Source organism: Magnetospira sp. QH-2 (genome assembly GCF_000968135.1).
Lineage (GTDB): Bacteria > Pseudomonadota > Alphaproteobacteria > Rhodospirillales > Magnetospiraceae > Magnetospira.
In genome coordinates, this window is the sequence record NZ_FO538765.1 from 112195 (window position 1) to 1019021 (window position 906827).

General features: G+C 59.6%; 843 protein-coding genes, 8 tRNA genes, 2 other RNA genes, 8 pseudogenes and 2 riboswitches (2 of these 863 only partly in view). Of the genes and pseudogenes, 410 read left to right on the forward strand and 451 right to left on the reverse strand.

The genetic code is table 11. The features are described from left to right. The 3 genes in view from MGMAQ_RS00555 to MGMAQ_RS00565 are tightly spaced (at most 8 nt apart) and all read left to right on the forward strand, a layout consistent with a single transcriptional unit that may run on beyond the window. On the forward strand, nucleotides 1–585 hold the 3' portion of the coding sequence (locus MGMAQ_RS00555; RefSeq protein WP_046019989.1) for an ABC transporter permease. Its footprint begins 447 nt before the window's first position; only the last 585 of its 1032 coding nucleotides appear in the window; the start codon falls outside the window, past its left edge; it ends in the stop codon at nucleotides 583–585. An 8-nt stretch (nucleotides 586–593) separates the two neighbouring features. Beyond that, nucleotides 594–1310 carry an FRG domain-containing protein gene (locus MGMAQ_RS00560; RefSeq protein ID WP_046019990.1) on the forward strand — a complete coding sequence of 239 codons (717 nt, stop codon included), beginning with the start codon at nucleotides 594–596 and terminating at the stop codon, nucleotides 1308–1310. Next, nucleotides 1307–2935: an ABC transporter ATP-binding protein gene (locus MGMAQ_RS00565; protein WP_046019991.1), complete on the forward strand. Its 1629-nt coding sequence runs from the start codon at nucleotides 1307–1309 to the stop codon at nucleotides 2933–2935. The genes MGMAQ_RS00560 and MGMAQ_RS00565 overlap by 4 nt, the downstream gene beginning before the upstream one ends. Before the next feature lie 117 nt (nucleotides 2936–3052). Here MGMAQ_RS00565 and MGMAQ_RS20890 read toward each other — a convergent pair whose 3' ends face one another. Continuing rightward, nucleotides 3053–3592, reverse strand: coding sequence for a hypothetical protein (locus MGMAQ_RS20890; protein WP_046019992.1), 540 nt, complete (start codon nucleotides 3590–3592; stop codon nucleotides 3053–3055). Nucleotides 3593–3655: 63 nt separating this feature from the next. On the opposite strand from MGMAQ_RS20890, the gene MGMAQ_RS00575 reads away from it, so the two are divergent. Together MGMAQ_RS00575 and MGMAQ_RS00580 are read left to right on the forward strand one after the other, a co-directional pair. Beyond that, nucleotides 3656–5026, forward strand: coding sequence for a DUF1566 domain-containing protein (locus MGMAQ_RS00575; RefSeq protein WP_046019993.1), 1371 nt, complete (start codon nucleotides 3656–3658; stop codon nucleotides 5024–5026). A gap of 92 nt (nucleotides 5027–5118) precedes the next feature. Further along, complete coding sequence (locus MGMAQ_RS00580; protein ID WP_052716013.1) at nucleotides 5119–5841, forward strand: transglutaminase-like cysteine peptidase; 723 nt, start codon at nucleotides 5119–5121, stop codon at nucleotides 5839–5841. Nucleotides 5842–5865: 24 nt separating this feature from the next. On the opposite strand, the gene argB is transcribed toward MGMAQ_RS00580, so the two are convergent. Then, on the reverse strand, nucleotides 5866–6780 hold the full coding sequence (gene argB, locus MGMAQ_RS00585) for an acetylglutamate kinase (protein ID WP_046019994.1): 915 nt from the start codon (nucleotides 6778–6780) through the stop codon (nucleotides 5866–5868). Between the two features lie 276 nt (nucleotides 6781–7056). Here argB and MGMAQ_RS00590 point away from each other — a divergent pair, with 276 nt between their 5' ends. After that, nucleotides 7057–8184, forward strand: coding sequence for a Fic family protein (locus MGMAQ_RS00590; RefSeq protein WP_198409143.1), 1128 nt, complete (start codon nucleotides 7057–7059; stop codon nucleotides 8182–8184). 54 nt (nucleotides 8185–8238) lie between these two features. Here the strand turns inward: MGMAQ_RS00590 and yihA are convergent, their stop codons facing one another. From yihA to rpmH, 5 genes are read right to left on the reverse strand one after another with little or no spacing between them, the layout of a single operon-like run. Then, complete coding sequence (gene yihA / locus MGMAQ_RS00595; protein WP_198409144.1) at nucleotides 8239–8910, reverse strand: ribosome biogenesis GTP-binding protein YihA/YsxC; 672 nt, start codon at nucleotides 8908–8910, stop codon at nucleotides 8239–8241. Beyond that, nucleotides 8874–10610 (reverse strand): membrane protein insertase YidC, encoded by a 1737-nt coding sequence (yidC, locus tag MGMAQ_RS00600; RefSeq protein WP_046019996.1) that lies wholly within the window; start codon nucleotides 10608–10610, stop codon nucleotides 8874–8876. Before yidC ends, yihA begins: the two co-directional genes overlap by 37 nt. Before the next feature lie 4 nt (nucleotides 10611–10614). Further along, on the reverse strand, nucleotides 10615–10902 hold the full coding sequence (gene yidD, locus MGMAQ_RS00605; RefSeq protein WP_082085187.1) for a membrane protein insertion efficiency factor YidD: 288 nt from the start codon (nucleotides 10900–10902) through the stop codon (nucleotides 10615–10617). Then, a complete protein-coding gene (rnpA, locus tag MGMAQ_RS00610; protein ID WP_046019997.1) occupies nucleotides 10899–11294 on the reverse strand; it encodes a ribonuclease P protein component in 396 nt (131 codons plus the stop codon). Before rnpA ends, yidD begins: the two co-directional genes overlap by 4 nt. A gap of 39 nt (nucleotides 11295–11333) precedes the next feature. Then, complete coding sequence (rpmH, locus tag MGMAQ_RS00615) at nucleotides 11334–11468, reverse strand: 50S ribosomal protein L34 (protein ID WP_046019998.1); 135 nt, start codon at nucleotides 11466–11468, stop codon at nucleotides 11334–11336. A 235-nt stretch (nucleotides 11469–11703) separates the two neighbouring features. Between rpmH and MGMAQ_RS00620 the strand changes: the two genes are divergently transcribed. The 5 genes from MGMAQ_RS00620 to MGMAQ_RS00640 are packed head-to-tail and all read left to right on the forward strand — an operon-like array spanning nucleotide 11704 to nucleotide 16313. Then, complete coding sequence (locus MGMAQ_RS00620) at nucleotides 11704–12453, forward strand: TVP38/TMEM64 family protein (RefSeq protein ID WP_046019999.1); 750 nt, start codon at nucleotides 11704–11706, stop codon at nucleotides 12451–12453. Continuing rightward, complete coding sequence (locus MGMAQ_RS00625) at nucleotides 12453–13859, forward strand: NAD(P)/FAD-dependent oxidoreductase (protein ID WP_046020000.1); 1407 nt, start codon at nucleotides 12453–12455, stop codon at nucleotides 13857–13859. Before MGMAQ_RS00620 ends, MGMAQ_RS00625 begins: the two co-directional genes overlap by 1 nt. A 20-nt stretch (nucleotides 13860–13879) precedes the next feature. Beyond that, nucleotides 13880–15289: a HAMP domain-containing sensor histidine kinase gene (locus MGMAQ_RS00630; protein ID WP_046020001.1), complete on the forward strand. Its 1410-nt coding sequence runs from the start codon at nucleotides 13880–13882 to the stop codon at nucleotides 15287–15289. Continuing rightward, nucleotides 15286–16059 (forward strand): methyltransferase domain-containing protein, encoded by a 774-nt coding sequence (locus MGMAQ_RS00635; protein ID WP_046020002.1) that lies wholly within the window; start codon nucleotides 15286–15288, stop codon nucleotides 16057–16059. The genes MGMAQ_RS00630 and MGMAQ_RS00635 overlap by 4 nt, the downstream gene beginning before the upstream one ends. Then, nucleotides 16056–16313, forward strand: a complete 258-nt coding sequence (locus MGMAQ_RS00640; protein WP_046020003.1) for a SemiSWEET transporter — start codon at nucleotides 16056–16058, stop codon at nucleotides 16311–16313. Before MGMAQ_RS00635 ends, MGMAQ_RS00640 begins: the two co-directional genes overlap by 4 nt. A gap of 106 nt (nucleotides 16314–16419) precedes the next feature. Here the strand turns inward: MGMAQ_RS00640 and MGMAQ_RS00645 are convergent, their stop codons facing one another. Beyond that, nucleotides 16420–16794 (reverse strand): STAS/SEC14 domain-containing protein, encoded by a 375-nt coding sequence (locus MGMAQ_RS00645; RefSeq protein WP_046020004.1) that lies wholly within the window; start codon nucleotides 16792–16794, stop codon nucleotides 16420–16422. Nucleotides 16795–17274: 480 nt separating this feature from the next. Between MGMAQ_RS00645 and ccoN the strand changes: the two genes are divergently transcribed. From ccoN to panC, 10 genes are all read left to right on the forward strand, one after another. After that, nucleotides 17275–18744, forward strand: coding sequence for a cytochrome-c oxidase, cbb3-type subunit I (gene ccoN / locus MGMAQ_RS00650; protein WP_046020005.1), 1470 nt, complete (start codon nucleotides 17275–17277; stop codon nucleotides 18742–18744). Between the two features lie 11 nt (nucleotides 18745–18755). Further along, nucleotides 18756–19484, forward strand: coding sequence for a cytochrome-c oxidase, cbb3-type subunit II (gene ccoO / locus MGMAQ_RS00655; protein WP_046020006.1), 729 nt, complete (start codon nucleotides 18756–18758; stop codon nucleotides 19482–19484). 44 nt (nucleotides 19485–19528) lie between these two features. Continuing rightward, the gene (locus MGMAQ_RS20140; RefSeq protein WP_082085188.1) at nucleotides 19529–19678 is read left to right on the forward strand and encodes a cbb3-type cytochrome c oxidase subunit 3; all 150 of its coding nucleotides are present in this window, start codon (nucleotides 19529–19531) and stop codon (nucleotides 19676–19678) included. 18 nt (nucleotides 19679–19696) lie between these two features. Then, nucleotides 19697–20551: a cytochrome-c oxidase, cbb3-type subunit III gene (gene ccoP, locus MGMAQ_RS00660; protein WP_046020007.1), complete on the forward strand. Its 855-nt coding sequence runs from the start codon at nucleotides 19697–19699 to the stop codon at nucleotides 20549–20551. 231 nt (nucleotides 20552–20782) lie between these two features. Continuing rightward, nucleotides 20783–22237, forward strand: coding sequence for a cytochrome c oxidase accessory protein CcoG (ccoG, locus tag MGMAQ_RS00665; protein WP_046020008.1), 1455 nt, complete (start codon nucleotides 20783–20785; stop codon nucleotides 22235–22237). 7 nt (nucleotides 22238–22244) lie between these two features. Then, nucleotides 22245–22739, forward strand: coding sequence for a FixH family protein (locus MGMAQ_RS00670; protein ID WP_046020009.1), 495 nt, complete (start codon nucleotides 22245–22247; stop codon nucleotides 22737–22739). Between the two features lie 21 nt (nucleotides 22740–22760). After that, on the forward strand, nucleotides 22761–25088 hold the full coding sequence (locus MGMAQ_RS00675) for a heavy metal translocating P-type ATPase metal-binding domain-containing protein (RefSeq protein WP_046020010.1): 2328 nt from the start codon (nucleotides 22761–22763) through the stop codon (nucleotides 25086–25088). A 6-nt stretch (nucleotides 25089–25094) separates the two neighbouring features. Further along, nucleotides 25095–25265 (forward strand): cbb3-type cytochrome oxidase assembly protein CcoS, encoded by a 171-nt coding sequence (gene ccoS, locus MGMAQ_RS00680; protein WP_046020011.1) that lies wholly within the window; start codon nucleotides 25095–25097, stop codon nucleotides 25263–25265. Between the two features lie 102 nt (nucleotides 25266–25367). After that, entirely contained in the window at nucleotides 25368–26210 is an 843-nt protein-coding gene (gene panB, locus MGMAQ_RS00685) for a 3-methyl-2-oxobutanoate hydroxymethyltransferase (RefSeq protein WP_046020012.1), read from the forward strand. Between the two features lie 10 nt (nucleotides 26211–26220). Next, on the forward strand, nucleotides 26221–27069 hold the full coding sequence (gene panC, locus MGMAQ_RS00690; protein WP_046020013.1) for a pantoate--beta-alanine ligase: 849 nt from the start codon (nucleotides 26221–26223) through the stop codon (nucleotides 27067–27069). Here the strand turns inward: panC and MGMAQ_RS00695 are convergent, their stop codons facing one another. After that, nucleotides 27070–28194, reverse strand: a complete 1125-nt coding sequence (locus tag MGMAQ_RS00695; protein WP_158498737.1) for a sorbosone dehydrogenase family protein — start codon at nucleotides 28192–28194, stop codon at nucleotides 27070–27072. A 50-nt stretch (nucleotides 28195–28244) separates the two neighbouring features. After that, a complete protein-coding gene (locus MGMAQ_RS00700) occupies nucleotides 28245–29375 on the reverse strand; it encodes a hypothetical protein (RefSeq protein WP_252508663.1) in 1131 nt (376 codons plus the stop codon). Nucleotides 29376–29675: 300 nt separating this feature from the next. Between MGMAQ_RS00700 and MGMAQ_RS00705 the strand changes: the two genes are divergently transcribed. Then, nucleotides 29676–29752, forward strand: a tRNA-Arg gene (locus MGMAQ_RS00705). 468 nt (nucleotides 29753–30220) lie between these two features. Here MGMAQ_RS00705 and MGMAQ_RS00710 read toward each other — a convergent pair. Next, nucleotides 30221–31165 carry an MBL fold metallo-hydrolase gene (locus MGMAQ_RS00710; protein ID WP_148560773.1) on the reverse strand — a complete coding sequence of 315 codons (945 nt, stop codon included), beginning with the start codon at nucleotides 31163–31165 and terminating at the stop codon, nucleotides 30221–30223. Between the two features lie 75 nt (nucleotides 31166–31240). Between MGMAQ_RS00710 and MGMAQ_RS00715 the strand changes: the two genes are divergently transcribed. Further along, nucleotides 31241–32407, forward strand: a complete 1167-nt coding sequence (locus MGMAQ_RS00715; protein WP_198409145.1) for a metal-dependent hydrolase — start codon at nucleotides 31241–31243, stop codon at nucleotides 32405–32407. Between the two features lie 100 nt (nucleotides 32408–32507). Here MGMAQ_RS00715 and dapA read toward each other — a convergent pair whose 3' ends face one another. From dapA to MGMAQ_RS00745, 6 genes are read right to left on the reverse strand one after another with little or no spacing between them, the layout of a single operon-like run. Further along, the gene (gene dapA / locus MGMAQ_RS00720) at nucleotides 32508–33422 is read right to left on the reverse strand and encodes a 4-hydroxy-tetrahydrodipicolinate synthase (protein ID WP_046020016.1); all 915 of its coding nucleotides are present in this window, start codon (nucleotides 33420–33422) and stop codon (nucleotides 32508–32510) included. Between the two features lie 24 nt (nucleotides 33423–33446). Next, entirely contained in the window at nucleotides 33447–34166 is a 720-nt protein-coding gene (locus MGMAQ_RS00725; RefSeq protein WP_046020017.1) for a dihydrodipicolinate reductase C-terminal domain-containing protein, read from the reverse strand. Then, entirely contained in the window at nucleotides 34167–35597 is a 1431-nt protein-coding gene (locus tag MGMAQ_RS00730; protein ID WP_198409146.1) for an aldehyde dehydrogenase family protein, read from the reverse strand. Beyond that, the gene (locus tag MGMAQ_RS00735; RefSeq protein ID WP_046020018.1) at nucleotides 35572–36891 is read right to left on the reverse strand and encodes an FAD/NAD(P)-binding oxidoreductase; all 1320 of its coding nucleotides are present in this window, start codon (nucleotides 36889–36891) and stop codon (nucleotides 35572–35574) included. Before MGMAQ_RS00735 ends, MGMAQ_RS00730 begins: the two co-directional genes overlap by 26 nt. Continuing rightward, nucleotides 36881–37156 carry a 2Fe-2S iron-sulfur cluster-binding protein gene (locus tag MGMAQ_RS00740; protein WP_046020019.1) on the reverse strand — a complete coding sequence of 92 codons (276 nt, stop codon included), beginning with the start codon at nucleotides 37154–37156 and terminating at the stop codon, nucleotides 36881–36883. The genes MGMAQ_RS00735 and MGMAQ_RS00740 overlap by 11 nt, the downstream gene beginning before the upstream one ends. Beyond that, nucleotides 37153–38349 (reverse strand): FAD-binding oxidoreductase, encoded by a 1197-nt coding sequence (locus MGMAQ_RS00745; protein WP_148560774.1) that lies wholly within the window; start codon nucleotides 38347–38349, stop codon nucleotides 37153–37155. The genes MGMAQ_RS00740 and MGMAQ_RS00745 overlap by 4 nt, the downstream gene beginning before the upstream one ends. Nucleotides 38350–38634: 285 nt before the next feature. Between MGMAQ_RS00745 and MGMAQ_RS00750 the strand changes: the two genes are divergently transcribed. The 11 genes from MGMAQ_RS00750 (at nucleotide 38635) to MGMAQ_RS00800 (ending at nucleotide 48768) form a co-directional block, all read left to right on the forward strand. After that, nucleotides 38635–39468, forward strand: a complete 834-nt coding sequence (locus MGMAQ_RS00750; protein ID WP_046020020.1) for a transporter substrate-binding domain-containing protein — start codon at nucleotides 38635–38637, stop codon at nucleotides 39466–39468. Nucleotides 39469–39589: 121 nt separating this feature from the next. Further along, nucleotides 39590–40252, forward strand: coding sequence for an amino acid ABC transporter permease (locus tag MGMAQ_RS00755; RefSeq protein ID WP_046020021.1), 663 nt, complete (start codon nucleotides 39590–39592; stop codon nucleotides 40250–40252). 15 nt (nucleotides 40253–40267) lie between these two features. Then, complete coding sequence (locus MGMAQ_RS00760) at nucleotides 40268–41032, forward strand: amino acid ABC transporter ATP-binding protein (RefSeq protein ID WP_046020022.1); 765 nt, start codon at nucleotides 40268–40270, stop codon at nucleotides 41030–41032. A gap of 94 nt (nucleotides 41033–41126) precedes the next feature. Further along, nucleotides 41127–42275 carry a saccharopine dehydrogenase family protein gene (locus MGMAQ_RS00765; RefSeq protein ID WP_046020023.1) on the forward strand — a complete coding sequence of 383 codons (1149 nt, stop codon included), beginning with the start codon at nucleotides 41127–41129 and terminating at the stop codon, nucleotides 42273–42275. Nucleotides 42276–42288: 13 nt separating this feature from the next. Continuing rightward, on the forward strand, nucleotides 42289–43215 hold the full coding sequence (locus MGMAQ_RS00770; RefSeq protein ID WP_046020024.1) for a LysR family transcriptional regulator: 927 nt from the start codon (nucleotides 42289–42291) through the stop codon (nucleotides 43213–43215). 170 nt (nucleotides 43216–43385) lie between these two features. Continuing rightward, nucleotides 43386–43886 carry an NUDIX domain-containing protein gene (locus MGMAQ_RS00775; RefSeq protein WP_158498738.1) on the forward strand — a complete coding sequence of 167 codons (501 nt, stop codon included), beginning with the start codon at nucleotides 43386–43388 and terminating at the stop codon, nucleotides 43884–43886. A gap of 1 nt (nucleotide 43887) precedes the next feature. After that, nucleotides 43888–45510 (forward strand): aminoglycoside phosphotransferase family protein, encoded by a 1623-nt coding sequence (locus MGMAQ_RS00780; RefSeq protein WP_046020025.1) that lies wholly within the window; start codon nucleotides 43888–43890, stop codon nucleotides 45508–45510. Next, nucleotides 45503–46393, forward strand: a complete 891-nt coding sequence (locus MGMAQ_RS00785; RefSeq protein WP_046020026.1) for a GAK system ATP-grasp enzyme — start codon at nucleotides 45503–45505, stop codon at nucleotides 46391–46393. The genes MGMAQ_RS00780 and MGMAQ_RS00785 overlap by 8 nt, the downstream gene beginning before the upstream one ends. Continuing rightward, nucleotides 46390–47487: an HprK-related kinase B gene (locus MGMAQ_RS00790; RefSeq protein ID WP_046020027.1), complete on the forward strand. Its 1098-nt coding sequence runs from the start codon at nucleotides 46390–46392 to the stop codon at nucleotides 47485–47487. The genes MGMAQ_RS00785 and MGMAQ_RS00790 overlap by 4 nt, the downstream gene beginning before the upstream one ends. Further along, nucleotides 47487–48437 carry an NUDIX domain-containing protein gene (locus MGMAQ_RS20145; protein ID WP_046020028.1) on the forward strand — a complete coding sequence of 317 codons (951 nt, stop codon included), beginning with the start codon at nucleotides 47487–47489 and terminating at the stop codon, nucleotides 48435–48437. The genes MGMAQ_RS00790 and MGMAQ_RS20145 overlap by 1 nt, the downstream gene beginning before the upstream one ends. 61 nt (nucleotides 48438–48498) lie before the next feature. Beyond that, on the forward strand, nucleotides 48499–48768 hold the full coding sequence (locus MGMAQ_RS00800; protein ID WP_046020029.1) for an amphi-Trp domain-containing protein: 270 nt from the start codon (nucleotides 48499–48501) through the stop codon (nucleotides 48766–48768). 44 nt (nucleotides 48769–48812) lie between these two features. On the opposite strand, the gene MGMAQ_RS00805 is transcribed toward MGMAQ_RS00800, so the two are convergent. The 14 genes from MGMAQ_RS00805 to rfbF all read right to left on the reverse strand — a co-directional run bounded on the left by MGMAQ_RS00805 (nucleotide 48813) and on the right by rfbF (nucleotide 63830). Further along, nucleotides 48813–49739 carry a carbohydrate kinase gene (locus MGMAQ_RS00805; RefSeq protein ID WP_046020030.1) on the reverse strand — a complete coding sequence of 309 codons (927 nt, stop codon included), beginning with the start codon at nucleotides 49737–49739 and terminating at the stop codon, nucleotides 48813–48815. Further along, nucleotides 49736–51217 carry a mannitol dehydrogenase family protein gene (locus tag MGMAQ_RS00810; protein ID WP_046020031.1) on the reverse strand — a complete coding sequence of 494 codons (1482 nt, stop codon included), beginning with the start codon at nucleotides 51215–51217 and terminating at the stop codon, nucleotides 49736–49738. The genes MGMAQ_RS00805 and MGMAQ_RS00810 overlap by 4 nt, the downstream gene beginning before the upstream one ends. Then, entirely contained in the window at nucleotides 51217–51990 is a 774-nt protein-coding gene (locus MGMAQ_RS00815) for an L-iditol 2-dehydrogenase (RefSeq protein ID WP_046020032.1), read from the reverse strand. The genes MGMAQ_RS00810 and MGMAQ_RS00815 overlap by 1 nt, the downstream gene beginning before the upstream one ends. After that, a complete protein-coding gene (locus tag MGMAQ_RS00820; RefSeq protein WP_046020033.1) occupies nucleotides 51987–52988 on the reverse strand; it encodes an ABC transporter ATP-binding protein in 1002 nt (333 codons plus the stop codon). The genes MGMAQ_RS00815 and MGMAQ_RS00820 overlap by 4 nt, the downstream gene beginning before the upstream one ends. 9 nt (nucleotides 52989–52997) lie before the next feature. Further along, nucleotides 52998–53828, reverse strand: a complete 831-nt coding sequence (locus MGMAQ_RS00825) for a carbohydrate ABC transporter permease (protein ID WP_046020034.1) — start codon at nucleotides 53826–53828, stop codon at nucleotides 52998–53000. A gap of 3 nt (nucleotides 53829–53831) precedes the next feature. Beyond that, nucleotides 53832–54704, reverse strand: a complete 873-nt coding sequence (locus MGMAQ_RS00830; RefSeq protein ID WP_046020035.1) for a carbohydrate ABC transporter permease — start codon at nucleotides 54702–54704, stop codon at nucleotides 53832–53834. A gap of 74 nt (nucleotides 54705–54778) precedes the next feature. Beyond that, entirely contained in the window at nucleotides 54779–56089 is a 1311-nt protein-coding gene (locus tag MGMAQ_RS00835; protein WP_046020036.1) for a sugar ABC transporter substrate-binding protein, read from the reverse strand. A gap of 197 nt (nucleotides 56090–56286) precedes the next feature. Then, complete coding sequence (locus MGMAQ_RS00840) at nucleotides 56287–57240, reverse strand: sugar-binding transcriptional regulator (RefSeq protein WP_046020037.1); 954 nt, start codon at nucleotides 57238–57240, stop codon at nucleotides 56287–56289. A gap of 123 nt (nucleotides 57241–57363) precedes the next feature. Next, nucleotides 57364–59529, reverse strand: a complete 2166-nt coding sequence (locus MGMAQ_RS00845; protein ID WP_046020038.1) for a xanthine dehydrogenase family protein molybdopterin-binding subunit — start codon at nucleotides 59527–59529, stop codon at nucleotides 57364–57366. Nucleotides 59530–59532: 3 nt separating this feature from the next. Continuing rightward, nucleotides 59533–59994 carry a (2Fe-2S)-binding protein gene (locus MGMAQ_RS00850; RefSeq protein WP_046020039.1) on the reverse strand — a complete coding sequence of 154 codons (462 nt, stop codon included), beginning with the start codon at nucleotides 59992–59994 and terminating at the stop codon, nucleotides 59533–59535. 402 nt (nucleotides 59995–60396) lie between these two features. Beyond that, on the reverse strand, nucleotides 60397–61293 hold the full coding sequence (locus tag MGMAQ_RS00855) for a transketolase family protein (RefSeq protein WP_046020040.1): 897 nt from the start codon (nucleotides 61291–61293) through the stop codon (nucleotides 60397–60399). Next, on the reverse strand, nucleotides 61290–62096 hold the full coding sequence (locus tag MGMAQ_RS00860) for a transketolase (protein WP_046020041.1): 807 nt from the start codon (nucleotides 62094–62096) through the stop codon (nucleotides 61290–61292). Before MGMAQ_RS00860 ends, MGMAQ_RS00855 begins: the two co-directional genes overlap by 4 nt. After that, on the reverse strand, nucleotides 62093–63055 hold the full coding sequence (locus MGMAQ_RS00865) for a glycosyltransferase family 2 protein (RefSeq protein ID WP_046020042.1): 963 nt from the start codon (nucleotides 63053–63055) through the stop codon (nucleotides 62093–62095). The genes MGMAQ_RS00860 and MGMAQ_RS00865 overlap by 4 nt, the downstream gene beginning before the upstream one ends. Before the next feature lies 1 nt (nucleotide 63056). Then, entirely contained in the window at nucleotides 63057–63830 is a 774-nt protein-coding gene (gene rfbF / locus MGMAQ_RS00870; protein ID WP_046020043.1) for a glucose-1-phosphate cytidylyltransferase, read from the reverse strand. A gap of 155 nt (nucleotides 63831–63985) precedes the next feature. Between rfbF and MGMAQ_RS00875 the strand changes: the two genes are divergently transcribed. Both MGMAQ_RS00875 and MGMAQ_RS00880 read left to right on the forward strand, forming a co-directional pair. Beyond that, complete coding sequence (locus MGMAQ_RS00875; RefSeq protein WP_148560775.1) at nucleotides 63986–65500, forward strand: hypothetical protein; 1515 nt, start codon at nucleotides 63986–63988, stop codon at nucleotides 65498–65500. A 95-nt stretch (nucleotides 65501–65595) separates the two neighbouring features. After that, entirely contained in the window at nucleotides 65596–65835 is a 240-nt protein-coding gene (locus MGMAQ_RS00880; RefSeq protein ID WP_046020045.1) for a CDGSH iron-sulfur domain-containing protein, read from the forward strand. Here MGMAQ_RS00880 and MGMAQ_RS00885 read toward each other — a convergent pair. The 3 genes and pseudogenes from MGMAQ_RS00885 to ppa all read right to left on the reverse strand — a co-directional run. Beyond that, nucleotides 65832–66755 carry a hypothetical protein gene (locus MGMAQ_RS00885; protein WP_148560776.1) on the reverse strand — a complete coding sequence of 308 codons (924 nt, stop codon included), beginning with the start codon at nucleotides 66753–66755 and terminating at the stop codon, nucleotides 65832–65834. The two genes, MGMAQ_RS00880 and MGMAQ_RS00885, sit on opposite strands and share 4 nt — an antisense overlap. Before the next feature lie 222 nt (nucleotides 66756–66977). Then, nucleotides 66978–67481: an O-acetyl-ADP-ribose deacetylase gene (locus tag MGMAQ_RS00890; protein WP_046020047.1), complete on the reverse strand. Its 504-nt coding sequence runs from the start codon at nucleotides 67479–67481 to the stop codon at nucleotides 66978–66980. A 135-nt stretch (nucleotides 67482–67616) separates the two neighbouring features. Next, nucleotides 67617–68153: pseudogene (gene ppa / locus MGMAQ_RS00895) on the reverse strand (inorganic diphosphatase); the annotation flags it as partial. A gap of 200 nt (nucleotides 68154–68353) precedes the next feature. On the opposite strand from ppa, the gene MGMAQ_RS00900 reads away from it, so the two are divergent. Further along, on the forward strand, nucleotides 68354–69379 hold the full coding sequence (locus MGMAQ_RS00900; RefSeq protein ID WP_148560777.1) for a GGDEF domain-containing protein: 1026 nt from the start codon (nucleotides 68354–68356) through the stop codon (nucleotides 69377–69379). 468 nt (nucleotides 69380–69847) lie between these two features. On the opposite strand, the gene htpX is transcribed toward MGMAQ_RS00900, so the two are convergent. Then, complete coding sequence (gene htpX / locus MGMAQ_RS00905; protein ID WP_046020049.1) at nucleotides 69848–70723, reverse strand: zinc metalloprotease HtpX; 876 nt, start codon at nucleotides 70721–70723, stop codon at nucleotides 69848–69850. Nucleotides 70724–70812: 89 nt separating this feature from the next. Here htpX and MGMAQ_RS00910 point away from each other — a divergent pair, with 89 nt between their 5' ends. Continuing rightward, nucleotides 70813–71073 carry a DUF1674 domain-containing protein gene (locus MGMAQ_RS00910; RefSeq protein ID WP_046020050.1) on the forward strand — a complete coding sequence of 87 codons (261 nt, stop codon included), beginning with the start codon at nucleotides 70813–70815 and terminating at the stop codon, nucleotides 71071–71073. A 3-nt stretch (nucleotides 71074–71076) separates the two neighbouring features. Here the strand turns inward: MGMAQ_RS00910 and MGMAQ_RS00915 are convergent, their stop codons facing one another. Beyond that, complete coding sequence (locus MGMAQ_RS00915) at nucleotides 71077–71487, reverse strand: Abi family protein (RefSeq protein ID WP_371258378.1); 411 nt, start codon at nucleotides 71485–71487, stop codon at nucleotides 71077–71079. A 165-nt stretch (nucleotides 71488–71652) separates the two neighbouring features. Here MGMAQ_RS00915 and MGMAQ_RS20150 point away from each other — a divergent pair. After that, a protein-coding gene (locus tag MGMAQ_RS20150; protein WP_148560766.1) for an IS5 family transposase occupies nucleotides 71653–72413 on the forward strand; the annotation gives its coding sequence in 2 pieces (ribosomal slippage) (nucleotides 71653–71973 and nucleotides 71976–72413; 759 coding nt in all). A 429-nt stretch (nucleotides 72414–72842) separates the two neighbouring features. Here MGMAQ_RS20150 and MGMAQ_RS00935 read toward each other — a convergent pair. Beyond that, the gene (locus MGMAQ_RS00935) at nucleotides 72843–73406 is read right to left on the reverse strand and encodes an RNA methyltransferase (RefSeq protein WP_046020052.1); all 564 of its coding nucleotides are present in this window, start codon (nucleotides 73404–73406) and stop codon (nucleotides 72843–72845) included. Between the two features lie 82 nt (nucleotides 73407–73488). Here MGMAQ_RS00935 and MGMAQ_RS00940 point away from each other — a divergent pair, with 82 nt between their 5' ends. Both MGMAQ_RS00940 and MGMAQ_RS00945 read left to right on the forward strand, forming a co-directional pair. Further along, a complete protein-coding gene (locus MGMAQ_RS00940) occupies nucleotides 73489–74457 on the forward strand; it encodes an NADPH:quinone oxidoreductase family protein (protein ID WP_046020053.1) in 969 nt (322 codons plus the stop codon). Continuing rightward, nucleotides 74454–76574, forward strand: coding sequence for a SpoIIE family protein phosphatase (locus MGMAQ_RS00945; RefSeq protein WP_046020054.1), 2121 nt, complete (start codon nucleotides 74454–74456; stop codon nucleotides 76572–76574). The genes MGMAQ_RS00940 and MGMAQ_RS00945 overlap by 4 nt, the downstream gene beginning before the upstream one ends. On the opposite strand, the gene MGMAQ_RS00950 is transcribed toward MGMAQ_RS00945, so the two are convergent. The 8 genes from MGMAQ_RS00950 to MGMAQ_RS00985 all read right to left on the reverse strand — a co-directional run bounded on the left by MGMAQ_RS00950 (nucleotide 76567) and on the right by MGMAQ_RS00985 (nucleotide 83321). Further along, the gene (locus MGMAQ_RS00950) at nucleotides 76567–77370 is read right to left on the reverse strand and encodes an alpha/beta hydrolase (RefSeq protein ID WP_052716020.1); all 804 of its coding nucleotides are present in this window, start codon (nucleotides 77368–77370) and stop codon (nucleotides 76567–76569) included. The two genes, MGMAQ_RS00945 and MGMAQ_RS00950, sit on opposite strands and share 8 nt — an antisense overlap. A 2-nt stretch (nucleotides 77371–77372) precedes the next feature. Then, the gene (locus MGMAQ_RS00955) at nucleotides 77373–78083 is read right to left on the reverse strand and encodes an ABC transporter ATP-binding protein (protein WP_148560778.1); all 711 of its coding nucleotides are present in this window, start codon (nucleotides 78081–78083) and stop codon (nucleotides 77373–77375) included. Between the two features lies 1 nt (nucleotide 78084). Beyond that, nucleotides 78085–78834 carry an ABC transporter ATP-binding protein gene (locus tag MGMAQ_RS00960; RefSeq protein ID WP_046020056.1) on the reverse strand — a complete coding sequence of 250 codons (750 nt, stop codon included), beginning with the start codon at nucleotides 78832–78834 and terminating at the stop codon, nucleotides 78085–78087. Continuing rightward, nucleotides 78824–79807: a branched-chain amino acid ABC transporter permease gene (locus MGMAQ_RS00965; protein ID WP_046020057.1), complete on the reverse strand. Its 984-nt coding sequence runs from the start codon at nucleotides 79805–79807 to the stop codon at nucleotides 78824–78826. The genes MGMAQ_RS00960 and MGMAQ_RS00965 overlap by 11 nt, the downstream gene beginning before the upstream one ends. Nucleotides 79808–79811: 4 nt before the next feature. After that, nucleotides 79812–80735, reverse strand: coding sequence for a branched-chain amino acid ABC transporter permease (locus MGMAQ_RS00970; RefSeq protein WP_046020058.1), 924 nt, complete (start codon nucleotides 80733–80735; stop codon nucleotides 79812–79814). Nucleotides 80736–80782: 47 nt separating this feature from the next. Then, nucleotides 80783–81268 carry a type II toxin-antitoxin system VapC family toxin gene (locus MGMAQ_RS00975; protein ID WP_046020059.1) on the reverse strand — a complete coding sequence of 162 codons (486 nt, stop codon included), beginning with the start codon at nucleotides 81266–81268 and terminating at the stop codon, nucleotides 80783–80785. Then, nucleotides 81265–82008 (reverse strand): hypothetical protein, encoded by a 744-nt coding sequence (locus tag MGMAQ_RS00980; protein WP_046020060.1) that lies wholly within the window; start codon nucleotides 82006–82008, stop codon nucleotides 81265–81267. The genes MGMAQ_RS00975 and MGMAQ_RS00980 overlap by 4 nt, the downstream gene beginning before the upstream one ends. A gap of 131 nt (nucleotides 82009–82139) precedes the next feature. Beyond that, nucleotides 82140–83321, reverse strand: coding sequence for an ABC transporter substrate-binding protein (locus MGMAQ_RS00985; RefSeq protein ID WP_046020061.1), 1182 nt, complete (start codon nucleotides 83319–83321; stop codon nucleotides 82140–82142). Nucleotides 83322–83495: 174 nt separating this feature from the next. Here MGMAQ_RS00985 and MGMAQ_RS00990 point away from each other — a divergent pair, with 174 nt between their 5' ends. Beyond that, nucleotides 83496–84230 carry a thioredoxin family protein gene (locus MGMAQ_RS00990; RefSeq protein WP_046020062.1) on the forward strand — a complete coding sequence of 245 codons (735 nt, stop codon included), beginning with the start codon at nucleotides 83496–83498 and terminating at the stop codon, nucleotides 84228–84230. Nucleotides 84231–84254: 24 nt separating this feature from the next. On the opposite strand, the gene MGMAQ_RS00995 is transcribed toward MGMAQ_RS00990, so the two are convergent. The 5 genes from MGMAQ_RS00995 to MGMAQ_RS01020 all read right to left on the reverse strand — a co-directional run bounded on the left by MGMAQ_RS00995 (nucleotide 84255) and on the right by MGMAQ_RS01020 (nucleotide 87185). Further along, a complete protein-coding gene (locus tag MGMAQ_RS00995; RefSeq protein WP_046020063.1) occupies nucleotides 84255–85019 on the reverse strand; it encodes an ABC transporter substrate-binding protein in 765 nt (254 codons plus the stop codon). A gap of 317 nt (nucleotides 85020–85336) precedes the next feature. Further along, on the reverse strand, nucleotides 85337–85522 hold the full coding sequence (locus MGMAQ_RS01005; RefSeq protein WP_046020065.1) for a hypothetical protein: 186 nt from the start codon (nucleotides 85520–85522) through the stop codon (nucleotides 85337–85339). Between the two features lie 32 nt (nucleotides 85523–85554). Further along, the gene (locus MGMAQ_RS01010) at nucleotides 85555–86331 is read right to left on the reverse strand and encodes a hypothetical protein (RefSeq protein ID WP_052716021.1); all 777 of its coding nucleotides are present in this window, start codon (nucleotides 86329–86331) and stop codon (nucleotides 85555–85557) included. Between the two features lie 90 nt (nucleotides 86332–86421). Continuing rightward, the gene (locus tag MGMAQ_RS01015) at nucleotides 86422–86874 is read right to left on the reverse strand and encodes a hypothetical protein (protein WP_046020066.1); all 453 of its coding nucleotides are present in this window, start codon (nucleotides 86872–86874) and stop codon (nucleotides 86422–86424) included. Between the two features lie 101 nt (nucleotides 86875–86975). Further along, entirely contained in the window at nucleotides 86976–87185 is a 210-nt protein-coding gene (locus tag MGMAQ_RS01020; RefSeq protein WP_046020067.1) for a cold-shock protein, read from the reverse strand. A 553-nt stretch (nucleotides 87186–87738) separates the two neighbouring features. Here MGMAQ_RS01020 and MGMAQ_RS19110 point away from each other — a divergent pair. From MGMAQ_RS19110 to mutL, 6 genes are all read left to right on the forward strand, one after another. Next, on the forward strand, nucleotides 87739–90465 hold the full coding sequence (locus MGMAQ_RS19110; protein ID WP_052716022.1) for a CHASE domain-containing protein: 2727 nt from the start codon (nucleotides 87739–87741) through the stop codon (nucleotides 90463–90465). Nucleotides 90466–90533: 68 nt separating this feature from the next. Continuing rightward, a complete protein-coding gene (locus tag MGMAQ_RS01030; protein WP_046020068.1) occupies nucleotides 90534–91409 on the forward strand; it encodes a hypothetical protein in 876 nt (291 codons plus the stop codon). Between the two features lie 69 nt (nucleotides 91410–91478). Next, nucleotides 91479–92078: a BON domain-containing protein gene (locus tag MGMAQ_RS01035; RefSeq protein WP_046020069.1), complete on the forward strand. Its 600-nt coding sequence runs from the start codon at nucleotides 91479–91481 to the stop codon at nucleotides 92076–92078. Between the two features lie 10 nt (nucleotides 92079–92088). Next, nucleotides 92089–93009 carry a methionyl-tRNA formyltransferase gene (fmt, locus tag MGMAQ_RS01040; protein WP_046020070.1) on the forward strand — a complete coding sequence of 307 codons (921 nt, stop codon included), beginning with the start codon at nucleotides 92089–92091 and terminating at the stop codon, nucleotides 93007–93009. After that, a complete protein-coding gene (locus tag MGMAQ_RS01045; protein ID WP_046020071.1) occupies nucleotides 93009–93401 on the forward strand; it encodes a cytochrome c in 393 nt (130 codons plus the stop codon). Before fmt ends, MGMAQ_RS01045 begins: the two co-directional genes overlap by 1 nt. A gap of 44 nt (nucleotides 93402–93445) precedes the next feature. Next, nucleotides 93446–95236 (forward strand): DNA mismatch repair endonuclease MutL, encoded by a 1791-nt coding sequence (gene mutL / locus MGMAQ_RS01050; RefSeq protein ID WP_046020072.1) that lies wholly within the window; start codon nucleotides 93446–93448, stop codon nucleotides 95234–95236. 2 nt (nucleotides 95237–95238) lie between these two features. Here the strand turns inward: mutL and MGMAQ_RS01055 are convergent, their stop codons facing one another. Together MGMAQ_RS01055 and MGMAQ_RS01060 are read right to left on the reverse strand one after the other, a co-directional pair. After that, nucleotides 95239–96288 carry an alcohol dehydrogenase family protein gene (locus MGMAQ_RS01055; protein ID WP_046020073.1) on the reverse strand — a complete coding sequence of 350 codons (1050 nt, stop codon included), beginning with the start codon at nucleotides 96286–96288 and terminating at the stop codon, nucleotides 95239–95241. A gap of 14 nt (nucleotides 96289–96302) precedes the next feature. Beyond that, entirely contained in the window at nucleotides 96303–97880 is a 1578-nt protein-coding gene (locus MGMAQ_RS01060) for an ankyrin repeat domain-containing protein (RefSeq protein WP_046020074.1), read from the reverse strand. Nucleotides 97881–98001: 121 nt separating this feature from the next. Here MGMAQ_RS01060 and MGMAQ_RS01065 point away from each other — a divergent pair, with 121 nt between their 5' ends. Further along, entirely contained in the window at nucleotides 98002–98532 is a 531-nt protein-coding gene (locus MGMAQ_RS01065; protein WP_046020075.1) for a hypothetical protein, read from the forward strand. 32 nt (nucleotides 98533–98564) lie between these two features. Here MGMAQ_RS01065 and MGMAQ_RS01070 read toward each other — a convergent pair whose 3' ends face one another. Then, entirely contained in the window at nucleotides 98565–99491 is a 927-nt protein-coding gene (locus tag MGMAQ_RS01070; RefSeq protein WP_046020076.1) for a hydrogen peroxide-inducible genes activator, read from the reverse strand. 175 nt (nucleotides 99492–99666) lie between these two features. On the opposite strand from MGMAQ_RS01070, the gene nhaA reads away from it, so the two are divergent. Continuing rightward, on the forward strand, nucleotides 99667–100869 hold the full coding sequence (nhaA, locus tag MGMAQ_RS01075) for a Na+/H+ antiporter NhaA (RefSeq protein ID WP_046020077.1): 1203 nt from the start codon (nucleotides 99667–99669) through the stop codon (nucleotides 100867–100869). A gap of 34 nt (nucleotides 100870–100903) precedes the next feature. Further along, nucleotides 100904–101815 carry a universal stress protein gene (locus MGMAQ_RS01080; protein WP_046020078.1) on the forward strand — a complete coding sequence of 304 codons (912 nt, stop codon included), beginning with the start codon at nucleotides 100904–100906 and terminating at the stop codon, nucleotides 101813–101815. Between the two features lie 57 nt (nucleotides 101816–101872). Here the strand turns inward: MGMAQ_RS01080 and MGMAQ_RS01085 are convergent, their stop codons facing one another. Then, the gene (locus MGMAQ_RS01085) at nucleotides 101873–102979 is read right to left on the reverse strand and encodes a hypothetical protein (RefSeq protein ID WP_065814668.1); all 1107 of its coding nucleotides are present in this window, start codon (nucleotides 102977–102979) and stop codon (nucleotides 101873–101875) included. A gap of 141 nt (nucleotides 102980–103120) precedes the next feature. Here MGMAQ_RS01085 and truA point away from each other — a divergent pair, with 141 nt between their 5' ends. Further along, nucleotides 103121–103861, forward strand: coding sequence for a tRNA pseudouridine(38-40) synthase TruA (gene truA, locus MGMAQ_RS01090; RefSeq protein ID WP_046020079.1), 741 nt, complete (start codon nucleotides 103121–103123; stop codon nucleotides 103859–103861). Here the strand turns inward: truA and MGMAQ_RS01095 are convergent. The 4 genes from MGMAQ_RS01095 to MGMAQ_RS01110 all read right to left on the reverse strand — a co-directional run bounded on the left by MGMAQ_RS01095 (nucleotide 103855) and on the right by MGMAQ_RS01110 (nucleotide 107239). Then, nucleotides 103855–104436 carry a hypothetical protein gene (locus tag MGMAQ_RS01095; protein ID WP_046020080.1) on the reverse strand — a complete coding sequence of 194 codons (582 nt, stop codon included), beginning with the start codon at nucleotides 104434–104436 and terminating at the stop codon, nucleotides 103855–103857. The genes truA and MGMAQ_RS01095 overlap by 7 nt on opposite strands. Beyond that, a complete protein-coding gene (dapE, locus tag MGMAQ_RS01100; RefSeq protein ID WP_046020081.1) occupies nucleotides 104433–105602 on the reverse strand; it encodes a succinyl-diaminopimelate desuccinylase in 1170 nt (389 codons plus the stop codon). The genes MGMAQ_RS01095 and dapE overlap by 4 nt, the downstream gene beginning before the upstream one ends. Before the next feature lie 4 nt (nucleotides 105603–105606). Continuing rightward, nucleotides 105607–106452, reverse strand: coding sequence for a 2,3,4,5-tetrahydropyridine-2,6-dicarboxylate N-succinyltransferase (dapD, locus tag MGMAQ_RS01105; protein ID WP_046020082.1), 846 nt, complete (start codon nucleotides 106450–106452; stop codon nucleotides 105607–105609). A 91-nt stretch (nucleotides 106453–106543) separates the two neighbouring features. Further along, on the reverse strand, nucleotides 106544–107239 hold the full coding sequence (locus MGMAQ_RS01110) for a pyrimidine 5'-nucleotidase (RefSeq protein WP_046022818.1): 696 nt from the start codon (nucleotides 107237–107239) through the stop codon (nucleotides 106544–106546). Between the two features lie 184 nt (nucleotides 107240–107423). On the opposite strand from MGMAQ_RS01110, the gene MGMAQ_RS01115 reads away from it, so the two are divergent. Continuing rightward, the gene (locus tag MGMAQ_RS01115) at nucleotides 107424–109049 is read left to right on the forward strand and encodes a diguanylate cyclase domain-containing protein (protein WP_046020083.1); all 1626 of its coding nucleotides are present in this window, start codon (nucleotides 107424–107426) and stop codon (nucleotides 109047–109049) included. After that, nucleotides 109046–110317 carry a DUF2336 domain-containing protein gene (locus tag MGMAQ_RS01120; protein ID WP_046020084.1) on the forward strand — a complete coding sequence of 424 codons (1272 nt, stop codon included), beginning with the start codon at nucleotides 109046–109048 and terminating at the stop codon, nucleotides 110315–110317. The genes MGMAQ_RS01115 and MGMAQ_RS01120 overlap by 4 nt, the downstream gene beginning before the upstream one ends. A 13-nt stretch (nucleotides 110318–110330) precedes the next feature. Here MGMAQ_RS01120 and MGMAQ_RS01125 read toward each other — a convergent pair whose 3' ends face one another. Then, nucleotides 110331–111149 (reverse strand): 3'-5' exonuclease, encoded by an 819-nt coding sequence (locus tag MGMAQ_RS01125; RefSeq protein ID WP_046020085.1) that lies wholly within the window; start codon nucleotides 111147–111149, stop codon nucleotides 110331–110333. A 72-nt stretch (nucleotides 111150–111221) separates the two neighbouring features. On the opposite strand from MGMAQ_RS01125, the gene MGMAQ_RS01130 reads away from it, so the two are divergent. The 3 genes from MGMAQ_RS01130 to MGMAQ_RS01140 are packed head-to-tail and all read left to right on the forward strand — an operon-like array spanning nucleotide 111222 to nucleotide 113100. Further along, the gene (locus MGMAQ_RS01130) at nucleotides 111222–111545 is read left to right on the forward strand and encodes a YbaB/EbfC family nucleoid-associated protein (RefSeq protein ID WP_046020086.1); all 324 of its coding nucleotides are present in this window, start codon (nucleotides 111222–111224) and stop codon (nucleotides 111543–111545) included. 13 nt (nucleotides 111546–111558) lie between these two features. Then, nucleotides 111559–112149: a recombination mediator RecR gene (gene recR / locus MGMAQ_RS01135; protein WP_046020087.1), complete on the forward strand. Its 591-nt coding sequence runs from the start codon at nucleotides 111559–111561 to the stop codon at nucleotides 112147–112149. Between the two features lie 51 nt (nucleotides 112150–112200). Further along, a complete protein-coding gene (locus MGMAQ_RS01140; RefSeq protein ID WP_046020088.1) occupies nucleotides 112201–113100 on the forward strand; it encodes a diguanylate cyclase domain-containing protein in 900 nt (299 codons plus the stop codon). A 200-nt stretch (nucleotides 113101–113300) separates the two neighbouring features. Here the strand turns inward: MGMAQ_RS01140 and MGMAQ_RS01145 are convergent. Further along, nucleotides 113301–113376 (reverse strand) — tRNA-Thr (locus MGMAQ_RS01145). 56 nt (nucleotides 113377–113432) lie between these two features. Here MGMAQ_RS01145 and MGMAQ_RS01150 point away from each other — a divergent pair. Continuing rightward, nucleotides 113433–114533, forward strand: a complete 1101-nt coding sequence (locus MGMAQ_RS01150; RefSeq protein WP_148560780.1) for a hypothetical protein — start codon at nucleotides 113433–113435, stop codon at nucleotides 114531–114533. 53 nt (nucleotides 114534–114586) lie between these two features. Here MGMAQ_RS01150 and MGMAQ_RS01155 read toward each other — a convergent pair whose 3' ends face one another. From MGMAQ_RS01155 to MGMAQ_RS01175, 5 genes are read right to left on the reverse strand one after another with little or no spacing between them, the layout of a single operon-like run. After that, nucleotides 114587–116101 (reverse strand): MFS transporter, encoded by a 1515-nt coding sequence (locus MGMAQ_RS01155; RefSeq protein WP_046020090.1) that lies wholly within the window; start codon nucleotides 116099–116101, stop codon nucleotides 114587–114589. Continuing rightward, entirely contained in the window at nucleotides 116101–116781 is a 681-nt protein-coding gene (locus tag MGMAQ_RS01160) for a class I SAM-dependent methyltransferase (protein WP_046020091.1), read from the reverse strand. The genes MGMAQ_RS01155 and MGMAQ_RS01160 overlap by 1 nt, the downstream gene beginning before the upstream one ends. Nucleotides 116782–116785: 4 nt before the next feature. After that, on the reverse strand, nucleotides 116786–118075 hold the full coding sequence (locus MGMAQ_RS01165; protein ID WP_252508664.1) for a glycosyltransferase family 9 protein: 1290 nt from the start codon (nucleotides 118073–118075) through the stop codon (nucleotides 116786–116788). Continuing rightward, nucleotides 118029–119852, reverse strand: a complete 1824-nt coding sequence (typA, locus tag MGMAQ_RS01170; protein ID WP_046020092.1) for a translational GTPase TypA — start codon at nucleotides 119850–119852, stop codon at nucleotides 118029–118031. The genes MGMAQ_RS01165 and typA overlap by 47 nt, the downstream gene beginning before the upstream one ends. A gap of 4 nt (nucleotides 119853–119856) precedes the next feature. Next, entirely contained in the window at nucleotides 119857–120870 is a 1014-nt protein-coding gene (locus MGMAQ_RS01175; protein ID WP_046020093.1) for an adenosine kinase, read from the reverse strand. A gap of 562 nt (nucleotides 120871–121432) precedes the next feature. Here MGMAQ_RS01175 and MGMAQ_RS01185 point away from each other — a divergent pair. The 3 genes from MGMAQ_RS01185 to MGMAQ_RS19115 are packed head-to-tail and all read left to right on the forward strand — an operon-like array spanning nucleotide 121433 to nucleotide 123155. After that, entirely contained in the window at nucleotides 121433–122098 is a 666-nt protein-coding gene (locus MGMAQ_RS01185; RefSeq protein WP_046020095.1) for an EI24 domain-containing protein, read from the forward strand. A gap of 20 nt (nucleotides 122099–122118) precedes the next feature. Next, a complete protein-coding gene (locus MGMAQ_RS01190) occupies nucleotides 122119–122685 on the forward strand; it encodes a polymer-forming cytoskeletal protein (protein ID WP_052716023.1) in 567 nt (188 codons plus the stop codon). After that, nucleotides 122682–123155 (forward strand): hypothetical protein, encoded by a 474-nt coding sequence (locus tag MGMAQ_RS19115; RefSeq protein ID WP_052716024.1) that lies wholly within the window; start codon nucleotides 122682–122684, stop codon nucleotides 123153–123155. The genes MGMAQ_RS01190 and MGMAQ_RS19115 overlap by 4 nt, the downstream gene beginning before the upstream one ends. Here MGMAQ_RS19115 and nth read toward each other — a convergent pair. From nth to hslV, 3 genes are read right to left on the reverse strand one after another with little or no spacing between them, the layout of a single operon-like run. Beyond that, a complete protein-coding gene (gene nth, locus MGMAQ_RS01200; protein ID WP_046020096.1) occupies nucleotides 123133–123768 on the reverse strand; it encodes an endonuclease III in 636 nt (211 codons plus the stop codon). The two genes, MGMAQ_RS19115 and nth, sit on opposite strands and share 23 nt — an antisense overlap. Continuing rightward, on the reverse strand, nucleotides 123768–125090 hold the full coding sequence (hslU, locus tag MGMAQ_RS01205; protein ID WP_046020097.1) for an ATP-dependent protease ATPase subunit HslU: 1323 nt from the start codon (nucleotides 125088–125090) through the stop codon (nucleotides 123768–123770). Before hslU ends, nth begins: the two co-directional genes overlap by 1 nt. Then, the gene (gene hslV, locus MGMAQ_RS01210) at nucleotides 125087–125635 is read right to left on the reverse strand and encodes an ATP-dependent protease subunit HslV (protein WP_046020098.1); all 549 of its coding nucleotides are present in this window, start codon (nucleotides 125633–125635) and stop codon (nucleotides 125087–125089) included. The genes hslU and hslV overlap by 4 nt, the downstream gene beginning before the upstream one ends. 167 nt (nucleotides 125636–125802) lie before the next feature. On the opposite strand from hslV, the gene MGMAQ_RS21325 reads away from it, so the two are divergent. Continuing rightward, entirely contained in the window at nucleotides 125803–126138 is a 336-nt protein-coding gene (locus MGMAQ_RS21325; protein WP_046020099.1) for a DUF1508 domain-containing protein, read from the forward strand. 280 nt (nucleotides 126139–126418) lie between these two features. After that, nucleotides 126419–127312: a bacteriohemerythrin gene (locus MGMAQ_RS01220; protein WP_082085198.1), complete on the forward strand. Its 894-nt coding sequence runs from the start codon at nucleotides 126419–126421 to the stop codon at nucleotides 127310–127312. On the opposite strand, the gene MGMAQ_RS01225 is transcribed toward MGMAQ_RS01220, so the two are convergent. From MGMAQ_RS01225 to rmuC, 3 genes are all read right to left on the reverse strand, one after another. Further along, nucleotides 127257–127715 carry an NfeD family protein gene (locus MGMAQ_RS01225; protein ID WP_046020101.1) on the reverse strand — a complete coding sequence of 153 codons (459 nt, stop codon included), beginning with the start codon at nucleotides 127713–127715 and terminating at the stop codon, nucleotides 127257–127259. The genes MGMAQ_RS01220 and MGMAQ_RS01225 overlap by 56 nt on opposite strands. Nucleotides 127716–127718: 3 nt before the next feature. Beyond that, nucleotides 127719–128747, reverse strand: a complete 1029-nt coding sequence (locus MGMAQ_RS01230) for an SPFH domain-containing protein (RefSeq protein WP_252508665.1) — start codon at nucleotides 128745–128747, stop codon at nucleotides 127719–127721. 62 nt (nucleotides 128748–128809) lie between these two features. After that, the gene (gene rmuC, locus MGMAQ_RS01235; RefSeq protein WP_158498739.1) at nucleotides 128810–130273 is read right to left on the reverse strand and encodes a DNA recombination protein RmuC; all 1464 of its coding nucleotides are present in this window, start codon (nucleotides 130271–130273) and stop codon (nucleotides 128810–128812) included. 88 nt (nucleotides 130274–130361) lie between these two features. Between rmuC and MGMAQ_RS01240 the strand changes: the two genes are divergently transcribed. The 4 genes from MGMAQ_RS01240 (at nucleotide 130362) to MGMAQ_RS01255 (ending at nucleotide 133368) form a co-directional block, all read left to right on the forward strand. Then, the gene (locus tag MGMAQ_RS01240) at nucleotides 130362–131765 is read left to right on the forward strand and encodes a DUF4139 domain-containing protein (protein ID WP_046020103.1); all 1404 of its coding nucleotides are present in this window, start codon (nucleotides 130362–130364) and stop codon (nucleotides 131763–131765) included. 61 nt (nucleotides 131766–131826) lie between these two features. Then, complete coding sequence (def, locus tag MGMAQ_RS01245) at nucleotides 131827–132339, forward strand: peptide deformylase (protein ID WP_046020104.1); 513 nt, start codon at nucleotides 131827–131829, stop codon at nucleotides 132337–132339. Nucleotides 132340–132504: 165 nt separating this feature from the next. Beyond that, nucleotides 132505–132834 carry a hypothetical protein gene (locus MGMAQ_RS01250; RefSeq protein WP_046020105.1) on the forward strand — a complete coding sequence of 110 codons (330 nt, stop codon included), beginning with the start codon at nucleotides 132505–132507 and terminating at the stop codon, nucleotides 132832–132834. Nucleotides 132835–133035: 201 nt separating this feature from the next. Continuing rightward, nucleotides 133036–133368, forward strand: a complete 333-nt coding sequence (locus MGMAQ_RS01255) for a hypothetical protein (protein WP_046020106.1) — start codon at nucleotides 133036–133038, stop codon at nucleotides 133366–133368. A gap of 64 nt (nucleotides 133369–133432) precedes the next feature. Here the strand turns inward: MGMAQ_RS01255 and MGMAQ_RS01260 are convergent, their stop codons facing one another. Then, nucleotides 133433–133678 carry a HypC/HybG/HupF family hydrogenase formation chaperone gene (locus MGMAQ_RS01260; RefSeq protein WP_046020107.1) on the reverse strand — a complete coding sequence of 82 codons (246 nt, stop codon included), beginning with the start codon at nucleotides 133676–133678 and terminating at the stop codon, nucleotides 133433–133435. A gap of 98 nt (nucleotides 133679–133776) precedes the next feature. On the opposite strand from MGMAQ_RS01260, the gene MGMAQ_RS01265 reads away from it, so the two are divergent. The 6 genes from MGMAQ_RS01265 to MGMAQ_RS01290 all read left to right on the forward strand — a co-directional run bounded on the left by MGMAQ_RS01265 (nucleotide 133777) and on the right by MGMAQ_RS01290 (nucleotide 139611). Further along, on the forward strand, nucleotides 133777–134250 hold the full coding sequence (locus MGMAQ_RS01265; RefSeq protein ID WP_046020108.1) for a hydrogenase maturation protease: 474 nt from the start codon (nucleotides 133777–133779) through the stop codon (nucleotides 134248–134250). Nucleotides 134251–134450: 200 nt separating this feature from the next. Further along, the gene (locus tag MGMAQ_RS01270) at nucleotides 134451–134846 is read left to right on the forward strand and encodes a hydrogenase expression/formation C-terminal domain-containing protein (protein ID WP_082085199.1); all 396 of its coding nucleotides are present in this window, start codon (nucleotides 134451–134453) and stop codon (nucleotides 134844–134846) included. A 15-nt stretch (nucleotides 134847–134861) separates the two neighbouring features. After that, on the forward strand, nucleotides 134862–135953 hold the full coding sequence (locus MGMAQ_RS01275) for a hydrogenase small subunit (protein ID WP_046020110.1): 1092 nt from the start codon (nucleotides 134862–134864) through the stop codon (nucleotides 135951–135953). Nucleotides 135954–135956: 3 nt separating this feature from the next. Continuing rightward, entirely contained in the window at nucleotides 135957–136616 is a 660-nt protein-coding gene (locus tag MGMAQ_RS01280; protein WP_046020111.1) for a hypothetical protein, read from the forward strand. Beyond that, nucleotides 136613–137896 (forward strand): (Fe-S)-binding protein, encoded by a 1284-nt coding sequence (locus MGMAQ_RS01285; protein WP_046020112.1) that lies wholly within the window; start codon nucleotides 136613–136615, stop codon nucleotides 137894–137896. The genes MGMAQ_RS01280 and MGMAQ_RS01285 overlap by 4 nt, the downstream gene beginning before the upstream one ends. Further along, nucleotides 137893–139611 carry a nickel-dependent hydrogenase large subunit gene (locus MGMAQ_RS01290; protein ID WP_046020113.1) on the forward strand — a complete coding sequence of 573 codons (1719 nt, stop codon included), beginning with the start codon at nucleotides 137893–137895 and terminating at the stop codon, nucleotides 139609–139611. The genes MGMAQ_RS01285 and MGMAQ_RS01290 overlap by 4 nt, the downstream gene beginning before the upstream one ends. A 51-nt stretch (nucleotides 139612–139662) precedes the next feature. On the opposite strand, the gene MGMAQ_RS01295 is transcribed toward MGMAQ_RS01290, so the two are convergent. From MGMAQ_RS01295 to MGMAQ_RS19120, 6 genes are all read right to left on the reverse strand, one after another. After that, nucleotides 139663–140283: a DsbA family protein gene (locus MGMAQ_RS01295; RefSeq protein WP_046020114.1), complete on the reverse strand. Its 621-nt coding sequence runs from the start codon at nucleotides 140281–140283 to the stop codon at nucleotides 139663–139665. Nucleotides 140284–140408: 125 nt separating this feature from the next. Continuing rightward, the gene (locus tag MGMAQ_RS01300; protein WP_052716026.1) at nucleotides 140409–141053 is read right to left on the reverse strand and encodes a TetR/AcrR family transcriptional regulator; all 645 of its coding nucleotides are present in this window, start codon (nucleotides 141051–141053) and stop codon (nucleotides 140409–140411) included. A gap of 48 nt (nucleotides 141054–141101) precedes the next feature. Continuing rightward, nucleotides 141102–142253, reverse strand: coding sequence for a 23S rRNA (adenine(2503)-C(2))-methyltransferase RlmN (rlmN, locus tag MGMAQ_RS01305; RefSeq protein ID WP_082085201.1), 1152 nt, complete (start codon nucleotides 142251–142253; stop codon nucleotides 141102–141104). 31 nt (nucleotides 142254–142284) lie between these two features. Then, the gene (locus MGMAQ_RS01310; protein WP_046020115.1) at nucleotides 142285–143004 is read right to left on the reverse strand and encodes an LrgB family protein; all 720 of its coding nucleotides are present in this window, start codon (nucleotides 143002–143004) and stop codon (nucleotides 142285–142287) included. Then, a complete protein-coding gene (locus tag MGMAQ_RS01315) occupies nucleotides 143001–143354 on the reverse strand; it encodes a CidA/LrgA family protein (RefSeq protein ID WP_046020116.1) in 354 nt (117 codons plus the stop codon). Before MGMAQ_RS01315 ends, MGMAQ_RS01310 begins: the two co-directional genes overlap by 4 nt. Nucleotides 143355–143373: 19 nt before the next feature. Next, nucleotides 143374–143787: a bacteriohemerythrin gene (locus MGMAQ_RS19120; RefSeq protein WP_052716027.1), complete on the reverse strand. Its 414-nt coding sequence runs from the start codon at nucleotides 143785–143787 to the stop codon at nucleotides 143374–143376. 450 nt (nucleotides 143788–144237) lie between these two features. Here MGMAQ_RS19120 and MGMAQ_RS01325 point away from each other — a divergent pair, with 450 nt between their 5' ends. Beyond that, nucleotides 144238–145263 carry an aspartate-semialdehyde dehydrogenase gene (locus tag MGMAQ_RS01325; RefSeq protein WP_046020117.1) on the forward strand — a complete coding sequence of 342 codons (1026 nt, stop codon included), beginning with the start codon at nucleotides 144238–144240 and terminating at the stop codon, nucleotides 145261–145263. 402 nt (nucleotides 145264–145665) lie between these two features. Here the strand turns inward: MGMAQ_RS01325 and MGMAQ_RS01335 are convergent, their stop codons facing one another. From MGMAQ_RS01335 to MGMAQ_RS01355, 5 genes are all read right to left on the reverse strand, one after another. After that, a complete protein-coding gene (locus tag MGMAQ_RS01335) occupies nucleotides 145666–146697 on the reverse strand; it encodes an IS110 family transposase (RefSeq protein WP_046020119.1) in 1032 nt (343 codons plus the stop codon). 369 nt (nucleotides 146698–147066) lie between these two features. Beyond that, nucleotides 147067–147291, reverse strand: coding sequence for a hypothetical protein (locus MGMAQ_RS01340; RefSeq protein WP_046020120.1), 225 nt, complete (start codon nucleotides 147289–147291; stop codon nucleotides 147067–147069). Further along, nucleotides 147291–149558 carry an NADP-dependent malic enzyme gene (locus tag MGMAQ_RS01345; protein WP_046020121.1) on the reverse strand — a complete coding sequence of 756 codons (2268 nt, stop codon included), beginning with the start codon at nucleotides 149556–149558 and terminating at the stop codon, nucleotides 147291–147293. Before MGMAQ_RS01345 ends, MGMAQ_RS01340 begins: the two co-directional genes overlap by 1 nt. 40 nt (nucleotides 149559–149598) lie before the next feature. Next, entirely contained in the window at nucleotides 149599–150099 is a 501-nt protein-coding gene (locus MGMAQ_RS01350) for a hypothetical protein (protein WP_046020122.1), read from the reverse strand. A 116-nt stretch (nucleotides 150100–150215) separates the two neighbouring features. After that, nucleotides 150216–150289 (reverse strand) — tRNA-Gly (locus tag MGMAQ_RS01355). 127 nt (nucleotides 150290–150416) lie between these two features. On the opposite strand from MGMAQ_RS01355, the gene MGMAQ_RS01360 reads away from it, so the two are divergent. The 5 genes from MGMAQ_RS01360 to MGMAQ_RS01380 all read left to right on the forward strand — a co-directional run bounded on the left by MGMAQ_RS01360 (nucleotide 150417) and on the right by MGMAQ_RS01380 (nucleotide 155487). Then, nucleotides 150417–151364: a radical SAM protein gene (locus tag MGMAQ_RS01360; protein WP_046020123.1), complete on the forward strand. Its 948-nt coding sequence runs from the start codon at nucleotides 150417–150419 to the stop codon at nucleotides 151362–151364. Nucleotides 151365–151446: 82 nt separating this feature from the next. Beyond that, complete coding sequence (gene apaG, locus MGMAQ_RS01365) at nucleotides 151447–151839, forward strand: Co2+/Mg2+ efflux protein ApaG (protein WP_046020124.1); 393 nt, start codon at nucleotides 151447–151449, stop codon at nucleotides 151837–151839. Nucleotides 151840–151908: 69 nt separating this feature from the next. Further along, entirely contained in the window at nucleotides 151909–152550 is a 642-nt protein-coding gene (gene folE / locus MGMAQ_RS01370; protein ID WP_052716028.1) for a GTP cyclohydrolase I FolE, read from the forward strand. A gap of 100 nt (nucleotides 152551–152650) precedes the next feature. Further along, nucleotides 152651–153958 (forward strand): GGDEF domain-containing protein, encoded by a 1308-nt coding sequence (locus MGMAQ_RS19125; RefSeq protein ID WP_052716029.1) that lies wholly within the window; start codon nucleotides 152651–152653, stop codon nucleotides 153956–153958. Between the two features lie 122 nt (nucleotides 153959–154080). Then, nucleotides 154081–155487: a TrkH family potassium uptake protein gene (locus tag MGMAQ_RS01380; RefSeq protein ID WP_371258379.1), complete on the forward strand. Its 1407-nt coding sequence runs from the start codon at nucleotides 154081–154083 to the stop codon at nucleotides 155485–155487. A gap of 8 nt (nucleotides 155488–155495) precedes the next feature. Here MGMAQ_RS01380 and MGMAQ_RS01385 read toward each other — a convergent pair whose 3' ends face one another. Further along, nucleotides 155496–156167: a dienelactone hydrolase family protein gene (locus tag MGMAQ_RS01385; protein ID WP_046020126.1), complete on the reverse strand. Its 672-nt coding sequence runs from the start codon at nucleotides 156165–156167 to the stop codon at nucleotides 155496–155498. A 177-nt stretch (nucleotides 156168–156344) separates the two neighbouring features. On the opposite strand from MGMAQ_RS01385, the gene MGMAQ_RS19130 reads away from it, so the two are divergent. After that, entirely contained in the window at nucleotides 156345–158339 is a 1995-nt protein-coding gene (locus MGMAQ_RS19130; RefSeq protein ID WP_052716030.1) for a S1C family serine protease, read from the forward strand. Between the two features lie 32 nt (nucleotides 158340–158371). After that, entirely contained in the window at nucleotides 158372–159103 is a 732-nt protein-coding gene (gene traT, locus MGMAQ_RS01395; protein ID WP_158498740.1) for a complement resistance protein TraT, read from the forward strand. Nucleotides 159104–159112: 9 nt separating this feature from the next. Here the strand turns inward: traT and MGMAQ_RS20575 are convergent, their stop codons facing one another. Further along, nucleotides 159113–159409, reverse strand: a complete 297-nt coding sequence (locus tag MGMAQ_RS20575; RefSeq protein ID WP_148560782.1) for a hypothetical protein — start codon at nucleotides 159407–159409, stop codon at nucleotides 159113–159115. Nucleotides 159410–159834: 425 nt separating this feature from the next. Here MGMAQ_RS20575 and MGMAQ_RS01405 point away from each other — a divergent pair, with 425 nt between their 5' ends. After that, nucleotides 159835–160314 carry a hypothetical protein gene (locus tag MGMAQ_RS01405; protein WP_148560783.1) on the forward strand — a complete coding sequence of 160 codons (480 nt, stop codon included), beginning with the start codon at nucleotides 159835–159837 and terminating at the stop codon, nucleotides 160312–160314. A gap of 21 nt (nucleotides 160315–160335) precedes the next feature. On the opposite strand, the gene zwf is transcribed toward MGMAQ_RS01405, so the two are convergent. Together zwf and gnd are read right to left on the reverse strand one after the other, a co-directional pair. Continuing rightward, nucleotides 160336–161838: a glucose-6-phosphate dehydrogenase gene (gene zwf, locus MGMAQ_RS01410; protein WP_046020130.1), complete on the reverse strand. Its 1503-nt coding sequence runs from the start codon at nucleotides 161836–161838 to the stop codon at nucleotides 160336–160338. Between the two features lie 14 nt (nucleotides 161839–161852). Continuing rightward, a complete protein-coding gene (gene gnd, locus MGMAQ_RS01415; RefSeq protein ID WP_046020131.1) occupies nucleotides 161853–162761 on the reverse strand; it encodes a phosphogluconate dehydrogenase (NAD(+)-dependent, decarboxylating) in 909 nt (302 codons plus the stop codon). A gap of 120 nt (nucleotides 162762–162881) precedes the next feature. Here gnd and pgl point away from each other — a divergent pair, with 120 nt between their 5' ends. Then, entirely contained in the window at nucleotides 162882–163580 is a 699-nt protein-coding gene (gene pgl / locus MGMAQ_RS01420) for a 6-phosphogluconolactonase (RefSeq protein ID WP_046022829.1), read from the forward strand. On the opposite strand, the gene MGMAQ_RS01425 is transcribed toward pgl, so the two are convergent. The 10 genes from MGMAQ_RS01425 to rfaD all read right to left on the reverse strand — a co-directional run bounded on the left by MGMAQ_RS01425 (nucleotide 163563) and on the right by rfaD (nucleotide 173993). After that, complete coding sequence (locus tag MGMAQ_RS01425) at nucleotides 163563–165434, reverse strand: SulP family inorganic anion transporter (protein WP_198409150.1); 1872 nt, start codon at nucleotides 165432–165434, stop codon at nucleotides 163563–163565. The two genes, pgl and MGMAQ_RS01425, sit on opposite strands and share 18 nt — an antisense overlap. A gap of 219 nt (nucleotides 165435–165653) precedes the next feature. Next, nucleotides 165654–166754 carry a redox-regulated ATPase YchF gene (gene ychF / locus MGMAQ_RS01430; RefSeq protein WP_046020132.1) on the reverse strand — a complete coding sequence of 367 codons (1101 nt, stop codon included), beginning with the start codon at nucleotides 166752–166754 and terminating at the stop codon, nucleotides 165654–165656. A gap of 1 nt (nucleotide 166755) precedes the next feature. Then, nucleotides 166756–167349, reverse strand: coding sequence for an aminoacyl-tRNA hydrolase (gene pth, locus MGMAQ_RS01435; RefSeq protein WP_046020133.1), 594 nt, complete (start codon nucleotides 167347–167349; stop codon nucleotides 166756–166758). Nucleotides 167350–167352: 3 nt separating this feature from the next. Then, entirely contained in the window at nucleotides 167353–167991 is a 639-nt protein-coding gene (locus MGMAQ_RS01440; protein ID WP_046020134.1) for a 50S ribosomal protein L25/general stress protein Ctc, read from the reverse strand. A gap of 104 nt (nucleotides 167992–168095) precedes the next feature. Further along, complete coding sequence (locus tag MGMAQ_RS01445; RefSeq protein WP_046020135.1) at nucleotides 168096–169028, reverse strand: ribose-phosphate pyrophosphokinase; 933 nt, start codon at nucleotides 169026–169028, stop codon at nucleotides 168096–168098. A 96-nt stretch (nucleotides 169029–169124) separates the two neighbouring features. Further along, entirely contained in the window at nucleotides 169125–170246 is a 1122-nt protein-coding gene (locus tag MGMAQ_RS01450) for a hypothetical protein (protein ID WP_148560784.1), read from the reverse strand. 74 nt (nucleotides 170247–170320) lie between these two features. Then, a complete protein-coding gene (gene pgeF, locus MGMAQ_RS01455) occupies nucleotides 170321–171088 on the reverse strand; it encodes a peptidoglycan editing factor PgeF (RefSeq protein ID WP_371258380.1) in 768 nt (255 codons plus the stop codon). Next, entirely contained in the window at nucleotides 171085–172161 is a 1077-nt protein-coding gene (locus MGMAQ_RS01460) for a class I SAM-dependent methyltransferase (protein WP_046020137.1), read from the reverse strand. The genes pgeF and MGMAQ_RS01460 overlap by 4 nt, the downstream gene beginning before the upstream one ends. After that, the gene (lgt, locus tag MGMAQ_RS01465; protein ID WP_046020138.1) at nucleotides 172158–172991 is read right to left on the reverse strand and encodes a prolipoprotein diacylglyceryl transferase; all 834 of its coding nucleotides are present in this window, start codon (nucleotides 172989–172991) and stop codon (nucleotides 172158–172160) included. The genes MGMAQ_RS01460 and lgt overlap by 4 nt, the downstream gene beginning before the upstream one ends. Nucleotides 172992–173006: 15 nt before the next feature. Beyond that, nucleotides 173007–173993 carry an ADP-glyceromanno-heptose 6-epimerase gene (gene rfaD, locus MGMAQ_RS01470; protein WP_046020139.1) on the reverse strand — a complete coding sequence of 329 codons (987 nt, stop codon included), beginning with the start codon at nucleotides 173991–173993 and terminating at the stop codon, nucleotides 173007–173009. 146 nt (nucleotides 173994–174139) lie between these two features. On the opposite strand from rfaD, the gene MGMAQ_RS01475 reads away from it, so the two are divergent. The 5 genes from MGMAQ_RS01475 (at nucleotide 174140) to MGMAQ_RS01495 (ending at nucleotide 177372) form a co-directional block, all read left to right on the forward strand. After that, nucleotides 174140–174439, forward strand: a complete 300-nt coding sequence (locus MGMAQ_RS01475) for an accessory factor UbiK family protein (protein WP_252508666.1) — start codon at nucleotides 174140–174142, stop codon at nucleotides 174437–174439. Between the two features lie 261 nt (nucleotides 174440–174700). After that, nucleotides 174701–175201 (forward strand): YbjN domain-containing protein, encoded by a 501-nt coding sequence (locus MGMAQ_RS01480; RefSeq protein ID WP_046020140.1) that lies wholly within the window; start codon nucleotides 174701–174703, stop codon nucleotides 175199–175201. A 6-nt stretch (nucleotides 175202–175207) separates the two neighbouring features. Continuing rightward, nucleotides 175208–176032, forward strand: coding sequence for a pyrroline-5-carboxylate reductase (gene proC / locus MGMAQ_RS01485; protein WP_046020141.1), 825 nt, complete (start codon nucleotides 175208–175210; stop codon nucleotides 176030–176032). A 95-nt stretch (nucleotides 176033–176127) separates the two neighbouring features. Continuing rightward, complete coding sequence (locus MGMAQ_RS01490) at nucleotides 176128–176754, forward strand: TetR/AcrR family transcriptional regulator (protein WP_046020142.1); 627 nt, start codon at nucleotides 176128–176130, stop codon at nucleotides 176752–176754. Nucleotides 176755–176892: 138 nt separating this feature from the next. Next, nucleotides 176893–177372, forward strand: coding sequence for a phasin family protein (locus MGMAQ_RS01495; protein ID WP_046020143.1), 480 nt, complete (start codon nucleotides 176893–176895; stop codon nucleotides 177370–177372). Between the two features lie 59 nt (nucleotides 177373–177431). Here the strand turns inward: MGMAQ_RS01495 and MGMAQ_RS01500 are convergent, their stop codons facing one another. Genes MGMAQ_RS01500 through MGMAQ_RS01510 form a run of 3 tightly spaced genes read right to left on the reverse strand, consistent with a single transcriptional unit; the run spans nucleotide 177432 to nucleotide 179983 of the window. Further along, nucleotides 177432–178745, reverse strand: a complete 1314-nt coding sequence (locus MGMAQ_RS01500; RefSeq protein WP_046020144.1) for an ATP-binding protein — start codon at nucleotides 178743–178745, stop codon at nucleotides 177432–177434. 6 nt (nucleotides 178746–178751) lie between these two features. Then, a complete protein-coding gene (locus MGMAQ_RS01505; RefSeq protein WP_046020145.1) occupies nucleotides 178752–179435 on the reverse strand; it encodes a response regulator in 684 nt (227 codons plus the stop codon). A 32-nt stretch (nucleotides 179436–179467) separates the two neighbouring features. Next, nucleotides 179468–179983, reverse strand: a complete 516-nt coding sequence (locus MGMAQ_RS01510) for a MarR family winged helix-turn-helix transcriptional regulator (RefSeq protein WP_082085203.1) — start codon at nucleotides 179981–179983, stop codon at nucleotides 179468–179470. A 98-nt stretch (nucleotides 179984–180081) separates the two neighbouring features. Here MGMAQ_RS01510 and MGMAQ_RS01515 point away from each other — a divergent pair, with 98 nt between their 5' ends. Continuing rightward, nucleotides 180082–180966 carry a branched-chain amino acid aminotransferase gene (locus tag MGMAQ_RS01515; protein WP_046022834.1) on the forward strand — a complete coding sequence of 295 codons (885 nt, stop codon included), beginning with the start codon at nucleotides 180082–180084 and terminating at the stop codon, nucleotides 180964–180966. A 161-nt stretch (nucleotides 180967–181127) separates the two neighbouring features. Here the strand turns inward: MGMAQ_RS01515 and MGMAQ_RS01520 are convergent, their stop codons facing one another. The 7 genes from MGMAQ_RS01520 to MGMAQ_RS01550 form a co-directional block, all read right to left on the reverse strand. Beyond that, nucleotides 181128–181838 (reverse strand): DUF3750 domain-containing protein, encoded by a 711-nt coding sequence (locus MGMAQ_RS01520; RefSeq protein ID WP_046020146.1) that lies wholly within the window; start codon nucleotides 181836–181838, stop codon nucleotides 181128–181130. A gap of 3 nt (nucleotides 181839–181841) precedes the next feature. Then, a complete protein-coding gene (locus MGMAQ_RS01525; protein ID WP_046020147.1) occupies nucleotides 181842–183143 on the reverse strand; it encodes a pitrilysin family protein in 1302 nt (433 codons plus the stop codon). Between the two features lie 13 nt (nucleotides 183144–183156). After that, a complete protein-coding gene (locus MGMAQ_RS01530) occupies nucleotides 183157–184488 on the reverse strand; it encodes a pitrilysin family protein (RefSeq protein WP_046022835.1) in 1332 nt (443 codons plus the stop codon). 64 nt (nucleotides 184489–184552) lie between these two features. Beyond that, nucleotides 184553–185110, reverse strand: a complete 558-nt coding sequence (locus tag MGMAQ_RS01535; RefSeq protein WP_046020148.1) for a DUF3035 domain-containing protein — start codon at nucleotides 185108–185110, stop codon at nucleotides 184553–184555. Beyond that, the gene (gene lspA, locus MGMAQ_RS01540; RefSeq protein WP_046020149.1) at nucleotides 185107–185625 is read right to left on the reverse strand and encodes a signal peptidase II; all 519 of its coding nucleotides are present in this window, start codon (nucleotides 185623–185625) and stop codon (nucleotides 185107–185109) included. Before lspA ends, MGMAQ_RS01535 begins: the two co-directional genes overlap by 4 nt. 2 nt (nucleotides 185626–185627) lie before the next feature. Continuing rightward, a complete protein-coding gene (gene ileS / locus MGMAQ_RS01545) occupies nucleotides 185628–188456 on the reverse strand; it encodes an isoleucine--tRNA ligase (RefSeq protein ID WP_046020150.1) in 2829 nt (942 codons plus the stop codon). A 200-nt stretch (nucleotides 188457–188656) separates the two neighbouring features. Then, complete coding sequence (locus tag MGMAQ_RS01550; protein ID WP_046020151.1) at nucleotides 188657–189601, reverse strand: bifunctional riboflavin kinase/FAD synthetase; 945 nt, start codon at nucleotides 189599–189601, stop codon at nucleotides 188657–188659. Nucleotides 189602–189710: 109 nt separating this feature from the next. Here MGMAQ_RS01550 and MGMAQ_RS01555 point away from each other — a divergent pair, with 109 nt between their 5' ends. Next, nucleotides 189711–189893, forward strand: a complete 183-nt coding sequence (locus MGMAQ_RS01555) for a hypothetical protein (RefSeq protein WP_046020152.1) — start codon at nucleotides 189711–189713, stop codon at nucleotides 189891–189893. Nucleotides 189894–190047: 154 nt separating this feature from the next. Then, nucleotides 190048–190968, forward strand: a complete 921-nt coding sequence (locus tag MGMAQ_RS01560) for a nucleotidyltransferase domain-containing protein (RefSeq protein ID WP_158498741.1) — start codon at nucleotides 190048–190050, stop codon at nucleotides 190966–190968. Nucleotides 190969–190993: 25 nt separating this feature from the next. Here the strand turns inward: MGMAQ_RS01560 and MGMAQ_RS01565 are convergent, their stop codons facing one another. The 4 genes from MGMAQ_RS01565 to MGMAQ_RS01580 form a co-directional block, all read right to left on the reverse strand. After that, nucleotides 190994–191422, reverse strand: a complete 429-nt coding sequence (locus MGMAQ_RS01565; RefSeq protein WP_046020154.1) for a MaoC family dehydratase — start codon at nucleotides 191420–191422, stop codon at nucleotides 190994–190996. A gap of 134 nt (nucleotides 191423–191556) precedes the next feature. Next, nucleotides 191557–191946, reverse strand: coding sequence for a 3TM-type holin (locus tag MGMAQ_RS01570; RefSeq protein WP_046020155.1), 390 nt, complete (start codon nucleotides 191944–191946; stop codon nucleotides 191557–191559). A 5-nt stretch (nucleotides 191947–191951) separates the two neighbouring features. Beyond that, nucleotides 191952–192413, reverse strand: a complete 462-nt coding sequence (locus MGMAQ_RS01575; protein WP_046020156.1) for a cell wall hydrolase — start codon at nucleotides 192411–192413, stop codon at nucleotides 191952–191954. Between the two features lies 1 nt (nucleotide 192414). Further along, nucleotides 192415–192714 (reverse strand): hypothetical protein, encoded by a 300-nt coding sequence (locus MGMAQ_RS01580; protein ID WP_046020157.1) that lies wholly within the window; start codon nucleotides 192712–192714, stop codon nucleotides 192415–192417. Nucleotides 192715–193056: 342 nt separating this feature from the next. On the opposite strand from MGMAQ_RS01580, the gene MGMAQ_RS01590 reads away from it, so the two are divergent. Further along, on the forward strand, nucleotides 193057–193881 hold the full coding sequence (locus tag MGMAQ_RS01590) for a formylglycine-generating enzyme family protein (RefSeq protein ID WP_052716031.1): 825 nt from the start codon (nucleotides 193057–193059) through the stop codon (nucleotides 193879–193881). Between the two features lie 61 nt (nucleotides 193882–193942). Here the strand turns inward: MGMAQ_RS01590 and MGMAQ_RS01595 are convergent, their stop codons facing one another. The 5 genes from MGMAQ_RS01595 to MGMAQ_RS01625 form a co-directional block, all read right to left on the reverse strand. Beyond that, a complete protein-coding gene (locus tag MGMAQ_RS01595) occupies nucleotides 193943–194554 on the reverse strand; it encodes a hypothetical protein (RefSeq protein ID WP_148560785.1) in 612 nt (203 codons plus the stop codon). Nucleotides 194555–194889: 335 nt separating this feature from the next. Next, nucleotides 194890–195906, reverse strand: coding sequence for a hypothetical protein (locus tag MGMAQ_RS01600; protein ID WP_148560786.1), 1017 nt, complete (start codon nucleotides 195904–195906; stop codon nucleotides 194890–194892). Between the two features lie 132 nt (nucleotides 195907–196038). Next, nucleotides 196039–196887, reverse strand: a complete 849-nt coding sequence (locus tag MGMAQ_RS20580) for a hypothetical protein (RefSeq protein WP_148560787.1) — start codon at nucleotides 196885–196887, stop codon at nucleotides 196039–196041. A gap of 161 nt (nucleotides 196888–197048) precedes the next feature. Beyond that, nucleotides 197049–197939 (reverse strand): hypothetical protein, encoded by an 891-nt coding sequence (locus tag MGMAQ_RS19135; protein ID WP_052716032.1) that lies wholly within the window; start codon nucleotides 197937–197939, stop codon nucleotides 197049–197051. Nucleotides 197940–198003: 64 nt separating this feature from the next. Then, nucleotides 198004–199542: a colicin E3/pyocin S6 family cytotoxin gene (locus MGMAQ_RS01625; RefSeq protein WP_052716033.1), complete on the reverse strand. Its 1539-nt coding sequence runs from the start codon at nucleotides 199540–199542 to the stop codon at nucleotides 198004–198006. An 80-nt stretch (nucleotides 199543–199622) separates the two neighbouring features. Here MGMAQ_RS01625 and MGMAQ_RS19140 point away from each other — a divergent pair, with 80 nt between their 5' ends. Further along, complete coding sequence (locus MGMAQ_RS19140; protein ID WP_052716034.1) at nucleotides 199623–200357, forward strand: tetratricopeptide repeat protein; 735 nt, start codon at nucleotides 199623–199625, stop codon at nucleotides 200355–200357. 4 nt (nucleotides 200358–200361) lie between these two features. Here MGMAQ_RS19140 and MGMAQ_RS01640 read toward each other — a convergent pair whose 3' ends face one another. Genes MGMAQ_RS01640 through MGMAQ_RS20585 form a run of 3 tightly spaced genes read right to left on the reverse strand, consistent with a single transcriptional unit; the run spans nucleotide 200362 to nucleotide 201397 of the window. Next, nucleotides 200362–200700, reverse strand: a complete 339-nt coding sequence (locus MGMAQ_RS01640) for a hypothetical protein (protein ID WP_046020166.1) — start codon at nucleotides 200698–200700, stop codon at nucleotides 200362–200364. Continuing rightward, nucleotides 200655–201209 carry a hypothetical protein gene (locus MGMAQ_RS01645; RefSeq protein ID WP_046020167.1) on the reverse strand — a complete coding sequence of 185 codons (555 nt, stop codon included), beginning with the start codon at nucleotides 201207–201209 and terminating at the stop codon, nucleotides 200655–200657. The genes MGMAQ_RS01640 and MGMAQ_RS01645 overlap by 46 nt, the downstream gene beginning before the upstream one ends. Then, entirely contained in the window at nucleotides 201191–201397 is a 207-nt protein-coding gene (locus tag MGMAQ_RS20585; protein WP_148560789.1) for a hypothetical protein, read from the reverse strand. Before MGMAQ_RS20585 ends, MGMAQ_RS01645 begins: the two co-directional genes overlap by 19 nt. 195 nt (nucleotides 201398–201592) lie before the next feature. Here MGMAQ_RS20585 and MGMAQ_RS19145 point away from each other — a divergent pair, with 195 nt between their 5' ends. Then, the gene (locus MGMAQ_RS19145) at nucleotides 201593–202333 is read left to right on the forward strand and encodes a tetratricopeptide repeat protein (RefSeq protein ID WP_052716035.1); all 741 of its coding nucleotides are present in this window, start codon (nucleotides 201593–201595) and stop codon (nucleotides 202331–202333) included. Nucleotides 202334–202338: 5 nt separating this feature from the next. Here the strand turns inward: MGMAQ_RS19145 and MGMAQ_RS01660 are convergent, their stop codons facing one another. The 11 genes from MGMAQ_RS01660 to MGMAQ_RS01710 all read right to left on the reverse strand — a co-directional run bounded on the left by MGMAQ_RS01660 (nucleotide 202339) and on the right by MGMAQ_RS01710 (nucleotide 213892). Next, nucleotides 202339–202728, reverse strand: coding sequence for a hypothetical protein (locus MGMAQ_RS01660; protein WP_148560790.1), 390 nt, complete (start codon nucleotides 202726–202728; stop codon nucleotides 202339–202341). Continuing rightward, complete coding sequence (locus MGMAQ_RS01665) at nucleotides 202712–203017, reverse strand: hypothetical protein (protein ID WP_046020170.1); 306 nt, start codon at nucleotides 203015–203017, stop codon at nucleotides 202712–202714. The genes MGMAQ_RS01660 and MGMAQ_RS01665 overlap by 17 nt, the downstream gene beginning before the upstream one ends. Further along, the gene (locus tag MGMAQ_RS01670) at nucleotides 203001–204941 is read right to left on the reverse strand and encodes a hypothetical protein (protein WP_046020171.1); all 1941 of its coding nucleotides are present in this window, start codon (nucleotides 204939–204941) and stop codon (nucleotides 203001–203003) included. Before MGMAQ_RS01670 ends, MGMAQ_RS01665 begins: the two co-directional genes overlap by 17 nt. Nucleotides 204942–205017: 76 nt before the next feature. Continuing rightward, the gene (gene terL / locus MGMAQ_RS01675; RefSeq protein ID WP_046020172.1) at nucleotides 205018–206529 is read right to left on the reverse strand and encodes a phage terminase large subunit; all 1512 of its coding nucleotides are present in this window, start codon (nucleotides 206527–206529) and stop codon (nucleotides 205018–205020) included. Then, a complete protein-coding gene (locus tag MGMAQ_RS01680; RefSeq protein WP_052716036.1) occupies nucleotides 206526–206882 on the reverse strand; it encodes a hypothetical protein in 357 nt (118 codons plus the stop codon). The genes terL and MGMAQ_RS01680 overlap by 4 nt, the downstream gene beginning before the upstream one ends. Nucleotides 206883–206980: 98 nt before the next feature. Continuing rightward, a complete protein-coding gene (locus MGMAQ_RS01685) occupies nucleotides 206981–207442 on the reverse strand; it encodes a hypothetical protein (protein WP_046020173.1) in 462 nt (153 codons plus the stop codon). 237 nt (nucleotides 207443–207679) lie between these two features. Beyond that, nucleotides 207680–209926: an SPRY domain-containing protein gene (locus MGMAQ_RS01690; RefSeq protein ID WP_046020174.1), complete on the reverse strand. Its 2247-nt coding sequence runs from the start codon at nucleotides 209924–209926 to the stop codon at nucleotides 207680–207682. Then, nucleotides 209923–210882 carry a hypothetical protein gene (locus tag MGMAQ_RS01695; RefSeq protein ID WP_046020175.1) on the reverse strand — a complete coding sequence of 320 codons (960 nt, stop codon included), beginning with the start codon at nucleotides 210880–210882 and terminating at the stop codon, nucleotides 209923–209925. Before MGMAQ_RS01695 ends, MGMAQ_RS01690 begins: the two co-directional genes overlap by 4 nt. A gap of 3 nt (nucleotides 210883–210885) precedes the next feature. Beyond that, nucleotides 210886–211314 (reverse strand): hypothetical protein, encoded by a 429-nt coding sequence (locus tag MGMAQ_RS19150; RefSeq protein ID WP_148560791.1) that lies wholly within the window; start codon nucleotides 211312–211314, stop codon nucleotides 210886–210888. Between the two features lie 65 nt (nucleotides 211315–211379). After that, the gene (locus tag MGMAQ_RS01705; RefSeq protein WP_046020176.1) at nucleotides 211380–213323 is read right to left on the reverse strand and encodes a hypothetical protein; all 1944 of its coding nucleotides are present in this window, start codon (nucleotides 213321–213323) and stop codon (nucleotides 211380–211382) included. Further along, nucleotides 213323–213892 carry a hypothetical protein gene (locus MGMAQ_RS01710; protein WP_046020177.1) on the reverse strand — a complete coding sequence of 190 codons (570 nt, stop codon included), beginning with the start codon at nucleotides 213890–213892 and terminating at the stop codon, nucleotides 213323–213325. The genes MGMAQ_RS01705 and MGMAQ_RS01710 overlap by 1 nt, the downstream gene beginning before the upstream one ends. A 148-nt stretch (nucleotides 213893–214040) precedes the next feature. Between MGMAQ_RS01710 and MGMAQ_RS19155 the strand changes: the two genes are divergently transcribed. Further along, entirely contained in the window at nucleotides 214041–214937 is an 897-nt protein-coding gene (locus tag MGMAQ_RS19155; protein WP_158498742.1) for a tetratricopeptide repeat protein, read from the forward strand. A gap of 4 nt (nucleotides 214938–214941) precedes the next feature. Here MGMAQ_RS19155 and MGMAQ_RS01720 read toward each other — a convergent pair whose 3' ends face one another. The 7 genes from MGMAQ_RS01720 to MGMAQ_RS19165 form a co-directional block, all read right to left on the reverse strand. Beyond that, the gene (locus tag MGMAQ_RS01720; RefSeq protein WP_046020178.1) at nucleotides 214942–215643 is read right to left on the reverse strand and encodes a hypothetical protein; all 702 of its coding nucleotides are present in this window, start codon (nucleotides 215641–215643) and stop codon (nucleotides 214942–214944) included. A 31-nt stretch (nucleotides 215644–215674) separates the two neighbouring features. Then, nucleotides 215675–216298: a hypothetical protein gene (locus MGMAQ_RS01725; protein WP_046020179.1), complete on the reverse strand. Its 624-nt coding sequence runs from the start codon at nucleotides 216296–216298 to the stop codon at nucleotides 215675–215677. Then, nucleotides 216267–218591, reverse strand: coding sequence for a hypothetical protein (locus MGMAQ_RS19160; protein WP_052716039.1), 2325 nt, complete (start codon nucleotides 218589–218591; stop codon nucleotides 216267–216269). The genes MGMAQ_RS01725 and MGMAQ_RS19160 overlap by 32 nt, the downstream gene beginning before the upstream one ends. Nucleotides 218592–218696: 105 nt before the next feature. Next, complete coding sequence (locus MGMAQ_RS01735) at nucleotides 218697–218972, reverse strand: hypothetical protein (RefSeq protein ID WP_046020180.1); 276 nt, start codon at nucleotides 218970–218972, stop codon at nucleotides 218697–218699. Between the two features lie 87 nt (nucleotides 218973–219059). Beyond that, nucleotides 219060–219884 (reverse strand): phage capsid protein, encoded by an 825-nt coding sequence (locus MGMAQ_RS01740; protein WP_046020181.1) that lies wholly within the window; start codon nucleotides 219882–219884, stop codon nucleotides 219060–219062. Between the two features lie 320 nt (nucleotides 219885–220204). Next, nucleotides 220205–220378: a hypothetical protein gene (locus MGMAQ_RS20895; RefSeq protein ID WP_158498743.1), complete on the reverse strand. Its 174-nt coding sequence runs from the start codon at nucleotides 220376–220378 to the stop codon at nucleotides 220205–220207. Between the two features lie 113 nt (nucleotides 220379–220491). After that, complete coding sequence (locus MGMAQ_RS19165; RefSeq protein ID WP_052716040.1) at nucleotides 220492–222027, reverse strand: hypothetical protein; 1536 nt, start codon at nucleotides 222025–222027, stop codon at nucleotides 220492–220494. A gap of 43 nt (nucleotides 222028–222070) precedes the next feature. Here MGMAQ_RS19165 and MGMAQ_RS01750 point away from each other — a divergent pair, with 43 nt between their 5' ends. After that, nucleotides 222071–222892 (forward strand): IS5 family transposase, encoded by an 822-nt coding sequence (locus MGMAQ_RS01750; RefSeq protein WP_046020182.1) that lies wholly within the window; start codon nucleotides 222071–222073, stop codon nucleotides 222890–222892. Here the strand turns inward: MGMAQ_RS01750 and MGMAQ_RS01755 are convergent. The 14 genes from MGMAQ_RS01755 to MGMAQ_RS01820 form a co-directional block, all read right to left on the reverse strand. Beyond that, nucleotides 222878–223462 (reverse strand): hypothetical protein, encoded by a 585-nt coding sequence (locus MGMAQ_RS01755; RefSeq protein WP_046020183.1) that lies wholly within the window; start codon nucleotides 223460–223462, stop codon nucleotides 222878–222880. The two genes, MGMAQ_RS01750 and MGMAQ_RS01755, sit on opposite strands and share 15 nt — an antisense overlap. A 713-nt stretch (nucleotides 223463–224175) precedes the next feature. Then, nucleotides 224176–224889, reverse strand: coding sequence for a hypothetical protein (locus MGMAQ_RS01760; RefSeq protein ID WP_148560793.1), 714 nt, complete (start codon nucleotides 224887–224889; stop codon nucleotides 224176–224178). 982 nt (nucleotides 224890–225871) lie between these two features. Continuing rightward, nucleotides 225872–226195, reverse strand: coding sequence for a hypothetical protein (locus MGMAQ_RS01765; RefSeq protein WP_046020185.1), 324 nt, complete (start codon nucleotides 226193–226195; stop codon nucleotides 225872–225874). Nucleotides 226196–226280: 85 nt separating this feature from the next. After that, nucleotides 226281–227519, reverse strand: coding sequence for a tetratricopeptide repeat protein (locus MGMAQ_RS19170; protein WP_052716041.1), 1239 nt, complete (start codon nucleotides 227517–227519; stop codon nucleotides 226281–226283). A gap of 128 nt (nucleotides 227520–227647) precedes the next feature. After that, nucleotides 227648–228886 (reverse strand): tetratricopeptide repeat protein, encoded by a 1239-nt coding sequence (locus MGMAQ_RS01775; RefSeq protein ID WP_046020186.1) that lies wholly within the window; start codon nucleotides 228884–228886, stop codon nucleotides 227648–227650. A 128-nt stretch (nucleotides 228887–229014) separates the two neighbouring features. Beyond that, nucleotides 229015–230253, reverse strand: coding sequence for a tetratricopeptide repeat protein (locus tag MGMAQ_RS19175; protein ID WP_082085206.1), 1239 nt, complete (start codon nucleotides 230251–230253; stop codon nucleotides 229015–229017). A gap of 123 nt (nucleotides 230254–230376) precedes the next feature. Further along, nucleotides 230377–230769: a hypothetical protein gene (locus tag MGMAQ_RS20590; RefSeq protein WP_148560794.1), complete on the reverse strand. Its 393-nt coding sequence runs from the start codon at nucleotides 230767–230769 to the stop codon at nucleotides 230377–230379. Between the two features lie 9 nt (nucleotides 230770–230778). Further along, nucleotides 230779–231051 (reverse strand): hypothetical protein, encoded by a 273-nt coding sequence (locus tag MGMAQ_RS01790; RefSeq protein ID WP_046020188.1) that lies wholly within the window; start codon nucleotides 231049–231051, stop codon nucleotides 230779–230781. Between the two features lie 190 nt (nucleotides 231052–231241). Then, complete coding sequence (locus MGMAQ_RS01795) at nucleotides 231242–231916, reverse strand: hypothetical protein (RefSeq protein ID WP_046020189.1); 675 nt, start codon at nucleotides 231914–231916, stop codon at nucleotides 231242–231244. 43 nt (nucleotides 231917–231959) lie between these two features. Continuing rightward, complete coding sequence (locus MGMAQ_RS01800; RefSeq protein WP_052716043.1) at nucleotides 231960–232244, reverse strand: hypothetical protein; 285 nt, start codon at nucleotides 232242–232244, stop codon at nucleotides 231960–231962. Continuing rightward, nucleotides 232234–233871, reverse strand: coding sequence for a portal protein (locus MGMAQ_RS01805; RefSeq protein ID WP_082085207.1), 1638 nt, complete (start codon nucleotides 233869–233871; stop codon nucleotides 232234–232236). The genes MGMAQ_RS01800 and MGMAQ_RS01805 overlap by 11 nt, the downstream gene beginning before the upstream one ends. Then, nucleotides 233868–234074 (reverse strand): hypothetical protein, encoded by a 207-nt coding sequence (locus MGMAQ_RS01810; RefSeq protein ID WP_046020190.1) that lies wholly within the window; start codon nucleotides 234072–234074, stop codon nucleotides 233868–233870. The genes MGMAQ_RS01805 and MGMAQ_RS01810 overlap by 4 nt, the downstream gene beginning before the upstream one ends. A 320-nt stretch (nucleotides 234075–234394) precedes the next feature. After that, the gene (locus MGMAQ_RS01815; RefSeq protein ID WP_082085208.1) at nucleotides 234395–234793 is read right to left on the reverse strand and encodes a hypothetical protein; all 399 of its coding nucleotides are present in this window, start codon (nucleotides 234791–234793) and stop codon (nucleotides 234395–234397) included. Further along, on the reverse strand, nucleotides 234790–235152 hold the full coding sequence (locus MGMAQ_RS01820; RefSeq protein ID WP_065814709.1) for a hypothetical protein: 363 nt from the start codon (nucleotides 235150–235152) through the stop codon (nucleotides 234790–234792). The genes MGMAQ_RS01815 and MGMAQ_RS01820 overlap by 4 nt, the downstream gene beginning before the upstream one ends. 134 nt (nucleotides 235153–235286) lie before the next feature. Between MGMAQ_RS01820 and MGMAQ_RS01825 the strand changes: the two genes are divergently transcribed. The 8 genes from MGMAQ_RS01825 (at nucleotide 235287) to MGMAQ_RS01855 (ending at nucleotide 242561) form a co-directional block, all read left to right on the forward strand. After that, nucleotides 235287–235919, forward strand: a complete 633-nt coding sequence (locus MGMAQ_RS01825; RefSeq protein ID WP_046020191.1) for a helix-turn-helix transcriptional regulator — start codon at nucleotides 235287–235289, stop codon at nucleotides 235917–235919. A gap of 98 nt (nucleotides 235920–236017) precedes the next feature. Next, nucleotides 236018–236293, forward strand: coding sequence for a hypothetical protein (locus MGMAQ_RS01830; RefSeq protein WP_046020192.1), 276 nt, complete (start codon nucleotides 236018–236020; stop codon nucleotides 236291–236293). A gap of 254 nt (nucleotides 236294–236547) precedes the next feature. Next, nucleotides 236548–236709: a hypothetical protein gene (locus tag MGMAQ_RS21185; RefSeq protein ID WP_173427163.1), complete on the forward strand. Its 162-nt coding sequence runs from the start codon at nucleotides 236548–236550 to the stop codon at nucleotides 236707–236709. A 51-nt stretch (nucleotides 236710–236760) separates the two neighbouring features. Continuing rightward, nucleotides 236761–239505, forward strand: a complete 2745-nt coding sequence (locus MGMAQ_RS01835; RefSeq protein ID WP_046020193.1) for an ATP-dependent DNA helicase — start codon at nucleotides 236761–236763, stop codon at nucleotides 239503–239505. Nucleotides 239506–239589: 84 nt separating this feature from the next. Further along, on the forward strand, nucleotides 239590–239994 hold the full coding sequence (locus MGMAQ_RS01840; RefSeq protein WP_046020194.1) for a tellurite resistance TerB family protein: 405 nt from the start codon (nucleotides 239590–239592) through the stop codon (nucleotides 239992–239994). Between the two features lie 14 nt (nucleotides 239995–240008). Then, nucleotides 240009–241052, forward strand: a complete 1044-nt coding sequence (queG, locus tag MGMAQ_RS01845) for a tRNA epoxyqueuosine(34) reductase QueG (RefSeq protein WP_046020195.1) — start codon at nucleotides 240009–240011, stop codon at nucleotides 241050–241052. A 785-nt stretch (nucleotides 241053–241837) separates the two neighbouring features. Then, a complete protein-coding gene (locus MGMAQ_RS01850; RefSeq protein WP_046020196.1) occupies nucleotides 241838–242071 on the forward strand; it encodes a hypothetical protein in 234 nt (77 codons plus the stop codon). A 1-nt stretch (nucleotide 242072) separates the two neighbouring features. Continuing rightward, nucleotides 242073–242561, forward strand: a complete 489-nt coding sequence (locus MGMAQ_RS01855; RefSeq protein WP_046020197.1) for a MerR family transcriptional regulator — start codon at nucleotides 242073–242075, stop codon at nucleotides 242559–242561. Between the two features lie 452 nt (nucleotides 242562–243013). Here MGMAQ_RS01855 and MGMAQ_RS01860 read toward each other — a convergent pair whose 3' ends face one another. Beyond that, on the reverse strand, nucleotides 243014–243646 hold the full coding sequence (locus MGMAQ_RS01860) for a regulatory protein RecX (protein WP_252508667.1): 633 nt from the start codon (nucleotides 243644–243646) through the stop codon (nucleotides 243014–243016). Between MGMAQ_RS01860 and MGMAQ_RS01865 the strand changes: the two genes are divergently transcribed. Together MGMAQ_RS01865 and MGMAQ_RS01870 are read left to right on the forward strand one after the other, a co-directional pair. Then, nucleotides 243645–244259 carry a LysE family translocator gene (locus MGMAQ_RS01865; RefSeq protein ID WP_065814710.1) on the forward strand — a complete coding sequence of 205 codons (615 nt, stop codon included), beginning with the start codon at nucleotides 243645–243647 and terminating at the stop codon, nucleotides 244257–244259. The two genes, MGMAQ_RS01860 and MGMAQ_RS01865, sit on opposite strands and share 2 nt — an antisense overlap. A 60-nt stretch (nucleotides 244260–244319) precedes the next feature. Continuing rightward, nucleotides 244320–245123: an ABC transporter permease gene (locus tag MGMAQ_RS01870; RefSeq protein ID WP_046022852.1), complete on the forward strand. Its 804-nt coding sequence runs from the start codon at nucleotides 244320–244322 to the stop codon at nucleotides 245121–245123. Here MGMAQ_RS01870 and MGMAQ_RS01875 read toward each other — a convergent pair whose 3' ends face one another. From MGMAQ_RS01875 to MGMAQ_RS01890, 4 genes are all read right to left on the reverse strand, one after another. Beyond that, entirely contained in the window at nucleotides 245124–245612 is a 489-nt protein-coding gene (locus MGMAQ_RS01875; RefSeq protein WP_046020199.1) for a DUF2937 family protein, read from the reverse strand. Nucleotides 245613–245721: 109 nt separating this feature from the next. Then, the gene (locus MGMAQ_RS01880) at nucleotides 245722–246648 is read right to left on the reverse strand and encodes a tyrosine recombinase XerC (protein ID WP_046020200.1); all 927 of its coding nucleotides are present in this window, start codon (nucleotides 246646–246648) and stop codon (nucleotides 245722–245724) included. Nucleotides 246649–246715: 67 nt separating this feature from the next. Continuing rightward, a complete protein-coding gene (locus MGMAQ_RS01885; protein ID WP_065814670.1) occupies nucleotides 246716–247216 on the reverse strand; it encodes a type II toxin-antitoxin system HicB family antitoxin in 501 nt (166 codons plus the stop codon). A gap of 29 nt (nucleotides 247217–247245) precedes the next feature. Beyond that, nucleotides 247246–247434 (reverse strand): type II toxin-antitoxin system HicA family toxin, encoded by a 189-nt coding sequence (locus MGMAQ_RS01890; RefSeq protein WP_046020201.1) that lies wholly within the window; start codon nucleotides 247432–247434, stop codon nucleotides 247246–247248. A gap of 162 nt (nucleotides 247435–247596) precedes the next feature. Between MGMAQ_RS01890 and MGMAQ_RS01895 the strand changes: the two genes are divergently transcribed. From MGMAQ_RS01895 to MGMAQ_RS01925, 7 genes are all read left to right on the forward strand, one after another. Next, nucleotides 247597–249789 carry a primosomal protein N' gene (locus MGMAQ_RS01895; protein ID WP_046020202.1) on the forward strand — a complete coding sequence of 731 codons (2193 nt, stop codon included), beginning with the start codon at nucleotides 247597–247599 and terminating at the stop codon, nucleotides 249787–249789. A gap of 241 nt (nucleotides 249790–250030) precedes the next feature. Then, nucleotides 250031–250591, forward strand: coding sequence for a F0F1 ATP synthase subunit delta (locus tag MGMAQ_RS01900; protein WP_046020203.1), 561 nt, complete (start codon nucleotides 250031–250033; stop codon nucleotides 250589–250591). Further along, nucleotides 250591–252123, forward strand: a complete 1533-nt coding sequence (atpA, locus tag MGMAQ_RS01905; protein ID WP_046020204.1) for a F0F1 ATP synthase subunit alpha — start codon at nucleotides 250591–250593, stop codon at nucleotides 252121–252123. Before MGMAQ_RS01900 ends, atpA begins: the two co-directional genes overlap by 1 nt. A 56-nt stretch (nucleotides 252124–252179) precedes the next feature. Next, nucleotides 252180–253070 (forward strand): F0F1 ATP synthase subunit gamma, encoded by an 891-nt coding sequence (locus tag MGMAQ_RS01910; RefSeq protein WP_046020205.1) that lies wholly within the window; start codon nucleotides 252180–252182, stop codon nucleotides 253068–253070. A 46-nt stretch (nucleotides 253071–253116) separates the two neighbouring features. Further along, the gene (atpD, locus tag MGMAQ_RS01915; RefSeq protein WP_046020206.1) at nucleotides 253117–254544 is read left to right on the forward strand and encodes a F0F1 ATP synthase subunit beta; all 1428 of its coding nucleotides are present in this window, start codon (nucleotides 253117–253119) and stop codon (nucleotides 254542–254544) included. A gap of 36 nt (nucleotides 254545–254580) precedes the next feature. Further along, nucleotides 254581–255015, forward strand: a complete 435-nt coding sequence (atpC, locus tag MGMAQ_RS01920) for an ATP synthase F1 subunit epsilon (RefSeq protein WP_046020207.1) — start codon at nucleotides 254581–254583, stop codon at nucleotides 255013–255015. A 716-nt stretch (nucleotides 255016–255731) separates the two neighbouring features. Further along, on the forward strand, nucleotides 255732–257060 hold the full coding sequence (locus MGMAQ_RS01925; RefSeq protein ID WP_046020208.1) for a hypothetical protein: 1329 nt from the start codon (nucleotides 255732–255734) through the stop codon (nucleotides 257058–257060). Between the two features lie 38 nt (nucleotides 257061–257098). Here MGMAQ_RS01925 and MGMAQ_RS01930 read toward each other — a convergent pair whose 3' ends face one another. After that, nucleotides 257099–258199: a tetratricopeptide repeat protein gene (locus tag MGMAQ_RS01930; RefSeq protein ID WP_162484822.1), complete on the reverse strand. Its 1101-nt coding sequence runs from the start codon at nucleotides 258197–258199 to the stop codon at nucleotides 257099–257101. On the opposite strand from MGMAQ_RS01930, the gene MGMAQ_RS01935 reads away from it, so the two are divergent. Beyond that, entirely contained in the window at nucleotides 258194–258574 is a 381-nt protein-coding gene (locus tag MGMAQ_RS01935) for a phage minor head protein (RefSeq protein ID WP_193788037.1), read from the forward strand. The two genes, MGMAQ_RS01930 and MGMAQ_RS01935, sit on opposite strands and share 6 nt — an antisense overlap. Before the next feature lie 35 nt (nucleotides 258575–258609). After that, nucleotides 258610–259370, forward strand: a protein-coding gene (locus tag MGMAQ_RS20155; RefSeq protein ID WP_148560766.1) for an IS5 family transposase whose coding sequence is annotated in 2 segments (ribosomal slippage) — nucleotides 258610–258930 and nucleotides 258933–259370 — 759 coding nt in all. Because the reading frame shifts where the segments join, the coding sequence is not laid out codon by codon here. Between the two features lie 426 nt (nucleotides 259371–259796). Here MGMAQ_RS20155 and MGMAQ_RS01955 read toward each other — a convergent pair. Further along, nucleotides 259797–260255, reverse strand: a complete 459-nt coding sequence (locus MGMAQ_RS01955; RefSeq protein WP_046020212.1) for an SEL1-like repeat protein — start codon at nucleotides 260253–260255, stop codon at nucleotides 259797–259799. Between the two features lie 135 nt (nucleotides 260256–260390). Here MGMAQ_RS01955 and MGMAQ_RS01960 point away from each other — a divergent pair. The 4 genes and pseudogenes from MGMAQ_RS01960 to MGMAQ_RS01975 all read left to right on the forward strand — a co-directional run. Next, nucleotides 260391–260549 (forward strand): annotated as a pseudogene (locus MGMAQ_RS01960) (IS110 family transposase); the annotation flags it as partial. A 230-nt stretch (nucleotides 260550–260779) separates the two neighbouring features. Continuing rightward, nucleotides 260780–261235 (forward strand): hypothetical protein, encoded by a 456-nt coding sequence (locus MGMAQ_RS01965; protein ID WP_148560796.1) that lies wholly within the window; start codon nucleotides 260780–260782, stop codon nucleotides 261233–261235. A gap of 332 nt (nucleotides 261236–261567) precedes the next feature. Next, nucleotides 261568–262332: a hypothetical protein gene (locus tag MGMAQ_RS01970; RefSeq protein ID WP_046020215.1), complete on the forward strand. Its 765-nt coding sequence runs from the start codon at nucleotides 261568–261570 to the stop codon at nucleotides 262330–262332. After that, nucleotides 262308–263036 (forward strand): hypothetical protein, encoded by a 729-nt coding sequence (locus MGMAQ_RS01975; RefSeq protein WP_046020216.1) that lies wholly within the window; start codon nucleotides 262308–262310, stop codon nucleotides 263034–263036. Before MGMAQ_RS01970 ends, MGMAQ_RS01975 begins: the two co-directional genes overlap by 25 nt. Before the next feature lie 105 nt (nucleotides 263037–263141). On the opposite strand, the gene MGMAQ_RS01980 is transcribed toward MGMAQ_RS01975, so the two are convergent. Both MGMAQ_RS01980 and MGMAQ_RS01985 read right to left on the reverse strand, forming a co-directional pair. Continuing rightward, on the reverse strand, nucleotides 263142–263483 hold the full coding sequence (locus MGMAQ_RS01980; protein ID WP_148560797.1) for a hypothetical protein: 342 nt from the start codon (nucleotides 263481–263483) through the stop codon (nucleotides 263142–263144). A 288-nt stretch (nucleotides 263484–263771) separates the two neighbouring features. Next, nucleotides 263772–264002, reverse strand: coding sequence for an SEL1-like repeat protein (locus tag MGMAQ_RS01985; RefSeq protein ID WP_046020217.1), 231 nt, complete (start codon nucleotides 264000–264002; stop codon nucleotides 263772–263774). A 32-nt stretch (nucleotides 264003–264034) separates the two neighbouring features. Here MGMAQ_RS01985 and MGMAQ_RS20595 point away from each other — a divergent pair, with 32 nt between their 5' ends. Continuing rightward, nucleotides 264035–264172, forward strand: a complete 138-nt coding sequence (locus MGMAQ_RS20595) for a hypothetical protein (protein ID WP_198409219.1) — start codon at nucleotides 264035–264037, stop codon at nucleotides 264170–264172. A gap of 555 nt (nucleotides 264173–264727) precedes the next feature. Here the strand turns inward: MGMAQ_RS20595 and MGMAQ_RS01990 are convergent. The 3 genes from MGMAQ_RS01990 to MGMAQ_RS02000 all read right to left on the reverse strand — a co-directional run bounded on the left by MGMAQ_RS01990 (nucleotide 264728) and on the right by MGMAQ_RS02000 (nucleotide 267377). Beyond that, nucleotides 264728–265621 (reverse strand): LysR family transcriptional regulator, encoded by an 894-nt coding sequence (locus MGMAQ_RS01990; RefSeq protein WP_046020218.1) that lies wholly within the window; start codon nucleotides 265619–265621, stop codon nucleotides 264728–264730. 53 nt (nucleotides 265622–265674) lie between these two features. After that, nucleotides 265675–266619 (reverse strand): thioredoxin-disulfide reductase, encoded by a 945-nt coding sequence (trxB, locus tag MGMAQ_RS01995; protein WP_046020219.1) that lies wholly within the window; start codon nucleotides 266617–266619, stop codon nucleotides 265675–265677. 149 nt (nucleotides 266620–266768) lie between these two features. Continuing rightward, entirely contained in the window at nucleotides 266769–267377 is a 609-nt protein-coding gene (locus MGMAQ_RS02000) for a peroxiredoxin (protein ID WP_046020220.1), read from the reverse strand. A gap of 270 nt (nucleotides 267378–267647) precedes the next feature. On the opposite strand from MGMAQ_RS02000, the gene MGMAQ_RS02005 reads away from it, so the two are divergent. After that, nucleotides 267648–268139, forward strand: coding sequence for an Lrp/AsnC family transcriptional regulator (locus MGMAQ_RS02005; RefSeq protein ID WP_046020221.1), 492 nt, complete (start codon nucleotides 267648–267650; stop codon nucleotides 268137–268139). A 422-nt stretch (nucleotides 268140–268561) separates the two neighbouring features. On the opposite strand, the gene MGMAQ_RS02010 is transcribed toward MGMAQ_RS02005, so the two are convergent. Both MGMAQ_RS02010 and dmeF read right to left on the reverse strand, forming a co-directional pair. Continuing rightward, nucleotides 268562–269593 carry an IS110 family transposase gene (locus tag MGMAQ_RS02010; RefSeq protein WP_046020119.1) on the reverse strand — a complete coding sequence of 344 codons (1032 nt, stop codon included), beginning with the start codon at nucleotides 269591–269593 and terminating at the stop codon, nucleotides 268562–268564. A gap of 260 nt (nucleotides 269594–269853) precedes the next feature. Continuing rightward, nucleotides 269854–270876: a CDF family Co(II)/Ni(II) efflux transporter DmeF gene (gene dmeF / locus MGMAQ_RS02015; protein ID WP_046020222.1), complete on the reverse strand. Its 1023-nt coding sequence runs from the start codon at nucleotides 270874–270876 to the stop codon at nucleotides 269854–269856. 218 nt (nucleotides 270877–271094) lie between these two features. Here dmeF and phoU point away from each other — a divergent pair, with 218 nt between their 5' ends. Beyond that, nucleotides 271095–271799, forward strand: coding sequence for a phosphate signaling complex protein PhoU (gene phoU / locus MGMAQ_RS02020; RefSeq protein WP_046022855.1), 705 nt, complete (start codon nucleotides 271095–271097; stop codon nucleotides 271797–271799). On the opposite strand, the gene MGMAQ_RS02025 is transcribed toward phoU, so the two are convergent. After that, nucleotides 271781–272683, reverse strand: coding sequence for a hydrogen peroxide-inducible genes activator (locus tag MGMAQ_RS02025; protein WP_046020223.1), 903 nt, complete (start codon nucleotides 272681–272683; stop codon nucleotides 271781–271783). The two genes, phoU and MGMAQ_RS02025, sit on opposite strands and share 19 nt — an antisense overlap. Before the next feature lie 123 nt (nucleotides 272684–272806). Here MGMAQ_RS02025 and MGMAQ_RS02030 point away from each other — a divergent pair, with 123 nt between their 5' ends. From MGMAQ_RS02030 to MGMAQ_RS02035, 3 genes are read left to right on the forward strand one after another with little or no spacing between them, the layout of a single operon-like run. Beyond that, nucleotides 272807–273283: a rubrerythrin family protein gene (locus tag MGMAQ_RS02030; RefSeq protein ID WP_046020224.1), complete on the forward strand. Its 477-nt coding sequence runs from the start codon at nucleotides 272807–272809 to the stop codon at nucleotides 273281–273283. 57 nt (nucleotides 273284–273340) lie between these two features. After that, the gene (rd, locus tag MGMAQ_RS20030) at nucleotides 273341–273508 is read left to right on the forward strand and encodes a rubredoxin (protein ID WP_065814671.1); all 168 of its coding nucleotides are present in this window, start codon (nucleotides 273341–273343) and stop codon (nucleotides 273506–273508) included. Nucleotides 273509–273544: 36 nt separating this feature from the next. Beyond that, complete coding sequence (locus MGMAQ_RS02035) at nucleotides 273545–274696, forward strand: NAD(P)/FAD-dependent oxidoreductase (RefSeq protein ID WP_046020225.1); 1152 nt, start codon at nucleotides 273545–273547, stop codon at nucleotides 274694–274696. A 10-nt stretch (nucleotides 274697–274706) separates the two neighbouring features. On the opposite strand, the gene MGMAQ_RS02040 is transcribed toward MGMAQ_RS02035, so the two are convergent. From MGMAQ_RS02040 to MGMAQ_RS02055, 4 genes are all read right to left on the reverse strand, one after another. Beyond that, on the reverse strand, nucleotides 274707–275243 hold the full coding sequence (locus MGMAQ_RS02040) for a ferritin family protein (RefSeq protein ID WP_046020226.1): 537 nt from the start codon (nucleotides 275241–275243) through the stop codon (nucleotides 274707–274709). Nucleotides 275244–275304: 61 nt separating this feature from the next. Beyond that, nucleotides 275305–276057 (reverse strand): DsbA family protein, encoded by a 753-nt coding sequence (locus MGMAQ_RS02045; protein WP_052716047.1) that lies wholly within the window; start codon nucleotides 276055–276057, stop codon nucleotides 275305–275307. Nucleotides 276058–276168: 111 nt separating this feature from the next. Continuing rightward, on the reverse strand, nucleotides 276169–276828 hold the full coding sequence (locus tag MGMAQ_RS02050) for a hypothetical protein (protein WP_148560798.1): 660 nt from the start codon (nucleotides 276826–276828) through the stop codon (nucleotides 276169–276171). Between the two features lie 163 nt (nucleotides 276829–276991). Further along, nucleotides 276992–278359: a M48 family metalloprotease gene (locus MGMAQ_RS02055; protein WP_148560799.1), complete on the reverse strand. Its 1368-nt coding sequence runs from the start codon at nucleotides 278357–278359 to the stop codon at nucleotides 276992–276994. Here MGMAQ_RS02055 and MGMAQ_RS02060 point away from each other — a divergent pair. From MGMAQ_RS02060 to MGMAQ_RS02080, 5 genes are all read left to right on the forward strand, one after another. Then, nucleotides 278352–279998, forward strand: coding sequence for a gamma-glutamyltransferase (locus MGMAQ_RS02060; RefSeq protein WP_158498745.1), 1647 nt, complete (start codon nucleotides 278352–278354; stop codon nucleotides 279996–279998). The genes MGMAQ_RS02055 and MGMAQ_RS02060 overlap by 8 nt on opposite strands. Nucleotides 279999–280014: 16 nt before the next feature. Next, nucleotides 280015–281172, forward strand: a complete 1158-nt coding sequence (locus tag MGMAQ_RS02065) for a pyridoxal phosphate-dependent aminotransferase (protein ID WP_046020228.1) — start codon at nucleotides 280015–280017, stop codon at nucleotides 281170–281172. A gap of 54 nt (nucleotides 281173–281226) precedes the next feature. Then, entirely contained in the window at nucleotides 281227–282111 is an 885-nt protein-coding gene (locus MGMAQ_RS02070; RefSeq protein ID WP_198409151.1) for a LysR family transcriptional regulator, read from the forward strand. Between the two features lie 120 nt (nucleotides 282112–282231). Then, complete coding sequence (locus MGMAQ_RS02075) at nucleotides 282232–282792, forward strand: cytochrome b (RefSeq protein WP_046020229.1); 561 nt, start codon at nucleotides 282232–282234, stop codon at nucleotides 282790–282792. Nucleotides 282793–282815: 23 nt separating this feature from the next. Then, the gene (locus MGMAQ_RS02080; RefSeq protein WP_046020230.1) at nucleotides 282816–283403 is read left to right on the forward strand and encodes a YceI family protein; all 588 of its coding nucleotides are present in this window, start codon (nucleotides 282816–282818) and stop codon (nucleotides 283401–283403) included. Nucleotides 283404–283954: 551 nt separating this feature from the next. Here MGMAQ_RS02080 and MGMAQ_RS02085 read toward each other — a convergent pair. Then, nucleotides 283955–285916 (reverse strand): glycoside hydrolase family 15 protein, encoded by a 1962-nt coding sequence (locus MGMAQ_RS02085; protein WP_046020231.1) that lies wholly within the window; start codon nucleotides 285914–285916, stop codon nucleotides 283955–283957. Continuing rightward, the gene (locus MGMAQ_RS19180; RefSeq protein WP_082085209.1) at nucleotides 285895–287127 is read right to left on the reverse strand and encodes a glycosyltransferase family 4 protein; all 1233 of its coding nucleotides are present in this window, start codon (nucleotides 287125–287127) and stop codon (nucleotides 285895–285897) included. The genes MGMAQ_RS02085 and MGMAQ_RS19180 overlap by 22 nt, the downstream gene beginning before the upstream one ends. Before the next feature lie 312 nt (nucleotides 287128–287439). Here MGMAQ_RS19180 and MGMAQ_RS20900 point away from each other — a divergent pair, with 312 nt between their 5' ends. Next, nucleotides 287440–287589 carry a hypothetical protein gene (locus MGMAQ_RS20900; RefSeq protein WP_158498746.1) on the forward strand — a complete coding sequence of 50 codons (150 nt, stop codon included), beginning with the start codon at nucleotides 287440–287442 and terminating at the stop codon, nucleotides 287587–287589. 269 nt (nucleotides 287590–287858) lie between these two features. Here MGMAQ_RS20900 and MGMAQ_RS20160 read toward each other — a convergent pair whose 3' ends face one another. Continuing rightward, entirely contained in the window at nucleotides 287859–288089 is a 231-nt protein-coding gene (locus MGMAQ_RS20160) for a hypothetical protein (protein WP_052716050.1), read from the reverse strand. A 61-nt stretch (nucleotides 288090–288150) separates the two neighbouring features. Beyond that, on the reverse strand, nucleotides 288151–288333 hold the full coding sequence (locus MGMAQ_RS20165; RefSeq protein WP_052716051.1) for a terminase small subunit: 183 nt from the start codon (nucleotides 288331–288333) through the stop codon (nucleotides 288151–288153). 393 nt (nucleotides 288334–288726) lie between these two features. Between MGMAQ_RS20165 and MGMAQ_RS02100 the strand changes: the two genes are divergently transcribed. Next, complete coding sequence (locus MGMAQ_RS02100) at nucleotides 288727–289323, forward strand: hypothetical protein (protein ID WP_052716052.1); 597 nt, start codon at nucleotides 288727–288729, stop codon at nucleotides 289321–289323. Nucleotides 289324–289616: 293 nt separating this feature from the next. Here the strand turns inward: MGMAQ_RS02100 and MGMAQ_RS02105 are convergent, their stop codons facing one another. From MGMAQ_RS02105 to MGMAQ_RS02125, 5 genes are all read right to left on the reverse strand, one after another. Beyond that, on the reverse strand, nucleotides 289617–290186 hold the full coding sequence (locus tag MGMAQ_RS02105) for a glycine zipper family protein (RefSeq protein WP_046020232.1): 570 nt from the start codon (nucleotides 290184–290186) through the stop codon (nucleotides 289617–289619). Between the two features lie 11 nt (nucleotides 290187–290197). Continuing rightward, on the reverse strand, nucleotides 290198–290419 hold the full coding sequence (locus MGMAQ_RS02110) for a hypothetical protein (RefSeq protein ID WP_148560801.1): 222 nt from the start codon (nucleotides 290417–290419) through the stop codon (nucleotides 290198–290200). 140 nt (nucleotides 290420–290559) lie between these two features. Beyond that, nucleotides 290560–291225 (reverse strand): recombinase family protein, encoded by a 666-nt coding sequence (locus tag MGMAQ_RS02115; RefSeq protein WP_046020234.1) that lies wholly within the window; start codon nucleotides 291223–291225, stop codon nucleotides 290560–290562. Between the two features lie 143 nt (nucleotides 291226–291368). Continuing rightward, on the reverse strand, nucleotides 291369–293348 hold the full coding sequence (locus MGMAQ_RS02120; RefSeq protein ID WP_046020235.1) for an ATP-binding protein: 1980 nt from the start codon (nucleotides 293346–293348) through the stop codon (nucleotides 291369–291371). A gap of 1199 nt (nucleotides 293349–294547) precedes the next feature. Further along, nucleotides 294548–296314 carry a site-specific integrase gene (locus MGMAQ_RS02125; RefSeq protein ID WP_046020236.1) on the reverse strand — a complete coding sequence of 589 codons (1767 nt, stop codon included), beginning with the start codon at nucleotides 296312–296314 and terminating at the stop codon, nucleotides 294548–294550. 293 nt (nucleotides 296315–296607) lie between these two features. Here MGMAQ_RS02125 and MGMAQ_RS02130 point away from each other — a divergent pair, with 293 nt between their 5' ends. Together MGMAQ_RS02130 and MGMAQ_RS02135 are read left to right on the forward strand one after the other, a co-directional pair. Continuing rightward, nucleotides 296608–297936: a site-specific integrase gene (locus MGMAQ_RS02130; RefSeq protein ID WP_046020237.1), complete on the forward strand. Its 1329-nt coding sequence runs from the start codon at nucleotides 296608–296610 to the stop codon at nucleotides 297934–297936. Nucleotides 297937–297967: 31 nt separating this feature from the next. Then, entirely contained in the window at nucleotides 297968–298939 is a 972-nt protein-coding gene (locus MGMAQ_RS02135; protein WP_158498747.1) for a hypothetical protein, read from the forward strand. Nucleotides 298940–298962: 23 nt separating this feature from the next. On the opposite strand, the pseudogene MGMAQ_RS20170 reads toward MGMAQ_RS02135, so the two are convergent. Then, a pseudogene (locus MGMAQ_RS20170) lies at nucleotides 298963–299101 on the reverse strand (transposase domain-containing protein); the annotation flags it as partial. A 108-nt stretch (nucleotides 299102–299209) separates the two neighbouring features. Between MGMAQ_RS20170 and MGMAQ_RS02140 the strand changes: the two are divergent. The 3 genes from MGMAQ_RS02140 to MGMAQ_RS02145 all read left to right on the forward strand — a co-directional run bounded on the left by MGMAQ_RS02140 (nucleotide 299210) and on the right by MGMAQ_RS02145 (nucleotide 300657). Then, entirely contained in the window at nucleotides 299210–299776 is a 567-nt protein-coding gene (locus MGMAQ_RS02140; RefSeq protein ID WP_046020239.1) for a hypothetical protein, read from the forward strand. A 102-nt stretch (nucleotides 299777–299878) separates the two neighbouring features. After that, nucleotides 299879–300085 (forward strand): helix-turn-helix domain-containing protein, encoded by a 207-nt coding sequence (locus MGMAQ_RS20175; protein ID WP_082085210.1) that lies wholly within the window; start codon nucleotides 299879–299881, stop codon nucleotides 300083–300085. 197 nt (nucleotides 300086–300282) lie between these two features. Further along, a complete protein-coding gene (locus MGMAQ_RS02145) occupies nucleotides 300283–300657 on the forward strand; it encodes a hypothetical protein (RefSeq protein WP_046020240.1) in 375 nt (124 codons plus the stop codon). A gap of 72 nt (nucleotides 300658–300729) precedes the next feature. On the opposite strand, the gene MGMAQ_RS02150 is transcribed toward MGMAQ_RS02145, so the two are convergent. Next, nucleotides 300730–302070: an IS1380 family transposase gene (locus MGMAQ_RS02150; protein WP_046020241.1), complete on the reverse strand. Its 1341-nt coding sequence runs from the start codon at nucleotides 302068–302070 to the stop codon at nucleotides 300730–300732. 720 nt (nucleotides 302071–302790) lie between these two features. Here MGMAQ_RS02150 and MGMAQ_RS02155 point away from each other — a divergent pair. The 5 genes from MGMAQ_RS02155 (at nucleotide 302791) to MGMAQ_RS19195 (ending at nucleotide 308880) form a co-directional block, all read left to right on the forward strand. After that, entirely contained in the window at nucleotides 302791–304227 is a 1437-nt protein-coding gene (locus MGMAQ_RS02155) for a YfjI family protein (protein ID WP_082085552.1), read from the forward strand. Nucleotides 304228–304404: 177 nt separating this feature from the next. Next, nucleotides 304405–305052 (forward strand): hypothetical protein, encoded by a 648-nt coding sequence (locus tag MGMAQ_RS20600; protein ID WP_052716053.1) that lies wholly within the window; start codon nucleotides 304405–304407, stop codon nucleotides 305050–305052. Between the two features lie 160 nt (nucleotides 305053–305212). After that, the gene (locus MGMAQ_RS20605; RefSeq protein WP_148560803.1) at nucleotides 305213–305767 is read left to right on the forward strand and encodes an HGGxSTG domain-containing protein; all 555 of its coding nucleotides are present in this window, start codon (nucleotides 305213–305215) and stop codon (nucleotides 305765–305767) included. A gap of 186 nt (nucleotides 305768–305953) precedes the next feature. Continuing rightward, the gene (locus MGMAQ_RS02170; RefSeq protein WP_046020243.1) at nucleotides 305954–306169 is read left to right on the forward strand and encodes a hypothetical protein; all 216 of its coding nucleotides are present in this window, start codon (nucleotides 305954–305956) and stop codon (nucleotides 306167–306169) included. Between the two features lie 467 nt (nucleotides 306170–306636). Continuing rightward, nucleotides 306637–308880: an ABC transporter substrate-binding protein gene (locus MGMAQ_RS19195; RefSeq protein WP_052716054.1), complete on the forward strand. Its 2244-nt coding sequence runs from the start codon at nucleotides 306637–306639 to the stop codon at nucleotides 308878–308880. Here MGMAQ_RS19195 and MGMAQ_RS02180 read toward each other — a convergent pair. Together MGMAQ_RS02180 and MGMAQ_RS19200 are read right to left on the reverse strand one after the other, a co-directional pair. Then, a complete protein-coding gene (locus tag MGMAQ_RS02180; RefSeq protein ID WP_046020244.1) occupies nucleotides 308877–309278 on the reverse strand; it encodes a bacteriohemerythrin in 402 nt (133 codons plus the stop codon). The two genes, MGMAQ_RS19195 and MGMAQ_RS02180, sit on opposite strands and share 4 nt — an antisense overlap. Next, complete coding sequence (locus tag MGMAQ_RS19200) at nucleotides 309275–310294, reverse strand: HD domain-containing phosphohydrolase (RefSeq protein WP_052716055.1); 1020 nt, start codon at nucleotides 310292–310294, stop codon at nucleotides 309275–309277. Before MGMAQ_RS19200 ends, MGMAQ_RS02180 begins: the two co-directional genes overlap by 4 nt. Before the next feature lie 111 nt (nucleotides 310295–310405). On the opposite strand from MGMAQ_RS19200, the gene MGMAQ_RS02190 reads away from it, so the two are divergent. Further along, complete coding sequence (locus tag MGMAQ_RS02190; protein ID WP_046020245.1) at nucleotides 310406–311650, forward strand: hypothetical protein; 1245 nt, start codon at nucleotides 310406–310408, stop codon at nucleotides 311648–311650. 8 nt (nucleotides 311651–311658) lie between these two features. Here MGMAQ_RS02190 and MGMAQ_RS02195 read toward each other — a convergent pair whose 3' ends face one another. Further along, nucleotides 311659–312021, reverse strand: coding sequence for a response regulator (locus tag MGMAQ_RS02195; protein WP_046020246.1), 363 nt, complete (start codon nucleotides 312019–312021; stop codon nucleotides 311659–311661). 9 nt (nucleotides 312022–312030) lie between these two features. Further along, a complete protein-coding gene (locus tag MGMAQ_RS02200; RefSeq protein WP_158498748.1) occupies nucleotides 312031–314454 on the reverse strand; it encodes an MASE1 domain-containing protein in 2424 nt (807 codons plus the stop codon). 380 nt (nucleotides 314455–314834) lie between these two features. Here MGMAQ_RS02200 and MGMAQ_RS20905 point away from each other — a divergent pair, with 380 nt between their 5' ends. Beyond that, the gene (locus MGMAQ_RS20905) at nucleotides 314835–315005 is read left to right on the forward strand and encodes a hypothetical protein (RefSeq protein WP_158498749.1); all 171 of its coding nucleotides are present in this window, start codon (nucleotides 314835–314837) and stop codon (nucleotides 315003–315005) included. Between the two features lie 27 nt (nucleotides 315006–315032). Here MGMAQ_RS20905 and MGMAQ_RS02210 read toward each other — a convergent pair whose 3' ends face one another. Further along, on the reverse strand, nucleotides 315033–315812 hold the full coding sequence (locus tag MGMAQ_RS02210; RefSeq protein WP_046020249.1) for an IS30 family transposase: 780 nt from the start codon (nucleotides 315810–315812) through the stop codon (nucleotides 315033–315035). Next, complete coding sequence (locus MGMAQ_RS21580; protein WP_082085213.1) at nucleotides 315755–315982, reverse strand: helix-turn-helix domain-containing protein; 228 nt, start codon at nucleotides 315980–315982, stop codon at nucleotides 315755–315757. The genes MGMAQ_RS02210 and MGMAQ_RS21580 overlap by 58 nt, the downstream gene beginning before the upstream one ends. A gap of 78 nt (nucleotides 315983–316060) precedes the next feature. Here MGMAQ_RS21580 and MGMAQ_RS02215 point away from each other — a divergent pair, with 78 nt between their 5' ends. From MGMAQ_RS02215 to MGMAQ_RS02245, 5 genes are all read left to right on the forward strand, one after another. Continuing rightward, nucleotides 316061–316354, forward strand: coding sequence for a hypothetical protein (locus tag MGMAQ_RS02215; RefSeq protein WP_148560804.1), 294 nt, complete (start codon nucleotides 316061–316063; stop codon nucleotides 316352–316354). A 174-nt stretch (nucleotides 316355–316528) separates the two neighbouring features. Then, nucleotides 316529–317289, forward strand: a protein-coding gene (locus tag MGMAQ_RS20190) for an IS5 family transposase (protein ID WP_148560766.1) whose coding sequence is annotated in 2 segments (ribosomal slippage) — nucleotides 316529–316849 and nucleotides 316852–317289 — 759 coding nt in all. Because the reading frame shifts where the segments join, the coding sequence is not laid out codon by codon here. A gap of 18 nt (nucleotides 317290–317307) precedes the next feature. Next, nucleotides 317308–317745, forward strand: coding sequence for a hypothetical protein (locus MGMAQ_RS20195; protein ID WP_148560805.1), 438 nt, complete (start codon nucleotides 317308–317310; stop codon nucleotides 317743–317745). Nucleotides 317746–318632: 887 nt separating this feature from the next. Beyond that, nucleotides 318633–319121, forward strand: a complete 489-nt coding sequence (locus MGMAQ_RS02240; RefSeq protein WP_046020253.1) for a DUF2934 domain-containing protein — start codon at nucleotides 318633–318635, stop codon at nucleotides 319119–319121. A gap of 189 nt (nucleotides 319122–319310) precedes the next feature. Further along, complete coding sequence (locus MGMAQ_RS02245; RefSeq protein WP_046020254.1) at nucleotides 319311–319520, forward strand: hypothetical protein; 210 nt, start codon at nucleotides 319311–319313, stop codon at nucleotides 319518–319520. 313 nt (nucleotides 319521–319833) lie between these two features. Here the strand turns inward: MGMAQ_RS02245 and MGMAQ_RS02250 are convergent. The 3 genes from MGMAQ_RS02250 to MGMAQ_RS02260 all read right to left on the reverse strand — a co-directional run bounded on the left by MGMAQ_RS02250 (nucleotide 319834) and on the right by MGMAQ_RS02260 (nucleotide 321184). Beyond that, nucleotides 319834–319909: transfer RNA gene (locus MGMAQ_RS02250), tRNA-Glu, on the reverse strand. Between the two features lie 20 nt (nucleotides 319910–319929). Beyond that, nucleotides 319930–320868, reverse strand: a complete 939-nt coding sequence (locus tag MGMAQ_RS02255; RefSeq protein WP_052716056.1) for a DUF4743 domain-containing protein — start codon at nucleotides 320866–320868, stop codon at nucleotides 319930–319932. Nucleotides 320869–320875: 7 nt separating this feature from the next. Further along, nucleotides 320876–321184 carry a hypothetical protein gene (locus MGMAQ_RS02260; protein WP_046020255.1) on the reverse strand — a complete coding sequence of 103 codons (309 nt, stop codon included), beginning with the start codon at nucleotides 321182–321184 and terminating at the stop codon, nucleotides 320876–320878. Between the two features lie 238 nt (nucleotides 321185–321422). Here MGMAQ_RS02260 and MGMAQ_RS20910 point away from each other — a divergent pair, with 238 nt between their 5' ends. Continuing rightward, a complete protein-coding gene (locus MGMAQ_RS20910) occupies nucleotides 321423–321890 on the forward strand; it encodes a FliG C-terminal domain-containing protein (protein ID WP_046020256.1) in 468 nt (155 codons plus the stop codon). A gap of 39 nt (nucleotides 321891–321929) precedes the next feature. Here the strand turns inward: MGMAQ_RS20910 and MGMAQ_RS02270 are convergent, their stop codons facing one another. The 3 genes from MGMAQ_RS02270 to MGMAQ_RS02280 form a co-directional block, all read right to left on the reverse strand. After that, the gene (locus tag MGMAQ_RS02270) at nucleotides 321930–322499 is read right to left on the reverse strand and encodes a GcrA family cell cycle regulator (protein WP_052716057.1); all 570 of its coding nucleotides are present in this window, start codon (nucleotides 322497–322499) and stop codon (nucleotides 321930–321932) included. Nucleotides 322500–322711: 212 nt separating this feature from the next. Further along, complete coding sequence (locus MGMAQ_RS02275; protein ID WP_046020257.1) at nucleotides 322712–322915, reverse strand: DUF2892 domain-containing protein; 204 nt, start codon at nucleotides 322913–322915, stop codon at nucleotides 322712–322714. Between the two features lie 94 nt (nucleotides 322916–323009). Continuing rightward, nucleotides 323010–323666, reverse strand: a complete 657-nt coding sequence (locus MGMAQ_RS02280; RefSeq protein ID WP_046020258.1) for a Crp/Fnr family transcriptional regulator — start codon at nucleotides 323664–323666, stop codon at nucleotides 323010–323012. A gap of 150 nt (nucleotides 323667–323816) precedes the next feature. On the opposite strand from MGMAQ_RS02280, the gene pgi reads away from it, so the two are divergent. Both pgi and MGMAQ_RS02290 read left to right on the forward strand, forming a co-directional pair. Then, nucleotides 323817–325475 carry a glucose-6-phosphate isomerase gene (pgi, locus tag MGMAQ_RS02285; protein WP_046020259.1) on the forward strand — a complete coding sequence of 553 codons (1659 nt, stop codon included), beginning with the start codon at nucleotides 323817–323819 and terminating at the stop codon, nucleotides 325473–325475. A gap of 98 nt (nucleotides 325476–325573) precedes the next feature. Continuing rightward, nucleotides 325574–328240 (forward strand): hypothetical protein, encoded by a 2667-nt coding sequence (locus tag MGMAQ_RS02290; protein ID WP_046020260.1) that lies wholly within the window; start codon nucleotides 325574–325576, stop codon nucleotides 328238–328240. Between the two features lie 13 nt (nucleotides 328241–328253). Here the strand turns inward: MGMAQ_RS02290 and MGMAQ_RS02295 are convergent, their stop codons facing one another. Beyond that, entirely contained in the window at nucleotides 328254–328910 is a 657-nt protein-coding gene (locus MGMAQ_RS02295; RefSeq protein ID WP_046020261.1) for a carbonic anhydrase, read from the reverse strand. Nucleotides 328911–329015: 105 nt separating this feature from the next. After that, nucleotides 329016–330950 (reverse strand): carbohydrate kinase family protein, encoded by a 1935-nt coding sequence (locus MGMAQ_RS02300; protein WP_046020262.1) that lies wholly within the window; start codon nucleotides 330948–330950, stop codon nucleotides 329016–329018. 78 nt (nucleotides 330951–331028) lie between these two features. Here MGMAQ_RS02300 and MGMAQ_RS02305 point away from each other — a divergent pair, with 78 nt between their 5' ends. Continuing rightward, nucleotides 331029–331556, forward strand: coding sequence for a hypothetical protein (locus MGMAQ_RS02305; protein ID WP_046020263.1), 528 nt, complete (start codon nucleotides 331029–331031; stop codon nucleotides 331554–331556). A 53-nt stretch (nucleotides 331557–331609) separates the two neighbouring features. Here MGMAQ_RS02305 and carA read toward each other — a convergent pair whose 3' ends face one another. Next, nucleotides 331610–332821 (reverse strand): glutamine-hydrolyzing carbamoyl-phosphate synthase small subunit, encoded by a 1212-nt coding sequence (carA, locus tag MGMAQ_RS02310; RefSeq protein ID WP_082085218.1) that lies wholly within the window; start codon nucleotides 332819–332821, stop codon nucleotides 331610–331612. Nucleotides 332822–333006: 185 nt separating this feature from the next. On the opposite strand from carA, the gene MGMAQ_RS02315 reads away from it, so the two are divergent. The 4 genes from MGMAQ_RS02315 (at nucleotide 333007) to MGMAQ_RS02330 (ending at nucleotide 337896) form a co-directional block, all read left to right on the forward strand. Next, entirely contained in the window at nucleotides 333007–333462 is a 456-nt protein-coding gene (locus tag MGMAQ_RS02315; protein ID WP_046020264.1) for a GatB/YqeY domain-containing protein, read from the forward strand. A 152-nt stretch (nucleotides 333463–333614) separates the two neighbouring features. After that, complete coding sequence (gene dnaG, locus MGMAQ_RS02320; RefSeq protein WP_046020265.1) at nucleotides 333615–335426, forward strand: DNA primase; 1812 nt, start codon at nucleotides 333615–333617, stop codon at nucleotides 335424–335426. 252 nt (nucleotides 335427–335678) lie between these two features. Beyond that, nucleotides 335679–337760: an RNA polymerase sigma factor RpoD gene (rpoD, locus tag MGMAQ_RS02325; protein ID WP_046022869.1), complete on the forward strand. Its 2082-nt coding sequence runs from the start codon at nucleotides 335679–335681 to the stop codon at nucleotides 337758–337760. A gap of 59 nt (nucleotides 337761–337819) precedes the next feature. Beyond that, nucleotides 337820–337896: transfer RNA gene (locus MGMAQ_RS02330), tRNA-Ile, on the forward strand. A gap of 564 nt (nucleotides 337897–338460) precedes the next feature. On the opposite strand, the pseudogene MGMAQ_RS21585 reads toward MGMAQ_RS02330, so the two are convergent. From MGMAQ_RS21585 to MGMAQ_RS02350, 5 genes and pseudogenes are all read right to left on the reverse strand, one after another. Continuing rightward, nucleotides 338461–339465: pseudogene (locus tag MGMAQ_RS21585) on the reverse strand (recombinase family protein); the annotation flags it as partial. An 18-nt stretch (nucleotides 339466–339483) separates the two neighbouring features. Next, nucleotides 339484–339627, reverse strand: a complete 144-nt coding sequence (locus tag MGMAQ_RS20915) for a hypothetical protein (protein ID WP_158498751.1) — start codon at nucleotides 339625–339627, stop codon at nucleotides 339484–339486. A 44-nt stretch (nucleotides 339628–339671) separates the two neighbouring features. Further along, a complete protein-coding gene (locus tag MGMAQ_RS02340) occupies nucleotides 339672–339866 on the reverse strand; it encodes a hypothetical protein (RefSeq protein ID WP_046020267.1) in 195 nt (64 codons plus the stop codon). After that, nucleotides 339863–340939 carry a hypothetical protein gene (locus MGMAQ_RS02345; RefSeq protein ID WP_046020268.1) on the reverse strand — a complete coding sequence of 359 codons (1077 nt, stop codon included), beginning with the start codon at nucleotides 340937–340939 and terminating at the stop codon, nucleotides 339863–339865. Before MGMAQ_RS02345 ends, MGMAQ_RS02340 begins: the two co-directional genes overlap by 4 nt. Next, nucleotides 340926–341483 (reverse strand): hypothetical protein, encoded by a 558-nt coding sequence (locus MGMAQ_RS02350; RefSeq protein ID WP_046020269.1) that lies wholly within the window; start codon nucleotides 341481–341483, stop codon nucleotides 340926–340928. The genes MGMAQ_RS02345 and MGMAQ_RS02350 overlap by 14 nt, the downstream gene beginning before the upstream one ends. Before the next feature lie 396 nt (nucleotides 341484–341879). On the opposite strand from MGMAQ_RS02350, the gene MGMAQ_RS02355 reads away from it, so the two are divergent. The 3 genes from MGMAQ_RS02355 to MGMAQ_RS02365 all read left to right on the forward strand — a co-directional run bounded on the left by MGMAQ_RS02355 (nucleotide 341880) and on the right by MGMAQ_RS02365 (nucleotide 349364). Then, on the forward strand, nucleotides 341880–348332 hold the full coding sequence (locus tag MGMAQ_RS02355; protein ID WP_082085219.1) for an NACHT domain-containing protein: 6453 nt from the start codon (nucleotides 341880–341882) through the stop codon (nucleotides 348330–348332). Between the two features lie 400 nt (nucleotides 348333–348732). Then, complete coding sequence (locus tag MGMAQ_RS02360; protein WP_046022870.1) at nucleotides 348733–349011, forward strand: type II toxin-antitoxin system ParD family antitoxin; 279 nt, start codon at nucleotides 348733–348735, stop codon at nucleotides 349009–349011. Further along, nucleotides 349011–349364: a type II toxin-antitoxin system RelE/ParE family toxin gene (locus MGMAQ_RS02365; RefSeq protein ID WP_046020271.1), complete on the forward strand. Its 354-nt coding sequence runs from the start codon at nucleotides 349011–349013 to the stop codon at nucleotides 349362–349364. Before MGMAQ_RS02360 ends, MGMAQ_RS02365 begins: the two co-directional genes overlap by 1 nt. Nucleotides 349365–349625: 261 nt before the next feature. On the opposite strand, the gene fdhD is transcribed toward MGMAQ_RS02365, so the two are convergent. From fdhD to MGMAQ_RS02385, 4 genes are read right to left on the reverse strand one after another with little or no spacing between them, the layout of a single operon-like run. Beyond that, nucleotides 349626–350417, reverse strand: coding sequence for a formate dehydrogenase accessory sulfurtransferase FdhD (gene fdhD / locus MGMAQ_RS02370; RefSeq protein WP_046020272.1), 792 nt, complete (start codon nucleotides 350415–350417; stop codon nucleotides 349626–349628). After that, on the reverse strand, nucleotides 350414–353251 hold the full coding sequence (gene fdhF, locus MGMAQ_RS02375; protein ID WP_046020273.1) for a formate dehydrogenase subunit alpha: 2838 nt from the start codon (nucleotides 353249–353251) through the stop codon (nucleotides 350414–350416). The genes fdhD and fdhF overlap by 4 nt, the downstream gene beginning before the upstream one ends. A gap of 1 nt (nucleotide 353252) precedes the next feature. After that, entirely contained in the window at nucleotides 353253–354767 is a 1515-nt protein-coding gene (locus MGMAQ_RS02380) for an NADH-ubiquinone oxidoreductase-F iron-sulfur binding region domain-containing protein (protein ID WP_046020274.1), read from the reverse strand. After that, nucleotides 354764–355228 carry a formate dehydrogenase subunit gamma gene (locus MGMAQ_RS02385; RefSeq protein WP_046020275.1) on the reverse strand — a complete coding sequence of 155 codons (465 nt, stop codon included), beginning with the start codon at nucleotides 355226–355228 and terminating at the stop codon, nucleotides 354764–354766. Before MGMAQ_RS02385 ends, MGMAQ_RS02380 begins: the two co-directional genes overlap by 4 nt. Before the next feature lie 341 nt (nucleotides 355229–355569). On the opposite strand from MGMAQ_RS02385, the gene MGMAQ_RS02390 reads away from it, so the two are divergent. The 4 genes from MGMAQ_RS02390 (at nucleotide 355570) to gfa (ending at nucleotide 359627) form a co-directional block, all read left to right on the forward strand. Next, nucleotides 355570–356907 (forward strand): selenium-binding protein SBP56-related protein, encoded by a 1338-nt coding sequence (locus MGMAQ_RS02390; protein ID WP_082085220.1) that lies wholly within the window; start codon nucleotides 355570–355572, stop codon nucleotides 356905–356907. A 62-nt stretch (nucleotides 356908–356969) separates the two neighbouring features. Beyond that, complete coding sequence (locus MGMAQ_RS02395) at nucleotides 356970–357692, forward strand: SCO family protein (RefSeq protein WP_158498752.1); 723 nt, start codon at nucleotides 356970–356972, stop codon at nucleotides 357690–357692. 77 nt (nucleotides 357693–357769) lie between these two features. Continuing rightward, a complete protein-coding gene (locus MGMAQ_RS02400; protein WP_148560807.1) occupies nucleotides 357770–358885 on the forward strand; it encodes a cytochrome-c peroxidase in 1116 nt (371 codons plus the stop codon). Nucleotides 358886–359072: 187 nt separating this feature from the next. After that, nucleotides 359073–359627, forward strand: a complete 555-nt coding sequence (gfa, locus tag MGMAQ_RS02405; RefSeq protein ID WP_082085221.1) for an S-(hydroxymethyl)glutathione synthase — start codon at nucleotides 359073–359075, stop codon at nucleotides 359625–359627. A gap of 27 nt (nucleotides 359628–359654) precedes the next feature. On the opposite strand, the gene MGMAQ_RS02410 is transcribed toward gfa, so the two are convergent. Beyond that, entirely contained in the window at nucleotides 359655–360542 is an 888-nt protein-coding gene (locus MGMAQ_RS02410; RefSeq protein ID WP_046020278.1) for a LysR family transcriptional regulator, read from the reverse strand. A 136-nt stretch (nucleotides 360543–360678) separates the two neighbouring features. Here MGMAQ_RS02410 and MGMAQ_RS02415 point away from each other — a divergent pair, with 136 nt between their 5' ends. Beyond that, nucleotides 360679–361785, forward strand: a complete 1107-nt coding sequence (locus MGMAQ_RS02415) for an S-(hydroxymethyl)glutathione dehydrogenase/class III alcohol dehydrogenase (protein ID WP_046020279.1) — start codon at nucleotides 360679–360681, stop codon at nucleotides 361783–361785. Further along, nucleotides 361785–362636 carry an S-formylglutathione hydrolase gene (fghA, locus tag MGMAQ_RS02420; protein ID WP_046020280.1) on the forward strand — a complete coding sequence of 284 codons (852 nt, stop codon included), beginning with the start codon at nucleotides 361785–361787 and terminating at the stop codon, nucleotides 362634–362636. Before MGMAQ_RS02415 ends, fghA begins: the two co-directional genes overlap by 1 nt. A 54-nt stretch (nucleotides 362637–362690) precedes the next feature. Here fghA and MGMAQ_RS02425 read toward each other — a convergent pair whose 3' ends face one another. The 10 genes from MGMAQ_RS02425 to MGMAQ_RS02470 form a co-directional block, all read right to left on the reverse strand. After that, entirely contained in the window at nucleotides 362691–371099 is an 8409-nt protein-coding gene (locus tag MGMAQ_RS02425) for a hypothetical protein (protein ID WP_046020281.1), read from the reverse strand. A 22-nt stretch (nucleotides 371100–371121) separates the two neighbouring features. After that, the gene (locus tag MGMAQ_RS02430) at nucleotides 371122–372474 is read right to left on the reverse strand and encodes an HlyD family type I secretion periplasmic adaptor subunit (RefSeq protein ID WP_046020282.1); all 1353 of its coding nucleotides are present in this window, start codon (nucleotides 372472–372474) and stop codon (nucleotides 371122–371124) included. 42 nt (nucleotides 372475–372516) lie between these two features. After that, nucleotides 372517–374706 carry a peptidase domain-containing ABC transporter gene (locus MGMAQ_RS02435; RefSeq protein ID WP_052716062.1) on the reverse strand — a complete coding sequence of 730 codons (2190 nt, stop codon included), beginning with the start codon at nucleotides 374704–374706 and terminating at the stop codon, nucleotides 372517–372519. After that, entirely contained in the window at nucleotides 374703–376358 is a 1656-nt protein-coding gene (locus tag MGMAQ_RS02440; protein WP_052716063.1) for a peptidase domain-containing ABC transporter, read from the reverse strand. The genes MGMAQ_RS02435 and MGMAQ_RS02440 overlap by 4 nt, the downstream gene beginning before the upstream one ends. Nucleotides 376359–376562: 204 nt before the next feature. Then, entirely contained in the window at nucleotides 376563–376892 is a 330-nt protein-coding gene (locus MGMAQ_RS02445) for an Lrp/AsnC family transcriptional regulator (RefSeq protein ID WP_158498753.1), read from the reverse strand. Nucleotides 376893–377663: 771 nt separating this feature from the next. Further along, nucleotides 377664–378032, reverse strand: a complete 369-nt coding sequence (locus MGMAQ_RS02450) for a response regulator transcription factor (protein ID WP_046020284.1) — start codon at nucleotides 378030–378032, stop codon at nucleotides 377664–377666. Beyond that, nucleotides 378029–381103, reverse strand: coding sequence for a PAS domain S-box protein (locus MGMAQ_RS02455; protein ID WP_046020285.1), 3075 nt, complete (start codon nucleotides 381101–381103; stop codon nucleotides 378029–378031). The genes MGMAQ_RS02450 and MGMAQ_RS02455 overlap by 4 nt, the downstream gene beginning before the upstream one ends. A 179-nt stretch (nucleotides 381104–381282) precedes the next feature. Next, nucleotides 381283–381462: a hypothetical protein gene (locus tag MGMAQ_RS02460; protein ID WP_046020286.1), complete on the reverse strand. Its 180-nt coding sequence runs from the start codon at nucleotides 381460–381462 to the stop codon at nucleotides 381283–381285. A gap of 179 nt (nucleotides 381463–381641) precedes the next feature. Next, the gene (locus tag MGMAQ_RS02465) at nucleotides 381642–383414 is read right to left on the reverse strand and encodes a chloride channel protein (RefSeq protein WP_046020287.1); all 1773 of its coding nucleotides are present in this window, start codon (nucleotides 383412–383414) and stop codon (nucleotides 381642–381644) included. A gap of 39 nt (nucleotides 383415–383453) precedes the next feature. Beyond that, entirely contained in the window at nucleotides 383454–384512 is a 1059-nt protein-coding gene (locus MGMAQ_RS02470) for a diguanylate cyclase (RefSeq protein WP_052716064.1), read from the reverse strand. Between the two features lie 287 nt (nucleotides 384513–384799). Between MGMAQ_RS02470 and MGMAQ_RS02475 the strand changes: the two genes are divergently transcribed. The 4 genes from MGMAQ_RS02475 to MGMAQ_RS20610 all read left to right on the forward strand — a co-directional run bounded on the left by MGMAQ_RS02475 (nucleotide 384800) and on the right by MGMAQ_RS20610 (nucleotide 388779). Further along, nucleotides 384800–385690, forward strand: a complete 891-nt coding sequence (locus MGMAQ_RS02475) for a lipopolysaccharide assembly protein LapB (RefSeq protein ID WP_046020288.1) — start codon at nucleotides 384800–384802, stop codon at nucleotides 385688–385690. A gap of 27 nt (nucleotides 385691–385717) precedes the next feature. Next, nucleotides 385718–386308, forward strand: a complete 591-nt coding sequence (locus MGMAQ_RS02480) for an ATP-binding cassette domain-containing protein (protein WP_052716065.1) — start codon at nucleotides 385718–385720, stop codon at nucleotides 386306–386308. After that, nucleotides 386305–387114, forward strand: coding sequence for an iron export ABC transporter permease subunit FetB (gene fetB, locus MGMAQ_RS02485; RefSeq protein WP_046020290.1), 810 nt, complete (start codon nucleotides 386305–386307; stop codon nucleotides 387112–387114). Before MGMAQ_RS02480 ends, fetB begins: the two co-directional genes overlap by 4 nt. Before the next feature lie 69 nt (nucleotides 387115–387183). Next, nucleotides 387184–388779 carry a hypothetical protein gene (locus MGMAQ_RS20610; RefSeq protein WP_046020291.1) on the forward strand — a complete coding sequence of 532 codons (1596 nt, stop codon included), beginning with the start codon at nucleotides 387184–387186 and terminating at the stop codon, nucleotides 388777–388779. Nucleotide 388780: 1 nt separating this feature from the next. Here the strand turns inward: MGMAQ_RS20610 and metH are convergent, their stop codons facing one another. Further along, entirely contained in the window at nucleotides 388781–392251 is a 3471-nt protein-coding gene (metH, locus tag MGMAQ_RS02495) for a methionine synthase (protein ID WP_046020292.1), read from the reverse strand. A 218-nt stretch (nucleotides 392252–392469) separates the two neighbouring features. Here metH and MGMAQ_RS20220 point away from each other — a divergent pair, with 218 nt between their 5' ends. Next, nucleotides 392470–393864, forward strand: coding sequence for a cytochrome b/b6 domain-containing protein (locus MGMAQ_RS20220; RefSeq protein ID WP_158498754.1), 1395 nt, complete (start codon nucleotides 392470–392472; stop codon nucleotides 393862–393864). A gap of 220 nt (nucleotides 393865–394084) precedes the next feature. On the opposite strand, the gene MGMAQ_RS02505 is transcribed toward MGMAQ_RS20220, so the two are convergent. From MGMAQ_RS02505 to MGMAQ_RS02520, 4 genes are all read right to left on the reverse strand, one after another. After that, nucleotides 394085–394354: a hypothetical protein gene (locus tag MGMAQ_RS02505; protein WP_046020293.1), complete on the reverse strand. Its 270-nt coding sequence runs from the start codon at nucleotides 394352–394354 to the stop codon at nucleotides 394085–394087. Nucleotides 394355–394359: 5 nt separating this feature from the next. Further along, a complete protein-coding gene (locus MGMAQ_RS02510; RefSeq protein WP_046020294.1) occupies nucleotides 394360–394710 on the reverse strand; it encodes a hypothetical protein in 351 nt (116 codons plus the stop codon). 319 nt (nucleotides 394711–395029) lie between these two features. Then, nucleotides 395030–395308, reverse strand: a complete 279-nt coding sequence (locus MGMAQ_RS02515) for a hypothetical protein (protein ID WP_046020295.1) — start codon at nucleotides 395306–395308, stop codon at nucleotides 395030–395032. A gap of 409 nt (nucleotides 395309–395717) precedes the next feature. Then, complete coding sequence (locus MGMAQ_RS02520; RefSeq protein WP_046020296.1) at nucleotides 395718–395987, reverse strand: hypothetical protein; 270 nt, start codon at nucleotides 395985–395987, stop codon at nucleotides 395718–395720. A 343-nt stretch (nucleotides 395988–396330) separates the two neighbouring features. Here MGMAQ_RS02520 and MGMAQ_RS20225 point away from each other — a divergent pair. Then, a protein-coding gene (locus MGMAQ_RS20225; protein ID WP_148560766.1) for an IS5 family transposase occupies nucleotides 396331–397091 on the forward strand; the annotation gives its coding sequence in 2 pieces (ribosomal slippage) (nucleotides 396331–396651 and nucleotides 396654–397091; 759 coding nt in all). Here the strand turns inward: MGMAQ_RS20225 and MGMAQ_RS20615 are convergent. After that, nucleotides 397075–397644: a tetratricopeptide repeat protein gene (locus tag MGMAQ_RS20615; protein WP_148560808.1), complete on the reverse strand. Its 570-nt coding sequence runs from the start codon at nucleotides 397642–397644 to the stop codon at nucleotides 397075–397077. The two genes, MGMAQ_RS20225 and MGMAQ_RS20615, sit on opposite strands and share 17 nt — an antisense overlap. A 43-nt stretch (nucleotides 397645–397687) precedes the next feature. On the opposite strand from MGMAQ_RS20615, the gene MGMAQ_RS02540 reads away from it, so the two are divergent. Then, nucleotides 397688–398509 carry an IS5 family transposase gene (locus tag MGMAQ_RS02540; RefSeq protein WP_046020182.1) on the forward strand — a complete coding sequence of 274 codons (822 nt, stop codon included), beginning with the start codon at nucleotides 397688–397690 and terminating at the stop codon, nucleotides 398507–398509. 113 nt (nucleotides 398510–398622) lie between these two features. Here the strand turns inward: MGMAQ_RS02540 and MGMAQ_RS02545 are convergent, their stop codons facing one another. The 7 genes from MGMAQ_RS02545 to MGMAQ_RS02575 all read right to left on the reverse strand — a co-directional run bounded on the left by MGMAQ_RS02545 (nucleotide 398623) and on the right by MGMAQ_RS02575 (nucleotide 405652). After that, entirely contained in the window at nucleotides 398623–398892 is a 270-nt protein-coding gene (locus MGMAQ_RS02545; RefSeq protein ID WP_046020298.1) for a hypothetical protein, read from the reverse strand. A 1-nt stretch (nucleotide 398893) separates the two neighbouring features. Then, entirely contained in the window at nucleotides 398894–400492 is a 1599-nt protein-coding gene (locus MGMAQ_RS20920; protein WP_158498755.1) for a hypothetical protein, read from the reverse strand. 201 nt (nucleotides 400493–400693) lie between these two features. Further along, nucleotides 400694–402151 (reverse strand): Asp-tRNA(Asn)/Glu-tRNA(Gln) amidotransferase subunit GatB, encoded by a 1458-nt coding sequence (gene gatB, locus MGMAQ_RS02555; protein WP_046020300.1) that lies wholly within the window; start codon nucleotides 402149–402151, stop codon nucleotides 400694–400696. 203 nt (nucleotides 402152–402354) lie between these two features. Next, complete coding sequence (locus MGMAQ_RS02560; protein WP_046020301.1) at nucleotides 402355–402642, reverse strand: GIY-YIG nuclease family protein; 288 nt, start codon at nucleotides 402640–402642, stop codon at nucleotides 402355–402357. A 384-nt stretch (nucleotides 402643–403026) separates the two neighbouring features. Further along, a complete protein-coding gene (gatA, locus tag MGMAQ_RS02565; protein WP_046020302.1) occupies nucleotides 403027–404493 on the reverse strand; it encodes an Asp-tRNA(Asn)/Glu-tRNA(Gln) amidotransferase subunit GatA in 1467 nt (488 codons plus the stop codon). After that, entirely contained in the window at nucleotides 404490–404780 is a 291-nt protein-coding gene (gene gatC, locus MGMAQ_RS02570) for an Asp-tRNA(Asn)/Glu-tRNA(Gln) amidotransferase subunit GatC (RefSeq protein WP_046020303.1), read from the reverse strand. The genes gatA and gatC overlap by 4 nt, the downstream gene beginning before the upstream one ends. A 74-nt stretch (nucleotides 404781–404854) precedes the next feature. Next, nucleotides 404855–405652 (reverse strand): SH3 domain-containing protein, encoded by a 798-nt coding sequence (locus MGMAQ_RS02575; RefSeq protein WP_046020304.1) that lies wholly within the window; start codon nucleotides 405650–405652, stop codon nucleotides 404855–404857. A gap of 101 nt (nucleotides 405653–405753) precedes the next feature. Here MGMAQ_RS02575 and ruvX point away from each other — a divergent pair, with 101 nt between their 5' ends. The 3 genes from ruvX to MGMAQ_RS02590 are packed head-to-tail and all read left to right on the forward strand — an operon-like array spanning nucleotide 405754 to nucleotide 407339. Then, nucleotides 405754–406218, forward strand: coding sequence for a Holliday junction resolvase RuvX (gene ruvX / locus MGMAQ_RS02580; protein WP_046022876.1), 465 nt, complete (start codon nucleotides 405754–405756; stop codon nucleotides 406216–406218). Between the two features lie 9 nt (nucleotides 406219–406227). Then, complete coding sequence (locus MGMAQ_RS02585; protein ID WP_046020305.1) at nucleotides 406228–406425, forward strand: DUF6116 family protein; 198 nt, start codon at nucleotides 406228–406230, stop codon at nucleotides 406423–406425. Next, on the forward strand, nucleotides 406422–407339 hold the full coding sequence (locus MGMAQ_RS02590; protein ID WP_046020306.1) for an AEC family transporter: 918 nt from the start codon (nucleotides 406422–406424) through the stop codon (nucleotides 407337–407339). Before MGMAQ_RS02585 ends, MGMAQ_RS02590 begins: the two co-directional genes overlap by 4 nt. Nucleotides 407340–407740: 401 nt before the next feature. Here the strand turns inward: MGMAQ_RS02590 and MGMAQ_RS02595 are convergent, their stop codons facing one another. Continuing rightward, nucleotides 407741–408712: a PDC sensor domain-containing protein gene (locus tag MGMAQ_RS02595; RefSeq protein WP_198409152.1), complete on the reverse strand. Its 972-nt coding sequence runs from the start codon at nucleotides 408710–408712 to the stop codon at nucleotides 407741–407743. A 511-nt stretch (nucleotides 408713–409223) separates the two neighbouring features. Here MGMAQ_RS02595 and MGMAQ_RS02600 point away from each other — a divergent pair. The 10 genes from MGMAQ_RS02600 (at nucleotide 409224) to MGMAQ_RS02645 (ending at nucleotide 419748) form a co-directional block, all read left to right on the forward strand. Beyond that, on the forward strand, nucleotides 409224–410456 hold the full coding sequence (locus MGMAQ_RS02600) for an autotransporter outer membrane beta-barrel domain-containing protein (RefSeq protein ID WP_082085230.1): 1233 nt from the start codon (nucleotides 409224–409226) through the stop codon (nucleotides 410454–410456). Between the two features lie 226 nt (nucleotides 410457–410682). Beyond that, nucleotides 410683–411354 (forward strand): alpha/beta fold hydrolase, encoded by a 672-nt coding sequence (locus MGMAQ_RS02605; RefSeq protein WP_052716067.1) that lies wholly within the window; start codon nucleotides 410683–410685, stop codon nucleotides 411352–411354. A gap of 62 nt (nucleotides 411355–411416) precedes the next feature. Then, nucleotides 411417–412949, forward strand: a complete 1533-nt coding sequence (locus tag MGMAQ_RS02610; RefSeq protein WP_198409153.1) for a YeiH family protein — start codon at nucleotides 411417–411419, stop codon at nucleotides 412947–412949. A 433-nt stretch (nucleotides 412950–413382) separates the two neighbouring features. After that, nucleotides 413383–413847 carry a helix-turn-helix domain-containing protein gene (locus MGMAQ_RS02615; protein ID WP_046020308.1) on the forward strand — a complete coding sequence of 155 codons (465 nt, stop codon included), beginning with the start codon at nucleotides 413383–413385 and terminating at the stop codon, nucleotides 413845–413847. Nucleotides 413848–414013: 166 nt separating this feature from the next. Further along, entirely contained in the window at nucleotides 414014–414139 is a 126-nt protein-coding gene (ykgO, locus tag MGMAQ_RS02620) for a type B 50S ribosomal protein L36 (protein ID WP_046020309.1), read from the forward strand. A 129-nt stretch (nucleotides 414140–414268) separates the two neighbouring features. Further along, on the forward strand, nucleotides 414269–415756 hold the full coding sequence (locus MGMAQ_RS02625; protein WP_046020310.1) for an FAD-linked oxidase C-terminal domain-containing protein: 1488 nt from the start codon (nucleotides 414269–414271) through the stop codon (nucleotides 415754–415756). 4 nt (nucleotides 415757–415760) lie between these two features. After that, nucleotides 415761–416984, forward strand: a complete 1224-nt coding sequence (glcE, locus tag MGMAQ_RS02630; protein WP_046020311.1) for a glycolate oxidase subunit GlcE — start codon at nucleotides 415761–415763, stop codon at nucleotides 416982–416984. A 1-nt stretch (nucleotide 416985) separates the two neighbouring features. Then, nucleotides 416986–418269 carry a glycolate oxidase subunit GlcF gene (gene glcF, locus MGMAQ_RS02635; protein WP_046020312.1) on the forward strand — a complete coding sequence of 428 codons (1284 nt, stop codon included), beginning with the start codon at nucleotides 416986–416988 and terminating at the stop codon, nucleotides 418267–418269. 75 nt (nucleotides 418270–418344) lie between these two features. Continuing rightward, nucleotides 418345–419268: a sulfurtransferase gene (locus MGMAQ_RS02640; protein WP_046020313.1), complete on the forward strand. Its 924-nt coding sequence runs from the start codon at nucleotides 418345–418347 to the stop codon at nucleotides 419266–419268. A gap of 33 nt (nucleotides 419269–419301) precedes the next feature. Then, on the forward strand, nucleotides 419302–419748 hold the full coding sequence (locus MGMAQ_RS02645) for a YaiI/YqxD family protein (RefSeq protein ID WP_046020314.1): 447 nt from the start codon (nucleotides 419302–419304) through the stop codon (nucleotides 419746–419748). 6 nt (nucleotides 419749–419754) lie between these two features. On the opposite strand, the gene MGMAQ_RS02650 is transcribed toward MGMAQ_RS02645, so the two are convergent. Beyond that, nucleotides 419755–420396, reverse strand: a complete 642-nt coding sequence (locus MGMAQ_RS02650; protein ID WP_052716068.1) for a phospholipid-binding protein MlaC — start codon at nucleotides 420394–420396, stop codon at nucleotides 419755–419757. A 7-nt stretch (nucleotides 420397–420403) separates the two neighbouring features. Then, on the reverse strand, nucleotides 420404–421219 hold the full coding sequence (locus MGMAQ_RS02655; RefSeq protein ID WP_046020315.1) for a VacJ family lipoprotein: 816 nt from the start codon (nucleotides 421217–421219) through the stop codon (nucleotides 420404–420406). A 270-nt stretch (nucleotides 421220–421489) separates the two neighbouring features. On the opposite strand from MGMAQ_RS02655, the gene metF reads away from it, so the two are divergent. Continuing rightward, nucleotides 421490–422401, forward strand: a complete 912-nt coding sequence (metF, locus tag MGMAQ_RS02660) for a methylenetetrahydrofolate reductase (protein WP_371258381.1) — start codon at nucleotides 421490–421492, stop codon at nucleotides 422399–422401. Nucleotides 422402–422412: 11 nt separating this feature from the next. Here metF and MGMAQ_RS02665 read toward each other — a convergent pair whose 3' ends face one another. Next, nucleotides 422413–424371, reverse strand: a complete 1959-nt coding sequence (locus MGMAQ_RS02665; protein WP_046020316.1) for an acetoacetate--CoA ligase — start codon at nucleotides 424369–424371, stop codon at nucleotides 422413–422415. A 186-nt stretch (nucleotides 424372–424557) separates the two neighbouring features. On the opposite strand from MGMAQ_RS02665, the gene MGMAQ_RS02670 reads away from it, so the two are divergent. Further along, complete coding sequence (locus tag MGMAQ_RS02670) at nucleotides 424558–424986, forward strand: BLUF domain-containing protein (RefSeq protein WP_052716069.1); 429 nt, start codon at nucleotides 424558–424560, stop codon at nucleotides 424984–424986. 72 nt (nucleotides 424987–425058) lie between these two features. Then, nucleotides 425059–426369, forward strand: a complete 1311-nt coding sequence (paaK, locus tag MGMAQ_RS02675; RefSeq protein WP_148560810.1) for a phenylacetate--CoA ligase PaaK — start codon at nucleotides 425059–425061, stop codon at nucleotides 426367–426369. Nucleotides 426370–426376: 7 nt separating this feature from the next. On the opposite strand, the gene MGMAQ_RS02680 is transcribed toward paaK, so the two are convergent. Beyond that, nucleotides 426377–429670 carry an AsmA-like C-terminal region-containing protein gene (locus tag MGMAQ_RS02680; protein ID WP_046020319.1) on the reverse strand — a complete coding sequence of 1098 codons (3294 nt, stop codon included), beginning with the start codon at nucleotides 429668–429670 and terminating at the stop codon, nucleotides 426377–426379. A gap of 77 nt (nucleotides 429671–429747) precedes the next feature. Between MGMAQ_RS02680 and MGMAQ_RS02685 the strand changes: the two genes are divergently transcribed. The 4 genes from MGMAQ_RS02685 to MGMAQ_RS02700 all read left to right on the forward strand — a co-directional run bounded on the left by MGMAQ_RS02685 (nucleotide 429748) and on the right by MGMAQ_RS02700 (nucleotide 435011). After that, nucleotides 429748–432720 (forward strand): bifunctional [glutamine synthetase] adenylyltransferase/[glutamine synthetase]-adenylyl-L-tyrosine phosphorylase, encoded by a 2973-nt coding sequence (locus MGMAQ_RS02685; protein WP_046020320.1) that lies wholly within the window; start codon nucleotides 429748–429750, stop codon nucleotides 432718–432720. Between the two features lie 15 nt (nucleotides 432721–432735). Further along, nucleotides 432736–433203 carry a thioredoxin-dependent thiol peroxidase gene (gene bcp / locus MGMAQ_RS02690; protein WP_046020321.1) on the forward strand — a complete coding sequence of 156 codons (468 nt, stop codon included), beginning with the start codon at nucleotides 432736–432738 and terminating at the stop codon, nucleotides 433201–433203. A 195-nt stretch (nucleotides 433204–433398) separates the two neighbouring features. Continuing rightward, complete coding sequence (locus MGMAQ_RS02695) at nucleotides 433399–434175, forward strand: GNAT family N-acetyltransferase (protein WP_046020322.1); 777 nt, start codon at nucleotides 433399–433401, stop codon at nucleotides 434173–434175. Beyond that, on the forward strand, nucleotides 434172–435011 hold the full coding sequence (locus tag MGMAQ_RS02700; RefSeq protein WP_052716070.1) for a 1-acyl-sn-glycerol-3-phosphate acyltransferase: 840 nt from the start codon (nucleotides 434172–434174) through the stop codon (nucleotides 435009–435011). The genes MGMAQ_RS02695 and MGMAQ_RS02700 overlap by 4 nt, the downstream gene beginning before the upstream one ends. Nucleotides 435012–435063: 52 nt before the next feature. Here the strand turns inward: MGMAQ_RS02700 and MGMAQ_RS02705 are convergent, their stop codons facing one another. From MGMAQ_RS02705 to atzF, 10 genes are all read right to left on the reverse strand, one after another. Then, nucleotides 435064–435795, reverse strand: coding sequence for a phospholipid-binding protein MlaC (locus MGMAQ_RS02705; protein ID WP_046020323.1), 732 nt, complete (start codon nucleotides 435793–435795; stop codon nucleotides 435064–435066). A gap of 79 nt (nucleotides 435796–435874) precedes the next feature. Beyond that, on the reverse strand, nucleotides 435875–437008 hold the full coding sequence (gene proB / locus MGMAQ_RS02710; RefSeq protein WP_046020324.1) for a glutamate 5-kinase: 1134 nt from the start codon (nucleotides 437006–437008) through the stop codon (nucleotides 435875–435877). Beyond that, nucleotides 437005–438042, reverse strand: coding sequence for a GTPase ObgE (obgE, locus tag MGMAQ_RS02715; RefSeq protein WP_046020325.1), 1038 nt, complete (start codon nucleotides 438040–438042; stop codon nucleotides 437005–437007). The genes proB and obgE overlap by 4 nt, the downstream gene beginning before the upstream one ends. An 84-nt stretch (nucleotides 438043–438126) precedes the next feature. Further along, on the reverse strand, nucleotides 438127–438390 hold the full coding sequence (gene rpmA, locus MGMAQ_RS02720; protein WP_046020326.1) for a 50S ribosomal protein L27: 264 nt from the start codon (nucleotides 438388–438390) through the stop codon (nucleotides 438127–438129). 12 nt (nucleotides 438391–438402) lie between these two features. Then, complete coding sequence (gene rplU / locus MGMAQ_RS02725) at nucleotides 438403–438720, reverse strand: 50S ribosomal protein L21 (protein ID WP_046020327.1); 318 nt, start codon at nucleotides 438718–438720, stop codon at nucleotides 438403–438405. 137 nt (nucleotides 438721–438857) lie between these two features. After that, nucleotides 438858–440555, reverse strand: a complete 1698-nt coding sequence (locus tag MGMAQ_RS02730) for an ABC transporter ATP-binding protein (RefSeq protein ID WP_046020328.1) — start codon at nucleotides 440553–440555, stop codon at nucleotides 438858–438860. Nucleotide 440556: 1 nt separating this feature from the next. Next, nucleotides 440557–441423: an ABC transporter permease gene (locus MGMAQ_RS02735; RefSeq protein ID WP_046020329.1), complete on the reverse strand. Its 867-nt coding sequence runs from the start codon at nucleotides 441421–441423 to the stop codon at nucleotides 440557–440559. Continuing rightward, nucleotides 441416–442438 carry an ABC transporter permease gene (locus MGMAQ_RS02740; protein ID WP_046020330.1) on the reverse strand — a complete coding sequence of 341 codons (1023 nt, stop codon included), beginning with the start codon at nucleotides 442436–442438 and terminating at the stop codon, nucleotides 441416–441418. The genes MGMAQ_RS02735 and MGMAQ_RS02740 overlap by 8 nt, the downstream gene beginning before the upstream one ends. A 7-nt stretch (nucleotides 442439–442445) precedes the next feature. Further along, entirely contained in the window at nucleotides 442446–444062 is a 1617-nt protein-coding gene (locus MGMAQ_RS02745; RefSeq protein WP_046020331.1) for an ABC transporter substrate-binding protein, read from the reverse strand. Between the two features lie 27 nt (nucleotides 444063–444089). Next, a complete protein-coding gene (gene atzF / locus MGMAQ_RS02750) occupies nucleotides 444090–445886 on the reverse strand; it encodes an allophanate hydrolase (RefSeq protein WP_046020332.1) in 1797 nt (598 codons plus the stop codon). Between the two features lie 315 nt (nucleotides 445887–446201). Between atzF and MGMAQ_RS02755 the strand changes: the two genes are divergently transcribed. From MGMAQ_RS02755 to MGMAQ_RS21265, 5 genes are all read left to right on the forward strand, one after another. Beyond that, nucleotides 446202–446291: transfer RNA gene (locus tag MGMAQ_RS02755), tRNA-Ser, on the forward strand. Nucleotides 446292–446381: 90 nt separating this feature from the next. Beyond that, nucleotides 446382–448100: a site-specific integrase gene (locus MGMAQ_RS02760; protein ID WP_052716071.1), complete on the forward strand. Its 1719-nt coding sequence runs from the start codon at nucleotides 446382–446384 to the stop codon at nucleotides 448098–448100. 480 nt (nucleotides 448101–448580) lie between these two features. After that, complete coding sequence (locus tag MGMAQ_RS02765; RefSeq protein WP_046020333.1) at nucleotides 448581–449108, forward strand: hypothetical protein; 528 nt, start codon at nucleotides 448581–448583, stop codon at nucleotides 449106–449108. A 56-nt stretch (nucleotides 449109–449164) separates the two neighbouring features. Further along, the gene (locus MGMAQ_RS02770) at nucleotides 449165–449848 is read left to right on the forward strand and encodes a recombinase family protein (protein WP_046020334.1); all 684 of its coding nucleotides are present in this window, start codon (nucleotides 449165–449167) and stop codon (nucleotides 449846–449848) included. 69 nt (nucleotides 449849–449917) lie between these two features. Next, nucleotides 449918–452179, forward strand: a complete 2262-nt coding sequence (locus MGMAQ_RS21265) for a type I restriction-modification system subunit M N-terminal domain-containing protein (protein WP_052716072.1) — start codon at nucleotides 449918–449920, stop codon at nucleotides 452177–452179. A gap of 3 nt (nucleotides 452180–452182) precedes the next feature. On the opposite strand, the gene MGMAQ_RS02780 is transcribed toward MGMAQ_RS21265, so the two are convergent. The 4 genes from MGMAQ_RS02780 to MGMAQ_RS02795 form a co-directional block, all read right to left on the reverse strand. Beyond that, nucleotides 452183–453073, reverse strand: coding sequence for a LysR family transcriptional regulator (locus MGMAQ_RS02780; RefSeq protein ID WP_046020335.1), 891 nt, complete (start codon nucleotides 453071–453073; stop codon nucleotides 452183–452185). Nucleotides 453074–453082: 9 nt separating this feature from the next. Continuing rightward, nucleotides 453083–453271, reverse strand: a complete 189-nt coding sequence (locus MGMAQ_RS02785; protein WP_148560811.1) for a hypothetical protein — start codon at nucleotides 453269–453271, stop codon at nucleotides 453083–453085. A gap of 119 nt (nucleotides 453272–453390) precedes the next feature. Continuing rightward, nucleotides 453391–454773, reverse strand: a complete 1383-nt coding sequence (locus MGMAQ_RS02790) for a sensor histidine kinase (protein ID WP_052716073.1) — start codon at nucleotides 454771–454773, stop codon at nucleotides 453391–453393. Further along, nucleotides 454770–455432, reverse strand: coding sequence for a response regulator transcription factor (locus MGMAQ_RS02795; RefSeq protein WP_252508740.1), 663 nt, complete (start codon nucleotides 455430–455432; stop codon nucleotides 454770–454772). The genes MGMAQ_RS02790 and MGMAQ_RS02795 overlap by 4 nt, the downstream gene beginning before the upstream one ends. 186 nt (nucleotides 455433–455618) lie before the next feature. Here MGMAQ_RS02795 and MGMAQ_RS02800 point away from each other — a divergent pair, with 186 nt between their 5' ends. The 4 genes from MGMAQ_RS02800 (at nucleotide 455619) to MGMAQ_RS02815 (ending at nucleotide 460860) form a co-directional block, all read left to right on the forward strand. Beyond that, the gene (locus tag MGMAQ_RS02800; RefSeq protein WP_046022886.1) at nucleotides 455619–456683 is read left to right on the forward strand and encodes a tricarboxylate transporter; all 1065 of its coding nucleotides are present in this window, start codon (nucleotides 455619–455621) and stop codon (nucleotides 456681–456683) included. A 70-nt stretch (nucleotides 456684–456753) separates the two neighbouring features. Further along, nucleotides 456754–458787, forward strand: coding sequence for a tripartite tricarboxylate transporter permease (locus MGMAQ_RS02805; RefSeq protein ID WP_046020338.1), 2034 nt, complete (start codon nucleotides 456754–456756; stop codon nucleotides 458785–458787). A gap of 10 nt (nucleotides 458788–458797) precedes the next feature. Beyond that, nucleotides 458798–459886 carry a 4-oxalomesaconate tautomerase gene (locus tag MGMAQ_RS02810; protein WP_046020339.1) on the forward strand — a complete coding sequence of 363 codons (1089 nt, stop codon included), beginning with the start codon at nucleotides 458798–458800 and terminating at the stop codon, nucleotides 459884–459886. Next, nucleotides 459883–460860, forward strand: coding sequence for a D-2-hydroxyacid dehydrogenase family protein (locus tag MGMAQ_RS02815; protein ID WP_046020340.1), 978 nt, complete (start codon nucleotides 459883–459885; stop codon nucleotides 460858–460860). Before MGMAQ_RS02810 ends, MGMAQ_RS02815 begins: the two co-directional genes overlap by 4 nt. Here MGMAQ_RS02815 and MGMAQ_RS02820 read toward each other — a convergent pair. Continuing rightward, complete coding sequence (locus tag MGMAQ_RS02820; protein WP_046020341.1) at nucleotides 460835–461884, reverse strand: AbrB family transcriptional regulator; 1050 nt, start codon at nucleotides 461882–461884, stop codon at nucleotides 460835–460837. The genes MGMAQ_RS02815 and MGMAQ_RS02820 overlap by 26 nt on opposite strands. 164 nt (nucleotides 461885–462048) lie before the next feature. Between MGMAQ_RS02820 and tcuA the strand changes: the two genes are divergently transcribed. From tcuA to rraA, 3 genes are all read left to right on the forward strand, one after another. Then, nucleotides 462049–463452 (forward strand): FAD-dependent tricarballylate dehydrogenase TcuA, encoded by a 1404-nt coding sequence (tcuA, locus tag MGMAQ_RS02825; protein ID WP_046020342.1) that lies wholly within the window; start codon nucleotides 462049–462051, stop codon nucleotides 463450–463452. After that, a complete protein-coding gene (gene tcuB, locus MGMAQ_RS02830; protein WP_046020343.1) occupies nucleotides 463442–464503 on the forward strand; it encodes a tricarballylate utilization 4Fe-4S protein TcuB in 1062 nt (353 codons plus the stop codon). Before tcuA ends, tcuB begins: the two co-directional genes overlap by 11 nt. Nucleotides 464504–464632: 129 nt before the next feature. Further along, nucleotides 464633–465118: a ribonuclease E activity regulator RraA gene (rraA, locus tag MGMAQ_RS02835; RefSeq protein WP_046020344.1), complete on the forward strand. Its 486-nt coding sequence runs from the start codon at nucleotides 464633–464635 to the stop codon at nucleotides 465116–465118. Nucleotides 465119–465292: 174 nt separating this feature from the next. Here the strand turns inward: rraA and ftsY are convergent, their stop codons facing one another. The 5 genes from ftsY to MGMAQ_RS02860 all read right to left on the reverse strand — a co-directional run bounded on the left by ftsY (nucleotide 465293) and on the right by MGMAQ_RS02860 (nucleotide 469530). Then, nucleotides 465293–466267: a signal recognition particle-docking protein FtsY gene (gene ftsY / locus MGMAQ_RS02840; RefSeq protein WP_046020345.1), complete on the reverse strand. Its 975-nt coding sequence runs from the start codon at nucleotides 466265–466267 to the stop codon at nucleotides 465293–465295. After that, nucleotides 466264–467490 carry a tRNA (N(6)-L-threonylcarbamoyladenosine(37)-C(2))-methylthiotransferase MtaB gene (gene mtaB / locus MGMAQ_RS02845; RefSeq protein WP_046020346.1) on the reverse strand — a complete coding sequence of 409 codons (1227 nt, stop codon included), beginning with the start codon at nucleotides 467488–467490 and terminating at the stop codon, nucleotides 466264–466266. The genes ftsY and mtaB overlap by 4 nt, the downstream gene beginning before the upstream one ends. A 3-nt stretch (nucleotides 467491–467493) precedes the next feature. Beyond that, the gene (dapF, locus tag MGMAQ_RS02850) at nucleotides 467494–468336 is read right to left on the reverse strand and encodes a diaminopimelate epimerase (RefSeq protein ID WP_046020347.1); all 843 of its coding nucleotides are present in this window, start codon (nucleotides 468334–468336) and stop codon (nucleotides 467494–467496) included. Between the two features lie 128 nt (nucleotides 468337–468464). Then, complete coding sequence (locus MGMAQ_RS02855) at nucleotides 468465–468845, reverse strand: helix-turn-helix domain-containing protein (protein WP_252508669.1); 381 nt, start codon at nucleotides 468843–468845, stop codon at nucleotides 468465–468467. A 220-nt stretch (nucleotides 468846–469065) separates the two neighbouring features. Continuing rightward, nucleotides 469066–469530 (reverse strand): helix-turn-helix domain-containing protein, encoded by a 465-nt coding sequence (locus MGMAQ_RS02860; protein WP_046020349.1) that lies wholly within the window; start codon nucleotides 469528–469530, stop codon nucleotides 469066–469068. A 317-nt stretch (nucleotides 469531–469847) separates the two neighbouring features. Here MGMAQ_RS02860 and ffh point away from each other — a divergent pair, with 317 nt between their 5' ends. The 6 genes and pseudogenes from ffh (at nucleotide 469848) to leuC (ending at nucleotide 474933) form a co-directional block, all read left to right on the forward strand. Beyond that, nucleotides 469848–471239 carry a signal recognition particle protein gene (gene ffh / locus MGMAQ_RS02865; RefSeq protein ID WP_046020350.1) on the forward strand — a complete coding sequence of 464 codons (1392 nt, stop codon included), beginning with the start codon at nucleotides 469848–469850 and terminating at the stop codon, nucleotides 471237–471239. Nucleotides 471240–471286: 47 nt separating this feature from the next. Beyond that, nucleotides 471287–471652 (forward strand): annotated as a pseudogene (rpsP, locus tag MGMAQ_RS02870) (30S ribosomal protein S16); the annotation flags it as partial. Between the two features lie 138 nt (nucleotides 471653–471790). After that, nucleotides 471791–472336: a ribosome maturation factor RimM gene (rimM, locus tag MGMAQ_RS02875; protein ID WP_046020352.1), complete on the forward strand. Its 546-nt coding sequence runs from the start codon at nucleotides 471791–471793 to the stop codon at nucleotides 472334–472336. Beyond that, complete coding sequence (gene trmD, locus MGMAQ_RS02880; RefSeq protein ID WP_046020353.1) at nucleotides 472329–473051, forward strand: tRNA (guanosine(37)-N1)-methyltransferase TrmD; 723 nt, start codon at nucleotides 472329–472331, stop codon at nucleotides 473049–473051. Before rimM ends, trmD begins: the two co-directional genes overlap by 8 nt. A gap of 15 nt (nucleotides 473052–473066) precedes the next feature. After that, complete coding sequence (rplS, locus tag MGMAQ_RS02885) at nucleotides 473067–473477, forward strand: 50S ribosomal protein L19 (protein WP_046020354.1); 411 nt, start codon at nucleotides 473067–473069, stop codon at nucleotides 473475–473477. Nucleotides 473478–473523: 46 nt separating this feature from the next. After that, nucleotides 473524–474933, forward strand: a complete 1410-nt coding sequence (gene leuC / locus MGMAQ_RS02890; RefSeq protein ID WP_046020355.1) for a 3-isopropylmalate dehydratase large subunit — start codon at nucleotides 473524–473526, stop codon at nucleotides 474931–474933. Between the two features lie 189 nt (nucleotides 474934–475122). Here leuC and MGMAQ_RS02895 read toward each other — a convergent pair whose 3' ends face one another. Together MGMAQ_RS02895 and gluQRS are read right to left on the reverse strand one after the other, a co-directional pair. Then, a complete protein-coding gene (locus tag MGMAQ_RS02895) occupies nucleotides 475123–475392 on the reverse strand; it encodes a hypothetical protein (protein WP_046020356.1) in 270 nt (89 codons plus the stop codon). Next, the gene (gluQRS, locus tag MGMAQ_RS02900) at nucleotides 475392–476255 is read right to left on the reverse strand and encodes a tRNA glutamyl-Q(34) synthetase GluQRS (RefSeq protein ID WP_046020357.1); all 864 of its coding nucleotides are present in this window, start codon (nucleotides 476253–476255) and stop codon (nucleotides 475392–475394) included. Before gluQRS ends, MGMAQ_RS02895 begins: the two co-directional genes overlap by 1 nt. A 97-nt stretch (nucleotides 476256–476352) precedes the next feature. Here gluQRS and MGMAQ_RS02905 point away from each other — a divergent pair, with 97 nt between their 5' ends. From MGMAQ_RS02905 to MGMAQ_RS02925, 5 genes are all read left to right on the forward strand, one after another. Beyond that, the gene (locus tag MGMAQ_RS02905) at nucleotides 476353–476910 is read left to right on the forward strand and encodes an HNH endonuclease (protein WP_046020358.1); all 558 of its coding nucleotides are present in this window, start codon (nucleotides 476353–476355) and stop codon (nucleotides 476908–476910) included. Nucleotides 476911–477307: 397 nt separating this feature from the next. Then, nucleotides 477308–478339 (forward strand): IS110 family transposase, encoded by a 1032-nt coding sequence (locus MGMAQ_RS02910; RefSeq protein WP_046020119.1) that lies wholly within the window; start codon nucleotides 477308–477310, stop codon nucleotides 478337–478339. A gap of 493 nt (nucleotides 478340–478832) precedes the next feature. After that, nucleotides 478833–479594 carry a glycosyltransferase family 2 protein gene (locus MGMAQ_RS02915; RefSeq protein ID WP_046020359.1) on the forward strand — a complete coding sequence of 254 codons (762 nt, stop codon included), beginning with the start codon at nucleotides 478833–478835 and terminating at the stop codon, nucleotides 479592–479594. Continuing rightward, complete coding sequence (locus tag MGMAQ_RS02920) at nucleotides 479591–480292, forward strand: TVP38/TMEM64 family protein (protein WP_252508670.1); 702 nt, start codon at nucleotides 479591–479593, stop codon at nucleotides 480290–480292. Before MGMAQ_RS02915 ends, MGMAQ_RS02920 begins: the two co-directional genes overlap by 4 nt. Nucleotides 480293–480382: 90 nt before the next feature. Next, nucleotides 480383–481780 (forward strand): class II 3-deoxy-7-phosphoheptulonate synthase, encoded by a 1398-nt coding sequence (locus MGMAQ_RS02925; RefSeq protein ID WP_046020360.1) that lies wholly within the window; start codon nucleotides 480383–480385, stop codon nucleotides 481778–481780. A gap of 3 nt (nucleotides 481781–481783) precedes the next feature. Here MGMAQ_RS02925 and MGMAQ_RS02930 read toward each other — a convergent pair whose 3' ends face one another. Genes MGMAQ_RS02930 through MGMAQ_RS19210 form a run of 3 tightly spaced genes read right to left on the reverse strand, consistent with a single transcriptional unit; the run spans nucleotide 481784 to nucleotide 487473 of the window. Then, on the reverse strand, nucleotides 481784–484774 hold the full coding sequence (locus MGMAQ_RS02930) for a CHAT domain-containing protein (protein ID WP_052716074.1): 2991 nt from the start codon (nucleotides 484772–484774) through the stop codon (nucleotides 481784–481786). 12 nt (nucleotides 484775–484786) lie between these two features. Continuing rightward, nucleotides 484787–485512, reverse strand: coding sequence for a hypothetical protein (locus MGMAQ_RS02935; RefSeq protein WP_046020361.1), 726 nt, complete (start codon nucleotides 485510–485512; stop codon nucleotides 484787–484789). Nucleotides 485513–485514: 2 nt separating this feature from the next. Further along, nucleotides 485515–487473 (reverse strand): CHASE2 domain-containing protein, encoded by a 1959-nt coding sequence (locus tag MGMAQ_RS19210; protein ID WP_052716075.1) that lies wholly within the window; start codon nucleotides 487471–487473, stop codon nucleotides 485515–485517. A gap of 67 nt (nucleotides 487474–487540) precedes the next feature. Between MGMAQ_RS19210 and MGMAQ_RS02945 the strand changes: the two genes are divergently transcribed. After that, on the forward strand, nucleotides 487541–488674 hold the full coding sequence (locus MGMAQ_RS02945; protein ID WP_046020362.1) for a nickel-dependent hydrogenase large subunit: 1134 nt from the start codon (nucleotides 487541–487543) through the stop codon (nucleotides 488672–488674). Here the strand turns inward: MGMAQ_RS02945 and MGMAQ_RS02950 are convergent. After that, complete coding sequence (locus tag MGMAQ_RS02950) at nucleotides 488664–489203, reverse strand: invasion associated locus B family protein (protein WP_046020363.1); 540 nt, start codon at nucleotides 489201–489203, stop codon at nucleotides 488664–488666. The two genes, MGMAQ_RS02945 and MGMAQ_RS02950, sit on opposite strands and share 11 nt — an antisense overlap. 107 nt (nucleotides 489204–489310) lie before the next feature. Between MGMAQ_RS02950 and MGMAQ_RS02955 the strand changes: the two genes are divergently transcribed. Continuing rightward, on the forward strand, nucleotides 489311–489877 hold the full coding sequence (locus MGMAQ_RS02955; RefSeq protein WP_052716076.1) for a TlpA disulfide reductase family protein: 567 nt from the start codon (nucleotides 489311–489313) through the stop codon (nucleotides 489875–489877). Here the strand turns inward: MGMAQ_RS02955 and plsY are convergent, their stop codons facing one another. Genes plsY through MGMAQ_RS02975 form a run of 5 tightly spaced genes read right to left on the reverse strand, consistent with a single transcriptional unit; the run spans nucleotide 489878 to nucleotide 494003 of the window. Further along, complete coding sequence (gene plsY / locus MGMAQ_RS02960) at nucleotides 489878–490516, reverse strand: glycerol-3-phosphate 1-O-acyltransferase PlsY (protein ID WP_046020364.1); 639 nt, start codon at nucleotides 490514–490516, stop codon at nucleotides 489878–489880. A 10-nt stretch (nucleotides 490517–490526) separates the two neighbouring features. Beyond that, the gene (pyrC, locus tag MGMAQ_RS02965; protein WP_046020365.1) at nucleotides 490527–491834 is read right to left on the reverse strand and encodes a dihydroorotase; all 1308 of its coding nucleotides are present in this window, start codon (nucleotides 491832–491834) and stop codon (nucleotides 490527–490529) included. Beyond that, the gene (locus MGMAQ_RS02970; protein WP_046020366.1) at nucleotides 491834–492799 is read right to left on the reverse strand and encodes an aspartate carbamoyltransferase catalytic subunit; all 966 of its coding nucleotides are present in this window, start codon (nucleotides 492797–492799) and stop codon (nucleotides 491834–491836) included. The genes pyrC and MGMAQ_RS02970 overlap by 1 nt, the downstream gene beginning before the upstream one ends. An 11-nt stretch (nucleotides 492800–492810) precedes the next feature. Then, on the reverse strand, nucleotides 492811–492978 hold the full coding sequence (locus MGMAQ_RS20925) for a hypothetical protein (RefSeq protein WP_158498758.1): 168 nt from the start codon (nucleotides 492976–492978) through the stop codon (nucleotides 492811–492813). Continuing rightward, on the reverse strand, nucleotides 492975–494003 hold the full coding sequence (locus MGMAQ_RS02975; protein ID WP_046020367.1) for an NAD(P)/FAD-dependent oxidoreductase: 1029 nt from the start codon (nucleotides 494001–494003) through the stop codon (nucleotides 492975–492977). The genes MGMAQ_RS20925 and MGMAQ_RS02975 overlap by 4 nt, the downstream gene beginning before the upstream one ends. A gap of 77 nt (nucleotides 494004–494080) precedes the next feature. Between MGMAQ_RS02975 and tsaE the strand changes: the two genes are divergently transcribed. From tsaE to MGMAQ_RS19215, 7 genes are all read left to right on the forward strand, one after another. Beyond that, entirely contained in the window at nucleotides 494081–494542 is a 462-nt protein-coding gene (gene tsaE, locus MGMAQ_RS02980; protein ID WP_371258382.1) for a tRNA (adenosine(37)-N6)-threonylcarbamoyltransferase complex ATPase subunit type 1 TsaE, read from the forward strand. 294 nt (nucleotides 494543–494836) lie between these two features. Continuing rightward, complete coding sequence (locus tag MGMAQ_RS02985) at nucleotides 494837–495850, forward strand: aminoglycoside phosphotransferase family protein (protein ID WP_046020368.1); 1014 nt, start codon at nucleotides 494837–494839, stop codon at nucleotides 495848–495850. Beyond that, nucleotides 495829–496590, forward strand: a complete 762-nt coding sequence (locus MGMAQ_RS02990; protein ID WP_046020369.1) for a nucleotidyltransferase family protein — start codon at nucleotides 495829–495831, stop codon at nucleotides 496588–496590. Before MGMAQ_RS02985 ends, MGMAQ_RS02990 begins: the two co-directional genes overlap by 22 nt. Continuing rightward, entirely contained in the window at nucleotides 496587–499547 is a 2961-nt protein-coding gene (gene addB, locus MGMAQ_RS02995) for a double-strand break repair protein AddB (protein WP_046020370.1), read from the forward strand. The genes MGMAQ_RS02990 and addB overlap by 4 nt, the downstream gene beginning before the upstream one ends. Continuing rightward, entirely contained in the window at nucleotides 499544–502981 is a 3438-nt protein-coding gene (gene addA / locus MGMAQ_RS03000) for a double-strand break repair helicase AddA (RefSeq protein ID WP_046020371.1), read from the forward strand. The genes addB and addA overlap by 4 nt, the downstream gene beginning before the upstream one ends. Before the next feature lie 93 nt (nucleotides 502982–503074). Further along, nucleotides 503075–503392 carry a thioredoxin TrxA gene (gene trxA / locus MGMAQ_RS03005; protein WP_046020372.1) on the forward strand — a complete coding sequence of 106 codons (318 nt, stop codon included), beginning with the start codon at nucleotides 503075–503077 and terminating at the stop codon, nucleotides 503390–503392. Between the two features lie 158 nt (nucleotides 503393–503550). Further along, nucleotides 503551–504549, forward strand: coding sequence for a response regulator transcription factor (locus MGMAQ_RS19215; protein WP_052716077.1), 999 nt, complete (start codon nucleotides 503551–503553; stop codon nucleotides 504547–504549). Between the two features lie 3 nt (nucleotides 504550–504552). Here the strand turns inward: MGMAQ_RS19215 and MGMAQ_RS03015 are convergent, their stop codons facing one another. The 13 genes from MGMAQ_RS03015 to aroA form a co-directional block, all read right to left on the reverse strand. Further along, nucleotides 504553–505869, reverse strand: coding sequence for a folylpolyglutamate synthase/dihydrofolate synthase family protein (locus MGMAQ_RS03015; protein WP_046020373.1), 1317 nt, complete (start codon nucleotides 505867–505869; stop codon nucleotides 504553–504555). Next, the gene (gene accD, locus MGMAQ_RS03020) at nucleotides 505859–506866 is read right to left on the reverse strand and encodes an acetyl-CoA carboxylase, carboxyltransferase subunit beta (RefSeq protein ID WP_082085237.1); all 1008 of its coding nucleotides are present in this window, start codon (nucleotides 506864–506866) and stop codon (nucleotides 505859–505861) included. Before accD ends, MGMAQ_RS03015 begins: the two co-directional genes overlap by 11 nt. A 3-nt stretch (nucleotides 506867–506869) precedes the next feature. Then, nucleotides 506870–507691: a tryptophan synthase subunit alpha gene (trpA, locus tag MGMAQ_RS03025; RefSeq protein ID WP_371258404.1), complete on the reverse strand. Its 822-nt coding sequence runs from the start codon at nucleotides 507689–507691 to the stop codon at nucleotides 506870–506872. Nucleotides 507692–507693: 2 nt separating this feature from the next. Next, entirely contained in the window at nucleotides 507694–508905 is a 1212-nt protein-coding gene (gene trpB / locus MGMAQ_RS03030) for a tryptophan synthase subunit beta (protein ID WP_046020375.1), read from the reverse strand. Nucleotides 508906–508974: 69 nt separating this feature from the next. After that, nucleotides 508975–509616 carry a phosphoribosylanthranilate isomerase gene (locus MGMAQ_RS03035; protein WP_046020376.1) on the reverse strand — a complete coding sequence of 214 codons (642 nt, stop codon included), beginning with the start codon at nucleotides 509614–509616 and terminating at the stop codon, nucleotides 508975–508977. A gap of 62 nt (nucleotides 509617–509678) precedes the next feature. Next, on the reverse strand, nucleotides 509679–510428 hold the full coding sequence (locus MGMAQ_RS21335; RefSeq protein ID WP_046020377.1) for a hypothetical protein: 750 nt from the start codon (nucleotides 510426–510428) through the stop codon (nucleotides 509679–509681). A gap of 10 nt (nucleotides 510429–510438) precedes the next feature. Next, nucleotides 510439–511167, reverse strand: coding sequence for an orotidine-5'-phosphate decarboxylase (gene pyrF, locus MGMAQ_RS03045; RefSeq protein WP_046020378.1), 729 nt, complete (start codon nucleotides 511165–511167; stop codon nucleotides 510439–510441). Continuing rightward, on the reverse strand, nucleotides 511157–511549 hold the full coding sequence (locus MGMAQ_RS03050) for a hypothetical protein (protein WP_046020379.1): 393 nt from the start codon (nucleotides 511547–511549) through the stop codon (nucleotides 511157–511159). Before MGMAQ_RS03050 ends, pyrF begins: the two co-directional genes overlap by 11 nt. Before the next feature lie 10 nt (nucleotides 511550–511559). Next, entirely contained in the window at nucleotides 511560–511841 is a 282-nt protein-coding gene (gene ihfB, locus MGMAQ_RS03055) for an integration host factor subunit beta (RefSeq protein WP_046020380.1), read from the reverse strand. A 27-nt stretch (nucleotides 511842–511868) separates the two neighbouring features. Further along, on the reverse strand, nucleotides 511869–512795 hold the full coding sequence (gene sppA, locus MGMAQ_RS03060) for a signal peptide peptidase SppA (RefSeq protein ID WP_046020381.1): 927 nt from the start codon (nucleotides 512793–512795) through the stop codon (nucleotides 511869–511871). 83 nt (nucleotides 512796–512878) lie between these two features. Beyond that, nucleotides 512879–514588: a 30S ribosomal protein S1 gene (gene rpsA, locus MGMAQ_RS03065; protein ID WP_046020382.1), complete on the reverse strand. Its 1710-nt coding sequence runs from the start codon at nucleotides 514586–514588 to the stop codon at nucleotides 512879–512881. 117 nt (nucleotides 514589–514705) lie between these two features. Beyond that, nucleotides 514706–515347 carry a (d)CMP kinase gene (gene cmk / locus MGMAQ_RS03070; RefSeq protein ID WP_046020383.1) on the reverse strand — a complete coding sequence of 214 codons (642 nt, stop codon included), beginning with the start codon at nucleotides 515345–515347 and terminating at the stop codon, nucleotides 514706–514708. Then, nucleotides 515344–516684 carry a 3-phosphoshikimate 1-carboxyvinyltransferase gene (gene aroA / locus MGMAQ_RS03075; protein ID WP_046022894.1) on the reverse strand — a complete coding sequence of 447 codons (1341 nt, stop codon included), beginning with the start codon at nucleotides 516682–516684 and terminating at the stop codon, nucleotides 515344–515346. The genes cmk and aroA overlap by 4 nt, the downstream gene beginning before the upstream one ends. A gap of 249 nt (nucleotides 516685–516933) precedes the next feature. Here aroA and MGMAQ_RS03080 point away from each other — a divergent pair, with 249 nt between their 5' ends. The 3 genes and pseudogenes from MGMAQ_RS03080 to MGMAQ_RS03090 all read left to right on the forward strand — a co-directional run. Beyond that, nucleotides 516934–517254 (forward strand): TIGR02300 family protein, encoded by a 321-nt coding sequence (locus MGMAQ_RS03080; RefSeq protein WP_252508671.1) that lies wholly within the window; start codon nucleotides 516934–516936, stop codon nucleotides 517252–517254. A gap of 108 nt (nucleotides 517255–517362) precedes the next feature. Next, nucleotides 517363–517438: transfer RNA gene (locus MGMAQ_RS03085), tRNA-Ala, on the forward strand. A 247-nt stretch (nucleotides 517439–517685) separates the two neighbouring features. Next, nucleotides 517686–517880: pseudogene (locus MGMAQ_RS03090) on the forward strand (transposase); the annotation flags it as partial. A 284-nt stretch (nucleotides 517881–518164) separates the two neighbouring features. Here MGMAQ_RS03090 and MGMAQ_RS03095 read toward each other — a convergent pair. After that, nucleotides 518165–518878: a GntR family transcriptional regulator gene (locus tag MGMAQ_RS03095; protein ID WP_148560812.1), complete on the reverse strand. Its 714-nt coding sequence runs from the start codon at nucleotides 518876–518878 to the stop codon at nucleotides 518165–518167. 186 nt (nucleotides 518879–519064) lie between these two features. Between MGMAQ_RS03095 and MGMAQ_RS20245 the strand changes: the two genes are divergently transcribed. The 11 genes from MGMAQ_RS20245 (at nucleotide 519065) to MGMAQ_RS03155 (ending at nucleotide 527872) form a co-directional block, all read left to right on the forward strand. Beyond that, on the forward strand, nucleotides 519065–519394 hold the full coding sequence (locus MGMAQ_RS20245) for a 2Fe-2S iron-sulfur cluster binding domain-containing protein (RefSeq protein ID WP_082085239.1): 330 nt from the start codon (nucleotides 519065–519067) through the stop codon (nucleotides 519392–519394). A 34-nt stretch (nucleotides 519395–519428) separates the two neighbouring features. Continuing rightward, nucleotides 519429–520349 (forward strand): catechol 2,3-dioxygenase, encoded by a 921-nt coding sequence (locus tag MGMAQ_RS03105; RefSeq protein ID WP_046020387.1) that lies wholly within the window; start codon nucleotides 519429–519431, stop codon nucleotides 520347–520349. Then, a complete protein-coding gene (locus MGMAQ_RS03110) occupies nucleotides 520349–520786 on the forward strand; it encodes a heme-binding protein (RefSeq protein WP_046020388.1) in 438 nt (145 codons plus the stop codon). The genes MGMAQ_RS03105 and MGMAQ_RS03110 overlap by 1 nt, the downstream gene beginning before the upstream one ends. A 6-nt stretch (nucleotides 520787–520792) precedes the next feature. Beyond that, nucleotides 520793–522253 carry a 2-hydroxymuconic semialdehyde dehydrogenase gene (locus tag MGMAQ_RS03115; RefSeq protein ID WP_046020389.1) on the forward strand — a complete coding sequence of 487 codons (1461 nt, stop codon included), beginning with the start codon at nucleotides 520793–520795 and terminating at the stop codon, nucleotides 522251–522253. 12 nt (nucleotides 522254–522265) lie between these two features. Next, nucleotides 522266–523057 (forward strand): 2-keto-4-pentenoate hydratase, encoded by a 792-nt coding sequence (locus tag MGMAQ_RS03120; protein WP_046020390.1) that lies wholly within the window; start codon nucleotides 522266–522268, stop codon nucleotides 523055–523057. Nucleotides 523058–523062: 5 nt separating this feature from the next. Then, nucleotides 523063–524001, forward strand: a complete 939-nt coding sequence (locus MGMAQ_RS03125) for an acetaldehyde dehydrogenase (acetylating) (RefSeq protein ID WP_046020391.1) — start codon at nucleotides 523063–523065, stop codon at nucleotides 523999–524001. Between the two features lie 2 nt (nucleotides 524002–524003). Next, entirely contained in the window at nucleotides 524004–525038 is a 1035-nt protein-coding gene (gene dmpG / locus MGMAQ_RS03130) for a 4-hydroxy-2-oxovalerate aldolase (protein ID WP_046020392.1), read from the forward strand. Beyond that, entirely contained in the window at nucleotides 525035–525802 is a 768-nt protein-coding gene (locus MGMAQ_RS03135) for a 2-keto-4-pentenoate hydratase (protein WP_046020393.1), read from the forward strand. Before dmpG ends, MGMAQ_RS03135 begins: the two co-directional genes overlap by 4 nt. Nucleotides 525803–525804: 2 nt before the next feature. Beyond that, complete coding sequence (locus MGMAQ_RS03140) at nucleotides 525805–525993, forward strand: 2-hydroxymuconate tautomerase (protein ID WP_046020394.1); 189 nt, start codon at nucleotides 525805–525807, stop codon at nucleotides 525991–525993. Continuing rightward, nucleotides 525990–526562 carry an antibiotic biosynthesis monooxygenase gene (locus tag MGMAQ_RS03145; protein ID WP_082085240.1) on the forward strand — a complete coding sequence of 191 codons (573 nt, stop codon included), beginning with the start codon at nucleotides 525990–525992 and terminating at the stop codon, nucleotides 526560–526562. The genes MGMAQ_RS03140 and MGMAQ_RS03145 overlap by 4 nt, the downstream gene beginning before the upstream one ends. 473 nt (nucleotides 526563–527035) lie before the next feature. Next, a complete protein-coding gene (locus MGMAQ_RS03155; RefSeq protein ID WP_046020396.1) occupies nucleotides 527036–527872 on the forward strand; it encodes a sulfotransferase in 837 nt (278 codons plus the stop codon). Nucleotides 527873–527889: 17 nt separating this feature from the next. On the opposite strand, the gene MGMAQ_RS03160 is transcribed toward MGMAQ_RS03155, so the two are convergent. Together MGMAQ_RS03160 and MGMAQ_RS03165 are read right to left on the reverse strand one after the other, a co-directional pair. Further along, nucleotides 527890–528135 (reverse strand): hypothetical protein, encoded by a 246-nt coding sequence (locus MGMAQ_RS03160; RefSeq protein ID WP_046020397.1) that lies wholly within the window; start codon nucleotides 528133–528135, stop codon nucleotides 527890–527892. Next, nucleotides 528132–529964 (reverse strand): Na/Pi cotransporter family protein, encoded by a 1833-nt coding sequence (locus tag MGMAQ_RS03165; protein WP_046022897.1) that lies wholly within the window; start codon nucleotides 529962–529964, stop codon nucleotides 528132–528134. The genes MGMAQ_RS03160 and MGMAQ_RS03165 overlap by 4 nt, the downstream gene beginning before the upstream one ends. A gap of 217 nt (nucleotides 529965–530181) precedes the next feature. Between MGMAQ_RS03165 and MGMAQ_RS03170 the strand changes: the two genes are divergently transcribed. Continuing rightward, nucleotides 530182–531228 (forward strand): CoA ester lyase, encoded by a 1047-nt coding sequence (locus MGMAQ_RS03170; protein ID WP_046020398.1) that lies wholly within the window; start codon nucleotides 530182–530184, stop codon nucleotides 531226–531228. 564 nt (nucleotides 531229–531792) lie between these two features. Here the strand turns inward: MGMAQ_RS03170 and MGMAQ_RS03180 are convergent. From MGMAQ_RS03180 to MGMAQ_RS03195, 4 genes are read right to left on the reverse strand one after another with little or no spacing between them, the layout of a single operon-like run. Further along, the gene (locus tag MGMAQ_RS03180) at nucleotides 531793–532197 is read right to left on the reverse strand and encodes a hypothetical protein (protein WP_046020400.1); all 405 of its coding nucleotides are present in this window, start codon (nucleotides 532195–532197) and stop codon (nucleotides 531793–531795) included. Beyond that, nucleotides 532194–533294: an S-methyl-5-thioribose-1-phosphate isomerase gene (mtnA, locus tag MGMAQ_RS03185; RefSeq protein WP_046020401.1), complete on the reverse strand. Its 1101-nt coding sequence runs from the start codon at nucleotides 533292–533294 to the stop codon at nucleotides 532194–532196. The genes MGMAQ_RS03180 and mtnA overlap by 4 nt, the downstream gene beginning before the upstream one ends. 36 nt (nucleotides 533295–533330) lie before the next feature. Then, the gene (locus MGMAQ_RS03190) at nucleotides 533331–533936 is read right to left on the reverse strand and encodes a hypothetical protein (protein WP_046020402.1); all 606 of its coding nucleotides are present in this window, start codon (nucleotides 533934–533936) and stop codon (nucleotides 533331–533333) included. Then, nucleotides 533936–534823: an S-methyl-5'-thioadenosine phosphorylase gene (locus MGMAQ_RS03195; RefSeq protein WP_046020403.1), complete on the reverse strand. Its 888-nt coding sequence runs from the start codon at nucleotides 534821–534823 to the stop codon at nucleotides 533936–533938. The genes MGMAQ_RS03190 and MGMAQ_RS03195 overlap by 1 nt, the downstream gene beginning before the upstream one ends. A 126-nt stretch (nucleotides 534824–534949) precedes the next feature. Here MGMAQ_RS03195 and MGMAQ_RS03200 point away from each other — a divergent pair, with 126 nt between their 5' ends. From MGMAQ_RS03200 to MGMAQ_RS03270, 15 genes are all read left to right on the forward strand, one after another. Continuing rightward, nucleotides 534950–535567 carry a hypothetical protein gene (locus MGMAQ_RS03200; protein ID WP_148560813.1) on the forward strand — a complete coding sequence of 206 codons (618 nt, stop codon included), beginning with the start codon at nucleotides 534950–534952 and terminating at the stop codon, nucleotides 535565–535567. A gap of 83 nt (nucleotides 535568–535650) precedes the next feature. Further along, nucleotides 535651–535896 (forward strand): hypothetical protein, encoded by a 246-nt coding sequence (locus tag MGMAQ_RS03205; RefSeq protein ID WP_148560814.1) that lies wholly within the window; start codon nucleotides 535651–535653, stop codon nucleotides 535894–535896. A gap of 330 nt (nucleotides 535897–536226) precedes the next feature. Further along, nucleotides 536227–538467: a hypothetical protein gene (locus MGMAQ_RS03210; RefSeq protein WP_046020406.1), complete on the forward strand. Its 2241-nt coding sequence runs from the start codon at nucleotides 536227–536229 to the stop codon at nucleotides 538465–538467. Then, nucleotides 538464–538979, forward strand: a complete 516-nt coding sequence (locus MGMAQ_RS03215) for a hypothetical protein (RefSeq protein ID WP_148560815.1) — start codon at nucleotides 538464–538466, stop codon at nucleotides 538977–538979. The genes MGMAQ_RS03210 and MGMAQ_RS03215 overlap by 4 nt, the downstream gene beginning before the upstream one ends. 40 nt (nucleotides 538980–539019) lie before the next feature. Then, nucleotides 539020–539229, forward strand: a complete 210-nt coding sequence (locus MGMAQ_RS03220) for a hypothetical protein (RefSeq protein WP_046020408.1) — start codon at nucleotides 539020–539022, stop codon at nucleotides 539227–539229. A gap of 67 nt (nucleotides 539230–539296) precedes the next feature. Then, on the forward strand, nucleotides 539297–540748 hold the full coding sequence (locus MGMAQ_RS03225) for a hypothetical protein (RefSeq protein ID WP_046020409.1): 1452 nt from the start codon (nucleotides 539297–539299) through the stop codon (nucleotides 540746–540748). Between the two features lie 56 nt (nucleotides 540749–540804). Then, entirely contained in the window at nucleotides 540805–541002 is a 198-nt protein-coding gene (locus MGMAQ_RS20620; protein WP_158498759.1) for a hypothetical protein, read from the forward strand. A 225-nt stretch (nucleotides 541003–541227) separates the two neighbouring features. Further along, on the forward strand, nucleotides 541228–542340 hold the full coding sequence (locus MGMAQ_RS03230; protein ID WP_158498760.1) for a hypothetical protein: 1113 nt from the start codon (nucleotides 541228–541230) through the stop codon (nucleotides 542338–542340). Continuing rightward, nucleotides 542337–543029 (forward strand): hypothetical protein, encoded by a 693-nt coding sequence (locus MGMAQ_RS03235; protein WP_046020411.1) that lies wholly within the window; start codon nucleotides 542337–542339, stop codon nucleotides 543027–543029. The genes MGMAQ_RS03230 and MGMAQ_RS03235 overlap by 4 nt, the downstream gene beginning before the upstream one ends. 34 nt (nucleotides 543030–543063) lie before the next feature. Further along, complete coding sequence (locus MGMAQ_RS03240; RefSeq protein WP_046020412.1) at nucleotides 543064–544242, forward strand: hypothetical protein; 1179 nt, start codon at nucleotides 543064–543066, stop codon at nucleotides 544240–544242. A gap of 117 nt (nucleotides 544243–544359) precedes the next feature. Then, nucleotides 544360–544839, forward strand: coding sequence for an RNase A-like domain-containing protein (locus tag MGMAQ_RS03245; RefSeq protein ID WP_046020413.1), 480 nt, complete (start codon nucleotides 544360–544362; stop codon nucleotides 544837–544839). Nucleotides 544840–544857: 18 nt separating this feature from the next. Further along, the gene (locus tag MGMAQ_RS03250) at nucleotides 544858–545256 is read left to right on the forward strand and encodes a hypothetical protein (protein ID WP_148560819.1); all 399 of its coding nucleotides are present in this window, start codon (nucleotides 544858–544860) and stop codon (nucleotides 545254–545256) included. 52 nt (nucleotides 545257–545308) lie between these two features. Continuing rightward, nucleotides 545309–546631: a hypothetical protein gene (locus MGMAQ_RS03255; RefSeq protein WP_148560820.1), complete on the forward strand. Its 1323-nt coding sequence runs from the start codon at nucleotides 545309–545311 to the stop codon at nucleotides 546629–546631. A gap of 246 nt (nucleotides 546632–546877) precedes the next feature. Continuing rightward, nucleotides 546878–547846, forward strand: coding sequence for an IS30 family transposase (locus MGMAQ_RS03265; protein WP_052715992.1), 969 nt, complete (start codon nucleotides 546878–546880; stop codon nucleotides 547844–547846). Continuing rightward, nucleotides 547843–548148: a hypothetical protein gene (locus MGMAQ_RS03270; RefSeq protein ID WP_148560821.1), complete on the forward strand. Its 306-nt coding sequence runs from the start codon at nucleotides 547843–547845 to the stop codon at nucleotides 548146–548148. Before MGMAQ_RS03265 ends, MGMAQ_RS03270 begins: the two co-directional genes overlap by 4 nt. Nucleotides 548149–548517: 369 nt before the next feature. On the opposite strand, the gene MGMAQ_RS03275 is transcribed toward MGMAQ_RS03270, so the two are convergent. From MGMAQ_RS03275 to petA, 3 genes are read right to left on the reverse strand one after another with little or no spacing between them, the layout of a single operon-like run. Continuing rightward, a complete protein-coding gene (locus MGMAQ_RS03275; RefSeq protein ID WP_046020419.1) occupies nucleotides 548518–549360 on the reverse strand; it encodes a cytochrome c1 in 843 nt (280 codons plus the stop codon). Between the two features lie 23 nt (nucleotides 549361–549383). Further along, a complete protein-coding gene (locus MGMAQ_RS03280; protein ID WP_046020420.1) occupies nucleotides 549384–550622 on the reverse strand; it encodes a cytochrome b/b6 in 1239 nt (412 codons plus the stop codon). A 14-nt stretch (nucleotides 550623–550636) separates the two neighbouring features. Next, nucleotides 550637–551194 carry a ubiquinol-cytochrome c reductase iron-sulfur subunit gene (gene petA, locus MGMAQ_RS03285; RefSeq protein ID WP_046020421.1) on the reverse strand — a complete coding sequence of 186 codons (558 nt, stop codon included), beginning with the start codon at nucleotides 551192–551194 and terminating at the stop codon, nucleotides 550637–550639. A 308-nt stretch (nucleotides 551195–551502) separates the two neighbouring features. On the opposite strand from petA, the gene MGMAQ_RS03290 reads away from it, so the two are divergent. Continuing rightward, nucleotides 551503–551955 (forward strand): tRNA (cytidine(34)-2'-O)-methyltransferase, encoded by a 453-nt coding sequence (locus MGMAQ_RS03290; RefSeq protein WP_046020422.1) that lies wholly within the window; start codon nucleotides 551503–551505, stop codon nucleotides 551953–551955. On the opposite strand, the gene MGMAQ_RS03295 is transcribed toward MGMAQ_RS03290, so the two are convergent. Together MGMAQ_RS03295 and MGMAQ_RS03300 are read right to left on the reverse strand one after the other, a co-directional pair. Then, complete coding sequence (locus MGMAQ_RS03295) at nucleotides 551952–552308, reverse strand: TraR/DksA C4-type zinc finger protein (protein ID WP_046020423.1); 357 nt, start codon at nucleotides 552306–552308, stop codon at nucleotides 551952–551954. The two genes, MGMAQ_RS03290 and MGMAQ_RS03295, sit on opposite strands and share 4 nt — an antisense overlap. Nucleotides 552309–552343: 35 nt before the next feature. Then, on the reverse strand, nucleotides 552344–552880 hold the full coding sequence (locus MGMAQ_RS03300; RefSeq protein WP_046020424.1) for a glycine cleavage system protein R: 537 nt from the start codon (nucleotides 552878–552880) through the stop codon (nucleotides 552344–552346). Nucleotides 552881–553010: 130 nt separating this feature from the next. Here MGMAQ_RS03300 and msrB point away from each other — a divergent pair, with 130 nt between their 5' ends. Then, on the forward strand, nucleotides 553011–553406 hold the full coding sequence (msrB, locus tag MGMAQ_RS03305) for a peptide-methionine (R)-S-oxide reductase MsrB (protein WP_046020425.1): 396 nt from the start codon (nucleotides 553011–553013) through the stop codon (nucleotides 553404–553406). A 360-nt stretch (nucleotides 553407–553766) separates the two neighbouring features. Beyond that, nucleotides 553767–554798, forward strand: coding sequence for an IS110 family transposase (locus MGMAQ_RS03310; RefSeq protein WP_046020119.1), 1032 nt, complete (start codon nucleotides 553767–553769; stop codon nucleotides 554796–554798). Between the two features lie 306 nt (nucleotides 554799–555104). Here MGMAQ_RS03310 and MGMAQ_RS03315 read toward each other — a convergent pair whose 3' ends face one another. The 5 genes from MGMAQ_RS03315 to MGMAQ_RS03335 all read right to left on the reverse strand — a co-directional run bounded on the left by MGMAQ_RS03315 (nucleotide 555105) and on the right by MGMAQ_RS03335 (nucleotide 560793). After that, the gene (locus MGMAQ_RS03315) at nucleotides 555105–555845 is read right to left on the reverse strand and encodes a pentapeptide repeat-containing protein (protein WP_052716078.1); all 741 of its coding nucleotides are present in this window, start codon (nucleotides 555843–555845) and stop codon (nucleotides 555105–555107) included. A 4-nt stretch (nucleotides 555846–555849) separates the two neighbouring features. After that, entirely contained in the window at nucleotides 555850–556716 is an 867-nt protein-coding gene (locus MGMAQ_RS03320; RefSeq protein ID WP_046020426.1) for a branched-chain amino acid aminotransferase, read from the reverse strand. A 69-nt stretch (nucleotides 556717–556785) separates the two neighbouring features. Then, the gene (locus MGMAQ_RS03325) at nucleotides 556786–557457 is read right to left on the reverse strand and encodes a transposase (protein WP_046020427.1); all 672 of its coding nucleotides are present in this window, start codon (nucleotides 557455–557457) and stop codon (nucleotides 556786–556788) included. An 88-nt stretch (nucleotides 557458–557545) separates the two neighbouring features. Next, nucleotides 557546–559768 carry a PAS domain S-box protein gene (locus tag MGMAQ_RS19220; protein ID WP_052716079.1) on the reverse strand — a complete coding sequence of 741 codons (2223 nt, stop codon included), beginning with the start codon at nucleotides 559766–559768 and terminating at the stop codon, nucleotides 557546–557548. Nucleotides 559769–560061: 293 nt separating this feature from the next. Next, nucleotides 560062–560793, reverse strand: a complete 732-nt coding sequence (locus MGMAQ_RS03335; protein ID WP_046020428.1) for a Crp/Fnr family transcriptional regulator — start codon at nucleotides 560791–560793, stop codon at nucleotides 560062–560064. 251 nt (nucleotides 560794–561044) lie between these two features. Here MGMAQ_RS03335 and MGMAQ_RS03340 point away from each other — a divergent pair, with 251 nt between their 5' ends. Together MGMAQ_RS03340 and MGMAQ_RS03345 are read left to right on the forward strand one after the other, a co-directional pair. Beyond that, complete coding sequence (locus tag MGMAQ_RS03340) at nucleotides 561045–562514, forward strand: ATP-binding protein (protein WP_252508672.1); 1470 nt, start codon at nucleotides 561045–561047, stop codon at nucleotides 562512–562514. 256 nt (nucleotides 562515–562770) lie between these two features. Continuing rightward, nucleotides 562771–563802: an IS110 family transposase gene (locus MGMAQ_RS03345; protein WP_046020119.1), complete on the forward strand. Its 1032-nt coding sequence runs from the start codon at nucleotides 562771–562773 to the stop codon at nucleotides 563800–563802. 253 nt (nucleotides 563803–564055) lie between these two features. On the opposite strand, the gene MGMAQ_RS03350 is transcribed toward MGMAQ_RS03345, so the two are convergent. Then, nucleotides 564056–564721 (reverse strand): response regulator transcription factor, encoded by a 666-nt coding sequence (locus tag MGMAQ_RS03350; protein WP_046022900.1) that lies wholly within the window; start codon nucleotides 564719–564721, stop codon nucleotides 564056–564058. Nucleotides 564722–565195: 474 nt separating this feature from the next. Here MGMAQ_RS03350 and MGMAQ_RS20930 point away from each other — a divergent pair, with 474 nt between their 5' ends. Next, nucleotides 565196–565339: a hypothetical protein gene (locus MGMAQ_RS20930; RefSeq protein ID WP_158498761.1), complete on the forward strand. Its 144-nt coding sequence runs from the start codon at nucleotides 565196–565198 to the stop codon at nucleotides 565337–565339. Between the two features lie 3 nt (nucleotides 565340–565342). Here the strand turns inward: MGMAQ_RS20930 and mutY are convergent, their stop codons facing one another. After that, nucleotides 565343–566410, reverse strand: coding sequence for an A/G-specific adenine glycosylase (gene mutY / locus MGMAQ_RS03355; protein ID WP_046022901.1), 1068 nt, complete (start codon nucleotides 566408–566410; stop codon nucleotides 565343–565345). A gap of 73 nt (nucleotides 566411–566483) precedes the next feature. On the opposite strand from mutY, the gene MGMAQ_RS03360 reads away from it, so the two are divergent. The 14 genes from MGMAQ_RS03360 to MGMAQ_RS19230 all read left to right on the forward strand — a co-directional run bounded on the left by MGMAQ_RS03360 (nucleotide 566484) and on the right by MGMAQ_RS19230 (nucleotide 592081). Beyond that, the gene (locus MGMAQ_RS03360; RefSeq protein ID WP_046020430.1) at nucleotides 566484–566996 is read left to right on the forward strand and encodes a DUF721 domain-containing protein; all 513 of its coding nucleotides are present in this window, start codon (nucleotides 566484–566486) and stop codon (nucleotides 566994–566996) included. A gap of 108 nt (nucleotides 566997–567104) precedes the next feature. After that, nucleotides 567105–567704: a thioredoxin domain-containing protein gene (locus MGMAQ_RS03365; RefSeq protein WP_052716081.1), complete on the forward strand. Its 600-nt coding sequence runs from the start codon at nucleotides 567105–567107 to the stop codon at nucleotides 567702–567704. Between the two features lie 30 nt (nucleotides 567705–567734). Then, nucleotides 567735–571199, forward strand: a complete 3465-nt coding sequence (locus MGMAQ_RS03370) for an AAA family ATPase (RefSeq protein WP_371258383.1) — start codon at nucleotides 567735–567737, stop codon at nucleotides 571197–571199. Nucleotides 571200–571355: 156 nt separating this feature from the next. Further along, nucleotides 571356–571751: an AtpZ/AtpI family protein gene (locus tag MGMAQ_RS03375; RefSeq protein WP_046020432.1), complete on the forward strand. Its 396-nt coding sequence runs from the start codon at nucleotides 571356–571358 to the stop codon at nucleotides 571749–571751. A gap of 12 nt (nucleotides 571752–571763) precedes the next feature. Further along, nucleotides 571764–572489 (forward strand): F0F1 ATP synthase subunit A, encoded by a 726-nt coding sequence (locus tag MGMAQ_RS03380; protein ID WP_046020433.1) that lies wholly within the window; start codon nucleotides 571764–571766, stop codon nucleotides 572487–572489. 71 nt (nucleotides 572490–572560) lie between these two features. Next, nucleotides 572561–572785, forward strand: coding sequence for a F0F1 ATP synthase subunit C (locus MGMAQ_RS03385; protein ID WP_046020434.1), 225 nt, complete (start codon nucleotides 572561–572563; stop codon nucleotides 572783–572785). Between the two features lie 119 nt (nucleotides 572786–572904). Then, a complete protein-coding gene (locus tag MGMAQ_RS03390; RefSeq protein WP_046020435.1) occupies nucleotides 572905–573396 on the forward strand; it encodes a hypothetical protein in 492 nt (163 codons plus the stop codon). Nucleotide 573397: 1 nt separating this feature from the next. Beyond that, entirely contained in the window at nucleotides 573398–573937 is a 540-nt protein-coding gene (locus MGMAQ_RS03395; RefSeq protein ID WP_046020436.1) for an ATP synthase subunit B, read from the forward strand. Between the two features lie 179 nt (nucleotides 573938–574116). Further along, entirely contained in the window at nucleotides 574117–574533 is a 417-nt protein-coding gene (locus tag MGMAQ_RS19225; protein ID WP_052716082.1) for a bacteriohemerythrin, read from the forward strand. Nucleotides 574534–574599: 66 nt separating this feature from the next. After that, nucleotides 574600–576417: an ABC-F family ATP-binding cassette domain-containing protein gene (locus MGMAQ_RS03405; RefSeq protein ID WP_046020437.1), complete on the forward strand. Its 1818-nt coding sequence runs from the start codon at nucleotides 574600–574602 to the stop codon at nucleotides 576415–576417. Between the two features lie 302 nt (nucleotides 576418–576719). Continuing rightward, nucleotides 576720–578408: a peptidase domain-containing ABC transporter gene (locus tag MGMAQ_RS03410; RefSeq protein ID WP_158498762.1), complete on the forward strand. Its 1689-nt coding sequence runs from the start codon at nucleotides 576720–576722 to the stop codon at nucleotides 578406–578408. After that, nucleotides 578405–580606, forward strand: a complete 2202-nt coding sequence (locus MGMAQ_RS03415; protein WP_052716084.1) for a peptidase domain-containing ABC transporter — start codon at nucleotides 578405–578407, stop codon at nucleotides 580604–580606. Before MGMAQ_RS03410 ends, MGMAQ_RS03415 begins: the two co-directional genes overlap by 4 nt. Nucleotides 580607–580617: 11 nt before the next feature. Then, the gene (locus MGMAQ_RS03420) at nucleotides 580618–582000 is read left to right on the forward strand and encodes an HlyD family type I secretion periplasmic adaptor subunit (RefSeq protein WP_052716085.1); all 1383 of its coding nucleotides are present in this window, start codon (nucleotides 580618–580620) and stop codon (nucleotides 581998–582000) included. A gap of 190 nt (nucleotides 582001–582190) precedes the next feature. Then, nucleotides 582191–592081: an Ig-like domain-containing protein gene (locus tag MGMAQ_RS19230; RefSeq protein WP_052716086.1), complete on the forward strand. Its 9891-nt coding sequence runs from the start codon at nucleotides 582191–582193 to the stop codon at nucleotides 592079–592081. 292 nt (nucleotides 592082–592373) lie between these two features. Here MGMAQ_RS19230 and MGMAQ_RS19235 read toward each other — a convergent pair whose 3' ends face one another. Both MGMAQ_RS19235 and MGMAQ_RS03440 read right to left on the reverse strand, forming a co-directional pair. Then, nucleotides 592374–592970, reverse strand: a complete 597-nt coding sequence (locus MGMAQ_RS19235) for a YkgJ family cysteine cluster protein (protein ID WP_052716087.1) — start codon at nucleotides 592968–592970, stop codon at nucleotides 592374–592376. After that, nucleotides 592967–593908 carry a choline/ethanolamine kinase family protein gene (locus tag MGMAQ_RS03440; RefSeq protein ID WP_046020439.1) on the reverse strand — a complete coding sequence of 314 codons (942 nt, stop codon included), beginning with the start codon at nucleotides 593906–593908 and terminating at the stop codon, nucleotides 592967–592969. Before MGMAQ_RS03440 ends, MGMAQ_RS19235 begins: the two co-directional genes overlap by 4 nt. Before the next feature lie 563 nt (nucleotides 593909–594471). Between MGMAQ_RS03440 and MGMAQ_RS03445 the strand changes: the two genes are divergently transcribed. The 6 genes from MGMAQ_RS03445 (at nucleotide 594472) to MGMAQ_RS03470 (ending at nucleotide 601050) form a co-directional block, all read left to right on the forward strand. Then, a complete protein-coding gene (locus MGMAQ_RS03445; protein WP_046020440.1) occupies nucleotides 594472–594732 on the forward strand; it encodes a DUF4212 domain-containing protein in 261 nt (86 codons plus the stop codon). Between the two features lie 18 nt (nucleotides 594733–594750). Beyond that, nucleotides 594751–596517, forward strand: a complete 1767-nt coding sequence (locus MGMAQ_RS03450; RefSeq protein WP_046020441.1) for a sodium:solute symporter family protein — start codon at nucleotides 594751–594753, stop codon at nucleotides 596515–596517. Nucleotides 596518–596625: 108 nt separating this feature from the next. Continuing rightward, nucleotides 596626–598488 (forward strand): DUF294 nucleotidyltransferase-like domain-containing protein, encoded by a 1863-nt coding sequence (locus MGMAQ_RS03455; RefSeq protein ID WP_046020442.1) that lies wholly within the window; start codon nucleotides 596626–596628, stop codon nucleotides 598486–598488. Between the two features lie 18 nt (nucleotides 598489–598506). Next, the gene (locus MGMAQ_RS03460; RefSeq protein ID WP_046020443.1) at nucleotides 598507–599193 is read left to right on the forward strand and encodes an exonuclease domain-containing protein; all 687 of its coding nucleotides are present in this window, start codon (nucleotides 598507–598509) and stop codon (nucleotides 599191–599193) included. A 12-nt stretch (nucleotides 599194–599205) separates the two neighbouring features. Next, nucleotides 599206–599724, forward strand: coding sequence for a hypothetical protein (locus MGMAQ_RS03465; RefSeq protein ID WP_046020444.1), 519 nt, complete (start codon nucleotides 599206–599208; stop codon nucleotides 599722–599724). 42 nt (nucleotides 599725–599766) lie between these two features. Next, entirely contained in the window at nucleotides 599767–601050 is a 1284-nt protein-coding gene (locus MGMAQ_RS03470; RefSeq protein ID WP_046020445.1) for a hypothetical protein, read from the forward strand. A gap of 16 nt (nucleotides 601051–601066) precedes the next feature. On the opposite strand, the gene MGMAQ_RS03475 is transcribed toward MGMAQ_RS03470, so the two are convergent. Then, nucleotides 601067–602026 carry an AEC family transporter gene (locus tag MGMAQ_RS03475; protein ID WP_082085244.1) on the reverse strand — a complete coding sequence of 320 codons (960 nt, stop codon included), beginning with the start codon at nucleotides 602024–602026 and terminating at the stop codon, nucleotides 601067–601069. Nucleotides 602027–602197: 171 nt separating this feature from the next. Between MGMAQ_RS03475 and MGMAQ_RS19240 the strand changes: the two genes are divergently transcribed. After that, on the forward strand, nucleotides 602198–605155 hold the full coding sequence (locus tag MGMAQ_RS19240) for a PAS domain-containing hybrid sensor histidine kinase/response regulator (protein WP_052716088.1): 2958 nt from the start codon (nucleotides 602198–602200) through the stop codon (nucleotides 605153–605155). 50 nt (nucleotides 605156–605205) lie between these two features. Here MGMAQ_RS19240 and MGMAQ_RS03485 read toward each other — a convergent pair whose 3' ends face one another. Genes MGMAQ_RS03485 through neuB form a run of 3 tightly spaced genes read right to left on the reverse strand, consistent with a single transcriptional unit; the run spans nucleotide 605206 to nucleotide 608044 of the window. Next, entirely contained in the window at nucleotides 605206–605838 is a 633-nt protein-coding gene (locus MGMAQ_RS03485; protein ID WP_046020447.1) for a glutathione S-transferase family protein, read from the reverse strand. Next, nucleotides 605835–606998 (reverse strand): UDP-N-acetylglucosamine 2-epimerase, encoded by a 1164-nt coding sequence (neuC, locus tag MGMAQ_RS03490; protein WP_046020448.1) that lies wholly within the window; start codon nucleotides 606996–606998, stop codon nucleotides 605835–605837. Before neuC ends, MGMAQ_RS03485 begins: the two co-directional genes overlap by 4 nt. Continuing rightward, on the reverse strand, nucleotides 606995–608044 hold the full coding sequence (gene neuB / locus MGMAQ_RS03495; protein ID WP_046020449.1) for an N-acetylneuraminate synthase: 1050 nt from the start codon (nucleotides 608042–608044) through the stop codon (nucleotides 606995–606997). The genes neuC and neuB overlap by 4 nt, the downstream gene beginning before the upstream one ends. A 157-nt stretch (nucleotides 608045–608201) precedes the next feature. Here neuB and MGMAQ_RS03500 point away from each other — a divergent pair, with 157 nt between their 5' ends. Both MGMAQ_RS03500 and MGMAQ_RS03505 read left to right on the forward strand, forming a co-directional pair. Continuing rightward, complete coding sequence (locus tag MGMAQ_RS03500; protein ID WP_046020450.1) at nucleotides 608202–610079, forward strand: SLC13 family permease; 1878 nt, start codon at nucleotides 608202–608204, stop codon at nucleotides 610077–610079. A 13-nt stretch (nucleotides 610080–610092) separates the two neighbouring features. Then, nucleotides 610093–612219: an alpha-amylase family glycosyl hydrolase gene (locus MGMAQ_RS03505; protein WP_046020451.1), complete on the forward strand. Its 2127-nt coding sequence runs from the start codon at nucleotides 610093–610095 to the stop codon at nucleotides 612217–612219. On the opposite strand, the gene MGMAQ_RS19245 is transcribed toward MGMAQ_RS03505, so the two are convergent. Then, a complete protein-coding gene (locus MGMAQ_RS19245) occupies nucleotides 612207–612818 on the reverse strand; it encodes a putative metalloprotease CJM1_0395 family protein (protein ID WP_052716089.1) in 612 nt (203 codons plus the stop codon). The genes MGMAQ_RS03505 and MGMAQ_RS19245 overlap by 13 nt on opposite strands. Nucleotides 612819–612971: 153 nt before the next feature. Further along, nucleotides 612972–614156 carry a glycosyltransferase gene (locus tag MGMAQ_RS19250; RefSeq protein WP_052716090.1) on the reverse strand — a complete coding sequence of 395 codons (1185 nt, stop codon included), beginning with the start codon at nucleotides 614154–614156 and terminating at the stop codon, nucleotides 612972–612974. Nucleotides 614157–614260: 104 nt separating this feature from the next. Here MGMAQ_RS19250 and MGMAQ_RS03520 point away from each other — a divergent pair, with 104 nt between their 5' ends. The 4 genes from MGMAQ_RS03520 (at nucleotide 614261) to MGMAQ_RS03535 (ending at nucleotide 617031) form a co-directional block, all read left to right on the forward strand. Next, nucleotides 614261–614500: a hypothetical protein gene (locus MGMAQ_RS03520; RefSeq protein WP_046020452.1), complete on the forward strand. Its 240-nt coding sequence runs from the start codon at nucleotides 614261–614263 to the stop codon at nucleotides 614498–614500. A 91-nt stretch (nucleotides 614501–614591) separates the two neighbouring features. Continuing rightward, nucleotides 614592–615440: an enoyl-ACP reductase FabI gene (gene fabI / locus MGMAQ_RS03525; protein ID WP_046020453.1), complete on the forward strand. Its 849-nt coding sequence runs from the start codon at nucleotides 614592–614594 to the stop codon at nucleotides 615438–615440. 3 nt (nucleotides 615441–615443) lie between these two features. Then, a complete protein-coding gene (aroC, locus tag MGMAQ_RS03530; protein WP_046020454.1) occupies nucleotides 615444–616517 on the forward strand; it encodes a chorismate synthase in 1074 nt (357 codons plus the stop codon). Nucleotides 616518–616698: 181 nt separating this feature from the next. Then, nucleotides 616699–617031, forward strand: a complete 333-nt coding sequence (locus tag MGMAQ_RS03535; RefSeq protein ID WP_046020455.1) for a rhodanese-like domain-containing protein — start codon at nucleotides 616699–616701, stop codon at nucleotides 617029–617031. Between the two features lie 448 nt (nucleotides 617032–617479). Here the strand turns inward: MGMAQ_RS03535 and arfB are convergent, their stop codons facing one another. The 5 genes from arfB to MGMAQ_RS03560 form a co-directional block, all read right to left on the reverse strand. After that, complete coding sequence (gene arfB, locus MGMAQ_RS03540; protein ID WP_046020456.1) at nucleotides 617480–617902, reverse strand: alternative ribosome rescue aminoacyl-tRNA hydrolase ArfB; 423 nt, start codon at nucleotides 617900–617902, stop codon at nucleotides 617480–617482. 13 nt (nucleotides 617903–617915) lie between these two features. After that, nucleotides 617916–618230: a helix-turn-helix transcriptional regulator gene (locus tag MGMAQ_RS03545; protein WP_046020457.1), complete on the reverse strand. Its 315-nt coding sequence runs from the start codon at nucleotides 618228–618230 to the stop codon at nucleotides 617916–617918. A 62-nt stretch (nucleotides 618231–618292) separates the two neighbouring features. Next, nucleotides 618293–619021: an endonuclease/exonuclease/phosphatase family protein gene (locus MGMAQ_RS03550; RefSeq protein WP_158498763.1), complete on the reverse strand. Its 729-nt coding sequence runs from the start codon at nucleotides 619019–619021 to the stop codon at nucleotides 618293–618295. Nucleotides 619022–619218: 197 nt separating this feature from the next. Next, nucleotides 619219–619413, reverse strand: coding sequence for a hypothetical protein (locus MGMAQ_RS20935; RefSeq protein ID WP_046020459.1), 195 nt, complete (start codon nucleotides 619411–619413; stop codon nucleotides 619219–619221). Further along, nucleotides 619410–619643 carry a hypothetical protein gene (locus MGMAQ_RS03560; RefSeq protein WP_046022911.1) on the reverse strand — a complete coding sequence of 78 codons (234 nt, stop codon included), beginning with the start codon at nucleotides 619641–619643 and terminating at the stop codon, nucleotides 619410–619412. The genes MGMAQ_RS20935 and MGMAQ_RS03560 overlap by 4 nt, the downstream gene beginning before the upstream one ends. 80 nt (nucleotides 619644–619723) lie before the next feature. Here MGMAQ_RS03560 and MGMAQ_RS03565 point away from each other — a divergent pair, with 80 nt between their 5' ends. Together MGMAQ_RS03565 and MGMAQ_RS03570 are read left to right on the forward strand one after the other, a co-directional pair. Next, nucleotides 619724–620596, forward strand: coding sequence for a DMT family transporter (locus MGMAQ_RS03565; protein ID WP_046020460.1), 873 nt, complete (start codon nucleotides 619724–619726; stop codon nucleotides 620594–620596). A gap of 45 nt (nucleotides 620597–620641) precedes the next feature. Then, a complete protein-coding gene (locus tag MGMAQ_RS03570) occupies nucleotides 620642–621136 on the forward strand; it encodes a DinB family protein (protein WP_046020461.1) in 495 nt (164 codons plus the stop codon). 70 nt (nucleotides 621137–621206) lie between these two features. Here MGMAQ_RS03570 and MGMAQ_RS03575 read toward each other — a convergent pair whose 3' ends face one another. Further along, on the reverse strand, nucleotides 621207–621647 hold the full coding sequence (locus tag MGMAQ_RS03575) for a DsrE family protein (RefSeq protein WP_046020462.1): 441 nt from the start codon (nucleotides 621645–621647) through the stop codon (nucleotides 621207–621209). Between the two features lie 182 nt (nucleotides 621648–621829). Between MGMAQ_RS03575 and pheS the strand changes: the two genes are divergently transcribed. Together pheS and pheT are read left to right on the forward strand one after the other, a co-directional pair. Then, the gene (gene pheS / locus MGMAQ_RS03580; protein WP_046020463.1) at nucleotides 621830–622909 is read left to right on the forward strand and encodes a phenylalanine--tRNA ligase subunit alpha; all 1080 of its coding nucleotides are present in this window, start codon (nucleotides 621830–621832) and stop codon (nucleotides 622907–622909) included. Then, entirely contained in the window at nucleotides 622906–625308 is a 2403-nt protein-coding gene (pheT, locus tag MGMAQ_RS03585; protein WP_046020464.1) for a phenylalanine--tRNA ligase subunit beta, read from the forward strand. Before pheS ends, pheT begins: the two co-directional genes overlap by 4 nt. 276 nt (nucleotides 625309–625584) lie before the next feature. Here the strand turns inward: pheT and ppk2 are convergent, their stop codons facing one another. Continuing rightward, nucleotides 625585–626478, reverse strand: a complete 894-nt coding sequence (gene ppk2, locus MGMAQ_RS03590; protein WP_173427164.1) for a polyphosphate kinase 2 — start codon at nucleotides 626476–626478, stop codon at nucleotides 625585–625587. Nucleotides 626479–626871: 393 nt separating this feature from the next. Between ppk2 and MGMAQ_RS03595 the strand changes: the two genes are divergently transcribed. Beyond that, nucleotides 626872–627237: a hypothetical protein gene (locus MGMAQ_RS03595; protein WP_046020466.1), complete on the forward strand. Its 366-nt coding sequence runs from the start codon at nucleotides 626872–626874 to the stop codon at nucleotides 627235–627237. 4 nt (nucleotides 627238–627241) lie between these two features. After that, complete coding sequence (locus tag MGMAQ_RS03600) at nucleotides 627242–627814, forward strand: hypothetical protein (RefSeq protein WP_046020467.1); 573 nt, start codon at nucleotides 627242–627244, stop codon at nucleotides 627812–627814. A 63-nt stretch (nucleotides 627815–627877) separates the two neighbouring features. On the opposite strand, the gene rplT is transcribed toward MGMAQ_RS03600, so the two are convergent. Both rplT and rpmI read right to left on the reverse strand, forming a co-directional pair. Then, on the reverse strand, nucleotides 627878–628231 hold the full coding sequence (rplT, locus tag MGMAQ_RS03605; RefSeq protein ID WP_046020468.1) for a 50S ribosomal protein L20: 354 nt from the start codon (nucleotides 628229–628231) through the stop codon (nucleotides 627878–627880). A gap of 14 nt (nucleotides 628232–628245) precedes the next feature. Next, nucleotides 628246–628446, reverse strand: coding sequence for a 50S ribosomal protein L35 (gene rpmI, locus MGMAQ_RS03610; protein ID WP_046022912.1), 201 nt, complete (start codon nucleotides 628444–628446; stop codon nucleotides 628246–628248). A 386-nt stretch (nucleotides 628447–628832) separates the two neighbouring features. Between rpmI and urtA the strand changes: the two genes are divergently transcribed. From urtA to ureG, 12 genes are all read left to right on the forward strand, one after another. Beyond that, on the forward strand, nucleotides 628833–630122 hold the full coding sequence (gene urtA / locus MGMAQ_RS03615; protein WP_046020469.1) for an urea ABC transporter substrate-binding protein: 1290 nt from the start codon (nucleotides 628833–628835) through the stop codon (nucleotides 630120–630122). A 93-nt stretch (nucleotides 630123–630215) separates the two neighbouring features. Continuing rightward, the gene (gene urtB, locus MGMAQ_RS03620) at nucleotides 630216–631832 is read left to right on the forward strand and encodes an urea ABC transporter permease subunit UrtB (protein WP_046020470.1); all 1617 of its coding nucleotides are present in this window, start codon (nucleotides 630216–630218) and stop codon (nucleotides 631830–631832) included. Nucleotides 631833–631835: 3 nt separating this feature from the next. Further along, nucleotides 631836–632984, forward strand: a complete 1149-nt coding sequence (gene urtC, locus MGMAQ_RS03625) for an urea ABC transporter permease subunit UrtC (RefSeq protein ID WP_046020471.1) — start codon at nucleotides 631836–631838, stop codon at nucleotides 632982–632984. Next, the gene (urtD, locus tag MGMAQ_RS03630) at nucleotides 632981–633742 is read left to right on the forward strand and encodes an urea ABC transporter ATP-binding protein UrtD (protein WP_046020472.1); all 762 of its coding nucleotides are present in this window, start codon (nucleotides 632981–632983) and stop codon (nucleotides 633740–633742) included. Before urtC ends, urtD begins: the two co-directional genes overlap by 4 nt. 3 nt (nucleotides 633743–633745) lie before the next feature. Then, nucleotides 633746–634441, forward strand: a complete 696-nt coding sequence (urtE, locus tag MGMAQ_RS03635) for an urea ABC transporter ATP-binding subunit UrtE (protein WP_046020473.1) — start codon at nucleotides 633746–633748, stop codon at nucleotides 634439–634441. Continuing rightward, the gene (locus MGMAQ_RS03640; RefSeq protein ID WP_046020474.1) at nucleotides 634416–635285 is read left to right on the forward strand and encodes an urease accessory protein UreD; all 870 of its coding nucleotides are present in this window, start codon (nucleotides 634416–634418) and stop codon (nucleotides 635283–635285) included. The genes urtE and MGMAQ_RS03640 overlap by 26 nt, the downstream gene beginning before the upstream one ends. 12 nt (nucleotides 635286–635297) lie before the next feature. Further along, a complete protein-coding gene (locus MGMAQ_RS03645; RefSeq protein ID WP_046020475.1) occupies nucleotides 635298–635600 on the forward strand; it encodes an urease subunit gamma in 303 nt (100 codons plus the stop codon). Nucleotides 635601–635698: 98 nt separating this feature from the next. Further along, nucleotides 635699–636010 (forward strand): urease subunit beta, encoded by a 312-nt coding sequence (locus MGMAQ_RS03650; RefSeq protein WP_046020476.1) that lies wholly within the window; start codon nucleotides 635699–635701, stop codon nucleotides 636008–636010. Between the two features lie 3 nt (nucleotides 636011–636013). Continuing rightward, nucleotides 636014–637723 carry an urease subunit alpha gene (gene ureC, locus MGMAQ_RS03655; protein WP_046020477.1) on the forward strand — a complete coding sequence of 570 codons (1710 nt, stop codon included), beginning with the start codon at nucleotides 636014–636016 and terminating at the stop codon, nucleotides 637721–637723. Further along, nucleotides 637720–638178, forward strand: a complete 459-nt coding sequence (locus MGMAQ_RS03660; RefSeq protein WP_148560823.1) for an urease accessory protein UreE — start codon at nucleotides 637720–637722, stop codon at nucleotides 638176–638178. Before ureC ends, MGMAQ_RS03660 begins: the two co-directional genes overlap by 4 nt. Next, nucleotides 638168–638860 carry an urease accessory protein UreF gene (locus MGMAQ_RS03665; protein WP_148560824.1) on the forward strand — a complete coding sequence of 231 codons (693 nt, stop codon included), beginning with the start codon at nucleotides 638168–638170 and terminating at the stop codon, nucleotides 638858–638860. Before MGMAQ_RS03660 ends, MGMAQ_RS03665 begins: the two co-directional genes overlap by 11 nt. Continuing rightward, entirely contained in the window at nucleotides 638857–639462 is a 606-nt protein-coding gene (gene ureG / locus MGMAQ_RS03670) for an urease accessory protein UreG (protein WP_046020479.1), read from the forward strand. Before MGMAQ_RS03665 ends, ureG begins: the two co-directional genes overlap by 4 nt. A gap of 62 nt (nucleotides 639463–639524) precedes the next feature. On the opposite strand, the gene MGMAQ_RS03675 is transcribed toward ureG, so the two are convergent. After that, a complete protein-coding gene (locus MGMAQ_RS03675) occupies nucleotides 639525–639995 on the reverse strand; it encodes a hypothetical protein (protein ID WP_148560825.1) in 471 nt (156 codons plus the stop codon). A gap of 199 nt (nucleotides 639996–640194) precedes the next feature. On the opposite strand from MGMAQ_RS03675, the gene MGMAQ_RS03680 reads away from it, so the two are divergent. After that, entirely contained in the window at nucleotides 640195–640821 is a 627-nt protein-coding gene (locus MGMAQ_RS03680; protein ID WP_046020481.1) for a Rieske 2Fe-2S domain-containing protein, read from the forward strand. 116 nt (nucleotides 640822–640937) lie between these two features. Further along, nucleotides 640938–641096, forward strand: coding sequence for a hypothetical protein (locus tag MGMAQ_RS20940; protein ID WP_158498764.1), 159 nt, complete (start codon nucleotides 640938–640940; stop codon nucleotides 641094–641096). Here the strand turns inward: MGMAQ_RS20940 and MGMAQ_RS03685 are convergent. From MGMAQ_RS03685 to MGMAQ_RS03700, 4 genes are read right to left on the reverse strand one after another with little or no spacing between them, the layout of a single operon-like run. Continuing rightward, nucleotides 641090–642364, reverse strand: a complete 1275-nt coding sequence (locus MGMAQ_RS03685) for a CCA tRNA nucleotidyltransferase (RefSeq protein ID WP_046020482.1) — start codon at nucleotides 642362–642364, stop codon at nucleotides 641090–641092. The genes MGMAQ_RS20940 and MGMAQ_RS03685 overlap by 7 nt on opposite strands. Before the next feature lie 2 nt (nucleotides 642365–642366). Beyond that, entirely contained in the window at nucleotides 642367–642654 is a 288-nt protein-coding gene (locus MGMAQ_RS03690; RefSeq protein WP_046020483.1) for a hypothetical protein, read from the reverse strand. Then, nucleotides 642651–643289: a CoA pyrophosphatase gene (locus tag MGMAQ_RS03695; protein ID WP_252508673.1), complete on the reverse strand. Its 639-nt coding sequence runs from the start codon at nucleotides 643287–643289 to the stop codon at nucleotides 642651–642653. The genes MGMAQ_RS03690 and MGMAQ_RS03695 overlap by 4 nt, the downstream gene beginning before the upstream one ends. Nucleotides 643290–643298: 9 nt before the next feature. After that, the gene (locus MGMAQ_RS03700; RefSeq protein WP_082085246.1) at nucleotides 643299–643841 is read right to left on the reverse strand and encodes a DUF1285 domain-containing protein; all 543 of its coding nucleotides are present in this window, start codon (nucleotides 643839–643841) and stop codon (nucleotides 643299–643301) included. A gap of 59 nt (nucleotides 643842–643900) precedes the next feature. Here MGMAQ_RS03700 and MGMAQ_RS03705 point away from each other — a divergent pair, with 59 nt between their 5' ends. The 8 genes from MGMAQ_RS03705 to MGMAQ_RS03740 all read left to right on the forward strand — a co-directional run bounded on the left by MGMAQ_RS03705 (nucleotide 643901) and on the right by MGMAQ_RS03740 (nucleotide 652546). Continuing rightward, nucleotides 643901–644914, forward strand: a complete 1014-nt coding sequence (locus MGMAQ_RS03705; RefSeq protein WP_082085555.1) for a MoxR family ATPase — start codon at nucleotides 643901–643903, stop codon at nucleotides 644912–644914. Further along, a complete protein-coding gene (locus tag MGMAQ_RS03710; protein WP_046020484.1) occupies nucleotides 644911–645792 on the forward strand; it encodes a DUF58 domain-containing protein in 882 nt (293 codons plus the stop codon). The genes MGMAQ_RS03705 and MGMAQ_RS03710 overlap by 4 nt, the downstream gene beginning before the upstream one ends. Continuing rightward, nucleotides 645786–648443 (forward strand): DUF4159 domain-containing protein, encoded by a 2658-nt coding sequence (locus tag MGMAQ_RS03715; RefSeq protein WP_046020485.1) that lies wholly within the window; start codon nucleotides 645786–645788, stop codon nucleotides 648441–648443. Before MGMAQ_RS03710 ends, MGMAQ_RS03715 begins: the two co-directional genes overlap by 7 nt. Further along, nucleotides 648433–650472: a hypothetical protein gene (locus tag MGMAQ_RS03720; protein ID WP_046020486.1), complete on the forward strand. Its 2040-nt coding sequence runs from the start codon at nucleotides 648433–648435 to the stop codon at nucleotides 650470–650472. The genes MGMAQ_RS03715 and MGMAQ_RS03720 overlap by 11 nt, the downstream gene beginning before the upstream one ends. Before the next feature lie 102 nt (nucleotides 650473–650574). Beyond that, nucleotides 650575–651270, forward strand: coding sequence for a pirin family protein (locus MGMAQ_RS03725; RefSeq protein ID WP_046020487.1), 696 nt, complete (start codon nucleotides 650575–650577; stop codon nucleotides 651268–651270). Between the two features lie 66 nt (nucleotides 651271–651336). Beyond that, complete coding sequence (locus MGMAQ_RS03730) at nucleotides 651337–651663, forward strand: hypothetical protein (RefSeq protein ID WP_046020488.1); 327 nt, start codon at nucleotides 651337–651339, stop codon at nucleotides 651661–651663. A 191-nt stretch (nucleotides 651664–651854) separates the two neighbouring features. Beyond that, nucleotides 651855–652061: a hypothetical protein gene (locus MGMAQ_RS03735; protein WP_046020489.1), complete on the forward strand. Its 207-nt coding sequence runs from the start codon at nucleotides 651855–651857 to the stop codon at nucleotides 652059–652061. Nucleotides 652062–652222: 161 nt separating this feature from the next. Then, nucleotides 652223–652546, forward strand: a complete 324-nt coding sequence (locus MGMAQ_RS03740; RefSeq protein ID WP_082085247.1) for a hypothetical protein — start codon at nucleotides 652223–652225, stop codon at nucleotides 652544–652546. 255 nt (nucleotides 652547–652801) lie between these two features. Here MGMAQ_RS03740 and gcvPB read toward each other — a convergent pair whose 3' ends face one another. The 5 genes from gcvPB to MGMAQ_RS03765 all read right to left on the reverse strand — a co-directional run bounded on the left by gcvPB (nucleotide 652802) and on the right by MGMAQ_RS03765 (nucleotide 658068). After that, complete coding sequence (gene gcvPB / locus MGMAQ_RS03745) at nucleotides 652802–654319, reverse strand: aminomethyl-transferring glycine dehydrogenase subunit GcvPB (protein WP_046020490.1); 1518 nt, start codon at nucleotides 654317–654319, stop codon at nucleotides 652802–652804. After that, the gene (gene gcvPA, locus MGMAQ_RS03750; RefSeq protein WP_046020491.1) at nucleotides 654316–655659 is read right to left on the reverse strand and encodes an aminomethyl-transferring glycine dehydrogenase subunit GcvPA; all 1344 of its coding nucleotides are present in this window, start codon (nucleotides 655657–655659) and stop codon (nucleotides 654316–654318) included. Before gcvPA ends, gcvPB begins: the two co-directional genes overlap by 4 nt. After that, nucleotides 655659–656036 carry a glycine cleavage system protein GcvH gene (gene gcvH, locus MGMAQ_RS03755; RefSeq protein ID WP_046020492.1) on the reverse strand — a complete coding sequence of 126 codons (378 nt, stop codon included), beginning with the start codon at nucleotides 656034–656036 and terminating at the stop codon, nucleotides 655659–655661. The genes gcvPA and gcvH overlap by 1 nt, the downstream gene beginning before the upstream one ends. Nucleotides 656037–656058: 22 nt before the next feature. Further along, complete coding sequence (gene gcvT, locus MGMAQ_RS03760) at nucleotides 656059–657174, reverse strand: glycine cleavage system aminomethyltransferase GcvT (RefSeq protein ID WP_046020493.1); 1116 nt, start codon at nucleotides 657172–657174, stop codon at nucleotides 656059–656061. Nucleotides 657175–657229: 55 nt separating this feature from the next. Then, a riboswitch (glycine riboswitch) is annotated at nucleotides 657230–657331 on the reverse strand. A 3-nt stretch (nucleotides 657332–657334) separates the two neighbouring features. Continuing rightward, nucleotides 657335–657428: riboswitch (glycine riboswitch) on the reverse strand. A 67-nt stretch (nucleotides 657429–657495) separates the two neighbouring features. Next, nucleotides 657496–658068 carry a hypothetical protein gene (locus tag MGMAQ_RS03765; RefSeq protein ID WP_046020494.1) on the reverse strand — a complete coding sequence of 191 codons (573 nt, stop codon included), beginning with the start codon at nucleotides 658066–658068 and terminating at the stop codon, nucleotides 657496–657498. A gap of 137 nt (nucleotides 658069–658205) precedes the next feature. On the opposite strand from MGMAQ_RS03765, the gene MGMAQ_RS03770 reads away from it, so the two are divergent. Next, on the forward strand, nucleotides 658206–659660 hold the full coding sequence (locus MGMAQ_RS03770; RefSeq protein ID WP_046020495.1) for an NAD-dependent succinate-semialdehyde dehydrogenase: 1455 nt from the start codon (nucleotides 658206–658208) through the stop codon (nucleotides 659658–659660). Nucleotides 659661–659951: 291 nt separating this feature from the next. Continuing rightward, nucleotides 659952–660197 carry a hypothetical protein gene (locus tag MGMAQ_RS03775; protein WP_148560826.1) on the forward strand — a complete coding sequence of 82 codons (246 nt, stop codon included), beginning with the start codon at nucleotides 659952–659954 and terminating at the stop codon, nucleotides 660195–660197. A gap of 73 nt (nucleotides 660198–660270) precedes the next feature. Here MGMAQ_RS03775 and MGMAQ_RS03780 read toward each other — a convergent pair whose 3' ends face one another. Further along, nucleotides 660271–661008, reverse strand: a complete 738-nt coding sequence (locus MGMAQ_RS03780) for a PDZ domain-containing protein (RefSeq protein ID WP_082085248.1) — start codon at nucleotides 661006–661008, stop codon at nucleotides 660271–660273. Nucleotides 661009–661038: 30 nt separating this feature from the next. Next, nucleotides 661039–662157 (reverse strand): glycosyltransferase family 1 protein, encoded by a 1119-nt coding sequence (locus MGMAQ_RS03785; RefSeq protein WP_052716092.1) that lies wholly within the window; start codon nucleotides 662155–662157, stop codon nucleotides 661039–661041. A 358-nt stretch (nucleotides 662158–662515) separates the two neighbouring features. On the opposite strand from MGMAQ_RS03785, the gene MGMAQ_RS03790 reads away from it, so the two are divergent. The 5 genes from MGMAQ_RS03790 to MGMAQ_RS03810 are packed head-to-tail and all read left to right on the forward strand — an operon-like array spanning nucleotide 662516 to nucleotide 665201. Then, nucleotides 662516–662839 carry a hypothetical protein gene (locus MGMAQ_RS03790; protein ID WP_046020498.1) on the forward strand — a complete coding sequence of 108 codons (324 nt, stop codon included), beginning with the start codon at nucleotides 662516–662518 and terminating at the stop codon, nucleotides 662837–662839. Nucleotides 662840–662845: 6 nt separating this feature from the next. After that, nucleotides 662846–663118 (forward strand): hypothetical protein, encoded by a 273-nt coding sequence (locus MGMAQ_RS03795; RefSeq protein WP_158498765.1) that lies wholly within the window; start codon nucleotides 662846–662848, stop codon nucleotides 663116–663118. A gap of 2 nt (nucleotides 663119–663120) precedes the next feature. Next, nucleotides 663121–663552, forward strand: a complete 432-nt coding sequence (locus MGMAQ_RS03800; RefSeq protein ID WP_046020500.1) for a hypothetical protein — start codon at nucleotides 663121–663123, stop codon at nucleotides 663550–663552. Nucleotides 663553–663564: 12 nt separating this feature from the next. Continuing rightward, the gene (locus MGMAQ_RS03805) at nucleotides 663565–664008 is read left to right on the forward strand and encodes a hypothetical protein (RefSeq protein WP_046020501.1); all 444 of its coding nucleotides are present in this window, start codon (nucleotides 663565–663567) and stop codon (nucleotides 664006–664008) included. Further along, a complete protein-coding gene (locus MGMAQ_RS03810; RefSeq protein WP_046020502.1) occupies nucleotides 664008–665201 on the forward strand; it encodes a right-handed parallel beta-helix repeat-containing protein in 1194 nt (397 codons plus the stop codon). The genes MGMAQ_RS03805 and MGMAQ_RS03810 overlap by 1 nt, the downstream gene beginning before the upstream one ends. Nucleotides 665202–665234: 33 nt before the next feature. Here the strand turns inward: MGMAQ_RS03810 and glmS are convergent, their stop codons facing one another. Next, nucleotides 665235–667058 (reverse strand): glutamine--fructose-6-phosphate transaminase (isomerizing), encoded by a 1824-nt coding sequence (gene glmS / locus MGMAQ_RS03815; protein ID WP_046020503.1) that lies wholly within the window; start codon nucleotides 667056–667058, stop codon nucleotides 665235–665237. Nucleotides 667059–667070: 12 nt separating this feature from the next. Further along, nucleotides 667071–668429: a bifunctional UDP-N-acetylglucosamine diphosphorylase/glucosamine-1-phosphate N-acetyltransferase GlmU gene (gene glmU / locus MGMAQ_RS03820; RefSeq protein ID WP_046020504.1), complete on the reverse strand. Its 1359-nt coding sequence runs from the start codon at nucleotides 668427–668429 to the stop codon at nucleotides 667071–667073. A 96-nt stretch (nucleotides 668430–668525) separates the two neighbouring features. Here glmU and gph point away from each other — a divergent pair, with 96 nt between their 5' ends. Both gph and MGMAQ_RS03830 read left to right on the forward strand, forming a co-directional pair. Then, entirely contained in the window at nucleotides 668526–669188 is a 663-nt protein-coding gene (gph, locus tag MGMAQ_RS03825; protein WP_046020505.1) for a phosphoglycolate phosphatase, read from the forward strand. A gap of 87 nt (nucleotides 669189–669275) precedes the next feature. Then, nucleotides 669276–669350 (forward strand) — tRNA-Val (locus MGMAQ_RS03830). 555 nt (nucleotides 669351–669905) lie between these two features. Here the strand turns inward: MGMAQ_RS03830 and MGMAQ_RS03835 are convergent. Further along, nucleotides 669906–670091 (reverse strand): hypothetical protein, encoded by a 186-nt coding sequence (locus MGMAQ_RS03835; protein ID WP_046020506.1) that lies wholly within the window; start codon nucleotides 670089–670091, stop codon nucleotides 669906–669908. A 246-nt stretch (nucleotides 670092–670337) separates the two neighbouring features. Here MGMAQ_RS03835 and MGMAQ_RS03840 point away from each other — a divergent pair, with 246 nt between their 5' ends. The 4 genes from MGMAQ_RS03840 to MGMAQ_RS03855 all read left to right on the forward strand — a co-directional run bounded on the left by MGMAQ_RS03840 (nucleotide 670338) and on the right by MGMAQ_RS03855 (nucleotide 673552). Further along, complete coding sequence (locus tag MGMAQ_RS03840) at nucleotides 670338–671423, forward strand: ImmA/IrrE family metallo-endopeptidase (protein WP_046020507.1); 1086 nt, start codon at nucleotides 670338–670340, stop codon at nucleotides 671421–671423. A gap of 13 nt (nucleotides 671424–671436) precedes the next feature. Further along, nucleotides 671437–671907 carry a hypothetical protein gene (locus tag MGMAQ_RS03845; protein WP_148560828.1) on the forward strand — a complete coding sequence of 157 codons (471 nt, stop codon included), beginning with the start codon at nucleotides 671437–671439 and terminating at the stop codon, nucleotides 671905–671907. Between the two features lie 22 nt (nucleotides 671908–671929). Continuing rightward, a complete protein-coding gene (locus tag MGMAQ_RS03850; protein WP_046020509.1) occupies nucleotides 671930–672874 on the forward strand; it encodes a hypothetical protein in 945 nt (314 codons plus the stop codon). A gap of 132 nt (nucleotides 672875–673006) precedes the next feature. Further along, a complete protein-coding gene (locus MGMAQ_RS03855) occupies nucleotides 673007–673552 on the forward strand; it encodes a recombinase family protein (protein WP_046020510.1) in 546 nt (181 codons plus the stop codon). Nucleotides 673553–673980: 428 nt separating this feature from the next. Here MGMAQ_RS03855 and MGMAQ_RS03860 read toward each other — a convergent pair whose 3' ends face one another. From MGMAQ_RS03860 to MGMAQ_RS03880, 6 genes are all read right to left on the reverse strand, one after another. Next, nucleotides 673981–674727: a M48 family metallopeptidase gene (locus MGMAQ_RS03860; RefSeq protein ID WP_046020511.1), complete on the reverse strand. Its 747-nt coding sequence runs from the start codon at nucleotides 674725–674727 to the stop codon at nucleotides 673981–673983. A 2-nt stretch (nucleotides 674728–674729) separates the two neighbouring features. Then, the gene (locus MGMAQ_RS03865; protein WP_046020512.1) at nucleotides 674730–677732 is read right to left on the reverse strand and encodes a type I restriction endonuclease subunit R; all 3003 of its coding nucleotides are present in this window, start codon (nucleotides 677730–677732) and stop codon (nucleotides 674730–674732) included. A gap of 91 nt (nucleotides 677733–677823) precedes the next feature. Further along, on the reverse strand, nucleotides 677824–678165 hold the full coding sequence (locus MGMAQ_RS20630; RefSeq protein WP_148560830.1) for a hypothetical protein: 342 nt from the start codon (nucleotides 678163–678165) through the stop codon (nucleotides 677824–677826). Between the two features lie 826 nt (nucleotides 678166–678991). Further along, nucleotides 678992–679696, reverse strand: a complete 705-nt coding sequence (locus MGMAQ_RS03870) for a hypothetical protein (RefSeq protein WP_046020513.1) — start codon at nucleotides 679694–679696, stop codon at nucleotides 678992–678994. Continuing rightward, nucleotides 679683–681773: a restriction endonuclease subunit S gene (locus MGMAQ_RS19255; RefSeq protein WP_052716093.1), complete on the reverse strand. Its 2091-nt coding sequence runs from the start codon at nucleotides 681771–681773 to the stop codon at nucleotides 679683–679685. Before MGMAQ_RS19255 ends, MGMAQ_RS03870 begins: the two co-directional genes overlap by 14 nt. Further along, entirely contained in the window at nucleotides 681763–683253 is a 1491-nt protein-coding gene (locus MGMAQ_RS03880) for a type I restriction-modification system subunit M (protein WP_046020514.1), read from the reverse strand. The genes MGMAQ_RS19255 and MGMAQ_RS03880 overlap by 11 nt, the downstream gene beginning before the upstream one ends. Nucleotides 683254–683484: 231 nt before the next feature. On the opposite strand from MGMAQ_RS03880, the gene MGMAQ_RS03885 reads away from it, so the two are divergent. Next, a complete protein-coding gene (locus MGMAQ_RS03885; protein WP_198409155.1) occupies nucleotides 683485–684606 on the forward strand; it encodes a restriction endonuclease in 1122 nt (373 codons plus the stop codon). A gap of 2 nt (nucleotides 684607–684608) precedes the next feature. On the opposite strand, the gene MGMAQ_RS20255 is transcribed toward MGMAQ_RS03885, so the two are convergent. After that, entirely contained in the window at nucleotides 684609–685508 is a 900-nt protein-coding gene (locus MGMAQ_RS20255) for a hypothetical protein (RefSeq protein ID WP_148560831.1), read from the reverse strand. Nucleotides 685509–685702: 194 nt separating this feature from the next. Continuing rightward, a complete protein-coding gene (locus tag MGMAQ_RS03895) occupies nucleotides 685703–686050 on the reverse strand; it encodes a helix-turn-helix domain-containing protein (RefSeq protein WP_046022921.1) in 348 nt (115 codons plus the stop codon). Between the two features lie 124 nt (nucleotides 686051–686174). Here MGMAQ_RS03895 and MGMAQ_RS03900 point away from each other — a divergent pair, with 124 nt between their 5' ends. The 5 genes from MGMAQ_RS03900 to MGMAQ_RS03930 all read left to right on the forward strand — a co-directional run bounded on the left by MGMAQ_RS03900 (nucleotide 686175) and on the right by MGMAQ_RS03930 (nucleotide 690686). Continuing rightward, nucleotides 686175–686495, forward strand: a complete 321-nt coding sequence (locus tag MGMAQ_RS03900) for a hypothetical protein (RefSeq protein ID WP_046020516.1) — start codon at nucleotides 686175–686177, stop codon at nucleotides 686493–686495. A gap of 63 nt (nucleotides 686496–686558) precedes the next feature. Continuing rightward, nucleotides 686559–687536: a dienelactone hydrolase family protein gene (locus MGMAQ_RS19265; RefSeq protein ID WP_052716095.1), complete on the forward strand. Its 978-nt coding sequence runs from the start codon at nucleotides 686559–686561 to the stop codon at nucleotides 687534–687536. A 562-nt stretch (nucleotides 687537–688098) separates the two neighbouring features. Beyond that, nucleotides 688099–688605, forward strand: coding sequence for a hypothetical protein (locus MGMAQ_RS03915; protein WP_148560834.1), 507 nt, complete (start codon nucleotides 688099–688101; stop codon nucleotides 688603–688605). A gap of 694 nt (nucleotides 688606–689299) precedes the next feature. Continuing rightward, on the forward strand, nucleotides 689300–690220 hold the full coding sequence (locus MGMAQ_RS03925) for a hypothetical protein (protein ID WP_148560835.1): 921 nt from the start codon (nucleotides 689300–689302) through the stop codon (nucleotides 690218–690220). A 25-nt stretch (nucleotides 690221–690245) separates the two neighbouring features. Beyond that, nucleotides 690246–690686 (forward strand): hypothetical protein, encoded by a 441-nt coding sequence (locus MGMAQ_RS03930; protein ID WP_052716096.1) that lies wholly within the window; start codon nucleotides 690246–690248, stop codon nucleotides 690684–690686. Here the strand turns inward: MGMAQ_RS03930 and MGMAQ_RS03935 are convergent, their stop codons facing one another. From MGMAQ_RS03935 to MGMAQ_RS03955, 6 genes are all read right to left on the reverse strand, one after another. After that, nucleotides 690687–692336, reverse strand: a complete 1650-nt coding sequence (locus MGMAQ_RS03935) for a DNA methyltransferase (RefSeq protein ID WP_046020522.1) — start codon at nucleotides 692334–692336, stop codon at nucleotides 690687–690689. Then, on the reverse strand, nucleotides 692336–693994 hold the full coding sequence (locus MGMAQ_RS19270) for a DNA N-6-adenine-methyltransferase (RefSeq protein ID WP_052716097.1): 1659 nt from the start codon (nucleotides 693992–693994) through the stop codon (nucleotides 692336–692338). The genes MGMAQ_RS03935 and MGMAQ_RS19270 overlap by 1 nt, the downstream gene beginning before the upstream one ends. Continuing rightward, nucleotides 693994–694653, reverse strand: coding sequence for a hypothetical protein (locus tag MGMAQ_RS03945; RefSeq protein ID WP_046020523.1), 660 nt, complete (start codon nucleotides 694651–694653; stop codon nucleotides 693994–693996). The genes MGMAQ_RS19270 and MGMAQ_RS03945 overlap by 1 nt, the downstream gene beginning before the upstream one ends. Further along, nucleotides 694653–694817 carry a hypothetical protein gene (locus MGMAQ_RS20945; protein WP_158498766.1) on the reverse strand — a complete coding sequence of 55 codons (165 nt, stop codon included), beginning with the start codon at nucleotides 694815–694817 and terminating at the stop codon, nucleotides 694653–694655. Before MGMAQ_RS20945 ends, MGMAQ_RS03945 begins: the two co-directional genes overlap by 1 nt. 145 nt (nucleotides 694818–694962) lie before the next feature. Further along, nucleotides 694963–696393 (reverse strand): tyrosine-type recombinase/integrase, encoded by a 1431-nt coding sequence (locus MGMAQ_RS03950; protein WP_148560837.1) that lies wholly within the window; start codon nucleotides 696391–696393, stop codon nucleotides 694963–694965. 385 nt (nucleotides 696394–696778) lie between these two features. Further along, on the reverse strand, nucleotides 696779–697600 hold the full coding sequence (locus MGMAQ_RS03955; protein ID WP_046020525.1) for a hypothetical protein: 822 nt from the start codon (nucleotides 697598–697600) through the stop codon (nucleotides 696779–696781). A gap of 223 nt (nucleotides 697601–697823) precedes the next feature. On the opposite strand from MGMAQ_RS03955, the gene MGMAQ_RS03960 reads away from it, so the two are divergent. Beyond that, the gene (locus tag MGMAQ_RS03960) at nucleotides 697824–698441 is read left to right on the forward strand and encodes a heme-binding beta-barrel domain-containing protein (protein WP_148560838.1); all 618 of its coding nucleotides are present in this window, start codon (nucleotides 697824–697826) and stop codon (nucleotides 698439–698441) included. A gap of 55 nt (nucleotides 698442–698496) precedes the next feature. On the opposite strand, the gene MGMAQ_RS03965 is transcribed toward MGMAQ_RS03960, so the two are convergent. The 3 genes from MGMAQ_RS03965 to MGMAQ_RS03975 form a co-directional block, all read right to left on the reverse strand. Further along, nucleotides 698497–698997 (reverse strand): protoglobin domain-containing protein, encoded by a 501-nt coding sequence (locus MGMAQ_RS03965; protein ID WP_046020526.1) that lies wholly within the window; start codon nucleotides 698995–698997, stop codon nucleotides 698497–698499. A 178-nt stretch (nucleotides 698998–699175) separates the two neighbouring features. After that, nucleotides 699176–700315, reverse strand: coding sequence for a carboxylate-amine ligase (locus MGMAQ_RS03970; protein WP_046020527.1), 1140 nt, complete (start codon nucleotides 700313–700315; stop codon nucleotides 699176–699178). A gap of 12 nt (nucleotides 700316–700327) precedes the next feature. Then, nucleotides 700328–701152 carry an N-formylglutamate amidohydrolase gene (locus tag MGMAQ_RS03975; protein WP_082085249.1) on the reverse strand — a complete coding sequence of 275 codons (825 nt, stop codon included), beginning with the start codon at nucleotides 701150–701152 and terminating at the stop codon, nucleotides 700328–700330. A 73-nt stretch (nucleotides 701153–701225) separates the two neighbouring features. Here MGMAQ_RS03975 and MGMAQ_RS03980 point away from each other — a divergent pair, with 73 nt between their 5' ends. Together MGMAQ_RS03980 and MGMAQ_RS03985 are read left to right on the forward strand one after the other, a co-directional pair. Further along, nucleotides 701226–702026: a hypothetical protein gene (locus MGMAQ_RS03980; protein WP_158498767.1), complete on the forward strand. Its 801-nt coding sequence runs from the start codon at nucleotides 701226–701228 to the stop codon at nucleotides 702024–702026. Next, a complete protein-coding gene (locus MGMAQ_RS03985) occupies nucleotides 702023–702895 on the forward strand; it encodes a DMT family transporter (protein ID WP_046020529.1) in 873 nt (290 codons plus the stop codon). The genes MGMAQ_RS03980 and MGMAQ_RS03985 overlap by 4 nt, the downstream gene beginning before the upstream one ends. Here MGMAQ_RS03985 and MGMAQ_RS03990 read toward each other — a convergent pair. After that, nucleotides 702892–703149, reverse strand: coding sequence for a hypothetical protein (locus MGMAQ_RS03990; RefSeq protein ID WP_046020530.1), 258 nt, complete (start codon nucleotides 703147–703149; stop codon nucleotides 702892–702894). The two genes, MGMAQ_RS03985 and MGMAQ_RS03990, sit on opposite strands and share 4 nt — an antisense overlap. A gap of 108 nt (nucleotides 703150–703257) precedes the next feature. On the opposite strand from MGMAQ_RS03990, the gene ald reads away from it, so the two are divergent. Next, a complete protein-coding gene (ald, locus tag MGMAQ_RS03995; protein WP_046020531.1) occupies nucleotides 703258–704388 on the forward strand; it encodes an alanine dehydrogenase in 1131 nt (376 codons plus the stop codon). Nucleotides 704389–704427: 39 nt separating this feature from the next. Here ald and MGMAQ_RS04000 read toward each other — a convergent pair whose 3' ends face one another. The 23 genes and pseudogenes from MGMAQ_RS04000 to MGMAQ_RS04110 form a co-directional block, all read right to left on the reverse strand. Then, complete coding sequence (locus MGMAQ_RS04000; protein ID WP_158498768.1) at nucleotides 704428–705291, reverse strand: serine protease; 864 nt, start codon at nucleotides 705289–705291, stop codon at nucleotides 704428–704430. Between the two features lie 144 nt (nucleotides 705292–705435). Further along, nucleotides 705436–706383 (reverse strand): hypothetical protein, encoded by a 948-nt coding sequence (locus MGMAQ_RS04005; protein ID WP_046020533.1) that lies wholly within the window; start codon nucleotides 706381–706383, stop codon nucleotides 705436–705438. Between the two features lie 116 nt (nucleotides 706384–706499). After that, nucleotides 706500–707525, reverse strand: coding sequence for a sugar phosphate isomerase/epimerase (locus MGMAQ_RS04010; RefSeq protein ID WP_052716099.1), 1026 nt, complete (start codon nucleotides 707523–707525; stop codon nucleotides 706500–706502). Nucleotides 707526–707812: 287 nt separating this feature from the next. Then, a complete protein-coding gene (gene ligA / locus MGMAQ_RS04015) occupies nucleotides 707813–709888 on the reverse strand; it encodes an NAD-dependent DNA ligase LigA (protein WP_046020534.1) in 2076 nt (691 codons plus the stop codon). Further along, nucleotides 709885–711558 (reverse strand): DNA repair protein RecN, encoded by a 1674-nt coding sequence (gene recN, locus MGMAQ_RS04020; protein ID WP_046020535.1) that lies wholly within the window; start codon nucleotides 711556–711558, stop codon nucleotides 709885–709887. The genes ligA and recN overlap by 4 nt, the downstream gene beginning before the upstream one ends. Nucleotides 711559–711576: 18 nt before the next feature. Beyond that, on the reverse strand, nucleotides 711577–712473 hold the full coding sequence (locus tag MGMAQ_RS04025; protein WP_046020536.1) for an outer membrane protein assembly factor BamD: 897 nt from the start codon (nucleotides 712471–712473) through the stop codon (nucleotides 711577–711579). Nucleotides 712474–712572: 99 nt separating this feature from the next. Beyond that, the gene (gene lpxC / locus MGMAQ_RS04030; protein ID WP_046020537.1) at nucleotides 712573–713541 is read right to left on the reverse strand and encodes a UDP-3-O-acyl-N-acetylglucosamine deacetylase; all 969 of its coding nucleotides are present in this window, start codon (nucleotides 713539–713541) and stop codon (nucleotides 712573–712575) included. A gap of 185 nt (nucleotides 713542–713726) precedes the next feature. Next, entirely contained in the window at nucleotides 713727–715301 is a 1575-nt protein-coding gene (ftsZ, locus tag MGMAQ_RS04035) for a cell division protein FtsZ (RefSeq protein ID WP_046020538.1), read from the reverse strand. A 76-nt stretch (nucleotides 715302–715377) separates the two neighbouring features. Further along, nucleotides 715378–716670, reverse strand: a complete 1293-nt coding sequence (ftsA, locus tag MGMAQ_RS04040; RefSeq protein WP_046020539.1) for a cell division protein FtsA — start codon at nucleotides 716668–716670, stop codon at nucleotides 715378–715380. Between the two features lie 21 nt (nucleotides 716671–716691). After that, complete coding sequence (locus MGMAQ_RS04045; RefSeq protein WP_052716100.1) at nucleotides 716692–717579, reverse strand: cell division protein FtsQ/DivIB; 888 nt, start codon at nucleotides 717577–717579, stop codon at nucleotides 716692–716694. Continuing rightward, the gene (locus tag MGMAQ_RS04050) at nucleotides 717576–718487 is read right to left on the reverse strand and encodes a D-alanine--D-alanine ligase (protein ID WP_046020540.1); all 912 of its coding nucleotides are present in this window, start codon (nucleotides 718485–718487) and stop codon (nucleotides 717576–717578) included. The genes MGMAQ_RS04045 and MGMAQ_RS04050 overlap by 4 nt, the downstream gene beginning before the upstream one ends. Next, nucleotides 718484–719428: a UDP-N-acetylmuramate dehydrogenase gene (murB, locus tag MGMAQ_RS04055; RefSeq protein WP_371258386.1), complete on the reverse strand. Its 945-nt coding sequence runs from the start codon at nucleotides 719426–719428 to the stop codon at nucleotides 718484–718486. The genes MGMAQ_RS04050 and murB overlap by 4 nt, the downstream gene beginning before the upstream one ends. Next, on the reverse strand, nucleotides 719425–720855 hold the full coding sequence (gene murC / locus MGMAQ_RS04060) for a UDP-N-acetylmuramate--L-alanine ligase (protein ID WP_046020541.1): 1431 nt from the start codon (nucleotides 720853–720855) through the stop codon (nucleotides 719425–719427). Before murC ends, murB begins: the two co-directional genes overlap by 4 nt. After that, on the reverse strand, nucleotides 720852–721997 hold the full coding sequence (gene murG, locus MGMAQ_RS04065) for an undecaprenyldiphospho-muramoylpentapeptide beta-N-acetylglucosaminyltransferase (RefSeq protein WP_046020542.1): 1146 nt from the start codon (nucleotides 721995–721997) through the stop codon (nucleotides 720852–720854). Before murG ends, murC begins: the two co-directional genes overlap by 4 nt. After that, nucleotides 721994–723115, reverse strand: coding sequence for an FtsW/RodA/SpoVE family cell cycle protein (locus MGMAQ_RS04070; RefSeq protein ID WP_046020543.1), 1122 nt, complete (start codon nucleotides 723113–723115; stop codon nucleotides 721994–721996). Before MGMAQ_RS04070 ends, murG begins: the two co-directional genes overlap by 4 nt. Continuing rightward, nucleotides 723112–724497 (reverse strand): UDP-N-acetylmuramoyl-L-alanine--D-glutamate ligase, encoded by a 1386-nt coding sequence (gene murD, locus MGMAQ_RS04075; protein ID WP_046020544.1) that lies wholly within the window; start codon nucleotides 724495–724497, stop codon nucleotides 723112–723114. Before murD ends, MGMAQ_RS04070 begins: the two co-directional genes overlap by 4 nt. Before the next feature lie 10 nt (nucleotides 724498–724507). Beyond that, nucleotides 724508–725595 (reverse strand): annotated as a pseudogene (gene mraY, locus MGMAQ_RS04080) (phospho-N-acetylmuramoyl-pentapeptide-transferase). 9 nt (nucleotides 725596–725604) lie between these two features. After that, entirely contained in the window at nucleotides 725605–727032 is a 1428-nt protein-coding gene (locus MGMAQ_RS04085) for a UDP-N-acetylmuramoylalanyl-D-glutamyl-2,6-diaminopimelate--D-alanyl-D-alanine ligase (RefSeq protein ID WP_046020545.1), read from the reverse strand. Continuing rightward, the gene (locus MGMAQ_RS04090) at nucleotides 727029–728498 is read right to left on the reverse strand and encodes a UDP-N-acetylmuramoyl-L-alanyl-D-glutamate--2,6-diaminopimelate ligase (RefSeq protein ID WP_082085253.1); all 1470 of its coding nucleotides are present in this window, start codon (nucleotides 728496–728498) and stop codon (nucleotides 727029–727031) included. The genes MGMAQ_RS04085 and MGMAQ_RS04090 overlap by 4 nt, the downstream gene beginning before the upstream one ends. Next, nucleotides 728485–730215: a penicillin-binding protein 2 gene (locus tag MGMAQ_RS04095; RefSeq protein WP_046020546.1), complete on the reverse strand. Its 1731-nt coding sequence runs from the start codon at nucleotides 730213–730215 to the stop codon at nucleotides 728485–728487. The genes MGMAQ_RS04090 and MGMAQ_RS04095 overlap by 14 nt, the downstream gene beginning before the upstream one ends. After that, a complete protein-coding gene (locus tag MGMAQ_RS19275; RefSeq protein ID WP_052716101.1) occupies nucleotides 730212–730682 on the reverse strand; it encodes a hypothetical protein in 471 nt (156 codons plus the stop codon). The genes MGMAQ_RS04095 and MGMAQ_RS19275 overlap by 4 nt, the downstream gene beginning before the upstream one ends. 13 nt (nucleotides 730683–730695) lie before the next feature. Further along, a complete protein-coding gene (gene rsmH, locus MGMAQ_RS04105) occupies nucleotides 730696–731664 on the reverse strand; it encodes a 16S rRNA (cytosine(1402)-N(4))-methyltransferase RsmH (RefSeq protein ID WP_046020547.1) in 969 nt (322 codons plus the stop codon). After that, a complete protein-coding gene (locus tag MGMAQ_RS04110; RefSeq protein WP_046022931.1) occupies nucleotides 731661–732134 on the reverse strand; it encodes a division/cell wall cluster transcriptional repressor MraZ in 474 nt (157 codons plus the stop codon). Before MGMAQ_RS04110 ends, rsmH begins: the two co-directional genes overlap by 4 nt. A 391-nt stretch (nucleotides 732135–732525) precedes the next feature. Here MGMAQ_RS04110 and MGMAQ_RS20950 point away from each other — a divergent pair, with 391 nt between their 5' ends. The 8 genes from MGMAQ_RS20950 (at nucleotide 732526) to MGMAQ_RS04145 (ending at nucleotide 739650) form a co-directional block, all read left to right on the forward strand. Then, nucleotides 732526–734319: an adenylate/guanylate cyclase domain-containing protein gene (locus MGMAQ_RS20950; protein WP_046020548.1), complete on the forward strand. Its 1794-nt coding sequence runs from the start codon at nucleotides 732526–732528 to the stop codon at nucleotides 734317–734319. Beyond that, nucleotides 734307–734637: a transfer-messenger RNA gene (ssrA, locus tag MGMAQ_RS20050) on the forward strand. Before MGMAQ_RS20950 ends, ssrA begins: the two co-directional genes overlap by 13 nt. A gap of 69 nt (nucleotides 734638–734706) precedes the next feature. Next, a complete protein-coding gene (locus tag MGMAQ_RS04120) occupies nucleotides 734707–735225 on the forward strand; it encodes an SspB family protein (RefSeq protein WP_046020549.1) in 519 nt (172 codons plus the stop codon). A 131-nt stretch (nucleotides 735226–735356) separates the two neighbouring features. Next, the gene (locus tag MGMAQ_RS04125; protein WP_046020550.1) at nucleotides 735357–736973 is read left to right on the forward strand and encodes a fumarate hydratase; all 1617 of its coding nucleotides are present in this window, start codon (nucleotides 735357–735359) and stop codon (nucleotides 736971–736973) included. Then, complete coding sequence (locus tag MGMAQ_RS04130; RefSeq protein WP_046020551.1) at nucleotides 736970–737602, forward strand: alpha/beta fold hydrolase; 633 nt, start codon at nucleotides 736970–736972, stop codon at nucleotides 737600–737602. The genes MGMAQ_RS04125 and MGMAQ_RS04130 overlap by 4 nt, the downstream gene beginning before the upstream one ends. Nucleotides 737603–737606: 4 nt before the next feature. Continuing rightward, on the forward strand, nucleotides 737607–737963 hold the full coding sequence (locus tag MGMAQ_RS04135) for a TfoX/Sxy family protein (protein ID WP_046020552.1): 357 nt from the start codon (nucleotides 737607–737609) through the stop codon (nucleotides 737961–737963). A 7-nt stretch (nucleotides 737964–737970) separates the two neighbouring features. Further along, nucleotides 737971–738177, forward strand: a complete 207-nt coding sequence (locus tag MGMAQ_RS04140; protein ID WP_046020553.1) for a ribbon-helix-helix domain-containing protein — start codon at nucleotides 737971–737973, stop codon at nucleotides 738175–738177. A 441-nt stretch (nucleotides 738178–738618) separates the two neighbouring features. Beyond that, nucleotides 738619–739650: an IS110 family transposase gene (locus MGMAQ_RS04145; protein ID WP_046020119.1), complete on the forward strand. Its 1032-nt coding sequence runs from the start codon at nucleotides 738619–738621 to the stop codon at nucleotides 739648–739650. A gap of 261 nt (nucleotides 739651–739911) precedes the next feature. Here the strand turns inward: MGMAQ_RS04145 and MGMAQ_RS04150 are convergent, their stop codons facing one another. Then, nucleotides 739912–743484, reverse strand: a complete 3573-nt coding sequence (locus tag MGMAQ_RS04150; RefSeq protein WP_252508710.1) for an AsmA family protein — start codon at nucleotides 743482–743484, stop codon at nucleotides 739912–739914. Between the two features lie 178 nt (nucleotides 743485–743662). On the opposite strand from MGMAQ_RS04150, the gene MGMAQ_RS04155 reads away from it, so the two are divergent. Further along, nucleotides 743663–744442, forward strand: coding sequence for a TerB family tellurite resistance protein (locus MGMAQ_RS04155; RefSeq protein WP_252508674.1), 780 nt, complete (start codon nucleotides 743663–743665; stop codon nucleotides 744440–744442). Nucleotides 744443–744643: 201 nt separating this feature from the next. Here MGMAQ_RS04155 and MGMAQ_RS04160 read toward each other — a convergent pair whose 3' ends face one another. Beyond that, entirely contained in the window at nucleotides 744644–747325 is a 2682-nt protein-coding gene (locus MGMAQ_RS04160) for a PAS domain S-box protein (protein WP_046020555.1), read from the reverse strand. 243 nt (nucleotides 747326–747568) lie between these two features. Here MGMAQ_RS04160 and MGMAQ_RS20635 point away from each other — a divergent pair, with 243 nt between their 5' ends. The 5 genes from MGMAQ_RS20635 to MGMAQ_RS04180 all read left to right on the forward strand — a co-directional run bounded on the left by MGMAQ_RS20635 (nucleotide 747569) and on the right by MGMAQ_RS04180 (nucleotide 751049). Continuing rightward, nucleotides 747569–748435: a DMT family transporter gene (locus tag MGMAQ_RS20635; protein WP_046022933.1), complete on the forward strand. Its 867-nt coding sequence runs from the start codon at nucleotides 747569–747571 to the stop codon at nucleotides 748433–748435. Beyond that, the gene (locus MGMAQ_RS04170) at nucleotides 748432–749109 is read left to right on the forward strand and encodes an N-acetylmuramoyl-L-alanine amidase (protein ID WP_046020556.1); all 678 of its coding nucleotides are present in this window, start codon (nucleotides 748432–748434) and stop codon (nucleotides 749107–749109) included. Before MGMAQ_RS20635 ends, MGMAQ_RS04170 begins: the two co-directional genes overlap by 4 nt. 13 nt (nucleotides 749110–749122) lie before the next feature. Further along, nucleotides 749123–749516: RNase P RNA component class A (gene rnpB, locus MGMAQ_RS20010), an RNA gene on the forward strand. 52 nt (nucleotides 749517–749568) lie between these two features. Then, nucleotides 749569–749862, forward strand: a complete 294-nt coding sequence (locus MGMAQ_RS04175; RefSeq protein WP_046020557.1) for an antibiotic biosynthesis monooxygenase — start codon at nucleotides 749569–749571, stop codon at nucleotides 749860–749862. Continuing rightward, nucleotides 749859–751049 (forward strand): iron-containing alcohol dehydrogenase, encoded by a 1191-nt coding sequence (locus MGMAQ_RS04180; RefSeq protein WP_046020558.1) that lies wholly within the window; start codon nucleotides 749859–749861, stop codon nucleotides 751047–751049. The genes MGMAQ_RS04175 and MGMAQ_RS04180 overlap by 4 nt, the downstream gene beginning before the upstream one ends. 59 nt (nucleotides 751050–751108) lie before the next feature. On the opposite strand, the gene MGMAQ_RS04185 is transcribed toward MGMAQ_RS04180, so the two are convergent. Next, nucleotides 751109–752638: a SulP family inorganic anion transporter gene (locus tag MGMAQ_RS04185; RefSeq protein ID WP_046020559.1), complete on the reverse strand. Its 1530-nt coding sequence runs from the start codon at nucleotides 752636–752638 to the stop codon at nucleotides 751109–751111. 188 nt (nucleotides 752639–752826) lie between these two features. Between MGMAQ_RS04185 and amrS the strand changes: the two genes are divergently transcribed. Together amrS and MGMAQ_RS04195 are read left to right on the forward strand one after the other, a co-directional pair. Next, the gene (gene amrS / locus MGMAQ_RS04190) at nucleotides 752827–754011 is read left to right on the forward strand and encodes an AmmeMemoRadiSam system radical SAM enzyme (protein ID WP_046020560.1); all 1185 of its coding nucleotides are present in this window, start codon (nucleotides 752827–752829) and stop codon (nucleotides 754009–754011) included. 67 nt (nucleotides 754012–754078) lie between these two features. Further along, entirely contained in the window at nucleotides 754079–755065 is a 987-nt protein-coding gene (locus tag MGMAQ_RS04195; RefSeq protein ID WP_046020561.1) for a lysylphosphatidylglycerol synthase transmembrane domain-containing protein, read from the forward strand. A gap of 263 nt (nucleotides 755066–755328) precedes the next feature. Here MGMAQ_RS04195 and MGMAQ_RS04200 read toward each other — a convergent pair whose 3' ends face one another. Continuing rightward, nucleotides 755329–756360, reverse strand: coding sequence for an IS110 family transposase (locus MGMAQ_RS04200; RefSeq protein WP_046020119.1), 1032 nt, complete (start codon nucleotides 756358–756360; stop codon nucleotides 755329–755331). Between the two features lie 290 nt (nucleotides 756361–756650). After that, nucleotides 756651–758510: a hypothetical protein gene (locus tag MGMAQ_RS04205; RefSeq protein WP_046020562.1), complete on the reverse strand. Its 1860-nt coding sequence runs from the start codon at nucleotides 758508–758510 to the stop codon at nucleotides 756651–756653. A gap of 113 nt (nucleotides 758511–758623) precedes the next feature. Here MGMAQ_RS04205 and MGMAQ_RS04210 point away from each other — a divergent pair, with 113 nt between their 5' ends. The 4 genes from MGMAQ_RS04210 to MGMAQ_RS04225 all read left to right on the forward strand — a co-directional run bounded on the left by MGMAQ_RS04210 (nucleotide 758624) and on the right by MGMAQ_RS04225 (nucleotide 762343). Beyond that, nucleotides 758624–760123, forward strand: a complete 1500-nt coding sequence (locus MGMAQ_RS04210; protein WP_046020563.1) for a leucyl aminopeptidase — start codon at nucleotides 758624–758626, stop codon at nucleotides 760121–760123. A gap of 9 nt (nucleotides 760124–760132) precedes the next feature. Further along, the gene (locus tag MGMAQ_RS04215) at nucleotides 760133–760582 is read left to right on the forward strand and encodes a DNA polymerase III subunit chi (RefSeq protein WP_046020564.1); all 450 of its coding nucleotides are present in this window, start codon (nucleotides 760133–760135) and stop codon (nucleotides 760580–760582) included. 144 nt (nucleotides 760583–760726) lie between these two features. Further along, nucleotides 760727–761497 carry a MotA/TolQ/ExbB proton channel family protein gene (locus tag MGMAQ_RS04220; protein ID WP_046020565.1) on the forward strand — a complete coding sequence of 257 codons (771 nt, stop codon included), beginning with the start codon at nucleotides 760727–760729 and terminating at the stop codon, nucleotides 761495–761497. 18 nt (nucleotides 761498–761515) lie between these two features. Next, nucleotides 761516–762343, forward strand: coding sequence for an OmpA family protein (locus MGMAQ_RS04225; protein WP_082085258.1), 828 nt, complete (start codon nucleotides 761516–761518; stop codon nucleotides 762341–762343). Here the strand turns inward: MGMAQ_RS04225 and MGMAQ_RS04230 are convergent, their stop codons facing one another. Further along, entirely contained in the window at nucleotides 762344–763480 is a 1137-nt protein-coding gene (locus tag MGMAQ_RS04230) for a 3-phenylpropionate MFS transporter (protein ID WP_046020566.1), read from the reverse strand. A gap of 89 nt (nucleotides 763481–763569) precedes the next feature. Here MGMAQ_RS04230 and MGMAQ_RS04235 point away from each other — a divergent pair, with 89 nt between their 5' ends. Both MGMAQ_RS04235 and MGMAQ_RS04240 read left to right on the forward strand, forming a co-directional pair. Next, nucleotides 763570–764400, forward strand: a complete 831-nt coding sequence (locus MGMAQ_RS04235; RefSeq protein WP_046020567.1) for a carbohydrate kinase family protein — start codon at nucleotides 763570–763572, stop codon at nucleotides 764398–764400. 104 nt (nucleotides 764401–764504) lie between these two features. Continuing rightward, nucleotides 764505–765335 carry a bacteriohemerythrin gene (locus MGMAQ_RS04240; protein WP_148560840.1) on the forward strand — a complete coding sequence of 277 codons (831 nt, stop codon included), beginning with the start codon at nucleotides 764505–764507 and terminating at the stop codon, nucleotides 765333–765335. Nucleotides 765336–765339: 4 nt separating this feature from the next. Here MGMAQ_RS04240 and MGMAQ_RS04245 read toward each other — a convergent pair whose 3' ends face one another. After that, nucleotides 765340–767232, reverse strand: a complete 1893-nt coding sequence (locus MGMAQ_RS04245; protein ID WP_046020569.1) for an ABC-F family ATP-binding cassette domain-containing protein — start codon at nucleotides 767230–767232, stop codon at nucleotides 765340–765342. A gap of 100 nt (nucleotides 767233–767332) precedes the next feature. Continuing rightward, nucleotides 767333–767713 carry a sulfur globule family protein gene (locus tag MGMAQ_RS04250; RefSeq protein WP_046020570.1) on the reverse strand — a complete coding sequence of 127 codons (381 nt, stop codon included), beginning with the start codon at nucleotides 767711–767713 and terminating at the stop codon, nucleotides 767333–767335. A gap of 376 nt (nucleotides 767714–768089) precedes the next feature. Between MGMAQ_RS04250 and ndk the strand changes: the two genes are divergently transcribed. After that, a complete protein-coding gene (gene ndk / locus MGMAQ_RS04255) occupies nucleotides 768090–768512 on the forward strand; it encodes a nucleoside-diphosphate kinase (RefSeq protein WP_046022935.1) in 423 nt (140 codons plus the stop codon). Between the two features lie 311 nt (nucleotides 768513–768823). Beyond that, entirely contained in the window at nucleotides 768824–769855 is a 1032-nt protein-coding gene (locus tag MGMAQ_RS04260) for an IS110 family transposase (RefSeq protein WP_046020119.1), read from the forward strand. 253 nt (nucleotides 769856–770108) lie between these two features. Here the strand turns inward: MGMAQ_RS04260 and purN are convergent, their stop codons facing one another. After that, nucleotides 770109–770756, reverse strand: a complete 648-nt coding sequence (gene purN / locus MGMAQ_RS04265) for a phosphoribosylglycinamide formyltransferase (protein WP_046020571.1) — start codon at nucleotides 770754–770756, stop codon at nucleotides 770109–770111. Continuing rightward, nucleotides 770744–771811, reverse strand: coding sequence for a phosphoribosylformylglycinamidine cyclo-ligase (purM, locus tag MGMAQ_RS04270; protein ID WP_046022936.1), 1068 nt, complete (start codon nucleotides 771809–771811; stop codon nucleotides 770744–770746). Before purM ends, purN begins: the two co-directional genes overlap by 13 nt. A gap of 96 nt (nucleotides 771812–771907) precedes the next feature. On the opposite strand from purM, the gene MGMAQ_RS04275 reads away from it, so the two are divergent. The 5 genes from MGMAQ_RS04275 to MGMAQ_RS04295 all read left to right on the forward strand — a co-directional run bounded on the left by MGMAQ_RS04275 (nucleotide 771908) and on the right by MGMAQ_RS04295 (nucleotide 775806). Then, a complete protein-coding gene (locus MGMAQ_RS04275) occupies nucleotides 771908–773002 on the forward strand; it encodes a DUF2066 domain-containing protein (protein WP_052716104.1) in 1095 nt (364 codons plus the stop codon). Next, nucleotides 772975–773574 carry a CDP-alcohol phosphatidyltransferase family protein gene (locus tag MGMAQ_RS04280; RefSeq protein ID WP_148560841.1) on the forward strand — a complete coding sequence of 200 codons (600 nt, stop codon included), beginning with the start codon at nucleotides 772975–772977 and terminating at the stop codon, nucleotides 773572–773574. Before MGMAQ_RS04275 ends, MGMAQ_RS04280 begins: the two co-directional genes overlap by 28 nt. Continuing rightward, nucleotides 773571–774638, forward strand: a complete 1068-nt coding sequence (locus MGMAQ_RS04285; RefSeq protein WP_046020572.1) for an AI-2E family transporter — start codon at nucleotides 773571–773573, stop codon at nucleotides 774636–774638. Before MGMAQ_RS04280 ends, MGMAQ_RS04285 begins: the two co-directional genes overlap by 4 nt. After that, a complete protein-coding gene (locus MGMAQ_RS04290; protein ID WP_046020573.1) occupies nucleotides 774635–775327 on the forward strand; it encodes a hypothetical protein in 693 nt (230 codons plus the stop codon). Before MGMAQ_RS04285 ends, MGMAQ_RS04290 begins: the two co-directional genes overlap by 4 nt. A 134-nt stretch (nucleotides 775328–775461) precedes the next feature. Next, complete coding sequence (locus MGMAQ_RS04295; RefSeq protein WP_046020574.1) at nucleotides 775462–775806, forward strand: hypothetical protein; 345 nt, start codon at nucleotides 775462–775464, stop codon at nucleotides 775804–775806. Between the two features lie 15 nt (nucleotides 775807–775821). Here the strand turns inward: MGMAQ_RS04295 and MGMAQ_RS04300 are convergent, their stop codons facing one another. Together MGMAQ_RS04300 and MGMAQ_RS04305 are read right to left on the reverse strand one after the other, a co-directional pair. Continuing rightward, a complete protein-coding gene (locus MGMAQ_RS04300) occupies nucleotides 775822–778146 on the reverse strand; it encodes a bifunctional diguanylate cyclase/phosphodiesterase (RefSeq protein ID WP_158498769.1) in 2325 nt (774 codons plus the stop codon). Nucleotides 778147–778357: 211 nt separating this feature from the next. Next, the gene (locus MGMAQ_RS04305) at nucleotides 778358–778876 is read right to left on the reverse strand and encodes a histidine phosphatase family protein (protein ID WP_046022940.1); all 519 of its coding nucleotides are present in this window, start codon (nucleotides 778874–778876) and stop codon (nucleotides 778358–778360) included. Nucleotides 778877–778967: 91 nt separating this feature from the next. Here MGMAQ_RS04305 and MGMAQ_RS20955 point away from each other — a divergent pair, with 91 nt between their 5' ends. Then, nucleotides 778968–779141, forward strand: a complete 174-nt coding sequence (locus tag MGMAQ_RS20955; RefSeq protein ID WP_158498770.1) for a hypothetical protein — start codon at nucleotides 778968–778970, stop codon at nucleotides 779139–779141. A gap of 182 nt (nucleotides 779142–779323) precedes the next feature. Further along, a complete protein-coding gene (locus tag MGMAQ_RS04310; protein ID WP_082085261.1) occupies nucleotides 779324–780895 on the forward strand; it encodes a Ppx/GppA family phosphatase in 1572 nt (523 codons plus the stop codon). Nucleotides 780896–780898: 3 nt separating this feature from the next. Here MGMAQ_RS04310 and rnd read toward each other — a convergent pair whose 3' ends face one another. Then, on the reverse strand, nucleotides 780899–782050 hold the full coding sequence (rnd, locus tag MGMAQ_RS04315; protein WP_046020575.1) for a ribonuclease D: 1152 nt from the start codon (nucleotides 782048–782050) through the stop codon (nucleotides 780899–780901). 202 nt (nucleotides 782051–782252) lie between these two features. Here rnd and MGMAQ_RS19280 point away from each other — a divergent pair, with 202 nt between their 5' ends. From MGMAQ_RS19280 to MGMAQ_RS04330, 3 genes are read left to right on the forward strand one after another with little or no spacing between them, the layout of a single operon-like run. Continuing rightward, nucleotides 782253–784031 (forward strand): calcium-binding protein, encoded by a 1779-nt coding sequence (locus tag MGMAQ_RS19280; RefSeq protein WP_052716107.1) that lies wholly within the window; start codon nucleotides 782253–782255, stop codon nucleotides 784029–784031. A gap of 24 nt (nucleotides 784032–784055) precedes the next feature. Next, nucleotides 784056–785789 (forward strand): type I secretion system permease/ATPase, encoded by a 1734-nt coding sequence (locus MGMAQ_RS04325; protein ID WP_046020576.1) that lies wholly within the window; start codon nucleotides 784056–784058, stop codon nucleotides 785787–785789. 38 nt (nucleotides 785790–785827) lie between these two features. Next, nucleotides 785828–787099 (forward strand): HlyD family type I secretion periplasmic adaptor subunit, encoded by a 1272-nt coding sequence (locus MGMAQ_RS04330; protein ID WP_046022943.1) that lies wholly within the window; start codon nucleotides 785828–785830, stop codon nucleotides 787097–787099. 51 nt (nucleotides 787100–787150) lie between these two features. Here MGMAQ_RS04330 and MGMAQ_RS04335 read toward each other — a convergent pair whose 3' ends face one another. The 8 genes from MGMAQ_RS04335 to purL all read right to left on the reverse strand — a co-directional run bounded on the left by MGMAQ_RS04335 (nucleotide 787151) and on the right by purL (nucleotide 800997). Continuing rightward, on the reverse strand, nucleotides 787151–789559 hold the full coding sequence (locus MGMAQ_RS04335; protein ID WP_046020577.1) for a DUF3772 domain-containing protein: 2409 nt from the start codon (nucleotides 789557–789559) through the stop codon (nucleotides 787151–787153). Next, the gene (locus MGMAQ_RS04340; RefSeq protein ID WP_046020578.1) at nucleotides 789556–795252 is read right to left on the reverse strand and encodes a transporter substrate-binding domain-containing protein; all 5697 of its coding nucleotides are present in this window, start codon (nucleotides 795250–795252) and stop codon (nucleotides 789556–789558) included. The genes MGMAQ_RS04335 and MGMAQ_RS04340 overlap by 4 nt, the downstream gene beginning before the upstream one ends. Continuing rightward, complete coding sequence (locus MGMAQ_RS04345; protein WP_046020579.1) at nucleotides 795252–796427, reverse strand: FIST signal transduction protein; 1176 nt, start codon at nucleotides 796425–796427, stop codon at nucleotides 795252–795254. The genes MGMAQ_RS04340 and MGMAQ_RS04345 overlap by 1 nt, the downstream gene beginning before the upstream one ends. A 137-nt stretch (nucleotides 796428–796564) precedes the next feature. Next, entirely contained in the window at nucleotides 796565–796900 is a 336-nt protein-coding gene (gene grxD, locus MGMAQ_RS04350; protein ID WP_046020580.1) for a Grx4 family monothiol glutaredoxin, read from the reverse strand. Nucleotides 796901–797019: 119 nt separating this feature from the next. Then, nucleotides 797020–797730, reverse strand: coding sequence for a hypothetical protein (locus MGMAQ_RS04355; RefSeq protein WP_046020581.1), 711 nt, complete (start codon nucleotides 797728–797730; stop codon nucleotides 797020–797022). Continuing rightward, nucleotides 797727–798449: a FecR domain-containing protein gene (locus tag MGMAQ_RS04360; RefSeq protein ID WP_046020582.1), complete on the reverse strand. Its 723-nt coding sequence runs from the start codon at nucleotides 798447–798449 to the stop codon at nucleotides 797727–797729. Before MGMAQ_RS04360 ends, MGMAQ_RS04355 begins: the two co-directional genes overlap by 4 nt. 79 nt (nucleotides 798450–798528) lie before the next feature. After that, nucleotides 798529–798771 carry a BolA family protein gene (locus tag MGMAQ_RS04365; RefSeq protein WP_046020583.1) on the reverse strand — a complete coding sequence of 81 codons (243 nt, stop codon included), beginning with the start codon at nucleotides 798769–798771 and terminating at the stop codon, nucleotides 798529–798531. Nucleotides 798772–798798: 27 nt separating this feature from the next. After that, nucleotides 798799–800997, reverse strand: a complete 2199-nt coding sequence (purL, locus tag MGMAQ_RS04370) for a phosphoribosylformylglycinamidine synthase subunit PurL (RefSeq protein WP_148560842.1) — start codon at nucleotides 800995–800997, stop codon at nucleotides 798799–798801. A gap of 222 nt (nucleotides 800998–801219) precedes the next feature. Here purL and MGMAQ_RS04375 point away from each other — a divergent pair, with 222 nt between their 5' ends. Next, on the forward strand, nucleotides 801220–801885 hold the full coding sequence (locus MGMAQ_RS04375; RefSeq protein ID WP_046020585.1) for a DNA-3-methyladenine glycosylase I: 666 nt from the start codon (nucleotides 801220–801222) through the stop codon (nucleotides 801883–801885). 28 nt (nucleotides 801886–801913) lie between these two features. Here the strand turns inward: MGMAQ_RS04375 and MGMAQ_RS04380 are convergent, their stop codons facing one another. From MGMAQ_RS04380 to MGMAQ_RS04435, 11 genes are all read right to left on the reverse strand, one after another. After that, nucleotides 801914–803200: a nucleotide sugar dehydrogenase gene (locus MGMAQ_RS04380; protein ID WP_046020586.1), complete on the reverse strand. Its 1287-nt coding sequence runs from the start codon at nucleotides 803198–803200 to the stop codon at nucleotides 801914–801916. After that, entirely contained in the window at nucleotides 803201–804214 is a 1014-nt protein-coding gene (locus tag MGMAQ_RS04385; RefSeq protein WP_046020587.1) for an NAD-dependent epimerase, read from the reverse strand. Nucleotides 804215–804337: 123 nt separating this feature from the next. Then, nucleotides 804338–805699: a PEP-CTERM-box response regulator transcription factor gene (prsR, locus tag MGMAQ_RS04390; protein WP_046020588.1), complete on the reverse strand. Its 1362-nt coding sequence runs from the start codon at nucleotides 805697–805699 to the stop codon at nucleotides 804338–804340. Between the two features lie 37 nt (nucleotides 805700–805736). After that, complete coding sequence (gene prsK / locus MGMAQ_RS04395) at nucleotides 805737–807914, reverse strand: XrtA/PEP-CTERM system histidine kinase PrsK (RefSeq protein ID WP_052716109.1); 2178 nt, start codon at nucleotides 807912–807914, stop codon at nucleotides 805737–805739. Between the two features lie 64 nt (nucleotides 807915–807978). Continuing rightward, nucleotides 807979–809070: a nucleotidyltransferase family protein gene (locus MGMAQ_RS04400; protein WP_046020589.1), complete on the reverse strand. Its 1092-nt coding sequence runs from the start codon at nucleotides 809068–809070 to the stop codon at nucleotides 807979–807981. A 245-nt stretch (nucleotides 809071–809315) separates the two neighbouring features. Beyond that, nucleotides 809316–810230 carry an HprK-related kinase A gene (locus tag MGMAQ_RS04405; RefSeq protein ID WP_198409156.1) on the reverse strand — a complete coding sequence of 305 codons (915 nt, stop codon included), beginning with the start codon at nucleotides 810228–810230 and terminating at the stop codon, nucleotides 809316–809318. Further along, complete coding sequence (locus tag MGMAQ_RS04410) at nucleotides 810227–810538, reverse strand: HPr-rel-A system PqqD family peptide chaperone (protein WP_046020591.1); 312 nt, start codon at nucleotides 810536–810538, stop codon at nucleotides 810227–810229. The genes MGMAQ_RS04405 and MGMAQ_RS04410 overlap by 4 nt, the downstream gene beginning before the upstream one ends. Nucleotides 810539–810603: 65 nt before the next feature. Next, the gene (locus MGMAQ_RS04415) at nucleotides 810604–811308 is read right to left on the reverse strand and encodes a hypothetical protein (protein WP_046020592.1); all 705 of its coding nucleotides are present in this window, start codon (nucleotides 811306–811308) and stop codon (nucleotides 810604–810606) included. A 306-nt stretch (nucleotides 811309–811614) separates the two neighbouring features. Next, nucleotides 811615–812550, reverse strand: a complete 936-nt coding sequence (locus MGMAQ_RS19285; RefSeq protein ID WP_148560843.1) for a PEP-CTERM sorting domain-containing protein — start codon at nucleotides 812548–812550, stop codon at nucleotides 811615–811617. 314 nt (nucleotides 812551–812864) lie between these two features. Continuing rightward, entirely contained in the window at nucleotides 812865–815708 is a 2844-nt protein-coding gene (gene prsT / locus MGMAQ_RS04430; protein WP_148560844.1) for an XrtA/PEP-CTERM system TPR-repeat protein PrsT, read from the reverse strand. A gap of 66 nt (nucleotides 815709–815774) precedes the next feature. Continuing rightward, the gene (locus tag MGMAQ_RS04435) at nucleotides 815775–816545 is read right to left on the reverse strand and encodes a metallophosphoesterase family protein (protein WP_065814673.1); all 771 of its coding nucleotides are present in this window, start codon (nucleotides 816543–816545) and stop codon (nucleotides 815775–815777) included. A gap of 158 nt (nucleotides 816546–816703) precedes the next feature. On the opposite strand from MGMAQ_RS04435, the gene MGMAQ_RS04440 reads away from it, so the two are divergent. Then, the gene (locus MGMAQ_RS04440; protein ID WP_046020595.1) at nucleotides 816704–818917 is read left to right on the forward strand and encodes a cyclic nucleotide-binding domain-containing protein; all 2214 of its coding nucleotides are present in this window, start codon (nucleotides 816704–816706) and stop codon (nucleotides 818915–818917) included. 14 nt (nucleotides 818918–818931) lie between these two features. Here MGMAQ_RS04440 and MGMAQ_RS21500 read toward each other — a convergent pair whose 3' ends face one another. From MGMAQ_RS21500 to MGMAQ_RS20055, 4 genes are all read right to left on the reverse strand, one after another. Next, the gene (locus MGMAQ_RS21500; RefSeq protein WP_052716111.1) at nucleotides 818932–819201 is read right to left on the reverse strand and encodes a transposase; all 270 of its coding nucleotides are present in this window, start codon (nucleotides 819199–819201) and stop codon (nucleotides 818932–818934) included. Nucleotides 819202–819487: 286 nt separating this feature from the next. Then, entirely contained in the window at nucleotides 819488–819691 is a 204-nt protein-coding gene (locus tag MGMAQ_RS04450) for a hypothetical protein (protein WP_046020596.1), read from the reverse strand. Between the two features lie 160 nt (nucleotides 819692–819851). Then, the gene (locus MGMAQ_RS21270) at nucleotides 819852–820109 is read right to left on the reverse strand and encodes a hypothetical protein (protein ID WP_198409157.1); all 258 of its coding nucleotides are present in this window, start codon (nucleotides 820107–820109) and stop codon (nucleotides 819852–819854) included. A gap of 40 nt (nucleotides 820110–820149) precedes the next feature. Next, complete coding sequence (locus MGMAQ_RS20055) at nucleotides 820150–820719, reverse strand: nuclear transport factor 2 family protein (RefSeq protein WP_082085263.1); 570 nt, start codon at nucleotides 820717–820719, stop codon at nucleotides 820150–820152. Nucleotides 820720–820837: 118 nt separating this feature from the next. On the opposite strand from MGMAQ_RS20055, the gene MGMAQ_RS19290 reads away from it, so the two are divergent. Both MGMAQ_RS19290 and MGMAQ_RS04470 read left to right on the forward strand, forming a co-directional pair. Further along, a complete protein-coding gene (locus MGMAQ_RS19290) occupies nucleotides 820838–821479 on the forward strand; it encodes a DsbA family protein (protein ID WP_052716112.1) in 642 nt (213 codons plus the stop codon). Between the two features lie 517 nt (nucleotides 821480–821996). Beyond that, nucleotides 821997–823028, forward strand: coding sequence for an IS110 family transposase (locus tag MGMAQ_RS04470; RefSeq protein WP_046020598.1), 1032 nt, complete (start codon nucleotides 821997–821999; stop codon nucleotides 823026–823028). Between the two features lie 253 nt (nucleotides 823029–823281). On the opposite strand, the gene MGMAQ_RS04475 is transcribed toward MGMAQ_RS04470, so the two are convergent. Beyond that, nucleotides 823282–824076 (reverse strand): helix-turn-helix transcriptional regulator, encoded by a 795-nt coding sequence (locus MGMAQ_RS04475; RefSeq protein ID WP_198409158.1) that lies wholly within the window; start codon nucleotides 824074–824076, stop codon nucleotides 823282–823284. A 201-nt stretch (nucleotides 824077–824277) separates the two neighbouring features. On the opposite strand from MGMAQ_RS04475, the gene MGMAQ_RS04480 reads away from it, so the two are divergent. Further along, nucleotides 824278–824454 carry a DUF2061 domain-containing protein gene (locus MGMAQ_RS04480; RefSeq protein ID WP_158498771.1) on the forward strand — a complete coding sequence of 59 codons (177 nt, stop codon included), beginning with the start codon at nucleotides 824278–824280 and terminating at the stop codon, nucleotides 824452–824454. A gap of 49 nt (nucleotides 824455–824503) precedes the next feature. Here MGMAQ_RS04480 and MGMAQ_RS04485 read toward each other — a convergent pair whose 3' ends face one another. The 5 genes from MGMAQ_RS04485 to purC all read right to left on the reverse strand — a co-directional run bounded on the left by MGMAQ_RS04485 (nucleotide 824504) and on the right by purC (nucleotide 828330). After that, nucleotides 824504–824911 (reverse strand): hypothetical protein, encoded by a 408-nt coding sequence (locus MGMAQ_RS04485; RefSeq protein ID WP_082085265.1) that lies wholly within the window; start codon nucleotides 824909–824911, stop codon nucleotides 824504–824506. 418 nt (nucleotides 824912–825329) lie between these two features. After that, the gene (locus MGMAQ_RS04490) at nucleotides 825330–826361 is read right to left on the reverse strand and encodes an IS110 family transposase (protein WP_046020119.1); all 1032 of its coding nucleotides are present in this window, start codon (nucleotides 826359–826361) and stop codon (nucleotides 825330–825332) included. 253 nt (nucleotides 826362–826614) lie between these two features. Then, nucleotides 826615–827304 (reverse strand): phosphoribosylformylglycinamidine synthase subunit PurQ, encoded by a 690-nt coding sequence (purQ, locus tag MGMAQ_RS04495; RefSeq protein WP_046020601.1) that lies wholly within the window; start codon nucleotides 827302–827304, stop codon nucleotides 826615–826617. Nucleotides 827305–827308: 4 nt separating this feature from the next. Then, the gene (gene purS, locus MGMAQ_RS04500; protein WP_046020602.1) at nucleotides 827309–827548 is read right to left on the reverse strand and encodes a phosphoribosylformylglycinamidine synthase subunit PurS; all 240 of its coding nucleotides are present in this window, start codon (nucleotides 827546–827548) and stop codon (nucleotides 827309–827311) included. 17 nt (nucleotides 827549–827565) lie between these two features. Beyond that, nucleotides 827566–828330: a phosphoribosylaminoimidazolesuccinocarboxamide synthase gene (gene purC, locus MGMAQ_RS04505; RefSeq protein ID WP_046020603.1), complete on the reverse strand. Its 765-nt coding sequence runs from the start codon at nucleotides 828328–828330 to the stop codon at nucleotides 827566–827568. Nucleotides 828331–828460: 130 nt separating this feature from the next. Here purC and MGMAQ_RS04510 point away from each other — a divergent pair, with 130 nt between their 5' ends. Both MGMAQ_RS04510 and MGMAQ_RS04515 read left to right on the forward strand, forming a co-directional pair. Then, nucleotides 828461–829924 carry a lipase maturation factor family protein gene (locus MGMAQ_RS04510; protein ID WP_158498772.1) on the forward strand — a complete coding sequence of 488 codons (1464 nt, stop codon included), beginning with the start codon at nucleotides 828461–828463 and terminating at the stop codon, nucleotides 829922–829924. A gap of 16 nt (nucleotides 829925–829940) precedes the next feature. After that, on the forward strand, nucleotides 829941–830576 hold the full coding sequence (locus MGMAQ_RS04515; RefSeq protein WP_046020604.1) for a cyclase family protein: 636 nt from the start codon (nucleotides 829941–829943) through the stop codon (nucleotides 830574–830576). A gap of 11 nt (nucleotides 830577–830587) precedes the next feature. On the opposite strand, the gene MGMAQ_RS04520 is transcribed toward MGMAQ_RS04515, so the two are convergent. Next, nucleotides 830588–830944, reverse strand: coding sequence for a DUF1476 domain-containing protein (locus tag MGMAQ_RS04520; protein ID WP_046020605.1), 357 nt, complete (start codon nucleotides 830942–830944; stop codon nucleotides 830588–830590). Nucleotides 830945–831032: 88 nt separating this feature from the next. Here MGMAQ_RS04520 and MGMAQ_RS04525 point away from each other — a divergent pair, with 88 nt between their 5' ends. Beyond that, nucleotides 831033–831767 (forward strand): NRDE family protein, encoded by a 735-nt coding sequence (locus tag MGMAQ_RS04525; protein ID WP_046020606.1) that lies wholly within the window; start codon nucleotides 831033–831035, stop codon nucleotides 831765–831767. Here the strand turns inward: MGMAQ_RS04525 and MGMAQ_RS04530 are convergent. From MGMAQ_RS04530 to MGMAQ_RS04540, 4 genes are all read right to left on the reverse strand, one after another. Next, entirely contained in the window at nucleotides 831746–832831 is a 1086-nt protein-coding gene (locus MGMAQ_RS04530; RefSeq protein WP_046020607.1) for an acyltransferase family protein, read from the reverse strand. The two genes, MGMAQ_RS04525 and MGMAQ_RS04530, sit on opposite strands and share 22 nt — an antisense overlap. 51 nt (nucleotides 832832–832882) lie before the next feature. Further along, nucleotides 832883–834220, reverse strand: a complete 1338-nt coding sequence (locus MGMAQ_RS04535; RefSeq protein ID WP_082085266.1) for a putative O-glycosylation ligase, exosortase A system-associated — start codon at nucleotides 834218–834220, stop codon at nucleotides 832883–832885. Between the two features lie 39 nt (nucleotides 834221–834259). Then, a complete protein-coding gene (locus MGMAQ_RS20960) occupies nucleotides 834260–834421 on the reverse strand; it encodes a hypothetical protein (RefSeq protein WP_158498773.1) in 162 nt (53 codons plus the stop codon). A 127-nt stretch (nucleotides 834422–834548) separates the two neighbouring features. Beyond that, nucleotides 834549–835325, reverse strand: a complete 777-nt coding sequence (locus MGMAQ_RS04540; protein WP_046020609.1) for a LuxR family transcriptional regulator — start codon at nucleotides 835323–835325, stop codon at nucleotides 834549–834551. A gap of 89 nt (nucleotides 835326–835414) precedes the next feature. Here MGMAQ_RS04540 and MGMAQ_RS04545 point away from each other — a divergent pair, with 89 nt between their 5' ends. The 9 genes from MGMAQ_RS04545 to MGMAQ_RS04585 all read left to right on the forward strand — a co-directional run bounded on the left by MGMAQ_RS04545 (nucleotide 835415) and on the right by MGMAQ_RS04585 (nucleotide 844988). After that, nucleotides 835415–836065, forward strand: coding sequence for an acyl-homoserine-lactone synthase (locus MGMAQ_RS04545; protein WP_052716114.1), 651 nt, complete (start codon nucleotides 835415–835417; stop codon nucleotides 836063–836065). Continuing rightward, the gene (locus MGMAQ_RS04550) at nucleotides 836025–837326 is read left to right on the forward strand and encodes a cytochrome P450 (protein WP_052716115.1); all 1302 of its coding nucleotides are present in this window, start codon (nucleotides 836025–836027) and stop codon (nucleotides 837324–837326) included. Before MGMAQ_RS04545 ends, MGMAQ_RS04550 begins: the two co-directional genes overlap by 41 nt. Nucleotides 837327–837358: 32 nt before the next feature. Further along, the gene (locus MGMAQ_RS04555) at nucleotides 837359–837703 is read left to right on the forward strand and encodes a hypothetical protein (RefSeq protein WP_046020611.1); all 345 of its coding nucleotides are present in this window, start codon (nucleotides 837359–837361) and stop codon (nucleotides 837701–837703) included. 267 nt (nucleotides 837704–837970) lie between these two features. After that, nucleotides 837971–838909 (forward strand): sulfotransferase, encoded by a 939-nt coding sequence (locus MGMAQ_RS04560; RefSeq protein ID WP_158498775.1) that lies wholly within the window; start codon nucleotides 837971–837973, stop codon nucleotides 838907–838909. 140 nt (nucleotides 838910–839049) lie between these two features. Then, nucleotides 839050–839562: a C-type lectin domain-containing protein gene (locus tag MGMAQ_RS04565; protein WP_046020613.1), complete on the forward strand. Its 513-nt coding sequence runs from the start codon at nucleotides 839050–839052 to the stop codon at nucleotides 839560–839562. 12 nt (nucleotides 839563–839574) lie between these two features. Continuing rightward, on the forward strand, nucleotides 839575–841164 hold the full coding sequence (locus MGMAQ_RS04570; protein WP_046020614.1) for an acyl-CoA ligase (AMP-forming), exosortase A system-associated: 1590 nt from the start codon (nucleotides 839575–839577) through the stop codon (nucleotides 841162–841164). Then, the gene (locus tag MGMAQ_RS04575; protein ID WP_046020615.1) at nucleotides 841164–842378 is read left to right on the forward strand and encodes a pyridoxal-dependent decarboxylase, exosortase A system-associated; all 1215 of its coding nucleotides are present in this window, start codon (nucleotides 841164–841166) and stop codon (nucleotides 842376–842378) included. The genes MGMAQ_RS04570 and MGMAQ_RS04575 overlap by 1 nt, the downstream gene beginning before the upstream one ends. A gap of 354 nt (nucleotides 842379–842732) precedes the next feature. After that, on the forward strand, nucleotides 842733–843659 hold the full coding sequence (locus MGMAQ_RS04580; RefSeq protein ID WP_046020616.1) for an EDSAP-1 family PEP-CTERM protein: 927 nt from the start codon (nucleotides 842733–842735) through the stop codon (nucleotides 843657–843659). 402 nt (nucleotides 843660–844061) lie between these two features. Beyond that, the gene (locus MGMAQ_RS04585) at nucleotides 844062–844988 is read left to right on the forward strand and encodes an EDSAP-1 family PEP-CTERM protein (protein WP_046020617.1); all 927 of its coding nucleotides are present in this window, start codon (nucleotides 844062–844064) and stop codon (nucleotides 844986–844988) included. Nucleotides 844989–845300: 312 nt separating this feature from the next. Here the strand turns inward: MGMAQ_RS04585 and MGMAQ_RS04590 are convergent, their stop codons facing one another. From MGMAQ_RS04590 to MGMAQ_RS04600, 3 genes are read right to left on the reverse strand one after another with little or no spacing between them, the layout of a single operon-like run. Further along, the gene (locus tag MGMAQ_RS04590; protein ID WP_046020618.1) at nucleotides 845301–846566 is read right to left on the reverse strand and encodes a hypothetical protein; all 1266 of its coding nucleotides are present in this window, start codon (nucleotides 846564–846566) and stop codon (nucleotides 845301–845303) included. Between the two features lie 17 nt (nucleotides 846567–846583). Continuing rightward, entirely contained in the window at nucleotides 846584–847378 is a 795-nt protein-coding gene (locus tag MGMAQ_RS04595; RefSeq protein WP_198409159.1) for an outer membrane lipoprotein-sorting protein, read from the reverse strand. A gap of 2 nt (nucleotides 847379–847380) precedes the next feature. Further along, the gene (locus MGMAQ_RS04600) at nucleotides 847381–849681 is read right to left on the reverse strand and encodes an RND family transporter (RefSeq protein ID WP_046022953.1); all 2301 of its coding nucleotides are present in this window, start codon (nucleotides 849679–849681) and stop codon (nucleotides 847381–847383) included. A gap of 224 nt (nucleotides 849682–849905) precedes the next feature. Here MGMAQ_RS04600 and MGMAQ_RS04605 point away from each other — a divergent pair, with 224 nt between their 5' ends. After that, entirely contained in the window at nucleotides 849906–850874 is a 969-nt protein-coding gene (locus MGMAQ_RS04605; RefSeq protein ID WP_148560846.1) for a hypothetical protein, read from the forward strand. On the opposite strand, the gene MGMAQ_RS04610 is transcribed toward MGMAQ_RS04605, so the two are convergent. Continuing rightward, a complete protein-coding gene (locus tag MGMAQ_RS04610; RefSeq protein ID WP_046020620.1) occupies nucleotides 850860–852086 on the reverse strand; it encodes an MFS transporter in 1227 nt (408 codons plus the stop codon). The genes MGMAQ_RS04605 and MGMAQ_RS04610 overlap by 15 nt on opposite strands. Nucleotides 852087–852172: 86 nt before the next feature. Here MGMAQ_RS04610 and MGMAQ_RS04615 point away from each other — a divergent pair, with 86 nt between their 5' ends. The 12 genes from MGMAQ_RS04615 to MGMAQ_RS04670 all read left to right on the forward strand — a co-directional run bounded on the left by MGMAQ_RS04615 (nucleotide 852173) and on the right by MGMAQ_RS04670 (nucleotide 862265). After that, nucleotides 852173–853369 carry an adenylate/guanylate cyclase domain-containing protein gene (locus tag MGMAQ_RS04615; protein ID WP_052716119.1) on the forward strand — a complete coding sequence of 399 codons (1197 nt, stop codon included), beginning with the start codon at nucleotides 852173–852175 and terminating at the stop codon, nucleotides 853367–853369. 82 nt (nucleotides 853370–853451) lie between these two features. Continuing rightward, a complete protein-coding gene (locus tag MGMAQ_RS19295; RefSeq protein ID WP_148560847.1) occupies nucleotides 853452–854066 on the forward strand; it encodes a DUF2062 domain-containing protein in 615 nt (204 codons plus the stop codon). 77 nt (nucleotides 854067–854143) lie between these two features. Continuing rightward, complete coding sequence (locus tag MGMAQ_RS19300) at nucleotides 854144–855103, forward strand: hypothetical protein (RefSeq protein ID WP_052716121.1); 960 nt, start codon at nucleotides 854144–854146, stop codon at nucleotides 855101–855103. 21 nt (nucleotides 855104–855124) lie between these two features. Beyond that, nucleotides 855125–855640, forward strand: coding sequence for a SoxR reducing system RseC family protein (locus tag MGMAQ_RS04630; RefSeq protein ID WP_046020621.1), 516 nt, complete (start codon nucleotides 855125–855127; stop codon nucleotides 855638–855640). Beyond that, entirely contained in the window at nucleotides 855637–856680 is a 1044-nt protein-coding gene (locus MGMAQ_RS04635) for an FAD:protein FMN transferase (RefSeq protein ID WP_158498776.1), read from the forward strand. The genes MGMAQ_RS04630 and MGMAQ_RS04635 overlap by 4 nt, the downstream gene beginning before the upstream one ends. Before the next feature lie 187 nt (nucleotides 856681–856867). Then, entirely contained in the window at nucleotides 856868–857449 is a 582-nt protein-coding gene (rsxA, locus tag MGMAQ_RS04640; protein WP_046020622.1) for an electron transport complex subunit RsxA, read from the forward strand. 25 nt (nucleotides 857450–857474) lie between these two features. Beyond that, a complete protein-coding gene (gene rsxB / locus MGMAQ_RS04645; RefSeq protein ID WP_046020623.1) occupies nucleotides 857475–858020 on the forward strand; it encodes an electron transport complex subunit RsxB in 546 nt (181 codons plus the stop codon). Between the two features lie 3 nt (nucleotides 858021–858023). After that, complete coding sequence (gene rsxC, locus MGMAQ_RS04650) at nucleotides 858024–859559, forward strand: electron transport complex subunit RsxC (RefSeq protein ID WP_046020624.1); 1536 nt, start codon at nucleotides 858024–858026, stop codon at nucleotides 859557–859559. Further along, on the forward strand, nucleotides 859556–860635 hold the full coding sequence (locus MGMAQ_RS04655) for an RnfABCDGE type electron transport complex subunit D (protein WP_046020625.1): 1080 nt from the start codon (nucleotides 859556–859558) through the stop codon (nucleotides 860633–860635). Before rsxC ends, MGMAQ_RS04655 begins: the two co-directional genes overlap by 4 nt. Beyond that, nucleotides 860632–861267: an electron transport complex subunit RsxG gene (gene rsxG, locus MGMAQ_RS04660; RefSeq protein ID WP_046020626.1), complete on the forward strand. Its 636-nt coding sequence runs from the start codon at nucleotides 860632–860634 to the stop codon at nucleotides 861265–861267. The genes MGMAQ_RS04655 and rsxG overlap by 4 nt, the downstream gene beginning before the upstream one ends. After that, complete coding sequence (locus MGMAQ_RS04665; RefSeq protein ID WP_046020627.1) at nucleotides 861264–861953, forward strand: electron transport complex subunit E; 690 nt, start codon at nucleotides 861264–861266, stop codon at nucleotides 861951–861953. Before rsxG ends, MGMAQ_RS04665 begins: the two co-directional genes overlap by 4 nt. A gap of 6 nt (nucleotides 861954–861959) precedes the next feature. Then, on the forward strand, nucleotides 861960–862265 hold the full coding sequence (locus MGMAQ_RS04670; protein ID WP_252508676.1) for an RnfH family protein: 306 nt from the start codon (nucleotides 861960–861962) through the stop codon (nucleotides 862263–862265). Between the two features lie 7 nt (nucleotides 862266–862272). On the opposite strand, the gene MGMAQ_RS04675 is transcribed toward MGMAQ_RS04670, so the two are convergent. Further along, nucleotides 862273–862878 (reverse strand): TetR/AcrR family transcriptional regulator, encoded by a 606-nt coding sequence (locus MGMAQ_RS04675; RefSeq protein ID WP_158498777.1) that lies wholly within the window; start codon nucleotides 862876–862878, stop codon nucleotides 862273–862275. Nucleotides 862879–862997: 119 nt separating this feature from the next. Here MGMAQ_RS04675 and MGMAQ_RS04680 point away from each other — a divergent pair, with 119 nt between their 5' ends. Further along, nucleotides 862998–864194, forward strand: a complete 1197-nt coding sequence (locus MGMAQ_RS04680; RefSeq protein WP_046020629.1) for a hypothetical protein — start codon at nucleotides 862998–863000, stop codon at nucleotides 864192–864194. 75 nt (nucleotides 864195–864269) lie between these two features. After that, entirely contained in the window at nucleotides 864270–865565 is a 1296-nt protein-coding gene (locus MGMAQ_RS04685; protein ID WP_158498778.1) for a phenylacetate--CoA ligase family protein, read from the forward strand. Nucleotides 865566–865568: 3 nt separating this feature from the next. Here the strand turns inward: MGMAQ_RS04685 and MGMAQ_RS04690 are convergent, their stop codons facing one another. The 7 genes from MGMAQ_RS04690 to cobS form a co-directional block, all read right to left on the reverse strand. Continuing rightward, entirely contained in the window at nucleotides 865569–866318 is a 750-nt protein-coding gene (locus MGMAQ_RS04690) for a class I SAM-dependent methyltransferase (protein WP_046020630.1), read from the reverse strand. A gap of 143 nt (nucleotides 866319–866461) precedes the next feature. Continuing rightward, entirely contained in the window at nucleotides 866462–866905 is a 444-nt protein-coding gene (dtd, locus tag MGMAQ_RS04695) for a D-aminoacyl-tRNA deacylase (RefSeq protein ID WP_046020631.1), read from the reverse strand. Then, nucleotides 866902–867366 carry a hypothetical protein gene (locus tag MGMAQ_RS04700; protein ID WP_046020632.1) on the reverse strand — a complete coding sequence of 155 codons (465 nt, stop codon included), beginning with the start codon at nucleotides 867364–867366 and terminating at the stop codon, nucleotides 866902–866904. Before MGMAQ_RS04700 ends, dtd begins: the two co-directional genes overlap by 4 nt. 115 nt (nucleotides 867367–867481) lie before the next feature. After that, the gene (locus tag MGMAQ_RS04705) at nucleotides 867482–868636 is read right to left on the reverse strand and encodes an ATP-binding protein (RefSeq protein ID WP_158498779.1); all 1155 of its coding nucleotides are present in this window, start codon (nucleotides 868634–868636) and stop codon (nucleotides 867482–867484) included. A gap of 115 nt (nucleotides 868637–868751) precedes the next feature. Further along, nucleotides 868752–869312, reverse strand: coding sequence for a phosphonate metabolism protein/1,5-bisphosphokinase (PRPP-forming) PhnN (gene phnN / locus MGMAQ_RS04710; protein WP_046020633.1), 561 nt, complete (start codon nucleotides 869310–869312; stop codon nucleotides 868752–868754). 31 nt (nucleotides 869313–869343) lie between these two features. Continuing rightward, nucleotides 869344–871200, reverse strand: coding sequence for a cobaltochelatase subunit CobT (gene cobT, locus MGMAQ_RS04715; protein ID WP_046020634.1), 1857 nt, complete (start codon nucleotides 871198–871200; stop codon nucleotides 869344–869346). A gap of 6 nt (nucleotides 871201–871206) precedes the next feature. Further along, complete coding sequence (gene cobS / locus MGMAQ_RS04720; protein WP_252508677.1) at nucleotides 871207–872187, reverse strand: cobaltochelatase subunit CobS; 981 nt, start codon at nucleotides 872185–872187, stop codon at nucleotides 871207–871209. A gap of 431 nt (nucleotides 872188–872618) precedes the next feature. On the opposite strand from cobS, the gene MGMAQ_RS04725 reads away from it, so the two are divergent. After that, on the forward strand, nucleotides 872619–875840 hold the full coding sequence (locus tag MGMAQ_RS04725) for a calcium-binding protein (RefSeq protein WP_046020635.1): 3222 nt from the start codon (nucleotides 872619–872621) through the stop codon (nucleotides 875838–875840). Nucleotides 875841–875857: 17 nt separating this feature from the next. Here MGMAQ_RS04725 and MGMAQ_RS04730 read toward each other — a convergent pair whose 3' ends face one another. Beyond that, entirely contained in the window at nucleotides 875858–876424 is a 567-nt protein-coding gene (locus MGMAQ_RS04730; RefSeq protein ID WP_046020636.1) for a J domain-containing protein, read from the reverse strand. A gap of 131 nt (nucleotides 876425–876555) precedes the next feature. Between MGMAQ_RS04730 and MGMAQ_RS04735 the strand changes: the two genes are divergently transcribed. Further along, entirely contained in the window at nucleotides 876556–876828 is a 273-nt protein-coding gene (locus MGMAQ_RS04735; protein WP_046020637.1) for a BolA family transcriptional regulator, read from the forward strand. Nucleotides 876829–876980: 152 nt separating this feature from the next. Here MGMAQ_RS04735 and rodA read toward each other — a convergent pair whose 3' ends face one another. The 8 genes and pseudogenes from rodA to MGMAQ_RS04775 all read right to left on the reverse strand — a co-directional run bounded on the left by rodA (nucleotide 876981) and on the right by MGMAQ_RS04775 (nucleotide 886953). After that, nucleotides 876981–878129, reverse strand: coding sequence for a rod shape-determining protein RodA (gene rodA, locus MGMAQ_RS04740; protein WP_046020638.1), 1149 nt, complete (start codon nucleotides 878127–878129; stop codon nucleotides 876981–876983). Continuing rightward, complete coding sequence (gene mrdA, locus MGMAQ_RS04745; RefSeq protein WP_046020639.1) at nucleotides 878126–880009, reverse strand: penicillin-binding protein 2; 1884 nt, start codon at nucleotides 880007–880009, stop codon at nucleotides 878126–878128. The genes rodA and mrdA overlap by 4 nt, the downstream gene beginning before the upstream one ends. Nucleotides 880010–880021: 12 nt before the next feature. Continuing rightward, nucleotides 880022–880537 (reverse strand): hypothetical protein, encoded by a 516-nt coding sequence (locus tag MGMAQ_RS04750; RefSeq protein WP_046020640.1) that lies wholly within the window; start codon nucleotides 880535–880537, stop codon nucleotides 880022–880024. Continuing rightward, entirely contained in the window at nucleotides 880534–881412 is an 879-nt protein-coding gene (gene mreC, locus MGMAQ_RS04755) for a rod shape-determining protein MreC (RefSeq protein ID WP_046020641.1), read from the reverse strand. Before mreC ends, MGMAQ_RS04750 begins: the two co-directional genes overlap by 4 nt. 92 nt (nucleotides 881413–881504) lie before the next feature. Continuing rightward, nucleotides 881505–882545: a rod shape-determining protein gene (locus MGMAQ_RS04760; RefSeq protein WP_046020642.1), complete on the reverse strand. Its 1041-nt coding sequence runs from the start codon at nucleotides 882543–882545 to the stop codon at nucleotides 881505–881507. Nucleotides 882546–883181: 636 nt separating this feature from the next. Continuing rightward, nucleotides 883182–884210: pseudogene (locus MGMAQ_RS04765) on the reverse strand (IS110 family transposase). Between the two features lie 317 nt (nucleotides 884211–884527). Next, a complete protein-coding gene (locus tag MGMAQ_RS04770) occupies nucleotides 884528–886108 on the reverse strand; it encodes an FAD-binding oxidoreductase (protein ID WP_046020643.1) in 1581 nt (526 codons plus the stop codon). Beyond that, on the reverse strand, nucleotides 886105–886953 hold the full coding sequence (locus MGMAQ_RS04775; RefSeq protein WP_158498780.1) for a 4'-phosphopantetheinyl transferase superfamily protein: 849 nt from the start codon (nucleotides 886951–886953) through the stop codon (nucleotides 886105–886107). Before MGMAQ_RS04775 ends, MGMAQ_RS04770 begins: the two co-directional genes overlap by 4 nt. 208 nt (nucleotides 886954–887161) lie before the next feature. Between MGMAQ_RS04775 and MGMAQ_RS04780 the strand changes: the two genes are divergently transcribed. Further along, on the forward strand, nucleotides 887162–893119 hold the full coding sequence (locus tag MGMAQ_RS04780) for a non-ribosomal peptide synthetase (protein ID WP_052716126.1): 5958 nt from the start codon (nucleotides 887162–887164) through the stop codon (nucleotides 893117–893119). A gap of 6 nt (nucleotides 893120–893125) precedes the next feature. Here MGMAQ_RS04780 and MGMAQ_RS04785 read toward each other — a convergent pair whose 3' ends face one another. The 10 genes from MGMAQ_RS04785 to MGMAQ_RS04830 all read right to left on the reverse strand — a co-directional run bounded on the left by MGMAQ_RS04785 (nucleotide 893126) and on the right by MGMAQ_RS04830 (nucleotide 903736). Further along, nucleotides 893126–894532, reverse strand: coding sequence for a TIGR03013 family XrtA/PEP-CTERM system glycosyltransferase (locus tag MGMAQ_RS04785; RefSeq protein ID WP_305727897.1), 1407 nt, complete (start codon nucleotides 894530–894532; stop codon nucleotides 893126–893128). 557 nt (nucleotides 894533–895089) lie between these two features. Further along, nucleotides 895090–895251, reverse strand: a complete 162-nt coding sequence (locus MGMAQ_RS20965; RefSeq protein WP_158498781.1) for a hypothetical protein — start codon at nucleotides 895249–895251, stop codon at nucleotides 895090–895092. A 696-nt stretch (nucleotides 895252–895947) separates the two neighbouring features. Next, nucleotides 895948–897402 carry a mannose-1-phosphate guanylyltransferase/mannose-6-phosphate isomerase gene (locus MGMAQ_RS04795; RefSeq protein WP_046020646.1) on the reverse strand — a complete coding sequence of 485 codons (1455 nt, stop codon included), beginning with the start codon at nucleotides 897400–897402 and terminating at the stop codon, nucleotides 895948–895950. Further along, nucleotides 897387–898862 carry a phosphomannomutase gene (locus MGMAQ_RS04800; RefSeq protein ID WP_046022965.1) on the reverse strand — a complete coding sequence of 492 codons (1476 nt, stop codon included), beginning with the start codon at nucleotides 898860–898862 and terminating at the stop codon, nucleotides 897387–897389. The genes MGMAQ_RS04795 and MGMAQ_RS04800 overlap by 16 nt, the downstream gene beginning before the upstream one ends. A gap of 97 nt (nucleotides 898863–898959) precedes the next feature. Continuing rightward, on the reverse strand, nucleotides 898960–900042 hold the full coding sequence (locus MGMAQ_RS04805) for a hypothetical protein (protein ID WP_046020647.1): 1083 nt from the start codon (nucleotides 900040–900042) through the stop codon (nucleotides 898960–898962). Beyond that, complete coding sequence (gene hypA / locus MGMAQ_RS04810; RefSeq protein WP_046020648.1) at nucleotides 900039–900380, reverse strand: hydrogenase maturation nickel metallochaperone HypA; 342 nt, start codon at nucleotides 900378–900380, stop codon at nucleotides 900039–900041. Before hypA ends, MGMAQ_RS04805 begins: the two co-directional genes overlap by 4 nt. Nucleotides 900381–900426: 46 nt before the next feature. Continuing rightward, nucleotides 900427–900645 (reverse strand): hypothetical protein, encoded by a 219-nt coding sequence (locus MGMAQ_RS04815; RefSeq protein WP_046020649.1) that lies wholly within the window; start codon nucleotides 900643–900645, stop codon nucleotides 900427–900429. Between the two features lie 163 nt (nucleotides 900646–900808). Then, the gene (locus tag MGMAQ_RS04820; protein WP_046020650.1) at nucleotides 900809–901525 is read right to left on the reverse strand and encodes an urease accessory protein; all 717 of its coding nucleotides are present in this window, start codon (nucleotides 901523–901525) and stop codon (nucleotides 900809–900811) included. Nucleotides 901526–901582: 57 nt separating this feature from the next. After that, nucleotides 901583–903280, reverse strand: coding sequence for a tetratricopeptide repeat-containing sulfotransferase family protein (locus tag MGMAQ_RS04825; protein WP_052716127.1), 1698 nt, complete (start codon nucleotides 903278–903280; stop codon nucleotides 901583–901585). Nucleotides 903281–903292: 12 nt separating this feature from the next. Beyond that, nucleotides 903293–903736, reverse strand: coding sequence for a DUF1178 family protein (locus MGMAQ_RS04830; protein ID WP_046020651.1), 444 nt, complete (start codon nucleotides 903734–903736; stop codon nucleotides 903293–903295). A 103-nt stretch (nucleotides 903737–903839) separates the two neighbouring features. Here MGMAQ_RS04830 and MGMAQ_RS04835 point away from each other — a divergent pair, with 103 nt between their 5' ends. Further along, nucleotides 903840–904430, forward strand: a complete 591-nt coding sequence (locus tag MGMAQ_RS04835; RefSeq protein WP_046020652.1) for a bifunctional 2-polyprenyl-6-hydroxyphenol methylase/3-demethylubiquinol 3-O-methyltransferase UbiG — start codon at nucleotides 903840–903842, stop codon at nucleotides 904428–904430. After that, complete coding sequence (gene grxC, locus MGMAQ_RS04840) at nucleotides 904427–904684, forward strand: glutaredoxin 3 (protein WP_046020653.1); 258 nt, start codon at nucleotides 904427–904429, stop codon at nucleotides 904682–904684. Before MGMAQ_RS04835 ends, grxC begins: the two co-directional genes overlap by 4 nt. Nucleotides 904685–904893: 209 nt before the next feature. Here the strand turns inward: grxC and MGMAQ_RS04845 are convergent, their stop codons facing one another. From MGMAQ_RS04845 to MGMAQ_RS04855, 3 genes are all read right to left on the reverse strand, one after another. Next, entirely contained in the window at nucleotides 904894–905445 is a 552-nt protein-coding gene (locus MGMAQ_RS04845; RefSeq protein ID WP_148561033.1) for a D-sedoheptulose 7-phosphate isomerase, read from the reverse strand. An 88-nt stretch (nucleotides 905446–905533) separates the two neighbouring features. Then, complete coding sequence (locus MGMAQ_RS04850) at nucleotides 905534–906721, reverse strand: glycosyltransferase family 4 protein (protein ID WP_046020655.1); 1188 nt, start codon at nucleotides 906719–906721, stop codon at nucleotides 905534–905536. Between the two features lie 31 nt (nucleotides 906722–906752). Further along, a protein-coding gene (locus MGMAQ_RS04855; RefSeq protein WP_046020656.1) for a TIGR03087 family PEP-CTERM/XrtA system glycosyltransferase crosses the window boundary here: on the reverse strand, nucleotides 906753–906827 show its final stretch. Its footprint extends 1149 nt past the window's final position; 75 of the gene's 1224 nt are visible here — the last part of the coding sequence; its start codon lies beyond the right edge, outside the window — the gene reads right to left on this strand; it ends in the stop codon at nucleotides 906753–906755.

A 906827-nucleotide genomic window follows, 5' to 3' on the forward strand; every position in this document is an offset into this window, starting at 1 on the left:
ATCCTGACCCTTATCAGTTCCATTGTCGGCATCGCGGCGGGCGCCGTGCAGGGCTATTTCGGTGGTCTGACCGATCTGTTGTTTCAGCGCTTCATCGAGATCTGGTCGGGGTTGCCGGTGCTCTATCTGCTGATTATCCTGGCCAGCGTGGTGGCGCCCAATTTCTGGTGGCTGTTGGGCTTGATGCTGCTGTTTTCCTGGATGAGTCTGGTGGGTGTGGTGCGGGCCGAGTTCCTGCGCGCCCGTAATCTGGACTATGTGCGCGCCGCCCGTGCCCTGGGAGTCTCCAATGCGGTGATCATGGCCAAGCACATCCTGCCCAACGCCATGGTCGCCACCATCACGTTCCTGCCGTTCATCCTGTCCGGTTCGCTGGTCACCCTGACCTCGCTGGATTTCCTCGGCTACGGTCTGCCCGCCGGATCGCCGTCCCTGGGCGAGTTGCTCAATCAGGGCAAGAATCACCTGCATGCCCCCTGGCTGGGTATCACCGCCTTTTTCGTTGTCGCGATCATGCTGAGCCTGTTGATTTTCATCGGCGAGGCCGTGCGCGACGCCTTCGATCCCCGCAAGACGTTCAAGTGAGGCGCCCCATGGTCGAACAGCATGTCGCCCGTAACTTCGCCGAACTGCATCAGGTGTTCAAGCGCTTCGAAAGCGATTCCAAATGGATGCATCGGGGCCATCGCGATGTGTCCAAGGTGCTCATGCCCAAGGCCGGACGGTCGCCGTTTTTCCATAAGCACCAGGAAGACTTCTTCCGGGCCTGGCAGCGCCGGGCGGTGGAATTCGTGCCCAACCCACCGCCGGACGACTGGGAATGGCTGGCCGTCGCCCAGCACCACGGCTTTTCCACCAAGCTATTGGATTGGAGCGGCAATCCGCTGATCGCCTGCTTTTTCGCCGTGTTCCGCAACGACGGCACCACCGATGCCTGCGTCCATTCCTTCAAGCCGCGCTACCGCATTCGACCACAGCCGGGGCTGTCGCCGTTCAATATCGAGCCGGGGGTGTGGGAATACCGGCCCAGCGCTTTCTCGCCGCGCATTTCCCGCCAGTTGGCCCGCTTCAGCGTCCACCAGCCCGCCGATTTGGACTTGCTGCATACCACTGAATTCGGCGCGCTGGAGACCACGGTCATCCCCCGCGACTACGTGGACGGGTTGCTGACCGAGTTGGATCATTACGGCTACAATGCCGCCACCGTGTTCCCTGACCTGGACGGACTTTCGGAGCATATGATCTGGATCGCCGGCCAACGGGACTTGCGCCAGCGCTTTTTGGAAGACGACAAGGAGTTGGGTATTTGACCGATCCGTTGCTCTGCATCAACGATCTGCATGTATCTTTTGGTCGCGGACCGGATGCGGTTCAGGCCGTACGCGGCGCATCGTTTTCCGTCGGCGCGGGCGAAACCGTCGCGCTGGTGGGCGAAAGCGGCTCGGGGAAATCTGTTACCGCCCTGTCGGTGTTACAGCTGCTGCCCTATCCCCTGGCCCATCATCCCAAGGGGTCGGTGACCTTCCGTGGCGAAGAACTGATCGGCGCCTCGGCCCGGCGTCTGCGACAGATTCGCGGCGACCGTATCGCGATGATCTTCCAGGAGCCTCTGACCAGCCTCAACCCGCTGCATTCCATCGAGAAGCAGATCGCCGAAGTGCTCTATGTGCACAAGGCCATGGGCCCCAGAGCCGTGCGGGCGCGGGTGGAGGAACTGATGGACCTGGTGGGCCTGAGCGAGCAGATCCCCCGGCTCAAGGCCCTGCCGCACGAGTTCTCCGGCGGCCAGCAGCAACGGGTGATGATCGCCATGGCCCTGGCCAACGAGCCGGATCTGTTGATCGCCGACGAGCCAACCACGGCCCTGGACGTGACCGTACAGGCCCAGGTGCTCAAGTTGCTCAAGGATCTGCAGGCCAAACTGCATATGTCGTTGCTGCTCATTACCCATGACCTGGGCATCGTGCGCAACATGGCCGAACGGGTCTGCGTGATGACCGACGGGGAAATCGTCGAGCAAGGCGGCACGGAACAGATCTTCCAATTCCCCGACCATCCCTATACCCAACACCTCTTGGCCGCCGAGCCCAAGGGCCGCCCGGACCCGGCCCCCGCCGGGGCGGAAGAGATCATCGACAGCACCGACCTGAAGGTCTGGTTCCCGATCAAGAAGGGTCTGATCCGCCGCACGGTGGGCCATGTGAAGGCGGTGGACGGCATTTCGCTGACCCTCAAACGCGGCCATACCCTGGGAATCGTCGGCGAGAGCGGCTCGGGAAAGACCACCCTGGGCCGTGCCTTGCTGCGGCTGGAACCTTCCCAAGGACCCATCGTGTTCATCGGTGATCGCATCGATGGCCAAACCTTCAGGCAGCTACGCCCCCTGCGCCGCCATATGCAGATGGTGTTTCAAGATCCCTTCGGCTCGCTCAGTCCGCGCCTGTCGGTCTATCAGATCGTCGAGGAAGGCCTTTTGGTGCACAAGATGGGCGGCAGCTACGAAGAGCGCCGCAAGCTGGTCGCCGACACCCTGGCGGAGGTGGGCCTCGACCCGGCGACCATGGACCGCTATCCGCACGAATTCTCCGGCGGTCAGCGGCAACGGGTTTCCATCGCCCGCGCTCTCGTTTTGAAACCATCGTTCATCGTGCTCGACGAGCCCACCTCGGCCCTGGACATGTCGGTCCAGGCCCAGGTGGTGGAGTTGCTACGGCAACTGCAAACAGACCATGACCTGACCTACCTGTTCATCAGCCACGATCTCAAGGTGGTCCGCGCCCTGGCCCATGAGGTGCTGGTCATGCGCGCCGGAAAGGTCGTCGAGCAGGGTCCGGCGGAAACCATCTTCGCCAGCCCCAAGGAGCCCTATACCCAGGCCCTCATGGCAGCGGCGTTCGAATTGAAGGCCGACGAGAGCGGGGTGGTGGGGATGTAAGCCCTTGGGCTCGCGCCGATCCTCCATTCCAAGCCCGTCCAAACCATGTTTATAATTCGGTCCAACCCAACCGCAGGGAGGACCCACCGCATGGCTGAGCGGAAAAATCTGAGCCGTCTATTCGCCGCCACCGCGCTTGCCGCCGTTCTTTGGGGGACGGGTCCAATGGCGCAGGAGCAGACAGACACGCCGCCGCCAGGGCAATGGCAAGGGGGGCCGCCACCGCAGGGCCAACAGGGCAACTGGCAGGGCGGGCCGCCTCCTAGAGGACAGCAGGGACAATGGCAGGGCGGTCCCCGGCAAGGCGGTCAGTCGGGAAACTGGCAGGGGGGTCCGCCACCGCAGGGCCAACAGGGCAACTGGCAAGGTGGGCCGCCTCCCCAAGGCCCGCAAGGACAATGGCAGGGCGGCCCTCGGCGAGGCGGCCAGCAAGGTGGCTGGCAGGGTGGTCCGCCCCCCCGTGGGCAGCAAGGCGGTCCCCAACAGGGTGGCCAGCAAGGCGGTTGGCAGAGTGGCCCACCGCCGCAAGGCCAGCAGGGAAATTGGCAAGGCGGACCCCCGCCGCAAGGCCAGCAGGGCCAACCCCAACAAGGGGGCCAACAGGGCACTTGGCAGGGCAACCAACAGCAAGGACAGCCGGGTGCCTGGAATCCGCAATGAGGCACCTCCCTAACGGATGCCAGGACCCCATTGGACCCGACGCCACAAAGGAGATAGGCCATGTACCGCTTCCCGACCCTTGCCTTTGCCGCCGCCCTGGCTCTTCCCTTAGCCGCCCAGGCTGACCAGAGCCGCGAGATCGGCACCAGTTACCGGGTCGTCGATACCGGCCAAAGCCAGTGTTACGACACCGGCGACAGCTGGGGCTCGCCGCGCATGGACTGCAAGGCCTCGGGCCCACTTTCGGGGCAGGATGCGCAATATACCATCAACTCGCCCCGTTACCGCGACAACGGCGACGGCACGGTCTCTGATTTGGTAACCGGGTTGATGTGGGAACGGGCCTTCCGCCGCAACGTGGCCTGGAACAGCGCGGCGGGTCAAGCCCGGCAGGCCACCACCGGCGGCCATCGGGATTGGCGGGTGCCGTCGACCAAGGAGCTCTATTCGCTGATCAATTTCGATGGGGTCACCGGGCGCATGAATCCCGGCTCGACGACCAAGCCGTCGGACGCCGAGCCCTATTTGAACACCGAGCTGTTCGACTTCGAGTATCCCTCCGACACGCCATCGGGCAGCTATGGCCGATCGGTACGCTACATCGACGCCCAATATATCGCCGCGACGGTCTACCGGGGCTATACCATGCACCGCAACGACACCTTCTTCGGGGTCAATTTCGCCGATGGCCGGATCAAGGGCTATCCGATCCGTGGCAAGCAGGGCAAAGCAGGGTTTTACCTGCGTCTGGTGCGCGGTAATCCGGCCTATGGCATCAACAAGTTCGCCAACAACGGCGACGGCACGGCCACCGATGCCGCCACCGGGCTGACCTGGATGATCGGTGATTCCGGCCACCGCCATTTCCGCGACCGGCTGACCGATACCCGGGCCCAGGACGGTCGCATGGACTGGGTGGAGGCCCTGGCCTTCTGCGAGGACTTAGATTTCGCGGGCCAAACCGATTGGCGACTGCCCAACGCCAAGGAACTGCACAGCCTGCTCGACTATTCCCGCTCGCCGCAGAACAACGGCTCGGCGGCGTTGGATCCGCTGTTCCACGCCAGCCAGATCACCGATGAGCGGGGCCGGAGCAACTTCCCCGGCTACTGGTCCTCCACGTCGTTGCTCGATGGACGGAACCCGGGGGACCAGGGCATCGTGGTCTTTTTCGGCGAGGCCCTGGGTGCTTTTTCACCGCCGGGCCAGGGTCGGGGCCAAGGCGGCGGCATGGGCGGCGGCAAAATGGGCGGGCCGGGCATGGGCGCCCAGAGCGTTGGTGAGCGGTCGTCGATCATCGACGTGCATGGCGCCGGAGCCCAGCGTTCCGACCCCAAGGTGGGTGATTTCGACAAGTATCCTGTCTGGGGACATGGACCACAAGGCGATGTGCGGCGGGTCTATAACCATGCGCGCTGCGTGCGCGGGTGAACCGTTGGCGCGCCGGGCTGTCAATTTCCCGCGAGCAGCGACGGCCATCACTTGTTGCATGAAATTTTCCTGGTATCTTTCAGGGTATGACGATGATGCGAGTCCTCTTTGCCGCCTGGATCGGTTTGGCCCTGTTGGCCGGGCCAGGGATCATGACGTCTTCCGCCGAGGCCGCCGCCGCGGAGGCGACCAAGAAAACCGTCACGAAAAAGAAAACGTCTGACAAATCCAAGAAAAAATGGGCGCGCGCCAAGCCGGGTGTCTTCAAGTCCAAGGAAATCAAGTCCACCAATTTCAAGCCGTTTAAGAAGTGGCGTGCGGCCATGGACCGCTACATCAAGCAGGCCAAGAAGAAAGAAGGCCCCTGCACCGCCACCAAGCTCAATGGCTGCCACTACAAGCACTGGATGGACTACCTGGAAAAGATCAAGAGCCTCGACAAAATGACTCAGATCAAAAAGGTCAACCGCTACATGAATCAGCGGCGCTACATCACCGACCCGAAAAACTGGGGCAAGAAGGATTTCTGGGCCACGCCGGGCGAATTCCTGGACAAGCGCGGCGATTGCGAGGACTACTCCATCGCTAAATACATGTCCCTCAAGAAGCTGGGCTTCGACGAGATGTCCTTGCGCATCATCGCGGTCAAGGACCAGAACCTCAAGGTCGGCCACGCCATCCTCGGCGTCTATCTTGATGGCAAAATTTACATCCTCGACAACCAGGTCAAACAGGTCACCGAGGACAAGAGTATCCGCCACTACAAGCCGGTGTTCTCCATTAACGAGAAAGCCTGGTGGCGGCATCGCGGCTGATTATTCGGCGATTTTCCGATCCGATCAATTGTCGTGATGAATCAGCGTCCCGACCCCGTGGGCGGTAAAGGTCTCCAACAGCAACGCATGGGGCACCCGACCATCGAGAATGACCGCGGCGCTGACACCGTTCTTCAAGGCATCAAGACAGGTTTCCACCTTGGGGATCATGCCGCCATGGATGGTGCCGTCGGCGATCATGGATTTGGCCTGCGAGACCGAGATGGTTGGCATCAACTCGCCGTCCTTACCCAGGACCCCGGGCACGTCGGTGAGCATCAACAAGCGTCGGGCATGCAGCGATCCGGCAATGGCTCCGGCGGCGGTATCGGCGTTGATATTGTAAGTTTCCCCCTTGGGGCCATGGCCGATGGGGGCGATGACCGGGATGATGTCGGTCTCTTCGAAGAAATCGAGGATATGCGGGGTGATCTCCGCCGGTTCGCCGACAAAACCCAGATCCAGCAGGCTCTCGATGTTGGATTCCGGGTCGCGGCGGGTGCGGTGCAGCTTGGTGGCCCGGATCAAATGGCCATCCTTGCCCGACAGGCCGACGGCGAATCCGCCCGCCTCGTTGATGGCCGAGACGATCTGTTTATTGATGGATCCGGCCAGGACCATTTCCACCACGTCCACGGTGGCCTGATCGGTGACCCGCAGGCCATCGATAAATTCGCTGGCGATTTTCAATTTCTCGAGCATCTTGCCGATCTGGGGCCCACCGCCATGCACCACCACCGGATTGATGCCCACCTGACGCATCAGCACGATGTCGCGGGCGAAAAGTTGGGATAGCTCGCCATCGCCCATGGCATGGCCGCCATATTTGACGACGAAGCTTTGGCCCGAGTACTTGCGCATGAAGGGCAGGGCCTCGGACAGGGTGGCCGCCTGGGCCAGCCATTCCTCGTGGGTCTTTTCGGGTTTGCTGTCGGTCATGGGCTTCTCAAATACGTTGCTTACATTTTGGAACTTGGTCCAGCCTCATAATCCCTTTCTCTTCGCGATGCGAGTAATTTTGTATATCAAATTCCTCAAAAAATGATTGGCAAGGATTGTTGATGTGAATGCATGAAGGTCAAATCAGTTTGATCAACGCTTTTTCGTAAATTTGATCGACAAATTGGTTTGATGTACACATGATGCTATCAAAATGCGTTGAGCACCGAATTTTCCGAATTTTGAACATCAAAATTCCATTACGGATAGATGCCCATGGATGATCTCGATTTAAAAGACGCCGTCGAGTACCATTACGGTAATTTTCCGCCCAGAGAGCTCGATTACAAAACCCTTCTCAGCGTATCGAATTCAGCCGCCGCGGCCCTCGCTCGGTATGACCAGTACATCCGGAGCATGCATAACAGCGAATTGCTTTTGGCACCACTGAGAAGTCAGGAAGCGGTCATTTCATCGCGAATGGAGGGCACTGTCACGACACTGGACGAAGTCCTCAGATACGAAGCTGATCAAATATCGGACGAAGCTCCATTAGGGCCCGCTTCCAGGGACGATGTCATTGAAACATACCTGTATCATCGGGCCATGCAGCAGGCCAGAACGGGAATCGAGAACGGCTCTCGTATTTCCGAATGGCTTATCCGATCCGCCCACCAGACGCTTTTGGGATTTGGTCGGGGCGCGGACAAGTCGCCGGGTGACTATAAGGTCGAGCAGAACTATCTGGTTGATCGGCGGAAAAAAAAGGTCCTATTCGTTCCGATCAGCCCCGATCGATTGCGCGATGGCATGGAATGCCTGATCCATTTCATCGAAGATGATGGAAATGATCCTTTGCTGCGAACCGCCATCGCCCATATTGAGTTCGAAGCCCTGCATCCGTTCAAGGATGGCAATGGCCGGATCGGAAGAATGCTGATTCCTCTGATGCTATGGCAGTATGGATTGCTTTCCGCTCCTCACTTCTATGTCAGCGCCTATCTCGAAGCACAAAGAGATGATTACATTGACCGCATGCGCGACGTATCCGCCTCCGGGTCTTGGACGGAGTGGTGCTTGTTCTTTTTTGAGGCACTGGAAAACCAAGCGAAGGAAAATATCCAAGTTGCCGAGCAGATCGGAGCTCTTTATGAGGAGATGAAGGACGTTTTCCGGGGTACATTATCCTCCAAATGGGGCATGAACGCTCTGGATGCGATTTTCTCCCGACCAGTGTTCAGGAACAACTCGTTTACAAGATACAGTGGCGTGCCGAGCGCAACTGCCGCCCGCTTTACCCGCGCATTGGTCGAGAAGGATCTCTTGATCACAATAGAGCCCGCATCGGGCCGCCGGGCCGCACTCTACGCCTTCGAGCCGTTGCTGAAGATCATCCGCCGCTGATCGATTCCAATAGGATCGCCCCTGTTTAATGGGCCCGAATGGACCCGACAGGCGTTAGCGCGCCAGCCCCGCCAGCGCCGCGCGCATCTCCTCGATGCCGCCGCCTTTTCTGGACGACGTGGCGAGGATATGCGGGTGGGCGGCCACATGCTGTTCCAGGTCGGCGATGGTGCGGGCCATCAAGGCTTCCCGGGCCGCCGCCTTGATCTTGTCCTGTTTGGTCAGCACCACCTGAAACGGGACCGCCGACTGATCCAGCAGGCTCATGACTTCATCATCGTTGTTCTTGATGCCGTGGCGGCTGTCGATGAGCACGAGCACCCGGCGCAGGTTGGGGCGTCCGCGCAGGTAGTCGAGAATCAGCCAGGTCCAATTCTCCACCTTGGCCTTGGGGGCGCTGGCATAACCATAGCCGGGCAGGTCGGCAATCATCAGCTTGTCGTCGAGGGTAAAGAAGTTCAGTTCCTGGGTGCGGCCCGGGGTATTGGAGGTCCGCGCCAGTTCCTTGCGCCGGGTCAGGGCGTTGATCAGGCTCGACTTGCCGACGTTGGAGCGTCCGGCAAAGGCGACCTCGGGCAGGCTCGGTGGCGGCAGGTGATCCATATCCACCGCCCCCATGACGAAGCGGCATTCCCGGGCGAACAACAAGCGCCCGGATTCCCGCTCCTCGGGGCTGAAGGTCTCGCCGCTCAGGGGGCGACCCCCATGCGGCGCATGATCACCCACTGCTGGGCAATGGACAGCACGTTGTTCCACACCCAATAGATCACCAGTCCGGCCGGGAAGCTGGCCAGCATGATGGTGAATACAAACGGCAGGAACATGAAAATCTTGGCCTGAATCGGATCAGCGGGTGCCGGGTTCAGCTTCTGCTGCAGGTACATGGTGATACCCATGAGCAACGGCCAGACACCGATGATCAGGAAGGTCGGCGGGTCCCAGGGGATCAATCCGAACAGATTGAACAAAGAGGTGGGATCCTGCACCGACAGATCCTGAATCCAGCCGAAAAACGGCGCCTGACGCATCTCGATGGTGACAAACAGCACCTTGTAGAGCGAGAAGAACACCGGAATCTGCACCAGCATGGGCAGGCAACCGGCGGCAGGATTGGCTTTCTCTTTCTTGTACAGGGCCATCATTTCTTGGTTCAGGCGCGCCTTGTCGTCCTTGAACCGTTCTTGCAGCTTCTTCATTTCCGGCTGCAATTTCTTCATCTTGCTCATGGCCCGATAGGAGGTATTGGCCAGCGGGTAGAACAGCGCCTTGATGCAAACGGTCAACAACAAGATGGCGACGCCGAGATTGCCGACGAACTTGTTGATGAACAGCAAGGCCAAAAAGATCGGCTTGGTGAGGAAGTAGAACCAGCCGAAATCAATGGCCAGATCGAAATTGGTGATGCCCATGTCGTTGGCATAGCCGTCGAGCAGTTCCACTTCCTTGGCGCCTGCGAACAGATGGCTGGTGGCAACCGCCTCGCCGCCCGGCTGCACAGTAACCACGGCACCGGTGAAATCGGCCTGATAGCGATCCCCGTTGCCAACGGTTTTATAGTGGAAACGACCGTTGATGGGCTGGGTCTGATCGGGGATGACGGCGGCCAGCCAGTACTTGTCGGTGATGCCCAGCCAGCCGCCGGTGCTGGTCAGGGTCTTGGTCTTTTCCTCTTTCAGATCATCATAGTCCACTTCTTCCAACGTGCCGTCGAAGACCCCCAATAGACCCTCGTGCAGGATATAAAACTGAGTGGTTTCCGGTGTTTCGTGGCGGGAAACCAAGCCATAGGGCGCCATGGACAGGGGCTGATCGGTGTTGTTGGTCACCGTCTGCCGGATGTGGAACATGTACTGCTGATCAAGGGAGATGACGCGCTTGAAGACCACGCCATGGCCGTTGTCCCAGGTCAGGGTTACCGGGCTGTCGGGACTCAGGGTCTCGCGGTCGGTGGTCCAGACGTCCTCGGCGGTGGGTAGGCGGATGCCGCCTCCGGCCACCGGGACCCAGCCGAACTCGGCGAAATAGGCATGGGGGGCGCCGGACGGCGAAAACAAGGTGATGGGGTCGCTGTCCTCGGCCAGTTCCTCGCGATAGGTGCTGAGGATCAGGTCGTCGATGCGGCTGCCCTTGAGCGAAATGGAGCCGGTCAGGCGCTCGGATTCGATGCGCAGTCTGGGAGCCTTGGCCAAAGTGTTACTGCGGACTTCCGCCTCTGTGCCACCGAGAACCGGGGCGCTGATCGACCCCGGCGGCACGGCGGCGGCTGACTGGCCAGACGGCGGAACCATGCCCGCGGTGCCGTCAGCCTGTTCGCCGGTGACCGGCGTGACAGGGGCCGGCTCGGGTGGCGGAAACAGCACCTGCCATCCAAGCAGAATGCCGATGGACAGCGCGATGGCCAGGATCAGGTTGCGTTGGTTGTCCATCTTCTTAAGGTCCCTTTTCCCGATCGCCCGCCGGGCTATGCTCATTACAGGTATGACCGTCACCCTCCCCGGTGCCGGGCACGGGATCGTATCCCATGCCGCCCCAAGGATGGCAACGTCCGATGCGCTTGGCCGCCAGCCAGCCGCCACGCAATGCCCCATGCCGGGCCAAGGCTTCCATGGCGTACTGGGAGCAGGTTGGCTGATACCGGCAAGTGGACGGTAGGACGGGGGATAGCAGAAGCTGATAGCCCCGCACAAGAGCCCGTAACACCCAAGCGGCCGGACTCATGAACTTTCTCCCGGCGCGGAGTCGCCTTCTTTGTAGAGTTTCAGCCGTTTCAGGGATTTGGTCAGGTCTTCGAGCAACTTGCCGAAGGGGCGCTCGGGCGTGGCGGCGCGACCGATAATCACATAGTCGTGGCCCGCGAGGGCATGATCGGCGAGGATTTGCTCGGCGGCGGCCCGCAACCGACGGCGGGCGCGGTTGCGAATCACCGCGTTTCCCACTTTTTTGCTGACCGTGAATCCAACCCGCGCGGAGTCGCCCTCAAACGCAAAACGCTCGCGGCCATGGCGGCGGCGAGCTTGCAGAATCAAACCGGGGGTGACGGATTTCAGACCCGACCGGGCGGCACGGAGAAATTCCGCGCGACGCTTCAAATGGGGCAAAGCCGCGCCCATGACCGGTCTCCGGGTTTAGCGAGAGGTCGCAAGGCGTCCTTAGGCGGACAGCTTCTTGCGACCCTTGCGACGACGATTGGTCACCACCCGAATGCCTCCGACGGAGGACATGCGGCTACGGAATCCGTGCCGACGCTTGCGGATCAGGCGGCTGGGTTGAAAAGTGCGTTTCACGGGTCTTCTCCGAATACAGTTGCGGCGCCATCCCGCCCATGCAGGGGCGCGCGAAATCGAGCCCCGCTGTATAAGGGGTCGGTCGGCGCAAGTCAACGTTCCGTTACAAAAAGCCTTTCGGTCACGGAACCGTGACCCGATCGGCCGGGCATGTGACTGGCGACAACAGGGTTTCGTCGTAATATCCTGTTGTACCGACGTTCACCACCGTTGAATCAATCACCGAGCCTAGTTTATGTCCGATTCCGTTGCCGCCTCTCCCAAAAAGGCTCGTCTGAGCGTCAAACGGCTGTTGCCGCTGTTCGTCATTGCCGCCGGGTTCGCGGCCTTTTTCGCGTTTGGTCTGCACAACTATTTCACCTGGCAGACCCTGGCCGATAACCGCACCGCACTGATGGAGTGGAAAAACAACAACATGGTTTTCGCCAGTGCGGCCCTGGTGGTGATCTATGCGGTGGTGGTCGCCTTGTCTTTGCCGGTGGCGGCGCTGATCACACCGGTGGCCGGTTTCCTGTTCGGCTTGATGGAAGGCGCGCTGTACTCCCTGGTCGGTGCGACCATTGGCGCGGTGGCGGTGTTCTTTGCCGCTCGCTATGCCCTGGCCGACTTTTTTCATGCCCGGGCGGGCAAGGCCTTGCATCGCATGGAAGACGGATTCAAGGAAAACGCCCTGAGCTACATGCTGGTCTTGCGGTTGGTGCCGCTGTTTCCGTTTTTCCTGGTCAATCTGGTGCCGGGGCTGTTGGGCGTGCCTTTCCGCGCCTATCTGATCGGCACGGTGATCGGCATGATCCCCGGCGCTTTTGTCTATGCCAGCGTTGGGAACGGCCTGGGCGCGGTTTTCGATGCTGGGGAGACCCCGGACATGGGCATCATCTTCCAACCCGCGGTGTTTGGGCCCATTCTCGGCATTGCCCTTCTGGCACTGATTCCCGTCGCTTATAAAGAAGTACAACGACGACGAAAAAAACGGGAGGCGCGCTGATGGGTGAGCGGTCGGTCGATCTTTGCGTTATTGGGGCCGGTGCGGGCGGCCTGTCGGTGGCTGCCGGGGCATCGCAGATGGGCGCCTCCACCCTTCTCATTGAAAAAGGCGTCATGGGCGGCGACTGCCTGAATTATGGCTGCGTCCCGTCCAAGGCCTTGCTGGCCGCCGGTCATGCCGCCGATGCCATGCGCCGGGGAGAGCGATTCGGCATTACCGCGCAAGAACCGGCGATCGATCCCAAGGGGGTCTACGGCCATGTACAAGGAGTCATCGCCGGGATTGCTCCGCATGATTCACAGGAACGATTCGAAGGCTTGGGTGTCACCGTGCTGCGCGGCGCGGCGCGATTTGTCGACGGCGCCACCGTGGCGGTGGGCGATGACCGCATCCGGGCGCGGCGGTTTGTCATTGCCACCGGCTCTTCGGCCCTGGTTCCACCGATTCCCGGATTGGACGGGGTGGACTACCTGACCAACGAGACCCTGTTCGATCTGCCCGCCATCCCCGAACATCTGCTGATCATCGGCGGCGGCCCCATTGGTGTCGAGATGGCCCAGGCCCATCGGCATCTTGGGGCCCGCGTCACTTTGTTGGAAGCCGCCACCTTGATGCCCCGGGATGACCAGGAACTGGTGGATGTGGTGCGCAAACGGCTGCGCGCCGACGGCATCACCCTTCACGAAGGCGCCAAAGTCACCGCCGTCGGCGCGGGACCCTCGGTCACCGTCGAGGGTGTCGGTGAAATTGCTGGGTCTCATGTGCTGGTGGCCGCCGGACGGCGCCCCAACATCGAAGGTCTGGACCTGGACAAAGCAGGCATCGCGGCGGATCGGGCCGGGATCACCGTGGACGGCCGCCTGCGCACCACCAACAAGAAAGTTTTTGCCATCGGCGACGTGGCAGGGGGCATGCAGTTCACCCACGTGGCCGGATATCACGCCGGGATCATCATCAAAAACGCCCTATTCCGCATGCCCGCCAAGGCCGACATGCGAGCCGTGCCCTGGGTCACCTACTCATCGCCTGAATTGGCCGGCGTGGGTCTGAGCGAAGAACAGGCGATGGCCAAGCATTCAAAGAACCTGCGGGTGCTGCGCTGGTCCATGGGCGAGAACGACCGGGCGCGGGCGGAAGCCGAGACCGAAGGTATGATCAAGGTCTTGGTCACCAAGAAAGGCCAAATCCTCGGCGCCACCATCGTCGGCGCGCGGGCCGGGGAATTGATTCAGGTCTGGGCCCTGGCCCTATCGCAGAAGCTGAAGATCGGCGCCGTGGCACAGATGATCGCTCCCTATCCAACCCTGGGCGAGTTGAACAAACGCGCCGCCGGGACGTTCTATACGCCGACCCTGTTTTCCAAACGCACCCGCGGCATCGTGCGATTCCTGTCGCGCTTCGGCTGAGCTTGCCGCATCATTCGGGAATGAGCGATTCCAATGTCAGCACTCCCTCCTTCGCCACCGGGCTGTCGGCCCGGCTGTTGCTGTTGATCGTCGCGCTCATTTTGCTCAGCGAAGCGTTGATCTACGTGCCGTCCATTTCCCGCTACCGCCGGGCCTGGTTGCAAGAGCATCTGGCCGCCGGACATCTGGCTTCCCTGGCCCTGGAAGCCACGCCGGATCAGATGGTCGACGAGGAACTGCGCGACCGGTTGCTGTTCCATGCCGGGGCCCATGGGGTGGCGATCCAACGCGAGGGTGCCCGCTTCTTGGCCCTGTCCGCCGATATGCCCCCGGCGGTGGACGAGACGGTGAGCCTGGACCGGGAAGACTGGTTCTATTGGATTCAAGGTGCCTTCGAGACTCTCGATCGGGAGGGCAGCCACGTGTTGCGGGTGATGGGTAAATCCCCCAAGGCCATGGAGGCGCGGGTGGAAGTGGTGCTGGACGAAGCTCCGCTGCGGTCGGAGATGCGCGGTTATTCACGGCGGATTTTGCTGCTCTCGCTGGTGATATCGGCGGTCACGGCGGTTTTTGTCTATCTGGGCCTGCATTGGATGATGGTGCGGCCCATGCGGCGGATCACCGCCAGCATGGTGGCCTTCCGTGGCGACCCAGAAGGGGATGGTCACCGGCTGCCCGATACCGACCGACAGGATGAAATCGGCGTTGCTCAGCGGGCTTTGGCGCAAATGGAAGAGGATGTTCGCTCCGCCCTTCGGCAAAAGGCCCGACTGGCGGCCCTGGGCGGGGCGGTGACCAAGATCAACCATGATCTGCGCAATTCCCTGGCCACGGCCATGTTGGTCTCGGACCGTCTGGCAGCCAGCGCCGATCCGGATGTCCGCGAGATCACGCCGAAACTGATTCGCTCCATTGATCGGGCGGTCGCCTTGTGCAGCCATACCCTGGACTACGCCGGAGAACGGGACGTGCCTCTTTTCAAGGAACGCTTCTACCTGACCGATCTGGTACAGGATGTGATCGCCGGGTTGGTCATCGACCGGGATGGCGACGGCGAGGTCTTGGCCCATGTTCCGCCGATGCTGGAACTGGTGGCCGATGAAGGGCAGTTGCACCGGGCCTTGACCAATATCGGGCGCAATGCGCTGCAAGCGGGGGCAAAACACGTTACCATTGAGGCTCACGACCGCAATGGCATCGTCGTGATTGCCATCACCGATGACGGCCCCGGTCTGCCGCCCAAGGCCCAGGACAAGCTGTTCCAGCCCTTTGCCGGTTCGGCACGCAAGGACGGCACCGGATTGGGATTGGTCATTGCCCGCGACGTGGCGCGCGCCCATAACGGGGATCTGGTACTGGACCGCACCGGCGCGGAGGGAACGGTGTTCACCTTATCCCTGCCCCCTGGCGAAGAGGATGAAATCACATGAGTACTTGGGATCCGGAACAATACCTTCGCCATGCCAGTGCGCGTCTGCGTCCGGCGGTGGATCTGCTGGCCCGCGTGGGAGCGGACTCTCCGGACCGCGTGATGGACCTGGGCTGCGGCACGGGCATTTCAACCCGACTGCTGAGCACCCGCTGGCCCGGCGCGCGAGTCACCGGTTTGGATAATTCGCCCCGTATGCTGGCCAAGGCGCGCGCCGAGGGTGGGGACGTGGACTGGGTGGAAGGCGATGCGGGTACCTGGAGTCCCGACAGGCCGGTGGATCTGCTGTTCAGCAATGCCGTCTTGCACTGGCTGCCTGATCACGGGTCCTTGCTGCCAAAAATGATGTCCTTTGTGGCGCCTGGGGGCTGGTTAGCGATCCAGATGCCGCGATTCGGCGAACTGCCCGCCCACAAGGCCCTTGCCATGGTGGCCGATAGCGCCCTTTGGGAAGACCAACTGGCCGATGCCGTGCCGCCGAGTCCGGTGTTATCGATCAGTGCCTATTACGATCTGCTCTCCCCGTTGGGCAAAGAGCCGGATATCTGGGAGACCGAGTATCAACATGTGCTGGCAGGCGAGGATCCGGTGCTTGATTGGGTTATGGGCACGGCCATGCGGCCCTATCTCAGCGCCTTGACCGACCCGGAGGACCAGGCCGCCTTTGTCGAGCAATGCCGGGGCGCCCTGGCCGCGGCCTATCCGCCGCAATCGGACGGACGGACCCTGTTGCCCTTCCGACGGATCTTTATTGTCGTGGAAAAACAATGACCGATCCCGTCTCCCTCGTCGGCTTTGCCGCCGCCGCCTGTACCACCCTGGCCTTCCTGCCACAGGTGATCAAGACTTGGCGGACCCGCTCCACCGAGGATATTTCGCTGATCATGTTTCTGGTGCTTTGCACAGGAATCGGGCTGTGGCTGATTTACGGGCTGCTGACCGGCGACCATCCGCTGATCCTGGCCAATGGGGTGACTCTGGTGTTGGCCGGAATCATCTTGTTCTTCAAGCTGCGGCACGGCTAGATCACGTCGTGTTTGATCGGATTCGATCAAACATGAAAAACGTGATCGATCCCAATAGAGTCACGCCTATCCAACGGGTCCAATTGATCCCGGCAGGCGCGAACGCCTAATCAGCGGGGCCATCCGCCGTTTCCAGCCAGGTCCAGGCCTCGTCTTCGCGCGATAGGTCGAAGTATCGAGTCTCTCCCGGATGGAATTCTTCGATGGCCTGGGCCAGGAAGCGCTCCCAAACGGAATCGCCCACGACCGCCAATAGTTCCAGATCCCGCCAATGGTGCAAGCCGAACAGGAAATCGTCCCACATGGCATGCAGATCGGCGCCCTTGAAACCGTCCATATCGAACAGCAACCGCACTTGTCCGTACCGGGCGGTCAGTTCCTCGAGCTTGGGCAAGAGGCTCTCGTAGTCCTCATGGTGCAGGTGGCCTCTGGCCCGCACGCCTATTACCCGTCCCCGGCTTCGTTTGAGAATATCGAACATGGCATTGCTCCCACAGTGACCTGCGGCAAAACCCGCTCCTTCATATATTATAACACCGATTGCCCATGGGAGCCATGGCCACGCTCTCGGAAGACGCGCTATTCATTGAGGTTTTTTCAATGAACAACACCGTTAAATTTGTGATATTCAGAGGCAATGGGCAGTTTGAGCTCTTTATGTGGGAATTAAAAACATCGCGCTTTTTTCGGTAGTAATACTTTTAGTGTGGTTTTTCTGTTTTTTTGGCCCCAATCAAGGCTTTCCGGGCAAAAAATGAGGAAATGCGGTTTGACTTTCGTCCGCGCCCCTTTATAAGATCACATCCATATCTAGAGGTATCCGTGGCCGGTGGCTGCGGACACGGGCGCTCCGGCTTCATCCGCAAGCGCGATGTCCTTTCCCGCCATCGGGGGGTTGAGGACGGGCATCGTCGGGAGGAGTAGGGGCGTCGTTTGTAAACAAGGGGAACAGGAGTTCGGGATGAACCAAGCGACAGCAGCAGAGCCGGTCGCCTACAACGAGGAGGTCGTCAAGAAGTTCGTTGTGGCCGCCACGTTTTGGGGTGTCATCGGCTTTATCGCCGGTGTTTTTATCGCGGCACAGCTTGCCTTTCCGATTTTGAACCTAGGGCTTGAATGGACGACTTTCGGTCGTCTGCGTCCGGTTCACACATCGGCGGTGATCTTTGCCTTCGGCGGCAACATCATGCTCGGCACCTCATTCTATGTGGTGCAACGGACCTGTCGGCAAACATTGTTCGGCGGCAAGGGTCTCGGCAATTTCGTATTCTGGGGCTTCCAGCTGGTGATCGTGCTGGCAGCGGCCGGATATGTTCTGGGGATCACCCAGGGCAAGGAATATGCGGAGCCCGAGTGGTACGTGGATCTGATCCTGACGGTGGTCTGGGTGGCTTATTTGGTGGCTTTCGCCGGTACGCTGATGACTCGTCGTGAATCACATATTTATGTGGCCAACTGGTTCTATCTGGCCTTCATCCTGACCGTTGCGGTCCTGCATTTGGGCAACAACGCGACCGTGCCGGTGGCGCTGTTCGGTGGTGAATTCACCCGCAGCTACATTGCCTGGGCCGGCGTCCGCGACGCCATGACTCAGTGGTGGTACGGCCACAACGCCGTTGGGTTCTTCCTGACCGCTGGCTTCCTGGGGCTGATGTACTACTTCGTGCCCAAGCAGGCCAACCGTCCGGTGTACTCCTACCGGCTGTCCATCGTGCACTTCTGGGCGCTGATCTTCCTATACATCTGGGCCGGTCCGCACCATCTGCACTACACGGCTCTGCCCGATTGGACGCAGACTCTGGGCATGACCTTCTCGATCATGCTGTGGATGCCGTCCTGGGGTGGCATGATCAACGGCATCATGACCCTGTCGGGTGCCTGGGAGAAGCTGCGGACCGATCCGGTGCTGCGCTTCTTGGTGACCTCCATCGCCTTCTACGGCATGTCGACCTTCGAGGGTCCGGCCATGTCCATCAAGGCGGTGAACTCGCTGTCCCACTACACCGACTGGACCATTGGCCACGTGCACTCCGGTGCCCTGGGCTGGGTTGCCTTCGTCAGCTTCGGCGCTTTGTACTACCTGTATCCGAAGCTGTGGAACCGTGAGCGCCTGTACAGCCTGCGGCTGGTATCCTACCACTTCTGGATCGCCACCATCGGCATCGTGCTCTACATCACTTCCATGTGGATCTCCGGGATCATGCAGGGCCTGATGTGGCGTGCTTACGACGAACTGGGCTTCTTGCAGTATTCGTTCATCGAATCCGTCGAAGCGATGCATCCTTACTACGTGATCCGGATGCTCGGCGGCGTGCTGTTCGTGCTCGGCTCCCTGATCATGGTTTACAACTTCATCAAGACGGCCCGGGGCGATATCCGGCATGAAGAGGCTTTCGTTGAAGCCCCCCATGCCACCTCGGCCGCCGAATAAGGGGGGATGACATGAACCACGAGATATTCGAGAAAAACGTCATCCTTTTGGTGATCACCATTTTGATCACCATCTCCGTGGGTGGCTTGGTGCAGATCGTTCCGCTCTACACCATGGACTCAACCATCGAAAAGGTGGACGGGATGCGTCCCTATACACCTCTCGAACTGAAGGGACGGGATATCTACATCCGTGAGGGCTGCTACCTTTGCCACTCGCAGATGGTCCGTCCGTTCCGCGACGAGGCCGAACGCTATGGCCACTACAGCCTGGCGGCCGAGAGCATGTACGACCATCCGTTCCAGTGGGGATCCAAGCGTACGGGTCCGGATCTGGCGCGTGTGGGCGGCAAGTACTCTAACGCCTGGCATACCGCCCACCTGATCGACCCCCGGGCCGTTGTGCCTGAATCGGTCATGCCTCCTTATGCGTTCCTGGCCGAGAAGGAAATCTCCTTCCCGACCATGCAGGCGCACATGAAGGCACTTCAGGTCGTCGGTGTTCCGTACACCCAAGAGCAGATCGACAATGCCATGATGGATTTCCAAAGCCAGGCCAATGGTGACGGCGACGATGCCGACACCGATGCCCTGGAAGCGCGGTATCCGAAGGCACAGATCGGCGACTTTGACGGTGATCCGTCCAAGGTCACCGAGATGGACGCTCTGGTCGCTTATCTTCAAATGCTGGGGACGCTGGTGGACTTCACCACGTACGACGCGAAGATGGGTTATCGGTAAGAAACCGACGAGATAATCAGGCAACCGGAAGGAACGAACGTACTATGGAAAGTTTGCAAGAACTCTACCAACTCGCCCGTTCCTTCTGGGTCGTCTGGTTGATGATTTTGTTCATAGGGATCATCTGGTGGGCCTTTCGCCCCAAGAACAGAGGCTTGGAAGACCATGCCTCGATCCCGTTGAACGATGACTGATTAATGGAGGGGAATGTCATGGCGCAACCCGAAAGAGACGCCCTGACCGGCACCGAGACCACTGGACACGAGTGGGACGGTATCCGGGAGTTGAATACGCCGCTTCCCAAGTGGTGGGTTTATGTCTGGTTTGCAACCATCATCTGGGCAATCGGTTACTATGTGGTCTATCCGTCTTGGCCGACCATGAACGATTATGTCAAGGGCATGTGGAACTACTCGTCTCGTGCACAGCATGATCAACATATGATGGCGGTCAAGGAATCCCAGGCTTCCTGGGCTGGCAAGTTCGAGTCGACTTCGGTGACCGAGGTCTACAACGACAACACCTTGCGCAGCTATGCCATGGCCGGCGGCCAGTTCTTGTTCAACGAGAATTGTGCGCCTTGTCACGGTGCTAACGGGCAGGGCAATCCGGGTTACCCGGTGCTGGCCGATGATGACTGGCTGTGGGGCGGTAGCCTCGAAGCCATCGAGACCACCATCCGCTACGGTATTCGGTCCGGCCACGACGAAGAACGGGCCAATGAAATGCCTGCCTTCGGTGCCGACGAACTGCTCAGCGCCGATCAGCTGGCACAGATGACCGATTACGTCCTGAACCTGGCTGGTCAGGGTGGCTCCGATGCGGGCAAGGATCTGTTCATCGAACAGTGCGCGTCCTGCCATGGTGAAGACGGCAAGGGCATGACCGATCTGGGCGGCCCGAATCTGGCCGACGGCATCTGGCTGTTCGACGGCGGCAAGGAAGGCATCATGGCGCAACTCAACAAGCCGACCCACGGGGTGATGCCCGCTTGGGAAGGTCGTTTGAGCAATGTGGCCATCAAGCAGCTGGCAATCTACGTGTCCACCCTCGGTGGTGGTCAGTAACACCAACATTTAAGGCGGCGGGGTCAGTGGGCCCCGCCGTTTTTTTGCTTTTCTTTTTAGAATTATTCTTGTTATATTGTAACTCTAGGGTATACTGGGGTACGACGAAATTGGGGAGACACGGGTCTGCGGTGAAACCAGCGGACTCGCGATGTCTCTCTTTGCATGTTAAGACGGTGCCCGACCGACTGAACCCGAGGCGGCGGCCCGAAAAATATAACGGTGACGACCATGGCAGATTCGAACCAGACCGCCTCCAACCAACCCATGACTCCCCCTCCGCTGTTTGCTGCCACGCAGGCCATATATCCGCGTGATATCAAGGGAACGTTTCGAACGGTCAAATGGGTGGCGCTATGGGTGCTACTGGGAATCTACTACGTCTTTCCGTGGCTGAAATGGACTCGGGGCGAGGGAGTCACCGACCAATTCCTGCTGCTCGACATGGCTGGTCGCCGGGGCTATATCGGCCCCATCGAGATCTGGCCGCAGGAGGTCTATTACCTCACCGGTGTGTTGATCCTGGCTGCCATCGGGTTGTTCTTCTCCTCGGCGCTGTTGGGACGTGTATGGTGCGGATTCGCCTGTTTCCAGACCGTCTGGACCGACCTGTTCATGTGGGTCGAGCGGCGCATCGAGGGTGATCGAAACAAGCGCATTGCCGCCGACAAAAAACCCATGAACCTGGCCAAGTTATCCAAGAAACTGGTCAAGCATATTCTTTGGATGTTCATCGCCCTGGCCACCGCCGGTTATTTCGTTTTCTATTTTGTCGAGGCCGATGTGGCCTTTTGGAGCATGCTGGATGGCACGGCCGGGGGCTGGACCTACTCGGTGGTCGGTACCCTGACCTTTACCACCTATATGGCGGCGGGCTGGGCCCGGGAACAGATCTGTATTTACATGTGCCCCTATCCCCGTTTCCAGGCGGCCATGTTCGATGAAGACACGTTCCTGGTGACCTACGAGGAGTGGCGCGGAGAACCACGCGCCAAGTTCAATCCCAAGCAGGGTTTCGACGAAAGCCGGGGCCATTGCGTGGATTGCGGCATGTGTGTCCATGTCTGTCCCACCGGGGTCGATATCCGAAAAGGCAATCAGTTGGCCTGTATCGGCTGTGCCCTATGCGTGGACGCCTGCAATACGGTCATGGACCGCTTCAAAATGCCGCGCAATCTGATCGCGTATGATTCCGAGCGCAATCAGGTGCTTCGTTCCCAGGGCGGAAATCCGGTGAGAAAATGGGTCCGCCCCCGGACGATCGGCTATACGGTGCTGATGATAGCGGTCATGGCGATCATGGCTATCGGGTTCAGCAACCGGGCATCCATCGAGATCAACATCCTGCGTGATCGGGCCCCGTTGTTCGTCCGCCTGTCGGACGGCAATATCCGCAACGGCTACACATATAAGATCCTCAACATGGTCTCGCGGTCGAAAACCTATGAACTGTCCCTCAAGGGCATTGATGGTGCGCTGATGACCGTGATCGGTTACCAAAAGACACCATCGGCCAAGGCGACACTGCCGGTCAAATCGGATACGGTGGGCACTTTCAAGGTCTATGTGAAATCCGGGACCGACGTCCTGGATGGGGAGTCCACGGATCTGGACTTTGTCCTGACCGACACAGAAACCGGGGAATCGGTTTCCAATAGCAGCGTTTTCCGCGCTCCAAGGAGATAGAAACATCATGGCCGCACAACGCGCCGACGGTTGGTGGTACCCCTGGATCTTTGTTGTTGGCATGACCATTGTGGTCGTGGTCAACGGCTTTTTGATCTATTTCGCCACCAGCACCTATAGCGGTCTGGAAACGGAAAACCACTACGAAGAAGGCATCGCCTATAATCAGACCCTGGAAATGGTGCGCCAGCAAGAAGCCATGGGTTGGACCGCCGAAATCAACTTTACCCCCTCTGGGGAAAGCGCCGAAGGGGTCAATGGTACCTTGCTGGTCAAGCTGCTTGATCGGGATGGCAGCCCGGTCCCGGGCCTGAAGGTCAAAGCCTACTTCATCCGTCCGACAAAGGAAGGTTTCGACCGCGAAGCCGACATGCTGCCGTTCAGTGGTGGATCCTATGCCACGCCTGTTTCGCTGCCGCTCAAAGGCCAGTGGGACGCCCATGTCGTGGCCCTAGGCGGCGAGGTGCCGTTCCAGCAGGTCGAACGCTTCGTGGCCAAGTAGGCCCGCAGGTGCGGGGGTTCCATGGCTGACTGCCTGCATTGCGGCACGCCGGTGCCCGACAACAGCGATGGTGGCCGGGATTTCTGCTGTCACGGCTGCGAGGCGGCCTACGACCTAGTCCGGGGCCTGGGGCTCGATGCCTATTACCAACGTCGCTGCATTGATCCGGAAGCCCGGATCCTCAAGCCCGACGAAGATGACACCGACATCGACTATAGCCGCCATGTGCGCACTGGCGAGGATGGTGGCCATCAGCTTTCCTTGATGGTCGAAGGTTTGCATTGCGCAGCCTGTGTTTGGCTGATCGAATCAGTTCTATCCAGGAATCCCGCTGTCACTCAGGCCCGGGTCAATATGACCACCCATCGCCTGAACCTGGCCTGGACCGGTGATGCCCACAAGGCCGATGACATTATTCACACGGTTCTGACCCTGGGCTACCGGCTGGTGCCCTTCGATCCGGAGCGTTTGAGCGCCGAGGGTTTGAAGCGGGAAAAAGAATTGTTGCGGGCCATGGCGGTGGCAGGATTCGCGGCGGGCAACGTGATGCTGCTTTCCGTATCGGTCTGGGCCGGTCATGCCAGCGGCATGATGCAGTCCACCCGGGATCTGATGCATTGGCTGTCGGCACTGGTTGTTCTTCCGGCGCTGGTCTATTGCGGGCGGCCCTTTTTCCGTTCCGCCCTGATTGCCCTGCGCGGCGGCCATACCAACATGGACGTGCCCATTTCCCTGGCGGTGATCCTGACTGCCGGGATGAGCCTGTCCGAAACAATGCGCAGCGGGCCGCATGTGTACTTCGATTCAGCGATCATGCTGTTGTTCTTCCTGCTCATCGGGCGCTACCTCGATAGCCGGGCGCGGGGTCGGGCGCGGGCATCGGCTGAACGGTTGCTGGGACTGACGGCGACAGCGGTCACGGTCATCGATGAGGATGGCACCCGTCGTTTCTTGCCCTTGGAAGAGGTCCACGACGGCATGACCGTGCTGGCGGCGGCGGGGGAGAAAATCGCCGTGGATGGGGAAATCCTCACCGGGCGCAGCGATGTGGACGCCTCCATGATCAGCGGCGAAAGCACGCCGGAAACGGTTGCGGAGGGAGACAAGGTATTCGCCGGCACAACCAATCTCAGCGGCCCTTTGACCTTGCGCGTGACCGCGACGGGGGAGGGGACCTTGCTGGCGGAAATTGTCCGCTTGATGGAATCCGCCGAACAGGGCCGGGCCCGATATGTGGCGGTGGCCGACCGGGTCGCCCGCTGGTATGCCCCGGTGGTCCATGGGCTGGCCTTGGTCACTTTCCTGGGCTGGTGGGGGTTGGGTGGCCTGGATTGGCAACCGGCTTTGATGATCGCCGTTTCGGTATTGATCATCACCTGTCCCTGTGCCCTGGCCCTGGCCGTGCCGGTGGTTCAGGTTATTGCCTCGGGCCGTTTGATGCGCCAGGGTATCCTGCTTAAGAACCCGTCGGCCCTGGAGCGCCTGGTACAGGTGGACCGGGTGGTTTTCGACAAAACCGGTACCCTGACCATCGGCAAGCCCGTTCCGGCCAATCTCGATGAACTGGCAGAGGCTGATAAAACCCTTGCCGCGTCCATGGCCGCGGCCAGCAAGCATCCCCTGGCACGCGCTTTGTGCCGCGCCCTGCCCATGGTGCCGGTGGCCCAGGGGGTGGCAGAAGTGCCCGGACGCGGTCTGGTCCTGGGCGAGGTCAAGCTGGGGGCCCGGGATTGGTGCGGGGAGGCGTCCGCCCCGTCGAGCGAGGGGCCGGAGTTGTGGTTGTCACAACCTAAAAGGCCTGCGGTGCTGATCCGCTTCACGGATAGACTACGGCCCGATGCCGAAGCGGTTGTCGCGTCTTTGTCGGCGGAAAAAGAAATCCTCTCCGGCGATCGGGAGCCGGTGGTCTCGGCTGTGGCCGAAGCCGCGGGCATTGCGCGTTGGCGTGCCAACTGTTCGCCGACTGACAAGACCGACCGTCTGGAATCCCTTGCCGCCCAAGGAGCGCATACCATGATGGTCGGTGACGGCCTCAATGATGCGCCGGCACTTGCGGCGGCCCATGTGTCCCTGTCGCCGTCCACCGCCGTGGATGTCAGTCAGACCGCCGCCGACGTGATTTTTCAGGGCGATCGCCTGGCCCCGGTGGCGGAAGTCTTGGCGGTGGCCCGGCGCGCTGATCGGCTGGTCAAACAGAACTTCCTGCTGGCCTTCCTTTACAATGCCTGTACCATTCCCTTGGCGGTCGCCGGGTATGTGACCCCACTGATTGCCGCCGTGGCCATGTCTTCGTCATCGCTGGTGGTCATCTCCAACGCCCTCCGGTTGGGGCGCAGAATAGGGAAATAGCGCACCTTGGACATTATCATTTACCTCATACCCATTGCCCTCGGCCTCGGTGCTTTGGGCCTGACCGCCTTTCTTTGGGCCTTGAAAAGCGGCCAGTTCGAGGACCTGGACGGGGCGGCCAACCGCATCCTGTTCGACGATGAAGAGGTCAAAAAAACACCGCTCGATAAAAAGTGAATTGAAAAATTGGTGCAGTGCCCCATATCTTTCTTCGCAGGTGCAATAATTTGTGCTACAACATTACGACAGACCCCGTCATGATCATCGACGAGAGCCGACATGAGCGTACATAAAAAGATCCAAAAGATGACCGCCCCCAAGATTCGGGCCCGCAAGGGGGCAGAGCCCCTTGTCTGTTTGACCGCCTACACCACACCCATGGCCCGCAATTTGGACGACACGGTGGATCTGCTGCTGGTCGGTGATTCCCTGGGCATGGTGGTCTATGGCCTTGATAGTACTTTGGGCGTGACACTGGATATGATGATCGCCCATGGGGCGGCGGTGGTGCGCGGCGCGCAACAGGCCTGTGTCATTGTCGATCTGCCTTTCGGCAGCTATCAGGAATCTCCCGAACAAGCCTTCCGCAACGCCGCTCGGGTAATGGCCGAGACCGGCGCCGACGGGGTGAAGCTCGAAGGCGGCGCCGAAATGGCTGAAACAGTCGCCTTTTTGAGCCAACGGGGCATTCCGGTGATGGGCCATGTGGGGCTGATGCCGCAATCGGTCAACACCGCTGGTGGGTTCCGGTCCCACGGCAAGGATTTCGCCGAGGGCGAACGCATTCGCCAGGACGCCTGGGCCGTTGCCGACGCCGGGGCTTTTTCCCTGGTCATCGAAGGCACCGTGGAGCCCTTGGCCCGCGAAATAACCGAAATGGTTCCCGTTCCGACCATCGGCATCGGCGCCTCGCCCGCGTGCGACGGCCAGATTCTAGTGGTTGATGACATGCTCGGGAGCTTTACCGACTTCCAACCCAAGTTCGTCAAGCGCTATGCCCATTTGGCCGACGACATTCACGCCGCCGCCGAGGCCTATGCCGATGACGTGCGATCCCGCAAATTCCCAACCGCCGAGCATTGTTTCGGTGCCGTACGAGCAGTTCGCGTCGTCGGAGAATAAAGGCTCATTCATGGAACCGGAAATCGTTCGCAACGTAGGCGACCTGCGCGCCCGCTTGGCCACATGGCGAGTAGGCGGAGAAACCATCGGCTTCGTGCCGACCATGGGCGCCTTGCATGAAGGCCACCTCAGTCTGGCCCGCGCCGCCGCCGAAAAGACCGACCATGTAGTTGCCTCGGTCTTCGTCAATCCCACTCAATTCGGCCCCAACGAAGATCTGCACCGCTATCCGCGCGACGAGGCTGGGGATCGAAAAAAGCTGGGCGATGCCGGTGTCTCGATCATGTATGTGCCGCAGATGCAGGAAGTCTATCCCATGGGCGAGCAGACCCGGGTAATTCTGCCGGAACTGGGCGATATCCTCGAAGGGGCTTACCGTCCCGGATTTTTTACCGGGGTCGCGACCGTGGTCGCCAAACTGTTAATCCAGGTGCTGCCCACGCTGGCCTTGTTCGGCGAGAAGGATTATCAGCAGCTGCTGGTCGTTCAACGCATGGCGACGGACCTGAGCATGCCAACCCGCATCGAAGGCCTGCCGACGATACGCGAATCCGACGGTCTCGCCATGTCATCGCGGAATGTCTATCTGGGCGAGGAAGAGCGGGTACAGGCCAAGGCGCTGTATGAAGTGATCAAGGACATGGCGCGCCGGTTCCGCTCCGGCGAATCCCCCGAGGCTCTGAGCCAATGGGCCACCGGCTGTCTGGTGGATGCCGGATTCCGCAGTGTCGACTACGTCACCGTTCGCGATGCCGGGAACCTGTCGGAAGTGGAAGCCTTTGACGAAAAAAGGAAATTCCGCATTCTGGCCGCTGCCCACATGGGCGGTGCCCGCCTCATCGACAACATCGCGGTGTGATCAAGGCTTGGTATAAGTGATCCGGTAGATCGCTCCGGCGGAATCATCGGACACCAACAACGAGCCGTCCCACAACACCGCCACGTCCACCGGGCGGCCCCAAGCCTCGCCCTCCTTCAACCATCCTTCCGCGAAAACTTCCTTGCGCAGGGCGTTGCCCTTGGCGTCAAAACGGATTCGCATCACCCTATAGCCATCGGGTTCTGCCCGGTTCCAAGAGCCATGCTGCGCCACGAAGGCGTCATTGCGATAGGCGGCGGGGAAAGAGTCGCCGGTATAAAAGCGGATACCCAGGGGCGCCACATGGGCATTGAAGTCGATATCCGGGAACCGCACTCCGGCGGGGGTCTTTTCGCCTTTGAAGTCGTCGGTCCGGGCCCTGCCGCCACCGTAAAAGGGAAAGCCGAAATGGTGTCCGGCCTTGTCGGCGCGGTTCAGCTCGTCGTGGGGGGAATCGTCGCCCATCCAATCGGCGCCGTTGTCGGTGAAAAACAGGTTTCCGGTGACCGGATGGAAATCCAGACCGACGGAATTGCGCACGCCGGTGGCGTGAGTTTGGGGTTTCCAGGTTTTGGGATCAAAGCGTTGGATGGTGCCTTCCATGCCCTTCAGGGCGCAGACATTGCAGGCGGCGCCAATGGCCACATACAAGCCGTTGTCCGGCCCAAAGGCCGCATAACGCCAGCCATGCCAGCGTAAATCCGGCAGGCCTTCGTATAGCACTTCGGCCTTCAACCGGGTCTCGGGCTTCAAGTCACCAATGGGCAACCGTAGCAGGCGGTGGCGCTCGGCGATATAAAGCGCCGACGCGCGCCAGGCGACGCCATTGGGCATATTGAGGTCCGATGCGATCTGAAAGGCATCCTCGGCCGTGCCGTTTTGATCCCGATCGGCGACAGCATAGACTTTGTCGCCCCGGGTGCCGACGAATACCAAACCTTTTTCGGGCGCCACCGCCAAGGATCGGGCGCCGGGAACACGGGCCCATAGGGAAATGGAAAAACCCTCGGGGAGTTTGATCCCCGCCAGATCCTTTTCCATGTCGGAATCGGCTCGCGCGGCGCACCCGCCCGTGGCCAAGATGCCCAAAAGCAGGGCCAAAAATAGAGTATGAAACATCGGCATGGCGCCAATGTGGGTCATTGCGGTCGCGAAATCAAGGGTCGGATGAGGCTCTAACGCAGGTAGAGATGCACTTCATTGGAAATCGCCGTGACGCTGGTACGCGCCGAGACGATAATCCGATTCGGCGGCAGCCCCATATCCACCAGTTCCCGCAAGACACCCTCGGCGCTCCGCTTGGCGCGGCTGGTGTTGAGAGCGACGCGGGCATTGCCCCCGGCAGCCGGTGCAACGGCTACCAGATCGAAGGTGGCATCCGGACGTGCCTTCAAGACCTGACTGACGGCATTGTAGAGAGCCTGTTGATAGGGCACGTTTTCACGGTCGAAGCGGATCAGCACCACCGGACGACGGCCTGTGGTATCCATCGGGCTGGAGCCCACCTGCAAGCCGGGGCCCCCCACTTGATGGGTCAGGCTCTGGCCGAACATTTCACCGGTCTTGACCCCGACGCCCAAGGTATTCAGGTCGGCGCGGGCGCCGCGCACATAGTCGGTGGAGCGGCGCATGTCGTCGGACAGTTCGCCCAAAAGGCGCTCGATGAGAACGGCGGTGCGCTTGGTTTCGTCTTCCAAGACGGCCAACTGCTCGTGATCTTCGTCAACGGCACCGGACAAGCGGAACGACGAGGTCACGGCTTCGGTTAGATACCCGGCCATGGTGGCGTCGGCGGTGACGGACTGGGAAACCTTGTTCATTTCGGCGATATTGGCGCCCATGCGGTCCAGGTCTTCCAGCGCGCTATTGTACTGCTGCACGAGAATCGGGTTGCCGGGGGTGGTGCCCACCTGCAAGCGGGCATAGATGGCGGCCAAGGTGCCGTGGAATCGCTGGGCATGCTGGACGGTTCCGGCGCGCACCTGCTGCAATTGTTCGTTATGCTGAGTGATCGAGCCGTGCAAACGAGAGAGTTCGTCGCGCATCTCGATGACTTTCTTGCCCACATAGGTGCCCGTGGGCACGCCGGGGCTCACGGATTGAGGCTGAAAATCACCGGTGCCCAATTGCGGCATGGGTGCCACCGGCGCCGCGGGCTCAACGGGTGTGGTCTGCAATCCGGCCGGGACCGCGTCCTGCCCTTCGGCGGTCTGCGTCGCGGCTTGATCCTCTCCTGCAGGGTCCTCTCCGGTCAAAGAGGGCCACAAGGCTTCTTCCGTAAAGGAACAGGCCGGAACCAGGAGCACGGAGCTCAATAACATTATTCTAATGCTTTTATTCATCACGCGCGTCTGTCTGATGCCCCCAAGGACTGACACTATGGCCGGGGATTAGTGGATGATTGGTTAACGTGCAACCTATACCAGTCGGCAAATGCCATTCCCCCTGAGATTTTTCAGGATATTAAACAAAGCCGGGAAGCGCGACAAGCAGCGATTTCATTGTAGCGAAAGTTCTTTTCCCATTCGCATTCGGCCTCTTGACCTCTTTGGGCGGTTTGAGTATGGTCCCGCTCTCTTTGGCGGGGAGCCTGTCTCCCTCGCCCTGCGCCCGTAGCTCAACTGGATAGAGCACCTGACTACGGATCAGGAGGTTAGGGGTTCGAATCCTCTCGGGCGCGCCATTCTTTTCAATGTCTTAGTGGTCGTCTCGCGATTTCCCTGGTTTTCCGGGGTAACGGCGGTCGGCGCCTTTTCAGCAAGCTTTGTCGTGGATGACGCTGCCAAGGAGCCGGAGATAGGCCAACTCGATTTGGCACGATGCCTGCGCGCAGGAGCCGGAACGTTTTGGTGGAACAGCCGATTTCTCCCCCCATGAGATAGGGTAACCCGTCAATTCCGTAGGGTGATCCCTCTTCTGCAAGGGCGATCAAGACCCATTTGCTCCCGTCAATGGCATTTCTCCCAAACGCAGGATTCGCGGCCAGACCCTTGTCCGGGCTTTCGGGTATGGGAGCAGTGGATGGGCCTCCAGTTTTCTTGACATTCCTATTTTCGATTGACGCAACACTGAGGCGTGGAATTGGCTTGGCCTGCCTGCCCCTGAGGCAAAACAATTCGGTCAGAATGGGTCATATTAAACGCGAAAGCCTTCAGAAGTTTTCGTTTTCGACTTCCAGGTAAATAAAGCTAAGAGTCCGCCCCAATTGGTCAAAACCGTACCAATGTTGGTATGCCGAGAGTTCCGACAGAACCTTGTCGCGCATTTCGAAATCGGCCTCCCCTGCTTCGTAGTATTTGGTGACAGCGCTTCGCATGGTTGAAACGAGAGACAGGAAATTCTCGACCATTTCCCGCCCGCCGGTGTTTCCATGCCCGGGGATATAGTGCTTGATGTTTGGGCGTTCCAACACAATCCGAACCGCCTCCTCAATCCCGGCAAATGAGCTTTCGTGCGGTCGGTTGCCAAATGCCCGTCGGTTCATCACCACATCTCCAAGGAACAGCGTCTGTTCGCCTGGAATCTCGATCATAATGTCGGAGTCCGTATGCGCGTGGTCGACGGGATAGAGAATGTTGAACGCCTCGCCCCCCAACCGCAGAGTCTCTCCACCAACCAGCGTTTGGTCAGGCCGGACAATTTCCGTACCCGCCATGGCGACCGGCGCCATGCCCTTAAACAAGCTCAGCCACTCTTGGTCCGCCCCGTCGTGTATGCGCTTGATGGCATTTTCGTGCGCATAGATGGGCACAAGGGGATAGGCCTTGCGGATCGCGTGATTGCCAAACCAGTGGTCCCCATGAACATGCGTGTTGATCACCGCGACGACGGGTTTGGTGGTGACGGATTTGATGTGATCCAACAGGATTTCGCCAACGCCGGTGCTGCTACCGGGGTCGATCACCACCACGCCGGATGGCGTCACCACGAAACCTGGGTTGTTGATGAACGCCTTGTTTTCGTTGGTCGGCAGCGACACCATGCCATGGATCACGTAGACTGACTCCGTCACGTTCACCAACGGCATTTTCTTTACTTCGGTTGCCGAGATTTGCACATCGTGGGCCGGCGAGGGTTTGGACAACAGGCCCGTCAAAACCACCGCGATGCAGGCATAGATAAAACCCTTGAATGTCGTCTTGGAAAACAAATTACATCCCCCAGCCTATAGGTGTTTCTGTCAACAATCGCGAATGAGCAGCGACGCTCATGGAATCAATTTGTACAAGGGCGGTTTCCCGTTGGACAAACAGAATATGAAAGCTATCGTCGGCAACAGTTGGCTCGCAAGGGCGAAAACAGTCCTGCGGCTTTGGTCAGTATCATTTCTGGAAGTGACATGGATCCGTTAACCCAAGGGGCGATCGGCGCAGCCCTACCCTTGTCAACACGCTCGGCAGGCCGTGAAAAACTGGCCGGTATCGTCGGATTCATGGCCGGTATGGCGGCGGATTTGGATGTTCTCATTCGATCATCCTCCGACAGCTTGTTGTTTTTGGAATACCATCGCCAGTTCACTCATTCATTGGCGTTCATCCCGGTGGGTAGTCTGGGCGTCGCCCTGTTGCTCTATATGCTGTTTCGAAAATGGATCGGGCCGAATTTCTGGCTCATCTGGATGTTCAGTGCGCTGGGGTATGCGACGCACGGCCTGTTGGACGCCGCAACGTCATATGGCACCCAGCTTCTCTGGCCCTTCAGCGACACACGCTTTGCCGCCAGCATCATTTCCATTGTCGATCCCTTGTTCACCGGTCCCGTTTTTCTGCTGGTGATCGTTTCTGTTCTCAGCAAGAAAAACCTGTGGGCCCGGGCGGCGATGGTCTGGGCGCTGGCCTACCTGGGGGTCGGCGCCTACCAGAATCTGGCAGCGACAGCCCTGGCGGAACAGGTGGCCGAGCAGCGCGGGCATCGGCCCGTCCGTCTGGAAGTCAAGCCGACCTTCGGCAACCTGGTTGTCTGGAAAAGCATTTACGAAGCGGATGGCCGCTTTTATGTGGATGGCATCCGCCCAAATCCGAAACCAGCGACCTATCCCGGTACATCCATCCTCAAACTGGATGTCGATCGGGATTTTCCCTGGCTCGACAAATCATCGCGACAGGCGCGGGATATTGAGCGCTTTGCTTGGTTCAGCGACAATTTTCTCGCCAAGGCCGAAAACGACAGCATGAGAATCATCGATATGCGGTATTCGTTTTTGCCCACCGAGATTGCCCCGCTTTGGTCCATTCGGTTGGACAAAAGCGCGCCCGTTGATGCCCATGCGCAATACGAATCACATAGAGCGAATGCGCGTGAAAGCTTGGACAAGCTGATGGGGATGATATTCCAATGAGCCATGTCGCCCGGCCACAAACCGGACTCGCGTGAGATGGAAATGAAGGTCCGGTTCTTGACGGGGGCAGGCACCGAGAAGCAGGTCGATTCCATGATCCTCACGCGTTCATGACGCGTCCACGATCTTCGGCGTACTGGTTCAGCGCGGCAACCAACAGGGCCAAGGTCTCCTGGCCCATGGGGACCAGGGGAAGCCGCAAGGTGTCTCCGACCCATGCCCGAAGGGCCATGGCCGCCTTGACCGGTGCGGGACTGCTTTCAATAAACAAGGCCCTGGCAAAGGGTGTCAAGATCTCGTGGAGTGCCAGGGCGCGCTGATGGTCCCCGCTCTGCCAGGCTTGGTAAAGGGCGACGCAGATCTCTGGATCGAAATTGGCAAGCACGCTGGTCAATCCGCTGGCCCCCAGGGCATAAAACGGCAGCGCCAGCCCGTCATCGCCGCAATGAATGGCGAACGAAGGGCCGCAGGCTGCCCGAAGCGCGGTCACCCGGGCCGGGTCCCCCCCCGCTTCCTTGAGGGCGACGATGTTGGTGCGGGACTGGCAGAGTTCCGCGGCGGTTTCGGGTTCGATGGCAATCCCGGCGCGACCCGGCACGCTGTAGAGCACATTGTCTACCGCGGCGCAGTCTGCGATCGCCTGAAAATGTGCCACCAACCCCCTTTGCGATGGCTTGTTGTAGTAGGGGGTGACCAGCAGGACGCCATCCACGCCGACATCCGCCGCGCGCCGGGTGGCCTTGACGGCCTTATCCGTGGCATTCGATCCGGTTCCCGCGAGGACATAGGCTTGGCCGTCGACCCGCTTGACCGTCCGCTCGATCAGCGACACTGCTTCATCTTCGGACAATGTTGCCGCTTCTCCGGTGGTTCCCACCGGTAGCAAACCCGAGATGCCCGCCTGTAATTGCCGGTCGATGAGGGCGTCGAACGCCGACCAATCGATGTCGCCCCGGTCGGTGAATGGCGTGACAAGGGCGGTGAAAACACCGTCGAGCCGTCTTTGTTCGGGCATGGGAAACTCCTTGAGCTGTATTGACTAGGGCAGCATATGGACCGGGGCGTAGTATCCGTTCGGTCGGCCGATGAGCCACTGCGCGGCCCGCACCGCACCCATGGCATAGGCCGCGCGCGAATGAACCGTAAGGGTGAGATCAATGGTGGCGGCGCCATAGGCCAAGGTGACCCTGTTCACGCCGGGCGTATCGCCGATTCTTTGGATGTCCTGAGTGATATGCCGCTCTGACCCATCTAATTCCTTGATGGATTCAAAAAGCGTTGTCATGCGCTGGGTCGTTCCCGAGGCCAGTTTCTTTTTTCGCGCGTTATAGATCTCTCCCACGGTTACCGCTGCGTCAGGCAGACCGGCGACTAGATCGCTCGCGGCCTTGAGGAAGTCTTCAAATCCATGGGTGAAATTGGTGCCGACGAGGATCGGGCGGACGGCGCCTTCGGCGGTTAATCGGTCGGCCTGTTCGGCTGTAAATCCGGTTGTGCCGACAACCAGGGGCGTTGCCATTCCCCCTAGCCGGTCGAGAAGCGCCATGGTCGCCGCGGGAGTCGAAAAATCGATCACCGCGTCGCATTTCTCCAGTTGGGCGCCTGCCAGGTCATCGCCTTTTCCGTCTTTTGCCGATTGCGCCGAGACAATGGGAATCACCTGCCATTTCGATCCCGGTTTCCGCATCAGCGCGACGAGTTCCCGCCCCACCTTGCCGGAGGCACCGACCACGGCCAAGATTGTGTCTTGCCCGGCCATTTAATCGATCACCACTTTGGTTTCCGACATTTCCCGGATCGCAATGCGGACGCCCTCGCGCCCGAGCCCGGACCCCTTCACGCCGCCGAAGGGTACATGCTCGGCGCGGAAGTCCGGGCCCTCGTTGACCATGACACCACCGACCCGCAGGCCCCGAGCCAGCTTGCGGATCTGATCATGGCTGTTGCTGTAGATGCCGGCCTGTAGTCCATAGTCGCTGGCATTGATCTCGGCCATGGCGGCATTGAGATCGGTAAAGCCGCGCAGGGCCAGAACCGGTCCGAAGGTTTCCGTCTTCAGCAATCGCGTGTTCGGGTCCAGTCGGTCGATCACCGTTGGCGCGACCATGGTGCCGGTCCGCGTTCCGCCAGCGAGGATCCGGGCGCCCCGGTGGGTGGCTTCCTCCAGGCGGTCCATCACTTCTTGTGCCGCCGCCTCGTCGATCACCGGGCCCATGTGGGTGGCTGGTTCCGCCGGATCACCGAGGGAGGTTGCCTCGACCAGCGGCATCAGCCGGTCCAGGAACGATTTACGAACAGACTCGTGGATATACAGCTTCTTGACCGCCGCGCAGCTTTGTCCGGCGATCTCGAAACGCTGCAACACGGCGGTTTTGGCCGCGGCGTCCAGATCCGCGTCAGGCAGTACGAATAAGGGATCGTTACCACCCAATTCCATCAGACACCGGACCAACCCGCTGGCCTGTTTCAATGCCAACCCGCCTGCCGGGCCGCCGGTAAAGCTCAATAGGTCGATGGGCGCGCGGACCAGGGACAAGGCGCATTCCGCCCCGCCGTGAACGATCTGGACCAATCCCTTCGGCGCTCCGGCCTCCTGGCACAGATCGACCAGGTGCTGAGCCGCAAGGGGCGCTTTGGGCGAGGGTTTGACGATCACGGCATTGCCTGCCGCAAGGGCGGGGCCGAGCTTGTGGCACAACAGATTGACCGGATAGTTGAACGGAGTGATTGCCGCGACGACCCCGGTGGGGACATAGGTCACCACGGCCTGGCGATCCACGCCCTGTGCCACCACCCCGCAATGAAGAACCTCGCCATCCAGGAAGGTTGTTGCGTCCCCGGACAGCCGAAGGGTGTTTCCGGCTCGGATGATTTCCCGCAGGGCCTCGGTGATCGTCTTGCCGACCTCGGCGCAGACCGTCGCTGCCAGTATTTCCCGGTCCCGGGCGACCAGTGCGACGATCTTCTCGATCAAGGACCTGCGCTGGTAGGGGGTCGAAAACCGGAATTCTTCGGCGGCGCGCCGGGCCATAGCGACTTTTTCGTTGATCTCGCTCGGATCCGCCGAACACAGTTCGCCGACGGAGGCACCGGTAAACGGGTTGAAAACCTGAAAGGTTTCGGTGTCGGTCGGGGCAGGCATGGCAATTCTCTGGGACATCATTTCAAGGGCTTTCGTTTTCAGGGGCATGCTCTGATTCATCGACGGCCTTGATCAAGGCCTGCACGGAGAGGGGGCTGACCGGCCAGCGGGGTCGTCCGATGGTCGAGGTGTCTGAGAAGGGAGAGTCGCTGGTCAGTCGCCGCACCCATTCGGCGCAGAAGCGCCCTTGGCAGGCCCCCATGGCAAAACGACCGAGCAGGCGAAGTTCTCTGTCGGTGGCTGTTCCCAGCGCGCGCAGGTCTCCCAAGGTCCGGTTCTCGCAGCGGCAAAGGACGGTGTCATCCGGCATGCGATCGAGATCAAATGGATCCGGATGATCGTAAACGGCCCGCAGACGGGTTTGGGCCCGGCGTTGACGGTCCAAGGTATTGCCTGGCTCCCGAACGACCTCCGCGCCGGTCAAATGGGCGGCCAATTCGTGGCCCACGCGTAATCCGTCCGCTGCTGCCGCGCGGGCTCCCAATAGTTCCCGGCAATCGCCCGTGGATCGGACGGGAATGCTCAAGGCCGAATCGAGGCCAAAGGTGTTTTCCCGCAATCCGTCATGCAGCCCCAGCAGGTCGGACTCGAGGATTCGGGTCCGACCGTGCCTGTCCTCGACAATCACCTTGAGAGAGGACGAGGAGCCTCGGCCCTCGATACGAGACACATGACGTCCCGACAAAAGAGGAACCCGCGCCGCCATCAAGATTCGCATATAGGTCATGGCCTCGAACAGGTATTCCCTGGGCAGACCGAGGGCTTGCAGGGGGTGGCGGAACGGTTGTGCCGCCTCAATAATCGCCAAAGGCGGGTTTCCAGCCTTGGCCAAACCGGCACCGACGGCCAGCATCATGGGCCCGGTTCCAGCCAGGACAATCCTGCCAAGGGGCGCCCGACCGGTGGATTTGAGCTGGCTTTGAATGCCGCCGACCGTCATCACGCCGGGCAAGGTCCAACCCGGTCGTGGTGTGACCCGCTCCACGGCGCCCGTGGCCAGGACCAATGCGGCGGGGCAGATCATCCTGTTCGCCCCTTCTTCGCGACCGGTGATCAAGGCCATGCCACGCTGGTCGATCCCCATGAAACGGGTCGTGCACCGGACCGCGATCCGCTCTTTCTGAGCCTCATACCGCGCCACGATCCGCGCCCAACGCCGTTGGTGATCCGCCAGCATGGACAAGGATTCGGCGCCGGGGTTTGGCGCCCGGTGAATGTTGCCGCCAAGAGCCGATGTCCGATCAATGAGACGGACTCTGACTCCCCCTTCCGCCAGGGCCGTTGCGGCGGAAAGACCGGATAGGCCGCCACCCACCACGAGAACCTCGGACTCAGACCTCATCGGTTCCTCCCCGATCAGGCGGCATATCAACGGACTGGAACCGCAGATCGTTCCCGCACAGGGTCAAGCAGGCTTCGGTCAAGCCTCCTTCTCCGTCCCGAATCAGGCAACTCTGGCATTGTCCGATCCCGCAGAACACGGATTGTGGCTTGCCGGCCAGGCTTGGCCCGAAAGCGCGGATGCCCGAACGCATGAGAGCCGTTGCCACGGTGTCCCCGGGCTGAAAGGGAACGGCCTGCCCATTCCAGTAGATGCTGGATGTCATGACGCCATCCTCCCTTCTCGGAATCGGTTCGGGGACAAGGACTGCAGATCCTCCGACACGGCCTGCCCGGCGATCATCGCGGCAATCTCCCGACCGACGAGCGGGCACAGACAAATGCCATCGCCTTCGAAGCCTGTTGCGACAATGACTCTGGGAGCCTTGTCCAGAGGCCCGACAATGGGTATGCCGTCATCGACCGCGGCACGAACACCGGCGAACACGCGGATAATCCGCAGGTGGGTCAGGGCCGGGTAACAGTTCGCCGCATGGGTCAACAGGCGCTGAACTGTCTTGAAATCGGTTCGGCTCGGATCGCCGTCGTTTTCCCGCGTGCTCCCGACCAGCAATTGCCCGCTGGCCAAGGGGGCGATGACAATCGGCGGATTGGGTAATGTCGCTTGGCGTTTGTTTTTGTTGAGCAAATAGGCTCCGGCCATCAACTCGCCCGCCAAAGGGACCGGCAGCCGGTCTCGTTCGGTCACGATGAGCTGTCCCGACCGAGGCGTGATGGGCAGCGCCGGGATCAGGCTCTTGGCTCCGCCCCCGGTGGCCAGCACCATGTATGGGGCCTCCAGATCCCCCTGGTCGGTATGGGCCAGAACGCTGTTTCCGGTCGCGCCGACCTCCAAGACCTTGCAGGGCCAGAAGGTATCCAGCGGCCGGGCTCGGAGGAAAGCGTTGACGGCCGCATAGCCGAGCATATGCCCCTCGCCGGAAATCTCCAGGACCCGATGAACGATGGGGCCAATCCCGGGCATGGGCGAGAGACCCTGCCGGTCGGCGAGCACGGTGACCTGATCACCCAGATCGGCCAGCCTGTGGCTGACATCGTCAAGAGCCTGATCTTCCTGCGGCGACGTGCTGAAATAGTATGAGGGGCGCTTTGCGAATATACCGGACAAAGGCCCGGACTCCTGGGCCAAACCATGGCAATAACGCAAGGACTCCAGCCCGAGCCGGGTCATTGGGCCCGGTCTTTTGCTGCAAACGGAAACCGCGCCGTCCGCAGCTCCCGAGGCCGCGGCCGCGGGTCCGACGGCATCCACAACCGCCACCTTCATGCCCTTGGCTGAAAGGTGATAGGCTACCGAAGCGCCGATGACTCCGGCTCCTGCGACTATGACATCGTACTGGTTGGACATGGCGACCACGGGTCGGTGTTGCGGACTGAACGTCACTCCGATCAGCCCCAAGGGTATCGTCGAGTCGAAGCCCCCGCGATACAAAGGTTGGACCCGATAATGCAAAAATTATTGCAGCTTGAGGGAGGTGCAACGCCAGATACCGAGCAAGGTTTCCTAGAGTTACAAATATGTTTGTAAAGTTAGCGCGTCTTATTGCATTGCCAACTCGCTGTAAAACAGGCTCGATTACACAGTGTTGCATATTCAGGAGGGCGGTTTCTCGGCGTTCCATATCAGGCGCTTCGTTCCAGCCCGCCGAACAAAACAACGACACGAACATATTGGGAGGATTTGATGATTTCGAGAAAAACGCTGATTTCAGCTTTCGTGGCCGCTGCCGTGCTGGCGATCACCCCCACGGTCGCCAAGGCTGGCGATAAACTGAAGGAAATTCGCGACCGGGGAACCCTCCGGATGGCGGGCATTCTCAATGAAGACCCCTATTTCGCCAAGGATCCCCGCAGTGGGGAATGGCGGGGTTTCGCCGTCGAAATGGCTCGGGATATTGCCAAGACCATCGGCGTTAAACTGGAGGTCGTGGAATCAAGCTGGGGCAACTCGATCCTGGATGTTCAATCGGGCAAGGTCGATCTGGCCTTGGCGTTGACCGCCCTGCCGAAGCGCGCCATGTCCATCCACTTTACATCGCCCACCTATTACAACAGCTTCGTCATCATCTCGCCGAAAAGCGCGCTGAAGGGCAAGAACTGGGCCGAGTTGAATGATCCCAGCCACACCTTTGCCGTCGATCTGGGGTCCGCTCAAGACAACATCACCAAGCAGTATCTGCCCAAGGCCAATATCCTTAGGTTCAAGACCCGGGACGAAGCCATTATCGCCGTTGCCACAGGCAAGGCGGAAGGCCTGATCAACACGGTCCTGAACGGCATGGTCATGACCAAGAAAAACAAGGCGTTGGGCATGGTCTATGTTCCGCACCCGGTGCTTTCTTCTCCCTCCGTGATCGGGCTCAACCACAACACCGATTCAACATGGAAGGGCTTTGTCTCGGCTTGGGCGGACTACAATCGCCAGGTCGGCAACAACCAGACATGGATCGTCAACGGTCTGGCGCCGTTCGGCATTGGCCTCGAAGACCTGCCTGAAGGCTTTGACATCGGCGGATAACGCCTCCCCTCTGCAAGCCGTGGCCCGTATTCTCTTGGGGTCACGGCTTCGAATGCCACGATTTCTTGATAGGCTGGGCGCCGCTTCTAAGCCTGGTGCGTAGAATGGGAGGTGGACGGCCATGTACAACTGGGATTTCTATACTGTATCCCAATCGCTTGATCTGTTTTTCGATGGGTTGCTCAACACATTTCTCTATACCGTCGGCTCGATCGCAATCGGTGTTGTCATCGGATTGACAACCTGCTTTGCCCGCCTCTCAAGATTCATGGCGGTCCGATTGGCGGCGCGATGCTATCAGGAAGTCTTCCGCTGCACGCCGCTGCTGGTTCAGATCATGTGGGCTTACTACGCCTTGCCGCTGCTGATCGGTGTGACGATTCCCAACTATGTTGCCGGATTGATGACCCTGTCATTGTACGTGGGATCATTCTACGCGGAAATCTTCCGGGGCGGCATTCTCGCCGTGGACCGCGGCCAGTCGGAAGCCGGCGCCGCATCGGGCATGTCCCAGGCCCAGGTGATGCGCCATATCGTGCTCCCCCAGGCGGTCAAGAAAATGCTGCCTGCCTTCATCAATCAGTCAGTCATTCAGGTCAAAAATACGTCTCTGCTTTATGCCATTTCCGTGGCTGAACTGACCTATATGACCTACGTCGTCAATGGCGAGACCTACCGGCCCATGGAATCCTACACCATCGCGGCGGTCATGTACTTTGCCATGCTTTTCCCCCTCACCCAGTTCGCTGATCGTTTCGAAAAGCGGATGCGGGCCAGCGATTGATGGGATCCATACGCCATGAATACTGAAACCGTACCGGTACTATCCGTTCGCGGACTACAGAAATCCTATGGTGACCTGGAAGTCTGCAAGGGGATCGACTTGGATCTGTCCAAAGGCGACGTCCTGGGCATTATCGGCCCTTCCGGGTCGGGGAAATCCACCTTGATCCGTTGCCTGAACATGATGGAAATGCCGACCGGCGGCACGCTCCGGTTTATGGGCAAGGAGGTGATCCCAACGTTCAAAAACAAGAAAGACCGGATCGGCATCGGTGAATTGCGTCGCCGGGTCGGCATGGTTTTCCAGCACTTCAATCTCTACCCCCACCGAACGGTCTTGGAGAACGTCACCATGGGGCCAAGGATTGTTAGGAAAATCCCGCAAGCTGAAGCGGATTCCGATGGAATGGAATTGCTGAGCCAGGTCGGACTGGCCGAGAAACGGGATGTCTATCCCAATCATCTTTCCGGCGGCCAGAAACAAAGAGTGGCCATTGCCCGGGCTTTGGCCATGAAACCGGATGTGATGCTGTTCGACGAGGTTACCTCGGCCCTTGATCCCGAACTGGTTGGGGAGGTGCTGGTGGTGATTCAGAAGCTGGTGGAAAACGGCATGACCATGGCCCTGGTGACCCACGAGATGGCCTTTGCCGCCGACGTGGCGAACAAAATGATCTTCCTCGACCAAGGAAACATCGCCGCCAGCGGCGACCCGGCCTCGGTGCTTCACAACCCGGAATTGGAGCGGCTTCAATCGTTTCTGGCCCGCTTCCATGCTTAGTTCCTACGCGACATGACCGGGTTCATCAGGGTCGCGCAGGTTTATTACCGGGCTCCATTGAGCCCGACCTGCGCTAGGACAAGGAGAGGCAGCCATGGGGATTGAGGAGAAACGAAACAGAGTTGTCATCGCGGGCGCGGGCCGGGTGGGACTGACCATCGCGCAGATGTTCTCCAAGGACCCTCGTTATGCGGTGACTCTGGTCGATCCCGTGGAGAATCAAGTCAGAAAGGCCCAGGCCCTGGGGCACGAAACCGTTGAAGGCTGCGCGACCGATACCGAGGCCATGGAGCGCCTGTTGAATGGCGCGGCGGCCGTGGTCGAGGCGGGACCGGACTTCATCGCCGCGCCCCTGGCGCAGGTGGCGCGGGAGGTGGGCTGTCCCTATGTGGATCTCACCGAAGATTACATCACGGCGGCGGGCGTCGCCGCCATTGCCGAGGGGGCCCAAAGCCCCTTTGTTCCCCGATGCGGAATCGCGCCGGGGTATATTTCCTCGGTGGTGGCCAGCATGGCGCGGGAGAGCGGCGAGGACGCGGAGATCCGAGCCTACGTCGGCGTCTTGCCGGTTCAAAAAACCAATCGGCTGGGATATGGCAATCTTTGGAATATCGGCGGGTTGGTCAAGGAATACCTGAACCCGTGCCAGGCGATTGTCTCGGGGAAAAAAACAGCACTATCCCCATTGTCTCAGTATGAGCAACTCACCATCAATGGCCAGGCATTGGAGGCCTTCGCCACGGCGGGGAGTCTCGACGAGTTGGCCGACCAATTGGAAGGGCGCCTGAAAACCCTAGTATTCAAGACGTTGCGTTTCCCGGGTCATCTGGATTACATCCGCTTCTTGTTGGAAGATCTGGGGCTGGCCCATCGAACAGATATGCTCGAAAACCTGTTGATGAATGGCCTGCCGATCATCGAGACCGATCAGGTGATCATCTTTGTCACTGCCCGGTTCAAACGCACAAGCGATACCGGCAATCTGATTCACGAACGATCATTCCATCAAATCATCCCCTCGCGCAGGCGGGAGGACGGTTCCCAGGCCGGAGCCTTGGCCGTGGCCTCCGCCGCCCATGCATGCAGCGTCGTCGACATCCTCTGCTCGGGCACCGAACAACGGGGGGGCCTGCTTCGGCATCAGGATATCGACCTGCCGCAACTGGAACGCAGTCCGTTTTATGGGACCTTGTTGACGGCGCCCCAGCATCCGCCTAATGATTCCCATTCAAGTGGGATTTAAGGGGTGGGACAACATGGGGAGCAGGCCGGACGACCATCCCCGAAAGAAAATCGATATCTCGCTGCTGCAAACCTTTCATCACGTGGCCCGGTCGGGCTCCTTTTCTGCTGCCGCCCGGGAGCTGAATATCTCCTATCAGTCGGCGGCCAATCATGTGCGCCGCTTGGAACAGATGTATGGCGCCAAGCTGGTCGAAGCGGAAAAGGGATCCCGCCTCATTCATTTGACCCCACAAGGCAAGGCCTTGCGTGCCTCTCTCGGTCGGGAGTTGGAAACCATCCTTTCGCGCATTTCGGTTTTGATGCACGATGTGCGGACCGTGCTGAGGGTGGGGGTGCCGCAAGCTCTGTTCCATCATTTTTTCGCAAGAGTCTTGGCGGAATTCCGACAGCGCGACCCTGATATCGAGCTTTCATTCTTTGAACGGGATACCATCTTGGAAGAGATGATGCTCGAAGGGTCATTGGATGTCTGTATCAGCGAGCGCCACTTCGGGGACTCCGTGATCACGCAGCACCTGATCTGTGAGTACCGCCTGAGTTTGATCTATCCGCAAGCCTGGTTCGACCGGACATTGACCGAAAGCGAGATCGGCCTGCTGATCGACCGTCCCTTTATCAGTTATGAACCAGGGCAAACCATTCGAAGTCGCTCCTTGGACTTCCTTTCCGGGATTTTTGGACAGGAACCGAATATTTCCACCTCCACCTCCGGCAGCACCAGTATCGCCAATCTGATCAAAGCCGGGCTCGGATACGCCATTGTCCCTCAATGGTGCGTGCCTGATGGTGACCGCCATGTGCCGAAAATTATTCTCGATGGGGTCAAGCCGGTCAAAATCTACTATGGAAACTCGGCATTTCTTGAAAACAACGAGTATGTCACCGCCCTGTACGAGGCCTGCCGGAATGTCATCCTGACCGAGTTGGAAGGCGATTGAGATTACTCCCTCGGGCGTGCGGCGGTCCGCGCTATGGCAGATGAACAAGGATGGAGCCCGAGCCAGCTGTTCATCGGCTCGACAAGCGCTCTTGTCAAAAGCGGAAGGGCCAAATCGACGGTTCGGTGTATGGTCTCCTTTTCTCCGGCGGTTCAATTGGCTATAGTGGAATGAAAGCCATGCCTTCGAACCAGAATCTCACACCCCATCCAAGTGTTGTCCTGCCGGGAATCCGAAACGGCTTGCGCGCCGTGATCCGGCGTGATGACAAGATCCTGATGCTGCGCAAGAGCAGCTCGGCCTACGGTGAACGTTACGTGCTGCCGGGCGGCACGCAAGATCCCGGTGAGACCATCGATCGGGCTCTGAACCGGGAATGCCGCGAGGAAATCGGAACGGGCGTGGAAATCATCGCGCTTCTTCATGTCGCGGACTTTTTCAAGCCCCGCGACACGGATCCGCCAACCTATCGGCATCAGATCGAGTTTCTGTTGTCCTGCCGCGTTCCCGAAAGCTATCAGGCCACAACAGGATCGAAACCCGACCGCCATCAGGTCGGTGTGGTCTGGCTCCCCTTGGATAACCTGGCAGCGCAACCGGTGTTTCCTTGTCAGCTTGTCGAAATCCTTCGTTCCCCGCCCAGCGCGGTCTATCTCGGAAGGATCGACTGACATGCAGGCCCCCATACCCATCGACGAGAATTTGCGTTTCTTGATCATCGAGGTCCGCTCTCATGCGACCGAACTGAAGAGCTTCTTTGAGTCCGGGGCACAGACCCCGACGACACAAATGATGGACCGTAACCATTACATATACTCGATCAAGGCAAGAATTCACGGCATGTGCCTGGAGGTGTTTCAGTCCCGCAAGAAGAATATCCTGGACGGGCGCTCTTTCTGGGCGCTGGGAGCCGTGGCAACGGCGTTGGCGCGTATATCGGACCTATGCTGCGACTGTGTTCGACACGCCCGTCGGGCGCGCAAATCAGGTCACTGTCGCTGCTCGGACCTCGCGGCCATGATGCGTGAAGTGCTACATGGCATCGCGCTCATCGAAACGGCCGAGGGTCGGTTCGACTTGGAACTCGCCATGGAGGTCTGCGGCACCCAACCCCGCCTGGCCCGCGACCACAAGCGATTGGTCAATCGCTTGATCAAACGGAAGAAATCCAACACCGTAATCATCGACAACCTGTATATCGCCCAGAAAATCGAGGAAATGGGTGAATCCCTGCTGACAATTGGCGAGGCGGTGATCTCGGCGAACCTGGGTCTGGATCTGGATATCGATCGTTACCAGACCCTACGCTCTTCGCTCGAAAAGATGCATAACGGCGCCCAGGCAACCATTGAAACCCTGGCCGAAACGCGCTCCGGCAGCGGGGTGTCCGGTATATCCGATCCGGACAACGACGACGACCAGATCATCGCTGTTCTCAAGGATGGCAAGAAGCGCAAGCTCAAGGCGGAACGCCAGAAAGTAGAGGTCTGGAACGGGGTATTCCCGGGGCTGGCTCCGAAAATCCTTTCCTATCGCAAGCATGGTGATCGAGCCGGGCTGCTGATTCAGCACCTGCCGGGCTTGACCTTCGAGCAGATCGTAATGACGGAATCCGCCCCGGCCCTTAAGAAAAGCTTGGCGGGGCTGAAGAGAACCCTAAAGGCCGTCTGGGCCAAGACCAAATCCGAGCAGACCGTCTCGGCCCGTTTCATGGAACAGCTGCATGGTCGGCTAAAAGACGTCTATGCGGTTCATCATGATTTCCGTTCCGGTAGCGTGGTTTACAACGGTTTGCGCGCGGAATCCTTCGAGCGGCTGATCGAGCAGGCCCGCAAAGTCGAGGAGAGCTATCCAGCCCCGTTCTCGGTCTATATCCACGGAGACTTCAACATCGACAACATCCTGTTCGACCAGGCCGAAAAGGACATCCGGTTCATTGACCTGCACCGCTCCTGCCAAATGGATTATGTGCAGGATATATCGGTGTTCATGGTGTCCAACTATCGTCTTCAAGGCCTCGACGAGCCGCTCCGGCTTCGCATTCGCGGCGTGGTGACGGATTTCTACCAGTTTGCCCGCACGCAAGCCAAACGCGCCGATGACACCTTTTTCGAGGTCCGCCTGGCCCTGGGACTGGCCCGCTCATTTGCCACATCGACCCGATTCATCTTGGACCGGCAACAGGCAGCGGGCATGTTTATGCGGTCGCACTACCTGCTGGAACGGGTTGCAAATCTGACGCCGAAATCCGCCAAGCGGTTCCGCGTGCCAGTAAGGGAGCTTTTCAATGGCTGAACCCAAAATCGGTATCGTCGGCATTCCGGGCAAATGGTCCACGGAAGCCCTGGCTGATGCCGTGGAGGCACGGACCGGTTTCCGGCTGGTGATCGACATGGCCGACGTGGTTCTCGACCTTCACGAGCGCCGCCTGATGCATGGAGATGTGGATCTCTGCGCCCTGGATGGCTTGGTGATCAAGAAAATCAGTGAAAGCTACTCCCCTCACGCTCTGGATCGGTTGGAGATGTTGCGCCTGCCGGAGGCCGCCGGTGTTCGCGTCTTCAGCCCGCCAAACGCCATCTTGCGGACCATCGACCGGCTGGCCTGCACCGTGACCCTGTGCAATGGCGGTATCCCCATGCCGGAGACCCTGGTCACCGAAAGCGTCGACCAGGCCGTTGAGGCGGTCGGGCGGCTCGGAACGGCGGTTTTCAAGCCCCTTTACTCCACCAAGGCCCGGGGTATGGCTGTCATCAACGGATCGACACCCGATAGGGAGATCCGGGCTGCCGTGGAGGCTTTCCATGCCGACAATCCTGTGATGTATCTGCAACGGAAGCTCGATCTTCCGGGGCGGGACCTGGGGCTTGTGTTTCTGAAAGGAAATTACCTGGGAGCCTATGCCCGGGTTGCCGGCGGCGAGGCCTGGAACACCACCATCCACAGCGGTGGCCGATACGCATCGTTCGAACCACCGGGAGAATGGATCGATCTGGCAAAACGGGCGGTGGATCTGTTCGGCCTGGACTTCACCACCGTCGATCTGGCCGAGACAGCGGACGGACCGGTGATCTTCGAGGTTTCAGCCTTCGGTGGATTTCGGGGTGCCAAGGAAGGGGCCGCGATCGATGCCGCGGCCCTTTATGTCGACCATGTTCTGGAAAGGGTCCGCCCATGACCGATGCCGCCGTATTGGCGTCCCACATGGCAGGGGACCTGATTCTTTGCGACACCCCCCTGGACCTGGACCTGGGAGGCGATGGTTTCACTCTGCGCGTGGTTTCCAACGAGGCGCGGTTGATTGACAGTCTGCGGCACTATTTCCGCCATCTGTCGGCACCAAGCACCGTTCCGGACCGGGTACTGAAAGTCTGGCAGAGGGAAGAGGTTCCTTGTGATATTCCCTTTGCGGACTGGAGCCGCGAACCGGGCAAAACAGGGCGCAAGGACGCCTACGCGGACCTGCCGGATGCCCGTCTGGTACGCAAAGTTCGGACCGGAATGCTGTTTCTCCAGGCGGCGGATAGGGCGGTCTGCGCCGGGCCGTGTCTGGCGAACGAAAACCAGGTGATCAACTTCATCAACTCCCAATACATGACTTGGCTGCAACAGCGCGGCAACCTGATCTGCCATGCGGCGGGATTGGCCGCCAACGGGCAGGGGCTGGGACTGGCCGGGTTGTCCGCTGGCGGCAAGTCGACCCTGATGCTGCACCTGCTTGAACGAGACGACGTTACCTTTGTCTCCAACGACCGGCTGCTCGTGCGCCGGGAGGATGGCAAGACGATCGCCCGCGGTATTCCCAAACTGCCCCGAATCAATCCCGGCACCGTGGTCCATAACCCGCGCCTTCATCCCTTGATCGATGACGAACGGCGCCAGGAACTTCTCGCCTTGCCCAACCAGGCGCTTTGGGAGCTGGAGCAAAAACACGACGTGGATATCCTGACCCTCTATGGGGAGGACCGGATCGTTCCGCAAACGCCGCTCTCTGCCTTCGTCATCCTCAACTGGTCGCGGGACTCGACAAAGCCTTGGCGATTGCAGGAGGTCGACCTTGCAGACCGGCGGGACCTCCTGCGGGCAGTGATGAAGTCGCCCGGGCCATTCCACCAATATGGAGACGGCCGGTTCCAGGCCGACCATATGCCCTTCGATGAATCCGCTTATCTCTCCGCCTTGGCCCATGTATCCTGCCACGAAGTTACCGGACAGATAGATTTTGACGGCGTTTCCGCCGCTTGCGCGGCACGCTTGCTGGGAGCCACTTGATGACACGTGAACTACTCATTCTCCGTCACGGCAAGGCCCAACCGGGCCGAGGAGCGAAAGACCGGGATCGCGAACTCAAAGACAAGGGCAAGCGTGATATTCAGCGGATTGGCGTCTGGCTACAAGAGAATGAGCGGTTACCCGATGCAATCCTCGCCTCGCCCGCGGAACGGGCTTGGAGCACGGCTCAGAAGTCCTTGAAGGCCGGGGGCGCGGGCACCGAGGGCCTGAGCAAGGAAGAGCGCCTCTATGACGCCTCCCTGAAGGATTTGAAGTCCTTGCTCGCCAAGGCGTCCAACGGTACAGAGCGGCTGATGCTGGTGGGGCACAATCCCGGTCTAAAGCAATTGGCGGCCTATCTGACCGGATCGGGTGAATTGCTGAGTAAGGGAATGCTGCTGCGGATCGGACTTCCCGACGATTGGGGCAAGCTGAAGAAGGGGTGCGGGCAACTGCTCGACAGGGTGGATCCCGGAGACCTGCCGAGGCTGTTTCCGTTTCCCGGGCCGGGCTCTTCGGAGATGCGGGACCGGCCGTCCTACTACTATACTCAGTCTTCGGTCATCCCCTACCGCCTGCACGAGGGGGCCGTCGAGATTCTGGTCATCCAGTCGAGCAAGCAACATCATAGCGTCGTGCCCAAAGGCATCAAGGAGCCGGGCCTCACCCCACAGGCCTCGGCGGCCAAGGAGGCCTGGGAAGAAGCCGGCGTGGAAGGCTATGTGGAAGACGCGCCGTTAGGGGCCTATGGATATGAGAAATGGGGCGCCAACTGCACCTGTACGGTCTATGCGATGGCGGTCAGGCGGGTGGTGCCCGAGGCGGAATGGAAGGAGAGCCACCGGGGGCGGGTCTGGATGCCTCCCGAGGAGGCGGCCGCACGATTGAAGCAGAAAGAGCTCGGGCCTTTGGTCATGGCCTTGGCCGAGCGGTTGCGGCAAACGTCATGAAGGCGCCGTCGTCCGCTACGGCCCACCCCGAAGGGCTCAAACCCATGCCGGAGAAATCCTGATGAAGAAAACGCCCAGCACCTTCAAGCACGAATCCCTCCAGGACCGGCAATCGATCAAGAGTATTTTGAATGCGATCACCAAGGGGATCGGCCAGGGAAAGGTCAGCTTGAGCGACGAAGACGACGAGGTGGTGCTATCCCCGGAGGGCCTTCTGCATTTGCGGGTTTCGGCGACTCAAGACGGCACCGACAATCGCCTGACCATCCGCCTGGATTGGCGCTCGGATAAAGAGGCCCCCAAGCGAAAAGCCCTTGCCGTAAACAAGTGACGGAAGCTGTCCTTGGATGGCAGTCCTTGATCAAGACGGATACTTTAGCAGGAAAGCGCCGCGCGCCAGGGCGGGTTCGCGCCGGCTTGGCCCACGGTGTAGGCGGCCACTTCGGCACCAAGCGCAAGGGCCTTTCTCAAGGCATCTTCATCGAGTTGTGTCAGTCCATGCTTCGACAAGCCGCCGGTTTGGCGCAGACCTGCCAGGAATCCGGCGTTGAAGGTATCCCCCGCGCCGACCGTATCCACCACCGCGACCGGTTGGGTCGGGACGGTGATCTCGTGGTCGCGGGTGATGGCCCTGGCCCCCTTGTCTCCCATGGTCAGCGTGACAATGGACGCCCCCCGGTCGATCCAGTCCCGGGCCACGATCTCGAACGCTCGCCCTGGTTCGAGCCAATCCAGGTCTTCCTCGGATACCTTGATGATATCGCTCATGGCGATCATCCGGTTGAGTCGCTCCCGATAAGCCGATTCATCGGTGACGAACCCCGGTCTGATATTGGGATCGAGGGAAATCACGGCTTTCTCATACAGGCGCCGCATCAAGGTTTCATAAGTGGACCCACAGGGTTCCGGAATCAGGCTGATGGCCCCAAAATGCAGCGCTTGGGCGGTGTCGGGCAGGATCGGCAGGTCGTCCGCGGACAGCATTCGGCCAGCGGTGTTTTCATCCATGAAGCTGTATTGCGCGTTACCGCCGGAGAGGGTGACGAAAGCCAATGTGGTCGGTCTGGCGCTACGCACGCAATAGGCCGTGCCGACCCCTGACTCATCTAGAAACGCCATGAGTTTGCGGCCAAACATGTCGGTGGAAAGACCGGAGAGGAACTGCGTGTCTTCGCCCAGGCGACCCAGCGCGACAGCGGTATTGAACACCGCCCCACCCGGCACCGGAAGGAAGGCCTCGCGGTCGTCCGCCAACCGCCGGGGGAGCATATCCATAAGGGCCTCGCCGCAGCAAATGATCATTGAGGACCTCCGTTTCCATAGGTCCGCAATGTCCGTGCGACCCCGTTGGAAAGCAAGGACAATAGAGCCCGGCTGAATGTTTCGGCAAAGGTCTTGTTGTCACCCAAGCCGCCGAATATATCGGTGTTCTCCAGGAACGCCGTGGGGTGGGTCTTGGCTTGATGGGCTCGCTCCATCAATTGATCGGCGCTTTCGTCTTCAAGGGTGATGGACCAACCATCTTCCGTTTCACCCATGCAGTAGCGGCACCACAAGGCCACTTCCAAAGCCAGGCCATCTATTGATTGACCGGCTTCGAGGCGGTCGGTCAAGGTCGGCAAAATGAATTTTGGTTGCCGGTTGGAGCCGTCAAGGCAGAGGCGGGCAATGGTATCGCCGATCTTAGGGTTGGCGAAACGATCCAGGACGGTCTCCAGGTAGAGCTGGAAATCGATACCGGGAATCGCCGGAATCGTCGGAATGATTTCTTCCTGGGCCAGTTTATGGAGATATCCCCGGATCAGCGGATCGGACATGGCATCATGAACGTACCGATGCCCCAACAAAGCCCCCGCATAGGCGATCGCACCGTGACCGCCGTTGAGGATGCGCAGCTTCATCAGTTCATAAGGGGCCACGTCATCGACGAATTCGACGCCCACCTTTTCCAAGGCCGGGCGGCCGGCGGGGAAGTTGTCCTCCAACACCCATTGATGAAAAGGCTCGCAGACCACGGGCGACGCATCCTCAATGCCGAATTCGGTTTCGGCGAGCTTCAATTCGCGATCGCCGGTGGCGGGGGTGATGCAATCGACCATGCCGTTAGGGAAGGCAATCTCAGAGGCGATCCATTCTCCAAGCTCCGCTGATTGAGCCTCGGCCAACCCGACCATGGTGCGCCGGGTGACGTCACCATTCTCGGGTAAATTATCGCAAGAGACGATGGTGAAGGGGGGCAAGCCCCGCAAGCGACGTTGACGCAGGCCGGCCAACAGCATCCCGAAAACCGAACGGGGGCGCGCCGGAACCTGTCGGTCATGAACCATATCAGGATGCGCGGCATCGAAACCGCCGGTCTCGGTATTGATGTAGTATCCGCCTTCGGTCACGGTCAGGGACACAATACGTATTCCCGGATGCGTCATGGCCTCGATCAAGGCCGAGGGATCCACGGGCAGGAAATCGATCATCGACCCGCAGACCACCGCTGTGTTGCCCGCGGGGTCCAGCTCTATGACGGTGGTCAGCCAGTCTTGTTTACTCAGCAGTTCTCGGGTCTTGGCATCGTGGGGCCGCACCCCGGCTCCGACAATGGCCCAATCATGATCGCTTCCCAGATTGAACAGACGGTCCAGGTAGATCGCTTGGTGGGCCCGGTGGAAGTTGCCCACACCGATGTGCAGGATTCCGGGAGTCAGCGCCGAACGGTCATAACCCGGGACCGATACGGTCGCCGAGAGGGCGGGCAAATTGTTCTGGTTCAATTTGGTTGCGGCCATTAGTTCATCCAATTCCCGCCATCGACGTTAAAGGTCTGGGCCACCACGTAGTCGCTTTCCGCGCTGGCTAGGAACACCGCCATGCCGGTCAGATCCTCGGCCGTCCCCATGCGGCCATAGGGCACCTCGGCTCCGACCAAACGTTTTTTTTCTCCAAGCGGGCGGTTCTCATACTTGGCGAACAAGGCGTCCACGCCGTCCCAATGATCGCCCTCGACAACGCCGGGCGAGATGGCGTTGACGTTGATGTGATGCTTGATCAGATCCAGCCCCGCCGATTGGGTCAGGCTGATGATAGCCGCCTTGCTGGCGCAATAGATCGCCACAAGAGGCTCGCCGCGCCGCCCGGCTTGACTGGCCATATTGATGATTTTACCGCCCTGACCGCGCGCGATCATGGATCGGGCAACGGCCTGCATCATGAATAGTGTCCCTTGAACATTGATGGCAAACACCCGGTCGTAGCTTTCTTGGGTGATTTCGACCACCGGTGCCATATCAAAGATGCCGGCATTGTTGATCAAGATATCAATGCCGCCCGCCCGCTTGGTCACGAGGTCCACGGCCTTTTGGATGGAATGAGCGTCGGTGACGTCGAGGGGGACGGCGAAGGCCCCTTTGCCAATGTCGCGGGCCGCTTGCTGGGCACCGGCCAAATCGATGTCGCCGATGGCCACGGTGGCGCCCTCGGCGGCATAGGCCTTGGCGAAGGCCTTGCCGATGCCTCGGGCCGCCCCGGTAACCAGGGCGGTTTGATTTTCCAGGCGGTTCATCGAATGGTCTGCCCGTTTTCGGCGAAGCGATAGATGCGTTCGGCATCCGCCGAGACATGGATCGTATCGCCGTGGTCAAGGTCCACGTCTCCTGCGGCCCGAACGGTCATGTGGGTCCCGTCCGCCAAGGTGACGTATAGAAAGGTGTCCGACCCCAGGTGTTCGGCGACGCCTACTGTGCCCTGCCACAGGCCGCTGTCCTTGGACAGGGTCAGGTGCTCGGGACGGATGCCAATGGTATGGGCGTTGTACGCGGCCGCCGCGGCACCGGTCAGGAAGTTCATTTTCGGCGAGCCGATAAAGCCGGCGACGAACAGATTGTCCGGATTGTGATAGAGCTCCAACGGTGAGCCCACCTGCTCAATGAACCCGTCATGCAGCACCACGATCTTGTCGGCCATGGTCATGGCTTCCACCTGATCATGAGTCACATAGATCATGGTCGTTTTGAGGCTCTGGTGCAGTTCGGAAATCTCCAGGCGCATATTGACCCGCAGGGCTGCATCCAGATTGGAGAGGGGCTCGTCGAACAAGAACGCCTTGGGCTCGCGGACAATGGCCCGACCGATGGCTACCCGCTGACGTTGGCCGCCAGAGAGCTGACCGGGACGGCGGTCGATATAGCTGTCCAGATTGAGAACCTTGGCGGCGCCATCGACCTTCTTGTCGATCTCGGCCTGATCCATTCCCGCCATCTTCAGCGGAAAGGCGATGTTCTTGCGCACCGACATATGGGGATAGAGGGCATAGGATTGGAACACCATGGCCAGTCCCCGACGTGCCGGGCGCACATCGGTGGAATCCATGCCATCAATGGCGATACGCCCGGAGGTGACGTCCTCCAAACCGGCGATCAATCGAAGCAGCGTGGATTTGCCGCAGCCCGACGGGCCGACGAAAACCACGAATTCGCCTTCATTGATCTCCAGATCGAGAGGGGGAATGACTTCGACAGGGCCGAAGCTTTTTGTGACTTGTTCAAGAATAATGCTTCCCATAATCCGCTCCTATTTCACAGCGCCGAAGGTAAGGCCGCGTACCAATTGCTTTTGACTGAACCAACCCATGATCAGGATCGGCGCAATCGCCATGGTCGAAGCGGCGGAAAGTTTGGCGTAGAACAACCCCTCGGGGCTGGAATAACTGGCGATAAAGGCCGTCAGAGGTGCTGCCTTGGCCGCCGTCAGGTTGAGAGTCCAGAAAGCTTCGTTCCAGGACAGAATGATGTTCAACAGCAATGTCGAGGCTATGCCCGGCACCGCCATGGGAGTCAGCACATAGACGATCTCCGACCACAAGGTGGCTCCGTCCATGCGGGCGGCTTCGAGGATCTCGCCAGGGATTTCCTTGAAGTAGGTGTAGAGCATCCAGATGATGATCGGCAGGTTGATCAAGGTCAGCACGATCACCAGCCCGGTGCGGGTATCCAGCAGTCCGGTATCCCGGAACAGCAGATAGATGGGGATCAACACGCCCACCGGCGGCAGCATTTTGGTGGACAGCATCCACATGAGCACGTTTTTGGTATGCTTGGCCGGAACAAAGGCCATGGACCAGGCCGCCGGGATGGCGATCAGCAATCCGAGCAACGTCGATCCCACGGAAATCACCACCGAGTTCATGAAGTGGCGGAAGTAGTTGGACCGCTCCTGGACCTCGGTATAGTTTTCGAACGTCCAGTCGAACCCGAGGAACAAGGGGGGCGAGGCAATGGCATCGGCCTCGGTCTTGAAGCTGGTCAGCACCGTCCAGAGGATCGGAAAGAAGATCAGCAACGCGACGCTCCAAGCCAGCACGGTGAACAGCGTTTTGGTTTTGAATTCAGCATTGATGTTCATGGATCACGCCTCCAGGTTCTTGCCGATCATCCGCATCAGGAAGATCGCAACGATGTTGGCCAGGACGACGGCGACAATGCCGCCAGCCGATCCGCCGCCCACATCGAATTGCAGCAGCGACTGGGCGTAGACGAGGAAGGTGATATTGGTGGACGCATAGCCGGGTCCGCCATTGGTGGTCACCAAGATCTCGGCGAAGATTGACAGCAAGAAGATCGTCTGAATGAGGATCACCACCGTGGCTGCCCGCGAGAGATGCGGCAGGACGATATAAAAGAACCGGCTGAATTTCCGCGCGCCATCCATTTTGGCCGCCTCGATCTGCTCCCGATCCAGGGATTGCAGGGCGGTAAAAAGGATCAATGTAGCGAAGGGCAGCCATTGCCAGGCGACAATCACGATGATCGAGAACAAAGGCGCCACGGCAAAGAAATCAAAGGGTTCAAGGCCCAGACCCGTCGCAACATGGGCGAACAGGCCGTTCACGGGGTTCATGAACATGTTCTTCCAGACCAAGGCCGAAACCGTCGGCATGACGAAAAACGGCGCGATGACCATGACCCGGACAATTCCGCGCCCCCACATGGGTTGGTCAAGCAAGATTGCGAGGCCGATCCCGCCGACGATGGTCACAAACAACACGCCACCAACCAGTAACAAGGTGTTGCCCAAGGCGGCGAAGAATGCCGGATCGGTGAGAAAGAATTCGTAGTTGCTTAGGCCGATCCATTCTTCCATCCCCGGAGTCAGGAGATTGTAGTTTAGGAAGGAGAAGTAGATCGTCATCGACAGCGGCACGATCATCCACCCAAGCAGCAGCAGGACTGCCGGAGAGACCATGAACCGTGCGGCAACGCGTGAATGGTCGGTAGCCATAACGCACTCCCTGAAGATTGAGAGAAAAAAGTGGGAGCCGGATCACGACGACCCGGCTCCCCCAGGCAGGGAGGTTACTTGGGATACCCGGCCTTTTTCATGGTGCGCGAGGACAGGGCCTGCGCATTCTTCAAGGCCTGATCGACAGACAGGGTGCCAGCCAAGGCAGCGGAGAACTGTTGGCCGATCGCCGTTGCCATGCCTTGGAACTCGGGGATGGCGACGAACTGGATACCAATATAGGGCACCGGGTCGACGGTCGGGTTGGTCGGGTCCGCGGTCTTGATGCTCTCAAGGGTCATCTTGGCAAAGGGAACCTTGGCATATTCGGGATTGGCATAGAGCGACGCCCGGGTACCCGGAGGCACATTGGCCCAGCCTTCGTTGGCTGCCACGAGAGCGAGATATTCCTTGGAGGTCGCCCAGGCGATGAACTTCTTGGCGCTCTCGACTTTTTGCGAACCGGCGGGAACGGCCAGGCTCCAGGCCCACAACCAATTGCCGCGCTTGCCAAGACCGGTATCCGGGGCCAGGGCGAACCCGACCTGATCGGCGACCTTGCTGTCGTCGGGATTGGTCACGAAGGACGCGGCGACAGTGGCATCGATCCACATACCGCATTTGCCTGATTGGAACAGAGCCAGGTTTTCGTTGAAGCCGTTGGAAGAGGCCCCCAGCGGACCGGATTCCTTCATTATGTCGATATAAAAGGACAGAGTCTTTTTCCAAGGCGCGGTATCGAACTGCGGCTTCCAATCCATGTCGAACCACCTGGCACCAAAAGAATTGGCGGTGGCGGTCAGCAGGGCCATGTTTTCACCCCAACCGGCCTTGCCACGCAGGCAGATACCGTAAACGCCATTGGACTTGTCGGTCATGGCGCTGGCGGCCTGCTTGATAAAGTCCCAGGTCGGCGCTTCGGGCATGGTCAGCCCGGCCTTTTTCATCAGGTCCTTGCGATACATGACCATGGAGCTTTCCCCATAGAACGGCGCCGCGTACAGCTTGCCGTCCACCGACAGACCGCCGCGAATGGCAGGAAGAATGTCATCGATGTCATAGGAAGCCGGCAGGTCATGCAAAGAGACCAGCCAGTTCTGTTTGGCCCAGATCGGCACTTCATAGGTGCCGATGGTCATGATGTCGTATTGGCCGCCCTTGGTGGCCACGTCGGTGGTCACCCGCTGGCGCAGGATATTCTCTTCGAGAGTCACCCACTCCAGCTCGATGCCGGGGTGTTTGGCGGTGAAATCGCCGGACAGCTTCTGCATCCGGATCATGTCGCCATTGTTAACCATGGCGATGGTCAGCTTCTCGGCGATGGCCGATGTGGCCACAAGCGACAGAGCCGCCGCACCAATCATCATTCGGGTCACATTCTTCATCTCTTCCTCCAAGTCGCGTTGCAGTTTGCGTATTGAGCATTTGCTAATTCATTGAGCAATTATTCGCCTAGGTGGCGTGCAAAGTCAATAAGTTTGTTTCGTTGCGCTGCACCATGGCGCAGGAAACGAACCTTTCCGGTTCTCAATGAAGGTGAAAAAACAGAGCTGTAACAAGGATCCGGGCAGCCGGAGAAAATCTAATCGACAAGGGTCTCGGCGGTTGCCTCGTCGGTGATCAGCCCGGTGACCCTGCCCCCGGTCAGGGCTGCGCGGATGGCTCGAACCTTGCTCGGCCCGCGTGCCACGCCGATGGTGGGAATCGCTGTTGGCTGGCTCAAGGGGACGCTGGCCACCCGATCATTGGTTTGACCTTCGATCAAAACCCCCTGATCGTCGAAAGCCCAACCGATGATTTCTCCGGCACCGCCCGCGGCTCGCAGATCGCTCAATTCCCGGGGGGTGATAAATCCATCGGTTCGCAGAGGCGGGGCATCGTTCAACTCGCCGATACCGACAAAGGCCACGTCCGCCGATTGGGCCAGCGCGATATTGCTTCGGATTGGCTTCTGCGCGCAAAGAATGTCGCGCTCTTCCTTTGATGACGCCACGACGGGAACGGCCATGGGATAGTGCGGCGCTTTGGTGGTATCGCCAATACGCATAATGACTTCATTGAAGCTGGCCGAACCGTCTGGCGCCAGATTCCCCACCAACGACACGAGCTTGTGTTGGGGGCAGTTCATGCGTGACATCTGTTCCACGGCGCCGCGCATTTCCCGCCCGGTGCCCAATGCCATGACGATGGGCGCCTCGGACTTGAGGTATTTCTCAATCTCCGCCGCCGCGACCTGTGCGATACCCATGGCCGGATCATCGGAGGTGGAGTCCGTCAGGGTGACTTCGCAGTATTCCAGCCCAAAGCGGTCCTTCAGGCGCTGGGCCAAGTCCATACAGCGGGCAATGGGATGATCCAACCTGAATTTGACCAGACGCTCGCGCATGGCCAAGGCGACAAGGCGTTGGGCCGATTGACGGGAAATCCCCATCTTTTCGGCAATTTCGTCCTGGGTATTCTGGGCGACATAATAAAGCCAACCGGCCCGTGCGGCATCGTCGAGGCGGGAGCGATCACTGTCACTTTTTTTTGCCATTGCGACCCTGCATCAGTGCCTGGGAGTACGATGGGTTCTGTATATAGGCATTTGCCCGCCGGACAAGCAAATGATTGCCTCTATCATAGGTCGGGCAACAAGGTTTGAAAGGGGCCTTTTTTCTTAAACGAACTCAAATCCGGCCTTGGTCATGGGCAGATCGGTGATCCGTTTGCCGGTGAGGGCAAAAATCCCGTTGGCCACCGCCGGGCCGGTGGGCGGCACAGCCGGTTCGCCCACGCCGGTCGGGGGTTCCGCCGATTGGATGATGGTTACCGAGATGTCCGGCATGTCGGCCATGCGAAGGGGTTCGTAGTCGGGGAAGTTCTGCTGATCCACCAGGCCTTCGTCCAGAGTGATTTCGTTGCGCAGGATGGCGCCCAGGCCAAATCCGGCGCCGCCTTCCATCTGTGCCTTAATGACATCCGGATTGACCGCCACGCCGCAGTCCACGGCCATGTGCAGGTGATCCACATGGACCTCGGTGCCGTTGACGGTCACATCGGCCACCATGGCCACATAGCTGCCGAACGAGAAATGGGCGGCGAAACCTCGTTTCTGACCGGGTTGCCAGCCGGACGCATCCCGCACCGCCTCGATGACCCCGGCCAGGCGTGCCTGTTTGGCATCGCCTTTGTCCAGCAGGGACAAACGCAGTGCCACCGGATCCCGACCGGTCTCATGGGCGATCATGTCCATCAGGCTTTCCATGGCATAGGCGGTGTGGGTATGGCCCACGGAACGCCACCACAGGGCCGGGATCGGGGTGATGAAGTCCGAGACGCCCACCCCCATGTTAGGGATGCCGTAAAGGCTGTCATCGATGCCCTCGACCATGGAATGTTCGATGCCATCCTTGACCCCGAAGGCCTCGAACGGCGTCCCTTTGAGGATCGATTTGGCGGCCACCCGGTGGTCCCAACCCACAAGGGCGCCCTGGGCGTTCAGACCGATGCGGGCCTTGTGCACGGCCAGGGGTCGATAGAAACCGCCATGGAGATCATCCTCCCGGCTCCAGACAAGCTTGACCGGCACCTTGCGCCCCATGGCGTCGAAGGCCAGGGCCGCTTCCACAGGGTAATCCGAGACAGGATTGGCCCGGCGGCCAAAAGAGCCGCCCGCATAGACCGTATGGATTTCCACCTGTTCGGGAATCAGGTTCAAGACCTTGGCAACGGCCGGTTGGACACCGCCGGGGAATTGACAGCCGTCGTGAAGCCGTACGCCGCCGGTTTCGGTGGGCTCAACGACGCAATTCACCGGCTCCATGGGCGCATGGGCCAGGAAGGGGAAATAGAACTCCGCCTCGATGGTTTTGGCCGCGCCGTCCACCGAAATGGCCGCCTGCTCGGTGGAGAATTCCTTCATGACCTGGAACTGTGGCCTGCCGGTCTGGCGACGGATGGTGGTCTCCATTTCATCGGAGGAGCGCCGCTCGGCCTTGGCAAAGTCCCATTCCGCCGAGAGGGCGTCGCGGGCCTGGAAGGCCGCCCAGGTATTTCTGGCATAGACCGCCACGCCCGCTTTGTTGGCCAAAATCTTGGCGTCGATGAAGCCCGGTACCTGAGCGGCGTCGGTGGCATCGAAGGTGGTCACCACCCCCCCGAACTTGGGGCTGCGGCGAATGGCCACATAGACCATGCCCGGTATTTTCACGTCCATGGCGAACACCGCCGTGCCGTCGGTTTTATCGCGGCTATCCTTGCGGGGCAGGGTGGCGTTGCCGATCAGCTTGAACTGATCGGGGGATTTCAGGGTCACCTCGGGGAAGGGTGTCAAAGTGCTGGCCACGCGGATGAATTGGCCGAAGTGGCCCGCATGGGGCCCGGCGCTCAGAATGCCGTCGGAAATGGTGATTTCTGATTCGTCCAAGTCCCAGGTCTCGGCGGCGGCACTGACCAGCAGTTGCCGGGCCGTGGCACCCGCCTCGCGGTATTGCTTAAAGGAATTGGCCATGGCGGTGGAGCCGCCGGTGCCTTGTGTGCCGAAAAACAGGTTCTTGTACTTGTCATTGTCCGCCGGGGCGAATTCGGTTCGCACGGTGGCCCAGTCCGCATCCAACTCCTCGGCGATCAGGGTGGTCAGGCCGGTGGTGGTGCCCTGGCCCATCTCGAAATGCTTGAGGATGACCGTCACCACGCCCTGTTCGTCGATGCGGACAAAGGGATTGAGCGCCATGGACTCGGTGCCGGCGGCCAGTACGCCGCGGGCGTTGAGGCCGATGACCAGGGCAGCGGCGCCGGTGGCGGCCCCTTGCAGAAATCCACGACGGGATACTTCAACGGTCATGGCTCATCCCTCCAATTTGCCGGATGCCAGTTTGATGGCCTCCTTGATTCGGACATAGGTGGCGCAGCGGCAGACATTGCCGTCCATGTAGGCGTCGATCTCCTTGTCCGACGGGCGGGGGATTTCGCTCAGCAGGCCGATGGCGGACATGATCTGTCCCGATTGGCAGTAGCCGCATTGGACCACGTCCTTTTCCTGCCAGGCCTCGCGCACCGCCGTGGCGATCCGGTCATTGGCGCCCTCGATGGTGACGATGGCTCCCGTCGTTGCATCTTCCACCGGTGTTTGGCAGGAGCGCACGGGTTCGCCGGCCAGGAGAACGGTACAGGAGCCGCAGGCCGCCACGCCGCAGCCAAACTTGGTGCCGGTGAGATCCAATAGGTCTCTCAAGACCCAGAGCAGCGGGGTTCCAGGCTCGGCATCCACCGACCGCGGTTGTCCATTGATCTTGAGTTCGTAGCGCATGGTTGCTTCGCCTTGTCACAGCAAAATGGGAGCGTACCGTCTATGGATATAGTGCTCGGAACCCGATTTCCAAGGAACAATCGAATGCACGATGATGGGCCTCGTTTGGGCGGCAGGGCGCCACCTTCCATCTGTTTAACAGACTGCTGACAAAGTGTTGTCCGACGGCCCGCCTCGCCCTTCGTCCCTCGACAAGCTCGGGATGAGGAAGCTCTGGGTGAGGCTATTCAAAGGCCCTCATGCTGAGCTTGTCGAAGCAAGTGTCGCCACAAGCTCGAAATCAGACTTTTTCAGATGGCGGTAATCGAGCAGTCAGGGATTGCCTAGATCACGTCGTGATTGATCGGATTCGATCAATCATGAAAAACGTGATCGATTCCAATAAGGTCGCGCGTGAACGGCCTACTGCCGCACCAGATCAGCGATGGCCTCGGCGGTGAATCCGTGGCGCGCCCGCAGACCGTCCTGGCTGTCAGCGACAGCAAGAATTTCAGGGCCGATTTTCAGCGAATGGAATGCCACCGGACGACCAATCAGACATTCCGCCACCACCGAAGCCAATCCCCCGACACCATGCTCTTCCACCGTCACCACGGTGCCCGTATCGGCCGCGGCGGACAGGGCTTCCAGATCCGGTTGGTCCAGCGTATGGAAGCTCAGCACCATGGCCTCGGTCCCTTGCTCGGCAAGCATGGCCGCAGCGTCCATGGCGATGGGCAGAGCCGCTCCGGTCGCCACAAGGGCGCAATCCGTTCCGGTTCGCGTGGTGATCGCCCGACCGATCCGGAAATCGGGTGACGATTGATGAACTTGGCGCTCGCCCGCCCGCCCCAGGCGCAGATAGGCCGGGCCGGGATGGCGGATCAGCGCCTCGGTCGCCGCCGCCGCCTCGGCGGGATCGCCCGGCGCCAACACGGTCATGTTGGGCAGCGCCCGCATGATCGCCAGGTCTTCCAATCCGTGATGGGTATAGCCGAGCGATCCGTAGGTCAGTCCGCCGCCCAGGGCGACCACGCGTACCGGCAGGTCGTGATAGCAGACATCATTGCGGATCTGCTCCAGGCAGCGCATCAGTGGAAAATTAGCCAGGGAGTAGACAAACGGAATCTTGCCGGTTAGCGCCAGACCCGCCGCGACACCGATCATGTTCTGCTCGGCCACCCCGGCATTGACGAAGCGCTCGGGAAAACGCTCGGCAAAGGGCTCCAACACCATGAAGCCAAGATCCCCGGTGAGCAGCCAGATGCGATCATCGGTCTCGGCCAGGCGGCACAGGGTATCGACAAATCCGCCCCTCATGCCTGCAACTCCTTCAACGCCTGCTCAAATTGCTCGGGGGTCGGGGTCTTGTAGTGCCAGGCCAATTGGTCTTCCATGAAACTCACGCCCCGGCCCTTGACCGTATGGCCGATGACCAGCGACGGGACACCGTCGTCCGGCGCTGTTGTCAGGGCTTTCTCCAAGGCCTGGGTATCGTTGCCATCCACTTCCATTACCCGCCAGCCAAAGGCCCGCCATTTATCGGCCAGCGGTTCCAGGCCGAGCACGTCGTCGGTGCGCCCGAAGCCCTGCAAGCGGTTGTAGTCCACCACGGCGGTCACATTGTCCAGCCGGTGATGGGCGGCAAACAGGGCCGCTTCCCAATTGGAGCCTTCGTCCAATTCGCCATCGCTCAACACCACAAAGGCCCCCCAACCGGCCCCGGCGCGTCGGGATGCCAGCGCCATGCCGCAGGCCACCGGCAGGCCATGGCCCAGGGACCCGGTGGAGAGTTCGACACCGGGGATCTTGTGGCTCACATGGCCGATGAGCGGTGAGCCGGGCTTGCTATAATCGTCGAGCCAGGCCTTGGGGAAATAGTCCAATTCCGCCAGCACCGCATAGGTGGCGGCGGCCACATGGCCCTTGCTCACGATCACCCGGTCCCGGTCGGACCATTGGGGATCCTCGGGTCGGACACGGGCCACGGCGCCATAGATCGTCGCCAGAATATCGGTCACCGACAGGCACGACCCCACGTGGGAGGCCTGACCGGAACTGGTCATGCGCAAAACCGCCAGGCGCATGGCCCGGGCCAATTCGGCGGGATCCCGTCGGGTCATTGGGAGTCGTCCTTGTCGAAGTTGATCCGTTCGCGCTCAATCACCGTCGGGCGGTTCTTCACATAGCCGTGGATGGACAGGATGTATTCGCCCAGAAAGCCGATGAAGAACAGCTGCACGCCGGAAAAGAAGAACAGCGCGGTAATCATTAACGGCATGCCGCGCGGCACGTCCTGCGACAGGACCAGGGTCAGGATGACGTTCACGAAGGCAAACAGGATCGACAGGGTGGCCAGGGTCATGCCCAGATACAATGCCAACCGCATGGGGGTGGAAGAAAACGAGATCAGTCCGTTCAGCCCCTGGTCGATCAAGTGGAAAAAGCGATTCTTGCTGATCCCCGCCTTGCGCTCTTGGACCGTGTAGGGCAATGGGGTCTTGGTAAAACCGGCTTCGAAGGTCATACAACGGACAAAGGGATAGTGGTCGTCGAATTGCCGGATCACGTCCATCACCTTCTTGTCGACGAACTGGCAGTCCCCCACGTCCGGGGGCATGTCCAGATAGGTGGTCCCGGCGATCAGGCGATAATAGAATTTGCGGATCTGCTTCATGGGGAAGCCTTCGATCCGATTGGCGCGCACGCCATAGACCACTTCCCAACCGGCTTCCCATTGCTCGACAAATCGCGGCAACAACTCCGGCGGGTCCTGAAGGTCGGCGGGCATGAACAGCAAGACACCATCGCCCGTTGCCGCCTTGACGCCGTTGAAGTGCGAGCGCATGGGGCCGAAATTCCGGGCATTGACGATGATCTTCACCGATTTGTCCCGGTCCGCGATCTCCTTGAGGATGTCCAGGGTCCGGTCCGTGGAGGCATTGTCGCAGAAGATATGCTCCCGGTCGTATTGGGGCAAATTTTCGTCGAACTGCGCTTTGACCGCCTCGTAACAGGCGCGAATGCCCTCTTCCTCGTTATAGCAGGGGGTGACGACGCTGATGGTCTTGCGGTCGCTCATGTTACCAGATCTTCCAAGGGGCCGCGCCGCCTTCCCAAAGCTTTTCCAAGGTCATCTTGTCGCGCAGGGTATCCATGGGCCGCCAGAATCCGTCGTGGCGGAAAGCCATCAATTGATCGTCCTCCACCAGATGCCGGATCGGCGCCCGTTCCCACATGATCTCGTCGTCATCGCCGATGATCTCGCCGACCTTGGGGGACAGCACGAAAAAGCCGCCGTTGACCCAATCGTCGTCACCATGGGGTTTTTCCTCGAAATGGCTCACCCGGTCGCCGTCCAGATGCATGATACCGAAACGCGGCAGTGGTCGGGTCGCGGTCACCGTGGCCATCTTGCCGTGCTCCCGATGAAACCGGATCAGGGCGCCGATATCCACATCCGCCACCCCGTCGCCATAGGTCAGGCAGAAGGCATCTTCGCCGTTGAGATGGGGCAGGGCCTTTTTCAACCGTCCACCGGTACCGCTGGAATCGCCGGTATCGATCAGGGTCACCCGCCAGGGCTCGGCCTCGGTGGCGTGGACTTCCAGCCGTTGTTCCTTCACATGCATGGTCACGTCGGACATATGCAGGTGATAGTTGGCGAAGTATTCCTTGATCATATGGCCCTTGTAGCCCAGGCAGACGATGAAGTCGTTGAGTCCATGGGCGGAATAAAGCTTCATGATGTGCCAGATGATCGGTCGTCCGCCGATCTCCACCAGGGGTTTGGGCTTGGTGGTGGTTTCCTCGCTCAGACGCGAGCCGAGACCGCCGGCCAGAATGACGACTTTCATGGAAAAGCGGTTCCTTTGTTAGAGACCCTCCCGGACGCAAGATGGACATACAACAATCCAATCGGCCTGTCTGCCCCTCTCATTGATGAATTTGGCCTTGCATCGAGCGGCGCGGACCGCCAAACAACTATCAAATGGGCGAAAGGGGAATGTCGGTGTCAGCCAATCGAGTCATGAGCCTGGGGTTCGCGGGATCAGCGGTGGTGGCATTGGCCTATCTGGCCTATGTGCTGTTTCGCTATGCCACGTTTGGCACCTATTTCGATCATGCGGAAGCGGAGACCGCCTTGCTGTCCTGGCGCCTGGCCGCCGACGGCACCCTGTATGACACGCCCGGAAGCCTGGAGCATACCATCACCGCCTATGGCCCCTTACTGTATATGATCAATGCCGCCTTTTTAGGCATTTGGGGGGGGTCGATTGCTGTCAGCAAGCTGGCGGCCCTGGCGGCCTGTTTCACGGCTTCGGTGCTGTTTATCCTGCATGCATGCCGTCACCATGGGGCGGCTCTGGCCGGTCTGGGGGGGCTGCTGTTCATCTGCTATCCGCTGATCGTCACGCCCATCGGCTATTGGACTCGGCCGGATTCCCTGTTGGTATTGCTGGTGACCTTGGGCGTCATCGCCGGGTCCCAATCGGATCGGGGCCGACCTTGGCTGGCGGCGTTTGGGGTCGCGGCCTGTGCCGGACTGGCGGTGAATCTAAAAGTCCATGCGGCGCTGTATTTCGTGCCGATCGTGCTCCGGTTCTGCCTGTACCGGCCCTTGTCGGTTTGGCCCATGATGGCTGTGGTATCGCTGGTATTCGCCCTTTTGCCCTTTGCCTTTCCCGGCGTCTCACTACAGCACTATGCCGAAGGCATTGCCGACATTGTCAGCTCGCGCCCCATTGACATGGAATTGCTCCGGACCTCGGTCCGCTTTTCGTTGATTTTCCTATTGCCCGGATTGGCATTGCTGTTGCCATTGGTGACACGCGGCCCCCTGGTCTCGCGCGCCGAAATCGGCTATTTCGGGGCCCTCGCTCTTTGCGTTGTCATCGGCCTCTATCCCTCGTCGGTGCCGGGGGCCGCCTGGTACCATTTGCTGCCTTTCTACCCGATTACCGTCGATCTGTTTCTACGGTTGGCCCGGGCTCTGGATCAACATAGATGGATCGGCACGACCGCCAAGCTGGTGATGGCCTTGACCCTTGTTATCATGAGCTACCTGCCTCAGAAGCGCTTTTTACGCAGCCTCGACGGTTTTGGCTGGACCGAGGACGTGGCCGCCGAAAGCCGGTCACTCATGAAACGGTATGAGGGCACGCCTGTTCAAGTGGGCTATTCCAGCGACAATGTGGGCGGCTACGGACGCACATTCATTCTGCGGCCCATGTTGGCTTTCGGCGGGTTCCGCCCCTATGCCCTGTCAGCGGCGGCGTCCATGGAGCGGCAGTATGCCAATATTGCACTTCCGGCCGCCAAAAAAGCAATACTGTCCCAATGCGGCAAGACTGTGTGGATTATTCCAAGATCGGATGGCAAGCCTTTTACCATGAATGGTTTTTTCCCGGGCACCAAAGCCTTTCCCACAGACGTGAGCGCGCATTTCACCCAGGCCTTCGAGAGGATGGAACGGGGCACTCATTTTGATGTCTGGGGATGCCGAACCCCTGGATTGGACGGCTGAACGCAACAGTCCTTCCCAACATTACCGATTGTATCGACCGCCCCCGGGGCTATGGTGATCCGTGATCGTTCCAAACACTGTTGAAAGGACCCGACATGGCCGAGCCCACCATTGCCCAGAAAGCCCCGTACCCGGTCGAATTGGTAGCCGGGGAGACCTATTATTTCTGTACCTGCGGCAAAAGCGACAAGCAGCCTTTTTGCGACGGCTCTCACAAGGGCAGCGAATTCAGCTCCATGCCCTTTACCGCCGAGGAAACCGGCACGGCCTATCTATGCGGCTGCAAGCACGCGGCCAAGCTGCCGTTCTGCGACGGATCCCACAAGAAGCTTTAAGGCGCCCCCTGGACCGTCACCCGCTTGAAGGTGAAATCGCCCGCGTGATTGGTAATCAGCAGGCGGTCGAATGCATCCCGATAGCCCATATCGGTGGCCTTCATCAACGGCTTATGGTCCAGGGTCACGGTCATCACACCATCCCGACCGCGGGTCCATTCCACCACATGGACCTTGTTGTCCTCAATGGATTGCGGGGTCGGCGTGACATCGACGACACTGGATCCCCGGCTCCCCACGCGGAGCAGCTCCCAACGCCCGCCATTGCCGTAGGCCAGCCGGTAGCCGCCATCGCCCGAGGCACTCTGACCGGGGCCGAACTCGATGCGTCCATCGGGTTTCCAGGCGGCCAGTTCGACCCGAATGGAAAAGGCGTTGCTGATGGCAGAGTCCAAATGGATCGCCGCGGCGGAAGCCGGCGCCGCGGTCGCGGTGGCTGCCTGTTGAGTCTGGGTCTTGGTGCCGAGCACCGCCCCCAGCAACGCAAAGGCCTTTTGCTCATTGGACATTTTTTTCTGTTGTGGCTGATCCGTTTGGGCCAGAGCCAGCACACTGCTGCGCAGGCCGTATCCCGATTCGATCCAATAGCGGCCCGAGGTGACGGTCCAGGCTGGGCCCCGGGTATAGTCCCCATCGGCGAAGGAATCGTCGATCTGCGTCGCCGACCAGGGCCGGTCATGACCATCGGCCAGGGCGCGCAAGTCCCGCAGGAACTGCGGATCGGCGGCCCGGGCTTTCTCCGCTTCGTCCACCAGCTTGCGTAATTGGGAAACCAAGTCCTGCACCGTCGTGTCAGGGGCGGTGACGGCCGCCGGGTCCTGCCAGGACTGATAACGGGAACTTTGTGAAAAGGCCGGAGCCGCCGCCATAACGCTAGCCGCCACCAAAGCCGTTAAAATCGTCGGTCGAATCTGCATCATCGGGCGAGCTTATCAAACTCGCGTGGTGGAATCGATGTTCCTATTATTTCTCTGGGCGGGCACCGGGAATAACCGCGATTCCCTAATGCATACTAGAAATCAATAAGTTCCTCGGATCCCATTGAAATTTGTGGCTTTAGCCTCGTGGTCCCCTCGATAACCCTGGGCGATCCAATGGAAACCGATCCCGTTCGCCCTCTTCCTTCGAGGGCCAGGGCGTGCTCACATAACGGCCTGGTAGGCCGCCATGCAATCATCTCCGAAACAGCAAAACACCACGCGCTGCAAAGCAGCATTGTCATCTCGAACCTTGTGCACCGTGGCCACGGCGATCAGCGCCGCCCGGTCGGCGGGAAACCCGTAAACGCCGGTGCTGATGGCCGGAAAGGCGATAGAACGCGCGCCGACCTTTTGCGCTGTTTTCAGGCTCTGTGTGTAGCAAGAAGCCAGCAGGTCGGGTTCGCCCCGATCACCGCCTTGCCAAATTGGGCCGACCGTATGGATGATCCATCGGGCGGGAAGACGATAGCCGGAGGTGATTTTAGCCTGCCCGGTGGGACAGCCGCCCAGGGTGCGGCATTCGGCCAGCAAGTCCGGTCCGGCGGCCTGGTGGATGGCGCCATCAACGCCGCCACCGCCCAAAAGGCTTTCATTGGCGGCGTTGACGATCACATCCACATCAAGGGCGGTGATATCGCCCTTGATCAATTCCAGATGTCTGGTCACGGTTCAGGAGGCCTTGGGCTCCGCCTTGGTAGCCGCTTTTTTGGCCGGGGCTTTTTTGCCCGGAGCTTTTTTGGCGGGAGACTTTTTCGCCGGGGACTTCTTGGCGGCTGGCTTGGCCGCGGGAGCCGCCACTTTGACCTTGTCGCCAACCTTGGCCCGTTCGACGCCCTCGCGGATCAGGTCAAAGGCTTCCTCGGCCTCGCCCCAACGCTTGACCTGCACCCACTTGCCCTTTTCCAGATCTTTGTAGTGAGCAAAGAAGTGGGCAAACTGCTCGATCATGATCTCCGGCAGATCGCGATAGGAGGTGGTATTCTTATAATAGGGGTGCAGAGCATCCACTGGCACGCAAAGCAGCTTTTCGTCGATACCGGCTTCATCTTCCATGATCAGCACGCCGATGGGGCGCGAACGAATGATCACTCCCGGTGCCACCGGAATGCGACCAACGACGGCGGCATCCACGGGATCGCCATCTTCGGACAGGGTATGGGGGATAAAGCCGTAATTGAACGGATAGTACATGGCCGTATGCAGGAAGCGGTCGACGAACATGGCGCCGGATTCCTTGTCCAGCTCGTACTTCACCGGATTACCGCCAAGCGGAATCTCGATGACCACATTGACGTCATAGGGGAAATTTTTGCCAATCGGCACCTTCTTGATGTCCATGGGAACTCCTGTCGGTGAGGGCGCATGCCTAAAGGGGATTTGATAGCCTTCCCCAAGCGGGCTGACAAGAAAACTCTATTGCATTGCAGCAGATTCCGCATTTTCGAACGGTTTTGACGTGCGCCGGGAGAGCCCTGTGCTATATTTATGCCCATATTGTCCCGTCACCTCCCGACTTCACAGATCATGACCTTTTGACCATGCCCCATGACAATGACAAGGCGCGGATCTTGGCCACCCTGGACCGCATGCTGGACGACCTGGACCGCCACGATTTGCCCGCCCGAACCACCTTCTTGGCGGCCTTTTATGCCGAGGCCGTCGGCGAGATTGCCGGCTTGACCGATGCGTTGAATCAGGTGGAACAGCCGCCAACCAAGGCCGATCTGAACCAAAAGACTCAGGTGGTCTGTTCCCGACTGCTGAGCCTACCGGAATTCGAGGAATTCACCCGGTCCGGCGGTCTGATGGCCCATCAGGCCGAGGAAATCCTGAGTTCCGCCACGGCTATGGAAGACCGCGCCCTGGCCTATGGGCAGCACTTGGGGCTGGCCACCGAAAAGCTGGATGATGCCGATGACCGGGAGGAGATTCAAAAGATCATCGCCGAAGTGTCCGAGGAAACCGGAGGGCTCATTGATCAGAACCATGGCCTGGTGGAAAAGCTCCGTGAATCCACCGAGACCATCCAGCAATTGCAGTCCCGCTTGTCCGAGATTCAGGATCTGGCGGCCAAGGATGCCGTTACCGGTCTTTACAATCGCCGCTATTTCGAGCGCGCATTGAATGAAATGCTTCCCGATCCGCGCAATCACGAGGGTCGGTTGTGTGTGATTTTCATCGACATTGATAATTTCAAAGGCTTCAACGACAGCTATGGTCACGCGGTGGGTGACATGGTGCTCAAGCTGGTGGCCCGGATTCTCCAAGGCTCGGTACGCGCTCAGGATATTTGCGCCCGTTACGGCGGCGATGAATTCGTGGTCGCCTTGCCGGGGATCGTGTTGGACGACGCCCATCACCTGGCTGAACGGCTACGGGCCCGCATGGCTTCCACGCCCCTGCGCAAGCGCGGTACCGAAGAAAACTTCGGACAGCTCACCATCTCCATGGGCATGACCGCCTATCACCACCCGGAATCCGCCGATGTGCTGATCGACCGGGCCGATGGCGCATTGCTGCGGGCCAAGGATGCGGGCAAGAATATCCTGGTTCTATCCGAGTAATGGATCAGTGCGGTTCGAGGTCCATTGACGCCCATAATCCTGTGCAACCCTGTTGATTGCGAACCCGTTTTTCGCCTTGGATCGCCTCCGATCCATCGCGACGGGATCTTGGCCATAAAGCCTTTCGCGTTTCAGATGACCCCTTCTGACCGAATTATTTTGCCTCAGGGGGCAGGGTGGCGCGCAGGGTGGTCTCCGGTGGCCGCCCGCGGCGTCAAGCTCCCTCACCGATGCGCCGCATCGCTTTCGGGACCTTTCCTGGCGGTTCGACTCACCGGAGACCATCACAATGGGTCATATGATACGCGAAAGACTTTAGGCTGCTGAAAAAGTGTTGTCCTACGGCCCGCCTCGCCCTTCGACAAGCTCAGGGTGAGGCTCACATGTTGAAAATTCAAAGGTCCTCATGCTGAGCTTGTCGAAGCATGTGTCGCCACAGGCTCGAAATCGGACTTTTTCAACAGCCTGTTAGGCCCAGGGCCCTTTGGTTCGACCGGATGCCTGATCCGTGCCCGCCAGCGCCTGTAACTTGGCGATGCGGTTGGCCATGTTCGGATGGGTAGAGAACAGATTGTCCATGGACTTGGTATGCAGCGGATTGACGATGAACAGATGTGCCGTGGCCGGGTTGGCTTCCGCCGCATTGTTGTCGATGCGCTTGGCCCCTTGTTCCAGTTTACTCAAGGCCGAGGCCAGCCACAGGGGCTGTCCGCAGATCTCCGCCCCCATCTTGTCGGCGCCATACTCGCGGGTCCGCGAGATGGCCATCTGAACCAGCATGGCGGCCATGGGGGCCAAAATGGCGATCAGAATCCCGACCAACGGTCCGGGGCTGTTCTCGTTGCGCGAACCGCCGAAGAACAAGGCGAAGTTGGCCAGCATGGACAGCGCGCCGGCGATGGTCGCGGTGATGGTCATGACAAGGGTATCGCGGTTCTTCACATGCGCCAGTTCGTGCGCCATGACTCCGGCGATCTCTTCCTGGTTGAGGATGTTCAGCAGGCCGGTGGTGGCGGCCACGGCGGCGTTTTCCGGATTGCGCCCGGTGGCGAAGGCGTTGGGCTGCGGATTGTCCATGATATAGACCTTGGGCATGGGCAGTCCGGCATTGCGGGCCAGTTGCTCGACCATGCCGTAATAGGCCGGGGCGTCGCGCGGGCCCACTTCCCGGGCGCCGTACATACGCAGCACCATCTTGTCGGAATTCCAATAGGCAAAGGCATTGGTGCCGATAGCGAACACCAAGGCGATAATCATGCCGCCTTCGCCGCCGAGCATGAAGCCGACGGCCAGGAACAAGGCGGTCAATCCGGCCAGAAGGATGGCGGTGCGGGCGGTACTCATGGCGGCCTCTTTCAAAAAATCCGTTCAAGGTCTATGAATTGAATAGGGTCGCTCATGGCCCACCGCAAGCCCCCTCGATGAGTGGAATTATGCCCATGCCGTCCGATGCACCCAAAAATCCCCGCGTTCCGCCCCGTCCCATCGCGCCCTGGCCCGAACCGCCGACCTGTTCCACCGGCGAGCCTTTGGTCACCGAAATCACCGAACCGCAGCCCGATCCGGTGCCGGTGCCCGCAACGGCGACCGCCAAACCGGCCCCGTCGGATCCCAACGAATCCGGCGGCCCCAAAGGACCGGAACCCACTCGATATGGAGACTGGGAGAAAAAAGGGCGGTGCGTGGACTTTTAAGGATCACGCGGCGCGAGATGTCGGCCTGTTCCAAAAAGCGCGGCGTCGCCAGTCATCGGGGAAACCCATGGGCCCCAAAGGCACCTTCGGATGCTCGTCAAACAGATTTTTCAGGCGAGTGGCCCAGTGGGTATCCTGTTCCACCACATATAGAAGTTCATACAGCACGACAATACGAGCGTAGACGCTGTCTTGTATGGCGAATTCTTCTTTGATCCTTTTGGCTGTTTTGGGCTTGTTGACTTCCATACGTGCGTTCCAGACCCGACTGTGATGAGCACAATTGTTGCGTAGGGTTGTCAGGGAGCGGAACCAAGAAACCAAAACACTTTCGTCCTGACCAAAGCATCGCGCCACCTGCTTCCGATTCTGCCGGATCATATCGGCCAGGAATTTAGCGCGTGTCGGGTCCAATCGGACCCGTTAGACACGCGCGACCTTATTGGAATCGATCACGTTTTTCATGTTTGATCGAATCCGATCAAACACGACGTGATCTAGGCTCAGGACCCATAAAAGGGATCCCAATAGTCGGTGGACATGATTCCCTTCCCTGGAATTTTAGGGAGGGGAAAGCCGATGCAGAGCCATCATTTCTGGTTGTCCGACAAACAATTCGAACGCCTTCAACCGTTGCTGCCGAACAAAACAAGAGGCGTCCCGCGCGTCGATGACCGGCGGGTGATCAGCGGCATCATCCATGTTCTTCGCCACGGCTTGATGTGGCGTGACGCGCCCGTCGCCTATGGACCGCACAAGACCCTGTACAACCGCTTCGTCCGTTGGAGCGAGGCCGGAGTGTTCGACCGGATCTTCGCCACCCTGGCCGCCGAAAGCACGGCCACCCATACGGTGATGATCGACGCCACCCATCTCAAGGCCCACAGGACGGCGGCGAGCCTGCTCAAAAAGGGGCTGTTCCCCGCCGTATCGGGCGCACCAAGGGCGGCCTGAATTCGAAACTGCATGCCGCCTGCGATGCCGATGGAAAGCCCCTGATCCTGCTGCTGACCGAAGGACAAGTCAGCGACTATCGCGGCGCCGACACCATGCTCCCTGCATTCCCTGATGCCGACGACCTGATCGCCGACAGGGGATACGACAGCGACCGTTTCCGCCAGGCCCTGCTTGATCTCGGCATCGAGCCCTGCATTCCAGGTCGCTCGAACCGCAAAGAGGAAATCCTTTACGATAAAGCCCTCTACAAGCAGCGAAACTTGATCGAGCGCATGTTCGGTCGGCTCAAGGACTGGCGGCGTATCGCCACCCGCTACGACCGTTGCGCCCATACCTTCATGAGCGCAATCTGCATCGCCGCAACCGTCATCTTCTGGTTATGAGTCCTGAGCCTAGAGAGCGGGCCAAAGGTTAGTCCTTCCAGCAAGACCCAGACCGGCGGTGCGAAGGGGTCCGTGTAGGTGCGGTAATAGTGTTTGGTGCCAATACTTTTGACATCCAAGGCCTTGCGGAGAAAATCGAACTGGCCCTGCTCAAACTGAGCCCTGTCGAGATAGAAATGGGCACCCAGCTCGTACGTAAGACCTTCGACGATCGCCGGTCGAGGGTATAAGGCTTTAGGACAAAAAATAAGCCCCCGGGTGCGCATCGTGGAGAGGCGTGGGGGCTCTAATTAACGACCTAACTAAGGGGTCCAGATGAGGAAGTCAACACCAGAAGTAATAATGTCAATACGAAAATTAAGTGCATCGGCGCAATATTGCGACCAATCATCCGCCCTGGGCCGCCGGGCGGAATGGTGCCGTGGGGACTCAGCCCTGCGCGGCCTCCGGCGGCACATCGCGGAATTTTTCCACCCGTGAGAATCGACCGCCAAACCGATTCTCGGGCAGGGCCTCGGTGGGACCTCCCGGTCGCAAGGGGCGGGGAGCAAAACGTTGCGTGCTCAGCACCCGGTCATACATGACTAAGGCGCCGGCCAGCCCCACATTGATGCAGAACCTGGTGGGGATCTTCAAAGTATAGTCACAACGCGCAACCATTTCCGGCGACAGGCTGCCTCTTTCGGGCCCCAGGATATAGGCCGCATTGGGCGGATGATGGAAACTCGGCAGGTCGATGGCATCGTCGAGCAGTTCAACCCCCACAAGCTTGCAATCCTCGGGCAGCAGCAGGCTCTTGACGTCGGGAAAGCTGTAGAACGGCACATGGCCATGAGCCTTGGAAGTATCGGTCCGGCCACCCTTGGGGCGATCATATGACGCCGCGACCGTATAGACGAAACTGGCCCCGAACGCATGGGCCGTGCGCATCAACGCCCCCACGTTGTAGGGCTTGTGAATGCCCTCGCTCCCGATGCCGAAATATCCCCGCATGTGACGTTCCTGTTTCCCCGCTCTCCAAAGGCGGCTAACTTGGGCCATAACGCCCCTTGAAATCAAGTCATGGAGCCCGCCCATGCGCGCCATGGTCTGCCAGCGCCACGGAAAATTCGACGAGGTTCTGAACTTGCAGGAGGTTCCCGAGCCGCCCTTGCCCGCCGGTCACCTGCGTATCGCCGTGAAAGCCGCCGGGCTCAATTTCGCCGACAGCCTGATCACCCAGGGTAAATATCAGCATCGTCCGGATCCCCCTTTCGTGCCCGGTTTCGAAATTGCGGGCGAGGTATTGGAGGTCGCCGACGGCTTGCAAGGCTGGTCTCCCGGCGACCGGGTGCTGGCCATGCTCGACGAGGGCGGCTGGGCCGAACAGGCCATTGCCCCGGCCAACAATCTGCATCGGCTGCCCGATGACATGAGCTTTGTCGAGGGCGCCGCCTTCCCTGTGGCCTACGGGACCTCGCACATGGCTTTGATGGACCGCGCCCGGCTGGCTTCGGGTGACGTGCTTTTGGTCCATGGGGCCGCCGGGGGCGTGGGCCTGACCGCCGTGGAAATCGGCAAGCGGGCCGGCGCCACGGTGATCGCCACTGCCGGAGGACCGGACAAGCTGGCCGTGGCTCAGGCCGCCGGCGCCGACCACCTGATCGACTATCGCGCCGAGGATATCCGAGAAAGGGTCAAAGAACTGACCGACGGGCGCGGCGCCGATGTGGTCTATGACCCGGTGGGGGGTAAGACCTGGGAGGCCTCCTTGCGGTGCGTCGCCCCGGGCGCGCGCATGCTGATCATCGGTTTTGCCGCCGGAGAGGTGCAACAGATCCCGGCCAATCACCTGTTGGTCAAGAACGTCACCGCCATCGGCTTCGCCTGGACCGGTTGGCGGCGGGTGGATCCCATCGGGGTACGGGACTCATTGGATAGCGTGCTCGGATGGGGCCTGCGCCCACAGGTGGCCCGCACCTTCCCGCTGGCCGAGGGGGTGGCGGCATTGGAAACCTTGTTGTCGCGCAAGGTCACCGGCAAAGTGGTGTTGGAGATCCCATGAAAGTCCGGGGCAAGCTGCTGATCTTGTTGCTGAGCGTGGCGGTGATTCCGCTGTTGGTCTCAGTCTGGATTCAGATGCGCGCCCTGGAACAACTCACGGATCAACTGACCGATCGGGCCGAAATAGCGCTGACCCAGCGGCTGTCCGGCGAGGTCAAACAGACCATGTCCCTGGCCGCCCGCAACATGACCCAGGAAAAGGACCTGTTAGAGACCGGTCTGCACCTGCTGGCCATGGAGACGCGGCGACTGCTGATGGGCCCGGTTCCTGAAAAAACCCATGACCTGATCCGTCCCACGGCGGCATTCGAAGGGCCGGATGCCACCGCACCGGGCCTGCGGCGGGTGGGAGGCGCCGGATCGTCGTCGCTTCTGCGGGTCAGCACCCGAGTGGCTTCCCTGCAACGTCCGGCCACCTTGGCCACGGCGGAGGATACCCGCGGGCGTCTGGATGAGTTGGTGCCCAAGATCCAAGACCTGTACCGCCGCCGTCCGGACCTGGTCCAATGGATGCATATCACCACCACCGACGGCGCCCATTTATCCTTTCCCGGCCATGGCGGCTATCCGGCCCACTACGATGCCCGTGATCGGCCCTGGTACCGCAATGCCATCAGCCAGCGGGGCATTGTTTGGGCGGCACCTTATGTGGATGCCACCAGCCGCGCCTTGTTGCTGACCGTGACCCAACGCGTGGATGGTCCCGATGGCAAACCCCTTGCCGTTGTCGCCATGGATATCCCGATCCTGGCCATTCTCGCGGGCGTGCGCGATAGCCTGGAACTGGCCGAAGGGACCGAGACCTATTTGGTGGACCTGCACCCGCGCGCCAACGAGACCAACGGGGTACGCATCATCGCCCATCGCGCCTATGAATCCGATGACTGGCGCAAGGTCATCCGGTTGGGCTGGTTGGATGGGCCCGAAGGCGGCCAGTTTACCGCCCTCCGCGACGACATGGTGTTCGGGCGCGCCGGGGTGCGCAGGCTGGCCTATCAAGGGGTGGATTCCCTTTGGGCCTATGCACCGATCGATGATTTGAATACTTATTTGCTGCTGGTCGTGCCTTTCACGGATCTTGTGACCGAGACCCGGAATGCCCGCGAGCTGGTGCATGGGGAAATCGCGATCCTGGCCCTGTGGCTCGCCGGGCTCTCCTTGGGCCTGATGCTGCTGGTCATCCTCATATCCTTGCTGGGGGCCCGGGTGATTACCGTGCCCGTTCGGCATCTCAGTTCGGTGGCGGCCAGGTTGGCGGCGGGCGATTTTACCGTTCGCGCCCGGGTCCAGTCGTCCGATGAATTGGGCGATCTGGCCCATTCATTCAATGACATGGTACCCAAGCTGGCCGACCAACTCCGTCTGCGACGGGATTTGGGACTGGCCGAACAGGTGCAGCGCAATCTGTTGCCTGATCAGGCTCCCAAGCAGCCGGGGTTGGAAATTGCCGGACGCAGCCTGTATTGCGACGAGACAGGCGGTGACTATTACGACTTCCTCGGGCCGCGCGAACTGGGACCGGGACGATTGGCGGTCAGTGTCGGTGATGTATCCGGCCATGGCATCCCGGCGGCTTTGTTGATGACCACCACCCGCGCCTTGCTGAGGGCCCATGCACGCGAAGCCTCGGGACCGGCGAACCTGCTCGACCGGGTCAACCGGCAGCTTTGCCGCGATGCCAGCGGTGGCCGCTTCGTCACCTTGTTCCATATCGAGGCCGTGACCGCCAGCGACGGCGCGCCGGTGTTGCGCTGGACCTCCGCCGGACATGGCGGGGTGTTTCTCTACAATCCGCGTGAAGATATCTTCTTGGATCTGCAAGGCGAGGGCGTGCCCTTGGGTATTGTCCCTGAATCAACCTGCCAGGACCAGGGACCCCGGGTGCTTGATCCGGGCTGTATCGTCGTCATCGGCACCGATGGCATTTGGGAAAGCCTTGATCCGCAGGGCCGGGCATTCGGCATGGACCGGCTGCGTGACGAAGTGAAAAAGAACGCCCACCTTTCCGCCGCCCAATTGCTGGACCATATTCAGTCGGCTACCCAGAATCACCGCAATGGCACGCCACAAAAGGACGATGCCACTTTGGTGATAATAAAGGGACAGGATATTATTTAATCAACCGCATGGTGGCGGCAAATAGCGCTGAGTCGGGATCGGCCAGGGCCTCCACCGCACCGAAATGATTGGCCCCGGGGACGGTCAGGGTTTCCATATCGCCCCAGGCGCTCCTGAGAGCGTCGATCTGCCAGCGAAATCCATCGCTTTCCGCGCCTCCGACCGCCAGCAGCAAGGGCGCGTCAATGGCCTTTCGCCGATGAACCGGGCTCAGAGCCCAGGCGGCCTTTTGATCCAGACCTACCTTGTTGTTGATGCTGGTCGCCACCAGCGGGTCCAGATCGAACAGGCCGGAGATGGCCAGCCCGCCCCGGATGGGCAGTGATTCGGCCATCATCATCGCCGTCAGATGCCCGCCCGCCGAATGGCCGGACACATACAGGCGGTCATCATCAGCACCCAGGTCGGCGCCATTGACCCGCAACCAGAGCAGGGCACGGCGCATCTGATCCACGATACATTCTAGGGACACTATTGGTGTTAGCGCATAGTTGACCACCGCCACATGGACCCCGGCCGAAACCAGCGCCTCGGCGACGAAAGCGTTATCGGCCTTGTCCAGGGCCTGCCAATAGCCGCCATGGATGAACATCATCACCGGGCCGCCGGGATTGTCGGCAGGAAACCAGTCCAGCGTCTCGCTGGGGCCCTCGCCATAGGCCAAGTCCAAGCGAGCGGCGGGACTGGCTTGGATGAAATCCCGCGAACGGGCCTTCCACTCGGCGAAGACCCGGGGATGGTCAGGCACGGCGGCGCGCACGTTGTAGAGCCTTTCTTGGACCGGATCGATGGCCATGCTCAGACTCCCAGATACTTGTGCTGCAGAGCCTCGTCGGCGAGCAATTGCTCCGACGATCCGGTCCAGACGATTCGGCCTTTTTCCATGACGAAATGCCGGTCGGCGATGCGGGCCATGTCCTTGGGGTGTTTGTCGATGACCAGGATGGCCTGGCCCGATTCCTTCAGATTGTTTTCCAGCACCCACCAGATTTCGTCGCGGATGATCGGCGCCAGGCCCTCGGTGGCCTCATCGAGGATCATCAACGATGGATTGGTCATCAAAGCCCGACCAATGGCCAGCATCTGCTGCTCGCCACCGGAAAGGGTGCGGGCATACTGCCCGGTCCGCTCCGAAAGGCGGGGAAACAGATCCATCACCCGGGCGGCGGTCCAGGGATCTTCCGTTGCCGCATGATTGGCGGCGGTGGCTTCCAGGTTTTCGCGCACGGTCAGATTTGGAAAGACCTGGCGGCCTTCGGGCACATAGCCGATGCCGCGCTGGGCGATGCGATGGCTGGGCAGGCCGGTGATCTCCTGGTCGTGAAAGCGGATGGTGCCGCGCCTGGCCGGGGTCAAGCCCATGATCGAGCGCACGGTGGTGGTCTTACCCATGCCGTTGCGGCCCATCAGGGTCACCACCTCGCCCAGGCCGATGGCAAAATCGACCCCGAACAGCACCTGACTGGCGCCGTAAAAGGTTTCCACCTGGCTCAGTTCCAACGCGTTCATGTCACCCATCCCCCAGATAGGCCCGACGCACTTCCGGATCGGCGCGCACCTCATCGGGTGTGCCGGTCATCAGCACCGCCCCCTTGACCAGCACGGTGACCACGTCGGCCAGGGCGAAAACCACGTCCATGTCATGCTCCACCAGCAAGATGGTGATGTCCCCCTTCAGCGGGCGCAGAATTTCCATCATGCGGCGGCTCTCCCCCTGGCCCATCCCGGCCATGGGTTCGTCGAGCAAAAGCATGGTCGGCGCGGTGGCCAAGGCCATGGCGACCTCCAACTGACGCTGTTCCCCATGTGCCAGCTCGGTCACCTTCAGGTCCGCCAGGTCTTCCATGCCCAGGCGCTTCAAGGCCAGCCGGGCCGGGGCCCGCAAACGGTCATCGGTGCGCGCCGGGCGCCAGAACTGAAAGCTGTGGCTTTGCTGCGCCTGAATCGCCATGGCCACGTTATCCAGGGCGGTGAAGGCGGGAAACAGACTGGTGATTTGATAGGACCGTTGCAGGCCGATGGCGGCGCGCTTGTGGATGGCATAGCGGGTGATATCCCGGCCATCGAAGCGCACCCGGCCGCTATCGGGTTTGATCTCGCCGGTGAGTTGGCCGATGGTGGTGGACTTGCCCGCGCCGTTGGGGCCGATCAGGGCATGGATCTCGCCCCGTTTGACATTGAACGTCAGGCCGTCCGACGCGGTCACCGCGCCGAAGCATTTGGTCAGGCCGAGCACTTCGAGCATGGGATCAGCCATCATCGGCCTCCTTGCCCACCAGCCAGCCATAGAGCCCCTTGCGCGCGAACAGCACCACGATGATCAGGAACGGGCCCAGAAACACCATCCAATGCTCGGTGAAGCCCGACAGCAACTCTTCCATCAGCAACAAAGTGGCCGAGCCGAGAATGGCGCCATAAAGGGTGCCGATACCGCCGAGAATGACCATGATCATAATCTCGCCCGAGCGGGTCCAATGCATCAGCCCGGGACCGACGAATTCCGTGTGATTGGCGGCCAGGGCCCCGGCCAGCCCGGCGCCCATGCCGGCGATGACGAAGGCGGCCAATTTGTAACGTGTCACCGGGAAGCCAAGGGTCTTCATGCGCACTTCGTTCTGCTTGCAACCGCGCAGCACCATGCCGAAGCGGCTATCCACCAGTCGCCGGGCGATCCAAAGGAATCCAAGCAGCATCAGCAGCACCGCGTAGTAGAATTGACTGTCGTTGGTCAGATCCAGCGGTGGAATTTCCGAACGGCTCCAAAGATTGAGTCCATCCTCGCCGCCATAGGTGGGCAGCGAGATCATGAAATAATAGAGCATCTGTGCGAAGGCCAGGGTGATCATGATGAAGTAGACGCCCGAGGTCCGCAGGCTCAACGCACCGATGACCAGCGCGAACAGCCCGGCCACCAGCATCGCCAGCGGCCATTGGATCAGTGCGCTATAGGTGCCCATCCATTCGAAGGGCAAAAAGCCGATGACCTCGCTGTTGAAGCTGTGATGGGTGAGGATACCGACCACATAGGCGCCGATGCCGAAAAAGGCCCCATGGCCGAAACTGACCATGCCGCCGTAGCCAAGAATAAGGTCCAGGGAGGCGGCGGCCAGGGCGTAGATCAACACTCGGCTGGCCACGGTGGTAAGAAACGGATCGCCTGCCGCCTCGGCCAGCAGGGGCAGGGTGACCAACAAGGCCAACCCAAGCAGATGGACGATGGTTTTGCGGCTCATCTCGTCAGCCCCCATAGGCTTGGAACAGGCCGCGCGGACGCCAGATCAGCACCGCCGCCATGAGGACGTAGATGGCCACGCTGGAGATCGAGGCCCCCACCGTATCCGCTGCCGCCGGGTCCAGGAACGAGCGCATGAACAAAGGCATGAAGGCCCGCCCGTAGGTATCCACCAGCCCCACCAGCAAGGCGCCCACCAGCGCCCCGCGCACCGAGCCGATGCCGCCGATGATGATCACCACAAAGGTGAGAATCAGGATCTTCTCTCCCATGCCCACCTCGATGGCCAGCATGGGACCGGCCATGGCTCCGGCCAGCCCGGCCAGCATGGCCCCAATGCCGAAGACGATGGTGAACAGCCGGTCGATATCCACCCCCAGGGCGCCGACCATTTCCCGGTGGGTGGCCCCGGCGCGGATCAGCATGCCCAGTTTGGTATTGACGATCAGATGGCGCAGCCCCAGCCCGACCAACAGCCCCACCACGATGATGAACAATCGATAGGCCGGATAGGGGGTGCCGGGAATGACTTCCAAGGTACCCGACAGGGCATCGGGCACGGACAGGAACAGGGCCTGCGGGCCCCAGAGGATCTTGGTCAGTTCGTTGAAGGTCAGAATCACCCCGAAAGTGGCCAGCACCTGATCGAGATGATCGCGGTTATACAATCGTCGCAGGGCGACCAGTTCGATCACCATGCCCACCACGCCCGCCGCCACCAGGGCCGCCAGCACCCCGAACAGGAAATTGCCGGTGGCCATGGTCACCGTGGCCGCCACATAGGCGCCGACCATGTAAAGGGTGCCATGGGCCAGATTGATCAGGTGCATGATCCCGAACACCAAGGTCAACCCGGCGGCCATCAGGAACAGCATGACCCCCTGCTGTAGGCCGTTCAGCGTTTGCTCTAGAAACAAGGCGAGGGTCATGAGTGGGTCCGGTCAAAGTACGAGGCAAGCATTTTTACTGGTATTTCTTATTCGTTTTTTCCCTCGGAAGGCCCGCCAAGGTTGAGACGCCCTTGGGCAGGCGCTTCCGGTTCCCTAATCATGAGCAATGGCTTGCCAACAGTTCCACTCAATCCAATCAATTTTGCGTCGAAAGTTTCGAGAGCATCGGCACCGAGATGGATCGCTGTTGCTACGTGAATAGCGTCCTTGGGCCTGATATTGTTGTCCCAGACGAGAATTTGGGCTGCTTCTGCGATCTTTCGGGTGACGTTGTAAACGCGGATATGGCTACGGCGGAAAAACTTCTGGACCAATTCAGCTTTATCTTTCGGTAGCCGAGGCCCTCCACGCAACCATAGAACCTCTGTGATCGTTAGCGCCGAAGTAACAATAAGAACTTCGCCACGCTCTGCCCTCTGCAAGACACCGTCGCATTTTTCGGCTTTGCCTTGCTCGGCTTGGAAATGGCCAAGGAAGCAATCACTATCCCAGTACATTTTTTCAACAGTCATACGTTTGCCATGATCCCGCGAACGTCATCCGCAGTTGGCAATTCATCGTCTTCGGGTAATACCTCAATGATCTGGGCTTCGATGCTGATGGGCGTCCCATCGCGGCGATAATGAATGCGTCCTTCAATTTCAACTCGGCGCCGAAAACTGGTCAGCACCATTTCGATCAGCTTTTCCGGGACAACACAGTTGATCGCACGGGGATACAAGAAATCTTTGATCCGGATCTTCAAGGATCCTGCTGAATCCATGATTGCTTCCAGACGCCCCTCAATGGTCCCGAAATCATAATAATCGCTCTGCCAATCCTCTTTGACGACTCTAGCTATTCCGGTGCCGATACTGATCGGCTTTCTTTCAACCCACAGATTCACCCCCCTACCATTTTCATGTCTGCTTGCGAGTTCAGACAAGTTCTTTAGATGGCCTAAAGCCTTCTCGGACAAAGCAGCCTCTTTAATGTTGCCTTTCGCGAGGGCAGTTGGGCCGAAGGCAGCTTTTTTGTAGATCATGGCCAATCGTGAATGTGGGGCGGATGCATTGGGTTCCACGCCCACCAGGGCACTTCCCTCTCGAACTCGAACGGTCCAGTGAATATCTGACCCGTCGCCTCTCTGGGAATCCGTAATTTCCCCTACGTAACCTAAGAAATTCCGTACCGCCGCAACGAAATCCTCTGGAGACAAGTCATCCCCAAGGTCAATGGCAAGGTCTGTAGGAATCTGCTCTGGTTTAGCCATTTCGTCATCGTCCTCTCTGACGTGATTCTACGCCAGCGGCTGCTCTCTGTACAACAATCTCTATAAGCGTCCAGCCCTGTGATAGGCCGGGAAACGGATGCTCCCCGGCCTCTCAAGACGGGGCGTTCAGGTTACATCTTGCACTGCGCGGCATAGGCGTCGGCGTGGCCGGTAAAGACCTTGCCGACGGTCTTGTTGGTGACGCCTTCACCGGCGGCCACCACTTCGCGTACATAGATGTCCTGGACCGGATGATTGTTGGACCCGAACTTGAAGGATCCGCGGATCGACGTGAACGGCGCGGCCTTGATGGCGGCGCGGAAGGCTTCGGTGTCAGAGACCTTGCCGCCGACCTTGGCGATGGCGCCATCAAGCAGCAGGGCGGCGTCATAGCCTTGCGAGGCATAGAGCGACGGAGTGCGGCCATAGGCTTCCTTGAAGGCGGCGACGAAGGCCTTGTTGGCGGCGTTGTCCAGGTCGTGGGTGTACTGGGAGCTGTTCATGACGCCCACCGCCGCCTTGCCGACGGCCTTGAGGATGCCCTCGTCAAAGGAGAAGGCCGGGCCAAACAGCGGCGTGGTCTTGGTCAGGCCCGCCTGGGCATATTGCTTGACGAAGTTGATACCCATGCCGCCGGGCAGGAAGAAGAACACCGCGTCGGGCTTGGCGGCGCGCAGATTGGCGATTTCCGCGGCGTAGTCCACCTGGCCCAGCTTGGTATAGACCTCGGCGGCCACGGTCCCCTTGAAGAAGCGCTTGAAGCCGGTCAGGGCATCCTTGCCCGCCGGATAGTTGGGGGCCAGCAGATAGACCTTCTTGAAGCCCTTGTCGGCGACGTATTGCCCCATGGCCTCGTGCAGATTGTCGTTCTGCCAGGCGACGTTGAAATAGTTCGGATGGCAGCCCTTGCCCGCCAGTGCCGAGGGTCCGGCATTGGGGCTGATATAGATCTTGCCCGCGCGGGTCACGGTGGGCACCACCGCCATGGCCAGGTTGGACCAGACAATGCCGGTGACCACGTCCACGTCGTCCTTTTTCAGCATGCGGGTGACGGCCTGTTTGGCGTTTTCCACCTTGCGGGCATCATCGACCACGGTCAGTTCGGTGGCCACGCCGCCCAACATGCCGCCCTTTTGCTTCAGCGCCAGCTCGAAGCCGTCGCGGATATCCACGCCGAGGCCGGCGCCGCCGCCGGACAGGGTGGTGATCATGCCGATTTTCACCGGATCGGCGGCTTGCGCGGGACTTTGGGCGGAAGCCAAAGCCAAGGCGGCGAGGGCGGTAGAGGCAGCAAGGGTGCGTAAAATGTTCATGGACGGTTGGTCTCCCCTAATGACGTGGACGTTTGCCGAGGACGCGAAATGCCGCCCCCGTTTGCTCGGAACCCTAGGCCAAGTGCCGGGTTGAGGCAACCGGCAACTGGATCTTTGCCCCGCTCACCGGCATGTGATTGGCACGGAGCATGGGACGGCGCTAGGCTGCCCTTGATGAAACACCTGATCTTCATCTTCTCCGCATGGTTCGTCGCCGCCTTTGCCCCCCTGGCGGTGGCGGACATGTCGGGAGCGCCCGTCAAGGGACCCACGGTGGTCGAGCTATTCACCTCCCAAGGCTGTTCCTCCTGTCCCCCGGCAGATGCCTTTATTGGTGAACTGGCCGACCGTCGTGATGTTCTGCCGCTTTCGTTCCATGTGGACTACTGGGATTACATCGGCTGGAAAGATCCTTTCGCCGATCCCGATCACACCCGTCGTCAGCGCACCTATGCCCACCGATTCCGCCAACGCTCGGTCTATACGCCGCAGGTGGTGGTTCATGGCACCTACGAAGGCGTCGGCTCGGACCGACGCTCGGTCAACCGACTGATCACCAAGGCCCGCAATCAAGGCCGGTCCATCGCCGTCAATCTCAATCGGGATGGGGACGGGCTGAAGGTTCACCTGCCGGAAACCCATCCGGGTGTGGAGGCCGAGGTTTTATTGGTTCTCTATGACAGCGAGCATGTGACGAAGGTACGCCGGGGCGAGAATCGGGGTGAGACCTTGATCAATCGCAACGTGGTGCGCTCCATGGTTTCCTTGGGCACCTGGGACGGCATGGAAACGGCGTTTCACGTGGACGCCAGCCGCTTGGACGCCGCTGGTGATGCTTGTGCCGTCTTGTTGCAGGAACCCCATGGCGGGGTTATCGTCGGCGCGGCCTGGACCAAAATGGCGCGCTGATCCTTTTTTTCCGATCAAAGACGATCACCGATAGAGGTTCAGGATCTTCTCGATGGTCCCGTCTGCCTTCATATCCGATATGGCGATCTCCAACCGTGCCCGCACCTCTTTGGGATCAAAACCCTTGAGCGCCAAGGGCACGCCAATGTGGTTGGTGTCGTGGGAGATGACTTTCTCCGCCGGAGTGAATTCGGCCGGATCGAGACCCGCCTGGGCCGCATGATACTTGAACGAGGCTCGGTCGCCGGAAAAGATCGCCGCGTCGAGACGGCCCAATTTGAGCATCATCAAGCGATTGCTGTGATGGGAGTCTTCGTAGAGATCGAGCTTCGAGCGGATCGTTTCAAAGTCGCCTGAATAGCGGCTGCCGCGGGGAATACCGATCACTTTGCCGACCAGGTCGTCGAATGCCTCGAACGCAAAGGGGTGCTCTCGAGGCTGCCATAACAGCACGTGGTCAATATACATAGGCTGCGTGAACAAGAAGGTTTCGCGGCGCTCATCGGTGACCGAAAAGGCCGTGATCACTCCACCACCTTGCCCCGATTCCGTCTGGGCACGCTTCCAGGGGAGGTTTATGACAATCGGGGTGTACCCGGCACGCTGAACCGCGTCGACGGCGATGTCGATGGCATAGCCTTTCGGCTGCCCCTCATCGTCCAGATAGTGTTTTGGAGGACCTTCCGCCTTGGCGTAAATGACCAGCTCGGCGGCCAGGGCGCCTTGCGCTGCCAGCACACTACCCGCCACCAATGCCAGACCCTGCACCATCCATTTGCGCAAAAACATGATGTGCTATGCCTACCCAACCGTATCCCGATGCGTTCTAAAATCGGGTGCCGATCATAGTCAAATTCAGTCCAAAGTTAAACCATGAACCTGCCCCGGTGCGGACCCGAAACTCAGGTACGTTTGCGGCATCGGGAGCACAAACGATTGCCCCACCCTTCGCTTTCGAATTCCTTGCCACAGGACAAGCACTGGCGCTTGGTCGGCTGGTCAGCGCGGGATCTCTCCCGGTTGTCGTGACGCGTCGGCTTGGATCGGGGGTTTTCGTCCGACGGGGCCCGATAAGGCAAGATTTCAATGGTCGATACGGACATGGTTTACGCCGTTTCATCTTCCGGAGACCCATCGGCTTCCGGTGCACTGGCCGCTTCGGCCGCTTCGGCCGCTGGCGCGTCGGGTGTCTCCGACCTTTGCTGTTTTTGGGCCAAGCGTTGGGCCTTCTTTTCCGCCTTTAAGCGGGTGCGCTCCGAGCGCTCAAATCCGTAATTTGGCTTCCTGGCCATAGGTACTCCTTTTAAGAAAGCGGTAGAGATCGTTACGGCAGCTCGCAGCGTTGCCGACGTTTGGTATAGGGGCGGTTGCAATCCCAATCATTGCCGAAATATCCCAAATGGGCGTTTTCCGGTAGATCGATGGCGCGACATTCTTTGTCCACCTTGCGATATCCGCGATTACACTTCCAACCATCCCCGGACTCCGATGAGTCCAGATAGCCGTTTTTCGGAACGTTCACGACAACGCAGGAATCGTCAGCGGACCGGAATCCACGATTGCACTTCCAGCCAGAGCCATAGCTTGACGCCACGAAATAGCCATTGGCGGGGACCGTGACTTGCGCACAGTCTCGTTCTGTCTTGCGAAATCGGTAATCACAGTTCCAATCATCACCCGAGACGCTCAAGAATCCGTTCTTCGGGACAGCGACCGCCACACAGGCCTTGCCTTTGCGGACATATCCCCGACTGCATTTCCAGCCGTCCCCATTTGAATCCAGATAGGCATTGGCGGGCAGGGCGACGGGGCGACATTTGGCATTGGCTTTGAAATAGCCGTATTGGCATTCCCAGCCCTCACCGTAGGACGCTCCCGTTCCATAGGCATTGGCGGGAACCTTGACCTCTTGGCAGACTTTCCCAGCCAGTCGATATCCGGCATCGCAGGACCATCCGTCACCATACCGGTTGGCATGGGCGTTGGCAGGCAAAGCATCCGCCTTCATGGACAGAGTCACCATGAATATCCCGATCATAAACAACAGGACCGGCATTCGGATCCGCGCGTACTCCGCAAAGATCTGGTAGGGGGTGGACATGACTTTCTCCTAGCTTAATCAGATGAAATGGATGTCTAGCCGAGAGAAAAATGGCGCCACCCCGTGTCAGGATGGCGCCACTCTTAGTGATTAGCGAGCAGGCTGTGGCTGCGGACCCCAGGGATTGCCCGGACCCGGCGTCGCTGCCGCGGGAGGCATGGGCGCTTGGTACATCTGCGGGCCACCCGGATAGCCGCCCGGGTAGCCACCAGGACCGCCCATGGGATAACCACCCATCATCGGGCCATAGCCGCCGCCATAGCCGGGATAGCCCCGGTACCCTTGGCCGTAGCCATTGTTGCCGTAGCCATTGCCGAACCCATTGCCGGAACCATTGCCGCGACCACTGCCGCTAAAGCCAAAGTTCATGCTGCCGGAACCGTCGCCAAAGCCATCGCCAAAGCCGTTACCGTTGCCGAAGCCGTTACCGTTGTTATTGCCGCCGCCAAACGGACCCCAACCCCAGGCCTGAGCCGATTGGGGGATGGCAATGGCCGACGCCAAGGCAAAGGCGACCGCAGAGGCCATAAGAACTTTTTTCATGATCGTTTCCTAAATGATGATGCCCTTTGATTTTTGATCGTCCGGAAATGCGTGGAGACGGGCAGCTCCGATCATTTCCGATGCCTTAAGAGGCGCGTAAATCAGTCCAACAAAGACAGATTCTCCGCCGCCATCTTGCCGTCTCGGCCCGAGATCAGTTCGAATTCGACCTTCTGGCCTTCACGCAAATCGGAAAGACCCGACCGCTCAACGGCGCTGATATGCACGAAGGCATCCGCGGAGCCGTCAGACGGTTGAATAAAGCCGAAACCCTTGGTGGCGTTGAACCACTTAACGATACCTGTAGCCATGATATGTTCCTTTCACGACATTAAAAAAACCGGACATCGATTGAATCGATACCCATGGAATACGCCTGCAATGTCGAAAAGGTAGCTTTATTGGCCAAAAAAAAGCCAATTACGATATCGAAAACGACTTTGAAACGTCTCGACACATATGCGCTTGAAATGCCCTTTTTTCAATGATGTTTTTCCAGATGGGAAAATTTATTTATATTTGTACATGTAATCAACGGCATGGAAATGCCCATAAATGATTCTGCAATTAACGGATGGAAATCCTACAAAGAAAACTTCCATGGCTAGTATGGTTCACGCCTTCCGAATCAGAAATCACCACTATTGATAATCAAAGAAAAACAATAAGCGCCTTTTAAAAGTATATGATTCAAGAAAACGCTATTCCCGCCCCGATTTCAAATGAAATCCAATGTGCCGTCAACACGTGCATGTGATACTATTACTCCAAGGCGTTTCGATTGGCTTTTATTCAACCAACAATCTTCGCGTGCCAATCGGATTGTTCGCTAAAAGTATTGTAGCAATGCCGGGAATTGGCGGTATGAGCAACCGGGATCCATGGTGGGAATACAATAGGACCGTGCAGACCCTGGGGGTCGCGTTTGCCTATGCCCTGACCGGCCATCTCGGTCTCTTGTTTGCGACACCACCCGGTTATGCCACGCCCATTTGGCCCGCCTCGGGCATTGCCTTGGGCGCCTTCTTGCTGTTCGGCGCGCGGATCTGGCCAGGGGTGTTCCTGGGATCCTTCCTGGTCCATGTTTGGATCGGATTCGACCCATCCTCTTTCGCCAATCTGCTTGTGCCACTGGGGATCGGCCTGGGGGCCACCTTGCAAGCCGCGCTCGGTGCCTTTCTGATCCGGCGCTTCGCGGGGTTTCCCAATGCTCTGGCCAGCGAGGGGGAGATCCTGCGGTTTTACCTCTGGGCCGCGATGAGTTGTTCCATCAGCACCGCCATCGGCACCACGGCCTTGTTGATCGCGCACGTAATTCCAGCATCCGGGTTCCTGATCAATGCCGGAACCTGGTGGATTGGTGACGTCATGGGCGTTCTGATCGTCACGCCGTTGGTGCTGACCTGGTTGGCCCGGCCTCGGGAGTATTGGCGCAACCGACAGGCGATGATCACCGTATCGCTGACGGCGTCGCTGCTGGTTTCCGTTTTGATGGTCGCCTTCGGCGCCAAGTGGGAACGCGAGAGGTTGGTGCTGAAATTCGATCGCTACGCAACCGACCTCGCCAGTGCGCTGAACAAGAATCTTGCCGGTTATATGGGTGTCTTGCGGTCCTTGCAAAGCTACTACGTCGCATCGCAAAAGATCGAACGACGCGAGTTTCAAGCTTTTGTCGCCCAATCGCTAATCGATTATCCAGCCATTCGGGCCCTGTCATGGAATCCTCTCATTCCGGACCCGGAGCGAGAGAGATTCGAGCGGGAAATCAGACAAGAAGGCTTCCCCACCTTCAAGATCACGGAGCAGGACGACGACGGCAATTTCATCCCGGCAGCTCGACGGCCGCACTATGCGGCGATTCAGTTTATTGAACCGTTGGCCATCAACGAAAACGTTCTGGGTTACGACGCCTCCTCCGATCCCGTCCGCCGCAAGGCGCTGGAACAAGCCAGGGACCTGGGCCATCCGGCGGTGACCGGGCCGACGACCCTGATCCAGGAAACCGGGGATCAGGTGGGGGTCGTGGTCTTCCTGCCCGTATACCGTTACGGCCTTCCCAACCATACGGCGGCGGACCGGCGCGACTACTTGGCGGGATACATGGCGGCCGTTTTGCATATCGAAGAAATGATGCACGGCTTCATGGCGGACAAAAAAGACGATGGCATCATGCACCGTCTGATCGATCCTTCCGCTTCATCCGGCAACCAGATTCTGTTCCGATGCCAAGAATCCATTGATACCCGGTTGCCGATGGCATTGGAATCCGGGTTCTCGCGGTCGCAGCCCCTCTTGCACAAGACCGTGGCCGTTCCGTTCGGTGGTCGCCAATGGGATTTGGAGATTACCGCGACGCAGGAATACCTGGCCGGCAACCGTGTCGCGCACACATGGTTGACCCTGACCGTCGGGCTGCTGCTGACCAGCGCCATCGGCGCTTTTGCTTTGCTGATTTCGGGTCGAAACCTTCAACTGCGGCGATTGGTGGCGGAACGGACCCGGGAGCGCGACCGGACAAGGAATCATATGGAACTGGTGCTGGGTTCGGCGGGCGATGGGATTTGCGGCATGGATCGAGACGGCAACACCACCTTTGCCAACCCCGCGGCCCTGCGGATCATCGGCTTATCGGAATCGGAACTGGTCGGGCGGCGGCAACATGACATTCTTCATCACAGCCGGGAAGACGGCACCCCTTATCCCGCCGATGAGTGTCCGGTCCATGCCACCTTGGACGATGGCGAGATCCGCCATGTGGAAGACGATGTGTTCTGGCGGACCGATGGCTCGTCCTTTCCCGTCGAGTATACCTGCACGCCCATCAAGGCAGGCGACGACGTTACCGGCGCGGTGGTGGTTTTCAGGGATATTGCCGACCGCAAACGGGCCGAAAAAGCGCTGGCGGCCTCCAACAAAGAGCTACAGAGCTTCGCCTATGCCCTCTCCCACGACTTGAAAGAACCCCTGCGCATGATCAGCAGCTATCTGGGCCTGATCAACAAAAGACTGGGCAGGGAAAAACAGCAGGAGGTTTCTGAATTCATGGGCTACGCCGTGGATGGGGCCCAGCGCATGTCGCGCATGATCAGCGACCTTGTTCACTATTCCCGCGTGGACTCCGAAGCCGCTGACTTAATCGTGGTCTCCATGCCCAAGGTCTTGCAGCAGGCCTTGGGCAACCTATCGGTGGCCATTGACGAGAAAGCCGCCCGCATCGATCTTCCCCCTGATCTCCCCGATGTCCTCGGGGATCACAGCCAGTTGGTCCGTGTCTTCCAGAACTTGATTGGCAACGGCCTCAAGTACCATCATCCAGAGCGCGCCCCGGTGATCGAGATTTCCGTAGCCCGGGACAACGGCCAATGGACCTGGGCGGTTCGGGACAATGGGATCGGCATCGACCCGGAGCACTTTGAGCGGATTTTCGGTGTATTCCAACGCCTTCACGGTCAGGGTCAATACGAGGGCATGGGTATTGGCCTGGCGGTGGTGAAGCGGATCATCGAGCGCCACGGAGGACACATCTGGGTGCAAAGCGAGCCCGATAAAGGCAGCACCTTCTTGTTCACGCTTCCTCCCGTCGATTCTTAAGTCCCTCTCGACGCCCCCCCTCTCCCATCGTTATCATGGTCCAACCATGATCTTTGGAAGCACATTCCATGAAACAGCTTGTCCTTATCGCCGCTCTGGTCCTGATAACCGTTTCCTCCATCTCCTGGGCCGAAGAACGGATTCGTCTAGCCGACCTCCCTACTCTGGCTACTTTTGTCGAAGAATTGCGCGACCTGGCGGAACAAGAAGACGCCGCGGCCATTCGTGAGCGGATCTGGCCGATGTTCACCATCGAACGGGACTTCGGCGGCGGATTCATGCCCGGCTTTCCGGCCTGGTGGAATTTTTCCTCGGTCTATCCGATCGCGTCGCGAGTCATTGATCCCGCGGAACCTTGGTGGAAAAGAATCGAGGCCGCACCGCCGGAGTACTTCGTTGCCGAGAACCCTGAAAAGTATATGGATCAATGGAAAATGGAAGTCGGGGTCGGGGTCTCGCGCTTCGATACCACGTCCCGGGAACGAGGCCGCAAGGAATTCCTCAATGACTTGCCCCGTCGTACGGTCCTGAAAAGTTACGTGGATGATGAAGACCGGAACCTGCAGTACAACCAATATTGCGGCGAGGCCTTGCCGTTACCCAAGGACTGGACCGCCAAGGACGGCCCATCCATGAAAGGCCTTTGGGCCTATGTGGAAGCCACGCAGCTGAACCGCCGCAAGGCTCCCTCGACCCAGTCTCCGGTGATCGGCCTGCATGAAATCGAGGACATGGTCAAGCTGGTCTCGGACCTGCCGGTGGTCGATCCCAAGGGGAGCTATCGCTGGGTAAAGGTGGAATCCCCCTGGCCAAAAAACTTCTTCGAGCCCGGCTATGTGGCCGCGCGCCATCTGACGTTTTTGCAAAACCCGCAGATCTGCTTTGGCCGTGTCGGGCCGGAGAACGCCTGGCGCATCGTCGCGGTGGTCAAGGCCGGGGACTGAGGCGAGCCTCGACGGTCGCCCCTTGGCGACGCTATGATCGATCCACCATCCGCATCCGGAGCCAGATCCATGAAATTCGCCACTCTTCTTGCCGCATTCGTCGCCTTTGCCATTCCGGCCCAGGCATTCGACTTGAACCCCTTGTCGGCCATCAAGGGCATGGTGGAGGCGGCGGTGGAAGATCGCAGCACCGCCGACATTGCCACCGACGCAACCATCAAGGCGGAAATCGTCGCCGAGGTAATCGACAAGATGGGCACCGATGTCATTTCCATCACCGCCGATGTCTATGAACAAACGGTGATGCTCACCGGCATCGTCGAGACCATGGCCCAAAAGACCGAAGCCGGGCGCCTGACCCGCACTGTGGGCGGGGTGAAAAAACTCTACAACGAGATCCTGGTCAAATCGGACCTGGAGCGCGACAAGGGCACCGTCGAGGGTTTCGTCGACGACACGGTGATCGAGACCAAGATCAATGCCCAGTTCCTCGATGCCTCGGGGGTCAATGTCACCAATTTCCGATGGCACTCTTTGGAAGGTCATGTGTTCCTGTTCGGTCGCGCCTTGTCGCGGGGGGAATTGGACAAGGCCACGGGCATCGCACGCGGGATCGACGGCGTGCGAAAAGTGACCAGCCGGGTCGCCGTGCGCCCTCGCGACAACTGAGGGTTTTTCCATGAGCCTGCGCGTCGTCTTCATGGGCAGTCCGGAGTTCGCCGTGCCCTCTTTGCATGCCATCCGCAATGCGGGTCACGAGGTGATCGCCGTCTATGCCCAGCCGCCCCGGCCCGCCGGGCGGGGGCACAAGGAACGGCCCTGTCCGGTGCATGCCTATGCCAATAAGCACCTCATTCCGGTGTTCACCCCGGTCAACCTGCGCGATGAGGCAGACCGTCAGGCCTTTGCCCATCTGAAACCCGACATCGGCGTGGTGGCCGCCTATGGCTTGATCCTGCCACAGGCTATCCTTGATGCGCCGAAATTCGGCTGCATCAACGTGCATGCCTCGCTGCTGCCCCGCTGGCGCGGCGCGGCGCCCATCCACCGGGCCCTGCTAGCCGGGGACCGCATCACCGGGGTGACGATCATGCGGGTGGTCAAAGCCTTGGACGCCGGGCCGATGGTCCTTACCGGCACCACACCGATCCATGACACGGACACCGCCGAGAGCCTGCACGATCGGCTGAGTCCCCTGGGGGCGCAATTGGTCGTCGAGGCCCTGGCCGGAATCCAGGCAGGCATCCTGCCCGAGACCCCGCAGCCCGCCCGCGGCATCACCTACGCGGACAAACTGCAAAAAGACGAGGGCCAAATGGATTGGTCTCTGCCCGCCGAAGATCTGGCCCGGCGGGTGCGCGGCTATACCCCCTGGCCCAGCGCCTGGTTCACCCATGGGGACAAGCGCATCAAGGTGCTGGCCGCCGCAGCACTTGAGGGCTCCGGTAGGCCGGGGACGGTCCTGGACGATCAGCTTACCATCGCCACCGGCCATGGCGCCCTGCGTCTGCTTAAAGTACAACGGGCGGGCAAGGGACCCATGGAGGCCGAGGCCTTTTTGCGCGGCTATGCCCTGCCCGCCGGGACTCAGCTTTCGTGATGCCACGCCTGGCCGCCATGGCCGGAGTTTTGCTCCTGATCGCCATCACTGCCTGGTGGATCGGCGACAATGCCCCAAGGCCCACGGTATTGGTGCGCCTTCCCGACCTGTCCCCCGAAGCGACCAAAGGCCAGGCGTTGTTCCAGCAACATTGCAGCCCTTGCCATGGTCCCAAGGCGGGCGGCACCGATCAGGGCCCGCCGCTGGTGCATCCGGTCTATCATCCCAATCACCATGCGGACGGCGCTTTTGCATTGGCCATCACCCAGGGTGTCACCGCCCATCATTGGCCCTTTGGCGACATGCCGCCGGTGGCGGGAGTCACCCTGGCGCAGGTGCCGATGCTGGCGGCCTTCGTGCGGGAACTGCAAAAGGCGAACGGCATCTATTGACGAGTCCCTTGCCGCCTCCCCCTCGGTGGGTCTATCAAGGGGCCATGACCCTACGCCTCTTGCCCGATACCCTGGTCAACCGGATCGCCGCTGGCGAGGTGGTGGAACGGCCCGCCTCGGCCATCAAGGAATTGGTGGAGAACAGCCTGGATGCCGGGGCGCGGCGCATCGACGTGGTGATGCGCGACGGCGGGCGGACGTTCCTGTCAGTCACCGATGACGGTCGGGGCATGGCGCCCGAAGACCTGGTGCTGGCCGTGCAACGCCATGCCACGTCGAAACTGCCCGATGACGATCTGGTGCATATCCGTTCCCTGGGCTTTCGCGGCGAGGCTCTGCCCAGTATCGGCGCGGTGTCGCGGCTGACCCTGACCTCGCGGACCGCCGACGGGGATAGCGCCTGGGAACTGAGCGTCGAGGGCGGTCAGGGGTCCGATCCAAAACCCGCCGCCCATCCGCCGGGCACACGGATCGAGATGCGCGACCTGTTCTACGCCACCCCGGCACGGCTGAAATTTCTCAAGGCGGCCCATACGGAACGCGGCCACGCGGCGGACGTGATCAAGCGTCTGGCCATGGCCCATCCGGAAGTGGCCTTTTCGCTCAATGACGGGCAACGGGACGTGCTGCGCTATGCCGCCGCCCAGGGCCATCTGTTCGACGCCCGGGCCGAACGCCTGGCCGCCGTCATGGGCCGGGAGTTCGCCGACAACGCGGTGCCGGTGGAGGCCGAACGGGACGGGCTGATGCTCACCGGCCTGGCCGGGCTGCCGACCCTGAACCGGGGCAACGCGCAGATGCAGTTCCTGTTCGTCAACGGGCGTCCAGTGCGCGACCGGCTGCTCATGGGCGCGGTGCGCGGCGCCTATCGCGACGTGCTGGCCGGAGACCGCCATCCGTTGCTGGCGCTGTTTTTGGAGATCCCGCCGGAAGGGGTGGATGTCAACGTGCATCCGGCCAAGACCGAGGTGCGATTCCGGGACGCGGGCCTGGTGCGCGGGCTGATCGTCGGGGCGCTGAAAATGGCTTTGGCCAGCGCCGGGCACCGGGCCACCAGTACCGTCGGCATGGCTGCTCTGGGCGCGGCGCGACCGGACAATGCACCGAGCCTGCCCATGGGCGGGCCGTCCCATCAGGCGCCGCGCATCCCCCAGGGGCTGCACGACAAAGCGGCGGCCTTTCATGCACCCTTGCCGGACCTACCCGCCAGGCCCCAGGCCCCGGCCCCGGCGGAAACGGTTGATGAGACAACCAGTTACCCCCTCGGCGTTGCCCGGGCCCAACTGCACGAGACCTATATCGTTGCCCAGACCGCCGACGGCATCGTGTTGGTGGATCAACATGCGGCGCACGAACGGCTGACCCACGAACGCATCAAACGGGCCATGCTCGAAGGCGGCGTGGCCCGCCAAGGGCTGTTGCTGCCCGAGGTGGTGGAACTGGATGAAAGAGCCGCCGCCCGGCTGGCCGAGAGGGCCGAAGAACTGGCACAATTGGGCCTGATTTTGGAGCCCTTCGGCGAGGGTGCCGTGGTGGTGCGCGAAGTTCCCGCCCCCCTAGGCGACACCGACGTCAAGGGCCTGGTACGCGATCTGGCCGACGACTTAATGGAACTGGACGAAGCCATCGCGCTGAAAGACCGATTGGGCGAGGTCTGTGCCACCATGGCCTGCCACGGCAGCGTCCGCGCCGGTCGCCGTCTCACGCCAGAAGAAATGAACGCCCTGCTGCGCAGCATGGAAGCCACGCCCCTGTCGGGACAATGCAGCCACGGCCGGCCAACCTATGTGGAACTCAAGCTGGCCGACGTGGAGAAACTGTTCGGGCGGCGGTGAATTCAAGGTACGGTCAATACAATCTTGCCCACATGCCGCTTTGCCACGAACCGGGTCTGCGCCTCGGCGATCTTTTCCAAGGGAAAGATCTCCGCCACCAAGGGGTGGATTTTTTCCGTTTCAATGAGCCTGACCAGATTGGGAAAGACCTCGGGTTCGAGCACCGTGCAGCCGAAAAAGCTCAGATCCTTCAGATACAAGGTTCGCACATCCAGCGCCACCATTGGACCCGCGATGGCCCCGGCGACGGCGTACCGTCCCCGGGGGCGCAGAGCATCAAGCAACGAAGGAAAGGCCGGTCCGGCCACCAGATCAATGACCACATCCAGGCTGTCGCCGCCCAGGACGGTCACAGGGTTGTCCGTTCGGTCAAGAATGCGGCTGGCGCCCAGATCCTCAAGAGCCTGGGCCTTGTCTTGGCTGGTTACCGCAACAACTTCCGCCCCCCGCGCTCGGGCCAACTGTACCGCCGCCGAACCGACACCGCCCGACGCCCCGGTGACCAGCACCCGGTCGCCCTCGCCAACCTTGGCCCGGGTCAGCATGTTTTCCGCCGTGGAATAGGAACAGGGGAAGGAGGCCAGTTCCGCATCGCTCAACGGGCTTTGGATGGCATGGGCATGGCGGGCGGCCACGACGACATATTGGGCAAACCCGCCATCGCATTCGGAACCCAGGAACCAAGGGCTCTCCAGCAATTCCCCCCCTGCTTCCCATAAACAAGGCTCCACCAGGACCCGCTCGCCCAGGCGCCTATCGACGACCCCTTTGCCCAGCCCGACGATCCGTCCGCAAACATCAATGCCTTGGATGCGCGGAAAGGTGAGAGGCGCGCCGCCCCAGGTGGCGTCCTCGGCCGCCCCGTCGCTTTTCGAGTACCAGCCCAACCGGGTATTGAGGTCGGTATTGTTGACTGCCGCCGCGCCAACGGCGATCAGGACCTCTCCGGATCCGGGGGTGGGAATTGGGATATCATCACGGACGACTAACCTGTTCAGGTCGCCATGGCCGGTTAACCAGACGCCGCGCATGGTTTTTGATTGATTGGTCATTTTGTGAGATTCCGTTATTGGGAAGCCAGTGGTTGATAGCCCGCGCCGTCTTTCCAGCGTAGCCAGAAGGGCTCGCCCTCTTCCCCCGGCGTGCCGACGCATTCCAGGTCCTTGGGGCCGGACCCGGCTCCTGGCCTTGTATCGCCGACGGCATAGCAGCCCTCGATTTTATCCATCAGCACCCAGGTTCGATCGCGACGAGTGAAGATGTGCAAGGGCGGCAGGCAGTCTTCGCGCACCACCTGTCCACAGGCGGCCATGGGGCTGGTGACCGCAAAGGCTTCCTGCCTGCCGTCCCCGGTGACGTCCAGGCCGCCGAAATACAGGGCCTTGGGATCTTCGAAGTGGATGCTCAGGAGTCGCCACAGGGCCCAGGACAGGTCCACCGTATCGTCCGGCAGAATATCGGGCTCATCGGCGGGCGGGAGACGGGCGCCATGGGCCTTCAGATAGGCCGCGATTTCGGTCTGCTCCAGATCCTCGGCCATGCTCAGCGGCACATCGCCGCCCACGACTTCGGCATTTACGTCGGCCCCCCGGTCCACCAGTAGCTTGACCATGTCCATCAGGCTCTGTTCCACCGCGAAATGCAGCGGCGTCCAGGATTCATGGGCGGGGATATCCACGTCGGCACCCTGGGACAGCAGATAGAGGGTGAGCTCGCGCCGGTTATCCATCACCGCCACGTGCAGAGGGCCACCGCCCGCGAAATGCCCTTTGTTCACATCGGCCCCCAGGGCGACCAAAGCCTTGACGGCATCCATGTGTCCGCCCCCCACCGCCTGGATCAAGGCGGTGGAGATCGCCATGCCGAAGGCATTGATCGGCGCGCCTTGAGCGACCAACGCCTTGATCTTGGCCACATCCCCCAGGGATGCCGCCACAAGCAACTGTTCGGTCAGGTCATATTCGCTGGCGGGCTTTTCCTTCATGGCCGCTTCCAGGTAGGCGATCATCGCGGGTCGCTCGGCCTCCCGGGCGATATCCAAGGGAAGTTTGCCTTCATTGTCCGTCACATGGAGGTTGGCGTCATGGGCCACAAGCAGCTTGGCCGCTTCCACGGTCCCATCATAGGCCAGGGCATGTAGAACGGTCTGCCCCGTTTCACCCATCGCTTCCACATCGGCGCCGTGGGCCAGCAGCAACTTCATCATATCCAGATCGCTCCCGGCGTAGAGAAGCGGCGTACCATCGACCACGTCTTCGGCATCCACATCGGCGCCATGGGCGATCAGGGCCTTGGCGATGGCCAGGCCATTGTCCGCGCCGACGGCCTTGAGCAGAGGGGTTTCGCCGTTGAACTCTCGCTTGTTCACCTCGGCGCCGTGGCTCAGGAGCATCTCGACCATGGCCAGATCCCTCTTGTCCACGGCCAGGTGCAATGGGGTCTCATAGATGGCGTTGGTGGCATTGATGTCGGCGCCGGTGGTGATCAGCAACTCCGCCTTTTTAAGATCTCCCGCCTGCACGGCCAGATGCAACGGCGAAGGCGGCACATCTTGGGGCTCGGGAGAGGCCAGCGCCACGGCGGAGGATAAGAACACCGCCAATGCCAAAATGCGAATCCCGCTTGCGCGCAAAACATACTTCATGGCCTTCCCCTTGTTTTTTTATCGTCAGCATCCTTCTCAGTATAACGCTGTTTTTCGATCCATATCGCGGAGTTTTTGACTTCTCCTCCAGAGCCTTCACAATGGTTTGGCAACCGGCGCAATGATCGGGAGAAGAATGGAATTGGAAGACCGCCGCGTCCCCTTTTTTATCAGATTGAAGAGCTTCTTGATCATCTATGGGGCCGTGTTCGTTGTTCGGCCCCTGCTTCTTGTCGCCGGACGAGGAGCGGGAATCTTGGCGGTTTGTCTTGTGGGACTCTTGGCGGGTGCTCTCGCAGGAACCTTACTCGGGGCCATCATCGCCACGGTGGCGCAAGATAGCCACCCCGTTCACAGGGAGTCCCTGCTCACTTTTTCCGGCACCCTGGGCTCGGTGATCGGGGTATCGGGCGGGCTTTACGCGGGCTTGTTGGCGCTGCTTGTGCAATGCCGACGGCAGACAATCGTTGTCTGCGCCCTGTCCGGCCTGATGCTCGGCGCCTTGCTCCCACCTTTGACGGGGTTTGCTGCCTTTCAACATGCGGGCATGGGGTTGTCCAGCCTGATCGTCGGCCTCTTCGGATGGATGGGCGGCATGGGAATTGGGTTCCTGGCCGCCGTCGCCCAGGTCAGGCTCGATCAAACCCGGTAGACCTGCACGGGCCTATTGATACCGACCCCGCGTTACCTCTCAGCACTGTCCCGGCGCGAGAGAAACAGCGTCTGGCAGGTTAACTTGACCAAATCCGCAATGGCTTGGTAGTGCGGCTCCAGCCCCGACCGAGACCGCCAAGCCATGCAGATTTCCCGCGACAGGGCCGCGTCTTCCAGGGGCAGAACCTTGACCTCGCTCTCGGTCGGCATTTCCGATCGAATATAAAGCTCCGGGAAAAAGGACAGGCCGACATTCATGCCAACCATATGGCGCAGGGTATCAAGGCTCGTGCCTTCGAATTCATAGAGCAGTTCCGCGTCATAGGCCGCACAGAGTTCGCGGACCTGGGTATGCAGATGGTGCCCCGATTCCAAGGTCAGCACCTTGTGGCCCTTCAGGTCCGCCAGGGTGATTCCGTCCGCCAGGGCCAGTTCGTGATCCGGCGCGCCAACCACGAAGATCGCCTCTTCGAACAACACGCGGATATCGAGCCCCTGATGCGCGACGGGCGCCGGGGTCAAAACCAGATCCAGGTCCCCCGCCGCCAGATCCTCTTGAATATGACGGGGGGTCCCTTCGCGCACATAGAGCTTCAAGGCGGGAAAACGCCGGTGCATTTCCGGAATCACATGGGGCAACAGGTAGGGGCCAAGGGTCGGTGGCACCCCCAGCCTCAAATTCCCCGCGAATTCGTTGGCCGAGGCCGTTGTTAGATCAACGATGTCCTGGACGTCCGCGAGCACCGCTCGGGCTTTCTCGGTTACCTGCCGCCCCAGCGGTGTGAGGTAGACCCCGGCCCGGCTGCGTTCGATCAGCCGCACCCCCAGCTTGCTCTCCAAAGCGGCGAACTGAATGCTCAAGGTGGGCTGAGTCACATGAACTCGTTGGGCGGCCCGGCCAAAATGACACTCGTCTGCCACGGCAACCAGGTAGGAAAGCTGTCTGAGCGTCGGCATGGGCCCTCCGTCTCAAGATTGATAATATCTATTAAAATATACTATCTATTTCAATTTGATCAATCAATCCTTAGCTGTCACCTTTAGACATGGATTGAAGCGATGGTCGCGATCCCTTGAGACAAGCTCATGCCCGGAGCCAACCGATGGCTCACAGAAAGGGGATTTTTTAGAAATGACACAGGCATCCATTGATGGACGCACCACGTTCCTGAGCAAGGAATCCGCCGGGGGTCTAGCCCTCATGGCCGCCGCCGTGGCTGCGTTGCTGGTCAGCAATTCCCCCCTGGCTGGAGCCTATGGCTCCCTGTTGGAGCTTCCGGTCACCGTTTCCATTGGTGCCTTGGGGATCGACAAGCCGTTGCTGCTTTGGGTCAATGATGGGTTGATGGCGATTTTCTTTTTCCTCGTCGGCCTGGAACTGAAACGCGAGGTGCTCGAAGGGCGGTTATCCTCATTCGACCGGGCGTCGTTGCCCTTCATCGCCGCCGTCGGCGGGATGCTGGTGCCGGCCCTGATCTATCTGGCGATCAATTCCGGTACCCCTGAAAACGCCGTCGGTTGGGCCATTCCCGCCGCCACGGACATTGCCTTCGCGCTTGGTATCCTGGCCTTGATGGGACCCTCGGTTCCGGTGGCCTTGAAAGTCTTTTTGCTGGGGATCGCCATCATCGACGACCTGGGCGCCATCATCGCCATTGCCTTGTTCTATACCGACAATCTCTCTTGGCAGTCATTGGTTTTGGGAGGTGTCGGCTTGGCCACCCTGGCGGCCATGAACCGGTTCGGCGTCAAGCGGATCGCGCCCTATGCCTTGATCGGTCTGCTGGTCTGGGTCGGCGTTTTGAAGTCCGGCGTGCATGCCACCTTGGCCGGGGTCCTGGTGGCCCTGACCATTCCCATGCGGGACAACGCCGGAAAGGCCATATTGGAGAAGGTCGAGCACGGACTCCATCCCTGGGTCGGTTTCTTCATCATGCCGGTGTTCGCCTTTGCCAACGCGGGCGTCTCACTGGCCGGTCTGTCGCTGACCCAGCTCATGGCACCGTTGCCCCTGGGCATCGCCTTGGGCCTGTTCGTTGGCAAGCAGGTGGGCGTCATGGGCTTTACCTGGCTCGGTGTCAAATCGGGTCTCTGCCGATTGCCGGACGGCATGGGCTGGAAAGAAGTTTACGGCGTCGCCTGCCTGACCGGCATCGGCTTCACCATGAGCCTGTTTATCGGAACCCTGGCCTTTGAATCCCCCGAGCAACTGAATGCTGTCCGCATGGGCGTTGTCATCGCCTCGGTGCTCTCCGGTTGCCTGGGAACCATTGTTCTGCGCCGCGTTCTCGCTCAGACCACCCGCCTCCCCCGAGGCGCCGTCACCAGTCTTTAGCCCCACAACCGACGTCAACGGAAAGGACACTCAGATGAAACGGTTTAAGAACATACTTGTGGTCTACGACCTGTCTCCTGGCAGCGATGAAACCCTGCAACGGGCCATCGATCTTGCCGGTCGCAATGCCGCCAAGCTGAGGCTCCTATGTGTCATCGATCCCGCCGCTCAAGGATGGGAGATGTTTGGCGAGCGGGAGCGGATGATCCAGCGGATCGCCGACAGTATTCCATTACCGGAGCACTCCAAGTCGATGAGTGTCCGTCTTGGGCCCCCAGCCGAACAGATCCTTGATGAAGCCAAAACCATCCGGGCGGAGCTGATCATTACTTCCGACACGTCCTCGGGCTACTACACCCAGGTGCTGGGGCTTGATGCGACCACCGAGGTCATGCGCCATGCGCTCTGTCCGGTGTGGGTGGTGCGTCCCGCCTCCGACAGCGGATACCACCGTATCGTCGCGGCCGTGAACGCGGGCCGGGTGGATGCCTTGACCTGCCCGGCCAATCGGCGGATTTTGGAATTGTCCCGTTCCCTGGCCGAACTGGAAAATGCCGAACTGCATGTGGTCTACGCCTGGGACTACAACGGGTCGGAAAAGGATATGATGGGATCCGAACAGCCGCCCGGTCAGTTCGAGGAATACTCGGAAATGGCGCGCCTGCGGAATCTCGACAAGCTGATCATCCTGGTCCGCAACGTGCTGGGCGATCCGCTGAACTGCACCCCGGTGGCGGTGCAAGGGGAGCCCGGCACGGTGGTCATCGACTATGCCAAGACCTCGGGTGCCGACCTGCTGGTCACCGACGGCAAACTGGGCGGGCCGATTATTTCCGCCCTGGTCGAAACCCATGCGACTCAGTTGCTGAGAAAGTCATCTTGTTCAGTGCTGTTTGCCCGCCCGCATGTTTATGAGGTGGTCCAAGGCACCAGCGCGGCGGCCTGACCTCGCACCGCGCAAGGCACGGCCGGAGTCTGTCATCGGCCGGATGAGTGGCGGAGATCACCCCAGTTCGATGGTGTCTCCGTCCTCCTCCTCGGGCTCGGGCTCCGGCTCTGTTTGGCGCAGCAAGGTATCCATTTTCGGCGCTGAATCTTCGATCTTCTGAATGTTTTCGATACCCTGGCGGATCTCGCTCATGATGAACTCCGAGCGCCGGATCGGCCCTCCCAGGTTGGGATCGGGAAACAGGAAGTTCCAGATACTCATTTTCACGCTGAGACCACAGAGAATCCCGCCGATGGTGGTGTGGTAGGTCTCAACCAGATGCTTCACCCCGTCGAAGCGTTCCGCCGACATGTCGTCCCACATGTGCTGGCTGGCGTTCTCGAACTCCTTGAACCGTCCCTTCACCGCCCGGGTCACCCGCTTGATGGTGGTGGAGATGACCTTCGAAGCCTGCATGAAGGTATGGTCGCTCTTGAGCTGATAGTTGTTGCGCAGGTCGATGAGCGAATCCAGGAAGTCCTCAATGATCGGCTCGATACGGTCCAGACATTGGTGATAATAGGACAGGGACAAAAAGATATCGCCGTAGTCCTCCAGGAAGGTCGGCACCTCCATGATGCCAATGCCCAGGGTATCGGCCATCATCTGTAGATTCTTGCGCGCCTTGGACACATCCGGGTCGCGGAAAAGGGCGACCAGACCTTCCATGGACTCGATATTCTGGGCCTCCGATCCATAGATCTCCTTGATCAATGGTCGGGTGAACTTGGTCATGTACTCGGTCAGTTCGCGGTTTTTTTCCGGTGTCAGCTGCAAGTGCTTGTTGTTGGTCACCGAGATGCCCTGCTCGCGCAGCAAGACCCGCAGGCTGTACACGTCGTAGGAAGGCATCAAGGCCAGGCGCCGCAGCATGGCCAGGTCCGAGGTCTCGCCTTCCCAGCCGAATTCAGTGGACAGATCTTCCACATCCAACTGCCCGCTGCCTGCCTGGCGGTCGTGGAACACCTCGATGACGCTTTGCAGGCGCACATTCTTGATCAACCGGGCCTGCACCAGGGCCGGGGTCTGCAAGGGCAGGATTTTCAGGGGCAGGACGAACAGGGAATCCTGGTCGCTGTCACCGAATAGGTCGGATACGGTAAGGGCGGATTGATCGGCCATGATATCGGGCGGAGTCTCCCTCGGATTTCGTGGCAACGTACCACGGTCGACCGGTCAACCGAAAAACGTCTTTTCTTTCCCGACCGGTTGCGGTCATTTTACCCTTCCCGCCGCAGAATTCGAGAGAAGAAGTTCCAAGTTATGCCCAGATACCGATTGCTATTGGAATATGACGGCTCGGCCTTCGTGGGTTGGCAGCGCCAGGTCAACGGCCTGGGTGTGCAACAGGCCCTAGAAGAAGCCGCGGAAATCCTCGACGGTCAGCCCGTTGCGGTCTTTGCCGCCGGGCGCACCGACGCCGGTGTACATGCCACTGGTCAAGTCAGCCACATGGATTTGAACAGGGACATGCCCGCGAACAGGCTCATGGCGGCGTTGAATTTCCATCTACGAGGCAGACCCGTGGCCGTTCTCGAGGCGGCGCGGGTAACGGACGACAGATTCCATGCCCGATTCTCGGCGGTGGGTCGGGCTTATCTCTATCGTATTCTCAATCGTCGCGCGCCGGCCGTTCTGGAGCGTCGGCGAGTCTGGTGGGTACCGGCACGTCTGGACGTGGAAGCCATGCATGAAGCCGCCCAGTTGCTGGTCGGGCACCATGATTTCTCCAGTTTCCGCGCCACCCATTGTCAGGCCAATTCACCGGTCAAGACCCTGGACCGGCTCGACGTTTTCCGCAGCGGAGAGGAAATCCATGTCATCGCCGAGGCCCGCTCGTTCCTGCATCATCAGGTGCGCAACATGGTCGGCAGCCTGCGATGGATCGGCGACGGCAAATGGTCGGCGGATGACCTCAAGGCGGCGCTGGCGGCAGCGAACCGCGCCGCTGGCGGCCCGACGGCACCGGCGGACGGGCTTTATCTCACCCGGGTGGACTACTGAATGGGAACAGGGGATCGCGCGGTAATGTCGATTATCGTATTGATCACCACCGACAGCACCAGATCCAGGATCACCACCCCTACCGCCGTGGTCAGCGGCACTTCCAAGGCCGCATAGGCAATGAACCCCGAATAAAACAGCACGATGCCCAAAGCGATCAGACTCAGCATGGCCGCCAGATCAGCAGGCAGAATGCCGAATCCGGCCAGAATGACAATGGGCAGATACAAGGCGTTCTGTAAGACCTGGGCCCAGTTGTAAGCGACAATATGGCGCAGATAGTGGTGACGGCAGCCCAGGATTCCGGTCATGTGATACATGACCAGCGGAAACAGCACCCAGGAAATCACATAGGCTTCGGCTTCCAGGACGAGAAAGCCCAGGAACGGCGCCTCGGTTTCCTGAGCCAGCAGCAAAACGTAAACGATATAGAGCGGCGCCACCAAAATGGCCGCGCGGAATGAATGCCAGAAGCCATGCAGGCTGTCATCGAGCCAGTTCAGGCCGTCCCGGTCCCCATGGGCCAGACGCCAGGCGCCATAGAGGCCATAGGAAATGTTGGCCGGGGCACTCACGCCTTTTGATCCGGGAAATAGCCGTCGAGGATGGCCTCGTAGATGTCGGTGAGCTGAGTGATGGTTTCCACCGGCACCCGTTCGTCCACCTTATGCATGGTCTGACCCACCAGCCCGAACTCGGCCACCGGGCAGAAATTCTTGATGAAGCGGGCATCCGACGTGCCGCCGCTGGTGGACAGTTCCGGGCGTCTTCCCGTTACCCGCTCCACCGCATCGGCCATCAAGGTGGAGAGTTCCCCCGGCGGGGTCAGGAAGGCGTCGCCGCTGCGCTGCACGGCGAGGTCGAAGCGGTCCGGGGCTTCTTCTTGCAGAATCTCCCGCGCCCAGGCTTCCAGGCTGTCCAGGGTATGTAGATCATTGAAGCGGATGTTGAAGGTCGCCTTGGCGGTGGCCGGGATGACGTTGGTCGCCGGGTTGCCCACATCGACGGTCGTCACCTGCAAGCTACTGGGCTGAAAGTGATCGGTACCTTCGTCCAGCGGCTCCACCAGTCGGGCCAGCACCTTCAACAGACGATGCACCGGGTTGTCGGCCAGATGAGGATAGGCCGCATGGCCCTGGGTACCGTTGATGGTGATGAATCCGGACAGGGATCCGCGGCGGCCAATTTTTATCATGTCCCCCAAATCACGGGGGTTGGTCGGCTCGCCCACCAGACTGGCATCGAGGGTTTCGCCCTGGTCGGCCAGCCAGTCGAGCATCTTCACCGTGCCATTGACCGAGGGTCCTTCCTCGTCGCCGGTAATCAGGAACGAAATGGAGCCGCCGAAGTCCTTCCCCCGGCGCGCGATGAAGCGCGAGACGGCGGCGGTAAAGGCGGCCACCGCGCCCTTCATGTCGGCGGCGCCGCGTCCGTGCAGCATGCCGGATTCATCGATGGTGCCAGAGAAGGGATTGTGGGTCCAAGCCCCCGTGTCGCCCTCGGGCACCACGTCCGTATGTCCGGCGAAACAGAAGTTGCGCCCCGTCGTGCCCAGTCGGGCGTAGAGGTTGTCCACGTCCGGCGTGTCCAGATCGCTGAACGGGAGCCGGGTGCAGACAAACCCCAGGCCTTCCAGGGTCCGCTGCAACAGGTCCAGCGCCCCGCCTTCGGCGGGGGTGACGCTGGGGCAGCGGATCAGCCCCTGGGCCAAGACGATGGGATCGACGCTCCCGGCGGTCATGGCGTCAGTCGCGCAATAGGTCGTTGATGGAGGTCTTCGACCGGGTGCGTTCGTCGACGCGTTTGACGATCACGGCACAATAGAGGTTCGGGCCGGGCTGACCATCGGGCAGCGGCTTGCCGGGCATGGTGCCGGACACCACCACCGAATAGGCGGGCACGCGACCATAGAAGACCTCGCCGGTGGTGCGGTCGACGATCTTGGTGGAAGCGCCGATATAGACGCCCATGGAAAGCACCGAGCCCTCTTCGACGATGACGCCCTCGGCCACCTCGGCACGGGCACCGATGAAGCAGTCGTCCTCGATGATCACCGGGCCAGCCTGCAAGGGTTCAAGCACCCCGCCGATGCCGGCGCCGCCGGAGATATGCACGTTCTTGCCGATCTGAGCGCAGGAGCCGACGGTGGCCCAGGTATCGATCATCGAGCCTTCGTCCACATAGGCGCCCAGGTTCAAGAAGCAGGGCAAAAGGACAGCGGTCGGGGCGATATAGGCCGACTTGCGGACCACGCAGCCCGGCACGGCGCGGAAACCGGCATCGCGGAAGCGGGCCTCGTTCCAGCCGACGAACTTGGACGGCACCTTGTCCCACCAGACGGCGCCGCCGGGGGCACCGTCGATGATTTCCATGTCGTTGAGCCGGAACGACAACAGCACGGCTTTTTTGAGCCACTGATTGACCGTCCATTGGCCCACGTCCTGGCGCTCGGCGACCCGCGCCTCGCCGGAATCCATCATCTCCAGGGCCTTGTTCACCGCGTCGCGCACGTCGCCGGTGGTGTCAAAGGAGATGGCGTCCCGGTCTTCCCAGGCCGCATCGATGACTTTCTGTAATTCCAAGGTATTCATCATTTCCGTCCCACGTTCTTCGGAATCATTCGAATTTGGCGCGCACCATGCGTCACAGGGGGGCGGAAGTCAATGGGGGCGGGAGCCGAGATTACACGACAGCCACCCCCGCCAACCAGGCCGACAGGTCATCGGTGGCGTGGTGGATATGGTCTTCGTGATGGCCGTCTCGGCCGAAGTCGGAACCGGTGTCGATCCAAAGGGTGGTCATGCCCAGGGCATGGGCCGGGATCAGGTTGCGGGCCATGTCCTCGACCATCACCGTGTCTGTTGGCGCGATGCCGTGGCGGCGGATCAAGGCGTCATAGACTTCCGGGGCGGGCTTGGGCACGAAGTCGGCGGCGAAAATGTCGAACACCGCCTCGAATTGGTCGCGGATGCCCAATCGCGCCATCACCCGGTCGGCATGGGGCTCGTCGGCATTGGTGAAGATGATCTTGCGCCCCGGCAGGGCGGCCAGGGCCTTTTCCAGGCGCGTGTCGCGATCAATGACCGACAAATCAATATCATGGACGAAATCCAGAAAATCATGGGGATCGATATGATGGCGGTTCATCAGTCCGCGCAGGGTGGTGCCGTAGTCGCGGAAGTATTGCTTTTGGACTTTGAAAGCCTGGTCCTCGGGCAGATCGAGCAGTCGGGCAATATAGGCCTTCATCAACACGTCGATCTGATCGAACAATTTGGCCGAGTGGTGATACAGCGTGTTATCCAAGTCAAACACCCAGCATCCCGCTTCACGCAGGCCATGGGGATAGGGCAAGGGACTGTGGACGATTTGGCTCATGGGCATTGATATAGGCCCATGCGCGAGCGGTGGGAAGCCTCAACCCTTGCCGCCGATGCTTCGGGCTTCTAAAATCGTTGGCAATTGGGACTTTTCAGAATCGCGAATGCCGGGCATGCCCACCGACCCCCTTGCTTCCCCTATTGAGACCAAACCGTTACTCAGGAGTGCGGATCTGCGCGCGATGTTGGACGGACAAAGCGATCCGGCGCTGTTGCTCGACACGAAGGGCGCGGTGCTGGCCACCAACCCTCCCGGACAACGGATCGTCAATGCCTTGGAGAGCGGCCACCCGACCGACTTCAAACCGCAAATCGTCGCCGCCATGCAGGGCAATGGCCCCTTGACCGGAAGCTACACATTCGACGGCGATGACGAAGCGGCGCTGATACTGGAAGTGCAGATCCTGCCTTTGGCCCCACCGCACTTTTTGTTGCTGGGCCGCGATGTCACCTTGGAACGCAATCTGCGCGCCGCCTTGGTGGATTCCCGCGAGCGTTTCAAGGATCTGGTGGAAGCGTCGTCGGACTTCGCCTGGGAAGTGGGGCCGGAAGGACGCTTCGTCTATGTATCGCCGCGCGGCGCCCTGGGCTTCGAGGCGGCCCGGTTGGTCGGCCATGCGCCGTCCGAATTGCTTAAAAAGGGTGGTGATTCGCGCAACCCTTTTGTCACCCGGGCGGAGGTGGAGGAAGCCGAGGTCTGGGTGCGACGGGCCGATGGCACCCGCGCCTGTCTGATCGTTACCGCCGTGCCGTTGCAGGCCGGAGACGGGGCCTGGCGCGGCGCCCGGGGGGTTTGCCGCGATGTGACCTCCGAGCGGGAAAAGGATGCGGCCTTGGCCCGCGCCCATCAGCGGGAAAAGATCCTCAACAGTGTGGTTGGCGCCATCCGGGACGAAGTGGATCCCCAAGACATGTTGGACGTGGCCGCCCTGGCCACGGCGCAGGCCATATCTGCCGACGGAGTACGCATCTACCGTGGCGATGAGCGCGACGGCTTTTATTTGGTCGCCGAACAGGGTACGCCTTCGAGCAACGAGGCGCTGGATGAGTTGGTGCGGAATGTGCACGCCGATCACCGGGTGTTGGACAATAACGCCCATGGCCTGTCCATGCTCGCCGCCGCCACGCCTTATCGGCATCAGGTCAATGGCGCGATCTGTGTCTGGCGTGACGAGAAAGGGAACGCCTGGTCCGATGACGACCGCATTATCGCAGGCGATGTGGCCAATCGTCTGGGTATCGCCTTGGAGCAATTCTCCAACCACGAGCGCATCCTCAAGCTATCACGCACCGACGGACTGACCGGACTGCTCAACCGCCGGGCCTTTTTTGAAGACGAACTGCCCCATCGTCTGCGCAAGTCGGGCAAACCGGGCGGCGGCGGTGCCCTGGTCTATGTGGACCTGGACAACTTCAAGCTGGTCAACGACGTACATGGCCATCAAGCGGGCGACGACGCGCTGCTCAAGGTCTGTGAAATACTCGATACCCACACCCGCGCCTCGGACCTGCTGGCCCGGCTGGGGGGTGATGAGTTCGTTCTATGGCTCGACCGCATGCCGCCCGATGTGGTGCGGCAACGGGTCGATGAACTGCATCATTCCGCGTTGGACCTGAAACCCCTGTCTGGAGACATGGCACGACCCTTGGGATTTTCCGTCGGCGTGGCCATATACGATCCGGCGGTCGAGGAAGGCATGGAAAGCCTGGTGGCGCGGGCCGACGCGGCCATGTACACGGTGAAGAATCGCGGCAAGGGCGGCATCGAGATCTCCCTGCCCGGTGGTGGAGAAGGGGAAGCCTCATGAGCGACGGCCTGGACAAATTGCTCGGCGAGGGAAACGCGGCGGAACTCACCTACGAGGAAGCCCGGACCCTGGCCCGTCATGACGACCCGGCGGTGCGCCAAGCCTTGGCCGAACGCGACGATATCCGGCCGGAGATTCTTTATTTTCTGGCCGAGGACGCCTCCGCCGAAGTGCGTCGGATCATTGCCGGCAACAGCGCCACACCGCATCAGGCCGATCACCTTTTGGCCCGCGATGGCGACGAAGGGGTGCGCTCGGATCTAGCGGGAAAGATTGCTCGATTGGCCCCGGAACTCAGCGCCTTCGAGGCCGGCAAGGTGGAATTCAAGGCCTATGAACTGCTGGTCACCCTGACCCGGGACCAAGCGGTCCGGGTGCGCCGGGTGATCGCCGAGACCTTGAAAGACGTGGCCGATGCTCCGGCGGAAGTCATCGGCAGGCTGGCCCGCGATGACGTACTCGATGTTTGCGGTCCGGTCCTGCAATTCTCGCCGGTACTCAGCGACGAAGACCTGTTGGAAATCATTCAGGGCGCGCCGGTACAGGGCGCCTTGGGGGCCATCGCCCGGCGCTCGGAAGTGGCCGAGGTGATTTCCGATGCCATCGCCGAGACCGACGATGTTCCGGCCATCGCCGACCTGCTGGGCAATGCCTCGGCTCAGATCCGCGAAGAAACCCTGGATGCCATCATCGACCGGGCCAAGGACGTCAAGGCCTGGCACAAACCGCTCACCGAGCGCCCAAAGCTGCACTCCAATGCCGCCCGGCGGCTGGCCGGCATCGTCGCCCGGCGCTACCTGAAAACCCTGAGCGACCGCAGCGACCTGGATGAAACCACCGCTGATCGGGTGCGGGCCGAGGTGGAGCGCCGTCTGGCCGAGGAGCCGGAAGACAACGACGAGGACGACGCCCTATGGGACGATCCCGACGCGGCCCGGGTTGAAGAGGCGGAATCCCTCCATAATCAGGGTCTGCTGACCGAAGACAAGATGATGGAGCTATTCCGAACAGATCGTCCCATGGGCGAGGTCGCCCTGGCCACCAAGGCCAGCCTGCGCCCCCGTGAGGTACGCAAAATTCTCTCTGACACCATGGCCAAACCGCTGATTGCCCTGGCCTGGAAAGCGACGCTGAGCCCCGGCTTCGGTGATTTCCTGCAAATCGAGGTGGTCGAGGTGGATGAACCCAAACGGCTTTTGGTTACGCAAACCGGAGATTTCCCCTTGTCCGAGACCGATCTGGAATGGGAAGCCGGGTTATTTGGCTGAACAGGGCGTCTGGCTACCTCTTCATCTCGGTCGCCCAGGCTTCCAGAAATTCCCCCAGATGCGGCCTCTCTTGTCCCTCTGCCTGTAGGTAGGACAACACATCGGCGACCGCCCTTTCGTGAGCGTCCTGGGTCAGCCATCCCCGGTGCAGCATGTGGCGCAGATAGACCAGATAGGTGTTGAGCACATCGGTCTCGCAGTAGTCGCGGATGCCCTGGATGTCCCCGGAGTCAAAGGTTTCGGCAACTTTCGAGCCGTCCATGCCCAGCTTGCCGGGGAATCCCAGCACGGCGCAGACTTCGTTCAGCTTGACCCGCGCCGAGGCGCCGTAATCGGACATCACCTCCATCAGGTCGCAATGCCAGTCGTCGGAATAGCGGCTGGTGTAGCTGTTCCACTTGTCACCGGACTGATAGAGAAACGGCGCCGACACATTATGCACCATGGCCCGGTATTTGAGCACTGGCAGATCGAATCCGCGCCCGTTGAAGGACACCAACCGGGGCTTTTGCCGCTCCAGGAACTGGAAAAACCCGGCCACCAGTTCTGCTTCGGAGGAGCCCGGATCGCCGCCGGAGCGGATTTCCTGCAAATAGAAATTCTCGTGCGCGCCGTCGCGCTCGATCTCGGCGCGCAGGAAGGAAATGGCCACCACGCGATGGAACGGCTGGCGCGGGAAGGCGTTACGCCCGTCGGTGATTTCAAGGTGATAGCGGGTCAATTCCTCGCGTCGGGCGGCAAGGTCCGGGTCATCGAATCCGGTCAGCCCGGGCACCGCGTCGGTATCGGGCACGGTCTCGATATCGAATACCAAAAGACGACGATGGCTCATGATGTCTTCTCCCCAGCGGTTGCCCCTGTTATACCACTGCTCAGGATATGTTCACCACGAAGGAAGCCGGCCATGAAGAACCTCGGCCAAATGATGAAGCAGGCCCAGAAGATCCAGGAACGCATGCAGGATTTGCAGACGGAACTGGCCGATGCCGAAGTGGAGGGCGTCTCCGGTGCCGGCATGGTCACCGTGATCCTGAACGGCAAGGGCGAAATGCGGCGCGTAAAGATCGATCCGTCGCTGGTGGACCCCAATGACGTGGAAGTGCTCGAAGATCTGATCGTTGCCGCCCATGGGGATGCCAAGGGCAAAGCCGAACAGATGATGAAGGACAAGATGTCCGAACTCACCGGCGGCCTGCCGCTGCCTCCGGGCATGCAACTGCCCTTCTGACGGTAACGCACCCGTGACCACCGGCTTAGATCCACTGATCCGATTGCTGTCCAAGCTACCCGGTCTGGGGCCAAGGTCGGCCCGGCGATTGGCGCTGCACCTGGTCAGCCATAAAGAGACGGTGCTCGAACCCCTGGCCCGGACCCTGGCCGAGACAGCGGAGACCGTTCGCCCCTGTTCCATTTGCGGCAACCTGGACCTGCACGATCCCTGTACCATTTGCTCCGATTCCCGGCGCGACAAATCAACCCTTTGCCTGGTGGAAGACGTGGCCGACCTTTGGGCGCTGGAACGGGCCATGGCCCATCGCGGCACTTATCATGTGCTCGGGGGAGTGCTCTCGGCGTTGGATGGAATCGGACCTGACGATCTCGCCATTGGTGGTCTGCTGCAAAGGGTCGAGGTCGATGGCGTGAGCGAAGTCATTCTCGCCCTTTCGGCGACCATGGACGGCCAGACCACGGCCCACTACCTGGCCGAGCGGCTGGCGCCTACCGGCGTGACCCTGTCCGGTCTCGCGCAAGGGGTGCCGGTGGGCGGTGAACTGGACTATCTGGATGACGGCACCCTCGCGGCGGCTCTGAAGGCCAGGCGTCCCGTTTAAGTCTTTGCGAATCATGCTATAGTCTCGACCAACACAATGGGAGGGGATGCCATGACCAGCCAGGAAACCGGACCCGCCGAAACGCCTGACGGCGCGGAAGAGGGGAATGATAGCCGCGACCTGTTCTATACCACCTTCCTGTCGGCCCTGCTGGACCATCAGGAATGGATCGGACGGGTCAATCGGGCCATCCATCTGGGCGAAGGCGCCGATCCCGATATCGTCGGCGATACCTCGTTTCGCCAAACCCGCTTCGCGCAGTTTCTGGAAACCGTACAGCCTCACCTGATGCCTCATGTGGAAGCGGTACGCGCGGCCCTGTTCGAGATGCACCAAGACGCTCAGAAGCTCGTGGAGCATGCCTCCGAGGGGAAATTCTCGGCCGCCGACTACGACACCTGGCTCGAAGCCATGAAAAAGTTCCGCACCGTCGCCGCCCGGCTGGCCGACCATGCGGACGATCTTTCCCCATCGGTGGACGAACATACCCGGCTTTATACCCGCGAATACATGGATCAACGCCTGCGCGAACAATGCGACCTGGCGCGCCGGGCCAGCCAGCCCTTTTGCATTGGCTTATCCGAGCTGGATCAATACGAGGAGATCGAGCGCACCCACGGCTTCCCGGTGATCAAGGCCGTGCTGCGCGAGGTGGCGCGGCGGTTCATTTCGGCCGTGCGTTTGTATGACAACGTATTCCGTTTCGATGACCAGAAGTTCATGTTCATTTTTCCCACCACTCGCCTGCGCGACGCCATTATGGTTTCTGAACGGATCCGCGCCGACGTGGCCAGCCAGCCGGTGGAAACCCCGGCGGGCGAGATATCGGTGACCATTTCGGTCGGCGTGCTGGAGTACGGTTTTGGGGAGGTGCCAGAAGACCTGCTCAAGGTCGTCGATGTCAATCTGGCCCATGCCCGCAACGAGGGACGCAACCGGGTGGTGAGCTGAGGGGCCGGATCCTTTTCCGCTGATCGTTTCGCACCCTGTCCCCGCTCAACACGGGCCTTCTCAAAAATCAGTCTTGAATCGTTTGTTGGCTCTTTTGGGGATTGCGCTTAAATCACGCGCGTTCAATCGGAATCGGTCGTGGCGGCAAATCCGGCCAGGTGGCGGATGAGCATTTCGTTCCTTCCCGATACCCTGGAAAATGGTGCCGCCTGCGTGACTCGAACACGCGACCCTCGCATTACGAATGCGATGCTCTACCAACTGAGCTAAGGCGGCACTGTGGGGTGGAAAATACGTTGGCGGCGGACGATTTGCAAGTTACAGATTGTCCCATGCTGACTGCTGCTCCGCTTCCCCGCTGGTCCGACCTGGCCACCCTGCCTGGCAAAGCCGCCAGTGACGAGACTCTGGCCGCCCCCTGGCGTCGATCCGGGGATGAGGCCTTGTGGTTTTCGCGCGGTGCCTGGGCCCTGCGCGCGCTGGCCGATGGCTGGCGCCTGGCCAACGATACCAAGCCCGCCATCTGGCTGCCCGACTATTTCTGTAACCAATCGGCCCGGCCCTTGCGGGATGCCGGATACGAACCGGTGTTCTATCCCGTGCAGCGGGATCTGACGCCCCGGTGGAAAGACTGTCAGGCTCTGGCCGGTATTCAGCCGCCGGATATTTTCGTCTTGGTGCATTATTTCGGGCGGACCAATCCGGCCACTATCGAGACCGCGGGTTTTTGTCGCCAGTTCAATGCACTGTTGGTCGAGGACGCCGCCCATGTGCTGCGCCCGGTGACCGGTATCGGCGAACATGGGGCCGCCGTTCTCTATAGTCCGCACAAATTGCTGGCCCTCCCCGACGGCGCGATCCTGACCCTGCGCGAGGCTTTGGCCCCTGTGGTCGCCCGTGCCGCCGCCAACTTAGCCGAGGCCCGGCCCAGCCCGCGTGGCTGGCTGTTGCGACGCACCCTGCAAAAGACGCCGTTGGGCGGTCCTCTGGCCAGCGCCACCCGCAAGCTGCCCGCTTTCACCGCCGACCCCTTGGACCTGTCGCTGCCCGAGACTCCGGTATTGAGCGATGCCGCCCGAAAACTGCTGCCGGGAGAGATTGCCCGCCTGGACGCCATCGCCGAGACCCGTCGCCACCATGCCAAGACATTGTCCAAGGCGGTGGGCAACCGGGCCGAGGTGCTGACTCACCCCAATGAATACGCGCCCTACCGCCTGGTCATGCAGATGGAAGACGAGCGTCGCGCCGCCAAGATCTTCGATCAACTGCAAAAACGAGGCACATTGGTGGAAACATGGCCCGACGTGGCGCCGGAGGTTAAACGGGATCCGGACCGCCATCGCGACGCCCTGCTGCTGCGCCGGACGTTGTTGTTCCTCCCTGTTCATCAGAGCCTGGATCTCAAAAACCTGCTGAACCGGCTCAGGCGGTAAACGGATAAAAAGCGACCGGGACTTCCATGTCACCCCATTGAAGGCGCGCCGCTTTAATTCCGCTCTCGCACCCATAGTCCCACGGCACCAATCAGCACCAACACAGGCAATCCCAGCGCCGCCGTGCCGAGGAAGAACCACACATAGCCCACCGCATCGACCATCATGCCTGAATATCCGGCGATGACCTTGGGGAGAAGCAGCATAATGGAGCTGAACAACGCGTACTGGGTCGCCGTATGACCGGAACTGGTCAGTCCCGACAGATAGGCGACAAAGGCCGCCGAGGCGATGCCGCCGGAAAGGTTGTCGGCGGCAATCACCGCCATCAACAAGGTCAGTTGCGCTCCCGACACCGCCAACAGGGCGAACAGGGCATTGGTCGCCGCCACCAGCAGACCGCCGATGAACAAGGCCTTGAGCACGCCGAAGCGATAGGCCAGCAAGCCGCCCGCGAAGCCGCCCAGAATGGTCATTATCAGCCCGAAGCCCTTGGTCACCCGTCCGATGGTCTGTTTGTCGAAGCCGATATCCACATAGAACACATTGGCCATCACCCCCATGACCACATCGGAAATGCGGTAGAAGGCAATCAAGGTCAGCACCAACAAAGCCAGCTTGCCGAAGCGGGTGAAGAAATCGGCGAAGGGATCCACATAGGCCTCGCGCACCATGTCCTTGGGGGTCAATCCGGCGGCCACCAGTCCGCGTCCCGTGATCAGGGCGACAATCAGGGCCAGGACCAGACGGCCGGTTTCCACCAGGAACCCGCTCAAGGTACCGCCACCCAGGGCTTGCTTGGCCTGTGCCGCTGTATCGGCGGTCAGTAGGAACATCACAACGAACCCAGCCACCGACAGAGCGAACAGCGCGATAAAACGCAGGTAGTGGGCAAAGGGCCGGTCCAGTTCCCGTCGCCCCGCCACCGGATCCGGCTCGGGCACCGTCAAGGTGGTGATCAAGCCGATGCCCATGGCCGCCGCCATGCATAGATAGGTCCAAAACCAGGGAGAGTGTTGGTAGCTGTCCGGGTCAGGATCGAGGCCGCCGGCGATTTCCAAGGCCACCGCTCCGGCCAGGATCATGCCGATACGGTAGCCCGCGATGTAGGCCGCCGAGAGACTGGCCTGAAGATCCACGTCGGCGGCTTCAATACGATAGGCGTCAATGACGATGTCCTGGGTCGCCGAAGAAAATCCGAGCATCACGGCAAAGACCGCCGCCAGGGTCAGGTTGGTGACCGGATCATTGAACGCTTGCAACACCAGGGCGGCAATGATCATCACCTGCGAGACCAGCAGCCAGGAGCGCCGTCGACCTAGTTGTCGCGTCAACAAGGGCAGGGGCAGATGATCCACCAGCGGTGCCCAGATGAACTTGAAGCCATAGCCCAAGGCGGCCCAACTGAAAAAGCCCACGGCGGCCCGCTCCACACCGGCCTCGCGCAGCCAGACGGATAGGGTGGAAAATACCAACAGAATGGGAATACCGGCTGAAAAGCCCAGAAATAATAGCCGCAGGACCCGCTTGTCCCGATAGACGGCAAGGGAGTCGATCCAGCCGTGCACTACTTCACTCCGGCGGCGAATACCGCTAGCACATTGGCTGTCCAGATTTCCGGGGGCCGGGTCAGCAGTTTATTCAACAACCCATGGAGCAGGGCCTCGGTCAGGCGCCGCGCGCGGCTGCCCTGGACCTGTGCCATGCAGGTCACATGAGGCAGTCCCGCCGCCTGCCCCACCTGTTTCAAAGACGAAGGTGTGTAAGCCGTGCAATGAGTCAGGTCGCCATATTGATACTGCAACCCCCAAGGAGACGAGGCGTTGGGCACGCGCACGACGATGCATCCGCCGGGATTGAGCCGCGCCTTGAGCCCCGCCAATAGCTTCGCGCCGTCATCGGCAGAGAAATGCTCCAGCACATCAAACAAGGCGATGCGGTCGAAGGTCCGCTCCGTGGTCTGCAAAAATGCCCAGACGTCGTGGACCTCAAACTGCCCGGCCACCGTCGGGTCGATCACCGGCGCCAGGGCCGGATCATGGTCGATGCCGAGAAAGTCGCTGATCCCCTTGGCTTTCAGATACAGCAGGAATTGGCCCGCGCCGCAGCCCACCTCCAATACCGAATGGTTGACGGAACAACTGGCAGGCGTCCAGAACTCCCGGTCGAACTGCCGGATATGCTTGGGTTTCAGGCCCGGGGTCCGGTAGTCCTTGAAATCCTCGTATGTCTGATAGAAGTCGGCCATAGCGTCAGTCTGCCGCTGAAGTCTTAAGAAGCGGTTCAAGCTTGGCCCAGACCGCGTCGGTCTCCACCGCCGCCACGCAGGGGAAGGAATCCTTGTCCGTCTCCCGTTTCGGGCAGGCCCAGAAGCAATGATAGCAATCCATCTCCTGCCAGAGGAAATGCACGTTGGGGGGCCGGACATCGTCGGGATAGGGAATGAAGCAATGAAAATGACCGCCGCCGATCACCGCCACCGTCGGCGTACCCAAGGCAATGGCCAGATGCATGGGCCCGGTGTCGTTGCTGACCACCGCCGAGGCATGCTTCATCAGATCCAGTAATCCGGGCAGGCTGGTCTGGCCGATGAGGTTATGCACCCCATAGATCATTTGTAGTGCCAACAACCCCTCTTCCGTCGGCGCCTCTTTCGGGCTGCCAACCACCGCCACCCGGTATCCGGCCTTCACGCAGCGCCGGGCGATGTCCAGGTACTTGTCGAAGGGCCAGCGGCGGCCATATTCATTGCTGCCCGGATTGAGCACCACATAGGGTCCTTCATCGGCAAACTCGGGCGGTTCCGACTTCCAATCAAAGGCCGGGGCCTCGGGCGTGATCTCCCGACCGGCCAGCACGGAAAGGAAATTGAAATGCCGCAGGGTCTCGTGGGTCGGATAGGGGCCGGTATCGATGATGCGGGTCGCCTGTGACAGATACCAGTGATAGACCGAGCGGGTCTTGTCGCTGATGTGAGGCAAGGACGCGATGTTGGTCGACGCGCCACAGATCCAGGCCAGGCTGTCGGCCATCAAGGGACGACGGAAATAGGAGTCATTGATCACCGTTTCCGGGTTCACCCGCCGTACCCGCACCGCCGTGCGCAGCCGGTACCAGAGGTTCTTGGCGAAGCGATGCTCGTCGAGCACCTCGACCCGATATCCGGCGAACACCCCATGGGCCACCCGCTCCCAACTGGTGCAGCCCAGAACGGTGATGTCTTGTTGCTCGACGCCAAGTGCCTCGGCGTAGTGGTCCAGCGCCCGACGGAACAGCACCATGTCACCGATGCCGTCCATGCGCACCACCAGCACCCCGCGTTTCTTGCCCCACACCGGGACATGCCGCGCCAGCCAGTCGAAGGGCCGGAACAGCCACCAGCGCCGGGGCATGCGCCCGGGCATCAGCCGCCAGAAGGCATCGGTGGTGATGCGGCGGGCGGGAAGGCCCTCGACCTGCCCCGGATCCGTTGAGGAATCGACCGCCGTCAAAGATTCACCCCTCGCCCGCTTCCGCCGCCCGTTGCGCTCGCTTGCGCACATGCGGGTCCAAATGGCGCTTGCGCAGGCGGATGCTGTCGGGGGTGACCTCCACCAATTCGTCGTCCTGCACATAGGCGATGGCCTGTTCCAGGCTCATGCGGCGGGGCGGCGACAGGCGGATGGCCTCGTCGGTGCCCGAGGCGCGAACGTTGGTCAGCTGCTTGGTCTTCATGGGATTGACCTCAAGATCGCCGGAGCGGGAATGCTCGCCGATGATCATGCCCTCGTAGATCTTGATGCCCGAGCCGATGAACAACGGCCCGCGCCCTTCCAGGTTGGCCAGGGCATAGGCCACCGACTGGCCAGTGGCGTTGGAGATCAAAACCCCGTTGCGGCGCCCCGGAATGGCGCCGGTGAACGGGATATAGCCATGGAACGCCCGGGCCATGATACCGGTCCCCCGGGTCTCGGTGAGGAATTCGCCGTAATAGCCGATCATGCCGCGCGCCGGGACATGGAACACCAGCCGCACCTTGCCTCCGCCGGACGGGCGCATTTCCTTCATCTGGCCCTTGCGCAGGGAGATGGCCTCGACGACGATGCCGGAGAATTCCTCGTCCACGTCGATGGTGACTTCCTCTTCCGGCTCCATGTTCTGGCCATCGATGGTCTGGAACAAAACCTGCGGACGGGCGATGGATAGTTCGAAGCCCTCGCGGCGCATGGTCTCGATGAGCACGCCCAGCTGCAATTCGCCGCGACCGGCCACCTCGAAGGCATCCTTTTCATCGGTCTCGGTGACCCGCAGGGCCACATTGCCTTCGGCCTCGGCCATCAGCCGCTCGCCGATGACCCGGGACTGCACCTTCTTGCCTTCCTGTCCGGCGAAGGGGGAGTCGTTGACCGAGAACATCATCGCCAAGGTCGGCGGATCGATGGGGTCCGCAGGCAGGGCTTTTTCCACCGACGGGTCGCACAGGGTATGGGACACCGTGCCCTTGGCCAGCCCGGCGATGGCAACGATATCGCCGGAGCGAGCTTCATCGGCCGGTATCCGCTCAAGACCCCGGAAGGCCAGCAGCTTGCTCACCCGGCCGGTTTCCACCACGCTGCCATCGCGATCCATGACCTTGATCGGCGTATTGGGGCGGACGATACCGGTTTCCACCCGCCCGGTCAGGATACGGCCCAGATAGGGATCGGATTCCAAGGTGGTGGCGAGCATGGTAAAGGGCTTTTCCTCGACCACATGGGGCGGCGCCACATGGTTGATGATGGCGTCGAAGATCACATGCATGTCATCCTGCGGGCCATCGGGCTCCAGGGCTGCCCAGCCGTTTTTGGCCGAGGCGAAGACAGTGGGAAAGTCCAGTTGTTCCTCGTTGGCATCCAGGGCCGAGAACAAATCGAACACTTCGTCTTGTACCTCGAAGGCCCGGGATTCGGGCTTGTCCACCTTGTTGATCACGACGATGGGCTTAAGGCCGAGTTTCAGCGCCTTGCCGGTGACGAATTTGGTCTGCGGCATGGCGCCTTCGGCGGCATCCACCAGCAACAGCACGCCATCGACCATGGACAAAATACGCTCCACTTCGCCGCCGAAGTCGGCGTGGCCCGGGGTGTCGATGATGTTGATGCGGGTGCCTTGCCACTCCACCGAGGTGCACTTGGCCAGGATGGTGATCCCCCGCTCGCGTTCCAGGTCGTTGGAGTCCATGGCCCGCTCGGCCACCTGCTGGTTGTCGCGAAAGGTGCCGGACTGCTTCAGCAGCACATCGACGAGAGTGGTCTTGCCATGGTCAACGTGAGCGATGATGGCGATGTTGCGGAGGTTCATCTGATTATCCTAGTTTTTCGGCGGCCAGCGCCTTGAGAGCGGATTCAGGCCGCGCCCCATAATGGGAAATGACTTCGGCGGAACAAATACCGCCGAGGCGGGCGCAACGGGCCAGGTCGTCGCCCTGGGTAAAGCCGTGCAGGAAACCGGCGGCATAAGCATCGCCCGCGCCGGTGGTGTCGATCACATGATCCACCGGCTCGGCCTCCATGATATGCAATTCGCCCTGACCTTCTCCGGGGCCCCAAACCACTGACCCACGCTCCCCCCGGGTGATGGCGGCGATCTCCACATGGTCGGGGACCAGATGCATGGCCTCGTCGAAGGTTGCCACCTGGAACAGGCTCTTGATTTCATCCTCGTTGGCGAACAGCAGATCCACATGGTGCTTGACCAGATCGATGAAAGAATCGCGATGGCGGTCGACACAAAAAGCATCGGACAGGCTCAAGGCCACCTTGCGATGGGCCTGATGCGCGGACAGGGCCGCCTTGACGAATGCTTCCTTGGCCCGGGGCGGATCCCACAGGTAGCCCTCCAGATAGGTGACCGCCGACCGACCGACCAGCTCCGGATCAATATCTTCCGGCCCCAGATCGACACAGGCGCCAAGAAATGTCTGCATGGTGCGTTGTGCGTCCGGCGTAACGAAGATCAGGCAACGGGCCGTTGGAGCGCCTTTTTCATCCGATTTGGTATCGTAATGAACGCCCAGGGCCTTCACGTCGTGTCGGAAGACCTGTCCCAGTTGATCGCTCGCAACCTTGCCCACATAGGCGGCTTTGGAACCCAATGATGCCAGCCCCGCAATGGTATTGGCGGCGGAGCCTCCAGAACATTCCACACCCGGTCCCATCCTTGCGTACAAAGCGTCTGCGCGGGTTGCGTCGATCAGAGTCATGGCCCCCTTGGTCAGGTCCAGTTCGGTCAACAGGCTGTCCTCGGACTGGGACAGGACATCGACGATGGCATTGCCGATTCCCAGAACCTGGAAGTCCGGGGCGGGTGAGTCGGTCATTTAATGAAATCTCCAATGGCGGAAGGCGGGCGCAGTATAGCGACCGGGGGCCGTGGGGCAAGGGGCACCATTCAAGCGCTCTTGGAAACGAATCTTTCGATCCTCGGAGCCGCTCGGGCTTCGGGATTCATCGCCACCTACATTCGCAGTCAAGGGCTTTCGGGGCAGGTCGGCAATTTTTACCTAATTCACTGAAATCACAGTGATATTCCGAATCATCGAGAAATTACCCATATCTGGTGTTTCCCGAACTGATTCTGCGTATCGATCCCCCTTCGCTGTTCACTCTTTCTTATGATTTTTCTGCTGCAATGGGATCCCTGAGACGATCCGTGGGGCCGGTGGGCCTTGACGGCGCCTTCATATGCAGTTTTTCGCGTGATAAGCCATTGATGTTAATGCGTTCCTGAAACAGGACTCCCGAACATACCAGATATGGTGGCTCAAGCGAGACCCAAGCGGATAGAGACCTTGCGGCCCGGCCGCCCGACCGGTAAACAGTAGCCATTAATCCTGGGACCCTTCTCGGGACAGATCAGAACAGGCAGCGAGCGACATATCCATGATCAAGGCCTTCTCCCTGGCCATCGGCCAGCTTTCCGACCCCAGCTTCCGCAAGGTTTTGTGGAAGAGCATCGGCATGGCCCTGGTGGTGTTCGTATTGCTTTGGGTCACGCTGGGCTATCTCATCGGCAGTACCGCCTTGTTCGCCCTGGGGTGGCTGGAATCGATCATCGATTTTCTCGGCGTCGCCGCTGTCGGTATATTGACCTGGTTTTTGTTTCCGGCGGTCATCAGTGTCATCGTCAGCTTCTTTCTCGAAGAAGCCGCCGAAGCGGTGGACAAGCGCCACTATCCGCATCTGCCCCCTGCACGTTCCCAGCCCATGAGCGAATTGATCATCACCACCGCCAAGTTTTTGGTCATAGCCGTGGTGCTGAATATTTTTTTGCTGTTTTTCCTGTTTTTCCCGCCGCTCTACCCGGTCGCCTTTTATGTGGTGAACGGTTATCTGTTCGGTCGTGAATATTACGAGCTGGTGGCCCTGCGCCGCTTGGACAATGTCACCGCCCAGGGCCTGCGAAAGGCTCACGGCAGCAAGCTCATGCTCATCGGAATGCTGATCGCCTTTACCTTCACCATTCCGTTCGTCAACCTCGTGGCACCGCTGATCGCCACGGCCGCCATGGTGCACCTGGTCGAGACCTGGCGCCATCGGACAGCTTAGGGATAATGGAGGAGATGCCGATGTTCGGGAAAAAGAAAGAGGAAGAGGAAGCCGCCGTGGAAACTCCGCAGGACGAAACCACCGAAGCGGCTCAGGACAATACCGATGAAGGGCCGCTGAAGCCTTTCTCGCGCAAGGGACCCGCTCCGGCCATGCCCGCCGCCCCCTATCGTGCCGAGATTGCCCGTCGTCAGACCGAGATTCCCGGTCGTGGTGCCGAAAAGCCCAAGTCGGTGGTCGACACGGAAGACCCGAAGCGTTTGGTGGTCGGTCGCGATATCCGGTTGAAGGGCGAGATCACCGCCTGTGAACGCCTGGTCATAGAAGGCGAAGTGGAAGTCACCGTCAGCGGGGCCAAGCTCATCGAGGTTCTGCCGTCCGGCCTGTTCAAGGGCGACGTGGATGTGGAACGGGCGGAAATCTCCGGCCGCTTCGAGGGCAATCTGACCGCCCGCGAGGAACTGACCATTCACGAAGGCGGCAAGGTCATCGGGTCGGTGCAGTATGGCAAGATCGTCATCGAATCCGGCGGCGAGGTCTCCGGCGACATGATGTCCTTGGGTTCCGACAAAAAATCGTACCCGTGATCCCGCTTCGCGGTTGGTTTGCCGCCGCCTTGCTGCTTGTGGCGGCGGGCTGCGGCGGCACGCCCAGTCCGAATCCCATTGCCGGGAATGTGGGGACGAGCCAGTCTGCCCCTCCGGCACCCTCGGCCACGGCCAAACCCTCATCGCCACCGACGCAAGCCGCCTCCCTGCCCGCGAAACCACGTCCGGCGCCGAAACCCAAGCCACGCCCTGTGGTGCCGCCGAGCGAACTGCTCAAGGCCACCGCCGCCCAAGCCCGCAGCAGACTCGGCCCGCCGGACTTCGTACGCCATGACCCCCCGGCGGAGCTCTGGCAGTACCGGGGCGAGTCCTGTGTGCTGGATCTATTTTTGTATAAAGAAGGGAAGACGGCCGTGGTCCGCCATGTGGAAACCCGGCCTCGCGATGGCATTGTTCTGACCCCGGCGGGCTGCTACGGCACCCTGCTCAGCCGGGCGTCTTCTCCTTGAACGGGCACAGGTCCGCCACGCCACAGGCCGGACAATCGGGCTTGCGAGCCTTGCAGATATAGCGCCCGTGCAGGATCAGCCAATGGTGCGCATGGCGCTTCCAATGATCCGGCGTGACTTTTTCCAGCGTCTTTTCCACCGCCAAGGGGGTCTTGCCCGGGGCCAGTCCGGTGCGATTGGAAACCCGGAAGATATGGGTATCCACGGCGATGGTCGGTTCCCCAAAGGCAATATTGACCACCACGCTGGCGGTCTTGCGTCCGACGCCGGGCAGGCTTTCCAGGATCGCCCGATCATTGGGCACCTGGCCGTCGTGTTCCTCCAACAGCCGTTGCGACAGACCGATGACATTCTTGGCCTTGGTATTGAACAGACCGATGGTCTTGATGTAGTCGCGCACCGTTTCCTCGCCCAGGGCGACCATCTTGGCCGGGGTATCGGCAATGGCGAACAACGGTCCGGTGGCCTTGTTGACTCCCTTGTCCGTGGCCTGGGCCGATAACACCACGGCGACCAGCAAGGTATAGGGATTCACATAGTCCAGTTCGCCCTTTGGCTCCGGTCGCTCAGCGGCCAGGCGGCGGTAGAACTCTTCGACGTCGGCCGCTTTCATCAGAGAATAAACTTCGATAGATCCGTGTCCGCCGCCAGATCACCCACCCGTTCGCGGACCATCGCCGCATCCACGGTGATGGCATCCCCGCTGCGTTCGCTGGCGTTAAACGAGATTTCCTCCAACAGCTTTTCCATCACCGTATGCAGCCGCCGGGCGCCGATGTTTTCCACGTTGCGGTTGATCTCGGCGGCCAGGGAGGCGATCTCGGAGACCGCGTCCTCGGCGAACTCCAGGGTCACGTCCTCGGTGCCGATCAACGCCACATACTGTTTGATCAGGCTGGCCTCGGGCTCGGTGAGAATGCGTTCGAAATCTTCCTTGGTCAGGGCCTGCAGTTCAACCCGGATAGGCAGGCGGCCCTGCAACTCGGGCAGCAGATCCGATGGCTTGGCGATATGGAAGGCCCCCGAGGCGATGAACAGGATATGGTCGGTCTTGACCGATCCATGCTTGGTGGAAACGGTGGTGCCCTCGATCAGCGGCAAAAGGTCGCGCTGTACCCCCTCGCGGGAGACGTCGGCCCCGCCCCGGTCGGCCCGGGCGGTGATCTTGTCGATCTCGTCCAGGAACACGATGCCATTGTTCTGTACCGATTCCAGGGCCTCGCGCACCACACGGTCCTCGTCGAGCAGCTTGTCCGCCTCGTCGGCCACCAGAACCTCGTGGGATTCCAGCACGGTCATCTTCTTTTTTACCGTGCGACCGCCGCCGAAGGCCTTGCCGAACATGTCGTTCAGATTGAGCATGCCCATCTGAGCCCCCGGCATGCCGGGAATGTCAAAGGTCGGCAGCCCCGCGTTGCCCGTATCGGACAGATCCACCTCCACTTCTTTTTCGTCGAGTTTGCCATCGCGCAGCATGGTGCGGAACTTCTCGCGGGTTTCCTTGCTGGCACCCTCGCCCACCAGGGCGTCGAGCACCCGTTCCTCGGCCTGAACCTCGGCCTTGGCGGTGACCTTTCTGCGGTGCCGATCGCGGGTCATATGGATGGCGATTTCGACCATGTCGCGGATAATGGATTCCACATCGCGGCCCACATAGCCCACCTCGGTGAACTTGGTGGCTTCCACTTTCAAAAACGGCGCATCGGCCAACCGGGCCAGACGGCGGGCGATCTCGGTTTTGCCCACGCCGGTGGGGCCGATCATCAAGATATTCTTCGGCAGAACCTCTTCCTTCAGGGCATCAGGCAGCTGTTGGCGACGCCAGCGGTTGCGCAGGGCGATGGCCACGGCGCGCTTGGCGTCGTCCTGGCCGACGATGAAGCGTTCGAGCTCGGAGACGATTTCGCGCGGGGTGAAGGACGTGGTCTCGGTCATAGGGATTCCACCAAAATGTTGCCGTTGGTATAGACGCAGATATCGGCGGCGATGCCCAGCGCCTTGCGAGCAATGGCCTCGGCCTCCATGCCGTCCTGGTCGATGAGGGCGCGGGCGGCGGCCAGGGCGTAGTTGCCACCCGAGCCGATGCCGATCAATCCGTCTTCCGGTTCCAGGACGTCGCCGTTGCCGGTCAGCACCAGGGAGACATCGCGGTCGGCCACGGCCATCATGGCTTCCAGCCGCCGCAGGTAGCGATCAGTGCGCCAGTCCTTGGCCATTTCCACGCAAGCCCGGGTCAATTGCCCCGGATGCTGTTCCAGTTTGCCCTCCAGCCGCTCGAACAGGGTAAAGGCATCGGCGGTGGCGCCCGCGAACCCGGCGATGACGTCACCGTCGGACAGGCGACGCACCTTGCGGGCATTGGCCTTGATGACCGTATCGCCGAGGGTCACCTGGCCGTCTCCGGCAATGACCACATGGCCGTTCTTACGCACGGCGAGGATGGTGGTGCCGTGCCAGGAGGCGGGACCGGATTCGGACATGAAGGTGCTCCAGGGCTGAGAAAAATCAATGAGACCAGGATGTAGTCCGGGGAGGGCGGGGGGTCAAGGTTAGGCAACCGAACAGCCCAAGGATTATTCCGGTTTGATCAAATCGAGATGCGCGCCCAAATACGTCCCACCCAAGATTCAATATAGGAGTGCGGTCCATGGCCGGTGAAAATGACAAGTGGGAATTCTATCAAGATAAGAAAGAAGAGTGGCGCTGGCGCCGCACGGCGAGCAACGGCAACATCGTGGGCGCGGCCTGCGAGGGCTACGTGAAAAAGTCCGACTGCCAAGCCAACGCGGAACGCCATGGCCTGGACGGCAATCCCAAAGGCTACGGCGCCAGGGACAAGTGGGAATTCTACGAAGACAAGGGCGGTGAACATCGCTGGCGCCGCACCGCCTCCAATGGCGAGATCGTCGGCGCGGTCACCGAGGGCTACAAAGCCAAGGCCGACTGTGTCGCCAATGCCGAACGCAACGGCTACGTGGCCTGATCCCAAAGTCGATTAGGGAGCAAAATCTCCCTAATCGTCTAGCCCGGCCGCAGCCGGTTTTTTTGATCCCCACCGAAGCCGATTGTTCTGTTTTGGCAGCCCGCCAACCCGCAATCGAAGGGCCCCTGTGACCCGATTCAAAATCATTCTGGTCCGATGTCGTTGGATGTTTTATTTTCAAGAATCTACAAGCAAATGGCCGATTTCAAATGATCCCGGTCACGGACAGAAGGTTTCGCTACCGCTACCAAGGTTCATCGGATTCTGACAGGAGCCGTCAATGTTCATTGACCCGCAAAAGATCCCACGGACAGGGAGCCCGATGATCGATGCGGCGCATGCCCGCTTGGCGGAGATCGCGAACGAGGCCTACGATCTTTGGCAGACCGGGGCGCAAGACAGGTCCGTCAACGATACATTGCGCCTGTTTATCGAGATGGCGAGACGTCACTTTCACACCGAGGAAAGAGAGATTCGCAACGCGGGATTCGAGGCTTGGCGGGAGCACGCGAAAATGCATCAAATGCTTCTTGCGGAACTATCGAGCCTGTGTTTGGAGGTCAGGGATACCGCAAACAGTGATCGCGTAAAATACAGCGTGTTTCAGACTCTCGATGGCATTCTCTATCAACATGAATTCCTGGATGACCAAGATTTTTGGCATCTGTTCGTCAAAGAAGAAATCAGCTCGTCTGTGTTGGCGGAATTGATCCCTTGGGAAGACCGTTTCTCCGTGGGCGATGATTCCATTGACCGCCAGCACAAAACTTTGATCAAAATGCTCAACCGCCTTCACGTTAGTCTCAACGAGGAAGGTGAATGCCCTGATGTTTCCGACCAGTTGGCCAATATTGAAGCCCATACCCGTTGGCACTTTTCCTACGAAGAAAGCTTCATGGAAAAAATTGGCATGACCCAGGGCCTTGATGGGCACAAGGCCTTGCACCGTAATCTTCTATTGCAGATCGAAAGCCTCATCCATGGGTTCAATGCGGTGACATCCCCCATTCCCAAGGATATCGTGCGAACAAGTCTGAAAAGCTGGCTGTTGGATCACCTGCTCAATGTGGACCGCGGGATTATGGGCCAGTTGGAAAAAATCGATCGATCCCAGGTGGTCAATCCTCAGGACCGGCCTCGGTCACATTCAACAGCACCCCGTCGGCGGCGATGACCTTGACCCGGGTGCCTTCGGGCAGGTTGGGGCCGGTAACTTTCCACATGGTATCATCCACATGGATGCGGCCCAGGCCGTTGACGATGGGTTCGTTCAGGGTGAACACCCGGCCCACATATTGATGACCGCGCCGGTTCAGGGTCGGGTGGTCGGATTCCACCGGGTGAACATTGACCACCTTGCGCCCGATGATGACGATCAGCAAAGACAAGCCGGAGAAGATCAGGATCTGCTGTTCCCAGACCAGGTGGGGCATCATGAACAGCATGCCGCCCATGACCAATCCGGCCAGCCCCATCCAGAGAAACACCAGTCCCGGGGCGAAAATCTCCAGCACGATCAGCGCAACGCCGATGATCAGCCAGTGCCAAAAAGTCAATTGGGAAAGCAGCGCGTCCATCGATCAACCTCCCCAGGGGCCGTCTTTTTCCGCCCGTTCGGCGCGCGGTTTGGGCACCGGTCGGGCGGTGGCCTTGACCGGCGGTTTCGGTGGCGTGGGAGATTTTCCGGTATCGCGCAGCAACTCGGCCACGCCACCCACGGCGCCCAGCAGGCCGCTGGCCTCCAGGGGCATCATGACCACCTTTGAATTATTAGCCCCGGCGATGCCTTGCAGGGCCTCGGTATAACGCAGGGCGACGAAGTAATTGACGGCGTTAATGTCTCCTTCGGCAATGGCCTTGGAGACCATTTCGGTGGCTCGGGCCTCTGCTTCCGCGGCGCGCTCGCGGGCCTCGGCGTCGCGGAAAGCGGCTTCCTTCCGGCCCTCGGATTCCAAGATGGCCCCTTGCTTGGCCCCTTCCGCGCGCAGAATGGCCGCCTGCTTTTCGCCTTCGGCGGTCAGGACTTCGGCCCGCTTGTCGCGCTCGGCCTTCATTTGCCGCCCCATGGATTCCACCAGATCGCGCGGCGGCGAGATATCCTTGATCTCGATACGGGTGACCTTGACACCCCAGGGGGTGGTGGCCTCGTCGACCACATGCAACAGTTCGGCATTGATCTTATCGCGCTGGCTGAGCAGTTCGTCCAGGTCCATGGAGCCCATCACCGTGCGGATGTTGGTCATGGTCAGGTTGAGGGTGGCGCGGGTCAACTGACTGACTTCGTAGGATGCCTTGGCCGCGTCCAGCACCTGATAGAAAACCACCCCGTCGACCGTCACCATGGCGTTGTCGCGGGTGATGATCTCCTGCTCCGGCACATCCAAAACCTGTTCCATCATGTTCATCTTGGCGCCGATGCGATCGATCACCGGCATGATGAAATGCAGCCCCGGGGCCAGGGTGCGGGTATAGCGCCCAAAACGCTCGACGGTGTATTCGAGGCCCTGCGGCACCACCTTGACGCTGAGCACCACGATCACCACGGCCAGAATCAATATGAAAACGGCAAAGGTGGAAAAGGATCCGAGCATGATATCCATCGCTTCCATGGTCTAAAGGTCTCCCATCTTGGCTTGAATGCCCAACAGTCTGCCATGGCCCCGTGACAGGGTCATGAAGAGTCTTCCTCGTCGGTAAGCGGCAGCACCGGGTCCTGCGCGTCGCCTTCGATCAGGTCGTCTTCGATGGTCACCAATTCGAAGGGCGGGAAATGGCCGGGCATTTCCTGGGTCCGGGTGGGACGCACGCCCAGACGGTTGAGCCGCCGGACCCGGGGCAACAGGGTGCCGTTCAGCGACTTGGCCAGCTTGACATAGGCGTTGGTCGAAGTGCGCAGGCCGTTGCCCATGGTCTTGGCATGGACCAGGAAGGTGCCGATGGCATCCATCAAGGCCTGGGTGCCCTCGACGATCTTGATCTGGTTTTCCGCCTGTCGCTCCAATTCGATTTCCACCCGGGCGAAAGCAATCAGGCTGGCCAGGGCGGTGGGCCCGGCAACGGTAATCTCGTTGCGCGCCGCCTTGCGGATGAATTCCGGATCGGCCTGGCCGACCTTTTCCACCGCCCCTTCGTTGGGCAAATACATGATATTCATGATCCGCTTGACCGTTTCACCCCGTCCGGCATCGTGGAAGCTCTTGACCACGGCGGAAGCGTAATTCTTGCCGGCCAATTGTTTCAGGTGCTCGTTCATGGTTCGCACCAAACCCTGACGCACCGTTTCTTCTTCTTCGGTGCCTTCGGCTTCGGCCAGGTCGAGCAGGAACTTGGACGCCTTGGCATCAATCACCAACAAGGTATCACCGGGCAGGAATACCACCGCGTCAGGCCGCACCCCGGCCTCGCTGACCGCATACTGCATGATGAAATCGCGGCCCTTTTCCAAGCCGAAGGACTTCAAGGTGTTTTCCAGGCCGATCTCGGCGAAGTACCCGGCACCGCCGGGACTGGTCAGAGCCCGCCAGACCGTATCGAGAGTCTGTTCCTGCTCGCCGGTCTTGGATTGCAAGGTGGCCAGATTTTCGGTCACTGTCTTGATCTGGCCGACCAACTCCTCGGTGGTCTTGGTGATGCGCTCGGCGGTGTCCTTGCGGGCCGCTTGGGATTCCCTTTGATGGTCCTCGATCAGCTTGCTGGAAACCTGCTGCGCGGTTTTCAGCACCGCCGACTTGGCGGCATCCAGGCTTTCCGCCCGGGCGCGATCCCAATCGGCCATGCGTTGGCGCATCTCGGCGGCTTCCTGGGCCTTCAGGGCGCCCTGCTTTTCCGCCTCGACGGCCTTGGCGCGCGCGGATTCGGCGCGCGATTCAGCGGACTGCTTCTCGGCGAGGGCCTGATCCAACCGGGCTTCGGTACTTTCCAGATGGGCCTCGGCGGCGGCCCGTTGGGCGGCATGGGTCTCCAGCCGTGCCCGGGCATCTTCCAATTCCGAGCGCGCCTGATCCAGGGCCTGTTCGCCCTCGTCCAACGCCGTGGCCAGACGGGCATCCAGGTCCCGCCCGCGCATCCAGGCAGCAACCAACAACCCCAAGGCCAGAGCCAATCCCACCGCCAGGGCCACGGCAACGGAATTCATGTCCAAATTCGACCACATTGCGGGCGGAAGCTTGCCTTAGTTGTCGTCTAAACGCAAACTTGCCGTAACCAATCCGAAGGAGAATTTCATGGGCCGTGTTCTGGGACTCGTTTTTGTCTTTGTCCTCTTTACCTCGCCACTGAAAGCGCAGGAGCAAACCGCGGGCGCCACCGATCGCACGGCTTTGGGAGTCACCGTCTATACCAATGGCCTGGCCATGGTCAGAGACACCCGCCGGGTAACCTTGAGCGAAGGCGAAAGCCGTCTGGCCTTGGAAGACGTGGCGGCGCGACTCGTGGCCGCCAGCGCGCGCCTCCATGGCGCCGGTGTGCGGGTGCTGGAACGGGATTTCGAATTCGACGTGATTTCTCCGCAAAGCCTGTTGGCCCGAGCCGAGGGTCACGACGTGGACGTGGTCTTGCTGGATGACGACAACGGCAAGCCGCTCACCCAACGGGGCAAAGTGCTCAGTGCCGAAGGCCAACCGGTGGTGATGATCGACGGCAAGATCTGGTCGGAACCGCCGGGCATCCTGGTCTATGACCAGCTCCCCGAGGGCCTGCGCACCCGTCCGACCCTTCTGGCCAGCGTCGATGCGGCCACCGCCGGGGAAAGACTGCTGGATCTGGGCTACCTGACCGAAGGCCTGGACTGGCAGGCCGACTACACCATCGAACTGAACAAGGAGATGACCCGCCTGGACCTGGAAGGCTGGGCCACCATTACCAATCTCAGCGGCGCCGACTATCCCCTGGCCGACCTGCAACTGGTCGCCGGATCGGTCCAGCGAACTCAGCGGCCTCGGCCCATGCTCAAAGCGCGCGGCACCACCATGGCCATGTCCGCCATGGCTGAAGCGGACATGCCCCGGAGAGAAAGCCTCGCCACCTTCCATCTCTATGACGTCGGTCGCCGGGTAACCCTGAAACGCAATCAGGCCAAACAGGTGGCACTGCTGGGTGGGGCGGACATCGAATCCAAACGCATCCTGGTATTGAATGGCGGGCCGAATCTTTATGGCCGCAATCGGGGCGTTCAGGGACCTTTGCATCCGCAGGCCCGGGTGACCTTCCGTAACTGGAAAGATAATCCCGGGGTGCCCCTGCCCGCCGGGACGGCGCGGCTGTATCAAAAAGACTCCAAGGGTCGCCTCCAGTTCATCGGCGAGGACCGGGTAAACGATACGCCGGTCAATGGCACGGTAACCCTGACCATCGGGCGTGCCTTCGACGTCACTGCCCACCGGGAACAGACCGACTTCCGCTGGATCGATCGCAAGAACCGCCAGGCCGAGAGTGCCCACAAGCTTGTCCTTGCCAATGGCGGCGACAAACCGGCAGAGCTGCGGGTGGAAGAAAACCTTGGTGGTGAATGGCGGATTTTGGAAGAAAGCCTGCCCCATGACCGGGTCGCCAACCGGGCGGTCTGGACGGTCTCGGTACCGCCGCGCGAAGAGGTGGTTTTGACCTACCGAATCCGCACGACGCCTTGACCAACAGGCGGTTCGGGCTTATGTGACCTAGGAGCGACCACACTATTCTCCGAGAATACCGATGCCTGAGTTAGAGATCCTCACCGCCCCCGATCCGCGCCTGAAGACCAAGTGCCTGCCGGTGGCCGAAGTGGACGACGAGATTCGCCTATTGATGAACGATATGTTGACCGCCATGTACGGCGCCAACGGGATCGGCCTGGCGGCGCCGCAGGTCAACGTGCATAAACGAATCATCGTTATCGACGTATCACCCAAGGAGCAAGAGCGGGACCCGATCCGCATGGTCAACCCGGAGATCGTCGAGGAATCCGGGGAACAGGTCACCAAGGAAGAAGGCTGCCTGTCGCTGCCCGACCAATGGGCGGATGTCACCCGCCCGGCCGCGGTCACGGTCCGCTATATGGATGAAACCGGCAAAGCCCAGCGGTTAAGGGCCGATGGGGTGCTGGCCACCTGCGTCCAACACGAGATGGACCATCTCGATGGCGTGTTGTTCGTCGATCACGTCTCGGCGCTGAAGCGCAACATGATTCTGCGCAAACTTCAAAAGGCTAAGAAAACCGGCGGTTAACGTTTTACCGGCGGAATTCCAGACCTTATTTCCGATTGCTAATATATTGAAATATAAGAGAATAAAAATCTCTTCATATTTGTTCTAATTTTGTGACGAACGTCACAGCGGGGGAAGTGCCGAAACCGCCATAAAGGTGTCAACAACACCAAGGGACGAAGCACAATGACCACCGGGACACCAGACGACCCCATCGACCGCCTTGAGTTTTCCGTCGCCAATATGCTGGACGACCTGGAAACCATGCTGGAACGCTCCAAAGCCTGCCACTATGTGTGTCGGGAACAGGTGGAGGTCATGGAAAAGATCACCGCTGCCATCGACAACGCCAACGCGGACAAGGCCTTTGCCTACGCCTCATTGCTCTGTGGCGGGATGATGGAATGCGCCGATGATTGCCCCAATCGGGATCTGGGCCAGGAGCTGTTGGACCTTACCTTGTTGTGGAAAATGGCGCGCGGTACGAACTCCAGCCCCTATGAAGATATCAAGTAGATAATATATTATCGTGAAGCTCATATGAGACATATGAGATCACAATATACAGATCTGCTTTGCATTTAAAAAATTATATGATATACTCACTCTAGTTGAAGTGAGCCATTCGTATTGGAGGTTGCCATGATTAGTTTTGCAATGGGGAATCTCAATAAGCCGAACGCTAGTGGAAGCCATGGTCACCCAAGGGATAAGCTAATGAGATCCCTGGGATACCAAAAAGAGGCTTATGAGGCGATCGAGGTGAATGGAGAGAAAGATTTCAGCACCATGGTTGGCTGTACCTCTAAAAAGATACGCCCCTGGTGGTTCAAGGAAGCGGGTGGTCCTTATGGGATCCGTGTCTACTATGGAAATAGGGTCTTGGACATCAACGGTAAATCCGATGTGATCGTCGGCGACGAAAAGGCGATGATCCCGAAGGCCATCGACTGGCTGTTGGAGCAAGTGGAAGCGGGGGCCTTTGATCAATCATTGAACAAGGTGGTGGAGGAAATGTCCGCCCGCCGCAAACAGGCCGAAACAGGCTAGCCCGTGGAAACCCGCTCGCGGGCTTGGGAACCGGACTAGGTGCCGAACGCCGACGTCTTGATCCTCAATCCCCGTTGGCGGCGATTTCCTCCGGAGTGAGGATTTCCCGGAATAGATCCTGGGATTCCTTGGCTTCGTCGGGGGGGACGGTGCGGAAAATCACCCCCCGCGAGATCAAGACATAGTCACCCAGTTTGGGAGGCTCGTGCAACATGCGGTCGACCTTGGCGGTCCGCCTGTGGCCGAATACCTCGCAAAGGGCCTCGCTTTCGTTGACCTCTATCACAATCATGGGGACAGCTAGGCACATGGCTGGGGTCTCCGATCCGGAATGGATTTGACCAGACGAGCGGTCTGGTCCGTGATATATCGTCACGCCTTTCAATCCGCAAGCATAAGGGGACTCCCATGGAAAACAAAGCAAGGGGCATTTTGGTCCTGGGCCTGGGCAATCTGATTCTCTCAGACGAGGGAATCGGGTCCGTTGTGGCGCGTGTCTTGTCCGAGGGTGCCGCGTTGGACGCGGAGATCATGGACGGCGGGACCACCGGTCTGCGACTGCTGCCGGAAATCGAAAACCGGGCGGGGGTCATTTTCGTCGACGCGGCGAATTTGAAGGCAGAGCCAGGAACCCTGAAAGTTTTTGAAGACCATGAGTTCGATGGCTTCCTCAATCGCATCACGCCAAGCGCCCATGATGTGGGCCTGCATGATTTGGTCACGACCCTGCGTCTGACCGGCACGATCCCCGCCCGACGCGCCTTGGTCGCCGTCCAACCGGGCAGCCTTGAAATGGGCGACTCGTTGAGTTCAGCAGTGTCCGAGTCGGTGGAAAAAACCTGTGACGCGGTGCGTGCTTTGGTGTCGGCATGGACCACCTAAATCACAGCGAAATAGAGTTATACCAAAGGGGTGTCATGCGCAGGAATGTTGCGTCGCACCCCAAATTTCTTTAATAACCTTTTTATAATATGTAATAGTATACCATTACAGATATTACACTTTCCATATATTCGCAAAGTGTTATATCATATTGGTCTAAGCGTTCGGCATCTTGGATCAAGGCTGCACCCCGCATTATCATGCTGCGGCGCAGAACAAATAAAATGTCCGGTAGGGTATCAGGTGCGGTTGAGGCCATCCTCAACCAGTTGAGTGGAGACTTGGAGCGTCTGGTTAAAGACGGAATCCAAACCGCCATTGACCTCCGCACCCTGCCTCTGACAGATCCCGAAATCATCCAGCTCATCGCGTTTCTTGGCGAAGGCGAAGTCTCTGCCACAGTCAATGCCCAAGGGCGTAGCGACGTGCGGGAAACCGTCTACCCCGGTCTCTGGCTGGTCACTCATTTCGATGGTTCCGAGCGCCAGCAAGGTCAGCTGATCGAAGTCACCGACATACCCGAAATTTTGAAGACCCAGAGGGCCGATGCCCTTGCGGGCCAACAGGCGTTGAGCAAACGCCTGGCAACTGACTAGTCGTGGAGGACTGGCATGGGGAACAATAAGACTTTAACCGAGGTGCTGCAGAGCCGGGGCGTGAGCCGGCGCGGTTTCCTCAAATACTGTGCGGGGTTGGCGTCCATCATGGCGCTTCCGCCCGCCATGGCCCCCAGAATCGCCGCGGCGCTGGAATCCCAGCGGCGTCCGTCGGTCATCTGGCTGTCCTTCCAGGAATGCACCGGCTGCACCGAGGCCCTGACCCGGTCGCACTCGCCGACCCTGGAGGAACTGATCCTCAACGTCATTTCGTTGGACTATCACCATACATTGCAAGCCGCTTCCGGCCATGCGGCGGAAGCCGCCCGCGAACAGGCCATGCATGAGAACAAGGGCAAGTACCTGGTGTTGGTGGATGGCTCCATCCCCGTCGGCAACCCCGGCTTCTCGACCATCGCCGGCATTTCCAACAAGGATATGCTGTTGGATACGGTCAAGGATGCGGCAGCGGTGGTTTCCATCGGTACCTGCGCCGCATACGGCGGTCTGCCCAAGGCCAATCCCAACCCGACGGGTGCCGTGGCGGTGACCGATCTGGTTAAGGACAAGCCGGTGATCAACGTGCCCGGCTGCCCGCCGATCCCGGTGGTGATGACAGCTGTCTTGGCCCACTACCTGACCTTCGGGACCATCCCCGAATTGGATGCCCAGGGTCGGCCCAAGGCTTTCTATGGCGAAACCATCCATGACCGCTGCTATCGCCGGACCTTCTATGACCAAGGCAAATTCGCCAAGGGTTTCGATGATGAAGGCGCGCGCAAGGGCTGGTGCCTGTTCGAACTGGGTTGCAAAGGCCCCGTAACCTATAACGCCTGCGCCACGGTCAAGTGGAATGACGGGACCAGTTTCCCGATCCAAGCCGGTCACGGCTGTATCGGCTGTTCGCAGCCGGACTTCTGGGACGCGGGTGGGTTCTATGATGCCCTGTCCATCCCCAATGGCAGTTCCTATGCCACTGCCGGAGCCGCCGCCGCGGGCGGTGTCGCCGCGGGTGCCGTGATGGCGGTTGCCAACACAGCCAAACGCAAAAAGGCCGCCGCAAACCGCGAGCCGGTCACCATTGAAGATCTGAAGGGGGAGGGTTGAGCCATGACTGGAACTGAACTCCTGCTCTGGGCCAAGGGACCGGGCTTCAACATCGCCCTGATTATCCTTTTGTTCGGCCTATTGCTGAGACTATTCGAAATCCTCTCGTTGGGTCGGCGCCCCGATCGCTCGGTGCCCCGAGGCGACGCCCGCTCGCAGGGCATGAAGACCATGTGGAGCCGCTTCTTCCCCGGCCACGGCATGCTGATGCTGTCGCCGGTGGTGCATATCGCGGGATACGTTTTCCATGCCGGTCTGTTCATCGCCATCTTCCTGTTTGTCCCGCATATCCAACTGTTGGAACAAGTCGTCCAGTTCGCCTGGCCCGGTCTGCCCAGCAATGTGGTTGACGGCGTGACCCTGGTCACCTTGCTGTCCATGATCGCTTTGCTCGTGGCCCGCATGAAGGACCCGGTGAAAAAGATGCTGTCGGGGTTCGAGGACTATCTGACTTGGGTCCTGACCTTCCTGCCGTTGCTGACCGGCTATCTGGCGGTCAACCGGCTGTTCTATGATTATGAAACCATCCTGGCCCTGCACATCCTCAGTGTTGAGCTGCTCATGGTGCTGTTCCCCTTCACCAAGCTCATGCACGCCATCACCTGGGCCTTCGCACGTTACTACTCCGGCACCATCGCCGGCCGGAAGGGAGCCCACTCATGACGCAATCCTTCGAAAACGGACTCAAGTCCATGATGGAACAGATGGATGCGCCCATTGCGTCCTTCCTGTCCTCCTGCGTGCACTGCGGCCTATGCGCCGAGGCTTGCCTGTTCTACACCGAGACCGGCGACCCCAAGTACACGCCGATCCATAAACTCGAACCGCTGAAAAAGATGTGGCGGCGGGAATATACCCTTTGGGGAAAGCTGGGCGGCATGGTCGGCCTGTTCCCCAAAGTCACCGAAAAGGACTTCGAGGACTGGGAAGAACTGGTCTACGACTCTTGCACCATGTGCGGTCGTTGTTCCATGGCTTGCCCGGTTGGCAATGACATCACCTATATGATCCGCAAGATGCGCGAAGGCTTCTCGGCCGCCGGGTATGTGCCCGAGGGCATGGCCAAGGCGGGCGTGCGGGCGATCAACGAGATCAGCCCCATCGGCATCAAACCGGCCATGGTTGCCAAGCAGTGCGAGAAGCAATCCAAGGAAACCGGCCTGCCCATCGAGATGGACAAGGCGGGCGTGGACTACATGGTGTTGCTGTCGTCCATGGAAGTCATGGGCTTCCCCGAGATCATCGGCGCCATGGCCAAGATCTTCAAGAAGGCAGGGATCACCTGGACCATTTCGTCCAAGGCCTATGAAGCCACCAACATCGGCATTCAGATCGGCAACAAGGAAGTGGCCAAGTTCCTGGTGCAACGGGTTTATGACGAAGCCGTGGCCCTGGGCGTCAAGGGCGTCATCAGCCCCGAATGCGGCCATGCCTATCAGGCCATCCGCTGGGACGGCCCCAACCTGTTGGGCAAGGAATATCCCTTCGAGGTCATCCATCTGGTGGACCTTCTGGGCAAGTTGCAGGCCGAGGGCAAACTGCCCCTGACCGGCAAGTACCCCAAGAAGCTCACCTACCACGATCCGTGCCAGCTCAATCGGCGCGGCGGTCTCGATATCCCGGCCAACAAGCTCATCGACGCGGTAGCCGAGGATTGCACCCCCATGGAAGACGAAGGCGCATGGGGCTGGTGCTGCGGTGGCGGTGGCGGCGTTTCAGCCAATCACCGGGCCGAAGAGTTGCGCTACAAGGTTTTCGGAATGAAGAAACGCCAGATCGAAAAGATCCGGCCGGAAGAGCTTCTGACCACCTGCGCCAACTGCCGCAACGTCATCGAGGAAGCCCTCGACGAATATGAAATGAACCTGCCCGTCATCGGCTTGACCGAACTCCTGGCGGACTACCTGGACGACGGCGGCAAGCCGGGGGAGAGTGAACAATGACAAAGCGACTGGTTGTCGACCCCATCACCCGTATCGAGGGCCATCTGCGCATCGAAGCGCAAATGGACGGTGACACCATTACTGGAGCCTATTCCTCCGGCACCATGGTGCGTGGCCTTGAAATCATCCTGCGTGATCGGGATCCCCGCGACGCCTGGGCTTATGCGCAGCGCATCTGTGGGGTCTGCACCCTGGTCCATGGCATGGCGTCCATCCGTGCGGTGGAAGATGCCCTGAACTATCAGGTGCCCTACAACGCGCAGATCATTCGCAACCTGATGATCGCCGCCCAATATGTGCATGATCATGTGATGCATTTCTATCACCTGCATGCCCTGGATTGGGTGGATGTGGTCTCGGCGCTCAAGGCCGATCCCAAGGCAACCTCGGAACTGGCCCAGAGCCTATCCAGTTGGCCCCTGTCCTCGCCGGGCTATTTCGCCGATACCCAAAAACGCCTGAAAGATTTCGTCGAGCAAGGGCAGTTGGGCATCTTTGCCGGTGGCTACTGGGGGCACTCGGAATACAAGCTGCCGCCGGAAGCCAATCTGATGGCCGTGGCCCACTATCTCGAAGCCTTGTCCTGGCAGCGTGACGTGGTGGACCTGCACGCCATCTTCGGCGGCAAGAACCCGCATCCCATGTTCCTGGTGGGCGGCGTGCCGACCCCGATCAGCCCGGATACGGATTCCGGCCTCAACGCCGAACGCCTGTCCAAGGTGGCCGATGTTTTAGGCAAGATGCTGACCTTCGTGGATCAGGTATACGTACCCGACACCATTGCCATCGCCAGCTTCTACAAGGACTGGTTCAAACAGGGCGAAGGTTTGGGCAATTTCATGTGCTTTGGTGATCTGCCTGGCAAGGACATCAAGGATATCGGATCCTTCGGTCTGCCCCGGGGCGCCATCCTCAACAAGGATCTCTCGACCATCCATGAAGTGGACCTGCATGATCCCTCGCAGGTGGAAGAGTATGTCTCCCATTCCTGGTACGACTACGAGGGCGGCAAGGACAAAGGCCTGCATCCCTACGACGGCGAGACCACCTTCAACTACGATGGCCCGACCCCGCCCTACGATCAGCTGGACGTGGAGAAAGGCTATTCCTGGATGAAGTCGCCCCGCTGGAAAGGCCATGCCATGGAAGTGGGGCCGCTGGCCCGCATCCTGTTGCTCTATGCCAAGGGCCATGAGCAAACCAAGGCCCTGGCGGACTCCACCCTCAAGACCTTGGATCTGCCGATCGAGGCCATGTTCTCCACCCTTGGCCGCACGGCGGCCCGGACGCTGGAGACCAAGGTCATTGTCGACATGATGCACGACATGTATGGGCAGCTCATCGCCAACATCAAGGCGGGCGATACCAAGACCCATAACGAGACCCTGTGGGATCCCTCCACCTGGCCGTCGGAAGCCCGCGGTGCCGGGTTCATGGAAGCCCCGCGTGGCGGACTGTCCCATTGGATCGTCATCAAGAATGGCAAGATCGACAATTACCAGGCGGTTGTTCCCAGCACCTGGAATGCCGGTCCCCGCGACCCCAAGGGTCAGGCGGGCGCCTACGAAGCGGCTCTGGCCGGTCACAAGCTGGCCAATCAGGAACAACCGCTGGAGATCCTGCGGACCATCCACAGCTTCGACCCCTGCATCGCCTGCGCCGTGCATCTGACCGGCGAGGACGGTGAGGAATTGTTGCAGCTCAAAGTAACTTGAACGTAGTCACACCCTGCGTTCTTTCCGGGCCCCTTCGGGGGTCCGGCTTTTTTATGCCGCCAACCAGGCCTCGACGTCCGGCCAGAGTTCGGCAAAGGGACGGTAGCCGGTGGCCACGGCGCGGGCGTCGCGGCCCTCGCGCAGGAGCAGGGTGGGGAAGCCCTTGACCCCCCAGGCCTGCACCGCCTTGAATTCCTCGTAGGTGGTCTGTTTGGCCTCGTTGCTGTCGAAAGCCTCTAAGAAAGCCTCCCGATTCAGAGCCAATTCTTCGGCCAGGTCGGCCAATACATCGGCCTGGGTGATGTCATGGTTATCGACATAAAAGGCCCGGTGCGCTCCGTGCAGCATGGGCACGGCGGATTCCCTGTCCAGGTGCCGGGCGGTGACCACGGCCCGGCAGGCAGGCTCGGTGTCATAGACGAATTCGTGGTCGTTCAAGAGATCAAGATTGAATCCCTGGCCGGTGCGCGTCGCCACCCCGGCCCAGGCCTCGCGGATGTAGTTGCGCAAATCCTTATCCCAGGGTTCCTTGGTATAAGGTCGCAGACCACCCACGCGCAGGGAGACCGGTACCTCACCGGCAAGATTCTCGGTCAGGCTGGCAAATACCGGCGCAAACCCCCAGCACCAGGAACACATGGGATCGGCTATGAGCAGGATTTCACGGTCCATCAAAGTTCCCTCAGGCATGCGGCAGAAAAGGCTCACGAATGAGCTCGCTCGGTCAAAAACCAGACTGAGCCTACCGCGTGCACCCAAAAAGGGTCAATTCACCCTTTCGTTGGGCTCTTGGGAATTCAGTTGCCCTTGCCGAACAGGCTATCGAAGAAGCCGCCTTTGCTGGCCGCCTTGCCATCGCCGGTGCGGCACCACAGCGCGTTCTTGGCGCTATCGGCGATCACCTGCAAGGATTGACGATCATCGCTGACCTTCGACATCACCCGCAGCCCCTGAATGGTGCCAACGATATACCGCGCCAAAGCCGCCACATCGGCATCCGGGGCCAGGTCTTCCTCGGTCTGGGCCCGGCGCAGAAGCTCAATGAGCGGAGCGTTCAAGCCGTTCAGCGCCTCGGTGACCGTTTCCGCTACCGCCGCATCCCGTCCGGCCAACTCGGTCACCGTATTGGTGATCAGGCAGCCCTTGCGGCTGGCGGCGCCTTCTTGCACCACCACATCCAACAGGCCATCAATGATGGTGCGAGCGCTGGCGGTGGTGGCCGTCTGCAAATGACGGCGCACGACGGACTGTTCCAAATAGTGGCTCAAGGCCTCCTGAAACAGCGTCGCTTTGTCACCGAAGGCATTGTACAGACTGCCTCGTTTCAGTCCGGTAGCGCCTTCCAGGTCTTGAATGGACGTGGCTTCGAAACCACGCGACCAAAAGACCTCAACAACCTTATTCATCACTTCATTTTGATCGAATTCCCTGGGGCGTGCCATGCTCCCTACTCCTCGTCTCTCTATTCTTGAACGATATTTTATATCATGTTAGCCGAAAAGGGAAGGTTCATCCGTCACTCCGGCGGCGATACGGGCCTTTTGTAGGCTTTTGCGTTCCCGCTGACTTTCCGATTTGAGCTGCCCACAAGCGGCCATGATGTCGCGGCCTCGCGGCACACGGATCGGCGCAGAAAGGCCTAAGTCATTAAGTAAGTTTGAAAATTTCTTCATGACGGCGGGCGGTGAAGGTTCATAGCCGCAGCCCGGCCAGGCATTAAAGGGCAGCAAATTGACCTTGGCCGGAAGGTCTTTTAAGCGGCGCGCCAATTCGCGTGCATCGGCCTCAGAATCATTGATCCCATTCAGCAATAGATATTCAAAAGTGATCCTCCGGGCATTACTCGCGCCAGGATAGTCCCGGCAGGCGGCAAATAGCGCATCCAAAGGATATTTCTTGTTGATGGGCATCAGTTCATCGCGCAACTCATCATTGACCGCATGCAGGCTGATGGCCAAATCGGTGTTCACCTCTTCCCCGTAGCGCTTCATCATCGGCACCACGCCCGACGTGGACAGGGTGATGCGGCGGCGCGAGATACCCAGGCCCTCGGCGTCCATGGCAATCAGCATGGCGTCGCGCACGGCCTCGTAATTGAACAGCGGTTCGCCCATGCCCATAACGACAATATTAGTCAGCTGCCGCGAGCCGTCGTTGGGGGTCGGCCATTCGCCGGCGGCGTCGCGGGCGCTCATGAACTGGCCGACAATCTCCCCAGCGGTCAAATTGCGCACCAGAAGCTGCGTGCCCGTATGGCAGAATCGGCAGGTCAGGGTACAGCCCACCTGGGTCGAGATGCAGACCGCGCCCCGGTCGGTTTCGGGGATATGCACGGTCTCCGCCTCGTTACCGTCGGCGAATCGCAGCAGCCACTTGGCGGTGCCGTCGCTGGACTTCTGTTCCTGCACCAATTTCGGGCGGCCGACCACGTAGTGATCCTTCATGCGTTCCCGCAGCGGCTTGGCCAGGGTGGTCATGGCGGCGAAGTCGGTTTCGCCTTGATGATAGATCCAATGCCACAACTGCTTGGCACGAAAGGGCTTTTCTCCGAAAGCCTGCATTTCGGCCTTCAGTTCGTCGCGGGTCAGGCCCAGCAAATCCTTGCGCGTATCGTCGGTTGCGATGTCCATGGCGCCGAACATATAGGCGCATTCACCGAGTTTTGGAAGGGCTCTAAAACAAAAGGTCGAATAACAACGGGAGAAGGATGGCCGTGGCCAGACCGTTCAACCCCATGGCGAGACCGGCAAAGGCCCCCGATACCGGATGAACTTCCAGCGCCCGGGCGGTGCCGATGCCGTGGCTGGCGGTGCCCATGGCCAGCCCCCGGGCCTCCCGGTCCTTGATCCGCAGCACATTGAGCACGAAGCCGCCGAACAGAGCGCCGGTCATGCCGGTCAGGATCACCAACACAGCGGTCAGACTGGGTAGGCCGCCAAGCTTTTCGGCGATACCCATGGCAATGGGGGTGGTCACCGACTTGGGCGCCAGGGAGATCACCGTCTGTCGCGAGGCCTCCATGGCCCAGGCGATGACCACGGCACTAGACGCGGCAGTCACCGAGCCAAGCACCAGCGAGACCCCCACCGCCAGGGCGGATTTGCGGATCTGGGCAAAATGCAGATAGAGCGGCACAGCCAAGGCCACCGTGGCCGGGCCGAGCATGAAATGGACGAACTGGGCGCCCTCGAAATAGGTGGCGTAGTCCGTATCGGTGGCCAGCAAGAAAGCCACCAGCATCAACACCGCCAGCAGCACCGGATTGAACAAGGGAAACCGCCCGGCACGGCGATAGATCCAGTCACCGATCTGATAGGCCACCAAGGTCAGGGTCAGCGCCGTCAGAGGACTGGCCGAGAGATAAACCCAAATCTGTTGCAGCTCGTTGTTCATTGCTTGGGTCCGCCCAAGCGCATCAGATATTTCATTGCCAGGCCGGTGACCGCGATGGTCAGGATCGTCGAAGCGATCAAGGCCACCAGAACCGCTTCCCATTCCGCCTGCAACAGACGCAGGTGGATCATTACCCCCACCCCGGCGGGAACGAATAATAAGGACAGATGCTGTAGCAGGCCGTTGGCGGTGGATTGCAGTCCTTCCGGCGCGCTGCCTCGGATCATCAATCCGACGAACAGCAAAGCCATGCCAATCACCGGCCCGGGAACGGGAATGCCCGTGGCCAGGGCGACGGCCTCGCCCGCCAATTGGCAGGCCAGCAACAAGGTGACGAACTTCAGGAACATGGAGCCATTACCAGCCCGGTCAGGCGGCACCGTTGCGCTTGGCCACGTGGTCTCGGATGCGCATGTCGCTGACCAGCACGTGGGTCTGAATCCACACGGTGACAAAATCAATGAAGCCGGGGAAATCGAATTCTGCCGGAGCTTCGGTGAAGCGTTTGTTATAGTCGGCAACCGCCTGGCGCAGGTTTTCATGCTCGAACTTGTGTGGCACCAGATCGGGGAACTGTACCGATTCCATCAGCGCCTCTTCGTCGGCGAAATGCTTCAAGCAGTAGTCCAGCAAGGCATCCAGGGCGCGGCGCAAGGCAGCGCCGTTTTTTCCCGCCGCATAGTCATCGCGCAATTCCGCAATCAGTTCGAACAGCTTCTGATGCTGCTGATCGACCTTCCCCACCCCGATTTCATACCTGGAATTCCAGGATATGGTGCGCATTGGAGCATCCCCCACTTCTAGTTCTTCTCACTTATTTGTTATTGGTATGATGTTGCCCGTTCCCAGGCTCAAGTGCAAGCGGGAACGCGGCAGGCGGTGCCGTCATGGTCCTTTGGGGTCCGGGTCTCCTTTCCTCCTCTCCCTGCGTGACAACAATTCTCCTTGAATTCCACAGTTCCTGGCGGTATTGGTGGCGGTGACGGAGAAAGAACGATCATGTCTTACGCAGAGGCCCTCATGAGCATCGACCCGCAAGCCCTCCCGGGCTTGGCCGGTGCCCTGTGCCCGTCCGTCATCACCAAAACCCGGACCACTACCACCTGAGCAACGCGGGCCGGATCACATTTGATGCAACAAGGCCCGCGAGGACGCTCCCGCGGGCTTTTGGTTATCTAAAGACAGCCTCTCGGGACCGTGGTCGCGGGACCATATGGAGAAAGGAATAAGACGATGGGTTATAAGGTCGCCGTGGTCGGCGCCACGGGCAACGTGGGACGCGAATTGCTGTCCATTCTGGCGGAGCGCGAGTTTCCGGTGAGCGAAGTGGTGGCTTTGGCCTCGCATCGCTCGGTGGGCCGCGAGATCTCTTTTGGCGAGGACGAGATCGTCACGGTTCAAAACCTGGAGACCTACGACTTCAAGGGCACCGACATCGTATTGTCCTCGCCGGGGGCCTCGGTATCGGCCAAATACAGCCCGATCGCCGCCGCCGCCGGGGCCGTGGTGATCGACAACACTTCCCATTTCCGCATGGATCCGGACGTGCCCCTGGTGGTGCCGGAAGTAAACCCGGAAGCCATCGACGGCTTCACCAAGCGCCGCATCATCGCCAATCCCAATTGTTCGACCATTCAGATGGTGGTGGCCTTGAAGCCCCTGCATGACCTGGCGACCATCAAGCGGGTGGTGGTGGCGACCTATCAATCCACCTCGGGCAGCGGCAAGGAAGCCATGGACGAACTGTTCAACCAGACGCGCGGCATCTTTGTCAACGAGCCGGTGCAGAAGGAAAAGTTCACCAAACAGATTGCCTTCAACTGCATTCCCCATATTGACAAGTTCATGAACGACGGCTCGACCAAGGAAGAATGGAAGATGACGGTCGAGACCCGCAAGATCCTGGACAAGGACATCGAACTGACGGCCACCTGCGTGCGCATTCCCTGCTTCGTCAGCCATGCCGAGGCGATCAACATGGAATTCGCCAAGCCGCTGAGCGATAAAGAAGCCCGTCAGGCGCTGAAGCAGGCGCCGGGTCTGGTGGTCGTCGACCATCGCGCCGACGAGGGCTATGTCACCCCGGTGGAATGCGCTGGCGAGGACCCGGTCTATGTCAGCCGCATTCGCAAGGATCCGACGGTCGAGAACGGCCTCAATATCTGGGTGGTCGCCGACAACCTGCGCAAGGGCGCGGCGCTCAACACCGTTCAGATCGCCGAAGCCTTGATCAAGCGGCATCCCGACCTGGGGCGCTGATCCCGATCATTCCGCGACCCCGGCGGCTTCACCGGTACGAAGCCGCCGGGGAGCGATCCCTTTCCCTTGTCAAGGCGGGGCTTCCCAGTCCTCCAACGGCTCAAGCATCAAGATCTTGAAGCCATCCCGCCTGTGGGGCTGGCGCCTAACAGGCTGCTTCTGTAATCGAGTCATTTGAGTCAAGCTGATTTCCAAGCCGTCGGTTTGAACCTGGGGTATGTGGCGCCCTTTGCTTCTGTCCGCGGTCGACGTCGTCGCCGCATGATGGGGATCAAGGGGGATCGGGTGCAGCAATCTGAAAAGCGTGGTCTTACGCCACTGCAGCCTGCGCGCTGTCATCCGAGCCCCGCGCGTCGCCACGCGTCCTGGCCGCCCTTCAGGCGATCTCGGTTTTCGTTGTGTTTAGATGGCGGTCTCCTCCTTGCGGTACTGGAAGTCCGTGCCGTCGATCCACATGCGATGCATGATTACGGCGAGACGCCGGGCAACGGCTACCTTGGCGCGTTTCATCCCGCGCCTTTTGGCGACCGCGAGCCCCCAGTGTTTGAGCCAGGACCAACGGCGGGTTCGAGTGAGAAGTGCATTGGCGGCCTCGAACAAAAGCCAACGAACCATGGCATCTCCGCACTTGCTGATGGGGCCGCTTCGGTCCTGCTCTCCCGAGGCGTATCTGCGTGGGACAAGCCCGAAGTGGGCGCCGACCATGACCGACTTTTGAAACCGTTCCGGCACGTCGAGTCCTGTCCTGAAAGCGAGGGCGGTAACCGGGCCGACGCCGGGAACGGTCATCAGGCGCCGGCAAACGCTATCATCGCGCGCAGCGGCATGAACCTGCCGGTCGAGCTTGTCGAGTTGTTCGAGCAAGGCTTGGCGCGCAAGCAAGAGCGGCTCGGCGGCTGCGCTGAGGTGCGGGTTATCAGCCGTCAATTCCCGAACCCGCGCCGCGAAAAGGCGTCCGCGCGCCATACCGACCTTGAGGCCGAAAGCTTTCAATGTTCCTCGTACCGTATTGGACAACTGACGGACCTGATGAACCAGGGTCTCCCGATGGGTCAGCACCATCCGGAGCTCCTGACTGCGCGCGGTCTTGACGTGGGTCGCGCGGTACAAACCGGTCCGCATCGCCTGGCTGATCAAGCGGGCGTCGCGACGGTCCGTCTTGACTGGGCTGGCGCTGGCAAAGGCCTTCATTTGCCGGGTCTCGATACAAATCACAGGGAGGCCCCGACTGGACAGTCCTGCGTACAGCCAAGGCGCCAGAGGGCCAGCTTCCAACCCAATTCGCGCAAAGCCACGCCCGCTTTCCTCGAGCCAAGTGGCGACCGCCTCGGGTGTGCTTGACACCTTGCCTTCGCGAATGACGGTTCCCTTTGCATCAATCTCACAGATCGAAATGCTTGCCATCGATACGTCCATTCCAACAAAATACTCCATGGCTGGTCTCCTCTGTTCCATGTCCAGGAATTGACCCGGATCCTTGATCAAGACCGAGTGTGGAGACCAGCTGACTGTCTAGCGCGTGTCGGGTCCAATCGGACCCGCTAGACACGCGCGACCTTATTGGAATCGATCACGTTTTTCATGTTTGATCGAATCCGATCAAACACGACGTGATCTAGGCAATCCCTGACTGCTCGATTACCGCCATCTGAAAAAGTCTGATTTCGAGCTTGTGGCGACACTTGCTTCGACAAGCTCAGCATGAGGGCCTTTGAATAGCCTCACCCAGAGCTTCCTCATCCCGAGCTTGTCGAGGGACGAAGGGCGAGGCGGGCCGTCGGACAACACTTTGTCAGCAGTCTGCTAGCCCCGCCGACGGGCCTTCCCCAACGGCAGATAGGACCCGTTGCGATCCATGGCTTCGCTGGCCCAGGCCAGGGGGGCAACGCAACTCAGGCAGCCTTTCCAATCCTGCCACCAGCCCCGGTCGGATTGGCTGCGGACGGTGTAGACCGGTCCCTCGCCCCCGCATTTGGGGCAGGGGCCGGGTTCCTCCGCCAGACCATCGGGCAGGGTGAATTCCGCCACTAGCGCACGGCCTGATAGGCCGCCAGGGCGGCCATGTTGACAAGATCGTTGACCGTGGCTCCTTGGGTGACGATCTGTGCCGGTTTCTCCAGCCCCATGAGGATCGGGCCCATGACCGTGGCGCCGCCCAGTTCGCGCATCAGCTTGGTGGTGGCATGGCCCACATGCAGGCCTGGCATGATCAGCACATTGGCCGGACCGGACAGGCGGCAGAACGGATAGATCTCGCGCAGTTCGTTGTTTAGCGCCACGTCGATGCCCATCTCGCCATCAAACTCAAAGTCCACGTCGCGACTGGCCAGTTCCTCCACCGCCTTATGCATGACGGCGGCACGGGGCAGGGTCGGATTGCCGAAGTTGGAGAACGAGATAAAAGCCACCCGGGGCTCATGCCCCCACCGCCGGGCCACCCGGGCGCAATGCTGGGCCATGTCGGCCATTTGGGTGGCGCTGGGCAGTTCGTGCACCGCCGTATCGGCGACGAACAAGGTGCGCCCGCGGGCCAGCAACAAGGTCATGCCGTAGATCTCGTGATCCACCCGCCGGTCGATGACCCGGGTGATTTCGTCCAGGGCCTGATAGTGATTGCGGGTCAGCCCGGAAACCATGGCATCGGCGTCGCCTTGGGCCACCATACAGGCGGCAAAGGTGTTGCGATCTTGATTGACCATGCGCTGGGCATCGCGATAGAGCACCCCTTGGCGTTGCAGCCGGTCATAGAGGAACTCCATATAAAACTTGGCATTGGGATTGTACTTGGAATTGGTGATCTCCACCCCGTCCAGGTTGCCCAAGCCCAAATCTTCCACGGCCTCGGCGATGCGGTCTTCGCGACCGACCAGAATCGGCTGGCCATAGCCCAGATTGCGGAAGGTGATGGCGGCGCGAATGGATTTCTCTTCCTCGCCTTCGGCGAACACCACCCGGGGCTGCTCGGCCTTCACCTGATCGAAGATGCTTTGCAAGGTGGAAACGGTGGGATCGAGCCTAGCCGAGAGCTCGGTCTTGTAGTTGTCCATGTCCAAAATCGGCTTCTGGGCCACGCCCGTATCCATGGCCGCCTGGGCCACGGCGGGCGGAATGGCGGCGATCAGGCGCGGATCGAAAGGCGCCGGGATGATGTAGTCCGGGCCGTATTTGAGGTTCTGATCGGCATAGGCGGCGCCCACTTCGTCGGGTACGTCCGCGCGGGCCAGTTCGGCGATGGCGCGGGCGGCGGCGATCTTCATCTCGTCGTTGATGGTTCGGGCCCGCACGTCCAAGGCGCCCCGGAAAATATAGGGGAAGCCCAACACATTGTTGACCTGATTGGGGAAATCCGACCGGCCGGTGGCCATGATGGCGTCATCGCGCACCGCTTTGACGTCTTCGGGGAGGATCTCCGGGTCCGGATTTGCCATGGCGAATATGATCGGATTGGGCGCCATGGCGGCGGCCATCTCCTGGGTCACCGCGCCTTTTACCGACAGGCCGAAGAAGGCATCGGCGCCTTCGAGGGCTTCGGCAAGGGTGCGCTTGTCGGTGGGGGCCGCATGGGCCGATTTCCACTGGTTCATGCCCGCTTCCCGGCCTTGGTAGATGACACCCTTGGAATCACACAAGATGACGTTCTCGTGCTTGACGCCCATGGCCTTGACCAGTTCGACACAGGCGATGGCGGCGGCGCCCGCGCCATTACAGACCAGCGTGATGTCGCTCAGATCGCGCCCGGTCAGGTCGCAGGCATTGATCAATCCGGCGGCGGAAATGATCGCCGTGCCATGCTGGTCGTCGTGGAATACCGGGATGTCCATCAACTCGCGAAGGCGCTGTTCGATGATAAAGCATTCCGGCGCCTTGATGTCTTCCAGATTGATGCCGCCAAAAGACGGGCCCATGTATTTCACCGCATTGATGAACTCGTCCACATCCTCGGTTTCCAGCTCCAGATCAATGGAATCCACATCGGCGAAGCGCTTGAACAAGACCGCCTTGCCCTCCATCACCGGCTTGGAGGCCAGCGCGCCCAGATTGCCCAGGCCCAGCACCGCCGTGCCATTGGAGATCACGGCCACCATGTTGCCCTTGGCCGTGTAGTCATAGGCCAGCGATGGGTCCCGAGCGATCTCGCGACAGGGCGCCGCGACACCCGGCGAATAGGCCAAGGACAAATCCCGCTGAGTGGTCAGCGGCTTGGTGGGCTCAATGGCGACCTTGCCCGGCGGGTGGGCGGCATGCATGAGCAGGGCTTCGCGGTCCATGTCCAGGGGCGAGGATTTGTCGTCCATTGTGTGTCCAGTCTGAATGAGTGGGGAATTGGAGAGGCGGTCAGTCGGCGGCGCCGGCTTCATGCAGGTGAATATTGGTGGCGCCGTGGCGGGCCAGAATATCGCGGGCCTGGAGTTCCTTTTCAGCGTCGGTCACCCGCACCCAAAGGATCAGGCCACCGGCGTCCAGGGCGCGTTGGAAATCTTCTTGATGGCTGGAGGTGACTTCATCGAGCACTTCCTTGGCGGCGATGCCGCTAACCGCCGCACCGACAATGGCGCCCACCGTGGCCGCCACCGGACCCCCGGCCAGAAAAATACCGCCCGAGGCCACAAGCGGGCCGACGACTTTATATTCTCCCACCAAGGCAGTGATGGCGTCGCTCCAGGATCCGCTGGAACTTTCGGCGGCTTCCAAGGAATCATGGGAACTGAGCACACTCAGGTCGGGCTTTTCGAATCCGGCGTCGAGCAGGTCCCGGGTGGCGTCCTCGAAGGCCGCGCGGTCGGCGATCAGGCCAATGATTTCACGTTGGGTTTTGGAATCGGAAGACTCGGTCACCGGCTGGATTCCTCGTTGGCGGTTGCAGACTTACCCTCCATTGTGCCCCACCCGGTCGCCCTTGTTAAGGGACCCAGCACAATAAAGTGTCGTACGCCGCAAAATGGAGGAGCGCTTGGAGCGGGTGAAGGGAATCGAACCCTCGTATTCAGCTTGGGAAGCTGATGTTCTACCATTGAACTACACCCGCACGCTGACCCCGGTATAAGCCAAGGGCCCAAGGAGTTCAAGGGAACAGACCCTCCCACGCAATCGTGATTTTGACGCGATCCCCCCAAGCCGATACAAACACATATAGTCCTTGTTGGAGACCCAGGATGTCGCACGTTGAACACTTGTTGGATTCGGCCAAGTTCCGCGATCCGCTGATCACCGCCAAGGGAGAACGGCGGGCCGTGGTGGCCCTGACCCGGCTGCGGACCTTGTGGTTCAATACGGGCTCCCTGTGCAATCTGACCTGCGAGGGCTGTTATGTGGATTCCAGCCCCAAGAACGACCGTCTGGCCTATATCACCGCCGATGAGGTGCGGGGCTTTCTGAACGAAATCGCACGCGACCGGTTGCCGGTGGAGGAAATCGGTTTTACAGGTGGCGAGCCTTTCATGAATCCGGACCTTTGCGCCATGCTCGAGGATTGCCTTGGGCGCGGTCTGCGTTGTCTGGTGCTGACCAATGCCATGAAGCCCATGCTCAAGGTCCGCGAACAATTGCTGGATATCCGCGCCCGCCATGGCGACGCCCTGACCCTGCGTGTTTCCATTGATCACCATGAACCGGAAAACCACGACAGTCTGCGCGGCGAACATTCCTGGCGGCGCATGAGTGAAGGCGTGGAATGGCTGGTCTCGGAAGGTTTTAATCTGACCGTCGCCGGGCGGACCTGCTGGACCGACAGCCCGGAAGACCTTCGTCGGGGCTTTGCCGGCCTGTTCCGCCGTCTCGGATTGGATATTGATGCCGATGATCCGACACAACTGATCTTGTTTCCGGAAATGGATGAACACCAAGACGTGCCGGAAATCACCGTGGGTTGCTGGGATATTTTGGGCATCAAACCGGAAACCATCATGTGCGCGGAACAGCGCATGGTCATCAAACGCAAGGGCGCGGCCGGGCCGGTGGTGGTGCCTTGTACCTTGCTGCCCTACGACACCCGGTTCGAAATGGGCCAAAGCCTCGCCGAGGCTTCCCGGGCGGTGCGTCTAAACCATCCCCATTGCGCCAAATTCTGCGTGCTCGGTGGCGGATCGTGTTCCGTGGAATAGGGGCTATGGCTGGACAAACCGTTCCACGGCCCTAATATCGCAAAAAGCGACAACGGAACAACAACGGGCCGGGGCCCCCTGCATGTACAGCCGCACCACGCACGACATTACCATCGAAGTGGAATCCTATTACCTGGAGGACCAGTCCTCGCCGGAGGAAAGCCACTTTGTCTGGGCCTATCACATCCGCATCGAAAACAATGGCCTACAGACGGTGCAACTGCTGAACCGGCACTGGAAAATCACCGATGCTTTGGGTCGCAGCCAGGAAGTGCGAGGCTCCGGCGTGGTTGGCGAACAGCCGGTGCTGGAGCCCGGCGACAGCTTTGAATATACCAGTGGCACACCCCTGCCCACGGCCTCGGGGTTGATGGTCGGCAGCTATGAAATGGAAAGCGAGAACGGCGAAATATTTCATGCCGATGTGCCGGCCTTTTCCCTCGACAGCCCCCATGAACAGGTCACCATCAACTGAGCCGTGGTTGAAAGTCCTGGTTCCGTCTCCACATGAATTGGGATACGGAATGACTGAAAGGAACCCGAGGTGAACGTTTCAACTGGCAAAAACCTGCCCCGCGAAATCCATGGCGTCGATCTGCCGAAACCGAGCCGTGATGAAGCGGAACAGGCGGTGCGGACCCTATTGCGCTGGGCTGGCGATGATCCGACCCGCGAAGGGCTGCTGGACACGCCGAAGCGGGTCGTGCGCGCCTATGAGGAATTCTTTGCCGGATACGAACAGGACCCCGTGGAGATTCTTGAACGAACGTTCGAGGAAACCGACGGCTACGATGAGATGGTGTTGCTCAAGGATATCCGTATCGAATCCCATTGCGAGCACCACATGGTGCCGATTATCGGCCGCGCCCATGTGGCCTATATGCCCCATAAGCGGGTTGTGGGCATATCCAAGTTGGCGCGGGTCGTGGAAGTCTATGCCAAACGCTTGCAGATTCAGGAAAAAATGACCGCTCAGATCGCCAATGCCATCAATGGCGTCTTGCAGCCCCAAGGGGTCGCGGTGGTCATCGAGGCGGCTCATCAATGCATGACCACTCGGGGTGTCAATAAACCAGGCGTGACCATGGTAACCAGTACCATGTTAGGTATTTTCCGAGAGAATCCCACCACTCGGCGAGAGTTCTTGTCGATGATCGGCAATCCTTCCAGCGGCGGCTGTGCGTAATTCCTTTGTATGGGGTTGCCGCTTGCGCCTGATCAGCGATGCCTATATTTGAATAGGTGGTCATCGTATCGTTGTCGCCGCATCTTTCCTGGAAGGGTCCATGTCGTCATTGTTGCTCAAACCTCTGGTACCCCATGTATCGGGGGTCTTCACCACGTTCTATGACTCGCTGTTGTCCAGCGAGATCTTCGCCCAGCATTTCTCGGGCCCGGAGCAGGTGGGGAAGCTTCTGGCCGTTCAAAAACGCAACTTCATCGCCTCTCTTGATGACGATGAGCAGGCCTTGTTCGACCGGTATTACCGATTGGGCATTCTCCACTATGAAAAAAGCATTCCGTTCGAGGCCTTTCTGGCCGGATCGAAGATGCTCAATCGGGGCTTTCTGGAAGCCATGATGTCTCAGCATCACGACGCTGATACCTATTTGGCCCTCAATCATTTCTTTGAAAGCACTTCCGAAGCCTTGGCCAAGGGCTATATGGATGCCTTCGTGGACTCCAATATCGATGACCTGGAACAGATCAAGGCGGCGGTGCAATTGACCGAGGTGGGTTATCACCGTTCCTTGCTGCTCAAGCACTATGACTGGCTGATGAGCCTGTTCGAAGCCATCAAGCGTGAAGACGTCAGCCAGGTCCCGGTGCTCGATGGCGGCGTGCAGGAGATCCGCGGTTTCGTATCCGAACGCTTGCCGGAAACGGAAAAGGCCTTTTGGATCAACCGCAGCGAGTCGGTGATCAGCATCTATGACCGGGTGCTGATCCATGTGCGCAACATATTCTTCTTCCTCGGACGGAAAAGCTACACGGAGGCCCTGTCCCTATTCGTCAATCTGCTGGAAGTCTATAAGTTCACCCTGGTGTTCAGCAATCTGGTGAGCACTTTCGCCACCGCCAAGGCGCAAAGACAGGTGGAGGAAATCCTTCATCTGTCGGAGAAGGATGCGCTGACCGGTGCCTTCAACCGACGCAAATTCGATCAGGTGACCCGTCTGGCGGTGGGCGAGGCGCGGGACAACGGTCTGGACCTGTCCTTGATCATCATCGACATCGACCATTTCAAAAAGGTCAACGACACCCATGGTCATGCGGCGGGAGACGAGGCTCTGCGGAATCTGGTCACCTTGATTCGTGGCACGTCGCGCAAGGGCGACCTGTTGATGCGCTATGGCGGTGAGGAGTTTGTCATCTTGTGCCAAAACACCAACCTGGAAGGCGCGATCTGCTCTGCCGAGAACTTGCTTCAACGGGTTGAATCCCACGACTTTCCGACCATCGGCCGCCTGACGGTCAGTGCCGGTGTGGCGACCATGACCGGCGACGACACCACCGCCACCTTGTTTGCCCGCGCCGATAAATGCCTCTATCGCGCCAAGGACCAGGGACGCAATCGGGTGGTTTCCCAATAAGGAAGCGCCTTCGCCCTTGACCCGGATGCCCCGGGCGGGTTCTCATCCCCGGCGAACGGAATAAAAAACGGCGGCGCGCGGTGATCGATTTTCGGCCTATTTTTCTGACCACGGGGATTCTCTTGTCGATCCTTGCCCTGGGCATGTGTGTGCCTGCGGTGGTGGATGCAGCGCTGGGGCATCCGGATTGGCAGGTTTTCGCCGTTTCGGCGGCGGTAACCCTGTTTGTTGGTATTTCGCTGGTGTTGGCCTTCGGGGTCGGCGGCACGGACATGAATGTGCGTCAGGCCTTTATCATGACCACCGTGGCCTGGACGGTGCTGACCACCTTTGCCGCCTTGCCGTTCGCATTCTGTGAACTGGAACTGAGCATCACCGATGCCTTTTTCGAATCCATGTCGGGGATCACCACCACCGGTTCGACGGTGATTGTCGGCTTGGATAATGCGCCACCGGGAATTTTACTCTGGCGCGGCCTCCTGCAATGGCTGGGGGGGGTCGGCATCATCGTCATGGCCATCGCCATCCTGCCGATGCTGCGGGTCGGTGGTATGCAGTTGTTTCAGATGGAATCCGCGGATGCATCGGAAAAAGCCATGCCTCGGGCCTATCAGATCGCCTTGGGCATCACCGGTATTTACATCCTTTTTACCGCCGCCTGCACGGTGGCCTATTGGGGCGCGGGCATGGACGGGTTCGAGGCAGTGATCCATGCCATGACCACCATCGCCACGGGCGGCTATTCCACCTCCGATGCCTCCATGGCCCATTTCGACAGCATGCTTATCGATTTTATCGCCGTGGGCGGAATGGTTGCCGGGAGCCTGCCCTTTTTGCTGTACCTGAAAGCGTTGCAAGGGGATGTGGTCTCCCTGGCGCGGGACGAGCAGGTGCGCTGGTTCTTGGCCATTGGCGGCGCGGCCGTGATCATCGCGTCCATATTACTGTGGATCAATCAGGGATTGGATCCCGTCCAGGCCCTGCGCTATGGCAGCTTCAACGTGATTTCCATCATGACCGGCACCGGCTATGCCACCACCGACTACGGCCTGTGGGGCGCCTTTGCCAATCCGATGTTTTACTTCCTGATGTTTGTCGGGGGCTGTGCCGGATCGACCAGCTGCGGCATCAAGATCTTCCGCTTCCAGGTGCTGTTCGCGGCAGCACGAACCCAGTTCCATCATCTGGTCCACCCCCACGGCGTATTCATACCCTACTACAACCGACGCCCCATTCCCGACGAGGTCATCACCTCGGTCCTCAGCTTCTTCTTTGTCTTCGGGGTCTGTTTCGCGTTGCTGTCCATCGCCCTGGCCATGCTGGGGTTGGACTTCATCACCGCGGTGTCCAGTGCCGCCACGGCCATCGCCAATGTGGGTCCGGGATTGGGTCCCATCGTCGGTCCAGCGGGTAATTTTCAGACCTTGCCCGATGCCGCCAAGTGGTTGATGAGCGGGGGCATGTTGTTGGGCCGACTGGAGCTGTTCACCATCTTGATCCTGTTTACCCGGCACTTCTGGAAGGGCTAAGAGGCCTTTCACAAGTGCTCGGCGAAAAAGGCCAAGCTGCGCTCCCAGGCCAACCGCGAGGCCTGCTCGCGATAGTCCGGGCGACGATCACAATTGAATCCGTGCCCGGCCCCTTCATATTGATGCAGGGTGATATCTGGAAAAGCCGCTGCAACGGCCTCGCGGTTGTCGGCGGGGATCAGCGGATCGTCCATGCCGAAATGCATCATCACCGGGCATTGAGGGGAATCGGTATCGACAAACTGCGGGATATGGCGGCCGTACCAACCGACCGCCGCGCCCACGGCAGGGACCCGGCAGGCCGATAGGAACGTCACCGACCCGCCCCAGCAGAATCCGGTTACACCAACTTTTTTTCCCGGTGAAACGGCCTCGGCCGCCGCCGCGATATCGAGCATGGGGCCGTCCCAGCCCAGTTGTTCGACCATCTCCCGACCCGTCGCGATTCCGGCCTCGTCGTAGTCCAGTTCGGTACCCGGCTTTATCCGGTCCTGCAAGGCCGGGGCGATAGCGGTCCAGCCTTGATCGGCCAGCCGGTCGCAGACATCACGGATATGGCCATTGACCCCGAAGATCTCTTGGACCACCACCAAGGCGCCCCGGGTCTCGCCATTGGGGGTGGCGAGGTAGGCATCGCAGGTGTGGCCGTCGGCAGTGGTCAGTAGGATGTGGCGACTCATTGAATGGACTCCCTTCGACCTTCAATGAAAAACAGTATGACCAACCGCTTCCAACGGGTAAACGCTGAATAGACCTCGACAATTCGATGCGAGAAGTATAATGTTTTGCACACCCTTAAGGAGAGGCTTGAGGTCTCGGTACCAATGCCTGAAATTCGAATCGTCGCCATAACACTTATGATGGGCCTTTGGTTGGGGGGCTGCCAAACCGTATCCGAATTGCAGCAAGGCCTGCGTTCCATCGGACTGCCCATCCAATCCACCGCCCCCGATCCGGCGCCCAGCACCGTGGGGGAGAAGGAAGCTTTGGCGCGGGTGGAATCGCGCCTTGACGGTCTGACCTGGCCCGCCCCCATGGAAACCTGGTCCGACCTGCGCGCCACCCTTGCGCGCATCGGAAGCGATCTTCAGCCTCTTGCGGACTCCCCTGAGAAGACCGCGCAACGTCTTCGATTGAACGAATTGAAAACCCGGATAAAGCAAGCGGCTCCGGCTTTGTTCGCCCGTCATGACCTGATGGATGGGCCACCCTTTTTCGAGATCTATCCGGTCGATCTGGATGCCCCGTCGCTGATGGATTCTCGGTGGCCCGAGATTGCCAAACTGTTGGACCGCGCCTCGCCGGAGCAATTGAGACGATTCACTTCCAACTATCCCCGGTCCGCCACCGGCGACATCCATCGTCGTGACTTGGCCGCGCGGTTCATCTCCGCGACCGGCAAAGAGCAAAGCGGTAGTCTGGACAATCTGCTCGACCGGTTACGGAAAGCCGAAGCGGCGGGATTCGAGGCCGAAGAGATCGATGCGCCCACCCTCGGCTTTGCCGAGGCCACCAGCAAAACCCTGTTGCGGGAGCGGCAGATCGATTTCCCGGCATCCATCGACCTGGATCTGCCGGTCCGATCCGAGAAAATGGATCTCGACGATGCCCTGGCCCCCTATCGGGGGGAGGCGCCGCGCCATGTGATCCTCTTCGAGGTCGCTCTGGCCAAGGTCACCCGGCGGGTCATGAATCTCAAGGAGGTGCCGTCCGTGATTTTCGTCGGCAACCAATATGGCAGCAGTGTCATGACCGCGGGCGGGCAAGTGGTGGAAGAGGGCCATAACCCTGTGTCAGGCCAGCAAACCACGCCGGTCAACCCTTTGGCCCTTGAGCATTATGGTATCGCCGAACGCAAGGCGGTGGGGGAACCGGTGGCCTACCGTTACCATTTCAGCGTCGCCAATATCCGGTCGCGGAAGAATACCACCGTCAACTACTACATCCTCGACCGCAAGAAGCGGACCTTTTTCAAGTCCACTTTCGACGTGTTCGAAGAGCAACGCTATTCGGTTCCGTACAATGTTCATTGGTTGGACCCCAAACGCAATCTTTTGAAGCAGGATTACGATACGGAACGGGATATCGACGACTATGAAAAGGATCCCGTGGCGATCAAACTCAGCCAGTTGGCCGATCATTATCGAGCCAACATGGGGGCCACCGCCCGTTTGGCCGATCTCGGGTCCTTGCGCCGAACCTTGCAGCGCGACCGCAATATGGCCCTGGCCAATTACAAGGCCAACGCCTTCGATGCCCGACCGCTGAATGATCCCCGCTTCGATTCCGTGGTCGCGGTCTATACCGGCAAACGGGGCATGGGCAGCGGTTTTTACGTGGCACCAGATATTGTCCTGACCAACTGGCATGTGGTTGAAAACCAAAAGATCGTCGAAATGAAACGGTATGACGGGCGGGAAACATACGGGCGGGTTCTGGCCAAGGACGTGCGCTTGGATATCGCTCTCGTCAAAGTCCAGGACCGGGGACGACCGGTATCCTTCTATACCGGTCGAACCCTGAAGCCCGGCATGGAGGCGGATGTGATCGGCCACCCGTATCGGCATCTGTTCAGCATCACACGAGGGATCGTCAGCGCCATCCGCAAGGAGCCCAGCATCAGCTTGCCCCCGGGAGCCGGAGACAAGGTTCTGTTTGTCCAGACCGACGCCCCGATCAATGGTGGCAACTCCGGTGGACCGCTGTTCCACGGCAACCGGGTGATCGGCATGAACACCTGGGGCTATCTGGGCGGTGACGGCCTTGGTTTTGCCGTGCATTACGCCGAAATCCTCGAATACCTCAACGAGCATCTGGCGGGATTCCGCGTGGATCCGTCCGGGAGATCTTGATCATGTTCCAAACACTTTGTTTTCGTCTCTTCGTGAGCCTGTTGCCCGCCTTGGTCCTGGCGGGATGTCTCTTGGGGTCGCCGGAGCCCAGGCTCGGCATGATCGAGACCCCCGAAGGCAGTGGCCTGATGTATGGCTCCACCATCGAGAAAAGCTTGGTCACAGATGCCGCCTTCTACCGCAACAACAAGATCAAGATTCGCACGCGCAACACGTCGGGGGATCTGGCTTTCGATCTGAACGATCTGGCCAACAGGTTGGAGACAGCCATGATCACCAAGGGGTACGAGCCGACGCAGGGAAACGATTTCGGCTTGATCCTTGATGTCAACGTGGTCCACAGCGGCCACATTCAGCACCGCCATACCTATGAGTACGCCTTTCTCGGCGCGGCGATGGGGCGCTTGGCCACCGTTCGTGGACAAGCCAGGGATGCATCCAATCTTGGCGCCGTCGGTGGGGCCGCTCTTGGCGCCATCATTGGTGAAAATATCGCCGACGATACCTATATGATCATCGCCAACGTGACCTTCGGCGTGGTCAAGAAACGCACGGTGTCAAAACGCCGCGTGACATTCAGCCGCAGTACCAAAATCAAAAATCTGGATGATCCTGACGAAGACGAGCGGCAGATCCTCGGGGGGTTCAAACGCACCTACGGCACCCATCTTGCCGTCTATGCCGGGGGGCGCAACGTGAAACAGCGTGAAATCACCGAAGGCGTGCGTAGCCGCGTGATCCGGATCGTCAGTGACTTTCTTTGATGGTCCGGACTACTTGACCAGCTTGTCCAACTGCCGTTGGCGGACTTTGGATTCGACCGAATTTGCCGACCGGGAGAATATCACCCAAACCACGTTGCCTTCGTTGTCGATTCCTTGGCCGTGGCCCCCAGCTTCGGAAGTCTGTACAAAGTCCACTTTGAACGTCCGTCCGTCGGAGCAGGTCGCTTCGGCTTCCCCGGTTGCCCCGGTATTGACATACAAACTAGGGCGGCTCGTGACGCCGCTGGATCCTGAGCAGGTGACGGACCCATCGGCGGTAGCGACATCAATGGATCCGTGGTCCATGGTAACCGTGACGGATCCGAAAAACTGCTGTCCTGTGGACTCGAACTCCCCACCAATGTGGTATTTGAGGCATCCACTCAGCATTGCAGATAGCGACAACATAGCAATAAAAGTATAGGCCTTACTCATCATCATCCCCCATAGATACAAATATATTGTGATAATTCTAGTGATTCGAAATGCATTTAACAATAGCATATGATAAAGATATACCCTCCTGACACGGCTAAGAAACTGTTGAGGTCCCCATGTTGTTCCATCGGTCAGTTTTCCTCCCCACCCTTGCCATCATTGCCGGTGCGTTGGTTGCATCGGGCTGTGTAAGGGCCACCCAGTTCGCTCACCAATCGCGCTCCAATGACAAAGTCGAAGCCCAATGCATGGAAGCCATAGGAAAGGCAAATTTGAGCATTCTCAGTGGCAAAATGTCCTATCGGCATGATGCGGTCCCGACCAAAGACATGCTGTTGATCAATGCCCCACTAACTCAAGAGGAAATGGATGCGGTCCAGCGTCTTCAACAGGCCAAGGAAACCTGCAAGCGATTGCGAACCGCCGCCGGCCTGCGGACCAGCGCCACCGAGGACATAATGGAAAGCCGCCGGGCCAAGCTCCGCTATGGCCTGTTCAAAGGGGAGATCCCATTTGGGGTTTACAATTACGGTATCGCGCAATCCCTGCGCAAAGAGGCCCAGTTCCAGGCCTCTGCGGATGAAAGCTTCGAGGTTGGCAAGAAAATGGGGCAGGAGAAAGCCATGGCCGAGTTCAACCAACTCCAGACCCAAATGCAGATCAACAGCCTCAACAATCAGATGATGTACAACAACTACATGTCGTCAACGCGAACCTGGAACTGCTCGGCAAGCCATAGCTTCGGTGACTACTACAGCGTTTCCTGCTACTGACCGCGCTTCCGACGGCCTCGGTCAATAAGCCTTCAACTCCGACCCATCCAGTTCCAGCGAGTGGCGCCAGAACTGGTCCTCTCGTTCGAACAGGCGGTAGGTGCCGCGTGGGCCCCAGGATCCGGCCGGATAGGTATTGATGAACTCGCGCTCCATGGACCAGACCTTGAGCACCGGGTCGACCACCCGCCAGGCCCATTCCACCTCATCGATGCGCAGGAACAAGGACTGGTCCCCTTCCAATACATCGAGCAACAGGCCTTCGTAGGCATCGAAGTTTTCTTCGTCTTCCTTGTGATAGGTGGCGTCCAGGCTCATGGTGCGAGACGATAGTTCGAGCCCCGGCACCTTGACCTGCATTTCCAACTTCATGCAGTCGTCGGGCTGGATGCCCAGCATCAGCCAGTTGGGCTTCGGCGGCTCTGTGCGGACCTTGCGCAGCAGGTCCTGCGGCGGGGTCTTGAAACGGATGGAAATGGCCGAGGCCCCTTCGGCCATGCGCTTGCCCGTGCGCAGGAAGAACGGCACCCCCATCCAACGCCAGTTGTCGATAAACAGCTTCATGGCGGCATAGGTCTCGGTGGTGCTGTCTTCGGATACGCCCGCCTCTTCCAGATAGCCGGGCACCGGTTCGCCATCAATGGCGCCGCTGGCATACTGGCCGCGGAAGGCATGGGCATGGACAGCACTTTGGGTGATGGGCCGGATGGCTTTCAGCACCTTGACCTTCTCGTCACGCAGGTGCTCGGCGGCCATGGACACCGGCGGCTCCATGGCCACCAGCGCCATCAGTTGAAGCAGGTGACTTTGGATCATGTCACGCAGGGCGCCCGAGCCTTCGTAATAGTCGGCCCGCCCCCCGATCCCCAGGGTCTCGGAATGGGTGATCTGGATATGATCGATGTAGTGGCGGTTCCACAAGGGCTCCAACAAGATGTTGGCGAAGCGGAACACCATGACATTCTGCACCGTGCCTTTGCCCACATAGTGGTCGATGCGATAGATCTGTGGCTCGTTGAGATGCTTGTAGAGTCCCCGTTGCAGGGTCTGGGCGCTGAGCAGGTCGTAGCCGAAAGGCTTTTCGATCACCACCCGGCGGAACCCGCTGGTCTCCTTGAGCAGCCCTTCGTTACCCAGCTTTTCGATGATGTTGGGGAACTCCGAGGGCCGTACCGACATGTAAAAGGCGATGTTGGGTGGGAAGGTCGAGGTATCCTCCAGCTTTTCCTTGAGCTTCGGATAGGCCGTCTCGTCCCCGATGGGATTGGGATGGTAATGCAGCCGCTCGCTGAACCGGGCGAAAGCCTTCTTGTCGTAGCCTTCGGGATACTTGGCGTCGAGCATGTCGACCACCTGTTCGATCCATTGCTCCCGGGTCCATTCTTCCAAACTGGACGCCAGAATGGCCATGTTGTCGGGCAGCCGTCCGGCCAGATCCAGGCGGAACAGGGCGGGCATGAGCTTGATCCGCGACAGGTTGCCTCCGGCGCCAAAGATCATGATCGTACAAGGAGGGAGGGACATGCTCTGAACTCCCCTTACTTGCTCTTGACGGCATGGCCGCCAAAGGCGTTGCGCATCATCGACAGCAGTTTGTAGGAGTAGCCGGTCTCGTCTTGGCTGGCGAAACGCATCTGCAAGGCCAGGCTCAGCACCGGCGCTGCCACGCCCTGTTCCACGGATTCCACCACCGTCCAACGGCCTTCGCCGGAGTCCGATACATAGGGCGCGACGTTGGCCAATTCCTCATCCTCGTTCAAGGCCTCGGCGGTCAGATCGAGCAGCCAGGACCGCACCACTGATCCATGGCGCCAAAGCTCGGTGATCTCGGCCAGGTTCAGATTGAATTCCTCCTTGCCCTTGAGCAGATCGAGCCCCTCGGCCATGGCCTGCATCATGCCGTATTCGATGCCGTTGTGGATCATCTTGGTGAAATGGCCCGAGCCCACCGGCCCCACATGGGACCAGCCGGTATCAGCCGCCGGGGCCAAGGCCTGTAGGATCGGGGTCATGGTGGCGGCCACCGGGTCGGAGGCGCCGACCATCAAGCAATAGCCGTTGTCCAGCCCCCAGACACCGCCCGAGGTGCCCGCATCCATAAAGCCGATGCCCTGCGCGGCCAGCATCGCGCCGCGCCGTTGGCTGTCCTTGTAGTTGGAGTTGCCGCCATCGATGACGATGTCACCGGGTTCCAGCATGGACATCAAATCCTTGATCTGGCCTTCGGTGATATCGCCGCTGGGCAACATTACCCAGACGATGCGCGGGGCGCTGAGTTTGCTGACCGCATCGGCCACCGAGTCCGCGGCGATCATGCCCGCTTCACTGGCGAGGCCGGTAACCACCGCCGTATCCCGGTCGAAGCCCACCACCTCGATGCCGCCCCGGCGCAGCCTGCGCGCCATGTTGCCGCCCATCTTACCCAAGCCGATCATTGCCATACGCATGGTGCTATCCTCTCTCCCAAGCGGAACGCTTTTATCGTTTCCGCAAATTCAGTTGGTACATAGTCATCGAAATACGTTAAGTTTTTGCGATTCTCCACGGATGATGCGCCGGATTTTGATATGACTCAAGCCCATCTCACGCCCCACTGGCATGCCCATGCGGATGCCGATCATTTGGCCCAGGCCGTGACCGACCGCATTGTCAAGTTGGCGGACCAAGCCCTGGCCGATCATGGTGCATTCCATATGGTGCTGGCGGGCGGTGGCACGCCCAAAAGGATTTACCAAAGGTTGGCCGCAAGCGCGTGCGACTGGTCCGGTTGGCATATCTACTTCGGCGACGAACGCTGCCTAGCCCCGGACCACGCGGAGCGCAACAGCCGCATGGCCGCCGAGAGCTGGTTGGACCATGTGCCCATTCCGCCCGATCAGCGCCACCCCATGCCCGCCGAGCGGGGCGCCGAGGAAGCCGCAGAGGCCTATTCAAAGGTCTTGGACGGCTTGGGAGACTTCGATGTGGTGCTGTTGGGTCTGGGCGAGGATGGCCATACGGCGAGCCTGTTTCCGGGGCAGGAATGGGGCACCGAACCCAGTGCCCCTGACGCGCTGGCGGTGCATGATGCCCCGAAGCCGCCTCCGGACCGGGTGTCCTTGAGCGCCAACCGTCTCAGCCGAGCCGCCGAGGTCATCTTCCTTGTCAGCGGCGAGGGCAAGCGCGAGGCCGTGGAAATCTGGTGCCGCGATGGATCCATACCCGCCGCCGCTGTCACCCCCGACGGCGGCGCCTATGTCTATCACGATCTAAGCGGCCTCGACTGAAATTGCCTGCGCCTGTTCCTTGCGGCATTCCTCGAAGACCCGAGCCGGGCAGGTATCGCATTTTCCCTGCTTGCGCAGCAGCCGTTGCAGGGTCCGGATGGCCTGTTGCTTTTCGTCGAAAAAGTGGTTGTTGCCCATGGCCTTGACCAAGTGGGTGCGGCTGACGGTGTTATAGACGTTGCGATTCAGCTGGGCGAAATACAGACCGCCGCCCATTTTTTCCAGATGGGCGGCTTCTTGCTGTAGCACCTCGCTGCCGCTGAGGTCGATCAGGTTGATGCCGGTACCGATGATCAGCACATGGTAAATGTCTTCCTTCTCGGAGACCTGTTGAATGGCTGTCTGGACCTGATTGATGGAGCCGAAGTAGATCGACATATCAATGCGCAGGATTTTCATCTCCGGGCATTCGGTCAGCGGCTTGGATCCCACGTCCGTCAGTTTCTTCTTGTCGAACACCGGGTCGTAGTCCGGCGCCAGGGTGACGATCTCCGGATGGGCCGTGCGCGCCAGGAAGATCATCAAGGACAAGAACACGCCCAAATAAATGGCGAATTCCAGGTCCAGGAACAAGGTCGCGCCCAGGGTCGCCACCAGGATCGCCGTTTCCGATTTGCTCGACTCGATCACATGCCAGATTTGCTTGGTATCGATCAGGTTGAAAGCCACGACCAGGATCACTCCAGCCATGGCTCCCATCGGTAGATAAGCCGCCAGTGGCGCGACCAACAAAAGGATCAGCAGCAAAAACAGGGCAGCAAAAATGGCCGACAGAGGCGTTTGCGCCCCGGCCGAATAGTTGACGCCCGAGCGGGTAAAGGAGCCGGACCCGGCATAGGAGGAAAAGAAACTGCCAACCAGGTTGGAGGCGCCCTGGCCGATGAATTCCTGATTGCCGTCGATGCGTTGATGGGATTTGGCGGCAATGGCCCGGCTGATGGACACCGCCTCGATCAATCCCAAAAGGGCCACGGCAAACGCCTCCGGGGCCAACAGCTTGATGGTCGAGATGGACAGATCGGGCAACGACAGGGGCGGCAATCCGGCCGGGATCTCGCCCACCGTGGCGATGCCCGCCTCGGGTCCGCCCAAGGCGATGGCCACCAACGCCCCGACCACCAGCGCGATTAAAAGATTGGGCAGCTTGGGCAGCAACTTCTTGATTGCTACGGCCACCACCAGGGTGCTCAGGGCAACAATCAAGATGGCCTGATTGGTCTGATCAATCTGCTGCCAGATATCGGCCCAGGTATGGAGAAACGATTCTCCCCGGGGCACATGCACCCCCAATACATTCTTAGCCTGACTGGTGGCGATCAGAATCGCCGCCCCAGCGGTGAATCCGACCACCACCGTATGGGAGACGAAATTGACCAGGATTCCCAATCGCGCCAAACCGAATGCCAATTGATAGATCCCGGCGAGGAAGGTAACGGTCAGGGCCAGGGTGACGAACTCCGCGCTGCCGGGTGTGGCGTGAGAACTGACAGTGGAAAAAATGACAATGGAAATTGCCGTCGTCGGACCGGATATCAGATGCAGCGACGACCCGAATAGCGCCGCGACAATGGGCGTGACCATGGCGGTGTAAAGGCCATACTCTGGCGGCATGCCGGCGATGATGGCAAAGGCCACGCCTTGCGGCAAGACGATCACCGCCCCGGTCAATCCGGCCATCAGATCAGCGCGCAGAGTCTGGCGGGTGACCAGCGGCAGCCAGGCGAGAAACGGCAGAAACGACTGCCAGGTGAGACGGGGAACGGTCATGGGCGCGCGCTCGATCTTGGTTTTCTTGGTACGAGAAAAAGCGCGTTCGCGCCCCGATAGGGTCGCTCCGCGCCATCCGAAAATCATGGAAGACCGCCACTATAGACGGTGGTTCAAAAAAGGAACCCGTTAATTAGGCGCAGCTGATATGCGTTCTGGTCATCGGAGAGCCCTGTTCAATGGGACGGCCTCCGAGCAAGGAAATCACCGCCTGAATCGGCGGGGCTCTGACAGAGAAAAGGCCCCGTCGTTCAACAGCGGGCAGGACAAGACATTGTGCTTTCTCGGGTAGATCTCGGCTCGATCTTACACATTGAAGCGGAACAGCATGATATCGCCGTCTTGGGTGACATAGGCCTTGCCTTCCTGGCGCATCTTGCCCGCGTCCTTGGCGCCTTGTTCGCCGTCGCAGGCGACAAAGTCATCATAGGAGATCGTCTCCGCCTTGATGAAGCCCCGTTCGAAATCGGTATGGATGGCTCCGGCGGCATTGGGCGCGGTCGCTCCGGCGCGCACGGTCCAGGCCCGCGCTTCCTTCGGCCCGACGGTAAAGAAAGTGATCAGGTGCAGCAGTTCGTATCCGGCCCGGATGACCCGGGCCAGACCGGTCTCACTCAGCCCCAGACTTTCCAGGAACTCGGCCTTTTCCTCGTCCCCTCCCAGTTGGGAGATTTCCTCTTCGATGGCCGCCGAGATGACCACGCTGACCGCGTCTTCCTCCTGTGCGCGTTTGGCGACGATTTCTGAAAACGCGTTGCCGTCGGCGGCCGAGTCCTCATCCACATTGCATACATAGACCACAGGCTTGGCGGTCAGCAGTTGCAGCATGTCAAAGGCTTTTTTCTCGTCGCTGGCCACCTCCACCAAACGTGCCGGCTGCCCTTCGCGGAGAAGCTCCAGGGCGCGGGCGATGAGGTCCAATTGCAACTTGGCCTCTTTGTCGCCGCCGCGGGCCTTCTTAACCAAAGCGGTCTCGCGTTTCTCCAGGCTCTCCAAATCGGCGAGCATCAGCTCGGTTTCGATGGTTTCGATATCGCGCTGGGGATCGACACCGCCGTCCACATGGGTGACGTTGCCGTCTTCGAAGCAGCGCACCATATGGATGACCGCATCCACCTCGCGTATGTTGGCCAGGAACTGGTTGCCCAGGCCCTCGCCCTTGGACGCGCCGCGTACCAGCCCGGCGATATCAACGAATTCCAGTTGCGTCGGCACGATACGCGCCGATTTGCCGATGGTGGCAATGGTATCGAGTCGCGCGTCGGGCACCGCCACCCGGCCCGAGTTAGGCTCGATGGTACAAAAAGGGAAATTGGCCGCCTCCGCCGCCGCCGTGGCGGTCAGGGCATTGAACAGGGTGGACTTGCCCACGTTGGGCAGGCCGACGATACCGCAATTGAAACCCATGTCAGTCGTCCTTGTTGTTCTTCGGGGGGCGGGTGGCCAGCGTGACCTTGTTCATGAAGCCACCGTCATCGCCACGGACCAGCAATCCGATGTGATCAGCCACCGCGTCGAGCAGCGGAGTCAGCCAGGTTCCATCGGCCTTGGCGAAGTCCGACAACACATGGCCGTGTACTTGTGCCTTGTCGCCCGGGTGGCCGATCCCGAGCCGTATCCGGCGGTAATCCTTGGCACCCAGATGGGCATCGATGCTGCGCAGGCCATTATGTCCCCCATGGCCGCCGCCGGTCTTGACCCGGAGCTTGCCCGCCGGCAGATCCAGCTCGTCGTGCAAAACGATGATTTGGCTCACCGGGATCTTATAGAACTGGGCACAGGCGCCAACGGCGCGACCGGATTCGTTCATGAATGTCAGCGGTTTCAAGACATAGGCCTTGGTCCCAGCGATCATCCCGTCACAAATCTCGGCCTGAAACTTGTTGCGCCAGGGCCCAAAGGAATGGCGGCGAACAATCTCGTCCGCCGCCATAAACCCAATGTTGTGGCGGTTCTTGACATAGCCCGATCCCGGGTTGCCCAGTCCCACCAGAAGCAACATGCCTTACTCTTCGGTCGCTTCTTCGCCTTCGCCCTCGGTCTCGGCGCCCTCTTCTTCTTCGTCCTCGCTCTTCATGCTGGACGGGGCCGCCAAGGTGGCGATGGTGAAGTCACGATCGGTGATGGACGGGCGCACGCCTTCGGGCAGTTCAATGCTGGAAATATGCACCGAGTCGCCGATGTTGAGACCGGTCAGATCGGCCACCAGCTTCTCGGGGATATCATCCGGCGAGCAGACCAGCTCCACGTCGTGGCGCACGATGTTCAACACACCGCCACGCTTCAGACCCGGCGAGGCCAAATCGTTGATGAATTCCACGACAACCGCCACTTCGATCACCGAATCCTTGGTGACTCGCAGGAAGTCCACGTGCAGCGGCACGTCGGTCACCGGATGGAACTGAACGTCCCGGGGCAGGACCCGGTGGGCATCCTTGCCGACTTTCAACTCGACCACGTGGGAGAAGAAGCCGGTGGAATGCAACTGCTTGTGCAACTGAATGGGGTCCAGGGAAATCATAACAGGTTCGGATTTTCCGCCGTATACCACGGCGGGGACGCGTCCAGCGCGGCGCGTTGCTCGGGCTGCCCCCTTACCGGCCCGCTCTCGCACTTCGGCGTCCATGTTCACGATGTCACTCATCGTCATACTCCTTAAGCTCAATAAATGACGCCGGCCTCCAGGGGTGCCGGCGCCCAAACAGGTCTGCCGTCCCGCTTTCGGGGGACGGCGGCGGTGTTATAGCCTCAAATGAACAGGCTGGAAACCGATTTTTCCTCGGCGATCCTGTGAATGGCCTCGGCGAGCAGCGGCGCCAAGCTCAGTTGCTCCACATTGCCGGCCAAGCGCACGGCCTCGGTGGCCTGAATACTATCGGTGATGACCATGGATTCCAACGGCGATGAAGTCACCCGCGCCACCGCGCCACCGGACAGCACGCCATGGGTCACATAGGTATGAACGCTGGCGGCGCCAGCTTCGTTCAGGGCCACGGCGGCGTTGCAGATGGTGCCCGCGGAATCGACAATGTCGTCGACCAGAATGCAATGGCGGCCCTGGACGTCACCGATGATGTTCATCACTTCGGAGACTCCGGCCCGCTCGCGGCGTTTATCGATGATCGCCAAATCGGCGTCCAGTCGTTTGGCCAGGGAACGGGCACGCACCACGCCGCCCACATCCGGCGACACCATCATGATATCCTCGCCGTTGAACTTTTCCTGGATATGCTGCACGAAAACCGGCGCGCCATAGAGGTTATCCAGCGGAATATCGAAAAAGCCCTGGATCTGTCCGGCATGCAGGTCGCAGGTCAGGACCCGGTCGGCGCCCGCGACGGTGATCAGGTTGGCCACCAGCTTGGCCGAGATGGGCGTGCGGGGACCGGACTTGCGGTCCTGACGGGCATAGCCGAAATAGGGCATCACCGCCGTGATCCGTCGGGCCGACCCGCGCCGTAGGGCATCCAGGGTGACCAGCAATTCCATCAAATTGTCGTTGGCGGGAAACGAAGTGGACTGGATGACAAAAACGTCGGCGCCGCGGACGTTTTCCTCCACTTCCACGAACACTTCCATGTCGGAAAAACGCCGCACGCTGGCCTTGGTCAGCGGTAGGCTAAGATACGCGGAAACGGCCTCGGCCAAGGGCCGATTGCTGTTGCAGGAAAGAATCCTCATGATCGCCTCGTGCCCTTTTCGGCCCACCCCTGCGCTCATCGAAAGACAGACTGCCCGACGGCCCCCCTTAGCGCGTGCGGAATGTATCAAGCCGACCTATTTCTGTAAACGCCCTTCCGGGCCAGAAGGGGGCTGATTTAACATTTCTCGCCAACGCACCAGCAATTCCACCACTCCCTGGGCCGCGCCGTTGGCCGCGCCCACCGCCGTTGCCCCCCAGCGATCGTACAAAATGGGCGCGCGAATCCGGTTTTGCTGATCAATGGTGCCCAGACGACGCCCGCTGGATTCGTACAAGGACCAGGAAATATTCACGGTGGGTCGGGCGCCGCCACCGGGTACCACATCAACGGTTGCTCGTACCACGTGGGTCGCGCGGGTGGGATCGGTGGTCACCGGTACACCGGTCCGGGCCAATGTCCGTTCCAAAGCCAAAGCCAGGGAATCGGCCCCATCGCCCGGAGCACCTTCCACCGGACCCACCAACACCACCGGGCCGGAGGCGGACGGACGTCTGCGGGTGACCGGCGCGGATTGGGAGGGTGCCGCCGGGGGGGGCTCGGCCGCGGTCGGCGCCACGGGGGCTGGTGCGGCGGGCGCGACCAGGGTCTTGGCCGGAGCCGGTTGGACCGGTGGCACCCAAGGCAGCGGTAGCTTGGGCAGCAGCAATTCCACCGACGAGACCCGCTTGATATCCCCATGGACCGGGGTGACGGGTACGAACACATCGACCATTCCGGTGACACCTTTCAACGACCGCCGCTCGTTCGGCGATCGGGGCAGACCGACCACGCGGGGGGCTGCATCGTCGATCAGGGCCCGGATGACCCGCGGGTCCGCCCTTAGCCATTGGGTCGTCGATCCGCCCAATCGTTGGCGAAAGAGAGCCAGTCCGATGCCCCGGGAATCTTCCAGCATCCAATCAAGGACTGCCGCATAGGGTCCGGAAATCACGGCTGGATCATCGACCATGCGTCCGCGCAGTACCAGGTCATGGGCTTCGGTGGGATCTCGGGTGATGGTCCAGCCTCGTTGCTGCAAAGCCGTCGTCAGACCGCTCATCAAGGACCAGCGTACCACCGCTGGCGCGCCTTCCAGATCGGGCAGATAACAAGTCGGTGGCCCTGCGGGAGCCGCGCTCGAGGGGGGAGGCGTGGGCGCACAGGCCGCCGCCATCCACAGGATCATCAAAAGGGGCAGCATCCGGCGCATGGTCATATCATCACCACGCAGCCGACCATCAGGCCGAGAACCGTAATCATCATCAGGAATAAGATGTGCGGCATCGGTTTCTATGGTTCCAAGGTGATGGCGGAAAGCTGGCGACCGTAGTCCGGTTCATTGTTGTGGGTGGACCGCCGGAAGCTGAAAAAGCGGTCGGGTTCGGCATAGGTATCGCAAGGCGTGCCGATGATATTGCGCAATCCGGCCAATTGCAGCCGGTGCATGACACAGGCCGCCAGATCAAACATATGGTGACCTTCCCGGCGCGCGGGTAGCAGATAATTCTCGTTGTGGGGATCGGCCTCGATCAGGTCGGCCACCATGTCCGGCCCGACTTCATAGGACCGCTGCTGAATACAAGGCCCAACGGCGGCGACGATGTTGGAGGCCTTGGCACCCTGTTCGACCATGGCGGCGACCGTGGCATCCAGCACTCCGCCCACGGCTCCCCGCCAGCCGGCATGGGCGGCGGCGATGACCCGGGCTTGACCGTCGGCCAACAGAACGGGGGCACAGTCGGCGGTGAGGATTCCCAAGGCGACCCCGGGCTCGGTGGTGACCATGGCATCGGCCTCGGGCGACGGGCCGGACCAGGGTCCCGTGACCGGGACCACGCGGGCCGAATGAATCTGATGCACGGTGACAAGGGACTCCGCCGGGCGATCGATCAACTGCATGGCCTTGGCCCGATTGGCGACTACCCGCTTGGCATCGTCATCCGATCCCGGCCCGCAATTGAGCGAAGCATAGATCCCCTCGCTCACGCCGCCCTGGCGGGTGAAAAAAGCATGGCGCACGCGGGACACGGCGTTGAGGGAGGCAACGGTCAGCATCATAGCGGTTCGAACCCCGGCGGTGCGGGCATGCCCGGCGCGGTTACGGCCAAGGCCTTGAACAGTAATCCCATCTCATCGGGATGCACCAGCCGGTGATGGGCGGCCATGATCTCCTGGCGTTGGGTCTCGTCGGCGCTATCGAGCAAGGCCTGAGCCCGCATCTCGATGCCCAGGGCCATGAGGAAGTGCCCTTGGGCGATGGGGCCAAAACAACGACCACCGCCCAATTCCGCCGCATCGGCCAGAGCCTCGAAGTCCACATGGGCTGTCAGGTCCGCATTGCCTGGATCGGCCAGCACCTCGGTATACTCCTGGCTACGCACCGCCTGAAGGGTTTCCCCATCGGCACTTTCCGCATGACCGTAATCAATGAACAGGGCGGCCCCGCCGTCCTTGGCCAGACGGCTGCCGATCACTTTTGCGACTCTCAAGGCTTCGGGGCAGGATTCCCGGATGGCCCCTTCGGGAGCCGGGCCAAGGCGCTCGGTTTCCTTGCGAGACAGAGTAAAACAGAAGCCTCCCGCCGGGTCGGCATCCACCAGCCGCTCGAACCAGCCATCCTCGGTGCGCTCGTACTGACGGATCGGCAAGGCATCGAAGAATTCATTGGCGATGATGATCACGGGTCCATCGGGGATGCCTTCGATGGTCTCGCTCCAGGTGGGCGCATGGGGCAGATCCAAGGCGCCCAGGGTTTCCCGCTGCCGTGCCGTCAGGGTCGGGCTGATTTCCACCAGATGGGGGCGCAGCGCATCGCGATAGGGCGGCACGGCTCTTGCGGCGCGCAGCGCGTCGGCCATCAACGTGCCGCGTCCCGGTCCCAGCTCCACCAGGTTGACCTGTTCCGGCATGCCCATGGACTGCCAGGCAACGGCGCACCACAGGCCGACCAGCTCGCCGAACATCTGGCTGATTTCCGGAGCAGTGACAAAATCCCCGCCCTCGCCGAACGGATCGCGGGTCATGTAATAGCCACCCTGGTGATGGGTCAGGGCGATGCCCATGAAGTCGGCCACGGAAAGGGGACCGTCCTCGGCAATGCGTTCATTCAGAATGGCGGCAATCTCGCTCACGCGGCAGTTCCTTCGGGTTTGTGGTCAACGGGTTTTTCGGCAACGGGCTTGGATCGCCAGATAAGATACAGTCCGAGCATCATCATGGGAATGGACAGAAGTTGCCCCATGGTTATCACGTCCCACAGCAGGCCCACCTGTATATCGTACTGGCGGACAAATTCCACCGACCCCCGGGCCAAGCCATAGCCAAACAAGAAGACGCCGGTCACCAGTCCGGGGCGGTGACGCCACGGGTGGGAGCGGGCCACCAGATTAACAATGATGAATAGAACAATGCCTTCCAGCGCCGCTTCGTAAAGCTGGCTGGGGTGGCGCGGCATTGATCCGCCGCGCGGAAACACCATGGCCCAAGGGACGTCCGTCACCCGGCCCCAGAGCTCCCCATTGATGAAATTGGCGATGCGCCCGAAAAACAGACCGATGGGGGTGACGCAGGCCACCACGTCGGTGAAGGCCAGAAACGACAGGCCCCGTTTGCGGGTAAACAGGAACATGGCGATAGTCACGCCGAGCAGGCCGCCGTGGAACGACATGCCGCCCTGCCAGACCTGCAGGATCTGCAACGGGTTCTGCAAATAGAACGGCAGATTGTAAAACAGCACGAACCCGATCCGTCCGCCGAGGATCACGCCGAGGGTCGCCCAGACCATGAAATCATCCACCGCCACCGGATCGATGCGCAATGGCGAGCGCGCCCCGAACCGGCGGATCAACGCCCAGCCGCCCAGCAGCCCGGCGATGTAGGCCAAGGCATACCAGCGGATGACCAGCGGGCCGAACGCAATCAGCACCGGGTCGATCTGCGGGAAGGGAATGACGAAGCTCATGCGCCCAAGGGCTCCTTAGCGATAGGGATCGTCGGCGTCCAGATAGTCCCGCACATAGGCCGTGACCCCGTCTTCCAGCGACGTAAACGGTTTGTCATACCCCGCCGCGCGCAGACGACCCATGTCGGCCTCGGTGAAATACTGGTACTTGTCGCGGATGGATTCCGGGGTCGGGATGTAGCGCAGGTCCGGCTCCTTTCCCAAGGCCCGATAGACCGCCGAAGCCAGATCCTTGAAGGGACGCGCCGTGCCGGTTCCCACGTTATAGATCCCGCTGACCTGCGGATTATCGAGCAGCCACAGGATCACATCGACGCAATCCCCGACCCAGATGAAGTCCCGCATCTGCCCGCCGTCTTCATAGTCGGGATGGTGGGACTGGAACAGCGGCGCTGTTTCGCCAGCCTTGGCCTTGGGATAGACATGGGCGACCACGCTTTGCTGGCCACCCTTGTGATACTCGTTGGGACCATAAACGTTGAAGAACTTCAACCCGACCCATTGCGGCGGCATCGGGTCGCCGTCAATGATCCGCCGGACCGCGGCCCGGTCGAACAGGTGCTTGCTCCAGCCATAGGGATTCATTGGTCGCAGCTTGGCCAGGTGGCCCGGCTCCCGGTCATCGTTGAAACCCTGGGCGCCGTCCCCGTAAGTGGCGGCCGAAGAGGCATAGATAAAGCGTACCCGGTGCAAGGTGCACCAGCGCCAAAGATCCATGGTCAGCCGGAAATTATTCTCGAAGACCTTGTCGGCGTCGAATTCGGTGGTCGCCGATATGGCGCCCATGTGGATGATCGCTTCGATCTCCACGGCCTTGCCGTCCAGGTAGTCGAACAGACGGTCGGGATGCACCACGTCGATCAGCTCGCGCTTGCCGATGTTGCGCCACTTGTCGTTGGAGCGCAAACGATCGCAAACCACCAGGCTACGATTTCCCCGTTCCTCCAAAGCCGCCAGAATATTGGAGCCGATGAACCCGGCACCCCCCGTGACCACGATCATGGGACCCTCTTTCGTATATTGCAGACACCTTATATATAGGTCTCGCGTTTATAGGCTTCCCCGGGCGCCGCGACAAGTGCCGGAACGGGCGGTTGCAGGGGACGACGCCCCGGCGCATAATGCCGCTCGATCCATCATCGGAGAATATGACCATGCAGACCCGCAATCCCCTGTTCGACGACATGGCCCGTCTGGCCAATGGCGCCATGAGCACCCTGACCGGCATGAAGGACGAAGTGGATGCGATGATCCGTCAGCGTCTCGGGGATCTGTTGGCCGGCATGGATCTGGTCACGCGTGAGGAATTCGAGGCGGTTCAAACCATGGCCGCCAAGGCGCGCATGGAAAACGAGGCGCTGGAAAAACGCTTGGCCGCGCTGGAGGCTGCCAGTAAGCCGAAAGCGGCCCCGCGCAAGAAACCGAGTGCGGCGAAAAGCACCGATTAAGGTGTCATTACAGAGTCATTCTGTAAAATAGATCGATTTTTCCCCAGCCTTCTGAAAATTTCGCACCCTTGTCACACACAGGGCCTTGCACCCCGAGTCGGCTTCTGGCAGGCTACAGCTTGTGTAGGGAGGGTCGGCCTTCCACCACATTTCGCATGCTCCCCCACATATGGTGGAGTTGCCACGAAAGTGTAATAGGGCCGAGCCGACCTTGCGCCGCCGACGGTTCATACAACCGCCACAAGGAGGTCTCGTCCTGCCATGTTGAGCCTGCATACCGACAGTACCCTCCCCGCCAACCCCCTGGACATCGTCGAACAAGTGGTCAGCGCCTACGACTGGTCTTTCGACCGTCGAAACGAAGAGGAAATGGCAGTTCAGGTCCCTGGGCAATGGTGCGACTACAGCCTGTTTTTTGCCTGGTGCGAGGAAGTCAGCGCTCTGCATTTCACCTGCGCCTTCGACATGCGCGTCCCGGCCAAACGTCGCCAGGAAGTCCATACCCTGCTGGCGGCGGTCAATGAAAAGATGTGGCTTGGCCATTTCGGAATCTGGGATGACGAAGGTCTGCCCATGTTCCGTCACGCGGTGCTGCTGCGCGGTGCCGATGGGGCCAGCCAGGGACAGATGGAAGATATGGTGGAAATCGCGGTCGCCGAATGCGAACGTTTTTATCCGGCCTTTCAATATGTCATCTGGGGCGGCAAGACGGCGCCGGACGCCATCGCCGCGGCGATGATCGAGACCGTCGGCGAGGCCTGATTTTCCATGGGTGTCTTTGAAACTCCGCCGCTGTTGCTGGTGGGCGGCGGCAAGATGGGAGGCGCCCTGCTTGCCGGATGGATGGACCGGGGCCTGAGCGCCGACCGGGTCCGGGTCATCGAACCCAACGCCGATTTGGCCACCCGCATCACCGAGTCCCATGGCGTCGCGGTTCATGCCGCCCTCAGCGATCTACCGGACACATTCAAACCCGGTCTGATCATGTTGGCCGTCAAGCCGCAGATGATGGATCAGGTTTTGCCCGCCTATGTCCCCTTTGCCGGACAATCCTTGTTCCTCTCCATTGCCGCAGGCAAGCCGATCGGATTTTTTATCGATCGGTTGGGGCAGGGGACCGCCGTTGTCCGGACCATGCCCAACACCCCCGCGGCGGTCGGACGGGGGATCACCGCCCTTTGTGCCAATGAACGGGTGGATGCCGCTGGATGCGCCCTTTGCACCCAGCTCCTGTCGGCGGTGGGCGAGACGGTCTGGATCGATGATGAATCCCTGATGGACGCGGTGACTGCCGTCTCAGGGTCCGGTCCGGCCTATGTCTTCTTGTTGGCCGAGGCTATGGCCGAGGCCGGGGTCAAAGCGGGATTGCCTCCACGAACCGCGGCGCAATTAGCCCGGGCCACGGTGTCCGGTGCCGGTGAATTGCTGCGCCGGTCGGAAGAGGATGCCGCGCAATTGCGCATTAACGTAACCTCCCCCGGCGGTACCACCGCCGCCGCGCTCGATGTGCTGATGGCCGAAAAAGGCATGACCGACCTCATGACCAAGGCGGTTGCCGCCGCGGAAAGACGGGGGCGGGAGTTGGCGGATTGATCCGGAATCCCGTATCACCTTGAACCGACGCCACGGTGACAACACATTTTCAAGATAAAACATGTTGTCTGTTCACCGAAGCCGGGAGGTCCGCCATGGTCCGCAAAAAAAACATCTCCGACCACGACCGTCTTATCGATAGCGCCTTGAGCCTTGCCGCCGAACAAGGATGGCAAGCCGTCGACTTTCGGTCCCTTGCCGAGGCCACGGGCTTGAGTCTGGCTGCGATCCGAGGTGAATTCCGGTCCCGCGAATCCCTCTTGAGGGCCTTTGTCGAGCGCATCGACCGCGTGGTTTTGGAGCAGGGGCCCGCTGACGGAGAAACCACCCATGACAGACTGTTCGATATTCTCATGCGCCGCTTCGATGCCTTGGCCCCTTACAAGGAAGGCTTGCGGGCTGTCACCCGGAGCCTGACGTGCGATCCCGTTTCGGCTTTGGTTCTGGCCCCGACCCTGGCCGGTTCCATGGGATGGATGCTCGAAGCGGCCGACCTGTCGCCCCAGGGATGGCGCGGCCGTGTTCGAGTCAAGGCCTTAAGTACCCTGTGGCTGGCCACAGCCCGGATTTGGCTCGAAGATGAAACGACCGATCAATCAAAAACCATGGCTGCCCTGGATAAGCATTTGGGGCATTTGGAGACCCTGGCGGCATGGTGTCCTTGGGAAGGTGGGGCTCGTCAATCGGTCGTTGACGACGACCGCACCGGGGCGCCCGCTTGAGCAATCCGTAACCTCAAAAAATTTATTGTGCGCCGCAACATTTGCGTTGACGAACCGGATAATATTGCGCATACTCGGGCCGAATTGTGCACTGCAAAATCACTTTGGTTTTGCGTATAACGGTCGGAGGATGAGGCAATGACCAAACAGACCAATCCCTTCTTTAATTTCGACATGACCAAAGTGATGGCGGAGTTCGATCCCACCAAGATGATGAGCGAATTCACCAAGAACTTTGGCGATATCAAGGTGCCGGGGCTTGATCCCGAAGCCATGATGGAAACCCAACGCAAGAACTTCGAAGCCCTGACCAGTGCCAACAAAGTGGCGTTGGAAGGCATGCAGGCCGTGGTACGCCGTCAGGCCGAGATCCTGCAGCAGACCATGGACGAAATGACCAGCACCCTGTCCGGGCTGGCCGCCGGCGGAACGCCGCAGGAAGCCGCCGCCAAGCAGGTCGAGCAGGTCAAGGGAGCCTTTGAAAAGGCGCTGACCAATGCCCGCGAGCTGGCTGAAATGTCGGCCAAGTCCAATGCCGAAGCGGCCGACGCTATCAACAAGCGTTTCACCGAAAGCATGGACGAAGTGAAGCAGCAACTGCTGGCCATCAAGAAGTAGTTTCTGCCTCGGCGCGGAAGAAGGAAAAAGGGGCATCTTGTATGCCCCTTTTTCCATGCTCAAAGGGGGATGCGTAATTTGGCCCGCAGGCCGCCTTGCGGTGATTGTCCCAGTTCCACGTCGCCCCCATGGGCGCGCAGAACATCGCGGGTAATGGTCAGGCCCAGACCGACCCCTCCAGTCCCCGGATTGCGGGATTGCTCCACCCGGACAAAAGGTTTGAACACCTCTTCCCGCTTATCCTCGGGAATTCCCGGACCGTCGTCATCGACGACGATTTCCATGGCCTTGCCGCGTATGCCGGCCCGCACGAAAACATGATCTCCATAGCGCCCGGCGTTTTCCACCAGATTGGTCAGGGCGCGGCGAAAAGCATGAGGGCGAAGCGGCAGGGTCAGAGTCTGCTCCACATGCAGATCCACGGCTGTTCCTTTGCGGCGCGCCCGGCCGATGACGTCTTCCAAGAGGATATCGAGCTCCGTTGCAACGGGCGCTTCGCGTCCCTCACCGCGGGCGAAGGCCAGATAGCCTTCGAGCATATGCTCCATTTCGGAGACATCCTCTTCCAGTTCCTTTACCCCATCGCTATCCCCAAGCATGGCCAGTTGCAGCCGCATGCGGGTCAGCGGGGTCCGGAGATCATGGGAGACACCGGACAACATGTCAGTCCGTTGGGCAATCTGTCGCTGGATACGGTCGCGCATACGGATGAAGGCGGTGGCCGCCTGCCGTACTTCCCGGGCCCCTTCGGGTTTGAATTCGGGGACATCCCGAGCCTTGCCAAAGGCATCGGCGGCCCGGGCCAGGCGACGAATGGGCCGGACCTGATTGCGCATGAAGATCACCGCCACGCCGAACAGCAACAAGGACAATCCCGCCGACCAGAGCACGAAGACATAGGTGGTGGAACTGAACAGCCGCTTCGTGGGGGCAAGGACGCGCAGCACTCCGTTGGACAGCTGCACGGTAATGATGACCTGTCTTTCCAGGCTTTGGGAATCAACCTGTGCCGGTCGATGCAGGTATTCCCGTAAGGCCCGCCGCATGGTGCGGTCAAGAATACTTTCGATGGGAGGCGCCGCCGTGTTGGGCAGGATTTCGCCTTCGAGCAAAGAGACCTGCAACTGCATATGATCCTCGGCCACCGCCAACAAATGTTCGATGGCCCGATCATCATTGGAGGCATCCATCAGACGGATCAGCGAGGCGATCTCCCCCGCCACGCCGCGCGCCATGCGCAGGGAGACGGTCTCCCAATGGGTTTCGAAAAAGATGAAGGCCGAGACCACCTGTACCAAAACGATGGGTGTCACGATGATCATCAAGGATCGACCGAGCAAACTCCGAGGCAGGAATTTCTTGATGCTGGGCATGGTCGCTTAGTCCGGTCGCAGCAGGTAGCCGCGCCCGCGCACGGTCTGTAGGTAGCGCGGTGATCGGGGGTCAGTCTCGATCTTGCGGCGCAGGCGCGTAACCTGAACATCGACGCTACGCTCTCCGCCGGCAGCCCCGCTCAAGCGGGTCAGGTCTTCCCGGCTGAGCACTTCACCGGCGCGCTCCACCAGGATCCGAAGCATCTGGGCTTCGAACGAGGTCAGGCGGATAGGCTCCCCTTCGCGGCTGAGTTCTTCCCGGTCCGTATCATAATGAATATCGCCAAAGCGGACCGACTCGGTCACGGTCTCGGTCTTGGGGACCACCCGACGCAGGATGCTGTTGATCCGCAAGACCAGTTCGCGGGGATCAAAGGGTTTGCTCAGATAGTCATCGGCCCCCGCTTCCAGCCCTGAAATGCGGTCTTCCGGTTCGCCCATGGCGGTGAGCAACAAGACCGGCACGTCCATGGTGCGATGCAGGTCGGTCACCAATTCCAACCCGGTCTCGCCGGGCATCATCACATCAAGCACGATCAGATCAAAAGCCATGGCGGCCAGACGCGCCCGGGCGTCGGCGGCATCGCTGGCGGCAGTGACCAGAAAACCATTGTCGCCCAGATACCGCTTCAGCAGGTCGCGCAACCGGTCATCGTCATCGACCACCAGAATATGGGGTTGATCCTCCATGAGCGAACTATAGCCGAAGCAAACGTTCCTGCCTATCCGGGAGCGCGGGGGCCATCCACCCGAGGTCGGTCGGTTTCCTCGATCAGTTGCCGCAGCACGGCCCGAAACCCGGAGACGGCTTCTTCACCGGTATCTCCATAGGCCCGAAGAATGCGCGCCCACTGGGCTTCGGCCAACCGACGCTCAAGGGTTTGGCCCTGGTCTGTCAGGTAAAGCAGTCTTTGCCGACGGTCTGTAGGGCCGGGTTCCTGGCGCACATAGTCTTCCCGAACCAGTTGGCTCAGCACCCGGGCCAGGCTTTGTTTCGTGATCTTGAGGATATCCAGAAGGTCGCTGACCGTGCTGCCCGGATGGGCGCCGATAAAGTAAAGTGCCCGGTGATGGGCCCGGCCGAAGCCGATCTCATCAAGGATTGCATCGGCCTCGCCGGTGAAGTCCCGATAGGCAAAGAACAGCAGTTCCATGGTCCGACGAAGTTCGGCCTCGGTGGCGAAATCATTGTTTTCCAAGGGTCTGGATTTTCCCTTCCGGTTGGGCAAGGCTGCCATGCGACTCAAATATGTCAGTGTTGTTGACATATTACCCGACCAATGCTACTTCCAGCAACATCCTTTCGACACCCACCTTGATTTCGGACGATTGTTTCATGGCTGACCTCATTCCCTTCGACGACCGTGATGGCCTGATCTGGTACAACGGCAAGCTGGTTCCCTGGCGCGAGAGCACTTTGCATGTGTTGTCTCACGGGCTGCACTATGGATCCTGCGTGTTCGAGGGAGAGCGCTCCTACAACGGTGAGATCTTCAAGCTGCGCGAGCATACCGACCGGCTGATCGAGTCCGGGCGCATTCTCGGATTCGAAATTCCTTTTAGCGCCGACGAGATCGATGCCGCCTGTATCGAGACCTGCAAGGCCAACAACATTGTCGATGGCTATATCCGTCCGGTCGCCTGGCGCGGCAGCGAAATGATGGCGGTTTCGGCGCAGCAGACCAAGATCCATGTGGCCATCGCCACCTGGCCCTGGCCGTCTTATTTCAGCCCCGAGCTGCGCGAGAAAGGCATCAGCCTGAAGACCTCGCCCTGGAAGCGTCCGTCGCCGGAATGCGCGCCGGTCCATGCCAAGGCGGCGGGTCTCTATATGATCGCCACTTTGTCCAAGCACCATGCCGAGGCGGCGGGCTATACCGATGCTCTGTTGCTGGATTGGCGCGGCCAGATTTCCGAGGCCACCGGGGCCAATATCTTCATGGTCATGGGCGATGGCAAGCTGCACACGCCGATCCCCGACTGCTTTCTCGACGGCATCACCCGGCGCACGGTCATCGGCCTGGCCAAGGAGCGGGGCTACGAGGTCATCGAGCGGGTGATCATGCCCGATGAACTGCCCAAGGCGACGGAGATTTTTCTGACCGGTTCGGCGGCGGAAGTCACCCCGGTGGGCAAGATCGATGCCTTGACCTTCACCCCGGGCGACATCACCCGCACCTTGATCGATGATTACGAGCGGGCGGTGGGGAAGATCCGTTAACAGCTTGCTGAAAAAGTCCGATTTCGAGTGCGTGGCGACACATGCTTCGACAAGCTCAGCATGAGGGCCTTTGAACTTTCAACATATTAGCCTCACCCAGAGCTTGTCGAAGGGCGAGGCGGTCCGCAGGACAACACTTTTTCAGTAGCCCGTTGAAGCCCTTAAGCCCCGACCCGGCCCACGAGCGGCAGCTTAACGGCCGGGCCCAGCGGATCGATCCCGAAGACCAATCCCAATAGGTTGATCTCCAGGCCCTCTTCCTTGCCAACTGTCAATCCGGCCAGGCCGAACAGGGAGACCTGCCACCCGCTGCCACTGGGGCTGGGGGCGGCAAAGTCGCCATGGGGCAGGTAGTCCTTGCCAATGGCTGTCGGCGGCAGATCCAATCGCAGCTCAGGCACATGGCGCCCAACCCAGGCAGTGAAGGTGTTGGAGTTGGGGCCGGGCCAGACCGTGTATTCGTCGGGATAGGGATAAGCGCGCGCCACCTGGTCGATGCGTTGGATCACCGCATCGGTGCCCGGTCCGCGCAATTCGGCAATCACTTTCGGCTCGGCCCCGAACCAGCGTCCGTCGGCGGGGCGTTGCGACACCGAGACCGCTGACATGCCATGATAGGCCCGCCAGCCGATCACTTCGTAAACGGTGAAAGCCTCGGCGTTGGTCGGTTTGGCGGCGATCCAGGTATGCACCCCGAACCAGCCGCGCCAGCTCCAGGCCCGCGCCGCATAGACCTGTACCAGGGCTTCGGTCACTTGTTGCGGATCGGGCGCGATCCCTGCCGAATCCCGGCTGGCGGTGCGCCAATCGCCGGGGGCACAGGCACCGAGCACCAGTGTCACCAGGGCCAATGCCGACCAGCGCCCAGCCATGGGCTACATCCCCTCTGGCTGCCCGACCACCACGAAGGTCAGCCGGTCCGGCGTGAGCAGGCGTTTGGCGATGCGGCGCACGTCTTCGGGGGTGATGGACTCGATAAACCCGTTGCGGCGGTCCAGATAGTCCAGACCCAGATCATGAATTTGCATGCCCATCAGGGTCGCCGCCAAGGCGCTGCCGGACGTGAAACGCAAAGGATAGGAGCCGGTGAGATAAGTCTTAGCATCGCGGACCTCTTCATCGGTGGGGCCAGTGTCGCGCATCAGGTTCCACTGCTCGCGGACCACGGCGATGGTCTCGGCCGCGCGGGCATTGGCGGTCCCGGCCTCGCCAATGTAGAGGGCGGCCCGGTCCAGCGGCCACAGATCCGTGCCCACCGAATAGGCCAGTCCCCGTTTGTCACGCACTTCCTCATACAGCCGCGAGGATAAGCTGCCGCCGCCGAGGATGTAGTCCAGCACCAAGGCACCATAATAATCTGGGTCCCGGCGGGACAATCCTTGTTGCCCGAACATGATGATGCTTTGCTCCACATCCTCGTTGATGACCTGGACCTGGCCACTGAGAGTCGGCTCGGTTTCGGGCAGATCAATCTTGCCACCCGATAGGGGTAAATTCGTGAACGATCGATCCAGAAAGGCCTTGGCCCGCTCTGGCGTGATATCCCCATAGAGCCCGACCACCAACCGGTCACGGGCGAAATGGCGCTGCACGAAACCCTTGATATCGGCAATGGTCAAATCGGTAATGGTCTGCACCGTTCCCCGGATCGAGCGGCCATAGGGATGATTGGGGAATAGGGACTTCATGAAGCGGCGAGAGGCGATACTATTCGGATTCTCGACGGCACGATGGCGCCCTGCGAGGAGCAATGCCCGCATGCGGGCCACCGGCTCCTCATCGAAGCGCGGCGCGGCGAGGGCTAGAGAGAGCAGGTCTTCCGCCTCCTTCAAATTGCGGGTCAGGGTCGTCAGAGTTCCGGTAAAGCGGTCGCGCCCGGAAGAAAACGACAGGTCGACGGAAAGGTCTTCAAGCTTGCGCTGAAAAGCTTGGGAATCCAAATTCCCGGCCCCCTCGTCGAGCAACGTGGAGACCATATAGGCCAGGCCTTCCTTGCCCTCCGGTTCCAGTGCCGCGCCGCCCTTGAACCCAAATGACACATGCAAGATAGGATGGGTATGGTCTTCGATCAGCCAGGCCGTCACGCCGTTGGCGGCGGTGACCGTCTGAACCTTGGGTACGGCGGCGGCGGGAAAGGCCAGCCCCACCGCAAGGATAATCAAGAGCAGGCGTACCACGGGGGCTTGTTCCTTATTCTTCCATGTCGAGCAAGATGGCGGTCACGTGACCAGGTTGGTCAAACACTGCTTGGGCGGCCTCTTCCACGTCTTGGCGGGTGACCTCGGCAATGCGCTTGGGCCAGGATTCCACGTCTTCGATGGTCTGGCCGGTGGTCAGGGCGACGCCGAACATATGCGCGGCGGTGCGCAGGGACTCGCGGGCATAGATGGCGGAATCCAGCATGCGCTGTTTGGCCCGGGCCACTTCTTCGTCGGTGACGCCATCATTCAGCAGTTTGGAGATCTGTTCTTGAAAAGCGGCTTCCAACCTGTCGGGGTCGGTACCGCGATTGAGCTGGGCGGATAGGGCGAACCCCGTGCGGTCCAGGGAATCGCCATCGTAATGGCTGCTCACGGAGGTCGCCAGTGATTTCTCCATCACCAAGCTACGATATAGCCGACTCGTGGCGCCGCCGCTGAGCAGTTCATCGAGCACGCTCAAGGCATGAGTTCGGATGACCTCTCCCGTGGCGAAGGATGGCGCCGGATAGGTGCGCGACCAACGGGTCTGACCAGCGTTGGCATCTCGCAGGATGATCCGACGTTCGGCCTCCAGCACCGGCGACGGCGGGCGTACCCGCTCGGGCGGCGGCGCGGTGCAGGCCTTGGGCCCGTAATGCTTTTCAGCCAGCGGAAGAACGTCATCCATGGTCACGTCACCGGCCACGATCAAAATGGCATTGGCCGGGCAGTACCAGCGCTCGTAGTGGCTCATGATGTCTTGGAGAGTGATGCTCTCGATTTCCTGCTCCCATCCAATGATCGGCTGGCCATAGGGATGGTTGATGTAAAAGGCAGGCGAGGCGGCTTCGTGCAACTGGGCGCTGGGTCTATTGCCGACCCGCTGGCGCCGCTCTTCCAGCACCACCTGGCGTTCCGGTTCAATGATCGGAGCGCTGAGCGTCAGTCCGCCCATGCGATCGGCTTCCATGGCCATCATCAGCCCCAGCCGGTCGCTGGCCACGGTTTGATAATAGGCGGTGTAGTCATAGGAGGTGAAGGCATTCTCCCGTCCGCCATTGCGGGCGACGATCTGCGACATCTCATTGGGCGCGTAGTTCTCCGTGCCCTTGAACATCAGGTGTTCCAGCAGATGCGACAGGCCACCCTTGCCCGGCGGTTCATCGGCCCGCCCGACCCGATACCAAACCATGTGGGTAACCACGGGCGCCCGATGATTGGGCACCACGACGACCTGAAGGCCGTTCTCAAGGGTATCGGTTTGCGGATTGAAAATCCCCGCCACGGAGTCCGTGACGGAAATCAACAACGCGAATAGGCTAAGAAAGGGAAGCAGTCTCATGGCACCGTCGAACCGTTTGATCCTGTATGGAACATGGATCGCAATCGGAGAGACCGCAAGGGCCTCAATCAAAAATGCCTTCGAGCCAGCCCTTTTCCTTGCGCTCGATCACCGGAGTCTCACCGGTGGTGACCGGTTCGCCCAGCGCCTGATTGCTCTTGATCCGTTCGCTTTCCTTCTTCGGATCGATGATCTCTCCGGTGGGATCTTTTTTCTGCCAGAACAACAGGCTGTCGGTAAAGCCTTCGTCTTCGCGCACCAAAGCCGAGGTCTCCCGATTGACCTCTTCGCGGATGGCCGGGTCAATACCGATGGCGCCTGCGTTGCGCAACAAGGCCTCGGTCCCGGCTGTGGCCTGCGGAGGCTTGGAGTTTCGTGCGGTCCGTCCGGCCAGCATGGCTCGCCGCGCGGTGGTCGCGGGGTCGGTCACCTCGGGGCGCGCCGTGCCCGGTGCCGGAGGCCGCAGCCCGAAGTCCGGTGGCATGCTCAAGGGGGCACGGGAATAGACGGTGAACTCGTCCGGCGCCTGTTTCGTGCCGATGCCGAGGATTTCCTTGGTGTCGCTGCAACCGCCCAGGCTCAAGCCGAGGACGATGACCAATGCCGTTGTGATGCGTCTCATGACCGATCGCTCCCTGTCTCGTCCTTATTTGTAAGACTTTCCTCGCCGCCGAACAAGCTATCCGCGACCAACAGGATCGCGCCAACGGTAATGGCGGAGTCCGCCACATTGAAGGCGGGCCAATGCAGCCCCCCCATATGGACATCGAGAAAGTCCGCCACGGCGCCATAGCGGAAGCGGTCAATCACATTGCCGATGGCGCCGCCGATGATCAAACCCAGCAATAAATTCAAGCCCCCGCGCTCTGATCGACCCATCCAGACAGCGAGCACCATGACAATCACCATGGCCAGTCCGGAGAGGATCCAGACCGAATAGTCACCGCCCGAATCGAACAGGCCGAAACTGACACCGCGATTCCAGACCATGACCAAATTGAAAAAAGACGTGACTTCGATGACCTGCGGCGGCGCCATGACGCGTTCGACAATCCACCACTTGCTGAGCTGATCAAGGATCAGCACCAGCAAAGCCAGGGACAGGCCGGGAATCAATCGGATGCGCAGATCTGACATGGTCAATCCGAAATGGCCTCCGCGCAGCGACCGCAGATTCCCTCGTGGCCATGGTCGCCCACGTCGGGCAGCACCTGCCAGCAGCGTTGGCACTTCTCGCCCTCGGCCAGATTGACCATGACACCGATTCCGGCCACCGTCTCGTCGGTGAAGGCGCCCTCGGGCACCTCGCCCGCCTCGACGGTGATCTCCGAGGTGATGGCGATTTCCGCCAGATCCAGTCCATCCAGGGCCATCATTTGGTCGGTGGTGACGGTGACCGTCGGATGGGCCTGCAGGCTGGCACCGATAGTCTTGTCGGCCCGCTTGACCTCCAACGCCCCAGTCACCACGCGGCGCACCTCCCGCACGGTCGCCCATTTCTCCGCCAGCGCATCGTCGCGCCAGGACTCGGGGATTTCGGGGAACTGCCGCAGATGCACCGAGCCATCCTCCGACGGGTTGCGGGCCAGCCAAGCCTCTTCCGCCGTGAAGCAGATATAGGGTGCCAGCCAGGCCGTCAGGGTATCGAACAGGATATCGCAGACCGTCCGCGCCGCCCGGCGCCGGATCGAATTGGCCCCATCGCAATAGAGGCTGTCCTTGCGGATATCCAAATAGAAGGCCGACAGTTCCCCGGCACAGAAGTTATGCAGCTTCTCGAACAGCGGATGGAACAAGAAGTCGTTGCAGCCCTGGCGCACCTCCTGATCCATTTCCCACAGCCGGTGCAGCACCCAGCGTTCCAGTTCCGGCATCTGCTCCATGGGGAGGCGTTCGCCCTCGCTCCAGCCATTCAGATTGCCGAGCAGGAAACGGAAGGTGTTGCGCAGACGGCGATAGACATCCGCATGCTGCTTGAGGATCTCCGGGCCGATGCGCAGGTCTTCGGAATAGTCCGAGCCCAACACCCACAGACGCAGGATATCGGCGCCCTGATTATTGTAGACGTCCTGCGGAGAGACGATGTTGCCCAGGGACTTGGACATTTTCTGACCGTCTTCGGCCATGACGAAGCCATGGGTCAGCACCGCTTCATAGGGGGCCACGCCCCGGGTGCCGCAGGATTCCAGCAACGACGAATGGAACCAGCCACGATGCTGATCCGAGCCTTCCAAATACAGGGAAGCAGGCCATTTGAGGTCCTCGTTGGGTTCCAGCACGAAGCTATGGGTACAGCCGGAATCAAACCAGACGTCTAGGATATCGGTGACCTGATCATAGTCTTCGATCTTGTAGCTATTGCCGAGGAAATCCTGTCCGTCGCGATTGAACCAGACGTCGGCGCCGCCCTCGCGGAAGGCATCGACGATGCGGTCGTTGACTCCCTGATCGCGCAGCGGCTCGCCGGTTTTCTTGTCGACGAACACGGCGATGGGTACGCCCCAGGCGCGCTGCCGCGAGACACACCAGTCCGGGCGGCTTTCGATCATGGACCGCAGCCGGGTCTGACCTCCGGCGGGCACGAAGCGGGTCTCGTCGATGGCCTTCAACGCCTTGTCGCGCAGGTCGTTGGTGTCCATGGAGATGAACCACTGCGGCGTATTGCGGAAGATCAGCGGTGCCTTGGAGCGCCAGGAATGGGGATAGCTATGCACCAGCTTGCCCTTGGCCAGCAGGTTTTCCGCCTTGGCCAGCTCGCGCATCACCGCCCAGTTGCCGGGAAAGTCGAACTTGCGCGGTCCCTTGACCTCCAACACCTTGATCCCGGCGAACAGCGGCACATGATCGAAAAAGGCGCCATCCGGGCCCACCGTGTCGGGCACGGCCACACCGTTGGCGATGCCCAACTCCCAGTCATCCTGGCCATGGCCAGGGGCGATATGCACGAAGCCGGTGCCCGTATCCACCTCGACAAATCCGGCGGGCAGCAGACGGATGTCGAAGTCGTAGCCGCCCTCGTGCAGCGGGTGGCGGCAGATGGTCCCGGCCAGGTCCGAGCCCGTCAGGCGATGGACGATCTCGTGGCTTTCGATCCCGGCGGTGGCACAGACTTCGCCCACCAGGGCCTCGGCAACGATGATCTTGTGCCCTGGCTGGGCGCCTGATTTCTCGCCCGCACCGGTGACTTCCAAGACCACATAATCGATGCCCTCGCCATAGGCCACGGCGCGGTTGCCGGGGATGGTCCAGGGGGTGGTGGTCCAGATGATCACCGAGGCGCCATCGACCTCGGGCACCGATGGCGTGGCCACCGGAAAGCGCACATAGATGGTGGTCGAGGTATGGTCGTAGTATTCCACCTCGGCTTCGGCCAGGGCGGTCTTTTCGACACAGGACCACATGACCGGCTTGGCGCCCTTATAGAGTCCGCCGTTCATGACGAACTTGCCCAGTTCACCGACGATCTTGGCCTCGGCCTCGAAAGACATGGTGGTATAAGGGGCATCGAAATGGCCTTCGACCCCTAGGCGCTGGAACTCCTCGGCCTGAATACCGATCCACGATCCGGCGAAGTCGCGGCATTCCTGACGGAACTCGGGCACCGGCACGGCGTCCTTGTCCTTCCCGGCGTCGCGGTATTTTTCCTCGATTTTCCATTCAATGGGCAGGCCGTGGCAGTCCCAGCCGGGGATGTAATAGGCGTCCTTGCCCATCATCTGCTGCGACCGGTTGATCACGTCCTTGAGGATCTTGTTCAGGGCATGGCCGATATGCAGATGGCCGTTGGCATAGGGCGGGCCGTCATGCAGCACGAATTTCTCGCGGCCACGGGCATCGGCGCGCAGCTTTTTGAACAGCTCGGTCTGTTTCCAGCGTGCCAGGATCTCCGGCTCTTTTTTGGCCAGGCCGGCGCGCATGGGAAAATCGGTCTTCGGCAGGAAGAGGGTGTCTTTGTAGTCGACGCTCATGGATTTGCTCTCGAAAAGCGGGGAACGGTGGGCGAAGGACGGACAAACCCGCGCGCGAGCCGTATCGCGGCCCCCAGGGCGCGGGTCAGATAATTCGCCCGATCTCCCGGAAGGCCGGGGACGGCGCGGCTTGGTGCATGCAGGCGCTCATGGGCGCGGACTATACGGTCCCGCCGCCCGGGGGGCAAGGGTTAGCGACGTTATTGTGCTAAGATCTCTCGAGCCTGAGCGCTGTCTTTGCCGATCTGGGTTTGCAATTCGGTCAGACCGTTGAACTTGCGTTCTGGCCGCAGGTGTTCGATCAGCGCGACCCGTAGATGCTTGCCGTACAGGTCCTCGTCGAAATCGAACAGATGCACTTCCAGGGTCACGCCCTGGGTTTCGTAAGTGGGGCGCATGCCCAGGTTGGCCACGCCGTCGATCCAATGGGTTTCGCCACCCTGGTCGACCCCGGCCCGCACCGCATACACTCCGAAAGAGGGATGGATATACTCGCCCAGATGGACGTTGGCGGTGGGAAAGCCGATGGTCCGCCCGCGTTTGTCGCCATGTTCCACCCGGCCCTCGATCTCGAACGGGCGCCCGAGCACCGCCGCCGCGCCACGCGGGTCGCCACTTTGCAGATAGTCGCGCACCCGGGTGGAGGAATAGGGTTCGCCGCCGTCGTCGGTCACCGCCGGAACACAGGTAAAGCCGTAGCCATGTTCCTGGCCCATGGCCAGCAGCATCTGGCAGTTTCCGCGCCGCTTGGCGCCGAACTGGAAATCGTATCCGGCGATCACATGACTGGCCCCCAAGGCGCCCACGACGATCTCGTCGACAAAGGATTCCGCCGGATGCTTGGCTAGAGCCATGTCGAAATGCAGCACCACCATGAAATCGACGCCCATCTCCTCGATATGGCGCGACTTGATGCGGAACGGAGACAGCCGGAACGGTTCTTGATCCGGTTTGAACAGCAGCCGGGGATGAGGCTCGAAGGTCAATACACCCCACGGCACCGAAGGATCGCCGGCGCGCGCGATCAATCCCGCCTCGCCGATCACCGCCCGGTGGCCCAGGTGAACGCCGTCGAAGTTGCCGACCGCCACGGCCCCGCCCTTTAGTTCCGGCGGCAGGCCTTCGTAATGCCGAAAGATACGCATGGGGCCGGAAGGTGCCCGCCGGTCGGCGCCGGGTCAAGGGGAAATGCGGCCAAGCTTGAGGTTCGCCGCGACCGGGGGAGACTGATCCAGCGACGAAAGGAATTCAGCCATGACCACTCACGCCGCCCTTTGGGCCCGGGACCGCGACCTCTCTCCGGTGGCGGTGGACTGGGTCCTCGCCGTGATGCTCAAGACCATCGACGGCAAATGCAAGATGGCTGCCGGTGATGAAGGGCTTCAAGGCACGGCTACGGGCGGAGGGGTTGTCGGGGGCGCGGTGAGGAGCCGTTGATCCCGGGTCACGCGAACCCACACCATACCGCCTCAAATCCTAGTTCTTTGATATTTTTGATTTTGCCACTATTATATATGAATTCGCACATGAGAGTGGCAAAGTTATGGACTTCAATGAGATAGATCTGGATGGTCGCCGCCGTATCGTTGACATGACACAGATCCATGACGCTCTGGCTCATGTGCGTGCCGACCTTGATCATCGGTTCGCGGGCTCCATGCGATGGGTATCCCGCAATGGGACGGACTATCTCTACCGGAAATTCAAGGCCTCGGAAAAGTCTCTCGGCCCACGATCCCTGAAAACGGAAGAGGCCGATCGATTATTCCGCGATGGGCGGGATGAAGCCAAGGCCCGGGAGGCCCGCCTAAAGAAACAACTCGATCAGGCCGCTCCCATCCTCCGGGCCTCGAACCTCGGTAGGGTCCCCGTGATTACCGCGAAGATCCTGCGCAGGCTTGCGCGCGACGGCGTTCTGGGCCGTGACCTGATCGTCGTCGGGACAAATGCACTCTATGCCTACGAAGCCCATGCCGGGGTCCAAATCCGGGCCGGACACCTGGCCACCGGCGATGTTGATTTGCTGTTTGATGCGCGCCGAGGGCTGCGATTCTGTTCCGAAGAGCTCCGGCAGGAAGGCCTGTTGCGTATCCTGCAACGGGTCGATCGCAGCTTCACGGGCCAGGGCTACCGGGCCTCCAACAACGACGGCTTTTACGTCGATCTGATCCGCCCCGAATCGCGCCACGAAGTCGCCACCAATCCAGCGGACCGGATTGTCGATGACGATCTTGTCGCGACGCCGGTCTTGGGTCTGGATTGGTTGCTGAGTGTTCCAAAATTCGAACAGGTTGCCGTCGGTGAAGACGGGCTACCGGTCCCCATGGCGGTCATCGATCCTCGGGCCTTTGCCCTACAAAAAGCCTGGCTCGCCCGCCGCCCGGATCGCGATCCCATCAAAAAGGTTCGCGACCAGGCACAAAGCGATGTCGCCGCGGAACTGGCGGCTCGGTACTTCGGGATGGACATGGATGATCCCGTATTGACGGGGCTCCCGAAAGCCTTGCGGTAATAGCTCCAGGACCCAGATTTGCCCCCTACCCCCGCTTGGGCACCATCAGCGTCGCTTCGCCGACCAGCACCTTCTTGTCGCCGACGGTGCAGACGGTATCGAATTCCACAAAACCCTTTTCCGGGACCAGCTTGGTGACCGTCACCCGGGCGATGACCGTGTCACCGATTTTCACCGGGGCCTTGAAACGTAGGTTCTGGCTGACATAGATGCAGCCCGGCCCGGGGAGCTTGGTACCGAATACGGCGGAGATCAGACCCGCGGACAGCATGCCGTGGGCAATGCGGCCCTTGAACATGGTCTGGGAGGCATAGTCCTCGTTCAGGTGCACTGGATTGGTGTCGCCCGATACCCCTGAAAAAGCGGCGATGTCGGCCTCGGTGACCGTCTTGCCGAACAGATCGGTCATGCCCTCGTCCAGATCCTCGAAATAATAGCCGTTCAATTCTTCCATGGTCGTCTCTCCCCTTGGCTTGCGGTCCCTGTTGATTCAGGCCCAAGAGTCTGACCGAGGGGATTTTGCGATGCAATGGATAATTTTGCGCTGCGGCATTTTTTGGGCACAAAAAAAGCGTTGGGAGAGCGGGATCAATTCCCGCCCTCCTTCCAGACCTTGACTCCTTTTTCCACCGAGCGGCCGACCACGTAGCCGCCGACACCGATCTTGAGCAACTCCCACATGTCGGGGGGGAGCGGCATCATCGGCGAGCCGGTGATGGGGGAGACAATGTAGTTGTTGGCGATGATGACGCCGAACAGGCACATGAGCAAAGGCCGCCAATTGCGTTGTAGCCAGCTTTCGCCATTGGCCTCGGCGACGATGATGCTGGCCGCCTGTTCGATTTCCTTCATCTGGCCGGTGAGCACCATGGTCTGAAGCTCACCCTTGATTTTGTTTTTTTCGTCTTCGTCCTCCACCGCCTTGTCGACGACGGAGAACAGGCCCGACAGCAGCGGGCCGATCAGGGCTCCGATCATCTTCCTCACTCCACATCGTTATAGAACAGGTGATGGCCGATCAGCGCGCAGGCTTCCCTGCCAAAGGCCCAGTGTGGATCAATGCCCATGGCGTGGTAATGGGTGGCGCCAAAGGTGCGGTCCTTGAGCTTGCGATCCACGGCCCGGCGGGCGACCCACAGGCAGCGGTCGAAGATCGGATTACCCGGGCCGACCTTTTCGATCTTGTCCCGGTTGGGGTCGTCCTCGTTCCAGCAGGAGAATTGCCAAGGCTTTTGGCAGACTTCTTCCACCGTCTCGCCCCACCAGTATCCGTTGCGGCGACGTCGGCCGCGCAGCACCCGGTTCATGATCACCGAAGCCACCGCTTCGGCGCCCTCGGGGGGTTCACCGCGGGCCTCGCCATAGAGGGTCCGGGCCAGGATATCCACCTGACGCTCGTAGTCGGCTTCGTCCTCGAAGTGTTTCAGGATTTGTTTGCTGGTCATGTCAGGCTCCTCCGATGGCGCCATCGAGTTTGTCCTCGATGCGGATCAGGTGGTCGGTCAGACGCTTTTCCACGTCCTTGAGGTGAGAAATGGAGGCATAGGACTTGGCCACCTCCAGCTTGTAGGCGGAAAGCCCTTCGCGGACGCGGGCGACCTGGTTTTCCATTTCATGGCAACTGCGGTCCAGGGCGTCTTCCGCCTCTTTTCGAGTGCGCCAGATCAGCCAGAACAAACCGGCCAGCGCGGGGAGTTCCACAGCGGTGATCCACCAGATCACGTCCATGGGGGTTCCTGAGGTCATGGTGATAGTTCCTTTCTTGGTTGGGGGCCGAACAGCCGACGGGCCGCCTCTCGGTGGTGAGAGCGCGGCCCGTCGGCTGTTCGGCTTGGGGGTGAATAAGGGAGCGTCAGCCTGGAAATCCCAGAGCGTGGGATGCACTCTGGGCCAATTCGTCGTCTTGAACCTTGGGCAGAACCGATTGAAAGGCCAATTCGGTCTTCGGGCCGATCCAGCCGTCTTCCTTGATCGGTTGCCAGTCGGTGTCCTTTTCGGCGCCCAGGTCGTTGATCGCCGTTTGCAGACCGATGCCCCAGGGCTTCGGGCGCCGGTCCTCGGGCTGGAATTTTGGTTGGGTTATTCTTGATGTTTGGTCCGATTGAAGCTCAGACGAAACCGCTCAAGCCCGGCGATGTCTTCAAGGATTGCCCCGTTTGCCCCGAAATGGTCGTCATCCCGGCGGGTAGCTTCATGATGGGGCATGATCAGCCGGACGAGCATATTCACGGTGATGACTTCGTCAGCACCAAACCGGTGCGCCGGGTCACAATCAAGCTCCCCTTCGCCATGGGGCGGTACGAAGTGACCGTGGAAGAGTTTCAAGCCTGCATGGATGACGCTTTGTGTTGGCTCGATGGAGCAAACCTACGAAGGGACACCAAGCCCCGAATGCCGGTTGTCAAACAAACGTATATTGAGGCATTGGGTTTTCTTCATTGGCTTAAACTAAAAACTGGCCGCCAGTATCGCCTGCCCAGCGAGGCGGAGTGGGAATACGCTGCTCGCGGCGGCGCCACAACACGGTATTGGTGGGGCGACGCTATGGAGTATGGCCGCGCGAACTGCGGTGTTTGCTTGCCGCGAGAGGAAAAACGAGGGCTCAGGGTTGTCGGTTCTTTTCCGCCCAACCCTTTTGGCTTGTACGACATGTTGGGCAACGTTGACGAGTGGGTCGCCGACTGCTGGAACGACAGCTATGAAGGCGCGCCTGCCGACGGCGCTCCCCGAACTGATGGCGATTGTACCAGAGGTACGGGCCGGGGAGCTGATTGGAACTCGAGGCTAACATACACACCCGTATTCGACAGAGGCTGGAACCTCTACCTGAAACGCGACAAAGACGGTGGCTTCCGCGTGGTCCGCGACCTGACCGATGAGGAGCTGGGACTGACCGGGGAAGATAAACCTTGATCCGCGCCGTGATTTCGGCACGGGTCTTGGATTGTTGGGCCGACCCTTTGCCCATATCAACTTAGCGGGAGAGAAGCCGCCCAAGCGTTTTTCCCACCGACGACGACGGGGCCTCGGCACGCCTCTTCTCCATGGCCGCCTTCACGAAGGGATGCTGGCGCGCGTTGGAACCAAGGGACCACAGCGCCGAGGCACCGATCGCCAGAGGCCGGATTTCCGTCGGTTCATACTTGCCCAGGACGGCCTTGAGTGCCTCCCGGTCGTTGTTCTGGCGCGCCAGGGTGACGGCAAACATATCCTCGGTATCGTATTTCCCAGAGGCCTGCATGTCGTAGATCCAATCCATGATGTGGGTCACATAGACGGCGTCCCCGGTGGCGAAAGCGGCGCCCCAAAGAAAGTCCAGATCCTGGCTGGAACTGATCGGAGTGGCTTGGATTGGTGGATAGGAGCCCGCAAAAACCTTCGCTACGGCCTCCCAATGGCCTTTTTCCCGGGCATAGGCTTCGGCCTTGTCTCTTTGCCCGGCAAAGAGCAGGGAAAGGGAAAGGGCCGAGACGGTCGGTCGTTGGTAGTCACCCAGGAGCCATACCGCTGTCCGATCGGGATATTTCGCCGCCAATCCGGCAAAAAAGCCGATGATTGGGGGCCGACGCTTATTGTCGCGAAACATGTCCGCCTGTTCCATGTCCTTTATAATTTGAGGGACAGATTCCAGCTGGGCGGACCGGTAGAAGAACGTGATCCGGTCTTCGCTCGCGGCGGCAGGGACATGAAAAATGGGTATGCAGCTCACTAAAACTAAATACGAGAATAACCTTCTAACACTTGCCATATCCATCATTAAGCATTCCCATCCATTCATTTCATAGTATAAAATGTATTATAATACCCGCAATATGACAAGATCGGAGCCATCGATAGAGCAGACCGGTTGGTTTGACCGTCGATGGGCCGCATCCCATTACCGGGAGCGCGGCCCATCGACGGACTGGCATAAAGGAGGCCTCAGCCAATGAAACCCAGGTGGTGATAAAGGGTGCCGACCAAGTCATCATCCTCCACTTGCGGTAGCAGGCTCTGGAAAGCCAGTTCGGTCTTGGGGCCGATCCAGCCGTCTTCTTTGATGGCCTGCCAATCGGAATCCTTGTCCTTGCCCATGTCGTTGAGCATGGACTGGATGCCATAGCCCCAAGGTTTGGGGCGGCGATCGTTTTCATCGAACTTGCCGGTGGGCAGCAGAAGCGGGGAGAAGGCCTCATCGGCAGCCTGGGCCAAGCTGCCGGTCGGCTTGATTTCACCGAGACGGGCCTTGGCGACATGGTCCTTGAACCGAGCCAAGCCGACCGCCTCGCCCACCGAGTCCGGTCCCAATCTGGCGACCGAGCGGAAGAGCGCCCCCTTGGTCTTAGGCCCGAACTCTCCATCGCGCTTCAGGTTTTGAAGATCCGGGGTGCGGCCAGCCGGGGCAGCGGTATTGAGCAAATTGATGCCGGACTGCAAGGAATCCACGGCACCGGACCAATGCTCCTTCTCTGCCATGCGGGCCACCTGACGGCCAACGCCCATCACGCCCTGTTGCGCGCTCCGGCCCCGGGGATCACGGGCCGCCGTCTCGTTGGGTCGGGGTGGCACCTTGTAGGACGGTGGGACCATTCGACCGGTGGCATCGGTCTCTGCCGGGCCGGTGCCATAGAACAGCTTGTGCCATTCAGTAAGGCGATCGTTGGTCCGCTCGAATTCCGGATGGCCCGCCAGCATGGCTTGATCGGAGCCGGTCAGGGTCTCCACTTCCTTTTCGGTCCAGTCCTCGGTGCGTTTGGCAAGGATGCCGTCGGCGCCTTTGGGCGCTTCCGCGAGGGTGGCGAAGAACTCGGCCCGGACCTTTTCAGCCAATTCATGGGCCGCCCGTTCGGTATCCGGGGTTTGTTCGGGAAGCGGGCCACCGGTATTGTCGGGTTGTCCGGATACAAAGTCGCGCAGGCGTTTGGACCGCTGCCGGTTCTGTTGAAATGTCTGTTGCATGGTCATTCCTTTCTCATGCGGTTGGGTAACGAAAAAAACCCGGACGACTGCCCGGGGTTGCCCCCTCTCCAGGATGGAGAGGAATTGAGAATTCGAAGAAAGTGCTCGAATAGCTGTGTCAGGGTGACGTGATCATTCTTCGTCGTCATCGGCCCCCAGGGCGGCGAGCCCGGCGGCGGAGTTGAACTGGATGATCTTGCGCAGGGCCGGATTACCGTTGACCGCCGCCCGGATGGCCTTGGCGGTTTTGGGCGCCACGGTCTTCAGGTAGGACGGATCAACCATATAGGCGCGGATGGCCTCGGCCATCAGTTCCCGAGGCGGATCGTCACCGTCGTAGCCGTGCCGTTCCGGGGTAAAGCGGGGCTGGCCGGGAGCCGGGAATTCCCCCGCCCGCTCGGGGGCGATGAGGGTGTGGTAGAGGTCTCCCAGTTCGTCCTCCAGGCCCTTGACGGGGATCTCCCCCGCCGCCTGATCGATCACATGGCCCACTTCGTGGGCGTAGACCTTGGGAAGGTCTTCGGGGGTGAGATCTTCCGATAGCGCAACCCCTAAAGGTTGTTTTGATTTGGGGTGATACGGTGTCTCAGCCCAATTTCCTTCGAGGGATTCGTGCGAAGCAAATGCAGCTTTTCTTCCAGTTGCTTCCTCTGTAATTCCGTCAAGTTCTCTTTCTCCAAGCGGTTGATCAGGTCCTTGATCAACTTTTCTGCCCACCACTCGATTCTCGACTTGGAGGGGCCGTCCTTCGATGTCATGGGTGAGTCGTCCTTGCTCATCGGTCCTGGCTCCATTGGGATAGTCGCCCTCGAAGGGACGCTGGGTCCCACTGGGGGGATTATAGATGTTCGGGCGGTTCTGGGCAAGGGAGTTACTCTGCTTGGTACGACCTTGAGGCGCATTGGCGAGGGCGCCCTTGAGGCCCTTGTTGGCCTGTTTGGCCGCCGCGCCGAGGCCGGGGAGAGTTCCGACGGCGGTCACGCCGCCCTGGATCCAGTCGCCCTTCTTGAAATCATGCAGGGCCTCGTTGACCGCCGTGGCGACTCCTGCGGGGGTGAAGTCGACTAGGGGTAAAGGATTTTTACCGCTGCCATCCGATCGACCGACGATCCGGTCGGCCAGATCCCGGGCCTAATGGCTGTTTAACCTTCGTACCACCAGGCCTCAGTGAGATAGTCCTCGGGAATATCGGAGCAGTCTGGTGTCAATTTCTGCTTGGCCAGGGCCGCTTCCCATCGGGGCCGCAGGCTTGGCGGCAAAGCCCGCCCGCACCAGGGGCAGAAACTGATGGGTATCACGTCAAGCGGTTGCTCACCCAGAGGGCGCGAGAGGTCCGCCACCCTACGGATGCCATACTCACGCACGTGGGGAAGGTAGGCGATCATACATTCTTCGTCATCGAAAAATGGCTTCATTTTGTTGCACATATGGGGCGGATGGCCAGGCGGTCGGGCGTACCCGGGATGGGCCAATCCATCCAGGCCAATGTGTCTCTCCGGTCGTTCGTTCGGCCTGGGGAAAGGAAACTCGGGCTCCTTAATCTCCGGATCTTCTATCAGAAACGGAGAGATGATCGAACCTGGCATCAAATGTGGATTTGTCACCGGCCATTTGCGGGTGCGCCACCAAGCTTCGCTTTGCATTTCCTGGGGCAGGTTGGCGAAGGCCTCACGGTCAAACTGCTCATCGCCTTCCGGATTGGCTTTCCATTGCGCTTCCAGGAAAGCTTCACAGTCAATTCCGTGATCCTCGAACAGCACCTCACACCATTCTTGACCAAGATATCCGGCCATGGGATTGCCCGTCCAGGGGCAAAAATCGATCTCCTGGGAAAGGGGGCCATTGAAGGGGTACCAAACCCATTCGATATTGTATCCCTCCTCCTGCAGGGGATATTCGCGAATCAGCCCCACATGCCTGTCTTGCGGTATATGCACTAGAGCCACGTTTGGCGCTTCAACGGCGGCCTTCAATTCCGAGCACATGCCGACAGTATCGAAGACGACGGGGCGCTCGGAGAGATAGTCATACATGGATATGGCCCAAACGAATGAGAAGGGCGGAGTCCGGATCGATAATCCAGCCTCCGCCTTAATATCATGCGAAGGATGTATTGTCATCACCAGTGTCACTCATACGTATCGGTTTCTTCTCCGGATCCGGAGGTTTGATTTGCTGCCCTGTGACGGGGTCAAGAACGCCTTGATGTCGAAGAAATTTGCCCTTCGGAAGATACATCTCCCATTCCCCGCCGTGATTGTCGTCCCATTTCAGGTAGACCTTTTTGCCGCCCTCCATCTCGATGGTCTTCACGCCTTCACGACGGAGCTTCCTGCTATCCGCCGGTTTGGCGTTGTCAGCAATAAAGCCATAGGGGGTGCGAATATGGCGTGCGTGTTTTTGGGCCTCCTCGCGGAAGGCCTTGTCTGCCCTGTGGGCGACCGTGTCGCGGTAGTCGTCCCAGCCCTTGGCTCTGGGCCCGCCGATGGCTTTTCCCGGATCGCCAGGACGTGGTGCCCCCGGCCCCTTTTCCGGTCTCCGCCGTCCCAGGCCGCCGCCCAGGGCCTCGCCGTAGAAATCGCCCAGGGCCTTTTCCGCCGGGGTGCGGGGCGGTTGGCGCAACCGGTTTCCCTGCTCGCTCAGGAACCGGTCCCGCTCGGTCTTGGTCTCCAGGTCGGCCCATTGATCGATCAGTTGCTGCTGCTCAGGGCTGTCGCTAAAAGCCTGACGCAGGCGACGACGCTGCTCGGGGGTCACCTGCTCGGTACGATGCATTTCCCGCAGGGCCTTCTTGCGCTCGCGACCGCCCGCCTGATGAACCTGAACCTGGGGGTCGCGATCCGGTCGGTGGACCGCCGGTGCCACGTCGTATCCGGTTTGCCGTTTGATGGTCTCGGCGAAAGTCGGAGGATTGGAATCGTCATAGACCGCGCCCGCGGCCCCCGTTGCCGCCGGGCGCAACCCCTTGCCGGCATTGATATGGTCATCGACCTTGCGCCGCGAGTCCGGGTCGGAATCGGCGACGGCCTTGGCCGACTGGCCGCCGGACAGGTCCACCGTGCCCGGAAAGGTGTTCTTGAACCATTGATCCACCTTGGGCCGGAGGATGTCGTTTTTCGGATGACCGTCCTTGAAGTAGCCCGGCGCGGTCATCACTTTCTGGTTCTCGGTGCAGGACCAGTCCAGGGGATCCTTGCAGGCGACAATCTCGTCGGCGACCGCCTGCGCGGTCACCGGGGATTTCCGGAAGTCCGTCTTATAGTCCTCTTGCGAGCCCACCGGCTGGACGGTGGGCTTGGATTTCTCCTTGGCCATTTTCTCCAGTTGTTGGGTGGCCCAGCGATTGTTCTCCGATTGGGAAGGATCACCGCTGGCGGGTTGCGGGGTCTTGGGTTTGGTCAGGGTCTGGAAACCCTCGACGTCCGGGCTGACGGATGCCTGATTGGATGACGGCGCCAGCCAATCGTTGCCGCCGCCCAGGCCCGGCGACTGGTTGCCCAGGGGCCCGTCGTCCGGGGAGTGTGCCGTGAAGGCGGGGGCCGGTGCCAAGGCCGGTGACGACGGCGGGGACAGGTCCGGAGCGGCGGCAGCGGGGCTCTTGGTTTCCGGCATGGCTGATTGTTCGGTGGAACCCATGGCGGGTCTCCTTTCATAAAAAAAACCGCCCCGAATGGAGCGGCGTTGGCAGGGGCCGGGGGTGCCCCTATACTCCTCCCATGCGTGTTTTTATGATTCTGATATGTCTGCTGATTTGGTCGATCCCGGCGCGGGCGGATTTCGCGGCGGGCATGGGGGCCTACGAGGCCGGGGACTTTGTCGCGGCCCGGGAGGCCTGGCATCCCCTGGCCGAGGCGGGGGATCCCCGGGCGCAATACTGGATGGGCGATCTCTATCGCTTCGGCAAAGGCGTGGCGCAGGATTTCAAGGCCGCCATGGGCTGGTACAAACAGGCCGCCCGCCAGACTGAAGACGGAGACATGCTACGCCGGGCCGCCTATGCGATGGGGTATATGGTCGAGGATGGTAGCGGAACGCCAAAGGATCTGGACAAGGCCGAATGCCTCTATCGGGTGGCGGCGGAGAATGGCTATGCCAATGCACAGGCAGCCTTGCATTTGTTTCTGAGGGAAAAACCGGGCATCGATTTCGAAGCCCTGGACTGGGCCGACAGAGCGGCACTTCAGGGCCAGGATCAGGGATTGTTTGCAACAGGTTTTGCTGAAGTATTGAGCCCATTTGGTGATACGGTCGAAGGACTGGTCCTTATTATTCTGGCGGCGGAAAGGGGCAACAAGTATGCAATCAAAAAAATGCTGGACTACAGGGACACGGATGATCAGGAGGTACTCGCAATGATCCAGGATGCCGAGCATAGATCAAAGGTTTGGCAGGCAGAGATCGAGCCTCTGCCCGCCAAACTGTTTATGGTGCCGGATGGCTGCTGGCCTTAACGGACTATCTTGCTGCTTTGTCCTGTGAGCGACCCTCACCGAATATCCCGTCCATGACCTCCTTCACCATACGGTCTTGCACCTCCTTCCTCACATCGGTGAGATAGGCGGCGCCTGACTTCAGGAGGTCGTCGGTCATGGCGTCGCGGATCCGGGCCTGCTGGGCCTCTGAAAGCACAACCTTGCTCAGATCCTTGCCCTTGCCGATCACCGCCTCGGTGGCCTTGTTGAGGCTGTTCTTGGCATGGGCCGAGAACACCCCGTAGGTCAGGGCCTCGGCGGGGCTGTGGCCATTCTTCAAGCCCCGGGCGATGGCGTCACGACAATCGACATGATGGCGCACCTCGCCCTTCGTACTCCATACACCCACGTATCTGGGTCAAATTCTTCCCAGTAGGGACGTACGGGGCGGCCTTCTTTTCGTGCCAGATCGTTGCCGCGCTCAAATGACTCAATGCGTTGCTTCAGGGCTACGAGGGCTAGATGGGCCTTGCCCAGGTTGCTTTCCGGAAAATCCTTCGCGGCGTTTGACGCCCCGCCATATACGATCTGGTTCATGGCATTGAGGACCCAATTGTCCCAATCCAACCAACCGCCTACGGTCAAAAACACGCGATTGCCCACCGAATAGAAGGGAACATCGTACAGGACAAATCCGGAAGCCAGCTCATAATGATAGTCCCCGTTGAGGCCGGTGCCAAAGGTCTCGAGGTCACAAGTGGGCGCATGGGGGATGAAGGGAACATATCGCAAGACGAGGAAAAGGCCGACGAGGACCAGGAAGCGGCGGCGCCACTTCCTGGTCTGTTTTGATTTACCGATCGGGTTGTCGGTCAATTCAGGTCCGTCCATGTGATCCTCGGGTTGCTCAGGCTGTTGTCCGGGCCAATGTCCACGGTGCCGGTGACCCGTTGCCGCCACAGGCGTTCTTCCTTGAACGTCTTAGCCTCGCCCGCATCCTGTAGGGACTTGGCGCCGCTAGCGTCCCCGATGCCGCCAGCCTCGAAATCATAGTTCTGGTTGCCGTCGTGGACGACCACGCCATCGATATGAATTTTACTTCCTTTGCGGGTGGCCGTAAAGGAAGTTGTTGACACCAGTTGTTTTCTGCCTTGGGACAGGACGTCGTCCAGCTTCTGACGATCGCCTCCGATTACTCCAATTGCCCTGATGGCCAAATCGCCCTTTTCGACGATGGCATTGGCAGGGGCCGGGGGTGCCCCTATACTCCTCCCATGCGTGTTTTTATGATTCTGATATATCTGCTGATTTGGTCGATCCCGGCGCGGGCGGATTTCGCGGCGGGCATGGGGGCCTACGAGGCCGGGGACTTTGTCGCGGCCCGGGAGGCCTGGCATCCCCTGGCCGAGGCGGGGGACCCCCGGGCGCAATACTGGATGGGCGATCTCTATCGCTTCGGCAAAGGCGTGGCGCAGGATTTCAAGGCCGCCATGGGCTGGTACAAACAGGCCGCCCGCCAGACCGAAGACGGCGACATGCTACGCCGGGCCGCCTATGCGCTGGGGTATATGGTCAAGCGCGGGCAAGGGGCGCCCAAAGATCTGGACAAGGCCGAATGCCTCTATCGGGTGGCGGCGGAGAATGGCTATGCCAATGCTCAGTTCGCTTACTCTCGTATACTACGCGACAAGCCGGGCATCGATTTCAATGCCTTTTCTTGGATTGAACGCGCGGCAAAACAGGGGCAGGATCAGGCCCTGTTTCGGTTGGGAGATATTGAAGTTTTGAATCCGGGCATTGATGATGCCATTGGCTATATGCACGTTCTTCTGGCTTTGAAACGAGGAAACGAATTTGCGATGGAGCGTATCGCAGTGGCTCGAAAAAGATCGATAAAGGAGTTTAAAGTTCGGGAAGCCCTCCAAAAAGCCGAAGATCTTGCAGGGCGCTGGCGGGCAGTTCGAGAGGAACTGCCCGCCATACTCAATGCCATTCCGCCAGACTGCTGGCCTTGATATCGCTATTGTGTTTTGTCGATGGATCTTGTGGGACTTCGGAAAATTTCATCCAATACATTGTGCACCATCCGATTCTGCACCTCCTTCCTCACATCGGTGAGATAGGCGGCGCCGGACTGGACCAGATCATCGGCCATTAACTCGCGAACACGCTCTCTCTGCTCAGAGTTCAATGCGACCTTGCTCAACTCCTTGCCCTTGCCGATCACCGCCTCGGTGGCCTTGTTGAGGCTGTTCTTGGCATGGGCCGAGAACACCCCGTAGGTCAGGGCCTCGGCGGGGCTGTAGTTGTTCTTCAAGCCCCGGGCGATGGCCTCGCTGACCACCGGCCTAGCGCCTGTCGGGTCCGATCGGACCCGATGGACAGGCGCGACCTTATTGGAATCGATCACGTTTATCGTGCCTAATCGAATCCGATTCAGCACGACGTGATCGAGCCAGCCCCCGCTTGGCCAGGTCCTGGGCCATCCAGGTGCCACCGATGGTCGGCATGGCCTTGGCCAGGTCTTGGGCGGCTTGCGCGCCACCGGCTTCCAGCACCTTGCGGACCTTGTTGAGCTTCACCCTGTCCAGGCCCATCTGCGTCAGATGGCCCAGGGCGACTTCCGTATCGCCCCGGACCCGGAGCGGACCAACCGGCCCACTCCGGTCCAACGAGGCCGGATCAATCCTCGTCGTCATCGGCCCCCAGGGCGGCGAGCCCGGCGGCAGAATTGAACTGGATGATCTTGCGAAGGGCCGGATTACCGTTGACCGCCGCCCGGATGGCCTTGGCGGTTTTGGGCGCCACGGTTTTCAGATAAGCCGGGTCGGCCATATAGGCGCGGATGGCCTCGGTCATCAGTTCCCGGGGCGGATCGTCACCGTCGTAGCCGTGCCGTTCCGGGGTGAAGCGGGGCTGGCCAGGAGCCGGGAATTCCCCCGCCCGCTCGGGGGCGTTGAGGGTGTGGTAAAGGTTTCCCAGTTCGTCCTCCAGGCCCTTGACGGGGATCTCCCCCGCCGCCTGATCGATCACATGGCCCACTTCGTGGGCGTAGACCTTGGGGAGGTCTTCGGGGAGGAGGCTTTCTGAAAGCAGAACACACCGAGGTTTTCGAGTGTTTGCGTCGATTACCGTCTGACCAAATATTCTCCCGATTTCACCTTTCGCAGCGTATCGAGGTGCTCTTCCAGTTGCTTCCGTCGCAATGGGTCCAAGTTCGGTTGATCTAAGAGCTTGGTCGTCGCCTTGATACACTTTTCGGCCCACTGTTCGTCCGTCAGTTTCAAGCTTTCTGCCGTCGATGTCATGGGTCAGGTTTCCTTGCTCATCGGTCTTGGCTCCATTGGGGTAGTCGGCCTCGAAGGGACGGGTTGTCCCACTGGGGGGATTATAGATGTTCGGGCGGTTTTGTGCAAGGGAGTTACTCTGTTTGCTACGACCTTGAGGCGCATTGGCGAGGGCATTCCTGAGGCCCTTGTTGGCCTGTTTGGCCGCCGCGCCGAGGCCGGGGATCGTCGCGACGGCGGTCACGCCGCCCTGGATCCAGTCGCCCTTCTTGAAATCATGCAGGGCCTCGTTGACCGCCGTGGCGACTCCTGCGGGGGTGAAGTCGACTAGGGGTAAAGGATTTTTACCGCTGCCATCCGATCGACCGACGATCCGGTCGGCCAGATCCCGGGCCTGATGCTTGTCCAACCCGGCCTTCATGGACAGATCCATGAGCCCGGCATGCCATTTCTCGCGCAGGTTCGGATTATGGGCTTTTAGGCTATCGGGGTGCAATTGCAGCAGCCCATCGACAAAGGCCTCCGACGTGCTGCTCAGCAGGCCTGATGGTTGAGCTGACCCTGACCCTGACAGATCATCCGCGCCCGAGCCGCCAATCAGGTCGCCTTGGACGCTGCCTTGGAGGGTGTCGCCCACGGCCCCCGTTGCCGCCGGGCGCAACCCCTTGCCGGCATTGATATGGTCATCGACCTTGCGCCGCGAGTCCGGGTCGGAATCGGCGACGGCCCTGGCCGACTGGCCGCCGGACAGGTCCACCGTGCCCGGAAAGGTGTTCTTGAACCATTGATCCACCTTGGGCCGGACGATGTCGTTTTTCGGGTGGCCGTCCTTGAAGTAGCCCGGCGCGGTCATCACCTTCTGGTTCTCGGTGCAGGACCAGTCCAGGGGATCCTTGCAGGCGACAATCTCGTCGGCGACCGCCTGCGCGGTCACCGGGGATTTCCGGAAGTCCGTCTTATAGTCCTCTTGCGAGCCCACCGGCTGGACGGTGGGCTTGGATTTCTCCTTGGCCATTTTCTCCAGTTGTTGGGTGGCCCAGCGATTGTTCTCCGATTGGGAAGGATCACCGGTGGCGGGTTGCGGAGTCTTGGGTTTGGCCAGGGCGAGGGACTCCGCGATATCCGGGCTGACGGATGCCTGATTGGAGGACGGCGCCAGCCAATCGTTGCCGCCGCCCAGGCCCGGCGACTGGTTGCCCAGGGGCCCGTCGTCCGGGGAGTATGCCGTGAAGGCGGGGGCCGGTGCCAAGGCCGGTGACGACGGCGGGGACAGGTCCGGAGCGGCGGCAGCGGGGCTCTTGGTTTCCGGCATGGCTGATTGTTCGGTGGAACCCATGGCGGGTCTCCTTTCATAAAAAAACCGCCCAAACGGGGGCGGCGTTGGTTGAGGGAACTAATAATAAAGGGACATCTTATGGATCAAACTCCGTTGATCCATCGAACTGGCCGCCGCCCCGACGCCAGGCGGCATGGGACTGTAGGTCGTTGGGGTCGGCGGGCAGGCGCCCGGTCAAGCGCACAGGTTCGGCCAACAGGCATCCGGACACGGCATCCAGACCGTCGTCGCGGCCCTTGGTGGTCGGGCGCCATTCCCGCATCTCGGCGATGAAGGGCGTCGACCAGACCTGGCGATGCACCGACAGGTTACCCGCCGCCAGCACCGCATCGAAGGCATCGATGATGCGCATTTCCTTGTTGCGCTTGGAGGCCGCTTCGATGACCGCGCAGGCCAATCCCGCCTGGGTCAGTTCGCGCCGCAGCAAACCGGGCAGGAAGCGGCCCAATCCATTGGTTTCCAGGGTCACCGCGGGCAAATGATACTGTCGGGCGAAAGCCACCACCTTGCGGCATTGCTGGGTAGCCTCGTCGGTCTGGTCGAGAATGGTTGGGTCGTGCTGGATGTATTCCAGGCCTTGCAGCCAGTACATGCCGTCTTCATCGGTGAACAGGCAGGCGATGACACTGCCATCGCCCTTGTCCGGTGAACCGTAGGCCGGATCCCACCAGCAGGAGGCCGAAACCAGGCGCTTGCCGTTGAGAGTCAGCAGGCTTTCGCCGTTGCCCTCGCCATAGACCAGGTCATGGTCATGGACCCGCAAGTGATCCGGGTCGAGCCGTCCGTCGGCCAGGTTGACCGGGCGCAGCATCATCTGGCTTTCGAACTTGTTCTTGCCGGTGCGACGGCGGATTCCGGCCACCCGCTCGGGCGGAAAGCGTTCCGGCCAGCGGCTGCGACCCTTGGAATCCAGTAACGGGATTTCCAGGCGCTTGAATCCGGTCAGATAGGGCTGGGTCTCGCCGGATTCCGGACGCACCTGATCGCCGTAGATGGTGTAGTAAGTATGGGGCGTGCCCACATAAAGCTGCAAGCCGCCAGGAACCAGCACATAGTCGATCTCGTCGAGGCGCTCGCGCAAGTCCAGGCGCTTGGGCGGCGTGTCACAGGTGTTGGGCACCTCCACATCGTCGCAGATCACCACGTCGGCGCGGGACCCGGTGACATTGGCCCCAATTCCTTTGGCCAGCATGGAAGGGTCGCGCAGTTCACCCGGTCGATTGACGGTAAATTGATCCGATGCCCATTGGTCGGCCCGCTTGGGCTTCAATCCCTTGGTCAGAGGGTGGCGTTCGAGGATCCGTTTGACGTTGCGCACCATCTTGCGGGCCAGGGCCAGGTCGGCGGCCAGCACCAGGATGCGAAGGTCCGGATCCCGCGACAGCATCCAGGCGCAAAAAAGGCCAACCAAAGTGGACTTGCCGGAGTTGCGAAAAGCCATGAGCAACAGTTCCCGGTCTCCGGCCCGCCAGCGGGCGGCCAGCCAGCGGGCCATGCGCACATGCAGCTTGGGCATCTCCATGCCTTGCAGCTTGGTCCAGATGAAGACAAACTCGGGGAAGTTGGCGGTTTGACGGGGCGGGCTCATGACAGGTCGTCCTCCTCGTCGTCGCCGTCGGCGAATTCGGCCAGCGCTGCTTGGGCATCGGCCAGCAGGCGGATGGTTTCGTCGGACTCATCGGTCCCGGCAGCGGGGACTTCTTCCTTGCCCGAGGCCCAGCGGGCCAGTTTGGCCAGCAGGTCCAGATGGGCCAAGGCCGACTTGCAGGCCGCATGATGGGCGGAGAATCCCTTGGCATCCTCGGGCGGGTCAAGAGCGGCAAAGGCTTGGTAGCTGATCGCCGCGTTCTCCATCAGCGGCGGCAGAAGGGAAGAAAGGCGGTCGCGGACCGTATCCAGGTCCGGCCCCTTGCGCCGACGAATTGTTGTTTTTCTAGCCATGGTCTGATGCGGCCTCCTAGGTAGAGTGAGGAAAGAAACGAAAACAGCGGCCCAGGACGGGGCCGCTGTTTTCGAGGGACGGTATAGTTAATTTAAGTCTAGTCAGGAGGCGTCTGTTCCGCCAGGATTTGCCGCAGTTCCGCCTTGCGGGCCCGCTTGGTTTCCAGGAACGGAGACAAGGTGAGGCTGGCGGCATCGGCCAGTTCCTCCACGTCCCGACGCAAGAAGCGATCCAGTTCGGCTAGCTCTTTTCGCGCTTCGGTCACCGGGTCCGCCGGGGGGACTGGTTTGGGTACCAGATCGTGAGACCGCACCACCCTGTGACGGTCGCCGTCGAAAATATCGGTCAGGCCGTTCGAGACCTGATTTCGGGGTATGCGGGTCTCCTCGAAACGGGCAAAGCCAATGGCCGTCAACCTGTTATCGGGCCAGCGCCGGAACACGTCCGACGGATGCTGGATGCCGTTGCGGTCGACCACGGGAAGGGGCCTTTTGAAAATACGTTTCACCGGAAGACCGAACGCCTGTTCGGCTTCCTGCCAAGTCAATTCACACCACATGTTTTACCTCGCTGTTCTGGGGGTGATGGATAATCCGCCGAACGGGTGCGCGGCGGAGGTTGTTGAGGTGATGATATGCCGGTTGCCATTGGTAGCCGCGTTGCCACGGACCCAACTGAAGCCTTTGGACAGTAGTGCCATCAGGTCGGCATATTTGGGGATTGGTCGGTTGGAACCGGCGGGTTGGCGAATGCCACGGTCGCAACCCTTGCTGATCGCTAGACGACGGACCGTCGGTTATCGCGCTCTCGCATATTTAAAAGGAGTACCAAACGCAATAACGGCGTAAGTCTGGGAACCGTTTACTCCAGCAGCCGTAGACCGACACTTCATGCCTGTTGACAGCCAGTCTTTATCTTTTGTTAGGTCGTCTACCCCGGAAGTGAAACCATTACTGATATCGTTAAGCGTTCCAGCCACACCAAACTGCGATGAGTTCCAGTGCCCTTCTGCGGTTGCGTTATCAATTGCGGCGATAAGCGTAAACTCAGGAGACAGACCTAAGTCACAAACAGTTCCATCGGCATTTGCATTGCCTTCGTAGGTACGGATAGCGGAAACGCCTTCGGTTTCCGCAATAACAAGCACATTGTAGGTGCCCGTAAACCCGCTATCATCGATATCGAAGCTGTTGGCTTGGACGTTCGTAATCGCGCCGCTGACTATTTGATTAGCTGTGTTGCACCAGGAAATCAGTTTGCCGCTATCAACGGCGGGATGATAGCCAAGTAGTTCACCGCCACTTGCCTGTCTGAACAGGAAGATAGCGCATTTATCTGTGCCGAGATTGTGGGTAACAGTAGCCTGTCCTGAACCATCAACCGCAACCGCAGCCCCGTAGGTTCCATAAGCAGCGTTTAACCGGATTGCCATGCCAAAATGGTTGGTGCCTGAGAGGGTACTGACCGCTTGGTAAGTCTCCGACGTGTAGAGCATCGTTTCGTTCGCTGAGTCAAAACTGAACCTAAACTTTTCTGCGTTAGCAGAAGTATCCCTGTCAGCGAAAAACTCTACATATTCGTCGCTGCCCCAGCCGCTGCGGAGTGAGGCGATGGCACTTTCGATATTGGTATGTGTGCCGACGGACTGCACGAACAGGCCTGAGACATCAGCGACAGCAGGCGCAGGAAAGTTGCCTGTGCCGACACTGGAATACCCAGTAGGGATGGCTCCCGTAAAGTCGTCCTCAGTTCGGATATTCCAACCTGTAGACGCGTTGCCATGATTTCCGAAAATGGCAACCCATCCGGCATAATCCTGTCCCGTGAAAGCAGCACCGGTCTTGGAGGCTCCACTGGTGGGGTCGCCGGAGTTCTGCCATGTACCGTTTTTGGCGAAATAGATGGCTTGATTGTCGCAATCAACGGCGACGCCGATAACATCCGTGTTCGCGTAGCCGGTACCATAGGCAGAGGACGTGCCTGCAGTGTCGATCTTGTTGCCGTCACTCTGCTTATACAGATGACAATTGGTGAAGGTACCTACTGTCAGTTTCCAGATACCAGATTGGCCGACGCCTATGAAACTATTAGTACCAACAGCTTCGGCCTCGAAGTACCATTTACCGGTGACAGGGAGACCTATTGATCCCCCAACTGCGCAGTTGTTACCCCCATCCGCCCGCATGGTGAGATTGCCGCCTGAGAGTAAGTTGGCGGAAGCAGGACCGTTGCCATCCGTCTGATCGAGGTAATTGCCGGTGCAGGTATTGTTCGTAGGAGTGTCGGCCACTTGGATGGGGGAGCCAACTTCGATCCAGTCGTTGGTATTCCCGCTTTCATCATCTCCCAAGTTGGGGCTGGCGTCGGCGAAATCCAGATAGAAGCCCCGAGCGCCCCAGGTAATGCCGGAGAGGTTGATCGGTTCCCAAGAACCTGATGTGTCATTATACTGACCGAAATCAGTAGCCAAATACGCGGAGCCGTCCACGAAAGCCACTTGGGCAAGGTAGCCATGAAAATAGTTGCTGCTCGACCAGCGGCCTACATAACTAGGCTCAACCGTGTCCACGTTCCAGCTTGTGCTGGCCACCCCCGTATGCAAAGTAGGGGTTGTGTTCCAATCGGTAATACGGTCGCCGTTGATCCAGATCTTGACACGATCCGCTGACGCTTCACCAGTATCGACGGTCACAACCAAGTGATACCAAGCCGAAACATCCCGCAGGACGGCATTGGTGGTGTAGCTGCACACCGGGGTCCCGCCAACTTGGAGGTACAAATCGATCCGGTTGCCAGAGCGATCAATATAAAAACGGTTGTTGGCATCTTTGTAATGACCAAACAGAGTCGCGTTTACGTCTATATCACATGGCTTGAACCAGATGCTGAAAGTCATGACTGTGCCGCTACCCGCGCTGCCGAATACCTTCGAAAACGCGGCTGCACCATTGAGCAAGCAGCCGTTATCCACGGGATAGGATACTGAGGCGCTGCCGCCGGAGTCTCCTCCGGCCAGCAGAATGTTTCGTTTGATGATGCTCATGCTTGAGTCCTTACGTCTTGGGTCAGTTGTGCGTGGACGTCTCCATCGGCCCGGACGATATAGTCGAGCCGGTCCACGGCGCCGCTGGTGGCGGAAAGGCTAGGTGCCGCGCCACCGGGAAACTTCCAGGCAGTGCCAAAGGACAAGGTGCCGCCGGTGGTACCCTGTTCGATGAAGATCGATCCCGATTGACCGGGGGCCAGGGGCTCGGGGCCCGCGTCGCCCGTATTAATGGGATCGGCCAGGGTGGACACCGCGTCCACGGTGAAAGAGAAGTCCTGGGCCGTGGCGAATTCCGGCGTGAACACATCGGCCACGGCGGTCAGCGATGCCAAGGTCGAGCGCTGGGGGGCAGTCCAGGTCTGAGCGGTGCCGAGCTTGGCGGCATCGGACAATTCCAGCAGCGTTCGCCCGTCTTCCGCCGTGGTCACATATAGCGCAGGCTCGCCGGAAGGCTGGAAGACGAAGGCGGAGGCATCGAAATTGGTCAGGTGACTGGCGTCTCCATTCCAACCGATCAGGCTGTTGGAGGCCGGATCGGGCAGCGTGAGTTCGACGTCGCCAGCATAGGTGACTGGCAATCCCACCAGCCGCGTAGCAGCCTCATTGACCTGCTGTACCATGGCTACAAGGCGATCCAGTTCATCATTGAAGGTTTGTGAGCGGATGCCCTGGCCTTCCTGGAAATCGGTGGTGCGTTCCAAGGGGATCTTACGAACAATGACCACGCTTTCACCACCGGCCATCGCCTCGGTAAAGATCACGCTGCCACCAGCGGTCTCACCGGCACCCGTTACGGTATAGTCAACGCTTAGGTTCTTTTCCTCTCCGTCGACGAAGACTTCTAGGTCCCCATCGGAAAAGAATTGGAACTCAAATGGGAAGTCGACTTGACCATCAACCGCGTGCAAGTGTTTACGGGGCGAGTAGTCATTTATTTTAATATGTTCAGTCATTGTTTACTGCTCCAGTTTTGCTTTTGCATTGTAGTCATCCAAGACGTTTTTTGCTTTGAATGCCGTGCCAACGGCAAATCGCGCGATGTCCAGCGGATTGGTCTTGGCGGAATCCAAGAGGTTTCTAGTGCGGATGTTGATGTCTTCGACGGCATGCTGAGTCATGTCCCAGCTATCTCGGGATTCCTGGGCCGCTTCCTTTTCCATGCCTTGCACCAACGCCGCCGCCGATCCACCGGCAGCGGAGAGGCCGCTGGCGCCGAAGCGAGCTCTTGCAGAGGCCTGATCCTTGCGCAGCTTTTCCTGGCGTTTGCGGTCCTCAATGGCCTGTTTTTGGTATATCTGCTGCAGTTCGCGGTTGGCAGCGGCCTGTTGTTGCGCGGCGGCGGCCTTTTTCTGTTGTTGCTGTTGCGCCATGGAGGCCGCGGACATCGTGGTTTTAATTATCAGTGGGACAAATTCTCCCATGGAGATCTCCTGTTCGTTTGGGGTTAGAATCACCCGTTCACGGCCATTTCGGCGACCACCGAAAGCAGCGTGAAGGGCAGCGGGGCATCGCTTTCGATGCGCCATAGAGATTCCGTGTCACCGTCTTTCCAGCCGAAGGCACGAATGGTCTTGTCGCCGGTAAAGGGCTCCCACGCGGTGTCGAAGGCCGCCGCGCCGAAACGCTGGAATGGCACTTCCACCAGGCCCCGCCCCACGTCGAGGCGCAGGGAAAGGGTGTCTTGCAGCCGGAAGGTGGCGCTGATCAACCGCACCCGGCCCCCCTGGCCGCCGGAGCCCGCCACGGCCAGACTTGGCGGGAGGGGTTCGACGATATGGGTATAGGGCAGTCCGACCTCCACCTCCGAGGCGGCATAGTCGAGGGTGATCGCGCCGTTGCTGACAGTCACGCTATCGCGCGGCGCACCGTCGGCCACCACCTTGACGTCTCTGCCTTCCAGGTGGTCGAGACCGGTCCAGGTGGTTTTAGGCGTGGTGTCGGCGCCGGTTAGTGCGCCATCGAGCGACAAGGTGTCGTCGAAATACTCGATGGTTCGAATACCGTTGCGGTTCACCGCCACGTAGGTACGCTCTCCGGCCACCGCCACGGATTCAAACAATCCATCCGTGGATTGCCGAGACCAGGCAGTGACTTCCTGGGTGCGATACAAAGTCAGGCTGACCAATCCACCGTCCTCTTGCACAAAATGCAGAATACGGGATTGCTGATCGAAATCCTGGTCTGTGGTCTTGCCCATAATGTGATGGGCCAACATGGCCAGGTCCGAAGACTGATAGGCCTGCTCCACATCGGTGAACAAATACTCGTGAACCCCGGGACCACCGCGCGGGATAAAGAGGGTTGCGCCATCAACATCACGCGGAGGGACCGTCCGGTCCACCGGCGAGCCGATCCGGGTCTGGCGGTTGAGTTGCACGTTCTCCGGGGTCAGAGGATAGCCGGTGACCATCCATTCGGCACCCGAAGTAAAGACCTGTAGATGGCGACCGGAAAATACCGCCCGGATGGCATTGACCTGATCAGACAGGATGGCGAACTCAATACTTTCGTCGTCCAGGCCCTCACCCAGGTCAAAGTTGAACAGATCGGCAGACTTGGACATCCACAACCGGTTGGGCAGGTCCCGGGATCCACCAATGACCAGTCGATCCTGATGGAAACAACAGGAAACGGGCCAACCATGATTGATGGAAAAGGCTTGCTCCTCCCAATCCTTGTTGGCCTGGGTATCGACCAGCGCTTCCTTCACCGTTGCCGAAACAACAGTGGCGGAAGTGAAAGTCGTGATCTCCAGTTCCTTGTTGGCGATGCGCAGCCGCTGCCCCACATGGTCGGCGGTGAAAACATCCGCCGAGGCACTGACGGTCACGGTGCTGTCCTTGGCGGTTCCGCTCGGTGTCACCGTGACCTCGTCGTCGGCGAACTTGTGGAATGGCTGCTGGAGACGATTGTATTTCTTGTCGTCGTCCTCTTCGTCCAGATAGGTCCATTCGGTGATGGTCCAATCCTCATCGGAGGTGCGGGTGATTTTCTGCGGCGCGACGTCCGGGTGCACCACGAGCAAGGTATCGGCACTCTGGGTCCAGTTGATCTGCGCCAGTTGTTCCTCGGTCCAGGGCATGGTCACCGCCAGCGGAGACCCATCGTCCAGAACCTTGGCACCATCCTTGAAGACGGTCATGGTCTGGTCGGTGAAATGCAGCAGATAGACCTGTTCGGTGTTGAATTCGAACGGCACCAGACGGCCTTTGCCCAGGGCGCTGTCCACATGGCGCAATCCCGGCCGACGGGTCAGACCGCCAGTGGGGAAAATGAACACATTGCGCAAGGTCTTGGCGCCATTTTCGAAGGATCGCAGGTCGCCGCGACCTAACAGCCGGGGCGAAACCTCGCCAGCGGCGAAGCTGGTCTTGGTCGCTTTCATGTTGGACATCACGAACGCACTCCGATCAGGGTGTAGTCATCGAAGGTCTGCGGCGTGTCTTGCTGAGCATCGATGTTCTTCGCCTCATGGAAGGACTTTTCCGAAAGCGCCATCAGCTTGTCCGCCCGCGAGGTGCTTTCGGTGATGGGGATGCAGAATTCGGCCGCGAGCCGGGCAATCAGCGCCTGATCGAAGAATGGGGGAAAGCCGGATTCATCGGGCCGGAAAATATAGGTCAGAATGACTTGATCGACATCGCAATGCAGACGGTGCTCGGCGATGCGATAGATCATCCCGCGGCCAGATCCATCGGCTCCGGCCGACAGGGCACGCAGGAAATCGTTGGGCAGCTGATAGGCATAGGTGTAGTCGGCCACCGGCACGGCTGACAAGCGAGCCAGCTCCGTCTGGCCAGTAGCAAAGCTCCATGGGTAGGCTGAAACGAGCGCGTCTCGGGTGGAGGGATAGAGGTTGGCGGCAACCTCCGCCTCTGCGGTTCCTTCGTCAAAGGATGCGATGGATCGAGCCCCGATTTTCAACAGGGCGCGGGAACACAGGGCTATGGCTGAAAGGGCCATGGGATTCTCCTTTTCTCTGGTTGGGGGTCGGCACGAAAAAAAGGCACCCCGAAAGGTGCCTGGAACCATATTAACCATATGGCAGTTAATCTTTATTTATATCAACAAAACAATAGGTTATAATATTTTGCATATATGTCCAAGGCCTTTGGAGTCTTCCGCCGCAGGCTTCACTTTCGAGCGATCAAGGATCGCCGGATCGACTACCGGGACGTCGTCGAGGCTCGGGGCGGGCATTGGCCCGGGCGGCCTTGTGCCGGGCCCGGATCGGTGCCACACTCCTCTCATGCGTGTTTTTATGGTCATTCTGTTCGTTCTGTTCGCCACCGTCCCGGCGCGGGCGGATTTCGAGACCGGCATGGCGGCCTACGAGGCCGAGGACTACGAGACCGCCTATGAGACCTGGCTGCCCCTGGCCGAGGCCGGGGATCCGAGGGCGCAGTACTGGATCGCCGACATTCATCGCTTCGGGCTCGGCCAGCCGGTGTTCTATCAGGCGGCTCTGGACTGGTACCGCAAGGCCGCCAGGCAGACCGAGGACGTGGATACCTATCGCCGCGCCGTCTATGCGTTGGGGTATATGGTCAACAACGCGCAAGGCGTCACGAGGGACATCGACAAAGCGGCCTGCCTGTACGAGATTTCGGCGAAGAACAATTATGATAGTGCGCAATGGGCGTTGTGTTTGTTGCTCGCTAAGAATTCTAGTTATTTTTGGAAATCGAATTTTTGGTTGCGGTGGGAGGCCAACAACTGGTGCCATAGGGCTGCCGACCAAGGAAATGAACTTGCTCTGGGATTTATGGGCGAGCTTCATCTTGAAGTTTCCGCCACACCAAACGAAAAGGGTTATATGAAGATGATTCTTGCAGCGAAGTTGGGTGATCAAATTGCGGCCAGGAAACTCCATGAAATGAAGGCCTCAATGAGTGATGAGGAAATGATGCTCTATCGCAAAGGCGAGAAGATGGCGGATGCCTGGCGGGCAAAGGTCGAGCCCCTGCCCGCCAAGCCTTATCCGATGGACGAAGATTGTTGGCCTTGAAAGATCAGCGACCTTCCTCGGTTTTCTCGATGTCTTGTGTTTCGAGATCCCGCTCCTCCATCCACTCCTCATACATCTCATAGACCTTGTCTGCGACCATGCCGGCGGTGACGTCGCCGAGCAGGTCGACGAACTCGTTCCTGGCCTCCTTGGTGAGGGAACCGGCGACCCGACCGGCGGTGACGTTGACGACGCCGTGAACCCCGGCATCGATCGCCGCCGCGTGGCGGGCCTGGGCCTCGGGGACGCCCTGTTGCCGTTGCCGCGTCAACTCCCGGTCATAGACCTGCATCATGCCGTTCAGGGTCGAGACACCGGGAACACTGACCGCCGTTTTGACCAGGCTCACGGTCAGGTCCGCCACCCGCTGGGCCCGACTGACAGTCGCGCGGCCCCGATGGTGACCGGGCACCCGGCGGCTTTCCCGGGACCAATCACGCAGGTCCCGGGCCCAGCGCTCGCCGCGCAGGACCTCATCGGGATTGACGGTCTTGACGATCTTTCCCGTGCCACTCTTGTTCATCGTCTCGACCAGATCGGCCAGGGCGTTTCCCAGCACACCGAAAAAGGCCTGCAGCCCGGAATGGGCCAGACTGCGTTGGTCGGCGACCTCGATCCCATGGTCGCGAGCATCCAGGGACCAGACCTGGACCAGGTCCGGCAAGGTCTGGAAGGCATTGGGGCTCGTATGGGCGAGAGATGCCATGCGGTCCCGCAAGGAGGCCTTGGCGGAGCGATTACGGAGCCTTCGATTTTTCGGCCTTCTTCCGCGCCAAACAGTCCATGTCGAACTCCGGCAGCTTGCGCTGGTCCTCCCGGTCGCGCCAGAAGGCGATTTGCCGCATCTCGGCGCAGGTGGGTTCGACCAACTCGAACTCTACCCGTTCATTTTCCCTCCTAAGGGTGATGGTCTTACGGCAGGCGGCCCGGTCCTGTTTCAGGGTCTCGATGGCGGCTAGCCTTGATTCTTGTGGGAATGCAAGCAAATCCGGGTCGGTCCGGACCCACCAGATTTTATTGACCTTTTCTCGGAGGTCTTTGGTGATACCATTTTTGCGGACGGTCTCCTCCACAACATCAATCGCCATATAGGTGATGTTCGATTCGTCCAACTGCTGGACATAGTTCGAGAAAAAGCGGTCGCGCATTTTCCACCCGTTGGTGGTTTTTAAGTGGCGATGTCCGGGATCACGGCAATAGACCAGCACCTCATGGGTCGGCATCTGGTATTCCAGCCGATACCAGAACCAGGAGGCCAGCCCCGTGGCGAAAATAAGTCCGGCCACGAGCAGGAGGCACCAGAGGTGCCCCCGGCCCAGGGCCAGGATATCAGTCGAGGTCTTGCCAATCCGGTTGGTCATCGTCCCATTCGAGGGTGCCGTCCGACATAATGGTCGCATGGATCGTGACAGTCTGCTGCCAATGCGACAGCATGTCAAATTCCTTCGCGCCCCGATGGTCACGCAGGACATTACCCAGATAGTCGGGAACATCGACACCGAGAATTGTCGCCATCTTATTATTGTGCCAGTCGTAGCGGTCGCTCCAACCGTGGTTGACCCAGCCCGAGAGACTTACCCTGTTGCCTTGGCGATGGGCGGTGAAGCGACCCTCGGAGCGCAGGTTGGACAGATTGGAGGCGTAGAACAAGTCGTTCTGACCCTTGTGTTTCTCGGCATCAATAATTGTAACGCGGGAACCGCCGACCCCGAGTCGACCGCCATCGGGTAGATCTCCGAGCCGGGACTGGAGGTCTTTGCGGGCGGAGGCGAGAACCGAGTATCGGTTTTCCAACTCCGCCTCTTCAATTGACTTCTTGGACCGCAGCCAGTCGCTGTCGATCCACCGGGGTTCGCCGGTTCCGGCCCGGAAATGGGCGAGATTGTCGGCGGCGACCGTATAGCCCGCCAGACGCCCCCCAGCTTCGATCAGATCGTAGAAAATCCCGGTACTGACGATTAGCTCCTCGGGCAATGGACCCTCAGGCTGGAAAACGAGGGATTCAATCCGATCGACCGTCAAGCGGGCCGAGCTCTTCAAGGCGTCCAAAGCCGCGCCGGGACTCTCGCTGATCCTGGTTCCCAAGCCCGGATTATTGCCAGGCTTGCTGCTCACGGACAACGATTCACCCGTGTGCAGATCGACAATGGATTTATGAGAATCCGATCGCTTGACCCTGTTCTCGGCCACCCGGACCCCCGGCGCCTCCGGCGGACCACCAAGGATTTGCCCCAGCGCCCCGACTAGGCCGTCCAGGGCCGCCGGGTCGATGATGGCGGGTTCGTCGAGGATCGGGTCGCGAGTGGGCGATGGCAAGGGGCCGGTGGGCCGGGTGGCGTCCAACCGCGCGGCATTGGCCCGGGTGGGAGTCAGGCCAGTGGGGGATGGACTGGTGGGGGCCTTGGGATCCCGATAGACCCCATTCCAGTTGGGATCGAACACGGAGGTTCCGGTGGGCTTGGCGGCTTGGGTCGCTTTGCCCAAGGTCTGGGCCGGAGCCAATGCGGGCCGGTCGGGATCGAAGATGGAAGGCTCTTTTTGGGCCGGGGCATAGGGGGCGTAGGTCTGGGCCAGGAGGCCGGTGCCCGCATTCTTGGCCTTGGTCTCGCGCAGTCGGGCGTTGGCCCGGGCGGCGGCCCGATGGGCCAGGGTGGGGCCCTGGACCCGGGGCGCATTGGGCGACCGGCGGCCCAACTTGGTATAGGACTTTCGCCAATCACCGGTACTTAGCCCCGCCATTTGCCGCGAGATCTCTTCCGCCGTGCGGTTGAGGCCCAGCATGCGACCGAACCAGGGCTCCGCCGAGGCCGGGCGGGCTTCGCGTTCCGCCTGCCTTTGGCGCCGCTCCTCCTCGGAAAGGATCTTCTCGCGATCCGCCCGGCGCGCGGCTTCCTCCTTGGCTTTTTTCTCCTCTTCCTCTTCGAGCATCTTGGCCCGGACCTGGCGGTCGCGCTCTTCGGCGGCTTTGCGGTTGCGGGCCATGGAATTCTTCATTTCCTGGTCGATCTTATCGAAGGACTTCCAGCCCTCGTGGGTGTATTCGCCATAGACCTTGCCGCCGAACAGACCGTCGATATAGGTGCCCCTCGCGTCCACGCCGCCACCGTCCACCCGGTCATCGTCGATGCCGCCGCTTTTGGAACCATTGGGACCGGGGTCAGGGGGGCTGTCATGGCCGTAGTCCACCGGGTCCGAATCGTCCCAGCCGAAGGCGTCGCCGTCGGGGCGATCGCCGCCGGAATCGGGCTCATCCATCAAGTTCTCATTGGTCCAGGAATCGTCTGCGAACTCCAACAGGCCGGTATGGGGGTTGACCGTGGCGCCGTCGGTGATCTGGTGCAGCAATCGAGCCTCTTGCGGGTTCACATGGATCAACAGGGTATCGCCGTTGCGGCCCAGGTCCTGCATGCGGGTGGCCAGGGCCCGGGCGGTGGAGCCGTCCGGGTCCATGCGACCGTCACAGAACAGATCGTGGTCCCTTTGGAACCATTCCAGGGCCTCGGACAGTTGCTCGTCGGCATAGGGGGTGAGACCATAGTCGGGGGTCCGGTAGTAACCCAGGGCCTTGAACATCAGCTTCGAAGCCAGGGCATCGGTGAGGTCCACGGCATAGCCGCGACCCACCGTCCCGCGCAGGGGGAGGGAGTGTGTCATGACGTTTATCCTTTAATGAAAAGGCGGCCCACCCTCTCAAAAAGCCGAAGAGGACGGACCGCAGGTTGCAATGGTTGGTTTTCTTTTTGGGTATTCCGACTTCGTTTAATCGGAATTGAGTACGCCGATCTGGGTCATATCGGTCAGATCAACGGTGGTGCCATCATTGGAGGCCACCGCGTACAAGGCCGCGATGGGCGTGCCACCTTCTCCGGTATCGGTGTTGGCCATGACCATGTCACCCACCCGCAGCATATCGGCGGCGTCATCGAAATAGCTGACGTCATCGACTTGAGTGTTCAGGTCGGTGGTGGTGTAGTGCCAAAGGGTGAAGCCGTTGGCATAGGCCAACACGCTCAGGTTCTTACTTTCGTAAGCCATGATTAATTTCTCCTGTGATTTGAAAAGAGGTCGGACCGGCGGAACCCCCGCCGGTCCGCTTGATTCAGCAAACCCGTGTCAGGCGGATCAGCTTTCCAGACATGGCATGCGCACCACGCCGGTCTCGTCGATCAGACCGCAGCCCATGCTCATCATGTTGTTGACGAAGAAGGCGGCGCGATCACCGTGCCAGGTGAAATCGGCCTGGATCTCCTGACCAATGGCATGGCCGACGGCGGTCTTGTGGTACCAGAAGCAGTTCCGGGTCGTGCCGTTCAACGGCAGACCGGAGTGAGGCATCCACAGGGCGCCCAGCCATTGCTTGGCCTGAGTGCCTTTCCAAGGCAGGTCCTCCGCCCCGACATAGTCGGAATCGGCGAATTCGGCGATGCCCAGCAGATCGGACCACTGCTTCCAGCCGACGATGGCGTAACGCTGGCCATCGTCGGGCACGTCACCGGCGCCGAGCATCTCGAAGGCTTCCAGAACCTTGTCCTTGGTCAGGCCGTCGGCATTGGTGCCGGCATTCTGCGCCGCGGTCGCGGTATCCAGGGATCCGATGATCAGGTCGTCGGTCTTGCGGCCCAGGGCATAGGCCCCGGCCCGGGCGGCAACAGCCCGTTCGTCGTGGTTGACTTTGATCTCGTCGAGCTTGTCGATCCACTCACCGGCATAGAAGTCGCTGAGCGAAACCGAGATGGTCTCATGGTCCAGATTCATCACCGGCACCTTACCGTGGCGAGCCTTGACGGTGGCCTCGCCCTTGCCGACCTTCTTGAACTCGTAGGTCGAACCCTGCACCTTGTTCTTGGTGCGGACGGTATTGCGCAGCTTGGAACCCATGCGCTGGAAATTCTGTTGTACTTCCAGCGAGTATTGCTTCACGAAATGTTGGTCGACTGTAACAGTCATGGGATTTTCTCCTGTTCGGAATGTGTGATTGACCGGTCAAAAACATTGGCCGGTCCTATGGGGAACATGCCTGGCCCAAGGGGTTGGGATGCGCTGCAAGGACGCACCGCCCCGGGCCACTTTGGGCATGGGATTGGCTTCCGGGCCCGCCACAGCGGGTTGTCCGGCGCCGAAATTTCCTAACGAATAATGGGGAGGGGGAAAGAGCCCACCGACCGGGGTCATGGGGGTCCCCGGTCGGTGGCCAACGGCGGTCATTCTTATGTACTGCCTGAAAGATACACAAGAAATCGTCCGCCGCCGGATGGGGCGACGCGCGCTTACCGCTCTCCGGCAATCAGCGGCGCCAGCAGCTGACGCATCTGCGGCCCAAAGGCCTTGGATAGCAGTTCCGCCACCCGCGGGGTGATGGCCTCATCCAGTTCGTCCAGCTCGGACCAGGACAAATGACCGAGCGCGGACAACACATAGTCGCGCAAATTGGTGTCTTGCATCGAAATCTCCTCGTATTTGATGGTTTGTACAAAAAGACCTGGATACCGAAATGATCCAGGCATGAAAAAAGCGCCTCATAGGCGCTCGACCGAACTCCGCCGTGCTTGGGAAGTCAGGTTCGGGATACGGCGTCTGGCCGCGAAACTTGAAGCGATGACGGCCCGACCAGCTGACCGAGGAGCCAACTCGCGGGCTCTCCGATCAGGCGCACCAGCTTACCCGGCCAATGGGGCGGGTAGCGGTGGGGCATCATGCGGTGGGCCAGCTCGCGAGCCCGGGCGATGGCAAAGGGCCGTACCCAGCGGGTGACCCGGGGCGAGCGGCGCATGGCGCGGACCAGGGGAAGGGCCCAGAAATGATAGCCGCGCACATGAGCCGGGCTCAGGTGTTTTGCGGTAAAGCGCAGGTCCAGCACATACAAAGGACGGTCCAACAGGCCCTGGCGATACAGTTCGGTGCAGATCACCCGGTCGCTCAGATTATCCGAGGGCGCGGCCTCGCTGTTGCCGACCACATAGTATTCGGTATCCGCCGGAGTCAACTCGCCGGGCCCATAGGTTTTGCCCGTATGCCATTGGGTACCGGGCTTCGGTTGGCCTGGCGCGGGCGAGAGGGTCGCCTCGGCTTGATGGATGGAATCGCCGCCACTCAGGCCGGTTGACGATTGCCGGTTCGAGACCTCGGGCTCCGAGGCACGGCCCTGCGGCGTCTCGGTTGGCTGCGGAGAGGTTTCCATGGTTCCGACCTTGTCCAGACCGAGGCCACCGCCCAGCTTGTCGGCCAGGGGCGTGCCCCGCGCTTCCACATGTTCGGCGCGACCCAAGGGGGTGGAGTCATAAGCACCGGCGGCGGAACGGGTCTTTTCATGATAGTCCGCCCATTGGGCCGCCACCTTGGCATCCTGTTTGGCCGCCTTGTCGGTAGCCTTCTGGATTTCGCCGGAGGCCTTGATGATGTCCTCGGTGCGCTGTTTCTCCGCCGCCACGCGGGCGGTGCGGGCCTGCCGCGCGGCCTTGTCCCGGCGCGCCTGCTGATTGGCCAGGGTCGCCAGGGCCGAGGTCTTGGGCGGCTCGGTCTTGTAGGCCGGTTTCTCCATCCGCCCGGCGGCATCGGTTTTGACCGGCCCGCCCTGGACGAAATGGCTGACCCAGTCGCCAATAAGGGTCTGAGCCTTGGCGTTCTGCGGATGGGCCTTGTTCTCGCGGATATCGAGGATATGCCCGAAAGCCACGTCGTTTTCCGACAGCCGGGATACCGGTTGCTGCGCCAACGTCTCCGCCGCCTGCATGGGCGACAGGCCCAGGGATTGGACGGCGGCCTCGGTGTCGAGCCCGGCCCAGGGCCCGCCCGAGGCATCCAGGCCGTCGAACTCCACCCCCGGATGGTAGTCCCGGGCCGGATCCGTCAGCGGCGCGCCGGAGGAACCCAGGCCCTGGAATTCGGTATCCGGGTGGAAATCGTAAGAGGGATCCACCAGCGGCGCCCCATGGGAGCCAATCCCCTGGAACTCCACACCCGGATGATAATCCCGCTCGCGGTCGGGAGCGGTGGTCGGTCGATGGCCGTCGAGAATGGAGATGGGGTGGCTGGGAAGGGGGGTGGCGGCCTTGAGAGGCTGGCTGAAAAAGAGTTGAGTGGAATCAGTCACTTGTGATTCTATCGTTGTGACCAAACAATGAAGGAGACACAAGATGTGGACCGAGACCACTCGTCCCAAGTATGAGCGCAACAACAGCCGGTATGCAAGCGACCTGACACAAGAGGAATGGGAATGGATCGAGCCGCATTTACCCGAGGCGAACCGATTGGGTCGGCCACGCGAGACGGATTTGCGGGAGGTTGTCAATGCGTTGCTCTATATCGCGGCGAGTGGATGTCAGTGGCGACTGTTGCCGAAATGCTTTCCGCCCTATTCGACGGTACAGGGATATTTTTACGATTGGCGCGACGACGGTCGGTGGGCGACGATCAATCATCATCTTGTCATGGCGGCACGCGAGGCGATGGGCAGGGAGGCCTCCCCAAGTGCCGGAGTGATCGACAGCCAGAGCGTGAAAACCACGGAGAGCGGCGGCCCCCGGGGCTTTGACGCAGGCAAGAAGATCAAAGGCCGGAAGCGTCACATCGTCACCGATACCGAAGGCTTCATGGTTGCCGTCATGGTGCACGAGGCGGATATCCAGGATCGCGACGGTGCTCCCGGGATCCTCGCCTCCTTTCGCAGCCGCCTCCCTTGGCTACGCCATGTCTTCGCTGACGGAGGCTATGCTGGACAAAAGCTGCGCGGCGCGCTGGAAAAGATCGGACAATGGACCATTGAAGTGATCAAGCGCTCCGATGCGGCAAACGGTTTCGAGGTTCTACCCCGGCGCTGGGTCGTGGAGCGTACCTTCGCTTGGCTCGGTCGGTGTCGTAGACTGGCCAAGGATTTCGAGGCGACCATCGAAAGCGCCGTCGCTTGGATTACCATCGCCAGTATACGCCAGCTCACCCGGCGTCTAGCAAGAGATTGAACTCGAAAGCTTCTTTCTGAGTCCGACTCTGAGAGACCTGGAAAAGGCTCTTGGATCGAAGGTGATAAGATTGTTTTCAATGCCAGGCAAATCCTCGACCGTTAGCCCATGAGGCAACACCCCAAAAGTAACTGGAACACCGGACATTTCCATGACATGAGCAACAACGGAATTGCTGTTTCGCATTGGCTCGCCGAGTATAAACTCGTTCGTTACATCGTATCCTAATTCCAAAGCTTCAACAGCCCTTGCAACTTCAATCATCGTTTGCCATACTTCTTTAGCTTCCCGGCCTGCGAGATTGAGTTTTGTGGCGCCCCGCGATGCCCCGTCCTCTCCAATTGCATACGCATCTTTCGAGTGCTCAAGAGGTATTCCTGCTTCAACAACGATTGTGCCATTTTCAGCCAATCGAGTGTTTGGTCCCCCTCGAATAACTTCGACCTGGCCCTTTCCATCGCGATAAGTCAGATAGGAATGATGATAAAAGAGGCCGAACGGCGCGGGGGCGGGCCGCGATTCAATATAGATACCTTCCGGCAGGCGGTCTTGGATTAAAAAATTTTGCATATCAAAAGCTCCTTAGATCAGATATGGACAAACATAGAAATGCTAAATATAATGAAAATATTATCAAATATTTCATACAGACATATTGTTTATCCATCTTTATTTATATTTTCATTATTTTATACATATTTTGCCATTGGTATTGGCGAAGGGATAAATGGTAGCGTATACAATATTGATGATAAGTATTCTTCTATTATTTCATTAACACTTATATTTTTCTTAAGGTATTTATTCAATGCATTTACATCAATTTTCGAAGATAAATTTTCATGCATATATACATCAATTTTTCAGGTGATAGTTTTTTCTATCGCTCCATCATATATATTTCAAATTGTTTTGTTAATTTCGATGCAATTTAGAAATTACGGGCCAGCTATATTTTTTATATATATTATTTTTCTATTATGTCATTTATCATTTTATTTATATTTCGAATATACTTTTTATAAAAAAACAAGCAGATATATATTTTTTCTAGCATTTATTTTATCTATAATAATTTCAATATGTTCGTCACTCATCTTGTTGATAATGATTATATCGAGAATGGCAATTTAATAATTCTCACCATTGATCTTTTACTTGATGCTCAAATGGAAACCACGTTTTTTTTGCTACGGCGCATCGCTGGCCGTCCATGACATGAAGCACCGGTGTCCTGGTCGCAATGTCAGGAAAATTACCTATGAGAGCTTTTTATTCATATATTAATTTATAAATTGTAGAAACGTCAGTCTTCTGCCCTTGTGGCTTTCTATGGACAGGCTGACCCAGTCGCCAATGAGGGTCTGAGCCTTGGCGTTCTGCGGATGGGCCTTGTTCTCGCGGATATCGAGGATATGCCCGAAAGCCAAGTCGTTTTCCGACAGCCGGGACACCGGTTGCTGCGCCAACGTCTCCGCCGCCTGCATGGGCGACAGGCCCAGGGATTGGACGGCGGCCTCGGTGTCGAGCCCGGCCCAGGGCCCGCCCGAGGCATCCAGGCCGTCGAACTCCACGCCCGGATGGTAGTCCCGGGTCGGATCGGTCAGCGGCGCGCCGGAGGAACCCAGGCCCTGGAATTCGGTGTCCGGGTGGAAATCGTAAGAGGGATCCACCAGCGGCGCCCCATGGGAGCCAATCCCCTGGAACTCCACACCCGGATGATAATCCCGCTCGCGGTCGGGAGCGGTGGTCGGTCGATGGCCGTCGAGAATGGAGATGGGGTGGCTGGGGGATTGATGGTTTCGGGCCACCATTGCTGACAGGCTTTGAGGCCCAATTGCCTTTAGATCATTGGTGTAGCCAGGCAGGTCATCCATATCCAGCCCGGCGGGCAGGGTATCAATGGAAACCGGAATGTTTGATTTCTCCAAGACATGGGCAATGACAGAGTTACTGTTCTGGGAACGCCATAGGTTGAGATTGTAATCTAGATCCATATTTTCAATTTTGGTTGCATCGCTCACCATTTGACCCCAAACTTTGTTGGGATTCCTGTTGCCGATTTCGAGTGCTTTGCGACCACGTGATTGAGGCGTTTCACCGGGACCATACGCGTCTGAGGATTGATCCAGGGGTATCCCCGCCTCTATGACAATATTGTCAAAAGTAAAATAAGGACCCGGTCCGCCTCGAATAACCTGTATATGACCGTTTGCATCTATGTACGTAAGATAAGCATGGAATTTTCCGGTATCTAGTTTACCTAGTTGCACCTCTTTTGCTTCCACATAAATTCCTTCTGTCCATAAACCATTCTGCCAAGATGACATTTTTCCACTCCTTTATTTGTTATAGGATAATTGATCATGAACTATTTCAAGATATCATCGTTATTCTTAATTTACTGCACTTTCGCATTGGTCATGTCAGCAAATAATAATGGGGTTTTTGGGTGTATTTTTGAATTATGCTCGTTTCTTATTTTTTTTGGCATTGTTTCCATTATATTTTTATCTTATTTTCACCTGTTCACAAATCTAAGTTCAATAGCATGTAATAAAAGAATATACATATATTTATTGTCTATATACACATCGTTATATTCATTAATTATTATTTATGTATTTGAGATATTTTCTATCTCAATATCGTATAAAGATAATAGCGCAATAAATTCGTTGGTTGTGTATCATATAAATTTAGTACTATTGATATTTTTTTATATATATTCTATATTTTTTGTATTCGGATCAGACATTAAGAATTTTATGTACACAATATATTCTTCTATATTGTTGTTTATATGGCCATTTATATTTGCCATACTAAGCATTAGAATATAATATTATATCTATATGGATATATATTTATTATTATGAATTTACTCTTCATAGTTCCCAAATCTCGGACGTGCGAAACGCCCAATGACTTGGGTTCGGTCATCGTCTTACTCCATTGATAGGGGTTGATAATGATAATTTAGAGGATGTCGTCCCGGTGGGCGCAAACTTCCACCATGCGGGCGTGCCGGTCGGACCGGTCCAGAGTCCAGCGGCGATGCCATTCCCCGCCGGTGACGAACAACACCTTGCAGCCATCCGGCGAGACCTCGACCTCACCCACGGTGCCGTAGGCCAGCAGGTGGGACCGTCCTTCCCGCCTGAGATACAGGCCTTCGGAGGTGAGTTCGAATGTCCGGATGGCATAGACCCACCCGACCCGGGTCCACCGGCGTACGAACCGTTGGGCAACAACGTCATCGTGAGACCTCTCTCCGCCACGGCAGGCACATGGGAAGCACAATCTATAATTTATATTTTGTCGGTTTCTAATGAATTAGGCAAGGATCCGTACCGGGATCGTAATTCGGTAGGATAGAGCTGCGAACTCAAGGCTTGCGGAGGGTTTCCAGCCACCATTGCGCCGCCCGGATGCGCGCCTCGCGGAGGACTTCGGGGCTGGCGAACTGGGCTAAGTCCTTTTTTTGGCGTTCAAAATCGATATCAAGGAAATTGACCAAATCGCTCGGATGAGAGGGTTCACAGTCGCCCGAGAGGAAGAGGAACTTGTGCGCCTCTTTCGGATCCTGCGGTACACCTATTCCGTAAAGGTAGAGGTGGGCTAAGTAGGGAGAGATACAGGTTGTCGAACCGGACAGCGGATATTTTTTGTGATCGCGATTCAAATCCAGCAGAGTCAGATTCCAGTGGGCATTCAGTATTCTTTCCAAAGGCTTGGGTCCCTGACCCTGGGTCAGACCCACCCAAAGCATCAAAAAAGAATTTGTCGCCTTGAGCAACAACAAGCTCCGGGCATCGCGCTCCAACTCGTATACCGGATCAAGCTCTTTCAACATGTTTGTCGATAGAGTTATGGCCTCTTCAATACCCTTTTCCTCAATCGTGAGATAGGTCATCCACAGAGCGAATCCGGGGTGCTTGGCCCGCGCCAGATCGGCAACCAGGGTTTCATAGGTTTCGTCATTCTCTTTCCACTGGCCGGACAGAAAACCACCGATGAACAGAGAATATTGATCAGCAAGGCTGCCGTTTCCAGCCGCCTTGCGAATCCATTCCATGTGGCGGTCATGATTCCAGTGCAGTTGCAGATCAACCCGTGCATAGAGGCTCTGGGCCCAAACATCTCCGGCCTCCGCCTTTTGGAGTAGAAAATCAGCCGCCGGCTTCCATCGCTCAAAAGCGGCTCCATACTTTTCCCAGATATCGGCGTAGACACGGGCTTCGAAATCCCCCTTGCCATATCGGTCCACCTTCCTGAACAAGGCCACGGCCCGATCTGGATCACGCGCCGCTCCCCGACCGTTCAACAACATGAGCGCCAAGTTGAACTGGGCGTCCATGTGCCCCTGCGCCGCTGCCTTCTCAAACCACTCGAAGGCAACTTCTTGGTCTTTCGCAATTCCGTTGCCCCGATCATACAGGGCGCCGAAATGGAACTGGGCGATGGGATTACCTCGTTCCGCCCACTCCTTGAGGACTGGAAAAGCTGTCGCATAGTCCTTTCGGTCATAGGCGGCAAGGCCTTTGGAAAGGGTTTCGGATAGGGCTGTTGAGGCGTGAATGACCGACAAGATCGCGACAATGGGCAGGAATCGAAACAACGTCATCGTGAGACCTCTCTCCGGCACGGCAGGCATATGGGCAGCACAATCTATAATTTATATTTTGTCGGTTTCTAATGAATTAGGCAAGGATCCGTACCAGGATCGTAATTCGTCAAGATAGAGCTCTAAACTCATGGCTTGCGGAGGGTTTCCAGCCACCATTGCGCCGCCCGGATGCGCGCCTCGCGGAGGACGTCGGGGCTGGCGAAACGAGCCAGATCATCTTGTTGACGTCGGAAATTAATGCGAAAAACGTTGGGTAGGTCGTCTGCGTGTTCCAGTCGACATTTTTCAGCCAATATATTGAATTTGTGCGCTTCCACCACGTCTTGCGGGCTCCCAATTCCATAGAGGTACACTTGGACCAAATAGGGAGAGAGGCAGCCGGTTGCGGACATGAAATCCGCTCGCAATTGGTCGCGATCCAGGTACAAGAGAACAAAGTCTTTGTTCGCTGCCAATAGGCGGTCAATTGGTGGGGCTTCACCCTGAGTGTCTTTACCCGTCCAAAGGGCGAGAAGGCTATCAACAGCGCGAAGGAGGATCTTGCTCCGCAGGGTCCTTTCCATGGTGGGATCGGAATTGGGACCTTGGAGCATTGCCGTTGCCAGAACCGATGCTTGTTCAAGACCCCCACCCTCAATGGCGCGGTACACACCCCATAGCCCATACCCTAAGTCCTTGGCCTGGGCCAGATCCTCCATATGGGGAGACAGGGCCGCATGATTGGCGGCGATGCCCTCATGGAGCAGGGCATCGACGTAGACCGCCAGTTTGTCGGTCATGCTGCCAGCATCAGCTGCTTTCCACGCCCATTTCAGAGCCTCCTCGCGGTCGTTCTGCCATCGCTGAATGTAACGGCCGTGGGTGCTTTGCGCCCAAGCATCGCCCGCATCGGCTCTTTCCCGCAGGAAATCAAGGGCCGGAGGCAAGCGCTCGAAGGCCTTCCCATAGCGGGACCACAGTTCCAAATAAAGGTAGGCCTCCATGTCGCCCTTGCCGAACCTGTCCACTTCGCGCAACAGAAGCTGAGCCCGATCCGGATCTTTTTCGGTCCCTCCCGCGGTCAACAGGGATAAGGCCACATTGAACAGGGCATCCCGGTGCCCCTGCGCCGCTGCCTTCTCAAACCACTCGAAGGCAATTTCTTGGTCTTTCGCAATGCCGTTGCCCCGATCATACAGGGCGCCGAAATGGAACTGGGCGATGGGATTACCTCGTTCTGCCCATTCCTTGAGGACTGGAAAAGCGGTCGCATAGTCCTTTCGGTCATAGGCGGCAAGGCCTTGGGAAAGGGTTTCGGATAGGGCCGTTGCGGCGTGAATGACCGACAAGATCGCGACAATGGGCAGGAATCGAAACATCGTCATCGTGAGACCTCTCTCCGGCACGGCAGCCACATGGGCAGCGCAATCTATAATTTATATTTTGTCGGTTTCTATTGAATTAGGCAAGGATCCGTACCAGGATCGTAATTCGTCAGGATAGAGCTGCAAACTCAAGGCTTGCGGAGGGTTTCCAGCCACCATTGCGCCGCCCGGATGCGTGCCTCGCGGAGGACTTCGGGGCTGGCGAACTGGGCTAGGTCTTTTTCCTGGCGATCGAAGTCGATGCTAAGAAAGTTCGGAATATCGGCATTCCAGTTCGGCTTGCGCCCTTCGGATATTAGGTTGAACTTATGGGCTTCCACCACATCCTGTGGCACACCGACGCCGTAGAGATAGAGATGGGCGAGATGGGGCGCGAGACCTGTGTTTTCGAGCGATGGTCTGCCCTCACCGGACCCGTGCTCAAGGTCCCAACGGGTCATTTCCGCCATCGTGCCCTTGAGCAGCCGAACCTCATCACCAATGAATTGGCCGTTTTCCGCCGCCTCCCACGCCGTTAGGAGCCACCTAATGGCTTTCGCTACCAGCAAATCTCGCTCGAATGCAGTCTGGTTTCCTTCCGAATAAGACGTTTGGAGAATGACATCCAGCATATCGACCACCTGGTGCCGTTCACCCTTTTCGACCCGTCCGGAGGCTAACCAGATGAAGAAGGGCGCATAGTCCGCCTCATTAAACTGTTCCACATGGGGCGCCAGATCATCCTCGGTGGCGGGTCGCCCCTGGAACAGCACGTCATCGACAATAGTATAGAATTTGTCCTTCATGCTGCCATTGTTCGCCGCCATTCGGGACCAGTGCCTTGCGGTATCACGATCCACTCGCCAGCGCCTATGCACCTCTGCATAGGTAGTTTGGGCCCAAACATCGCCCTCTTTGGCCTTGCCAAGCACAAAACCAAGGGCCGGTTTCATGCGTTGAAAGAGTTCTTGGTATCGCTCCCACAGATCGGCATACAATTGGGCTTCGAAATCGCCGTTCCTAAATCGATTAACTTCACGCAGCATGAGGATCGCTCTCGGCGGGTCCGATTCCACACCAATGCCATTCAGAAGCCACAGGCCCGTGTTGAACAGGGCATCCCGGTGCCCCTGGACCGCTGCCCTCTCGAACCACTTGAAGGCTATTTGGTCGTTTTCTGGAACCCCCTCTCCTCGGTCATACATCACGCCAAGTCTGTATTGGGCGATGGGATTGCCTTGTTCCGCCAGGGGCCTGAGGATTGTAAGCGCCTTTGAAAAGTCGCTACGGTAGTAGGCAGAAATACCCCCGGAAATGGGCTCTGATTCCACTTGATGCGATCCCAGGGTAAAGATTGCAGCTATGAAAAAGCAAACTCGATAAACCATTGAATGCGTATCTTCATTATGGTTGCAGAAAGCATGCTATTAAAATAATCTATATTGTCAATGCTCAGGTCGTACCGATACCACTGTTGCGCGGCAACAATGGTATCGACCCTAAGGAAGAGCTCAACCGCGGGTTCCATCACTTGGAGGAAGAGGGTGGCCCGGTACCCATCGGCCATCTTTTTCTTCGTACATTTGATGATCATCCTCTTGATAGCAAAAGTTGCGGCCAGCGGATAGACTTGGGGAGCATCCTTCCGGATACCCCTCAAGTTGCCCCTTCAGCTGATCAAGTCTCCTTGCTGCCCGGCGTGCAAGATTTTCCACGGTCTCGAAAAGATCAAAGAACGCCGCATATCCCGATACCGGATTGACCTGCTCATGGCCGGATCCGGCGGTGAATCGCAGCAGCATCTCCCGAGAGCCGAAAACCCTTTGCAGTAGATGCATCAACTCCGGGCTTTGCAGGGATGGCGGAATGACGATCTCGCCCGGGGTCAGGTGGGCGATGATCATGTCGTCTTCTTAGGCCGGGCCGTTCAGGCCCAAACGATTGGCGATCTGGCCCCGTTCGGCGGGTCCCTCACCTTCCACGCGCACCTGTCCGGTTTCCATGTCCACGGCGGCATGGACGTGGGGCGTGGCGCTGACTTGCTGGGTACCATAATAGTGCTTGAAGGCCTCGGTGACGAACTCCTGGTAGGCCGCGTGTTCGGGGTGGTTGTCTCGCCAGTAGCGATCATCGGCCATCAGGCGATTGAGGGATTCTTCATTCAGGGGGTGGGGAATGCGATACATGGGGGACTCCATTGGGTTGGAAAAGAAAAAAGGGCGTCGGCTCCCAGGGGAGCAAGGAGCCGACGCCCAAAGGCGGAGGAGCGCGTGCAGGAAGGAAAAACGCGCTCGACTCCGCCGTTCGATGCAGAAAATCTGCGGGAAAAAAGGAGCGGCGGGGCGTTGCCGAAACAACATCCACCGCCGAGTGGCCTCAATCGGGATAGAGGCGCTTGAAGCCATCGGTGACTTTGGCCACATAGGACTCGTCATGATCCCGCCAGTAGCGGGGGTCATCCATCATTTTGCGCAGATCGTCCTCGTTCAGGGCGCCTTGATGGCGACCACCCTCGGTGACCAAGCCCGGTTCGCCCCCATTCATCATATTGAACAGAGCCAGCACCCCCTCGTAGGTGGTGCTCAGCTCGGCGAAGGTGGACTGAGGCAGGTTCGACTGTCCCCAGATTGCCAACTGGCGCGACACCTCGGCCCATTTGTCCTCGCCGCCGAAGCGTTCGATGAGACGCTGAAGCTGAGTCTGTGCGAACTGGTCGGCGACCAGGTCCACCACGGCCGGTAGGATTTTCTCTTCCGCCAGACTGTAGACCAGTTGCACCTGGGACCGGGTGAATCCGGCCTGATGCAGGCGCGTGTTGACTTCCGGATCGGAGGCCAGGAACTCGCTGACCGTTTCGATCTGGTAGTCTTCGGGAGAGCCAGGAATGCCGTCGCCCCGGGCAGCACCGAAGCGCCGTTCCAACTCGAGATAGGAATCGAGCAGGGGTTGAACGCGGATTTCGCCTGTTGCCGGGTCTCGGAATTTTGCCGGGACATTGGCGGTCGGGGCGGCCCTGGCCGCCTTGGCAGGGATGGGGGTTTCCTTGGTCATCTGAAATTTCTCCTCATGAGGTAAAGGGGGAATTGAAAAAAAGTCATTGGCCTTCGCCTTGCTGGCCCCGTTGAACCAGGGTCTGAAGGTAGGCCACCAGGTGACGCTGCCCCTCCATATGTCGAAGCGTTGCCGCGTCAACACCCGGGCCCAACGGCCGGTCGATGGTGATGGCTTTCAAGTGAGCCAGCACCCGTTGGCCATCCCGCGACGTGAAGCAGCGGGCGCAGGCCAGAGCCAGATCCTGCTGCAAGGCGGCCTGTTGGCGACGGGACTTGCGATCCGGGGCCGCGCTGAACCAGTTCCAGCCGTCTTGATCAGGTTCCATGAGAGCCTCCCGAGGCTTGGCCTGTCACAGCGGGCAGGACCGCGCCAAGGGCCTGGGTCATCAACTCGGTCCCGTTGGCGCCCGCCAGGGCTGCGGGATCCGATGGCAGTGATGGTTGCGATGGCAACGTCGGCTCTTTCGGCACCTCGCCCGGTGCGCGGACCAATTCCTCGGGGATATCGAAAGCCCGACCGAGCCACCGGGCAGCGGCGGAGATATCGACGATGGTCTGCACGTCGGCCCCGATCTCTCCCAGGGTGCGGATCCACAAGGAGATTTTCTGTGCTTCCTCGTGGGCCGCATCCCGGATCAAAGAGGACTGGTAGCGCAAGACCACTTCGCGGCCATCGATGCGCAGGTTGGGGATTTCCCCCCGCCGACGCAGGATGGCCTGGGCCCGCATGAGCAACGGATTAAGCAATTCCGCCTGCAAGCGGCCAAAGGTCGCCCCCAGCAGTCGGGACATGTCTCCGGCCCGTTCCACCACTTCGGTGGCGGTCATCTTCGGACCATCCACCGGGCCCAACTTGTCGGCCAAAAGAGCTCTGCGGATGTTGGTGCGCAGGGTTTCCAGGACGATTTGCGAGGTCTGCAGTTCGCCCGGGGCTTTCAACGCCGTCAGACCCGCCGAGCCGACGGCTTTGGGAATGATGGTCCCCGGCGCCAGCTTGATTGTTGCCGGATTGAGGACGCCATCGTCGTCGGCTTGCCAGATCCCGGTCACGGTAATGGAGGCGTTCTTGAGGATCAGTTCGACCACCTTGTTGGCGGTCTTGATATCTGGCAGGGCTTTCATCACCGGTGAGCGCCCATAGTTTTCACCGGGCGATTTGACCCAGCGAAAAGCGATGAACGGGGAGTGAGCAAAACGGCCCTGACGCAAGATGGCGGGTTCGCCGTCGACTCCGTCCTCGGTTTCCAAGATGGCCCAATATGCGTAGGTCCCATCCTCGGGAATCACCGCTTCGACCACCGGAATCAGCTCGTCCGGGTTCTCCTCCTGGCGCCGCCGGAGGTCTTCCGGCAGGGAGGCTTCGGGGAATCGCACCTTGAATTGGCCAGAGGTTAATTCGGCCCGACGGTAGACCACATCCAACCGCCCGTTGCCACCATCTTCCAACACGACTTGCCCCAACGGCACGGCGGTGAAGCGAAAGGCCGAGGAATCGCCAATGGCGGCTTCCTCGAATTGCAGGCAGGCGGTGCCCACGGTTACCAGGTCCAGATAGCATTGGTGCATTTCGACGGTAAAATTAGAGCGATCGAAATGGGTTTGTAGAACACGCGAGACCTGGTCGAGTTCATCGGCCATCTCTTCGCGGGACTCGTCGGTGACGTTCGGCCCGGCATTCAGACCGAACCAGTGGCCGCCCGGTGGGGTCAGATGACCCAGTAGGCTGGCGGCCAATTGATCCACGGCATCGGGGGCCGTGCCATCGAACAGGTGATCGGCTTTTTTCTCGCCTGCTTGACCCGCGATTAGGCTTCCGTCACGAAGGGGCAGGGCAAAGTCGTAGCATTCCTGCCAATGGGACTCCCAGGTGGTCCGGCGCTCCCTGGCCCGCTGATAGCGGGCCAGGATATCGGACGCCTTGATGGGATCAGTCTTGGGATGAGTCATCATCATTCTCCCAACAGGGTTTTGCCTTGCGGCGGATTGGTTTCACTCAGCAGCCCTTTTTCCGAGGTCGCCACGGTGCCGGCACGGCCACGGCGGCGGCGCTCCATGTTTTCAAGCCGTAGTTTGCGTGCCTCTTCCTCCGGATCGGGGGCTGGCGGCGGGGCCGGCGGCGGTGCTGGCGCGGACGGTGCACTGAAAATTCCACCCATGGGTCGAACTCCTTTTGGTCTGGTTGACATAAAAAAAGCCCGGCCAATGCCGGGCTGATCGATGGATCTTAACGACCCCCCCTGCCGGGGTTTCCCAAAATGCGGACGCACTACTGGTGGTCGTTGAGTCCACCTATAACCGGACATGTGTCCGTTCGTCAATATAAAAATACGTTTTTTTTCACTAAATAAGATTTTCATATATATTTATGCAGATCAGAAAAAGAACATTATGCGAAAAATCCCCTGATCTCGCATGGAAATCAGGGGATCTGGGAAGAACCGAATGATGAGAGAGGTGAAAGATGTCTGCGGCGGGTTCAGCCTTGGCGGATCAGGTATCGAAACAGCTGCCAGGGAGTCAGAATCCAGCGATTATGTAGGCCAAGAACCCTTTTTACGGACTCGACGCAGGTATATAGGCGGAAGGGGGCCATGCGTTTCGGGGCTTCCCGAACCTTGGTCACCGCCAGGCGATAGCCGTTTTCATGCAACCAGACGAGAGTCCCCAATCCGGAAGGGATCGGCCAGCGGCGCACCACGGTCTGATGGGATAGGGGATCACAAAGAACCCAGCCGTCGGCTTCCTTGACCAGGACGAAGCAGTGCCGGAACCCGGGACGGAGCCATGACAGCCACCATATATCCGTATGAGCCACGAAACCGACGATGGCGTCCCCTTCTTTCCAGTCCCGCCTCATGCCTTCGTTCATGGTCATTCCAGGATCCCTTTGGCTTTCAAGGGAGTGATCATCCGATCCAGCGCTTCATCCCAGAGTCGGGCGGCGATCTCCTCCTCCCGGGCCCGGGAGTCCGGCGGTCGCCCGGAGCGCCCGAATTCGAACAGGACTTGTAAATGATGGTGAGCGATCTTGCCGATGCGCCGCAGAGTCATCACGATCACATAGATGTCGTCCGGGTCGCAGGGGCGGGCGATATCCAACAGTCGTTCGGGGCGGGCTCCATCGTGCCGCATTTCCTGGTTGTGAATGAACCAGAACCAGACCTGCTCCACATCGGTAAAAGGCTCGATCTGGCGCTCTGGGATGGGACGTGGGGCGAACTTAGGATTTTTCACGGGGAGGACCTCCCAAGAGAAAAGTGAACAATACAACAACTTTTCCCTGATACCTGGGATAAACATCCGATGTCAACGTATTTCTGTTGTATTTTCCTATGGCCGACGGCGCAAAATTGTGTGAAGATGTTCCCATGCTAAGACATGCAGATGTATGGCGGGCCATCGACCGCCTGGCCGAGGAACACGGCATGTCGGCTTCGGGCCTGGCGAAAAAAGCGGGGCTGGATCCGACGACCTTTAACAAGAGCAAGCGCACCACGGGTGATGGCAAGTTGCGCTGGCCGAGCACGGAGTCCGTCTCCAAGGTGCTGAACGCCACCGGTGCGACCATTGGCGAATTCGTGTCCTATATTGGCGAATCGCGGGGTCTGGGCGTTTTTCGCAACGTGCCGTTGATTGGTTTGGCCCAGGCAGGGGATGACGGCTACTTCGACGATTCGGGCTATCCGGCCGGCAGTGGCTGGGACGAGATCCCGTTTCCGGAAATCGGCGACCCTAAATGCTATGCCCTTGAGATTACCGGGCAAAGTATGGAGCCGGTGTATCGGGATGGGGATCGGGTGCTGGTCTCGCCCGGCGCCACCATCCGACGCGGCGACCGGTTGATAGCCAAGACTCGTCTGGGCGAGGTTATGGCCAAGGAGTTGGTGCGCATGACCGCCCGCAAGGTGGAATTACGCTCACTCAACCCGGACCATGCGGACCGCGAGCTCTCCATGGACGAGGTGGAATGGATGGCCCGGATCATCTGGGCTAGTCAATAAGCCATCGTTTCGGTACCTGATTCGTGTATATCGCCGCTTCCTTCGGAGGCGGTGATTTCTCCTTTACAGGTGTTCCGTAAATATTCTATTTTACGGGAATGAAGACCCTTTGTGAGAAAATATCGCGCCTTGAAGGCCTGCATCGCCGCTATGAGGCACCGCCTGTGGAACAGCGGCGGATTGCCTTGGCGGGGGGTGCCCTGCGTTTGACCGATCTGCGTCAGACGATTCGCGCGCGGGATCTGGACCAGCGGGCGGGAGGTGTCCTCCGTGCCGTGGCCTTGCGTCGCGCCGGTCGGGATCAACCGGAATCCGATGCCCGGCTACAGGAGCTCTGCCATCGCCTAGGAAATCTGCGGTCCGGCGCGGTATAACCTTATTTTACACTCAACAATTTACCCCCATAGCTCATGCGGTAATAGACATGAGTACCCTTGTATTTCGATCTATTGTTGAGTAAATTACTTGGTATTGGAGGATGGCTCATCCCGGAGGCCCACCGGACATCCGCCAACGGCGCAGGACCCGTTCGCCGAAACCCAGCGGGACCAACATCACTCCGTCCCGTCGGCCATGCATCGCTCCTTGGTGGTGGCCGACGGGACCAACAAACAGAGGGACCCGATCCATGTCGAAATATGAACCGAGCCTCGAACAATTGTTGAGTGATCCGATCATTCATGCGGTCATGCGCCGCGATGGTCTGGTGGCCGAGGATATCCGCTCGGTGATCAATCAGGCCCGCGCCCATATGCGCCCGACTTCCCAGTTGAGCTGCGCCTGCCGCTGATTTCGCCTCATCACCCTGTTCCCCGGCCGGGGGCCTGCCTATACTCCGGCCATGACAGGCAACGCCGATTCTCTCCTTCGTCTCCCGCAGCTTCCGGCTCTGGCCGTGGGGCTGCGCGGTGTTGCCTGGGGCATGCCGGGAGAAGAACCGGAAAGCCTCGGTCTGCACGAAGCCGCCCGTCGGATTCATGATAGGGGCCCGGTGCTGGTTTGCCATGCCCCCGCAGCCGCGCGACGGTTGAAGACGGCAAGTTTTCCAGCGCTCGATCTACTGGAACTGTTTGCCTTTGTTCGACCGGCCTGTTTTTGTCTGCCCACGCCCGCTGGTCTGGCCGGTGCGCTGGACCTGCCTCCTCCCACCACTCTGGCCGAAGAGGCCGCCCTATTGCACCAGGCGGCACTCACTCTGCTGTCGAACTTGTCTCGGGGGGATCCCGGTCGCGACGCGGGGCCGGTGGCCTGGGCCATGACCCGGGGCAATTGGGCCTGGGCTCCCTATGTGCTCCCCGCCCTGGGCGAATCAGGAGACCTGCCCCATTCACGCAACTTGTCCGAGGGCCTGAAGGTCTGGACCCGCCGGGCCGACTGGTCGGAACATGCGCCGGAACCGCCCGCTGGGCATTTGCCGGTGGAACCTGTGGAGGCCCGCGCGCAACTGGTCAAGTTGCTGGGCAACAGCGCCGAGGACCGCCCGCAGCAAAAAGACTACGCGGCTGCTGTGGCCACTGCCTTCGATCCTTGCGATGCGGAGGGCGAGCCTTCGGTGGTGCTGGCCGAGGCCGGGACCGGCGTGGGCAAGACCTTGGGCTACATCGCGCCGGCCGCCGTCTGGGCGCGCAAGAATCACGGGCCGGTCTGGATCAGCACCTATACCCGCAACCTGCAACGGCAGTTGGATGGCGAATTGGATCGTCTCTATCCCGACCGCGGCGAGAAGATCGCCAAGGCGGTGGTGCGCAAGGGGCGGGAGAACTACCTCTGTCTGTTGAATCTGGACGAAGCGGTGCAACGCCTTCCCTTGCGTCCGGCGGACGCGGTGGGGCTCGGGCTGATGGCCCGCTGGGGGGCGGCGACCCGCGACGGCGACATGGTCGGCGGCGACTTTCCCGGCTGGCTGGCCGATCTGGTGGGACGGCGATTGACCATGGACCTCACCGATACCCGGGGCGAATGTCTTTATTCGGGCTGTATCCACTACCGAAAATGCTATGTGGAACGGTCCATCCGCCGCGCCCGCCGGGCCGAGATCGTGGTGGCCAACCATGCCCTGGTGATGGTGCAGGCGGCCCTGGGCGGCGGCGACGAGGCCTACCTTCCGACCCGCTATGTATTCGACGAGGGACATCATCTGTTTGATGCGGCCGACAAGGCCTTTGCGGCTCATCTCTCTGGTTTCGAAGGCGCTGAACTGCGCCGATGGCTGCTCGGTGCCGAGGACCGCGACCGCTCCCGCGCCCGGGGATTGAAGGCGCGCATGGAAGACCTGGTCGCCGCTCAGCCTGATCTGCTCGAAGCCCTCGAAGGCTTGTTGAAAGCCGCCCATATTTTGCCCGGCCTGGGCTGGCATCAACGATTGTCTTCGGGACAGCCGCATGGTGTGGCGGAGAAATTCCTCGAACGGGTGCGGGCGCAGGTCTATGCCCGCGCAAAGGGATCAAACTCCGCTTATAGCCTGGAAGCCGAGACCCAGCCGCCGATTCCCGGCCTGATCGAGACAGCGGTGGACCTGGAGCGGGATCTGAAGGAATTGGAGACCCCGGCCCGCGGCCTGATTCGCGCCCTGGCCAAGCTCATGGACGATGAGGCCGCCGACCTTGACAGCCAGGCCCGTCAACGCATCGATGTACTGATCCGTTCGCTGGAACGCCGCTGCGTCGATCCGGCTCAGGCATGGCGGGCCATGCTGCGCGCCCTGGGCGAGGAAACGCCGCCGGAATATGTAGACTGGCTGAGCGTGGACCGGCAAGCAGGCCGGGATGTGGACGTGGGCCTGCATCGACATTGGGTGGATCCGGTACGGCCCTTTGCCCAGGTGTTGTCGCAACAAGCCCAAGGTTTCGTGATCACCTCGGCAACCCTGCGCGACGGGACCGGCGACGTGGACACCGACTGGTCCGCCGCCGAAACCCGCACCGGTACCCGACACCTGCTCAAGGCCGCCGAGCGTGCCGCGGTGGCCTCGCCTTTTGACTACGCGGCGCAAACGCGGGTACTGGTCGTCAACGACCTGGGGCGCGAGGACATGGATCTGATCGCCTCGGCCTATCGGGAATTGTTCCTGGCGGCCCATGGCGGAGGGCTGGGATTGTTTACCGCCATCTCGCGGCTGCGGGCGGTGCATGGCAAGATCGCCGGACCATTGGATCAGGCCGGGCTTCCCCTTTATGCCCAACATGTGGATGCCCTGGACACCGGCACCTTGATCGACATTTTCCGGGCCGAGGAAAACGCCTGCCTGCTGGGCACCGATGCGGTGCGGGACGGGGTCGACGTGCCTGGCAATTCGCTCCGTCTCATTGTTTTTGACCGGGTGCCCTGGGCCCGTGCCGATCTTTTGCACAAAGCACGGCGCAAAGCCTTCGGTGGCGGTCGCTACGACGACATGCTGACTCGGTTGAAACTGAAACAGGCCTATGGCCGGTTGGTTCGTCGGGCCGATGACCGGGGCGTCTTCGTCATGCTCGATTCCCGCTTGCCATCGCGGCTGTTGGGGGCTTTTCCCGAGGGGGTCGAGGTGCAGCGGATCGGATTGGCCGAGGCGGTGGATCTGACCCGGGCCTTCTTGTCGCAAAAGTGACAAACGATTTGCCAAGCGAGGCAGAGCGCGCTTTAATACACAAGTGAAATAATATTTCATCCGCATGGGAACCCCGAGGGAATCATGATTACTCACCACGACGCGTTGGTCTATTGCATGGTGCTGTTGTCCGCCGCCGACAATGACATGACGGACAACGAACTGCGCATCATCGGTGATATTGTCCATTCCCTACCGGTTTTCGCCGACTATGATACGGATCGCCTCACCGAAACCGCTTCCCATTGTGCCGACCTTCTGGTGGACGAGGACGGCCTGGACAAGGCCTTGGATATCGTCGTAGCCGCCCTGCCCGAAAAGCTGCGGGAAACCGCTTACGCCTTGGCCCTCGACGTGGCCGCCGCCGACGGCGAAGTGCATCAAGAGGAAATGCGCATGCTCGAACTGATCCGCCACCGGCTGGACATCGACCGGCTGATCGCCGCTGCCCTGGAGCGAGGCGTCCGCGCCCACTTCGCCACCGCCTGACAAAGGCCAAATCCTTGACAACCAGTCACCGCAATCAACGGGACAATATCCGTGCCAAGGCGCTGGACCTGGGCTTCGATGCCTGCGGCTTTGCCCGCGCCCAGAGCCGGGCCGAGGACCGCGACGCCCTGCGTTCTTACATCAACCAGGGCCGCCATATGGATATGGCCTGGATGGCCGATACCGCCGACCGCCGGGTCGACCCGCGTGCCTTATGGTCTGAGGCAAAAACCGTCATTGCGCTGGGCATGAATTACGGCCCGGGTCACGATCCCAGGGATCTCTATCGCCATTCCGATCGCGGCGCCGTGAGTGTCTATGCGCGGGGCAAGGACTACCATGATGTGGTCAAAAAGCGGCTCAAAGCCTTGGCTCGCTGGATTCATGAGACGTTCGAGGCTGAGGTCAAAGTCTTTGTGGATACCGCCCCGGTAATGGAAAAACCTCTGGCCCGGCAGGCCGGTCTGGGCTGGATCGGAAAGCATACCAATCTGGTCTCCCGGGACTACGGTTCCTGGTTATTTCTGGGGGAAGTCTTCACCACTCTCGAATTACCGGCCGATCGCCATATGCCCGATCATTGCGGGTCCTGCGACGCCTGTGTGCGGGCCTGTCCCACCGATGCGCTTAACGTGCCCTATCAGATGGACACGGGCCGCTGCCTCTCATTTTTAAATATCGAGGCAAAAACGCCGCTACCGGAAGCATTCCGATCCCTTGCGGGAAGTCGCATCTACGGTTGTGACGACTGCCTATCCGCTTGTCCCTGGAACAAATTCCAAAAACCCACCAACGAGACCGCTTTGCTCCCTCGGGCGGAACTCACCGCGCCGCGCCTGGCCGATCTGGCGCAATTGGACGATGCGGGTTTTCGCAAGCTGTTTGCCGGATCGCCCGTCAAGCGGGTCGGTCGAGACCGTTTCCTGCACAATGTACTGATTGCCTTAGGCAATGGCGGAGACCAAGAATCACGGCCGGTGATTGACGCGCTCCTTGATGACCCCAGTGACTTGGTCCGGGATGCGGCGGGTTGGGCTAAAGCCCGACTGCCGGACTAACAGGCTGCTGAAATAGTCCGATTTCGAGCCTGTGGCGACACATGCTTCGACAAGCTCAGCATGAGGGCCTTTGAACTTTCAACATGTTAGAGGCCTCTGTGGTTGCCGCCGTTGATGCAAGAAGATTCTGATTGTCCGAGCGAGTGATCGGGTGCGGTCCTCTGTAAGGCCTTTGAACACGGCGTTTCCTTAGATCACGTCGTGTTTGATCGGATTCGATCAAACATGAAAAACGTGATCGATTCCAATAAGATCGCGCGTGTCTAGCGGGTCCGATTGGACCCGACACGCGCTAGAGGCGGATTCAAAAGTATTCCTTTGATCTCCAGGGCGTATATTTCCGCTCTGGCGGCGTCAAGACCTCCTAACGGGGCGCCGCCCCGTGTCGTCGGCCTTTCCTGGCCAGATCAAAAATCTACTGCCTTGATATCTAAAGGATACTTTTAAATCCGCCTCTTAGGCAAAAGCCTCCGGTGGCCGCCCGCGGCGTCAAGCTGCCTCACCGATGCGCCGCATCCCTTTCGAGACCTTTTCTGGCGGTTTGACTCACCGGAGACCATCACAATGGGTCCTATGAAACGCGAAAGGCTTTGGCCTTTTTCCCGTTGGCCGGAACGACGATACTTTGCTCTTGAAGCCTGGGGCTGAATAGCAGGCGGCAGAGATTGGTGGGTGCGCCTTTTTTTCCATTTCTGATTATCATGTTCCATGGGGCTCGGAATCCGGTTGACTTTGCTCACCAAGAAATATAAAGTTAAGTTTAAATTTAATAAAGGGGGTTACTCATGAATCAGGTGGATGTATTGATCTATGCCAAAGGTGGTTTTGACCTCGGATTCGGGCAGGAGTTGGCGCAACAACTAACCGACCTTGACGGCGTGGGCAAAGTGCGTTTCAACCCGGACCGACCAGGTGTGCTTCAGGTTTTCTATGATCCAACCAAATTGGCAAGCGTTGATCTGTTGGCTCAGGCGAGAACCGGGGCAGCTTGTGATTCTCTTCGATTGATCGGAGCGTGATATGGCGGATGACGGCCTGTTGAGCATTGGACGGGCGGCGGCTTGGCTAGGGGTCGCGCCTAGTGCCTTGCGCTATTACGAAACCGAAGGGTTGTTGACGCCTCAACGGACAGACAAGGGGACACGGCGCTATCGGCCCGCCGACCTGGACCGGTTGGCACTGGTTCGAGGGCTGGCCGACCTGGGGGTGCCTTTGGTCAAGCTCCGTGACCTGGCCGAAAGCCGACAGACCAGCCAAAGTGGGGATGAGGCCGGGCGTCGGGTGGCCGCGTTGTTCGATGACCTGCAACGGGATCTGGAAATTAAGATGGCTGAATGCCGCCGTCTATCCGAACAGGTGGCCGAGGCTCGGGAACGGGTGGCCGCCTGCTTCGGCTGCGATCGACCCCCGACACCGCAAGGATGCCGGCATTGTCCCACGGCCTCGCAACTGACTCGCACGGCGGCCATGGGTCTGGTCTGGGAAAGCGAGGATTTTCAAGGCAGTTAATGCATAATCTCGAATGCGTCTTGCAATTCTTATCAATATGTTATATCATTACATTTAGGTTCGGGCCTTCCCGAGAAGGTTCCTGCCGGCCCGGCTCGGTCGCTTTCATTGATCCATGGAAAGCCCCTACCGCCGGGACCATAAAGTCGAAGGAGACCGTTGCCCCCGGCGGTCTCCTTCATTTTTATGGCGGACTTGCAGAACACCCGCAGGAAAACTTCCTGCAAACAGACTGATTTATGGTTCGATATTCCCCCGATCAATCCAACGGGGGACCAAGCCTTGGCCATATTCAAACGGCTTTGCAAACTCACCGGAATCGCCTTCGTGAGGGTATTGCCCCGGCGGCGGTCAAAGGGCCCACCAGATCGATACCCGCGAGGCCCTTGCGCTGCATGAAAAAGGCGTTCCCTCCATTGATGCGCGGCCCGCCAAAAGGTTGCCAAGGCAGATTAATCGGACTCTCCATTTTCCAGAATCTCGACCGACTCCGCATCCACCACTTTTCGGGCTAGATCCGGTGAAAATCCGGCCCGGGCCAGGGCTGCCCAATCCTTGTCCCGGGTATCGCTCCGTTTGGCCGGATCGCGCCAAGGCCCAAGACGGCGGCGGCGGGCCAGGTTGACGGCGGCGGCGAATTCTCCTTCCTCGGTTCCCTGGTCTTCCGCCCAGCGGTCGAGGGCTTGACGGATGGTCTCGTTGTCCAAGCCTTTTTCCTTCAGCTTGAGAACGATCATGCGCTCGGCGGTGCCGCGTCGGCGTAGGGCGGCGACCCGGCCTTCGGCATAGAGGGCATCATTGAGAAACCCCTTCTTGACCAGCTTCTCAATGATGGCGTCAATGGCCGCGGCGCCCTGTTCCAGGTCCGTGCCATGGTAGTGGGCCGATGTCCGCACCCGCCGCATGAGCACCCGGCGTAAGTTTTCGATGGACGAGGCATAGCGCTCCAGGTAGTGAAGCGCTGCTTTTTCCAGCCGTTCCGGGGTGGCTTCCCGGGGAATTTTCCGTTGTCCGCTCATGGGCCAATCATAGCCCGCCGCCATCGTCTTGCGAAGGGCGGCTGATGGGCGCAGGATGATCATCATGCCCGATCTTTTATTGTTTTTTGTCACCTCCGCCGTCATCGCCCTGACTCCCGGGCCAAGCTGGATCTATGTGATCAGCCGCACGGTGACACAAGGCTCGGCGGCGGGATTGGCGGCGGTGGCGGGCAATACCACGGGCATCGCCGTGCATACCATTGGCGTGGCCTTGGGCCTGAGCCTATTGATCCGGGAATCGGCAACCGCCTTTCTGGTGCTCAAGGTGGTTGGGGTGTTCTACCTGATCTATCTGGCCCTGCGCACCCTGCGCCGGGGCATTCGCACCGACGGGGCTCAACCACGCTCCGGCGGGCTAACCATGATCTTCGCCGAGGCGGTGATGGTCAATGTGACCAATCCCAAGGTGGCGCTGCTGTTCATTGCCCTGCTGCCGCACTTCATCGATCCGGCAGGGGCGGTTCTGTTTCAGATGCTGCTGCTGGGCGCCGTGCATATGGCCGTGGCCACCATCGTCACCACCGGCCTGGTGATCCTGGCCAAGAAACTGCGTACCGCCCTGGTTGGCGGCGGCCGCGGCGAACGGCTGTTCCGCTGGGGGGCCGGGAGCGCGTTGTTGTTGCTGGCCGGGAAGCTGGCATTCGCGGCGCGGGGATGACAGATCGACCCCTGGGTACTATATGAACCCCATACCTTGCCCGGGATCGGACCCTTCATCATGACTCAGCCTCTGCCTGCCCCGCGCCCGCCCATGGGCGCTGTCAATTGGATCGGTCTTTGGACCTTGTTCCTGCGCGAGGTGCGGCGGTTTACCAAGGTGCATTTTCAAACCATCGGCGCTCCGGTGGTCACGGCCTTACTGTTCCTGGCCATTTTCGCCCTGGCCATGGGCCGCGCGGTGACCGAGGTCAACGGCGTGCCTTTCATGACCTTTTTGGCCCCGGGATTGATTATGATGACGGTCGCGCAGAACGCTTTCGCCAATACATCATCCTCGGTCATCATCTCCAAGGTCCAAGGCAATATCGTTGATGTGCTTTTGCCGCCACTGACCCCTGTGGAACTGGCCTTGGGTCTGGCCCTGGGCGGCGTGGTGCGCGGGTTGGCCGTGGGGCTGGCGGTGGCGGTGGCCATGGCCTTTTTCGTCGATATGGGCATCCACCACATGGGCTGGATTCTATTTCACGGGCTGATGGCCTCCATGATGTTGTCGCTGTTGGGGCTGATCGGCGGCATCTGGGCCGACAAGTTCGACCATATGGCGGCGGTGACCAATTTCATCATCACGCCGCTGTCGTTTTTGTCGGGCACGTTCTATTCGGTGGAGCGCCTGCCCGAGACCTTCCGCGCCCTGGCCCATGCCAATCCGTTCTTCTATATGATTGATGGCTTTCGCTACGGCTTCATTGGCCAATCGGATGCCCCGCTGGCCCTGGGCGCGGCCGTGCTGATCGGCGTCAATCTGGTGCTCTGGCTGACTGTGCACCGGATGATTTCGACGGGATACAAATTGAAGACGTGATCACAGATATCCCCGCGACTGGGGCGGTCTGAGCAGCATCACCAGGAAGTGGTTGAACAGGAAGCCGAACAATACCCCGACGGCGCCAAAGCGCAAATCGATGGTCAGGGTGAAGGCGAATTTCGACCAGGTATCCTGCATGATCTGCTGATCATTGTTTTGAACCAACACCCAGGGTTTCTTCCAAATTGGCGCCCGATCCAGGGCATCCATGCCACGCTCCAGGGCGTCCAGGCGATCCAGAGAGCGACGCATGGTGCGACCGGTCTTTTGCATCACCGGGTCCGGGTTGACCATATGGCGGCTGACATAAGTGCCAAGGGTCAGGTTGGAGCGATTGGCATTTTCCGCATACTGGTCGGCCAGGGTGGTCAGTTCGCCCACGGCACCGCCCAGGCGCTGTTCGTATTGCTGGATGAGCGGTGGTACCTGACTGAAAGCCATGCCAAAAAATACGGCAAAAAAGATGGCGAAAAATTCCCGGATCATGACCGGATGTTCCCTAAGCTTCCCCTATTTGCCGGGAGGGTACCAGGAAGTACCGGTTCCGGCGAGTCGGTATTTACGGATGGAATAAGGAGAATTATCAAAGGGTTTATCAACGCGCCCGGGGATGGGCATCCTCATAGACCCGAATGAGCTGTTCCCGGTCCACCTCCGTGTAGCGTTGGGTGGTCGATAGCGACGCATGGCCGAGCAGTTCTTGAATGGTACGCAAGTCGCCGCCTCCGGCCAGCAAATGGGTGGCAAAGGAATGCCGCAGGGCATGGGGCGTCGCCGTATCGGGCAAGCCGAGCAGAATACGTGTGCCGCGAACCTGCTTTTGGATGATCTCCGCCCGCAACCGCTTGCCCCGGGCGCCGACAAACAGCGGCCCATCGGGCTCCAGGTGATGGGGGCAGGCGTCCACGTAATCCCGCACCGCCTCGACCACCACCGGCAACAAGGGAACCAGCCGTTGCTTGTTACCCTTACCGGTGACCCGCAGGACCTCGCCCTTGGGAATCTGATTGCGATTGAGCGTGAGGGCTTCGGAGATTCGCAGGCCACAGCCATAGAGCAAGGTCAGTACCGCCACGTCGCGCTTGCCTTCCCATTCATTCAGCGCCAGATCGCCAATGGCCTCGACCATCTCGATGGCATCGTTCGGGGCCAGAGGCTTGGGCACCGAATGGGGCAGCTTGGGTGTGCGCAGGGCATGCACGGCGCTGCTGCCGATCCAGCCCCGCCGCTCCAAAAACCGGAAAAACGAGCGCAGCGCCGACAGCGCCCGGGCAGTGGAGGACTTGGACAGACCATCGCCCATGCGCCGCGACAGCCAAGCGCGGAAATCCATGGGCTCCAGCTTATCGAGCAAGGCCATGTCGGGGACCACTTCCCGGTACTCGCCGATAAAGGCGAGGAAAAAGCCCAGGTCGCGGCCATAGTTGCTGGACGTATGGGCCGAGACCCGTTTTTCATCGGCCAGCCAGGCATGCCAGGCGGCGATGGCGGCGCGCAGATCCTCGGCGGCGTTGTAATGCATGACCCGTCTCCATTTGCGACACCCAGAATGAACGCATGTTGTTAAGGTGGCGTTATCAGACGCTCCTCTAGACGGCGGAATTGGTGGCCGATTTCCGGACAGGATGTTTTACTGACCTGACCCGACCTGAATGTGCTTGCCTTTCCAGAACAAGGGCGCCACCACGATGGCTATTCCCCGCAAGGTCGGTGGCCAGTTTGGCGCGCAAGGCTTCGGTGAGGTAGGCGGATCGGTTGGGGGCAATCAAGTCGGCTTGCTCGACCAGATCTTCCGGTAACATCACGTTGTAGCGTTTGGCACGCGCAGGCAGGTTCACCGGGATCATGACAAGACTGATAAATCCTTCCCGGTGTGCGCCTTTAAGAACCTGGTCTGCCGGGGTCGGATCGGGGAAAGCTTCGCCATCCTCGGCCATTCCAGATACATGCAAAGAAAGCGCAACCATCCCCTCGGCGACGGCCTGTTCAATGGTCGACCCGGCGCTGACGCAGCCCGGAAAATCCGGAAACGAAACGCCATAGTCGCTACCTTCGTCACGATGGATAACGGCGGGATACTGGCGATTCATGACTGTCTTTCTCCTTTCTGTCCAAAAACCTACCGAAGCCGGATCCCGGCTTGTTTTTCGATGCTGATGATCGTGCCGATTGGAAGGTCTCTTTTGGGATGTGGAACCGTGACGCGACCGGGTTTGATCGGGTGCTTGAACTGGGAATGAGACCCTTGCTGCGCGACCTTTACCCAGCCGTCTTTCTTAATCTTCTTAATGATGTCCCGACTATCCATCGTCACGGTTTCCCGGCACCGCTGTATGCATACAGTATGTATATGATACACACTGATGAGCCGGGGTCCAATACTATGATGTGTATTTAATACACATTCCCGATTCCAAATTCGCTAATGCCATGATACCGCTGCTGATTCGATTCCCGTAAAGTGGCGTTTATGAGCGAATCGGTTCCCTCCTATTGTCCCGGCGATCTGGTGGCTGTCATGCTGCCGCTGCCCATTGATGGTCCTTATGACTATCGGGTGCCTGACGGCATGCAACTGACCGATGGGTCGCTGGTGCGGGTGCCCTTGGGCGGACGGCGGGAATCGGGCGTGGTCTGGGGGCCCGGGTCGGGCGAACTGCCGCCGTCGAAGATTCGCGATATTCTCGAGCGCCACCACCCGCCGGCCTTTTCTCCCCGCCTGCGGCGATTCATTGAGTGGGTAGGCGGGTATTGTCTGGCCCGACCCGGCGCGGTCCTGCGCATGGCCATCAGCGTCCCCGAAGCGCTGGACCCGCCCAAGCCCACCGCCGCCGTGGCCGCGGCGCCCCAATGGCCCGAGTCTCTGAAGCCAACCGCTGCCCGGCAACGGGTCATGGAAGAATTACGTCACGGACCACCGCGTCCCATGGCTGAGTTGGCCCGCCAGTCCGGTGTGTCGCCGGGGGTGGTCAAGGGATTGCGGGATGCCGGAGCCCTGATTTCGTTAGTCCTTGAGCCGCCACCGCCTTTCGATTTGCCTGACCCGAATCGAGGTGGACCCACATTGTCCAAGGCCCAGGCAACGGCGGGCACGGAACTGGCCGGACGATTGGGGGATGGCTACAGTTGCACGCTGCTTGATGGCGTGCCCGGCTCAGGCAAGACCGAGGTCTATTTCGAGGCCCTGGCCGAAGCCCTGCGACGAGATGAGCAGGTCCTGGTTCTGCTGCCGGAAATCGCTCTGTCGGCCCAATGGCTGGATCGTTTCAAGCAACGCTTCGGCTGCGCCCCGGCGGTCTGGCATTCGGATTTGACTCAGGCCACCCGACGCGCCACTTGGCGGGCGGTGGCGTTCGGCGAGGCGCGGGTGGTGGTGGGGGCGCGCTCGGCGTTGTTTCTGCCCTTTCCCAAGCTGGGCTTGATCGTCGTCGACGAGGAGCACGATTCGTCGTTCAAACAAGGTGACGGCACGATCTACAACGGCCGTGACATGGCGGTGGTGCGGGCGCACCTGGAAAAACGGCCCATCATCCTGGCCTCGGCCACACCCTCCTTGGAAACGGTGACCAATGCCCGCGAGGGCCGTTATCGGCTGCTGCATTTGCCCGAGCGCCACGGCGGTGCGCTGATGCCCCGCCTGGAGGTTGTCGACCTGACCCGCGACCGCCCGGCGCGGGATATGTGGCTGTCGGCGGCCCTACGCGAGGCGGTGGAGCAAACCCTGGTCGATGGGGATCAGGCCATGCTGTTTCTCAATCGCCGGGGGTACGCGCCGCTGACTCTGTGCCGGGCCTGTGGCCAGAGACTGCAATGCCCCCATTGCACCGCCTGGCTGGTGGAACATCGTCTGGCGGGTCGCCTGCAATGTCATCACTGCGGTCATCAGGCCCCGCTGCCCAAGGCCTGCCCCGGTTGTGGGGCCGAGGACACGCTCGCGGCCTGCGGACCGGGGGTGGAGCGGTTGGCAGAGGAGGCCGCCGCCTTGTTTCCCCAGGCCCGTCAGGCCCTCGCCGTCAGCGATACCATCACCCATCCCCGTGCCGCCGCCGATCTGGTGGCCCGGCTGGAACGGCGCGAGGTGGACCTGCTCATCGGCACCCAGATCGTCGCCAAGGGCTATCACTTTCCCCATCTGACCCTGGTCGGGGTGGTCGATGGGGATTTGGGTTTGGCGGGCGGCGATTTGCGTGCCGCCGAGCGCACCTTCCAGCTGCTCTATCAGGTGGCCGGGCGGGCCGGAAGAGAAAGCAAGCCGGGCCGGGTCTTGTTACAGACCGCGCTGCCCAATCATCCGGTGATGGAGGCCCTGGCGGCCGGCGATCGGGATGGCTTCGTGGCGGCAGAATCGGCGGCCCGCGAGGCGGCAGGGATGCCGCCCTTTGGCCGCCTGGCGGCCCTGATTCTATCCGCGACAAATGAATCGGCGGTGGATGACGCCGCCGCTGCCCTGGCCCGCGCGGCGCCGCATGGTCCGGGAATCACGGTGCTGGGTCCCGCCCCGGCACCGTTGGCTTTATTGCGCGGCCGCCATCGCCGCCGACTCTTGTTGAAAGTGGGGCGGGACGTCGGACTACAGCCGATATTGCGCCGCTGGATCGCTTCGGTCCGCAAGATCAAAGGGGTGCGGGTGCAAGTGGACGTGGACCCCTACGGATTTTTGTGACAGGATGCGTTCAAGCATCGTCTTTGGGCTTGGTATTTCTTGTTTTTTTGCACTGCGCCATGGCGTCTTGCATGGCCTTTGGGAGTATGCTAGTTAACGACCGTTTCCGCACAGGGGGATCCGGTGCTGGGGCGAAGGAGTTTCAGGGTCTTGCATCAATCGGGATCTTGCTTCATCAAGGTATTGTTTCAATGGTCGGACCGATCTCCGGTTCGCACGCGATTATCGAGGGAAACCCCAGTTGTCGTCCGCTGATACAGCCGTAACCGGACTCGCGGGGCGTTATGCCACAGCGCTTTTTGAACTGGCCGAAGAAGGCTCGGTTCTCGACTCGGTGGCCGAAAATCTCGCTCAGCTCCAGGCTATGTTCGACGAAAGCGCCGAACTACGCCGAATCATCCAATCTCCCGTTATCTCTAGGGCCGAACAAAGCGCCGTCATGGCCGCTCTTGTCGAAAAGGCCGAGATGGCGGAACTGACCCGCAATTTTGTCGGGTTGGTGGCGCAAAAGCGGCGCCTTGCCGCTTTACCGCGCATCATCCGTGCCTACCAAGCCTTGCTCGCCGCCAAGCGCGGAGAGACCACGGCTCAGGTGGTCGCGGCCAAATCCTTGACCGCCAAGCAAACCGAATCCCTGACCGCAACCTTGAAAAAAGGCATGGGCAAAGACGTTTCCGTCGATGTCACGGTCAATCCGGACTTGCTCGGGGGCATGATCGTCAAAGTGGGTTCTCGTATGATCGATAGCTCGCTCCGCACAAAACTTGAACAGCTCCGGCTGACTATGAAGGGTGTCGCGTGATGGAAATCAGGGCCGCTGAAATTTCCGCCATTCTGAAAAAGCAGATTGAAAACTTCGGAACCGAGGCGGATGTCGCCGAAGTGGGTCAGGTTCTAGCCGTTGGCGACGGCATTGCCCGCGTCCATGGTCTGGACAACGTCCAGGCCGGTGAGATGGTCGAATTCCCCGGGGGCATCAAAGGCATGGCCCTGAACCTGGAAGAAGACAACGTCGGCGTGGTGGTGTTCGGCGAAGACCGCACCATTAAGGAAGGCGACACCGTGAAGCGGACCGGCGCCATCGTCGATACGCCGGTGGGCAAGGGTTTGCTGGGCCGGGTGGTTGACGGCCTGGGCGATCCCATCGACGGCAAGGGCCCCATCGACAGCGATGTGCGCATGCCGGTGGATGTCAAAGCCCCGGGCATTATCCCCCGCAAGTCGGTGCATGAACCCATGCAGACCGGCCTCAAGGCCATTGATAGCCTGATCCCGGTCGGTCGCGGCCAGCGCGAGTTGATCATTGGCGACCGCCAGACCGGCAAAACGGCGATCATCATCGATACCATCATCAATCAGGCTCGCATCAATGCCGAGGCCACGGATGAAAAAGATAAGCTTTACTGCATCTATGTAGCCATCGGGCAGAAGCGCTCCACCGTGGCGCAGATCGTGAAGATGCTGGAAGACAACAACGCTATGGATACCGCCATCGTGGTGGCCGCCACGGCGTCGGATCCGGCCCCTATGCAGTTCCTGGCCCCCTTTACCGGCTGCACCATGGGTGAGTTCTTCCGCGACAATGGCATGCATGCGGTGATCTTCTATGACGATCTGTCCAAGCAGGCCGTTGCTTATCGCCAGATGTCGCTGCTGCTGCGTCGCCCGCCGGGCCGCGAAGCCTACCCGGGTGACGTGTTCTTCCTGCACTCCCGTCTGCTGGAGCGCGCCGCGAAGATGAACGAAGACAGCGGTGCCGGGTCCCTGACCGCGCTGCCGGTCATCGAGACCCAGGCCTCGGACGTGTCGGCCTATATCCCGACCAACGTGATTTCCATTACCGATGGTCAGATCTTCCTGGAAACCGAGCTGTTCTATTCGGGCATCCGCCCGGCGGTGAACGTCGGTATCTCGGTGTCCCGCGTGGGTTCCGCCGCGCAGGTCAAGGCGATGAAGAAAGTGGCCGGGTCGATCAAGCTGGAATTGGCTCAGTACCGCGAAATGGCGGCCTTCGCCCAATTCGCCTCGGACCTGGATCCGGCGACCCAGAAGCTTCTTGCCCGCGGTGCCCGTTTGACCGAAGTACTCAAGCAAGGGCAGTTCCAACCGCTGCCGGTGGAAGAACAGGTGGTTTCCATCTTCTCCGGCGTGAAAGGCTATCTGGACGACATCGACACCAAGGACGTCACCCGCTTCGAGCAGGGATTGTTGGACGATGTGCGCGAAAAGGGCCAAAGCATTTTGAAAACCATCCGTGAGGAGAAAGACATCTCCGACGACACGGAGGGCAAGCTGAAAGCCTTTATCGAGGACTACGCCAAGTCTTTCGCCTAAACCCTCCGCCTCGGACATATTCCGGGGTGCCCACGGACCAGCTTGAGTGAGCATCGATGGCCAACCTCAAGGACCTCAGAATTCGGATCGCTTCGGTCAAGTCGACCAAGAAGATCACCTCGGCCATGAAAATGGTTGCCGCCTCGAAATTACGGCGCGCCCAGACTCAGGCCGAAGAAGCACGTCCCTATGCCACGCGCATGGAACGCATGCTCGGGTCCCTGGCCCATAGCACCGCCGGCATGGATGGCGCACCGAAATTGCTTGCCGGAACCGGCAATGACAATGTCCATATGCTGGTTGCCTTTACTTCCGACCGCGGACTGTGTGGCGGCTTTAATTCGTCCATTGTGCGCGAGGTTCGCCGTCGGGTTCTGGAATTGGAAGGCGAGGGCAAGGAAGTCAAGCTGATGTGTGTCGGCCGCAAGGCCTCGGATGCCCTACGCCGGGAATTCGGTCGCTTGATTGTCGGGGAAGTAACCGGGATCGCCAGCAAAAAAGGCATTCCCTTTACCGAAGCCCAGCAGGTTTCCCAAAACCTCCGCGACATGTACGAGCGCGGCGAGTTTGATATCTGCACGATCTACTACAACCGTTTCAAATCGGCCATCTCTCAGGTGGTGACACCGCAGCAGATCATCCCTTTCCCGGTCCCGGAAAAAGAAGTGGTCGATACGTCGGATGGCCCGAAAGCGGTCTATATCTATGAGCCGGAAGAGGAACAAATTCTCGCCGCGCTGTTACCCAGAAATCTATCCGTTCAGGTCTACCGTGCCATGTTGGAGAACAATGCCTCCGAACAGGGCGCGCGCATGACCGCCATGGACAATGCCACGCGGAACGCGGGCGACATGATCGACAGCCTGACCATGACCTACAACCGGACCCGTCAGGCGGTCATTACGAGTGAGCTTATTGAAATCATTTCCGGTGCCGAAGCGCTGTAGCGCCTGAGGTTCGGATCACGATCTGTTTTGGTGGGAGTCGTTAAAAATGGCAAATAACCCGAGTGTCGGCACCGTGACCCAGGTGATGGGCGCCGTGGTGGACGTCCGTTTCGATGGGGAACTCCCCGCGATCCTGAACGCCCTTCATGTGGAAAACCAAGGCAAGACCTTGGTGCTCGAAGTGGCACAGCATTTGGGCGAGAGCACGGTTCGCACCATCGCCATGGATAACTCCGAGGGCCTGGTCCGCGGTCGCGAAGTCGCCGATACCGGCCAGCCGATCACCATGCCGGTGGGACCCGAGACCCTGGGCCGCATCCTTAACGTCATCGGCGAGCCGGTGGATGAACGGGGACCGGTCACCACCAAGATGACCTACCCCATCCACCGGTCCGCGCCGGAATTTCTCGATCAGTCCACCGACACCGAGATCCTGGTCACCGGTATTAAGGTGGTGGATTTGCTGGCCCCCTACGCCAAGGGCGGCAAGATCGGCCTGTTTGGCGGTGCCGGTGTGGGCAAGACCGTGCTGATCATGGAGCTGATCAACAATATCGCCAAGGGCCACGGCGGCTATTCCGTGTTTGCCGGTGTCGGCGAGCGGACCCGCGAAGGCAACGATCTCTATCATGAAATGATCGAATCCGGGGTTATTGACCTGGAAGGCGCCAAATCAAAGGTGGCCCTGGTTTATGGCCAAATGAACGAACCGCCGGGCGCCCGTGCCCGCGTCGCCCTGTCCGGCCTGACCCAGGCGGAGTACTTCCGCGACGAAGAAGGCCAGGATGTGCTGTTCTTCATCGACAACATCTTCCGATTCACCCAGGCTGGTTCCGAGGTTTCGGCACTGCTGGGCCGAATTCCGTCGGCGGTGGGCTATCAGCCGACCCTGGCCACCGATATGGGCACCATGCAGGAGCGCATCACCTCCACCAAGAAAGGGTCGATCACCTCGGTGCAGGCCATTTACGTGCCCGCCGATGACTTGACCGATCCGGCGCCTGCCACTTCATTTGCGCACTTGGATGCCACCACCGTGCTGTCGCGTCAGATTGCCGAACTGGGCATCTATCCGGCCGTGGATCCGCTGGACTCCACCTCGCGCGTGCTTGATCCGCGCGTGGTTGGTGACGAACATTACAAGACAGCCCGTGAAGTCCAAAAGGTGCTGCAGACCTATAAGTCCCTGCAGGACATCATCGCCATTCTGGGCATGGACGAACTATCCGAAGACGACAAGCTGATCGTCGCCCGGGCCCGTAAGATCCAGCGCTTCCTGTCACAGCCGTTCCACGTGGCCGAGGTCTTCACCGGCACGCCGGGCGTGTTCGTCTCCCTGGAAGATACCATCAAGGGCTTCTCCGCCATCTGCGCCGGTGAATACGATCACCTGCCGGAATCGGCTTTCTACATGGTGGGTACCATGGAAGAGGCCATGGAAAAGGCCAAGAAGATGGCCGCCGAAGCCGCGTAAGGCTTCCGTTCGTCAAACCGAGGCAAGGACCCCGACATGGCCGAAATGGATACAGTCAAGTTCGAGATGGTGACCCCGGAACGCCTGCTGGTTTCACAGCAGGTGCATATGGTGGTGATCCCGGGCGGCGAAGGCAATTTCGGCGTATTGCCGGGGCACTCGCCGCTGCTGTCCACCATTCGTCCGGGGACCATTGCCCTGTATGGCAAGGACAACAAGATTGCCGAGCGCTTGTTCGTCGAGGGCGGCTTTGCCGAAGTCACCCCGGAAAGCTGTACCGTGTTGGTGGAAGTGGCGGTGACACTACGCAATATCACCATGGAAATGGCCGATGAGCGCGTGCAAAAGGCCAATGATGCGCTCATGGATGCCGGAACCGATGGCGAGCGTCGTGGCGCCGAACGGGAACTGGAGGCTGCCGAGGCCATGCTGGCCGCCGTTGACGAAGCCCGCAAGGATCACCTGCACTAAATCACGTTCCGTTTGATCGAATCCGATTAATCAGGAAAAACGCGATTGATTACAATAGGATAGGGCTTGTCCAACGGGTCCGATTAGCGCCGTTCAGATTTGAATGGCGCGCGAGGCCCCTATCCATTCTCTTGTGGCATATGGGTTCGACGCCCCTCTCCCTACCTGACCCGATCAAGGATAGGAACGTCGTTTCAACCACACTGACATGACCCAAAGAAGGCGAGATCGATGTCCTAGATCACGTCGTGTTTGATCGGATTCGATCAAACATGAAAAACGTGATCGATTCCAATAAGGTCGCGCGTGTCTAGCGGGTCCGATTGGACCCGACACGCGCTAGGCCTCGCCGGCCAAAGACGACTTGAATTTCGCCAAGCCATTTTTTTCGGCCCCCCAGCCGCCTCCCCGCGAGGCGGTTTTTTCTTTTGCCATCAACTCATTGAGCCTGTTTGCTCGCCGTCTTCCCAAAAGCATAATAGGTCCAAACACCGCTAAATTGATATTTTTTCCTTGAAGGCGGCAATTGTACTTGCTAAGTTCTGGTTTGTAAATGATAACACGCCTATTAAAGGAGCAATAACAATGATTGATGTTTCTCATCCCAGTCGCCGGGCCTGCACCGTCGCCGCCCCCGCCGATCTATCCGAAAGTGATGGGGATGGAAACCAGCCGCTCCGCAATATGCAACCGATCCCATGAAAGGACCTTGATCAATGAAAATGGACCGCCTCTACAGGGCCTTTGCCCCGGACTCCGACTACAAAACCCGCCTGGACCGGGATACCACCTCCGAGGCCCTGGCCCGCATCCTCGCCAAGCCTCTGGCTCTTTGGACCGCCACCGACGTGAACCGGGCGATGATGAGCCGGGCTTATATGGACGGCGGACGCGCGGACCCCTTGGGCGCCCGCGACCGGGTTACCGCCTGGTTCAAACAGACCTATCCGGGCAAGGTGGATCTGTCCGGCGGTGCCCGGGCCGTGGGCCAGGCCTTCGCATTCCCCGAGTCCCGCCGGGAGCTGGACGAGACCCTGGCCCGGCGGGCGGCGGGCCAACTGTTGCAAGACCATGGCCGCCACGGCGATACCTTGCTGGCTCATATTACCGAGCAGGAAGCCATGCTGCTGCACCTGGCTACCGACGGCGGCTCCATCAATCCCATGACCGGGCTGCTGGAGTTCTGGGAGGACCGGGACGACAACGATACCTTGGGCGGCACCTCCGGCCAGTCGGCGGGGGCATCGGTTTCCGATACCGGCGATGTGGCCGGGAACCTGCATTCGGGTGACGATCAGGCCGGAGACGACTGGGCGGACGGCGGCCAGGATCCCAGCGCCTTCGATGGCTTCGATACCGGCAACCCCGATGAGGATGAGACCGGCTGGAATGAGTCCTGGGGCGGGGGTGGTGACGACCAACCAAGCATTGTCAGCGACAGAGAATCATGGGGTCGCCCCCATATCGGCCCGCCGGGCATCGGCGACCCGGACGACCATGGCCTGCCCGGTGGCGATGGCCGGAAGTCCAAGGACTATACCAGTGTCATCGGGGCCAAGGAGGAAGAACGCCAGGCGATCAGCCGTCGGGCGGAAGAGAAAGAGCGGGATCAAAAAATCCAACAACTATCAACTCAGTTATATCAATCAAAAGCCTATAAGGAATCTTACAAGCAAAGCTTGCGAAACCAGAAAGAGGTAGTGGATCAAGCAAAGAAGGCGGAAGGCGAGGCATCGCTTAAATTGGGAGATGCTTCGGCCCAAGGTCTTGGGGTATTTCTTGGCCAAACGCTAATTGGGACTGTTGCCCGTGGCGCCGCCGGTCGCCTTGGCAAAGGACGCGATGCGTTGAAAGGGATCGGTGATGCTGCGCTGGATGCCTATATGCCTGATCCAACGATCAAAACATTGCATGAGGACCTGCAAAAAGCGCGTGATGCCCACTCGACGGCTCGTCAAACTTATCAGGCTCTGAAAGAAGAAGCTGATAGGCACCAATCCGAGGTTGACCGGATTCAGGCAGAAATCGACAAGCTCGAGCAATGATCATCTATGAGTGGGCTGAAGCTATTGTGGTCTTCAGCTCACTTGAAGGTTCGGCACCCCATCGGATCAATTCCATCTTCGTCCAACGAGCGGATCGACCGCCAAGTAGCCTCATCAAAATCTTTAGATACCCTGCGGATCTTGTTTTCCGCGTCTAGCCACCCTCCATCAAGAGCTTTCCTATACCACCGATAGGCGGCAATTTTGTTCCATCGACCGGAAAAGGACTCACAGATCGAAGCAGTTTTTGCCTGTGCAGGAGGAAAACCCATATCCGCCGCACTTTCCCAGTAAAACTCCGCAGTATCCGGATACCGAGAATAATTCACCTTGATTTCTGGAGGCAGTTGGCCGTCATTGAATCGATTACCAAGTTCAAATAGTGCTTCGGCGTAATCCCGGCCTACGGCCCAATGCAGTAATATGTGCGATCCTCGGAGGTCTCTCGGCTGCCGCTCTTTCGACAAAAACCTTCTGGATAGAGCCAACTGTCGTTCTGGCGGAGCCTTCTCCATTTCCAAGACCCACTCCATCGCCTTATCGAGCAATGGCGGCGGAGCGTCTCGTCCGAGAGGAATGAGAAGACTGTCCAGGTAGACCTGCCGGACCCTGTCTTCCTGCACGGCCCATTCAAAGGCAAAGATGCGGTACCAGTCAGCGGCTTTGCTCTCATTCATCTCGGTGCCGAGGCCCTTTTCATGCATGTAGCCGATGTAGAGGGAAACATTCGGGTACAGGTACTTTTCCCGCGCTGCCATGAAGGCCGCCAGGGCCTTTGCTGGGTCCTTCTCGCCGCACCACCCCTTTAGGAGCTTAACCCCCTGACTGAAAAGCTCGGCCGCTTGGTGGGGAAAGAGGGTCTCATCATAGGATTGGGCCGGTGCGGAACAGTCGATTTCAAGCTCCATGGTCGGCCCACCATGCGACGCCTCAATGGGCAAAACCACCAATAGAATACACAGCAATACCTGTCGAATATCGATCATAGGGAGATTATTCATCAAGGCAGCACGTGAAACAACATCCGAATGGGCCCCGCATGACCACGCCGGGCCGCCGCCCGACTGTTGCAGGACCATGGCCGCCACGGCGATACCTTGCTGGCTCATATTACCGAGCAGGAAGCCATGCTGTTGCACCTGGCCACCGACGGCGGCTCCATCAATCCCATGACCGGGCTGCTGGAGTTCTGGGAGGACAAGGAAAAGAAGGAAGGCACCTACATCTGGCGCACGGTAGGTGACAACAAGGTGCGCTCCTCCCATGCCGACCGGGAAGGGCAGACGTTCTCATGGGACGATCCCCCTGAAGGTGGTCATCCCGGCGAGGCGGAAAACTGCCGGTGTTGGGCAGAGGAAATTACCAACAATGGCTGCAAGGATATTGAAGAAGCGCTTATCCAGGTTTGGAAAGAACATGATGCCCTATTCAACGAGAACCAGAAAATCTGGGGGGAAATGGAAAAGCTAGGCTCAGGACCCATAAAAGGGATTCCCAATAGTCGGTGGACATGATTCCCTTCCCTGGAATTTTAGGGAGGGGAAAGCCGATGCAGAGCCATCATTTCTGGTTGTCCGACAAACAATTCGAACGCCTTCAACCGTTGCTGCCGAACAAAACAAGAGGCGTCCCGCGCGTCGATGACCGGCGGGTGATCAGCGGCATCATCCATGTTCTTCGCCACGGCTTGATGTGGCGTGACGCGCCCGTCGCCTATGGACCGCACAAGACCCTGTACAACCGCTTCGTCCGTTGGAGCGAGGCCGGAGTGTTCGACCGGATCTTCGCCACCCTGGCCGCCGAAAGCACGGCCACCCATACGGTGATGATCGACGCCACCCATCTCAAGGCCCACAGGACGGCGGCGAGCCTGCTCAAAAAGGGGCTGTTCCCCGCCGTATCGGGCGCACCAAGGGCGGCCTGAATTCGAAACTGCATGCCGCCTGCGATGCCGATGGAAAGCCCCTGATCCTGCTGCTGACCGAAGGACAAGTCAGCGACTATCGCGGCGCCGACACCATGCTCCCTGCATTCCCTGATGCCGACGACCTGATCGCCGACAGGGGATACGACAGCGACCGTTTCCGCCAGGCCCTGCTTGATCTCGGCATCGAGCCCTGCATTCCAGGTCGCTCGAACCGCAAAGAGGAAATCCTTTACGATAAAGCCCTCTACAAGCAGCGAAACTTGATCGAGCGCATGTTCGGTCGGCTCAAGGACTGGCGGCGTATCGCCACCCGCTACGACCGTTGCGCCCATACCTTCATGAGCGCAATCTGCATCGCCGCAACCGTCATCTTCTGGTTATGAGTCCTGAGCCTAGAGACCGAGGTTGAAATTGTGAGAAGCACGCCCGCTGAGGATTTTACCGATCCAGTCATCATGAATCCGCCTTGCAGGATGCTGAAGAATCGTGCGCAACGCACCAAGTGTTACGTATTGAAGGCGACTCTCGAAGCGGAAAGGCGAATAGAGGGCACACGCCGTAAAGAGAAACTGATCCAAGGAATCGAACAGCAGGTTGAAGCTTTGCGGCTTCAAGTAAAAGGAAACGAGGCACGCACCGCTAAACTACAGGAATTGGCTGCCGAGTATACTCGGCGTCTAAAAGAGTGTGAGGCCAATAATGTTCGATAGAATGATCTCAGCTGGGCATTTGACTAACGCTTGTTGGGTCCAACCGGACCCGCAGGATAGGCGCGACCTTATTGAAATCAAACACGATGTGATCTAATTTCAATCGAATGGAATGATTTTGTTCTCAAGCCACATTTCAACCATCCTCAGATTCCAATCACTGAGATGGGGGTGGGTCCGCATTGCCCCCATCTTGGCCATTTTCCCTCCGCCGCTAAGGAGAGCGCGCCGGTACCAATAATGGGCAACCTGTTGATTGCGGGGCAATCTTTTCCCGGTCTCATATCGACCGGCGACCTCCAACATTGCCGAAAGCTCACCATTGTCAGCCAAGACCAGCAGATTGGTTTTCCAGCGCGCAAACTTCTCCTTGGGGGTAAACCGGTATCCGGGGTCACCCTGCTTGGCATCTTCATGGAAAGTCTGCGCAATCACTTTCAACGCTATGGGAAGTTCTTCGGCAGGGGTATCGGGCGCCGATATGGTAAGAATAAAGAATAAAAGACCAAGCATTGCTCTCATGAACCGACTATAGCGCCATTCGACCATTCGGTCCATGGTCCCGCTCCTACGAGCGAACCTCGCGATCAAGTTTGCGGGTTGGGGTTACGGTAATGGCATGGACGCCCCCTATCGGCTTCGTGATGAGCCATACTGGAGGTTGTCGAAACTTTCCAATAGCGGGAGCGTCCAATGAGCAATGTTACCATGATCGACCTTGATCTGGCCAAGAACCTGTTCCAAGTCCATGGCGCCGACGAGGCGGGTCGTCCGGTGCTGCGTAAGAGGCTGCGGCGGAGCCAGCTTTTGCCGTTTTTTGACGGGCTCGAGCCCTGCCTGGTGAGTTGCGGTGACAGTTGCTGTGACAAGTTGCTGTGACAAGTTGCGGTGACAGTGCATAGAAGTTGCGGTGACAGTGCATACATAAAGTTGCGGTGACAGTGCATAAATTGAAGTTGCGGTGACAGTGCATAAATTATCCACCCGAACCAACCTCGCTACACCCATTTTCAACGCGCACGGCAAAAGAAATAATTGCAAAAGTAGTGGTATTCGGCAGGTCAGCCTTCGCCCTTCAAGGTATGGCTCCGACATCACCTCTGTGCGGCACCTTGTCAGTTAGCGGCGGCTGGAACAACAGTGGTTTTGGAAGCTGGCATGATGACACGAACCCCGGCGGTCGCAACGACGGCGACTACAACGGCTCGGCGATCGACAACACCGCCTCCCTCGACGGCGGCGCGCAAATCGCCCAAACACCGGAGAAGGGACCGGACAAGAATTGGATTGGTACGAAGGACCCATCCGGCCACCTGAAATCAACGAATCCCCGTGGCCATATCGGCACCAACCCCAAGGGCCACATATCCTTGGAAGACAAAAAACCCTCGCCCTCCGAAATCCTGGGCCAGCGTCCGGGCGAAAGGATCGAAGACGAACTCGGCGCAGTCTGGGAACTCATGCCGGACGGGCAATGGCAGCGGGTGCTGGATGAGAATACGTTGGAGATTCTGGAAGGAGATGAGGATGGCTACTAAGCTTGAGAGAGACTGCACCGTCTCAGTATCGCCCAACCTTTTTGCCTTACGTTTTCCAGTGCCCATAGCACTTTGGAACTCAAAGGTGGGCGATGGATACCAACATTGACGTCATCGTCTCTGATGCCTTCATTGTAGTGAACTTCAACACAAATATCCGGCGGGATGGGATACGGAACCACGGTCCCTTCCTCGAACGAGGACGGCCTGTCCGTTCCCGTCGGCGGGTCGGCCATCAGAAACACGGCAAGGATGATCGGGGCGAGTTGCATGTGCCTATAATATCACACCTAAAGCACGAATAAAAGACCACCCCCAAGGGAAACATATCCTTGGAAGCCGAACGCGCCGACCAGGCCCGCAAGGAGGCCGAGGCCAGGGAGAAGGCTGAACAGGCCGCCCTGGCCCAGGCGCGCGCCGCCAATACCGCCAAGTTCGGCACCCAAGGGCCGGTCCGACAGCCCACCCTGAAAGAGTCCATTGATCCCCTGGGGCTGGGCGGATGGCGGCCCGGGGATCCGATCGACAAGGGGCTGGAGGGACCGAAACCGTCACCTTCATATAGCCCCGATACGGGGGCGCCTCGGAATACCCCCGCGCTGGAAAACAAGCCGCCTACCAAGCAGCCGCAAAAAACCGCGCCCGCCCGCTCCGACTTGTCCATCACTGATCGCGAGCGCGCCATGGCCAAGGCGGGCAATGCCTTGGGTTTCTGGTCCTCCCGCAAAGCCAAGGGGGATCCTGTCGCCGATATTGCGCTGGCCTCCCTCAACCCACCCGGTGGCCTCAAGGACGCCTTGTTCGGCGGCAAACAGGTCAATGACCGATTGGAGGCCTTCTCCCGGGCCTATGCGGGGAAGAGTGTCGATCAGGACAAGGTCCGGCAGGATCTGATGGAGGCTCACATTGAAGCTGTGGAAGAGGATGATCGAGGAGTGCTCGGATTACTTGATCCAGAACAAATATACGACTATCATAAGGGTGTATTTTCCAAACACGGCCTTCCTTCAACCACCTTCGGTGGTACTCCCTTGACCGGCAGCCGATGGGAGGCAAACCTGTGGAGTGGCCTATGGTGTTCCGACTGCGACGATTAGCCATTGGCCTCACAGGCTTGTTTGGAATTTGGGCGGCGGTGGCATCTTTGGACCCCGCCGCCGCCCGGGAATCCGGTCCGGCCCCGCAAACCGAGGAGGTCCGCCTCGGCGATCGGATCTTTCACATCCCGAACACCTACCTGGAAAAATCGAGCCACATCACGGCGTGGCTGCGTTGGATGCCGGGGCTTGATGACGGCAGCCGTTCCATGCTGATGGAAATCGATGCCGATGAAGTCGCCGCTAGCGTGCAAGGCTACATCACCCGGAACCTCATTGGGAAAGAGAATATAAACTTGAACATCACGGTTCTGACGCCAATTGAGGTTGAACGATACACTTATCCCAGTTGGGTTCGAGAAATCGTGACCAAAACAGAATCATACAAGCGACGCATTATTGAGCCGGATCCTGGAACTGGCTATTTCCGCGCCTACCGGGAAATCGAGTATGATCGGTCATGGGATCTTCTCAAGTTTGACCCCGACAATCCACCCCAGGGGTATGGGCACTTCAGCAACTGGGTCGCTGGGTGCAGAAAATACCATGCCACAACGGCAACAGGGGTCCTGGCCGGATGTTCGAGCTATACCCTTTTCGATAACATCTATGTCCACTTCCGTGTCCGCGAGGAAAACATCCATCACGCCGATGCGATCAGAGTGTTCCTGGAAAAATTGGTCGGTGGATGGGTGGTGAAATAGGGTGGCCTGGTGCGGCGATTATTCCCGATGACGGTGGTAGGGGTTGCTGGATTTAGTAATCAAAGGGGTCAGAATCAAGAATCAAAGGGGTCAGAGTAAATCGATTTAGGCATTTGCCGCCTCCCGATATTTTTTTGACCTCAGATCCCCACCTCTGGGAATTGGCTCTATACGCCTGTCCGTCATTTTTTTGATTTCACCCTTGAAGCGATCACCGCCGAGTACCCAGCCTTTGTTGGTGTTCAACCGGATCTCCTCCAGCGCTCGATCCGGAATGCCTTCCTTAAAAAGTCCCTGATACGCCTTTCGTCTTTGCCCGCCAGCATGGCCAAGGGTGTCGTAACAGGGGTGCCCGGTTATCAATTTACTCTGACCCCATTGGTCCATTTTGACCCCATTGGTCCGCCGAGATGTGATAAACAGATTCTTGGCAGCATGATCAAACAACGGAATACACCTTAAAAACGCTGCCAAGCTGTCCAACTATGTGGGACCACCTCAGATCGCCGTCTGAACGGCGAAAGCAGCCTTACCCGCCTCAACGGCAAGGGAAAGATGGAAACGGGACAAAAAGACGACCACTGACTTCGGCAAGTGCAAAGGTCACGATAAGACCGAGGTGTTGATGGAAGCAGTGGTCTTCGAAAATCCATTTGGGCCAAGGCAAAGTAGATGCCCGCAAATAGGCCGGATACATGTTAGCCGTTGTCCCCATAAATCCATTTTAAGCTTGCCTCAAAGGGGAGATCCATACATGCGCTTGAAATTTGAATCCAGCCGCCCACCAATGGCGAAAAACATATCCGCCGCATAGCGCTGTTGCCCCTCCGGTTCGTCCGCCAATGCCGCCTTTCGGTACCATTCCCGCGCCCTCGGTGGATCCTGCTCGATCCCGTGGCCCGCACCGATGAAATCCCCCATCAGGGTCATGGCCCGGGGCACGCCCGCCTCGGCGTGGCAGCGCATTGCCTCGACGATTCCGGCGTCACAATCCCGATATGAAGCAGAAGTACGACGCCTTGATCACCGCAGGAAAACCCCCCAAGGTCGCGCTCACCGCCATCATCCGAAAGCTCGGGATCCTTGCTAACGCCCTCTTGCGCGACAATCGTAAATGGGCCGAAATCAGTCCTTGATCAAGACGGATACTGAAAACGTCCGATTTCGAGCCTGTGGCGACACATGCTTCGACAAGCTCAGCATGAGGACCCTTGAACTTTCAACATGTTAGCCTCACCCTGAGCTTGTCGAAGGGCGAGGCGGGCCGTAGGACAACACTTTTTCAGCAGCCTGTTAGGGCAATCTGATACGCCTCCCACTTCTCCCAAGCCCATCATGTCACCGCAATCCCTGAGCCAAGGAAAGGGTCTGATCGCGCCACATGGCCGATACCAGCTTTGCCAAATTCAAAGTGTTCCGAGGCATCGCCAAGGTGTAAGAGGCGGATTCAAAAGTATTCCTTTGATCTCAAGGGCGTATATTTCCGTTCTGGCGGCGTCAAGACCTCCTAACGGGGCGCCGCCCCGTGTCGTCGGCCTTTCCTGGCCAGATCAAAAATCTACTGCCTTGATATTTAAAGGATACTTTTAAATCCGCCTCTAAGAACCAATCAGGCATTCCGCGATCTGGCATTTCCTCCAGCGCCAAATGACGAGCGTGGAATGGAACGATCTTAGAAAATTGCGGCCCAACTACTGTTGAAATTCGGCGATTTTCTTTAGCAGAAAATCTCGGAAAACGCTTATACGCTTGGAATGGCGCAGCTCTTCTGGATAGACGAAATAGGCATCAATGCTGGGCCGCTCGGTGAGGTCCGACAGCACCGGAACCATGGTTTCCAGATCCCGATTGACGTAATAGGGCAACGCCCCCAGGCCGAGCCCGCTCTGGATCGCCCGGAAAATCCCATACACATTGTTGACCCGCAGCAGCGGCTGGCGCGGACTATCGGGCTGGGCACCCAATTCCAACAGCCAATTGGCATTGGAAAAGGGCGGTTTGGCGCCCTCGCCGAAAACGACCAGCGCATGATTGTCCAAGTCCGCCGGGGTTTGCGGCGTGCCATGGGCTTCGAGATAGTCCGGATGGGCATAGATCTCGATAGGCAGATTGATCAAGTGGCGCTGAATCAGGTCCGGCTGGCGGGGCGGCAGCATGCGGATGGCCACATCGGCCTCGCGCATGGACAGGTCCAGATCCTGATCGGTGAGGATCACCGTCAAATCGATTTCCGGATAGGCCTCCAGAAACTCCTTCAGCCTCGGCGTAAGCCAGGTGCTGCCGAAAGCAACCGTGGTGGTCACGGTCAGCGGTCCCTGTGGGCGTTCCTTGCTCTCGCTCAGGCGTGCCTCGGTCATGGCCAATTTGGCAAAGACGTCGTGAGCGGTCTTGTAGAGCAATTCGCCCTGTTCAGTGAGGATCAGACCCCGGGCATGGCGATGGAAAAGATGAACGTCGAGACTTTCCTCCAACGCACTAATCTGCCGGCTCACCGCCGACTGGCTGAGGTTGAGTGCTTCCCCCGCATGGGTGAAGCTGCCCGCCTCGGCCACCGCGTGGAAAACCCGCAATTTATCCCAGTCCATGGCATCCCCCTTCAGGGTCGGATATTACCGGGATGGGGTTCCATCCCGGCGCCTTAGGCCTCGTTCTCGGCCAGGAACTTTTCCGCTTCCAAAGCGGCCATACAGCCGGTCCCGGCGGCGGTGACCGCCTGTTGGTATGTATGATCCTGCACATCACCGGCGGCGTAAACCCCTGGAATGCTCGTGGCCGCGCTATCGGGCTTGGTAATGATGTAGCCGCCCTCCATTTCCAACTGGCCCTCGAACAGGCCGGTGTTGGGGGAATGGCCAATGGCGATAAACACGCCATCCACGGCAATATCGGTGGTTTTCCCGGTCTTGACGTTTTTGAGACGCGCACCGGTGACCCCCGGAGGCGTGCCACCGCCGAGGATTTCGTCAAGCACCGAATCCCAGACCACGGTGACCCTCTCATGAGCCAGGAGGCGTTTTTGCAGGATTTTTTCCGAACGCAGTTCGTCACGGCGATGCACCAAGGTGACCTTGGATGCCAAATTGGCCAGGTAGAGGGCTTCCTCCACCGCCGTATTGCCACCGCCGATGACCGCCACTTCCTTGTTGCGATAGAAAAAGCCGTCGCAGGTGGCGCAGGCGGAGACGCCGAAGCCCATATATTTTTCTTCGCTTTCAAGGCCTAGCCAGCGGGCCGTGGCGCCGGTGGCGATGATCACCACATCGGCAATATAGGTATCGCCGGAATCGCCTTTGCAGGTGAAGGGGCGCCGAGACAAATCAGCCTCGGTGATGATGTCATCAATGATAGTGGTGCCCACATGGGTGGCTTGGGCCTCCATCTGCTCCATCAGCCAGGGACCCTGAATGGTCTCGGCGAATCCGGGATAGTTTTCCACGTCGGTGGTAATGGTCAGTTGGCCGCCGGGCTGCAGGCCGCGCACCATCATGGGCTCGAGGCTGGCGCGCGCCGCATAGATGGCTGCGGTGCAGCCGGCGGGACCGGAACCGATGATAAGAACTTTGACGGTATGAGTCTGGGACATGCTGGAACACCTTATGAATTTGTTTGGCCAAAGGATAAGCAGGCGCGGCCATCGCTGCAAGGGCTGGACCGCATTATCCGGGCCCATCCACGGAAAAAGGGGCCACCCGTTGGCGACCCCTCGTTCGGTATCGGAAATAGCGGAAGGGCTTAGAGCTCTTCGGCGTGATCCGACAAGTACTTGGCGACGCCGTCCGGGGTGGCGGTCATGCCGCTGTCACCCTTGTTCCAACCGGCCGGGCAGACTTCGCCGTGCTCTTCGTGGAACTGCAGGGCATCGACCATGCGGATCATTTCGTCCACGTTGCGGCCCAGGGGCAGATCGTTGATCACCTGGTGGCGCACATTGCCGTCGGTGTCGATCAAGAAGGAACCGCGATAGGCGATTCCGGCGCCCTCGACGACCACGCCGTAATCTTCACAGATGGACTTGGTCAGATCAGCGACCATCGGGAATTTGACCTGACCCAGGCCGCCTTCGTTGGTCGGCGTGTTCTTCCAGGCCAGATGGGTGAAGTGGCTATCGACGCTGACGCCGATCACCTTGGTGTTGCGCTCTTCGAAGGCGGCGACACGGTGATCAAAGGCGAGAATCTCGGACGGGCAGACGAAGGTGAAGTCCAGCGGGTAGAAAAATACCACGCCATAAGACCCGTTCAAATATTCCTTCAGGTTGAAGGCTTCGTTGATGCTGTTGTCGCCCATGACGGCGGGGGCGGTGAAATCCGGGGCTGCATGACCGACCAGAACGTTACCCATGGCTCAGTGTCCTCCTAAATACCAAAAAAGTGATGTCTTGATGACCAACAAAATGAGTCAAGCACCGGCGACCCTACTCCTCCCCAACCGCTACTTCAAGATATTTCCGTGCTCAATAACCTAGGCTTCGGCGGTTTTCTGGAACCATTTGAATTTGTAGGAAAACCCGAAAGGATTTCTATCGGCAAATGAATGAGATGGGTTGGCGGATGGCCTCTGGGCGAGTAATATCATTTCGCAAAACCACATTCCTTTGGAGCGATTCTTTCCATGCAACGGGTCAAGCTGGACCTCATCGATCGACGTATCCTGCGTGATTTGCAAGAAGACGGTCGGATCACCAATGTTGAACTGGCGCGCCGCGCCGGGATCTCGGCGCCGCCTTGTCTGCGCCGGGTTCGGGCGTTGGAGGAAGCGGGCTTTATTCGCGGCTATCATGCGGACGTGGATCCGGCGGCGATGGGCTATTCGGTCACCGTGTTCGCCAATGTGGGATTGGACAGCCAGGCGGAACCGGATTTGAAAGCCTTCGAGGATCTGGTCAATCAGTGGGAAGAAGTCCGTGAATGCCACATGTTGGCCGGCGAGACAGACTTTTTATTGAAGATCGTCGCCACCGACTGGGATTCCTATCAGACATTTCTGACCGCCAAACTGACAGCGGCACCCAATGTCAGCCATGTGAAATCCGCCCTGGGCATCCGCTCGGCCAAGGTCCGCCCCGGCGTGCCCATCGAGACCGACAGCGGGGATGAGTCCTGATCTAAGAGGCGGATTCAAAAGTATTCCTTTGATCTCCAGGGCGTATATTTCCGCTCTGGCGGCGTCAAGACCTCCTAACGGGGCGCCGCCCCGTGTCGTCGGCCTTTCCTGGCCAGATCAAAAATCTACTGCCTTGATATCTAAAGGATACTTTTAAATCCGCCTCTAACAGGCTGCTTCTGTAATCGAGTCATTTGAGTCAAGCTGATTTCCAAGCCGTCGGTTTGAACCTGGGGTATGTGGCGCCCTTTGCTTCTGTCCGCGGTCGACGTCGTCGCCGCATGATGGGGATCAAGGGGGATCGGGTGCAGCAATCTGAAAAGCGTGGTCTTACGCCACTGCAGCCTGCGCGCTGTCATCCGAGCCCCGCGCGTCGCCACGCGTCCTGGCCGCCCTTCAGGCGGTCTCGGTTTTCGTTGTGTTTAGATGGCGGTCTCCTCCTTGCGGTACTGGAAGTCCGTGCCGTCGATCCACATGCGATGCATGATTACGGCGAGACGCCGGGCAACGGCGACCTTGGCGCGTTTCATCCCGCGCCTTTTGGCGACCGCGAGCCCCCAGTGTTTGAGCCAGGACCAACGGCGGGTTCGAGTGAGAAGTGCATTGGCGGCCTCGAACAAAAGCCAACGAACCATGGCATCTCCGCACTTGCTGATGGGGCCGCTTCGGTCCTGCTCTCCCGAGGCGTATCTGCGTGGGACAAGCCCGAAGTGGGCGCCGACCATGACCGACTTTTGAAACCGTTCCGGCACGTCGAGTCCTGTCCTGAAAGCGAGGGCGGTAACCGGGCCGACGCCGGGAACGGTCATCAGGCGCCGGCAAACGCTATCATCGCGCGCAGCGGCATGAACCTGCCGGTCGAGCTTGTCGAGTTGTTCGAGCAAGGCTTGGCGCGCAAGCAAGAGCGGCTCGGCGGCTGCGCTGAGGTGCGGGTTATCAGCCGTCAATTCCCGAACCCGCGCCGCGAAAAGGCGTCCGCGCGCCATACCGACCTTGAGGCCGAAAGCTTTCAATGTTCCTCGTACCGTATTGGACAACTGACGGACCTGATGAACCAGGGTCTCCCGATGGGTCAGCACCATCCGGAGCTCCTGACTGCGCGCGGTCTTGACGTGGGTCGCGCGGTACAAACCGGTCCGCATCGCCTGGCTGATCAAGCGGGCGTCGCGACGGTCCGTCTTGACTGGGCTGGCGCTGGCAAAGGCCTTCATTTGCCGGGTCTCGATACAAATCACAGGGAGGCCCCGACTGGACAGTCCTGCGTACAGCCAAGGCGCCAGAGGGCCAGCTTCCAACCCAATTCGCGCAAAGCCACGCCCGCTTTCCTCGAGCCAAGTGGCGACCGCCTCGGGTGTGCTTGACACCTTGCCTTCGCGAATGACGGTTCCCTTTGCATCAATCTCACAGATCGAAATGCTTGCCATCGATACGTCCATTCCAACAAAATACTCCATAGCTGGTCTCCTCTGTTCCATGTCCAGGAATTGACCCGGATACTTGATCAAGACCGAGTGTGGAGACCAGCTGACTGTCTAGGCAATCCCTGACTGCTCGATTACCGCCATCTGAAAAAGTGTTGCCCTATGGCCCGTCTCGCCCTTCGACAAGCTCAGGGTGAGGCTAACATGTTGAGAATTAAAAAACCCTCATGCTGAGCTTGTCGAAGCATGTGTCGCCATATGCTCGAAATCAGTCCTTGATCAAGACGGATACTTTAGGTAGCGCTCCCCGCTTCCTTTGGTAAACAAGGCGTATCGGAACAGACGTTCACCTCCACCGTCAAATGGGCGATGGTCTCGTCATGGGCCAGCAGGGCCTTATAGTGCTCGGCACTGCGCGGGAAGTGAGTGACGATGGAAACGATAGCCGCCACCTGCGTCGGTCCCACCTGCCACACATGCAGATCCACCACCCGGTTGTCAGAGTCCCCTTCGATGGCTTGTTTAATGGTCTCTTCTCGGTGCCCGGCGGCATTGCCGTCGAGCAGGATGCGGCTGGTGTCACGCACGAGGCCGTAGGTCCAGATGCCAATGACAATGGCGCCGACGATGCCCATCAGCGGATCCATCCATACCCAGCCCAGGTGCTTGCCGGTGAACAAGGCAGCAATGGCCAGCACCGAAGTCAGGGCATCGGCCATCACATGTAAAAAGGCTGCGCGGAGATTGTGATCCTGTCCGTGGGCCTCGTGGCCATGGGGCGTGTGATCGTGGTGGTCGTGGGCGTGATTGTGGTGGTGATCGTGATGATCATGGCCGTGCCCATGGTGATGATGGTCATGGCCGCCGTGCAGCAAAAAGGCGCTGGCCAGATTGACCACCAGCCCCAGGGCGGCAACCAACATGGCGTCATCGAAGTTGATGCTTACCGGTTCGGCCAGCCGTTCAACGGATTCCCAGACCATCAGCAGGGCCACCATACCCAGCACGATGCCCGAGGTGAAACCGCCGAGAACGCCTACCTTACCGGTGCCGAAGGTATAGCCGCGGTCATGCAGATGGCGGCGGGCATAGCGATAGGCAAAAACGGTGATCAACAAAGCGGCGGCATGACTGGCCATGTGCCAGCCGTCGGCCAACAGAGCCATGGACCCGAACCACCAGCCGCCGAGAATCTCCACGACCATCATCACCACGGTCAGGGCGATGACAAGGGTGGCCCGGCTTTCACCACGAGCCTGCTTGTCACCGATATAGACGTGCTCGTGACGCCAGTCGTCCAGGCTATGGATATGCATGACCACCTCTTTGAGAATGATTATTAATTGTAACCGGGCGGAATTTAAGCCCCAGCGATCGCTATATCAAGAAAAATTTTGTGGGTATTGCCGTCCATGATCGTGTGCCTTGCCGCGCGATCCGAGCATTGACCTGTAATCTTAATATAAATTTCGTGTCATGTCGGTGTAATCTGGGCGCAATGTTCGAGACCGAAAAAGCGAAACGGGAGGCACCCATGAACCAGTCACATACGGTCCGTTCCTATGAACGGGAGCTGGAGGATTTAAGGCAGACGGTCGCGGACATGGCTTCCGTGGTGAGCGAGGAAGTGGCTCAGGCCCTCAGGGCTTTGTCCCAAAGGGATGGCGTGGCTGCCGAAGCCCTGACCACCAAAGACGAGGTTGCCAACGCCTTGGAACGGGATATCGATGAAAAAGCCATCCGCATGATCGCCCTGCGTCACCCCATGGCGGGGGATCTTCGCGTGATCATTGCCGCCTTGCGCATTGCCACCGATCTGGAACGGATCGGGGACTACGCCAAGAATATCGCCAAGCATACGGTATCCATCGCCACCTCGGGATCGGACGAATCGGTAGAGTCCGTGGTCGAAATGGGACAGCAGGTGGCCGACATGGTGCCCGACGCGGTCCGCGCCTTTTTGGATCGCGACGAGGGTCTGGCTAATGCCGTACGCGCCCGCGACACCGCGGTTGATAAGCGCCACACGGACCTGTTCCGGGATCTGCTGACCCGGGTCAGCGAGGGCTCGGCGGACGTGACGGCGGCGACACATCTGATGTTTATCGCCCGGTGCCTGGAACGGCTTGGCGACCATGCCACCAACATCGCCGACCACGCGCTATATCTGGTCGATGGCACCATTCCCGCCGATGACCGGGAGAAGGCCGATCAGGCAGCCTACGTGGTTGTCAGCTGATCGGCCAAGGCCGTGGCCAGGAGCCGCAGGCTTTCGGCGCGGGGAAATGAGGGTCGCCAGACCAGGGCGATGACCCGATGCGGTCCGGGTTCGTCCAGGGGCCTGAGCACCCAGTCCGCCTCTTTGAGGCCTTCCGAGCGCAGGGCCAGTTCCGGCAGGAAGGTAAGGCCCTGCCCTCCGGCGACCATCTGCACAAGTGTATACAGACTGGTGCCTTCGAAGGCCGCCGAGCGACGCAACCCTTGCAGACGACAAGCGGCCAGGGCGTGGTCGCGCAGGCAGTGGCCATCTTCCAGCATCAACAGTTCATCGGGGGGCAGATCGGCGGAGCTGATCTGAGACGCCACGGCCAGGGGGTGTCCCTTGGGCACCGCCAGCCAGAAGTTCTCCGCCAATACTTCGGCACATTCCAATCCCCGAATGTCGTAGGGCAGGGCGATCAACGCGCAATCAATATCGCCCCGATGCAGGCGCTCCAGTAGCTTCGCCGTCTGATCCTCGCGCAGCAGGGGGCGTAGATTTGGATGATCATGGCGCAAGGCAGGGAGCACCCGGGGCAATACAAACGGTCCAATGGTCGGAATAACCCCCAGCCGCAACGGTCCGGACAGGGTGCCATCCCCAGGCCGCGCCGCCTCGACCAGATCGGCCATGTCGCGCAACAAGGTGCGCGCCCGCTGGCCAATCTCCATTCCCAAAGGCGTCGGGATGACTTTTCGTTTGGTGCGCTCGATCAGTGCCGCGTCCAGACCCGCCTCCAATTCCTGCAATCCCACGCTGAGGGTTGACTGGGTGACGAAACAGGCCTCCGCCGCGCGACCGAAATGCCGGTGGTCGAGCAGCGCGACCAGGTACTGGAGTTGGCGAGGCGATGGAAGATACATAATCGTTTTTCTCAATAAGTATGATTATTATAATGAATTGGATAAATATATCAACGGGCGATACCTTGCTTCTCAACAGGGCGCCACGGGGGTGCTCTCCAGGAAAACCAAGGAGCCGAAATCATGTCCCATCCCGAGAACAGTGTCACCGTCAAGAACATCGAGGCCGCCTTCGCCGGCGAATCCATGGCCAATCGAAAGTATCTTTTCTTTGCCCGCCGCTGCCGCGAACTGGGCGCCGTCGACGTGGCCAAGGTCTTCGAAGCCACCGCCGAGCAAGAAACCGCCCATGCCTTTGGTCATCTGGACTTGTTGTTCCCCAAAGAAGAACTGACCGTCGCCAACATGCTGCAGATGGCCATCGACGGCGAGACTTACGAATACACCGAGATGTATCCGGAGTTCCGTCATCTGGCCGAGCAGGAAGGTAACGATGCCGCGGTGGCCGAAATGGATGAGCAGATCGCCGAATCCAAGGAGCATGCCGAGCAGTTCCAATCGGTCCTGAGCAAGGCCGCCAAGCGTTTTGCCGCCCTGGCAAAGGTCGAAGAGCGACACGCCGGTCACTATCAAGAGACTTTGAATCAGGTCGGGTCTTGAGCTAAGGTCCGCCAACCCCATATGCCATCAGAATTATGCCATCAAGGAGCAAGAGCCATGAAGTACGTGTGTGTTGTCTGTGATTTCATCTACGATCCGGCCAAGGGTATTCCCGAGGACGGCATCGCTCCGGGAACCGCGTTTGCCGATATCCCTGACGACTGGACCTGCCCCGACTGCGGTGTCGGCAAGTCCGATTTCGAACCCGTTGAAGAGGCTGCCTAAGGGCAGCCTCCGAGCTATTCGGAGGACCAAAAGACCATGAATGACATCGTGATCATCGGCAGCGGCTTGGGCGGATATGGCTTGGCTCGCGAGATTCGCGGCGCGGACCCCGACGTTCCGGTCACCGTCGTGACGGCGGATGACGGGGCCCAGTACTCCAAGCCCATGCTGTCCAACGCCTTTGCCCAAGGCAAGGACGCGGCGGCGCTGGTGCAAAAAGCCCCGGAAATAGCCGCCGAGGCCCTGAAGATCGCGGTGCGTCCGAATAGCCGGGTGAGCGGAATCGACCCCATCGGCCATCGCATCCAGTTGCAGGGCGGCGACAGCCTGACCTATGCCAAGCTGGTGCTGGCCCTGGGGGCCGATCCCATCAACCTGCCCATCCCGGGCGGCGAACAGGTGCCGGTGATGACCGTCAATGACCTGGATGCCTATGGGGCCTGGCGGGAGCGAATCGCCGAGGGCAAGCGGGTGCTGCTCATCGGCGCCGGATTGATCGGGGCGGAATTCGCCAACGATCTGGCCATCGCCGGGTACAAGGTCACCGTCGTGGACCCGGCGCCCTGGCCGGTGGCCCGGTTGGTGCCGGAAGCCCTGGGGTCGCTGTTGACCGACAGCCTGGCCGAGGCCGGAATCGACCTGCGCATGGGCCGTACCGTGGCCCGCATCGATCCGGCAGACAGCGGTTTCGTGGCCACTCTGGATGATGGTTCGGAAGTGCCTGTCGACCACGCCCTGTCGGCCATCGGCTTGGCGCCGCGCACCCAACTGGCGGCGGCGGCGGGTCTCGAATGTGCCAAGGGGATCCGCATCGATTCCATGATGGGCACATCGGATCCGGATATTTATGCCCTGGGGGACTGCGCCGAAAGCGAGGCCGGACCGCTCCCCTTCGTCGCGCCGCTGCTGGCCCAGGCCAAGGCCCTGGCCAAGAGCCTGACCGGCACGCCCACGCCGCTGATGCTGCCTGCCCTGCCCGTGGTGGTGAAAACCCCGGCTCTGCCTCTGGTGGTCTGCCCGCCCAAACCGGGCGCCGAGGGCGACTGGACCGTCACCGGCGAAGGCCGCAATCTGGTGGCTGAATTCATCGCCGCCGACGGCACCAAGCTCGGCTTCGCCTTGACCGGCGAAACCACCGGCCTACGCCGCACCATGGCCAAGGAGATGCCGGATCTGTTGGCGGGGTGACGACCCCCCCTCACTCCGGAATGTTCGGCGGGTCCGGGTCTTCCGCCCAGTCGGGCGGCGGCGGGATTTGCGCTTCGATCCATTTCTCCAGCAACGCCACATGTTCGGCTTCCTCGTCGGCGAATTCCTGGGCCAGCTTGGCCACGCTCTCGTTGCGCGAGGTCGCTGCGACCCCGGCGTAGAAGCCCCGGGCGTTGCTCTCCGCCCGGTGGGCGATGAGCATGGCGTGATAGGGGGTCATCAGATAATGGGCGTCTTCCAGAGCCGCCGTCTCCGGCGAATCCTCGGTGCCCCATTTGTAGTCCCAGGGCGCGATATGGGGCAGGGTCAGGCCCTCGGCCCGCTCGCGCATTTCGGCGGCATGCTTGCGCCCGTATCCGGCCAGGCGACGAAGCAGTTCCGCCGTCTCCATATTGTTATGGGTCTCCAAGGAATCAGCCATTTCCTCGTAGCGTTCCACCGCCTCTTCTTCCAGGGCGATGGCATGGACGAGCAGCTCTTCGAGACTATCGAGGGCCTGACGCGGGGCAGTGGATGCGGTGCTCACGATGGTATCCCCCTGTGAACCTTGAAATGCGCAGGGAGTCTAAACCTTTAGGGGGCCCTTGTCAGCCTTTGCCGTCGCTTGCTTTCCGCGCCTGCACGATCAATTCCATCAACCGTTCCTGACCCACCGCGCCGGGGACGATCGCATCGCCGATGATGAAGGCCGGGGTACCGGTGATGCCCAGGGCCTGGGCCGTCTGTTCGGTAACGGCGAGTTCCTTGTCGACGGCGGGGGAGGTCATGCCTTTCTTGACCTTCTCCTTGTCCAAGCCCATGCCCACGGCGATATCGAGGATGCGCCCTTCGGTCATGCCGCCGCGCAGGTTCATCAATTCGGAATGGAAGGCGAAATACTTGTCCTTTTCCATATTCCAAACCGCCAGGGCCGCCCGGGCGGCCAGTTCGGAGGTTTCGTGCAGGATCGGCAATTCCTTGAGCACGTAGCGGATGTTTTTGTCCTTCTCCAGCAATGCCATGACATCGGGGAAGGCTTTCTTGCAGTAGCCGCAGTTGTAGTCGAAATACTCCACCAGAGTCACATTGCCGTCCGGATTGCCATAGACCGGCGATCCTTCACTGCGCTCCACGGTATCCCGCAGCATCATCAGGGCCTGTTGCTGTTGTTCCGCCTGGGCCTGTTCCTGGCGCACCTTGAGCACTTCGATGGCTTCGAAGATGACCTCGGGGTTTTCCAAAAGGTAGGACCGGACCACTTCGCCCACGGCTTTTTTCTGTGCATCGGTCAGTGGTTCATCGGCGGCTTGGACGGGAGCGGCAACAAGCAAGATGGTGAGGAGAGTCAACATACGGAGCATGAAAAGGCCTTTCGGACGGTTCGAGAAACAAGCGGAGGCATCTTGATCGGTCCGGGCTCAATGCTCAAGGATTCAGACGCCCGGACACGAAATTGTGTCATCGCGAGCCCATCACCTTGTCAAAGTTAACCCCGACAGTAAAAGGTCCGGCGATCCGGCGGCGTTGGGGTCTAGGGTCAGACCGAGAAAACGGATGCGCGTCCGGGTCGGATCCGCCGCCGGCCAGGCGCGACGATGCAGCACCGACAGATCCGCCGATTCCCGGATCCAGCGCCCCTGGGCGATGGGGCGCGCGGTTGAAGGCCAGGGTACCGTCAACCAGCGCAACCCCTTGGGCAATCCTTCGAAGGGCGGAGGGGCTTCGCGGTTGGTCGCGCTTCCTGTGAACCCAACCAGCAACCGTGCGCCCGGCGGCCCGGTGACCTCGGAGGTATGGAATCGGAACCAGTCGAGAAACGGGACCGCCAGGGGCGAGGCATCCACGGGACGCAGCAATGCGAACCCATCCGACGGCGCCGCGGAAACCCGCAACGCTGGAACGCCGTTGCGCCGGGTGACAGACAGGCCAACGCGGGCCGCGTCGCGATCCCCCAGGAGAAGCCAACCGGTGGGCGGACCAATCGGATCAAACATCAGACTGGGCCCCAGAATGGGCAGACTGCCGCCGACCGGAGTCACGGGTGTGGGGGGCGAGAGATCCGGGGCCGACGCACATGCCGAGATCGACAAGGCGAGAATCAAGATGGCAAACCGAATAGGCCGTAAACTCATAAAAATGATCCATTCAACGCCGGTCATTTTGCGCCGGAGTGGGGACCCGGTCGTAGGAAACCCGCGCGATCCCATTGGTGCCGACCAATCGCGACGGGATCCAGGGCGGCGTCAACGGCCTTCGAATGAAAAGGATCAACGGCATCGCATCATTCTTATGAGCTTACGGCCGCGTGGGGTCCTGTTCATCCTTCTCGGGTCGGGTGGCGTAAAGGATATCCTGCGCCCGCAGCCAGGAACTGCTGTTGCGCGATAGCATCTTGATGGCCTTTCCCGCATGGAAGCGGGCCTCGGAGTCCTTGCCGCGCAAATAGGCTTCTTCTGCCTGAGCCAATGTCGCCATGCCCATCTGGCCATCCTTGGCATAGGCGCGACCCAGCTGTGACCAGTAAAACGTGCTTTCCGGTTCCAGACGGAGCGCGATCTTTAAATCGCCGATGGCCAAGCGTGCCTGCTCCAGGTCGCCGGTTTCCAGTCGAGTCTGGGCCAAAATCGATGACAGCAGGGCATTGGGCGGCGACAGGCGTACGGCGCTTTCGTATGAGGGCAGCGCCTCGACCCCGCGTCCGTTCTCATAGAGGATCTGACCGCGGAGCTCATGGAAATAGGGATCGAGCGGATGATCGGCCAACAACAGGTCGATCTCTTGCAACGCCTCTTTCACATCGGACCGTCGGTAGTAGGCCACCGCCCGTGCATAGCGGGCCGGAAGAGAGGTATCGGTCACCGGATACTGGCGCAAGGTACGGGCGGGAGAGGTCAAGAACCCGACCAGCTTGGCCTTCATGCGGGCATACCGCCGTTGAAAGTCGGCGGACATTGGGGTGTCCGAGAATGGGGATTTGCTGACATGTTCGCGCAGGAAATCAACGCGCGTCTGGGTGATAGGGTGTGTCCGAACATAGGGGTCCTGGCTGCTGGCCGGAACCAGTTCCTGGTCTACCAGTATTTCCATGAACTCCATCAGCCCGCGCGCGGACTGGCCCGTCGCATCAAGCAGTTTTACCGCCGCCTGGTCAGCCGAGGATTCCTGCACCCGGCTGTATTTGAGGAACTGGCGCATGCCCATTTCCTGCCCGCCCATCATAATGGCCGTACCCAAATCACCGCGACCGGTGCTAACGGCTGCCGCCGTACCCAGAACGACACCAAGGATGGTGGCCGCATTGGCCCCGGACAGGGCCTCGCTGGTGCGCGAAAGGTGCCCACCAGAGATATGGCCGGTCTCGTGGGCAATGACGCCGATGATTTGTCCCGGGTTATCGGCCCTTATCAGCAAGCCGGTGTTGATGAACATCTGTAGGCCTCCGGCCACAAAGGCGTTGAGGGCCTTGTCCCGGACCAAATGTACGCGTATGGATTCAGGAGGCAGACCCGCGGCGCGGAACAGTGGCGCGGCATAGGCGCGAATGGTATTTTCCACTTCCGCATCACGGATGAAGGTTGGTCTTTTGGCCGCCGAACTGGGGAATGCAGCCGACAAAAGCACCGCAACGGTCACAACGGTCAGGACGACAATGCGTATGTTCAAGGAATTGATCTCCACCAAGAGTTCCAAAGGTAGTAGTGCCGGGAGGCTGCGTCAACGTGGTGGCGTGGGATTGACTCTGTCTTTGTTGATTACCCTAACCGCCTGCACCGGCCAGGATCCGGAAAAGGGGACCATTGGCTATGTCACTGGATACCTTGGCGGCGTGGTGGCCGATGAGCCTCGCGCGGCCTTGGTTGGTCGCGATGTGCTGTCCGCTGGGGGCAGCGCCGCGGATGCCGCCGCGGCGGTCTATTTCGCTCTTGCCGCTACCATGCCCTCGTCGGCGGGACTGGGGGCGGGCGGGGTGTGCCTGACCCACAATCGCGAAGATGGAAAAGTCGAGGCGTTGGAGTTCCTGCCGCGCGCCACCCGCGAGACCGGCAAACTGGCCACGGCCGTGCCCATAGGACCGCGCGCCTTTTATGCCTTGCAGGCCCGCTACGGCAAACTGCAATGGGGTCAAGTCGTGGCCCCTGCGGAGCAGTTGGCCCGTTTTGGCAATCAGGTATCCAGGGCCCTGGCAACAGACCTGGACCGCCACGGCGAGGCGTTGGTTTCTGATCCCGCCACCGCTCGGATATTTGCGACGAAGAGCGGCAAGCCTGCCGGCGAAGGCGCCTATCTCACCCAGTTGGATCTGGCCGCGACGCTGGCCGTCATTCGTTCACAAGGACCGGGCGATTTTTACGTGGGACGTCTCTCGCGCACACTCGTTGCCGCCGTTGCCGCCATGGGTGGAACCCTTTCGGCAGCCGATCTGGTGTCCGCTCGCCCCACCTGGCTCGTGCCTTTGCAAATCGAATTTGGCCACAAGACCGCTCACTTCCCGCCGCCGCCTTCCTATGCGGGGAGCGTGGCGGCGCAGATGTGGGGGCTGTTGGAAGCCGACGATCTCTATGCTGACACACCAGCCGAGGGGCGCCTGCATCTTCTGGCCGAGGCGGCCATGCGGGCCTATGGCGGTCGGGCTGCCTTGTTGGAAAAACAATTGTCTCCGGACAATTTGACGACCCAAGCCACCTTGGAAAAGCTGGCGGACAGCTTAGACCCGGACCGGCATACCTCAGCGGATTCTCTGGTTCCGCCGCCGCGCGGTTTGCGTCAGGATTCATCGGAAACCAGTTTCGTGGTCGTCGATCCCGAAGGATCCGCCGTGGTTTGCAATCTTAGCCTCAACGCGCCTTTTGGCAGCCAACGGATCATTCCCGGCTTGGGATTCCTGTTACCCGCCGCCCCAATGACCAAAGCTCAGCCCGGGCTATCCATGGGCCCGATGATGGTGACCAATCACCATGTGCGTGAGTTCTTTTTTGCCGCCGGATCCAGTGGCGGCGTGACCGCGCCAACGGCCATGGTCAATGTGGCCGCCCGGGTATTGATTGGCGAGGAACGGCTGGAAACGGCCCAGGCCGCCAAGCGGGTTCACAACGGCGGCGCGCCGGATGTCAGCTTCATTGAGACCGGGGTGACTCAGGCAGAGATGACCAGTTTGACCCGTCGTGGCCACAAGGTGCAGGCGGTCAAACGTATCGGCCGGGTCAATGCCATCTCCTGTCCCAAGGGCCTGCCCGTGCGCCCGGATTCCTGTAGCGTCAAGGCCGATCCCCGCCGCTTCGGACTTGGTCTCAGCGCCGACTGACGGAGGTATTGAACTCATGGCTCTGAAGGTCGCCAGCCGCGCCACCGTTCCGCCGTTCATTGTCATGGACGTGATGCGGGCCGCCAACGCCCGAGAGATGGCGGGCAAGGACGTGCTGCATCTGGAGGTGGGGCAGCCGGGCTCCGGCGCTCCCGCCGCCGTGCGCGAGGCAGCGCGGCGGGCCTTGGACGAACAGCGATTGGGCTATACCGATGCCCTGGGTCTGCCAGCGTTGCGCCAGGCCATCGCCAAGCATTATCAAGACGATTACGGTCAGGCGGTCGATGCGGAGCGGGTGGTGGTGACCACCGGCTCGTCCGGGGCCTTCGTCCTATCGTTTCTGTCTTGCTTCGACGCCGGAGACCGGGTGGCCCAGGCCGCGCCCGGTTATCCGGCCTATCGCAATATTCTATCGGCCCTGGGGGTCGAGGCCGTGGATATTCCTGTGGGTCCCGACAGCCATTTCCAGCCGACGCCCGCGCTACTGGATCAGGTGGACAATCTGGACGGTCTGATCCTGGCCAGCCCCGGCAACCCCACTGGCAGTATGATCGACCGGGACCGCTTCGCCGAACTGGTCGCCTATTGCGCGGAACGGGACATCCGGCTGATCTCCGATGAGATCTACCATGGCATCACCTATGAGCAGCGCGCCGAGACAGTGCTCGCCTTCACCGACGATGCCCTGGTGATCAACAGCTTCTCCAAATACTTTGCCATGACCGGCTGGCGGCTGGGCTGGATGGTGATGCCGTCGGACATGCTGCGAGCGGTGGAATGCCTGGCCCAGAACTTGTTTATCTCACCCCCGGCCCTGTCCCAATATGCGGGCATCCATGCCTTCGACGCCCAAGAAGAGTTACAGGCCAACGTGGCCCGCTATGCCCGCAATCGCCAGGTTTTGCTGGACGGCCTGCCGAAAGCCGGGTTCACCCAACTGGCACCCTCCGACGGGGCCTTCTACGTCTATGCGGACATCAGCGCCCTGACCGATGACAGCCCGGCCTTCTGCCGCCGCATGCTTGATGAAACGGGGGTCGCCGCCACTCCGGGCACCGATTTCGATCCGGCCCGGGGGCATCGCTTCATCCGCTTTTCCTATGCCGGAACCACCGAGGATATGACGGCGGCCATGGCCGCCTTAGCGCGAGTCGGATCCAATGGGATCCGTTAGACGCGCGCGCCCCTATTGGAATCGATCACGACGTGATCGAGCGGCTTGGAAGCCATGATCGATCTGAATGAAATGGTCATTTTCGCCCGGGTGGTGGAAGCCGGCTCCATCACCGGGGCGGCAAAGATGCTCGGGGTTCCCAAGTCCACCGTGTCCCGCCGCCTGGCGGAATTGGAAAGCCGTATCGGGGTGCGCTTGTTACAGCGAACCACCCGCTCCATGACCCTCACCGAACTGGGGGCCGCCTACTACGAACATTGTGCCCACATCGCCACCGAGGCCGAAGAAGCCGACCGCCTGGCCTCCTTGGATCAAGCCGAACCGCGCGGCTGGCTGCGAGTCTCGGCGCCGGTGGAAATGGGCCTGGCGGACCTGGGACGGCTGATTGGCGAGTTCATGGCGATGTACCCCCAGATCAGAGTGCAGTTGGATACCTCCAACCGCTTTGTGGATCTGGTCCAAGAAGGATTCGATTTGGCCATCCGTGCCGGAGACCTTGCGGACTCTTCGCTCATCGCCCGGCGGCTGGGCAGCGACCGCCCGGTGGTTTGTGCCAGTCCTGAATACCTGGCGCTCCACGGCACACCGACTCATCCCAGGGATCTGGAAACCCATGCAGCGGTGATGTTTGGAGGCATTGGGGATCGCAAATCTTTCCACTTCACCAAAGATGATGATCCGGTCACGGTGGTTCAGACCGCCCGACTTTCCGCGAACCTGATTGCCGTGGCCCGGGACGCCGCCATCGTTGGCTCGGGCATTGCGATTCTGCCCGGGGGTGTCTGCCGGAGCGCCTTGGAGAGTGGCGAACTGGTGGCGGTGCTGACCGATTGGTCGCTGCCGGAGACCGGCATCCATGCGGTCTATCCCTCGCCCCGGCATTTGACCACCAAAGTGCGGACCTTCATCGATTTTCTTGCTGAACGGTTTCCCCAGTAGGGGTCCTTATTGTCCCGTTAATAGAACAATAAGTCTCGATTTTACCGCCTAACCCTATAAAAGCGGTGTCACTACATTACCTGCATGAAGCGAACCGACATCACCGTGATGAGGCGCCCTATGCAGTTCAGCAACCATCCCTCCGGCTATGGCTTGGTGGCCATTGTCATCCATTGGACCTTTGCCGTGACGCTTTTGGGGCTATTTGGTCTCGGGCTCTATATGGTCGAGCTCACCTATTACCATCCCTGGTACCGGTCGGCGCCTGATCTGCATCGCTCGGTCGGTGTGGTGCTGGCTTTGTTATGGCTGGTGCGAATCCTTTGGCGGATGACCCAGGCCCGGGTGCTGCCGGAACCGGGCGCCCCGGCCTGGGAGACCCGTGTGGCCCATATGGTCCATGGCCTCCTGTACCTTCTGCCCCTGGGCTTGTTCGTCAGCGGCTACCTGATATCCACTGCCGATGGACGGGCCATTTCGTTTTTTAATCTGTTCGATATTCCGGCTTTGCTGCCCCCTGCCAAGGGCCGCGAAGACTGGGCCGGAGATGTTCATTTCGCCATGGCCCTCGCGGTGGTCTCGCTGGCCGCCCTGCATGCCCTGGCGGCACTCAAACATCATATGGTCGAACGGGACCGGACCCTGGTCCGCATGCTGAAACCCCTTGAATCCAAAAAGTAATCCCCCCGAAAGGAGACTGCCCCATGACCAAGACCTTCCTCCGCGCCGCTCTGGTGGCCCTGCCATTGGCCTTTGCCGCCCTCGCCCCGTCGGCCCAGGCTGACAGCTATGTGATCGACACCAAGGGGGCCCATGCCTCGATTAACTTCAAGATCAAGCACCTTGGAATCAGTTGGCTGACCGGTCGCTTCAACAGCTTCCAAGGGACGTTCAATCTGGACGAAGCCAATCCCGGCGATGCCAAGGTCCATGTGACCATCGATACGGCGAGCATCGATTCCAATCACGCCGAGCGGGACAAGCATCTGCGCGGCGGCGATTTCCTTGATGTGGACAAATTCCCCAAAGCCACCTTCGTCAGCCGCAAGGTCGAGGTTACCGGCAAGGATACGGCCAAAGTGACCGGTGATTTTACCCTGCACGGAGTCACCAAGCCCTTGACCCTCGATGTGACCCATACCGCCGCGGGAACGGACCCCTGGGGTGGTTTCCGACGCGGATTCGAGGGAAAGGCCAGCTTCGCCCTGGCTGACTACGGCATCGATTTCAACCTGGGTCCGGCCTCCAAGGAGGTCCAAATCACCCTCTATATGGAGGGAATCCGGCAGTAACTCTACTCCGGCGCCGCCCAGAAGATGGACCCCCACGGGATCGCGATAACCGCATTCCCTGTGGGGGTTTGGTGGTACCAACGACTGATGTTCACGGGTTCTCCACTCCTTAAGGGTCAATTAAAAATCATACCTTTGTCGCAGCTCATGCGTTTCGTGCATAGCTGTCCTGTTATTTTGTATCTGGACCTTTAATCAGTAAAATCTAATATATTCCGTAGACGATTTGAGTTGAAGGCTGCTTGCGGCCCTCTGATCGTCGCCAGTTTCCGGGCGCACCGCTCGGAAAAAAGGGGCTCGTCTCTTCCTCCCAGTTGGAACGAGTCCTACGTCTCCCAGACGTGAAGCCTCCCTGTTGAACTTACGCCCCGGCCTCCCAGCCGGGGCGTTCTTTTTCAACTGGTTAGATGATTTTCTGGGCGCTGGCGGACCGGTCTGTTGGCCGGAATTGGGCTTTGGGGGCTAAATGGGGGCCAAAACTGATTGGTTTCGTGGCTGCTAACGGATAGGGTGCGTCTTCATCTACCGCGAACCTTGGGCAGATACCGCCTTCATGCCCGAAGCGCCGTGTCCTTTTCATCATACATTAGAACGGTATAGACAAAGGCAGAATGACTCCATGTGAGAGGAGAGACGCAAAGAGGAGAACCTGTGACGGGATGCACCTGCTCCGCCAACACGCCGGATGGAAGGGCGTTTTTCCTGCACCACTCCAGATAGGGAAGCACCGCCTCGAGTTCCTCGATGTTTTCCGCCCGGGCAATATCGTATTCGGCCAGCCAGAGCGTCGCAATAAACCAAGGATTCCCAGGGATGTCTTGGGGGCCGTCCGGGTCCCGCTGATACACGTCGCCCTGGTAGCGGGCACAGCCTTCCACCGAGGTTTTGAGCCACAGCTGTTCGCGCACCGCTTCGGCGGTTGCAACCATCCGCGGATCCCTGGCATCCAGAACGCCCAGCGTGGCCAGGCTCAACAGGCTGACGTCAATGACCTCGTCAAGCCGATAGCCCCCTTCCACCCGGGAGCCTGAACGGGCAAAGCGTTTCAAGCCGCCATGATAGAGGTGCCGATCGATCCCCGCCGTCATTTCAGCGGCCACGACTTCGTATTGGTCGGCTAGGGAGGCGTTGGAAAAGAGCCGGGCGAAATTCGCCGCTGCCTGCAGGCCGACGATCACCGTCGCCACCGTGTAGGCGTGCAATGCATACCGCTCCTCCCACAGATCATAAGACGGGAGCGGCAGCCGCGTTTCCGGGTCCCGGTAAAGGACCAGAAAGTCGGCCATTTTCAGGATGAGTGTGCGGTAGAGAGGCCGGATGAATTCCACGTCCTTGGTTTTTTGGTAGTGTATCCAGAGCGCCCACAAGGTCAGTGCGGTCGAGTCCTCCTGGATGGGAAGGACCTCCTTGCCGTCGATGAGCCATGCGTGCCAGTTGCTCGCCAACGATCCGTCGGGGTTGTAGTGCTGGAACAGATAGCCCTCGTCGGACAGAACACGGGCACAGAACCTGAAGTACTTTCTGCACGCGTGCTCGTACCCGGCCGAGGCCAATGCGGCGGCAACGAATGCACCGTCGCGCCCCCACATGTACGAATAAGTGTCCTTGCCGAATCGGATGATGGCCGAATCGTTGGCGGCGATGATGGCGCCGCGATTGTCGATCTGCGTTCTCAGGATGAGAAGGCTCCGGTTGAAAATGTCGGTAATCTGCTCGGGTAGGTCCATGGGTTTGCCGGATTGTTCCCCCACCCAGGTCATCCAGTACTTCGAGGTGCGCCGGATGAGCTCTTCGGGCAATAGCTGGTGGGCATCGTGATTTAGCTTCGCCACTTCGTGGTAAGTCGTGCCCGCGGCCATCCAATAATAGGCATCCGCTTGTCCCCCGGCAGGCAAGTCCAGTTGAATGCCGAGGGTTGAATTGGGCGAGCCCCAAGCGGACGGATTTCCGTCCAGTTCAAAACCGCCGACGTCCTCGTCGAGGTCGAACCGATTGCCGTTCCCGTTTCTCCCGCAGGAAAAGTTTTTTACGCCCCACTGGTCATGGGTCCGGCAACTCATGAGGAAATATCGGTGGCCCTTGTAGTGGACAATCGAATGACTCCGAGGGTCGAAATAGGCCGTGCCGCCGATGTCGTTGCCGTACAGATGGAATTCGTGGGTGAAGAAGAGTTGGACCTGACGGGCAACCTTGCGCAGGTTAACCACTTCGATCTTCCTGACGAAGATATTCAGATCCATATCGACCGTATCGGAACAAAGAAGCTCCAGGCCCAGGTCGTCGTTGCGCAGAGAGACATTCGTCACCAGGGTCTCGTCCAGGTACCGAAGATCCTTTTTCCATTCTGGTCCCATCCAGGAGAAATGCCCTTCTACCCGGACGCCGAACCGGAAAGGTCGCCCGCCGGAATGGTTCTCCTGCCCGATGAAGGGGAAGTAAATGTCTCGGATCTGATAATCCGAATCGAAATTGACCAGCAGGGATCCGTTGCTTACGGGGAGGTCTTTGGGCATGCGTACCTTTCATCAATGATCCGCCGGTAGAGCTCGGAATACTTCCGAGCCATGCTGGTGATCGAAAAATTATTCTGGACGTGCCTGCGGCACGCGCTGCGATCGATCTGCCGCCGCGTCCCCACGGCCGCCAGCATCTCCTGCATGGAGCCGGAAACAAAGCCGGTCTTTCGGTGGGCTATGATCTCGGGCACGGAGCCCCTGTCGAAGGCCAGCACCGGGGTGCCGCAGGCCATCGATTCGATGAGCACAAGCCCAAAAGGTTCCCCCCAGCGGATCGGAAAGAGGGTCGCGCCGGCGTGCCCATACCACATGTTTTTCTGAGCGCTGCCGACTTCCCCGATATAGATAATCTGCTTTCCTGATTCCAGGATGGGCTTCATGACCTTGGTGTAGTAGGCGTCGCCGTAAAGCGGGGCGCTTGCGTCGACCACGAGGTCGATGGATTTCTCCAGTTTCTTGAAGAATGCCCGGTCCTTTCGTTTGTTCTGGGTATTGCCGGCGAGAATGAGTTGGGTGCCGGTGCTTTTGGCAATCTCGATGGCCGTGTCTTGCCCCTTGTCTTCGGTGATTCTGCCGATGGAAAACAGGTAATCCAGCGGTCCGGGATCGGCTTCAAACGTGAAGTTACTCAAATCAATGCCGTGATGGATAACCTCTTGCATGTTGACAAGCCCGCGATGCTGCTTTCTCTGATAGTCGCTAATGGGCACGAAATAGGCGTTGGTAGAGGTGGGGAGGGATTCGTTCCACAGCTCGAAATCTCCCTTCTCATCGGCAGGTACGTGGAGGGTCATGACAATCGGCACGGGCGTGTGAAGTAGGCCTTCGAAGGCCTGCATCATCATAACCGGGTCATGCATGTGAACGATGTCGATGTCTCCGCGTTGCGCCCGGTGCATCGCGCCGGACATGTGCCGACCCATGAATTCCAGCTTTGCGCGGGACTTCGTGCTGCAGTACTCGGCGAACCCATTTTCGATTGTGGTGTGTTTCTCTCCGACGATACAGGAATCGCCTGGGCAGGCGACGATCGACCGGTGGCCCAGTTCGGATAGTCCCTTGTCAAGATTGTAGATGACGTTCTCGATAGGACCGTAACAGAGATCCTGCTGGATCGGTCGATTTAGAGTTGCAATCTGCAGGACCTTCAACGACGTGTCCGTCGGCAAGAGACGTTTCGACGTGTCGTCGGCGCAACTATCCATCATTCCCTTGGTAACTCCGAAATTCGTTAGAGATTGCGGCTAGCCCTTCTTTCTAGCCTCCGTTTTCTGCGCATTCGCTACCTCGAAATCCAAATATGTGGGCTCTCGCGGAGAGCGGAAACACCAAAATTAAAGAAATTATTTTATTACGGAGGAAAAATATCCATATTAAGAATAGCAACAAAAAAAGAATTATTCAATGGTAACCATAAATAAAAAAAATAAAATTACGTCGTACATTGATTAATCAATATTTTATTGCCATATTTTCTTTTAATATGAACCGTTTTTGCAGATCTAAAGAAGTTTTTTGCAATGTCATTCAAATTTTTTTCTGCCAAAGAACTCTCCGCTACTCAGGTGCATTCCTTCAAAAATCGACCCGAAAATAAGGCGAACGATGAGGTGCCCAAAGGCCAGCAACCAGAGGCGCTGGGGCGGTTGCTGAAGGGCTGGCTGTCGTGATCCTGGTGATCGGGGAGTTTGTAAACCGACGAAAGACGGCCCTTGGGTTTTTAGCCGGGTGGCCTGGACATAGCCCAAGCTCCCCGACCATAGGGGTCAAGGCGGTACGTTTCGGTCGCACCAGCCACTTTCGTCGGGGTTACAAAGCCCCGTAACCATGCGTCCTGGTTCCGTGTGGAATTCTATCAGGAGTTGCTGCCACTTGGAAGCATTGGGATGGGTTTGGATGAGCCGATCTGGTATCACGTGATACCAATCCACTTCAGGCTCTAATCGTCCAGGTCACGTACCCGTCGCCGCCCCGCAATAATCCGCTCCTCAATGCTCATCCCATGGCTGACATCAAGGCGGTCTTTGAAGGCTCCAACCTCGACATGCTTGCCGATCAACTCCAGGGCACGTGCTGCGGCACTGGCGTTGAAGGTGAACAGCGCATTGCCGTCTTCATCATAGCGCTGTTTGCCGGTCTTGGGATTGCGGGCGGGTTTAATCTCCTGCATACACCGGCCAAATAGCTCCACCCCTTGCCTTAGAACCTACTCTGCGTCGATCCTGGTGGCCTCAGGGCGCTCCTCCATGGCTTGCGATACCTTGCTGGATATCCGGTTTTGACAGGTTCTCTGAGCCAATCTGGCGGGCTGTCCGCTCGCTATAGCCAGCCCGAACTGCCGCCTGGGTGGCATTCAGGTCCAAGAGGTATTCTTCGACAAAGCGCTGCTGTTTCGGGGAGAGGTTCGAGGACATAGGTTTTCTCCATATTAAATGGCCCTTCCTCGACCCTCAAATTATAGCAAATTCAGCCCATAAAAACAATTCAACGTGTGTGGACAGCGTGTGTGGTAATGACTGCCGTGAAAATTTTTAACGAACTGTTTTTATTGAATTTTTGAGGATGAAAATCGCTTGGCGTCCCCTAGGGGAGGGGATGACAAAATCGAAAAACCTTTCGATTCAAACTACTTACGAAACCGGTGTTTCACCGTATTTGCTACGACCGTAGCACATTGCCGTAGCAAAACGAAGGATCCGTTCCAGCCTTCATACAACCGAAGTTTCGCCAGATTGGTAGGCGATGGATTTCCGCTTTGTGTTACTCTCGGCTACCGGCATTGCCTGGCTGGTTGAAGGAGAGTCGAAATGCCCTTCCGCTCCGAGTATGTCGAGACTCTAAAACTGCTGGCGCGGGCCTTCGAAGGAGTGACCGCGCGAGGCTTCGAGAGCCCCGTGTTGGTGGGCGGCGCCGTGGTCGAGTTCAACACGGAGAGCGATGTCACTTCCGGTGATTTCGACGTGGTGACGCCCTATCAGGACGCTCTGAAAGAGGAATTGGTGAGGGTGGGATTCGACCTGCCGTCACGGTTCGAGCCCTGTCAACGCGGCCTGATCCACAAGGGATTGGGGATCGGTGTGGAAGTCGTCGGCCGCGTCCCATTCGAGGGGGCCAGCGACCAATCGCGGCTCGTAGTGGTGGACGTGGGCGGCGGGGAGGTCACGATGATTCCGCCTGAGGATATCATCGCCGACCGTCTCGGCCAGTACTGCATGGACAAGATCAGCGCAGTGGAGATGCTCGAACAGGCGCGCTATGTCTGGATTCTTGCGGAAATCGACGATGAAGAGTACCTTGATAAACGCATCCAGGAGGAAACCTCGGGTGAAATGAGTCTGGCCTCTGCAAAACGGCAGTTCGATCATGAAGCGGGTCACGCTGACAGAGCAAGAAAGAAAGATTGAGGCGCGGAAGGCCCAGTACGGCATTTCCAGCAGTGGCTTCGTGCCGTTGAATTCCGGTAGCCGTCGGACTGATTCCAAGAAAGCAATGTTCGCCAGAATCAAGGAATCAGACTCCGATCAGAGGCGCAAGTCCAAGTTCGCTTTGGGTTAATTCCCGGATGAATTGGTGATAGCGCGGGAAAATCCATCGCAACACCTCGACAGGGCAATTTACGCCACCCTGGGTTCGTTCGCATATTGCGTCGGGGCAACGACCACCGCCACTCCGGGCGCAGTCAATTTCTTTTTCTTTCCTAATCCTCATCGGCGTAATAGGTGACCAGACTCTGATCGTCGCAGCGATCGGCAATGGCCTGGATGAGTTTCACCCGACCTGCCACGCATTCTTTCTTCAAATCGGGCGAGAATATTCCAACGGCGCCGCCGTAGCTGCTGTGACACCAACCGTCAGGGGTTCCCCAGGGGTACTTGCCACCGGTGACCTTGTGGCAACGAACCTGCAAGCACTGGGTCATAAGAAAGTTCTTGTACATCGTCTCCTCAAACTGCGCACCAATAGGCCCGGCAATCAACCCAACAAGCATGCCTTCGCCGAGCGCACCAGCGGTGCCTGCCGCATAGTTGGCTGAACCAAACAGTCCGCTTGCAACGGTGCTACCGGCTGTCAATGTAGCTGTGGTGGACATCATGATCCCCACACCGTCTGTGCCCATCTCGGCCAGGCTCTGACACTCGATCATGTCCTTCTGCAAAGCCTGCGGATCTTTAACGGTCTTCATGTCCACGCGCGGTGGATCGTAGGCGGTCGTGGAACAGGCACCCAGTGCCAAAGCTGCGATGAGAATGGGTAGGGTAGGGCGCATGGGTTTTCTCCTTAGTTCAACACCGAATGACCACGACCTTGCATGCAGCGTCGAACCTCTTGCTCGTCGCCGTCACCGTATCGGTCAGTCAGCCACTCACACTCCATCAGGTCCTCCTGCATGGTGCGTGCGGTTTCATCCTCGGACGCCTTTAGATCAACCAGCGGCTCCCAAGGGCCACTACAGGCCGATGTCGTCAGCAAAGCGATTCCAACAACCAATCGTTTCATCATTTTCTCCATTTCCGCACCCTAAACCGCTCCAGAGGTGCGGTTAGGGTGCGGTTAGGGTGCGGTTGCAAGGTTTAGCGCGTTGATAAAATACGATATCTACCTATGCAGGTAAATATACTATAGTCAATTCTGAAAAGGCATCAGGATAATGATTTCTGGAGCATGACCCGTCTGACCGAGGTGGGCTTCCAGTACCCGCCTCGAGGGGCGCAGATACCCCTTGCATCAAGCGCCGCAGCAATCCCGCGCAGGGTGGTTATACCGGCAGACTGGATCTCGCCGATGATAGGGTGGATGTTCGTGGCGAACTGATCTGCCCGCGCGCTCTTGACGGCATTGCCTATCGTGGAACCTTTTCGAGGGTTCGGACTTCCCAGTTTCACACCTCGCTGCTTGGCGGCGGCCAATGCCTCTTTGGTCCGCTTGCTGATCATCTCGCGCTCGTGTTCGGCGAATACCGCCATCATTTGAAGCATCGTCTTGTTGGCATGGGGCATATCGGTTGCGACGAAATCAACACCCGCTTCCATCAAGTTGGCGGTGAACGCAAGATTGCGAGACAGGCGATCCAGTTTCGCGATCACCAGCGTCGCCTTTTTCTTTCTGCAGATTGCAAGAGCATCGGCCAGCCGTGGCCGGTCATTATTTCGGCCGCTTTCAACTTCAACGAACTCGCCGACTACCTCCCACTGGCCATTGCCGAGATAGGTGGTCACCGCCTGGCGTTGGGCATCAAGCCCGAGGCCGGAACGCCCCTGCCGGTCAGTGCTTACCCGAAAATAGGTGACCATTTTGGTGCTCGACATGACGCAATCCCCTTCTTGTTACATTCTCAAACGCTCGTATGCGATTGTAACAAGGGGATGAATCGGTGTCGGGTGAATTCCTGGGGCGGCTAAAAAACCAAAATCAATGCATCAAAATATTCATCTCAAGCGAAATCAGACTCCTACCCGTCGATGCCCAATTCCTTGAAGAACGCCGCATTTCGCGCCTTGGCATCTCTCAATAGTTTCGCATATGGGATGATCTCGACGAATGCCTTAGGGTTGTCGGTGTATCCGAACATGCCTTCGTTGTCGGGAGTGGGCTGCAACGGCATGCCCATGAGACTGTCACTGAGGCCCTGCGTGATATCAGCCACGATGTAACAATCGAAAGAAGTCCGATCATTGATGCTGGAGATTACATGCCCCTTACTGTCCTTGAAAGTTTTCCCCGATTTCATGAGATTGACGTATCGGAGTGCCTGACGGACAGGGTCTTCGTCCTTGTAATCCTCCCGACCGGGTCGTTTGAATTCGACGATGACAACTTTATCACTACCTTGTTCGCCGGTTCGCCATCCCAAACAACTGTCGTACAGAAAAGCTAGGTCGGGGCGATCCTGGCATTCGGTATCCAGATAGGCACGGGCTTGTTTGTCGGAGGCGAAAAAGTTGAAGAAGGCCAGGCGGTCATCGAGTATCCACAGGTTGTGACTGGCCAGTTCAAGGGCTGTTGAATCCACCCGCATCGGGCAAATAAGGCTGTGGACAGCATCTTCCAGATGATGGCGGTGTTTCTCCGGATCTTCGTATCCAGTCAAGGTATCAAGGAATTCCAGAATGGCCTTACGTTTCGCAACGTATTCGGCCAGAGCTCCCATGCGCTCCTTGTCCACGTAGCGCATGTAATCGTCCACTTTCTCTTTGATTTCCGGATTGTCTTCGTCTCCCTTGGCGATCTCCAAGCTGATCCGGTTAAAATCACGTTGCCGCCGAAACCGACTCCGGCACATGGAAACATAGATTTCCTCTTTCCTCCCGGCGCTATTTGGTTGCAGGGTCTTGACGAAATCTTCCAGGTCTTCGTTCAAGTAGATGAATTGCGGGTTTTCGACGATCAAATCTTGGGTGTTCTGAGTCATTAGGGCCATTGTCTCGGCGACATAGTCGGCCAGGTACTCCCGGATACTCGTTGCGACCTGGCGACGGACCGCTGTCTCTGTTTCCAAGTCAAAGGTAAACCCATCCCGCTCCTGATTGACGTGCAGATCGAGGAAATCTCCGGTAACGCTACCGATGTAAATTGCTTCCTCGTCCAGCGCCTTGAGGCCGATCTGATCGTCGATGCATTGCTCGGTCACGCTCCGTTCATGACCACAGAGAAAAAGCCAGTTGTAGGAAGAACCCCGGGTTCGGATGCGTTTGTTGCACTTCATGTTATGAATGATGAAAGCGTGCTCGTCCTCGTCAAGTGTGACGGCGACCTCAACATCTTGTTGGTCTATGATCATTTCACCGAAGTATTTTCGCAGGTCTGTCACACCGTCATCATGTATGAAGATGCTCGGGGCAGCCTTGGCGGCGAAAGTTGGCAGGAAGTGGGCGATCAATCTTTCGACAATGGTCTCAACTCTGGCCGGGCAACGGGTCTGATATCCGTCTTCGAAGCCGGAGAGTTCGATCACCGTGCCCGTCTTTTCGCTCGCGCTGCCCTCCTTGATCTCATTGCGTATTTGATTCTCGTCAGCCAGAATGAAATCGAACATACGTTTCATCGGTTTCGGTGGGAGACCATCGTCCAGGTAAATGCTTTCAACCCGTGCCCCACCGAACACTCGGAGCCAGGACAACCGCCCGACGCCTTTGCCGCCTAGGCCCATCTTCCGGCGACTATCGGGTGTCTGGAAAGAAGTGTAGTTGTCTTCGGTAAAGCCGGGACCATTATCCTCGATCCTGAATCCGATTACCGCGTCGTCTTCTCCATCCCGGATGACGTTAATATCTATACGACCCTTGCCCACAGCTTCATCTTTGAACCGTTCCCGAACCGCATGAAAAGCATTGCTAACTGCTTCCATCAAGGGCAGGAGCGCGTTGATCTCCGACGGCTTCAACGGCAATCGTTCGACCCGACCGACGATATCACTTACGAGATCAGTCATTCTTCCTCCGCCCATCACATGAGTGGCGATGATACCCGGAATGGACGAAGAATGTCATCCTTTAATCTTCCGATGGCGCGGTGAAAATCGCTTGGTCGCTGGCCGGATTTCCCAATCCCAATGTAGATGTATAAGAGTCGAGACTCAGGAGAAAAATGCACGCGATGACATTATTCCATCAAGTCTTATACCTTGAGGATTGGTTTGGTCGTATAAGGAGCCAGCATCTTTTCGAAAGCTATACAGGCACCCCCCAGAAAGGGTCGCTTTTTGCGTAGGACTTCACCCTGCCCTGAAGCGCTTGAGAAGGAGTGCTCTTGGAAGCGTCTCAGGCGGTCCGTGGCAGCTTATGTGTGCTGGATGCTGGCCCACACAACCAAAACCGTCGAAAGCTCACCAGCGCGAATCCTACGAGCTCCTACGATATTCTGGCAGCCCCCGTAGCACCTTTATAGCCTGTGAGTGTCGGCGATATAAGGCACACGCGCAACGCTTGTATCGTTTGGTGCTGACAAATATTGATCTGTCGATCATCAGCGGCGTTATGTAAACGTCCTTCGTGCAATACCCAGCCCAGGATAGAGAATCTGTGGGAACGCCAAAATGTAAGACACGAGCCGGATTGTATCCCGGAGCTACGGCTCTCATTGCGCTTTTTGCCTTGATTACCTCATCGGGTTTGACAAGTGCTATCCCATGAAAATGTAATGAATTCGGGCCACCTTTGAACTCTGCCACCATGAAATACTCGACGCGCCGTCCGAGGGCAGCTTTAAGTTTTCGATCCATGTCCCGTTTCACATGGCTAACCACTCCGCGTCGGAACGATATTCCCCTGGTGATACGATCCTCGTCAAGACGGAGAGAGAACGCGTACCGATGTCCGACATACTCGGAAACAAGCGCACAGTACGCCGCCCAAATGACAGGTGACGCCCTTTCCCAAGTCGGTAAGCGTTGTGGAAGATACCTACGCCCCAAGCCGAGTGCAGAGAGATGTTCGGCAACGTCTCTTGCTGTCCATTTCTCCTCAACGCCACCTTTTAGCTGCTCTACTAATATAACTGGACGAAGCCGTGACGAAGGAGTTGGTAAAACCCCTGAAAGGCGCAGTTTCCTTAGTGTATTGGTGTCTGCCAAGGGGTTTCGACGGTCTTTGCGTTTTACCAATTTGGCCAACTCCTCCACATAGCCTCATTTTAAATCAAGTGCGACAGATCCAATCCTGGATATTCAATCGTCTTGATTGCCTCGAACAGCTCCGGCGCTCTTGGTGTCCTGTATGCTCGTGCTGAACTTGGGTCCTCTCGTCCGGTAAGCGCACTTCTTAAAGCCTCATCCCGGATGGAGCGGAACGCCGCTTCTTCGAAAGAATGTCGGAAGCCGTGCAATGGTGATACCCTTTTGGACGTGATCCCAACGGCGTCCAGGAGATTACGCATCCATTTCCCCATAGCTTCCGCCGAGTTGCTGAACAAACGCTTCTGCCCATCCGCTCGGACGGCCGCGACATATTCGAGAAATCCCATCGCGATGATCTGTGGGTGCAGAGGAACGACGCGCCGACTCTGATCGTTCTTTAAGCTTCGCCCATCGCTCTCGCCAGTGTCCGCGTCATCTATATCTGAAACCCGGATGCACCAGACATCTTCATCCTGGAAAATGTCATCAACCGTCAGCACAGCGAATTCGCCTCGCCGGGCCCCTGAGAACAGCGCCAGCAAGACTGCCCAGAAGCGAAAGTTATGGCCGCTCCTGCGATAGGCCTTGAATGAATGATCACCTGGTTCTTTCCAGCGGCTCTGGCTCCTACAACCGGTGAACGCCACTGATGAAAAGATCCTATTCAATTGATCAGTAGTGAATGCGTCCCTCTTCCGCGTTTTCCGCTCTCTGCTTGAAACCGTGAAGCTGACGCCGCGCGCTGGGTTAAAGTCTTCCGGCACATAGGCATTCTTCGCAGCCCAATCAAAGAACTGCTCGATCGGTTTGAGTCGTTTTGCGTTCAGGATGTCACGTTTCTGCCTCTCGTCGGTATTCCCTGCACACCAAGCAGCGGCGACCCTGATAGGCAGATCACGGGTTTGTGGGCGGGTAGACCACTTGGGCCACAAGTTGCCGATGACATCTTTGAATTCGACGACGTCAGATTTGGAAAACGAGCCAACGTTTTTTACTTCTCCGTAGCAGTCGACCAGCCAATTCAATGCGGTCGCTTTTTCACCGACAGACTTCTCCTTGATCCCGCTGGCGCGTTCCTCGTCCAGGAATGCTTTGATCAGCACAGTCATAGGCCTCTCTGCGCGGATCGCGGTGCTATCAGGCGACTGGGTCAGAGATGATCGCAGCGGTTTTTCATTGCATTGCGCAAGTAGCGGGTCCGACGGCATATAGTCAAAGTCCCCTTCGGTGACGCGGGCAAGCCGCGCCTTTACGGCTGCCAGATGTCCCCGGGCCACTGCGCGGCAAAGGTCGTGAAACTCTTCGCACTCATGATCGATGCTCTCTGGCGGAATGTCTTCGAAATGGAGCAAACCATCCACGTCGCACACCATTCTTCTGAAATCATCTGCCGCGAGCATATCGAGATAATCCTGTTTTGCCTCTTCGAGGAACTCGCGATGCTTCCGCGCCTTCTCCTTCACACTCATGTCGTCCGGGAGGTATTCGACCGCCACCGCTGGCTCATGATCCACGTAGTCCATCTCGACCACGAAGAGGCTTCGCACCAGTTCTTCAATCTTATCACGGTCTAGATCCATGCCTCGTTTCCCCCTGACGGCGCGGAACAGCCTATCAGCCGCCCGCTGAGCGTCAAGGCGACGGCGTTTGGCTGTTTGACCATTGGTCGTCTTCAGGCTACGCCAGATCTCACGTCGACCGAACCGCTCCTGGAGGTCGCTGGGTATCGTGACACGGAAATGATAGATCGCACCGCGTCGGATCAGATTGCTCGCCAAAGGCATCGCCGTCATCCCCCGCCCGTAGCACACGGACGTAGCAAAGCGGCTTCGAAAGCATCTGAATTGTCAGGGAGTTAAACCCCATCAATGGCTTATCGGATTTTGGCGTCCCCTAGGGGATTCGAACCCCTGTTGCCGCCGTGAAAGGGGGAAATAGCGTATTTTTGGGACATTCATGGACGGTCATGTATTAAAAAAATCAAATTAATTCATTTAGTTATAGTCCATTGCTATCCCCTTGTGTCCGGGAACGTATTATGGGTAAAATATGGGTACGTTTTGAAAAGGGGAATTTGATGGCCCGCACCGTTCGCAACGCAAAGCTGGACTCCCGCACGGCCCGGTTAAAATTGACCGCCCGGCGTGCGCCGTATTGGACCGTTCTCTCCAAAGGGGCGGCCCTGGGATACCGCAAGGGCGCCAAAGGCGGAACGTGGATTGCCCGCTTTCTCGATGATACGGGGACGCACCGTTATCAAGCCCTTGGCGCGGCGGATGATGCCATGGACGCGGACGGCACCGTTTGCCTGTCCTATGCCGATGCCCAGCGCGAAGCGGATAAGTGGTTTCGAATTGCCGCCAACGGTTTCCAGGATGATGCGCCCCGTTCCGGTTCGTATACCGTCAATGATGCGATGGCGGACTATCTGGCCGCGTACAGGCGCAAGGGCGGAAAATCCTTGGACCGCACGCAATCGGCAATCGACGCGCATATCAATCCAACGCTGGGGGGCGTGCCTGTTTCCAAGCTGACAAAGCGCCGCGTAGAGCAATGGCTCGATGGCCTAGCCAATGCCGCCCCGATGGTTCGCACGGCCCCAGGGAAGCCTCAGAATCGCCGTGAGGCGGATAGCAGCACTGAGGGTGCCCGCCGCCGTAAATCCAGCGCAAATCGAATCCTAACGGTTCTCAAAGCCGCTTTGAATCATGCCTATGCCGATGGCAAGGTTTCCAGCGATGAAGCATGGCGAAACGTCAAAGCCTTTCGTGAGGTAGACGCGGCCCGCGTGCGTTATCTGAATGATGAGGAATCGCGCCGCCTTGTGAATGCCTGCACAGCTGATTTTCGCCCGATGGTGCAAGCCGCGCTTTTGACCGGATGCCGCTATGGGGAAATTACCGCGCTCAAGGTTACGGACTACAGCGCGGACGCTGGCTCCCTGCATATTCGTATCAGCAAATCCGGCAAGCCCCGGCACGTTGTTTTGACGGATGAAGGGCGCGGTTTTTTTGACACCGCCACCGCTGGCAAGCCTGGAAGCGCCTATATATTCATTCGGCCCGATGGCGAGGCGTGGGGGCGCTCACACCAACAGCGCCCGTTCAATGCCGCGTGCAAGGTTGCCAAGGTTGAACCGCTCACCTTCCATGAATTGCGCCATAGTTACGCTTCCCGCCTTGTGATGAATGGCGCACCGCTGGCCGTCATAGCGGCCCAGCTAGGCCATAGCGACACGCGCATGGTGGAAAAGCATTATGGGCACCTATGCCCGAATTACATTGCCGACACCGTGCGAGCTGCATTTGGCTCCCTTGGCGTGGTGGAACAAACCAACGTCAAGCCGCTGCGAAAAGCGGACAAAAAGCATTCAAGAGGCACTATATTCGTTACCGCTTCGGTCTGAACAGCTTTTATGCACTGGTACATCCAAACCCATGGGAACAAGCACCTTAGCAGCAAATATCATACAGTCGCGGACAGAAATCTTGGGCGACGTCATTAGAAAGGGGGCTATCATGCGAATTACACTACTGGCTTTGACCGGGGTGATGGGGGTGGTTGCCTGTCAGACAATACCCCCAAACCCTCAGCAGCATTCCAGCGACCTGACCTCGATTAAAAGGGCGATTGCAACTCGATGCGTGATTGTGCATGGCGTCGATAACCCAGCAGCAACAAAAACCAAGGTTGACCTGTCAGGTATTTCAGTCCGCAGTGTTGCTTACAGTGAAAGAGGATGGATCAGAGCAGAGGCTACTACGCAGGGCATAAACGGTTACGTGTATATGAACCCAGAGGCTAATCAGGTCGTTTGCGGGCAAAATGAGTGGGAGAGAAAAAATCTGCCGTTTGTGAAAGTAACACAGACCGAGTTTGAGAGCAGATATGGTATGCCATTTGGTGGAACATCGAGTAGGTCGGTTGATTCTTCTTTGGCACCTTCTGGTGGCAAGGGTTGGGAAGAGAGACCTTTGGCTTTCTCATGGGATGGGTTTGATGAGTTGATCGCGGGAACAGTCAGAATCAAGCAAAACTCAAAAACAGGATACGCCAGTATTTCATTACCCAATGGTGAAGGCATCTGTTCCGGGACCTACAAAATAATCGATCCGCCGTACGGAACTTGGTCGCTAACGTGCTCAAACGGCCTTACAGCGAAGGGCAGTTTGAAGGCGTTTGGTGCTGGCAAAGGGGCTGCTGGCGAAGGTGAAGACTCAAAGAACCGAAAGATAAAGTTTACTACGGGAGGATCCCAGTCTGTTGATTCTCAACAAACCACTGGGCAGCAGGCTTCGGGCATGCCAACCATTGAGGATGTGAAAGAGAAGATGCACTTAGGGCAGCCACTCACTGCAGCGGATAGGAAGGTTCTGGCCGACTACTATAACAAACACCACAAACCTTAGGCTGCTCGTAAGCGGTGTCCCGCTCACACGCCTGCCTGATAATTCCAGGGCAGCAATTCCTTGATGCGACTTTGCTTATGGCCATTGACGATGGATTTAAGCGTATGTGCGATGTAGGCGAAGGGATTGATGCCGTAGCTTACAGGTTTCGATGAGCGAGGCGAAAGCAGTAAGGGACATTGGCGCGGCTAGGGCGACGGCCCGAACATCCGGCACCGCACCGGACCGCCGCGCCGACCTTTCACGCGGAACCCTGCGGAAGGTGATGATATGGCCTACAAGTCCCCTTGGATTTCCCTTAGCGAAGCGCGAGACCATGTTGCTTTCTCTCTTGGCGATGCCGATAAAGCATGGCCCCAGCTTCGGGATGCCATACGCGACGGAGCCTTAGAGGCGCGCGGATTTACCGGGAAGATTGAGGAAGACCTTCCCCCATCTTGGTTTGCAGAGGGCGTTCCCTTGGACAACGAACCGTCTTGGGAAATGGACGCACTATTTTACACCGATGATGCACGTTTTCTTGTTGATCCGCCAGCGCCCTATCTTTGTGTGGAGCGGATTAAAGTCAACGTCGAAACCATGCGCGAGTTGTGGCCGGGCAATAAGACCTGCACACAAAATAATTCGACACCTCCAAAAAACCATATAACCCAAAAAGAAAGTGAGACTGCCTACAAAAAAAGGGTGAAAGGTTGGCTCCCTAATAAAATCCCACCCTCCAGGGAGGAAGACCAAAAATGGGGGAAAGACAATGGCCTGAGCCGTACGCGCATTAGGCAGTTACGACGCAACCATGCGCCGGATAGCTGGAAAAAAACCGGGCCAAAAAAGAAATAATAATAATTTTGGCGAAATAGTTCAGGCCGCCAGAATGCCAAAATATCCAGCCAGATTAGAAAATGTTTTCCTTATCCATCGTCAACCGATGGAATCTTACCCATGCACACAAACAAACCAGAACGCCTGTCATATGGCATCCGTCAAGCTGTAGAGGCCACCAGCGTAGGGCGTTCCTTGCTGTATGAAGAAATAAAAGCCGGAAAATTAAAGAGCTTCACCATCGGCGGCAGACGGCTGATTGCCGCCGAAGACCTAACCACGTGGCTCGAATCCTATAAACATCGCACATCGGACGGAGTGTCGTGAGACGCCCCAGCCCTTAGATGGAGTTCAATTATGACAAAACTAAACCCCGCGCCGGGGGCAACCGGCAACGGGGCAAGTAGCAAAAATCGATATGCCTACTATGCCCTTTTTCTTGCAAAAATTCAATATTTTATCCTCTCCCCGTGGCCGCATTTGCTCCTGGCAATTGCCTTCGCCGCGCTGGCATGGAGGTCGCAATGACACCTCATAATATCCAGAGCCTACGTGAACTTCGCATTCTCCCCCATTGGATTTTGTGGCGGCTCGAAACCGTTAAGGGGAGACCCACAAAGGTTCCCTATCAGCCACACCATCCAACTCGTAAAGCGGCGACCAACGACCAAGCACATTGGGCTACATATGATGACGCTGCTTTAGCTTTGGTGACGCATGGCTTCAACGGTCTGGGTTTCGTCCTCACGGGCACCGATTTTGTGGCATTCGACCTCGATGACTGTCGAGACCCGGAAACCGGGGCTTTGGATGACTGGGCGCAGGAGCTAGCCCGAATTATTCATGAGTCTCCCTGGCATCGCAACGGCCACGGGTCCTCGGCCGGGTTGACGGCCTAATTTTGGTTTTGATTTTTCAGGCGTTTGGGGGTTGATCATCGGGGACTGAGGGGCGGCTCGCTGCCGCGGTTTTCACGGGCCCTGGGAGGCGACTTTCCCGGCCATGGCGATCAGGGGTGTTTTGTATGGATATGCCGTCGGCAAGGCGACGGTTATGCGGGATTTGAGTTCCTCGATGCGTACGGCGATTTTGAGGAAAGACCGTCGCAGCGTCTCGAAGGTGGCGTTTTTCCAGATTGATTTCCGGGGCGCGGCGTTTCGCAGTTTAAGCAACAGCCAATAGGCTCCGGTATGGAGGAACAGTCGGAACTGGTTGGCCTCCCAGCGGTGACACGAGGTGCGGTCGGACTTGGTGTAGAGTTTGTGCTCCTTGATCATGTTCTCCATTTTGCCCCGCGCGCAGTAGACCTTTTCATAGAGGGTTTTGGCCCGGCCTGCCAGATTGGTGACGATGAAACGGATGTCGGAACCTTTTGCGGTGGCCTCGACCCGGGCGATAACGGTTCGTTCCCGCTTCCAGCTCTTGGCCGCGTAGGCCGTTTGAAAGAACCGGCGTATCTTTTCCTTGCCTGATGTTGCCCGGCGCACGGCCACGTCCTCGCCCCAGGGTTGGCCGATTTCCTTGAGCCGCCCATTGGAGGACAGGCCGAAGATATAACCGCAGCCTCGGCTTTCCAGCCAGTCCATGACCTCGGGCGTGCCGTAATGGCCGTCCCCGCGCACGGTGATATGAACCCGGGGCCAGTTGTTCAGGATGCGGGTAACGACATGGCGCAAGACCGTCGCGGCCTCCGCGCCCGAAGGCCGCTTGCCGGGCCGCAACAGGGACAGGATCGGCTTTCCGGTGGCGGCGTCATAGATATGGATCGGCTGGAAGCAGTAATCATCGTAATGGCTGTTGAACAAGGCCAACTGTTGGCCGCCGTGAACCGCATCGCCGGTGTCGTCGATGTCGAGCGTGATGTGTTCGGGAACGCGGGCGAAGCTTTCGCAAAACAGATCGATCATCGACAAACCCATGCGGGCCAGTTGCCGCCAGGTCGGCGCGTTCTCCAACCGCGACAGGGTCGGCTGGCTCATCAAGTCCCGGCCCGTCTCCGACAGCCGCCCGCAGGCCAGCTTGAAGGCCGGATCGACGCGCAGGGCGTCCAGATCGTCGCAATCCTCATAGCCGCAGGCAATGGCGAACATCCGCGCCCGGATCATATCGTCGAAACCATGGATCACACTCCCCGGATCGCGGGTGTCGGGAAGATGCGAGGCCAAAAGATCGGCCAAACCGAGGTCACGTTCGATCTCGCGCAGAACCAGAACGCCGCCGTCGGATGACAAACGGCCGCCGTCGAAACGGGCGTGGATTTCCTTGCCGCCGACGGGTGACAAACCGGGCAGATATGGGCTAAATTCCTTCATGGCGACCGTAGGTGAAAATGGTGTCGTGGTTTTGGCTTGGACACCATAAACTCTACGATAATTCAACCATTTAAGCTACGTTCGCCACCCTTTTCGGCCACGGATCGTGAATAATTCGGGCTAGTCGAAGAGGCTGACAGCTACACCGAAATCACCCCCAGCGGCAACGGCCTGCGTATCATCGGCAAAGGTAGCACCTATCCACTTCACACCTCGCTGAAGCGTCCCACAGGCCATGTTGAGGTGTATTCAAAGGCAACCCGCTACATCACTGTTTCCGGCAGTCGACTGGAGGGAACACCAGACCATCTGGCTGACCTTGACGACCTAGTTTTTCGCCATCTTGAAGAAAAGCAAAACCGCGATAACGGGGAACGGAAAACATCCTCAGCGAACGATTCCGCAAACGCCAAGTGCAACCCTCCGCGTCAAATCCCTGCCGACCTCTGGGCGCTGGTCCGCGATGGGGTCGAGGAGAATACGCATGACCGAAGCGAACATTTCCATCATGCAATTGGATGGCTTAAGGATTTAGCTTACACGCCGGACGGCATTGAAGATTTGCTTACCCAATACCCGAACGGCATTGCCCAAAAATATGCTGGGCGTCTGCGGCAGGAAATTGACCGCTGTTACAGCAAGTGTGAAACCAAGGCACGCTTGGATAATGAATCTCCTTGGCCTGACCTTGTGCCCCTTGGCGTTCCGACCCTGCCCAGGATGCCGGAAGGTGCCTTGCCGGGCTGGGCCGGGGCCTATGCTTCGGCCCTTGCGAAAGCGACCGAGACCCCCCCGGAACTGGCGGTCGCTATGGTGTTGGCTGCCTGTTCCGTCGCGGCCTCACGCTGGTTCAGCGTCATGGTACGGCCTGATTATTTCGAGCCGAGTAATCTGTGGATTGCCGCCGCCCTGCCGCCTGGAAATCGCAAGTCCGCTGTCCAAGGTGCCGCCGCCGCGCCGCTGCTGGCGTGGGAGCGGGAACGGGCCGAAGCCATGGCCGATGAGATCAAGCGCGTAACCTCCGAAATTGCCAGCCTGACCGCGCGCGTCAATCACCTTAGGCAGCGGGCCGCCAAGGAAGATGACGGCATCGAGCGGGAGAAATTGCAGCGGGAGGCCGCCGCGATTGAAGCCGATATGCCGGAAATACCAAGGCCGCCACAGCTGTGGACTTCCGACGCCACACCGGAACGGCTGGGCACGATCCTTGCGGACAATGGCGAGCGGATGGCCTGGCTGTCGTCTGAAGGTGGAATTTTCGAGCTGTTGGCCGGGCGCTATTCTGGCGGGATTCCGAATTTGGATTTGGTTTTGAAGGCCCACAGCGGCGATGCCGAGAGGGTGGACCGTGGAAGCCGTCCGCCGGTATTCCTCCATAGCCCGCTGCTCACCGTTGGCCTGTCGCCGCAGCCTAGCGTATTGCATGGGCTGGCGTCCAAACCGGGCTTTCGTGGCCGTGGACTGTTGGGCCGCTTCCTCTACCTTCTGCCGCCCTCGCCGCTGGGCTACCGCAACCTTGAAGCCCCGTCTCTCCCCACCTACGTGGAATCGGCGTATGAGGCGGGCCTTCGGGCAATACTCGACATGCCGCCCGCTGTTGGTGCCGATGGTGATGACGTGCCCCATGTGCTGCACCTATCTGCCGCCGCCTATCAGGAGTGGCTGGAGTTCGCCCGCAACATCGAAGAAACAATGAAGCCGGGCGGAGAGTTCGAGGGCGCGACCGATTGGGCGGGCAAGTGCCCCGGAGCCGCTGCCCGCATGGCTGGCGTTCTTCACGTCATAGAGCATGCCAGCGGCAGACCTTGGGCGGAAGAAATCTCCGAATCTACTATGGGCCGCGCCTTGGAAATCATGGCGGTTATTGCCCAACACTCCCGCCATGCGCTGGACCTGATGGGAGCCGATGAAAGCATTTCCAAAGCCCGTCGGGCCTGGGAATGGGTTGAGGGGGGTCGTAGGGCGCGCTTCAGCCAGCGAGAGGCCTATCAGGCTTTGAAGGGGAGCTTCCCCCGCGTGGCCGATCTTCGGGAAGCCTTCGACGCGCTGGCGGAGCGCGGATATTTGGAAATCATCGAGCCGCCCAAGGCCGGGCCGGGCCGCCCGCCATCGCCTTCCGTAATGGTTCGCCCCGACATTGCGGAGGGCTGGCGATGAGCTGGCGCAGCATCATGGGGGCCGCTCCGGCGGCCAAACCCCATCCCCAATATTCCCACAATCCCCAAAATTCGGAGGGGTTGGGGGTTTTGAGGATATTGGGAATATTGGGGATAGCATTCCGCCGGTTGAAGTTACCCCGGAACCGGGGCGCGTCATGCATTGGGAGTTAAGTTGATGGCGAAGAAAAAAGTCAATTCTGAGGAGTGCCTTGGCGTTCTTAGGATACCGGAGCAGCCCGGAAAAAGCCGTCAGCGGGTTTCAGCTGAGGTCAGCACATCACCCGAAACATTAAGCGCGATCACGGCACGGATTTTTACGCAAGTTGGAATGGGACCGCTTGATCTGACCGAGTGTGTTGAGGCTATGAAGGATAAGGGCGTCGCTGTGCGTTCTGGCGATCTATCTGAGGCTGAAGCTACTCTTGCCGCTCAGGCAGTGGCGTTGGACGCCATTTTCCATGAGATGGCGAGGCGATCAGCCTTGAATATGGGGCAGCATCTTTCGGCGGCGGAAACATACATGCGCCTTGCGCTGAAGGCCCAAGGTCAATGCCGAACCACACTGCAAGCCTTGGCGGAAATCAAGAACCCGCACCCGGTGGCATTCGTAAAACAAGCCAACATCGCCCATGGGCCGCAACAGGTGAACAATGGTGTTTCGACGGACCGGCGTGGCCCCGCGCGCGCGGAACAATTTGAAACTGAGCAAAGCAAACTATTGGAGAAATCGGGCGATGGCGAACGGATGGACCCCGGAACGGCGTGCGCGGCAGGCAGAAGCAATCAGGAAATGGCGACCGTGGGAAAAATCAAGCGGACCTAAAACGCCACAAGGAAAGGCTAAGGTCGCCCAAAATGCCTACCGAGGTGGGCATTGGCTGATATGGCGGGAAGCTGTTAAGGCCTTTAATCAAGCTATGCGGGAACAACGTGAGGTGTGCGATGGCATAAAAATTCAGTGGAGGAACGGGGGAGCGGGGTAAATGAAAAACATGAAAAATCACCCCATGAACCAGGCCCCCAGGTGCGGAGCCAAGACACGACGCGGGACGCCCTGCCAAGCCCCAGCAATGGTCGGCAAGCGCCGTTGTAGGCTTCATGCCGGTAAGGCTTCAGGAGCGCCCACCCGCAATGTCCGCGCCTGCCGTGGCATGGACCTGTTTGAAGTCGCCCGCGCCGTCGGACCGCTGGTTGCCGGGGGGTGGCTGGAGCCGGAATCGCCGTACGGCGGCAACAAGGCTTGGAGGGTAAACGACGCTGTTTTCGTCACGTTTGTCACGAAATCCGCCGAAGAGGCCGAGCGCCGCCGCGCATCCCTTGAGTTGATCCGGCGCTGTCAAGGACACCAGGGAGTGGAAAAACGTGACAATCTCGATTGCGCGCGGGTAGATAAAAAGCATAAACCCCCTTTTTCTAGCTCTAAGCCTACTTCTCTACAGAACACAAATTCCGTCACGTTTGTCACGGTCCCCACGCAGGCCGAAAATCCGCCCGGTCCGCGTCAACAACCGGTTGACTCCGGGGAGGTGGTCCAATGAGCGCGACCATCTACCCGCACCCGTCCCTGAATCGTCTCTTTCGCTACTGGGTGCCAGAGATCAAGGATCCTTCGATTGACGCGGCGCTGATGTCAACGGCACTGGCGGGGTACCGGGTAGGTCCTGGTGTCCAGAACATGCGGCGGCGGTGTTCTTGCCAGCCAAGAGGCCCAAGGAGAACGGGGCATGAGCAGACAGAATGAAAGCTACCACCGCCGCAAGGCCGGTATTCAGATGCTGCGCGTTCCGGTCTCTCTGGACCTGGTGGACTCGTTGATTGATTCCGGCCTGCTGGACGGAGAGACGATGATCCCAGATTGGAGAATGCTGAGAAAAGAGGAAGTCCAAAAGGCCGTTGTTCAAGCTCTTCGGGATTGGGCGGATAAGCGGGACAGTATTTGACATGTCAAAAATCAAGACGAAGACCTCTGATAGAATCAGTGGCATGGATAACCTGACATCGAAACAGCGCCGGTTTTCGTGTTTATGCGGGCACCAAGAAGTGGACGGGCGAAGCTTGGTATTCGACCCCCGAGGAAGCGCAGGCGTTCCTGGATGCCAATCCGCCTCAGAGCGGTGACCACCGGATCGCACAAGCGTTATTTGCTAGAGCAGCCCAGAACGTTGATTTAGTCGTTGAGCTTGATAAAAGGCACGCTCGCAACAGGGCTCGATCTGTGGCTGAGGGGCGCAGGTAGGCTTTCCAGATTCAGAGTCCCAGGTCATCCATGACCCACTCACGGTCACCTTCCGCGTGTCGGGAGATCATGATTGGTTGCTCTTTACTGGCTCCATTCTGCCTGATTTCAAAACGCGTGTGTGTGGCGTACAATATGGTCATAGGTTGGCCCTTAGTAGGATAATGCCCCATGGACTTGATCGCCCACCGCCTCATTCCGTGGCTTATTTCCATCGCAGTATTCCTTGCTCCGGGGGCAGGTTTATCCGCCGAGGCTTTGCGTGATGTGGTCCTGCAACTGCGCTGGCTGCACCAGTTCCAGTTCGCCGGGTACTACATGGCGGCGGAGAAGGGCTATTACCGCGAGGCCGGTCTGAACGTCCTCTTCCATCCCGGTGGACCGGGGAAACCGGGACCGGTGCGCGAGATCCTTTCCGGGGCCGCGCTGTTCGGTACCGATGGGACAGGGCTGGTTAAAAACCGCACCGACGGCGAACCGGTGGTGGCCCTGGCAGCGATCTTGCAGAAATCACCTTTGGTGTGGTTGGTTCGGGGCGATAGCGGGATCCATACCATCCAGGACCTGGCCGCCAAGCGGCTGATAATGCTGCATCCCCCGACCCGTACACCGGAGCTGTTGGCGGCTTTTTCCCAGGAAGGGATTGATATCGATGGTTTGGATATTCATCCCACCACCTTTGATGTTCAAGACGTGATCGACGGTCGTTTCGATGCCATCGCTTCCTATAGCAGCAACGGTCCCTGGGCCATGGCCCAGCAAGGCATCTGGCCGCGCACCATCGGACCGGAAATGGCGGGCATTCAGTTTTACGGTGACGTGCTGTTCACATCGCAGACGTTGATCGACGAGGACCCGGATCTGGTCAACGCCTTCCTCGACGCGAGCTTGAAGGGATGGGCCTATGCCTTCGATAACGTCGACGAGGTGGCGGAATTCGTTCATCGCAAGTACGCACCGGAAAAGCCGCTGGACCACCTGAAATTCGAAGGCCGCGAGCTGCGAAAGCTGGCGGCACCGGACCTCGTGCCAATCGGCGATATGAACCCAGGGCGTTGGACCCATATCGCCGAAACCTATGCGGGGCTGGGAATCATCCCCAAGGACTTCGATCTTGACGGTTTCCTGTACGATCGCAACCCGATGATCGAACAGGAAATCTATTACCGAACCATTCTGTTCGCCGGTTTCACGGTTCTGCTGGTGGGCCTGATCGCCCTGTGGATTCTCAATTTGCATATGACTCTGCGGCGGGAGTATCGCCATAAGCTGCTGGCGGAAGCCGCCCTCAGCGAAAGCCAGCGAACCTTGGACACCCTGCTCAGCAACATGCCGGGGATGGCCTATCGGTGCCTGGAGCCGGCTCACAAGGAGATGCGTCTGGTCAGTCGTGGGGCAAAGGAATTGACGGGATATGGGCTGATGGAACTGGTCGGCCATGGTACTCAAGAATACAGCGACCTGCTTGATCCCGGCGATCGGGTTCTGGTCCGGGCCACGATTCTATCCGCCCTGGCGCATAAGGAACCCTTCCAGATTTCCTACAGGATTAAGACCGCTTCCGGGCAGCAGAAATGGGTCTGGGAAAAAGGCCGGGGGATCTATCGGAATGATGGATCCCTGGAAGTCATTGAAGGATTCGTGACGGATGTTACCGACCGGGAGCGGGCCGAGGAACAACTGCGTCAGGCTCAGAAAATGGAGGCCCTGGGTAATCTGGCCGGGGGCATCGCCCATGATCTCAACAACATGTTGCTGCCAATCCGATCCCTGACCGCGCTGATGCTCAAACAGCCCGATGAGACCGACCGCAATGCCTTGCGGATGGAAAAAATCCGTCAAGCCACCGATCGGGCGACAACCCTGGTCACGCGCATTCTGTCCTTCAGCCGAAAGGAAGAGGGCGGCTTCAAGGAGGAGCGCATCGATCTCAATACCATGCTGCTCAACGCCATGGATCTCCTGGGCTCGACCCTGCCGACCACGGTGGATCTGAAATTGAGCGTTGCGCCGGATGTGGGGCAGGTCATGGGTGACCTCAGCCAGCTAACGACCATGGTGCTGGATCTGGCCAGCAACGGCGTGGATGCCATGGAGGGACGCCCTGGAATCCTTGCAATCTCCTTGGCCCGAGAAACCGTCACCAAGTCCGCCACGGGCACGGTCCATGACCTGAGCTCGGGGGTTTATGCCCGCCTGAGCATCAAGGATTCGGGCAAGGGCATTGGGCCGGAGTACATCGACCGCATCTTCGATCCGTTTTTCACCACCAAGGAAGTTGGAGCGGGAACCGGTCTTGGGTTGGCCACCGTCCATGGTATCGTCAGCCATCACATGGGGGCCGTCCACGTTGAAAGTGAGTCGGGCCAGGGTGCTGAATTCATCGTCTATCTGCCCTTGGCGGACGATTCCTAAATGTAGCGGCAGGCCACGTGGGCTTCCTGATCTTCGCCTGTCATATGCGGGATGAGGCGGTTCAGCACCCAGGTTTCCAGGGTCTGGCCCATCTCATCGACAAAGCCCAGAAGATCCTCCCGCCACAGGGCCCGTACTTCGCCCTCGAGCACGTGGTGCTGTTTCCTGTGTTCCTCAAGCTTGGAACAGCCGCGTTGTTCGAACAGGAGTTCCTCGTCCTTGAAGTGCTGCTGGGTATACAGCAACAGGGCGTCGAAGGCCTGTTTGAGGATCTGTTCCTCCTTGTGCTGGTCCACCGCATCGATCAGGAAATTTGCCAGATCGAGCAGTTGCCGGTGTTGGCTGTCGATCAGGTCGTCGCCTAGTTCAAAATCGGGATTCCAGTCGATCATGGTCATTTGGCCGTCTCCGCAAAAGCCGTTGTCCATTCGAAGTCGTGCTGGCGGAACAGCATTACGCAAACGCCGACCACATCGTCGTCGAAACCGCTGCCGCGCCCCTCGTTGAGAACCTTCAGAGCGGTCTCGATCCCCAGGGCTGCCCGGTAAGGGCGGTGTCCGGTGATCGCCTCGGCCACGTCGGCCACTGCGATGATCTTCGATTCCAGCAAGAGGTCCGGCTCTTTCATGCCCAAGGGATAGCCGCTGCCGTCCAGCCGCTCATGATGTTGTCGAACCATGTCCATCACCGGCCAGGGCAGGGGAACGTCGCGCAGGATGGTGGCTCCGGCGGATGTGTGAGTTTTCAGAAGCTCGTATTCCTGGCTGCTGATTCTGCCAGGCCGGGTGAGAATTTCCGCAGGGATATGGATTTTACCGATGTCGTGAATCATCGCCCCCATCTCCAATCCGGTCAGGCGGTCCTGCGCAAGACCCATCTCGCGCCCGATGGCCAGGGACAGTTCGGCGACCCGGGATTGATGACCGGCGGTGTAGGGGTCACGGCTCTCTATGGTTCGGGCCAGAGCCCGCACCGTCTGCACCAAAGCCTCGTTGGTGGCTTCTTGGGAGCGTTGGAATTCCGCCCGGGCGCGATCAAGGTCGGTGATGTCGGTACCGGTAAAGAGCAAGGGGGAATCCGACCCGTCTTCCGCCGACAGGAGACGAATTTTCCAATGCAGTGTCCGCTCGGTCCCGTATTTGGAAACCCACTCGCCAGTTCCGTGGATCTGTTCGCGCGGATCGCCAGCCAAAGGGAGGTTGTCACGCATGCTCTTGCCTTGGGCGCCCGCCATGAAGTGCCAGAGTTGGCGACCGACCAGTTCCGAGGAATCGATCAGTAGCGACTCCTGTGCAGCCTTGTTGGCGTAGCGAATAGTTCCATCGCTGGCGAGGATCATCACAACGTCGCCAATGACATCGAAGGCGGCCCACAGGGCGGGCATCTGTTCCGACTGACGGAAGGCGTCCATCATGGCGCTTTCATTGAAATCATCGGTTCCTCCGCAATTTCGTGTATATTATCCATTGGATTGACCATTCCTGTCAAAACTCTCGTGACGAGTGGTGGAAATAAGGGCGAGGCCATGGCACAGACAAAATCCAAGGACGCCTTCATTCAGCAACTCAAATCGCTGCTGGCCAGCCACCGCGCGGTCATGGAAGGGCGGATCTTTCAGCTCGATCTCTCGGCGGTGAAAGAGGACCTGGGCGAGAAGTGGGACAAGATCGCCAAGAGCATCGACCGGATCGTGGTCAGTATTCTAGATCTGCGGCTGTCCGCTTCCGATGTTTTCATGAAGCAGGACCCGACCCATTATCTAGTCGCCTTCGCCACCACGGATTCCGCCCGTGCCCGGCTGAAATTGGCCTTGGTGGCACAGGAAGTGGGGCAGCGGGTGCTGGGGCTGTCCTGGCACGAGAACGCGGGACTGGTCAAATCCCTGACCCTGGACGAAAACGATGAAATCAAGGTCGAGGATTACGAAGTCGACAAAAGTGCCATCGAGGAGACCAAGCCATCCGCAACGGCCAAGGCTCGCGGCGGTGCCCAACTGTTTCCCGGTCTGGATCATGTGGCGGAAGACGAGGGAAAGATCGGCTTCATGTTCCGGCCCATGTGGTACGTCAAACGCAAGGTCATCACGACCTATCTTTGTGTACCCGCCATTACCAGCGAGAATTCCAGTTTCCGCTGCGGCTACAACGTCCTGCCCAAGCCCAGCGACCCGAAACAGATCGCGTTTTTGGACAATGCCACCGCCAAACGGTTGAGCCAGGAATTCAAGTCCCTGGCGCAAAAGAATATGGCGCCGTTGCTGACCATGCCGGTGCACTACGAGACCCTGTTCCAGCCACAGGCCCGCATTGCCTTCATCAAGACCTGCCGGGAGCACCTGGACAAGAACAGGAAACATGTGGTGCTGGAAATCGTCGGACTGCCCGAAGGCATTCCCTTTTCCCATCTTCAGGAAATTACCCAGGCGGTGCGGCCCCTGTGCCGTGCGGTGATGGGACGGGTCCGGCGCGGCGTGGTCAAGCTGCCGTTCCATCGCGAGGCGGGCCTGCATGGAGTCGGCATCGACCTGAGCGTGGGGGGCCATTCCGAAGACACGATTATTCAGGAATTCGATGCCTTCGTTTCCGTCGCGGCGGAAAACGACCTGCATACCTACGTGCATGGGATCGGATCACTGGCCCAGAGCACGGCGGCGGTCTGCGCCGGGTTCGACTATGTGGACGGCTATGCCATCGCCAACGTGGCCGACGCGGCCCGGGATATCGAAGTCTACGATATCCGCGATCCCTACAAGAAACGGCTGGATCGTTGAGCTTGGTACTACAGTAGTTCGTTGACCACGGCCATCAGGTCCTCGTCGGTGAAGGGCTTCACCACGACGCTGGTGGCGCCGTATTCCTTGGATAATTCCAGGAAGTCCAGGTTGCGGGTCCGCCCACCGCCTGAAATGGCAATTACCGGCAGGTTGGGGGCATCCGCCTTGAGTTCGGAGATGGTCTCGATGCCTTCCTTGCGCGGCATGATGATATCGGTGATCACCAGATCCACTTTGTTGTCACGGAACACCGCCAGGCCTTCTTCTCCGTTGGCGGCTTCGAGAACCACATGGCCTTCGCTCTCGAGAATCTCTTGAATGGTGAAACGGGCCAGTTCTTCATCGTCGATGACTAAGATGGTTGCCATGGTTGTCCTCTATTCGCCGGTTTTTGTTGTTCTCGGAATTAGTATATCAAAAATCGCCCCCTTGCCGACTTCACTTTCCACTGTAATAGCCCCACCGTGTTTGGCGATGACCCCATAAGCCATGGATAGGCCAAGGCCGGTGCCTTCACCCACTGCCTTGGTGGTGAAGAAGGGATCGAACAGGCGCTGCAGGATCTCTTCGGACATGCCGCAACCGTTATCGGATACGGCAATCCGGACGTAGTTACCCGGGGACAGGTCCGTTGTGCGGCTGTGGTGTTCCGGCCCCATGGTCATGGAGTTCACATTGAATCTGATTTCTCCCACATTACCCGCTATGGCATCCACGGCATTGGTGGCCAGATTGATCAGTACCGTTTCCAACTGCGAGACATCGGCCTCGATCAGACTGTTGTCGGGATCCAGGTCCGCCTGAACCGTGACTGTCGATGGCAGGGTCGATTGCAGCAGCTTCACGGTGTCTCGAACCAGGTCGTTGACCGCAATCACCTTGAACTCCGATTCCTGGTCGTCCCGTCGGCTGAATGCCAGGATCTGGGAAATCAGCTTCTTGGCGATATTGGCGGCCTCGATCACCTTTGCCAGGCGCGCCTTGTCGCGGCTGTCATTGGGGAGTTGCTTGAGGGTCAGGCCGGTCAGGGCGATGATCGGCAGCAGCATGTTGTTCACGTCATGGGCGATGCCGCCGGCCAAATTGCCCACGGCTTCCATTTTTTGGGCTTGGCGGACCGTCTTCTCGGCCTCGATGCGCTCGGTAATGTCGGTGAAAGAAGTGACACCGCCGATAATTGCGTCATCTTTTTTGATGGGTTGGACCGCGTAACGGACCCGCAAGGGCGTGCCGTCGGCTTTCCAAAACACCTCGTTTTCGATGGTGATGGAGCGCCCTTCGCGTACCGCCCGCAGAGCATGGCAGTCGGATTTCCGCATGAGGGCGCCATCGGCATTCGTATGGTGGATGAGTTCATGCATGGACTGCCCGACCAGCTTCTCCGGGCCTTCGTATCCCAGGAGGTGGGCCGCGGCGGGATTGGCCAGAGTACAGATCCCGTCGGTGTCGATGGCATAGATACCATCGCTGGTGCTGGCCAGGACCATGCTCAGCATTTCCTCGCTCTCTTTTAAGTCTTGGTCCGTCTTCTTTTTTTGGCTGATGTCGGTGGCGACTTCCATGCGCACATAGCGACCGTCCAGCCATTCAATGGCACGATCCCGGCAGTCGAGCCAATTGCCGGTAATGGTGTTCTGGAATTCCCAAACATAGGTGGGAGCGGGGGTTCCATCCGCATTCAGCAAGTACTTGTTGGTACAGAAATCACAAGGTCCGGTCTGGCCCTGTTGCAGAACTTTCCAGCAGGTCTGCCGTTCCACGTCCCCAAACAGGCGCCGGGCGGAGTCGTTCAGGAACAGCAGTTCATAGGTCTCCATGTCGGCCACATAGACAACGGCATCCAGGCTGTTCATGACCCGGCGGAAGCGGTTCTCGGATTCCACGGCCTGACGATGAGCCTCTTCATCCACGCGGGCCTCGGCCAATTGGTCACGGGCCCGGTTGCGCTCGGCCAGGCCCGCCGCCAGGGTCATCACCGAAAGCGACATGACACCAATGAAGAATTGCACCTGGATCAGGGCCAGATTGATGTCGTCGCTGAAAAACGGGCCGGTTCGTAAGGAAGTGGCGACAATGGCGAAGGCGGCCACCACGGCCACGCAGAAAAACGCAAACCAGTCCTGCAAGCGCGTGGCGGCCCATAGGGTGACCGGGATCAGGGCAAAGACAAAAGAGCCATGGAAGGGGTTGTCTTCCCGCATGCCAAAGGCCAGGGCGGCGATAAGCACCAGCAAGGAGAAGGCGGCCAGGCTTTCGCCTCGGTTGTCCCATCGGTTTGCGCCTTCCCCGGGGAAGGCCAGACTGAGAATCAGCGGGGCCAGGACGACCACCCCGACCGCATCGCCGGTCCACCAGGTCACGAAGGTATAGGCGTAGTTTTCCCAGGGCAGGAAGCCTGCAACGGCGAGTCCGGTGACACCGAACAGGGCGCTGATGAACTGCCCGAAGACCACCGCGATCCAGAAAAAATGCAGCAGGTTGCTCAGTTCGCCAAACGGGTGGGTGGTTCCGGTGAGCCGCCGCACCGCCCAGGCGGCCCCGACCGTGGACAGCACATCGCCCAGTCCGTTGGCGCTGGCCGAGCCAAGGGCGGCCAGAAGGGTAGCGAGCGATTGCATGTCGAGATAGGCCCAGGCATTGCCTGCAAAGGCTCCCAGGAACACGCCGGGCCAGATCCGGGGCCCCCTGATCATGGCCCAGGCGAACATGATCCCCGATGGGAGCCAGACGGCGGTGACATTGCCAGGTGGAATGGCGAGGGTCTGGCCGATCCGTGCGGTGACGACGTAGGCCGTCGCCACGGCCAAGATTTCGAGTAAGCTTCTATCGACCCTCAGACCCATCAAACGCTACACCTAACGAATACAGGGCCTTAAATTATACAGTTTTTATTGGAGGGATTGAAGCTGTGAATGGTCTTTACTCTACTGAGCATCGTTGTCCATAACATTTTGTCGATTGGAGTATTCGCCTTTTTCCTGAAACAATTTTGGCCGATGATAAGGCGGAGATATTGGACCCGTTTCGATTTGATCCTGGTCATATCCATCGGCAGCACCGGTATACTCAACAAAGAAGTAAAATTCGGCATGCTGGTGTCCCTGTATAACAATCCCGCAAACTGAATACATACCCCCAAGCACTGGAATGACGCGACGTCAAAGACGGGGTGTGGCAACGGGTGCAAGAGCGGCACGGTACTCTGGACGCCAGGACAAAGCCATTCCAGCGTCACAAAGACCTGCGCTACTTGCTGACCCGAGCGGGTCGAGTGTGGTGTTTGCAGGTCCATACGAAGCGCGACCGCCGGGAGATCGACGAACTGAGCGAGTTGTTGAACCGCAACAGGTAGATAACCCTTGCCCAGGGGCGGACTCGGTCACTGATTGCCAAGATTGTACCAACGCCGAACGAGCGTGAAGACGCTCTGTCGATCGACCTGCACGGGGATTTGGCAAGCAGCTTGGCCTTGGCAAAAAATAAAGGGAAACCGGTTATGACCACCGGTTTCCCCCAAACTGAGATTCAATTGGTAGCGGAGGAGAGACTTGAACTGCCAGGGGGAATGGGGATCGCAAAAGAAGGCGCGCACAGGCAGGCTCTTGTGGTCGTAGAACTCGCCGCCGTTGTCCAGGGTGACGGTTTTCCGAGCCCGTTTGGGCGCCCGATTGAGCAAACCGGCCAGCGCCTCGGCGGTGGTGCGGGCGGTTTTGTCTGGAAGGGGCGCGGTGAGCAGCAGCCGTGACCGGCGCTCGATGCAGGTGAGCAGACAGGCCCGTTGCTTGCGGAAATGCACCAGATCGGCCTCCCAATGGCCCGGCTCGGCGCGCAGATGGGCCTTGGTCGGGCGCATATGGATCGGCATCCGGTCGGGGATCGGCGGATCGCGCCGCCCTTTTCGGGCCCGTCGTCCGCGACGGGATTTGGCCTGCGGCAACAGGCGGTGGAGCTTCCGCCGCCGCCCGTGGGGCCCGTAGATCCAGGCATAGATTGTCTCGGCGCTGACGGTATGCTCTGATCCTTCGAGCTTGAGCCTTCCGGCGATCTGCTCCGGGCTCTGTTCCATAGCAAGTGCATCCAGGATGTGGGTTTTCAGAGGGCTCAAGCGCTCGATCTTCGGCAGGCGGCGTTTGCGCGCCCAGGCCATGCGCTCGGCCATGGCGGCTTGTATCCGGCCCGGGGCAGCCGGTTTGTACTAATTCCCGGCCAATGGTCGAGGCCGAGCGGGCCCATCAACCGCCCAATGGCCCGTTGAGATTTACCGTCTGCATGCAGACGGTAAATCTCGCATCTTTCGTCCAAGCTGACGTGTGCATATCTCTGTCCCATAGCATTCCCAGCATACCTGGGTGGTGCACTTGGGGTCTGAATCTAGGAGGTACACCCTACGTCTTCAGCGTGATGTTCTTGGACTATCTGCAAGACAAGTTGGCCACTGATCCAGCCTCCATCAAAAAGCAGATCGCCGGTCGGTTTCGCGACAACCTTCTCGGCGTCATGTACTTCTTCACCGTCGAAGTGAGCCGAGGCGACAAGACCCATGTTCACGGCGCTCTAACGGTGACGGACGAACATAATCCAATAGATAGCCAGAACGCCCTAAAGCATGGCCGCTACACTGCCGAGGCCATTGAGGGACGGCGGGCAATATCTGAACTGTTGAAGCAGTGCCGGGAGACGATGGGAAGTCTTACGCCGTAAGGGTAACATTACGAGCAGAAATCATTCTATAATGTTAGTGGAACGATGAAAGGGAAATCCAATGAAGCTGAAGATGAATATGCTGATGGTTCTAGGCTCAGGACCCATAAAAGGGATTCCCAATAGTCGGTGGACATGATTCCCTTCCCTGGAATTTTAGGGAGGGGAAAGCCGATGCAGAGCCATCATTTCTGGTTGTCCGACAAACAATTCGAACGCCTTCAACCGTTGCTGCCGAACAAAACAAGAGGCGTCCCGCGCGTCGATGACCGGCGGGTGATCAGCGGCATCATCCATGTTCTTCGCCACGGCTTGATGTGGCGTGACGCGCCCGTCGCCTATGGACCGCACAAGACCCTGTACAACCGCTTCGTCCGTTGGAGCGAGGCCGGAGTGTTCGACCGGATCTTCGCCACCCTGGCCGCCGAAAGCACGGCCACCCATACGGTGATGATCGACGCCACCCATCTCAAGGCCCACAGGACGGCGGCGAGCCTGCTCAAAAAGGGGCTGTTCCCCGCCGTATCGGGCGCACCAAGGGCGGCCTGAATTCGAAACTGCATGCCGCCTGCGATGCCGATGGAAAGCCCCTGATCCTGCTGCTGACCGAAGGACAAGTCAGCGACTATCGCGGCGCCGACACCATGCTCCCTGCATTCCCTGATGCCGACGACCTGATCGCCGACAGGGGATACGACAGCGACCGTTTCCGCCAGGCCCTGCTTGATCTCGGCATCGAGCCCTGCATTCCAGGTCGCTCGAACCGCAAAGAGGAAATCCTTTACGATAAAGCCCTCTACAAGCAGCGAAACTTGATCGAGCGCATGTTCGGTCGGCTCAAGGACTGGCGGCGTATCGCCACCCGCTACGACCGTTGCGCCCATACCTTCATGAGCGCAATCTGCATCGCCGCAACCGTCATCTTCTGGTTATGAGTCCTGAGCCTAGCTGTCTTGATGATGCCTTGGCCTGCTTTTGCGGACTCTATGTTATGCATCGCTGAAAAATCGGTTGGTTTTGATTGGGAACAAGAACAATGGGTGCCCAAAATCTTTCGCACTGATTCAAAATTCATTCTTAGAACAGCGACAGAAAAAGATAAGGATGACCCAAAGCTTAGTAATCCAGGAAACTTGGCAAAGACGCAAATCAGTCATGTCTGGTCGATGTTTGGCGTGGGTTACCTTCAGGCTTGTCGGAGCAGTAAAGAAGGAATCCACTGCGATGCAGGTGTTGGAATTTTTAATTTTCGCAAATTGAGCCAAAGGTTCATCTTTGAACAAGGCCTTGGTATGCCAATGCTGGACCATCCTCAGGTCCATGAGTTCAAAAAGACCTATGGTTTCGTTGGGTCTTCAACTGTGGAAATCGGTTCCTGTTCCAAGATTTAAGGAACACGTCCGTGCGGCGATGGGGGGGCATTACTTCATCGCCATAGTGGCAGGACTGCATTAAATCAGCATTCGCAAAGTCAGCTTTGGCTGATTTGCGGGAACAGATACCAAGCGCCCATTATCTACATCAACTTTCAAACTGGGCTTCTTTCGCGCTTTCAGCTTGTTGTGTTTTACGTCATAGCTGGACACCCGCATTAACCGGCCCATTCCGGCTTTGAAGAGCTTTGAAGGCCCGGTTTGGTGAGTGGGCGTGATGATCCTCACCGCCGATCGCTCTGATCGGGCGGTTTTTGTGGTGAACCTTTGCTGTTTGGGCGGATTCATCCCCTCAAAGCGCGGCGTTCATGGAAGATCAGGCGGACAGACCCACGCCAACTCTGACAGCCGCCCTCCAACTTGAATCCAATTTATGCAACCTGGCACCCTTAGAGAATAAAAACTCTAAATATTACATAAAAAATATTAGGAACTTAAATGCCACAAAAAAACATAAAATAAATATATTGCATTTATTTAAATAATGTGGCATCACATTATAATGTTCAGTAGAAAATATATTGGAACCATTTCCAATAATATAAATTATCCCTGCACAATGAAAGTCAGCATGACCCCCCCCCTACATGTAGAGAGCTTCAACCTCGGGGTTGAGGCATGTGGTCATCTGTATTCAGATGCCATCATCCAGATGTTATCTGGAAATAAGTGGGACGCCTACGAGATCTACGACCGACTGCGACGTTGCCACAATCGGGACAAGTGCGGCAATGGCTCCTGCCTCGGCAGGATTGAGAGTTTGGCGAGCCAATTGTCCGGTTTCCCGCTTGTGGGCCAGCACAACGCCTATGCCGATCTGTTTGATTTTCGATGAGGGGATCTTCATGAGTGTGAATATGGAAAGTTGTCAAATTGTCTGTGGGTCCATGGCTCAAGCTGGAATGAACGCCCTGGAAGGGCGTGACCTGTGTACGGCGCGGTCTATTTTTGACCGAATCAATCTGTGCATCAACCAAGGGAATTGTTCCGAGTCTTTTAGCTGCCTAATTGGCAGTTCCAAACTGGGGAGCGCCATCTTCGAATTCAAGATGAACGCCAAACCCGCAGGACTCAAGGGGGGGCTAAGCGAGCAACCCCTACCCCATCAACCGACACGTAAACCTATGAATATTTGGAGAATTCAAATGTCTAAGACAAATGAAGAAAGCATTCGAGACAGAGCCTATCAGATCTGGGAAAAAGAAGGACATCCCACTGGCAATGAAGACGCAAACTGGACACAAGCAGAGCTGGAACTGTCTGAGTCCCCGAAGGTCCTTAAGGTGCAGCCGGTCAAACGGCCATCCCCTCAAGAGCCAACTCTCAACTCCTAAGAATGGTGAACAACATGTCCTTTAGTAGTTTCTCATCTGCACAAAAAGCCCCCAAAATTATCAACCTCGACGACAAGACCAAGGACGCGCCGACACCCCCTCAGCCCCCCATAAAACCGGTTAAAATACCTTTACACAGGCTGCCTGACGGCAGTTGGAAATTTTCCAACGTCAAAAGAGGCAGTCGCCATGAAGCTGTGGAAGGCTTTCACCAACAGCATGATCAACCTGCTCTCGGTCCTGGACAACTTCACCGAGGGCACCAACGAACTATCGCTCATGTACAGGGACGCCTGTCAGTCGGCACGTAAAGAGCAGGCCCTCGAGGTTGCTCACGAACTAGAGCATTTTTTGATCAATCCAAGTCATATCCGGCAGCAGAGAAGTAGTCCGTCCTGAACAACGCCTAAGCCATTGAGATTAAATATATTTGCTCATGTATAGATCAGAAAACTTACGCCAAAGCGGAAATAAGTTTGAGAAGTGTAATTTATCGTTTGCTATCTTAACTGCCAATTCTCCATTCAACAGAGATGGAGGCCCAGGCAGCCAAGCGAGGCATGTAGGTTTGAGCCTATACCTGCCCCATATCAGTGCTTCCGGTGTCGCCTTTGTCCATCATCATCCACCCATTTCCACCCCGGATTATGGGTATTTTATGGGTACAAACGAAAAAAACCCGCCGTGTGGCGAGCTAACTATTTGAAAAACTTGGCGTCCCCTAGGGGATTCGAACCCCTGTTGCCGCCGTGAGAGGGCGGTGTCCTAGGCCTCTAGACGAAGGGGACCCGGAGCGAAGGCCCGTTGTTTACGGGAAAGCCGGGGGGGGGTCAAGGGAAATCGGGGAGTCCGGGCGGCCCGCGATAGGGGCGGATTGCAGTCGTCCATCGTGGGTGCGCAGACCCTGTTGCAAGGCCAGATACTCGGGGTGTTCTGGCGGTAAATGGCCGTGGCGGATAAGGAAATCGATCACCACCAGGGCACAATTGAATTTAAAGCTATCCGCCGTTTCCAACTCCTCGATAATCCGTTCGATGGACCAGAGCAGGAAGTGGTCGATCTCGCCGTCGGTGTTGCGCGGGGTGAAGTCGGCGGGGACCTCCAGGTCATAGACATAGAGGATATCCCGGCGCATGCCGTTTTCCCGTTCCAACTGATAGGAGATGGCCCCCACTGGCCGGGCGCGGCGCGCCAGATGTTCGGGGATGTCGGCTTCCTCGGCACATTCCTTGATCAGATTATCCATGAGCGACAGGGTGGCGGGCTGGCCGCCGGCGACCAACTGGTCCAACTTTCCCGGCGCTGTGGGTTTGTCCAGCGCCCGTTTGCCAATCCACATATGCGGGCGGCTATTCTGGGTCAAATAGCCATTGAGATGGACCCCGGTGCCAAGAATTCCGAACCGGGCCACCGCTGCCCGTTCCAAATACAGCAACGGCGACGCGCCCGGGGCGGTGACGGCGGCATAAAGCTCGTCCCGCCATTTGGTGAAATGGCCTTCTTCGGCCATGCGCCGCAGGGCCGGGTCCATGGCCCGGGTGCGGTCCTCCACGGTTTGCCACCTGTCGAGCACCGCTACTCGGTCATCGGAGCAGCCGAACACTTCCGGATGGCGGCTGCAGACGGGGATGAATTCCCGGCGCACCCAGCCCACCTGCTGATCGGCCACCACGAAGGGCACGAAGAAATCCGGTGTCCAGCGGTTACAGCGGCGCAGGTGACGGAGCAGGGGGCGGGCTTCGGTCATGGTCGGTTCAGGCGCTGAGAGCCACCGCATCCTTTTCCGCCGTCAAGACCACCTCGACCCCAACGATGCGGCGCAGGGCGGCGGCTAACTTTTCCCGCTGGTCGTGATGCATATCGCGGACCTGGATGTCGATTTGCAGGTCGTCCCGTTGAACATTGCGCACGGTGCTGTACCAGGTGGTGGGGACCAGGCCACGCTTGGCAAAGGCCTCCATCACCCGGGGCATGACCCCGGCATCGGCAACGGCATGGACGGAAAAACAGGCGGTGGATGATTGCGGCTCGGTCGCAGCGGACCGGAAGGGTGTCAGGGACATGACGGGATACTCCAAACAGTCGAATAACATTGAGGCGAACGGGAAGGCCCGGTTCTCAGCGGAGAACCGGGCCGGTAATTCGCATCGCGACAGCCGCGAGGGCGGTCCAGCCTGTTTGGGTCAAGTGGGTCATAACGGCATGATCCTAGACCCTAAAGAGTCGACAAATCAAGGGGTCGTCTTGATTTCGTCTCTCGTGCTGTGTCACTTTGGGGCATCTTCAACAACGGATCCGGTCATGAAAATCAGCGCCAAGGCTCTCGGCAAGAACCAATACCTGCTCGCTTTCGATGATGCGCGGGTGACATTGGATCAATCGGATCTGAAGCAGCTTCTGGCGCAACTGAACAAGTTGGTCAGCGGCGGCGCGGTCACTCCGGACAAAGTGCAGGCGCACCTGATCGCCTTGATAAAGGCCGCCGATAACCTGGGGTTACAGGCCCTGCTCCATGCCTCCGAACCCGACGATATTTTGATGCTGCTCAAGGCGGGAGAGGCAGATAAGACTCTGAAGGATCGTTTGTTTGCCAATATGTCGGAGCGTGCCCGCCGAGTGGTCGAAGAGGATCTGGCGTTCAAATACAAAGACGGTGTGCCCCATGCTCACCTGAGCGTGGCCCTGGCCCGGTTGTCGCGGACCATAACGGCGCTGCGGGGCGAGGGGCGTCTGAGCATTCAATCAAAAAAGCAAACGGGCAGCACCTAAAAGGCCTGCCCGTGGGTACACCAATCCGCAAAAGCTCTTTTACGCGGCGGCATCCGCCTTTGTCGCGGCGGCAGCCGCTGCTGCTGCTGCAGCCTGTTTCTTGGCTCGATCAGCGCGATCCCCCTTGCTGCTTTTCACATAGGCGATCTGGCAATGAGGCAGGCAATAGGGCTTGCCGGGCACCGCTGTTTCGCCGCAGAACTGAAAGTCCGGTTTGCCAGGCTCGCCAATGGGCCAGCAGCACATGCCGTGGGTGAGCTGGTCCAAGGTGATGATCTCGTTTTTGCCAGATTTCTTGGCTTTGGCCACGGGGGCCGGCTTGGGCTCCGGCTTGGGCTCGGGCTTGGGAGCGGCAACGGCCGGTTCGGCCTTGGCCGCCGGAGCCTTGGAGGCCTTCTTGGCTGGCGCCGTCTCGCGCGGCGTCGTTTTCTTGGCGGCGGCAGCTCGCTGAATGGGGGACTGCCGTTTGGGCAGGCCAAGGCGGTGGGCCTTGCCGATGACGGCGTTCTTGGTGAAGCCCAGGCGGCGGCCAATTTCTCCGGTGGCCAGGCCTTCACTCCACAATTCGGTTAAGAGCTTGATACGGTCGGGGGTCCAATCTTGTGACATGCTGCCTCTGTCTTGCGCGTCCATTGGAAGAGGACGGAAGGAAAAAATCATTGAAACCAGTAGCTTGGCGGGAAGCGTGGCCGGTCCCGAATGGTCAGCGCGAGATTACATCATCTGTTCCCACGCGGCAACCCCGCCCCGAAACTAAGACCCAAAAGGCGGCCACCGGATGGAGGCCGCCTCAATAGGAACGCGCGGAATAAGCGGAGGCCCTATTTTTCGCTGGCCGGGCAGGTCTTGATGCCGAGGATGCTGTAGGCCGGGCACCAGCCAAGCATGGTGGTCAGCACCGGCACGATACCAATCAGGCCAACCCAGCGATAGGATACGCCTTCGGCCACGGCGGCGAAGGTGAGCAGCAGGCCTCCGACGAGAACGCGCAAAAAGCCATCGAGAAAACCGACATTATGAGGCATTGGAAAAATCTCCGTTGGACGATGATGGGATCACATGGACCCATCATGACGGTCCTGGGCGAGCCTGTCGGTGACCAAGTCACCTAGGGGAGATTTATTTTGCCACAAGCCCTAATCCCTCCCGGTCGGCCAGATCGATACGGCCCCGGGCGAGGCGGACCAGCCCCCGCCGCTCGAATTCTTTTAACTGACGGCTGATCACCTCGCGGGCCGAACCCAGCTCCACGGCGATGTCTTGATGGGTGAGGGGAAGGCTGGCCGATTCCCGGCCTCGATCCAGCAGAAACTGGGCAAGGCGCTGGTCGATACGCCCGAAGGCCACTTCCTCGATCAGTGCCAGCAAGCCATTGACCCGCGTGCCATAGGCGGAAAAAACGAAGGCACGGAAAATGCGAGACGTGGCGAGCAAATCCTGAAAAGCGGCGGCGGGCAGAATGGCGGCGGTGACGTCGGTCTCGGTCAGGCCCTCGGCGTTGTAATCCTCCCCGGCCATCAGGCAGGAGGTGGTGAGGACGCAGGTCTGCCCCTTCTCCACCCGATAGAGCACGATTTCCCTCCCGCTTTCAGCGACCATCTGCACCCGAACACTGCCGTCGATCACCATCAGGTAGTTGGCGCAGGCGCCGCCGTCGTGAAATACCGTTTGCCCGGCGGGCAGGGCTGCGATCTGGGCAATCTGCAAGAGCCTTTGACGCTGATCGTCTGGCAGCGCTGCCAGCGGGGGAAATGCGGCAAGCCAGTTTTCGGTCATCAAGGGTTTTCCTTTGCCAAGCGGTATTGGATCATAGCGTGAAGCGAAATTGGGCGCCATCGGGTTGGTGACCCCGCACGATGTCTGCTAGGCTTGAACCCATCGAACGAGTCGTCCCAATACCCGGCGAATCCAGGGGGAATCCAGCCCATGTCCGACCTGACCCAGACGTCCGCCTGGCAAGCGTTGCAAGCGCATGCCGAGGCCATGACCCATGTCCATATGCGTGATTTGTTCGCCGAGGACCCGGGCCGCTTCGAGACTTTCTCCCTGCGGTTGGGTGATATGCTGGTGGACTACTCCAAGAACCGTATCACCGGTGAGACCATGGACAAGCTTTTTGCCCTGGCCGAGGCGGCGGATCTGGAGATCTGGCGCGGTCGGATGTTCGCCGGCGAGCATATTAACAACACCGAGAACCGCGCGGTGCTGCATGTGGCCCTGCGCAATCGCTCCGACCGGCCAATCCATGTGGATGGGGTCGATGTGATGCCCGCCGTGCGGCGCGAGCTCGATCACATGCGGCGGTTTTCGGAATCCGTGCGCGAAGGGTATTGGACCGGTCATACCGGAAAGCCCATCGCCGATGTGGTCAATATCGGCATCGGTGGCTCCGATCTGGGCCCGGTGATGGCCTGCGAGGCCTTAAAGCCCTATCACCATCCCCGCCTGAAGGTGCATTTCGTCTCGAATGTGGACGGCACCCACATGGCCGAGACCCTCAAGGATCTGGATCCGGAAACCACCTTGTTCCTGGTGGCCTCAAAGACCTTCACCACCCAGGAAACCATGACCAATGCCCAGTCGGCGCGCAAGTGGCTGACCGACCAGTTGGGCGAGGCGGCGGTGGGGCGTCATTTCGCCGCCCTATCCACCAATACCGAGGCGGTGGCCGCCTTCGGCATCAATACCGCCAATATGTTCGAGTTCTGGGACTGGGTGGGCGGACGTTATTCCCTGTGGTCGGCCATCGGCCTGCCCATCGCCATCGCCATCGGCATGGACGGCTTCGAGGACATGCTGCAAGGCGCCTATGAGATGGACGAGCATTTCCGCACCACGCCACTGGATAAAAACATCCCGGCCATTCTCGGACTGCTCGGGGTGTGGTACGGCGACTTCATGGGCGCCCATGCCCATGCGGTGCTGCCCTATGACCAATACCTGCATCGACTGGCCGCCTATCTGCAACAGGCCGATATGGAAAGCAACGGCAAACGGGTGACCCGCGACGGGCAGCCGGTCCCCTACGCCACCGGCCCGATCCTGTTCGGCGAACCAGGCACCAACGGCCAGCATTCCTTCTATCAGTTGATTCACCAGGGCACCCACCTGATCCCCTGCGATTTCATCGCCACGGCGGAAACCCATAACCCCATGCCGCACCACCACCCGATCCTGCTGTCCAACTTCCTGGCCCAGCCGGAAGCCCTGATGACCGGCAAGACCGAAGACCAGGTGCGCGAGGAACTGGTGGCCCAAGGGAAGTCCGAAAAACAGATCGCGGCCCTGCTGCCGCACAAGGTGTTCCCCGGCAATCGTCCGACCAACTCGATCCTGCTCAAGACCCTTGACCCCCATGCCCTGGGACAACTGGTCGCCCTCTACGAGCACAAGATCTTCGTCCAGGGCGTGGTTTGGGGGATCAACTCCTATGACCAATGGGGCGTCGAACTGGGCAAGCAGCTGGCCCGGGTGATTCTGCCGGAACTCACCGGCGACGCCGAACCCCGCAGTCACGACGGCTCCACCACGGCGCTGATCGAGCAGATTCGGGCCTGGCGGGGGTCGCAACAGCCTCAAAATTAATGGTAGATTTGTCGCAAGACATATCGGCATAATCGTATCTGTATAACCTTGGGGCGGTCCATTGTCCGGGGCGCCCTGGGCCAATGCGGAGGATGAGTATGCGCATCGCATTGCATAGATGGCTGTTTATTCTTGGATGTTCCTTGGCGATCTGGTTGACGGCTCCGGTGGCCGAGGCAGCGGATGGCGAAACACCAGAGCCGAAACAATCCAAAGAACAGCCGGAAAAGAAGTATCTGGAAGCCCTGGTGCCTTTCGAAGACCGCATGGCGCGGATCCGTAGAGCTCTACCCGGGCTTGAGACGACGGCGCGCGCCGATCGAGTCATGATTCTGATCCGGATCTTGGATCGAGCATACTCGACCACTCTCAATAATTTCAACTTTGGATTGCGCGCTGTTTCCAACGCCTTGATCCAGATTCAACAAGAAGACGAGACATCTAGAAAAATCGGGAACGCTTTCCTCGAATCGATTCCGAAATTGTGGAATGAACAGCGCGAAGGATTGAATCAAACCGCGCAAGAATTGGCAAACGACGTTGAATCATACGCTTATCCCGGTGCGAAAGGAGATCTGCTTGAGATTTTGGGGCGCTACTTTCGACGAATAGACCGCCTGTGGGAGGAACTAAGAGATCATCGCAAGGCAATAGAGGCTGGGAATACCGTAACTGATACGGTACTCAATTCGATCTGGTTCCGATCTGTTTCGGCAATCGTATTGCTGGAGGTGGAGATGCGCCTGACGTTCTTCCACAGTCGGCTTGACGACTACGGCTCCGCCGCAGAAAGTCTGCATCACTCCCAAGACCTAGCTTTAGCCTATGTTTTCAATTGCTATTTGGTGCGATTAATAGATGGAGAGCCTTGCGGGCCCTTGCTTGACAAAAGCACTCAGTATTTAAACATTGCAAGCAATGCCTTGGAGGAAATCGAGGAAGATCGGCAAAAATTCGGTTTTCTGGCATTGGATACTGCTACTGAAAGCAAAAATCCTTTGATTCGTTACTTGACGGCAAAGTCTCGACGCAATGCCGAGAAACTGCGCTCCGAGAAGCAGCTAGTCGACGCCATGAAGACAATGGTGGATCTGGCATCCATCGGAAGCTTCAAGAAGGCTGAGTTTACCGCAATTTGGAAGGCCTATGAGTTTGGTCGCCGCAATGCCCATGACCGTTTCGAAGACAACGCCGACAAGGTTTTCAAGGCCTTGAAAATGTTTGGTTCGGGGAATCAGAAGAAGAATCAGAACACCGAGACCAGCAAGACCACCGCCAATACCGACTTCTGGGCAGGCCAGGTTTCCCGCCATCCGGATAACGGTCGCTTGGAGGCCTGTCTTGTCGTGCCGGACCACAAACTGACCCGGGGCATGGCGTTGATCGAGTATCCGGTACTGGGCAAAACCCGACTGGCTTTTTCGGAAAAGGACTGGAACCTGAAGGACGGCGAAACGGTGAAAGGCACCCTGATCTTCGACGATGGCACGCCTCTACCATTTGACGGTCGGGTCTACAACAAAGGGCGGCTATATATCTCGCCGCTACCCGAACACTTCATCGAACAGGCGACCGATGCCCGCTTCCTCTCCGTGAAGATACCGCAAGGCAAGCGTTCCTACCCCCTTTACAGCATCGACATGGTCTACGACTCGTTGCGAGATTGCCTGGCCGAGGCCGGGGTGAAAGTTCCGGAAAGGATGGGGTTGCAGAAACTGCGACCACCGCCGCTGGCCAAAATCCCGAAAGAGGCGGAAGCGGATGATCAGACCCACCGCATCCTGCTTAAGATCGCCCGGAACACCAGCTTGAAAAAGGCCCTGGATGAGAACTTCCGTCGCCTAGTCGATGGGTTGGATCTCTATCTGCAACAAACCGATAACATTCTGGGAACCATCAGCCTTTATCTGTCCGGGCACAATGAATGGAAAACCGTTGATGACCGGTTCGGCCCTTACACCTGGGATGCGGGAGCCTTCATTGATTACATCGACAACTATGATGTCCCATCCATCTACCGGGCCAAGCTCCTCCGGGGTCCCTTCGATCCTCTCGTGGCCTTCCACGATGGGTTCACCGAGGCACGCAAATCCTCTCGGGACGCCTACTACAAGGCCTATGATCTTTTCGAGGCCCTCGAAGGCAAGCCTGTCACCAAGGAGATGCAGGACAAGGAAATCCCGGTGATCGCCCATACCATCTTTGAATTGGAGGCCTGGCGAACCTTCAACCGGGCCACCTACGACCTGCTTGTCCATGATCTGGCGGCGGATGCCGGGTTGGAACAGTTGATCTGGGGGATGAACGTGATCAACGACGCCGCTTATGTCAGTTTCATGCTCGGCCTGTCCGAGATGTCGCGCCACGATCGTGCCGCCGCCTTAGGCCATTTCGCCGATGCCAAGCGGATCATCCTGGCCGCCGATGGCGCGGTGGCCCATTTTCGCAACGAGGCGGCAGGTTTTGAAACCCTTCTCCTGGACGCCCTGGGCGGAAAAGTTGGTGGAGCCGATGCGCTGTTGGAGAACGTGGAACTCGGTCTGCAATTGGAGGAAATCTTTGCCGCCAAATTGGTGGACCGTGTGGATCGGTTGGTTGACGGGGAAATGATCGAAAGCGTCCGCCAATTGTTTAAGGAGATCAACGATCAGCGGATGGCACAACGCAAGGAGCGTCAAACTCTGTGGGCGGCCTTTACCCTCAACTTGGTGGAGGCCATCGGTCAGAAATCCGCCGAAGAGGGTAAGAAAGGCTCTGGAATCTAGAGCCTGTTCCCGATTATGGGGCCTCGGTCAGCTTGAACACGCTATGCAGATCGGCGGGGCCTTCCAACCCGACGCCAAGGTCACGCAGGATCCCATCTCGCAGGCTGTAGATCCAGCCATGCAGCGCCAGCTTCTTGCCCTGGGCCCAGGCAATTTGCACCACCGATAGCCGGGCCACATTGCGCACCTGTTGCACCACGTTGAGTTCGCACAAGCGGTCCTGCTGCTGCCGCTCGTCCTTGATCAGGCGCAGTTCCTCGAAATTGGCGTGGTAGACGTCCTTGATTTGTGCCAGCCAGTTGTCGAGGAGGCCGTGGGGTTGTTTGTCCATGGCCGCCTTGACCCCGCCGCAGCCATAGTGGCCGGTGACGATGATATGTTCGACGCCCAGCGCCTCCACCGCGAATTGCACCACCGACAGGCAATTGACGTCGGACAGGGGCACCTGATTGGCGATGTTGCGATGTACGAAGACCTCGCCCGGCTGCAGACCGACGATCTGATTGGCCGGAACCCGGGAGTCGGAACAGCCGATCCACAGGTAGTTCGGCGTTTGCACATCGCGCAGGCGCTTAAAGAATTCCGCGTCTTCGCCCAGCCTGGCCGCCGCCCAATCCCGGTTGGCGTTCAGCAGGTCCTCGGGGGACTTATGGTGTTTTTGATCGCACATGACTCTGTTTTTTACCGGGAATCATCTGTTGCCGCAATCCTATCTGGCCGGCCAAGCCATGGGGAGCCTTGCACAGAGGAGAATTTTGCCATGCGTCCATGGTATCTACCCCCGAAACACCCCGGCCAGCAGGGCGTCCAACCGTCGAATCAATTCCTCGGTCATTTCCCGCTCGAAATCGTCCAGGTTGGTGGCATGGGCCCAGGCGAAGCGCACCTGCGGTTCCTGGGCGCGGATCATGTTGTCGCGCAGGGCCTGTCGCATCACTTCCTGGCTCTGCTCGCGTGACACGCCCTTGCGTTTGGTATGCCAGACCAGGCGCTCGTCGATGTTCTCGGTGGCGAAGTGCCAGATCTTGATGTCCGCGAACAGATCGGCGAAATCCTCCGAGGACAGGATCTCCATGGCCTCCAGGAAACCCGCCCGCAAGACATAGACCCCCTCGGCCCCGCTCAGATCCTCGGTCAGCACCCCGTTGAGGATGCCGGTGCGGCCTTCCAGGTCACCGATTTCGGGACAGAAGCGACCGCTCTCGATACGCTGCTGCATCTCGGCTGGGTCCAGCGACACCATCCCCGCGCGGCCCTGGGCCGAGGGATGGGCGATCACCCGGGGCACAACATGCACAAGCGGGCCCAGCGGATACTCGTTCTTGGCGATCGCCCGGGCCAGGTTTTCCACCGCCGCGCCGGCGCCGGTAATGGCCGGTTGGTCCGGGTCCGCCGGATTGCCGCCAAGGATCAGCACCAAGACGTTGTTGCGCGGCCCGCGCGGCATGATGGTCGCCGGGCGGATCTGGCAATGGTTGCGCTTGAAAGTCTCGTGTTTGCCGACAAAAGCGCCGGAGGCCCGGGCCTTGGTCAAGGCGTACTCAACGAAGCCCCGGTCCTTGTCGGTCAGATGAGGCCTGGCGCGCTGATAAATGATCCCAGCGATGTAATGAGCGAAGTTGGCCGCCTCGTTGAGCTTGAAGATGGGGCCGCCGGTAAGGAAATAGGCGCCGATGGAGGCGGCGAAGCTGTCACCGCAGCCGGTATCCTCGCGCACGGCGGGGTCGACCTCGATGGAGTTTTCCTGAATCAGCGGCGAATAAACGAATTCCACCTGCCCGCCGCGGGCCTTGCGGGCCAGACTGGCGCCCTTGGCTCCGTCGGTGATGACCACGTAGTTGGCACCGTAATCGAGGATGCGACGACTGATTTCCTTGGCATACATGATGCGCAGCTCGGTGGCGTCCTTGTGCCGTCGGCCCAGGGGCTCGAAGGCGAAGAATTGCGCTGCTTCCGACAGGTTCAGGCTGACCACGTCGACGATGGAGAGAAAGCTGCGGTACTCGGTGTAGAGCTGTTTGAGTTGATTGCCGCCCACCAGCCAGAACACGCGCAGGCCCTTGTCTTTCAGCTTGCGCTGCATGATGGCGTCGAACTTACGGGAGTCCTGCGGCTCCTGGCCGACGAACAACACGTCGTTCCCACTGCCATAGAAGTCGGTCTCTTGTTGCCACAGGTCGATGGCCTCGGCGTCATAGGTGGGGCCACGCTGGGTGACGATCAGTTTCTCGAAGTCCTTGGACTGGAAGATCAGCGAGGTGCGTGAAAGCCCGTCCACCAAGGTGCCGGGAAAGGAATCTCCGGCATCGGCCCAGGTCAGATAGTCGGCGCGCGGGGCATTGTCCCGGCCCTCGCCCAGCACGTCGAGGATCACTTCCAGGTCCTTGCTCAGATTACACAGGCCGCCGCCCAGAGTGCGGGCAAAGGGCCCGGCGTCCGTATCCTTGATGCGCAGGGTCTCCCCGGCCGCGGCATCCAGGGTAACCAGATAGCCGTCGCCATCCCGCTCGATGCGATCTACGGCCACCTTCACGCCGTCCGGCGAGCGGCTGCGCAGGGCTTCCAGCTGATTGCGCAGATCACCGCCCAGGTTTTCGGCGAAAAGGTCGACGGTCTGTGACCGGACCAAGGAAATCAGGACCCGCCCGCTGCGGTCGTTCAGTTGCCGCACAGCGGCGTTGCGCGCTTCGGCGCTCACGTTTCTTGGCATGAAATGGCTCCCCCCATTCGATTTTGCCGAAGTCTATCAGGTCAGAAGCAGGAACGGTAGATGGGGGATGTGTTACCAATGGGCATGTGGACTCGCATTGTCACTTTTGCCACCGCCTTGATCCTGGTTGCCCACCCGGTTCGCGCCCTGCCGCCCGGGTTCGATCTGACAGCGCAGTGCCAGCGGCTGCACGCCGACCGGGAGCGGGATATCGAATACCCTCAGGACAGGGCCAAGACCGACCGCTTTTGCCGTCTGCGCGCCAACGGCGAGGAGGGAATGGTGGCCTCGGACCAGTATTATTTTGCCCTGCGCCGGGGGCTGCGGTTCATCTGCAAGGGCAAGCGGCCAATCCTCATGGACCTGCTTTGGCCGCTCAGGGATTGCAACGGCGAGACCCGCACGGTCAGTGCCTCCCCCGCCGCCAACGGGCAATGCCGCCTGCGTATCGTCGAGACCGGGACCGAGGTGCTGGCGGAATCCGGGAGTATTGAGGATCTGCGGCAGTATCTGGATGAGCGACCCTGGTGGGAGAGCCTGGCCAGCCGCCTGGCCGCCCCGGCACTCTATGACCTTATGGAAGAGGCGCGGAATTGTTGGGAATAGCCCCTTAGCGCCTGTCGGGTCCGATCGGACCCGTTGGACAGGCGCGACGTGATCTAGCGACTCTCGGCAATCAGTCCGATGAAGCGCTTGAACAGGTAGTGGCTGTCCTGCGGGCCAGGGCTGGCTTCCGGGTGATACTGCACGGAAAATACCGGCTTCCCTTCGACCCGGATGCCTTCCACCGTGCCGTCGAACAGAGACTTGTGGGTCTCGATGACGCCGTCGGGCAGGCTCTCGCGGTCGACCACGAAACCATGGTTTTGCGAGGTGATTTCCACCTTCCCTGTCTCCAGGTCCTGGACCGGCTGGTTACCACCGCGATGCCCCATGTGCATCTTGTGGGTGGTGGCGCCCAGGGCCAAGGCCAGCATTTGATGGCCCAGGCAGATGCCGAACATCGGTTTGCCGCTTGCCAACAACTTCTGGATCACCGGTACGGTGTATTCGCCCGTGGCCGCCGGATCGCCGGGGCCATTGGACAGGAAAACGCCGTCCGGTTCGTGAGCCAAGATGTCATCGGCGCTGGTGGAGGCGGGAACCACGGTCACCCGGCAGCCGGCGGCGGCCAGACAGCGCAAGATATTGCGCTTGGCGCCGAAATCCATGGCGACCACGTGATACTTGGGATCTTGTTGCAGTCCGTAGCCTTCGCCCAGAACCCAAGTCGCCTCGTCCCAGGAATAGGTTTGCGCGCAGGTCACTTCCTTGGCTAGGTCCATGCCCTCCAATCCGGGCCACGAAGCGGCCATGGTTTGCAGGGCATGCGTATCGATCTTTTGCGAGGGATCATGAATGATCGCCCCGATGGGGGCCCCGCCATCGCGGATCCGACGGGTCAGGCGGCGGGTATCGACACCGGTGATGGCGACCAGATTGTTGCCCTCCAGCCAGTCATTCAAATGCCGCGTGGCTCGCCAATTCGCCGGGTCGGTAATCTCGGCTTGAAGAATGCAGCCGCGCACCGCCGGGGTGGTGGTCTCCACGTCTTCTGGGTTGGTGCCCACGTTGCCGATATGCGGAAAAGTAAAAGTGATGATCTGTCCCGCATAGGAGGGATCGGTCATGATCTCCTGATAGCCGGTGATCGAGGTATTGAAGCAGACTTCGCCGATGGCAACACCCTTGGCCCCCGCGCCTTGGCCCCAGAAGATGGTGCCGTCGTCCAACACCAAGGCAGCGGTGGTGCCCGGTGGGCAGGTGCCCTCGGGCAATGGGGCGACGGGGCGTGCGGTGGTGGTTTCGGGCGCGGCTTGGGAGTCGGCCATGGGTGCAATGCTCCAGCTTGAGGGTAACCGCGACCATGTAAGGCAACCAGGCCAGCCCGTCAACCCCTGGCTTGAAATTTGAATAATTCTTATTTATCAATTGGTTGTCTTGGCGTTGAAGCTTTGCGTTTTTGCTCAGGATCGGCTAGGGTTTGCGCTTTCCGGCCCGATAGGGAGGCTTGCACATGCTTCGCGAGCGCTTGAAAGAAGAACTGAACATTGCCATGAAGGCCAAGGACAGCCAGAAAGTGGCGACCCTGCGGCTGATCCTGGCGGCGTTGAAGGATCGAGATATCGCGGCCCGAGGCAAGGGCCACGACGAGGCCGTCAAAGAAGACGAGATTCTTTCCATGCTGCAGTCCATGGTCAAGCAGCGCCGGGAAAGCATCGCCATGTATGAAAAGGGCGGACGTCTTGAACTGGCCCGTCAGGAAGCCGACGAAATCAGCGTTATCGAGACCTTTCTGCCGCAACAGCTCGAGGGCGATGAATTGTTGGCGGCCGTGGAAAAAGCCGTGGCGGCGATCGGGGCCACCAGCCTCAAGGATATGGGCAAGGTCATGGGCGTGCTGAAGGCAGACTATGCCGGTCAGATGGATTTCGGTAAGGCCAGCGCCGTCGTCAAGGCAAAGTTTTCCTAAACCATCCATCCAAAAAGAATTGATCGGGTCCTTGGACAAGCTCCGAAAAAGCACCGCGGTTTCCGTTGAGTGCTTTTTTTCGGTCCAGCCGTCCATGGGTTTGCTATTAATTCAAGTTCATCCTTGTCAACGACGCGAGTAGCGGATCGATCATGGCCTTCACGCCGCAATTCCTTGATGAACTGCGCGCCCGGCTGCGCCCGGTGGACGTGATCGGTCGGACCACCCGGCTGATCCGCAAGGGCAATGAACATCAAGGCCTGTGCCCGTTCCACAAGGAAAAGACCCCCTCGTTTTATGTTTATGACGATCACTACCACTGCTTTGGCTGCGGCGTGCATGGCAGTGTTATCGATTTCGTCATGAATACGGAAAACCTCTCCTTTCCCGAGGCGGTGGAGAAGTTGGCCGATGAGGCGGGGCTGGAAGTGCCGGTGGATTCGCCGGAAGAACGCCAAAAGGCCGAGCGCCGCACCACCTTGCTTGATGCCATGGAACTGGCTTGTGCCCATTATGAAAAGCAGTTGCGCATGCCTGAGGGGGCCAGCGGATTGGCCTATTTCAGTCAGCGCGGACTGGACGACGGCACCATCGCCCGGTTCCGATTGGGGTTTGCCCCCTCTCGCCGCGGTGGATTGAAGACGGCCCTGGCCAGGGCCAACGTGGACGAGGATTTGATGGTCGAGACCGGCCTGTCCCGCCGTCCCGACGATGGCCGGGCACCCTATGACTATTTCCGAGACCGGGTGCTGTTTCCCATCACCGACCGTCGCGGCAAGGTGATCGCTTTCGGCGGTCGCACCTTGGGGGACGGCGAACCGAAGTATCTCAACAGCCCGGAAACGCCTTTGTTTCACAAGAGTCGCACTCTTTATGGTCTGGCTCAGGCCCTGCCTGCCGCCCGCAAAAGCGGCCAATTAACAGTCACCGAGGGCTATATGGATGTGATCGCCCTGCATCAGGCGGGAATCGATACCGCCGTTGCCCCTTTGGGCACCGCCCTGACCGAAGACCAAATTCAGGAGCTCTGGCGGATCGCCCCGGAGCCGGTGCTTTGCTTCGACGGCGACGCGGCCGGGCAAAAAGCCGCCGCCCGTGCGGCCGACCGTTGCCTGCCCCTATTGCAGCCGGGCAAGTCCCTGCGTTTTGCCTTGCTGCCCACCGGGGAGGACCCGGACAGCCTGATCCGTCGCGAGGGGCCCGGGGCCATGCGCGAGGTCTTGGAAACCGCCCGACCCCTGTCTGACGCCTTGTGGACCTGGGTGGTCGAAGGCGCCCGGGCCAATACGCCGGAGCGCCGGGCGGCCTTATGGAAGGAACTGAAGGACCGGGTATTCCGTATTCAGGATCCGACAGTGCGCAAGACATTCCTGGAATCCTACGAAAGCCGATTTTGGGCCAAGCCGAGCCATAAGGCGGGCCATCGATCCCAGGGGGGGCATCGATCCACCCGACGCACCGATGTCCTGCACCGTCCCGAGGGCGCCGCCGAAGCCCATGTGGATTCTTCCCGGCGCGAGGATCAACTGCTGCTGGCGCTGTTTCTCTGCCGTCCGGCAATGTTCGAGACCTATGACGAGGAGTTCGGTCGCCTGGCCTTTCGTGATCCCGGGGACGAGCGCCTGCGCCAGGCCTTGGTGGACCTTCTCAGCGATCATCGGCAACGCGATTCGGCGGAGGTGGTTGCCGAACTGACCGAAGGGGGGCACGGCGGTGCCCTGAGCCGTATCCTGACGACCGACGAGGTGCGGGTCATGCGCCGCGCCGGGGGGCCATTGCACCCGGAAACACAAGCAACGGAAGTGGAGGCCATCTGGTCGCGGTACCGCAACCGACAGCTCAAGGATGGCATCCGCCGGGAGCTTTCCGCGGCCAGCGATGCCATGTCCGATGACGACCTGGCCAAACGCATGGAAATGATCCGCGTCCGCCTGGGCGTTGATGACGACGCGGATGAAGATTAACCCCTTGAGCGCATGGGGTCTTAGTTGCTTGACAGACGCGCGGGACTCGCCTAAGTACGCAGGCTCCGGGTTTTTTGGGCCTTGATGGGTCGGCGGGAGCATACCTTTTCAGCACTATCCTCTTTGTGAGCCGCGCGCGACGCAACGCAAGTCGGCGCTCCGAGGAGTTTTTTGCTGGACGCCTCCCTTTCCATCACGGGTCCCAGGGCCGTCAGAAGCAACAACAACGGCGAACACCAATACGGGGTATTCATGGCCACCACCAAGAACACGGCGGAAAACAGGTCCGGCGGTGAAGAATCCGCTGACAGCCCGCTGATCGACACGCTGGGCGCCAACTTGAAGAAACTGGTCGCCCGCGCCAAAGAGCGGGGCTACGTCACCATTGACGAACTGAATCAGGCGATGCCGCCCGAGCAGGTCTCATCGGAGCAGATCGAGGACACCATGGCCTCGCTGTCCGAGATGGGCATCAATGTGGTCGAGAACGAGGAAGCCGAAGAAGCCTCCGAGACAACGGGAACAGCTGTCGAACCCGCTGCCACGACCACTTCTCCCGCCGGCAACGTCGACGAGGACGAGATGGGTCGCACCGATGATCCGGTGCGTATGTACCTGCGCGAGATGGGCTCGGTGGAGCTGCTGTCGCGCGAGGGCGAGATTGCAATCGCCAAGCGTATCGAGGCCGGTCGCGAAATGATGATCGGCGGCCTGATGGAAAGCCCGCTGACCATTCGCGCCATCTGTGCCTGGCATGATCAGTTGCAGGAAGAAAGCATCCTGCTCCGCGACATCATTGATTTGGAAGCCACCTACGGCGGAGCCGGTGGCCCGCCGGCGGGCGAAGAAGGTGAGGGAGCCGAAGGCGGTGAGGGCGGCGAAAACGCCGGAGCGGGCGAAGGATCCGCCGATCCCGCGCCCGTTGGCGAAGATCAGCCGGAACCCGAAGTCAAGACCGAGGAAAGCGATTCCGACAGCGAGGCGGGCTCTGCCGAGGACGGCGCCGAGGAAGGCCAAGAGGGCGAGCGCCGCGCCGATGGCGACGATGACGAGGATCTGGAAGAAACCAGCCTGTCTTTGTCGGCCATGGAAGCCAAGCTGAAGCCGGAAGTCATCGAGACCTTCGAGAAGATCACCAAAACCTATGAGAAGCTCCACAAGGTGCAATTGCAGCGCCTGGAAGCCTTGCAGGCGGGCACCGACGTCAAGCCGTCGGCCGAGAAGCGCTATGCCAAGCTGCGCAAGGAGCTGATCGAGTTGATGGATACGGTGCATCTGAACAACACCCGTATCGAACAGCTGGTCGAACAGCTCTATGCCCTAAACAAGATGCTCATGGGCATGGAGGGGCGTCTGCTGCGCTGGGCCACTTCGTCAAAGGTCAAGCGCGACGACTTTTTGCAAAACTACTTCGGCGACGAACTGGACCCCACCTGGCTAGAGCGCATGTCGGCCAAGGGCAAGGGCTGGACCCGCTTCGCCGAGCGTTATACCGACGAAATCGAAAACACCCGCTCGGAAATCGCCGTGATTTCCCAGGAAGCCGGTCTGCCCATTTCCGAATTGCGTCGTGTGGTGGGCACGGTACAAAAAGGCGAGCGCGAGGCCAACAAGGCCAAAAAGGAAATGATCGAGGCCAACCTGCGCCTGGTGATTTCCATTGCCAAGAAATACACCAACCGCGGCCTCCAGTTCCTGGATCTGATCCAGGAGGGCAACATCGGTCTGATGAAAGCGGTGGACAAGTTCGAATACCGGCGTGGCTATAAGTTCTCCACCTATGCCACTTGGTGGATCCGTCAGGCCATCACCCGTTCCATCGCCGATCAGGCCCGCACCATCCGTATTCCGGTGCATATGATCGAGACCATCAACAAGCTGGTCCGCACCTCGCGGCAAATGTTGCATGAGATCGGTCGCGAGCCGACGCCCGAGGAACTGGCTGAAAAACTCTCCATGCCTTTGGAAAAAGTGCGCAAGGTGCTGAAAATCGCCAAGGAGCCCATCAGCCTTGAGACTCCTATCGGCGACGAGGAAGACAGCCATCTGGGCGACTTCATCGAGGACAAGAACGCCGTTCTGCCCCTGGATGCCGCCATCCATTCCAATTTGCGCGAGACCACCACCCGGGTGCTGTCCAGCCTCACCGCCCGCGAAGAGCGGGTGCTGCGCATGCGCTTTGGGATCGGTATGAACACTGATCATACCTTGGAAGAGGTCGGCCAGCAGTTCAGCGTCACCCGCGAACGGATCCGGCAGATCGAGGCCAAGGCCCTGCGCAAGCTCAAGCATCCCAGCCGCTCGCGCAAATTGCGCAGCTTCCTGGATACCTAGGCGGGCGCGGGTACTTGAGATCCCGGTCCGGTTGCCCTAGGCTACGGACCCTGTGTTTTGGGCCTATAGCTCAACTGGTTAGAGCCGGCCGCTCATAACGGTCTGGTTGCAGGTTCGAGTCCTGCTGGGCCCACCACTTCGGAACAGAACTGGGCACCGGATCGGTGTCCGGTTCTGTCATTCCGAGAGCGGCTCCGGCCAGGGCTGATTTCGATCCAAAGATACGGATTTCCGCATCATCGACTTCAACCCTGTCCACGAACAGGCGGACATAGTCCTTGCGGAACTTACTGTCTGGATCGTGCAGTTTGGCGCGGGCAGCTTCCGCGAATCGCTTCAAGTGGCCCTGCGTCAGTTTCAGACTGGGCATGTCGCGGCGCCGGTCCAACTGGCTGACTTGCCGTAACAAATCTTCCCTCCGCTGGTCGAGCCGACCAAGGGAAGATTTAAACCCGTCGGTGTTCTCCACTGTTCCATCGGCCAAGGCATCGTATAGACGGCCAATCTTCTCTTCGGTGGCGCGTAGTTCCTTACGGAACGTCTTGGCCTGTTCCTGCAAGCCTTCTAAGTGGCTGCGATTTCGGTCCATCAGTGTCGCCAGCAAGGCCTTCAGACGGTTAGGCTTGAATAACCGGTTTTCCAGTTGCTCAAGAATGATGGCGTCCAGGGTTCCCATGGGGATGTTCCGGCCCTTGCAGCCGGAAGTTCCTTCGGTCGCACGGGTGTTGCAGGTGTAGTAGCGATATCGCCCACCTTTGCCTGTCCGCAGGGTCATCCCGCCGCCGCAATCACCACACTTGGCAAGGCCTGTCAGCAGAGTCGGCCCGTTGACGACACGCGGCGGGGTCTGGCTCGGTCGCCGTTTTTCCAGCAATGCCTGAACCCGGTCGAATTGCTCAGGCTCAATGACAGTGGGTGTTTCGAACATTACCCATTCCGACGGGTCTTTGGTTCTCTTCGTCTTGCTGCACTTCTTGTTGAAAACGTGTTCGCCTTTGTAGGCGGTCCGGGTCAGGATCGCGTGAACAAGGCTGACACCGAAAAGCCGCCCTCTGCGATACCGCAAACCCTTCCCATTCAATCTGTCCGCTACAGCGCGAACTCCGTTTCCTCCGAGGTACACTTCGAATATCTGTTGGACGATTCCGGCTTCGGATTCATCGATTTGAAGCCGCTTTTTCGCCGTGTCGCCTCGGGTTTCGACGACGTAGGTTCTGTACCCATAGGGAGGCCGAGAGCCATTCCAGAATCCCTGTCGGGCATTCTCCTTCATCGCTCGCAGAACATGTTTGGCGTTTTCCTTGCTCTGGTATTCGTCGAAGAGATTGAGCATCTGGCGCAGCATCTGCGCCATGGGGTCATCGCCCAGTTGCTGGGAAATCGAAACCACCGAAACCGAGGCCTTTTCCAGCCGACGGCGAAAGAACTCGAACTGGTAGGCGTCGCGGAAAAACCGCGAATAGCTATGGACGAGCACTACGTCAAACGGCTGATCCGGAGACGTGGCATCGTCGATCATACGTTGAAAAGCTGGTCGCTGGTCACTGGTCGCTGAAGCACCCGGTTCCACATAGTCTGCGACGACTGACCAGCCATTTTGTTCACAGTAGCGTTCAAGCTGGCGACGTTGGTCAGGGATCGAAAGGTCTTTCTCGGCCTGCCTTGCCGTCGAAACCCGCAGATACAAGGCTACTCTCTTTCCCATCCCAACGCCTCCTATGTTTCATTGAGCCTGGATCATGGACGTAAGAAGATCGAGGAAATGGCGCTCGACAAGATCCAACTCAGCCTCTGTAATGGGCAACTCATCCATCCAATCGGTGGCTACCGCCCGGTCATTAGTTCGCTTCTGGTCGGGCTCTGGCACGCATGATTAACCTCCTTTCATGCCTGATTTGGTCCGGCCCGTTCCTATCCATTCTGTTGCACCGCGTGCTCGCTGAGTAGGGCTTGAATATCGCCCTCCAGTCCGTTCCGTCCGAGTTCGTCGAGCACGATTTTCCTGAAAGCCTTGAATTGGGATTGCGGCAAAGCCGCCTCCGCGACAGTCAGCAGGTGCGCTTTACGCACATTGATCAAATTGCCGATGTCGCGCGGATCAATCATTGGCCCAACTCGATTTCCTTGATCCGCTGTGTCACGTCATCCGACCATGCCACCGGACTGTGGTGCTGGGCTATGACATGCGGCAATTCCGCCAACACATCATCCAGATCCGGCGCCCCTGTGCCCCCGTCCCGGCAGTACAGCAAGGCCGCAATATTCTTCAGGTACCCGTGAACCATCTTGCCTGACCGGTCCAGTCGCCATTCGACCGGAGCCATCTGATCGATGCATTTGACCAGGCCGGTTTGCGGCAGCGTGCCGATGTCATCGGTCAATTGGCTCCACAGCGGGTGCAGGGGCCAGCGCGATCGGTTGCTGTCGCCATTGGGCTTGCGCAGGGAGGTATGGTTGGTCGCCAGCTCTCGAAGGATATCGCCTTGGAATTCCCGCAGATCCGCCATGGTCCGGATGCCCCCTTCCTTCAAACGCTCGCCCCGGATCTGGAATTCGACGCGGCACACATGGTCCTTTCGTCCCCAGAGCTCGAAAAACCACGCCTTGGCGCTCTGCGCTTCGATTTCAGCCACCTTGTCGTACACCCGAAGAACAACCTCGCCCTTGCCGAACTGGTGCGTTTGATCCTTCTGGTTTTCCCGCCAAGTGGCATCCTTGCGAGACCTGGAGACGAAATCGTCCCGTGCAAAATCCCAGACCGGAAGGTGGTAGTCGAAAGCCCAATCGGCACGGGACACCACCTCCGGTTTGAGGAACCGAGAACCGATCGACGCCACCCAGGTGTCAAATCTGCTGGTGAGGCGGTCCAGACCCTCCATCCAGAGCCCTTCACTACGGAACTGAACATGGCAGGATGGGCTCAAACGCTCGCCCAATCGGATCTCGAATGCCTTGTTGCCCAAGACGTAGGTGTAGGGGTGTTTGCCAAAGGGCTTCAAGGCGAAGCTTTCACTCCCGAGGGTGAGTTCACCAAACTTTTCCCCCCGGTCCCGACCGGTCTTCTCTTTCAGGTATGCCAGCTCATCCCAATCGATTTCGCTAACCAGGGTGTCCAAGTAGTAGGACACAAACAGGCTGTCGAGACCTCTGAGCAGAAGTTGGAAATCAGGATGTGGCACGGCCTATTCTTTCCACGTAGGGAATTCCACCGAACTTATTGTCGTAAATTCGTTCTGAAACCTGAGACATGTTGATCAAAATCGACGAGGGCGCGGTGAAGTTGAAAACGCGTTCATTCCAATCTTCTATCTCGTCAAAGAACGTTGTCTCCGCCCCGGTGATCCCCTGTGTCTTCGGATCGAATGTCCAGGCGACCTGCAAGAAGGCGTTCATTTCGGTGAGCGCCACGCTGAGGTACAAGGCGCCTTCCTCGTATTCTTCGTACAAGGCTTCGGCGACGGGCTTCAGGACATCGATTGAACTTGCGTATCGGCTAAGTTCCGCGAGAATGCCTGCGATCTGCAAGGTTGGTTCTTCCGAATACAGGCGCGGGATTCCTTTCCCCGTGTTTTTTTGAGATCGCGTTTGAAGCAGGTCGTTCTGAGTCCAATGCCTGATCTGCCGCATTGTCTTTGCGATACCTTCCTCGCTCTGATCGAAGGACACCCAGGATGCAAGATCCTTCAACGTGATCATTACCAGCGTGTCTTCCCGCGCGCTCATAAGACATAGAATCCCTTCAATGCGTTAACCATACGAGAACTCATAAAACATTTTACGTCTTATGGCAAGATTAAAAGACATGGGATGTTTTTTAATAATGGACAATACGGTACAGCGGAGTGAATTGCGGCAGCAGGTCGCGGCCTCAAGGCCAAGCCGGGCTACGCCCGGTGGCTTTGCCAGCCTTGACCCCACGCCCTGCCGCCACAGAGGACAATGAAGGGCTTTCGCGAAGCGAAAGCCCTCTCAAGAGGGCTTCTTTGACATCTTTGCGGCAACAGCGTGCATAACTTGTCTAGTGGTGGACAATCGGTTGTGGTTGAGGCAACATGTATTTTAAGCTCCCCGTGTTACTGATCACGGGGAAGATCGAAATAGTTGGCGCGATCCAAACACATGGCAGACAAGGTCAGGGCATCTCGCGATGGGCACGAGTATCACGAAGCCTGGACTGCCCGTAAATCAATGCAACTCCTCCTGCCAGACGACGATTTTGTCGCTATGGCGATTGAAGGGCTCGCACTTGAGGATGAAAAAGGAGCGAAGCGCGAAACCATCGAGATCGCAGATTTGACCCTCTACTATGGGCGAGGGGCCTCATTTGAGAGCAGCGAGCGAACGACGATCGCACAGTTCAAATATTCAGTAGCCGACAGCGACCCCCCATTTCGAGCCAGCCATGCCCGGAAAACTGTATCGAAGTTCGCCGTCGCCTTCAAAGACCACAAGGAAAGGTATGGAGATCAAGCCGTCCATCAAAAGCTTGGTTTTGAGTTGATCACCAACAGGCCGATTTACGCCCCTCTACTCGCGGCTATCGAAGCCATAGCGGCTGGAAGCGCAAGCACTGGCGAGGAACAAGAACAGGCAAAGCAATTCAAGGCCGCTGCCGGTCTACATGGGCAGAACCTGAGGGAATTCGCCGCGAAATGCAGCTTGATTGGCCGAACCGGGAATTTGACAAGGATTGACAACGAGCTTGCCCGCCTGATGATCGATTGGTCTGCAACCAACGATGCACTTGCTGATGCGCGACTCAAAGCGCTGAAAAAGATGGTGCGCGACAAGGCCGGAACAACAGGTCATAAAGATAAGGTAATCAAGCGAACGGACGTTCTTGCATCCCTACTTATCAGCGAACTTGATGATTTGCTTCCTTGCCCATCCGCGCTTGCCGATTTTGGCAAGGTCGTGGAACGTGAACAGCTTGCCGACGCCGCCTCAACAGTATCTTGCACCTCCGACCCTGTGATGGTTCACGCGTCAGGTGGTACGGGAAAAACCGTATTCATGGACAGCCTTGCATCGGCGTTGAGCCATGAGAATGAGGTTGTATTCTTTGATTGTTTTGGTGGCGGTGCTTATCGGTCGCCGGAAGATGCCCGCCACCTGACGCAAAAAGGGCTCGTACACATAGCAAATACACTCGCCTTCAAGGGAATGTGTGATCCGATCTTGCCAGGGAGTTCTGACGAAATAGGGCTATTTACTACCTTCCGGCGAAGGCTCAAACAATCGCTGCAAACGATGCAGGCGCTGGGATTAAAGAAAGGCTTGGCCATCTTCATAGATGCAATCGATAACGCCGAACGGTTTGCACTGGAACGTGGTGAAAGGTCGTTCCCCAATCTCTTGCTGGAGAGCCTGCATAGTGACCCGATTCCCGGTGTGAAGCTAATCGTTTCCTGCCGACCGGAGCGGAAACCAAATACTTTCGCCACATGCCAAGAAATCGAATTGTTGCCGTTTACGATCAATGAAACTGAAATCTATCTCCGTTCAAGATTGAAGAATGCCTCGAAGGCCGAGATCAATGTGGGACAAGCACGATCCGGTGGAAACGCCCGCATACTGGAGCACTTGGTCAAGAGTGATCGCGGCCTCCTCGATCCGTCTGAGATCGACAATAAGGTCGAGTTGGACGACCTCATCCAGGAGCGCATATCCAAGGCACTGGAGACAGCCGTTGAACGAGGGCATACACAGGAGGAGCTAAATTCGTTTCTAGCGGGTCTTGCCGTTCTGCCACCACCAGTCCCTCTCGATGAATATGCAGGAGCACATGGCTTCAACGTTAGTACGGTCGAGAGTTTTGCCGCCGATCTTTGTGACCTATTGGAAAGAACGAAGCACGGGCTAACCTTTCGCGACGAACCGACGGAGCTGCTGGTCCATGATCGGTATAGTTCTTCTCCAGACGCGCTAAAACGGTTGGCGGAAAATCTCAACGAGAGACAAGGAGTATCTGTATACGCCGCTCGCGCCCTTCCCGGCCTTCTATTCAAGCTGGATGATGGCGAACAGCTTTTCAAACTTGCGTTCGACGAACGCGTTCCTGACCGGATTACGAGCAAGACCGGAAAGCGCAACATCCGGTACGCCAGGCTCAAGTCTGCCGCCCTTCACGCGGCGATCAACAAGAACCACAACCGTTTGGTCCGGTTACTTGTGGAACTCTCTGCAGTGGCAGCCGAGGACCAACGCGGCATCAAGTATATCCTCGACTTTCCCGATCTGGTCGTGGCGGCAAAAGACATCGACGCCACTCGCCGGTTGTTTGAAACCAGGACGGCCTGGCCGGGGATGAAGCATGCGCGGCTAACCATAGCGCACGCCCTGACTGGAGATACCGAGCAGGCCTATCGTCATGCTGTATTGGCGGACGAGTGGATAGACCACTACAGGCGTCGTGACCGAGAAGAACACGGCCCCAGGGAAGCCGGTCCCGAGCAAAAGGATATCGCCGCAATCCCGTTCTTTCGGATCGCAGCCGGACGTTCCGACGAGGCCGCACAATACTTCCTCTCGTGGCCCGATTGGTTTACTTTCAAGGTTTGCAGATATGTAATCGAGTGCTCGAATCTCGCGAGCACAACCGGGAAGCTCTCTAGCAAGAACTATGAGAAATTCATTCGCAAGCTGCCGTCAATCGGCTCCTTGACGGCAGCTCTTTGCTTCGAACAGTTTTCCAAGGCAAAGAGGAAGACCCTGGTTCGCAAACTTGCCACGCAGTGTGGAAATTCAGACAAGCTGGATTTACCGGTGAGGAGCTACTTGAGGCCAGGACTTCGACTCGATGACGGCCTGAGAAAAGCCTCTGCGGTAGCGGCAGCCCTCGGGATGGCCATGGAAGCCCAGTCTATTGTCAACAGTGTGTCGTCCCAAATCCCAGGCATCTGGTCCTTCCGGGATGAGCCTTATACGACAAGCGACGTATTCCCGTTCTTGTTCAATGCGGCCCTTCAGTCGGCAACCAGCGACATTCCCCTGCATGAAAAAGACCTGCTCCCGAGTGAACTCGCCTTGATCAGTTCGGAAATCGATAGATCGAACACAGGCAAGGAATTCTCTACTGAGGCAGCAGCGATCATTGACGCCAACACCAAGAAACCGGATGACGAGGAAAAGGGACGCAGTGAGGGCTCAGCCTTTGGCTACGAAGAAGCCAAGGACGCGAAGCGGTATGTTAGCGAAAAGCTACCTCTCGTGCTGGAGCTAACCAGCGCCCTGGCTGAAGTCCTGGCGGCAGATGGTAGAAGCGTGGGCAGGGCTTTCAAGTCCTTGGTCGATGTGTGGGAGAAAACACGAAACAAGCGGGATATCTATCGTGCTGAAAGGATAAACCGCTTCTTCGAGGGCATCGGCTTCGAAGCAGCAATGTTCGTTCTGTGGTCCCGGCCTGAGTTGCCGGCATCTGCTGTCACCCGTTTCCTTGCAGTGTTTCATGCCCAAAGCAAGGACCCCTACAAGCTGACACGAATCGTGTCTGAACTGGCGCGCCGTCCCGCTCTACATGAGAAGGCCGGCGAGCAAGCGCTCATTGCCCGAGAATGGATTGACGCCGAAAACGAGGTGACGCAGCGGGCAAGCCTGATGGGTGACCTCGGCAGAGCCATGCTTCCTGCAAGCATCGAGGAAGCGACGATCTATTTCCGTGATGGGTTGGAGCAGATGGATGCCATCGGTTCAGGGGACTACGAGTTCACGAACGAACTGCTGCTCTTCGCGTCGGAGATGAAAGGTGAAGAACTCGAAGAACGAGAATTTCATACTCTGACCAACATCTGCGAGCTCAATATGGGAGAAGAGCCGGAGAATTACTTCTGGGGAGCGGTAGCAGGAGGGCTATCGCAAGCCGCCGGGCCAAGGGGGCTGGCAAAAATCAGTCGATGGGATGACCGATCGAGAATTTCTCTTGAGTATACATTGCTTCCCTACCTGACAGCCTTAGTGACGGACGGGAAGATTGCTCCAAACGTGGCACTAGCGTTAAATGAACTTGCCGATCCCGTGGAACTTTGGTCAAGCGGCACTAAGGAATTCGCGACAGCAATCCACAACCTAGTTGGCAAGTCGAGGCCGGATCTGATCCGCGAATTGATCACCCAATACAAGAAAAATAACCCGGGCGTTTCAAGCGGCGAAACCACTAAACTGCTGGCTTCTCTGGCTGAGGAGGTGCTGGGAGATGCGCCCCTGACTTCGTACCTTGGAAGAGCGAGCAAACAGTACTCGAAGGTTATCGATACCCTGAACTACAACACCAACTATCGAGGTCGTCAAAACGAAGACTGGGAAGCCCGTGCGGAGGAACGCAGGAAGGAGAGTAAGGCCACCATCAAATCCATCGTACACGATGTCAATCCCCTGGACCCTTGCTCTCTTGCCAAGGCGTGTAAAGATTTTAAGGGGCTGAACTCTGCATACGAGTTCAAAGACAAGTTCTTTGGAGGTATCAGGAAGAAAGTACCGTATCAACACCGAAGAGATTATCTGATAGCGGTGTGCGACCTAGAAGATTTTAATTTTCATTGGAAACTCGAAGAACTCCAGAAGTGCCGTGAAATTTGGGGGAGGTCTTCATCTTCTATCCAAGCCTTTTTGGGAAATGCGGCCAATGGTCTGCTACATCGGCACGCGGACGACCTGTTGAACAATGATCGGTTGTCCAGCTATCAATTGAATAAAATCTCTGACCTTACAGGAGTACCGATTGCCGATTTGATTGTCGAGCTAGTTCAGGTATTCGCGCGGCAGGAGGGCACGGTACCAGGTTCCTTATGGTTAACCTGTGCAATACACGTTTGCTCCAAAGCCGATGACGGCCAAGGCCAGATTGCCCTTGGCCGGCTCCTGCGGAGTGATTTCGCAAAGCTGGCGAATGGTGTTGTCGATGGTGCTTGGTCTCCAGGCCTATATCCGGAGGACGATGTTGGGGTCATTGCAGCCAACCTGATCTGGCGTTGTCTTGGGGCTCCGAAGACTGAACAGAGATGGCGAGCGGCACATAGTGTCCGTACCCTCGCCAAGTTCCAGCTATGGGACATCATCGATGTCTTGGTAAATAGGTTCGATGATCAGAGTGCGGGTGCCTTCCAGGCGAATGAATTACCGTTTTTCTTCTTGCACGCTCGCTTGTGGTTACTCATCGCATTGGCACGAGCCGCGATTGATCACCCGACAGAGATCGCTCGCTACCAAGACACCCTTGTCAAAGTTGCCCTAACCGAGAAAGGCCCTCATGCACAAATGAGGCAGTTCGCTGCACGAGCCCTGCTCGTATGCATTGATAGTGGTAGCATCACGTTGGATACTGGTTCGGGTTTAAGGCTCCGTAGCATTGACCTATCGCCATTCCCCCTAGCTAGAAAGAGTGATGATGGCAGAAGCAATTTCTACGGTGGCCGACCGAAATCTGTTCCCGAGCCTGAGCCCAAATTCTATTTGGACTACGACTTTCAAAAGCATGAGGTTGATGGATTAGGCCGGGTGTTTGGCAGACCCTGTTGGGAAGTAAGCGATATGGTTTCAGGCATTGTTCGTGAGTTCGATTCTGAAATCTCCCATATGTCTGACGGTAAAGGCCGGGAAGCAAGGCTTCGGTCTATGTCCGGCACCATAAGCAACCTTGAACATAGCTATGGGCATCAACTCGGGTTGCACGCATTGATGATGGTCGCAGGCGGTCTTCTGGAGTCAACACCCGTAGTACAGATCTGGGAGGATGAAGTCGATCCTTGGGGTGAGTGGATGCGAAACCATAGCCTTACAAGGACCGATGGGTTTTGGCTGTCCGACGGTATGGACAGCACGCCTCTTGACACTGCTGTCACGCTTAAAGAAGCAACGGATGACGGCCTCCAAATCACCGGCAACCGGCAGAAACTGCTAGCGCTCATTGGGATCAAGCTGCGGATTGGAAAGCAGCTTGTTGTTGATGGCTACTGGTACTCTGCGGATAACATACGAGTGGGGATTTCCTCGGCATTGGCAAGACCCGAAGAAACAGAAAGGTTAATCCAGTCGTTGATCGATGAAGACCCGATGTTGGTTTGGGTACCCAGCCTTCGCGGATATGAGAGCGACGACGAGTTCGACAATTTTGGCAAAACAGAGCTGATCCCATGGCTCGTACATCCTCAGTATTCTGCACACCTTGATGAACTTGACCCCTATGGAGCGATCTGCGCTCAAAACCGGCCACGGCTCGCTAACGAATTCAATGAATTGTTAGCTCTGTCCAGGGACGACAGCTTTGGTCGCGCATGGAAGAACAAGAGCGGCTCAGTCGCTGTATTCGCAGAAGCGTGGGGAAAAGAAAATTCCTACACGGCACGCGAAGTGTACTCTGGGCTTCGATTTTCCTGCACATCGACAACACTCAAGCAGGTGCTAAACAAAGCCAACAAGGATTTGGTCATACTGATTAATCTCCAGGAATATGAAGAAGGCTGGCGAGGCGAAAGTGGGAAGTACACCCATACAGTGGGAGTTGTTCGAGTTACCAATCTGTTAGATTTCAGCTACTATCCAGGAAAGGTGAATCACCTATATGTTCCGAGGTACTAAGAACATTTTTTGAGCACTAAACGGCTAGAAATAAAATGTTCACTCAGGTGGGCTTCACCCTTTTTTAGTCTCTATTGTTGAGGTCAATCAACAATATCCAGAAGTTCGCATCTTCGTCCTGCCTGGCCCACCATTCACCCTCGCGCGAACCGATCGCCAGACCCTCTGGCGCGCAAAACCCGGCAGTTCCGCGGGGGTCCGGGGCGATGGCAGAGAACCCAGAGACGCCGGATCCGGGGTGAATCGGCACCGATCTCCACAAAGTCTCAAAGGCGTTTTCAGGCCGCCAGACCGTGATTTTTTTGGGGGGATACCCTCCTCGGCAATCGCTCTCTCAACCGCGGCTTCCTTGAACGAGGGGGCCACTAAGTGGTACTGTCGATTAGAAATGGAGGCGCCCATGACGGCCAAACCGACAGTTTCCCTGACCGACCATGGTTATCAGTTTGCTAAATCCCTGGTTGAAAGCGGCAAATTCGCCTCGATCAGCGCGGTCATGCAACACGGATTGCGGCTTGTGGAACGGGAAGAGGAAGCCCACCGGGTTCGATTGGAAGCCATCCGAGACGATCTTGAGGTCAGAGCCACCGAGCCGGTGCTGACGGAAGACGAGATGAATGGGCAACTTGAGGCCATGCTCGCCGACAAGCGCCGAGCTTGGCTTGGAGACGGAACCTGATGGGTTCCTTTGATCTGGTCTACGCCAAATCGGCGAAGGCGGATCTCGAATGTATCATGGAGCATCTTTTCCGAAACTACGTATTTTTCGGCGACAACCCGGCGGAAGCTGTTGAAAAAGTCGAGGCACGGATCTTCGAGCTCCGTCAATTCATAAACGGTTTGAAGGCTTTCCCTCAAAAGGGAAGGCGCCGCGATGACTTGAAAAAAGGCCTGCGCCTATTGCCGGATCAGCGCAAGGCGGCCATCGCCTATGAGGTGGTCGAGAAAACCAAGACCGTGAAAGTTCTCAGGATCTTCTATGGCGGCGAGGATTATGAGTCCGTCATGCACGACAGGCCGGTTGAATCATAAGATGCAGCATCTGGTTGCCGTATCGAGTCGCCTCGGCCCCACCATTCACCCCCAGGCGAACCGATCGCCATACGCTCTGGCGCGCAAAACCCGGCAATTCTGCGGGGTTCCGGGGCGATGGCAGAGGACCCAGAGACGCCGGATCCGGGGTGAGCCGGCACCGATCTCCACAAAGTCTCAAAGGCATTTTCAGGCCGCCAGACCGTGATACTATTGGGGATAAAGCCTTTCGTGTGGCTGAAGGATATTGAACGAACGGTCCTACGGGGTGCTATTGGCACTTGGCTCGGCAAAAACGATGAATTGGCCCGTCTCATCTTGCCCCATCAGCGTCAATCCGGCTTTCCCGGCCACGGCGTAGGCCAGGGACGAGGGCGCGGACAGGCCCACCAGAACCGGCGCGCCCATGGCCAACGCCTTGTGGACAATCTCGACGCTGATCCGGCTGGTAACCAAAATGAAACCGTCATCTCCCGAGATTGCCGCCGTGTGCAGGGCACCCGCCAGTTTGTCCATGGCGTTATGGCGTCCCAGATCTTCGCGAACGAGAACGATCCTGCCGTCCGGTTGGCAATAAGCGGCCCCATGGACCGATCGATTGAGGCGTTTCATGGGTTGATAATCGGGCATCTCCCGGACCGCTCGAGCGAGAGCCTCGACGGAGAGACCCATTTCCGGGGACCCAGTTTGCCGGGGATTCAAGAGATCGCCCAGGTCATGGACCCCACAGATCCCGCACCCGCTGCGCCCCTCGATAGCGCGGCCACCGAGTTTCTCGCAGTGAAGGTGCTGGGAGGGAATACGGATATGCAATGAGACCCCGGTTGATTGGGGCTCGACCCGGATCGTCTCAATCTGGGATACATCGGTGACGAGGCCCTCGGTCAGGCTGAATCCGCGGGCAAAATCCTCCAGATCCCGGGGCGTCGCCAGCATCACCGCATGGGGAATATCGTTGTAGATCAGGGAAACCGGAGTCTCTTCGGGCAATTCCCAGCGGACCGGTTCATTGGTTTGAAGCCGTCGCCCATGAACAAGAACCGAGCCGCTCATGGGGCGCCACTGTCGGCAATGCGGCGCCGCTCCGCGCGGAAGGTCTGTTGCCGGGCTTGCCAATCGGTCAGTCCGTTGCTGTGTCGGACCTGCACCGCCGTGACCTTGTATTCGGGACAATTGGTGGCCCAGTCCGATTGGTCGGTGGTAATCACGTTGGCGCCGGTCACCGGGTGATGGAAGGTGGTATAGACCACACCCGGTGTCATGCGCTCGCTGATCACCGCGCGCAGGGTAATGGCGCCCATGCGGCTGCTCACGGCGACCCAGGCGCCATCGCCAATGCCCCGCTGTTCGGCGTCATGGGGGTGGATCTCCAGCACGTCCTCGGCATGCCAGGCCACATTGGCGGTGCGGCGGGTCTGGGCGCCCACATTATATTGCGACAACACCCGCCCGGTGGTCAGGATCAGGGGGAACTTGCGGCTGGTGCGCTCGCGGGTGGGGACGAACTCGGTGAGTTCAAAATATCCGGCGCCATTGACGAAACGGTCTTGGTGCATGATCGGTGTGCCCTCGGGGCTGTCATCGGTGCAGGGCCATTGCAGGCTACCTCGTTGATCCAGCTTTTCAAAGCTGACTCCGGCGAAGGTCGGTGTCAGGCGGGCGATCTCATCCATGATCGCCGCCGACGTATCATAGGCCATGGGTTGGCCCAGGGCGGTGGCCAAGTCGCACAGCACCTGCCACTCATGCTTGCCGCTGCGCGGGGGCATCACCGGACGGACCCTGTTGATACGCCGCTCGGCGTTGGTAAAGGTGCCGTCCTTCTCCAGAAACGAGGTGCCGGGCAGGAATACGTGAGCATGATTGGCTGTTTCGTTGAGAAACAGGTCCTGCACGATCAACAGATCCAGTGATCGCAGGGCCGCTTCCACATGCTGTGTGTTGGGGTCCGATTGGGCGATATCCTCGCCTTGAATGAACATGGCCTTGAACCGTCCATCCACGGCGGCATCAAGCATGTTGGGAATGCGATAGCCCGGCTGATCGGAAAGGGGCTTCTTCCAGACCGCTTCGAAGGTGGCGCGAACAGCATCATCCGCCACCGAACGATAGCCGGAAAACTCATGCGGAAACGAGCCCATGTCACAAGAGCCCTGCACGTTGTTTTGGCCCCGTAGCGGGTTCACGCCCACGCCGTTGCGCCCGATATTGCCTGTTGCCATGGCGAGGTTGGCCATGGCCAGGACGGTGGTGGTGCCCTGACTATGTTCGGTCACACCCAACCCGTAATAGATTGCTCCGTTGCCGCCGGTGGCATAGAGCCGGGCGGCGGCGCGGATCTCTGTCGCTGGGACGCCGGTGGTCTGTTCCAGGGCTTCCGGGGCGTTTTCCGGTCCGCTGATAAAGGATTCCCAGGCGGCAAAAGAGACCGGATCACACCGCTGGGCGATGAAGGTCCGGTCGGCCAGGTTTTCGGTCATCACCACATGGGCCAGGGCATTGACCACGGCCACATTGGTCCCAGGTTGCAAGGCCAGGTGATGGTCCGCGCGGACATGAGGACTTTCCACCAAGTCGATGCGCCGCGGGTCGATGACGATCAGCTTCGCGCCACGCCTCAAACGCCGTTTCAGACGGGAAGCGAAAACCGGGTGGCCTTCGGTGGGATTGGCGCCAATGACCATAGCCACATCGCAGCTGTCCACGCTCTTGAAATCCTGGGTGCCCGCCGATGTCCCAAAAGCCTGTTTCAAACCGTATCCGGTGGGGGCATGGCAGACCCGGGCACAGGTATCCACATTGTTGGTGCCAAAGGCCGTGCGGATCATCTTTTGCACCAGGAACACTTCTTCGTTGGTACAGCGCGAAGAGGTCAGCCCGCCCAGGGCCTGCGGCCCTTGCTCGGCTTTGACGGCGTTGAGGCGTTGGGCGGCGTATTCGATGGCTTCCGGCCAATCCACCTCGCGCCAGGAATCGGCGGCTTTCTCGCGGATCATGGGGCGGGTGATGCGGTCCTCGTGGGTGGCATAGCTCCAGGCGAACCGACCCTTGACGCAGGCATGGCCTTCGTTGGCACCGCCAGAGGTCTCGGGGACCATGCGGACCACGTCCTCCCCGATGACCTCGGCCCGCAAGGAACAGCCGACCCCGCAATAGGCGCAGGTGGTCGAGACGGCCCGGTCGGGCAGTCCCAGGGTCGACAGGTTCTTTTCGCTCAATGTGGCGGTGGGGCAGGCCTGCACACAGGCTCCGCAGGACACGCATTCGGAGCCCAGGAAATCCACTCCTCCCGCCGCCGCGACGCGGGAGTCAAAGCCGCGCCCCAGAACCGTCAGGGCAAAGCTGCCTTGGACCTCTTCGCAGACCCGGACACAAAGGGAGCAGACGATGCATTTGGACGGATCAAAGGTGAAATAGGGATTGCTGGTGTCGGCGGCATTATCCCGGTGGGTTCGGCCCTCGCCATAGCGCACGTCCCGCAGCCCGACAGCGGCTGCCATGTCCTGCAGGTCGCAATCGCCGTTGGCGGCGCAGGTCAGGCAGTCCAGGGGGTGGTCGGAAATATAGAGCTCCATCACGCTTCGGCGCAGTGTCCGCAGGCGATGGGACTGAGTACGGACCCGCATGCCCTCGACCACCGGCGTGGTGCAGGAGGAGGGCGTGCCATTTCTGCCTTCGATTTCCACCAGACACAGGCGGCAAGAGCCGTAGGCGGTCAATTTGTCGGTGGCGCAAAGACGCGGGATGTGGATCCCCGCCTCCGCTGCCGCTCGCAAGATGGAAGTGCCTTCGGTTACGGTGACGGGCTGGCCATCGATCTGCACCGTGACCGAGGCGTCCCGTGCCTGGGCCGGGGTACCGAAATCCTTTTGTATATGCACCGTCATGTCAGGCTTCTTTCACCGGAAAATCTTGCGGAAAATGGGTTCGGGCACTGGTGACCGGCAACGGGGTCAGGCCGCCCATGGCGCAAAGCGACGCATCGGTCATGGTCGTGCAAAGATCGTCTAAAAGAGTCATATCGGCGTTGGTTCCGTTTCCTGCAACCACCCGGTCCAAAATCTCCATTCCGCGCACCGATCCAATACGGCAGGGCGTGCATTTGCCACAGGATTCTTCGGCACAAAAGGCCATGGCAAAACGGGCCTGGCGGGCCATCTGGACCGTATCGTCAAAAACCACGATGCCGCCATGACCAAGAAGGGCGCCGCGGTCGGTCAGAGCCTCATAGTCGGCAGCCACATCCAGCCCCGTCGCGGGGAGATAAGCGCCCAGCGGTCCGCCCACCTGCACGGCGCGCAGGGGGCGGCCGCTGGCGGTGCCGCCGCCAAAATCATGGATCAGGCAATCCAGACTGACGCCAAAGGCTTTCTCGACGATACCGCCATGTTGGATGTTGCCTGCCAGCTGAAACGGCAGGGTGCCCCGGGATCGACCCATGCCGAATTCTCGATAGAAGGCCGCGCCCTTGGCCAGGATGGTCGGCACGGCCACCAGGGTCAGGACATTGTTGACCACCGTTGGGCGCCCGAACAGTCCCTCGATGGCTGGGAGCGGCGGCTTGGCGCGCACAATCCCGCGTTTGCCTTCGAGGCTTTCCAGCATGGCGGTTTCCTCGCCACACACGTAGGATCCGGCGCCCAAGCGGATTTCCATGTGGAAGCGCTTCTTGGACCCCCGCACATCGTTCCCCAGCCACCCGGCTTTTTCAGCGCCGATGATCGCATCATTTAAGATTTGCCGCGCTTGGGGATACTCGGAGCGCAGATAGACCAATCCGGTTTCCGCCCCCACCGCCAGACCGGCGATGATCATGCCTTCGATCAGCGAGAACGGATCGCCTTCCATGATCATGCGATCGGCGAACGTGCCGCTGTCCCCTTCATCGGCGTTGCAACAGATCACCTTTTCGCCCGTTCCGGCTTCTAGAACCGTCCGCCATTTGATGCCGGTGGGAAACCCGGCGCCGCCGCGTCCACGCAGGCCGGACTCTGTCACCTGATCAACGATGGACTCGGGGGGCAGGGCCAGGGCGGCGGCCAATCCGGCACCGCCCCCGTGGGCCTCATAGTCGGCCAAGGAAAGGGGATCGACAATGCCGCAGCGGGCAAAGCTCAGGCGTTCCTGCCCCGCCAGGTAAGGGATCTCCTCGGTGGGGCCAAGTGCCAGCGGATGGTCGGAAGGAAAACTCTTGGCCACCAAATCCGCCGCGTCCGCCGGGGTCAGCGGCCCAAAGGCATGGCGCTGGCCGTCTCGTTCGATCTCGGCCAGGGGTTCGAGCCACAGCATCCCGCGGGATCCGGTACGGACCGGCCTTATCCCCGCCGCCTCGAAGGCTTCGGCCACCTCTTCGGCGCCCACGGACTGGGCAGCGCTGTCCAACGGGAGGAATACAGAGGTCATGGCACGACTTTCAACCGCGCTTCGATGCGCTCTGCCGTGGCCCGACCGATCAATTGACCATCCACCACCGCCGACGGTCCCAAGGCGCAATTGCCCAGGCAATAGACAGTCTCCAAAGTGAGGTCTCCGTTCTCGTGGGTGGTATCCATATCCATGGAAAGCCTGTGGCGCAGTTGAGCCACCAGGTCTTCAGCCCCCATGGCCTGACAGGCCTCCGCGCGGCAGAGTGTCACCACATGGCGCCCCCGGGCCTGGCGGCGGAAATCCTTATAAAATGAGATCACCCCCTCCACTTCGGCGCGGGAAAGCCGGAGGCGTTGGGCCACCAAAGGCACCACCGGGTCTGGAATATGACCGAACAGGTCTTGCACCGCGTGGAGCAGCGGCAGCAACGCCCCGCGCTGCTTCGCATGCCGTTCAATAACAGCTAAAGCCTCTGTTTCGTCCCAGTCCAAGGGCATCGGGCCCCTCCCAGTTCCAACGGGTTGATCAGCAATCTTAGTTGATTTGCTCCTCTTTGATAGGGCCGAAAAGGCGAGGCGGCAACAGCCCATTGTTCTGTGGAAAGAACATTGAGTTTCTTTTTGTCTTATTGTTCGATGTGGGTGGCTGATGTAGCCTTTTCATATCGAAGAAGCGCTTGGAACAGGAGCCCCGCATAAACGGGGCCCGAGGCTTTCACAGAGCCGTTAACCAATAGCGCGGAGCAGGATAAGGCGACGCCCCTTCGGGGGCAGCAATCATCACCCCAGCCCCACCACGGGCCGGTGAATAACGAGACAAGTTTTTTGGGAGATAGTAAATGAGTCACTCAACCTTTATCCGCCGTGTATCCCGGGGCATGGCCGTGATGGCCGTTGGTGCCCTCATGGCAACTACCGCGGGGATCGTGCCGTCGGTGCAAGCCGATGAAACCTGTCAATCGCCTTATATGGCGAAGATTACCGGCAAGGAAGATTTCATCTATGTCTGGACCCTCGGCATGGAAGGTATCGGTGATGAGTCCGACAAGCTGGTGACCGTGGATGTACGGGAGACTTCACCGACCTATGGCAAGGTGATCAATTCCGTTTCCACCGGGCGCCGCGCCGAAGCCCACCATTCGGGTTTCTCCGATGACCGTCATTACCTTTGGGCGGGCGGGTTGGATGACTCGTCCATCTATATCTACGACGTGCATAGCGACCCGTCGAAGCCAAAACTGCACCGGGAAATCAAGGATTTCGTCAAGGCCACCGGCGGTGCGGTGGGTCCCCACACCTTCTATGCCCTGCCGGGCCGTATCCTGATCACGGCTTTGTCCAACGACAAGGATCATGGTGGTAAATCGGCCTTGGTCGAATACACCAACGAAGGTGACTATATCGCCACATATTGGATTCCCGATGGCAAGGACAACAAGATGCTGCCGGGCCATGAACTGGCCGACGGCTACAACTATGATGTCCGCGTTCTGCCGCGCAAAAATGTCATGCTCAGTTCTTCCTTCACCGGGTGGTCCAACTACATGATGGACTTCGGCAAGATGCTGCAAGACAAGGAAGCCATGAGCCGCTTCGGCAATACGGTGACCTTGTGGGATCTGCATACCCGCACCCCGCGTAAGGTATTCAGCGTGCCCGGCGCACCGCTGGAAATCCGCTGGGCTTGGGGTCCAACCCACAACTACGCGTTCACCACCACCGCCCTGACCGCCAAGATCCACCTGATCTATGAGGACGAAAAGGGTGAATGGCAGTCCAAGGCCGTGGCCGATATCGGCGATGCATCCAAGGTTCCGCTGCCGGTGGATATCTCCATCTCCTCCGACGACAAGGAACTCTGGGTCGATACCTTCATGGACGGCACCGCGCGGCTGTTCGATATCTCTGATCCCCATCACCCCAAGCAGGTCTATGAAAAGAAGATCGGGGCTCAGCTCAACATGGTCTCGCAGAGCTGGGACGGCGACCGGGTCTATTTCTCCACCTCGTTGCTGGCCAACTGGGACAAGAAAGGCGCCGACAACGAGCAGTTCGTGAAAGCCTATGACTGGGATGGCAAGGAGCTCAAGCACCGCTTCACCATCGATTTCATCAAGGAAGGCCTGGGTCGGGCTCACTTGATGCGGTTTGGAGCCATGAGCCTCTATCAAAGCTAAGCACGCCGACCTGGTGCCGGGGGACCTCCCCTCCTCCGGCACCCTTTTTCGGAGGAATGACCATGAAATATCCTTCAATACTCGGCCTGGCGACGATGCTGATGCTGCCTTTGAGTGCCCCCGCGCAATCTGGTCCCTCCGCGGCCCAGGTGGCGGGGATCGACTTCTCGCGCTCGGCCAATTTCGACTTCGACGCTCCCCAGGCCGGCAGCTATCGATTGCCGGTTATCAAGCAGGCCGCCGATGGCGACGTTCTTGATTCCAGCGGCGATAAACGGACGCTGCACGACGTGATGGCGGACCGTATCACCGTGGTGAGCTTTATCTACAATCGTTGTTCAGATGCCAGCGGCTGCCCCTTGGCCTGGTCGGCCATGTATGATCTTTCCGATGCCAGCGCCATTGATCCCCAACTGGCCAAGAATGTGAATTTGGTCACCGTCAGTTTCGATCCGGAATACGATACCCCGGAAGTGATGGCGGCGGTGCGGGGGCGGATCGATGAACCGGAAGATCGCGCCCCATGGACCTATTTGACCACCGAGGGGACGGCGCAACTGGATCCTATCCTGCGGTCCTATAATCAGGTGGTTTCCCGCCGCCCCGGCAAGGAAGGCGCGACCACGGACTTGTTTGTCCATCAACTGCGGGTCTATTTGATCGATCGGAAAAAAATGGTCCGCAATATCTATGGGCTGGGCTTTCTGGATCCGCGCCTGTTGCTGACCGACATCCAAACCCTGCTGATGGAGGAAAGCCAGTCCAGCCAACGGAGCCACCGGTGAAGCTCCTTTGCTTCTTGTTTTGTGTTTGGGTCCTTTGCCCTGTCGGGGCTTGGGCAGACGAGGCGGACCGCGCCGCCGTGGCGCGCCTCGTCCATCCGCCCTTGGGTCTTCCACCTTTGGACCTTGCCATCGGCGACGCAGAGAAAATGGCCGAACGTATCGCTCTGGGGCGTAAGCTGTTTTTTGACCGCAGGCTATCCATCAATGGCACCATGTCCTGTGCCATGTGCCATATTCCCGAGCAGGGGTTCGCGCAACATGAGTTGGCCACCTCGGTGGGCGTGGAGGGCCGCTCGGTCCGCCGTAACGCGCCGACCATTCTCAATGTGGCCTATATGGAGTTGATGTTCCACGACGGGCGCGATGATTCCCTTGAAACCCAGATCTTCGGGCCACTCCTGGCCCAGGCGGAGATGGCCAATCCGTCTGTGGGGTTCGTGTTGCAGACCATCCGCCAGGCCAAGGACTATGACGGACTGTTTGAATCGGCCTATGGCGAACCGGTGGATTTTGGCCACTTGGGATCGGCCCTGGCGGCCTATGAACGCTCCTTGCTGTTGGCCAATTCCCCCTTTGACCGGTGGTTCTATGGCAAACAGGATTCTGCTTTGACCGATCAGGCAAAAAAAGGGTTCGCCCTGTTTACCGGAAAGGCGGGCTGCGCCATCTGCCACCCCGTGGAAGAAACCGGAACGGTCTTTACCGATCAGCAACTGCACAATACCGGGTTGGGCTATCTGCGGGATATCGTCGATCCCAGCGATCAAGGACCCGTGGCCGTGCAGGTCGCCCCGGGTGTGGTGTACAACCTGGCCCGCTCGACCATCGATTCGGTGGGGCTGCCCCGGCAGAAGGATCTGGGGCGCAAGGAAGTAACCAATGATCCCGACGACATGTATCTTTTCAAGACTCCGGGGCTACGCAACGTGGCCCTGACGGCGCCCTATATGCATGACGGGTCCCTGCGTCGCCTGAGAGATGTGGTGGATTTCTATGATCAGGGGGGATTCCAATACGAGGGAACGGACCCCGCCTTGCGGCCACTCCACCTGACGGAACCGGAAAAAAAGGCGTTGGTGGCTTTCCTGGAAAGCCTGACCGGCGAAGGGATTGCCGACCTGATCGCCGAAGCGCGCGGAACTGAAATCGGGAACGTGGAAGCGGACCTGAATTCGGCCAAAGGGTCGTACTGAATATAGAACAGTGAGTTCATATAAGTAAAATTGTACTATTATTCTTCTTGTATTATCATAAAACGAAATAAAAAATAGTGTAAATGGATAACTATTTTAGTGAAGCAAAATAGTTATCGCCATCATATGCCCTAATTAAATGAGGCATATTTGTGCAGATAGAATTAAACATTGGAGGAATTCTAACATGGTATCCATTCATCCCGCCGTTGATGGCGGTGTCAAGCCAGCCAAGGACGGTTTTTCCGGCGGCACGCTCACCTGTGCCTGCACGGACAACCCCGTTGTGGTCGAGATCTCCAGCCAAAGTGCCCACAATCATGTTTGCGGGTGCTCCAAATGCTGGAAACCGGATCAGGCGTTGTTTTCGCAGGTCGCCGTTGTCCCGCGCGACTCCTTGAACGTCGTCCGCGGCACGGAGAAACTGGCCATCGTCGATGCCGATGCCGCCATTCAAAGGCATGCCTGCACCCAGTGCGGCACGCATATGTACGGCCGCATCGAAAACCAGGCCCACCCCTTCCACGGCCTGGATTTCGTTCATACGGAACTGTCCGATGAGCAGGGGTGGGCCCCGGCCGAGTTTGCCGCCTTTGTCTCTTCCATTATCGAAACCGGAACCGATCCGAAAGATATGGAGGCCATCCGGGGACGTCTGCGGGAACTGGGGCTGCCTCCTTACGACTGCCTGTCGCCGGCGCTGATGGATGTCATCGCCGCCCATACCGCCGCCCACGCCTGACCTCGAACCGGTCGCCGGGGCGTGTTCTCATTCCCCGGCGATGTCGTGGCAGGAGCGATACAGATAGTCGAGCAATAGCCGCACCCGGGTGGGCATGTAGACCCGTTGCGGCTGTAGGGCCCAGATGGGAACCTTGTTGCGAAGGTAGGGCTCCAACACTGGGACCAGCCGCCCCTGTTCGAGGGACTCCCGGGCGTAGAACAGCGGTACCTGGGCGATACCCAGACCGGATTCCGCTGCCGCGATCAGTGCCCGGCCATTGTTGCTGCGCCAGTTCCCATGGATCCGCCATTCCTGAAAATCATCATCGCGATCAAACCGCCAGTGGGTCAGGGTGCCGACCAGGCAGTTGTGGCGGCTCAGGTCTTGGGGAGACTCCGGCACCGAGTTGCGATCCAGATACTCCCGGCTGGCTACCGTGATCAGTGGATAGGCGCAGAGCTTGCGTCGGATGAACGGGCCGTCGACCACGAAGCCGGTGCGAAAGGCGATATCGATATTGTTTTCGATGAGATTGAGCGTCCGGTTGGTGAACTCCAGGTGGACGGATACTTCCGGGTGGTCGGACAGAAACTCCGCCACCAGCGGGGCAATGTAGTCCTCGCCGAAAGCCCCGGCGACGGTCACGCGGATGGGACCGCGCGGTGTGGTGTTCTGATCGGCAATGCGTTTCTCCAGCTCTTCCAGATCCTGGAAAATCTGGCGGCATTGGTTGAAGTAGACTTCGCCCGCTTCGGTCAGGGTGAAGCCCCGGGTGGTCCGAATCATCAATTGCAGGCCTAGCCGATCCTCCAGCGCTTTGACATGCCGGGAAACGAAAGATTTGGCAACGCCGAGCTTATTGGCCGCGGCGGTGAAGGATCCTTGATGCACCACCTCGATAAACTCGCGGGTGCCTTCCATGTGTTTGCTCATGATTGTTCTTTCTATGGAACATTGCTTTCCTGTTCGGGCCATTGTCGCCATGGCGTGACGGTTTGTAAACTGGGTTCATGAATGGCGGGATGGATTTCCGCCCGCCCAACGAAACCCACAGGGAAGGACCCATCCGATGAAAACCCGTGCCGCCGTGGCATACAAAGCCGGAGACCCATTGAGCATCGAAGAGGTGGACCTGCAAGGTCCCCGGGCCGGAGAAGTGCTGGTCGAGATCAAAGCCACCGGCATCTGCCATACGGATGCCTTCACTCTTTCCGGCGACGACCCCGAAGGGGCGTTCCCGGCCATTCTTGGTCACGAGGGCGCGGGCATCGTGCTCGAGGTGGGCGAGGGAGTGACCTCGGTGGTGCCGGGGGATCACGTGATACCTCTATATACCCCTGAATGCCGCGAGTGCGACTATTGCCTGCACCCCAAAACCAATCTGTGTCAGTCCATTCGGTCGACCCAGGGACAAGGTCTGATGCCCGATGGCACCAGTCGCTTTTCCATCGATGGCACCCCGATCCTGCACTACATGGGCTGCTCGACCTTTTCCAATTACACGGTGATGCCGGAAATCGCCCTGGCCAAGATCCGCCCGGACGCCCCATTCGAAAAGGTCTGCTACATTGGCTGTGGCGTGACCACCGGGGTCGGCGCCGTGGTTTTCGATGCCAAGGTGGAGCCGGGTTCCAACGTGGTGGTTTTCGGCCTCGGCGGCATCGGCCTGAACGTGATTCAGGGCGCGCAGATGGTCGGCGCCAACAAGATCATCGGTATCGACATTAATGAAAGCAAGATTCCCCTGGCCAAGCAGTTCGGCATGACCGATTTCATCAACCCGAAAAAGGTCGATAACCTGGTGGAGGCCATTGTCGATCTGACCAATGGCGGCGCCGACTACTCCTTTGAATGTATCGGCAATGTTTCGACCATGCGTCAGGCTTTGGAATGCTGCCACAAGGGCTGGGGCGAAAGCCTGATCATCGGCGTGGCCGGGGCCGGGCAGGAGATTTCCACCCGCCCCTTCCAACTGGTAACCGGTCGGGTATGGCGCGGATCTGCTTTCGGTGGCGCCCGGGGCCGCACCGATGTGCCCAAGATCGTCGATTGGTATATGGACGGCAAGATCAATATCGACGACCTGATTACCCACACCATGCCCTTGGATGACATCAACGACGCCTTCGAACTGATGCATCGCGGGGAATCCATCCGCTCGGTGGTGCTCTACTGATGCCGTTGCAAACCCATTCCGAGAACAAGGTGTTCGGCGGCAGGCTGGGGGTCTACTCCCATGCCTCCACCACCTGCCAAGTCCCCATGCGGTTCAGCCTGTTCCTCCCCCCCCAAACGGGGAGCAAGCTGGTGCCGGTGGTGTTCTGGTTGTCCGGCCTGACCTGTACCGAGGACAATTTCACCGTCAAGGCCGGGGCCTACCGGGTGGCGGCGGAACTGGGGCTGGCCATCGTTGCTCCGGATACCTCGCCACGCGGCGAGGATGTTCCCGACAACGAGGCCTATGACCTGGGCCAGGGGGCGGGATTCTATGTGGATGCCACCCAGGGTCCCTGGCGGCGCCACTACAATATGGATAGCTATGTGACCCGCGAGCTTCCCGATCTGATCCGCGATAGTTTCCCGTTGGATTGGCACCGGCAAAGCATCATGGGGCATTCCATGGGCGGGCATGGGGCCTTGACCATATGGCTGAAGAACCCCGGTCTGTTCCGCTCCACCTCGGCCTTTTCGCCCATCTGTGCGCCCAGCCGGTGCCCTTGGGGCCAAAAGGCCTTTACGAACTATCTCGGTCCCAATTCCAGTGCCTGGGAAGACCATGATGCCACCGCCCTGATGCGCAAGGGCGGCAGCGGTACCATGCGACCACCGATCCTGATCGATCAAGGAACGGATGACCCCTTCCTCGCCGAGCAATTGATGCCGGAAGTCTTTCAAGAGGCTTGCACGGAAGTGGGGCAATCCTTGCGACTACGGTTCCAGGAGGGCTACGACCATAGCTATTTCTTTATCGGAACCTTCATCGAGGATCATCTGAGATTTCACGCCGCCGAACTGGCTACGGTCTGAGATCACTCTTGGCACGGGAGGAGGCAGGCCCCCTCCCGTCGTCGAGATTTTGCGTCACACGATGATCTTGTCCAGATCCTCGAATTGAACCACGGCGCCGTTTTCCAGTTCGATCGTACCCGAGGCATCACCGTCGAAGGCCAACTCGGTCGCGGAACTGGCATTGGTGTCGACGCTGCCTTGATCGATATGGATCATCCAACTGGCATGATCCTGACCGGCGATGGCATAGGTGTTTGCATCCACCTGATTGATGGACCAATCGCCGCCCAGGCCATCCTGATTCATGATGAACAGCTCATCCACACCCGAGCCGCCGGAGACCGACCAGGAGCCATCACCATAGTGGTAGACAAACTGATCGCCATCGCTGGTCCCGGTCGCTGCCGCGCCGTCCTCGCTCCACAGCACATCGGGGCGCGCGCCCTCATTGAGTTGGACGCCGATCGTTCCGGATAAATCGCCGATGGTGGCATGGGTCCCGACCGATCCGCTGCCGCCCTCATCATCATAGATGGTGATGGAGAAGTCCCGGTCGCCCGGTTCGATGGCGGTGCTCAGATTCGTAAAGACGACTTTCTCGGCCAGGTCCGCATAGGTGCTGAAATCGGCCTCTCCCTCGAAGCTAAGGGTTTGCAGGTCGGCGTTGTAGGAGACCGTGATATCGGTGCCATCCACCACCAGATTGCCGGTGGTTCCGGTCCCCAGATCGATGCCCTTGAGTCCCAGGCTGTCGCCCATCAAGGCCCCATTGTCGATGCTGATGTCCATGCGGGTGATGGCGCTGTCATCCACGTCGGCAAAGGAGATCTGCTGTCCGGCCATGTCCGCGTCGGGCAGAACGAAGATCGGACTATCGATGGCGCCGACAACCGATTGGGCGCTGGCGGTCACATGGGCGGTCGGATCATCATTCACCGCTGTCACATCGAGGGTGAGAGTCTGAGTGGTGGCCGCCGTGGTGCCGCCTTCGGTGGATTGAGCCGTCACGGTCAGGGTGACCTGGCCGTTATAGTCATCCGGCGTGCGGATCTGAAGATTATTCAGTTGGTCGGAGTCGAGATACCATTTGCCATCCCCTGACTGCGCTACCGTGCCGGTTGCGGTGTCGAAGACCGAATCGTCCGGAGCGCCTTCGATGATGACCTGGAGAGTTTCAGAGCCGTCGGTATCGACCAGGGCCGCCGACAGATCAACGGCAATGGCACTATCCTCGGCCCCGGCGGCATCTTGGACGGACAGGGTTGGAGTATCGGCCTCGCCGGTGACGGTGATGGTAAAGGGCATGCTCTGGGTCATTTGCGCGTCGCTACCATCCAAGGAGACGGCATAGGCGCTCAATGTATAGTCTCCAGAGGCATGGGCCGGCGGCACGAAGTGCAGAGTGGCCGCCTGGGCCAAAGGAATGCTCCAAAGGCCAAGTCCACCAAAGATCCCCACGGCATTGCCATTGCCATCGGTAAAGGACGCGCCATCGGGGACATCCTCAATGATGATCGACAGGTATTCGCTGTCATCCATCAAGGAGGCATTGAGGCTCACGGCAATTTGAGTATCCTCGACCCCTGTTGCCGCTGCCGGATCGATTTCCGGCGTATCGGCGACGCCCGCCACTTGGACCATGAAGTTGGTGCTGGAAGACGCAATGTCCGTGTTGCTCGGCTCCAGGCTATAGGCGGTCAGGCTGAGATCGATGTTGCCAGAGAAGTTTTCCGGTGGCAGCAGCGAAACTCCAGTGATTTCCCCAGTCTCAACATTGATGTTGGAGCCTTTGATCGTCCAGGTGCCGTCATTGTTATTGAACGCGCCGGAAAGAACCGCGCCGTCGGGCACGTTGCCGATAACCACCGACAGGTATTCCGAATTGTAATCGCCCAGACCACCAATGGCATCCTGGGACGAAGCGGAAAGGTCGAGGGTGATGCTATTGTCCTCGCTGCCAGAAACATCGTTCGCTCCCACCGTCGGTGTATCCGCATCGGCGGCGATGCTGAAGGAAAAGCTCTGGGTCGTACTGCCGGTATCTGTGACGCCGGAGCCGCCAACCGTGACAGAATCCAGGCTGGTCGCGGTGACATTCAAAGTCACGGACCCATGGAAGTCAGCGGGGGGGCGGAAACCGATATCGCTCAAATTCGCCACGTCGATTGTATAAGAGCCATCGACATTGGCGGTCAGGGGCGTGCCCGCCCCATCAATCAGAACCGCGCCGCTGGGCAGGCCGTCGATGGTCACCACCGAGCCTAGGGACTCCGAACCATCCGTATCGCGCAAGCCCAAGGCGATATCGAGGGGGATGTCGTTGTCTTCGACCAAGGTGGCGCCGGATCCGGTCGCGGCGGAGATGGACGGACCATCCGCGTCGGGAGCCAGTTCGGCCACCACCACATCGTCCAGGCTTGTGGTTTCATAAACACCGTCTTCACTGGCCACGGCCTTGATGTCGAGGGTCAATTCCCCGGCGAAATCCGCTGGTGGCGTGATGGTCACGCTGCCCAGATCGGCCGGATCAATGGTCCAGCTATCGGAAAGGGGATTGTAATAACCGCCCGACAGGGTGCTCCCGGCGGGCAGATCAGAAATGACGATGCCGACCAGACTGTCGCCCGCGCCATTGGCCACGGCGGCGATGTCCAACACAACCGTATTGTCTTCGGTGCCGGAAACCGGCGTGACCGTAACCTGCGGCGGATCGACGACAACCCCGCCGGTGGGCGTGATCGGGCCGGATCCGGTACCGCCACCGGACGGATCAAAGCGGATATCCACGGAGAGGCCCGTAGTATCGAAATGGGTATCCCGGTCACCATCCGTATCTTGGTCGATGACATAGGGATGCACAGTCAGGGTGGCCTCGCCGGCATAGGACGAGGTCGCGGTCAGGGCCGTCGGATTGCTCGGGTCATAAAGAACCGTCCAGGTGCCGTCTCCATTATTGAAGCCTTGGTTCAATTCAACGCCGTTGGGAACACCATCGACGATCAAATAGACGCTTTCCGAATTGTCCGCATCGTTGAGGGTCAGGCTGAGCCCCAGATCGAGGCTGCCGCCCACCGTGCCATCCACCGCTCCGGTCAGGCTATAGGTGGGCGCATCGGCATCGGGTTGCAGCTTGACCACCGTGGTGGCGGTTTTGCTGGCCGTGGAGCCGTCGGCATCGGTGGCCGTGGCCGTGGTGGAGATGGGGATGTCCCCAGACCAGTCCTCGGGCAATCCGGTGACTTTGAGCAGGGATTTGTCGGCCAGATAGTCGGTCAGATCCTGGCCGCTCAGATCCAGGCTGTCGCCCATGGACAGGCCGCGGAACGTGAACTGTACATCGGCTTCGTTGGGCAGGCCAATGGCGTCGTCGTTGAGTGTGACCGAAAGCCCGGTGATGGTTTCGGCGCTCTCGGTTCCGGCCACCGTGTCATTGACCGACGGCGAAATGGAAACCGTGACACCCGTGCCCCAAAGGTCTTCGGTGGACGAGGCGGACAGGGTCACGCTGGGTGTATCGGCCTCGGCTTCGACCGTGACATGGAGAAGACGAGAATCGGAGGCGGTATGGCCATCGTCCTCGGTGGTGATCAGGTCGATGCCGATATCGAACTCGCCGGAAAAGTCATTGGGGGCCGCGATGCGCACATCGCCCAGATGATCCGGATCGATGGACCATTTGCCGCCGCCGATATACTTCATGAAGGACTCGTTGCCCGCCGTCATGGAAATATCCACGCCGTTGGGGATGTCCTTGATGACGATGGAAAGCGTTTCCGACGTGTCGATATCCTGCGTGCCGTACTGCTCGAACTGCGGATTGATCAGGTTGTCTTCGTCGCCGGTGGCAATCAGACGGCCCTGGGCATCGATCATTTGATCGGGAATGAGCGGACCGTCGGAAACACCGCGCACCACGACCTCAAGGGTCCCGGTGGTCTCGGCATAGTCCAGGTTCGAAGACTCGGTGGATCGGGTGGTCACGCTCAGGCTTAGATCCACATTGGAATCCTGGGGCGGTTGTATGAACAGGTCCGCCACTTCAACGGCACTGAACATCCATACCGCGCCGCCCGCATTGGCAACGGGCTGACCATCGCCATCAAAGCTGACCCGGGTACCCACGGCGTTGCCACTGCCGTCATAGAAGGCCGCGCCATCGGGCACGTCGCCAAGGAAGATGGACAGGCTTTCCGAGCCGTCCGTATCGGCAAGGGTCGGACGGATATCCAACTCGATGCGGGTATCCTCGTCGCCCCGGGCATTCTTGACGATCATCGACGGGGTATCGGCATCCGCATCGACAATTACGGTGAAAGTTGTTGTGCTGGCGGCATTGCGGACCGCGTAGTCGCTGCCTTCGCGGGCGACAACGCGGAACTGGATGTCTACGGCATCGGCATCGGAATCCACCGGTGGTCGGACTACCACCTGATCAAGTTTGCTGAGATTCAGATTCCAGCGGCCATTGTTGCCGCCGCCGGCCTGAGTAAACTGGCCTTGGTCATTGAGATAGCCGACAGTCCAGTCGTCCGGCACGTTGCGCAGTTGCGCGTTGACCAGGGATTCAGAGCCGTCCGTATCCACCAGTTGGGCATCCAGGCCCAGATCAATGTAGGTATCCTCGGTACCGGTTACCTGACTATTGCTAACGCCATCACCGTCCGGATCAATCAGCAAAGTGGGGGCATCGGCCACGCCACGCACGTGGATGCTGCCGTCGGCGGTGGTGGTATGAGTGATGTTGTCGTCCACGTCGCGGGTGGTGACCTGGACTTGATAGGTCACGTCATTGCCGGAATGCTCCGCCGGTTCGAAGGTCAGGCCGTCGAGACGGAAGGCGGTGCCATCGCCGCTGGTATCGGTCAAGTCGCTTGCCGGGATGCGATATTCGAACATCCCCGTCCCGGTATTATAGGTCGGAGTGAGAGGATTGCCGTCATAGATCAGCTTGCCGGTCAGCCATAAATCCGTGTCATTGGTCTGAATGACAACGTCACCGATCAAGGTTTCCGATCCATCCGTATCGGCCAAAACAAAGCTGGGGGAGACGGGGATAGCGGTATCTTCTCTACCGGTATCGCTCGCGGTGACAATGGTCTTGTCGGCCACCGGGTCAATGACCAGGGTCAAGGTTTCGGTGCTGCTGGTCGCCGAGCCTTGGCGTGTCAGGCCGGTGCCGTCGAGGGCGGAATCATCGACATTGGCATCGTCCTCGGTGGCGACGGTGACAATGTCGAACTGGATGGAGTCCTGTCCGGTGGGGCTGGACCAATTGCTCGCTCCGCCCACATAGACCTTGCCCGCAAACACATCGGCGGCGGACACTTCCCAATAGACCTGGCCCGAGCCATCGGTCTGCGGGGTGATGATCTCGTCGCCGCTGATGGCATCGTCGTCGCTGATCGCCAGCCGCTGCCCGTCGTTGTCATAGTCCTTGGGCGTGATGCGGAACATCAGGCTCTCGGAGCCGTCGGTGCTGGTCATTGCGCCGTCCAGATAGCCCGCTTCCCCGGTGCCGCCGTTCACGGCGTTGGCGTCGTCGTGGCCCGCATCCACCTGCAAGGTATCGCGCAGGTTATAGAAAGTATCCTCGTCGATGGTCTTGGGGACTTCGTCCACGTTTACAAAGGGTGTGTCCGCATCGCCAAACACCTGCACAGCGACGGTCTTGGTGGTGGTCGCCGTCTGCACGGCCAATTGATCGCCGGTGGCGGATTCCGTGCTGGTGGCGCTGACCTTGAGAGTGAAATCCGTGTTGCTGTCGGTGGGGGCCAGCAATTTCAGGCTGTCGGTGAGGCCGGTCACATCATACTGACCGGAGGCGTCGGGCGTGAGAGGCGTCACCCCGCCATTGCCATCGTCCAGTCCCAGGGTGACTCCGGTTGGCAAATCGAAAACCGAGACACTCAGGCTCTCGCTGCCGTCCTGATCGACCAACTGAGAGTCCAAATTCAGATCAAACCATTTGTCCTCGACGCCCACGGCGCTGGCACTGAGCGTGGGGGCGTCAGCCACGGCCTTGACCGTGACGCTGACGGCGGAGAGGCCTTGGTTCCAATCGGTCCCGGAGGTGGGTGTCGAGGAATCCCCAGCAGCGCTTTCCAGCGGATTGCCGTCGTCGTCGGTGACCAGGGCCCGGACATTGAAATCGATATCGTCATCCATATGCGCCGTGGTCCAACGGACCTGTAGATTATCCAGGTTGCCGGTCACGTCGTAGACCCCCTGGGCATCGGGAGTCAGAACCTGGCCCGTATCGGCGAAGCGGATTTCCGCGCCGTTGGGCAGGTCTTCCACGGTGACGGTCAGGGTTTCGTCGCCCGAGGCGGCGGAGATGGAGGCATCCAGATCCACGGTGATCCAGGTATCTTCGTTGCCGGTGCCCGATCCGCTGACGGTGGGGGCGAGGAGGGACACATCGACCAGGAAATCCACCGGACCGGTGACGGCGGAATCCCCGCCGTCGCTTTCGGTGCTGGTACCATAGACCTGTACCGTGAAGTCGGTGGAGTCATCGGTCGGCGGCAGGATCTGGAGGTCGGCCAGATCCGAAGGATCCACCACCCAGGTCCCGACCGGAAGGGTGGTTCCGTTGGGCAGGGTGACGCTGCTGGTCAGCTCGCTGCCATGGTTGAGCGAGGCATCATCGGGGATCCCGGTCAGATAGACGCTGCCGAGGCTTTCGGAGCCGTCCGTATCGGTGAGACTGGCCGAGACATCCAGGTCGATCCAGGTGTTTTCCATCCCGGCCACGTCTTCGGCCGCCAGGTCGGGAGCATCGGCCACCGCGTCGATGGTCACGGTGACCGAGGTCACGGCCTGATTCCAGTCGGTGTCGCTGGTCGGGGTCGCGGAATCGCCCGCCGTGCTTTCCAGCGGGTTGCCATCGTCATCGGTGACCAAGGCGCGGACATTGAAGGTGATATCCGTATCCAGGTTGCCGGTGGTCCAATGAACCTGAAGATTGTCCAGGTTGCCGGTCACGTCATAGCGGCCCTGGGCATCGGCGGTTAATACCTGGCCTGTATCGGCGAGACGAATCTCGGTTCCGGCGGGCATGTCCTCCACGGTGACGGTCAGGGTTTCGTCGCCGGAAGCGGCGGTCACCGAGGCGGTGAGATCCACATCGGCCCAGGTGTCCTCGTCACCGGAGCCGGTGCCGCCGACGGTCGGAGCAAGCACCGAGACGTCGACCAGGAAGGTTTCAGGCCCGCTGATGGCGCTATCCGTATAGCTGCCTGCCTGACCCGGATAGGTCTCGTCTTCGGTGGTGGACCAGACGCGCAGATTGAAATCGGTGGAATCGTTGCTCGGCGGCTGAACTTGCAGGTCGTCCAGGTCGGCCACAGCCACTTTCCAAGTCCCGGCGGGAATGGTCACATCGCCATCGGTCACCGCTTCGGTGGTCAAGGTGCCGTGATTGAGCAAGGCTCCGGCGGGCAGATCTGCGATATAGACCGCGCCCAGGGTTTCAGAGCCATCCGTATCCACCAGCGAGGTGGAGATATCCAGATCAATCCAGGTGTTTTCCATCCCCGCCACGTCTTCGGCGGCCAGGTTCGGCGCATCGGCGATGGCTTCAACGGTCACCGTCACATCCTCGGTGATGGCAGCCACGTCGCCATTGATTTCGGTGGCGGCGGCTTCGATGCTCCAGGAAACATCACCGGCATAATGTTCGGGACGGGTCAGATAAAGGTCTTCCAACTGATCGGCGGTGAAGCTCCAGCTGCCCGGGCTGGTGGAGGGGTAGGGGGTGCCCGCGGCGTCGCTGAACCCGAAACCATCGGGGACGTCGTTAAAGGCGATGGTAAGGGTTTCCGCGCCATCGCTATCATTCAGCGTGGCGTCCAGATCGAGCTTAAGGGCCAGATCTTCCCAGCCGTCCTGAATCTCGATGGTCAGGGTCGGAGTCTGGGCCACGGGATCGGTCTCTGGCTCCGGATCCTCATCGGGCGGGGTGGCAGCGGTTTCCTCGGTCGCGGCGGTCGCGGCCTCCCCCTGATCTTCTTCTTCATCGTCAAGAAGGGGTTCTTCCGGCGGCAGGTCATCGGCGCTGTTGGGCGCGGCAGTGGCTTGGTCCGGTGTCGGTTGGGTTTCTTGGCGCGTGGAAGGCTCGTCCTCCGATGGCGTGCGCTCAAGCGGTTCCCCGATGTAATAGGGAGAGACTTCCCCATCCACGGCCTGCGGCTCGGCGGTGTCGGCCACCACTTCCGCGGTCTGTTGCAGGGCCTCGCCTTCCTGGACGAGGTTTCCGACAATCTGTTCAAAAGTCTCGCGGGGTGCGCTCTGGATCGACGCGCTATCCATGACATCGCCATCCGGGGCGCTGTCGGAGAGATCCTGCTGTTCCCCATCTTCCAGGGACTCAAAACCCTTGCCTTCGAGATACAGGTCCTCAGAGGCGTCGACCGCATTGGGACCGCCACTGGTTTGTTGGGGGGCATCGGCTGTATTTTGGTTGTTCTGTTGCTCAGCCATGATCCAATCCTCCGTCTTCTAGTTATCGTTCGTGGAACGCCTGCTCAAGCGAGACGTAAATGGGTTTCAACAGGTATTCCAGCAGGGTTTTATTGCCAGTAATGATGTCGGCCTGCACCGTCATGCCGGGCAGGATGATGTTGTTTTTGGGGTCGTTGCCCACGTAGTTCCGGTGCAACCGGACCATGCCCTTGTAGTAGGGCTGCTGCGATTGCTCGTCGATGAAAGTGGTGGCGGAGACCGACTCCAGATCCCCTTCCAAGGCGCCGTAGCGGGCGAAATCGAAACTGGTGACTTTCACCGTGACCGGTTGGCCTTCCTTCACATGACCGATGTCGCGGGTGCTGATGCGGGTTTCAACCAGCAATTCATCATCCACCGGGACGATTTCCACGATCTGCCCGCCTGCCGGTACGACCCCGCCCACGGTCCTGAATTGCAGGTTCTGGACGATGCCTGAAACCGGCGCATAGACCACCAGCCGGCGTAAACGGTCCTCGATCCGTTGCAGGGCGTCGCTCACCTGGGCCAGTTCGGCGGTGACCGTTCCCATCTCGTTGAGGGCATTTTCCTGCTGCGTGCGGTGCAGGTCGGAGATCCGCTCCTTGACCTCGGACATTTCCTTGCGCACCGTGCGTTCCTGACCGATCAGTCGGCTCATCTCGTTTTCCGCCGCCGCCACTTCGCGCTTGATCTCGATGACCCTCAGCTTCGATCCGACCCCCTTGTCGAACAGGTCTTGGCGCATGGTTTGTTCTTCGGCATAGAGCGTGATCTGACGTTTGACCGCTGCCTGCTGTTCGCGGACCGCATGGATTTCCTCGGTCTTTTGCTGCAATTGCTCTACGAAGACCCGATTCTGGGAATCAAAGCGTTGGACCGCACCTTGGTGGATCTGCAACTGGTCTTCCACCAAGGTGGCGTATTCGTCTCCGAAAGCGGAGTAGTCCGGGGCGCGTCCCTGGGCCAAAGCGCGCAGGCGCTCGGCGCGCAGTTTGAGCACGGCTTCCCGGGATCGAGTCTGATCCAGATCCGATTGCACCTGGGTCGCGTCAAGGTGGATCAAGGGGGTTCCCTTGGTCACCAACTGTCGTTCCTTGACCGGGATCTCTCGGATGATGCCCCCTTCGAGATGCTGTACCACATGGACCGAGGACAAGGGCACCACGGCTCCAAATCCAACGGCTATTTCATCCACATCGGTAAAATGGGCCCAGGCGATGAAGCCGAACAACACCGCGCTGATAATGACGATCATGGCATTGGACATCAGCGAAACGCCGGCTTCCTCGAGCAAGGCGCTTTGGCCGAGGAAGCGGAGCTGCCGCTTGGCCCGTACCAAGGTGATTTCCTGATCCATCGTCGTTTCGGTCATCTGATCTCAATCCGTTGCAGCTGCGATGTTAGAGCCTCATTCTCAGAACAAACCATCAGGGATCCGCTTACGGACCTGTTCCGCCGGACCAAACATGCGCACCATGCCGCCGTCTAAAACGGCAACCTTATCAACATAGCGCAAATGGCTTGGTCTGTGTGTGACGAGGAACACAGTTGTGCTGCCCCGCATGGCTTCCAGTGTTTTGATAAATTGGCGGTCGCCCTCGAAATCCAGGCCATTGACCGGCTCGTCTAGAAGCAGGATCGGGGCGCGGCGCAAATAGGCCCGCGCAAGGGAAATGCGTTGCAGGAAATTGGACGGCAACATGTCGGACCGGCCATCGCCCACACGCGTCCAAAAGCCTTTGGGCAGAGCCTCGATCTCGTCGAGAACACCGGCCTGGGCGCAGGCCCAACTCAATTCTTCATCGGTTGCCGTGGGATGGGACAGCCGCAGGTTTTGCGCCAATGTGCCGAAGAACATATGATATTCCTGCGGGACATAGGCCACGTGATGACGCAACTCGATGGGATCAAGCTGGCGGATATCGATGCCGTCGAATGAGACCGTTCCAGCCTGCGGGGCATATATCCCGGCGATCAGTTTCAGCATCGTCGACTTGCCCGACCCATTGGGACCGACCAGGGCAACCACTTCACCCGGCTCGGCGGCCAGGGACACGCCAATCAAGGCCGGATTGGATTCCGATTTATAGCGCAGGGATACCCGATCCAAGGTCACCGCCCCTTTCATCTCTTCCAAGGGGATGACTTGGGCGGTTTCGTCCCTTTCGGGACGAAGCTGCATGAGGGCGTTGATCTGTTTGGCCGAGGAAGCAATCTGATCGACCTGGGTCAGAGTCAAAAACAGGGTTTGCATGGGGCGCAAGATCCACCAGACCATGATCATGGAAGCGATCAGGCCACCGACGGTGATTTCCCCCTCCAGCGCCTTGAAAACCCCCCAGGCCAGGGTGGCGAGACCCGCCACCATGATCAGGGTCTGGGCAATGGCGGCGGCATGAGAGGATAGCAAAGCACTTTGATTGCCTTTGATGGCGGCCCGTGCCGACAATTCGCGGTAGCGGTCGTACCAGATATCCTCGGCTCCGGTATCCATGAGTGTGCGCATCTTGGTCAGGGCCTCGACCAGGAATTCCTGCTTTCGGCTTTCGGCCTGGGCCGCGTCTCCGACCTTTCGATGCAGCATGGGCGCGAATACCCCGGCCATGACGACAAAGATCAACAGCGCGATCAGCGGCACAAAGGCGATGGTACCGCCGATCATGGCCATCACGGCAACGAATATGAGCACAAAGGGGCCTTCGAGCATCACCGTTGCCAAGGGACCGGTAAAGAACTCTCGAATGCTCTCGAAATCCTTCAGTCGCGCCACCTGGGCATTGGCATTGGCCATTTCGGTATAGGCCGGAGGCAGAAACAGCAAGCGACGGAAGATGGCCCGGCCCATCAGGTAATCCATCCGGGCGCCAATATGGGCAATCAGATTGGCTCGCAAGCTTTTAAGCGCCAGATCACCCAACAGGGCAACCGCCACGCCAATCACCATGAAGCTCAGGGTGGAGAGCGACCCGGTGGCGACCACCCGGTCATAAACCCCCATGATGAAGATCGGCGTGGCGAGGACCAGCAGATTGGCGAAAAAACTGGCGGCCAGGGCCCGAACAATCAGACGCCGGAAGCGAAGGGCAAGATCGAAGACAAAAGAGGTGCGCGATCCCTTCGCTGCCTGTTCCTGCAACTCCTCGGCCCGGAACACATAGACCGTGCCGCTGCCTTTGAATTTGGTTTGATCGTGATAAGATCGGCTGGCGGCATCAAACACCCGCACGGCCCGGCCGCGTCGCTCCAGGGCCACCTGGGCCATGCCATGGTCCGGCAGATAGAGGCAGGGATAAAGCCGGGAATCAATGCCATCGAGAGGCGCGCGGAATTGCTGACTGGCATAACCATGATGGGCCAACACATTCAGCAGGTCGGTCAGATCCAAGGAATCCGCGAAATGGGGCAGGGACTCGGAGATATGCCGCGGATAGCCTTCCCAGCCCAGGGCCTGCAACAAAGGCAGGAGGCAGGCGGCGAGATCGGTGGCCGCCTTGAAGCCGCCAAGCTTGCCCGAGAGGATTTGCTCATCGCCTAGTGTCTGGTGCTCCGCCATGTCGCCCCAGGCAAAATCCGGGCTCGCTTGCCTGTCGATGGGATTGCTCATGCCGGGACCCTTTCAGCGGAGCCTTCGGGGCGGTTCTGTTGTGGCGGTTCCGCTTGTCTTTCGATCAATTGACCATCGGTCAAATCGAAGCGACGATCGCCTAAATTGAGCAAGGAAGGGCGCGAGGATACGATGATCAGGGTGACCCGCCCCTTGATTTGTTCAAGATAGGCACGCAGGCGCATATCGCCGTTGCTGTCCATGGCCGTATTGGCTTCATCAAACAGCACCGCCTTGGGATCGTTGACCAGGGCGCGGACAATGGCCACCCGTTGCTTGATGCCGCGCGGCAGGGCATCTTCGCCCGCATCGCCGATCATGGTGTGATAGCCGCCCGGCAATTTGGCGACCACCTGATCAAGCCCCAATTCCGCGGCTAGTTCCCGGGCCTTGCCGGTCAGTCCCTTGCGGAACATGGTCATGTTTTCCAGCAGCGTTCCTTTGAACAGTTCGCCTTGTTGCGGCAAGTAGGCAATGCCGCTTCGGCGGACTTCAGCGGCGTCATAGTCAAAGATCTGGCGGCCATCGAACCGGACCTCGCCCGAGTCAGGGATCAAGGTGCCGCGCATCAATGCCATCAAGCTGGTCTTGCCCGCTCCGTTGTTGCCGTTGATGCCAATGCATTCTCCCGGTGCGACGGCCAGGCTGGCCCCCTCCAGGATCACCGGTCCGTCCTCCCCATAGCGGAAGTGCACGTCTTCGAGTTCTAGTGCCCCTTGCCACTGGGCCGTGGCGGTTTGATCCGAACGGGGTTCCAAGGGCAGGTCAAAAATAGCCCGTAGACGCTGCCTGGACAATCGAATGGTCTGGAAGCGGCTCCAAAAACCGGCGGCCCGTTGCAGGGGCTGCATGGCGCGCCCCGTGAGCAAGGTACAGGCGGCCAACGCACCGACCGTCATCTGCAAATCGATCACCCTTGTCGCCCCAAAGGCGACGACGGAAATCAGCGCCAGTTGCGAGAGCAGCGTGCCGATATTCAAGGTGGCGGCATTGCGATAGGCAACGCCCCGGCTGCCCCCGGCAACGGATTCCAGCAGTCGGTCATAGCGCTGCACCATTTGTGCTTCCATGCCCATGGATTTGACTGTATGGACACCGCTCAGCACCTCGATGGAAAAGCTCAACCGGCGGTCTCGCAAGGTCGTATGGTCTTCGATGGTATGCCTCAGGCCCCGGGCCTGTATCAGGGTGAAAACCAAGTACAAGACCAACATGCCGCCGGCCACATAGACCAAGGGGCCGCCCAGCAACCATATGAGCGCCAGGAAAATCACCACGAAGGGCAGATCGAGCAGCGCCACCAAGGCCTGACCGGCATAGAATTCCTTGGCCGTGCGCAGGCCCGCCATGCGCTCAATGGAAAGCCCGGCCCCTTCCCGTTCAAAGGCGTCAATGCGCGAATGCAACATGTGACGAAAGGCCGCGCATCCGGCTAGATGTTCGAAGCGACTGCCAATCCAGGCGGTGATTGCCGATCGGGCCATGCGCAATAACAGCTCAAGGACCAAGGCCACAACCACGCCGCCGACCAAAATCAGCAAGGTGCTCAGCGAACTATTGGGAATGATCCGGTCATAAACCTGCAAGAGGGCGAGGGGCAGGGCGAGGGAAAGCAGGTTGATCGCCAGGGAAGACAGGATCAACGACGGCATGACCCGGCCCAAACGACTGAAACGCCCTAGTCGAACGGGGCGGCGTTTTTGATCGGCTGTTTGTTTTTCTTTTGTAGGCATTCAGAGCCAAAGCATCATGTTCAAGAGAGAATCGGTTGGTTCGCCCAGCGATTCGTTTCGAATTCAAATCATATCACCACATGATCGCCCTGTAAAACCGCAAGCAGACCGCCATTCAAGGTATTAAACCTTCAGCGCCGTGGTGGATTTGATGGTCTCCATGGAGAGGCTGGAAGTCACGTTGTAGAGGCTGATGCGGCTGATCAGGTTTTTATAGATCCGGTCAAATTTCGCTGTGGCCCCGACCTGGACCTTGAGCAGGTAGTCGATGTCACCGGTCAGGCGGTGCACTTCGAGGATTTCGGGGATCGCTATCACCGCTTCGGTAAAGGCGGTCAGCCAGTCATCGTCGTGCTTCGACGTGCGTACGGCGACAAAGAAGGTTTCCCCCAATCCCACGGCTTTCGGATCAACCAGGGCGACTTGACGCAGGATCACGCCATTCTTGCGCATCTTTTTGATGCGATTCCATACCGGGGTCTTTGAAGAGCCCACCATCGTCGGCTTTCAACTGATCGAAGCCGGGACCCGGCTCGACGAGCATCTGCCGCTCGCCGCCTGACCTGCCCGGCGCCCTCAAGAAGGCTGTTGAAAGGGGGCGGCATTGGGGGGCGCTGCGGATATAGAAAGGATCGCAAAAGGCGTCTGGAATAGGGATCAGCTCTCGGTGCATTTGGGATTGCTGAGTAAAAGTGCTGTGTCCCTATAATGTACCAACCTTTGGAAACGGGATCCGCGAGCCCGTTTTTTTCGTGGCGACGCTGAAGGCTGTTGCCATTTGCGCAAGGTGGAACCCTGTGCCAGCGCCTAACAGGCTGCTGAAGAAGTCCGATTTCGAGCCTGTGGCGACACATGCTTCGACAAGCTCAGCATGAGGGCCTTCGAATTTTCAACATGTTAGCCTCACCCTGAGCTTCCTCATCCCGAGCTTGTCGAGGGACGAAGGGTGAGGCGGGCCGTCGGACAACACTTTCTCAGCAGCCTGCTAAAGCCATTCATGTTTAATCGGATTCGATCAAACATGACGTAAGCGGGATCGATTGCAATAAGACCGCGCCTGTCCAACGGGTCCGATTGGACCCGACAGGCGCTAAGGGGAGCGTCGCGACCCTTGACCGTAGCCCCGCTACGCCCTGCGCGCCACTCCTGCCCTTAAGGCAAAATGATTCGGTCAGAATGGGTCATATTAAACGCGAAAGACTTTAATCTGTCACGGATCGGCATTCAAACGAGCAAGGCCCTCACCGCATCGCGCAATTCCGTGGGGGTAAAAGGTTTGGCCAGCACCCGGTCGGCACCAAAAGCATCCGCCGCCGACAGGTAATAATCCTTATGCCCCCCCGCGCCGCCGCCGGAGATGGCGATGATCGGAACCTCCGCATGGTCCTGTTTCAAGGTCCGAATCAGTTCCATCCCATCCATGCCCGGCATGAAGATGTCGGTGATCACCAATCGGACTTGGCGGTTCCGGATGGTTTTTAGGGCTTCGGCCCCATCGGTCGCGGTGACGAGATCGTACCCTTCCTTGGTCAGGGTTTTGCACAGGAAGCTTAGAACCTTCTCGTCATCATCAATGAGTAAAAGAGTCGTCATAAGGGGGGCTGCTCATGGTCCGAAGGCGGGTGGTCGCGGGACAAGGCAGCGATTTCCCGAGCCAATTGGGTCATGTCGAAAGGTTTGCGGAGCAAGGGAAAGCTCTCTCCGTCCGCCTGATCAATCGTCTCGAAGTCGTGACCGGACATCAGGAAAATATGCAGCGTAGGATATCGTTGCCGCACTTGCCGTGCTAGATCCACGCCACTCATACCGCCGGGCATCATCACATCGGTCATCACGATTGCCACATCGTCGAGCTTTTCCAGAACCCGGAGGGCTTCCGGCCCATCGCTCGCAATGCTCACTTGCAAGTCCAGGGTTTCGAGCATCAATTTGGTGACCTTGCGAACCCGGGGATCGTCTTCCACAAGAAGCACCCGCACTCCCTTGGAATTGGTGGCGCTGGGTACCATGAAGTTTTCGGAGACCGCTGCCTCGGTATCCGCAACCGGCAGATGCAAGCTGACCGTGGTGCCTTCACCAACTTGGCTATCGATGTTCATGGCCCCACCCGACTGGACAGCGAAGCCCTGCACCATGCTCAACCCCAACCCTGATCCGGCGCCCGCTTCCTTGGTGGTGAAAAAGGGCTCCACGGCCCGAGGCACCAGGTCCGGATCCATGCCGCTACCGGTATCGGCCAAGGCGATCACAATGTACTGTCCTGCCGCGAGGGTTTCGCCGCCCACGATAGTTTGCTCCATCAGGGTCTGGTTGCGGGCCGAGAGGGTGATCTTGCCCCCTCTGTTCATCGCATCGCGGGCATTGAGCCCCAGATTGAGAAGGGCATTGGCCAAGGTATGGGGGTCGGCATAGCCTACCGGGATATTTTCGTCCACTTGGGCTTCTATGGTGATGTTTTCGCCCAGGGTCCGCTGAAGCAGTCGTCTGTTTTCCTGGATCATTGATGGAATATGGATTGCGCGGGGCGTCAGATCGGTTTTGCGGGCAAATGTCAGCAGTTGTTGGACCAGCTCGGCGCCCCGTTGTCCCGCATCAATGGCGTCATCAACGGATTCGGCCCATTCGCTTTGATCCGCCATATCCTCGCGGATCAGTTCCAAATTACCCTTGATGACCTGGATGATGTTGTTGAAATCGTGCGCGATGCCACCGGTCAGCTGACCCACGGCCTTGAGCTTTTGAGTTTGCGCCAATTCCCGTTCCAGGTGCTTGCGGTCGGTGATGTCTTCGGCGATCCCGGTGACCCGGACCAAGTAACCATTGTCATCCCGCACCGGGAAGGCCCGATCCCAGATCTCGCGGACGGACCCGTCCGGGCGGACAATGCGATATTCCATGTCATGAGTGCCGGTGATAGCCATTTGGTCGACGGTGGCTTGGACTCTTTCCCGGTCTTCGGGATGAACGGAGTCCAGGAAGGCCCGAGGCGTTCGCCGCAATTCATCCCGGGTCATGCCCCAAATTCGTTCAAAGGCCGGATTGACATAGAGGATTTCCGTGGTCTTGGGATCGGTCAGCCACAAGACCTCGTCCAGGTTGTCGGCCATGGCCTGGAACCGTTCCTCGCTGGCGCGCAACGCGGTTTCAATTTTCTTGCGTTGTGTGATGTCGGTGACCACCGCGAAGCTGCCGGTGAAGGTGCCCTCGGCATCGAACAGGGGCTTAGGCGCAACAATGGTCGTGGCGACGCCGCCATCCTTCTTCTGCCAATAGAGTTCGTAGCGGTGGTCGGATCCCTTTTTCCTCTGCGCAAATTCATAGGCAAGGATTTGGCGGCCTTCTTCTGTCAGCAGACTGGTTAGTTTCTTGCCCAGCATTTCGTCACGGTTTCGACCATTGATGGCGCACAAGGCATCATTGGCGAAGGTCAGCCGCATCTCCTTGTCAAGGATGCCCAATCCATCGGTCATGCTTTCCACCAAGCTGCGATAGCGTTCTTCGCTGTGCGACAGGTTCTTTTGGATACTAAGAAGGGCGCCAAAGGCCCGCTCGGCGCGAATTCTGGCATGCTGTGATTGCTCTTCAGCCCGTTTCCGGTTTTTTATCGCCCGTCGCAATGAGACGATCCAAACGGCTGCCGCGCCGCCGATCAGCAACAAGGCGGCGAGCCCGACCCCAATCATCAGCGTTTGTTGTCGGCGTTGTTGTTTGCCAACGGGATCGAAAATGAAGTCGGGGCCCGGCGGCTGTCCGGTCACCACGCCCGCAGCCTTTAGGGCGGCATGAATTCCGCGCCATCGGTCCAGATCGTTGTGCCCCAATTCCACGGCGGGGTAGTGGGTCAATGCCAGGACCTCGCCGATCTGGTGTCGGTTGTACCCCCTGACATCCTTGACCGGCAGGCTGCGCGTGAACTCCCGGCTGATTCGGTCGGCGATCTCTTCTCCATTGCTCAAGGCATATCGCCAGCCCTTGAGAGTCGCGTTCTTGAACGCCGCCACCATTTCCGGTCGCTCGTCGACCAGTTGGCGCGAGGTGAAAAGCGTATCGCCATAGAAATCGACCCCGAATCGAGCCGGCTTCAAGGCTCTGACTTTGAGCCCCTGCTCATCGGCAAGCCACTGGTAGTCGAGTGTATAGGCCCCATAGGCATCGACCCGGCCTTCCAAGACATCGCTGATGCCTTTGCGAATGATCGTCAGGTCCGGAAAATCCTTGTCGGGATCGAGACCGGCGGCATTGAGCATTGCCCCGATCTCGGCACTGCCCACGTCCTTGGCCCGGAATAGACCCAGGCGCATGTTCGAAAGTGCCTGAGGCGTGAAAGGCTCTCCCTTGTCCGGCGTGGCAACCAAATAGGCGCTCTCCTGGTAGATCGGCGCCAGCACGACGATGGGGCGTCCTTGATCATACTCGGTCAGCAGGTCGGTGACGGTCGTGGCGAAGTGGGCGCGTCCTTCGACGACCTCGCGGGAGGTATTGACCAGCCGACCGTTGCGAAAGCCGGAGCGGAACTCGACCTCCAGTCCCACATCGGCATAATACCCTTGCCATTGGGCGGCGTAATATCCGGCGAATTGGAATTGATGATCCCATTGCAGCTGCAGCACCACTTTTTCAGCCGCCCGCGGCTGAACGCCAAGGAGGGCGGCTAAGAGGCCCATGAAAATGCTCGTGGAAATTCGGAGCAGAGGGAGACGGCCTCGTACTATGTTCACGCGATAGGATTTGAGTCGACCATGGAAGAAGGACAAGAGATTCCCGGGAGCCATTGTTGACCTGCGCTTCCCCTACTATGTGGGGATCAAGGCTTCAGGGTCAAACTCCCTTTGAGGACAAAAAGTTAGACCAGACGGTCTAATCCGTAGCCGTGGTCGCGGCAGTAGTCACGCAGCCAGCGGACCGATCGTCCCTGGGCCCAACCAACGCAGGGATCGGCGGATACGATTTGCTGTGTGGTGGGATCCACCTCTAAATCGGCAATAAAGGATTGCGGCGCGATCATCTGATAGATCTGAAACATGGTGCCTCTCCTTGTCGGGGTGATTCCAGGTCGCAAGAATAAAGTTACGCTTTGGAGGGATTTTTTGTAATCCTGCGTATGGTTATAGCGACCTTTGGATAATTTTTGGTTAATTACCCCTTGGAGAACGTACTATTGGCAAGGCCCAAGTCCCCCTTTTGGTGGGGTTTTCGCCACAATCAGGCGCGTTCTTCGGCCCGTGCCTCGATCAATGCCCGGTTATAGGCCGCCATGACGTCGCAGACCCTTGCCAGACCCAGGAATCGCATGGACTCTCGATCAGCGACCACGGCGATGGTTTCCTCACCCCTGTCGTGCATTAATTTGAGCGCTCGTTCCAAATCGTCGGTGGGGCACAAAACAGGCGGCTTGCGGCGGGCCGTGTCCCCGGCATTGACCAATAAGTCCATGGAGGGATCAAAGGCTGCTTCGCTCATATCGGCCAGGGTCACGGTGCCGATCAGGCGGTCATTGTTTCCGATTACAAAAAGCTCCCCTACCGACGATTGCTGCAAGGCTTGGCGCAATCCGGGCAGAAGTAGGGCCTCGGGGACCACGTCGGCCTGCTCGGTCATCACCGTGGCCACGGTCTGGCCGCGCAACAAGGCAGAGGCAAATCCGCCATGCAGATCAAGGCCGCGTCGAGACAGTTGCCAGTGGAAGAAAGAGCGGCTGTGCAGTTGCTGAATCATGACCGAGGCCATAACCGCGCCGATCATCACCGCCATGGTCAGGGCATAGTCGCCCGTCAATTCGAAAACGATCAATGTGGTGGATATGGGAGCACCGAGGATGGCGGAAGCCATGGCGCCCATGCCCACCAAAACATAGGCTCCGCCCCCTGCCGACAGCTCCGGATAAAGGCCGGCCGCAACCGCGCCATAAGCCCCGCCCACCAGCGCACCGAGAACCAGCGACGGGCTGAAGACACCGCCCGCGAAGCCTCCGCCGAGGCAAAGCGCCGTGGCGACAAATTTCGCGGCTGCCAGAATGATCAACATCTGCAATGGAAATTGGCTGTTCAGAGCCTTGTCCGTCGTGCCGTAGCCAACGCCCAGAACTTCCGGGTAAAACAGTGCGATTCCGCCGATCACCGCGCCGATCAGCGCCGGGCGGATCCAGCGCGGTAGGGAGAGGCCATCCATACCCATTTCCACCCGCCGTACACTGAACAAAAAGGCCACCGCAATCAGACCACAGACCACGCCCAGACCGGCAAACGCCGGGAACTCCAAGGCCGAGCCGATGGGGTGTTCGCCAATCATAAAGGCCGGAAAATCGCCATACATGGCCCGCGAGACCATGGTTCCGGAAACACTGGAAATGACGATGGGGGCAAAGGCACTCAGTCCGTAATGGCCCACCACCACCTCGTTGGCAAATAAGGCGCCGGCCAGGGGGGCGTTGAACGAGGCTGCCACCGCCGAGGCAACGCCGCAGCCAAGCAAGGTACGTGAAAGACTGCGGGTCAGGTGTAATTTGGCGGCAATCCAGGCTCCCACGGTGGCGCCCAAATGCACCGCCGGACCTTCGCGCCCCACCGATCCACCGACTCCCACCGACAAAGCGCTGGCCACCGCTGCGCCCAGCCCGGCTTTAAGGTTCATCTTGCTGCCATGCATGGCGCAGGATTCGATCACGTCGGCCACTCCCTGCGGCCGCCCGTTGGGCATTATGAACTTGAGGGTAATTCCGACGATCAAGCCGCCTGCGGTGGGTACCAAGATCACCTGCCACCAAGGCAGGCCGCGGACCAAATCGCCCAAATACTCCGTATCCGATCCGTAGCTCAGCGCTTGGATGAGATCCATGCCCTCGCGCAGCAGGATGACCGCACCGCCGGTGCAGACACCAACCACCACCGCCAACAGTGCCAACAAAAGCTGGTCATTGTGCAGCAGCCGCCGCACCCACATGAGCCATTGGCTGGGTCTGAAAGCTAACCTGGACATAAGACATTATTGCCCAACGGAACGCGGGCGCAAAGGGTGCTACTTGGCAACCTGTAATTCATCGGGCGAAAGTTCGTCCTCGCCGATCACCATATCCCGGCCTCGACCCTTGGCGGCATAGAGGCAGGCATCGGCCCGCTCGACCAATTGGCCCAGAGGTTCACCGTACTGAAACAGGCTAACACCGATGGAAACCGATAGACGGCCCATCTTTTTGCCGGTTTTGCGGTTGACCAGGGATTTGTTGCGGATCTTGTCGCAGACGGCTTCGCCGACTTTTTTGGCGCCGATCAACGAGGTCGCGGGCAGGATGATGCCGAATTCCTCGCCGCCATAGCGGGCAGCGGTGTCTTGTCCTTTGATGCTGCTGGTCAGGACTTGGGCCAAAACCTTGAGCACCTGATCGCCGATTTGATGGCCATAGGTGTCATTGAAGCGCTTGAAGTGGTCGATATCGATCATCAACAGAGTCAATTCACCGCCTTCTTCCATGGCTTCGGTGGCGGCGGTGCGCAGGGCGGCATCAAAGACTTTGCGGTTGGGAATGCCGGTCAACCCGTCGGTCAGGGCTTCGTGGCGCATCTTGTCCAGGTCGGTACGCAGTTGGTCCACCTGCTGACCCGAAGCGGCCAATTGTTTTTCCAACGCCTCGTTTTGGGCCTCCATCTCGCGGGTGGCCTCCAAGATGCTTGTAATAGCTGATCCCAGATCGTCGGGACCGCCTGCCTGACTGATTTGTTCGGAATGGCTTTGCAGGGTCTCGCCGTAATCCTTGGCGCTGCCCCCCATCTCGGCCATGTAGGTCAGGACTTTGCTGATCTGGGCTTCCAACTCGTCGCTGGCCGACCGTACGCTGGCCCGTTCCTCGTCGGTGGTAAAAAATTTGCGGTGGATGTCCGCATTGCGGTCGGGGGTGAAATCCTGATTGTTGTCGAGCAAGATATCCAGAGTCCGCCGCAGGTCCGGCATATCGCCCACATGGTAGTGGTACCAGACCGAAAAATTGTTCGGGCTCGGCTCGACCTTCAGCTTGGCCATATGCTCAACCGCCGCCCATGCGGTCTCGGCAACTTGATTGAAGTCGTCGGATGGACTCACGACCCGTATTCCCCACCTGTTAGGGCTCCAAGAATACCGAGTTGTTTCCGGAATCCAAGCATGAATCCGACACAAGGGCAGAAGATCACGGTCCTTTGTCCTCCAAAGGGGAAGGATATCTATTTTTGCGGGAGCATGAAATTAATTTAACCTTTAAGGGTGGGGATTGGGGACATTTGCCGTTGTCCCAAGGGGCCGCAGGGCGTTAGAATCAATTCCCTCGCGGGAGATCCTAGAGGTCTTTGTGTACTCGATTGAATTCACCGACAAAACTAAGGGAAGCCGTCATGATCAAAGCGGACATCAGGAAATCCGAAGCCGAACGCCTGCTCCTTTCCGGCGACGTCGACGGCGCCAGGGACGCATTTACCGAGGCAGTGAGTCTTTATCATGAAGCGGGGGACAATAGCGGCAAGGCCGATGCGTTGGTTTCCCTTGGTAACTTGGAGCGCGATGCCGGGGTGGTATCGGCGGCGCGGCGAGCCTACGAACAGGCTTTGGCGATCTATCACGATTCAGGCAGTGATCACGGGGAGGCTCAGGCGTTGTTGGAAATGGCCGACCTGGCGCGAACGGCAGAGGTATTCGACGACGCGGCAACATTCTATGAAAAGTCCCGCGCGCTCATGGTGCAGGCCGGCGATACCCGGGGCGAAGCCAAGACTTATAAGGGACTCGGCCATCTGGGGCGGCGCCAGGGGCAAGAAGACCAAGCTCTCGCCTCCTATCAAAAGGCCTGTCGTCTTTATGAGGCTGCTGGCGATGATTTGGGGAAGGCCGTCGTGTTGAAACATGTGGGCCATATCGAGCGCCGCATGGGCCGTCCGGATCTGGCCCACGAAGCCTATGACGAAGCCCTGGAAATCTTCCGCGATAGCGGCGATCATATGGGCGAAGCCGCGGTCCTCACGGGCATCGGCGAATTACAGCGCAAGCTGGGCAACGTGGACGGCGCCCGGGAAACGCTTGGTCAGGCTCTCTCTATCTGTACCGATTTGGGTGATCTACGCGGCGAGGCTCATGCCCTGCTGGCGCTGGCACGGCTTGAGGTGGAACACGACCTCAAACGGGCTCGGGATCATTTCCATCATGCCGCCAGCCTGTTCGACCGGACCGGCGTGCCGCAGGTGCGCGATCACGTTCTGAAAGAATTGGAGGCCTTGCCCGCCGCCACCTGATTGGCGGACAGCGGGCGCGGAGATGCCATGCTGACCATCGAGGCCCTCCGCCGTCCCGGCCTGCACCCGTTCGATCTGAAACTGGACGCCGGGCAATGCCTGGGCGTCAATGGCGCATCGGGATCGGGCAAGACCTTGATGCTGCGCGCCATCGCCGATCTGGATCCCAACCAAGGCAGCGTGACACTGGACGGTCGTGACCGAACCACGTTCGACGGTCCGGCATGGCGCCGCTTGGTCGCTTATCTCCCCGCCGAGTCTGGCTGGTGGGCGGCTCGGGTTGGAGATCATTTCCCTGATGGCGACAACGGTCTGACCGTTGAGCTGGGTCTCCCCGCGGGGATCATGAACCGCACGGTGCTCGACTTATCCACCGGCGAACGGCAACGTCTGGCCCTGGTCAGGACGGTGATGCGCGATCCTGCGGTCTTGTTGCTGGATGAACCCACCTCTGGCTTGGATCCCCATGGGGTGGAGCGTGTGGAAGCGGTGCTGGGCCGACTGCTGACCGATGGCAAGGCAATGCTGTTGGTCACCCATGACGCCGCCCAAGTGGGCCGCCTCGCCCACGAGCGTCGGACCATGACCAACGGACTTCTTTCGGAGGCCATGTCATGACCTACGTGCGCCTGGACTATCTGGACATCGCCATCTCCGCGTTGCTGTTGTTGATCCATGGCGGTTTGTCGCTGCGGCTACGGCTGGGTTTGGGCCGGACCATGATCATCGCCACCGTCCGCATGGTGGTGCAGCTGACGTTGATCGGGTTGGTTTTGCAGCAGTTGTTCGAGATGGTCTCGCCCTGGGCGACCGGGTTGGCGGCGCTGGTCATGATCACTTTCGCCGGGCGCGAGATCGCCGCCCGCCAGCATCACAAGCTGGAAGGCTGGTGGGCCCATGGGCTGGGCTCGGGTAGCATGGTCATGGCCGGCACGTTGGTCACATTGTTGGCTCTGACCACCCAGATCCGCCCCGATCCCTGGTACGATCCAAGGTATGCCTTACCTTTGTTCGGCATGATCATGGGCAATGCCATGACCGGCGTGTCCTTGGGCCTGGACCGATTGCTGGCGGCGGCGGTGCGTGAACGGGTGGCCATCGAGGCCCGCCTGGCGCTGGGCCATACGCGCTGGCAGGCCACCGAAACCATGGTCCGCGACGCCATGCGCGCCGGACTGATGCCCATCGTCAATGCCATGGCGGCATCGGGAGTGGTGTCCCTGCCTGGCATGATGACCGGACAGATACTGGCTGGGGTGGCGCCCACCGAGGCGGTGAAGTACCAGTTGCTGATCATGTTCCTGATCGCCGGGGCCGTGGGGCTTGGTGTCATGGGGGCGGTCATGGGCGGAGTCTGGCGGTTGACCGACGAGCGCCACCGGCTGCGGTTGGACCGGCTGCAAGGAACGGGACGGCACGGTTGAACCGCTGCCAGGGGACTGTTAGCGTGACTCCGGTGTGGAAATCCCCGTCATTGGGGTGGGAACAAAGTGATGAAGTGGATCTTCTGGAGCGGATTGGCCGCGGCCCTGGCCGTCGCCGGATTCCTGTGGATCGGGGCGCCCTTGCTGGAGTCCCTGATTCCGGCTGGCAGCAGGGATGGGCAAAGGTCCGCCGCCCCCGCTGACCCCGTCTCTGCCGCCCCACCGGCTGCGCGTCTTCAGGACACCGACGATGTTGCCCTGCGACAGCTTCTCACCGACCGCCTGAGCTTGCAGGCGATGATCAACAGCCCGGCTCTGCCCACGGACGATACGGCCTTTCAATACCTGGGACTGTCCATCCAGGCCATGGACCCGGCGCGGCTCGGGGCGCAGTTGTCCGGCCTGATCAAAGGGCGGGCCGAGGGCATCGTGGTGACCGCAGCCCTGGCTTTGGATGATGGACGCACCTTTCCCGATCTGCCTATCTTGATTCTGCGGCGCGGCGCCGATGGTTCCTTTACCCGCCTCTTTCCGTCGCCCGATGGCCCGGTGGGCCTGACTCCCTTGGTAGCCAGGCTGGACAGTACCAGCGCCACCGTCAGTTTGTCGGCCTTGTTGCTGGAAACCCTGAATGGGGACAATGCGGACGCGGTGGTTTCGGCGGCGGGTCGGGTGGTTTCGGTGGCGCCCTTCGCCAATATCCTCTCGGCCCCGGATCAGGTGGCCCGGCTGTCTGGCGAAATGTCCGCTTTCCGCTCTCTTTTGGCAACGCTTGAACCCTTGCTGCTGGATCCTCTGGCGGCTCTGCGATTCTCCTTCGAGGGACCGGAGCAGGCCTCCCAACGGCGGGCCGTCTATCTGGATGAACAAGGACAACCCTCGCCTTGGTTTGATCTGACGGTCACCGCCCAGGGTGGCCTGTTGGCCGAGGCGACGGACCCGCTGGCTGTATCCCCCGATGGCGAACGCGGCATCGGCGATCTTCTGACACTGGAGGCGGATCTCACCGCCTATGCCCTGCATGCCACAGGAGTGAATCTTGAATTGGCCTGTGAATCCCTGGCTGGAATGCTGCGCGACAGCCTCGGTCTGTCGCCTCAGGATGCCGCGGCGGCTCTGCGCCCCTTGATGGCGGCCCGGGCGGTCTTGGGCGAGGATGTCTCGAACTGCCGCGAAGCACCCGAGGCCGCCCCCCCACGGCGCGTCGCCGTCGATATCCGGATCCGGGTTCTAAACGGTCTCACCGCACGGCTGCATGGGGGCCGGCTCGGTGCCGCCCGCCCGTTGTTTCGCGACCGGGTTCACTTGCATGACATCAGCGGCCACTGGCTCCATGGCGAAATGGATGGGGTTCTTGGTAATGCAGCCGCCTGGCTGGCCCGCGATGCCTCCCTGGAAACCATGGGTGAGACCTTACAGGCCCTGCCGGTGGCCAAGGTCGCCTGTTACCACCGCACCCGACGCGGTGGCGGCACCTTGGTGCAACTGGCGGGCGTCCGCGATCTCATGGCCCTGGACGCGGCCTTCGATGACGATGGCAAGGTTATCGGCCTGAGCTTCGGCCCGGTGGACCAACAACGCTTCTGCCGCGCCATCGCCGGGAGCGAATGCTACTTCGCCGGGGCGGGGGTATTTGGGAATGTGCGCCGTACCGCCTGCCGTTAACTCACACCACGAAATACCGCGCCTGCGGGTGATGCACCACCACCGCCGCCGTGGACTGTTCCGGATGCAGTTGCTCCTCGTCGGCCATTTCCAGGCCGATGCGGTCGGCGCCCAGGAGATCCAACAGCAACCGTTGCTGCGCCATGTCGGGGCAGGCGGGATAGCCGAAGGAATAGCGCGAGCCGCGATAGTCCTGTTTGAGGATGCGGGCCATGTCGCGGGAATCCTCGTGGCCGAAGCCCAGCTCTTCGCGAACGCGCTTGTGCAGGTATTCGGCCATGGCCTCGGCCATCTCCACCGACAGGCCATGCAGGTACAGGTAGTCCTGATAGCGGTTCTCGGCGAACCAGTCGCGGGCCACGTCGGAGGCCTTCTGGCCCATGGTGACGGCCTGTAGGGCGATCACGTCCCGGTCGTTGGACGAGCGGTCGCGGAAAAAATCGGCGACGCAGAGGCCGTCGGCGCGGTTCTGACGCGGAAAGGCGAAGCGGCCCACCTCGGTGGTACCGTCCTCGTCGAACAAGACCACGTCATTGCCTTCCGAAGCGCATTTCCAATAGCCGTAGGCCGCCTGGGCTTGCAGGATATTTTCCTGCTCGCAGATGTCGAGCATGCGGGTGAGAATGGGTGTCAGGTCAGTTTTGGCCCAGGCCTTCCATTCATTCAGGCTGCGGCCCGCCTTCTTGAATCCCCACTGGAACTGGTAGAGCATAGTCTCGCTCAGGAAAGGCACCAGCGCCTTGGGCTCCACCTTCTCGATGATCTTGGCGCCCCAGAACGGTGGGGTGGGGATCTCGGTATTGGCATGCAATTCCGACTTGCGGGTCTCGACCTGTTCCCAGTCCACCGGGCGCAGGGCCTGATCAGGCAGTTCCGGTGCACTTTCCTTGGATCCGCCTGCCGCCTGACGCTCGGCCAGATAGGCGTCGATCTCGCCCTCGGCGGTCTTGTTCATCAGGCTCAGCCCGTCAAAGGCATCGCGGGCATAGGCCACCCGGCCCGAGCCGAAGGATTTGACGCAATCACCTTCCACGTACTTGCGGGTCAGCGCGGCGCCGCCCAACAGGATGGGCATGTTGAGGCCCTGGCGGGTCATTTCTTCCAGGTTTTCGCGCATGATCACGGTGGATTTCACCAACAGGCCGGACATGCCCACCGCATCGGCCTTGTGTTCCTTGGCCGCGTCGATGATCGCCTGCACCGGCTGCTTGATGCCCAGATTGACTACGTTGAAGCCGTTGTTGGACAGGATGATATCCACCAGGTTCTTGCCGATGTCGTGCACGTCGCCCTTCACCGTCGCCAGCACCAAGGTGCCCTTGTGGCTGCCCTCGACCTTTTCCATATGCGGTTCCAGATGCGCCACGGCGGCCTTCATGGTCTCGGCGGATTGCAAGACGAAGGGCAGCTGCATCTGCCCCGACCCGAACAGCTCGCCCACCACCTTCATGCCATCAAGCAAAATGGTGTTGATGATGGTCAAGGGCGCATGGGTCTGCATGGCCTCGTCCAGGTCTTCTTCCAGACCTTGCTTGTCACCATCGACAATGCGCTCCTTTAGGCGTTCCTCCACGGTCTCCGGGCGTTGCTTTTCGCGGGCCTGGGCGGCGGTGCGGTCGGCGAAGGTGGCAATGATTTCCTGCAAGGGGTCATAGTCGTCGTGGCGACGGTCGAAGATCAGGTCTTCGGCCACCTTTACCTCGGCCTCGGCGATGGTATGCAGCGGGCGCAGCTTGCTCACATGGACAATGGCCGCCGTCATGCCCGCTTCCAGGGCATGGTGCAGGAACACCGAGTTGAGTACATGCCGCGCTGCCAGCTTGAGCCCGAAGGAGATGTTGGACAATCCCAGCACGATCTGACACTCGGGCAATTCCGAGCGGATGCGGCGGATGCCTTCCAGGGTTTCGATGGCCAGCTTGCGATCATCCTCGTTGCCGGTGCAGACGGTGAAGGTCAGCGGATCGAACAGCAGGTCCGAGGCAGGCAGGCCGTGCTGATTGACGGCGAAGTCATAAAGCCGGTGGGCGATGCGCAGTTTCTCGTCGGCGGTCTTGGCCATGCCCTCTTCGTCGATGGTCAGGGCGACCACGGCGGCGCCGTACTTGCGAGCCAGCTTGAGCCGCGCGGCGGCGGGTTCCTCGCCGTCTTCGAAGTTGATGGAATTGAGGATCGCCTTGCCGCCATAGAGCTTCAAGGCGGCCTCGATGACCGGCAGTTCGGTGGAATCGATGACCAGCGGCGCGGTGACCGAGCCGCGCATGCGCTCCACCAGATTGGTCATGTCAGACATTTCGTCGCGGCCGACGAAGGCGGCGCAGACGTCGATGGTATGGGAGGCCTCGCGCACCTGATCCCGAGCCATGGCAACGCAGGCATCCCAGTCCTCGGCCTCCTGGGCCTCGCGGAACTTCTTCGAGCCGTTGGCGTTGCAGCGCTCGCCGATGGACAGGAAGGCGTTCTCCTGGCGCAGGGAGACCTGCGAATAGAGCGAGGCCACTGAAGGCATCCAATGCACCGTGCGGCGCTTGGGTGTCGGGCGGATCGCGTCGGACCCGGCGCGGTAGCGCAGCATGGCGTCCAGGGCCTTGATATGGGGAATATTGGTACCACAGCAGCCGCCGACGATATTGACCCCGTCCTCCTCGACGAAGCGCTCGACCCACTTGGCCAGTTGCTCGCCGCCCAGGGGATAGACCGTCTGACCGTCCACCAGTTCCGGAAGCCCGGCATTGGGCTGCACGGAGATCAGTCCCGGCCAGTTTTCGGCCAGCCACTTGACGTGCTCGGCCATTTCCTGCGGTCCCGTGGCGCAGTTCAGTCCCATCAGGTCGACGCCCAACGAATGCACCACGGTGGTGGCGGCGGCGATGTCGGCGCCCACCAGCAAGGTGCCGGTGGTCTCCACGGTGACCTGTACGAAAATGGGGATCTGTTTGTCGCCGCGGGCGATCTTGGCGCCATTGACGGCGGCCTTGATCTGCAGCGGGTCCTGGCAGGTCTCGATGAGGATGGCGTCCACGCCGCCGGCCACCAGACCCTCGCATTGGACGATCAATCCGGCTTCCAACTCATCATAGCCGATATGGCCGAGGCTGGGCAATTTGGTGCCCGGGCCCACGTCGCCAAGCACGAAACGGTCGCGCCCGTCGGTGAATTCATCGGCCACCTCGCGGGCCAGCACGGCGGCCTCGCGGCTCAGGCCATAGGCCTCGTCCTGCAGGCCGAACTCTCCCAATGTAATGGGGGATGTGCCGAAGGTATTGGTGATGACCATGTCCGACCCGGCCTCGAAATAGCCGCGATGCACCAGCTTGACCACATCCGGCCGGGAGCGGGTCAGGATGTCGGTGCAGTTCTCGTGGCCCTGAAAGTCCTTGTCCACGTCCAGATCCAACGCCTGCACGCGCGAGCCCATGCCGCCGTCGCAAAGCAATACCCGGTCTTTGAGCACGTCAAGAATATGCGCCATGTCGTCCTTGCCATTCGAAATACTGAGGGTCTGTCAGGAGGGCGCACCCTATACAAAGAAGGGGATCGGCGCAAATGGGGAGTGGGGCAGGCCAATGCGGCGGTGCGTCTGGACCTCGGTTCAGTCAATCCCCATGTGACTCTCAAGGGAAGTCCGTCCTATTCGCGTTGAGGCCGCCTATGTCGTTTGTTCGATGGTTAGTCGCGTTTCTGGGTTTGATGGTTTTAGCCAGCGGCGTCGAGGGTGCCCAAGCCGAAGACGCCAACCCCAATGATCCCGCGTTGTTTATCCCGGCGCCCACTTCGGAGCAGAGTTTGTTGCAGGCCATTGGTCCCGGTCAAGGGCCGCGCCGAGCCCATTCGGACAAGGCCGACGTACACAAGGGGGTGTCGGGATATTCCCCGGCCCGGCGCTGTCTGAGCTGTCACGAGGGGCAGCAGAACAATCTGCATTACGCCCGCACCACCTTACGCTGCCGGGATTGTCATATCTCCGATCCCATCGCCGGAATCCGCAATCCCAAGGCCACCATGTTCGCCGAGCATCGGGCAGAGAAGGTCTGTGCCCGCTGTCACGAAGGCGCCGGGCCGGGCATGGCCAGCTATGTGATTCACGAACAGGCCCCTTGGTCGGCAGCCATCCAGGCGGACTTTCCGGCTCTGTATTGGTCCACCTTCGTGATGCTTTTGCTGGCCGGGACGGTGTTCTTGATCTTCTTGCCTTACACCGGAATCTGGGCGCTGCGAGAGATTGGCCATCGTTGGCGCCATCGCAGGGAGCCCAAAGCGGCCTCGGAATCGGTGCTGGTGGAGCGATTCAGCGCCCCGGAACGGATTTTCCATACCCTCTTGGTGGTCTGTTTCATGGCCTTGTCGGTGACCGGAGTGGCCTGGATGTATATCGAGACCGGACTGGGCGGGGCGCTGGCGACGCCGTTTGGTGGCTACGAGGGTACTATTTTCGTGCATCGGGCCTTCGGCGTGATCTTGATGGCCGCCTTTGCTCTGCATATCCTCTATCTGATCCGCTCGGTGCTGAGGAAAGGCAATCGGGAATTGACAGGTCCCGACAGTCTGGTCTGGACCTGGGCCGATTTCCGCGCCTTCCATGCCCACCTGAAATGGCTGGTGGGGCTGGGCGGACATCCGGTGTTCGACCGCTGGACCTGGTGGCAGAAGTTTGACTATTGGGCGGTCTGGTGGGGACTGGTGATCGTCGGGTCCACCGGAATTTTGCTGTTCGATCCGGTGCTCACCGCCGAATTCCTGCCCGGCTGGACCATGAACGTGGCGCGCTGGGTCCACAAAGTCGAGGCGGTGTTGGCAATGGGCCATATCTTCATCGTGCATTTTTTCATCGAGAGCTATCGCCCCAGTGCCTTCCCGCTCAATGACCATGTGTTCCACGGCGCAGCACGGCTGGAAGATCTGGAACGCGAGCATCCGGCCTGGATCGCCCGGCTGGAAGCCGATGGCAACCTCTCCGATCGCATGACCGCGCAGCCGCCAAAGTTAGTCCAAGCAGCCTTCTTCAGCTTCGGATTTTCCATGGTCCTTCTGGGTCTCGCCCTGCTGGCAGCCATGGCGGTCTATGCGGTGGATCTAAGCTTGTAGCCACCGGATTGCCCCGGCCGGTTTCTCCGGTTGCCCATGGGTCAGGCTGATTAATAATTAATATGATGTCCCCAAATAAAATGGGACCGCCCCAGTAAGACGACAGCTGGTTGGTGGTCTTCCCGGCGGGACCCTTTAAGGCACCGAGGATCTTGAGGGATAGGCCGAACAGCGGCCCAACCCGGGGCGGACAGCGATGTCCGCCCGTATGGGCAGCGGGTTAGCTGTGGCCGAAGGCAACCCTCAGGATGCGCGCGAACCAGGCCCAAGAGGGTTGCTCTGGATACTCGAATCCGTAGTTTTTGCACAGGCCCTCAAGCCCGTCGAGCACGCCTTCAATACCCCCAAGGTATTCGACGACTCCCTGTTCTTCCCAGAGCCCTTCACTATAACCGCGATTTAATAGAGCTACGAAGTCCGAAAGTTCGTCTGGCGTGGCTATGGTCTCTTCAAGTCTATCAAGCTTGTCGAAATAATCATCGTCGTCCATATCATTCATCTCCTTTTGACTTTGATAGTGATACCATCATCCCTGGTGGGCATCTTTCTCTGCTTTTTTAAGGCAATACGGACTTCTTGTTGTGTTGCCTTGCGGTACGGGATTGCCTTTCCCGCAATACGGTAAGCTACAACTCTACGATGGTCCAATGTGAAGGTTTGTCCGTTGATTTCGGCAATCCTCACCGGCGGTATATTCTGACCGTTTCGAATATCGTCGATGGTGTTCTCAAGGGGCTTTCGGTCCCTGGTATTGAACTCTCGCTTGATATCACTCTGCATGGTCCTCAACCGCAAGGGATCGATGGTTCCTTCATCGGGAAGCGCTTCGAATTCCTTGGCTGACAACGGATTCTCCGTCTTGGACACATGGGGCAGCTTGATATCCCTGGCGGTCTCGCGGATGGCCTCGCCTGCCTGGTTGAAGGCCCGGCCCGGGCGCCCAGGACGACCGATCCGGCAATGCCTTTCCGTTGCTCGTAAGGCGCACCGATGCGATGTTAATAAAAAAGATGTCCCTAAATAAAGGAAGACTGCCCCAGTAAGGCGACAGGTGGTTGGTGGTCTTCCCGGCGGGAACCTTTAGGGCGCCGAGGATCTTGAGGGATAGGCCCAACAGCGGCCCACCCCGGGGCGGGCAGCGATGTCCGCCCGTATGGGCAGCGGGTTAGCTGTGGCCGAAGGCAACCCTCAGGATGCGCGCGAACCAGGCCCAAGAGGGTTGCTCTGGATACTCATAGCCATAGTTCATGCATAGGCCTTCAAGGCCATTGAGCACTCCTTGAATGCCGCCAACATACTCGGAGGCATCTTGCTCTTCCCAGGCTCCAGCCAAATAGCCTTCCTCCAGAAAAGCGACAAACTCAGAGAGGTCCTCAGGTGACGACACCTTCTCTTCGAGCCTATGCAAAACTTCAAAATATGCTTCTTCGTCCATTTTACTCATCTCGCAATACTCCTCTTATTCTAATTTCCATTCCATTGTTCTTGGTTGTCAGTTTTTCGCTTTTCTTCAACGCAATATCGACCTCCTTTGCGGTTGCCTTCCGATATGGAATCGGCATTCCAGCGATACGGTATGCTACAACCCTACGATGGTCCAATGTGAAGGTTTGTCCGTTGATTTCGGCAATCCTCGACCGATTGGGCGATGCCTTTCCGTTGCTCATTAGGCGCACCGATGCAATGTTAATAAATAAGATGTCCCTAAATAAAAAGGGACCGCCCCAATAAGGCGACAGATGGTTGGTGGTCTTCCCGGCGGGACCCTTTAAGGCGCCGAGGATCCTGTGAGACAGGCCGAACAGCGGCCCACCCCGGGGCGGACAGCGATGTCCGCCCGTATGGGGCGTGGTTTAGCTATGAGCGAAGGCGACGCGCAGAATGCGCCCCATCCAGGCCCAGGTTGGCTGTTCGGGGTATTCGTAGCCGTAGTTTTTACACAGCCCTTCAAGGCCCTCTAGGACGCCTGATATGCCGCCAACGTATTCCGAGGCGTCCTGTTGTTCCCACATGCCAGCGAGATATCCTTCTTCCATAAACTGGACAAATTCCGAGAGATCATCGGGTGTGGAAATTTTTTCCTCTAGCTCATCAAACTTGGTGAAAAACTTGTCATCGTTCATCACTCTTTACTCCTCTAATTTTGAGTTCCGTGCCTTTATTTATTGTTGTCATTTTGCGTTGTTTTCGCAGGGTTTCCGAAAATTCTTTCGAGGTAGCCTTCCGATATGGAATTGGCATTCCAGCGATACGGTATGCTACAACCCTACGATGGTCCAATGTGAAGGTTTGTCCGTTGATTTCGGCAATCCTCGACCGATCCGGCAATGCCCTTCCGTTGCTCGTAAGGCCCACCAATGCAATGTTAATAAATGAGATGTCCCTAGGCTCAGGACCCATAAAAGGGATTCCCAATAGTCGGTGGACATGATTCCCTTCCCTGGAATTTTAGGGAGGGGAAAGCCGATGCAGAGCCATCATTTCTGGTTGTCCGACAAACAATTCGAACGCCTTCAACCGTTGCTGCCGAACAAAACAAGAGGCGTCCCGCGCGTCGATGACCGGCGGGTGATCAGCGGCATCATCCATGTTCTTCGCCACGGCTTGATGTGGCGTGACGCGCCCGTCGCCTATGGACCGCACAAGACCCTGTACAACCGCTTCGTCCGTTGGAGCGAGGCCGGAGTGTTCGACCGGATCTTCGCCACCCTGGCCGCCGAAAGCACGGCCACCCATACGGTGATGATCGACGCCACCCATCTCAAGGCCCACAGGACGGCGGCGAGCCTGCTCAAAAAGGGGCTGTTCCCCGCCGTATCGGGCGCACCAAGGGCGGCCTGAATTCGAAACTGCATGCCGCCTGCGATGCCGATGGAAAGCCCCTGATCCTGCTGCTGACCGAAGGACAAGTCAGCGACTATCGCGGCGCCGACACCATGCTCCCTGCATTCCCTGATGCCGACGACCTGATCGCCGACAGGGGATACGACAGCGACCGTTTCCGCCAGGCCCTGCTTGATCTCGGCATCGAGCCCTGCATTCCAGGTCGCTCGAACCGCAAAGAGGAAATCCTTTACGATAAAGCCCTCTACAAGCAGCGAAACTTGATCGAGCGCATGTTCGGTCGGCTCAAGGACTGGCGGCGTATCGCCACCCGCTACGACCGTTGCGCCCATACCTTCATGAGCGCAATCTGCATCGCCGCAACCGTCATCTTCTGGTTATGAGTCCTGAGCCTAAATAACAACGCAGCTGATCGATATTCGATACAGATGGAAGGAGGTGATCCATGCCGATCCGTTTGCGGGTGCCAAAAGGGTCCAATTGGACCCGACACGCGCTAAGGAACGAATTCAAAATCGAAAGCCTCTTCATAGGCCCATTGACGGCGCTTGCTGTCGAGCAACTGCTCCGAACCCTGGATCTCGTGTCGTGCACGTCCAGGCCATTTTTACGGGCACGCAACAACCATACAAGAGCTTTGTAAACCTGGATGGTGTCCTCACTCGATTGCAGATAAAGGATACCTAATTCCCGTTGGGCATTGGCGTGGTTTCTTTCCGCCGCCATGAGGAGGTATACGCCATGGGAGTTTTCATTCTTCGACAGGCCGTCTCCTGTCAGGTAGCGCTTTTCGAGGTTATAGAGCGCCTCGGGGTGGCCTTTCCGCGCTGCCAAGCGAAGCCAGCTGACGGCCCGATCCGGTGCGGGATACACGCCATTTCCAGTGTGCAGATCTCTAAGAGGCTGGCTGAAAAAGAGTTGAGTGGAATCAGTCACTTGTGATTCTATCGTTGTGACCAAACAATGAAGGAGACACAAGATGTGGACCGAGACCACTCGTCCCAAGTATGAGCGCAACAACAGCCGGTATGCAAGCGACCTGACACAAGAGGAATGGGAATGGATCGAGCCGCATTTACCCGAGGCGAACCGATTGGGTCGGCCACGCGAGACGGATTTGCGGGAGGTTGTCAATGCGTTGCTCTATATCGCGGCGAGTGGATGTCAGTGGCGACTGTTGCCGAAATGCTTTCCGCCCTATTCGACGGTACAGGGATATTTTTACGATTGGCGCGACGACGGTCGGTGGGCGACGATCAATCATCATCTTGTCATGGCGGCACGCGAGGCGATGGGCAGGGAGGCCTCCCCAAGTGCCGGAGTGATCGACAGCCAGAGCGTGAAAACCACGGAGAGCGGCGGCCCCCGGGGCTTTGACGCAGGCAAGAAGATCAAAGGCCGGAAGCGTCACATCGTCACCGATACCGAAGGCTTCATGGTTGCCGTCATGGTGCACGAGGCGGATATCCAGGATCGCGACGGTGCTCCCGGGATCCTCGCCTCCTTTCGCAGCCGCCTCCCTTGGCTACGCCATGTCTTCGCTGACGGAGGCTATGCTGGACAAAAGCTGCGCGGCGCGCTGGAAAAGATCGGACAATGGACCATTGAAGTGATCAAGCGCTCCGATGCGGCAAACGGTTTCGAGGTTCTACCCCGGCGCTGGGTCGTGGAGCGTACCTTCGCTTGGCTCGGTCGGTGTCGTAGACTGGCCAAGGATTTCGAGGCGACCATCGAAAGCGCCGTCGCTTGGATTACCATCGCCAGTATACGCCAGCTCACCCGGCGTCTAGCAAGAGATTGAACTCGAAAGCTTCTTTCTGAGTCCGACTCTAAGGCGCCGAGGATCCTGTGAGACAGGCCGAACAGTGGCCCACCCCGGGGCGAACAGCGATGTCCGCCCGTATGGGGCGTGGTTTAGCTATGGAAGAAGGCGGCATGAAGGATCCTCGCCATCCACGCCCAAGTTGGCTGCTCGGGATACTCCAATCCGTTGTTGGCGCAGAAACCCTCTAGGCCGTTGAGGATACCTTGGACGCCGCCGAGATAATCGTCAATGTCTTGTTTTTCCCATGCGCCAGCAAGATAACCTTCTTCAAGGAGGGCTACAAATTTCGAAAGATCTTCTGAGGACCTTACCTGTTCCTCCATAGAATCAAGGTATTGGGGGTATTTACTTGGCTGCATTTTATTTCACTCCTCTGATTCTAACGGCCATTCCACTGTTTCTAGATGTCAATTTCTTTTTGATTTCGTCTGATATTCCAGAATCAATAGCTGATACCTTCCGATATGGAATGGGCTGTCCTGCGATCCGATACGCGACAACTCGCCTATGATCCAAGGTATAGACCTTACGATCAATTTCAACGATTCGAACAGGCGGTGTATACTTACCATTGCGGATATCGTCGATGGTGTTTTCCAGGGGAACCTGTCCTCCTGTTTTGAATTGCCTTTTGATATCACTCTGCATGGTCCTCAACCGCAAGGGATCGATGGTTCCCTCATCGGGAAGCGCCTCGAATTCCTCGGCTGACAACGGATTCTTCGTCTTGGATACATGAGGCAGCTTGATATCCCTGGCGGTCTCGCGGATGGCTTCGCCTGCCTGGTTGAAGGCCCGGCCCGGGCGCCCAGGCAGGGCCATGCCGATGAGGCTTCCGGTCATGGTGCCCAGGCCTTGGGTGATCTTGCCGAAGTCGCCTTCGCGGATGCCATCTCTGGTGATCCGTGAGCCATCGACCATATCCTGGATATCGCCGCCGGGAGACAGGGTCTCGGCAGCACCCTGGGGGGTATCCAGGCCGATTGCTTCGGCGATGCCCTCCAGTTGCCCATAGGCCGGGCCGAGCACGCCCTTGGCTACCTTTTTGGCCTCCTTGACCAGGCTGGCCAGGGTCACGGGCTTATCCGCCTTGGCGGTCGGCGGCGGCGGCCGATAGCCGGGAGGACTGTCGGCAATGGGCGCCATGGGCGGCGACGGCGGGGACTGGGGTGGTGGGGACTGGGGTGGTGGGGACTGGGGTGGTGGGGGCTGGGGTGACGGGAACCGAGGTGCCTTTTTCGCCTGCTCCTTCGCCAACCGTTGGTCCTCTTCCCGGCGGGTTTCCGCGAAATGGAAAGACCGGGCCTGGGCCGACTGGCCACCGGAAAGGTCCACCTTGCCGGGATAGTGATGCTTCAGTGTATCGCCGACGTTCTTTTGGATGTCGCCATGCAGGGGGTGATTGGAGTCCCAATAGGCCTCGTGGTTGACGCCCTTGAGAATGTCTGTGGTGGAGCGTTTTTCGATGGGGCGAGTCTTGGTCTCTTGCCAGACCGCATCCGTGGTCGGACGGGAAGGATCCCAGGCGTAGTCCGATTCCCGGCCTAAAGTCTTTCGCGTCGGCGGCTCGGTTGTTCCGGTGGATTGTCGGCTGTCCGATTCCCGGTTGCGCTGTTGGATCTGCTCAAATTGCTTGTTGATCCAGTCACGGTTCTCGGCGCTGGTGCCTGTCTCCACCTCGAATCCCTGATCCAGCGCGGGCGTCGTGGTCTGTTCCAAGGGCTTGGGGGGCGGCTTGGACACAGCCGATTCCAACATGCGACCCAAGGGACGGTCGAGAGGGGCCTCGGTGATGGTCGATTTGGCCGGTTGAAAGGGCGCCAATCCCGCCAAATCCGCTTGGTTGGTAAAAGATGGGGTGGGTGACGGCGCAGGGGACGGAGGGGGCGGCAGCGACGCGCCGAGACTGCCTCCCTGTTGCGGCGAAGCAGACTCCGCCGGAGATGTGTAGCCTCCCATGGGAAAGCCTCCTAAAAGTTCATGAAATGTGCGAAGAACGATCACGCAGCAAGGCCCGAGCCCCCCAGGGGGTCAGGATGCATATGAAATGGCATGATTTATGGGTTGAGGGCGGACGCACGGCTGGTGGTCGTTGACTCGACCTTAAGGGGAACTAAGGTCTATAGTCAAGCATTAAAACACTTTAAAAGTAAATTTTCCTTATCCGCCCAGCTTGGCCTTGAGGATCTGGTTGACCATGCCCGGGTTGGCCTGTCCCTTGGACATTTTCATGATCTGGCCGACAAACCAGCCGGTGACCTTTTGGTTGCCGCCGCGGAACTGGTCGGCCTGTTCCGGGTTGGCGGCGATCACCTCATCGACCATGGCCTCCAGGGCGCCGGTATCGGAAACCTGTTTCAGGCCCTTTTCGTCGACGATCGTGCCGGGGGCCTTGCCGGTTTCCACCATGGCCTCGAATACATCCTTGGCGATGCGCCCGGAGATGGTGTTGTCGCCGATCAATCCGACCAACTCGCCCAGGTGTTGGGCCGAGACCGGGCTTTCGCCGATAGACAAGCCCTGCTTGTTGAGCACCGCGAACAGGTTGGTGACCACCCAGTTGGCGGCCATCTTGGCATCGCGCCCCTCGGCCACCTGTTCGTAATAGTCGGCGGTTTCCTTTTCCGCCACCAGCACCCCCGCGTCGTAGGGCGACAGGCCGAAATCGTCGATGAAACGCTGCTTCTTCTGGTCTGGCAGTTCAGGCAAACTGGCCTTGATCTCGGCGACAAAATCCTCGCCCAGCACCACCGGCAGCAGGTCCGGATCGGGGAAATAGCGGTAATCGTGGGCATGTTCCTTGGAGCGCATGGACTTGGTCTCGCCGGTGGTGGCATTGAACAGCCGGGTTTCCTGCACCGGTTCGCCGCCTTCTTCGTATAGCTCCACCTGACGCGCCGCCTCGAACTCGATGGCCGCCATGACGAACTTCACCGAATTGACGTTCTTGATCTCTGCCCGGGTGCGCAGGTCGGTTTCGCCCACCGGTCGCACCGAGATATTGACGTCGCAGCGCATGGACCCTTCTTCCATGTTGCCGTCGCAGGTGCCCAGGTAACGCAAAATGGACCGCAGCTTGCGCAGATAGGCGCCTGCTTCTTCGGGGCTGCGGATATCGGGCTTGGAGACGATCTCCATCAGGGTCACGCCGGAGCGGTTGAGATCGACGAAGGTCCGATTGGGGTCCTGGTCATGCAGGGATTTGCCTGCGTCTTGTTCCAGGTGTAGACGCTCAATGCCCACATCGCGGGTCTTGCCGTCTTCCAGATCAAGGACAATGGTGCCCTCGCCGACGATGGGATGCAGGTACTGGCTGATCTGATAGCCCTGCGGCAGATCCGCATAGAAGTAGTTTTTGCGCTCGAAGACGCTGGTCAGGTTGATTGCGGCCTGAAGCCCCAACCCGGTCCGCACCGCCTGGGCGACACTTTGCTTGTTGATCACCGGCAGCATGCCCGGCATGGCGGAATCAACCAGGGAGACCTGGCTATTAGGCGCCGAACCGAACGCCGTGGCGGCGCCGGAAAACAGCTTGGCCTCGGAAATCACCTGGGCATGGACTTCCAGCCCGATCACGATTTCCCAGTCTCCGGTCTGGCCTTCGATGATGTAGGTCATCTTGCTTCCTCTTGCGTCTTTCTGGCGGGTTCATCCTTCGACAAGCTCAGGATGAGGGTTTCTCAATAGCGCTTTCATCCTTCGACAGGCTCCGGATGAGGGTTTCTTAGCAGCGGCCTCATCCTGAGCTTGTCGAAGGACGAGGGTTTCTTACGAACAATGTTATAGGCCCTCACCCTGAGCCTGTCGAAGGGTGGGGGACGTCACGGTTCCTTCGATCTCGACAATGCGATCAATGCCTCAAAATCTCCTCTTGCCCAGGCCTCTTTTTTCGCCCGGCTCCAGCCTTTCAATCGGCGCTCCATGGCGATGGCATCGGTGATCTGCGGAAACTCTTCCGCCTTTACCAGTTCCACGGGGCGACGGGCCTTGGTAAAGGCGCCACCGATCCCATGGTTATGCTCGTTGATCCGTTCTTCCAGCCCCCTGCGCGTCGTTCCCACGTAGTATTTTCCATCGGCGCATCGCAAAAGATAGACGAAGGCTCCCATTGGACCCACCCTTGAACCGGCCTTCATCCTTCGACAAGCTCAGGATGAGGGTTTCTTCTTAATAGCGGCCCCACCCTTCGACAGGCTCAGGATGAGGGTTTCTTCTTAATAGCGACCTCATCCTTCGACAGGCTCAGGATGAGGGTTTCTTAAGAACAGTGTTATAGGCCCTCACCCTGAGCCTGTCGAAGGGTGGGGGACGTCACGGGTGATTAGGCCACAAGATTTTCGAGAGCCGTGATACCTTCTTTGACACGGTCAACAGGGATGAGAACCACATCATCGTCATCGGACCAATTAAAATCGTTCGCATCATCCTCACTGTTCGAGTTTTAGAACTCTGACCTCTTCCCGAGCCTGGCGAGGGGACCAAGGGTGGGACCGTCACGATCCAAGCAGGGTGAACCCCGCCGCCTCTTCCAGCACCCCGGCGGCGCGCAGCAAGGTGGTCTCGTCGAACGGTTTGCCGATCAATTGCAGACCCAAGGGCAAACCATCGCCGGACAGCCCGGCGGGCAACGACAGACCCGGCAGTCCGGCAAGGCTGGTGGGCACGGTAAAGACATCGTTGAGGTACATGGCGATGGGGTCGTCTTCCTTGTCGCCGATGGCAAAGGCCGCCGAGGGCGCCGTCGGGGTCAGCAGAAGATCGACCTGCTCGAAGGCGTCGGTAAAATCCTGGGCGATGCGCGTCCGGACCCGTTGGGCTTTCAGGTAGTAGGCATCGTAGTAGCCCGCCGACAGCACATAGGTGCCGATCATGATCCGCCGCTGCACTTCATGTCCGAAGCCTTCTCCGCGGGTGTTCTCGTACATCTCTTCGAGGCTATTGCCCGGGACCCGCAAACCGTAGCGCACGCCGTCATAGCGGGCCAGGTTGGACGAAGCCTCCGCCGGGGCGATGATATAATAGGTGGGCAGGGCGTATTTCGTATGCGGCAGGCTGACTTCGACTACCTCAGCCCCGGCGGCCTTCAGCCAGTCCGCGCCTTGTTCCCAAAGGGTCTTGATCTCGGCGGGCATGCCGTCGACCACGTATTCCTTGGGGATGCCCACGCGCAGGCCCCGGATATCCCCGGTCAGGGCCGTTTCGTAATCAGGGACCTCGATAGGGATCGACGTGGAATCCTTGGGATCGTGCGAGGCCATGCCGCCGAGCATGATCGCCGTGTCGCGCACCGTACGCGCCATGGGGCCGGCCTGATCCAAAGACGAGGCAAAAGCGATGATGCCCCAGCGGGAGCAGCGCCCATAGGTGGGTTTCAGGCCGACGATGCCGCAAAAGGCGGCAGGCTGGCGGATGGAGCCGCCGGTGTCGGTGCCCGTGGCTGCCGGGGCAAGGCGACCGGCCACGGCGGCGGCGGAGCCGCCCGACGAGCCGCCGGGAACCAGGTCCTTGCCGTCCTTGGGACCCCAGGGGTTTCTGACCGATCCATAATAAGAAGTGATATTGGCCGAGCCCATGGCGAATTCATCCAGGTTGGTCTTGCCCAGCATCACCGCTCCGGCCTCGCGCAGATTGGCGGTCACGGTGGATTCATAGGTCGGATGGAAACCATCCAGGATATGGGAGGCGGCGGTGCTCAAGACCCCTTCGGTGCAATAGAGATCCTTGGCCGCATAGGGGACGCCATCCAGGGCGCCCCGGATGTCCCCCGCCGCGCGACGGGCATCGGACTCGGCGGCGCGCTCTTGGGCCAGTTCCGGTGTCTCGGTGATGAAAGCATTGAGGTCCCGCCCGGCTTCCATGGCGCCGAGGCAGGCATCGGTCAATTCGACGCTAGTGAAGTCGCCCGAAGCCAGCCCGTCGCGGGCTTCGGCAATGGTCAGATCGGAGAGTTTGCCGCTCATTGGTCGACCACCTTGGGCACGGTATAGAAGTTCTCGACCCGGTCCGGCGCATTGGCCAGAACCCGATCCGGATAGCCACCGTCGGTGACCGCATCATCGCGCTGGGGCAGGGTCACATGGACCACGCTGGTCATGGGCTCGACCCCGTCCGTATCCACCTCGCCCAGTTGCTCGACCCAGTCGATCAGTTGCGACAGTTCACCAGCGAGACCGTCCAGGTCTTTCTCGGGCACTTTGATGCGTGCCAACCGGGCAATATTGCGGACCGTATCTTTATCCAAAGACATCTGTGGAAACCCTTTAAAAACCGACATTGGCGAGACGGCGCGCACCCTATCACCGGGCCGGAGCCCAAGCAAGGTCACGGGTTGCCATTCTCCGGCAGCAAGGACCAGACTTTTTCATTCCAGGCACTGGTCGCCAGTTCGATTGCCGCCACCAACGCCCGAGTCAGGTCCTCGGCGGGTATGGCTTTGAGGTCGGGTTCCCTCGCAAAAACCTCCGGCCCGATGGATTCGAAGATCACTTTGTCGTCGCGCCGGTTCCAGATGGTGGCGACGGACGGCGGTTCTTCGTCGCTATGGATGTCCAATATATCGACGCTGATCTGAAACAGAGGGTCCCGGGACAAATTATAAGGAGACTCGGTAAGAAACATGAATCCCTGGGTGCGGATCCGTTTGTCCCCTCGGCTGCAATGGAGAATCAGATCGTAATCGGCGGTCTGAATGGGCGCGCCTTCGACTTCCGTTCGGCCCTGGTAGTGGACTTCATAGAAACAGGCGCCCCCCCCAGCCGCCAGATCCCCGGTCAGCGGACTGGCAAGGCTGCCATCGATCACCGGCAGTACCAGCGTCTCGAATACGAAGCCCAGGTCTTTTCCATTCTGGCGAATGGCGTACCAGGTTCCATTTTTTTGTTTCACGTGACCCGGTGAACTGACCCGGTCCCCTTTGGTCATCTTGCCCAGCTTCTTACCTTTCAGGTTGGGCGCGGCGCGCAGGTTACCGGTCTGGGAAATGACGAACATGCCATCGCGGTGGGTGATTTCCTGCTCCATGAACACCACGGGAGCCGGGTCCTGGGCAAACGCCTGCAGGCTCCATAGGCATACCACGGCCAAAAGCACCGCCTGGCCAAATGAAATCATCCCCGTCATGGACTCGGTCTTCCCGTTTGCCACTGGGTCTATGATACGCAACCCGGTCGCGAGCCGGAACCCCCTGGCGAAAGCCTTTGCGAGCCTCTATGCTCCCGGCCATGATCCTTGAACAGATCCGCGATATCAAACAGCACCTGCCCACCGGGCGGCGGCTGATGGGTGTGGACCCGGGCACCAAGACCTTGGGTCTGGCTCTTTCCGATCTGACCCTGACCATCGCCACGCCGTTGATTACCCTCAAACGTACCAAGCTCAGCAAAGACGTGGTGGAACTGGAACGGTTGTTTCGGGAACACGAAGTGGGCGGCTTGGTGCTGGGGTTGCCGGTTAGTATGGATGGGACCGAAGGCCCCCGTTGCCAGTCGGTGCGGCATTTGGCCGATAGTCTGAATGAGCGATTCGACCTGCCCATCGGCTTTTGGGATGAACGCCTATCCACCGCCGCCGTGGAGCGTATTTTGGTCAACGAGGCGGACCTGACCCGCAAGAAACGGGCGAAAGTTGTGGACCGGGCGGCGGCGGCCTATATCCTGCAAGGGGTGCTGGACGCTCTCGCCTACTGAGGCTGGATCATGGACTTCTTCTGGAAATGGGCGAGCGGTTTGAAGTTCCGCAGCCTGTTCTTTTTGACCGCCGGACTTTTCCTGTTCGATCTGATGATCCCGGACCTGGTCCCGTTCATCGATGAATTGCTGCTCGGGCTGCTGACCTTGATCTTCGGCGCCTGGCGCAAGAAAACCCGGCCCGAGATTGAAGGGCCCCCGTCATGATTCCGGTGCTAGAGGCCCTGTTTCCGATCTTCGCGCTGATTGCCTTGGGCGTGTTTCTGAAAAGCCGCCAGTGGGTACCCGACGGCACCTGGCCCGCCGTGGAGAAGATGGTCTATTACCTGTTCTTCCCGGCCTTGCTGGTACATCGCATCGCCGGGGCGGACCTGGGCGGGCTCAATGTCTGGCCTCTCTTCGGCACCATTTGGATCACCGTGCTGACCCTGTCGGCCCTGGTGATCGCCTTTCGCCGGGCGCTGCCCACCGACGGGCCCGGCTTTACATCGGTATTTCAAGGTGCCGTGCGATTCAATACCTATGTGGCCCTGGCCGTCCCGGCGGCCTTGTTCGACGAGGCGGGAACCATCATCGCCACCATGTGCGTCGCCGCCGCCATACCACTGATCAACGTGGTCTGTGTGATGGTGCTGGTGGGCTATGCGGATTCCGGTCGCGACGCCAGCGTCAAGGCGGTGGTCACGTCGCTGATCCAGAATCCGTTGATTCTGGGCATCATCGCCGGATTGGTTCTCAATGCCAGCGGGCTGGGGCTGCCAGCCTTCATTGGCCCGGGATTGGAAATCCTGTCGCGCGCCGCCCTGCCCATGGCCCTGCTGGCGGTGGGCGCCGGTCTGAACCTGGCGGCGGTCCGCGCGGCGGGCGGCCTGGTCGGCCTGACCACCGGGATCAAACTGCTGTTCACGCCGCTGCTGGTTTGGGCGGTCGGTGGCATACTGGGGCTGGAAGGCCTGACCCTGACCGTCTGCGTGCTCTGGGGGGCCATGCCCGGCGCCCCCAACGCCTATATCCTGGCCCGCGCCCTGGGCGGCGACGAACGGATGATCGCCGGCATTATCACCGCCACCACCATTGCGGCCCTGGTGACGCTGCCGCTGATCCTCTTGATTTTGAATTGAGCTATTGGAGACATCGCGCTATCGTCCGCCCGTTGAGCCCCTATAGCTCAGCTGGTAGAGCAACTGATTTGTCGACAAGGCAACTTCCGTCGGAAACGGCGGTCGAAAATCGGATGAATTCAGGGAAACCTGTGAAATGGCAACCCTGAGCGAAGCCCCGGACGATCTTTCGGGGAACGTGCAGAGACTAGGCGGTCCGGGAAGCGTCCCGGGTAAAACGCCATCAGCGTCCGACACCTGACCGGCCCGGCCGAAGGTGATGAGATAGTCCGGCCCCGGGCGAAAGTCCGGGACAACCGAATCAGTAGGTCCGCGGTTCAAGTCCGTGTGGGGGCACCAGTTTCAAGGCCCGGAGACGTCTGTTTCCGGGCCTTTTGAGTGCCTGTTTGGTCCGGGGAGCCTTACCCCAGATTCCCAAACCAAAACGCCAGTCCATTCTTCAGGAATTCATCGAATCGGATGTAGTGCGAGCCGTCGCAGGAGAAGTTCAGCCCCACCATGCCATTGCAAACGTTGAGTGATCCGGCGCGCAGGTAGATGTTCTCGTCGGCGAAGCGCAGTTCGCGAAACATCTCGAACACCGCCGAAATATCTTGCTCGGGAACCTTGGCCTTCTCCGTATAAGGGCGGTGGGGATAGGCCAGGCAGGTATCAGGGTCGATAAGGTCCTCGAAATCCAGTAGCCGGTAGCTGAAGGGATTATCCACCTGCCAGATCGTGGCGCGGCTCGAGGAGAAATGCAGCTTGCCGTGGAACACTCCGTGGTGGGTGATCAGTTCCGACATCATCGGCAGGATATCATCAATATGGTTGTCCACCAGGCTTTCCACCCGGTATTGGGCGAACAGATTGCCGCGGATGGCCGGGTCACCCTTGACCTGTTTCCAAGCTGATGATTCCTTATAAAGGCCCCGGGTGGCGGGCAATTCGCGTAGATCGTAGTCAGCTCCCAAGAAACCCACATGGCGGCTTTCCCGGTCGCGAATCACACGCATGGCGGTCAGCGATGGCCGCTTGGCGTTGCGGCTGATATAGGCTTCCGACAGGCGGAAGTTGCTGGTACCCAGGATACCTTGCATATAGGGCCGCCTGGATCGATCGCGCCCGAAATGCACCGGATCAGGACCATTGCGGGTGATGTTATCGGTGATCTGCATCCCTGCCTGATCGAGCACATAAAGGTGCTTGCAGCCTGACAGATCGTCCAGTGCCCGACGGAGAATCGCTTCAAGAGCCGCCCGGTCATCCATGGCATCGACGCATTCCCGTGATAACTTGCGCATGGCGCGGCTGATCATGGAAGTCAGCATTTCACGCTGTTTACGGATGGCGGTGCGCAGGTCCGGGGCGGCTTGATCGGCGGTCGGGTTCACGGTGCGGGTCCTGTGGTTGGGGGTGAAAACGCCACTGTAGCGCAGTCTTCCTTTACGACTGCCAACTACTTTATCTGTTCCAGTCGTTGCATATCCAATTGAAATTCTTTTGGCCTCCCGCGACCGCCACTGGATACGGATCCAGCCATGCGATTCGTATTTGATCTTCAAAGATGCCGTCAATTGCACACCTTGGAAGGATGCACCAAGAATGATGCGCAATCCTGATATTTGGGGTATCTAGCGGCTATATAACGAAAAAGTACTGTGGCTGCGGGGGGTTATGGTGTGTTGCGCAACTGCAACGCTGTGGCCGGAAAACATGGTTGGGTGTTCAGGATCATGAATTCGCGCTTGGTTTTGTGCTGCACCTATGGGTATCCTAGCTCAACTTTCGTTCAAAGAGGGCCAAGGCCGTAGTGCGAGAAAGCACTTTCGGCTTCGGACAGGCCTTGTGGGGCACACTGAAACGACTTGACCTCGGTTAAGGCGCAAAAGAGAGAGAGAGACGATGAAAACAATGATGAAACGGGCACTCACTGTCGCTGCCATGGCGGGCTGTGCCGCTACGATGATCAATCAAGGCGCCAAGGCCGATGTCGGCGATGATCGCGGGCCTTCGTGGATGGCGAGCTATTCCTGTTCGGACGCTACATATGGTACCACCGGTTCCTATTGGACGTCTCACGCTGCGGGGGCTTCTCCCATCTACGGTACCGATTCGCGTGCTACCTACGATGCAAATTGTACGTCAGGCCACACCTCCAATTCGGCTGCTTCGGTTGTGACCGCGGTGCAAACCCTTCGGGCCGCCACCGCGCAGACCGTCGGTCTGATCACCTCGCGTATTGCCACCCAGCGTCAAGCGGCGAACGTTCGCCCGATTAGCGTTTCTCTCGGCCAGGGCGGCAAGTCCGGCGAGATCGGCCTTGCCGGTGGCGACAAGAATCGCGGCATGGGCGTCTGGCTGCAAGGTTCCTTCACTGCCGTTGAAGACGACAATGCTTCCACCGCTTTCGACGGGCATATTTTCACCGCTCTTGTCGGTATCGATAAGAAGCTGGCCAACGACCGCCTGTTGCTGGGTCTGGCCGCCGGTTACGAAATGGGTGATTTTGATACCACCTTCAACAGTGGTAACCTTGAGAGCTCTGGTTTCATCGTCGCTCCGTATTTGTCCTTCGCGATCAACAATGTTTTCAGCATTGATGCGACGGCTGGTTACGGGATGATCGACTACGATCAGGACCGCGCCGACTCGGTCACCAACGAGGTTTTCAAGGGTGAAACCGATGCAGATCGCTTCTTTGGTTCCTTGACCTTGAATGCCACCAAGACCTTCAAGAAAAAGATCGAAGTGACTGGTAATCTGGGTGCCTCCTACACCAACGAAGACCGCGACGCCTTCACCGAAACCGGCTCCACCGGCACCACCGTGGCCGTCGCAAAGCAAAGCACCAAACTGGGGCAGGCTCAACTTGGCGTAAAAGTTGGCTACAATCTGGGTAAAGCTACTCCGTACATCGGCGTGAATGGCGAGTATGACTTCACCAAGTCTTCTGATCCGACCGTTGCCTCCAACCAGACCCAGCCGGACAGCAGCGACTACGGTGCCCGGGTGGCCTTGGGTGCGACCTTCGCTCTGAACAAGCGGGTGAGCGGTATGCTCGAAGGCAACTATGTCTTCCTGCGTGACAACTACAAGGAATATGGCGGCGTCGCCAAGATCCGTTTCGACTTCTAAGAAACGGTTGTCACCGTACCAAAGATTATCGGGAGCCAGGGCAATTGCCCTGGCTCTCTTCTTTTGTGCCTGTACTGGGCTGTTGACCGGTTGTGCTGGTGGCTTGTTCGGGCAATCGCGCGCGGTGGTCGAGGAAGCACAGCAACGAGGGTGGAAACCGCTCTCCCTTGTCGGGGGATCCTTTACACTCTTCGGCATGGCGCGAGGGAAGGCGGATTCTGCACCATTGACCATCTATATCGAAGGCGATGGCGTGGCCTATATTTCGCGCAGCCGTCCTTCCACGGATCCCACTCCAGACGACCCCATTGCTTTGCGCTTGGCGATTGCTGGTGGCGACGGACCGTCTCTATATATGGCGCGGCCTTGTCAATATCTCGAATCCGGGCCGTCCAACGCCTGCGATGTGTCTCATTGGACAACGGAGCGATTCTCTCGCGATGTGGTTGGCGCCTTCGTGGCGGCCATCACGCGCTATACCGCGAGCAGTAATGCGGAAGTGATTCTGGTTGGTTATTCAGGTGGAGGTGTGCTGGCAACCCTCGTGGCCCAAAGACTGCCAAAGGTCCGGGGATTGATCACCGTGGCCGCCCCCATCGACCATGGAGCCTGGATTCGCCATCATCGCGTATCGCCTCTGCGCGGTTCGTTGGATCCCATGGAGCAAAGCGGCATTGAGCGTTTGGCGGGGTTGCCCCAAGTCCATTTTGTTGGAGGCAAGGATGAAATCGTGCCCCTGTCCGTGTTGGGGGCGTTCCGCGCCCGAGTTGCTCCCGTGGCGCCCCTGAAGACCTGGCAGGTGAAGGCCTTCGATCACCAATGTTGCTGGGCCGAGCAATGGCCGTCTTTGTTTGGCAAAGCGATGGATTTTATCGCCGCTAGCCCGCCACGCACCTAAAGCATATTCCCCCAATCCTCATCATTTGCTAGGATCCGCGCCGACTAGGGAGCGGAGACCTCATGCCTACAATCCTCATCGGTGCAGCATTGACGATCCTCGGCCTGGCCGGTCTGGTGACTTGGCAATGGTCGGTGCAGGAACTGGTCCGTGGGGTGATTCCACTGGTCTTGATGATTTCCGGCGTACTGGCCGTGGCTAGCGGATTCAAAGCCATCCCATTGGTGGCTCAAGGGGCCGAAACAGAGCACCGGGAGTCACCGGTTCCATCCCTATTCCGCAAAGAAGACTGGTGGGCGGTACTGCTGGGTTTGGCATTGGTCTTTTATGCTCTGGCCACGTTCACCTCCCATGGCGATTTCCTCAAGGCTCTGGCGATCAATCCTGGCGGACTGAAGTGGACAACGGGGGCACAGTTGGCCGCCCATTTCGGTGAAAATGCCGGTCTCTATCTGATGCAGTTCAGCGTCTGGGCGGCCTTTCTGGGAATCTCCTGTCGGGTCATGGGGATCCCACTGGATCGATTTCTGGCCGGTTTTACCTTTATCTATGGGCTGTCCATGGCAATTTTTGCTGTTGGCGGCTGGGTCAACGCGGCTAAGTTCAACTTGGAGCCGCCGCTGGTGGCCCTCGTGGTTGGCTTGGTGCTGGCCAATACGGTGCGGCTTCCCGCCTGGATGGATGCAGCCTTCCGGGTGGAGTATTTCGTCAAGCTGGGTATCGTATTGTTGGGGGCGACCTTCCCGATCACCCTGGTGATCACCGCCGGGCCGGTGGCCATCGGCCAGGCGACGATTATTTCTTTGATTTCCTGCCTGACCATCTATTTCACCGCCACCCGCTGGTTCGGGCTGGACCGAAGACTTGCGGCGGTGATCAGTGTCGGCGGATCGGTCTGCGGTGTCTCGGCCTCCATGGCCATTGCCGCCGCCGTGGGGGCAACCAAGGACCATGTTTATGCCTCGGTCACGCTGGTGGTCGGTTGGGCTCTGGTGATGATCATTGCCTTGCCCTTCGTATCGCAAGCCCTAGATCTGCATCCGGGGGTGGCGGGAGCCTGGATCGGGACGTCCGAATTTGCCGATGCGGCCGGTTTTGCCGCCGCCGCGTCCTACGGCAAGATGGCGGGCAACGAAGAAGCTGCCTTGAAGGCTTTCACCTTGATGAAGGTTATTGGCCGCGACCTGTGGATCGGGATCTGGGCCATGGTCTGGGCTTTGGTGGCCACCACCGTGTGGGAGAAAAAGGAGCCCGGTGCATCGAAGATCAATGCGGGGGAAATCTGGCGCCGGTTTCCCAAGTTCGTCTTTGGCTTCTTCGTCGCTTCCATTCTTGTCACCATCGTCACCAGCGGCTTTTCGGCATCGGAGTTTGAAGAGGTGGTCAAGCCCAACCTGCTGGCCCCCATCAACAGCCTGCGCAGTTGGGCATTCATCTTCTGTTTCCTGTCCATCGGCCTGACCACCCGGTTCAGGGAGTTGCATGCGGTGAGTCGGGGGGCCTTCAGCGCCTTTAGCATCGGGGTGGGAGTCAATGTGGTTGCCGGGTTTGTCTTATCGGTGCTTGTGTTCGGCAGCTACTGGTCGCGGCTGTGACCGAAGTGAAGAGCCCAGCCTGCGGGAACTGCCGCTCATTCATCGATGACCCCACATTATTGGAGCGAGAAATCGGCGGTCTGAATATCCTGTCATCGGCCCATGGGTCCGTGCGAGCGGACACCGGCTGGTGCCGGCATCATGACCGGTTTCGGGTCAGCAGGGACCAGTGCGAGGATTTCCATATGGCCTGAGGCCGCCGATCAAATGCCACTTATGATCCAGGCCTTGGTCTTTGCCGTTCTCTATGAATGTGCCGCAAAGTGTCCATGGCGCGGAAAAGGGCGGAATAATTCCGCCGTATGCCCGGTTGCGCCGTAGGGCTGGATCACCATATACTGGTTTAACGTATAGGGTGGGGTGAAAGTTGGATTCAACCTTGTGACCGATTGGTCAAAAGCTTGTGTCCCATATTTTTTGATTGAGGGCCAAAATGGCAAAGAAGCAGCGTAAACAAAGACTTATTGGTGGATATCGCCCTGTCGACGTCCATGTGGGCAGCCGACTGCGCAAGCGGCGGATTTTTGTCGGCATGAGCCAGGAGAAGCTGGGCGAGGCCGTCGGGCTAACTTTCCAGCAAATCCAGAAGTACGAGCGGGGCGCCAACCGAATTGGCGCCAGCCGACTCTACGAGTTCAGCCGTATTCTTGATGTCTCCGTGTCCTATTTCTTCGAGGCCATGAGTGACAATGTGGCGAGCGATGCGGGTCAGGTTCCGGCCGGTGAGCCCATTATTCCCGACGCTGGCGGCACCGAGGCCTTGTTCGAGCGGCTTGAAACCCTGCGCTTGGTTCACGCTTACTACCGCATTCCCGATACCGAATCTCGCAAGCGTCTGCTGGACCTGATCAAAGCCCTGGCCAGCGCGGACGGAGAAGAAGCAAGCGAAGCGGCCTGAGCCAACGCTAAAGGCCCTTCAAACCATTTCGGCGCGCCCCGTTGACAAGGCGGGGCGCAGCCTCTATGGTCCCGGCTCTCGCGACGGAGCCGGTTCTTTTTTGTATTGGCCATCGCGCCGAAATTCAAAGGGTCCAGGGGGCCCGGACGACCAAGGGACCAAGACGATGAAGATTAGAAATTCTCTGAAATCCGCCAAGCTGCGCGATAAGAACTGCCGTGTGGTGCGCCGCCGGGGTCGGGTTTACGTGATCAATAAAACCAACCCGCGTTTCAAGGCCCGCCAGGGCTGATCCGGGTTACCGTCGGTTCTGGCCGGCGGCGAACAAAAAAACCGCGCTGATCGAGCGCGGTTTTTTGCGTTTTCGGATTCCTGGATTTAGAATGGTTCGCAACGAATCTTCCGCCAGGAGCACCCTTCCATGCAATTGCCCACGCCGGACCCGGACATCGTCGCCCGGCGGCGGGAGATCGTCTCCGCATTGCGGACGGTTCTCCCGGGCGACAGCGTGATTGTCGATGAGGACGACCTACGGGTTTATGAATGCGACGGCCTGACCGCCTATCGGCAATTGCCGTTGGTGGTGGTGCTGCCCGAGACCACCGAACAGGTGGCTGCCGTGCTCCGGGCCTGTCACCAAGCCGGGGTGAATGTGGTGCCGCGCGGAGCCGGTACGTCTTTGTCCGGCGGCGCCATTCCCCGAGGCGATGCGGTAACGCTCGGCATGGCCAAGTTCAATCGGATTTTGGAAACCGACTACGATAACCGATGCGTGGTGACGCAGCCGGGAGTGACCAATCTGGCCCTCAGCCAGGCGGTGGCCGACCGGGGATTCTATTATGCCCCCGACCCGTCGAGCCAGATTGCCTGCACTATCGGCGGTAATGTGGCCGAGAATTCCGGCGGGGTCCATTGTCTGAAGTATGGCCTGACCACCAACAATATCCTTGGTGTGGAGATGGTCCTGCATGACGGGGAAATCCTTCGATTGGGCGGCAAGCATCTGGACTCCGGTGGTTTGGATCTGCTTGGGGTTGTTTGTGGTTCGGAAGGTTTGCTGGGCGTGGTAACCGAGGTCACCGTGCGCATTCTGCCGCAGCCCACCGTGGCCCGTGCCCTGCTGGTTGGCTTCCCCAGCGTCGAAGGGGCGGGAGATTGTGTTGCCGGAGTGATCGCCGATGGGATCATCCCGGCGGGCATGGAAATGATGGACCGGCCGGCCATCCATGCCGCCGAGGCCTTTGTCGCGGCAGGCTATCCCCTGGATGCCGAGGCCTTGCTGATCATCGAATTGGATGGTCCCAAGGCCGAAGTGGATGATCTGCTGGAACGCTGCAAGGCGCTGGCCGAAAGCCATGGCGCCACTACCCTGCGGGCCAGCCAAAGTGATGCCGAGCGCGAGACATTCTGGGCCGGGCGCAAGGCGGCCTTTCCGGCCATGGGGGCTATTTCGCCGGATTATTACTGCATGGACGGCACCATTCCCCGCCACCAATTGCCCACGGTATTGAAACGCATGGGCGAGCTCTCGGATAGTCACGGATTGCGCCTCGCCAACGTGTTTCACGCCGGAGACGGCAATTTGCATCCGCTGATTCTTTATGATGCCAATAGTCCGGGTGAACTGGAAACGGCGGAAGAATTCGGGGCCGATATTCTGCGTCTTTGCGTTGAAGTGGGCGGCGTGCTGACCGGCGAGCACGGGGTCGGGCTGGAAAAACGGGACCTGATGCCGGAGATGTTCGGGCCGGATGATTTGGCCCATCAGGAACGCCTGAAATGTGCCTTTGATCCGGATGGACGCTTGAATCCTGGCAAGGTCTTCCCAATTTTGCATCGTTGCGCCGAATTGGGGCAACTGCATGTGCACCGGGGACAGCTACGCTTTCCCGATATTCCCAGGTTCTGATCCCATGCCCGGACCCACCTTTCGACCGATCAATGAACAGCAGGTCCAACAAGCCGTCGCCTGGGCGCTGGCCGAGGGCGAGAGCCTGGAAATTCTGGGCGAGGGCAGCAAAAGCCTCCTGGGAAACCCTTTGACTGAGTCCTACAAGCTGGATATGCGGGGAATGGTCGGCGTGATTTCTCATGAACCGTCGGAATTGGTGCTCACGGCGCGGGCCGGCACATCGCTTTCTGAGATCAAGAAACACCTCAAGGCAGCCAACCAACACCTGGCTTTTGAACCGCCGGACCTGGGGCCCCTGTTGGGGGGCAACGCAGGTGGCGGCACCATCGGAGGGGCGGTGGCCTGCAACCTGTCGGGACCACGTCGCCCCATGGCCGGTGCTCTGCGCGACCATCTGTTGGGTATGCGTGGCGTCAGTGGCCGCGGGGAAATCTTCAAGGCCGGCGGTCAGGTGGTGAAGAATGTCACCGGCTTTGATCTATCCAAGCTCATGGCCGGGTCTTTTGGCTCTCTCGTGGTGCTGACCGAGATGACGCTCAAGGTTCTGCCCGCTCCGCAAGTCAGCCGCACCCTGATGCTCAAAGGCCTGAACGAGACTGACGCCGTGGCTTTGATGACCGCTCTCCTCGGGTCGGCCCAGGATCCCACCGGGGCGGCCCATCTGCCCGGCGATGTGGTCGGGCCGGACAGCAGCCTGCATGACAACGGCGAGACGGCCTCCCTGACCCTGATCCGGTTGGAGGGCACTCTGCCATCGGTAGAGGCCCGGCAGGCAACGGTGCGGCAGATGGCGTCCCCTTATGGACAAATGGCCGTGCTCGACGGGCCCGCCTCGCGCATGGCCTGGAAAGAAATCCGCGACGGCCTGTTCTTTGCGGGGGACGAAACGCAGGTTTGGCGTTTGTCTCTGCCGCCAAGCGATGCTCCAGCCGTGGTCACGGCCTTGAAGGCCATACCCGGTGCCCGCTTGTTTTTGGATTGGGGCGGCGGGTTGATCTGGTTGTCTCTGCCTTCTTCGGACGATGCTTGCCATCAGACCGTGCGGGCCGCGCTGGTCGAGGAGCGTGGGCAGGCCATGCTGATCCGGGCCGACGAGGCCGTGCGGGCAAGGGTGCCGGTATTTCATCCTCAGGCTCCGGCGGTGGCGGCTCTGTCCGAGCGGGTGCGGCGGAGTTTCGATCCCAACCACATCCTCAATCGGGGACGCATGGGAGGACCGGGCTGAGATGCATACGGAGTTTACCGACGCACAGCGCCAGGATCCTTATATCCAGGAAGCCGACAAAATTCTGCGCAAGTGCGTGCATTGTGGTTTTTGCACCGCCACCTGTCCCACCTACCGTTTGTTGGGCCATGAATCCGACAGTCCCCGGGGGCGAGTGTACCTGGTCAAGCGGTTATTGGAAAATCCGGGGGCGCCATCGGAGACGCTGGTCGGACACCTGGACCGCTGCCTGTCCTGTTTGAGCTGCATGACGACCTGTCCCTCGGGGGTGGATTACCGTCACCTGATGGATCATGCCCGGGCGGAAGTGGATCGGCGTTTTGATCGCGGTGTTTCAGAACGGTTGTTCCGCAACCTTCTGGTGGATCACCTATCCGAGCCCAAGCGGTTCCGGCGCATGCTGAAATTGGCGGGATGGGCCCGACCCTTCAAGGCCATGCTTCCCGGCGTGATGGGCGAAATGGTTGCCAAAGCTCCGGCCCGACTGCCGATGCCCGCGACCACGGATCAGCCGGGGGTTTTCAAGGCCGAGGGCGAGCAGATCGGGCGGTTGGCGCTGTTGCCCGGGTGTGTGCAGCCCGTGTTGCGACCGGATATCAATGCCGCGGCCATTCGACTATTGACCCGCCATGGGTTCGAGGTTGTGGTGCCCGAGGGATTGGGATGCTGCGGTGCCCTGGCCCATCACATGGGCAAGGAACCGGAATCCAAGGCCCGGGTCCGGCAAAACATCGACGCCCTGGAACGCTGTGAACGGGAGGTCGGTCCCATCGACCATTGGGTGATGACCGCGTCAGGCTGTGGCAGCATGGCCAAGGACTATCACCATGTCCTGAAGGATGACGAAAGCTGGCGGGATCGTGCCCGAAGCTGGTCCGAACGAGCCCGGGATTTGGTGGAAATTCTCGATCCTCTGTATCTACGCGTCACGCCGTTGGACTCAGCCCCGGCGGTGGCGGTGCATAACCCCTGTTCCTTGCAGCATGGACAGAAAATCACCGGCCTGCCCGGAGAGCTGTTGGTTCGCTGCGGCTTCTCCATCCAGACTCCCAAGAACGCCCATCTCTGCTGCGGCTCGGCGGGGACCTATAGCCTCTTGCAGCCCGATCTGTCGAAGCAGCTGCGGGATGATAAGGTTTCAGCCCTGACCGCCACCGGCGCCACACTGGTGGCCAGCGGCAATATAGGCTGCCTGGAGCATCTGGCCGGAAACGAGGCCTTTGACGTGGTTCATTGGGTCGAATTGATGGACTGGGCCACCGGCGGCCCGCAACCCGATCTCTGATATTGTTTGGCGATTGCGAGAAATGGCTTGCCAATGCACAGGGATTCGCCTATTTTACAAAAAATAGAGGTAATCATGAATAAAATAACATATACACAAAGTCAAATAAGCGCGGCCTCGGTTGAGCCTCCCACCGCCAGCCTGGAAGCCGTCCCGCCGTTGGTGGATGTGGATTGGGTGGTCGCGGCCCTTGGGCGTCCGGGATTGGTCTTTCTGGATTTACGTCCGGCACCGGTCTTTAAAAAGGCCCATGTGCCCGGAGCCATTTCCACCGACTATGGGGAAGATGGCTGGCGGATCATGATCGACGGCGTGGCCGGATTGCTGCCTGATGTTCCCGACCTGGAAGCGCTATTGGGGCGTCTGGGTATCGGCAACGACACCCATCTGGTTCTGCTGGCCCCGGGCAACACGGCTTGGGATATTGGCATGGCGACGCGCATTTATTGGACCATGAAAGTCCTCGGCCACGACCGGATCTCGATTCTCAATGGCGGCATGAAGGTCTACTTTCAGACCCAAGGCACGCCACGAGAAGAAGGAGAGGCGAGTCTTTCTTCCACCCCGTTCGTGGCCCGTCCGCGTCTGGATCTGGTGGCCGATGGCGGCCTAGTGCGCAAAGCCCTGGATGATGGCGTGCTGATGCTCGACAGCCGCCCCACCGATCAGTACTTGGGGCTCAACAAGACCGGCGACGTGGCCCGCTATGGCACGCTGCCCGGCGCGCTGAGCCTGCCCGGCCAATGGCTGACCCATGACGGCGGCGGTGTTTTCCGTGATGCGGAAACCCTGGGGCGGCTCTACGACGTGGTCAAAATCCCCCGCGATCGGGAAACAATCACCTTCTGCAATACCGGCCATTGGTCGACCGTGGGCTGGTTCGTGCATTCGGAATTGCTCGGCAACGGCTTCACCCGCATGTACGACGCCTCCATGGCCGAATGGAGTCAATTGGACGAAGCCCATCATCCGATGGAAATCAAAGTGCCGGTGGGGTAAAAGCGGGGGTCTGCCCACCGCGAAAGCCCTCTCATGCCTGATCTCTATATTGATGCCGATGCCTGTCCCGTGCGCAACGAGGTGCTGCGGGTGGCGGAACGCCATGGGCTGACCGTGCATCTGGTCAGCAACCGGGGCTTCCGGCCCTCGCAAAGCCCGCTGATTCACAATGTGATGGTACCGGCCACGCCCGATGCCGCCGATGACTGGATCGCCGAGCATATTGCGCAAGGGGATATCTGTGTGACCGGGGATATCCCATTGGCCGCCCGCTGCCTGGAAAAACAGGCCTTGGCCCTGGATTCAAAGGGTAAGAGCTTTACCGAGGAAAGCATTGGTATGGCCTTGGCCATGCGCGATCTGATGTCCCACCTACGGGAAACCGGCGAAGCCGGAGGCGGCGGGCCGGGTTTCACCCAGGCCGACCGCTCGCGCTTTTTACAGGCTTTGGAAACGGCCGTGCAGACCGCAAAGCGCTGATGGCCGCTATTCCTTTAGGGTTTTGGTCTTTTCCCGCAGGACTTCCAGCAGACCGGCGACGGTGCGGCCATTGGCGGCGATCACCGAGCCGAACTCGGAGCGTTGGGTCAAGGCCATGCTGACGCCATTGACCATGACGTCATAGATGCGTTGGCTGCCGTTACCGGAATCCCGCACCCGCCAGTCCACGCGCACCGGCTGCGAGGAGCCCGCTTGCTCGATGAGCGAATGGACCATGTTGTCACGCTCGTCCAGGGCTTCGGTACCGACGATATTGAGCTGCTCGCCCGCGTATTCGGCGAAGCGATCCACATAGGTGGCGACGATCAGGTCCTCGAACAGGGATAGATACTCCGCCTTTTCTTCCGGAGTGGCCCGGTTCCAATAGCGGCTGAGCACATAGCGGCCGATGGCCTCCACGGCGAAGTTGTCTTTCAAGATTTCGCGGAAGGCCTTGATCCGATCCGGTCGCGAGACCTCTTGGTCGGTCAGGGTATCAATGGCCCGTTGGGCCATGGCTTCGATGAACTTCTGAGCCTCGCCCCCTTCGGCGGCGGTGGCCCGGGTCTCACCCGTCCAGCAAAAGGTCATCATCACGACCGCCAGGGCGGCTACAAAAGAGCGTCGCGTCATCATCATCGTACCCATCTGTGTTTTATTGTTGGGTTTGTGAAATCTCATCTTCCAAGGTTAGGGGCCCGGGACCCTCCAGGGTGCTGGTTGCCGGACCGCTTCCTCTATGAGTGGCACCATTGCGGATTTCGTCGTCACGCCGTTGGCGATAAAGGCTGCGCAGCGTGGCGTAATAATCCAGCGAGGAGCGTTCCAGCTCTTCCAAGACGTCGAAGTTGCGAGCTCGATAGTCGATGGCACGCATGCCGTTTCGGGCCCAAATAGCCTTCGAATGCCCGGCTTCCGTGACGGCATAGTTAAACGGATCCAAGAAGAAATCGACCGCCATGCCAACCGCGTCACGCGGATTGGACGGACCGAGAATGGGCAATACCAGATAAGGGCCTTCGTCCAGTCCCCAAACCGCCAAGGTCTGGCCAAAATCTTCGGAATGCGGTGCATAGCCCCATTCGGTCGCCTGATCGCGCAATCCGCCGATGCCGATCGTGCTATTGATCAGGAAACGAAGGAAGGTTTCCCAGGCGCGCTCGAATTCCCCTTGCAGCATCTCATTGACCATGGTCACCGGCGCATGGACGTTGGAGAGCATGTTGTGGACACCCTCTTGGAGCGGTGGCGGGGTCAGGCCCTTGTATAGGGTGGTGGCCGGCTTGTAGAGCAGCGTATCAAACCCAGAATTGAATCCGTGGATCATCCGGTTCGTCGGCTCGATGGGGTCATTGACGGCGCGAAAATCAGCCACCGCTTCCGGATCGTCGGCGGGCGGCGGGGTGGCGCACCCGGCAACCAGAAGACCGGTAACGGCAAGAGCGCTTAGGCGGGTAAGGATCGGGCGCATAAACACGCGGAAACCTCCTGGAACCTCTGGATTTTGGAATGGTTCTTTTTCATTCCGTCGGCATTGGGCACGCACGAGCCCCCGTGCGGACCACCGGTCAACGGAACAGAGGTACCATAGGGCGGTCCCGATTGCCAGACGACTGCCTCGGCCATTCAACGGTGAAGTCACGGTTCGTTGCATTAATGCAACACTTTTTCAGGGGGCTCGCCGGTTGCGGTTCTTCGCCTGGGGCTATATATCCCCATGTTCATTCTAGGAGTGCCTGTCTTGACCGAATCCCGATCTCCTTCTCGCCGCCCGGCCACCTTGGCTGTTGCCTCTCCGCTGCCGAGGGACGTGCGCGTATCGTTCGAATTCTTTCCGCCCAAGTCGGACAAGATGGAGGCAACCTTGTGGGCCTCGATGACTCGGCTGGCGCCCTTGGCACCGTCGTTTGTTTCGGTGACTTACGGCGCGGGCGGTTCGACCCGGGAGCGTACCCATGCCACGGTGACCCGTATTCTGCGCGAGACCGATATCGCGCCCGCCGCGCATCTGACCTGTGTCGGCGCCACCCGGGACGAGATCAATGATATCGCCGGCCAATACTGGGATGATGGCGTGCGGCATATTGTCGCCTTGCGGGGCGATCCGCCGGAAGGGGAAAGCACCTATCGTCCGCACCCGGGTGGCTATGCCTATGCCTCGGACCTGGTGGCCGGTCTGCGCAAGGTCCATGATTTCGAGCTCAGTGTCGCGGCCTATCCGGAAACCCACCCCGAGGCATCCAGCCCCGATGCGGACCTAAACAATCTCAAAGCCAAAGTCGATGCCGGGGCCACCCGAGCCATTACCCAGGCCTTTTTCGATCCAGAAGTGTTTTTGCGCTTTCGGGATCGGTGTGACGCGGCGGGCATTACCGTGCCGATCGTGCCGGGCATTCTGCCGGTGAGCAATTTTGTCCAGGTGAAGAAATTCTCCGCCATGTGCGGCACATCCGTGCCTTCCTGGATGGGCGATCTTTTTGGCGGCCTGGAAGAAGATCCCGAGACCCGAAAGCTGGTGGCCGCCACCCTGGCCGCCGAGCAATGTCGTGTGTTATCGGCGGAAGGCGTGAAGGATTTCCATTTCTATACCCTCAATCGCGCCGACCTGACCTATGCCATTTGCCACGTATTGGGCGTTCGGCCGCAGGGATAGGGCCTTCGCCTCTATCTTTGTAGCTCTTCCCGGTCCTTGAACAGGGCCAATGCTTCCGGGTTGGCCAGGGCGTGGATGTTGCGGACCTCGCGTCCGTGGATGACATCGCGCACCGCCAGCTCGACGATCTTGCCGGACTTGGTACGGGGAATGTCGGCCACTTCCAGGACCTTGGCCGGGACGTGGCGTGGGGTGGTGTTGGCCCTCACCTCGGCGCGGATGCGCTGTATCAGGACATCGTTCAGCTTGGCGTCCTCGCGCAGACGCACAAACAAGACCACCCGCACATCGTTATCCCATTCCTGGCCGACCACAATGGATTCCAGGACCTCGGGGATACGTTCCACCTGCCGGTAGATCTCTGCCGTGCCGATGCGTACCCCGCCCGGATTCAGCGTGGCGTCGGAACGGCCATGGAAGATCATGCCTCCCTCGCGGGTCAGTTCCACCCGGTCACCGTGATGCCAGACGCCAGGGTATTTTTCGAAGTAAGCCGCCCGATACCGTTTTTTGTCCGGATCGTTCCAAAACCCCCAGGGCATGGAAGGATGAGGCGAGCGGCAGATCAGTTCCCCCGGAACCCCCGCGATGGTGGCTCCGCTTTCGTCGAATACCTGCACGTCCATCCCCAGATGGCGTTTCTGGCATTGGCCGAGATAGACCGGGCCGATGGGATTGCCGCCGACAAAGCAGCCGACGATATCGGTGCCCCCGGCGATGGAGGATAGACAAAGATCGGCTTTCCAGTCCCGATAGACATACTCGAAGCCGTCCGGTGAGAGAGGCGAGCCGGTGGATAGCAAGGTCCGCAGGGCCGAGAGGTCATGGGTGCGGGCCGGGGCAATGCCACCCTTGGCACAGGCGTCCAGGTACTTGGCCGAGGTACCGAAGTGGGTGACCCGTTCAGCATCGGCGATGGCCGCCAGCCGATTGCCATCGGGATAAAAGGGCGAGCCGTCGAACAGGACGATGGTCGCCTCGCAGGCCAATCCCGAAACCAGCCAGTTCCACATCATCCAGCCGCAGGTGGTGAAGTAGAAAAGCCGGTCGCCGGGACCGAGATCGCATTGCAGACGATGTTCCTTGAGATGCTGCAAAAGCACTCCACCGGTTCGGTGGACAATGCACTTGGGAATGCCTGTGGTGCCCGACGAGAACATGATCACCAGAGGATCATTGAAACCCACCGGTTCGAATGGGATGGGATCGCCTGATTGGGCGTCCAGCGTCTCATCCCAATGATGAGCCTTGCCACCGAGGGCCGTCAGATCCGCGCGCGCCTCGGTATAGGGCACGACCAACACCGCTTCAACGGTGGGGAGCTGAGGCAGCAGGCTGGAAACGGTGGCGAGACAATCGAACTGCTTGCCGTTGTAATGATAGCCATTGGCGCAGATCAGGATCTTGGGCTCGATCTGGCCGAAGCGGTCAAGAATACCGCTGACCCCGAAATCCGGCGAGCAGGAAGACCAGACGGCGCCAATGCTGCTGGTGGCCAACAGGGCAATGACTGTTTCGGGTAGATTAGGCATGAACCCGGCCACCCGATCGCCCCGCGACAGGCCCATGTCGCGCAAAACCCGGCTGAGCCGCGCGACCCGATCATGCACCTGATCCCACGACAGCTCCCGCCGGGATCCGTCCTCGCCATGGAAGATGATCGCCGCCTCCGGCCCCCGACGGCGCATGAGATTCTCGGCAAAGTTCAAGGTGACATTTGGGAAAAAGCGGGATTCCACCAAATCGTCGGCATGGTCAAGGACGGGTTCCAGATCCCCCGCCGCGCCGCGCATGTCCGAGAAATCCCATACCCCACGCCAAAAGGCTTCCGGCCGGTCGATGGACCAGGCCCAGAGATCATCATAGTCATTCCCCTCAAAGCCGCAGGCTCGGTGGGCATGGGCCATGAACCGGGTAAGGGTGGTGCCTGCTACCCTGGCCTGTGAAGGTTGCCACAAAAGGTCCGTCATTTGCCGATCTCCCGGGTCGTTTCGGTCCCCCTTGGATAGTATAGGCGGAGAGGCGTGTACATCGAAGGATTATCCCGCCGCTGAGAATTCTCCAAAAACCAATCACACTAAAACGTTTGGTGAAAGATGGCGGCGTCGCCATCTGAATGGACAAGGTGTTTCCAAGAACCCAAATGTCGGGGAATCATGCTGTATCGTCTGATCTACAGTTCCATCGCCAATCCGAGGCTCCGCGATTCCGATCTGCGGAGCATTCTTCGCGTGTCCCGGCGCGACAATGCGGCGCACCAGATCACCGGTGTATTGATCTTTACCGGGCGCGGCTTCGCACAGTTTCTCGAAGGTCCCCGGTCGCCCATCGAGCGTCTGGTCAACCGCATCCGGGTGGACCGCCGAAACCGGGATCTTCAGGTGCTCAATACCCAAGACTGTGAAGAGCGGGCCTTCGCTGATTGGTCCATGGGCTGGGTCCGCCCCAAGGCCAGCGCGGGGTCTTGGGAAGGACTGCGATCCGCGGCCCAGATCCGACGGACATTGACCGGCGACCGGGCCGCCGGGGACGTCATGGTACGAGCCTGTTTGCGGCTTTTGGATCCCCTCACGATTGGATCGTAACTCCGTTTGTCAGAATGGCCGCAAGCTCTTACAATCGGCGGTCGAATGACAGATTACCGGGGGAAAACGACCATGAAACGCACCGAACCGCCGCGCCGCGAGGAGCTGGATCCCATTGAAATCGCCAGCCGCGACGAAATCGCCGCCTTGCAGCTTGAGCGGCTCAAATGGAGCGTTCGTCATACCTATGACAATGTGGCCCACTACCGAGCCAAGTGCGACGCAACCGGTGTAACGCCGGATGACTTGAACAGCCTGGAAGACCTGGCCAAGTTTCCCTTCACCGGCAAGGAAGACCTGCGACAGAACTATCCCTATGACTGGTTTGCCGTCCCCATGGATGATGTGGTGCGGGTGCATGCCTCCTCGGGCACCACCGGTCAACCGACCGTGGTCGGCTATACCCAAAAAGACATCGACATGTGGGCCGATGTGATGGCCCGCTCCATCCGCGCCTCGGGCGGTCGGCGCAGTGATCGCGTTCAGGTGACCTATGGCTATGGTCTGTTCACCGGCGGTCTCGGTGCGCACTATGGGGCTGAAAGGCTGGGCTGTACGGTGATCCCCATGTCCGGCGGCCAGACGGAGAAGCAAGTACAGCTGATCCGTGATTTCAAGCCCGATATCATCATGGTCACGCCGTCCTATATGCTGGTGATCCTTGATGAAATGGAGCGCCAAGGGGTGGATCCGGCGACCACGTCACTCCGCATCGGCATCTTCGGCGCCGAACCCTGGACTCAGAACATGCGCGAGGAACTGGAAGCCCGCGTCGGCATCGACGCCATCGATATCTATGGCCTCTCGGAAGTCATCGGTCCGGGCGTGGCCAATGAATGCATCGAGACCAAGGACGGCCTGCATATTTGGGAAGATCATTTCTATCCGGAGATCATCGATCCGGTAACCAACGAAGTGCTGCCCGATGGCGAGATCGGGGAGTTGGTGTTTACCTCGTTGACCAAGGAAGCCATGCCGATCATCCGCTATCGTACCCGCGACCTGACCCGGCTTCGCCCTGGGTCCGCGCGCACCATGCGGCGCATGGACAAGATCACCGGCCGCTCTGACGACATGCTGATCATTCGCGGCGTCAACGTGTTCCCCAGCCAGATCGAGGAGCTGATCCTCAAGAATCCGCTACTGGGCCCTCATTATCAATTGGAGCTGCGCCGGGAAGGGCGACTGGATCACCTCACCGTGTTGGGCGAACTGCGCCAAGGTGACGAGGAGGCCAGAAAAGAAGAGGCCGGGCGTGACCTGGAGCAGCGGATCAAGGCTCTGATCGGGATTTCCACCCGCGTGCGCATCGGCAAGGCCGGGGCCATCGAACGCTCCATGGGCAAGGCCAAACGGGTGATCGATCTGCGGCCTTCGGAATAGGCCCGGCTCAAGGGGAATCGTCGCCGAGCAGGTCGATGGGTGCTGGGGTGGCATCCGGGTTCTGGGCCTCTTCCTGCGTTTCATTGATGACTCCGAACAAATTGCGCAGAAAGCCGGGGGCGAGCGCGGAGAGGGCGTTGACGTCCACTTCCGGTTCTTCGATGGGGCCTTTGACTTTATAGGTGGCGGCGAAAATGCCACCGCCTTCCTCTCCGCCGGTCAATAGATCGCCGAGCAAGGGAATGTTTCCCAAGATGGCGTTCAGCGCATAGGCGGGGACCAGGGTTCCATTGAAATCCACCTTGTCTTCTGCCACCTGATATTTTCCGGACAGCGTTCCGCCCAGGCTCAGACCGGTGGCCTTGCCATCCTTCACTTCGATGGTGCCGTCGCGATAAAGGAACGGCAAATCCAGGCTGCTGAATTTCAGGCCTTCTTTACCGTCCAGTGCTTCCAGTACGCCGGTAATGGACATGTAGGCCGCGAGTTTGGCAATGGTCGGCGCCTTGACCAGCCGGAAATCATTGACCTTCAAGCGTCCAGACAAGGGAGAATCCAAGAACCGGTCGTGGAACTCCCCATTCAGGTCCAGCGCGCCGCCGACCATCCGGTCATAGAGGTCGAAAACCCGTAACGCCGCGCCGGCATCGGTGGATTTTACCTCCAGCAGGCGCTTGTCTCCCTCGGGTTTGATGGTCAGGGAGATGTCATTGTCGCCGCTCACCTTGCCCTGCATGTGGATACCGCGCCATTTCTCGCCATCAAAGTTCATGGCACCGGCCACCTGGGTCAGTTCGCGTCCTTCGCCCAACCATAGACGCTTGACGTTGGTGGACAGGGTGACTGGTGGCATATCCTTTTCATCGGCGCCGGTTTTTTCGGTGCGAGACAGATTTTCCAGCAGGCTCGCCATATCAAAGCTGTCGCCCTCGAAATTGGCGTCCCAACCACCGCCCTCCCGGGGCACCACCAATCCAGCCAACTGGGTATGGCCATAGGCGAAATTGTCGAACTGGACCCGGCGCAAGGGCGGCTCGGTCTGACCAAATTCCGCCTGTCCTTGAATCATCAGGTCTCCGGCCCGCACCACGAACCGCGGCACGGCTGTAATGTTGCCATCCCGCAGGGTCAGTTCCGCTTCTCCTTGGCCGTCCCGTCCGGGTTCCTTTTGCCAACCCAGTCCGGACAGAGACAAGGCCGTGTCGCGCAGATCCAAACGGGCCTGAAGCACGCCGTCATGTTCGTCTTTGACCGTATAGCGGACTTCCGCCGCCGCCGGTCCGGTCATGAAATCCCGGGTAAAGGGGGCAAATTCCAGCCCCACCTCGTCGATCCGCTGGGCATCGGAAAGCACGCCCTGGACGTGATAGCGGCGGACAAAGGGCCGCGGCGCGGAAAAGTACTCGCGCCAGGAAATGGAGGCGGGAATGGTGCCGACCATGGCCTCGCCCCGCACTTCCATGCCTTCATTGTCGGCGGTCAAGTGAAGCTTGCCGTCGTTCAGGTCCAGGTCGAGCACGATGTCGGACATGCGCACATCGGTCAGGTCCGATTCCGCCAGGACGGTCACGTCTTCGGTCTTCAGATCCTTGGCCAGGGCAAAGGTGAGAGTGAGTGATGTGCGGGAGTTGCCTTGGACGCTGGTTGGGTCCAGGCCCACGGCGGAAGCAAAGCGGAACGGCTGGTGATCGATCAAGTGCAACGCCGCGGGCGCGGGGCCGCTGATTTGCAGCTTGATGTTCGCCTTTTCCACGGCGGTATCCAGATCAAACAGATTGATCTGACCCTTCTCGATGGTGAGTTTGCCATCGCGCACCGGTTTCAAGGTGATATTGAAGCTCGATGTATCAAATGTCGCCGAGCCCCAGACCTTGTGAACCGTTGGCATGGGAGGCAGGTAAGCCACATCAATGGCTTCGGCGACAAGATTGCCTTCAACGGTTTCGACCTCAACGGTCCTGTCGGCTTTCAAGGTCAGCGCCACATGGACATCCCCTTCGGCGGCGCGCCCGTTGGAAAGATGTTCCAAGCACCAATCTCGGGCGTTGTCCGCCAGGCCTTTCGGCCAGATCTTGTGCCAATCGTTCACGGGCGCGTCGAGCAGTTTGGCCTCGGCGGTGATCCGTAGATCATCACCCAAGGGATCGGCCTGCCCCTTGGCCAACAGAGTGGGGCCATCCAAGTCGAGGCTGAGGCTGGGGATGTCCACGCGCCCATCGGTCAGCCAGACGCGACCGGATCCCCGGATGGCACGCAGTGGTTCGGGGTGATTCTCCGGGGGCAACAACACCTTGGTGTCTTCGGGAAATTCGGCCACCAACTCGGCGATGGTCAGCCGTTGTTCGCGATAGAGATATCCGCCCCGCAGGGTCGCCGCCGCCAACTCCAGGGTCTGGGGCATGGGATCGGGCAAAAGGATCACGCCGCTCTCGGCCGACAAATCAAAATCCAAGGCCTCAATCCCGCCCGCAAGATCACCGACCACCGTGATCGTGCCGCCCACCGGCAGGGCTTGACCCTTAAGGGGCGAGAGACTTTCGTGCATGGGGGCCAAGGTGTTGAGCGGTAGGTCACTGATTTCAAGGTCGGTGGCGTAAGTTTCTTGATCCAGGTTCAGACTGCCATTGGCGGTCAACCGGGCCATCATGTCACCCAGGGCCAGGTTCGCCTCCAGCCGAGCCTCCAGCGTTTCCCTGTCCCGTTGCAGGGCGGCGTCCACATTGGGAGCCCGCCAGGTCATGCCCTTGCCACGATCCTCCACGGTCAGGCTGCCCTCGTGGATATTGACCCGTGCCAGATAGGTCAGGGGGCGCGCCGGGTCGGGCGCGGCGCGCAGATCGGCGAGCAGCACAGCGATGTCGGTACTGGCCTCTTCGGCCTCGGCTTCTCCCAGATCCAGCTCCCAGCCCCCGTCTTGTTTTCGGACCACGCTTAGAGTCGGGCCAAACAGTTCGATCCGCCGGGGAGCCACCACGCCTTGGACCAGGGCATGACCGCTCAAGGAGAGGGACAACTCGGGCACACTGGCCACTGTTTGACCATCGGCGCCAGTCAGTCGGGCGTTGATCAGGCGGATATCCAAGGTGCGCTTCCACCCTGCCCAGGTCAGAACCGTATCTTCGAGCCGCAATGTCAGAGTCTGTTCCGGGCTGTTGAGGATGTCTTCCAGGTGCGGGGTCAAAAAGCCCAGGTGGATGGGTCCCGAACTCAGACGCCAGGCAAGCAGAACCAGGACGATGGTCAGCCCAGCGCCCAATCCGCCCAAAATCTGCACTGCGCCGCGAAGGGTCTTCTTGATCACGTTTGTTTTTCCGTTATGACCTGCTAGACCAAACATATCGGCTCACGAGGTCTTAGCCAAACCATGGTGTACACTAAATGATTAATCCTTCCCTGCGAATAGCGGCCAAAAATGTTCCAAATGCGGCAAGGCCGAATGATGCGGCCCTGGGATGGGAGCGATTGCGCGATACCATCGGCTACGGCAACGATGCCGACCTGATCCGCTGGGCCGACGATTTACAGGCCACAGAGCAAGGCAAGGCCCTGCTCAACGCCCTGTTCGGCAATAGTCCTTACCTGACCCAAAGTGCGGTTTTGGAGCCGGGATTCCTGCGCGATCTATTGGCCGACGGGCCCGATGCGACACGGGATAAGGTTATGGAGGGCCTGGACGCGCTTTCCAAGGATTTGCCGACGGTGGCTGACCTTTCCCGGTTGATCCGGGTGGCCAAGCGCCGGGTGGCCTTGCTCACCGCCTTGGCCGATATAGCGGGCATTTGGTCGTTGGAACTGGTCACCGAGGCGCTCACAACTCTGGCTGAAAAGACGCTGGGGTTGTCGGCCGCGCGGGCGCTGACCGATATCGCCAAGCGGGGCGCGTTCGAACTGGCCCATCCGGAGGATCCTCAGAAGAACTCCGGCCTGGTGATTCTCGGCATGGGCAAGCTGGGCGGACGGGAATTGAACTACTCCAGCGACATTGATCTGATCGTACTTTATGACGCCGAGCGCATGCGCACCGAAAATCCCGGTGATCTGCAAACCCACATGGTCCGCATGACCCGCAATCTGGTCAAGATGATGGATGAACGCACCGCCGACGGTTACGTGTTTCGCACCGATTTGCGGCTGCGCCCGGACCCGGGATCAACTCCGGTGGCCCTGTCGGTGATCGCCGCCGAGACCTATTATGAAAGCATTGGGCAAAACTGGGAGCGGGCGGCGATGATCAAGGCCCGCCCGGTGGCGGGGGATATCGAGGCCGGGGAGGCGTTTCTCGCCCGGCTGCGGCCCTTTGTATGGCGCAAGAACCTGGATTTTGCCTCGTTGCAGGACATTCACGCCATCAAGCGGCAGATCCACGCCCACAAGGGCGGGGCCGAGATCGAGTTCGCCGGGCATAACGTCAAACTAGGCCGGGGCGGCATCCGCGAGATCGAATTCTTTGCCCAGACTCAGCAGCTGATCTGGGGCGGGCGCATGGCGCAACTGCGCATCCGTCCGACATTGAAGGCCATGGATGTGCTGGTGGAGATCCAGCAGGTGGCCCGCGAAACCGCCGATGACCTGCATGAGTCTTATCATTACCTGCGCCGGGTAGAGCACCGCTTGCAAATGATTGATGATCAGCAGACCCATAGTCTGCCCGAGGGTGAAACGGAGTTGGATCATCTGGCCATCTTCCTTGGTTACGAAGGGCGGGAGGCTTTCGCGAAGGATCTTTTGGCCCATCTCCGCCAGGTGGAAACCCACTATGCGGCCCTGTTCGGCGAGGACGAGAAACCAGAGGAGGCCGAGGGCAATCTGGTCTTCACTGGTAGCGAGGACGACCCGGAAACCCTCAAGACTTTGCGGGATATGGGATTCGAGAACCCGCAAGCCGTCGCGGTAACGGTGCGTGGGTGGCACCATGGGCGCTATAGCTGCACCCGCGCCGTGCGGGCCCGGCAATTGTTGACCGAGTTGATGCCCGCCTTGCTCGGCGCCTTGGGCCGGACCTCCGATCCCGACCATGCTTTTCGACGGCTGGATACTTTTTTGTCTCATCTGCCGACGGGTGTGCAGTTCTTCTCGTTGATTCAGGCCAACCCCAATCTGCTCGACATGGTGGCCCATATTCTTGGCGGCGCCCCCCGTCTGGCCGAGCATCTAGCCCGCAATCCGGTATTGCTGGACAACGTACTGACGCCGGGCTTTCTCGATACCACCCCGGATAGCGCCGAGTTGGACGAGGAGATGGATGGCCGTCTGGCGCAGGGGAGCTACTACGAAGAAAAGCTCGATATCGCCCGCCGCTGGGCCAACGACCGCCGCTTCCAATGTGGTCTGCAAGTGCTGCACGACTTGTTGCCCCCCGCCGATGCGGCCCTGGCCCTGACCAATCTGGCCGAAAGCGCGCTCCGCCGTCTCAGTCCCTGGGTGGAAGAAGAATTCCGTCAGGCCCATGGCCATATTCCCGGAGCGGGCATGGTGGTGCTGGGCATGGGCAAAATGGGCGGACAGGAAATGACCCCCACGTCGGACCTGGATCTGATCTTCATCTATGAATCCAGCGATCCCAATGCCTGTTCTCTGGGGCGGCGATCCTTGGGCGCCAGCCAGTATTACGCCCGACTCAGTCAGCGGCTGATCAATGCCTTCACCGCGCCGACGTCCGAGGGCATCCTTTACGAAGTGGATATGCGCCTGCGGCCTTCGGGCAATGCCGGCCCCATGGCCACGTCCCTTGCCGCGTTCGAGAAGTATCAAGAGGAATCCGCCTGGACCTGGGAGCATATGGCCTTGACCCGCGCCCGTCCGATCAGCGGACCGCATGAGCTGGCGGAAAAGATCATGGCCATCGTTCAGCGGACCTTGACCCGCGAGCGGGACCCGGAAACCCTGCTGCGCGACGTGGCCGATATGCGCAGGAAGATGGAGGCCGAGCACGGCACCGACTCGCCCTGGGAGATTAAACATTTCCGGGGTGGATTGGTGGATATTGAATTCCTGGTCCAATACTTGCAACTGCGCCATGCCCATGCCCAGCCGGAAGTGCTCCGCGCCAATACCCGCTCGGCTCTGGATGGCCTGCGGGTGGCGGGCATTCTCTCAGACTCGGTGGCCGAGGACCTGATTCGGGCCGCTGATCTTTGGCAGGCGTTGCAGGAGATTTTGCGGCTGGTGGTCGAAGGAGCTTTCCGGCCGGAAAGGCTTCACAAGGGATTGCAAGAGATCCTGGCCGTCGCCGGCGGTGTCGAGCGATTCGATTTGCTGGAAGATAAGATCCGCACCCTGGCGGCCACCGCCCATGGACACTATATGGACATCATCGAGCGCCCGGCCCGGGCGCTCCCCCCCAAGGAATAACGAGGAGCCAAGACCATGACCATCGACGTCGGCGACGCCGCCCCCCCGTTCGACCTGCCCACCGACGGCGAAGGCCGCCTGACCATGGCCGAGCTGAGCGGCAAGGCGGTTGTGCTTTATTTCTATCCCAAGGACATGACATCGGGCTGCACCACCCAGGCCGAAGCCTTCCGCGATGCCATCGCCGACTACGAGGCCGCCGGAGCGGTGGTGGTTGGAGTCTCCAAGGACCCGGCCAAACGCCATGACAAATTCAAGGAAAAGCACGACCTGCCCTTCACCCTGATCGCCGACGAAGAGGGGACGCTGTGCCAGGACTACGGCGTATGGAAGGAAAAGAGCATGTACGGCAAGAAGTACATGGGCATCGAACGCTCCACCTTCCTGATCGGCGCCGACGGCAAGATTGTCCGCGTCTGGCGCAAGGTGAAGGTCAAGGGGCATGTGGCGGAGGTGTTGGAAGCGGCGCGCGAATTGGGTTAAATGGCCGGATCAATCACTGATTGATCCGGCCTGGGCAACGGGTGTAACCTGATTGACACCCAACCTTTACCAAATGATTATTTGAGGTTTGACGGCGGGTCTTTCATAGCAATGTAAGGAAAGTCGGGGCCACTCCGGTGCGCGGCTTGATCCGGGTTCAGTCTGTAAGATCCCACGGGGGATCAGGGGGCGAGGGTGAGTAAATCCAAGTCGAGCAATTTTCAGGTCCGGCTGGCACAAAACCAAGCTGAGGTGGAAGCCGCCCAGGCGCTCCGCTACCGGGTGTTCTACGACGAAATGGGGGCCCAGCCGACACCGCAGATGGAACGCCTGAAGCGTGATTTCGACGATTATGATGAAATCTGTGACCACCTGCTGGTCATCGACAAAGAGAAGTCCAACGGGTTTCCCTGGGTCGTCGGCACCTATCGCCTGCTGCGCAAGAGCGTGGCCCTGCGTAATTTCGGATTCTATTCGGAACAGGAATACGACCTCTCGGACCTGGCGGCCTATCCCGGCGAGATCGTCGAAGTGGGCCGGTCCTGCGTTGATCCCCACAGCCGCTCGGGCGCCGTCATGCAATTGCTGTGGAGCGGGATCGCCGAATACATCTTCAATCACCGCATCGAATTGCTGTTCGGTTGCGCCAGCTTCCCCGGCACGGAGCCGGACGCCCTGACTCGCTCCCTGTCGTTTCTCTATGACAATCACTTGGCCCCCGAAGGGATGCGACCTCGGGCGCTGGACGAGCTCTATGTGGACATGCAGGCACCATCCGCCGACGAACAGGGGTCCCTGGGAGATTTGCCACCGTTGATCAAGGGCTATCTTCGTCTTGGCGGATTTGTCGGCGATGGTGCCGTCGTCGATCATCAGTTCAACACCACCGATATCTGCGTGGTGGTCAAGACCGACCTGCTGACCGAAAAATATCGCCGCCACTACAACAAGGACAACCTGGTGGCCGCATGACCGAGCCCACGGCGACGGCCGAACACCATCAGGCCCTTGAGGTCCTCCCGGCCTCCGCCGCCAAATCGATATTCAATCTAAGTCTGTTCGGGCTGTCATTGCTGATCTGTCTGCCAGTCTATGGATTGCTCTATCCCTTGGGACGGACGGTTCGGCGGGGCATTACCGGCTTCTGGTTTCGCATCGCCTGCCGACTCTGCGGCCTGCGGCTGACGGTTAAGGGAAAGCAGACAAACGCCCGTCCGACCCTGTTGGTCTCCAATCATATTTCATATCTGGATATCCCGGTGTTGGGGGCGGTGACCAATGCGACATTCGTCTCCAAGTCCGACGTGGCTTCTTGGCCGGTGTTCGGCTTTCTGGCCCGCATCGCCGGAACCGTGTTCATCGAGCGGGTCCCGGCCCGCGTCCGCTCTCAACGACAGGAACTGAGTGATCGCCTGTTGTCCGGCGAGCCGCTGATTTTGTTTCCCGAAGGGACCAGCACCCGAGGGGCTCATGTTCTGCCTTTCAAGTCGGCATTGTTCGGCGTTGCCCAAGCCTTGCCCGAGGGACAGGATCTGACCGTACAGCCCCTGTCTATCGCCTATGTGCGCCTGTCCGACGGGATGCCGCTCCGTGGGCTGTTGCAGGCCCTTTATGGCTGGTACGGGGATATGACCCTGGGCCCGCACTTGAAAGCGGTGATGGGGCTGCCTGGGGCGCAAGTGGAGGTCACTTTCCACAAGCCGATCGCCGTTTCCGGTCTTCAAGACCGCAAGGCCCTGGCCGCGCAATGCCAGCAGCAGGTAGCGTTGGGGTTGGCCGAGTCCCTGGGCGAGAGTCGGGCCGCATAAAAGACGGCGACCCCTTTTGGGATCGCCGTCTTTCTAAAGCAAGGGAACCGACTTAGCGGTTCATGTACTGGCGCGGCGGCATGCGGCGCTGCCCTTGGCGCTGTTGATTGCCCACCCGGTCGTTGAGCATGCGCCGATAGAACATCAAGGCGCTTTGGCCGTTGGCCTTCACGTCGTACACTTTCCAGCCGTCCTTACCCTTATAGAAGCGGAATTCCAGGTTGGTGTTGTCACCGCCCCGGGATTCCACCGAGACCGGCACGGTGGAGGTGGTGGCGCGGCCATCACGACCTTCGTAGGCTCGCTGAACACGGGTCCGGGCGCCGTTATAGACCCCCATGTGACGTACCAGGGTCTCAAGGAAATGCTGGCTCAGCCATCCGGCGGCCTTGGCCCGTTCGGCATCGCTCAGGGCACTGCTCCGCTTGCCCAAGGCCCACTTGGTCATATGGTCGAAGTCGAAGTAAGGCGCGATTTCGGTGGTCACGAAACCGAGCATGGCGGTTTTGTCGGCCTTGCGGTTTTGCATAACGAAGGTGCGCAGCTTGCCAATACCCGCTTCGACGATGGTCTCTGTCTCGGCGCGGGCTGGACGCTGCGGGCCGCGCTGCATGCGTTGCGGCATGACCCGGGGGGCAAAGGTGCCGGGATACTTTCCGGCATAGGGACCCGACGGGGCCTGCTGACCATAGGGACCGCGTGGCCCATAGGATTGGGCATCGGCCGAAGTGGCCTGGGCAAGGGTCAGGACCGCCACGGCGGCGACTGCGAAACGTTTGAGCATTGAGGTTGTCCTCCCGATGGACGTTTGTGATTCTCGGGCGCAGTCTAACCCCATCGGCAAGGGGGTGAAACGACAGATTCTACAACAACACCAAATCATCCCGATGGATCATTTCATCAGAGCCGCGATAGCCGATCAGCGATTCGATATCCGAGGTTTTGTGCCCGGCGATTTTGCGTGCATCGGCGGAGGGATAGGCCATCAGACCTCGCGCCACCTCATGACCATCGGCGGCTCGCACCACCACGGCGGCACCGCGCCCGAACTTGCCCTCGACCTTGGTGACTCCGGCGGGCAGCAGGCTCTTGCCTTTGTTCAATGCCGTTAGGGCGCCATCATCCAGCCACAGAGTGCCCACCGCTTTCAGGCTGCCCGCGATCCATTGCTTGCGTGCCTTGGCGGGGTTGGCCTTGGGCAAAAACCATGTGGCTCGCGCGCCTTCGGCCAGCCGTTTCAAAGGATGCTCCTCGTGGCCTTGGGTAATGGCCATGCGGCATCCGGCGCCCAAGCAGATCTTCGCCGCCGCCAATTTGGTCACCATGCCGCCGGAGCCATGGGCGGTCACTGGGTCCCCGGCCATGGCTTCAATCTCGGCAGAGATTTCAAGCACCTCCGGCAGGAAGCGGGCGTCCGGGTCGCGGTTGGGATCGGCGGTATAAAGCCCATCGATATCGGACAGCAGTACCAGGGTGTCCGCGCTGACCATGGCCGCCACCCGGGCGGCGAGACGGTCATTGTCGCCGAATCGGATCTCGTCGGTGGCCACCGTGTCGTTCTCGTTGATCAAGGGCACGCTGCCCAGACTTAGCAAGGTATCCAGGGTATTGCGGGCATTGATATAGCGGCGGCGGCTCTCGGTGTCGTCGAGGGTCAACAAAACCTGGGCCACGGTGATGCCATGATGCCCCAGGGCATCTTGATAGGCATGGGCGAGGCGGATCATCCCGGCGGCGGCGGCGGCCTGCTTTTCTTCCAGCCGCAGGGGACGTTGGCCCAAAGATAGGTAACGCCGACCGACGGCGATGGATCCCGACGACACGACAATCACCTCGCGCCCCTCTTTGCGAAGGGTGGCGATGTCCTCCGCCAGGGCCTGTAGCCAGCGCCGACGCAATACGCCCTTGGATTCGTCCACCAACAACGCCGAGCCGATCTTGATGACGATCCGCTTGGCCTGTTTCAGGTCGCCGGTCAAATGCTTTGCCGCGCTCATGGCTGCCAGGCCTCCGTCTCGCGTCCGGCGGCGTCCAAGGCATTGCGGCTGTGGTGAATGGCATCTTTGATCAGGCCCAGAACACCTTTCACACCGCGTTTGGAAACTGCGGAGATGATATGAACGTTCTGCCCGCAGGCCGCCGCCAACTCGGCCTGTTTCTCCGCCGCCGCCGTATCGGTCAACGAATCGCACTTGTTGAGCGCCACCAGTTCCGCCTTGTCTTCCAGGCCATTGCCATAGGCATCCAGTTCGGCACGGACGGTGCGGTAGGCGCCCGCCACGTCGTCCTGGGTGCCGTCCACCAGGTGCAGCAGCACGCCGCACCGTTCCACATGGCCCAGGAAGCGGTCGCCGATTCCATGGCCTTCGTGGGCGCCTTCGATGAGCCCCGGGATATCGGCCAGCACGAATTCCTCGTCTCCGATTCCCGCGACACCCAGATTGGGATGCAAGGTGGTAAAGGGATAATCGGCAATTTTGGGTTTGGCGTGGGAGACAGCGGCCAGAAAGGTAGACTTGCCGGCGTTGGGCAAGCCCACCAGCCCGGCATCGGCGATCAGCTTCAGCCGCAGCCATACCCAGCGTTCCTCGCCCGGCCAGCCCGGCGTGGCTTTGCGCGGTGCGCGGTTGGTGGAGGTCTTGAAATTGGCGTTGCCCAGGCCGCCATCGCCCCCCCGGCAAAGGACCACCCGTTGCCCCGGTTCGGTCATGTCGGCCAGGACGGTTTCCTTGTCCTCGTCGAGGATCTGTGTGCCCACGGGTACCCGCAGGATAACATCGTCGGACGACTTGCCGCTGCGATCCCTGCCCATGCCATGGCCGCCGGTCTTGGCCTTGAAATGCTGCTGATAGCGGAAGTCAATCAGGGTGTTGAGGTTATCCATCGCCTCGGCGATCACATGGCCGCCGCGTCCGCCATTGCCGCCGTCGGGACCGCCGAACTCGATATATTTCTCGCGCCGGAAACTGACGCTCCCGGCGCCGCCGTCTCCTGATTTGAGAAAAATCTTGGCCTGATCGAGAAACTTCATCTCTGTCCCCATACGACGAAAAAAGGGAATGGCCCAGCCACTCCCTTTCGTCAAATCTTTTGTGTTTGGTGGGCGTGACCGGCGTTAGGCCTGGGTCGCCGGCTCCACACTCACATAGACTCTGTCACCCGCGCGACGTCGAAACGACACGGAGCCTTCGATCTTGGCAAAAATCGTATAGTCGCGGCCCATGCCCACGTTCTCGCCGGGATGCCACTTGGTGCCGCGCTGACGGACCAGAATGTTGCCGGGGATCACTTTCTGACCGCCGAACTTCTTGATACCGAGGCGCTTGCCCTCTGTGTCGCGACCGTTGCGGGAGCTACCGCCTGCCTTTTTATGAGCCATTTTGTTTTCTCCTTAGCCAGCGGTGATGCCGGTGATGCGCAGAACGGTCAGGTCCTGGCGATGACCTTTCTTACGGCGGTGATTCTGACGCCGCTGCTTCTTGAAGACGATGATCTTGTCACCCCGGGTCTGCTCGACCACTTCGGCGGCAACCTTGGCGCCTTCGACCACGGGCGCGCCCACGGTCGGGGCCTGGCCATCCTGGCCGACCATCAGAACATTGTCGATCTCGACGGAGCCACCGGCTTCCACATCGAGCTTTTCGACGGTGATTTTGTCGCCTTCAGCGACTTTATACTGCTTACCGCCGGTCTTGATGACTGCGAACATTTTTCTGCACCGTATTCGAACGAAAAAGACACGCGGCGCCCGGAAGCGTCGCGAAGAGGCGGCACTATAGCCGCAACGAATGGGATGTCAACGGCAAATGCCCGCCCACAAGGACCGTTCCGCCGAGCATGGAGCAATCATTCATGGGGCGCTCTTTGAATCTTCTCCGGCTCGAAGTGCGGAATGGCGTTGATCAGGGTACGGGTATAGGGATCGACCGGGTTTTTAAGCACCGCATCCGCCGTTCCCGATTCCACGATCTGGCCCTTGTTCATGACGATCACCCGCTCGCAAAGCAGCCGTACCACGTTGAGGTCATGGGAGACGAAGATATAGCTCATGCCCAGGTCCCTCTTGAGCCGATCGAGCAATTGCAGCACCACCGCCTGAACCGAGACATCCAGCGCCGAGGTGGGCTCGTCAAGCACCAGCATCAAGGGATCCACCGCGATGGCCCGGGCGATGCCCACCCGCGCCTTTTGACCGCCCGATAGCTGATGGGGAAAGCGGGTCAGCAGCTTGCGGGGCAATCCGACCATGTCGGCCAGTTCATCCACCTTGGCGGTGATCGCCTTGCCATCCCGCAGGCCCTTGAGGCGGCGCAGGGGCTCGGCGATGGAATCCTTGGCGCTGTAGCGAGGGTTGAGGCTGTCGGTGGGATCCTGGAACACCATCTGGATCTTGGTCCGTTGTGGCAGGCGGGCGAATTTGGCCGCCGGAAAGGTGGTCAGGTTCTCGCCGTCGAAAAACACATCCCCCGACGTCGGATCCATCAGCCGGGTGATGATGGTCGAGGTGGTCGACTTGCCGCAGCCGGATTCGCCCACCAATCCCAGACTCTCGCCTCGGTGGAGGGTAAAGGAGATGTTGTCCACGGCGCGGAACACATCATTGCTGCCGCGCTTGGGGAATTCCTTCACCAGGCCATAGACTTCCAACAGGGTCTCATTGACCGATGGGGCGGGGGTCACTGGATGGGTGGCTGTGCGTGTCGGCGCAACGTCCAGTTCATCGGGCACGGCGGTTAGGTCGCTCAGTTCCGAATCCGGTCCCGGCGAAGCGGCGATCAGCTTTTTGGTATAAGGATGGGTCGGTCGGGCGAAAAGGTCGGCCACGGGCGCCGATTCCACCACTCGGCCTTGCTGCATGACCATGATGCGGTCGCAATAGGCGGCGGCCATGCCCAGGTCATGGGTGATCAGCACCACCGACATTTGCCGCTCGCGGGTCAAATCGCGAATCAGGTCCATGGTCGCCTTCTGGGTGGTTACGTCCAGACCGGTGGTCGGTTCGTCGGCAATCAGCAAACGGGGGTCGCAAGACAGGGCGATGGCGATCATCACCCGTTGGCACATGCCCCCCGACAGCTCGAAGGGATAGGAGCCGTAGCGATGTTCCGGATCGACGATTTTCACCCGGTCCAGCATCTCGATGGCCTTGGCCTTGACGTCCTGGCGCGAAGCCTGGGCATGACGCAGCAGCACGTCTTCGATCTGCTTGCCCACCGGACGGATGGGATTCAGTGCGGCGCGGGGATTCTGGAAGATCATGGAGATTTCCCGGCCCCGCAGGCTACGCAGACTGGACTCCCGGGCGCCGGTCAGGGGAATCCCATCGAACTCCGCCGATCCGCCCACCGCCCGACCGGCCTTGTCCAGCAGGCCGATGACCGTGAAGGCGGTCACCGATTTTCCCGAGCCGCTCTCGCCGACGATGCCCAGCACTTCGCCCTTTTCCAGGGATAGAGACACGTCCTCCAGGGCCCGCACGGTGCCCTTGCGGGTGCGGAATTCCACCGACAGGGCGTCAACGGCAAGGATGGGGGTCGCGGTCATCTTATGTGCGCCTCAGCGGGTCGACCAGATCGCGCAGACCATCGCCCATCAGGTTGAAACAGAATACCGCCAGCATCAGGGCGGCGCCGGGGAACAGGGCCAGCCACCATTCGCCGGACACAATATAGGTCGCGCCCTCGGCCACCATGATCCCCCACTCGGCGTCCGGAGGGCGCACCCCCAGGCCGATGAACGACAACCCCGCCGCATTGAGAATGGCCCAGCCCATGTTCAGCGAAATCTGCACCATCATCGGCGGCAGAATATTGGGAAACAGTTGCGTGGCCAGGATGCGGACGTCGGAACTCCCGCTCAATCTCGCCGCCTGCACATAGCCCACATTGCGGCGCAGGCTGATTTCGGCCCGAGAGATCCGGGCATAGAAAGGCAGATTGATGATCGCCGTGGCATAGACGATGTTCTCCACCGAATTGCCCAGCGCCGAGACAATGCCCATGGCCAGCACAAACAACGGGAAAGCCATGATGGTATCGGACAGACGACCGATGATCCGGTCGGTCCAGCCACCCCAGAACCCGGCAGCGCAACCGAGCGCGCTGCCAAAGACAAAGGATAGGGCCACCGCCGACAAGGCAATTCCCAAGTCCAGGCGCGTTGCCACGATGACACGGCTAAGCACATCCCGGCCCAGGTGATCGGTACCGAAGGGATGGGCCCAGGTGGGTGCCTTGAGGGTTTGGGCGGCATTGGTGGCCAAAGGGTCATAGGGCGCCAACCAGGGGCCGAACAGGGCCAGCAGGACAATCAATCCGAACAGCGAGAAGGCAACCACCGTCACCGGGTTCTCGCTGAGCACATAGCGCACATGGCCGAAGAAGGCGGCCTTGGGGGCGGTCACATCAGTCATCGAGGCCCACCCGCGGATCGATCAGGGTAAGGATCACATCGATGGTCAAATTGACCACCACGAACAGCAGCGCCATGGAGAGCACGAAGCCCTGCACGGCGGCATAGTCGGACGCCACCAGGGCCTCGATGGCAAAGGAGCCGATGCCGGGCCAGGAGAACACCTTTTCCACCAGCACATTGGCCCCGAGCAAAAAGGAAAACACCATGCCCAGAGTGGTCAGCACCGGCAACGCGGCGTTCCTGAATGCATAAGTGCCCAGCACCACCGCCCGCGACAGGCCATTGGCCCGGGCGGTGCGCACGTAGTCACTGGCCAAGGCGGTGAGCATGGAGGCCCGGGTCATGCGGGCAATGGGCGCCAGGGCGAACAGGGCCAGGGTGATGGCGGGCAGAATGAGTTGCCGAACCGTGGCGCCGAAAGTTTCGGTATCCCCGGCCAGTAGACTGTCTATGAGATAGAAGCCTGTCACATGGGGCGGCGACAGGTAGAGGATGTCCAGCCTTCCAAGAGGCGACGGCGCCCAGCCCAACAGGTAATAGAACACATAGATCAAAAACAGGCCGGTGAAGAAGGTGGGCAGGGAGACCCCCGCCGTGACCAGCACCCGGCAGAAATGGTCGACCCAACTCCCCGGTCTGGTGGCCGCCAGCACGCCGAGGGGAACCGCAATCATGACCGCCAGCCCCAACCCCGTAACGGTCAGCTCAATGGAAGCCGGGAAGCGGGTCAGCAGTTCTTCCAAGACGGGCAGGCCGGTATTCAACGACATGCCCAAATCGCCGTTGATCAGGTTGCCCACGTAGATGAAGAACTGCTCGACCCAACTCCGGTCCAGCCCCAAGGCCTTGCGGACCTGGGCGATGGACTCCTCGTCCGCCATGGCCCCGGCGAAATAGACCGCCGGGTCCCCGGGCAGCGCCCGGGTGAGGACGAAGGAGATCACCACAATCCCGAACACCGACGGCAGCGATTGCAGCAGTCGTTGTCCGATCTGGATCAATTTGGTCCGCATGGTTGGATCAGCCCTTGCTCAAGGCGCGCACGTCCAATTGACGATGGAACCAGGAGGCATATCCGCCCACGTTCTTTTGCATGGCCGAGTCCAGGTACGGCTGATACAGCGGAATGCGGGGCACGTCCTCGAAGGCGATGGCCATCATCTTCTTGACGTTCACCGCATACTGCGGATCGTCCACCGCCATGTGCAGGGTGTCGTCGACCAGCTTCTCCACTTCCTCGTTCTTGTAGTTGGAGGAATTGAACAGGTGACCGTGCTTGTAGGCCCAGAAGAAGTAATAGTCCGGATAGTTCAGCCAGCCGCCGAAGTTCTCCAGATGCATGGGCAGCTTCTTCTCCACCAGACAGGCGGTCCGCCAGTTGGCCCCGGGGATCTTGTCCAGGGTCACCTTGATGCCGATCTTGCCCAGGCTTTCCTGGATCAGCAGGGCGGTGGGTTCCTGCCAATCGGCCAGGCCCAGGTTATAGGACAAGGTGGTCTCGAAGCCATCGGGCAGGCCCGCCTCGGCCAACAGGGCCTTGGCCTTGTCAAGATTGGTGTCATAGGGGAACGGCTGCGGCCAGGCGGTGGTCGAAGGCATTTTTTCTGTGCCGCCGTACATGGGCTTGCCGCGTCCATAAGCCGAAGTGGAGACGATATCCTTGTAGGGCAGCGCAAAGGCGATGGCCTGGCGGACCTTCACGTTGTCGAAGGGCTTGTGCTTCAGGTTGAGCCCCAGCACATGCAGGCAGTTGTCGATGGGTGCGCCGGAAATGGCGACCTTGCCGCCCGCAGCCAGTTCCTTGGCATCCTTGGCCGGGCAGTTCATGTAGAGGTCGGCATCGCCGCGCTCGGTCAGCGCCCGACGGGTGGAAGCCGACGGCACCTCGCGGACGATGACTCGCTGCACGCCCGGTTTCGGGCCCAGGGCCCAATCCTCGTTGCGCTCATAGACGAACTGCTGACCCGCGTCCCAGCGGGCGATCTTGAAGGCGCCGGACCCGGCGGGGTTCTTATGCAGGTACTCGGTGGCCCAGGGGTCGTCCTTGGTGGCCTTGGATTTGGCGACCTTGGAATTGATGATGAAGGGGATGGGTACGCAGAGATCCGGCAGGGTCAGCTTCGATGGCTTGGGAATATCGATGCGGAAGGTCATGTGGTCGACCACCACGAACTGCTCCGGCTTGGTCATGGACCCGGCCTTCATCTGCACCGCCGGGAAGCCGCCCAGGCTCACGGCGCGATCGAAGGACCATTTGACGTCTTGGGCGGTGACCGGGGATCCATCCCAAAACTTGGCTTTCGGATTGATCTTGAAGGTATAGGACTTGCCGTCGTCGGAAACGGTCCAGGATTCCGCCACTTCCGGCTCGATCTTGGTGGAATCATAGGCCATGGAGCCGTCTTCCAGGGTCTTGACGCCAAATCGGACCAACCGGTCATAAATATTGACGGTGATCTGGTAGCTGGGACGATTGGTGCCCTTGCGGTGCAGGTCCAGGCTGTTGATGCCATGGCCGGTGACCACCACCAGGGTATCCTTGCGCCCCGCCGCCTCGGCGGGAAGATACTTCAGAAACGGCAGCACCGAGGCGCCGGTGGCGACACCCATGGTTTTGAGAAAGTCACGTCTTTGCATGATTTGGCTCCTTGCAGCTTGTCTTGATCAGGAAAGGGATTGCAGATAGGCGCGCCAGCCACCGTGTTCGGTGACCTCCATGGCGCCTTCGATACCGATGGGCTCGCAGATGAACCCTTTGACTTGGGAACCGTCTTCCAGGGTGACGGTGCCGATGCCCAGGGGATGGGGAATGCCCGAAAGGAACGCGCCGACCTGGTCGGTCGGGACCGCCCAGACTTCCAGGGCGATGGACGTTCCGCCCGGATCGCGAATCAGGCCGGGGCGATGGGGTGGACCGCCGGGCAGGCTATAAAGTTTGTATTCCGGCGCGGTTTGGCCCGCGAACAAGAAGCGGGCGCCGAGCTTGGTCAATTCGCCATTCAACGGCAGGCCGGACATATGGGCCCCCACGGCGGCCAAGGCGATTTCTCCCGCCCCTGCCTTGGGGGGTATGGGCTTCGCGTCCGCCAGAGCCCATCCGGTGGCGCCCGTCATGCCGCCGCAGCGGCGATGGAGGGCACTGGCGAGGGTGGCAATCTGTCCGTCTTGTCCGGCGCCGGACAAGAGAGTCACGCTGCCCGGGCGCCCGTCTCGTCGGGGTTGAGTGGGAACGGCAATGCCGCACAAATCCAACAGATTGACAAAATTGGTATAGGTGCCGAGCCGCGTGTTGGGCGTCACGGGATCCTGTTTCAATTCCTCGACGGTGACGAAGGTCGGCAGGGTCGGCACGCAAAACATGTCCACCGATTGGATAAGCGGCGCCACCAGCCGTTTCAGATCCTGCAAACGATAGAAACCGCGAAATACATCGGCGGCGGATAGAGTCTCGGCGGCTTGAATGATCTGTCGGGTGGCCGGGAATAACGCCTTGGGGTTGTCGCGCAGCAGGTCCTCGATCACCGTATAGCGCTCGGCGACCCAGGCCCCGTTATAAAGCATGTTGGCGACTTGATAGAGCGGTTCAAAATCCATCTCGACGATGGTTCCGCCCAGGGCGGTGATGTCATCAAGGACTTCGCTGAAGGAGATGGCCTGGGTCTCGTCACCGAAAAACTGGCGGCTGGCCGGGTCGGGCACGCCAACGGTGAATGCGGGAGCCGGCCGACCTAGCGGCGGCACCGGGATCGGGCGCGCATAGGCATCCGCCGGGTCGAAGCGGGCGGCCACTTGCAAGACTTCGTGGGCTTCCTCCACGCTGAGAGCGAATATGGAAACCGTATCCAAGGTGCGGCAGGCGGGAATAACCCCGCTGGCGGAAATGGCGCCGATGGTCGGTTTCAACCCGACGATCCCGTTGAGTCCCGCCGGAATTCTGCCCGATCCCGCCGTGTCGGTGCCCAGAGCGAACGTGACCAGCCCATGCGCCACCGCAACGGCTGAACCGGAGCTGGAACCGCCGGGTACAATGTCAGGGTCCAAAGCGTTCCTTGGGGCCGCATAGGGGGTGCGGACACCGACCAGCCCGGTGGCGAACTGGTCCAGGTTGGTTTTGCCGATCAGAATGGCGCCCGCCGCGCGCAGGATCGCCACGACAAAGGCGTCTTCTTCGGCGTCGTAGGCAAAGGCCGGGCAGGCGGCCGTGGTCGGTGCGTTTTTCGCGTCGATATTGTCCTTGATGGCAAAGGGAATGCCCCACAGGGGTTTGGCAAGGGGATCAAAAGCTCCAAGAGCGGCGCATTCGGCCCGCACCGCCTGTTTGTCCATCAGGTGGAGGAATATGCCTTCGTCGGCCACCGTTTCAATGCGCCGATAGACTTCTTCGACCACCGAGAGCGGGCTCAGGCCATCCTCATAGGCGGCGTGCAGGTCGGGGATCTGAAAGGATTGGGTTTGCAGCATGATGCACTCTCGTTGGCCAGTCTCATGCGTATCTGATCAGGAGAGGGCGCTTCGATATACTGCTAATTTATCCTCGTTATGATGCGAATATTGCATCACTAGGGGTCCCGAGGGGGGCTTCGGACAAATTCTACCCCCTTGTGACCAAGGGCAGGCAGAGGGCTCCAATCTTCCTCTGATCGTGGCTTGCATGAGGTCGGGGGGCAGTGCTAAAGATGCGCCACCGCTGAAAGCCGTTGGAAGCAATCCAAGGGTCTTTTGGTGAGTCTCAAAGGAATGCGGAGCAAAGGGCCGAATCCTTTAGAGTGTAATGATGGAGAGGTGCCGGAGCGGCTGAACGGGGCGGTCTCGAAAACCGTTGTGGGAGCGATCCCACCCAGGGTTCAAATCCCTGTCTCTCCGCCATTTTCCCGCAGAAGTCCGGGAAACAAGCAATCACCTGAAATCAAACAGTAAATTCTTCTCACTGCTCCAGTTGACTGTTACATTGGGAGCATGGAAAAGATGCCAGGACACCCTCGACTCTACCGCCGCGGAGCGACCTACTACCACCGCGCTGCAATCCCGGTGGACATCAAAGATACGTACCCGAAGTCCGAAGAAACCTTCTCGCTCAAGACGAAGGACCACCACGAAGCCCTGAAGCTGGTGCGCATCGAGGCAGTCCGGGTGGATGCTCTGTTCGACGACCACCGACGCTTGACGGAACGTCGCTCCCGTCCACCCCTTGATGATCTCACCGATGAACAGATCAAACACATCGGTGACGTCTACTACGCCCACCTCCTCGATGAAGATGAAGAAGTGCGCCTTGAAGCCTTCGAGGGCAGATCATTCGACGAGTATGCTGAGGATGTCGATGACTTGGACGAGATCAACCGTCACGACTACGCACGGGGCGAACCGGGGTTCTTCTTCGAGGATGAAGCGGAAGAGGTTCTGAGTTGGGAGAACGTTGACCTCCATTTGGCCCCGGCGTCACCTGGTTGGCGAAAAGTCATTCGCACCCTTCAGGCCGCCAGCATCAAAGCATCCAAGGCAAAGCGACTTCGTAACGAAGGCGAGGTCATCGAAACACCCCAGCTTCAAGTTTCCACTCCCACAGAAAGCAACAGCGCCACGACACCGGTAGCATCAAGCGGCCCCCTGCTCTCGGACTTGGTCGAAGAATGGGCAACGGAGAAGGCACGAACTTCCTGGGTACCGAAGACCGAACGGGAACACCGTGTCTGGAAGGGTCACTTCATCGACCTTGCTGGCGACCGGCCTCTCACTACCTACGGGAAGGAAGATGGTCGAGCCTTCAAGCAGGTCTTGATGAACCTACCCGCAAACTGGAACAAGCACCTCCAGTTGAAGGGGCTGTCGCTGTCGGAAGCAGCTGATCGAGCGAAGGCGCTGGAGATGCCACCGATGTCAGACAGCAACCTGAACAAGATCATCGGCTGCGTAGCTGCTTTCTGGTCTTGGGCTGACAACAACTACGATGATTGCCCAGACAACCCCTTCAAGGGCCTCAAGGTGAAGAAGAGCAAGCGTAGCGTCCGGGATGAACGCAATCCGTTCACGCTGGACGAACTGAAGGCCATCTTCGCCGCGCCTGTGTACACGGGATGCAGGTCCGTGCGGGAGTGGTCAAAGCCCGGTGACATTGTGCCCCGTGACGCCGGAATCTACTGGGTGCCATTGGTCAGCCTGTTCAGCGGAGCGCGAGCCGGTGAGGTCATCCAGTTGTACGTCGATGATGTACGCCAGGAGGACGGTATCTGGTATCTGGACGTCAACGACGACGGCGATGACAAGCGCCTGAAGACGGCCCACAGCCATCGTGTAGTTCCCCTGCACCAAACCCTGATTGACCTTGGCTTCCTGACGCATGTTGCCCAACGGCGAAAGCAAGGGAAGCAACGTCTGTTCCCCGATCTGAAGATGGGTGCGGATGGCTACTACTCGTCGCCCTTCTCGAAACACTTCAACAGGTTCCTGAAGGCGGTGGGCATCAAGAACCGCCGCAACGCCTTCCACTCGTTCCGCCATTGCTTCGAGGATGCTTGTCGTGACTCCGACATCTCCAAGGAAGTAATGGATGCCCTGCAGGGCCATGGTGAGGAAGGCATGTCCGGTCGGTACGGACGGGGGTTTGTCCTGAAGAAGCTGGCGGAGGCCATGAGCCAACTGCGTTACGACGGACTGGACCTGTCGCACCTCACATAGGGAACGACCAGTTTCAGGCAGAAAAATGTGAGCGGGTATATCTACTCGGCAAGACCGAAAACTCCCCCCGTACCCCCGATTTTTTTTGCGACAGGAGTGGCCCCTGCGCCCCCTGCACCCCAGGAGCACACGGGAGTACGGTTGAGCACCGGAGCACCGGAGCACCCAGGAACACAGCGAAATCGCCGTAATTCATTGATAATGCGCGAGAAAACCAACGAGCCGATTCCATCTCGGTATTTGGCATTGACACAAATGTGTCATACTGAGCATAATGAGTAAGCACCTTCAATGTCCCTTATAGGCATCCCAGTGACATCTAAGTCTTTGAGTTTAAAGGAAAAAGACGATACAAAAAAGGTGAAGGTCGCCGCCACCCAGGGTCCAAACCTGGGCTTTGGGCGCAAGGCCCGGTGAGGGTTTCGGGGTGGGTCTCCAACGCCCACCCCAACTCCACCTCTTCACGAAGGAGAAATGGTAATGCCGACAACGCTGACAACCAAGAAGCAGATGCGCAAAATCGAACGCAAGAAGCTAGAGATGCGGGAGCGCCTCTGGGGGAAGATTGAACCAGAGAACCTGTGGGAAGGAGACGCGGACAAGCCTGGCTGGCTTCTTGTGCCAAGGGCCATGCCCCTGATCTTGCGGATCATGGACGACCTCTCCAACGGTAAACCGGTCTCGTCCGTTTACCTTGATCTATGGTTTCGTACGTTCAACAACGACGCGTACGTCGTGACGAACAAACAGCAAGAGATGGCCTTCAGCGCGGGGTTCGGCGGACAGCGAGCGGTCCGCACATGGCGAGATCGTGTCAAAATCCTCGCCGACCTTGGTTTCATCGACATCAAGGAGGGACCGTCTGGCCCAATCAGCTACGTCCTGATCTGGAACCCGTACAAGGTTATCAAGCGCCACTACGAGAACAAAACGCCGGGCCTTCAAGAGGCGGCGTACAACGCGTTGATGGAGCGGGTGATCGAGATCGGGGCTTCTGACCTCGATTGAGGGGTACAGGAAGGTCAAACGAACGTTACGGAATTTTGTACTGCTGAGGTTTCGCCATGAAGATCGTCGCTTACCATCGCGTATCCACCACCAAGCAAGGCTCCAGTGGCCTGGGCCTGGAAGCACAGACACGGGCCATCGAGGAATACGCCCGGAGCAAGGGCGGGACGCTTGTTGGCTCATTCACCGAGGTTGAGAGCGGCAAGAACAACGACCGGCCCGAACTGGAGAAGGCGCTGCACCTTGCCAAGGTAACCGGGGCAACGTTGGTGATCGCCAAGCTGGACCGCCTGTCACGCAATGCTGCCTTTCTACTGACACTGCGGGACAGCGGGGTGGCGTTCATTGCGGCTGACATGCCGGAAGCCAACGACCTGACGGTGGGCATCATGGCCCTTGTGGCGCAGCAGGAGCGGGAGGCCATCTCCAAGCGCACCAAGGAGGCCCTGGCGGCTGCCAAGGCGCGTGGTGTGAAACTGGGCAACCCCAACGGGGCCGCGTCTCTTCGTCGCGCTGGCAGGGGGAACAAGGCCGCCGTGAGGTCCATTCAAGCGGGCGCGAATCAACACGCCACCAACCTCGCCCCGGTCATTGACGCTCTACGCGAAGAGGGCATCAAGAGCCTTGGCGCTGTGGCGGAAGCCCTGAACGAGCGAGGCATGTTGACGCCTCGTGGTGGCCGCTGGCACAAGTCTTCGGTGCGGAATCTGCTGGATCGGCTGGAGCGTATCGCGGCTTGATCGTTCAGGTAGTGGTGCTGATCTCCCATTCCGCGTAAGATCAACAACAAGAACAATGAGGGGGAAGTCGTGGTAACCGGTGACGTAGAAAAAAGACTGTGGGCAGCCGCAGACCAGCTGTGGGCCAACACAGGACTGAAACCCAGCGAGTTCTCCACCCCTGTCCTGGGCCTGATCTTCCTTCGCTACGCCGAGAAGAAGTACGCCCAAGCCGAAGACAAGTTGGGGCCGGTTGGCTCTGGCGGTCGCCGTAAGATCAGCAAGGCCGACTACGAAGCCGAGGGCGTGATATTCCTACCACCCGAGGCCCGTTTCTCCCACCTCCTGTCGCTGACTGAGGGCGACAACATCGGCAAGGCCATCAACGAGGCCATGAAGGCCGTTGAGGACGAGAACGCGGACCTCAAGGGCGCACTGCCCCGCACCTATACCCAGATCGAGAACTCCGTCCTGGTGGAACTCTTGAAGCTGTTGGCTCCGGTGGACCTAACCGGTGACGCCTTCGGCAAGGTCTACGAATACTTCCTCGGCAACTTTGCCATGGCCGAGGGTCAGAAGGGCGGTGTCTTCTACACCCCGGAAGCCATCGTGAAGCTGATCGTGGAAATCATCGAGCCTTACCACGGGCGCATCTACGACCCGGACTATGCGCCCCAAGGCTCTCTGTCGCTGAAACCTTGGATTGCCAACGACCAGGGACTACAGATTCCGGCCAATTTGAATCTGTCGGTGGAAACCGCGCCGGAACCCTATGCGGCGCAACTAGCCTCCCTGGATACCCAGGTCGGCGCTCTGTTTCCGCGTCAGCCCATGAAGGATACGTCCGGGGCCTCGGCCATGGATCCCAAGACCCAGATTGCCAGCCTGCATGGGGTGTCGGTTTTGGATGTGGCCAAAAGACCGATGGATCAGGTCATCGGGCTTGCCCTGACCCGGGGAGCCGTGACCGAAGACGAGGCCGCCGCGTTGACCCTGGCGATTGCTTCCCATGTCAATTTGCAGGGCACGCCGGCTTTGACGGCCGTGGAGGCGGCCCGGGAGTCTGGAAGCGCGCCAAACCTGATTCTCTCCGCCGCCTTGACCATGAAGGGGCCGAAATCAGTGCAAGCCTCGCGTCAGGCGGTCCGGGTCCTGATTGAGCTTTTCGGCCAGGCCGGGATTGCGTCGCCGAAAGAAGCTCGGGTCGCATTTCCCGACATGGACACCGAATGGGCGCCCCTTTTCTCCCAGGAGACCGAGGATGCCTCAGCCAAGTCGCTGGTCACCGCGGCCACCGAACGGGGGCTGAAATCAATCTTCGTGGACTATGTGTCATCCCTCCCCGGACATCCGACCAAAGCCGGGGTCTTGGCCGCACTGTCGGCAACGGTTGGCTGGCGGTCCCTGATGCGCAAGCGTATTTCCCGGCAGTCGCTGATCAATCTCCCGTGGATGCTTGATCTCCTGGGTACCCAGATCGGCGCGGCGGTCCCGGCGGCGGAACACGGGTCAGAGACATTCCGCGGTGTGGCCATGGATCGCATGCTCGGACATCTCTCTTTGAGCGAGATTGCTTTTGATGCCCTGGTGGGCGAGGAAGCCCGACCAGAGGATCTGCTGGCATTTCAGGTGCTGCTCGGCCTTTTGATCACCAATGGCCCGGGGGCCATCTCGGCCCAGGGTGCCAAGGGCGCGGTTTCGGCGGACGGACCGGCCACCCCGGACCGGGTCCAACTGAATAAGGCCATGGTTGGCTTTCTCACCCATACCGGATTCGCCCATGGCGGCAATGGCTTCGAGGGCATTGCTTTCCTTGCCGAGCGGTTCAAGGGTAGCGGCCTGAAAGACCCCGGCGACGCGCAGCATGGACTATCGCTGACCGAGATCGCCGATAGTTTCGTCCAGCAGTATGCCGCCGAAAAAAAAGCGGCCAAGGCCGTCGGATCCAATGTGACCGCCGTTCCCGGGATCAACCATCCGGTATTCAAGAATAAGCCGGTCAACCTGGACCCGCGCGAGGCCTTCATTCGCGACTTTTTTGCCGAACGGGACGAAACCAACATTTTCCTGGATTTCTACCATATCCTGGTGGAACGGCTTTTCGAATTGGGCGTCACCCGCAACGTGTTCTGCGTGAACATTGACGCGGTTATCGCCGCCGCCCTGTTCAAGCTGTTCTGGCCCCGCTATCGGGATGGCAAAATATCGGACGCTGAAATGGAAACGGCGGCCTTTACCATCTTCTTGTTCGGGCGCATGACGGGGTGCGCGGCGGAGATCGATGATCACCTGAATCGCGGCCGCAACATGGATACCCGGACTGCCGCTTCGGCCTGTCACTTCGTCTCATAGACTTTAAAGCAAGGACAGGAATTCACCGACCACCGGCGAGACATCCTGGGCCTTGGGAAAGACGCAGATCAAGCGGCGATCGGCCCAGGCATCGGTCAGAGGTGCCCCAACCAAGCCCTCCAGCTCCAGGTAGGGTTTGACCGAGCTTTCACGAAGGAAGCCGAGGCCAAGGCCGGCACTGACACAGCTGCGGAGGGCGTCGAACCGCGCCACGCGGATGCGGCGTTTGGGCTGTCGGCCAGCCTTGCGGGTGGCGTTGGCGACCAGTTCATCCAGCACGCCGCCTTCGTGAAGGGAAAGATGCTCGAAATCCAGGGTTTCCGAAAAAGCGATGGGCGCCTCTGATTGACGCCCTTCGAACAAAGGATGACCCTTTTCGCCAACCACCCATACCGGATCGCTGGCATAGGGGCGGACATCGAATCCCCGCGTGTCAGACGTATCGGCAATGACCACCAGATCAGCCAGATCCTCGCGCAATTGACGGATCCCGTCGGCGGAATAGATTTCCGTCAGGGTCACATCGACGCTGGGAAAGGTATCTTGAAAGACTTTCAGGACCTTGGGGAGCCGACCGGCCATGACGGAGGTTACCGCCGCGAGACGCAACTCGCCGGCCTTGCCTTCGGAATAGCGCTTCAGTTCGGCGCGCACGTTGGCAAAGTGGTTGAGGCTGGTTTCGCAATGGCCGGCAAACACTTGACCCGCCGGGGTCAGGGTGGCACCCGCCGGGGTTCGGCGGATCAGCGTGATACCCAGGTCGTGTTCCAGGTCGCTGATGCGGCGGCTGACGGCGGATGCCGCGATATGTTCGTTGCGGGCCGCAGCACCAATGCTGCCAGCCCTGGCGATGGCGAGAAAGACCCGCAGCGTAACGATATCGAAGCTTTGCATTCGCCCAGCTTACTTCAGATATCCCAGTTGGCGAAGGGCTTCACGATTGACCGGACGACCAGATTCGAACAGAGCCGCCGCCTGGTGCGCGGCATTCAAGGATTTTTCGGTCTCCCGGAGAGTATTGGCGATACGGTGCATGGTTTCGGCCAAGACTTCGAGAGGGTGGAACTGGAAGGAGAGGTTTAAGGTATGCATGACTTGGTTTCCGTTGGAGGGAGGGTTGTTGAAAGAAACCATACGCCCTTCCCGCCCATGCCAGGTAGTGCCCGATGACGAACGGCCCATTCGCGTTTGGGCATGACGAACGAATGGTCTCAAACACCCGGTGGTCCCGATCCCAGCGGAATGGCAAGCGAGAGAGTGGCGCCCACTTCAGAGGGTTCAATGCTGACAGATCCGCCGTGGCGTTGGGCGATTTCCATCACGATCGCCAAACCAAGACCACTCCCTTCTCCGGGCTCCACCTGCCCGAAGCGGGAGAAGGCGATGTCGCTGTCCGACGGGTCCAGGCCCTTTCCTTTGTCTGAGACCGATACAATCCCCCGGCCGTCGACCGAGGCAACGCTGACGAGGATTCTCCTGTTCCCGGGGCCCGCATGTTTCAAAGCGTTGTCGATCAGGTTATGCACCGCTTCTTGAAGCAGGATTTTATGCGCGAAGACAGAGAGGGCGGAGGGGTGAGGATGGAAGCCGAACTCGATATCGGCATCCAATACCGCTTCGGCATTGCGTTCACAGACCTCCCGGACAATCTGATTCAAATCACCAATCTCGAATCGGCTATGGCCTGTCTGCCCCTTGACCCGATCCAAGGACAACAATTGATTGGTCAGCCGAGAGGCATGTCGGGCGGCTTCGACCACCTGTCCAACCCGCGCCTTTCGATCTTCCGCCGTCTTGGCGTCCCGGGCCGCCTCCGCCAGGGAATACAGTCCGGCAACCGGATTGCGCAATTGATGTGCCGCGTCTGAAATGAACCGGTCGCGGCTTGCCATGGTGTCGCGGACCTGACCGAACAGAGAGTTCAAGGTTGCCACCACGCCTTTGACCTCGGTGGGTACGGGGCGGCGGATATGGCTGAGATCATCCGAAGACCGCAAGGCAATGGCGTCTTGCAGATCGGTGAGCGGTTTCAGCCCCAAATTGATGCCGAACCAAACCACGGCCGTGACCGTCACGTACAACGAGAGAATGACCATGATCGCCCGGCTGGCCAGTTGTTGGACAAATTCCTCCCGGCTGGCCATGGGTTGCCAGACAGTCACGGCCGCGAAACCACTGGCCCCTTCGAAACGCGAGTGCTCCCGAAGCCGGGCAACCCGAACGGCTGCGCCCCGGTAGGTCGATTCAAACAGAACAGGCACGTTGTCGCTCAGCTCAATATGGGCTGGGATCACGGGGGGGGTGGCATATCCGGTGACAAAGGCCCCGTCGGGACCGTAGACGTGATAGAAAAGCTGGCTGCCAAAATTGTCTTGCAACAATTGATTGGTGGACTCCGAGACCACGTCCCCCCCCGAAACAACAATATCGCGGGAAATTGCCAGGGTCAGGGCGATCAGCGTGCGGTCGAAAATCTCGCGTGTCGTATCGGCCGCAGAGGAAATGCGCCAATACCCGGCGCCCAGCGAAACAATGGTTAAGGGAATGAGGGTCAGGATCATCAAGCGCGTGCGCAAGGATAAAAAGCGCATCATCGATCAGCGTCTTCCATCAGATAGCCCAATCCGCGCGCGGCTTTGATCTTGACCCGGTGACCGGCCAGCTTCTTGCGCAGTCTGGAAATCGTCACCTCGACCACTTTTTCGTCCACATCCGCCCCGATGCCATACATTTGATCAAGCAACAGGGACTTCGGGACCAGTCTGCCGCGGCGTTCGAACAGGCACTCAAATGCCGCCAATTCCCGCCGCCGCAGATCGAGCACCTCTTCGCCGCTGCGCAGGATGCGTGCCGCGATATCGAAAGAGAGCGTCCCGATGGCTTGGGCGGTGGATCGCGCCGCGCCACGCCGACGACAAAGCGCTCTCACCCGGGCTTCCAACTCATCCATTTCGAACGGCTTGATCAGGTAGTCGTCGGCGCCCGCATCCAAACCTTGAACCCGATCCGAGATATCCGTGCGCGCGGTGAGCATGAGAACGGGAGTCAGGTCATTGCGTTCTCGCATGCGACGCAGGATGTCCATGCCATTCATGCCCGGAAGATTGATGTCGAGAATTACCAAGTCCGCGCCTTCGCGGGACAAGAACGTATCCCCCTCCTGCCCGTCGTGAAGGAGGTCGATGGCGTGACCATGGTCGCGGAACCGGTGCGCGATGCCGGTCGCTAAAGATTTGTTGTCCTCGATGATCACGAGGCGCAATTTAATTCCTCCCTGGAAAGCTTGGTGCAAGCTTGCAATGCAATGATGGTCCAATCAAGTCGCGAGGCCCATCTATTTATGCATGGTTTCGGATGGGGTCGCGGATATCTGATTCTGAAGTAGTTGATATTCGGGAGGATAACGATGTCATCAATGAACAAGCTATTGCGTCGGTCGATGCAAGGATTAGCGATCGTCACGGCGCTCGGCATGTCGGTTTCCGCGCAGGCGGAGGTCAACCTGAAAGGCGAGACCGTCGAGTGGACAATTCCATTCTCTGAAAAGGGCGGCTCGGCCAAGTGGGCCAACTTTTTCGCCCCTCTATTGAGCAAGGCGCTGCCGGGTCAGCCCACGGTGGTGGTCAAGTTCATGCCCGGGGCCGGTTCGACCAAGGGAGCCAATTGGTTCCAGAAACAAAAGAATGGCGATGGGACCGTCATGTTCGGGTCTTCCGGCTCGACCCAGTTCCCTTATCTGCTGAACGATCCCCGGGTCCGTTATGAATACAAGGACTGGATGCCGGTGATGGCTACCGGTACCGGTGGTGTCGCCTACCTTCCACCCGACCTGGCGAAAAAGTTCGACGGCTCGGCCAATCAGCTCAAGGGCATCAACTTCATCTATGGCTCGCAAGGCGCGACCCGCCTTGATCTGGTGCCCTTGCTGGCCTGGAAAATGCTTGGTCTGAACGTGGAACCGGTGTTCGGCATCAAGGGCCGGGGAGACGGTCGTTTGATGTTCGAGCGCGGCGAAGCCAACATCGACTATCAAACGTCGTCGAGCTATCTCAAGGGTGTCGTTCCGTTGGTCAAGGATGGCAAAGCCGTTCCGATGATGACATGGGGCGCGTTGGATGATGATGGCAATATCGTTCGCGACCCGACGTTCCCTGATGTGGCGACCTTTAAGGAAGTCTGCGAGAAAACCGATGGCTGCCAAACCTCGGGAGAGGCCTGGGAGGCCTGGAAGGCTTTCTTCATCTCCGGCTTCCCGGTGCAAAAGCTTGCCTTCCTTCCCAAGGGGACGAAGCAGGACGTCGTCGATACATTTGTCGCGGCATTTGCCAAGGTCAAAGCGCGGGACGACTTCGCCAAGATCTCTGCCGCGCGCCTGGGCAAGTATCCGATGTTTGTCGGCCAGGGCGCCAAAGATGCCCTTGATCGGGCCACCTCCGTGCCGGATTCCGCCAAGGCCTACGTCATCAATTGGCTGAAAACCGACTACGGCGTCGAATTAAAATAAGCGATAAAGAATGCGTCTGCCCCGCCCTTTTGGTGGGGCAGATCTTTTTCGGCCAGGGAGGGTGGTTAAATTGGACTTGATAACAACAGTATTACCGGCGTTGAGCGATGCCTTCGCGCTGATTCTGCAGCCCGGCGTGCTGATGTATCTTGCCCTTGGTGTGGTCATGGGACTCGCCGTTGGTGTCTTTCCCGGGCTGGGCGGCATCGCGGGTCTCTCTTTGGTTCTTCCCTTTATTTTTGGCATGGATACGGTCAGTGGCCTGGCACTGATGATCGGCATGGTCGCCGTGGTGCCAACTTCCGATACCTTTGCCTCGGTGCTGATGGGTATACCCGGGTCTTCCGCGTCGCAGGCAACAGTGCTGGACGGATTTCCCCTGGCCAAAAAGGGTGAAGCGGCGCGGGCGCTGTCGGCGGCATTTGCTTCGTCCTTGTTCGGCGGTCTGGTCGGCGCCTTATTCCTTACCTTCTTTATTCTGATTGCGCGGCCCATCGTGCTGGCATTCGGGTTGCCCGAGATGCTGATGATTACCATCCTTGGCTTGTCCATGGTGGCGATCCTGGCCGGGCGTATTCCGCTCAAGGGCCTCGCCGCGGCGGGTCTGGGTCTGCTTGTTGGCACCATCGGCGAAGCGGATGCCGGGGGCTCCTTGCGCATGGCCACTTATGACCTGCCCTATGTGGCCGACGGCTTGAAACTAGTCATCGTCGGCCTGGGGATCTTCGCCGTTCCCGAGATTGTCGCCTTGCTGCGACAAGATAGGTCGATCTCCCAACAGGCCGTCCTGGGTGGCGGTTGGCTGGACGGCGTCAAGGATTGGTGGAAAAACATTTGGCTGTCCGTGCGCTGTTCCATCATTGGCGTCATCGTCGGTGTGATCCCCGGTCTCGGCGGTTCGGTGGTTGACTGGATCGCCTACGGCCATTCGGTACAGACAACCAAGAACAAAGAGAACTTCGGCAAGGGAGAGATCCGCGGCGTGATCGGCCCGGAGAGCTCCAACAATGCCAAGGAAGGCGGCGGTTTGGTGCCGACCTTGATCTTTGGTATTCCGGGTTCGGGCTCCATGGCGGTGTTCATCGGCGCCGTGGCCTTGCTGGGCTCGGGGGATCTGGAAGTTGGCCCGCAGATGCTATCGGCCAACTATCTGGACATCACCTATTCCATTGTCTGGCTGTTGGCTCTTGCCAACGTGATCGGCACCTTGCTGTGCATCGGCATGTCGAGCACCATTGCCAAGCTCACGACCATCCGTTTTACCCTGCTGGCCCCATTTCTGTTCATGCTGATTTCGTTCGCCGCCTTCCAGTCCGGCCAAAACCTGGCCGACCTGGTGGCACTGTTCGCCATTGGTCTGTTGGGCATCTTCCTGCGTCGCTTCGAGTGGTCCCGTCCGGCCTTCCTGATTGGCTTCGTGCTGTCCAACCCGGCCGAGACCTTCGCCAACCAAGCCTATCAGGTGGCGGGTTCCAAGTTCCGTCAGGGCTTCGACGTGGGCATCGACTATATCTTTGGCCCGATCGTTATCATCTTGATCATCGTTACCATCGTTTCCGTCGTTCTCGGTATCCGGCAGGCGAAGCAGATTATGGCCGAAGGCGAGGTGCCCTCCGGCGGCAAGCGGGCGCCCATGACCTTCTTGCTGCTGGTCACCGGCTATTTGTTGGTGAGCTTCTACAATGCCTCGTTGATTTCCGATCGCCTGGTGACCGACAAGATCTTTCCCTTGTTCGTTGCCACCGTCGGTCTGATCTGTTGCGTCTCCATGCTGGTGAGCATGATGCGCAAACCCGAGACCGATATCATCTTCGCCGACAATGAGGTCGTCGTCGCCGCCGACAGCACCGACCATGGTCTGTGGTCCACCCTGGCTTGGTTCGGCCTGCTGCTGATCTTGTCCTCGCTGGTCGGGTTCATCCTGGCACTGCTGGTGTTCCTGGCGGTGTTCATGCGCTTCCGCGCGGGGCTGAGTTGGGCCATGGCCGGGGTTTATACCGCGGCCGGAATCGCCTTCATGTGCACCATGGCCTGGTTGCTTAACCGGGACTTCCCTCCGGGCCTGTTGCAAAACACTGTTGATCTGCCCTGGCCCCTGACCTGAGGAGCAAGACATGGCTCAGACTGCCATACCCTTCCTGTTCATGCGTGGTGGCACGTCCCGGGGGCCCTATATCAAGCGGGATGATCTGCCCGCTGATCGGGATCATCTGGCCCGGGTGTTAGTTGCTGCGGTGGGTGCTGGGCATCCGCTCAATATCGACGGGATCGGTGGCGGGAATGCGGTTACCACCAAGGTGGCCATGCTGTCCCGGTCGGACGATGAGTGGGCCGACGTGGATTACTTTTTTGCCCAGGTTGCCGTGGAAGAATCTCTGGTCGACTTCAAACCGACCTGCGGCAATATTCTTTCCGGTGTCGGTCCCGCCGCCATCGAAATGAACCTGCATCCGGCCACGGTCGGCGCAACGGAGGTGAGAATCCGGGCGGTGAATACCGGCGCCCGCGTGGTCGCCAAGGTCCAAACCCCGGGTGGCCAGGTCAGCTATGAAGGCGAAGTGCATATTGATGGAGTGCCGGGTACCTCCGCGCCCATCGAGTTGAACTTCATGGACGTGGCGGGATCGTCCACCGGCGCTTTTCTGCCGACCGGCAACCTGCGTGATGTCATCGATGAGATCGAGGTCACTTGCATGGATGTGGCCATGCCAATGGTCATCGCCCGGGCCGCCGACTTCGGCTTGACCGGCCATGAAAGCCGGGAGCAATTGGACGAAAACAAGGCGTTCTTTGCGCAAATGGAATCCGTCCGTCTGCAGGCAGGAGAGAAGATGGGCATGGGCGATTGTCGCAAGTCGGTGACTCCCAAATTCGGCCTCCTGGCCCGGGCCAACAAAGGGGGCACCATCGCCACCCGCTATTTCATGCCCTGGTCGACTCACCCGACCATGGCTGTCACCGGGTCCCAATGCATGGCTTCATGTGCCCTGACCCCGGGAACGGTGGCGGACGGTCTGCTGGGGCGGCCCGAGGGCAGCCCGGTCACCGTGGTTTTGGAACATCCTCAGGGTTTGATGGATGTGATCATCGATTATGATCATACCGACGGCTTCTCGCTGAACGCCGCTGGGCTGGTGCGGACCGCCCGTAAGCTCGCCGCCGGTGAACTATTTGTGTCCAAGCATGTGTGGAATGGCCAATGAAAATCCATATTCTCGACGACTGGTTCGATACCCTGCGGGGACTGCCCTGCTTTTCCAAACTGGACGGCCACGACGTCACGGTCTGGACAGATCACGTGCAGGACTCGGAAGTTTTGGGGGAACGATTGCAAGAGGCCGAGGCCGTTGTCTTGTTCCGCGAGCGCACGCAGGTCAGCGCCGGATTGTTGGGGCGCCTGCCAAATCTCAAGCTGATCAGCCAGCGCGGCGTCTATCCCCATGTGGATGTGGCGGCCTGTAGCGCCCACAAGGTGCTGTTCTGTTCGAAACAGCCCAAAGGCGGCGCCCCCAATTATGCGGCGGCGGAATTGACCTGGGGCCTGATCCTGGCGGCCATGCGTCAGATCCCACAACAAATGGCGGCGACTAAGGCGGGGCAATGGCAGATTGGTGTCGGCAAGACCCTACACGGTCGGATCTTGGGGCTCTACGGCTATGGACGGATTGGAAAACTGGTGGCCGACTATGCCCGGGCCTTCGGTATGGAGGTTCTTTGGTGGTCTTCGGACGAGGGCCGGGAGCGCGCCCAGGCCGACGGGGAAACCGTCGCCGAAACCCGCGCGGCGTTTTTCAGTGGCTGCGACGTGATCAGCCTGCACCTGCGTCTCAAGCCGACGACTCGGGGCCTTGTCACCGCCGAAGACCTGGGCCAAATGCGTCCGGATGCCCTGTTGGTCAATACCTCGCGGGCCGGGTTGATCGCGCCCCATGCCTTGGTGGATGCCTTGAACGAGGGGCGTCCCGGCATGGCGGCCATCGACGTGTTCGACAGCGAACCCATGACGGATCCGAACGACCCGTTGCTCGCCCATCCCAATGTGATTTGCACGCCCCATATCGGCTTTGTCACGCAGGATGAGTTCGAAAACCAATTCGCCGATATTTTTGATCAAGTGGTGGCCTATGCCGAGGGTGCGCCCATCCATATGATCAATCCGGAGGTTTGGCAGCCCTGACCCCCATGAGGCGGGCCGCGATGGGCGCACCGGTAATGACCAGGATGATCCGGACCAGATGGTGGACGATCACATAGCCCAGATCGGCCCCGACGATGATGCTCAGGACGGCCATTTCCGCCTGCCCACCCGGGGCGAAGGCGAGGAAGCCTTCCAGCGGCGGGGCCAGACCAAGGCGGGTGACGATCTGCGAGAACAATGTCGCCAGCAAGGCCAACAGGACAACATAGATCATCCCGGAAAAGACAAACCGGCGGATCTCACCGACGGTAATGCCCACATAGTTCACGCCGATGCCCATGCCGATGAGGAATTGGGCTGCCAGAATCGCCTCTGCCGGGGGCCGGGTATGAATCAATCCGGCGAGGGACAATCCCGCCGTGACGATCATCGGTCCGAGGATGGAAGCGCCAAACAAGCCGATCCGCTCGCCGCCCTTCCAACCGATCAAGGCCGCCAATATCATCCACCCCATTTCATCCAACGGCAGTTCCAAGGCCGGTCGACCGATGGGGTTGTCGAGGGAGGCCCCGAACAGATTGGTCACCAAGATGGGTGCCAGGGTGACGATGAACAGCACCCGGGTGGCATGGATCAACGACAGGGCCCGACCATCGCCGCCGGCTTCGGTGCCGAAGATGACCATATCCTGCAAGCCGCCTGGCATGGCGGCGTAATAGGCCGTGGTTTTGTCAAACTTCGCAACACGATGGAAATAGGGAATACCGACCAAGCCGATCATCAGGATATAGGCCGGGATCAGCGCTACCGATACCGCCATGGTCGGCAATTGGCCGATCAGAGTGGGTGTGATTGCCGCCCCGACCGCTACACCAAGGATCGTCCGCGCCCCAACGGAAACCTGCCCCATGCCTTTCAAGGGTTGTCCGAGCAATGCGGCCAACAAGCAGGCAGCCATGGGACCGAACAAAAAGGGCAGTGGCAGTTCAAGGGACCAGAAAACGGCTGTCCCAACCCCGGCGATGAAAAGGGTGGCGATCCTCTGGTTGGTTGTCCGCGCCATAGGGGGCCTGCTCCTCGCGTCCCGGATCTCGGTATCGGGCTTGACAAAAATTGTATCCAGTTGTATACATTAGGATACAATATAAGGGCAGCTTACGGGAATCCTGTCATGAAAGCCAGCGAAAACCAGATCGCCAATCTTTGTGAGGGAAAGAGGCCTGATCAATGACCGATTTGCCTACCCTTGCCGGAACCCAGTGGGACGTCGCGGTGGTCGGCGGCGGCAATGCGGCTCTTTGCGCCGCCATCACCGCGGCGGAATCTGGCGCCCGCGTCGTGATCTTGGAAGGGGCGCCGAAACCCTATCGTGGTGGCAATAGCCGTCATACGCGGAACTTCCGCTGCATGCATCGGGGGCCCCTGTCCGTGCTGACCGACGCTTACGAAGAAGACGAATACTTCAATGACCTGCGACTGGTGACCAAGGGTAAGACAAACGAGGATCTGGCCCGTCTGGCCATCCGCACATCGGAAGAATGCCTGCCTTGGATGGAAGCCCGTGGCGTCCGCTTCCAGCCTTCTTTATCCGGCACCCTCAGCCTGTCTCGGACCAACGCCTTTTTCCTCGGTGGCGGTAAAGCTCTGGTCAATGCCTACTACAACAAGGCGGCAGATCTTGGCGTGACCCTGGTCTACGAGGCCCAGGTCCGCCATGTGCAGGTGACGGGTTCCAGGTGCGAGGGCCTTCAGGTCGAGATCGCCGGCCAGCCTTGCGAGATCACCGCCAAAAGTGTCGTCCTCGCCTGCGGCGGTTTTCAGTCTGACGTGGATTGGCTGGCCGAAGCTTGGGGTCCGGCGGCGCGCAATTTTTTGATCCGCGGCACCCCTTACAACAAGGGCGCGGTGCTCAAGGACATGCAGGACCAAGGGGCGAAAACCGTCGGTGATCCGACCCAGTGTCATGCGGTGGCTATTGATGGACGGGCGCCGAAGTTCGATGGCGGAATCGTCACCCGGTTGGACTGCGTGCCATTTGCCGTCGTGGTCAACAAAGATGCCGAACGCTTCTATGACGAAGGCGAAGACGTCTGGCCCAAACGCTATGCCATCTGGGGCCGCCTGGTCGCGGCTCAGCCTGATCAGGTCGCCTATGTGATCGTCGATTCCAAAAGCCTCGACTTGTTCATGCCTTCGGTTTTTCCGCCGGTGAAAGCGAATAGCATCGAAGACTTGGCGGAAGAATTCGACCTCGCCCCGGAGAAGCTCCGGCACACCATTGAATCCTTTAATAGCGCCTGCCGGGAAGGTCCGTTCCACCCGACCGAACTCGATGGCCTGGCGACAGAGGGCCTGACCCCGGCCAAGACCAACTGGGCCCGGCCGATCGATGTGCCGCCCTATTATGGCTACAGCCTGCGCACCGGGGTGACGTTCACCTATCTGGGACTGAAGGTCGACGAAACGGCCCAGGTCTCTGGACCCGAGGGGCGCTATGACAATATTTGGGCCGCCGGAGAGATCATGGCCGGCTCTATTCTGGGACAAGGATATTTGGCGGGGTTCGGGATGACCATCGGGACCGTGTTCGGTCGCATTGCTGGACGGGAGGCCGCCTCCCATGCCGCTTGATTCCCTTGCGGAAGCCCGCCGCCAGTTGGAAATCTGCAATGCCTGCCGCTATTGCGAAGGCTACTGCTCGGTGTTTCCCGCCATTACCCGCAAGAGAGTGTTTTCCGATGGCGATGTGACTCAGTTGGCCAACCTGTGTCACAACTGCCGGGGCTGTTATTACGCCTGTCAATATACCCATCCCCATGAGTTCGCGCTGAATATCCCGGCGGTTCTGGCCGATGTGCGAACAGACAGTTGGGAGCGGTTCGCCTGGCCCGTGGGCTTTGGCGGCCTGTTTCAACGCCACGGCGTGGCGGTCGCGGCGCTCCTGGTTTTCGCCGTGGGTCTGCTTCTGGCCATCGCCGCGGGTTGGCAGGGCGACGGCGACGGTTTCTACGCGGTCATGCCGCATAACGTGATGGTCGCGGTTTTTGTCCCGGCGTTTCTGTTGCCGCTGCTGGTCATGGGTATTGGTTTGCGTCGCTATTGGAAGCATGTCGAGGGCACGGCGATCCGGCCCCGATATATCATCCATGCGCTGGCCCATGCGGCCCGCTTGAAAGACCTCTCCGGCGGCCAGGGACAAGGGTGCAATTTCGAGATTGGCGACCGCTACTCCAACGCCCGCCGCTGGTTTCATCAAGCGGTGCTGTACGGATTCATGCTTTGCTTCGCGGCCACCGGCTTTGCCACCGTGATGCACTACCTGATGGATCTCCCGGCCCCCTATGACCTGATCAGCCTGCCCAAGCTGCTCGGGGTGCCCGGAGGAATCGGGCTGGCGGTCGGCAGTGGGGGGCTCGCTATTCTAAAGACCAAAGCCAAGAAATCCCTCGGCGCGGCTTCGGCCTGGGGGGGCGAGATGGCTTTCGTGCTGTTGCTGTTTGTCGTTGCCGTGAGCGGCCTGGCCCTCTATGCGGCGACCGGGACAAGCTGGGTCGCGGGCCTGCTCGCCTTGCACCTGGGTGCGGTATTTGCCTTTTTTATCCTGGTGCCCAACTCGAAAATGGCCCATGGCTTTTACCGTCTCGCAGCCCTTGTGCGCGATGCCCAGACCCGGGCACCTTGACCCGGGCACCTGAATCATGTCGTGTTTGATCGGATTCGATCAAACATGAAAAACGTGATCGATTCCAATAAGGTCGCGCGTGTCTAGCGGGTCCGATTGGACCCGACACGCGCTAGAAAGGAGGATCCGATGACCGACCGTTTCGCCACCGCCGATCTAAACGACGCCCACCCGGAAAAGGTCCGGCGTTGCAGCCTGCCTTTCATCGACTTTGGCGGCAAAAACCACTTCTGTGGCCCGATCCGTACCATCGTGACCATGGAAGACACCAAACGGGCCAAGGCCCTGTTTCAGGAACCGGGCAACGGCCAAGTGATCGTTGTCGACGGGGGCGGCTCCTTGAACACCGCATTGTTGGGCGATATCCAGGCGGCTGTCCTGCGGGACAATGGCTGGGCCGGGATCATCATTCACGGCGCCATCCGCGACGCGGCGGAGATGAGCGGTATTGATATTGGCGTCAAGGCACTGGGGAGCTGTTTCATCCGGCCCCGGCAAGAAGGCGTTGGTGCCGTTGATGTGCCGGTGGCTTTCGGCCATGTTCTGTTTGAAACGGGGCAATACGTCTATTGCGACCCCGACGGTATCTTGGTTGCGGATGCGCCTCTGATTTAAGCCGGATGCTCGGGGTGTCAAACGGCCTGTTCAGCGCCCCGCACGGCCCGTGCCGTCCCAGGCGTCCTCGGGACTTGATTGGAGCGGTGGCGGGCCCTTGGTCTCGGATAATTAGTACTGCGTCACCGTTATTGGGTCACCGTTATTCCGGGTGCGCCGTCGGGGCCTGTGCCCTTACGCCTCCAGCCCCAGCAAATTTCTGGCAAAAGCCCGGGCTTCGAAGGGGCGCAAATCCTCGACGCCTTCGCCGACGCCGACCGCGTGGACGGGCAGGCCGAATTTATCGGCCAGGGCGATGATAACACCCCCCTTGGCGGTGCCGTCGAGTTTGGTCAGCGCCAGGCCGTCCACATCGACCATGGCCTTGAAGGTTTCCACCTGCGACAGGGCGTTCTGGCCCACCGTGGCGTCGAGCACCAGCAGGCAGGTGTGCGGGGCGGTTTCGTCCACCTTGCGCATGACGCGGATGATTTTCTTCAGCTCATCCATCAGTCCGGCCTTGTTTTGCAGTCGCCCGGCGGTATCGATATAAAGCACGTCGGCGCCCTCGGTCTTGGCCTGTTCCAGGGCGTCGAAGGCCAATCCGGCGGCGTCGGAGCCCAGTTCGCGGGCGATCACCGGACTATTGGTGCGATCGCCCCAAATCTTCAATTGCTCAACGGCGGCGGCGCGGAACGTATCGCCGGCGGCCAGCATGACTTTTCTGCCCTGGTCCACGTCCTGCTTGGCGAGCTTGCCGATGGTGGTGGTCTTGCCCGATCCGTTGACCCCGCAGACCAGCACCACATGGGGCTTCAACTCCGGGTTCAGGCGCAAGGGATGAGCCACCGGTTCCAGGCTCTCGGTGAGCACGGCGGCCACTTCTTCACGGATCTCTTCGGATGAGTTTTCCTTGCCGAAGCGGCTTTCGGCGATGGCTTCCACCGCCCGGGTGGCGGCGGGCATGCCCATGTCAGTGGTGATGAGCAGGTCTTCCAGGTCGTTGAGCGCGTCATCGTCGAGCAGCCGCTTGGTGACCAGATCGGAAATGCCGCCCACCAGCTTGGTGGAGGAGCGGCTCAGCCCGGTCTTCAGCTTGCCCAGCCAGCCGCTTTTCTGGTCGCCGTCGTCCTGTTCGTCCGCACGATCGACGATGTCCTTGTAGCTCATGCCAATTCTCCGCAAAGCTTGTTGTCTTGGAGGCGCAGGGTGACGGGGATCAGGTTTCCGACAGGGCCCTCGGTGGTCAGTTCCACCGGCGTGAAATCGGCGCAGCGAGCCTGCCGGCCTTCTTCGATCAGCAGGGTTTCGGTGCGTCCCGCCTTTTCTCGCAAATGGCCGGCGGCCCGCTCTTCGCCCATGGCCCGCAGCCGCGCCGCCCGTTGCTTGCGCGTGGCCTTGGCAACCTGTGGCATGCGCGCCGCTGGCGTTCCGGGGCGCGTTGAGTAAGGAAACACATGCAGCCAGACCAGATCCAGCGCTTGCACCGTCTCTTCGGTGCGCAGCGCCATGGCCTCATCCTCGGTGGGAAACCCGGCGATCAGATCGGCCCCCAGGACAATCTCCGGCCGCGCATCGCGCAGGCGTCGGGCGAAAGTCAGGGCATCGGCCACCGAATGGCGCCGTTTCATGCGCTTGAGGATCGTGTCGTCACCCGATTGCAGGCTGAGATGCACATGCGGCATCAGGCGGTCCTGCTCGGCCATCAGCCGGAACAGGTCCTCGTCCATCACCGCCGGATCAACGGTGGACAGGCGCAGACGCGGCAATTCCGGCACCGCGCTCAGGATGCGCTGGCACAGGGCCCCCAAGCCGGGCCCATAGGAGGCGATATCGACCCCGGTCAGCACCACTTCGCGGTGACCGGACTCGACGATGCTTCGCACCCGCTCCACCGCCTCGTCGGGGGAAAGATCCCGCGCGGGTCCGCGCGTGAAGGGGACAATGCAGAAGGTGCAACGGTGATCGCAGCCTTGCTGGATCTGCACGAAGGCCCGGGTGCGTTCGGCAAAGGTGGTCAGGGCCGGAAAATCGATTGCGGCGTCATTCATGATGTCCGAGACGCGCAGATCATCGGCGCCTTCTTCATAGGCTCCGGCCTCCAGTTTTTCCCGGTTGCCCAGAACCTGATCCACTTCGGGCATGGCGGCGAAATCTTCCGGGTGCAGCTGGGCCGCGCAGCCGGTGACAATGATGCGGGCCTCGGGCCGTTCCCGGCGCAGGCGACGGATACACTGGCGGGCCTGGCGCTCGGCCTCGCCGGTGACAGCACAAGTATTGACCACCACCGTGTCACGGGTCAGCGAGGCGCGATCCGCATGGGCGCGCATGACCTCGGACTCATATGTATTGAGGCGGCATCCCAGGGTGACAATGCGGGCGGGCGCGGCCATGGCTCAACGGTGCTCGGCCAGCAGATCGGGATGCAAGTGGCCGGTGAAGGTGGCCGCCACCGGGCCGGTCATGAGCACGCGATCATCGTCACGCCATTCTATTTCCAATAAGCCACCATCCAGAATGACATCCGCCTGCCGGCCGGTCAGGCCGCGTCGATGGGCGGCGACCAGACTGGCACAGGCGCCGGTGCCGCAGGCTTGGGTGATGCCGACACCACGCTCCCAGACCCGCATGCGCAGCTTGTCCGGGGCCAGGAGCTGGACCGCTTCCACATTGGTGCGCAGCGGGAACAGAGGATGGTTTTCCACCTGTGGGCCGAGATTTTCCAGATCGATGGCCTCGGCCTCCTCGACGAAAAACACCGCGTGGGGATTGCCGATGCTGACCGCTACCGGGTCCGTCAATGGTCCGGCCGCGATATCCACATGCAGGGTATCCATGGCACTGGCCAGGGGGATCTGATCCCATTGAATGCGGGCCGGGCCCATGTCAACGGTGACCATTCCCGTGCCCGTGTTGTGAGCCTCCACCTGTCCGGCCTTGGTTTCGATGAGAACGCTGTTCGTATCGCGCTCCCCCATGGCAAGGGCGGCCACGCAGCGGGCGGCATTGCCGCAGGCCTCGACCTCCCCGCCGTCAGCGTTGTAGATCCGCATGTACAGATCGGAATCGTTGTCAGTGGGCGGCTCCATGACCACAAGTTGGTTGCAGCCGACACCGCTGTTGCGGTCGGCAATCAATCGCACCATGGCCGGGGTCAGGGACAAAGGGGTCCCTTGGGCATCGAAGATCACGAAATCGTTGCCCAGGCCGTGCATCTTTATGAAGCTGCGTCCAGTCATGGGCGATATATAGGGCCGAGATCGGGAGCCTGTCCAGCGACATGCCGAATGCAAGGCAAAAGAAAACGGGCCGCCCGACCCCGTTGCAGCCCGTCCTTATTCCTTAAAGGTCGATTGCGCCCTATTCTTCAATCGCCCTCTTCGTCATGTCCCTGGGTATAGCTATTGGCCAGGGATTTCACGAATTGATAGAGCTTTTTCCGGACATCCTCGTCGGCGATGCGATAATAATTGTGCATCATCTCGATGGCTTCGCGGGAATTCATCGGATCATGATCGAAGGTCACCTGAGGCTGGTCGGACATGCCGGGTACCGGTACGCCGCTGTTAACCAAGGTGGCATCGGGGATGCCTTCGAAGAAATGGCTCACATCCACATCAAGGACGCGGGAAATCTTGAATAAGTTGCTGGATCCGATGCGATTGGTGCCGTTTTCGTACTTCTGAACTTGCTGGAAGGTCACCCCAATGGCCTCGCCCAGCTTGGTTTGGCTCAGGCGTAAACCCATCCGTCGGGCCCGGACCCGCGTGCCGACATATTTGTCGATGGGATCCGCCGAACCCTTTGTACGCCGTTTTTCCATGATACTGCCCTTATCCCCTGATTAGGTATCTCAAGTGATTTCGTTTCACCCGTAATCACTGTACGTTAGTGCGCATACTATCACATTCACGAATGCAAAATGCTACCCATTATTTTCTTCGCCAGGGCCTTCGCAGCCTTAATGGTCAACTTTCCGTGCTACCCATGGCGCGTATTACATCCAGCAATGTGCGACGGATAACCGGATTTTCAATGCGGACATATACCTCTAAAAAGTCCATGAGGTCATTCTTCAGCGCATGATTGTCAAGGGGCGCCGAATCGGTGGGACCAACCGTGCACAAACGGTCATCCACGCCGTGAAAGAGTTCCTCCACCAGGATGCCGAGAGTATCGCTGATGACGTAGAGGGCACTGGCTGAGATACGGGTTAATCCATGCTCATACTTGGCAATTTGTTGGGGCGAGACGCCGATGTCCCGCGCCAGCACTTTGCGGCTGATCCGCAAACCGGTTCGTCGCTCCTTCATCTGTTGTCCAACGGCGACATCAATGGGGTGCGGTTCGGAAGCCCGGGGATCGTTGGTGGGCTCCTGAGTCGCATGATTGTTGCTGGTACCGCGACTATGCCCGAATTTGTCGGAAGTCATATGAGTTCGATTCCCCTGTCGTGAAGGTTAATCATAAACGCAATTATGATTTGAATAAATACCTCATCGGCATAAAATATTGTTCAGATGCAATCTGCGGGTCAGGGGCGGAGAGTCCGGGGCGGCGCTTCAGGGAAAAGGAAAACGGGTCGCGCCGTGGGCCTTGACATAGGCGACGACGATCCATAAAGTCCGCCGTCCACATCCGAGGGATATTTGTCACCCTTCGCCTTACGGGGCGCCGCCAATCCGCGAGTTTCGCGCACTGGCGCCGTTGGTGTTTGGTTCAACCGTTTTGAGAAAGAGCCCCGCGACCCATGTTCGAGAGTCTTTCAGACCGGCTAGGCGATGTCTTTGAACGCCTAAAGAAGCGTGGTGCCCTCAACGAGGCCGACGTTTCCGAAGCCCTGCGCGAAGTGCGCGTGGCGCTGCTGGAAGCCGACGTGGCGTTGCCGGTGGTCAAAAGCTTCGTCGACACGGTGAAAGAACGGGCCATCGGTCAAGAAGTGCTGCGTTCGGTGACCCCGGGCCAGATGGTGGTCAAGATCGTCAACGACGGTCTGGTGGAAATGCTCAGCGGCGAAGCGGGCGAGGCGGGATCCGAGATCAACCTGCAATCGGCGCCGCCGGTGGCCATCTTGATGGTTGGCCTGCAAGGCTCCGGTAAAACCACCACCTCGGGCAAGCTGGCTCTGCGCCTGACCCGGCGGGATCGCAAAAAAGTATTGATGGCCTCGTTGGATATTTACCGCCCGGCGGCGCAGCAGCAGCTGGCCGTGCTGGGCGAGCAGACCGGGGTGCCCTGTCTGCCGGTGGTATTCGGCGAGCAACCGGTGGCCATCGCCAAGCGGGCCATGGATGTGGGGCGTCGCGAAGGCTACGACGTGGTCATCCTGGATACCGCGGGCCGACTGCATATCGACGAAGCCCTGATGGACGAGGTGGCCAAGGTTCGCGACGTGGCCAAGCCCGCCGAAACTTTGCTGGTGACCGATGCCATGACCGGCCAGGACGCGGTCACCGTAGCCCAGGAGTTTCAGGAAAAGGTCGGTATCACCGGCATCGCCCTGACCCGGGTTGATGGCGATGCCCGGGGTGGCGCGGCCCTGTCCATGCGTAAAGTCACCGGCTGCCCCATCAAGTTAATGGGTGTGGGCGAAAAGCTGGAAGACCTGGAAAGCTTCGACGCCAACCGGATCGCCGGACGTATTCTCGGTATGGGCGACATTGTCGGTCTGGTGGAAAAGGCCGCCGAGACCATCGATCGGGAAGACGCCGAAAAGGCCGCCAAGAAGGCGCTGAAAGGCCAATTCACCCTCGAAGACATGAGCGAGCAATTGGGCCAACTGCGTAAGATGGGCAATATCGAGGGCATGCTGGGCATGCTGCCCGGCATGGGCAAGATGAAAGACAAGCTCGCCGACGCCAACATCGACGACAAGATGGTGGCGCGTCAGCAGGCGATCATTCAGTCCATGACACCTAAAGAGCGGCAAAATCCAAAAGTGCTCAATGCCTCGCGCCGCCGCCGCATCGCGGCGGGTTCCGGCTCGACGGTGCAAGAAGTCAACCGCCTGCTCAAGCAGTTCCAGCAAATGAGCGGCATGATGAAGAAGATGGGTAAGCTGGGTAAGAAAGGCATGATGCGAGGCGGCATGTCCGCGTTGCAGGGCATGGGTGGCATGCCGCCTTTTGGATCCGGTCGCTAAATCAATTGAACAAGTGAACACCTAGACCAAGAAGGAAGTATCAAGTTATGGCTTTGAAAATTCGTTTGTCCCGGGGTGGTGCCAAGAAGCGGCCGTTCTACCGTGTCGTCGTCGCCGATTCCCGCAGCCCGCGGGATGGCCGTTTCATCGAGAAGGTCGGCACCTACAATCCGATGGTCGCCAAGGATCATCCGGAACGCATCGTGCTCAATGCCGAGCGCATTCAATACTGGGTCGGCACCGGCGCCAAGCCGAGCGAGCGGGTTGCCCACCTGATGGCCACCGCTGGTCTGGGCGAGAAGCCGGGCTATCGCGAGCAGAGCAAGAAGCATCTGCCGAAGGAAAAGGCGCAGGAGCGTCAGCGCGAGAAGGAAGAGAAAGTCCAGGCCGCCAAGGATGCCGCCGAGGAAGCCGCTGCCGCTGCTGCCGCTGCCGCTGCCGAGGCCGCCGCCGCGCCCGCCGAGGAAGCCCCTGCTGAAGAGGCTCCCGCGGAAGAGGCCCCGGCCGAGACCGAGGAGACCGCCGCCGAGTAATCGGCCGGTTCGCCTTCCATGGTCGACCGCCATTCCGAAGACCCGCCCGGGCTGATCTGCCTGGGTGCCGTGACCGGGGCGCGGGGCCTTAAGGGCGAACTGCGGATCAAGTGTCTTGCCGAGGATCCGCGGACCCTGGTCGATCACGGGCCGCTGCAAAGCGCCGACGGGACCCGGGCATTCGTGCTCACCCTGACCGGCTCACACAAGGGCCAGTTGCTGGGCCGGATCGACGGGGTGACTGACCGGGACAAGGCCGATGCCCTGAAAGGGACGCGGCTCTATCTGCCCCGCGCGGCGTTGCCGGAACCGGAAGAGGACGAGTTCTATTACTCGGACCTGGAAGGCCTGAAGGCGGAGTTGCCCGACGGGACGGCCCTGGGGACGGTGCGTTGGGCGTTTGATTTCGGTGCCGGAGATGTGCTGGAGATCACCGGGGTCGATGGCAAGCCGTTGATGGTCCCTTTCACCAAGGCGGTGGTGCCGACGGTGGATCTGGCGGGTGGAAAGTTGGTGGTGGACCCACCGCCGGGCCTGCTTGAGGAGCCCGAGAAGGATGAGTGAAGAGGCCGACCGGATTTGGACAGCCAGGGTCTTGACCCTGTTTCCGGAGATGTTTCCCGGACCGCTCGGCCTGTCACTGGCGGGAAAAGCCCTGGAAACGGGGGCCTGGGCGTTGGAAACGGTGGACATTCGGGCCTTTGCGCGCGATAAACACGCCTCCGTGGACGATACGCCGTTCGGCGGCGGTCCCGGTATGGTCATGCGGGCCGATGTGATTGATGCCGCCATCCGGGCGGCGACGGAGAACGCGGCGGATGTGCCGCTGATATATTTGAGCCCGCGTGGGGCGCCATTAACCCAGGCGCGGGTGGCGGAGTTGGCCGGAGGTCCCGGCGTGGCTTTGCTTTGCGGACGCTATGAAGGAGTCGATGAGCGGGTGCTCGCGGCCCGGTCCGTGGAGGAAGTCAGTTTGGGGGACTTCGTGTTGTCCGGTGGTGAACCGGCGGCCCTGGCCCTGATCGACGCCTGTGTCAGGCTGCTGCCCGGGGTAATGGGCAGCGCCGATTCGGGCGACGAGGAAAGTTTCGAGCGGGGATTGCTTGAATATCCCCACTATACCCGGCCACGGGAGTGGCGGGGCATGGAGGTGCCGGAGGTTCTACTCTCCGGGCACCATGGAAAAGTAAGGGCCTGGCGTCTTGCACAGGCTGAGCAAACGACCAAAGCGCGGCGTCCCGATCTGTGGGAACGGTACATCGCGACGCGGAAGATATGAACGAGGAATAGAACGATGGATATCATTGCCAAACACGAACAGGACCAGATCGCCAAGATGTCCGAGGGCAAGTCGATCCCCGATTTCAATCCGGGCGACACCCTGAAGGTCAGCGTGAAGGTGGTCGAAGGTCAACGGACCCGGACCCAGGCCTTTGAGGGCGTCTGCATCGCCCGCGCCAACAAGGGGCTGAGCTCCAATTTCACGGTGCGTAAAATCTCCTATGGCGAAGGCGTGGAGCGTGTGTTCCCCATCTACTCGCCGAACGTGGAGGGCATCGAGGTGGTGCGTCGCGGTGCCGTTCGCCGGGCCAAGCTCTACTATCTGCGAGGCCGCACCGGTAAGGCCGCGCGTATCGCCGAGAAGAAGGACTGGAACCGCAAGGCCAAGGCTGCTCCTGGCGCCAACGCCGCTTCCGAAGACTAACGTCTTCGCTCTTTTCGGATCGACCTAAAGCCTGGGGAGCGAAACCATGGCCGAGCAACCACGCACCCTGTTCGATAAGATCTGGGACAGCCACATGGTAGATGTGCAGGACGACGGAACCTGTCTCCTGTATATCGACCGGCATTTGGTCCATGAAGTGACCAGCCCGCAGGCCTTCGAAGGCCTGCGCAATGCCGGGCGCAAGGTTCGCAGGCCGGATCAGACCCTGGCCGTAGCCGATCACAACGTGCCGACCACTGATCGCTCTCAGGGCATCGCCAACGACGAATCCCGCATCCAGGTGGAAGCCCTCGAAGCCAACACCCGGGATTTCGGCGTGCCCTATTACGCCATGGACGATATCCGCCAGGGCATCGTCCATATCGTCGGACCGGAACAGGGCTTTACTCTGCCGGGCACGACCATCGTATGCGGCGATTCCCACACCGCCACCCACGGCGCCTTTGGGGCGCTGGCCTTCGGCATCGGCACCTCCGAGGTGGAGCATGTGCTGGCCACCCAGACCCTGTTGCAGAAACCGGCCAAAAACATGCTGGTGCGGGTCGATGGTTCTTTGCCCACGGGGGTGACTCCGAAAGATCTGGTGCTGGCCATCATCGGTAAGATCGGCACCGCCGGGGGCACTGGCTACGTCATTGAATATGCCGGTCAGGCAATCCGTGAGATGTCCATGGAAGGCCGCATGACGGTCTGCAACATGACCATCGAGGGCGGCGCCCGCGCCGGTCTGGTGGCGCCCGACGAGACCACCTACAACTATTTGATGGGCCGCCCCATGGTGCCCAAAGCCGGAGCCTGGGAACAGGCGCTGGCCTACTGGAAGACCCTGCCCAGCGACGCCGGCGCCCGCTACGACCGCGAAGTGATCATCGACGCCGCGACCCTGGAGCCCTTTGTCACCTGGGGCACCAGCCCGGAAGACGCACTGCCCATTTCCGCGACCATTCCCGATCCTTCCTCGGCCCGCGACGAAGCCAAGGGCAAGGACATCGCCCGGTCGCTGGCCTATATGGACCTGAAGGCGGGAACGGCATTGACCGATATCCCCATCGACAAGGTATTTATCGGCTCCTGCACCAATGGCCGAATCGAGGATCTGCGCGCCGCCGCCGAGGTCGCCAAGGGGCGCCAGGTGGCCGACAATGTGCAGGCCTTCGTGGTGCCCGGATCGGGTATCGTCAAGGAAACCGCCGAACATGAAGGCCTGGACGAGATCTTCATCGAGGCGGGCTTCGAGTGGCGCGAGCCCGGCTGTTCCATGTGCCTGGCCATGAATGGCGACCAATTGGAGCCCGGCGAGCGTTGCGCCTCGACGTCCAACCGCAATTTCGAAGGCCGTCAGGGGCGCGGTGGCCGGACCCATCTGGTGAGCCCGGAAATGGCCGTCGCGGCGGCCGTCACCGGCCATCTCGCCGATGTACGCAAACTCGACTAAAGCCTTTCGCCCGGATATTTCATGAACGGGGCGTTTGGTCTGTTTCTGACGTGTTTTCCGGTTGAGGAAGCATCTTCGGAAGGTATTCCGTCTCGGGTTCGGTTTTTTACCGATATCCGATACGGTGAAGAACATGAGGGTCCTGATCAGAGGCCTTTTTTTGTTGTGCCGGTTTCTGGCTGAAACCCCTTACCGGATCCCCAGCATGCGCCGATGCACCACCGGGGCGAAATAAGCGATGATGGAGACAACGACGCTGCCGCCCAGGGCATCCTGTCCCGTGGGGGTTTGCCAGCCAGACTGAAAGATGACGATCCAGCAGATGGCCAGGGCCACGAGCAGGACGGCACCCGCGACCGCGCGGGGTATCAGGTATCCGGGCCCTTTGAGAATCCACAAGACCAGAACACCAGCGGCACCCGCCGAAACCAGACTCAAAGGCAGAATGCCTTCCCCCATTACATGGTCTCCTTTCTGTCTTGGCCCAGGGCCATGGTTCGTACCTCTTCGGCGGTCCGTCCGGCCTCGCGCAAGGCCCGCAGGGTCAGGGATTTGTCCCGCTTGGCGAAGCGCTTGCCGTCGGTGCCTACCAACAAGCGGTGATGATGATACAGAGGCCTATCCAGGTCCAGCAGCGCTTGCAGCAATCGATGCACATGGCTGGCCTCGAATAGGTCGGTGCCCCGGGTGACGAGGGTCACGCCCTGAAGGTGATCATCGACAGTGACAGACAGATGATAGCTGGTGGCCACATCCCGGCGGGCCAGCACCACGTCGCCGAAGATTTCCGGTCGCGCGACTTGGTCGCCCTGTTCCGCATCGCTCCATCCAAGAATACCGGCTTGGTGGATGGCCTGTTGCATGTCCAGGCGCAGGGCATGGGGATCGCCTCGGTCCAGTCGTTCCCGCCGTACTTGGGGGTCCATGGTCCGGCAGGTGCCTGGATAATGTGGTCCATCCGGCCCGTGCGGTGCCGAGGCAGAGGCGGCGATCTCCTCGGCAATCTCGCGGCGGCTACAGAAACAGGGATAGAGCAGGGCCCGTTCGCGCAGGCGGTGCAAGGCGTTGGCATATACGGCCATGTGCTCCGATTGGCGCCGAACCGGGCCTTCCCAGGTCAGGCCCAGCCAAGCCAGATCTTCGAGGATCGCATCATGGAACTCGGATCGGCAGCGACCGACATCGATGTCTTCCATACGGAGCAAAAACCGCCCACCAGCCTGTTGCGCCTTTTGATGGGAAAACAGCGCCGAATAGGCATGGCCCAGGTGCAGATAGCCGGTCGGGCTGGGGGCAAAGCGGGTTGTGACGGATCGATTCATGGCAAGGAAGGTATCTTAACGTGAATTTCATCGTCCAGCTATTTGGATCAAGATACAAGATGTTGTATGCTGCCGCCGATCGATCAGAAAGGAGACAGTGGTGTCCTTTGACGCACCGGCCCTGGTTCTCAATGCGGACTTCCGTCCGCTGAGTTACTTTCCGCTTTCCCTGTGGTCCTGGCAGGAAGCGGTGAAGGCGGTATTTCTCGGTCGGGTCAATGTGGTTTCCGAATATGATCAGGCCATTCACTCTCCCAGCATGGAAATGAAACTACCCAGTGTCATCTCGCTAAAGGAATACGTGCCGCAGGCCAAACGCGTGGCCTTTACCCGATTTAACGTCTTCTTGCGCGACCGCTTCGCCTGTCAGTATTGCGGCGAGCCATTCATGGCCAATGACCTGACTTTCGATCATGTGGTGCCTCGGTCGCGCGGTGGCATGACCACCTGGGACAACGTGGTCACGGCCTGCGCCCCGTGCAATCTGCGCAAATCCAACCGGATGCCCGACCGAACGAGCATGTATCCCAAGCAGGAGCCGATAGAACCCACGGTCTATCTGCTTCAGCACAATGGACGCTCGTTCCCGCCAAACTATCTTCATGAAAGTTGGCGGGATTTTCTTTATTGGGACAGCGAGTTGGAGCCGTTCTGAGGCTGGGCGGTCTCAGAGGTTCAAGGTGCCCTGGATGCATTCGTCCTGGGCATGATGCTTACGGTAAGAGCGTAAAGCCGTTGCCAGCTTTTCGGGTGGGGGGGGCGTCGAGTTCCGCGATCATCGTCTTTTACCGTTTAACAGGCTGCTGAAAAAGTGCTGTCCGACGGCCCGCCTCGCCCTTCGACAAGCTCAGGGTGAGGCTAACATGTTGAAAGTTCAAAGGCCCTCATGCTGAGCTTGTCGAAGCATGTGTCGCCATATGCTCGAAATCGGGCTTTTTCAGATGGCGGTAATCGAGCAGTCAGGGATTGCCTAGACAGTCAGCTGGTCTCCACACTCGGTCTTGATCAAGTATCCGGGTCAATTCCTGGACATGGAACAGAGGAGACCAGCTATGGAGTATTTTGTTGGAATGGACGTATCGATGGCAAGCATTTCGATCTGTGAGATTGATGCAAAGGGAACCGTCATTCGCGAAGGCAAGGTGTCAAGCACACCCGAGGCGGTCGCCACTTGGCTCGAGGAAAGCGGGCGTGGCTTTGCGCGAATTGGGTTGGAAGCTGGCCCTCTGGCGCCTTGGCTGTACGCAGGACTGTCCAGTCGGGGCCTCCCTGTGATTTGTATCGAGACCCGGCAAATGAAGGCCTTTGCCAGCGCCAGCCCAGTCAAGACGGACCGTCGCGACGCCCGCTTGATCAGCCAGGCGATGCGGACCGGTTTGTACCGCGCGACCCACGTCAAGACCGCGCGCAGTCAGGAGCTCCGGATGGTGCTGACCCATCGGGAGACCCTGGTTCATCAGGTCCGTCAGTTGTCCAATACGGTACGAGGAACATTGAAAGCTTTCGGCCTCAAGGTCGGTATGGCGCGCGGACGCCTTTTCGCGGCGCGGGTTCGGGAATTGACGGCTGATAACCCGCACCTCAGCGCAGCCGCCGAGCCGCTCTTGCTTGCGCGCCAAGCCTTGCTCGAACAACTCGACAAGCTCGACCGGCAGGTTCATGCCGCTGCGCGCGATGATAGCGTTTGCCGACGCCTGATGACCGTTCCCGGCGTCGGCCCGGTTACCGCCCTCGCTTTCAGGACAGGACTCGACGTGCCGGAACGGTTTCAAAAGTCGGTCATGGTCGGCGCCCACTTCGGGCTTGTCCCACGCAGATACGCCTCGGGAGAGCAGGACCGAAGCGGCCCCATCAGCAAGTGCGGAGATGCCATGGTTCGTTGGCTTTTGTTCGAGGCCGCCAATGCACTTCTCACTCGAACCCGCCGTTGGTCCTGGCTCAAACACTGGGGGCTCGCGGTCGCCAAAAGGCGCGGGATGAAACGCGCCAAGGTCGCCGTTGCCCGGCGTCTCGCCGTAATCATGCATCGCATGTGGATCGACGGCACGGACTTCCAGTACCGCAAGGAGGAGACCGCCATCTAAACACAACGAAAACCGAGATCGCCTGAAGGGCGGCCAGGACGCGTGGCGACGCGCGGGGCTCGGATGACAGCGCGCAGGCTGCAGTGGCGTAAGACCACGCTTTTCAGATTGCTGCACCCGATCCCCCTTGATCCCCATCATGCGGCGACGACGTCGACCGCGGACAGAAGCAAAGGGCGCCACATACCCCAGGTTCAAACCGACGGCTTGGAAATCAGCTTGACTCAAATGACTCGATTACAGAAGCAGCCTGCCAAAGCCTTTCGCTTATTTGTTGGTCTGAACCGCGTTGCGAGGGGGATATCAGGCCGTAGAATAAATGCTATTAAAAACAATTAAAAAAATAATTATACAATTATATATAGAGGAGTGTGTGTTGCCGCGATGAGCAAGGAGTGTTCCTTCCCAGTTGGAGCGGCACATCTCATTTGCCTTGCGCCTGGGGTCCGTGTAAAAGGCGGCAGCGCTTCGTTGCAGCCTCAAAGCAGTTGATATGTCCGATCCACAAAATCCCGCCTCTCCTTCGGAAGCCCTGCGTCTGGCGGTGGTCGTGCCGGTGCATAACGAGGTGGACAATGTCGCCCCGTTGATTGCCGAGATCCGCGCCGCCCTGGCCGATGGCCCGGCGTTCGAGATCCTTTATGTGGATGACGGCTCCAAGGACGACACCCTGGAAAAGCTGCTGGCCCTGCGCGCCGAGGCGCCGGAACTGCGGGTGCTGCGTCATGTGCAATGCTGTGGCCAGAGCGCCGCCGTGGCCACCGGGGTCAAGGCCGCCCGGGCGCCGATCATTGCCACCCTGGACGGTGACGGACAGAACGACCCGGCGGACATTCCCAATTTGCTGGCGACCCTGGAAAGCGAGGCCGAGCCGGATCTGCTGTTGGTGGCGGGATGGCGGGCCAAGCGCAAAGACACGGCGGTCAAACGCTACACCAGCCGCTTCGCCAATGGATTGCGGGCGCGGCTGTTGAAAGACGATACCCCGGACACCGGCTGCGGATTGAAGGTCTTCACCCGCGCCGCCTTTCTCGACATGCCGCGCTTTGATCATATGCACCGCTTCCTGCCTGCCTTGATGATCCGGCGCGGCGGACGGGTGACCTCGGTGCAGGTCAATCATCGGCCCCGGGAGCGGGGAGCCTCCAAATACGGCACACTCGACCGGGCCCTGGTTGGTATTTCCGACCTGTTGGGCGTGATCTGGCTGCAAAAGCGCGGCTCGGTTCCCCAGGTCGAAGAGCCCGACCGTTGACCGGCGCCCCGGCCTTGTCTCCCCGTATGTTCATCAAAGGCACCGTCGTGTTGCTGACCATGGTCGCTGTGGGCTTCGCCTTGAAGACCCTGGGCACCGACTTCGATGCCGACTGGATCGATAACCAGGTGCGGGGACAAGGCCTGGCCGGGGAAGCCCTGTTCGTCGCCGTCGGGTCCGTCGCCGCCGCCATCGGTCTGCCGCGTCAGATGATTGCCTTTCTCGGCGGCTATGCCTTTGGCCTGACCGAGGGCACCCTCCTGGCTCTGCTCTCCGTGGTCTTGGGTTGCGCCACCACCTTTACCTATGCCCGGCTGATGGGGCGCACCTTCATCGCCCGCAAGTTCGGGCGGCGCATCGCGCGGGTGGATGCTTTCCTGGCGGGCAACCCCTTTTCCATGACCCTGCTGATCCGGCTGCTGCCGGCGGGGAGTAATCTGGTGACCAATCTGGTGGCCGGAGTGACGTCGGTGGGCGCGCTGCCGTTCATCGCCGGGTCGGCCTTGGGCTATATCCCTCAGACTCTGGTGTTTGCCCTGGCGGGTAGTGGCGTGGACGTGGATCCGGAACTGCGTATCACCCTGAGTGTGGCGCTGTTCCTGGTTTCCGGGCTGTTGGGGCTGTATCTATACCGGCGATTCCGCCATGGCCGCTCCATCGACGATACCCCCGATCATGCCTTGGATGGTGACGATTGAGGCTGCTGCGCACCGGATTCCCATTGATTCCCGCCGGGTTTCAGGGTTAAACGGCCCTTCCAAAAACAATTGGCCCGATCGAGGCACCCCATGGCAGACAATTGGCAACCGGACAGCTGGCGCTCCAAGCCGGTGATACAGGTCCCCACCTTCCCCGATGCAGCAAAGCTGGACGAAGTGGAAAACCGCCTGCGCGGCTATCCGCCGCTGGTTTTTGCCGGGGAAGCGCGGCAACTGAAAAAGTCTTTGGCCGCCGCCGTGGATGGCGAGGCGTTTTTGCTGCAAGGGGGTGACTGCGCCGAGAGCTTTGCCGAATTCCATCCCGACAACATCCGCGACACCTTCCGGGTGATGTTGCAGATGGCCGTGGTGCTGACCTTCGGCTCGGCCTGCCCGGTGGTCAAGGTGGGTCGCATGGCGGGTCAGTTCGCCAAGCCGCGCTCCTCGGACAATGAAACCCGCGAAGGCATTACCCTGCCCAGCTATCGCGGCGACATGGTCAACGATATGGCCTTCACCACCGAGGGTCGGGTACCGGACCCGGAACGCATGGTGCAGGCCTACAACCAGGCCGCCGCCACCCAGAACCTGCTGCGGGCTTTCGCCCAGGGTGGCTATGCCGATCTGCACAAGGTGCATCAATGGAATTTGGATTTCGTCGGCGACAGCCCGTTGGGCGATCGCTATCGGGATCTGGCCTGCCGGTTGGACGAAACCCTGGACTTCATGGCTGCCTGCGGCCTGACCGCCCAGACCACGCCACAGATCCGCGAGACCGAGTTCTTCACCTCCCACGAAGCCCTGCTGCTGCAATACGAGCAGGCCATGACCCGTATCGATTCCATCAGCGGCGACTGGTACGACACCTCGGCCCATATGCTGTGGATCGGCGACCGAACCCGGCAGTTGGACGGCGCCCATGTGGAGTTCCTGCGCGGCGTTGCCAATCCGGTGGGAGTCAAAGCGGGTCCGACCACCAGCCCCGACGATCTGTTGCGGCTGATCGATGTACTGAACCCGGACAACGAGGCCGGTCGCCTGAGCGTTATCGTGCGCCTGGGCGCCGAAAAGGTCGAGGCCCTGCTGCCGCCGTTATTGCGCGCCGTCAAGCGCGAGGGGCGCCGGGTGGTCTGGTCCTGTGATCCCATGCATGCCAATACCATCACTTCGGACAGCGGTTACAAGACCCGTCCGGTGGAATCCATCCTGCGCGAGGTCAAGGGCTTTTTCGCCGCCCATCAGGCCGAGGGCACCCATGCGGGCGGCGTGCATTTCGAGATGACCGGCCAGAACGTAACCGAGTGTGTCGGGGGCGGCCATCCGGTGACCGATGATGGCCTCGGCGCGCGCTACCACACCCACTGCGACCCGCGTCTCAACGCCGAACAGTCGCTGGAGCTGGCCTTCCTGATTTCGGAAGTGCTCAAAGATCAGCGGCTGGAACAGCGCAAGGCCGATCGGGCAGCGATAGTGGACGGGGCGGAATAGGCGTCAGCTCCCGCCGCCGCCATCACCGATCAAGGTAAAGGGAGCCCAGAACAGCGGGTGGGCGTAGCTGTGGATTGCCTTGCCGGAGGCGTTCTTGCGGCCCGGGCCGTCGATCAGGGCCATGCGGGCCTGGCGCAAGGCCTCGGCCCGATCAAGGGTCGGGTTCCGGGCCTGGCGATGGAACAGGTCGGTGGTCAGGAGCCGTGCCGAGGTGGTTTCCACCGGCCAGTTACTGACCAGCAGGGCCCGGGTCCCGGCATAGAAGAACGCCTGGCCCAGACCGCTGACCGCTTCGGCCCCGGCACCGCCTCCGGCAGCGGTGTTGCAGGCCGACAAGACCACCCAGTCGGCATCCAGTTTCAGGGTCAGAATTTCTTCCATGGTCAACAGACCGTCGTTGTCCGGCGATTGGTCGCCGCCATTCAGGCTGCCCGGTGTCAGGGCCAGGGCCGGTTGAGCCAATCCATCCAGGTCGCCGGGCACCAGCCCGTGAGTGGCAAATGCGACCACCCGGTAGTTGGACAGGTCAGCACCGCGGACGGTTTTCTCGGTGGCCTGTTTGCCCAAAAACAAATCTCTGTCCGGCGTCGCGTCCAAGGTCAGGGCGATGCCACGCACTTCGTCGGCGGTGTCGGGGAGGCGGGGCAACAGGCCCAAGTTCCGGGCCGCGCCGCTGTCCCGCCGGATCGGGGCGGATCGTAAATTGAGGGGCAGGCCCCGGGTGGCCAGACCGGCGGTCTTCGTCGATGCTATGGGACCGGCGGCGGCCTGTTGGGCATTGAATAGGGGATCGCCGAACCCGGCAAAGGGACGGCGGCCCTTTTTCGGTTCCGGCAGGGCGCGCAGGGTCGCCAGGGCCGAAGCCGAGGGAATCACGGTAACCGCATGCTTGCGGGCCAGCCAGGGCACCTGGCGATGATTGGCGAACAACAGGCCTTCCTCGGCGGGCAGGGGATCAGCGCCGGTGGGCAGCACGGAGAAGGGCAGCCAGCCCAAGGGTCCGTGGGCGATGACCAATAGGCTTTGGGCTGATTGCCAACCTTCGGCCACCGGCGCCAAAAGCAGGGAATAAAGATCATGGGCGGCCTGCACATCGAACGGCGGGATATCGCCCAAGGTGGCGGCATGGGGCTCCAGCGCCGAGCGGACCAACGCGACCAGATCGCCCATGTCATCGCGCCCGGCCGCGATGGCGGTAAAACGCGCTTCCCCATCCGACGGTTGGGCCCAGACGAAGGTGCGGCGACGTCCCACGTATGTGGAGATCAAGGCCTCGCCCGGTTTCAACAAGGCGCGGGCCTGTTCCAGGGTCGGAGCCTTGGGATTGATCAGTGCGGCGTAGTCCGGATAATCGTCTTCGATTTCCTCCATAAGATCGGCGCGGGTCTCTCGCAGATGGTCGATTTCCTTTTTCAGTGACTCCTGGCCGTCGTCGTCCTGCTGGTCCTTGGGCAGGGATAGAAGATCAGCCAGCAGGGCGTTGAGTGAGGCGGTTTGCAGGCGGGCATCCTGTTCCTGCCGGATCAGGTCGGCCAATTGTGGATCATTGACCGCCGTCCGGGCCCCTGAGGCGGCCACGGCCTGCTGCACCGATTGCCCCCGGATCCAGTCTGCGAGCTTGAAGATCTCCTTGGCGGTATCCTGTTTGTCGGTTTTGCCCGCCTCCAACAGGTCAGCCAGCAATTCCATATAGGCCTCGACCATGCGCACCCGCCAGATCCGGCGGGTGGTCTCGCTGCTGTCCGCTTGGGCATCCCCCCGCGAACTCGACATCAGCACGGCCAGGCTGTCGGCAAACACCGCCCGCGCGCCTTCCAGGTCTCCCTGGCGGGCCCGCACGGTCCCCAGCGCCCCCCCCATCTGCGCGGTGCGCGGATGCTTCAGGCCGCTGTTGTTCTTTTCTTTCTCGTACCCGGCTTCCAAAAGGCGCAGGGCTTCCTCGCCCCGGCCCACTTCCAGCAAGGCCAGGGGGAGGGCCGGGCGACCGGTAGCAAAGCCGATGCCTTTCTTGCCCTTGTCGGCATAAAGCGCCATCACCCGGTCGAACTCGGCCACGGCTCCGGCCCAGTCCCCCCGCGCCGCCAACAAAAGGGCCAGCGCACGCCGCGCGCCGACGAACCAACGGGTGGTTTCGCGCATGCCCGAAGCGCCATAGATCTCGAGCGCGCGCCGCATCAGGCCTTCGGCTTCTTGGAGGCGTCCTTGTCCGGTAAGAACCACAGCCAGTTGCACGGCGATAGAGCCGGTCTGCTCACTCTTGCCAAAGGTCGTTTCGGCCTCTTGCAATAGTTCGCGGCCCAGCACTTCCGCTTCCACGAAACGCTGCTGCTTATTGAGAATTTGAAGGAGGTTCAGGCGGGATTTCAGATGACTGGCTTTGCTCATTTCGCCGCTCATGCGACCGGTCAACTCGACCAGCTTGCGGGCTTGTTCTTCGGCCTTGGTCCATTGACCCTTGTCGGAGAAATAGATGATGTCCATCTCGTAGCCGTCACGCCGCATCATCTGTTTCTTGTGCTCGGGTACATGGACATTGGTGACTTTTTCCGTCACCAGACTCTGTCCGCGCCGACGGGCGGATTCCGCGTCATCCAAGTTGCCCAGTCGGGTATGAAGCTTGACCAGAGCCTTGTAGCTGATCGGCATGGGCGCGATGCCGACGGCCTTTTCCAGGATTTTGATGGCTTTGCGGTAATGCCCTTGAAGCTGTTCGGACGAGGCAAGGCGGGTGAGGACCAACGCCCGCTTGAGTGGCGGCAATTTGGATTTCTTCAGGTGCTTGGCCGCTTTCTGGTAATGCTTGTAGGCCTCGCTATGCCGCCCCTTTTTGCGGGCCTTTTCGCCTTGTTTTAAGTAGTACCCCGCGAGAGCTTTTTTATTCGTTGGGGGGCCGTTCTGGGCAATCTGGGGGGCGGATAGACCGTCCGCGACGGCGGGCATCGGTCCGCCCGCCATGACGATCAGGCAGAGGATCAAGGCAAGGCGGACAAGCATGGCGAAACCCTCCTAAGGCGATCCGGTGATGCTGGACAGCAAGGTCAAGGCCTGATTGCCGCAGCCATGATCGGCCATCCAGGCTGCTTGGTGAATGCGGCTCGGCAGATCGCCGGGCAGGCGCTTGAATTCCACCCGCGCGGCGGACGGGCGGTCTTCGAGCCGCACCAGGTAGCGGGAGCCATCCTTGGATGGCAGCACCGTTTCCGGCCAATCCATTTGCTGATCCCCGGCAGGCCATGTTACTCGGAGCGCATCGCCCAAGGGGAGTGGCTTCACGCGCAGATTGGCGGCACCATCGGATTTGGGGCGCCATAGTTTGGCCGGTTCCGATGGCGGCAGGCAATGACGGCCCGAGCGCTGCACATTGACCGACCACAGGGGGGGGAACAGGTTGGAAGGACCGGAGCGGAAAGTGCCCAAGGCCGCCATGTCGGCTTGCTTGCCGCTGACCAGCTTGGACAGGGAGGTGAGCAGCTTGCCATCGCCGCCCTTGATGTCTTTCATCTTGCCGCCGGGTTTGCCGGAAAAGGGACCGGTAAGAGTGAGCGTCGTACCTTGGTCGGAAATGAGCACCAGCTTGCCGCCATCGGGAACGGTCACCGCCGTTGCCGCGTCGATCATCTGTCCCGGGGCCAGGGCGGGCAGGCTGGATTCGATGACCACCAACTGCCCCGCGGTCGCCGAGGTGCTCCAAGACAGGATCAGGGCGATCAAGAGTCCAAACAGTCGGGACATGGTCATTTTCCTTCCAACACGATGGTCATACCTCGGCCTCCCTCGGCCAGGCGGCGGGCATGATAGGCAATCAGTGTATCATCCGGGTGGCGTTGGGCAATGTCGGCGAACAATTGCGGTAGGCCATCCTGGTCTTTTTCCATGGCCTGAAAAGCCTCCAGATAGGCGGCGACGGCGGGCGCGGCGGCCTGTTCGATGGTCAGGGGTTCATGGACCATCAGGCCCTGGGTCTTGCCTTTCAACACCACCGATCCGATGGGCCGGAACACCAGGTCTCGGCATTGCACCCGGGTGGTCTCCGCGACGCAGATCCGGGTGCCGAAATACTTGTTGGCCCCTTCCAGACGGGCCGCCGTGTTGATGGTATCCCCATGGGCGGTGTAGTCGAAGAATACCTCGCCGCCGAAGTTGCCGACCAGGGCCGAGCCGGTATTGATGCCGATGCGCGTGTGGCCAAAGGGAATCCCCTGGTCCTGCTGCCGTTGGGCGAAGGACTCGGCAAAGGCCTGCATGGCCAAGGCGCAGTCCACGGCCCGTTGCGCATGGTCCGGCTGGTCCAGGGGAGCCCCGAACAGCACGCTGACCGCATCACCGATGATCTTGTCGATGGTACCGCCATGGTCGGTGGCAATGCGGCACATGCGGTCCAGATAGCTGTTGAGCAGGGGCACCACCTCGCCGGGCTGGCGCTGCTCGATCATGCTGGTGAAGCCGGCCAGGTCGGTGAACAGGCTGGTGATCTCCCTGCGTTCCCCTCCCAGGGCCAGCTTTGTCGGATCGGCCACCAGCTCTTTGACCACCGCCGGGTCCACATAGCGGGAAAAGGCTCCCTCGACGAACATCTTCTGCTTTCGCATCCGGTCGGCCATGAAGGCCAGGGTCACGCCAAAGGCCAACACATAGGCCGCCGAAGGGCCGATGAGGGGCAGTTGCCATTGCAGCGTGGCATAAAGGGCGAACAGGATAACCCACCCGGTTGCCAGGGCGGCCAAACCCCCCAGGACCTTTGGCGCCATGCTCCAGGACGGCCGGGCCAACAGCAGGCCCAATAGGGCACCGAGGGCAATCACCATCCATGCGGCCCAGTCCTCGCGGCCCGTGGGGCGGCTGCCGTCCAAGACCTGTGCGAGTGCATGGGCATGGATGGCCACGCCGGGCACATCTCCGGGGCCGTCACGGAAACCGGAAAAGGGCGTGCGGTGGCGATCTTCGAACGGCAGATCGACACCGATCAGCACGATTTTGCCCTCGATCCAGTCGGCGGGCAGAAAGCCCATGGCATGGGCCGGAAAGCGCTTGAAGGCGGGCTGGTCGGGGCCGGGTGGCTGGCGCCAGACCATGGGCTGGACGGTCTTCGGCGGCGTGGTGCCTTGGCTGGCCGCCAGGGCGGCGACGAAGCCGGGAACCCAGGTGCCATTGCGTTCGCCGCCGGGATAGACCCAGCGCACCGCCCCGTCCACCCGGTCGCGCATCAGGTTGACCAGCGCCCTATGGTCCTTTGAAAGAAACTCATCCAAGTAGGCGGCTTGCTGGGCCGTGAGTTGATCCTGTTCCGTCGCATAGGCCGCAATGAATGGCATTTGGAGGTTGGCAACCACCCTTCGCAGTACGGAGTCCTTGGCCGACTCGGTGGGCTGATCGAGCAGGATATCCAGACCCACCGCGGCCGCCCCCTTGTCCTGCAAGGTGGTCAAGAGGTCCGCCAGGAATCCCCGGTCAACGGGGGACCGGTAGGGAAAGCGGGCCAGGGTCTCTTCGGTGAGGGTGGCCAGAATGATCCGCTCGTGAGGCGGCAACGACGGGGCCAGGGTGGCAACCCGCAAATCCGCCAAGCGGTTTTCCAAGGCTGCCAAGAGCGGCACGTAGCGGGGCAGGGCCCAGCCCGCCAATGCGGCGGGGAGCACGATGACAATCAGCAAAATGGCTGACAGCCATCGTTGCCGAGAAGATTTTGAGGCCATTCTCTCTACCCCTCTTGCACGTTCGATCAGGATAGGTCATCTAATCGGCAGCGAGCGAGGAAAATTCATGGATGAAGGGCGGCTGGATATTGCTCTGACTCTGTCTGGCGAACGAGTCGACGCGGTCACCATCGATGTGGCTCGGCCCCGGTTGGCCGGGCGATTGCTGGTGGGGCGCCCGGCGGAGGCCGCGCCGAAGATGATGGGCTTGGTGTTCAGCATCTGCGGTACCGCTCAGACCTGTGCCGCCCTGCGCGCGGTGGAGGCCGCCCAGGGCCTGACCCCGGATCCGGATACCGAGAGCCTGCGCGAGATTATGATCCGGGCCGAGGCCCTGGATCAGGACCTGTTACGCCTGTGCCTGGATTGGCCGACGGAAACCATCGGTGCCGCTTCGGTCACGACATTGCGCGATCTGCGAACCACTCTTGCCGACGGGACCGCCTTGGTTTCCGGCCCCGATTGGCGGCGACCGGGAGAGCGGGCCGCCATCCTGGATCAAGACGTCTGGTCTGATTTTCAAATCTTGCTCCGAAGGCAACTGGCCGAGCTATTGCTGGGCGAGCCGCGCGGGCGCGTGCCTGAGAGCCTGACGCGGGCCCGGATGTGGTGGCAACAGGGCGATACCCCGGCGGCCCGGGTCCTCGAATGGGTGGAGCGCCACGGCCTAGCCGGGTTCGGTGCGTCGGAAGGCCGTTTCTTGGATTCCGCGACCCCGGCCTTCTTCCATCACAGACTGGCGAATGAGGATGGTGACCGTTTCGCGGCTTGTCCCGATTGGCAGGGGCAGCCCGCCGAGACCGGACCCCTGGCCCGGCATCGCCACCATCCGCTGGTCCGCGATATCATCGCCGAACACGGTGCGGGCCTGTTGGCGCGCATGACCGCCCGGCTGGTTGGTGTGTTGAGCGAGCCGGGGATCCCGGGGCTCCAGGCCGATGACGATGGCGCCGGGGTCGGCGTGGGTCTGGCGGAAACAGCACGCGGTCTGTTGGCTCATCGGGTGGTTTTGGACGGTGAGACGGTGGCCGACTATCGCACCGTGGCGCCCACCGAGTGGAACTTCCATCCGGACGGGCCGTTGTCTCGGGGACTGGTGGGCACCGAGGCCGGGTCGGAGGACGATCTCAGACGACGGGTCTCGTTGCTGGTCTCGGCCATCGATCCCTGCGTGGCCTATGACCTGACCATCAGCGGCTGACCGTTTCCCCGGCCAGCACCTTGGTCACCGCCTTCAACAGGTCCCGATAGTCGGTGAGAGAGACCTTGATATTCTGGGCGATGCCGGTGGCCGGTTTGAATTTCAGCCGCAAGGATTGTCCGGCCTCCATGGCGGTCAGGATTTCGCCACTGACCTGCTCGGGGATGACCAGATGGTTGGTCTTGGGCGCCGGGTCGGACCATTTCTTGTCCTCGGCGCCGTCCATATCCACCTGGATGGAAATCTTGCTTTTTTTAGCGAAACCCAGATAGCTGGCCACCACGACACCGCGTTTGTCGCGATCGAACACCGGCCCGAAGCGCACGAAGTTTCCGGTCTTGGAGCCATCGGCGAACGTATGGATGACCATCAGATGGCAGTAGGGCTCGTCGCTGCCCGGGTCCTTGTAGCAAGAGGCCTTCCAAGCACCCTGCTGGGCCTCGAACACCCGAACGGCATTGGCCGAGGCCGGATCGGCAAAGGTCACGACAGCAAGCAGAAAGGCGAGGATCGGAGCGATGCGGGGCATGGGTCTCACTCATTCGTGAAAGGGAATGGCCGGTTTTGACACGGGCGCCGCTTGCCGCGCAAGCCCCATCGGCGTTATTCATAGGGCAGATGACAAGGAGAACACCGATGATCCGCTTTTTGCTGTTGCTGGGCCTGTTGATGTTGCCGACCGGGGGCGACGCGGCGGGAAGTCCGGAGATTGATCCCAAATTCAAAGAATTGGCGGCTAAGATCGATGGGTTTCGGCTTGCGGTGAACCGGCCTCCGGTGCCGCCGGTGGTGTTCATCCGCAATATGGACGAACCGGTGCGTCTGATCGACTTCAAGGGACGGGTGGTGGTGCTCAATCTCTGGGCCACCTGGTGCCCGCCCTGTATCAAGGAAATGCCCGACCTCAACGCCTTACAGGTGCGCTTCAAAGATCAGCCCCTGGATGTGGTGGCGGTGGCCTCGGGCTCTCAGATGGGCAAGTCGCCGCGCAAATTCCTTGAGGAGCGGGGACTGGATGCCCTGACTCTCTATGCCGACCCGGCGCAAAAGCTGATCGATATCTTTGGCTCCGATACCCTGCCCACCACCTTGATCATCAGTCCCAATGGCTATGTGTTGGGAGGGGTCCTGGGCGCCACCGATTGGAATACCGAAGAAGTGGCGGCGGCTCTGCGGCACCTGATGAAGACGATCAAAGAATAGTCAGTCCGGCTTCTTTTTGCCGATCTTGCTTTCCTTGCCGCGAATCAGGCGGCGGATGTTTTCGTGATGCCGGGCGAAAGCCAACAGTCCCAGAGCGAGAGCCAGGATCACCGTGTTGCTATCGCTGAGGTAAAGGGCATAGACCGGCGCCCCCGCCAAGGCCACCAGCGCGGCCAGGGATGAATAGCGCAGCACCAAGGCCACCACCAGCCAGGTCGCACAAGCCCCCAGGCCCACCGGCCAGGCATAGGCCAACAGGGTGCCCAGGGTGGTGGCCACGCCCTTGCCGCCCTGGAATCTCAGGAAGATCGAAAAATTATGCCCGATTACCGCCATCAACCCGCCAAGCAATGCATATTGTCGGGCCAGGGTGGTTTCGTAGTCAAAGGCATGTAGGAACAGCAATACGACGATGGCGCCCTTGCCCGCGTCCAGTACCAAGGTCAAAAAAGCCGCCGGTTTGTTGCCGGTGCGCAGTACGTTGGTGGCGCCGATGTTGCCTGAACCGATGCTGCGGAGATCGCCCAGCCCGAACAACTTGGCCATGACGATCCCGAAAGGGATGGACCCGATCAGATAACCGCTCAGGGCCGCGATTTGGTGCATCAAGGTAATAGTCGGATAGTCGGCCTGGCCCATGGGAGCTCCGTCAAAATTGGAAAACCGTGCGTCCGTCGACCACGGTGCGCTTGGGCCGACCTTGGGTCAGGTAGCCATCAAAGGGGGTATTCTTGGATTTGCTGATCATATCGTCCCGGTCAATCTTCCAGGGTTTCTCCGGGTCGAAGAGCAAAAGGTCCGCCGGAGCACCTTTTGTCAGCCGCCCGCCGGTCAGGCCGAGCAGGTCGGCGGGCGCCGAGGTGATCAGGCGCAGTGCCTCGATCAATTCCAGATGACCGTTGCGGACCAGTTCCAAGGTGATGGGTAGCAAGGTTTCCAAGCCGATTCCGCCGTAGGCCGCCTGACCAAAGGGCAAGCGTTTGGCTTCTTCGTCTTCCGGTGCATGGTCCGAAGCGATCACATCAATGGTGCCGTCGCGCAGGCCTTCAATCACCGCAAGGCGGTCATCCTCGGTGCGCAAGGGCGGCGACAGCTTGGAGAAGGTGCGATAGTCACCCACCGCCAATTCGTTGAGGGCAAAGTAGAACGGCGCGGTGTCACAAGTCACTTGTAGGCCCCGGACCTTGGCGCGCCGAATCACGTCGATGGCCTCGCCGGTGGTCACATGGGCGAAATGCAGGCGTCCGCCGGTCAGCTCCAACAGCCGCAAGTCCCGCTCGATCATCATCACTTCGGCTTGGGGCGGAATGCCCACCAGGCCAAGGCGGGTGGCCATGGTCCCGGCATTGACCACACCGCTTCCGGCCAAGCCCGGTTCTTCGGGGTGCTGCACGATCAAGAGATCGAAGGTGGCGGCATATTGCAAAGCCCGGCGCATGGTCGCCGTGTCGGCAACGGGAACGGTCCCGTCGGTAAAGGCCACGGCTCCGGATTCCGCCAGCATGCCCATCTCGGCCAGTTCCTGCCCTTCCAGCCCCTTGGTCACGGCGCCATAGGGATAGACCTTGGCCAGCCCCAGCAGGCGGGCTCGGCGGGCAACAAATTCCACCACTGAGACATCATCAATGACCGGCCTGGTATTGGGCAGGCAGACCATGGAGGTCACGCCTCCGGCGGCCGCGGCGAGCCCGGCCGAGGCCAGGGTACCTTTGTGCTCTTCTCCCGGCTCGCGCAGTTGCACCCGCATGTCCACTAGCCCGGGGGAGAGAATAAGGCCCTCGCAATCCACCGTCTGAGCGTGGCTGGGTACACCGTCGGCAAACAGTCCGGGGCCCAGATCGGCGATGGTCTCGCCTTCGGCATAGAGGGTCCCCGGCTGATCCAGGCCGGTGGCCGGATCCATCAGCCGGGCGTTGACGTAAGCGGTGGGGGGCGGTGGAATATCGGTAACGGCCATCAGCCTGCTCCCTCGATCGGCGGCAGGTTATCGGTCAGCACCTCCAAGACCGCCATACGCACGGCAACGCCCATTTCCACCTGTTCACGGATCACGCTGCGACCAAAATCGTCGGCCACTTCCGAATCGATTTCGACGCCTCGGTTCATGGGACCGGGGTGCATGATCAGCGCATCCGGTTTGGCCATGGCCAGATTGTCGTAAGTCAGGCCGAAGAAGTGAAAATACTCACGGATAGACGGGAAATAGTTGGCCTGCATGCGCTCCCGTTGCAGGCGCAGCATCATCACGATGTCCACGTCCTTCAGGCCTTGGCGCATATCAAAAAAGACCTCGGCCCCCAGTTCATCGATACCCCGGGGGATCAGGGTTCGAGGCGCGATCAGCCGCACCCGGGCGCCCATGGTATTAAGCAGATGGATGTTGGAACGGGCCACCCGTGAATGGGCGATATCGCCGCAGATCGCCACGGTCAGGTTATCCAGGTGCCCGCGCCGACGGCGGATGGTCAGGGCGTCCAGCAGGGCCTGCGTGGGATGTTCATGAGCCCCGTCTCCGGCATTGATCACCGCGCCATGGACCTTTTCGCTGAGCAGCTTCACCGCCCCCGATTGATTGTGGCGCACCACCAGCACGTCGGGATGCATGGCGTTCAGGGTCATGGCCGTATCGATCAGGGTCTCGCCCTTTTTCACCGAACTGGTGGCCACGTTCATGGTGATCACATCCGCGCCCAGGCGCTGAGCCGCGGCGTCGAACGAGGTCCGCGTACGGGTCGAATCCTCGAAGAACAGATTGATGATCGTGCGTCCGTTCAGCAGGTCCTTTTTCTTGTTGGCCTGCCGATTCTGGTCCACGTAGGCTTCGGACTTGTCCAGAATCAGTGAAATTTCCGGCGGGGTCAGCCCCTCGATGCCGAGCAGATGACGGTGGGTAAAATGCATCGGGTCGATGGAATCGTTCATGGGCGCGCAGTCTACTCCGGGCGGTCGTTGTCGGCAACATGGCGTAGCATGCCCATTTGCCAAAATAGTCTTGCCGCTTTCCGCCCCATGGTGGGAGGCAGCGCCCGAACAACCGAGAGCGCCAGCCCGCCCAAGGGGCCATGGGGCACCAGCGCGACCCTTTGAGTTTCAGCCTTCATGCGTGGGGCACGCCCAGCGAGGTGGAATACTCGAAATGCAGGGCCTCGTCCGGATAGACCAGATCGCGCACCGCATGGGCGGCCATGGCCGCTTCGGAGAACCCGCACAGAATCAATTTGAGCTTATGCTCATAGGTCGCCACATCGCCGATGGCGAAAATTCCCGGCTTATTGGTGGCCAGGGTTCCCGACTCCACGGTGATATGATGCATGTCCAGGTTCAGACCCCACTCGGCGATGGGGCCTAAGTCCGTGGCCAGACCGTAAAAGGGCAGCAGCACATCGGCATCGAGGCGGCGGATATCCCCATCCAGGGTCTTGACGTTCACCGCCGACAGGGTGCTGCCCTCGCCCTCAAGGGAATCCAGTTGGTAGGGCACCACCAGTTCCAGCTTGCCCGTGCCGTCTTCCGACAGGGCTTTCAGGCGTGCGGCGCTTTCCGGCGCGGCGCGGAACTTGGGGCGCCGGTGCACCACATAAATCTTTTCCGCCAGTTCATGCAGCGACAGGGCCCAATCCACCGCCGAATCGCCACCGCCCGCGATAACCACCCGCCGCCCGCGGAAAGCCTCGCGGCGGCTGACCATGTAAAAGACGCTGTCGCCTTCGTACTGCTCGATATTCGCCAAGGGCGGACGATTGGGTCCGAAGGCGCCGGCTCCGGCGGCGATGATCACCGCCTTGGCGTCGATTCGGGTACCCTTTGAGGTCTCCAGCAAGAAGCGTTCGTCGTCGGTGCGGACCAGCTTTTCCACGCGCTCGCCCAGGTGATAAACGGGATCAAAGGCCGCGGCCTGTTTTTCCAGGTTGGTCACCAGATCGCCGGCCTGAATGGCGGGCAAGCCGGGAATGTCGTAAATGGGTTTTTCCGGATAAAGAGCGGAAAGCTGTCCGCCGACCATGTCCAAAGGGTCGATCACGTGACACGTCATTTTCAGCATGCCGCATTCGAACACGGCGAACAAACCGGTGGGACCGGCACCGACCACGGCGACATCGGTGACATGGATGGCGGGCTGCGACATACAGACTTCTCCCTTGTATTGACCTGCCGTACCATGACCGCCCAAGCCCACGGGATCAAGAGAGGACAAGCAAAAACATGACCGGGATGTCGCGCACCATCCATTTGGCCGACGAGGCCGCCACGCGAGCCCTGGCATCGACCTTGGCGGAGCGGGCCAAGCCGGGCGACGTCATCGCCTTATCGGGGACCCTAGGCACTGGAAAAAGCGTTTTTGCCCGAGCGTTCATTCATGCGCGGGGCTGCCGCGAGGAAGTTCCCAGCCCGACCTTTACCCTGGTCCAAATTTATGACCTGCCCGACGGCGCCATCCATCATTTCGACCTCTATCGTCTGGCGGCCCCGGATGAGGCCTGGGAGCTGGACATCGAGGATGCCTTTGCCGAGGGAATCAGCCTGATCGAATGGCCGGAGAATCTGGGCAGCCTGCTGCCCCCGGCGCATCTGGCTCTGCGGCTGGAAATGGGTGAGGCCGAGAGCGCACGAAAAGCCATCCTCGCCGGTCATGGGGACTGGCGGGATCGGCTAGAAGGGCTGTAACGGGAATCGTTACTTTTTAGCCGCGCGGCTCATCAGGAAATAGACGAATCCAATGACGATGACCACGGTAGTGGCCACGGTCCCCAATCCGAAAAATAGCGCTTCGTTAAAGCTGACGACTTCCTGCATGATACCCTCTCCTTTCGAATGTCTGCCATTGCGGATAGCCCCAGCATATCAACAAACAAGTAGTCCGCCAACAATTTGTTATAGTGTACCCGTTCTCCGGCGTTGCCCCCTGGGCTTGGGCTGGGTACAAACGGTTCACGAAGGCGGTACAAGAGCGGGGAGCCGGTGACCAGAGATCAGACCATTACGCAGTTCCTCGACCGTGCCGGTTGGCACGATGCCGATCGGCGCCCGCTGGCCGATGACGCCTCGTTCCGCCGCTATGATCGTGTGACCCTGGGCGAGCGCCGCGCGGTGCTCATGGATGCGCCTCCGGACAAGGAGGATGTGCGGCCGTTTCTACGGGTGGCAAGGCATCTGACCGGCCTGGGACTCTCGGCCCCGGAAATCTTCGCCGAAGAGGCGGATCACGGCCTGCTGCTGCTCGAAGATCTGGGCGATGATACCTATACCCGGCTACTGGCCAGGGGGGGCGACGAGGAAGCACTCTATGCCCTGGCGGTGGACCTGCTCATTGCCCTGCACCGCCATGCGCCCACCGAGAGCCTGTTTGACGGCCTGCCGCCTTATGACGACGAGACGTTGATGACCGAGGCGTTGTTGTTGCCCGACTGGTACAGTGCCGCACAACAGGGCACGGCACCATCGGACAGCCTTCGGGACTCCTACCGAAAAGCTTGGATGAAAGTCCTGCCCCGGGTCCGCCTACAGCCCGACACATTGGTGCTGCGCGACTATCATGTGGATAACCTGCTGCAATTGCCGGATCGCGACGGGGTGGCCGCCTGTGGCCTGTTGGATTTTCAAGATGCCCTGGCCGGCCCCCCGGCGTATGACGTGATGTCCTTGTTGGAGGACGCCCGGCGGGACATCGCCCCCGACCTTAAACAACGCATGCTGAATCGCTATGGAGCCGCCTTCCCGGCGCTTGACCGGGCGGCCTTCGAGACCGCCTTCACCATTCTCGCCGCCCAGCGCCATGCCAAGGTTATCGGTATCTTCACCCGACTCTGTGTGCGCGACGGCAAGCCGGTCTATCTATCCCATATTCCAAGGGTCTGGCGGCTATTGGAAGCGGCGCTGGAGCATCCGGCTCTGGCCCCGGTCGCCCAATGGGTGGATACTCATATTCCGCCGAGCCAAAGAGGGATTCCCCCATGTCCGCACGCGACACCATGAAACCCCTATCCCACGGCATGGTTCTGGCCGCCGGATTGGGCCTGCGCATGCGACCAATCACCGAGACTCTTCCGAAGCCTTTGGTGCGGGTCGCCGGGCGGACCATGCTCGATCACGCCATTGACCGGATGATCGAAGGCGGGGTCGGCAACGTTGTGGTGAATATGCATTATCTGCCGGAACAGGTGGAATCGCATATGGCCGGCCGCGATGACCTGGCTGTCACTCTGTCCGACGAGCGCGGCCAATTGCTGGAGACCGGCGGTGGCGTGGCCAAGGCCCTGCCTTATCTGGATGACGGATCGGGGAGCGGCTTTTTCGTCGCCAATTCCGATACCTTGCTGCTCAATGGACCCATACCGGCCTTGGCCCGCATGGGCGAAGTCTGGGACCCCGACAACATGGATGCCTTGCTGCTGGTGCATCTGTCGGCCCATGCCTTCGGCTATGACGGAGTCGGCGATTTTCTGGTCGATCCCGTGGGTCGGTTGGAGAGGCGCCCGGAAGGTGAAGTGGCGCCTTTCCTGTTCACCGGGGTGCAAATCCTCCACCCGCGTCTGTTCAGCAATGTTCCCGAGGGGCCTTTTTCCCTCAACCTGCTATATGACCGGGCCATCGAATCCGGGCGGGCCTTCGGGATCGTTCATGACGGAGAATGGTTCCATGTGGGCACTCCCGATGCCCTGAACGAAGTGGAAGTCTTCATGGGGCAGCGCTTCCCTGAAAGCCGCCGCCGGTGAGCGAGGCGCCCTCCCGCGTCCTGACCATCGGCGCCGGGCGCCCGTTCGTCGATGCCCTGGCCGCTGGATTGTTGCATCAAACCGATGGCGACCCGGCTATCCTCGCCGACAGTCTGGTTCTGCTCCCCACGCGCCGCGCCTGCCGTGCCCTGCGCGATGCCTTCCTGCGTCAGGCCGGAGGACGTCCGTTGCTATTGCCCCGGCTGCGCCCCTTGGGGGATGTGGATGCCGATGAGTTGGCCCTGGGAGACGATGGCGAGTCCTTGGGCCCCGCCATGGCCGATCTGCCACCCGCCATTGATCCGTTGCGACGACTGCTGTTGTTGACGCGCCTCGTTCAGGGACTTGAAGGGCCGGAGGCAGCGCCGGACCGGTCGGCACGGTTGGCCGCCGAACTGGCGCGGTTGCTCGATCAGGTACAGACCGAACGGTTGGATTTCGCTCGATTGGAGTCTCTGGTGCCCGACGAGTTCGCCGTCCATTGGCAACAGACTCTCACGTTTTTATCCATACTGACCAAAACATGGCCTTCGGTGCTGGAGGCCGAGGGAACATTGGACCCCGCCGACCGTCGCAATCGCTTGATGGCGGCGCAATTGACAACCTGGACTGACCACCCTCCGGCTGGACCGGTGATCGCCGCCGGCACCACCGGGTCCGTCCCGGCCACGGCGGACCTGCTGGCCCATGTGGCCGCCATGGACAAGGGGTTGGTGGTTCTGCCGGGTTTGGATCGCACACTGGATGAGCCGACCTGGGCCGCCCTTGATCCCCCCCATCCCCAGTATGGGCTGAAGAAGCTTCTGGACCGATTGGGCCTGGAGCGGGCAGCGGTGGCCGACTGGCCACAACACGAAGCCACACCCCAGCATGCCACTCCCGATCGCCAGGGATTGATCCATGAGGCCCTGCGTCCCGCGACCACCACCGAGGCCTGGCGCGACGTGACACCGCCGGATTCCAGGCTTCTGGACGGTGTTCGGCGCATCGACTGCCCAACACCCAAGGAAGAAGCCGCGATCATCGCCTTGCATCTGCGTGAAAGTCTGGAGGCCGTGGAAACGGGGCAGACCGCCGCCCTGGTCACCCCCGACCGTGCCTTGGCCCGGCGGGTGGCCGCCGAACTGCGGCGCTGGGGGGTGGAGATCGACGATTCGGCGGGGTTGCCGCTGGATCAGACGGCGCCCGGCGGTTTTCTGCGCCTCACCGCCCGAATGGTGGCCGAGGACTTTGCGCCGGTGGCCTTGTTGGCGGCACTCAAGCACCCGCTGGCCGCTGGAAATCAGTCAGTCGGAGCGTTCCGCCAATCGGTGCGACGCATGGAGCGCGAGGGCCTGCGGGGCCCCCGACCCGAAGGCGGGTTGGCGGGGCTGCGCGCGGCCTGCCCCGAGTCGGCTCTCGTTATTGACCATATGGAAAAAAACGGGCATTCCTTCAGTAGCCTGTTTGATGGCGGTGCTCATTCCCTGTCCAATTTATTGCGCGCCCATGTGGCCCTGGCCGAGGCCCTGGCCGCGACCGACGAACAACCCGGTGCCGACCGTCTATGGGCGGGAGAAGCGGGTGCCGCCCTGGCAGATTTTGTCGCCGATCTGGATCAGGCGGCGGATGTGCTTGAACCCTTGGCCGCCAACCGCTATCCGGCGCTGTTGGATGTGCTGATGGCTGGACGGGTGGTGCGCCCGCAACGGGGGCAGCATCCGAGACTGGCCATTCTCGGTCCGTTGGAAGCCCGGCTGCAACGGGCCGACCTGCTGATCGTCGGGGGACTGAACGAGGGGGACTGGCCCCCCGAGACCCAGGCCAACCCCTGGATGAGCCGTCCTATGATGGAACGATTCGGACTGCCCCTGCCGGAGCGGCGCATTGGCCTGTCGGCCCACGATTTCGTGCAATGCTTTTGCGCCGCCCGGGTGGTGCTCACCCGCAGCCAGCGGGTGGACGGCACCCCAACGGTACCTTCGCGCTGGCTGCTGCGTCTGGAAACCCTGCTCGGCGGCGGCGAAGGCGAATCGGTGCTGCATGGCGGGTTGGACTGGCTGCACTGGCAGGCCAAACTGGATGAGCCCGCCGCCTTCAGCCCCGGCGAACCTCCGGCGCCCAAGCCGCCGGTCTCGGCGAGACCGCGTCAATTGTCGGTGACCCAGGTGGAAACCTGGATGCGCGACCCCTATGCGGTTTACGCCCGCCATATTCTCAAGCTGCGCGCCCTGGACCCGCTCGACGCCGATCCGGGCATGGCCGACTACGGCACCTTCATCCATGGGGCCCTGGATGCCTTTATCCGTCGATTCCCTCCGCCTGGATCGCTGCCCGAGGAGGCCGAGGCACATCTGTTGGACCTGGGCCGGGAGGCTTTCGGCAGTCACATGAACCGGCCCGGCGTCTGGGCCTTCTGGTGGCCTCGGTTTCAGCGCATCGCCGCCTGGTTCGTCACAGCCGAACAGGCCCGCCGGGATGCCGGGTTGCAGGTTTCCCATACGGAAATCAAAGGAACCTTGGTGGTAAACGGCCCGGTATACCCCTTCACCCTGACCGCCACCGCCGACCGTTTGGATCAATTGGCCGACGGGAGCCTTGCCTTGATCGACTACAAGACCGGCACCGTGCCCAGTCAAAAGGAAGTGGCCGCCGGATTCGCCCCGCAACTGCCCCTCGAAGGCGCCATCGCTCAGGCGGGCGGCTTTCCCGGCAAGGGAACGGTGTCGGCGCTGGAATACTGGGCCCTGCGCGGCTCGGCAAAGGAAGGCGGCAAAACCCAGGCCGCGGGCAAGGAGCCCGCTGGACTCATCCAAGAGGCTCTCGAAGGTCTACACAAGCTGGTGGGCACTTATCAGTTCCCCGAGGCGGCCTATCCGTCCATTCCCCGGCCCGACGTGGCACCGCGTTATAGCGACTATGAACATCTGGCCCGCCGTCGGGAATGGGCCACCAGCGACGTAGGGGATGGGGAATGAGCGTCGCCGACCCCAATATCGCCCAGGGACAAGCCGCCGATCCTGGCGCGTCTGTCTGGGTCGCCGCCTCGGCGGGCACCGGCAAAACCAAGGTGCTCACTGATCGGGTGCTCAACCTGCTGCTGACCGGCACGGCGCCCCACAAGATCCTCTGCCTGACCTTCACCAAGGCCGCCGCCGCCGAGATGGCCACCCGAGTAGCGGAGAAACTGGGCCTTTGGACCCGCGCCGACGAGGAAAGCCTGGAGAAAGATTTGGCCAAGCTGCTGGGTCGCGCGCCATCAATGGGGGAACGCGTCCGGGCCCGGCGGTTGTTCGCTCTGGTGCTCGACGTGCCCGGCGGTATGCGCATCGAGACCCTGCATGCCTTCTGCCAATCCGTGTTGCGCCGATTTCCCATCGAGGCCGGACTGGCGCCCCATTTTACCGTCATGGACGACCGCACGGCGGCGGAACTGCTGCTGGCCGCCCGCGAGGCCGTGCTGGCCCGAGCCCGAGCCGGAGGGGACGAAACCTTGAGCGAGGCCCTTTCGCTCATCACCGCGCGGGTGCATGAAACCTTGTTCCCCGAGTTGATGGGGGCCCTGGCCTCGGAGCGGGGCCGCTTGCGCCAGTTGCTGGACCGCCACGGCAATGACCTGGAACAGGTCAATGGGGCCCTTCGCGCCGCGCTCGACCTAAGGGAAGGCGAAACCCCCGAGTCTCTGATTGCCGATGCCTGCCAGGATGAGGCCTTGGATCTGCTAGGATTGCGGCTTGCCGTGGAAGGATTGACCAAAGGGTCAAAAACCGATGCGGATCGGGCGCGCACCCTGGGCGATTGGCTGGCCCGGAGACACGATGATCGGGTACGGGCTTTTTCGGCCTATCGTGGCCTGTTCCTGACTCAGAAAGATCAACTGAAGGCTCAAAAGAGCATCGTCACCCAGTCGGCCATCAAGGCCGCCCCCGGCATCGACATGATCTTGATGACCGAGGCCGAGCGGATTTTCCAACTGGATGGTCGCATGAAGGCTGCCGGGGTGGCGCAAGCCACCGCTGCTTTGCTGCGCATTGGATCGGCCTTGCTCGATTTCTACGGCAGGCTGAAAGAACGCCGGGCGTTGCTGGATTATGACGACCTGATTCTGATGACCCGCGACCTATTGCGTCGGCCCGGTGTGGCGCCCTGGGTATTGTTCAAGCTGGACGGTGGCCTGGACCATATGCTCATCGACGAGGCGCAGGACACCAACCCGGAGCAATGGCAGGTGGTTGAGGCATTAACCGATGAGTTTTTTGCCGGAGACGGCGGCCGGGATGGTCGGCGCACGGTATTTGCCGTCGGTGATGCCAAGCAATCCATCTACAGCTTCCAACGGGCCGACCCGAAAGGCTTTGAACGCATGCGGGCGTTGTTCCGCCGCACCGTTCCCGATGCCGGACAGGAATGGCGGGAGGTGGACCTGACCGTATCGTTTCGCTCCACCCGGGCGGTGCTGGCAGCGGTGGATGCCATCTTTTCCCGCCCGACGGCGCGGGCCGGGGTCGCGCCCGAAGACATCGCCGTGCATCACGAAGCTTTCCGTGAAGACGCGGGTGGACTGGTGGAGCTTTGGCCACCGGTGACCCCGCGGGAGGAAGATCCGCCCACCGCCTGGAAACCGCCATTGGAACGCACCACCGGTGGGACGCCGCGTTCCCGTCTGGCCCGGCTGGTGGCCCGGCGTATCGATACAATGATCCATGGTGAGGTTCTGGAATCCCAGGCACGCCCTATTCATGCCGGAGATATTCTGGTGCTGGTCCGGCGACGCGGGGCCTTCGTGGAAGATCTGGTGCGCGAGTTAAAGCGCCTCGACGTGCCGGTGGCCGGTGTGGACCGCATGGTGCTGACCGATCAAATGGCGGTGATGGACCTGACCGCCCTGGGCGATTTCCTGCTGCTGCCCGATGATGACCTGACATTGGCGACGGTGCTCAAAGGCCCGCTGGGTGGCCTGAGCGAGGAAGACCTGTTCGACCTGGCCCATGATCGCCCCGGCAGCCTGTGGGCGGAACTGCGCCGACGGGCGACGGAACGCCCCAGCTTCAGCGTTGCGCACGAGCTTTTGACCGGCCTGTTGGCCAGAGCCGATTTTACGCCGCCCTTTGAACTGTTTGCCCATGTGCTCGGCCCGTTGGGGGGGCGCAAGAAGCTGCTGGCACGACTGGGCAGGGAAGCCGACGACCCGATCAACGAGTTTCTGTCCCAAGCCGCATCGTTCGAGCGGGATCATGTGGCGTCGCTACAAGGATTTCTGGCTTGGCTGCGGGCCGGGGACACGGAGATCAAGCGCGATCTGGAAAATGGCGATGGCCAGTCGGTCCGGGTGATGACCGTTCATGGCGCCAAGGGTTTGCAGGCCCCCATCGTGTTCCTGCCCGATACCTTGCAGGTGCCCGCCAAGACACCGGCCCTGCTCTGGCCGGGCGAAGGGGAGTCGCAACTGCTGTTGTGGGCCCCGTCCAAGGCCTCTAGCGATGCGGTCTGTGATCGAGAACGCGATCGGGTGGCCGCGGCCCGTGATGCCGAGTATCGGCGATTGCTCTATGTGGCCCTGACTCGGGCCGAAGATCGGCTCTATGTCTGCGGCTGGGAAACCAAGAATCGGGCGCCGGAAACCTGTTGGTACAATCTGGTCCGCGACGGTTTGGACGGTGTCGCCACGGCGCTTGAAGACCGCTTCCTGGCCCAGGCGCCGGAAACCGAATCGGCGGAAGTCTTGCGCTTGAGTTCGCCACAGACCGCCATCGTTGATGCCAGGGAAACCGGATCCGCCGTTTTGCCGCCTCTGCCCCTGCCCGACTGGGCGGAAGCACCGCCGCCTGATGAACCAGACCCACCGCGTCCGTTGATCCCATCGCGTCCCGATGACGAAGAACCGCCGGTGCGCGCCCCCCTGGGCCGCGACGGTGGCATCCGTTTCCGGCGCGGGCGTCTGATCCACCGGCTGTTGCAGGCGCTCCCGGATCTGGATCCGCAGGCGCGCGACGCGGCGGCCCGGCGGTTTCTCTCCGGCGCGGCGCGACACCTGAGCGAGGAAGAATGCCGCGAGATTATTGATGAAACCCTATCGGTTCTGGACCATCCGGATCATGCCGCCCTTTTTGGGCCGGGAAGTCGGGCCGAGGTGCCCTTGGCCGGACTGATAGGCGGGCGGGCGATCTCCGCCCAGGTGGACCGGTTGCTGGTCACCGAGGAGGCCGTATGGCTGGTGGATTTCAAATCCAATCGCCCTCCGCCGACCCGCGCGGAGGATGTGGCCCCTCTCTATCTGCGGCAAATGGCGGCCTACCGCGCGTTGTTGCGCGAGATCTATGGCGATCGTCCGGTCCATGCCATCCTGCTGTGGACCGACGGGCCAACCATGATGGCATTGCCCGAAGACCTGATATGCCGTTACGCACCTTGACGGGGAGGGTCCGGCTGCCTAGATTCGCACCAGATTCTTTTGTGCGACTCTCCGGGCCGCACCGGACCTCTTGTCGATGGATGGAAGAAACGCATGACCAAACAAGTCACCGATACCTCGTTCGATGCCGATGTGTTGAAATCCGGTACCCCCGTTCTGGTGGATTTCTGGGCTGAGTGGTGCGGTCCCTGTAAGCAGATCGCCCCGGCGCTCGAGGAACTGGACACCGAATTGGGCGAGAAAGTCATCGTTGCCAAGCTGAATATTGATGAAAACCCCTCGGTCCCAGCCAAGTACGGTGTGCGTGGTATTCCCACCTTGATGCTTTTCAAGGGCGGCGAGGTGGCGGCCACAAAGATCGGTGCCCTGCCCAAGGGCAAGCTTTTCGAATGGGTCGAATCCAACCTTTGACCCCCATTTTATCCCAAGAAAAAACCCCGCCCCTTCGGCGGGGTTTTTTCTTGGCTATGTAACGATTTTCGCCGCCTCTGTGATCCCTATCACTGTCTCCTTCCAGCCATGTGATATCATTTTGATATCGAAACGGTAAGCCTGAAAGGGGGCCCCCAATGATCCAGAAACGACCGAACAACGAACTCGGCACCCGGATCACCGTCGCTGGCGGCGAGGGGATCTCCTGGATGGGAATTCAGCAAGGGCAAGGCATTGATATGGAAAAGGTCTGCTGCCTGCTGGCCATGGGCAATGCCGAGATGCGGCGCATGGTACATGCGGTCCTGAGCCGTGAAGGAATGGGAGCCATCCAGGAATCCTGGGATGTGGAAACCACCGAAACCCAACTGAAAACAATGTCTCCAGACCTGATCATCGTGGACGCCGGGATCGCCGAATCCATGAGTGAAGCAACTCATATGGTCAAAAAATTGCGTCTGGCGGCGTTGTCCTCCAATCCCTATGCGGTGGTTCTGGCTTTGATGGCCAACCCGTCCTCCGAAGAGGTCATGGCCTGGGTCAATGCAGGGGTTGATGATCTGGTCGCACACCCCGTGTCCCCCAAGGTGCTGCTTGATCGCCTGTCCATTCAGGTGGAGGCGCGGCGACCTTTCGTCGTCACCAGCGAATATCTCGGGCCCGAACGGCGCAATCGGCAGCGCCCGGGCGTGAGTATTGAACAGATTGCCGTACCCAACACCTTTGGCGAAAAGGTGCGCGGGACCTATGACGGGGAATCCATCGACGAACAGATCTCTGACATGGTGAGCCACCTTCGTACCAGACGTGTGGAATGTCAGGCCGCGCGCATCTTGCAGATGATCAAGATCCTGCGGCCCATGTTCCAACAGCCCGAGGCCCATGACCTGCTGGTCAACCGCCTGCGGCAAATGGGGCTGATCATCCTCGAAATGGGGCGTCATCTGAGCAACACGCCCTATGAAGAGGTCAATGGGCTTTGCGCCACCCTGCACGGCCTGGTCAAACGCCTTGGCAGCGAAAAGCGGGATCCAGAAGATATGAAAAAGCTGGACGAGGCCGCGCGGAAGTTGGCCGTGGCCTTCAATATTGAGACCAGCGAGCCCCATCAGCCAATGAGTGCCGCCGCGGAATAGGCCCTACCCGTTGGCGGCCAACACCTGTCCGGCCAAGTATAACGAGCCGCATATCAATATCCGGGCCGGGCCGGGCTGGGACGCGGTCAAGCTGGTCAAGGCTTCGGCGACCGATGAGGCGGTCTCGGCCTCCAGAAGTTGAGCGTTGGCCAACTCGGCCAGGGTCTCGGCGGGTAAGGCATGGTCCTCGCCGGGAATAGTCACACAACGCAAGACCCGCGAGCGTCCTTTGAGATTCTTCAAAAAACCGTCCGTATCTTTGCCAGCCATCATACCCAGCACCAAGTAGAGGGGTTTGTCCCGCCAATGCCGGATCTGTCCGGCCAGGGCCTTGGCTGCCGATGGGTTATGGCCACCATCGACCCAGAGCTCCCATTCATCGGGCAGTATACGGGAAAGCGCGCCGGGCTTCAGGCGCTCCAGCCGTCCCGGCCAGTCCACGGTTTTCATGCCCAGGCCAAAGGCTCCTTCGGGAATGGTCAGGTTTAGCCGTCGTTGCAGGACTTCCACCGCCGCCACGGCCTGGGCCGCGTTGCGCACCTGGTGGGCCCCAGCCAATCCCGGTTGGGGCAGGCGCATCTGGAAGGTGTCGACCTTATAGATCATCTCCTCGCCGACGGTATGGCAGCCCCATTGCTCGCCTTCCATGATCAAGGAAATGCCCATCTCCCGGCATTGCTCCTGCATGCCCTTGCTGATACCGAGCGACCCGGCGGCCCCCCTCAATCCCCTCGGCAGCTTGGCGCAAACACAAGGCACACCGGGCTTGAGAATGCCCATTTTCTCTTCGACGATCTCGCCGATGGTGTGGCCGAGAAACGATTCATGGTCCATGGAAATGGGCGTGAGCACGGTCAGCGCGGGCTCATTGATGACGTTGGTGGCATCCAGCCGTCCACCCAGGCCGGTCTCCAACAACACCACATCGGCGGGGGTGCGCGAAAAGGCCAAAAAGGCCGCAGCGGTGGTGATCTCGAAGAAGGTCACTTGGTTGTCGCCGTTGGCCGCCTCGCATTCTTCCAACAAGGCCCTTAGTTCTTCTTCCGCAATCAATTGCCCGGCAACCCGGATCCGCTCATGAAAGCGTATCAGGTGGGGCGAAGTATAAACATGCACCCGCAGGCCTGCTGCTTCCAAAATGGCCCGCATGAAGGCGATCACAGAGCCCTTGCCGTTGGTCCCGGCCACATGGACCACCGGTGGCAAATCATGGTGCGGGTTGCCCAGGCGCTCCAACAGGGCCACAACGCGGTCCAGGGAGAGGTCGATCAGTTTCGGATGCAGGTGGTTCAGGCGCTCGAGGACGGCGTCACTTGTCATGCTCGGGACCGCTCTCGGGAGTCAGATCCGTATATTCGGCATCGGTGACGAACAGGGGCGTTTTGGATGTCGGTGGATTATCCGTATCGGCAACCACCGGCTCGCCTTCCTCGCCGTCCATCATCAGCGGCACAACCGTGGCCGACGGCCCCGGATGACGCAGCAGACCAATGATCCGGACCAGGGTTTCGCGCAGATCATGGCGGCGTACCACCATATCGACCATGCCATGTTCCATCAGGTACTCGGCGGTCTGGAACTCGTCGGGCAGTTGCTCGCGAATGGTTTCCTCGATCACCCGCCGACCGGCAAAACCGATCACCGCGCCCGGCTCGGCAACGGCGATGTCGCCCAGCATGGCAAAGGAAGCGGAGACCCCACCGGTGGTCGGATCGGTCAACAGGACGATATAGGGCAGTCCGGCATCCTTGACCTCGTCGACGGCCAGGGTGGTACGGGCCATTTGCATCAGCGACAGGATTCCTTCCTGCATGCGCGCGCCACCCGAGGCGGGCACCACGATCAAGGCCGCGTCCTGGACCACCGCCAACCGTCCGGCCGCGATCAGGGCTTCACCCACACCGATACCCATGGAGCCGCCCATGAATTCGAAATTGAACGCAGCGATGACCACGTTCATGCCGCCCATCTTGCCGTGGGCGACCACCAGAGCGTCCTGGCTGCCGGTGCGGGCCTGATACTCCTTCAAACGGTCGGAATAGCGCTTCAGGTCCTTGAACTTCAGGGGATCGGACAGGGTATCTGGAACCTCGATTTCCTGGTATTCGCCGCCGTCGAACAGAATTTCCAGCCGCTGGCGCACGCCGATGCGCATGTGATGGCCACAATGCTGGCAGACCCGCAGGTTCGCCTCCAGATCCCGATGGAAGATCATCTGTCCGCAGGACGGGCAGCTCTGCCACAGGTTTTCCGGGATATCCTTGCGCCCAACCAGTTCGCGCAGTTTCGGTCGGACAAAGTTGGTCAACCAGTTCATCGATCAGTTCCTCGCGTTCCGGACGCCATTGGCCAAGTCCCGCGTCAGGTCTAGTACAGCGGCCACCGGGTCGCCGCTTTCAAGGTTCTCCACCACCCGACCGACCAAGGCCGAGCCCACGACCGCCGCATCGGCGACACGGGCGATCTCGGCGGCTTGCTGCGGGGTCTTGACGCCGAAACCCACGGCCACCGGCAAATCCGTATGACCGCGGATACGATCCACCGCCGCCGCCACGTCCGACGCCGCCGCCGAGGCGGTGCCGGTGATGCCGGTGATGGAAACATAATAGACGAAGCCGGAAGCCTTCTCCACCACCGCCGGCAGGCGCTTGTCATCGGTGGTCGGGGTGGTCAGGTAAATGAAGTTGAGACCGGCCTCCAGACAGGGGACGCAGAACTCCCTTTCTTCTTCGGGCGGCAGGTCAACGACGATGAAGCCATCCACCCCCGCCTCGCGGGCGTCCTTCAAAAAGGTCTCGACGCCATAAACATAAATGGGATTGAAGTAGCCCATAAGCACAATGGGTGTGTCCGAGTCGGTATTCCTGAACGATCGGACCATATCGATGGTGCCGCGCAGGGTCATTCCCGAGGCCAAGGCCCTTTGCGACGAGGCCTGGATGGCGGGACCATCGGCCATGGGGTCGGAAAACGGCATGCCCAGTTCGATGATATCGGCGCCGGCCTTCGGCAGACCGTCAAGGATGGCCTGGGAGCGTTCCCGGTCCGGGTCTCCGGCGGTGACAAAGGCCACCAGTCCGGCGCGATTCTCCTGTTTGAGGGCGGCAAAGCGACGGGCTAGGCGGGTTTCAGGACGATTCATGCTCATAGGGTCACCCCATCGATGGCGGCGACCGTGTTGAGATCCTTATCGCCGCGCCCGCTCATGTTGATCACCATGATATGGTCGCCGGGCAGGTCCGGGGCCATTTTCATCGCCTGGGCCACGGCATGAGAGCTTTCCAATGCCGGAATGATGCCTTCCATGCGCGAGCAGAGGCGGAAAGCTTCCAGGGCCTCGTCATCGGTGATGGCCACATACTCGGCGCGCCCGATGTCGTGTAACCAGGCATGTTCCGGACCGATACCCGGATAGTCGAGCCCGGCGGAAATGGAATGGGCTTCGGTGATCTGGCCATCGTCGTCCATCAACAGATAAGTGCGATTGCCATGCAGCACCCCGGGCTTGCCCGCGTTGAGGCTGGCCGCGTGCTCGCCGGTATCAATTCCATGTCCGGCCGCTTCCACGCCGACAATGCGCACGTCACCATCATCCAAGAACGGATGGAACAGGCCCATGGCGTTGGAGCCGCCGCCGATACAGGCAACCAGGCTGTCGGGCAGCCGTCCTTCCAGTTCCATGATCTGGTCGCGGGTCTCGTCACCAATGATGCATTGGAAGTCGCGTACCATCTCGGGGAAAGGGTGCATGCCCGCCACCGTGCCGATCAGGTAGTAGGTGCTTTCCACGTTAGCTACCCAGTCGCGCATGGCCTCGTTCATGGCGTCTTTCAAGGTGCCTGCCCCGGCGGTCACCGGGATCACCGTGGCGCCGAGCATCTTCATGCGATAGACGTTGGGGGCTTGGCGTTCAATATCCTTGCAACCCATGTAGATGGTGCAGGGTAGATCGAACAGGGCGCAGACGGTGGCCGTGGCCACCCCATGCATGCCGGCGCCGGTTTCGGCGATGATGCGGCCCTTGCCCATGCGCCGGGCCAGTAGAATCTGGCCCATGCAGTTGTTGACCTTGTGCGCGCCGGTGTGGTTCAGGTCCTCGCGCTTGAAATAGATCCTGGCGCCGCCCAGATGCTCGCTCATCCGCTTGGCGAAATAGAGCGGGCTCGGCCGCCCCACGTAATGCTTCAGATAGCCCCCCAGTTCGGCCTTGAAGGCGTCGTCGGTTTTGGAGTCCTCGAAGGCCTGTTCCAGTTCCTTGATCAACGGCATCAGGGTCTCGGCGACGAACTGGCCGCCGTGGATGCCGAAATGCCCGCCGTCATCGGGGCCGGTGCGAAAACTATTAAGCTTGGTCATGGGTCCGCATCTCGTCATTCGAAGCAGCGAGTTATAGCGTAGGTGGGTGCGCGCAGCCAGACCCGAATCTCACACCTCTTGCGCCAATTCCAAAAACTGGCGGATCTTCTGCGGGCTCTTGACCCCCGGGGCGTCCTCGACGCCCGAGGACACGTCGAGGGTGGTGGCGCCGCTGATACGCACCGCCTCGGCGAGATTGTCGGCGTTCAGGCCTCCGGCCAGCAGCCAGGGGACCTTCCAATCGCTATTGGCCAGCAGGCTCCAGTCGAAGGCCAGGGCGTTGCCGCCGGGGCGGGTGGCGCCACGGGGTGGGCGGGCGTCGAACAGCAGATGATCGACGAAGCCCTCGTACATGCGGCCAATGGCCAGGTCTTCGATTCTGGAAACCGGAACCGCCTTCATCACCGGTAGGCGGAAGCGCTCGCGGATTTCCTTGACGCGATAGGCGGTCTCCTTGCCGTGAAGCTGCAACACGTCCAAACGCACATGGGAGAGCAAGGTGTCGATGAAGGCATCATCGGCATCCACCAGCAGGCCCACCCGGGTGATTCCGTCGGGCACCAGATTCACCAATGGCTTGGCGGCCACGGGTTCCAAATTGCGCGGCGAGGGCGGAAAGAACACGAACCCGCACAGAGCCGCCCCGCCTTCGACGGCGCAGGTCACCGTTTCCGGCGTGGTCAAGCCACAGATTTTGACGTCAACGGGCACGAGGACTCCTATCTTTCGAGTCGACCTTCCAGCCTCCAGTGCATGCCTCGCGGCGGGATCTGTCAAGTCTTGCCATGGCGTGCCACGGTCAGGATCGCCGCCAGTAAAATCAAGCTGGAGACATGCCACAGGGTGGGAAGCAAGGCGGCCAGGAATTCCGGTTGTTGCAATCCGTTCGGGCGCAACCACAGCCAATGGGGCAGCGCGAACAACAGGGCTGGGCCCCCCAAGGCCAAGGCGAGGCAACCCGAAAGCAGCCATCCTCTCTGGCGGGTCCTCTCCCAGGATAGGTACAAGGCGTCAAGGGCCCCTGGCGGTTCGTCGCGTGCGATCAGCACCGGGGCCAGACAAAGCCGTGCCAACAGCAGCAGCCCCATGGCGCCGGCGACGGGCACCGCAACCCAATGGCTCACCGGGGAAACGCCAAAGGGCGCCGTTTGCAGAATCACCAGCACCACCTGAAGCGGAAAGGCGGCGATCACGCCGACGCCAAGGGTCACCAACAGGAACTCCAGAAAGCGGCCAAGGCCCCACTCGCTTGGCATGTTCTTGCCCGAGAAAGCTTGCAGGCTGAAATGGAAGAACAGCATCAATCCCAACCCGTAGAGCATGTCTCCGGCCGCCGGGATCAATAGGCCACCGGAAAACAACAAGGGCAGCAGCCAGGTCAGCGCCAGACCGGCCACGATGGCAAAGACCATCAGTGCCTTCACCATCTGCCGGTGGTGGCCCAACAGGGTGGCTGTGGACGATAGGAGAGTCGAAAGGGACGGCGCCGCAATGGGGTCTTCGGGAGAATCCGCCTCGCCCATGATGGTGATCCTATGCGTTCCCGGCCAGTTCTTCGCCGATGCGTCGAGCGGCATCCGCCGGATCGTCGGCGCCGGTGATGGGCCGTCCTATGACCAGATAGTCCGAGCCCAGTCGCACCGCTTCGGCAGGGGTGACGATACGCTTTTGGTCGCCCGTGGCGGACCAGGCTGGCCGGATGCCGGGGGTCAGCAGCTTGAAGTTCGGGCCACAGGCATCGCGCAGGGCGGTCACTTCCTTGGCCGAGCAGACCACACCGTCGATTCCGTTATCCTGAGCCAGACGGGCCAGGCGCACCACCTGAGATTCCACTTCGCCTGTGACACCAATAGCCTTCAGGTCGTCGTCGTCGAGCGATGTGAGCACGGTCACCGCCAGCACCAGTGGGCGGTCGTCTCCGGCTTCCGCGGCGGCATCGGCGGCGGCCCGCATCATCGCCGCGCCTCCCGCCGCATGAACATTGATCAGCCGGGGTTTCAGGGGCAAGGCGGCACGCAGGGCACCAGCAACGGTGTTGGGAATGTCGTGGAACTTGGTATCCAGAAACAAAGGCATGCCGCATTGGGCCACCCGGCGGGCGCCCTGGGGCCCATGAGCGGTGAGGAATTCCTTGCCCAGCTTGACTCCGCCCACCAATCCCACCAGGGATTCCGCCAAGGCTGCCGCCCGGTCCAGATCGGTGGTGTCGATGGCAACGAAAATGCGTTGATGGGGAAGGGTCACCTCTGCCTCACGCGGCATCGGAGGAGGGGCCCTCCAGGGCCAGATGATTATGGGGGTTTTGCTCACGGCGCAGGTCGGAAAGTTCCTCTTCCTTGTTGCGCAGATCCCCTTCGAGGCTGGCGATCTTATTGCGGGCGATGGCCATCTGACGGCTGGCGTCTTCCAACTGCCAGGCTCGATGCCGCGCCTTGGCGCGGGTCGTACCAGCCGAAGACCAGGCGACGAAGGTACCGACCACAAACCCCAGCACCAATCCGCCCATGGGAAGATAATACAGGGGGACGTCGCCCATGAACGGCAACGGCCATAGGTCTATGGCGATATCGCCCGGATTGGAGGCAACAAAGGCAACGGCCAATGCGGTGACCGCGAGAGTGAGGAGCCAGGTGATGTACTTCAACGGACCGCGCCTATTGGGTGTTCAGTTTTTCGCGTAGCTGCTTGCCGGTCTTGAAGAACGGAATGTATTTGGCCGGAACCTCGACGGATTCTCCGGTACGCGGATTGCGTCCCAACCGGGAATCCCGCCGTTTGACCGAAAACGCGCCGAATCCACGCAGTTCCACTCTGTCCCCGCGGGCCAGAGCCGCCGCGATTTCATCGAAAATGGTGGTGACAATCCTTTCCACATCCCGCTGGAAAAGATGAGGATTGGCTTCCGCCAACCGTGCAATCAATTCGGATTTAGTCATGCTCCGTCCTTCCCGCAGCCTTCTGAGCTAAAGGCTAGGGTGCCAGAGGGCGAGCAGTCCGTCAAGTGACAGTCGACGGGTAAGTTCCTCTGAAAACAGGACTTTTCCCATGGTCTCTCCGATCAGCCTCTGCCAACGGGTTTTCGGGCGGTCAATCTTGATCTCAGCCACTGGCCAATCCAGATCAATTTCGTGCTCCTCGGCCAGCCAATCCCGGGCATCGGTCTCGTCGCCAAGGGCGTCAATCAGCCCGTTTTCCAAGGCCTGCCGCCCGGTATAGATCCGTCCGTCGGCCAAGGTCCGGGCCTTGTCGTCTTCCAGCTTGCGCCGGTCAGCCACCATATCCACGAACATGTCGTACATATCCAAAACCACCGCTTTGGTGGCAGCGCGGGCTTCCGGTGTCAGGGGTTCCAACGGATTGGGCTGGGCCTTCAAAGGGCTGCTTTTGATGGATTCGGGTTTCAGTCCGATCATATCCATCAAGCCGGTCATGTCGGTGGTTTGGAGAATCACCCCGATGGATCCGGTAATGGTTCCCGCCTGGGCATAGATTCGATCCGTCCCCAAAGCCGTCATGTAGCCGCCCGAGGCCGCCACCTGTCCCATGATGGCCACGACCGGCTTTTCCTCGGCAACGTCCATCAGCACCCGGTAAAGGGATTCGCTACCGACCACGGTGCCGCCGGGGCTATCGATATGGACCAGCAGCGCCTTGATGTGCTCCTTTTCCATGACCTTGCGCAAGGTGCGGCTGCGCCAGGGGTCATCGAGAATCACGCCGGTGATGGTTAACCGCGCCACCGTGTCCTCTTCGTCGCCCACGTCTTCGATCCCGTCGGCCAGCAACACAATCAGCAACAGGGCCAACAGGGCCACGCCCCCTAGGCGCCAAACGGTCAACTGGCGTTTCAATCGGCGGATCAGCAATAGGGCGTCCGAATCCAAATTCATCAACAGGGGTCTCCAATGGCAAACCGGCCGCCCCATGGGACGGCCGGTCGTTATTTAGCCTGATTTCAGCGAAGAGGGAAAGATCAGTCGTCCTGGGACTGCTTTTCCTTCAAGGCGGCGCCGAGGATATCGCCCAGGGAAGCGCCGGAGTCGGTGGAACCGAACTGTTCCACGGCTTCCTTTTCTTCCTGGATCTCGCGGGCCTTGATGGACAGGCTGATCTTGCGGCTCTTGGCATCGATGTTGGTGATCTTGGCATCAACCTTTTCGCCGACCGCGAAACGCTCGGGGCGCTGCTCGGAACGATCCCGGCTCAGGTCCGACTTGCGGATAAAGCCGGTCATGCCCTCGGCCACGGCCACTTCGATGCCGCCGTCGGTGAGCTGGGTCACGGTGCAGGTCGTCACTTCGCCCTTCTTCAGGCCGCTGATACCGGCGGCAAAGGGATCATCGCCGAGCTGCTTGATGCCCAGGCTGATGCGCTCTTTGTCCACGTCCACGTCGAGGACCTTGGCGGTGACCATGTCGCCGCGATTGAAGTCCTCCATGGCGCGCTCGCCGGAGACTTCCCAAGAGATGTCGGACATGTGGACCATGCCGTCGATCTCGCCAGGCAGGCCGACGAACAGACCGAACTCGGTGATGTTCTTGACCTCGCCTTCGACGGTGGCGCCGACCGGATGGGAATCCAGGAAGGCCGTCCAAGGATTGTCCATGCACTGCTTGAGACCAAGGCTGATACGCCGCTTCTGCGGATCCACGTCGAGAATCATCACTTCCACTTCCTGCGAGGTGGAAACGATCTTGCCCGGATGGATGTTTTTCTTGGTCCAGGACATCTCGGAAACGTGCACCAGGCCCTCGACACCGGGCTCCAGCTCCACGAAGGCGCCGTAATCGGTGATGTTGGTGACCCGGCCGTTGAAGCGGGCATCCACCGGGAATTTGGCGTCAACACCATCCCAGGGATCGGCTTCCAGCTGCTTCATGCCCAGGCTGATGCGCTGGTTGTCCGGATTGAAGCGGATGACCTGAACATTGACGGTCTGGCCGATCTGCAAGGCTTCGGACGGATGGTTGATCCGCTTCCAGGCAATGTCGGTGACGTGCAACAGGCCGTCGACGCCGCCCAGGTCCACGAACGCACCATAGTCGGTGATGTTCTTGACCATGCCCTCGAGAACCTGACCCTCTTGCAGGTTGGCGACCAGCTCCGAACGAGCCTCGGCGCGGGTCTCTTCGAGCACCGCACGGCGGGACACGACGATATTGCCACGGGCCCGATCCATTTTCAGGATCTGGAACGGCTGCGGGTTGCCCATCAGCGGGGCGATGTCGCGTACCGGACGGATGTCCACCTGGCTGCCCGGCAGGAAGGCCACGGCGCCATTCAGATCGACGGTAAAGCCGCCCTTGACGCGACCGAAGATAACGCCATTGACGCGCTCGGTGGCCTCGAAAGCCTTTTCGAGCTGGGTCCAGGCTTCTTCGCGGCGGGCCCGCTCACGGCTCAGAACCACCTGACCGTTGCGATCCTCATAACGCTCGACGAAGACGTCGACGGTGTCGCCAGGGGCCATTTCCAGTTCCTGGCCCGGCGCCTTGAATTCTCGGAGGGCAACACGGCCCTCGGACTTGAGGCCCACGTCCAAAGTCACGGCTTCATTGTCCACGGCGACAACGGTGGCGGTGACCACGCGGCCATCCAGGCGCTGCTCGGCGCCCAGGCTTTCTTCCAGCAGGGCGGCAAAGTCTTCGCCGCCAAAATCGTCAGTCACTACAGCTTCGTTCATACCTAGGTGTATCCTTTACGTCGTTTATACGGGCCGGCCGGTTGTGTCCGGCGGTCTTTGGCCAACAGGGATGACCCGGTCCCGGTTTCGCTCGCGCGTTTCCGGGAGACGGGCCGGTTAAATCGTCTTGGTCTTCCCATCCACGAAAGACAGCGCCGCGGCAAAGGCCGCCTCCGCGTCCATAGTGGAGGTATCCAGCAGGAATGCGTCTTCGGCGGGCTTAAGGGGCGCGCTGGCCCGGGAGCTATCCCGCTCGTCACGTTCTTTCATGTCCTGCAGAACGCGCGCAGGTATAGCCTCGATCCCCTTCTCAAGCAACTCCTTTAGACGCCGTTCGGCGCGGATTTCCACGCTCGCGGTGACGAACAGCTTGGCCGGGGCGTCCGGGCAGACCACCGTACCGATGTCGCGACCATCAAGCACCGCCCCCGGCTTGCCTTCCGGTGGCTTGTGGGCGAAGTCCCTTTGGAACTGTAACAAGGCAGCCCGCACCCCGGGCACGGCGGAGACCTTGGAGGCCGCCTGGGCCGCTTCATCCAGACGCAGGTCCGGGTTGTTCAACTCGGTCGGGGTCAGGGCCTCGGCGGCGGCGGTGGCGGCTTCGGCATCTTCCGGGTCGCCACCCGATTGCAGCACTTTCCAGCCGGTGGCCCGGTACAGCAGACCGGTATCCAGATAGGCATAGCCGAAATGAGCGGCCATGCGCCGTGCCAGGGTCCCTTTGCCCGCCGCGGCGGGTCCGTCGATGGCGATGATCATGATGCGGTCTCCTTGATCGCGGTCCCGGCGCCATTCATCAATTCCATGAACCCGGGGAAGCTTGTGTCGATGGGGCTGCCGTCGTCGATAGAGACCGGCTCCTCTGTCACACCACCGAGAACCAGGAACGACATGGCGATGCGGTGATCCAAATCCGTGGCGATGGTGGCGCCGCCCCGGGGCGGGGTGCCGGTGCCATGGATGGTCAGCCAGTCCTCGCCCTGTTCCACCTCGACGCCACAGGCGGCCAGGCCCACGGCCATGGCGCTCAGGCGGTCGCTTTCCTTGACCCGCAGTTCGGCCAGACCGCGCAGGGTGGTGGTGCCCTCGGCCAAGGCGGCGGCGATGGCCAAGATCGGGTATTCGTCGATCATGGACGGCGCGATCTCCGGCGGTACGTCGACGCCCTTGAGGGCGGAGGCACGCACCTGCAAGTCTCCGACTCTCTCGTCGGCCTGGGTGCGTCGGTCGCGGATCTCGATTTGCGCCCCCATGCGGTCGAGCACGGTGAACAGTCCGGTGCGGGTTTCGTTAAGACCGATATTGGGCAGCAGGATTTCCGAGCCCGGGGTGATCAGCGCCGCCACCGCCGGGAAGGCCGCCGAAGACGGATCCCCCGGCACCGTCAAGGCGCGCCCGGTCAGTTCCGGTTGGCCCTCGATGGTGATCGCGCGGCCCCCACCTTCGCGTTCTTCAATGGTCAGCTTGGCGCCGAAATAGCCGAGCATGATTTCCGTATGATCGCGGGTCGGCGCCGGCTCGATGACCGTGGTCTCCCCCGCCGTATGCAGACCCGCCAACAGGACCGCCGACTTGACCTGCGCCGAGGCCATGGGCAGAGCGTATTCGACGGGAATAAGAGTCTCTGATCCGGTCACGGCTATGGGCAGCAGCCCACCTTCGCGAGCCAGGAACTGTGCCCCCATGGGCCGTAGCGGCCCCATGATGCGTTCCATGGGACGGCGGCGCAGGGAGCCATCGCCGGTCAGGTGAGTGGTGAAGCCGTGGGCGGCGAGGATGCCCATCAACAATCGCACGCCGGTCCCGGCGTTGCCCATGTCGATGACGTCGGAAGGTTCGCTCAGACCGCCGACCCCGCGCCCCTGAACGGTCCAGGTGCCGTCATCGTGGCGCGTGACCGTGGCGCCCAGTTGCCGCAGAGCCTCTGCGGTGCGGAGCACATCCTCGCCCTCCAGCAATCCCTCGATGCGGGATTCGCCCACCGCCAATCCGGCGATCATTACCGCCCGATGGGAAATGGATTTGTCGCCAGGCACGGTCATGGTGCCGGAGAGAGAGGCGGTCTTTCGGGCCAAAAGTGGCGTCACGCGGCTCATCTTGTCCTCATCGCGGTGATCGTCATTGCGGCGGGAGCCTGCGTCGGTCATAAGGGAAATGCAAATGCTTTGTGAGCCCGCTCCCGATTGCCTGTCATTTTGCTTTTGACACGGCCCGGGGATCATGGCAAACGGCATGCCCGCCCATAAATGTGACATGGGCCGTTCTCGTCGAGTTGGACCAAGGTGAGGAGGGATCAGGTGGCCAAACCCGAATGGGGAATTAAGCGGACCTGTCAGAGTTGTGGAATGAAGTTCTACGACATGCGCAAGGATCCGATCGTATGCCCGTCTTGCGGCGCGACATTCGAATTGGAGCGGGCGACCCGTCCGCGCCGCACACCAACGCCCAAGGCCTCGCCCAAGCCGGACCCGAAGGTAAAATCCTTTGATGATGACGAGGATGTGGTCGTGGCGGAGCCTCTTGAAGAAGAGAGCATTGATGATATCGAGACCGTCGAGGATACCGAGGATGACATGATTGAGGATACCTCGGATCTCGGAGATGACAGCGGCGATATGGCCGAGGTGATCGAGCATATGGACGAGGATCGAGGTGCGAAGGATTAGGCCTTTGAGCAGCGTGGCTTGCGGGGCATTTTTTCTCTTGCCATGCCCGGGCAAGCCGCCTATGTTCCCGGGCCTTGGCGGCGCCCAACCCCGCCAACAAAACACCATGGGGCCGTAGCTCAGTTGGGAGAGCGCTTGAATGGCATTCAAGAGGTCGTCGGTTCGATTCCGTCCGGCTCCACCAGTTAGATCAACGCCTTAGCCATTAACGGCTAGGGCGTTTTTCTTTTTCTAGCCACCCATTGGCAACCGGTAAGCCTGAAGTCAGACCTAAATTAAGATACCGACTTCATCGCCGGATTATTTCCACAAGATATTGGGACCAGACCGCAACCTTTCCCAGGGCACGCACCATCCGGGGTGGAATTGACCTGAGCCCCTAAATCTCCTCCAAAATTTGTTAGAGTCCGTGATCTGAGAGGAGACGGACCATGAAGCGCAGCCGATTCAGCGAAGAGCAAGTGATCGGGATCTTGAAAGAGCAAGAAGCGGATCAGAAGACGGCGGATGTATGCCGCCGTCACGGGATCAGCGAGGGAACGTTTTACAAGTGGAAGGCCAAGTTCGGCGGCTTGGAGGTATCGGACGCCAAACGGCTAAAGTCCTTGGAAGATGAAAACGCCCGCTGTCCGGCGGAAAGCCGTCGCACAACTCCGTGCGGCGGTCTGGGCCACTTCGTCGTTCCACTCGGGGCGTAAAAATGACGGGACTAAAGCCTTTGGCGTTTCATATGACCCGTTGTGATGGTCTCCGGTGAATCGAACCGCCAGGAAAGGTCCCGAAAGCGATGCGGCGCATCGGTGAGGGAGCTTGACGCCGCGGGCGGCCACCGGAGACCACCCTGCGGGCCGCTCCTGCCCCTGAGGCAAAATGATTCGGTCACAATGGGTCATATTAAACGCGAAAGACTTTAGGCCACCACGTCGGCAACCTTTGCCTTGAGGACCATCACAGACCGTTCGATATGCTCGCTGGTCAATTGGGAGGTCAGGTCGGCATTGCGGTCCATGGCGGCTTCGAGGATGGCCCGGTGTTCCGCGCCCACATCACGCGGAATCGTTCTTTCGACCAATGAAATCCTAAGATACCGGATGGAATGTTGATACAGCACCCGGCGGAAATTGATCAGCCACCTGTTGGTGCAGGCGGAGACGAGCGCATCATGGAAAGCACTGTTGCGGGCTTCCCAATCCTCCATGGGTACCTCTTGCCGATCCTTCATGGAAGTTTCGATCTTGGAGAGGTGGTGAGCGGCAGTTACCACGCGGGCTTCCCAATCGTCGTCACCCCTGATTACGGACTCCCGCACGGCCTGGGTTTCGAGCAGCTTGCGCATGGCGGCGATATCCTGAAAGTCGGCAAGCGACACTTCCGCCACCCGAAATCCGCGCTGGCCCTCCGTCGTTGCAAGATTTTCGACGAGCAGTCTGGATAAGGCCTCCCTCACGGTGCTGGCGCCGATGCCGCCGAATCGGGCACGCAATTCCTCCACCCGTAGACGGCTTCCCGGGGTCAACTGCCCGTTCAAGATGTCTGTTCGCAAAGTTGCGTAGACTTGCTCGATAATCGTCTTGCCGCTTGGCTTTCCAACGCTCTTGGGAGGTTTCTGGGTCAGACTCATCATTTTGTCCGGCGTAATAAGGGGTGGCAGGATTATGGGACAAGTCCCCTGACCAGGCAACCGATTTTAAAGAAAAAAAACGATATTAAGCGGCACAATACCTTAAATATCGATATTTTTGTTGACGAACGATTTTCGTGTGGCATGATTGGGTCAACCGACAGACGACGGGAGGCGAGGCGAGCAGGCATGGCGCATTCAAGGCATTCAGGGAAGTTCGCGATACGGGTCGAGGGGGATCCCCGGACCTATTTCTGCGCGGCGGATCAGAAGGTAATCGCCGCCCTGGAGGAATGCGGTCAGATCGGCATTCGGGTCGGTTGCCGCGAAGGCGGCTGCGGCGTCTGTCGGGTCCGTGTCGTTTCCGGAGAATACGAGACCGGAAAGATGAGCCGGGCACATGTCTCGGAAGAGCAGGAAAGTCAGGGTTTCGCTCTGAGTTGTCGGCTGTTCCCGAGAAGCAATCTTCATTTGGAGGCAGCGGGGATCCGGACGGGTTCCGGAGACCGCGAAACTTGAACAAGCCAATCAAGGCAAAGAGGAGGAATTTCGCATGGCGATGACAGGTGTACTACGTCCCGGACTGATCCAGCTTCGGGTGATGGATTTGGAGGCGGCACTGACCCACTACGTGGATCGCATCGGGCTCAATGAAGTGGGGCGCGACGATGAGGGACGGGTGTTCCTCAAGGGTTGGGATGAGTTCGATCATCACAGCTTTGTCCTGCGTGAGGCCGATACCGCCGGGCTCGACTTCTTCGCTTTCAAGGTCGATACCGACGATTCCCTAGCCATATTCCGCAAGCGGATCGAAGCATGGGGCCTTGCCGTCGATGATGTGCCGGCAGGTGAGCATCCCGGCGTCGGGCCGCGTATCGGCTTTACCATTCCGTCCGGTCATCGTATCGAGCTGTATTCCCAGATCGAGATGGCCGAGAAGCATCCAGTGATCCGCAACCCCGATGTGTGGGACGTTGAGCCGCATGGCATGCGCGCCATCCGCTTCGATCACGGCCTTCTCTATGGACCCAATATCGATCAGGTGCTGAAGTTCTTCGAGGAAGTTCTCGATTTCTCCTGCGCCGAACGGGTGGATGACGGCGACGGGCCGCTGGCCATCTGGCTGACCGTGTCCAACAAGGCCCACGATATCGCCTTCGTGCGCTATCCCGAGGAAAACAAGTTCCACCATGTGGCCTTCCTGCTCGAAACCTGGAACGATGTCGGACATGCCGCTGATATCATGACCCGCTACGACATCTCCATCGATGTCGGGCCGACCCGCCACGGCATCACCCGCGGACAGACCATCTATTTCTTCGATCCGTCGGGCAATCGCAATGAAGTCTATGCCGGCGGTTACGCCTATTACCCCGACAACCCCACCCGCCACTGGGACCCGGAGCAATTGGGCAAGGGCATCTTTTACTACGAGCGCAAGCTCAATGATGCCTTCCTGTCCGTGGTGACTTGATGCCCGCCGTTGTTTCGACCCATCGCCTCACCTCCGAGGCCGCACTCATCGCCGTTCAGGCGGCGGTGAGCCACGGCCAGGAGATGGGGTTGCGGGTCAACGCAGCAGCCGTGGATGCGGGCGGGCATCTACTGGCTTTCCTGCGAGCGGACGGCGCCTTCCTGCCGTCCATCGCCATCGCCCAGGACAAGGCTTATACGGCCGCCGGTTTCGGCATGCCGAGCCGCACCTTGTATGACGCCATCGCGGGCGAACCGGGGGTACGTGACGGCATCGGAAAACAGCCTCGCGTGGCCTCCTTTCCCGGCGGCTTGCCGGTGCGGGTCGAGGGCCAGGTCGTTGGCGGCATCGGCGTGTCGGGAGCGTCGGCCGAGCAAGACGAACAATGCGCCGAGGCGGGCCTGGCAGCCATCGGTCTACCATCCAATCAGGAGTAAGAATCCATGAAGGACATCCTCAACTTTATCGACGGTGAATTCACCAAGGGCACCAGCGGGCGCACCTTCGACAACATCAACCCGATCAATGGGGAAAAGCTCGGTGTCGTCCACGAAGCCCTTGAACCGGAAGTGGATGCCGCGGTCCAGGCCGCGCGCCGGGCCCTGGACGGTCCCTGGGGAACGATGTCCGTGGCGGATCGCACCGCTTTGCTGCATCGCGTAGCCGATGGCATCAACGCCCGTTTCGATGAATTCCTCGATGCCGAGATCCTCGATACCGGCAAGCCGCTGAGTTTGGCCTCGCACATTGATATCCCGCGCGGTGCGGCCAACTTCAAGGTTTTTGCTGATGTGGTCAAGAATGTGCCGGCCGAGACCTTTCAACTGGACACCCCGGATGGACGCGGCGCCCTGAACTATGGGTTGCGTACGCCGAAGGGGGTGGTCGCGGTGATCAGTCCGTGGAACCTGCCCTTGCTGTTGATGACCTGGAAGGTCGGTCCGGCGCTGGCCTGCGGCAACACGGTGGTGGTGAAACCGTCGGAAGAGACCCCAAGGACCACGACCCTACTTGGCGAAGTGATGAAGGAAGTCGGCATGCCCGACGGGGTGTTCAACGTCGTGCACGGGTTCGGGCCGGAGTCGGCGGGCGCCTATCTGACCCAACATCCGGGCGTCGATGCCATTACCTTTACCGGCGAGACCCGGACCGGCGAGGCCATCATGAAGGCGGCCGCCGTCGGCCTGCGTCATGTGTCCATGGAATGCGGCGGCAAGAATGCCGGCGTGGTGTTCGCCGATTGTGACCTCGACAAGGCCATCGAGGGCACCATGCGCTCGGTCTTCGCCAACTGCGGTCAGGTCTGTCTGGGGACCGAACGAGTTTATGTGGAGCGGCCGATTTTCGACGAGTTCGTCAAGCGTCTGAAAAGCTCGGCGGAGAACCTGCGCCTGGGTCGGCCGGAAGACGGCGACACCAGCATGGGGCCGCTGATCTCGGAGGAGCACCGGGAGAAGGTGTTGTCCTACTACAAGCTGGCTGTCGAGGAAGGGGCCACGGTGGTCACCGGCGGCGGCGTTCCGAAGATGGACGGAAACCTGGCCTCCGGCTGGTGGGTCGAGCCGACCATCTGGACCGGCCTCCCCGAAACGGCCCGGGTGATCAAGGAGGAAGTCTTCGGTCCTTGTTGCCATGTTCAGCCCTTTGATAGCGAGGACGAGGCGATCCGGATGGCCAATCACACGGACTATGGCCTCGCCACCGCGATATGGACCGAGGACCTGTCTCGCGCCCATCGGGTGGCGGCGCAAATCGATGTGGGGATCGCCTGGGTGAATTCCTGGTTCCTGCGCGACCTGCGCACCGCTTTCGGCGGCACCAAGCATTCGGGGATCGGCCGCGAGGGCGGGGTTCATTCCCTGGAATTCTATACGGAACTGCGCAACGTCTGTGTCAAGCTATAAGGAAATCCGAGCATGGCTGAACAAAATCAAATTCAACAAGCGGCGGACCGCCTTTGGTCGGCTTGGGAAAGCGGCACGCCCACCGAGCCGGTGCGTGATCTGATCGGCGAGACCGACCTGGAGGCCGCCTATGCGGTGCAGGAAATCAACACGCGGAAATGGTTGGCACAGGGCCGCCGTCTGGTCGGCCGCAAGATTGGCCTGACGTCGAAAGTGGTTCAGACCCAACTTGGTGTCGATCAGCCGGATTACGGCATGCTGTTCGCCGACATGGACATTCCCGATGGCGAGGATATTCCGCTCGCCCGCTGTTTCCAGCCGAAAGTCGAGGCGGAAGTGGCCTTCGTCGTTGGCGACGACCTGAACAGCGACCAGTTGACCATGGCCGACATTCTATCCTCTCTCGACTACGCCCTGGCGGCTATCGAGGTGGTGGGGTCCCGCGTCGCCGATTGGAACATCCGCATCGCCGATACGGTGGCCGATAATGCCTCGTCTGGGCTCTATATCCTGGGGCAGCAGCCGGTGGCATTGGGCGATTTCGATCCGCGCCTGTGTGGCATGGCGATGTTCAAGGGCGGCGAACCGATGTCGGTTGGCGCCGGCGCTGCCTGCCTGGGTAGCCCGCTGAACGCCACCCTATGGCTGGCCAAGGTGATGGCCAAGGCCGGGCGGCCGCTGCTTGCCGGGGACGTGGTCCTGTCCGGCGCGCTGGGGCCGATGGTCGCCGCCAATCCCGGAGACGTGTTCGAGGCCCGCATCGAGGGGCTCGGCTCGGTTCGCGCCAGTTTCGCCAAGGAGTAAAAGAGATGAAAACCAAAGTCGCGATCATCGGTTCCGGCAATATCGGCACCGATTTAATGATCAAGATCATGCGCACCTCCGAAAATCTGGAGGCGGCAGCCATGGTCGGCATCGATCCGAGTTCCGACGGCCTGGCCCGCGCCCAGCGCATGGGCGTCGCCACCACCCACGAAGGCATCGACGGGTTGACCAAACTCGATTGCTACAAGGATATCCGCGTGGTGTTCGATGCCACGTCCGCCAAGGCGCATCATCTGCACGATCACGTACTGCAAGCCGACGGCAAGAAGGTGATCGATCTGACCCCGGCGGCCATTGGTCCGTACATCATTCCGGTGGTGAATTTGGATGACAACCTGGACGCGCCGAACGTCAACATGGTGACCTGCGGCGGTCAGGCGACGATCCCCATGGTCTGGGCGGTCAAGCGGGTTGCCGAGCGGCTGGTCTACGGCGAAATCGTCGCTTCGATCTCGTCCAAATCCGCCGGACCGGGAACGCGGGCCAATATCGATGAATTCACCGAGACCACATCAAAGGCCATCGAAGCTGTCGGTGGGGCGGAAGTGGGCAAGGCGATCATCGTCCTCAATCCGGCGGAGCCGCCGCTGATCATGCGCGACACCGTGTTCACCCTGTCTCAGGGCGCCGACAAGGAAGCCATCCGCGATTCCGTCGCCGAGGTGGCGGAAATGGTCCAGTCCTATGTCCCCGGCTACCGCCTCAAGCAAGAAGTGCAGTTCGAGAATATCGGCGACAACGCGCCGGTCAATATCCCCGGCATGGGGCCGATGACCGGCCTGAAGACCTCGGTGTTCCTGGAAGTCGAAGGAGCGGCCCATTACTTGCCCGCATATGCCGGCAACCTCGACATCATGACCTCCGCCGCCAAAGTGACCGCGGAACGGTGGGTGGCGACAAAACTGACCGAGAAGGCGGCCTAATCATGAGCAATCCCAATCCCGAAAAAATCTATGTCCAGGATGTCACCCTGCGCGACGGCATGCATGCGGTTCGGCACCAATATGGTCTTGAGACCGTACGGACAATTGCCAAGGCCCTGGACGATGCCCGGATCGACGCCATCGAGATCACCCACGGCGACGGCCTGACCGGCACTTCGTTCAACTATGGTTTCGGCAAGCATTCGGATAGCGAATGGATCGCCGCCGTGGCCGACGTGCTGGACCACGCCCGGGTCACCATCCTGCTGCTGCCAGGCATCGGCACGATCCATGATCTGAAGGAAGCCTACGAGGCCGGAGCGCGCAGCGTGCGCGTCGCCACCCACTGCACCGAGGCCGATATCTCGAAACAGCATATCGAGGCGGCCCGGAACTTGGGCATGGACACCATCGGCTTTTTGATGATGTCGCATATGGTCGAACCGCAAGCGCTGGTCGAACAGGCCAAGTTGATGGAAAGCTACGGGGCCGAATGCGTCTATGTGGTGGACAGCGCTGGATATCTGCTTCAAGACGGCGTGGCCGAGCGGGTCAAGGTCTTCCGGGGCGAACTGAAGCCGGAAACGGAAGTCGGCGTGCATGTACACCATAACCTGTCGCTCGGCGTCGCCAATTCGGTGGAGGCCCTGCGCCACGGCGCCGTGCGGGTTGATGCCTCCCTGGCCGGAAACGGTGCAGGGGCGGGCAATGCGCCGCTGGAAGTGCTGATCGCCGTGCTCAATCGCATGGGCATAGAGACCGGTTGCGATCTGTTCAAGTTGATGGACGCCGCCGATGACCTGGTGCGGCCATTGCAAGACCGTCCGGTGCGGGTGGACCGGGAAAGCCTCTCGCTGGGCTATGCCGGGGTCTATTCCAGCTTCCTGCGCCATGCGGAAAACGCCTCGAAGACCTATGGCATCGACACCCGCGACATCCTAGTGGAACTGGGCGCGCGGCGCATGGTCGGCGGCCAAGAGGACATGATTGTCGATGTGGCTTTGGATCTATCGAAGAACAAGGGAGAAGCGGCATGACCGACCTTGCTGAAATCGCCGAAATCGTTGACGGGGCCGCCCATACGGCCACGGCCATCGCGCAGTTTTCCGACACCGAACCGTTGAGTGTCGATCAGGCCTATGCGGTGCAGGCCCTTTCCATGCAGCGCCGCTACGCCCGCGGCGAAAAACGTATCGGCATCAAGATGGGCATGACCAGCCGCGCCAAGATGGTGCAAATGGGCCTGCACGACATGATCTGGGGACGCCTTACCGATGCCATGCGCAAGGAGGAAGGCGGCATCATCTCCATGGCCGACTACGTGCATCCGCGGGTCGAGCCGGAAGTGGCCTTTCTGATCGGCGACACCCTGGCCGGCGACGTAACGCCCTTCGAGGCTTTGGCCTGCGTCGACGCGGTTGCCGGGGCGATGGAAATCATCGATTCCCGCTACGACAACTTCAAGTTTGACCTGGGTGACGTGCTGGCTGACAATTCCTCGTCGTCTGGTTTCGTGATCGGCGACTGGCAGGCGCCGGATACCGATATCCGTAACCTGGGCCTGATTATGTCGATTAATGATCGTCCGGTTCAAATCGGTTCCACCGCCGCCATTCTCGGCAATCCGATCCGCTCCTTGGTCGCCGCCGCGCGCATGGTCGCCGCCGCCGGCGAAAAACTCTATCCCGGCGACATCGTCCTGGCCGGGGGGGCGACCATCGCCGACGCTCTTGCTGTTGGCGACAGCGTGAAGACCGAGTTCCAAACTCTGGGCACCGTCGCCTTCAAGGTAGGAGAATAGCCATGCCGTTTGCCGAGATCACCATCATTGAAGGCCGTTCGGTCGAGAAGAAGACCGCCCTGATCGAAAAGGTCACCGACGCCATTGTCGAGGCCCTTGACGCCCCTAAGGAGACCGTGCGGATCTGCATCCGCGAGGTACCGGCAGACAACTGGGGGATCGGCGGCAAGCCCTACGGCCAGGTGCGGTGACCACAGAGATTGCCGAAAGTCGTCCGGGAGAAGAAGGACCAGTCACGGTCAGCGTCTCAAGGCGCGTGCGCCCGGGACGGGAGGCGGACTACGAGGCCTGGATCAGCGGCGTTGTCGAAGTGGCCCGGCATTTCCACGGTCATCAGGGCGTCAATGTCCTCAGGCCTTCGGACAAAACCGGTGGGCGCTATGTACTGATCTATCGCTACGATTCCTGGGAGCATTGCCACGCCTGGGAAGAATCCGAGACCCGTGCCGACTGGACGGCGAAGCTGGACGAACTGGTCGAAGGCGAGGCCGAGTTCAAGCGGGTCACCGGGCTTGAATTCTGGTTCGACCTGCCCGAGGTGCCAGCCGCCGCCAAACCGTCGCCGCACAAGATGGCGATTACCCTGATGATTGTGGTATTTTGTTTGGTCTATCCCCTGCAGCTCATCCTGGGCCCCGTTCTGTCTCCTTATCCCTTATGGATCAAGGTCGCACTCATCATTGTCATTCAGGTCCTGCTGATGACTTATGTCGTTATGCCGAGGGTGACCCGCATCATCAAACCTTGGTTGTTTAGCTGACCCGACAGGCTTTAGGCGCTCGAACAGCCATTGGAAATCTTTGGCGAGCAATCCCTTGTCCAGACACCTTCTCCGGCGTCCAGGGGGACCCCGTGCGGACCGATAGTGAACCAGCGCGGCTATCCGGTGATCCTGGCCTTGATGATGTAAACCTTGTCGCGCCGTTGGCACCGCACTCCGAATCCTTTCACATCGGTATCACAGAAAGATTGTCCAGGCTGCAGAGCATTGACCTTATTGATCGCAATGCGGGCTCTTTGCTGGCTATTGATTCCGTCCGGCTCCTCTTGTTTCCAAGGGTCTGACCTTTCCCGGCGGGACCCCTTCTTTCCGGGCTGCAGAGCGACCGTCCAGTGGATTTTTGTATTGGTGGAGCGATGGCTCTTGCGATCCTCGGGCGAAATTGCATAATCAGCGCCCGCAATATGTCCCACTCCCAGAGTGTTCGGGCATTTTTGGAGACTACGCAGACAATGAATCGACCTGACTTTCTCATAGCAGGCGCCCAAAAAGCGGGATCTACGTGGCTCGCCTCAAAACTTTCCGGACATCTAGATCTCTATATTGCTGATCGGGAGTTGCATTATTTCAATATCGACGAGAATTATAACAAAGGGCCCGAATGGTATGCGGAGTTCTTCAAGGACGCGGGCCAGGGGCAAAAAATCGGTGAAAAGACTCCCAACTACCTTATGAGCCGCTCATTGGGCGGCGAGGAAATGCCTGCGCTATCGCGTATAAAAACCGACCTCCCAGATGCCAAGATATTGATTGTCTTGCGTAATCCGGTTGAGCGAGCCTTTTCCGCCATGCGCCATCATATGTGGTTCGGCCGCCTTCCTCCATGGGCGGATATTTGCGAGATCCTATTCGGTCGGTATCGGGAAAAAGCGGAGCACTGGAATGTGCTGGCCCATGGGCACTACGCTTGGCATATCAATCGGTGTATCGAGCTTTTTGGCCAAGACAAAGTCCGGGTGTGGATTTTTGAAGAAGACATTATCCGCAATCCAGAAGGGATCTTGCGCGACTCAATGGAGTTCATTGGTGTTGATTCCCGTTGGAGGCCCAGCAAGGACAATAAGACATCCAACAAGGGCGTGAATTCCCGTGCCGTGCTGACCGCCAACTACTACACACCGTTTTTGGGCCCTATGTGGCAAGCCGTCGATCGTGCCGTACATGGAAAGTTCGATGTTACGCAATCCTGCAAGGATCGTCTCACTGAGTACTATGCGAAAGATGTTGCACAGTTGGAAGGTGTTCTCGGTCGCAGTCTTTCCGTCTGGGGCTCTGAAAGCCCAAACTGATGGCCTGAGCCCTTGGATCAGCTTTTTCCCTTGAGCTTGCGCAGGGTTTTGATGCCTTTCTTGCGCTGAGCCTTTGAGACCTTGATTTGGCGCTTGAGGTCCGCGCTATCCTTGTCCGATTTGGTTTGCCTCAGCTTTTCCTGAAGCGTGACTTCCTTGTGCTTGAGCTTCTTGAGGACCTTTTTCAACGCCACTTTTTTCTTACGGGTGTCGTCCAGGTCGAGGATGTTTCCCAGCCTATGAATCAGTTTGGCGGTTTTCATCGGTGCTCTCCCTGACCTTGTTCAATGATTGCCTGTGGGTCCGACATGTCCTCAATATCCTCTTCGGTCAAACGAACCAGTTCTTCGGCCTCGCGCACTTCAAGCTCCTTGGAGCCAAATACGGCCTTGGCCATCTTAACGAGATTCCAGATCAAATCCCGCGTATAGCTCAGGTCGTTCATCAAGGATGTTGCCATATACGGCGTGATCTGTCCTTCTCGAATCATCCGATCCAGGGTGCCGTCGGTGAGGATGTTCTTTTCCTCAACAGCCACCTTGTAGCGATCCAAGGCCAGAATATCGTGGTCCGTTTCCTCATCGATGCGCAGGTCCCGCAAATCCCGCATCAGTTGGGTCACCATAAGCCGCATCTTGTCATATTCGGCCTGCATATGCGGATTTTCAGAGGTGAGATGAATGGCCATGTTGGGCCGCAGATGTTTGATGTCCTTGACGCTCTGCACCACGCCGTGACAGGCGTCCCGCAATTCGTAGAGCGGCGTTGAATACTCATGAGGCAGTTCGGTTTGGGCGCGGCTGATGAAATCCAGGATCGCGCCATAGAGTGCCTTGACGTCACTGGTATAGACTTCGTCCAAATCGAATTCGATTGGTGAACGGTGGCCGTCGAGCAGCTCTTGCAGGGGCGCATCGCTGGACAGGGCCTTGGGCTCGATATTCAATCCCCGAGCCATGATCCCAAAGCTGTTGTCATACAGGTGCAGAGTCTCGCGACGCACGGATTCCAAGAGGGTTTCCGGGAACTGAATGGAAATATCGTTGATATATCGGGGCTCCACGGTCTTGATCATCGGCCGCGGAATGACCCGGCGCAGACCCTTCACCAGCGGCCCGACCAATGGGGTCATGACAATCACCCCGATCAGATTAAAGATCGTATGGAACACCGCCAGTTTCAGGGCATAGTCGTCTTCGGCGATTCCCACGGTCATGGAAATGCTATCCACCGCCCAGACCAGCGGGCTGATGAAAGCGATGGCAATCAGGCCGGTAACCAGGTTGAACACCAGGTGCGCCCCAGCCAGGCGTTTACCTTGATAGTTCGAACTCATGGCGCCGAGGATGGCGGTAATGGTCGTGCCGATGTTGGCGCCGATGGCCAAGGCCAGGGCATTTTCATAGGTGATCTGTCCGGCGGCCAGGGCGGTGATGATCAGCACCAGGGTGGCGTGGCTGGACTGCATGACCACGGTGGCAAATATGCCGATGGCGCAGAACACCATTAATCCCAGGAACCCCGGCATGGCATAGGCGGCCAGATCAATGGTCGATTTGAAGGCCTCGAAGCCTTCCTTCATATGGTGGATGCCCAGGAACAGGAAGCCCAATCCGGCGAGGATGTAGCCCGCGCCTTTCAGCCCCTTGGATTTCTGAAAAATCAAGATGATGCCAAATACCAGCATGGGCATGGCATAGGCCGAGATCTTGACCTTCAAGCCCAACCCGGCCACCAACCAGGCACCGGTCGTGGTGCCGATATTGGCGCCGAAGATGATGCCGATGCCCGACGACAGCCAGATCAACCCGGCGCCGAGAAAAGAGATGGTCAGCACCGATACTAGTGAAGAGGACTGCATGATGGTGGTGGCGACAATGCCAAAGCCGATGCTCTTCCAAAGCTTGTCCGTGGCCATTTTGAGCAGCTTGTCCAGCAGCCCGCCGGTGAAAGCGCGGAAACCTTCCTCCAACGCCAACATACCGAACAGAAAGATCGATACCCCGGCGGCGATTTCCTTGAAATCCGGACTGACGTAGAACCCCCATCCCAACAGGATGAAAATAACCGGTAACAATGTGCGTCTGAACAAGTCGGCGTCTCCCTTCGCCTGAAGCCCTTGGCGGGCTTGCATCCTATGTTTGTCATATGGCTGCGAGAAAATTGTAACATCTATTGATGTGGAATGTTAGTTCACCCTGCCAGAGAGGAGTCACTTCTTTCTTGTGCAATGCAATATCGCGATGCACAATCTACCTTTCCGGCTGGCCGGAAATCCAACATCTCAAAAAAACGGAGGGAGGCTCCCCATGTCCAAGCCCGCGCGCAAATTCCTCGAACCCCTGGCCATTGGGGCGCCCGAGCCCTATCGCGAACTGCCGGTGGCGCTGGAACGGATGATTCATTTCTTCCCGCCGCATATCGAAAAGATGCGCGCCAAGGTGCCGGACATGGCCAAGCAGGTGGACGTGTTGCTGGGCAATTTGGAAGATGCCATCCCCGCCGATGCCAAGGAAGCGGCGCGGGCCGGGTTCATCGAGGTGGCCAAGAATGCCGATCTGGGTGATACGGGCCTGTGGACCCGGGTCAATTGCCTCAATTCCCCCTGGTTCCTGGATGATGTGATTCAGGTGGTGGATGCTGCCGGAGACAAGCTGGACGTGGTCATGCTGCCCAAGGTCGAAGGGCCTTGGGACATCCATTATCTGGATCAGCTTCTGGCCCAGTTGGAAGCCAAGAACAGCGTGAAAAGGCCAATCATGATCCATGCCATCCTGGAGACGGCCCTGGGCGTGGAGAACATCGGCGCCATCGCCGCCGCCAGCCCGCGCATGCATGGTATGAGCCTGGGGCCGGCGGATCTGGCGGCCTCGCGGGGCATGAAGACCACCCGGGTTGGCGGCGGTCATCCGTTCTATGGAGTCATGGAAGATCCCCGCGACGATGACGCCCCGCGCGCCTTCTATCAGCAGGATCTGTGGCACTACACGGTGGCCAAGATGGTCGATGCCTGTCAGGCCAACGGCATCAAGGCGTTCTATGGCCCGTTCGGGGATTTCTCCGACAACGAGGCCTGCGAGGCCCAGTTCCGCAACGCCTTCCTGCTCGGTTGTGCCGGTGCCTGGAGTCTGCACCCGAAACAGATCGACATCGCCAAGAACGTCTTCAGCCCCGACCCGGAGGAAGTCATCTTTGCCCTGAAGATCCTTGACGCCATGCCCGACGGCACCGGCGCGGTGATGATCGACGGTAAGATGCAGGACGACGCCACCTGGAAACAAGCCAAGGTCATCGCCGATCTGGCCAAACAGGTGGCCGCCAAGGACCCGGAGATGGCAAAGGTTTATGGGTTGTAGGCAAGCCGACATCCCTTTCAGGAACACGATTGACGCCGCATGGGCACCATGCGGCGTCAGGTTGCTGAAGAAGTCTGATTTCGAGCGTATGGCGACACATGCTTCGACAAGCTCAGCATGAGGGCCTTTGAACTTTCAACTTGTTAGCCTCACCCTGAGCTTGTCGAAGGGCGAGGCGGGCCGTAGGACAACACATTGTCAGCAGTCTGACGCCGCATGGGCACCATGCGGCGTTTTTCTTTTGTGCCTCATCGTAATAACCTATAATTGCCAAACGAATCCATGTACAACATAAAGGAATATTCAGATGGCTAGGTATTATGTGAATACTAATCCGCAACCAACCGGAGAGCATGAAGTGCACACAGAAGGTTGCTCCCATCCACCGTCGGCCGAAAACCGCCGGTATCTTGGCGATTTCAACAACTGCCAGGATGCCGTGAAGGAGGCGAAAAAGACTTATCCGCAGTCAAATGGGTGCTTCTATTGCAGCAAAGAATGTAATACGGGCTGATCCTCGAGATCGCGGAGCGCAAACCAGGGAAGGGCGGCTCCGGCACGGGGTCACTCACATATGTAACGGTGCCGTATGGCCGCCGGCAAGGTCTTGCCTACCGGGTCTCCGGCCTCTTCCGCACGGCGCTTGAGATAGGCCATCCAGACCGGCACCAGATCTTCGGCGGTGATCCCTTCGGGCGGGCAGGACAACAGTTGGTGGCGGACCTGAGCCCGGCCGCCCTTGGGCCAGGTGGCCAGAAGCGCCTCGTCATGTTCCATGAGAAGCATGCGGTTGTAGCCGTCCATGCGTCGCAGGGCTTTTTCCAAGCCTTGTAAAAAGCCTTCGATCACGCCAACGCAGGGCAGGGGATCGGTCTGGCAAAGGGCCTGCCATTCCTTGGAGGTCTTCTCCGCCTGGGCCGGGCTGGCGAGGGCACTCAAAAGGGCCGTGGACAGGATCAGCCGCCTCACGAGTCCACCTTTTCCGGGAACATGTCGGCCAGGGCCTGGCGTGAGGCCTCAGCGACGCCTCTTTCGGTGATCAGGCCGGTGACCAGCCGGGCCGGGGTGACGTCGAAGGCGTAGTTGGCGGCCTCGCTGCCCTCGGGGATGACGGTGACTGTGCCGGTGCCGCCGTTTTCGGTGCGGCCCCAGATCTCGGTGACCTCGGTGCCGTCGCGTTGTTCGATGGGGATCTCCTTGACCCCGTCATGGACCCGCCAGTCGATGGTCGGGCTGGGCAGGCAGACATAGAACGGCACGCCGTTGTCATGGGCCGCCAGGGCTTTCAGATAGGTGCCGATCTTGTTGCATACATCCCCCGAGGCGGTGGTGCGGTCGGTGCCGACGATGCACAGATCCACCTCGCCATGCTGCATCAGGTGACCGCCCACGTTGTCGACGATGCAGGTATGGGGCACCCCGTGTTGGCCCAGTTCGAAGGCCGTGAGGTTGAAGCCCTGATTGCGCGGCCGGGTCTCGTCCACCCACACATGCACCGGGATCCCAGCGTTATGGGCCTTGTAGATGGGCGCCGTGGCGGTGCCCCAGTCGACCGTGGCCAGCCAACCGGCATTGCAGTGGGTCAGCACGTTGACGGCGCCCTGCTTGCCCTTCTTTTCCCAAATCTCGCGAATGATCGTCAGGCCGTTGTCGCCCATGGCCTCGCACAGGCCCACATCCTCGTCGGCGATTTCGGCGGCGCGTATGTAGGCGGCCTCCTCGCGCTCGGCGGCGGGCAGGGGGGCGAGCAGGGATTTCATCTCGTCCAGGGCCCAGCGCAGGTTGACCGCCGTCGGGCGGGTCTTGAACAGGGCGGCAGAGGCGGCTTCCAGGTTCTTGTCCGAGGCATCGGTGCGCATGGCCAGCGCCATGCCATAGGCTGCCGTGGACCCGATCAGCGGCGCCCCGCGCACCAGCATGTCGGCGATGGCCGCCGCGGCATCCTCCATGGTGGTCAGCCGCACCACCTCGAACAGATGCGGCAAGCGGGTCTGATCAATGATCTCCACCGACCGCTCGTCGGCGGCGGTCCAGATGGTGCGGTAATGGGTGCCATTGATATTCATGACGTGAAACCTTTCGTTCGATCAGAGCCCTGTTGGTTATGCCTCACTCCTGCGCACCGGTAAACCTCCCGCGCGCAGCCTTTTCACCAGTCCGCGCCGGTTGTGGGCGCCCTGGTCGCCGTCTTGGGCATGGATGAAATGGCCGGACATGATCAGCCGCTGGCCGGTGAGCATGGGCAGGGCCGCCATCAGGTCCAAGTCGCTCATTCCGGCGCGCAAGGGATCGCCGTGCTCTTCCAAGTCGATACAGTCCACCACCAGCAAACGCGGGTTGGCCCGAAGCTGGGCCAGGAACGCCCCGCCGATGGGGCAGCCGATAAGGAATAGCCGTTTGACGCTGGGCAGGGCATGAGCAATCTGCGCGGCGATCAGGCCGCCAAAGGAATAGCCGACGAGATTCTCCGGTTCGGCCATGGGCAGATGGTCGCCGGGGATGAAGTCGTCCAAGGGCCCGTGGCGGTAGCGCATCACCAGACCGGCCTGAATGGTCTGGTCGAGGAAGCTGCCGCGCAGGCCGGACATCTGGATCAGGTCATTGCTGCCCAAGGCCACGTTTTGGACCCCGACCTCGCGCAACGCCACCACCATGTCCGGCATATAGTCGCCGGAGGTGTCGAGACCACCGAAAAAGACCGTGCCCATTATCCTCCCAGCACCCGCCCGGCGACGGCATCGAGCTTCTTGATCAGGGCCGGGTCGCGGGCATCGGGGGCGGTAATAATGGCGGTGTCCAGGGCGGTCTGACAGCCTTTTTCGCAGGTCTCGGTACGTCCTGACAGTTTCGGCGCCGTGGCCTTGACCAGGGCGCGGGCGTTGTCGGCATTACCCATCAACACGGCAATGATGGCATCGACGGTCACATGGTCGTGATCCGGATGCCAGCAGTCATAATCGGTGACCATGGCCACGGGGCAGTAGCACATCTCCGCCTCGCGGGCCAATTTGGCTTCCGGCATGTTGGTCATGCCAATCACGTCGCAGCCCCAGGAGCGGTAAAGATTGGATTCGGCCAGGGTGGAGAACTGCGGGCCTTCCATGGTCAGATAGGTGCCGCCGCGCTGATAGGGGATGCCCACTTCCTGGATCGCCGCTTCCACCGCATCGGCCATACGGCCGCAGGTGGGATGGCCCAGGCCCACATGACCCACCAGACCGGTGCCAAAGAAGCTTTTGGTGCGGGCAAAGGTGCGGTCGATGAACTGGTCCACCAGCACGAAATGGCCCGGTGGCAGTTCCTCTTTCAATGACCCGACGGCGGAGACGGCCAGGATATCGGTGACCCCGGCGCGCTTGAGCACGTCGATATTGGCTCGGAAGTTGAGCTCCGAGGGCGGAATGCGGTGGCCGCGACCATGACGGGGCAAAAAGACCATCTTCTGGCCGTCCAACTCGCCGAAGAGCAGTTCGTCCGAGGCCTCGCCGAAGGGGGAGTCGACCCGGCGCCATTGGGTGTTGCTCAGGCCGTCGATTTCGTAAACCCCACTGCCGCCGATGACGCCGATAACCGGCGGAACGCCCGGATTGCTCATTCTTTCTTCTCCTGTTCGGATGCGTGATTGGGCGGCTATTCTTGCCGCTTCGCTTTGCGCTTGCAAGCAGGCAAAAGCGGGCGCACCATTCGCGCCAATATCAACAAGGAAACGGAGTGTTCCCAAATGCGATACGCGATTTTGCCGCTGCTGGCCGGTGTGGCCCTGGGCGCCGCCATGGCAACGCCTGTGCAGGCCGAGGAGGACATGCGCACGGTCCTGACTCTCAAGCCGGAGATCCGCGAGCAGTTCCTCAAGGAGATGCGCGGCCATATGGAAAATCTGGACGATATCATTTCCGCCATCGGCGAAGGGGACTTCAAGGAAGCCGCCATGATCGCCGACACCCGCCTCGATTTCGGCCATCACATCTGGGAAGCCATGGCCGCCAAGGGCGCCACCGCGGATCAGATCGCGGCGGCCAAGAATCGCATGCGGTCCATGGGCATGGGCATGGGCCGGGGCATGAGCGATGAAGAACACATGAAGATGGAAGAAAAGATGGCCGACCACGCCAAGGGCATGGGCATGGGCCATGGCATGGGTCGCGGCATGGGTCGCCACATGACCCCGGAATTCCGTCAGATGGGCCAATCCATGCATGGGGCCGGAGGAGAACTGGCCAAGGTGCTGCACGCGGCCGCCACCCCGCCCACCGCCGAAAACTACCGCCAGGTGATGGAATCCCTGTCCGAGGTGACAACCGTCTGCCGGTCCTGCCACGCGACCTTCAAGGTGCAGTGACCGACGTTTCATTGAATGAGATGAGAGGGCCGCTGGTGGAACCGGTGGCCCTTTTTTTGGGGAGACCGCCCCGGGGACGCGCCATGAGGACCGAGACCGCCATCGCCAAACTCACGAAGGAATTCCTCGATCCCCGAGGAAAGGGCGATTTCGTCCTTGCCCTGGAGAAGGCCGAAGGGGACGTGGTCTATTACGGCGGCTTCGTCAACGGCATGATCGATTGGGTGGCCGACCGGGCCGAGGCCATACGGTTCGAACCGGAAGACGAGCGGGACCTGCCGGAGATCCTGGAGGTCATCGCGTATCATTTGCCAAGCAATGATTTTTAAGCGGATTTTGGTGGAGCGGTACCGTAAATCCACCGAAACCCATGGCCAGACCATCGGATGCCCCCGACTTTCTTTCTCCTGATATTTCGGTTCTCCAAACGGGGGCGGACGTTGGGGAGTCTGCGCTTGGCCAGAAAATGAAAATATACCTAACGATATCTTGGATGGCTTATAAGGCAAAAAATATGCTGTAAAAGCCCATTATGATCAATAAATGTTCTTGACAAGTCCTGTTTGTTCCCGGTAAAGGAGAGGAAAGAGTGCCATTTCGGGGAATTCACCCCCAGGAAGCGGCATCGGACCCAACCATGACCCAACAGGAGGCCTCCCATGGGAAGCTTGTCATCCGCCAACCCTTCCGCCGATGGGGGTTCCCCGTCCTCGCACAGGGATAATCAGCCCAGCGCCCCGGCACCTCTTCCAGCCCCGCCCTTGCCCGCGCCGTCCCCGGACTTCGGCACGACGCCCGATTTCGGTGGCGGCCTGTCATCTTATGGCTCGGACACCTCCCTGAGGGGCGGGTCGCTGTTCGATGAGGCCCCGACCTTGGCGCCGTTGGCCCCCAAGCCGACCCTTGCCGATCCCCTGGCCAAGTCCGATGCGACCCCGACCCTCGGCGCCGATCCCACCGACCGCCAGACCCGGGCCTTCAACAAGCGCCAGGAGGCGGCCAATCTCAAGGCGGCCCGGGCCGATTCCGATGCCGCCTGGAAGTTCCATCAGGATAAGAAAGCCGCCGAGCAAAAAGCCGCCAGCCAGCGGATCCAGGCCCGCCGCCAGGCCCAGGCCGCCGAACGCCAACAGGAGGCCCAGGCCCGCAAGACCCACCGGGCCCGCATGCAGGCCCAACAGGCCCAGCAGACCAAACCGATCAACCCGATCAAGGAACAGCAGCGCCGCAATTTCGAGGCCCATAAGGCCCAGGCCCGGCAGGTCCGCTGGACCCAGCCCAATCTCCGCCCCTCCCTGGCCAACCAGCCCAAGGGACCCAAGCCGGTGGGCTCGGAAGAGGACTACAAGCGCGATTTCCAACGCCACCCGGTGACCGCCCAGGCCGAGGCGGACCGGATCGTCGACACCATTCCGGTGGAAGATTGGTCCAGCACCCAGGCCCTGATGGCGCAAACCTCGCCGGGCTACTTCCAGAGCGGGCACCCGGCCAACAACAAGGTCCGCCCGAAAGTGGACCAATGGTACAAAAACACCTACCCGGGCAAGATCGATCTCTCCTCCGGCCAATCGGCACGGGGCAATGGCGGCATGCAGGCAGACGACCGGCGCCAGGTGGATGCGCATATCAATGCAGGTTCCGGCACCCGAGCCAAGGCGGTAGCGGCCTATGATCCGGATGTTCTGCTGCCCTCGGCAGGCGACGCCAGCCGCGCGCCCGATCTCACCAAACGCCTGGAAGTCCATGGTCGCGACAGGGACTGGACCCCCGGCGAGATCGAGGACTTCAAGGACCAGTTCGACGCCCTTGACGGAAGGGATCAGGAGGCCTACCTCCGAATGCTGGAGGGGGAGGTCCCGTCTGCATCGGAAGAGATGAATGGGGTTTCCGGCGGCAGCGGAACCGACCATCTGGTCGGCGGCGGCGGGGATGATACCCTTGAGGAATTGGGTGACCAAAAACCCCGCAAGAGTGAATCCGAGCTTGGCGTGCCGCCGGGCCCGGACGCTTCCCGCAATGGCCCTGTTAAGTCTTCCCCACTTATCTTCGATCTGACCACAGGCAAGCCGATCACGCTTGACGAGTATAATGGTGTGCCTGAAACTGGACGATGGATGGACGAAGCCGGATCGTCATTGGGCGATCAGTCAGATGACACCGCGGAGAAACCGCGAGGTGCCCATGTTCTGGATGCGGCGGTGAATGGTGCCCGATGGCTGAGGGACCGTGGGCGGAACACTTCCGCCCCGCCCACCAAGGAAGACCTGGATTACTTTGAAAATCAGGCGGACATGCTGGAATCTGCAGGCTTGGCGCTAGGGTGGGACGTGGCAGCCGGTAACGTGCGCCACTATCGTGACGGGTCCGGTGAGGATAAATGGATCGAGCCGAAATTTTTGCTTGCTCACGAAAAGGTCAAAGAAGAGGAGCAGAAACATAGAGATAGAACGGACGGTCATGTTGAAACCACGGTTCAGGATCGTCTAGCCGAACTTCCGGACGGAGGGACGCTCGATTTCGGTTTCCATACCATCACCCAGTACGACCTTAACAATGAGGAATTTCCTAAATCGGAACTTTACTACGCCTCCAACGCAGCGAACATGGAGACCGGCGCTGCCTTCACAGCCATCCGCGAGGGCAACCGGATCACGGTTCGGGGCAACGTCAACCGGTATTGGCACGACGACTACGACTGGCATCCCGAGCACAATTTCGGAATCGAAGCTGGTGGTAGACGGACCATTCCCGACCGCGACATGGAAGCGCTGGCCGACTACCGTGGCGCGAAATCCTATGGTATGCTTTCCGAATGGCGCGATGACACGGTCTATACCGGCACCATCGGCCCTGGAGGTGAAATCTGGTGGGATCACAAGAACACGGCGAGACGAAAGTGAGCCCTTACAAACGCTTCTGGGGCCTAGCCCGCGACACAAGAAAGCAAGGACACCCCGTACTCTGGGCTGGTTTTTTGATTTCTTTGGTCAGTGCCGCCTGGGCAGGATACCATCTGTACATGAACTTGCCACTCAGGGAAATTCATCCGACTTGTTCGGAGCGCGGGAATTTTCAGGAGTTGCCCGGTGACTATGTCCAAGGTTGGTTCTTCCGCCCCTTCGTGAAGAAGGTTTTTGAATCCAGAATTCCCGTTAAGTATATTAAGAGCGAATACGATCAAGGAAATGGAAGCCATGTGCGAACTGGTGTAAATAGAGCCTGGATCTCCCGCAGCGATTGGAACAAACACTCTGGAACCATTGCGCAGATCACTAACGAGATCGTCCGAGACGGAGTCGCGCGAAAACGTGAGCAAGGCTTTGACTTTCCAATATTTTCCTTCGAGCGGGAAAGCGACCGGGAGTTGAGGCCCACCTGTGCTGACGTGCATCGCTATGTCTACGGAAGATAGATTTGTCACTGCTTAATTGATTTGCTAGGCGCGGCAGGCCATGGACCCGGAGGTCAGCGGGTTCTACAGGCAATATCAAATGCATGCCCGGGGCGGCAAGGTCGGGCTCGGTGGCTATCAGGCCGTTACCGAGGGCAACCCGGAACTGCGGGCGCGCAATGCCCGAGAGGCGGGTTTCGAAGGGGCGGCCTCCAAGTATGCCCTGGACGCCGCCGGCAACCAGATCGTCAAGGATTCCGGGTTACGGTGACGGGTTACGGTGACGCTGCATTAATTAGGGTTACCATGACGCTGCATTAATTAACCCCGTCTCGTGCATGCCCGAGGATACCTGGGACGGCATGGCGCCGCCCAAGCCGGAGGAAATCCGGGCCATCCGCGACAAGCCGGTGGCCGAGCGCACCCATGCAGATCAGCGCCGTCTCCATTGGGCCGAGGATTACTGGACCAACGAGGACATCCAGACCGAAACCACCGCGTTCTACAAGCTCAACAGCGAAGTCGGCGCGCCCACGGGCCATGCCACGGGCCATGCTCCCTTCGGCGCCGACAGCGCCCGTTCGGAAGACGCCCGGATCAACCGCCAACGCGCCGACCATGCCATCAAGAGCCTCGGGCCCGATGCCGATCCGGACCATGTGCGCATGGTCGAGGCGCACTATGGGCTGCGGGAACCGGCCCAAGGGGTCTCCATGGATGAGCATGGAAACTGGTATGATGCCCAGGGGCGCCGCATCGACAATCCCCATAAGGACCCAAATGCGCACAAGGCCGGAACCGGCTGGGAAGGTGGTCCCGACGCCCGGCAAACGAACGGCCTCTCGATGGGCGACGACGGCCAATGGTACGACGAATTTGGCAACAAGATCGACGATCCAGACCGTGATCCGAATGTCCACACCGCCGGATACGATGGAAAGGCGGCTTCCCCCTATTGGAGCCAAAACCGCGATGACATCGATGCCAATGGTATTTGGACCGCACCCGACGGCACGAAGCTCGATATTCACGAGGAACGGGAAAAGCGCGGCAATCCGTATTGGATGCCGCCGCTGTCGAACCAGACGGCCTCAAATTCAGAAAAGGCGCTGGACCAAGATACTGACGCAAATGCCGCCTACGATGCTGGCACGGTTGGCACTTACACTGACGAACGCAAGGAGAATGATTTTTCGCAATTGAATGACGACAACGACAGTTATGATGCCGGGTATGCCAGCGACCAGCAGGCGCTCGAAAATGAAAATCAGCCGACCATTCTTTCGAAATCGACAGATCGTAAACGGTCTATACTCAACGATACCCCTGCTATATTTAATATCGCTGACAATCCAGATGCCGATGGCTCTGAGCCTATACATGAGTTCTCATATTTCAATGAAGTGCCTGAGCATAATGAAATCATTGAACGTAAAGCCAAAGAGCAAGGCGTCGACCCAGATGTGGTGCGAGCAATTGTATATATGGAGACTACTCACGGTTACTATGATAGGCTTCTTGAGCCGTTTGGTAAGAATGATTCGCTTCGTCCGATGAACGTCAAAGCAAGTTACTGGAAGGATTTAGGGTATAGTCGCAATGACCTGGAGAGGCCGGAAACGAATATTGAGGCTGGTGTAACCCTTATCCGGCGCTTGCAAGATCGAATTCCTGGCGCTTCCATTGAGCAAATTGCCACAGCTTACCAAAACCTCGCGGCAGAGGAGGTTAGTGATTATGGGGCGAGAGTCCGCGAGATTTACGAAAACAGGCTTTGGGATACACAGTAACCGTGATTTCTAAACCGACAAAAATTGTATTAAGCGCTGGATTCCTGCTATCCATCATGTTTGCAGCATTTATCGGATATGCCGCAATGAAACACGATCCCCAGCACGAATTTTCCTCTGACTTGGCCCATTTTGGCTTGCTGTTGACCATTGGTTTCGGCACGGCGCTGTCACTAACCGTTTCTATTTCAGCAGTAATTGAGGGTGTTTATAGGCTTATTGTCTACAGAAAATCGAATCGTATCAAGGGATAAGATGCAATTGTTCCGACCTGATCTGACAACGATCTATTGGTTACGTATTACTGTAATGGAATGGACGCCCCCTTCGGCGCCGATGGCGCCCGCTCGGAAGACGCCCGGATCAACCGCCAGCGCGCCGATGATGTGATCAAGAGCCTCGGGCCCGATGCCGATCCGGACCATGTGCGCCTGGTCGAGGCGCACTATGGGGTGGGGGAACCGGCCCGAGAGGTCTCCATGGATGAGCAGGGCAATTGGTATGATGCCCAGGGGAATCTGATTGATCAGAATACCGGGAACGATCCCATGCATAATGCAAGAACGCTGGAGTATGTTCCCGGCCGAGACGATGCGCCGCCCATAGACCTTCTCTATCGCCCCGGCGAAGATTCCGGCACCGGCATGCCGATGGACACGAACGGCGGGAAGGGCGATAGCGGAGACACCTCGACGACTTCGCCGCCAAATACCCATAAACCGGCCATGAACGAATATGGACGGTGGACCTATCCAGACGGCAGCCCTGCGCCCGATCCGGATCATAATCCGCACATTCTCAAGGCCAGCGGCAGTCGGGTAAATGTGGACCGTTCCAGCCCTCAGAATGGGGAAACACCTTCCTCGCCTGATGCTTCAAATGATGACCCAATTCCTGAGGGCGTAAAAGGCGACATGGCTGCTTTGGCCCGAGAGGGAGTGGAAGCCGATCGTGTCCGGCGGTCCTATCAGGAACGGATTAAGCAGGCTTCCGACGAAATCCTTGAGAAGTATCGTCAAGGGGGATACTCGGCTGAAGAGGCGGCGAGGCTTGCGAGTGGCGAACGCAATAAAATCATGATGGAAGCCCGGGAACAGGGCACCGAAACCGCGAAAGCCATTGCTGAAATGAAGAAAAAAGAAGGAATAGCATTTGATGATCTTCTGGATAGATATGCTGGAGAAAAAAAGAACTTCAAGGACCTGACACCGAAAGAACAAATGGCAGTCTGGGAGAAAATTATCAACAAGTCCGGAAGTGGCAACTCAGATTGGACGAGGCGCGCCAGAATAGCTGGCAAGGCAGGTCGGGGCCTCTGGCTATTGACGGCAGCCATAGCAGCCAATAACATCATGGTTGCACAAGATAAAAAACATGCCGCATTAAAGGAAGGGGTGACCGTGACCGGCGGAGCGGTCGGTGGCGCCGCCGGAGGGTTGCTCGGCACCCTCTGCGGCCCGGGCGCTTTCATCTGTTCACCGCTCGGTGTGATGATCGGTGGGTATTTGGGCGGTGAGGGCGGCGCCAATCTGGTCGAAGGCACCTATGGCCACGAAGGTGGAGAAATTGACAGTGACTGGGTAATGCCGTGACGCCGATCAACAAATTTGAATTCAAGCCCGGGGACAGATTTTTCGAACCGGTGCTCGGAGACCCGGAGAGGGAGAAACTCTCCCTCTATCTCCCCAAGGAGGGAGATACGTTGCGACTGGGCGCAAGATATCAGCCTGAAAAATTTCTTAGCTATACGGAACCTATTTCTCAGGACATCCATTTTGATGGCCGACGGATTGCCCGCTATGTCTCCATCTTGGGAGACGCGATCGTGGCCCAGTTCCAATGCCGAGGCGGCTATCTGCTGATCAGCAATTACGAGCGTGCATTTCAGGATCTATATGGTGAATGTGGAGCGTTGATCATTTCATACGTCACCGAGGATTTTGTCCTTGAAGACAGCGCCATCTTCGCTTTGTTCAGCTACTTCACGATTCCCGCCAAGCAGACATACGACCAATCCGAGGGCACGGCTGGACATCTGAGCCCCGAGGCCAGTCCCATCTATTCCTTGCAAGTCAGAGATAACGACAGTCTGACTTTTCGCATGAAGGAAGGACCGAAAGTTTGGCTAAGGGTATATGAATCCCCAAAACGGGGCTTGTTGGGCTGGCTCGGTTTTAATGGTACCCGTTGTGGGCCGAACTGTTTTGAGCCCCGAAGGCTATGGATTCATCGGTCAGTCTTTACCTTCTTTCCGAGCAGGATGGCCGCCGTCGGTGCTTAATCCATACTGATCTTGAGAGGATACCTGGGGCGGCATGGCCCCGCCCAAGCCGGAGGAAATCCAGGCCATCCGCGACAAGCCGTTGGCCGCGCGCACCCATGCGGATAAGCGCCGCCTCCATTGGGCCGAGGATTACGGGACCAACGAGGACATCCAGACCGAAACCACCGCGTTTTACAAGCTCAACAGCGAGCAAGCCGCGCCCACGGGCCATGCCACGGGCCATGCCCCCTTCGGCGCCGATGGCGCCCGTTCGGAAGACGCCCGGATCAACCGCCAGCGCGCCGACCATGCTATCAAGAGCCTCGGGCCCGATGCCGATCCGGACCATGTGCGCATGGTCGAGGCGCATTACGGCCTTTTGCCGAAACAGGAATCAAAAGATACCCTCGGCGGCACGGATGGAACTGACACCTTTGGGGGCGGGGATGGAGACGATAGCCTGATCGGCGGTTCCGGCCATGACGACTTGTCCGAGGGCTCCGAGGTCCCAAACGACCAGACTCAGCCAGCACCCACTCCCGAAGATGAGTCGTACTTCGACCGCAAAACCTACCGCCAAGCCATCGAGGAACAGCGGTTGGCCTCCTGGCTCGCCGGAGGGGGGCAGCGCATCGCCGACAACCTCTCCGAAGCCTATGACCAGTGGGACCCGAAATGGTCTGATCTCTACGAGATCCCGGGCTCCATGCTGAGGTCTTTCAGCAACGACATCAAAGACGCCATCGAGAACCCGGAGGACCCCTCGAAAACCCTGCCGCTGGCGCTCGAAGCAACGGGCCTCGGCGGCGCCTTCAGCCGCCTTCCCAAAGCCCTGCCGGATGGCGACGTGCTCGGCATGAGCGGTGGGCGACTGGCTCTTGCCGCAGACAGGTATGATCTCGAATTATCGGAGCCTAAAGCGTACTATTTTGATCCTCCTACATGGAACAAAAAAGCGGAGAGACCCTTGCCGGTATTTAGAAACCCAACAGACACTGAACTTGAGACCAATTTGAAACAATCAAAATATCTACGTGTCATCCGCCACACAGGAAACAATGACATCTACATTTGGCCCGGCGATGAAGGACTGCACGCAGATGTGGCCGCAAAGTTGGGCTTTATTGAAGATGAGGTAGAGAACCTAGGGTATATTCTATCCGCCGAGGACCTCGACGACGTAATGCGATACATAGCAAAAGGAGAAGGCCCCCTGAGGTTTACGCTTTAGGGGGAAAATCGCGGGGCGCATGGCACCTTCCAGGGGACGAAGAAGACCTGGACCCAACCCCGCCCGCCGCGTCCGGGCGAATGGAAGGCCCCGGACGGGGATCTGGACACCGGCGACATGGAGATCATCGATCTGCTGAACCAGGGCGGCTCCCGACCCGGCCAGCCCGCCACCGGAAACCGCAACCCCGGGGGCATTCATAATCCGGATGGAACCGGTGAGAAAATGGCGCACACGGATCGGCGGCATGTGGTCACGGAAGAATACCTGGATCACCGGATTCGGACGGAAAAAGGTGGTGTTGCGTCAACCTACATCAATCAGGATTTCGCCAACAAGGCGACGACGCTTGCAATTAACAAAGGCATGCATAAGGCTGAGCGCGAAAATCATGGAAATTACTCAATCACTTGGGATGTTGGGAAAACGGTTGGATATGTGAAAGGCTCCAAAAGCAAGCTAGGAACAGCAGGAAAGCAAGTGAATATCCCCCATGGAAAGCCACAGCCAACATCACGGGTAAAAGTGATATTCTTTCCAGACAAGATGAAGCCTTATGGTATCCATATCGTCACATCCTATCCGGTACTGAACTGAAGAAGTTGGAGCGGTTCTATGACCGAAAAAAGTTTCTATAGCGATTTTCCTCGCTTCCGAAGGTTTTTAACAACTAGCTTCGGGCCTGGGTGGGGCAATCTTGGAAAAGGCATGGAAGAATGCATTGCCTTTTATCGCGTCTATACCAAAGAAGAGGAAATGGACGGACTGCTTATGGAAATCGACGCGTTCCTGAAGTCTCCATGGATCGAACCGAATGCAATTGAGGAGGCATTTCGGCAAGCGGACGTGCATTATCCTTATGAGAGAAGGCGTTATAAGGGCGCCACCGACCCTAACAACAGAGCCATTGGGTGGGTCGAGGAGATCCGAGATATCCTATTGACCTCGATTCCCGATCAGATACGCCGAAACGCCAGCAAGAGAGTTCGTGAAGGCTGGGCCGATCTGTACTAGGTTCCGGTGACGCTGTTTCGGTGACGCTGTATTAATTAACCCCGTCTCGTGCATGCCCGAGGATACCTGGGATGGCATGACCCCGCCCAAGCCGGAGGAAATCCAGGCCATCCGCGACAAGTCGGTGGCCGAGCGCACCCATGCGGATCAGCGCCGCCTCCATTGGGCCGAGGACTACTGGACCAACGAGGATATCCAGACCGAAACCACCGCGTTTTACAAGCTCAACAGCGAAGTCGGCGCGCCCACGGGCCATGCCACGGGCCATGCTCCCTTCGGCGCCGACAGCGCCCGTTCGGAAGACGCCCGGATCAACCGCCAGCGCGCCGATGATGTGATCAAGCGCCTCGGGCCCGATGCCGATCCGGACCATGTGCGCATGGTCGAGGCGCACTATGGGCTGCGGGAACCGGCCCAAGGGGTCTCCATGGATGAGCAGGGCAATCGGTATGATGCCCAGGGGCGACGCATCGCCAATCCCAACCAGACCCCGAATCTGCACAAGGCCAGCGACAGACGAACCAATGTTAGCCAGCCGACCTCCCGCGATGGGGAACCCACCGGCGGCATGATCGGGGATGATGGGGCCCTTGGCGGATCGGGGGAACCGGCTACCTACCAAGACCGCTTCCCCATGCAATCGAATTCATCCGCCGTGCAAAGAGATCTACATGCCTACCTGGCACGGATGGACGAAAGAGGCCTTCAAGATCAACAACACACTCACAAAAAACAACGGGTCCCGATTGCCACGGAGCACAAGGCCTGGCTCCTCGAACATGGGGGCAGAGCGGTGGGTATGGAACAGTCGGCGCGCGCCCTCAAGCACTACAATGAAGGTAGCGGCCAGGATCTGCAAATGCCGACTGAGTGGTTGCGGAGCAACAAGGAAATCACCGAAGCGGAAGACACAAATCATACGGCTATTGGATCCGAACTGATTTCCGATCCCGCTGTGAATCAGCAGCTTTCCAGTTTGAAGGATGGCCAGTCGGTCACCATTCCCATCGGCAAAACCCTTGACGAAATCGATGCCGATGGCATCAGTGATCTCCATTTCGCCAGCGGAAAAAGCAACCTGCAAACGACAGGTGAAGTGACCGTCACACGCCAGGGAAACCAGTTGCATGTCACCGGCCAGCAGGATTATCACTGGTTTGACGACTATGACTGGCATAAGAATACGCGTTTCTTTGGTGGGTTAGTGACCGGAGAGCAGATGCAGCAGCTTAAGACCCTGGGATCGGCCAAGGACTTCAAGATGGTCGGCGATTGGACCGGCACGGTGAGTGGCACCATTCCCCTAAACCCTGGAGGGGGACTGGGCAAGCCCAGCCTGACGTGGACACCTGGGCAGTCCTCTCCGGGACCTTAAGCGTCAGTCGGCAAGGAAAGGAATGAAGAGCATGGTTCGGAAACTTTTTGGTCTCATGCGTAAGGCGGGTCACCCGGTGCTCTGGACGGCGCTGTTCATCGCCCTGATCGGCAATCTCTATTACCGGGACCGCCTGTACTGGGAAACACCCTCCATTCCTTTCCAACCGTTTTGCAATCCGAGAAGCGATGGGGAGCACCCTAGATTCAGACCCCAAGTGCACCACCCAGCTATGCTGGGAACGCTATGGGACAGAAATATGCACACGTCAGCTTGGACGAACGATGCGAGATTTACCGTCTGCATGCAGACGGTAAATCTCAACGGGCCATTGGGCGGCTGATGGGCCGCTCGGCCTCGACCATTGGCCGGGAATTGAAGCGCAACGCGCTGCCCCGGGCCGGATACAAGCCGGCCATGGCCGAGCGCATGGCCTGGGCGCGCAAACGCCGCCTGCCGAAAATCGAGCGCTTGAGCCCTCTGAAAACCCACATCCTGGATGCACTTGCTATGGAACAGAGCCCGGAGCAGATCGCCGGAAGGCTCAAGCTCGAAGGATCAGAGCATACCATCAGCGCCGAGACAATCTATGCCTGGATCTACGGGCCCCACGGGCGGCGGCGGAAGCTCCACCGCCTGTTGCCGCAGGCCAAATCCCGTCGCGGACGACGGGCCCGAAAAGGGCGGCGCGATCCGCCGATCCCCGACCGGATGCCGATCCATATGCGTCCGACCAAGGCCCATCTGCGCGCCGAGCCGGGCCATTGGGAGGCCGACTTGGTGCACTTCCGCAAGCAACGGGCCTGTTTGCTCACCTGTATCGAGCGGCGGTCTCGGCTGCTGCTCACCGCGACCCTTCCAGACAAAACCGCCCGCACCACCGCCGAGGCGCTGGCCAGGCTGCTCAACCGTGCGCCCAAACGGGCCCGGAAAACCGTCACCCTGGACAACGGCGGCGAGTTCTACGACCACAAGAGCCTGCCTGTGCGCGCCTTCTTTTGCGATCCCCATTCCCCCTGGCAGCGCGGCTCCATCGAGAACGCCAACGGCGTCCTGCGCCGCAGCCTGCCCAGGCACATTCGCCTCAATAAATTCTCCGATCAAGACATCGAGGACATCACATGGACCTACAACACAACGCCCCGAAAATGCCTCGGTTTCCTCACGCCAATCGAGGCATTCGCCAAATCAATCGGTGTTGCACTTGAAATTTGAATCCAGCGCACCTCCGTCCGGTAAATGGTGAATTCACCTTATCTCCAGAATTCCTAGAATATGCAGTCGCGGAAATGGCAATTTGGGGATTTTCAGTAAAAGCTGAATTTCAGGACATTAATTTGCCTGTTCTGATTGCCCCAAGAGATTTTGACGATGCCTCGACGATGACTCATGTAACCGAAAAGGCTTATTTTGCGGCAAGAGATGTACCGACCTACCTGGACACCGCTACCGTGAAGAAAATATACGGTTTGTCGATCACTTGTGAGGAAATCGAGGGTGTGGTTACCCGATTCTGAGGTGGTGGGCGTTATTTTCTTTGGAAATCCCGGCTCTCTCGGCGGTCTCCGGGTTACTGTGGTTACGGTGGGGTTACAGGTGCCACTCCGCAAATTATTCCCCCCCGGGGTTACGCTAATGGCATGGACGCCCCCTTCGGCTTCGTGATGAGCCATACTGGAGGTTGTCGAAACTTTCCAATAGCGGGAGCGTCCAATGAGCAATGAAATGCTAAATTCAGAAGTCCCGCCTGATGCCTCGACGGACTCCGCGTGAGGCAGTCCTGACTCCAATACTGTCTTTCCGGCCTGCGCCACACCTATCGCCCCCCACAAAAAAGGCCGCCGGAAAATCCGACGGCCCTTTCTATTTCAATGCGGCGCCAAGGTTTAGTGCAGGTCGCGCCAGATCTGTTTCTTCAGGGCGAACAACAGCACCGAAAAGATGATCAGGAAACCCACGACCTTGAGGCCAAGGCTGGCGCGTTCTTCCAGTTCCGGCTCCGCGGCCCAGGACAGGAACGCCGTGACGTCGCGGGCGTGCTGGTCGAGGGTGGCGGGCGTGCCGTCTTCATATTCCACCGCTTCGTCATAGAGCGGCGGGGCCATGGAGATGGCGTGACCCGGGAACCAATGGTTCCAGGACTTATCCTCGGGGATCGCCTCATAGCCTTCCGGAGTCTCTTCCTCGTAGCCGGTCAGCAGCGCATAGAGGTAGTCCGGCCCGTTGAACCGCGCCTTGGTGATCAAGGACAGGTCCGGCGGCAGAGCCCCGGCGTTGGACGCCATGGCCGCCTGCGGATTGGGGAACGGCGCATTGAAGCGGTCCGCGGGCAGGGCCGGGCGGACCAGGAATTCGCCGTCCTCGTCGAGGACTTCGCCTTCGTCATCGGGGCCGGCAAGCACTTCGTACTCGGCGGCGATTTCCTTGATCTCGTCTTCGGTGTAGCCCAAGGCCGACAGATTGCGGTAGGCGATCAGGTCCAAGGAGTGGCAGCTGTTGCATACTTCCTTGAAAACCTGGAAGCCGCGCTTGAGCTGCGCCTTGTCGAAGTGCACGAAGATGTCGATACCGGTCATGATGTTCAATCCGGCGATACGCAGTCCGGACTGTTTAAAGGTCCAGTCTTGCATCGGCGGCTTGGGTGCCGACGAGGCCTGTGCCGCGCCGGACCCAAGGGTCACGGCGAGGACGGCGGCCAAGGCGGCGGTACGAATGAAGGTGGTCTTCATTGGATTGTCTCCTCCTTGTCCGCTCAGTGGGTCACGGCAGCGGAAATGCTGTCCGGAAGTTCTTTGGTTGATTCCATGCGGCTGACAATCGGCACGATCAACAGCAGGTGCGCGAAGTAGTAGGCGGTCGAGAGCTGACCGATGATGATCCAAGCACCCTCGGCCGGCATGCCGCCCGCCTTGCCCAGAATCAGGCAGTCAATGACGAACAGCCAGAAGAACATCATGGACAATGGCCGGAACTTCATGCTGCGCACCTTGGAACCGTCGAGCCAAGGCAGCAGGGCCAGGAAGATGATCGACAGGAACATGGCGATCACGCCTTGCAGCTTGGCGGTCAGGAACCAGATGTCCGTCGTGAAGGCCCGCAAGATGGCGTAGAACGGCAGGAAGTACCATTCCGGCACGATATGCGCGGGGGTCACCAACGGATTGGCCGGGATGTAGTTGTCCGGTTCGCCGAAGAAGTTGGGCGCGAAGAACACGAAGAACATGAAGAAGGCCAAGAAGACGGCAATCCCGTAGAGATCCTTGATGGTGTAGTAAGGATGGAACGGAATGGTGTCTTGTTCGCTCTTCACGTCGATGCCCAGCGGGTTGTTGGACTTGTGGTGATGCAGCGCCCAGAGGTGGATGAACACCAGGGCGAAGAGCACGAAGGGCAGCAGGTAGTGCAGCGAGAAGAACCGGTTCAGGGTCGGATTGTCGACCGAGAAGCCGCCCCACAGCCACTCAACGATGTCCACGCCAACAAACGGGATGGCGGAGAACAAGTTGGTGATCACCGTGGCGCCCCAGAAGCTCATCTGGCCCCATGGCAGCACGTAGCCCATGAAAGCGGTGGCCATCATCGCCAGGATGATGATCACGCCGATGATCCAAAGCAGTTCACGCGGGTACTTGTAGGACCCGTAGTACATCCCCCTGAACAGGTGGATATAGACCACGATGAAGAACATGGACGCGCCATTCATGTGCATGTAGCGCATCATCCAGCCCCAGTTCACATCGCGCATGATGCGCTCGACACTGGCAAAGGCCATGTCTTCGTGCGGGGTGTAATTCATCACCAGCATAATGCCGGTAAGGATCATGATGACCAGAACCATGCCTGCCAGGGAACCGAAATTCCACCAGTACGACAGGTTGCGCGCGGTCGGATACCCACTGCCCACCGAGCTATCGATGAAGCTGAAGATCGGCAACCGATATTCGATCCAATTCAGGACCGGGTTCTTGAATTCTTTTGTAGAATGAGACATTTCGACTCCCCCGGTTAGCCGATCAAGATGACGTCGTCGGATACGAACTCGTAAGGCGGCACCGGCAGATTGAGCGGCGCCGGGCCCTTGCGGATGCGTCCGGACGTATCGTAGTGGGAACCATGGCAGGGGCAGAACCAGCCGCCAAAATCACCCTTGGGTTCGCTAGGCTTCTGACCTTGCGGAATGCAGCCCAAATGGGTGCAAATGCCGATCAGCACCAGCCATTCGGGCTTTTGTACCCGCTCGGCGTCCGACTGCGGATCGCGCATGTCCGCGGCCGAGTCCTCTGCGGTGGCTTTGGCGATTTCTTCCGCTGTGCGATGACGGATAAAGGTCGACTTGCCGCGCCATTGAACGGTAATGGCCATGCCTTCCTCGATGCCCGAGATATCCACTTCGGTGGAGGCCAGCGCCAGCACATCGGCCGACGGAGCCATGAAGTCGATAAAGGGCCAAACGGCGGCCGCGGTGCCAACGGCACCGAAGGCAATAGTGCCGTACAAGAGGAAATCGCGGCGGGTTGCGTCGTCGCCCGGGTTTTCAGGCGCGGTGGTAGCCGTGTCTGCCATGACTTAACAATCCCCTTCTCGGCCCATGTTTTTGGGCCTGTCTGCGTTGTTACCATTGGGTCGTTGGTCCTCGGAGGCAATCCCCAGTTCGCCAGCCGTGGTCCCGGAGAGGACTCCTCTCCCCCTGTTGATAGCGGGCGATTCGATAAAGACAGAACCGCCCTGCATTTCGCCCAGAGACGAAATGTAGCGGAAGGGTATATAGCGTATATTATTGCTCTTGGAAAGCCCGGAAACGCTTCTATTGCCTATTTTATAAGGAAATGCTTATTTAACATTCCGCGACCAAAGGAACCGTGAAATCGCCCATGCGTCTTGTGTTGTTCGAGCCGGATATCCCACAAAACGCGGGTACCCTTTTCCGCCTGGGTGCTTGCCTTGGTCTGCCGGTGGATATTATCGAACCCTGTGGGTTCATTTTATCCGATAAACACCTGCGTCGCGCGGGTATGGATTACACGGACCTGGTTCAGATCACCCGCCACAATTCCTGGGCGGATTTCGAAGCACAACGGACCGGTCGGCTGATTTTGCTGACCACCCGGGGTGACCGATCCCACGTGGACTTTCATTTTGAATCAGATGATTGCGTGATGGTGGGGCGGGAGAGTGCCGGGGTGCCCGAGGCCGTGCACGCGGCTGCCGATGCCCGCTTGCGGGTACCCATGATGCCTGATGCCCGCTCGCTCAATGTGGCGGTGACGGCGGCGTTGGTGATCGGCGAAGCCCTTCGCCAGACCGACGGTTTTCCAAGACTTTAGTGATGCTCTGCCTTTTCGGCGCATTTAACGCAAAGGGGCACCGACGGGTCCAGGTCCAGGCGCTTGGCCGGAATTTTGGCATCACAGGCGGTACAATGGCCGTAGTCGCCTTCTTCGATCCGCTCGAGGGCATCATTGATATGCATGAGTTCCACCTGCCGATGGCGCTCCAGTTCCTGGGCCATGGCCTGGGACTGCAGGGCATCCATGCGCGATAGCCGTCCCAGGCGCTGCTGATCCACTTCGACCGTCGCCCGGTCACCTTCGGTGGCGTCATGTTCGCTGTTCAACTCGTCTTGGCGGGCAATGAGCCGCGCCTTGTACGATTCCAGATCCAGGTCCTTCCTGCTCATAGTGCATGTTCTCTTAATTTGTGGGATGGAGACGGTTAGATGCCGTCCTCGGTACGATGCCAGCGGATGATTTGCCGCAATTCTCCAGCGGTATTGGCCAGGGTCGCCAGACAGCTGTCGGCGCGCTCCTCGGGTATGAAGGCGGCAATACGGGTCAGGTAGTAGTCCTCGCCCTTGCGGTCCTGCCGATCGGCGGCGAGACGCACGATATTGGCGCCGTACTCTTGAAAGATCTCGGTCATGCGGGCCACGAGGCCGGGCCGGTTGACTCCCTCGCATTCCACATGGTGGGTAACGCGGGCCTGGGGCTGTGGCCCGGGATCCAATTCAAAGGGGCGGACTTCGATGGTGGCACCGGCCAATTGGGGCAGATCAGCCAGTTCCGCGCGCACATACTCGCTGGTCAAATCAGCGGGAAATTCGCAAATGGACGTGAACTCAGCGCCCTCGCCCAGCACGGCGAAGGTGGTATCACCCAAATCACCGCCCAAATCAAATAGACGGGCCGTGAGCGCGGAGATCAATCCCACCCGGTCGGGGCAAAACACCGAAATCAACAGGTTGTTGGCCATTCAATCGTCCCAAATCTATCGTCGGAGACCACCTTAGCATTCCCTTTGCGGTGTGAACAAGTCGTGCCGGGTGGTTGAAATCTTGCTTCCGCGATCCCTAGTTTCATAAGACGGTTTGCGAGGAGGTTTCATGAGCGAGAAGATCACCAAGACAGAACTCCAATGGCGAGAGGAACTCTCGCCGGATGCCTTCCGAGTCCTGCGGGAAAAAGGGACCGAACGGGCCTTTACCGGTGAATACTGGAACGAAAAGGCACCGGGAACCTATTTGTGCGGCGCTTGTGGCGCGGCGCTGTTTTCTTCGGAATCCAAGTTCGATTCCGGTTCCGGCTGGCCCAGTTTCTGGCAAGCGGTGGCCGAAGACCGGATTACCGAACACCGGGATTCCAGCCACGGCATGGTCCGCACGGAAGTCACCTGCACCGCCTGTGGCTCTCATTTGGGCCATGTGTTTCCCGATGGCCCTAAGCCCACCGGCCAGCGCTACTGCATCAACTCCCTGTCGTTGAAGCTGCATAAGAAATAGGCCAGGCTCTCGAATCGACGCCGACGCCCCATCTATCCTGGCGGGGCGTTACCTTGCCCCACGCGATCAGATCGCGCAGATTTGGCAGGTTCGATTGAGCCTAACAGGTTGCTGAAAAAGTCTGATTTCGAGCCTGTGGCGACACATGCTTCGACAAGCTCAGCATGAGGGCCTTTGAACTTTCAACTTGTTAGCCTCACCCTGAGCTTGTCGAAGGGTGACGCGGGCGGTAGGACAACACTTTTTCAGATGGCGGTAATCGAGCAGTCAGGGATTGCCTAGACAGTCAGCTGGTCTCCACACTCGGTCTTGATCAAGTATCCGGGTCAATTCCTGGACATGGAACAGAGGAGACCAGCTATGGAGTATTTTGTTGGAATGGACGTATCGATGGCAAGCATTTCGATCTGTGAGATTGATGCAAAGGGAACCGTCATTCGCGAAGGCAAGGTGTCAAGCACACCCGAGGCGGTCGCCACTTGGCTCGAGGAAAGCGGGCGTGGCTTTGCGCGAATTGGGTTGGAAGCTGGCCCTCTGGCGCCTTGGCTGTACGCAGGACTGTCCAGTCGGGGCCTCCCTGTGATTTGTATCGAGACCCGGCAAATGAAGGCCTTTGCCAGCGCCAGCCCAGTCAAGACGGACCGTCGCGACGCCCGCTTGATCAGCCAGGCGATGCGGACCGGTTTGTACCGCGCGACCCACGTCAAGACCGCGCGCAGTCAGGAGCTCCGGATGGTGCTGACCCATCGGGAGACCCTGGTTCATCAGGTCCGTCAGTTGTCCAATACGGTACGAGGAACATTGAAAGCTTTCGGCCTCAAGGTCGGTATGGCGCGCGGACGCCTTTTCGCGGCGCGGGTTCGGGAATTGACGGCTGATAACCCGCACCTCAGCGCAGCCGCCGAGCCGCTCTTGCTTGCGCGCCAAGCCTTGCTCGAACAACTCGACAAGCTCGACCGGCAGGTTCATGCCGCTGCGCGCGATGATAGCGTTTGCCGGCGCCTGATGACCGTTCCCGGCGTCGGCCCGGTTACCGCCCTCGCTTTCAGGACAGGACTCGACGTGCCGGAACGGTTTCAAAAGTCGGTCATGGTCGGCGCCCACTTCGGGCTTGTCCCACGCAGATACGCCTCGGGAGAGCAGGACCGAAGCGGCCCCATCAGCAAGTGCGGAGATGCCATGGTTCGTTGGCTTTTGTTCGAGGCCGCCAATGCACTTCTCACTCGAACCCGCCGTTGGTCCTGGCTCAAACACTGGGGGCTCGCGGTCGCCAAAAGGCGCGGGATGAAACGCGCCAAGGTCGCCGTTGCCCGGCGTCTCGCCGTAATCATGCATCGCATGTGGATCGACGGCACGGACTTCCAGTACCGCAAGGAGGAGACCGCCATCTAAACACAACGAAAACCGAGATCGCCTGAAGGGCGGCCAGGACGCGTGGCGACGCGCGGGGCTCGGATGACAGCGCGCAGGCTGCAGTGGCGTAAGACCACGCTTTTCAGATTGCTGCACCCGATCCCCCTTGATCCCCATCATGCGGCGACGACGTCGACCGCGGACAGAAGCAAAGGGCGCCACATACCCCAGGTTCAAACCGACGGCTTGGAAATCAGCTTGACTCAAATGACTCGATTACAGAAGCAGCCTGCTAAAGCCCTTCGCCTGCGCGAGGTGGGAAAAGGACGATCATCGCTTGAAACATCAATTGGCCCGCCAGCGTTCGCCGATTTTGGGTTTCAGGTCGGCCGGCAGATTGACGGCACCGCGAAAGTCGGTGTTGTCGAACATCGCATTCTCGAACACGACTCCCTCTAAATTGGCGCCGATGAACACGGCGTCGAGCAACCGTGATCCGCGCAATACGGTTTTCTTCAGATCGCAGCCGGAAAAATTCACCTCTTCGGCGCTGGCTCCGGTCATTTCCATGTCCCGAAGCTTGGACCAGCGGAAATCACTGCCCAGGATCACCCCGCGCAGCATATAGGCTCCGCTCAAGTCACTGCGGCGGAAGCGGGCGCCTTCCATGATCACGTCTTTCATGTTGCTGTCACGCAGATCCACCCGGTCGGCCCGCACATAGTTCATGTCCGTGCCGAACAGGAAGGCCTTGCGCATGTTGGCGCCGGTCAGGTTGCTATAGTCAAAGCGGGTGTGGAACAGGTCTGCCTCAGAGAGGTTGGTGTTTTTGAACGAACTTTCTGAAAAATCGGACCATTTGAGATTGGCCTTGCGCAGATCGGCGTCATCGAAGCGGCAGCCAAAGCATTCCATGTTGGTGAGATCGACCCCGCGCAGATCAGCACCGGTGAAATCCTTGCCATGCCACTTCTGCTGGGCGAACGAACAGTCTCGCAAGTCCCGGCCGGCAAAGGGCGCGCTGCAATCGCCGAGAGCCGGAGCGGCCCATATGCAAAAGACGATCATGCTGATGAGACGGATCATGGGGTCACACTTTCTGGCTCTCGGCAAATTTCCAATAGAGCGCCCGGGCGCGCTGGGCCACGGGACCTTCTTCCAGTGCGCGATGTTCCACATGGGTGCAAGGCTGGACCTTGGCGTAATTGCCGGTGGCGAAAATCTCGTCGGCAGCCAAGAGTTCATCGAACTGAACAGCCCGTTCCTCGAGCTTGAAACCATCCGCGCGCAAAAGGGAAAGGACCCGTTGGCGGGTAATGCCATTAAGGAAGGTGCCATTGATCGCCGGGGTGACCACTTTGCCGCCACTGACAAAAAACAGGTTCATATAGCCGAATTCCGCCACATTGCCGTTGGGGTCGAGTACCACCGGCTGATCGAAGCCCTTGGCGTGAGCCTCGGCCACCGCGCGGGCGACGTTGGGATAGAGGCAGGCCGCCTTGGCATCGGTCGGGGCCATATCGCGGGCCGGTCGGCGGAAGGAGGAGAGCCCGGCGGAAAAACCCTCCGGCTCCGGCAAGGCCGCTTCGAAAATAACCATGACGAACCGGGTGGACTCGGGCAAGGGCGTGACTAGGCCCTCTTCGGCATAAATCACCGGCTTGATATAGAGTTCGGCGTTGGCATCAAATTTTTGAATACCTTCGCGGGCGATGGCGGTGACGGCGGCCCCATCCAGGGGCGGTGCCAGGGCCAAGGCATGGGCCGAGTGCACCACTCTGGCACAATGCAGATCCAGATCCGGGGCCATGCCGCGCACCGACCGGGCCCCATCGAAGACCACTGAAGACAGCCAAACCGCGTGATGCATGGCGCCGAGGATCGGCGGGTTGCCGTCCATCCACTGGCCATCAACCCAGGTGATGGCGCGTCCGAATTGTGCATGATGATGACCCATGAGTCTCTCCCGCGGCAGAGCTCCATGGTACCCCTGTCGCGACGGAGAGCCGAGAAGATTCGGCCGCTGTCAGGTCTCTGGGCGGGGCTTGGGTTTGGGCCCTGGCTTGTTCTTTTTCAATGAGCGACCCAAAGATTTCTCCAACCCGGAGATGAAGGCAGCCGAGCCCAGCGGACGCCCCGTCCGTTCGTGGGCCCGCAGCAGCTCCATCTGATCTTCGCTCATGGGGCCATTGAGAAAGGGCTTCCAGGCACCAAAGCGCTCGCGCAGGGGTTCTATATCGACAAAACCATCGGGCTTGTCTTTCAAGTGGGCACGGGCCGAGCACCATTTATAGTCTTTGGGTTTCCTGGCCAAACGGGCCCGAACCGGATTCAGTTCCACATAGCGCGTGGCGATATCCAGGTAGTCTTCCTCCAGCGGAAACGAGGCGAATCGGCCCTGCCACAAATAGCCGCGCCAGTTCTCCCGCAGGTTGATGTGGCGGGTATAGCGCCGATGGGCTTCGCCCAAACCCGCTTGTAGGCCGTCTTCCGAGGAAGGCACCAACAGCAGGTTCACATGGTTGGGCATCAGGCTATAGGCCCAGATTTCCACCCCTGCCTGAGCGCAAAACGCGCCGACCAGTTCCTTGTATAAGACGAAATCGTCATCGGAGAAAAAGGTTGGTTGTTGGCGGTTGCCCCGCTGAGTGACCAAGTGAGGCACACCAGGGGCGACAACGCGGGCAATACGGGCCATGACGGTTCCTCGCCAGATGAAATACAGGTGAGGCGCATTCTAGCGGCGCAATGCTAAAGGAGCGGTTAATAAAGGTGTCCCTGGAACCTCAAGAAGGCGGGGTTTCGCTCTCGGCCAAGGGCAGCTTGATCCAGAATGTGGCCCCGTGCCCCAAGTCGCTTTCCACCCCGATGCGGCCATCCATGGCCTCCACCAACCGCTTGCAGATGGAAAGCCCGATTCCCGTCCCGGAGATTCCCGAATTCTCCGCGCCAAGACGCTCGAAGGGCTCGAACAAAGCTTCCATGCGCTCCCGAGCGATTCCGTTTCCGGTGTCGGTGACGCTGATATGGAGGGTGCGGTTGTCATCGGTGCGGCAGTCGACGATCACCTGTCCGGTCTCCATATTATATTTGACCGCGTTGGACAGCAGGTTCAGCAGCACTTGACGCAGTTTGGTTTCATCGGCCAGGACGGCAAGTCCCTCGCAGGAATCGGTCCGGTCGACAAGGGTGATCTGCCGTTTTTCCGCCTCTGGCACCATGTAGGAAAGGCAGTCTGTAAGCATTGGCCGGAAGAGAATGGGCTCGATGCTCAGCGACAACTTGTTCGCTTCGATCTGGCCCAGGTCGAGCACCGCATTGATCAAGTTCATCAGGTGTTCGCCGCCCTTGAGGATCTCCGCCACATGAGCTTTCTGTTTCTCGCTCAGCGTATCCCGCTTGGACCCGGACAAGAGTTGAGCATAGCCGAGAATGGCGTTGAGCGGCGTCCGGAGTTCATGGCTCACTGCCGACAGAAAACTGGATTTGGCCCGGCTGGCTTGTTCGGCCTTTTCACGTGCTTCCACCAATTCCAGTTCGGCGGCCTTGCGATCGGAAATGTCGCGAATGATGCCGGTGAACATACTGACCCCTTCGACGCGCAACTCGCTGACGGCCAGTTCCATGGGAAACTCGCGGCCGTCCTTGCGGCGTCCGGTCACTTCGCGCCCGATGCCAATGATATGAGGTTCGTCGGTCTCCTTGTAACGGGCGAGGTATTCGTCGTGTCGGACAGCGTGCTCTCCGGCGGCCAAAACCTTGACGTTCTGCCCCATCAGTTCCTCTTGCGGATAGCCGAAAATTCCCTCGCAAGCCTCGTTCAAAGACTGGATGATGCCCCGGGAATCAATGGTGATAATCCCGTCGGCGGCGGAATCGATGATCAAACGGACTTTCTCTTCGCTTTTGGTAAGCTCGTAGGTTCGCTCCTGGACCAGGTTTTCAAGGTCTTCCGTGACCTGAAGTAGCTGGATTTCAGCGCGTTTCCGGTCGGTGATATCCTGGATAACGCCATTGATTCGGAAGGGTCGCCCCCAATCATCCTGAGTGGCTTCGCCTTGAATACTCACGAAGCGTTCCTCGTCGGAGAGGGGCAGGAGGGCTTCCACGGCGAAATACGAGGCGCCGTCGGCAATGCTCTCAACCGCTTTGTTCACCGGATCTCTATCCGGCGGATCCAGGCAATCCAACAGTCCCTGCCGGTGAATAGCATCCATTGAGGGTGCCAATCCCAAAATCCGCGCCGCTTCTTCGGACAGAGTCAGCTGATCGGTCTTAATGTCCAATACCCAACTGCCCATGCGACCGATGCGTTGGGCGCGGCTCAACTGAGCGGCGCCCCGGGTGATGGTATCAACGAGGGCTTGTCCGACCCGCACCGAGACGATGCTGCCCAAAATGATCACGATCAGGCTGATACCAAGAAGAAAGAGGCCGGCCTTGATGAAGGGCGCGCGGATCTCGGCCAGATCGATTTTTGTCACGATGCCGAATGTCAAATCAAACAGACGGACGGGTTCGTGGGCGGCCAGTACCGTCTCGCCCCGGTAATCGGGGCCGATGATGGTGCCAGAGCGCCCTTTAAGAGCCCGGCGCATGGGCTCGGCCAATTCAGCGCCGAACCCCACCGGTTTGGGGTGTTTCAGGTCGAAATGCCGGTGGCGCAGAACGAAAACGATCTGATCATCGACCCGATGGGCCATGACGAATTCGCCAGTATCTCCGAAGCCCTGGAACCGGCTATGGGCATCCGTCACTTGATCCAATGTCGCATTCAACGCGGCAGCTTCCGCGTCTTGGGCCAGGTTTTTTGTGAGCTCCAAATTCCGTCGAGCGATGGCCTCGATCATGCGGGCCCGGCTCTCGGCGACCTCTACCAGTCTCTGCTGTTGCTGATCCAATGACGTGTCATAGAGAATCATCAACGCCGCCATCCCCACGGTCAAGGCCACGGTCACCATGGCGGCGACCAAGACAGAGATGCGTTGCCGTTCGGTATTCTTCGGCATCGGAGAATCGGCTTTCAGAAATTAAGTAGCGGTTAGAAATATGGGCATTTCATTTCGAGCGCGCAAGAAAAACACCCGGTGCCCTTGGCAGCGGAATGAGGCTGTCGCCTAAAAATGGAATGGGGTGTTTTAGAGACGGATTCAAAAGTATTCCTTTGATCTCGAGGGCGTATATTTCCGCTCTGGCGGCGTCAAGACCTCCTAACGGGGCGCCGCCCCGTGTCGTCCGCCTTTCCTGGCCAGATCAAAAATCTACTGCCTTGATATCTAAAGGATACTTTTAAATCCGCCTCTTAGAGTTCTACCGGATCGAAAAGGCTTTCCGGTTGCAATACTTCAAACATGCGTTTGCCGTTTCGAATCAACCCATCGGCTTCCAGTTTCTTCAGGACCCGACTTAGGGATTCGGGGGCCAGCCCTAAATAGTTGGCCATATCTCCCTTGGTCATGGGCAAATCCAGCTTGCGGCCGGTATCGGTGCTTGGTTCGCCTCGGCGATTCATCAGGTCGGACAGGAAATGTCGGACCCGGAGTTCGGCCCGCTCGTTGCGGGTCAGCATCCATCCCATGCGGTCCGCATGCAGTCGCTGCCCGAGACGTTGCATGATGGTCGATTGCAGTCGCTCGTTGGCGCAGCAAAGCCGAGTCAGTTCCTCGGCGGGAATGGCGCAAAGTGAGGTGGTTTCCAATGCGATGCCGTCGCAGCTATAGGTCTCTCGCCCAATGCAATCGCCGCCGATCAAATCGCCGGCAAAAAAGAAACCGGTGACCTGTAGGCGACCTTCGCGGGTGGTGGTTTCCGTCTTGATGGTTCCCGAGCGGATCCAATAAAGCATGTCGAACGGGTCCCCGGCGCGAAACAACCGATCGCCGGGCTGGATAGGGCCACGGGCCTGAACCACCCGTTCAAAGGGATCGCCGGATGCTTCTTGAATGGAGCGCGCCAGACAATTGGGGCTGGCCCGACAATGTCGGATAACATTTTGCTCCCGGTCCGCCACCGTTCGAGCGGTCATGCCCTGCATGTTTAAGTCTCCCCACCGTGCCTGTGTCCCTGGTCCCTTGATTCGGAACTCGATTTTGGCTGGGACAATCTCGCCAGAAAGAAATGGTACTAAAGGACCAAGTATTTTTCAATACGAAAGTGTAAATCCACCGATTCTGGATTGTATTGATACTAAAGTGCTTTTACTGGGGCGGTCTTTGGCCGTTCTCCCTGGATTTACACCTGGAAATCATCGACACTCCGAACCAGGAATGAACGGAGATTCCAGGCGTGATACCGAACAACCTTATTGATCGGGCGGGTGCGGGAAAATGGATGACCCGGCGCTATCTGTTCGCGCTAACGGTCATTGCCTTGCTGGCCGGTTCCGCTTTCGCCATCGTGGCCCTGTTGATTGCCGAACACAAAAGTGTGCTGGCTGTGGTGAATGTCAGTGGACGCCAGCGCATGTTGTCGCAACGTACGGCGCTTTTTGTCGAGCGTCTGGTGCATGCCGAGACAGAGGCACAGCGCCTGATCTTCCGAAGTCAATTGCAAGAAGCGACCGATCTGCTGGAGAACGCCCACCGGGCGCTCACCGGTCAGGGGGGCCCCATCGCCTTGGAACACAAGATGACCGAGGATGCCTTTCGGGGCTATTTCGATGGGCCGTTGCCGCTCAATCGTTTGATGCTGGACTATATCGCCAGCTTGCGCCGAACCCTTGACTCGCCGGTCGGGGATTTGCAGCGAGATTCGCCGGAAGTCCGCTATGTGCTGTCCACCGCGCCGGGCGAATTGGTGGATCGCCTGGACCGCATGGTGGCCTTGTATCAAGACGAGGGCGAAGAGGCGTTCTACCGGATGCAGCTGCTGGAAGGCTTGTTTCTTTTCCTGACCTTGTTGACCCTGACCTTGGAAGTCATGCTGATCTTCCGGCCCATGGTCCGCCACATCACCGACCAGATGGATCATATCGGCAAGATCACCGAAGATTTGTCCCGCGCCCGCGACACCTTGGAAGACGAAGTCATACGTCGAACCCGGGAACTGGATGATGCCCGCGTGGCGGCGGTCCAGGCCAACAAGGCCAAATCCCGTTTCCTGGCTGCTGCCGGGCATGATCTGAAACAGCCTCTGGAAGCCATTGGCATGTTCAGCGGGATGCTCGAACGCTCCATGCAGGATGAACGGAGCCAATCCATCATGCGCGACATGCATGATGCCCAGCGCTCCATGCGGTCATTGCTGGATTCCATTCTTCAGCTTTCCAAGCTAGAGGCGGAAGTGGTGGAACCCCGGCTTTGTTGTTTTGATCTGAAAGCGTTGGTTTCTCAGATGGCAGGAGAGTTCGAGCCGCGCGCCGCGCAAAAGGGGCTACAGTTGCGCAGCGTGATTCCCGACCTTTATGTGGAAACCGATCCCTTGCTGCTTGAGCGCATCGTTCGCAACTTCTTGACCAACGCGTTGCGCTATACCCGGCGAGGCAAGATCTTGATGGGTGTGCGGCGCCGGGGAGCCATGGCCCTGATCCAGGTCTGGGATACCGGTCCCGGGATTCCCGATGATTCGCGGGAAAAGGTGTTTCAGGAATTCTCACAGTTGGAAGATCCGGATCGGGACCGCAGCGAGGGAATCGGTCTGGGGTTGGCCATTGTCCGCCGCTTGGCCAACCTACTGGGGCATCAACTGGAATGTCAGTCCTGGGTGGGCAGCGGATCGGTATTTTCGGTCAGCGTGCCGTTGGCCAAAAAGAACTAACAGGTTGCTGAAAAAGTGCTGTCCTACGGCCCGCCTCGCCCTTTGACAAGCTCAGGGTGAGGCTAACAAGTTGAAAATTCAAAGGCCCTCATGCTGAGCTTGTCGAAGCATGTGCCGCCACAGGCTCGAAATCGGACTTTTTCAGATGGCGGTAATCGAGCAGTCAGGGATTGCCTAGACAGTCAGCTGGTCTCCACACTCGGTCTTGATCAAGTATCCGGGTCAATTCCTGGACATGGAACAGAGGAGACCAGCTATGGAGTATTTTGTTGGAATGGACGTATCGATGGCAAGCATTTCGATCTGTGAGATTGATGCAAAGGGAACCGTCATTCGCGAAGGCAAGGTGTCAAGCACACCCGAGGCGGTCGCCACTTGGCTCGAGGAAAGCGGGCGTGGCTTTGCGCGAATTGGGTTGGAAGCTGGCCCTCTGGCGCCTTGGCTGTACGCAGGACTGTCCAGTCGGGGCCTCCCTGTGATTTGTATCGAGACCCGGCAAATGAAGGCCTTTGCCAGCGCCAGCCCAGTCAAGACGGACCGTCGCGACGCCCGCTTGATCAGCCAGGCGATGCGGACCGGTTTGTACCGCGCGACCCACGTCAAGACCGCGCGCAGTCAGGAGCTCCGGATGGTGCTGACCCATCGGGAGACCCTGGTTCATCAGGTCCGTCAGTTGTCCAATACGGTACGAGGAACATTGAAAGCTTTCGGCCTCAAGGTCGGTATGGCGCGCGGACGCCTTTTCGCGGCGCGGGTTCGGGAATTGACGGCTGATAACCCGCACCTCAGCGCAGCCGCCGAGCCGCTCTTGCTTGCGCGCCAAGCCTTGCTCGAACAACTCGACAAGCTCGACCGGCAGGTTCATGCCGCTGCGCGCGATGATAGCGTTTGCCGGCGCCTGATGACCGTTCCCGGCGTCGGCCCGGTTACCGCCCTCGCTTTCAGGACAGGACTCGACGTGCCGGAACGGTTTCAAAAGTCGGTCATGGTCGGCGCCCACTTCGGGCTTGTCCCACGCAGATACGCCTCGGGAGAGCAGGACCGAAGCGGCCCCATCAGCAAGTGCGGAGATGCCATGGTTCGTTGGCTTTTGTTCGAGGCCGCCAATGCACTTCTCACTCGAACCCGCCGTTGGTCCTGGCTCAAACACTGGGGGCTCGCGGTCGCCAAAAGGCGCGGGATGAAACGCGCCAAGGTCGCCGTTGCCCGGCGTCTCGCCGTAATCATGCATCGCATGTGGATCGACGGCACGGACTTCCAGTACCGCAAGGAGGAGACCGCCATCTAAACACAACGAAAACCGAGATCGCCTGAAGGGCGGCCAGGACGCGTGGCGACGCGCGGGGCTCGGATGACAGCGCGCAGGCTGCAGTGGCGTAAGACCACGCTTTTCAGGTTGCTGCACCCGATCCCCCTTGATCCCCATCATGCGGCGACGACGTCGACCGCGGACAGAAGCAAAGGGCGCCACATACCCCAGGTTCAAACCGACGGCTTGGAAATCAGCTTGACTCAAATGACTCGATTACAGAAGCAGCCTGCTAGTGGGGCGCGGCGGTGGCTTGTTGTTGAAATATGAGCACGGCTTGGGTGCGGTTCTCGGCTCCCAGGGCCCGCAGTACCCCGGTAACGTGGGACTTCACCGTGCTGAGGTTCAGGTCCAAACGGCTGCCGATTTCCTGATTCGACAGGCCTTGCGCCATCAACTGCAAAACATCCCGCTGGCGCCGCGTCAGGCCTTCCAGTTGAGCTCCCGCCGAGGCCGCGCCACCGGTCAGGTCAACGGATTCTTCCAGCAAAACCTGTTGCGCCGCGCCGCCAAGCACCGGCGGGACATAGGAACCGCCCTCCAGTACCAGCTTGAGAATGGTGGCAATCAGCGAATCGTCGGTGGACTTGGGGATATAGGCCCGCACACCGCATTTCAGTACAGCCCGCATTTCTTCGGGAGATTCGGAAACCGTGAATACCGCCACCGGGCAGCCGCCCGCTCGATTGACCAGATCGCGGATATCGTCCAGGCCTTCCAATTCGGGCATGCGCAGGTCCAGCATGACCAAATCAAAGGGCTCGGAATCATCAATGTGATCACGGGCCTCGCCGTAGGTCTTCGCTTCCACGACTTTCAAAGTATCAGTCAGTTCGGACAGCACGTATTTGAGCGCGGTTCGGACAATGGAATGATCGTCGGCGAGAAGAACGTGCAAGGGAGAACCTCGGTTGGCGAGCGGCGAATCAAACGCGCGTACCAGAATAGCCTCCATTACGGGATCGATTCAACCGCGAGACCTAAGATTCCCTATTAATTCGTCGGCCTCATAAGCCATGCCTGCCTGCGAAGGGGGGCAATCCAGTCCGCTGTTTCTCCCCGTGAAACGAATAAGACCCTTACGTAGGATGCTGGAGTTGACGGGGCAGAGCCCTTTTTTTGCTGAAAACCACCTGAAAAATATGAAAGGAGTCGGGTAAATTTGTCGCCATCATGAAAGGTCATTTTCTTCCCCACAAAGCGGCCCTAATAACCCTTAATGTCATGAAAAAAGATGTATATTTCTTATCAATCGACGTCGATAACATGGAAGTTTGGGCCATTAATCCGCCCCTTTTTACGTTGACAAGCGGCAGTACTTGAGTAAATTAATCGGGAATTGAGCGCAACGGTCACCGAGAGGAGTGGAATCATGTCAAAGCATTCAGATTATCGTGTTTTGAAGGGCGGTCGGATCCTGGTCCGCGATGGCCGGGGCGGAGAGCGTCGGGCAACCGACAGCGAATGGATCCATCTCTGGCTACGCGATCCCCGGATCACCATGGCGGCGGTATAGGTCTCAAGACTTCGCCGTGCCTGCCATAGCATGGTCAATGGCCTTGCGCATGACGGTCGGCAAGGCCTGAGACCCGAAATCCTCCCGCTTCACCCAGGTACCCGATGGCGGGCCCGATGGCGATTGAGCGCATTGGCCCGCCATCACCGTTAACACCAGATGGAAATGAGTGAAGGTATGGCGGATCGAGCCAGGAAGCAGACGCCACCTGGCCTCTGTCGGGGCTTGCTGCCGGGCTTCCGCTTCCCGCCAAGCTTCTCCTTCCCGCCAGTCTGTTCCGGGCAGTTCCATCATGCCGCCTAAAAGCCCGGTCGGTGGTCGACGGCGCAACAGCACCGCGCCATCTTTCCGTTGCAACCAGAATATCACGCCATGCCGCGTGGGCCGTGTTTTGCGCGGGGCTCGCCTGGGCAGATCGGCGGCGATCCCTTGTTGGCGCCCAAGGCAATGGGCAAGGATCGGGCAGAGATCGCATTTCGGCGAAGTGGGTGTGCAGACCGTGGCCCCCAGATCCATCATCGCTTGGGCATGGTCGCCGGGTCGCCGATCCGGGGTCAGCCTGTCCGCGTGCTCCTTAACGGTTTTCTTCACGCCAGGCAGCGGATCGGTCAGCGCAAACAGCCGTGCCACGACCCGTTCCACATTGCCATCCACCACCACCGCTCGCTTGTCGAAGGCGATGGAGGTCAGCGCCGCCGCCGTATAGGCACCGATGCCGGGCAGGGCGAGGAGTGCCGATTCGGTCGTAGGGAATTCTCCGCCATGGTTGGCGGAAACAACCTGCGCACATTTGTGCAAATTGCGGGCTCGGGCGTAGTAGCCGAGGCCCTGCCACTGGGTCAGAACATCATCCAGATCCGCCGCTGCCAATTCGTGGATCGTCGGCCAACGGGCCAGAAAACGCTGAAAATAAGGGATCACCGTGACCACGGTGGTCTGTTGCAGCATGATTTCGCTGAGCCATACATGATAAGGATCGGCGCAAGTGCCCGCCGCCGCGCGCCAGGGCAGGGTGCGGCGGTGTCGGTCGTACCAGTCAAGCAGGCGGTCCGAAGGCGTGGGATCGGTCACGGCGGTTTGATATCCATGGGTGGTTGACGCATGGTAGGTTCCTAACCCAACCCGTCTCAAGGAACCAGCATCCATGCCCGCCGCCGAGCCTCCCGACCGGTCCCCCAAGCGATCCCGCCGCAGTCAGGCCTTGGCCGGGCTGGTGTCGCGGGCGACCCGTCCCTTGTTTCATCGTCGGGGCTTGGCCGATGGCACCCTGGTGGCCCAATGGGAACGTATCATGGGCGAGCATATGGCTGCCCATACGGCGCCGGAGAAAGTGGTTCGGGGCGGCAATCCACCCCGTGGGATCCTGCATCTGGCCGTGGATCACGGTGCCCTGGCCCTCGAATTGACACATTTGGAACCACAAATCGTCGAGCGGGTGAACGCCCATTTCGGATACCGCGCCATCGACGGGTTGCGGGTGCTGCAAAAACCCTTGCCGCCCCGACCGGCAAAGGAAAAGCCCCGGCCTCCGTTGAATGCCGAAGAAAAAGCGGATCTGGCGGAGAGCCTGTCCGGGGTCACCGATCCCGATTTGCGCGCCGCTTTGGAACGGCTCGGCGGCGCGGTGAAACAGAGGAGGAAACCCGGGGACGATTGAACGTCACTCAGTTATACACAGGCCGGACAAGGGAGATCACGGAGGATCTTGTGGAGTCCCGACACCCTGCCTATATTTCGTCAACATCTTGTGTCTTGGGAGAAGTAGATGCGCAAGATTTTCCTTGCTTTCGTTGTTGTTTTTGTTCTGGCCGCTACCGGTCGCGTCCATGCGGCGGGCTATCAGGAACTGTCCCTGGGCAGTGCCGAGGCACCGGTGACCATTATCGACTATTCGTCGCTGACCTGCCCCCATTGCGCGACCTTCCACAACACGACCCTTCCCGAGATCAAGAAGGCTTATGTGGATACGGGCAAGGTCCGGATTATCTTTACCGACTTCCCGTTCGAAGGGGTGAGCTTCCGGGCGGCGGTGGCGGTGCGTTGTGCTGCGCCCTCGGCCCGCCAGGCCCTGCTTGATTTGCTGTTCAAGACCCAGGCTCAGTGGGCGGCGTCCAATGACCCGGTCGCGGCCATGCTGAAAACGGCCTTGTTGGCGGGTGTCAGCGAGGCGCAATTCAATACCTGTTTCGCTGACAAGGACCTGACCGAGGGCATTCTGAGCCGCTTGCAAGATGCCCAGAAAACCCATGGGATCAATTCCACCCCGACATTCTTGGTGGATGGCGAGAAAGTGGTGGGTGCCAAGTCCTTTGACGATTTCAAAGTGATCATTGACAAGGCTCTGGCAAAAGCCGGGGCCCAGTAAGGCTCGAAACGAGGGGGATCGACGGAGTTGGTGCAGTTCACCCGCCTTCGCCTGACGGGCTTCAAGTCGTTCGTCGATCCCACGGACCTGCACATCGAGCAAGGCCTGACCGGGGTGGTTGGGCCCAATGGCTGCGGCAAATCCAATCTAGTCGAAGCCCTGAAATGGGTGATGGGCGAATCCTCGGCCAAGCAGATGCGTGGCGGCGAGATGGAAGATGTCATCTTCGGTGGCACCGATAACCGCCCGGCCCGCAATATCGCCGAGGTGGTGCTCAGCCTGGATAACCAGGAACGCAACGCTCCGGCGCTGCTCAACGACAGTGACGAGTTGGATGTATCGCGCCGGATCGAACGCGGGCGCGGCTCGGCCTATCGGGTCAACGGCAAGGATGTGCGGGCCCGCGATGTGCAGTTGCTGTTTGCCGATTCGGCATCGGGGTCCCGCTCCACCGCCCTGGTCAGCCAGGGCAAGATCGGCGCTTTGATCAACGCCAAACCGGCGCAACGGCGTAGTCTGTTGGAAGAAGCCGCCGGCATCTCCGGTCTGCATTCCCGTCGTCACGAGGCGGAACTGCGGCTCAAGGGGGCGGAAGAGAATCTATCTCGGATGGAAGACATCCTGGTGACCCTAGAGGCCCAACTTCAAGGGCTGCGCAAACAGGCCCGGCAGGCCACCCGCTACCGCAATATCTCCGACCATATCCGCCGGGCCGAGGCTTCGTTGTTCCATTTGCGCTGGCTGGCCGCCCTGGAAACCTTGGATCAGGCCCGCAAGCATTTAAAGCAGACCGAATCGGCGGTGGCGGAAATGACCGCCATGGCCGCCGCCGCCGTCACCAAACAGGCCGTGACCGCCGATGGCTTGCCACAGCTTCGACAAGCCGAGGCCGAAGCCGGAGCCGAATTGCAGCACCTGACCATCACCCTTCGGGAACTGGAAGCGGAAGCCCAGCGGGTAGTGCGGGCCCGCGAGGAAGGCCATGCCCGCCTGGCCCAGGCCGATGGCGACATGGAGCGGGAACGCATCCTGGCCCGCGATGCCGAAGCGGCTTTGGTCCGCCTGGAAGAAGAACGCACCGAAATCGAGGTGGCTCGGGCCGGAGAAGGCGAGGCCCGCGCTACCGCCGCTTTGGACCTGGCCGATGCCGACCGGTTGGTGTTGGAATTGGACAAGGCCCTCCATGAACTGACCGACCGGGTCGCGGGCGAAGAAGCCCAGCGGACCAGTTTGGCCCGTCAGGTGGAGGATCTGGCGCGGCAAAAGACCCGTCTGGAAAATCGTGCCGCGGAATTGAAAGGGCAGCGACAGGCCTTGGCCGCCGTGGGAATCAGCGAAGCCGACCTGACCGCTGCCGAGCGCGATGCGGAAGAGGCCGAAGCCGCCGCCACAACGGCCCGGGAAGAACTGGAAACGGTGGAAACCACCCGCGCCAGCGCCGAAGTGGCTGTACGCCAAGCCATGGATGCCCAACAGGAAGCCCAAGGCGCTCTCAACCGCATCCAGGCCGAGTCTGATGCCCTGCGGCGTCTGACCGAAAGCGGCCACGAAACATCCGCCGATGGGGTGCCGGTGCTCGACGGTCTGAGTGTGGAACCGGGCTATGAAACGGCCCTTGGCGCGGCCTTGGGGGAAGACCTCAATGCCTCCACCGATGGCGCTGCCGCCATTCACTGGGCGGAGCGACCGGCGGTCGTTGGGGCTGCCTTGCCCGAGGGCAGTAAGCCCCTTTCCTTGTTTGTGACCGGTGAGTCCAGATTGCAGGCGCGTCTGGATCAGGTGGGTGTGGTGGAAGATGGCACGGCGGGGGATCGTCTGGCCGCAACCCTGCATCAAGGCCAACGATTGGTCAGCCGGGACGGCGGCCTGTGGCGCTGGGACGGTCTGACCGTGCGGCCCGGGGCGCCGGTGGCCGAGGCGATTCGTCTGGAGCAACGCAATCGCCTGCGAGATTTGGAAGCGGGGCTGGATGAGGCCGTCAAGGCTGCCGAGCAGGCCCGCGCCAGCGCCGACGAAGCCCGCGAAATGGCCCAACGGGCCATGGAGGGCGAACGCCGGGCCCGCGATACTCAACGGGAAACCGACCGGGCCTTTTCCAAAGCCCGCGACCGCCGCGCCGACCTGCGCCAAAAAGCGGCCCGGGCGGAAAGTCGTCTGGCGGCGATCGATGAGACCATTGCCCAGGTGGCGATAGACCTGGGGGATATTGAGACCGATACCGACTCCGCCAAGCAAGAACTGGCCACCGCCGCCGATCCGGAAGCCGGTCGCCGGGAACTGGGCATCCTGCGCGAGGACCTGGGCGAACGCCGCTCGGCGCAGATTGAGGCCCGAGGGCGTCACGATTCCCTGGTCCGCGAGGCCGAGGCCCGCCAAAGGCGTCTGGACGATATCGCCCGCGAGCGCGACTCCTGGAGCCAGCGGCAGGCCGGTGCCGATACCCGCATGGCTGAGTTGGCCGAACGACGTGGCGCCACGGAATCGGCATTGAAGACTTTGGAAACCCGCCCGGAGGAGATTGCCGCCCAGAAGGAAAAGCTGGCGGCCCAACTAACGGTGACCGAAGAGAAGCGCAAGGTGGCCGCCGACCAATTGGCCGAGGCGGAGAACAAGGCCCGCGATGCCGACCGGGCCCTGCGCGAGGTGGAGGCGGAATTGGCCAAGGCTCGCGAACAACAGGTGCGCGCCGAGGCGGCGGTGGCCCAGGGCAACGAGACTTGCCGCAGCCTGGCCGAGCGGGTGGTGGAAAAGCTCGATTGCCGTCCTGACGATCTGCTCGATCTGTCGGGTATGGACGAATCCAAACCCCTGCCCGATTTGGCGGCGGTGGAAGGGCGGCTGCAACGGCTGCTGCGCGAACGCGACGGCATGGGGCCAGTCAATCTGCGGGCTGAACAGGAAGCCGAGGAACTGACCGAGCAAATGGAGACCCTGGAACGGGAACGCGAGGACCTGTTGGCCGCCATCGAGAAATTGCGCCGGGGAATCGCGGAGTTAAATCGCGAAGGCCGCCAACGGCTGCTGGCCTCGTTCAAGGAGGTGGATCGGCACTTCCAGGATCTGTTTATCCGCCTTTTCGGCGGCGGGCATGCGCATCTGGCCCTGACCGAGGCCGATGATCCCCTGGAAGCCGGACTGGAAATCATGGCCAGCCCGCCGGGCAAGAAGCTGCAAAACCTGTCGCTGCTGTCCGGTGGCGAACAGGCGCTCACGGCCCTGGCCCTGTTGTTTGGTGTATTCCTGACCAATCCGGCACCCATTTGCGTGCTTGATGAGGTGGATGCGCCGCTGGATGATGCCAATGTGGACCGGGTTTGCTCCATGCTGGATGAGATGGCCAAGCAAGGCACCACCCGCTTTTTGGTCGTCACCCACCACCGCATGACCATGGCCCGTATGGACCGGTTATTCGGCGTCACCATGCAGGAACGCGGAGTCTCCAAGTTGGTCTCCGTTGATCTGCAGAAGGCGGAAGCATTGCGCACTGCGGGATAAAGTCCGGTTTTCGTCTATTTTTGCTTTATTTATCATGTAGTTAATGTGGGGGCTTTGCTCTTGACAGCCCGTGGGGGGGTCGGTATTGTCCGAAAAAGTGTTACGGCGTAGCGAATTGTTTTCCATTGGGGGTGCCCCGCAAGGACTGAGGGCCGGATGGTCCAAGACCCGGAAGATCAGCCACTTAAGGATCTGGATGCGCGTCTGAATAAGGCAATGGCCGACCGAGGCCTAACGCCGGAAACGGATGAAACCCAATCCTCGTTGCCACCGCGACCGTCCGATATGGGCATGGGTATGCGGATCGGGGCTGAAATCCTGGTGGGACCTTTGGTCGGTGCCTGGATCGGTTGGTATCTCGATGGATGGCTGGAGACCCGGCCCCTGTTGATGATTATCCTGCTGTTTGCCGGTGGGGCGGCCGGGTTGATGAATGTATATCGAGTGGTCAACGGCCATGGCATGGCGGTGGGCTACAAAAAGAAAGAAGACGACTCCCGGGCGGATGTGCAAAGCTCTTCCAGGGATAATGAGAACACAGACAGAGAATAGGCGGTTAAGAACGTGGCAAATCCTCTTGCTCAATTCGAAATCAAGCCCATCGTTCCTCTGGAAATTGGCGGCATTGATGCCAGCCTGACCAACTCGGGCCTGTTCATGATCATCGTCGTGCTGGCCGCGACCTTGTTCTTGACCCTGTCCATGCGCGGTCGCTCGCTGGTGCCGACCCGGTGGCAGTCCCTGGCGGAAATCTGTTACGAATTCATCGCCAATATGGTCCGCGACAATGTGGGCAACGAAGGACGCCGGTTCTTCCCATTTATTTTTACCCTGTTCATGTTCGTGCTGTTTGCCAACATGATCGGCATGATCCCTTACAGCTTTACCGTCACCAGCCATCTGGTCATCACCTTCATCATGGCGGCCTTCGTGTTTGTCGGCGTGACCTTGATCGGGTTGGTCAAGCATGGCCTTGGGTTTTTCTCCTTGTTCCTGCCCCATGGCACGCCCTGGTACGTGATCCCGCTGCTGGTGCCCATTGAGGTCCTGTCCTATTTCATTCGCCCTGTCAGCCTGTCCTTCCGGCTGTTCGCCAACATGACCGCTGGGCATACCCTTTTGAAGGTATTTGCCGGGTTCGTGGTGCCGCTGGGCTTTATCGGTGGGTGGATGCCGCTGGCTTTTGTCGGCGCCCTGACCGGTTTGGAAATTATCATTGCCTTTCTTCAAGCTTACGTCTTTACCATCCTCTCCTGCATCTATCTGAATGATGCCCTGCATCTGCACTGAGGAAACCCCGGGCGTTTGCCACTCGTAACAACCGACTTAGAACTGACTTACCGACAAAGAGGAATTGAACCATGGAAGTAGAAGCTGCGAAGATGATTGGTGCCGGTCTGGCCGTGATCGGTCTTGGGGGCGTTGGCGCCGGTATCGGCAACGTGTTCGCCACCTACATCGCTTCGGTCGCTCGCAACCCGGCCGCCGCCGCTCAGGTCGGCACCGAAAAGTGGATCGGCTTTGCCTTGGTCGAAGCCATTGGCCTATTCGCGCTGGTGGTTTCCCTGGTGTTGCTGTTCACCTGATTTCGGTCGGAACGCTGGACCCGGCGCTGCCCTTTCGGGGCAGGCGGGTCTGTGCGATCCGTTGATTTTGAAATCAGTGGCGGGGAAGTATCTCCGTAAACAACCGTGAGAGCGCTGTTATGCCTCAATTTGATCCGACCTATTTCTCCTCCCAGGCAATCTGGCTGATCATTACCTTCGGCATCTTCTATTTGCTGATGGTGAAACTGGCTCTGCCCCGCATCGGCGAGATCCTCGACGAACGGCAAAGCAAGATCGACGCCGACCTGAAAAGCGCCGAACAGGCCAAGGCCGAAGCGGAGGCCGCGGCCGGATCCTATGAGTTGGTGCTGGCGGAGGCCCGGTCGGAAGCCCAGGCTAATTTCCGCGTTGTCAATGCGGAGGTTTCCGAAAAGGCCGCCGTTCAGGATGCCGCCTTGCGGGAGCGTCTGTCTGGTGAAATCGCCGAGGCGGAAGGCCGGATCGATAAATTGAAGCAAGACGCGGTGGCCAAGATCGCCGGTGTGGCGGCAGAGGTCTCCCAAGCCGTGGTTCAGCGTCTGGCCGGTATCGACGTGACCCAAAAAGTCGCCGAGGCCGCGGTTACGAAAGTCATGAAGGAGCGGTCCTGAGATGCTTGCACAAGCTGCCAACGCCGCTGAAGGGGCTGCCCAGCACGGGGAGGCCGCCTTCTATACCGATCCCACCTTTTGGGTGTTCGTCTCCTTCGTGATTTTTGTCGCGGTGGCGGGCAAGACCATCTTCCGGGTGGCAACCATTGCCCTGGACGATCGGGCCGAGACCATTCGCAAACAGCTCGATGAGGCCGAGCAACTGCGGCGCGAAGCCAAGGAAATGCTGGCCGGTTATCAGCGCAAGCAGCGTGAAGCGACCGAGGAAGCCGAGCAGATCGTTGCCCGGGCCAAGGCCGAGGCCGAACGCATCCGTGCCCGCGCCGAAGAAGATCTGGAATCCACCGTCGAGCGCCGCGAGCAGCAAGCCAAGGATCGAATCGCCCAGGCCGAAACAAAAGCTCTGGCCGAGGTCCAAGCCATGGCGACCGACGTGGCTATGACCGCTGCCAAGGCTTTGATCGTTAAAAACTTGAAAGCCACCGGCGCCAACAAGCTGGTGGAAGAGGCGATCTCGGAACTGGGTGACAATCTGCACTGACCGGGATTTAGAGAACCATCCAAAGGGACAGGCCAAGGAGTTGGCGGGTCCCTTTTTTTGTGCCTTTTCTCTGACTTGATCCGTGTCAAGGTAACAGAGGGGTAAACGTCTCGATACTATTAAACGGATCGGAGGATTCGGGACCTATCCCAAGGAGCTGGGGTGCGCGGGAGGCGCCGATGCCACGATTTGTCTGGAAAGATGATTACAAGATTGGTGATGCGTTCATCGACCAGCATCATCGCCAGCTGATCGAATTGGGTAATTATCTCCACAAGGCGGTGCATGAACAGAAAGATCTGTTGATCCTCCAAGATGCTTTCAACGCCCTGCTGCTCTATACCCAAACCCATTTTCGTGCCGAGGAGGAATACTTCGACTCCCTAGGCTGTCCCATCATGGAGGAACACAAAAAGCTGCACCGGGAGCTGGAGGAAGAAGCTCAAAGCCTTTGCCGCCAAAACCACGCCGGATTCCAAGAAATGATCGGCCCGACCCTGGAAAACTGGATGGAAACCCGTTTGGTTCGTCACATGGTGGTGGAGGACAAGAAATTGGCCGAAGCCGTGGAGAATTCGTTTCTCGATCTGTTATAGGATGCCTGTTGCCATAGCGGCCCGGGGGTGGCATTAGGGGCGCTTGTCCCTTCATGGAGATGCCCCTTGGCCCCCCCCCTCTTGATCCTACGCGACATCCGTCTCGGCTTTGGCGGCGTTCCGCTGTTCGATGGGGTGGAGATGTCCATCTCCAAGGGGGAGCGCATCAGTTTGGTGGGCCGCAACGGCTGTGGCAAATCCACGTTGATGAAGGTTATTGCCGGGCTCATGGAGCCCGATGCGGGCGAAGTGTTCCGTCAGCCGGGCCTGCATGTGACCTATTTGGTTCAGGAACCGGACCTGTCCGGTTTTGCCACGGTGTTGGACTATGTGGTTGATGGCCTGCCCCATCATTCAGCGGAAGATGCCCATATTGTCGAGCCCTGGCTGGAAGATCTGAAACTCGATGGGGCGCAGGCCACGACCAGCCTTTCCGGTGGGGAGCGCCGTCGCGCCGCCCTGGCGCGGGGCTTGGTCAGCGAGCCCGATATCTTGTTGCTCGACGAGCCCACCAACCACCTTGACCTCAACGCCATCCAATGGCTCGAAGATGTCTTGGGCCGCTTCAAGGGTGCCTTTGTCACCATCAGCCATGATCGGGCCTTTTTGAATTTGCTGACTCGGGCGGTTCTGTGGCTGGACCGGGGGCGGGTGCGGCGATTGGACAAAGGCTTTGCCCATTTCGAGGAATGGTCCGACACCATCATGGAACAAGAAGCGGTGGAGCGGCACAAACTCGATAAGCTGATCGCCGAAGAGACACGCTGGTCCCATCAGGGAATCTCCGCGCGTCGCAAACGCAACCAGGGGCGCCTGCGACGGCTCCAAAGCCTGCGCAGCGAACGCGCCCAGCAAATTGATAAAACCGGCTCGGTCAAACTGGAAACGGAGAAAACCGAAAGTTCCGGCAAGCTGGTGGTGGAAGTGGAAGGCCTCCGCAAGGCCTATGGAGATCGGGTGATCGTCAAGGATTTCGCCACCCGCATCCTGCGGGGCGACAAGGTGGGAATCATCGGACCCAATGGGGCGGGCAAGTCCACCTTGTTGAAAATGCTCACCGGTGACCTAAAGCCGGATGAAGGGCATGTGCGATTGGGCACCAATTTGGAAACCCTTTACTTGGATCAGAACCGCGACAGCCTGGACCCGGACAAAAGCCTGTGGGACACCCTTTGCGAACGAGGCGGCGATATGGTGATGGTTCAAGGCCGCCAGCGCCATGTGGTGGCTTATCTGAAGGACTTCCTGTTCGACGAGAAGCAGGCGCGTGGTCCGGTCAATGCCCTGTCTGGCGGCGAGCGCAATCGTTTGGTGCTCGCCAAAGCGCTGACCAGACCCTGCAATTTCCTGATTCTGGATGAACCGACCAACGATCTGGATATCGATACGCTGGATCTGTTGCAGGAAATGTTGGCCGACTTCGAGGGCACTTTGCTGCTGGTCAGCCATGATCGGGATTTTCTCGATCGAATTGTCACATCGACCATTGTTCTGGAGGGCGATGGCAGTGTTGAAGAATACCCGGGCGGTTATTCCGACTACCAACGTCAAAGACAGGCCCGGGAACAAGGGCCGGTCAGGAAAGAAGCCCCGACCAAGCGCACGGGGGAAAAGCCAGCCGCGGACCGCAAGGCCACCAAGCTGAGCTACAAACAGGAACGGGCGCTCAAGGAACTCCCGAAACGGATAGATCGATTGCAAATGGAAATCACCCAAATTCATGAGCAACTCGAGGATCCAGAGTTTTATCAGCGCGATCCTGAACAATTCTCAAAAACAACGAACCTCGTTGCGGATAAAGAAAAAGAACTTGGCCAATGTGAAGAAGAATGGCTTGAACTGGAGATTCTGCGCGAATCCTTGGCCAGTGAACGAAATACATGATTTGCGAGATCTGTCATCTATCATCCTTTTGGGTAAGTTTTTCCTTTATTCCACTCAAATGATTCGATAAAACTGCTTTACACGGGTGAAGGCTGTCAGACGTGATCGGTGCACCGCGATGGCTTGAATTTGTTGGAAATTAGGGCGGGGTTAACCCGACGGGTCCATGATCACCCTGGGAACTTTTTTCGGGCACGAATGATGTCGCGAACCATTGGGGATGGGGCTGAAGCGTCATGACGGGTCAATAGATGGCCAAAGGTCGTCGGAAAACCACACGCCTAAGCAAATTCGGTGGGCTGATGAGCGCCTTTCCGGAACTCTTCATGTCGTCCCTGTTTCTTAATGTTTTGTCCTTGGCTCTCCCGTTGGCGCTGTTGCAGGTCTATGACCGTATCGTGCCCAACAGCTCCCGCGGCACGCTGGTGATGCTGATTTTCGGGGTGCTGACAGCCCTGTTTTTGGAATCCCTTCTGCGCATTGCCCGTTCTTCCATCACCGGGTGGATTGGCGCCCGCTTCGAACATCGGGCCGGTTGCGCCGCCTTTGATCACATGCTGGGGACCAGCTTGCAGGAATTCGAGCGCGTCGGGTCCGGCGTGCAGTTGGAGCGCATCAGTTCCCTGCGCACCGTAAAGGAATTCTACGCCGGCCAGGCGGTTACCGCTGTTCTTGATCTTCCGTTCGCTTTCTTTTTCCTGGCCTTGATATGGATGCTTGGCGGATATCTGGTATGGGTGCCGGCCACCACATTGGCTCTGTTCGCGCTGGTCACCGTCTTCAAGTCCAGCAGTTTGAAAAAGGCCATCGACAACTACACCCAGGCCCGTGACCGAAGGCTGAATTTCACCATCGAGGTCCTGGGTGGCGTCCATTCGGTCAAGTCCATGGCCATGGAAGCCCTGATGCTCCGGCGCTATTCACGGCTGCAGGAAACCACTGCCGAGGCCGACTACCGAGTGGCCTTGGAAAACGCCTCGGCCATGAGCACCGGTGTGTTCTTTTCGCAATTGACCATGATCGGCGTGGCGGCCTTTGGCGCCACCATGGTGGTGGACAATCTGATCACCGTTGGTGTGCTGGCATCTTGTACATTGTTGTCAGGCAGAGCCTTGCAACCGCTTCAACGGGCCGTGGGGCTTTGGACCCGGTTCCAGACCGTGAGCCTGGCCCGCAAGCGGTTGAAGGAAATTTTCAAGCTGCCCCTAGACGAAGAGCCGGAAAACGTCAATCGCGAACCCATCGAAGGTGCATTGGAAATGCGCCATGTGAAGTTCAAGTTTGCCGACGATCTGCCGGAGATCATGACCGACATCAACCTGGATGTTTTGCCCGGTGAATGCGTCGGCATCGCCGGTTCCAACAGCAGCGGTAAATCGACCCTGCTCGGCCTGATGACGGGTGCCTTGCGCCCCACCGAAGGCGAGGTGCTCATCGATGGTATTCCGCTGACGCAGCACGATCCCTATGTGCTCAAGCATGGGGGCATCGCCTATTTGCCGCAGGAAGGCGAACTGTTTCAGGGTACTATTCTCGACAACCTGACCATGTTCCGGCTGGAGCTGGTGGACGAGGCCATCGAGGTGGCCAATATGCTGGGTCTGGATGAAGTGGTGGCCAACCTGCCTTTCGGGTTTGATACGCGGGTCGGAGATGCGGCATATGAATCCCTGCCACGGGGCATCCGCCAACGGATTGCCATCGCCCGGGCCTTGGTGGGGCAGCCGAAGATCGTTCTGTTCGACGAAGCCAATACGGCGGTGGATGGCACCGGCGACGCCTATTTGCGTCTGACCTTGGAGCGGTTGAAGGGGGTCTGCACCCTGATCCTGGTGACGCCGCGACCGTCGTTGTTGCGCTTGGCCAACAGGGCATTCGATCTCAAGGACGGCACGTTGGTACCGCGCGACATGTCGGCGCCGCGAGGCGCCAAGCCGGGCGGTGGCGGCGCGATCGCGAAGCCTGCGGCAGCGGCGGAGAAATCGGCATGAACGAGATGTCGGAAACCAAAAACCAGTTGCCTGTCCCCGACTTCTCATGGGCCGAAGGTTCAGAAGCGTCCCTGACTCTCAGTGATGATCAGATCACCAGCGGCAAGTTGGGTGGTTTTAAGGCCGCCACCGATGTGGCTGCTTGTTTGCTGCCTTTGTTGAAGGCCTTGGGCTGGCGCGGCAACCCTCGCCATGTGGTGGAGGCCCTGCCGCACTTCGCCGATACCCTGGATCTGACGGCGCTGCTCAATGTCATGGCCAACTTGGGCTTTTCGAGCCGATCCACTCGCGTGCGGCTGCGGCACTTGGATTCCCGATTGATGCCCTGCCTGTATCTGCCCGACCGCGGCTTCGCCCAGGTCATCCTCGGGCGCGAAGGCAAATCCTTGTCCTTGTTCGATAGCAAGGGCGAACAGTACGTCAACAATGACAAACCCCGGGGTGGCGGCACGGTCTATCTGTTCCAGCCTCTAGAAGATGACGACCCCCGCAGGCAGGCCAAGACCGAAGGCTATGTGGGTAAAATGACCGACCGCTTCCGGCCCTTGATCTATCAGATCCTGGCGGTCAGCTTCTTCTCCAATCTGTTGGTCATTGCCACGCCCTTGTTCATCATGGCGGTCTACGACAAGGTGGTGGCGACCGGGTCCATGACCACCTTGGCTTTCTTGGTCGCCGGGGTATCCATCGCCCTGATCGGGGACGTGGTGTTGCGGGGAATCCGTTCGCGGATGATCGCCTTCATTGGCGCGCGACTGGATCATATCATCGGTAATGCTATTTTTGAACGATTGTTGTATTTGGCGCCTTCCTTTACCGAGCGCGCCACCATTGGTGCCCAGGTCGCGCGGCTGAAGGACTTCGAGTCCATCCGGGATTTTTTCACGGGACCCATGGCGGCGATTGCTCTGGAAGTTCCGTTCGTCTTCATCTTCGTCATCGTCATGGGGCTACTGGGCGGGACCATCGCCTTCATCCCCTTGGTTACCCTCATTCTGTTTATTATCCTGGGGCTGATCGTGCTGCCCATTTTGCGGACCAAGGTGGCAGCCACCTCGCGGGCTGAATCCGCGCGCCAGGAGTTTCTTGTGGAAGCCCTGGGCAAGATGCGTTCGCTCAAGTATGCCGGTGCCGAACCGCAATGGCGCGAGCGCTATAAAGAGATTTCCGCCCGCGCCGCCATGCGCAGCTATGCCACGTCCAAGGTACAGGCCGTGGCCTCCACCACGGCCCATGTGCTGATCGTCGGGTCCGGCATGGCCACTTTGGGTTGGGGGGTCACCAAGGTGCTTGATGGGGATATGTCGGTGGGTGGCCTGATCGCCTCGATGATCCTTGTCTGGCGTATTCTGGGTCCCATGCAGACCGGCTTTTTGACCATGACCCAGATTGAACAGGTCCGGGCCTCGGTGCGTCAGATCGATAACCTGATGCAGCTCAAGCCGGAACGGGATCCCAACACCAAGATTCAGCCGCTCAAAAGATTCAAGGGCGCGGTCAGTTTTGCCCGTGTCTCCCTGCGCTATTCTCCGGATTCCGATCCAGCCTTGGTGGGCGTGACGTTTGACGTCAACCCCGGTGAGCTTTGCGCGGTGATCGGCCCCAACGGCTGTGGCAAATCGACCGTTCTGAAATTGGTCGGCGGCATGTATCAGCCTCAGGCGGGGAGCGTGCGTATCGACAATGTGGATATCCGCCAGATCGATCCCATCGAATTGCGCCATGCCGTGGCCTATGTACCGCAGCAATGCCAGTTGTTCTTTGGCACCATTGCCCAGAATTTGCGCCTGTCCAACCCCACGGCCAGTGACGAGGAACTCCAATGGGCCTGCCATCAGGCCGGGCTGTTGGAGGATATCAATCAGATGCCCGACGGCTTTTGGACCCGTGTTGGCGATGGGCGCTCGGAGCAACTGCCGGCCAGCATGTCGCAAAAAATCTCCCTGGCCCGGGCCTACCTAAAACGAGCCTCGGTCATGTTGTTCGACGAACCGGTCAATGGCCTGGATTTCGAAGGCGACAAGCAGTTCATGCGGACACTTGAATCCATGCGCGGTTCGGTGACGGCATTCCTGGTCACCCACCGGCCCAGCCATTTGGCATTGATGGACAAGATTGTTATTTTGGACGGCGGCCTGGTCCGCATGGCGGGGCCCGCCGACCAAGTGCGAGAAAAGATCCCGCCTGGCCTGTTCTAACGAGAGTAACCATGACCGAAAAGAATATTGTCCCGGCCGCAAATCAGGCTGACAAGGCCCCGCCACCCATGAAGATCCAGCGCGGCAGCCGCCAGATCCGATACATGGCGCAGTCGGTATTGCTGGAGGAATCGGGGACCTCTCGCCTGGTGCGGCTGGCCATCTTTCTGATCGCCGGGGTGGTCGTGGCCTTTGTGGCTTGGTCCGCTTATACCCGTGTCGACGAAGTGGCGATTGCCAACGGTCAGGTGGTGCCCTCGGGCTCCATCCAGGTGGTGCAGCACCTGGAAGGCGGGATCATTCGCGAGATCCTGGTGGAGGAAAAGACCCTGGTCCGCTCCGGACAGCCGCTGGTGCGGTTGGATCCGACCCAGGCCCAATCGGAACTGTCCCAAGTTAAGGCCCGTCGGACCGGATTGGAAATGCGGGCCGAGAGGCTGCGCGCCTTTGCCGAGGGACGACAGCCGGACTTCGGCGAAATACCACCGCATTTTGCCAGTCTGGCCTATGACCAATTGGCCATTTTCCGGCAACAGGTAAAGACCATCGAGGCGCAGCAAGACGTGCTGCGGAACCAACTGCGGCAAAAGAAATCCGCTCTCCATACCGTGCGCCAACAGACCAAGGCCGTGCGGTCCCAGCTCAAGCTGCTGGATGAGGAATTGGCCATGCGCGATACCCTGGTTACTCAGGGGCTGACCTCCAAGGTTTTGCTGCTCAACGTCAAACGCGAATACTCCACCACCCAAGGGGAACTGGCCCGGTTGCTGGGTCAGGCCGCGACCGCCCTGGAGGAAATCGGCGAGGTGGAAAATAGACTCATTGATCAAAAATCCAGCCTGCGACAGGAAGTGCTGACCGAATTGGGATCGGTCAGTGCGGAACTGGCTCAGGTGATTCAATCCATCAACCAGTTGGAGGATCGGGTGCGGCGCCTTGAGGTGTTCTCGCCGGTCAACGGCTTCGTTCAGGACATGAAAATCAAGACCGTCGGGGCCGTGCTTCCGGCGGGTGGCGTGCTGATGGAAATCGTGCCCGTGGATGATGTCTTGAAGGTCGAGGCCAAGATTTCCACCCGGGACGTGGGGCACGTGAAAGTGGGCCAGCCGGTGGCGGTCAAGGTCACATCCTATGATTTTGCCCGCTACGGCAGCGTCGATGGGATCTTGCAGTCGATCTCGGCCACCACATTCATCGACGAACAAGATGGCACCCCCTATTACAAGGGGCAGGTGGAGTTGATGCAGCCCTATGTGGGCGACAATGCCGGGGAAAATCCCATCTTGCCTGGCATGACCGTGCAAGCAGACGTGGTCACCGGTCACAAGACCTTGCTAGAATACCTTCTCAAGCCCATCTTTGTTTCGCTGCAACAGGCTTTCCACGAGCGGTGATGTAGAATATCATTTCGATTGGAGAACAATGTGCTATACTGGGAGCCTAACCAATCGAGCGAATCGGAATGGAGGCTATCGGTTGCGCCTTATGCGACCCATGGATACCAAATACAGATATCGGCCTACCCTTGGGGTGCGGCCGCCCGATCGCTTGCGACCACCACATCCTCACTGATAGGAGCGTGTCATGGCTGAACAAGAAAACGAAAATGTAGCTAGCCAAGATTTCGAAGAGGACGACGAAGAATCCCAAGAAAACAAAGCCGCGGCCGAGGAAGAGATGTTCCTCGAGGGCGAGGGATTTACCACGCTTGAGGATGGCGAAGAACAACAGGTCCTTCAGAACAACGATGATGGCCAGGGCGAACAGACCGCCCAGATGGGCAACGTCCAATCCACCCAGCGCCAGACGCAAGAAACCATCGAAACCGGTGGTGCCCAGTCGGGAAGCACCATCGCCAGCACATCGGACATCGAAGCCGCCGAGGTGGGATCTGTCGATCGGGTCGAAGGGACGGAAACCGAATCCCAGGAATTTGTCGCTACCCAGCAAGCGGGATCCCGCGAACAGGATCTGACTCAAGATTCCGAGGTCACGGAGCAGCGCGAAGATGTGGCGCCGCCGGATATCGAGGTGGCGGCCGCCGAGGCTCCCGTCAATCAGCAGCAGGCACCACAACAAGAACAGCAGCCCGCCGACGAGCAGTCGGCTCAGCAGCAAGACGAAGTCGTTGAGGAAACGCCGGCCCCTCAAGCCGCCGCCACTCCAGCCGCGGAAGCCGCCGCGACTGCCGACGACGACAATGAAGACGAAATCCTCCAGGAAACCGTCGAGGAAGTCGCAGAAGTCGTTGTCGATGATACGCCGGAGCTATCCGCCGATTCCGCCGCCATCCAGGAAGCCGATTTGGGCAGTGTGAGCGGAAATTTGGACATCGATTTTGGCAATGATGGTGAAGGCTCCATCGAACTGGTGGTGTCGCAGGAATTGCTTGATATGGGCCTGACTTCCAACGGGAATCCGCTGGATTATGCCATGAGCACCGATGGTCAGACCATGACCGCCAGCACCGAGGATGGGCAGGAGATCTTTACTGTTCAATTGTCCAATCTTGATGGTGTCTACAGCTACGCGTTGACCCTGCATGAAAACCTGGATCACACCGGGGCGGCGGCAGCGGCGATCGACCTGCCGATCCAGGTCGCGGCGACCGATGCGGATGGCGATCGGGTGGTCACCGATTTCAATATTTCAGTCGAGGACTCCCTCCCCGAAGCCACGGACGATGCCGCTGTCACGGTCCGCGAGGGCGATGACGCCATCTCTGGCAACGTGTTGGAAAACGACAATCTGGGCGCCGATGGCGGCCAAGTGCTTTCCTTCACCTATACGGGCCCCGACGGCAGCCAGCAGAGCGCCGACGCGGGCTCCACGGTGACCACCGAGAACGGGGGCAGCCTGACCGTCAATGAAGACGGTACCTGGGAATACGAAGCACCCGCCGAAGCCGACCACAGCGCCTCGGACAGCCTGTCGGAGGGCTTCACCTATACCGTCGTGGATGGGGACGGCGACACCACCGAGGCGACCCAGGAAATCACGCTGACCGACCTGGCCCCCGAGGCGGTGGACGATGCCACCCAGTCGGTGGACGAAGGCGGCAACACCATCACCGGCAGCCTGCTCGACAATGATACCGCCGGAGACGGCGCCCTCTCCGTCATGGCCATCGCCTATACGGATGAGAATGGTAACCTCCAATCGGTGGTTATCGAAGATGGCGGGGTCACCGTCGATACCCAATATGGCAGCCTGACCGTCAACGAAGACGGCACCTGGAGCTATGAATCCGACGGGGCCGAGACCCATACGGATGGCGAGGCCCTGGCCGACAACTTTACCTACACCATCACCGATGCCGATGGCGATACCTCGACCGCCACCCAGGGCATCGAGGTCAACGATACGGGCCCGAACGCCGTGGTCGACACGGATTCCGTGATTGAAGGCCAGTCCGTCACCGGAACCGTGCTCGGAGGCGCGGGCGATGATGATTTCGGCGCCGATGGCGCGGCGGCTTCGGCGGTGACGGCGGGCACCTTCAGCGGCGATCACGGCACCTTGGTGATGAACGCCGATGGCTCATATACCTACACGGCCAACGAGGGCCTGGACCAAAGCGGCGGCGATCTGACCGACAGCTTCACCTACGAGATCACCGACGCGGACGGAAGCACCAGCACCAGCACGCTGACCCTCACCGTGGGCGATGAAGGCATCACGGCCAACGCGGCGGACGGCACGGTGGACGAGACCGGCGGTCTGGACAGCGTGACCGGGGACCTGGGGATCAGCGCGGGCAGCGATGGCATTGCCAGCATCGAACTGAGCGCCACCGATGCCACCTGGAACGACAGCACCAATACGCTGACCGCCGATGACGGCAGCTACCAGGTGGAGGTCAACGACGACGGCACCTATACTTTCACCCAACTCAATCAGATCGCCCATCCGGATGCCACGGATGCCAATGATGCCGTAAATCTGGACTTCACGGTGACGGCGACGGACGGCGATGGGGATGTGGTTACCGATGACTTCACCATTCAGGTCCTGGATGACGGCGCCGTGGTTCTCGACGACGGCACCGTGCAACTGGATGAAGGGGGCAACACGGCAACTGGCAATGTGTTGGCCAACGATGACATGGGGATGGACGGTGGTTCGCTGACCTCGTTCCAATACACCGACGAAGACGGCAATACCCAGACCGCCACCGCCGGCTCGACCGTCGATACCCAATACGGCGAACTGACCGTCAATGCCGACGGCTCCTGGAGCTATGAGTCCGATGCCGCCGAAAGCCATGACGGCGGCGCACCCCTTGCCGACGGCTTCACCTATACGGTGACCGACGGGGATGGCGATACTTCCAGCGCCACCCAAGGCATCCAGGTGACCGATACGGGCCCGAGCGCGGTGGCCGATACGGATAGTGTCACCGAAGGCCAGTCTGTCTCCGGGACCGTTCTGGGCGGCGCGGGCGATGATACCTTCGGCGCCGATGGCGCGGCGGACAGTCCGGTGACGGCGGGCACCTTCAGCGGCGATCATGGCACCTTGGTGATGAACGCCGACGGCTCTTATACCTACACGGCCAACGAGGGCCTGGACCAAAGCGGCGGCGACCTGACCGACAGCTTCACCTACGAGATCACCGACGCGGACGGCACCACCGCCACCTCCACGCTCACCCTCACCGTGGGCGACGAAGGCATTACCGCCAACGCGGCGGACGGCACGGTGGACGAGACCGGCGGTCTGGATAGCGTGACCGGGGACCTGGGGATCAGCGCGGGCAGCGACGGCATTGCCAGCATCGAACTGAGCGCCACGGATGCCACCTGGAACGATAGTACCAATACCCTGACCGCCGATGACGGCAGCTATCAGGTGGAGGTCAACGACGACGGGACCTATACCTTCACCCAGCTTGACGAGATGGATCAGGCCGATACCACCGACGGCAACGACGCGCTGCAGCTTGACTTCACGGTGACGGCGACGGACGGCGACGGGGACGTGGTCACCGACAGCTTCGCGATTCAGGTCTTGGATGATGGCCCTGTGGCCGTTGACGATGCCACGGTGTCCGTGGCCGAGGGCGGCAACGCGGCCTCGGGCAACGTGCTCTCCAACGACGACATGGGCGCCGATGGTGGCACCCTGACCAGCTTCCAGTACACCGACGAGAACGGCGACACCCAAACGGCGGATGCGGGATCCACGGTGGATACCCAATACGGCGAACTGACGGTCAACGCCGACGGCTCCTGGAGCTATGAGTCCGACGCCGCCGAGACCCATACGGACGGCGCGGCCCTGGCCGACAACTTCAGCTACACCATCACCGACGGCGATGGCGACACGGCGACGGCGACCCAAGGGATCGAGATCACCGATACGGGCCCGAGCGCGGTGGCCGATACGGATAGCGTGGTCGAAGGCCAATCGGTCTCCGGGACCGTTCTGGGCGGCGCGGGCGATGATACCTTCGGCGCCGATGGCGCGGCAGCGTCGCCTGTCACGGCGGGCACCTTCAGCGGCGATCACGGCACCTTGGTGATGAACGCCGATGGCTCTTATACCTACACGGCCAACGAGGGCCTGGACCAAAGCGGCGGCGACCTGACCGACAGCTTCACCTACGAGATCACCGACGCGGACGGAAGCACCAGCACCAGCACGCTGACCCTCACCGTGGGCGACGAAGGCATTACCGCCAATGCGGCGGACGGCACGGTGGACGAGACCGGCGGTCTGGACAGCGTGACCGGGGACCTGGGGATCAGCGCGGGCAGCGACGGCATTGCCAGCATCGAACTGAGCGCCACGGATGCCACCTGGAACGATAGTACCAATACCCTGACCGCCGATGACGGCACCTATCAGGTCGTGGTCAACGACGATGGGACCTATACCTTCACCCAGCTCGATCAGATCGCCCATCCGGACGGCACCGACGCCAATGACGCGGTGAACTTGGACTTCACGGTCACCGCCACCGATGGCGACGGCGACGTGGTCACCGACGACTTCACTGTTCAGGTGTTGGATGACGGCCCGGTGGTGCTGGATGACGGCACCGTACAGATGGATGAAGGTGGCGTGGCCGCGACCGGTAATGTGCTGAGCAATGACGACATGGGCGCCGATGGGGGCACCCTGACCAGCTTCCAGTACACCGACGAGAACGGCGACAGCCAGACGGCGGATGCGGGATCCACGGTGGATACCCAATATGGCGAACTGACGGTCAACGCCGACGGTTCCTGGAGCTATGAATCCGACGCCGCCGAGACCCATGACGGGGACACGGCCCTGGCCGACAACTTCAGCTACACCATCACCGACGGCGATGGCGACACAGCGACGGCGACCCAAGGCATCCAAATTACCGATACCGGCCCGAGCGCCGTTGACGATGCCACGGTGTCCGTGGCCGAAGGCGGCAACGCGGCCTCGGGCAATGTGCTCTCCAACGACGACATGGGCGCCGATGGGGGCACCCTGACCAGCTTCCAGTACACCGACGAGAACGGCGACACCCAAACGGCGGATGCGGGATCCACGGTGGATACCCAGTACGGCGAACTGACGGTCAACGCGGACGGCTCCTGGAGCTATGAGTCCGACGCCGCCGAGACCCATACGGACGGCGCGGCCCTGGCCGACAACTTCAGCTACACCATCACCGACGGCGATGGCGACACGGCGACGGCGACCCAAGGGATCGAGATCACCGATACGGGCCCGAGCGCGGTGGCCGATACGGATAGTGTCACCGAAGGCCAGTCTGTCTCCGGGACCGTTCTGGGCGGCGCGGGCGATGATACCTTCGGCGCCGATGGCGCGGCGGACAGTCCGGTGACGGCGGGCACCTTCAGCGGCGATCATGGCACCTTGGTGATGAACGCCGATGGCTCTTATACCTACACGGCCAACGAGGGCCTGGACCAAAGCGGCGGCGACCTGACCGACAGCTTCACCTACGAGATCACCGACGCGGACGGAAGCACCAGCACCAGCACGCTGACCCTCACCGTGGGCGACGAAGGCATTACCGCCAACGCGGCGGACGGCACGGTGGACGAGACCGGCGGTCTGGACAGCGTGACCGGGGACCTGGGGATCAGCGCGGGCAGCGACGGCATTGCCAGCATTGAACTGAGCGCTACGGATGCCACCTGGAACGACAGTACCAATACCCTGACCGCCGATGACGGCACCTATCAGGTCGTGGTCAACGACGATGGGACCTATACCTTCACCCAGCTCGATCAGATCGCCCATCCGGATGGCACCGACGCCAATGACGCGGTGAACTTGGACTTCACGGTCACCGCCACCGATGGCGACGGCGACGTGGTCACCGACGACTTCACTGTTCAGGTGTTGGATGACGGCCCGGTGGTGCTGGATGACGGCACCGTACAGATGGATGAAGGTGGCGTGGCCGCGACCGGTAATGTGCTGAGCAATGACGACATGGGCGCCGATGGGGGCACCCTGACCAGCTTCCAGTACACCGACGAGAACGGCGACACCCAAACGGCGGATGCAGGATCCACGGTGGATACCCAATATGGCGAACTGACGGTCAACGCGGACGGTTCCTGGAGCTATGAATCCGACGCCGCCGAGACCCATGACGGGGACACGGCCCTGGCCGACAACTTCAGCTACACCATCACCGACGGCGATGGCGACACAGCGACGGCGACCCAAGGCATCCAAATTACCGATACCGGCCCGAGCGCCGTTGACGATGCCACGGTGTCCGTGGCCGAGGGCGGCAACGCGGCCTCGGGCAACGTGCTCTCCAACGACGACATGGGCGCCGATGGTGGCACCCTGACCAGCTTCCAGTACACCGATGAGAACGGCGACAGCCAGACGGCGGATGCGGGATCCACGGTGGATACCCAATACGGCGAACTGACGGTCAACGCGGACGGCTCCTGGAGCTATGAGTCCGACGCCGCCGAGACCCATACGGACGGCGCGGCCCTGGCCGACAACTTCAGCTACACCATCACCGACGGCGACGGCGACACGGCAACGGCGACCCAGGGTATTCAGGTGACCGAAACCGGGGTCTTTACTGCCGGGGATGACACGGTGGACTTCGGCGAGATCCTGCCGGGATCCTATTCCATGGATTCCTACGACGACGCCTTGGGCGGCGACGACATTATTACCATGGCCGATGATATGTCCGGCTTTGGCTTCGATGGCGATGACTACTTCGATGCCGGGGCGGGCGACGACCAGATCACCGGCGGGGCAGGGGACGACCTGATCGATGGTGGCGAAGGGACCGATACGGCGGTCCTGACCGGCAATTTCGACGACTACACCATCACTCTCAATGACGACGGCAGCTATACGGTCATCGATGATCGGGGCACGGACGGCGAGGATACCTTTGTCAACGTCGAAAACTTCAGTTTTGCCGATGGCGACAAGGCAGCGGCCGACCTGGTTGATCCCAATGAAGGGCCTGTGGCCACCGATGATTCCGGCGGTGGTGATGGCGCGGGCACCAGCCTGGTGTCGGAGAATTTCTCCGAAGGCGTGTCGGGTTGGGGTAGCGATATCTCCGAGAGCGGCGGCCAGATGATCATCGGCAAGGACGAAACAGCCTCCAAGACATTTGATTTCGGAGACGATCACGCCAACCAGACGGTGGTCGTCTCCTTCGACATGACCGCCGATGGGGGATGGGAGGATTCCGGCTCCTATCAGGACTTTTTCAATATCACCGCCAACGGCTCCGAGGTCTCCAGTACCTCCATGGAAGACGGCAGTACCAGCTTCAGCTTCGAGGTGCAGACCGACGCCAACGGCCAGGTGGTTTTGGAAATGAACGCCGATACCACGGGTAGTGGCGAGCATGTGCAGATCGACAACTTCACCATGGTTGGCGGCGATGACTGGTCGGGTGGCGGGTTCTCGACCACCGAGGACAATGCTCTGACCATTCAGGCGGATACCCTGTTGAGCAATGACTCCGATGCGGATGGCGGTACCTTGAGTATCACCTCGGTGCAGGATGCGGCGGACGGCACGGTGGTCCTTAACGACGACGGCACCATCTCCTTCACGCCCAACGACGATTTCAGTGGCGAGACCACCTTCACCTATACGATCTCCGATGGCCAGGGTGGGACCGACACGGCAACGGTGACGGTCACGGTGGATGCGGAGGCCGATACCCCGACATTGACGGTGGTTGACGCCTCGGGCGACGAGGACACGGCCATCGCCCTGGATATCAATTCAGCCCTGGGCGACACCGATGGTTCGGAAACCCTGGTGGTTACCATCGACGGTGTGCCGGACGGCGCAACATTGTCGGCAGGCACCGAGAACGATGATGGCACCTGGACCCTGACCGGGGACGACCTGGACGGCTTGTCCGTGACCCCGGCCGACGACTCGGGGGCCGACTTTGATCTGACCGTCGTGGCCACCGCCACCGACGGCAGTGATACGGCCACCAGTACGGCGACTCTGTCGGTGACCGTGAATGACGTGGCCGATGCCCCGACTCTGAGTTTGGATATCGGTGATCCGTCGGTGAATGTGACCGAGGGGAGTTCGAGCACCGTCACCATCAACGAAAACAACTTCAACGAAACCGGCAGCGGTTTCACGGTGACCGGGCGGTCGCTCAGTGGCGGCGGCCTGTCCGAGGAATCCGTGGACAATGTCAGCTCCACTAGCAGCAACGAAGGTGGCTTCGGGGTGACGGGCAACGCCTCGGGCCCGAGCAACCAATTAGGCGCCGACAACGGCGTATCGGAAGAACTGCACGTCAACTTCGATAGTGATCAGACCAGTGTGAACGTGACTTTCGATCGGCTGTTCTCCAATGAATCCGGCGGGCAAGGCGAAGTGGCCAATTACGAACTATTCAAAGACGGTGTGAAAGTCGGCGAAGGTAGTTATGATTCCGGTGACCATGCCGGGACCAATGGCGGCTCCACTCATAGTACCGAGATTTCGCTGGACGGCGGCTTCGACGAGATTGTGTTCACCGCACCGGACGACGGATTCAGCGACTATCTGGTGTCTTCCGTCGAATTCACGGAAACAACAGAAGCGTCGACCACCGTCGAGTATCCGATCACCATCGAAAGCGGCCTTACCGATACGGACGGCTCGGAAAGCCTGAACGTGGTTGTCGATGGCTTGCCGGACGGGGCGACCCTGTCGGCTGGTACCGAGAATGATGATGGCAGTTGGACCCTGAGTGCCGACGACCTGGACGGCCTGACCATGACCGTCGATTCAGGAGTCAGCGACGACTTCGATCTTTCGGTCACGGCCACGGCTACCGAAGCCGATGGCGGCGATACCGCGACGGCGGAGGCCACGGCCACGGTCGATGTCTTGAGCGATGTCGAGGCTGCTGATCCGAGCTTGAGCGTATCTCTCGGGGATGCCGATGTCACAATCAGCGATAGCGGCGGCAGCGCGGGCAGCAGCGGCGGCAAGGGCAAGGGCGGCAGCGGCGGCAGCCACGGCGGCAGAGGCTGGGGCGGCAGCGGCGGTAGCGGTGGCAGCGGCGGCGGCAGCCACGGCGGCAGAGGCTGGGGCGGCAGCGGCGGTAGCGGTGGCAGCGGCGGCGGCAGCCACGGCGGCAGAGGCTGGGGCGGCAGCGGCGGTAGCGGTGGCAGCGGCGGCGGCAAGGGATATGGCGGCTCCAGCGGCGGCGCTGGTGATAGCGCCAGCATCGTGGCCGTGCCACTTGAACTGAATGTCGGGCTGGGCGACACCGATGGATCGGAAACCCTGACCCTCACCATCGACGGTGTGCCGGACGGCGTGACCCTGTCCGCTGGAACCGACAATCAGGATGGTTCTTGGACCTTGACGGAAGGAGATGCGGAAGGTCTATCCATGTCCTTCTCGTCCAGTGACGTGAGTAGCGATTTCGATCTCACAATTTCCGCCATGTCCACCGAGGACGCGGGCGGGGATACATCCACGGTCGTGTCGGAGATTACCGTGCCGGTGGAAGACATCCTGGCCGATACGGTGGATACCAATACGGTTGCCGGGTCGACGGGTGATGACAACATCTCCGGGACCAGCGGCGATGACAATATGGATGGCGCGGCCGGGAATGATGTCATGGATGGCGGCGCTGGCGATGACATGCTGGTCGGAGGCGCCGGAGACGACAGCTTCTTCGACGGCACCGGCGACGACGTCATGATGGGCGATGCGGGCAATGACCTGTTCACCTGGGGCGGCGGCAACGATTCCGTCGATGGTGGCGAAGGCAACTGGACCGACACCGTGCATGTGGACAAGAGCAGCTTCGGCGAAGCCGGGGAAGACTGGACCCTTGTGGTGGATGGCGAAGACCGGACCCAGGATGTCATCAATGCCGAGAACAGCGGTACCGACGCCATTGATCTGGGCGACGATGCCAGCGGCTATATCGTCACCGAAGACGGCGACAGGCTGGACTTCGACAACATGGAGCACCTGACCTGGAGTTAGAATGCTTTCGGGCCATCCCGGGTTATGAAGACCGGGGATGGCCCCATAGGCTCACGGGTCCCAAATCCGGTGTTCGCCTCCCTTGTCGGGGCACGCGATTAAACACGACGTGATCTAACAGGCTGCTGAAAAAGTCCGATTTCGAGCCTGTGGCGACACATGCTTCGACAAACTCAGCATGAGGGCCTTTGACCTTTCAACATGTTAGCCTCACCCTGAGCTTCCTCATCCCGAGCTTGTCGAGGGACGAAGGGCGAGGCGGGCCGTAGGACAACACTTTTTCAGCAGGCTGCTAAAGTTCGCGATTGCGCGGCTCGGCTCGGATCGCCTGAACCAATCGGGCGTACATCACCAAACGGCTGGTCTTAGCAAAGAAGCGATCAACGTACTTGATGCATTCGAAGGCTTTGAGGGCATAGTCCTTTTCCGCCTCGGTCAGATCGCGATTCTTCCGTTCCTGCTCCAGTTTTCCATGGAAGACGTACAAGAAGTCCCTTAGGCACAGGCCCTTGCGCTTTTCATCCGTTGGCGCATCGGCGTTCCTTAAAAGCCAATCGGCCTGCCGCTTGACCGTGCCCACGATCCTTCGTCCGTCCTCAAGGGCGATACTGCCGTTCATGATTTTTTTCTGAAGGGAGCAGTAGTACTCCACGCATACCGCCGGACGAGACTCGTAGGTCGTGCATTGCCCTTGCCGGTAGCAGGCACAAGGCTGACGAAAGGCATTCTTTCCGGGGCTTCTCATATAGAACGAGAGACCTGAATCGCTGAACGTCTCGACTTCCTCGGCCGTAACATCGGCATGGCTGAACAAAAACCCGGTGCAGCAAAGGCCACATTGGGCACAGAGTTCGCTGGCTTGCAGGGCGGTATCGCCAAGGGACATCATGGAGTGGGGGCTCCGATTCCATGGGGGAGAAACCCCTTGGACAGAGCGGATTCGACCGCCTGGCCGATGGTCTTGATCCACCAAGGACTTGTATGGCGGGGGCCGTCGGGCTCCATGCCATCCGATTCCTGGAGCAAGTAGACCAGGGCCCAGTTCAAGGCACAGAGCGCCTTGAAAAAAAGATAACGTCGCCAGATTTCCGGCGGAGAAGCCTCTTGGCAATAGCTCTTAATCAGCACCGCGTCATCGTCCGCCGTAAAATCGTTGCGGGCTCCGAGGTTGGCCAGATCCCATATGGGATCGCAAACGGCGGAATACTCCCAATCGAGCAGCACGATGCGCTGGCCGGTGTCCACCATATTGGCGGCAATGGGATCCAAGTGGCAGGGCGCCGATTGACCCGGATGGGTGTCCACCCACGACCGCATGGTTCGTAAATGAGGGGTCAAGGATCGCAAGTCATCGGGGATATCCAGGTTGCGTTTTTGGATCCGCCGTTCCTGGTTGTCGAGGAATACAAGCGGGGGAAGCTCGCCTGAGAACGTGGCCGCGGAGCAATGCAATCGCCGCAGGACCGCCGCGGCCTTGCCGATTAGATCCGGATCGCGAAAATCGTCCTCGCCTGGAATCATGCCGTCGATCCAGGGGGTGACCATGGTCCCATCGGCGGCGGAGGCATAGAGAACCTTCGGGCCGACGGCGCAGCTTGCCGCCGCTTCGGCATTTGCCAGTTCCCGGGTTCGGTCGATACGTTGGTTACGGGCCGGTTCGGCGAGTCGGACCACCACCCGTTTCGAATCCCATCGCAGCCCGAACACCGGATTGTGCTCTCCGCCCCCTAGGCGGCGCGCGTCGCTGAATTGGGGGGGAACGGCAAACCCTGCGGCCTGAAGGGCCTGGTGCAGACGGATCCATTCTTCTGGCGCCGGGGCGGTCATCGGGTGATCAAATACCTTTCCTCAGCGGGTCAACGGGGATCGTACGGAAAGAACCTGAAAGGCCTATTCGATGACCTCAAAAAGGTGTTGAAACCTCCGTATGCGGTTCCCTATACCATGGCATTATTGTTTTTTGGAGCCCGAGAATTCATTCCAAGTATATAGTGTGGATAGGGTCTGGGAATTCTCGCGAATTGGTGATTTTTACCTCCCACCTCTTTCGAGAACGAAGATTTTATATCGCATTGCAAGGCCGATTCTGGTGATTCGTGTAAATTGTTGGTGATTTCACAGCGATGCCGAGGGTTTGTAGATCATTCTAGTTTCGGCTCTACCGTTTAGAAAAGATGCGATTTTTTTGCATATTAGGAAAGAAATTTGCGTACAACCGTTTTTTTGCGTTTTTTTGCGCGTGCGAATTTGCTATTTACCATAGCTGTCCTTGGCAATGCCTCGGCCGCGCCGTCGTGCGTGGGAGAATAGAGGGAGACCCAAGGCGGTTGGTTGAACCAGACGCTGCGGGGGCGGCGTCGATTTTTTGATAACAGGGAGGCACTCGATTCATGCCCGAGAACAATTCAGGAGGTGCGTATTGGAAAGCGAACCTCCGCCTGGTGGCCATTCTTTTGGTGATCTGGGCATTCGTTTCCTATGGAATGGGAATCCTTTTCCGTCCGGCGCTGGAAGGCATCCGGGTCGGTGGGACTGACATCGGCTTCTGGTTCGCCCAGCAAGGTTCGATGATTGTATTCCTCATTATCGTCTTCGTGTACGCCCACTTGATGAACAAGTTGGATCGCGAACACGGCGTCCATGAAGATTAAGAAAGGGATACCAGGCAAATGGATCTTCAGACATTAACATTTCTTGTGGTGGGTGCCACTTTCGCCCTCTACATCGGTATCGCCATCTGGGCGCGCGCCGGATCGACTGGCGAGTTCTATACCGCTGGTCGCGGCATTCACCCGGTGGCCAACGGCATGGCGACGGCAGCGGACTGGATGTCTGCGGCCTCCTTTATCTCCATGGCCGGCCTCATCGCCTTCTTGGGCTACGATGCCTCTCTGTTCCTGATGGGTTGGACCGGTGGCTACGTGCTGCTGGCCATGCTTCTCGCCCCGTACCTGCGCAAGTTCGGCAAATACACGGTGCCGGAGTTCATTGGTGATCGGTACTATTCACAGGCTGCCCGCATGGTGGCCGTGGCCTGCTTGATCATCGCCTCCCTGACCTACGTTATTGGTCAGATGAAGGGTATCGGCGTTGCGTTCTCCCGCTTCCTCGAAGTGGATTTCGCCACCGGCCTGTTCACCGGTATGGCCATCGTGTTCTTCTACGCGGTGCTCGGCGGCATGAAGGGCATCACCTACACCCAGATTGCTCAGTACTGCGTGCTGATCGCGGCCTACACCATTCCGGCCATCTTCATCTCCATGCAGTTGACCGGCAATCCGTTGCCGCAGCTTGGTCTGTTTGGTGATCTGTCCAACGGTACGCCTTTGCTGACCCAGTTGGATGGCATTCTGACCGACCTGGGCTTCAAGCAATACACAGCGCAGAAGACGAACACCTTGAACTTGGTGCTCTATACCTTCTCGTTGATGATCGGTACCGCCGGTCTGCCGCACGTGATCATCCGCTTCTTCACCGTGCCGAAAGTGCGTGACGCGCGTGCTTCCGCCGGTTGGGCGCTGGTCTTCATTTCCATCCTGTACACCACTGCTCCGGCCGTGGGCGCGATGGCTTACTACAACCTCTCCACCACCATTCAGCCCGGTGAAGTCGGCAGCCCCGAGGGCTCGCTGAAGTACGACGAGCGTCCGACCTGGTTCAAGAACTGGGAAAAGACGGGTTTGCTGAAGTTCGAAGACAAGAATGGTGACGGTCGCATCCAGTACTACGATGCCAAGGGTCTCGGCGACAAAGCCACCGCCTTCGGGTGGAAGGGTTCTGAGCTGAAGGTTGACCGTGACATCATGGTTCTGGCCAATCCGGAAATCGCCAATCTGCCCAACTGGGTGATTGCGGTGGTCGCGGCCGGTGGTCTCGCTGCTGCGTTGTCGACTGCGGCGGGTCTGCTGCTGGCTATTTCGACGGCGATCTCTCATGACATCATCAAATCCATGGTCAATCCGGACATTTCGGAAAAGGGCGAGCTTCTGGCTGCCCGTGTCGCGATGGCTGGTGCGATTGGTGTCGCCGGGTACTTCGGTCTACACCCGCCGGGCTTTGCCGCCCAGGTGGTGGCCCTGGCTTTCGGTCTGGCCGCGTCGTCGATCTTCCCGGCTCTGATGATGGGCATTTTCGCCAAGTCGGTGAACAATGTTGGCGCCATCGCGGGCATGCTGTCCGGTATCGGTTCGACCCTGCTCTACATCTTCTGGTTCAAGGGCTGGTTCTTCATCCCCGGTACCGCCATGGCGGCGAACACCTCGGCTAATCACCTGATGGGGATTTCCCCGGAGGCCTTTGGTGCCGTGGGTGCGATGATCAACTTCGCTGTTGCGCTGACCGTTTCCAAGGTCACCGCGCCGCCGCCGGAGCACATCCAGCATCTGGTGGAGGATATCCGAGTGCCGAAGGGTGCGGGTGCCGCGAGCGATCACTAGGATCGATCGACCTGATCTTCGCGTCTTCGTGACGTGACCCAAGATTACGGACCCCGCCTCGGCGGGGTCCGTTTGCGTGTGAATACTGAATCATTGGCGGATACGGGCATGGACATCGAACTTCTGGAAATCAGCGACTTCCTGGCGGGTTATCATCCTTTTGACATGTTACCGCGCGAGGTCTTGCGGGTTTTGCCGGAAAAAATTGAAAGTACCTATGCCCGCCGTGGCAAGGTGATATTGGAAGTGGGGCAGCCCAGCGATTCGCTGTTCGTGGTTCGCACCGGGGCAGTGGAAACCCATTCCAAGGAAGGTCAGCTTCTGGCTCGTCTCAGTGCCGGTGATGTGTTTGGTGTCCATAGCCTGTTGCGCGACGGCAAAGCCTTGAACCGAATCACCGCCATCGAGGACTGCCTGCTCTATATGCTGCCCAAAAAGGAATTCGATCGACTGCGCAGCGAGTTTCCACAGTTTTCCTATTTTTTCGCCCCGCTAGGGGCAGACCGGTTGCGCGGGGCTCAGGCCCACAGTAACGCCGATTCCGATGATCAACTCAGTTTGATGGCTGTTCGCGTAGAGGAATTGTTGGCCCGGGACCCGGTGACCATCAAACCAACGGATACGGTCCAGGACGCGGCCATCAAGATGCGCGATAATAACGTTTCCTGCCTGATGGTATGCCAGAACGATCAATTGGCCGGAATCTTTACCGACCGGGACTTGCGCAATCGGGTGGTGGCGGGGGGATACGATTTCCGCACCCCTGTCACGGAGGTCATGACACCGGACCCGATCACTTTGGAGGCGGAGGGTTTCGCCTTTGATGCGGTTTTGACCATGACCCGGCGCAACATCAGCCATTTGCCGGTGGTGCGTGGGGACCGAGTGATCGGCGTGATAACCAACACCAACCTGGTGCGCAAACAAACCATGTCGGCGGTCTATATGGTCGGCGATATCCATAAGCGCACCCAGGCCGAGGAAATCGCCGAAGTGGTGTCGCAGATTCCGCATTTGCTGGTGCATCTGGTGGAGTCTGGCGCCACAGCCCACAACATCGGTCACATCATTACCAGCATCAGTGATGCGGCGACCTTGCGCCTGCTGGATCTGGCGGAGCAGAAATTAGGCCCGCCGCCGGTGCCCTATCTGTGGCTGGCCAGTGGCTCTCAGGCCCGCCAGGAACAGACCGGGCGGTCCGATCAAGACAATTGTATGATCCTGCATGACGACTATAACGAAGCCGAGCACGGGGCCTATTTCAAGGCTCTTTCCAAGTTCGTTTGCGATGGCCTGGATGTCTGCGGCTATATCTATTGTCCCGGCGAGATGATGGCCATGACAGACAAATGGCGGCAGCCTCAAAGAGAGTGGCTGCGCTATTTCAGCCGCTGGATCGAAGAACCGGAGCCCAAGGCGCTGATGCTGTCGTGTATCTTCTTCGATCTGCGCCCCATTTGGGGGGATCTGAACCTCTATACGGATCTGCAAGCGATGATCCTGGAAAAGGCCAAGGTCAACAGCATCTTCCTGATGCATATGGTGGCCAATGCACTGACCCATTCACCGCCGGTGGGCTTTTTCCGCAATTTCGTGCTGGGTTTCGGTGGCGAGCATAAGAATCAGTTTGACCTCAAGCATACCGGCGTCGTGCCCATTGTCGATATCGCGCGGGTCAATGCCTTGGCCATGGGGATCGAGGCGGTGAATACCAATGATCGGCTGGAGCTGGTTCAAGAGGGCGGCGCCATTAGTCCTTCCGGTGCCGCTGATTTGCTGGACGCCTACGAGTTCATCTCCATTACCCGGCTGCATCATCAGGCAGCCAAGATCAAGGAAGGCGAAAGGGCCGACAACTTTATGTCCCCGGATGATCTGTCTCATTTCGAGCGTAGTCATCTTCGCGATGCCTTCTCCGTGGTCAAGACGCTTCAAAACGCTATGGCCAGCGCCTATCACATCGGTACATAGGCGACAGGAGACGCACCAATGCTAAGGTTTCTGTGCACCTGGGGCATGCGCCGCGAATGGTTGGCGCACAAGGCTCCGGAAGGTCCGCTCAAGGAGTACTACAAAAGTCCCTGCACCAACCCCAAGGTTGACTATCGGGAGGCGGAGTACGTGGCGCTGGATCTGGAAACAACCGGACTCAATGCCAAGGAGCATGAGATCGTCAGCATTGGCTGGGTGGTGATCCGTAATCAAAGGCTGGTGATGGAAGGAGCGGCCCACCAACTGGTCAGCCCCTCCTCCGGTTTGACCGATGATTCAGCCGCCATACACGGCATTACCCATGATGAACTGGAGAAAGCCCCGTCGCTGGAAGCGGGGCTGGCCCGGGTGCTGCCCATCCTGGCCGGGCGGGTCTTGGTGGCCCACCATGCCAAGATCGAGTGGAAGTTCCTGAACGCGGCCTGCCGCAAGGTCTATGGCGCGTCGTTCGAGATCCCGACAGTAGATACCATGCATTTGGAACAAAAGGCCTTCCGCAGACGCAATCAGGAAGCAAAAAGAGGTGATCTGCGGCTGGACAAAGTGCGGCAAGCCTATAATCTACCGCGCTATCGGGCCCATAATGCCCTGATCGATGCAATTGCCTGCGGTGAATTGTTTTTGGCCCAGGCCGCGAAACGCTCCATGGGCAAGCGCAAGCCGCTCAAGGATTTCATGATCTAAGGAATTCCCGCCATGTACCACCTGCTTACGGTCCTCGGCGTTACTTTCGGGGTCGTTGTTCTCGTCTGGTCGTTCTTTAAGATCATTCGCCGCAAACCGCCCCGTTATGTCTTGCCGCTCGTGGCCGGGGCAACGGCGCTGTTTTATTCCATTTGGGATGAATACACTTGGTATGACCGAACGGTTGCCAAGCTGCCGGGGCATATCCAAGTGGTCGAGTCCTTCGAAACCACCGGCTTTTGGCAGCCCTGGACCTACTACAAACCGCGGATCAATCGGTTTCTCGCCCTGGATAAAGCACAGACTCGACGAAACGAAAAACTCCCAGGTTTGGTCATGACGGAAGTTATTCTCGTCAAAAAGCTGGAGGCCACGCGGATCGTCAACCAATTGGTGGATTGCCGCAAAGCGCAATTCATGGATATCGCCGTGTCCACCTCGTTCGATCCCGATGGCCGTCCGACCAACCCGGAATGGCGAGCCATCGAACCGGACAACTCCTTGTTTCTGGCTGCCTGCGCAACAAAATGATCGCTGATTGATCTCTGGGTGTTCATAGGGCACCTTTAGGTTATGACAGATGAAACGCCCGCCCTGATCATTGATGAACATACCGGCGCCCAGCCTTGGGAACATCCCGATGCCATGTGGCGCAAGGTCGAGAGGCTTCGACTGATGCGCATGCGCCGGGTGACCGGGCACCGCGTTCTACCATTTCTACAAAAACTGGATGATCCGGCATCAAGGAAGCTGGCCGGAAAACACCTGGCTGATTTGGAAGTCGATGCCAAATTGATGGAAGTGGCCCTAAGGCTTACCGACCAAACGTTGGCGGATGGGGGGCTCATTTTCCAGAATGCCGGACAGGATCTACCCTTTGACAATGGGGAACCCCAGGGGCCGCTGGGCGCCTGCGGCATGACCTGGGCCGAGGTGAAGCACCACTATTTGCATTTGTTGACCCAAATGATCGTCACCGAAGGCCAGAGTCACCATAAAATCAAGGTGAAGGGGATCCTGGAGCAACGGTTGGCGGCATTGGCTATTACCGATCTATCCCAATTGCCAAGGCTGCGCCAGATGGCCCGCTTCCATCCGGTCGCCCTGTCGGAAATGAACCACGGGTTGCATGGGCATCTGGAAAAGATCCTGGATCAGGAGGAATGGCTGATCGACGCCCTGTTGAAACTGCATCCCATCGGCTTCTTGCAGGCCCTGCGCAAAGGGCTGGGGAACTACTTTGACCGGTTATTCGTCTGGAGCCCGGAGTTTCTCGAAGCCGTCGCCGAAGGGCTGGACCACAAGGCCAAGATCATCGCCATGGGCGAACATCTGTTGTTAATCGAGGACCCGGAGGTGGTCCGGGCGTTCGGTTCCTGGGCCATGCGTGAATTGCCGCTACCGCCGGAAAAGACCTCATCCAAGAAGAAAAAGAAGAAGAGAAAACGCAAGCCACCGGTGGAAACCCGCATAGCCCAGGTCAAGGCGGTCCTGGGCAGGAAGTTCGATATCTTCCTTTCCTGTACCCCCGGGGTGATCCGCGAGGCGGGGCACTGGACCAATGATCAATTGGCGCGCATTACCGACTACCTGCCGCATATGAATTCACATGTGCTGGAAGCCTTGATGCCTTTGCCGTTCGATCAGCGCATCGGTCTCATCGAGGGGCTTTGGTATAAGTTGGGGCGAGACTACGTGGAAAGCCATATGAAGACCCCGCCCGGAACGGCGGTTATTGAGCGAGTGGTCAAGAAACTCATTACCATGAATGAGCGCGGATCAGCGCCCACTGACTTGAAGAGTGTTCTCAAAAGCTCGGATCTGTTTGACGACTGTATGGGAGCGTTTCTCAAGTAGCCCCGCAGGGGCTTGGTCAGCGCAAGAGGGGCAGCAATACCGCAAGGGAAACCACGGAGAGAACCGTGGTGACCAGAATGCCCGCCGAGGAGCGTTCCACGAACAAATTGTATTTCTGCGCAATCACAAACACCGTCGCACCGGTGGGAAGGGCGGCCTGCAATATCAAGACGGCGGCCCAGTCGGCGCGCACCGGGAGCAGATGATAGGCCAGAACCCAGGTCACCGCCGGTTGGACCAGCAGCTTCAACAAGGCAATAATGCCAACGGCCCCCAAATTGCCGCGAACCGGGCAACCTACCAGGAAAAGACCGATGGCAAACAGGGCACAGGGCCCGGCGGCGGATCCGAGGATTTCGCAATAGGTGTCCACCGGCGCAGGCAAATCCCACCCGGTGAAAGCCCAGGCTAGACCGATGAGGGGGGACATAAGAATAGGGCTGCGGATCAAGGCTTTTCCCACGTCCACCAAGACCCCGCCCAGGCGTTCGCGGACACTCAGGTCGATCTCGACCATGGCCTGCCCCAGACCCACAAACAGCGCCATTTGCACCACGACGATGACAATGGCCGGTGTGGCTGCCTGCTCCCCAAAAGCGATGAGGGCCAGGGGAATGCCCATGTATCCGGTATTGCCCCAAACGGCGGTCAGACCGAATAGGCCCGCCGTGCCCAATCGATCGCGGTACAGGTATCGCGAAAGCAAAACCGATGGCAGGAATACCGCCATGGCCCCGCCCAGGTAGGCGGCGATGAACGGCCCATCGAGGATTTCCACTGGATCGACCCGCGCCATGGCCCGAAACAGCAAGGCAGGCAGGGCGACAGCATAGACAAACCGATTGAGAGCGGCGCTGCTCTCGTCACCGAGGATTCTAAAATGTCCGGTCAGGTATCCCGTAAGGATGATGCCGAATACGGGCAGGACAATCGTAACAATGGATTCCATGGCCGGATGGTAACGGGTTCGCGCCATGAAAAACAGGGAGAGAAAAGAAAAAGCATGTTTGTGACGCTCATCACGGTGGTGCTGGGTGATGTATGGTATCCACCGTTTTCTATTGATTCCAATGGGGCCGCGCCTGTCCAATGAGTCTGATTGGACCCGACACGCGCGAGGCGCATCGCAGGGAATGGGAAGAGATCGATGTCGGCGCGATCACAATTGTCAGAGCTGAAGAAAGGCTGGGTGGCCTGGGTAATCCTGGTCTTTCTGATTATTGGCGGAGTCATGTTGGGGCTGCTTTATCAGGTGAGCCAGCATACCGCCAAAATCGAAACCTTGATCACCGTGCACGAGCGCAAACCGCAGGAAAAAGGCCTGGCCCTGGAGCAACTGGTGAGGCAGTTGGGTTATGGCGGTTTCATCCATCACTTCAAAAACCATGTATTGCGCCGAGATCCAGCCAAGGCCTTTCTGGTTGCCCAGCGGCTCAAGGAGGTGGATCAGGCCATCAATAAGCTAAGCCAATTGGATCTGAATGGTGGAGAACGGGAAGCCTTGACCACGGTGATGCGGACCGTGGCGCAGTATCGGGCCGCTTTCCAAAGAGCCCGTGCCATGATCGATGAGGGATATCTGGTCACCGAGATTGATGCCGCCGTCAAGGTGGATGACGGCCCGGCCTTGGAGGCCTTGGGCTATCTCGAGCGGTCTTGGGTCACATCCCGCTCCCAGGCGGCGGAATTCTATAGCGAGTATCAGGCCGAGGCGAATATCCTGCTGTGGCTGCAGATCGCCATTTTCATGCTGTTTTTTCTTGGAACGCTGGTGGCCATCTATGTCATCGGGCGGTTTCTTCGTCAGGCAGGCGAACGGGCAACACGCCTAAGCCAGATCATGGACAATGCGGTGGATGGGATCATCACCATTGATGCCGAAGGATCTATTCAGTCCTTCAATGGGGCTGCAGAGAGTCTGTTTGGTTACGAGGCCTTCGAAACACTGGGCAAGAATGTCAAAATGCTGATGCCCGAGCCATTCGCCGGGCGCCATGACGGCTATTTGAAAAACTATCTCACCGGCGGGACAGCGCAGATTATTGGCGTCGGTCGGGAAGTCATTGGGCTACGCAAGGACGGCAGCACCTTTCCCATGGACCTATCGGTCAGCGAAGCAACGGTGGAAGGGCGCAAGATCTTCACGGGCATCACGCGCGATTTGAGCCTGCAAAAGAGGGCGACCGCCCAATTCCGACTGAGCCATCAAGTCATTGACGCTTCCCCCGATCCGATTGCGGTGATCTCCGCCGACCACCGGGTGGTTCAAGTGAACAACGCCTTCAGCAGCCTGTTCAACGTGGTCAACGCCCCCAAGCGCGATCTGTTCCTGCCGGAAGTGATGGGGCAGGACTTGTATGAAGCCTCCATCAAGAAAGAGATTGATCGCTGTTTCAACGGCGAAGAAATCTATTCTGAACTGGAGATTGTCGCCCAGAACGGTCAAGACCATCATTATACGGTTCGATACCTGCCGCTTCAGGATGAGTCTGGTGACGTGTTGCAAGTGGTTTATGTGGCCCAGGATGTCACCGAGCTCAAGAGCAGCGAAGAAGCCTTGCGCCGGACCTTGACCCGATTTGATTTGGCGACCCAGTCGGGAGGCATCGGAGTTTGGGATTGGGATATCATCGCCAATCACCTGGATTGGGACGACGAGATGTACCGGATCTACGGTCAGCAAAGACCGGAGAACGAGGAACCCTACGAGACTTGGGAAAAAGCCTTGCATCCGGACGATCTCGAAATGGCCAAAGCCGACATCAACGCGGCCCTGGCTGGCGAATGCAATTTCCAGTCGGAGTTTAGAATCGTACGGCCTGATGGCGAAGTCCGGGTGATCGTTGCCTCAGGGGTCCTGGTCCGCGACACCGAGGGCAATCCGGCTAATATGTCCGGGGTGAATATCGACATCACCGAAAAGAAGATGCAGGAACAAGAGATCAACAGGGCCCGGGAGGCGGCGGAGCAGGCCAACCGCGCCAAATCCGATTTCCTGTCTTCCATGAGCCATGAACTGCGGACGCCGCTGAACGCCATCCTTGGATTTGCCCAGTTGCTCTCCACCAGCAAGAAAAACCCGCTGAACGACCGGCAAAAAGGACAAGCCAAGCAGATCATCAAGGGTGGCGAATACCTGCTGACCCTGATCAACGAGGTCTTGGACCTGGCCAAGATCGAGGCTGGCAAGCTGACCATGTCATTGGAACCGGTGCATACGGATTCATTTATGTATGACTGTCTCTCCTTTACCCAGACTCTGGCCGCCAAGCGACAAATTCGTATCCATGATCGTAGCGAAGGTGGCGATCACGTGATCTGGGCTGATCATACAAGGGTCAAACAGGCGGTGTTGAATCTGTTGTCCAATGCGGTCAAGTACAACAAAGAGGGCGGCACAATCTGGGTAGACGTTGGTGCGATCTCCCCTGGCCTGTTACGGATCAAGGTAACCGACACGGGCCCCGGGATTGCGGTGGAGAAACAGACGGATATGTTCCGGCCCTTCAATCGCCTTGGTGCCGAGACCACCGATGTGGAGGGCACGGGTATCGGGCTGGTGCTGACCAAAAAGCTGGTGGAGGAAATGGGCGGACGCATCGGTTTCGAAAGCACCATCGGCGAAGGCTGCGCATTTTGGATCGATCTGCCCATTGCGGCGGGCGAATTGCCGAAACACCCCTGCATGCCCCATATCCCGGAAGGCCTGCCCACCGAAATCTGCCCCAAGGGCCGGGTGGTGCTCTACGTGGAGGACAATCCTGCGAACCTGGAATTCATGGAAGACTTCATGGCGGATCTGCCTGACTATTCCCTGATCTCCACCCATACCGCTGAATTGGGCTTGGCCATGGCCGAAGAGCAACTGCCGGACGTCATCATCCTTGATGTCAATCTGCCCGGCATGGATGGCACCGAGGCGGTACGCCACTTAAAGCGTAGCAAAAAAACCGCCCATATCCCCGTGCTGGCTCTGAGCGCCGATGCCATGCCCTCGTCGATCCGAAATGGCAAGGAAGCCGGATTCGACGAGTATCTGACCAAGCCGGTGGATATCAATGTGCTCTACACACTCCTCAACAAGGTAACCAAAGAACTGGCCTGACCCGGGACACGCCCCCGGGACACGCCCCCGGGACACGCCAACGACTTGATCTATGGCATTTCTGGAACCTGCAATCCCTTTTGCACCGCCGGGCGCGCCTTCAGGGTCTTGGCCCAGGCCTCCACCGCCGGGAAGTCGGCCAGGTCCACCCCATGGAACTCGTGGCGCAGGGTCCAGGGCAGAGTGGCGATATCGGCGATGGTATAGGTTTCCCCGGCCAGATAGGCGCTGTTGCTCAGGTGCCGGTCGAGCACCCCATAGAGGCGAACCGTCTCATCGTGATAGCGGGTCTTGGCGTAAGGCACGTCTTCCTTGGCGAATTTAAGAAAGTGGTTGGCTTGACCAAGCATGGGTCCAAAGCCTCCCATCTGCCACATCAGCCATTGCAGGACTGTATAGCGCGCTTCGCCTTCGGGGGGCAGCAAGTCGTCGCGACCGCATTTCTCCGCCAGGTAAATAAGAATGGCACCACTCTCGAACAGGGAGAGAGGCTGGCCGCCGGGGCCGTCGGAATCGATGATGGCGGGGATTTTATTGTTGGGGCTGATCTTCAGGAAGTCCGGCTTGAACTGGTCATTTTTCATGATGTTGATCACATGAACCTGGTAGTCCAGGCCCACCTCCTCCAGCATCACGGAGGCTTTCTTGCCGTTGGGGGTGGCGAAGGTGTAAAGGTCGATCATTCCGGATTCTCCAAGTCGATGAATTCCTTGATCAGCAACGATGCGCCCAGGGGCTCATCGCGCAATCGGGTGACAATACGGTCGGCGGCATGGCCGTCGCCATAGGGATTGCCGAGATCCGCCAGTCCATCGCGGAAGCCGGGGCTCACAGCCTTCAGGATCGCATCGGCGATGCGTCCGGTGTGATAGGGCACGTCGATGACATTGGCGGCCCGGGTTCGGCCCTTCTGACGATCTCCAACATTGACCACGGGTAGGCCGAAGCTGGCCGCTTCGATGATTCCCGATGACGAATTGCCGACCACGGCGGCGGCGCTCTTCATGAGTCCTAGATAGTTCTCCGACCCCAGATGGTCAACCACCCAGCAGTCCTCTCGACCGCTGGCGAAATCGGCCAGGATCGTGGCCATCTCCGCCGCGCCCGGGTCGGCACTGCCGGTGGTGATGACCGTCGGCCAATCCAGCTCACGTAGGGCGCCGACCAGGGTTTTGGCCTGCAAGGCGGGCGGCAGGGCGCCCAGGGTCTCCGGATGCAGGGTGACCAGCAGTGGCGGCGAGGCGGGGCGGATCCCAAAGCGTTCGGCAATGTCGTCGGCGGTGGCGGCTCTGCCGGTGAGTAATCGATCCAATCCGGGGGCGCCGGAGACGGTGATCCGCCAGTCTTCTTCACCCATTTGCCGCAGCCGGGCGGCGAACGCCTCGGTGGCGGGAAAATGCAGGTGACTCATCTTGGTCAGGCCATGGCGGAACACCTCGTCCATGGCCCCATAGGTCAATTCACCACCGTGGATATGGGCGATGGGGACGCGAAAGGGCACGGCGGCACTGGCACAGGCGAACATCTCGAAGCGGTCGCCCAGAACCAATAGCAGGTCCGGACGGTTGCGCTCCAAAGCCTTGCCCATGCCCGCCACGGCCCGGCCCATGGCCTCGGTGGTTTGCAAGGGGCCATCGCCGTCGCCCAGGCAGGAAATACGTTCAAGAATCGGATAGCCGTCCCGCTGGATATCATCCACCGTATGGCCATGCGCCTCGGAGAGGTGAGAGCCGGAAACGAACAAGGCCGGGGCGATGGCCGAATCCTGACCCATGGCGTCGAGCACCGGGCGCAGCAGACCATAGTCGGCCCGCGAGGTGGTCACCACGCCGATTCGCCTCATTTGAGCATTTCCCAAACGATCAATTCGCCGAATTTGATTTCCCGAGCTGCGGTGCGACCGACCACTTTGGGGAATTCGCCTGGCGGAAGTCCGGTGCCGGGGCGCAAAAGAGTCAGGTCATCGCCTTCAATAACCTTCCCCTTGGGGATGATGCGGGCCGCCACCACGCTTTTTCGGGCAATGTTGCGGGTATCCATTTCCTCGGGTTGCGGGCACTTGATGCCGTCGCCCAGTGCCGATTCCACCAAACGGATGCCCTCGACCAGGGCTTTCAATTCCGGTGGTTCGATGGAGGCCTTGTGATCGGGGCCGGGCAGGGAGCGGTCCAAGGTAAAATGCTTTTCCACCATACAGGCCCCCCGCGCTGCGGCGGCAATGGGGATCCAGATCCCCTCCGTGTGATCGGAAAACCCGATGGGGTGGCCGAGTTTGCCTTGCATGGTATTGATGGCTCTCAGATTGACGCTTTCCGGGCTGGCCGGGTAGTTGGAGGTGCAATGGAGCAAACAGATGGGAATGTCGTGGCGGTCGGTCAGGGCGTCCAGCGCCGCCATCACTTCTTCCAGGTTGGTCATGCCGGTGGACAGGATCACCGGTCGTCCGCATCGGCCCATGCGGTGCAGATAGGGCAGGTTGGTGATTTCACCCGAGGGCACCTTGAAGGCCGCCACCTTCAGATCATCCAACAGATCCACCGCTTCTTCGTCGAAGGGCGAGGACAAGAAGACGAGGTTCCGTTCCACGCAGCGGTCCATCAAGGCCCGGTGATCGGCAATGGACAGCTCAAGCTTCTTGAGCATGTCAAACTGGCTTTCGGCCGTCCCGGCATTGCGCTCTTGATAGGCCGCTTTGGGGGCCTGGGGCGAGACCACTCTCTCGGCTGTAAAGGTTTGAAATTTCACCGCGTCCGCGCCAGCCTCGGCGGCGGTGTCGATTAACTTGAATGCCCGGTCAAGATCGCCGTTATGGTTCACGCCTGCTTCCGCAACGATGAAGCAAGGGCAATGTTCTCCGATGGTGCGGTCGGCGATGGTAATGGTCGGCATAATGGTCAACGCGGGAGTCGTTTGGGACCCCCTCACTGCACTCTCTTTCCCCTTCCGGGTCAAGTCCGCTGTTCTTCGGTCCGGGGCGGTAAAAACACCTTTGATGCCCGCCGGTGCAAGGTTAAGATTTCCCTTGTCTCTCCTGAGTAGGATTTTCATGGAAAGCCTTGGCCTGACATTGGAAATGGCGGTTGTGCTTGGCCTGTTGGCTTTCACGGTCGGATTGTTCGTGTCGGAAATCGTTCGGGTGGATGTGGCGGCGGTGCTGGTCATGGTGCTGCTTGGCGTGTTGTCGGCCTTTCCCGGTTTGGGCGGGCTGGCCGATCCTCTCCACCTGTTCGACGGTTTCGCTTCCAATGCGGTGATTTCCATCATCGCGGTGATGATCATCGGTGCCGGGCTCGACCGCACCGGAATCATGTCGCGGGTGGCCGCTCTGATCCTACGTTACGGCGGCTCTACCGAGCATCGTCTGATCCCCATAGTCTCGGGGACGGTCGGGGTGATTTCCTCCTTCATGCAGAACGTGGGAGCGGCGGCCTTGTTCCTGCCGGTTGTCTCACGGCTGTCCCTGCATACCGAGATCCCCCTGTCCCGACTGCTGATGCCTATGGGCTTTTGCGCCATTCTCGGCGGCACCATGACCATGGTCGGGTCCTCGCCGTTGATTTTGCTGAACGACCTGATTCTGACCACCAACAAGACCCTGCCCGCTGACGCCCGCATGGAGCCCTTCGGCATGTTCGACGTGACTCCCGTGGGGGTGGCCCTGATCATCACCGGCATTTTGTACTTCGTCATCGCCGGGCGGTTTGTATTGCCGACCAATCAATCCGATGACAAACCCACGGGCAGCAGTGTCTCGGATTATTTCAGCCGCATTTACGGGTTCGACAGCCGCATCTACGAAGTCTATGTGGCGCCAGGCAGCCCGATCACCGGCACCAGTGTCATCGAGCTTATCGAGCGCTACAACATCTATATCGTTGCCACCCACTTCGAAGGGCGCACGCGTCTCGAACCACCACCCGAGGTGCTGATCGAAGGCCCGGCGAAGCTGGCAGTAATGGGCTCCCCGGTGGGCGTGCGGCTATTCGTCGAGCAAAATGATCTGCGTATCCGCGATGAACTGGAATCTTTCTCCGATGCTCTGGCCATCACCAAGGCGGGCATCGCCGAGGTGGTCATACCGCCTGAATCCAACTTCATCGGCCAATCTGCCAGCTCCTTGGAAATCAGAAAAACCTACGGGCTATCGCTGATGGCGGTGTTCCGTAGCGGGGAATGCCTGAGCCGCATCGAATCCGAGGATCATGAAGCCACGAATATAGGCATCATGGAGTTTCAGGCCGGCGATACCCTGGTGGTCCATACCACTTGGGAGGCCCTGGCGCGCCTAGAGCATAACCGCAATCTGGTGGTCGTCACGTCCGACTACCCGCATGAGGAGTTCCGTCCCAACAAGGTGCTGCCCGCGTTGATTTTTTTTGGCATTGCTCTGGGGTTGGTGCTGTTTTCCGACCTGCGGTTGTCGCTCTGTCTGCTGACCGGCGCGGCAGGAATGATCATCACCAAGGTCCTGAGCATGGACGAGGCCTATTCGGCGGTCAATTGGACCACCGTATTTCTATTGGCCAGTTTGATCCCCTTGGGACAAGCCGTACAGGCCACGGGCACCGCCGAATGGATTGCTCGGCAGATCATCTCTGGCATGGGCGATGTGCCGGTCTGGGGGCTGCAAGCCGCTGTTGCCGCCCTGGCCACGGTTTTTACCCTGGTCATGTCCAATGTGGGGGCGACGGTTCTTCTGGTGCCGTTGGCGATCAATATCGCCATCGCGGCGGATGCCGATCCGGCGATTTTCGCCCTGACCGTGGCGGTTTCCACCTCCAACTCTTTCCTCATCCCCACCCACCAGGTCAATGCCTTGATCATGGGCCCGGCTGGCTATCGGGTGATCGATTTCGTCCGCTCCGGCAGCATCATGACCATCTTGTTCCTGGTGGTCTCCTTGCTCGTTCTTAATCTTCTCTGACTTCGAGGCATCCATGCCAACAATCTCCGTGCGTTTCCGCAAGCCCGATGACTGGGCCGATCCCCTTTACCTGCATTTCTGGGATACCGACGGCACCGAGACCGTCTGGCCCGGATTGCTTATGACCAAGGACCGAGGCGATTGGTATCGATTCAAGTTCGGGGGTGAGGTCACGACCGCCCGCTTCGTCGTCACCGATGACCAGGGACATCAAACGCCCGACCTATGGACCGACCGGGGCGGCTGGTTTGAGGCGGATGGCACCTGGAGCGCCCGCAAGCCGGCCAAAACCAAGGTACGGCCCAAGAAACCGGCACCGACTCCGCCACCAGTCACCGGCGATGATTTCCGCGAAGAGACGATCTATTTTCTGATGACCACGCGGTTCTATGACGGCGACCCGTCCAATAACTTTTTCTGCCGCGACCGTATTGAGTTCGACGGGGCGGGCAACCCGGTGGATCCCCACTGGCGCGGCGACTTCAAGGGGCTGATCCAGCGGCTGGACTACATCAAGGATCTGGGCTTCACCGCCATTTGGATTACCCCGCCGGTGGAAAACCGCTCGGGCTTGGATTACCACGGCTATCACGCCTACGACTGGACCCGTGTCGATCCGCGCCTGGAAAGTCCAGACGTCACCTATCAGGACCTGATTGACGAGATGCACAAGCGCGGAATAAAGTTGATCCAGGACGTGGTGATCAACCATTCCTGTCAATACGGCATTCGCGGCAAGGTCCATATCGACCATCTGCCAACCAAGTATTACGTCGCCGACGGGAAGCGGCAGGGGGACGAGAACCACGGTCCTTACCAGGGCAACCTGGGCAACTATGCCTGGGACAATCGCGACGACATCGACAACCCGCTTGCGCCGGACTGGTATCGTGAGCGCTTCGACCGCGATCCGGAAGGCCAGGAGCCCCTGGTGGATCCCAAGACAGGCGAGACGGTGCCCAAGCCCGGTTACGACCCCGGTCGTTTTTTTGGTATCGACGCTCAACAATTGGACCCGGCTTGGTATATGCAGTATGGCTTCATCTGCGGCGGCGACTGGGAAAGCGCGGCGGTGCAGATGAAACATATCGCCGGAGACTGCATCAACCTGGAGCTGGAGAATAAGAATGTTTTTGACTATTTGGTTGGTGCCGTGAACCGCTATCTCGATATGGGGGTGGATGCCATCCGGCTGGACACGGTCAAACATGTGCCGCGCGATACCTTGTTGAAGTACGTCAATGCCTGGAAAGCCCACAAGCCCGGCACCTTCGTGTTTGGCGAGAACCTGGTCAAGGGATTGGGCTGGGGCGATCTGGGCGGCGGCGACAATGGTCCCTCGTTCATTCGTCCCTGGTGGTATACGCGCCTGGGCCATGATCCTCAGGACCCCCATTCGGGCGGGGACTCAGGCTTCGCGGTGCTGGATTTCGGACTGTTCTCCACCTTCCGCGACAATGTGTCCAAGGGCAGCTATCAGCAGGTGGGCCAGGCTTTGTCCATGGATTGGATCTATGGCGATCCGACCACCTTGGTGACCTTTTTGCAAAATCATGACATCGGTCCCGACAACGATTTCAAGTACCGCTACAAGGGCGAACAGTGGATGGCGGCGGCGGCCTACAACCTGATCTGGACCATCCGCGGCATTCCCTGCCTCTACTACGGCGAGGAAATCGAGTTCATGAAAGGAGCGCCGCAGGATGTGGAAGGCGAGCGCGACTGCCTGAGCCAGACCGGGCGCGCCTATTTTGGTGATCACCTGGAAAACGGGCGGATCGCCGAGACCCAAAGTCATCCTTTGTATCGCCATATTCGCCGTCTCAACCAGATCCGCCGCGCCGTGCCCGCGCTCCAGAAGGGGCAAATGGGCCATGTCAACGAATGGGGTTCCGGGGTCAGCTTCAGTCGCGATTTCAACGACGGCCAAAGCTATGCCGTGGTCGGTCTGTCCATGGGCGGCGGTCAGGATATCCACATGGATGGTATTCACAACGGGCTATACCGGGATTGTGTCAGCGGCCACGAAATCCAGGTGGGCGACGGCTCCATCAGCTTCCATGTACAGGGCAATTCCGCAGGGATCTGGGTTTTGGATGGACCGGGCAAAATTGGCGAGGACGGTACCTACTTACGCTGACCGCGTAGCCTGGCAATCGTCGCATCAATCTCCATGGACCATTGCCGGTCACTGTTGGAAGGATCGATGGGAGCCAGGGCCGAGCGCTTGAGCACGGTTAGCTTGGCAATGGCCGCTTCCGGGTCATTGTCGGGAATCCCCATGTCGGTGGGGGTCTGGCCGGAAATCGCGTATTTCTTCTTATCCGGGCCGGTCACTTCGAAATAGATAGGCGGTTTGGTATAGGGGCGCCCGGCGGTGTAATGGGCGTTCTCATGGGCCCGCACTCGTCGATCCGAGGCAGCCAACTGCTCGACCAGTGCCTTTTCCTGATCGGTTAGCTTGCCCGGTGCCGTCCGATGGGCGGCCCGCACCACCGCATCCACCTGGGCCTGCATCTTGCGCAAGGTGGTCTGATGGTCGTCTTTGGTGGGGGTGAAATAGGGACGGTTCGGTGTCGACTCCGATGCCTTGGTCTCGGTCTCAGGAGCCGGAGCGACCATGATCAGCTTGCCGTCGGGGCCTCGTTTGAGGGTGCCGATGGGGCCGGATGACGGCAGTTCTCCCGCCCCGCCCGGAGAGGCAAGCAACAAGGCGGCAAGGATCAGAATCGGTTTCATGGGTTGATATATGGGATCGGTCCCCAACGTCCGTCAATACAAAGAAAAGACCGGCCAATGAAGGCCGGTCAGGCAGGGAGGAAAGAGAGAGAGGATCGCCGTGCGATCTGTCTGTAGAATAGGACTGTTGAGGCCGCGGCGCTGTGACGGCCGTCACGCCGCGTCGATAATTTCGAAACACCGTCGCACAACCCGGTCCAAAACAGGCTGACGCAGATCGCTGGAGAGCTCGCGCGCTGCCGCGGAAGCGCGATCCATCCAGGTGGAATCTTCGTGCAAGGCGCGCAAAAATGCCGCCAGGGACGCGGCCTTGAAATCCTTGCGTAGCCCGCCGCCGAGCTTGCCTTGGATGATCGGGTAGGCATTGAAACGGCGTTCCATGGGGCGGGTTTCGACAATCACCTGAGGCCGTCCCATGGCGAGGCAGGAAGCCGTGCTGGCCAGGCCGCCATAGTGGAGGGCGACCGTGCAGCATTTCAGCATGTGCTGAAGATCCGGTGGCTCAAAATGGAACGTAAGCTTGGAATTGTTGGTCAGGTTCGCCGGTCTCTCTTTCAGTCCGCGGATAAACAGGTCTGCCGGGTAGTCGCTTAGTGCCACGCCTTCGAGCATCGTATGCAAGCTCTGGATCTCGGTACCGAAATAGACGAAAACACGGGGCGCCGATGGTGCATCGGTGGCCTCGGACAACCCTTCGAATACGCCGTTGGCGGGCTTGGGACGCTGATCGCGGTAGGGATCGAGCAAGGGCAGTGTGCCGACGAAAGAATCCGTCGCTTGCAAGATTTGCGGCAGATAGTCGAAAAGAGCCGCCCCCCGTTGGCCCTGTACCTTATTGAACGACTCCAAAATGAGTGATTCGTCGATCATGTGCTCGGCATTGGGCAGGAGTTTGGGAAACCGTTCCATGCCATGCGGTGGCAGGGTGAATCCGTTGCCCAGGAAAAGAGACGGAATCCGTCCCCTGGCGGCCACGTTCAACAGGGGGGCATGGTCCGCGATCACCAGGTCCGGTTGGACGAGACCCAATATACTGTCCCACGCCCCGACCAGGGATGCCAAGCGGCCAGGATCGTCCAGGCCCAACCCTGCCAGGATGTCTCCAAACCCGGCGGTGGCCATCAAGCGACCCCGGGCGTTGCGCCGCACGGGAGGCAGGGGTGGGGCGGGAATCACCGGGATACCCTTGCCGTGCATCATTTGATGGGTCTCGGGGATATCCTTCAGAGCTAAGACAGGGGTGTGCCCTTGCGCGCGCAGGGCGTCGGCGATCGTCAGCATATGGCTCGCATGGCTGATACCGCTACCCAACTCCCAGCCCAATAAAATGGTCGCCATGGCCCCTGTCCTTGAGAATCGCACGGGACGGATATGATTGGTGCCCGGGGGTTGCTGTGTCTATCCTATTTTCCGGAAAGTTTTGGAATGGGGAGGCAAGGATCATGAAATACCTGGCAACGCTCACGGCGACCGTGTTCACGGCCATCTGCATCAATGCGGCGCCGGCCCAGGCAAAACCGGTCTGGGAAGTGGTTTGCTATTCGGCGGGAGTCGAGATTTTCACCACGACCACCAGCCAAAAACCGCAAGGGGACGCACAATCCCTGACCGTGATCGACCGTACCGGGCAACGGCGGGTAATCACCGGCGCAGCCTGCGTTTTGACAGAAGTGATCCAATAAGCGTCAGGGACTTTTGACGCCCGGTGCATTTGTTGTAGGATGCGCCGAATCCGAAGGGGATCATCCCGCCAACCACGGTAAAGAGGCTTTCATGTCCGAACCTGCCCCCTTGATGGCTGGTAAGCGCGGCCTGATCATGGGCGTCGCCAATGATCGTTCCATTGCCTGGGCCATTGCCAAAGCTGTTAGCGCCCATGGCGCCGAACTGGCCTTTACACACCAAGGCGATGCATTGTTGAAACGCGTCAGACCGCTGGCGGAAAAAGTGGGGTCGGACCTGCTGATTCCCTGCGATGTTTCCGATATGGCCGATCTGGATCGCGCCTTTGCCGAGGTCGAGAAGCAATGGGGCAAGCTGGATTTCGTCGTCCATGCCATCGCCTATTCGGACAAGGACGAATTGAAGGGTCTGTACCTGGATACCAGCCAGGAAAACTTCCAAAAAACCCTGGATATCTCCTGCTATTCCTTTACCGCCGTGTGCCAGCGCGCCGCGCGGCTGATGCCCGACGGCGGCAGCCTGATCACGCTCAGCTACTATGGCGCCGAACAGGTCATGCCCCATTACAATGTCATGGGTGTCGCCAAGGCCGCCTTGGAAGCCAGTGTGCGCTATCTGGCCGAGGATCTGGGCCGCAGCAACGTGCGGGTCAATTGCATGTCCGCCGGACCCATGAAGACCCTGGCTGCGTCGGGGATCGGCGATTTCCGCTTTATTCTGCGCTGGAACGAACTGAATGCGCCCCTGCGCCGCAACGTCACACAGGACGACGTGGGCAATGCGGGGCTCTATTTGCTCAGCGATCTGTCGTCGGGGGTTACCGGCGAAGTACATCATGTGGATTCGGGTTATCACGCCGTCGGCATGGTGGCCGTGGACAAGGCGGCGGAGATCGCCGAAATGCTGGGCGGGTTCCGATCTCAGGACGAGGATCTATAGGGCATGTCCGGGAATGGCTTCGGCCATCTATTTCGATTCACCACCTTTGGTGAGAGCCATGGACCGGGCATCGGTCTGGTGGTTGATGGAGTGCCGCCCCGGCTGCCATTGAGCGAAGCCGACATTCAACATTGGCTGGACAAGCGTCGCCCGGGAACCTCGCGATTCGTCACCCAGCGCCGCGAGCCCGATACGGTGGAAATCCTGTCCGGTGTGTTCGAAAATCAAACCACCGGCACCCCCATCGGCCTGTTGATCCGCAATCAGGATATGCGCTCCAAGGACTACGGCGACATCATGAACGTGTTCCGTCCGGGGCACGCGGACTATACCTATTTTACCAAGTATGGCATCCGCGATTATCGCGGTGGTGGACGTTCCTCGGCACGCGAGACCGCCTGTCGGGTGGCCGCCGGAGCCATTGCCCGCAAAGTATTGGGCGATGGCATTTCCATCCGTGGCGCGGTGGTGCAGATCGGCGCAAACGCCATCGACGCGGCCCGGTGGAACTGGGACGAAGTGGAGCGCAATCCCTTTTGGTGCCCCGATTCCGCCGCCGCCGAACGTTGGGAAGTTTATCTGGACGACATCCGCAAGAAGGGGTCTTCCATCGGTGCCGTGGTCGAAGTCACCGCCAGCGGCGTACCGGCCGGTTGGGGCGCGCCGGTCTACGACAAGCTCGATTCCGATCTGGCCAAGGCCTTGATGAGCATCAACGCGGTCAAGGGCGTGGAGATCGGCGCTGGTTTCGATGCCGCCAAGCTCACCGGTGAGGAAAACGCCGACGAAATGCGCATGGTGGATGGCAAAGTCGCCTTCGATTCCAACAATGCCGGTGGAATCTTGGGCGGTCTGTCGTCGGGGCAAGACATCGTCTGTCGTATTGCTGTTAAGCCCACAAGCTCCATTCTCACCCCCCGCCACACGGTGGATGTTTGGGGCGAGGAGGCGGAGGTGGTGACCAAGGGCCGCCATGATCCCTGTGTGGGAATCCGGGCAGTCCCGGTGGCCGAAGCCATGGTGGCTTGCACCTTGGCTGACCACATGATGCGCCATCGGGCGCAATGTGGCACATAGAGAGAACTCAGGACCAATCGGTTAAGCGAGGCTCCCCTTCGCCCATAAAGGATGACTAAATTAACAATAATATAATGTTTTTAAAAATATATTGACACCTTTAAAAATGTTATTTACTATGTATTACACAAACAAAGGCTAGTTATCCGGCCCGTTGGGTCGGTCAGGAAAGATTCGAGCGATGTTGCAAAAAACCGAATGGGCCATTGAGGAAGTAGACGCGCCGACGGTCAATCGCTGGCTGGACGCGGGGAATGCCGTTTTGGTGGATGTCCGCGAAACCAACGAATTTGAAGCCGAGCGGATCGGTGGCGCTTTTTTGATGCCTCTTTCCATGTTCGAAGGCGATCGCTTCCCGGTGTTGTCTGACAAGACGGTGGTTTTGCATTGTGCGGTGGGCAAGCGTTCCGCCGTGGCGGCCAAGCAGCTTTTGCAGGCCGGCCACGCGCGTGCGGTCCATATGGTTGGCGGCTTGAATGCCTGGAAGGACGCGGGCCTGCCGACCGAATCATGATTTAGGGCGTTCACGCATTATCTCTGCTCAGTGAACACACCTCGACTTGGCCGTGCTTCCTTCGGGAACACGGCCATTTTTTTAAAGCTTTTCGCGTTTAATATGACCCATTGTGATGGTCTCCGGTGAGTCGAACCGCCAGGAAAGGTCCTGAAAGCGATGCGGCGCATCGGTGAGGGAGCTTGACGCCGCGGGCGGCCACCGGAGGCCACCCTGCGGGCCGATCCTTTTGCCTAGATCACGTCATGTTTGATCGGATTCGATCAAACATGAAAAACGTGATCGATTCCAATAAGGTCGCGCGTGTCTAGCGGGTCCGATTGGACCCGACACGCGCTAAGGGGAGCGTCGCGACCCTTGACCGTAGCCCCGCTACGCCCTGCGCGCCGCTCCTGCCCCTGAGGCAAAATGATTCGGTCACAATGGGTCATATTATACGCGAAAGACTTTAATCGAAATGACGAACGCGGCCGCGATTCTTTTTGATCTGGGCGGTCTTTTTCTTGCGTTCCAAACGGCGCTCCTTGACCCCGGCGCTGGGCCGGGTGGGGCGCCGATATTTGGGCGGTTTGGCGGCCGTACGGATCAACTCGATCAGCCGCTGTTTGGCTTCCTCACGATTACGCTCGCGGCTGCGATGAGTATCGACAGTCAGCACGATGACCCCGTCGCGGGTCATGCGTCGTCCGGCAAGGGTGGCCAGGCGGCGATAGACCGCATGGGGCAGGGTCGGACAATGGGCGGCATCGAAGCGGAGTTGCACCGCCGTGGAGACCTTGTTGACATTCTGACCGCCGGGACCCGAGGCCCGGATGAAGCGCTCATTGATTTCGTCATCGGCAAGGATGATGGTTTCCGTTATGGAGATCATGGCAATAGAACCGTCAGCAGCCAGTCTTGGTGATAGCGCAGGTGCCACCAGCGCAGCATTCATCGGTGAGAAAGCCCAGGAGGCTGTCCATTACCCCATAGTCGGCCCGGCAGACCAGCTCCCGCCCATTGCGTTCCTGGATCACCAATCCGGCGCGCACCAGATGGGCCAGATGATGCGACAGGGTGGAAGGAGGGATGTCCAGCGCCCGACGCAGGTCCCCCACCACCAGGCCCTGTTCTCCGGCTTTCACCAACAGGCGATAGACGGACAAACGGGTGGCGTTGCCCAAGGCTTCCAGACGATTGGCGGCGGTATCGGTATCCATGGGTTGAAGGTAGGCGGATCGCTTGCCTGCGTCAACGATGCTTCCGGAAGCATGGAATTATGTCAAAAGGCCACATCCGCCAGCAAAGGCTTGTGATCAGACCCCAGATCGGGACCGGCGGACAGGACGCGAACCTGGGCGCCATCCCGCCCAAAAAAGTGGTCGATGGGAATGCCCGGAAGCAACCACCCGCTGGGCCATGACCAAAGAACGGATCCCGATGCAAGGAGCCGGTTTTGTGACAGCAGATCCCGATAGAGCGGCGACCAGGGGGTGGCATTGAAGTCGCCGCCGATCACCAACGGCCCCTTGATCCGGTCAAGAGCCATTTTCAAGGCGGCCAGTTGAATTTCACGGCGCTGGAATTTCTCATGGGAGACCGGTGGTTCCAGGTGAGTGTTTAGGATTGTCAGCCCGCCGCCATTGTTCCCAACGGACTGGACGGACAAGGTGAAAAAATTGGCCGTCTGATTTTGGGTGACCACTTCGTTGATCAATGGGTGCTTGGACAGAATGGCGAGCCCCCAGTACGATGGATGCGGCCGAATGGCTTGATGGGGATAGCTGTCCTTGAGCGATTCCAGAAATGGAAGATGGGAGGGTGTGACCTCCTGAAGCAGGACCCAATCGGCTTGCGTCTCCCGGATCCAGTCGGCTGTTGCTTCGCCATGGCGAGCGGTCAGGTTCAAGTTGAAGGATAGCAGCTTGTCGGAAGGGGCGGACGACGTGACCGGGGGACCGTTGATCCCATTTACGATCACGAAACCGTTGGCGATACTCAAAAGAATCATCCCCATCGCCCAGTACCGGCCGCGGCTCAGCCCGAACAGGACAGCCAGGACAAGGCCCACGACGGCGTACTGAAGCGGAAAATGGACCAGCAGGTTCAAGGGGAACTGAGGAGGTCGAAAAAAGACCACGAGGGTAGCGAACAAGAGACCGTAGCCCGCGACGAGCAACAAGAGTGAACCGGCCCTTCCGCCCTTGTTCACACCTCGACCTCGCCCAAGGCCCGATAGAGAGACTGCAAACAGGGACCGGCGGTTTCATCACCTTCCTTGGCCCGCCGTTCCATGACCCGCACACAGGCTTCGGCGATGGCATTTAATTCGCTGGAGGTCAGCCCGTCCAGAAAGGCCTTGGGATTGCGTCTCATGCTAACGATAAAGGGATTGTCGTTCACGTCCTGGAGCCTCCGGATTGGGTCGCGAGTCGCAGGGCCTTAAGGCCAAGCAAGATCCACGGCGTGCCATGCAACAGCAGGTCAAAAATGTCAAGAGGGCGGCTTAGCTCACCGGCCATGAGCATTTTCAGTTTTTCCCATACATGGGGTTCGGGCGTAAATGGGGCCAGGCCGAGGGTCAGCGCGGCAATGAAGAGAATGCCTATGGGCAGGCGGTCAATGAAAGTCATGGCAGGCTCGTTTTTTTGGGACCGGTCGAATCCGGCGATCAAGGCGGACCAAGCTATACTGGTTTCGAAAGCAGGTGACCATGTTCGATCTATTGCTCTATGGAATTGTCGTTGGCAGCTGGGGCACGTCCTGGCTGGCCATCCAGTATCAATTGGGCAGCGTGGCGCCGGAAGCCTCGCTGGTTTACCGCTTCGCGCTGGCGGCTCTGGTCATGCTGCTTTTTTGTGTAGTGGCGCGCCAATCCCTGAAATTTCGCCTAGCGTTCCATGGCCGTTTTGCCCTGCAGGGACTGTTGTTGTTCTGTGTCAACTACTGGCTCATTTACCTGGGGTCGCGGGATCTGACCAGTGGTCTTGTGGCCATTGGATTTTCCACCTTGCCCCTGTGGAGTCTCTTTCTGGGCGCGCTGTTCTTCGAAAAAGCCTTGGAACGCCAGGTGCTGATTGGCGCCTTGGTCGGTCTGGTGGGGCTATGTCTGGTTTTCTGGCCGGAAATCGAACAGGCGAACCCGACCCGGCAAATGACAGCGATGATCCTGGTGATTCTTGGCACCCTTTCCGCTTCGACCGGACTCTTGCTCGCTGGAGAAAACAAGCAACGGGGGCTGCCGGTGGTGCAAGGCAATGCCCTGGCCATGGCCTATGGGGCACTGTTCTGTGTTGCTTTGGTCACCCTTCGCGGGGTGCCGTTCCATTTCGATTGGGCCCCGGGGTATGTGATGTCGCTGTTGTTTCTTTCATTGATCTCCACGGTGGTCGCCTTTGCCGCCTACCTGACCTTGGTGCGGCGTATCGGGGCCGGGCGAGCGGCCTATGCCAGCGTGTTGTTTCCGCTGATTGCGCTGGCGCTTTCCAGTTGGGTCGAGGGCTACCAATGGAGCCTGCCCGCCGTCGTGGGGGTGGTCATGGTATTGGCCGGAAACATGCTGGTCATGAGGCGGCGAACCTCATAAACTCCGCGCCCGGGATGTTCATGATCGTTTCCGGAGGAGCCCCGCATGCAAGACTACTTCGTGACCCTGGCCCGTTACAACGCTTGGGCCAACGCCCGTTTGTGCAATGCCTGCGCCGATTTGCCGCGCGAGGAAATCACCAAGGAGCGCCAGGCCTTTTTCGGCTCCATTCTGGGCACACTCAACCACTTGCTGGTGGGCGAAAAGATCTGGTTGGCCCGCCTGGAGGCCATGGATTCAGGGATATCGCGTCTCGATGAGACACTGCACAGTGAATTTGTCGACCTGCGTCAGGCGCGCGAGGAGCAGGACCGGCTATTGATCACCTACACGGAAAACCTGACCGATGACATTCTGGCCGGGGACGTGCGATACCGCGCCACCTCCGGCGAAGAAATGCACACTCCGGTCAAGTTTGTCCTGGCCCACCTATTCAATCACGGCACCCATCACCGGGGCCAGGTTCATGACATGCTGACCCAGGTGCCATCGGTGCCGCCACCGCTGGATTTGATCTATTACCTGCGGGAAATGGCCTAACGCCTGTCGGGTCTGATCGGACCCGTTGGACAGTCGCGACTTTGTTGGATCCGATCAAACACGAAAGACCTTAAGGCCGCAAATAAGACCAGCCCGCTTCCTGACGCTCCATCAGATGCACCACGCCTGCCGGGACCATTTTGGCCTGGGGCATCAGGACCACGTCCTTACCGGCTTTCTTACTCATTTTGCGGTGGGTATTGCCGCAGGCCATGAAGCCCACGTTGTCATAATTCTCGCCAAAGCTCTTGATCCGCGCGGCGACGGGCGAATCCGCCGTCAGCATCTTCAGTCCGGGGCCATAGGCAACGAGCTCAACGGCGATATCCTCGCCTTTTTCCTGATAGTAGGCGATGACGTTGGAGGCATTATTCAAGGCCAGGTTCATGCGCGCCTTGTCGTTCTCGTCCACATGGATGACCAGCTTGTGGGCCATGTCGGCGGCAAGGACGGGGGTCGCGAACAGCATGGCGGCGACGAGCCATGCCGAAAGACGAATTATAGGTTTCATGATGTGAAATTCCTCCCAAGGGTTTTTTGTGCCGGTAGTATGTGGTTATTTCCCATTCGTTCACAAGTGCAACGGGTGAGAACGGCCCCGACCAACTGAGGCCTTCCGTTTGGCGGTTTCTACGGGTAAAAGGTGCGTCGAATGGCCTGCGACGCCGAAGATCAGAAAGAAAGAGAGCGACCATGGACAACCTGGATCAATTGCGGTCCGATCTGCTGACCTCGGTGGAGGAAGCGACCGACCTGAAAGCCCTGGACGAGGTACGAGTCTCGGCCCTGGGCAAGAAGGGCGCCATCTCCGGCCTGATGAAGGGCCTGGGCGGCATGGATCCGGAGCAGCGCAAGGCCACCGGCCAGGCGCTTAACTTGGTCAAAAACGAGATCGCCGAGGCCATCGAACGGCGCAAGGAGACTCTGGCTGATGCGGAACTGGATGCCCGCCTGGCCGAGGAACGCATCGATGTTTCCCTGCCGGTCCGCGAAGAACCCCAAGGCTCCATCCATCCCCTGAGCCAGACCATCGACGAGGTGGTGGCGATCTTTGGCGAGATGGGCTTCACCGTTGCCGAAGGGCCGGACATCGAGGTGGACTGGTACAATTTCGGCGCCCTCAACATTCCGCCCGAGCACCCGGCGCGGCAAGAGCACGACACTTTCTATCTGCCCAACGAGACCGAGGACGGTCAGCGCACGGTGTTGCGCACCCATACCTCGCCGGTGCAGATCCGCACCATGCTCAAGCAGAAACCGCCGATCCGGGTGATCTGCCCCGGGCGCACCTACCGCTGTGACTACGACGCCACCCATTCGCCCATGTTCAATCAGGTGGAAGGTCTGGTCATCGACGAGAAGACTCACATGGGTCACCTGAAGGGCTGCCTGATCGATTTCTGCCGCGCCTATTTCGGCACCGACGATCTGCCGGTGCGCTTCCGGCCCAGCTATTTCCCGTTCACCGAACCCTCGGCGGAAGTGGACATCGGCTGTACCCGAGAGGGCGGTGAGTTCAAGATCGGCCATGGCGACGACTGGCTGGAAATTCTCGGCTCCGGCATGGTCAATCCGGCGGTGCTGGAAAACTGTGGCATCGATTCCACCAAGTACCAGGGCTTCGCCTTCGGGGTTGGGTTGGAGCGGTTGGCCATGCTCAAGTACGGCATTCCCGATCTGCGCACCTTCTATGAAAGCGATCTGCGCTGGCTGAAACACTACGGGTTCGCGGCCTTGGACGTGCCCAGCATGACCGGAGGGCTGAGCCGATGAAATTCACCTTGTCCTGGCTCAAGGAGCATCTTGAAATCGATGCGCCCTTAAAGGAAATCACCGACGGCCTGACCATGATCGGTCTGGAACTGGAAGGCGTCGAGGATCGCGCGGCGGCCTTGAAAGGCTTCGTCACCGCCAAGGTCACCGCCGCCGAGCGGCACCCGGATGCCGACAAGCTTCAGCTTTGCACGGTCGATACCGGGTCGGAGACCTTTCAGGTGGTCTGTGGCGCGCCCAATGCCCGGGCCGGCATGACCGGCGTCTTCGCCCGCGAAGGCATGTATATTCCGGGCATTGACGTGACCTTGAAAAAGGCCAAGATCCGTGGCGTCGAGAGCCGTGGCATGCTGCTGTCCGAGCGCGAAATGGGGCTGTCCGACGACCATCAGGGGATTGTCGATTTGCCCGAGGGTACCCCGATTGGCGAGGAAGCCGCCGCCATCATGGGCCTGGGCGATCCGATCATCGAAATTGCCATTACCCCGAACCGGGGCGACTGCCTGGGTGTGCGGGGCGTGGCCCGGGATTTGGCCGCCGCCGGAATTGGGATCCTGAAGCCGTTGGACGCGACACCGGTGCCGGCGGCCTTCGATAGCCCGGTCGGGGTGACGCTGGACTTCGACGAAGCCCACAGGGACGCCTGCCCCTATTTCGTCGGGCGCATGGTACGAGGCGTCAAAAACGGTGCGAGTCCGCAATGGGTGCAAGATAAGCTGACCGCCGTGGGGCTGAGGCCCATCTCGGCCCTGGTGGACATCACCAACCTGATGACCATCGAATATGGCCGCCCCATGCATGTGTTCGATCTGGCCAAGTGCGATGGGGGCATTCGCCCGCGCATGGCCAAGGACGGCGAGAAGCTGCTGGCTTTGGACGGCAAGGAGTACGAGCTGGACGCGGAAATGACCGTCATCGCCGATCAGTCGCGTGCCGAGGCCATTGCCGGGATCATGGGCGGCGAGGAGTCCGGCTGCACAGAGACGACGACGGACGTGTTCATCGAGACGGCCTACTTCGATGCCGTGCGCACCGCCATGACCGGGCGCAAGCTGAACCTGCAATCCGATGCCCGCTATCGCTTCGAACGCGGCGTGGACCCGGAACTGATGATCGATGCCACCGAGATCGCCACCCGCTGGATGCTCGATTGGTGCGGCGGTGAAGCCTCCAACATCATCGTGGCCGGTGAAAAGCCGGTGACATCGAAGACCATCGCCTATCGCCCCAATCGGGTGGCGAGCCTGGGAGGCGTGGTGGTGGACGAGTCGGAACAGGAACGCATCCTGACCGTGCTTGGTTTTGGCATCGACAAAGGGGCTGAGACCTGGACCGTGACCTCTCCGGCCTGGCGTCACGATATTGTCGGCGAAGCCTGTGTGGTGGAGGAAATCCTGCGTCTGCATGGCTACGACAACATCCCCGCCGTGGCTCTGGAACGCACCACCGACCTGCCGGAAGCGGCCTGGCTGCCCACGCAGGCACGCCATGTGGCGGCGCGGCGGTTGCTGGCCCAGCGTGGCCTGCGCGAGGTGGTGACCTATTCCTTCCTGCCCGAGGGTCATGCGGAGCTGTTCGGCGGCGTGGACGATAGCCTGCGTCTGGTCAATCCCATCAGCGCCGATCTGAATGTCATGCGCCCGAGCATCCTGCCCAATCTGATCGCCGCCGCGGCGCGCAATGCCGACCGGGGCTTCCGCGATGCGGACCTGTTCGAGGTCGGCCCGCAGTTCCGGGACGACACGCCTGAGGGCCAGGATGTCATGGCCACCGGCCTGCGTTCCGGCCGCACCGGCCATCGCAACTGGGCCAATCCGCCGCGCGGCGTGGATGCCTTCGATGCCAAGGCCGATGCCCTGGCGGTGCTGGCTGCCGTCGGTGCCCCGGTGGACAAGCTGCAAGTTTCCACCGACGCGCCGGGCTGGTATCACCCGGGCCGGTCAGGCTGCCTGCGCCTCGGCCCCAATGTGCTGGCCACCTTTGGTGAAATGCACCCCAAGGTGCTCAAGGCCCTGGGCCTGAAGGCCGCCGCCGCCGGGTACGAAGTATTCCTCGACCGGGTACCCTTCCCGAAGAAAAAGGCCGCCACCACTCGCCCGCGCCTGGATCTGTCGGCCTTCCAGCCGGTGGAACGGGACTTTGCCTTCGTGGTCGATACGGACGTGAAAGCCGGAGACCTGATGCGGGCCGTGCGCGGGGCCGACAAGGTCTTGATCACCGACGTGCGGGTGTTCGACCAGTTCATCGGCGGCAACCTGGGCGACGACAAGAAGTCCCTGGCCGTCAACATCGTCCTGCAACCCACCGAGAAGACCCTGACCGATCAGGACTTGGAAACCGTAGCGGCCAAGGTCGTGGCAGCGGTGGAGAAAGCGACAGGGGGGGCTTTGCGGGGGTAAGGAAAGCCTTGCCACGCCTAGCGCGTGTCGGGTCCAATCGGACCCGCTAGACACGCGCGACCTTATTGGAATCGATCACGTTTTTCATGTTTGATCGAATCCGATCAAACACGACGTGATCTAGAGCATAAGATCGCTTTGATTCAATTTGCTATAGCGGCTGTCGGGTCCAAACGGACCCATTGGACACGACGTGATCTAGTTCTTTCGCAGGTTCCAATAGAATAACGCCCCTCCCAACGGGAAGGGGCGCTATCGGATTTTGAACGCCGTGTTTTAATCGGCGATACCCAGTTGAATACGCATCGCCTTCAAAATCTCCAGCTCTCGGGCACCGGAAACGATAATCTCCGGGTCCGGGGCATAGTCGAGTTCCGGATTGCGATTTTCATAGGGCACAGCGTTGAGCAACACCTTGATAGCATTGATTCGCGCCAGATACTTGTCGTCGGAACGGACGATGGTCCAGGGGGCCACGGTGGTATGAGTCCTCAGTAACATCTTGTATTTGACGTCTGTAAAGTCTTCCCATCGCTCCTGAGCCTGCACATCCACCTCCGACAACTTCCATTGCCGCAAAGGGTCGGTCATGCGGCGTTCGAAGCGTTCGGCCTGGACGTCCTTGGTGACGCTGAAGTACATCTTGACCAGAATGGTTCCGTTGCGCACCAGATCCTTCTCGAAGCCGGTGACGCCTTCCATGAAGGCTTCGTATTGCTCAGGCGTGCAGAAACCGAATACGGGCTCCACCATGGCCCTGTTGTACCAAGACCGGTCGAACAGCACGAATTCGCCGCCGCGCGGAAACTGTTGCACATAGCGTTGGAAGTACCACTGGCTGAGTTGCATCTGGGTCGGTTTGCCCAAGGCCACCACCCGATAGTGCTTTTCATTCATGTAGCGGGTGATACGACGGATGGTGCCACCCTTACCGGCGGCGTCGCGTCCTTCAAACAGGGCGATCACGCGGGTATCGGTTTCTTCCAGGTAGCGCTGCATCTTGATCAGTTCGGCCTGATAGGGCTTCAAGGACTGCTCTTGCCGACGGCGCTCCAGCGCTCGAGCCGCCCGGCGGTCCTTCTTGGTCAGGTGGTTGAGCTCTTCCTTGGTGTTCTTGTAGCTCTCCGCAAGCTCATCGACTGACAGCAATTCCCCATCAATCTCGATCATATCCGTCCTATTTAATCCCACCACGATTACCCCTCGCTTCAAATGTTTTATGCTGCATAGCATATAGGATCCGTCCCGCCATTCCAACCGGTGTGGTGGCGCAAGAGAACTTCTATAAACAGACCAAGCTCTCCCTGGCGAGACCGACGAATCGTCGGTGCCCCTGTCCTTGAGGATTTCGCCGGGCGATCCCCGATCACCCAGGCAAAAGGCTGAAAGAAACTTGATCGATGGAGCCGGGGGGTGCCGGTGCTATCTCGTTGGTTTTACTATATTTCCATAAATTTTCTGGGGATATGGGGTGCCCTCTAACCTCTTAATTCAACTTGACAACACTTATAATATGAGAATAATTCGCAATCGCATTTGAGGTCTCAGAAGGATTGCCAGCCCATGGACGCTCGTGTCGATGATTTACTGCCTGCGGATGAAAAAAACCGCGCCACCAACGCGCAGCCGGATTCTCGCAGCCATCCCTGCGCACCGCTTCACCCGCGCCGGGAAACGGTGTCGCCCCATAATCGTCCGCCTCGCAGCAGACCCAAGGCCCGGGCCACCCCAAAGCGCAGCGTGCGCCGGGTGGGCAAGGAAGCGGTAAAGGCAGGCATGGCGGCGAGTCTGGCGGTGACCATGCTGACCGGTCTGAAGATCGTCAAGCCGATGAAATTGCATGGGCCCGCGAGCTGGCTGTTTGTCGGGCTGACCCTGGCCCATACCCTGGTCTACGAAATCCCCAACAAGCGCGCGACGAAAAGGTAGTCCGGTGATCTATTTAGTACCCATAGTCTTTGCTGCGGGATGGGGGATCGGCACCCTTGCCGCCAAGGCCGGTCGCAAAATCGCGAGCGTCTCCACCAAGAAGCTCAAACCCGGCAAGTCGATGATTCACTTTGCCCGGGAAATCTGGGAGGAGGAAGACGAGGTGATTCTGGCCACCGAGGACATTCCCCTGGACAACAGTCATGGCGCCACCCTCCTGGCCACCGATCTATATTTCACTCGCAGCGCCCGTACCCGGATCGTGGTTGTGCGGGACCGGGGCAGCCTATCCGAATTGAGTGCCGAGGTGTTTTCGTTGATCAGGAATCAGACCGAGCACTATCTGAAGCGGACCTTGGGCCTGAATCTGGAAGCGGAAATCGAACGCAAGATCCATCTGAGGTTGACCGCCCCGCCCCACGGGATCAGCCACTACCGGGTGCTGTGGAAGCAGACCGGCTTGCGGGGATACTACGAGGTGGAAATCGGCCAACGCTTCTATCAGGTCCCATTCCTGGTGACCCACGGACTGAGCGTTTCCGTGGACTCTCTTCCCGGGCAGCCGACAGCGGCGTAACCGCCCATAAAGAAACGCCCCTCCCATGCGGGAAGGGCGTTGCCTTGTTCGATTGTCGCTGATTTACAGCGCCGAGCGGGCCTGTTCGACCAGGCTGCCGAAAGCCTCGGGCTCATGTACGGCCAGATCGGCGAGCACCTTGCGGTCCAGCTCCACGCCAGCCTTGGTCAGGCCGTTCATGAACTGGGAGTAGGTCATGTCGTGCAGTCGGGCGGCAGCGTTGATGCGTTGAATCCACAAAGAGCGGAAACTGCGCTTCTTGGCGCGCCGGTCGCGGTAGGCGTACTGAAGGCCCTTTTCGACCTTTTCCAGAGCCACACGATAAGCGGTGCTGTTGCGGCCCTGATAGCCCTTGGCGAGCTTGAGAACCTTCTTATGACGGGCGTGGGCTGTTTTGCCCCGGGAAACACGTGCCATGGATCAATCCTCCTTTAGCGGCTATAGGGCATGAAGCTTTTGACCATACGGGCGTCCACATCGTTGAGGATCATGGAGCCACGGGCCTTACGTTTCATGCTCATGGGGCGCTTGGAGGTATTGTGCTGCTTGCGGGCGGGGTTGCCGCGAACTTTACCGGAGGCAGTCATGCTGAAGCGCTTCTTGGCGCTTGCCTTGGTCTTCATCTTGGGCATTTCGATCATCCTTTCAACAAAGGTTTGGTCTTATTTGGCGGCTGGGCATGCCCCGCCGGACCGCCGATGAGAGGCCGGGTTATAGCCGAGCCCGCCTGGGATTGCAACCGTTATGGCACCTGGGATTGCGGCGCCTGAAAGAGGGAACGGCCAGTCGGCGAAGTGATTAAATAATAGGCACTCTTTTTGGCGACTCGCGGTGATTGTGATTAATTAATGACCATATGGGGGTTCCAATGGCATGTGCCTAGCTTGGAAGGATTGATCTCACGGGGGCGGAGTCTCAGCAATTACGGGACTTAATGTGCGTTGCCGAGGCCCTGGCACGGCCCTTGCTTTGTTGGGGGTGGTTCAACAACAACCCTTGAGTGGAGAGAGATCCAAACATGAAAAATTCGATACGCACCCTGGTCGGTGCCGGCGCTGTTGCCGCGACGACCTTTGTGGCCGGAATGGCCCAGGCCGCCGACACCATCAAGGTCGGTGTTTTGCACTCCCTGTCCGGCACCATGGCCATCAGTGAAACGACACTGAAGGACACGGTATTGATGATGGTCGATGAGCAGAACAAGAAGGGTGGCTTGCTCGGCAAGAAGCTCGAAGCCGTGGTCGTCGATCCGGCCTCCAACTGGCCGCTGTTCGCCGAAAAGGCCCGTGAATTGATCGAGAAGAACAAGGTGGACGTGGTGTTCGGCTGCTGGACCTCGGTGTCCCGCAAGTCCGTGCTGCCGGTGTTCGAGGAACTGAATTCCATGCTGTTCTATCCGGTACAGTACGAAGGCGAGGAAAGCTCCCGCAACGTCTTCTATACCGGTGCCGCGCCGAACCAGCAGGCCATCCCGGCGGTGGACTACCTGCTTAGCGAAGACGGCGGTGCCGCCAAGCGCATCGTGTTGCTGGGGACCGACTATGTGTATCCCCGCACCACCAATAAAGTGCTGCGGTCCTACCTGCACTCCAAGGGTATCATGGATGCCGACATCATGGAGAATTACACCCCGTTCGGTCATTCCGATTGGCAGACCATCGTCGCCGACGTGAAGAAATTTGCTTCCGCCGGTAAGAAGACCGCCGTGGTTTCGACCATCAACGGTGACGCCAACGTGCCGTTCTACAAGGAACTGGGCAACCAGGGCATCAAGGCCGAAGACATCCCGGTCGTCGCTTTCTCCGTCGGTGAAGAAGAATTGGCTGGCCTCGATACCAAGCCGCTGGTCGGTCACCTGGCCGCCTGGAATTACTTCATGAGCGTCGATGCGGAAGAGAACGACGCCTTCATCACGGCCTGGCACAAGTTCATCAAGAACGAAAAGCGCGTCACCAACGATCCGATGGAAGCCACTTACATCGGCTTCAAGATGTGGTCCCAGGCCGTCGAGCAGGCCGGTACCACCGACGTGGACGCTGTCCGCCAGGCCATGTACGGCCAGAAAGTCGCCAACCTGACCGGCGGCATGGCGGTGATGAACACCAACCATCACCTGTCCAAGCCTGTGCTGATCGGCGAGATCCAGGACGATGGCCAGTTCGAAATCGTCTGGCAGACCGAAGGTGAAGTGGTGGGCGATGCCTGGTCCGACTTCATCCCGGAAAGCGCCAAGCTGACCGCCGACTGGACCTATCCCTGGGTCTGTGGCAACTGCGAGAAGCCGAAGTTCGGTGCGCCGGCCATGTAAGGCCATTACCGATCATCCCGGGGCCGGTTACCCATCGGCCCCGGGACCCCTTTCCTTATTCGTTTTTCCATTTTTCCCAAGAACAGGCGGGTCATGTTTAATTTGATGCGGATCGTGACGGCTGCGCTGATGCTGATGATCGCGCTCTCCGGTCCCTCGGCGCAAGCCGCGACCCTGGAAGAGGGCATCGCCGCCCTCGGCGCCAAGAGCTACAAGGCCAAGATTGCCGCCGTACAGGCCCTGGGCACCGCCGGGGATGATCGCGCCGCGCCGGTGCTGCAAGCCATGACGGCGGGCAAGCTCTATTTGCGCAAGAGCGACAAGAAGATCGTCATCACCGAAAAGCAGGGTGACGTCTATGTGCTGACCGATCCCATTTCCGGCGAAGAAGTGGGGCAGACGAAAAAGCGCGAATTGAAAAAGATCGGCGTCAACAACAAGCTGCGCGGCATCATCCGCGGTGTCATGGGCGCGCTGACTTTGTTCTCTAAGGATCCGGCCAAACGTCTGGAATCCGCCGATGCCCTGTTCTCGTCCAAGTCCGCCGACAGTCTCCCGCTGCTGAAAAAAGCCCTGGCGCGCGAGGAAGACGAGGCGGTCAAGGGCCGCATGGAGCGGGCCCAGGCCGCCGTCACCCTGAGTGCCTCCGAGGATCAGGCCGCCCGGGAACAGGCCCTGGTGGTGCTGGCCGACTATCCCGATCCGGACGTGCAGTCCCTGCTGACCCGCATCGTTGCGCAGCAAGACGATCCCGTTGCCCCCGCCGCCGCCAAGGCTCTGGAAAAAATTCAGGACAGCCTGGCCTTCTGGCATGCCATCGGCGCCATCTTCCAAGGGGTCAGCCTGGGCTCCGTCCTGCTGCTGGCCGCCGTTGGGCTGGCCATCACCTTCGGGGTGATGGGGGTGATCAACATGGCCCATGGCGAGTTGGTGATGCTCGGCGCTTATACGACTTTCATGGTTCAAGAGGCCTTTCGCGCCTATATGCCCGGGGCTTTCGACTATTCCCTGTTCGTCGCCGTGCCCGCCGCCTTCCTGGTCGCCGGCGCGTTCGGGGTGGCCATCGAACGCAGTGTCATCCGGTTCCTTTATGGACGGCCCTTGGAGACCCTCCTGGCCACCTGGGGCATCTCGCTCATTCTCCAACAATTGGTGCGGACTTTCTTTGGCCCGACAAACCGTGATGTGGGCACGCCCGACTGGATGTCCGGCGCCTTGGAAACCGCTTCGGGGCTGGTGCTGACCTATAATCGGATCACCATTATCGTGTTCTCCTTGATGGTTTTGTTGGCCATCGCCATCGTTCTGCGCAAGACCGCCTTTGGCTTGCAGATGCGCGCCGTGACCCAGAACCGGCGCATGGCCAGTTCCATGGGCATCCGCACCGGTTGGGTGGATGCCATGACCTTCGGCCTAGGCGCTGGAATCGCCGGGGTGGCGGGTGTGGCCTTGAGCCAGATTGATAATGTGTCCCCTAATTTGGGCCAAGCCTACATCATCGACAGTTTCATGGTCGTGGTGTTCGGCGGGGTGGGAAATCTGTGGGGTACCCTGGTCGGTGCCTTCAGCCTGGGCATCGCCAACAAATTCCTGGAACCTTACGCCGGGGCCGTGCTGGCCAAGATCTTCGTGCTGGTCGCCATCATCTTGTTCATTCAGAAACGCCCGCGCGGATTGTTCGCGCTCAAGGGTCGCGCGGTGGAGGCATAGGTCATGGTACAGCATCCCTCACCCTTCGCCATCATCACCCGAGGTACCGGCGGCAAGGTCTTGCTGGTGACCATGCTGGGCGCCGCGATCCTGGTACCGTTGCTCAATCAGATGGTGCCGGAAAGCAGCTTCTTTCATGTGCCCACCTATATGGTCAGCCTGCTCGGCAAGTATCTGGCTTTCGCCCTGCTGGCCTTGTCGGTGGATCTGATCTGGGGTTACGCGGGCATCCTCAGCCTCGGCCATGGGGCCTTTTTCGCCTTGGGCGGCTATGCCATGGGCATGCACTTAATGCGCCAGATCGGTGATCGGGGCGTCTATGGCAATGCCGAGCTGCCGGACTTCATGGTGTTCCTCAACTGGCAGGAACTGCCTTGGTACTGGTACGGCTTCGATTCCTTTCCCTTTGCCCTGCTGATGGTGCTGTTGGTGCCTGGGGCCCTGGCCTTGGTGTTCGGCTGGTTTGCCTTCCGCAGCCGGGTGACGGGGGTCTATCTGTCGATCATCACCCAGGCCATGACTTTCGCCCTGCTGCTGGCCTTTTTCCGTAACGACATGGGCTTCGGCGGCAACAACGGCCTGACCGACTTCAAGGACATCCTGGGCTTCGATATCCAGGCCACCGGTACCCGATTGTGGCTGTTCTCTCTCAGCGCCCTGGCGGTGGCCGGGGCCTATGCCCTGTGCCGTTTGATCGTTGCCTCGCGGCTCGGGCGGGTGCTGATCGGTATCCGCGATGCCGAAAGCCGCTCGCGGTTCCTCGGCTACCGGGTGGAGTATTACAAGCTGTTCGTCTTCGTGGTCTCGGCCATGCTGGCGGGGGTCGCCGGAGCGCTCTACGTGCCCCAGGTGGGGATCATCAATCCGTCGGAATTCGCCCCGGCGGCCTCCATCGAGATCATCATCTGGGTGGCTGTCGGCGGGCGCGGCTCGCTGCACGGGGCGGTGCTCGGCGCCATCCTGGTCAACTTCGCCAAAAGCTATTTCACCGGGGCGCTGCCGGAAGCCTGGCTTTATGCCCTGGGACTGCTGTTCATCCTGTCGACCATCTTCCTGCCCAAGGGAATCGTCGGTACCCTGCCCAGCTTCGGCGGCGAACAGAGCCTGTTCAGTAAGTGGCGCGCCAAACGCGCTCTGGGAGAAACACCATGAGTACCGCCTCTCCCCGCAAGCATGACACGATCCTCTATCTGGATGGCGTGTCGGTGAGTTTCGACGGCTTCAAGGCGCTCAACGAACTGAGCTTCTATGTGGAGGCGGGCGAGCTGCGCGCCATCATCGGCCCCAACGGAGCGGGCAAGACCACCATGATGGACGTGGTCACCGGCAAGACCCGGCCCGATAGCGGCGACGTGCAATTCAACGGCGGCACCGACCTGACCAAGCTGGACGAGGCGGATATCGCCAACCTGGGCATCGGTCGCAAGTTTCAAAAGCCCACGGTCTTTGAGACCCAGTCCGTCTTCGACAATCTGGAACTGGCCTTGCGGGGCCAGCGCAACGTTCTCCAGTCTCTGTTTTTCAAGCTCAGCCGCGAACAGTCCGATCACATCGAGGACATCATGGAGACCATCCGCCTGCATGATTTCCGTCATAAGCTGGCCGGTGACCTGTCCCATGGACAGAAGCAATGGCTGGAGATCGGCATGTTGTTGATGCAGGAGCCGGAACTGCTGCTGGTGGATGAACCGGCGGCGGGCATGACCGACGCGGAAACCATGGAAACCGCCGAGTTGCTGAAAACCATCGCCGGGGATCACTCGGTGGTGGTGGTCGAGCATGACATGGAGTTCGTTCGGGCGTTGGATTGCAAGGTGACGGTGCTCTGTGAGGGCTCGGTGTTGGCCGAGGGCTCGCTGGATGCCATGCAGGCCGACGAACGGGTCATTGAAAGCTATTTGGGGCGCTGACGAATGTTGCATGCTGAAAACGTCGATCTGTTCTATGGCGCCTCCCAGGCCCTGAAATCGGTCAATCTGAACGCGGTACTGGGCCAGGTGACCTGCGTCATGGGCCGCAACGGGGTGGGCAAGACCAGTCTGATGCGCGCCGTGGTTGGACAACAGGCCATCCAATCCGGCACCATCACCTGGGATAGCGAAGACATCACCCATATGGCGCCCTATGACCGGGCAAGAAAGGGCATCGCCTTCGTGCCACAGGGGCGTGAGATTTTTCCGCTGCTGACTGTTGAGGAAAACCTGCACACCGGCTACGCGCCGCTGCCCCGGGCCCTGCGCCATGTCCAAGACGAGATCTTCGATCTGTTTCCGGTGCTCAAGGATATGCTGGGCCGTCGCGGCGGCGATCTGTCGGGCGGCCAGCAACAGCAATTGGCCATCGCCCGCGCCCTGGTTACCCGGCCCCGGCTGCTGGTATTGGACGAACCCACCGAGGGTATTCAGCCCAGCATCATCAAGGATATCGAGCGGGTTATCCGGTTGCTCGGCAACAGGGGTGACATGGCGGTGGTTCTGGTGGAACAATACTTCGAATTCGCCCGCGACCTGGCCGACTCGTTTTTGGTCATGGACCGGGGAGAAGTGGTCATGCAAGGCAGCCGCGAGGAGCTGGTCGAAGACAATGTCCGTCGCTATCTCACGGTCTGAGGTCGCTGAACCGCCCAAGGTTACCGTTGCGGGAGAGGGCCGCGTGTCCTTTGCTGCCGATGCCCAGGGCGTGACTCGCCTGAAAGACCTCTATCACAGCGATCCCATCCGGATCGTCTTTCCCACCCCGCCCAGGGGCGAGATTCCCTCGGCGGTGTTCGTCACCACATCAGGCGGTTTGGTCGGTGGTGACCGGTTGGAGCTCTGCGCGTCGGTGGGGGAGGGGGCTTCCGCCCTGGTCACCGTGCAGGCGGCGGAGAAGATCTATCGCTCCGCTGGACAGGACTGCATTATTAACGTGTCCCTTGATTGCAGAGGCGACGCCTGGATGGAATGGCTGCCCCAGGAAACCATTTTGTTCGAGGGTGCCCGGCTGCGCCGCCGCACGTCGGTGGACCTGGCACCCGGCGGACAATTGTTGGCGGGCGAGCTATTGGTTCTGGGACGGGGCGCCATGGGGGAAAAGATCACCCGGGGGCTGGTGCGGGACCACTGGGAAATCCGCCGGGACGGCCAACTGGTCTGGGCCGATGCTCTGTGCCTGGAGGACGAGATCGAACGGGTCATCGCCCATCCGGCGGGGCTGGGCGGGGCGACGGCTCTGGGCACCATCGTTTATGGCGCCGAGGATGCGCCGGAACGGCTGGACGCCGCCCGCGCCTTGTTGGAGAATGCGGACCGGGATGTGAGGGGCGGGGCAACGGTGGTCAACGGCCTTTTGCTGATCCGTCTGTTGGCCGAAGACCCCTATCCACTGCGTCGGGCCTATGGGGATTTCTGGGCGGCCTTTCGGAATCTGACCGGGGGACACGAAGCGCAACTGCCGCGCCTTTGGCATATCTAGGAGGGAGAATCGATGAACCTGTCACCGAGGGAAAAAGACAAGCTGCTGGTGGCCATGGCCGCCGAGGTGGCGCGCAAGCGACTGGCGCGGGGGGTCAAGCTGAACTACCCCGAGGCCATGGCGCTGATCTCCGATTTCGTCGTCGAAGGGGCGCGGGACGGGCGCTCGGTGGCCGACTTGATGAGCGCCGGAGCCACGGTGCTGGGCCGCGATCAGGTGATGGACGGCATCGCCGACATGATCCACGAGATCCAGGTGGAAGCCACTTTCCCCGACGGGACCAAGTTGGTCACCGTGCATCAACCCATTCGCTGACGGACTCTCCTCACCCTTCGCCAAGCTCAGGGTGAGGGACACTGGAGCGATATCCTCATCCTGAGCCTGTCGAAGGATGAAGACGCAAGGAGAACAACATGATCCCCGGAGAACTCTTTCCCGCCGCTGGCGCCATCGTCCTCAACGAGGGCTGCGAGATCCTCACCCTCAAGGTGGCCAATACCGGAGACCGCCCGGTGCAGGTGGGCTCGCACTATCATTTCTTCGAGACCAACCCGGCATTGGACTTCGACCGCGAGGCCGCCCGTGGCTTCCGGCTTGATATCCCTGCCGGGACCGCCGTGCGCTTCGAGCCCGGCCAGACCCGCGAGGTGACATTGGTGGCCTATCGCGGCAACCGCATCGTCAAGGGCTTCAACGCCCTGGTTCACGGCAAGCTGGAGGGCTGATCCATGGCATACTCAATTGACCGCGCCGCCTATGCGGGGATGTTCGGCCCAACCACCGGCGACCGGGTGCGCCTGGCTGACACCGACCTGATTATCGAAGTGGAAGAAGACCGCACCACCTATGGCGAAGAAGTAAAATTCGGTGGCGGCAAGGTGATCCGCGACGGCATGGGCCAGTCCCAGGCGACCCGCGCCGAGGGGGCCATGGATACGGTCATCACCAACGCCCTGATCGTCGACCACTGGGGCATCGTCAAGGCCGACATCGGCATCCGTGACGGCAAGATCGCCGCCATCGGCAAGGCCGGAAATCCGGACGTGCAGCCCAACGTGGACATCATTGTCGGCCCGGGCACCGAAGCCATCGCCGGCGAGGGCCGCATCGTCACCGCCGGGGGCATCGACAGCCATATCCACTGGATCTGCCCGCAACAGATCGATGACGCGCTCTATTCCGGCATCACCACCATGCTCGGCGGCGGCACTGGTCCGGCGGAAGGCACCAACGCCACCACCTGTACCCCCGGCCCCTGGCACATGGAGCGCATGTTGCAGGCCGCCGAAGCCTTTCCCATGAATCTGGCCTTTTTCGGCAAGGGCAATGCGTCCGAGCCGGGCGCCCTGACCGAACAGGTGGCCGCCGGGGCCTGCGGCCTGAAGCTGCATGAGGATTGGGGCACCACACCCTCGGCCATCGATACCTGTCTGGGCGTCGCCGAGGAGACCGACGTGCAGGTGGCCATCCATACGGACACGCTCAACGAATCCGGCTTCGTGGAAAACACCATCGCCGCCTTCAAGGGCCGCACCATCCATGCCTTCCACACCGAAGGCGCGGGCGGCGGCCATGCGCCGGACATCATCAAGGTCTGCGGCGAACAGAACGTGCTGCCGTCGTCGACCAACCCGACCCGGCCTTTCACGGTCAATACCATCGACGAGCATCTGGATATGTTGATGGTCTGCCATCATCTGGATTCCAAGATCCCCGAAGACGTGGCCTTCGCCGAAAGCCGGATCCGGCGCGAGACCATCGCCGCGGAGGATATCCTGCACGACCTGGGCGCCTTCTCGATCATCGCCTCGGACAGCCAGGCCATGGGCCGGGTGGGCGAGGTGATCATCCGCACTTGGCAAACCGCCGACAAGATGAAGAAACAGTTCGGCGCCTTGGATGGCGAAAAAGGCGATAACGACAACCTGCGCGTCCGCCGCTATGTGGCCAAATACACCATCAACCCGGCCCTGACCCACGGCATCGCCAATCATGTGGGCTCCATCGAGGTGGGCAAGCTGGCCGATCTGGTGCTATGGAAGCCCATGTTCTTCGGCGTCAAGCCGGATCTGGTGTTGAAATGCGGCACCATTGCCGCCGCCGCCATGGGCGATCCCAACGCTTCCATCCCGACGCCGCAGCCGGTGCATTACCGGCCCATGTTCGGCGCCTTCGGACGGTCCTTGACAGCATCGGCGGTGACCTTCGTTTCCGGCCTGGCGCTGCAAGCGGATATCGGCGCCAAGTTCGGCCTGTCCAAGACCCTGCTGCCGGTGTCGGGCTGCCGCGCGGTGAAAAAGAGGGACATGGTTCTCAATGACTATACCCCGGCCATGGAGGTGGACCCGGAAACCTATGAGGTCCGCGCCGACGGGCGATTGCTGGTCTGTGAACCGGCCGCGGAACTGGCCCTGGCGCAAAGGTACTTCCTCTATTGAGCCTGCGCCGCGCCATCGCTGTTTTGCCCCAGGGCCATTGGACCGGCGATCCCGTCGGAACCATCACCCTGGCCTTTGCCGATCGTCACAAAAGACGCATCCGCATGATCGATGACGGCGGCGAAGCTTTCCTGCTCGATCTGCCCGACGCGGTGCTGCTGGGCGATGGAGACGGGTTGGAACTGGACGGCGGCGGGGTCATTGAAGTACGGGCGGCAGAGGAATCGGTGGTGGATATCGCCTGCACCGACGCCGCCCATGCGGCCCGCATTGCCTGGCATATCGGCAATCGCCACACAGCGGTGCAAGTGTTAGATGGAGGCCGCCTGCGCATGGCCGATGACTTGGTGATGGTGCATATGGTCGAAGGTCTGGGAGGCGCGGTTAGCCGGACAACCGCGCCTTTCGAACCGGAGGGCGGCGCCTATGCGTCGGGAGGTGGACATGCTCACTGACCAGGGTCTTTCAAAACTGATGACCTGGCTGTCGCCCAATTTCCCGGTGGGTGCTTTCGCCTATTCCCATGGCTTGGAGCAGGCCGTGGAGACGGGCGATATCAAGGACGTCGAGAGCCTGACTTGTTGGCTGGAAGGCATCCTCCGTTTCGGTGCCGGACGGCTTGATGCGGCCCTGTTTCGCGCCGCCCACGAGGCCATGGATTCGGGGGACTGGGATCGTCTTTCCGCCCTTGTCGAGCGGGCCGATGCCTTGCGCGGAACCGCCGAAATGGCCCTGGAAAGCCGCGCTCAGGGGCGAGCTTTCGTGGATTGTCTGGTCCAGGTCTGGCCCGAACCCCAGCTCTTGCAATGGCGAGAAGAATTGCGGGGACAGGATATTCAGCCAGCCTATGCCGTGGCGCTCGGAGCCGCCGCCGCCCTGGCGCATGTTCCCTTGCAATCGGCCCTGGTCGCCACTTTGAATGCCTTTGCCGCCAATCTGGTTTCGGCGGTGGTGCGGCTGGTGCCCCTGGGCCAAACCGATGGGCAGCGGGCCTTGTTGGCCTTGGAACCGATCATTGTCGAGTCCGCGGCCGCCGCGCGGGCCCGTGATCCAGATGATTTCGGTTCGGCGGCTCTCATGGTGGACTGGATGTCCATCCGACACGAAACCCAATACACGAGGCTATTTCGATCATGAGCAATCCTCTTCGCGTTGGTATCGGCGGTCCCGTGGGCTCGGGCAAGACAGCGCTGTTGGAGCGCCTGTGTATGGCCTTGCGCGACCGATACGATATCGCCGCCATCACCAATGATATCTATACCCGCGAAGACGCCGAGTTCATGGCCCGCTCCGGCGCCTTGGACCCCGAGCGTATCGCCGGGGTCGAAACCGGCGGTTGTCCCCATACGGCCATCCGCGAGGATGCCTCCATGAATCTGGCGGCGGTGACCGATATGACGGTGAAGTTTCCAGAACTGGAGATCGTGTTCGTGGAATCCGGCGGCGACAATCTTTCGGCCACCTTCTCGCCGGAACTGGCCGACATCACCCTCTATGTCATCGACGTGTCGGCGGGGGACAAGATCCCGCGCAAGGGCGGACCGGGCATCACCCGCTCGGATCTTCTGATCATCAACAAGACCGATCTGGCGCCTCTGGTGGGAGCCGATCTCGGTGTCATGGATCGCGATGCGAAAAAAATGCGTGGCGAGCGCCCCTTTGTCTTCGCCCAGGTGAAAAAGGGCCAGGGCGTCGACGAGATTATCGCCTTCATCGAACAGGCAGGCGGGCTGCAATAAAACTTCGGGCCGACTTCCCCTGGGAATCGGCCCGTTTGTTGTTCGAATTCGGTGAAGGCGTTTCAGGCCTCTGAGTCGATCCAGCGCTGGACCTGTTCGACGAAGTCGCGGGTCGGCGGCCAATTACCCTTCATGGCCAAGCCCAGACGCCGGTCCAAACGCTTGTAACCCATGAATTCCATCACATCGGCCTGATTCTGTCCGCGCGCAGCAATCAAGAACTTGATTCGGGCGACTGTCTGACCGGTAAGGTAGCCATCGGGGCCGACCAAATCGGTCTTTTTCGTGGGGCCATTCCCAGAGGTTGATTTAGCCCATTCCAGGAATTCCGCACGGTGCTCCTCGGAGGCCTTCATCCATTCCCGACGCAGAATATCCAGTGGAGTCAGTTTCTTTATCAGACCCGCCTGGATACAAGCGGCGCGCACGCTGGGGATCTCTCCGGATTTAACCCGCGCATGGATGGACGGGTGCTCGGAGGACAGGCGTCCAAGCCAATAGCTGCTACCGCGATGATTCGTTTGTTCTCTCATGGGACACACACCTTACAGGATTCGTTTAACGTAACAACTTGATTGCCATCGGGCTGGTTAAGATATCCACAATGGTGGGGCGTGGATCCTCTTTCGGCGCGGTTTTCTTTGCATTAGATTGTGGATAAGTCTGGGAATCATCCCGGGCAAAATCAAAAAAACCTTCTTTCAGTGAGCCCAAGACACAGGAGTCCAAAAAATGAGTGACGCCCTCAATTACCTGATCGCCGCCCGACCGGAGGCGATGACCCACTATTTCCAGTTCCTCAAGGGAGCCGGAACCCACCTGGATACCAAGACCCGCGATCTGATTTCGGTCATCACCAAGGTCGATGTACAGACCGAAGGCGGGTTGAAGCAGTATCTGTCGCGCGCCCTGCGCAACGGCTGCACCCCCAATGAAATCATCGATGCCCTGTTGATGGCCTTCCCGACCCTGGGGCTGGCCAAGATCGTCTGGGCCACCGATATCATCCTGTCCATGAACATCACTGATTTCGCCACCGATGCGCTGAATGCCGAGCCCGCCTGGCATGACCTGGGCGCTTTGGCCGATTTCCCCGAAGGCGAGGCCACCTATGTCTCCATGGACTACCGCAACGTCTTCGTCTATCGCGAGGGAGAGACCCTGAAGGTCTACAACAGCACCTGCCCACATCAGGTCACCGATATTCCGGAACTGGCCATTGCCGGTAAGCATCTGACTTGCCCCAAGCATGAATGGAAGTTTGATCTGGGCACCGGCGAGTGCATCGAAAAAGGCAACCATCCGCTGACCTCTTTCGAGGCCAAGGTCGATGGCGACCGGGTGCTCGCCTTCTGGTAACGGGAACAGCCGCCACCGGTGCTGCAACAGCGGGCCGGTGGTGTTTCAGTGGTTTTATTCCGCTAACAAAATGAAGTGGCCGATGCCATCCTTATGGGTAACAAAAAGGAGCGAGCATGGACCACTTCATCTACATCATCCATCAAGGGAAAACGCCCGAGGATTGGTGCGTGAGCGTCAATGGGGTCCTGGTCAATTGCTTCGAGTCCAAGGACGCCGCCCGGCGAATGGTTGATAGCCTGCGCCGCCGCAATGGGCCTTCCGCGCATCAGTGATCGGCGTTTAGCTCCCGCAGCCGCATCAGGCAGGCCGCCTTATCCGGCTGAAAATCCTCGTTGATCCACCAGGCCTCGACCTTTTTCAGCATCTTGCCCATGGCCGGACCATGGGCCACGCCAACGGCCAGGGCGTCCTTGCCGCGCAGGGGAAAGGGGACCGGCTCCCAGGCCGCGCAGGCTCGCAAGTGTTCCATCCAACGTTCATTGTCGTCCAACCCTTGATCCGGGGTGGTGGCCAATTCGTGGGCCCAGGCCAACAGGAGGCGATCGCGGACCAAGTTCGATCCTTCCTTATAAAGCAGCTTTCGCAGATCATGGGGCGACCCATAAGGTTCCGGCCGCAAGGCCGGGTCGGCCAGAGTGGCCAGCCGGTTCCGCTGCCGGTTGGATAGATGCAGGCGATGAGCGAACGCGGCCACTCCCGCCGGATCGGTTTTCAACAAAGCTGAAAGCCTGCGTACGGAATCGGTCTCGATTCCCTCAATGCGCCAGGTATTGGCCTCCAGCCAGGAAAGCTGGCGCAGGGTTTCCGTCTCGCCGTCCCCCGATTCCGGAAGAATGGGCATGAGAGCACCTTGGGCGTGCATCAGATCGATGGCGCTGGCCGGGTCGGGGGCCAGCAAGATGTTGAACAATTCGTTGCGGATGCGCTCACCGGACAGGTCGGGTAACCGGGGCGCGAAAGCCCGGCAGGCGGCCAGGGCATCGGCATCCGGCGGTGGACGACCGTAATGGGCGTGGAAGCGGAAAAAACGCAGTACCCGGAGGATATCTTCCTCGCAGCGCTGGCGGGCATCACCGACGAAGCGCACCCGCCCCTCCCCCAGATCAATCAAGCCATCGAAGGGATCATGAATGGCACCGTCCAGGGTGCAGAACAGGGTATTGATGGTGAAATCCCGGCGCGCCGCGTCGGCGGTCCAGTCATCGGTGAAGGCCACCTTGGCCCGCCGCCCATCGGTCTCCAGGTCTTCGCGCAAGGTGGTGATCTCGAAGTGGGTCTTATGTATCACCGCTGTGACCGTGCCATGGGCCAATCCGGTGGGAATCACATGAATGTCCGCCGCTTCCAGCCGCCGGATAACCTCCGTCGGCGGCAGGTGGGTGGCGATATCGATATCCTTGACCGGTCGGTTTAAAACGGCGTCGCGGACGCAGCCGCCGACAAAGCGGGCTTCGTCCCCGGCTTTTTCCAGTGCCGCGAACAGGCTGCGCGTTTCCGGCGCCGTCATCCAGGGCTGCGGGGGAATCCGCGACCCGGCCATGGTTATTCTCCCGGCTCGGCGGGGACGATGCGACCGGGGACGATCTTGCCGTCCTCCCAGCGCGGCGACTGAAAGGTACCCTCCGTGTCGCCACTGCCCACAATGGCCAAAGTGCCGAGCACGGTCATGGTCAGGAGGAAACCGGCCAACAGCAGCCAGAACCAAGGGCCTTTGGCGATGGTCACCAACAGGCCATCATCCCCGGCCTTTTTCGATACGATGACCCAGATCACATAGACCATCAACGGGGCCAAAAGCGGCAGCAGGTATTGTAGCAGGATACGGGTCATGCGGGGGTCCCCGGGTTCAGGAATTCATACAGGCTCATGAGCATCCCGGCGGTGGCGCCCCAGATGTAATGATCCTCGTAGGGCATGGCATGAAACATATGTTCCGCGCCGTTGACCGTATGCCGATGGCGTTGGTGATTGGCCGGGTCGAGCAAATGGTCCAGCGGTACCTCGAAGGCCTGAGCGACCTCGAAGGGATCCAGGCGCAGGGTAAAGGGCGGCGAGATGATACCGACCACCGGGGTGACGCGGAAACCGGTGCGGGTCTCGTAATCGTCCAGCAGTCCGATGACCGAAACTTGGCGCCGGTGCAGGCCGACCTCTTCTTCGGTCTCGCGCAGGGCGGCATTGATGGCGCCTTGATGAGATCCGCTGACGTCAATGTCTTCGATACGACCACCGGGAAAGCTGATCTGCCCCGGGTGGTGTTCCAGGTGATCGGTGCGCTGGGTGAGCAAAACCGTGAGACCATCCGTGCGATCGACCAGGGGGATCAACACCGCTGCGGGACACAGATCGGCTTTGGGGCGCATGTGCGGATTGAGTTCCCGATCCCCTCGGGGAGGCGGAAGCTGTTCGTCGGGGGTCGAAAATGCGCCACCCGTAAATCGTTCGATGATCGCCTGCCGGTTCACGCTTGTCCGTTATTCTTCCAAGGCGCCCAGGGGAAAAAAGCTGCCCATGCTCCAGATACCGTATTGGGATTCCCCGTCGAGTCGTTCCTCGATTCCCAATTCCACCAATTCATAATACACGGAGCGTGATAAACGTGCATCCAACCCGGGACGAACTTCCACATAGGGGATGGATTGGCCGGTTTTCTCGTCAGCAACAAGGCGCAGGGGGTGGTCGCCGCAAAGCGTCACCATTTCGTCAACATTGGTGCGCACACTGACCGCTTGCTCGCGGCCCGATTGGCAGGTGAACAGCTCAACGGCGACAAAAGGGACGTCTTCCACCTCGATGCGCCCCATCTCCGCTGGGGTGATCATCCAGTAGGATCCGTCTTCCTCTCGATGCAATACTGAGGCGAATAAGCAAACCAACTCTTTCCGACCGATGGGAGAGCCGTGATAATACCAAGTGCCGTCCCTTGCGATGCGGATGTCCAGCTCCCCACATAATACCGGAGCCGATCCCGACTCGGATGCAGGGGCGGCGGCGAGTTGCGAGGGCGCAGGCTTCATGAAGATCCGGTCCTTCCGGTGTCTTGAGCAAGGGGCGAAATCACGGAGTGGATATCGGCATGGATCATATGGGTACTGATAAAGCGGACGCCAAGGGTGAAGATGCGGTGGCGGCGGCGGAAGCTCTTGCGGCGCGATTGCACGAAGTGCGCCGCGCCCTGGGCGAGGTTATTTTTGGTCAGGAACAAGTGATCGAGGACGCCCTGGTTACCTTGCTGTCTGGCGGTCATGCGCTGCTGGTCGGCGTGCCGGGCCTGGGCAAGACCCGATTGGTGGAAAGCCTGGGCGCGGTGATGGGCATGGAAGAACGCCGGGTGCAATTCACCCCCGATTTGATGCCCGCCGATATCCTGGGATCGGAAGTGCTGGAAGAACCGGAGCCGGGCAAGCGCGCCTTCCGCTTTCTACCCGGTCCCGTCTTCAGTCAATTGCTGATGGCCGACGAGATCAACCGGGCCAGCCCGCGCACCCAATCGGCCCTCTTGCAGGCCATGCAGGAAGGCCGGGTCTCGGTGGCCGGGCATTATCACGACCTACCGCGTCCGTTCCATGTTCTGGCGACGCAGAATCCGTTGGAACAGGAAGGCACCTATCCGCTGCCCGAAGCTCAGTTGGACCGCTTTTTGATGCAAATCGATGTGACCTATCCCGAACTCGAAGCGGAAAAGCGGGTGCTCAGCGTGACCACCGGCAGCAACCAGGGCCGCGTTGGCACGGTCATGACGGCTCGGGATCTGCTCGCCGCCCAGGACATGGTTCGCGCCATGCCGGTGGGCGAGAGCGTGTTGCAGGCCATTCTCGACCTGACCCGCGCCGGGCGCCCGGGGGAGTCGGCGTCTGATGACGTTAACCGCCATGTGGCCTGGGGTCCCGGGCCCCGCGCCGGGCAGGCTTTGATGCTGGGGGTGCGGGCGCGGGCGTTGCTGGATGGCCGCTTGGCGCCGTCGGCGGAGGATGTGCGGGCCCTGGCCAAACCGATCCTGCGCCATCGCATGGCGTTGAATTTCGCCGCCCGGGCCGATGGGGTATCCTTGCAATCGATCATTGATGGGCTGTGCGACGCCCTGCCATGACCGATCCTCTCTCTCCCGCCATTCACCGTCAGGCCGCCCATCTGGGCGAGGAACTGCCACCATTGCTGGCGGCGGCGACCCGCATTGCCGATGGAGTTCGGGCGGGCTTGCACGGACGGCGGCGAGCCGGGCCCGGGGAATCCTTTTGGCAATACCGCCCCTATCAGTCCGGGGATTCGGCTCGACGGATCGATTGGCGGCGCTCGGCCCGTTCCGATGATCTGTTCATCCGTGAAAAGGAATGGCAGGCCGCGCAGACGGTGCTCATGTGGTGCGACGGGTCGCCCTCCATGGACTATCGCTCGACCCGAAATCTGCCCAGCAAGCGGGAACGGGCGGGGGTGCTCTGCCTGGCCCTGGCCCTGCTTTTGGCACGCGGTGGCGAGCGGGTGGGGCTGTTGGGAGAGGGCGAGCCTACCGGCGGCAGCCGCGAGACCCTGAGCCAGATGGCCCTGGCCTTGGATCACGGCGGTCCCGCCATGGGCGACCCCCGGGTACGGGCCGGGGTGATGTCCCACGCGCGAGTCTTGCTGTTTGGCGACCTGTTGACCGATCCCGAGACCCTGACCCGCGACTTGACCGAACTGGCGCGGCGCGGCGGTTGCGGCCATCTTGTCGTGATCCGTGATCCGGCGGAAGCTTCTTTGCCTTTCGATGGGCGTTATCGGGTCAGCGGCCCGGAGAACGAGGGCACCCTGCGTGTTGGTCGCATCCAGAGCCTGCGTCCCGACTACCAGACAGCGGTGGCCGACCAGCGCGCCACGGTGGAGGCCCTGGTGCGGGACCTGGGCTGGACGCTGACCTGGCATCATACGGACCGACCGGTGGAGCCGATCCTGCTGGCGCTGTACGAGAATTTGGCGGCGGTACCGTGCTGAGCGTCCTCGGATTCACCTTTGCCGCGCCCTGGGCGCTGGTGGCGCTTATCGCCGTGCCGTTGCTGCTGCCTCTATTACGGCTGATGCCGCCGCCGGCGCGGGAGCTGCGCTTTCCAGCGATTCGTTTCTTGTTCGGGCTGCCGGGCACCGAGGAGACGTCGGCGCGCACCCCCTGGTGGCTGGTGCTGTTGCGATTGCTGCTGCTGCTCTGCCTGATTATCGGGGCCGCGCGTCCATTACTGGGTTCCCTGGACCCGGAGGGAGGTCAGGGGCCGGTCTTGCTGGTGGTCGATGATGGCTGGGCGGCGGCACGAAACTGGCCCGCCCGACAGCGCATGATGAGCGACCTGGTATCGCGATTGGAGCCCCAGGGGCGCGCCTTGGTTTTGCTCACCACCGCCCCGGCCAAGGTTGGGGGCGATGTTCCCGCCCCCCGGCGCCTGACCCCCGGTGGCGCCCGCCAGACACTCAAGGATCTGCAACCCCACCCCTGGCCCACGGATCGCGCGGGCGCCTCGGACCAACTGACCCAATGGCTCGTCGATCAACCGGACTTCAAAGCCGACACGGTCTGGCTGTCGGATAGCCTGCAAGAAGAAGACCCCAAAAGCCTGGTCGAACTGTTGTCATCCCTGGGAGAGGTCAGCCTGCATCGTGATGGGGTGCCGCTGGTCCGTCTGCTGCCACCCGAGCGGGACGGGGACGGACTACGCCTGGCGGCTCGACGACTGGCGGACAATGAATCCATCACCGCACGGGTGCAATTGCGCGATGGGGCGGGGACCCTGCTGGATCGGATCGATCTGACGTTCGCGCCGGGAGAAAGCGACGCGGTCGCCACCGCGCGCCCCCCTGCCGAACTGGCCCGGCAATTGGCTCGGTTGGACCTGGCGGTAGATGGGGCGGCGCGGACGGTGGGTGGCCTATACCTGCTTGATGATTCCTGGCGTCGTCACCCGGTGGGGCTGGCCACCTTTGATGGCGACGGCAGCGCTTCCCGGGTGCTTGATCCATTGCACTATTTGTCCCGCGCCCTGGACGGCACGGAAGATGTGCGGCGAGGACCCTTGAACGATCTGCGGCAGCGTCCCCTGGCTTTGCTGGTGTTGGCCGATCCGCCACCATTGTCTGATGCTCGACTGGCGGACCTGAATGGTTGGATCCGCCAGGGCGGCGTCCTGCTTCGATTTGCCGGACCGCGTTTGGCCGATGCGCCGAGCCTGCCTCTGCCGGTGGACCTGCGCGCCGGGGACCGATTGTTGGGTGGCAAGCTTTCCTGGACCAAGCCTTTGTCCCTGGCGGCATTCCCCGACGATGGTCCTTTCGCGGGACTGGCCGTGCCGAGCGATATCAAAGTGCGCCGACAAGTGCTGGCTCGCCCGGAATCGGTGTTGCTTGCCCGTGTTTGGGCGCGGTTGAAAGATGGTACGCCGCTTGTTACCGCCCGGCGACAAGGGCGCGGCTGGCTGGTTCTCTTCCATACCACCGCCGATCCCCGTTGGAGCGATTTGCCTCTGTCCGGGCTGTTCGTGGAGATGATGCGCCGAATGGCACGGCTGGGGCCGGGTACCGCGGCGGCCCCCCAAAACGGGGAACAGCTATCCGCCGCGACCCTGTTGAACGGCTTTGGCCAATTGACCGACGTAGCGCCGGGCACCGCGACCTTGATCATGGGAGAGCCCGAAGCGGCGGCACCGGGTCTTTATGGACGGCCCCATCCTCTGGCCGTGGTCAACTTATCTTGGGACGAAGACCGCTTCCGGGGCCTCGAACCGCCCGCCACGGCGCGTCTGGCTGGTTATGGCAGCGAACCGGCGCGGGACTTGAGCGGGGTCCTATGGACCGCGGCCATGGTCTTGCTGCTGATCGATATGACCTTGTCCCTTTGGGCCCGAGGCTTGGCGGTGGCCGGAGTCATGTTGCTTTTCGCGGTCCCGGCCATGGCCGCGCCGGATCCATCGGCCTTGGCCAATCAACAACGCCTGGGTTACGTGGTCAGTGGCGATGCGCAGGTGGATGAAACGGCCAAAGCGGGAATGAACGGGCTCACCTGGATGGTCATGCGCCGCACTTCGGTACAACTGGCCGAGCCCTTGATGGTGAATCCGGCGACCGATGATCTGGCCTTGTTTCCGCTCATCTACTGGCCGTTGCCCGCCTCGCCGACGCCTTTGAATGCGGAGACCGCGCGGCGGGTGGAAGGATACCTGCGCCGAGGCGGGTTGATCCTGTTCGACGGGCGTGGCCTGCTGGCCCGGGACTCCGGCGAGCGATTGCGCCGCCTGACGGGGCCGTTGCGCGTTCCCCGGCTGATGAGCCTGCCCGCCGGTCATGTGCTCGGGCGCAGTTTCTATCTATTACAGACCTTTCCCGGACGCCTGGACAGCGGAGCCCTGTGGGTGGAGCGACCCGACCAACGCACCAACGACGGCGTGGCGACGGTGATCGTCGGTGACAATGATTGGGCGGCGGCTTGGGCGGTGGACGAGACCCTGCGTCCGCTGCATGCGGTTTCCCCCGGGGGTGAGCGGCAGCGGGAACTGGCCTTTCGCTTTGGCATCAATCTGGTGATGGTCGCCCTGACCGGCAACTATAAGGGGGATCAGGTGCATCTGGATGCCATCCTGGAAAGGTTGTCCGATGATTGGTGAATGGATCTTCGAGCCGCTGATCCCCTGGTCCTGGTGGGGCGGATTCGCCGTGATTGCACTGGTCTTGTTGGTTTGGATGCTCATCCGGCGGGCCCGGGGCAGCGCTTGGCGGGCCCTCGTCCTATTGCTGCTTCTGCTGGCCTTGGCCGGGCCACGGGCGCAGTGGCAGGAGCGTGAACCACTGCCCGACATCGCCCTGATGCTGATTGATCAATCCGCCAGTCAGGAGCTGGAGAACCGTCGGCAACAGACCGAAGAAGCCGTTGCCCGACTGCGCCAGACCACCGGGGGCCTTACCGACCTGGAATGGCGTGAGGTGCGGGTGGGCGACGATGCCAATGGCGACGGGACCCGAGTCGCGGTTGCTCTGCGACGGGCCATGGCCGATCTGCCGCCGGACCGCTTCGCCGGGGCGGTGCTGGTCACCGATGGTCAGGACCGGGATCCGTCAGCCCTGGCGGACCAACCACTTCCGGGCCCTGTACATCTGTTGTTGACCGGTCGTCCCCATGCCCGCGACCGGCGGATCGAGATCACCGCCGCGCCCGCCTTCGGCATGGTCGACAAGACTGTTCCCCTGACGCTGCGGGTGCTCGATCCGGGTGCGCCGCCCAATAGCCGTTTGAGCGTGACCCTGCGCTTGGACGGGCAGCCCTGGCAAACCATTGCCGTTCGCACCGGTCGTGAACAGACCCTTGATCTACCACTGTCCCATGCCGGGCCGTTGGTCGTCGAGGCCGAGGTGCCGACTCTGGAAGGTGAGGTATCGGCGTTGAACAACCGGGCAGCAAGGGTGGTGACAGGCGTACGCGACCGGTTGCAGGTCCTGCTGGTTTCCGGGCGCCCCCATCCGGGACAACGGGTCTGGCGCAATCTGTTGAAATCCGACCCGGGGGTGGATCTGGTGCATTTCACCATCCTGCGTCCGGCCAGCCGTATTGACCCGACGCCCTTGCGGGAACTGGCCTTGATCAGCTTCCCGACTCAGGAACTGTTCGAGGAGCGCCTGGACGATTTCGATCTGGTGATTTTTGATCGCTATGTGGTGCGGCACCTGATGGCGCCGGAGTATTACCGCAACCTGGTGGACTACGTGGAAACAGGCGGCGCCTTCCTGCTGGCCGCCGGACCGGAGTTCGCCGGCGAGGGCAGTCCCGCCGCCACCGACCTGGGCGATCTGCTGCCGGCCTTGCCCGAAACAGGTCGGGTATTGGAACAACCCTATCGTCCCCGGGCCAGCAAGATCGGTCTGCGTCATCCGGTCACCGAGCCGCTACGGGGCAGCGAACCGGGACGTTGGCACCGCATCATCGCCGGGGCGGCGCGCCGTGGCGAGGTGGTGATGGAAGGACCCGACGATCTGCCTTTGCTGATTCTCGATCGCCAGGGAGACGGGCGGGTGGCTTTGATGCTCAGTGATCAGGTGTGGCTATGGGCCCGCGGCCATGACGGCGGTGGCCCTCATGGGGAATTGCTGCGCCGCCTGATCCATTGGCTGATGAAGGAACCGGACCTGGAGGAGGAACGCCTTACCGCGCGCATGATTGAAGGAGAGCTCCGCATGCGGCTGCGGACTCTGGAAGAAGCCACAAAGCCCCAGGTCCGGGTCATCGCGCCAGATGGATCCGAGCAACGGTTGGCCTTTGAGACGGTCAACCCCGGCCGCTTCGAAGCCCGCCTGGCCGCGCCTTTGCCCGGCACTTATCAGGTGACAAGCGGTTCCTTGAGCACCCTGGCAGTCGGACCGGAAACGCCGGAATTCGGCGAACCCCGGGCCACGGCGGAAAAGTTGGCCCCCCTCGTGGAGCGCACCGGCGGCGCGGTGGTGGTGCTAAATGAAGAGGGCATTCCCGCCATTCAACGCCGTCGGGTGGGCGGAGCGCAGAAGGGGCGTGGCTGGATTGGCCTGCAACGCAACGGCGTGACCAAGGTTACCGGAGCCCGCGACCTGCCCTTGTTGCCCGGCCTACTGTTCGCTTTGGTCATGATCGGGGGGCTGGGTGTTGCATGGTGGCGGGAAGGGCGTTGATCTTCCCATTCATGGGATAATCCTTCCCGTTCTCGGCTCTCGCGCGGTCTGTTCCGTTCCCCATATAAAGGGAAACGGAACCCCTTTCAGACGGAGGCCGCCATGATCACCATCACCCCGTTCGCAGACCTGGGCCGTGCCGAGCATGGCTGGCTATCGGCCCGGTTTCATTTCAGTTTCGCCGAGTACGTGGACCCGAACCGCATGGGCTTCGGCCCCCTCCGAGTCTGGAACGATGACCTGATCCGGTCCGGGGGCGGCTTTCCCATGCATCCCCACAGGGATATGGAAATCATCACCTATATCCGCCAAGGCGCGGTCAGCCACGAGGATAATCTGGGTCACCAGGGTAAGACCGAAGCCGGGGATATCCAGGTAATGAGTGCCGGACGGGGCATCATCCATTCGGAATACAATCACGAGGACGAAGATCTGCGATTGTTCCAGATCTGGGTCCAGCCTCATACCCGGCACCTGGAGCCCCGATGGGAAAGCACCACCTTTCCCCGCGGGGACCGGCGCGGGCGGCTGGTCCCCGTGGCCTCTGGGCAAGGGATCCCCGATACCTTGATGATTCACCAAGACGCCACCCTCTATGCGGCGGATCTTGCCGAAGGGGATGAGGTCATCCATGACCTGGTCCCTGGACGCCGTGCCTATCTGGTTCCAGCCCGGGGGTCGGTGAGTATCAACGGCGAATCGGTGGGCGAAAGGGACGGGGCGGCGGTCCGTGATGTGGACAAGCTTCGGATCGTGGCCGTAAAGGACGCGGAACTTCTGCTGTTCGATCTGCCGTAATTCCTCTTTCAACATGCGGTGGCAGGCGGGTACACTCGCGGAACAGATATCCGACTCGGAGGCTCCATGCCGTTTGCTCGCCGCAATGCCGATGGCCACATCGAAGCCATGTATGATGCTCCGCAAGTGGGGGCCGAAGAGGAAGTCAGCGGGGATTCCCCCGAGGTGGTGGAGTTCCTGCTCGGCCAGGGACAGGCCGATTGGATATCATCCGATTTGGCTCTGGCCCGCGTGCTGGAGGACCTGATCGACGTTTTGTTGGAACGTCATGTGATCACCTTTTCCGATCTGCCCCCGGCGGCTCAGCAAAAGCTGATCACGCGCCGTGGCCTGCGCAAGGAATTGGACTATGTGGCCAGCCTGTTTCCCAGTGGCGACGAGGACGAATACTAAAGCCTTCGGATGAGCTCCTTGGATTCTGCATGGCTCCCATGTGGAATCCGCATTTGTAAAATTTACGATATTGCAATATTGTTACGCCCGTGTTCCAGCGGTATTCAGTCGCCGGGACCTATTTTTTTGACTGCGTGTGACCCAAAGCCGGTCAGGGACTTGGGTCGACGCCGAGATCGGGGAATAAGAATATGACCGTTGAAGCTCGGGCCACGCTGTTGGCCTATCTCCAAGATCGTGCCCGTGAACTGTTGCAGGACGCCACCTCCGCCACCATGCCCACCGGTGCCGAACTGCGTGCCGAGGCTGAAGAGTTGATGGCTTTGCACGGGATCATCTCTCATCGCGAGATGCCCGCTCAGGAACAGTTGAATCTGCGCTTCCCGCAGGCCGCCTGATTTTTCGGCGTAAGCCGAATCTTAAGCATCGACCTCCTATAAGACGGTATCGGCTTTGGCCGGTGCCGATTTTTTTGTTGTTGCGGTGCTATCCCCTTTGCGGAACACTGTCATTGGATCGGTGAGATCAGGTTCAGACCCATTGTGCGGAGAACATCAGTATGCGGAGTGATATGCGCACCTCCAACCGCCTGCGGTTTATGATGGAGACTGCGGTCAAACAGGCCAACCGGGAAATTCTCGATCCGATGATTCCCGAACTCACGGCGGAAACCATCAAGCCCATTGTCGATGCCACCGCGCGGATGCGGGGCGAATACCTGATGGCGCTTTTCGCGGTCGCCGACACGGTATCCTCGGGCAATCTGTCCATGAGCTCCGTCGAGCGTCTGCGCGAACTGCGCGTCGCCTACGACGAACTGGCCCACGCGTTCCAGGCCCTGGAAACAGCCATTGAGCGAGGGTACCTGACCGTAAAAGGGTAAGGTGGGGTCAGCGGCCCTCGAAGGCCGAGGGTGACCGGCATTGCATCATTTTCGAGAGTTAAAGTATCAGAGGCGGATTCAAAAGTATTCCTTTGATCTCAAGGGCGTATATTTCCGCTCTGGCGGCGTCAAGACCTCCTAACGGGGCGCCGCCCCGTGTCGTCGGCCTTTCCTGGCCAGATCAAAAATCTACTGCCTTGATATCTAAATGATACTTTTAAATCCGCCTCTCAGTCCTTGATCAAGACGGATGCTTTAAGAGTTAGACTCCCCAGACTCCTCCGCCGTCCAGCGCAGCACCGGGTATCGGGCTGCCCCGGTTTCGTCGAGCCTGCGCCGAGGAGTATGGACCGGCGCTTCATGGAAGAAGTCCTCGTCGCCATCGCGGGCGCGGGCGGCAAGGCCCAACACCAGATCGGCGAATTGATCCACCGAGGCGCGGCTTTCGGTCTCGGTGGGTTCCATGAGCAGGGCGCCCCGCACCACCAGTGGGAAGTACATGGTCATGGGATGGACACCTTCGTCGATCATCGCCTTGGCGAAGTCCAAGGTGGTCACCCCGGTATCCTTGAGGAAGCGATCGTCGAACAGGCATTCATGCATGCAGGGTCCTTCGAAGGACGGGCTCAGTTCACCGTCCAGACGGGCCATCAGGTAGTTGGCGTTGAGCACCGCATCCTCGGCCACCTGGCGCAAGCCGTCGCTGCCCAGGCTCATCATGTAGGACAGGGCGCGCACGAAGACACCGAACTGGCCGTGGAAGCCCTTGACCCGGCCTATGGGATCGCCGTCCACCGCGTCGGTGGTTTCGGCCAAGGTGAGGCCGTCTTTGCCATGCACGACGATGGGCAAGGGGGCATAGGGCGCCAGGGCTTCCGACAGCACCACCGGGCCGCTGCCCGGACCGCCGCCGCCGTGCGGGGTGGAAAAGGTCTTGTGCAGGTTCAAGTGCATGCAGTCGATGCCCAGATCCCCGGGCCGCACACGGCCAACCAATGCGTTGAAGTTGGCGCCGTCGCAATAGACAAAGCCGCCCGCCGCGTGCACGGCGTCGGAAATTTTGATCATGTCTGGCTCGAACAGGCCGCAGGTATTGGGATTGGTGATCATCACCCCGGCGACGGAGTTATCAAGCTTGGCGATCAGGGCATCCAGGTCCACCCGGCCCCGGTCGTTGGCGGGGATGGATTCCACCTTGTAGCCACAGGCATGGGCACTGGCCGGATTGGTGCCATGGGCCGATTCCGGAACCAGCACCTTAGCGCGGGCATCGCCTCGGGCTTCCAAGGCGGCGCGCATGCACATGAGTCCGGTCAGTTCCCCGTGTGCCCCGGCGGCGGGAGACATGGCCACGGCGGGCATGCCGGTCAGGGTCTTGAGCCAATGGGCACAAGTATCGATCAATTCCAGCGCCCCTTGGGCGGTGCTTACGGGCTGCAAAGGATGTAAATCGCCCAGACCGGGCAGCCGCGCCATGCGCTCATTGAGCCGTGGGTTGTGCTTCATGGTGCAGGAGCCGAGCGGATAGAAGCCGGAATCGATGGCATAGTTCTTCGAAGAAATGCGCATGTAGTGGCGGACCACCTGCGGTTCCGACAGACGTGGCAGACCAATGGGGACCTGGCGTTCCTGGCCCCCCAGATGGTCGGTGGTCACGTCCGGCTTGGGCAGGTCGACGCCGCATGTTCCAGGCGTGTCCTGTTCAAAAATCAGTGGTTCTTCGATTTGCAGTCCGCGATTACCGGTGACGGTGGTTTGGATCGGGTCGCTCATGACAGCACCTCCGTCAGCGCCTGGGTAAAGGATTCCATATGGGCCGGGGTTGTGGTCTCTGTGGCGGCGACCAGCAACAGGTCGTCAAGGCCCGCATCGGGCAGCAGCCGGGATACAGGGACACCACCCAGAATACCCTTTTCGGCCAGGGCTTCCACGACGGGTGCCGCATCGGTGGGCAGGCGCAAGGTGAACTCATTGAAGTAGCTGTCGTTGAGAACCTTGACCCAGGGCAGAGCGCACAATTGTCCCGCCAGGCTGACGGCATTGGCATGATTGGTCTGGGCCAGCCGCCGGAAACCATCCTCGCCTAAAAGCGTCAAATGGATGGTAAAGGCCAGAGCGCATAGGCCGGAGTTGGTACAGATGTTCGACGTGGCTTTTTCCCGTCGGATATGCTGCTCGCGGGTATTCAGGGTCAGCACCCAGCCACGCTGTCCGTCCACGTCGGTGGTCTGTCCGGCCAATCGGCCCGGCATCTGGCGCAGCAGTTTCTGACGGGTGGCGAACAGGCCAACATGCGGACCGCCAAAGCTCGTGCCATTGCCCAGGGACTGGCCCTCGGCGGCGACGATGTCGGCGCCCATCTCGCCCGGGCCGCGCAGCACGCCCCAGGACATGACTTCCGTGTTGACGGCGATCAGGAGCGCGCCCGCCTCGTGGCAGGCTTCGGCCAGGGCGGTGATATCGCGAATCTGACCGAAAAAGCTCGGCACTTGAACCACCACGCAGGCGGTATCCTTGCCGATCCGGTTGACCAGCACTTCACCACCCAAGGGGTCGGGCTCGGCGGCATCCACCTCAAAGCCGTAGAATCGGGCATGGGTCTCAACCACTTCGCGGTAATGGGGGTGCAAGCCCCCAGACAGAATCGCCTTGCCACGCCGGGTGACCCGCAAGGCCATCAAGACCGCCTCGGCGGTGGATGTGGCGCCGTCATACATGGAGGCGTTGGCCACTTCCATACCCGTCAGCATGGCCACCTGAGTTTGGAATTCGTACAGGTATTGCAGTGTCCCCTGAGAGACTTCCGGCTGATAGGGGGTATAGGAGGTCAGGAATTCCCCACGCTGAATCAAATAGTCCAGTGACGCCGGGATATGATGGCGATAGGCGCCGGCGCCCAGAAAACTGGGGCAGCGCGATGGGCTCAGGTTCTTTCCCGCCATCTCCGTCAACGCCTGCTCTACCGCCATTTCGCCGGCATGGTGCGGCAGGTCCACCGGGGCATGAAGGCGGGCTTCTTCGGGGACATCCACATACAGATCATCCACCGAGGCAGCACCAACGGTTGCCAGCATGTCCCGCCGGTCGGTCTCGTTCAGAGGCAGATAGCGCATTAACCAAGCCCTTCGACGTAGCCCTTGTAGTCGGCCTCGTCCAAGAGATCGTCCAGTTCGGCGGTGTCACCAATGGTCATGCGGAAGAACCAGCCGCCGTCCATGGCCGAGGTATTGACCAGCGAAGGATCCGCTTCCAGATCCTCGTTGATTTCCAGGACCACGCCGCTGAGCGGGGCATAAATCTCGCTGGCCGCCTTGACGGATTCCACCACCGCGGCCTCGCCACCGGTCTCCAGGGCCGCGCCCACGGCGGGCAGATCGACGAACACCACGTCGCCCAATTGCTCCTGCGCATAGTCGGTGATTCCGACGGTGCCTTCGTTTTCCTCGATGCGGATCCATTCGTGATCCTTGGTGTATTTGATGGTTGCCATGACTTGAATTCCCCTTGATGGATTAACCCCGATAATAGCGTTGCTCGACAAACGGCAGCTTGACCACGGTCGCGGGCAGCAGCTTGCCCCGAACGGACAGGATGACCGGCGTGTCTGCCTTTGCATGGGGGGCCTCTATATAGCCCATGGCTACCGGACCGCCGATCGATGGACCAAAGCCACCGCTGGTAATTTCGCCGATTCGCGTGCCATAGGGATCGATGATCGGGTCCCCCGCCCTTGTTGGCATTCTGCCGTCCGGACGGATGCCCACCCGGCGGTGCTTGATCCCTTCAAAGATCTGATTTTGGATGATCATGTCGCCGGGATATCCCCCCTCGGCACGTCGGCGCTTGGATATGCTCCACAGCAACCCGGCCTCGACCGGCGTGGTGTATTCGGTGATATCTTGGCCGTACAGACACAGCCCGGCCTCCAGGCGCAGGGAATCGCGGGCCCCCAGACCAACCGCCTCGACTTCTGGTTCTTGGAGCAATTGCGCGGCGAAGGCCGCGGCTTCGGAGGCAGGCAACGAGATCTCGTAACCGTCTTCGCCGGTATAGCCGGACCGCGAGATGCGGCAGTCCACGCCCAGGATGTTCAAATGGGCCATGGTCATAAAGCCCATGATCCGTGTTGCGGGCGCATGGCGACCCATCACTTCGGCAGCCTTGGGGCCCTGCAATGCCAGGAGCGCGTGGTCCTCCAGGGTTTCCAAGGTACAGCCAAGAGGCAAGGCATCCCGCAGCAGATCAAAGTCATGCTCCTTGCGAGCCGCATTGACCACCAAGAACAGCTTGTCTCCCAGGTTGGTGACCATCAGGTCATCGAGGATGCCGCCGACCTCATTGGTGAATTGGGTGTAGCGCATGCCGCCTTCGGCGAGTCCCTGGATATCGCCGGGTACGAGCAGTTCCATGGCCTTGGCGGCGTCTTGCCCATGCACCACCGCCTGCCCCATGTGACCAACGTCAAACAGCCCGGCTTGCTCCCGGCAGTGTTTGTGCTCTTTGATAATTCCCATGCCATACTGAACGGGCATGTGGTATCCGGCAAAGGGCACCATTTTGCCGCCGAGTTCCTCGTGCAGGGCATGTAGGGGTGTTTGTAGCAAGGTAGCGTTTGTTGGGTTGGTCATGGGTCCTCCGATTCGTGTCAGCATGGCGGACGACCGGAATCGCCCTTCACGCCCCCTCTGTCATCGGACCTGAAAGAATCCCCTTCTCTCTTGGGAGGTCCGGGTTACATCTTCGGTGGACTCGCAGCCGATACAGGCAACGCGCCACTTTCCAGAGTTCCATCCCCTCGCGGTCCTTGGGCCTGAGAGATTACGGGGCCGTTGCTCCTTCGGCGCCGACGGATCATGCCGTCGGACTCTCCCGCGAGGGTCACATGGATATTGCCTGAAGAGTGTATGTATTCATTCGTCGAAATCAACCACCGCCGACGGTTTTTTCCTTTATCGAAGCTGATTGAGACGCTTGCGGTTGAATTCTACCTGCGCCTTGTCCAGTTGGAAGCCCACATACACGTGATAGGCGGTTCCACCAATTTCAGGCCCGACGGGAAGGTTTATGGTGATGGTCTTGTCCTTGGCCACCATGCGTGTTGCGTTGCCTGTAAATTCCTTTGTGACCGGATAGGTCACTTTATCGCGGATTTTGCGCCCGGGCTCCGTGACGGCGATGAAATAGTTGAACGAGGCCTGACGGTCCTTGTTGGCGCTGCCACGCTCCAGTTCGAAGACCGGCGCGACCGCGAGGCTCATGGTTCCCTCGCTGGTTTTCTCATCTATTTCAAATTTGCAGGAGGTCTCCACTTCGCGAATCCGGCCCGTGTGGTTCACGTCAATTAAATCCCGGCCAGGACCATCAAAGATCACGAAATCGGCAAGTTCGGCGGGAATGCTGGCACCGGCGCAGGGGCGACGTTGCGGTTTGTCAAAAAAAGACGAGCATGCGCTGGTCGCCAATAGGATCAACAGGCAGGTCGTGCGGACCAATCCCTTGCTTGTGGCGCCATGGATGTTCATTGCCGTCTCCTTGTTCACAGACGCCGACTTTAGGAAACATCCCGTGCGGGCACAAGGCGCCAATTGGTCTTGTTCCCAACCGTTCGAAGGGCCAATCTGGCGCTCTAGTTCATTCAAGGGATTCGGGAGACCTCGTCATGCAGCTTCAGGACACCAAGCTATTGCGTCATCAGGCCTATGTGGACGGCGCCTGGAGCGATGCAAACGACGGCGGAACCTTTACCGTTACCAATCCGGCGGACAACATGCTGGTTGGCACCGTGCCGGACATGGGCGCGGATGAAACCCGGCGGGCCATCGAGGCGGCGCACAAGGCCTTTCCCGCCTGGCGGGCCATGACGGCCAAACAACGGGCCGCCATTTTGCGCCGCTGGTTCGATCTGACAATGGATAACCAGGCGGACTTGGCCACCCTCATGACCGCCGAGCAAGGCAAGCCGTTGGCTGAATCCATGGGAGAGGTCGCCTATGGAGCGGCGTTCATCGAGTGGTACGGCGAAGAAGGCAAGCGGGTTTATGGGGACACCATACCCACCCATGCGGCGGACAAACGGATTTTGGTGATGAAGGAGCCGGTAGGTGTGGTTGCCGCCATCACCCCGTGGAATTTCCCTAATGCCATGATTGCCCGCAAATGTGGTCCGGCCCTGGCCGCGGGCTGCACGGTGGTGATTAAACCGGCCGAAGATACGCCTCTGTCCGCCTTGGCCATGGCGGATCTGGCCGATCGTGCGGGTTTTCCGCCGGGGGTGATCAATGTGGTCACCGGAAGCGATCCAGCCGCCATCGGTGGCGAACTCACCGCCAACCCGCTGGTCCGCAAGTTGTCCTTCACTGGTTCTACCGAGGTGGGAAAACTGCTGATGAAGCAATGTGCCGACACGGTAAAGAAAGTCAGCCTGGAACTGGGAGGCAATGCACCGTTTATCGTATTCGATGATGCCGACCTGGATGCGGCGGTGGCCGGAACCCTGGCATCCAAGTACCGCAATACCGGCCAGACTTGCGTCTGTGCCAATCGCATTATGGTGCAGGCGGGAGTCTACGAGGCCTTTGCCGAAAAGCTGGCGGCGGCGGTGAAGGCATTGAAAGTGGGACCCGGGCTGGGAGGCGATACCCAGCAAGGCCCGCTGATTAACGAGGAAGCATTGGAAAAGGTCGAGCGCCTGGTTGCCGACGCGGTGGACCGAGGCGCCACGGTACTCAGCGGAGGGCGTCGTCATGATCTGGGAGGGACTTTTTATCAGCCGACGATCTTGAGTGGCGTGACCTCTGACATGGCCTGCGCCCGCGAGGAAATCTTCGGTCCGGTGGCCCCCCTGTATAAGTTCAAGACCGAAGACGAAGCCATTGCCATGGCCAACGATACTCCCTATGGCCTGGCTGCCTATTTCTATGGCCGCGACGTGGGGCGGGTATTCCGGGTCGCCGAGGCATTGGAGTACGGGATCGTCAGCGTCAACGAAGGCATCTTCTCGACCGAAGTGGCGCCCTTTGGCGGCATGAAGGAGTCAGGCATCGGTCGGGAAGGTTCCAAGTACGGCATTGAGGAATTCCTGGAAACCAAGTTCGTCTGCTTGGGTGGGATGTGAGTCGAACAGGGGTCCTCGTCCTGTCGGTCTTTTGAGTTTGAATTGCGAACTCTCAAGGAGTCTATGAACAAAAAAGTTGTGTTCTACCCACAATGGATAATAGCCGTTACGATATCATAATGTTAATATTAGCTCAATCTAATGAGCCTTGAGCACAGGGCCGATAACTAACTATTTCAGCGAGGAGTTTACGGAATCATGGGTGTGCAACAACAAACCGGAATGAGTGACGATACCCCGATAATCTTTGAATCCAAGGCGCAAGTCCCTTGTAGTCGTTGGTTGGAGAACATGTCCGCGTATCTGTATCAGGACAACCTGGAAATGGTGCAGGCCTCCCTGCGATTCTGGACCGGTTGCTCGGATGAAAGGCCGGATGCTTGCAGCCATATCGGGACCTGCCCGGTGGATGCGGCCAAGGAAATGCTTGCTGCTTTCGGCCCTGCCGATTCCCTATCGGCGGAAACAATCGAAGAGGTATTCGAAACCTGTTTCGCGCCCCATGTGGAACGTCCGGATCCTTTGATTACCGGTTGAGAATTCCCCATAACGCGTAAACGGCGCCGATCCGTTGATCTGGCGCCGTTTTTCGTTTCATCGAAACCTGAAGTCAGCGGATCGGAAACAGCATGTAATAATAGCCGCTGGGCCGCTGGATCATCAGCAGCACCTGCTTTTTCCCCTTTTTCTTGGCTTCCGCGAGCTTGACCGTAAACTGCTTGGGCAGCCAGACGTCTTGCTGATTGATCTGCAAAATGACGTCGCCAGGGACCAGGGAAATGTCTTCGCCCGCTTTTTTGGCATCGACAATGGTTACCAGTACGCCGGTGGTACCCCATCGTAGGGCAAATTTATCGCGAAAGCGCTCCTTGAGCTTCCCGGTCAAGGCCGACAAGGTGATGCCGTGGGTGGGCAGGGTGGCAAAGGCACCCCGGGTGATTGCCCATGAATCATGCCAATCGGCCAAGGGAATCTGGATGGCCTGTTCCTTGCCATTGCGACGGATCACCAAGGTCAATGTATCGCCAGGCTTGGTGGTCTGCATCAGCTTGAGCAGGTCGGCATGGGCCGTCGGTTTCCCGTTGACCGAAAGAATCAGGTCGCCGCGTCGCAAACCGGCCGCAGCCCCCGGACCATCCGCCGCTACATCGCGAACCAAGATGGCGTTCTCGTCCGGTAGATCGAGGATTTCAGCCAGGGATTTATCGATGCCCTGGATCTGGATGCCGACGAATCCATAGGCTGGCCCGGCATGGGATGTGCCGGGCATCGCCAAGGCGCCCGCCAATACACTCACCATCACCAAAGTCATCCGGGCCCATTGCCGCATCAAGGCTACCCCCTCCATCGATTGACGATCCTAACCGGCGCGCTCTTTTCACACAACCGAAGTCGTAGGTTCCGCCGTTGACAATAGTGCCTCGGCGGTTTTTCGGGCCGTTTCCTCCCAGGAATACAGGTGCGACCGTTCCAGGGCGCGGGAAGCATATTCGGCACGGAGCGTTTCATCGGTCCACATACTCTTGAGTATCATTGCCATATCCACTGGTTCCGCGGGATCGAAATATTGCACGGCTTTTCCGGCCACTTCCGGCATGGCGGTGACTTCGGCGCAAGCCACGGGCGCACCACAGGCCATGGCTTCCACCAACGGATTGCCGAAGGTTTCGGCCAGGGAAGGGAAAACGAACAGGCGGCACCGACGATACAGGTCCCGCAGCTCCTCTGCTGACTGGTGACCGAGAAAGGCGACCCGCCCACCCAGTCCCAGCTCCCGGATCCGGGATTCGATCCGTTGCAGATAGTCTCCGTCGATGGGGCGGCCGGCGATCTTCAGTGTCAGGTCCGGCAAGGCGTCCTTCAACAGGGCCAAGGCTTCCACCAATCCATGCAGATTCTTTTGAACATAGATATCTCCGACAGCCAGAAGAAACGCCTCCCGAGGTGCCCCGTCAGGGGAATAAAGAGGCGAGACTCCATGGGGTACCACCACCATTTTGCTTTTCTGTTTGGCGGGCAGGCCTTCGGTAAGAACGTCTCCGGCGTAGCGGGATACGGCCAGGGCCACCGGCGCCCGGCGGACCGACCAATGGGTCATCCACCCCAGCACCATCCAATAGATTTGCTTAGATAGCCGCCGGTCGGTTTGTCCGACGGCCAGCGTATTGCGCAACAATACCACCGGCTTAGGGGCGAACAGCGGTCCGAAATTGGCCGGGGAGTAGGTGACATCCGCCTTCAGGGTGTGGGCCAGAGCGGGCAGCTTCAATTGCTCCCAGATCAGCAACTTGGCGAAGCCACTGTCGAAATTCACCCAGTGAATGGCCATTTGTTCCGGGAGCTTCGGATAAAGCTCCCTCTGATTTTCATGCAGCAGCAGAGTGACATCCAAGTCCGCCCGGGCAGCCAATCGGGGCGTGAGCTCACGCAAATAAGTAACGCCGCCGCCGCTTTTCGCATGCAGGCCGTTAACCAGAACGCGCAGCGATTCATCCATACCTGAAATCAGTGTCCTCAATCGCTATCCCGTACCCCTTAGATCACGTCGTATTTGATCGGATTCGATCAAACACGAAAATCGTGATCGATCCCAATAGGGACGCGCGTGTCCAACGGGTCCGATTGGACCCGACACGCGCTAGGCGCGGCGGTTTCATGCGCGTTGGCCGCATCATCCTATGGGTTCTTGCTGAAATCAACCGTGCTTGCTCAATCCCGTGACATGAGCAGCTTTTGCCGAAAAAAAGGAATAAAAACAATGAAAGAAAATTTAATCATAAAAAAAGTTTGACAGGAAAAAATGTTCCTGATAAATGCAGGAACATATACAAAACCTAAGCATAAAGGAGAGACTCATGCTGCTAGACAAGGACGACAATGGGCATCCCATCCAGATATTGGGAATTATGCCCGGTACCGCTCAAAAGGTGACAGCGGGCATCAGCTCGAGCCGTATCGCCATTCCCGCCGGTGCCGTCGCGGTGACGTTCGTCGGGAAATCCAATGACGTGCGATATGCGCTCGGCGACGCCGACGTCGTGGCCACCGATGACAGCGACTTTCTCTATGGCTCTCAGGGCGGCGACCGGCTGCTGATCGCCACCCGCAACCATTCTCACATCGCTTTCAAACGTGCGGATGCCGCCGATGTCGATGTCGAGATGTCATTTCTTGAATAGGAGGCAATGATGTTTGGATTTGGACGCAAAAAAATCGTGCCGCAAGCCTCTCGCGACATCCGGATTCCCCGTTCCGAAAACGAAGCACGTCTTCGCAAGGAACGTGCCGCCCAACGCCTTGAGGACCTGCGGGCCGCCAAGGCGCAGGCACTCAAACGAGTCGAGAGCGGAACGCTGGCCCGGGATGCCTACAAAGGCCGGGTCAAGGATTTGGCCGCCAGCATTGATCGCTGGACCCGTGAATGGAAGGCCGCTGCGGCCCTCTTGGAGGAGTATTGATCATGAGTATTTCAACGACATTCGTGCCCCACAAATGGGTCCACCATCAAATGCTGACCGGATTGGCGAGTATCGATTTCGATGTGGACAGTTTTCAAGTCGGCCTGGTCACGGCATCGGCGACTTTTGATGCGACCGCCGAAACCGGCCAGGCCTGGAGCGATCATTCCGGCAATCAGGTGGCAGCCACCGGCACGGCCTACACCGGCCCGATGACTCTGAGCGGTGTGACTTTTCCATGGTCCAGCAAGGCATTGGACTGTGACGACGTGGTCATCGACGAAGATGCGAGCGGATTCACCGATGCCCGCTATGCCGTGTGGTTTCACGTCGGTTCCGGATTGATCCTCGGGCATCAGGACTTTGGCCAGGACGTCGGCAACATCGACGGCCCTTTGACTCTCGAGACGCCCAATGGGCTGTTCTCCATTTGAGGAGCCTGAATCATGTCGGAACTTCTGATACAGGCGGTTAATCCCCTTGCGCACCCCGGCACATTTGTTGCCGGGGACGTGCTGGCGGTCAAACCGGATGGCTTCGATTGGGGCTGGGGCGACCCGGAGATGCATCCGGGGCAATGGCATGGGCGGACCGTGCTGATCCGCTTGCCCGGGCTGCTCATCTCGCCTGATTTCCTATTGGAACAGGGTATGGATGCCATCACCTACGCTACCCACCAGCGTCGATATCAATTCGACTATGCCGGGCTTGAACGACGCGATTTGGAGTCACGTTATGATCAATCAGGTGACGACGAGCATCCCCTGCATGGGCGGTATCGCGCCACCTTGCATCACTATTTCTGGATTAACCGACCTGATCTGACGGCCGTCACTCAGCAAGTCGACAAGCCGGGCATTGTGACCTATGTGCCCGAGGAGGACAGATAATGGCCACAAGAACCATTGGCCCCGGCCAACAGCACCCGACCATCTCTGATTGGATCTCCCACCTCGCATCGATCGACCCTTGGGACGAAGAACAGATTGGTGAGCTTGCCGATGATGTGTTTGATGAATTGGTCAATTTCTCCGGGTTTACCCCGACCAGTGCTTATCCCTGCACCCTTCGACCTGTTGCCGGCATTTCTCATGGTGGGACCTTTGGCGCGGGTGCCAGGATCGTGCTGGCCAAGAGCTATGGGTTTTTGGTTACCGTCGATGTCCCCCATATGACGATTGAAGATCTGGTCATCGACAATACCACGACCGGAAACAATGGCCGGGGGTTGACCTATACCGCCAACGGGACCAACGGAATCTTGCAACGGTGCCTGATCCGTACCTCTGGAGCCCATAATCTGTCCAACGGTATCGACAGTACCTATGACGATGGCAAAATCCTCAACTGTTATGTTGAATCTCAATCCACCCATGCGGGGAGTCATGCCATCAAAGCCTTCCAGTACAGCAAGGATGGCTATGTTTTGAACTGCATCATCAAGGCCAATGCCGGATACGGACTGCGCCGCCTGAACAATTCCAAATCCACGGTGGCCAACTGTGTCGTGATCGGATCGGGGGCGGGACTGGCATATGATTGGCCGGTCAGTAGCAATGGGGATGGGGCCTCAAGCAACAATGCCTCCCATGAAGGCGCGACCTATCTTCCGCCAGGCACAAGCCCGATCTCGGCCGATATCTCGGTGGCTGATGGCGTCGATTTCGTGTCCCCCTCGACCATGGACTGGTCCGCTCATAGTACGGGCCACCTGTATGGCGCTGGGGCTGATCAAAGCGCTATTTTTACAGATGACTTGCTGGGTCGGACACGCTCTCAGTGGGATATTTCGGCCTGGGGCATCGCCGTGGCTGGAACGGTCATCGACGGCTTGGAAGGATCTCTCGCCCTGGTCGCCAAAGCCGTTCCCGTGACGGTGGCGGTTCATGTTGTTGCCGCGCGGGGCCAGATTGACCTGATTTCCCGCATGGGCGCCCTAGGCATAGCAAAGGTGATTGGAACCGTCAGCGGCCTGGCGGCCCTTGTCACTCAGGCGATAGTGGTTGACGGTCCCTTCGCCAGGAGGGTGAACAAAGGAATGACCTTGTTCGGGCGTCTTGCGGGAATAGGGATGCGCCGTTAGATCACATCGTGTTTGATTCCAATAGGGTCGCACCTATTCCACGGTCACGCTTTTGGCCAGATTGCGCGGCTGATCCACGTCGGTGCCTTTGATGCAAGCGGTGTGGTATGCCAGCAACTGGACCGGAATGGCATAGAGGATCGGCGCGACAAAGGGGTCGACGGTGGGCAGTTCAATGGTGGCGGCTGCCATGTTCCCCAATTTCTCGATGCCGGCCTTGTCGGACATGAAGATCACCCGACCGCCGCGGGCGATGACCTCTTGCATGTTCGAGGCGGTCTTTTCGAACAGCTCGTCCGACGGGGCCACCACAATCACGGGGACAGTTTCATCAATCAGCGCGATGGGGCCATGCTTCATTTCACCCGCCGCATAGCCCTCGGCGTGGATATAGCTGATCTCCTTGAGCTTCAGTGCGCCTTCCAGGGCGATGGGATAGCCGGTACCGCGCCCCAGATAGAGCACGTCTCGGGCCTCGGCAATTTCATGGGCCAACTCGGCCAGCCGCTCGTCGTGTACCAGCACGTCATTGGCGCGGGTCGGCACTTCGGTCAGCGCCTGACAGAGACCGGCCACCGTTTCCTTGGTGATACTACCCCGTTGGCTGCCCAGGCCGATGGCCAGACAGGCCAGCACGGTTAGCTGAGTTGTAAAGGCCTTTGTGGAGGCAACGCCAATTTCCGGTCCGGCCTTGGTCTGTAGGATCAGATCGGATTCCCGCGCCATGGAGCTTTCCGGCACATTGACCAAGGAGATGATCTTCTGCCCCTGTTGCTTGGCGAAACGCAGTGCGGCCAGGGTATCGGCGGTCTCGCCGGACTGGGAGATGAACAGCGCCACGCCCCCGGCGGGCAGGTCCACGTCCCGATACCGGAACTCCGAGGCGATATCGATGTCCACCGGCACCCGCACCAGCTTTTCCAACCAATAGCGGGCAACCATCCCGGCATAGAACGAGGTGCCGCAGGCGACAATGGTGATGCGTGAGATATGGGTTGGATCAAAGGGCAGGTCGGGCAGGGTGACCGTGCGGTTCCAAGGATTGAGAATGGCCTGGAGAGTATCGCCCATCACGGCGGGCTGCTCATAGATCTCCTTGAGCATGAAGTGGGGATAGTTGCCCTTGCCGATCATCGCGCCCGAGGTGGCGGTCAGTTTGATTTCGCGCTCGACCGACTGGTCGTCAGAGTCATAGATCTCGGCTCCCTCGCGGGTGACGATGGCGTAATCGCCTTCTTCCAAATAAGAGATGCGCTGGGTGAGTGGGGCCAGGGTCAAAGCGTCGGAGCCCAAGTACATTTCGCCGTCGCCATAACCCACCGCTAGCGGGCTGCCTCGCCGGGCGCCGATCATGAGTTCATCATGGCCGGAAAACAGGATGGCCAGGGCAAAGGCGCCGTGTAGTTTCTTCAATGTTTGGGCGACCGCGTCCCGAGGCGACAGGCCTTTGTCGATAAAACTGCTGACCAGATGCACCACCACTTCAGTGTCGGTTTCGGTCTCGAAGTTATGTCCTTCGGCGGCCAGTTCCTTGCGCAGATCCTGATAGTTCTCGATGATCCCGTTATGGACCAGCACCACCTTGCCGTCGCTGTGCGGGTGGGCATTGGCTTCGGTGGGGGCGCCATGGGTGGCCCACCGGGTATGGCCGATGCCGATGGTCCCGGAGACCGGATCGGTTTCAACCAGCTTTTGCAGGTTGTTCAACTTGCCCTCGGCGCGGCGCCGGGCAATTTTTTTGTCGCTGATAATGGCGACCCCGGCGGAGTCATATCCCCGGTATTCCAGCCGCCGCAGTCCATCGATGAGCAGGGGCGTGACTTCTGCCTTGCCGATAATGCCGATAATCCCGCACACGATCCTGTCTCCTTACTTTTTCTTGCGCGCCGCTTTTTCCGCCGCTTTGCGTTCGCGGAAGGGCGGGGCCCAGTCTTTAATCTCTCGGTGTTCGGCCCGGGTGACGGCCAGGGCATCCGCCGCCACATCACGCGCGACCACACTGCCCGCGCCGATGATGGCACCGTCGCCAATGGTGACTGGAGCGACCAGAGCGCTGTTGGAGCCGATGAAGGCGCCCGCGCCGATGTCAGTTTTATGCTTCAGGTAGCCATCATAGTTACAGGTGATGGTACCCGCGCCGATGTTGGCATCCGCCCCGATGCGGGCATCGCCGATATAGGTCAGATGGCTGACCTTGGCGCCTTGCTCCACGTCGGCATTCTTGATCTCGACGAAATTGCCCACCTTGGCCTGTTCACCGATTTTGGCGCCGGGACGCAGCCGGGCGAAGGGGCCAACCTGGGCCTTGGCGCCGATGGAGCAGCCTTCCAGATGGCTGAAGGCCTTGACGGTCACGCCGTCGCCAACGGTGACGCCGGGGCCGAAGAACACATTGGGTTGCAAGGTGACATCCTGGCCGATCTGGGTGTCCCAGTTGAACCAGACCGTGTCCGGCTCGATCATGGTGACCCCGGCGGCCAGGGCGGCATTGCGCATTTTTTGCTGCACCAACCGTTCGGCCTGGGCCAGTTCGACCCGCGAATTGACGCCGAGAAGTTCTTCCTCGTCACCTTCCGCCACCACGCAGTCCAAGCCTTCCGCATGGGCGATGGCGACGATGTCGGTGAGGTAGAACTCGCCTTTGGCATTGTCGTTGGTTACCTGACCCAACAGCCGGAACAGATGCTTGCCCGAAACACACATGAGCCCCGAGTTGCACAGATTGATCTTCAGTTGCTCGTCGCTGGCATCCTTGGCCTCGACAATGGCTTCCAATCGGCCATGAGACCCGGTGACCAGGCGTCCGTAAGCGCCGGGATCGTCGGTGCGGAATCCCAGGACCGCCACGGCGGTTCCCGGATGGTCGCGCCGGGCAGCCAGCATGCGGGTCATGGTCTCCGCCGTGAGCAAGGGAGAGTCGCCGAACATGATCAGCACATCACCTTCAAAGCCATCCAAGGCCTCCTTGGCGGCCAGAACGGCATGGCCGGTGCCCAGGCGGTCGGTCTGAACGGCCGTGGGATGGGGGGCCACGGCGGCGGCCAGATCATCCATGTCCGGACCAATGACGGCGACGATCTTGTCTGGGCTCAGGGTCTCCACGGTGGCCAGCAGGTGCTGGACCATGGGGCGACCGGCAACCCGATGCATGACCTTGGGTAAGGAGGACTTCATACGGGTGCCGAGACCGGCGGCAAGCACGATGGCGGCGGTTTTTTCCTTGGTCATTTGAAATCAGTTCACTACATAGGCTGGAGAATGCCGCAGACTGACATAAGCCAGACGGCGCGCCAAGCGCCAAATTGACTGAATAGGGGATGTTCCATGAAGGCCATTATTTTTGATCTGGACGGTACGCTGGTGGACAGCGCACCGGACCTGATGAACGCGCTCAACAAGACCCTGGTCCAAGAGGGGCGCGCGGCGCTGCCCATCGAGTCCGTGCGCAACATGATCGGCGATGGGGTGCCGGTTTTGGTGGAGCGTGGCTTTGCCGCCACCGGCGAGGAAGCCACCGGGGAATACCTGAAGGCCCGCATTGAGGACTTCATGGGCTACTACGAAGGCCACAACACCGACGAGACCGTGCCCTATCCGGGTATCATCAAGGTACTCGATGATCTGAAAGCCAGCGGTCATTACACCTTGGGGGTCTGCACCAACAAGCCTCAGGCGCCGACGGTGGAGATTTTGGCCGAACTGCATCTGGCGCATTATTTCTCGGCGGTCCTGGGCGGCGATGCCTGTGACGTGAAGAAGCCGGATCCGGGCCATATTTTCGCTACCCTGGATGCCCTGGGCGTGGCGCCGGAGCACGCCCTGCTGGTCGGCGACAGTCCCAACGACGCCTATGCCGCCCGCGATGCCGGGGTGCCGGGGATCCTGGTATCTTTCGGCTATACGCGCATCCCGGTGAACGAACTGCCTTCGGTGGCGGTTATCGATCACTTCGATGAACTGCCGGCGTTGATCGAAAAGTTCCTCTAGAAAACCGCGCAAGATCCCCGGCTTTCCTTGACAGAAGGTCGGGGGTTCCTTATACGAACCGTCCATCCATTGGGGTCATCCCCTTGGGGGCACGTAGCTCAGCGGGAGAGCACCGTCTTCACACGGCGGGGGTCACAGGTTCAATCCCTGTCGTGCCCACCATTTTTCCAAAGAAAATCAGTGTGTTAAGGGCGATTTTTCGAGATCGCTTGCTCGGGCGTTTTACTTTGCCCCCAGGATGTCCCCAGAATATTCCTGGAACCCCTTCAAAATAAAGGCGGTTTTCAGCCCTGGAATCAGCGTGAAATTGGGCTTGAGTAAGAGATTGAAGGCGATTGGACTCAGCTTCGAAACGCGGAGGTGTTTCTAGGACTCACCATGATCGCCCATGAGGTCCGAGGTTCTCGTCCAGGATGGATGGCGGAGACTCTTTCAGTGGATCGAGGCGATCCGCTTGGCGACGCCCCCAACGCAACCATTCTTCCATCGCTTCATTGGTGTTAGCTGACACCTAGTTCGGCACTGACCTTCTTGAGAGGGGCTGCCCAAACACGTTGGTAAATATCGTCTCGGTAAAAACTGACCTTCTTCCACATTCCGTTTCTCCCCAGATGGAATTCACCAGTCACTAGGTTATCGGATGTCGAGCCAATTGCTTATTAGGTCGGGTTCGCCCGGTGGTTACCCACCGGGCGGTTTCGCAAACAGTGGAACTGTTTACTTCCCTTTCGGCTTTTCCCGGCGAACACCCTTGAACTTGGTGCCATCGGCCTTGCCGTCCATGATGCGACCAGTATTCTCATCACGCTTGTACCAGATACCGTTGTTCGGATTCTGGAACTGGGAACGGTCTCTCACCGCTCCATTCCGGCGATTATCACCGGTTGGGGGATTCGTAGCCATTATCATCTCCATCGCTACGAGTTTGCGGTTCAGACTTTTCACGACGCCGATGTTTCGCTAGATTTCTCTAGCTATGGAATAGCGACATCGCCAGCCGCCCCAAACCATCAAGCGGCTGTCGAGATTTGATGACGGCATGGGCTGCAACCCATGCCGTCATTCGTTCGTATGCATTCCGCTTGACGAACGAATCCCGTAGGTTTACAAATAAAGAAAAAAATTCATTTTGTAAACCGGAGATGATCGATGTTTGGTGAGAGGTTGAAGCTGGCCCGGAAAAAGGCCGGTCTATCGTTGCGTGCCCTCTCCGACGAAATGGGAGGGATCGTTTCCGCACAGGCTATCGGGAAATATGAGCGGGACGAGATGATGCCCAACTCGACCGTGCTGATCTCGTTGTGCAAGACCCTTGGCGTGGGGATGGACTTTTTTGCTGCCCCGACCGGGGCCAAGCTGGTCGAAGTTGATTTCCGCAAACACTCAGGGACCAAAGCTCAAGAGCGAGCCGAGGTTGAAGCCCGTGTCATCGAGCATGTCGAACGCTATCTAATCATCGAGGAAATTCTCAATCTCGATAGTGCTGCGTGGCATGCTCCATTTAAGCGGCGTTCCATTGAAGACATCGAGGATGCAGAGGGAATTGCATCCGAGGTGCGTGAGCGATGGAATCTAGGTCTCGACCCAATCCCAAATCTGACTGAGTTGCTGGAAGAAAAAGGCATCAAGGTGATGATGCTCTCGCTTCCAAACAACGTTTCTGGACTGACCTGCATCGTTGAACGAAAGGGAGTACCGGATGTTCCGGTCATCGTCGTCAACAAGGACCATCCTTTGGAACGACGACGAATGACGCTCGCACATGAGTTGGGGCACCGTTTGTTTGAGGCTCCAAGCAAGATCGAGGAAAAGGCAGCTACCCGTTTCGCTGGAGCGTTCTTGATGCCTAGCGAACACATCATTCGAGAGGTTGGAGATTACCGGCATTTCGTAGGTGTCGAAGAAGTGATGACCTTCAAGCGAATGTACCGGGTCAGTGCTGCTGCATTCATTGTTCGTCTGAGGGATATCGACATTCTCTCGAACGACAAACTGACCAGAATTTTCAGATCAGTTGGACGAACTTGGAGAAGGACTGAGCCAAACCCCATCGAGTCTGAGGAACGCAGCGGCCACTATGAAAGACCTAAGCGGTTCCAAAGGTTGTGTTATCGAGCCTTGGCCGAGGACCTGATTTCCGTAACCAAAGCGGCTGAACTGCTGGGCGAACCTGTCAAGTTGGTCGAAACCGCCATGACCGAGGGATTGTCCGGTGCCAAGGATCGTCATCAGTGACAGTTCTGTCTTGATGGATTTGGCTCTGGCAGGGTTGCTGGAAGCCACAGGGAAACTGCCTTTTCGATTTGAAATCCCGGACGTGATGTTCGTGGACGAGCTTCTAGACCTCGACAACTATGACCGTGATCAACTCGTCGAATTCGGTTTCCACGTCAGCGTTCTTGAAGGCAATGGTGTGTTGAAGGCGTTCTCCTATTTCGAGGAATATCGCACTCAACTCAGCGAACATGACTGCTTCGCTCTTGTCCTCGCCGAAGAGAAGAAGGCGATCCTGATGAGCGGCGATAGGCGTCTTCGGGAAATCTCGACGGAAAAAGGCATCGAGGTTCATGGCATCTTATGGATCGCCGATCTCCTGCACGAACACGACGTGATTGCCCCGAATGAACTGGCGGAGTGCTTGGTTCTGATTAAACAGCACCCCCGTTGTCGGTTGCCAGTGAGGGAACTCAACAGGCGGATTGCGGAATGGTCGGCTTAACCCAACAAGGTGGAGGTCTCCTTTGAAGGTTGCGTTCACTCTGCCGGTGACTGGGACCCTCCGAGTCCAGAAGGACGAGCCAATTCAGTTATATGATTGGTCGTTCTATTTTATGGCTGACGAGACTACTGGGTTCGTCAATTCGCTCGTCATCGAGTTGAGCAACATTCCCAAGGAGAAATGGCCTACCCTTGTCACCGTAGAGCAAGACCCGAACGCTGATATTCCGCAGTTCCCATTTTCCGTAAATCCAGACGCATTCCATTTTCAGATGATCGAGCAGCAGATTATCAATCTCGAAAGCTATCTCAGTGTCTATGGACTCGAAGAAATTCAGTTTCGGCACATTGATGTACGATGGATTTCTGAGGAGGGCGACGACCTGGACGAAGGGTTATTCGCTGGGTTCTCTATGCCGCCCAGTGAACCAGAAAGCAGGTACGATCCGCTTAATCACCTGTTTCTTGTGAAATGCATAGTGGCCTCGAACTCAACCGGGCCTGAAGCAGCGGCACTAGCTCATTACCGGGTCGGGGCATCTCACTACAACAATCGGCGATACATTGAAGCGATTAGAAATCTTTACCTTTGCATCGAGACCCTTTTCGCAAATGGCAAAAGCAAGAGGGATGCAACGCTCAGTGAGTTCCGAAAATCAGCGATCCTCAAGAACGCTATCCAAGGCGAATTGCTAAACTCGCCCTCAAAGAGTTTGGCGATCATTCTGGAGAAATATCCCAAAATCTCGGACCACCCAGGCACCGAGGGAATTCTCAGGTTCATCTATAACCTTCGAGGTCTGGTGCAACATGCGAATGGGTTCACAAAAGGCCAGTGGCACCCGAGCCGTCAGCAAGATTTTGAGCATGAGGCGATTAGCCTAATCAACATTGTTGATGCGATTTGCTGGCAGATTGCTGAACGGGACATTTCCTCAATCAAGCCGAAAGAACCTGATCCCGGCTGACCCGTCTCATTCGGGTACACCCAAACAATGTCCGAATTTGAGACATTAAAACCGTCTTTTTCGGGTGCCTCGTATTGACGAATCTCCGGTTCGTGGCACGGTCTAAAGGTATATGAGACACCGGAGGGCGGAATGGCGGTTTATGGATATGCACGGGTCAGCACGACCGACCAGGACCTGACCATCCAGGAGCAGGCGTTGCGTTCATACGGCTGCGACATCATCCGAGCGGAAAAGGTCTCCGGCACCAGTCGAGATGGCCGAAAGGAACTCGAAACCCTGCTCGATTTCCTCCGCAACGGCGACACACTGGTCGTCACCCGGATCGACCGGCTCGCCCGCTCGATTCGAGACCTCCAAAATCTTGTCCACGATTTGAAAGAACGCGGCGTGATCCTCAAAGCGACGGAGCAACCCATCGACACCGGCACGGCGGCAGGCAAGGCATTCCTCGACATGCTGGGCGTCTTCGCCGAATTCGAAACCAATCTTCGTTCTGAAAGGCAGATGGAGGGTATCGCCAAGGCAAAGGCTGCGGGTGTCTATAAAGGCCGGAAGCCGACCATCGATCGGGATGAGGTTGCTCGTCTGCGAGCCGAAGGAAAGGGAGTATCGGAAATCGCTCGCACCCTCAATATCGGTCGAGCGAGCGTGTATCGGGTGATGAACAGCGGGTGACTGATCGCAGACTTCAAAATGTAAGCCATAGTATTTCTAGAAATTGCCGCGTGAGCGTCAAAAAACTTCAACAAGTCGGCCCGCAGGCCACGGCGGGAAGCAAATTGGTATCAGTCTTTATCTCTGGCCTTGGCCGGAGGTGATTTCAAACCGACCTTGATCGTATAGAGCAACGACCAAGGAACACCTCAATGACCACCCATCAAACAAGAACCAGAATCGTCCAGAATCCGTATGGGCTTGTGGATTACATCGATCAAACCGTCCGGGCTGTCGCCAAGCGAAAGTATGTCAACCTTCCTACCGACAAGCGACTGACTGTGATGCGACTCGAAATCTCCAAGCGTTGAACACCAGAATCAATCGGCAGAAAGGCGATTCTCTCAAGAAGAGAAGCAGGCACTCTAAGACGTGAACTCGTCGTTTCGTTAAGTCATAGTAGGTTCAATTCGTCTGACGGTCAGTAAGTTCTCGTTTCTTTGCAGCCAAGTTTTACGGGCTTCGAAGTCAGGAACTATAAAAGCGACCAAACCCCAGAACGACCGGTTATGTTTGCGATGTTGCAGGTGGCAGAGTTCGTGGGCGACAGCGTACTCCAGCACTGTTTTCGGGGCGAAGATGAGGTGCCAGTTCAAATTGATGATGCGATCCTGCCCGCAACTGCCCCAGAGGTGTTTCTGATCCTTGATGCGGAAATCCTTGGGAACGAGACCGTTGGGTTCGCCGTGGCGACGCACGAACTGGGCGATATCTAACCGTAATCGCTTCTTCAGCCAGAGATTCAGAGCATCTTCGATCAGGATATCTCGGGTCGATTCCGGCAGCGATGTGGGGCATTCGATAAGAAAACCGTTCCGGTAGGAGACGTGGACGAGACTGTCGTCGGTCGGCACCACTTGCAGGCGGATCATCCTTCCCCGGTATGGAATCTTCGAACCTGATCTGAAACGATGGATAGATGGAATGTTCGCCGCTGCTTCCTGCATACGGATGTGCTGCTCGAATATCCAAGCTCGCCGTCGATGCAAGGCACCATCGATTTGCTCGTCGAGTGTACCTTCGGGAACAATGACTTCGACCATCTCGGGGGTCACTGTAATTCTGGCACGCTCCCCGAAGCCGAACCTTTTCAGTACATAGGGAATATGGGTTTTGCCAACGGTGAGGATGGGCATGCTTACGCCTTGGAGAAGGTCTTCAGGGCGAATTCCTCGATTTCCTCGGATAGAGCCTTCAAGTTTCCAAATCCCAGTTCATGTGCCATCTGACGGACCTGTTGCCGGAGTGTTTTTCGTAGTTCCGCCTTTTCCTGCCACAACGGCGGTGTATCGCCATAGATGCCCTCGATCTTTCGGGCGGCATCTGTCAGATCATCCAGTGCGAAGCCTTCGGGCAGGAAGGTTTCCAGCACCTTCATAATGCCATATGCGTCTTCCGACAATCCCGTACCCTTGTGAGCCTTGGCTTCGGCGTCGATGTCCTTTGCCAGTTCTTCCGCCACCTTGAGTTTATCCGCCCAAGACAGTTGAGCACCCTCCATCCGTTCCAGCAGTTCCTTCAGGCGGTCGGAGAATTTCCCATATCGATGCGGGTTCTCACCGAGTTTTTCGTAGACGGTCTTGCGAAGTTCCGTGGTCTTGCGAATGGCTGCGGTCTGGAGGTCATCCTCCGTCATGTCCTCGGTTTCGAAATCATCCCAGAATTGGGGATCGGTTATATGCCGCAGTTTGACGGTGACGCTCAAACCCGTTGCATCCAAATGCTGTTCCAGCATGTCTCTGATCTTGCGGCTATAGGTCTGTTGGTCAAAGGCTTCGCGTTTCTCGAAAACCTGCGTGGCGTAGCGGAGGAAACCTGCAACCCACTTCAGATCAAGCGTGAACTCAAGCACGGATGGATCAGGGCTGAGGGATTCATAGTGGGAGATGAAATCCCGAGCCTTTGACCGGAACAGGAACCATTGGTCCTCGCTGTTCAGCGTGCTGACCAGGGCATCGTATTCCTTCTTCAGATCGCCCTTGTTTCGCTTCACTCCCTTCATCAATCCGACAACCGTCGCATGGGTAGCCCGCAGTTGTGACCGGAGGTCGTCAAGGTTCCGCATTGCATTCTTCACGTCGTCGCTACGGTACGACGACAGGGCTTCGTCGAGCTTTTTGGAGACCCCGATGTAATCGACGATCAACCCGTTTTTCTTTCGCTCGTCCGCAACCCGGTTGGTTCGGGCGATTGCTTGCAGCAGCGAATGCTCTTTCAGCGGCTTGTCGAGATACATCACGGACTCGATGGGTGCATCGAACCCGGTCAATAACTTGTCGCAGACGATCAGGAAGTCGGGTGTTTCTCCTTTGCGGTTGAACGCTGCCTTGACGGCAGTCTCGACATCTCGATCCAGAAAGAGGCGGCGGAGATCGCTTCGGATGTCTTCAGTGCGGGCATCCTCTGACGGCTTGTCGTCTTCCTGGGATTGGGAGAAGACGCAGGCCGACATGGCGGTAGCTTGATCCCTGGCCTCGTCCGCAGCAAGCCCCTCTTTGACCAAATCCTCAGCGATTACACGGTCCAAAGCCCGCTTGTAGAGAACGACCGATTCCCGGTCGATGGCGACGATCTGAGCCTTGAAGCCATCCGGGACGGCGTAGGCTTTGAAGTGCGTCCAGATGTCGAAGGCGATGAGGTCGATCCGTTTGGAGTGCTTCACCAGATCGGCGATGGTCACGCCCCGCTTCTTGACCTTCTCTAGTTCCTCGTTCGGCAGGTCGGCGAACCATTGGTCGAACAGAATGTCGATCTTGGCTTCGTCGATGTGCCAGTCGGCTTTGCGTCCGGTATAGAAGATCGGCACCGTTGCCCCGTCCGCCACCGCATCGTCGATACCGTACTTGTCGAGGTAGCCTTCCCCTTCGACGCCGAAGTTGCGGTAGGTGTCACGGTCGGTCTTTTTGACGGGTGTCCCGGTGAATCCGAAGAAGCGGGCATCGGGCAGCGTCGCTCGCAGGAGAGCCCCGAGGTCTTTTTCCTGGGTGCGGTGACATTCGTCCACCATGACGATCCAGCTTGCAGAATTCAGAACCGGCGTCTTCGACCCCTGGAACTTGAACACCGTGGACAGCACCGTCTGGCCGTCGATGCCGCTGCGAATGGTGTCGAGCAGATCACCGATGGACTCCGCCCGTTCGGGATTGGGAAGCCCGCATGCCTGGAAGGTGCCGCTGATCTGATCATCGAGATCGATACGGTCGGTGAGTACCATCAGGTTGGGATTGGCGAGTTCGGGCGAGGTCTCGGTCAGATGCGTCTTCATCTTCAGGGCAGCGAACACCATGGTCAGCGACTTGCCCGATCCTTGGGTGTGCCAGATCAGCCCCCGGCGATGCTCGTTCTCGACCACCCGCTCGACCATCTTGTTGACCGCACGAAATTGCTGATATCGGCAGATTTTCTTGATCCGGCCTTCCTCAGTTTTCTCGAAGACGATGAAGTGGGCGATGAGATCGAGCAGCCGGGACGGCTCCAACAGCGACCACAGTCCCTTGGAAAGCTCATCGGGGAAATCCGCCTCCAGCTTCGGCCAGGGATCACGCCAGGAGCCGTAGAACTTCGACGGGCTGCCGGTGGAGCCATAGAGGCAGTTGGTACCGTCCGTGATGATGTTGAAGCAGTTAGTATGGAACAATCGGGGGATGTCCCGCTCGTACCGCTTGATCTGATCGAACGCCTCGCCGCTCTTGTCCTTGGCGTTCAGCGGCGACTTGCATTCGATGACCACCACCGGGATGCCGTTCACGTAGACCACTACGTCGGGAATGCCCGGTTTCTCCGATTTGACGTAGAGTTGGCGGGTGACCGAGAAGGTGTTGTTGGCGGGGTTCTGAAAATCGATGACCCGGACGGTCTTGTGTTCCGCCTGCCCCGAGACCTTGCGGCTGTAATTACCCCGCAGAATGCCGAGCCATTCCTCGTTGTCGCTCTTTGTCAGCAGATCGACGTAGGCGGCTCGGGCGTCTTCCTCCGACAGCCCGTTTAAGCGTCGCAGGGCATTGATCAGGATGGGGCGGAACAGCACCAGATTGTCGCCATCCCGCAGACCCACGTGGTCGGCGGGATTGACGAAGCCGTAGCCCATGCCCTCAAGGCACTGGATGGTCGGCTTTTCGGCGAGGTGCCATTCGCTGCTCATGCTTCCCCCAATTGAAGGGCAACCCACCAATTTCTGAGTGACGACTTCTTATAATGAATAGTCCTGCCATACACCCTGGTAAGTTCAACCTTCAGTCAAAGCGTCGTTCTTGATCGTTCCATCCTACTCTACGCAATTCTGGAACAGGAGACCTGTGAAGAATTGCAACCGTTCCGTCGCCGAACAAGGTGTAGTCATCGGCCCATTCAATCGGAAAGTCTTCGCCCCAGTCCCGGCGATTGACACTCCCATCATCCTCGTTAGGGTATTCTGCGAGTCTGTAAACTGGTTCCATGACTTCCTTCAGAAGGCCAAAAGTAATCCTGTAGGGACGACCGTCCCAGCAGATGGGCCAAGAAGAACGATGATGCGTCATGAATTCTCTACCACCTGCTTCGAATACGCCAACTGCATCTCGTTTGTGAGTTTGCATGATAGGCTCGGAATCCATACGTCGCCGTAGCTTGCCAGCCATTCGAGGCAATCGTAGCAATCGGGAAATTGCCGAGTAGTGATAGGGAATAAACGAAGCAGAAATCGAGTGCGGACCAAGTGGGTAGGTTGATGGAGAGAGGCTTGTACCTGTTGGAGACCGGTTCGTAGTAAAAAATAGCTCAATTGGATCGTTCTCAGGCAACCGGACTCCAATACACAAACCGTCAGAGATGGGTAAACCACAAGCCCTCCCAATTAGATTACTCTGAATTTGACGACGCCACTCCGTCTTCAATCGTTGCTCAACCGTTGTAGGAGTGCCGGTCGATCCCTTCGTTTCACAGAGTGAAATCCCTAGCCCATCGGAGTAAACGAAATCGGGCGTTGCTCCCGATGAAGACCCGACCACCTCTTCCCAGTGGCCTTGCCATGCGAAACCGCAAGCATCCATGTAAAGGGTTCCCAGAGCCGCCCCGAACTGTCCCGTTACGCCGGTTCGCATGAAATCTTTCCAGGAAGCGAAGCCTCCGGGTCCAAGCGTTATTCCTGATCCGGTCTTTTTTGTTTGCGAAAGGAGTGCCATCGCAAAATGAAATGCAGCAAGGTTTATAGACTTGGAAGCTGATTTGAATGCCGAGCATCTGATAGCTGAAGAGACGAAATTCCAAGGACTGATGCTGAACTGCTCACTGAAACCCAACGCATTATAGACATTTGGATATTTAGGGTAGAGTTCCCCCCAGCGGTTCCGACTAGCCGAGGGTGGGCTATCGGTTCTCCAGGCTGTTTCGACCTCTATGTTTTTTCGCCCCCAAAACCACATTTCACGCTCTCCCAACGCCAATGAAAATCAGAAAGTCAAAACCCAAAGGGGTCAGATGAAACCGTCTCGAAACCAGTGGCGGCCCCATGTTGTCCAGGTCCGCATCCTCTTCGATCAATCCGAATGAGGAGAGGTGTCCAATCATCGCGGCATTTAACTGTAGTTCGGGGTCGCCCTCGTCGATTTCCTTGAGGCCATTCAACTCCTTGACAGACCGTCCTTCGCTGAGGGCGACGTAATATGACTGCTGAACTCTCTCCGCTGGAGACCTTTGTGGAAGGTTCTCCGGCAGGTAGTTGCTCAGCAGCACAATCTGCCGGTCATCGATCTGAGTCAGGATACGAAGGAAATGGCGAGCGGCAGCCTGTTTCGTGCCGTCCGACTTCAAGCCGACAGCAACAAGTTCCGCAATTTGCTGTTTTCGCTCGTCATTGAAGGCACGGGCCGCCTGCCAAATGCCTTCCTCGAATGTGTCCAGGCCCTCCGGGGTCTCCAAGGCGGCCTTCAACTGGAGTTCGTCGATACACCCCTGGAGATAGAGAAGGTATGCCTCGATCCGCTCCAGTCGGACGTTTGGGATCAACTCGGTGACTGCCGTTTGAATGACACCTCCCGCGAAGGGGACAGCCGAAGGAAGGCTGGCGACAACCCGCATCGCCCTGTTGCTGGCGGTATCACCAAGAGGGGGACGGTCATCGGCGGTCATAACGCACCTCCCGAAGCTCGTAGTGGTCACCCTTGTCTTCGGCGATGAACTCGTGATCCACCCCCAGAATTCCCTGGGGCAGAGGATTGTCGGCCAATGGATTGTGAACCAGGACAATTGGGGGTTTGCCACCACAAGCGGCATCGATCCCTGCCGGTGTCCCCAGCAAGGCACTCACTCCCGAGTAATCTGGATTGAGAAAGCTGTCGGTTGGGACATCAGCATCGTTTTGGTTTTTGATGAACCTTCGATTCGAATAACGCTGATCCACCGTCTTCATGGTTTGACGATCAATCACCAGTTCTATCGGACCGACCGGAAACGCCGCCTCTACGGCAAAGGGAAGCTGGGAAATGCTATTGTGAAGATGAAGTGAGGTTGGCCCTAAACGGCAAGAGCTTACCGCCACGACGTAGGGTTCACCGCCGCCTACGACTTCTTTTTCCAGGTACCCCGGCCTCCAGCCCCCGCTCCGTCTGGGCCGCCCCGTCAGCTTCTCTTTCTTTTCCTTGAGTGCGGCGGTCCAACGCAGCAACATCTGCTCATGGGGTACACTTTGTGCCCGAGGAGCTTCCCCCGCCTTGGAAATGCGAAGCCAATCCTCGGAAAGACCTTCGGGGCCAGGACAAACAGCCTCGATCCAAATCTTCTGCCCCTTATAGAGAAAACCGAAGTCGGGACCTTCATCAGCGGATTGGAGGTCCAGCCCTAAGTTCTTCAAGTGGGATGCCAGGACCATTTCCCAGAGGTAGGCGAAAAAATCCGCATCACGGCCACTCGTGAACTTAGATTCGAACGAGGAGTCCTTTAGCCCCCATCTACCGTATCGACGAAACAGGTCTTTCAGGCATTCCATGACCTCCGTGTTGTCGGCGTATCTGGCTTCCAAGAATGTTTCAACCTGTCCTATCACCCGAACCCGACCGGTGAGGAGGTCGGTCATTAGGGCTGATTTGAGACGCTGAAGATGATGTAGGTGACGTTGGTGTGTCTCCACACCTTTTGAGAGGCTGTCAAAGCGGTCAATTATTGCCTGTTGCTCTGCCAACGGTGGCACAACGGCAGGGAACTGTTTGACCTGCGTCGAATTGATAGAAGCCAAGTTGGTGGTGCGTTTCGAGCAACTAAGGAAGTATTGCTTGCCGTATTGCGAACCAGTAAGGGCTGCGAGGAAATCAGGTAATAATCTTTTTTGGTCGGGTCGAACGGCGAAAACATGGTTTTGATGGAGACAAGGGGAAATTTGGCCTCTCCACACGTCGCCACGCCCCAGCTTGTCGTAATCCCCACCTTCGGTCAGCAGGACATCACCGACTTCGAGTGAATATCTCGCTATCTGCGATTTGGATACGGTAATCATCTTCATTTCCGTCAAATCAACAAATCCGTCCTGGACGTTCGCAACCCGCAGGTAGGGCAACTCAATAGGATCGGATACATCCTTCTTCCCTTTCGCCAGTCCGGTCTGAACTTTGGCGATATGAGACAGCGGGATGACCTCCCACCTCTCGGGGATTTTGCCGATTTCGGTTTGTTTGAAGCGGGTGTGGCCGATGCCCTTGGTCAGCAGGCGTTTCAGGACGCCCCGCTTAACCTTGCAGGTCTGCTCGATCACCGCCTGCGTGGACTGAATGGCATCGTCCACCGACGAGAGGATTTCAGCGATGCGGCGTTGCTCGGGAAGGGGGGGGAAGATGATTGGTTCGGTGTGAACGACGTTCCGATTAAGTGTTGGTACTCCGGTACCTGTGGCAAATCTTGAAAGCCGAAAGTGCTCTAAGAATCTGAAAACAAAGGCCGGATCATTGCCGTGAAAATCTTTCACGTACAGCGTCGTATTGAGGGGCCAATACGCCCCATCAAAAAACAGAACTTTTCCAATAGTGCCGCTTCGCCCAGTGACGACACCTGGACCTTCAACTCTTGGCTCGTTGTGAGTTCCAACTATCCCATTCGAGGCAATAACAGGAAAGTCGCCCGTTTCCCTTCTTTGCACAGGTAGGTCAAACCCTCTTTGAAGAGTAACTGCCTCGTCAAATCGAACACTCTCCCACCCCTCCGGCACCTCAATCGACATAGCCCAACTCCTTGAGGAAGCCGAGCATCCGCTCCTCCGCCCGGTCCCGCTGCTCCCGCAGTTCGAGCAGTTTCTCCACCTCCTCGGCGACATCCAGGTCCTCCTCCTCCTCGCCGATGTGGACGTAGCGGGAAATGTTGAGGTTCCAGTCGTTGGTCTCGATCTCAGTCAGACCGACCACACGAGCCAAACGCTCCTTGTCCTGGTAGTCGAGGAATGCCTCGGCCAGGGTGGCGACGTTTTCGTCCGACAGGTGGTTCTGGGCCTTGCCTTCGACGAAGGTCTCCGCCCCGTTGACGAACAGCACACGGCCACGCCGCTCGGCGGGCTTGGTCTTGCGGATGATGACGATGCAGCCGGGAATGCCCGCCCCGTAGAACAGGTTGGGAGCGAGGCCGATCACCGCTTCGATGATGTCATCCTTCAACATGCCCTGGCGGATTTTGGCTTCCTGACCGCCCCGAAACAGGATGCCGTGGGGCAGCACCACGCCCAGCATGCCGTCGTCCTTCAGGCTCGCCACCATGTGCTGGACGAAGGCGAGGTCGGCGTATGACTTGGGCGGGCAGCCGTACTTGTCCCGCCCGAACCGGTCGCCCGCCGTCCAGACCTCGTGGCCCCACTGCTTGAGCGAGAAGGGCGGATTGGCGAGAACCCGGTCGAAGGTACGGATCGCCTTCACGCCGTCGCCGGCCAGGTGCTTCGGATCGATCAGGGTGTCGCCCCGCTCGACAAAAGCGTCGTCGATGTCGTGCAGGAACAGGTTCATCTGGCAGATGGCCCAGGTGTTCAGGTTCCGCTCCTGCCCGAACAGGCTGAGGGCTTTCGGATTCTTGTCGTGGCGTTCCAGGTAGTGGACCGCCTCCAGCAGCATGCCGCCCGAGCCGCAGGTGGGATCGTAGACCGACATGCCTTCCTCGGGCCGCAGACATTCGACGATCAGCCGCACGACCATCTTCGGCGTATAGAACTCGCCGCCCTTCTTGCCCGCATCGTCGGCGAACTGGGAAATCAGGTACTCATAGGCGTTGCCCAACATGTCCGGCTCCACGTCGGTGCGGCGGAGGCGGTGGGTCTCGAAGTGCTGGAGCAGCTTCTCCAGGATGGCGTCGGGGAAACGCTGTTTGTTGTTGAAGTCCACGTCCTGGAAGACGCCCTGAAGCCGGTGATTGGCGTCCTCGATGGCGTGGAAGGCGACGTTCAGGTGTTCACCGATGTTGGTTGTGTGCTGCCGCACGTCCTTCCAGAAATGGCCTTCGGGAATGTGGAAGCGGTGTTCGTCGGGATCGGCGGCGAGGTCTTGGTCGCCGTATTGTTCCAGCTTCTGTTCGTACTCTTCCTCCCATACGTCGCAGAGGCGTTTGAAGAACAGCAGACCGAAGATGTAATGCTTGTAGTCACCAGAATCGATGGACCCCCGCAGGATGTCTGCGGCTCCCCACAAATGAGATTCCAGTTGTTGCAAGGTTAGGACAGGCATGAGCGTTTGAATTCCGATTCGTTGATTCTTGTGGGCATTTGGGAACCGGCCACATGATGCCCCCTGACACCTTGGACGGCAATCCGATCCCATATTGGCGTGACGCAGCAAATCACTCAAGTGTAGGATGTGAATCCAATCTAAACACATCATGAAGGATTGTAGGGCATGGATGCCGGAAAGGTCGAGCGAGTCAGGAAACCGATCTACCCACTGTACAGGGATGTGCGGATGTTGCTCGGCATTTTCGACGGAATCACCAAGAAGGACGTGCGGAAGCTCATCGACACCATCCACGGCCTCACCGGAACACCTCAGAATCCAGTTGATTGGTCGGACCCGGATAGCTGGATCGACGAACGCCTGAGCGGGGGCAATGCTGCTCTGGCCCATCGAATTTGGAAAGAGACCGAATGGACCGTGAATCCCCGTCACATTTACGGCGACTACATGTTCGTCAACAGCTACGAACTGCTCACTCCCGATGCGACTGGGATTTACCGGCTCACTGACAGGGGAAAGGATTTCCTTGCCGGTGACGAGTCGTCCGTTGTCCGGGAGATCGATGACCTCGAAGGCATTCCGAAACTGCTGGAAATCCTGTCCACCAAGACCTCGGCCCGCAAAGCGGACCTGATCGGCGAATGGAGCGAGTTCCTTGCGGAAAACTCCAAGTGGTCCACTCCGAAGGGCATTGCCGATACCATGCGTCGGCGACTGAACAACCTGATTGGTAGAGGATACGTTTCAAGGACGGGTAACGCCTACCAGATCACGCCTGCCGGGATCACCTATCTGGGTGAACATGCGGGTGGTGCTGCTTCCGAGAAGATCTCGATGCGGAAGACGATCTCCGACTACAACGGCAATCGGTTGGAGGAATTTCGATCCCGTCTGATATCCATGGACCCATACGCTTTCGAAGCCTTGGTCGGGAGCCTTCTTGAAGCAATGGATTACGAAGATGTGGTCGTCACCAAGCAGAGCGGCGACAAGGGCGTGGACGTGGTGGCCCGCTATCAGTTCGGCATCACCGAGATCACCGAAGTCGTGCAGGTCAAACGCCAGCAGGGAACCATCACCCGCCCGATCCTCGATCAACTCAGGGGAGCCTTGCACTATCACAACGCCATCCGAGGCACGATCATCACGCTGGGTAAATTCGCCAAGGGAACGAAGGATGCGGCGATCCATCCCGGTGCCCCACCGATCACCCTGATCGACGGCGACAAACTGATCGAACTTCTGGTCAAGCATGGAATCGGCATCAAGAAGCGTCAGGAGGTTTTACTTGAGGTTGATGAGGCGTTTTTCAAGGATGCGGAAGAAGAACCGATGTCCGAGGACGATTGAAGCTAATCAGCCTTCAGAGGTCCGTCGCCAATGACTGTTCCAATACGGTTTGTGAGTTTCGTACAGAGGTCTTCGGCATCGGACCAAACAATGTGATTGAACTGCCGAATATCGAAGTGAAGATGGTCGGTCATATCGTGCCGACATGTCCAAATAATTGGGATATCAAGGCCATGGGCAAAACCAGCCTCGAAGTAGACGCCACCCCGTGCTTCATAGATTTGACCATCGTCTAGTTCCAAGACACGGGCCGTAAAATCTGCAACGAGAAATCTTGACCGCCGAATATCAGCAATGATTTCATCGTCGATCTTGTTGATATGCTCTTTGCGATCAATGCGAATTGGATCATACCCGGATTCTCTGATCGCCTTTTCAAAGCCCAGTTCATAAACCTCGTCCATGGACGGATCAAACCACATGGCAACAAAGGCTTCGTGGGATACGGAAGGTCGCGAACTCCGCTCCGCTACATGGGCAAACCCTTCAGGTTGAACGACAATATCAGGGATTGGGCCATTTGAGCCTAGTTCCAGATATCCGCGTCTCTCCAAGAATTTTAAGAGGAACTGCAACTCCTCATGTTGTGCCGATGCAGACCACGCCAGCAGATAGTTTGCACTATCTGAATAGGTTGTCATCGAGATTGAATGGAGGTTGCCACCTCCATCTTGTTGAACATCCAACAAAGGCAGGAAACTAAGATTCTGTCCAATGTGTTGGCTTATTCTGACCAGATAACCAAGGAGCCATTCGGCCCTATCGTTCGGGTGGGGAAGCGACCGTCCACGAACTTCTTTGAGCGTCGTAGATGTAACGAGTGCCTCTGCTCCAATGAGGTTTTGCTCGACGATCCACTGAGTAATGCTCATGCGTTCATCGTCGGACAGATACTCGATCATGGCTCTGGCCGTACCTGTAAGTATGTACCGCCCACCGGCTCGCGGGGACTCGATAACCTGTTGGTCCCCGAAATCTCCGCTATGAACAAGACTTGCTGCCGTTTTCCAAATTGGGCACTCAAAATTCTCGGACATACTCATACCTTGCTGAGGTTGAGGAACTGTCAAAGTAAACTCGATCCCGATATCGCCAATTACCGTCGCCTGGAGTCCAACACACCAATCACGCCTACCAGGATTTCCAGATCGCTTTCCGGTAAGAGTTCCGCCGCATTCCTGACTGTCTTGGCGTTGTCCGATAGGGTGTCGTCGTCGGTCGAGCGGATCGCTACGTCCTCGAAAAAGTCCAGAATATTTACATTCAGCCTGCCCGCCACCTGTTCCAGGGTGACCAGGGAGGGGAGAGTTTTTCCTCTCTCGAAGTTACTGATCGTCTCGACTGATTTTCCCAATAGCTCTGCAAGCTGAACCTGGGTGAGGCCACGTGCCTCCCTGAGTTCCTTCAACCTGCGTCCAAGCTGTATTCCAAGTGATTCCGTCATGTCCCGAACCTTGATCTGTAGTTCCGGGCTTGACCATTGACGCAATTTTCCGTCTTATATAGTTGATGTAATATTCCGTGTTATCGAGTCGAAAATCTCGCTCTACCATTTCAAGGGGGTTTCAATGCAACGCATCGTCACGCTGATTTCCGCTATTGCTCTGACTGGAGCTTTGGCTGCCTGCCAGACCACCGGGTCATCCACGTCCACGTCTTCGTCTTCGGCATCCAGCGGGTCGTCGGATGTGGCGAAAGTAGTCGCTCAAGTCAAATCCGATAACGACTTCGCTGCCCTTTGTGCTGCGTCGGCATCGAACCCCGCTGCCGGTCGGCAGGCCGTCACCAATGCCGTGGGCAAACTGGTTGCCGGTGGTGAGATCGATGGCAGCCCCGGTCAGGTCGGGCAGGAAGCTGGTAAGCAGATTGCCATGGAATGCCGCCGCTAAGGCGACGCTAGGACAGGTTCCGTGGGGAATGGAATGCGACGAACTACTGGATTTCTTATCGTCATGGCGGCTTTGGTAGCGTCTCTGGCGACGACAGCCGAAGCAGGCGAAATCATTACCTTCCAGTCGCCAGTATTCCATTCCCCAACTTATCTTTACCGTCATGATTTCAAGAAGACGCGACCGGCGACTCTCGAAATCTTCCTCCCGGAAGATTTCCGCAAGGATCGTAAATATCCCGCCCTGGTCATCGCCCACGGTGCGGGTGGGGTGAACGGGCGGAATCGCTGGTGGCGGGATGAGTTTCTGAAGCGGAGTTTCATCGTCGGCCAGATCGATAGCTATCGTCCGCGTGGCGTAAAGAACACGCTCCTCGATCCGTTTTCCGTCACCAACGACGAGATGATCGCCGATGGGTTCATTGCCCTGAAGGAAATTGCCAAACACCCGAATGTGGACCGCCAACGCATCGGCATCATGGGCGGTTCGAAGGGAGGCATCGTCGCGTTGTATACCGCCATGGAAGCATTACGACGGAATTTCATCGCCGATGATCTACGCTATGCCTTCCATGTCGCCAAATATCCGTACTGTGGCTACTACCCTTTAAACATGACCCTGACCGGCTCACCGGTTCTGATGATGACGGCGGGGAAGGATCGTTTGACGTGGCCGGTCCACTGCCGCCGATTTGTCGAACGGACGGAAAGTCCGTCCATCGAATACCTCGAATATCCTGGCCTCGGGCATTCGTTCGACACCCCCAGCCTGCTCACTCTCCCAGTGCCGTCATTCGAAGTTCCGGTGTGGTCGCCAAATGCCTGCTTTTTCGAGCAAAGAGCGGATGGCGTCTTCATCGAAGGGACTTCGGGTCGAGCTACGCTTACCAAGGAAGATCGGGAGGCTATTCGTGCTAAGGGAGGGATGTGCGAGCCGGATACCAATCCGACCGAGACGCTCTACAAAACGCCACTTGATGCGATGAACAAGGCACGACTACGGATTTTCAATTTTGTGAAGCCGTTCAGAGGGCCGTCGTGAATACCGGGGATTCCGTTGCCGTCTGCCTCTACAGGGAAATCGATGCTGTCGATCCGCTTCTGATCAGGCTCGGAGCCATCAAGCTCGTCGAGATCAATGGTGCCAACCGGGCGAGGTCGAAGTGCCGTTGGTACATCGAAGAGTGCGGAATATCAGAGATGGCTGACCATTGGCGGACCTTATTGGTCGAGATAAATTTGATCGTTCAATAAAACGGCATCCCGTTCGGCTGCTCCGTTCAACAAAGATTCTCAATATATCTTTTCTTGATATGGTCAAATATAAATAATGATTTCCACGTGGTGTCTTCCATATAATCGAAGTTTATAAATAGAAATGGTGTCGGAGTAGAAACCGTTCCAACATATTCGTTAGGTATTTTCACATACCAACCTCTATTGAAGTTGTGCTGATCTTACGAACCTCGTTGGCTGTTTTCTACCCCGTGCCGGGAGCCGACGAGGTTCTTCTTTTATCAACATATGGCAGTCAGCGACGAGAGGAGGTGTAGAGATAAATGGTGAATTCAGTACGATGGCAATTCGTCTCGTGTTTGAGCGAGATGAACTGGCGGGATGGGTTGGCGTATACGTTGACCTTTCCATTTCAGATGGCTGAAAGTCGAAAACGGGTAGAAAAAGAACTCAGGTTCTTTTTCAACGTACTCGACAAAGCCGTCTTCGGACGACGCTCGCTTCGTAGCGACGCCCATCGGTGTCAGCGGATCAACATGATCGAAGGTGGGCCGCTGGGCGACAATTTCCATTGCCATGGATTGATACGGCCTTCGAGTCATCCCGAAGCGAAGATTATCGAAAGCTGTACCCTGCAACAAGCAATGGAGGAAATATGGAACAACAAAATGAGGAGCGTTCTCACCTTTGACAGAGAGTATTTCGGCAACAAAGCCATCCCTGCGAGGATCGAGATCAATCCGGCTTTCGACAATGGCAACACGCCCGGTAAGTGGGCGAACTACATATGCAAGACGATATCGGCTGAAAACAGTGAAGCACTGTGTCCGAAAACTTCTTGGTTTCACGATGGACCGGTGAACAAGGCAAGATAAAAGGCTCGAAAAACCATGGCGTCATTTTGAATGCGTGAGTATCTCCGCGTGATGAATTCGCCTGAAATATCAATATCAACTGGCGTCTAGAAGGGAGCTAGATGATCTCTACATACGGACATGAGAAGAAACGATAGTAAACTTAATACTACTGAAAATCCGAGACCTTCGATGAACCATCCCCTCGTCTCTCGTTTCGAAGAAACACAACCCGATCCAACCATTGAGCAGACAATCACGGACAGCTTGTTGAGGCAGGCGATGTGTCGCCGCTGCCAGGAAAGACTGGACATGATCCTCGGCGACGAGGGCGGCAGATAAATACCTCCAGTTACAATAATCTGGAGGACAAACATGTTGGATTGGAGAGACATCTATACACGCTGCAAAGACCTGGATATTTGCCAGAGCCAGTACCAGTTTAGTCGGGAGGTAATGGGGCGAAAGCCAAGTACGTTCTCTGCCGCCATGGCAGAAGATCGAACATTTTCGATGGAAACACTCACCCGAAGCTTTGTCCGAATTCAGGACATAATTACGAACAGCGAGGAGGAGGTGGAAACCACCGAAGGAGACGACCGGGAAGCCCTGATCGGTGGGATTGAGGACCTGGATGGCATCCTTGATGAGATTTGGCAGGAAATCCGTCAGCGGGTTTATGACGATGAGTGAGCCATGCTTCCGGCCTGATCCGGTGACCGAGTTGCTGCTCTGGCGATTCATGCGGGGTCATCGCCGCCGGTACAAATTCCAACATGTGGTCACTGGTTTTTCCCTGCCCAATGAGGAGAGGGACACCAGCATTTTCATCATTCGAGGTTCATTCATGGGTCAAGAGTTCGCTGCTGAGTTTGGCGAACGGTCAACGGACGCCACCCACGGGTGGTGGGTTCGCAATACTCCGGCTCTCCTTGATTGGATGACGTTCCAACGGCTGAAAACGCCTGAGATTCTTCCCGAGATTCGCCGGTCGGCAAGGGGGACGATCACGGAAGACCATCGTTTCGTCCATGCCGGGGCCATGGCGTATGGCGTCGCCATCAAATACATCCCGGAATTCTATCAATGGATGATCGATAATCTCGACCCTAGGTTCATTAACTTCGTATTGGACCACGAGCAGGACACCGAAGGCCGGGACGCCATTGCTTCGTATCAGTTTACCAATCTGCATGCGAAATGTTTCGTGAGCATTCGCCAGCGACAGATCGAAGGAAAATGGATTTACCGTCTTCTCCTACCCGTATCCGCCGACCTCGCCACGGCGTTTAACCTGCTGCTGGTCGCCAGAATCAAAGCCCAGGGTATTGAGATCATCGGGTGCAGTCAGGATGACCGCCATCTGGGAACACGCTGCTCCCCCGACCTGAACGACAGCCTGCTGACCAGTGAAATGAACAAGCTTTCGCACTGGATTCGTCAAAGAGCGGAAGAGGACTTGACGGTCCTTCAGGAACTATTGGACTGGTCGCCGCCACCGACTCCTAAATTCTTCCCAAGCAAAGATACGAATGTGGCCCCATTACCCCAGCCAAGCATCATGAATCTTGTTGGAGATATTTTTAAAGGCGAAAGTATTGACGGAATCATAAATTGTGAAATCATGAATATATGATCGATTTTTATTAATGGAGTCGTCAATGAAATTCAAATTGAGTTCGACAAAACGTCCCTCGGCAGTCGAACGCCGCAAGAAAAACCCGCGTGATATCGTGACGGACGGCATCGATGTTCAGATCGAGTCCATCCAGGCCGCTGAAAAGGGCGAGGTGTTCACCGTGACCCGTCATCGGTACTTCGATGTGACCGAAGATGGCGTCACGAAGAAGGTAAAAAAGGAAATCCAGTCCAAACCGAAGCAGTGGTGGTGGCAGGATGGCGACCTGTTCCTGACCGAAATCCGCTACGGTTCTTCCGCCGTCGTTCAGCTTGAGGAAGGTATGCCCAGCATCGAATGCGGCAAGTCCTTGAAGGACGTGATTAAAACCCTCGAAGAGATCAAGAAAGCCGTCTTGGTCGGGGAGTTCGACGACCGCATTGCCGTCGCCCGTCAGCAAGCATCCCGCAAGAAGACGGCGTAGCTACGCCGCCTTCCTGTTCGCCCTGGCGGCGGCAATCCGTTGTTCGGCGAGCTTGATGAACTTCCCTTCGAGTTCGAAGCCCAGATAGCGACGATCCAGTTCGACCGCAGCAACTCCCGTCGTCCCCGACCCCATGAAGGGATCGAGAACGAGGTCACCTTCACCGCTGTAAAGCTTGATCAGACGGCGGGGAAGTTCGACGGGGAATGGGACGGGATGACCAACACGGGTTGCCTTCTCAGGAGTAATGTTCCAGATCGAGCGGGTTAAATCGGCGAAATCGTCGCTGGAAATCGGTTTGATCCCTCGATACCGGTCACGCAGATCGGTGCGGCAGTAATCCCCTTTTGAGAAGACAAGCACGTACTCGTGAACATCCCGCAGTACCGGATTGGACGGCTTCCCATGCGACCCCCACCCAAAACCGGCAACGCCTCCGCCCTTGTTCCAGATGATTTCTCCACGAGGCAAGAAACCGACTTCCTCCATCATCAAATGGATATGGGCGGTCAAAGGAATATAGGGCGAGCGACCCGTGTTGTTGATGTTGATACAGACCCGGCCACCTACAACGGTGACCCGATGGATTTCCACGAACACCTTGCGAAGCCAATCCAGGTAGTCGTCGAACGGACGGTCGTCGTCGGTGTTTTCGCCATACCCGATCCCCACGTTGTACGGTGGCGAGGTGACTGTCAGATGGATCGAATCGTCCGGCAACAGCGACATGTCCTCGCAGGACTGGTTGAAAACACAGTCCATGAGAGGGCGGGCATCGTTGTCGTTCGCCACGGCAGGGACTGGTTCAGGCAATCGCTCCCCGATCTGGCGGGCATAGATATCGAGCAGAGGCGTCTGGTAGGTCGGAATGATCACTTCTTGCCCTTGCTGATTTCCACTCACGGAATAGCCGACTTGATGGACAATCGGGCGGTGCTGGGAGAAAGCCTCTCGAACTGTCCGTGAATCGTTCAAGGTAATCAGAACATCGTGCTGGCATGCCTCGACGGCTAGAGTGAAGCCCTCCAGGTCGAAATCCCCGAATTCATACATCCGATTGCCGACTTCTTCGTATGGAGGATCGGCGAAACAGAACACGTCGTTTCCCGGAGCCGACAGAACATCGCGGTAGTCTTGGCAGGTGATATGGATGCCTTGCAGCAGTTCAGAGAAACCGTTGAGGCGTTCGATCTTCGACCGGGTGACCGCCTCGCCCGCTTCGACCCGCTTGCGAGCGAATCCGTATCCTGTGTTTTTTGTTCCCCGCACGATCTGGTGCTTCAAGAACGTTGCGACTGCCGTATCCATCAAGTCTTCGCTTTCGTTCCAGTCGAGCCATTGGCGGTACAGGTCTTCCGAGCCACCGCCATGAATATCGTAGAGGTACAGGAGACGACCGATCAGGTCTGCCGGTTGCTGCTGCAAAATGTTGTGGAAAGCGAAGACCTGCGGATCGAGGTCGTTGATCCAATACCGTTCGCAAGGATGATGGCGGCGGATATGGAAGAACATCGCCGCTCCACCCGCGAAACACTCACGGTATTCGCGGTAGCCATCGGGACGCAGCCCCGACAGCGTTTCCGCCATCTTTGCTTTACCACCGGGGTAGGCGAGCGGCGTGCGTTGATGATCAGCCAATCGTATCAACATTACGCCGCCTCCTTCATCGCCGGTTTGGTGGCTTTCCGTTTGACGCCGATGCGGCGGAACTCGTCGGCTTCGATCAACCACTCGACCGGAGTCACGACACTGGGCCGGGTCGTGATCTTCGACCAATGGTGCTTGATCGGAATATCGGGAATGGTCGGATGGGAGCGATCCGCCACGTGGAGCATTCCCGGTAAAGCCGAATTGAAATAGTCGGTGAACGGACGGTGATTGCCCCAGATGACCAGGGCGAGGCCCTCGGGAAAGGCGGTCTTGGCGGTTTGCAAGTCGCCGATACGCCCTTTGCGGAACTTGACCTTGCCGTGGAAGAACCAGACTTTCGCATGATAGGCGACGTAGTGTTGCCAATAGCGGTTATGCTGACGAGCCGGAATCAAGCCGACAATGCTTTCGCATGCAGGAGCCTTGCAGCGAGCAGCGTCCCTGGTCGGGGCATTGGGAAATTCGCCGCACCAAGTGGACTCCGCTGCCTTCTTCAGCCAAGGCTTCAGATCGTTGAAAGGCGGATTGATGAACATCCGACCCTGCCACGGTTGGGTCAAGCCGTCATCTTCGACGGTATAGTGGCGGTTCGCCCAAACAGGGGCCTGCGGTCCCTTGATCGGCGAACAGGGATCAATGTCAAACGGTTGGTCGCCATTGGCGGCGTACAGATGATCCAGAATCCAATCCGGCGTGTACCACTCGGGGTTACGCTTTCCCCGTTTCGGGTCGAGGAACAGTTTTTGCGTGTCTTCACCGACCGGCACGGATTTAGGCAATTCGCGGATGTTGTCGTTTGCCGGAGCTTCCAGATCAAACAGCGGCTCTCCAATCTGGCGGGCGTAGACCGAGTACAGCGGAGCATCATAGTTCGCCGCCAGGAGTTCTGCCTTTTCTGAATGTTCGCCCATGCTGCTGTGATAGGTCCGCAGGATGGGTTTCATGTCGGCGAAGCGTAAGCGGTTCGCGGGACTGTCGTTGACCTTCACGAGGCAATCGTGGGAGCAGTTACGGACCAAGGCGGAAAGTTCCTCCAAGTCCTCTTCACCGAACGGGTACATGGTAGGGCCAACGTCTTCGAACGGCGGATCAGCATAGTTGAGAACGCCGTCACCCGGTTCCGCCAACACGTCGCGGTAATCCAAATTGGTGATCTTCACGCCTTGGAGAAGCTCAGAGAAGCCGAGGATGTTGTCGATGAAATGCTTCTTCACCCCACGACCTTCGCGGACATAGCTCGGATTGTAACCGGATTTCCCGTTGGTTCCCCCGTAGTCCAGGCGATTGCGAACCCAGAATCCCGCCGCCGCCTCGATGGCGTCGTCGGAACCGACCATGCTTTCGGCCAGCTTGAACAGGTCCTCGCTGCCGAGGCCATGTTCGCCTCGGATGGCGTGCAGACGGCCAACCAGATCGTCGGCCCGATCCCGGACCATGGTCCAGAAGTTGACCAGATGAGGGTCAAGGTCGTTCCACCAAAAACGCTCGGCAAGACCGCGACGGATCATGGTGAAGGTCATAGAGGCTCCACCGCCGAAGGCTTCGCGGAATTCCGTGACCACGGTCGGACGCAGGTTCACCTTCAAGTCGGCGGTGCGATAGTCCCCACCGGCATTGCGGAGGGAACTGGAGCAGGTATCGTGGAGGCGGACAAGCATTATGCGGCCTCCTTCTCATCGTCGTTGGCGGCGAGGAATGCCGCCACGGCGGTCTCGTCGCTCTCGACCACACGCAGCACGGTGATCGAGCCGTCCTCGGCGATCTCGCCCAGGAGCAGGACCTTGCGGGCGGAACCCTTCGGAGCGGGAGAGATTTCCATGATGTCGGCGGACGGGGATGCCGTGAATTCGTCGTTGGCGACGCTCGGGGTAGCGGCGGCGGTCTTGGCGGTCGGCACCGACGCCTTGCGGGCGGCGTGATACTGCTTGACGCAATGATCAACGCCGCCGTTGGCGAGGTAGGTCTCAGCCATCTCGACCGGCACGCCCGCCTCGTCCAGGTGGGCGAGGACCAGCGACCAGTTGCCGTGCTTGCGGCGGTGATCGTACTTGAAGTCGCTGAGATTGTGGAACACGAGCTTGATGACCAGCAGGGCGAGCGGTTCGCTCGCCTGCCCGGTGACACGCACACCCGCCTCGGTGGCGAGGGCGACGAATGCGTCGGGTGACTGCTTGGCGGTCAGGTACAGGTCGCACGCATGAGCCAGGACCTGATACAGAGCCGCATGGCTGCCGTCGAGGGCGACGGCATAGGCGTTGACGCTGGCGATGGTTGTGGTGAGTTTGTCATGAAGCTGGGTCATATCGATCTCCTCCATCAAGCCGCCGCCTTGAGGGCGGCTGCGGCAGGTTCACAATTGAGGGGATCGTTATCGTTGGCGGCGATGGGAGCCGGGGCGGTCTTGCTGACCGTGGGGGCGATCCAGGTGATCGCAGGGGCGTTCAGAGCGGTGTTCTTGGTGATTTCGAGATGCTTCGTCATGGAGTCCTCCTGTTGTTCAAGATGACTCCATGGGATCACAGATCCAGAATCCGTCAATACTGAGCAGATCGAAAATATTTCTCTCCGAAAGTATTGACACGAAAATTGTCCAACAAATATCCGGGCCTAGCCGAGAATTTTTTTCTCAATTTTGTAGCCGCTTATGCCGCCCCCAGTTCGCGAAGTAGGTCTTCAGCTTCTCCGCAGTTTCCAAGTCTGGGGGAGGTAGCATATCTTCGCCGGTAACCAAATTCTGGAGGTGGAAAGGCAAAACGATGGGGCTGAATGGCTCCTGTTTTTCCTGTCGAAGGTCCCGATCATTTTCCGCATGTAGGTAGAACCGCTCTAGCATGCGAAACGACGTTCCCATCCATCGGCGAACCTTGTCGGCGGGAACTTCTTCATATGCTCGTTCCGTCGCATAGGTATGCCTCCAGGAGTAATAGGCCAGTTCCTCGGACATGCCCCCTGTATCACGCATGCCTGCCAGATCAAGCAAGGTCCTGAAGGAACGATTGGCTTTCTTGATCTGCGTGCCGTCCGGGTTATGAAAGATGTAGTCACTCGGTTCGGTGTCGTGCTTGTCGAAGTGGCGATAGACTTTCTGGATTTCGCTCAACAGGCTTGCGAAACCGGCAAGAGGCACGACGATCCGGGCGTGCTTCTTGTTCTTGCAATGGCGGGGCTTCAGGTCGATGCCAAAACTGACTCCACCCTGTGTATCGAATCCTTCAACGAGATCGGAGAACCGCAGCTTCTTTACCTCTGACGGACGACATCCCGTCAAGTAGATGAACATCATCATGTAATGGCAGAGAATCCATGGGCGTTTCGTCGGCTCGTGCGGACATCGCAGAATGCGACGGATCGAGTATTCCTGAAGCCGAACAACCTCGTCTCGATCAAAGGCACCCCTCCGATCTCCTTCGCCTTCGAGCTTTGGGAACTCTGGAACCTGGGTCTTGCTGAGGTATTTCCGGCTGACCGCCCAATCGAAAAGCCACATAAGATGGTTCCGCTCTTTGGCGAGTGTGTCCCGTGAAGGTTTTTTAGGTTTGTGCGTGCGGGTAATGGTTTTGCCATTCCGCTCGTAGGTGATTTCCTCTTCCTTATGAGTTCTGTGATAGGCGATCCGGTAACGGTGGTATTGAACGAGATCATCATCGGTAATGCCGCCGATGTCGTATTTGCTGAAAAACGGGGTGTAGTACCGGTTCATCGAGGTTTGCAGTCGCTCTAACTTCCAGGCCGGTTCGTTTCCCTCTTCGACCAACGCCTCGAAATCGGCGAGGAATTCCAGAGCGATTTTTTTGAAAGGCTTGTTGACGACGCTATGACCTTTTTTGAGGTCCCGGCGAGCTTCAGCAAAAAGCTCCCTGGCTCTGTTCTTTGCCCGATCCAGGTTGGCTTCCCCGGTGCCGCGTTCGATGCGACCGGCATCCGCACTGACCCGCTTTCCGCCCGATAAGGTGATCCTAGCGGTCCAAGTATTCCTGCCCTTTTTCCTTCTCAGCACGACGGGTATATCGTCAAAGACATACTCGTCCGACCCCTGTCCTGCCATGCCGTGCTCCAAGCAGTTGATCCAGTTCACCGTAACTCGATTCTGATGTGCCCCCAGGATGTCCCCAGAATTTCCATTCCTTATGGCTTACCCAACGCCCAACCAGACGGAATTTCAATGTCCGCTATTAGTCTTTATTTTGCAATAAATTATAGAAGATAGTAACACGAAAAACGGTAGCGAATGATGTAAGAAATTACCTACTTGATCACCATTCACACGGCGGGGGTCACAGGTTCAATCCCTGTCGTGCCCACCATTTTTCCAAAGAATGTTTGAGCGCCGCGGATGATTGGTTGTCATCTGATCGGCGCTTTTTTTCTTAGATGCCCCCAAGAGTTGCGGGAGAGTGTTTGCGAAAACGTGGGAGAAAAGCCAAGGGATGGGGCGGGGTGGGCTAAAAAATCCCTGAGTTTTCAGTCCGCACAAAGCGGATATCCATGCGGAAGTCGCGACCCAATCCCCCCGTATAGTGGATAAAAAAGTTGTTGCCCCAGATGGCGTTGGCAACCATCGACCGGATTCGTTGATTGTCGCGAACCGAGGGCCAGACGATAAATGGATAGTGGTCCAGCAAGGCATATAAAATGTCGCAATTGAACCTTGGGTCCAGGGGCTTTACCGATTTGTTTTTGAACAAATGATAAGATAACGGCATGTTGTCGGCCATGGACATCGGGGTCTCTTGATAGCCGTCATACACGGTGCGCAATAGGTCGCGGTGCAGGCGGGGTTTTAGCACCAGGACACCAGTGTTGGTCCAGTCATCCACATCTCCCGGGAGCCCCGCATCCGTGTAATGTTCGGGGATGGTGCGGTGCCGGAACTGCCCTTCCAAAGCCTGATTCAGTCGGCTTTCCAAGACGGAGTAGCCATCTTCGTACTTCAAAACCTGACCGTAGCTGAGGGCTCCAACCAGATCCGAATTGTGCGCCTCGACGATGCAGGGCGCGCGATGATGATTGATCGCTACATCCCCATCGATCCAGACCACCGAGTCGTAGTCTCGAACCTGTTCATGCTCCAGGATTAGGCATTTCTGCCAATGGGGGCGGCGATCCCGGGAACGGGGTGAAGGGTCAATGTAGTCGTCGATAACCACAATGTCGTAGCCGTGGGCCTTGGCATAGGGTTCCCAGGTGGGTTGGAAGTGCTGGGCCCAAAGCTGTTGATGGAATTCACCGATAAGGACCGTGACAAGCGCTTTTTTTTCCGACATGACCCCGATACATCCCAAATTCGAACCCGATGGTAGCGGAACCGGTCTTGGTTGGGAAGAATGTCCCCGTTGTGAGTGCCTCGAATCCGACGGTTGCCTCCTTATTGGGGCGACCATTTGGCGACCTTTCATTGCTCCGCGACAAAGCCCCTATGCCATGGTCGTCGCCCACAATCCGGAGTCGCCTGAAGAACGGTCAATTTCCGTGGACGCCCCCCTGTGATTGGGTATTCTGTGGGCCGCATACATCACGCACACAAGACAGGAGCGCGGCATGGCGAACTACTCGGATGTTGATTATGGCCCTCTCGAACAGCTTCTAGGAACGTGGAAGGGAGATCAGGGTGTTGATATCGCCCCGGAACCTGATGGGGAGGAAAACAACCCCTATCACGAGACCATTACCTATGAGGATATTGGTGACCTCAGCAATGCCGAGGAACAAAAACTCGCCGCCGTCTATTACCGGCAAATTGTCCGACGGAAGTCCAATGACGAGATATTTCACGACCAAACCGGCTATTGGATTTGGGATCGGGATAAGAAGCTCGTCATGCATTCCTTCGTGATTCCCCGGGCTGTCAGTGTGGTCGCCGGTGGCTTGTATTCGGGTGAAACCGATGGTGAAGGGCGGGTTGTCATGGAACTGACGGCGAAACTGGGTGATCCGGAATTCGGAATCGCTCAGTCTCCTTTCATGTCCAAGAAGGCGTCATCCATGGAATTTCGTCAAAAGGTCATTGCGGGCGGTGGGAAGATGACCTATGCGCAGACAACCCTGGTCGATATTTATGGCAAGGTGTTCGAGCATACGGACGACAACGCGCTGAACCGCGTATAACAGCGCGATCGTGAGTGCGACGGCCCACCCCGCGGGCCGGGCGCATTCATCGAAGCTATTCCATGGCAAACTGATAGGCCGCCAGGGCGAGGCCCATGTCGATACCGATCAGTCGATTGAGCACTTTGGTCAGGTCATGACAGCGGGAGGCCTGATCCCCGTACTTATCGTACAGGGCATCGATCATGCGGTTTTGGAAATAGGTGTATCCGCCGATATACCACTCGGGCTCCAACCCGATTTCGCTATGAACCTCGCCGACGCGACGGACGCTGGCCTCGTAGTCGGCGGAAAACTTGAAATCGAACAGCATCGCCCAGTGGGTTTTTTGCGCCATGCGGAGGCGGGTCACGTTCATTTGGCGAAATTCCCGATCATCGGAAAAACGTTCCAGCCGATCGTAGAAATCCTCCAAGATGCCATCCAGACAAGGCTCGATCGCGGACCAAAGGTCTGCAACGTCAACCGGGTCCGTATCCTTTAGCTCGGTGAACTGAAGCTGTTGTTCAAGCGCCTTGGACGTTTTTTTACCGCCGCTCCATTTAAATTTTGCCATTGGTTTTTCCGATTCCCCATCAGTGTGGTTTTTCCCTCATGTTAGAGGGACGACGGCCTTCTTGTCCAATTCCGTGAAACGGTGGCCCTTTGAAGACAATGATCGAGTGCCCGGGCGACCGGAAAGAAGTTCATGCCCCGAGATTGAGGAGGACTTTCATGCTGTCAGTCCTGGCCGTTCAATCGATTCCCCGCAGGGTCTCTTCGATCAGGAAATCGACCACCTGTTTGAGGGCTTCTTGTTTATCGGCGCCATTTTCAACTGCTTGTTCAAAAACACGCATTTGCCGATCGGCGCAGGTTCCATTGTCCACGAGGCTGCGGGCATGGGCCAGTTCCCGTTGGCAGTCCAAGGCTTCGGCATCTTCGGCGGTCAGTTCGAGCAGTTCATCCATCAATTGACCTGACGGGACCAGGCGCCCTCGGCCAAAATCGACCAGTCCTTTGTCGAAGCCGTAGCGTTGCGCCCGCCAACGGTTTTCCTGAATCAGCATATCGGCATAGATTCGCCAACGCTGATTGTCATGGGCCAAGCGGTACAGCATGCGCAGGATGCAGGTATAGAGCGCGGCCACCGACAAAGCGTCGTCCAGGCGGGTGCAAATATCGGTGATCCGCATTTCGAGGGTCGGGAACTTGTGTGCCGGACGCACATCCCACCATATCATCGAAGGATCCTCGAACAGCCCGGCCTTGGCCAGGACTTTCCAATGGCGCTCGTATTCGGCCCATGAATCGAAGCGTTCCGGCAGCCCCGTTCGAGGCAGTTCATCGAACACCGCCAGCCGGTACGATTTCAAGCCAGTACGATGGCCGCGCCAGAACGGCGACGAGGTGCTCAGGGCCAGCAGGTGGGGGAGGAAATAGGACACCTGATTCATCAAGTCGATGCGCAGTTCGTCATCCTCGATCCCCACATGCACATGCATGCCACAGATCAGCAGCCGCTGGGCCACCGCTTGCATATCCTCGGCCAGAATATGATAGCGCGCCTTATCCGTGTGCTTTTGGTCCATCCATTGGGCGAAGGGGTGGGTGGAGGCGGCGATGATGGCATAGCCATGCTTGTTTGCCACGTTGGCCACCCGCGAGCGCAGTCGCTGGAGGTCGGCCCGGGCGGCGTGGATATCCCCGCAGACCGAGGTCCCCACTTCGATTTGAGATCGCATGAACTCCGGGCGCACCAGATTGCCCACCGCCTGTTCGCAGTCCTCGAACAGGGCATCGGGCGGATCGACCACCAGGTCGCGTGTCTCGTGGTCAATCAGCAGGTATTCTTCCTCGATGCCGATGGTGAAACTGGGCTCCGCGTACGGCATCGCCTTCTCCTGTCAGAAATGCTCGACCCGGTGCAGGTCATCGCGGGCCAGGATCGGCCCCAGTGCCTTGGCCAGCCGATCGGCCCAGGCATCGGCGCCTTCGGGTGTTTCCACCAGATCCTGGCGAATTTCAACTGCCACGTTGGGCAGTCCGGCGCTTCCGGCATGCAGGTCGATGGTATAGGCGGTCAGCTTGCCCGAATAGGGCTCATTGTCGCCCACATGCAAGTCGTCTTCCAAGCGCAAGGCATCAATGAGCGGCACCGCCAGGCGCGGGTCGCGGTTCCATAGCACCCCGATATGCCAATAGCGGTCCTCGCCGTTCATGGTCGGAGTGAAGGTATGGATGGAGAACAGGGCAGGCGGCTTGCCACCGGCGCGCCATAGGTGATCCACGCCGTTGGAGATGGCATGGTGATAGGGGTGAAAGAAGACCTCGGCCCGCTCGATCATATCCTGCTCGGACAGCCCCTGATTTCCGGGAATGCCGGTCTGATCACTGATTTGAGGAATGGCGGTGGGGTCGCCGGGCGCGCGATTATTGTCGATCAACAGGCGCGAGTAACCTGCCATCACCGCCATGGCATCCAGCCGTCTAGCCAATCCCCGCACGACCCCGTCGGCACCGATGTCATAGGCGATATGGCGGGTCAGATCGTCGGAATGAAGTCCCAGGCTGTTCAACGAGGCGGGGATGGCATTGGAGTTGTGGTCACTGACAATCAAGACCGAGGCATTACCCTGCGGATTGACCACTTCAAACAGCGGCGGATCGCCAGGGCCGAGTAGATCGGCGGCACCGGGATAGGGAGTGGGGTCCATGGTCTTGGCGTACATGCTATGACTATAACGCGACTCGGCGCCGGGTGGGACTGGGAATTGTGCGATGCGATGGACATTTTTTCCGTTGATGATTGGGGCATTGCTTCTGAGCGACCTTGCGCGGGCGGACACCCGCGCCTGGGTGGTTCAAACGCTCAATGCGGAACTGAATAAAACGGACCCGGATTACAATGTGCTGGCCTCCCTGACTTTCCCTCTAACGGCGGGGTTCCATCAGCACCAATCGGAGGCAGGTCACGTTTTGGACCGAGTGTATCAATACCTAGGTGGCCTGCATTCCAACCCGCCAGGGTGCGCCAAGCTGCCCGATGTCTTGCTGATGGCCGGATTCCTGGCGCCGACGGGAAGAAAGGTTGAAACCGACTGGGCAGAGGCAGCATTTCGTCAATGCGCCACCGGCACCCAACCCTTTGACACCGCCAACGCCCTGATCTTTTTCTGCCGCTACACCCAGGAAGACCATGATCGACGGGTGCCCGGCGGCGTGGCGCGGTTGCTGGAGCGCCAACGCCTGGACGGCGCCTTCGTGGACGACAAAAAGCAGCTGGATTTCTATCTCACCACCCATGCAGTTCTCGCCCTGCACGACTGCCGGGCGGCCAGCGAGGAAATGAAAAAGGGGGCTGCCTGGATGGTGCGTGCGCTGCCTGACATGGCCCGGGCCGGATTTCTGGACGGGCTGGCGGAAAGCCTGATCTTTCTGGATTGGATGCGGGTGCCCGTACGCGAGAAAGCCCGAATCCTGGATTGGTTGCGGCGACAAGTACGATCGGACGGGGGGCTGTGCTTTGTCGGCGAAGATAACTGCCGCTCCCATTGGCATGCCACAAGCCTGCTTTTGTACCTGCTGGATCATTCCCGGCCATGACCCCATCCGGTCGGTATGCCTTTCCGGCCCTGATGCTGGGAGCAACGGGTATTGCCTTTGCGCCTCTGTTCGTGCGTCTGAGCGAGATGGACCCGACGGCCACCGCCTTTCACCGGGTATTCCTCGCCCTGCCGTTGCTGTGGATGCTGACTCCCCTGGATCTGCGACGGGGCGGCGAACGTCCGACCACACACCGGGACCGGGTCAAATTGCTGCTGGCCGGAGTCTTTTTCGCGGGCGACCTGGCGCTGTGGCATTGGTCCATCATGTTCACCTCCATCGCCAATTCCACCCTGCTGGCCAATTTCGCGCCGCTGTTTGTCACCCTTGGCGCGGTGATGCTGTTCAAGGAGACCGTCTCCCGGCTGTTTTTGATGGGACTGGCCTTGGCCCTGGCCGGGGCCCTGGGACTGTTCGGCGACAGTCTCGATCTGGGCGGCACTCATCTGCAAGGGGATCTTCTGGCCCTTGCGGCGGCGGTGTTCTATGCCGCCTATCTCCTCGCGGTGGGGCGCTTGCGGGCGCGCTTTTCGGTGCTCTCGGTGATGGCCTGGACCACGGCGGGAACGACTCTGGCCCTGCTTCCCGTGGTCCTGTTGTCGGGAGAATCCTTATGGACTGCCTCGTCCATGGGCTGGCTGATACTGTTGGCTCTGTCTTGGTTTTCCCATTGCGGCGGGCAAGGGTTGATTGCCTTTGCCCTGGCCCACCTCCCGGCTCCCCTGTCCTCGGTGAGCCTGCTGGTACAGCCGGTGATCGCCGCCGGGCTGGGCTGGGTCTGGCTGGGCGAGGCCTTGAGCCTGCCACAGGCCTTGGCCGCGGCCGTGGTGCTTTGCGGGATCTATCTGGCGCGGCGGGGCAGCGACTAACGTTTGGCCTCGGCGGCCTTGCGCTTGGCTTCTTCCACTTCCTCGGCCGTCAGCTGATTTTTGGTGGCGGCCAGCCAAATGGTGCAGATTCGCACCCAGTTATCCACCGAATCGGAGCGCTGCACGGCCAGATGCGGGACGCTGTTGCAATAGATGGCCAGCGGCTGGCCCGAAGAGGCCGTCTGTTCCCCGGGCGCCGCCATGGCGGTCGAAGCCAGCATCAAACCCAGGGTCGCTACGAGTATTTTTTTCATCCGTTCATCCCCATATGGACAGGGTGGGTTATACTATTCACAGGACGATTGTTTGCTCATCCGGGGCCCGGGTCAACGGGTTCCGTGGTTGGTCAGAGGAGGAGTCCCATGCTTATCGGCGTCCCCAAGGAAATCAAGGTCCGTGAATACCGGGTCGGCATGACCCCCGGCAGTGTCCGCGAGGCGGTCCGCCACCATGGCCACGAAGTCTTGGTGGAGACCGGTGCCGGAGCCGGAATCGGCTGCGATGACAGGGACTATGGCGCCGCCGGGGCACAGGTGGTGGATACGGCCGATGAGGTCTTTGCCCGCGCCGAGATGGTGGTCAAGGTCAAGGAGCCGCAGCCCGAGGAAATTGCCCGCCTGCGCGAGGGCCAAGTGCTCTTTACCTATCTCCATTTGGCGCCGGATCCGGATCAGACCCGCGGCTTGTTGGATAGCGGTGTCACCGCCATTGCCTATGAGACGGTCACCGACGATCAGGGCCGCCTACCCTTGCTGGCGCCCATGAGCGAAGTGGCGGGGCGCATGGCCTCCCAGGTGGGGGCTTGCTGCCTGGAAAAGGAACAAGGCGGCGCGGGGGTGCTCTTGGGCGGTGTCCCGGGTGTGGCGCCTGGGCGAGTCACGGTTCTTGGTGGCGGGGTGGTGGGGACCAATGCGGCACGCATCGCCTTGGGTCTGGGCGCCGATGTGACCATCTTGGACAAATCCCCCACCCGGCTGGCTGAACTGGATGATCATTTTGGCCCACGTCTGAAAACCCTGTTCGCCACCATGGAAACGGTGGAGCAGGCGGTGGACCGGGCGGATCTGGTCATCGGCGCGGTGCTGGTTCCTGGTGCTTCGGCACCCAAGCTGGTGACCCGCGATATGTTGGGCCGCATGCGTCCCGGTTCGGTGCTGGTGGATGTGGCCATCGATCAAGGGGGCTGTTTCGAAACCAGCCGTCCGACCACCCACGACAATCCCACTTACATGGAACAGGGCATGGTCCACTACTGTGTTGCCAACATGCCCGGCGCGGTGCCGCGCACCTCGACCCAGGCGCTGAACAACGCCACGTTGCCCCGTGTGCTTGCCTTGGCTGACAAGGGGTGGCGTAACGCCCTATCGGCGGATCCGCACCTGCTTAACGGCTTGAACCTGCATGCGGGTCGATTGACCTGTGCGCCGGTGGCCGAGGCTCAGGGGCTCGACTACGTCGACCCTATCGGATTCGATCAAATACGAAAAACGTGACCGATTCTGATAGGTCAGCGTGTGTTGGAGAGTGACGGGTTATTTCCAGCATCCGATTCGGGCGACGAATTTCTTGGCATGAGCAAAGCGGGCCTTCTGAGCAAGGGGCGAACTGTTTTTGTCGGCTGTCGTCACCTTGACCTTGTTGCGTCCGAGAAATTGGCGGACCGCATCAAGACGGATGGCAAAGCTCAGGTCGGTGACCAGCTTGCCGGTTTTTTCTTTCATTTTTGGCGCATTGACTTTGGCCACAACCACGCCAGCGATATGACCGGCTTCGTTGATGGCCGGACCGCCGCTATTGCCCGGGAAGACCTCGCCCTTCATGCTGAACCAGGGGTGGCGGTCTCCTAGCTTCTTGCCATAGGTCGCCGGAATGTATTTCGGATTGATGGGAGGCAGGGTTTTAGTGGGATAGCCAACCGCCGCCAGCGGTGCGCCCGCCGCCGGATGGGCTTCCGCTTGGAAGGCTGCGACGCCCACGGGCGTCAGGGTGCTTTTCAGCAGGGCCAAATCAACCCCTTCCCAGATATCCAGCAGTTCGGCCTTGCCTGCTTGATTGCTCGGGGTCTCGACGGTGATCAGTTTGCACCCGTTGATAACGTGGTGATTGGTCAGCAGGTGGCCGCCGGGGGTAATGAAAAAACCGCTGCCAATGCCGGTTTTCTTGCGCCCCTTGGTCAGCTTCTCGAGCGGATCGAAAGCGTCCGCGTCACGGATGATCTTACCATCGGCGCCCCGCCGTATGATGCCACCCTTCCAGCCCGACAGATCGGACGGAGCACTATTGGCAGGATCCCACACGGCACCGGCAAACACCGTGGCGACGACCAAAGGCAGCAGGAGTTTGACGCAGTTGCTTTGCGCCCCTCTCGCCCCTCTCGCCGATCTCCACGTGTTCATGGCCATCCACTGCTCCCTGAACTGACCCGTCGCTCCATTGTTTCCGAGAGGCGTCCTGAAGTCCACAACTCACAACACAACGAAGGGCGGAGGATTGCTCCTCCGCCCCAGGTCTCTCCCCCAAATCCGATAGGGTCTATGCCGTTACTCGGCCGGCTTGGCCGGGGCCGCGGGCTGGGGAGCCATCGGCTGCTGGGCATAGGGGTTGCCGCCCATGGCGCCATAAGGGGCAAAGCCCGGATGGTTGCCATAGGGACCCTTGGGGCCATGCTCAAGGAAGGCTTCACGGCGGGCGTCACGCTGCTTCATCATGGCGGCGCGCTGCTCTTCGGCCTTCTTTTTCATGGCTTCCATTTGCTCGTTGGTGGGGCGCTGAGGGGCTTCAGCCTTGCGGGCTTCGGCGGCCTTCTTGGCCTCTTCCTGGCGAGCCTTGGCTTCAGCCTGGTGTTTTTCCATCTTCGCCTTGGCTTCGGCCTGATGCTTTTCCATCTTGGCCTTGGCTTCGGCCTGACGGGCCTGCATGGCTTCTTTCTGCTCTTTGCGGCCTTCGAAAGCCTTGCGCATCTGTTCGGTGCGCATGGTTTCCAGATCTTCGCGGCTCAGCGGCGAGAAGACATCTGAAGTCTTCATGTTGGCTTCGGCCAGCGCCTTCATGGCGGCCTGTTGCTTCTCGGCAGCGGCCTTGAAAGCGTCGCGACGGGCCTTGCGGTCCTCTTCGCTCAGCGGGCCCTTGGTGCGCTGCGTGGACACATTGCGCATTTCCTGCTCGGCGTCCTGCATGGCCTTCAAGGCATCCATGCGAGCCTGCCAGGCGGCGCGCACTTCGGCGGTCTTTTCGGCGTTGTATTTCTGCGCCTGCGCCTGCATCTGCTGGGCGGCTTCCATCATCTTCTGGCCATATTCCATCATCTGCTTGGCCATCTTTTCCTGATGGGCGCGAATGGTCTCGGCATCGGGCGCCTGGTATCCGGGGCCGTAGCCCTGGAACTGGGGTGCCTGGGGCGCAGGCGCCGGGTCGGCGGCCTGGGCGAAAGTGAAAGCACCGGCGGCAACGAATGCAGCCAGGGCGGTGGTCGTAAACAGCTTCCTCATGATCAATCCCCCGAAAGAAATAAAGATACACTGCACCTGGGCCGACGTGTTTCGTGGCTGGTGAATAGATGCAATATATATTAGTGGGCACTAATATTCAAGGGCACTAATATAATTCATTGCATGTCATTGGATTCCTTATCGGAATCGCTGGCATGGCGGTCTCTGAGCGGGGCCACGGCGTCCTGAATCCGTTGGGCCAAACCGCGTGCACGGGCCAGAGAATCGGCCATGGTTTGATCGTCATTGTAGAGGCCGTTGATTTCCAGCGTCATGCTGGTCCCGGCGGGCAAGGCCTGACCCACCAACGAGCGTTCAAAATCAATGTTTCCCCAGCCCAAGGGCAGGTGCATATCGCCCATGCCATAGGCCATGACCTCTTTATAGTTGGCCCGCTCCAGAGTCGGCACGCGACCAAACGAATCGTGGAGGTGCAGATGCCGGGTCAGAGGCGCCATGATGGTCAGATCGGCGCGCAGGTCGCTGTCATGCAGGGCGGCGGCAATATGGGCATGGCTCACATCAATGGTGGCGCGCAGGGCCGGGTGACCGACCAGTTCCACCTGAGCGGCGATACTGGCCGTGTCGATGCCGTGATTGTCCAACTCACCGCGCAGCGACTCCAAAATCACTGGCATGTTCTCCAAGCACAATGTCACGCCACGGGGTTCGGCATATTGGGCCAACAGGCTCAAGGCCTGGCGTTCCATGGCCAACAGGCCGTCCCGGTCGCCCACCAGGTGATGGGGATCGACCCAGCCCGGATGAATCACCAGCACGGGGGCGTCCACGGCCTGCCCGAAATCGATACAGGCTTTGGCCACGGCCATGTGCAATGCCGCGTGGATAGGGTCCATGAAATTAAGGATCAACGGCGCGTGCAGAGTGATGCCGATATCGTGCCGTGCGATTATCCCGGTCAGTTGTTTCAGCCGCACCGGATTCAACTGTCCGCCGATGACCACCGCACAGGTGGTGATGGGCAGTTCCGCATGATCAAAGCCGATGTCGGCCATTTGGCCCAGGCGGCGGTCAAGCCCCTCGGGGGTTTCGGCCGCCACCATGGCGCCGATGCTGTCGATGATTTTCGTCATGGCATTGATATAGCCATCCCGGGACCCTGAATCCAGTTGGTCTTTCATGACAGGGGCGGCGGGGGACGGTGCTTTATCCTTGCCGCCGTTATGGTGTAATGGTACACCTGATGCATTATTCATCGCCCTTTAACCGGGGCAGGGGGACCCGCCGGTCCAGGGGAAACGGGAAGGCGGGACGCATCACACGAGGAGACAGGCCATGAACTGGGACGTTTATCCGTACATCCAATTGGTCATCGGTGTTGGCATGCTGGGCTACCTGTTCCTCGGTTGAGGACAGCACAGCAACAACAGTCGTGATGACGAAAGGGCGGTCTTCGGGCCGCCTTTTTCTATGTTCCTTCCACCAGCGTCAGCCACTCTGCCTCGTCCAGAATATTGATGGTACCGATCTCCTCGGCTTTCTTGCGCTTGGAGCCCGCGCCCGGACCGGCGACCAGGATATCGGTCTTCTTGGAAACGGACCCGGCCACTTTGGCGCCCAGTGATTCGGCGCGGGCCTTGGCTTCGGCGCGGGTCATGGTCTCCAGGGAACCCGTGAACACAACGGTCTTGTCGGCCACCGGTGAATCGCCGACGGTGGGCGCCTCGAAGGCCTGAACATTCAACAGGTCTTGCAAGGCATCCACCACGGCGCGGTTATGGGGTTCGCTGAAAAAGGCCAGCAGATCGTCGATCATGGAAGGACCGATTCCGTCGATCTCCGACAACTGCTGACGGGCCTCGGAACCGACCAGCGAGGCCGCATCCATGGCCTCGCGCCAAGCGTCCAACGTGCCAAAGTTCTTGGCCAGGGTCTTGCCTGTGGCCTGGCCGATCTGCGGGATGCCCAAGGCATAAATAAAGCGGTCCAGGGCAATGGTCCGCCGGGCGGCAATGGCGGCGATCAGGTTCTCCGCTGATTTTTCCCCCCAGCCTTCGCGATCAGTTAACTGTTCGGCCCTCAGTGAGAAGATGTCCTGGGGTTGTTTGACCAGTCCGTCCTCCCAGAAGGCCTCCACCTGTTTTTTGCCCAGGCCCTCGATGTCGAAGGCATCGCGCGAGACGAAATGCTTCAGCCGTTCCACCGCCTGGGCCGGACAGATCAGACCGCCGGTGCAGCGGGTGCGGGCCTCGCCTTCCATCCGTTCGGCATGGCTGCCGCACTCGGGGCATTGAGTTGGAAACGCATAGGGGGCGCTATCGGCGGGGCGTTGCTCGGGGACGATTTCCACCACTTGTGGGATCACGTCCCCGGCCCGTTGGATCACCACCGCGTCGCCCTCGCGGATGTCCTTGTCCTTGATGTAGTCCTCGTTGTGCAGGGTGGCGCGGGAGACCACCACACCGCCGACGGTGACCGGCTCCAGTTCCGCCACTGGAGTCAGGCTGCCGGTGCGCCCCACCTGAATGCTGATTTTGTTCAGCCGGGTCACCGCTTTCTCCGCCGGAAATTTATGGGCGATGGCCCAGCGTGGCGAGCGGGCGACGAAGCCCAGGCGCTTCTGCCAGTCGGTGCGGTTGACCTTGTAGACAATGCCGTCAATGTCATAGTCGAGGCTCGCCCGGGCGGCTTCGATGTCCCGGTACAGGGCTATGATCTTATCGAGGGATCCACAGACCCGGGCCAGGGGATTGGTGGGGAAGCCCCAGGCCTTCAAGGCATCCAGATAGGCCTGTTGGGTCACCCACCCCCTGCCCACCACCTCGCCCCAGGCATAGGCGAACAGGCTCAGTTTTCGCTCGGCGGTAATCCGGGAATCGAGCTGCCGCAGGGAACCCGCCGCCGCATTGCGCGGGTTGGCGAAAACCTTGTCGCCGTTGTCCGCCTGGCGGGCGTTGAGGGCCTGGAAATCCGTCTTGGCCATATAGACCTCGCCGCGCACTTCCAGCACCTCGGGCGCCCCGGCGATGGTCTCGGGAATCTCCGAAAGGGTGCGCAGGTTAGCGGTGATGTCCTCGCCGGTGGCACCGTCGCCCCGGGTGGCACCGCGCACGAAGTGCCCTTGCTCATAGCGCAGGGAGACTGACAGGCCATCGATCTTTGGCTCGGCCAGAATCTCCACCGGTTCATCTTGGGTCAGCTTCAAAAACCGCCGGATGCGGTCGAGGAAGTCGGCCACGTCGGCCTCATCGAACGCATTGCCCAGAGACAGCATGGGAACGGCATGGGCCACCTTGCCAAAGCCGCTGGCCGGGGCGGCGCCGACTCGTTTCGACGGGCTGTCGGGGCGGACCAGGTCGGGAAAAGCAGCTTCAAGCGCGTCATTGCGTTGGCGCCGTGCGTCGTAATCGGCATCGGATATGGTGGGGGCGTCGTCCTGGTAATAGGCCTTGTCATGGGCGGCGATGGCCTGGGCCAGTTCTTCCAGTTCGGCGGCGGCCTCCATGGGCAGCAGGTCTTCCACCGGCCTGTGGTTTCCGCTCATGGCGCCCCATCCAGCAAGCTATCGGCGGCGGCGCGGGCCGCTTCGGTGACCTCGGCGCCCGACAGCATGCGCGCCACTTCCTCGCGGCGTTTGCCATCATCCAGGGGCGAGACGGTGGTGCGGACCTGCTCGTCGGCGGCGGCCTTGCTGACCTTCCAATGGTGGCTGCCGCGAGCCGCCACCTGTGGCGAGTGGGTGACCACCAGAACCTGCACCTGATGGGCCAGCCGTCCCAGACGTTCGCCCACCGCATGGGCCACGGCACCGCCGACCCCGGAATCCACTTCGTCGAACACCAGGGTGGGAATGGGGTCCGCATCGGCCAAACAGGCTTTCAAGGCCAACATGAAACGCGCCAATTCGCCGCCCGAGGCGATCTTGTTCAGCGCTCCGGGCGGGCTGCCCGGGTTGGTGGACACCCGGAAGGCCACCCGGTCGCGGCCCTGCGGCCCCCAATCGGCGGGATCGTCGCGGGTCTCCACATGGGTCGCGAACACCGCCCGCTCCAGTTTCAAGGGCGGCAGTTCGGCGGCGACGGCCCTGTCCAGGTTCCCGGCGGCGGCGCGGCGTCCCTGGGTCAGCCGGTCGGCGGCGCGTAGATAGGTCTCGCGGGCGGCCCGGGCTTCCTTGCGCAGGGTTTCAAGTTGGGCGCCGTCGTCTTCCAGGCCGTTCAACTGTGCGTTCAGGCGGTCGAGCAATGCGGCCAGGGAGTCCACCGCCACATTGTGCTTGCGGGCGGCGGCGCGCAGGGCGAACAGGCGTTCCTCCACCTGGTCCAGATGGCGCGGGTCCAAGTCCACGGCCTGGGCCGTGCGCTGGATCTGATCGCGCCCTTCCGCCACTTCCATGGCGGCCCGGTCCAAGGCCTCGATGGCTTCGTCCAGGCGTCCATCCATCTTGTCGGCGATGCGTTCCAGTTGGCGCAGAGCGGTGCGTAGGGCGTTTTCCACACCGTTGCCCTTGTCCAAGGCGGTGGTGGCGGCGGACATGGCTTCGATCAGCTTTTCGCCGTTCTGCATCATGGTGCGGTTTTCCGCCAGTTGCTGTTCCTCGCCCGGCTCCGGGGCCAGTAGGTGCAGTTCCTCCACCGCGTGGCGCAGGAAGTCCTCGTCCCGGCGGGCCTGTTCCAGATCGGCTTCGGCCTGGGTCACTGCCCGCTCCGCCTCGGTCCAGGTCCGGTGGGCCTTGCCCGTTTCTGCCAGGGGCGCGTGGAGACCGGCATAGTTATCGAGGATGGCCCGGTGGCTGGCCGGGTCGAGCAGCCCCTGAGTATCGAACTGTCCATGCACCTCGACCAATGCCGCGCCCAGTTGTTTGAGCAGGCCTACGCTGGCCGGTTGATCGTTGACCCAGGCCTTGGATCGTCCGTCCGGATTGACCACCCGGCGCAGAATCAGATCGCCGTCGGCGGCATCCAGTCCCTGTTCATTGACCAAGACCCGGGCCGGATGATCCGGGGCTAGATCAAAAGCGGCGGTGACGGAAGCTTGCGCCGTGCCGTGGCGCACCAGACGGGCCTCGGCCCGTTGTCCCAAAGCCAGTCCAAGGGCATCGAGCAGAATGGACTTTCCGGCACCGGTCTCGCCGGTCAACACACAGAGTCCGGGCTGAAAATGCAGATCGAGGCGGTCGATGAGTACCACGTCCCGGATCGAAAGGCTGGCCAGCATGAGACGAGTCCGCTCCGGTTACCAGACTTCCCACCAGGGGGGATCGGCTTTTTCGTTGTGGGGAATGACGCGCGGATCATCTTTGTCGTCACCCCAGAAATTGTACCAGGAGTCTTCTTCTTCATCCGGACGGCGGAACTTCTTGTTTTCGACCATCTCGAAGGAATCGATATACCACTCGTTGCCGGGGAAGTTATGGCCGAGCACGGCGGCTGTCCGTTTGGCTTCGTCCACGATGCCCAGGGCCAAATAGGCTTCCACCATTCGATGCAAAGCCTCGGCCACGTGAGTGGTGGTCTGGTATTCCTCAATGACCCGCTTGAAACGATTGATGGCGGCAAGGTAGTGACCTTGGCGCAAATAATAGCGGCCAATCTCCATTTGCTTGCCGGCCAAATGGTCCACGGTAAGGTCGAGCTTGATCTGGGCATCCCGGGCATAGCGGCTGGCGGCGAAACGAGAAGTGACTTCTTTCAGGGAATCGGTGGCCAAGGCGGTCATTTTCTGATCTCGGGCGACATCAGAAATCTGTTCATAGTAGCTAAGCGCCTTCAAATAGGTGGCATAGGCCGCATCCTTGTGCGACGGATGGAGCTGCAGGAACCGGTCCAGGGCGACAATGGCTTCGTCATAGGCGTTATTCATATAGTGGGCGAATGCAGCCATGATCTGGGCTCGGGTGGCCCACTTGGAATAGGGATGTTGCCGCTCGACCTCGTCGAATTTCTTGGCGGCGGCGGCGAAATCCTTTTCCTCCAGAGAGCTCTGTGCCTCGTTGTAAAGGTCCGACACGGGGCGTTCCACGTAGTCTTCCAACTTGCTTTCGCCACAGCCGACCAGCAGCCCCGCAAGCAGCAGAATGGCGAAAACTGCTCGGAGCTCAATTAATTGGGCGTGAATGTTTGGTAGCGTCATGATCGAACTCGGTTCCCTGGCAACGGCGCGGGCGCGATTATACAACGCCCTGCCCGGCTTGGGGCAAGAGCCGAATGCATTCGCTCAAAGGGGAGGGGATCAGGCCGTCGCGGCGAGAAGCGGTTCTTCGCCAGAGTCAGCCACCAGATCCTCGGCGGTAAGCTCGACCATGGACCAAGCGGAGGGGTCGGCAAACATCGCCCTCAGCAGGTCATTATTGGCCTGATGACCGCTGCGTGCGCCTTGGAAACGACCAATGATCGGCGCGCCGGCCAAGTACAGATCACCGAGGGCGTCGAGCACTTTATGGCGCACGAACTCGTTGTCGTAGCGCAGACCTTCTTCGTTCAGCACCTTGTCGCCGGAAACCACCACGGCGTTGTCCAACGATCCCCCGCGGGCCAGACCGGCGGCGCGGAGCTGCTCGACCTCATGCAGGAAGCCGAAAGTCCGGGCGCGGCTAATCTCGTTCTTGAAGCCGTCTCGGGTCAGATGCAGATGCAGGTCTTGGCGGGCAATGGCAGCGCTGTCGAAATCAATCTCGAAGCCGAGAGAGATGCCGTCGTCCGGGCTCAGGGCGGCGAATCGCTCGCCATCGCCCACGGAAATCGGCTTTTCGATACGGATGCCCAGGCGCGGCGCATCCAGGTCCACGATCCCAGCGCACTCGATCAAAAACACAAAGGGGGCGGCGCTGCCGTCCATGATCGGGACTTCCGGGCCATTGATGTCGATCTCGACATTGTCGACCCCGCAACCGGCAAGGGCCGCCATCAGATGCTCCACGGTGCCGATGCTGGCGCCTTCGGTGTTGCCGAGGGTGGTGCAGAGGCGACAGTCGGTCACATTGTCCCAGCGGGCCGGGATTTCAGCCCCTTGCCCGGAGATATCGGATCGATGAAAGACGATGCCCCGGTTGGCTTCGGCGGGGCGCAGTGTCATGGAAATCTTGGCGCCAGAATGGAGGCCGACGCCAGAACAGTTTATAGGGCTTTTCAGAGTAGTCTGAAGAAGGGAAGTCACTTGGTTGGTGTCTGTCGTGGTTTCTTTTCGTTTTTGCTTCGCCATGGAGACAGGCCCTTCTGATTTGTTCTAAGCGGTCTTGGCGGAACCCAATCGATTTGTGACGGTTGTCAGAAAAAAGGCTCCGGGTATGTTTGTAGCAAGCATTCCCGGAGCCCTCAAATCAATCATTGTTTCCAAATGTTACTGGATTCGTTTGGCTTTTCCTCTCGTTCGGCCATTAGGCCTGATTAGTTGGATTGACGGCGAAGGAAAGCCGGGATGTCCAGCAGGTCTTCTTCGGGCGCACTGTTCGGCAGGCGGTCGCCCGGGTTCAGTCCTTCCCCAGCTTGAGCTGGGGAAACCGCTTTTTGTTCAACGGCTTGCGGTGCCGGTGCCGAGTTGCGGCTAAAGATCGACGGCTTCGGTGTCGCGACCTTCTGGCTGTCGGACTTGGCCCAGCCGGTGCCGGTGACCCGTTCGAACAAGCTCGGGCTGCGCGGAGCCTCGGCAGGCTTGGGTGCCCGTTTGGTCTCGGCCCTTTGAGCCGCGGTCTTGGGGCGATTGGCCATGGCGGCTTCGGCAAATGGATCCGCCGCGCCTTCCGGAGCCGCCGTTTTGGCCTGCGCCGGTTGCGGCGGAATGAAGGTCACCTTCTCCGGCGCCGGTTGCAATTGCGCCTGTTCGACCTGAGCGGCGATTTCGGCGGCCTTGGTCACCGTCGGTTCGGGGGCTTCCGTTTCCACCTGGATGCGGATGTCGGTTTCACCATCTTCGGCATTGGTCGGGGCCGGGCGCGGGGTCCCGCCGGAGGGCGTTGTGGTCATGGCCGGGCGAGTCCGAGTGACCGCTTCGGCATCGATGCCGGTGGCGACCACGGAAACCCGCAGTTGGCCTTCCAGCTTCTCGTCGAAAGTGGAGCCGAAGATGATATTGGCGTCCTGGTCCACCTGGTCGCGGATCAGGTTGGCGGCCTCGTCGACCTCGAACAGGGTCATGTCCATGCCGCCGGTGATGCTGATCAGCACGCCCTGGGCGCCGGAGATGGAGGCATCTTCCAGCAGCGGGTTGGAGATCGCGGCCTCGGCGGCTTCCACCGCGCGGCGTTCGCCTTCGGCTTCGCCGGTGCCCATCATCGCCTTGCCCATCTCGCTCATCACCGATTGGATGTCGGCAAAGTCAAGGTTGATCAGGCCGGGCATGACCATCAGGTCGGTGACCCCGCGCACGCCTTGGTGCAGCACGTCGTCGGCCATTTTGAAGGCATCGGCAAAGGTGGTTTTCTCGTTGGCGATACGGAACAGGTTCTGATTGGGAATGATGATCAGGGTATCGACCTGCTCTTGCAATTCCTCGATGCCCATCTCGGCCAGACGCAAGCGATTGCGGCCTTCGAAGCTGAACGGCTTGGTGACCACGCCGACGGTCAGGATGCCTTGATCCCGAGCAGCCTTGGCGATGATCGGCGCGGCGCCGGTACCGGTGCCGCCGCCCATGCCTGCGGTGATGAACACCATATTGGCTTCCTTGATATGCTCAAGGATGTCGTCCATGGATTCCTCGGCGGCCTGGCGACCGATCTCGGGGCGCGAACCGGCGCCGAGACCTTTGGTGACCTCCAGTCCCAATTGGATGCGCCGGTCGGTGCGGGCATGGGCCAGCGCCTGGGCATCCGTATTGGCAACCACGAAATCGACCCCTTCCAGGTGCGACTGAATCATGTTGTTGACGGCATTGCCGCCCGCGCCGCCCACACCGATAACGGTGATACGGGGTTTCAGGTCGGGTGCGCCGGTATCCTCGGGTACGCTAAGATTGATCGTCATTGCTATTCTCCATCCGCTCCGCATGCATAATTGGCTAGAATCGTTAATAATTCCCTTTCGGGGTTGAATGCCGTGTTTAGAAGTTCTCCCGCAGCCAGCGTCCGACCCGGCCAAGGGTACTCGTGGGTTCGCTCAACGGGCGGAGGCTGAGAATCTCCGCCAGGTTGTCCTTGGTGAAAGCGTGGTGCAGCAGTCCGGCGCTCACCGCGAATGCAGGGCCGGATACCGCGTCGGCGAGACCCTTGATCCGGGTCGGGCGTCCGATGCGCACTTGCTTGTCGAGTATGAGAGCCGCCAGATCGCGCAGACCCGGCAACTGGGCGCTGCCGCCGGTGAGCACCAGCCGTCGCCCGCCGACCCGGTCGAACCCGGCGGTTTCCAGGGTCCCGCGCACCAGTTCAAAGATTTCTTCCAGCCGCGGCCGAATGATGGCGTTGAGCTCGGCGCGAGAGACCTGTTGGGCATCGCCGCCATCTTCTTCCTCGCCGATCAGCGGCACCACGAGGTAATCCTGTTCATCGGCCGGAGAGGCGATGGCACAGCCATACAGCACCTTGGCCCGTTCGGCCTCCACCAAGGATGTGGAGAGACCCCGGGCGATGTCGCTGGTCACATGGTTGCCGCCTACCGGCAGGCTGGCGGTAAAGACCATTTCGCCGTCGAAGAACACCGAGATATCGGTGGTGCCACCGCCCATGTCGACCACCGTCGAGCCCAGCTCCCGTTCGTCATCCACCAAAGTGGAAAGCCCGGCGGCATAGGGGCCGACCACCGTGGCGCCCACGTCCAGATGGCTCCCCGCGACACAGGTCACCAGATTGCGCAGCGGCCCGGTTCCGGCACGCACCAGATGCAGATTGACTCCCAATTTCTGGCCATACATGCCACGCGGATCGCGGATGCCCTTGGAGCCGTCGATGCTGTATCCCACGGGCAGGGCATGGATCAGCTGCTGGTCGCTGGGCGTATCCCCTTGCAGGCGGGCCGGGTCGATGATGCGGCGCAGGTCGTTGTCGTCGATTTCATGGCCGGTTACCGTGACTTCATGCGCCGCCAACCGGGAATGGAGGCTGGCACCCCCCAAGGAGGCGACCACGGAATCGATGTTCTCGCCGGCCATTTTCTCCGCTGCCGCCACGGTGGCGCGGATGGCGTTCTCCGCCGCGTCCATGTCGATGATGGTGCCTGCCTTGACCCCGCGCGAAAGCTGATGGCCGATGCCCACCACCTGAGGACGGCCCTGGTCATCCAGACCGGCCTTGGCGATCAGGCAAGCCACCTTGGTGGTACCCACGTCCAGAGCGGCGATCAGGCCGTTGCGGGTTTTGGTCTTGGCGGTTTTCTGCGACATCTTCGGTTTACGTCCCATGGGGGTTGAAGAGATTGAAAATCAGGTGGAGCGGCCTTTGCGGGCAGGTTTTTTCTTGAGTTTGGCCGGGGTGCCGCGCTTGACCACCAGGCGGTCGGGTAGGCGTAGGTCGACTCCCTTGATGTCACGGTCCAACACCCGGTGGGATTTCTCGTAGGAGGCCAGCCGCGACCAGGCACGGGACGGCCCTTCCTCGGGAAGCTGAACGTCGATGCCGTTGTTCAGGCGCAGGTTCCAGCGTCGACCGCCGACCCTGACGGCGGCCTGCACCCGCTCCATGAGCATGGGTTCGCTGCCGAGGATCTCCAACAATCCGGCGGTATGGGCGGGAGCGTCTTCGCCGACCACAATGACCAGATCGGCAAACTGGTCAGCCGTAGCGCCGGGAATCTCCTCTCCTGCATCATCGATGATGGCAAAGGAGCCTTCCTTCTGCCACAGGGCCAGGGGCGATCGTTCCTCGATGCGCAGCAGCACCGTATCGGGTAGCAGTCGCTCGACCACGGCGGTGCGGACCCAGGGCAGGGCTTCCACCCGATCACGCGCGGCTTTCGGGTCGAACGCCAGGATGGGGGCGTCCCGGGTCACGCGAAGAGCGGCCAACAGGTCGTCGCGGCTGGTTTCCCGGCGGCCTTCGACCATCACCTCGCCGATGCGCAGGCCGATGTTGGCGGTCCAGGCAATGGTGTTCCAGCGGGCATCTTCCAGCAGCCGGGGGCCCCAGCCTTGATGCCAGGTCCACCAGGTACCCAGGGTGATGCCGCCGAGGACCACGCCGATCAAGCCGAGGCGGGTGCTTTTCTTACGCCACCAGGGAGTCACCCGGGGGCGCGGCGCGCCGGTTCGGTTGGCGGTCATCTCTTTTGCTCCCTTGGGAGCGGCGGCAGCGGTGGATTTCTTTTTGGTCATCCGTCGTACTCCGCGTTTTCGACCATCCAGCCCACTAGATCAGGGAACGAAATGCCTGCCTGAGCAGCCTGTTCCGGGACCAGGGAAGTGGGGGTCATGCCCGGTTGGGTATTGACTTCGAGAATGGTCAGGTGGGTGCCGTCGTAACGGAAATCGGCCCGCGATACGCCTCGGCAGCCCAGGGTTTCGTGAGCCAGCACCGCCAATCGCATGGCTTCCTCTGCCACCGAATCGGGGATGTCTGCCGGAACCACATGGCGCGATCCGCCATCGGCATACTTGGCGTCATAGTCGTAGAATTCATGGTCGGTGAGGATCTCGGTCACGCCCAGAGCCCGATCGCCCATCACCGCCACGGTCAGTTCCCGACCGGGCAGGAAGGCCTCGGCCATCACCGTTTCGCCAAATGGCCAGGGGTCGTTCTCGAACGGGTTGTCGTTGTTGCTCTCGCGAATGATATAGACGCCGACCGAAGACCCTTCGTTGATCGGCTTGACCACATAGGGACGGGGCAGCGGGTCACCGGCCAACAGATCATCGCGGGTGACGATTATGTCTTCGGCCACTTTGATGCCTGCCTGGGCAAACATTTTCTTGGCCATCGGCTTGTCCATGGCCAGGGCCGAGGCCAGCAGGCCGGAATGGGTGTAGGGGATGGCCAGGATATCGAGCAGGCCCTGAACACAGCCATCTTCGCCGAAGCGCCCATGCAAGGCATTGAACACCGCCACCGGCCGGGGGAACAAGCGGGTCAACCAGGACCCCATATCCCGTTGGACGTCGATGGGGGTGGGTTGGTACCCGGCTTTTTGAAGGGCGCGGGTCACGGCGGCGCCGCTGACCATGGAGACTTCCCGCTCCGCCGACCAGCCGCCCATCAAGACGGCTACATGCCTGTTCTCGCTCATGACGTCACCTCGCGGGGGGTGGTCTGTTGCGCATTACCGATCCGGCGGATTTCCCAATGCAGGGACACGCCGCTGGTTTCCCGAACCCGGCGGCGGACTTCCTCCCCCAGGCCTTCCAGGTCGGCGGCGGTGGCCGTGCCGCAATTGATGAGGAAATTACAATGCTGTTCGGAAACCATGGCACCGCCCCGGCGCAGGCCTCGGCATCCGGCGCGATCAATCAGTTCCCATGCCCGGATCTCCGCCGGGTTGGCAAAGGTACTGCCGCCAGTACGGGCCCCGGTGGGCTGGCTGTCGACGCGGGCGGATTTGATCTCGGCCATGCGGGCGGCAATCTCGGACGGATCACCGGGGGTGCCCTGCAGACGGGCTTCGGTGAACAGCCAATCCTCGGGCGCGGCGCAATGGCGATAGGCGAAGCCCAGATCGTCCGGCGTCGCGTCGTGGCGTTGTCCCTGGCCGTCGATAGCGGTGCAGGATACCAGGATATCCTTCAGCTCCCGGCCATAGGCACCGGCATTCATGCGCAGAGCGCCGCCCATGGTGCCGGGGATGCCGGACAGGAATTCCAGACCGGTCAAGCCTTCGTTCTGGGCGGCCAGGGCGATGTTGATGTCCAGGGCACCGCTTCCAACAATCAGTTGATGTCCCTCGATCCGGATATCCGTAAAGCCACGCCCCAGGCGAACGACAACCCCCGGCACCCCGCCGTCGCGGACCAGCAGGTTGGATCCGGCGCCGATGACCGTCAGGGGAATGTCGTCCGGGCGTTGGGCCAGGAAGGTCGCCAGGTCGTCGGCGTCGGCGGGACGAAACAGGACTTCCGCCGGGCCGCCGACCTTGAACCAGCTGAAGCGTGACAGATCCGCCTCGGCGGTGAGGCGACCGCGCAGGGCGGGCAGGCGCTCGATCAGATGGGATTGGCGCGGGGCGGTCATCATGCGGAGCCCCCCTCTTCGCCATAGCGCATGCGGGCCAGGGAGTCGGGCAGGTCATGGGCCCATTGGGTGATGTTTCCGGCGCCGCAGCAGACCACCAGGTCGCCGGGACGGGCCAGGTCGTTGACGATTTCGGGCAGATCATCGGGACGGTTCATGGGCATCACCAATCGATGACCATGTTCCCGCAGACCGGCGACGAAGCGGTTGCGGTTGATGCCCTGGATGGGCGCCTCGCCGGCCGGATAGACATCGGCCACCAACACCGCGTCGGCGTCGTTGAAGCAGGTGCAGAATTCCTCGAACAAATCGCGCAGGCGACTATAGCGATGGGGCTGAACCACGGCGATGACCTTGCCCCGACAGGCCGAGCGGGCCGCCTTGAGCACCGCGGCGATCTCCACCGGGTGATGGGCGTAATCGTCGATGACGGTAATGCCATCCACTTCGCCGGTTTTGGTGAAGCGGCGCTTGACCCCTTCGAAGTTGGCAAGGGCCCGGCGGAGCACCGAATCCGGTACCTTCATCTCACTGGCCAGAGCAATGGTGGCCAGGGCGTTCTGCACGTTGTGGGCGCCGAACATGGGCAGCCGCAGGTCTTCCAGTACCCGGGCCTCGCCGGTCATGCGGTCGGTGATGGTCACGTCCAGCCGGGTGCCATCGACGCCCGCTTCCAACTCCCCGGCCCGTACGTCGGCCTGCGGGCTGAAGCCGTAGGTGACGATGCGCCGGTCGGAAACCCGGGGGATCAGCGCCTGCACTTCCGGATGATCGATGCACAGGGCGGCAAAGCCATAGAAGGGGATGTTCTCGACAAAGGTGGTGAAGGCCTCGCGCAGCTTGTCGAAATTGCCGTAGTGGTCCAGGTGCTCCGGATCAATGTTGGTGACCACGGCGATGGTGGCGGGCAGCTTCAGGAAGGTGCCATCGGATTCATCAGCCTCGGCCACCAGCCAATCGCCATCACCCAGGCGGGCATTGGTGCCCCAGGCATTGATGATGCCGCCGTTGATCACCGTGGGATCCAGGCCCGCCGCGTCGAGCACCGAGGCGACCAGTGAGGTGGTGGTGGTCTTGCCATGGGTCCCGGCAACGGCAATGGACCATTTCAACCGCATCAGTTCGCCCAGCATCTCGGCCCGGCGGACCACCGGGATCAGGCGCGAACGAGCCTCTTCCACCTCCGGGTTATCGGGTTTGACGGCGGAGGAGATGACCAGTACCTGGGCGGCTTCGACATTTTCCGCCTTGTGGCCGATGAAAACCTCGATCCCCAGGCCGCGCAGGCGCTGCACATTGGCATTCTCGCCCAGATCACTGCCTTGCACCTTGTAGCCCAGGTTATGCAGAATCTCGGCGATCCCGCTCATGCCGATGCCGCCGATGCCGACGAAATGCAGGGTGCCGATGCTTAAGGGGAGAGCTCTCATGCGGCCATCCTTCCGATTGGGCGGGAGCCGCCGTTGCCGTTGGAGTTCATCACCTGCTCGACCAGATCGGCCAGGGCCGCTGCCGCCGCCGGGCGCCCCACCGCATGGGAGCAATTTGCCGCCTGGCGCAGGGCCTCGGGCATATCGGCCAGAGAGGTCAGTCGGGCCGCGATGGCCTCGGGGGTGAAAGAGGGTTGCGGGATCATCCATCCGCCACCCACCGCATCCACCGCATGGGCATTGCGGGTCTGATGATCGTCGATGGCATGGGGATAGGGCACCAGGATCGCCGGGCGGCCGACGCAGGTCATCTCGGCAATGGTCGAGGCTCCGGCCCGGGCAATGAGCAGATGGCAATCGGCCAATTGTTGCGGCACATCTTCGAAGAAGCTCTCAAGGCGTGCCGTGACCCCGGCGGACTCATAGGCTTGGCGGGTGCGGTCCAGATCTTCCGGGCGGCATTGCTGAACAATCTCGATCCGTTGCTTCAGTTGGTCATTGAGCGCGGCCATGGCCTGGGGTAGCACATCGCTGAAAATCCGTGCGCCCTGACTGCCGCCCAGCACCAAAAGGCGAAGCGGGTCGTTATTTTCAGGGACGCTGTAGGAGACTTCCCGTTGGGCGAGGACCGCCGGACGTACCGGCAGACCCGTATGAACAATTTCGGCGGTGGCCTTGGCGGGCAGGCCTTCTTGTTGGGTAAAGGAGGTGGCGATGCGGTCGACGCGGGTGGACAGCAAGCGGTTGGCCCGGCCCAGAATGGCGTTCTGTTCATGGATCACGCTATGCAAATTGCCATATCCAGCAGCCAGCATGGTCGGCACCGCCGCATAGCCACCGAAGCCAACGACCACGGATGGCTTCAAGCGGTTCAACAAGGCTCGGGCCTGAAGCACGCCGATGCCCAGTTCGATGGCGCCGCGTACCTTGCCCAGCAGCCCCCGTCCGGCCAAGCCCCCGGCGCGAATGCGATGAGTCTCCAATTCGCCCAGGCGACCGCCATAGGCATTGCCCCGCCGGTCGGTGATCAGCGCCAAACGACGACCGCGACCGATCAGTTCCTCGGCCAGGGCCTCGGCGGGAAAAACATGGCCGCCGGTGCCTCCGGCGGCGAGCACGATCAAGGGAGACTCGGCGGTCATGACGTGCCTCCCCGGCCTGTGCCCTTGCGGGTCAAGGCGAAGACCATTCCCATGCCAATAGCCAATGCCATGACCGACGATCCGCCGTAGGACAGGAACGGCAGGGTCATGCCCTTGGGCGGCATCAGGCTGAGGGTCGAGGCCATGTTGATCAAGGCTTGCAGGCCGAACTGGGTCAATAGTCCGGCGACGGCGAGCAGCTTGAATAGATCATCATCGGCCAGCACCCGGGCGAAGCCGCGCAGCACCATGAAGGCAAACAAAGCCACCAACAGCAGACAGACGATCAAGCCGAATTCCTCGCCGACCACCGCGAAAACGAAATCCGCATGGGCATCGGGCAGTACTTCCTTGACCCGTCCCTCGCCAGGGCCTCGTCCGAACAGGCCGCCTTTCAGGAAGGCCTCGGTGGCGCGGGCGATCTGATAGCCTTCGGCTTCCGGGTCCAGGAACCGGTCGATGCGCAGTTGGACATGGCTGAAGGTGAAATAGGCCGCCACAGCGCCACCCAGGAACAAAAGACCCAATACCGCGACAATCATCAACGGCAGGCCTGCGAGGAAGAACTGGACCGCCCAGATGGCCGAAAGCACGATGGTCTGGCCCACGTCGGGCTGCATCAAAAGCAGCATGGCGATGATCAGGTACAAGCCCGTCGCCACCCAATGGCCGGGCAGATCCCCGCTGTTGCGCCATTCGGCGAACATCCAAGCCGCGAGAACCGCGAAGGCCGGTTTGGCAAATTCCGACGCCTGGATGGACAGGCCGCCGATGGACAGCCAACGCTGGGCCCCCTTGACCTCGGACCCGATTACCAGGGTCAGCACCAGCATCACCATGGATGCCGTGAGCATGGCCAGGGCCAGTCGCCGCACCCCCCGGGAGCCGAGCATGGACACCGCCAACACGGTGCCGAAAGCCAGCGGCAGGAACAGGAACTGGCGGCGGGTAAAATGGAAAGGATCGAGACCGATGCGCTCGGCGACCGGCGGCGTGGCGGCCATGGCCAGCACCAACCCGCAGGCCACGAGAGTCGCCAGAGCCACTAGCGACCAACGATCAATGGTCCACCACCAGCGTCCGAACAGGCTCGTATCGGTGCGCGAAAAAGTGCTCATGCCGCGCTCTCCAATTCATGAACCAGCTGGCGGAAGGCGTCGCCTCGGTCCTCGAAGCTGGCAAACTGATCAAAGGAGGCGCAGGCCGGGGACAGCAACACCACCGAACAATGAACGCCATTCTGTTCGGCTCGCTCGTGGGCGGCGCGCAGGGCGTGGGGTAAATCGCCGGACAGGGTCGTTGGGATCCGATCGCCCAATTCGGCGGCAAACCGGGGGGCCGCCTCGCCAATCAAGTAGGCATGGCGCACATGGGACAAATAGGGGGTCAGAGCCTCCAGGGGGCCGTCCTTGGCGCGTCCTCCGGCGATCCAATAGACCGAGTCGTAGCTGGCCAGGGCACGGGCGGCGGCTTCGGGATTGGTGGCCTTGCTGTCGTTGACGTAGGAAATTCCGTTGATCAGCGCCACCGGTTCCTGACGATGAGGCAGGCCCGGATAAGTACCGATTCCGGCGCCGATCTGATAGGGGGGCACCCCCACCGCTCGGGCAATGGCACAGGCAGTCGCGGCGTTCTGGGCATTGTGGCTGCCCGGCAGGGTGGGCACCGCGCGCAGGTCCCGGATGGCCATTGGCCGGGTTTCGGTCGCATCGGTCAATTGCCCATCCACCGCATGACAACCGCTTTCCACCACCTGCTCGCCGGAGACGGCAAATAGCCGACGGCTGGCACCGGATTCGCGCAAGTCGTTGAGGATGCTCGCCGTATCCGAATCGTCGATGCCGATCACCGCGACGCCATCATCGGGCTGGTTTTCGAAGATCCGCAGCTTGGCGGCCTTATAGCCTTCAAATCCGCCATGACGGTCGAGATGATCAGGGGTGATGTTGAGCAGGGCCGCCACGTCGAAACGGGCATTGGGGGTCAATTCCAACTGATAGGATGACATTTCCAGCACATAAATCCCGTCGGCCCCCAAGGGCGCCAGATCAAGCACCGGCGTACCCAGGTTGCCACCCACCTGCACCGCGCGGCCGGCCAGCTCCAGGATATGGCCGACCAAGGCGGTCGTGGTGGACTTGCCATTGGTCCCGGTTATGCCGATGAAGGCCGCCTCCGGGCAGGCTTGAAACAGGAGATCCACGTCGCCGATGATCGGTACCTGAGCAGCCTTGGCCGCGGTCGCCACCGGGTGGGGTGTCGGATGAGTATGGGGAATGCCGGGACTGAGCACCAAGGCGGCGATGTCGCTCCAGGGCCAGGCGGCCGGATCCACCGCATCGATGCCATCGGCGGCGAGCGCGGCACGAGCCGTTTCCGCATCATCCCAGGCCAATACCTCGGCCCCGCCCGCACGCAAGGACCGCGCGGTGGAACGTCCGGAGCGGCCCAGGCCGAGGACCGCCACTTTTCTGGATCGATAGGATGTCACCGGAATCATCAGGGCACCCTCAGCGCAGTTTCAACGTCGAGAGCCCGGCCAGGGCGAGGATAACGGCGATAATCCAAAAGCGGATGACAATGGTCGGTTCCGCCCATCCCTTCTTTTCGAAGTGATGGTGCAGCGGGGCCATGCGGAAACCCGCTTGCCGGTCATCTTGAACGAGGCCACCTGGACGATGACCGAGATGGTCTCCAAAACGAACAGGCCGCCGGTGATGGCCAGCACCAGTTCATGCTTGGTGACCACGCTGACCGAGCCCAAGGCGCCGCCCAGGGCCAAGGATCCTGTGTCGCCCATGAAGACGGCGGCGGGTGGCGCATTAAACCAAAGGAAGCCCAGGCAGGCGCCGATCAGGGCGGCACAGAACACCGCCAGTTCGCCCGCGCCGGGAACCGCATGCAGTTGCAGGTAATTGGCGAACACTTGGTTGCCGGCCAGATAGGCGATCAAGGCGAAGACCACGCCCGCGATCATCACCGGACCCACCGCCAGACCGTCCAGGCCGTCGGTCAGATTGACCGCGTTGGAGGCGCCGACCATGACGAAAATGGCCATAGGAACGAAGAACCAGCTCAGTTGCACCAGCATGTCCTTGAAGAATGGCACGGCCATGGTGGTGGACAGGGGGTCGGGCAGGATGCGCGAGATCCACAAGGCCGCCGCGCCGCCGATGGCCACCTGTAGCAACAGTTTCAGGCGACCGGGGAGACCGCCATGATGCTTCTTGGTGACCTTCAGATAATCGTCGAGAAAACCGATGGTGCCGTAGCCCAGGGTCACGCCCAATACCGCCCAGACATAGCCGTTGGACAGATCGGCCCAAAGCAGGGTGGCGACGGCCAGGGCCAGCAGGATCATGAAGCCGCCCATGGTCGGGGTGCCGCGTTTTGTCAGCAGATGGCTTTCCGGTCCGTCCTCGCGGATGGGTTGCCCGGAACTCTGTCGGTTGCGCAGCATGCGGATGATGGTCGGACCGAGCAGGAAACTGACCAGCAGAGCTGTCAGCACCGCGCCTCCGGCCCTAAAGGTCAGGTATTTGAACAGGTTCAGGATCGGCAGGTGCTCGGCCAGGGGATAGAGGAGATTATAAAGCATGGTTGTTCCTCAATCCCCGTTGGCGGCGCGTTCGGGGGCCCCGCCGTCCATGTTGCACAGGGCCGTGACCACCAGATCGGTGCGGCTGCCCCGCGAGCCTTTGATCATGACCAGGTCACCGGCTCGCACCGCCGCCTGCACCAAAGGCACCAGATCCTTGGCCGTGGCGGCATGTCCGCCCCGTTTGGCGGGCGGCAGGGCCTGCCAGAGATGTTCCATTTCCGGTCCGGCCGTGAATACCAGATCCACCTTGGCCTCGGCGATGGGGCCGGAAAGATCCCGATGCAATGATTCGGAGGATGTCCCTAATTCCAGCATGTCGCCGAGCACGGCAATGCGCCGTCCGCCGTCGCCCGGGGTGCTTCGGCCCAAGACCGCGATGGCGGCGGCCATGGAAACGGGCGAGGCGTTGTAGCTCTCGTCGATGACTCGCAGGGCCCCGTGGGGCAATTGAATATCATGTCCCTGGCCACGTCCCTTCCCGGGGGCCAGATCAGCCAGATCCCGCGACGCGGCCACCGGATCGGCGCCGACAGCCTGCACGGTGGCCAGAAGAGAAGCCGACGCCAGACACCAATGGCGACCGGCCAGAGGCACCCAATAGTCGAGAAGGGTGCCGCAGATATCGGCACGGATACGCCAGCCTTCGCCTTCGGGGTCGCAGGTCAGCACCCGGGCGCCTGCCTTGGGACCACTGCCGAACGCGCCAACCCGGGCGCCACAGGCACGGGCGGCGGCGGCGAGGAGACCATATTGGCCATTGTCGCGGTTGAGCAGCGCCAGCCCGTCGGGTTCCAGACCTTGGAAGATCTCGGCTTTCGCTTCGGCGATGGCTTCCAGACCGTCGAAATGGGCGCTATGGACTTGCTCGATGGTTGTGACCACCGCCAGATGGGGACGGGCCAGACGGGTCAGCGGTGCCAATTCCCCGGCATGGTTCATGCCCATCTCGACAACGGCGAAATCTGCTTCGCGAGGCAGCCGGGCTAGGGTCAGGGGCACGCCCCAATGGTTATTGAGGCTGGCCAGGCTGGCCGAACAGAGGCCTTGGCGCGACAACACAAGATTCAGAGCTTCCTTGAGTCCGGTCTTACCGACACTGCCGGTTACCGCGATCACCCGGGCCTTGGCCCGGTCGCGGGCGAATCGGCCCAGGTCATAGAGGGCGTCGAAGGTATCGCCGACCGTCAACAGCGGTGCATCCTCGGTCACGCCGTCGGGGTAATGAGAGACCACGGCGGCGGCGGCACCCCGGGCCAAGGCGTCGGCCACGTAGTCGTGACCATCGAAGCTGGGCCCACTCAAAGCGACAAACAGATCGCCTTGGGAAACCGTGCGGCTATCGATGGAGACACCCGATGCGGTCCAGCCGTTGGCACTGACACCGCCCGTGGCCTGGGCCGCTTCGGCGGCGGTCCAAAGGGGGGATTTGGTCATGAGAATGCCTCCCCGATCCATTGGCGGACGCACTCGGTGTCATCGAAAGGCAGAACCTTGTCGCCGACGATCTGACCTCGTTCGTGGCCTTTGCCCGCCACCAGCAAAACATCCTGTGGACCGAGGTCTTCCAAGGCTTGGGTGATGGCCTCCGCCCGGTCGCCGATCTCCGTGGCTCCCGGGCAGGCCTTCAAAATCTGTTGACGAATGGCGCCCGGGTCTTCCGAGCGCGGATTGTCGTCGGTGACGATGACGGTATCAGCCAGCCGGTTGGCCAGCTCTCCCATCAAGGGCCGCTTGCCCTGGTCCCGATCACCGCCGCATCCAAAGACCAGCGACAGCCGACCTTGCGTGTGGGGACGCAAAGCCGCGAGGACCGTTTCCAGGGCGTCGGGGGTATGGGCATAATCCACATAGACATCGGCTTCCGTGGCCGTGGTCGCAACCTTCTGCAAGCGACCGGGAACGCCGACAAGATGTTCCAGCGCTTCGGTGGCCAGGCGCGGATGAGCGCCGTCGGCGATGCAAAGACCCAGGGCACAAAGGGCATTGGCTACCTGGAAATCCCCGGCCAGAGGCAAAAGAATCTCAAAGCGTGTCCCCAGAATGTTCAGGGTCAGGCTCTGGCCACCGGAAACCGGCTTGGCCTTCACCAAGCGCAGATCAACGGCACAGCGGCCATAGGTCAACAGCCGGTGGCGGCGTTCGGCGCAGAGCGCCTGTAAGGCTTCGAACTGGGGAATATCAGTGTTCAGCACCGCCCAGCCGCCCGGCGCCATGACTTCGCCGAACAATCGCATCTTGGCAGCCAGATAGCTTTGCTCGTCGCCGTGGTAGTCCATGTGGTCGCGGCTCAGGTTGGTGAATCCGGCGGCCGTCACCCGCACGCCATCAAGACGATATTGATCCAGCCCATGACTGGAGGCTTCCATGGCCAGCCGATCCACCCGGTTTTCGGCCATCTTATCCAGCATCTCGTGCAAATCGGCGGGGTCGGGCGTGGTCAGGCCACCTTCCCCATGCAGGCCGGGGGCGTCGACACCGGTGGTCCCCAGGCTGCCCGCCCGATGACCCAGCCGGGTCCAGATCTGACGGACGAAATGAGCCACGGAAGTCTTGCCATTGGTGCCGGTCACGGCGGCGATGCGATCCGGCTGCCCAGGATGCAACCGCGCCGCCAACAAGGCATAGCGGCGGCGGGGATTGTCATCGGTAAGCAAGGCGATGTCCGGATTGGCATCGTCGATTTGCGTCCCCGGGGGCGCCAACACCGCCGATGCACCGCGCCGCAGAGCCTCGGAGATATAGGCCCGTCCGTCGTTGTGAGTTCCCGGCAAGGCGGCAAACAGATAGCCCGGCGCGACCTTGCGGGAATCGCAAGTCAGTCCGGTAATCTCCATTCCATATTCCGCAGCCGTGGCGTTCACTTCGGTTCGGTTCCCTTCGATCAGATCAGAAAGACGCAAGGCGATGACCCTTGCCCTTGTTGGATTCCATTTCCTCGATCAGCGCCGGATCCGGCGCGATGCCGTACAGGGTGGCCAGGTTGCGCACCATCTCCTTGACCACCGGGGCGGCGACCCAGCCGCCGGTGGCATAGCCGAAAGTCCGCTTCAAACCCTTGGGTTCATCGACCATGGCCAGAATCACGAAGCGCGGATCGTCCAGTGGGAAGGCGCCGACAAAGGAGGCCAGCCGGGCATTGCGATTGTATTTCTTGCCCTGTTGCTTTTCCGCCGTGCCGGTTTTGCCACCGACCAGATAGCCGGGTACGTCGGCATTCCTGCCGGTGCCTTGCTCGACCACCATGCGCATCAGCTGGCGGACCTGGCGGGAGGTTTTTTTCGACATCACGCGCTTGCCGGTCAAAGCCGCGTCGCCAACGGTTTTCATCAAGGTGGCCGGGCGGGTTTCGCCGCCGTTGACCAGGGCCGCGACGCCCGAGGCCAGCTGCAATGGCGTGACCGCGATGCCATGGCCGTAGGAAATGGTCATGGTGTTGATGTCCCGCCAGGTGCGCGGCACCAATGGCGAGGCGATCTCCGGCAGCTCGATGCTTGGCTTGTCCAACAGTCCCAGGCGGCCCAAGTATTCTTTTTGCGAGGTAGTGCCCACGTCCAAGGCCATCTTGGCGGCGCCGATATTGGAGGAATGCACCATGATCTCGGGCACCGTCAGCCAGCGGTTCTCGGCGTGGAAATCCCGGATGGTGAAACGGGCGACGCGGATCGGCTCGGAGGCATCATAGCCGCTGGTCATCTTCACCGTGTTGGTGTCCAGGGCCATGGCGGCAGTGAACAGCTTGAAGGTGGACCCCATCTCATAGACGCCCTTGGTGACCCGGTTGAAGCGGGTTTCAGAGGCGCTTTCCATAGGGGCGTTGGGGTCATAGTCGGGCAGCGATACCATGGCCAACACCTCGCCCGAGCGGGCATCCATAACCAAACCGGCGGCGCCAATACCCTTGAATTCCTTCATCGAGCGGTACAGGGAATCATGCAGCATGGACTGCACCCGAATATCGATGGACAGTTCCAGCGGGTCCTCGCCGGTACGCAAAACTTCGTCGAAATAGCGCTCCACTCCGGCGATGCCGCGGCCGTCGATGTCGGTCATGCCCAGGACGTGGGCGGCCAGCCGACCATGGGGATAGACCCGACGTTCGGCGTGCTGGAAGAAAATACCCGGAATGCCCAGCCGATTGACGTCATTTTGTTCCTTGGGCGTCAGATTGCGGTGCAGCCAAACGAAGGCACGCTTGGAAGACAGCTTCTGCTCCAGCCGCCGCCAATTGACATCCGGCAGCACCTTGGCCAGTTGCAGGGCGGCGGAATGGGGGTCAAGCACCTTACGGGCATCGGCATAGACCGAGGCCGTGGGCAGGCTGCTGGCCAAAACCACGCCATTGCGATCGACGATGGCCGAACGGTCGGTGACGGCACCGGAAGTCTTGCTGATGGGGCGATGTTGAGCCATGGATTCGCCCGCGCCATCGGTCAGGGTCAATTGCGCCACCCGTCCGGCAACCACCAAAAAAGCAATAGCAAACAAGGCGCCGGTGACCATCAATCGGCTGCGCCCGGTCTGCAAGGCGGTGGTGCGTCGGCCTTCTCGTTCCAAGGCGGCACTCCCAGCGAGCCCGCCGGAGAATCGATTGCGCCAGTTTTGTCCCGGGGGGGTCATTGCTTACCTCCCGCCGAAGCAATGGCGGCCTGAATACCAGCCCCCCAGGTTGCGGATTCCGTGACCTTGACGGCGACAGCACGCGTTTTGGGCTTGGCGGCAGGCTTGGCCTTGGTTTTCGCTTTGACGATGGATTTCTTCTTGGGCTTGGTCACGGGCTTGGCGGCATCCTTGGCGGCCACTTCCATGACCTGACGGTCGGGCAGGCCCTGCCAGCCGGTCATCTGCATCGGCTGCAAGGGCTCCAGACCTAAATGCCGCACGGCCAGTCCGCGCAACCGCTCGGGATTGTTCAGGTGGGACCATTCGGCCTGCAACACGTGGATGGCTTGGCGATCATTGCCAATGGACCGTTCCAGGTCATCGCGCTTGTCCACCAGTTCCTGCACTTCGTACTTGAGCTGGAAAAGGCCCAGGCTCAGGCCGATGGCGAGACAGATCCCGAGGATGGTCAGAAGCCGGGTCATGCAAATGTCCTCCTCATGCCGCTGCCTTCGACGGCCAAACGGGGGCCGAGGTACGCTCGGCAATCCGCAGGCGGGCCGAACGGGCGCGCGGGTTCATACGGGTTTCCTCGTCGCCGGGTTTGACGGCGCCGCGTTTGATCAACTTGAAAGACGGGGCCGGACCTTGGGTGTCACCGCCGGGGCGGTGCCGCGAAGGATTGTCGGCACCGCCACTGCGTTGCTTGAGAAACTGTTTGACCGCCCGGTCTTCGAGGGAGTGAAAAGAGACCACCGCCAGCCGCCCGCCCGGGGACAACAGCCGCTCGGCGCCGTCCAATCCGCGATGCAACTCGCCCAGTTCGTCGTTCACGGCGATGCGCAGGGCTTGGAATGTGCGGGTGGCGGGATGAATCTTGTCGTTGGGGCGTCCGACCACGCGCTTGACCAGATCGGCCAGTTGCCCGGTGCGCTCGAAAGGGGTCTGTACCCGATCAGTGCAGACGGCACGGGCAATGCGCCGGGAGCCGCGCTCCTCGCCATATTGATAGATGATATCGGCCAGTTCGGCTTCCGGCAGGCGGTTGACCAGATCGGCGGCCGTGGGGCCTTCATCGCCCATGCGCATGTCCAAAGGCGCATCAAAACGGAACGAGAAGCCGCGTTCCGGGGTGTCCACCTGCATGGATGACACGCCGATATCCAGCGCCACGCCATCCACCGACCCGATGTCTCGCTCGGCCATCAGCTCGACCATGTCCCCGAAACGACCGGGTACCAGGGTCAGACGTCCGTCGTATTGCTGGGCAAGAGCTTGTCCGGCGGCGATGGCGGTGGGGTCTCGGTCGATGCCATAGACCCGGCATCGGGTGGCATCCAGCAGGGCGCGTGTATAGCCTCCGGCGCCAAAGGTGCCATCCACATAAAGGGCGTCGTGGCGAGGAGCAAGGGCCGTCACCACCTCGCGCAGCAGAACGGGGATATGAGGGGTATCGGGGATGCTCATGCGCCCCCTCCCGGTTTTCCGAGACGGCCCAGGGCCATGGTGACGTTGTGCTTGGCGGCGTTCTCGAAGGTGGCCTGACGATGGGCGTCGTAGGCTTCCGGTTGCCAGATATGGAACCGCTCTCCCTTGCCGACAAAGACGGCATTCTTGCTCAGCTGGGCGTGATCAAGCAATTCCTGCGGCAGGGCGACGCGGCCTTCGGGGTCGAAGGCCAGGGGATGCACATAGTCGAGGATAGCGGCGGCGACCAGACGCTGTTCGTCGGTCAGGGCGGCGGGATCCTCCAGGCTTTCCGACAGGCGAACCATATAGTCGGAGCCACAAGCCTCCAGGGCCGGTTCCTGAAACCGGGGATAGACATAGATACCGGGAAAATCCTGATCCGTGAACGAGGCACGAAAGGGCTTGGGCACGGAAACCCGGCCCTTGGCATCGATCTTGTTGGTGTGACGTCCGATCAACGGCGCCATATCGCCCATCCTCTTGCCCGTTTTTCCGGCGGCTTTGCCCCCGACGCCTTGGCGCCTCTGACGATCCATCCCGGATAACCCCATCCCCTGCCAAGACTCCGCCCAGTCTCAAAATGGGATAATTCGGGATATCATGGGTGTCCATGGGAGTCAATGGGATCATATGGTTTGTCTTGGTTCTCCGGCCATTGTTACACTCTTTCATCAATCTATATTTCGTGGTCTTAAGAAATGATTGAGATAGATGTTGTGTTCATCGACAATTCTGACAGCCGACCCCGGCCAAACCATGACCATCCGATGACCCTTTCGGGGCAGCGCCGTCGGCCTTTCAAAAACCGGGTGTTGAGCCTAAAACGGAAGGCATGACCGTGAATCAGGACCCGAATCCATGACCAAACCGACCGCCACACGCCCATTTCGCCTGTCGATTCGGCTGTTGGTGGGAATCGGTGGGTCGTTGACGGCGCTGTTCGTGGCGGCGTCTTTGTATCTCGGCCTGGAGTTGGCCCGCGACAACACCGCCCAATGGCTTGGCGGTAAGGCCGAGGCGACCCTCAACCGATTGACCGGGCGGGTCGAAAGCCTGCTCATTCCGGTGGAACGCCAGGCCCGTTGGATGGCCCGGCGGATTGCCGAGCGCAAGTTGGATCCCGATAACCAGGACGACTACCTGAAAGTCGCTCAAGGCGCGCTCAGCGCCTTGCCCCAGATCGCCGCCATCGTTTTCGTTTCTCCCGATGAACAGGCTATTCGTGTGGAACGCAATGCGGAACAGATCGTGATTTCGCCCATGCTTAAGAATCCGCAAGTCCTACGGGCCATGCGGTCTTTGCAGAAAACCGGCGAGGCTCAGTGGCAGCCGCCCATCTACGCCCGACCGCTCAAGGGTGTCATGATGAGCTTTACCAAGCCCGTTCTCCGCGAGGGCGTGTATGTCGGAGTGCTGATCTATGCCATGGCCATTCCCGATCTGTCGGCCTTCCTTGCCGATGAGCATGCCGCCACGGGCCAAACACCCTTCATTCTGTATGGGGATGACCAGGTTCTGGCCCATCCGGCCATGGCCTATTGGCATCCGGAAAAGCGTAACGAGAGCGAATTGCCGGGTGTGACCGAATTGAGCGACCAGATTCTGGCCCGGATCTGGTCGCCGAATCTTCGCCCCATGGCTTACGCCGAGGACCGCGAGGTCAGCGCCGTGCGGCTGGTGGAAAGAGGCGAGGAACACCTGATCTTGTCCCGCGCCTATAGCCGCTTCGGCGCCGTGCCCTGGATCATGGGAGTGCATCGTCCCTTGGATGAGGAAGTGGACATCCGCGACCGTTTTATTCATGCGGGCCTGACCGGGCTGGTGCTGTTGATCCTGTCAGTGACCGCCGCGTTGATCCTGGGGCGCATGGTGTCGCGCCCCATTACCCGATTGGCCCGGGCGGCCACCTTGGTTCACGATGGCGAGTTGGGGCGGGTCGAAGTCCTGCCCCCCAACAATCTGAGCGAGATTGACCGGGCCGGGACGGCCTTCAACGGCATGGTCGAGGGCTTGAAAGAGCGCGAGATGATCCGCGAGGTCTTTGGCCGCTATGTGCCGCCCGCCGTGGCCCAGTCCCTGCTGGCCGAAGGCGGGGCTTTGGAACCGCAGTCCCGCGAGGCTTCCATCCTGTTTCTCGATATCGCTGGTTTCACGCCCCTGACCGAGCGTCTGAGCCCGGAGGCGGTGGTCGACCTGCTCAACGCGTTTTTCTCCGAGGCGGTGGATATTCTTGAAATCCATGGCGGCGTTGTCACCCAGTTTCAGGGCGATGCCATCCTGGCCACCTTCAATTTGCCCCTGGCCCACGAGGATCATGCCGCCCGTGCCGTGGCGGCGGCCAAGGAAATCCTCGCCGCCACCGACGAAAAGACGTTCGCCGGACAAAGCCTGGCCTGCCGCATCGGCGTGACCACCGGCCCGGTAACGGCGGGCAACGTGGGCGCTCCGGGGCGACTCAGCTACACCGTGCATGGCGATGCCGTCAATCTGGCGGCGCGGCTGGAACAGATGAACAAGGAACTGGGCACCCGTCTGCTGGTGGCGGCGGTCGCCGCCGAGCGGGTGCCGGAGGCCGGGTTGATTGCCAAGGGCGAGGTGACTGTGCGGGGGCAGACGGAGCCAGTGAGGGTTTTTACCCTGCCCTTGGCTTAATCTCCGAAAGAGCCTATATTGAAGGGGTCGGGCAACCGACTATGACGATAAACGCTTAGTGGAATAAGCGTTGCGGACCCGGGGGCGGTACCCGGCGCCTCCACCATAAGCCCATCTGGCGGTGAATTGGGTGGGCTTGTGATGGGGGCGAAATAGGATCGACGCGCGTAGTAAAGACTTTTGCTTTCGTCCGGCATGGTACCCACCGTTATCGGGCCACTTTGAGAAATGCCAACGATAATGAGGCATTTGCTGTTGCCGCTTAATAGGCTGTAACAACGGGGTTCGGGAGGCACCTGGCAACAGAAGCCTCCCACTTTCTTTTTTAAGGCACACCGTGCCATAATCCGAGCGTTCGAATCGCGGCAATAGGAATGGCGAGGCCCAATGGAAACGGATCCCCTCCGTTACGATCGGTGGATCGAAGAAGCGTTGCGGCATGTGGTGCGGCGCGCCTTGGAGCATACGGCCGAGCATGGTCTGCCCGGTGAACACCATTTCTATGTCACCTTTCAGACCACCTTTCCCGGTGTCGAGATCCCCGATTACCTGCGGGCCCAGTATCCCGACGAGATGACCATCGTCTTGCAGAATCGGTTCTGGGACCTGGATCTGGGCGATGACGTTTTCGCCATCTCCCTGACCTTCAACGGAAAAACCGAACGGCTGCGGATTCCCTTCCCGGCCATTGTCGCCTTCGCCGATCCATCGGTGAAGTTTGGCCTGCAATTGCGGGTCGACTTGGACAACGACGACATGGTCGAGACCCTCGCCAACAGTGACGAGGCGGACGATTTGCCCTTCGAGGAGGCCGAAGTGTCGGCCGACGAAGCGGCGGTGACTCCCGAGGACCCGGAAGGCGGCGGTGACAACGTGGTGGCGCTGGATACCTTCCGCAAGAAGTGACAGCCACGAACGGACCTAACCGAACCCCCATGCTTCGACAAGCTCAGCATGAGGTGTTCCGCCCGAAGCTCTCGTCCTCACCCTGAGCCTGTCGAAGGGTGATTGGCCCGGTCCGAAGCAGGAGTCCCTCCATGAGCGCGCCCAACCCCCATGATCCCTTTCCCCTTGGCGAGGACGATACCCCCTATCGCCTGCTGACCACAGAAGGCGTCAGCACCGCTGAATTCGAGGGGAAAACCATTGTCCGGGTGGCGCCTGAAGTGCTCACCGAGCTCACCGCCCAGGCCATGATCGATTGTTCCCACCTGCTGCGCCCCGGGCATCTGGCCCAATTGCGTAAGATCCTCGATGACCCGGAAGCCTCGGACAATGACCGCTTCGTCGCCCTTGACCTGTTGAAGAACGCCAATATTTCCGCCGGCGGTGTGCTGCCCATGTGCCAAGATACCGGCACGGCCATCGTCATGGGCAAGAAGGGCCAGCAAGTCTGGACCGACGGCAACGATGTGGCGGCGATCTCCGAAGGCGTGGCAAAGACCTATCTGGAGACCAACCTGCGCTATTCCCAGGTGGCCCCGCTGGACATGTTCACCGAGACCAATACCGGCAATAACCTGCCCGCCCAGATCGACCTCTATGCCACCGAAGGCGCGGCCTATAAGTTCCAGTTCATGGCCAAGGGAGGCGGTTCGGCCAACAAGTCCTTCTTGTTCCAACAAACCAAGGCCTTGCTCAATCCCGACAGTCTGGTCCAGTTCATGGATGAGAAAATCCGCACCCTGGGTACTTCGGCCTGCCCGCCCTATCACCTGTCGGTGGTCATCGGCGGTACCTCGGCGGAAGCCAATTTGAAGACCGTCAAGCTGGCCAGTACCCACTACCTGGATGGCCTGCCCACCCAGGGCAATGAATATGGCCAAGCGTTCCGGGATTTGGAATGGGAAGACAAAATCCTGCAAATGACCCGGGACATGGGCATCGGCGCACAATTCGGCGGCAAGTATTTCTGCCACGATGTGCGGGTGATCCGGCTGCCGCGCCATGGCGCCTCCTGTCCGGTGGGCATCGGTGTGTCCTGTTCCGCCGACCGTCAGATCAAGGCCAAGATTACCGCCGAGGGCGTGTTCCTGGAACAGATGGAGCGCGATCCGGCCAAGTATTTGCCCGACGTGGGGGGCGGCGACCTGCCGGGCGAGGTGGTCTCCGTGGACCTGAACCAGCCCATGGAAGCCATCCGGGCACAGCTCAGCCAGTATCCGGTGAAAACCCGCCTCAGTCTTTCTGGCTCGCTGATCGTCGCCCGCGACATTGCCCATGCCAAGCTCAAGGAGCGCCTGGACGCCGGAGAGGGCCTGCCTGACTACTTCAAGAATTCGGCGGTCTATTACGCCGGTCCGGCCAAGACCCCCGAAGGCTATGCCTCGGGCTCCTTTGGACCCACCACGGCGGGGCGCATGGATGCCTATGTGGACCTGTTCCAGGCCCATGGCGGTTCCATGGTCATGCTGGCCAAGGGTAATCGTTCCAAGGCGGTGACCGATGCCTGCCAAAAGCACGGCGGCTTCTACCTGGGCTCCATCGGCGGCCCGGCGGCGCGACTGGCCCAGGACTGCATCAAGAGCCTGGAATGTGTCGAGTACGAAGAATTGGGTATGGAAGCCATTTGGCGCATCGAGGTGGAGGACTTCCCGGCCTTCATGGTCGTCGATGATAAGGGCAACGACTTCTTTAAGGAGTTCGGTATTTGACCGGCTTGCTGTTCAACGGCCCCGCCGACGGCCCGGTCATCGCCCTGGCCCATGGTGCCGGGGCGCCCATGGATTCCCCCTTCATGGCCTATTTCGCCGAAGAGTTGGGGAACCGGGGTTTCCGGGTGGCGCGATTCGAATTTCCCTATATGGCCGGTCGGCGCACCGGTGGGTCGAAACGACCGCCGGATCGGGCGCCGGTGTTACTCGAAACCTGGCGCCAGGTCATCGACGCATTGGGCGGCCCGGCAAAGGTGGTCATCGGCGGCAAGTCCATGGGTGGGCGTATGGCCAGCTTGCTGGCGGCGCAGTTGGAACAGGCCGCAACGCCGGTGCGCGGACTGGTCTGTCTCGGCTATCCGTTCCACGGACCTGGCCGTCCCATCGGGCCCAACCGGCTGGATCATATGCTGACCATCGAAACGCCGACTCTGATTTGCCAAGGTAGCCGCGACAGCATGGGCACCCGCGAGGAAATGCAAGGCTATGGTCTGCCATCCTCTATCCGCACCTGCTATCTGGAAGATGGCGACCATGGCTTCAAACCGCGCAAGGCGTCGGGCCGGACCGAAACGCAGAACTGGGATGCGGCCATGGAGGCGGTAGCCGGGTTCGTGGGAGGCCTGTGACGCCATGGCGGTGTCCGTCGAATTCCTGGATCATGTGACGGATCTGCTGGCCCCGGTCGGCACCGTTACTCATCGCCGCATGTTCGGCGGGGCAGGTCTGTATCTGGATGGAATCATTATTGGCCTCGTGGCCGATGACGTGCTTTATTTCAAGGTGGACGATAAAAATAGATCGGAGTACGAGCAGGCGGGAATGTCGGCTTTTGTTCCGTTTGCAGATAAACCATTTCCCATGTCTTATTGGGAAGTGCCGCCCGATCTGCTGGAGGAGCCGGTCGAATTAGGCCAATGGGCCCATCGTGCCTGGGAGGCATCCCGTAGGACGTCGCGGCCCAAAAAGGCGGCGAAAAAGAAAGGGTAGGAGGATCATGCTTCAGAAACGTTCGGTCAATATTTCCGGCCATGCCACCAGTATCTCCCTGGAAGAGGAATTCTGGGATCAACTGAAGACGATCGCCAAGAACAAGCGCCTTGGTCTCAACGATCTCATAGCCGAAGTGGACGAAAGCCGCGTGGGCAACCTGTCCAGCGAACTGCGGGTTTTCGTGTTGAAAGACGTGTTGGCCCGCCTCTGACGCGCGCGACGTGATCTAACAGGCTGCTGAAAAAGGGTTGTCCTACGGCCCGCCTCGCCCTTCGACAAGCTCAGGGTGAGGCTAAGAGGCGGATTTAAAAGTATCCTTTAGATATCAAGGCAGTAGATTTTTGATCTGGCCAGGAAAGGCCGACGACACGGGGCGGCGCCCCGTTAGGAGGTCTTGACGCCGCCAGAGCGGAAATATACGCCCTTGAGATCAAAGGAATACTTTTTTGAATCCGACTCTAACATGTTGAAAGTTCAAAGGCCCTCATGCTGAGCTTGTCGAAGCATGTGTCGCCACAGGCTCGAAATCGGACTTTTTCAGATGGCGGTAATCGAGCAGTCAGGGATTGCCTAAACAGTCAGCTGGTCTCCACACTCGGTCTTGATCAAGTATCCGGGTCAATTCCTGGACATGGAACAGAGGAGACCAGCTATGGAGTATTTTGTTGGAATGGACGTATCGATGGCAAGCATTTCGATCTGTGAGATTGATGCAAAGGGAACCGTCATTCGCGAAGGCAAGGTGTCAAGCACACCCGAGGCGGTCGCCACTTGGCTCGAGGAAAGCGGGCGTGGCTTTGCGCGAATTGGGTTGGAAGCTGGCCCTCTGGCGCCTTGGCTGTACGCAGGACTGTCCAGTCGGGGCCTCCCTGTGATTTGTATCGAGACCCGGCAAATGAAGGCCTTTGCCAGCGCCAGCCCAGTCAAGACGGACCGTCGCGACGCCCGCTTGATCAGCCAGGCGATGCGGACCGGTTTGTACCGCGCGACCCACGTCAAGACCGCGCGCAGTCAGGAGCTCCGGATGGTGCTGACCCATCGGGAGACCCTGGTTCATCAGGTCCGTCAGTTGTCCAATACGGTACGAGGAACATTGAAAGCTTTCGGCCTCAAGGTCGGTATGGCGCGCGGACGCCTTTTCGCGGCGCGGGTTCGGGAATTGACGGCTGATAACCCGCACCTCAGCGCAGCCGCCGAGCCGCTCTTGCTTGCGCGCCAAGCCTTGCTCGAACAACTCGACAAGCTCGACCGGCAGGTTCATGCCGCTGCGCGCGATGATAGCGTTTGCCGGCGCCTGATGACCGTTCCCGGCGTCGGCCCGGTTACCGCCCTCGCTTTCAGGACAGGACTCGACGTGCCGGAACGGTTTCAAAAGTCGGTCATGGTCGGCGCCCACTTCGGGCTTGTCCCACGCAGATACGCCTCGGGAGAGCAGGACCGAAGCGGCCCCATCAGCAAGTGCGGAGATGCCATGGTTCGTTGGCTTTTGTTCGAGGCCGCCAATGCACTTCTCACTCGAACCCGCCGTTGGTCCTGGCTCAAACACTGGGGGCTCGCGGTCGCCAAAAGGCGCGGGATGAAACGCGCCAAGGTCGCCGTTGCCCGGCGTCTCGCCGTAATCATGCATCGCATGTGGATCGACGGCACGGACTTCCAGTACCGCAAGGAGGAGACCGCCATCTAAACACAGCGAAAACCGAGATCGCCTGAAGGGCGGCCAGGACGCGTGGCGACGCGCGGGGCTCGGATGACAGCGCGCAGGCTGCAGTGGCGTAAGACCACGCTTTTCAGATTGCTGCACCCGATCCCCCTTGATCCCCATCATGCGGCGACGACGTCGACCGCGGACAGAAGCAAAGGGCGCCACATACCCCAGGTTCAAACCGACGGCTTGGAAATCAGCTTGACTCAAATGACTCGATTACAGAAGCAGCCTGCTAAACTTTTAGCGCCCGAGACCTCCGAGAATGCCTCGAATCAAATCTTCTGCCTTGGGTTTGCCGCTTCCCGATGATGGGCTGCCGGACGGCGGCGGGGGGGGTGGTGGCAGGCTGCCATCAGCCGCAGGCGGTGCGGGTGCGGGCGACGGCGTGCTGGGCTGAGCCGTGCCGCCCCCAAGCAATCCGGGGAGCACCTGTTGCAGTAGAGTCCCTGCCTTGCCCTTGCCCAGCTTGCCTGGAAGGGTCAGCTTACCGCCCGGCTGGCTGCCCGTATCCACTTTGACGTTGGTGGGATTGTTCAAGGGGCCGCTGACCGAGAACGGGATGGATTTGGGGACTTCCTTGATCTGTGACAGCAAGGCTCCAACCAGATTCTGGGTCAGGCTCAAGGTCCCGTCGGCGGCCATGGTATAGCCGGGCAAGTCCAATATCAGCTTGGTGTTTCCCTGATAGGCGGTGGTCCGCAGAGCCAGGGCGGGCATGGAGACCACGCCATTCGAAATGGTGAAATCCCCGGTCGCATCCAGCAGGCCCTTGCTCTTGCTGCCTCCCAAGGCGCCGGTGAGCCCACCCAGGCCGCCATCAAGCGTCTTGGCGAGTTTGAGCACAGCACCAATCAGGGGCAGATCCACTTCGGCGCCATCTTTGGAATCGATCCCTTTGAGAGCCAGTTTGCCATTGCCGTTGAGTCCCCGGATCAACCCGTCCACCGAGCCGCCCGACGCGGTCAAGGCGGTGGTCAGATCTACCTTTCCCGATCCCTTGGCAGCACCCTGGGAGGCGATCAAGGCCTGCGCGATATCCAGGTTGGCCACGGTCATATCGAGGCCCAATCGCGGCTGTGGGCCGTTGACATCGGCCACCAGACGTCCGTTGAGCGCGCCGCCGAACAAGGTGCCCGCGAGCTTCGGCGTATCCAGTTTGCCCCCTGCCAGGGCGGCGACCAGTTGCAGGCCATCGACCCGATAGGCATCCATAACCAGGCTGTTGGCACTCAGGTCGATGTCCGCGTCCAGTAAGCCCAGGGCGCTCAGGTCCAGGGGCTCGGTAGGCCAGGGGGCACCGCCCTTGCCGGTGGCCGCCGGTGTGGCCGTGCGACCCAGCGCGGCGAAGCGATTGCGCATGAAAAGCCCAGCCTTCTTGCGGCCTTCGGCGGGCAGGAAGGGATCCAGCACCAGGTCCCCCGCCGTCAGTTGGGCTGCCAGTTTCGGGCGCAGCCCCGACAGATCCACCCTGGCCTTGCCCCCGATGGCAGCCTCCCCGGCTTTGAGCGACAGGTCCTCCAACAGAACTGTTTGGGTATTGGCCTTGACCTTGGTGGTCAGGTCCAAGGCACCAACGGCACCACCGGGACGGTATCCCAAATTCAGCCGGTCCAAAAGACCGCTCAGGCTGGCATGGCTGATCGACAGATCGCCCTCGTAGCCGGGGGTCAGGGATAAAATTTTCACCTTGCCCGCCGTCTTGAAGGTCGCCTCGGCGGCTTTGGCGGTGAGGTCCAGGGTCGGGGAGGTCAGGGCACCGTTGGCGGTGCCGACCAGGCTGATCTGTCCAAGCTGGGCGGGCGGCATGGGCGGCTGAATGCCTGTTAGTTGGAATAGGCCCTCGGCGTTGCGGGCGCCGATATCGAAAGCCAGATCCTTGAGCACCGGGATGGCATTGAGATTCTTGATCGTGCCATTCATATGGGCCGATGCCCCGGCCAAATCCTTAATGCTGGCCTGCCGCAGGGTGAGGGCGCCTTGGTAAAGAGTGCCGTCGATCACCAGATCCCGCACCGGCTGTTTCCGGAACGTCAGGGCTTTGACCCGGGCCTTCAGATTGGCATCAATGGTGGATAGGGAGGAAAGGTCGGGACCGGCTCCAGAAGGGGATTGTTTGTCAGTCCGGACGATGCCGCCGTCGGTGGTGGCCTGGGCGGGGGCCTGGGCGGGGGGCGCGGGCGAGGCGGCCTCATTGGATGGCAAGTAGGCATCAAGATTGAGCCGGTCCAGTTCCAGGTCCGCGCCAAAGGCCAGACGATCCCGCAGCGCGACCGTGACGCCGCCGGTCAAATGCGAGGAATCGAGAGTGATGTCGAGTCCTGGCAACTGCACTTCATCAGTCGAGGCAAGAACCTGGGTGGACAAAGTGAGTTTGCGCAGCCGGTCCGGAGATACCGGGGGAACCGGTATATCGAGCCAGTTCATCACCCCGCGCAGGTCGGCGACCATGCCATCCAGACTACCCTCGAAGCGTGGTTGACCCTCGGGGAAATTGACGAATCCGAACAACGCGACCTCTGAGCTCCCGGGCAGCAATGCCGAGACCTGATCGATGGTGATCGCCCCTTCGGCCAGGGCGCCGCTGGCGCGCGCCTGACGGATCAATCCATCGCGAAAGGTCAGGGCCTCGATGGTCAATTCAACCGTGGCATTGAGATCGGTTGGCAGAACAATGGCGGACGTGGGCTCGGCGGCTACCGGTTGCGCCTGGAGTGCCACCGTGGCTTTGGTGGGGGTATCGGCCGGGTTTGATTGGGCGGCGGCGGCGCTCTCGCGAGGCAGGGCCAGCATTTTGTCCAGGTCTACATGGGGCAGAGCCAGCCGCATATCGACGGCGGTTTGCTCACCCAACGTGGCGACAATGGTACCTTCAGCCTTGACGGGTCCCAGGCCGATGGTCAGTTCCGGAACCTCTGCCTTATCGGCGGCGGCTTCGACCCGTGCCTGTATCTGAAACGACTGGGCCAGGGCGCCCGGCAGGGGTCCCTTGCCGCCGAACAGACGCATCAAGTTGGAAAACTTATCCCCTTCGACATGAATTTTAGCCTTGATGCCGGGGGTCTCGTCGAGATTGAGCAAAGTCCCGGAAATCTGTGCCTGTGCTGCCTTGTTACCCAAATCCAAGGCCGTGGAAAAGGTCAGGGTCCGCCCGTGAATGGCCTTGCTGGTGGAGGCCGAGAAAGCCAGGGGAATCCCCTGCGTCCGGAGCGCCCCCCGGGCTTCGAACGGACCGATCAGCGAGGCTGCCTTGATCTCCGCATCGATCCCGTCGATGCGGTGCTCCGTTCCGGCTTGCGCATCGCGCAGGATGACCGTGCCGTTACGGATCAAGAAGCTGTCCAATTGCACGCCGGGCAGACTATCGGTGGCGAGCGCGGCGGCAGGCTGGCCATTCTCGGCGGTTTCGATTGCCGGATTCTGGGCCTGGTCCTCGGCGGTTTCAAAGGCCCAGTTCCAACGCCCATCGGCCAAACGTTCCAAGGAAATCATCGGATTGATGAGTCGGACGGATTCCACTTGGATTTCACCGCCGAGAAGGGGCGCGGCCTTGATGCGGACCTCCAGTTCCTGAAGGGTGACCATGTCCGGGTCTGTGGCGCCTTGGGTATTGGCCAGGCGTACATCCGCCGCGGTCAGAGCCGGTGCGGGCAGCAAAGTCAGCTTGATATCGCCGCCGATGACCAGATCCCGGCCCGTGGCATCCTTGACCAGGGCTTGGGCCTCGCTCTTGTATTCGTTCCAGTCGATCAGGCCGGGCACCACGACTACCGCGGCCAGCAACAGGACCACAAGTACGAGCGGGATCAGGACCATTTTTTTCACGGAGGACCTCTTTCGAGCGGGGCATGGTAGGGCGTGGCCGAAGTGTACTCCAATGTGGCTCGTTGCACACCCCTTGGAGGCGCCCTTGGCTTCGGATCACGAGGATTTTAGGAGCCACCCTTGCGTTCGGCGCGGTGCGCCTTATCCTCTAACCAGTGAGCGTAGGAGGATGATGGTGGAAATGGCGGGAATCTGGGGCAAAGTGATCGGCGGCGTGGCCGGATTCGCATTGCTCGGCGGGCCGCTCGGCGCCTTGATCGGTGCCGCGGCGGGGCACTATGTGGACAAAAAGCGCGAGGCCGAGGGCCTGGACGGGCGGGCCCCTTCGGGGCCGGAGGAATTGACGGCCTCCAAACAAGCCGCCTTTACCATCGCCATGATCGCTTTGGGCGCCAAGATGGCTAAGGCCGACGGTCAGGTCACCCGCGACGAGGTCGATGCCTTCAAGGAGATCTTTTCCATTCCCGAAGGGGAAATGAAGAGTGTGGGCAAGCTGTTCGATCAGGCCAAACGGTCTTCGGAGGGCTATGAAGTCTACGCCAAGCAGGTGGGGGATATGTTCCGGGGCAATCCGGCGGTGCTCGAAGAACTGCTGGCCGGCCTGTTCCATATTGCCAAGGCCGACGGTGTCGTGCATCCGGCGGAAATAACCTTTCTGCGCGGAGTAGCTCGGGTTTTCGGTTTTACCGATACCCAGTTTGAACAGATGCGCGAGACCCGATTGGGGTCCATGCCCGATGTGAAATCCGATCCTTATGTGATTCTCGGAGTGTCATCGGATATTTCCGATACCGACCTGAAGACCGAGTACCGCAAGCTGGTCCGCGAGCATCATCCCGATACCTTGATGGCGCAAGGGTTGCCGCAGGAGTTCATTGATTTGGCGCACGAAAAGATGGCTGCCATCAATGCCGCCTATGACGAGATCACCCGGCGTCGCGGGCTTTAACAGGCTGCTGAAATAGTGTTTTCCTACGGCCCGCCTCGCCCTTCGACAAGCTCAGGGTGAGGCTAACATGTTGAAAGGTCAAAGGCCCTCATGCTGAACTTGTCGAAGCATGTGTCGCCACAGGCTCGAAATCGGACTTTTTCAGCAGCCTGCAAAAGCCTTTCGCGTTTAATATGGCCCGTTGGACAGGCGCGACGTGATCTAAGCGGCGCCCGCGCCAACCACTTTGTTGCGACCGGTTTCCTTGGCCTGGTACAGGGCCTTATCGGCGAGGCGCAGGCATTCGCTCTGCTCCAAGGCATCTTCGGGAATGCTCGCCACTCCACAGGATACGGTCAGCTTGGGAAGAGGGTTGCCCTTGTACTCAATGGTCGCCAGTTCGACGATCTTGCGGATAGTTTCGGCCTTTTCCAGGGCTTCGCCTTTATCCATGCCGACCAGCACCAGGGCGAATTCCTCGCCACCGTAGCGGCAGGGAAGATCCTCCAGGCGGCAGCTGTCGCGCAGGATCTCGGCCATGGCTTGCAAGACCAGGTCGCCCGCTTCGTGGCCATGGTCGTCGTTGAACCGCTTGAAGTGGTCCGCATCGAGCAGCAGCACGGAGATGGGGGAATCGGCGCGCTTGGATCGTCGCATTTCCAGCTCGAAGGTTTCGTCGAAAAACCGCCTGTTGAACAACCGGGTCAGGGGGTCGCGCACCGATTCATGGTGCAGGCGCTCGCGTAGTTTCAGGTTGGCGATTGCGGTTCCCAGGCGCTCGGCGACGGCTTCCAGAACCTCCCGATTCCGATTCAATCGATCGATCTTTTGGGCCTCGATTTCCGCTTCCGAGCGTGGTCCGTAAATGGACAGCAGGCCGACCATGCCATCACGGGTAGTCACGGGGCAGCAGATGGAGTGATCGAGGTTGTCGCGGTCCAAATGACGGCAGATGAGGTGGTCATCCCGGGAACTGAGTACTTTCGGCTCGCCTTGGCGCAGGGCCCAGCAGTCGTTCACCTTGAAGTCTGTCTCGCCCTTGAAGTCACGGCCCCAGGTCAGAATCTGTTCGACCATCTTGTTGGACTGAATGGTAAAATAGGCACCGACTTCCTCGTCGAACACCCGCTGGCAGAATTTAACCAAGGCGCCCAGAAGTTCCTCCTCGGATTCCGCCGTTTGGAAGTAGGCGTTCATCTGATGCAGGTGGGCGTTGATCTCGTTCATGGCATCCAGCGCCATGACACGCTGGGACAGGTCGTCGTTCAGCCGTTTGAGTTCGTCCGCCGCGTGTTTCTGGTCGGTGATATCGCGGGCGATGCCGGTGAACATCCGGCGCCCACCGACCTGCATTTCGCTGACCGCCAGCTCCATGGGAAAGGTGGTGCCATCCTTGCGCAGGCCGGTGACCTCGCGGCCAATGCCGATGACCTTGGCCTGTCCCGTCTCCAGATAGCTGCGCAGGTATTGATCATGGCCGCTACGATAGGGGTCGGGCATCAACATCTTGACGTTCTTGCCGACCACCTCGCTCTCCCGGTATCCGAACATCTTCTGTGCCGCCGGGGTGAAGTTCTCGACCGTTCCGTCCCGGTCGATGGTGACGATCGCATCGACCACCGTTTCCAGAATAGCGTTGGTCCGCGCTGCCTGGTCCTTGACCAGGTTTCGGTTGGTAATCGCTTCGGTGATATCGGTGGCGAATTTCACCACCTTGGTGACCTCGCCCTTTTGATTGAGAATGGGGGAATAGGTCGCCTGGATCCAGACATCCGAGCCATCCTTGGCGACGCGTCGGAACTCGCCCGACTGGTGGATGCCTTGCCGCAGCATTTTCCAGAAATCCCGGTAAGAATCGGTGTCGCGTTCCTGTTCGGGCATGAAGATGGCGTGTTTCTGTCCTGGGAGTTCCTTGCAATCGTACCCAACGGTTTGGCAAAACAGGCTATTGGCGGTGATGATCGTGCCGTCGGTTTCGAATTCGGCGACCAATTGGGACTTGTTGATGGCCGAGATCTGGTTTTCAAAGTTCAACGACGCAATGCGTTGTTCGGTAAGATCCGTTTCGATGGCGACGAATTTGATCACCTTTCCTGCCTTGTCCCGGACCGGCTTGGCCCGGATATCGATCCAATAAGGCTCGCCGTTTTTCTTGTAGTTGATCAACTGTTCGGCAAATCCCCTGCCTTCGGCCCGAGCCTTGCTCATGCGCGCAACCACGTCCCGGTCGCTGTCGGGCCCTTGCAGGAGATGGCCCGGCTTGCGGCCCAGGACTTCTTCCTGGGAGTAGCCGGTCAGCTTCTCGAAGCCCCGGTTGACCCGGATGATCCGTCCCTCCGCGTCGGTCACGATGGCCGAGTTGGCGGAGTACTCGACGATCAACGACAATTCGCTTGCCGTGTCCGAAGCCTGTAACAGTGCGGTCCGTTCCATTTCGGCTTCGACGCCGTCGGCCAGATCGCGCAGCGTGGAGACTTGCTCCGTCGATAGATGGCGGGGTTCCACATCAATGATACACAGGGTCCCGACCCGTTCGCCGCCCGGCGCGAACAGCGGTGCTCCGGCATAGAAGCGGATCTTCGGGGCGCCGGTGACCAAGGGGTTGTCCGCAAAGCGCTCATCCTCCAGCGCATTGCCAATGACGAACACGTCGTCTTGCAAGATGGCGTGGCCGCAAAAAGAGATGTCGCGCGGGGTTTCCGTGGCGTCGAGGCCTTGGCGGGATTTGAACCACTGGCGCTCTTTATCGACCAGACTGACCAAAGCGATGGGGACCTTGAAATGTGCCTGGGCCACCCGCGTGATGCGGTCAAACCGCTCTTCGGAGGCCGTGTCGAGCAAACAGAGGTTTTCCAAAGCCAACAGACGAAGGGCGTCGTTCCTTGGGATCGCGGGCGCTTTCATGGTCTGAATTCCAGGTCTTTTTGTTCTAGGATCCAAAGTACAACGACTGGTTTGGCTTGGCGACTCTATTCGATTTCAACCAGCCTTGTGCCGGTTGGGGGGCTCTGTGAAGCCCGGTTCCACAGCCCAATCATACTTGGGAATGCTGTGCAGCGATTTCAGTGGAATATTTGCGGGACTTTCCGCCAAGGTGGGGCTCCCGGCCCGACCGATTCGGGCGCACCCGTCGCAAAGCCCATTGCCATGCCGTTCAAGGATATCCTGGCCATAGCGGTGGTCATTACCATCTGGGGCGCAAATTTCAGCGTGGCCAAGTTCGGTCTTGCCGCGTTTCCGCCTTTGATGATGGTCGCTTTGCGGTTTGCGCTGCTGTTGCTGTTGCTCGCGCCGTTCCTGTTCAAGCGGACCGGTATCCCCGTGCGAGGATTTATCCTCGTCGGTATCTGTTTGGGCGGGTTCCATTTCGGGCTGTTGATGACCGGGCTTTCGGGGACCGATGCCGGGGCGGCGGCGGTGGTTATCCAATTGGCCATGCCGTTCAGTGCAATGCTGGCCTGGGGCATGCTCGGGGATCGCATGCGGCCCATTCAGATTGTTGGTATGATGGTGGCCTTTGCCGGCGTGTTTATCCTCGCGGGCAGCCCGCGTTTTTTGGATCAGTGGGGCGCGTTGCTGTTGGTGGCCGGGGCGGCTTTCGCCTGGGCTCTGGCCAATATCCTCATTCAGCGATTGGCAAAGGTGAACGTGTTTGTGCTCAATGCCTGGGTGGCCTTGTTCGCCCTACCGGTACAGGCCGTGGCCAGCCTGACCTTGGAAACCGGTCATCTTGAGCTCTTGGCCTCGGCGGGATGGACCGGGTGGGGGTCAATCCTGTATCAAGCACTGGGGTCCATGCTCATCGCCTATGGACTTTGGTACCGGCTATTGGACAAACATCCGGTCAATAAACTGGTGCCGCCCATGCTGCTGGTGCCGGTGTTCGGGGTGCTGCTGGCCGAACCGTTGCTTGACGAGCCGCTCACGGCTGCCAAGATCATCGGCGGACTGATCACGATTCTGGGTGTGGCGATGATCGAACTGACGCGTGGCAAAAAAGCAGAGGTCGCATGATCTCCTATCCGTCGCCCAATCATGACAGCCGCGACGGCGCGGTGGTGGACATGCTGGTGATCCATTACACCGGGATGCATTCCCCCGAGGGCGCCTTAGCCCGGCTCTGTGATCCAGTGGCCCAGGTCAGTGCCCATTACCTGATTGACGAGACCGGCGACGTGCACTGGCTGGTGTCCGAGGGACGCCGGGCCTGGCATGCCGGAGAGGCCCATTGGCGGCATCACACCAATATCAACGCCCGGTCCATCGGTATCGAGCTGGTCAACCCGGGCCATGAGTTCGGCTACCGGCCCTTTACCTTTCCGCAGATGACCAGCCTGTGCCTGCTGGCCAAGCGGATTTTACGCCATCATCCCATCCCCCCTTGCAACATCGTCGGCCATGCGGATGTGGCGCCGCGCCGCAAACAAGACCCGGGGGAACTGTTCCACTGGTGGTCGCTGGCGGTGCAGGGAATCGGGCTCTGGCCGTACCTGCCCAGTACCACGGCCACAGACGATCCGTTGGCCGGATTGGTGGAAATCGGCTACGAGCTGGTGGATGAAGAAGCCACCATCACCGCTTTTCAGCGCCATTACCGCCCGGGTCTGGTGGACGGTGTGCTAGATGGCGAGACCGTCGGCTTGATTGGCGGCATGCTCGATCTTGTCAGGGAAACGCGGCGGGACTAGGGTGGCCGCGGTGCCAGACGGCTGGATGGTCGCCTTGGGCCTTGTGCCTGGGGAGGAAAGTCCGGGCTCCACGGAAATACGGTGCCGGGTAACGCCCGGCGGGGGCGACCCTAGGGAAAGTGCCACAGAAAGCAAACCGCCGCGCCGGGTTTCGACCCGCCTCGGCAAGGGTGAAAGGGTGCGGTAAGAGCGCACCGCTCCCCCGGCGACGGGGGAGGCATGGTAAACCCCACCGGGAGCAAGACCGAATAGGGATGACAGGCCGATTTCGAATCGGCAGGCGCATTTCCGCGCTGTCGTCCGGGTGTGTCGCGCGAGGCGTCCGGTAACGGGCGTCCCAGACGAATGGCCATCCATCGCTTCTCCGGAAGCGGGGACAGAACCCGGCTTACAGGCCGTCTGGCACCTGTTATTCTGCATTACGACTGGATAAGAAACGACGGGAAAGGGGGGTAGCCCATGTACGTGACACTGGTTCATGTGGTGGTCAAACAGGCCGATCTGGAAGCCTTTATCGCGGCCTCGGCCAAGAACCATGAGCATTCGGTCAAGGAACCAGGCAATCGACGGTTCGATGTGCTGCAATCGGCGGAAGACCCTTGCCGCTTCGTGCTTTACGAGGCCTATGACAACGAAGACGACGCCCGGGCCCACAAGGACACCGCCCATTACCTGGAATGGCGCGAAAGTGTGGCGGACATGATGGCCGAGCCGCGTCAAGGGGTGCGCTACGATGGGCTGTTGCCGCAATGATCGTGCCGTTCGAAATTGCCCGTCTGCCGCGCATTGTCTTCGGTTCCGGCAGCATCGCGCGGATCCCCAAGGAAGCGGCGGCTCTCGGGCGTCATGCACTGATTGTGACCGGTTCCCGCTCGTTCCGCGAGACCACCCAATGGCCCGCCCTGCTCAAGGGCCTTGCTGACGAGGGCCTGGCAATCGCCGACATGGCTGTTGCCGATGAACCTTCGCCGGACATCGTCGATGCGGCGGTGAGCGAATTCAAGAATCTGGGCGTCGAGGTGGTCATCGCCGTGGGGGGCGGCAGCGCTTTGGATGCCGCCAAGGCCATCGCCGGGCTGCTGGTCAAGGGCAACTCGGTCATGGATCACCTGGAAGGGGTGGGGCGGGGAATCCCCTATGAAGGGCCGGCCTTGCCTTTCATCGCCGTGCCGACCACCGCCGGCACCGGATCCGAGGCGACCAAGAATGCCGTGCTGTCCCATCGCGGCCCCGATGGCTTCAAGAAATCTTTCCGCGACGAACAACTGGTGGCCCGAGTCGCCGTGCTCGATCCGGAATTGCTAACCCATTGCCCCAGGTCGGTGATCGCCGCCAACGGCATGGATGCCTTTACCCAACTCCTGGAGTCGGTGGTGTCGACGCGATCAAATCCCCTGACCGATGCCCTGGGCTGGTCGGGGCTGGAGGCGTTCCGCGACGGGTTCTGGGATATGCTCGACGGCACCGGGGACAAGGCCGTCGCCGGACGCGAGAAGATGCTCTATGCCTCGTTGCTATCGGGAATCAATCTGGCCCAGACCGGACTCGGCTCGGTGCATGGGCTAGCCTCGCCCATGGGTTCATTGTTTCCCATTCCCCACGGCGTGGTCTGTGGCACTCTGGTTGGTGCCGCCACCGAGGTGAATATCCAGGCATTGGGCGAACGGATGCCTGAAAGCCCGGCCTTGCCCAAATATGCCCGCGCCGGATCGCTCCTGACCCGCAGCGCCTTTGACCGGGACGAGGACGCCCGCACGGCCCTGATCACGTTATTGAATGAATGGACCGAAACCCTGGAGCTGCCGCGCTTGTCTCAATACGGAATGGATGACGCCCGGATGGATCAGGTGGTGGCGGCGTCCGGCGGCAATTCCATGAAGACCAACCCGCTGGTGCTGACACCGGAAGAGATCGAACGGGTGGTGCGGGCGCGGTTATAGCCTCGCGCGTGCCGGGTCCGATCGGACCCGTTGGACAGGCGCAATCCTATTGGAATAGATCAAGCCAATTGATCGGTGGCCACATGGTATTTGGGGTCCTCGATCACGTTGACCTCCACCAGGTCCTTGGCGCGGCGCAGCAGCTTGCGGCATTCCGGGCTCAGGTGCTTGATGTGTAGCCGCTTACCCCGCCGTTCATAGCGCTCGGCCAGGGTGTCGATGGCTTCCAAGCCCGAATGATCGGCCACCCGGGACAGGCGGAAGTCCACGACCACGTCGTCGGTGTCGTTCTCTGGGTCGAACAGGTCACGAAAGGCCGTGACCGAGCCGAAGAACAGCGGGCCTTGTAGCTCATAGACCTTGCTGCCCATGCTGTCGGTGCGGGTGTAGGCCTGAATGCGGGTGGCGTTGCCCCAGGCATAGACCAGGGCCGAGACGATCACCCCGACCACCACGGCAATGGCCAAATCGGTGAAGACCGTGACCGCCGAGACCAAAATCAAGACGAAGGCATCGGCGCGCGGGATTTTGTGCAAGATGCGGAAGCTGGACCATTCGAAGGTCCCCAATACCACCATCATCATCACGCCGACCAAGGCGGCCAGCGGGATCATCTCGATGAGCGACGAGGCGAACAGGATAAAGAACAGCAGGAAAAGGGCGGCGGCGATGCCCGAGGTGCGTCCGCGCCCACCGGAATTCACGTTGATCATGCTCTGGCCGATCATGGCGCAGCCGCCCATGCCACCAAAGAAGCCGGTGACGATATTGGCCGTGCCCTGGCCGACGCATTCCCGGTTGCCACGGCCCCGAGTGTCGGTGATTTCGTCGATCACGGTCAGGGTCAACAGGCTTTCGATCAACCCGATGGCCGCCAGGATCACCGAATAGGGGAAGATGATGATCAGGGTTTCCAAGGTCCAGGGCACCAGCGGGATATGGAATTCCGGCAATCCCCCGGCAATGGAGGCCATATCGCCAACGGTGCGGGTATCCAGGCCCAGGGCCATCACCAGGCCCGTGACCACCAGGATGGCCGCCAAGGGCGCTGGAATCGCGTTGGTCAGCTTGGGCAGGAAATGGATCACCGCCATGGCCAGGGCGACCAGGCCAAGCATCAGATATAGAGGCATGCCGGTCAGCCATTCCCAGGATCCATCGGTCCCGGTCACCTGAAACTGCCTGAGCTGGGCCAGAAAGATGACGATGGCCAGGCCATTGACGAAACCCAGCATGACTTGGTGCGGTACCATGCGGATGTATTTGCCCAACCGCAGCACACCGGCGAGCACCTGAATAAGGCCCATCAGCACCACGGTGGCGAACAGGTATTCCACCCCGTGATCGGCGACCAGCGCCACCATGACCACGGCCAGGGCCCCGGTGGCACCGGAGATCATCCCCGGGCGCCCGCCGATGACGGCGGTGATCAACCCGACCATGAAGGCGGCGTAGAGCCCGGTCAGCGGATTGACCCCGGCGACAAAGGCGAAGGCCACGGCCTCGGGGACCAGGGCCAAGGCGACGGTGAGACCGGAAAGAATATCGGCCTTGAGGGAAAAGGCGCGGCGGATATGAAACTCGAACATGACTATTCACCAAAAAAAACGGCCGGGGAGTACCCGACGCATATTCTGAAAAACTAATATTAGCTGTTGCTCATATATAGAGGGGGGAATCCGTCCGGTCCAGGAAAAAGCGCACAGGCCAGCCCTGCGTGGCGCGCATATTCCACTTTGCGCCGCCCATCAACGGAGACCCGTGGTAAACTCAAACCATGTTTCATCGCACCCGATATTGGACCCGAGAGAACGACGGTCGCATCCGTTGCGATCTCTGTCCGCGCGCCTGCAAACTGCGCAACGGCCAACTGGGGCTGTGCTTCAATCGCGCGGCGGTCAATGGCGAAATCGTGCTGACCACCTATGGCCAGAGCAGTGGCTTCTGCATCGATCCCATCGAGAAAAAACCGCTCAACCACTTCCTGCCCGGCACGCCGATCCTGTCCTTGGGCAGTGTCGGCTGTAATTTGACCTGCAAATTTTGTCAGAACTGGTCCATTTCCAAGGGGCAGGAAGACCTGCTCAAGGCACTGACCGAGTCCGCCAACCGCTCGTCTAATGTTTTTGAACAATTGTTAGATAATGAGATTGGGCGGGATCGCATCGTCGCCTTGGCGGGCATAGAGACCGATCCCGGGCGCCTGTTGTCCCCAGCGTCTCCCAAACTGATCGCCAAGGCTGCCGCGCAAACCAACTGCCGTAGCGTCGCCTTCACCTATAACGATCCGGTGATTTTTCATGAATACGTGATCGACACGGCCAAGGCCTGCCACGCACGGGGCCTCAAGACCGTGGCGGTGACGGCGGGCTATATCTGCCCCGAGCCGAGGCGCGAGTTCTTCGCTCATATGGATGCGGCCAACGTGGACCTGAAGGCTTTCACCGAGGACTTTTATCACCGGCTTTGTACCGCCACGCTGGCGGATACCCTCGATACATTGAAATATCTGATCCACGAAACCGACGTCTGGGTGGAGACCACGACCTTGCTGATCCCCGGTGAAAACGATTCCGCCGAAGAAATCGATGCCATGACCCGATGGGTGGTGGCCGAACTGGGGCCAGACATGCCCATGCATTTTTCCGCCTTCCATCCCGATTGGAAGATGCGCGACAAGCCACGGACCCCGCACGCCAGCCTGATCCGGGCCCGTGACATCGCCTTGGCCAACGGGGTACGTCATGCCTATGTGGGCAACGTCCACGACCTGGAGCGCGAAAGCACCTATTGCCATCAATGCGGCACCCGGCTGGTAGGGCGCGACTGGTATGTGTTGTCCTCGTGGAATCTGGACCCCCAAGGGCGGTGCCTGGCTTGCAAGGCAGCCTGTGCCGGCGTGTTTAATGGACCGCCGGGGGATTGGGGGGCCAAGCGGGTGCCCCTTCGGCTCTCGCACTGATATTTTCTCTGGCACAGCCATTCTCCTGTGATAAACCTGCGCTCCATCGGTAACGGAGTTGTCCTTCATGGTGAAGAAATGGCTGGGATTGGCGCTGAAATTAGGCGTCTCGGGCGGATTGATCTGGTTTCTTTTACGAAACGTGGATACGCAAGCCGTCTGGACCCAGGTCAAGACCATGGGGTGGATGGCTCCGGTGATCGCCATTTTGATGATCGTCATTTTGCAGATGGTGATTGGAGGGTTGCGCTGGTGGTTGGTACAACGGGCCATTCACGCCCCTTTGCCCCTGGCCAAAACCACCAAGCTGTTCCTGATCGGCGCGTTCTTCAATCAAGTGCTGCCTTCGGCGGTCGGTGGCGATGCGGTTCGGATCTACAAGGCGTTCAAATCAGGACTGACGTTCTCCCAGGCTTTCAATGGCGTGATGCTGGAGCGGTTGGCGACGGTTTTCGCCCTGGTTCTGTTGGTCGCCGCTATTCAGCCGCTATTGCTATCGCGCATTGATGCGCCCAGCGTGGAGTGGCTATTCCCTCTCATGGCTGTGGGTGGGGTTTTCGGCATAGCCCTGTTGATGAGCCTGGACCGCTTGCCCAAGCGCTTGCATGACCTGCGGGTGGTGCGGGGTTTGGCTGCCCTGGCCCGGGATGCCCGCAGGCTGTTTCTCAACCCGAAGGAGGGATTGGGATCGTTGGTGGTTGCCATCCTTGGTCACGTCAACGTTTCGCTGTCCGTGTGGGTTTTGGCCAATGGCATGGGATTGCCCGTCGATCCGCTGGATTGCATCTTGCTATTCCCGCCCGTGCTTCTGGTTTTGACGCTCCCCATTTCCATTGCTGGATGGGGCGTGCGGGAAGGGGCCATGGTCACGGCTTTCGGCCTGGTGGGTGTCAGCAACGAAGGCGCATTGGCACTCTCTTTGGTATTCGGCGGGGTTGGCCTGGTGGCGGCGCTCCCCGGTGGTCTGGTCTGGGCTCTGGGCCGCGACCGTATGGCCGACGTGGCCAAGGAAGTGGAGGCCGAAGAGCATCCCGAGCCCAGCAAATCGGCCTGAGTGTTTTTGACAGGCTGCTTCTGTAATCGAGTCATTTGAGTCAAGCTGATTTCCAAGCCGTCGGTTTGAACCTGGGGTATGTGGCGCCCTTTGCTTCTGTCCGCGGTCGACGTCGTCGCCGCATGATGGGGATCAAGGGGGATCGGGTGCAGCAATCTGAAAAGCGTGGTCTTACGCCACTGCAGCCTGCGCGCTGTCATCCGAGCCCCGCGCGTCGCCACGCGTCCTGGCCGCCCTTCAGGCGATCTCGGTTTTCGTTGTGTTTAGATGGCGGTCTCCTCCTTGCGGTACTGGAAGTCCGTGCCGTCGATCCACATGCGATGCATGATTACGGCGAGACGCCGGGCAACGGCGACCTTGGCGCGTTTCATCCCGCGCCTTTTGGCGACCGCGAGCCCCCAGTGTTTGAGCCAGGACCAACGGCGGGTTCGAGTGAGAAGTGCATTGGCGGCCTCGAACAAAAGCCAACGAACCATGGCATCTCCGCACTTGCTGATGGGGCCGCTTCGGTCCTGCTCTCCCGAGGCGTATCTGCGTGGGACAAGCCCGAAGTGGGCGCCGACCATGACCGACTTTTGAAACCGTTCCGGCACGTCGAGTCCTGTCCTGAAAGCGAGGGCGGTAACCGGGCCGACGCCGGGAACGGTCATCAGGCGCCGGCAAACGCTATCATCGCGCGCAGCGGCATGAACCTGCCGGTCGAGCTTGTCGAGTTGTTCGAGCAAGGCTTGGCGCGCAAGCAAGAGCGGCTCGGCGGCTGCGCTGAGGTGCGGGTTATCAGCCGTCAATTCCCGAACCCGCGCCGCGAAAAGGCGTCCGCGCGCCATACCGACCTTGAGGCCGAAAGCTTTCAATGTTCCTCGTACCGTATTGGACAACTGACGGACCTGATGAACCAGGGTCTCCCGATGGGTCAGCACCATCCGGAGCTCCTGACTGCGCGCGGTCTTGACGTGGGTCGCGCGGTACAAACCGGTCCGCATCGCCTGGCTGATCAAGCGGGCGTCGCGACGGTCCGTCTTGACTGGGCTGGCGCTGGCAAAGGCCTTCATTTGCCGGGTCTCGATACAAATCACAGGGAGGCCCCGACTGGACAGTCCTGCGTACAGCCAAGGCGCCAGAGGGCCAGCTTCCAACCCAATTCGCGCAAAGCCACGCCCGCTTTCCTCGAGCCAAGTGGCGACCGCCTCGGGTGTGCTTGACACCTTGCCTTCGCGAATGACGGTTCCCTTTGCATCAATCTCACAGATCGAAATGCTTGCCATCGATACGTCCATTCCAACAAAATACTCCATAGCTGGTCTCCTCTGTTCCATGTCCAGGAATTGACCCGGATACTTGATCAAGACCGAGTGTGGAGACCAGCTGACTGTTTAGGCAATCCCTGACTGCTCGATTACCGCCATCTGAAAAAGTCCGATTTCGAGCCTGTGCCAACACATGCCTCGACAAGCTCAGCATGAGGGCCTTTGAATTCTCAACAGGTTAGCCTCATCCTGAGCTTCCTCATCCCGAGCTTGTCGAGGGACGAAGGGCGAGGCGGGCCGTCGGACAACACTTTTTCAGCAGCCTGCTAAGGACGCGGCTATTTCTTGACCTGGGTGGGATCGTCGTATCCGACATAGGGCCAGCTTTTCAGCCGCTCCCACGTCCCATCCGGGCGTCGTTCCAGAAGATGGGAAGACCGATCCGGTAGCGGGGTTCGGAAATACCTCTCAACCACCGCGTTGACCGAATGGATCCAGGCATGGCTGGGGGCGACCTTGTTCAGGTAGGGGACCATGTCCTCGTGATTATTGAACAGGTTCCAGCGCGCGACTTCGATGCCCACCGGATAAATATAGTAGCGCATCTGGAGCGGCATCTCACCCGTGCCCGTCGGGTCGATCAAGGCAATACGACTGCCGTCGGGGAGCATCTGGCGTAATTCGCCGCCCACCTCCCGGACATGTTGCTTCACCGGGTGGCGGTCGAAGCGGACCTTGTTGACGAGGATCACGGGCAACAAGACCATCAGCGCGACAGCCAATCCGTTGGCCCAGCCTGGCAGGGCCGATCCCAGTCGCTTCTTGTAGAGCAGCGCCAGGCCATAGACGGCCGCGGCCCACATCAAACCGCCCAGATGGGTATTGTAGCGCCAATAGGAGGCAGCCCTTTCCGCTTCGCCGCCACCGAACACGGCGATGTAGGCGGTAATCAGGAACAGATTGTAGCCCAAGAAGACAAGGCCCGCGATCATGGCCAGGCTGTGAAAGGCGTCCCGGTAGCGCCAGAAGGCCTTGAAACCGAAGTAGACCATCACGAACATGCCACCGAAATAACCGACCTTTTGCGAAATGACCTTGGCCACCGACGCCAGGGTCAGAGGCAGAATATGAAACTGCCATTCATCGAAAGGCCGGACCTTCATGCTGGCAAACGCCAGGCCTTCGGTTTCCGTGTAACCTTTCCAGATCATGAATAGGGCCACGGCCGGGCCCAAAACCAGGATCATCAGGCGCAACAGCTCATGCAGACGGACCTGCGGATGCCGCCATCCCGCGATGCCAATGGCGATGGGCAGACACAAAAGGAGTGCCAGATTTCCCTGTTTGAGATTGGCCACCAGCAATAGGGCCAGGCCGCTCTGCAAGGCCAACGCGGCGGCGGTGCGGCGATTGCCTTCGGCCAGGGCCTCGATCATCAGCCATCCGAGAATACCGGCCATGGCGACCGCTGTGGTGGTGCCGACCTCGGCGTAGGCGGTAAAAACCAACTTGCGAACGAAGGTCGGGCTCAACAAGGTTGCCAACAGCAGCCCCAACCCCACAAGACCCCAACGACCGGCGACGGAACTCTTCGTATCCAGGCCCCGCTCGATAAGACGCACCAGGGTCAGGCCGAACAGGAGGAGGGTGAGCGTATTAAAGATGGCGCCCCCGTTCTCGACGAAGAACCCGGTCAGCCGCGATGCCAAGTAGGTCACCAATGGCAGGGTATACGGGTAGGCGGGGAAACTGGCCGGATTGACCGGACGGTCGGCGGATGGCAGCCCATCCACTTCGAACAGATACTTGGCACTCCAAAGCCACTGAGAAAACTCGTCCCATTGGGAGGGGACCATGGCGCTGACCAGCAGGATCAGAGGCAACCCGACCAGAACTAAGCGACCCAGATCCTTCGGGAAAAGCTGTCCATCCCGTCGCCAGGCCAGCCATCCAGCAACCATTGCCAAGCCGAACAGGAGGTAGGCGATCCAGCTAAAGGCCAAGGCGGGCAGATAGATACCGCTTGTTGTGAACAACACCGTTACCACGGCCCACCCGGTCCATAAATCGGCCTCTTGGAATCGCGACCGGCCCCCAATCAGCGCGCCCATGGCCATCAACGCGGCCATGACCGCGCCCACGGCCGCCAAGCCAAGCAAGTTCTCGAAATCGGGGAGATAGGACAAGACGAGCGACATGGTGCCTCCGGGGTGATCGCGGCGTGTTTAACATAGCTTCCACGCCTAACAAACCTTTGCCTTCGGCGTTCGCGGCATTACATTGAGCAGCAGCACATTCATGGAGAAGCCGAATGAAGATCACTTTCGCCAAGCCAGCCCTGCCCGAAACCGGAACTCTGGTGGTGACCGCATTGGATGGCGGCAAACTGTCGCCCACTGCCCAGATCTTCGACGAACGGACCGATGGGGCCCTTGGACGGGCGATCAAGACCGCGCGCTACAAAGGCAAAAAAGGCCAGGGGCTGAGCCTGTTGGCTCCGACAGGCACCGGTCTCGACCGGCTGTATGTGATCGGCTTGGGCAAGGCCAAGGACCTCAACGATCTGAAGATGCAGGATGTGGGGGGGACTCTGTATGCCTCGCTGGCCCATTGCGGGGCTTCGAGTGTCTCGGTGGCGCTGGATGATCTGGAGGACTGTGGGCTGTCCTTGGAAGATATGGCGGCCCATCTGGCATTCGGCGCGCGGTTGCGCACTTTCCGCTTCGACAAGTACCGCACCAAGGAAGAAAAAGGCGATAAGCCCAAGCTCAAGACTTTCAAGATTCACGGCGCGGCGGTGGCGGATGCCAAAGCGACCTTCGCCCCCCTGGACAAGATTGCCGACGGGGTGTTCCTGACCCGCACCCTGGCCTCGGAACCGGCCAACGTGCTGTATCCGGAAAGCTTTGCCAAGGAAGCCCAGAAGCTGAGCGACCTGGGCGTTAAGGTGAAGGTCTTGGGTGAAAAGGAGATGACTAAGCTGGGCATGGGCGCCCTGCTGGGCGTCGGCCAGGGCAGCATCCGGGAATCCAAGATGGTGACTTTGGAATGGAATGGCACCGGCGCAAAGAAATCCGGTGCGCCCATTGCCTTTGTCGGCAAGGGCGTCTGCTTCGATTCCGGCGGTATTTCCATCAAGCCTTCACCGGGCATGGAGGATATGAAATGGGACATGGGCGGCGCCGGCGTGGTGACCGGCCTGATGGCGGCACTGGCCGGGCGCAAGGCCAAGGTCCATGCAGTAGGCGTCATCGGCTTGGTGGAAAACATGCCCTCGGGCGAGGCGCAGCGGCCCGGTGACGTGGTGACCTCCATGTCCGGTCAAACCATCGAAGTGATCAATACCGATGCCGAAGGGCGTCTGGTGCTGGCCGATGCCCTGCATTATTGCAACGAGACCTATCAGCCCAAGTTCATGATTGATCTGGCGACTCTGACCGGAGCCATCATCATCGGCCTGGGCGAGCATGTGGCGGGGACCTTCTCCAACGATGATGACCTGGCCGAGGCGGTGTCCGAAGCGGGCAAGGCGGTGGGCGAGGGGGTCTGGCGCCTGCCCATCGGCGAGGAATGGGATAAACAGATCAAGTCCGACATCGCGGACATGAGGAATGTGGGCGGTCGCGCCGGAGGCAGCATCACCGCCGCGCAGTTCCTCAAGCGCTTCGTCGGGGATACTCCGTGGCTGCATATCGATATCGCCGGCGTGACTTGGTCGAAGAAAGACAAACCCACCGTGCCCAAAGGCGGCACCGGCTTCGGCGTGCGGCTGCTCGACCGGCTGGTGGCCGACAAGTATGAGAAGGACTGATTCCCGCTCATGGCCGAGGTCGCTTTCTACCACCTGATCGCCTGGCCGCTGGAACGGGCCTTGCCGAAATTGCTTGAGCGGACCGTGGAGTCCGGCAAGCGGGCGGTGGTAATCGCCGGGTCCGATGCCAGGGTGGAATCCCTGGATATGGTGCTCTGGACCTACGAGGCTGATTCCTGGCTGCCCCATGGCACCTCTCGCATGGGACATCCGGCGAATCAGCCGGTATGGCTGACCATGCAGGATGAGAACCCCAACGGGGCGCAGTTTCTGTTCCTGACCGAAGGCATGACCTCGGATCGCCTGGCCGAATACGAGCGGTGTTTTGATCTGTTTGATGGCAATGATCCACAAGCCGTGCAGGCGGCGCGGGAGCGTTGGACAGCCTGCAAGGCCGCCGGTCACGATCTCGCCTATTGGCGGCAGACAGATCAAGGACGGTGGGAGCGGCAAGCCTAATCCGCGACGATCAATAACAATAATTCCACCAAGGACTTCAAACCGATCAAATTTCGGTCTAAACTCCCGCTCGATGGGTTGTGACACGCCTGTGTGTTTGCGACCTTTCGGATTGGAATTGGACTGAGGTAGGTCAAGGACCCTATGGATCTCGCAACAATTGTCGGCCTTGTCGCCGGGTTTGCACTGATTGTCGTCGCCATCTTGTTGGGCGGCGACCTGATGTCCTTTGTCAACGTCCCCAGTTTGATGATCGTGGTCGGCGGCACCATCGCCTCCGTGCTGATCCGCTATACCCTCAAGGACGTGGGCGTGGTCCTGAAGACCGCCATGGGTATCGGCTTCAATATGTCCAAGACCGATGCCCTGGACCTGGTTCAAAAGTCCCTGGAAATGGCCGAACTGGTCCGAAAAAACGGTCTGCTAGCCTTGGAAAGCCTGGAGATCGAGAACGATTTTTTCAAGCGCGGCATCCGGCTCTGCACCGATGGCCATAACCTGGACGTGATCAAGGAAACCATCGACAAGGAAGTGAACCTGACCATCTCCCGGCAGGAAGCCGGCGAGGCCATGCTGCGCGGTATCGGTGATTCCGCTCCGGCCTTCGGCATGATCGGAACCCTGGTCGGTCTGGTGCAGATGCTGTCCAATATGGATGACCCGAAAACCATCGGCCCCGCCATGGCGATCGCCATGCTGACAACCTTCTATGGTGCCGTGCTGGCCAACGTGTTCGCCATCCCGTTGGCGGACAAGATTGCTGTCAAGAATGATCAGGACCGCAAGAATCACGAGTTGATCGTGCAAAGCATCATTCAAATTCATGGCAACCAGAGCCCCATGGCCTTGAAGGAAATCCTCGCCGTTTACCTGCCGCTCAATAAGCGAGCCGCGCTGGCCGACGACGACGAATAGCGGGGGATCCAGGCACCCATGGCCGACGAAAAATGTAAATGTCCTGCCGGTGCTCCTCTGTGGATGGTCACGTTCGCCGACCTTATGTCCTTGCTGCTGACCCTGTTCGTGTTGCTGCTGACCTTCGCCGAAATGGAAGTGATCAAGTACAAGGCGGTTTCCGGATCGATCCGCAATGCCTTCGGAATCGCCAAGGAAGACAAGCTCAAAGGGGTGATTGAGCTTGAGGGCTCGAAGCGCCGTAAGGCCGCCACCAACCCCGATATTACCCGCGAGAAAAACACCAGCCCCGAGGTGGTGGTCGATATCAAGGAAGCCTTCAATCGCCACCAGGAGATGGCGCAGGAAGAAAAAGAAAAGATGGAGATGAAGCAGCTTGAAGATGCCATCAAGCAGGCCATCGCCAAGGAAATTGCCGGGTCCGGCATGACCGTGGATGTCACCGGCGACGGTGTGGTGATCCGTTTCCCGTCCGAAATCGCCTTCCCGTCGGGCAGTGGGGATCTGTCCAACCAATTCCGCGAGACCCTGGACAAACTGGGGGGCGTGCTGGCGGCAACCGAGGGCCAGATCGTCGTTTCCGGCCATACGGATAACGTGCCCTTGGGCGGCGGTGGTCAGTATCGCACCAACTGGGATCTGTCGGCGGCCCGCGCGGCGTCGGTGGTTCATCACTTCATCGACGACGAGCGATTCGATGGCGACCGCTTCACCATCCAGGGCTTTGGAGAAAGCCGACCCATTGCGGCCAATGAATCCATGGAAGGCCGGGCCAAGAACCGTCGCGTGGAACTGTTGGTGGTGCGCAAATCCGAAAAGACCACGCTGGCGATCCCGGGTCAGTAGTTACCGGTCCGCATCTTTCCGCCATAGGACGAGGATACAGACCATGCCAGCGGCCCCGGCCCCGGCCATGGCCAAATAGGCTTGCCCAGCCAGAGCGGTGTAGAGATACCCGGCGGCGAAAATGGCAACGCCGATTCCCAATCCCATGACACTGGCCGCATAGAGGCTTTGGGCCGTTGCCGATTGGGCGGCGGGAATGTGTTTGGCCAAATAGGTCATGGCGCCCAGGTGGGTGGCACCGTAGGTGAAGGCGTGGAAGGCCTGCACCACCACCAAGAGTGTCAGATCGTCCGTCAGACCCGTGACCGTCCAGCGGATCGTCGCCGCCAGCCCGCCCAGGATCATCAGCGGCACGGCCCCGAAGCGCGACAACAGTCGGGCACCGAAAAAGAACAGGATGATTTCCGCGATGACCCCTTCCGCCCATAAGGCCCCGATCAGGCTTTCCCCATGGCCGACCGACTGCCAATGCAGGGTGCCAAACGCATAATAGACGCCGTGGCTGCCTTGAATCAGTGCCGCGCCCCCGCATAGCAGCATGAAGGGACCATTTTGCAGCAAGGTGCGCATTGGCGCATGGCCGGTTTCTGGCTTGGGGGTGCGGGTATCGGGCAGCGGCAGCGTGGTCAGCAATCCAAGGACCACGGCTCCAAAGATCAACCAATAGATCAGCGACGGGTCGCGGTTTTCCAGCACCTGTCCGGATATGACCGCAGCGGCAATGAACGCCAGGGATCCCCAGAGGCGAATTCGCCCATACTGAATGTCATTGTCATGAATGGTCAGCAGCGTAAGATTCTCGCACAGGGGCATCAAGGCCGACCAGGTGATCATGAATAATGTGCTGATGATCAGCAGGTGCCAGAATCCCCCGCCCCAGAGAAAGGCCAGGTAAATCCCGACGGAGAGAAGGGCCAGAATCCGCATCAGCTTGCGCCGTTCACCGCTGTGATCGGCGATTCCAGCGATCCAGGGACCAGTCAGGACTTTGACCAGGATACTGGATGACATCACCAAGCCGATCTCGCCGGCCGTCAGACCCTGGGACTCCAGCCACACCGGCCAGAACGGCAGGTGCATGCCGATCATGGTGAAATAGCCCACGTAGAACAGGGACAGGCGCGGATAGAGATTCATGTCTTCCCATACCCGATCTCTTCCCTTCAGGTACAGCCCGGAAACGAATGTGCTAGATAAGCGATCGGGCAAACGGGGGAATCGGAGCGATGGATCCCATATTGGTGGTTGGGTCGGTGGCCGTGGATGAGGTGGTGAGGTTACAGGCCCCCCTGCGTATCGGTAGTCACAACGCCGGAATGGATGCGGGCGCGCGGATCGGCGGCGGCGCGGCCAATACCGCCATGGCCCTGGCACGGGCCGGAGATTCCGTGTCCGTGGTCAGTGCCGTGGGCGAGGATGAGGCGGGTGCTTTGCTGTTGGATCAGTTGGCGCGCCTGGGGGTGGATCTTGCCCTGGTCGATCGGCATGCGGGGGAAACAACGCGCTCCTTGATCATGTTGGAGGAAGCCGGCGAGCGAACCATTGTCAATCGGGCCCGGGCTCCGGTGGCCTTGCCCGCTGATTTGGCCTCCCGTCCGGCTTCGGCTTTCTATGTGCGTAGTGCCGATCCTTTGCTGACCGAGGTGATTCAAGAGCGCAGCAAAAGTTGCCCGGTGTTGGCTCATGTGCCGCCGATGACAGCGGACTTCCGACCGGCACAGGTGTTGGTGGCGTCGGAATCCGATCTGGACCCGGCATTTTTGCACGACCCATGGCAGGGGGGGCGTCGCATTGCCGGAGAGACCCTTGAATGGATGGTCTTGACCCGTGGCGAACGGGGGGCGGCGGCCTTTGATGGCAAACAAGTGATCGAAGTCGGCGCGCCCAATGTATCGGTAATTGACAGTACCGGCGCCGGTGATGTTTTCGCCGCCGGGCTGCTGCATGGGTTAGCGCGTGGTTATGCCATGGGCCAATGCCTGGAAACGGCAGTTTCGTGGGGCAGTGCTTCCGTGGGCTACGAAGGAACCATGCCGCCGCATACCTTTCCGGCATGATGGCAATAGAGTTTGAGAATCACTTTCACGGTTGAACTATACGAACTGGTAATATACAATATATCATTGCTAGTCGGTATGCTCCGAACTGGCTGTTGGAGTGCGTGCGTTTGCCATTCGTGGATGTGAAGAAAATTCCCTCGACGGGCAATGAACTGATTGACGAAGGCCACCGTCATTTGGCCGAAGTCATCAATCAGGTCTATGAGGCTTGGCTGCGCAACGACCCACATGACAAACTTTGTGATGGCATTGACGATATCACCAAGGCGTTGGAAGATCATTTTTCCACTGAAATCGCCGTGGTGCGGGCTGCCGGATTCACCAAATGGCAGGACCATATGGTGGTCCACGACAAACTGCGGGCAAAGATCAAAAATAAGCTACAGGTGCTCAAGGAAACCTGTGACTTCAATGATGCCAGTATCGATCTGTTCGAAACTCTTGACGGCTTGATCTACGAGCATGAGATCCTAGACGATGGCGATTTCTGGGCTGTATTCGGGCCACAGGGCCAGCGTCCGAAACGTGAAACCGTGCTGACTTGGAAAGACGCCTACCAAGTCGATGTGCCGGAACTGGATCGCCAGCATCGGGCCTTATGCGAGATCCTCAATCAGATCCATGAGGTTGCCATCTCTGAAGCCTTCGACAGGGATGGCGCCCGATCTTTGATCGAACAATTCCAGCGACAGGCTCGTCAGCATTTCATGGCCGAAGACACTTATCTTCGCGATATGATGGGGGAAGCGGCGGAGAGCCATGCCCATGATCACGCGGATCTTTTAAGTGAATTGGAAACCCAGCTGGATGATCTGGATGAAGCCCTTGCCGGGGATTTGCCCAATTTTGTCGAAGGCTATCTGGCCCCCTGGCTGATGGATCATATGTGTGTTGGCGACCGCAAGGCGTTCGGTCTTACTCCGGCCCACTGAACGATCAGCCTGATTCCGCCTTCAAGATCGCCGTTTCCAATTCTTCGTGCGCCGTGAACCAGGCCTCCTCCGTTTCGTTCAGCGCCTTGTCTGTTTCCCCCAATTGCCGCTGCAACTCGGTGAGTGGTCCGCTGGGGCCGTCATAGAGTTTGGGGTCGGCAAGGCGCTGTTCCAGGATCGATTTATCCTGGTGTAGCTTGTCGAGCTTCATTTCCGCATTCTTCACCTGCTTGCGAAGCGGCGCCAATTTGGCGCGGGCCTCGGCGGCGGCGCGCCGATCATCCTTGCGGCTGGGACCATCGCGGCGACGGGTTTCCCTGCGGGCTGTGCGTTGCTGGTCCAACAGATAGCGGCGATAGTCATCCACATCCCCGTCAAAGGGCGTACAGGCCCCATTTTCCACCAGCCAAAGGCGGTCACAGGCGGCGGCCAGCAAGTGTGGGTCATGACTGACCAACACCACCGCGCCGTCATAGGTATTCAATGCCTGCAACAGGGCCTCGCGGGAGTCCACGTCCAGATGGTTGGTGGGCTCGTCGAGCAGCATCAGATGAGGTTTGTCGCGGCTCATTAGGGCAAACAGCAGCCGGGCCTTTTCACCACCGGAGAGACTGGCGACCGGCGTATCGGCCTGGTCGCCGGGGAATCCGAATCGGCCCAGATGACCGCGAACCCGGGCTTCCGGTTCCATGGGCATCAAACGCGCCATGTGGAGGTAAGGCGAATCGGTGAGAATCAGTTCGTCGGTCTGGTGCTGGGCGAAATAGCCCACCTTCAGCTTATTGGATTTCCGCAGCTTGCCGTCCAGCGGTTTCAGACGGTCGGCAAGCAGCTTCATCAGTGTCGATTTGCCATTGCCGTTGGCGCCCAGCAATCCGATCCGGTCATCCATGTCGATGCGCAGATCCAGGTTGCGCAAAATCGGTTTGGATGCGGGGTCATAGCCCACGGTGGCCGCTTCCATGGCCACCAGCGGCGGCGACAAAGGGTCGGGGTCCGGAAAATCGAACGTGATGGTCCGCGATTCGACGGCGGTGGCGATGGGCTCCATTCGGGCCAGCATTTTCAATCGGCTTTGTGCCTGGCGGGCCTTGGTGGCCTGGGCACGGAAGCGATCGACAAAGGCCTGGATTCGGCGCCGTTCATCCATTTGGCGGGTGCGCAGGGCGGCCTGTTGGGCTTGGCGCTCCCGGCGGGTGGTTTCGTAGTAGTCGTAATTGCCCTGGTAACGAATCAACTTGCCTTCGTCCAAGTGGACGATTTCCTGCACCACGCTGTTGAGCAGGCTGCGTTCATGGCTGATCACCAACAAGGTCCCCGGCCAGGAGGCCAGATAGGATTCCAGCCAAAGAGTGGCTTCCAGATCCAAATGGTTGGTGGGTTCATCAAGCAGCAGCAAGTCCGGGCGGGCGAAAAGTGAGGCCGCGAGGCTCACGCGCATGCGCCAACCCCCGGAATATTCCTTGCAAGGGCGGGCCTGGGCATCGTCGTCGAATCCAAGGCCGGCCAGGATAGAGGCCGCCCGCGACTCCGCCGAATGGGCATCAATGTCAGCCAGGCGATTGTGAATCTCGGCGATTCGCTGAGGATCGGTGGCGGTTTCCGATTCGGCGAGCAGGGCCGCGCGCTCCGAATCGGCTGCAAGGACCGTATCGAGCAGATTGGTGTCACCGGATGGCGCCTCTTGGGCCACATAGCCGACTCTGGCGCGGGGGCGGATGCTGATGGATCCGGCATCCGGCGTGCGTTCTTGGGCGATCAGGCCGAACAGAGTGGATTTGCCACTGCCGTTGCGGCCCACCAGTCCAACCTTGTGGCCGTCGGGTATGGCAAGAGTCGCCTGTTCAAACAACAGGCGTCCGGCGATGCGAAAGGTGAGATCATTGATATGCAACATGGCGACGCAGACTTAGCACGCCGATTCGATCCACCACAAACGAAAGACGCCGCCCCCAATCAGGAGCGGCGCCTTCGCATAGAAATCTGAAAAACTCAGATTACTTGGCCGGAGCGGCCGGAGCAGCCGGAGCGACCGGAGCAACCGGAGCACCATACGGAGCGCCATAAGGCATGCCGTAAGGGGCCGGGTAGCCATAGCCGTACGGAGCGCCATAGCCGTAGCCATTGTAGCCGTTGTAGCCATTGTAGCCGCTACCGTTACCATAAGCGTTGCCCGAACCACGGCCGGAGAAGCTCATGTTGAAGGAGCCGTCGCCGAAGCCGTCGCCCCAACCATTGCCGTTGCCCCAACCATTGTTGTTGCCCCAGCCATTGTTGTTCCAGGGACCACCGCCCCACCAGGCGCTGGCGGAAGTGGCGGAAAGAGCGGCAGTGGCCAGAACACCGGCAACTGCGAGGGTCTTAAGGATGTTATTCATGACAATCCCCCGATTGTTTAAAGTTTCCCACAAAACTTAGGTACAGGGCCGGTGCTCGACCAAAAACCTTGATACCTAGCGATCTATTAAGAGCGACTTGAGATGCTCTATATAAGCACCACCTAATTTAGTGATACCTAATATTAATGTCAACGACTTTTTTTCGCCGAGTTCGCCAAGGTGTGTGGAGAAGTTGGAAATATGAGTGTGAATCAGGCGGAAATCAAGATTTCCCGGGAGATGTCGTCACGCGTGGGTTGCCTCTAACGGATGAAGCGGATATAAGGCGCGGGCCTTGCGGGGCGTAGAGCCGAATGGCTCGGTTCCCGGGCCCGGCTTTTAAGAATCGCACATGTTTACCGAAAGGTTTTACGTCATGGCTATTGAGCGCACGCTGTCGATCATCAAACCCGATGCTACGGCGCGGAATATCACCGGCAAGATCAATGCCGTCTTTGAGGATAATGGCCTGCGGGTCGTGGCTCAGAAGCGGTTGTGGCTGAGCAAGAAGCAGGCGGAACAGTTCTATGCCGTCCATGCGGAGCGCTCGTTCTTTGGCGAGTTGACCGACTATATGGTCTCTGGGCCCGTCGTGGTTCAGGTGTTGGAAGGCGAAAGCGCCATCACCAAGAATCGCGAAGTCATGGGCGCCACCAATCCCGCCAATGCCGATGAGGGCACCATCCGCGCCCTGTTCGGGCAGAATGTGCAGGAAAACTCGGTGCACGGTTCCGACTCGCCGGAAAACGCGGCCATCGAGATCAGCTTCTTCTTTGCCCAGACGGAAATCGTCGGCTAAAGCTGAAATCAGGTATCGAGGAAGGGGGCGCTTGCGTCCCCTTTTTTTCGTTTAACGGTCTGCTGAAAAAGTCCGATTTCGAGCCTGTGGTGACACATGCTTCGACAAGCTCAGCATGAGGGCCTTTGAACTTTCAACATGTTAGCCTCACCCTGAGCTTGTCGAAGGGCGAGGCGGGCCGTCGGACAATACTTTTTCAGATGGCGGTAATCGAGCAGTCAGGGATTGCCTAGACAGTCAGCTGGTCTCCACACTCGGTCTTGATCAAGTATCCGGGTCAATTCCTGGACATGGAACAGAGGAGACCAGCTATGGAGTATTTTGTTGGAATGGACGTATCGATGGCAAGCATTTCGATCTGTGAGATTGATGCAAAGGGAACCGTCATTCGCGAAGGCAAGGTGTCAAGCACACCCGAGGCGGTCGCCACTTGGCTCGAGGAAAGCGGGCGTGGCTTTGCGCGAATTGGGTTGGAAGCTGGCCCTCTGGCGCCTTGGCTGTACGCAGGACTGTCCAGTCGGGGCCTCCCTGTGATTTGTATCGAGACCCGGCAAATGAAGGCCTTTGCCAGCGCCAGCCCAGTCAAGACGGACCGTCGCGACGCCCGCTTGATCAGCCAGGCGATGCGGACCGGTTTGTACCGCGCGACCCACGTCAAGACCGCGCGCAGTCAGGAGCTCCGGATGGTGCTGACCCATCGGGAGACCCTGGTTCATCAGGTCCGTCAGTTGTCCAATACGGTACGAGGAACATTGAAAGCTTTCGGCCTCAAGGTCGGTATGGCGCGCGGACGCCTTTTCGCGGCGCGGGTTCGGGAATTGACGGCTGATAACCCGCACCTCAGCGCAGCCGCCGAGCCGCTCTTGCTTGCGCGCCAAGCCTTGCTCGAACAACTCGACAAGCTCGACCGGCAGGTTCATGCCGCTGCGCGCGATGATAGCGTTTGCCGGCGCCTGATGACCGTTCCCGGCGTCGGCCCGGTTACCGCCCTCGCTTTCAGGACAGGACTCGACGTGCCGGAACGGTTTCAAAAGTCGGTCATGGTCGGCGCCCACTTCGGGCTTGTCCCACGCAGATACGCCTCGGGAGAGCAGGACCGAAGCGGCCCCATCAGCAAGTGCGGAGATGCCATGGTTCGTTGGCTTTTGTTCGAGGCCGCCAATGCACTTCTCACTCGAACCCGCCGTTGGTCCTGGCTCAAACACTGGGGGCTCGCGGTCGCCAAAAGGCGCGGGATGAAACGCGCCAAGGTAGCCGTTGCCCGGCGTCTCGCCGTAATCATGCATCGCATGTGGATCGACGGCACGGACTTCCAGTACCGCAAGGAGGAGACCGCCATCTAAACACAACGAAAACCGAGATCGCCTGAAGGGCGGCCAGGACGCGTGGCGACGCGCGGGGCTCGGATGACAGCGCGCAGGCTGCAGTGGCGTAAGACCACGCTTTTCAGATTGCTGCACCCGATCCCCCTTGATCCCCATCATGCGGCGACGACGTCGACCGCGGACAGAAGCAAAGGGCGCCACATAACCCAGGTTCAAACCGACGGCTTGGAAATCAGCTTGACTCAAATGACTCGATTACAGAAGCAGCCTGTTAGGGGGCGGGGTTGACCAAGGCGCCGGTCGCACCGGGGCCTTCGATAATCACTTGTTCGTTTTCCACCCGGGCCCGGCCTTCGGCGATCAGCCGCAGAGCCAGAGGATATATCCGGTGTTCCTGTTCCAGCACACGAGCGCCCAACGCCGATTCGTCGTCATTACCCAGTACCGGCACCGCGGCCTGCACGAGAATCGGCCCGGAATCCATGGCCGGGCGTACATAATGGACCGTGCAGCCGCTGAGCCGCACCCCCGCGGCCAGGGCGTCCCGATGGGCATGGGCCCCTTTGAACGAGGGCAGCAGGGATGGGTGGATGTTGATCAACCGGTCATGCCAGCGATTGACGAATCCGTCCGTCAGCAACCGCATGAATCCGGCCAGGCAGACGAATTCCACCCCATGCGCCGTCAGGGTTTCATGCACCGCTTCTTCGAAAGGCGCGCGTCCGTCATAGGCTTTGTTGTCAACCATGGCGGTGGCCACGCCGGCCTTCGTGGCCCGCTCCAGAGCGAATGCCCCGGGAACGTTGGACAGAACCAGGGCGATCTCCGCCGGAAAGGCGGGATCGGCGGCGGAATCCAGCAAGGCCTGCAAATTGCTGCCCCGTCCAGAGACCAGGACTCCAACCTTCAGCCGCGCCATGCCGCCTCCAGCCCGTCGATTCGGACCGCGGGCTCGTCTTCGGCGCGAGTCTCGACGTGCCCCAGGTGCAGGACCGTTTCGCCTGCCTGGGTGAGAATACGGGTGATGTCGGCTTCTTTCTCCGGCTTACAAAGCACGACCATGCCGATGCCGCAGTTGAAGGTGCGCGCCATTTCCGTCGGATCAACGCCGCCTACGTCAGCCAGCCAGAGAAATACCGGCGGTATGGTCCAACTCTTCGCGTCCAGGCGCGTGGCGGTGCCATCGGGCAGGACCCGGGGGATATTCTCCCACAAGCCACCGCCGGTGATATGGGCCAGGGCGGTCACCCCGCCAACCTTCATGGCCGCCAGACAGCTTTTGACATAGATCCGAGTCGGGGTAAGCAAAGCCTCACCCAGGGATCGGGAAGAATCGAAGGGCGCCGACGCGTCATAGGCCAAGCCGGATCGCTCGACGATCTTGCGGACCAGCGAAAAACCATTGGAATGAATGCCGTCGGATGCCAATCCCAACACCACGTTCCCGGGCTCCACCGAATCGCCGGTCAGCAAGCGGGTGCGTTCAACGGCCCCGACAGAAAAACCGGCCAGATCATAGTCGCCCTGGCTGTACATGCCCGGCATTTCCGCCGTCTCGCCACCGATCAGGGCACATCCGGCCCGGCGGCAGCCTTCGGCAATACCGCCCACCACGGCGCGACCTTCTTCGACCGACAGTTTCCCAGTGGCGTAGTAGTCCAGAAAAAACAAGGGTTCGGCGCCCTGAACGATCAAGTCGTTGACGCACATGGCCACCAGGTCGATGCCCACCGTGTCATGACGATTGGCATCAATGGCCACTTTCAGCTTGGTGCCAACGCCATCGGTACCGGCAACCAGCACGGGATCGGTGAATCCGGCGGCCTTGAGATCGAACAGCGCCCCGAATCCGCCAAGGCCGGAGAGGGTGCCGGAACGGTCGGTGGACCGGGCCAGGGGCTTGATCTCCTCGACCAGCGCCTCTCCCGCGTCTATATCTACACCGGCGTCCTTATAACTGAGGGCGTCGCTAATGGCTTCCTCCCTTGAGGAAAGTGATGGATGATGGTCAAAAAACCGATGCCGAACATATCCTATCTCCGAAGGTTTGCAATGTTCCAGAGCCCGCACATGAATTCTCTCCGGCCGTTGATCGGCCTTTGCCTCCTGATTGCCTTTGCCTGGTCTTGGTCCAGCGCTCGGGCCGCCGATGCCTATGCAGTGACCCTGCCGGTGGACGTCTCCGCCGCTTCCGCCGCCGCCGCCCGGGAACAGGCTCTGGCCGATGGCCGGGTCGCCGCCTTCCGGGTTCTCATGGAGCGTATGACACTGGCCGAGGACTGGCCGCGTCTGCCGGAAGTGCTGCCCGAGGAGCTGCCATCATTCCTGCGCGACATATCCGTGGCCAACGAAAAAACGTCCGAGGTGCGCTATCTGGCCGACCTGACCGTGCGCTACCGGGCCGAAGATATCCGCGACTTGTTGCGGGCCTATGATATTCCCTTCGCCGAAACTTTCAGCAAGCCGGTGATGGTGCTACCGGTCTATGGGGCCGGAACCAATTTCATCTTGTGGGATGAGCCCAACCCCTGGCGCGAGGCCTGGCAACGGCTGCCCGCCAGCTCGGGTCTGGTGCCGCTGGCCCATCCCATCGGCGATCTCCAAGACATGACCATGGTGGACGTCAATCAGGCCCGCGACGGGTCCTTGGAACCGATCGGCCGCATGGCCCAACGCTATGGCACCGATGATGTTTTGGTGCCCTCGGCGGAAGTGGCCCTGGATCCCACGGGGCAGCGCTATCAGGCGACCATTTCGGTCAAGCGCTTCGGTCCGGCCACCTGGATGAGCAAAAGCTTTACCGAAATTGGCGAATCGGAACCCGGCGAATCCGAGGCCCGGTTCCTCGATCGTCTGGTCACCCAGGTCGCGGCGCGGGTGGAAGACGAATGGAAGCGTGACAACTTGCTGCGCTTTGATTCCATGGGCGTGGTGGCGGTGACCGTGCCGGTCAATGCCCTGCCCGAGTGGTTGGCCATTCGCAAGAGTCTTGGCAATGTGGCGGTGATCAGCCAAGTGGATGTGGTGCTGTTGGTGCGCGACGAGGTGCGCCTCAATCTGCATCACATCGGTGATATTGATCAGCTGGCCCTGGCCCTGGCCCAGGCGGACTTGACCCTGAGTCTGGATGGCGATCAATGGCGGTTGAGCCGGGCCGCCCGCTGAGCCAAGCCATGTCGGGACTCGGCCTGATTCCCAATCTGATATCTCTGGCCCGCATGCTGGCGGTACCGGTGATGGTCTGGCTGGTGCTGGATGGGCACTATGAAACAGCCTTCTGGCTGTTTGCCATCGCCGGGTTGTCCGACGCTCTGGACGGCTTTTTGGCGCGCTTGCTTCAGGCACAGACGGAAATCGGCATCTATCTCGACCCGCTGGCCGACAAGGCCTTATTGGTGGGGCTCTATGTGACATTGGGGATACAGGGTGGTTTACCCTTGTGGTTGGTCATCCTGGTGGTGTTCCGGGATCTGCTGATCATCGCCGGAGCCCTCTTGGCGGCCTTCATGGAGTTTAGACTGGCCATGCACCCGCTGCTGGTCAGCAAGGCCAACACCTTGCTCCAGATCCTCCTGGGCGGCGTGGTGTTGTGGTTCGCCGACGACGGGGCCGAGGCTTTCGCCCAGGGCCTGATCCAGGGCTTGACCATACTGGTGGCGCTGTTCACCTTGCTGTCGGGCGGTGCCTATGTGATACGTTGGGTCAAGAGAGCCACAGCCTGGGAGGGCGAAGAATGAGCCGGGATCGCCAAGCTGCCGTATGGGCCGCAGTGCTTCTCGTATTTCTCGGACTGATCTATCTGCTGGGCAACGTATTGCTGCCCTTTGTCGCCGGTATGGCGGTGGCCTATTTCCTTGACCCCCTGGCCGACAAACTTCAGCTCTGGATGAGATCCCGGACCTTGGCGGTATTGATCATCTTGGGGGGCTTCGTGCTCAGTCTGGTGATCGTTGTGCTGCTTTTGCTGCCGGTGTTGCAAGGCCAAGTGCTGGGCTTTGCCTCGCGGGTCCCGGACTACATCGCCAGCCTCAAGGGCACCGTGCAGCCTTTGCTTGAACAACTCCGGATGCGCATCGGCGCGGAGAATGCCCAAGATCTCCTCGATACCCTGGCTGCCGAGGCGGGCAAGGGTATGCAGTGGATGGCCGGTCTGTTGAAGAAGCTGGTCAGCGGCGGGGTGGCGTTACTGTCCTTGCTGTCGCTGATCTTCATCACCCCGCTGGTCAGCTTCTATCTGCTACGCGATTGGGACAGTCTCGTGGCGCGGGTGGATTCCTGGCTGCCCCGTCGCGCCGCGCCGACCATCCGATCCCTGGTGAGCGAAACCGACGATATGATCGCCGGGTTTGTCCGTGGACAGGCGACGGTCTGTCTGGTGCTGGCCACCCTCTATGCGGTGGGGTTGTCGTTGGTGGGGCTGGAGTTCGGCCTGCTTGTCGGTTTGCTGGCCGGGCTGATCTCGTTCATTCCGTATGTGGGGACGGGGGTAGGGCTGGGCACGGGCATGGCCATCGCCATGGTGCAGTTCTCCGACATCACGCCCATTGCCATGGTCGCTCTCGTGTTCGGTATCGGGCAGATCCTCGAAGGCTATGTGCTGACCCCGAAGCTGGTCGGCGAACGGGTCGGCCTGCATCCGGTCTGGGTGATCTTTGCCTTGCTCGCCGGTGGCAGTCTGTTCGGCTTTACCGGCATGCTGTTGGCGGTGCCCGGGGCGGCGGTGATTGGCGTGCTGGTCCGCTTCAGCCTCAAACGCTATCTGGTCAGCCCCCTTTATGAGGGCGGCGAGGGGAGCCCGTGAGCGTTCCCCAGATACCCCTGGACCTGGGATTCTCTCCGGCCCTGGGCGGCGCGGATTTCCTGGTGGCGCCCTGCAACCGCGAAGCTGTGCAATGGCTCGACCGCTATCCCGATTGGCCCGCCCCGGCACTGGTGCTGCACGGTCCGGCCGATTGCGGCAAAAGCCACCTGGCCGGGTTGTTCCTGGCCCGCACCAATGGCGAGACTTTAGATATTGGAACGGCCAGTCCGGAAACGGCGGTGGCCTTGTTGGAACGGGTGCCGGTCATGCTGGTGGAAATCCCTCAGGCAACCCTGAACGAAGCGCAGGAGCGTTGTCTGCTGCATGCCTATAACACCGCAAGGGATTTGGGGCGGCACCTGTTGTTGACCGCCCGGCGCGGCGCCATCACCTGGGGTGTGGCATTGCCGGATTTGCGATCCAGGTTGCTGGCGGCACCGGCCGCGGTGATCAAGGAACCCGATGATGAGCTGTTGACGGCCTTGTTGGTCAAGCTGTTCAACGACCGCCGCTTGAAGGTGGAGGAAGGGGTGCTGGCCTATTTGCTGACCCGCATGGAACGCTCATTTCAGGGGGCGGCGGATCTGGTGGCGGCGATGGACCGGGAATCCCTGGCCCGCAAGAAACCCCTGACCTTGCCCTTGGCCCGTCAGGTTCTGGCCGATTTGTCCGGCAGGGGCGCTAGGTAGTTTAGGAGCGGCCCGACCGCCTGATCCCTGAGGCCGATCAATCAGGGAGTAGAGAACCCGTGACCTCGTCACTGCGTTGCGTGCTTTGGCCTTTCGGGGTAGAAGAGGCAACTTTTCAGGCAAGGGAGTCCGCCATGCGCAGCGTCGTCTATTTCAACGGTGGCACCGTTGGCGATTTCGTCATCAGCGATGATCGTTACAAGGCCTTCATCGACACAACACCGGCCGAAACCCAATACAGCGACGACGAACTGCATGAGGCGCGTCAGGTCCTGAATGACTGCTTGCAAGGAGATGCCGAGGCGACGGCCGGTGCCATCGAGGAAGCCGCCGCCTGCCTGATCTGGAACTACTTCAACACCCACCCGGATCACGAAAAGCGGTTGTCCGGCGATATCATGGTCATCGATCTGGAAGGCGACGGCGCGACCATCGAATATGCCGCCGTTGATGACATCGAGTTGGCGCAGGAAAACTGATATACGGAGCTATCCCTACTCCACACTCCAATGGGGGTTCTTCTCCAGCAACTCGGTGGCCTCGGGGGCGAAGGTGGGGCGGGAGAAGTAATAGCCCTGGCCGAAGTCCACGCCGAACTGAGCCAGCAGGGCCAGGTGCTCGGCGGTTTCCACACCCTCGGCGACGGTCTGGAGCTTGAGGTTGCGGGCCAGGGCAACGATGGTCCGCACAATTTCCATGTTCTCGTCGGAATCGCTCATGGTCATGACGAAGGATTGGTCCACCTTCAGCACATCGATGGGGAAGCGGTGCAGATGGCCGAGACTGGAATAGCCGGTGCCGAAGTCATCCACGTGCAACCGCACGCCAAGGCTTTTGATCTGTAGCAACCGGTCCGTGACTTCCAGCGGGTTCTCCATCATCACCCCTTCGGTGATTTCCAAATTCAGGAAACGCCCTTCCAAGCCGCTACGATGCAGGATTTCCGAGACATCGCCGAGCAGGCTATCGTCGTTGAACTGTTTGGGTGAGACGTTGACGCTGATGGTCAGGTCCAGGTCCGGAAATTGATCGCGCCAGATTTTCATCTGATGACAGGCTACGTCGAGTACCTGACGGCCAATGGGCACGATCAACCCGGTATCTTCGGCAATGGGCACGAAGTCGGCAGGGGAGATGAATCCGCGTTCCGGGTGGATCCAACGTAACAGGGCCTCGAATTTGACGATCCGTCCAGTGGCCAGGGAGATGACCGGTTGGAAGGCGAGGCTGAATTCCTGCCGTTCCAAAGCCACGCGCAGATCGCTTTCCAACTCGAGCTGAGTCACCGCGCGCACATGCATGCCCTTTTCGAATACCACATGCCGACCGCGACCGCGAGTCTTGGCCTGATACATGGCAATGTCGGCGTCGCGCACCACCTCGCCGGGCCGCTCGTAGCCGGTGGAACTCATGGCGATACCGATGCTGGCACTGGAGACGATTTCCCGTCCGGCCAGCTTGAACGGCACGCAAAGGGCGTCATTGATCCGCTGGGCCACATGTTCGCCGTAGTGGGGCCCGTCCAATTCTTCCAGCAACACCGCAAATTCGTCGCCGCCGAGCCGGGCAATGGTATCCAGATCGCGGGTGCTTTCCTTTAGACGATGGGCGATCTCGATTAGCATCTGATCGCCATAGGAATGTCCCAGGCTGTCATTGACCACCTTGAAGCGGTCGAAGTCCAGGTACAGCACGGCAAAAATATTGTCTTCGTGGCGTTTGGAGCGGGCGATGGCCTGCTCCAGCCTGTCGACAAACAAGGCCCTATTGGGTAGTCCGGTCAGGGCATCATGAAAGGCATCCTTGAGCAGCCGGTTTTCCACCAGCTTGCGTTCGGTGATATCGGTCAGGCTGCCGGCGATGCGGGTCGGGCGGTCGTTATCGTCACTGACCGCGATACCGCGCGCCAGCATCCAACGATAGTTGCCATCATGGTGCCGCATGCGATGTTCCGAAACGAACAGCGGCGTTTGGCCCATCAAGTGCGCATCCAGGGCCTCGCGGAAAAGGGTGCGGTCTTCCAGATGAATGCGGTCCAGCCATTCGTCAGGGGCCTGACCCATTTCCTCGTTCTTGTAGCCCAACATGGTTTTCCAGCGCGGCGACAGGAAAACCTCGTCCTCGACCAAATCCCAATCCCACAGCCCGTCGTTGGACCCGCGCATGGCCAGATCGAAGCGTTCCTTCTGATTGGCTAATTCCAGATCGGCATTCAAGTGATTGCGGGCCTGGCCGAGAATGGCGGCACAAGCATCGAGAAACGAGGCCTCGGCGGCCGCAAAAGCATGGGGTTGGGCGAAATGGGCACTGAGCAGTCCATAGACCCCGTCGGCCAGCGGGATCGGGGAGACGATACAGGCCACCATGCCCATCTCCCGGAACAGGTGCGGCCAATCGTAGGTCGAATTCCGATTGAAATCCTCCACGCCGAGGGTCCGTCCGCCGGCAACCGCGGCGATGCCCAGTGATCCTTCGGTGGCCCGGACAGCGGCATGCCCCAATTCGGAGTCGGGCCAGCCATCCCCGTTTTGTAATAGCAAGGTCTGACCATCGGCCAACAACTCGAACACCGCCGTCCGGTCGGCGCCCAGGAAGTCACGGACCAAACGCGTGGCCTCCCTTTCAATGGGATCCATGTCGGTGTCTGCGAGGGCAAGGCGGCTCAATCGATTCAGCGCATTGAGGCGCTGTAACTCACGGGTCAGGTCGCCACTGTCCTGTTCCCCGGTGAGGAATTCCTGTTGTGGCTGGCTTGGCACATCCGTGTTATCCCGGCCCATGGTTTCCAGTTTTTCGCCTGTCTCTATCGATCTGGCCACGCGGAAGAACCTCAAAGCCCAATGGAAAGGCGAGGATATAACCCTTTTATCCCTCATGCAATTCGGCTTTTTGTCGCGGACATACCTTGGAAACATGGTTCCACGACACCAGCGTGGGCCGGGTTCAATCGAGTCCGGTAAAATCGCGCGAGCCCGTTGATACCGATTGGGTTTTTCGCGTTGGATGGAATCCGCTCAAACGCGACATGATTTAGAGATCCCGGGGCTTGACAAAACGGATCAGGGTGCCGGTCTCAGGCGCCAGTTCGGTCCAAGGCATGTCTGGAATATCGAACTTGATCATGGCCAGGGCGGCGGTGGGAAATTTGGCCCGCATGTCGGCCATGTCCTTGTCCGGTCCGTTGCCGACAAGGGTATGGGCGGTGGCTTCCATGGTTGGGTTGTGCCCGATCACCATCACGGACTCCAGGCTCTCGGGGAGCCGTTGCAAGCGGGTGATCAGTCCCGGGGCATCCATGCCATAGAGGTCGTGCTCGACACAGACATTGCCCGCCCAGTTCCACGCGGTCTGAATATGATCCAATGTCTCGCGTGCCCGGCAGGCCGCGGAACAGAGCACCATATCCGGATGCAGGTCCTCGCGGGCCAGGAATTCCGCCATGGCCAAGGCGGATCGGCGGCCACGACCGGCAAGCGGTCGATCAAAGTCCCGGGCCATGGGATTGTCCCAGGATGACTTGGCGTGACGCAGCAGGAATAAGGTTTTCATGGCGGCCAAAGTGATGGTTGGTTGATGATAGGCGAACGGCTATCCTACTCCTTCGGGATCCCTTTCGTCTTGAAGAAACGAGACTGCGGATATGAATGTCATCGTATCGACCCACGGCGGGGCGGCGAAAAAGAACGCCGCGATCCATTTGACCGGGACGTCGGAGCGATTCGTCACCAAAGAGCGCTCCTGGCTGGCTTTCAATATGCCGGTGATGAAAGAGGCGCATAATTCCCGCCATCCGCCAGGCCATTTGGAAGGATGACGAGCAAAAAGGGGTCCTGAGCGACGATGGCTGCTATACCCATTTGACACCGGCCAAGAAGAGCTTCAATACCCATAAGGACTTCTTGACCAATCCCAGCCTGTCCGGGCGGGGCCGGGTGCTGAAAGAAAGATCGCACCCGTATTCCCGTTCCGACTTTCAGCGAAGACGAGACTTGATTTATGGCCCGTACACCTTCCAAGAACCCTGCCAAGCCCCGGGCTTCGCGTAAGACCACACCCCAACCGCAAGGCCTGCTGCCGGGTGTCCTGCCCCAGGGCCGCGTGGCGGTGGTGGACATCGGATCCAACTCGGTCCGTCTGGTGGTCTTTCATGGCCGCACCCGGACACCGATTCAGATCTTCAACGAGCGTGCTCTTTGCGGCCTGGGACGAGGCCTGCGCACCACCGGGCGGTTGGCCCCCGATGGCGTGGAGATGGCTTTTGATACCCTCAATCGCTTCACGCTGCTGACTCAGGCCATGGAAGTGGAGCAAGTGGATCTTCTGGCAACGGCGGCAGCCCGCGATGCGGCGGACGGGGCCGATTTCGTCAACGAGATCAAGCGGCGGTTCGGGCTTGATGTGCAGGTCCTGTCCGGTGAGGAAGAAGCCAAGCTGGCGGCCCTGGGTGTCATTTCCGATTGGCCTCATGCGGACGGGCTGATGGGGGACGTGGGCGGTGGCAGCCTGGACCTGGTGGCCCTGGATGAAGGGCGGTATGGCGCCCATGGCACCCTGCCTTTGGGGTCCATCTACCTCTCCGAGGCCTGTGGCGACGACCTGTCGGTGGCCAAGAAGATCATCGATCAGAACCTGGATGACCTCCCCTGGCTGAACAGCGCGGCGGGCAAGACCTACTATCCGGTCGGCGGCTCCTGGCGCGCGCTGGCGCGGGCGATGATCCTGCATACGGACTATCCGCTTCATATCGTTGACAACTTCACCCTGCCATTGGATAGGGCCTTGGATCTGTGCAAGGTATTCACCCGCATGGGCCCCGCAGACCTGGAAGCCTTCAGTTCCGTTTCCGCCCGTCGTCGGGTTGCCTTGCCGCTGTCGGCTATGTTGCTGCGGCGGGTCCTGAAAAGGGTCAAGCCCAAGCAGGTGGTGTTCTCCGCTCATGGCATGCGCGAGGGGTACTATTTCAGTCGTTTGCCCGAAGACATCAAGAAAATGGATCCGCTCATCCGCGCTTGCATGGCGACGGTGCAGCGGGATGCCCGCTATGGCGGCGACGGTCATGAATTGATCGATTGGACCGCGCCGATGTTTGCCGATGAAACCGTCGACCAGCAGCGCCTGCGGGTGGCGGCCAGCCATTTGGCCGATATTGCCTGGCGGGAACACCCGGACTATCGCGCCGAGCAGGCCTTTCACCGGGTGCTGAAGCTGCCGGTGGCCGGGCTGTCCCATTGTGACCGGGTGCGCTTGGCGATGATCATATTCCATCGCTACAATGGTGATGTGAAGCTTTCCTGGTCGAGCGCCGTTCAGGCGCTGATTGGCGACAGCGAGGCCAAACACGCCAAACAGGTGGGGCTCGCTCTTCGCTTGGGGACCACCCTGACCGGCGGTGTGCCGGGCCTGTTGCCGCGGACCAGCCTGGAATTCACCGGCACCACCTTGATCCTGCGGGTTCCTCAGGACGATCATGTGTTTGTCAGTGAAGCGGTCAGCCAGCGGCTTCAGGCGGTGGCCAAGTCGTTGAAGGTGAAGGGGTGGCTGGTGGCAGGCGGAGTCAAAGCCGAATAGGGCTCAGACCTCGACCACCCGTGCCTTGCCGTCCTTGACCGCCAGGGCCAGTTCGCCCCGACGCAGCCGCAGGGCATCGGCCCCGAACAGATCCATGCGCCATCCATCGAGGGTCTTGACCTGGGCCTTTTCGCCATAGGCGGCGATTTGTTCTACGTCATCGGCGGAGGCCAAGAGCTTCTGCGCCACGTCATGTTCCTGGCAGCGCAGTTTCAGCAATACCTTGAGTAATTCGGAAATGGGCGCGGCGCTTTTCGGCAGGGCGTCTCGGTGCGGGGCCTCCGGCCAATCTTCCTTGGGGACCGCCAGGCCGACCTGCACGGCGGCAAGCACGCCCTTGCCCACAGAACCCTTGGCCATGCCGTCGCTCATGCCACGCACCCGGGCCAGGGCCTCGACGGTTTCCGGCAGATGATGGGCAATTTCCAATAGGGCTTCGTCGCGCAGCATGCGATTGCGTGGAATGTCGCGGGACTGAGCGGCTTCTTCGCGCCAGGCGGCCAACTCGCGCAGCACCGCCAAGGTGCGCGGTTTGGCGCCCCGGCCCTTGATGCGGCGATAGACCGTGCGCAGGTCCGGGTCATAGGTGCTGGGACTGGTTAGAATTTCCATCTCCCCATCCAGCCAGTGAGCCCGGCCGCTCTTTTCCATGCGGTCGCGCAGTTTCTCGAAGACCGGACGCAAATGGATCACGTCAGCCAACGCATAATCGATCTGTTTGTCCGTCAAAGGTCTTTTTGACCAATCGGTAAAGCGCGAAGATTTGTCGATCTTGGCCTTGGCCAGCTTGGCCACCAGATTTTCATAGGAGACCGAGTCCCCGAACCCGCAGACCATGGCCGCCACCTGGGTGTCGAACAGGGGATGCGGGACCTTGCCGGTCAGATTGAAGAAAATCTCCAGATCCTGACGTGCCGCGTGGAAAACCTTCAAGACCTGTTCATTGGCCATCAGGTCGAACAGCGGGGTCAGGTCGATACCCTCGGCCAGCGGATCTACCGCCTTGCTGTTTTTCGAGCCGCCCAATTGAACAAGGCAAAGCTTAGGCCAATAGGTTTTCTCGCGGAGAAATTCCGTATCGACGGTGACATAGGGTTCCTGGGCCAGTTCGGCGCAGAAATCGGCGAGAGTCTGACTATCACGGATCACAGGCATGACGTGGTCATACACTGATTCTCCATCCGGTCCCACTGAAATTAGATAAAAATTGATCAAATATTTAAGTAAATAATAACAAATAAAAAACAATGTAAATTGATGTAAATATAAATATTTATGCTATTTCGCCCGTTTTCATTACCATTAGGGATAGAGTAAGTATTCAATGGTGACCTAAATTGCTGGCAAGGATAGTCAAATGTCTGTGTTCGATCGCTTCCTGGAACGCTTTTTGGAATCCGCTCCGTCAGAAGAGGACGGGTTGGCGGGGATGGCGGACGAAGCCCCGGTTGATGGCGAGCCGGTCATTGACCCGCTGGTACAACCGCAAGAACCGTCGGATTCCGGTATGGACGGGCATTACGCGGAAATCTGGGGCAATGGCCCCTTGGTCACGGGATCTGCTCCATCACCGGTTGGTGAGTCGGTAGTAGGATTCGCCCGCGACCTGGAGACCGGGACGTTTTCGCCCGGGACGTTTTCGGAAGTGGATGGCGACGATATCCAGCCCCTCTCCTTCGAGACCGCAACCCGCGAGACCCTGCCCGACAATGGACCGGCCTTCCGTCCGGTCCACCGGAACCATGAAAGCCGCGATCCGTCGCCCGATACATTTCGGTCGGTTGATGCACAAGCAACCAATCCGATTCAGCAGAACCCCGTTGATCCGGACCAGGATCCCGATCCGATTCCCGATCCGGACCCTGTTGATGATCCCGTTGTTCTGACCGGCTCCGTTCTCACCGACCATCTCGAAGGCGGGAGTGGCGATGATCATCTCGATGGTGGCTTCGGCCACGATACCCTTTCCGGGTTCGATGGCGATGACGACCTGATCGGCGGCTATGGGCGCGATGTATTGATTGGCGATGGCGGTGATGACAGCCTGGATGGCGGCTATGACTCGGACAGGCTGTTCGGTGGCAATGGCGACGATTTCATCAGTGGCGGGGCTGGCGGCGACAGTCTGACCGGCGGCGCCGGAGCCGACCGCCTCGAAGGTGGGAGCGGCGATGATGTCTATTTTATCGGTCCGGAGGCTCTGACCGATGTGGACGTGATCTTCGATGCCAGCGGCGTGGATTCCTTGCGCTTTGATGGTGTCGATCCCTTTGAGGCGGTGTCCCTGGTAATTCAGGAAGGCAATGACCTCAATCTGCTTTACGACGCGGGCGGCATTCTACGGCTGTTGGATTTCTACGACGGTCAGCCCATCGAACGCCTTGAGGCCAACGGCGAAATTTTTGCCACCAAAGCCGACGCCAGTGGCGGGGTCAGCTTCCATGATTTTGTCACCGGCTCCCCGGATCTGATTCTCGAAGGCGGCAGCGGTACCGATACCCTGTCCGGCGGCGATGGCGCCGATTTCATCAGCGGCATGGATGGCGCCGATACCCTCAGCGGCGGCGCGGGCGATGACATCCTTTATGGCGGTTCAGACTCATTGAGCGTCTATGACCGCAACGACGTGATCCATGGCGATGCGGGCGACGACAAGCTCTATGGCGGCTGGAACCATGATCAACTGTATGGCGACGAGGGCGCCGACAGCCTCTATGGCGGATTTGGCAACGATACCCTGTCCGGCGGCGACGGGGATGACCGGCTGCTGGGCGAGTTTGGCCGCGACACCATGGACGGCGGCGCGGGCAATGATGTGCTCAACGGCGGCTTGGACGCGGATCGCATGGATGGCGGTACGGGGAACGACACCCTCACCGGCAGCCTGGGCAACGATACCTTTCTGTTTCGGCGCGGCGGCGGGGCGGACCGGGTGACGGATTTCACCGCCCTGTCCGCCGGCGCGGCCTATGCGGACAAGATGGATCTGGGCGACTACGGGTTTGCCGGGTTTGGTGCCCTAAGCATCGATGAAGACTCCGACGATAACGCGGTAATTGATCTGGGGGGCGGCAACAGCGTCACTCTCACCGGCGTGCGCGCCGACGACCTAAGCGACGGCGATTTCCTTTTTTGACCCCAGCGGCGGGAGAAACCCACCATGTCGACCCATCAGACGGCCTTTCCCTTCAAGCAAACCCTGCGTCAAGGACGGCGGGTGCTGGCCCATGTGGCGGGTTTCAGCCTGGCAACCAATCTGCTGGTGCTGGTGGTGCCCCTGTACATGATCCAGGTTTTTGACCGGGTATTGACCAGTCGAAGCGGGGATACCTTGGTGGCCTTGACTGTAGGTGCCTTGATTGCCTTCGCGGCCTTGGCGGCACTGGAGCTGGTGCGCTCTCGACTGTTGGTCCGTCTGGGCGGCCAATTGGATCGCCGGTTGGGAACACCCTTGGCCAAGGCATTGGCCGATCCGCGTCTGCCCGAGGGCTATCGGGAACCGCGCTCGCTACGCGACCTGGAGACCCTGCGGGATTTCTTGACTGGTCCGACCATTATCGCCCTTCTGGATGCGCCTTGGGTGCCGCTGTATATTCTGATGATTGCCTTGTTGCACCCGGCCTTAGGTGTTTTGGCTCTGTGTGGTGCCCTGGCGTTGCTGGTCCTGGCCTGGATCAATGATGGCCTAATCCATGTGCCACTGGTGGAATCTCAAAGACCGCGCCGGGAAGGCCAGGCGATCGTTCAGGCCCTGTCGCATGAGGCGGAAACCGCCCATGCCCTGGGAATGGTATCGCGATTGGCCGATCGTTGGGCTCACTTGAATGCTCAGGCGCAGACATTGCAGTCCAGGGCCGCGGACCATGCTGGTACCGTGATGGCCGTCAGTCGATTTCTACGCCTGGCCTTACAGGTGGGAATCATGGGGCTGGCCGCCTGGCTTGTCATCGCGGGTGAGTTGACCGCCGGCGCGATGATTGCCGCATCCATCATCCTGGCGCGCGCCTTGAGCCCGGTGGAACAAGCCATGGGGTTGTGGCGCCAGGTCCGGAACGCTCGCAGCGCCTATGCCCGCCTGACCATGGTGGCTTCCGGTCTCGACGGTCGCGCCACGCCCAGCGACATGCCGATTCCACGGACGGGTTTGAGCTTCAGCAACCTTGCTTGGTTCCCGCGTGGGGCCGATGCGCCGCTGTTCGATGGCCTGAACTTGGATATGAATCCTGGGCAGGTGTTGGGTATCACCGGTCCATCGGGCGGTGGCAAGACCAGCCTGGCCCGGATGGTTGCCGGTTTGGTGACTCCCCATCAGGGGGCCCTGCGACTAGGGAGTGCCGATCTGCGCTCATGGGAGGGCGATCGGTTTGGCGAGCATCTCGGCTATCTGCCGCAGAATCCGACCCTGTTCCCCGGTTCCATCCGCGACAATATCGCGCGCTTCTCCGATGCGCCTGCCGAAGCTGTGATCGCGGCGGCGAAATTGGCTGGTGTTCACGAACGCATTCACAAGCTGCCTTTGGGCTATGATACCTCGGTAGAGCGTGATCCGGCGCTGCTATCGGGCAGTTTGCATCAGGGGATCGCCCTGGCCCGGGCCCTGTTTGGCGACCCCCATCTGGTGGTGCTGGACGAGCCCTATTCCAACATGGACCCGGAGGCGGTGGACTCCCTGATCCGCGCCCTGACCCAGCTCAAGGCCCGCCGCGCCGTGGTGGTCATGGTCGCCCAGCGCCCCAGCCTGCTGGCCCACTGTGATCTGCGCCTGACTCTGCGCGATGGCGAAACAACCCTGTGCCACCGTCAGACGCGCGCTCACCTGAAACTGGTCGGTGAAGCCGATGAGTCGGTGGTCACCCCCTTGCCCCTGCAAGCCGTTGGAGGAAATGCATCATGATCCGCAAACGCAAGATATTTGGACCGAGGCCAGATGAAATGGCCAGATGGCAGCGTTTCGGCTGGTTCGTGGCCTTGGGGTTTCTGGGCGGAGGCTTGGTCTGGTCGGCAACCGCCCGGCTGGACTCCGCCGCCGTCGCTCCAGGTGTGGTCGGCGTGGAAAGCAACCGCAAGACCGTTGCGCATTTGGAAGGCGGGATAGTCAGCGAAATCAAGGTTCGGGACGGTGAGACAGTGACGGCGGGGCAGATGCTGTTGCAGTTGGACGATACCCAGGCCCGTGCCACGTTGGACCTGCTCGAAAAGCGTCGCATGTCGTTGCGGGCGGAACAGGAACGCCTGCGAGCCGAGCGCGATGGTGCCGAGGCGATCAATTTTCCCGATGACCTGTTGGACAAGGCCGACAAGCCTGAATTTGCCGAGATCCTGGTGGGGCAGATCGATCTGTTCCAAAGCCGTCTCGAGCGGATGGCGGGACAGCAAAAAGTTATCACCGAGAGGATTGCAAAACTTGGCAAGGAGGTCGTCGGATACAAGGCCCAGGCAGCGGCTCACCAGGAGCGTCTTGCCCTGTTACGGGAAGAACAGATCGTTTTAGACAAATTGGGCAAAAAAGGCCTGGTGCCGAAAACCCAGCTCTTGGAGATCAAGCGTCGCATCGCCGAGGCCAAAGGCCATGTGGGAGATTACGCGGCGCGTATTGCCCGGTCCGAAGAGGCCGTGGCCGAACTGCGGGCCCAGGCGGCCCAACCCCGTGAACAGCAGCGTGCCCAGGTGGCCGAGCAATGGCAGAAGGTCCGGGTACGGCTCAATGAACTCGAGGAGAAAATCCATGCAGCAAGCGACATTCTGGCGCGCACCGGTGTGCGGGCCCCAATGGCCGGGCGGGTGGTGGACCTGCGCGTGCACACACCGGGCGGGATCGTGCAACCGGGCGAGCCCTTGCTCGATCTGGTGCCGAATGCGGACCGGCTGATGGTCGATCTGCGCATCGACCCGAAAGACATTGATGTGGTGCGGGTGGGTATGGCGGCGCAATTGCGCATGACCGCTTTCAATGCCCGCGCCACCCAACCTTTGGAGGGCACTTTGGTCTCTGTTTCGGCCGACCGTATGGTCGATCCGGTGAGCGGTCGAGCCTACTTCGCCGGCCGCGTACAGCCTGCGCTGCAACAAAAGGGTTTTGACATGGCTCGTCTGGGCTCCGGCATGCAGGCCGAGGTGCTGTTGGTCACGGGCGAGCGGACCGTACTGGACTATCTCACCGAACCGGTGTTCCGCAGCCTGCACCGGGCCGGACGGGAACATTAAACGCGAAAGACTTTAAACCGATCTTGGGGGGAAGGGAGCCGGGCCGCTCCCTTATGGGGATCCGGTGGGGGAAGCCTCCGCCGGATCCCTTTCGTTTGGCGCCGTGTGCAGGACCCGCTGCGGGAAGGGAATTTCGATCCCGGCTTCGTTCAGCCGCGCGTAAATGGTGAAGCGGATGTCCGACGCGGTGCTCATGCGGCTTTCCACATTGCGAAGATAAGCCCGCAATTCGAAGATCAAGGCGCTATCGCCAAAGTCCATGAACAGCACGAAAGGCAGTGGATAGGTCATCACGTTGGCATGCTCGCGGGCGCATTGCATCAATATCTCGCGCACCTGTTCCACGTCGCTGCCATAGGCCACCCCAACGACGATGTCCATGCGGCCCAGCAGGCTCTTGTGGGTCCAATTGAGCACCGAGGTCGAAATCAGTTCGGCGTTGGGGATGATCACGCTGGCCCGCTGAAAGGTCGTGATCTCGGTGGAGCGCACGTTGACTTTTTTGACCGTTCCTTCATGTGGTCCCACCACGACCCAGTCACCGGGCTTTATAGGCCTTTCGGCCAACAAGATCAGGCCGGAGACGAAGTTATTGACGATGGTCTGCAACCCAAAGCCGATACCCACCGAAAGGGCACCGGCGATCAATGCCAGGTTGGTCAGGTCGATGCCCATGGCGGAGATACCCACCAACAAGCCAATCAGGACCCCCAAATAGCCAATGCCGGTTTTTAGGGCGTCGGAAATTCCTTTGTCCTGAGTCAGGTTGGGCAACAGATGCTGGGTGACTGATTTCTGCACTAACCGGGTGAGCAGCAGGATGCCGGTAAACAACACCAGGCCGAGGAAGATATCGGCTAGCGAGAAGGTATAAGATCCAATTTGCAGACCACGAAACATTCGACCGCCCATGTCCAGCATCTGCTCCGGGCGCAGGCCCCAAACCGGCAGAATCAGCAAGAAGGCCAGCAGGATCAATCCCAGGTCGGCAATCAGGAACAGCCAGACCTTCAACCGCTTTGCACCGTCTTGGGAGATCGCCAGCGCATCGCGCAGGCCCTGGCCGAGACGGCTGTCACCTTCCAGCAACGCGGAGCCGGCCTCGCGCAACATGGTGCGCAGGAACCAGACGATGCCCAGGGCAATGGTGCTGAGCACAAGCAAGCGCATCAAATAGCTGGCCAGTTGCCCATAGCCGATAAAGGCTACCAACGGGGCCGCCAACAGGGCTGCCGAAAGCAGGGTGCGCAGCCGCGTGAGGACGGGGGCGCCATTGGATCTCTCCGCCTCAGTCTCTTCCTCTTGATCTGGAACCGCCTCCATATACTGGCCCCAGATGCGTCCCGAAAGGGTCGCCACCAGCACCGGCGCCAAAATCAAGGCCGTCAGGGTGGCATGGATCGCCTGAAAGGCTTCCGAGGGATCAACCCAGGTCAATGCTCGATAGGAGCCATCCAGGATCAAGAACAAAATGACCGATAGTTTGGCCCGGGTGACAAAAAGACGGGCCGCCGCTTCGCGCAACGCCAGCAAACGCCATTGCAGGGCTTCCGGCGCCAGGGCCGCGTCGATCAACGAGCCGGCCAGCAGATAGATGATGACCCCGCGCGTCACGGCCACCACCGCGCTGGCCAACGCATCCTCGACCAACCCTCCCTCGACCACCAGAATGCCGATGGCGGCCAGAAACACCATGGGGATAATGCCATCGGTGATGCCCTCGGTGATGGCGGCCAGCAGGCGCCGGGACGCTCCGGGCTCGGCCACCGAGGGGTCCCGTCCGAAACGCCGCTTCAACCAGTGGCGCAAGGGCCAGCCAATGAGAGCCGCCAACAGGGCATAGGCCAGCACTTGCAGGGTGCGGGTACGTTTTTTGGATTCGGCGCGCACCTCGATCCACCAAGCATAGGGCGCATCGATGAAGGTCTCGCGAAACACCACCGAAAAATCGCGTGCGGCCACGGACCATACATCGGGGTCCAACGGCGACAAGCCCCGCTCGAACAAGGTATCACGCAAGACCTCGCGCTCAGAGCGCGACAGGTCGCGCAGGATTTGCTCCCCCTCTGCAATCAGCAGTCCCGCTTGCTTGGTTTCGGTTTCAAAGCGGGTCAAGTCTTCGGTCAACGCGGCCCGACGTTCGGCGATCACGGCGTCTTCAGGGGGCGCTCCTTCTTCCGGTTTGGGGCCCAGTTGATCAAGCAGGTCCTGAACTTGTTTCGCGCGGATCTGGCTGTCCCTACGGAGGTCGATGGCCCGTTCGATCAGGGCGCGGATCTTTTGGCGGTCAGGATTGACACCAGACTCGTTGAAGGCCCGAGGCGTGATGCTGGCCGCCAGGTCTTCCAGTTCCAGTTCCCAGGCCTGCAATTTGGGTCCGTGGTCGATGACGTCGTTCTGCGCCCGCGCGGTGCCCATGACGGCCAAACACAAGCCCAGGATCAACAGCCATCGAATCATGGAATTTCGAGCCCCATCAGAGACACATCATCACGGCGCATCTGGTCACCTTGGTATTCGATCAGCGCATCATAAACGAGATTGCGATGATCGGGCAGTGGCCTGTCCTGGATGTTGGCCAGCAAGGTGCGGAAACGTTTTTTACCGTACATTCTGTTTCGTTCGCCGCCCACCTGGTCAATCATGCCATCGGTGGTCAGATAGAAACGCTGGCCCGAATGGAGTGGAATCATCTGAGCCGGATAAACCTGATCGGCTGGAATGGAGCGATACCCGATGCCCTTCTTGATGCCCTTGATCTCGCGGACCTCTGTGTCCTCGACGATAAAGACTTCGAACCGGGCGCCGACGAAGATCATGGCCGACATGTCGGCGGGGAAATAACAGGCACCCAATTCCATGCCATCGTCCGCCTCGCCGCCTTCCAGGTGCTGACCCAGGGTGGTCTGAAGAAGTTTGTGCATACGCTGCACCAGCGCCGGTAAGTCGCCAGGCTCCACTTCCATTTTGGCCCGTTCCAGGGCGCCAAATCCGAGCAGGGTGACAAAGGCCCCGGGCACGCCATGGCCGGTGCAATCGCCGAGGATGACCAACAGGCCCTCTCCCCAAGGCGCGCACCAATAGATATCGCCGCCGACCACGTCGCGGGGTTGCCAAATGACGAAGTGACCGGCCAGTCGCTCTTTCAAAATATCCGTGCTGGGCAGAATGGACCGCTGTATGCGGCTGGCATACATGATGCTGCTGGAAATGACGTCCAGCGCGTCATCGCGCTCCCGTTCCGCCTGTTTGCGTTCGGTAATATCGGCGAAGGAAATCACCGCGCCCACGGTATCGCCATCGCGGACGATGGGGGAGCTATGATAAGCCACTTCCACGGGCGAGCCGTCCTTGCGCCACAGTACCTCGTCCTCGATGCGATGGAATTCGCCGGTGGTATAGGACTTGTACATGGGGCAATTGACCACGTCGTAGAACGAGCCATCCGCATGGGAATGGTGGATGATGCCATGTACCTTGTTGCCCAGCAGGTCCTCTGGGTCATAGCCGAGCATGCCTAGGGCGGCCGGATTGATGAAGGTGACGTGGCCTTCCCGGTCCACCCCGAAGACGCCTTCGCCCACCGATTCCAGCAGCAACCGGGTCTTTTCCTCGGAGCGTTGCAGGCGTTCCTGTTCCGCCTTGCGTTCGGTGATATCACGGGCCACGCCCACATACAGGCGTTCGCCATCAATCTCGGTTTCGCCCACCGACAGGTCGATGGGAAACGCGGTACCATCGGCGCGCAGGCCTTCCACCTCGCGAGAGCCCTGACCAATGATGGCCGCCTGACCGGATTCCAGATAGCGGGCGAGGTAGTCATCGTGGTGCCGGGCAAAGCGGGACGGCATCAGCATTTTGATGTTTTGGCCGATGATCTCGGCGGCCGAATGGCCAAAGATCCGTTCCACCGCCTTGTTGACCGATTCCACGATGCCGCGCTTGTCGATGGTGATGATGGAATCGGCGACGTTTTCCATGATCGCGCGGATGCGGGCTTCCTTGCCCGCCAATTCGCGGGTGCGTTCCTCGACCCGGCGTTCCAGCAGGCGACGCTCTTCCTCCAACTGTTCGTAATAGGATTGGCTGGTCACGACGGTCGAGGCCATGGAGGCCAGACTGCCCAGGCTGACGAAGCTTTCGCCATCCTTTTTAATGCGCGTCATGTAGTCTGCCTGGATCAGACGGTTGCCCACGGCCATCAACAAGCTCGGCTCGCTAGGATCAATGCCCAGTGGCAGCACCAGCATTTCATCCATGCCCAGGGCTTCGGCGAACGCCAGAAGGTCCGGATCCTCGCAGACCTCGCCCTCTTCGATCGTCAGCTTGTCCTCGTCTCCGTGCAGGCGGTCGATGGGGGAGTCCTCGCGGGTCAGGATAATGCTTTCCACCTGCTCCGCGTCCTCGTCTTCCCAATAGCCCGTATGGGCATGGACAACGAAACTGCCGGTGTCTTCGTGGAATAGGAAGAAGGCGCAGCGGTCATAACCCAAATCATCGCCACAGCTATCGGCGGCCATTTGCAGGGCTTCGTCGGCCGTATGCGCATTGAGCAGTGTCTGGCTTAATTGGAATAGTTGCCGATAGGTGGCCATCTGGGCATCGATCTGGCCTTGGAAGCCGTATAGTTCCGTCTCCGTCCGCACCAATCTTTTCACCCGGCTTTCCAGATCATCCTTGGCCCGAGTCAGGGCATCGTTGGAGGTCCGTCCAAGCCAGATTGTGAATACCGTCAGCCCCAATCCGATAAGCACAACGCCGAGGATCACGCTGAGCACCATCCAGCGCAGCTGATGGAACGAGCCCAGAGCCTCATCAGCGTCGATTTCCGTGGCCAGGCCCATGCGTAGGGTGTCATCCCAGGTCCAGGCACCGAACACCTCCACACCCCGATAGTCCTTGTAGCCATCCGTGTTGGATCCGGTTTCTCCATCGCGCAGAGCCCGCGCCATGTGGGTCAGGGGGCGGTCCTTGATGCCGGTGGCTGATTGGCCGCCTTGGGTCAGGTCCACGCCCGGGTCGCCAATACGCAGGTGCAGCGTGGCGCGCTTGGTTTCGCCGATCAGCTTGAGCCTGCGCAGGTCGTCTTCGAACCGGCTCTCGCTGATCAGCAGCGCGTTTTCGTCGATGGCATAGGTCTCGCCACTTTCCCCCAGCCGCCCCAGGTTGAGAATACGCGTGAAGTCCGCGCCAACCCGGATGCGGAAAGTCAGCGCCGCCAGCACCGATCCGCCTTCCAACTCAATGGGCGCGGCGTAGAACATGGTCGGTGGTGCTTCGGTTTCGCCTAAATCATTGGGGGACAGGGCGACGTCCGAATGTACCGGCGGGACCAGCACCGATTGGCCATGGAACACCTGTTTCAAAATGTCCGGGCGCTGATCCTTGATGAGGTTCACATCGCCTAAATTGGCATCGCGCATGGAGCCGATATTGATCGACTCGTTGTTGATGATAAAAAAGCCGATATCGCCGGTGCGCGCGCGCAGCCGATCAAAATAGTCGCGGATATCGGCTAATTCCCGGCTATCTTTCAAGGCCTCTTTCTCTGGCGGTACAATCAATAGCCTTAGCACCAGATCGCGCAGCTCCGGATCGGAGGCCACCGACTCGATGAATCGTTTTTGGCCTTCGGCCCAGACGCCGAGAGCCGCGTGGGTGGTATTGAGCACTGTGGCCAAAGAAGTGCCCACATCGCGGCGCATTTGCTTTTCCATACGGTCGAGAACAATCCAAACCACCAGCAAGGACCCACCCAGGAACAGAGCCACCAGTCCGAAGCCAAGGCTTTTGAACTCGCGGGTCTGATAGATATTGGCACCGGACCGGGCGAGAACCCGTCGCATGATTTGGGTGCCGATGATCAGAACCAGGATCATCCCCAAGGTGATGAGGCCCAGTTGCCAGAGCATGCTGCGCATGGACCCGTCCTTGACGCCCTTGGCCATCATGTTTTCGACGGTCTCGACCCGTGGCGGTGCCAGCCAGCGGGCGCGCAAGTCCGTGATCTCCCGAGAGGGCATGGTATTGACGGCACGAGCGAGGATCCGGTGCAGGATGGCTTTTTCCTTGGGAACAGCCAAACGCAGGGCACCGCCCTCGACGTTTTTGGACAGAGCAACAGTCAACCCGGGCAGGCGCATCTTCTTCTGCTCGGATCCGAACATGATCAATGTGGAGACATGGGCTTCCGAGGCGCCTTCGGCAAATGCCGCGATGCCCTCGGCCTCGGTGTCAAAGGTGACGATCTTGCCTTCATCGCCCAAATACGGTTCGGCGACGGCGGCATAGGCCCCGCCCTTGAGCACCGAAACCGTTCGTCCGGCCAGCTGCGGCCATTGGTCGATGACCGGGCCGTTCTCCCGGTTGAGCAGGATGATCGGGTCGTAGGCATAGGGCTCGGTGAACAGCAGGTCCTTTTCCCGCTCCGGGGTCTTTGAGACGCTGAAGGCGGCCTCTACCTTGCCCTGCGAGACGGCCTTGATCACGTCGTCCCACTTGCTGAAGATGGTCGGCGATACTTCCACGCCCAATTGCCGTTCGAGAATCTCGATGAGGTCGGCATTGAGGCCGCTGTAGTTGCCGTTGTCGTCGACGATATCCACCGGACTGATGAAATTGGTGACGGCGAAGCGCAGGACAGGGTTTGCCTGCAACCAAGCCTTCTCCACATCGGTCAGGAAAAACCCGTCACGGGCGTAGTAGCGGTCTTCGGCGTCCGAAAACCAGCGGCGTTCCAAGGTTTCCAAGCGCTCCTGGGGGATTTTCCTCAGTCCGTCCTCAATCTTGGCCAGCAGGTCGGTGGCGCCTTTGGACACGGCACCGTGCAGCCCTTGCTCGAACAATTCCTGGGTCCGCTCGGTCAGTCCGGCCACGCCCAAGCGATTGAGGGCCGCCTTCATGATCGGCGCTTCCTCGACAATGGCGGCCACTTCGTCGCTCAGGAGGGCGGTAATCATGGATCCTGTTTCGGAGTACCCGACGAATTCCACCTCCGGGTACTCGGACCGTAATTGTGCCTGCTGCTTCGTTCCCTCGATCACCGCCACCCGACGGCCCTGCATGCGGCCAAGGGTGCCCGCCCGCTCGCCTCGCTTGGTAAACAGGGCAACATGCACATGGTGCAAGGGCGAGGTGAAATCGGTATAGCTTTCCCTTTCCGCGCTCTTGAACATTCCGAGATGGATATCCACCTCGCCCTTGCGCAGGGCTTCGAGGGTCTGCAACCAGCCCATGGGTGCAAAGCGGATGGGGGTCTTGCTGGCTTTGCTCCATTCGGTCCAGAAATCGACCATGAAGCCGATCGGCTTGCCATCCGGCGCGATCATGCTGAACGGTGCGTAGTCGTGGATCAGGGCGATGACCAAGGAGCCATCGTCCTGATCTCCGCCAGGGGTGGTCCAACGTCGGGCGATGCGATTGCGCTCGGTCAGACCGATTTGCGTCATGCCCGCATCCATATGGGCCAACAGGTCGGCATTTCCCTCGCCCACGGCGATGAACCAGTCATTGCTATAGAGCCGTTGTGAGGCGCTGATGGCATAGTCGGAGCTCAGCCCAGCGCGGGCCAGATGCCGCAGGCCTGTCGGGGTATCGGCGGCGAAGGCTTTGAGTCGCCCGGTCTTCAGCGCTTCGAGCAGGTCGTCATAGGTGTCGAAAGGAACCACCGATAGTCTCGGCAGCTTCCCTTTCAGATAGCCTTCGACGAAATCCCCGGCAATCACTCCCACGCGATATGGGGTCAGCTCGTTGAGGCCGGTGGGCGGCGGCAGGCTCTTGTGCAGGAATACATGGGTATCGGTCTTGCGCAGGGCTTGCCCATAATCGAGAAATTGATCGCGGGCCTGATTGTAGAACAGACCCGCATGGGCATCCGCCTGTCCATTGCCGACCATGGTCAGGGTTTGGTCCCAAGGGGCGGCGATGAAGTCCACCGGTGTGCCGGTCTTTTGCTCCCAGAGTTTCCAGAAGTCGATGATCATGCCCGCCGGGTTGCCGTCCGCATCGGTGAAGTGGAATGGTATGCAGTCCTGGCAATAGGCGACTCGCAGCTTGTCCGGTGCCGCCACGCTTTGGGTCGTCCACCCGGCCATGAAGACCCACAGCAGCAGGCTCAGCTTGAATAGAACGGCAAGGGCAGGGCGCGCGCGCATCAGTACACCGCCAGCAGGACAAGGGAGTAATTATGGAAGCAGGTCGTCCCGGCCACCGGGGCAATCTCGCCGTGGGTATAGAACCCGAACCAGGGGGAACCGGGGGCCACATTTTCTTGCAGATCGTTGATCACGTTGATCTTTTCCTGTTCCCGCAGAATCATCTTGCCGCGACCGGCGCAATCGAAGTGCAGCACGAATTTAGGTTTGCTGCCGGACAGTTGGTTGGTCACATCGGTGGCGATCTGGCGCACGCCGTCGATGATCTTATTCTTGTCCCGGCGGCTCATCCAGACGCCGGTTCCCGGCTCGGTTTCCGTGGCGACGGTTACCGATCCGGTCTCGGGATCCCTTTGGGGCATGAAGCGCACCAGGTACTCGTCATAGTCCTTCATGGCGTCCGGCGCCTTGAATCCCAGGCTGAGGTTGACCACGGCCCGTCCCCAATCACCCATTTCCTCCGGGTTCATATACTCTTCCAAAACCTTGACCGTCGGTATGCCGTCAATCTCATGGATCACGTTACCCTCGGCCTTGGTGATGGTGCGTTCCTCGCCGATGGGCATGCAGCCATGGTGCACCGCCGTCGCCAATCGGCCCTGGCCGGACATGAGCAGGCAGCTTATGCCGTTCTCGAACACTTCGCCGTTGCAGTATTGGGTGGTGCCCTTCATGTGCCAGCCATCGCCGGCCAGTCCGCCGAAAACCGGTAACGAAACATGCTGCGCCAAACCGGACTGGAAGCGATCAAAGTTGAAATTCAGCCCATCGCCCAGGGCAATCAGGCACAAGGAGTCCTCGGCCACGCAAGGCTTGAGCAACTGACCAATGGTCTGTCCGACCCCTTGGGCGCTTCGGTCAAGACCCTGGGCCTGGGCGACGTCAAAGCGCAGGTCGTCAGAGGTGATAACCATCACGCCGACAAAGAAGTTTCCCTCATCCGCCATGCCCGGCGCGATCAGGCCATTGCCGGAACAGCCGATCAGCGGTGCCTGATCAAGCAAAGAGCGGATTTCCCGGATGAGATCCTGCTGTGGATGGGAAGCGGAAGCGAAGACCAGGGCAACATCGGGCTTGTCGATGCTGGCATTTGTCAGTGCTTGTTGAACGGCTTCCGAAGCGGCCGTTTTGTAATAGCGGTGTCGGCTGGTACCGATGCCTGCATGCGTGCCCATGATATTCCCACGTGGTCTTCCAACTTGCGGGTGGCAGTTTAAATCAATTCAAGGGGAAATGGCACACCATGATGTTGCAGGTGCAATAAAAAAGGCCGCCCGAGGGCAGCCTTTTTCGTAGATGCCTTGTAGACGGGTCAGGCCGGGGCAACTTCCTTGTCGTTCATCATGGTCTTCAGTTCGCCATTGGCATGCATCTCGCGAACGATATCGCAGCCGCCGACGAACTCACCCTTGACGTAGAGCTGCGGAATGGTCGGCCAGCTGGCGAATTCCTTGATGCCTTCGCGCAGGCGCGGGTCTTCGAGGACATTGATGCCCTTGAATTTGACGCCGGTTTCGCTGAGCACCTGAACCACGGCGGCGGAAAAGCCGCATTGCGGGAACATGGGCGTACCCTTCATGTAGAGCACCACGTCGTTTTCCTCCAAATCCTGGCGGATTTGCTTGAATACGGGTTTGTCGTCGGTCATGGCGGCGTATCCTTCATATCAAATATAACCAAGGGCGGCCCCGCCGGAGCAGGGCCGCGATTGGTTTCCATATGGTCCCGATTGGGGAATCTGTCAACGACTCCCCGACTCGCAAGGATCTACCAGGCGGACTTCAGGCGGGGGCGCCACTGTTCACCCCAGGTTTTCATGTAATCCATGACCGCCTGTTTGGCGGGACTGGCGGCCACCAGGTCCGGCTTCCAATCATCAAGAATCCAATGACCGCGCTTGGTATCGGCGGGCAGGATCAAGTCGCTGGCCACCAGTGTGGCATAGGTCATGTTGCGGCGGGTATCGGCCAGCCGAACCTCCCAGCCCACCCAACCCATGGGCACGAACAGATCCTGCGCGCGGCCCATCTTGACCAGGCTCTCCCGATAGAAGTTACTCACCGTGTTTTCGTGCTTGCGGGTGCACCAGGCGCGGACCACGAAACAGTCCTGGTCCCCTTGGCGCTCGTTGGCGTCTACTTGTTTGAACGACGCGTTCTCGCTGGTGCATCCGGCATACTTCTTAAAGCCCTTGTTGGATTTGGACCGATTGCCCCGAATGAGCAGGGCACGGGTGATCACCTTGTCCTTGACCTCGGCCAATACCAGGTAGTGCCATTTGTTTTTCTTGCCAAACAGCCTGGATCCAGCCACCACCCACTTTCCAGCGGGCAACGGCACCACCACCCCGCCGCGGGTTTTCACTTCGCCTCGGACGGTGTCGCCCACCGACAGGGATTCGACGCTGGTCGCGGCCAGTACCGGAGTCCAGGCCAAGGTAAATACCAGGGCGACGCAGATTTTGACTAACCGTTTCATTCGCAGCCCTCCTCATAGGATTCATAGCTGGACGAGGCCTGGGATGCCAATTGGGTGCGGGTCGAAGGGGCCGACGTTCCCGCCGCTGCCATCAAAGCATTGAAACGGGCCTTGGCGATCATGAACCCGCTGGACGGCGCTCCGGGCGCTTGGGCCGATGCCGCCGGAGCGACATGGGTAAACAGGCCTTTGCCCAGGGTCACGGGCGGGCCCACCGGCGGGGTGACCGTGGCTTCGCCCTCTTCCACCTCGATCTCGGTGGAACCGTCCTCGGCCACCCGGATCACCAGCGTCGTGCCCCGGATGCCCAGGGAAACGGTCGGCGTACGCAGTTCGTAGTTCTGCTTGTCCAGTTTGCCGCTGATAAAGCGGAACATGCCCAGGGTCATATTCACCACCATCTTCTGCGTGGTGTTGTCCGCCGGGTCGAAGACCATGGTGTCCAAAGCGATTTCCGCCTTTTCGCCCACATGCAGGTGGGTGTCGTCGATGAACCGCATCTGCGAGCCGCTGGCGTCGCCAGTGCGGATCACCTCGCTCATAAAGACGGAATCGTCCAAGGCGATGGGCCGCTGGTTGCCGTCCAGCACACCTTCGACTTTATTGATGACCGTAGCGGCGACGCCAATATTGTCAGCGGTCCAGGCCGGGCCCGAGACCAGGACGCACAGCGCCAGCGCGACAGCCCCCAAGGGCCATCGATTCAATACAGATTTCATGGTTGATTATCCCCCTTGCCAACGACTTGTTATCAGTAAGTCAAATGATAGCAAAACGAGGCGAGGGGAAAAGGGAAAATTAGTCGGGTACCGATGTCTGCAGTTGCAGGGCATGGAGTTCGCCATCCATGCCGTCCATCTTGCCTTTCAGAGCGGCATAGACCATTTGGTGTTGCTGTACCCGCGACTTCCCGCGAAAGGCTTCGGACACGACTTTCGCCGACAGGTGGTTGTTGTCGCCGACCAGATCCTCGACGGTCACATCCGAACCGGGCAGGGCTTCCTCGATCATTTGCTTGAGGACGGGTAGTTCCATGGCCATGGTGGGCTATCTCCTAAAAAAAACACTCTACTCCCCCGCCATATAGGAAGGCATCCAATCCTCATGCAGACGGCGGAGCTCTTCCAGCGATATGGTGCCACTGCCGGCGATCTCAAGGGCGTCACCGCCTGTTTTGCCAATGGTGCGCACGGGCACATTGGCCTGGAAGGCGCGGGTCATGACTTCGTCCTTATCGTCGGTGGCGATCAGATAGCGGGCCTGATCCTCGCCGAAAAACCAGGCGTGCAGCGCAGCGGCACCCGGCGGGCTTTCCAGAGTGCAGCCGACGTTTCCGGCCAGGGCCATTTCCGCCGCAGCCACGGCCAGGCCGCCGTCGGACAGATCGTGACAGCCGCTGATCAGGCCGCAACCGATCAATTCACGGATGAAATCCCCATGGGCCCGCTCGCGGGCCAAGTCCACCGGCGGCGGCGCCCCTTCCTCGCGCCCGGCGATCTCGCGCAGGTACAAAGACGCGCCCAGGTGGCCCCGGGTTTCGCCCACCAGGATCAGGGTCTGGTCGTCATCGTGGAAGGCGGCGTCGACCCGGATACCGAGCTTTTCGATCAGCCCCACCGCGCCGATGGTCGGGGTGGGCAGGATCGGCTCGCCCTGGGTCTCGTTGTAGAGCGACACATTGCCCGAGACGACCGGAAAGTCCAAGGCCGAGCAGGCTTCGCCCATGCCCCGGATGCAGCCCACCACCTGACCCATGATCTCGGGCTTTTCCGGATTGCCGAAGTTGAGGTTGTCGGTGACCGCCAGGGGTTTGGCGCCGACAGCGGTCAGGTTGCGCCAGGCCTCGGCAACGGCCTGCTTGCCGCCCTCGTAGGGATGGGCGAGGCAGTATCGCGGGGCGACGTCGCTGGTCAGGGCCAGACCCTTTTGCGTGCCATGGATGCGGACCACGGCGGAGTCCCCACCGGGACGGGCCACCGTGTCGCCCATGACCATGTGATCGTACTGTTCCCAGATCCAGCGCTTGGAGGCCTGATCCGGGCAGCCCATGATCTTGGTCAGCGCCTCGATGGGATCGACCATGGTCACATCCAGGGCGTCCAGCACCGGACGGGACTCGTTTTCCACCCAGGGCCGGTCATATTCCGGCGAGGCCAGGGCCAGCGGATCGATGGGCAGGTCGGCGACCACCTCGCCCTTGTGATGAATGACCATGCGACCGGTATCGGTGATGGTGCCGACGATGGCGAAATCCAGTTCCCACTTTTCGAAGATCGCCCGGGCGATGTCTTCCTTGCCCGGCTTGAGCACCATCAGCATGCGTTCCTGGCTTTCCGACAACAGCATCTCGTAGGGGGTCATGCCCTCTTCGCGCTGCGGCACCTGATCCAGATCCATATGGATGCCGACACCACCTTTGGAGGCCATCTCGAAAGACGAAGAGGTCAGTCCGGCGGCGCCCATGTCCTGAATGGCGACGATGGCGTCGGTCTGCATCAGTTCCAGGCAGGCCTCGACCAGCAGCTTTTCGGTGAAGGGGTCGCCCACCTGTACGGTCGGACGCTTTTCCTCGGAATCGGCGTTGAATTCGGTGGAGGCCATGGTGGCGCCGTGGATGCCGTCGCGACCGGTCTTTGAGCCCACATAGACCACCGGATTGCCAATGCCCGCGGCGGCGGAATAGAAGATCTTGTCCGTGTCCACCAGCCCGGCGGTGAAGGCATTGACCAGGATATTGCCGTTGTAGCTGGGATGGAATTCGCATTCGCCGCCCACCGTGGGCACGCCGATGCAGTTGCCGTAGCCGCCAATGCCCGCCACCACGCCGGAGACCAGATGCCGGGTCTTGGGGTGGTCCGGCTCGCCGAAGCGCAGGGCATTGAGGTTGGCGATGGGCCGCGCACCCATGGTGAATACGTCGCGCAGAATGCCGCCGACCCCGGTGGCCGCGCCCTGATAGGGCTCGATGTAGGAGGGGTGGTTGTGGCTTTCCATCTTGAAGATCACCGCCTGACCATCGCCTATGTCGACGATGCCGGCGTTTTCTCCGGGCCCGCAGATCACCCGGTCCGGGTCCTCGGTGGATTCCGTGGGTAGGGTCTTCAGCCACAGCTTGGAAGACTTGTAGGAGCAATGCTCCGACCACATGACTGAGAACACGCCCAGCTCTGTATGATTCGGCTCGCGGCCCATGATTTCGAGGATCTTGTCGTACTCCTCGGCGGTGAGTCCGTGTTCGGCGATGAGTTCGGGAGTAATGGCGGTCACGGCGGGCGCTCCAGTCAAATGTGAGACGCGCCCTAGATAGCAATTTTAAGGGGCCGACGCCAACGGGAATCACGGGACCCGAACGACATGGATCACCTATATCGCTCCGTTGAAACAGGAGGGCCTCGGCCAGAGATGGACTCACCAATCCGCCCCATGCATGATCGTGAAACACATCCATGCTCCGGGTGTGCTGGGCCGAGTGGATTGGGAAGCGCCGTGATGAGAACCTTTGAAGAGATTTATGCCATTACCGCCGAACGGAAAGGCGATGTGGAGGCGATCCTCTCTACAATGGATGCGCCCAAATCTAAGGCGGATCTCGCGGCCATTGCCGATGACCGTTGGCTGGCCTGCATGACACGATGCATCTTTCAGGCGGGCTTCAGCTGGAAAGTGGTGGAAAACATGTGGCCCGGGTTCGAAGAGGCCTTCGAGGGCTTTGACGTGGACCGATGCCTGATGTTCGGTGGTGACGATCTGGACCGTCTCGTCTCCGATAAACGCATCGTTCGGAACGGTCAGAAGATCAGCGCGGTTCTGCGCAACGCGGCCTTTATCAGTGACCTATCGGACCAACACGGAGGCGCCGGGCGATTTTTTGCTGAATGGCCCACCGAAAAGTATGCCGATCTACTGCTGCTGATGAAGAAACAAGGGGCCCGCCTTGGCGGGAATACCGGTCAGTATTTCCTGCGGTTCATGGGGGTCGATAGCTTCATTCTTTCCCGCGACGTGACCGCTCGCCTGATCGCCGAAGGCGTGGTGGACAGGACGCCCGCGTCACAAAGAGACATGGCGGCCGTTCAGGAAGCTTTCAATCAGTGGTGCGCGCAATCGGGACGCAGCCTCACCCAGGTCAGTCGGATTTTGGCAATGAGTATTTAACGTATCCGTCTTGATCAAGACGGATACTTTAAACGCGCCAGAGGTCCACGCCGTCGGGACAGGCTTCGCGGTCCAGCGCCGCCCGCACATCCACCGCCAAACCCTTGCCATTCTTGAGCAACCCGGTCATCAGGCCCCAGCCACGGCTGATGAAATCTTCGTGGGCAACGGCCAGGATCACGGCGTCTGCAGGCTTCAGATCCGCTTCGTTGGTCAGGCGCATGCCATATTCCTGAGCCACTTCGGCTGCCTCTGCATGGGGATCGGCGATCTGCACCGTGAAGCCCACGGCTTCTAATTCCCGAACGATATCCACCACCCGGGTATTGCGGATGTCGGGAACATCTTCCTTGAAGGTTATGCCCAGCACGGTAATCATCGCCTCGGCCCCCACACCGGCGCGCAGCAGCCGCTTGATGGTCATATCGGCCACCCAGGCGCCCATGCCGTCATTGATTCGTCGACCAGCCAGAATCACTTCGGGGATATAGCCCGTGGCCTCGGCCCGATAGGTCAGGTAGTAGGGATCGACGCCGATGCAATGGCCGCCGACCAGTCCTGGAGTAAAGCGCAGGAAATTCCACTTGGTCCCGGCGGCTTCCAGCACTTCCCGGGTATCGATACCCAGGCGGTTGAAGATCAACGCCAGTTCATTCATCAAAGCGATATTGAGATCCCGCTGGGTATTCTCGATCACCTTGGCCGCTTCCGCTGCCTTGATGCTGCCGGTACGATGCACTCCGGCCTCGACCACGCTGCCATAGACGTCGGCCACTAGGTCCAGGGTCGCGGCATCCTGCCCGGAGACCACCTTGACGATATTCTCAAAGCGATGCTCCTTGTCGCCTGGGTTGATGCGCTCCGGCGAATAGCCGACGGTAAAATCCGTTCCATTGGTCAGGCCTGATTCGGCCTCCAGCACCGGCACGCAGGATTCCTCGGTTGCCCCGGGATAAACGGTCGATTCATAGACCACCACATCGCCTTTTTTGAGCTGCTTGCCCAGGGTGCGGGTCGCCCCAATCAAAGGCGATAGATCCGGGCGCTTGTCGGCGGTAATGGGGGTGGGTACGGCGACAATATGGAAATCGGCCTGCCGCAGTTCTTCCGGATCGCTGCTGATCACCATGTTGGCGGCCCTCAGGTCGCCGTCCTCCACTTCACCCGTGGAATCATGGCCGTCGCGCAGCTCCGCCACCCGGGCCTCGTTGACATCGAAGGCCACCACCGGCACGCCTTTTTTGCCAAAAGCCACTGCCACCGGCAGCCCCACATAGCCCAGGCCGATAACCGAAATGCTTCTTTGGTGGGCCACTTATGCCATCCCGTAATAGTCTTTGAACCAAGCAACGAAGTTGGCCACGCCCTCTTCCACCGATGTGGAGGGTTGATAGCCCGTATCCTCGGTCAGGCTGGACACATCGGCCCAGGTGGCCGAAACATCGCCGGGCTGCATGGGCAGCATGTTCTTTTCCGCCACCTTACCCAGATTCTCTTCCAGCAACTCGATATAGCGCATCAACTGCACCGGCTTATTGTTGCCAATGTTGTAGATCCGGAAGGGCGCGGTGACGCTGCGCGACGGATCGGGCTCGTCGCCTCCGGCATTCGGATCGGCCTCGGGAATGCGGTCGAGCACCCGGATCACCCCATCCACAATGTCATCGACATAGGTGAAATCGCGCATCATGTCGCCGTGATTGAACACGTTGATGGGACGCCCTTCGACAATGGCCTGCGTGAAATTGAACAGGGCCATGTCGGGCCGTCCCCAGGGGCCGTAGACGGTAAAGAACCTCAGGCCGGTGGAGGGAATACGGAACAAATGGCTATAGGTATGGGCCATCACCTCGTTGGCTTTTTTACTCGCCGCGTAAAGGCTGATGGGATGATCCACTCGATCACCGACATTGAAGGGCATGCGGGTATTGGTGCCATACACAGAGCTCGACGAGGCATAGACGAAATGCTCTACCTCCACCGCGCGGCACCCTTCCAGCAGGTTGGCGAAACCGACAATGTTGGTATCCACATAGGCCGAGGGATTGTCGATGCTGTAGCGCACTCCGGCCTGGGCCGCCAGATTGATCACCCGGTCCGGCCGCTCTTTTTCGAATAGGGCAGCCAGTGCATCGCGTTCCTCGATCCCCATGCGGACCAGGGTGCAATTGGGATGATCCTTGATCCGAGCCTCGCGGGCCAATTTCAGATTCACGTCGTAATAGTCGTTGAGGTTATCGATCCCGACCACGGAATCGCCGCGTTCGAGCAGTCGCAATGCGATCTGGTTGCCGATGAACCCGGCGGTACCGGTGATGAGAACCTTCATGTTTCCTGTTTCCCCTTCGAATGACGACTGAAATCCTGCAGGACTCGCCGAAGCGCCTGCACGTTAACCAAAGTTGACGGCAGGCGAAAGGCGGAAAATCACCAGATTCCCGAGAGAAGACAATCAGGTGCGGATATTCAGCGTCTTCATCAGGCCATAGAGTGTCGGACGGCTGACGCCGAGCAGTTTGGCGGCGGCAGAGACGTTATTGTCGTTGAGCTCCAGAGCCTGCATGACCAGATTGTATTCGGCCTTTTCCCGGACGTCCTTGAGGGTGGGAAATCCTTGGCTGACCTCGCCTGCTTCCAGGTTCAGGTCCTCCTCACTGAGCAGTTTGCCATCGGCAAGCACAACGGCGCGTTTGATGCGATTTTCCAGTTCGCGCACATTGCCGGGCCATTCATACGAACTGATGGCGGCCAGAGCGCCACTGGTGAATCCTTTGACCGGTCGGTCCAAATCCCGGGCGAACTTGTCGAGGAAGAACTTGGCCAGCACTTCCTTGTCACCACTGCGTTCGCGCAAGGCCGGAATGCGCACGTTGACTTCGTCCAGTCGATAATAGAGATCCTCGCGGAAACGACCGTCGGCGATCATCTCCTCCATGGGCTGGTTCGTGGCCGAGACCACCCGCACGTCCACCTTGATCTCCGACCGTCCGCCAATGCGATCGATCACTCGGTTTTGCAGGAATCTGAGCATTTTTGATTGCAGATTCAGCGGCATATCGCCGATTTCGTCCAGGAACAACGTGCCCTTGTTCGCCTGTTCTACCTTGCCGATGGTCTGTTTATGGGCGCCGGTAAACGCGCCTTTTTCATAGCCGAACAGCTCGCTTTCCAGCAGGTGTTCGGGGATGGCCGCGCAGTTGATGGCCACATAGGGCCCCTTGGCGCGCGGGCTCATTTCGTGCAGGGCATGGGCCATCAGGTCCTTGCCGGTACCACTCTCGCCCATCACCAGCACAGAAACATCCGATGGCGCGAGCCGTTCGATCATGCGGCAGGCGCTGAGCATTTCCGGGCTACCGGCAATGATGCCCCCAAGAGGGGTCTCTTTGCGTTCGTTGGCGTAGCGTTGATTTTCCTCTTCCAACTCATACAGGCGCAGAGCCCGCCGCATTATCAAACGCAATTCATCGATATCCACCGGTTTCGGATAAAAATCATAGGCACCCAGGCTGACGGCCTTCAGGGCGTTGTTCCGGTCCTCGTTGCCGCTGGCGATGATCACCTTGGTCAAGGGACGAAAGGTGAGGATTTCTTCCAGGGTCGCCAAGCCTTCACTGGCACCATTGGGATCGGGCGGCAGGCCAAGGTCCAGCACGACGATGGTCGGCTCTTCCTTGCGCATGGTGGTCATGGCATCCTTGCGGTTCCCGGCAACCATGATCTCAAAAACGTCGTCATCCGCCAGAGCCCAGCGCATTTGGCTGCGCAGACCGTCGTCATCCTCGACGACGAGTGCTTTGCTTTTGCGTGCCATACCGATCTTGATACTCCCAGTTGGTAACCAAGCCCGCTTACGGGGCCTGTAAGATAATCCGCATTTTCGTTCCGTGACCCGGTGCGGTCACGACGTCAAGACGCCCGCCCATCTCGACCACCATTTGCCGAGTCTGGAAGGCCCCCAAACCATACCCTTCATCCTTGGCCGTCTCCAAGGGGCGAAACAGTTTATCGCGCACGAAATCCGGATCCATGCCCGGCCCGTCGTCGCTCACCTCCACCACCACCTCGTGCCCGTCTCTAAACAGCCCCAAGGCCACCAGCCCGGCCGCCCCCGCGGCCTCGATGGCATTCTGCAGCAGATGGTTCAGCGCCGCGGTCATTCTTTCCCGATCCACGAGCAAGATGCCCGGGTCCTCAAGGGTGATATCCATATCGCTCTTTTGTTTTTGCCAGATGGCAGCGATATCCTCCACCACGGTCCGCAGACGCTCCAATCCTTCAGCCGCGTCGTCTTCTTTCGCCGCCGGTTGTTCATTGAAGGCCGAAGAGGCTTCGGTGGTCAAGATACCATCCTCGGCGTTCTCCGCCTTGAACTGAGCCAACAGTTCCTTCATGCGCTCCACGGAATTGCGCACGGTCATCTGCATGTCCTTTTGAAACTCGGGGTCATGGCCGTACTTTTCCGCGTTCTGCACCATCAGCGACATCTGGCTGACCAGATTCTTGATATCGTGAATAATGAAGGCCGAACGGCGATTGAAGGCTTCCAGGCGTCGGGCATCGGACAGGGCACTAACGGCATGTTCTTCGGCCAGGTATCCGGCTGCCTGCCGCCCGACGGTCTTGAGCAGATCCAGGGTTTCCCAATCCAGGGCAATGGGCGTTCTGGGCTGGCCCAATACCAGGAACGCCTCCAATTCATCCCGGTGGAACAGCGGCAAAATGATTTGCGCCCGTTGGTGCTCCACCAGCCAATCAGGCGGCTCCAATCCGTCATAGCTTTCCGGGTCGGCCCGATAGTCGGCCAGATCGACCACCCATTTGGTCTCTCGCAAATATCCCACCATGGGGGCCTCTTCGGAGATGCCGGGAAAGGCCTCGCCCGGCAGCGCCCCCGACAAATTCCATCGGGCGGTCGGCAGGAAGGCCTTGTCCCCTTCGCGGTATTCCCACAGCCCCGCCGACGTACAATCGAAGATATCGGCCACGGCTCGGATGATACGACCGTTGAGCGCCGCCCCTTGCGCCGGATCGGACATGACATGGGTAAACCGCAGCCAAACCTCGCGGTAGTCGTGGGTATATTGGAAAAAATGCTTGGCGATCCAAACCCGGACCCGGGACCGCACCGCGCCCGAGGAATACAGCAACAAGGTGACCAGCCCCGCACCGACCAGGAACACGATCTGGAACATCGGCCCCCAGCTCTGGTCCACCGTGCGGGCCAGATAGCCCACGCCTGCCATCACGATCAAATAGAGCCCACTCCCGACCAGCGCCGCCGTATGAAACACCACCCGCCGGGACAAGTGGATCTCCACTTCCCAAGACCGGATGCGGGAAACCGAAATGGCGATCAGCGGAACGGCAAAGGCGTCTACAAATCCCCGGGCCAGATAGATGTTGTTGTCCAATCGATTGAACAAAGACGCATCGGCATAGAGAAAAAAGTCAAAACCGAACAGGGTGCTCAAACCGAAACAGAGATGCTTGACGGCCCACCGTCCATCCTCATCGGCATTGCGGTAGAGGTTCTCCACCAGCAACAGGCCGAGCACGGGAAGTGTCACATGGGCAATCTGAGACACCGTGGCGTAATGGCTTTGCAGCGAGGGAAACAGGTCGGCCAAGACCATCAACTGATGAAACAAAATCGGGACCACCGAGGCGATCCCGGCAATGAAAAACACGGTCAGAGTAAAGCGGTGGCCACGCTCTCCATGCTTGTGAACCCGCAGCAATTGGCCAAGGAAGAACAGCCACCCCAGGTTTCGAAACACTTCAAACGTGAACGGAAGCATCGAAGCGGAGTGGGTAAACATCGACAACGATGTGGATGCGGCCCAGATCGCCGTAAGCGCGCTGGAAATTGCCACCAGTCGCTTTCGAGACCAGTCCGCCCGGCTAGACCAGATCAAGGCCAAAAGACCCAGATAGGCCACGGCACTCAATAAGTAGCCGACAGCCCCCATTTCCAAATACACCGAGGCGACCGTCGCAATGGACTCCAAGGAATTTTCCACGTTCATGCCTTCAATGAGCCAGATACAGGTTCCGGGTTCGATATGAAACTAAGGCCATCCTCAGCCCGTGTCACGCTTCGTCATTCTTTTCCGTCATCCAACGCAAGGACTTGCGCACCAAATGCGGAATGAGCAGCGTCAGGGGCATACGCTGATGATGGGAGCGGATGTACAAGATCATGAGAGCCAGATCCGTTCCTCTCGTGTGGCAGAAGCCATGCCGGGGCCGCAAGGCATGATCCCAGCAAAAACCCATCACCGGCCGAGCGAGACCGCCCGGGCGCCCCTTTTGGACTTGTTTCATTACGTCCGGCGGCACGGGCGTTCCGAGAAGCCGGGTCAGATGCGTGAGGGCGTAATACAAGAAGCGAAGAATATCCAGGTCCTCGGCCCGTGGGACCAATCCCTCCCAAAAGCCTTCTTCCGACGAGAAATGACGCAACAGCATATCCATGTCCGACAGATCGCGCACCGCGTGTTCGAAATCCCCCTCGCTGAACAGATGGACCATACTGTGCAGGACCATGTCTTGGGGGGATAGGACCCAAAGCCCCGGCCATCCGTCCACCGGTCGCGCGGCGTCGCGCAGTTTCCGAGCCTCGATATCCACCCGCGTGGTTTGCGGCAGAATAGTATGATGCACATCAAGCATGGATTTGCGCCGCATATGGGTAACCGGCGGGATCTGGTGCATCCAGGTGCGGTAGTATTTGTCGTCATATGGATGAACTTTGCCTGGCACCCAACCGGCCTTGAACAGGGCCGCTTCGGTGTTCAACAGCAGTTCCTTGCGGACCATGAAATCGATATCGGTGAACTTGCGCCCTTTGGCAGCGGGCAGACCAGCCGCCACGTAGGCCGCGCCCTTGAGCAAAATGGGTGGAATCTGGTCAATCTGCAAGGCTTCGAGGATCTTGCGGACTTCGAACAGGACGTCGCGCCCCTGTTTTTCCGCCATGACGGTGTCGTTGACCAGATGTCGCCTTGGACGCTCGGGCACCTGATCCAGAACGCCCGCCGTTTCCAATAGCGCACAGAGCCGGGCCAGAACATCCGAGCGGCGGGCCAGCCGGATCACCGTATCCCATTGCGCCATGTCCAGCCGCGTCGCGTCTTGCGGGCGGCGCATCAGCGCGTAAAGCGGGTTGTCCGCCATGGTCATTCAAGAATCTCCCAAGTCCGGATGGCACCGGATTATGCAATATCTGGATCACTTGGTGTTGGATCGGAATTGATCTAACACGAAAAACGTGACCGGTTTCAACAAGGTCACGCGCGCCTGGCTGGATTCATGCCGACATGCGCTAGATCACGTCGTCATTGATCGGATTCGATCAAACATGAAAAACGTGATCGATTCCAATAAGGTCGCGCGTGTCTAGCGGGTCCGATTGGACCCGACACGCGCTAGGCCGGTGGTTCCAGCCCCGCGAACGCCGCTTCCGCCTGATCCAGGTTTCCATAGACGAAATCGTAGCAATCGCACTGGTCAATCAGCCTGGTCAGGGCCATGAATCCCTTTTGTCCCAAGGGGCTGTAATTGATGGCATTGCTACCCACCTCGATACAGGTCTGTCCCTTGGAGCGAGCGGTAAAGCGCGCTTCGGCGCCTTCTTCGTAGCGCGGAAAGATCACCCAGGCCGGGGCGTCGCGGTCATGCTTGCGCAGCACGCTATCGGTGGGCGCCTTCATCAGGGCGACCGTTCCCTTGCCCGTATCATGCACCGGCGCGCTGAACACGCTATCGGAGGCGAATCCCTTGATCACGTCGATGGACTTGTTTTTCAGGCTGACCGGGCGGACCAGCGGGCTGACGGAGCCGTCCACCAAGGAAATCAGCGCCAGCTCGTCGGAGAAAAGCCGCCAGCCCCGATGGACCAGTCCCGCGCATAGAGTGCTTTTTCCCGACCCCGGGGGCGCGGGCAGAATGGCCACCCGCCCTGCTTTTTCGATGGCGGCGGCATGCAAAATCAAGAAATGATGCCCATGGACATTGGCGCACCAGTTCAATCCCCACTCCATAAGTGGCAGGGCTTGCGCCTTGGGCAGCGTATTGAAGGCGCTCCAGCCATCGAAAGAGAAGGCCACCTGTGGCTTGAACCAGTGGCGCAGACCCGGCGCCGGTTCCACTGAAACATGGAAGTCGGAAAAGCCGTCTTCGTCACCCAGCGGATAATCCCGATAGAGCGTGGCGATTCCCTCATGGATCAGCGCCAAGGGGGAATAGAGCCGCATGATGAACGGGCCGGTGCGCAGGGCAAGCCCGTCACCTTTCAGCTTACCGACGATTTCGTCATCCGACAGGTCCGACAACCGCATCATTGAGCCTCCAAGGCCAGGAGGTCCATGCGGCGGAATTGAGCCAAAATGACCGCTAGCCACTCCTGGAACTCTTCGCGTTCATCGTCTGAAACCGCCAAATGCTCCGCCACCAGCCCCTCGAATTCGTCGCGAGGGCACAGCCCGCCCGCCGCTTCGAGACAGACGAGCACTTCGGCGGCATTGGATTCGAGGAGATGGGTGTGACCGGAGGCGTCGTCATAGACGACCACCTCGTCATTCCAGGTTTTCCATGACAGACGAGCAAATAGCCGCACGACATTCCGCAACGGCTCTTCCGGGTCCTGCATGGGGGGAATATTCCGGTCAAAGGCGACCGGGGCGAGGGCTCGGTGCCCACCCCGGTGCCGGTTGATCAGTGGAAGGTCTGCTGGATAAAGGCGACGACCGTCTGGGCGTCCCAATCAATGCCGATGGCCGGAACCGAATAGCGACCGGTGGTGACAATCTGCCGGCCCATGTCGGCCACCTGAGCGGAGGTCATGACATAGCGGACACTGGGGTCATAGCCGCTGGCATTGAGATAAGCCGCAATGATATGGGCCGCGAACTGATAGCGGTCTTCATTTCCGTCAAGCCACAGCGCTTCGCACAGGGTCTTGTCAGAGTTCCAATAGCCGGAACCATCCATCCAAACGCCGCCGAAGGTCGCGGAGAATGAAATCCCGGCCCAACTGGCATTTTCACAGCCACTGTTGCCACCACTACCAGCGACCTGGGTAGAGAGGTCGTCGTTACCGCTGCCACCGATCATTTCATCCTTGGCGGTTTCATTGGCGGTGTTTTTCCAACCACCCGGCGACAGTCCGTTACAATCCTGTTCGTTGCCCGCGGACCGGGTCACATCGGCCAGAGCCGAGGCATAGGCCGAAGGCGTACAGACTTCGGCAAAGGCCGACCGACTGGCCAAGCTCATCACCACCGGGGCGGTCACCAGAGCGCCGGAGCCGGTCATGAACCGCCGCCGCAGTTTGAGTTTCGAGCCACCGTCGACCAATTTCTGATCCGCGCTGTCCCCAACTTCGGGGGTAGGCGCTTGAGAGGTATCTTTATTTTCCATATCCGAGCCGCTCGCTTATAAAATGATGTAATGGATCTCTACCATACTACTAAGCAAAAATCACACCAATTTTACCAACCCCCTATGATTAAAGGGAAAACGTTATATTTCTCGGGTTGGCAATCGCTGGTATGGCAAGAATCCCGACAGTTTCCACGCCCCAACGGCGCTCGGCTTTACACATAGCGACCCGGCGGGAGAAAACCAACCTATTCGAACCCCACCTCCGGACAAAAAAAATGCCGCCATTTCTGGCGGCATTTCCGACCCGTTTGAGAGGGTCATCCTTGGAACGGGGCAACGTTCCTAGATCATGGAGCGGCGACGCATCCAGAGCATCAGCGCCAGACCGAAACCGAACAGGGCCAGCGTGCCGGGTTCGGGAACCTGACCACCGCCACCGGCATGCCGGTTACCGGAGATGTTATCAATGGCGCCGGAACCGCCCATTTCGATGCGGAAGCGGCTCACACCCTCGACGTTGAACACGATCTGAGTCCAGCCGTTGTCGCCGGTGTCAACCATGTGCCAGTGATCATCGTTGGTGTCATCATTGGTGATGAGTTGCTCGACCACCGAGCCATCGTTCTGCACCACGTCGGTCCAGAAGTAGATTTCGGCATTGTCGTTGTTCTCGGCGCCTTCGATGTCGAAGAAGTCGATGCTGGTGATATCGACCAGTTCGGAAAACTCAAACTCAAAGAAACCGGCGGGACGGGAGCCTTCATCATCGGGAGTGTTGCAGATGCCGTCGTCACAGCCGTAGTCATTCTCCTGGATGATCAGGACGTTACCGGGGTTGTAACCGTCATTGGGATTGGTGTTGTAGGTATTACCGTCAAAACCGGCCCAAAGGTCCTGGTCACGCGGGCGGCAGCGCTCACGGTCCGGGGAATCGGGGCCGGTATCGAAAACCACGCCGTAATCCCAGTTGCCATTGTTGCTGCCAAAATTCTCGCCGTAGTTCTGGGTCCGGACCTGGACGCCCACGTCGGAAAGACCGGGCAGGCCATTGAAGCCGCCGCCCAGAGCATATTCGTTGTCAACGATCTGGCCATGGACCATGTCGTTACCATTGCTGTCGTCCTCGAACCCGATGGTCCAATCAGACGCCGGTCGCGAGTAGTTGCTGCTTGAGCCTTCATTGTTGTCACCGCAGTTCACTTGATAGTGAGCTTGGGCGGTGGACACCATGACCAGCGAGAGCAAGCAACCCGCCGTGATGTAACCTAACTTAGACATTGCCCCGTCCTTTTCGAACTGAATTTCGTGCTTACGCAATAATTAATCCTTGCCATACGGCAGTTCAACCAATCAATAAGCAAACCATATGCCACAAGATTTTTTCATCATCATATCAATAGGTTAAATAATATCGGCAATCCGGGCGATCCCCCCGAACCAGGGAATTGTAAAGCATCTCGACAGATCTTGTAACAATCCTTTGCGGTCTCCGTCGATTCCCCTGCCTAGGAAGAATATTCGCTGCATTCTCAATGACTTGCGGATCCCGGCCCCACTGTCAAGAAAGCCGACAGACCCGGAGGCCAAAGCCATCAATTCATTCCCAATTCTTTGCGCAAGGCATCGAACTCATCGCCCAAGGAGGCTCCCTTGGCGGCGCTGATGATGGCTTTCATTTCCTTGCGGGCTTCGTCCAAACGGCCCAACCGCTGAAGCGTTGCCGCAAGATGGAATCGGATCTCCAGGCGGTCCCCGCCCCGGGCATGGGCATCCCGCAACAAAGCCAGTCCGCGCTCTGTCTCTCCTTGACGGACGAGAAGCCAGCCAAGCGTATCAATGACGGATGGGTTTCCAGGCGCCAGCTTATAGGCCTTCTCCGCCATCTCACGGGCCTGTGGATTGCCGGTCTCATCATAAAGCCAGGCCAGATTATTCAAGGTTTCCACGCTGTCGGGCTTATCCACCAGCAGCAATTTGGCCTCCGCGATGGCATCGTTCAACCGCCCTTCCTTGATATAGGCGCCGACCAGCGTTCGCCGGACCAATCGGTCCTTGGGATTCTGCGCGGCCCATTGAACCATCCGGTCAATCAGTTGGGGCCGCTGTCCGATTCTCTCTCCCGCCAGGAATATGCGAACCAAGAGTCCGGCCCCCGGAGAGAGCTCAAAGGCTTTTTCATAGGCCGTGACGGCCTCTTGGATTTCGGACCGGCGCAGGTGGTCGTCGCCCAACAAGGCCCAACCGATGGCTTTCTCGGGATTTTTGCGCAGCAAGTCATCAATACGGGCCTTGATGCGATCAGTTTTTCCCAATTGATATTCGAGCTCGATAATGGCGACCAGCAATTCTGTATTGGTGGGAAAGGTGACCACGGCACTGCTCAAGGTTTTGAGGGCGCCGTCCAGGTCAGCCGCCTTTTTTTGCAGTTGCGCCACCTTCATCATGGCAGACGCGGAATCCCGGGAATGATCCAGCATGTTCTTGAAAGCGTTGGCCGCGCGGGCCGTGTTTCCCGCTTCGAGTTCGGCACGCCCCAGGAGTTCCAGAAGCTGGTATCCGGCGTCATGTTTTGCGCGAGCTTCCCGTGCCGCCAGGACGGCTTTTTCCGTCAAACCGTGCAAAAGCAGCGCGCGGATGAGGTAGATTTTCGGGGCCAGCACCCCTGGCGCCGCGGCAACCGCTTTTTCCAACCAGCGGACCTGCTCATCCTTGTCTTTTCTCCTGGCTGCGATGTTGGACAATTCCAAAATGACATTGAGATCAAACTCGTTTCGGTCCAGCAGCAGTTTGAAATCTCTTTCCGCCGCCGCCAAATTGTTTTCCAGCATATTGAGACGCGCCAGATTAACCCTTGGAACCCGCAATTTCGGATTGATTTCCAGAGCCTTGGAAAAATTACGTATGGCGGTCTTCCGGTCACCCAGACCGATATGCGCCGCGCCGAGGAGATTGAAGAGTTCAGGGTCGTCTGGCGTTGATTCCAAGGCAAGGTTCGCCGCCTCGACCGCCTCTTTGAACTCGCCCGCCCTCAGATGAATCATGGTCAGCAGAACACCGGGGCTGACTTGATCCAGTTTGGCGCCCAACGTTTCGCGCAGCATGGCCAACCCGGTCTCCCGGTTACCGCTGCCGATTTGGCTCATGCCGAGGCGGGCTTGGAGATCGGACCGGTCCGGCGCGGCCTCAATGGCCTGTGTGAGAAGCTCGTTGGCTTCGGTAAACCGCTTGGTTCTCAAAAGGGCCTTGGCCAATGCACCGATCAAATCGGAATCCTGGGGCCGCAGCCTCACCACCGGGCGCATGATCCCGACGGCTTCGGCAAAACGTCCCTCCTTGTTCAGCATGGTGCCCAGCGCCTTGCGCGCAAAGGGATTGAATGCGTCCACGTGAATGGCCTGAACAAGGTTGGTGTGGGCGAGATCCGTATCACCATTGGTCAGATATATCAGCGAGGAGATCACCAAGGCATGGGCATCGCCATCCAGAAGCCCCGGGTCCATGGAGCGGAGTTGGTCTGCGGCCAACTCGATGGCCAGCTTGGCTTCCTTGGTCTGTCCTTGGGATTCCAGGTACCGAGCCCACCAATACTGAAGATGGGGATCATGGGGATCGTATTTCCGAACATATTCCAAATCCCCCTTGGCTTGCGCAGCGGCTCCCATATCGATCAAGACCGCCGCGCGATAGGTGCGGGCCGCCAGGTGACGCGGTTGCACGGCAATGGCGCGGCTGAAGTGATCGAGTGCCGGTCTTAATTTGCCTCGGCCGCGCTCCAATTCGCCCCTCTCGTACCAAGCGTCAGCCATATCGGGATACTTGTCCGTGGCTTGCTTGAGGAATTCCTCCGCCTCGTCCCATTTGCCGCGGGCTTTTCGGACGCGGGCCAAACCGACCGTTGCCGATCCGCGCCCCGGCTGGATCCGCAGCGCCGCCAGGAACTCGCCCTCGGCGTCCTTCAAATGCCGCAGCAGGAAATGCGCCTTGCCGCGCAGGGTCAATACACCGGCTTGCACTTTTTTGGGCCATCCGGTGGCGCGCAGGTTGTCCAAAACCTCAAAGAATTTGCCCTGTTGAATGAGGGCCTCGCCGAGAGCCTCGATCACTAGAGATTGATCCGCGCCGATATCCAATGCCCGGCGCAGCTCCTTTTCGGCAGACTCGCCATCACCGATCACAAGATAGATCCGCCCCAATAACAGCCGGGACGGCAGATGATCGGGATTGCTGCGCAAAACGTTTTTGAGGTGAATGACCGAGGTTCGTAGATTCCCAGACTGAAAGTCTTTCTGGGCATCTTCAAACTTGCCCGAGGGCTGGATTTCGATGGAGGTCGCTGCAAGCGCCGCCCCATCTATGGCCGTCAGAGCCCCACCGAGTAGAACCGCAAGGACCATGGGTCCGATGCGGGAAGCGGTGATTCGGGTAGTGAAGGTCATGGCTTTTTCGTCCTCGGTCAATCGGGTGGGGCATCCTAAACCGACTACCGCTCCCGGAAAAGGGGGTCAGGTGTTCAAGAAACGTTGCTGATCTCCGTCCAGAACCAAACAGGTCAGACGATTACTACCATAAGCGCCGGTATCGATCCCGATGCGATTGCGTCGCCGGTCGGGTTCGGGGGTAATGCTGTGGCCATGCACCACGACCGCCCCGAAATCCCCTCGTCCGGACAGAAACGGATCGCGGATCCAAAGCAAGTCGTGCTCTTGCTGCTCTTCCAAGGGAACCCCGGGCCGCACCCCCGCATGAGCAAAAAAATAATCCCCCAGCCAATGGCTGGGACTCAATTGGTGAAGGAATTCCAAATGCTCCTTGGGCACCACCGCGCGGAGGTTTTCCGCCAGGATGGCGAATCGGTCCGACATGGGCGCTTCCGGCGACAAGGCCTGTCCGTAGCTTTCCGCCGTTTCCCTTCCGCCATATTGGAACCAGGGCGGCCCGTATTCGCCGTTTTCGACGAACTCCAGGAACATGGCTTCATGATTGCCTTTGAGATAAACCACCTCGGTGGTCGGAGGCGGGGTCAGCAACAGATCCAGCACGCCCCGACTATCGAATCCCCGATCCACGTAGTCACCCAGATAAATCAGCACCGACCGCTCCATCCCCCCAGCCCGCAGGTCTTCTTCGATCAGGCCGTGCAGGCGCAGGAGGAGGTCGGAACGCCCGTGAATATCCCCCACTGCATAGACCCGCGTCCCGTCGGGCACACGGGGCGCTTTTCCGGCGGGGGTTGCCGATGACATGAATCGGTTGAACAGGTCTTTCAGGACCATTTCTTGGGCAACTCCCGGGATGCTGGGCCCATGATGTAGGCGGGCCGCCCCCTAGCCGCAATAGCAAAAGCGCCGCGCCGCATCGGTGCTCGCCTCTCGGGGGTGTTTCTGGCATAGTGGCGCCCAGCGCTCAGACCATCCGATAGGCGAACCGTTTCATGGACAAAATCGAGTTATTGGCCGACTCCCCGTTCTTCGCGGAGGCCGCCCCCGCGACCCGCGAGGCCATTGCCGAGGCAGCCGAGGAAATCTCCCTGGCCAACGGCGAAATCCTGTTCAGCTCGGGAGACCAGGCGGATTCCATATATCTCATTCTAGAAGGCGCGCTAAAGCTGGAGCTTCCCACTGAATCCGGTTCAAGGGTTCTCGGACACCCCGGCCCCGGACGCACAGTGGGCATCATTCCGTTGCTCGGCGAAGGAACCCGCGTGGCAACGGCCTATGCCGAGGGAGCCACAAAAGTTCTCAAGATTTCCTCGACCATGATGGAACGGCTGACAGACTCGTTGGGCGACGCCATGACGCCGGTGATCGAGGCTCTTTCCAACCGCCTCATGCGTCGACGTCTGGGTATGGTTCTCCGCGACAGCGAGAAGTTTGGCAGCCTTCCCGAGAGCATTCTCAACGACCTCGAAGGCCGGGTTGACATGATCAACGTGGCCAGTGGCGAAACCGTCTGTTCGGCTGGTGATGATAGCGATGCTCTGTATATCGTGGTCACGGGGCGACTGCGGATCTGGACACCGGATGCTGGGTCGGGCAACAGCCTGCTCAGCGAAGTGGGCGCCGGGGCGAGTGTCGGCGAGATGGGCGTGATTACCGGCAATCCGAGAGCCGCCGACGTTCGAGCCGTCCGCGATTCGACTCTGGCGAAACTCCCCGCCGCCCATCTGCACGATCTGCTCAGCCGCTATCCAGAAGAAATCAACCGGCTGTTCGTCGGAGTCATTGTCGGGCACTTCATGGGGACCGGGACCAAGCGCGCCAAGGCCCGCAATACCGCCGCGACCTTTGCCCTGATTCCCGTTCGCGCTGGTTTGCCCCTACGCGATATCGGCGAGACCCTGAAAAAGTCACTCGATGCCCATGGCAGTTCCATCATCATGGACAGCGAGCGGTGCGAACGGCTTCTTGAGCGCCCCGGCATCGCCCAACTCCCCTTCGACGATACCCGCAACGGTTCGTTTCTGGGCTGGCTCAACGAACAGGAATCCCAGGCTGATTTCGCCATCTATTTGGCTGATTCGGATACCAGCAATTGGTCTCATCGCTGCCTGCGTCAGGCGGACCACGTGCTGTTTGTCGGCAAGGGCGGCGATTCACCGGATATCGGGGATATCGAAGGAGCCTTGTTGAAAACGCCGCTGCAAGGAGTCCGCAAAACCCTGCTGCTGGTCCATGCTCCAGAGACCAAGGTTCCCCAAGGCAGCCTGGCTTGGTTGGAAGCAAGGCAGGTGGGTCTGCATCACCATGTGCGCTTGGGCGACGACGCCGATTTCGACCGCCTCGCCCGCTTCCTGACCGGGCGCGCCGTCTCGCTGGTATTCGGCGGCGGCGGGGCGCGCGGCTTCGCCCATGTGGGCGTGATGCGCGCGTTGCAGGCCAACGGCATTCCCATTGATTTGGTGGGCGGGACCTCCATGGGCGCCCTGATCGGTTCTCAGACCGCCATGCAGCACCCGGCCGATCAGATCTTGGAAGATACGGTGAAACTCTGCCTGGATGGGGATGAGATGACCGTGCCCATGGTCTCGCTGTTCACCGGCAAGAAGTTCTCCGCCGGAGTGCGGCGGATTTGCGGCGAGCATACGGTGGAAGACCTCTGGCACCGCTACTACAGCGTTTCGTGCAACATCAGCCGCGCCAAGGTTCGGGTCCATGACCGGGGACCGCTCTATCGCGCCGTGTTGGCCAGCAATACACCGCCGGCTCTGTTCCCGCCGTTCATCGAGGATGGCGATCTGCATGTGGACGGAGCGCTGCTCAACAATCTGCCGGTGGACATCATGCAGCGTTACAACGAAGGTGGCCAGATTATCGCCGTTGACGTGGATCCACAAAATGACATGACCACCATCGACCCCTACGAAGGTGGCTTGTCCGGCTGGCAAGTGCTCGGCGCCAAGCTCAATCCCTTCGCCCAGAAGATGAATGTTCCCAACCTGGGGTCCATCGTCGCCCGCGCCACGGCCATCGGCGGCATCGCCCAATACAAAAACACCTTGGCGGGCCTGGCCGATCTATACTTGTCGCCACCCACCGGCGACTTCGCCATCATGGCCTACAAGGACGGCCCGAAAATCGCCGACATGGCCTATGACTACGCCATGCCGGTGATCGAAGAGTGGCGGAAGGCCAACGGGGCAGCTTAAAGTATCCGTCTTGATCAAGGACTGATTTCGGCCCATTTACGATTGTCGCGCAAGAGGGCGTTAGCAAGGATCCCGAGCTTTCGGATGATGGCGGGGAGCGCGACCTTGGGGGGTTTTCCTGCGGTGATCAAGGCGTCGTACTTCTGCTTCATATGGGGATTGTGTCGCATGGCGACGAGGGTCGCCATGTAGACGGCCTGTCTGACATGAGCGCGGCCACCGCGGATATGTCGCCTGCCCTTGAAGGAGCCGCATCGGCGATCCAGCTGTGCAATGCGGCCCAACCTTGGCGGTCATTGCCGAATTTCCGTCCATTGCTCTGGGGGTGGAGATAGGCATCGAGGGATGCCTTGGAGACGTCGATTCCGACGACGGTTGGTGTATACTGGTTCATCTTGACCATGGTCCTGTGCTTGTCATGCGGGGCGCGATCCCCTGGCATCCTTGAGCTTACAGCCCTTGGACAAGCTCAGGGTGAGGCTAACATGTTGAAAGTTCAAAGGCCCTCGTGCTGAGCTTGTCGAAGCATGTGTCGCCACGCGCTCAAAATCGGACTTTCTCAGCAGCCTGTTAGAGACCCGAACCGACCGCGATGGCCGCAATGACGCCCACAATGCCCGCGAACACAACGCCGTTGATCAGGCCGCTGCTGGCCCGGTTGGGCAAGGCATGACGCTGGACGGTGCTGAGGTGGCAGTAGCCCGCGGGCCGTCTGAAACCCCAGGCGAATCCCACCGCAAAAGCGGCGGCTGCAAAGATCACGATGGTGCCCATTGACTCTCCAGTCTGCTCTATGAGGGGCTATAACATATCTATTGCTCAGGCGTGAAGCTTTTCACGATAGCGCGAACGCGCCATCATGATCGTCGGATGAGGGATAGATATCATCGACGTGATTCATGGATGTTGGGGCGGGCTGGCTACCGCTCAGGCTTTAAAATTTGCCGTTTTCATTTTTCCACGCCCTGCGTGGGGCGATGGTTTCGATGGTGTCCCAATGCTCGACAAGCCTGCCGTCAGAGACCCGAAAGAGATCGTAGAAAGCACTATGGGCGCCGCCAAAATAACCCTCGCTGACACCCAGGACAAAATTGCCCTCCGCCAGAACACGATGAACCCGACGGTAGTCCGGTGACTTGTGACCTGAATCCGAAGCTTCTAGATCACGTCGTGTTTGATCGGATTCGATCAAACATGAAAAACGTGATCGATTCCAATAAGGTCGCGCGTGTCTAGCGGGTCCGATTGGACCCGACACGCGCTAGGGCTTGCCGCAATGTGGAAAGGTCGTCACCGCGATGCGGGCTGTGTTCGGCGAAAACGTCTTGGTTGACGAAATCCGGCAAGCGATCCAACCGGCCCTCGACCAGCACGGTTTCCAGGTAGGATCGAACCAGGAACCGGTTGGGTTCGGTCTGTTCAAGATCGACCGCCTCGGTGGGGCCATCCACCATGCTGCGACCGGATGGATTGAGCGCCTGTCTTGCCTGGATGTTGTCCCAGTGCTCCACCGCCTGTCCCTCTTCGAAGCGGAACACTTCGAAACCGATATTCCGGCGCGAGAAGTCATATTCCGTATGGGCGAAAACGAAATCGCCGTCTTCGAATGCCCGCACGATATTGACCCGGGGAGAAGTCTTCGAAAGCCGCTGAAACAGCTCGGCCAGCCCTTCGCTTCCTTCATGGGTTTGAGGGTTGTGCTGAACGTATTTTGCTTCGTTGACCACAGCGACAGGGCCCGGGTCGCCTGTCTCGATGCTTTTCAGCAGGGCCCTTATGCGATCTTTGTTTGCCAAGGTCATTGTCCATCACTCCATTAGGGAGAGAAAAGCGATTTACTGTTTGTAGAGACGGGGTCCCATCTATAGCCTCATAAGCCTAGCCGCGCGGCAACTGACTGAATAGAGAAGAGAGGGACCGATGTCGTCGGAGATCGTTTTTTATGGGTCGTTGTCCAGCCCCTATTGCTACTTGGCTCTGGACCGCCTTGATAAGATCGCCCGCGACACACGCGTCTCGATCATCATGCGCCCGGTGCTGCCGGGAGTCCTGCGTATGACGGATTTCTGGACCGACACGCCCCGGATGGAATTGGTCTATTTCGATATTGATGTGGCCCGGACAGCGGATTTTTTGGGTCTTTCCTACGGCGAGCCCGCGCCGAGTCCGGTTGCCTGGGTTGAAGGCGGCGTCTGGAAGCCGGGTCCGGACCAACGGCGAGCCTTCCGGCTCTACAACTTGCTTTTTCAAGCACATCAGCGATCCAAGGGATACGATCTCTATGCCTCCTTGATGCGCCTGATCTGGTCCGGACAAACGACGGGATGGGATGAAGCGCCGCACCTATCCGGTTGTCTTGAGGCCTGTGGGCTGTCCGCCGACCTGATCGAGCAGCCCGACATGTTGACCAAGGACGCGGAAAGCCATTTTGCGTCGAACCAGAAGGCTTTGCTTGAGTCCGGTCATTGGGGGGTGCCGACGTTTTCTTGGAACGGAGAACCGTTTTTCGGCCAAGACCGGTTGGATCAGCTTCTCTGGCGGATCGAAAGCTCTCGAGTCTGAAGGACGAGATCCCGCGTCATGGCGACACCCCCCAGACAGCGTCTCGTTCAAAGGGGATCCTATCCAATTTCCGCCGCCCTCAAGATTGTTTTCCCCTGCCTGTTCAGCGGGTTCCATGGAACGCCAAAGGCTTAAGCAGGCTGCTGAATAAGTGTTGTCCGACGGCCCGCTTCGCCCTTCGTCCCTCGACAAGCTCGGGATGAGGAAGCTCAAGGTGAGGCTAACAGGTTGAAAGGTCAAAGGCCCTTATGCTGAGCTTGTCGAAGCATGTGTCGCCACAGGCTCGAAATCGGACCTTTTCAGATGGCGGTAATCGAGCAGTCAGGGATTGCCTAGATCACGTCGTGTTTGATCGGATTCGATCAAACATAAAAAACGTGATCGATTCCAATAAGGTCGCGCGTGTCTAGCGGGTCCGATTGGACCCGACACGCGCTAGACAGTCAGCTGGTCTCCACACTCGGTCTTGATCAAGTATCCGGGTCAATTCCTGGACATGGAACAGAGGAGACCAGCTATGGAGTATTTTGTTGGAATGGACGTATCGATGGCAAGCATTTCGATCTGTGAGATTGATGCAAAGGGAACCGTCATTCGCGAAGGCAAGGTGTCAAGCACACCCGAGGCGGTCGCCACTTGGCTCGAGGAAAGCGGGCGTGGCTTTGCGCGAATTGGGTTGGAAGCTGGCCCTCTGGCGCCTTGGCTGTACGCAGGACTGTCCAGTCGGGGCCTCCCTGTGATTTGTATCGAGACCCGGCAAATGAAGGCCTTTGCCAGCGCCAGCCCAGTCAAGACGGACCGTCGCGACGCCCGCTCGATCAGGTCGGCGGACAGAACCGGTTTGTACCGCGCGACCCACGTCAAGACCGCGCGCAGTCAGGAGCTCCGGATGGTGCTGACCCATCGGGAGACCCTGGTTCATCAGGTCCGTCAGTTGTCCAATACGGTACGAGGAACATTGAAAGCTTTCGGCCTCAAGGTCGGTATGGCGCGCGGACGCCTTTTCGCGGCGCGGGTTCGGGAATTGACGGCTGATAACCCGCACCTCAGCGCAGCCGCCGAGCCGCTCTTGCTTGCGCGCCAAGCCTTGCTCGAACAACTCGACAAGCTCGACCGGCAGGTTCATGCCGCTGCGCGCGATGATAGCGTTTGCCGGCGCCTGATGACCGTTCCCGGCGTCGGCCCGGTTACCGCCCTCGCTTTCAGGACAGGACTCGACGTGCCGGAACGGTTTCAAAAGTCGGTCATGGTCGGCGCCCACTTCGGGCTTGTCCCACGCAGATACGCCTCGGGAGAGCAGGACCGAAGCGGCCCCATCAGCAAGTGCGGAGATGCCATGGTTCGTTGGCTTTTGTTCGAGGCCGCCAATGCACTTCTCACTCGAACCCGCCGTTGGTCCTGGCTCAAACACTGGGGGCTCGCGGTCGCCAAAAGGCGCGGGATGAAACGCGCCAAGGTCGCCGTTGCCCGGCGTCTCGCCGTAATCATGCATCGCATGTGGATCGACGGCACGGACTTCCAGTACCGCAAGGAGGAGACCGCCATCTAAACACAACGAAAACCGAGATCGCCTGAAGGGCGGCCAGGACGCGTGGCGACGCGCGGGGCTCGGATGACAGCGCGCAGGCTGCAGTGGCGTAAGACCACGCTTTTCAGATTGCTGCACCCGATCCCCCTTGATCCCCATCATGCGGCGACGACGTCGACCGCGGACAGAAGCAAAGGGCGCCACATAACCCAGGTTCAAACCGACGGCTTGGAAATCAGCTTGACTCAAATGACTCGATTACAGAAGCAGCCTGTTAGGTGGTTGACGGCATTTGCTCGATGATATCGGCCACGGAGCGGGCGTCGGTTTCAGAGTCGCGAACCAATTGATCAAAATGATTTGTCAGCGCCTGAATCTGACGGTTTTCCCGAAAGGCCATATAGTAGCGGCCGATATAAACCACAGCCACCAGCGGACCGAATATGGTGAGGGGAGAAGAAAAAACGACCTTGGAATCATAAAGATACATCCGTAATGAGGGGTACAAGTTACGGCATTTCTCTGCCATATATTCAATCTGTTCCCGGCGCGCGGCTTTGGGGAGCCCCCGCCAATAGCCCTCTCCCCGGCTGAGGGATTCCACCCACTCCCGCGATACACAAATCTCATAATCCGAACCTGGTCTATGCAGCCATTTGGCCTTATCCCGAACGGCGGCGACGGCTTGTTCAGGGGTTTTGTCGAGGAACCTTGCATACTCGAAACCGATGACCGCATCCGTTTTCAAAATGTCCGGCAACGTCGCCGGTACATGGCGGATTTTGTACCCGGCGGACTCCCGATGCCATTCGTCTATCTGGGCATCCGTCGGCGTGCGATCCGCTTCGGTCATGCGGAATGACGCATCAAGCAGATCAGCGGTGGTTTCGCTCCTTTCGGTCAAAGCCAGCAGCCAGTCAACGCTGACACCCAGCGCCACCGCGCATTCCGCCGCGAGATGGGCGTTAGGAAGGCGGGTTTCATCCTCGCTCAGCAACTGCGCAATGGTAGACCGGTCCACGCCGGTGGTGCGCGCCAAAGCGCTGCGGCTCAAAGAATTGCGTTTCATCGCAAGGTCGAGGCGCGTTCGGAAAACGTGAGCCCGTTCGAGTTTATCCATGCGCTATAAATATCACCTATGTTTAATAAAAACAACAAATGATAAAAATCACTGCGTAAACGCAATATTACCGCGCTTCGTGATTTTTGCTATTGAGAGGGCAGGGGCCCGCAAGGAACAATGGAAATGGACTCGGCAACGCGCACGATCGTGAAATCCTTCTCATGGCAAGCCATGGGAATGGTGACCATGACGGCCATCAGCTATCCCCATACCGAGTCATTGATGAGTGCCCTGACACTGGCCCTCACCTCATCCGCAAGCGGGTTCGTGTTCTTCTTGATGCACGAGAGAATTTGGAATGTCATACGGTGGGGGCGCAAGTAAGCCGACCTCATAGCCGTTTTTGACCATTCGGAGGGCGGCCCCGTGAACCCTACTTGGCGGGCTTGAAGGCCGCTTTTTCAACCAATACCGGGTAGAAATAGCCCATGCCGAAATCGACATCGAGTTTCACGGTCCCGGTTGCCGAGATCTCGTCGCCTACCTTTGCCGTTTCCTGGCTGGTGAAGATCACCTTGCCGGTTTTGCCGGAACCCGTGCCATCCTGCATATGGATAAAATTGCGTTTCATAATGTCGTTGTTCACCTTGACAACCTGACCGGTGACAGTGACTTGTTTGCCGCCAAGCTCACTCCGTTTGGCATGCAAATCAGCGACGGTCACAAGTTCAGCCGACATGGCGGTGGAAGGGAGGGTAAAAGCGGTTAGTGCCAATACAATGAGAGATTGAGCTGCGGTTTTCATTGAAAAATCCTGAAAAATAGGGGCAAAGCGCATCATCCCATTGTCGCCATGAGAGATCAAGGAGCAGAGGCGAATTGCCGCCAATACGCCGCCACACGAGATCACGTCGTGCTTGATCGGATTTGATCAATCACGAAAAAAGTGGTCGATTCCGATAAAGTCGCGTGTGCAACGGGTCCGATTGGATCCGGCGGGCGCCAACAGGCTGCTTCTGTAATCGAGTCTTTTGAGTCAAGCTGATTTCCAAGCCGTCGGTTTGAACCTGGGGTATGTGGCGCCCTTTGCTTCTGTCCGCGGTCGACGTCGTCGCCGCATGATGGGGATCAAGGGGGATCGGGTGCAGCAATCTGAAAAGCGTGGTCTTACGCCACTGCAGCCTGCGCGCTGTCATCCGAGCCCCGCGCGTCGCCACGCGTCCTGGCCGCCCTTCAGGCGATCTCGGTTTTCGTTGTGTTTAGATGGCGGTCTCCTCCTTGCGGTACTGGAAGTCCGTGCCGTCGATCCACATGCGATGCATGATTACGGCGAGACGCCGGGCAACGGCTACCTTGGCGCGTTTCATCCCGCGCCTTTTGGCGACCGCGAGCCCCCAGTGTTTGAGCCAGGACCAACGGCGGGTTCGAGTGAGAAGTGCATTGGCGGCCTCGAACAAAAGCCAACGAACCATGGCATCTCCGCACTTGCTGATGGGGCCGCTTCGGTCCTGCTCTCCCGAGGCGTATCTGCGTGGGACAAGCCCGAAGTGGGCGCCGACCATGACCGACTTTTGAAACCGTTCCGGCACGTCGAGTCCTGTCCTGAAAGCGAGGGCGGTAACTGGGCCGACGCCGGGAACGGTCATCAGGCGCCGGCAAACGCTATCATCGCGCGCAGCGGCATGAACCTGCCGGTCGAGCTTGTCGAGTTGTTCGAGCAAGGCTTGGCGCGCAAGCAAGAGCGGCTCGGCGGCTGCGCTGAGGTGCGGGTTATCAGCCGTCAATTCCCGAACCCGCGCCGCGAAAAGGCGTCCGCGCGCCATACCGACCTTGAGGCCGAAAGCTTTCAATGTTCCTCGTACCGTATTGGACAACTGACGGACCTGATGAACCAGGGTCTCCCGATGGGTCAGCACCATCCGGAGCTCCTGACTGCGCGCGGTCTTGACGTGGGTCGCGCGGTACAAACCGGTCCGCATCGCCTGGCTGATCAAGCGGGCGTCGCGACGGTCCGTCTTGACTGGGCTGGCGCTGGCAAAGGCCTTCATTTGCCGGGTCTCGATACAAATCACAGGGAGGCCCCGACTGGACAGTCCTGCGTACAGCCAAGGCGCCAGAGGGCCAGCTTCCAACCCAATTCGCGCAAAGCCACGCCCGCTTTCCTCGAGCCAAGTGGCGACCGCCTCGGGTGTGCTTGACACCTTGCCTTCGCGAATGACGGTTCCCTTTGCATCAATCTCACAGATCGAAATGCTTGCCATCGATACGTCCATTCCAACAAAATACTCCATAGCTGGTCTCCTCTGTTCCATGTCCAGGAATTGACCCGGATACTTGATCAAGACCGAGTGTGGAGACCAGCTGACTGTTTAGGCAATCCCTGACTGCTCGATTACCGCCATCTGAAAAAGTCCGATTTCGAGCCTGTGGCGACACATGCTTCGACAAGCTCAGCATGAGGGCCTTCGAACTTTCAACATGCCAGCCTCACCCTGGCATCCTTGAGCTTACAGCCCTTGGACACTTTCTTCATAAGACAAGCCTTTAGCCCAATGCGCCGACAAGGCCCTCGAACATGGCGCGGCCATCGGTGCCGCCGAGTGCCGGGTCGGCGAGCCGTTCCGGGTGCGGCATCATGCCCAGCACGTTCCCACGCTGGTTGGTCAGTCCAGCGATGTTGTTGCAACTGCCATTGGGGTTATGGGTGTCGTCCACCGTTCCATCGGCGGAACAATAGCGGAAGGCCACCTGGCCATTGCCCTCGACGCGCTTGAGGGTCTCTTCATCGGTGAAGTAGTTGCCGTCGTGATGGGCGACGGGAATGCGGATCACTTCGCCCTTTTCGTAGCCGGTGGTAAAGGGCCCATCGGTCTTTTCCACCGACAGCCAGACATCACGGCACAGGAACTTGATGTCCCGGTTGCGCATCAGGGCGCCGGGCAGCAGACCGGCCTCGGTCAACACCTGAAAGCCGTTGCAGACACCGAGCACATGCACCCCCCGCTCGGCGGCCTTTTTGACTTCGGCCATGATCGGCGAATGGCTGGCCATGGCGCCACAGCGCAGATAGTCGCCATAGGAGAACCCGCCGGGCACGGCGATCAGGTCCACGTCGGGCAGTTCGGTGTCCCGGTGCCAGACCATGCGGGGCTCTTCACCCATGGCATTGCGGAGAGAAACCTGCATGTCCCGATCGCAATTGGAACCGGGGAAGACGATGACGGCGGCTTTCATGGGCTTACCCCATCTCGATGGCGTAATTTTCGATCACCGTGTTGGCGAGCAGTTGCTTGCACATCTCCTCCACCTGCGCCTTGGCCTTGGACTCGTCGGTCTCGGCCAGGTCCAGTTCGATGATCTTGCCCTGGCGGGCGCTGTCCACGCCGCCGAAACCCAGGGAGTCCAGCGCATGTTCGATGGCTTTTCCCTGCGGGTCCAGGACGCCGTTTTTCAAGGTGACGGTGACTTTGGCTTTCATGGCATCTGTCCTTGATTCTACTGTACGGCCTCGGGGCCCTTCAGATCGGCGGGGCCGCTTTCGGGCAAAATGCCGAGGCGGCGGGCCACTTCCTGATAGGCTTCTTCCACCGATCCCAGGTCGCGGCGGAACCGGTCCTTATCCATTTTCTCGTTGGTGGAAACGTCCCACAGGCGGCAGGAGTCCGGGCTGATCTCGTCAGCCAGGACGATGCGCATCTGCTCGTTCTCCCACAGGCGGCCAAACTCCAGCTTGAAGTCCACCAGCTTCAGGCCGATGCCATAGAACATCCCCGACAGGTAATCGTTGATGCGCAGGGACAGGGCGAGGATCTCGTCCAGTTCCTGCGGTGTCGCCCAACCAAAGGCAGTGACATGTTCCTCGGCGATCAACGGATCATCCAACTCGTCGTTCTTATAGCAATACTCGACGATGGAGCGCGGCAGCGGGGTGCCTTCCTCGATGCCCAGGCGCTTGGAAATAGATCCGGCGGCCACATTGCGAATGATCACTTCCACCGGCACGATTTCCACCTGGCGGATCAACTGCTCGCGCATATTCAGGCGGCGGAGGAAGTGGGTCGGCACCCCCATCTCGCCCAGACGCATCATCAAAAACTCGGAGATGCGATTGTTCAGCACCCCCTTGCCGGTGATGGTGCCTTTCTTCTTGTTGTTGAAGGCGGTGGCGTCGTCCTTGAAGTACTGAACGATGGTCCCGGGCTCTGGTCCTTCGAACAAAACCTTGGCCTTGCCTTCATAGATTTGCCTGCGTCGCGCCATGGCGAAAAATCCCGATGTATGGATGAAAGGCTCCCTATAGCAGGAGTCCCCCGATGGGGCAACGACCACGGCAGGGGTGGTCGTCCAGTCCGCTTGGTATAAGATGGAGAAAAGATCCGGGAGGCCATCCGTGCCGCGTTTGTGGGACCACATCTGGCAGACGCCTGACGATTATCGCATTGTCACCGCCTTGTTCCTCAAAGGCCTGGCGATCGTCTATGCCATTGCCTTTGCTTCCCTGGCGGTGCAGGTCCAGGGGCTGGCGGGCAGCGACGGCATGTTCCCCATCGCCGACCAACTGGCCGGGGCGGAGGCGCAACTGGGCTGGTCGCGGTTTTTGCGCGTGCCTTCGGTCTTCTGGCTGGCCGATGGGGATTGGGCCTTGAGCGCGGCGGCCTGGGCCGGGGTGGCTTTGTCGGTCCCTTTGCTGCTCGGCCGCTATCGGCAGGCTTCGCTGATCGGGCTGTTCGTGCTCTATCTGAGTCTGCAACAGGCAGGCACGATCTTCCTACATTTCCAATGGGACTATCTGATCCTGGAGGCGGGGTTTCTGGCCATCTTCCTGGCCAACGGCGGTTCGCGGCTGGTGATCTGGATGATGCGCTGGCTGCTGTTCCGGCTGCGCTTTCTGTCGGGCATTTCCAAGATCATCAGCGGCGATCCCTCCTGGATCGGCCTGACCGCGCTGACCGCCTATTTCGAGACCCAGCCGCTGCCCCACATCGGCGCCTGGTATGCGCACCAGCTGCCCCAATGGATGCTGCAAGGGGGCACGCTGGCCACCCTGGTCATCGAGATTGCGGTGCCGTTTTTGTTCCTGGCGCCGCGACGCTGGCGCATGGTGGGGGCCGGGCTGACCATCCTCATGCAGGTGCTGATCATCGCCACCAGCAACCACAATTTCATTAACTTGCTGACCATCCTACTCTGCCTGTTTTTGTTTGATGATCAGGCGTTGCGCGCGGTGCTGCCGCGCTGGAGTCTCGCGTCGGCTCGCCAGAAGGTCGGCGGACTGCATAAAATGGTATTCGGCCCCTTGGCGGCGCTGATTATCCTGGTCAGCCTGCTGCAATCCACTTCCATGGTCACCGGCTGGCGTCCGGGCGGATGGGTTCAGGCATTGGTGATGCAGGTGGAATCGTTCCGCATCGCCAATCTCTACCACGTCTTCCCGACCATGAAGATGGAGCGGCTGGAAGTGGTCATCGAATGGTCCATGGACGGCGAAACCTGGCAGCCGCTGGAACTGGCCCATCGGCCCGGCGATCCGGCCCGGGCGCCCGGCTTTGTCATGCCCCATCAACCGCGCCTGGACTGGCTGATCTGGTTCGTGCCGCCGCAGGATCCGGTGTTCATGATTTTCTATCGCCGTTTCATGGAAAAGCTGCTGGAAGGCAGCCCTTCGGTGCTCGCCCTGTTGCCGGACGACAGCTTCAAGGACGGGCCGCCCCAGTTCCTGCGCGCGTCTCTTTGGCAGTACCGCTTTACCGATCCGGCAACCCGGGCCCGCACCGGCGACTGGTGGACCTTGGAATGGCGGGCGCCGTTCCCGCCCTGGCCTTATATGCAAAACACCCATCAACCCCATACCTGACCCTTAGGATCAATTCATGCCTCAGTACATGGACATCACCTTGACCATCCATCCCCACATGCCGGTTTGGCCCGGCGATCCGACCCCCGAAGTGACGCGTATGCGATCCATTGCCGAAGGGCATGTGTGCAATGTGTCCCGCTTTGCCGCCGGGGTGCATTTGGGCACGCACCTGGATGCACCGCTGCATTTCATCGACGGGGCGGGCGGGGTGGAAACCCTGGCCCTGGAAACCCTGATCGGTCCGGCGGTGGTCGCCGACGTGGGCGATGCTGACCGGGTGGACGTGAGTCATCTGGAAGCCATGGATTTGCCCGCCGACTGCACCCGCCTGCTGATCAAAAGCCGCAATTCGGCTTTGTGGTCGCGGCCGGGTACCGAGTTTCATGCGGACTACGTGGCCCTGACCCCCGAGGCCGCTGATTGGGTGGTGGCACGGGGAATCAAGCTGGTGGGCATCGATTACCTGTCCATCGAGCGCTACAAGGAGCCCGGCCACGTGACCCACCACAAACTGCTTGGCGCCGGGGTGATCGCCGTGGAAGGGCTTGACCTGCGCGGCGTCGAACCGGGGCCCTACAAGCTGATCTGCCTGCCCATGAAGATCGCCGGGTCGGACGGGGCGTTCGTGCGGGCGGTGCTGGAGGGGTGAAGAGGCTTCCTCTACAAATGATGATCCACGTCCAAAGGCACCGGGTATTCATGCCCCAGTTCATTCATGGCGACGGCAAAGAAATAGTCGAGTTTTTGGTATAGCTTTTTCTCGTCGGCCTCGATGTTTTTGGCGGTCAGGTCGGCCATGACCACGGCCATCAGGTCCTGATCACCCGGTTCCTTGAAATCGGCTTCGATGACTCTTATCGCGTAGTCTTCCGCCTTGCTGCCGGATAGACCGAGGATCTCGGCAACCCATAGGCCGAACTTTTTGTTGCGCCGGGCCTGGGCCTTGAAACGGGTCTCCTGGTCCATCTTGAACTTGGCCTCGAAGCCGCTTTCCCGCTCGTCGAAAATCTCGGTCATGGGTGCTCCTGTTTTTTCCCGGGTCTCTGTTCGATATAGTCGCTCGTGCCCATTGACGCCAGGGGGCGCTTGATGACACCTTCGGTGCATGTGCAGTGTGATCATCCTTCGCCGCCCCGGCCATGCCTGGCCGTTGATGCTGGCTTCCAACCGTGACGAGATGGCGGGGCGGCCCTGGCGCCCCCCCGAGCGTCATTGGGATGACCACCCCCATGTGCGGGCCGGGCTTGATGAAAAAGCGGGCGGAACCTGGCTGGGCCTCAATGATGATGGGGTGATTGCCGGGGTGCTCAACCGGGTCGGCACTTTGGGACCCAAGGAGGGTTTCCGCAGCCGCGGCGAATTGCCGATGGAGGCCTTGTCCCATGGCGCGGCCACCGAAGCCGCCGAGGCCCTTCGGCATCTGTCGCCGACGGCCTATCGCCCCTTCAATATGGTGCTGGCGGATGCCTTTTCGGCTTATTGGATGAAAAGCGACGGCCACAAGATCGACGTGGCGGCCATTCCCGACGGCTTTTCCATGTTGACCGCCCATGATCTCAACGATACGGCGGCATCGGGGCGGCAGCGGTTGCATCTGCCGCGATTCCGGTCGGCGCCGGTGCCCGAGCCCGAAGGCGATTGGTTCGTCTGGCAGGCGCTCATGGCCAGTCGGGACGGCGAGACCCCCCGAGACGGCCTGTGTGTGGTCACCGATACGGGATTCGGGACGTCGTCGTCCTCGTTGATGGCCCTGCCGCTGCCACCCAGCGACAAAAAGCCGGTGTGGCTGTTCTGTGGCGGGCGTCCCGGGGAAGCGGATTATCGGCCGGTTGCCGGTTGAGTCCATTGCACCGGTAGCCACGAAGCCCAATCGCGCGGGGTGATCAGGTCATGGAGCCAGTTGGATTTCTGAATGACCAGAGCCACCACAAAGGATGTCGCTACCGTAAAGGCGACACTCCCCACAGCCACCGCAATATGGAGAAGGCTCCCCGCCTCGCCAACGGAGAGGCGGCTCAATAGGGCCATGTCCAGGGCCTTGATCAGGAGCGGGTGAGCCAAATAGACGATCAACGAGAGGCGACCCAATTGTTCCACAAGAGGCACCTTCGCGAGAATGCCGGAGAATAGATAGAAAGTGAAGAAACCGCTCAATCCCAACAGATCATGCAGCAGAAACTCCGGGTCAAGGATGCTACCCACGGACAGGGTACCCACCTCCGTGTGGCTGTTGAGCGACACGCAAATCGCATAGGACAGAACAAACAGTCCGAGAGACGCCCAGCGGGCCAACCCGAAATGCCGGGGGGGTAACTGATCGATCAGAAAACGAGCCATAGATCCCAATACGAAGAGATAGGCTACAATGGGCAGGCCCAATGGGATCATGCGAGAAATCTCATTAGGCAAAAGACCGACAAAGAGATGCAGGCCGATAAAGATCGCAAAGACAAGGGGGCGAATCCCCTTGGGCAAGGCACGATACAGGCTCAGAACCAGAATAGTGCCGCACAAGGCGGGCAGGAACCAGAAGGCATAAAACCCCGAGGAAGCCTTTACATTGGCCGCCGACCCGGTAATGCCGCCCAGGAGATAAGTTTCCACGATCGAAGAGCCATCGGGTCCACCGGACAAAATCAACAGGTTGATCGCCGAGGCCGCGGTATAGAACGCGGCGAACGGAATCAGATAGCGAATGAGCCGGTCCCGGTAAAATGGCCAGTCGGTTCTTGTCGAGTTGGCAAGAAATGGCAGAAACAAAAAGCCCAGAACGTGATAGTTCAAGGGTCTGAAGATATATTCGAAATGATTCCGCACATATTCATTGTGATCAAGTATGACAATGAATATCAGAGCTCCCTTTAGGACATTCAAATCAATATGGTTCTTGGTTTCATGTCCCATGAAAAAGCCGTCCGCTATTGATGGATGTTGTGCGGTTGAATCTGAAGTGTGCTAAGCGTTTGCGCGTGCCGACGGGCTGCCTGGTCTCCGGTACAAGGGATTGATCTCTCCCAAGCGATTATTAACAATTCGTTTTAAAACCATGACCAGCACCATCAGGCAGTGGGCGAGCTCGAAATAGGCCATGCTCAGAGCCGCGCCCGAGACCATGAACGCGGCCAACCCGATTTGTATGGATGCCGCTAGGTCTCCGGCCCATTTCAATTCATCGATATTCCTGGAGGATCGTATGATGCCGGTGCAACTGAACCAGCTAAATGCCAGGATGACCAGGTACAAGATCAGACCCAAATAGCCCAGGTCCCCCAAGACCTGGAAATAGATACTATGCGCCGCATGGGCCTTGTGGGGATCCGGATGACGACCGAGAGCGTCAAAAGCGGATTGATAGCTGTTGGCGATATCGATCCAAATTTTGTAGTCCTGAACAGCATGGAATCCCCCGCCGAAGATGGGGTTTTCCGAGGCGATCAGGCTGCTGACTCGCCAGGCGATCACACGTCCCATAAAGGAGCTATCCTGATCCGCCTCTTGCAGCGTTTCCATGCGATCAAACCACTTGTCCGACAAGAGCGTGGTGGAAAAGGCCGCAAGCGGCACGATGATCGCAATGGTCAACAGCTTTTTCTTCGACCTAAGGAAGAACATGCCTCCGACAGCCATCATCCCCAATAGGCCGCCACGGGAGAACGTGCCCAGGACGGCGAGAATGCCTGTGAAAAGGACTCCTGCCAGCACCAGCCGTGTGAACTTGTGTTTGCTGTATTTATAGAGGTAGGCCACCAGCGGCAGAGTAATCAAGACCGCGAGGGCAAACTGATTGTTATCGGCAATGAAAGATTGCGGGGGGCCGGTAATATGGTGATGGCCGGCGGAAAGGAGGAACTTGAGGCCCTCGCGAGCCGAGTGAAAGCCCATGGCCACGCACTGGGCAATCAGCAACACATGAATCTTGAACCGATCATTGATGATGAATGAGACAAAAAGAATAAAGACGATGGTTTTTGCGAATTTCGTATATTCACTCACAAGATTGGATGAATCGGATGGGCTGAATAAAACAGACATAGAGCCATGAATTAATAGCACAATGTATAATATGCCGACCGTGTCCAGCTTAAAATTCAGCTTATCTTTTGACGTGAAGCTTGTTAGTATTGTTATTAATGAAATAAATAAAGTAAATCGAATAGATGACGAGAATCCATAAACATATTTATTGATCACCATAAGAGATGACCATCCCCATATGACAATTCCTAGGTACGGTCTTTTAAAGACGAGGAAAACGCATAGTGCGAATAGGGGGGCTACAACTAAGTCGCGCATTTAACGCACCAGATAGTGATCGATCTGTAGGAGGTGTCTTTAGTTTTTATTTTCCGATTTCTTCTTCTTGTCCGGAAGGACCTCGTGATAGGCAAATAGCCCCGTGGGTTCCTCGTCGGAATCGCTTGGATCATTCATGTGTGCCCAGATCACGACCACTGCAAAAGCACCCAATGCCGCAATAAAGACCAAGGATTCCACGGTGACCCCTGTATTTGATTAAGTCGCACAAGAGGTTGGATGCTAGATGAAATCCATTTGGGGGTAAACCCGAATTCCTCCGGGCGCCCGGATGCCAGCCTACCGCCATTGGCCTATGTCATCTTGCCTACAGGTCGATTAACCCCATATGCATGGCAATGGTTGCCGCGTGGGTCTTGTTGTTAGCGCCCAGCTTGCGTTTGGCATTGTCCAAATGTTCGTTCACCGTGCGGGTGCTGAGATTGAGGATGTCGCCGGTCTCATCGGCTGTTTTGCCCCGCGCCGCCCAAGAAAGGGTGTCGCGTTCCCGATCCGTCAGGTGGACCTTAAGCAACGGGTTGCCATCTTGATCCATGAATTTTGATCGGGTTTTCATCTCTTTGGCAGCCAGGTCGCTCATCTTCTGGGCAAAGTAGATGCTCAGAACATGCAGGTCGTGTTTCTTGTGTTTGACCATGAAGCGCAATTTTGCTAACTTGTCAGACCAGAAATAAACGCATGAAGCGATTTGATGCCGCCCCATGTGGTCCACGTAATGAAAAGGGACAACCAACCCGTCCTTGAAGCCATGGTCCTGGGACGCTTCCATGAGCTTTAAAGAGCCCAGCTTGCGTTTGCGCCCCCCCTCGGGCAGGTCCACCTGAGACCAGAGGAAGGCGACGTTGCTTCGACGCACGATGGGTAACATGGGATCGTCATGGATGAAGTTGTTCATCCGGTATTCGCGATCCCAAGCAGGGGGAATCGACCCGACCGTGAACGGTTCGTCGATTCCGGGCTGCCCGGCATCCAGGAAATTGATGCCGCAAAAGCCAAAATTACCTGCAATGCGATGCATGGTATCGCGGAGGGATAGAACACCCTCGCAGTCTTCAATTTCAGCAATGTATTTGCTTAGGTTCATTCCCTAAGAACCCCGTATTTTTGCGGGTACGCCGACAACACATAAACATATCTCATGGTGTCGATACAACCCAATGGAGTTGGTCGACAATGGATAAAAATTATTCAGCCGTGTTTTGTCATTTGAATGACGAACCAATAATTGCCAAAGAGATATTCAAGTTCAGAAAGCATATCTTCGTGGACGTTTATGAGTGGGATCTGGAGCATTCCGCCCATAGCGAACACGATGCCTTCGATACTCTCTACACCATCTATTGCGCGTTATTCGACGGGGATGAGATCGTCGGGACCTTTCGAGCCAATCGGACCGATCGCCCCTACCTGTCCGCCTGGGCGTTTCCCCAGCTGGCGGGTGAGCGCCCCTATCCGCGTCGAGCCGATATTTGGGAGATCAGCCGATTCGGCGTGCTCAGCAAAGGGCGCTCCGAGCGGCTGGCCTTCCTGAATTATGCCTTGATGTTCCATTTCGCGGCGAAGCTGGGCGTCACCTCCTTGGTGGCGACGGCCGAGCCTTCTTATGAGCGTTTCCTGTCGCAGATCGGCATCGAGACGCTCCGCTACGGACCGCCGCTGATCATCGGCCATACCACCTCCGGCAAGCCCATCGAGAGCCTGGCCGGCGAGATTCCCATTTCATCCCAGTCAGGCGTGCGCTTCGAGCGAATCATGCGTTCCCTGCATAACGTGGAGATTTCAGATGCTTCGAATGTTTTCGGACCTGCCCGCATTTCGGCGTGACACCCTCGGCTTCTTCCTCGACAAGTGTAAGAACGCCACCGCGCCATTGGAAAAACTTCATGTCGGTCCGCACCCCATCTATCTGGTGGCCGACCCGGACCTGGTCAAACCGGTTTTCAACGCGCCGGAAAGCGAAATCGACAAGGGTCGGTTGATATACAAGATGCGCGAGGTTCTGGGGCGCAGCTCGCTGACCTTGAACGGCGACGAGCACAAGGAGCGCCGGGCCGCTATCCATGCTCGTCTGGCCAAGGGCATGACAACGACCTATGTGCCCGAGATCTCCGCCATCGTGCGTCGCTATACCATGATGGCGGCGCAACAGGGATCGTTCGATGCCCATGGCATTGGTGCACCGCTGGCCTTGCGGGTGATCTGTGACGTGTTGTTCGGTCGCGAGGCCCTCAGTCGCGGCGATGAGGCCGCCCTGGTCAATACCATCAAACTGGTCGAAGACGACGTGGCGGAAAAGATCTTCCGTGTGTTCCCCGACCTTCCCTGGGTCGCCAAGCGCAAGAAGGAAAAACTGCGCCAGGGCCGAGAGATCATGATGCAGGTGGTGGAACGGGCCCGGCAGAAGGCCTCCGATGCCTCGATCCTGCAAGGTCTGTTGGAATTGAACCTGGACGACGAAGGTCTGCGGGACGAGATCTTGTTGATCATCCTGGCCGGACACCACACCACCGGTTCAGCGGCGGCCTGGATTTTCTACTACATGGCCCTCTATCCGGACTTGGTGGAGAATCTGGCCAAGGAAGCCGCCGACATCGGCGACGAGACCGGCGAGATCATTCCCGAGAAGCTCTATCGCGATGCGCCGGTCAGCCGGGCCTTCGCCAACGAGGTCCTGCGGCTGTTTCCCAGCAGCTATTGGATGTCGCGCGAGACCATGGCCGATGTGGAACTGGGCGGCATGCCGGTCAAGGCGGGCACGTCCCTGATCATTTGTCCCTGGGCCTTCGGACGGGATCCCAAGTTCTGGGACGACCCGGAGGAATTCCGTCTTGATCGCTCCTATGCCAATCGCGCCTTCGTCCCCTTCGGAGCCGGACCGCGGGTTTGTGTCGGGGGGCAACTGGCCATGGTGGAACTGCAATTGATGGCTCTCGAATTCGCTTCGGCCTTCGAGTTCACCGGCGTCACCCCCAACCCGGCACCGTTGCCCAAGCCGTCTCTGACCTTGGTGCCGCCGCGCATGGAAGTGACGGTCAAGCCCCGAGCACACCGGGCCGAGCCGCTGATTTCCACCCACGCGGCCTAACAACGAAGCTTGAAAGCAAAAAGGAGATGACCATGGATTCCTCGAATGTCGAAAGCTTCATGGTGTCGTTCGCCGATGTCAATTTGCCCGACACCAACGGCCTTATCGACTTTCTGGCGGTACGGCTCCCGGATCTGGATCTGCGCAAGCCTGATGCGGCTGTTTTCGTTCGGGCGGCCATCCGGGTGCTGGCCGACATGGACGAAGACCCTCGCGTGGTGATCCCCTTCCAACCGCATGGCAAGCGGTTGGACTTGGATGATCTCATCGACTACTACCACTACCCCATCGGTGATGTGGATATTCTCAGTCGCGATGCCGGGGTACTGATGAGAGCCGCCATCCTGACCATGGACGGATTCATGGAGGTCTCCTGAGCAGGGGCTAGATCACGTCGTGTTTGATCGGATTCGATCAAACACGAAAAACGTGATCGATTCCAATAAGGGCGCGCGTGTCTAGCGGGTCCGATTGGACCCGACACGCGCTAGGCGGTCTTTCGAAGGTTTGAGGTCAAAGGAGACTCGGGATCGGTTCTTCCGCCGTGCCCCGGTGTTTCCCAGGGGGGGCCAAGAAACTTCCTTCAGACGGCGTGATTTACGGGTTCCGTTGAAGGGCGGATATGATCTAGTATGCGCGCTAGCTTGCGCCAAATACTGATTTTATTGTCTCCAGAGGCGGATATGACTCGACGTCCAAATTTTTTCATCGTGGGGGCGCCTAAAAGTGGCACCACCGCCATGGATAGTTATTTGCATCAGCACCCGGATATTTTCATGGGGCCGAAAGAGGCCCACTATTTTTCGCCGGATGTGATCCGGGATCAAAATTTTCTGTTTTCGTCAGAAAGATATGAGAGGTTGTTTTCCGAGGCGAGCAACGAAAAAGTGGTTGGCGAAGGATCTGTTCATTATCTCGTTTCCCCGGAAGCAGCGAAACGAATTCATGACTTCGATCCAAAGGCCAAGATCCTTGTGCACGTACGCAATCCCGTGGATTTCCTTTATTCGCACCATTCCCAACAGGTGTTCGAGGGATATGAGGATATAGAGGATTTCCAAGAGGCCTATCATGCCACGGATGATCGGCGCAAAGGCCAACGGATCCCGGAAAAGTGCCGGTTCGAGAAAATTCTCGATTATCGGGAGATGACCAATTTCGCGGACCAGATCCAAAGGTACTTTGACCTTTTCGGTCGTGAGCAGGTGATGGTCACGCTGTTCGATGATTTCAAAAACGATACCTCATCTGTCTATCGCAAGACATTGGCGTTCCTGGAAGTGGACCCATCATTCGAACCGGCATTTCCTGTGGTAAACCCCAACAAGAAAATTCGCAGCCGGGCCTTGATGAATTTTATCAAGGATACGCCCGATTGGGTGACCTCGGCGAGCCGCATGGTGATGCCCTTGCCGGTAAGAAAAAAGTTGAAGCAGTGGATCATTCGCAAAAATACCCGTTTTCAGGAACGGACCCCGATGGATCAGGCATTCCGTGCTCAGTTGACCATTGAAATGCAGCCTGGCGTGGAGCGTTTGGCCAAACTGATTGGTCGGGATTTGTCGGCGTGGCAAAAGTCGTAGCGCGTGGGCAGAATTTCCGGACTCGTTGAGATGGATGGTGAGGTCGCTCAATGACAGGGAATAAAACAACACGCCTCAGCGGGCATTGGTCGGTTTGGTTCTGCCTTTTAGCCTGCCTTGTTGGGCGCTCTTTCCCGGCCATGGCCGATATTGTGAAGGGGCCGATCTATAACCCCGAGTCCAAGTCCTACTTTGCCCTGGTCAAAGCCGATGTGCAGCAGAAGTTCTGGGATACCTTGGATGTCGCGGCGGCGGCGCGCACCCACAAGGATGTTCACGGACGTCTGGCCATCATCCGGACCCGGGAGACCCATGATTTCGTGATGAAGAATCTGGCCATCAAGTCTCCCACATGGATTGGCCTGCGCTACTGGTGCACGTTTAAATCGCTCCAATGGGTGGATGGCTCAAAGGTCAAGGGGGCTGATTTCCAACATTGGCAGAGTCCGTGGTATCGCAGCAAAAAAACAACCTGCTTGGACGATCCGCGTTCCAGTCGTGTTTTCATGCCGGTCTACTACGAACCGAAAAACTACCGTGAAAAAGGGGTTTTTCTCAAAGGGAGCAAGAACGACGATGCCTATTGGCGAGCGGCCGGACATGAACAGCCCTTCAGCCACTATCTCATTGAGTTTCCCACGGGCGCTGAGTAATTGGGACGATCCATGCAGACCCGGCTTTCCGACCTCATCATGGATGCGGCGACCCGGCGACCGGATTCCATAGCCCTTGTCTCGGGGAAAAAGCACTTAAGCTACAAAGATCTCGCCACCGCCGTCGAAGCCGCTTCGGGTGGCCTAGTGGAATTGGGATTGAGGCGGGGAGACCGCGTCGCGATCTACCTGGACAAACGCGAGGAAACCGTCGTCTCGCTTTTTGGCGTGGCCCATGCCGGTGGCGTTTTCGTGCCGGTGAATCCGGTCCTGAAGGCGGCGCAGGTTGCTCATATTTTGAACGACTGCGGGGTGACGGTTTTGATCACCACAGCGGTCCGCCTGCGTTCCTTGGAAAAGATCATAGGAGATTGTCGGTCCCTTCGAGAGGTGGTCCTGGTCGATGATGAAGACTGCGAAGGGCCGGTTTCCTGTATTGCCTGGTCGCGGATGATGTCGGCTCGGGGATCGATCCGTGCCCACCGGCTGACGGATCTGGATATGGCCGCCATTCTATATACTTCCGGTTCGACCGGACGTCCAAAGGGGGTGGTGCTGTCCCATCGAAATCTGCTGGCCGGTGCTCATTCGGTGGCGGACTATCTGGAAAATAATGAACATGACCGCATCTTGGCGGTGCTGCCGCTCAGCTTCGATGCCGGATTGAGCCAGCTAACCACTGCCTTCGCCGTTGGTGCCCGGGTGGTATTGCACAACTATCTCCTGGCCACGGATGTGGTGAAGGCAGTGGCAAAGGAGGGCATTACCGGATTGACCGGAATCCCTCCCTTGTGGATACCGTTGGCGCGTTTGGAATGGCCGGAGGACGCCCGGCGGCGTATGCGATACTTCGCCAATACCGGTGGCGCCATGCCGCGCGCCACCTTGGATCATTTGCGTTCGGCCTTGCCTGAGAGCCGCCCCTATTTGATGTACGGCCTGACCGAAGCCTTCCGGTCCACCTATCTCCCGCCCGAGGAAGTGGATCGTCGGCCGGATTCCATTGGCAAGGCGGTTCCCAATGCGGAGGTTTTGGTGGTGCGACCCGATGGCAGCCTGTGCGATCCCGAGGAAACCGGGGAACTGGTGCATCGGGGCGCTTTCGTGGCCATGGGATACTGGAATGATCCCGATAGAACCGCCGAGCGGTTCCGTCCTGCTCCAAGCCATCAACCGGAGCTGCCGTTGCAAGAGACGGCTGTTTGGTCGGGCGACTGGGTGCGAAGGGACGAGGACGGTTTTCTGTACTTTGTCGGGCGTCGGGATGACATGATCAAAACTTCTGGATACCGGGTTAGTCCTGCGGAACTGGAAGAGGTTCTCTATGCTTCCGGCGCCATTGGCGAAGCGGTTGCGCTCGGGCTCCCCCATCCGAATTTGGGACAAGGAATTCTGGTTGTGGCAACCTCGCCGGAAGACGGTATCAAGGACCCGGGGCGCGTCTTGAACATCTGCCGGGCGGCGTTGCCAGGGTTCATGGTGCCGCACAAGGTTCTGTTCGTTGAAGAATTGCCGCGCAATGCCAATGGCAAATTTGATCGGCAGGCATTGGTGACGACGCATCGTGAGCTATTTACGAATAGCGGGGGGGAGGGTCCCTGATGAACGCCGCGCGCAATTTCCCCGTTGTCGATGGTCAAATTTCCGTCGGTGGCGTGCCGCTTTTCCAGTACGTCGAACAGAATGGCGGTTCGCCTCTTTATATATATAGTCGGGATCTGATCGACAAACGGGTGTCATTGTTGAGAAAGCATCTGCCTGATGCGGTTCACCTGTCCTATGCCATCAAGGCCAATCCCATGCCGGATGTGGTGAAATTCATGGCGGAGCGAGTTGACGGTTTTGATATCGCCTCCGCAGGGGAACTGAAAACGGTCCTTCAAGCCCCCATGCCGGTCGACAACATCAGTTTCGCCGGACCTGGCAAGACGGACATGGAATTGCGACAGGCCCTGGAAGCTGGGGTAACGGTCAATCTGGAATCGGCCGGTGAGTTGGAGCGGTTGGTCCTTCAGGGCGAGCAAACAGGCTGTCGACCCCGGGTAGCAATCAGGGTCAATCCCGATTTCGAACTCAAGGGCTCAGGCATGCGCATGGGCGGTGGCGCCAAGCCGTTTGGGGTTGATGCGGACCAAGTGCCTGGTCTTTTGCGGCGCTTGGCGGACTTGGATTTGGATTTCCAAGGTTTCCACATATTTACCGGATCCCAAAATCTGCGGGCTGATCTGGTGACCGAGGCCCAGGGCAAGGTTGTGGATCTGGCCCTATCATTGGCCGAGCAGGCGCCGAGCCCCATCCAGTTACTGAACTTGGGCGGGGGATTTGGCATCCCATATTTTCCGGGAGATGAGCCGTTGGATTTGGCTGCCGTGGGTGCAGGCATGGCGCCGCTTGTCAAAAAAATAAGCGCCGCCCACCCGGCGGCTCGGATCGTGGTGGAACTGGGGCGCTATCTGGTCGGCGAGGCCGGCCTTTACGTGACCCGGGTGGTGGATCGCAAGCAATCAAGGGGAAAAACCTTTCTGGTCACCGACGGCGGTCTCCATCATCACCTGGCCGCCTCGGGGAACTTCGGACAGATTCTTCGCCGTAATTATCCGGTGGCCGTAGGCAACCGGATGGCCGAGGCTGCCACGGAAACGGTGACCGTTGTCGGCTGCCTGTGCACTCCTCTGGATATTCTGGCCGATGGAGTGGATCTGCCGCGGGCCGAAGTGGGCGATTTGATCGTTGTCTTTCAATCGGGCGCCTATGGTCCGACCGCAAGCCCGAGCGCCTTTCTTGGGCACGCGGCGCCTGCGGAATACCTGGTATAATCGGCCTATCTCCACCCCTCGAGGGGGGGGGTGTCGAGAATCTTGTCACCCCACGTATCCTGCTGTACCTTCTTAACCAGTTGATATTGCGTTATTTTTTATGGTGAGGGTGAGTCGTTTGCCAGGTCGCCATTTCCCGCCCATGAATCCGCTCGCCAAGGTGTCGGAATCCTTTCCATTTTGGTTGGGTTCTGGGAGGTAGGAGGGGCTGGAAAATTGTTACATCGTTGAAAAAGAATGAGAAATAAAAACTGGCACGGTTGGTGCATAGTAGGGTCCGAGTAAGAATTACCGGCGAAGGATGACTTCACGAACGCCGGCTAAAACCGACAAAACGTGATTTGGAGATTTAAAATGACCAAGATGCAAAAAACTTTGATGGCTACCATCGCCGGTGCTTTCGCCCTGACCATGGCCACCACCGACGCCAAGGCCGAAGCCCTGGCTTATGGTTCCTTTACCATCAGCAACGCCGTGTTGAACCTGAACCCGACTGGCGAAACTTCCCGTCAACTGTCGCTTGGCGACGTGATCCCGCTCAGCCTGAACAACACCGAAGAAGCCGGTGCCAGCATCCCGGGCTCCAGCGCCAGCACGGGTGACGGCACCATGGCTTGTGTCGGCAACTGTGGCGGCATCGCCGAGAACACCTTCTCTCAGGCGGCCAATGGCCCGACCTTCAGCCGCGCCGACACCCTGTTTTATGGCTCGCTTCTGGATGCGGGCGGTACGCCTGGCGTGACCAGCTCCATCGTCAGCGAAACCTCCATGGGCGCGCACATTCCGGCGATTTCCGGTTCCGCCAACGGCGACACCGGCAATACCTCGCAGATCATCTTCACGGCGGCAACTGCCGGCAACCTGACCCTGTCGTTTGACGCGGCCCTGGATATGGTGGCCGACATCACCGGCGACCGGGCCCGTCCGGCCGAATTGGCCCGCGTGACCTCGACCTTCGCCGTGACCCTGGTTGACTTCACCACGGGTCAGACCATCCTGGACGTCGCTCCGGACGAACTGAACGTCGGTACCGGCGGCGTGTTGCCGGTGGTCGCCACGGCCTTCACCGACCCGGACGTGAGCTACAGCCTGCCGATGACCCACTACGACATCACCAGCGATCTGGATCTGGTCCAGGGTCACCTGTACTCCCTGACCGTTATCCACCAGGTTAACACCAACGCCACGGCCGTTCCGGAGCCTGCCTCCCTGGCCCTGATGGGTATTGGCCTGATCGGTCTGGGCGCTGCCAGCCGTCGCATGAAGAAGAAGGCCGCCTAATAGCCCTTCTTCCTAGGCAAACAGTTCAAAAGGCCGGGTGCATGAGCATCCGGCCTTTCTCTTTGTCGTGATTCTTGACACCTGCCTTCCTTGTCGCGGGTCTCTTGAAAATGTGTCGTTATATCATAGAGTTGACTCAATATTGATTGAGTCCAATCGCCTCGATCCCCCTCTCTTGTCAAAGACCGCTGCCAAACGAAGCGGACAGGTGTCGGAATCCTTTCCATTTTGGTTGGGTTTTGGGAGGTGTGAGGGGTTGGGGAATTGTTACATCGTTGAAAATGAATGAGAAATAAAAACTGGCACGGTTGGTGCATAGTAGGGTCCGAGTAAGAATTACCGGCGAAGGATGACTTCACGAACGCCGGCTAAAACCGACAAAACGTGATTTGGAGATTTAAAATGACCAAGATGCAAAAAACTTTGATGGCTACCGTCGCCGGTGCTTTCGCCCTGACCATGGCCACCACCGACGCCAAGGCCGAAGCCCTGGCTTATGGTTCCTTTACCATCAGCAACGCCGTGTTGAACCTGAACCCGACTGGCGAAACTTCCCGTCAACTGTCGCTTGGCGACGTGATCCCGCTCAGCCTGAACAACACCGAAGAAGCCGGTGCCAGCATCCCGGGCTCCAGCGCCAGCACGGGTGACGGCACCATGGCTTGTGTCGGCAACTGTGGCGGCATCGCCGAGAACACCTTCTCTCAGGCGGCCAATGGCCCGACCTTCAGCCGCGCCGACACCCTGTTTTATGGCTCGCTTCTGGATGCGGGCGGTACGCCTGGCGTGACCAGCTCCATCGTCAGCGAAACCTCCATGGGCGCGCACATTCCGGCGATTTCCGGTTCCGCCAACGGCGACACCGGCAATACCTCGCAGATCATCTTCACGGCGGCAACTGCCGGCAACCTGACCCTGTCGTTTGACGCGGCCCTGGATATGGTGGCCGACATCACCGGCGACCGGGCCCGTCCGGCCGAATTGGCCCGCGTGACCTCGACCTTCGCCGTGACCCTGGTTGACTTCACCACGGGTCAGACCATCCTGGACGTCGCTCCGGACGAACTGAACGTCGGTACCGGCGGCGTGTTGCCGGTGGTCGCCACGGCCTTCACCGACCCGGACGTGAGCTACAGCCTGCCGATGACCCACTACGACATCACCAGCGATCTGGATCTGGTCCAGGGTCACCTGTACTCCCTGACCGTTATCCACCAGGTTAACACCAACGCCACGGCCGTTCCGGAGCCTGCCTCCCTGGCCCTGATGGGTATTGGCCTGATCGGTCTGGGCGCTGCCAGCCGTCGCATGAAGAAGAAGGCCGCCTAATAGCCCTTCTTCCTAGGCAAACAGTTCAAAAGGCCGGGTGCATAAGCATCCGGCCTTTCTCTTTGTCGTGATCAATTCCGATTGGGGTGCGCGTGTTCAACGGGTCCGATTGGACCTCATACGCGCTAACAGGCTGCTGAAAAAGTCCGATTTCGAGCGTATGGCGACACATGCTTCGACAAGCTCAGCATGAGGGCCTTTGAACTCTCAACATGTTAGCCTCACCCTGAGCTTCCTCATCCCGAGCTTGTCGAGGGACGAAGGGCGAGGCGGGCCGTCGGACAACACTTGTTCAGCAGCCTGCTATAGCCTTTAAAAATACCGCAGCAGACGCAGTTGAAGGTAATCGTCCTGGCGCAGGCCGGTCAGCGGATCGTCAAAGGGCATATTGGCGATAATGCTGCCTTCCAGTTCCGCCGTCCATTCCTCGGAAAGGCGTGTACTGGCTTCAACGCCAATGGCCAGGGCGCCGGTATGGCGATCCACCGTTGAGCCGATCAGGAAGTCGGTATCGTCGGAATCATTCATCGTCAGCCGCAGAGCCATAAACACATCGCTATCGGCCGAGGTGACAGGTGCGTTGGCATTGCGGTCGTCGTAGAGGTATTCCGCCAGCAGCCCAAGGTCGGCACCGCTCTCAGCCAAATCATAGATGGTGTACTCGACACCGGGCACGGCGGCGAAGAACTGCGGATCGCCGTTGCCCCAACGGGAGATGGCCTCGAACTTCAACAACCAGGCATCCTGGGTCGATTGAATATCAATGCCCGCTTGGTCGATAATGTCATAGGTGGGAGTGCGGATTAGGCGCCCATTCTGCAAACTGATGGGCAGCCGTGGCTCGCGGCCGGTGCCGTGGAAATAGGACAGGCCGAAATCCCAATCGCCGATGAAATGGGAATAGCGCGCCGCAAAATCCACGTGGCGGCTACGCATGCTTGATTCATAGGTTGGATTGTCGATATCGGTTGGCATTTGATCGCGCAGGCGACCGCTCCATCCGGGATAGGTCCGTTCCCGGAAGCCAGGCATGACGAACAGGCCCACATTGCCCCAGTCGCGTAGGAAATTGACGTTCAGCATGGGCTGGCCCAGCTTGTCTTCGCCGTTGGGGTTTTCCACGGTGTCGCTTTGGTTGATGATGTCCACCAGATGCCGGGACTCAGTCACCCCCCAAAACACCTTGGCAAGGCCAATTCGCATGTCCCAGTCATCGCCCAGGCGCTGCCAGTTGAGCTCCCGAATATCGAAGTGGGTCCGCTGACGATCAACGGAATCAATGCGGCCATAAGGGATCACCGTGATTCGGTCGAGCCCGTCATTCCATTCGTAGCGGTACTCCGGTTGCAGCATCAAGGAGGGTTGAACCCGACCATTTGCTTGCGGGCTGAATGTTGGGCTGGAAAAGAAGACTCGGGTCTCAAAACCCACATGTCCGCCGAACTCATGAGTTCCCGTGCTTTCCTCGACCTCCGGGGCCTCCGGGGCGGCCTCTGGAGCTTCCTGGGCCCCGGCGGGCATGGCCGACATGGCGGCCATCAGAGCAATCATGGAAACGGAAATCGTACGGGCGGACATGGCTTGGGTTCCTTCGCTTAACGCACCGATTTCAGGCGATTAGGTTGGAAGTTCCCTTCCGACAGACCGACACCGAACTTGAAGTCGCTCCATTTCATGGTGGTGCTCTTGCCGGTCTGGTGATTGACCATTTCCATCAGATGCGGGCGCCAGTGCTTGTCTTTATAGACGTTGTATTCGGTCTGGGTCAGGGTCTTGAGGAAGGCGTCCTTGCGATCAAAGTAGTCGATCTTCACCACCCGGTAGGTCTTGGTCTCAAGCCACAGAATGTTCTTCTTATAGCCTGAGGTCTTGTCCGTCGGGTAACGCTCCGAGACATGGCAGGTCAGCGCGGCATCGGTGGGGCAGGGCTCTTCCTTCAGATATTTGTAGGTGTACTTTTCCACTTCCGGGCTCGACAGATCCTCGTAGGAGAATTCCGAGCCGACAAAAGAGCCGGAGCGGTTGGACGAACTGATCCGTTTGACCCGCTTCATGGCCGGAAGATAGAGCCACTGGTCATCGTTCTTGGCTTTATGGGCGTGGGTCAGCAGAGCGGTGCCCTTGATGTCGCGCGGACGTTTGAACACCATCAGGCTTTTGTCGCCATCGCCGGGTTGTTCCAGTGTTTTGGAGGAAAATCCGCGGATGCTTTCTTTGCCGCTTTTATTGCGCAGGGTCATCTCACCGTTGGCATCATAGTCGCCAAAGCCCGCATCGGCGGCCTTGGCTTCGGTGGCGATGCGCAGCCCCTTTTCCTCGGGGGTTTCGGCCTGGGCCGCCAAAGGCAGGGTCAGTGCAACAGCAGCAATGGCAAGGGATCGGAGCATCATCTTCATTTCCTCTCGAACAACATCAAAAGCGGCGGCAGGAAGAGCATATCGGTTATCAGAGCGACGCCGATGGTGATGGCGCTCAAAAGCCCCATGTCACCGTTCACGGCGAAACCGGACGTGGCAAGGATACCAAAACCGACCACCAGAGCAAAGGTGGTCACCCCCATGGCCGTACCCACGGTGCGAATGGCATAGCGCACCGCTTCCTCGGGCTCATGGCCATATTCGCGGCGGGCGCGCAGGTATTTGGACAGCATATGCACCGTGTCATCAACCACGATTCCCAGGGTCATGGCGACCACCACGGCGATGGCCAGGTTGACCTCGGTGAACAGGAATCCCCAGATCCCAAAGGCAATGGCCGCGGGCATCAGGTTCGGCGCCAGACTAATGACCGCGATCTTGGCGTTGCGCAGCACGAAATAGAGAATGAACGAGATGATCACCAAGGCACCAATGGTGCCGCCGAGCATGGACTCGATATTGTTCCCCGAAATGTGGGACACGGCGACCGACATGCCGGTGGCCTTGGAGTACATCTCCGGCGCATTCTGCTTCAACCAGCCTTCGCTCTTGTCCACCAGGGCCAAGATATCGTCGGCGGTGGTATTGACCACCGTGGCTGTGAAGCGCGACGAGGACTTGCCGATATCCATCTGACTGTTGAGATCCAGGCCATAAGGCACCGAAAGCTCGTAGAGCATGAGGAATTGGGCCGCCGCCTCGCTGGTATCGGGAATGCGGTAGTACTGCGGGTCATCGGCATTGACGTTCTCGTGCAACCGCTTGATGGTATCGGTCAGGGCCGAGACATGGACCACCTTGTCTTGCTGACGGAACCATTCGGCGAAGGCGTCCACCTTGGCCAGGTACTCAGGATTGGTGATGCCGCCTTCCTCGCCCGAGGGCAGGGAGAATTCCAGCGCATGCAGGCCGGTCAGGTTGTCCTGGGTAAAGTCCGCATCAACGCGGAACTGATAGCGGTGGTCGAAGTAGCGGATGAAATCGTCATCCAAAACAATCTTGAAGCTGCCCAGAGCCAACACCACGGATACCAAACCGATGACCGGCAGCAAAATCTTGCGCTTGGCGACGACGAAATCGGAGATCCCATCCATCAGCGCATTGGGATTGGCGCTTTCCTTGGCGCGACCGGGCAGCATGGACATCATGGAAGGCAGGAAGAACACGGAATAGAAGAAGGCAAAGGTCACGCCGCTGGCGACGATGGTGCCTAATTCCTGCAATGGCGGAGATTCGCTGAAGTTCAAGGTCAGGAAGCCAACCGCCGTGGTCAGGCTGGTGACGAATACCGGGCCCATGTTGACACGGATGGATTCTTTGACCGCCCCGTGTTTGTCCTTGCCGTTGCGCAAATAGAAATAGTGGCTGGCCAGCAAATGGACGCTGTCGGCCACGGCCAGGGTCATGATGATCACCGGCGCGGCGGCGGTGGAGGAATTGATCACGAACCCGGTCCAACCGGCCAAGCCCATGGTGGAAATGATGGACAGGATGATCACGAACAAGGTGCTGACCACGCCCCAGAAGGTGCGCAGGGTAAAGCCGACGATCAGCATGATGGCGATCAGCATGGCCGGGATCAGGGTCTTGGTATCTTCCTGCGAGGCCTCGGCGAAGGTCATATCGATCATCACGCCGCCGGTCAGATAGAAATCGATCTCCGGGTGCTGCTTGCCGATCTCGGACACCATGGCTCGGACATAGGTGACGATTTCGGGGATTTCCGATTGGCTTTCGCCCGGATTGAGCACCGTGATATTGATCGCCGTGACATCGCCTTTTTCAGATACCACTTTGCCGTACAGGGGCTTGCGGGTGACCGCCACCTCGCGCAGCTTGCTCAGGTCTTCGTCGGTCATGCTTTCCGGATCGAGAACGAAATCCTCGATGATCAATTCGTCGCCATCGGCGCGGGAATATTGGAAGTTGGTCAGCGAGTCGACCCGCCGGGAGAACGGTGTTTGCCAACCGGCCTCGGTGATCTCCTTGACCACGCCCAAGGTCTCTTTGGTGTAAATATCGCCATTCTTGGGCGCCAGCACCACCAGCAGGCTGTTGTCCTTGGTATAGGTGGCTTCCAGAGTCTCCAGGGCGACCCGATCCGGATTGTCGGGCGCCAAATAGACGCGGCTGTCGGTATCCAATGTCAGGAACCGCATTCCCGACGCCAGCCCAAAGGCCAGCAGAATACTGAAAACAATAATGATCCATCGTTTGCCGACGACAAATTCGCCCCAAGCACTTTCGTGCCCGTCGCCTGTTCCCTGATTGCTCAACGGAACCTCCCCGAAATTTTCATACGCCCCAAAATCAAGGCGCAGAATCGCACCCGGGCAAAACCGTCCGCCCATCGGCAAGAGTACTCAAGAACAGGTCCCGGGTCACGGCATTTCTGCAATTGTCACCGTGGGTTCAAAGGTTTCCTTGAACCGTCCTGGTGGTGGAAAAGCGGCCGACGGAAATGATAAAATGGGCCGAATCAATTGCCGGGGAGACGCCCATGCATCATATGCCTTACCATGAACCGGAGCCCGGTGGCTTGGCCGCGTTGGCCCTGACAGAGCGAAGGCGGCTGGAAGATCTTCTGACCACCGCCCGAAATGACTATGGTGGGCTGGCTTTGCGGCTCGGGGATCGATGGTCGAGGGCTTGGTTGCATCGCTCCGGTAACCCCTATTTGGCTGAAATAGAAGCGATTTCCAAGGTTATCGACGGGCCCGGCGCCTATTTGCTCAACCTGAGTTTCGAATGGACCTGTACCAGCGCGGCAGCGCCCGACCCGGCGGCGGAAACCCCACGCCTGGTGCGTAGCCTGGATTGGGAGTACGAGCACCTGGGGCGTTCCGTGATGGTGGTTCGTCAACACGGACCGGCGGGTGACTTTTTCAATGTCACCTGGCCCGGATTCGTGGGGGTGCTGACCGCCATGGCGCCGGGGCGCTTTGCCGTTGCCATCAATCAACCGCCCATGACCCGGCGCAGCGGATTGAAGCCGCTGGACTGGATTCTCAACCGGCTGTCTTGGCGCGGCAGTAAGGCTATGCCACCGAGCCACTTATTGCGGCAGGTCTGCGAGACCTGCGCGACCTATGATCAGGCCTTGGAAGCGTTGCGCGACACGGAACTCTGTATTCCTGTGTTCTACACCTTGGTTGGTGCGGAAGCGGGGCAGGGCTGCGTCATCGAACGAACGCAGACGGAAGCCGGAGTGCGCGACTTCCCAGCGGTGGTGGCCAATGATTGGCTGGTCTTCGATCGGGAGGATCACCAACGCGGTTGGGATAGCCCAGGGCGGTACCGACAGATGCTGGCCGATCTGGAAACCCTCCCCGGCGATTTTTCATGGGTCAAGCCGCCGGTTCTCAACGCCGCGACCCGCTTGACGGTGATGGCCAATCCCGGCAGCGGATCGTTGCAGGTGCAGGGTTGGGAAGGCGAGGCCCCGGCAACTCAGCTATTCACCTTGTGAGAGCGGGCGGATCGGCACGTCCCGGCGGATCAGAAACCAGATCAGGCCCAGGACCTGAAGCCCCACCAGCACCAGAAAGGCGGCCTGATAGCCTTCGGGGGCATAGCTGTCCGGTCCCGGTTGCGGCCACAGGTCGATGACCGCTCCGATGCCCCATTGGCCAATGAAGGCGGCAACGAACACCAATAAATTCAGACCTGTATTGACTCGTCCCGCCAGGCGGTCGGGAAAGGCCTGGGACAGGGCGGCATAGGGCAGGATATTGGCGGCGCCGACCAGCCCGAAGGCAATCCATAGGGGCAAGGCGGCCTCCGTCCACTGCAGCGCCAGTCCTATCTGGATGCCGATGCCGATGGTCATGCCCGTCACTGCCACGGTCATGGGCGCTAGACCGCGCCGGGCCAGTTTTGTGGCCAGGGTCCCCGATCCCATGTAGCCCACCATCATGGCCAACGCGATGAGCAGCAGCGCCGGGCCGACCTCTTGCCTTTCAAACCCGGCCACGTCCCGCAGCCAGGGGCCCGACCACAGGCTTTGGATGGCGATGAACGAGGCCTGGACCAGAAAGGAAAACGGTGCGACGCGCCAGAACAGCGGTGAGGTGAAGACTTCCGCCACGCCGCGCAGTGCCTCGCCGGGATCATGGGCTTTGGCCTTTTGCGGCTTTTCCGGCACCACGGTCCAAATCAGTCCCGCAACGACCACCGTCGCCAAGGCCACGCCCCAGAACAATCCCCGCCAGTCGGTGATCTGCAAGGCCCATTCCACCGGCTGGGTGGCGGCCAAGGCACCAAGACTACCGGCAGCCATCTGGAACCCATTGATCTGCGGTAGTTTTTCCGGCGGGAACCAGGCGACAAAGGCGGTGAAGGCGGCCATCAGGCAGGCGGAAACTCCAAACCCGATCAGGCTTCGTCCGATCAATAAGCCCGTCAGGCTTTCGGATAGGGCAAACAGGGCCGCACCGGCGGCGGCAAATAACAGCAGCAAAGCTTCCGTGCGCCGCGCTCCAAATCGATCGAGCAAGACACCCAGCGGCAATTGAAATAAGGCAAAGGTCAAAAAGTACGTACTGGTCAGCAAGCCCAAATCCGAGGCCGTCAGGTCCAGTTCACGGATCAGGTCCGGCGCAATCACGTTATTGACCGTCCGATACAGATAGGACAGAAAATACCCGCAGGCAAAGGGAAAAAAGACTTTGAAGACAGTCATGGCGCCTCGGGGCTTGGGAACGGCGGATCGGCATGATTAAATGGCGGATTGCTGTTTCTGGCAAGCGATCATCCTCGGAGGGGCCCGTGCAAGACCGGATTTCACAGGCGGTAGACTGGGTCATGGCCCGTGGCCTCGAAGGCATGGATCCCATGCTCATGGTCGAAGGTCTTTGTGAGCGGCTGGTGGTCGCGGGACTGCCTATTCGTCGCGCGGTCTTTGGCGCTTCGACCCTGCATCCGTTGCTGGAGGGGGTGACCTCTGTCTGGACCCACGGCGGGGGCGTCGAGCGCCAGGAGCATTTGCATGGCTCCATGCAGGAAGGCCCGTTCCTCGACAGTCCAGTTCGCTACATGATGGCCGCCGGATCCGACAGGCTGCGTCGGCGCCTGGATGGCACCGACAAGGAACCGGACCTAAAGTTTTTCGACCAGATGGCGGCGGATGGCTACCAAGATTTCATTGCATTCATGACCCCCTTTGGCCCGAGAGAAGAGGCCTTGGCCAAGCGGGATGGCATCTATGTCTCCTGGATGACCGACGTACCAGAGGGATTTGCCGAAGATCACCTGGCTACCTTGGAGCGGATCCAGGGACGTTTGGCCCTGGTCGCCAAGCTGGCCAACCGCGAACTGCGCGCCGCCAACGTGGTGGAGGCCTATTTGGGCCCGCTGGTGGCACGCAAGGTACTGGACGGAACCATTCAGCGCGGCGACGGCGAGGACATCAATGCGGTCATCTGGTTTTCCGATCTGCGGGGCTCCACACCCATGGCCGAATCCTTGTCGGGACCGGCGTTTCTGGAAATTCTCAACCACTATTTCGAATGCACCGCCGGGGCTTTGCGAGATCACGGCGGAGAGATTTTGCGCTTTATCGGCGATGCGGTCATGGGAGTGTTTCCCCTGTCCGGCGAGAACGATACGGTTTTGGCTCACAAGGCTTTGGACGCGGCCTGCGAAGCCGAGCGGCGCCTAGACGCCCTCAACGAAGCACGCGCGAGCGAGGGGCTCGAACCCTTGGGAATCGGCATCGGGTTGCATATGGGGCCGGTGCTTTTCGGCAATATCGGCATACCTGAACGGCTCGAATTCTCGGTCATCGGCCCGGCAGCCAACGAGGCGGCACGGCTGGAAAGCCTTACCAAGACCGTGGGACGGCGGGTGGTGGTTTCCGACCGTTTGGCCAAAATGGTCCCTGATCGGCTGGTTTCCTTGGGCCATTATCGGCTACGCGGGGTGACCCGTGACGTGGAAGCGTTCGGTCTCCGCGATGGCCAATGATCCCGCAACGCATCATGACGGTTTACAGGCCGTCACCGCGATCTTAAAGAAATAGGATCGGTTTTCCCGGAGTCTCTTAACGTTGAGTCGTCGCCCGCAAAGAACCCTGCTCGAACGCATGCATCGGCTGGCCCGGTTTCGCTTGGTCGTGCCCCTGCAGCGCAGCCCGCATCCGCCGGAATACACCGCCCGGGCCGCGGCCATCGGATTGGCCGTTGCCTTCACCCCGACCGTGGGCATTCAATTGGTGGCGATTTTTGCCTTTTGGGCTCTGTTACGATGGCACCCCAAGACCGATTTTTCCTTGGTGGTGGCATTGGCCTGGGTCTGGGTGACCAACGTTTTTACCATGCTGCCCATCTATTACGGCTTCTATGTGACCGGGCAATTCATGCTCGGTCGCTGGGACGACCTTTCCGGCTATCAGGGGTTCGTTGACGTATTTAACGGCGCGGTAAAGATGGACATGGACATGCTTGACATGGTCTGGGCGCTGATCACATTGGCCGCCAAGGAACAAGGGCTGGCCATGTTTGTCGGCTCGATTCCCTGGGCCATTGGCACCGCCTGGCTGGGATATGTCTGGTCAATCAAGTATCTACGCGCCCGGCAATCGGCCCGGCTGCGCCGGTTCAAGGAAACAGCCCCACTGGAGACCCCGCCGGAGGCCTCCGAAGAGACCGGAAAAGGCGCATGATCCTTGCATTCGTGCGGCGGCAAAGGAACAATGGCGCGACCCGAATTGAATAGACCAGCCCAACGAGAGCCCCATCCATGTATATGCTAGAACTATCCGAGGAAACGCTGAACGATGTTTGCGCCACGACAGATGTGGAGCCGGAGCCCGAGCGGCTGTTGCAGCGTATCAATGAGCGTCTGGAAGGCGATCTCAAAGCCCATCATATGCTCAGCGAAGAAGATTGGTACCGGGTCGGCGGCGTGGTGGACAAGGACGGCGTGCGGATCTCCGACGATCTGATGGACTGGGTGGAGAAAGAATCCGAAGACAACATTGAGCGTCTGATCGAAAAACACCACAGCTCGGGCTATCAGGCCACGGCACTGATCGGGCGCACTCACTATTTCGCCATCCCGGTCGGCACAAAACCCATGGATTTCTATCAGATCGAGATCGATGAAGTGGAAGAGGTCATCGAACGACCGTTGTTCCAAGATGATTTTCTGCCCGACAGCCTGGAAGAAGTCATTGATCCCATGGATGCGCCTCATTTTGAACCGCATCCCTACGGGGCGCCCCGTTATCAGCCCTCTCGGCTGATCAATATGCTGCACCGGATCTGGGATCTGACCAACGATTACACCGGCGATCCCGGCTTCCGGCGGTTCATTGAGGAATGGGGCATGTCCAGTGCCGCCAAGAACTCGTGCTTTTGTAACCATTGGGTGCTCAAGGAGCGGCCCTATCTATCGGAAAATGGTGATCACATCACCGAGGTCAAGGTTCTGACCCCGCTGGAGCCGCTGATCTACGGCCTCCGTGGATCGCAGGTGGAACCCGGGTCGGAATTGCAGGCCACGGTCCAGCAAATCAATGAAAAATCGGGCTATGCCATGACCTGGTACTATATGATGGTGACCCAAAATTTCCTGCCCTACGGAACGGTCAACGCCATTTATGAAACCCTGTTGGCGGGTGAACCGGGCTATGGCGAGGCCAGCAAGAGGGATCTGCGGATCCTGGAAAACTGGCTCGACGACCCCTATCACACCTGAGCCCGACTGCTTGAGGCTTCTATGACCGACGTTCCTTATCCATTGGAGTCCGCGACACCCCTGGTGGAAGGGACCGCGGTGGTGCTGGCGGTCTCTGCTGAGGCCGTGTGGCTGCGCGCCGAGACCAAGTCGGCCTGTGGCGGTTGCTCTTCCTCCAAGTCTTGCGGTGTGTCGGCGCTGTCCAAGTTCATCGGCCTGAAGGAGGTCAAATTCCGCCTCGACAACAGCTTCGATGCCACGCCGGGCGAGAGGGTGGTGGTCGGCGTGACCCAGTCGGCATTGCTACGGGCCTCCTTGGTCGCTTATATGGTGCCGGTGTTGGGGATGATCATCGCCGCCGTGGCCGCCAGCGGGGCCGGGCTGCCGGAATGGGGCACCGTGGCCGCTGCCGGGGTGGGGTTGACCGCCGGGTTCGGTCTCGCTCAGATCATCGGACGGCGCCCCGGTGCCCTGGAAAGCCTGCATCCGGTCTATCTGCGCCGGGTGAAGGACTTGGCGCGGATCGGCGAGAGCTGCCAGTTGGATCCGGCTCCTTGACGAGTTTACGAATTCCGTTGCTGCTGCTGTTGCTGCTGCTCGGCCTGACGGGTTGCGAGAAGACGCCAGGTATCCATAAGGAAACCCTCTACGTCTTTGGAACATTGGTGGAAATCAGCCTCTACGACGTGGCGCCGGAAAAGGCCGCGGCGGTCGTCGGAGAATTGAACCAAACGTTCCGGAAAATGCATGAGGATTGGCACGCCTGGAAGCCAGGCGCCTTGACGGAGCTCAACAGCGCCATCGCCCGAGGGGAGACGGTGGAGACCCTGCCTTCCATCATTGCCTTGATCGAACGCAGCCGGGAACTGTCCCAATTAAGCGGCGGCCTGTTCAATCCGGCCATCGGGCACTTGGTGGGGCTGTGGGGATTTCATCAAGATGACCTGCCCAAGGGCAGCCTGCCTGATTTCGACCGCATCAAGGAACGGGTGGCGGCCAACCCAACCATGGATGACCTGATCCTGGATGGTACCCAAGTAGCAAGCCGGAACCCATTGGTGAAACTTGATTTTGGTGCCTTTGCCAAAGGCGTGGCGCTGGACGAGGCGGTGAGAATTCTCAAAAGCCGGGGAATTACCAATGCCATTGTCAACGCGGGCGGGGATCTCAACGTGATCGGGCGACCCGGCGACCGGGCTTGGAAAGTGGGCATCCGTCATCCAGTGGATTGGGGGGTCATTGCGTCGGTGGATCTGGCCGACGGAGAGGTTCTCTATACATCCGGCAACTACGAACGGTTCCGCGAGCACGAGGGGATCCGCTATGCCCATATCATTGATCCGCGCACGGGCATGCCGGTGACCCATATTGTCTCGGCCTCGGTGCTGCATAGGGACGGCGGCCTGGCCGATGCGGCAGCGACGGCTTTGTCGGTCGCCGGGCCGCCGGGCTGGGAAAAAGTGGCCGAGGCCATGGGGTTGGATCATGTGCTGTTGGTGGATGACAACGGCACGGTTTACGCCACGCCGGCGATGATCAAGCGGGTCACGTTCGAGCCCGGAGAGGCCAAACGAATGGTGGTTTCGGGTCAGCCCTGAATTTGCCTTTTGCGACCAAAGTTATTATATTGCCGCCGCTGGCATTGCCTACGGGCAGCGAATGCCGCCAAACCCCCAGTAAAAAAGCGGATTTTCGACGCTGGTCAGAGGGGGTTGCGATTGCTATGTAACAGACCGATGATCCTCCGGAGGCCTCCGCGATGGCGGCGGCACAGGTGACGAAAGCATGCAAGACGTACTGTTGCTCCTATTGGGCACGGCGCTGGTCAACAATGTGGTGCTGGTGAAGTTCCTGGGCTTGTGCCCCTTCATGGGCGTGTCCAACAAGGTGGACACGGCGCTGGGCATGGGTTTTGCCACCACTTTCGTGCTTACCCTGTCGGCCACGGCCAGCTGGCTTTTGGAACACTATGTCCTGGGGCCACTGGATATCGGTTTTTTGCGTATTTTGACCTTCATTCTGGTCATTGCCGCCGTGGTGCAGTTTACCGAAATGGCGGTGCGCAAGCTGTCTCCGGCGCTGTATCAGGTCTTGGGGATCTTTTTGCCGCTGATTACCACCAATTGCGCGGTGCTGGGCGTGGCCCTGCTGAACCTGCAAGAGCAGCATACCTTCGTGGAAAGCATGCTCTATGGCTTTGGGTCCGCGGCGGGCTTTACCCTAGTGATGGTGATGTTTGCCGGGCTGCGCGAGCGATTGGCTCTGGCCGATGTGCCCGCTGCCTTTGCCGGGGCACCTATCGGTTTTGTCGTGGCGGGACTGTTGTCCCTGGCCTTCATGGGTTTTTCAGGACTAGTCGTTCAATAACGGCGCGAGGGAAGAGAAAACGTATATGATCGAGGCTATTGCCAGTTTGACCGTGTTGGGCATCGTCCTGGGGACCTTATTGGGATTGGCCGCGCGCTATCTCAAGACAGAGGGCAACCCCCTGGCCGAGGAAATCGAGGAAATGATGCCCGGCACCCAATGCGGGCAGTGTGGCTTTCCCGGCTGCGCCCCGGCGGCAGAGGCCTTGGCGGTGGGCGAGGCCGAGGTCACCCTGTGCCCGCCCGGCGGTCGTGCTCTGGCCTCGGATCTGGCCGATAAACTGGGGGTGGATATCAATCTTTCCGACATGGCGGAAAAGGAACTGACCATCGCCTATGTCAACGAGGACGAATGCATCGGCTGTGCCCGCTGCTTCCAGGTCTGTCACGTGGATGCCCTGGTTGGTGCGCCGAAGCAGATGTATACGGTTATCTCGGCGATTTGCGATGGCTGTGACAAATGCGCCGAGGTCTGCCCCACCGACTGCATCGACATGAACCCGGTGGCGCCGACGGTCAACACATGGTACTGGCCCAAACCCAAGCCGGACCTGACGGACATGGCGGCCTGATCCATGAAACTTTTTTCCATTCGCGGCGGCGTGAATCCCGAAGGACGCAAGTCCATGTCGTCGGAAAAACCGATCCGCGATCTGCCCCTGCCCGATCTTTTGCAGGTGCCCTTGCAACAGCATGTGGGTACCCCGGCGGCCCCGCTGGTGGAGGCAGGCGACTTGGTGCTCAAGGGCCAGTTGCTGGCGGCAGGCGACGGGGTGGTTTCCGCCGCCGTGCATGCTCCCACATCGGGCGAGATCGTCGGCATTGGCATGTTCCCGGCCCCGCATCCTTCCGGATTGCCGGTCCATACGGTGACCCTCAAGCCCGATGGCAAGGACCAGTGGGGGGATCTGCCCGCGCCCATGGCCGACCCCTTTGCCTGTACGCCGGAAGAGATTGCCGAGCGGGTGGCCCAAAGCGGCATCGTCGGGCTGGGCGGCGGGGTGTTTCCCTCGGCCATCAAGCTTAATCTGCGTGAACAATATGATCCGCATACCCTGGTCCTCAACGGGGCCGAATGCGAGCCCTATCTGACCTGTGATGACCGGCTGATGCGCGAGTATGCCGCCGAGGTCATCGATGGGGCGCGGATCATGGCCCATGCCTTGGGCGCCAAGAGTATCCTGATCGGTATCGAGACCAATAAGCCCGCGGCCCTGGCGGCCATGCGGGTGGCGGCGACCCCGTTCTCAGAAATCCGGGTGGCCGGACTGCCGGTACGCTATCCCATGGGGTCGGAAAAGCATCTGGTGCAGGCCTTGACCGGCGTGGAAACACCCTCGGGGCAGTTGACCGCCGTCGTCGGCTACGTCGTCCACAATTCCGCCACCGCCTTTGCCGTGTCGGAAGCCGTACGCCACGGACGCCCGTTGATCAATCGCATCGTCACCGTCAGCGGCGGGGCCATACAGGCTCCGGCCAATCTGCGGGTACCCTTGGGCGTTTCGGTGAACCATATTCTGAAAGACTGCGGCGGGTTGAAGGATAAGCCCGAGCAACTGCTCTCTGGCGGGCCGATGATGGGCCAGCCTTTGACCTCGTTGGATGTTCCGGCGGTCAAGGGTATGAATGCCATTCTCGCCCTGACCCGCAAGGAAGCCCGGCAGAAAACCACCATGCCCTGTATCCGTTGTGGCGACTGCGTGGATATCTGCCCCTGCGGTCTGGTGCCCTTGGATTTGGCGGCGGAAATCAAGCGCGATGATATCCCAGCGGCTCTGCGCCATGGGTTGGCCGAGTGCATGTCCTGTGGCTCATGTTCTTATGTCTGTCCGTCACACATCCCGTTGGTGCAATACTTCAATCACGCCAAGGGCAAGGCCAAGGTTTTGGCCACCGAGGAAAAACGCATCGAGGGATCCAAGGATCTGGCGGCGCGGCGAAATGCCCGTCTGGAACGGGAACTGGCGGCCAAAAAAGCCAAGATGGCGGCCCGCAAAGCCGAAGCGGCCAAGAAAGCCGAGGCCGCGCGCAAGGCCAAGGAAGCCGAGGAGACTGCGAATCCGACTTCTCCCGCCGGCGAACCTGTTGCGGTGGAGACCGCCGCCCCATGACTGCTCAGACCGATCTGGCCGCCGCGCCTTATGCCCATCACGGGCGCAGCATTCCGCGCATCATGATGCTGGTGGTGGTGGCACTGTTGCCCGCCACGGTCTACGGCCTCTATCAGTTCGGTTGGCCCGCCATCAATCTGTTCGTCATCACCATCGCCTCGGCCATCCTGTGCGAAATTGCCTGTCTGGCCCTGGCCCGGCGGCCCATCATTCCGTTTTTGACCGATGGATCGGCATTGCTCACCGGCTGGCTGCTGGCCATGACCCTGCCGCCCTGGGCCCCTTGGTGGATTGGTGTGCTGGGCGGGATCACCGCGATCGGCCTGGGCAAGCAGATCTTTGGCGGTGTCGGCCAAAATCCTTTCAATCCGGCCATGGTCGCTCGGGTCGCCCTTCTCATTTCGTTTCCGCTGGAGATGACCTTTTTCGTCGGCCCGCATCCCTTCGGCACCGCCCAGGCGCCGCTGTTCATGGAGGGACTGGCAATCACTTTCGGCAATGGCCTGGACATGGATGCGGTGAGCGCGGCTTCGGCCTTGGGTCATGTGAAGACGGAATTGGGGCGCGGGCTGGCGCTCAATGAGATTGTCTTCGGCACCGTCAATTGGTGGTCGTTGGGGTTGGGGCCGGTACCCGGCAGCCTGGGCGAGACCTCGGCATTGTTGATCTTTCTTGGCGGCCTGTTGCTGTTGGCCAAGGGGGTGATTTCCTGGCACATCCCGCTGGCCATGCTGGCTACCGTGGGGGGGATGGCCGGGCTGTTCCATCTGATCGACCCGACCCAATATGCGGGCCCGGCCTTTCATCTGTTGGCGGGCGGCACCATGCTGGGCGCCTTTTTCATCGCCACCGACATGGTCACCTCGCCGGTTACCCACCGAGGGCAGTTGATCTTCGGCGCCGGGTGCGGGCTGTTGGTTTTCGTTATTCGCACCTGGGCGGGATATCCCGAAGGGGTCGCCTTTGCCGTGTTGGTGATGAATGCCGCCACACCGCTGATCGATCGCTGGGTGCGGCCCAGGATTTTCGGCACCACCCGGCGCGGCAAACCCTTGGAAATGGGAGGGCGGCGATGAGCAATTCGGGGCCCGGCACCTGGGAAAAGCTCAAGGGCAGCCTGCCTTTCCAGGGCGGCATGCTGGGCCTGTTCGCCATGGGCGCGGCGGCTCTGTTGGCCGGGGGTAACCTGGGTACCCGCGAGGCCATCGCCCTGCGTCAGGCGGAAGACCTAAAAGCGTCGCTGGAGCAGGTGTTGCCGCCTGACCTGCATGATAACGATCTGTTGGCCTCTACCCTGACATTGGCTTCCGACGATGGGGTCGTGACTGTCTATCGCGGTACCAGGAATGGCGCGGTCACGGCCTTGGCCTATGAGCGATCGCAGCCGGGCTATGCCGGGATCATTCACCTCATCATGGGGGTGGACCGAGACGGGCGCATCCTCGGCGTGCGGGTGCTGAATCACAAGGAAACGCCCGGTCTGGGCGACAAGATCGAGATCGCCAAGGACTCCTGGATTCGCTCTTTTAACGGCCTCACCATTTCCGATCCGCAAGAAAGTGACTGGAGAGTCAAAAAAGATGGCGGGCGCTTTGATCAGTTCAGCGGCGCCACGGTTACGCCCCGGGCGGTGGTGGCGGCGGTGCGCGGCGGATTGCGTTGGTTCGAGGTTCATCGCGGCGCCTTGTTGAAGGAGGCCGGATCATGAGTCGACAGGCCTATGGTGCTCTGGCCCGCGACGGGCTTTGGAACAACAACGTGGTCTTTGCCCAGATGTTGGCGCTCTGTCCGCTGCTGGCGGTCACCGGCACGGCCACCAATGGCCTGGGCATGGGATTGGCCAGCACGGCGGTGCTGGTGCTGTCGGGACTCAGTGTGTCACTGCTGCGCGGCGCCATCGCCCATGACATCCGCATTCCCGCCTTCGTGCTGATCATCGCCAGCATCGTCACCTTGGTGGATATGGCCATGAATGCCTGGGTGCATGAACTGTACAAGGTGCTGGGACTGTTCATCCCGTTGATTGTCACCAATTGTGCCATCCTGGGGCGGGCCGAGGCCTATGCCTCTCGGGAAAACGCCGGACGGGCCATGTTCGACGGTCTGATGATGGGGCTGGGATTCACCGCCGCGCTGGTGGTTCTCGGGGCGGTGCGAGAGGTGCTGGGAAGCGGTACTTTGTTTGCCAATGCCGCCTTGCTCCTCGGCCCGGCCTTCGAGGGTCTGGAAATCACCATCATCCCCGATTACAAAGGCGTTCTATTATTCGTTCTGCCGCCGGGTGCGTTTATTGTTCTGGGCTTCCTGATGGCTGGAAAACGGTTGATCGACGGGCGATTGGCCCGCCGGGCGCAGGCGAAAGAGGCAGCGAACGGCGCCACGGCGGAAGGCTGAATATACATGACCGACAAGACGATCCGGGTAGGGGTGACCTATGCGACGCCGCAACGGCAGTCGTGGCTTGAGCTGACCCTGCCCGAGGGCAGCACGGTTGATCAGGCCATCCGGGCCTCGGGCATTCTTGAAGAATTTCCGGAAATTGACCTGAACACCCAAAAAGTCGGCACCTTCGGCAAGATCGCCAAGCTGGATACGGTGCTGGAAGACGAGACCCGAGTGGAGATCTATCGCCCCATCACCGCCGACCCCAAACAGGCCAAACGCAAGAAGGTGGCGCGGGAGACCGCCACCGAGGAAGACTCCTGAGCCACGGTCAGTTCGTCAAGGCCTCGGCTTTGAGACCGGCAATATAATGGGTGATGAAGTCCTCGGCCAATCCGGTCATGGTGTCCGACGGATCAAGCTTGCCGCCAATGCCCAGCGCACAGACGCCATAAACCCCGGTCCATAGAACGCGCGCGGCCCGCTGCTGCTCCATACGCTGGGCGGGGCTGAACAGGGGCGCCAGACCCTGCTCGACGAGACCCAAAAGGCGCGCCACCTTTTCTTCAAGGAAAGCAGGTCTCAACGTCTGATCCGGTGGCCGATGCTCGATGACGATGCTCCACAGGGCGGCATTGACGACGATGAAATCGATATACCGACGGGCCAGACCGATCACGACGGTTTCCGGCGGTCCTTGCCGATCGCAATCGGCCAAGGCCTGATAAAGACCATCAAGGGTGTCCGAGTTCAAATGCATGATGATGTCATCTAAATCCTTGAAATGGTTGTACAGCGTGCCTGCCGAATAGCCCATGCTCTTGGCAATGCCGCGCGAGGTGATGCCACGCAGGCCTTCCTTCAAAGCTAACCTGCGGGCCGTGGACACGATCAGGTCGCGGAGCTCTTCGGGGCTGTGATCGGATCGGCGAGCCATGATTTCCCTGCCTTTGAAAATGCGAAAATGAACGATGTTCAAAATATATTGACCAACGTTCATTATCAAGGTAATTTAATTGAACACCGATCAATAAATCGAATCCAAGGGGATAGCTCATGCAATGGTTAGTGGATCTTGATCGCGCGACGGCCGATGGCACGCTTTCGATGGCTGGCGCCGACCACCTGAAGCAAAAGGCGCGCGAAGCAATGATCGCCCATGCCATCAATCTGGCCTTGTTCGCCGGTGTCTTGATGGTTATTGGCGGCACCATCGCTTTCATCCCGGACCGATGGGCGCTCACCATGCTGGGGGGCTTTCTGACTCTGTCCGCGGCGTTTCTGTTGCTCACCGCCGGGCCGATGTTTCGGCTGGTGGCCAATGCGACCGGCTTTATCGGTGCGGCGCTGGCTGTTGGTGCCCTGACGTTCATCAATTTCGAAGGCGTCGATAGCCGGATTGTCGCAGGGCTGGCCATCGGCTTGCCCGCAATCCTGGCCGGGGTGGCCATGCGACGGTTCGCGCCCCGAGCTCTATCGGGTTTAGGCGGATGGCTCATCCTGCTCGGTGCCTTGGTTCATGTGCTTGGTATCTTGACCACCGAAAGCCAGTTGGGTCTGGGGTGGCTGGCGCTGCATTATGCTGGGCTGGTGGCCCTTGTTTGCGGCATGATGCTCAATGTCCGGTTTGTAACCGCCATCGCCTTGGTGCCTCTGGCCATGGCCCTATCCTCGCGAACATTCTATTCCCACGCCAGCTATGGGGTCGCCATCTATGAATCCACACTGACCATCATTCAAATGGGTCTGTTCGCTGCCATGGGATATCTGGCCGCCAAGCGATATCCCGAGCAGATCGCGGATCACGCCCGATTGATCGCCAATCTATCGTTGATCTGGGCGAACGTGGCCTTTTGGATCGGGTCCTTGTGGGGTGATGTGGTCGGATATCATTTGTGGGGGCCGCGCTGGGAATTCGTGACGGAGGGCATGGAGTTGGGCACGGATAAAAGTGAATACTGGCAGGCGGCTGTCGATGTCTTCGAGGCTTCGGCAATCACCATTCCCGCCGATGCCTTTACCGTGGTCTGGGCCATTGGCATCCTCGCGGTGGGAATCTGGGGGGCGATGAGCGCCAAACGGGGCGTGTTCAACATCGCGGTGACCTTTGGGTCGATCCACTTTTATACGCAGTATTTCGAGCGGCTTGAATCCTCGCCGGAATCATTCATGATCGCAGGTATCATCGCCATCGGAGCGGCTTGGGCATTGTGGTCTTTCAATCGCCAACCATCCGGGCAAGCCGAGGTCTAAGCCGTGCAAGAATCCAACAAGCCAGCGCCGGGTCCTGCGCCCAAGTCGGCAATCAGCGGCATCACTTGGCCCGCGATGCCCAGTGCGACCGATGCCTTGGTCCTGGCCTTACACCAGCAGTTATCCGAAAGCCAATGGCTGTCCCCTGAGCAGGTTCTGGCAAAACAACTGAGCCAAGCCGAAGTCCTTCTCGCCCATGCCGCCCAGGTCGTGCCCTTTTACCGGGACCGGCTCGCGGTATTGAAGGGGATCAAGCGGGGAACGATGAACATGGAGCATTGGCGGCGCATCCCTATCTTGAAGCGCTCGGATATCCAAGAACACCGGGCCGCGCTTGTGGCCAAGAAGCTGCCGGTGGGGCATGGAAAAACGCTGGAAGTTCGCACGTCCGGATCCACCGGGCGCCCCATCTCGGTACTGACTACTTTGGTGACCCGGACGGTCTTCGCGGCTCTCAATTTGCGCTATCACGTATGGCATGGCCGGGATTTCGAAAAGAAATCAGCCCGTATTACCCGGGGCAAAACCGCCAAGCAGGTACCCCCTACGGCCTCTTGGGTGCCGGGCTATCCTTCGGGTCCGCCGCTGTCGTTCAATGTGATGAACCCGGTTCCAGAACAGCTTGATTGGTTGATCAAGGAGCAACCCGGCTATCTGCTGACCTATCCATCCAATCTCACGGCCTTGCTGCGCCATAGCGAGGAAAGAGGGGCGCGTGTTCCCGGTCTTCTGGCCGTTGCCACCATGGGCGAAGTGTTGGAGCCGGAAACGCGGGATCTGTGCCGCCGGGTCTGGGACACCCCCTTGGCCGATGCCTATAGCAGCCAGGAACTGGGCATGATTGCCCTGCAATGTCCCGATCATGATTCCTATCATGTGCAGTCGGAAAACATCTTGTTGGAAGTGCTCGACGACGATGACGTGCCCTGTCCGCCGGGGCAGGTCGGGCGTTTGGTGCTGACCGATTTGCATAACTTCGCCCTGCCGCTCATTCGCTATGATATCGGTGATTACGGGGTCTTGGGGGAAGCCTGCTCTTGCGGGCGCGGGCTGCCGGTGCTCAGGCGGGTCATCGGGCGAACCCGCAACATGGTTCAACTGCCGTCCGGCGATAGGCTTTGGCCCAGCATTCCGTCCAAGGTATTGACCGATATCGCCCCAATTCGGCAGTTCCAACTGGTCCAGCAAAAAATGGACGAAATCGAGGTGCGACTGGTCGTACCAGAACCCCTGGCTGAGGCAACGGAAGAGAAAGTCCGGGCCTGCCTGCGCGATCTTCTCGGCTATGCCTTCAAGCTGCCAATCACCTACCTCGACGAGATTCCGCGCGCCGCCAATGGCAAGTACGAGGATTTCCGATCCGAGCTGTGAGGCTCACACCTTGTCTGCCCGGATAAAGGCCAACTGCCATCCCATTTCCCAGCCCGCATCTGTTTCGTGCAGTCCCAGGTAGTCGTTCAGTCCGGTCCAGATCGTTTCATCCGTGGCTTCGCCGAGTCGGAACAGACCGCGACAGAAATCGATGCCCGTTTGCCGGTCCGGATAGACCCAACGGAAATCCCTGATTTCCCAATGGGTCACCCTGAGGCCCGCGCTTTCGATTTCCGCCACATCCAAATCTTCCCGGAAAAAACGCGCCACATGGCCTTCGGGGCTGTGTCGGTCAACGAATTCCGATAGGAAATGGTCGGCGTTGGTTCCTTCCGCCACATCGCCAATGATTAACCGCCCGCCACTTCGGAACATCCGATTGCATTCCTTATAAAACAACGGCCGCCCGGGATAGACGTGATGGAGCGCGGCCAGGCAAAGCACCATATCCACGCTGCCGTCGGCGAAATTGAGTTTCTGCCAGGTACCGGCTGTCACATCGAGTCCCGCCGCCTCGTACTCGGGCGTATGTTCGACGGCATGGTAGATCGCTGTCGGCGCCAGCGCATGCAGGTAGGGCGCGATGTAGGCCCCGGCGCTGGGGAAATCGACCAGGACCTCACCCTCCTTGGGGGCCGCCAAAGCGACCGGGTATTGCAACTCGAAGCGCCGGGCGTCGGGACACAGAGTCATGGCCTGGTGATAGGTCCCGGCACTGCGCCGGCGGCTCTTGAGAATTGTCTCGTCGGTCATGAGGGCCTCCCCGCTTTCTTGTTCTGGTGATGCTCACGGACCTTCCTTCATGATACCTGAATTTCCAGCATTGGGGTGCCCAATTCCAAAGCGATGGCTGTTTGGCTGTGATCCGGCGGACCATTTATGAAAAGCGAAAGACTTTAATCCGCTGTATCCAGCCACAAAGTCACCGGCCCGTCATTGATCAGGCTGACCTGCATGTCGGCGCCGAAACGTCCGGTTTCCACCACGAAATCGAGCTTGCGAAGCTCCTCCACGAATAGATCATAGAAGGCTTCGCCCTTGGCAGGGGGAGCGGCGGCGGAAAATCCGGGCCGGTTGCCCTTGCGCCATTGGGCCGCCAGGGTGAACTGGCTGACCGCGAGAACCGCGCCGCGGATATTTTGAACCGAATGGTTCATTTTGCCGTCGTCGTCTTGGAAAATGCGCAGTTTGGCGATCTTTCCCGCCAGGAAGGCCACATCTTCGGGGGTGTCGTCGGGCATGGCGCAGACCAGCACCAACAGACCCCGTCCGATGCGCCCTGTGGTCTCGCCGTCGACGGTCACCGAGGCCTCGGTGACCCGTTGCACGACCGCCTTCATGGTCGCCCAAAGGCCAGGTCGGCGCAGAGCTTGCGGAAGGCCCGCTGGGTGATGCGCTTGCTAAAGTGATGATGATTGCTCATGGATTTCAGGCGGTCATAGAGTTCGGCGCTTTTGCGGTCCAAATCCGTGACGTTCCAGGGAAAGGGCTCGAAGGCGGCGATGGCGTGAGACAATTTGGTGCGGTAGAGGGTGATCAAACCCGGTCCCTCTGCCTCGGTGGCATTGTCCGCATCGGCCAGCACCTTGGCCATGGCGAACACGGCGGCCTTGTTCCAGCATCTGGGGCTGATATCGGCCGTATAGCGCTCTATGAGCTGTTCCAGTTCGTCGTCCACGGCCAGCAGAATTTCCATCTTATCCAGGCCCTTTTGGTGCAGCCGATAGGCATGCTCCAACAAGGGTTGGATGTTTTCCGAAGCACACTTGTCAGCGCCCGGACAGCGCTCGCAGGATTCCATGATTGCGTCGTTTCCACAGTCTGTTGTTTCTTGCCATATAGGCATCAGAATGGCGAGATGGAAGGGGAACGATACCGCGAATGGGCGTGCCGTCAAAGGCTGGCGCCCGCGCCTACTACGATGGTTTGCCCGCGCAATCCGTGTCGATGGGCAGGGTGAACTGGAATCGGCAACCTTCCCCCGGGGCGCTGTCGACCCAGATGCGTCCTCCGTGGCGGTCAAGGATTTTTCGGCAAATGGCGAGGCCGATTCCGCTGCCCGCAACAGCCGATTCCCGGTCGTGCAGTCGGCGGAAAACATCGAAAACCGCTTCCCTTTGCGACGGATCGATTCCGATGCCGTTGTCCTGGACGGAAAATCTCGCAAACCCGTTCTCCATATGCCCGGTGATCTCGATGCGGGGCGGCTGGTCCGGGTGCCGGTACTTGATCGCATTGCCGATCAGGTTTTGGAACAGGCGCATGACCTGAGAGCGGTCGCCCATGACGCAGGGTAGATTATCAGGGGTGACCACCTCTGCCCCGAATTCCTTGATCGGAGACCTCAGATTGTCGAGCGCCTCTCGCAAGGCTTCGCCGCTGTCCACCGGTTCGAAGGCGGTGCCATGGCTGGCAACCCGGGAGTAGTCCAACAGATCCTCGATCAGCCGATCCATGCGCTTGGCCCCATCGACAGCAAAATCCATGTACTCGTGGGCTTCCTGATCGAGGGCGTCTTTGTACTTCCGGTCGAGAAGCTGCAGATAGCTCGCCACCATCCGCAACGGCTCCTTGAGATCGTGGGAAACCGAGTAGGCGAATTGCTGTAGTTCGGTGTTGGACCGTTCCAATTCATCCGTGCGTTCCGCCAACTGGCGTTCCGCCTCGCGGCGCTCGGCGTTCTCCCGGTTCAATTGGTTGATGAAGGCGGCTTGCTGTTCCTGCTCCTTGATGACCGCGGGGATCAGCCGACGCAGTAATAGTCCGACCACGACGAGGGCAACGATGAGATTGATGGCCTTTGGGATGAAAACAATTTCGGGCCGGACCAGAAAGTCGTAGATCTCCGAGGGAATCAGGCCGACCCTCGCGGTGTACCAGGCGCCGAAAAAGGAGCTTTCAAAAAGGGTTCGGAAGGCATCGACCGCAAGTACCAGAAACAAAATGGCAAGCGGTCCGCTCAATTCGCTTAGTTGGCGCCGGTGAAGGAAGTAGAACAACAGGATAGCCGTCCAGATACCGACCAGCAGCCAATAGGTGATCGGTGTCAAATACCGGAAAACTTCCGCCATCCCGTCCATGCGGTACCTCAACTTCCCCAAGGTCAAGCAGATTGGCGACCCTGTGCCCCTATCCAGACGAAGTATACTATTACAACATAACTATTCGATCGTAAAGGAAGCCGGTCTATTGCCCGAGAAGCACGACGAACCGCGCGACCGCCTCGTCGAGCGATCCGCCGTTGTCCAGTGCAACCACATCGTTTCCCTTTAGATCGAAGGCCTGGGCGCGTTCGAGGCGGCGTTGGATCTGTTGCTCGTTCTCCCGGCCCCGGGCGCGAAGCCGCTGGGCGAGAATCCCTTGTGGCACGGTGACCGAGATGACCTGGACTTTCGGGAACGAGGCGCGGGCAGTATCCAAGATACCCCTGGAAGCATTGACCACCACCTTGCGCCCTTGGGCCAGATCGCCACGCACCTCGGCGGGTACTCCATAACGCAGGTCATGAGCATCCCAATGCAGGGCAAAGGCCTTGTCGGATCGCATCTTTTCGAAGGTTGCCTCATCGACGGCCCGGTGGTTCTCGCCACCGGCACTGGCGGGGCGCGTAATGACCCGGCGGACAAAGATCACGTCGCTTTTATCCGCCAACGCCACCCGGGCGCCATTCAACAGACTGTCCTTGCCCGAGCCACTGGGGCCGACGATCAGGAACAGGGTGCCTGGAATGGATTCAGAATGGGACATGCCTCGGACCTAACAGATTCTCATGCCCCTGTCATGACAGGGGTGGTTTCCGAATACCCGGCTGCTCGTCGAACAGATCGGCCAGGTTTTGCAACATGGCGCCGCCCAGTTCCTCGGCATCGACGATGGTCACGGCGCGGCGGTAGTAACGGGTGACATCGTGGCCAATACCGATGGCCAGCAGTTCCACCGGCGAGCGGGTCTCGATGTACTCGATCACCTGCCGCAGGTGCCGTTCCAGGTAATTGCCGGGATTGACCGACAGAGTGGCGTCATCCACCGGCGCGCCGTCGGAGATGACCATCAGGATCCGTCTCTGTTCCTGACGAGCGATCAGCCGGTCATGGGCCCAGGACAGGGCCTCGCCGTCGATGTTTTCCTTCAGCAGGCCTTCGCGCAGCATCAGGCCCAGATTGCGTCGCGCCCGCCGCCAGGGGGCATCGGCGCTCTTGTAGACGATGTGGCGCAGGTCATTGAGACGGCCCGGATTGGCCGGCTTGCCATCTTGCACCCACTTGTCCCGCGCCAGGCCGCCTTTCCAGGCCCGGGTGGTAAAGCCGAGGATCTCCACCTTCACCCCGCAGCGCTCCAGGGTATGAGCGAGAATATCGGCGGAGATGGCGGCGATGGTGATGGGGCGCCCGCGCATGGAGCCGGAATTGTCGATCAGCAGGCTGACCACCGTATCCTTGAAATCGGTATCCTTTTCCCACTTGTAGGACAGGGGCTGAAACGGATCGATGACGATACGGGTCAGACGGGCGCTGTCCAGGTAGCCTTCTTCCAGGTCGAAGTCCCAGGATCGTTGCTGCTTGGCCATCAAGCGCCGTTGCAGCCGGTTGGCCAGCCGGGTGACCACCCCTTGAAGATTGGCCAGCTGCATGTCCAACTGGGTGCGCAGCCGCCCCAGTTCGTCCGGATCACAGAGATCGGCGGCTTCCACCACTTCGTCGTAGGCCGGGGTATAGGCATGATAGGCGGTGCGGCGCTCGTCCTGGTCCTGTTGATTGTGGTCGCGCTCCGAGGGGCCCGCGGGCGTCTCGTCACCGGTGCCGGGGACCAGATCCTCGCTGCCCTCGGTGGAGCCGCTTTCCATGGAATCCACGTCGCCGTCGAACTCCTGGCTGTCGCCGCCGGAGGGCATGTCCTCGCCGCTGTCCTCGCGGCCCGCGTCGTCCGGGCTGTCGTCGCTGGGCTGTTCGGCCTCGTCCTCGCCGTCGTCCTGGCGCTCTTCCTCGTCATCCACGTCCCGGTCCGGCGGCGGCGCGATATCGAGCATGCCCATGATATCGCGCAGGGCCCGGGCGAAGGCTTTCTGGTCTTCCATCAACTCGGGCAGGTCGTCCAGCCGTCCGTGCAGTTTCTCGGTCAGTTCGCCGCGCCACAGATCCGCCGCCGGTTTGACGGCCGGGGGCAGATCGCGGTCGGTCAGTTTCTCGCGGACCAACAGGCCCAAGGCATCGTTCAGCGGCACTTCGGCGCGCTCGGCCACGTTGGCATAGCCCCGGGATCGGCCGCGCTCGTCCAGCAACAAGGTGAGGTTTTCCGCCACTCCAGCCAGTCGGCGGCTGCCCAGGGCCTCGACGCGGGCCTGCTCCACGGCGTCAAAGACGGCTTCGGCTTCCTGACTGCCTGCCGGCTTGAAACGGTCATGGATCTTGTCATCGTGATAGCGCAGCCGCAGCGCCGAGGCATCCGCCGCGCCGCGCAGCCTCGCCAATTCCTCCGGCGGCACGCGCAGGGTCGGTGTCGGCAGCCGCACGGTCAGCCCGGTCACATTCTGATTGCCGGGGGAGAAGGCGACCTCGGTCCGCTTGTCCTCGGCCAAGGCCTTGACCGACGCGGCGGTGACCCTCTTGACCCGGTCCTGGCGGCTCTCGGCGGTCATCCGACCCTACAGTACCGTCGCCTTGGCCACTGATTCGGGCAGTTCCTCACCGAAACAGCGCTGGTAGTATTCTGCAACCACGGGCCGTTCCATTTCGTCACATTTATTGAGAAAGGTCACCCGGAAGGCAAAGGCGATGTCGCCGAAGATCTCGGCATTCTCGGCCCAGGTCAGCACTGTGCGCGGCGACATGACGGTGGAAATATCGCCGTTGATGAAGCCCGAACGGGTCATGTCGGCCAGTTCGACCATGGCACTGATCTTTTGTTGGCCGTCCTCGGTCTGATAGCCGGGCATCTTGGCCAGCATGATGTTCACCTCGGCATCATGAGGGAGGTAGTTCAGGGTGGCGACGATATTCCAGCGGTCCATCTGGCCCTGGTTGATCTGTTGGGTGCCGTGATACAGCCCCGTGGTATCGCCCAGTCCCACGGTGTTGGCGGTTGAAAACAGCCGGAAACAGGGATGCGGGCGGATGACCTTCGTCTGATCAAGCAGGGTCAGCTTGCCCTCGCGCTCCAAAATCCGTTGGATGACGAACATCACGTCGGGCCGTCCGGCGTCGTATTCATCAAACACCAGCGCCACAGGGTGTTGCAGCGCCCAGGGCAGCATGCCTTCCTTGAACTCGGTGATCTGCTGACCGTCCTGCAACACGATGGCGTCCTTGCCGATCAGATCGATTCGCGAGATATGGCTGTCCAGATTGACCCGCACGCAGGGCCAGTTCAGCCGCGCCGCCACTTGTTCGATATGGGTCGACTTGCCGGTGCCGTGATAGCCCTGGATCATGACCCGCCGGTTATGGGCGAACCCAGCCAGGATGGCCAGGGTGGTTTCCTTGTCGAACAAGTAGGTATCGTCTCGCTCCGGCACATGCTCTTCGCCATCGGAAAAGGCCGGTACCTCCAGATCCACGTCGATACCAAAGGTCTTGCGCACGTCGCAAGTGGTGTCGGGCGCATTGAGCGGAAATGTACTTTGCATATCTGTCATCTGATCGGGATCCGTCGAGGCGGGGGACAAGCTGCCTGTTGGTAGCGCTTTTACGGGGGGCGGGTAAAGGGGATAGCGGGCTTCCAAGGTGTTTTCCACAGCACAAGTGGGAACTGGCCTCGAATATTTCAATTTAAATTATAGGGTGTATGTTTGAGCTTATTCGTGAAAAAATAATATTCTGTGATCCAGCGCATTTTATGAAATTTCGTATCAAAATAATACGTAAATAATTGATTCGTAGATACTTGCTGGCGGTCCTACTATTTCATTTAGACAAGGCATTTCACTTGGGATGTCATGGTCGGACAACGATGTAATGATTTTCATGTCGCACCTGGACTAATGGGAGATTCTGAAACGTTGTTGTCTGGAATAGTTCTATGTGCGTATATGCGCACTCAGATATACGGGGCAGTACGATGACCACCACTCTTTCCGATCTTCAGGCCAGTATCCTCGATTCCAGTGCCGACTGGGATGTGATCGACGGTGTCATCCAAGGGGGATGGCGCCATGGCTATTTGGATCTTAGCAATTTGAATTTGCTTGATATTGATCTGATTGATGGTGGCGCGGGCAACGATACGATCATTGGCTCCAACGGGGGCGACATCATTCGAGGCGGCCGAGGGAATGATGTCCTGCGTGGCGGTGATGGCGACGACGTATTTCTGAATGAAGGCCGTGATCAGGGCAGCGACCAGGTCAATGGCGGCGCGGGCTTTGATACAATTCTCGGCGGAACGGCCGACGACGTTATCGGGGTTGCTCAGCATTTTGATGCGGCCAATTCCATCGAAGTGATCGACGGCGGAGCCGGGACGGACAGCCTGCAAGGATCATGGCGCAACAACATCATGGATTTCAGCGGCACGGAACTGCGCGGTATCGAGCTTATTGATGGTGGCAGTGGAAACGATACCATCACCGGAAGCGCCGGAGATGATACGATTCGTGGTGGAATCGGTAACGATATTCTCGACGGCGGGGACGGCAATGATGTCTTCCTCTACGACGGAGCGGATCAGAACTGGGATTCGATCAACGGAGGTAAAGGTTTCGACACCATCCTCGGCGGCGCGGCGGACGATGTGATCGGACTGGGAGATACCTTCGATGCAACCAATTCCATCGAGGTGATCGATGGCGGCGGCGGGACAGATGTGCTGCAAGGCTCCTGGCGCAATGATGTGATGGATTTTACAGGGACCGAGCTGCGCAACATCGAACGAATTGATGGCGGCAACGGGCAGGACACCATATTCGGTAGCGAGGCCGCGGACACCATTCAAGGAGCGAATGGCAACGATATCCTGGTCGGCGGGGCGGGCGACGACCGGTTCCTGGTGCAGGGAAGCGGACACGGGTTCGATGAGATCGATGGTGGCAATGGACAAGATTCAATCCAAGGCAGCGCCGATGACGATGTCATCGGTCTGTGGGGCGATTTTAGTGCTGAAAACAGTATCGAATCGATTGATGGCGGCGCGGGTACGGATACTGTCCAGGGGGGATGGACCCATGACACCTGGGATTTCAGTTCCGTGGAACTGCGGAACGTGGAAGCCATCGACGGCGGTGGCGGCAACGACGTCATCACAGGGTCACAAGGCTCGGACTCCATTTTTGGCGGAGACGGCAACGATACGTTGATCGCCGATGGCGCCGGCGGCGATGCGTTTGCCGGTGGCGCTGGTGTGGATACCTTGGTGTTCGACGGCAATCGGACCGATTACGTCGTCAATGGGGTGGCTGGAACGGTGACCCACGGCAGCGGTGTTGTTGATCGATTCGGAGCGGATATCGAGTTTCTCGGTTTCGCCGATGAAGTGGTTGCGACCGCCGACCTGGAAGGCGGCCCTTTGGTGGAGCCTCCGTTCCAATTGTCTGGGAACACGCTCGAAGTGGGTATTGGCAAGACCTTTGCGACGGTGCAGGAAGCCTGGGCCGTGGCCGAGGCGGGCGATACCCTGATGATTTACGAAGGAACATACCAATTCTCCGGCAACGAGTATTATAGCCGCTATGACGACGACCACCCGCTGCTGGTCAATCAGGACTTGGCGATCATCGGCGTCGGAGACGTGGTGTTCAATGTCGGCACGGTTTCCAAAGGCGCGCTCGTTGTCGCGGGGGAGGCCAGCCTTTATGTGGAAAACATCTCATTTACCGGCGCGAACAATACCAGCCTGAACGGCGCCGGAATTCGCCATCAAGGCAATGATCTGACGGTGGTGAATTCAACATTCACCGACAACCAGAACGGTATTCTGGGGTCCGGCGACGGCACGGGCCAGGAGATTCGGATCATTGGGTCCCAATTCGTCAATAACGGAGCCGGAGACGGTTTCAGCCATGGGATCTATGTTGGAACGGCTGATAGTTTGATCATCGAGGACAGTGAATTCCGCGATACAAATATTGGCCACCATGTGAAATCGCTGGCGGCCAATACCGTGGTCCGCAATTCCATCCTTGATGACGGCAACGGCACGGCCAGCATGAATATCGATGTGACCGCCGGTGGCGATCTGCTGGTCGAAGGCAACCAAATCATCCAATCGCCCAATAGCGATAATCCCCGGATGATCTGGTATTCAACCGACCGCGGTGGAGAAGCCGGGACCATCACCATTCGCGACAATGAATTCATCAATGAGTTGGATGGTGGACCTTTGATCGGGGTCTCGGAAAGCGTTGTCGGTATCTCGATGGTGTTGGAGAACAACCAGATCACCGACCCTTCGGGCATCGAGTCCATTTCCAACAATCCTTTCCAGAGTACGGGAAACGTCGTCAACGGCGAAGCCATCGCGGACGGGACTTACGACCCGGCCATGAATTTCGGAACTTATCGTTCAGAGGTGATCGACTTCAGCCAAGCGGACCTCGATTTGGTCGCCTACATCGACGGCGCGGGTGGCAGCGATACTATCATCGGGACGAATGGCGACGACTTCATCATTGGTGGCGCGGGCAACGACTCCCTTCAAGGGGGAGGCGGCAACGACCAGTTTATTGTTAGCGGCACCGACCAAGGGCAGGATGAGTTCAGTGGCGGCGCGGGTGTGGACACCATCAGTGGCGGCGACGATGACGATACCATTGGCATTGGCTGGAATCTCGACGCCTCTCATTCCATCGAAGCGATCGACGGGGGAGCCGGGACCAACGTGATCCAGGGCTCATGGCGGCACAACACCATGGATTTCAGCGCCACCGAGGTGAGCAATATCGACCTGATCGACGGCGGTGGTGGTCATGATACCATTACCGGCTCGACCGCCGAGGATATGGTTCAAGGTGGCGGCGGCAATGATGTCTATGTGCATCGGGCCTCCGATCAGATCTCCGGGGTCGATCATTTCGACGGTGGTCTAGGCACAGACGAAGTGCGCATCGAATTCAACAGCACAGCCGACTATGCGGCCGGGTACCAGGAATTGATGGCACTCCTTGATTCCTTTGATGGCGGAGCGGCGGGGTCACAGGCGGATAATCCGCAGATCATTGGTCTGACCCTCGAAAATGTTGAAAAAGTCACGGTAACCGTCGAAGGCGAGGCCGACCCGATGATCAGCTATAGCGTGACCCAACCGGACAACGCGGTGATTACGTCACCGGATGACCTGGGCGCCTGATTTTTGGGGCGTTCCGATCAAGTGATGCTGCCCATCAGAGTCTGATAGGCAGCATTGATCCGTTTAAATCGTTCCTCTGAATCTTTGTTGCCTTGGTTCGCGTCCGGATGGTGGCGCTTGACCAATTCCTTATAGCGGGCGCGGAGGACTTCCAGGGTCAGCGGCGGTGTCAAATTCAGTTCCTCCAGGGCCGCCGCCTCCGGGGAGCCGCGCATGGGTCGCTTGATTTCTTCTTCCGGTTCGTCGTCGCGGAAAAAGCCAAACGGGTCTTCGATGTTTTCGATGGTCGGATTTGATTTGACCTTGGGTCCCGCCCCCCAACGCCAAGTCGGCCGATCCCAGATGGTATCGCGACGCAGATCCGCTTCCACTTGATTCTCATTCATGCCCGCGTAGTAGTTCCAAGACGCGTTGTATTCCCGCACATGATCGAGGCAGAACCAGCGATAGTCATGTATGTTGTCGCGCGACTTCGGGGCCCGATAAAGACCTTCGCCTTTGCAGTCGGGCCATTCACAAAGGGGTACATCGGGATCGCCCGGTTCATAGAACCGACCATCGGATTTTCTGCGTCGTCCAGCCATATGTGCATAATGGGGTTTCCCGGCTTCGCAGGCAAGGTGAACGGCCTCTTGACGCGGCTCTTTGCGCGCCCTACCTGTGATCCACTGATCGTGTCCGCGCACGGTCTTCTCTCATCGCAAGGAAATTGCCCATGCCCGTCGCCGAAACCATGAAAAACAAGCTGACTGAAGCCTTGGCGCCCGTCGCTTTGGAAGTGATCGACGATTCCCATCGCCATGCCGGTCACGCCGGGGCCAACCCCAAGGGCGAAAGCCATTTCAATGTGCGGGTGGTATCGGCAGCCTTTGAAGGAAAAAGCCGGGTCGAGCGTCAGCGCATGGTCTATGGGGTGTTGGCCGAGGAAATGGCCGGGCCGGTGCATGCCCTGCAGCTCTCGACCCAGACTCCAGATGAGGTTGTTTAACAGGCTGCTGAAAAAGTGTTGTCCGACGGCCCGCCTCGCCCTTCGACAAGCTCAGGGTGAGGCTAACATGTTGAAAATTCGAAGGACCTCATGCTGAGCTTGTCGAAGCATGTGTCGCCACAGGCTCGAAATCGGACTTTTTCAGCAGCCTGTTAGAACTCCGAGGCCGACCCACGTGGTCCGATCACCGCGTCTCGATGGATATAGACGCTCATCACCAGCCCGAACCCGAGCATCAAGGTCAGCATGGCCGTGCCGCCGTAGGAAATCAGCGGTAGCGGCACGCCGACCACGGGGATCAGTCCCATGACCATGGCAATGTTGATGAACACATAAAGGAAGAAGGTCGAGGTGATGCCGATGGCCACCAACCGCCCGAACTGATTGCGTGAGCGCAAGGCGATGGCAAACCCGAAGGCCAGGATCAGCACATAAAGCCCCAACAATGTCAGTCCGCCCAGCATGCCGAATTCTTCGGCCAGCATGGTGAAGATAAAATCGGTCTGTTTTTCCGGCAGGAAACTCAGGTGGCTCTGGGTGCCCTGCATGAAGCCTTTGCCCGTCAGCCCTCCGGCGCCCAGCGCGATCTTCGATTGAGTGATGTGATACCCGGCGCCCAGCGGATCGCGACCCGGGTCCAGGAAGGTCAGCACCCGGCTTTGCTGATAGTCATGCATCAACTGCCAGGCCACCGGCAAACTCCCCAGGGCGGCAAGCCCGGTGACCACAAAAATCCAGGTCCGTACCCCTGCCATGTAAAACACCACGACGGCGGTGGCGGCAAGCATCAAGGTGGTCCCCAGATCCGGTTGACGCAGCACCAGCACGGCGGGCAGCGCCACCATGAACAATGGCGGCAGAAGGATGGAAAGACGTCCGATATCTTCCAGGCTGATGCTATGGAAATACCGGCCCAGGGCCAGCACCAGAGCGATCTTCATGACTTCCGAAGGCTGCAGGGTGATGAATCCCAAATCAATCCAGCGCTGGGCGCCCATGCCGATGAAGCCCATGAACTCCACGGCGACAAGCATGACCAGCGCAATGAAATAGAAGGCGTAGGCGTAGCGGAGCCAGGATCGAATATCCACCAGAGCAACAAAAATCATCAAGCCCAAGCCCATGGCAAAGCGAACGGCCTGGCGCGAGGCCCAGGGGTGCCAGTCGCCATTGGCGGCCGAATACAGCATGCCAATCCCCACCGCTGCCGCGACAGAGAGCAGAAACACCAGCATCCAATTCATGTGCAGCAGTTTTTCGCCGACGGTCATGCGGGCGTTCTGGGCGATTTCACGGCTCATGCGGGCTCTTCCTGATCGACCGAGGCAGACGGAGTGGAGGTCGGGTGCGAACGAGCCGGGTCCCGCCGCTGGGTCTCGATCAGGATATCGCGGGCGATCGGTGCGGCGACTTTCGAGCCACCGCCGCCATGTTCGACCAACACACTGACCGCGTAGCGCGGCGCATGGACAGGGGCAAAGCCCACGAACAGCGCGTGATCCCGCTCTTTCCACGGCAGTTCGTCGTTTTTCAATACCCGGGTTTCCCGTTCCGCCTTGGTGATCCGGCGGACCTGAGCGGTGCCCGTCTTGCCGGCCATTTCCATGCCTTCTTCCGTGATCTTCGAGCCGCGGGCGGTGCCGCGGGGGCCGTTTACGACCGACGACATGGCTTCAAGGACCATTTTCAAATGGCTGGGCACCAGACCGAGGGATTTTGTTTCGGCGGCCTTGCGCGGCTCGGTGCCGTCGGAAGAAACCTGTTCGGCGGTCAGATACGGCGTGATTTCCTTGCCGCCGTTGGCCAGACGGGCTGTCATCACCGCCAACTGAAGGGGAGTGGTCAGAACATAGCCCTGTCCGATACCGGTGATCAGGGTCTCGCCTCCCTGCCAAGGCTGGCCGATCGTCGCCCGTTTCCAGTCGCGGGTCGGAATCAGGCCGGTACGTTCGCCGGGCAGGTCAATGTCGAGGCGGGTACCCAGGCCCAAGCGCTGGGCCATCGCCGCGATGCGGTCGACGCCGGTTTTGCGGGCGATATCATAGAAATAGACATCGCAGGAATGCTGAATGGCATCGTGCAGATTCATGGCACCATGGCCACCGCGCTTCCAACAATGGAAGCGGGCATTGCCAAGAGTGGTGTGGCCGTTGCAGAAAATCTCGGTTTCCGGCGTGATCACACCCCGCTCCAAGGCGGCCAAGGCGACCACCATTTTAAAGGTGGATCCGGGGGCATACTGTCCGGCGACGGCCTTGTTGGTCAGAGGGGCGCGGGGATTGGAGACGAGTTTCTTCCACTGACGCGAAGAGAGCCCCTTGTTGAAGTCGTTGGGGTCGTAGGCAGGGGATGAGACCATGGCCATGACGGCGCCGGTATGGATATCCAACACCACCGCCGCGGCACTTTCCTCGCCCAGCCGTTCCGCTACGACCTTTTGAAGATCCAGATCGATGGTCAAGGCGACTTCGGTACCTGGCTGGCCCTCATTGCGGGCGATTTCCTTGATCACCCGCCCAAAGGCATTGACCTCGACTTGGCTGGTGCCGCCACTGCCGCGCAGGGCCAGATCATAGACTTTTTCCAGTCCCGCCTTGCCGATCCGGAAGCCGGGAAGCTGTAGCAGCGGATCGCCGGTCTGTTCGGCTTCCGAAACCGCCGCCACATAGCCCAGAAGATGGGCCAGTTCCTTGCCGTGGGGATAATGCCGGGTCTGCCCCACGTCGATTAAGGCGCCGGGCAGGTCGGGGGTATTGACCTCGATGCGGGCCATGTCCTGCCAAGTCAGGTTCTCCTTGACCGTCACCGGCACGAAACTGCGTTTGCGGCGCACATCGCGCATGACCCGTTGGCGTTCATGGTCGGAAATGGGAATGATGGCGCTCAGGGCGTCCAAGGTGGCATTCAGGTCGGCGGTTTGTTCCGCGACCACCAGAACGCGATAGTTTTCGCGGTTCTCGGCCAATCGCCGCCCCAAATGATCGACAATATGGCCGCGCGGCGGGGGCAGTAGCCGCATGCTGATACGGTTTTCCTCGGCCAACGTGGCATAGCGCTCGGCTTCCATGACCTGCAGATAGTACATGCGACCGACCAGGGTCGAGAGCAGCAACGCTTGTCCGCCGCCCAGAACCGCAGCCCGGCGGGAGAAAATCTTGACGCGGTCGTTGTCTCCATGCATGCCGTGCGCCGCCTATTCCTGTCGCAACACGGTCTGCTGCCAACGGATCAGGCTCCAAGACAGCAGGGGGAAAAAGCCGATGGTGACCATATATTGGTACGTCAACGCGTGCAGGTCCAGCACCGCGCCGTGGAAAGCCGACATCAAAGCCCAAAGCTGGAGGGCCGCGGCCCCGAGAATCAGCGAAAAGCCCATCCAGACAATAAGAAAGGATTTTCCGGCCAGAAACCGGTTCTGCCAGACCACGATACCTTGTACCGTCAAGTAGACGAGGCAGCTCATGCCCAAAGGCAGGCCGCCAAGAATATCCTGCACCAAAGCCAGGGCGAAGACCGCCCCCGGCGGCAACAGGTCCGGGCGATAGACCGCCCAATGATACACCGAGGCCAAGGCCAATAGCGGCGTGATGCGCGCCATGCCCTCGATTTGCAGGGGAACAACACCCGCCAGCACCAAAATCAGGGTCAACCCGAAGGGCGTAAGGTTGCGGGCCAATTGATCCATGCGCTGCCAGAAGGATGGCTTCATGGTGCGTCCGCTTCCTGTTGCGGCAAGGTCGCGGGCAGGATGCCGGTCAGGCCCAGATCCACCACGCGGAGGTATTCCAAGCGATGCCGATCGACAAAGGGCTGTACTTGGACCAGGCCGTCGGTGACCGACGAAACGATGCCCACCGGCACACCGGGAGGCAGGGCGCCCGCGTGACCCGAGGTGATGATGCGGTCGCCGGGTGAAACGGTCGCGCCGTTGGGGAGGTACATCAGACGCGGGCGGTCCTGGTTGTCGCCAGCCAGAATGGCCCGGGTGCGGGTGGATTCCACCAGCACCGGAATACGGGAGTTGAGATCGGTAATCAGCAGAATGCGGGCGGATCGATGTCCGACGCTGGCCACGCGACCAACCAGCCCATCGCCGGTCAGCGCTGCCTGGCCCTTTTTTACGCCGTCCCGCTGTCCGGCGTTGAGGATCAGGCTATGGGCAAAGGCACCGCCCTGGTCGCCAATGACCCGACCGGTTACGAAAGTCGCGTTGGTCGGCGGCACATAAGCGGAAAGCTCCCGCAGGCTGACATTTTCGCTTTCCAGGTTGCGGGCCGCGGATTGCCACTGAAGCAGGCGGATGTTTTCTTCGCGCAGGCGGGCATTCTCTTCGCGAAGATGGCCCAGTTCCTGAACTTCCGCAATGACCCGATCCATCGCGTCCACCGGGCGTGTGACCAAATCGAGGATCGGCGCAAAGGCATCGACCACCTGGGCGCGGAAGCGATCCACCAGCACGGTATCGGCCTTGGAGAGCATCAAAAGGGTAAAGGCGGCCAGGATCAGCGACACATATGTGAAGCGCTGAATCATCTGCCGAATGGCAATAATACGAGGGACCGAACCCGGTCTCTGACCTACCATGTAAACGAACCGCCTTGTATCGTCACCGTCTTTCTTGTCTGGTGAAACAGTTCACCACATAGGACCTTGCCCGAAGACGGTTAACAATCCTTTTAATACATGGTGGTGAGCACGTTCTTCAAGGTTTTCATTTCCTCAAGGGCCCGACCGGTGCCCAGGGCAACGCAGGATAGCGGATCGTCGGCCAGCGACACCGGCAGGCCGGTGGCATGGCGTAGCACGTAGTCCATATTGCCCAACAGAGCGCCGCCGCCGGTCAGAACAATGCCCTTGTCGACGATATCGGCGGCCAGTTCCGGCGCGGTATGCTCCAGCGCCGACTTCACCGCCTCGATAATGGCACCCACCGGTTCGGCGAGGCTTTCGGAGATCTGCCGTTCGCTGATGACCAATTCCTTGGGGACACCGTTCATCAGATCGCGGCCCTTGATTTCCAAAGTCGCGCCTTCGCCGTCTTCGGGCGGACAGGCCGAGCCGATCTCTTCCTTGATCCGTTCGGCGGACCCTTCGCCGATCAGCAGGTTATGATTGCGGCGGATATAGGCGATGATTGCCTCGTCCATCTTGTCGCCGCCGACGCGCACCGAGCGGGCATAGACAATGCCGCCCAGGGACAGTACCGCCACCTCGGTGGTGCCGCCGCCGATATCGACGACCATGGAGCCGGTGGGCTCGGTCACCGGCAGCCCGGCGCCGATGGCCGCGGCCATGGGTTCCTCGATCAGGTAGACCCGGCGGGCCCCGGCGCTTTCGGCGGATTCCTGAATGGCGCGGCGCTCGACGGCGGTCGAGCCGGACGGCACACAGACCACCATCTGCGGACTGGCGAAACTGCGCCGGTTGTGCACCTTGCGGATGAAGTGCTTGATCATCTCATGGGCGATTTCGAAATCGGCGATGACCCCGTCGCGCAACGGGCGGATGGCCTGGATATTGCCGGGGGTTCGGCCCAGCATCAGCTTGGCTTCCTCGCCGACGGCCAGCACCTGTTTGCGGCCCTTGACCTCGGCGATGGCGACCACGGAGGGCTCATTGAGCACGATGCCGCGCCCCTTGACATATACGAGGGTATTGGCGGTACCCAGATCAATCGCCATGTCGGCGGAAAGAAAACCAAAAATCTTGGCGAACATTAAGACCTCGCGTCCCCGTTACCCAATGGAATGACTTGTGGGTGGACCCCAATAACGACGCGCCGCCCGGAAGTCAATTCCGGTACGGCGCGCGTATCATAGAGGCTCGTTATGCGTTCCGCTAGGGGGTAGGTTCCGGGGGCGGGCATTTTGGCCGAAGGCGGCCTTTCGGCGGTTCAAGGTCACCGGTATCCGTCCGGCCGTGCGGGGAGGCGGAACGCGGATTGCGCGTTGCCTGTCTGATTCTCCGGTGTGGGGGGGAGGCCGGAGCGCTACGATCAGGGAAGTAAATAATGAACCGTTGTCAAATCACGGTCTGTTTCGTCAAGTTCCGAGTTGATCGCCTAGCGGGGCAAGCGCCTGAACATCAAGAGGCAGCTTTAACAGGCTGCTTCTGTAATCGAGTCATTTGAGTCAAGCTGATTTCCAAGCCGTCGGTTTGAACCTGGGGTATGTGGCGCCCTTTGCTTCTGTCCGCGGTCGACGTCGTCGCCGCATGATGGGGATCAAGGGGGATCGGGTGCAGCAATCTGAAAAGCGTGGTCTTACGCCACTGCAGCCTGCGCGCTGTCATCCGAGCCCCGCGCGTCGCCACGCGTCCTGGCCGCCCTTCAGGGATCTCGGTTTTCGTTGTGTTTAGATGGCGGTCTCCTCCTTGCGGTACTGGAAGTCCGTGCCGTCGATCCACATGCGATGCATGATTACGGCGAGACGCGGGCAACGGCTACCTTGGCGCGTTTCATCCCGCGCCTTTGGCGACCGCGAGCCCCCAGTGTTTGAGCCAGGACCAACGGCGGGTTCGAGTGAGAAGTGCATTGGCGGCCTCGAACAAAAGCCAACGAACCATGGCATCTCCGCACTTGCTGATGGGGCCGCTTCGGTCCTGCTCTCCCGAGGCGTATCTGCGTGGGACAAGCCCGAAGTGGGCGCCGACCATGACCGACTTTTGAAACCGTTCCGGCACGTCGAGTCCTGTCCTGAAAGCGAGGGCGGTAACCGGGCCGACGCCGGGAACGGTCATCAGGCGCCGGCAAACGCTATCATCGCGCGCACGCATGAAACCTGCCGGTCGAGCTTGTCGAGTTGTTCGAGCAAGGCTTGGCGCGCACAGAAGAGCGGCTCGGCGGCTGCGCTGAGGTGCGGGTTATCAGCCGTCAATTCCCGAACCCGCGCCGCGAAAAGGCGTCCGCGCGCCATACCGACCTTGAGGCCGAAAGCTTTCAATGTTCCTCGTACCGTATTGGACAACTGACGGACCTGATGAACCAGGGTCTCCCGATGGGTCAGCACCATCCGGAGCTCCTGACTGCGCGCGGTCTTGACGTGGGTCGCGCGGTACAAACCGGTCCGCATCGCCTGGCTGATCAAGCGGGCGTCGCGACGGTCCGTCTTGACTGGGCTGGCGCTGGCAAAGGCCTTCATTTGCCGGGTCTCGATACAAATCACAGGGAGGCCCCGACTGGACAGTCCTGCGTACAGCCAAGGCGCCAGAGGGCCAGCTTCCAACCCAATTCGCGCAAAAACACGCCCGCTTTCCTCGAGCCAAGTGGCGACCGCCTCGGGTGTGCTTGACACCTTGCCTTCGCGAATGACGGTTCCCTTTGCATCAATCTCACAGATCGAAATGCTTGCCATCGATACGTCCATTCCAACAAAATACTCCATAGCTGGTCTCCTCTGTTCCATGTCCAGGAATTGACCCGGATACTTGATCAAGACCGAGTGTGGAGACCAGCTGACTGTCTAGCGCGTGTCGGGTCCAATCGGACCGCTAGACACGCGCGACCTTATTGGAATCGATCACGTTTTTCATGTTTGATCGAATCCGATCAAACACGACGTGATCTAGGCAATCCCTGACTGCTCGATTACCGCCATCTGAAAAAGTCTGATTTCGAGCTTGTGGCGACACTTGCTTCGACAGGCTCAGCATGAGGGTTGGTGCTCCATCCTCATCCTGAGTCGGTCGAAAGGGGTGCGGATCAATCCAGGCTGAACCGGCCCGGCGAGAGAATACCGTTGGGGTCGAGCGCCGCCTTGATGGCCCGCGCGGTCTGCCAGAAGGTATCGTCCTTATCGACAATCAGGTCCATGTTCTCGATGTCCATGCGGTAGGGCGTCGCCCCCATGTCCATATAGGCCTGATTGAGGGCGCGCATGCAGGCGACGGCCCGTTTGGCCTGTTCCGGATCGCGCTTGTCGTAATCGATGCTCACCACCCCTTCCATGGTCATGCCATGCATGTTGTTCAGGGTCACGGCAATGTCGAAGCCGAGTTCCTTGCCAATCTCATCGGTCTTCTGCATGGCATGATTCACCATGTCTTTTTGCATGGGCACAATGGGGCAACAGAACATGATGCCGCCCGGTCCTTTGTCGGGATTGGTCGGATCAGGGGACGAATCAGCCGTGGTCCAATAGGTACTGTGCAGGGCGGCATTGCTCGGCTCGCCGTGCGGCAGCTTGAGTAGGGGATCCATGGCATTGAGGAAGATGCGCGGGTTCTTCAGAGGCAAAAAGTTCAGGGCCGATTTGGCGAATTCGCGGATTCCCGGGGTCATCACCTGGAATTTGCCGAACCGTTTCAATTTGCTGCGGATCTTGCGCACGCAATGGATGACGTGGCCCCGCGACCCCATGACGCAGCCCAGGGCACTCCAATCACCGGAAAGCTGACTGTTGACGATCCTCTCCGCATCTTCGCGGGTCGGATTCATGCCCTGCTCTTTCATGTAATTGTAGATAATCGGTGTGACCGTCACCTGGCTCCGCCGGGCGTTGCCCACATGCACGACGCTTTCCATCATGCCCTGTTGGGTCAGTTCGCGCATGGCGTCGGCCAGGTCGCCCAGGTCTTCCTTCCGCTTCAGACTGACCACGAACGTCGCCTGGAAGGCGGGGATCGGGACCAGCTTAAAGGTGATGCGGGTGACGATGCCCATATTGGACTGAACAAACAGGCTTTCCAGTCCGGGGCCGATGCCGAACTTACAGATATTCTGTACCTTGGTCCCGGCAAAGTGGCCGAACCCGGTTTCCAGGATCTCCCCATTCCCCAACACCACCTGCATCTGCTGCAAAAGCTCGATACGCAAGGTGTTGTAAGCGACGCCGCGTTCCATCATGTTGCCGAGGATGCTGGTCTCGGCCCCGGAGCCGGTGACATCCAGGAAGAATTTGGAGTTCATCGCCTTCAGGTGCTCCGAGAGCTGGCGTTGGGTCACGCCCGGTTCGATCACCGCATAGCCGAACCTGTCGTCAACCTCGTGGATCTTGTCCATGCCCGACAGATCCACCAGCACACAACCGCTTTTCACCGGCAACTTGGAGCCCATGCCCCAGTTGCGGCCCCGACTATAGGAATACAGCGGGACTTTGTGCGCATTGGCGGCAGCCACCACCTTTTGCACCTGCTCCGTGCTCTTGGGCTTGACGACACCGGGCACGTCTCGCACCAAGCCGCTGGTGTTTTGCGTATAGCCCTCGACCACGGAAGCATCGGAAATAACGTCCTCGGCAGCCAGATGCTGGGCCACGTCCTTGAAAAAAGCATCAGTTGTCATGGGTGGTATCCTCCTCTGAGCGCGTCCCCCGACGCCATGGGTGGGATCCAGCGTCGCGCGACAATGCGCGGCGGCGGGCCCGAAACGGCCAAGGCACCCACATGCCCCGGACTCGGTTCGAGATGATAGATATTCCAATTGTCGGCTTGATGACGGTCGCCGTCCAGGCTCAATAGTCGTATTGGCTGATCCGGGTCAATGGTCACTTCCACCCGGTCGGGTTCCAGGGATAGTCCGACCCCCAGCGCCTTGACCACGGCTTCCTTGCGGGTCCAGGCGGCGGCAAAGGCCTGGCGGCGCCGGTCCTTGGAAAGTGCTTGCAGGTCACGGGCCTCGCCTTCGGTGAACCAAGCCTGAGCCAGTTTCTCGAAATCATCCGGTATTCCGGCAACGGCTTCCACGTCTACTCCCGGTTCCCGGTGCCGGGCCACCGCGACCATGACTTCCGAAGCTCCGTGCGTGAGGTTGAAATGGAGACCGCCGGCGGCGGCGGTTCCGGCCAACCTTGGTTTGCCATGGGGCCCGAGGCTGAAGGCCAAGTCCCTTGCCGGTCGGCCACAATAGGCCGCCAACACCCGGCGCAGGAAACCATGGGCCGATTGATAGCGGCGGCGGTCCCCCGCACGGTGCAGGCGCGCAGCATGATCGCGTTCTTCGGGTGAAAGGTCGGCGTCATCCATGGGCGAGACGGTTAGAGCATCGAGAGACCAGGACCAGACATGGACCTCCCCGTCCAACGGGCCGACCGATTCGGGCAACGGCGCACAATGATCGGTAAAAGACACTCCTACCGGATGAGTCCGGCGGTGTTGGGTCTGCACAATCGCCTTATGCTCCCTCGACACGCCTGCCCTCCTTGGAAGATGCCCCACGAACTTCTTGCCAGTGAAGAAGCTCTCGCCTAGCATCGGTCATCTTCCACGCTCGACTGGTCTGAATCAAGCCATTTCATTTATGGTTGAAGGGGATAACCCCAACAACCCTAAGCAAAATTGCGGCTTCCTCGGAATGGTTCAGTGACGGAATTTCGATGAATGGAACGGATGTTTCCGTATGACTTTGAACTCCCGGCAAGACCTCGAGGCCCAGACCCTCGTTGAAGTCCTAAGACGCCGGGCAGAGTCCCACCCGGATCGCCGTTCCTTGATCTTCCTGGCTGATGGCGAGGAAGAATCCGAAACCCTCGATTACGGGCGGCTGGATGAACGGGCGCGGGCGGTGGCGGCCCTTTTGCGCAGCCATCATACGGCGGGCGACCGGGTCCTGCTGCTCATTCCGCCGAGCCTGGATTTCGTTGCGGCCTTTCTCGGATGTCTCTATGCCGGCGCCGTGGCCGTGCCCTCTCCGGCGCCCATGTCCAGCCGCGCGCTGATGCGCATCGAATCCATGATCGAGGATTGCCGCCCAAGCGTGGTGCTGACCAACCACGAAGTGATGGAGAAAACCGGCGAGGCACGGACCGGCAATCCCCTATTGTCTCAGCCTGACTGGCTCTGCATCGAAGATGCCGGTCATCCGGAAGAGGCCCCGATCACCCGGGTCACCGGCGGCGACCTGGCCTTTCTTCAATATACGTCTGGATCCACCTCGGCGCCAAAGGGTGTGGAAGTCACTCATGGCAACCTGATGGCCAACATGCGGATGATCGAGGAAGGCACCGGCCACGCCGAGGACACCCCCATGCTTTCCTGGTTGCCCATGTATCACGACATGGGCCTGATCGGCTGCCTGTTGCAACCTTTGTACCTGGGCACCCAATCGGTTTTGATGCCACCGATCCGGTTTATCCAAAAACCCATACGCTGGCTGCGAGCGGTCTCCAAATACCGCCCCCATACCAGCGGCGGCCCCAATTTCGCCTATGATCTCTGCGTTGACCGCACCACGCCGGAAGAACGACAGGGGTTGGACCTGAGCAGTTGGCGGGTAGCATTCAACGGCGCGGAGCCCGTGCGGGCGGGAACCTTGGAATCCTTTGCCCATACCTTTGCCGAATACGGCTTCCGCGCCGAAGGCCACTATCCCAACTACGGACTGGCCGAAGGCACGTTGATCGTTGGCGGTGGTCGCAAGAACGAATTGCCCGTCGTCCGCCCCTATGACACGGAAGCGCTGGAGCAACATCGCGCGGAACCGGTCAAGGCCGATGCTCCAACAGCCGGGCTCCTGGTCAGCAGCGGTCGCACCATCCAAGATCAGCGCATCGCCATCGTCGATCCGCAAACCGGCCGTTGTCTGGAAGACCGGAAGGTGGGCGAGATCTGGGTTTCCGGCGACAACGTGGCACGGGGCTATTGGGGGCGCCCGGAAGAGACCGAGGCCACATTCGGGGCCCATTTAGCCGATGAGCCGGATGCCGGGGTGTTCCTGCGTACCGGGGACCTGGGATTCCTCGATGATCAAGAACTGTTCGTCACCGGACGCAGCAAGGATCTGATCATCATCCATGGCCGCAATATCTATCCGCAAGACGTGGAACTGATGGCCGAACGTAGCCATCCCGCCCTAGCCGCCGCCGGCGGGGCCGCCTTTGCCCTGGACCGGGAGGGCGAGGAACGACTGATCTTGGTTCACGAATTGACCCGCCAGTACCGCAAGTTTGATCTGGCCGAAGTGGCCGCGGCCGCCCGGGCCGCCGTGCTGGCGGAATTTGAAGTCCCCATTGCCGCCCTCTATTTGATCAAGCCGGGGCGGGCCCCCAAAACATCCAGCGGCAAAATCATGCGCCACCGGGTCAAGCAAAACCTGATGGAAGATGTCTTGGACGAGGTTTGGGCCGATATCCCGTCGGCCCCGCAGGATCCAATGACGCAATCCGCCTGGAACGACGCGCATCGCCCCGACGATGTCTTGGGCCTGCTCTGCGTGGAAATGGGTGCCGCCCTGGGTATTCTGCCGGAAACTGTCGATACCGGCTGTCCGGTTCAGGCCTTCGGTCTGGATTCCCTGGCCGCCGCCGGATTGGCTCATCGGATCGAGGAACGCCTCGGCTTCGATGTACCGCTGACCACCTTCATGCAGGATCGTAGTCTCAGCGATTTGGCCCCCGAATTGACCGCCGAGCGCGAGCGGCGCCACAGGGCCGGTGGATGGCCGGAGCCTCCCGCGGCGCCAAGCGAACCCCATGCCGAAGCGGCGTGGCTGCCCATGACCCGGGGTCAAAAGGCCCTTTGGTTCCAGCAACATTTGATGCCCGATAGCAGTGCCTATAATGTCAACCTGACCATCGAATTGCGGGGATCCCTGGATCGGGATGCGCTGCGACGGACCCTTGCTCATTTGGTCCAATGCCATCAAGTGCTGAGACTATGCCCGACCCGCCATCACGGCGAACCGGCGTGGCACCCCTTCAGTCCTGCCCCCGATGCCGCTCCCCTTGGACTAACGGAGATCGGCGCGGACGGATTGACCGACGAAGAGGTCCTGCGCCTGGTCATCGATGAGGCTCATCAGCCTTTCCCCATGGACGGTCCCCCCCTGGCCCGCGCGGTCCTGTATCGCCACGGCCACCGCCATCTGCTGCTGATCTGTCTGCATCATCTGATATGCGACGGCTGGTCCATGAATGTGCTGTACGACGATCTGCGCCGTTTCTATGCCGCCGCACGCACCGGATCCCCGTTGCCTACTCCCTCCGGGCGTCCCTATGTGGATCATCTGCGCAGCCAGGAGGGCCGGTTGGCCGGTGAACCGGGCACCCGGGATCTTAGCTATTGGCGTCGCCATCTTGCCGATTTGCCGCCCATGCTGACTTTGCCCGTGGCCCGCCCCCGGCCACCGGTGCAGACCTTCCTCGGAGGATCTGTTCCACTTGTCGTTCCCAAGGCCTTGAGCGATGATTTGCGCGTGTCAGCCAAGGCAGCGGGTGTTACCCCCTTTGTCCTGCTGCTGGCCGCTTTCCAGATCCTGCTTGGGCGCTATAGCCGCAACCGGACCTTTGCGTTGGGCACCATCAGTTCCGGGCGGACTCGGCCCGGGTTCGAGGAAACCGTGGGCTATTTCGCTAATCCGCTGGTACTCAAGGCGGATATCGATGACCAGCTTTCCTTTACCCAATTTGCTCAAGGGGTGCGCGATGTTCTGCTGGAGGCCCTTGAGCATCAGGAACTACCCTTTTCGGCCTTGGTGGAACAGATCAATCCGGTTCGTGATCCCAGCGCCGCACCATTATTTCAGATTGCCTTTGGCCTGACCGACATCGGCGGAGAGACCGGGAAGAATCAAGAAGATCTGACCTTCACACCCTTGATTCTCGATCAGCAGGAAGGACAGTTCGACCTCAATTTGGAATTCTTCCGTACCGACGACGAACTAAAAGGAACGTTCAATTATGCCGATGGCCTGTTTGATTCGGCCACGGTTACCCACATGGCCCAGCATTACCTGCAACTGGTCGCCGATGCCATTGAACGCCCCGATACACCGGTACGCCTTCTGGATATGACCCCTGGTCCGGCCCGAGTCGAATTGGAGAACTGGTCGCTGAGTGCTCCCCCCACCGCCGCCGGGGATCATTCCGAGCTGATCCATGACTTGATCGCCAAGGTGGCGGCCAAGACCCCGGAGGCGCCGGCAGTGCGTCGGACAGACTCAGACGACGCCGATCTCTTGACCTATGGCGAGTTGGACCGCCGGGCCGGATGTCTGGCCACTTTGTTGCGTCAACGCGGGGTGGGACGGGATGTGCCCGTCGGCATCTTCCTCAAGCGTTCCCCGGAAATGGTCGTGGCGGTGCTGGCGACTTTGAAAGCTGGCGGAGCCTATCTCCCCCTTGATCCTTCCTATCCTCGGGAACATTTGGCGACGCTGATCGAAGACGGGGCCCCCAGGGTCATCCTGGCCGACGATTCCTTGCTGTCCCGGCTGCCTGACAATATCCATAGCCTTGCCGTTGTCCTGCCTCTATCCCAGTTTCCCCTTGAAGGAGACCCTCAGCCACTGGAAGAACAGGCGGACCCGGAGTCCCTGGCATACGTGATCTTCACTTCCGGCTCTACCGGACGACCGAAGGGCGTGATGCTGCCCCATCGTGCCGCCGTCCACCGGCTGAATTGGAAAGTCCAGGCCCTGGGCATCGGGCCCGAGGACCGGCTGTTGCAGTCCATCCCCTTGAGCTTCGACCCATCGGTCTGGGAGTTATTCGCCCCCTTGATCGCCGGAGCCCAGGTGGTCCTGCCCCGTGCTGGTATTCAGCAAGACCCGGCAGAGATGGTCGCCGTCATGGCGCATCACGGGATATCCCTTATTTCCTGTGTGCCATCTTTGCTCGCTCATTTGACGGATCAGCCGGGACTGGCCGATTGCCACGCCTTGCGCCACGTCATCTGCGGCGGCGAACCTTTGACCGGTGAGCTGGCCGATCGCTTCGGGTCGCGCAGCAAAGCCCGCCTGCATCATTTTTATGGTCCCACGGAAGCAACCATCTATGCCACCCATTGGCTCTGCCGGAACGGTGATTCCGGGCGGCTGCCCATCGGCAGACCGGTTGCCGGCGCCCATTGTCATGTGGTCGATGAAAACTTGCACTCTCAGCCCGTGGGCGTACCGGGCGAACTGGTGATCGGCGGGGCGGGTTTGGCCCGGGGCTATATGCGCAGACCGGATCTCACCGAACGCGCATTCGTGTCCGATCCCTTGTCCGATATACCGCAGGCTCGGCTTTATCGCACCGGTGATCTGGCCATGTGGCGCCCGGACGGAACCCTGCAATTCCTCGAAAGGCTGGACAATCAGATCAAGGTCCGCGGCTTCCGGGTCGAGCCGGGCGCCATCGAAGGCAAACTGCGCGACCACCCGGCAGTGGCCGAAGCGGTGGTCACCCTCCATACACCCGGCGGGAGCGAAGGCAGTTTGGTGGCTTACGTGGTTTCTCCGGGCCTGGAGGGCCTGCCATCTGGACTGCGTGGATTTTTGACCGATCGATTGCCCGCCTATATGGTCCCCACCTATCTGATTTCCCTGGAGGCTCTGCCGTTGCTCCCCAGCGGCAAGGTCGACTTGGCGGCGCTACCCGAACCAACGGGTACGGAGAGCAGCCAAAGAGCCCCCTACGCGGCACCCAGCACAAACATGGAAGCAGCCTTGGTGCGCATTTGGGAAGAGGTTCTTCATCAACCGCGCATCGGTGTTCGCGACAACTTTCTCGAACTGGGCGGGCACTCACTGATGGCCCTTCGGTTGGTGACGCGCATCCAGGAAGACATGGGCCTGCGGATCTCGCCCATGGCCGTCATGCAAACACCGACCATCGAGGCCTTGGCCCTTGAGCTGCAGAAGGCCGAGGAGCGGGCGCACGGCTATCTGGTACAAGTTCAAAACGGCCATCGCGGCATCCCCGTGTTTTACGTGGCGCCGGGACACGGGGATCTGGTCAGCTTCAGCGTGTTGGCCCGCCGCATTGACCCCTCCCGTCCGTTCTATGCCTTGGTTCCGCCGCGCCGACCGGGGGAAACCTTGCAGCTGGATATCGGTGAACTCGCGGAACGGTACGTGGAGGAAATGCGAACCCGCCATCCCGATGGTCCCTATCTGATTGCAGGATTCTCCCTTGGTGGCGTGGTCGCCCTCGAAGTAGCCCGATTGCTGCGCGCCGAGGGCCGGACCGTGGCGCCGGTGATTTTGCTCGACACCTTTTTCCCCTACCTGCCCGGCCTTAGCCATTCCATTTTCAAGATGGTGCGAGCCTTGGCGCTGGCGGTCGGCAAACCGGCCGAAAAGTGGTTCCATCGCCCGCTGCAACAGATCTTCACCGATCAGGGCCTGACCGCCCAAGTCGAGGCCATGCGCCGGTTCAAGCCACAGCCCTATCCTGGTCCGGTGGTGTTGATCATGTCGACCACCGCAAAGCGGCTACGGGCCCTCCTGTTCCGTCCGTGGCGGAGGCTACTCGTTGATCTTCGCTCCACGGAGCCGGTTACTGGCTGGCATGACCAAATGTTCCAAGATCCTCATATCATTGAATTGGCCCGAATCATCGAGCCTCACCTGACGCCGCCGGAAAAGAAGTCCTAAAGACTTTTAGCGAGCGCCGGCGCCCGACGGGAACAAGACCACGCGGGCGGTCTGCAACAGAATAAGAATGTCGAGAAAAGTACTACCGTTCTTCACGTAGTACAGGTCAAAGGCCAGCTTGCGCTTGGCGTCGTCCAGGGAATCCCCATAGGGGTAATTGATTTGCGCCCAACCCGAAATACCGGGCTTCACGGCGTGGCGTTCGCTATAGAACGGAATGTTTTCGCACAGGGTATCAACGAAATAGGGTCGCTCCGGACGGGGTCCTATGAAGCTCATATCGCCCTTCAGAACGTTGAGAACCTGCGGGATTTCATCAATCCGAGTCAGGCGGATAAACCGGCCCACCGGGGTCACTCGGGGGTCGCCTTTCTGAGCGAACTGCGGCCCGTTCTTTTCCGCGTCATTACGCATGCTGCGGAGTTTCAGAACATCGAATGGCTTGCCGTCCAAGCCCACCCGTTCCTGACGGTAAAAAACCGGCCCCGGACTGGTCAGTTTGACCAGGATGGCCGCTGGGAGGGAAAGCGGCAGGCTGAAAAACAGGATCAAAAAACTGACGATGACATCGAACAGGCGCTTGACCACTTTGCGTGCCGGAGCGATGCGGAATCCTTCAGACGACAATAGCCAGCCGGGCTGCAATTCATCCAAGTCCAATTCGCCGGCCTCGCGCTCCCAAAAACTCGGATAATCGGTGACCTGCGCGCCCGCAATTTTGCATTCAAGCAATTCCCAAACCGGTAGGCCGAACGCGGCATTGCCCCGTTGGCGTCGTCGTTCGCGGGATGCAAAGACGATTTCATCGATACCGTTATGTAAGACATATTTCTTCAAGGCGCCGCGTTCCTGGACCATCTCCAATGGCAGTACAGGATTCACCGCCGGGGGCGGATCCTCGCCAATCTCCTCGCCCATATGAATAAACCCGGCGACGGAAAAGTGATGTCGGGCAGACTTTTGCACCAAACGGGCGATCCGGATGGCCAACCTGCCCGTTCCCAGAACGAGCACGCGACGCTTTAGAACCTTGAGGTCCAGCACCTCGATCGCCAAGGCCCTCACCCCAAAAATCACGCCAAAGGCCACCGGGAGAGCCAGAATACATATGGTGTAGTAAGGCGGTGCATCCATTTCCACGAAACGGGAATGGATAAAGATATACAGGCTCATGGCAACGTAAATGAGCGGAAAAGCCATGAGAGCATGCTTTGCCGAAGTTCGGATATCGGCAAAAATCTGGCGGTTGTACAAGCCCATGCCAGCCATTACCAAGAAAGCCACGAATGCCAGCACCAGAATCATTACGGGCTGCTTGGGCTCGAAGGATATTTTTTGGCTCCAATACCACGACTGTGCCATCTCGGCAGCCACGAGAAATAGGTAAAAAGTACCTGCCTCGAGCATTGCCATGACGATTGCATAAAATGCAATATGATGCCCGAACAAACGAATCACGCTTGTTTCTCCGCTCTCTCAATAGATCAAATCACCCATCATCGCATCGCCCTCGGAGGGTTCTGCCATGCCATGAAGCGGCTTTTACCTGTTCACAAATGGGTTCCCACACCAAGCAGCGTGTTTATAGCAAATTTACTCACACGGTCTTGAAAAAAATAACCCGATAGAACACTCAAGTAAATGCCACCACCAATAATGGTGGACTTTGGTGTGGAGAATTCACCTCTGAGGTGATGAGTCCCCCCAACACAAACACTATCGGAGCGCAATCGCTGCCAACGCCCACCTAAAACAAGTCATTGAAATTTATGACAAAAATAGCGATCGCGGTGGATGAGAGGCCCATCAGCACGCATGCTGTGTTGCAATTACGCAACACCGATCCGACTCTCACATAGGGGTTCGGATTGCTAAATTAGATAGCCTAAATGGCACGTCCAGCGTGCCGCGGTTTAAACCCATATAACAGTGCTTGGGAGGCAGGATTCGTTCCCGCCATCTAGTTCTGCCTATTTCTCCAGTATATCGGTGCAGGCAGGATCCAACTCGGCAACGGCTTTGGTGTTGTCGGTGCCAATGGTCATTGCCTCGGCATCGCAGTCAGGACCAGACGCAGTGGACAGGCTATTCAGTTGATCCGGAGACAATTCGTCGTCGGCGAACTGAGTCATGCCGCTATCGCTAGGGAATAAAAAAGAAACAGCTGCGCTTATGGATAGCCATCCAACGACAGATAGAGTCGCAACGAAACCAATAGCGGCTCTGCCTGACCATTGGCTCCCATTTTCTTGATCCATTTCCATAACGACTCCTCTCTCAAAAGCGCGCAGATGGTTTGCTACCAAACTCTAGACGTTATCAATCTCTTGCTCAATCGTACCAACTTCAAACCGCATTGGGAACCTCCCCGAACCCTTTGCGATCCCACACCAATACTGCATAGAAACTCTTTACGAATTCGTACCGCAATGGCGCTTGGAACATATACTAGCAACATGCGTGCCAATCAAAGAAACTATGCAGGCGTATAGGCTTAGAGGAATCGCCTTAATTGGATTGTCCTAAAAATGTAAAAAGTTTCGACACTTTTTTGCCGAGAGTCTGCCGAAATTGACAGTTGTCTAAATCCCGACAAAAGGGATATTGCCGGGCTTCCACCTCCAAGCGTAGGAAAGGTTAGGGGCTGTAAAAGCATTCTCCGCCATTCAAAGCCCTTGTATGGAACAAGAATTTTTAATCTAGAGCCCGTTTTATGAATTGGGCTCTCGGTCACGTCGTGTTTGATCGAATTCGATCAAACACGAAAAGCGTGATCGATTCCAATAAGGTCGCGCGTGTCTAGCGGGTCCGATTGGACCCGACACGCGCTAGGAGGCAGATTTTTCCCGGCCATAGACATCGGAGAAACGGACAATATCGTCCTCCTCCAAGTAACTCCCGGTCTGCACCTCAATGATCTCCAACGGAATCTTCCCCGGGTTTTCAAGCCTGTGCAGGGTACCAAGGGGCAAATAGACCGATTGATCCTCGGTCAACAGGAGGTCTTCCTCGCCCCGGGTCACCTTGGCCGTCCCGGCCACCACGACCCAGTGTTCGGCCCGATGATGATGCAGTTGCAAAGACAGGGCCGCGCCCGGATTGACCAAAATGCGTTTGACCTTGAACCGTTGGCACTCGGAGATGGTTTCATAGGAGCCCCAGGGGCGATAGACCCGCACATGATGGGTTTCTTCCGGGCGTCCGGCGTTTTTCAACTGATTGACGATTTCCTTGACGTCTTGGACCTTGTCCTTGTCGGCCACCAGCACGGCATCAGCCGTCTCGATGACCACCAGGTTGTCCAGCCCGATCCCCGCGATCAGTCGGTTTTCGCTGCGCAGGTAACTGTCATGGCTGTCGCGGACGATGACGTCTCCGCTGGTGACATTGCCGCCCTCGTCCGCTTCCAGAGCATCGGAGAGGGAAGACCAGGACCCCACGTCGCTCCACTGGGCATCCAGGGGCACCACCACGGCCTTCTCGGTTTTTTCCATCACCGCATAATCGATGGAGTTCGACGGGCAGTCGGAGAACGCCTCGGCATCAAGACGGATGAAATCCAGGTCGATGGTCGCTTTTTCCACCGCTGTTTTGGTCGGGACGGTCATGGTCGGCGCATGGCGTTCCAACTCCTCCAGGTAGGCCCGGGCGCGGAACATGAACATGCCGCTATTCCAAAAGTAATCCCCTGATTCCACATAGGATTCAGCGGTCGCCAGATCCGGTTTCTCGACGAACTGGGCCACCGGCCAAACGGCCAGATCTCCGGTCTCGTCCAGGGACTCCCCATCCCTGTCGGCCTTGATATAGCCATAGCCGGTTTCTGGACCATCCGGGACCACGCCGAAGGTCACCAGATGCCCTTTTTCCGCGGCCCGCGCGGCGGCGGCGGCGGCGATCACAAAGGCTTCGTGGCGACCGATGACATGATCGGAGGGCATGACCAACAAAATGGCCTCCTCGTCCAGGACGCAGGCCTGCACGGCGGCGCAAGCCACCGCCGGCGCGGTATTGCGCCCCACCGGTTCGAGCAGTATGCCTCCGGCCGCGACGCCCAGCTGCTTGAGCTGCTCAGCGACCATGAATCGATGATCCTCGTTGCAGACCACCAAAGGGTTGCCGTAGTCCGCCAGGCAGGACACCCGCTGCACGGTGGCCTGGAACAGGGATTCCTCGCCCAGGAGCGGCAGGAACTGTTTCGGATAGGCCTTGCGCGACAGGGGCCAGAGGCGGGTCCCAGACCCACCGGACAGAATGACGGGAACGATCACTGGCTCCTCCATGTTTCCATGATTTGCAGGCATAGGCGATTCATCTCGGTGGCCCGCTCGGCGCTATCGGCCTCATTGTAGCACCTTAGCTCCGGGGCGTTCCCGGATGGGCGAAGATGAATAATCTCCAGATTTTCGAAGGTAATTCTGGTCCCATCGGTTCGATCGACGTGGTCGACGGTTCCGGCGATGGCGCCGAAGCGGGCCTCGATGGCGGCTTTGGCATCCGCTCCGTCGAACTCCTCTAGCACGGCAAGGCTCAATTCGGTTGGAAAATCCTTCAGCCGATCACTGGCGGTGAACCGGGGCGGAACAATTGTCAATAATTCCGACAGCTTGCAACATTGTTGCACGGCCATACTCATCAAGGCCAAGGGCACCAGCACCGCATCGCGGGTCGGCAGAGGGGCCAACACCCGTCCATCGATCTCAATTGAATCAGCGATCAAGAACCCGCCGTTGGCTTCATAGCCGACGACGATGGACCCGCTGGCTTGGCACATTTCCATGCCCGCAATCACATAAGGAGAGCCGATCCGGGTCCGCACCACCCTCTCGAACCAGCCGCATTTTTCCAAGGCGCTATTGCTGCTCACCGGGGTGACAACCTGTTTGGCGCCCAAAAACCGAGCGCACAGGATTCCGGCCACATCGCCACGGAACCAAGTCCCCGTTTCATCCGCCAACAGTGGTCGGTCGGCATCTCCGTCCGTGGAAACGATGGCGTCAAGCTCATGCTCCTTGGCCCAGGCCTTGGCCAACGAGACGTCTTCCGGTCGAATGGCTTCCGTATCCACCGGTATGAACCGATCCGAACGGCCCAGGGGCATGACCTCGGCGCCCAACTGCGCCAGGAGGGTCCCTAGCATATCCCGGGCCACGCCCGAATGCTCATAGACCCCGATGCGCAGTCCCTTGAGGCATTCGCTCGGGAAAAACTCGCGGTAGCGCATCAGGTATTGCGACGCCGCCGTATCGTCCACGTCAGGCAGCCCCGGCGGGTCGGCGAAGGCGCCGTCGGTATCGAACAAACCCTCGGGAACCGCGACCCATTGGTTGCGAATACCCTCTTCGTCGGTTTTGGCGATTTCCCCGTCGGCGCGGTTGAACTTGATGCCGTTGCGGTCATCGGGGATATGGCTGCCGGTTACCATGATCGAAGGGATGCCCCGTTGCAGCCCAAAATAGGCCACTGCGGGCGAGCCGATAAAGCCGCAATTGACCGGCCTAAGCCCTTGGTCGGCGATGGCGCGGGCCACGGCTTGCATGATGCGCGGGGTGCTGGGCCGTAGATCCCCGGCCAGAGCGACCTCGGAGCCCTTTTCAAGCAGTCCCTGATCGCGCAGGTGTTGCAGAAAAGCCACCGTGTAGGTGTAGCAAACCCGGTCGGTCATGCGCAGGACAAGTCCCCGCGCGCCGCTGGTACCGAACTTTACCTGCGATTGGTCCATGAGGTCGTTGATCGTTTGCATGAGGCTGCGAATCCCGGGCCGTTGTCCATTGCCACTGTTCACCTTTTCGTCGGCGCGCTCAAGGATCAAGGACGACAAGGGGTGGATAATCCTTGGTTCAGTCCAGGCTGCGGGCGGCGATCCAGGCCTGTCCCAAACTGAGCCCCGGATCCCCCGCCGAGACCCGCTGGTGTTGCAAGACCTGATAGCCCGCGTTTTCGAGCCCGCTCCGCACCGCCTCGGTCAGGACCTTGTTGAAAAAGCATCCCCCCGAGAGCCCCACCGTGCGTGGCCCATCGTGACGGGTCACCCAATCCACCAAAGCCGCGGCCAATGTGCCATGAAACAGATCGGCGCCTTCTGCTCTCTCCATGTCAATCAGAGCATCCAACAGGGGCAGACAGACCAGTTGGCCCCCCTCATCGATCCGCCACCCCCCATCCATCACCCGAGGTGTGGTAACCAGCGCCTCCAGTTCCATGGGTGCCTGCCCTTCGAAATCGGCCACCGGACGGACCATCAACAATCCACAGGCGGCATCGAACAAGCGGCCACAGGAACTGGTAGGCGGACAGTTCAGTCCTTTGTCCAGCAATTGCGGCAGCATGGCCGCGTGGGCCTGTGTCTGGAACCGATCCGCGATTTCCGCGCCCCGTCCCAAAACCTGCAAGACCGCCGCCCCCATGCGCCAGGGTTCCCGCGCCGCCACGTCGCCGCCCGGTTGCGGCAACCGGGCCAGATGCCCAAGGCGCTGGTAGTCGGCACCCTCCACCAACAGAAGTTCCCCGCCCCAGGACTCATTGCCTGGCCCCAGCCCGAAGCCGTCCAGAGCCAGCCCCAACAGCGGTCCCAGGTGACCATGCTCGGCGGCGACGGCGGCAATATGGGCATGATGGTGCTGCACGGCCAGGGTCCGCGGCGCCCAGTCCTCGGCGATGAGGGTGGAATGAAAATCCGGGTGCAAGTCGTGAGCCGCGATCACCGGTTCGGCCCCTGTTTCAGCTAAAAGTCGCGCCACGGTTTGGTCATAGGCGGCGATGACCTCCGGGTCCCCCAGATCGCCCAAGGTCACCGACAAATGGGCCCGCCCTTCCACGATGACGCAAGCCGTGGCTTTCAGATAGGCCCCCAGGGCCAGCACGGGTGGGGAGTTTTTTGTCAGCGGCAGGTCAATGACTGTTTCGACAACGCTGTCGGTCATTCCACCTCCAACTCGCGGATGCGCATATCCTCGCCGTCGGTGACTTGCAGCTTATGACCGTCGCATTTGGGACAGGGATCGTAGCGCCGGGCGATCTCCACCGATTCCCCGCAGTCCAAGCACCAGGCGGTGCCCGGGGTACGGATCAATTCCAGCACCGCCCCCTCGGCGATGGTTCCCTTGGTCACCGCATCAAAACAAAAAAGCATGGCTTCGGGCTCGGCATGGGAGAGTTGCCCCAGTTCCAGCCAGACGGTTTTTACCTTGAAGAAATTCTGAGCCCGGGCCTGATCCTCGATGATCCGCACCATGCTCTCTGTCAGGGACATTTCATGCATGGGTGCAGTTCACCATGAACCACCCATGGGAAACAAGGGGAATGCGTTAGGCGGGAAACTCCACCACCTTGCCGCCTGTTTGAGCGTCCTTGATTTTCTGACGCCGGGCAAGAAAGTACTTATCGGCCATGATCTTGGTAATCACGCCCGTGGCGATGGTCGGCAGGACAATGATTGCCCCGGCAGCCAAGGAGGCACCGATATATACTGGCAGCAATTTGGCATTGACCAGCCCGAAAGCTACACCTGTTTCTGACAGAGCCATGTCTCGTTCTCCAACCCAATTGGTTTCTCGGGTTGATCGCGCCGATTCGAAGGGCGCTCCCGAGTGCTTGTTAAGGTCACGGTAGTTGATTACCAACCGCACTACAAACCTTAAATCGGGGGGGGGGGCGTATTTATTTGATTTTAATTGAGAATGCAACCCATTAACTGGCGAAAAGGAGGCTCATCCCCATTTCATGGGCAATGGACAGGCCGAGACCAATGGTCACCAGGCCAATAGCCGCCTGTAATCCACTGTTGGCAACGGTTAAAAACCGTGCCGACCAGGCCAGGGGCACCGCAATGGCCACGGAGAACAAAGCCATGCCAAGCATGGACCCCACTCCGAACAATGCCACGTACAGCAGGCCGCTCCAGGCATCGGTGAGCACCGAGGCGGCCAACACCAGCATCGCCGCCGACCCGGCCATGCCGTGCATCATGCCGATGGCCAGGGCCTTGACCGGCGCCATTCGGGGATGTTCGTGAGTATGGGGGGAGGCTTCGTGTGCTTGCCCTTCTCCCGCATGGGAGTGGGCATGGGTATGGACCTTGCCACCGCGATGGCGGTGAATATGGAAGTGGATCCGGTCACGGATCAAACGATAGAGCACATGCCCTCCCAGCCCCACCAGCATGAGGCCAACAGCGAACTCCAGCCACCCGGCCAGGGTGTCATCAATCACCGCATCAGCCAAAATGACCGCCATGGTCACCGCCAACAGAGTCAAGGTATGGCCGAGCCCCCAAAAAGCACCTGTTTTCAAGGTCCGCCGCAAAGAACCGCCCCGCGTGGCCAACGAGGCCACGGCAGCCATGTGGTCGGCCTCAAGCGCATGCTGAATGCCGATCAGAAAGGCGAGGCCGAAGATGGTGAGCATAGGGGATCCCCAAAAACCGGCGCAGGACTTGTGCGCCGCACCATAATGGCAGAAGCGCTAAGAGGAGGCAAGCGGCCCCAAGGCATCGCGCAACGGTGCCAGCCGATCCCCATATTTTTGCCAGCGGCCCAGGGCGTCGCGATAAATCGGTTGCCGTACCTGATCGGCGCTGGCCGTGCGTACGGTCCGTTCGGTGCGGTGAAAATCCAGGCAGGCCGATTCCCAGTCCAGACCGCATCCCTTGACCAGCCGCCGGGCCTGTGCTGGCAGATCGTCCACCAGATCTTCGTATTGAATCGTTAGGATGCGCCCGGGAATCAGCCGCGCCCACTGGGCCATCATGTCGTCGTAGAGTCGGTAGTAGCCACCCAACTCTCGCAGGTCATAGGCGAAACCCTGGAAACCGGTGAACAGCCGTCGATAGCAAGACAGACAGACATCCATTGGGTCGCGGCGGCAATGGACCAGCTTGGCATTGGGCAGCGCCCGAACAATACGTCCCACCTGCATGAAGTTGGCGGGTAGCTTATCGGTGAAGAGATCCGCACCCGATGGCTTGGCCGCCGTCCCATAGGCCACGCCCAGATCCTTGGGGGACAGACCCTTCTCATCGGCCAAACTGGGGAAATGCAGCATCTCGCCTCCGGCAGTCACCCGGGAATGGCTGGCCAGGATCTGTTCCACCAAAGTCGTGCCGGACCGCGGCATGCCGATGATGAAGATCGGCGAGGCATCGGGACAGCCTCGCGCCACCGTCGCCGATTCATAGCCGTCAATCAAAGCCTGGAACCGGACGGCTTCGTCTTTGAGGTGCCAGTCAAAAGTGGCCCGTTTTAGCCGATTGGCGGCTTCCAGGTGATCAAAGGCCCGTTGATAATCTCCCAGATCCTCGTAGGCCTTGGCCAGACCGAACCGGACCTGCATCACTTGGTCACCCTCCGCGCGACCCTTCGCGATCAAGAATTCCATGGCCCGCAGATCCGGATCGTCCCGCGCCTGGAATTTCTTGATCATGGCCATATGACGCATGGCCCGCCCGCTGTCGGGGTCCAAGACCACGGCCTGGCGGTAGGCTTCGACGGCCTGTGCCGTTTCGCCCTCGGCGGTCAGGGCATTTCCCAGATTGTTATAAACATCGGCCCGCTGGACACCGAGTGCCAATATGGCCTTGCAGACGCGCACCGACTCCGCTGTTTCACCGGTTTGGTAGAGGGCCAAGCCAAGATTGACCTGCGCATCCAGGCTGGTTGGATTGGCGCGAACCGCCCGACGGCTGGCCTTCACGGCCGATTCAGCGGCACCAAGATCCAAATGCAAGACGGCCAGATTTGTCAGCGCATCGCCGTGGTCGGGATCCCGTCGTAGAACTTCGCCATAGGCCTCCACCGCGGCAGGGGTCCGACCGACCGACTGACGGCATAGGCCTAGATTATACCAAGCATCCAGATTGTTTGGATCGCCAGCCACGGCTTTTTCCAGCACCACCAACGCTTCGGCATGGCGGTCGCGGGCCACGAGGACCGACCCCAAGTTGCTCAAGGCCTTGGACCAGGTGGGACGCCCCGCCACGGCTTTTGAAATCGCCTGCTCGGCGCGATCCAATTCTCCCGCGCGAAATGCCAGCACGCCAAAAAAATGGTTGGCGTCCGGATCGTTTGGATCATGCGAGAGGATTTCGTGATAGACGGCCTGGGCTTCCGGGAATCGACCTTCCTTCAGATGGGCCAGGGCTGATTCATGAAGATCCCCCGCCATGCCCGACCCTGCTTAGGAAGACCGCTGCTTGGGCCGTCCGGGCAGCATATAGAATTCGATGCCTTCTTCTTGCATGTCTTCGGCTTCCTCCGCGCTGGCCTCGCCATAGATGCCGCGCTGATCGGATTCGCCATAGTGGATGCGCCGGGCTTCTTCGGGAAAATCGTCGCCCACGTAGTCACAGCTGCCTTCCACATGGTCTCGCAATTCGCTGACCGCATCCAAAATGCGCTCGGCCAGTTCGCGCGCTCTGGCTTCGTGAAAATCGCCGCTGGCCGCCGATTCACCGACGGAAGAGTTGATGCGCGGCGCCATGGGGGCCTTGGATACCGTGACCTCGCCGCAATGGGGACAGGCAATATCGCCATGGCGCTGCTGATCGTCGTAGCTGGCGCTGTCCTTGAACCAGGCCTCGAAACTATGGCCGTTGCCGCATTTGAGCTGATATAGAATCATGCTGGTGCTTCTTTCCGAATGGTCATAGCTTGGGACAGCGGGCGGCATAAAGCAACGCCGCCTTTCCCGCAAGGTCTATCATCACGCCGGTTAAGAAACCGTAATGTCGGAAAAATCTCATCATCTCGCCAATACCACGCCATCCCCCTGGGTCCGGCGCCATGCCTCTCTGGTTCCCGAGGGCGGCCCGGTGCTCGATCTGGCCTGCGGCAACGGTCGGCATGGCCGACTGTTCCTGGAGCTTGGACACCCGGTCCGGTTCGTGGATCGCAACGGGGATCCCCTGGCCGACCTGGAAGATAACGCTCAGGCGCGGATCCTCATCGTCGACCTGGAGGACGGTTCCCCCTGGCCACTGGCCGGGCAGCGGTTCGACGGGATCGTGGTGACCAACTACCTCTACCGACCGTTGTTTCCCCACTTGCTCGACTGTCTGGCGCCGGGCGGCGTGCTGATCTACGAGACCTTCGCCCGGGGTCAGGAACAGTTCAACCGTCCGCGCAATCCGGATCATCTGCTCAACGCAGGTGAACTCCTCGCCTTGACAGCGCACCGCTTGCAGGTCGTGGCCTATGAACATGGCCTGAAAAACGGCCGACCCTGTCCCGGGGTGGTACAGCGGATCTGTGCCGTCAATGACCGCCCGACCGATGGCGCCGTCCCGCCGTTCCACGCCTTGGAGGCCCCCGCATGACCTCGGTCACCGTCTATGGCACGCGGCTTTGCCCCTATTGCCTCAAGGCCCGGCGCCTATTGAAAAAAAAGGGCATACGCTACACCAACGTGGATGTGTCTTCGAAGGCCAAACGGGCCGAAATGGCCGGGCGCGCCAAGGGGCGCACTTCGGTGCCGCAGATCTTCATCGGCGACCGCCATATCGGCGGCTGCGATGATCTGGTCCGATTGGATAAAAAAGGTCAGCTAGCGCGCATGCTGCGGGGCGGCTAGGTCACGTCGCATTTAAACGGATTCGATTGAATATGACGTGATCTATTCAAAGCATATACGGCCTAACAGGCTGCTGAAAAAGTGCGCATCCCGTTTGTCGGTCTTCACCGGCGACGCCTTGGCATAAAGCCTTTCGCGTTTCATATGACCCGTTCCGCGTCCGTCAGGTTCCATTGAACCCGGTCAACAGGCGCGACGTGGTCCAAGGACTACCCAAACAGCGCCGTTTCCACCGCATCACAGAGTATATGGCCGATCAGGATATGGGATTCCTGAATGCGCGGTGTATGGGTCGAAGGGACGCGGATACAGTGATTACACAACTCGGCCATCTTGCCGCCATCTTGACCTGTCATTCCAATACTTGTGATACCCAGGCCTTTGCAGGCTTCCAAGGCTCTGAGGATGTTCGGTGAATTGCCCGAGGTGGAAATACCGATGAACAGATCGCCTGGTTTTCCGTTGGCCTCCAACTGGCGGCGGAACAATTCTTCGTACCCGAAGTCATTGGAAACCGCCGTGAGGATAGATGTATCAGTGGTCAGGGCGATGGATGGCAGGGCCGGACGGTTGGCAATGTAACGGCAGACGAATTCCGTCGCCAAATGCTGGGCATCGGCGGCACTGCCACCGTTTCCTGCAAGCAAGGTCTTATTGCCATTGCGGTAGGTATCGATCACCAATCCACAGATCGTCTCGATCTGGGTGACCAGGGCCGTGTCGGCCAAGAGGGCCTGTTTGACGGTGATGGAATCTTCGATCTGTTGCCGGACGAACCGGGGAGGGAGGTCAACCAAACTGGGCTCCTTGCTTCATATCCGCTTTGGTCAAAATAGCATATTGGCGCGCTCAAGGCCTGGTCGAGGGAGCCTTGCCATCCAGCAAGGTTTCGAACAAGGCGGTGACCCGCTTGGCATTGCCCACCCAGGTCATATCCCGTTCCTCGATGGTCGCCCGCGCGCCGTCCCCTAACTTGGCCCGCAAGGAGTCATCGGTAATCAGACGTTCTATGGCCTGACGCATGGCTTGCTCCGATTGCGCATCGAACAACAGGGCGTTTTGTTCGTCAACGAGCACTTCTTCGATATTGGGCATGGATGGGGCCACCACGGCACAGCCCAGGTACAGATACTCGAACAGCTTCAAGGGGGAGGCATATGGAGTCACCGCGGGCTGCAAAGCAATATCGAAGGCCGCCACATGCTCGGGAATTTCATGCCGTCCGATTACACCGGTAACAGTGAAGCGGTCTTCCAAGTCGGCGTCGCGGGCCTGTTTTTCAAGCTTCGCGCGCTCCGGACCATCGCCAACGAGCAGCAGGTGCAGATTTTGTTCTGGCGGAGCATCGGCCATCATGTCGATCACCGAATCAAGACGGTGCCAGTCGCGCACAAAGCCCGTGAACCCCAACACCAGACGCCCGTCCAACCCCAGCCGTTTCTTGGCTTCAATCATATCCGGTGTATTTTTGAAGTAGTCTTCATTAATGCCGTTGGGGATGATGGAAATGCGGTCATCGGGGACGCCGACGGCCCGAACATGATCGGCCAGGACATCGGTCACCGGCAAGACGTGATCGGCATGGCGCCAAGCATAGGCCTCGCTCCAACGGGCCAGAGAACGCAAGGCCAGTCCGCCGAACTTATCCCGCTCCTCGGCCAAGGGCGCATTGACTTCCAACAACATAGGCAGACCGGTTTTATTCTTTAGCCAAATGCCGGAAGGCAGGAACAGGTTATAGCGCTCGTAAAACACATCGGGGTTGTGGGCCTTGTGGGCCTGAACAAGGCTTCGGTAGGCCTTGAAGGCATAGGCCAGTTCAAGAATTTCGTGGATGAACTTGGGCAGATGACCGCGAATGAAATCGATCAGACCCCCTTCGGATTCAGAGTTTGAAGAGGATGCCGCCTGTTCACCCCCCCCGGGCGCGACCATGATGATTTCATGGCCCAGCTTCCGCAGCGCCCCGGTCAGTTCCTCGATGTGCACATTCTGGCCGTCTTTTGACCGGGTCCGGTGGTGATAGAGGATTTTCATGGAGGTCTCCGGCCGCCCCGCCAACGGGTGGTTACGAGGATGCGTTTTCTTGGGCTTTTTGCGAGGATTCGGTCAGGATCGTTTCCAGCCGCCGTAGATTGGCGTT

Excerpts from the sequence above, each read along its gene's own strand:
- MGMAQ_RS00560 (WP_046019990.1), top strand. The coding sequence starts at position 594 with ATGGTCGAACAGCATGTCGCCCGTAACTTCGCCGAACTGCATCAGGTG.
- MGMAQ_RS00575 (WP_046019993.1), top strand. The coding sequence starts at position 3,656 with ATGTACCGCTTCCCGACCCTTGCCTTTGCCGCCGCCCTGGCTCTTCCC.
- MGMAQ_RS00580 (WP_052716013.1), top strand. The coding sequence starts at position 5,119 with ATGATGCGAGTCCTCTTTGCCGCCTGGATCGGTTTGGCCCTGTTGGCC.
- argB (WP_046019994.1), bottom strand. The coding sequence starts at position 6,780 with ATGACCGACAGCAAACCCGAAAAGACCCACGAGGAATGGCTGGCCCAG.
- MGMAQ_RS00590 (WP_198409143.1), top strand. The coding sequence starts at position 7,057 with ATGGATGATCTCGATTTAAAAGACGCCGTCGAGTACCATTACGGTAAT.
- yidC (WP_046019996.1), bottom strand. The coding sequence starts at position 10,610 with ATGGACAACCAACGCAACCTGATCCTGGCCATCGCGCTGTCCATCGGC.
- yidD (WP_082085187.1), bottom strand. The coding sequence starts at position 10,902 with ATGAGTCCGGCCGCTTGGGTGTTACGGGCTCTTGTGCGGGGCTATCAG.
- rnpA (WP_046019997.1), bottom strand. The coding sequence starts at position 11,294 with ATGGGCGCGGCTTTGCCCCATTTGAAGCGTCGCGCGGAATTTCTCCGT.
- MGMAQ_RS00620 (WP_046019999.1), top strand. The coding sequence starts at position 11,704 with ATGTCCGATTCCGTTGCCGCCTCTCCCAAAAAGGCTCGTCTGAGCGTC.
- MGMAQ_RS00625 (WP_046020000.1), top strand. The coding sequence starts at position 12,453 with ATGGGTGAGCGGTCGGTCGATCTTTGCGTTATTGGGGCCGGTGCGGGC.
- MGMAQ_RS00630 (WP_046020001.1), top strand. The coding sequence starts at position 13,880 with ATGAGCGATTCCAATGTCAGCACTCCCTCCTTCGCCACCGGGCTGTCG.
- MGMAQ_RS00635 (WP_046020002.1), top strand. The coding sequence starts at position 15,286 with ATGAGTACTTGGGATCCGGAACAATACCTTCGCCATGCCAGTGCGCGT.
- MGMAQ_RS00640 (WP_046020003.1), top strand. The coding sequence starts at position 16,056 with ATGACCGATCCCGTCTCCCTCGTCGGCTTTGCCGCCGCCGCCTGTACC.
- MGMAQ_RS00645 (WP_046020004.1), bottom strand. The coding sequence starts at position 16,794 with ATGTTCGATATTCTCAAACGAAGCCGGGGACGGGTAATAGGCGTGCGG.
- ccoN (WP_046020005.1), top strand. The coding sequence starts at position 17,275 with ATGAACCAAGCGACAGCAGCAGAGCCGGTCGCCTACAACGAGGAGGTC.
- ccoO (WP_046020006.1), top strand. The coding sequence starts at position 18,756 with ATGAACCACGAGATATTCGAGAAAAACGTCATCCTTTTGGTGATCACC.
- MGMAQ_RS20140 (WP_082085188.1), top strand. The coding sequence starts at position 19,529 with ATGGAAAGTTTGCAAGAACTCTACCAACTCGCCCGTTCCTTCTGGGTC.
- ccoP (WP_046020007.1), top strand. The coding sequence starts at position 19,697 with ATGGCGCAACCCGAAAGAGACGCCCTGACCGGCACCGAGACCACTGGA.
- ccoG (WP_046020008.1), top strand. The coding sequence starts at position 20,783 with ATGGCAGATTCGAACCAGACCGCCTCCAACCAACCCATGACTCCCCCT.
- MGMAQ_RS00670 (WP_046020009.1), top strand. The coding sequence starts at position 22,245 with ATGGCCGCACAACGCGCCGACGGTTGGTGGTACCCCTGGATCTTTGTT.
- MGMAQ_RS00675 (WP_046020010.1), top strand. The coding sequence starts at position 22,761 with ATGGCTGACTGCCTGCATTGCGGCACGCCGGTGCCCGACAACAGCGAT.
- panB (WP_046020012.1), top strand. The coding sequence starts at position 25,368 with ATGAGCGTACATAAAAAGATCCAAAAGATGACCGCCCCCAAGATTCGG.
- panC (WP_046020013.1), top strand. The coding sequence starts at position 26,221 with ATGGAACCGGAAATCGTTCGCAACGTAGGCGACCTGCGCGCCCGCTTG.
- MGMAQ_RS00695 (WP_158498737.1), bottom strand. The coding sequence starts at position 28,194 with ATGCCGATGTTTCATACTCTATTTTTGGCCCTGCTTTTGGGCATCTTG.
- dapA (WP_046020016.1), bottom strand. The coding sequence starts at position 33,422 with ATGCCCGAACAAAGACGGCTCGACGGTGTTTTCACCGCCCTTGTCACG.
- MGMAQ_RS00725 (WP_046020017.1), bottom strand. The coding sequence starts at position 34,166 with ATGGCCGGGCAAGACACAATCTTGGCCGTGGTCGGTGCCTCCGGCAAG.
- MGMAQ_RS00730 (WP_198409146.1), bottom strand. The coding sequence starts at position 35,597 with ATGCCCCTGAAAACGAAAGCCCTTGAAATGATGTCCCAGAGAATTGCC.
- MGMAQ_RS00735 (WP_046020018.1), bottom strand. The coding sequence starts at position 36,891 with ATGAGGTCTGAGTCCGAGGTTCTCGTGGTGGGTGGCGGCCTATCCGGT.
- MGMAQ_RS00740 (WP_046020019.1), bottom strand. The coding sequence starts at position 37,156 with ATGACATCCAGCATCTACTGGAATGGGCAGGCCGTTCCCTTTCAGCCC.
- MGMAQ_RS00750 (WP_046020020.1), top strand. The coding sequence starts at position 38,635 with ATGATTTCGAGAAAAACGCTGATTTCAGCTTTCGTGGCCGCTGCCGTG.
- MGMAQ_RS00755 (WP_046020021.1), top strand. The coding sequence starts at position 39,590 with ATGTACAACTGGGATTTCTATACTGTATCCCAATCGCTTGATCTGTTT.
- MGMAQ_RS00760 (WP_046020022.1), top strand. The coding sequence starts at position 40,268 with ATGAATACTGAAACCGTACCGGTACTATCCGTTCGCGGACTACAGAAA.
- MGMAQ_RS00765 (WP_046020023.1), top strand. The coding sequence starts at position 41,127 with ATGGGGATTGAGGAGAAACGAAACAGAGTTGTCATCGCGGGCGCGGGC.
- MGMAQ_RS00770 (WP_046020024.1), top strand. The coding sequence starts at position 42,289 with ATGGGGAGCAGGCCGGACGACCATCCCCGAAAGAAAATCGATATCTCG.
- MGMAQ_RS00775 (WP_158498738.1), top strand. The coding sequence starts at position 43,386 with ATGAAAGCCATGCCTTCGAACCAGAATCTCACACCCCATCCAAGTGTT.
- MGMAQ_RS00780 (WP_046020025.1), top strand. The coding sequence starts at position 43,888 with ATGCAGGCCCCCATACCCATCGACGAGAATTTGCGTTTCTTGATCATC.
- MGMAQ_RS00785 (WP_046020026.1), top strand. The coding sequence starts at position 45,503 with ATGGCTGAACCCAAAATCGGTATCGTCGGCATTCCGGGCAAATGGTCC.
- MGMAQ_RS00790 (WP_046020027.1), top strand. The coding sequence starts at position 46,390 with ATGACCGATGCCGCCGTATTGGCGTCCCACATGGCAGGGGACCTGATT.
- MGMAQ_RS20145 (WP_046020028.1), top strand. The coding sequence starts at position 47,487 with ATGACACGTGAACTACTCATTCTCCGTCACGGCAAGGCCCAACCGGGC.
- MGMAQ_RS00800 (WP_046020029.1), top strand. The coding sequence starts at position 48,499 with ATGAAGAAAACGCCCAGCACCTTCAAGCACGAATCCCTCCAGGACCGG.
- MGMAQ_RS00805 (WP_046020030.1), bottom strand. The coding sequence starts at position 49,739 with ATGATCATTTGCTGCGGCGAGGCCCTTATGGATATGCTCCCCCGGCGG.
- MGMAQ_RS00810 (WP_046020031.1), bottom strand. The coding sequence starts at position 51,217 with ATGGCCGCAACCAAATTGAACCAGAACAATTTGCCCGCCCTCTCGGCG.
- MGMAQ_RS00815 (WP_046020032.1), bottom strand. The coding sequence starts at position 51,990 with ATGAACCGCCTGGAAAATCAAACCGCCCTGGTTACCGGGGCGGCCCGA.
- MGMAQ_RS00820 (WP_046020033.1), bottom strand. The coding sequence starts at position 52,988 with ATGGGAAGCATTATTCTTGAACAAGTCACAAAAAGCTTCGGCCCTGTC.
- MGMAQ_RS00825 (WP_046020034.1), bottom strand. The coding sequence starts at position 53,828 with ATGAACATCAATGCTGAATTCAAAACCAAAACGCTGTTCACCGTGCTG.
- MGMAQ_RS00830 (WP_046020035.1), bottom strand. The coding sequence starts at position 54,704 with ATGGCTACCGACCATTCACGCGTTGCCGCACGGTTCATGGTCTCTCCG.
- MGMAQ_RS00835 (WP_046020036.1), bottom strand. The coding sequence starts at position 56,089 with ATGAAGAATGTGACCCGAATGATGATTGGTGCGGCGGCTCTGTCGCTT.
- MGMAQ_RS00840 (WP_046020037.1), bottom strand. The coding sequence starts at position 57,240 with ATGGCAAAAAAAAGTGACAGTGATCGCTCCCGCCTCGACGATGCCGCA.
- MGMAQ_RS00845 (WP_046020038.1), bottom strand. The coding sequence starts at position 59,529 with ATGACCGTTGAAGTATCCCGTCGTGGATTTCTGCAAGGGGCCGCCACC.
- MGMAQ_RS00850 (WP_046020039.1), bottom strand. The coding sequence starts at position 59,994 with ATGCGCTACGAACTCAAGATCAATGGACAACCGCGGTCGGTGGATGCC.
- MGMAQ_RS00855 (WP_046020040.1), bottom strand. The coding sequence starts at position 61,293 with ATGAGGGGCGGATTTGTCGATACCCTGTGCCGCCTGGCCGAGACCGAT.
- MGMAQ_RS00860 (WP_046020041.1), bottom strand. The coding sequence starts at position 62,096 with ATGACCCGACGGGATCCCGCCGAATTGGCCCGGGCCATGCGCCTGGCG.
- MGMAQ_RS00865 (WP_046020042.1), bottom strand. The coding sequence starts at position 63,055 with ATGAGCGACCGCAAGACCATCAGCGTCGTCACCCCCTGCTATAACGAG.
- rfbF (WP_046020043.1), bottom strand. The coding sequence starts at position 63,830 with ATGAAAGTCGTCATTCTGGCCGGCGGTCTCGGCTCGCGTCTGAGCGAG.
- MGMAQ_RS00880 (WP_046020045.1), top strand. The coding sequence starts at position 65,596 with ATGGCCGAGCCCACCATTGCCCAGAAAGCCCCGTACCCGGTCGAATTG.
- MGMAQ_RS00885 (WP_148560776.1), bottom strand. The coding sequence starts at position 66,755 with ATGATGCAGATTCGACCGACGATTTTAACGGCTTTGGTGGCGGCTAGC.
- MGMAQ_RS00900 (WP_148560777.1), top strand. The coding sequence starts at position 68,354 with ATGCCCCATGACAATGACAAGGCGCGGATCTTGGCCACCCTGGACCGC.
- htpX (WP_046020049.1), bottom strand. The coding sequence starts at position 70,723 with ATGAGTACCGCCCGCACCGCCATCCTTCTGGCCGGATTGACCGCCTTG.
- MGMAQ_RS00910 (WP_046020050.1), top strand. The coding sequence starts at position 70,813 with ATGCCCATGCCGTCCGATGCACCCAAAAATCCCCGCGTTCCGCCCCGT.
- MGMAQ_RS00935 (WP_046020052.1), bottom strand. The coding sequence starts at position 73,406 with ATGCGGGGATATTTCGGCATCGGGAGCGAGGGCATTCACAAGCCCTAC.
- MGMAQ_RS00940 (WP_046020053.1), top strand. The coding sequence starts at position 73,489 with ATGCGCGCCATGGTCTGCCAGCGCCACGGAAAATTCGACGAGGTTCTG.
- MGMAQ_RS00945 (WP_046020054.1), top strand. The coding sequence starts at position 74,454 with ATGAAAGTCCGGGGCAAGCTGCTGATCTTGTTGCTGAGCGTGGCGGTG.
- MGMAQ_RS00950 (WP_052716020.1), bottom strand. The coding sequence starts at position 77,370 with ATGGCCATCGATCCGGTCCAAGAAAGGCTCTACAACGTGCGCGCCGCC.
- MGMAQ_RS00955 (WP_148560778.1), bottom strand. The coding sequence starts at position 78,083 with ATGAACGCGTTGGAACTGAGCCAGGTGGAAACCTTTTACGGCGCCAGT.
- MGMAQ_RS00960 (WP_046020056.1), bottom strand. The coding sequence starts at position 78,834 with ATGATGGCTGATCCCATGCTCGAAGTGCTCGGCCTGACCAAATGCTTC.
- MGMAQ_RS00965 (WP_046020057.1), bottom strand. The coding sequence starts at position 79,807 with ATGAGCCGCAAAACCATCGTCCATCTGCTTGGGTTGGCCTTGTTGGTC.
- MGMAQ_RS00970 (WP_046020058.1), bottom strand. The coding sequence starts at position 80,735 with ATGACCCTCGCCTTGTTTCTAGAGCAAACGCTGAACGGCCTACAGCAG.
- MGMAQ_RS00975 (WP_046020059.1), bottom strand. The coding sequence starts at position 81,268 with ATGACTGTTGAAAAAATGTACTGGGATAGTGATTGCTTCCTTGGCCAT.
- MGMAQ_RS00980 (WP_046020060.1), bottom strand. The coding sequence starts at position 82,008 with ATGGCTAAACCAGAGCAGATTCCTACAGACCTTGCCATTGACCTTGGG.
- MGMAQ_RS00985 (WP_046020061.1), bottom strand. The coding sequence starts at position 83,321 with ATGAACATTTTACGCACCCTTGCTGCCTCTACCGCCCTCGCCGCCTTG.
- MGMAQ_RS00990 (WP_046020062.1), top strand. The coding sequence starts at position 83,496 with ATGAAACACCTGATCTTCATCTTCTCCGCATGGTTCGTCGCCGCCTTT.
- MGMAQ_RS00995 (WP_046020063.1), bottom strand. The coding sequence starts at position 85,019 with ATGTTTTTGCGCAAATGGATGGTGCAGGGTCTGGCATTGGTGGCGGGT.
- MGMAQ_RS01005 (WP_046020065.1), bottom strand. The coding sequence starts at position 85,522 with ATGGCCAGGAAGCCAAATTACGGATTTGAGCGCTCGGAGCGCACCCGC.
- MGMAQ_RS01010 (WP_052716021.1), bottom strand. The coding sequence starts at position 86,331 with ATGTCCACCCCCTACCAGATCTTTGCGGAGTACGCGCGGATCCGAATG.
- MGMAQ_RS01015 (WP_046020066.1), bottom strand. The coding sequence starts at position 86,874 with ATGAAAAAAGTTCTTATGGCCTCTGCGGTCGCCTTTGCCTTGGCGTCG.
- MGMAQ_RS01020 (WP_046020067.1), bottom strand. The coding sequence starts at position 87,185 with ATGGCTACAGGTATCGTTAAGTGGTTCAACGCCACCAAGGGTTTCGGC.
- MGMAQ_RS19110 (WP_052716022.1), top strand. The coding sequence starts at position 87,739 with ATGAGCAACCGGGATCCATGGTGGGAATACAATAGGACCGTGCAGACC.
- MGMAQ_RS01030 (WP_046020068.1), top strand. The coding sequence starts at position 90,534 with ATGAAACAGCTTGTCCTTATCGCCGCTCTGGTCCTGATAACCGTTTCC.
- MGMAQ_RS01035 (WP_046020069.1), top strand. The coding sequence starts at position 91,479 with ATGAAATTCGCCACTCTTCTTGCCGCATTCGTCGCCTTTGCCATTCCG.
- fmt (WP_046020070.1), top strand. The coding sequence starts at position 92,089 with ATGAGCCTGCGCGTCGTCTTCATGGGCAGTCCGGAGTTCGCCGTGCCC.
- MGMAQ_RS01045 (WP_046020071.1), top strand. The coding sequence starts at position 93,009 with ATGCCACGCCTGGCCGCCATGGCCGGAGTTTTGCTCCTGATCGCCATC.
- mutL (WP_046020072.1), top strand. The coding sequence starts at position 93,446 with ATGACCCTACGCCTCTTGCCCGATACCCTGGTCAACCGGATCGCCGCT.
- MGMAQ_RS01055 (WP_046020073.1), bottom strand. The coding sequence starts at position 96,288 with ATGACCAATCAATCAAAAACCATGCGCGGCGTCTGGTTAACCGGCCAT.
- MGMAQ_RS01060 (WP_046020074.1), bottom strand. The coding sequence starts at position 97,880 with ATGAAGTATGTTTTGCGCGCAAGCGGGATTCGCATTTTGGCATTGGCG.
- MGMAQ_RS01065 (WP_046020075.1), top strand. The coding sequence starts at position 98,002 with ATGATCGGGAGAAGAATGGAATTGGAAGACCGCCGCGTCCCCTTTTTT.
- MGMAQ_RS01070 (WP_046020076.1), bottom strand. The coding sequence starts at position 99,491 with ATGCCGACGCTCAGACAGCTTTCCTACCTGGTTGCCGTGGCAGACGAG.
- nhaA (WP_046020077.1), top strand. The coding sequence starts at position 99,667 with ATGACACAGGCATCCATTGATGGACGCACCACGTTCCTGAGCAAGGAA.
- MGMAQ_RS01080 (WP_046020078.1), top strand. The coding sequence starts at position 100,904 with ATGAAACGGTTTAAGAACATACTTGTGGTCTACGACCTGTCTCCTGGC.
- MGMAQ_RS01085 (WP_065814668.1), bottom strand. The coding sequence starts at position 102,979 with ATGGCCGATCAATCCGCCCTTACCGTATCCGACCTATTCGGTGACAGC.
- truA (WP_046020079.1), top strand. The coding sequence starts at position 103,121 with ATGCCCAGATACCGATTGCTATTGGAATATGACGGCTCGGCCTTCGTG.
- dapE (WP_046020081.1), bottom strand. The coding sequence starts at position 105,602 with ATGACCGCCGGGAGCGTCGATCCCATCGTCTTGGCCCAGGGGCTGATC.
- dapD (WP_046020082.1), bottom strand. The coding sequence starts at position 106,452 with ATGAATACCTTGGAATTACAGAAAGTCATCGATGCGGCCTGGGAAGAC.
- MGMAQ_RS01110 (WP_046022818.1), bottom strand. The coding sequence starts at position 107,239 with ATGAGCCAAATCGTCCACAGTCCCTTGCCCTATCCCCATGGCCTGCGT.
- MGMAQ_RS01115 (WP_046020083.1), top strand. The coding sequence starts at position 107,424 with ATGTTGGACGGACAAAGCGATCCGGCGCTGTTGCTCGACACGAAGGGC.
- MGMAQ_RS01120 (WP_046020084.1), top strand. The coding sequence starts at position 109,046 with ATGAGCGACGGCCTGGACAAATTGCTCGGCGAGGGAAACGCGGCGGAA.
- MGMAQ_RS01125 (WP_046020085.1), bottom strand. The coding sequence starts at position 111,149 with ATGAGCCATCGTCGTCTTTTGGTATTCGATATCGAGACCGTGCCCGAT.
- MGMAQ_RS01130 (WP_046020086.1), top strand. The coding sequence starts at position 111,222 with ATGAAGAACCTCGGCCAAATGATGAAGCAGGCCCAGAAGATCCAGGAA.
- MGMAQ_RS01140 (WP_046020088.1), top strand. The coding sequence starts at position 112,201 with ATGACCAGCCAGGAAACCGGACCCGCCGAAACGCCTGACGGCGCGGAA.
- MGMAQ_RS01150 (WP_148560780.1), top strand. The coding sequence starts at position 113,433 with ATGCTGACTGCTGCTCCGCTTCCCCGCTGGTCCGACCTGGCCACCCTG.
- MGMAQ_RS01160 (WP_046020091.1), bottom strand. The coding sequence starts at position 116,781 with ATGGCCGACTTCTATCAGACATACGAGGATTTCAAGGACTACCGGACC.
- MGMAQ_RS01165 (WP_252508664.1), bottom strand. The coding sequence starts at position 118,075 with ATGTGCGCAAGCGAGCGCAACGGGCGGCGGAAGCGGGCGAGGGGTGAA.
- typA (WP_046020092.1), bottom strand. The coding sequence starts at position 119,852 with ATGAACCTCCGCAACATCGCCATCATCGCTCACGTTGACCATGGCAAG.
- MGMAQ_RS01175 (WP_046020093.1), bottom strand. The coding sequence starts at position 120,870 with ATGACCGACTCACCCGCCCCGGACTTCCAGGTTCTGGGAATCGGCAAT.
- MGMAQ_RS01185 (WP_046020095.1), top strand. The coding sequence starts at position 121,433 with ATGATCAAGGCCTTCTCCCTGGCCATCGGCCAGCTTTCCGACCCCAGC.
- MGMAQ_RS01190 (WP_052716023.1), top strand. The coding sequence starts at position 122,119 with ATGTTCGGGAAAAAGAAAGAGGAAGAGGAAGCCGCCGTGGAAACTCCG.
- nth (WP_046020096.1), bottom strand. The coding sequence starts at position 123,768 with ATGAAAGCGGCCGACGTCGAAGAGTTCTACCGCCGCCTGGCCGCTGAG.
- hslU (WP_046020097.1), bottom strand. The coding sequence starts at position 125,090 with ATGACCGAGACCACGTCCTTCACCCCGCGCGAAATCGTCTCCGAGCTC.
- hslV (WP_046020098.1), bottom strand. The coding sequence starts at position 125,635 with ATGTCCGAATCCGGTCCCGCCTCCTGGCACGGCACCACCATCCTCGCC.
- MGMAQ_RS21325 (WP_046020099.1), top strand. The coding sequence starts at position 125,803 with ATGGCCGGTGAAAATGACAAGTGGGAATTCTATCAAGATAAGAAAGAA.
- MGMAQ_RS01220 (WP_082085198.1), top strand. The coding sequence starts at position 126,419 with ATGTTCATTGACCCGCAAAAGATCCCACGGACAGGGAGCCCGATGATC.
- MGMAQ_RS01225 (WP_046020101.1), bottom strand. The coding sequence starts at position 127,715 with ATGGACGCGCTGCTTTCCCAATTGACTTTTTGGCACTGGCTGATCATC.
- MGMAQ_RS01230 (WP_252508665.1), bottom strand. The coding sequence starts at position 128,747 with ATGGAAGCGATGGATATCATGCTCGGATCCTTTTCCACCTTTGCCGTT.
- rmuC (WP_158498739.1), bottom strand. The coding sequence starts at position 130,273 with ATGAATTCCGTTGCCGTGGCCCTGGCGGTGGGATTGGCTCTGGCCTTG.
- MGMAQ_RS01240 (WP_046020103.1), top strand. The coding sequence starts at position 130,362 with ATGGGCCGTGTTCTGGGACTCGTTTTTGTCTTTGTCCTCTTTACCTCG.
- def (WP_046020104.1), top strand. The coding sequence starts at position 131,827 with ATGCCTGAGTTAGAGATCCTCACCGCCCCCGATCCGCGCCTGAAGACC.
- MGMAQ_RS01250 (WP_046020105.1), top strand. The coding sequence starts at position 132,505 with ATGACCACCGGGACACCAGACGACCCCATCGACCGCCTTGAGTTTTCC.
- MGMAQ_RS01255 (WP_046020106.1), top strand. The coding sequence starts at position 133,036 with ATGAGATCCCTGGGATACCAAAAAGAGGCTTATGAGGCGATCGAGGTG.
- MGMAQ_RS01260 (WP_046020107.1), bottom strand. The coding sequence starts at position 133,678 with ATGTGCCTAGCTGTCCCCATGATTGTGATAGAGGTCAACGAAAGCGAG.
- MGMAQ_RS01265 (WP_046020108.1), top strand. The coding sequence starts at position 133,777 with ATGGAAAACAAAGCAAGGGGCATTTTGGTCCTGGGCCTGGGCAATCTG.
- MGMAQ_RS01270 (WP_082085199.1), top strand. The coding sequence starts at position 134,451 with ATGCTGCGGCGCAGAACAAATAAAATGTCCGGTAGGGTATCAGGTGCG.
- MGMAQ_RS01275 (WP_046020110.1), top strand. The coding sequence starts at position 134,862 with ATGGGGAACAATAAGACTTTAACCGAGGTGCTGCAGAGCCGGGGCGTG.
- MGMAQ_RS01280 (WP_046020111.1), top strand. The coding sequence starts at position 135,957 with ATGACTGGAACTGAACTCCTGCTCTGGGCCAAGGGACCGGGCTTCAAC.
- MGMAQ_RS01285 (WP_046020112.1), top strand. The coding sequence starts at position 136,613 with ATGACGCAATCCTTCGAAAACGGACTCAAGTCCATGATGGAACAGATG.
- MGMAQ_RS01290 (WP_046020113.1), top strand. The coding sequence starts at position 137,893 with ATGACAAAGCGACTGGTTGTCGACCCCATCACCCGTATCGAGGGCCAT.
- MGMAQ_RS01295 (WP_046020114.1), bottom strand. The coding sequence starts at position 140,283 with ATGGACCGTGAAATCCTGCTCATAGCCGATCCCATGTGTTCCTGGTGC.
- MGMAQ_RS01300 (WP_052716026.1), bottom strand. The coding sequence starts at position 141,053 with ATGGCACGCCCCAGGGAATTCGATCAAAATGAAGTGATGAATAAGGTT.
- rlmN (WP_082085201.1), bottom strand. The coding sequence starts at position 142,253 with ATGTTCGGCGCCATGGACATCGCAACCGACGATACGCGCAAGGATTTG.
- MGMAQ_RS01310 (WP_046020115.1), bottom strand. The coding sequence starts at position 143,004 with ATGAACAACGAGCTGCAACAGATTTGGGTTTATCTCTCGGCCAGTCCT.
- MGMAQ_RS01315 (WP_046020116.1), bottom strand. The coding sequence starts at position 143,354 with ATGTTCCTGAAGTTCGTCACCTTGTTGCTGGCCTGCCAATTGGCGGGC.
- MGMAQ_RS19120 (WP_052716027.1), bottom strand. The coding sequence starts at position 143,787 with ATGCGCACCATATCCTGGAATTCCAGGTATGAAATCGGGGTGGGGAAG.
- MGMAQ_RS01325 (WP_046020117.1), top strand. The coding sequence starts at position 144,238 with ATGGGTTATAAGGTCGCCGTGGTCGGCGCCACGGGCAACGTGGGACGC.
- MGMAQ_RS01335 (WP_046020119.1), bottom strand. The coding sequence starts at position 146,697 with ATGGAGTATTTTGTTGGAATGGACGTATCGATGGCAAGCATTTCGATC.
- MGMAQ_RS01345 (WP_046020121.1), bottom strand. The coding sequence starts at position 149,558 with ATGGACGACAAATCCTCGCCCCTGGACATGGACCGCGAAGCCCTGCTC.
- MGMAQ_RS01360 (WP_046020123.1), top strand. The coding sequence starts at position 150,417 with ATGTCGCACGTTGAACACTTGTTGGATTCGGCCAAGTTCCGCGATCCG.
- apaG (WP_046020124.1), top strand. The coding sequence starts at position 151,447 with ATGTACAGCCGCACCACGCACGACATTACCATCGAAGTGGAATCCTAT.
- MGMAQ_RS19125 (WP_052716029.1), top strand. The coding sequence starts at position 152,651 with ATGTCGTCATTGTTGCTCAAACCTCTGGTACCCCATGTATCGGGGGTC.
- MGMAQ_RS01385 (WP_046020126.1), bottom strand. The coding sequence starts at position 156,167 with ATGAGTCGCCACATCCTACTGACCACTGCCGACGGCCACACCTGCGAT.
- MGMAQ_RS19130 (WP_052716030.1), top strand. The coding sequence starts at position 156,345 with ATGATGGGCCTTTGGTTGGGGGGCTGCCAAACCGTATCCGAATTGCAG.
- MGMAQ_RS20575 (WP_148560782.1), bottom strand. The coding sequence starts at position 159,409 with ATGGACCACGGATCCATTGATGTCGCTACCGCCGATGGGTCCGTCACC.
- MGMAQ_RS01405 (WP_148560783.1), top strand. The coding sequence starts at position 159,835 with ATGTCCTATCGGCATGATGCGGTCCCGACCAAAGACATGCTGTTGATC.
- zwf (WP_046020130.1), bottom strand. The coding sequence starts at position 161,838 with ATGTCCCTCCCTCCTTGTACGATCATGATCTTTGGCGCCGGAGGCAAC.
- gnd (WP_046020131.1), bottom strand. The coding sequence starts at position 162,761 with ATGCGTATGGCAATGATCGGCTTGGGTAAGATGGGCGGCAACATGGCG.
- pgl (WP_046022829.1), top strand. The coding sequence starts at position 162,882 with ATGACTCAAGCCCATCTCACGCCCCACTGGCATGCCCATGCGGATGCC.
- MGMAQ_RS01425 (WP_198409150.1), bottom strand. The coding sequence starts at position 165,434 with ATGATTTTCGGATGGCGCGGAGCGACCCTATCGGGGCGCGAACGCGCT.
- ychF (WP_046020132.1), bottom strand. The coding sequence starts at position 166,754 with ATGGGTTTCAATTGCGGTATCGTCGGCCTGCCCAACGTGGGCAAGTCC.
- pth (WP_046020133.1), bottom strand. The coding sequence starts at position 167,349 with ATGTTGCTTCTGGTGGGACTGGGCAACCCGGGATCGGGCTATGTCAAG.
- MGMAQ_RS01440 (WP_046020134.1), bottom strand. The coding sequence starts at position 167,991 with ATGAGTGACATCGTGAACATGGACGCCGAAGTGCGAGAGCGGGCCGGT.
- MGMAQ_RS01445 (WP_046020135.1), bottom strand. The coding sequence starts at position 169,028 with ATGAGGATTCTTTCCTGCAACAGCAATCGGCCCTTGGCCGAGGCCGTT.
- MGMAQ_RS01450 (WP_148560784.1), bottom strand. The coding sequence starts at position 170,246 with ATGACCATGCGCCGGATGCTGCCCCTTTTGATGATCCTGTGGATGGCG.
- pgeF (WP_371258380.1), bottom strand. The coding sequence starts at position 171,088 with ATGATGCTGACCGTTGCCTCCCTCAACGCCGTGTCCCGCGTGCGCCAT.
- lgt (WP_046020138.1), bottom strand. The coding sequence starts at position 172,991 with ATGAGCTTCGTCATTCCCTTCCCGCAGATCGACCCGGTGCTGATTGCG.
- rfaD (WP_046020139.1), bottom strand. The coding sequence starts at position 173,993 with ATGATCGTGGTCACGGGGGGTGCCGGGTTCATCGGCTCCAATATTCTG.
- MGMAQ_RS01475 (WP_252508666.1), top strand. The coding sequence starts at position 174,140 with ATGACCATGCAGACCCGCAATCCCCTGTTCGACGACATGGCCCGTCTG.
- MGMAQ_RS01480 (WP_046020140.1), top strand. The coding sequence starts at position 174,701 with ATGTTGAGCCTGCATACCGACAGTACCCTCCCCGCCAACCCCCTGGAC.
- proC (WP_046020141.1), top strand. The coding sequence starts at position 175,208 with ATGGGTGTCTTTGAAACTCCGCCGCTGTTGCTGGTGGGCGGCGGCAAG.
- MGMAQ_RS01490 (WP_046020142.1), top strand. The coding sequence starts at position 176,128 with ATGGTCCGCAAAAAAAACATCTCCGACCACGACCGTCTTATCGATAGC.
- MGMAQ_RS01495 (WP_046020143.1), top strand. The coding sequence starts at position 176,893 with ATGACCAAACAGACCAATCCCTTCTTTAATTTCGACATGACCAAAGTG.
- MGMAQ_RS01500 (WP_046020144.1), bottom strand. The coding sequence starts at position 178,745 with ATGCCCAGCATCAAGAAATTCCTGCCTCGGAGTTTGCTCGGTCGATCC.
- MGMAQ_RS01505 (WP_046020145.1), bottom strand. The coding sequence starts at position 179,435 with ATGGAGGATCAACCCCATATTCTGGTGGTCGATGACGATGACCGGTTG.
- MGMAQ_RS01510 (WP_082085203.1), bottom strand. The coding sequence starts at position 179,983 with ATGGCAGCCTTGCCCAACCGGAAGGGAAAATCCAGACCCTTGGAAAAC.
- MGMAQ_RS01515 (WP_046022834.1), top strand. The coding sequence starts at position 180,082 with ATGGCTGACCTCATTCCCTTCGACGACCGTGATGGCCTGATCTGGTAC.
- MGMAQ_RS01520 (WP_046020146.1), bottom strand. The coding sequence starts at position 181,838 with ATGGCTGGGCGCTGGTCGGCATTGGCCCTGGTGACACTGGTGCTCGGT.
- MGMAQ_RS01530 (WP_046022835.1), bottom strand. The coding sequence starts at position 184,488 with ATGAGACTGCTTCCCTTTCTTAGCCTATTCGCGTTGTTGATTTCCGTC.
- MGMAQ_RS01535 (WP_046020148.1), bottom strand. The coding sequence starts at position 185,110 with ATGAGACGCATCACAACGGCATTGGTCATCGTCCTCGGCTTGAGCCTG.
- lspA (WP_046020149.1), bottom strand. The coding sequence starts at position 185,625 with ATGTCAGATCTGCGCATCCGATTGATTCCCGGCCTGTCCCTGGCTTTG.
- ileS (WP_046020150.1), bottom strand. The coding sequence starts at position 188,456 with ATGAGCGTCGACTACAAAGACACCCTCTTCCTGCCGAAGACCGATTTT.
- MGMAQ_RS01550 (WP_046020151.1), bottom strand. The coding sequence starts at position 189,601 with ATGCGTATCTTTCGGCATTACGAAGGCCTGCCGCCGGAACTAAAGGGC.
- MGMAQ_RS01555 (WP_046020152.1), top strand. The coding sequence starts at position 189,711 with ATGACCACTCACGCCGCCCTTTGGGCCCGGGACCGCGACCTCTCTCCG.
- MGMAQ_RS01560 (WP_158498741.1), top strand. The coding sequence starts at position 190,048 with ATGACACAGATCCATGACGCTCTGGCTCATGTGCGTGCCGACCTTGAT.
- MGMAQ_RS01565 (WP_046020154.1), bottom strand. The coding sequence starts at position 191,422 with ATGGAAGAATTGAACGGCTATTATTTCGAGGATCTGGACGAGGGCATG.
- MGMAQ_RS01570 (WP_046020155.1), bottom strand. The coding sequence starts at position 191,946 with ATGATCGGAGCCCTGATCGGCCCGCTGCTGTCGGGCCTGTTCTCCGTC.
- MGMAQ_RS01575 (WP_046020156.1), bottom strand. The coding sequence starts at position 192,413 with ATGACCAGCAAACAAATCCTGAAACACTTCGAGGACGAAGCCGACTAC.
- MGMAQ_RS01580 (WP_046020157.1), bottom strand. The coding sequence starts at position 192,714 with ATGACCTCAGGAACCCCCATGGACGTGATCTGGTGGATCACCGCTGTG.
- MGMAQ_RS01590 (WP_052716031.1), top strand. The coding sequence starts at position 193,057 with ATGTTTGGTCCGATTGAAGCTCAGACGAAACCGCTCAAGCCCGGCGAT.
- MGMAQ_RS01595 (WP_148560785.1), bottom strand. The coding sequence starts at position 194,554 with ATGTTTCGCGACAATAAGCGTCGGCCCCCAATCATCGGCTTTTTTGCC.
- MGMAQ_RS01600 (WP_148560786.1), bottom strand. The coding sequence starts at position 195,906 with ATGCAACAGACATTTCAACAGAACCGGCAGCGGTCCAAACGCCTGCGC.
- MGMAQ_RS19135 (WP_052716032.1), bottom strand. The coding sequence starts at position 197,939 with ATGTATGACTATCTCTCCGAGCGCCCCGTCGTCTTCGATACTGTCGGC.
- MGMAQ_RS01625 (WP_052716033.1), bottom strand. The coding sequence starts at position 199,542 with ATGGGTTCCACCGAACAATCAGCCATGCCGGAAACCAAGAGCCCCGCT.
- MGMAQ_RS19140 (WP_052716034.1), top strand. The coding sequence starts at position 199,623 with ATGCGTGTTTTTATGATTCTGATATGTCTGCTGATTTGGTCGATCCCG.
- MGMAQ_RS01645 (WP_046020167.1), bottom strand. The coding sequence starts at position 201,209 with ATGGACGGACCTGAATTGACCGACAACCCGATCGGTAAATCAAAACAG.
- MGMAQ_RS19145 (WP_052716035.1), top strand. The coding sequence starts at position 201,593 with ATGCGTGTTTTTATGATTCTGATATATCTGCTGATTTGGTCGATCCCG.
- MGMAQ_RS01665 (WP_046020170.1), bottom strand. The coding sequence starts at position 203,017 with ATGACGACGAGGATTGATCCGGCCTCGTTGGACCGGAGTGGGCCGGTT.
- MGMAQ_RS01670 (WP_046020171.1), bottom strand. The coding sequence starts at position 204,941 with ATGGGTTCCACCGAACAATCAGCCATGCCGGAAACCAAGAGCCCCGCT.
- terL (WP_046020172.1), bottom strand. The coding sequence starts at position 206,529 with ATGAGCCCGCCCCGTCAAACCGCCAACTTCCCCGAGTTTGTCTTCATC.
- MGMAQ_RS01680 (WP_052716036.1), bottom strand. The coding sequence starts at position 206,882 with ATGGCTAGAAAAACAACAATTCGTCGGCGCAAGGGGCCGGACCTGGAT.
- MGMAQ_RS01685 (WP_046020173.1), bottom strand. The coding sequence starts at position 207,442 with ATGTGGTGTGAATTGACTTGGCAGGAAGCCGAACAGGCGTTCGGTCTT.
- MGMAQ_RS01690 (WP_046020174.1), bottom strand. The coding sequence starts at position 209,926 with ATGAGCATCATCAAACGAAACATTCTGCTGGCCGGAGGAGACTCCGGC.
- MGMAQ_RS01695 (WP_046020175.1), bottom strand. The coding sequence starts at position 210,882 with ATGACTGAACATATTAAAATAAATGACTACTCGCCCCGTAAACACTTG.
- MGMAQ_RS19150 (WP_148560791.1), bottom strand. The coding sequence starts at position 211,314 with ATGTCCGCGGCCTCCATGGCGCAACAGCAACAACAGAAAAAGGCCGCC.
- MGMAQ_RS01705 (WP_046020176.1), bottom strand. The coding sequence starts at position 213,323 with ATGTCCAACATGAAAGCGACCAAGACCAGCTTCGCCGCTGGCGAGGTT.
- MGMAQ_RS01710 (WP_046020177.1), bottom strand. The coding sequence starts at position 213,892 with ATGGCCCTTTCAGCCATAGCCCTGTGTTCCCGCGCCCTGTTGAAAATC.
- MGMAQ_RS01720 (WP_046020178.1), bottom strand. The coding sequence starts at position 215,643 with ATGGCATCTCTCGCCCATACGAGCCCCAATGCCTTCCAGACCTTGCCG.
- MGMAQ_RS01725 (WP_046020179.1), bottom strand. The coding sequence starts at position 216,298 with ATGACCAACCGGATTGGCAAGACCTCGACTGATATCCTGGCCCTGGGC.
- MGMAQ_RS19160 (WP_052716039.1), bottom strand. The coding sequence starts at position 218,591 with ATGACACACTCCCTCCCCCTGCGCGGGACGGTGGGTCGCGGCTATGCC.
- MGMAQ_RS01735 (WP_046020180.1), bottom strand. The coding sequence starts at position 218,972 with ATGGCTTACGAAAGTAAGAACCTGAGCGTGTTGGCCTATGCCAACGGC.
- MGMAQ_RS01740 (WP_046020181.1), bottom strand. The coding sequence starts at position 219,884 with ATGACTGTTACAGTCGACCAACATTTCGTGAAGCAATACTCGCTGGAA.
- MGMAQ_RS20895 (WP_158498743.1), bottom strand. The coding sequence starts at position 220,378 with ATGCAAGACACCAATTTGCGCGACTATGTGTTGTCCGCGCTCGGTCAT.
- MGMAQ_RS01750 (WP_046020182.1), top strand. The coding sequence starts at position 222,071 with ATGTGGACCGAGACCACTCGTCCCAAGTATGAGCGCAACAACAGCCGG.
- MGMAQ_RS01755 (WP_046020183.1), bottom strand. The coding sequence starts at position 223,462 with ATGCAAAATTTTTTAATCCAAGACCGCCTGCCGGAAGGTATCTATATT.
- MGMAQ_RS01760 (WP_148560793.1), bottom strand. The coding sequence starts at position 224,889 with ATGGATCTAGATTACAATCTCAACCTATGGCGTTCCCAGAACAGTAAC.
- MGMAQ_RS19170 (WP_052716041.1), bottom strand. The coding sequence starts at position 227,519 with ATGACGTTGTTTCGATTCCTGCCCATTGTCGCGATCTTGTCGGTCATT.
- MGMAQ_RS01775 (WP_046020186.1), bottom strand. The coding sequence starts at position 228,886 with ATGACGATGTTTCGATTCCTGCCCATTGTCGCGATCTTGTCGGTCATT.
- MGMAQ_RS19175 (WP_082085206.1), bottom strand. The coding sequence starts at position 230,253 with ATGGTTTATCGAGTTTGCTTTTTCATAGCTGCAATCTTTACCCTGGGA.
- MGMAQ_RS20590 (WP_148560794.1), bottom strand. The coding sequence starts at position 230,769 with ATGATCATCGCCCACCTGACCCCGGGCGAGATCGTCATTCCGCCATCC.
- MGMAQ_RS01790 (WP_046020188.1), bottom strand. The coding sequence starts at position 231,051 with ATGTATCGCATTCCCCACCCCCTGAATGAAGAATCCCTCAATCGCCTG.
- MGMAQ_RS01795 (WP_046020189.1), bottom strand. The coding sequence starts at position 231,916 with ATGACCAAGGAAACCCCCATCCCTGCCAAGGCGGCCAGGGCCGCCCCG.
- MGMAQ_RS01800 (WP_052716043.1), bottom strand. The coding sequence starts at position 232,244 with ATGGAACCTGATCAAGACGGCTGGAACTGGTTCAGCGCGGCCCCGGAT.
- MGMAQ_RS01805 (WP_082085207.1), bottom strand. The coding sequence starts at position 233,871 with ATGATGATGACTCATCCCAAGACTGATCCCATCAAGGCGTCCGATATC.
- MGMAQ_RS01810 (WP_046020190.1), bottom strand. The coding sequence starts at position 234,074 with ATGGGTGGAATTTTCAGTGCACCGTCCGCGCCAGCACCGCCGCCGGCC.
- MGMAQ_RS01815 (WP_082085208.1), bottom strand. The coding sequence starts at position 234,793 with ATGACCATGAACGAAGGCATGAGGCGGGACTGGAAAGAAGGGGACGCC.
- MGMAQ_RS01825 (WP_046020191.1), top strand. The coding sequence starts at position 235,287 with ATGCTAAGACATGCAGATGTATGGCGGGCCATCGACCGCCTGGCCGAG.
- MGMAQ_RS01830 (WP_046020192.1), top strand. The coding sequence starts at position 236,018 with ATGAAGACCCTTTGTGAGAAAATATCGCGCCTTGAAGGCCTGCATCGC.
- MGMAQ_RS21185 (WP_173427163.1), top strand. The coding sequence starts at position 236,548 with ATGTCGAAATATGAACCGAGCCTCGAACAATTGTTGAGTGATCCGATC.
- MGMAQ_RS01835 (WP_046020193.1), top strand. The coding sequence starts at position 236,761 with ATGACAGGCAACGCCGATTCTCTCCTTCGTCTCCCGCAGCTTCCGGCT.
- MGMAQ_RS01840 (WP_046020194.1), top strand. The coding sequence starts at position 239,590 with ATGATTACTCACCACGACGCGTTGGTCTATTGCATGGTGCTGTTGTCC.
- MGMAQ_RS01850 (WP_046020196.1), top strand. The coding sequence starts at position 241,838 with ATGAATCAGGTGGATGTATTGATCTATGCCAAAGGTGGTTTTGACCTC.
- MGMAQ_RS01855 (WP_046020197.1), top strand. The coding sequence starts at position 242,073 with ATGGCGGATGACGGCCTGTTGAGCATTGGACGGGCGGCGGCTTGGCTA.
- MGMAQ_RS01865 (WP_065814710.1), top strand. The coding sequence starts at position 243,645 with ATGCCCGATCTTTTATTGTTTTTTGTCACCTCCGCCGTCATCGCCCTG.
- MGMAQ_RS01860 (WP_252508667.1), bottom strand. The coding sequence starts at position 243,646 with ATGATGATCATCCTGCGCCCATCAGCCGCCCTTCGCAAGACGATGGCG.
- MGMAQ_RS01870 (WP_046022852.1), top strand. The coding sequence starts at position 244,320 with ATGACTCAGCCTCTGCCTGCCCCGCGCCCGCCCATGGGCGCTGTCAAT.
- MGMAQ_RS01875 (WP_046020199.1), bottom strand. The coding sequence starts at position 245,612 with ATGATCCGGGAATTTTTCGCCATCTTTTTTGCCGTATTTTTTGGCATG.
- MGMAQ_RS01880 (WP_046020200.1), bottom strand. The coding sequence starts at position 246,648 with ATGCATTACAACGCCGCCGAGGATCTGCGCGCCGCCATCGCCGCCTGG.
- MGMAQ_RS01885 (WP_065814670.1), bottom strand. The coding sequence starts at position 247,216 with ATGAATCGCCAGTATCCCGCCGTTATCCATCGTGACGAAGGTAGCGAC.
- MGMAQ_RS01890 (WP_046020201.1), bottom strand. The coding sequence starts at position 247,434 with ATGGATAGTCGGGACATCATTAAGAAGATTAAGAAAGACGGCTGGGTA.
- MGMAQ_RS01895 (WP_046020202.1), top strand. The coding sequence starts at position 247,597 with ATGAGCGAATCGGTTCCCTCCTATTGTCCCGGCGATCTGGTGGCTGTC.
- atpA (WP_046020204.1), top strand. The coding sequence starts at position 250,591 with ATGGAAATCAGGGCCGCTGAAATTTCCGCCATTCTGAAAAAGCAGATT.
- MGMAQ_RS01910 (WP_046020205.1), top strand. The coding sequence starts at position 252,180 with ATGGCCAACCTCAAGGACCTCAGAATTCGGATCGCTTCGGTCAAGTCG.
- atpD (WP_046020206.1), top strand. The coding sequence starts at position 253,117 with ATGGCAAATAACCCGAGTGTCGGCACCGTGACCCAGGTGATGGGCGCC.
- atpC (WP_046020207.1), top strand. The coding sequence starts at position 254,581 with ATGGCCGAAATGGATACAGTCAAGTTCGAGATGGTGACCCCGGAACGC.
- MGMAQ_RS01925 (WP_046020208.1), top strand. The coding sequence starts at position 255,732 with ATGAAAATGGACCGCCTCTACAGGGCCTTTGCCCCGGACTCCGACTAC.
- MGMAQ_RS01955 (WP_046020212.1), bottom strand. The coding sequence starts at position 260,255 with ATGGACCGAATGGTCGAATGGCGCTATAGTCGGTTCATGAGAGCAATG.
- MGMAQ_RS01965 (WP_148560796.1), top strand. The coding sequence starts at position 260,780 with ATGGCTCCGACATCACCTCTGTGCGGCACCTTGTCAGTTAGCGGCGGC.
- MGMAQ_RS01975 (WP_046020216.1), top strand. The coding sequence starts at position 262,308 with ATGGTGTTCCGACTGCGACGATTAGCCATTGGCCTCACAGGCTTGTTT.
- MGMAQ_RS01985 (WP_046020217.1), bottom strand. The coding sequence starts at position 264,002 with ATGCGCTGCCACGCCGAGGCGGGCGTGCCCCGGGCCATGACCCTGATG.
- MGMAQ_RS20595 (WP_198409219.1), top strand. The coding sequence starts at position 264,035 with ATGAAGCAGAAGTACGACGCCTTGATCACCGCAGGAAAACCCCCCAAG.
- MGMAQ_RS01990 (WP_046020218.1), bottom strand. The coding sequence starts at position 265,621 with ATGGACTGGGATAAATTGCGGGTTTTCCACGCGGTGGCCGAGGCGGGC.
- trxB (WP_046020219.1), bottom strand. The coding sequence starts at position 266,619 with ATGTCCCAGACTCATACCGTCAAAGTTCTTATCATCGGTTCCGGTCCC.
- MGMAQ_RS02000 (WP_046020220.1), bottom strand. The coding sequence starts at position 267,377 with ATGGGTAACGTTCTGGTCGGTCATGCAGCCCCGGATTTCACCGCCCCC.
- MGMAQ_RS02005 (WP_046020221.1), top strand. The coding sequence starts at position 267,648 with ATGCAACGGGTCAAGCTGGACCTCATCGATCGACGTATCCTGCGTGAT.
- MGMAQ_RS02010 (WP_046020119.1), bottom strand. The coding sequence starts at position 269,593 with ATGGAGTATTTTGTTGGAATGGACGTATCGATGGCAAGCATTTCGATC.
- dmeF (WP_046020222.1), bottom strand. The coding sequence starts at position 270,876 with ATGCATATCCATAGCCTGGACGACTGGCGTCACGAGCACGTCTATATC.
- phoU (WP_046022855.1), top strand. The coding sequence starts at position 271,095 with ATGAACCAGTCACATACGGTCCGTTCCTATGAACGGGAGCTGGAGGAT.
- MGMAQ_RS02025 (WP_046020223.1), bottom strand. The coding sequence starts at position 272,683 with ATGTATCTTCCATCGCCTCGCCAACTCCAGTACCTGGTCGCGCTGCTC.
- MGMAQ_RS02030 (WP_046020224.1), top strand. The coding sequence starts at position 272,807 with ATGTCCCATCCCGAGAACAGTGTCACCGTCAAGAACATCGAGGCCGCC.
- rd (WP_065814671.1), top strand. The coding sequence starts at position 273,341 with ATGAAGTACGTGTGTGTTGTCTGTGATTTCATCTACGATCCGGCCAAG.
- MGMAQ_RS02035 (WP_046020225.1), top strand. The coding sequence starts at position 273,545 with ATGAATGACATCGTGATCATCGGCAGCGGCTTGGGCGGATATGGCTTG.
- MGMAQ_RS02045 (WP_052716047.1), bottom strand. The coding sequence starts at position 276,057 with ATGCTCCGTATGTTGACTCTCCTCACCATCTTGCTTGTTGCCGCTCCC.
- MGMAQ_RS02050 (WP_148560798.1), bottom strand. The coding sequence starts at position 276,828 with ATGAGTTTACGGCCTATTCGGTTTGCCATCTTGATTCTCGCCTTGTCG.
- MGMAQ_RS02060 (WP_158498745.1), top strand. The coding sequence starts at position 278,352 with ATGTTCAAGGAATTGATCTCCACCAAGAGTTCCAAAGGTAGTAGTGCC.
- MGMAQ_RS02065 (WP_046020228.1), top strand. The coding sequence starts at position 280,015 with ATGGCTCTGAAGGTCGCCAGCCGCGCCACCGTTCCGCCGTTCATTGTC.
- MGMAQ_RS02070 (WP_198409151.1), top strand. The coding sequence starts at position 281,227 with ATGATCGATCTGAATGAAATGGTCATTTTCGCCCGGGTGGTGGAAGCC.
- MGMAQ_RS02075 (WP_046020229.1), top strand. The coding sequence starts at position 282,232 with ATGCAGTTCAGCAACCATCCCTCCGGCTATGGCTTGGTGGCCATTGTC.
- MGMAQ_RS02080 (WP_046020230.1), top strand. The coding sequence starts at position 282,816 with ATGACCAAGACCTTCCTCCGCGCCGCTCTGGTGGCCCTGCCATTGGCC.
- MGMAQ_RS02085 (WP_046020231.1), bottom strand. The coding sequence starts at position 285,916 with ATGCCCAAAGACCTCCCCGTAAGCAACGGATCCCTGCTGGTCAATTTC.
- MGMAQ_RS19180 (WP_082085209.1), bottom strand. The coding sequence starts at position 287,127 with ATGATGGATAGTTGCGCCGACGACACGTCGAAACGTCTCTTGCCGACG.
- MGMAQ_RS20900 (WP_158498746.1), top strand. The coding sequence starts at position 287,440 with ATGTCATTCAAATTTTTTTCTGCCAAAGAACTCTCCGCTACTCAGGTG.
- MGMAQ_RS20160 (WP_052716050.1), bottom strand. The coding sequence starts at position 288,089 with ATGCAGGAGATTAAACCCGCCCGCAATCCCAAGACCGGCAAACAGCGC.
- MGMAQ_RS20165 (WP_052716051.1), bottom strand. The coding sequence starts at position 288,333 with ATGTCCTCGAACCTCTCCCCGAAACAGCAGCGCTTTGTCGAAGAATAC.
- MGMAQ_RS02100 (WP_052716052.1), top strand. The coding sequence starts at position 288,727 with ATGCCCTTCCGCTCCGAGTATGTCGAGACTCTAAAACTGCTGGCGCGG.
- MGMAQ_RS02105 (WP_046020232.1), bottom strand. The coding sequence starts at position 290,186 with ATGCGCCCTACCCTACCCATTCTCATCGCAGCTTTGGCACTGGGTGCC.
- MGMAQ_RS02110 (WP_148560801.1), bottom strand. The coding sequence starts at position 290,419 with ATGATGAAACGATTGGTTGTTGGAATCGCTTTGCTGACGACATCGGCC.
- MGMAQ_RS02115 (WP_046020234.1), bottom strand. The coding sequence starts at position 291,225 with ATGTCGAGCACCAAAATGGTCACCTATTTTCGGGTAAGCACTGACCGG.
- MGMAQ_RS02120 (WP_046020235.1), bottom strand. The coding sequence starts at position 293,348 with ATGACTGATCTCGTAAGTGATATCGTCGGTCGGGTCGAACGATTGCCG.
- MGMAQ_RS02125 (WP_046020236.1), bottom strand. The coding sequence starts at position 296,314 with ATGCCTTTGGCGAGCAATCTGATCCGACGCGGTGCGATCTATCATTTC.
- MGMAQ_RS02130 (WP_046020237.1), top strand. The coding sequence starts at position 296,608 with ATGGCCCGCACCGTTCGCAACGCAAAGCTGGACTCCCGCACGGCCCGG.
- MGMAQ_RS02135 (WP_158498747.1), top strand. The coding sequence starts at position 297,968 with ATGGGAACAAGCACCTTAGCAGCAAATATCATACAGTCGCGGACAGAA.
- MGMAQ_RS02140 (WP_046020239.1), top strand. The coding sequence starts at position 299,210 with ATGGCCTACAAGTCCCCTTGGATTTCCCTTAGCGAAGCGCGAGACCAT.
- MGMAQ_RS20175 (WP_082085210.1), top strand. The coding sequence starts at position 299,879 with ATGCACACAAACAAACCAGAACGCCTGTCATATGGCATCCGTCAAGCT.
- MGMAQ_RS02145 (WP_046020240.1), top strand. The coding sequence starts at position 300,283 with ATGACACCTCATAATATCCAGAGCCTACGTGAACTTCGCATTCTCCCC.
- MGMAQ_RS02150 (WP_046020241.1), bottom strand. The coding sequence starts at position 302,070 with ATGAAGGAATTTAGCCCATATCTGCCCGGTTTGTCACCCGTCGGCGGC.
- MGMAQ_RS02155 (WP_082085552.1), top strand. The coding sequence starts at position 302,791 with ATGCCGGAAGGTGCCTTGCCGGGCTGGGCCGGGGCCTATGCTTCGGCC.
- MGMAQ_RS20600 (WP_052716053.1), top strand. The coding sequence starts at position 304,405 with ATGGCGAAGAAAAAAGTCAATTCTGAGGAGTGCCTTGGCGTTCTTAGG.
- MGMAQ_RS20605 (WP_148560803.1), top strand. The coding sequence starts at position 305,213 with ATGAAAAACATGAAAAATCACCCCATGAACCAGGCCCCCAGGTGCGGA.
- MGMAQ_RS02170 (WP_046020243.1), top strand. The coding sequence starts at position 305,954 with ATGAGCAGACAGAATGAAAGCTACCACCGCCGCAAGGCCGGTATTCAG.
- MGMAQ_RS19195 (WP_052716054.1), top strand. The coding sequence starts at position 306,637 with ATGGACTTGATCGCCCACCGCCTCATTCCGTGGCTTATTTCCATCGCA.
- MGMAQ_RS02180 (WP_046020244.1), bottom strand. The coding sequence starts at position 309,278 with ATGACCATGATCGACTGGAATCCCGATTTTGAACTAGGCGACGACCTG.
- MGMAQ_RS19200 (WP_052716055.1), bottom strand. The coding sequence starts at position 310,294 with ATGATGGACGCCTTCCGTCAGTCGGAACAGATGCCCGCCCTGTGGGCC.
- MGMAQ_RS02190 (WP_046020245.1), top strand. The coding sequence starts at position 310,406 with ATGGCACAGACAAAATCCAAGGACGCCTTCATTCAGCAACTCAAATCG.
- MGMAQ_RS02195 (WP_046020246.1), bottom strand. The coding sequence starts at position 312,021 with ATGGCAACCATCTTAGTCATCGACGATGAAGAACTGGCCCGTTTCACC.
- MGMAQ_RS02210 (WP_046020249.1), bottom strand. The coding sequence starts at position 315,812 with ATGGCCGAGCGCATGGCCTGGGCGCGCAAACGCCGCCTGCCGAAGATC.
- MGMAQ_RS21580 (WP_082085213.1), bottom strand. The coding sequence starts at position 315,982 with ATGGGACAGAGATATGCACACGTCAGCTTGGACGAAAGATGCGAGATT.
- MGMAQ_RS02240 (WP_046020253.1), top strand. The coding sequence starts at position 318,633 with ATGAGTGTGAATATGGAAAGTTGTCAAATTGTCTGTGGGTCCATGGCT.
- MGMAQ_RS02245 (WP_046020254.1), top strand. The coding sequence starts at position 319,311 with ATGAAGCTGTGGAAGGCTTTCACCAACAGCATGATCAACCTGCTCTCG.
- MGMAQ_RS02255 (WP_052716056.1), bottom strand. The coding sequence starts at position 320,868 with ATGACCGAAGCCCGCCCCCTGCTCCGTCACCTGCGCCGCTGTAACCGC.
- MGMAQ_RS02260 (WP_046020255.1), bottom strand. The coding sequence starts at position 321,184 with ATGTCCCTGACACCCTTCCGGTCCGCTGCGACCGAGCCGCAATCATCC.
- MGMAQ_RS20910 (WP_046020256.1), top strand. The coding sequence starts at position 321,423 with ATGAAAATCAGCGCCAAGGCTCTCGGCAAGAACCAATACCTGCTCGCT.
- MGMAQ_RS02270 (WP_052716057.1), bottom strand. The coding sequence starts at position 322,499 with ATGTCACAAGATTGGACCCCCGACCGTATCAAGCTCTTAACCGAATTG.
- MGMAQ_RS02275 (WP_046020257.1), bottom strand. The coding sequence starts at position 322,915 with ATGCCTCATAATGTCGGTTTTCTCGATGGCTTTTTGCGCGTTCTCGTC.
- MGMAQ_RS02280 (WP_046020258.1), bottom strand. The coding sequence starts at position 323,666 with ATGACCGAAAACTGGCTTGCCGCATTTCCCCCGCTGGCAGCGCTGCCA.
- pgi (WP_046020259.1), top strand. The coding sequence starts at position 323,817 with ATGTCCGACCTGACCCAGACGTCCGCCTGGCAAGCGTTGCAAGCGCAT.
- MGMAQ_RS02290 (WP_046020260.1), top strand. The coding sequence starts at position 325,574 with ATGCGCATCGCATTGCATAGATGGCTGTTTATTCTTGGATGTTCCTTG.
- MGMAQ_RS02295 (WP_046020261.1), bottom strand. The coding sequence starts at position 328,910 with ATGTGCGATCAAAAACACCATAAGTCCCCCGAGGACCTGCTGAACGCC.
- MGMAQ_RS02300 (WP_046020262.1), bottom strand. The coding sequence starts at position 330,950 with ATGCCAAGAAACGTGAGCGCCGAAGCGCGCAACGCCGCTGTGCGGCAA.
- MGMAQ_RS02305 (WP_046020263.1), top strand. The coding sequence starts at position 331,029 with ATGGGCATGTGGACTCGCATTGTCACTTTTGCCACCGCCTTGATCCTG.
- carA (WP_082085218.1), bottom strand. The coding sequence starts at position 332,821 with ATGGCCGACTCCCAAGCCGCGCCCGAAACCACCACCGCACGCCCCGTC.
- MGMAQ_RS02315 (WP_046020264.1), top strand. The coding sequence starts at position 333,007 with ATGCTTCGCGAGCGCTTGAAAGAAGAACTGAACATTGCCATGAAGGCC.
- dnaG (WP_046020265.1), top strand. The coding sequence starts at position 333,615 with ATGGCCTTCACGCCGCAATTCCTTGATGAACTGCGCGCCCGGCTGCGC.
- rpoD (WP_046022869.1), top strand. The coding sequence starts at position 335,679 with ATGGCCACCACCAAGAACACGGCGGAAAACAGGTCCGGCGGTGAAGAA.
- MGMAQ_RS02340 (WP_046020267.1), bottom strand. The coding sequence starts at position 339,866 with ATGATTGATCCGCGCGACATCGGCAATTTGATCAATGTGCGTAAAGCG.
- MGMAQ_RS02350 (WP_046020269.1), bottom strand. The coding sequence starts at position 341,483 with ATGAGCGCGCGGGAAGACACGCTGGTAATGATCACGTTGAAGGATCTT.
- MGMAQ_RS02355 (WP_082085219.1), top strand. The coding sequence starts at position 341,880 with ATGGCAGACAAGGTCAGGGCATCTCGCGATGGGCACGAGTATCACGAA.
- MGMAQ_RS02360 (WP_046022870.1), top strand. The coding sequence starts at position 348,733 with ATGACGGCCAAACCGACAGTTTCCCTGACCGACCATGGTTATCAGTTT.
- MGMAQ_RS02365 (WP_046020271.1), top strand. The coding sequence starts at position 349,011 with ATGGGTTCCTTTGATCTGGTCTACGCCAAATCGGCGAAGGCGGATCTC.
- fdhD (WP_046020272.1), bottom strand. The coding sequence starts at position 350,417 with ATGAGCGGCTCGGTTCTTGTTCATGGGCGACGGCTTCAAACCAATGAA.
- fdhF (WP_046020273.1), bottom strand. The coding sequence starts at position 353,251 with ATGACGGTGCATATACAAAAGGATTTCGGTACCCCGGCCCAGGCACGG.
- MGMAQ_RS02380 (WP_046020274.1), bottom strand. The coding sequence starts at position 354,767 with ATGACCTCTGTATTCCTCCCGTTGGACAGCGCTGCCCAGTCCGTGGGC.
- MGMAQ_RS02385 (WP_046020275.1), bottom strand. The coding sequence starts at position 355,228 with ATGCCCTTGGACTGGGACGAAACAGAGGCTTTAGCTGTTATTGAACGG.
- MGMAQ_RS02390 (WP_082085220.1), top strand. The coding sequence starts at position 355,570 with ATGAGTCACTCAACCTTTATCCGCCGTGTATCCCGGGGCATGGCCGTG.
- MGMAQ_RS02395 (WP_158498752.1), top strand. The coding sequence starts at position 356,970 with ATGAAATATCCTTCAATACTCGGCCTGGCGACGATGCTGATGCTGCCT.
- gfa (WP_082085221.1), top strand. The coding sequence starts at position 359,073 with ATGGTATCCATTCATCCCGCCGTTGATGGCGGTGTCAAGCCAGCCAAG.
- MGMAQ_RS02410 (WP_046020278.1), bottom strand. The coding sequence starts at position 360,542 with ATGAGCAAACACATGGAAGGCACCCGCGAGTTTATCGAGGTGGTGCAT.
- MGMAQ_RS02415 (WP_046020279.1), top strand. The coding sequence starts at position 360,679 with ATGAAAACCCGTGCCGCCGTGGCATACAAAGCCGGAGACCCATTGAGC.
- fghA (WP_046020280.1), top strand. The coding sequence starts at position 361,785 with ATGCCGTTGCAAACCCATTCCGAGAACAAGGTGTTCGGCGGCAGGCTG.
- MGMAQ_RS02425 (WP_046020281.1), bottom strand. The coding sequence starts at position 371,099 with ATGGCTGAGCAACAGAACAACCAAAATACAGCCGATGCCCCCCAACAA.
- MGMAQ_RS02430 (WP_046020282.1), bottom strand. The coding sequence starts at position 372,474 with ATGACCGAAACGACGATGGATCAGGAAATCACCTTGGTACGGGCCAAG.
- MGMAQ_RS02435 (WP_052716062.1), bottom strand. The coding sequence starts at position 374,706 with ATGAGCAATCCCATCGACAGGCAAGCGAGCCCGGATTTTGCCTGGGGC.
- MGMAQ_RS02440 (WP_052716063.1), bottom strand. The coding sequence starts at position 376,358 with ATGCCGTCGTTGATCCTGTCTTCCCTGGCGATCAACCTGCTTTCCCTC.
- MGMAQ_RS02445 (WP_158498753.1), bottom strand. The coding sequence starts at position 376,892 with ATGCGCAAGAATGGCGTGATCCTGCGTCAAGTCGCCCTGGTTGATCCG.
- MGMAQ_RS02450 (WP_046020284.1), bottom strand. The coding sequence starts at position 378,032 with ATGACGACTCTTTTACTCATTGATGATGACGAGAAGGTTCTAAGCTTC.
- MGMAQ_RS02455 (WP_046020285.1), bottom strand. The coding sequence starts at position 381,103 with ATGGGCCTCTTAGCCGCCCTCCTTGGCGTTCAGCCGCGGGCGGCTGAA.
- MGMAQ_RS02460 (WP_046020286.1), bottom strand. The coding sequence starts at position 381,462 with ATGTTTCAGATCTATCAGATGATCGCGCCGCAATCCTTTATTGCCGAT.
- MGMAQ_RS02465 (WP_046020287.1), bottom strand. The coding sequence starts at position 383,414 with ATGTCCAGGTTAGCTTTCAGACCCAGCCAATGGCTCATGTGGGTGCGG.
- MGMAQ_RS02475 (WP_046020288.1), top strand. The coding sequence starts at position 384,800 with ATGATCAAAGCGGACATCAGGAAATCCGAAGCCGAACGCCTGCTCCTT.
- MGMAQ_RS02480 (WP_052716065.1), top strand. The coding sequence starts at position 385,718 with ATGCTGACCATCGAGGCCCTCCGCCGTCCCGGCCTGCACCCGTTCGAT.
- fetB (WP_046020290.1), top strand. The coding sequence starts at position 386,305 with ATGACCTACGTGCGCCTGGACTATCTGGACATCGCCATCTCCGCGTTG.
- MGMAQ_RS20610 (WP_046020291.1), top strand. The coding sequence starts at position 387,184 with ATGAAGTGGATCTTCTGGAGCGGATTGGCCGCGGCCCTGGCCGTCGCC.
- metH (WP_046020292.1), bottom strand. The coding sequence starts at position 392,251 with ATGGCGCATATTCTTGACGTGCTCAAAGACCGGGTATTGCTTTGCGAC.
- MGMAQ_RS20220 (WP_158498754.1), top strand. The coding sequence starts at position 392,470 with ATGGTTTTAGCCAGCGGCGTCGAGGGTGCCCAAGCCGAAGACGCCAAC.
- MGMAQ_RS02505 (WP_046020293.1), bottom strand. The coding sequence starts at position 394,354 with ATGGACGACGATGATTATTTCGACAAGCTTGATAGACTTGAAGAGACC.
- MGMAQ_RS02515 (WP_046020295.1), bottom strand. The coding sequence starts at position 395,308 with ATGAGTAAAATGGACGAAGAAGCATATTTTGAAGTTTTGCATAGGCTC.
- MGMAQ_RS02520 (WP_046020296.1), bottom strand. The coding sequence starts at position 395,987 with ATGAACGATGACAAGTTTTTCACCAAGTTTGATGAGCTAGAGGAAAAA.
- MGMAQ_RS02540 (WP_046020182.1), top strand. The coding sequence starts at position 397,688 with ATGTGGACCGAGACCACTCGTCCCAAGTATGAGCGCAACAACAGCCGG.
- MGMAQ_RS02545 (WP_046020298.1), bottom strand. The coding sequence starts at position 398,892 with ATGCAGCCAAGTAAATACCCCCAATACCTTGATTCTATGGAGGAACAG.
- MGMAQ_RS20920 (WP_158498755.1), bottom strand. The coding sequence starts at position 400,492 with ATGGGAGGCTACACATCTCCGGCGGAGTCTGCTTCGCCGCAACAGGGA.
- gatB (WP_046020300.1), bottom strand. The coding sequence starts at position 402,151 with ATGACCTACATCATCGAAGGCCAGACCGGAGACTGGGAAATCGTGATC.
- MGMAQ_RS02560 (WP_046020301.1), bottom strand. The coding sequence starts at position 402,642 with ATGGGAGCCTTCGTCTATCTTTTGCGATGCGCCGATGGAAAATACTAC.
- gatA (WP_046020302.1), bottom strand. The coding sequence starts at position 404,493 with ATGAGCGGCAAACTCTCCGATCTGACCATTGCCGAAGCCCGCGACGGG.
- gatC (WP_046020303.1), bottom strand. The coding sequence starts at position 404,780 with ATGTCTTTGGATAAAGATACGGTCCGCAATATTGCCCGGTTGGCACGC.
- MGMAQ_RS02575 (WP_046020304.1), bottom strand. The coding sequence starts at position 405,652 with ATGACGGGGATGATTTCATTTGGCCAGGCGGTGCTTTTGGCCGTGGTA.
- ruvX (WP_046022876.1), top strand. The coding sequence starts at position 405,754 with ATGATCCTTGAACAGATCCGCGATATCAAACAGCACCTGCCCACCGGG.
- MGMAQ_RS02585 (WP_046020305.1), top strand. The coding sequence starts at position 406,228 with ATGGACTTCTTCTGGAAATGGGCGAGCGGTTTGAAGTTCCGCAGCCTG.
- MGMAQ_RS02590 (WP_046020306.1), top strand. The coding sequence starts at position 406,422 with ATGATTCCGGTGCTAGAGGCCCTGTTTCCGATCTTCGCGCTGATTGCC.
- MGMAQ_RS02600 (WP_082085230.1), top strand. The coding sequence starts at position 409,224 with ATGAAAACAATGATGAAACGGGCACTCACTGTCGCTGCCATGGCGGGC.
- MGMAQ_RS02610 (WP_198409153.1), top strand. The coding sequence starts at position 411,417 with ATGCCTACAATCCTCATCGGTGCAGCATTGACGATCCTCGGCCTGGCC.
- MGMAQ_RS02615 (WP_046020308.1), top strand. The coding sequence starts at position 413,383 with ATGGCAAAGAAGCAGCGTAAACAAAGACTTATTGGTGGATATCGCCCT.
- ykgO (WP_046020309.1), top strand. The coding sequence starts at position 414,014 with ATGAAGATTAGAAATTCTCTGAAATCCGCCAAGCTGCGCGATAAGAAC.
- MGMAQ_RS02625 (WP_046020310.1), top strand. The coding sequence starts at position 414,269 with ATGCAATTGCCCACGCCGGACCCGGACATCGTCGCCCGGCGGCGGGAG.
- glcE (WP_046020311.1), top strand. The coding sequence starts at position 415,761 with ATGCCCGGACCCACCTTTCGACCGATCAATGAACAGCAGGTCCAACAA.
- glcF (WP_046020312.1), top strand. The coding sequence starts at position 416,986 with ATGCATACGGAGTTTACCGACGCACAGCGCCAGGATCCTTATATCCAG.
- MGMAQ_RS02640 (WP_046020313.1), top strand. The coding sequence starts at position 418,345 with ATGAATAAAATAACATATACACAAAGTCAAATAAGCGCGGCCTCGGTT.
- MGMAQ_RS02645 (WP_046020314.1), top strand. The coding sequence starts at position 419,302 with ATGCCTGATCTCTATATTGATGCCGATGCCTGTCCCGTGCGCAACGAG.
- MGMAQ_RS02650 (WP_052716068.1), bottom strand. The coding sequence starts at position 420,396 with ATGGGTACGATGATGATGACGCGACGCTCTTTTGTAGCCGCCCTGGCG.
- MGMAQ_RS02655 (WP_046020315.1), bottom strand. The coding sequence starts at position 421,219 with ATGCGCCCGATCCTTACCCGCCTAAGCGCTCTTGCCGTTACCGGTCTT.
- MGMAQ_RS02665 (WP_046020316.1), bottom strand. The coding sequence starts at position 424,371 with ATGACGGACCTTTTGTGGCAACCTTCACAGGCCAGGGTAGCAGGCACC.
- MGMAQ_RS02670 (WP_052716069.1), top strand. The coding sequence starts at position 424,558 with ATGCTGTATCGTCTGATCTACAGTTCCATCGCCAATCCGAGGCTCCGC.
- paaK (WP_148560810.1), top strand. The coding sequence starts at position 425,059 with ATGAAACGCACCGAACCGCCGCGCCGCGAGGAGCTGGATCCCATTGAA.
- MGMAQ_RS02685 (WP_046020320.1), top strand. The coding sequence starts at position 429,748 with ATGATTAATCCTTCCCTGCGAATAGCGGCCAAAAATGTTCCAAATGCG.
- bcp (WP_046020321.1), top strand. The coding sequence starts at position 432,736 with ATGACCATCGACGTCGGCGACGCCGCCCCCCCGTTCGACCTGCCCACC.
- MGMAQ_RS02700 (WP_052716070.1), top strand. The coding sequence starts at position 434,172 with ATGACCGAGCCCACGGCGACGGCCGAACACCATCAGGCCCTTGAGGTC.
- MGMAQ_RS02705 (WP_046020323.1), bottom strand. The coding sequence starts at position 435,795 with ATGCTCAAACGTTTCGCAGTCGCCGCCGTGGCGGTCCTGACCCTTGCC.
- proB (WP_046020324.1), bottom strand. The coding sequence starts at position 437,008 with ATGAGCGCGGCAAAGCATTTGACCGGCGACCTGAAACAGGCCAAGCGG.
- obgE (WP_046020325.1), bottom strand. The coding sequence starts at position 438,042 with ATGAAGTTTCTCGATCAGGCCAAGATTTTTCTCAAATCAGGAGACGGC.
- rpmA (WP_046020326.1), bottom strand. The coding sequence starts at position 438,390 with ATGGCTCATAAAAAGGCAGGCGGTAGCTCCCGCAACGGTCGCGACACA.
- rplU (WP_046020327.1), bottom strand. The coding sequence starts at position 438,720 with ATGTTCGCAGTCATCAAGACCGGCGGTAAGCAGTATAAAGTCGCTGAA.
- MGMAQ_RS02730 (WP_046020328.1), bottom strand. The coding sequence starts at position 440,555 with ATGACCGCGACCCCCATCCTTGCCGTTGACGCCCTGTCGGTGGAATTC.
- MGMAQ_RS02735 (WP_046020329.1), bottom strand. The coding sequence starts at position 441,423 with ATGACTGATGTGACCGCCCCCAAGGCCGCCTTCTTCGGCCATGTGCGC.
- MGMAQ_RS02740 (WP_046020330.1), bottom strand. The coding sequence starts at position 442,438 with ATGCGGACCAAATTGATCCAGATCGGACAACGACTGCTGCAATCGCTG.
- MGMAQ_RS02745 (WP_046020331.1), bottom strand. The coding sequence starts at position 444,062 with ATGCAAAGACGTGACTTTCTCAAAACCATGGGTGTCGCCACCGGCGCC.
- atzF (WP_046020332.1), bottom strand. The coding sequence starts at position 445,886 with ATGCTGCAAACCCAATCCTTTCAGATCCCCGACCTGCACGCCGCCTAT.
- MGMAQ_RS02760 (WP_052716071.1), top strand. The coding sequence starts at position 446,382 with ATGGAAAAGATGCCAGGACACCCTCGACTCTACCGCCGCGGAGCGACC.
- MGMAQ_RS02765 (WP_046020333.1), top strand. The coding sequence starts at position 448,581 with ATGCCGACAACGCTGACAACCAAGAAGCAGATGCGCAAAATCGAACGC.
- MGMAQ_RS02770 (WP_046020334.1), top strand. The coding sequence starts at position 449,165 with ATGAAGATCGTCGCTTACCATCGCGTATCCACCACCAAGCAAGGCTCC.
- MGMAQ_RS02780 (WP_046020335.1), bottom strand. The coding sequence starts at position 453,073 with ATGCAAAGCTTCGATATCGTTACGCTGCGGGTCTTTCTCGCCATCGCC.
- MGMAQ_RS02785 (WP_148560811.1), bottom strand. The coding sequence starts at position 453,271 with ATGCATACCTTAAACCTCTCCTTCCAGTTCCACCCTCTCGAAGTCTTG.
- MGMAQ_RS02790 (WP_052716073.1), bottom strand. The coding sequence starts at position 454,773 with ATGATGCGCTTTTTATCCTTGCGCACGCGCTTGATGATCCTGACCCTC.
- MGMAQ_RS02800 (WP_046022886.1), top strand. The coding sequence starts at position 455,619 with ATGCAAGGATTAGCGATCGTCACGGCGCTCGGCATGTCGGTTTCCGCG.
- MGMAQ_RS02810 (WP_046020339.1), top strand. The coding sequence starts at position 458,798 with ATGGCTCAGACTGCCATACCCTTCCTGTTCATGCGTGGTGGCACGTCC.
- MGMAQ_RS02815 (WP_046020340.1), top strand. The coding sequence starts at position 459,883 with ATGAAAATCCATATTCTCGACGACTGGTTCGATACCCTGCGGGGACTG.
- MGMAQ_RS02820 (WP_046020341.1), bottom strand. The coding sequence starts at position 461,884 with ATGGCGCGGACAACCAACCAGAGGATCGCCACCCTTTTCATCGCCGGG.
- tcuA (WP_046020342.1), top strand. The coding sequence starts at position 462,049 with ATGACCGATTTGCCTACCCTTGCCGGAACCCAGTGGGACGTCGCGGTG.
- tcuB (WP_046020343.1), top strand. The coding sequence starts at position 463,442 with ATGCCGCTTGATTCCCTTGCGGAAGCCCGCCGCCAGTTGGAAATCTGC.
- rraA (WP_046020344.1), top strand. The coding sequence starts at position 464,633 with ATGACCGACCGTTTCGCCACCGCCGATCTAAACGACGCCCACCCGGAA.
- ftsY (WP_046020345.1), bottom strand. The coding sequence starts at position 466,267 with ATGAGCTACAAGGACATCGTCGATCGTGCGGACGAACAGGACGACGGC.
- mtaB (WP_046020346.1), bottom strand. The coding sequence starts at position 467,490 with ATGGCCGCGCCCGCCCGCATTGTCACCCTGGGATGCCGCCTCAATACA.
- dapF (WP_046020347.1), bottom strand. The coding sequence starts at position 468,336 with ATGACTGGACGCAGCTTCATAAAGATGCACGGCCTGGGCAACGATTTC.
- MGMAQ_RS02855 (WP_252508669.1), bottom strand. The coding sequence starts at position 468,845 with ATGGGTTTACGCCTGAGCCAAACCAAGCTGGGCGAGGCCATTGGGGTG.
- MGMAQ_RS02860 (WP_046020349.1), bottom strand. The coding sequence starts at position 469,530 with ATGACTTCCGACAAATTCGGGCATAGTCGCGGTACCAGCAACAATCAT.
- ffh (WP_046020350.1), top strand. The coding sequence starts at position 469,848 with ATGTTCGAGAGTCTTTCAGACCGGCTAGGCGATGTCTTTGAACGCCTA.
- rimM (WP_046020352.1), top strand. The coding sequence starts at position 471,791 with ATGGTCGACCGCCATTCCGAAGACCCGCCCGGGCTGATCTGCCTGGGT.
- trmD (WP_046020353.1), top strand. The coding sequence starts at position 472,329 with ATGAGTGAAGAGGCCGACCGGATTTGGACAGCCAGGGTCTTGACCCTG.
- rplS (WP_046020354.1), top strand. The coding sequence starts at position 473,067 with ATGGATATCATTGCCAAACACGAACAGGACCAGATCGCCAAGATGTCC.
- leuC (WP_046020355.1), top strand. The coding sequence starts at position 473,524 with ATGGCCGAGCAACCACGCACCCTGTTCGATAAGATCTGGGACAGCCAC.
- MGMAQ_RS02895 (WP_046020356.1), bottom strand. The coding sequence starts at position 475,392 with ATGGGGGAAGGCATTCTGCCTTTGAGTCTGGTTTCGGCGGGTGCCGCT.
- gluQRS (WP_046020357.1), bottom strand. The coding sequence starts at position 476,255 with ATGAATCGATCCGTCACAACCCGCTTTGCCCCCAGCCCGACCGGCTAT.
- MGMAQ_RS02910 (WP_046020119.1), top strand. The coding sequence starts at position 477,308 with ATGGAGTATTTTGTTGGAATGGACGTATCGATGGCAAGCATTTCGATC.
- MGMAQ_RS02915 (WP_046020359.1), top strand. The coding sequence starts at position 478,833 with ATGTCCGATCCACAAAATCCCGCCTCTCCTTCGGAAGCCCTGCGTCTG.
- MGMAQ_RS02925 (WP_046020360.1), top strand. The coding sequence starts at position 480,383 with ATGGCAGACAATTGGCAACCGGACAGCTGGCGCTCCAAGCCGGTGATA.
- MGMAQ_RS02930 (WP_052716074.1), bottom strand. The coding sequence starts at position 484,774 with ATGCTTGTCCGCCTTGCCTTGATCCTCTGCCTGATCGTCATGGCGGGC.
- MGMAQ_RS02935 (WP_046020361.1), bottom strand. The coding sequence starts at position 485,512 with ATGTCCCGACTGTTTGGACTCTTGATCGCCCTGATCCTGTCTTGGAGC.
- MGMAQ_RS19210 (WP_052716075.1), bottom strand. The coding sequence starts at position 487,473 with ATGGCCTCAAAATCTTCTCGGCAACGATGGCTGTCAGCCATTTTGCTG.
- MGMAQ_RS02945 (WP_046020362.1), top strand. The coding sequence starts at position 487,541 with ATGGATGAAGGGCGGCTGGATATTGCTCTGACTCTGTCTGGCGAACGA.
- MGMAQ_RS02950 (WP_046020363.1), bottom strand. The coding sequence starts at position 489,203 with ATGCCCCGCATCGCTCCGATCCTCGCCTTTCTGCTTGCTGTCGTGACC.
- MGMAQ_RS02955 (WP_052716076.1), top strand. The coding sequence starts at position 489,311 with ATGATCCGCTTTTTGCTGTTGCTGGGCCTGTTGATGTTGCCGACCGGG.
- plsY (WP_046020364.1), bottom strand. The coding sequence starts at position 490,516 with ATGGGCCAGGCCGACTATCCGACTATTACCTTGATGCACCAAATCGCG.
- pyrC (WP_046020365.1), bottom strand. The coding sequence starts at position 491,834 with ATGGCCGTTACCGATATTCCACCGCCCCCCACCGCTTACGTCAACGCC.
- MGMAQ_RS02970 (WP_046020366.1), bottom strand. The coding sequence starts at position 492,799 with ATGAACGATTCCATCGACCCGATGCATTTTACCCACCGTCATCTGCTC.
- MGMAQ_RS20925 (WP_158498758.1), bottom strand. The coding sequence starts at position 492,978 with ATGAAGGCTGAAACTCAAAGGGTCGCGCTGGTGCCCCATGGCCCCTTG.
- MGMAQ_RS02975 (WP_046020367.1), bottom strand. The coding sequence starts at position 494,003 with ATGTCGCAGCCCGCCATCCATGTCACCGATGTCGCCGTGGTCGGTGCC.
- tsaE (WP_371258382.1), top strand. The coding sequence starts at position 494,081 with ATGACCGGGATGTCGCGCACCATCCATTTGGCCGACGAGGCCGCCACG.
- MGMAQ_RS02990 (WP_046020369.1), top strand. The coding sequence starts at position 495,829 with ATGTCCGCACGCGACACCATGAAACCCCTATCCCACGGCATGGTTCTG.
- addA (WP_046020371.1), top strand. The coding sequence starts at position 499,544 with ATGAGCGTCGCCGACCCCAATATCGCCCAGGGACAAGCCGCCGATCCT.
- trxA (WP_046020372.1), top strand. The coding sequence starts at position 503,075 with ATGACCAAACAAGTCACCGATACCTCGTTCGATGCCGATGTGTTGAAA.
- MGMAQ_RS19215 (WP_052716077.1), top strand. The coding sequence starts at position 503,551 with ATGATCCAGAAACGACCGAACAACGAACTCGGCACCCGGATCACCGTC.
- MGMAQ_RS03015 (WP_046020373.1), bottom strand. The coding sequence starts at position 505,869 with ATGACAAGTGACGCCGTCCTCGAGCGCCTGAACCACCTGCATCCGAAA.
- accD (WP_082085237.1), bottom strand. The coding sequence starts at position 506,866 with ATGAACTGGTTGACCAACTTTGTCCGACCGAAACTGCGCGAACTGGTT.
- trpA (WP_371258404.1), bottom strand. The coding sequence starts at position 507,691 with ATGAATCGTCCTGAAACCCGCCTAGCCCGTCGCTTTGCCGCCCTCAAA.
- trpB (WP_046020375.1), bottom strand. The coding sequence starts at position 508,905 with ATGACCAAGCTTAATAGTTTTCGCACCGGCCCCGATGACGGCGGGCAT.
- MGMAQ_RS21335 (WP_046020377.1), bottom strand. The coding sequence starts at position 510,428 with ATGGGCGAGGCGGATTCTCCCGAAGACCCCATTGCGGCGCCGTCCCTT.
- pyrF (WP_046020378.1), bottom strand. The coding sequence starts at position 511,167 with ATGCCGCGTGAGGCAGAGGTGACCCTTCCCCATCAACGCATTTTCGTT.
- ihfB (WP_046020380.1), bottom strand. The coding sequence starts at position 511,841 with ATGACTAAATCCGAATTGATTGCACGGTTGGCGGAAGCCAATCCTCAT.
- sppA (WP_046020381.1), bottom strand. The coding sequence starts at position 512,795 with ATGAATTTGGATTCGGACGCCCTATTGCTGATCCGCCGATTGAAACGC.
- rpsA (WP_046020382.1), bottom strand. The coding sequence starts at position 514,588 with ATGAACGAAGCTGTAGTGACTGACGATTTTGGCGGCGAAGACTTTGCC.
- cmk (WP_046020383.1), bottom strand. The coding sequence starts at position 515,347 with ATGATCATCGCCATCGACGGACCCGCCGCGGCGGGCAAAGGGACCCTG.
- aroA (WP_046022894.1), bottom strand. The coding sequence starts at position 516,684 with ATGAGCCGCGTGACGCCACTTTTGGCCCGAAAGACCGCCTCTCTCTCC.
- MGMAQ_RS03080 (WP_252508671.1), top strand. The coding sequence starts at position 516,934 with ATGAAGTTCTACGACATGCGCAAGGATCCGATCGTATGCCCGTCTTGC.
- MGMAQ_RS03095 (WP_148560812.1), bottom strand. The coding sequence starts at position 518,878 with ATGATGAGTCTGACCCAGAAACCTCCCAAGAGCGTTGGAAAGCCAAGC.
- MGMAQ_RS20245 (WP_082085239.1), top strand. The coding sequence starts at position 519,065 with ATGGCGCATTCAAGGCATTCAGGGAAGTTCGCGATACGGGTCGAGGGG.
- MGMAQ_RS03105 (WP_046020387.1), top strand. The coding sequence starts at position 519,429 with ATGGCGATGACAGGTGTACTACGTCCCGGACTGATCCAGCTTCGGGTG.
- MGMAQ_RS03110 (WP_046020388.1), top strand. The coding sequence starts at position 520,349 with ATGCCCGCCGTTGTTTCGACCCATCGCCTCACCTCCGAGGCCGCACTC.
- MGMAQ_RS03115 (WP_046020389.1), top strand. The coding sequence starts at position 520,793 with ATGAAGGACATCCTCAACTTTATCGACGGTGAATTCACCAAGGGCACC.
- MGMAQ_RS03120 (WP_046020390.1), top strand. The coding sequence starts at position 522,266 with ATGGCTGAACAAAATCAAATTCAACAAGCGGCGGACCGCCTTTGGTCG.
- MGMAQ_RS03125 (WP_046020391.1), top strand. The coding sequence starts at position 523,063 with ATGAAAACCAAAGTCGCGATCATCGGTTCCGGCAATATCGGCACCGAT.
- dmpG (WP_046020392.1), top strand. The coding sequence starts at position 524,004 with ATGAGCAATCCCAATCCCGAAAAAATCTATGTCCAGGATGTCACCCTG.
- MGMAQ_RS03135 (WP_046020393.1), top strand. The coding sequence starts at position 525,035 with ATGACCGACCTTGCTGAAATCGCCGAAATCGTTGACGGGGCCGCCCAT.
- MGMAQ_RS03140 (WP_046020394.1), top strand. The coding sequence starts at position 525,805 with ATGCCGTTTGCCGAGATCACCATCATTGAAGGCCGTTCGGTCGAGAAG.
- MGMAQ_RS03155 (WP_046020396.1), top strand. The coding sequence starts at position 527,036 with ATGAATCGACCTGACTTTCTCATAGCAGGCGCCCAAAAAGCGGGATCT.
- MGMAQ_RS03160 (WP_046020397.1), bottom strand. The coding sequence starts at position 528,135 with ATGAAAACCGCCAAACTGATTCATAGGCTGGGAAACATCCTCGACCTG.
- MGMAQ_RS03170 (WP_046020398.1), top strand. The coding sequence starts at position 530,182 with ATGTCCAAGCCCGCGCGCAAATTCCTCGAACCCCTGGCCATTGGGGCG.
- mtnA (WP_046020401.1), bottom strand. The coding sequence starts at position 533,294 with ATGAATATCAATGGCACCCATTACCGCACCATCTGGACCGCCGCCGAC.
- MGMAQ_RS03190 (WP_046020402.1), bottom strand. The coding sequence starts at position 533,936 with ATGGGCACGGTCTTTTTCGGTGGTCTCGACACCTCCGGCGACTATATG.
- MGMAQ_RS03195 (WP_046020403.1), bottom strand. The coding sequence starts at position 534,823 with ATGAGCAATCCGGGCGTTCCGCCGGTTATCGGCGTCATCGGCGGCAGT.
- MGMAQ_RS03200 (WP_148560813.1), top strand. The coding sequence starts at position 534,950 with ATGCGATACGCGATTTTGCCGCTGCTGGCCGGTGTGGCCCTGGGCGCC.
- MGMAQ_RS03205 (WP_148560814.1), top strand. The coding sequence starts at position 535,651 with ATGAGGACCGAGACCGCCATCGCCAAACTCACGAAGGAATTCCTCGAT.
- MGMAQ_RS03210 (WP_046020406.1), top strand. The coding sequence starts at position 536,227 with ATGGGAAGCTTGTCATCCGCCAACCCTTCCGCCGATGGGGGTTCCCCG.
- MGMAQ_RS03220 (WP_046020408.1), top strand. The coding sequence starts at position 539,020 with ATGGACCCGGAGGTCAGCGGGTTCTACAGGCAATATCAAATGCATGCC.
- MGMAQ_RS03225 (WP_046020409.1), top strand. The coding sequence starts at position 539,297 with ATGCCCGAGGATACCTGGGACGGCATGGCGCCGCCCAAGCCGGAGGAA.
- MGMAQ_RS20620 (WP_158498759.1), top strand. The coding sequence starts at position 540,805 with ATGTTTGCAGCATTTATCGGATATGCCGCAATGAAACACGATCCCCAG.
- MGMAQ_RS03230 (WP_158498760.1), top strand. The coding sequence starts at position 541,228 with ATGGATGAGCAGGGCAATTGGTATGATGCCCAGGGGAATCTGATTGAT.
- MGMAQ_RS03240 (WP_046020412.1), top strand. The coding sequence starts at position 543,064 with ATGGCCCCGCCCAAGCCGGAGGAAATCCAGGCCATCCGCGACAAGCCG.
- MGMAQ_RS03245 (WP_046020413.1), top strand. The coding sequence starts at position 544,360 with ATGGAGATCATCGATCTGCTGAACCAGGGCGGCTCCCGACCCGGCCAG.
- MGMAQ_RS03250 (WP_148560819.1), top strand. The coding sequence starts at position 544,858 with ATGACCGAAAAAAGTTTCTATAGCGATTTTCCTCGCTTCCGAAGGTTT.
- MGMAQ_RS03255 (WP_148560820.1), top strand. The coding sequence starts at position 545,309 with ATGCCCGAGGATACCTGGGATGGCATGACCCCGCCCAAGCCGGAGGAA.
- MGMAQ_RS03265 (WP_052715992.1), top strand. The coding sequence starts at position 546,878 with ATGGGACAGAAATATGCACACGTCAGCTTGGACGAACGATGCGAGATT.
- MGMAQ_RS03275 (WP_046020419.1), bottom strand. The coding sequence starts at position 549,360 with ATGAAGACCACCTTCATTCGTACCGCCGCCTTGGCCGCCGTCCTCGCC.
- MGMAQ_RS03280 (WP_046020420.1), bottom strand. The coding sequence starts at position 550,622 with ATGTCTCATTCTACAAAAGAATTCAAGAACCCGGTCCTGAATTGGATC.
- petA (WP_046020421.1), bottom strand. The coding sequence starts at position 551,194 with ATGGCAGACACGGCTACCACCGCGCCTGAAAACCCGGGCGACGACGCA.
- MGMAQ_RS03290 (WP_046020422.1), top strand. The coding sequence starts at position 551,503 with ATGCGTCTTGTGTTGTTCGAGCCGGATATCCCACAAAACGCGGGTACC.
- MGMAQ_RS03295 (WP_046020423.1), bottom strand. The coding sequence starts at position 552,308 with ATGAGCAGGAAGGACCTGGATCTGGAATCGTACAAGGCGCGGCTCATT.
- MGMAQ_RS03300 (WP_046020424.1), bottom strand. The coding sequence starts at position 552,880 with ATGGCCAACAACCTGTTGATTTCGGTGTTTTGCCCCGACCGGGTGGGA.
- msrB (WP_046020425.1), top strand. The coding sequence starts at position 553,011 with ATGAGCGAGAAGATCACCAAGACAGAACTCCAATGGCGAGAGGAACTC.
- MGMAQ_RS03310 (WP_046020119.1), top strand. The coding sequence starts at position 553,767 with ATGGAGTATTTTGTTGGAATGGACGTATCGATGGCAAGCATTTCGATC.
- MGMAQ_RS03315 (WP_052716078.1), bottom strand. The coding sequence starts at position 555,845 with ATGATCCGTCTCATCAGCATGATCGTCTTTTGCATATGGGCCGCTCCG.
- MGMAQ_RS03320 (WP_046020426.1), bottom strand. The coding sequence starts at position 556,716 with ATGGGTCATCATCATGCACAATTCGGACGCGCCATCACCTGGGTTGAT.
- MGMAQ_RS03325 (WP_046020427.1), bottom strand. The coding sequence starts at position 557,457 with ATGGCCCGTATTGCCCGCGTTGTCGCCCCTGGTGTGCCTCACTTGGTC.
- MGMAQ_RS19220 (WP_052716079.1), bottom strand. The coding sequence starts at position 559,768 with ATGCCGAAGAATACCGAACGGCAACGCATCTCTGTCTTGGTCGCCGCC.
- MGMAQ_RS03335 (WP_046020428.1), bottom strand. The coding sequence starts at position 560,793 with ATGCAGGGCATGACCGCTCGAACGGTGGCGGACCGGGAGCAAAATGTT.
- MGMAQ_RS03345 (WP_046020119.1), top strand. The coding sequence starts at position 562,771 with ATGGAGTATTTTGTTGGAATGGACGTATCGATGGCAAGCATTTCGATC.
- MGMAQ_RS20930 (WP_158498761.1), top strand. The coding sequence starts at position 565,196 with ATGTCAAAGCATTCAGATTATCGTGTTTTGAAGGGCGGTCGGATCCTG.
- MGMAQ_RS03360 (WP_046020430.1), top strand. The coding sequence starts at position 566,484 with ATGCCCGCCGCCGAGCCTCCCGACCGGTCCCCCAAGCGATCCCGCCGC.
- MGMAQ_RS03365 (WP_052716081.1), top strand. The coding sequence starts at position 567,105 with ATGCGCAAGATTTTCCTTGCTTTCGTTGTTGTTTTTGTTCTGGCCGCT.
- MGMAQ_RS03375 (WP_046020432.1), top strand. The coding sequence starts at position 571,356 with ATGGTCCAAGACCCGGAAGATCAGCCACTTAAGGATCTGGATGCGCGT.
- MGMAQ_RS03385 (WP_046020434.1), top strand. The coding sequence starts at position 572,561 with ATGGAAGTAGAAGCTGCGAAGATGATTGGTGCCGGTCTGGCCGTGATC.
- MGMAQ_RS03390 (WP_046020435.1), top strand. The coding sequence starts at position 572,905 with ATGCCTCAATTTGATCCGACCTATTTCTCCTCCCAGGCAATCTGGCTG.
- MGMAQ_RS03395 (WP_046020436.1), top strand. The coding sequence starts at position 573,398 with ATGCTTGCACAAGCTGCCAACGCCGCTGAAGGGGCTGCCCAGCACGGG.
- MGMAQ_RS19225 (WP_052716082.1), top strand. The coding sequence starts at position 574,117 with ATGCCACGATTTGTCTGGAAAGATGATTACAAGATTGGTGATGCGTTC.
- MGMAQ_RS03410 (WP_158498762.1), top strand. The coding sequence starts at position 576,720 with ATGAGCGCCTTTCCGGAACTCTTCATGTCGTCCCTGTTTCTTAATGTT.
- MGMAQ_RS03415 (WP_052716084.1), top strand. The coding sequence starts at position 578,405 with ATGAACGAGATGTCGGAAACCAAAAACCAGTTGCCTGTCCCCGACTTC.
- MGMAQ_RS03420 (WP_052716085.1), top strand. The coding sequence starts at position 580,618 with ATGACCGAAAAGAATATTGTCCCGGCCGCAAATCAGGCTGACAAGGCC.
- MGMAQ_RS19230 (WP_052716086.1), top strand. The coding sequence starts at position 582,191 with ATGGCTGAACAAGAAAACGAAAATGTAGCTAGCCAAGATTTCGAAGAG.
- MGMAQ_RS19235 (WP_052716087.1), bottom strand. The coding sequence starts at position 592,970 with ATGATGTCCCTTGGCGATACCGCCCTGCAAGCCAGCGAACTCTGTGCC.
- MGMAQ_RS03440 (WP_046020439.1), bottom strand. The coding sequence starts at position 593,908 with ATGACCGCCCCGGCGCCAGAAGAATGGATCCGTCTGCACCAGGCCCTT.
- MGMAQ_RS03445 (WP_046020440.1), top strand. The coding sequence starts at position 594,472 with ATGCCCGAGAACAATTCAGGAGGTGCGTATTGGAAAGCGAACCTCCGC.
- MGMAQ_RS03450 (WP_046020441.1), top strand. The coding sequence starts at position 594,751 with ATGGATCTTCAGACATTAACATTTCTTGTGGTGGGTGCCACTTTCGCC.
- MGMAQ_RS03455 (WP_046020442.1), top strand. The coding sequence starts at position 596,626 with ATGGACATCGAACTTCTGGAAATCAGCGACTTCCTGGCGGGTTATCAT.
- MGMAQ_RS03460 (WP_046020443.1), top strand. The coding sequence starts at position 598,507 with ATGCTAAGGTTTCTGTGCACCTGGGGCATGCGCCGCGAATGGTTGGCG.
- MGMAQ_RS03465 (WP_046020444.1), top strand. The coding sequence starts at position 599,206 with ATGTACCACCTGCTTACGGTCCTCGGCGTTACTTTCGGGGTCGTTGTT.
- MGMAQ_RS03470 (WP_046020445.1), top strand. The coding sequence starts at position 599,767 with ATGACAGATGAAACGCCCGCCCTGATCATTGATGAACATACCGGCGCC.
- MGMAQ_RS03475 (WP_082085244.1), bottom strand. The coding sequence starts at position 602,026 with ATGGCGCGAACCCGTTACCATCCGGCCATGGAATCCATTGTTACGATT.
- MGMAQ_RS19240 (WP_052716088.1), top strand. The coding sequence starts at position 602,198 with ATGTCGGCGCGATCACAATTGTCAGAGCTGAAGAAAGGCTGGGTGGCC.
- MGMAQ_RS03485 (WP_046020447.1), bottom strand. The coding sequence starts at position 605,838 with ATGATCGACCTTTACACCTTCGCCACCCCCAACGGCAAGAAAGCCTCC.
- neuC (WP_046020448.1), bottom strand. The coding sequence starts at position 606,998 with ATGAGGCGAATCGGCGTGGTGACCACCTCGCGGGCCGACTATGGTCTG.
- neuB (WP_046020449.1), bottom strand. The coding sequence starts at position 608,044 with ATGCCGACCATTACCATCGCCGACCGCACCATCGGAGAACATTGCCCT.
- MGMAQ_RS03500 (WP_046020450.1), top strand. The coding sequence starts at position 608,202 with ATGGAAAGCCTTGGCCTGACATTGGAAATGGCGGTTGTGCTTGGCCTG.
- MGMAQ_RS03505 (WP_046020451.1), top strand. The coding sequence starts at position 610,093 with ATGCCAACAATCTCCGTGCGTTTCCGCAAGCCCGATGACTGGGCCGAT.
- MGMAQ_RS19245 (WP_052716089.1), bottom strand. The coding sequence starts at position 612,818 with ATGAAACCGATTCTGATCCTTGCCGCCTTGTTGCTTGCCTCTCCGGGC.
- MGMAQ_RS19250 (WP_052716090.1), bottom strand. The coding sequence starts at position 614,156 with ATGGCGACCATTTTATTGGGCTGGGAGTTGGGTAGCGGTATCAGCCAT.
- MGMAQ_RS03520 (WP_046020452.1), top strand. The coding sequence starts at position 614,261 with ATGAAATACCTGGCAACGCTCACGGCGACCGTGTTCACGGCCATCTGC.
- fabI (WP_046020453.1), top strand. The coding sequence starts at position 614,592 with ATGTCCGAACCTGCCCCCTTGATGGCTGGTAAGCGCGGCCTGATCATG.
- aroC (WP_046020454.1), top strand. The coding sequence starts at position 615,444 with ATGTCCGGGAATGGCTTCGGCCATCTATTTCGATTCACCACCTTTGGT.
- MGMAQ_RS03535 (WP_046020455.1), top strand. The coding sequence starts at position 616,699 with ATGTTGCAAAAAACCGAATGGGCCATTGAGGAAGTAGACGCGCCGACG.
- arfB (WP_046020456.1), bottom strand. The coding sequence starts at position 617,902 with ATGATCTCCATAACGGAAACCATCATCCTTGCCGATGACGAAATCAAT.
- MGMAQ_RS03545 (WP_046020457.1), bottom strand. The coding sequence starts at position 618,230 with ATGGATACCGATACCGCCGCCAATCGTCTGGAAGCCTTGGGCAACGCC.
- MGMAQ_RS03550 (WP_158498763.1), bottom strand. The coding sequence starts at position 619,021 with ATGATTCTTTTGAGTATCGCCAACGGTTTCGTGATCGTAAATGGGATC.
- MGMAQ_RS03560 (WP_046022911.1), bottom strand. The coding sequence starts at position 619,643 with ATGACTTTCATTGACCGCCTGCCCATAGGCATTCTCTTCATTGCCGCG.
- MGMAQ_RS03565 (WP_046020460.1), top strand. The coding sequence starts at position 619,724 with ATGTTCGATCTATTGCTCTATGGAATTGTCGTTGGCAGCTGGGGCACG.
- MGMAQ_RS03570 (WP_046020461.1), top strand. The coding sequence starts at position 620,642 with ATGCAAGACTACTTCGTGACCCTGGCCCGTTACAACGCTTGGGCCAAC.
- MGMAQ_RS03575 (WP_046020462.1), bottom strand. The coding sequence starts at position 621,647 with ATGAAACCTATAATTCGTCTTTCGGCATGGCTCGTCGCCGCCATGCTG.
- pheS (WP_046020463.1), top strand. The coding sequence starts at position 621,830 with ATGGACAACCTGGATCAATTGCGGTCCGATCTGCTGACCTCGGTGGAG.
- pheT (WP_046020464.1), top strand. The coding sequence starts at position 622,906 with ATGAAATTCACCTTGTCCTGGCTCAAGGAGCATCTTGAAATCGATGCG.
- ppk2 (WP_173427164.1), bottom strand. The coding sequence starts at position 626,478 with ATGATCGAGATTGATGGGGAATTGCTGTCAGTCGATGAGCTTGCGGAG.
- MGMAQ_RS03595 (WP_046020466.1), top strand. The coding sequence starts at position 626,872 with ATGGACGCTCGTGTCGATGATTTACTGCCTGCGGATGAAAAAAACCGC.
- rplT (WP_046020468.1), bottom strand. The coding sequence starts at position 628,231 with ATGGCACGTGTTTCCCGGGGCAAAACAGCCCACGCCCGTCATAAGAAG.
- rpmI (WP_046022912.1), bottom strand. The coding sequence starts at position 628,446 with ATGCCCAAGATGAAGACCAAGGCAAGCGCCAAGAAGCGCTTCAGCATG.
- urtA (WP_046020469.1), top strand. The coding sequence starts at position 628,833 with ATGAAAAATTCGATACGCACCCTGGTCGGTGCCGGCGCTGTTGCCGCG.
- urtB (WP_046020470.1), top strand. The coding sequence starts at position 630,216 with ATGTTTAATTTGATGCGGATCGTGACGGCTGCGCTGATGCTGATGATC.
- urtC (WP_046020471.1), top strand. The coding sequence starts at position 631,836 with ATGGTACAGCATCCCTCACCCTTCGCCATCATCACCCGAGGTACCGGC.
- urtD (WP_046020472.1), top strand. The coding sequence starts at position 632,981 with ATGAGTACCGCCTCTCCCCGCAAGCATGACACGATCCTCTATCTGGAT.
- urtE (WP_046020473.1), top strand. The coding sequence starts at position 633,746 with ATGTTGCATGCTGAAAACGTCGATCTGTTCTATGGCGCCTCCCAGGCC.
- MGMAQ_RS03640 (WP_046020474.1), top strand. The coding sequence starts at position 634,416 with ATGTCCGTCGCTATCTCACGGTCTGAGGTCGCTGAACCGCCCAAGGTT.
- MGMAQ_RS03645 (WP_046020475.1), top strand. The coding sequence starts at position 635,298 with ATGAACCTGTCACCGAGGGAAAAAGACAAGCTGCTGGTGGCCATGGCC.
- MGMAQ_RS03650 (WP_046020476.1), top strand. The coding sequence starts at position 635,699 with ATGATCCCCGGAGAACTCTTTCCCGCCGCTGGCGCCATCGTCCTCAAC.
- ureC (WP_046020477.1), top strand. The coding sequence starts at position 636,014 with ATGGCATACTCAATTGACCGCGCCGCCTATGCGGGGATGTTCGGCCCA.
- MGMAQ_RS03665 (WP_148560824.1), top strand. The coding sequence starts at position 638,168 with ATGCTCACTGACCAGGGTCTTTCAAAACTGATGACCTGGCTGTCGCCC.
- ureG (WP_046020479.1), top strand. The coding sequence starts at position 638,857 with ATGAGCAATCCTCTTCGCGTTGGTATCGGCGGTCCCGTGGGCTCGGGC.
- MGMAQ_RS03675 (WP_148560825.1), bottom strand. The coding sequence starts at position 639,995 with ATGAGAGAACAAACGAATCATCGCGGTAGCAGCTATTGGCTTGGACGC.
- MGMAQ_RS03680 (WP_046020481.1), top strand. The coding sequence starts at position 640,195 with ATGAGTGACGCCCTCAATTACCTGATCGCCGCCCGACCGGAGGCGATG.
- MGMAQ_RS20940 (WP_158498764.1), top strand. The coding sequence starts at position 640,938 with ATGGACCACTTCATCTACATCATCCATCAAGGGAAAACGCCCGAGGAT.
- MGMAQ_RS03685 (WP_046020482.1), bottom strand. The coding sequence starts at position 642,364 with ATGGCCGGGTCGCGGATTCCCCCGCAGCCCTGGATGACGGCGCCGGAA.
- MGMAQ_RS03690 (WP_046020483.1), bottom strand. The coding sequence starts at position 642,654 with ATGACCCGTATCCTGCTACAATACCTGCTGCCGCTTTTGGCCCCGTTG.
- MGMAQ_RS03700 (WP_082085246.1), bottom strand. The coding sequence starts at position 643,841 with ATGAAGCCTGCGCCCTCGCAACTCGCCGCCGCCCCTGCATCCGAGTCG.
- MGMAQ_RS03705 (WP_082085555.1), top strand. The coding sequence starts at position 643,901 with ATGGATCATATGGGTACTGATAAAGCGGACGCCAAGGGTGAAGATGCG.
- MGMAQ_RS03710 (WP_046020484.1), top strand. The coding sequence starts at position 644,911 with ATGACCGATCCTCTCTCTCCCGCCATTCACCGTCAGGCCGCCCATCTG.
- MGMAQ_RS03720 (WP_046020486.1), top strand. The coding sequence starts at position 648,433 with ATGATTGGTGAATGGATCTTCGAGCCGCTGATCCCCTGGTCCTGGTGG.
- MGMAQ_RS03725 (WP_046020487.1), top strand. The coding sequence starts at position 650,575 with ATGATCACCATCACCCCGTTCGCAGACCTGGGCCGTGCCGAGCATGGC.
- MGMAQ_RS03730 (WP_046020488.1), top strand. The coding sequence starts at position 651,337 with ATGCCGTTTGCTCGCCGCAATGCCGATGGCCACATCGAAGCCATGTAT.
- MGMAQ_RS03735 (WP_046020489.1), top strand. The coding sequence starts at position 651,855 with ATGACCGTTGAAGCTCGGGCCACGCTGTTGGCCTATCTCCAAGATCGT.
- MGMAQ_RS03740 (WP_082085247.1), top strand. The coding sequence starts at position 652,223 with ATGCGGAGTGATATGCGCACCTCCAACCGCCTGCGGTTTATGATGGAG.
- gcvPB (WP_046020490.1), bottom strand. The coding sequence starts at position 654,319 with ATGAGCGACCCGATCCAAACCACCGTCACCGGTAATCGCGGACTGCAA.
- gcvPA (WP_046020491.1), bottom strand. The coding sequence starts at position 655,659 with ATGCGCTATCTGCCTCTGAACGAGACCGACCGGCGGGACATGCTGGCA.
- gcvH (WP_046020492.1), bottom strand. The coding sequence starts at position 656,036 with ATGGCAACCATCAAATACACCAAGGATCACGAATGGATCCGCATCGAG.
- gcvT (WP_046020493.1), bottom strand. The coding sequence starts at position 657,174 with ATGACCAACCCAACAAACGCTACCTTGCTACAAACACCCCTACATGCC.
- MGMAQ_RS03765 (WP_046020494.1), bottom strand. The coding sequence starts at position 658,068 with ATGAACATCCATGGCGCCACAAGCAAGGGATTGGTCCGCACGACCTGC.
- MGMAQ_RS03770 (WP_046020495.1), top strand. The coding sequence starts at position 658,206 with ATGCAGCTTCAGGACACCAAGCTATTGCGTCATCAGGCCTATGTGGAC.
- MGMAQ_RS03775 (WP_148560826.1), top strand. The coding sequence starts at position 659,952 with ATGTCCGCGTATCTGTATCAGGACAACCTGGAAATGGTGCAGGCCTCC.
- MGMAQ_RS03780 (WP_082085248.1), bottom strand. The coding sequence starts at position 661,008 with ATGGAGGGGGTAGCCTTGATGCGGCAATGGGCCCGGATGACTTTGGTG.
- MGMAQ_RS03785 (WP_052716092.1), bottom strand. The coding sequence starts at position 662,157 with ATGGATGAATCGCTGCGCGTTCTGGTTAACGGCCTGCATGCGAAAAGC.
- MGMAQ_RS03790 (WP_046020498.1), top strand. The coding sequence starts at position 662,516 with ATGCTGCTAGACAAGGACGACAATGGGCATCCCATCCAGATATTGGGA.
- MGMAQ_RS03795 (WP_158498765.1), top strand. The coding sequence starts at position 662,846 with ATGATGTTTGGATTTGGACGCAAAAAAATCGTGCCGCAAGCCTCTCGC.
- MGMAQ_RS03800 (WP_046020500.1), top strand. The coding sequence starts at position 663,121 with ATGAGTATTTCAACGACATTCGTGCCCCACAAATGGGTCCACCATCAA.
- MGMAQ_RS03805 (WP_046020501.1), top strand. The coding sequence starts at position 663,565 with ATGTCGGAACTTCTGATACAGGCGGTTAATCCCCTTGCGCACCCCGGC.
- MGMAQ_RS03810 (WP_046020502.1), top strand. The coding sequence starts at position 664,008 with ATGGCCACAAGAACCATTGGCCCCGGCCAACAGCACCCGACCATCTCT.
- glmU (WP_046020504.1), bottom strand. The coding sequence starts at position 668,429 with ATGACCAAGGAAAAAACCGCCGCCATCGTGCTTGCCGCCGGTCTCGGC.
- gph (WP_046020505.1), top strand. The coding sequence starts at position 668,526 with ATGAAGGCCATTATTTTTGATCTGGACGGTACGCTGGTGGACAGCGCA.
- MGMAQ_RS03835 (WP_046020506.1), bottom strand. The coding sequence starts at position 670,091 with ATGGCTACGAATCCCCCAACCGGTGATAATCGCCGGAATGGAGCGGTG.
- MGMAQ_RS03840 (WP_046020507.1), top strand. The coding sequence starts at position 670,338 with ATGTTTGGTGAGAGGTTGAAGCTGGCCCGGAAAAAGGCCGGTCTATCG.
- MGMAQ_RS03845 (WP_148560828.1), top strand. The coding sequence starts at position 671,437 with ATGGATTTGGCTCTGGCAGGGTTGCTGGAAGCCACAGGGAAACTGCCT.
- MGMAQ_RS03855 (WP_046020510.1), top strand. The coding sequence starts at position 673,007 with ATGGCGGTTTATGGATATGCACGGGTCAGCACGACCGACCAGGACCTG.
- MGMAQ_RS03860 (WP_046020511.1), bottom strand. The coding sequence starts at position 674,727 with ATGCCCATCCTCACCGTTGGCAAAACCCATATTCCCTATGTACTGAAA.
- MGMAQ_RS03865 (WP_046020512.1), bottom strand. The coding sequence starts at position 677,732 with ATGAGCAGCGAATGGCACCTCGCCGAAAAGCCGACCATCCAGTGCCTT.
- MGMAQ_RS20630 (WP_148560830.1), bottom strand. The coding sequence starts at position 678,165 with ATGCAAACTCACAAACGAGATGCAGTTGGCGTATTCGAAGCAGGTGGT.
- MGMAQ_RS03870 (WP_046020513.1), bottom strand. The coding sequence starts at position 679,696 with ATGACCGCCGATGACCGTCCCCCTCTTGGTGATACCGCCAGCAACAGG.
- MGMAQ_RS19255 (WP_052716093.1), bottom strand. The coding sequence starts at position 681,773 with ATGTCGATTGAGGTGCCGGAGGGGTGGGAGAGTGTTCGATTTGACGAG.
- MGMAQ_RS03880 (WP_046020514.1), bottom strand. The coding sequence starts at position 683,253 with ATGCCTGTCCTAACCTTGCAACAACTGGAATCTCATTTGTGGGGAGCC.
- MGMAQ_RS03885 (WP_198409155.1), top strand. The coding sequence starts at position 683,485 with ATGTTGCTCGGCATTTTCGACGGAATCACCAAGAAGGACGTGCGGAAG.
- MGMAQ_RS20255 (WP_148560831.1), bottom strand. The coding sequence starts at position 685,508 with ATGATCGAGTATCTGTCCGACGATGAACGCATGAGCATTACTCAGTGG.
- MGMAQ_RS03895 (WP_046022921.1), bottom strand. The coding sequence starts at position 686,050 with ATGACGGAATCACTTGGAATACAGCTTGGACGCAGGTTGAAGGAACTC.
- MGMAQ_RS03900 (WP_046020516.1), top strand. The coding sequence starts at position 686,175 with ATGCAACGCATCGTCACGCTGATTTCCGCTATTGCTCTGACTGGAGCT.
- MGMAQ_RS19265 (WP_052716095.1), top strand. The coding sequence starts at position 686,559 with ATGGCGGCTTTGGTAGCGTCTCTGGCGACGACAGCCGAAGCAGGCGAA.
- MGMAQ_RS03915 (WP_148560834.1), top strand. The coding sequence starts at position 688,099 with ATGAACTGGCGGGATGGGTTGGCGTATACGTTGACCTTTCCATTTCAG.
- MGMAQ_RS03930 (WP_052716096.1), top strand. The coding sequence starts at position 690,246 with ATGAAATTCAAATTGAGTTCGACAAAACGTCCCTCGGCAGTCGAACGC.
- MGMAQ_RS03935 (WP_046020522.1), bottom strand. The coding sequence starts at position 692,336 with ATGTTGATACGATTGGCTGATCATCAACGCACGCCGCTCGCCTACCCC.
- MGMAQ_RS19270 (WP_052716097.1), bottom strand. The coding sequence starts at position 693,994 with ATGCTTGTCCGCCTCCACGATACCTGCTCCAGTTCCCTCCGCAATGCC.
- MGMAQ_RS03945 (WP_046020523.1), bottom strand. The coding sequence starts at position 694,653 with ATGGAGGAGATCGATATGACCCAGCTTCATGACAAACTCACCACAACC.
- MGMAQ_RS20945 (WP_158498766.1), bottom strand. The coding sequence starts at position 694,817 with ATGACGAAGCATCTCGAAATCACCAAGAACACCGCTCTGAACGCCCCT.
- MGMAQ_RS03955 (WP_046020525.1), bottom strand. The coding sequence starts at position 697,600 with ATGTCGGAAAAAAAAGCGCTTGTCACGGTCCTTATCGGTGAATTCCAT.
- MGMAQ_RS03965 (WP_046020526.1), bottom strand. The coding sequence starts at position 698,997 with ATGGCAAAATTTAAATGGAGCGGCGGTAAAAAAACGTCCAAGGCGCTT.
- MGMAQ_RS03970 (WP_046020527.1), bottom strand. The coding sequence starts at position 700,315 with ATGCCGTACGCGGAGCCCAGTTTCACCATCGGCATCGAGGAAGAATAC.
- MGMAQ_RS03975 (WP_082085249.1), bottom strand. The coding sequence starts at position 701,152 with ATGTACGCCAAGACCATGGACCCCACTCCCTATCCCGGTGCCGCCGAT.
- MGMAQ_RS03980 (WP_158498767.1), top strand. The coding sequence starts at position 701,226 with ATGATTGGGGCATTGCTTCTGAGCGACCTTGCGCGGGCGGACACCCGC.
- MGMAQ_RS03985 (WP_046020529.1), top strand. The coding sequence starts at position 702,023 with ATGACCCCATCCGGTCGGTATGCCTTTCCGGCCCTGATGCTGGGAGCA.
- MGMAQ_RS03990 (WP_046020530.1), bottom strand. The coding sequence starts at position 703,149 with ATGAAAAAAATACTCGTAGCGACCCTGGGTTTGATGCTGGCTTCGACC.
- ald (WP_046020531.1), top strand. The coding sequence starts at position 703,258 with ATGCTTATCGGCGTCCCCAAGGAAATCAAGGTCCGTGAATACCGGGTC.
- MGMAQ_RS04000 (WP_158498768.1), bottom strand. The coding sequence starts at position 705,291 with ATGAACACGTGGAGATCGGCGAGAGGGGCGAGAGGGGCGCAAAGCAAC.
- MGMAQ_RS04005 (WP_046020533.1), bottom strand. The coding sequence starts at position 706,383 with ATGAGGAAGCTGTTTACGACCACCGCCCTGGCTGCATTCGTTGCCGCC.
- MGMAQ_RS04010 (WP_052716099.1), bottom strand. The coding sequence starts at position 707,525 with ATGAAAGACCAACTGGATTCAGGGTCCCGGGATGGCTATATCAATGCC.
- ligA (WP_046020534.1), bottom strand. The coding sequence starts at position 709,888 with ATGAGCGGAAACCACAGGCCGGTGGAAGACCTGCTGCCCATGGAGGCC.
- recN (WP_046020535.1), bottom strand. The coding sequence starts at position 711,558 with ATGCTGGCCAGCCTTTCGATCCGGGACGTGGTACTCATCGACCGCCTC.
- MGMAQ_RS04025 (WP_046020536.1), bottom strand. The coding sequence starts at position 712,473 with ATGACGCTACCAAACATTCACGCCCAATTAATTGAGCTCCGAGCAGTT.
- lpxC (WP_046020537.1), bottom strand. The coding sequence starts at position 713,541 with ATGGCGAAGCAAAAACGAAAAGAAACCACGACAGACACCAACCAAGTG.
- ftsZ (WP_046020538.1), bottom strand. The coding sequence starts at position 715,301 with ATGACGATCAATCTTAGCGTACCCGAGGATACCGGCGCACCCGACCTG.
- ftsA (WP_046020539.1), bottom strand. The coding sequence starts at position 716,670 with ATGGGACGTAAACCGAAGATGTCGCAGAAAACCGCCAAGACCAAAACC.
- MGMAQ_RS04045 (WP_052716100.1), bottom strand. The coding sequence starts at position 717,579 with ATGACCAAAAAGAAATCCACCGCTGCCGCCGCTCCCAAGGGAGCAAAA.
- MGMAQ_RS04050 (WP_046020540.1), bottom strand. The coding sequence starts at position 718,487 with ATGAGCGAGAACAGGCATGTAGCCGTCTTGATGGGCGGCTGGTCGGCG.
- murB (WP_371258386.1), bottom strand. The coding sequence starts at position 719,428 with ATGATGACCGCCCCGCGCCAATCCCATCTGATCGAGCGCCTGCCCGCC.
- murC (WP_046020541.1), bottom strand. The coding sequence starts at position 720,855 with ATGAGAGCTCTCCCCTTAAGCATCGGCACCCTGCATTTCGTCGGCATC.
- murG (WP_046020542.1), bottom strand. The coding sequence starts at position 721,997 with ATGACCGCCGAGTCTCCCTTGATCGTGCTCGCCGCCGGAGGCACCGGC.
- MGMAQ_RS04070 (WP_046020543.1), bottom strand. The coding sequence starts at position 723,115 with ATGAGCACTTTTTCGCGCACCGATACGAGCCTGTTCGGACGCTGGTGG.
- murD (WP_046020544.1), bottom strand. The coding sequence starts at position 724,497 with ATGATTCCGGTGACATCCTATCGATCCAGAAAAGTGGCGGTCCTCGGC.
- MGMAQ_RS04085 (WP_046020545.1), bottom strand. The coding sequence starts at position 727,032 with ATGACCAAATCCCCCCTTTGGACCGCCGCCGAAGCGGCCCAGGCCACG.
- MGMAQ_RS04095 (WP_046020546.1), bottom strand. The coding sequence starts at position 730,215 with ATGACCCCCCCGGGACAAAACTGGCGCAATCGATTCTCCGGCGGGCTC.
- MGMAQ_RS19275 (WP_052716101.1), bottom strand. The coding sequence starts at position 730,682 with ATGACCCGGCTTCTGACCATCCTCGGGATCTGTCTCGCCATCGGCCTG.
- rsmH (WP_046020547.1), bottom strand. The coding sequence starts at position 731,664 with ATGAGCATCCCCGATACCCCTCATATCCCCGTTCTGCTGCGCGAGGTG.
- MGMAQ_RS04110 (WP_046022931.1), bottom strand. The coding sequence starts at position 732,134 with ATGGCGCCGTTGATCGGACGTCACACCAACAAGATCGATGCCAAGGGC.
- MGMAQ_RS20950 (WP_046020548.1), top strand. The coding sequence starts at position 732,526 with ATGACCAAACCGACCGCCACACGCCCATTTCGCCTGTCGATTCGGCTG.
- MGMAQ_RS04120 (WP_046020549.1), top strand. The coding sequence starts at position 734,707 with ATGGAAACGGATCCCCTCCGTTACGATCGGTGGATCGAAGAAGCGTTG.
- MGMAQ_RS04125 (WP_046020550.1), top strand. The coding sequence starts at position 735,357 with ATGAGCGCGCCCAACCCCCATGATCCCTTTCCCCTTGGCGAGGACGAT.
- MGMAQ_RS04135 (WP_046020552.1), top strand. The coding sequence starts at position 737,607 with ATGGCGGTGTCCGTCGAATTCCTGGATCATGTGACGGATCTGCTGGCC.
- MGMAQ_RS04140 (WP_046020553.1), top strand. The coding sequence starts at position 737,971 with ATGCTTCAGAAACGTTCGGTCAATATTTCCGGCCATGCCACCAGTATC.
- MGMAQ_RS04145 (WP_046020119.1), top strand. The coding sequence starts at position 738,619 with ATGGAGTATTTTGTTGGAATGGACGTATCGATGGCAAGCATTTCGATC.
- MGMAQ_RS04150 (WP_252508710.1), bottom strand. The coding sequence starts at position 743,484 with ATGGTCCTGATCCCGCTCGTACTTGTGGTCCTGTTGCTGGCCGCGGTA.
- MGMAQ_RS04155 (WP_252508674.1), top strand. The coding sequence starts at position 743,663 with ATGATGGTGGAAATGGCGGGAATCTGGGGCAAAGTGATCGGCGGCGTG.
- MGMAQ_RS04160 (WP_046020555.1), bottom strand. The coding sequence starts at position 747,325 with ATGAAAGCGCCCGCGATCCCAAGGAACGACGCCCTTCGTCTGTTGGCT.
- MGMAQ_RS20635 (WP_046022933.1), top strand. The coding sequence starts at position 747,569 with ATGCCGTTCAAGGATATCCTGGCCATAGCGGTGGTCATTACCATCTGG.
- MGMAQ_RS04170 (WP_046020556.1), top strand. The coding sequence starts at position 748,432 with ATGATCTCCTATCCGTCGCCCAATCATGACAGCCGCGACGGCGCGGTG.
- MGMAQ_RS04175 (WP_046020557.1), top strand. The coding sequence starts at position 749,569 with ATGTACGTGACACTGGTTCATGTGGTGGTCAAACAGGCCGATCTGGAA.
- MGMAQ_RS04180 (WP_046020558.1), top strand. The coding sequence starts at position 749,859 with ATGATCGTGCCGTTCGAAATTGCCCGTCTGCCGCGCATTGTCTTCGGT.
- MGMAQ_RS04185 (WP_046020559.1), bottom strand. The coding sequence starts at position 752,638 with ATGTTCGAGTTTCATATCCGCCGCGCCTTTTCCCTCAAGGCCGATATT.
- amrS (WP_046020560.1), top strand. The coding sequence starts at position 752,827 with ATGTTTCATCGCACCCGATATTGGACCCGAGAGAACGACGGTCGCATC.
- MGMAQ_RS04195 (WP_046020561.1), top strand. The coding sequence starts at position 754,079 with ATGGTGAAGAAATGGCTGGGATTGGCGCTGAAATTAGGCGTCTCGGGC.
- MGMAQ_RS04200 (WP_046020119.1), bottom strand. The coding sequence starts at position 756,360 with ATGGAGTATTTTGTTGGAATGGACGTATCGATGGCAAGCATTTCGATC.
- MGMAQ_RS04205 (WP_046020562.1), bottom strand. The coding sequence starts at position 758,510 with ATGTCGCTCGTCTTGTCCTATCTCCCCGATTTCGAGAACTTGCTTGGC.
- MGMAQ_RS04210 (WP_046020563.1), top strand. The coding sequence starts at position 758,624 with ATGAAGATCACTTTCGCCAAGCCAGCCCTGCCCGAAACCGGAACTCTG.
- MGMAQ_RS04215 (WP_046020564.1), top strand. The coding sequence starts at position 760,133 with ATGGCCGAGGTCGCTTTCTACCACCTGATCGCCTGGCCGCTGGAACGG.
- MGMAQ_RS04220 (WP_046020565.1), top strand. The coding sequence starts at position 760,727 with ATGGATCTCGCAACAATTGTCGGCCTTGTCGCCGGGTTTGCACTGATT.
- MGMAQ_RS04225 (WP_082085258.1), top strand. The coding sequence starts at position 761,516 with ATGGCCGACGAAAAATGTAAATGTCCTGCCGGTGCTCCTCTGTGGATG.
- MGMAQ_RS04230 (WP_046020566.1), bottom strand. The coding sequence starts at position 763,480 with ATGAATCTCTATCCGCGCCTGTCCCTGTTCTACGTGGGCTATTTCACC.
- MGMAQ_RS04235 (WP_046020567.1), top strand. The coding sequence starts at position 763,570 with ATGGATCCCATATTGGTGGTTGGGTCGGTGGCCGTGGATGAGGTGGTG.
- MGMAQ_RS04245 (WP_046020569.1), bottom strand. The coding sequence starts at position 767,232 with ATGTTGCATATCAATGATCTCACCTTTCGCATCGCCGGACGCCTGTTG.
- MGMAQ_RS04250 (WP_046020570.1), bottom strand. The coding sequence starts at position 767,713 with ATGAATAACATCCTTAAGACCCTCGCAGTTGCCGGTGTTCTGGCCACT.
- ndk (WP_046022935.1), top strand. The coding sequence starts at position 768,090 with ATGGCTATTGAGCGCACGCTGTCGATCATCAAACCCGATGCTACGGCG.
- MGMAQ_RS04260 (WP_046020119.1), top strand. The coding sequence starts at position 768,824 with ATGGAGTATTTTGTTGGAATGGACGTATCGATGGCAAGCATTTCGATC.
- purN (WP_046020571.1), bottom strand. The coding sequence starts at position 770,756 with ATGGCGCGGCTGAAGGTTGGAGTCCTGGTCTCTGGACGGGGCAGCAAT.
- MGMAQ_RS04275 (WP_052716104.1), top strand. The coding sequence starts at position 771,908 with ATGAATTCTCTCCGGCCGTTGATCGGCCTTTGCCTCCTGATTGCCTTT.
- MGMAQ_RS04280 (WP_148560841.1), top strand. The coding sequence starts at position 772,975 with ATGGCGGTTGAGCCGGGCCGCCCGCTGAGCCAAGCCATGTCGGGACTC.
- MGMAQ_RS04285 (WP_046020572.1), top strand. The coding sequence starts at position 773,571 with ATGAGCCGGGATCGCCAAGCTGCCGTATGGGCCGCAGTGCTTCTCGTA.
- MGMAQ_RS04295 (WP_046020574.1), top strand. The coding sequence starts at position 775,462 with ATGCGCAGCGTCGTCTATTTCAACGGTGGCACCGTTGGCGATTTCGTC.
- MGMAQ_RS04305 (WP_046022940.1), bottom strand. The coding sequence starts at position 778,876 with ATGAAAACCTTATTCCTGCTGCGTCACGCCAAGTCATCCTGGGACAAT.
- MGMAQ_RS20955 (WP_158498770.1), top strand. The coding sequence starts at position 778,968 with ATGAATGTCATCGTATCGACCCACGGCGGGGCGGCGAAAAAGAACGCC.
- MGMAQ_RS04310 (WP_082085261.1), top strand. The coding sequence starts at position 779,324 with ATGGCCCGTACACCTTCCAAGAACCCTGCCAAGCCCCGGGCTTCGCGT.
- rnd (WP_046020575.1), bottom strand. The coding sequence starts at position 782,050 with ATGCCTGTGATCCGTGATAGTCAGACTCTCGCCGATTTCTGCGCCGAA.
- MGMAQ_RS19280 (WP_052716107.1), top strand. The coding sequence starts at position 782,253 with ATGTCTGTGTTCGATCGCTTCCTGGAACGCTTTTTGGAATCCGCTCCG.
- MGMAQ_RS04325 (WP_046020576.1), top strand. The coding sequence starts at position 784,056 with ATGTCGACCCATCAGACGGCCTTTCCCTTCAAGCAAACCCTGCGTCAA.
- MGMAQ_RS04330 (WP_046022943.1), top strand. The coding sequence starts at position 785,828 with ATGGCCAGATGGCAGCGTTTCGGCTGGTTCGTGGCCTTGGGGTTTCTG.
- MGMAQ_RS04335 (WP_046020577.1), bottom strand. The coding sequence starts at position 789,559 with ATGATTCGATGGCTGTTGATCCTGGGCTTGTGTTTGGCCGTCATGGGC.
- MGMAQ_RS04340 (WP_046020578.1), bottom strand. The coding sequence starts at position 795,252 with ATGCGCGCGCGCCCTGCCCTTGCCGTTCTATTCAAGCTGAGCCTGCTG.
- MGMAQ_RS04345 (WP_046020579.1), bottom strand. The coding sequence starts at position 796,427 with ATGGGCACGCATGCAGGCATCGGTACCAGCCGACACCGCTATTACAAA.
- grxD (WP_046020580.1), bottom strand. The coding sequence starts at position 796,900 with ATGACCGACGACAAACCCGTATTCAAGCAAATCCGCCAGGATTTGGAG.
- MGMAQ_RS04355 (WP_046020581.1), bottom strand. The coding sequence starts at position 797,730 with ATGAAACGGTTAGTCAAAATCTGCGTCGCCCTGGTATTTACCTTGGCC.
- MGMAQ_RS04360 (WP_046020582.1), bottom strand. The coding sequence starts at position 798,449 with ATGAAATCTGTATTGAATCGATGGCCCTTGGGGGCTGTCGCGCTGGCG.
- MGMAQ_RS04365 (WP_046020583.1), bottom strand. The coding sequence starts at position 798,771 with ATGGCCATGGAACTACCCGTCCTCAAGCAAATGATCGAGGAAGCCCTG.
- MGMAQ_RS04375 (WP_046020585.1), top strand. The coding sequence starts at position 801,220 with ATGAGAACCTTTGAAGAGATTTATGCCATTACCGCCGAACGGAAAGGC.
- MGMAQ_RS04385 (WP_046020587.1), bottom strand. The coding sequence starts at position 804,214 with ATGAAGGTTCTCATCACCGGTACCGCCGGGTTCATCGGCAACCAGATC.
- prsR (WP_046020588.1), bottom strand. The coding sequence starts at position 805,699 with ATGGCACGCAAAAGCAAAGCACTCGTCGTCGAGGATGACGACGGTCTG.
- prsK (WP_052716109.1), bottom strand. The coding sequence starts at position 807,914 with ATGAACGTGGAAAATTCCTTGGAGTCCATTGCGACGGTCGCCTCGGTG.
- MGMAQ_RS04400 (WP_046020589.1), bottom strand. The coding sequence starts at position 809,070 with ATGACCATGGCGGACAACCCGCTTTACGCGCTGATGCGCCGCCCGCAA.
- MGMAQ_RS04405 (WP_198409156.1), bottom strand. The coding sequence starts at position 810,230 with ATGATGCGGTTGTCGGACCTGTCGGATGACGAAATCGTCGGTAAGCTG.
- MGMAQ_RS04410 (WP_046020591.1), bottom strand. The coding sequence starts at position 810,538 with ATGCAGGACCCGGAAGAGCCGTTGCGGAATGTCGTGCGGCTATTTGCT.
- MGMAQ_RS04415 (WP_046020592.1), bottom strand. The coding sequence starts at position 811,308 with ATGGAAAATAAAGATACCTCTCAAGCGCCTACCCCCGAAGTTGGGGAC.
- MGMAQ_RS19285 (WP_148560843.1), bottom strand. The coding sequence starts at position 812,550 with ATGTCTAAGTTAGGTTACATCACGGCGGGTTGCTTGCTCTCGCTGGTC.
- prsT (WP_148560844.1), bottom strand. The coding sequence starts at position 815,708 with ATGACCTTCACTACCCGAATCACCGCTTCCCGCATCGGACCCATGGTC.
- MGMAQ_RS04435 (WP_065814673.1), bottom strand. The coding sequence starts at position 816,545 with ATGGTCCTGAAAGACCTGTTCAACCGATTCATGTCATCGGCAACCCCC.
- MGMAQ_RS04440 (WP_046020595.1), top strand. The coding sequence starts at position 816,704 with ATGGACAAAATCGAGTTATTGGCCGACTCCCCGTTCTTCGCGGAGGCC.
- MGMAQ_RS04450 (WP_046020596.1), bottom strand. The coding sequence starts at position 819,691 with ATGGGCACCATCGTGATCTTTGCAGCCGCCGCTTTTGCGGTGGGATTC.
- MGMAQ_RS20055 (WP_082085263.1), bottom strand. The coding sequence starts at position 820,719 with ATGACCTTGGCAAACAAAGATCGCATAAGGGCCCTGCTGAAAAGCATC.
- MGMAQ_RS19290 (WP_052716112.1), top strand. The coding sequence starts at position 820,838 with ATGTCGTCGGAGATCGTTTTTTATGGGTCGTTGTCCAGCCCCTATTGC.
- MGMAQ_RS04470 (WP_046020598.1), top strand. The coding sequence starts at position 821,997 with ATGGAGTATTTTGTTGGAATGGACGTATCGATGGCAAGCATTTCGATC.
- MGMAQ_RS04475 (WP_198409158.1), bottom strand. The coding sequence starts at position 824,076 with ATGAAACGCAATTCTTTGAGCCGCAGCGCTTTGGCGCGCACCACCGGC.
- MGMAQ_RS04485 (WP_082085265.1), bottom strand. The coding sequence starts at position 824,911 with ATGATGCGCTTTGCCCCTATTTTTCAGGATTTTTCAATGAAAACCGCA.
- MGMAQ_RS04490 (WP_046020119.1), bottom strand. The coding sequence starts at position 826,361 with ATGGAGTATTTTGTTGGAATGGACGTATCGATGGCAAGCATTTCGATC.
- purQ (WP_046020601.1), bottom strand. The coding sequence starts at position 827,304 with ATGAAAGCCGCCGTCATCGTCTTCCCCGGTTCCAATTGCGATCGGGAC.
- purS (WP_046020602.1), bottom strand. The coding sequence starts at position 827,548 with ATGAAAGCCAAAGTCACCGTCACCTTGAAAAACGGCGTCCTGGACCCG.
- purC (WP_046020603.1), bottom strand. The coding sequence starts at position 828,330 with ATGGCGCGACGCAGGCAAATCTATGAAGGCAAGGCCAAGGTTTTGTTC.
- MGMAQ_RS04515 (WP_046020604.1), top strand. The coding sequence starts at position 829,941 with ATGCCTCAGTACATGGACATCACCTTGACCATCCATCCCCACATGCCG.
- MGMAQ_RS04520 (WP_046020605.1), bottom strand. The coding sequence starts at position 830,944 with ATGACCGAGATTTTCGACGAGCGGGAAAGCGGCTTCGAGGCCAAGTTC.
- MGMAQ_RS04525 (WP_046020606.1), top strand. The coding sequence starts at position 831,033 with ATGTGCAGTGTGATCATCCTTCGCCGCCCCGGCCATGCCTGGCCGTTG.
- MGMAQ_RS04530 (WP_046020607.1), bottom strand. The coding sequence starts at position 832,831 with ATGGGACATGAAACCAAGAACCATATTGATTTGAATGTCCTAAAGGGA.
- MGMAQ_RS04535 (WP_082085266.1), bottom strand. The coding sequence starts at position 834,220 with ATGCGCGACTTAGTTGTAGCCCCCCTATTCGCACTATGCGTTTTCCTC.
- MGMAQ_RS04540 (WP_046020609.1), bottom strand. The coding sequence starts at position 835,325 with ATGAACCTAAGCAAATACATTGCTGAAATTGAAGACTGCGAGGGTGTT.
- MGMAQ_RS04545 (WP_052716114.1), top strand. The coding sequence starts at position 835,415 with ATGGATAAAAATTATTCAGCCGTGTTTTGTCATTTGAATGACGAACCA.
- MGMAQ_RS04550 (WP_052716115.1), top strand. The coding sequence starts at position 836,025 with ATGCTTCGAATGTTTTCGGACCTGCCCGCATTTCGGCGTGACACCCTC.
- MGMAQ_RS04555 (WP_046020611.1), top strand. The coding sequence starts at position 837,359 with ATGGATTCCTCGAATGTCGAAAGCTTCATGGTGTCGTTCGCCGATGTC.
- MGMAQ_RS04565 (WP_046020613.1), top strand. The coding sequence starts at position 839,050 with ATGGCCGATATTGTGAAGGGGCCGATCTATAACCCCGAGTCCAAGTCC.
- MGMAQ_RS04570 (WP_046020614.1), top strand. The coding sequence starts at position 839,575 with ATGCAGACCCGGCTTTCCGACCTCATCATGGATGCGGCGACCCGGCGA.
- MGMAQ_RS04575 (WP_046020615.1), top strand. The coding sequence starts at position 841,164 with ATGAACGCCGCGCGCAATTTCCCCGTTGTCGATGGTCAAATTTCCGTC.
- MGMAQ_RS04580 (WP_046020616.1), top strand. The coding sequence starts at position 842,733 with ATGACCAAGATGCAAAAAACTTTGATGGCTACCATCGCCGGTGCTTTC.
- MGMAQ_RS04585 (WP_046020617.1), top strand. The coding sequence starts at position 844,062 with ATGACCAAGATGCAAAAAACTTTGATGGCTACCGTCGCCGGTGCTTTC.
- MGMAQ_RS04590 (WP_046020618.1), bottom strand. The coding sequence starts at position 846,566 with ATGTCCGCCCGTACGATTTCCGTTTCCATGATTGCTCTGATGGCCGCC.
- MGMAQ_RS04595 (WP_198409159.1), bottom strand. The coding sequence starts at position 847,378 with ATGATGCTCCGATCCCTTGCCATTGCTGCTGTTGCACTGACCCTGCCT.
- MGMAQ_RS04605 (WP_148560846.1), top strand. The coding sequence starts at position 849,906 with ATGCATCATATGCCTTACCATGAACCGGAGCCCGGTGGCTTGGCCGCG.
- MGMAQ_RS04610 (WP_046020620.1), bottom strand. The coding sequence starts at position 852,086 with ATGACTGTCTTCAAAGTCTTTTTTCCCTTTGCCTGCGGGTATTTTCTG.
- MGMAQ_RS19300 (WP_052716121.1), top strand. The coding sequence starts at position 854,144 with ATGTATATGCTAGAACTATCCGAGGAAACGCTGAACGATGTTTGCGCC.
- MGMAQ_RS04630 (WP_046020621.1), top strand. The coding sequence starts at position 855,125 with ATGACCGACGTTCCTTATCCATTGGAGTCCGCGACACCCCTGGTGGAA.
- rsxA (WP_046020622.1), top strand. The coding sequence starts at position 856,868 with ATGCAAGACGTACTGTTGCTCCTATTGGGCACGGCGCTGGTCAACAAT.
- rsxB (WP_046020623.1), top strand. The coding sequence starts at position 857,475 with ATGATCGAGGCTATTGCCAGTTTGACCGTGTTGGGCATCGTCCTGGGG.
- rsxC (WP_046020624.1), top strand. The coding sequence starts at position 858,024 with ATGAAACTTTTTTCCATTCGCGGCGGCGTGAATCCCGAAGGACGCAAG.
- MGMAQ_RS04655 (WP_046020625.1), top strand. The coding sequence starts at position 859,556 with ATGACTGCTCAGACCGATCTGGCCGCCGCGCCTTATGCCCATCACGGG.
- rsxG (WP_046020626.1), top strand. The coding sequence starts at position 860,632 with ATGAGCAATTCGGGGCCCGGCACCTGGGAAAAGCTCAAGGGCAGCCTG.
- MGMAQ_RS04665 (WP_046020627.1), top strand. The coding sequence starts at position 861,264 with ATGAGTCGACAGGCCTATGGTGCTCTGGCCCGCGACGGGCTTTGGAAC.
- MGMAQ_RS04670 (WP_252508676.1), top strand. The coding sequence starts at position 861,960 with ATGACCGACAAGACGATCCGGGTAGGGGTGACCTATGCGACGCCGCAA.
- MGMAQ_RS04675 (WP_158498777.1), bottom strand. The coding sequence starts at position 862,878 with ATGGCTCGCCGATCCGATCACAGCCCCGAAGAGCTCCGCGACCTGATC.
- MGMAQ_RS04680 (WP_046020629.1), top strand. The coding sequence starts at position 862,998 with ATGCAATGGTTAGTGGATCTTGATCGCGCGACGGCCGATGGCACGCTT.
- MGMAQ_RS04685 (WP_158498778.1), top strand. The coding sequence starts at position 864,270 with ATGCCCAGTGCGACCGATGCCTTGGTCCTGGCCTTACACCAGCAGTTA.
- MGMAQ_RS04690 (WP_046020630.1), bottom strand. The coding sequence starts at position 866,318 with ATGACCGACGAGACAATTCTCAAGAGCCGCCGGCGCAGTGCCGGGACC.
- dtd (WP_046020631.1), bottom strand. The coding sequence starts at position 866,905 with ATGAAGGCGGTCGTGCAACGGGTCACCGAGGCCTCGGTGACCGTCGAC.
- MGMAQ_RS04700 (WP_046020632.1), bottom strand. The coding sequence starts at position 867,366 with ATGGAATCCTGCGAGCGCTGTCCGGGCGCTGACAAGTGTGCTTCGGAA.
- MGMAQ_RS04705 (WP_158498779.1), bottom strand. The coding sequence starts at position 868,636 with ATGGCGGAAGTTTTCCGGTATTTGACACCGATCACCTATTGGCTGCTG.
- phnN (WP_046020633.1), bottom strand. The coding sequence starts at position 869,312 with ATGTCCCATTCTGAATCCATTCCAGGCACCCTGTTCCTGATCGTCGGC.
- cobT (WP_046020634.1), bottom strand. The coding sequence starts at position 871,200 with ATGACCGCCGAGAGCCGCCAGGACCGGGTCAAGAGGGTCACCGCCGCG.
- cobS (WP_252508677.1), bottom strand. The coding sequence starts at position 872,187 with ATGCAAAGTACATTTCCGCTCAATGCGCCCGACACCACTTGCGACGTG.
- MGMAQ_RS04725 (WP_046020635.1), top strand. The coding sequence starts at position 872,619 with ATGACCACCACTCTTTCCGATCTTCAGGCCAGTATCCTCGATTCCAGT.
- MGMAQ_RS04730 (WP_046020636.1), bottom strand. The coding sequence starts at position 876,424 with ATGGCTGGACGACGCAGAAAATCCGATGGTCGGTTCTATGAACCGGGC.
- MGMAQ_RS04735 (WP_046020637.1), top strand. The coding sequence starts at position 876,556 with ATGCCCGTCGCCGAAACCATGAAAAACAAGCTGACTGAAGCCTTGGCG.
- rodA (WP_046020638.1), bottom strand. The coding sequence starts at position 878,129 with ATGAGCCGTGAAATCGCCCAGAACGCCCGCATGACCGTCGGCGAAAAA.
- mrdA (WP_046020639.1), bottom strand. The coding sequence starts at position 880,009 with ATGCATGGAGACAACGACCGCGTCAAGATTTTCTCCCGCCGGGCTGCG.
- MGMAQ_RS04750 (WP_046020640.1), bottom strand. The coding sequence starts at position 880,537 with ATGAAGCCATCCTTCTGGCAGCGCATGGATCAATTGGCCCGCAACCTT.
- mreC (WP_046020641.1), bottom strand. The coding sequence starts at position 881,412 with ATGGTAGGTCAGAGACCGGGTTCGGTCCCTCGTATTATTGCCATTCGG.
- MGMAQ_RS04760 (WP_046020642.1), bottom strand. The coding sequence starts at position 882,545 with ATGTTCGCCAAGATTTTTGGTTTTCTTTCCGCCGACATGGCGATTGAT.
- MGMAQ_RS04770 (WP_046020643.1), bottom strand. The coding sequence starts at position 886,108 with ATGACAACTGATGCTTTTTTCAAGGACGTGGCCCAGCATCTGGCTGCC.
- MGMAQ_RS04780 (WP_052716126.1), top strand. The coding sequence starts at position 887,162 with ATGACTTTGAACTCCCGGCAAGACCTCGAGGCCCAGACCCTCGTTGAA.
- MGMAQ_RS04785 (WP_305727897.1), bottom strand. The coding sequence starts at position 894,532 with ATGGCAATGCTCGAGGCAGGTACTTTTTACCTATTTCTCGTGGCTGCC.
- MGMAQ_RS20965 (WP_158498781.1), bottom strand. The coding sequence starts at position 895,251 with ATGACTCAGTTCGCCGACGACGAATTGTCTCCGGATCAACTGAATAGC.
- MGMAQ_RS04795 (WP_046020646.1), bottom strand. The coding sequence starts at position 897,402 with ATGGAGGAGCCAGTGATCGTTCCCGTCATTCTGTCCGGTGGGTCTGGG.
- MGMAQ_RS04800 (WP_046022965.1), bottom strand. The coding sequence starts at position 898,862 with ATGCAAACGATCAACGACCTCATGGACCAATCGCAGGTAAAGTTCGGT.
- MGMAQ_RS04805 (WP_046020647.1), bottom strand. The coding sequence starts at position 900,042 with ATGACCGACAGCGTTGTCGAAACAGTCATTGACCTGCCGCTGACAAAA.
- hypA (WP_046020648.1), bottom strand. The coding sequence starts at position 900,380 with ATGCATGAAATGTCCCTGACAGAGAGCATGGTGCGGATCATCGAGGAT.
- MGMAQ_RS04815 (WP_046020649.1), bottom strand. The coding sequence starts at position 900,645 with ATGGCTCTGTCAGAAACAGGTGTAGCTTTCGGGCTGGTCAATGCCAAA.
- MGMAQ_RS04820 (WP_046020650.1), bottom strand. The coding sequence starts at position 901,525 with ATGCTCACCATCTTCGGCCTCGCCTTTCTGATCGGCATTCAGCATGCG.
- MGMAQ_RS04825 (WP_052716127.1), bottom strand. The coding sequence starts at position 903,280 with ATGGCGGGGGATCTTCATGAATCAGCCCTGGCCCATCTGAAGGAAGGT.
- MGMAQ_RS04830 (WP_046020651.1), bottom strand. The coding sequence starts at position 903,736 with ATGATTCTATATCAGCTCAAATGCGGCAACGGCCATAGTTTCGAGGCC.
- MGMAQ_RS04835 (WP_046020652.1), top strand. The coding sequence starts at position 903,840 with ATGTCGGAAAAATCTCATCATCTCGCCAATACCACGCCATCCCCCTGG.
- grxC (WP_046020653.1), top strand. The coding sequence starts at position 904,427 with ATGACCTCGGTCACCGTCTATGGCACGCGGCTTTGCCCCTATTGCCTC.
- MGMAQ_RS04850 (WP_046020655.1), bottom strand. The coding sequence starts at position 906,721 with ATGAAAATCCTCTATCACCACCGGACCCGGTCAAAAGACGGCCAGAAT.